The sequence below is a fragment of the Cohnella sp. LGH genome (genome assembly GCF_017671885.1).
Taxonomy (GTDB): Bacteria; Bacillota; Bacilli; order Paenibacillales; family Paenibacillaceae; genus Cohnella; species Cohnella phaseoli.
On the sequence record NZ_CP072117.1, the window covers coordinates 4260725 to 5183470 of the forward strand.

The window sequence follows — 922746 nt, forward strand, 5'->3', positions numbered from 1 at the left end:
ACCTGATGAACAGGTTGTCCGTGCGGCGCCTTGCTCAGACCGGTCACTTCGGCATTGACGCCGTCGGCCAGCAGCACGCCGCGGTCGCTCACCTGGCCGCCGCTTTCCGCATAGAACGGCGTACGGTCAAGCACGACCAGCACCTTCTGGTCGACTCCGGCGACGTCGACGAACTCGTCGCCCGCCACAATCGCCTGTACGCGAACTTCCGCGCTCAGCGCATCATAGCCGATAAACTCGCTCTTGTCCGTATAGTCGGCGAGCGGTCCTCCCTGCACCTTCATGCTGTCGGTCTCTTGACGGGCGGCGCGGGCGCGATCCCGCTGCTCTTGCATCGCCTTGTCGAAGCCTTCGCGGTCGACGGTCATGCCTTGCTCCGTCGCGTAGTCCTCCGTCAGGTCGAGCGGGAAGCCGTAAGTGTCGTACAGCTTAAAAGCGTCCGAGCCGGAAATCTCCGCGCGCCCTTCGGCGCGAGCCTTGCCGCACAGATCGGAGAGAATCGCCAGACCGTCGGACAGCGTCTCGTGGAACCGCTCCTCTTCGGTGCGGATGACCTTCTCGATAAATTCCCGCTTCTCCACCACTTCCGGGTAGAAGCCGCCCATAACCTCGCCAACGGTCGACGTCAGCTCCCACAGGAACGGCCGGTCGACGCCAAGCACTTTGCCGTAGCGGACAGCGCGGCGCAGCAGACGGCGAATAATGTAGCCGCGACCCTCGTTGGACGGCAGCACGCCGTCTCCTACGGAGAACGTCACGGTGCGGATATGGTCCGCGATGACCTTGAGCGCAACGTCGTGTTCTTCGTTCGCTTTGTATTTCACGCCGGCGATTGCGCTCGCGCGCTCGATAAGCGGCATAAACAGGTCGGTGTCGAAGTTCGAATCGACGTCCTGAAGAATGGAAGCGAAGCGCTCCAATCCTGCGCCGGTATCGATGTTTTTGTTCGGCAACGGCGTATAGCTGCCGTCCTTGTTATGGTTGAACTGCGAGAACACGAGGTTCCACACCTCAAGGAAGCGCTCGTTCTCGCCACCGGGCGTGCACTCGGGATCGGACAGATCGCCGTACTTGTCGCCGCGATCGTAGAAAATCTCGGTACAAGGACCGCACGGCCCTTCGCCGATATCCCAGAAATTGTCCTGCAGCTTCACGATCCGTTCAGCAGGGAGACCGATCTTCTCATTCCAGTACCGGTAAGCTTCCTCGTCCTCCGGATAGACGGTGACGGACAGCCGCTGCGGATTGAAGCCGATCCACTCCGGTCCGGTCAGAAACTCCCATGCCCAGGTGATCGCTTCCTCCTTGAAGTAATCGCCGATGGAAAAGTTGCCGAGCATCTCGAAAAACGTATGATGCCGCCGCGTCTTGCCAACGTTCTCGATGTCGTTTGTACGAATGCACTTCTGCGAGTTGGTGATCCGCGGATTTTCCGGGATGACCCGGCCGTCGAAATACGCCTTAAGCGGCGCCATTCCCGCATTGATCCAGAGCAGAGACGGATCGTTGTGCGGAACGAGCGGAGCGCTTGGCTCGATTTTGTGGCCCTTGCTTGCGAAAAATTCAAGCCATTTGCTGCGGATTTCTGCTGCTTTCATCGGTTTCATAATCTCGTATCCTCCTAGGCGTCACCCAAAAAAAATAAAAAAACGCCCCTCAAAATCAGGGACGAATAGCTTCGCGGTACCACCCTGGTTATCGCTTGCTCATGAAGCGATCTCCTCTTGACGGGATAACGGCCCTGGCCGGCGGACTTGCCTCCGCACTCCGGAGCGAGCTTTCCCCTGCCCTTCGCAACGAAGATTTTTCCAGCCGTGTCCGCGTCGCAGTGGCGACGTCCCGAACCCGAAATCTTCTCTCTGGCGATGCGGACTGCGAGGTACTTATACTCCGTCAACGTGTTGCGTGATATGTTGCTATACCACATTAAATTATAGACAAGCGCGTTCGGCGCTGTCAAACGGTTTTTCGATGAATATAGTAGGCGGATACGTGCTGTACGACCACTTTCATCGCCGCATAGAACGGAACGGCCAAAATCATTCCCACGATGCCTGCCAACTCTCCTCCGATCAGCAGCACAAGAATGATCGTGAGCGGGTGCATTTTCATCGATTTGCCGACGACCTGCGGACTGATCACGTTGCTCTCCAGGTTTTGGCAGATCATATTCACGACAATGACCATCAACACCATTTTCCAAGAAATCGTCGTCGCCATAATCAGCGCGGGCAGCGCCCCGAAAAACGGACCTAAGTACGGAATAATATCGAATAGCGATACGAATCCGGCCATCAGCAGCGGATAGGGCATGCCAATAATCAAATAGCCGATATAAGCGAGCACTCCGACGCAGACGGATACGATCAACTGACCGCGAATGTAACTGCCAAGAGCCGCATCGATTTCCTTTAGCAGCCTTACCGCGTGTTTGCGCCTCGTCCGGGGCACATATTGCAGCGCCGCGCGCTCGAATACGTCCAGATCCTTCATCATATAGAAGGCCAGAAAAGGGACGATCATGGCGATAAACAGCACATTGACGACGGAATCGATGTTGTTGAGGAAATTCGCGATCCATTGCTCGACCCGCTTCTCCAGCGTGCCGATCGATCGGTTTATGCCGTCCCGGACAGCTTCCGGAAGCACATTGTTGTTATTAAAATGGTCGACAAACCCTTGCGCCTTCATCGTCAACTCGGGCATATGCTCATTGAGCTCCTCCACCTGGTTCATAAACATCGGGATGACGTTCATCAAAATCACGACGGATACGGAAAGAAAAACGGCATAGATAAGCAGCACCGCCGCCGTACGCGGAACTTTGCGATCATGCAGCATGTTGACGATCGGATTAAGCGTATAAGAAATGATCATCGCGACGAGAAAAGGAGCCAGTACCGCTTTGAGAAAACCGTACACCGACATCAGCATCGGACGAACGAGCACAATCAGGAACAAAACGACCAACAAGAGGATCGCATACACGAGCACGCGGAACAAACGATTTTTCGTGAACGTCTCCATCTCCGCACCCCCTCCTTCGCCCGCTGCACCCACAGGACGAGCATCCCTTCCAGTATATGCACTTGTCCGCGCGAGTAAACCAGAGACCGGTATGCAACGGCCGCAACCTTTCTTGCGTCATTTTTAATTCTGACAACTATGATGTCAGGATTAGTGTAATATGATCTCATTCAGATGATCCTGACGGGATCATTCGCAAAGGTGACGATGGCATGAGATTAAACCGCTTGCTTGGGATGACGCTTGAGCTGATGGCCAAGCGAAGGGTGACCGCCGCGGAGCTTTCCGTCAAATTCGAAGTGTCTGTGCGCACTGTCTACCGTGATGTCGAGCTGATCGATCAGGCCGGCATCCCGGTCGCCTCGTTCACCGGCGCGGACGGAGGGTTTGAGCTGATGGACGGTTTTTTCTTGACCCGCCAGTACTTCTCCATGGAGGACCTGTCCGTGATCTACGCGTTGCTAAAAGCAATGCAAGGAGCGCTGGGCAGCGCTGTAGCGCCCGCCATGCGGAAGTTGGCCAGCCTTCATCCGTCGCTGGGGTCGGACGAAGAATTGAGCAAAGCCGTCATCCTCGACATGAGCGCGACGGAACGCGACCGGGACATCGTTCATCGGTTGTTCCAAGCCATACGGCAATCGCGGATTGTCGAGCTTGCGTACTCGAGCGCTTCCGGCACACGGTCCGAACGCCGCGCAGAACCGCTCAATCTCCTCTGGGAGAAAGGCGTCTCGTATTTGGAAGCTTACTGTCGAACGCGCCAAGCTAAACGGTATTTTCGGGTTTCTCGCATCGAACGCCTACTTGTGACGGAGACGACGTTCGCCCCCCGAGCTCTTCCGGACGAGCCTGAGCGAGATCGCCAGTCGGGCATGCAAGCTCATCTGCGCTTCGATAAATCGGTCGCCACACGCGTGCTCGAACAGTTTCCCGGCGAAATCAACTACCAGGGGGATCGCATCGACGTTCGTACGACCTTTTACACCGAAGAGTATGCCCTTTCCGTCATTGCCAGCTACGGGACGAAGGTGTACATTGTGTCGCCGAACGAATTGCGCGATAGCGTTCTCTCCCACATCGAAGCCATCCGCCGCCACCATCAAAAAAGAAAAGAACGAGGAGAGATGTAAAGTGACGATTTTAGTTACTGGGGCAACAGGAACAGTCGGTCGGCATGTGACGGAATTGTTAGTCGAAAAAGGGGCTGCCGTGCGGGCACTTTCGCGTAATCCGGTGAAGGCTCGGAACAAGCTTCCCCAAGGCGTATCGATCGTTGCGGGAGATTTGATGAAGCCGGAGTCGCTACGTGAAGCGCTTCAGGGTGCGGAAGCGATGTTCCTGATCGTTTCCAGCGACGAGCCGGAAGCCGATCTTAACACCGACCCGGGAGTGGTGAAACTGGCGGAAGCTGCCGGCATAAAAAGAGTCGTCGTGCTGGTCGGTTATGAGGAAGGGGCAGCCGAACAAACCCTGCAAGCAAGCGGCATGCATTGGACCCTGGTGAAACCGGCCGAATTTATGGCGAACGCGCTGTCGGACTGGCAGCAAACGATTCGTACGGAAGGCGTCGTACGGGAGTTTCACGGAGCCGCACTTAGCGCCAAGGTGCATGAAGGAGACATTGCCGCAGTCGCTGTCGCGGCGTTGCTGGAGGATGGGCATCACAGACAGAGTTATATGTTGACAGGGCCGGAAGCGATTACGCGCAGGCAGTCGGTCGAAGCGATTGCGGCCGCAATTGGGAAGCCCGTACCGTTTATCGAATTGAGTGAGGCAGAGGCTCGGCAGCAATGGCGATCGCAAGGATACGACGAGGAAAGCGTGGATTTTTTTGTGCAGATGGCGATCCAACCGCCGGAAGCGGGTTACACTGTGCTGCCAACGATCGAACAGGTACTCGGAAGGCCGGCACGCACGTTCGCCGAGTGGGCTGCCGAGCATAAGCGGGAATTCCTGTAACGGAAGGGGAGCAGAAAATGACGATCGCCATCGAAGCGCAAAATTTGCGCAAATCTTTCAGGGGACGCGAAGCGGTGCGCGGCGTAGACCTATCGATCCGAAAGGGAGAGCTGTTCGCGCTCCTCGGACCGAACGGCGCCGGAAAATCGACAACCATCCATATGCTGACGACGTTACTTCGCCCGGACGCCGGCAGCGCGCGCGTCTGCGGCTGGGATGTTTCGAACAGCCCTGACGAGGTGCGAAAGCGCATCGGCGCCACCGGTCAATTCGCGGCGCTGGATGAAGCTTTGACAGGAAGGCAGAATCTTGTGCTATTCGCCGGTCTTTACGGCTATTCAAGCAAGGCTGCTCGCATGACTGCTGCGGAACTGCTCGCGGAGTTCGGTCTTACGGAAGCGGCCGATCGGACGGTCGACACTTATTCCGGAGGCATGCGGCGCCGTCTGGATTTGGCCGCCGGAATCCTCTCGCAGCCGGAAGCACTGTTTCTAGACGAGCCGACTACAGGGCTGGACCCGAAGAGTCGGCATGAGCTGTGGGAGGCGGTGCGTCGATTGGCGCAGCAAGGGACGACCGTGTTGCTGACGACGCAGTATTTGGAAGAAGCCGATCGATTGGCCGACCGGATCGGTTTCATTGCCGATGGCCGTATCGTCGCCATCGATACGCCGGAGCGCTTGAAGTCTTTGGTTGGAGGCAAAACACTGACCATTCGCCTTGCGGAAGGAAGTGATCCCGGCTCCGTCTGCAGCTTACTTGCCGTCGAGCGCGGCCTTACCGTCCAACCTTGCGGGGAGTGCCAGACTCTTAAATTGTCCATACCGGAAGCTTCGCTGGCTCATTCCGTCATCGCTACCCTGCTGCAGCATTCGGCGGCAGTCGTAGATTTCGCGTTGGGCGAACCAAGCCTCGATGACGTATACTTTGCCCTGACCTCCGGACGCTGCAAGGAGGCTACTTTATGAGCTTATTCGCAACGATGGAAATGCAACAACCTCCCCGCCGGTATCCCGGTCGTCTGGCCTCGACGACGCTATTCGCCGGGAGAACGCTACATCATATGGGGAACAACGGCTTCGGAATCGCCATAGAAGCCATTTTGTCGCCGATCGTAATGCTGCTCCTCTTCGTCTTTCTGTTCGGCGGAGCAATCGCCGGTTCCACGCAGGCGTACATCCAGTACTTGCTGCCTGGCATCCTTATGCTGACGGTTATACCGTTGACGGTGTACAGTGGAACTACATTGTGCTCGGATATCGCCAAAGGCGTCTACCTTCGGTTTCGCACGATGCCGTTCTGGCAGCCTGCCGCCATTCTAGGCTCCATCGCAGCCGAAGGATTGCGTTACATCGCCGCCCTGCTCGCTGTCCTGGCGACAGGAACGGCGCTTGGATTCCGACCGGAAGGCGGCATTGCAGGCGTGGTGCTTGCACTATTGTACGCCCTTTTGTTCTCTTATTGCATCAGTTGGATCTTCGCGCTGATCGGCAATTTGACCAAGCGGCCGGAGACCGTATCCGGCACGAGCATGATGATCATGTATCCGCTCCTGTTTGCCAGCAATGTGCTCGTCGACACCTCGTCCATGCCCGGTTGGCTGCGGTCGGCGATCGATTGGAACCCGGTCAGCATTGCTGTAAACTTAATGCGGGGATTACTGCACGGGACGTGGGACGCAGTTGGCCTGATAACCGGCATAGGATTACCGCTCATTCTCGCAGCCGTATTTGTCCCGCTGACGTTGTATGTATATCGAACCCGAGATGCCACGTAAATTGAAAAAAAACTACGACTGACCAAAATACAGAGTGTGTGAGTTGATTGGGCAGTCGTAGAAAAAAAGCGCCCCGTCCCCTGTTCCGGGGCGGGGCGCTTCTTCTCTTTACATGCCGTTGGCGTGAATATGGGCCGGGATCGCTTCCTCGAAGAACAAATCGTCGAGCGAGCTTAAAGTGCCGTCCTCTTCCACCTGGTAAACCGACATCTTCTCTCCGTTAACCGTCAGCTCGATAAAACAGCTCCAGCAATAAAATTGATGGGAACCGATTTTACCGATATCTTTAGAACTGCAATTCGGACATCTCATCATCCGTCTTCACCTGTCGCTTTCCACGTCGGCTCTCTCGTCAAAATCCGTTCGTAAGAAGCAGGCACCAATATGGCGTCGTCGCCCAGCGTCATCTTATCCGATGCGTCAGGCAGAAACAGCTGCCGTCTTCCTTCCATCACGTCCGCGAGAAACCCGTCCGTCAACTCGTATCCTATTATTTGTGTACCCTCGGATGGCTTAAAATAAACATCCGATACTTTGCCTAAATATTGTCCTTCAATCGTATAGACTGGCATATCCTTCAAGCGGACGATTCCGGAATGGAACGTCCTTAGCAGCTCTTTGCCGTTAATGGACGCGACAGCCGCTGCGTTGCGAATCAACAAAGCGTCTTCGCCAAGATGAACGATATCCTTCCAATAAACAATCTTGGACAATTTGCGGAACAGTCCCGATCGCGTGTGCCTGTCCAGCACGACTCCGACCAACCGCCAAAATTCGTCAAACCACAAATCCTTGATTTTTCCGACGCCTTTGCCGCTCTCGAACAGCACCGGCAAACCGAGAATGCGCTCCACTTGAAACATGCGGGCTCCTAACTTCAGCGTCTTGTTATGTATTACGCATAACGGGCTGAAATAGTTGCAATAATTTTCACCATTTTTTCGGCTTCATCTATAGTATTGCCCAAACCGAAGCTGAAACGTACAGCGGAAACGATTCTGTCGGAAGGAAGATTCATGGCCTCAAGCACATGGGAAGGTTTCAGGGAGCCCGAATTGCACGCGGAACCGCCGGAAGCGGCGACGCCCGCGAGATCCAAATTCATCAGCATGCTTTCGGAGGAGATGCCGGGAAAACTCACGTTGAGCACATGGGGAAGCCGGTCATCCTGATGGCCGTTTACGACAAATCGCTCTGGTCCGAGCTGCTCCGACAATTGCCGCAACACCTCGGCTCTTATGCTCTCGGCGTGCTCCCAGCGGTTGTGCCGATTGAGGCAAGCCAGTTTTGCCGCAGCGGCGAATGCCGCAATTCCGGCAACGTTCTCCGTTCCCGCCCGGCGGCTGCGCTCCTGAGAGCCCCCGTAGAGCATCGGCAGCCATGGCGTCCCTCTGCGTACGTATAATAGGCCTACGCCTTGCGGGCCGTTGATTTTGTGGGCCGACACGCTCAACAGATCAATCGGAAGCTCGCGAAAATCAATCGGCAAATAGCCGAATGCTTGTACCGCATCGACATGTATGACTGCGCCGTGTCGCCGTGCGAGTTCCCCGATCTTGGCGATTGGCTGGAGCGTGCCCGTTTCGTTGTTGCCGGCCATGACGCTGACGACCGCGGTGTTCTCGTTTATAGCCGACTCCGCATCCTCAAGTCGAACTACCCCGTGTTCGTCCACAGGAAGAATCGTCAGCTCGAAGCCTTCCGCTTCAAGCTGACGGCAGGCGTTTAGCACCGCATGGTGCTCGACCGCCGTCGTGACGATTCCGCTGCGGCCTTTCAGCCGCTGAGCGCGCGCGGCTCCGAATAGAGCGGAATTATCACTCTCCGTTCCGCTGCCCGTGAAGACGAGCTCCGTCGGGGAGCACCCAAGCGCCTCCGCGAGCGCGTCCCTGGCGACGGAGATTCGCTCCCGCGCCGCGCGGCCGGCCGCGTGAAGGCTGGAAGGGTTGCTCGGCCCTGCAGACGCAGCCTCGACGTAAGCCTCGATTGCCGCCGCATGCATCGGAGTCGTTGCCGCATGGTCGAAGTATATGGAATTCAAGCCGCGCCCCTCGCTTCACCGATCTTTTTGAACTATCGCTTATTAAATGTAGAACATGTAGTTGTTGAGCTTGTCCTCGCCCTTGAACGTGATCAGATCGTGAAGCGTCGTCGAGTCGAGCACTTCCGCGATGCTGTCGCGAATTTTGAGCCACAAATCGCGTTTCGCCGGATCGTCCTCTTCTGTAAAATCTACCGGACTGATCGGACCTTCAAGAATACGGATGACGTCTCCGGATGAGATCGTCTCCGGATCCTTCGAGAGAATGTAGCCGCCATACGCACCGCGCACGCTCTTGACGAGACCTGCGTTGCGCAGAGGCGCAATCAGCTGCTCCAAGTAGTGCTCGGACAGGCTGTTTTTCTCTGCAATGCTTTTTAATGAAATCGGCCCTTCGCCGAATTTAGCCGCAAGCTCCATCATGATCGTTAAGCCGTAGCGGCCTTTAGTCGAAATTTTCAATTCGAACACCTGCTTTCATGCCGTCGTCGGAAAATGGAGGGTATCCCCATAATAAATATATGTTATCACAACTATTCTCTTTGTGGGCAAAAAAAACGTGACATATTCATGAAACGCCCGGTTATGTGAGAATTATTATACTTTGTGCTAAAATAAATAAGTTGAATGTTCTTAATGAGGTGAAGCGGATGAACAATCTAGAGGCCTATACGGCATCGCTGGAGGCACGGTTCCCGGATCCGTCCAAAGTGCGCGTCGTCGTCGGCATGTCCGGAGGCGTAGACTCCTCGGTGACCGCACTGCTGCTTAAAAGACAAGGCTTCGACGTCGTCGGAGTATTTATGAAAAACTGGGACGATACCGACGAGTTCGGCGTCTGCACGGCGGAAGAAGACGCCGAGGACGTGCGAAGGGTATGCAGCCAGATCGGCATCCCCTGCTATACCGTCAATTTCGAGAAAGAATATTACGACAAGGTCTTCGAATATTTCCTCGCCGAATACCGGGCCGGGCGAACGCCTAACCCGGATGTCATGTGCAATCGCGAGATCAAGTTCGGCGAATTTCTGCAGAAGGCGCTTGAGCTTGGCGCCGACGCCATCGCTACCGGTCACTATGCCCGGCTTGAGCTGCGCGGCGGCAAATACGAGTTGCTCCGGGGCGTGGACTCGAACAAGGATCAGACCTATTTCCTTCATGCGTTGAATCAGGCCCAGCTATCTCGCGCCATGTTTCCGATCGGCCATCTGCAGAAACCGGATGTTCGCAAAATCGCCGAAGAAGCCGGCCTCTCTACCGCCAAGAAAAAAGACAGTACGGGCGTCTGCTTCATCGGCGAACGTAACTTCAAAGAGTTCCTTAGCCAATACTTGCCGGCCAAGCCGGGCAATATGGTCGATCTCGTCAGCGGCGAAACGAAAGGTCGCCACGACGGACTCATGTACTATACGCTCGGCCAACGGCAAGGTCTTGGAATTGGCGGCTCGGGAACGGGCGAACCGTGGTTCGTCGCAAGCAAAGACTTGGCGACGAACACGCTGTACGTCGTCCAAGGGGACGCTCATCATAGCCTCTATTCCGTCGGCTTAACCGCCACCGGCGTCAACTGGATCAGCCCGGACGAGCCTGTTAGCCCGGTTCGCTGCATGGCCAAGTTCCGCTATCGTCAGCCGGATCAGGGCGTCACCGTTACGCCTCTTGGAGGCGGAGAGTATCGGGTCGAGTTCGACTCGCCGCAGAAGGCGATTACGCCGGGACAAGCGGTCGTTTTCTACGATGGCGAAGTGTGTCTTGGCGGAGGTACGATCGATCTGGTTCATATGCTTGAACCGGCAGCAGCGCAATAATCGCAAGCTACTACACAGCGTTTCGGATGCTTGTCCCGCTAAAAAGAGGCCTCTCGGCCTCTTTTTTGTCCGTTATGAAACCCGTCCGGCGCTCTCGGGTTGGCTTAACTCAGGCGCTCCATCTCTTCGTCGCTGATCTCGAAATTGTGGTACACATCCTGTACGTCGTCGTTATCCTCGAATGCGTCCATCATCTTCATCAGCTTCTCGGCATTTTCGCCTTCCGCAGCCACCGTATTTTGCGGAAGCCAGCGAACGCTTGCCGTCTCGAATTTGTAACCCGCCTCTTCCAGCTTGCCTTTCACCGCTTCGTAATCCTCCGGCGTAGACAAAACTTCGAAGCTCTCGTCGCTGATGACGACGTCCTCCGCTCCGGCTTCCAGCGCTTCCATCATAAAACTGTCTTCATCCGGCGAGCTCTCGTCGCGAGGAATGACGAGCAGTCCTTTATGATCGAACATATAGGATACGCAGCCCGATTCTCCCAAATTTCCGCCGCGTTTGCCGAAAATCGAGCGAACGTCCGAAGCGGTCCGATTGCGATTGTCCGTCAGGCATTTCACCATGATCGCCACGCCGCCCGGACCGTATCCTTCGTACATAATTTCCTCGTAGTCGTCGCCTTCTCCGGCTCCTGCCGCTTTCTTGATCGCTCTGTCGATATTGTCGGCTGGCATCTGGATCGCGCGAGCGCTGGCGATGGCGCTTCTGAGTCCGTAATTGGATTCCGGATTCGGGCCGCCCTTGCGCGCCTGCACGTAGATTTCACGTGCCAGCTTCACGAAACGGTTGTTTTTAGCTTGATCGGCTTTCCCTTTGCGGTCGGCGAACAGCTTGAATTTTGGCATAACTTTGTACCCCCAGGGAACATAGGAATTGAATCGATAAAAATCACCAATTATTTTACCACTTGGGCTGCCATACGGTCAAAGGGGGAGGAAAATTCGGGGCATGCCATGCAGTTCAAATACACTACATAGTCTGATCCCGCCGCTTTTCCCCAACACAAATAAACAAAACCCCCGGTAGACCAGGGGTTTCGCTGCTGTTCGTGATATGAGAAGCAAGTCTGGCTCGCAGACTTACAGTTTAACCACGTTGGACGCTTGAGCACCGCGATTGCCTTGCGTAATTTCGAACTCAACTTCTTGACCTTCTTCCAAAGTCTTGAAGCCATCGCCTTGGATTGCCGAGAAGTGAACGAATACATCGTTTCCGTCTTCTACGGAGATAAATCCGTATCCTTTTTCTGCGTTAAACCATTTTACTGTTCCTCTCAAATGAAAAACCTCCTAAAATCTCGCCGTTGATCGGCGAATACGATGATTATAACCGAAATTACCCTTTTTTGCAATATATTCTGGTCGTAAATCATCCATTCTTTAGGAGCTTCTCAGCCTTCATCGCTCCCTCTTTTAACCAGTTTCAATAGCGGACTGCGAACGGGCGTAAACGGCAAACCCGCCGGAAGAAGCTCATGGGAGGCGACGTCCGCCAGCCCTTCGATAACCCTATTCAAAAAGGAGCAGGGTTCCCATTTTAACGTGACAAGCGGATACACTCTAAGCTCCCCGCCGGGACGAAGTACGCGAATGAGCTCCCGCAGGGCGGCTGCATGAAAATGCTCGTCAAAAGCATCGGCATATAAAAATAGAAAATGACTGCACAGAGCAAGCTCGAACGTATCGTTCTCGAACGGCAACCGGGGAAGCGCGGCAGCGAAATATCGCGACCAAGCATCCTCCTTGCGGAAATCCTCCGCGAACAGCGTCATGGATCGTTCCCGGATCTCGCGCTGACGCTCCGGAGAACCGTAATAGCTCCAATCAAAGCTCGCGGCCATTGCGGCAATTTTAGCCGAAGCGGTCTCGATCTCCTTGTACCCCGTTGCGATGATCTCATCCGTAATTCCTTCATAGAAAGGATCCACAGCCATCGCTCGTACGCCCTTCGCGTGCAGGTGAGCGGTAAAGGAGGATGCTCCCCCCGCTACGTCTAGCACGGGGCCTGTTAAATTCGCAGGGTCCAGCTTAAACATGGCGCAGTACTCGTCGAACGAACGGCAGGTCGAGGCGACCCCCGTCTGCGGATACGCTGGCACAGCTTTTTCATTTGTCATCTGATTCCGTTCTCCTCTCGTCTCATCCATCTCATCTCAACTCGGCTGCTAGCTCCACCCGCCCTCTGGCGGATTTCATTGTAGAATCCCATAGATCATCCGCACTGTCAACCTCGATTTTCCAGCGTTACATTGATTTCTCTGTTGAACTCTTCTATGATGAAAAAAACGGCATTTGCTGCCCTAGCCCAGGAGTGTTCTATGTTCGCTAAACATACCGTCTATAAACATGATAACTACAATATGCTGACTGTAGAAGTTCAGGGCAAGACGCTGGTCGTCCGCGAAATTTCCGAGCAGTGGGGCGAAACCTGCCATAAGTTCCTCAGCCGCCCGGAGATGATGGATTGGGCCCAAAAACGATTTTTGCCCGAGGATTTCCCGGATGGGGAAGAAGGACTGCGAAATACGATGGAGAAATTGAAATCGATCTGATTCAGCTCCATTCCGAATAGTTGAGATTGCAAAGGAGTCCGCCCTCGAATGAATAACGAAGCCAATCTGATCTTTATCATCTCGTCATTCTGCCTAGCCGTCGTGCTGATCTTGACCCGGGATCGGGTTCCCGAGCGAATGCGGCGACCCATGGCTATTATTACGATTGCGCTTGTGCTGTTCGCTTTTTTCCTGATCGTCTATAACCTCTTCATTATCGGCGCTTAACAGGGGCATACTACTCCGGAAACTTATTCCAAGACCGGAGGCCCGTCATGAAGAAGCTTATCCTGCCGCTGACCGCTTCGGTCGCGGCGCTGTCTTTGCTGTGCACCGCCGTCTCGGCCGATTACGATCCATCATTCAGGAGGTTGAAGATGTCTATGAAACAAGTCGCCGCAAGATCCGAAGTGTCGCAGGAGCACCGTTGGAAACTCGAAGATCTATATCCGAATCAACAAGCATGGGATGCCGAATACAGCGAGGTCAAGAAGCTGAAGGGCGAGATCGCCGCCTACCAGGGCAAGCTGCAGGATGCAGCCGCCATAGCCGGCTGCTTTGCTCTTGACGAGCAAATTTCCCAGCTGGCCGAACGGCTTTACGTATACTCCAACATGCGGCACCATGAAGATATGGCCGAGCCGAAATATCAGGCGTTGTCCGACAAGTCCAAGAAGCTTAGCGTAGAAGTCGGCGAGGCGACCTCGTTCATTACGCCCGAAATTCTCGCCTTGTCCGAACAGCAATTGACCGGGCTCATCGCCGATCCGTCTCTCTCCAAGTACAAGCGTACTCTGGAGGAAATGCTTCGTCAGAAGCCGCATACGCTCTCCAAGAGCGAAGAAGCGCTGCTGGCCCAAGTCGGCAATGTATCGCAAGCCCCTAGCACCATCTTCGGAATGATGAACAATGCCGACATGAAGTTCCCTAAGGTGAAAAACGAGCAAGGCGAAGAAGTCGAGCTGACCCACGGTAGATACATTCAATTTCTGGAAAGCAAAAACCGGGACGTGCGGCGGGATGCCTTCAAGGCCATGTACGACACGTACGGCAAATGGCGCAACACGCTGGCCGCTACCTTAAACGCCAACGTGACGAAAAACCTGTTTTACGCCAAAGCCCGGAATTATCCTTCCGCTCTGGAGATGTCGCTGTTCGGAGACAACGTTCCGCAGTCCGTCTACGATAACCTGATCTCGACCATTCATGAATTTTTACCGTTGATGCACCGCTATATGGACCTGCGCAAGAAGCTGCTTAAGCTGGACGAATTGCATATGTACGACCTGTTCGCTCCGCTCGTCGAAGAGTTCGACCTGAACATCACCTACGAGGAAGCGAAGAAAACGGTGTACGACAGCCTCTCCCCGCTTGGCGACAACTATCGCAAAGTGCTTCAGGAGGGCTTCGACAGCGGCTGGATCGACATCTACGAAAACCAAGGCAAGCGCAGCGGGGCATACAGCTGGGGCGCCTACGGCACGCATCCGTATGTGCTGCTCAACCATAACGACAATTTGAACAGCATGTTTACGCTCACGCATGAGATGGGCCACGCTCTGCATTCCTACTTCTCGGACGAGAGCAACGAGTATCGCGACGCGCAATATACGATTTTCTTGGCCGAAGTCGCCTCCACGCTGAACGAAGCGCTGTTGATGAACTACTTGCTGGGCAAGTCGACCGATCCGAAGGAAAAAATGTATTTGCTCACCTACTATGCGGATCAATTCCGGACGACGGTATTCCGTCAGACGATGTTCGCGGAGTTCGAGAAAATCATTCATGCGAAAGCGGAAAACGGAGAAGCGCTGACACCTCAGGAGTTAAGCTCGATCTACTACGACTTGAACGTGAAATATTACGGCAAAGACATGGTTGTCGACAAAGACATCGAAATGGAATGGGCGCGAATTCCCCATTTCTACACGAGCTTCTACGTATTCAAGTACGCGACCGGCTTCTCCGCCGCGACAAGCTTTGCCAAACAGATTCTCGACGAGGGCCAGCCTGCCGTCGACCGCTACCTCGGCTTCCTGAGAAGCGGCGGCAAAGACTATTCGATCAACATTTTGAAGACCGCCGGCGTCGACATGTCCTCGCCTGAGCCGATTCGCCAGGCGATGAGCGTATTCGAGAATTTGATCGAGCAGATGGAGCAAATGACGAAATAACGAAACAAGGCTGTTCCATAACCACTTCAAGTTGCTATGAAAGATGATCGACGATAAAGGTCCGAGGGGGGATGTACCTCCTTCCGCTGCTATACGCTCCTGAAACCTGAATGGGTAAACCCGTTACAAGGTTTCAGGAGCGTATGAGGCAGTCTCCAGGCTAATCATGACCCTCAACACTTCCAGATAATTCCCAGAAGTTATTCGTGTAATTATCGAAGACGCTTTAGTGGCATACAATCCCCGATCTTGGTTGATTTATACGATTTTCCCTACAAACGTTCGTCGTTGGAGTCTGAGCCGAGTTGCTTTGTGCGGATTTTCCTACAAACGTCCGCCGTTTAAGTCTGGTTCGAGCTGCGTTGTGCGGATTTTCCTACAAACGTCCGTCGTTGGAGTCTGAGCCGAGTTGCTTTGTGCGGATTTTCCTACAAACGTCCGTCGTTGGAGTCTGAGCCGAGTTGCTTTGTGCGGATTTTCCTACAAACGTCCACCGTTTCAGCCTGGTTCGAGCTGCGTTGTACGAATTTCCGACTAACTTCCCTGCGTAAGCTCATGTGTGCAAATAGATCCGTCGTAAAAGTTTAATATCCAATAAATTTGGAAACACCTCTCGAGAACCAGCCCTCTTTTCACAATTCAAGCAATCGCTTCCAAGCCTCCAGCCTGTCCTCCAAACCGCGGTAGTCTCGAGTCGGAATCGGGCTCGTGGACGGCATGCGAATCAACTCGCGGCTGCGCATTTCCGGATGATCCCCGAAGTGCTTGGTCAGCTCGGCCAACGACTTCGAGCCGTTGCAGACGATCGCCCGCACGTTCGGATAATCGGCCAGCAGACCCGGGATGTCGTTCGGGATCGCCTGGCGGATTTCGCTGTCCAGACTCCCCTTCCTTTCGCAGCTCGCGATCGTATCCCACAGAGCAACGCCGCTTCGAAGCGCGAATTCGAGCCGCTCCTCGTACGCTTCGTCCGGCTCCCTCCCGTCCCCGAATAAAGCGTATAGAATACGCCACATATAATTGCGCGGGTTCCAATAGTATCGATGCGCCTGCAAGGATGCGACGCCCGGCATGCTGCCCAGAACGAGCATGCGGCACCCGGAATCGATGATCGGCGGGAACGAATGTACAATCACAGAACATTCTCCTTTCTATAGCCGATAGTCTTTCCCATCATAAGCCGCATACGCCAAAAAGCGCAAATCTCCAGATGAGATTTGCGCCGGCTTAAGCCATTGGCGACAGAACGGCTGTCCCGAATTCGAACGATCAGCCCTTGACGCTTCCCGCGGTCAGACCTTCGATAATCGTCCGCTGCAGGAAAGCATAGATGACCAGAATCGGCAAAACGCTGATGACGACCCCTGTAAATACGAGCGGATAACTCGTCTGGAATGCATCGCGGAAACCGACCATCCCTGTGGGCAACGTTTTAAGCGCATCCTTGCTGATAAAGAAATTGGCGAGCAAGTACTCGTTCCAGTTGCCAAGCAGGTTGATAATAAAGACAGTCACGAGCGCAGGCATCGTCAGCGGCAATATGATTCGGATGAACGAGCGAATAACGCCCAGTCCGTCGACAATTGCGGCCTCTTCCAATTCCGACGGGATCGCCTTCATAAATGCGACGATGAGCAGCACGCTGAACGGCAGCGCCCCGGCGGTATACGGCAAGTATAGCGCCCAGTGAGTGTCCAGCAGACCCAGCTTCTGAATCAAAATGTACTGAGCGATAAACAATACGTTTCCGGGAATGAGCATCCCGATCAGAATAAATTGGTAGATCGCTTTGCTGCTCTTATCGAATCTCATACGCGACAGCGCATAAGCGGTTGCTGCGGCGATGAGAATCGCGGATACCGCTGCGCTTACCGACAAGTAGGCGCTGTTAAAGAAATATTTACTGATTTTCGCTTGCGTCCAAGCATCCACATAGTTATCGAACGCCATCTGGACAGGAAATCCGAACGGAGCGGTAACAATCTGGTCGTTCGACTCCTTTAAGGACGAGAATAGCACGAACACGAACGGGAACAGAATAATGAAGACGTATATGAGCAGCAGCAGATGCGGCAAGGCTTTTTTGATGACTTTTGGCATTAGTACTCGATCCTTTCCTGCCGTCTGGCAATTGCGATTTGGTAAATCGCCGTCAGCAACAATGCAATGACGAAGATCATAATCGAAAGGGCGGTACCGTAACCGTATTGACCGTATCTAAGCGCTTTGTTAACCATATACGAGGCCATAACATCCGTCGCGCCCGCGGGTCCGCCGTTGGTCATGACGAGGACGATGTCGACGACACGCATCGCGCCGGCGATGGACAGCATGATAACTACCGATATAACAGGCATAATGAGCGGCGTTGTAATCCGGAAAGCTCTTTGGATGCCGGTAGCTCCGTCGATTTCCGCCGCCTCGTTGATTTCCTTAGGAATAGCCAGAATGGCTGCAAGCACCAGCACGATATAGAAGCCCATCCATTGCCAGGCATTCGTAACAAGTATGGACAGCATCGCCCATTTCGTATCGGACAGCCAGTAAATCGGCTCAATGCCGAACCAGCCCAGAAAATTGTTGAACAATCCGATACTCGGATGATACATGAATCCCCACAAAATCCCGATAATCGAGGTGGAAAGAATAGACGGCATAAACACCGTTGTTTTGTAGAAACCTTGGAGGCGCTTTACGCCGCTGATCAACAATGAGAACATAATGATCAAAGGAACTTGCACGAAAACGGAAAACAGGATGAAATACATGTTATTTTTGACGGAAACCCAAAAATCGTCATCGTTAAACGCTTTTTCAAAGTTGGCGAATCCCGTATACTTGGCCGGACTTAATCCGTCCCAATTCGTCAGCCCGTAAAATAACGATTGAAACACCGGATAGACAAAGAAGAGGCAATACAATCCGATTGTCGGCAGGACGAAGAGCAGGTATACATATGGATTTCTCAGTGTTTTGTTCATGGTTCTCCCACCCTTGTGACATGAGAGAGGTATCGCCCGACCGGGCAGGCGATACCTCGTTCTCCGTTGTTTTCTAAACTATTTCAGAGCTGCCAGCTCACTGTCCAAAGCTTTCTGAATTTCTTCAGCCGCTTTTTCCGGAGTCGTTTTGCCTGCAATCAAGTTTTGGATTTGTTTTTCGAACTCGCCGTTAACTGCGCCCGGAACGAGGGAGTCGAAGTGCGGGAATACTACGCCTTCTGCTGCCGCGTTGGAAGCCAGAACTTGCTGCATAATCGGATTGTCGGAAGTCAGCTTGGACGCATCCACTTTCATGGAAGGCAATACGCCGTCTTCTTGGTAGCCGCGTACTTGATATTCTTCCGTGTACAGGTTTTTGATAAATGCTTTGATCGCCGCTTTTTCGTTGTCGTTCACGTCGGACGAGAAGCCATAACCGTTATTTTGGTTAAAGTTAACCGCTTTTTGGCTGCCTTTGCCGCCTGGTACGGCTGGCATTGCGAAGTAGCCGACTTTGCCGTTCAACGCGGCGCCTACGCCGTCTGCGTTAAACGTGGAAATTCTCCAAGTACCGTCGAACAGGAATGCAGCTTTGCCGGCGATGAATTCGTTCGTTTGGCCCGTGTAGTCGATGCCCAGCTCGCCTTTGGTGAAGTAGCCTTTGTCAACCCACTCTTTGTATTTTGCCAGAGCTGCTACAACTTCCGGTTCCGTCATTTTACGGGAACCGTCGGCAACGCCTGCTTGAATGTCTTCTCCGGCATAACGCGGAATGAGCGTGTTCAGCAGCATGAACGGTACCCATGCCGCTTGCGAACCCATTGCGATCGGCGTAATGCCTTTGCCTTTGAGCGTCGCGAACGCAGCTTCAAGCTCTTCGAGCGTCGTCGGAGCAGCTAGGCCGTTAGCCTCCAAAATTTCTTTGTTGTAGAACCAACCTTCGGATCCGGCGCCGATCGGCAAGCCGTACACTTTACCGTCTACTACGAATGTAGAATAGTCCGTGAACTTATCTTTGATGCCGAGCTCTTCGATAATCGGAGTCAGGTCAAGCAGTTTGTTGGCGCGAGCGTATTTTTGTCCGTCGCCAGGACCGCCGAACAAGTCGAAAATTTTCGGAGGGTTGCCGGCTGCCATCTCGGCCGGAAGCTTGGTAAAGCGGTTGAAGCTGTCCTCTACGGCATCCATTTCGAAGTTGGCGCCTGGCACTTCGGTCTCGGCCTTCTGTACGACCTCGTCCAAAATCGCTTTACGGAACTTTTGCAGTTCGCCGATTTGAATGTGACGAAGGGAGACGTCGAATCTTTCGACAGGAGCCGGCGCGGATTCGCTCGGGGCTGGGCTTGATGCGCTTGCGCTTGGGCTTGCTGCCGGAGATGCCGACGGAGATGCGTTGTTCTCTTTGTTGTCGCTTCCGCATGCGCTCAATACCGAGGATAACATCAGAACCGAAGCCGTTACTGTTACCAATTTTTTCTTCAACTTAGGACCCTCCTAAATGGAATGTGGTTTTGCTTACACCCTTATTGTACGTGCATCTTTAGCCAAAGTAAGGGACTTAAACAACTAACGGGGGGATAAGATCGTCTTGCTATATTTGTAGATTTTTTCCCCCCTATTCGACGTTTAACACCTTTGCACGCGGCATAGGACAAAATTCCCCCTTCCCAAAAACTAATTACATTAGTTATAATATAAATGTAATTAGTTTTTGAAGGAGGATTTACTTATGAGAGCTACAACTTGGGGAAACGTAACCCAGCTTATTTTTATGCCGCGGCTCTTCCCGATGAATTGCTATCTTGTCGAGGAGGAGAACGGCATCACACTGATCGACGCCTGCATGCCTTTTGTTGCCAAGAAGATTCATGCCGCGATCAAGGAAACCGGCAAGCCGCTGACCCGTATTCTACTCACGCACGCCCACGAAGATCATATCGGGGCGGTGCCTTACCTAAAGTCGATCTATCCGGATGCGCAAGTTGGTATTTCCCGGAGAGACGCTGCGCTCCTTCGAGGAGATCGGGGGCTGCAGCCCTACGAAGCCCAAAGTCCGATCAAAGGTGGGGTACCCAAGCAGCCGCCATTCGAGCCCGACTTCCTGTTCGACGACGAAGAACGAATCGGCTCTCTGACCGCGATCGCAACCCCGGGTCATACGCCTGGACACTTCTGTTTTCTGGAAATTGGCAGTAAGACGCTGATTGCGGGAGATGCCTTTCAGACGAAAGGAGGCTTGGCCGTTTCGGGTCATCTGCAGTGGAAGTTCCCCTTCCCGGCCATGGCGACCTGGCATGCACGAACGGCAATCGAGAGCGCCTGCAAAATACTCGATCTGCGTCCCAACGCGCTTGCCGTCGGCCACGGCCCCGCCGTGCTTCAACCTGCTGCGGCAATTGAACAAGCGATAGCGGCCGCTCAAACCGCCTTGGAAAGGAGAAATGCCGGATGAGAGCCGGAATCAAGCCGGAGTCGGTTGTCGCAGCTGCCGCCGCGATCGCCGATCGCGACGGCTGGGATCGAATTACGCTTGCGAGCGTGGCAGAGAATCTGGGCATCAAAACCCCCTCCCTTTACAACCACGTCGAAGGGCTGGCGGATTTGCGCCAGAAACTGGCCTCCTATGCCCTTGCCAATCTGAAAGATCAGCTTCATGACGCTGCAATCGGGTATTCGAGCAAGCAGGCCTTCATTGAAGTCGGGCATGCCTACGTCCAGTTCGTACGGGAGCATCCCGGGCTGTACGAAGCGATCAATCGCGTCGTCTCGCCGAAGCCTGAAGCCTTCGAGCAAGCATCAGACAGTATTCTGAATCTGTTCATTCGCCTGATGCAGCCTCTCGGCATTCTGGAAGAGGAAGCCGTTCATGCTGTACGCGGCCTGCGGAGCATGGTTCATGGCTTTGCCTCCCTCGAATCGATGGGCGGCTTCCAGATGAAAGAGGATTTGAAGGAAAGCTTGTCCAAAGCGATTACTTATTATATGGACGGAATAAATTGCAGCAGGATTCGACAATAATTTCGCGAATATTTGGAAAGGAGTGGTTAAGGAGTGACATCTTATGCGCAAAAAAGAGTTAAGTCCCGAAGAGCTGTTGAAGATCATCTTCGATTACACGTCTAAAATCGCCAGCGAACGGCAACTGAACGCCGTGCTTGTGCACATGGCCGATATGGGACGCGAATTAATTTTATCCGATAGATGCACGGTGTGGCTGATCGACGAAGAAAATAAACAGCTGTATACGACGGTGGCCCACGGTGTCGACGAAATTCGCATCCCATATGGAACCGGCTTCGTAGGAAGCTCGATTGTATCCGGGGAAGCCATCATTATTGAAGACGCCTATTCGGATCCAAGGCATAATTCCGAGAATGATCGCAAAACCGGCTACCGGACCAAATCGGTCATTACCGTTCCGTTTCGCAACAATGACGGACAAATTATAGGGGCCTACCAAGCGATCAACAAGCTGACCGAAGTCGACAGCTTTACTCCTCGAGATCTGGAACTGCTCTCCCTCGCCGCCTCCTATGCCGGCAAATCTCTGGAGTCCGTCATGCTCCACCAAGAAATCTACGACACACAGCGCGAAATCATCGCCAAAATGGGCGAGGTCGGAGAAATCCGCTCCAAGGAAACCGCCAACCACGTCAAGCGCGTAGCCGAATACTCCTATATTCTTGCAATCGCGCTCGGTCTGCCCCCAGCGGAAGCCGAGCTGCTGCGCACCGCTTCTCCCATGCACGACATTGGCAAAGTCGCCATCTCCGATGCCATCTTGAACAAGCCCGGCAGACTGACGCCGGAAGAATATGATGCGATCAAGTCTCATACCGACATCGGCTATCGCTTGCTGCAAGGATCCAAGCGCGAACTACTGCGCGCCGCCGCCGTCGTTGCCGAACAACATCACGAGAAATGGGACGGCAGCGGTTACCCCGCCGGACGAAAAGGAGAAGAAATTCATATTTTCGGCCGGATTACGGCCGTGGCCGACGTCTTCGACGCGCTCAGCGCGGAACGGGTGTACAAAAAACCGTGGCCGATGGACCGGATTGAAAGCTTCTTCCGCGAGGAGCGGGGACGGCATTTCGATCCCGCCGTCGTGGACGCTTTCTTTGCCCATTTGCCGCAAATCAAGGCGATCCGCGAACGTCTGGCCGACGTTGAAGAGAAGACGGAATAGCAAAATAGAGGAGTCTTCGCGGACAATGCGTCCGGTTGACTCCTCTATTTGCGTTTAAGGATGGATTGACGCCACGAAGCTGCCGATACTTTCCCCGTTCCACCTGGCGTCAAGACGGTCTCCGTCGGCTAGAGGGCCTACTCCGGCCGGCGTTCCGGTAAACAATACGTCTCCAGGCCCGAGTCCGTAATGGCGGGCGATGAATTCAGTCAGCGTTTGCAGATCGAATACCATGTCGCGAACGTTGCCCCTCTGGACCTCACCCTCATTAATCAGCAGAGTAAAGTCGTGCGCTTCCAGCTCTGCGGAGCCGGAATAAGGCAACCAACGGCCGAGCAAAGCGGAGTTGCGGAAGCCTTTGGCCGCAAGCCACGGGTGCCCCTTCTCCTTCAGACGGGCCTGCACGTCCCGCAAAGTTAGATCCAGCCCAATGGTAAAAGCGGATGCCAGTTCGTCAAAGCGAATTCCCGGTTCATAAGGTCTGCCGATTGCGAATACGAGCTCCGCTTCGTAGTGAACGCTGCCCTGAGAGCCGGGAAGGATAATCTCCCCACCGTTCATATCTACTGCCGAATGGCTCGGCTTCGTGAAGATCATCGGGGTCGTCGGAACTTCGTTGCCCAACTCGGCGGCATGCAGACGATAGTTGCGGCCGACGCAATAAATATTGCGCAGATCCGCCGTTCTCATTTCGCTTAATCCGCGCATATTAGTCCTCTCCTTCGACAACAGCAAGCCAACGATCCGGATAATTGGTACATAGTTGGAAGGCTTCCGGACGAGCGGCCAACCTTCCCAAATCGGAAACCGAGTTAACCGTCCACGCCATCACCTCGATCGACGCTTTGGCGGTCTGCTCAAGCAGCTTCTCGTTCAAGTGATAGAACCCGATCGACAGATAAGAGCAATCGAGCGAGATTAGCCGTTCGACCAGATCGTCGGGGTTGTCGTCGATAATAAGTCCCATTCTAAGCTCCGGGGCGGCTTTGCGCACGGCGCGCAAAATCGCCGGTTCAAACGACGTTATCGTATGTTCGGCTTCCATTTTCCGCGAACGGATGACTTCAACCGCCCGCGAAGCGAGACGTTCGAAATCGGCATCGTCGCTCTTGAGCTCAATATTCAGCTTGCATCTTCCCGCCGCCAGATCGAGCACCTGCTCCAAGGTGGGAACGCCTTCCGACGAGAACGAAGCGTCCATCCAGCTTCCCGCATCCAGGCTCGCCAGCTGCTCCGCGCTGTAATCGGCGACCCTTCCTCTACCGTTGGTTGTTCGCTCCAGCGTGCCGTCATGAATGACGACCGGAACCCCGTCCTTGGACAGGTGCACGTCCAGCTCCATCCACTTCACGTGCGGATGACTGAGCGCCAGCTTAAAAGCTGCCAGCGTATTTTCCGGAGCTTTGCCCGAAGAGCCCCGATGAGCGACGCACGGATGAAGCGCCGCTTTCGTCTGTTTATCCATCATGCCCCTTCTTCCGTAAAAATGAAATCTGAAGGGCAAATTGCGCAGTCCCTTCGCATAGCTTTTAATTCCGTGAAGCAATCGCTCCATCCTCCTCCACCGAAGCCCCGATGGACAGCGACGACAGCCTGGCCAGCAGCGCTTTTCCTTCCGCGTCTTCCATCGGCGCAGGCTGCGAGTTGGTGGCGAACATCGGATTAAACGACAGCTCGCAAACGCCGTCCTTGCGGCATTCGGCATTCAGAATGCCCGTCTCCGACGAACGCACCGTTGTCGACGAGAACACGAAATTGCCGAGGCTGTAGGCGATCCACTTCCCTTTGTAGCTCTCGAAGCCTTGCAGTACGTGGGGATGGCTGCCGATGACCAAATCCGCTCCCGCATCGACGAAACGATGGGCGAGATCGGTTTGATGGGCGACCGGCGTATCCTTTCTCTCTTCTCCCCAATGAACCATGACCACGACGATATCGGCGTTTTTCTTCGCTTCCTCGATGGTGGAGACCGCACGTACCGGCGAATACGCCTCCGCAAGTCCCGGACGGTTTTTGTCCGCCTTCCATTCCACTACCGGAACGACTCGCGTAACGCCGATAAACGCTACGGTAATTCCATTCGCCTCTATGTACGACGGCTCGAAAGCTTCCTTATCGTCATTGCCCGATCCCGCATGCTTCAGGCCGACGTCGTCCAAAGCGTCCATCGTATCGCTTAAACCTTGCCATCCGTAATCGAGCGTATGGTTGTTAGCCAACGAGACAAAGTCGAAACCGGCGTCCTTCACCGCCTTCAACGCATCGACGGTTCCGCGAAATACGAACTGCTTGTCTTCCGCGGGAGTCCCGCGAACGGTAATGGGCGCTTCCAAGTTTCCGGCCGCAATATCCGCAGCCTCCAGCAGCGCCTTCGACTCGCGAAACGGGTAATCGTAGCCATTGGTCTTCATCAACTCCAACACCCTTGCCGCTGGGAGTATATCTCCGACAAACGCGAGAGACACCGTATCTCCTTCCGCGACGTCGACCGGCTCCGTTGTCGGCTCCGGCTTTTCCGACGGCTCGGAAGACGCGGATGCTTCCGCCCCTTCTTTTGAATCGTCCGTCGACGGCGCTCCGGACGGATCGGCGTCGTCCGGCTGCCCGGACGGAGCTTGGACAGCGGCCGAAGGCGGCGCTTCATTCGAATCGCCCTGCTCCGCTTTCCAGATTGCAAACGCTGCCGCGGCGATACAGAGAAGCAAAATCCCGTTAACGACAAGCAGTATTCTCGTCTTCGCTCGGCGCTTCGCCTTCTTCTGGGTTTGCGTTCTCGCTCGCGAATAAGTAGTCACGTAACCCGTCCTCCTTCCCTGCCCGTAATTATACAACATGGACAATAAAAAAACGATTTTTCCCTCGGATTTTACGGGGGAAAAATCGCTGTCCAATTCAGATGCGCAAACCGATCTTACGGCTCTTAAGCGCAAATTCCGCGCTTCCGTAGAGCCCGCCGTCATCGCCAAGCGATGGAGGAACGATGCGAAGTCTCTCTCTGTAGAGCGGATGAAGGCTGGCGCTGACGTACGACCTGAGCGAATCGAAGAAGATATCGCCTGCCGCAGCCACTCCGCCCCCGACAATGATGACGTCCGGACTGAGCAGCGCAATAGATGGAACGAGCACACGCGACAACCAGTTCGCCGTCCTCTGAAACACTTGGCCCGCGAATGCGTCTCCGTCAAGATACGCCTGCCATACGTCGTGCGACGTCAATTCGTCGCGAATTTCCGGTGGAAATCGTTCCGCCAGCAAGCCGACCCAGCCCGCTTTCAAGCCATCCCTTGCCTGGCGGGCAATGCCCGCAGTGGACGCGACCGTCTCCAGGCACCCCTTCATGCCGCAGCCGCACATGTAAGAAATGTCGGGAAAAGAGATGTGCCCGATTTCTCCGGCAAGACCGCCGGCGCCCTCGTGCAGCCGCCCGTCCGACACCCAGGCGGAAGCCATCCCGGTGCCGATCGTAAGACCCAGCACATGCGAGTAGCCTTTGCCTGCACCATGCAAATATTCGCCGTATACGACCATCTTCACATCGTTCTCGACAGCAACCGGCACGCCCAACAGCTGCTGCAGCCGAGCTGCGACGGGAACGTCGTTAAACGGCAGATTGGCGGAGCTCACCACCCCGGATTCGCTTTGAATAAATCCGGGCAGCCCGATGCCGACCGCTTCCAGTTCGGACTCACGGACTCCCTCTGCAGCTAATATTTCCTTGCATTGACCGGCTAGCTGTTGAATCAGCTCGCAGGAGCTCAGCTTAATTGTCCGAACCTTGCTCCGTCGAAGGAGCCGGCCTTCGGAATCGAACAAACCGGTCACGACGTTCGTCCCTCCAACGTCCATCCCGATCCGGCAGCTCATCCATCAGTCTCCTTCCGGGGCTCGAGCGTAATTTCCGATCGTCACCGGCAGTCTAGCCTTGACGGCCAGCTCTCCGGACAACACGCCGGCAAGCGCCGATACCATTGCCGGTTTGTTCTCGTACGTACACAGATATACCGGGGCTTCCGGGGCGATCAGCAGATCGTAAGGCGTGCGCGAGGCAACCCATACGAACGAGCCTTCGCAGCTTGCGTTCAGTTCGCTGATCAGCCCGGATTGCGATTCGGAGAACGCCGCGTCGTACGACACGAACACCGCTCGCTGCCCCGTGCTTACCGCCTTGCGGGCAGCCTCCGCCTCCTCCGCCGTCGGATCGGTTCCCACCCGCACCTCTACAACGTCGTAGCCTGCTGCGCTGAGCGCTTTGCCCAGCGTCCAATCCTGCGGAATAACCTCGATGACCTCCGTGCGGGAATGAGGCTCCGCCCAGATGACAACCGTCCTGCCTTCTTTCGGAAGCGGCAACCGCTCTCCTCCCTTGACGACGGTCACAGCGGCTTCGCACAGCTCCCTTTGCACCTCCGCGGCTCTTGCCCGATCCGCCTTCGGGAGCTCGTCTCCGAACAGACCTTGCTCCTGCTTCAGGTTCCAGATCCGGCGAGCCGCCTCATCGATGCGGGCCTCTGAGATTTCACCCGTCATCACGGCTTCCATTACCGCTTCAAGAGCAGCCGTCTGCCTCGACACCCGGTGGCTGACCAGAATAAGATCGGCGCCGGCCTTGATCGCGTCTACTGCGCCGCGCGCGACTCCGATCGTCCCCGAAATCGCATTCATCTCCAAGCAATCCGTCACAATCACGCCTTCGAAGCCCAACTGCTTCCGCAGCAATCCGGTTAGAATCGGCTCCGAGCGCGTCGCCGGAATGGCGGAATCGGGCTCGAAGGCCGGAAATACGACGTGCGCCGTCATAATTGCATCCGCTTTGCGCTCAATCGCGTAATGGAACGGATAAAGCTCAACCTCGTTCAACCGATCGACGCCGTGCGGAACGACAGGCAAAGCATAATGCGAATCGACCGCGGTGTCTCCATGGCCCGGAAAATGCTTGGCGACGGCAACGACGCCGCCTTCCTTATAGCCTTGAATCGCTGCCAGGCCAAGCGCCGCCACACGCTTTGGGTCTTCTCCGTACGATCTCACTCCGATTACCGGATTTTGCGGATTGTTGTTCACGTCGAGGCAGGGGGCGAAATTCATATTGATCCCGATTTCGCGCAGCTCCGCGCCGGACAGCTTAGCGGCCTCGCGCGTCAGCGCTTCGTTGTCGGCAGCGCCCTGCGCCATCCCGCCCGGCATCACGGTTACGCCTTCCTCCAGACGGACGACCATGCCGCCCTCCTGGTCTATTGCAATGAAGAGCGGATACTCGGAGATTTGCTGCAAACGGTCCGACAGCTCCCGAACCTGCCCGGCGTCCTTAAGATTGCGGCGAAAATAAATAATACCTCCAACGCCGTAATCCCGAATCAGGTTGCCGATCTCCTTCGTCGGCTCGGTTCCTTCGAATCCGCACATGAACAGCTGTCCGATCTTTTGCTTAAGCGAAAGCTCTCCGAAACCTCTGTTTGTCGTCATGACTTTCTCTCCTCTATTCCTCGTGATTCGTCCAAGCCGGCTTATCCGCACCGGACTTGTTTTGCTGCTGCTCGCGGTACTCCGACGGCAGCATTCCCGTGTATTTGCTGAATACCCGGGTGAAGTATCGGCGCTCCGCGTAGCCGACCATCAATCCGACCTGCGTAACGCTCTTATCGCTGAGAGCCAGCAAAGATCGGGCCATCTCCATCCTTTGTTTCGTTACGTATTCGACGAACGTCTCCCCGAAATGCTGCTTGAACAGCAAGCTGAAATAGCTGCCGCTAATGCCCAAGTATTCGGCCAACACGTCGATGCTGAGCTCTGCGGACAGATTTCGTTCGATGTAATCCTTCGCGGACAGCATCAGCACGTCGCTCGTCTTTTTCTTCATGACGCTCTCCAGCGATTGATCGACGAGCTGGTTGACGACCTGCAGCGTCTCGCGAATGCCTTGATGCCGATCGATCTGCCTCCAGATTTCCGTCTCCTCGTGCCGGCCGATCACCTCCATCTCCCGCATCTCTCGCAGCAGATGAATGCATAGATAATGGACGATCGGCGCGACTCGCTCGAACGAATTTTCCGGCAGCGATTTGAAACTCTCGTTCAGCTCGCGCAGCGCGGTTTCGGTGCGACGTCGGTCGCAGCGCTTCAGCCCGGTAACCATTTCTTCGATCGTGTCCCAGAGCTGCTGCGAAGTTTCGGAGCTGCCGCGAGCTCTCTCCGACACGATAACGCCTTCGTGAGCCGTCGACGACAGGTACAACGATCTTTGCAAGCTTTTATATGTCTTGGACAGCTGCTTCAGCGTCACCTCCGCCGGATGAAGCGCGACGCGAATGCTCAGCTTGAGATAGCTCTGTACGGCTTGCCGCAGCGTCTCCGCCCACGACAAGCATTGTACGCGCTCGTACAGATCGGGCGCGGAGCGTTCGATCAGCACGCACCATTCCCCGCTTCTGACTTGAATGACGGTATGTACGACGCCGAACGCGGTCAGGTTTTCCTGCAAAATATTGTTGATGGCAAAATTCCACAGCTTGCGTTCCTTGTCATCCCAAATTTTCTCTCGTTTCGAATAGTCTTCGACGTCTACGAGCATCATCGCGAACGCCAGATTTTCGCCTTCCAGCTCTCCAAGCCTAAGTATCGGCCCGCTGGCCGACCCGCCCAGATCGGTAATCTGATCGTACAGCACCTTCTCGTAGGCGAGATGGAACACCTGCTTCCATTCCTGCTGCATCGAGCGCTGCTCCATGCTCTTCTCCCGGACGGCGTCCGCCAGCTTGCGAATCGTCTCGACCAGTTCCTCGTAATCGATCGGCTTCAAAATGTAGTCTTTCACTTCGTAACGAATAACCGATCTTACATAGCTGAAATCCTGATATCCCGTCATCATAATGACTTCCGCGGACGTATCGAACTGTCGCAGCTCGCCCAGAAACTCGATGCCGTCCATGACCGGCATCCGAATGTCGCACATAATGAGCTGCGGACGATGCTCCCGAGCCAGCTCCAGCGCCTGCTCTCCGTTACGAGCCGTCCCGATCAGCTCAATGTCCAGCTCTTCCCAAGGAATAACGGCCTGGAGATTTTTCAAAATGTTGACCTCGTCATCTATCAACAAAGCTTTAAGCCTCATCGCCGCCCCTCCCTCTCTAGAGGTATTAGACATTTGATCGTCGTGCCGCATCCCGGAGCGCTGCACAGCATTACGCCATAGCCGTTCCCGTAATGAATGCGCAGCCGGTCCGCGACGTTGCCGACGCCAAGACCCCGCCGTTCCCCCATCTCCGGTGATTCCGCGTACATTTCCTGCAGCGTCGTAATCCCGCTGGTCGCAAACCGCGCCAACTGCTCCTCCGCTATGCCGATTCCATTATCCTCGACATAGAAGGCGATATTGCGTCCTTCAATTGCCGCGCGGACTTCGATTCTCCCCATATAATCGATGCCTTCGAACCCGTGCTGAATGCTGTTCTCAACGAGCGGCTGCAGCGTCAGCTTCAGAATCGTGCAGTCCATCAGCTCCTTGGGAACGTCAATCGCGTATTCGAACAGCTCCTCGAAGCGGTATTTCTGAATTTCCAGGTAGCTCATCAAATGCTGCAGCTCCTGCTCGATCGTAATTTCCTCTTTCTGCTGAATGCTGATGCGAAAAATATTTGCAAGCCGCTGCACCATTTTGCTGACTTTGCGCCCTTCGTTCTGCACGGCCAAAATATTGATCGATTCCAATGCGTTAAACAGAAAATGAGGCTTGATCTGTGCCTGCAGCAGCATCATCTCGGCCTTGCGCTTGCGCGATTGCTCCTCCGTGACGTCGTCGAGCAGCTCGGACACTCTCTTGACAAGGCTGTTGAAGCCCCGGGACAGCGCCGTCGTCTCGTCGTTGCCGACGACCGGAACCCGTGTGGATAAATCCCCGCGCTCCACCTGCCGCATCGCTCGGACAACCCGCACGATCAACGTCACCATTCTCCGGACGAAAATCAGGTTAAAAACTAGCGCAAGCACAAGCGAGAACGACGTAATGACGACTGTCCAGCGCAGCACGGCCGCCATGTCGCCGGACAGATACTGCCAGGAAGTAACCATGACCAGCTTCCAATCGCCGATGCCGAGCCGCTGAAGCTGCAAATCCTGAACCGATACGAGACTTTTGTGCTCGTCGAACGGAAGCGTCTTGCTCTGCGCCACGGAGCTGTGCATATCGAGGGTCTCGGTATCCACGTAGTCGGAAATCCGGCGCCCTTCAGGGCTTTTCTCGCTGTCGTACACAATGTTGCCGTTGCCCGCTACAATCAGGAAGCGACGATCAATCTTCCCTTGACTATTATAAAAGGTAAAAATCTTGCTTAGCTCGTTCAACTGGAATCGCGTGACGAGCACGCCTTTGTTCTTCATTGTCTCCACGTCGAGCAGCACGCGAATTTGCGTAAACAGATTGTAGTCTCCGGTCAAGTTCTTATCCTCGTTAGGGCCGATCCATACGGGAGCGCCGTTCTTGCGCAAAACCTCCTGATAGATGGGATGAGCCTCCAATTCCTCTCGCGGAATCGGTGTGTCCTTGGCCGAAAAGTTGACGTTGACCTGTTTGTTGTCATTGCGGTACAACGTAAGCGAGTGGATGCCCGGATACGTCAGCAGCACGCGCTTGCGCAGCCTTTCCTTCTCCAGCAGTTGAGAATAGAAATCCGTCCCCTTGGACGATTCCCCCCCGGCAGGATCGACGTTAGCGCCGCCGTCATCGATCGATTGCTCAACGACCTCCACGCTGTCCTCCATCGTTACCCAGAAATCCGAAAAGTAATTGGCTTCCTTGATCATGTTGTTAATGTTGCGGCCGATCGCTTTGAGCGTAAGCTCGGTCTGCTCCGCATACTTCTTCTCCGTCACCTTCTGCGATACAAGATACGAGACGCTTCCCAACACGAACAACGGAATGATAATAAAAGCGAAGAAGGCGGTGAAAATTCGTTTGCTTAAACTCATCTTTCGATGTCCGTCCTCTCATGTAGGTTGATCTCATTATAGCAGGAGGAGAAGCCGCTGGGCTCGCACGCTCGAAAGTTTGTACTCCCTCTTATTATAGAAAACCGCGCGAATATCGATAAGTTGCCATTCTCATAATGGAGGGATAAAAATGAACAGTAACCCAGATAAAAAGCCTCGCCAGGCAAAAAACGCCTCCGGCGCCCTAATACGTCGAAGCAGCTTGGCTAAGACGTAAAATAACGCTTGACAGCGCTTCCCCGACAATGGTAGTATCTTCTTCCTTTCGCTTTTATTCCATACAGGAGGACATACTGTGATTACCGTTAACGGAATCAGCAAGAGCTTTAAGGTGGCCCGAAGGTCTTCGGGCTTCGGAAACGCGTTTAAGGCGCTGTTTCGAAGAGAGTATACGGAGGTAGCCGCGCTGAACGATATTTCGTTCTCGATCGGCCAAGGAGAGATCGTCGGTTATATCGGTCCGAACGGGGCCGGCAAATCGACCACGATCAAAGTGATGAGCGGCATTCTCGTTCCAGACAGCGGCACGTGCAGCATCATGGGGTTTACCCCTTGGCTCGACCGGGTCAAGTACGTGCGCAACATCGGCGTCGTATTCGGACAGCGCTCCCAGCTCTGGTGGGACGTGCCGGTCATCGATTCGTTCGAGTTGCTGCGCGACATCTACGACGTGACGGAGCAAGAATACAGAAGCAATCTCGACCTGCTAACCGAGACGCTCGATCTTGGCGAGCTGCTGCAAACGCCGGTGAGACAGCTCAGCCTCGGGCAGCGCATGCGCTGCGAAATCGCCGCCTCTCTGCTGCATGGACCCGGCATTCTGTTTTTGGACGAGCCGACGATCGGACTTGACGCCGTATCCAAAATCGCGGTCAGACGGTTCATCTCTACGATCAACAAGGAGAAAGGCGTTACCGTCATTCTAACCACGCACGACATGAGCGACATCGAGGCGCTGGCGCAGCGGATATTGCTGATCGGCAAAGGGAAGCTGTTGTACGACGGCGATTTGGCCGCCATGCGCGCCAAGTACGCGTCGGCCGAAGGCGGAGAGACGGGCGGCGGCTCCGCGATCGAAGAAGCGCTCGTCAACATGTACAAGGAGTACGAAATTTCATGAGGGCTTTCTATTCCGTATTCCGCCTGAAGCTCGCAACGGGCTTCCAGTACCGATCCGCCGCCCTCGCCGGCATCGCGACGCAATTTTTCTGGGGCTTCATCATCATAATGGTGTACCAAGCTTTCTACAGTCAGCCGCTGGCCGATCCTCCGATCTCGCTGACGCAGGTCGTCACCTACATCTGGCTGCAGCAAGCTTTCTTGGCCTTTATTGCGCTCTGGTTCCGCGACAATGAGCTGTTCCAATTGATTACGACGGGCAATATCGCCTACGAGCTCTGTCGGCCGAGCGGATTATATGGCTTGTGGTATGCCAAGCTGCTCGCGCAGAGGCTCTCCAACGCCGCCCTTCGCTGCTTCCCGATACTCACCGTCGCCCTTCTGCTGCCTTCGCCCTATCGACTGACGTTGCCTCACGACACAACTACCGCCCTATTGTTTTTAATCGTTCTCGTTCTCGGCCTGCTCATTCTGGTCGCCGTTTCCATGCTCATTTACATTTCTACGTTCATTACGATGTCCCCGGCCGGTTCGCTACTTATGTTCGGTGTCGCCGGAGAATTTCTCGCCGGCATGATCGTTCCCGTCCCGCTGATGCCGTCCTGGCTGCAGACGATCGTCTATGCGCTTCCGTTCCGGCTCGCGGCCGATTTTCCGTTTCGCGTCTATTCCGGGCACATTCCGCCGGCCGAGGCGCTCGCCACGATTCCGGTGCAGCTGCTATGGCTGACCGCGCTCCTGATGATCGGCAAATTCGCGATGGGCAAAGCGCTAAGACGAGTCGTCGTCCAAGGAGGCTAATCCGACATGAGATTGTTCGGCAAATATTTGCTTATTTTATTCAAATCCCAAATGCAGTACCGAACATCGTTCTGGCTGCTGTCGTTCGGTCAATTTTTTATCCCGTTCTCCGTATTCGCGGGGCTGTACTTTTTGTTCGAGCGATTCGGGCAAATTCAGGGCTGGACGTTTTTCGAGGTCGCGCTTGTATTCGGCGTCATTCACATGGCGTTCGCTATCGCCGAGTGCCTGGCGCGGGGCTTTGACATGTTTTCCGCGCTGATCGTAAACGGCGACTTCGATCGGCTGCTCGTTCGTCCCCGCAGCACCGTGCTTCAGGTGCTCGGCTCCAAATTCGAATTCACCCGCTTCGGCAGATTGCTGCAAAGCCTGGTCGTGCTCGTCTGGGCGATCAGCCGGGTGGAGACGGACTGGACGCTGATGAAGGCCGTTACGCTGCTCTTCATGATCGTCAGCGGCGTTATGATATTCACCGGCATCTTCATCCTTATCGCTACGATGTGCTTCTGGACGGTGCAGGGGCTGGAGGTGGGCAACATTTTTACGGACGGCGGCCGCGAGATGGCGCAATACCCGCTTAACATTTATCACAAATGGGTGTCCCGCTTCTTCACTTACGTTATTCCGTTCGGACTCGTCAACTACGTGCCGCTTCAATATATTCTAGGTCGGACGGAGGGCAGCGGAATTCCGTATATGCTCGCTCCGCTGGCCGGCTGTCTGTTCATTGTCCCCTGCTTAATGCTGTGGAGCTTTGGCGTCCGCCGATACCGCTCCACGGGCTCGTGATCGCAAGCTCTCGGCCGCAGACTGGAGCAATGCGGTCTTAGTCGGGAGTCCGCGTCAACAATCGGCCGTACGGCGGCTTGCTCATTCCGCAGTCGCCGGTTCGAGCAGTCCCATCTGCACGCAAATGTTGACGGAGAGCCGCTTTGTCTCCTTGCGGAAGCGGATGTCCATGCTATCCCCAAGCGTCAGAACAATCTCTCCGTCTCCGAAGACGGCATGCCGGACTTTAGCGCCGACAACGAGACGCGACGAATCGAGGATCGCATTCGGGTTCTCAGGGACGAACCGTTGAAGACCGGCCTCCGCGGCCCTCCCGGCGGGTTCACCCCGCTGCAAACGACGAACGTCTTCAACGAAGCGGGAAGGCTTTACCGGCTCCCCTTCCTTCCTGGCGTACGAGATGAGTTCCAGGCGGCGTTTCGCCCTCGTCATGCCGACATAGAACAGCCTGGCCGCCTCCTCCATATCCTCTGCGTCGCCCGCCTCCCATTTGCGAACGTCGTCTGCGGAGGGCAGCACGCCTTCGATCAGATCGACGACATACACGCGCGCAAATTCCAGACCCTTGGAGCTATGCAGCGTCGACAGAGTAACCGTCCCGGCCTCTTTTCCGCCCTTTGACTGCTTCATTCGCCCTTCGAGAAATTTCAGTCTAGCCGCGAACTGCTCCATCGTCTCCAGCGGCTCGGCAATCTCCTCCAAGGCGTGCAAAATGCCAAACAGCGTCTCCTTACGGTAGCCCATCCGTTCGCACGATTTATCGATCGCTTTGTCGTAGCCGAGGTTGTCGCGAATGATGCGAATCGCCGTCAGCGGCTCCGCTCCCTGCATGCTGCGAAATGCCGCCTTGCACGCCGTCAGAGCTTTCCCCTGATACTCCCGCAGCGGAATATGCTTCACCAGGCGATCGAATACCGAATCGTCCGGGTCCGCTTTAAGCTCTAACAGCTGTTCCATTTGCTTTTTCGAAATGTATCCGCCGAACTTCAAATGGATTCTTTGCAAAATATCCGTGCGGCGATCGTTAAACGTCAACCGCATAAAGTTCAGCACGTCCTCTACGACCCAGTGGGAAAAGAAGCGTGCATCCCCATCCCTCATATAGAAAGGAATACCCGCACGGTCGAGAGCATTCATGAGCAGGATGGAAGAACTATTGTTTCGGTACAAAATCGCAGTGTCGCCCAGCTCTCCGTCGTCGATAATTTTCTCCGTCACATATTTTGCTTGATAACGGTAGTCGGGAAGCACGGTAACTGCGATATCTTCCTTGCTCGAATTTTCCGTAAACATATTTTTATCGTATCGATTGCGATTGCGCTTAATAAAGCTGTTGGCGACATCTACGATGTTCGAGGTTGAACGGTAGTTTTGCTCTAACAATAAAACGGACGCATGAGAATGCTTCGTCTTAAAGTCCAACAAATAGGCAGGCTCGGCGCCTCGCCATCCGTAGATGCTCTGGTCGTCATCGGCGACGGCCCACAGATTGCCGTGCTTCCGCACGAGCTTCTCTACAATTTCGTGTTGAACAAGCGAAGTATCCTGGCTTTCGTCCGTCATCACATAATCGAAACGGCTCTGATATTTCGCAAGCAGCGAGGCGTCGGCGCTCAGCGCCGCGTCAGCCTCGGTCAGCATATCGTCGAAATCGATCAGCAGTCTGTCTTCGGCCGTCCGCTTGTAGCGCTCGTACTCTTCGTAGATCTTCTCCGCTCCGGGAACGTCGCATTTGATCTGCGAGAGCCGATCCGACGGGACCAGCTTATTTTTAACGAAACCGATGTATCTCGTCAGCTCTTCCATCCGATCGTCCGGCGGATAATCGCCGTTCGCGCGTCGGTACAGTTCGCGAATAATTTTCGGCTTGTTCGGCCGCCCGTCGTCCTCTTCCCCGCTTCGTCCCTCAATAATCCGATAAGCAATGCCGCGACTGCGAAAATGATTCCGAACAATTTCGAAGGCCAGACTGTGTATGGTCGAAAAGTCGGGAGCGTTCGCGGACAGCGACGGGAACAATCTGGCAAAGCGCGCCCTCATGTCCTCCGCAGACGCTTTGCTGAACGTCACCGCTTTGATCCGCTCTGCCGGGACCCGCTTTTCTTCCATTAAATAAGCGATCCGCATCAGCATCGTCGTCGTTTTGCCCGAGCCCGGCGAAGCAAGAAGCAGCAAGGGTCCCTCGGAATGGGACGCAGCCTGCCGCTGCTGCTCGTTCAAAGCGACGTTTGCCTTAACGGCCATTCGTTCAAAGAAACTCATCGGTACTCTCCCGGTTCCGCATTTTGTCACAAACGATCTTAAAAGCATCTTCGGCTGTTAGCGTCATGCTGTCGGGGAGATTCCGCAGCTTCATTTCAACCTCTCCTGAAGCCGCTTGTTTACCGACAACGAGGCGAACCGGAACGCCGATAAGATCGGAATCTTTGAACTTCACGCCGGCGCGTTCGTCGCGGTCGTCAATCAGGGCGTCGATTCCGGCGGCCAGGAAACGCTCATACAGGTTTTCCGCCAATGTTCTCTGGACCTCGTCTTTGATCGAGATCGGAACGATGTGGACGCAGAACGGCGCAATGGCCGACGGCCAGACGATGCCCGCCTCATCGTGATGCTGCTCGACCGCAGCCGCCATCATGCGGGATACCCCGATGCCGTAGCAGCCCATCATCAGAGGCCGTTTGCGGCCCTCCTTGTCCAGATACGCCGCGCCCAGAGGCTCGCTGTATTTTGTTCCAAGCTTAAACACATGGCCGAGTTCTATCCCTTTACGGAAGAGGTAAGCTCCTTCTTCGCATCTCGCGCAGCGCTCCTCCTCCCCGACATTGCGAAAGTCTCCCGTTGCTTCCACCGAGAAGTCTCTACCCGGCTTAACGCCGCGAACATGATAGTCTCTTTCGTTCGCCCCCGCGATCCACTCCTCCCCTGCCGCGATGGTCCGGTCGACGAGCAGCGATACGTTCAGGCCGACAGGACCTGCGAAGCCGACCGGCGCGCCCGTGGCGCGTATGACGGCGGCCTCGTCGGCAAGGGTCAGCTGCGCAGCCTGCAAATGCGCTTGCAGCTTCGTCTCGTTCACTTCATGGTCCCCGCGGAGCAGTATGGCGACGATTGTTCCGTCCGCATCGTAGAGCATCGTTTTGAGCAAAGCGGAAGCCGGAACTTGGAGAAAAGCCGCCAATTCGTCGATTGTCCGTACGTTTGGGGTATGGATTTTCTCCAGCTCCGGCGCAAGTCCGTTCCCCCTCGTCACGTCCGTCAGCGTTCCGGCCTCCGCCTTCTCCAAATTCGCGGCATAGCCGCAATGCGAGCAGGAGACGATCGTATCTTCTCCAATGTCCGCGAGCGCCATAAACTCGTGTGTGCCGCCCTCTCCGCCGATCGTACCCGGGTCCGCCTCCACCGGCCGCACGTTTAGACCGACTCGCTGGAATATCCGGCCGTAAGCGTCGTACATTGTACGATAGCTTTGTTCCAACCCCTCCGAATCGGCGTCGAAGGAGTAGGCGTCCTTCATCAGAAACTCCCTACCTCGCATCAGGCCGAAGCGCGGACGTCTCTCGTCGCGAAACTTCGTCTGAATCTGATAGACGATCGCGGGCAGCTTGCGGTAGGAATAAATCTCTTCGCGCGCAAGCGCCGTTACGACTTCCTCGTGGGTCGGCCCGAGCGCGAATTCTCTGTCGTGACGATCGTTTAACCGCATCAGTTCGGGTCCGTAGGCGGCATAACGGCCCGATTCCTGCCACAGTTTCGCCGGCTGCATCGCCGGCATCAGCAGCTCCTGCGCCCCGGCGCGGTCCATCTCTTCCCGCACGATGCTTTCCAGCTTGCGCAGCACTCGGCGACCTAACGGCAAATACGCATATACCCCAGCCGCCAACTGCCTGATAAACCCGGCGCGCAGCAGCAGCCGATGACTGGTCGTATCGGCTTCCGTCGGCGCTTCTCGGTACGTTTGGGCGAACAATCGACTTTGTCTCATTGTTTTGTGCAGCCTCCTTGCTTTCGATATCAAAATAAAAAACACACTCGTCAAGGGACGAATGTGTTCGTTCGCGGTACCACCCTAATTCGAATGCCTCTTCCGCTCGCGCGTATCGGCACTCCTCAACCGGTTAACGGGATTTTCCCGGCAGCGGATACTTCGGGTTCACCGCTGCGGCTGACAAGGCGGGGAGTGTTCGTGCCGTCGGGAAGCTTCGCAGCCAGGCGCTTCCTCTCTGTACGACGGGGGCCGAATCTCATATCCTTGGTCTACGCCATTAATCGTATATAGGATCAAAAATAGCTTTTCGCTAATTTACACTATTTGTTCGAGACTTGTCAATTCCATTGCTGCATTGCTTCCTTGAGCTTCTGAATTTTCTGGCGGGACAGGCCCGTCAGCTCGTGGATCGTTGGCGTCTCGAAGCCTTTCTGCAGCATTTTCACGGCAATTTCTTGCTTGCCCTCCGCTTTGCCCTTGATTATACCCGCCTTAATCCCTTCTTCGCGGCCTTCCTTGAGTCCTTTCTTCATGCCTTTAATTTCCCAGGAAGTCATCAATTCCATAGGCTCTTGGCGGAGAAAGGCGAGCAGAGGCTCAAACGAGTCGAGGCTCGAATGAAGAAAAACGGGAATTCCCATTTCCCTCGCTAGCTTCTCGACCGACGGAAGCGGCTTGCGGAGCGCGACCGCGATGACGTTGGACAGCTGCAGCAAATCCGCGTCCTCTTCCTCTCGGATCAGCGCGATTTTCGGATAAGGCGCGGATTTAAAGCCTTCGACGATCAGATCGTCGAGCCGCTGCAGCGTCATCTGCGAGACAAGCTCCTCGATAGACGTCGTCTGTTCCACCACCCAGGCCGTACGCTCGGCAGAGACGATTGCCGTTGTCGACGAACCGGCCTGCCGGTGCTTCCACGTATCCGTGCCCGGCGGCTCCGGCTCGAACTGATGGGCGTCGTGCTTAAGCGTTCCGACTTTGCGGCCTTCGGCGGCGAAGGCGCGAATAAGCTCGCATGCCAGAGTCGTTTTGCCCGAATTTTTATATCCGACAATTTGAATGATGCGCATCTCAGTCCGTCTCCTTACCGCTCTATCCTGATGTCCCGCTACTGTCCTATTTTCCACACCTTCACCGGATGCCCCCGCCTCAACCCTTCCTTGATCGGGGGAATTTCGATCAGGCAATCCGCTCCGACGATCGTCGTCATCAGACTCGATTTGTCGTCACCTGTCGGCGTAGCCCACACTTGTCCGTCGCCGCTAACGGACGTAAAGGCGCGAATATAGCGACGATACGCGTTCACCTTCGGAAAGTCTTCGCCCAGCCTGGCCGTAAACTGAGGGTGAGTCGGCCGCTGCACGCCGAGCATTCGACGCAGCGCCGGTACGACAAACAGGTGGAAGCCGACGAAGCACGCTCCCGGATTGCCGGATAGCGCGAGTATCAGCTTGTCCCCGAGCAGCGCTGCAGATGTTGGACTGCCCGGCCTCATCGCGATTTTGTTGAACAGCAGCTTCACGTCCGGCTGGGCGAGAATGTCGACCATGACGTCATAATCTCCCACCGATACCCCGCCCGACGTTAGCAGCAAGTCGCAATCTGCCAATGCCTGACGCACAAGCTTGCCGGCCGCTTCCGGATCGTCGGGAACCTTGCCGAGCAAGGTCGGCTCGGCTCCGAACTCCCTGATAAGCGCGGCCAGCATCGGCGCATTGCTGTTGCGGATTTTCGCGGGGGCGAGCGGTTCGTCCACCTCCAGCAGTTCGCTGCCGGTAGAGAGAATCGCCACCCGGGGACGTCGCGCTACGGCAACGCGAGCGCAGCCGCAAGCGGCAAGAACGGCGCTCTCTCCCGCTTCGACCCGCCGCCCTGCCGGCAACAGCCGCTCGCCTTCGCAAATCTCGCTCCCAATTTCGGAAATGTTAGCGCCCGGCGGCACCGCCTTCCCGATCCGCACGAACGAGAGGCCGTCCCTCTCGTCAGTCTCGGTCATCTCCAGCATCACGACGGCGTCGGCCCCTTTCGGCACCATCCCTCCAGTCATAATCCGGGACGCCTGTCCGGGACCGAGCGAGCGCTTCGGCTCCGTGCCTCCGGGTAAATGTTCCAGCACGACCAGCTCTGCCGGACGGCCGGGCGCGGCTTCAGCCAGATCCGCCGTTAGCACCGCATAACCATCCATCCCCGACCGGCGAAACGGCGGAAACGGATGCGGCGCGATCAGCGGCTCGGCCAAGGATCTGCCCCACGCCTCATATAGTGTTACGTTCTCCGCGTCTAGAGAGCGGATATGGTTTAATATCGTCTGCTGCGCCTCTTCCGGCTGCACTGCTTTGCGGCGAAATCGCTCGACGTTGTCTGCTTGCTGCATCATGGACTTAGCTCCTTTGCTGCGCGCGCTCAGCCCAGCGGGCGTTCTCCTCGGCGAACTGTTCCGGCGTATCGATATCGTCCGCCAAGGCCAGCGATAGCCCGTTGGCTTGCAATTCGTCCTGCCCGATTGCGCAAGGCTCCAACCGGTCCAGCCAATCCTGCAGACGTCTCCTTCCCGCCTGCAGCAGCTCCTCCGCGATCGCCCCCGTTTCCTTGCGATAGACTGCGTGCAGCGGCTGCAGCCGTTCGTCGATCAGCGGAACGGCCGCCAGCGCCTGCGCAGAACCGTTCCTCAACCGACCAAGCAAATATTCGGCCGCATCCGCGTCAGGATACGGCTGATCGCAGCCAAGCAGCCATACATACGGCGATGCGGCGGCTTGGAAGCCTGCATGGACGCCGGCCAGCGGACCTTCCCCCGGATAAAAGTCGGCTGCGATTCGAATGTGCGGGGCCATCTTCAGCAATTGTTCGGCAAAGCCGGAATCATTGGCGACAACAACGATCTCTTCGCACAGCTTCGATGTTTCGCGCAGTTGGCGTTCGATGATCGTCTCCTGCCCAAGCGTCAACAACGCCTTATTTTGCCCGCCCATTCGTCTGCCTTGCCCGCCCGCCAGTATAACTGTCGTCATTGCCGTCTTCACTACTCCGCACCTCTTCCGCCCGCGCAACCCGGAGGTTAACTCCCTCCATTGTAGACCGCTATCGATTGCCGAGGCAAGCCGCTCAGACGCTCTGCGTTCAACGATTCTGTGACTCTTCCTTCTCCCGCTCCTTCCCCATTCTCCCCTCGGTTTGCCAGTTGGCATAAAACGATCTACAAAAAAACCGCCGAGCAGCGACCGTTCCATCGAACGATTCCCACACTCAGCGGTTTTTCCCATTCAAAACGTTACACTGGCAGCAGCGAAACGAAGCTGTACTTGCCCGAGCCGATCCGGAACACGGCGCAGCCGTCCTCTCGGCCGACTTCGCTGATCCCCTCCGCCAACCGAGCCGGCGTATCTCCCTCCAACACCTCAGTGCCTTCCACCGATGGCACGTATACAAGCGCGGTCGCGTTGGCCGGAACCTCCACGTTCAGCAGAAACTCTCCGTTCGCGATCCGCCACTCTGTAGCAGCCGGTCCGCTTGGACCGTCATAGCGGCAGCGCGCGAACGTCAGCCCGCCGAGCGGACGCGGCCGTATCAGCAGAGCCCCGAAGCCCGCTTCCGCGCCCTCGCGTCCGATGCCGCCGACGTTCCGGAACAGCCACTCGCCGACCGAACCGAAGGCGTAATGGCACAACGAATTCATGCCCGGGTCCTGAAAGCCCCGCTCCTCCGTCCAGCCGTCCCAGCGCTCCCAGATCGTCGTCGCGCCCTGACGCACCGAATACAGCCAGGATGGATATTCCTCGCGCAGCAGCAGACGGAACGCCAAATCGGCATGCCCTTCCCGCACAAGCGCATCCATCAGAAACTTCGTGCCTAGGAAGCCCGTTGTCGCCATATTTCCGAGCTCGCGGATTTTACCGACGAGTCTCGATACTGCCGCCTCCCGCAGCCGTTCCGGCAGCAGGTCCAGTTCCAGCGCCATCGCGTAAGCCGTCTGCGTATCTCCCTTGATCTGTCCCTCCCCGTCGACAAAACGGTCGATGAACGCGGTTCGAATGTGCTCGAACCTCTCGCCATACGTCTGACGATCCTCCTCTTCGCCTAGCGCTGCAGCGATGTCCGACATCAGCTTGGCGCTGTAAGCCATGTAGGCCGTCGAGAAAATATCGTAAGGCGTCGTGGAATAATGGCTGACCATACGGCCGAATTCGGCGATCCGCTCCTCGAACGGCCGCTCGTTCACGGACAGCCAATCCCCATACTGAGACACATCGTCCCGGATGCCGTCCGGGAACAAGGCGCGGTTGAATTCGACCCAGCGCTTCATCGATGCGTAATGCTTGCGAAGCACGCGCCGGTCGCCGTACGTTTCGTACAACAGCCAAGCTACGATAATAGGAGCGTCCGCCCACCCGGCCGAAGCCGTATGCGTGTAAGTAAAATCGTTGTCGAACTCCGTCTTCGGCCCGAAAATAAACGGGGCGAAGTCCGTGTAAGCTCCGGTCGGCCGCTGCGCATCCTCCAGGTCGACGAGCCACTTGGCGTAAAAAGCCGAAACGTCCATAAAATAAGCGGCCGTCCCGGAGAAAATCTGCCCGTCCCCCGTCCAGCCGTGCCGTTCGTCCCGCTGCGGACAGTCCGTCGGCACGCTCATAAAGTTCGCCCGCTGCGTCCAGCGCACATTCTCGATCAGCCTGTTGACCAGCGGATGCGAAGTTTCCAGCTCCCCCGTCTCCGGCAGTTCCGAGTGAATGACAACGGCCGCCGTTTCTCCTAGCTCGAAAGGACCGTCTCCGCTCAATTCCACATATCGAAAGCCGTGATACGTAAAAGTCGGCTCGAAAACTTCCCCGTCGCCGCCACGGCACACGTAGACATCGGTCTGGCGGGCAAAGCGAAGATTCTCCGTATACAACACGCCGCTGGCGTCCAAAGCCTCGCCGAACCGGAATGTGATCCGGGTTCCGGCCTCGCCTTTTATAGAAGCTCGTAGCCAGCCCGCGAGATTTTGCCCGAAGTCGATCAGCACGCGCCCGTCGGGCGTCCAGCGCAAGCTGTACGGCGTCCGCTCGCCCGTCTCCCGGATCGGCCGCGACATCTGCGCAACGATCCAGCCGCGATAATCGTACATGACGTCCGCCGATGTCCATGCCGTATCCGCGAAGCCCGGCGCATTCCAGCCCGGCATCTCCAGCCGAGCGTCAATTGTCTCTCCCATCTGCAGATCCGAGGAGACGACCGGGCCAAGCGACGCCGTCCATGATCCGTCGGTCGTCACGCAGTCTCGCGAGCCGTCCTCGTACTCAATGTTGAACTGCAGCAGGAAAGCCGGGTCCATGCCGTATTTTTGAAACCCGAACATGCCGATATAGCCCGAGTACCAGCCCTGTCCGAGCAGAACTCCTACTGCGTTATCCCCCTCCCTCAGACGGTCGGTAACGTCGTAGGTCTGGTACTGGACGCGCACATGATAATCGGTCCACTCCGGCGAGAACACGTCCTTCCCGACGCGCTCCCCATTTAGCCACAAGCGATACAGGCCAAGCGCGGTCGCATATACCGTGGCCCTGCGCACGCCGGCGCGCGCGCCGAAGTCCTTGCGCAAATATACGTTAGGCTTGGGCTTTTCCTTCGTCGGCTTAACGTCCTTTTTCGACCCGATCCATACGCCTCTCCATTCGTCCCGGCTCAGCAGCCCCATCGACCAGCAGCCCGTCCCGCTCCAAGGTCCCTCATGTCCTAGCTCATCCCACGCCCGCACTTTCCAGTACGCCCGCTGCTCGGAGACTAATTTCTTGCCCGCGTATTCCACCTGCTGCGTCGCCGCGCTCGTCACAACGCCGCTGTCCCACAAATCGCCCTTTTCCTCGTCCAGCAACTCCGGCCTGGTAGCGACCAACACCCGGTACGCGCTTTGCGCCGCTCCTCTTCGCCCGCAGTCGACGATCCATCCGAGGCGAGGACGTTCGACATCTATTCCAAGCGGATCGTCCAAATTTTCCGCACGAAGCCGCTGCGCTCTCAACGTTTCCATCTCTCCGCCTCCCAAGCATTGCTTATCTCTCTCTATCCTTTAATTCCGCCCGAAGCGACACCCTCCAGCACTCGACCGGAGAAAATAAAGAACAAAATCAGAATCGGCACCGTCGCCATGACGGAACCGGCCATCGCCAAATCGATGTTGTACATTAAATTGTTCGTGAATTTCATAATCATGAGCGGAATCGTCTTCTTCGCTTCGCTCTGGAGCATGATCAACGGAACGAAAAATTGGTTCCAGATTTGCACCGACATAATGATGCAGATGCTGAACACGACCGGGCTCGCCAGCGGGAACATCACTCGTTGGAACGTCGTCCATTCGCCGGCTCCGTCAATCTTCGCGGATTCGTACAGATCGGCCGGCAGCTTCTCGAAAAACGTCGTCAATAGAAATACCGGCATCGACAACCCCGACGCGAGCACGATTACGACGCCCCATTGCGAGTTCATCAGTCCCATATCGCGAATGAGCAGGAAAATCGGAACGATGCCGAGCTGTACCGGAAACATCAGGCCAATTAGAAAATAGACGAGCAGTCCGTTTTTGAAACGAAACCGGAACCTCCCGATCCCGTAAGCGACCATCGACGACAGCGCGATTACGATCAGAAGCGTCACAGCCAGAATCAAGACACTATTGAAAAAGTAACGGTGGAAGCCCGCCTCCGCGAACAGCTTGCCGAAATTGGCGAAATTGAACACATCCGGCCAGCCGAACGTGTTCGACAGCAGCTCTTTTTTCGATCGGAACGCCTGATAGGTCATATAGCCCAGAACGAACAGCGTAAAGGAGGAATATAACCACAAAATCGCGGAGCTGACATAGGTTCGGTTTGCTTTCAGATTCATGCTCCATCCTCCGTTCGACGATAGGTGAGAATGACTTGGACGACGGCGACGACGAAAATGACGGCGAACATCACGCAGGCGATCGTCGTGCCCATCCCCATCGCGTTCACGTTCATCGTGCCTCCGACCGCGCTGTTGTCGCCGAAGGCGATCCGGTAGAAGAACAGGGCCATGACGTCCACGCTGCGATTAATGCCGCCCGATACGCCGCCCAGAATGAAGCTGAAATCGAACATCGTCATCGCGAAAATGTAGGTCAGAATCAACATGTTCAACACCGTCGTTTTGATCTGCGGCAGCACGATGCTGAAAAATCTCCGCCAGTACGACGCCCCTTCGAGCAGCGCGGCCTCCATCATTTCCACAGGAATCATCTTCATTGCCCCGAGGAAAAAGATCATGCCGACACCGATTCCCGACCATGCGACCATAATCCAGACGATGTAAATTCCGAACTCCGGCAATCCGATCCACGGTCTTGTCCATTCGCCCAATCCGATCGCTTCCAGCAGCTTGTTAAAGACGCCGATGTTGCCGTCGAAGATGAGCGTTCCCATAAACACGATGACGGGCGTGGCGATAAATTGAGGCGAGAAAATCATCGCCTGGAAAAAGCGATGTCCCTTGATCTTGCTGTATAGCAAATAGGCCATGTACAGCTGTCCAGGCAGCACCGCGAACGTATTGAGCAAAAACAGAATAACGCTGTGCCGGAACGCGCCGGTCAGCTGCGCGAACAGCTCCTTGTTGCCGAACAGCTCGGCGTAATTGGCGAAGCCGACAAACGTCTTCGGTCCGATCCCGTCCCACTGGTTCAAGCTGATCTGGAACGCCGAGAAGATCGGATAGACGGTAAACAAGCTGTACAGCGCGAAGCCCGGCAAAATAAACCACAGAAATGGCCGTTTTTTAATCCATGTCAACCGTAACACCCTCTCTGCCCGCGGCAAAGGGGCGGTCCCATGAGTATAAGCTTGGGATAATCGATACAAAGTAGGGGGATATACCTCCCGGAGACCTGCCTCATACGCTCCTGAAATCTCCTATTAACGGGTTTAACCATTCCCATTTCAGGAGCGTATAGCGTCGGAGGGAGGCACATCCCCCTATCACCTCTATCATCGATTACCTTTCATAGCAGCTTTGTTAGCGCATGGGACAGCCCTTTGATCCGGATGATGTCTTTATTTTTACTGTGCCGGGTAAGTAGCCGCCTTGTCGAGAATTTCCGCACCCTCGGCTCCGGTAATTGCAGACGTCATCAGCTTCGGAATAACATCCTTCATGAATACGTCGGCCGTATTGGATTCCTGCGACGACAGTGCAGTCAGCACGCTGTAGATGTTGACGCCCGCTTCGTCGAATACCGCCAGTTCCTTAACGCCTTCATCCTTCGGCGTAATGTCTTTGAGCGTCGGTACAAGGCCTACGGCATCTTCCAGAATTTGCTGCGCCTCAAGCGAATTCAGGAACTCGATATATTTGACCGCCTGATCGGGGTGCGCCGTCTTGGCGGACACCGCATAAGTCATAAAGTTGCTGTAGCTGGATTGCACGACCTTCTTGCCTTCTTTATTCGGAATCGAGAAGCGTCCCAGATTCATGCCTGAATCGACATAAGTTGCATTAGACCACGTTCCGTCGATGATGGCCGCCGCTTTGCCGTTCGTGAATGCGAATTGCGCCGCTGCGTAATCCTGCGCCAGGTAGTCTTTGCCGAAATAGCCTTTGTCGACGAAATCGCGGAACGCCTGCAGCGTCTCGGCGACGGTCGGATCGGTCAGCTTGCCTTGGCCGGCTTGAGCCGCCTTAAGCGCCGTATTGGAGAAGGCCGGCGCGAAGGCGAAGATCGGCCAAGCGCGATCCCATTCGCTCTTCCCGGCAAGCGTAATCGGCGTGATTCCCGCCGCCTTCAAAGTCTCCAGGCCTTGAACGAATTCGTCCCATGTCGTCGGTGCCTGAATTCCGTTCTTCTCGTACAGATCCTTGTTGTAGTACACGACGTTCGTATCGAAGAAGGACGGCAGCGAGCAGTAGATTTTGCCGTCTACCGTACAGTAGGTTTTCTCGGATTCGGAGTAACGGGACATATCGAGATTGTAGGAAGTCAGATCCATCAGGAAGCCGTTTTTGACCATTTCGCCCATTTTTGCCGTTTTGTCGCCTTGCACCCAGAACAGGTCGGGAAGCTCGTTGGCCTGCAGCGCGACGTTTAAGCTCTGATCGTTTTGAGCGAAGTCGTATTCCAGCTTGATGTTCGGATACTTGGCCGCGAAGGCGGCGTTGATCTTCTTGAACGGTTCTTCCAGCACGGCCTGGTTGCCGAGGTCTCCCCATACTTTCAGCGTAACGTTCTCTTCTTGAGGAGTTTGCGAGCTTTCCGCCGGCGCGCTGCCGGAAGCGCTCGCGGAAGGGCTGGCCGATGGGCTCGAGGCGCCGTTTCCATTGTCCTTACCACCGCAGCCTTGCAGCACCGCGCCGGTCATAGCAAGCAGCCCAAGCGCGATAACGAATCTGTTTCTCTTCAAATGAAACCCCTCCGATTTTCTTAGAAATGTAGGCATGATCGCGATCTTTCTACATTGTAAGCGATTGCACCTACCTGCTCCATGCAGCAATCGAGCGAGAATGTTCCATCTCGACCGGAGAATGCGGACGTTCTCCGGTCCATGTTCCATATTTTACGATCCAGATTCCTTTTTACACGATCAGGATCTGCTTTTAAACTGTTTCACCGTCTGCCCCGTCATGCGCTTAAACACTTTAATGAAATAATTGGCGTTCAAATAGCCGACGCGGGCGGCGATTTCCTCGGTGGAAAGCTCCGTCTCGTTATACAGCCGGATCGCCTCGCGAATGCGAATACGCGTCAAGTAGTCGGAGAACGCCTCTCCCGTCTCTTGGCGAAAACGCTGGCTGAAGTGGCTTGGGCTGAAGCTGACATGCTCGGCGGCGTCTTCCAGCCGCAGCGGTTCGCCGTAACGGCTCTCCACGAACGCCTTCGCTTTGGCGACCCAGCCCCGGCTCGCATGCAGCGAAGATGCCGCCTCTTGCGCGCGCGCCAGCATCTCTTGCAGCATACCGACAAACTCCGCCTGCGTACCGAGCTTGCGGAACGCTTCGTTCAGCGGCCAAGCGGCGCCGAAGCGGTCGCGAAGGCTTTCCGGATCCGATTCGTAACGCTCGATCATCAGATTCATCAGATGGGTCGCGATCATCTCGCCGACCCGCTGCCATTCGGCCGGAAGCAGTCGGGCGGCCGGATCGCCGATACGGCGGCGAATCTCGTCTCCCAATTGCTCGAAATGAAGAAAGTCGATTTTGTTTTTCGCCTGTCTGTACAGCTCCAGACGCTCCTGCTCCGCCATTTCTCTCAAGACGACATGCTCGGCGAGGTAGATCCCCGCTCCGTCGTAAAAGCACATCTGAGCCGCGCGCTCCGCATCCTTCCTCGATTGTCCGAGCCGATCGAACGTCACAGAATTCCCCGCTCCGGCGACGAGCGCGACGTTCAGATTTTTGGCCCATGCCGCCGTAAGCTCTTCGGCAATCTGCCGCAGTCGAATCGAGTCGTCCTGCTCGCCTTCACGCAGCGCGCAAGCGCCATGCAGCAAGCCGTCCTGCTCGCCGAAATACTCCAGACCGTCCAGCCGGGAGAAAATTTCCTCCGTCTGCAGCGCCATCGCTTTGCGCTCCGTCTGGGAATAGCCGGAAGTTCTCGGCAGCGGCATCAGGACGACCCAGCGCGCCTCGCCTCCCCATCTTCCCAGCCGCTCCAGCAGTGCGGGACAATGCTCCGACAGTCGCGCGTCCCGGTTTTCTTTGGTCCGCGTCAGCCACGCGGCTCTCTCGTCGTCAAGCGAACCCGCCTCGCCGGCCGTCTCCGGCACTCCCGACCTTTCGCCGTTTACGGATAGCGCATCGAGAACGCGCAGCAGTTCTTCAGGCTCCATCTCGTATTTTGAAATATAGTCGTTAACGCCGGCCTGGATGGCCTGACGAGTATATTCGAAATCGCTGTAGCTGCTCAAAATAATAAAACGAAGGCTCGGATCGAGCCGTTTCAGCTCGCGGATCAGCGCAAAGCCGTCCATGCCCGGCATACGGATATCGGTCAGCACAATGTCGAATTTCTCTTCCGCCGCCGCGCGCATTGCTTCCTCTCCGTTTTTGAACACGCCGCCGATTCGGTAGCCTCTGCTCTCCCAATCGATGATCGATTGCAGGCCGATCCGTACGAGCGCTTCATCGTCGACGATCATCACTTTACGCATGCGAGCGCTCCCCCTTTTCCTCCGCCGATCCGTCCATCCGCATAGGCACTCTAACCGTTATCGACGTGCCGACTCCCGGTTCGCTGCGAATCGACAGACCGTAATTCGTTCCGTAATGAAGCTGGATTCTCTCATGAACGCTGCGCACGCCGAGCCTGTCCGTCGGAGAAGCCGACAGCCCGCGAACAAGCCTCTCTACCGTCTCCTCGTTCATGCCGATTCCGTTATCGGCAACGGTCACGAGCAGATGCTCGCCTTCCGACACCGCGGAAACGGTAATTTCCCCGGGATGCTCGGACGGGGCCAAGCCGTGGATCAGCGCATTCTCGATAAGCGGCTGAAGCAGAAACTTCAGCACCTCGACCTGCTCCAGTTCGGCTGGAACGTTCACCGCGAACTCGAAGTGCTGGTAGCGCACCTTCTGAATCGCCACGTAATTGTGCAGGATCGCAATCTCGCTCGCCAGCGGCACCGGCCCTCCCGACCCGCGCAGCGCATAGGTGAGCAGTGCGTTTAGGGCATCGACCATTTCCTTGATATTATCCTGCCTCTGAATCATCGCCATCCAGCGGATCGAATTTAACGTGTTGTACAGAAAATGCGGCGACAATTGGTGTTGCAGCACGCGAATTTCGGCGTCCTTCTTTTTCTTCTCCTGCCTGGCGACCTCGTCGATCAACTGCTCAATCTCGTACATGATCGAGATGAACGTATCGTTCATCTCCACGATCTCCACCGCCCCGCCGAAACGCTTCAGCTTGCCCGGACGCACGCCCTTGATGCCCATCTTCATGTTCATCGTCAATCTGCGAATGGGGATGACAAGGTCCAAGGCCAGCAGATGAGTGACGACAAGGCCGAGCAAAATACAGCCGAACAAAATAAACAGCGCCTGTCGCACCGTAGAGAAGATCGGCTCGTACAACCGGTCGAGCTGCATCTGTACCGCCAGCGTCCAGCCGTTGCCCAGCCTGTCGTCGGTAAAGCTGAGCAGACGGCTGGCTTTGACGTCGCCGATCGACACCTCGTTGTCGACCAGCGGCTCTCCTTTTTCGTCCAGCAGCTTAAGCGCCGTATCCTCCTGAAACTTCATCTGGCGAAAAATATCGCCGACCGCCTCGACCCGAATGACAAGCGTTAACGTACCTAGCTCGTTCAGCTTCTCGTCGCGAATCGTTCGTCCTAACCGGAATGCCCGGAGTTTCGTATAGCCGTCGTCGAACGTCTGCGGGGCGAACCATCTGGCTCCCCCCTTCATCTCTCCGACCACCGTCCGATACTCCGAATTGCGCACGTCGTACTCGTCGATCGCATTTTTGCCGTACGTGTAGATAGCGCTTGGCGTCTCTATCTTAATGGAGCGGATGTAGCTGTTCTGGTCCGCGCCCAGCCAAAGTACGTTCAGCTTCTCGTTGATCGCGCTCTCTACCTTGAATCTGTCGTAGGCAGACTCGGGCTCCGTCTTCGCCAGCTTCAGCAGCTCGCCGTCCGTCATAATCTGCTTGCTGAGCTGCTCGTAGCTCCTCATCCGGTCGTCGACCTTCTGCCCCATCAGACCGAGCAGGTCGGTGGCGTATTCGGCGGCTTGGGCCTTCGAGGAGGACGTGTAGCTTTCGGTCAAATAATAAATGCCCGCAAGCGCGGGAAGCAATATTAGCGGCGTATAGACGAGCACCAGCTTGTAAGGCAAGCGGATACTGCGCCAACGCGTCGGAAGTCTAAAGCGGCCGATTCTCATCCGTCTCCCCCTCTTGCATGCGGTTTCCCCATCATTCTAGCACAGATTCCCTCGCCTCCGTCCGGAAATAAGTCGTTTTGCCTCGCATTGCCGCTTCAAGACAAAATAGACCATCCCGGAAAAGGATGGCCTGAATCATGGTTGCTAAAGATAGCGTAATTGACGGCTTCTTACGGTCTGGCAGACCGTCGAACCAATCTGAGCAGCTTCGGGCGTTTTTGGTGTTGTCGCATTGAACGAGCGAAGCCAAGTCCGCATCCCAATTAGCTTAGTAATCCAAATTGGACCATTGAAGCAGCCTCTATACGGTCAGTTGGCCAGCAAAGCTTCGGCGGCCTGCTTTCCTTGAGCGACGCAGTCCGGCAGGCCTACGGCCTCGAACGCCGCGCCAGTGGCGAATAAGCCAGGCAGCTTCTGCGCAAGCTCGGCGCGAAAATCGGCGATAGCCCCGACATGTCCGACCGGATATTGCGGCATCGAGCGGCGCAGACGCGTAATTTCAACGAATTCCGGCTCTGCCTCCAGCCCCATCAGATCGCGCAAATCTCCGCGTACCGCTGCGGTCATCGCCTCGTCGTCCAGTTCGACGCCCTGCTCGTCGTTTGCCCGTCCGACATAGCAGCGAATTAGCCGCTTATCTTGCGGTGCCGTATGCCGCCATTTCGCCGAGGTCCACGTGCTCGCGGTAATAAGCCGCTTCTCTCCGCGCGGCACGAGGAAGCCCGAACCGTCCAGCTCGTGTCCGAACCCATCGGCTGCATAACCGAGCACAACGTTGGCCACGGAGACATAACGAATCGCCGACAGCGCGGACACGTCCGTATGCGGAGCAAGCAGCTCCGCAGCGACATAGGCGGGCAGCGTAACGACGACTTGGTCGGCTTCGCATACCGTACCGTCGAGCATATGCAAACGATATGCCGCTTCCTTCGGTTCGGCAATCGGCTCTATTTCCCGCACCTTCGCTTCCAGAAGGATATTTCCGCCTTCCGCGCGGACCCGCTGCTCGAGCGCTTCGATTACTGTCGACAATCCGTTCGTGAACGTCAGGAACACGCTGGCCGGCAGCTCGGGAGCCGCCGACGAAACGGACGCGCCCCCTCCCGTCTTCGCAGCTGCGGCGGCATGTTGCTGGGCCGCCCGGGTGCCCGCGATCAGGCTGCCATACTCCTCGACCATCCGCTTGAACTGCGGGAATGTCGCTTCAAGCCCCAGCTTGTACAGGTCGCCCGCATGAATGCCTGCCAATAGCGGCTCGAATACTCGCTCGACCATCTCCTTGCCCATCCTGCGTTCAAGGAACGCTCCGACAGAATCGTCTTCCGCTTTCGCCTCTGCCGGCAGCTCCGATTCCTGCAAAGCCCGCAGCTTGCCCTGCTCGGACACAAGCTCCGTCTGCATGAATTTATCGCTATCCGTCGGAACGCCCATCACTAAGCCCTGCGGCATCGAAACCAGCTTGCCTTCCCGAGAGATATACGTCTTCTTCGCCTGCGGATTCGTGCCCGTCAACTCTCCGATCAGGCCGAGCTCTTCGGCCAGCCGGATCATCGGCAGCTTGCGCGCGAGGAAGGAATCGGGGCCGCGCTCGATAACGAATCCGTCTCTGCGCAGCGTATGGATTCGTCCGCCAAGTCGGTCGGAGCCTTCCAGAACCGTCAACTCAATCGCTTCTCCGCGCTCTTTGGCCAGCTTAAGCAAGTAAAAAGCGGCGCTGAGGCCGGTAATCCCGCCGCCCAGCACCGCCACCCGGCGACTTTTATTCGTCATTGCCGTTTCCCCCGTTCGCCGCGCCGATCACCGAATCGGCCAATACGGCCATATATTGCGGATCGTCGTTCAGCATGCGAATCCGCGCGAGGCGAATTCCTTTTTCTTCGGCGAGCTGCTTCGCTTCGATGTCGATATCGTACAGCACCTCTAGATGGTCGGATACGAATCCGACTGGAGTCACGAGCACGGAACGGACGCCTTCCGCCGCAAGCTTCTCGAGTGTCTCAAGAATATCCGGCCCAAGCCAGGGCTGCCCGGTCTGACCTGCGCTCTGCCAGGTAAACTGCCAATTGGCAACGCCCGACTTCGCGGCTACGGCCGCCGAAGTCGCCAACAGCTGATCGGCATAAGGGTCGTTCAGCTCAAGAATTTTAGCCGGAAGGCTGTGCGCGCTGAATAGCACGAGCGCTTCTCCCCGTTCGCCGCCAAGCTGCTCCAAACCTTCGTTCACGCGTTCGCTCAGCGCCTCGATCAGCTGCGGGTGCAGATGGTACTCGTCGACTCCGCGGAAACGAATGCCATGCTTCTCCGCTTCCTCGCGCGCCCGCTTCAAATAACCGCCAACGCTCATAGACGAGTATTGCGGCGTCAGCACGATACCGACCGCTTCGCGAATGCCGTCCGCCGCCATCGCTGCGATGCCGTCCTCAATGAACGGCGCCGCATGCTTCAGTCCCTGATAGCACACGTAAGCTCCGTCTCCGGCCAGTTCGTCCAGCTTGCGCTGCAGAGCCGCTGCCTGACGGTTCGTATTTTCGCGCAGCGGGAACACTCCGCCCACGATCGTCCGATAACGGGAAGTCAAATCCTCCAGCTGCTCAGCCGTCGGCGGATGACCTCTGCGAATGTGCGTATAGTAAGCTTCTATTCCTTCCAAGCTCTCGGGCGTTCCATAGGACATTACCAGCACGCCGATCGTTCGTTTGTCCGCGCTCATGCTTGCGCCTCCTCTGTCAGCTTCCGTTCGCTGTAGCTATGAATAAAGTCCGTCAACTCTTTCAGCTTATCGAGCGAAGCCTCGGGGAACAACCCGTGTCCCAGGTTGAAAATATAGCCCGGCTCGTGCATGACTTCGTCAAGCAGTCTGCGCGCATGTTCGTGAATGACCTCGGACGGTGCGGTAAGCACGTAAGGGTCGAGATTGCCCTGAATCGCGAACCGTCCGCCGAGCCTGCGCCGACCTTCTGACAGCGGCACCCGCCAGTCGAGTCCGATGACGTTCGTCTGAAGGTTGGTCAAGTGTTGGAGCAGCTCGCCGGAGCTGACGCCCGGGAAGTAGATTTTAGGCACATCCAAATCCGACAGCGATGCGAAAATGCTTTCGATATGAGGCAGCACAAACTCCTTAAAATCGTGCGGCGCCAAAGAGCCGACCCAGCTGTCGAATAGCTGCACCGCCTTGGCCCCCGACGCAATATGCGCGCGCAAATAGGTTGCCGCCATCGCGGCCAGCTTGCCCATGAGCAGATGCCAGGTTCGCGAATCGCCATACATCATCGCTTTGGTACGAATATACGATTTGGTCGGTCTGCCTTCTATGATATAGCTGGCCAGCGTAAACGGTGCGCCGGCAAAAGAAATGAGCGGAACCTCAAGCTCGCGCTCGAGAATGCGAATCGTCTCCAGCACGTGGGACAGATCGCCCTCCACATCGATCGGCTTCAGCTTGTCCACGTCGGCGGCGCTGCGCACCGGATTATGGATGACCGGGCCGACATCCTTGACGATATCGAAGTCGATCCCGATCGAAGCGACGGGATTCATAATGTCCGAATACAGAATCGCCGCATCGACCCCAAGCTTGCGAACCGGCATCAATGTCACTTCGGCAGCCAGCTCGGGCTGCCGGCAAATTTCCAGAAGCGAGAACTTCTCCTTGATTTTACGATAATCCGGATCATAGCGTCCCGCCTGGCGCATGTACCATACAGGGATGCGTTCCACCGCCTCCCTCTTGCAAGCTCGCAAGAACAAGTCGTTTTTCAACATAAGCTTCCAGCCTCATTTATGTACCAATTTGGTTTTCATTGCTTTCATTATGCCCCTTTTATCCTGCGTGAACAACCTTTACTCCCGGATGGAGTATGACAATAGTTTGACAATGCGGCTTTTTGCCTGCGTGCGGGACTATGTTATACTGGCTATGCTTATGTCAGCATCGAAGAAGGTCTAAACCATGCAGCGTTGGAAAATCAATCTCTACATCTTAATGGTCGGCAACTTCCTGGTCATGGCCGGTATGACGATGATCATGCCTTTTCTGTCGCTCTACCTGCAGCAGGATTTGGGTCTGACTGACGAGCACGAGATCGGAGTGTGGGCGGGCATCATTTTTGCCGCGAACTTCGTGACGTCCTTCCTGTTTCAACCGTTATGGGGCAAGCTGGCGGAAAAATACGGCCGTAAAATGATGCTGCTGCGCTCCGGCTTCGGCATGTCGATCGTAATGCTGTTGATGGGCTTCGCGACCGCCCCCTGGCATTTGCTCATCCTGCGAATGCTCAACGGCGTCATTTCGGGATTTATGCCGGCCGCCGTCTCCCTCGTCTCGTCTTCAACGCCGAAGGAGCGAATGGGATTCGCCATGGGCACGTTACAATCCGGCGGTACTGCGGGGGCGATTCTCGGCCCTTTTATCGGAGGATTAATGGCGGATAACTTCGGTTTTCGTCCAATCTTCTACATAACCGGAACTTTATTATTTCTCGCATCCGTCATTACGTGGCTGCTCGTTCACGAGAAATTCGATCGCGCCGCAGCCGCCATGAAAGAGCAGGTCAGCGTCTTGAAAGGCTTCCGGGATCTGATGGTCATCCGCCAGCTTCCCGTGCTCCTTACAGTCACGTTTCTGATTCAATTCGCCATGCTTAGCCCTATGCCGCTCATCCCTCTCTACGTACAGCATCTGCACGGCACTTCGGAAAATCTGGCGTTCTACGCCGGTTTCGTCGGCTCCGTAACCGGCATCTCGAACATGATTTGTTCCCCTGTGCTGGGCAAGCTTAGCGATCGAATCGGCGCGACGCGAATCCTGCTGATTTGCTTGGCGGGCTCCGCCGTGATGACGATCCCGCAAGCGTTCGCGGATTCCGTCGGCATGCTGCTCGTCTTCCGCTTCCTGCTAGGCTGTTTTATGGGAGGTTTGATTCCGACCGTCAACGCGCTCGTGCGCCAATATACGCCGGATGGCAAGGAAAGCCGAGCGTTCGGCTTCAACACGAGCGCGCTCAGCCTCGGCAATATGATGGGACCGGTCGTCGGCGGCGCTCTGTCCGGCTGGATCGGCATAGAGGGGTTGTTCATTCTTGCGGGCGTGCTGCTGTTCCTGACTTGCATCTGGGCTACGCGCGCTTTGCGCTCTCGTCAAAGGGCGAATGGTTAGTGGGGACAAGCCCGACATTTAAACTATTTAAGCTTTTTTATTGAAAAAGAGGGTGTCCCAAAAGTCACTGACTAGGGGACGCCCTCTTCCCTTATTTTTGTTACTTGACTGCTTCGAGACGCTCTGCCAAGCGGTCCCAGGTTTCGGTGATGCCCTGCAGCATGCCCATATCCATAACGGTCTTGAGCGTCTCTGCCGACACGTACTCGCCGGAGCTGACCAGCTTCGTCCTACCGTCGCCCAGATCGATGAACTCCAATGTGACGTCGGTTGACGGCATCTCGGCATTGGAGTTGCCTTCAGCATCCGAGAAGTAGTCCGTATAGACAATTTTCTCCGGCTCAATCATTTCTTTATAGATAGCTTTGCCCCAAGACTCCATTCCGTAAAAATCGCCCTGGTTCCGATCGACGCACTTCATACAGTAATGCCACACGCCGCCGGGACGAAAATCGACCTTGCACACCGGAATCTCCCAACCTCTCGGTCCCCACCAATGCTTCAAATGATCGGCTTCCTTAAACATGGCGAATACCAGCTCGCGCGGCGCATCGAATACGCGTTCCAGGACGAGCACCTTTTCGTTTTCTACTCTCGAAATCATAGCGTTTCCGGACATTACAAATTCCTCCTTGGAATCATTGGTTTTTTTCTTTATTTTGCAATTCGCGTAAATAGTCATCCAGCTTGTCGAACCGTTCCTCCATAATGCGGCGGAACGACTGCAGCCATGAATCCAAAGCTTGGAATGGCGCCGGCCGCAGCTTATAGATTCTACGGTTGGCTTCCGCCTGCACGTCCACGATGCCGCTCTCGCTAAGAACCTTCAAATGCTTCGATGCCTGAGGCTGGCGGATTTCCAGCCGATCGGCGATCTCCCCTACGGTCAGAGGACCGTCTCGCAGCAATTCGACAATCCGCTTGCGATTCGGCTCGGCCAAAGCGCTCAACATCGTCGTGTCCATGTCCGGAGAATTTCCTGACATGTCATTCACCTCGTTAATTGATAATGTCCGGCGGCTCCTCAACCCCTTCATCACCGTGTCGTTTTCCTTCTGAGTTGAATATACCACACAAGGAATATTCCTGTAAAGGAATATTAAAAAATCGAGGAGGAGCCTGCTTTTAATAAAAGGAACTGCCCCGAAATCAGAGTTCCTGGAAACGATCGATAGACGAAGTAAGGGGTACGCACCTCCGAAAAACTGCCTCGTGCGCTCCTGAAACCTTGTAACGGGTTTCCCCATTCAGATTTCAGAAGCGTATGGCAGCGGAAGAAGGTACATACCCCTTAAGCCTTTATTCTGGATTATCTTTCAGAGCAACTATAAGCGCTTTTGGGATAGCTCCCGCGTCTATCGTTGTCGTACGTTATTCGAACTTAACGAGGAAGTAATTCTTCTTTCCTCTGCGAATAACCGCGTATTTGCCGTGCAGTCTGTGCTCCCGCGTCAGGACGAAATCAAGCGCCTGTTCGCGCTGTCCGTTCAAGTAAACCGCGCCTTTCTCGATGTCCTCGCGCGCTTGACGTTTCGAAGGTGCGGCCTTCGTCTCGATCAACAAGTCGAGCAGCAGCTTCTCCTCGTCGCCTTGGACAACCGTCGTCGGCATATCCTGCAGCGCCTCCACCAGCTCCGCTTCGCTAAGCTGCGTTACGTCGCCCGAGAATAGCGCCTGCGTAATCTTCTCCGCACTGACGACCGCATCCTCTCCGTGAACAAGCTTCGTTACTTCGCGAGCAAGCTCTCGCTGCGCAGCGCGCTGCTCCGGACGCTCGGTCAGCTCTTGCTCCAGCTCGGCGATCCGCTCGCGCCCCAGGAACGTGAAGTATTTCAGGAATTTGATCACGTCGTTGTCATCCGTGTTGATCCAGAACTGGTAGAAGGCATATACCGATGTTTTGTTCCGGTCGAGCCAGACGGCGCCGGATTCGGATTTGCCGAATTTCTTGCCGTCGCTCTTCGTCACGAGCGGCAGCGTCATGCCGTACGCTTCTCCCCCGCCCATTTTGCCGATCAGGTCGAGACCTGCCGTAATGTTGCCCCATTGGTCGCTTCCGCCGATCTGCAGCGAGCAGCCGTGATCCGTCAGCAGCTTGTAGAAGTCGTACGATTGCAAAATCATGTAGCTGAATTCGGTAAAGGATATGCCGTTGGCCAGACGAGAATCGACCGAATCCTTCGCCAGCATGTAGTTAACGGTGAAGTTTTTACCGATGTCGCGCAGGAACGTGATCAAGTCGAGCTGGCCTAACCAATCGTAGTTGCTAACCAGCTTGGCCGGATTGTCCGTTCCTTCGAAGTCGAGGAAGCGGGACAGCTGATCCTTCAGCCGCTCCGTCCACAAAGCTACCGTATCAGACGTGTTCAAGGAGCGCTCCGTCGAACGTCCGCTTGGGTCGCCGATCATCCCCGTGCCGCCGCCAACCAACGCAATCGGCTTATGGCCGGCTTGCTGGAAATGGCGAAGAATCAAAATCGGCAGCAGGTGGCCGATATGCAGGCTGTCCGCCGTCGGATCGAAGCCGCAGTACAGCACGACAGGCTCCTTGTTCAGCTTCTCCAGCAAACCGTCGCGATTGGTCGACTGGTAGATCAGCCCTCTGTATTCAAGATTATCGAGCAAGCTTTGATCCAGGTTTGTCATTTCGATGTCTCTCCTTTAGATAATATGTTCGGCGGACGGTGCGACGCCCGAAATCAAAAAAGACCCGCCCTGTCGTTAAGACAGGGACGAGTCATCGCGGTACCACCCTATTTGAGCATGCGCTTCATTCGCAGCTCCACCTCTCGCCCGTTAACGGCAGGCAGCCGTCTTGCCCCTTCCGCGCCGGCACGGGTTCGGGACAGGAAGCTCCGGGACGTAATTCGCCATTCGCTCGCGTACCGGCTTGCATCGACCGCCGGCTTTCTGTAACGCGAAATTCGAGGGCTACTGCTTCCCTTCATCGCTTTCGTTTATAGCTTTTATTTGAATCACTTTATCCTAACCCGAATCGATTGTCAAGCTTATGAAGCTTGACCTCAAATGAGGTTCGACTTTTCCAATAACCGCTGGATGATCAAAGCCACCTCGGCACGCGTTATCTGGCTTTGCGCGGCAATAAGGTTATTCTTCTGTCCGTTCACCAGCCCCGCTTCCACGGCGGCGGCCATCGCCTTCCTCGCCCATTCCGACACTTGCCCGGCGTCCGTAAAGGAGCCAAGTCGCTTCATCGGATCCGTAGGGACGGACAGCTTATCGTTCAGTCCGGTAAGCTCCATCGCGTTGGCGAGAATGACGACCGCCTGTTCGCGAGTCAGCTTCTCCTCAGGACGGAACGTGCCGTCCTCGAATCCGCCAACCAGCTTAAAAGCTTTAGCGGATTCAATCGCTCCGCTGAACCACGCCGTAGCGCTCACGTCCGAGTAGGAGCTGGCCGCACCCTTCGCTTGCTTAAGTCCTAGCGCCCGCACGACAATCGCCGTAAACTCTGCACGCGATACCGCCAGGTCCGGCTTGAATTGATTATCCCCAATCCCGTCGATGATGAGACGCGCCCCCATCTCGTTAACCGCGTCTTTCGCCCAATGGCGGGCTACGTCCGCGAACGAGACCGGATTCCAGACGACAGCGTACGTGCTGTTTGTCAAACTATTGAAAGTCGCTTGATAACGTCCGTTCTCTTGAACGACCTTTGTCGGTACGTGACGTACCGTTCCGTCCGGATCTATCGTCACGCCCGTCGTGATCCGATTCGGACCCGTGCCGCTAGGCAGAACGATGGACCTCTCGACATAGGAAGAGAATGACGCAATCTCTATGCTGCGCTCTCCGTACGCAGCTTCTACCGTAAATTCAAGCGCTTCGCCGACCAGCGTCAGCCCTTTTTGGGCGATGGCCCCCTGTACGGTTTTCCCCTGACTCTCGGAAGGTTTGGCTATCTTCAGCCGCACCTTGATGCCCTCGGGAGAAACATTGGAGCCAAACAAGCCGCTCACAGCTTGAAGATCGATTTGCGATGCCGGCAGCGAATACGTTCCGCCCGGCGTCTGCAGTACGATGACCATCTGTTTCTGTTGCAGCGCCTTCATCGTGCCGGCTTCGAATTCTACCTCCACGGAATCCGATTGCACCGCGACCGGAACCGTGAGCGTGCCTCCCGCTTTTTCTTCGTTTAGCTTGCTTTCCAGCTTTGCTCCGTCTACGGTAACCACCGTCTTTTTAAGCCCGTTTTCCGTCTTCGTATCCGCTTTGGCCGCGCTTTCCCCCTTGCCGTTGACGAGCACGTCCAGACCTTGTTCAGAGGCCGCCGGTCCTGCCGGCGCAGGGGCGCCTCCTCCGCCTCCTTGGGAGTTTTGCGACCATCCGGCATACAAGGTTGTGTCGGCAACCACCTTGTCGGAGGCAAACGTCCACTTGTCCGTCAGCGTCGCCTCCTTATACCAGCCACTAAAGGAATAACCGGAACGGCTCGGTCTTTGCGGCTCGGCAATCAAGGTATCGTAGTCCGCCTCGACGCTTGGCACCGCGCTGCCTCCATTCGTATTAAAGTTCACCTGGTAACGATTCAAATCCCACTTGGCATAAAGCGTACGATTCGTCGACTCGATCGGAAGCAAGTCGCCCGCCGCATAGACGGCTTCAAGATTGGCTTCATCCGTCGTCCAGCCGCCGAAAGTATGTCCCGCCTTCGCCAGGTGGCCCGTGTTGCCCAGCACCGTCGCCTCTTGTCCTGTTACGTATGCGCTCGAATCCGCGGGGACGTCGCCCTGCGTCGCACCATTGGCTTCGTAGAGAACCTGGTAGGTCGGAACCCCAATCGGTCCCGTCCACACGCTCGTCTTCGAGGTTCCGGCCAACGTTCCCGAGACGGCGATCGGAGTCACCTCAAAACGAATATACTTGTCTTTGTCTTCCTGCTGGAGGACATACTCTTTCGTGTCTGCGCCAGCGATTATAGCCTCTGCCGCGCCGGCTGCGTCATTTGCCCGATACCACTTGAAAGTCGATACGCCTTCCGCATCGGACTCTGCATCATCGAATGTATAATCGCCCTGTAGCGTTGCCCCGATATGCGGCGTGCCCGATACGTTCACGTTGCCGGCTGTCGGCGCCTCATTCTCGGTCACTTCTATATGTCCCATTCGCGAGTCCACGTACATCCCTTCTCCAGAAGCGTCCAGAACATTGATACTGTGCATACTCAGCATTTCAAATCCTACCGAAGCATCGCCCTTGATTTTGAATTTCACCTTGAACAACGGTCCATTCGTCATGAGCACGGAGGAATCGCCGTCGTTGTTCCAACTTACGACTAATCCTTCATCTTCGACTTCTTCATAAGACAGCGTTCCTCTCCCGGCTGCCGTCACGTCCACGACCTCGAAAACGTCGCGATTGTAAGGAAGCGTTGCCCCATAAGCACTAATCGGCGTGGTCGAGTTGGTGGATATCGGAAGCTCCACGTAGCCGCCCGCACTTCCGCTTGCCTGACCGACGGATATTTGCTTCGTCACGGAAATCACGCCGCTCACAGTATCATACTCCGTAGTCAGTGCCGTGTTTTCGCTTGTAGTTCCTTTTTTCACCCACATTTTACTTCGATCAAAGTCCACCTGATAATCTCCGGAAGGAGCTTCGTCCGCAATCCTAACGGAAAGCTCGATCCGAGTCCCTTCGTTATTCCATTGTCCCCAATACGCGTCCGTTACTGGCACATCCGAGCTTAAAAAAACTTCGTAATCGTAAATGAGTCCATCGATCGGAACTTCTACTTCTACGGGAACGCTGATCGTATAGCCCGGCCTACCTTCTGCCCTCTCTTTCAGCTTGAACTTGATTCTATCCGATGCCGCCGCGGCGACGGAGCATAAAGATAAAAAGACGCTTAACGCCATGATGATGGACAAGCTTTTCCTGAGCAGCTTAAACAAGTTGTCATTCCTCCTAATTTCTTTCTCTCAATAGTCGTAACGAGTTCATTATAAAGGTTGACCCTCAACAAATAATCAACAAGAGTGCCCCTACCAAATAGGGAAGGATAGCTCCCTCCCTGCACAATTTTCCATTCATCTACTGATTCGCAAAAAAAGACGAAGTGCCAACTGGCGCTTCGTCTTCATTCTTATGCGTAATGGCAAGCCGCGTAATGGTTTGGACGCGTCTCGCGGAACAGCGGAACCTCCGCCGCGCACTTCTCCGTCGCCAGAGGACAACGCGTCCGGAACGGACAGCCGCTCGGCGGGCTGACGGGACTCGGCAGGTCGCCTTTCAGGACGATGCGCTCCTTGTTCTCCTCCACGTCCGGGTCCGGAACCGGAATCGCCGACAACAGCGCCCTTGTATAAGGATGCTGCGGGTTGGAGTACAGGTCTTCGCTTCGCGCCATCTCGACGATTTTGCCCAAATACATAACGGCGACGCGGTCGCTCATATATTTGACCATTGACAGATCGTGCGCGATGAACAGATAGGTCAACCCCATCTTCTTCTGCAGGTCGATCAACAGGTTGATGATCTGCGCTTGGATGGAAACGTCAAGCGCGGAGATCGGCTCGTCGCAGATCATAAATTGCGGATTGACCGCAAGCGCCCGGGTAATGCCGATCCGCTGCCGCTGGCCGCCGGAAAATTCGTGCGGGTAACGCGAAGCATGCTCGGCATTCAGACCGACCATCTCCAGCAATTCCTCAACCCGACGCTTTCTCTCCACCTTACTGCCTGCAAGACCGTGAATATCGAGCGCTTCGCCGACAATGTCCAGAACGGTCATTCTCGGATTCAAGGAAGCGTACGGATCCTGAAAGACCATCTGCATTTTACTGCGATAGGCTTTTAATTTGGATTTCGACAGCTTCGCAACATCCGTACCGTCGATGGAAATACTGCCGGCCGTCGGCTCGTACAGTCGAATGATCGTACGTCCTGCGGTCGATTTGCCGCAGCCCGATTCGCCGACGAGGCCTAGCGTCTCACCCTTCTGGATCGAGAAGCTGACGTCGTTAACGGCTTTTAGAATACGATGATTGCCCAGATCGAAATACTTTTTCAAGCCTTCAATCTCGATAAACGCCTTGCTCATACGCTAGCCTCCTTGCTGCCGGACGAGCCCGCCTGTTTCGCATAAGGATGCTGCAGCCAGCAGCGAACCGATTGCGTATCGCTGAGGATTGTATAATCCGGAACCTCGGTTTCGCAGACGCGCATCGCTTCGTCGCAGCGGTCGCAGAAGCCGCAGCCTTGCGGCGGCTTGATCAAATCCGGAGGAGTTCCGAAGATCGGAATCAGCGGCTCGTCCTTCGCCTGATCGAGGCGAGGCAAAGATTTCAGCAGCCCTTTCGTATACGGGTGCTGCGGATTGTTGAATATTTCCCGCTTCGTCCCCGTCTCCACCACTTGTCCTGCATACATGACGATAACGCGATCGCAAATATCCGCAACGATCCCCAGGTCATGAGTGATCAGAATGATCGACGTGTTCATTTTCTGCTGCAGTTCCTTCATTAAATTCAAAATCTGCGCTTGAATAGTTACGTCGAGAGCCGTCGTCGGTTCGTCGGCGATAAGCAGAGACGGATTGCAGGCCAGCGCAATGGCGATAACGACCCGCTGACGCATGCCGCCGGAAAATTGGTGCGGATATTGCTTCAGCCGGGTTTCGGGATTCGGAATGCCGACCAAGCGCAGCAGCTCGATCACCCGTTCTTTCGCCTCATTGGCGCTCAGCTTCTGATGCTGCAGCAAGCCTTCCATAATCTGCTTGCCGACCGTCATCGTCGGATTCAACGATGTCATCGGGTCCTGAAAAATCATGCCGATTTTGTTGCCCCGAACCTTCTGCATCTCTTTCTCGGAAAGGGCTAACAAATCCTGACCGTCAAGCAGCACTTTACCGTTCTTGATTCTTCCTGGCGGCATCTGGATCAAGCGCATAATCGTCTGGGCGGTAACGCTCTTGCCCGAGCCGGATTCGCCTACGATGGCTACCGCTTCGCCTTCCTCGATTTGAAAGCTGACGTCCCGTATGGCTTGCACCTCACCGGCGTATACATCAAACGAAACGCTCAAATTTTGAACGTCCAGTAATTTTTTTTTCGCAGCTTGTGTAGATTTCATGAAGGCCTCGACCTCCTTTCCGCATCTCTCGTCTATTTTTTCAGCTTCGGATCGAACGCGTCCCGCACTCCGTCTCCGAATACGTTAAAAGCAAACATCGTCAAGCTAAGGAAAAATGCCGGGAAGAACAACCGCCACGGATACAGCGTCATCGACTTGACCCCGTCGTTGATCATCGTTCCCCAGGAAGCGACCGGCGACTGAACGCCAAGGCCGAGGAAGCTTAGAAAAGCCTCCGTAAAAATCGCGCTTGGAACGGTCAACGTCATCGTTACGAGAATCGGTCCCATCGCGTTCGGAATCAAATGACGGAAAATGATCCGCATCGCGCCTGCGCCAAGCGCTTTGGACGCGAGCGCGTATTCCTGGTTTTTCAATTGCATGATCTGCCCGCGCACGATCCACGCCATGTTAATCCAGCCGGTAATCGACATCGCCACGATAATCGTAGTTAAGCTCGGCTCCATAACCACTAGCAGCAAAATAACGACGAGCAGGTAAGGAATGGCATACAGAATTTCCGCGAAGCGGTTCATGATCTCATCGACTTTGCCGCCGTAATACCCCATGATGCCGCCGTAGATGATCCCGATAATCAAGTCGATTAATGCGGCCATAACGCCGACGAACAACGAAATTTGCGCGCCCTTCCACGTCCTTTCGAACAAATCGCGGCCAAGATCGTCCGTACCGAACCAGTGTTCCAAGCTCGGAGGCAAGTTTGTCTTGCTCAAATCGTTGGTGAAATGATCATACGGATATAGAAGCGGCGCGAATAAGGCGAAAACGATAACAGCAACCGTAATCCAGAAACCGGTCATCGCCAGCTTATTGCTGTACAGCCTCATGCGAATATCCTGCCAGGCTGTCAGTCTTTTACGCTCGATTTTCTCGGATGTCCGGGAATCGCGATCAAGCGGTTGGAACATGTCCGGTCGAAGAGCATTCGTCTTGGAATCTTTCTGTAGCAAAGCTATTTCGCCCCCTTAGCGCCGGACATTCTAATGCGCGGATCGACCAGCGCGTAGGCAATATCCGCCAACAGTCTGCTGACCATCAAAATGACGGCATAAAAAATCGTGATTCCCATAATGAGCGGATAGTCCCGATTCGAGACGCTTTGCACGAAAAATTTGCCCAGTCCGGGAATTGCGAAAATTTGCTCGATGACGACGGAGCCGGTAATGACGCTTGCCATCAGGAAGCCAAGGAAGGTGACAACCGGAAGCATCGAGTTGCGCAGCGCATGGCGCCACACAATCAGATGTCCGGCCAAGCCTTTGGCCTTCGCCGTCTTAATAAAGTCGGCGTTTAACACTTCTATCATGGTTGAACGAATCAACCTGGCGATAAAGGCGATCGAAGAGGCCGATAATGCAATCGTCGGCAGCACGTAATCGAGCGGTCCGTTAAGCCCGGCCACCTCGAACACCCTAATTTTCACAGCGAAGACGTATTGCAAGAGCGGCGCCATAACCAAACTCGGTATGGCTAAGCCGATCGTAGCGATAACCATGGATAGATTATCGAGAAATTTTCGATGATACATCGCGGCAAGAATGCCAAGCACGCATCCAGCCACAACGGATGTAACTACAGATACTAAACCAAGCTTAAGCGAATACGGAAAAGATTCTTTAATGATTTTGTCTACTGCTTGAAACTTCTTCTTCATAGAAATGCCCAGGTCGCCCTGAACGAGATTTTTCAAATAAACGCCATATTGGACGATTAGCGGCTTGTCCAAGCCGTAATACGCTTCCAAGTTTTTCTGGATGGTCGCGCTGGTTGCTTTTTCCGCCTTCAGCGGACTTCCTGGCACGGCATTCATTAGAACGAACGTGGCCGTGACCAGGAAATACAACGACAGTAGCATAAACACGATTTTTTTCGCGATATAACGAATCAAGCTTTCTTCACCCGCCCGTTCTCCCTTTATTATGCAACCGAAAGGGTATATATAGGGACGCTATATATACCCTTCCAGTCATGGACATTTAATGTTGCACACGCAATCGATTAATTTTTCTTACCGAATGCCCAGTCCAAGTGACCTGCATAATCGGAGACGACGTCTTCAAAGCCAGGCTTCAGCATCGTAACCGTCGTGTAGTAGTAGATTGGCAGTACTGCCATATCGTCCGCGATTGCGATTTTTTCCGCTTTCGCGATCAGATCTACGCGATCCTTCTCCTCGGCTGCGACGATTGCATCGTCGAGCGCCTTGCCGACTTCCGCGTTTTCGTATTGGCCGTCATTGTTCAAAGATTTAGGGTGAATCAGGTCATACGAGAAGTTGATCGCATGGTTGAAGTCTGCGCCCCATCCGGAACGAGCCAGACCAAATTGGCCAGCGTCTCTTGTTTCCAGGAATGTAGCCCATTCTTGATTCGACAGCTTAACCTCGACATTGAGGTTTTTGCGCCACATATCCACAATCGCTTCCGCAATCGCTTTGTGACCCTCGCTCGTATTGTACAGAAGCGTCGTTTCAGGGAATTTATCGAGACCCTCTTCCGCTAGACCTTCAGCAAGCAGCTTTTTCGCTTCCTCAATGTTTTCCGAGAAGTAGCCGCTATCCGGATACATTTCGCGGAAGCTTTTGCCGTCCAGACCGTTGATGCTCGGCGGAATCAGAGCGAATGCCGGCGTTTGGTTCGCTTTAGCCACGTTGTCGATGATGGCTTGACGATCGATCGACATTGCGAATGCTTTACGAACTTTGACATTGTCAAACGGCTTTTGCTTCGTGTTGAACAGATAGTAATACGTCGACGCTATTTCTTTGATTGTCGCTTTTTTGTCAGCCACAAGCTGCGGAACTTGATCGGTCGGTACGGAGCCTGCTTGAGCGCCGATCCAGTCGATTTTGTCGGTTTGGAACATGCTGAATACAGTGGACTCGCTCTCAACAAGAGAGATCGTTACCGTATCGAAGTTTACTTTGTCTTTGTTGTAGTAGTCAGGGTTTTTCGTCAGAACAAGCTTGTCGCCGTGCGCCCAATCCTTCAGCAGGAAAGGTCCGTTGGATACGATCGTCTTAGCGTCGGCAGCCCACTCTGGCTTGCCGTCTACGGAAGCCGGATGAACCGGCCAGTACGTGTAGTGAGCGATCAAGCTATTGAAATAAGGCGTAGCCGAAGCAAGTTTAACTTCCAGAGTCGTCGCGTCAAGCGCCTTGACGCCGACTTCGTCTTCCGTAGCTTGCTCGGAGTTGTACTTCTCGCCATTCTCAAGGTAGAACAGCATGTATGCGTATTCGGAAGCTGTTTCAGGATTCAAAGCGCGCTTCCAGGAATATTCGAAGTCATTTGCAGTAACCGGATCCCCGTTGCTCCACTTCGCGTCGTCGCGAAGCTTAAACGTGTACGTTTTGCCGTCATCGGACACCGTCCACTCTTTGGCGATCGCCGGCTCCGGAACGCCTTCCGGATTCAGACGAGTCAGGCCGTCGTACAGGCCGGACGCAACGATCGACGATTGAGCGTCGGTCATGAGAGCAGGATCCAAGCTTGGCGGTTCACTTGCCAGTGTAAAACGGAATTCTTGCGGAGTTTTGTTCTCCTGAGACGCCTGGCTTTCCGCAGGCGAGTTGCCCGCGCTGGCGGACGGCGAAGCCGTGTTCTTGTCTTTGTTGTCGCTGCAAGCCGCTAGAAGCGAACCGGCAAGCGTAACTGCCATTGCAGTCGATAAAACCTTTTGATACTTCATCATTATTGCCTCCCCGTTTTATTGAGTATCTTCTCTGGAGCGCTTCGTTTCTATGCGCCCTAGATCTCTGCAAATCTTCAGCAAAATTCGCAGAGCAATATTCCAGTCAACTCCTTTCGCATATGAATGCTGAGTTCAAATGCTGATGAATCTTCTGGAACAAAAGACATCTTACTATGAAATGTTCGTATTCTGCAATGAGAGTTTATGGAACGATGGGCCTCTGAGTAGCTTTATGTAAGGTTACCTAACACATTCATGACAGAAAACGCTTACATATATGATTAAACATTTACCAGCTTGTATAAACATTCATCAGCATTGATATCAATGTAAATCGGCAATACCCATGTGTGAAAAATTGTTCATAAAAGTGGTAAATAGTTGAATTAATATTATAGATTTGGGCATTTCTTTGGTAAAATACTAATTAAATTAAAGGATTTGCTCATTAATTGATTATACATCTGTAAACAGAGCCCTTTCCGCATCAAAATCACATTTGCCTATTAATCCGCTCCCGCTTTCACGCGTGCTAGCGCTAAACCGTCATATGCCGGCAAATGTACCCCTTGCAAACGCGCATCTCGCGCAATCGTCAGGTTAAATTGGCGAAGCGCTTGAACCGACGGACCCTGCTTCGCCGGATCGATCGTTTTCCCTCTAAGCAGCGTATTATCGGCCGCAATGATCGCTCCCGGATTTGCCAATTCCAAACAAGCTTCCAAATAAAGCGGGTAATTTTCCTTATCTGCATCAATGAAGAAAAAATCAAACGACGCGCCGCTTTCCTTCAATTGCCGAAGATTTGCCGCCGCTTCCCCGACGAGATATTCCACCTTGTCTCCATGGCCCGCCGCCGTCAAGTTAGCCTTTGCCAGCTCGGCATATTCGCTTTGTAATTCCAGCGAGACAAGCTTGCCTTTCGCAGGCAGTCCGCGAGCCAGACATATGCCGCTATATCCGCCGAGGGCGCCGATTTCAAGCGCATTTACCGCTCCTGAAGCCGACACCAGAAGCGTCAACAGCCGCCCGTAGCCTGCAGCTACGGAAATATCCCGCATCCCCGCCTCGCGCAAGCGCTCGGCAACCCTTTCGAGATCAGCGTCCGTTTCATAAAGTGCGTCGAAATAAGATTCAGGTGTCCTATCCATCTTTTATTCCTCCATCCTGTTATCCTCGGCTTTACAGCCGATTTACGCTTTTAAGCGCGTGTTTTTACACAAAGTTTGTAAATTCCTTGGCAGAAGAGCTATACTAAACTTTGCTTATGTTTCATGAGAAATCATTATACGGCGGCAAGGCGGCATTAGAGGTTGGATACAGCGCTTGCCGAATGCCGGAAAGGAAGTTGATTATGCTGTCAAAAATGCGATCCTTCGCCGGAGTATGGCTGAGCCGGAGCTGGAGCGCGCTAGGTACGTGGCCGATCTGGGGGATCGCACTGCTTGTGGCGTCGATACTATATAAGTTAAACGAATTGGATCACCAATTCAATGTCGGCGGAATGAATTATTGGAAGTGGGCGGTTAATCTCGGAGCGACGCTGCTCGTCTCCTTCTGGACGATTTTCCAGGGGGTAAGAGCAAGAGCGGTGTCCCTAGCCGTCTTGGATCTTGCCTTGTCGTTCTTAATTTTCGCAGATCTAATTTATTTCCGTTATTTCAAGGACTTCATCTCCGTCCCGGTGCTGCTACAAGCCGGCCAAGTGGGCGAGCTGCAAGACAGCATCTGGAGTCTGATGCGTCCGGGAGACTGGATTTACTTCGTTGATCTCCCGTTCGCCTTCGTTCTGGCCGGGTGGATATTATGGAAGAATTCCGCCAAGCGGGCGCTTGCTAAACAGCGGACTCCGCAGTTCTCCCGATCTCGGATCGGTTTCCTCTGGCGCAAACTGCTGCCAGCCTCGCTTGTGTTCGTCGTCGGATGGGCGCTCGTCTACTATCCCGTTGAAGAACAGAAGAATGGCTGGGCTCGCGGCCTGTTCGTCGGAAACTGGTGGAACGTGCCGATCTACAATGTGACGGGACTGCTTGGTTTTCACGGCTATGACGCCTATCGTTATGCCAATGAGCATTGGTTCGGCGCTAAGCTGTCCGAGGAACAAATCCTGGAGACGAAAAACTGGTTTGCGGACAGACGTCAGCTGCAAAAACAGGCGGAGTCCGAGTCATTATTCGGACAGTATGCAGGCAAGAACGTGCTGATTATTCAGGCGGAAGCTTTCCAAACGTTTGTCATCGGGCAATCGATCGGAGGAGAGGAAATTACGCCTAACTTGAACCGCCTGATCGGACAGAGTATTTATTTCCCGAACTTCTATCATCAGACGGCGCAAGGCAGAACCTCCGACGCGGACTTCCTGACCAGTTGTTCGATGCATCCGTTGCCCACCGGCTCCGTGTTCATTCGGTTTGCGGGCAACGAGTTCGATTGCGCGCCGGGCATACTGAAAAGCAAGGGCTACGGGGCGACGGTCCATCACGCTTACGATGGAAGCTTCTGGAACCGCAACAATATGTACCACAACATGAACTACGATCAGTTCTACAACCTTAAAGATTATCGAATCGATGAGCCGATCGGCTGGTCGCTCGGAGACGAGTCCTTCTTCCATCAAACGGTCGAGCAGTTGAAGGAACGCGGACAATCGCCTTTTTACGCCCTGTCCATTACGCTCTCCAGCCACCATCCGTTTAAACTGCCTTCTGTCAATCAGGAGTTGAAAACAGGCGAGCTGGACGGTACGATCATGGGAGACTACGTCCAGGCAGCGCACTATGTGGACGCTGCGGTCGGAAAGCTCGTTAGCGATTTGCAGGATGAGGGCCTATGGGACAATACCATTGTTATGTTTTACGGGGATCACGACAATTCCGTCTATGATTGGAATTTATACGAGAAGCTGTTGGGAAACCCGATTTCCGAGCTGGATAAGGATCGAATCGTTCGGCAAGTACCGTTCTTCATTCATCTTCCGGGTGATGAGCATGCCGGCGTCATCGAGAAGGCGGTTGGACAGATCGATACGACGCCTACTCTAATGCACTTGCTTGGCATCCCGACGGATGATCGTTACTTCATGGGAGTCAGCATGTTATCTCAAGCTCAGAAATCCGTCGTCTTCCGCAACGGCGGCTTTACCGACGGCCGAGTGTACTTCGTGCCGAATGCGGACGGTTTGATCGAGAATGGCAAGTGCTATTCCCTTGAGGGGGGAGAAGCGGCTGAAACCGATGTCGCCGCCTGCGTCGAAGGAGCCGAAGCCGCGAAAAAAGATTTGAACGCTTCCGATCTTACGATTGAGAACGATTTGATTTCGCTGTTCCGCGAAGAAGACGGCAATTTCTAAAACGACAAACAGAACAAGGCCATCCGCGATTCCTTTCGGAGAATCGTCGGATGGCCTTGTTCGTTGCGAACATCCTCATTTGACATACTTGCTGGCGATGTCGATCGCTTCGTCTTCCGTTGGAGCCGTTACATAGCGGCCGTTAATAAAAACGAAGGCTTTACGGGCGCAAGGCCCGCAATAAGACTTGCACGCCACCTTGATTTCGGTCCCAGGGGCCATCTTCTGCAGCTTGGGCAGCATAGACTTTACCCGGATATGCTTGCATTTGTCGCAAATCCGGATATCGTTCCGGGAAGCGACGCGATTATAATCAGTGGTCTCCATGGTTCCCCTTGCTCGGATTCGTAATGACGAATCCTTCTTGCGGAAAATAAAGATAATCGATCTTCACGCCGTCGAGGAAGGAATCGTCCTTGGTCAGAATAACATCGATGTCTTTATCCGTCGTCACGACCTCGTCCTGCTCAGTCGGCTTGGCCAAATCCATACCGTAATGCGCATGGTCCCCATGGCTGTGCGTAACGAATACTTTAAGAGTCAGTTCGGCGTTCTCGGGCTTGTCCAGTTCCAGGCGCAGCACTTTTGCCGCATTGCGTGTAATTTTGCAGTTCATTTCATCTTCACTCCCGTCGGTTTCTCCGTTCTATTGTAATGAGTTTATTTGCGGAAAACAAGGAGCTATCCCATAAGCGTTACATAATTGCGCTAAAAGATAATCGATGATAAAGGCGCAAGGAGTATGTACCTCCCTCCGATGCTATACGCTCCTGAAATTTGAATAAGCAAACCCGTTAAAAGGTGATTTCAGGAGCGTATGAGGCAGTCTACGGGCTACTCCGGACCCACAACACTTCCAGATAACTCCCAGAAGTTATTCGTATAATTATCGAAGTCGCTTTAAAGGCATACAATCCCTGATCTTGGTTGATTTATACGATTTTCCCTACAAACGTCCGTCGTTTGAGTCTGAGCCGAGTTGCTTTGTGCGGTTTTTCCTACAAACGTCCGCCGTTTAAGTCTGAGACGAGTTGCTTTGTGCGGTTTTTCCTACAAACGTCCGCCGTTGAAGCCTGGTTCGAGCTGCGTTGTACGAATTTCCGACTAACTTCCCGCGTAAGCTCATGTGTGCAAATAGATCCGTCGTAAAAGTTTAATATCCCATAAATTAGAAACGTTGTGGGTCATGATTAGGTCTCCAGGAGATACCTATTCCTTGCTTATATATTGATTATCTCAAACAACTCTGCGATTAGCCCTAGTCGAGCTCACAGACCGTATTTGCGCTCCATCGCCTTCGCATACCCTATCGCGGCAACTGCGGTGAACGCCGCATCGTCGATCGGGAGCATCGGCATGAAGTCCGGCAGCACCCAGTACAGCAACACCGGAATGATAAAGATTAGCTTATCCTTAAGCGCTACCCTGCTCGAACGCAATATTCTCCACACCCGTCCGGGAATGCGCAGCCATAACGTAAGACCGGATTTGCGAGCCACGAGAGAACGCCCCTTCCTGTGTACGAAGCTTTCTCTCATTGTAACCGATTGGCGTCTCCGTCAGTCAAGCGGCGCGCAATCCAGCGCTTCCGCCAGCAGCCGAGCGATGTCATCGTACAGCTCTTCGGCCGTCTCGGCAGGCAGCGGGTTGTGTCCCCAGCCGGCTTCGACCGTAAAGCCCGGTCGCCCGAACCGGTCGATAAACCAATCCTTATACCCCGCGTCGCTTCCTTCCAAATAGACGGGGCGGTAGCCCGCAGCCTTCGCCATCCGATCGGCCCATTCCCGCGACTCCTTAGGCTCTCCTCCCCGATAGTTCCAGTAAATCTCCTCGCCCTGCGTATGCAGCGAGAGAACCGCGTGGAAATCGTGTTGTTCGGTGAATTCGACCAATGCCGCAGCCTCCGGCTCGCTCAGCGGCTTCTTCCCGGAATAATCGCGGGGGCCGGGACCGGGCATCGCGCGCCGGTCTCGCTCTTCTTCCCAGAACGCAGGAAACTGATCGTTCAGATCGACGCCGCGAGCGTTCGCCTTCCATCGGTGAAACCGTCCCGAACCCCGGTTCCATTGCAGCAGCTCGGAATAGAACGGATGCTCCTCCGTTATGCCTTCCTGGACAAGCTCCACCCCGTCAGGGTTAAGCATCGGAACGATCCACAAGCTGCATCTGGCAAACAGCTCGTTCGCCGACTTGCCCCAGAACGAAGCGCCGCTCGCATAGCTATCGGCGTAGTCTTTGGCGAATTTCATCAGCAATAAGGACGTAATCCATTCGTTCGCGTGACAAGCGCCGTTGAAATGCCAGCGAAACGGCCCCGTTCCCAGCCTAAAAAACGGAATCGATCGGCCCAGCGCGCTGCTGCCGATCGATCCCGCGACGACAAACGAATGTTGCCGGGTTAGAGCTTCCAAATCCCCTTTCAGTTGTTCCGGCCCATAATTGGCGTCTGCCGGATAGCTCCTCATGACGATCCCTCCCGTATTTATCGAGATGGTAATCATGTATGCGCGGATAATCCGACTTATGAATGGCCGGGCCGGCCGGCTAAGGCGAGAAATTGCCATATGACGGGCATCAGTCGAATTTGCTCGCCCAACCAAATCTGCGCAATTTCCCTAAACCTCACAGGCTCGCCGCTGCAGAAAAACCTGTGAACCGACGTTTCGCCTTCAACGGCAAGGGCGTTGCTTCGTTCAAGAACCTCGTGAATTTCTCTGGCGGTTTCCTCCGCAGAATTGATCAGAACGACTTCCGGCCCCATTGCTTGGGAAATGCTGTCCGCTAGAAAAGGGTAGTGCGTACAGCCAAGAATCAAACAGTCCATCCCCGGAGCGCGAAGAGGCGACAAAGTCTCCGCAACAATTTCCTGTGCGCGAGCCGATCGAAAGTTGCCTTCCTCTACTAGCGTAACGAACGAAGGACAAGCGAGGCTAACGGTTTCAATTCGGGATGACAGCTGCTTAAGCGCAGTTTCATAAGCTCCGCTTCTCACCGTTCCTTCCGTGCCGATGACGCCGACCACTCCCGACCTCGTGCGTCGGAACGCCGCTCGCGCGCCGGGATTGATTACGCCGATGACCGGAACCTCCACTCGGCTTCGAATATCCTCCAGCGCTACAGCGGTCGCTGTGTTGCAGGCAATCACGATCATTTTCGGCTTGAATTGAATGAGATAGTCGACGATCTCGCGCGTAAACCGGGCGACCTCTTCCGCTGCCCTAGGTCCGTAAGGAGCTCTCGCGGTGTCGCCGAAATACAAAATTTGCTCACACGGAAGCTGCCGCATCACCTCTTTGACGACGGTCAGCCCCCCGACTCCGGAGTCAAGAACAGCGATCGGTTGCTGCACAGAAACACCGCTTTCTTCATTGTTGTGGAGGTCGCTACAAATTACATTATGAGGACGAAGAACATTTGGTTCCCTCTGTCTACGGCAAAGAACCGCCCAGCGGGAGCGGGCGGTCTTGACTGTACAAGGATTTGGGCGATTGCGATAGCGCAAGTTACAAAGCGGCCGCTTCTTCTTCCTTCTCGTCTGTTGAAACGGCTTCTGCAGCTTCCTGGCTTCTGCGGGAACGAATGTCCGTAATGAGGCCTGACGTACGCTTCGCCAACGTCTGTACGGCCGAACCGGCTTGACGGCTGATCTCAGCCGTTTTCTCGCCGACCTTTTGCGCCGTATCCGCAATATCTCCGCGAAGCTCGCGCCCCGATTTCGGAGCGAATAGCAGTGCGGCTGCCGCGCCCGTAATGGCGCCCGTCAACGCACCCCACAGAAACGATTTTACGGCTTTTTTCTCTGCCATCCTTCTCACTCTCCTTCTGATTGTTCCGCATTCGCTGACGGGTCGCGTCGTTCGGAGGACGATGCTCGCCCTCGGCTCTTCCACATCGACCAAAGCGTTCGGGCCAGATTTGACAGCTCCGTCTTCTCTCCGGCATCGCTATCGCCGGAGGCGGACTGGAAAGGCGCGGATAGACAATCGCGATACAGCTCAGTCAAGCGCGCTGTCGTCTTTGCCGCGGAATGAACGGCCTCCCCCATCGCGCGCGCTCCTTCCGCGAGCCAGGCGAAATCTTCCAAGCTTTTCCTGGACATAGCAAGCGTCGCTTCGATTTCTTCCGCCAGATGGTCGCAACGCCGCAAAACCGTCGTCGCATCCTTGCTAACAGCCTCCGCCGTTCGTTCAAGCCGCCTGATAGCTCTCGATAACGACGCCAGCGACAATACGATCGCCATGGCGACCACAACCGCCGCAACTGCAATTGCGTAACCCGCCGCCTGCCACGCCATCCGATTTCCTCCCGTCCGCCGCGATCCCGGGCGAATGCCCATGCGGTTAATACAATATAAGCAGCAGCGGTTTGTCCCGACACAGCGGACGGGCATAAATATTCGTACGGGATACGAAAATAGAAAAAAAGCCCATACCGCGCGGAGCGGCAGAGCTTTACTTAACCGAGACTATACATAGCTGTAGAGATTAAAATAGACCGATAAACGAGCCCGGTGCATTAAACTCTTCAAATTAACTCTTTTGCCAAATAGGACTCGACTTGATCGGAAAAGCCCATCAGCACTCTAGGGAGCTCCGAAGTAAGCGGATGAAGCTCCTTGCGCGGCCAGCTGTCGTATTCCTGCACAAGCGCTTTGCGAAGCAGAACGAGATTGCGCAGCGGCTCCGCCACTTCCTTCGTGACGACGCCCTCCTCGGAAATGATATCGATAATATCCTCGTAACTGCTCGCGTCTCTCATAATGAAGCCGTCGATCAAGGCGTGTCCGACATCCGTCGCGATTTCGGCCGCCAGATGAAGCGCTCGTTCCTGAGCCAGCCCTTCGAGCAGCGCTCCGGTCCATGCCACAGTCGCCGCGGACAGCGCCTGCGCCAGCTCCGGAAGACAGGCAAGTCGGCTGCGAATGAAGGTTACGTTAACGTCATACATTTGCGAAGCCCTCCCGTCATTTCTTCTTGGCGCGCCCTCTGCGCTTTAACCAGATGATCATAATCAACGCGCTGACGAGAATGACCACTACGTAGGTCCCCATCTCGTATACGTCCCGCATGTCTGACGCGCTTTTCTCCGCAAGCGTCAATCCGAGATTAGCTCTCATAATCGACCGCAACCGAGGCTTCGCGAACCTCTGTCATATGCTCGATTACTTTTTGGTGCACGGGATGTACTTGATAAGCATTAAGCGCTTCGAGCGAATCGAATTTCGTTACCAGAGCGATATCGTAAGAACGGTCGGTATGCAGCACGTCCTTGCCAACCTCCAAATAACGAAGCTCCTCGATTTTGCCCTCCATATCGCGCAGCACTTGAGCAGTGCGTTCGACGCTCTCCGGGCTGCGATCCTTCAACTTAAACATTACAATATGAGTAATCATTGTTTTCCCATTCCTTTCTTATCATGAGGAAATAGTGCTTCGCGCATACTAGTCCTAAAAGACGAAGGGAGCATGCACGCAATATGCGCTATCCCGCTACCGCAATATGTACGCTCATCGGACTTGCGCTTTGCCTGTTCAACGTTACCGGCTACGATCCCCACAACCTGTTCCTGATGATGTTCAGCGTCCCGATGTGGTTCGTCGAGCTGTTCGCCGATCTTCACAGCGTCAACGTATGGCTGATGTACGCGCTTACTGTGCTTAGCTGGGCTTTAATCGGATATTTAACCGATCTCGGCCTCTCGCGCACACGCGAAAGGGCAAGAAGCCGTGCCTGAGTCGGAAAAAAGGAGCCTGGCGGCTCCTTTCCTTTTCTATTCGACGATCAGTTTGGAAATCATCGTAGAGTGACCCTGACCGCACATAATCGAGCAGTGCATCTCGTAAGTGCCAGGCTTGTCGAAAGTCACTTCGGTTTCCGGATTGTCCTTGTTCAGCTCAAGGCCGAGCCCGACGAACTCAACGCCGTGATTGCCAAGCGTATTGGAGTATTTCACTTTGTAGTTGGTTCCGGCTTTAACTTTGTACTCCGCTTGGTCGAATTCGAAATTCGTCGCCTTGATTCTGAGCATTTCCTGGCCTTCCGCCAAAGTTTCCTCTTTCGGTCTCTCCGGCAGCGCGGTCGCCAGCAAGTAAACTCCCATTGCGCACGCGATCGTCACCAATGCGGACATGATCCATTTGTGCATTGTCTGCTCCCCTGCTTCCTACAAAATGTCTACCTCATATTCTACCTAAAACCCGCGATTGAACTCAAGTATTTGTCACAAAACTTCCGTCAAAACTTATGACAAATTCATGAACAAACCGAAATTGGGCGCTATTACGGCATGTAATGCCTTCTTCAGTCGAGATTTCGGAAGTCGCTCGGGACCTTGCGGGCGACCCCCGAGCCGATCGCCTCCTGAACAACGGCGCGTCTCACGGCGGGCACGACTTTATCATTGAACACGCTTGGGATGATATACTCCTCGTTAAGCTCCTCCGGCGTCACGATCGAGGCAATCGCGTGGGCGGCGGCGAGCTTCATCGATTCGCTGATCGTTCTCGCTCTGGCGTCCAATGCGCCGCGGAATATTCCCGGGAAGGCGAGCACGTTGTTCAGTTGGTTCGGATAGTCGGAGCGGCCTGTCGCGAACACTCGCACGGCATCTCCCGCCTCGTCGGGCGTAATTTCCGGATCGGGATTGGCCATCGCGAATACGATCGGATCGGCGTTCATGCTTCGCACGTCCGCGTTGCTGAGCAGCTTCGGCCGCGACAAACCGATAAATACGTCCGCCCCCGCGATGACCTCGGACAAGCTGCCTTTCTCGTTGTCGGGATTCGTCAGTCGGGCGAATTCGTTCCACGCTTCGTTGTCGTAGCGCTCGTCCCTATGGATGGCGCCGCACTTGTCGACTCCAATCAGTCGCGAGACGCCGGCCGCCAGCAGCATGCGGGAGCAAGCGAAGCCGGCGGCGCCCACGCCGCAGACGACGACTTTAATGTCGGAAATGCTCTTGTCGACGATCTTCAGCGCGTTAATTAAGCCTGCAAGCAGAACGACCGCCGTCCCGTGCTGGTCGTCGTGGAATACCGGAATGTCCAGCTCCTCCTTCAGCCTGCGTTCGATCTCGAAACATCTCGGCGAAGAAATGTCTTCCAGATTGATGCCGCCGAACGTCGGTGCGAGCGCCTTCACGATAGCGATTATCTCTTCCGTATCCTTCGTGTCCAGGCAGATCGGGAACGCGTCCACGCCGGCCAGCTCTTTGAACAGCATCGCTTTCCCTTCCATGACGGGCATCGCCGCGTGCGGCCCGATATCCCCCAAGCCAAGAACGGCCGTCCCGTCCGACACGACGGCAACCGTATTGCGGCGAATAGTCAACGAATGGGATTTGTTCACATCGTCCCGAATGGCTAGGCAGACGTTAGCCACTCCGGGCGTGTAGACCCGAGACAGATCGTCGCGATTTTTAATCGGAACTTTCGAACGAACTTGTATTTTCCCTCCGAGATGCAGCAGGAACGTCCGGTCGGAGACGTTGACCAGATGAATTCCTTTCATCGCCTTGACGGCATCCGAGAGCGAGCCGATGACGGACGGCTCGGCGACGCTGACCGTTAAATCCCGTATTTCCGTCTTCCTTCCGGGTTGAATGACGTCGATCGCAACGATGTCTCCCCCTTGCTGGCCGATCAAGGACACGAGTTCCCCGAACGTCACCGCCTGCTTGTCCATCTCGACCCGCATAATGACGCTCGTCCCGCTTTCCAATCTCATCCTGAACCAACCTCCCTGGCGAAATGGGATTACTCATCCATTATAGTCCCCAGAAAGGCAAGAAAAAAGGAGCCCTCTCCCTAGCCCCTTTCGTTGAGAATCGCATTTTTAGTTGCCGGCCCGGTCGCGCAGCACTTGAACGATACGTTTAAGCCTGTCGGGGAGCGGGAGACCCAAACGTCCGTAATTTTCGATGATGGACAGCAATTCGTTCGCGATATAAAAAAATACAGCCCCGCCCATGATCATATCCGCGCCCAGCAATAGGTCAAGCCGGTGCGTAATCATCATAACGAGTAAAATAAGGCCTTTCTTGAACAACCCCCAGAAGCCGACGCTGCTGTTCAGCCCGCTGCCTTCCTTGATCGAAGCCGCCACGCCGGTAAAATAGTCTACGGCCATTAAAATCAGCAAAAAAGTAAGCGACTCGTTCCATATCCCGAACGAAAAGGTGACCGCCGCCCCCAACAAAGCGCAAACCGTTCCCGCGTACAGTTGCACGTACCGTTCCCCCCTCATAATTGCAAGTTGATAATTCAGCATATGAGGGTGTGGACAAGACGGGAACGGTAAATTGCCGCGCGGCACACAACTAATAGGCCTTGAGGGAAAATAACACAATGGATGCGCCGTACGGCGGCAATGTGCACTTTCCTTGCCCGTTGCTCCATTCCCAAGCCTGTGAACCGAATACGGGAACGACCTTGTGCGCTTCGCTCCCTTTCGGGGCATCCAGCTTTAATGTGCGTTCGTTCGGGCTATTGTTCAGCACGATTCCTATCCTTTGATCCGGGAGAACACGAACATATCCTAACGCATTGTCCGCTTCCTCGACAAACCACATTTGAAACCCGCCTTCGCGCAGCGCCGGATGTTCCTTTCTTAGTGCGATTAACTGCTTATAGTGGGAATGAATGCTCTTATTCTGTTTCTCCTCCTCCCACACCATCGGTTTACGGCATGCCGGATCTTCGCCGCCTGTCATGCCTACCTCATCGCCATAATAGATCATCGGCATGCCTGTATAAGTCAACTGGAATAACGCCGCGAGTTTAAGCCGCGCGATCTCCTGCTTATCCTGCCACCCCCAGACGCTTCGGGCGCAAGCCGTAAGGAATCGCTCGGTATCGTGGCTGCCGATCAGGTTAAACATCGCCGAATTCGCCGAATCCGTATAATGCATGCGGATCGCTTCGAGTTGTTCTGCGAAAGCGCGCGCCGTTATTCTCTGCTCCGCAAAAAAACCAATCAGAACATCTCGCAGCAAGTAATTCATGACGCCATCGAACTGATCGCCCCTCAGCCATGGCCCGGATTGGTGCATGATTTCTCCTACCAGGAGCAGCTCGCGGTCGATCGCTTTGACTTCTTGCCGCAAGCGCCGCCAAAAGCTATGGTCGATCTCATTGGCCACATCGAGCCTCCAACCGTCGATTCCAATCTCGGAAATCCAGTATTTTGCTACGTCCAGCATATATTGAACGACTTCCGGATGGCTCGTATTCAGCTTCGGCATAGAAGGAGAAAGAATGCCAAACGATTCATAGCTTGGCTCGGGGCTTTGGACGACCGGATAACGGTCGATAAAAAACCAGTCCTTATATTTCGAATCCGCGCCGTTCTTCATGACGTCCTGGAAAGCAAAGAACCGATCGCCGGAATGATTAAACACTGCATCGAGCACGACCTTCATGTTAAGCGCATGAGCCTTGTCTACAACTCTTCTTATGTCCGCAAGTTGCCCAAAATGCGAATCGATCGAATAATAGTCGGAAGTATCGTACTTGTGATGAGACGGCGATTCGAAAATAGGGGTTAGATACAGAACATTAACGCCCAGATCGTGAAGATACGGCAGTTTGTCGAATAAGCCTTGAAGATCCCCCCCATAGAAGCTGTCGCTCTTCGGCTCTTCAGATGAAGTCCAGCTTCTGACCCCCGCAGGATTGATAGCCGGATTTCCATTCGCGAACCTCTCAGGGAAAATTTGGTATACAATCGCATTTCGAACCCATGTCGGCGGACCGACTTCGTACGCCGCCAAGACGGAAGCGCAATGAAAATATCCGGCCGCTTGGCGGTTGTCCGACACTCCGTATTCTCCGCACCACGCCTGAGATCCGTCGAATCCCGTCAGGAGAAATTGATATCGAAGCCGCTTGGTCGCCGAATAGACGACGCCTTCGAAATAATCGTGGAGTTCGGTTGTAGCCGTAAGCTCAAGTTTGACGGCTTCCCCGTTGCCCGGTGATTTGTACCGATCAGAATGAAGCAGCGCGCAATGACGGACATCTCCTCTCTTGGCTCGTATACGTATCTTCACTTCGTGCTTGCCAATTGTGAAGAGATATGGAATATCGTTAATATGATAGATAGATTCCCTTTGCATGATGCGATAGTCTCCTTGAGGCAAAATAGATTTATCCTTTGGACGCTCCCGAGGTTAGTCCTTCAACGAGGAAGCGCTGCAGCCAGATAAACAGGACGAGGACCGGAATGGCCAGCAATACCGCGCCTGCTGCAAAAAAAGTAAAATCGGTCGATGTCTGTTGGTTAACGATATTGTACAGTCCGACGGCAAGCGTCGATTTGTCCTCCGTCCTCAAGATCAATCTTGCGAAAATAAAGTCTACCCAAGCACCGTTGAAAATGACGAGACTAACGTAAGTTAGCATCGGTTTGGATAGAGGAACCATAACGCTTGTAAATACTTTCCAGTTTGAGGCGCCGTCTATACGCGCAGCTTCCTCCAAGCTTCTGGGAATCGTATCGTAAAATCCTTTAGCCACGAATACGTTGCTAATGAATGCGCCTGAGCTGTAGACGAGAATCAATGCCCAATGCGAATTCAGCAAATTGAACTGAAGCATCAAAATATAAATGGCCACAAGCGACATGAAGCTCGGGAACATATTCAGGACAAGCATTCCGGTCAATCCGAACTTCCGGCCAACAAAACGAAACCTGGCCATCGCGTACGACCCCAGCAGGGTCATAAGCGTTCCGAGAATCGCCGAGATCACCGCGACCTTAATCGTGTTCATGTACCACTGAGCATATTGATACCGGGTGCTTGTAAACAGTTCTTTGTAATGCGCGAACGTAAATTTCTTCGGGATCAACGTCTCGCTGTACAAGCTATTCCCTTCCTTCAAGGAAGACATCACGATCCAGAGAGCCGGATACACGATGGATACGGTCAACAAAATAAGAACGATGTACGTGATGAAGTGTCTTGGCTTCATTGGATCAAATCCTCCTCTTTGAAGGATTGGGTTTTGCGATAGTTAATAATCGAGATGGTTGCGATGAAAATAAAGACGAGAATGCTAAGCACCGAGGCGAAGTTATATTGATTATTCGTCAATGTCAACTTATAGAGCCAGGTAACAAGCAAATCGGTTCCGCCGGCGTAGATGTAGTCGGGCATGACGGGATTTCCGTTCGTTAACAAGAAAATAACGTTAAAGTTATTGAAGTTGCTGGCAAACTGCGTGATTAAGATCGGAGCCGTCGAGAACAGCACAAGCGGGAACGTAATGACCCGAAATATGAAGAAGCGCGATGCTCCGTCGACTTCGGCAGCTTCGTAAAGATCCTTGGAGATCGTCGTCAGAATCCCGGACACCAAAATCATAATCAACGGAAAACCTAACCATAAATTTACGGCAATGACCGTGATTCTAGCCCACGTCGGATCGTTGAGCCAAGGAATTCCGCTCAGTCCGAGAAGCTCCAGATACTGGTTGATCGGACCGAACTGTTCGTTCAATAAATTCCTAAACACGAGCAGCGATACCAAATTCGGCACTGCGAAAGGAATAACGAGTATCGTTCGCCAGAACGTCTTCAACCGGATTCCTTTTTGATGAATAAGTACTGCGACAATCGTCCCTAGCATATAAGTCGTAAGCGTAGCTGCGACTGACCAGAACACGGTCCATGCCGCAACCCCGATTAACGTTTTGCTCCACGATCCTAGGTTGACTAGATTTTCGAAAACATCCAAGCCTACCCAATTGACAAGTTTCGCGGGAGGCAGATTGGGAGCTGCGAAATCGGTAAACGCGACCAACACTGTAAAGACGATCGGCATGACCGTAAACAGCACCGCCGCCATGATCGGTATAGCGAGGATAAAATAAGGAAAATTGCGATTCGCCATGTTGCTCCAGCTGATTCTGAATGAAGGAGGCTCGATTCCCTTTTCCCGATTCAACGCCGTTAGTCGGGCATCGCGAACGCACAGAAAATAAACAAATAGCAGCAACAAGACGAAGATTAACGCGATCAATCCTTCTACCATCATGAAGATGGAATGGTCTCCCTCCACCGGCTTGAATTCCTTGCCGATCTTTACCATCCCTCTGGGGGTGTCTCCTAAAGTTATCAAGCCTTTAACCGATGTCGCCAATCGCGTCACAATCCAATAAATTCCGCCGATTTCGACTAATGCGAACAACATGCCTTTCACAAACTGGCGATTGTACCATTGCCCTAGACCCATGAACAATATGGACAGCAGCGTCGCGTGAGGGGTATGTTTGGTCATGTGATCCGAAGCTCCTCCCTCCGAAGACATCCGGTAAGCTCCGGATGTCTTCGGACAATAGCTAATTTACTGCGCTGCAGTCGAATTGATTAAATCCTTTGCCGTTTGAACGGCTTTATCCATCGTCTCTTTAACATCCGCCTGCGAATCCCAGATCGACGTCCATGCGGCATCCGTCGGAGCGTAAAGGCTGTTCATCTCCGGAATCGAAGGCATCGGCTTGGAATTTTTGAATTGTTCCACGATGCCGCTCAGAATCGGATCGTTCTTGATCAAGGGATCTTCATTCGCTTCTTTATTCGCGGGAATGATATTGGCCAATTGGAAATCTTTAAGCGCGTTTTCTTTGGAAGTCAGGAAATTCGCAAAGAGCTTAGCCGCGTTTGGATACTGCGTGTAGGAATTTACATAGAACGATCTTACTCCGGACAGTGACAGCGCAGGTGCGCCATCCGGGAATGCAGGCAACGGTGCGATGCCGAAATCTACTTTTCCTTTGTACGAACCTATGGACCACGGACCGTCGATTGTCATCGCAAGCTTGCCCGTCGCGAACAATTCGCCTTGAATATCAAAGGTCAAATCCGTCGTTTTGAGCGGAAAAATCTTTTTCAAGCTTTGGTAATACTTGATCCCTTCGATCGCCCCCTCGCTATTGAGGCCGATGTCCGTTCCGTCCGTATCGTCTTTACCGAAAATATAGCCGCCTTTCCACTTGACGAACATGCTGTTGAAATACAGGTTGTGCAGCCAAGTGATCGCGTATTTCTTGTTCGCCGGATCGTTGTACGATTCCGCGAATTTGATGACGTCATCCCAAGTTTTGGGAGCTTCCTTGACGAGCGCTTTGTTATAGAACAAAGCGTAAGTTTCGATCGTCTGCGGATAACCGTACAAAATTCCGTTGTAGGAGCTCGCTGCAAGCGCCGTTTCAAGCGTTTTGGCTCTCGTCTCCTCTTCGAAAATATCGTTAGGAAGAATCAGGTTGGCCGCGGCCAATTTCGATACATGGTTATGCGGAACCATAAGTACATCGGCTGCGACGTTCGCAGGTCCGTCGGTTTCCAGCTTCGCCGCTTGGTCCGGAATGTTCACCTCTTCAATCGTGACGTCTACGCCGTATTTAGCCTTGAAATCGGGGAGAACGTTTTCGATGAATGCCCTTTCCGTTTTGTCCGTCCAGATCTTCAAGCTTGCACCGTCTTCCGGTTTAATTTCCGCATCAGCCTGTTCTGCAGCGCTTTCATTTGGCTCCGCCGGGCTTGCGCTTACGGAAGCTTCCGGAGATGCCGCGCTCGGAGACGGTTCGTTGCCGTTGTTGCCTCCGCATGCCGACAGAACCAATGCCATCGTTGCAAATGCTGTCAGTAATCCGATTCTTTTTTTCATAAATTTGTTGAACCCGCCCTTCGAATCGTTTATGATTTAGGAAACCGGTTTCCTGAGTTCAAAATAACACACCATTTTGGGGAAAGCAACAACTTTTTAGTTGAGAATTGGCTGGAGGTTCGAGCAGCGGTATAATATATATCTGATGGAACTGTCTGGTAAATAAAGGGGAATTCTTGATGAAAACGACGATAAACGATATCGCTAAAGCGGCTAATGTCGCTAAGTCTACCGTTTCCAAAGTATTGAACGACGCACCTACCATCTCAGAGGCAACCAAACAAAAAGTCCGTGCGATCATGAAAGAGCTGCAATATACGCCGAGCAGCATCGCAACCCAGTTGGCCAGGCAGAGCAGCATGAATATCGGCTTCCTAATGAACTTCGACCGGAAGGACGACTTTCTCAATCCTTTCTTCTACAGCTTGCTGGGAGGCGCGGAGAGCGTTACCTTCGAGTATCAATACGAGCTTACGATCTCGAATATTAATAATCGCGACAACGATTTCATGAACCAGTACGTCTATAGCAAGAAGCTGGACGGCATGCTGATTAATCCTTCTGTGCTGGACAAGGATATCGTTCAGGAATTGGAACGGCTGGCTTTCCCTTTCGTGATCGTAGGGAAGCCCAGGGAAAACTACGGCAGTGGGATTGCGTGGGTCGATATCGACAACAATGCCGGCGGAAGCATGGCGGCCCATCATTTGTTGGAGCAGGGCTATTCCCGGATCGCCTTCCTTGGGAGCAAACCCGAAGACCAGATTTCCGACAGCAGGTTGACCGGATATCTGAACGTAGTATCTGCTTTGCCGGGAGCTGCGAGAAACGACGATTATATTCGTTTAGGCGGAGGAGACGAATCGCACGGCTATCGGATGATGAACGAGCTGCTGGATTTGAAGCTCCGGCCGGATTCGATCATCTGCGTCAACAATTTTGTGGCGTTCGGCGCCCTGAAGGCGGCACGCGACCGCGGCGTTCGCGTGCCCGAGGAGCTTGGCATCGTCACCTTCGACAACTATCCGCTAGCCCCGTATACGACACCGGCCATTACGGCGCTCGATATCGATACGTTCAACTTAGGCGTACTTGCGACAAAAGCCCTGTTCGGCAAAATCAAGCAACATGAGCCTGGCCCTCAGTTCCAATCGATTAAGCCGGAGTTGATCGTTCGCGAATCGACTCTTAGGCAGGGGTGCTGAGAGGATAATGGACACTTCTCAAAGACGGGGCAAGCTTAGACGGACGGCGGATATTTGGGCGAAAAATCGAAAAATCGTACAAAGCAACCCCTGTCAGGCCTGAACGATGGACATTTGGGTGGAAAATAGTACAAAACAACCCTGGTCAGGCTTAAACGGCGGGGGTTTGTAGGAGAAATCGAGAAATCATACAAAACGACTAAAATAAAGGATTTCTTATCACTAAAGCACCTTAGATGATGATACGGATAACCCCTGGTAATTTTGTGGAAATTTTATTGACTATGATCAAACATGGAGACTGTCTCATCCGCTCCTGAAACCTTGTCATGGATTTACCCGTTAAGTTTTCAGGAGCGACCTTCTGAGACCCCACAAAGTAAGCAACTTGAAGTGCTGATGAGGCAGCCCCTTATCCCATTCTCAATACGCTTCGAACTCGGATATTTGCGCTGCTGGCCAGCCCGTGTTGCCGGTAATCGACAACCTCACGAATCTTGTTGTCACGCCGGTTAGCGGAATTTCGACGGCGTTGTCGTTTAGCGGATCGAAGGTGTACGACTTCCGCGCCATCACCGTTGCGTACGACACTTCGTCCTGACTGACGAACACCTCGATCACCTGCTCCCTCTTCTCCCAAGCGTCCTGCGGAGGCAGCCGCAAGATCAGCTTCGTCACTTCCCGCTCCTCGCCCAGATCCAGGGTCAGCGATTGCGGAAACTGCTTGGCCGTGCTTTCCCAGTAGGTGTACGGATCGCCGTCCACCGTAAGCTCCGGCGGGAACGCGTCGGCCGTCAGCGAGGTCGCATGCACCTTCTTCCCGAGCGCCCTATTCTCCATCGCCTTGACCTTCTCGAACGCCTCCGTCGCTTTGCTTGCCTCTTCCGATCTCTTCAGCTCGACGTAAGCGACCCTGAGTTCCTTAATGACACCCACATAATCGAATTCAACGTAATCCCCCTTTTCCTTAACGACCAGATCCGCCGCCTTTGTTCCGTTCGCTTCATAAGCGGCCGCGATCGTATGTGTCCAATCCTCGCCTTTCTTCAATTTAAGGGTCGTATCCGAGCCGATCGGCTGGTAAATCCGGATCGCGTCTTTCTCCCGAACCTCGACTAGATGATGCTCGCCGGCGTCAAGCTCCAGACCGTTCAAGCGAATGTAACTGCCCGCTCGTCTGCTTCCGTCCGCGGCGGCGACCTCGTATCCGCCCGGAGGCAGCTCCCTGTCCGCATCCGGAGCATAGCCGGCCTCCTTGCTCCAATTCGCCGTCACCGCGTATGCGCCGAAGTCGGTACGCGTCACGCCCGCCGCAACCTCTCTATAGCTTTTCACCAACGAATCCCCGTACTGCGACAAAATATTTTTCTGCATAATGGCGACTGTATCCACCCACGGGTTAGACACTCCGTTAAACAAGTCCGCCGCCAGGTTATAGCCCATCGCCAAATTCCACCGCAGCATATCCGGGTCGTCCGTCATCGTCTCCGCGGCCAGGTCGTGCTGATACTGCAGCACTTTGTCACGCAGAAGCATGCCGGACATCGGATAATAGTCCGCATAGCTGGCCGTGTTTTTGCGATAGCCAAGCAGGTCCCATAAATAAGTCGAGCCCATAAAGCCAACCGCACCGTCCGCCAATACGTCAGTTCCATCCTCTATGTACAGCTTGTGGCCGACCGTCCCGACGTAATCTCGCAGACCCTTGAAATAGGCCGTCGAAGGATCGGTTTCTTCGGGAATCGTCGCGTTATAGGCATAAGGCGAATTGCGAATGCCCCACTGGTCCTCGAAAATGCCGTCGAACCCGCCCTCTAGCAGCTTCTTATGCTCCTCAGCGGTACGCTGCTTAAAGAACGGATGGCCGGTGTTGACTACGTAGCCGCTGTGCGCCCCGTAATCCTCCTTCATGATTTGCTTGTTATCCTTCATCACGATCAAATCTTCCATCTTCGTTCCTTCGGGGAGCTTCGCCAGCGTCGGAGAGTTGACGCCCCACCAGCTCATATTCGTATACGGAATGACGAGATTGCCTTTGCTCTTCGCCGCCTGCATAAACGCCGCAAAAGCGTTCTGGCCGCCCCATTTCGGCTCCGGCGGCATAAAGTCCGGATAGTTCTCGTCATGACCGCCCTTCTGGAAGCTGACGAGATGAATGACGCCGTTGTAATTCATTTTGTCAATGAAATTCGTCGTCAACTGGCTCCAACTTCCGTCCTTGATCGCGGAAATATCGGTCTTGTAGAACGGAAGCGCGAAATACTTGTCTTTCTCCGCGCCGAGCTTGTCAGCCAGCGAACGGTATTTCGCAATGCCGTTCAGCTCGCGGTAGCTGGCGATCGTCTGCTCGTAATCTCCTAGCTCCAGCACGATCGTTGGGCTGCTCCATTTCGCTCCGGTGGCAATCCACGTTTTATAGTTGTGAACGATGCCGGACTTGCCCTTGTCGTCCACCTGATTTTTGAATCCCAGCTCCGTCATCGGCGCGATGTCGCGGCTCAAGTCGTACACGGCAAGCTCCCCGCCTCCCGTGCGCACCCCCAAATAAGAGGCGAACAGAACGCCCGGATACTGGTCCTGGAACGAATTGCTTTCCTTAAAAAACGCGTCGCGCAGCTTCACGCCCGGCAGCATCGGCAGCAGCGCGTCCTTAACGCCGTCCGAATCGACCTTCAGCTCGTACGGGAACCTGAAGGATTTGATCGGCTTATCCGACCGATTGTCGACCTCGGCTTGCATATAAATGCGGTTGTCCTTGTCGAACCGGACCTTAACGTCTACTAGAATCGAGCCGCCGTATTGAAGCGTAAGCTCGCCTTTGCCAGAGCTCCAATCGTACGAGAAGCTTTCCGCCTTCTGCCCGTTGACGGAGGAATCGTCCTCGAAGAATGCCCACCACAGCGCATTCTCGCGATTGCCAAGCGTCAGCGCCTCGCCCGCTTCCTTCTTCTTGATATGTGCGATCGCGCCGTTATCGGCGCGAAACGCGATTTCCGCGCCGCCGAGGCTGACGGTCAGCAGACCGTCCCGATCCTTGAAATCGGCCTTGGCGCCCAGCGGCGAGGCCACCAGCGCCCAGATGGCCGCAGCCAACGCGACCGCAAGCGCCCCGGCCGTTATTCCTATCGTTTTCTTTGATCGCATTCGCTTCACCGCAGCCGTCCTCCCGTTGATCGATTGTTGAAGCTCCTCCGTTATCCGGATATTGCAGAGGGCTGCCCCTCGCAAACTTTCGTTCGCCCAAGGCAACCCTCATCTTCGTTCTATTCCACTTTAATATTGTCGAAGAATTGCTCCTGCACCGTCTTCGCCGCCGCGTCGAGCTGCGCCTTCAGGTCCACGTCCTTCTTGGAGAACACCTCCTGGATGACGTTCGTCATTGCCGCGTAGAACTCCTGCGTATTGAACTGCGCTTCGGGTTTGCCATCGAGCAGCGTCATCAGCTCGTCGCTGTATTGGTACACGTTGTCGTATTTCGCGTATACGTCTTTCATCTTCTGGCCGTATTCGGAATCCTGGCTGAAGTATTGGATAACCGGCGGCACGAAAAACTTATTTTCCGCTTTGCGGGCTTGAATGTTCGCTTCCAGCGATTCCAGGCCTTTATCCGTGAAGTAGTCGAACACCGCGTAGTGGAATGCGGCATATTGCTCTTCCGGCGTAGCGTTCGGGTTGATGACGAGGAAGTCGCCGCCGAGAACGCCCGTATGCTTGCCGCCCGCCTCTGCCGCAGGCATCGGATAGACGACGATATCTGTCGGGCTCATTCCGCCTTGGTTCAAGCCTTGGTCGACCGGACCGTCCGGGCCGGCGATGACCATCGCCGTTCTTCCTTGAGCGAACGCGCCTACCGCGTCGCCCCATCCAAGCGCCCAGTCGGCCGGGATTACGTTCGCTTCCTTCAGCTGACTATAGAATTCCAGAGCCTTCAATCCGGCGTCGGAGTTGAACTTCGCGATCACCTTGCCGCCTTCGACGCTTTGAATTTCCCCGCCGGCCTCGAACAGGAAGTTCGTCCAGTTCCATCCGGCTTCATTGCCTTTGCCCATCGGAGCGATGCCGGATACGCCTTTGCCCGGATCGGCGACCGCCTTGGCTGTATTCAGCACGTCGGCCCAAGTCCAGTCAAGCGGCGGAACGGCGACGCCTTTTTCTTCCAGCATCTTTTTGTTGACGACTGTACCGACGACATAGCCTTGCTGAGGAATGCCGAAAATTTTACCGTTAATGTTGAACTGGTTCAGCAAAATCGGGTTCAGCTGGTCTTTCTTGTCGTAAGCGTTGAACAGCTCGGTAATGTCGGCCGCCCAGCCTTTTTCCGCGAGGAATTTGCCTTCGGTCGCGTAGGTATTGAATAGCGTCGGCGCTTCGTTCGCGCCCATCTTGATGCCGATCTCGTTCGGGTTGTATTGCCAATCGCTCTTCACGACTTCAACGTTCGGGAACACCTCGTTAAAGCGTTTGATGCGGTCGTCCTCCAGCGCGCGCTTCTCCACTTGGTCCGGCGTCGGATAGTAGATGCTGATCGTCGCCTTCAACGTGGCGGGATCGAAGCCTCCCGATCCGCTGCTGCCGCTGTCCGACGGCGTATCCGACGGGCTCGACGATGGGCTCGCGGAAGGCGAAGCCGAAGAGGCGGAAGGAGACGACTCGCTATTCTTGTTGTTGCCGCCGCATGCGGCCAGGACCAGGCTGAACATGAGAAGACAAGCGATTACCGTTGATATCTTGCGCATTGTGTTAATCCCCTTTTCGTTGTGGTTTGGCTTACACGCTCATCATAATGGAGGCGCATTTCTCAAAGCGATGTGTATTCCTATGTCAATGATGTGCAGTTTTACGCATACCTGGAAACCGAAATCAACCCTTCACACTGCCCATATGCAGCCCTCTGACGATATATTTTTGGAAAATCAAGAACACGATCACCGGCGGAAACGTAATCATCGACAGAATCGCGAACCGCAGATTCAAGTCCAGTCGCCTTACGTTGATGACGTATTTATAGATCGCCGTTGCCAGCGGATATCGTTGATCGCTTGATAGAATTAACGATGGCCAATACCAGTCGTTCCACGCCGACGAGAAGACGAAAATCGCCAGCGTAGCGAAGATCGGAACCGACAACGGGAACGCAATCTGGAAGTACAGACGCGGCTCGGATGCGCCGTCGATCCGGCCCGACTCGAACATCTCCATGTTGATGCCGTCGAAGAACGTTTTGAGCAGCAGCAGGAAGAAGGCGTTCGCGCCAGCGGGCAGCCAAAGCGCCCAGAACGTATTCATCAGCCCGAGGTCGCGCAAGTTGACAAAGTTCGGAATGATATACGTCGTCGGCGGAATAAACAGTGTCAGCAGGAAGAAATATTGAATGACCTTCTTGTATGGAACATTCATACGCGAGAGACTGAACGACGCGAACCCGACGACAATGACGGTCATAGCCATATTGCCGGCGAAAATAAACAGCGTATTCCTCGCGAATTGCGGAAGGTTGATATACCCCCATGCCTTCTTGTAGTTTTCGAAATGCCACTCGCTGGGCAGAAACGTCGGCGGGAACGAGTTAACCTCCGTGTTCAGCTTGACGCCGTTAAAGAAAATCACAAGCATGGGATACAGCATCGTGCATACCATGACGAGCACGACAAGCAGCATCACGTAGTAAATCGCGCGTTTGCCCGGACTTTTCAGATCGTAATCCGAAATAATGCCTCTCTCGATCGCTTTCATCGCTTATGCCTCCTCCTTGCCGCTTGACATCCGGTATTGGAGTATGGCCAGCACGCTGAGCACAAGGAACATCAGGACGCCAAGCGCCGAAGCCGAGCCGTAGTCCTGCCTGGTGAACGCATAGCGGATGACCAGCAGCGCATAGGTCAGTGTCGCGTTATTCGGTCCCCCGTCAAGCACCGCGTAATGCGTCTGGAAGTTTTGCGAGGTTGCGATCAGCTGCAGCAGGAACAGCAGCACGATTTGATTTTTGATGGCGGGAAGCGTAATGTAACGAATTCTTTTCCAGATGCCCGCGCCGTCGATTTCGGCCGCCTCGTACCAATCGCGCGGAATGCTCGAAATTGCGGCGATGTAGATAAGTAGAGCGGAACCGAAGCTCTGCCACGTCTCCATAATGACGATGGAGATCATCGACCATGCCTTGTCCGTTAGGAACAGCACCGAATCGAAGCCGATTTTCGTCAATACGGCGTTAATCGGGCCGACCGGATCGTACAGCCATCTCCACAAGCCGTACAGGACAACGACCGGCACGACGTAAGGCAAATAGGCGGCGATTCTCGCAAAGCCCTGGAATCTCCTCATCTCGGAGATCGCGATGGCGAACAGAATCGGCACCCAAAATCCGATCACTAGCCCGAGGCCCATATAGTACAGCGTATTTTTCACCGAGACGAGCACGTTCGGGTCCTTCAGCACTCGGGCGTAATTGTCCCAGCCGACATAAGTATCGCCTTTGACGAAGTCGATGTGATAGAAGCTATAGACGATCCCTTTGCCGATAGGCAGCCACAGAAACGTGAAGAAAATGCCGATCGCAGGAATCAGAAACAGGTAGCCCCACAGATGCTTTTTCCATTTGGCGGGAGGCCGCTTGGGCTGAGTGTCCAAGGAGCGGACCGGAACTGCGGTTGTTTGATTCATTAGGTCTCCCTCATTCCTTCCTTAGTATCGATAAGCCTAATTGTAGGAAAAGGAATGAGGCGTGAACAGGTGCGTATCTATGCGGATCATGGGCAATCTTACTTCTTCATTTCGCTGGGGCTCATTCCGAAATACTTTTTGAAAATTTTACTGAAATGCTCGGGAGATTCGTACCCGACCCGCTCCGAAATTTCGTATCGGCGCAGATCCGTCTTCTGAATAAGCCGCTTGCTCTCCTCCATGCGGAGCTTGATCACGTATTCCCATAGATTGATTCCCATATATTTCTTGAACAAATAGCTGAGATAATTCGGACTGACATGGTTTCTCTGCGCGACCTCGTTCAGCGTGAGTCCCTTCTGCGCATAGTTGGAGAGCACGTATTCCTTCACCTTTTCGACGATCAGGTTGTTTTGCGCGGCCAATTCCTCGTCCGTCGGGTCCTCGGTCGTCAGCTCCCACTTGAAATCTCCGTAAAAAAACAGATGATGGTCCCGATGCTGACGATTCCATACGATCGCCTTGCCCACCTGATCGTTCAGCTCCGACAGAAACTCATGCCCCTTCAAAATCTGACTAATGCCAACGACGCACTGGAAGCCCAAATATTTGCGAATGTTGAAATGCAGGCTGCGTCCGATCATCTCCAGCTGATTGATTTTGTCCGAGCTGCTGCCTCCGTAGGACGCCTCGTCCCACTGCACGATGATGCTGACGTCGCGATTGGCGGAATAAAAGGAATGATGGCTCCAATCCTTGTCGAGAAGCTCGTTTACGATATTAAGCACGGCATATTGGAGCAGCACGACGTCCTTGTCGGCGACGCTTCTGCCCTCGCTCTCGCAGTCGAGCCGGATTTTGAGCATCGCGAAATAGGGGCCGTTCAGGTCGACGCCCTGCTCTCGGGCCGTCCGAAGCAGCTCCCTCGCAGATTCGGGCTCGTTTACGAGGCGATCGAGAGTCTCCATGCGCTGCGGCTGGGGCTGCTCCATGCGAAAATGCTCGCGCAAATCCGCGATCAGCTCCGCCTGGTTCTGCTCGGGCCGATCCATGTGCAGCAGCACGTGCCGAACGGAGTTAAGCAACTGTTCGCTATTGATCGGCTTGATGAGATAATCCCGCGCCCCGAGTCTCATCGCCAGCTGCGCATATTGAAACGTCTCATGCGCCGATATGACGATGACCTGAACCCAGGGCTTGACGATTTTCGCTTGTTGCATTAGCTCGATACCGCTCATCGCGCCCATCTGAATGTCGGTCACAAGCAGGTCGATCGACTCCATTTTCAAATAATCCAGCGCTTCGTACCCGTTATGGGCCGTATAAATATTCTCGATATTCAATCCGGAAGATTCCAGCAGGTTCGCCAGTCCTCGGCAAATCAGCGGCTCGTCGTCCGCAATCAAAATATTATACATCCGCGTTGTCTCCCCTTCCCTGACGCTGCTCCGCAGCCTCGGCCAGCCGCTTCGGAATCGTGGCGTCGACGCGGGTGCCCTCCGGCTCCCTCGCCTCGTAACGCAGGCCGAACTCGCTGCCAAAATGAAGCTGAATTCTCTTATTGACGTTTTTGATCCCGTAGCCGGCTCCGGATTCCTCGTCGGAAATCAGTCGGTTAATGCGCGCAACGTCGGCGGGCTTGTAGCCGTTGTCCTCGACGGACAGCCGAATGAGCTCGCCGTCGGAGCGCGCGGAGACGACAATCTCCCCGTCCTCTCCCATATGGATAACCCCATGGATAATCGCGTTCTCGATTAACGGCTGCAAGGTGATCTTCGGAATCAGATAAGGCAAAGTCTCCTCCTCGATCTCCCACCGGATCGTGAATCCGTATTCGTATCGCTTCTGCTGAAGGCTCGTATAGGCCCGCGCATGCTCCAGTTCCTCCTCGATCGTGATCAGTTCCCTGCCCCGGCTTAAGCTGATTCTCATGAGCTTGGACAGCTCCTTGATCATCTCGGCCGAGCCGGTATTGCCTTCCAGAGAACTCTTCCAATAAATGCTTTCCAACGTATTGTACAGCAGATGAGGATTGATCTGCTGGTAGAGAAGCTGCAGCTGCGATTCCTTCTGCTTGATCTCCATAGAGTATTGTTCATGAATCATATCGTTGATCCGGTTCGCCATATTGTGAACGGAATGAATCAGTACGCCAACCTCGTCGTTGCGCTCCTTGGACGGAGAGGAGGAGAGCGGCTTGCCCGGCTCGTGCGACCTCGCGAACATCGCCAGCTTGCGCAGCGGATTCATCAGCGATCTCCAGAAATACATCATGACGACAATCGCGAACATCGAGTATACGATCGAGATCGTCTGAATGACCCTCTTCAGCGCGCTCTGCTGCTGCAGCAGCGACTGCGTAGGAATCGTATAGACGAGCTTCTGCTGCAGCGAATATTTCGTATGGACGACGTAGATCGAATCGTCGGTCACCTCGCTGAGCGTTTCCTCCATCGATTGCCCGGTTTTAAGGGCGTCCGGAAAGCGGAACGTCTCGCCCATCGTCGGAGTCGTGGCCGCCAGGATGCGATCGGACCAATCGGTCAAATACAGTTGTCCGCCCTCCGGCAAGGATACCGTACGGAACGCCTCTTCGATTTTCTTGTCCATCTTCGTAGCGACGAGCACCCCGACGACGCTTCGGCCGTTCGTAATGCTGTTGACCGCGCGAAGATACGCCAGCGTCATTTGGTCCCCCTTCGGTCCGAAATTGTCGATCAGCGCCAGCACGCCTTTGCCCTTCGCCGCCAACGCCGCTTCGATCCAAGACGTCTTCGTGTCTTCGGAATAGAAAAACACGGAGGAGCCGTTGTTCCTGCGGTTGATATCCGGAATGGTCGGAGCGAACGGATAGCTGTTGTGCGGATCGTAGACGAACAGAAAATAATAGATCGCTTCTCCGCCGAACAGTCCGACGGAATTGTTGCCGAGCAGCGTATTCATATCCCCGTACTTCACGACGCGGTCGAACTCCGTGTCCGTCTTCTTGCTGATCATGCTTTGCGTGGTCGGATTTTGGATAATGGTCGTCATAATGCGACTGATCGTATCGATATCCCGGTTGATCAGAAAATGATTTTGCTTGTTCAGCTCTTCGTAAGCGCTCGTCACATGCTCCTTCAAAATCGCCTCGGCTTTCGAGTTGGCATACCAATTCAGCAAGATGACGGGACTGACTAAAATGAGGAACAGCAAAATCAGCTGCTGCCTGACGTTCATCCTCGTCAGAGGATTCGTTAATTTTAAGCGCACGGCCATCCCTCCAACGATCGGTCCATTTCAATTATGGCACGCCAGCCGACTCTCGCGGAGACTAACGAGCCAATGTCGTACAAGAGCGCCTAGTTTTCGTAGAATAACACATGATCAGGCTAAAATTACTCATCTTATTTTTTGTTTCGACGTTCCTGTCCTTTCTCCTTGTCGGAATGATCTCCGGAGGTGCAGACGCTGCAGTCCACGTTGAGCGGGTTCAGGAAGGTCTGAAACTATCGGTTGTACAATAAAAGGTATCCCCGGGCATAGGATGCGACCGAGGATACCTTTTTTGCAGTTGCGGGATTCGTTTAACGAACGTTGCTTAACTTTTATTCCGAGTACATCCGGCTGATTGCGCTCCAGCTTTGACCCGCCTCAAGGCGGATCAGACCGGTTTGCTCCGCAGGCAGGTCGACGTTCGGCGCGTTCACCATGCCGGTCTGCGGCTCCGGGCAGAAGAAGCTGCCGCTCGCTTCCCCGTTGTACACCATCCAATGCTTGTAGGCGTCGCCGACCTCGTAGACGAAGCGTGCGTCCGCGCGGCGGTCGTACAGCGTCATGGCGTTGCTTCCGTTCTCGTTCCCCGCCGTGTAGTGGTTGTCCATCGACGCGAAGTAAGGATTGCCCTTCCCTTCGCGCAATTGCCGCTCTCCTTCGTCCAGAGGCAGCAGCTTGCCGGTCGGCAGCATCCGTTCGTTAAGTTCCCAACGCTCGCCGAAGGAAAAACCGCACTCCAAATCCTTCACCAGGCTGCCTTGCACGAACGGCGCGTTAACCGTCGTATGAAAGCCCAGCATAAACGGAATCGCTTCGTCGCTCTCGTTCGTCGCATCGAAACGGTGCGAGAGTCCGGCGTCCGTCAACGTAAACGTCATCTCCAGCGTTACCCGATGCGGGAAAAACGCATAGCCGGGCTCCTTCTCGTCAAAGCGCAGCCGAACGATCGCAAAGCTCTTCTCCTCCGAGCTGCCATAGTCGACTAGCTCCCATTTGGAGCTGTAAACGAAGCCGTGCAGATGGTTGCCGGTCGACGGCTCGTTCACCGGAAAATTGTATGTACGTCCGTCGAATTCGAACGCTCCGGCATCGTAGCGGTTCGGCGGGAACAGCACGGGAACTCCGTGCACCCACGGACGCTCGACGAACGCCGACCAATCTCCCGCCTCGGGCTCGCGAATAAACCGAAATCCCCGGTCGTCGTCCCTGAAGGAAATCAGATTGCCGCCGATTCCTGGCAATACGATCGCCGAATATTTTCCATATTTCAAAAAGACCGCCTGTTCGCTCTCAAACTTGCCCAGCTTTGCCTCATGCTGCGTCATGCCGCTTATCCCTCCGAAAAATAGTCATTGTAATCGAGTATATAAGCGGCAAGCCTGGGCGTCAACCTAAGGCGTGTATGCATACTCCGAGGGCAGCAGATGTTGAGCGGGTTTGCATACACGCCCTAGCCGACCAATTCGTCCAAGCCGCGCACGACCAGATTCGCCGCGCGGAGAATGTCCGCACGGCCGATTCCGACGACGCGCATGCCCGCAGCAAGCGCGGCCTGAACGCCGGCCTCGGCGTCCTCGAACACGACGCAATCGGCCGGCTCCAGCCCAAGCTCCTTGCAGCCGACGACAAACACCTCCGGATCGGGCTTGGCGCGGGATACCTTCGTCCCGTCGACAATCGCATCGAACAGCCTCGCGATGCCCACTCTGTCCAGGATAAACGCCGCGTTTTTGCTTGCGGAGCCAAGAGCGATCCGCACGCCCCGCGCCCTTAACGCCTGCAAATACTCCTTGGCGCCCGGAAGCAGCTCGGATTCGTCCATCCGCCGGATGTATTGCAGGTATCTCTCGTTTTTCTCTTCCGCCAGCCTGAGCTTCTCTTCCTCCTTCAGCTCGATGCCTCCGACCTCCAGCACGATCTCGAGCGACCTCATCCGGCTGACGCCCTTCAGCCGTTCGTTGTCGGCTTCGGTAAATTCGAATCCAAGCTGCTCGGCAAGCTGTTTCCAAGCGAGATAATGATACTTCGCCGTATCGACCAGCACCCCGTCCAGATCGAACAGCGCTCCTTTGATATTATCCAGCAAGTCCGTCCCCCCTTTCCGAGCTCCCGTAGCGGAAAGTCAACTCGCTTCCCGGCTCCGGCTCGCGCTCTTCCTCTCCGACGCGAATCGGCAGGGATGAACGGTTTGCGGCATCGGCGCGGACAATGACCTCTGTCGGCGTTACGGTAACGAACAGACGCTGATCTTTAACGCGCATCGGCAGCGAAATCGACGACCACCCTTGCGGCAGAGCAGGTTTCACCACCAGCGCCCCGCGGTGCAGACGCACCCCTGCAAAGCCGAGTACGGCGGCCATCCATGCGCCTCCGTTCGCAGCCGGGTGCGTTCCGCCGATATATAGCGTCCCGACATACTGCTTGGATTCGCCGCTCATGTCGATCGTCGCCGTCTTCATAAAGTAGCGGTAAGCCCAATCCGGCGCCCCGATGTCCGACGCGACCAACGCGTAGATACAGGAGCTGAGGCTGGAACCGTGTTCTGTCCTCGGCTCGTAATACTCCCAGTTCGCCCGCTTCGCCTCCAGCGAATAATCGTCCTTCAGCAGATGGAGCATCAGCACGACGTCGGCCTGCTTCAAAATTTGCGTCGTTGTCGCCAGCCCACTGCCGCCGCCCAAATATTCGTTTTTGTCCAGCACTCTCGACTTTAACGTCGGCAGATCGATATCCTCTAGTTTCAGATAGCCGTCAAACTGCTCGATTATTCCCGTTCCTGGGTCAGGGCTCGGAACGTACAGCTCGTCGTGCATATGGCTCAATGCGGCCAAATCGTCGAAATCGTTCAGCTTATCGACCAATTCGCGATATGCCTCCGGGTAATTCGCTTCCAGCAGCTCCAACGTCGCCAGCGCAATGCCGATCGTTCGCTTGGCCATCGCATTCGTGAACGCATTGTTGCTGACTCGCTCATGATATTCGTCCGGTCCGGTAACGTCGAGCAGTTCGTACCGCATTTTCTCCTTTTTATAGTAGGAATACGAATAGAAAAAGCGAGCGCATTCGAGAATCGCTTCCGCCCCGCCGTCCAGCAGCACGCTTTCGTCTCCGGTATACTCGTAATACTGCCAGATGCCGTAAGCGGCGTCCGCGCTAATATGGATCTGCTTATCGCGAAAATACGTCCGCATCGGACGGTTCGTAAACACATCGGTCACATTAAACAGCGTACAGGCGTCGTCGCCCGTCTCCTGGCTCTCCCAAGCATAGAAGGCGCCGCGGTACCCATACTCCTGCGCCTTCCTGCGGGCGCCCTCCAGCGTATGCACCCGATACATGACCAGATTGCGGGCGACATCCGGTTGACTGTACAGAAAAAACGGCAGCATAAACATTTCCGTATCCCAAAACACAGCGCCTTTATATACTTGACCGGACAATCCGCGAGCGGGAATCGACAATCTCTCGGAATGCGTCGGCGCGATGATATGCAGCTGGTACAGACTGTAGCGCAGCGCGAACTGCGCTTCCTCGTCCCCTTCAATCGTTACGTCGGATTCCTCCCATTTGTTCTCCCATTCCGCTTCGTGCTCGCGAAGATGATCCTCGTATGTCGATTCCGCCGCTCCCAGAGTCCGGCTCACCGCTTGCGCCAACGCGGTTTGACGGTCATCGCCGGTAACGACGCTAACGTATTTCGTAAAAGAATATGTCTCTCCCGCCTTGCCCAAGAACGTTGCCCTTCTATAGACTGAAGAGCCTTTCCGTTCAAGCTGCTCCGACTGGGGAGCCTTTTCCCACCTGACGGTCTCGGCGACGACGACCGCCCTGCGCAATTCGTGCGTTACTGCAGATACGGCAACGATGCCGCCGGCAGAGACTGTCTCGGAGTTCTCCAGATGGGGTCCGTTAATATCCCACACTTCGCCGTCGATGCCCGTAAGCACCGTAAACTCGCCATCCTCCGAAACTCGCAGCTCCACCTTCATCAGCAACAGGTCAAGCCGCTTCATGCTGACGAACCTCTGGGAACGAACCTCGACCCGGCTGCCTCCTACGCTTGCGAATACCGTTTCTCGACGAAACGTCGCATTGCGCATATTCAGCGATTGCCGGTGCGATTCATAGGCCGACGACAACAAGCCGAGCGGTTCGTCCCCGCAGTAATACCGCGTAGACAGTCCGTTCGGCGCGTTCACAGGCTCCCTCCACCGATCTCCGACTTTGTCGTATAGGCCGGCCAGCGTGCACGCCGTTAGCTGCTCCCTCTCGAACTCCTCCAAAGTTCCCCTGTAACCTATAGCTCCGTTGCCCAGCATATATTTGTTGCCATTGGTCGCGATCCTGCCCGGATCGAATCCCGTCTCTTCCACAATCCAGCTCAAATAAGCTCCCTCGCCTTCGCCTTCGAATGTACCTTCCATTATGAAGCCGGACGTTAGGAGCCAAAATGAGCGAAACTATCGAAATGATGCTTATTTCAATGCACTTAACCAAGCTTCAATCGCTTCTACGATCAAGTCGAGGTTCGATTCCCTGTCCGCATTGAAATAAGGGGGCCGATTCCGAAAATAGTCCGGGTGTTTGCCGACAATCGGCACGCCGATCCAGCTTGCCGGGGCATGCTTATCCTTGCGCCAGACGGGCAGCGACCGGTTTATGCCCCAGCCTCCGTAGGAGCCGATGCGGGAAACGATGTCCGGCGAACGCCCGAACGAGTCTCCCTTCCGTCTTCCTTCCGCATGGATCGAAAGCACACGATGCTTTAATCGTTCCGGGATGCGGCAACGAGGAGAACCGATTTTGACTGTAAAGCAGGACGCGCTAGCCCCGCTAGCCATCAGCAACGCTGCGGCGTGGACGGCGGCAATGCCGCCCCCGCTGTGACCGACAAGCAGCGTCGTTCCGACTGTGCCCGCTATGTCGGCCTTGGCTCGTTCACGCCGAATCTCTGCCAGCGCCCTGCCGCCTCCGATCGATCGGTCGAGCTTTCCTTCTCTTTGCCACATGTCCGCCTGGATCTCCCAGAGCTGCGCTAGCACGTTACGGCTCCAGTCTCCGTACGGATACAGCAGACAGGACCGTATCTCGGCCCCGCCGATCGCTCCCGCCTGCCCGGGCAACGCCGCATAACGCAGCCTTCGTTCGAGCGCAAGCCGTAAATCCTCCATAAAGAGAGGAGCCGTCGCCAGCCCCGCTAAAAAGTATAATTCGACTTTATTTTCCGCGTGTTCGCTCATAATTGTCCGCATAGACGATCCTTTCCATATCGGAAGGATGGGTGTCCCTGAACCACTTGACCAGCAGAGGCGGATTGATGTCGCTCAGCGCGGCCACCGCCATCTTCTGATTCATCGTCACCGACCCTTCCGCGCTTCCGATCAATTCCACCGCATACCGGTCGGCTGCCGTCTCCGCTTGTCTTGACACGTAGTTCGACAGCGGAAGCGATGCGAAGGAAATCATCGAGACGATCAGCAGCGCTAGCGGCAGCGCGTTCATATCCGACAGCGACCGAATCCCCCAGCGGCTGCCCCGGTTGCGGATCGCCACCCTGTAAATCCAGCCCCCGATCGCGAGCAGCACGAACGAGGAGCCGACTGCGCCCACGGCGCTCCATTCCAGATGATGCATGACGTAATGCCCCATTTCGTGCGCCATGATCAGCAATATCTCCGGTTCGTCCAACCGCTGCAGCGTCGTATCCCACAGCACGATTCGCAGCGAAGAACCGATGCCGTTGACGTACGCGTTCAAAGCGTTCGTTTTCTCGGACATGTCCACCTCGTATACCCGATGCGCGGAAATGTCCGCTTTATCCGCAAGCTCTAGAATGGCCGCTTCCAGCTTCGGATCGGACAGACGAGTAAAATTGCTGTACAGCGGATCGATCACGACCGGCTGTACGTACATCATGAACAAGGTGAACGGAGCGGACAGCAGCCATAGCTTCAGCCACCATCGTCCGCCCCGAGAGACGATCCAGAACGCAACCGCGGCTACGGCGAGCATCGTCGCGTAGCCGATTCCGAACGCGATCAGTTTATCTCTCAGCCATCCCTCCACCGACTGAGTCGAGATGCCGTAGGCCTTCGATAAGTTGTAGCCGATTACTCGCAGCGGAAAATAGAGCAAGTAAGCTGACCCCTGGATCATCAGCACATAGAGAGGAAAACGTATGTAAATTGGAAGCCCGCGTTCTTCGAGCATCACTCTCCAGCGGCGCGCAAGTCCGCTTGCCAGCATCATGAAATAGACCAGCCATTCCCACGGACCGCTCATGAAGAAAATCCAATTGCGGGCCGCATTTAACCATTCGCTGTTCCTAAGCTGGTGTGAGGTAAAAAAAGTCGCAGGATCGGCAGCCGTACCCCGGTACGCCTCCGGAACCTGATTCGGCATCGTGTACCACACGTATAGAGCAACCGCGATCCCATACCCGATAAAGAGAAGCGAATACTTCAAAAAAGCGGAATGTCTGCGAAAACTCATCTTTTCCCTCCTTCGCCCCGGCTCGACCTTCAATTGCCGATATGAAGATTATAACATTTCCTACTGTTGGATAACCGCTCGGCCATACCCCGCTTTTCGTAAATAGTCATTCCTTCCCTTCAACTTGTCCACACCGATCGCTTCATTCCTGAATATGCTGGTCCAAAGCGCTAAATGAACTCTAGAAACTTCAGGGAGGTGCGATATCTCTTGTACCCGGTTCCTATACGCGGTACCGACCGCGTCATGTACGTCAATCCAAAAGACCGACGAGGCGGCAGAATGATCAGATTTAGCGGCTTGTCGCAGCCGCGAGTGACGAATTTCTGGAGGCATTCCGTTAACACGCTTAAACCCACGATTGTCGTGGATGCGGGCGTAAACTACGGTGAAGTCCTCCTGTCCTCGGAATATCCGGCCGATTCCGTAATCGCGGCAATCGAGGCTAACGAATTGCTGCTGCCCTATTTGGGACGCTCTATCGAGGAGCATCCGAATGCCTCGCAAATTCAGATTGTGCACGCGCTCGTATCCGACGAGGATAAGGAGAAAGCCTCCTTCTTCGTCAACAAGCTTCATTCCGGATTATCGTCGGCCCATCCAGAATACTCCAAATCTTCGCGGCAAGTGGAGCTTCCCACGAAGACGATTGACAGCATTTTCAAGGACAGAGACGTTAACCGGGACACGCTGCTATTCAAAATGGATATCGAAGGCTACGAGTGGCATGCACTGCGCGGCATGAAAAGACTGCTGACGCAATGCGGAACGGTCGTCGGATGTATGGAATTCAATTTCGCTTACCTGCACAGCAAAAATATCGATACAGCGGAGTTTCTCTTCTATCTTAAACAGAGTTTCGTCGTCTGCACGGTAAACAGGCGCGGTCAGCTCGTCGAATTTACCGATCCCGTCAGCGAGGTGCCCAAGTACTTCGCGCTGGACAAAGGCTGCAACGATCTCATGCTGCTGTCCCGAAGGGATCTGTTCGATCTGCTGAAGTAACCGACGACAGTGACGACGACAGTGACGAAGATAGGAAAAAAGCCGCGCAGAGAGCGGAACGAATGCTTTCTGCGCGGTTGTTCGTATTTTAAAGAGTTGCCGTTCAGGCTCGCTTCGAATCCAGCAATTGCTTATTGTGAAGTACGTGCGGATCTTGAGGCCGATATTTGCGCGCTTCCTCGTTGTGACGATAAGCGGCATCCAAATCCCCCAGGTAATAATAACAAACGCATAGCTGCAAGTTCGGATACCATGTCCGGTAGGCTGGGTAGCTGAAGCTCCACTGGGAATTGTTTTCAGGAATCCGGATCGCCTGTTCATACCAGTAAGCCGCCGTCTTGTAAGCTTTGCGGCGTTTGAATTGATCTCCTATCCGGCTTAGCGCTTCAGGCCGGGGACTGTCGAATCGAAACGATTGAAACAGCGCGGTTAATTCATTGTCCTGGTCGTCCAAATATCGATAACAGTCCGCCATGTTAATGCAAGCGTTGATTTTATCCTCGACCCACCCCGTATTAAGCTCGATATTCCTCTTGTAGCTCTCGATCGCTTCCACATAGTGCCGGTTGTCCTTCAGTTCATTCCCATAGTAAAAATAATCGCGTGCGGTAAAAGTATCTCCTCTTTCAAGCTTCATTTTATAGATATTCAAATTTCTACTGACGGAATGCTTAATCTTGCGGTGGGTAATTGCGATATCGGAATTGACGATCAGCCCGGTGACTTCCAAATAGTTGTGGCAATCTCCCTTCCATTGAAAATCTCGGGATCGCTTAATCATCCTGTTTCGGCGATACCTCAAAGTGACGTTGCCGAAGCTGTCCTCCCCCGCATTGTAGAACATCGATACCGAATCGACCGCCGGATCCAGCATTTCTTTAAGTTTCTTAAATTTATGACGGTCTTCCTCAAGAATGACGTCATCGGCATCCATATAGAGGATGTATTCTTTGGTCGCATAGGAAAAAGAGGCGCTGCGGGCTGCGGCGAAGTTACCGGTCCACTCATAGAAAAAGACCCGATCCGTGTATCGGCGGGCAATGGCAACCGTCTGATCGGTCGATCCCGTATCGACGATATTAACCTCGTCAACCAGATCACATACGGATTCCAGACAACGCGCCAGCACGGCTTCCTCGTTCTTGACGATCATGCAGAGGCTGATTGAAACCACTATACCGTATCCCCTTTCGCATCGAGAAAAATTTTCATTCCGGTGTTCAGGTCGAATGGCAAAGACAGGATATGCCTCCGAGAAAATGAAAGGCATACCCTGCTTGCCACTTGAGGGCTATCGGATTACTGGAAATTAGCGACGTTCATATATCTGTTACTTACCGTAACGGCTGCCGCCCCAATTCCCGTGGCCGAGTAAGTGACTTGAACGGAGTAATCAACGACAGCAGTGCTCGGCGGATTATCGACAAAGGTGTAACTGATCGGTTGGATCTGGCTGCCTGTGGCAAGACCTGCGCTTGCGTACTGAATCGTTTGAATAGACGTGCCGTTTCTTTGCAATACCAGCGTGACTGTCAGGTTCACAATCCCTATAGTGATGACCGAGTTTATCTGAATCGCATAATCGATTTTCACATTATCCGCGGCGGTTACAGGCACGTTGTTCACTGTCATAGTCGATAACGGAGTATTATTGGACAACGACAACGTTCCGGCAGCTCCGGTCGCAAACAGTTCTGGCATTGGTCCAGTTGGACCCGTTGGACCTGTTGGGCCTGTTGGGCCTGTTGGGCCTGTCGGACCTGTCGGACCTGTTGCTCCGGTTGGACCGGTTGCTCCCGTTGGGCCAGTTGGGCCGGTGGCTCCTGTAGGACCAGTTACACCCGTTGGACCTGTTGCTCCTGTTGAGCCTGTTGCTCCCGTTGGGCCAGTTGGGCCGGTGGCTCCTGTAGGACCAGTTACACCCGTTGGACCTGTTGCTCCTGTTGAGCCTGTTGCTCCCGTTGGACCAGTCGCACCTGTCGGGCCTGTTGCACCCGTCGGACCTGTTGCACCTGTTGCGCCAGTTGCGCCTGTCGGACCAGCAGCACCTGTTGCGCCTGTTGGACCTGTTACACCCGTTGCTCCCGTCGGGCCAGTTGCTCCTGTTGCGCCCGTTGGACCCGTAGCTCCGGTTGGACCTGTCGCTCCTGTCGGACCGGTTGGGCCTGTTGCTCCTGTCGGGCCTGTCACACCCGTCGGACCAGTTGCACCCGTTGGGCCTGTTGCTCCTGTCGGACCTGTCACACCCGTCGGACCCGTTGCTCCTGTTGGGCCCGTTGCTCCTGTTGGACCGGTTGCCCCCGTTGGGCCTGTCGGACCTGTTGCTCCTGTCGGGCCTGTTGCTCCCGTTGGGCCTGTAGCTCCTGTTTCACCCGTTGGACCGGTGGCTCCGGTTGGACCTGTCGCACCTGTGGGGCCAGTTGCTCCTGTCGGACCTGTTGCTCCGGTTGGGCCTGTTGCTCCCGTTGGGCCTGTTGCTCCCGTTGGGCCTGTTGCACCCGTTGGGCCTGTTGCGCCCGTCGGACCTGTTGCACCTGTTGCGCCTGTTGCGCCAGTTGCGCCTGTCGGACCCGTTGCTCCTGTTGCTCCTGTCGGGCCTGTCGCTCCTGTTGGGCCTGTTGCTCCTGTCGGACCTGTCACACCCGTCGGACCCGTTGCTCCTGTTGGACCGGTTGGGCCTGTTGCTCCTGTTGGACCCGTTGCTCCCGTTGGGCCTGTTGCTCCCGTTGGGCCTGTTGCTCCAGTTGGACCCGTTGCACCCGTTGGGCCAGTCGCTCCTGTCGGGCCTGTTGCGCCTGTCGGGCCAGTTGCACCGGTGGCTCCTGTAGGACCAGTTACACCCGTTGGACCTGTTGCTCCTGTTGAGCCTGTTGCTCCCGTTGGACCAGTCGCACCTGTTGGACCCGTTGCACCCGTCGGACCTGTTGCACCTGTTGCGCCTGTTGCGCCAGTTGCGCCTGTCGGACCCGTTGCTCCTGTTGGACCGGTTGGGCCTGTTGCTCCTGTTGAGCCTGTTGCTCCTGTTGAGCCTGTTGCTCCCGTTGGACCAGTCGCACCTGTTGGACCCGTTGCACCCGTCGGACCTGTTGCGCCTGTTGCGCCAGTTGCGCCTGTCGGACCGGTTGCCCCTGTCGGGCCTGTCGGACCGGTTGCACCCGTTGGACCAGTTGCACCCGTTGGGCCAGTCGCTCCTGTCGGACCGGTTGCCCCTGTCGGGCCTGTTGCTCCCGTTGGGCCTGTTGCGCCTGTCGGGCCTGTTGCTCCCGTTGGGCCTGTTGCGCCTGTCGGGCCAGTTGCACCTGTTCGACCCGTTGCTCCCGTCGGGCCAGTTGCACCTGTTGGACCTGTTGCGCCTGTTGCTCCCGTTGGGCCTGTTGCGCCTGTCGGGCCAGTTGCACCTGTTGGACCTGTTACACCCGTCGGGCCAGTTGCACCTGTTGGACCCGTTGGACCTGTCGGGCCGGTTGCTCCTGTCGGGCCTGTTGCTCCCGTTGGACCCGTTGCGCCCGTTGGGCCTGTTGCTCCTGTCGGACCGGTGGCTCCCGTCGGACCAGTTGCACCCGTCGCTCCTGTTGGACCGGTTGCGCCGGTTGGGCCTGTTGCTCCTGTTGGACCCGTTGCTCCAGTTGGGCCTGTTGCTCCCGTCGGACCTGTTGCGCCGGTTGGGCCAGTCGCTCCCGTTGGACCCGTTGGACCGGTTGCTCCTGTTGGGCCAGTTCCGCCGGTTGGACCTGTCGCTCCTGTCGGACCGGTGGCTCCCGTCGGACCAGTTGCACCCGTCGCTCCTGTCGGACCTGTTGCGCCGGTTGGACCTGTTGCTCCCGTTGGGCCTGTTGGACCCGTTGCTCCCGTTGGACCCGTGGCTCCCGTTGGGCCTGTTGCACCCGTGGCTCCCGTTGGGCCTGTTGCACCCGTGGCTCCTGTTGGACCGGTTGCACCCGTCGCTCCTGTTGGACCGGTTGCGCCGGTTGGGCCGGTTGCTCCGGTTGGACCGGTGGCTCCCGTTGGACCAGTTGCACCCGTCGCTCCTGTCGGACCTGTTGCGCCGGTTGGACCTGTTGCTCCCGTCGGACCTGTTGCACCCGTGGCTCCTGTTGGACCGGTTGCGCCGGTTGGACCTGTTGCTCCTGTCGGACCGGTGGCTCCCGTCGGACCAGTTGCACCCGTCGCTCCTGTCGGACCTGTTGCGCCGGTTGGGCCTGTTGCTCCAGTCGGGCCAGTTGCACCCGTCGCTCCTGTCGGACCCGTAGCACCTGTTGCTCCGGTTGGACCGGTTGCTCCCGTTGGACCGGTTGCTCCTGTTGGGCCAGTTCCGCCGGTTGGACCTGTCGCTCCTGTCGGACCCGTAGCACCTGTTGCTCCCGTTGGACCGGTTGCTCCCGTTGGACCTGTCGCTCCTGTCGGACCGGTGGCTCCCGTCGGACCAGTTGCACCCGTCGCTCCTGTTGGACCGGTTGCTCCTGTTGAGCCTGTTGCACCCGTCGGACCTGTCGCTCCCGTCGGGCCAGTTGCGCCCGTTGGACCTGTCGCACCCGTCGCTCCTGTCGGACCTGTTGCGCCGGTTGGGCCTGTCGCTCCAGTCGGGCCAGTTGCACCGGTTGGGCCTGTTGCTCCCGTCGCTCCAGTTGCGCCCGTCGGACCTGTTGCGCCAGTTGGGCCTGTTGCTCCCGTTGCTCCTGTTGGGCCTGTCGCTCCTGTCGGACCAGTTGCTCCCGTTGGGCCAGTCGCTCCTGTCGGACCCGTAGCACCTGTTGCTCCCGTTGGACCCGTGGCTCCCGTTGGACCAGTTGCACCCGTTGGACCTGTCGTACCCGTTGCTCCAGTTGGACCGGTTGGACCTGTCGGGCCAGTTGCTCCTGTTGGACCTGTTGCTCCCGTTGGACCCGTTGCTCCTGTTGAGCCTGTTGCACCCGTCGGACCTGTCGCTCCCGTCGGGCCAGTTGCGCCCGTTGGACCTGTCGCACCCGTCGCTCCTGTCGGACCTGTTGCGCCGGTTGGGCCTGTCGCTCCAGGCTCCTGTCGGACCGGTTGCTCCGGTTGGGCCTGTTGCGCCCGTTGGACCAGTTGCGCCTGTCGGACCTGTCGCTCCCGTTGGACCTGTTGCTCCTGTTGGACCTGTTGCACCCGTTGCTCCCGTTGCACCAGTGGTTCCTGTCGGACCTGTTGCACCCGTTGCGCCTGTTGCTCCTGTCGGGCCGGTTTCACCCGTCGGACCTGTTGCTCCTGTTGCTCCTGTTGCTCCCGTCGGACCTGTTGCGCCCGTTGGACCCGTAGCTCCGGTTGGACCTGTCGCTCCCGTTGCACCAGTTGCTCCCGTTGGGCCAGTCGCTCCTGTTGGACCGGTTGCCCCTGTCGGGCCTGTTGCTCCTGTTGCTCCGGTTGGGCCAGTCGCTCCTGTCGGACCGGTTGCACCCGTTGCTCCTGTCGGACCGGTTGCTCCGGTTGGGCCTGTTGCGCCCGTTGGACCAGTTGCGCCTGTCGGACCTGTCGCTCCCGTTGGACCTGTTGCTCCTGTTGGACCTGTTGCACCCGTTGCTCCCGTTGGGCCAGTTGCGCCTGTCGGACCTGTTGCACCCGTTGGACCGGTAGCTCCTGTCGGACCCGTTGCTCCCGTCGGACCTGTCACACCCGTTGGGCCAGTTGGGCCGGTCGGGCCAGTCGCTCCTGTCGGACCTGTTGCTCCTGTCGGACCGGTGGCTCCCGTTGGGCCTGTAGCTCCTGTTTCACCCGTTGGACCGGTGGCTCCGGTTGGACCTGTCGCACCTGTGGGGCCAGTTGCTCCTGTCGGGCCAGTTACACCCGTTGGGCCAGTTGCTCCCGTTGGACCTGTTGGACCTGTTGGACCTGTTGCTCCCGTTGGACCGGTTGCTCCCGTTGGACCTGTTGCTCCCGTTGGACCGGTTGGACCCGTAGCACCTGTTGCTCCTGTCGGACCTGTTGCGCCGGTTGGGCCAGTTGCTCCCGTTGGACCGGTTGCTCCTGTTGCTCCTGTTGGGCCAGTTCCGCCGGTTGGACCTGTCGCACCCGTTGGGCCAGTCGCTCCTGTTGGGCCGGTTGCTCCTATCGGACCTGTCGCTCCTGTCGGACCTGTTGCGCCGGTTGGGCCAGTTGCTCCCGTTGGACCCGTAGCACCTGTTGCTCCTGTCGGGCCTGTTGCTCCTGTCGGACCAGTTGCTCCGGTTGCACCCGTTGGACCTGTTGGACCCGTTGCTCCCGTTGGGCCTGTTGGACCCGTAGCTCCTGTCGGACCTGTTGCTCCGGTTGGACCGGTTGCTCCCGTTGGGCCAGTTGGGCCGGTGGCTCCTGTCGGACCAGTTACACCCGTTGGACCGGTTGCTCCCGTTGGGCCTGTTGCTCCCGTTGGACCCGTTGGACCTGTTGGGCCTGTCGGACCGGTTGCTCCCGTTGGGCCTGTTGCCCCCGTCGGTCCGGTTGCTCCCGTCGGGCCTGTTGCTCCTGTCGGACCTGCTGGACCGGTTGCCCCCGATGGGCCAGTTGCTCCTGTCGGACCTGTTGGGCCTGTTGGGCCGGTCGCTCCTGTTGCACCTGTTGGGCCTGTCGCTCCTGTCGAGCCGGTTGCACCCGTCGGACCCGTTGCTCCCGTTGGGCCAGTTGCTCCTGTTTCACCCGTTGGACCTGTTGGACCGGTTGCCCCCGTTGGGCCAGTTGCTCCTGTCGGACCTGTTGCTCCGGTTGGGCCTGTCGCTCCTGTCGAGCCGGTTGCACCCGTTGGACCCGTTGCTCCCGTTGGACCTGTTGGACCGGTGGCTCCCGTCGGACCAGTTACGCCCGTTGGGCCTGTTGCTCCTGTCGGACCTGTTGCGCCTGTTGCTCCTGTTGAGCCTGTTGCTCCCGTTGGACCAGTCGCACCTGTTGCGCCTGTTGCGCCAGTTGCGCCTGTTGCGCCAGTTGCGCCTGTCGGGCCAGTTGCACCGGTGGCTCCTGTAGGACCAGTTACACCCGTCGGACCAGTTACGCCCGTTGGGCCTGTTGCTCCTGTCGGACCTGTTGCGCCTGTTGCTCCTGTTGCGCCTGTCGGACCCGTTGGGCCGGTCGCTCCTGTTGCACCTGTTGCGCCTGTTGCTCCTGTCGGACCTGTTGGACCAGTTGCACCTGTTGCGCCTGTCGGGCCTGTTGCTCCCGTTGGGCCTGTTGCGCCTGTCGGGCCAGTTGCACCTGTTGGACCCGTTGCACCTGTTGGACCCGTTGCGCCTGTCGGGCCAGTTGCACCTGTTGGACCAGTAGCACCTGTTGGACCTGTTGCGCCTGTTGGACCCGTTGCTCCCGTTGGGCCTGTAGCTCCTGTTGCACCTGTTGGGCCTGTCGGGCCAGTTACACCCGTCGGACCTGTTGCACCTGTTGCGCCAGTTGCGCCTGTCGGACCCGTCGGGCCGGTCGCTCCTGTTGCACCTGTTGGGCCTGTTGCTCCTGTCGAGCCGGTTGCACCCGTTGGACCCGTTGCTCCCGTTGGACCTGTTGCTCCCGTTGGGCCTGTTGCTCCTGTTGCGCCCGTTGGACCCGTAGCTCCGGTTGGACCTGTCGCTCCTGTTGGACCGGTTGCACCCGTTGGACCAGTTGCACCCGTTGGGCCTGTTGCGCCTGTCGAGCCAGTTGCACCTGTTGGACCCGTTGCTCCCGTCGGGCCAGTTGCGCCTGTCGGACCAGTAGCACCTGTTGGACCTGTTACACCCGTTGGGCCTGTTGCGCCTGTTTCACCCGTTGGACCGGTGGCTCCCGTTGCTCCGGTTGCTCCTGTCGGGCCTGTTGCTCCCGTTGGGCCTGTTGGACCCGTGGCTCCCGTTGGGCCTGTTGCACCCGTGGCTCCTGTTGGACCGGTTGCGCCGGTTGGACCTGTTGGACCTGTCGCTCCTGTCGGACCTGTTGCACCCGTCGCTCCTGTTGGACCGGTTGCGCCGGTTGGGCCGGTTGCTCCGGTTGGACCGGTGGCTCCCGTCGGACCAGTTGCACCCGTCGCTCCTGTCGGACCTGTTGCGCCGGTTGGACCTGTTGCTCCTGTCGGACCGGTGGCTCCCGTCGCTCCTGTCGGACCTGTTGCGCCCGTTGGGCCAGTTGCACCCGTCGCTCCTGTCGGACCTGTTGCGCCGGTTGGACCTGTTGCTCCTGTCGGACCTGTTGCGCCCGTTGCTCCTGTTGCACCCGTTGCTCCAGTTGGGCCTGTTGCGCCGGTTGGGCCTGTCGCTCCTGTCGGGCCAGTTGCACCTGTTGGACCCGTTGCTCCCGTCGGGCCTGTTGCTCCTGTTTCACCCGTTGGACCGGTGGCTCCGGTTGGACCTGTTGCGCCTGTTGCTCCCGTTGGACCCGTAGCTCCGGTTGGACCTGTTGCTCCTGTCGGACCGGTTGCCCCTGTCGGGCCTGTTGCTCCCGTTGGGCCTGTTGCGCCTGTCGGGCCTGTTGCTCCCGTTGGACCTGTCGGGCCTGTCGCTCCTGTTTCACCCGTTGCCCCTGTCGGGCCTGTTGGACCTGTTACACCCGTCGGGCCAGTTGCACCTGTTGGACCCGTTGCTCCGGTTGGACCTGTCGCTCCTGTTGGACCGGTTGCTCCCGTTGGACCGGTTGCTCCCGTTGCTCCGGTTGCTCCTGTCGGGCCGGTTGCTCCTGTTTCACCCGTTGGACCAGTCGCTCCTGTCGAGCCTGTTGCTCCCGTTGGGCCTGTTGCTCCTGTTTCACCCGTTGGACCGGTGGCTCCGGTTGGACCTGTCGCACCTGTGGGGCCAGTTGCTCCTGTCGGACCTGTTGCTCCGGTTGGGCCTGTTGCTCCGGTTGGGCCTGTCGCTCCTGTCGAGCCGGTTGCACCCGTTGGACCTGTCGGGCCGGTTGCTCCTGTCGGGCCTGTTGCTCCCGTTGGGCCTGTAGCTCCTGTTTCACCCGTTGGACCGGTGGCTCCGGTTGGACCTGTCGCACCTGTGGGACCTGTTGCTCCGGTTGGGCCGGTTGGGCCGGTTGGGCCGGTTGGGCCAGTTACTCCTGTCGGACCGGTAGCTCCAGTTGGGCCTGTTGCTCCGGTTGGACCTCCCGTAATCGCCAACACCTCAACGTCGTCTACGAATAAGTCGGCCGTTCCCGCGATCGGAAATGTTTCGATAACGAGAAGACCTTGAGTAGCGCCAGGCGGAACCGGCGCTGCCGTTTGGTAGAACTCCACCCAGTCGCTTCCGGTCAGACTCGAAATGGCGAACGGAACGTAAGTGAATACTCCGGTTCCGAGAAAATTTAGCGCGTTGTCGTAATAGTTTAATCCAACAGTCGCTATGACGCCGATCGTTCCCGACGTTCTTGAAAAAGAGATGAACAGTTCAAAACTTTCACCTGGAGCTACCGGAAAAAACTGATAGACTTGCGACAGTGTTGCCCCGCCTGTCAGCTGAGCGCTATAGAATCCCGAATGGCTTCTCGTATTGGTGACGGTAGCATTGACTCCTGTCCACGGAGCCAATGTCCCCGACTCGAATCCTCCATTGACGATGCGGTTTTCAATAGACAATAGAATCTCACCACCTTTGCCGCCTACTCGATTTCGCGCAAGCGAAAAAGCCTCACCCCTCCAATGCTTCGCCAATTGGGGGAGTGCCGGAACCTGTCACGAAATCTACTACATCTTATTGAAACCGAGGCTTGCCCGTTCTAGTATTTGCCTCTCAAGCAAGCGGATTTTTTTGGCCAAGCCCGATATTCCCGCTTCCGAAACGATAAATGTGTCCCACCTTTATACCGGAGGTCGCGTTTCTCGTGTCTACGATAAAACGGGCATTGGAAACGATCCGCTGAACCGGCATTCCCGTATGATCCGCCATGATAAAGATGCAGTCCGCCTCCCTCAGCAGATCGTCCGACAACTCGGAGCTGCTAATCTCCCGGTTGCGAATACGGATGAATGGCACGATCGGATCGTGATAGGCGAAATGAATCCCTTCCTCCATCAGTCGTTCGATAAGTTGGACCGCAGCCGATTCGCGAATGTCTCCAACATCCTTCTTATACGCGACGCCGTAAATCAACACATGACGAAGTCCGTCCTTCAGCATGCCTTGGGTCTTCCTCATCAAATAATCCGCCATAGTGCGATTTTGCCGCTCCGCCAACTCGATAAAGGCGCTTTCCCTCCCAAATTGGCTTGCCCGCCATTGAAGATAGAGAGGATCGACGGGGATGCAATGCCCCCCGACGCCCGGACCGGGGTAGAACGCCGCATAGCCGAACGATTTCGTCTTCGCTGCGTCGATCGCTTCCCACAGGTCGATTCCCATCTCATCGCACAGCATCGCCATTTCGTTCATGAACGAGATATTGATTAACCGATACGTGTTTTCCAACAACTTCGTCATCTCCGCAACCTCGGGAGAAGATACCCTCACGGTTTGTCCGAATGCTTGGGCGTACAGAGACTCCGTTCTTCGCAGACAGGCGGGAGTCAGTCCGCTGACAACCTTCGGAATGTCCCTCACGCTGAACTTCGTGTTCCCGGGATCGATTCGCTCGGGAGAATACCCGACATTAAAGTCGATCCCGGCCTTAAGGCCGCTCTCCCGTTCCAAAATAGGAACCATTTCTTCCGAGGTCGTACCGGGATAAGTCGAGCTTTCCAGAACGATGAGCTGTCCCGGACAAAGCCGCTTGCCGGTTTCGGTAACCGCGGCATGAAGATAGCTCATGTCCGGAGTCGATCGATCCGTTAGCGGCGTCGGTACGCACAAAATAATTGTTCCCGCCCGTGCGGAATCGTCGAATAGACTGGTCGGCACTAAGCTTCCCGAAGTCAGCGCGTTCTGCAGAGCTTCATCCGTCAAATCCTTGACATAACTCTTTCCTTGCTTCAGAAATCCAATTTTCCTCTCGTCCACATCCACGCCCGCAACAATAAATCCCTGTTCCGCGAATAATACGGCTAGTGGCAAGCCTACATAACCGAGTCCGACAATTTGGACGCGGCGCGGATCGGGTTTCGCGTCGCCTCCGCTCTGCATGCTGGTCATTCTGTCACCTTCCTGTCCGTGATGGGTCTGCCCGGGTTGCCGACATACGTGACTCCCGTCGGGACATCTCGGGTAATTACTGCGCCTGCACCGATGACGGCACGCTCGCCAATGAGGATTCCCGGAAGCAGGGTCGCATTGTTGCCGATTTTGGCCCCCCGCCGGATTATCGGTCCCTGATGAGCCTCTCCGCCGCTTCCCATGTATTTGTCATTGGAGGTCGAACAGCAAGGGCCGATGAAGACATCGTCCTCGATCAGCATATTGCTCGTAATGTAACAAGAAGTTTGAATTGTGACGAACCTTCCGATCACCGTATGCGGCTCGACGACGGCATTCCTGCCGACAATGGTGCTTTCGCCGATCGTGACGAACTCGCGAATGCTGGCCAAGTCTCCGACAAGCACGTCTTCGCCGAGCGATACGCCGAGATAAATTACGCTATTGCTGCCGATAGACGCTCCGTCTCCGACCACTAGCGGCGGAAGCCGGGAGGGCGGCTTTAAAGCCTTTTTCTTGTTTCCCGTCGGTCGTTTGCCAAGCACGGTTAGATCCCCGACGCTCACCCCGTTTCCGATCGTCGTACCGGCTCGAACGATCGTGCCGTACCCGATTGCAACGTTGTCCCCGATCGTCACGCCGGCTTCGATGACGGAATATCGACCGATGGTCACATTGGTTCCCAGAGATACGGACGGATCAATCATCATTCTCATTCCTCCTTCTCTTTCGACACAATAGAAGCGTATTTGACTAAGCGTCATCTACATGGTTTATGCAAGTCCAACTCCGGTTGCTAGTATTGTCGCGGAAGCAGGAGGAATAAGTGATGCATACCTTGTACGATCAATCGAAAGCAAGGAGCGTGTAAGATGATTGAATTAATGCCGATCTCCCGGCAGTTTCGCTTGCTTAAAGACGACATTCTTGCCGAAATTTCCGACACGATCGAACAAGGACAATATATTTTGGGCCCGAAGGTGAAAAAGCTGGAAAGCCGATTCTCCGAGCAGACCGGAGCGAAGCACGCCGTCGCGGTCGCGAACGGAACCGATGCGCTCGTACTCACGCTCGATGCATGCGGCATCGGTCCGGGTGACGAGGTCATCACGACTCCTTATTCTTTCTTCGCCACCGCGGAGGCCGTCTCCAGACTCGGCGCGACTCCGGTGTTTGTCGATATCGATCGTTCCTGGAATCTCGATCCGGAACGAATCGAAGCGGCCATAACCGCCCGGACGAAAGCGATTCTGCCCGTTCACCTGTTCGGACAGCCCGCCGCCCTTGACGATATTCAATCCATTGCGGACCGCCGAGGACTTCTTGTCGTCGAAGACGCTTGTCAAGCCTTCGGCGCGAGCTACAGAGGGAAGTCGATCGGCTCGATCGGCCATGCGGGATGCTTTTCCTTCTTCCCCAGCAAAAATCTGGGCACGCTCGGAGACGGCGGCATCGTCGTAACGTCGGATCCCGAATTAGCCGGCCGGCTCAGAAGGCTTCGCCAGCACGGAAGCGCCGAGCGGTATTATCACGATGCAATCGGCTATAACAGTCGGCTGGATGAGCTTCACGCCGCCATTTTGCTCGTCCTGTTAAACAAGGTCGAAGCTTGGATGAAGAAAAGACGCGCGATCGCGAAAACGTACGATGAACGGCTTCGACCGCTGAAACCTGTGTTAGAAGTTCCCGCAACGGAAGAGGGAAGACTTCATGCTTACAATCTGTACTGCATAACGAGTCCGAAACGCGATTCTATTCGCGAAGCCCTGTCGAAAAACAATGTTCAAAGCGGCGTGTACTATCCTCGCCCCCTGCACCTGCAGCAGGCCTATACTTCTCTCGGGTACGCCGTTGGTGATTTCCCCGTGGCGGAGAGGCTTTCCAGGGAGGCTTTGGCTCTGCCGATGGGTCCTCTGCTGACGGATCAGGAGCAGGAGCTTGTCATTGCCGTTCTTCAAGACTTCGCGGAGAAAGGGGGGGCGAAATGATTCGTTTCGGTCTGATCGGCTGTGGAAGCATCGCAACCAAACACGCGGAATCCATCATAGCCTGCAGGGATGCCGAACTGGTCGCACTGGCCGATCCCGTTCCGGAAAGAATGGCTGCTCTCGCCCGGAAATATGCCCAAGCCCGCTCCGTATCGGAATCGTCCGTCGCCGTCTATACGGATCCGAGTCGCCTTGTGCAAGATTCCCGAATAGACGCCGTCGTCATTGCCGCCCCCTCCTTTATGCATGTCAGGTGGGCGAAGGAATCGCTGCAAGCCGGAAAACACGTGCTTCTGGAAAAGCCGCTCGCCCTGTCATTGAAGGACGCCGACGCCATTGCCGAGTTGGCCTCGGCATGCGGGCGGCGCGTGCAAGTCTGCCATCAGCTTCGCTATCGCCCGCTTTTGCGACTTGCCAAGAGTTGGATCGGCCAAGGAGCGCTTGGAAAACTGCGAATGGGTTCCGTTTCGATCCTTCTGAATCGTTCTCGGGACTATTACGCCTCATCCGAATGGAGAGGAACATGGAAGATGGATGGGGGCATGCTGCTGAATCAAGGCGTTCATCTCATCGACCTGCTTCTTTGGCTGATGGACGAACGTCCGGATTCGGTATACGGATTAATTGGAAGGGGAGCATCCGCCAAAGAGACGGAAGAAACGGCTGCAGCAACGATCCGGTTTACCAGCGGCGCGGTCGGCAGCATTGAGGCGACGACGCTCTGCAAGCCGAACAACCTGGAGCAGTCGCTGACGCTCGTCGGCGATCGAGGAACGATTCGCATTGGCGGAGTCAATCTGACGGAGGTCCAACGCTGGCACTCCGACGAATTTCCCGTCCCTTCCTTTCCTCTCACAGCGGTCAACGAGCATGCAGAGATGTATGGACAGTTTATCGCTGCGCTTCAGGGAGCGGCTGAAGATATGCAATCGTCCGTCTCGGCCGCGGAAGCCCGCCGTTCTCTGGACGTTGCTTTCGCCGTCTATGAGTCGTCGCGTCTGGGCGTTCCCGTCCAGGTACCGCTCTCGTCTTTCGATACGGAATCGATGTCCGCAGATTCGAGGTAGCTGATTCACAAGCCTCTCCTCCGGACTCTCCACCCGAGTACCGATCTAAGAGTCATGGTGTCATTTTGAACCCGACTTCTCCATCGACTCGGGTGGATCGTTTATATGAACTCATTTCTTCATTAAATCGTCGACCTCGACGCATATGGCCTCGATCCGGGATCTGTGGGCGTCGTCGCTTGCAAGGCTTAGATCGAAATAGTGCCTCATTCGCTCGGTTAACGGTCCAAGGCACTCCCGCTTCCGTTCGGCGGAATAGGATCTGATCCATCCGTTACTGCAGTAGCTGCGGGTCATTTTGCCGTACAGCTGTCCGATCTCGAAGCATTTCAAGGCCGTACGCTGTTCCGACTGGAATTTGTCCCAATCCGCGCGCGGAAGATAGACCTCTTCGGGAAAACTCTCGGTGAGATACTCCAGAACGATGACAAGGGATTGGATGCGTTTTTCGATCTTGTTGGATATGCTGCTTCTATGCTTGCGATAGCAGAGAACGGGCTTATTCATCCAATGGGTCTTCCACCCTGCCTTCAGATTGACGAGACAATTTAAGACGTCGCCGGCAATCGGCTTTTTAGGATTGACTAACCATGCGGCCTGCCGATCTCGGTAATAAGACAATTTATAAAGGCCCACCATGGGAATGACGCCGGAACCCATCCTGTGGAAAATAGCGCGAACGGCCTCCTCCGCAGTGTAACCGCGATACGCCCACTCCCCAATCGATTTGCCCTGTTCGTCGACGAGTCTAAGGTTGCCGTATGCGTATTCCAGATCGTCACGGCCGCGGAAGCAGTCCATATATTGTTCAAGCACCCGGTCGTGCGGAAGATAGTCGTCCGCGCTCACAATCAAAGCGTATTCGCCGGCAGCTTCTTGAAAAATCTCCTGAATGGCGACGTCCGGCAACCCGACGTTCTTCGGATGAGCAATTAATCGAATCGATGGGTCGATCGCGCGATAGCTTTCGATTTTGGCCAGGGAATCGTCTGTCGATCCGTCATCGACGATAAGAATTTCCTTGTTCGGATAGGTCTGGCTAATGACCGATTGCAGGCATTCGTCCAGAAACCGGCCATAGTTGCAGTTAATAATGCCGATCGTAATCTTAGGCGCGATCTCGGCGACGGGACTGGACGATTCGACTGCAGGCAGAAGCAGCGAACGCAACAGTTCCTCGATCTTGCGCGCGTTGTCCGCGAATGAATAACGACTCTCCACGAAAGCGCGATATTCTTCGGAATTGTACTCGTCCTCGGTAACTTTGTCGACCAGTTCTCCGATCGTACTCCATACCCATTTCTCGTCGTATATTTTTTTCGCTCCGTAAAAATTGTGGACAAGCGGCTTAATTCCCGCCGACATCGCTTCCATAACCGACATATGCTGGCTCTCCAGCAGACTGCTCGAAATCATGTAATGCTTGTCTTGCAGATAAGCGTTCAGATCGGACTGCCAGCCGTCGAATCGGACGCTGTCCGTCAATCCCAGCTCTTCGATCATTTGATCGAAATACAGCCGATAACGCGTATCCTGATACTTGCCCGCAATATGCAGCTTATACCTGGGGTCACGGTCGTGAACCGCTTTGAACGCATGCAGAAGAAGCATCGGGCCTTTTTTGTAATTGATATATCCGGCGTATGCGATGTTGAAGCCTTTGGAACGCTGCACTAGCGGATATTTCTCCATCATAACCCCGTTCGGAATGACGACCGTGCGATCCTCTGATAAGGATGGCAGCTGTTTCAGTACATACTCCTGAATCGGTTTTCCGTCGAAAATCAACCATTCGACCGCTTTCCAATTCACCTGATGAATGTAGGCGGTGAACGCTTCGTAGCTGTGAAGCCTGCACACGATGCGCCGGTAAGACGCAATCGGCAGGCGGCTGCCGCGCACGATCAGATCGTCGCACCATTCGAACCAGCAGACATCCGCCCATTCCATGGCTTGCCCGATATCGTCAGCGCGGCGAACGACGAATTTCCGGGTCTCGTACTTCTGGGAAAAATGATCGATAACCGGCTGCAGGAAAGCGTCCAGGCCGGGCTTTACGAAAAAAGCGATTTTATACAAATGGGAATAGCCTCCTATCTATCGGATAGCGTTACGACAAACTTCCGATAGTATATGAGGCTATTCTCATTCCTGATTGTGTTTTTGCAGCGTCTGGCTAGACCAGTTCGTTCCTTCTGCGCAAATAGACATATAAATAAATACAGCTTGTTGAGCAGAGCAGCGCCAGCAGCGCGATAAAGCCGTAACCGAACTGCAGGCCGAGCGTCAGACTTTCCTTGGCCTCTTTGCCTGCACCGAACAGCTTCTGGGCGCCGTCGATAATGACGCCGATCAGCAAATTGCCGATGACGCAGGCGATCCCCATCAGCGTGACGGTGAACGTAATCGCCGTCTCGGTTCCGCGCGGATACCGTTTGGCGAGAATCGCCATCACCGTAGGATAGATCGGCGCGATGCCAATGCCCGCAACCGCGAACAGGATCGCCCCAGGTTCGCCGGTCAGGATGGCCGCGAGGCTGCATATGCCGGAGAATGCCGCCATAAGGATGATCGACAGCGTATAGCCAATTTTATCCGTAATCGGTCCTAGCAGCAGTCTTGCCGCCATGAAGAAGACGAAGAAGATCGACAGCATCCGGGAAGCGGCTCCGGTCGACCAGTCGTACGCCTTCTCCAAATAGTTGACCAGCCAACCGCCGACGGCCAGCTCGGAGACGACTCCCAGCGACAGGACGAGCACGATCAGCCATGCGGCCCGGTCCTTTCCGATACTCTTCATCGTGACGCGCTCGCCGTGCTCCTCGCTGTCCTGCGGAAACTTCGCCACCAGAGACGGAATAATCGGCAGAAGCGACAAAGACAGCATGATCAGGTACATCCCCCGCCACCCCAGCTCTCCGTCGAGCGGCTGCCAGCCCATCATCGATGCGGCGATAATCGGGGCGATCGCGGAGCTGAGACCGTAGAAGAAATGGGCGAGGTTCATCATCGCTCCGGTGTTTTTCGTAAAAATGCGAGCCGCCATAATCGCCAGGCCGATTTCCAGCATCCCGTTGCCGATGTACATGAGAAAATAAGACGCCGACAGCTGCACATAATTTGCCGCCACATACATAAACACGCCGGAGACGGCCATAGAACCGAACGAGAGGATTCCTGTCCATTTGATGCCGATTTTACCCGCCAGCGCTCCGGTGAAAGAACAAGCGACCAGATAGCCGAGCGAGTTGAATGCCAGAAGCATTCCCAGTTGCGTTTCATTTAGACTGAAATCGGCTTGCATACGCGGAATGGCCGGACCTTTCACATTCTCGGAAAATCCGAAAATGAGAAATCCTCCGAATACGACGAGCAGAAGCATCCAATAATTTGTTCTTAGGACATTTGTCTTCAATTCGAGGCTCCTCCACGGGCATTAAGCGTCGACGCATGGATCCGGGCTTCGCGTATGGATGCCGCCGCGTACACGATCAGCGCCGCCCAAATCAAACTAAAGCTGATCATCGTTACGTGGCTGACCGTTTCTTCGAATACGGTTACGCTCAGAATCAGCGTCAGCGTAGGACCGATATACTGAATAAAGCCGAGCAGCGCTAGCGGCAGCTTTTTCGCCGCATTGGCGAACAGCAGCAGCGGCAGCGCCGTAACCGCTCCGGAGAACAACAGCAGCGTGAGCGCCCCTCCGGGCAGCGTCCAAGCGGTTGCCGAATCCGATACGCCGAGATAGCTCCAATAGATTAACGCCGCAGGGACAATGATCGCAGTTTCTGTCATCAGACCGAGCGAAGAATCGACCTTTACCTTTTTCTTGAAGAGGCCGTAGAGACCAAAGCTGATCGACAGCGTCAACGACACCCAAGGCACGCTGCCATAATCGATTGTAACCAGAACGACGCCGGCTCCCGCTAACGCAATGGCCAGCCACTGCCCTCCCGACGGCTTCTCTCGCAGAAATCCGATAGCCAGCGCCACGTTAATGAGCGGCGTCAAATAGTACCCAAGGCTTGTCTCAACGACGTGACCGTTATTGACGGCCCAGATGAAAACAAGCCAGTTTACCGAAATCAGCAGGCTGCTTGCAATAAGCGGCAGAAGCGTTGCGCGATTTTTGAACAGCACGGCCATCTCCCGCCAACGCCTCTGCAGCGAGATTAATCCGGCGACAAAAACGAACGACCAGATGATTCTGTGCGACAGAATCTCCCCGGCCGGCATTGCCGCGAATTCCTTCCAATATAGAGGGAGCATTCCCCAGATAATATAAGCAAATATTGCGTTAAACAGTCCGCTTCTCATGATGTATTCGCCTCGTTCCTTCCATTAAAACATGAAGGGAATTATATCACTAATCGAGCGGAATGAATATGTGAAAATCAAGCAAAAGCTTCGGCCGGGCAGCGTTCCTTAAGGCTGATCGGCCGCCTGCTTCTTCCTCCGGCTGGCAGCCATGGCCTTTCGCACGCTCCAGACAGCAATCGCGGTAACGGCAACTCCGATCGCCAGCTTCCACGAATGATGCTCGATCGCATGCAGCACGCCTTCCCACTGCGGACCGAAAACATGGCCCATTCCGACGAACAAAGCGCACCAGAATAAAGCCCCGCCATAGGCATACGCCGCGAACGTTCGAAACGGCGAGCCGATAATGCCGGCGAAATAGCCGGTCACGTGTCTGACGCCCGGTATGAAGTAACCGATAAACACGAGCCAATTGCCATAGCGGTTAAACCATTTTTTCGTTTTATCCAGTTTGTTGGGAGTGAGCAGCACCCATTTGCCGTAGCGCTCGACGAACGGCATTCCCGCCTTTAGTCCGATAAAATAAGTAATCGTCATGCCGATCGTCGTTCCCGCGAAAGCCCATAAGAACGCCTTGAATCCGTCCAAAACGCCCGTGTACGACAAATAGCCGGCGTACAGCATCGTCGTCTCCCCCGGAAAAGGCAGGGCGATAAATTCAAGCAGCAATCCAAGGAATAGCACCTCGTAACCGTACTGATCGAACAGCTTTTCAATATTAAAGTTCATGGCTTCCCCTTGTCTGCTTTTGTGATCTATATAAATTGGACCAATGAGCATGAGACCTATTGCATTCCGAAAGGGATGGTTTTACCGGCTTCAGACAGGTTGTTTTGAGCTACTTTAAACGATAAGACCTATATATGAATATAGCTCAAAGCCAAAACTCGCGGCAAAACCATTCCCTTTCTCCATTTCATCGGTCTACTCTGCGTAATGTTTGGATCAATTTATATGTCCCACTATTATACCTAATTTCACTAGAAAAGACGCCCAACCGAAGTCGGGGCGTCTTGTGTTCGCGGGATGGTTTTTTTGTAATCTCGGGCCCCGTTGCGAGACGGGGGCCGAGGCTCATCTCTACCCGCTCATCCGCGTTTGCCCGCATTCGGGCGGAGGCCCGAAAATGACGGACGATTGCAGCGGAGAAATCACACGCGCATATTCCGCCGCCGGAATACAATAGGCGCGCTGGATCACTTCCGGCGGAATCGCGCGAATAAAATCCGAGCCGAAGACGACGTCGGGCGTCGGCTGATCGAAGATCGTCAACAGATGCGTCTTGTCCGTCATCGCCACAATCCAGTGGAACCATCCCTTCGGCAGCTGGCATACCTGCCCCGGCTTTAACAGATAAGTCATTAGCCTCTGCGTAAACGGATTAAAGACCGACACGGTCGCCTCTCCGGCAATGACGAAGACAAGCTCGTCGGCATTCGTATGCCAATGCGGCTGAACGACGATTCCTTGGCTCATATGAACGTTGAACAAGCCGGTCGATATGGCGGGAAGCTGCGTGCCGAACACTTGCGTTACATAGTTGCAGGCATTCAGAACGTAATTGACCGCCGTATTGGAATCGGCCGCGAGATTCAAGTTCGGTGACATCAAGATCGGATTCACTAGGAAGCTCCTCCCTACATGGGCTGATTCCCTATGTTATGTGACTCTTCCTTAATGCGTGAACGCCGACAAAGCTTTTTCCTTCCCTCTCGTTGGACAGATTCCTCGGCTCTTCTCCGGCTCAACTCGGTTCGTCTTTGGCGTTGTCCAGCAGGATGGCGTTGATGGCGTTCAGGAACGCGTTCGCGCTTGCCTTTACGATATCGGTATCCATCGCCCGTCCCGTATACGTCCTGCCTCCGCAAGAGACGCGAAGGTTCACCCGGCCAATCGCCTCTTTGCCTCTGGACAGGCTGCTGATCTTGTAGTCGTTCAGGTCGACGTCCAGGCCGACCAACGACTTGATGACGCCGTACAGCGCATCGATCGGGCCGTCGCCGACCGCGCTGCCTTTGATAATCTCAGCTCCCTTTTTCAACTGAACCGAAGCGGTCGGGAACGTGTCGTTGCTGACGACCTGGAACGAATCGAGGGCATACAGCTGCGTTTCGCCGCTGCCGATATCGTTCTGGTCCGCCACCAGGTAGAAGACGTCGTGATCGTACACTTCCTTCTTCGCGTCGGCCAGCGCCAGAAACTTCGCGAACAGCGCCTCGAACGCTTCTCCCTCCCCCGCCTCGAAGCCCATTTTCTCCACTGCATTCCGGAAAGCGTGTCGTCCCGAGCGCGCCGTCAAAATCATCTCCATGCTGTCCGCGCCGACCTCTTCCGGAGACATGATCTCGTAGACGTTCTTATCCTTGAGCAAGCCGTCCTGATGAATGCCCGAGGAATGCGCGAACGCGTTCTCGCCGGTGATCGCCTTGTTGACCTGAACGTCCAGTCCCGTCAGATGGCTGACCAAGCGGGAAGACTTGAGCAGCTCCTGCGTGCGAATGTCCGTGTAACCGCCGTAGAAGCTCTCCCGGACTTTAAGCGCCATGACGACTTCCTCCAGGGAGGTGTTGCCCGCCCGTTCGCCCAGCCCGTTGATCGTTACCTCGACTTTGTCGGCGCCGTTGCGGACCGCGCTCAGCGTGTTCGCCGTCGCCATGCCCAGATCGTTGTGGCAGTGAACGCTCAGAATGACGCGGTCGTCCAGGTTTTTCAGCCGCTCGTTCAGCTTGCGAATCAATTCGCCGTATTCTTCGGGAACCGCGAAGCCGACCGTATCGGGAACGTTAATCATCGTCGCCCCCGCCTTGACGACCGCTTCGATCGTCGACCACAAATACTCGAAATCGGAGCGGGAAGCGTCCTCCGTCGAATACTGCACGTTCGGCAGCAGCGTCTTCGCGTATTTCACCGCTTCAACGCCCATCTCCAGCACAGCGTCCTTCGAACGGTTGAACTTCTTCTCCACGTGAATGTTCGATGTGCCCAGCACAATATGGATAAGCGGATTTTGCGCCAGCTTGATGCTCTCATGCACGGCGTCGATGTCCTTCTTCACCGCGCGGGCAAGCGCTGTAATCGATACGGTGTCGCCTACGCTGCGCACGATTTCCTGCACGGCGCGGAAGTCTCCCTCGGAGGATGCCGGGAACCCGGCCTCGATGATGTCGACGTTCAGCCGTTTGAGCTGCTTGGCGATTTCCAGCTTCTGATATACGTTCAATTTGGCTCCCGGCACCTGTTCTCCGTCGCGCAAAGTCGTATCGAGTACAATAATTTTTCTGCTCATGTTCGTTCCTCCCGTAATCGGTATTCATGATCTATATCAAGCGAGGTTGGACGGACCCGGAATCCGGCCAACAAAAAAACCCCGTCTCTGCTATAGAGACGAGGTTGAACTCGCGGTACCACTCTAATTCGTTTTCCGCGCGCGGAAAACAATCTTGTTCGATGGCCATCACCATCTATCCCTGTAACGGTGGAATTCCGTCCTGCCCTACGTTGTCGGGCGAGCTGTTCATAGACGAGTTCGGAATGGACGACGCTGCCGTTTCGCACCAGCCAACGGCTCTCTGAAAGGTCATGTCATTCTTACTATTTCTAATCGTAACATTTTCGTTCTGAATTTAATGGCTATTATAGAACTCCGGCAGAGCGTTGTCAACTCACAATTGTGAATTTCGTCCCTTCCTTTGCTCCGGACCGGAATTGCACGGGAGTAACCCCCTCCCACTTCTTGAAAGCGTTCTGAAAAGCGCTAGGCTCCGAATAGTGCAGCAAATATGCAATCTCCGACACCGAATGCTCTGAGCGGCTCAAATAGCTCTTGGCTAGTTCCATTCGAGCGCTTGCGCCCAGTCCGTTGAAGGAGGCGCCCTCCTCCTGAAGCTTCGCCTGCAGCGTTCTTGCGCTCATCCCGAAATGCAGGGCCGTCTGCCTCAGCGTGGGAAAGGAAATGGGCAGACGCTGCATCAGCCACTGAAAGACGCTGTCCGACATCGTTTTGCCCCGGGTCAATCTTTTCATCGTCTCAACGGCGATCGCCTCGAACGACGACCGTAAACGGGCATCGGAATATAAGATCGGGTAGTCCAGCACCGCCCTGTCGATGCGGAAACACGTTTCCGCGCAGCCGAATCGCGGTTCGATCCCGAAAAAGTCCACATAAGGCGCGACATCCCCGGGAGCATCGTGGGAAAATCGCAGCTCGCGTAGGGAAACGGGTCTATTAGCGAACCTGCGCATGAGCAGGTACAGCGAGCCGGCCATATCCTCCATGCAATGCCGGGACATACGAGCAGCCGGATTCTGGGTATAGAGGCGGAGTACGACGTCCTGATCCTCCTCCTCCAGCGCAATATTAAAGCCACTGCACAGAATGACGTTGAAGCGTCGATACGCGTCCAGAGAGCCCGCTATCGTCTCCGAATGCATCATCACGTAACCAAGAATGCCCATATCGGCCGAATCGGTCATTTGCCCTTGGCTCAGACCGAAATAACGGTCCTCCGTATAAGCAGCGGCGGCATTCATGAGCCGCTCAAGCTCCAGCGCGGAAATTCTCGCTTCCGGGTCTCGCAGCAGACCCATATCGAACGCCGCGAACTCGCCGAACCGCTCCGGATCATAGCCCTTGCGCACGAGCGTCTTCACTATGGGATACACCATCGATACAGCCATTCCTTGATCGTTCACCCGTCACCCTCCTTTGCGCAATTCAGCAGCAATTCTGCGCGTCGCATCATAGGCGTTTTCCGCGACTCGCCTTATGCTGAATACAGTGCTTACCCGATATCCTAACATACGAAAACAGGGAAAAGGAACCCCGAGCCGGTTCCTCTTCCCGATATGGAGGTCAATGCTATGAGCAAAAAAATTCTCGTCATTTCCGGCCACCCGAACCCCGACAGCTTCTGTTCCGCTTTGTCCCGCGCTTATGCGGAAGGAGCTATCGGCTCCCGGGCCGACGTGCGCTTGATCGATCTGAGCGCAACCTCGTTCGATCCGCATTTGAAATACGGCTACCGCCGAAGAACCGAGCTGGAGCCCGCGCTTGTCGAAGCCCAGGAAGCGATTCGCTGGGCCGATCACCTCGTCTTCGTCTATCCGACCTGGTGGGGCGCCATGCCCGCCATTCTGAAGGGCTTCATCGACCGCGTTTTCCTGCCTGGCTTCGCTTTTAAGTACAGAGATAATTCCCCGCTATGGGATAAGCTGCTCCTGGGCAAAACAGCACGCCTAATCGTCACCATGGACACCCCGTCCTGGTACAACCGGTTCATCTACAGACGGGCCGGTCACGGCGTCATGAAACGCAACATTTTGCAGTTTTGCGGCATTAAGCCGGTGCGCATCACCGAGATCACCCCGATCAAAGACTCCACGGACGCGCAGCGGACCTCATGGCTGGAGCAGGCGAGGAAGCTGGGAATGACCGAAGCCTAGAACGGCTTGGCGATCATAAGCGCCAGCACGACGATCGGCAGCAAGGTCCGGCTGTGCCGAAAACGGCCCATAGCCGCGATACGCGCCGATATTCGGCGGATAAGCTTCCGCCAGCAACGGATGCTTCGCTATGGCGGATCATCGCCCGCTGCAGCGGAATCAGCACCGCGCCCGAGATCAGACCGGTCGCTCCGAAGACGGTTAGCGATATCGTCAGCCAATTGCTTTCGTTCATCGGAATGCCGGATTTGTGCGCCATAGCGATACCGGATACCGTAATCAGCACGATCCCGGGCAGCGTAAAAACAAAATCGGCCAGCATAACGCTCCTCGCAGCGTCGCGAACGACGACCGGATTCCTGCCGATGTCCGCCCGTACTTTCCAGAACGCAGCCGTAACGATATTTCCTACATGGATTCATCAATTATTCCCTCCTCTTAACGCGTCTGGGGCTGCAACAGCTTGCGAATCACTGGCCTCGCCTACCGAAAAAAGCCCATCTCCGCGCTGTCCAGCGAGAAGATGAGCTTTCCGGTGCTGCTAGAAACTTACTTTTGCGATACGGATTTGAACCAATCGTTGACTTCCTGCGTCACTTGATCGCCGCCGTTCGCTTTCCAGCTTGCGACGAAATCGTCGAACGCGTCTACCGGAAGCTTGCCGTAGATGATTTTGTTGAACGTCTCCAGCTCGGATTGACGGAGCAGGTTCCATTTCGAGATCATCGTCGGCGTAGCCGCGCCAGTGAAGTAGTTCTGCTTGCGAATATCGATTTGCGACATGACGACCTTCGCGGCATACCAGTTTTCCGGTTTGCGGAACGTGGCGAGCTGCTTCTCGTAAGGCGTTTCCGCCGTGCCGCCGTCCGCGAGCTTCACGAGGGATTTCATGTACAGATCCGGAATGCGCGCCGGCCCCGTAATATAAGGGAACTTGTCGAAGAAGTCCTTGATCTTGTCCTTGTCGTTCGTCGGCTTGCCGTCGACGATATCCCAGTCGTAGCCTTGGGCGAAGCCGTATTCGTACGGGCTTCCGACTTGCGGGTTAGCCAGGTTGTCAAGCAAGTAGTTATAGTACAAAATGATCGCTTCCGGGTGTTTGGCATCCTTGTTAATCATGAAGCTGCTGTTGACGCCGGAGTTTTGCCATTTCGTTCCGATCAGGCCGTCCGGACCTGCCGGGATCGGATAGGCTTTGTATTTCGAGCCCGCAACGTTCTTGAGCAGATCGGGAGCCGGCCAGTCCGGAACCCAGTTCGCGCCCGGCAGTACGCCTGCGTTGCCCTTCGTCCAGATTTCGGCCGATTTGCCTTCGTCCCATAGCGCCGAGTCCGGATGAATATAGCCTTTGTCCATCCATTCTTGCAGCTTGGCAAGCGCCTGCTTCGCTCCAGGATTGACGGAGCCGTATTCGAGATTGCCGTTTGCGTCCTTATTCCACTGCTCCTGAACCGAGCCGTAAGCTCCGAACAGCCAATCCAGTCCGCCCATCCACGTATTCGTGTTGTTTTTCAAGGAGATGGCCAGCGGATAGACGTTCTTGGCAGCCAAACCGTCCGGATTCTCGTTCTTGAATTTGTCCATGATGTTCTCAAGATCGGCGATCGTCTTCGGAGCTTCCAGTTTCAGCTTCTCCATCCAGTCTTCGCGGAGCCAGAGAAGCGTATCGTCGTTGTCCGTGTACTCCATAATCGGCAGGTTCCATTTCTTGCCGTCCTTCGTGAACGGATACCACAGCTCGGGATGCGCTTCGGCATGGCTTTTCCAGGTAGCGTTCGCATACTTGTCGAACAGTTCGTCGATCGGCATGAATTGTCCGGAATCGATCAGTTGGTTCGTCAGTACGGCGTCCGTAGGCACCATGACGAAATCCGGCAGCTTCTCGCCGGAAGTAAGCGCAAGCTGAAGCTGCTGTTTGTACTGATCGCTGCCGGCCGGATACCAGGTATCCTTATACTTGAGACCGAGCGTTTCGAGCATCCAGCGGTCGTGGACGTTATTTTCCTTCGTTTCGCCTTTCGTATACTCCTTGGGCATAATGACCGTGCTGATCTCGATCGGCGGATCGTATTTGCCTTTTTCAAACGCGAGATCCGCTTCCGACTTCGACTCGGAAGGCGATGCCGACGTCGAGGCGCTGGCGCTAGGGCTTGCCGAACCGGTTGCGGCAGCGTTGCCGCCGTTGTCCGCATTGTTGCTGCAAGCCGAGACGACCAACGTCGCGCCTACGAGAGGCAGCCATAGCTTTCTGAATTGACTCATGTTTGCTTATCCCCCTGCATTGTAAGATGATCACATGAGTAACTTTACCAACGGGGCATGAAGGTCATCTATAGGATTTTGTTAGTTTCGATAGGACTCTGTCATGTTGTTGCTTTGCCGTCCCGGTAATCCTGCGGCGTGACCCCGTACTGGCGCTTGAATACCTTGATAAAATAGGCCGGATCGAGATAGCCGATCTCCGAGCTGATCTCGTAAATCTTCTTCTCGGTCGTCTTCAGCATATGACAGGCCGTCTCCATCCTTAGGCGGAATACATAATCGCTGACGCCTTCCCCTGTCTCGATTTTATAGAGCTTCGACAGATGCGTCGGATGCAGGTTGACGTGGTCCGCCAGCGCCCGCAGAGAGACGTCCAGATGCAAATTCCTCTCGACGAACTCCTGGATTTTCTTCACGTATACGGAGCGAATGTCCTTCACTTCGCTCGACACGCTTTCCTTCAGCTTGCCCAAAGCGCCAAGCGACCAATTGCGCAGCTTGCCGATCGAGGCGAAGGCATCTCCGTTCTGCAGCGGCTCTATGTCTTCCCCGATCAGCGACGCCAGCGATTGGCCGTTGCGATGAGCGTAATGCGCGAACGAGGAGGCGACGACATAGCCTGCTTCAAGGCAATGCTCCCACGATTCGGAGCCCTTCTCGTCCAGCTCCGCGCAGATGTCTAGCAGCTTCCGCTCGGCCGCGTCCCAGCGACCGGCCTCCAGCAGATTGCCGAGACCCGGAGGCGCATGCAGCACGTCCAGCGATTCCTGCGAGACGCTGCGCTCCAGATCGCCGGCCCGCATGACGAATTCCCGCTCGTCGCCGACGATCTGCCGAAAATAAGCGAGCGCATGGCGGTAACGCTCCGCCGCCTTGTCGGGGAACACGAACGTCTCGGTCGTCACGATCGAGAGCGAGCCTTTCAGAAACTGCTTCACCTTCGCCTGAAGCTGCATCGACAGCTTCTCCAGCAGCAGATCCGCGCCGACTTCGGCCGTATCGCGGAATTGCAGCAGAAAGGCAAGATAGCCGTGTTCTTCCTTAACGCCCCAGACGTTCGCATATTCGCCGAATATTTCGTCGGCGATGTTCAGGATCGCATATTCCAACAGCTGCTGTCCGTTGCTCCACCGCTGTCCGAACTCGTCCTCCAGACGAACGAGCAGCAGTGCGCTGTCCCCGCGGCGAAACGGCAAGCCGTAGCTTTCCAGCTTGCGCGCCCATTCCTCCTCGGACAAGCGCTCGCCGTGAAGTGCGTTCAGCAGCAGTTGTCCCCTCAGCAGCGGCAAATTTTCCCGGAGCGTGTTTTCGGTTCGTTCGCGGGAGCTGACATTTTCCCATTCCGCCTTGAGTTGAGCGATTGCGGAGCGCGCCGCCTCCGTCAGCTCGGCGTCGGTCGGCGGCTTCAGCAGATAATCCACCGCCTGGTTGCGCAGTGCCTCCTGCGCATATTCGAAGTCGGAGTGGCCCGACAGGATGATGCACTTGATCCGCTTGTCGCGCTCGCGAATTTTCTCGATCAGCTCAATCCCCGTCATCTCGGGCATCAGAATGTCGGAAATGACGAGATCGATCGGATACGTCTCGATAATGCGCAGCGCCTCCTGCGCGGAATACGCCCTATGAACCTGTTCAATGCCGAGCTCGTGCCACGGCTTGGTCGTCGATAAGTTGTCTACCCAATGGGCTTCGTCGTCAACGATGATCATCTGCATCTGTAAGGTCTCCCTCTTGTTTAGATGTCGCTCTCTGTTCTGTCGCCTGGACGGGCGCCGCCGTTTCCCAGACGATCTCCGTCCGCAGTCCGCCCAGCTCGGAGGCGGAGAAACGGAGTCCCGATTTCTCCCCGAACTGCGTCACAAGTCTCTGGCTCGTATTCCAGAAGCCGTAGCCCATGTCGTCCTGAAGCGGCTCCTTCATTTTGCGGTTCAGCGCCTCGAGCTGTTCCTCGTTTAAGCCCGGTCCGTCGTCATCCACGTAGATCCGGCAGAAGCCGTCGTGCATTTCTCCGGCAATGCGGATTTCTCCCGAAGAATAGGATTTGCCGACGCCGTGGATAACGGCGTTCTCAACGATCGGCTGAAGCAGCAGGCGCGGAACTTGCTGCCTCTGCATCTCCTCGGGAATGTCGATCGTATAGTGAATTCGGCCGTTGCGCAGCTTCTGGATGTCCAAATAGTTGACGATCAGCCGCATCTCGTCGGCCAGAGACGCCGTCGGCCGTTCCATACGCGTAATGTAGCGGTAATAAGCGCTCAGATTGTGCCCCATGGAGACGACCGCTTCCTCGTCTTTCATTTGGGCCATATTAATCATGTAGCCGATGCAGTTGTACAGAAAATGCGGGTTGATCTGCGCTTGCAGTTGCTTTAAAGTCGCCTCTCGCGCCCGCAGCTTCTCGTTTAGCACGTTCTCGATCAGACTTTGAATTTGCCGCGACATATCGTTGAACCGGTAGAACAGAAACGCAAACTCGTTGTTCGCATTCGCGTCGATGCGCACCGAGAAGTCTCCCCGCTGCACGCTCTGAAGACCGCGGATCAGCTTGCGGATCGGGCGCTGTACGTTGCGATAGATCAACACGGAAGCCGAGATGCCGACGACGGACAGCAGCACCATCGTCAGATAGAACATATTGCGGCTGTACGAAATCGGGCCGAGAATCTGATCGACCGGCACGACGTCCACCAGATGCCAGCCCAACTGCGGCGACAGTACGGCGCTGATCAGATAGCTCTTGCCTTGTAGCTTGACGACCTCCTGCATCGTCTCCTTAAGTTCCGTACCGTCGAGATATCGGACCAGTTCGTCCGTAAGCTGCGCGGACGCCGTCCGATTCGTAATCGGCCGGTCGCCGCGATGGTAGAAAATCGGATCGCCGCGGCCGCCTTCCTTATACGAATCGAGCATGTTCTGAATGTTGTCGTGCTTGAATCTGGCTTCCACAACCAGGTTGCTTCCTCTCAGCACGTTCTGCTGGCCGAACGAATCGGTGAAAAACCAATGAAAGGCCGGCTGCTGGCCGGGAGCGGGCTCTGTTCCGTCTCCGTAGGACCATCTGCCGGTAACGTTGCGCCTGAGGTATTCCTCGTCGTAAGCCGGCTGCTGATCCTCGGTCGCGTTGGAGATCGCCTCTTTGTTTAACTGCGAGTACACGGTAAACCTGACCGGCCAAATGTTCATAATCCCGGATTGCAGCGCCATTTTCTCCTGGATGATGTAGCGGGTTTGCATCTTGTCGTAGCGATCGTCCCAGATGTTGAGGCCGTTGAACTTCCGCACGTTCGGGTCGCGCGAGAACGTGACGACGAAGTCCATCGTCTGGTTGATTCGCGAATCGATCTGGCCGGACAGGAAGGACAGCTGCCGAATATTAGACGCCTTCAGCTCCTTGTCGACGACATCGGTCGCCACCTGGTTCGAGTACGTGTACAGCGCCAAGATCGGGATGAACAGCAACGCGATCAGTCCGTTCATTTTCGCAAACAGGCTTGATTTTTTCGTGACGTAATTCATGCTCTTGCCTAGCTTCATATCCGGTCCCCCCAGCTCATGACCCTAACAAAACCCTATCGATCCTAACAATGTCCTATAGTTCGATGCTCACACACGTTGTTACTATGATATAGCAGGCCTTGGCCTGAACGATAATGGGAATTTCATGGAACGGGAGAGAGCTATGAACGATACGACTTTGCCGAATGCGAAACTGACTAAAGCCCCCGGAACACGGAAAAGAAAAGGCTATCGAATTCCGTGGACGCTGCACCTGATGGTGCTTCCGGCCGTTGTGCTCGTATTCGTATTTGCTTACTTGCCGATGTCCGGTATTATTATCGCCTTTCAGGACTATAAAGCGGCGCTCGGCTTTACCGGCTCCCCGTGGGTCGGCCTGAAGCATTTCAATTACATGTTCGAGAACGATTATTTCGTGAAAATTATCGGCAACACGCTACTGTTCGCCTGCTCCAAAGTGGTGCTGAACCTGATCATTCCGTTTACTTTCGCGCTGCTGCTCAACGAGGTGCGGAATATGGGCTACAAGCGGGCGATCCAGACGCTCGTGTACTTGCCCCATTTTCTGTCGTGGGTTATTCTCTCCGGAATTCTGATCGACCTGCTGTCCCAGACCGGGATCGTCAACCAGTTTCTGATGAACGTATTCGGCCTGAACAAACCGATCTTCTTTCTTGGAGACGGCACGTGGTTCCGAATTACGATTGTCGTCAGCGACGTGTGGAAGGAATTCGGCTTTAACACGATCATCTTCCTGGCCGCCCTTGCCGGCATCAATCCTTCTCTGTACGAGGCAGCCGAAGTGGACGGCGCAGGTCGCTTTAAGCAAACGATGTTTGTAACGATTCCGTCGCTCATTCCGATCCTGATCGTCGTCGCGACGCTGGCGCTGGGTAACGTGCTGAACGCCAACTTCGACCAAGTGTTTAACCTGTACAGCCCGATGATTTACCAACAAGGCGATATCATCGACACGTTCGTATATCGGGAAGGCTTGCTGAGCGGCCAATTCAGCTTCGCGACGGCCGTCAGCCTGTTCAAATCGGTGATCAGCCTGATCCTGATCGCGATCTCGTACCGATTGGCCTACAAGCTTGCCGGATATCGAATTTTCTAGGAAGGATGATGACATCGCATGTACCATAAAACAGTACCTTATCGCATATTCAGCGTCTTCAACTACGTGCTGCTCGGCGTAATCTCTATTCTTTGCTTGCTTCCGATGTATCATTTGCTGATGGTGTCGCTCAGTTCCTCGGCCCCGGCCAACGCCGGTCTCGTCTCGCTCTGGCCCGTCGACTTCTCGTTCGATGCTTACGCAAGGACGTTCGAGAACAAAAACTTCTTAACCTCCCTCAACGTCTCGGTACAGAGAACGCTTCTGGGAACGGCGCTTGCGTTAGTCGTCAACGCCACCGCCGCCTATGCGCTGTCGAAGGACAACCGCATGTTCCGAGGACGCACCATCTACATGTGGTACTTCGTCGTCACGATGCTGTTCAGCGGGGGCTTGATTCCAAGCTACATCTTGATCCTGAAGCTCGGCCTGATGAACAATCTGATGGCGCTCGTTCTTCCAGGGTTGGTCGCGGTCTACAACCTTATTCTGATGCTGAACTTCTTCCGCAACGTGCCTAAGGAGCTGGAGGAAGCCGCATTCATTGACGGAGCGGGCCATCTGCGGACATTTTTCTCAGTATACCTGCCGATCTCGCTGCCTTCCATCGCCACGATCGCCCTGTTCACAATGGTTGGCCACTGGAACGCCTACTTCGACGGCTTGATTTACATGAAAACGGCCGAAAAGCTTCCGCTCGCCAGCTTCATGCAAACCATTATCGTCGCCGAGGACATGACCGGCTTCGACGTCTCGGTTGTCGTCAACAAAGCGCAGCGGACGATCAAAGCGGCGCAAATCTTCATCGGCGCGCTCCCGATCCTGCTCGTCTACCCGTTCCTGCAGCGTTTCTTCGTTAAGGGCGTCGTCATTGGCGCGGTTAAGGAATAATCGCAAGCAAACACCCGATGACTGCATCTGCGTTGCAAAGTTAAGCGCCTCTTAGGGGGCGCTTTTTTGCGTCTTATGCCTTCAACGAATGCACAAAACCGCCGCGAAAGAGGGGCTGCCCCATACTGCATATGGAACAGCCCTATCTCCTCTGTTTGCCATTATTGGCCTTATCTCAACTTGCTCTTACGGTCTCGCAGACCGTTGCACGCTCCGGACGTCCTTCTTTCGTGCCTCTTACGGTCTCGCAGACCGTTGCACGCTCCGGACGTCCTTCTTTCGCGCCTCTTACGGTCTGACAGACCGTTGCACGCTCCGGACGTCCCTCTTTCGCGCTTCTTACGGTCTGACAGACCGTTACACGCTCCGGACGTCCTTCTTTCGTGCCTCTTACGGTCTCGCAGACCATTGCACGCTCCGGACGTCCTTCTTTCGTGCCTCTTACGGTCTTGCAGACCGTTGCACGCTCCGGACGTCCTTCTTTCGCGCCTCTTACGGTCTGACAGACCGTTACACGCTTCGGATGTCCCTCTTTCGCGCCTCTTACGGTCTCGCAGACCGTTGCACGCTCCAATCCTCACGTCAGATTACTTAATGAGCCGGAAAGGTAGAGCGGTGTTTGTTTGGCTGTTCGGTCCCACGTAGGCGATGAATGCGCCGGCGTCGCTGCTGTGCGTAAGATCGGAATGGTAGTAGCGAAGCTGCGGCTCTTCCAGCGTAAACTCGACTACGCAACTTTCTCCGGGTTGAAGCGAGACTTTGCGGAACGCCTTTAGCTCCTTCACCGGACGAACAACCTCGCCAGATAAATCGCGAACGTACAACTGCACCGTTTCAACCCCGGCGACCGCGCCTTTGTTCGCCACCTTGACTGAGACGCTTAACGTGCTGCTGGAAGTCATTTCGTCGGACGACAACTGCGCGTCGCTGTACTCGAAGTCCGCATAGCTTAACCCGAAGCCGAAAGGCAGCAGGGGCTCATTCGGAATATCCAAGTACTGCGACACGTACCGGACCTGCGCGTCCGGCGCGCCCTGCGGGCGGCCCGTGTTGTAGGCGTTGTAATACACCGGCACTTGGCCGACGCTGTAAGGGAACGACATCGTCAGGCGTCCCGACGGATTGGCATCCCCGAACAGCAGGTCCGCCACTGCGTCGCCCGCTTCAGACCCCGGGAACCACGCCTCCAAAATCGCGTCTGCCTCGTCATACACGCCATGCAGATCCAGCGGACGCCCATTGAACAGCACGACGACGGTCGGCTTGCCAAGCGACCGAATGCTGCGAACGAACTCCAGCTGTACTTGCGGCAGGCGGATATCGGCCCGGCAGCCCGCTTCCCCGCTCATGTCCGAATGCTCGCCAAGCGCCAGTACGACCGTATCGGCTTCCTGAGCCGCAGCCAAAGCCGCCTGCCACTGCTGCGCCTCGGCCGTTTCGATGCCGCAGCCTTCCGCCACCAGCAGTTCAGCCGAGCCGGCAAGCTTGCTCCTCATGCCGTCGGCAAGCTTGATCGCGTCATCCTTTGAGCCCGTCCACGACCACGGTCCGAGCACGTCCCCGCTAGTCGCGAATGGACCAATCAGGGCGATCTTTCGTTTATTGTCCAGCGGCAGCACGCCCTCATTTTTCAACAACACACATGATTTCACCGCTAACTCCCGTGCAGCGCGACGATGCTCGTCGCAGAACACGATCTCGCTCTCTCGCTGCGGATCGGCTGCCCTGTACGGATTGTCGAACAAGCCCAGTTTTTTCTTCAGCGTCAAAATCCGCAGCACCGCTTCGTCGATCAGCGCCTCGTCGATCTCCTTGCTCTCAATGAGCTCGGACAGATGCTTTACGTAGCAGGAGGTCATCATCTCGATGTCCACTCCCGCTTTCATCGCTTTCAACGCCGCTTCCCGCTCGTCCGCAGCGATTCCGTGAGCAATCAGCTCCTTCACCGCGCCCCAGTCCGAAATAAGTATGCCGTCGAAGCCCCACTCTTCCCGCAGCAGCTTGCGCATCAGCTTCGCGTTGCCCGTTGCCGGAACGCCGTCGACCGTGTTGAACGAGGTCATGACCATCTCGCAGCCCTCGTCCAGCGCAGCCTTATACGCTGGCAAATAAAACTCGCGCATCTGCCGGTCCGACAGATCGACCGTGTTGTAATCGCGTCCGGCCTCGGCTGCTCCGTACGCCGCGAAATGCTTGACGCAGGCCGCAACCCTGTCCGTATCGGCGGACAGATCGTCACCCTGGAAGCCGCGCACGAACGCCCGGGCGAATTCCGAATTCAAATAAGGGTCCTCCCCTGTCGACTCCATCACCCGACCCCATCTCGGATCCCGTACGAGATCGACCATCGGAGCATAGGTAACGTGAACGCCCGAAACGGACGCCTCCTTCGCCGCGATCTCCGCGCTTCGCTCCGCCAGTTCCATATCCCACGAACATCCGATCGCCAACGGAACCGGAAAAATCGTCTTAAACCCATGGACAATATCCGCCATCATCAGCAGCGGAATGCCGTGGCGGTTTTTCTCCAAATGCGTTTGCTGCACGTTGATGACCTCTTGCGCTCCGGCCATGCCGAGCACCGAGCCGGAATTATGGACAGTCGTCTCGTCAATTCCGAGCGACGCCATCGGTCCCGTTATTAACCCACCGTCCTTTGCCCCTTCGTAGAAAGGCACCGCAAGCTGGATCAGCTGCGCGATTTTCTCGTCCAACGTCATTTCCCACAAAATTTGCTGTAAATCGGGCTGTTTATCGTTCCAATCCGCCATGTTTTCGCAACCTCTCAGATGTAATCGAAACGTTTCGATTTCAGTTTCAATTCGATTATAAAACCGCTCCTCACTGCTGTCAAACGTTCAAATCACACTATTGAATACGGTTTCCATATCCGGTATAGTTAAAATCGAAACGTTTCACCCGAATTCGAAGGAGAGAACCTTTTTGGCTAGCATCAAGGACATCGCGAAACAAGCCGGCGTCTCTATCTCGACCGTCTCGTACGCCCTCAATGGCAGCGACAAGGTCACAAAGGAGACTGCCGCCAAAATATTGCAAATCGCCGAAGAGCTTCATTACTTTCCCCACGCCGCCGCCCGTCTGCTCAAAAAGCGTCAGTCCAACTTAATCGGTATCTTCCTGACCGATTTCAGCGGCAATTTTTACGGCGACTTGCTGCAAGGAGTTAAGGAATATTTGAGCGGCAAAGGATACGATCTGCTCGTCTGCAGCGGAGAGAAATCGCGACGGCTCATTCCCGAGCGGATGATCGATGGCGCAATGGTGCTTGACGTCACTTTCTCCGACAAAGAGCTGCTACGATACGCCGGCAAGGGCCACAAAACGGTCGTGCTTGATCGCGAGTTGGCGCATCCGAACGTCAACCAGGTGCTGTTGGATAATAAAGCCGGCGCGACACTGGCGATGGAATATTTGCTGGAGCAGGGACACGACAAAATTTATGCGGTAACCGGTCCCGTCGGCTCCTACGACGCCAATCAACGCCTGCGCGCTGTCCGCCAAGTCGCTGAACGGGCTCCGCACGCCCGAGTCGTCGAGCTGCCGGGCAATTTCAGCAGAGCGTCCGGCGAAGCCGCGGCCCGCACGATCTCGGAAGACTACGATCGGCCCGTGGCCGTATTTTGCTTGAACGACGAAATGGCTGTCGGAGCTTACCGCTATTTTACGACTCACACCGATCTGAAAATCGGGAAGCACATTCATTTAATCGGGTTCGACAATATCGAACTGGCCCAGTTCGCCAGGCCGCGCCTGGCCACTATCGATTATTCGATGCGCAAATGGGGGGCAATCGCCTCCGAGCAGCTGCTCAAAATGATCGCCGGACAGCCCGTCGAAGCCGAAAGAATCTACGTCTCCCTGATTCAGGGCGAATCCGTAGACTCCCACCGCTCAGTCGATTAGCCTCGGTCAACAACACTAGTTGAGAAGATGCAGTTCCATAAGCCCTACAAGTTGCTGTAAAAGATAGTCGATGAACAAGTTGCAAGGGTATGCACCTCCTTCCGCTGCTATACGCTCCCGAAATACGGAATGGATAAACCGGTGACAAGGTTAATTTCAGGAGCGTATGTGGATTGACCCTTAACACTTTCCAGATAAATCAACAGCAGTTATCCGCATAATCATCGAATACACTTTAGTGACATCCCTTTGATTTTGGTCGCTTTGTACGATTTCTCCTACAAACACCCGCCGCTTATGCCCGATCCGAGCTACTTTGTACGATTTCTCCTACAAACGTCCGCCGCTTAAGCCCGATCCGAGTCGCTTTGTACGATTTCTCCTACAAACACCCGCCGTTTAAGCCCGATCCGAGTCGCTTTGTACGATTTCTCCTACAAACGCCCGCCGCTTAAGCCCGATCGGTCCAACCCCCTAACTTTGTACGATTGTCCACCGGACTTCCCTCGCGGAAGTCTCTTCGCATGCCATAAACTCATCCGTCTTTTCAGCCTCAGCCTCGCTTACTTCTTTACAATGCCGTTTCGCTATGGCATGATATATATCAAATGATACGTATCAATCGATATTCAAGGAGGTCGCTATGCCGCCAAAAGCTAAATTTACCAAGGAAGCGATCGTCGACGCCGCGCTTGCCATCGCCGACCGCGAAGGGCTGGACGCGATTACGATCCGCAAAATCGCCGACGAGCTTGGCAGCTCGATCGCGCCGATCTACGTCAATTTCAAAGATGTTGAGGAGCTGAAGGACGCGGTGTTGGTCCGAATCTTCGACCTGTCGGCGGAGATGGCGCGAACGCCATACAGCCCTGACCCTTTCTTAAGCATCGGCATCGCCAGCCTGAAGTTCGCTCGAGAGCATCCTGCGCTGTTTCGCGAACTCGCGGTTAATAATCATCCCCGCCTGAAGGATGTCCAAATGCCCGTCGCAGATCTCCTCTCACAGATGAAGGGCGCACCCAAGCTTGCGCCGTTCTCGGAAGAGGAATTGATGGGGATTTTATTCAAAATGCGTATTTTTCAGCTAGGGCTGTCCGTGATGGACATCAATGGCTCGCTCCCGAGAGTAAGCGAAGAGACGCTCGTCGAGCTGCTCCAGCAAACGGGAGAAGATCTGATCGCCGCCGAACTGGCGCGAAAACAAGCTGTACCTAACGATCCGCAAAAGTAAAGGGGAAACGGCGATGAATGCAATCGAAGCGCAATCGCGAATCGAAGCGCTGTTCCAGCGTACGGTGAATCGCGATCCGCTAATCCGCAACGCTTATTTTTTGGTACATTCCGAACGGTTAGGCGTTCATCTGAAGCTCGCGGAAGGCACCGACCGCGCTGCCCCCGTCCATGAAGACCAGCCCTATTACATTGCCAGCGTCAGCAAGCTGTTCGCCGCGGTCCTCTGCGCCCGGCTTGTCGAAGAGGGTCTGCTCGGCTTTGACGACCCGATCTCGGACTATCTCGATCCCGAGCTGCTGCGCGGCCTGCATCTATACAAGGGACAGGATTTCGGAAACGCCATTCGAGTCAAGCATTTGCTGAACCACTCGTCGGGCTTGAACGATTTTTTTGAGGATAAGCCGAAGGGCGAGGCATCGATGCTTGAGCTCATTTTCGGGAATGCGCAGCGCGGGTGGACGCCTAGGGAGATGGTCGAGTGGACAAAAACGAGGCTGAAAAATCATTTTCCGCCGGGAGCGGGCTTCCACTATTCGGATACGGGCTACCATCTGCTCGGCATCGCGCTGGAGCAGGCAACGGGCAAGCCTTACCATGAGCTGCTGCGCCGACATCTTTTCGAGCCATTGGATATGAAGCAAACCTGGTTTTCCCGCTACTCCGAACCCATCGAGCAGTCGAACGGCTCCCCTACGCTCGCCCGGTTATATGATCGCAACCGCGATGTGACCGAGCTCGAAAGCTTGAGCTTCATGTATGCGGGAGGCGGCGTCGTGTCCACAACCGCAGATCAGCTTAAGCTGATGAAGGCGCTGGTCGAACATCGCATCGTCGGGGAGACGACATTGGCTAAAATGAAAAGCGAACGGGGGAGGTTTTTTCCCGGCATCGATTACGGCTACGGTTTGATGATCATTAAGCCGATGTTTCTGCTTATGCCCGGCAAATACAGCTCCTGGGGCAATATGGGAACGTCCGGCTCGTGGCTGTTCTATCATCCGGAGACCGACGCCTATCTCATCGGTGGCTTGAATCAATTCCGTTACAATCGAAAAGGGCTGAGACTGATGTTTAAGGCGATCGACATTTTGCGGCGTTGCGACAGGCAGCGATAGGCGTAAGCCCGGCCAAACGGCCGGGCTTACGTTGTTTAACGCGTATACTCAAACATATAATTGCCGCTGCCGATCTCGGCGACGACTCTATACTCTGTCTGGCGAGCGGAGATCAACCCTTCCGTCGTCCGCAGCGCCCTGCCTCCCTCGCGCGGGCTTCGGACAGATTCGCTCCCGGCAGGTGCACGACCGCAGTCGCGTTCGGCGGCACCGTCACAATCTGCGTCGCCGTCGCGCCGTCCAGCCGCCAATCGTTACACTGCATGACCGAAGTCCCTCCTTGCTGTCCATGCCGTTCCTTCTTTGCTTATTGTAGTGCAAGCGATATCAAAAAAATAGGCCATCACCGGAAGCTTGTACGAAGCTCTAGTGTGGCGGATGTGTGGAGGGACATTGGCGGAAAAAATAAATCTGTGAGGAGCGAGGAGGTTGCAGTTAGCGAAGAAGTTCGTTCGAATAGCGCTTAACGAGCGTTTTCGGGGCGACCTCCCGCCATGCGGCGGCGAGCAGCGAGCGAAGCTCGTCCCGATCGATCCGGTCGAGTCTTACAAAGACATAAGCAAGCGTGGCGTACTTCTCCGGAACGCTGAAAATATCGGGAGCAAGCGTCACCTGGGCTTCCCGCTCCTCCAACGACATCTTCAGCAAAGCAGTCGCGCCATCCGGCTGCTCGACGGCGAAAATTTTGCCTCTCACCCGATATGAAGGCTTATCCCAATGGGGATGTTCTTCCGCTTCAGGCAGCTCCAGCGCCAACTGGCGCAGTTCATCGTTAGTAACCATGGCGGCCTCCTTGCTTTTTCGTCGTACTTGCGTCTTCACTCTATTTTCGACATGTCCGATTCAATTTACTGCCGTCTCTTCGAAAAAAATGCGAATGATCCGGCCGATACGCGCGCTAGTTCAGCCGTTTGCCCGCCTCCTACGGTCTCCCAGACCGTTACACTCGCTAGATCAGCCATTTGCCCGCCTCCTACGGTCTCCCAGACCGTTACACGCGCTAGTTCAGCCGTTTGGCCGCCTCTTACGGTCTCTCAAACCGTTACGCGAGCCGGTCGTCTAACTCACTCCTGCAGCCACGCGTCAATCTGCTTCGCCAGTTGCTCGAGGCCGAGCTCAACGGGAACGCGGCCGCGCAGCATCCGTTCGAACATTTCGTTAAACGCTGCGTCGATTTTGGCCCAGTTCGCCACCGGCGGGCGGAGGAACGAGGCGTCCAGACTTTCTACATAGGGCCGAATTGTCGGACTATACGTTTCCTCCGATTCGCTAGCCTCGGCGTTCGTCGGCAGCAGTCCGGCCTTGAACATGAGCCGCTGCGCTTCCGCTCCCGCCATCCATCTCATGAACGTCCAGGCTGCCGGCTTGTGGCGGGAATTTTTCATCAGCACTAAATTTTCGCCGCCAATAATCGAGCCCTTCGCCCCCGGGTTATGCGGAAACGGAGCCAACAGCGTATCCCGCTGCAGCTTCTCGATATCGTAGCCCTCCACATTCGACAGTATCGTGTAATACCAAGGCCCCTCGTCCATCATAAGCAGTTCGCCGTTCAGCACCGCCTGCCAGCGCTCCGTTTTGCCGGACAGCACGTCCGCGCTGACGAGGTTCGACCCGACCAGCCGCTTTAACGTCTCCACGGCCCGGACACTCGCCGGACTATCCAAATAACCGCTCGCCCTCGTATAGTCCTTATTCGTGAGCTGCCCGCTAAGCCCGATGAAATACGGCAGCACCGCCCAAGTATTAATGCCGTTGACGCCAAGCTGGTAGCCGGTGCGCTCGCTAAGCGCAACCAGTTCGTCCATCGTCTCCGGAGGTTTCTGCAGTCCGGCCTTGCGCAGCAGCTCGCGGCTGTAGATCGCCGCCTTCGTATTGATGTTGAGCGGCAAGCCGTAGTAGCGTCCTTCATATTTGCCGGATTCAAGCGCCGACTTTAGAAGCAGCTCCGTCACGCGCGGCAGCTCGGGGTAAGCTTCGATCAGGTCGATTAGCCCCAGTCTGGCGAATTCCGGCAGCCAAGCGATATCCATGCGCACGACGTCCGGTCCAGCGCCCGAAGTCGTCTCGGCGATCAGCGAGCCCTTGAAATATTCGTACAGATGCTTAACCGACACAATGCGAATATCGGGATACTTCGCCTCGAAGGCCGGAATGACTTCCTCTTCGAAAATTTTTATCTCTACTTCGCTATACGTATGCCAGACGGTGATCACGTTTCTGGCTTCCGGCTGCATAACCCGTTCAACCTCGTCTCCGTCGATAATGCTCTCAGCGCCGCAGCCAGGCAGCAGAACGGCGGCCAGCGTCAGCCATAGAGCGGCAAGCCAGCGAAAGCCAAGCCCCATGACCGTTACGGCTGTGGGTTTCTCCACCGTCCTCCCCCCTATTGGCGCAGCAACTGGCGCTCACGGTATTCGACCGGCGACGCGCCGGTCGTTTTCTTGAACAGCTTGCTGAAATATTTGACGTCGTTGAAGCCGGCCCTCTCCGCCACCTCGTATATTTTGAGTCGCGGGTCCGCAAGCAGCTCCTTCGCCTTGCCGATACGCAGCCGAATCAAATAATCGATGAAATTGAAGCCTGTATGATGCTTGAATTGCAAGCAAAAATAATTTTTGCTCATATGAACGTAATCGGCCAGCTGCTGCAATGTAATCTCTCCCGTGTAATGCTGCGCGATGTAAGAGATCGCTTTGTCGATCAGCTGTTTGTTACCCTTATAAGTGTGCGAACCGGCGGCGAACGACTTCCGGTAGCCCCGGATTTGCGCCTGCAACAGCACGGTCAGTTCGTCAAGCGTTTCGCTGCGCTTCAGCTCCTCGAAGCCTTCGAGCAGCACGATCATCTCCTGCTCGTTAAGGAACAGCGTCGTTACGATCTCGAAGGCCTCGCGGCGGACCGCATCCGGGCTCGGTCGCAGCGCCTCCCAACGCCCGATCCAGGCGCGCACCAGCTTGTCGGCGGCTTCCGCGTCGCGGGAATGCGCGCATGTCTTCAGCTCCTGAAGCAGCTGGCCGACACTTGGATAATCGGACGCCCGCCGCTCCGCCTGCTCGGACGAAAGCGGGCCGTAGTGCCCGCCGCCCTCGAAAAACCGACGTTCAGCCGTCGCTCCGCTCCTCCGGAACACGTCCCTCAGTTCCCCCGCATCCCCTCCGAGCGCGACGCCGATCGTTACCTTGACCCCAAGCCGGGCCGCCCAGACTTCGGCAACGGCGTCAAGCTGAGTCGGCAAGCCCTCGTCTTCTCCGGAGGGCACAATCATCCCCAGCGTCCTCGAGCCGATCAGGAAAGCGACGCCTTCCTTTGCCGTCTCATAGAACAGCTCCTGCATTTCCTCCAGCAAAATGCCTCCATGCAGCTGGCCGAAACGCTCCTCCGTCTCCCTTAGCCCGTCGATGAGCACGGTACAGATCGCATAGCCGCGCCGCATCCATTCGGGAACCGCTTCCGCCTCCAGTCCTTCGTCGTCGTGGGCCAGCGCCCGTTTGACGTCCGATTCGAGCCGCTTGCGGTCCGAGACCAGCTTCGTCCTCCGGACCAACTGCCGGTCTTCCTCCTGGCGACGCTCCTCCTCGATCTGCCGCAAGCATTTGCGAACAAGCTCCAGCAGCCCTTCCGGCTCCAATGTCGGCTTCAGTAAATAATCGACGACGCCAAGCTTTAAGCCCTGGCGAACATATTCGAAATCGTTGTAGCTGCTGACGAGAATCACCTTTGTACGCGGATGCCGCTCCAGCGTCCGTCTCGTCAGTTCGAGACCGTCCATCACGGGCATTTTGATGTCCGTGATCAGAATGTCGACCGGCTCGCTCTCCAGCGACTGCCAGGCTTCGTCCCCATTGGCGAAGTCGCCGACGAGTCCGACGTTCTCCGATCCCCAATCGACCGACGCCTTAATTCCGAACCGGATGACCGGTTCGTCGTCTACGATCGCTGCCCGATACATCGTTATTCCCCCTCCCGCTTGACCTGCGCGTCGACCGGCTTGATCAGCTTCATGCGTACGATCGCGCCGCCCTCCGGGTCGTTTCCGATCCGCATTTCCGAGCCGGGCGGATAATAAAGCCGAATCCATTCGCGGACGTGCGTCAGCCCGATGCCCGTCATTCCGGAAGGCTCCGCGTCCTGCCGCGAATCGTCCAGCTTCTGCAGGTCGCCCGGCGAAATCCCGCGGCCGTTGTCGCGGATTACGATGGCGATCGCCTGCTCCGTCGCCCGGGCTTCGATCCAGATATCGCCGCCACCGCCAAGCGGAACAAGCCCGTGGAATACGGCGTTCTCCACGATCGGCTGAACGAGCATACGCGGCACCGGAAACATCTCCGCCTCCGGGGCGATATCCGCATGCAGCCGAAATTCTTTATCGTACCGAATTTGCAGAATGGACAAATATTTGGCGACGATATCCAACTCCTCCGCCAGCGTGACGAAGCTGCCCTTTTTGCCCATGTTCGCCTCAAGCAACAGCACGAGAGACGACAGCGCGTCGTACGCTTTGGCGCTCTGATTGTAGCGGACGAGCCACTTGATCGTACTAAGCGTATTGAACAGAAAATGCGGATTGATCCGATGCATCACCGCTTTAAGCTCCGCCTGGCGCTTGCTTTCGTTCACCTCGCGCACCTCGCGGACAAGCTCGTTGATCCGCCTGATCATCTTGTTGAATTGCTGGCTCAGCAGCCCGATCTCGTCCTTGGTTCTCACCTCCGTGCGCGCAGTGAAGTCGCCTCCCTCCGCCACCTTCATCTGCGAGGTCAGCTGCTGGATCGGCTTCGTCACCTGACGGGCCAGAATAAGACCGATCGCCACGGCAAGCAGCGCGAAGCCGAGCGCAGACGTCCAGATCATGCGCCGCATGCTCGTCAGTTGATCGGTAATCTCGTGAATCGGCACCGAGCCGACGACGCTCCATCCGTTGGCCAGCGGCTGCTTGATGTGGTAGAAGCGGACGCCGTCCTCCTCATGCTCGAACTCGGCGGCGCTGCCGGTGGCCGCCCATTCCCTCAGCTCGGGATCGGACAGCGGCTGTCCGAGTCGATCCAGCCGACGATCGATCACGATCGTGCCCGACTCGTCCACGACGAAAAATCCGCCGCTATTGCCGAGACGGATTTGTCCGATGCGATCCAATATTTTATTGCCGTCCAAGTTCACCAGCAGGTAGCCGATGTCGGCAAGCGACTCGAAATCCTTGATCACGCGAATTACGGGCAGCACCAGATCGTTGATGTCCCCGATGCCGCTGTACGGATCGTAAGCCAGCTTGCCCCACGCCGGCTCCCCGTCCTTCATTCGGGCCAGCTTCGCCCATTCCAGATCGTGCAGCGATTGGACGTAAATTTTCGACAGCTTAAAGGAGCCGCTGCCCCAGCTTGTGCCTTCCTCCCTCAGCACGTACAGCGTTTTGACGAAGGAGTTGGAGCCCACGTAGTTGTTCAGCAGATTGGACACGTACGTTTTGTAGGCCTCTTCCTCTTCTGGAGTCGGTGTCGTATTGCGCGCAGCTTGCTGCAGCTTGACGTCGCTGTACAAAATATTGGAGGCGTCCGTTCCCGCCAGCATAATCGCGGACAGCGCGTCCGCGGCCTGACGGACGAGCTGCAGCGAGGAGACGCGCACGTTCTTCTTCACGAGCTTCGACGAGGCATTGTAAAACAGCACGCTTGTCAGCGTCGGAATAAGGATGACGACGAGCAGGGCCAAAATCATTTTCGTTGCGAACCGCCTGCTTCCGCGAAGCCGCTGAGCCGCGCCCCAAACGAGCTGATTCATCCGCCTCCCCTCCCCGTACGTCTATTGTACACCGTCCGGAGGACGCGGTGAAAGCACTTTCAGCAGGGTGTATCATTTTCCGGAATTCCGTCCCCCGTCCGTCTTCGCACCTTAGCACCTCAGCAGCTCAGCCTCTCAGACCGTCAAGCTCGCAAGTACGCAAGTTTTCACCCTTTTACCGCCCCTTCGTTAAAGCCCGATTGCACGAACTTCTTCTGGAAAGCGACATAGATGAGAATAACCGGGAGCAGCGCGATAAGCGACGCGGCGAAAATTTGTCCGTAATTCGTGGCGTACTTGTCGTTGAACATCAGAATCGCGATCGGCAGCGTGCGCAGCGCCTCGCTTTTGATAATCGTCAGCGCCAGGAAGTATTCCTCCCACGTCGCCTGGAATACGAAGATCGCCAGCGTTCCCATTGCAGGCAGCGACAAGGGGAGATAGATGTTCCAATAGATACGCCAGCTTCCTCCGCCGTCAATCAGCACCGACTCTTCCAGCTCCCGCGGAATGCTCTCGAAAAACCCCCGCAGGAAAAACATATTGCCCACCACCCCGGCTGCGATGTAGATGAGCCACAAACCCGCGTAGGTGTTCACCAGTCCCATATTTTTGATGATGATGAATTGCGGAATGATGTTGATGACCGACGGGATCATCATCGTGAGCAGGAACAGGCGGAATACGCCCTCCTTGCCGGGAAAAGAAAACCGCGCAAAGCCGTATGCCGTCAACGAGCTGACGAGCAGCGCCCCAAGCATCGCGACCGATGTGAGCAGCATGCTGTTGCCGAAATACTGCGCGAAGTGGTTTTTGCCCCAGACCACCTGATAGTTGATAAAGTTGGGCGTGACGCTGAATACCTCCTCCGGCCGCGGCAGCGAGAACGTCGCCGTGAAGAAGGAAGTGAGAATCATATAAATAAACGGAAAGACGAACAGCAGCGCTCCGGCCACGAGTATGGCGTATACGGCGAGCTTCGTCATCCATGGCGTTCGCATGGCGCGATTCCTCCCATCGTCGTCAGAACAAGCGTTGCTTGCCGATCTTGGTCATCTGGTAATACGTCACGGCGAATACGAGCAGCCCCATCATGACGCCCATCGCCGCCGCTTCCCCGAAGTGGAAGTGCTTAAACGCCTCCATATAGATCAAGCTCGGAATGACCTGCGTCTGGTTCATCGGCCCGCCGGCCGTAATGAAGTATACCTGCGGGAAAAAGCCGAATGCGCCGTTGACGAGGTTGATCAGCACGAACACCGTAATCGGGCGCAGCATCGGCAGCGTCACGCGGAAAAATTTTCCTATCGCCGAAGCTCCGTCCATATCCGCAGCCTCGTACAGATCGCGCGGGATGCCTTGGAGGGCGGCCAAATAGATGACAACGCCCCAGCCGACCGTTTTCCAGATATGGAACAGCCAGATCATGATCATCGCCGACCAGTAGTGGCTCTTCCAGGCGATCGGCTCGGACAGGATGCCGATGTGCAGCAGCACGTAGTTGACGAAGCCGCCCGAGCCGTCGGCGAACAAATATTTGAACAGCAGCGCGACGACGATCCACGACGTTACGATCGGCAAATAGTATAAGGTGCGGAACGCGACCTTCATTTTCACGAATCGGGTATTGATGACGACGGCGAAAAAAACGGCCAGAAACCAGTTGATCGGCACGGTGACCGCGACGTTGAGGAACGTATTCTTCAGCGCGATCATAAACTTCCGGTTCGGATCGTCGAACACGGCCCGATAATTGTCCCACCCGACCCACGGGCTGTCCTGGCCGGGCAAAATGTTGAACTCCTGAAAGCTCACCTTGACGTTCTGGATCATCGGGTAGACGACGAAGACGAGCACGCCGACGATGCCGACCGCGATAAACGGAAGCGCGTTCAGCCATTGCGCCAGACCGGTTCGGAACCGGGATTTGCGGGATAACGTCGCTTGCGACACGGCTATGGCCTCCTTCTAAGAGATAGCGACGGCTGCGCCCCGAACGGTTTAAGCCCGGTTCGCTTGCGCAGCCGTCGTCGGTTGGACGAAGCGGCAACTATTCGCCCAGAATGGCGTTAATCTGCTTCACTGCGTCGTTCAGAGCCTCCGCCGCCGTCTGCTCGCCGCGAATCGCCTTCTCCAGGCTCAAGTTAAAGATCGTTTCCATCTCGCCCCATTGCGGGATCGGCGTGCGCGGCAGCGCCGTGTTAAGCTGCTCGATAAACGGGCCGATATACGGATTTTGACTCGCATCGATCGCCTGCGCCGCCTCGCGATTCGTCGGCACCATGCCGGCCTCGACCATGATTTGCTGCGGCTCCTTGCCAAGCATCCACTTCATGAACGTCCACGCTTCCTCCGGGTGCTTGGAATTGGCGAACGTGACGAGATTCTCGCCGCCGACGACCGAGATGCTGCCTCCGGGTCCGGCCGGCATCTGCGCCCTTACCGTCTGTTCGAGCGGGTTAAACGCGCTCTCCGCATCGCCAAGCATGATGCTGAAAAACCACGGCCCGTCGTCGATCATCATATATTGGCCCGATTTCAGACCGTCCCACGAGCCCGGCTCCCCGCCGAGCAGCGCCGGAATGACAAGCCCCTCGTTGTTCCAGCTCACGATCTTCTCGAGCGCCTCGACGCTTGCCGGGCTATTCAAGTAGCCGTCCACCTGCTTATAGTCGTCGCTGGTCACCTTGCCTCCGAGACTCCAGAAGTACGGCAGCACGCCCCAGGCCCCGATGCTCGATATGCCGATGCCCTGCTTTCCTTGCTCCTTGAGATTGCGAGCCGCCTGCACAAGCTCATCCATCGTCGCGGGCGCCTGATCCAGACCGGCTTCCTTTAACGTTGCCGCGTTGTAGATCGCAATTTTCGTATTCGTGTTCAGCGGCACGCCGTAATATTCGTCTTTGAAAATATTCGTCTGCATCGGACTGTCGAACACGCTGCTCTTCACATCGTCGAAGCCGGGCAGGTCGCTCAGCTTCTTCAACGCGCCCTTCGAGGCAAGCTCGGGCACCCAGATGATGTCCATCCGCATCAAATCCGGAGCCGCATCTCCCGCCACCGCCGCGATGACCTGATCCTTCAGCCCCTCGTACGGCATGCGTGTCAGCTTAAGCTCGATGTTCGGGTACTCGGACTCGAACTTTGGCTTGATTTTCTCCAGCAGCACCTTCTCCTCGGAATCGGAATACGTGTGCCAATACTCGATGGTAACTTTGGCTTCCGGACTCGCGGCGCTTGCAGACGGCGAGCTCGGTTTAGCACTTTCGCTTGCGCTTCCGCTTGGAGTCGCCCCGTTGTTGCCTCCGCCGCATGCAGCCAAAACGATAATTAATGCAAACGCCAGCAATGCCGATAAGCTTTTTTTCATCGATTGTTCTCCCCCGTCAACGTGATTTGGATGTCGTTGCCCGTTCAGTATGCGGGAAACCGAAGACCATCGGAAACCGCTTACATTACGCTTAAGGGGGATTCCGTTCCGTACTTCATCAAAGCTTCGATCGCGCGCATAGCAAAAAGGTGTCGAACGTTCCGATCGCAATCGGAATGCTCGACACCTTTTGTAGGGAGCCAGTCTCTTATTCTGCCTCGACCGCAACCGCGGCCCGGGCTGCGTTCGCCCGCACGACCGTCTCCAACAGCAGTTGGTTGCGATAGCCGTCCTCCAACCCGGCAAACAGCGGGTTGGCCGGGCGATCGCCGCGGATTCTCGCCGCAAACTCCGCCCACGGATTCAGCCCCTCGTTCCCGGCAACGTCGATCGTCTCCGTTACCGTCTCCCTGCCGTCCTCCGTCGGATATGTCCAGACGAGCTCACGGTCGTTCAGGGTGCTGACGCGCAGCGTTCCCTTCTCCCCGTATAGCGCAACCTCGTGCTGATTGCCCGAGCCGAGCGCGTTGCGCGACGTCTGGAACACGCCGACGGCTCCGTCCGCGAAGCGCGCATTAAAGCAGGCGAAGTCGTCGACACGAACGGGGACGGGCTCGCCACTCCTCAAATCCGCACGCTCCGGCACGATCGTCGTAAGCATCGCCTGAAGCTCGGCCATGCGGCCGCCGGTCAAATATTCGGCAACATCGATCATATGCGAGCCGAGGTCTCCGAGCGTGCCTGTCCCTGTTACCGCCTCGTCGAAGCGCCATAGGAACGGCGTATTCTTCACTGTCGAGCCCCAGTCCTGCAAATATTGCACGAACAGATGATTGATGCGGCCAAGCTTGCCTTCGGCGACGAACTTTCGCGCAGCTTGGAAGGCCGGTCCGTTGCGATACGAGAAATTGATCAGCAGCGGAATCGGACTGCTCCGATACGCCTCCAGCACCTCGCGCGCTTCGTCCAGCGTCCGCGTCAGCGGCTTCTCCGCGAACAGCGGCTTGCCGGCCGCGATGCAGCCCAGCAAAATCGCCGCATGCGAATCGTTCGGCGTCACCGCTACGACGCCTTCGACCCCCGCATCGGCGATCAGCGCCCCGGCTTCGCGATAGCGCCGCTCCTCCGACACGTTCAGCCTGGCGCCGACTTCGGCCATCGCTTCCTCGCTAACATCGCACAGGGCAACGATCCTTACGCCCTCGACCTTCTCCAGCTGCTCGATATGAAACCGCGCCATTCCGCCTAATCCGATAACTCCAACGTTAACTTGCCTGCTCAACGCGATCGCCTTCTTCCTTGTAGATAAGGTATCGCATTATCGATTCGCAGCCTGCGGCAAAATTCCTGCAAGCCGCGGCAACTTTCGAATATAAAACACGGAATCGGAACGGGCGACCCTTTCGCCGCGTTATAGACAAAAACCTCCCGGCCCGCCAGCGGCGGGAACGGAAGGCTTTTCTTAACAAGCATTTTTTATGGCGCAATACTCTCCAGCACGTCCTCAACGATCTGTCGATTGGCGATGATTCCCGTGTACAGCCAGCTCGAGTCTGCGGGATATTCGTGGACATTGCCGTTTTTAACCGCCTTGACGCTCTGCCAGACCGGGTCCTTCAGCGCCTCCGACCCGGTTGCGGTATCGCTGTTGACCAGGAAAATGTGATCGGCGTCCAATTCGGACAAAGCTTCCAGCGACACCGATTTCCAGATGCCGCCCTCGCCTTTGGAGATGCGCTGGACGAGCTCGGGAACGGCAAGTCCGAGATCCCGGTACAGCACGTCGCCGCTTGACTGATTGTCGCTGACCATCCAGAACGTCTTCGAGACCAGCCAGATGGCAGTTGCGGAAGGACGCTTGTCGCCATACTTCGCATCGATCTTATCGCGTGCGCTCTGCAGCTCTTTCTCATACGAGTCCAACGCTGCCTGCGCTTCGTCGGCTTTGCCCAGCGCCTCGCCCACCTTCTGCAGCGCCTTGCGCCAGTCCGCATTCACTTCTTGGCCAAGCGCGTATGTCGGAGCGATCTTCGAATAGGTGTCGTATTTTCCGTCCGCAATAAGCGATTCGTCCCCGATCAGAATTAAATCCGGCTCCAGGCTGGTTACCGCTTCGAATGGAAGATCGTGCGGTACCGTCTGGATATTCGCCAGTTCTCCTTGCAAATATCCCATCGGCGAGCCGCCGACCGACCACTGCGCCACCGGAACGACGCCAAGCGCCACCAAATAATCTTCCAGATAAGAAGCAAGCACGCGCTGCGGCTTGGCAGGCACGATGACCTCGTGACCGAGCGGGTCGACCAGCGTTCGCTCCGTCGGCTCTTCCTTCTGAGACTCGCTAGCTTGAGGGGACGACCCCTGATCCTGAGACGGTGTCGCCTGTTCCGTACCGGCCGGCTCAGTCGCGGCTGCATTCCCCGCTTTATCATTATTGCCGCCGCACCCTGCAAGCAGCATGCTCATCATCGCGGCGACAACCAGCACGTACAACAATCTGTTTCCACGTTTCGAATCCATTCTTCGTTACTCCTCCCGAATATATAACCTGTCGGCTAAATTGAGATCGATTCTCATTATCACCAGACAGTTTTATTTTATCAGGAAGGACGCGCCCGTCTATGGATTAAAGTCATTCTTTTCATGCACAAAAACGCAGGGACCGCCGCCTGCTCCCCTATGCTTCAACAGCAGCTCCCTCTGCAGCTCAAGCTGTTTGATCATCGACAGCACGTCCGCGGAGTGAAAAAGCTGCCGGTCGATAAAGTAGATGCGGTTGCGACGGTACGCATCGAGCGAGCTCCATACCGGATGCTGCATCATCCGGGTAACCCATTGTTCGCTCTCGGCCGTAAACGGATAACAGACGAACATATGGTCCGCCGCATACTCCGGCAGCTGCTCGATCCGCAGCTCGGTAATCATGCCTCTGCCCATAACGTGCCGTCGAACGCTCTCCGGGGGCTCAAGCCCCATCGCCCGATACAGATTGTACCCTCCGCGGCCGTGAAACTCGCTGAATACCCAGACGCTGTCGGAACTAAGCTCGTAGAGGCCGACCGTCTCGCCGGGGGCGATCGCCTCGACGATTTCCTCCCGGATTTGTTTCGCCCGTTCCATATAGCCGGACACGCAAGCTTCGGCTTCTTCGCGCTTGCCTAGCGTCTCGGCCAAGCGGCGCATCCGATCGACCGGATCTCCGTAAGGAACGATCATCGTCGGCGCGATCGCCTGCAGCTTGCCGATCAGCTCCGAACCGAGCCACAGCGGAACGACGATCAACTCGGGCTCCAGATCGATAACCGGCTGTACCGATGTCCGGCCGACGTCCGCGATCCCCTGCAATTCCTCTCGCAGCAGTGGATGTTTCGCCAGCCCGTAGAAGTAAGAGGCTCCGACCGGCTGTACGCCGAGCGCCAGCAAGCTGCCGATCAAATCGTAAATGACGACCCGCTTCGGCTCGCGCAAATAAGCCTTCGGCGAGAACCCCGTCGCCTGCTTGAACTTTCGGCTTAAATACAGCCCGTTAGAGTAGCCGACATTGCGCGCGATCTCGTCCAGATTGTCGCGGGTGAGCAATAGCTGCTCCTTCGCCTTGCGAATGCGGATGTCGGCCAAATAGTCGGCGAAGCCGATTCCGGTCTCCTGCTTGAACAGCCCGGAGAAGACGCGCGGATGAAAGCCGGCCAACGCCGCCATCGCTTCTCTCGTGATCTCCTCCTGGTAATGCTGCTGCAAATGCGAGATCACCGTACGGATCGCCGTCCGGTGGTCCGGAGCCGCAGCTTGGCTCATAGCCGTCGAACCGATCTCCCTAAGCTGCAGCAGCAGCTCGTACAGCAGGATGTCCCTGCGCATAAGCTGAACGTCGCCGGCATCCGCCGAAGCGGAAGCGGCCAGGATGTCCCGAATCAGCTCTGCCGCCCGATAGGAAGCTCCGGTCTCTATCGCCCCGTCCGTCAGCCAGCCGTTCGTCCATTCCCGATAGACGCCCGCTTCGTCCGCCGCTTCGCTGCGGCGAACGATCCTGAAGCGGACGCAGGCGACTTCGAGATGGCGCCGATCGGCCGCCTGCATATCTACCAGCCGGTTCGGGTTGCAGAAGACCACCGTCCCCGGATGCAAAAGCCATTGCTCCTCGTCGATCGAAAGCCGACCTTTGCCCCCAAGGACGGCAAACAGACAGTGGCCGTCCATCCAGCGCCTGTCCGCTCCATCCGCAGCTTGCAGCACGGTCCGCCATGCACCCGTACACGTATATAGTTCATCCATAGGTCGAGTATCCGTCCTCCGGCTATTTATTAACGATATACTTTCAGTGTACACGCCAGACGGCAGCCGGACAATCGTCGCGTTCCGGACAACCGCCCGGTTTACGTCCTCGCCTTCCCTCTTCGCATGAGCAAATACAGGAAGAACGGCGCTCCGATTCCTGCCGTAAATACGCCGGCGGGAATATCGAGAGGCTGAAACAGCGTTCTGCCTGCCAGATCGGACAGCATCAGCAGATTGGCGCCAAGCAGCGCAGAGATCGGAATGATTCTCGCATGCGAGCGGCCGGCAAGCCTTCTAGCCATATGGGGCGCCAACAGTCCGATAAAGGACAGCGTGCCGGCTACGCCGACCGCCGCTCCCGCCAACGCGACGCTGATGCCGATAACGATAATGCGATGAAGCTGAAGGCGGCTGCCCAGTCCAATGGCTGCGGCGTCTCCCAGCGACTGCACGTTCAATTCCTTAGCGTAAAGCAGAGCGAGCGGCACGAATAGAGCGACCCAAGGCCACAACGCCTGAATGTACGTCCAATTGGTTCCATAGACGCTTCCCGTCATCCAGTTCAGCACTTGAGCGGCGAGATACGCCGGACCGCTGATCAGCAGGAACATCGTGATCGCGCCGGCGGCCGTCGAGATGCCGATTCCGATCAGCACAAGCCTCATCGGCGACACGCCCTTGCTCCAGGCCAGCACGTAGTTGATCGCGGCCGCAACGAAAGCTCCGCCGATCGCTACGACCGGAATCCAGTGAACGCTGTATCCCTGGAACAATGTCATGAAGGCGACGGCCGCAACCGAAGCGCCTCCCGTCACTCCCATCAGATCGGGGGAAGCGAGCGGATTGCGAACGACGCCTTGCAGCAGCGCGCCGGACACGGCCAAAGCCGCCCCGACCAGCAGCGCCGCCAAGATTCTGGGCATCCGCAGCTTCATGACGATCAGATCGCTGCCTTGGTCGTTCCTTCCGAGCAAAGACAGAACGACCTCCTTGAGCGGAACGTTCGCTCCTCCTATCGACAAACAAATTAGCGCAATGAACACCGTCAACACGGTTAACGACAGCAGCAGGTACAACGACCTGCGCGAATTCCGCCTACTCATGTTTCCTCCTTCTCGCGACGCGGATCAGAAACGGAACACCGATTAGCGCCGTCGCGACTCCTACGGGAACTTCCTTCGGCATCAGGACGAACCGCGAAGCCAGATCGGCCGCAACAAGGAGAATGGCGCCCGTTATCGCGCAATAGGGAAGCAGCCAGCGGTGGTCGTTGCCGACGAGCTCCCTGCACAGGTGCGGAACTACGAGACCCACGAACGCGATCGGACCGGCGATGGCGACGGAGCTGCCCGCGAGCAGCACGACGGCGACCGCCGCCGCCGCTCGGGAGAGCAAGAGCCTCTGGCCGAGGCTCTTGGCGTTGTCGTCGCCGAGCGCCATGACGTTCAGCGATCCCGACAGCAGCATTGCCAAAGCCAATCCTGCCAGCATGTAGGGGACAACGTCCGCCAGATGCTCCAGCTTCCTGTCTGCGACGGATCCGATCATCCAGAACAAGGCGGATTCCAGCGATTGCTTGTGAAGCAGCATCAGCCCGGACGTGACCGACGACGCGAAAGCCGCGATCGCCGCTCCGGCCAAGGTCAGCCTGACCGGCTCGAATCCGCCTCGTTCGCGGGCGCCGATCGCATAGACGAACGCGGCAGCCGCGATTGCGCCAGCGAACGCAATCCAGATCATGCCGCCAAGCGTCAGGGACGAGCCGAAGGCAATCAAACCGACGACGACAAACAGCGACGCGCCCGAGTTGATGCCTAGCACCGACGGCGACGCCAGCGGGTTTTTCGTAACAACTTGCATGATCGCTCCCGCAACGGCAAGACAGGCTCCCGTGGCAAGCGCCACAAGCGCCCGCGGAACCCGAGTCGTCGTCAAAATCAGATGGTCGTTGGAACCGTCAAAATGGCGATAAGCTTGCCACAACTCCGGTATTCCATAACGATGAAGACCGAGCAAAACGCTCAATAAGACGCTTACAAGCAGCAGCACCGCGCCAACGACCAAACCGGCCAGCCTCAGCCTGCGGTTATGTAAACGAAACGTATTTTCCTTTGAATGCTTGGATTGCTTGGATTGCTTTAATTGCTTCAACTGCCTCACCCGTCGCCCGAAGCTCAACAAGCCGACGCGTTACGAGCGTCAGCTTGCCGGCGTACCTTGTTTTATTTCACTTCGAAGTAGGCGCTCAGCTCGTCCAGCAGCAGGTTCGCCGCTTCGTAGCCTCCGGCCGTGTTCCAGATCGCTTCGTCCACTTGAATCACCTTATTGTTCTTGGCTACGTTCAAGTTTTTGAACAGCGGATCGTTCATCCATTCTTCCACCACTTTGGCCGCATCCGTAGAGCCCTGGTTTTCCGATACGAAGTAGAACATGACGTCCCCGTCCATACTCGGAATGTTCTCCTTGGTCATGACCTCGATGAACGCGTCCTTATCCTGCGCCTCCGGACGGGCGATTCCAAGCTGGTTCAGCAGCACTCCCGCGAAAGTTTGCTTCTGGTAGATCCGAACCTGCGAGGCCGAGAAACGGACCAACGACACTTTCGTCGCCGCCTTGTCTCCCAGATTGGCCTTCACTTCCTCGACGCGCTTGTCGAACTCGGCCATCGCCTTTTCGCCTTCCGCCTTTTTGTTGACCGCTTCGGAGTACAGCGTGAAGTTCTCCTTCCAGTTGCCGCCCAGATCAGCCGCGAATACGGTCGGAGCGATCGCCTTCAGCTGCTCGTATATTTTTTCCTGCCTGACTTTATTGCCGATAATCAAGTCCGGCTCAAGGCTGGCAATTAATTCGACGTTCGGTTGAATCTCGTCCCCTACCGCCGTTACGCCTTCCATTTCGTCCTTGATATGGTCGTACCATGGGTCCCCGATCCAGGATTGCACCGCTCCGACCGGCTTGATGCCGACCGCAAGCAACGCCTCCGTTCCTTCGTTGGTCAGAATGACGACGCGCTTCGGCGTGCCGACGAGCGTCTCTTCGCCCATCGCGTGCTTGACGACGCGCGGCGCCTCGCTCTCGGACGCCTGCGACGCGGATGCGGACGGCGACGGCGTAGCGGCGCTGCCGGACGAAGCCGCCGGACTTGCGGAAGGACTGTTGTTTGCTGCGCCGCACGCTCCAAGCAATAAAGATAGACCGAGCAGCAAAGTTGCGAATGCGAGTGTTCTAGATTTGGCTTGCCAATGCATGTGTAAGACTCCCTCTCTCTCCAATTGATAATGATTCTCATACTCATCAACAATATAGCGAGACGAAGCGTCCTTCACAATAGAGAATCCGGACAAACGAAATGGATTATAGCGACTGCCGCCCAGATCGGAGACGCCGGCGTTCTCCCTGAAGCGTATCGGCGAAACTCCCTCGGACTTCTTGAACAGCCGGCTGAAATAATAGCTGTCTGCGTAGCCGACGCACTCAGCTATATCCTTAAGGACGAAATCCGTCGTCAGCAGCAGTTCTTTCGCTCTATTCATGCGCACGCGAATGAGGTAGTCGATCGGGCTCGTTAGCGTCCTGGTTTTGAACAGCCGCTGCAGGTGCCGGGGATGGCAGTCGAGCAGCTCGGCAAGAGCTTCCAGCGTAATGGGCTCTTTGTAGTTCTCGTGAATATAGCGTACCGCCTGCGCGGCCGGATCGGGCTTAAACGCGGCAACGCCTTGGTCGGCGAACTGCCGCAGCAGCTCGTGCACGAATCGGTAAAATAGAGCTTTGGCATATAGTCGCTCCTCCGGCTTCTCTCCCTGCCAGCTTCGGTTCATCCGAACGAGCGGATCGAACAGGGCAAGCGGATCCCCGGGCTTAAAGTCGTATCGCAGATGGAACGGCTTCTCCTTATCCAGCAGGCTTGCAAGCTCTTGGCGGCAGGGCAGCGGCACATTCGCCTTATACAAAATCAAATAATATTCGAGCAGCTCCTGCGCCTCAATCTCCAGGCACATGCCCTTGCCCCCGTGCAGCACGTGAAATCGCTCCAGCGGCTTGCTCTCTCCGTCCAAACCGACGATCGCGCTTCCGCGAACAATATAAATAAAGGCGCTGGACGGCAGCCGATAAGCCCGCAGAGCCGCTCCCCGCTCCATATACGTATGACGCAGATCCAAGACTTGAACGAACGCCTGATTCCACAACAGGACGTGGTCTTGATAATTCAATGCGACGCTCCTCCCCGCTTCTTTTTCTCTGCAACGATTATAATTGAAAATCATTCTCAATAACAGGATTGTTTTAGGCGATCGCCGATCGTTCCGGGAAAAATTTGTTGCTCAAAAACAGTGTGCATAATATACTGTTTATGTCACATACAGTTTTAAGAGGAGAAAGGAGAAATCGAATGTATCCATTTGCCATCGAAACGAAAGGTTTGAAGAAAAGCTTCGGCAAACAAGTCGTGCTGGACGGGGTCGACCTGTCTGTACCTTCCGGCAGCATCTATGCGCTGCTTGGACCGAACGGCGCGGGCAAAACGACGCTGATCAACATCCTGTCCACGCTGACGGCAGCCGACGCGGGAGAAGCGAGAATTGCGGGGTACAACGTCTTTGCGGAGAAAACGAAGGTGAAAAGCTCCATCAGCTTGACCGGTCAGTTCGCAGCCGTGGACGAAATGCTGACCGGCGAAGAAAACATGCGGATGATCTGCAGGCTTTCCGGGCTGTCGCCCGCAGAGTCCAAGGCCCGCACGGCAGAACTGCTCAAGCAATTTGAACTGGAAGCGGCGGGCAAAAAACGGGTGAAATCATATTCGGGGGGCATGCGCAGAAGGCTCGATCTCGCCGTCAGCCTTGTCGTCGACCGGCCGGTACTGTTCCTGGACGAACCGACGACAGGCCTTGATACGATTAGCCGACAGACATTATGGAAAATCATCCTTCGATTGAAAGAGCGCGGCGTTACCGTCTTCTTGACGACGCAGTACTTGGAGGAGGCGGACCAGTTAGCCGACAAAATCTCGGTAATCGACGGAGGACGGATCGTCGCGACGGGAACGGCCGCGGAGTTGAAAGCCCGCTTCGGCGAAGAAGTGATCGAGCTGCGCGACCGCAATGAAGCGTTGCTGAGAACGGTCGCCACGTCCGGCACGATCGCTGACGTCCGGCAGGCGCTGTCCGAGCTCGCTCCCCTGCTTCCGCCCGATGCGCGGGTCAGTCTGCGCAAGCCGAGTATGGACGACGTTTTCCTGGCTCTTACATCCCAACCGCGTTTGGAGGAATCGATCTTATGAATGACTTGTCTCGTCTGACGCCGTCGCCGGCATCCTTCTTCGCCGCGAATGCCGTCTTCATCGGACGCAGCGTCCGTCTCAGCCTAAGGAACGTCGAGGCGCTGCTTATGGCCGTCATGCTTCCAGTGATGCTTATGCTGCTGTTCACCTATGTATTCGGCGGCGCGCTCGACCCGAGCGGCAACTACGTCAACTATGTCGTCCCGGGAATTATTTTGCTGTGCGCCGGCTTCGGATCTTCCAGCACGGCGGTTGACGTCTCCGTGGATATGACGAACGGCATTATCGACCGCTTCCGCACGATGCCGATCCACAGCATGGGCGTCATAACCGGACATGTCGCCGCCAGTCTTACCCGCAACCTGCTCGCCACCGCGGTCGTCATCGGCGTGGCTTTCCTCGTCGGCTTTCGTCCTAATGCGGGCCCGGCAGAGTGGTTAGCGGCGCTTGGCATCATCGTGCTGTTCATTCTCGCCTTCACCTGGCTGTACGCCGCGATCGGGCTGGTCGCGAGCAGCCCTTCCGCAGCCAGCGGCTACGGCTTTGCCCTGCTGTTCCTTCCTTACTTGTCCAGCGCTTTCGTACGGACGGAGACGATGCCGGGCTGGCTGCAGGACGTTGCCAACCATCAGCCGATTACTCCGGTCATCGAGACGATTCGCGGTCTGCTGACCGGCACACCGATCGGCAATCAAGCTTGGCTGGCCGTCGGCTGGTGCGCGCTGCTCATCCTTGTCGCTATCGCTTGGTGCGGCATCTCGTTCCGTCGCAAGGCCGGACGCCGATAGACGGCACAGAAGCCGCCTCATAAATAAAGAGGGTCGTACGAAAGGATGATCACTTAATCGATCATCTTGTGTACGACCCTACTCAGGGGACATCCCCTGATCTTATGTTCAACAGGAGAATTTCACGACGGCCAAGGCAAACGCTCCGCTCCTACAGGAGATACACGCCCCTCTTTCTCATCGTTTACTTATTTCGTTATCCCTTCCTAGTATCCAAATAATGCTGAACGCCGTCCAGAATCCGCTCCAGCCCGAAATCGAAGTCGTTGCCGACCGTGCTCGTCTGTTCGTTCTCCCCCGCGTAAGTTCCCGACATGACCATCGGATACAAGTGAGGGAAGTTGTCCGGCTTGACCAGCTGCTTCAGGGCCGCGCTGTATTCCAGCCCGTTAAAGGTATCCGGATTGGCCCCCGCCTTGAGCGCCTGGCCGAAATCGCGGTTGATCAGCCCGACGGAGCGGCTGTAGCTGCTCAGAAGCAGCAGGATCGACATTTTCTCGTGCTCGTTCAGCGGAAAGGAGCGCATCGTCCCCAGCATCCAATCGACGATCTTCAGCGTGTTCGGCATGATCGGGATGGAGGTTACCGGGATATCCCCAAACCAGGGATGCTTGACGAATACCTCCACGCACGCCCATACGTACTCCCGCATCTCGGCCCGCCAATCCCCGCTCTTTCTTTCCGGTAACTCCAGCTCGCTTACGGAATCGTACATCAGCATGAGCAGATCGTCTTTGCTGGCGATATACCGATAGAGCGACATTGTCGTGAAGCCCAGAGACGACGCCACCCGGTTCATCGATACGGCCGCAAGGCCGTCCCGGTCAGCCAGCGCGACCGCGGCGTCGACGATCTTCTTGACGCTGAGTTCTCCTTTTGGCCCCCGAGTTGAAGGTTTGACCAGCCCCCATCCGAGCTTGGCGCCGTTCGGCAGCTTCTGCAGCGCCTCTTCGTCCAGCCCGTCTCCAACATTCCCATTACGTGTCCGTTCCATCGTTCTCTCCTTGAAGGGTGAGCGAGCTTCGCCAAGAAGCCGCGCAGAAAGTGTATATGATGTAAACAGTATATCACAACTACCGGCAGAAGCTTGAATTATCCGACACACGAAACCGCTATCGCATGCACGCTCACACTTTCCTAACACTTTTTTAAAACTTTCGGCAAAAAAACTAATAAATTTGTGGGAAAATGGATTTTGTCGGCAACCAGATGTAGCTTCAATAGACGAAATCGTAAGCCGGGAGAGGTGGCCCATGACGCCCTATAAGGTTCTCATCGTGGATGACTCTAGCTTGGTGCGCAGCATTCTGACCAAGCTATTTGCCAAGGACGACAGCTTCATCGTAGTCGGAGAAGCGAGAAACGGATTGGAAGCGATCGAGATGATCGTTTCGAAGCGCCCCGATCTCGTGACGATGGACATCGAGATGCCGGTTATGGACGGGCTGACGGCATTGAAGCAAATTATGCACGATTGCCCCGTTCCCGTCATTATGGTCAGCAGCTATACCGACGAAGGATCGGAGTACGCACTGGAATCGCTGGATAGCGGAGCTTCCGACTTCTATTTCAAGGACCTGCTCCTGCAACCGACGGACGAAGGGCTACACGAAGAAAATTTTCTGCTGCGCTGCAAAGTCGCTATGAAGCAGAAATACAAACCCATATCCGACCAATTGTTTAAAATTCAAGAGCAAAATCACCAACTTATTTTGGAATCGTTTTCACATTTAGTCAAAATCGAAGAAGATTTGGCGATCGTGCACGAAGAGCTGCGAGGAACGCTGCGAGGGCAGCGCGGCCTTATTTTGAAGCTGTGCCGCGCAAACGGAAAATACATATGCATGTTCGGCGAAGGCGAGCTGTTGAGCTTGTTCGGAATGCCCTCTTCCCAGTTGGCCGGCAAAGATACCGTCGAGCTGTTCTCCCAGGAGCTGGCGCGTTATCAATCCGCCTTCTACAATCAGGCCTGGAACGGAGAAAAGCTGATCAGCTACGAGATGCAGTGGAAAGGCCTTTATCTGCTGACCCATCTTCGCCCTGTCTTCCGGGACGGAGAGGTGATGAGCATTCTGATGGTCAGCTTCGACATCAGCCCGCAGCGCCAGATGGAGCAGAGAGTCGTCTTCCTTCGGGACAACGACGCGCTGACCAAGCTTCCCAACCGATCCTCTCTCGTGCGCTGGCTGGACGAAACGATCCATCAGACGCAATCGCTTCTTACGATCGCTTCGATCGATCTCGATCACTTCAAAGTCGTTAACGATGTGTTCGGTCGTAACGTAGGCGATCGTATTTTGCAGATCATCGCCAGGCGCATCGAAAACTGCGGGCTGTACGAGAAACACTTCTATACGGCGCGCATCGGCGGAGACGAATTCGTGTGCGCTTATACTTCAAGCAGCGAGAAGTCCAGCCGACTGCTCGCAGAAGCCATCTTCCAGAGCTTGATAAAGCCGATCTCGCTGGACGATCAACAGCTTCCCATGCGCATCAGCATGGGGCTCTTCTCCGGAGAGGCGAGCGGATACGGCGCGTACGAGCTGCTCGCCAATGCGGAGAATGCGATGTACGTCGCCCGCAAGCAGGGCGGCCATCAGATGAAGTTCTGGGAGCCTTCGCTGAACGAGCAGATCAAACGCCGGGTCCAGATCGAGCTGCAGCTTAAGAAAGCGATCGAACGGCAGGAGCTTCGACTCGTCTATCAGCCTCAATACGATTGCCTCAACGGGAATGTAATCGGCTTCGAAAGCCTGATCCGTTGGAGAAATCCGCTTCTCGGCGACGTGTCTCCGGTCGAGTTCATCCCGATCGCGGAAGAGTCCGATTGCATTATCGAAATCGGAGAATGGGTGCTGCAGCAAGCATGCCGTTTCGGCAAGCAGCTGCATGCGGAGACGGACTCTCCTCTGAAAATCGCCGTCAATCTGTCCTCCAAGCAATTTGCCGACGTTCATCTGTGCGCTACCGTTAAGCACATTCTTAACGATACGGGGATGAACCCTAATCTGCTTGAGCTGGAAATTACCGAGAGCATGGCGATGGATGCACAGACGACGATCGCAACGATGCGGGGGCTGAAAGACATCGGCGTCAAGCTCGCCATGGACGATTTCGGCACAGGCTACAGCTCGCTCCGGTGGATTAAGGAGTTTCCTCTCGATTGCTTGAAGATCGATCGCTCCTTCATCATGGATATTTGCTCTAACGTATACAATCATTCCATCGTCAAAACGATTGCGGCACTGACCGAAAGCCTCCAGCTGCAGACAATCGCCGAGGGCGTTGAAAACGAGGATACTGCGAAAATTTTGAACGGATTCGGCTGTACGATCCATCAAGGCTTCCATTACAGCAGGCCGATCGAAGAACACGATGTTTCGAACACCTTCCGCATTTTGACGAGAAGCGTTGGAGATTGAACCAATATCGCGGGAAAAATAGGCTTATTCAAGATCGTTTAAGCGTTGGGACGTAGTTCGAGAAGCTTGCCTCCGGGGACGTCGTAGACGTACTCCCCGGAGTAACCTTCTCCATCAGCTCCGAACCATTCGAACGACACGCGCAGCCTGCGATCGTCCAGCCATTCCTCGGACCGGAACAGTGGGTCGGAACGGTGCTCGTTCACCGTCGTCTCCGCGCCCCATTCCCGCCGCAGCGCTTCGAGATCCGGCAGTGCGATTTCCGAGCCATCCCGCGCATCGATCACAATCGTTCCTCCCCAAGTGCGGGCCTCATAGGATACGGCCGCATAACGGCTGTTCGGGGACCAGACAAAGGAATGACTGTAGTACCCCGTAGTCGACCATAGCTCTTCCCCGGAGCTTGCTTTCACGAGTCGGATCCCTTCCGCGGGATGCAAGCCGCCCGCGGCGATACCCTCATTTACGCCATAGGCTTCGACCACATACTTGCCGTCCGGCGATTCCGCCGATTCGTTGTTCACGCCTAGCTCCGCTAACCCGCTCTCCCCATGGGAAGCCGCTGCCTGTTCATCCTCGACGAAACGAAAATCCGTTAACTCGTATTTTCCTTCCTTATAGCCGACTTCTGCAGTCAGCTCGCCGATGTATTCGGGCATCGCCCCCTGTTCCGGAACGCCTAGCCCTATTACGATCTGCAGCCCCGCTCCGGCTATTTCGTAGCCAATCCAATTCCCGAACGACAATTCCTTGTCCGCATACCGGCCAGGAATATCATGCCTTGCCTTCAGCCTGTCGATCGCTTGATCGATCTGGGATCTGACGTCGTCCACCGACAGCGGATAATCGCGGAGATCGTCAAGCTCGACGATGTGCAGCTCTTCTACGGAAATTCCCGTTCCAGACCCGATATATAGATTAACGGCCAACTCGTCCTGGCCATCGGCATCGAAGTCCCCAATCTTCAGCCTGGGCTCTATTCCGCGCGGAGTCATGTAAATCCAATCGTACTGCCGCGTGAGATCGCCGACTTGCAGTGTAACGCCATTCTCTTCGGCGAACAGATAGATGCTCCGCTCGGGAATCGAGGCCAGTATATAGGTCTGAAAAGTCTCCTCGTCCCCAGGGATCGGCTGCTCGTGCGCGACATTAGTCGCAGCACCTGCTGCAGGTCCCCCTTCCTGCGAGAGAGATTCGCCGACTGCCGCCGGGCTTAGGTTTATATTTCTATCGGAACAGGATGCCAGTAGCAGCCCGCCGGTGATGAGTCCGATTAATGCGAATGCCCTGCTTTTGCCGAGATCAATGGACACGATTTCCGCCCTCCGCCGGTATGTGATTTCTTCTTATATTAAGACGCGGCGAATTGGGAAAAAGTTTAGAAGTTTTCCAAAAAATCCAGAAATAAAACGCGCTCCCCTTCGGCTTGCTCCGTTCCCGATTGTGGCATCTTCCTGCCTCCTCCCTCTCGTCGTTACAGTCCCAGGCTCGCCAGCCAGCCGGCAAGCTCCTCTTCCCTTGCCCTGCCGTCCTGTTTTTCCTTCTTAAGCTTACCGAGCCGACGCTCGGCTACAAGAGATCCGTCCAGCATAAACAGAATGCGCTCCGTCTTCGCCGCTACCTTAACATCGTGGGTCACAAGCAAAATCGTCGTACCGGATTCATTGATATCGGCGAGCAGGTCCATTATCTCTCCCGCGGTTTTGGAATTAAGCGCGCCGGTCGGCTCGTCTCCGAACACGATTTCCGGCTGATTGATCAGCGCCCGACAGATGGCGGCTCGCTGCAGCTGCCCTCCCGACGCCTGCGTAATGTTCTTGCCGGCTAGCTCGGCAATGCCCGACTTCCGCATATATTCCAGCGCTCGTGAGTTAATCTCCTTGCGGCTGCTGCGCTTGGCCAGGTAAGCGGACAAAACGATGTTGTCGAAGAGGGTCAAGTTTTTAAGCAGATGGATGTGTTGAAAAATAAACCCCATTTTCGCCAGCCTTAGCTCGGACAGCCGCTTCTCGGAGTACGAGGAGATTTCCTCGCCGCCAAACGTTACGCTGCCGGAGCTGGCTCGATCCATCCCGCTCAAGCTATACAGCAGCGTGGACTTGCCCGAGCCCGACGGCCCCATTACCGCTATAAATTCGCCCTTGCGAACTTGCAGGTTCACTTTTTTCAGCGCCTGTTGTCCGTCATTGGGGCCGTTTGCATACGATTTGCTTAACTCTTTCGCTTCCAACAGCACTCCCATCGCAATTCCTCCTTGTTAGGGCGTGTATGCATACACGCCCTAGGTCGCATTCATCTCCGAAATGTTCATTTTCCTGATCGATACGAGGCTGACAAGCGCCGTAACGGATACGGCGGCCAGCAGCAGAAGCGGATACAGCACGTAAGCCTGAAGCGGATCGATGGCGAATTGAATGCGCGCGGCTCCCATAAACGACATGGCGAATCCCGCTACGCTCTGTCCCGCCGTATTGGAGAGCACGGTTCCTACGGCGATGCCGACGGCAAGCACGATTAGCGCCCTCGTCGCATACTGGATGCGGAGATGCCGCAGCGAGAAACCGATGCTTCTCATAATTGCGATTTGACCGGCGTCCTTGGCTACGGCCATCTTCAGGAACAGCGCCGTAATGAGCGCCGATACGAGCAAAGCGACGGCCGTGGCCACTCTCGTGACGAGCCTGAGCTGATCGATCGTATTGCCGAACGTCTGCGCCATGTAGCCGGCCAGATCGGTCACCTTCGCCGGATTCATCTCCTGCGCGTACTGCTCCCTTTTGGCGGCGACGTCCACCCCGGGCTTCAGATCGACGGCAAGCTCATAGCGAAGCACCGTTTCGGGCCGAACGGGCAGCGCCGCCTTGGCCGTGCGGCCCCCGTTCGTTACGTCTTGATAGATGCCGCTCACCTTAAGCGTTGTTTCCCGACCGTCTACGATAAGCCGGATCGGATCGCCCACCTTCTTCTCCATTTCTTGGCCGTTCAAATAGGAGAGCGCGATCTCGTCGGCCCGCGACGGTGCCGCTCCCTGCAAATATTCCAGCTGGAACGTCGTGAAGTCCCCGGTTTCCACGGTCATATTCTCAAGCGCGCCTTCGGCGCCGATCGTCTTGAACGAGCCGACAAGCACCGCGGCGTAGCGCTCCACGTCGCTGTCGTTCTTCAGCTGCGCGAGTATGCGCTCATAGTCGTCCTCGGCTGAGCCGGCGTGCTGCAGATCGATACGCAGATCGCTCTTCTCGATGCCCATATAGTTGTTAAAGTCGGGCGATTGCACCGTATGAAAAAAGTTGATCGGCACAAGCATAATAAACGAGCTGATTATAAAGACGAATAGCAGCATCCGATACATCTTAAAGCGGCCGACGATATCCTTGACGGCGAGAAACAACGGGACGCTGAGGGTTCTGCTTCTGTGCAGCGACGGTTTCGTTCCGGACGGCCGCGCTTCCCCCGCCGTTCCGGAGCGCAGCGCTTCCACTGCCGAAATCCGATTAAACCGCTTTAAAGTCAGCATGCAAAACAAAACGACGATGGCGAAAATAAAGAAAGCGGCGGCAATCGGAACGAGCTGCAGCGCCGGCCCCTTCGGTGCTGTGCCGATATAAAGCATAATATTGCGGGTAAACAGCGGATGAAGCAGCAGCGACGTCGCATAGCCGATAATGGATGCGATTGCGGCCGTCATCACGTATTTCAGCAAATAGAGCTTGCGAATCTCTTTGGGTGCGATCCCGATCGCCTTCATAACGCCGATCTCCCGGTAATCCTCTTCGATCGCCGCAAGAATCGTAAATCTCAGGCATAGAATCGCAATCGCCCCGATCAAGAAGCTGACCAGAAGAATGACGGCCGCGAGCAGCCCGTCCGTCAACGCGTTCAGCGTGCGGAACAGCGTATGGTCGATAGCCGGCCCCAGCTTCGGCAAGCTCGAGGTCTCGTATGCGGTTCTAAATTCGCCAAGCTTGGCGGCATCCTTCAGTTGAAATTCAATCAAATATTCCCGCTCTCCGATTCCGCTGCCGTTAAGCCGGGCAAAATCCCTTTCGTCGACGACAAAACGCTTCGAATGAATAATGGAAGGATTCATCTGCACATCCCGGACAAATTCGGAGACGGTAAGCTCCATGTCGAAGCCTTCGGCGGCGATCCGCACCTTGTCTCCGATTTCCAGACCGTCGCGCTGCTTGTAATAAATCGGGACCGCAACCTCTCCCCGTTTTACCTGTATCACTTGGCTGTCCAGATTAAGCAGCAGGTCGAAGTAAGGATTCTGGCGGACGAAGTAATGGTCCATTACACCGCCGCTTCCGACCGTCGATTTATCGCCCAGCGCAAGATGAGCGTCTTCGAGTCTGATCATCTCGGCGGTCTGATGCTGCCGAACAAGGCTGTTGTCTCGCGCCCACCGATCGATATATGCACGATCGACTTCTCCGGCATGCATCTGCACGTAGTGCGGCACGCCGGATTTGGCGAACAGCGCTCCGAGCGAGTTGGACAACTCGGCGATCATATTCGCTCCGCTAGAAGCGAGCAGCGCCGATAGCGCGATAAACACAAGCAAAGCCGCGGAAATGCTTTTGTTGCGAAGCCAATCCCTTCTCAGCATCCGAATAAGCATCTTCTTGACGTCAGCTCCCTTCCCCGACTGCGGCCGGACCGTTCGTCTCTTTCGTTACTACGCCCATCATATAAGCGAAGCTGCCCCGCTCCGCCCCCAGAGTCGATTCCATGACGGCGGCGAAAGCGGTCGCCTTCTTCTCCAACTCCTCCGGCTCCCACTGAAAGATGCCTTCATCGAACAGAAACTGCGACGATACAAGCAGAAACTCCACTGTTTCACGCGGGTACTGTGTATGAAAAACCCCTTCCTTTATCCCCTGCTCGATAATTCCCGTCAGTACGGGCACAAGGCGGACGATGGTCTCCACCAGGCTTTTCTGATGCATCTGCGCATTATCGACCTGGTGAAGCTGCTCGATCATCCGTTCCTTCCCCCCCGTTTCCGGGCCGCCGGACGCAACGATCCGGAACATCTTCTCATGGGCGGTCAGCGTAGTGTCTGCGGCGATTGCTTTGGCCGCCTCCACCCCCGATTCGATATACCGCATCACGATCGCATCCATTACTTCCTCTTTCGATTGGAAGTGATAATAGAACGTTCCCTTGGCGATCCCAACCTCATGCAAAATATCGTTAATCGTCGCGCGAGAATAGCCTTTAATTGCAAACAGCCTTTCGGCGGCATCCAGAATTTCGTTTTTCCTTTCCTCGGGCTTCTTGGAGACTCTCATTAACGTTCCCTCCGAACGATTCCTCTTCATTAGATCGACCGACCGTCGGTCTATGAGTGATAGTAACATTTTACCAGTCCATCCGTCAATAACCCTTCATAGAAAAACCGCTCCCCTGCGTCCATAGGACGAAGGAGAGCGGCTGCGTCTGATTCGTTAGTTTTCCAGAAATCCTTTTTTGAAAATGTCCAGCAAATATTCGAGCGTCGTCGGATCGCTGTACGAAGAGGCTTCCGTATCGATCTCGATCACTTTGCCGTCTTTCACGGCCGGGATATTTTTCCACGTCTCCGAATTCAGAAACGCGTTGTCTCCAGTACTACTTTTGCTCAAGACGATAAAATCTCCGGCATATTCGGGAATAACTTCGAGGGACAGCGTGTAGTAACCCGGCCCAAGAGCGTCCGCTTCTACCTTATCAGTCATCTTCAGCCCCATCGCCTGGTACAAAATTTCGGTTCCGCGCGCCCAATTGTTGCCGAATACATAGAAATCCTTCGCATCGTATTCGAGCACGGATACGGTTACGTCGGCACCGTGCTTGGCTTTGATCGCTTCTCCCGCCGCTTTGGCGCGGCTGGTGAAATCGTCGATCCACGCCTGCGTCTCCGCTTCCTTGTTGAGCAGCTTGCCGATTTCGAGCTGCTGCGCCAAATAGTCCAGCTTGCCCCACGTATATATAATGGTAGGGGCGATCTCGCTCATCTTGTCGAGGTTGCTCATCCAGGAACCGGCAATGATCAGATCGGGCTCAAGCTCAATAATCTTCTCCAGATCGGCATCGGATACCGTCTCTACCGAGGCTAATTTATCGGTGAACAGCGGATTTTTCTTCGTCCACTCGTCCACGCCTACCAATTGCCCGCCCAAGGAAATAATGTTCGGCGCGTTCGTCAAGCCGATAATCCGCTGCGGGTTGGCCGGAATCTCCACGGGACCATTCTCGGATTCGTAGGTGACGGTTCCGGAGCTTGGGTTCTGACTCGCAGCCTCGCTGCTTGCCGGAGCGCTGCTCTCCGCAGCGGCGCTTGAAGAAGCGCCGGCATGGCTTGGCTCCGAGGATTGCTTACCTCCGCATGCGCTCACAATCAGAACAAACATTAGAACGGCGGGCAAAAGAACTTTTTTCATGATTGAACTCCCCTCGACTATAAAACTTCAACATAAAGCAATGGATTGGACATAATTGACAATGAGAATCATTTTCATCTCACTTTATAATATCATATAGATTGGAGGAGAATTGTCAAGGTATTTTCTCTTCTCGATTATTTCCAGCCAGCCCGCTGCATCATCTCCGTCGCCTGTTGGTGAAATTGCGAGAGAAGGGCAAAATCGAGCTCCTGCGGACGGAACTCTCCCCACTCGCGCATGAACTCGGGAATCTCTGCTTCGGCGTGCACCGGAAACTCAAAGCTTTTCTGCGCCAACAACGACTGGCCTTCCTTGCTTACAATAAAAGCAATAAGCGATAAAGCAGCCTTCTTGTTCGGGGAATGCTTCGCCAATCCGATGCCGCTGATATTCAAATGCGTCCCGTTCGTTTGTTGATTGGGATAGTAAATCCCCACCTGTTTGATAGCCTCCGCTTCCTCCGGATCTCCCGAAGTCAGCATTTGACCGAGATAATAAGTGTTCACCAGCGCCACATCGCCGATGCCTTTGGCAATGGCCTGAATTTGATCCCGATCGCCGCCGCTTGGCTCACGAGCCAAATTTTTTACGATGCCCCGCGCCCAGTTTTCCGCAGCTTGCTCACCGTTCAGAGCGATGAAAGAAGCCAAAAGCGATTGATTGTACGGACTGCCCGAGGAACGCACAAGCACTTTGCCGCGCCAGCGTTCACCCGTCAACGCCTCGTAGGTGGACAGTTGCTCCGGCTTGACGCGGTCTTTCGCATAGGCGATCGCACGAGCTCTTGACGCGATGCCCACCCAGTAGCGCTCGGAATCGCGCAGTCGAGCCGGCACTTGCCGTATGATCTCCTCAGAATCAATCGGCTGCAGCACGTCCGCTTCCTTGGCATACTGCAGCACCCCGCCGTCCACAGCGACGAACAGATCCGCCACCGCTTCCGTCACCGCCGCTTCCCGCTTCATCCGCTGTACCAGCTCCTCGGCCGTTCCTTTCACCTCTACGACCTTGATCCCCGTCTTGTTCTCGAATGCGTCGTAGATCGCACGGTCCGCATTGTAATGCCTAGCCGAATAAATATGAATAATTCCCTTTCCGTCTCCCGCATTCGGCAATTGAACATGACGTTGCGCAGTTTGACCGCATCCCGTCAACAGCAGTATCAGAATCAGTAGCAGCCTTCTAGCCCGCTGATTCATTCTCCTCCCCCCTCCGCAGCCGGTTCGCCCGGCAACTCTGCGGACTCCGGCATGGCACAGTTGTCCAGCAGGGGCAAACGAATGGTCACCGTCGTGCCTTCTGTCTGCCTGCTGGCGATTCCGATTGTTCCTCCTGCATGCTCTACGAGCCGCTTGGCAATGGACAAGCCCAGCCCGTAACCGCCAATCTTATCGCTGCGCGATTTCTCAGCTCGATAAAATCTGTCCCAACTACGCGACAAGTCCTGCTCGGCCATGCCGATCCCGTAATCGATCAGGCTCAGCACGACGAACTTGCCGGCCAGACGAGCCTTTAACTCGATTTTGCGGCTATCGCCCGAATACTTGACCGCGTTATCCAGCACAATCAGCACAACCTGCTCGAGACGGGAAGCCGCGATGGCTACTCCGTATCCGGCAAGCTCCGCCACGTCCGATTCGAACTGAAATGTAGGATGAACCATTCTTAAGTTCTGGATCGCCCGCTGCAGCACCCGTTTCGGTCCGATGCAGACGTTCGGTTCGTCGCCAAGCGGCTGCTCGGCATGAGTCAGCGAAAGCATCTCCTGTACGAGCGCCTTAAGCCTCGCCAGCTCCTCAAGCGAAATCTGCAGCGATTCGTCTAAAATCTCCTCATCGCGCTTGCCCCAGCGCCGGAGCATCCCGAGATGTCCTTCCAGAATGGCAATCGGCGTGCGCAACTCATGGGATGCATCCTCGACGAATTGGCGCTGCTGCCGGGCGGATCGTTCCAACTGTTCCATCATTTCGTTAAACATCTTTTTCAACAAATATATTTCATCGTACGCCCCGTCCAGGACCACCCGTTCCTGCAAGCCGTTTTCCTTTACCCGGCGCATCGTTTCGTTCACGGTTTGCAAAGACTTCAACATCTGCCTGGCCAACAGCCAGCCCCCAGCCGCGCTGATCAGCACGGCTCCGACGCTGCAAAGCAGCATCACCCGAAAAAAGACCGCGATCATTCTGTCGTAGTGCTCCATACTACGGATAATTTCCACGTAACCGTCAAATTGATAAATCGTCAAAGGGCCCCGTCTGCTTAAAACCTCGTCCTCCGTCCATTCTTCGGGCATGTCCTGCGAAACGGAGACAACCGGGTTCCCGTTCCGATCCAGCAGCCGAATCAGTTGCCAGGGCCGGTTCACGCGCTGCAAGTAGCTGCGTACCGCAACATTATCCTTATCTGCGATATCGTATTCCTTGGCAAGCAAATGGTTGGAGATTTCCCGCAGCTCCCGCTCCATCTCCTTCTGCTCCTGGCCGACCGTCCATCTCTCGGCAACGACCGATTGGATCCCGTTGTACGCGGCGAACAGGAAGAACAGCAGAAAAGCCGACCAAAGCGTCAGCCTCCATTTGATCGGGATTTGGGCATGACTGCCTAGAATGCGCTTGATCAGGTTGCTCGCATGATGTAGCCTACGCCGCGCACGCTCTCTATGCAACTGGGTTCCTCCGGGAGATCAATTTTGTTCCGCAAATAGCGCACGTACACATCGACAACATTGTTATCCACCGCCCGATCGTAGCCCCACACCCGGTCCAGCAGACTTTCGCGGGATAGAACGCGATTAGGGCTGGACATGAACGCTTCCAGCAGCGCGAATTCGCGTTTGGTCAACGAAATAGCTTGCGTTCCCCTGCGCACGGTGCGCGCGTCGCGGTCCATGCTTAACGACGCGACGCGCAGGACGGACGGGCCCTGCTCCAGACTTTCCGCCTGTCGGCGGAACACGACGCGAATACGGGCCAGCAGCTCTTCAATGGCGAAGGGCTTGGCGATGTAGTCGTCCGCACCGCTGTCCAGCCCGGAAACGCGATCAGACACGCTATCCCTGGCAGTAAGGATCAGCACTGGCACCCTTCTCGTCTTGCGAATTTCGCTGCACAGTTCCAACCCGCCCATACCGGGGAGCATCAGATCCAGCAAGATGAGGTCCCAGCTTTCCTGAATCGCCATCTGAAGTCCGGATATACCGTCGCCGGCGACAGTTACGTCGAAGGCCTCGTGCCGCAGTTCCAGCTCAATGAAACGAGCCATATTTTTCTCGTCCTCGATTAGAAGAATTTTTTTCACCAGAGGCCCTCCTCTCCCGGATATCCGAGCTCCGGCAACGTCTAAAAGTTAATTCTATTCTAATTGATAATGGTTATCAACATCAAACCGAAGCTCCGACGACGATCGCGCGATCGCAGACCGCCTCGGTATCCGCGCGATCGTGCGAAACAAACAGACAAGTCGTGCCTGCCGTTCGCAAAATATCGTGCAGCTCTCCGCGAATGTTTTCCTTCAGATCCGCGTCGAGATTGCTAAACGGCTCGTCCATGAGCAGCACGGCCGGACCGGGAGCCAATGCGCGGGCAAGCGCGATACGCTGCTGCTGTCCGCCGCTTAACTGATGGGGGTAACGATCGGCGTACTCCCGCATTTCGACCAGCTCCAGCATTTCCTGAAGCCGGTTCCGGCGTTCCTCGCGCGGCATGCGGTGCAGACCGAAACGAATATTTTCGGCAGCTGTCAGATGGGGAAACAGCGCATAGTTCTGAAAGACCATCCCTACGCCGCGCTTCTCCGGCTCGATATAGACACGTTCGTCCGTCATCAGTTTGCCGCCCAGAACAATTCGTCCGCTTTCCGGCAATTCCAGACCCGCGATCAGTCGCAGCAATGTGCTTTTGCCGCTGCCGCTTGCACCGACTAGACCGACAATTTCCCCCTTGGCCATCTGCAATGAAAATCGATCCAAAACCGGCGGCTGCTTGCGGGCATAGCGGAAAGTCAAATTCTCCAATTGCAATTGTACGATCATTGCTCTATTTCTCCCTTCCCCATCTGTTCAATAGCCACACGGACATCAGACTGATCAGCACAAGCAGCAAGGACGGAGGAGCCGCCTCGTATATGCGTTCGTCTGCCGCGTAACGGTAAGCGCGCGCAGCCAAGGTATCGAAGTTGAAGGGGCGCAGCAGCAGCGTAAGCGGAAGCTCCTTGACGATCTCAACGAAGGTGAGCATAAAGCCGGTTAGCAGCGAGCCTCGCAGAAGCGGAAGCTCTACCCGCGCAAAGGTCTGCCACGAACCGCGGCCGAGCAGTCGAGAGGCTTCCAGATAGGCGTTAGGCAGCTTTTCATAGCCGGATTCCAACGCATTGTAGCCCATCGAGAAAAAACGGATAACGTAACCGGTCAGCAGCATGCCTAGCGACAGGCTAAGCACTAGCGCTCCTTCAATGCGTCCCATCCGAATGTAAAAACCGGACAATAGATGATCCAGCTGCGTAAACACCCCGAGCACGCCAATAGCGACGACTGCCCCCGGCACCGCATACCCTGAAGTCATCATCCTCGACAGCGCATAGGCGAAACCGGACCCGAGCTTGCGCGTGGTGCGGGCGGCCAGCAGAGCCAGAACGATCACGATGGAGGTCGCGTAGGCGGCGCCGGCGAAGGTGCTTTGGATCAGATTAAGAAAATCGGGACGCCATACCTTGTTCAATGTCCATGACGTCCATACCGCAAGCTGCGCAACGGGGAGGACAAACGCCAGTAAAAACACAAACCCGCAATAAAGACTGGCTCCCGCCGCCGCCTTTCCCCGCAGTTTTTTCAGGCTGCGGGTTTGGCCGCCGACGGCAAAGCTGTACTGCCGATTGCGGCGCAAGTATCGCTCCAGACTAAACAACCCGATGACTGCAAGCATCAACCATGCCGCTAGCCGCATAGCCGAATCCACGTCGTACAGACCGAACCACGTTTGAAAAATTGCGGTAGACAGCGTCTGCACGCCAAAATAGCTGGCTACCCCGTAATCGCTCATGATTTCAAAGACGACAAGCATTCCGCCCGCGACGATAGCCGGCCGCGCAAGCGGCAGCATGACGCGGAAAAACTGCGAGAAGCCGCCATGTCCCAGAAGGGCAGCATTGTCCAGGTAGACTGCGCTTTGACGCTCCAAATAATTGCGCGTCAGCATATAAACATAAGGAAACAAAGTCAAAACGAGAATAAACACCGCGCCCCACAGAGATACGACCTCAAATACCCGGGGAGGCACAGACACGCCAAACTCGTTGCGCAGCGTGCTCTGAATGAAACCCGTATAACCGGTCATCGTGCGGTATGTATATGCCGCAATATAGGGGGGAAGGGCCAGCGGCAAGATCAACGCCCAGCGATAAAAATTGCGCAGGGGGAAGGAATAACGCCCGATAACCCAAGCCAGCGTTACGCCCAAAGCCGTAGCGGAAAAACCCGCGTACACGACCAGTTCCAAGGAGCCGAGCGCGTAGTCGACAAACAGATACTGCTTCACGCGCGACCAATTGTCCGTCGGGCTGTGAAACAAAGTGGACAAAACATAGAGAATGGGCAGCAGTATAACTGCCGCCCCCAACATGGTCATCCACAACCAGCCGTTCAGATGTGACTTGATCGTACGAAACAACCGGTGATATGTGAATTCCCGCATCGCTTCGCTTTACTCCCAGCCGACTTTGTTTACGATTTCGACTGCCTTCGGATTATGAACCCCGTAAGCGGCAAAGTCGATTCCCTGGTGCTTGAATTCGCCCCAGCTCTTCAGCAGTTCGGGAATTTCAGCCGCTTTGTTGACCGGATATTCGTAGTTGGCGCTCGAAATTTTAGCTTGCGCCTCCGGAGCCGTCAGGAACTCTACGAGTTTGATCGCATTTCCCTTGTTTTTGCTGTGCTTGATCAGACCGGCGCCGCTCAAGTTCAAATGTGTTCCGGTTGTTTGCTGGTTTGGAAAAAATACGCCAATGCTCTCGGCCACTTTCACTTCCTCCGGATTGTCGGAGTTGGCTAAATGCCCGACATAATATGTATTCATAATGGCCACATCCGCTATGCCGGCCGCAACCGCTTTCGCCTGATCGCGGTCCCCGCCTTCGGGCTTAAGCGCCAGATTGGCGGCGATTCCCGCAGCCCATTTCTCAGCCTCCGCTTCGCCGTTGATCTCGATCAACGAGGCCAGAAGCGACAGGTTATACAGATTGGTGGAAGAACGAACCGCCAGCTTGCCTTTCCATTTGTCTGTCGCCAAGTCTTCATAGGTGGACAGCTCGCTTGGATTTACGCGATCTTTGGCGTAGACGATAACGCGCGCGCGCGTGGACAATCCGAGCCATTCGTTGTCCTTGTCTCGCAGATCGCTTGGAACCTGCTCATCCAACACCCCGGAAGGAAACGGCTGCAGAAGACCCTCCGTCTTCGCCGTGTTGAGAATGCCTCCGTCAACGGTAACGAACAGATCGGCTGCCGTACTGCCGCCTTCGCGCTTGATGCGCTCAATCAGTTCGGGAGCCTTGCCTTCGACGACATTCACCTTGATGCCGGTCTGCTTCTCAAAGTCCGCATACAGCTCTGCATCCACCTCGTAATGGCGCGCCGTATATATGTTCACCTCGCCGCCCGCTGTCTGCTCGGACGTTGCGCCTCCCGTAGAAGCCGCGCTTTCCGCCGGCGCTGAACTCTCCGCCGATGGAGCCGCGGAAGGCGATCCTCCGCTGCTTGCCGCAGGGGTTGAGTTGTTTGCGCCTCCTCCGCAACCGGCCAGCAAGGATACGCTCAGTACAAGAGTAAGTACCGTACTAATTATAGACTTTCTTTGACGCATGCTTTCTTCATCCTTTCGCCATCTTGTTTGCTACCAAATCTTGATAATGAGAATCATCATCAATGCGCTTAGCTAACGACAGTATAGCAAAGGAAAATGAGAAAACACTGTGAGAATAAAAAAACTTGAGAATATCGGACGCCTCGTCGTCCGACCGCTATCAATCCCAGCCCTCCATAGAAAAAGAGCTTTCTCCTCCCCTTATATCTTCAGGAAAGTGAGAAAGCTCTCTGAAAGCTCTCTATTAAATGATAAGTGCAGCCGTCGAGGCGGTTATTTCCAAGCGTCCGCGTCGCTCTTAGGCTTGCGGGCGCTCTTGTGCTTGTTGACCAGCTTCGGCAAATGCTTGATACCTCGCATCATAGCGCCTTTGCACATCGGGCATTCCGGGGAAGCGGACGATGCCAGCTCCTCTCGGATCCATACTTTGCATTCGGAGTTTCGGCAGCGCCAGATCGGCACCGGCGACAATTCAGGTTTAACGGTTTCCATTCGTGTGCTTTCACCTCGTGCTTATAGCCCATGCTCTTCTTTGATTTTGTAGAGACCCTGCAACAGCATATCTGAAGGATCCCGATTCAGAAGCATGTGCGTAAACAGAAGATGAAGGGGAATTGCGCATACATTATTGCCGTCGCGAATCGACGGGAATCCGGTTTCAAATACGGGGCCGTGCTCCTGATTCCAAGCCAAGCCTGCATGAACCTGCTCTGGAGCAAATTCCTCGGTAACCGCCTTGATGCATTGCGGAACGAGCACGTTGTCAATCAGTCCTCTGGCTTCGGCTTCGTCGGCAGGCGGCTTAGGGAATGGTTTGCCCCCTTTGGTTTTCATTAGTTCGATGAAAAACGACGCCATCCATTCCGAAGGATTGCCCCCTCCTTGGAACTTGGCGACCAGCTCGCGCAGGAAAAAGCCGCATTCGTAGCCGCCGTTCTCCTCGTCCTTCACTTGAAAAACAAACACAGGGCCGTAAACGTCCTGGTTTAACACTTGCCCTTCCACATGCTCGAAGTGCATTCTTAGCGCGACAAGGCCGTTATGATGGACCGCCTTGACCAGTTCGGCAAATTTCTCTTCTTGATTTGTCTCTTGGCCGTCGTTTGCCGCGTTCGTTGTCTCATTATTGTTCATTGTCTGCTCACCCGTTTCTCATCATACCACGAATTGCGAAGATGTTCACCTGACGATCATTCGAACAGCGGAGAGCGGATCCCATAAAACTTCAGCGTTAAAGCGTGGATGGCCCTTGTGCAGGCGATGTACAGCAGGCTTCGGTCCATTTCCGTCCAATAAATGGCGGAATCGACAAACGTCCCGTCTTCATTCTCCTGGAATGAGGGCGGGACGTTTGGGGTTCGCCTGTCCTGTATTCCGCCTACAGGAAGTTACGTCCGGCGCATATAAGCCCGAACGGTGATCGGCGCGAAAATCGCGACGATCACGGCGGCTCCGAGCAGGGAAATGCCCAGATCCCAGCCTACCGTTCCGGAGTTCGCCAGCTCGCGGACGGCCGTTACGAGATGCGAGACCGGATTGATGTTGACGAACCATTGCAGCCACTTCGGCATCGTCTCTACCGGCACGAAGGCGTTGGACAGAAACGTGAGCGGAAACAGCACAATCATTGAAATCCCCTGCACGCTTGAGGCGGTGCGAGCGATGACGCCGAAAAATGCGAAAATCCAACTGATCGCCCACGAACAGAAAATGACCAGCACCGCCGCAAGAGCGACGCTCCCCAAACCTCCGTCCGGACGATAACCCATCAGATAACCCATGGAAAAGGTAAGCACGGTGGCGATCGTATAGCGGATCGTGTCAGCCAGCAAGGCACCGGCCAGAGGCGCGATCCGCGCGATCGGCAGCGACTTGAACCGGTCGAACACGCCTTTGTCCATATCCTCGCGCAATTGCACGCCGGTCACGATCGAGGTTGTAATGACGGTCTGTACAAGTATGCCCGGAATAATGACGGGCAAGTAGCTGACCACGTCGCCCGAGATTGCCCCGCCGAAAATGTAAGTAAACATCAGCGTGAACAAAATCGGCTGCAGCGTAACGTCGAAAAGCTGCTCGGGCGTGCGTCGGATTTTCAGCAGGCCTCTGTAGGCCATCGTTAACGAATGGCGTACCGATTGCCCGAAGCTCGTATGGTTTTTCAATTGACGGGCGGGTCCCGCTTTAACGGATGCGGTTCTCATGCGCTAACCTCCTCTTTTTCTTTGACGCCTTCGCCTGTAATCGTAAGGAATACCTCGTCAAGCGTCGGCTTCTGCACGCTCATCTCGGCCAGGCGAATCCCTTTGGCGCGGAGCGCGACTAGCAAATCGGTCACCAGATCGGCATTCGCCATCGGCGCGGTGATGACGCCGGCTTCCGAAGATACGCCGGATACGGCTTGAAGCACTTGCTCGACCGTGCGCCGAGCCTCCGGAACGTCCGTCGCCTGCTCCACGCGCAAATGCAGCGATGAAGTGCCGACAGACGTCTTCAACTCATCAACGGTGCCCTCGGCGACGACATGCCCGCGGTCGATGACCGCGATCCGGTCGGCCAATTGGTCCGCTTCGTCGAGATATTGCGTCGTGAGCAGAACGGTCGAGCCCGTCTTCACCAGTCGGCGAATCGTCTCCCACATTTGTGCGCGAGTGCGCGGATCGAGGCCGGTCGTCGGCTCATCCAGGAAGATGAGCGGCGGCTGGGCGATCAGGCTTGCCGCCAAGTCGAGACGTCGGCGCATCCCTCCCGAGAAGTTTTTGAGCGGACGCTTCGCCGCTTCCGTCAAGCCGAATTCCTCAAGCAGCTCCTCCGCCTTGGCTCTGGATTCCGCCCGTCCCAGTCCGAGCAACCGGGAGAAAATAATTAAATTTTCGGTCGCGCTAAGCGACTCGTCTACCGAAGCATACTGTCCGGTCACTCCGATTAATTGGCGAACAATTTGCGATTCCTTGACCGCATCGTAGCCGAACACGCGCGCCGAGCCCGCATCCGGCCGCAGCAGCGTGGCGAGCATGCGGATCGTGGTCGTTTTGCCCGCGCCGTTCGGTCCGAGCACGCCGTATATCGAACCTGCCCGCACCTTCAAGTCTACTCCGTCTACGGCCCGGTTATCGCCGAACACCTTAACGAGTCCGTGCGCCTCGACGGCCCATTCGTTATTTTTATACATTTCGTTTCCTCCTTGTATTGGCTCAACACTTAGAAAAATAACGTACGTTTATGAACTGAGTATGAACATCGATTGATTTTCTGTTTCTATTGTAAAAAGCGGCGAACCGGCGTTAAACCGCCCGCAGCATGGTTTGCGAATCGGTCTTGAGGAGGAGGAGTTTTCCCGGCGAGGTCAATCGGAGCGAGTGCGCTCTCTTGCAAATCGTGATAAAATGCAGTTCTAGATAGACGTGTACTTGGAGGTGCCATTCGAATGAATAACCGAACTTTTGCCTTTATCGGCTCTTACGCGAGCGAAGACGGTCCCGGCCTATACGCCTGCTCTTACGACGAACAAAACGGGCGATTGACGATCGTGGATCGTGCCGACGGCCTGCCCAATCCGACATTCCTCGTACCGAACGAGAATATGGGGACGATTTATGCCATTACCGAGGGAGCGGACGCGGAAGGACGGCGCTGCGGCGCTGCCGCTGCATTCCGCTTCGATGCGTCCGAAGGACGCTTGCGGAAGCTGAACGAGGAGCTCACGACGCCTGCGACAACTTGCCATATCGAGCTTGATCGTACGAGCCGACTGGCTTTCACGGCGAGCTATCACGGCGGTTTGTTAGGCGTCTCGCCTATTCTAAGCGACGGACGAATCGGCCCTTCGGCCGGAGTTTATCGGCATGAGGGGAACAGCGTCCTGCCCGTCCAATCCCAAGCAAGAGTCCATTCGGTCATCGTCGACTGTCAGAACCGCTATGCGGTCGTCTCCGATCTCGGATTGGACAAGGTGTTCGTCTACCGGATCGATTCGGCGGACGAATCGCTATCCCTTCGGAGCGAGACAAGCCTCGCTCCCGGATCGGGGCCGCGCCACTTCGTCTTCCATCCTCAGCTTCCGTACGGCTACGGCATTAACGAGCTGAACGGCACGGTTACCGTCTACGCGTTCGACGCGGATGCGGGGACACTGAGCGTTGCGCAGACGATTTCCACGCTCCCGGATACGTGGCAAGGGGACAATGCCTGCGCGGATATCCATCTGTCGCCGGACGGCAAGTTTCTGTACGGCTCCAATCGCGGACACGACAGCATCGCCGTATATCGCGTCGATGCGGCCGACGGCCGCTTGACCCTTGTGCAGCACGCGCCGACATTGGGCGGCCATCCCCGCAATTTTGCCGTCTCTCCGGACGGACGGTTCGTGCTCGTCGCCAATCGCGACGGCAACCACATCGTGACGTTCGCGCGCGATGCCGAGAGCGGCCAGTTGCAGCCGACCGGCATTGAGCTTGAAGTGTCCAAGCCGGTCTGCGTTCGCTTTGCGACGTTCGGATAAATATGTGTCAAACCAATAGATGAGTGTGAAGCTTCAGTGAAACAACTAATCGTCGGAGACGCCTTGCATGAGCTTAACGTTACGCGCCGTATTCTGGAGCGTTTGCCGGAGGAGCACATAGCTTGGCAGCCGCATTCGAAATCGATGACATTGGGCGGATTGGCGACGCACCTGATCAATCTGTTGACGCACTCGGACAGGAATGGACCTTGCGCAACGGCGACTATGTTATCCAACGTCAACCGCGGGCGCTTGCGCTTCGCACCTTCGGCTTGAGCCACATGGTCCATCATCGGGCGCAGCTCGGAGTGTACCTGCGGCTGCTTGACATCCCGGTGCCGGGCCTTTACGGTCCTTCTGCCGACGAAGAGGGCAAATAAAAATACACAGGTCGCAGAGATCGGCATAAAAGTCGATTTCTGCGGCTTTTTTTCTTCGGCGCACCAACGTCACGCGATAAATCGTGTCCCCGCCATTTTCGGTATAAATACACATAAAATGCTTAACGTTAAGCATTCGATCGTTGCCCCGAATGCCCTATCCTAATCCATGTATGGGATTCCAAGCATATAGAGGAGTGGATCGAAGTGGCAAAAGTAGCGGACAGGTATCTTGTCGTAGACACGTGGAAGGTCGTCGAAGACGGCTTTGACCCGGGCAGAAATCGCGTCTCGGAATCGATATTTTCCCTTGGCAACGAATATATGGGCGTTCGGGCTTATCCCGAGGAGGGCTACGGCGGCGATTCGCTGATCGGTAGCTACTTTAACGGGTTATTCGAGGAAATCAAGGTAGCGGCGCATTACAAAGGCATCATCCGATTTCTGCGCTTTATGGTCAGCGCCGTGGACTGGCTGTATGTGAGAATCAACGTCAACGGCGAGGCGCTGGACCTTGCGACAAGCCCGTTTAGCGACTTCCGGAGAGAGCTTGATTTCAAGCGCGGCAAATATGTGCGCAGCTTCGTCTGGCATCTGGCCGACGGCAAGCAGCTTCGCTTAACGTTCGAAAGATTCGTCAGCATGAACGTATCCAACCTCGGCTGCCAGCGGATCTCATTCGAGCCGCTTAACTTCTCCGGCCAGGTCGACGTTCGAACGGGGCTCGATTTCTCCGTCGTACATGAGGATCAAGGCCGCTGCTTCTGGCAGAGCGTTCGCCACGGCTGGGAGGAAGGCGTAACGGCGATGCTCGGCGAAACGACCGGGACGAAAAATCGGCTGTATTCCGGCTTTGCGCTGGACGTGCCGAATGCAGTGCAGACGAAGCCGGTCGAGGCTGAACGTTTTATCGGGCAGGACGTGACGATCCGGCTGACGCAAGGCGAAGCGTCAACCTTCGATAAATTCGTCTTTAACTGCGCGGAGAAGGAGCTGTCGGTGACGAACGATCGGCTGTGGAGCGCTGGGCTGCAGCAAGCAAAGGCTTACGTCGGCGCGAGCTACGAGGAGCTGGAGCAGAGCCAGGCGAATTATTGGGAGAACGTATGGAAGGAGTCTGACATCGTCATTGAGGGCGATCCCGACAATCAACAGGGTATCCGCTTCTGCATTTTCAATCTGTATCAGACGTACCACGGCGACAACCCGGGTTTCAACATCGGCGCTAAAGGCTTGACGGGAGAAGCGTATAGAGGTCTCGCCTTCTGGGATACCGAGTCCTATTGCTTGCCTTTCTATATTTTCAACAATTCGCGGGCCGCCAAGAGTCTGCTTGAATTCCGCTACAAATCGCTGCCCCATGCGCTGGCACGCGCGAAGGAGTTGGACTGCGCCGGCGCCTTCTACCCGATCGCGACAATCGACGGCACGGAAAGCTGCGATCTCTGGCAGCATTCGAATCTTCAGCTGCATGTGGGCACGGCCGTCGCATACGGTATCCGCCACTATGCGAGCATGACGGATGATCTCGATTTCCTCTATGACAAGGGACTGGAAATGCTCATTCAAATTAGCCGCTTCTACGCCACCCGTGGTCAATGGGGGCAGAAGACCGGCTTGTACGGCTATTTCGGCGTCATGGGGCCGGACGAATTTCAGCTCATGGTCAACAACAACTGCTATCTGAACCTGATGGCGAAAAAGCTGTTCGAGTATACGCTGGAAGTCATCGACCGCATGTCCGGGGAAGCTGAAGAGGCGTTCCAAGCGCTGGCCGAGCGGCTTGACCTGACCGCGGAAGAGCAAGTGGATTGGCGGAGCAAAGCGGAGAAAATGAAAATTCCGCAGGACCCCGAAACCGGCATTTACGAGGAACACGACGGTTTCTTCGATATGCCCCATCTCGACATTCATTCGATTCCGGTGACGGAATTTCCGCTCTATTCGCATTGGTCGTACGATCGTCTGTACCGATACGACATGATCAAGCAGCCGGATGTTCTCATGTTCATGTTCCTATACAGCGGAGACTACAAGATAGCCGAGAAAATCGCCAACTACGAGTATTACGAATCGCGCTGCATCCATGAGTCCTCGCTCTCCCCTTCCATCCACTCCATTCTGGCCGCGGAGATCGGGAAGGAAGCGGAGGCCTACAGCTTTTTCGAATTTGCGACTCGGCTCGATCTGGACAACTACAACCGCAATACGCGAGAGGGCCTGCATACAACCTCCATCGCCGCCGCTTGGATGAACATCGTCTACGGCTTCGGGGGCATGCGCTCCGACGGCGGGCGTCTCTCGTTCCGCCCTACCCTTCCTGCGCGCTGGGACGGCTACAGCTTCCCGGTCTCCTACAAGGAATCGAAGCTGCTCGTGGAAGTCGACAAACAACGCGTTTCCATTAAGGTCGTCTCCGGCAATCCGGTGGACATTGCGATCTATGGGCGTAGCTGCAGCATCGACTCCACGGGCATGACGTTCGAGCTTGAACAGCTTGTTGGGCAATAATTCTCATGGAGAAGCCTGCTCGGAAAAATAAGACGCCCGCAACCGATCGTTACAAATCGGTTGCGGGCGTCTTCATTTAATAAAGCTTTTACGAGTGCTCGTCCGCTCCAATATCAACGCTGGACCCTTGCACTCGTGCGTCTCCGTCTATATCGGAGGTCCCGATAATAGACAGATCGATTACTCCCGCATTGATGGCCGGGGAAGACGCCGTCAGATGCAAATCTCCGGTTGAGGCACTCACCAAGAGCGGATCGGTGAACAAAGAGTTGGCATCGTTGCCGCTCGCCGTCTTGTAGGCGGAGAACCCGGTGTAGGTCACGCCCTTCCAGCGCCACTTGGCCCCGGCCGAGCCGCCCGGAGCATCAAACAGATTGTAGTCGATGACATTCCCGCTGTTGAGCGTATAGTCGTTAAAGAACAGAATATTGCTGGAGCTGGCCACCATAATATTGTTCTTTACGATATTGTTCTTCGTATCGTATTGAATGAGAAGCTGCCCGCCGTTTAAACCCTTCGTATCGTTCTTGTACAGGGTGTTCCCTACAATCGTGCAATTGACGGTAGAGCCGCGCCCGGTATCGTAGCCCCCCATCGCGATCCCCGTATAATTGTTGTTGTAGACAAAATTGTTGCGAACGGTAATTCCGCTGGTCGACTTGCCGGCATGCTCGCTGGCGATTTCGATGCCGATATCGTTGTTGTAGCTGTAGTTCCCCTCGATAAGGCTGTCCTTGCCGCCGTCCACGTAAATGCCGTCTGCGCCATACTCGCCGTTGGGAAGCGTACGTCCATACGAAGGATTGTAATTGGTCGTGATGTTGTAGACAGTATTCCCTCTGACAGTGCCATTTCTAGCCTGATCGTAAGCCGTAGAAGGGGCGGTCCCCTCGAAGCCGATCAGATCGATGCCGATGTTGTCATTGTCGTGGATTAGATTGTTTGTAATATAGAAAGTATCGACATTGCCGTTAACGACCAGCGATTCGCTGGAGCCGAGCACCAGATTGTACAGCTCGTTCCCGTCTATGGTCAAATTGTTCAAAGAGGCAGGAGCCTTCGTTCCATATACGGCAATTCCGTGGGCATCGCGACCTGCCAGATTCGAGCCTAGCGTTGCCGTATTTTTAATATCGTGAATTTTGTTGTTGCGAATTTCGATTTGGCTGCCCGCACCGTGGATCTGGATGCCCATTGGCACTCTGTTCTTCGTACTCGTCTGAAAATTGCGGATTTCAAAGCCTTTGACGACGATATAGCTGGCATCCTTGATCTCAATCAGGCTGTCTTCGGAAGCTACGCTCAGCCCCGTCCCGTCCAGAATGGCCGCCTGCGAAGCGTAATTCTGGAAGGTGATCGGTCCGGCCGAAGCGGTGCCGGATCGGGTGATTTTCAGCTTCTGATTGTATACGCCTCCCATTACGTGTACCGTGCTTCCTGCCGGAACGGTATTGGCGGCATGCTGTAGCGTTTTCCAGGCTGTCGACGTGCTCGTTCCGGCATTGGCGTCGCTTCCGGTGGTCGATACGTAAAAATCCGCGCCGGCAGCATAGACTCGGTGATCTGACGTTACAGCCGAAGAAATTCCGAGTACTACCATCACTACCGCAAACAAGACCATCCACTTCTTCATCCTCATTCATCTCCCATTCGCCGTTTTTTAAAGCCGGTTTACCGTCTGCATGAAGTCGCTCAAGCTGCGATCGAACCAACCTTGCCCAGGTCGGCATCACCTCCCTTCCCTATCGGTGCAGTCTCGCCACATCCACGAACGTGTCGATCAACGCCGTCCCGCAATAAACTGCAGCACTTCGTCCGCCGTGGGCGCTCCTTTAACGCCTCCTATGCGAAGGGTGGCCATTGCGCCGCATGCCGACGCGAAACGGAGACATTCCTCGGCCGACGCTTTGTGCAAGCGTGCGTATAGAAATCCGGCGTTGAAGGAGTCTCCCGCGCCTGTCGTATCGATCGGCGATACGCGGTACGCTTCGGCGTGAATCCATGCCCCCGAAGACGGCAGCAAGGACGCTCCCTCGCCGCCGCGCTTCAAAGCTACGAACCCCCGTTTCTCAGGAAGGGCGTTCGCCAGCTCTTCAGGGTCCGAGGACCCGAAAATATGCTCGGCCTCCGTCTCGCTCGGTATGAAATAATCGGTATGAGCCAGCAGCGAAGCAATGATCTCGCGATCCCAGCGCTCATGCGGATCATATCCGGTATCGAAGCTGGTCGTCACCCCCGCCTGCCTAACTTGACGGAACACTTCTTGCCAATGCGGCTTCATACCCTCCTGCAGGAAGAACGAGCCGAAATGAAGATGATCTGCTTCGCGAGCAATTTCGGTTAGAGGAATAAGACTCGGTTCCACTAAAGGAATCGTACCCATGTAGGTCAACAGCGAACGGTCCGTCGGATTGGACAACGAGAAGGTAACGCCGGTCTTCTCCCGATCCGTAATCGCCACGTAATCGGTGTTGACGCCATATTGTTTTAGCTGCTCGATGCAGAAGCGACCGTACTCGTCATTGCCTGCGATGGAGACAAACCTTACCTCCACGCCCAATCGGGCGAGCACGCACGCGGTTATGGCCGATGAGGAGCCGAGCGTCAGCTCGAAATGCTCGATCAGCTTTTCCTTGTTCGGCTCCGGCTTCACGTCCGGCCCGGACAGTATCACATCGGGATTCAGTTCCCCTACAATGTAGACGACTTTGCTCATATCAGTTCCCTCTCTCTAATTCGTGGAATGCTTTGTTTTTCGAAATGTCAGCCACACCGCGGCGCCTTGCAGAGCTCCCGCGCAAGCGAACGCGATCCAGAGCGCCTCCGCCCGCAGCGAATCGGCGAATGGAAGCAGAACGACCAAGGGGACGACCCGGCCGAAGTTCAGCAGCGATTCGTACAGGACGACGGATTCGATCCGAAACGCCCCCTTCAGCGGCAGTTTGTCCGTCTCGGCAAAAAAGCGGGAAATAAACGTATTGTGATAGACCGGATTCAGACAGGCGACAACGATCAAAAACACAAGAGCCTGTACCGTCCCCGTCCCTCCGGACAGGAGCAGCGCGCCAAGCGCGATGCCGAAGGAGCACACCCCCATATAGACGGGAGCGCGTTCCATCGTCCCCTTGCGGGACATGTAAAAGCTCGACGCTACCGAGACGAGCGATGTCGCCGCCAGCGCAACGCTGACGACATTCTCGCGTTCGAACACCTCGTAGAGCAGCAGCGCCGGAATGAAGAGCGTGAGTCCTTCCAGAAATCCGGTGCAGAACCACAGCCCTAGCAGCTTTGCCCATTGCGGGTTTCGCCGAGCCATCGCCCCGGTCAAGCCAAGCAAATAACGTCTTCGCCTTGAGGGCAGCTTGCCGATAAAGAGGGAGATCGCGAACACTGCCGCGAACACCGCCAAGGTTAAGCCAAAGGCATACAGATAGCCGGTTAATCTCGCGCTTCCGCCGATCAGCCATCCGCCCGCGAGAGGACCGATCAAGCCGGCCCCTGTCAGCATGACCGTGCTGATGCCGACATATCGGACTCGATTCATCTTAGCCGACACGTCGTACAGCAGCACCAGAATACCGGCCCAGTAGAATCCGACGGCAAGCCCTTGGCAAAGCGCGATCGCACCGTAAACCTCGATAATTCCGTCGCCAAGCGTCAGAATAAGCACGAAAAACATCATGTGCAGAATCAGGCTGATTCTCAGAGTATGCAGCCGATCATAGCGTTTCGCGAACCAGCCCCCGATCCAGAAACCGAGCGGCGTCAATGCGTAGAAGAGCGCGTTGTAAATGAGATTAAGCGCAAACGATTCGCTCAGCCGCAGAAAATAAATGTTGAAGAACGTCAGAGATACCGAGCTTCCGAAAATAAACAGCCCGTGCATCGCCAAAGCCAAGGCCGCCTCCCGTGGCATGCGTTCCTTCCGAATAACCATGCGTCAAGCTCCCCTGGAACTAGGACGAACGATCAACCGGTTTCACTTAAATCCGGTCATCGTCAGTCCTTTGATGAATTGCTTCTGGAAGATGAGGAAGATGATGACCACAGGAATCATGATCAGCACCGCCGCCGACATGACCACGTTATAGTTCACGACATTTTGCCCGTTGAAAAATACGAGCGCAAGCGGAACGGTCATCTTCGACTCTTCGTTCAAAATAATCAACGGCCATAAATAGTTGTTCCATGCAGCCATGAACGAGAAGATCGCGAGCGCCGACAACGCCGGCTTGATCTGCGGAAGAACAAGCGACCAGAACGTACGGAATTCGGACGCTCCATCCATGCGCGCGGCTTCGATCAATTCGTTCGGAATCGCCTCGATGAATTGCTTCGCCAGGAAAACGCCGAATGCGCTCACAAGATAAGGAATGACGATCGCAGACAGATCGTTAACCAGGTTCAGCTTGGAGATGATGATGTAGGTCGGCACCATCACGATTTGAAAAGGAACCATCATCGTCGCCAGAATAACGACAAACAGCAAGCGTTTGCCCCGGAAACGGAATTTGGCGAAGATATAGCCGGCCAACGCGCTGGTGAACATCGCTCCGATCGTAACGATGGCCGAAGTCGACAAGCTGTTCAGGAACCAGCGAAAAAAAGGCACCTCTCCAAGCACTTTTTTGTAGCCCGACAGCGTCGGCTCCTGAGGCAGCAGATGATTGGAGGCGGTCAATATTTCCGAATTGCTCTTGAACGAGGTCAGTATCATCCACAGGTAGGGCACGAACATAAGCAAAGACCCGATCAACAAAGTCGTAAATAGCAGCATATACGACCATTTCCATTTTTTCGTCCGCATGTCGCCCTCCTTAATGCTCCCACTGAGATCTGCCGATCCGCATCTGGATCAGAGTCAGAACAAGGATAATGATCAGCATGACGAATGCCATAGCAGACGCATAGCTCATATTCATGTACGTGAAGGCCTGGTCGTAAATGTTGAGAGCCAGCACATAGGTTTCGTAAAGCGGTCCGCCCTTGGTCATGATCTGGAACTGGGGGAACATCTGAAAATAAGAGATGCTGGTCATAATGAACACAAACAGCATGGTACGGCTAAGCATGGGAAGCGTGATGCTCCAGAACACATGCCAGGGAGAGGCTCCGTCCAATTCCGCCGCTTCGTAAAGCGATTCGGGAATGGAGTCGAGTCCAGCCATGAACAGCACGATGTTATACCCAACGTCGGCCCACAACGTCATAATAATAATGGACAGAAGCGCTGTGGAAGGATCCGTCAGCCAATCGACGGAAGGCAATCCGAGCATGCCGAGAGCCATGTTCACGACTCCGCTATCGGCGTTGAACATCGTTGTCCAGATGACGGCGGAGCCGGCCAACGGTGCGATTGCGGGAAGGAAAAACATCGTGCGAAAGCTGTTTTTCCAGAAACGGCCGCGAATCTTGTTAATGCCTATGGCAATGAGCAGCGTAAAGGCGATATTCGCCGGAATGGCCACCGCTACGAAAGTGAAGGTGACGCGCAGAGATTTATAGAACATCTCGTCGGACAGAAGCTCCCGGATATGCTTCAGGCCCGCGAATGGAACAGACGAGGATAACGGCGAATAATCGAAAAGCATCAATACGGTGCCGATTCCGATGGGTATGACGGAGAACACCAAAAATAACAGGACAATCGGCGTCAACGCTAGGAAGATAAACCTTCGTTCCGACACTTGCTGTTTGGACATCTGTAGTCGCCTCCAAATCTAAGCGCCGGGAAGCCGCTCACCCCCTCCCGACGCTTTCTCGTCGCTTACTGCTTGGACTTCAGCATCTTGTTGATGTCGTCTTCCGTCTTCTTCAGGCCGTCCTTCACGCTGACTTTCCCATAGACAATTTGGGCATACGTATCGTTGATCACCTTGAAGAAATAGTCGCGGTCGGCCAGCGGACCGATCCAGCGGCCGTGAGGAAGGACATCGAGCGCCGCTTTCACGATCGGAGCGCTCTCCAGATACTTCGGATCTTCGGCGACTTTCTTGTTGGCCGGAATGGACGAGGTGCGAAGATTCCAGGCGAACGCGTTCTCGTCCTTCATCATGAATTGCACGAACTCCCAGGCGGCTTCGGCATTGGCGCTTTGCTTGGACACGACTTCTCCCCAGCCGGATTCGGCGCTAAATACCGCTGGACCGTCGCTATAGGAAGGGACCGGCATATAATCGAAATCCTGAACATTAAACGTGTTATGGCCTTCCGCAATTGTCCACGGCCCTGCCGTCGTCATCGCCGACAAGCCTTTGAAGAACACCATGTAAGGCTCTTCCGGCGTCCCAAGCTTGGTCAGGTCGGTGACTTGATGAACATTGACTAGGTCGACCAGCTCTTGCATCGCTTTCTCCGCTTCCGGAGTGGAGAAGTTCACCTGCGTCTGATCCTGATTCCAGAAATCGGCGCCCTGCTGCTGGATAAGCGCGAGGAAATAGAAAACGACGCTGTCGTTGGACGTGATGTCCAGCCCCCGGACGGAGATTTTGCCGCCTTCGCGTTTGGTCAATTTTTTGGCGTCTTCAATGAGCTCCGCCCAGGTAGCCGGGTCCTTATCGATTCCGGCTTCTTCGAACAGCTTCGGGTACCGCAGAGCCGCCCCGTTCTCCATGTTGAATTCGTGCGGCACGCCGTACACTTGGCCTTCATACTCGAAGCCGCCGATCGCCGCCGGATAAACCTCCGCCTGCAGCTCCGCTCCGTTCGCCGCCGGCTCCAGCAGCCCGTTTTTCGCATATTCCCGAACCCAGGTGCCGAACATTTGCACGATATCCGGAGCCGTTTTCGTATTCATGGTCACCCGGATTTTTTGGACGAAGGCATCGTAAGGAAACACCTGAAGATCAATAGTGACGTTGGGCTTCACTTTCTTGTAATCTTCGATCAGCTTTTTGTTGGCTTCGACGAACGAGGGGTTCTCATGAACCCACCAGACCAGCTTGATCGGATTGTCTCCATCCTTGCCCCCCGTCTCCCCGGTCGCATTGCCTCCGCCCGAGCAACCGGCGAGCGCCAGGCTTCCCATTAACATCAGAGCTACGATCAATAAAAGCGCTTTTTTCATGAAACGTTCCCCCTAATGAAATTGATATATGAAAGACATGCTTATTGCCGAAGATTAGCGCAGCTCTGCGATGAAAGGCTTCTCCGCCTCGTACAATTCATTGAACATCGATTGAATTTCGTCGAGAGAGCAGACAGCGGACGTAAGCGGATCGATCATCAGCGCGTGCATCGCGGCTTCCTTGTCGTTATTCAGCACGGCGGTTACCGCGAGTTCGAAGAAGGCCATATTGCTGCGGCACAGGGCGGCCAAGTGCTCGGGAAGCTTGCCGAAATGGGTTGGATGAATGCCGTTTCGATCGATCAGGCAAGCGACCTCGACGACTCCGTCATTCGAAAGATTGTCGATCAGACCGGTATTGGCGACGTTTCCATAGATGACCTTAGGCGTATGATTAATCATGGCATCCATGATTACGGCCGCATATTCATTGGAGGATTCGAAGCTGATCTCTTCTTGGCCGGAGATGCGGCGCAAGATCTGCTCGTCGTTCTCCTGTCTCCAGATCGGCCAATTGTTGGCGTAGAACCCGGTTCCGCCATTGTATCCGACGCCGCAATGGCGCTCCAGCAAATCTTCGCGCTTCCGGTAATACGGAATGTACTCCGAGAAATGGCCGCTTGACTCGGATACGAACGCGCCCAGGTACTTCATGGCGTCCAATCTTACCGGATCCCTCCTCAACAGTTCGGGATTTTTCATCCTCTCTTTAAGCTCGGGATACAAATCCTGTCCGTTCCGCGACAATTCCACAAACCAGGACATATGGTTGATGCCGCCCGCTCTCCATTTCAATTCCTCGTATGGAATGTCCAAATATTTCGCGAGCTGCGCCGACGTGTTCTGAATGGAATGGCATAGCCCAACCACGGGGATTTCTGTCGTTTTGACGGTGGCAAGCGTAACGGCGGACATCGGATTCGTATAGTTCAGGATGACGCATTCCGGACAGTAGGCTTCTATATCGCGAATGATATCCAGCCAGGCCGGAAGCGTTCTCAACGTTTTGAACAGCCCTCCGGGTCCGAGCGTGTCGCCGATGCATTGCTTGACGCCATACTTCAAGGGAATCTCATACTCGTACTTAACGGTTTGCAGCCCGTGAACTTCGATTTGATTAATGACGAAATTCGAGCCGGGAAGCACTTCTTTGCGATCTGTGGAAGCCGTTACTCGCCACTTCCTGCCGGCAAGGGAAACAACCTTCTCCACCAGTTGTCTGGCCAGGTCCAACCGGACGGGATCAAGATCGATCAGACCAATGATCACGTCGTCGCCCAGATTTGCAATATTCGTCATATCCACGACGATATCTTTAGTAAAACTGCTGCCTGCGCCTATAATCGTCACTTTGTTCATCGTTATTCCCCTTTTCGTAGCTTTTTTTGGGCACAACAATTTCAGGAAACGCAAAATATTTACCCAAAGTTTTCTACAACAATCTTATTGTTTTGGGGCAAATTTGTCAATGAAAAATTGATATTAAAACAACAGACGTAAGGAATCGACTATTCGTTGTACTCCGACATAGCAAAAAAGCCGTTCTCCTCAGCGGGAGAACGGCCCCTTAATCATTGTCTACTCGGCAAAATCTGCTACCCTCGGAGTATTCAGACACGCCCTAGTCTTTTGTCGAAGAGCGCCTGATTTTCAGCTCATAAGGAAGCAGCGCTCTGATCGGAAAGTACAGTCTTCCTTCCAGGTACTCGGACAACAAGTAAGCCGCCGTTTGGCCGATCTCATATTTGGGAACATGAATGGTGGATAGCGGTGGAGAAGTATATTGCGAAATATCGATATTGTCGACTCCGAAGAAGGCTATGTCGTCGGGCACGCGCAGGCCGACTTCCGTAACCGCGCGCATGGCTGCGATTGCCATGACATCGCTTGCTACGAAGAAGGCGGTAGGCAGTTCCTCTCGCGGCACCTCATTCACCAACCGGCTCATCAATTCAAAGCTGTTTTCAATTTGCCACTCGGCGTTCAAAATCCATTTCGGCTCCGGTTCAATGTCGGCTTCAAGCAGCGCGTAACGATAGCCCCGAAACCTCTTCTCGCGATAGATGTCCCCTGACAGTCCCAAGCCGCCGATAAAGCCGATTTTCCGGTGCCCTTGCTCGATCAGATGCCGAACTGCCGCCTGGGAAGCAGACACTCTGTCATAGGAAACCGTAGGAATGGTCGGATCGTTCACGTCGACGCCGACAATAACCGGTATATGCTTCTTGATGGCTTCATAGATCGGAGGGTCTATGCCTTCGATAATAATTAAGCCGTCTATCCGGCTGTCTTGAATGATTTGCTGCTGCACCGAAGGATCTCGCAGCTCGTCCCTCGTATGAATAAAAGACAGCTCATAACCTCTGTCGGCCAGTCCTTTCTCTATTCCTTTCAAAACAAGAGAGAAGTACGGATACGAGTAATTTTCCTGGGGAAGCGAGATAATGCAGCCTGCCCGCTTCGTAACCGCCGGCTTTGCGCCCTCGTCCCCTATCGGTCGCCTAGACCACCCTCTGGTTCGGTAGCCAAGCTCTTCGGCGGTGATCAGGATTTTTTTCTTCGTAACGGCGTTGACAATTTTGCTGTCATCGTTGTTCAACACTCGAGAAACGGTCGAAATCGAGACGCCCACTTTTTCGGCAATATCTTTTAAAGTAGCCACTGTTTCACCGCCTTAAATTTTTGGGCCCAAATCGAACCTCTTTATCATAGCGAATACAGGACGTTCCTGTCAAACTGTAATTACTCAAGAAAACATAGAGAAAGCGCCCATCGATGGACGCTCTCTTGTATTAGCCCTTTGTTTGGATGCGCGAACTACCCCCTCCTTATTCGACTCACATTCCGATTCATCAGATGACGAACGACTCCGCGAAAGATCGTTTTCCTGAGTGGGCTTAGCGCTTGTTGATGAACGAAGAAGAAAGCGTCGGGACTGTCGTAGATTCCAAAATCACGGACGATCCCTTCCTTTTGCACGTAAGTGTCGCTTTCGTTCCAATACACGTCCGGATTCTGAAAGTTGTCTGTCGCAACTCCATAGCCGCAGAAGGAGCCTGTGCAATCTCCGAATTTTTGTTGAAGCTTCGTCAAGTAAGAAATGTCCAGTATAAAGCCTTCGATATTCAACCACTTGTCCTCATAGCGCACTTCGACCCAGCTGTGAACGATCTCTCGGGGCGACATCCGGTAATACCATCCTCTCATCGCTCCCTTTTGCAGCTTTTTGTCGATGGTAAACCCGTGCATCCGACAAGACACCCCCACGGCCCGCAGCAGCGCCATAAAAAGCACCCCTTTCGTATTGCATTGGCCGTAGCCATCCCGCAGTACCTCGGAGGCTGGAATATCGTCCGCCCTGTTATAGCCGAATAGAACATCGTCGCGGACGTAGTTATAGATGCCAAGAATCCGTTCTTTCATGGGCAAACGATCCCACTTGCGGCTGTGAACCAGCTGTTGGATCGTTGGATGGGAGTAATTCAGCAGTTCCGTTTCCTTCAAGTATGCATTCATTGGAAACACCTCCTGCATCAAGTGTACCGTTCATGCAGGCAGGAAACTTGCAAAAAGACGCTATCTTTGCGAATATCCTTCGCATTCATCCCTAATAGTCTTTTACTCGTAGCAGCCAAATGCGAGGGACTGTCGAACCCCGCCGCCATCGCCGCATCGGTAATGCTTAGGCCTTGGAAAATCAGGTAGGATGCCTTCTGAAGCTTGTGCAGCAGCATATATCCGCTAAGCGGTATGCCGGTATTTTCCTTAAAGAGATGCGACAATCTGCTGTTGGACAAACTTAATTTACGGGCATACAGACTGACGGAGTGCTCGGAGTCGGTACAATCTTTTACCAACTGAATAAACTCTCTTATCCTGGAATCCGTAATTGCGGTCTTCGTCCGTTCCACACCCATAAGCGCCATAAGCTGTTCCAGAAAAGCAATATAGCTGTCCGTATCTTTAACATGGGGATGCTCACTTTGCACCAACTCGCTCATCGTTCTCACCGTCTCTGTCGGGAGCACAGCATACTTACGCTCGCCTATGTATCGCTTGAAGCTCGCCGCCATATCGGAGGTGCTGTCCATAAGCAGCAGCAATAAAGGGCGACCCGCCCCCTGCAATCGATGAACAACGTTCGAATCGATGAGGATACCAGAGCAGCCTACAACTTGTCCCTCCACCCCGATCTCAAGCTCATCCTCCAAGGAAAGGGTCAGCTGCAAAAAGGAATGTCCATGCTCCTCCGCATCAATCGTATCGGATAATATCAGCAAGTGATGCTCTGCGCCGTACAAAAACATCATGTTAAGTTCTCTCCACGTTAGTCTCGAATTTGGACGAGGCGGATATAGCACTAAGCTCCTCGTTTTGCGGGCTTATATATATAAAATGATAAAAAAGGCGATGGCCAGCACGAATCGGTAGTAGGCAAACCATGACAGGCTCAACCTTTTGACCAAGTTTAAAAATGTAATAATCGCGATCATGGCGACGGCGAAGGCCGCCACCAAGCCGACGAGAAATAATGGAATATCGGCGACACTCAAGAAATCCCTGCTCTTATAGAGATCGTATGCGGTAGCGCCGAACATCACCGGAACCGAGACGATAAACGTGAATTCTGCCGCCGCTTTTTGACTTGTCCCAAGCAGCATCCCTCCCGAAATCGTCGATCCGGATCTTGAGAACCCCGGCCAGACAGCCAAGCATTGAAAGAGTCCGATTCCGAAAGCCTGTTTATACGAAATTTCATCCATCGTCTCCGCACTGACTTTTCCTCGATATTTGTCTGCAACAATCATGAGAACACCTCCGGCGATCAGGCCGATCAGCACGGGCGTGGGGCCAAATAATCGCTCCTTGATAAAACCGTGAATCGTAAAGCCGGTAATAACGAAGGGGATCATTGCGATTATAACATGCAAAATATTAATACCGGGTCGTTTCAACGCGGCGGGAGTCACATTCATAAAACCGATAAATCTTTTCCAATAAAGAACCAACACGGCGAGAACCGCTCCGAGCTGAATCACAACCTTAAAAGTATCGGCAAGCTCTCCTTCAAAATCCAACAAACGCCCCGTCAAAATCATATGACCCGTGGACGAAACGGGCAGAAATTCGGTCAGCCCTTCTATGACCCCCATAATGGCTGCCTTAACGTATTCGTTTAACTCATTCATTCCAATAACCTCCAAAATTCAGTCTTTATTCGAGTTTAGATAAAAAACGGTCCGCAGTTCCATCGATTTAGATTACAAAACCAAGCTTGTTCCTTACGGATTTGTAAGACGGCGAAGATGATTCGGTAAAATCCACTGTCGATTGGAGGCGATGCTCCATTCCGCACAAAATCATTAGGTAACGTTCACTCCGCGTTAATACAAGTATGGTATATTGACAACATCGAAACGATTATCTCGCCTAAGGGGAAATGATATCTCGTGGAAAACAGCAACATCGCCACTCGGCAGAAGTCTGAAAGCAATTTGCGAAAGCTAATGGAAGTATTAGCCGTATCCACCAAGCTCGGCTTGACTTCGTTCGGAGGACCGATCGCCCATCTCGGTTATTTTCATGACGAATACATACGCCGCCGCAAATGGATGGACGAACGAAGCTATGCGGATTTGGTTGCTCTGTGCCAGTTTTTGCCGGGTCCGGCCAGCAGCCAAGTCGGGATTGGAATCGGCGTTATTCGAGCAGGACTACTTGGCGGTCTGATCGCTTGGCTTGGGTTTACGCTGCCATCGGTCATCGCATTGGTCCTGTTCGCCTTCCTCTTGCAGGGATTTGATATAAGCGGTGCAGGTTGGATTCATGGTCTCAAAATCGTAGCTGTAGCCATCGTCGCTCAGGCAGTGCATGGCATGGGGCAGAAGCTGACTCCCGATCGCGGCAGGGTAACGATCGCCGTTCTTGCTGCATCAGTAACCCTTCTGTGGCAGACTGCGTTTAGTCAGATTCTGCTGCTTGCAGTTGCAGGTATCGTAGGTATGACGTTATATAGAAAAACGACACTTCCGCAAACGGAAAGCTTGTCCGTTCCCGTCAGCCGCAGCTTTGCCGCGCTCTGTTTGGCAGTGTTCTTCGGTCTCCTGATTCTGCTGCCGCTGATTAGGGAATGGGTTATCACAGACTGGGTGTCTTTGTTCGACAGCTTCTACCGGTCAGGCTCGCTTGTATTCGGGGGCGGTCACGTCGTTCTTCCTTTGCTCGAACGAGAAGTCGTGCCTTCGGGATGGGTCGGCAAAGCCGATTTTTTAGCGGGCTATGGCGTAGCGCAAGCCGTACCTGGGCCGTTATTCACCTTTGCCGGATACCTCGGAGCGATGATCAACGGCGTGGCGGGCGCTTTGATCGCCACTGCCGCTATTTTTCTTCCTGCTTTTCTTCTAATCGCAGGAGCGCTGCCTTTCTGGAACTCCTTGCGGACAAATTCAAATGTTCAAGGAGCGCTTACCGGGATCAATGCAGCCGTTGTCGGCATCTTGCTGGCTGCGCTGTACAACCCGCTATGGACAACGGCGATTTTGGCTCCCGTTGATTTTGTATTGGCTTTGGTTTTGTTTCTAATGCTCGTTTTTTGGAAAATGCCGCCTTGGATCGTTGTCGTTGCCGGTGCTGTCGGGGGGACTTTGATCGAATTATTTTCGGTCCATATCCAGCCACTCCAGCTCTAGCTGCTCCAGCGACGGATGCCGGGAATAGATCGCAGCCGATCCGAAAATAGACGGGAGCTCCCAGTTCGGCAACGACATCACATATTCCGATTTGCCGTCCGTTCGTGAATATCGGTATAGGGAGGCGGTAGCCGCATTGCCGTCCTTGTCTCTCTCAAGCACATACGCCCAATGGCGGTCCAGTGCAAATACGTGATGTGTGACGCTTGTAACCATGCGAATTTCACCGGTGTTGAGATTCATTCGACTCAGTATAAACCCGTTTACTTGGTCTTTGCTTATCCAATAGAGCTCGTCATCCAGTCTAATTCTGCATAACCCCAAAAAAACCAACAAGGAATAGAAAAGAAGGAATTTCTTATAAAAGGGTAGAAGTAATTGATATGTGATATTTTTGAAGCTATGGAAGCATTTGAAGCCGCTCAAGGAATTATGAAATCGAACCAAGGGTGGAGGAAACGAGAATATGGCGTACGCGAAGCGATTAGCAATCAACGATAAACCCGAAATCTTAAGTTATTCGTCCCATGCTAAGACATTAGCCATTCTTTCAACGGATAAACACTACGAAGCTTGGTTCCACAGCAATTATATCCAACTTATATGCGAAAAAGATTTTAAGGACAAGGGTATTCATCTAGACTTTTACTTGGGTCCCTCTAAGGATTTCAACTTTTATGTGAATAATCCTTGGCTTTACTCACAAACGATCAAGAAAGAAATGGTCAATCATCTAACCGATAATATTACTGAATTTGTGATTTCCTGTATTGATAGGAACTACTATGTAGACTTGCATTTGGATCAACATTTCGTAGCAAATGACCCCGGCTTTCATTTTGAACCCCACCAATTTTATCACGACACATTGGTTTTTGGATATAATCGCAGCGAGCAGTACTTTGATATCTTGGGGTACAATCCATTTTACAAATCGTTAAAAATCTCTTTTTCCGGCTTCGACAGTGCTTATCGAAATTGTCCGATAGAAAAATGGTACACGGTTTTATATTTATACCATTACGAAAAGAAGCGCCCAGGCTCGCAAAGTAAAGATTATATATTGGATGTAACCTGGATCGCGGATTCTTTAAAGGGCTATTTAAACTCTACTGATCATACACGCTTATTTGCGATGTTCGATTCAGGAAGAAACAACCTTGCCTTTGGAATGGATGTCTATCATTATTATAAATTAAATTTAAAGTCAGGCGATTTTTGGGAAGATATACGACCGCTATATGTATTGTGGGAACACAAGAAATGCATGCTTTCAAGGATTCAGTATTTATACGATCACCATTATTTGAGTCAAAGTAATTATGCGTATCTAAAGGTTCAGTTTGAAGAAATCAAAAACTTGGCGGAATTCATTAAGGTAACCCAGTTAAAAGCCTTAATATCCAAAGATCATAAGATCATAGAAAAAATTATTTTTAATTGTCTTGATGAAATCGCTAGTAAAGAACACAAGGCAATAAATGAGCTTATATCTGCCTTGGAATTACCTCTCCACGACTAAGTTAGATCGATCAATCCCTTGTCGGCGTTGTAGGGGGAACATTAATCGGAGGGTTATGAAAAAAGCACAAGCTCCAGGGCGATCGTAATCCCCTTCCACTTGTGCTTCTTTTACTTATACAACAAGCAGTAAGCATGCTTCTCGGTTACTTGAGCGTTACCACGATCGTCAGCTTAGACGAATCGACTTTAACTGTTCCGCCTAGCTGCTTAACCAGCCATTCGGCAGAGATTTGCCACGATTTCGGAACCGGCGACGCGAGCTTGACTGTTTTACCGTTCACAATCGCTTGCGCGTTTCCCGACTTCAGCACAAGTTTCGATTTGCCTCGCGTGATCGTCGCCGTCGTCTTGTTCTTATCAAAGGAGACTTTCGCCCCGAACGCCTTCGCGGCGTCGGCAAGCGGCAGCGTCACAGTTGTCCCTTTTACGACAGGTTTAGTGGCAAGCGTAGCTTCTTTACCGTTCACAATGAGCTTATACTGCGTCGGAAGCTCAGGCTTCACCGGCGCGCTGCCGAATCCGCCAATCGCGACGGGCGTTTTCCGCATGATCGTCGTGCCGTCGCCGAGCTGACCGTAATCGTTTCTGCCCCAAGCCCACACGCTGCCATCCGTCCCGACGGCCACATTCGAGCCGTAGGCGCCTTCCACGGTCGCAATTGACGGCAAGCCCGACACTTGTCCCCAGGAATAGCGCTCGGCAGGGCCGGAGACGCCGAGTTGGCCAAGGGCATTGTCGCCGAACGTCCATACGGTTCCATCCGGCTTTAAGCCGAGGAACGAAGGCTTGACCAGAAGATACGTCGTGCTCCGGATTTCGCTGAAGCCTTGCAGCTCCGGCGAAGCCGTTGGCTGCAGATGGTGCTGCATTTTATCGCGGTCTGCCGGGTCTGTCTGATTCAAGCCTTTCGTCTCCAGCAGACTGATGCCCCACTCGAACACTTTGCCGCCCCGTTGAAACGCGAGGACAGTCGCGCCATTCGTCACGACCCGTTCGATGTTGGCAACTCCCTCTACTTGAGCGACAGCGATGCGGCCTGACTCGTCTCTCTTGCCGTCGCCAAGCTGTCCGAAAGTATTCCAACCCTGCGTCCATACCGTACCGTCCTTGACGACCGCCGCCAACAATCCGGTTCCCGCCGCAGCGAAGACAACCGAGGCGATCGCTTCATTTTTCTGCGGAGAAAGTCGTTCCTTCGCAACCGTACCGTTTCCCGCATCGCCCCATTTCCACAACTCGCCCGCCGCATTCCAGGCAATGCCTCCCGCATTCGTCGCAGCGATGCCGACAATACCGGCAAGGCCGGGCACTTGCTGCGGAACGTAGCCGTTGCGGTCGATGCTGATCCGCCTCGCGCCTTTGCTATCCGGCTCACCATATTCTGTGTACGTCCCGTTTCCCAGCTCGCCTTGCATGTTAAAGCCCCACGCCCATACAGTTCCGTCAGCCTTGAGCGTCATTGCATGGTTGATGCCTGCCGAAACAGCGATGACGCGATTTATGCCCTGAACTTTGACCGGAGTAGGCGTGGCTTTCGCGGTCTCGCCGAGTCCAAGCCTCCCGCCCCCGTTGCTCCCCCAGCTCCAGAGCGTGCCATCCTTGGCGACCGCCAGCGCAAAGCCGTTGCCCATCGCCACATCGACGATCAGCTTGCTGTTGTCGACCGCCTCTGCCGCGTTCGCCGAGCGGGAATCGTCCACTCCTCCGACGATGACTAGCGCTGCAAGCGCGAAGGTTAAGCTTTTCAGTGCAAAGCGATGTGTTAATGTTATCAATCTCATCGATGCGTTCTTTTTATATTTGAGTACCATGTCAGTCCCCTTACAGAGATCAGATTTCGATAATTGTTTTATTTTCAAGCATATTAGAAAGTTGTTGAAAATTTGCAAATGGGCTACTTGAAACAATTTTGCTTAAGCCCTGCATCCCCATACTGATTAATTCTTTATCACCGGAGGCGAGACCCTGATCAATAATATCAAACGATTTCTGAATCGCCATCTTGCGTTCGTCGAATATAGCACCAAAAACTTTATGATACAGATCATATTTGTTCTTGATTTCGAGAAGGGCAACTTCTTTTTGCGCTTCTAGCTTAGCAAGTTCAAAACTCGTAATTTGATTCTCTTTGTAGGCTTCAGTCAGCACGTTGAAAAACTTCAATACATCCGGAGCAGGAATAATATCAGCAACTTCTCCTAATTTAGTTGAAGCTTTTTGAAGTTGTTTATTTTTCAAAAACTTTTTAAGCATATCGAATCCCCCACAATCACAATATTATTCTTCGAAAACGGGAGTATCTATTACAACAGCAAAATCTGCGGCAATTCCACCGATATAAGCAATATGTTTGAGATCACTTTCAGAATAATAATTTCTACGAAATATATTCTTTCGAGCCCAACGAATAAACTTAGAGAGAATGAAAATTCTATTCAGTTCTCGCAACGTACGTTTCAATTCTTGTTCAAAAACGGATTGGGCTTTATCAATTGAGATAATAAGTTCATTTGAGCGAGCCTCTATTACTTCCATTTTGAAAATATTAGCTTGCATATCATCCATGTAACGAATGATTTGTCCCATTTCTCTTTCAATTTCGTTAATCTTCTTGTTAGCGCTTATGTGACTGAAAACCCCAAATACTGCAAGAGCAGGTATTGCAACGATTCCGCCAAGAACGGCAGTTCCAGCAGCGATCCCGCCGCCGCCCGCTGCAATCGCTCCGCCGCCAAACCACGCAAACGCTGCATTCGTTGCCGCTACTCCAGACAACCCTGCAATCGCTGCGCCAGTAGATGCCGAACCAAATGTGGTTACAAGCGCCCACGCCCCCAACGCTGTTCCAACGCCAGCAGAGAGTCCCTTGGTAGCAGACATAGCAATCTGCCCGGCGGTAATCGTGTCTTCAATCTGTTTGAAGTTTACAGTTTGATGTTCGTTTCCGATATTACGATAAATGAATTCACGATCTTTACTTTTGAGATTTTTAGAAACTTTATTGATCTTTTGAAGACTTTTAACCGCCTCTACCTTGAATCGAATGACTTTTTCCAGCGTTTTATTAACATCCTTACGTTTTGAGTCCATCTCATAATAGAGCGATTCGTATTGAACCTTTAAATCCTCGAATTCTTCCATTTTCCGCTCTATCCGTCCATGTGCGCCAAATGTGAGCAGATTTTTGAAGAAAGCCATATCCTCTGCCTCCCGATTATCAACTGCAACTTAAGATGTTTAATGTCAGTGTTACGTTCTCCTAGAAGCAGCAATTGTGCTCATTCCATGATCTCTCCCACAGGTCTATTAAACCAAGTTTGTCGTATTCTGGAACACAACTTAAATATATAGTTCTTACGAATTAATTTCAATGATTAATAACCATTTCAGAATCATGTAAAATAGCCTAGTTACGGTCACAAAAATCCTAGTCGGAACGATTCTTCTTGCACAATTAAAGCAGCAGCCGCTAAAAAAACGATACGCGACAGTTACTTATTCCAAATGTTACTGAGGTGCCTTCAGCCACTGGAAAGGCGTCGTCTCAAAAAACAAATCCGGATTCACCGGAACGTCATGCGCCCAAAAGGTAAAATGCAGATGGGGGCCGGTAGAGAAACCGGTTGAACCGACAAGACCGATAATATCGCCTTTTTTTACCGTATCCCCTACTTCTACTTGAATCTTCGACAAATGCGCATATTGGGAAAACAACCCCATGCCATGATCCAGATAAATCGTATTGCCCGATAAATACAAATCTTCCGCCAGCGCCACGACGCCGTCGTTCGCCGCCTTAATCGGCGTTCCTTCAGGAACTGCCAGATCGATGGCCATGTGCGAATTGCTCAGCTTGCCGTTCACATAACGCGTATATCCGAAAGGAGTCGACAGCCTCCCTTTCAGCGGCGCCACGAACTCCGAATTGAACAGGAAGGTCGAAGCCGAGTTCTCTCGGGCCGCTTTGACTTTCTCCTGGTCGGCCTGAATCCGCTCGGTGTTCCTCCTCATGCTCTCCATCTGCTCCGACACCTTCAAATACTGCGTCTTAAACTCCTTCTCCTCCACGATCAATTGGCGATCGCCAATCTCGTATGTCCCCGGCTCCAGAGCGCGCGGAATCGGAAGGTATGTAAAATAACCGGCCTTATGCGGCTGAAGCTTGTACGTTTGCTCCTGCCACTCTAGCTCTCCCGGCTCGCTGCTGCGCACAAGCACGGCATCTCCGGGATACGTTCGATCCGGCAGCAGCGTCCGGCCCGGCTTCATCGCCTGCAACGCCAACTGCGGCGATCCATACAGCGCCGCTTCTTCCGCTCGGCGCTCGCGCTTGGCCTTCTCTTCCTCCATCGCTGCGCGCACATCGGCTGTCACTTCATCGTGCCATGTACGTCCGCCGTCAACTGTAACGAGCAGCGGCATAACAAGCCCGCTTCCTTCCGCGGCCAGCGCCCAGCCAACTTGTCCGGTGACGGGCTGCGCCTGCTTTACCGCAATCCTCTGGCCCTTGTAGTCAACCGTCTCGCCCGGCGAGAATGCGATATAGGCCGCCTCAATCGCACGTATCGCCTGTTCAGCCTCATCTGCTGGCTTCTCTGCGGCTCCATCGACTTCCGCTGCACCGGCCCCATCTTCGTCAACCGGCTCGCGCCAGTCCGATCCCGCCTGCTGCCAATGAACGCCTCCGTCCTCCGTCAACATAACTGAGCCATCGGCATACCGAAACCAGCCTGCATCAAGATCAAGCATGCGAAACTCGGCGATATTCTGCACCGGCGGAGCCTCCTCCTGCGCAGCGGACGGCTGCGGCTCCACGCCCTCGGACAATGCTCTCGCTGCCGGCTCTGTATTTGGCGGCGGCGAGTTGCGCTGATCATACAGAAGCCACGCGGCTCCCAGTATCAGAACCAGAACCAGCGCAATGCCTAGCCCTAACCATTTTTTCATTTTGGTGCAATCCTCCTCGCAAATACACAGCTATAATCCAATTATAGCTGTGTATCGGGAGAACGTAACCTTTGTTTGTGCAAATCGGAATATACAAGTGGGGAAATAACCGGGGCAGATTACAAAATACTGTGTGCGCGCATCTCTCTCATCGTTAAGGATAAAGCCTGTTCAAAGCCCTCCAATTCATGCCTTGCTGCCGCTGCAAAATTTGCCGTTTCTCGTTGTGCGAACCGCAGCTCCTTCTTCTTTTGCTTTTTGTCATAACGTTCCTTCATATCTGTCCAAGCCGCGCCAAACATCCCCAAGAACAATAGACCCGCGATAATGATCGTAACGATGTTGAGGAAAAAGTACAGCATGATGCCGTTCACGATAAGGATAACGATGAAATATTTCAAAAGACTTGTCATGTACAGCCACAATTTAGTCAATGAACGTCACCGCCATTCTATCGGTTACTTCATCCGCGCTTGGCGCAGTGAGCTCGTTGATTTTTTGACTGTACCGGGATTGCAAATACGTCCACAATGACATTTTCTGCTCCAGCTGCGCCGTTTCTCCCCGCAGCATCTGCTTATACAGATCGTAAAAGGTTTGTTCCTTATCCGTTATAACCTGACCTCTAGCCAAAAAACTGGTAATGTCCATGTACTCCTTAAAAGCGAACTGATGCAGGATCGCGCCTTTCAGGTGTCCCCGATATTCCTTGTGCTGGGGCGCTCTCGCATCCGTGCCTTTCTCCTTTACCTTTAAGGAATTGATATGTTCATGTTGTTTGTTGACGACGAGTTTGAGCTTGCCCATATTTTGTTGCAGCAAGCGGGCGTAATCTTTATACAGGTTGCCAGCTGCTTGTTCTAGTGGAACCTTATCCGGCTTTGGCGGCGCTGGCGTTTCCTGCGCTTTGGCAGGCTGAGGAACGCTCGGGCTAGGCTGGGTTGGCGCTTTAGTCACGGCATATCCCTTATATTCGCAATACGCTTTAATAAATTCGGTGGCGTCATTTTTCGGGAAAAATAATCGAGTAAACTCGGATGTCAGCTTGGACAAATTTTCCTTGGTAAGCGTGTTTCCGTTATACTTAACAACCGTGTCGACCTCGTAGGCCAGCGACTTTTTCACGTTCATCATGATGTAGGCGTCGTAGACTTCTTTGTGCCCGCTGCCGATAAAATCAGCCAGAAGCGAGACTAACCGCATTTTATCAACCGCATCCGGCAAATTGCGGTAAGCGTCCATCAACTCCTTGGCTCGTTCTGCCAGATCGTCCGAACGATCTTCCATACGATAACGCCCGCGCCGCTGTCCGCTTGCCGGGTCGCGGCTAAGGAAGTCATACATGTCGGTGACTTTGGCGTTTGCCAAGCCTTTCTCAATCTTCTGATAAGTTTCCGGCAGCGCTTTTCTGGCCGCTTCATATATAGAAGGATCGATTGCCGAAATGATGACTGCCGCCTTCGCTTCCTTCGCGCGCGTGTCGGAGTTCAGCATACGTTTGCGGATGTCGGGAACAAGTTCAAGGTAACGCTTATGTTCCGGTCTGCCCAGCTTGGTAACGAGGTCTTTCCACTTTTTCTCCATCTCGTTAATTTTGGCTTCAATTACTTGCCGGTCCGATACGGAAGAATTCAAGCCGAGCAATACATAATAATTTTCTCGATTGGCGTCCATACCATTTCCCTCCCGACTCTCTCGAACTATGCGCTATGCGCCATCGGATACTTTAATGACGCTGGTCTGCGCTTGCAGCGTCATCACTTCCGATTCGGACAGCCCCTCGGTCTTCACGATGATGTTGCATTTGGAACCGTTAAAGCGCTCCACGGCCGTGATGTTCAACATGCCGTTTCTATCGAGCGAGAAGGTAACGTCGATCGGCGATCTCGCCGGCAGCCCGGCAGGCAAATCGAGCTGACCGTCCGCAATCCGCTTGCCAAACGACAGCTCCGTGTTCTCCTCCATAATGTTGCTCTCGTACACGACAATGTTGACGCGTCGTTGATTGTGAGCGAGCGTACCGTACGTTTCCGTGTTGGAACAGGGAATGGCGTCATTTTTGAGAATCACGTGGCTTAGCATCATGCTGTTGCCGATTTGTGCTTCAACGCCGTAGCTTTTGCTGGTCACTTCGGAGAACCGCTCGTCGGCTGCAGATTGCCCTTCCCCTAATCCGGTAGTTTGCTGCGGCTGATCTGTGGACAGAAAATGCGCCAACAGCGCGGCTCCGCGCGCCACGGCTTCATCCGGCTCGAACACTTGCGGGTCTACGCCAAATTCCTTTTTCATCGCTTCCTTCACTTGCCGCATCCGGGTCGAGCCTCCTACGAAAATAATTTCATCAAACTGATCGCATGACTTCCCTTTGCTGCTTGTTTTGGTCGCGGCCTGCTTTAAGGCGATTTTAGTCAGCTCTAACGTGCTCATAAGATGATGACGCGTGATTTCGTCGAATTTCTCGACCGTTACCTCCAACTTTGCCCGTTTGCCGCGCCCCATGCTTAGCGTAAAGGAGGAGGAGTTTTTACTCGTTAACTCTTTCTTCGCATCTTCGGTTTTGAGAATCAATTCATTAAGAACGTCGCCGTCCTCATAAATCTCGTCTGCCGTCACACCCGTTTTCTCACAAAACTGCGCCACAAAATACGACATCAGCTCGGCGTCCCAGTCTTTGCCCCCCAGCGTGTGATTGCCCTCGGTGGATACAACCGTCACCTTATCCCCGACAATTTCCGCAACGGTAACGTCAAAAGTTCCGCCGCCCAAATCGTAAACAAGCACAACCTTGTCCTCTTTCGATTTCTGCTGCGCACCGTAGGCAATCGCCGCCGCAGTCGGCTCATTCACAATGCCGAGCACGTTCAGTCCGGCAATTTTACCGGCGTTCTCCGTCGCTTGACGCTCATCAAAACCGAAATAAGCGGGAACGGTGATGACGACGTCGCTGACTTTCTCCCCTGTCATCTGCTCCGCATCGGAAATCAGCTTTTTCAGAATAAAGGCGGATATTTGTTCAGGCGTAAACGTCTGGCCGTGATGCTCGCGGTTTTCATCCTGTTTGCCCATGGAGCGTTTGATGTACAGGACGACATTGTCGGGAGCGAGGATCGCGTCGCCTTTGGCCGTTTCTCCGACTACAATTTCCGTGGGGCTAATAAACTCGACAACGGAAGGGGTGATGTTTTTACCTTCGATATTTTTAATAATTTCGATGTTTCCGTCTTGATCGGCTCTGGCCATACACGAGTATGTAGTACCGAGGTCAATTCCGTAAGCGTACATTTAAGCTTCCTCCTTCATTGGGCTGATCGCCGAGTAAGCGACCACTCGTTCTTTGCTGACAACCATTCCGCGCCGCTCATATCCGTCGCTCAGGCTCTCGGCTACCGTCTTCACTTGCTCGGGGTTATCCGTTACCAGCTTCTTGACCACGTGCTGCCTGCGCGCATCGAATCTATTATTTTCACAGCGATACGGCTGAACGTCATAGCTCGCCAAAATATCATCCATACTTTGCAGCACGCCTTCGAGTATTTCCTCGGCATAGGCGGTTCCTTCGCTGGAGCAATTTTTCTCAGCGACAAAAGCTTGCAAGTAGCGCAATTCCTTGGCCGTATCGTCTTTGAAGCGAATCAGCGAGATGACGGCAGGTTTGATAATATCGAAGAAAAAATCATCGTCGTATCTTTCCGACGGCGGTTTAACGTAAGCTGCGACCAGATTGTCGGCAAAGGCGCTTAAATCGTGCTCGTCGGCAAGCCTCTCCGCCAAAGCTGCGAGAAAATCGTTGCGAAATTGCGGGTAATCGTTCGTTGTTTCAGTCATGTCGTACCTCCGTTTTAGATATCGTGTCCCAGCCGCAGCTGCGTTCGCTTCCTCGCCCGTCTGTCTATCTGGTCAATTCGCGCAGCAGCTTGACAATCTTGTAATAGACCATGAGCTCTCTGCGGCTGCGTCCGCTTAATTCGAGCGTAATCAGCTCCAGAATGTTGGAATCCGCCGCTTTTCTCTCATCCTTGAGCAATCGGTCTTCCTCTTCTTCCAGCAACAAGCAGCTATCTACTGAGAGCGCATCGGCAATTTTTCCAATGATGCGGATCGTCGGCGACCGAGTCTTACCGCGCTCGATCTGCCCGAGATAGGAAGCGTCGATGTCCGCCCTGTGCGCCAACTCTTCCTGCGTCCATCCGCGCTGTTTGCGTAGCCTGCGGATTTTGTCGCCGATATGCGCTTCTCGCTCGTTCAAGTCCTCCTCACCGCCTATATTTTCCTTTTCTTTCTCCATCATAGAGCACGTTTCGACTTTCCCCCACAGATGATAACCCTGTTTCTGGAGGATTTTAGTCACTAATGTCACTACTCGGTTTCCAGAAAGTAGTGTATCATTGAGCTCAACGAAATCTTGTGGCGATGTGCCGACTTTTACAAGCGACCTTTTTTTCGGAATTGGGCCTGTTTATGCGTAATCTGACTCCCGAACCAACCGCCGCGTTCACAATTTGGACAAACTTTAGCCGTGAGAGGTTCATACGCTCAGTCGTAAATGTCACATTTTCGCTAAAAATAAGGAGTGTATTTCTGAAAGGGGAGGCGCTTGTCATGTCCAGAAGCAAAACGCTGAGACGGCATATTTTCCGTGAATGCGACTTCAGCTTTGATTTTGCCGGAATCAAGCGGGAATGGACGATTAACCGTGTGGTCGAGGCCATCGATCTGGGACGGCCCTTTGACGAAATATGCCGGTACTTGCTGCTCGATAGCAAGGAACTGGCCAGATTGGCCAAACATTATGCGCTGCAGGCGTTGGGCGAACAACTGCGGCAGCTTACGGTTAAGCAAGTGGAGTTGATGAACCAGTATTACGATCATACGGTGTGCGGACATACGCTTGGGGAACTGCTGGAACAAACGATGTATTTGGACCCGCAAGCCTGGGTGCAAGCGTTCGAGAACTCCATCCTCTATTTGCAGGACAGAGGGTTGGGAAATAAGACGGACGGCTCCTCGTCTTCTCTATCGCAAGACCAGCAGGAACAAGTCGTAGAGCGCTTGTTTGGCCAAATTCCGCTGAGCTTTGACCAGGACGAGCGGGCCGATCAAGAATGGTGCGCGCAAGGAAGCAAGTCGGCGGCGGTCTTTCGTTTTTTCAGCCGCTTTCTGAAGCACGATCAGTTTCTTCGCCCGCATCCGAACGACGTGCTGTCCGGCAATCGCAGAGCCAGAATGCTGGAACAATACGACGACTTCCGCACGATCGCCAAAGACAGCGCCGCTCGGCAGAGTATAACCGAAGACCTGCGCCGTTACGAAAGCGAGCTTCATATTGCCTATGTACACTACACGAGTGCCAAAATCGACGCCTGCGGTCTGCTCAACGACCCCGAAACAAAGCGCAAAGGCGAAGCGATCGTTAAGCTGACTGCGCTGATGACGTTGGTGAAAAGTCCGCAAATCCGGCTTATTCTGTTCGACAATCTGGTGCCGGGTCCCGATACGCTGCCCTTTAATTTTGACATAGAAAATATGATTCCCGATATCGCCTACCCGGATATGGAAACCGAAATGGACGATCTCTATGAACTCAGAGAGGGACGCGCCTCTCTGTACTTGTCGCTTATCTTTACTATTGAAGTCGCCTTGAAGGCTTATGTGAAGGACAAGCTCCGCGAAGCCGTCTCCTACTTCGGCCATTCGACGATCGACCCGACGCAAGCGGTTGATCCCGAAGACGAAGCGGAGCTGTTGCAGCTCAAGGAGCGTTTGGCGCTGATCGTGCTGCTGCAGTCGGGAGAGACAGCTGGAGATGCAGCCAGCCTACTGACGAGTCTCCCTTATGCGACAAACGCCTCCCCGTATCCGGCCGCTGCGGATCGCACCTTCGCTGCCGTGTACCGGGCAATCTACGATACGAACAAAGCCTACGCCAAGGAGGGATTGTTCCGCGACGCCTGGAAGCAGTGGGCGCGTTCCGGCTGTCACCGGCGCATACACTCCGCCAGCTTGTGGGTCGAAAAATTCGGGGACTTCGAAGACGCGTTTAAGCAGTTTGCCCGAATCAAATCGGAGGATCTGGGCAATTACAACATCGAGAAGTTGATTAGGGAAATCTAGTTTGGACGGCTTGAGGCGATTCCCTCAAGTCGCCCGCTTCCGGCTCAAGCATACGTCGCGCAGTTGGGCAGCCGCCGGTATGCGCGCGAAGGCTGATCTCATCGTTGTGAAAGTGCTATTCTGAACCCGAGATCGTCTATCTTAAAATTAGGCATACTTTTCCTTCGCACCGTAGAGCCACAATTATTTTCAACCTCAGCCCAACTGCCTCCCCGAAAAACTCTATAGTCTCCATATCGTTCAGTATCATACAAGTCCCAGCACCATTCCCACACATTGCCGATCATATCGTAAAGTCCCCATGGATTGGGAAGCAGTTGTCCGACGGGTTGCGCTGAGCCATTGGCGTTTTCTTGATACCATGCAATCTTATCTATTGTTTCATAGCGATACCCCTTCGTTCCCGCTTTGCACGTATACTGCCACTCAGCATCTGACAGTAATCGAAAACCGTTCGCTTCTTTGTTATAGATCGTGTTCTCACTTTCATTGGTGATGATGTAGCATTCCGTTCTGCCCAGCATTCTGGACAAGGCATTACAGAAGGTCAGCGAATCTAGCCACGAAACTTCCGTAATGGGCAACAGGTCGCGCACGCTCGACTCTACTTCTTCTTTCTGCATGACAAAATGGTACAAATGCTCTGTTACCGGATACTTCATTACGTAGAAAGGCTCGATCGTTTCCGTCCAGGTAATCCGCTTTCTATCGCTTCCCCTTCCAGGGTCTGACAACGTGTAATCCGAGCTAATCCATTTAGCATCATTGATATAATCGCGTAATGCAACGGTCCCTCCTTCTATCGGCACCATCAAACTCATTAACTCTTGTAAAAAACGCTCTCTGTCGCCTCCGTATTTTCCGTTTATCATCTTGCCTCCCCGGCAACAATCTCCGCCTGGAAGCCCAACTGTTCGCACAGCTTGTGAATACGGCGCATGTCCTGTGTACCGGTAATCCACTCGCAACCCAAGGTCGCAGCCTCGTTGGCCGCCCATTGCAGCATATATACCATAGCATCCGCATGGGGTTCCTTCGTAGCGAAGTCCTCCAGCACCAGCGTGTCGCCGCGGACCGAAGCGCATACGTAAGCCCAGTGCTGGCCGGCAAAGCTGCGAGCGACCAAGTACGTCCCGCCATCCGACTGGGCTTGCTTGGAGAGCGCTTCTAGCCATTTGCCATAGGCTCCGGCGCCTGTTGGGGTTTTCAGGTTCCCCCATTCCAATGAATCGGCGGCCAGCTTCCGCAATTCCTCTTCCTCAGTTACGCGTTTCCACTCCGCATGATGAACGGAATGCTGGAAAGACGATTTGAAGCGGACTTGCCAGCTACGTTCGCCTGTGGCGATGCCGTTCGCATGAAGCAGCTCGGACACGGTAACGGGGGTAAGACCTTTGTCGTGAACATGGCGCACAAGCCGTTTAACGGCCTGCGGCGTCTCCTTGGCAATTTCATTGGCATGGAACACCAAAATCGCCCCGTTGTCCAGCTTGGGAATTACCCGCTCCACAAGCTGTGCGCTCGGCGGCCCCGACCAGTCGACCGTATCCTCCCCTTCGATGTCCAGATAGTTCCACTCCCGAAGCCATTCCAAATTTTCCTCCCGGTAAGAGGCATACGGAAAACGCATGAACGTCGGAACCGGCCGTCCCGTCGCTTCTTGATAAGCGAGTTCAGCCAGCTTCAACTCTTCGAAAAATACGGCTCGGGTCACATCTGCCATTCTGCGGTGATGGTACGTATGCATTGCAAGCTCGTGGCCTCTGGCTAGAATCTCTCTTGCTTTCCCTGGGCATCGATCAAACCATTCACCCGTTAAAAAAAACGTCCCGCGCGCGCCGCCCTGCTCCAAAGCCTCCAACCATGCGTCAATCGAAATCCGCATAGGACCGTCATCGAACGTAAATGCACAGTGAGCAACCGCTGGATTGCCGCGAGTAATGACCAAACCTGTCATCCTCATTCCCCCTTGTGTGGTATCCTTTCACGACTTATCATCGTCGCAGCGCGTTAACGGTTGCGCGATATTTTACTCTGGCCGACCTGTCCCGAAATCTGTCTATTCAATCCAAGCGTGAACAATAGCTCCATAATCGTCTTCAGTTCTTCATACGTGCGTCGAACGGCTTTCTCCGATATGGGACGAAATCCTTGAATTTCGAACAGATCCATCCTGTGAATCGCGAGAGCGAACAGACCGTCATGCAGACTGATTGCAATTTTCTTCCTCGGAAATATCTTTTTTAACAGAAGAAGCTTCTCCAGCATATTCGCAGGCAGCAAGTACCGAGCCAGCGTTTCATCGTTCGTGCGGACTCTATAAAAACGGTTAAATGCGATGTCGTCGGTACGCATCATCTCCAAACCAGGCAATTTGCGCAATTTCAACTTATAATTGCGGGCGGTTCTTCCGCGGGATTCGATGATCGTCGTGCCTTCGAACGACTTAGGGAAATCGGCAATGAATACGAAGCCTTGAAAGTTAAGCATCGAGCGCTTATTCGCGTATTCGTCATTGGACGTGTACTCCTCATAGGAGGAAATTTCCGAATAATGAAACCTGATCTCCCCTAGTCTCCCGGAGATATGGTCCTCCCCCTCAAGGCCATTGATCTTCAGATGATCGAATAGCTTCGTCCGCTTCAGCAGCCTGTGACCGACGTATTTCTCCATTGCGTAGTCGCACTGGTAATCTTCTCCGCGATCGATTGCATCATTCATTCCTTGCTTCAACTTGTCCAGCAAAATCGGGATAATTCTTTGCTTATATTCCGCGCTGTAATCTTTCCACAGGTTTTTCTTGGCACGATAAAAGACATAACCCGCAGCGATGGAGGCGGTCAAGCCAAACAACATCACTTCAAAAAAAGATTCTTCGTCTACTGCAAAATCTACAATGTACAGCAGGAAAGCTACAGTCGCCAACAAACAACCGGCATAGATTACGTATTTTCTCAAATGCCGATTTCTCATCCGCTCATACTCGGGATTAGTAGAAAAACTTGATATTTCGCCGGCAATCTCGCTTGCGAACTCCTCATAGGGGGGAATCACGACCGCATCCGTCTCCATTCAAGCTGCATATTTTCCTTTATCATAGGAGATACGTCGATAATTGTCGAGAATTTTTGCCGCTGATCGAGAAGAAGATCCCCGGGGCCTTTGTCGGCCCGCTGGGGATCTTCTTGTGTACCGGCTCTTAATCATCCAATAAACGTCCATTATCGTGCCATTGACCGTACATTTTGTTTTCTCTGGTATTGGCAATGAATTTGTCTAAACGGCTTCGAAACAATTCCGGCTGGCTCTTAACGCTTTGTATCGTATCGATTCTTATTCTTTTATAAAGATCGGGGAAAGCCACGAAATTATCGTATACTTGCTTATCCTCTTTGAGCCTTTGCTCTTAGGCGTCATACTGACCAATATCCAGCAGCACTTTTCCGCCTTACCGTTGTTCAGCAGCCAATCCCTTAACTCCTCCCTCGATGTTGCCGGGACCAGATTTTCAATCTCCATAGTCGGATTTCATTTTATCGGCAATTATTTTGTCGAGAAATAGATCTGCGTCGCTATTGAATTTCCAAACGATCCCGAATTTATCAACCAGCATTCCAAAACACGACGACCAAGGCATACTGGATAAAGGCATCGTAACATATCCGCCAACGGACAAATTATTAAAGTATTCCTCCAGCTTTTGTTTATCCTCTATGACTAGACTTATCAGTACGTTATTTCCTTTCACCACTTCGCCTGTTACCCTCTTCATCGAAGGCAGAATATCCGACAGCATGATTTTCCCGCCTGCGAATTCGATTGAAGACTCCATGATCATATTTAACTCATCTTCCGGCAAGGGATAGTTCGGATCTTGAGGAAAATCCTTAAACTTCACTTTCTTCACTTCATTCGCGATTAAAGCCTCCGCATAAAATTCAATCGCTTGTTCCGCAACTCCATCTAGATTTAAGTAAGCAATAGCCGACATAAACAAAACCTCCTCTTGTGATACCTGTAGTATAATAGATCAAAGGTGACAGCTGTATGTCGCCATTCAAGATGAGATAGGGGAAACGAGGGGGAAAATATGGACAAGGTCGAGAGACTCATTTCAATCATCATGATATTGCTGAAAAAGGAGATCGTCTCTGCGACACAATTCGCGCAATTATTTCAAGTGTCCAAAAGAACGATTCTTCGCGATATGGAAACGCTGAGTTTAGCCAACATCCCGATTTATTCGATCAACGGAGTTCATGGCGGCTACGGGATTTTGGAGGAATACAAGGTGGATAAACGTCTTTTAAGCAGCTCCGACCTTGAGAATATATTGACTGCATTAAGCGGTTTTGAAAAGATTCTAATTAGCGAAGAAGTTGAAACGACGATAAAAAAAATAGAGGCGATGGTTAGCCCATTGTCTCTGAAAAATTCAATACAGTTGTCCTTCTATGATTGGGAGGGACGTTCCGAGATCCTTCAAACCTTGAAACTCTGTCAACAAGCCATCTTAATGAGAAGGCTGGTTTCATTTGATTATATCGATAAAAATGGCGCCACAACGAATAGAACGGTCGAGCCGTATCAGCTTCATTTTAGCGAAACGAGTTGGTATTTGAAAGGCTTCTGTTTACAGCGTATGGGATATCGAACGTTTAAATTGTCTCGGATCGATCGCCTTAATAGGGATGAGACAACGTTTAAGCCCCGAGAATACTTATTAGAACAAGAACTCGATACCGCTTATCAACCGCAACTTGTCGCGATTAAAGCCTTGATTTCGCCAGCCGTCAAAGATCAATTCATTGAGCGGTACGGTCGGAAGAGTATTGAAAATTATAATTCCGAATATTTATTGGCAACCATCGATATCCCTCATAACAGTACGGGTTTTCAGTTTTTAGCAAGTTTCGGCACTAATCTAGAAGTCGTTGAACCGAAAAGCTATGTCGATGACTTTCGAAATTATTTAAACAAAATGATAGAGAAATATTTATGAAAAGGTTGCTGGAGGGAGCCTATTTTACACAAATGACTTTGCCATTCGTCATATTGATCAATTGCTCGGGCGTTAATTGAAACACTGCTCTTGGATGTCCGGCCGCAGCCCATATCTCGTCATACTGAAGCAAATCTTCGTCAATCAGTGTGAGGAGCGATTTTACATGCCCCAGCGGCGGTACCCCGCCAATCACAAATCCCGTTTGTTCACGGACATAATCGGCGTCGGCTTTACCTAATTTCTCGCCAATCAGATGGCCGATCCGTTTCTCATGAATTCGATTTACTCCGCTCGCTACAACCAATAGCGGTTTATCGGAATGTTGAAGACGAAAAATAATGGACTTCGCAATATGCGCAACCTCGCAGCCTATGGCGTCGGCGGCTTCCTGAGCGGTTCTTGTGCTATCCGGCAATTCAATTACTTTATTGGGATAACCCAATTCTATTAGCTTGTTTTGAACCTGCTGTGCGCTCTCTTTAAGCTGACTCATCGATCTTTACCTCCAATATTTCGATTTTACGATGCTGAATAATGCATGACGACTTGGATGACCGCATCCTCATTCGCATTATTCCTATACTGATGGATAACATTTCCTGAGAACCGTATCGCGTCTCCTGCAAATAAAGTATGGACCTCATCCTTAACCCTGATCGTAAACTTCCCGGAAACAACGGTAATGTACTCTACAACCCCCTCGTTGTGCGGAGTCGAAACATAGCTTGCTTTAGGCTTTAATACAAGCGTGAACATTTCAATTTGCGTTTGCGGATTAAACGGAAACATTACGTAAACGAGACAATTGCCATTATCCTCCGTTAGATCCGGTTCTGTCTTTCGATTAACAATAGCTATTGTAGGCTCGTCGTCTTTAATTAACGATGAGAAAGAGACTTGAAGTCCCGTAGCAATTTTCCACACGGTAGTGACTGTCGGCTGGGTGTCCCCTCGCTCAATTTGATGCAGCATTCCCTTGCTAACCCCGGTTAGATCGGCCAATTTATCTAAGCTGAGCTGCCTTTGCTTTCTCAGACGCTGTAGGTTCTGTCCTATTCGAATATGAATGGCATCCAATCTCCCCCACTCCTCTCGTATAATATATTATACACTTATAACAATATAAAATACAAAAAAAGAAGCGGGAGTTACCCGCTTCCGTTACTTTATCCGTCAATCCCACAAGCCCTCAAGTCTGCTAGCACTCCACACGCCTCAACTTCGTTTAAGCCGGGTCAGCGTTCCAGAAGAGAATGCATAACCTCAACGATTTTTTGTTTACTTACCGGTTCGGCATGCCCGACTACGCAAGTATCGAAATCGAATCCTTCAATCGCTGTAAGTAAAGAACGCAACTTGTCTTTATCCAAGTAGCAATTATTATAATAGTCCAAACCGACAGCATCGCCAATAAATAATACTCTCTCTTGAGGTACGAGTACACAAACGGAATCTTCGCTGTGCGGAGAGGCGACATGATGCAATTGCGCAGTAATGCCTCCTAAATCGATTTCCATAAATCCGCTGAAGGAGAGATCGGAAGTCACAACCCGGATTTCCGATAGCAATGGATACTCATTACGAATACAAGTATCCGCAAATTCAATCTCAACCTTTTCCGCCAATCTCTCCTTCATTTCGGAATCCGTCCATTCCCACATCGCCATCTCCGCTAATTTAGCGTTCGTTTTTTGATGGGCGATGGTAACCCCGTCCGCTGCATGCATTCCAAAAGTATGATCCCAGTGCCAATGCGTAATCGCAATAATTCCCGGTTTTCGGAAACCTTCGTTATTTACAGCATCGTTAAACGATTCAAGATGGTTTTTGGAATTGCCTGCGTCAACCATTAAAGAACGCTTTTCCCCATTAATATATCCAAGGGTCGGCCGATCGGACTCTTTGCTGAACATCGTATAAAAAACGCGATCCGTTATCCGTCTTAGTTCCATAAAATAACCCCTCCTGTCGGATGAACATTTTCAATGAAAGTAATCTTGTAAGAATTTTACTAGGGCGTGTCTGAATACCCCGAGGGCAGCAAATTTTGCCGAATTTTCGTTCCATGCAAGGAACTTTTGTGAAGGCGTACCGGAGGTACGTCAAGCAAAAGTGACGCAGCAGGGGAGGTGAAAGGTGTCCCTGAGCGGGTTTTCAGACACGCCCTAAGCATTTGTTCATCATTCTATTTGTTTTTTGCCCAAAAAACAACCCGCTCAAGCTTAGTCCGCCATACCAAAAACACGCCTCATCGGCGTGTCGGGGATTTGGTTCGGCTGGAAGATCAGGATTATTCTACGCATCCTCCTCCGCTACACCAAGCGCTTTATTCCTTTCCTTGAACTTGGTATTATGCGAAGAAACATAGGCCATTTTCGCTGCGGCTGGTTCGATGTGGAGCTTGGCGCTATTGACGGCCAACACTGCATCCGTAAATGCTCCGGCAATCAGCTTTACTTTAGATAAATAGTTCGCCGTATCTCCGGCTGCAAAAATACCGGGCAAATTGGTTGCGAGTTTCTCGTTCACATTAATATTCCATTGCCCCATATCCATGCCCCAATCGACTATCGAACCGAAGTCCCCGCGCAGTCCATGATTGACGATCACGTCATCTATCCCAAGTCGTTCCGTTTCTTCCATTAGAGCGCCATCTGCATTTATCTGAGCAATCGATACCGACTCAATGGCGTCGCCGCTAACATTGCCATGAAGCCGGGCCACCGCATACGGCGTACGAACATCAACGGATGATTCCTTCATCCGCTTCACATTCTTCTCATGTCCGCCAAAGTGTTCACGGCGGTGTACGACAGTGATACTTTCGGCAATCGGCTCCAATTCGTTGGCCCAGTCGACAGCGGAATCGCCGCCGCCGGAGATAAGCACCCGCTTGTTTCGGAAGCTTTCTAGTTGTTGTACGGTATAGTGCAAATTCGTTAATTCATAACGTTCCGCCCCTTCGATGTCTAGCTTCGCCATCTTCATAACACCGTATCCCAGTGCCAAAACAAGCGAACGTGTATGGTGCTGCTCCCCCGTAACGGCAGTTAGAAGCATTGCCCCATCCTGGAGTCGCTCCAGTCCGCTAATCTGCTGCCCCAATACGATAGTCGGATCAAACGTATGAGCCTGCTGAATCAGTTGCTTGATGAGCTGCTCGCAACGGATTGGCGTAATCCCGCCGACATCCCAGATCATTTTCTCCGGATAAATCAGCAGCCGCCCACCCAGTTCTTCCTTTGCTTCGATCAGCTTGGTTTTCATATCGCGCATGCCGCTGTAAAAAGCCGCGTACAGCCCTGCTGGTCCTCCTCCAATAATCGTAATATCATACAGCTCCAACGCTTGTGTCATGCCGCTGCCTCCTGATAAGGATCTTTCATCCTTCCAAAATCCCTTAATTTCCGATCATACTATTACATCGTTTGCTTCTTAAAAATAGAGGGCAATACTCCCAACAACCGTTCACGCGTGATCGGATCGCTATGATTCCATGTAGAATCTACATAATGAGTCTTACCGGGAGCCAGCGCGGCTAAAACGGAGATCTGCGGACAGTGAGCAACAGTTTGCAGTTCTTGGGAGGAAGCCACGATAAAATTACGCTCTCCAGCATAGTGATTTATTTGGTCCGGCTGAATTTCTATCCATGCTTGCCCCTTCTCGATTAGATGCATCACTTCGGCAGAGGAACGAAAGCCAAGCGATTCATACAAGCTTGCAGCCAATCCGTTCTGGCCCATAACATAAAATTTTGCGCCTTGCTTGAGATAAACAGTAGCTGTCTCTCCGGCAGCATAAGCATCGGCTAATTGCCTGCGTACCAGTCTTACCTTGCCCTCGTATGCAGTAATCCACCTCTCCGCCGCTTTACTGCGTTCAAATAGTTTAGCGATATACCTTAATCTCTCAAACAGGCTCAATTTCTTGTCCAGTACAACAGTTGGAGCAAGCGCATCTAGTTCCTTCAAAGCCTGCGGGTAATAGCTAAGCAATATGAATTCTGGCTGCAGCTGCGCGATTTTATCCGGATCTGCCCAATACCCGATACTATGAATATTTCTCAGCTTATTGTGATAAATCACGTTATCTTTCATGATAGAGATGGCTGCACCTATAGGAGATATGCCTAAAACGAGTAATTCTCCAAGCGTGAATTTACCATCGGTCACAATACGTGTGGCATCTTTAGGAACATGAACTTTTCTGCCAAGCGAATCGATAACTGTTTTTTGCAGCTTGTGAAGATGGAGATTCGTATATTCACGCGGAGTGTTTCCGGTTAATTTATGAAAGCACCGGCTGAAATAATATTCATCCTTAAACCCGACTTGTCGAGCTATTTTGCTCAATGGCTCGGTAGAATTACGGAGAAGCTCTTTTGCCTCGTTTATTCGTATATGGGCTAAGTAATCAGTCGGCTTTTGGCCGGTCAATGTTTTAAACTGTTGACTATATTGCCATCTGACCATTCCGGCCATGTTGGCTAGTTGTTCCACTGTCAAATCCTCATCATAATGCTGTTCCATATACTGTAGAGTATGTTGAACCAATTTTGTCTTTTCTTCGTTCTGCAACTGGGCAACTTGCTGATCCGACTCGGCCATCAACCCTAGAATAAGCTGAAGTCTACCTTGCATCATCACTATTTCCGCCGGGGTTGGAGACGAGCAAAATCGATTCCTCATCGATGCTTCATTCCCTAATACTCGCTTGACTTGAGAAAATAACAGATGATAGGGATAACTGCAAAGTAAAGGGGGCTGAGCAATTGGATTCAACATCATTCCTTTTACTTCAAAGGTTGCAAAGGTAAAACGCGCAAGGTGTGCCTCTTCATTACTTGATTCAACCGCGCAGCTTTGTGAGGGTAAAACCAGAATGCTGCTCCCTTGTCGCAGATCGATTGCAATTTTATCTACGTACATCCTTATATCATGACTAAACGCTATCCATAATGTGCATAAATTCGGTTCATTGTAAGATATCTCTTCATTATGGCTACTACTCGCTGGGATCGTCCGGTCAACTTGAAGCCTATCATAGTTTAGTAGTCTAAAATACAGGGATGCTAGATTCATAAGCAACCTTCCACAGTTGATTTCGGTTTAAAGAATGGAATGGACAGATACAGTTTTACTGTTTGTGCATCCATTCCGGCAGCTTTTTATACAACTGCTCCAAAGCTAACAAATTATCCGTATTCCACTCATTAGAAACAACGTAAACTTTCCCCTTTTGGACCGCAGGCAATGTTCCCCATAACGGGCTTTGCAGCAGTCGGTCAGCTTCCGTTCTACTTTCATCATTATCTTGTACAAGTACAAATATATTTTCACTAGCATACTCCGGGATTAGCTCTTCTGATATATCAAGGAAAGATATCCCTTGTTGATCAAGAATATTCTTCTGTATAGCCGGTGGCACGGCATAGCCATTCCCTCCATAAATAATGGCGCCAAAGTTGCGATCGCCCATTGCATAAAGGGATTTACCTAGCTGATAGAAAACTGTTGCCGTCTCCCCTTCAGCTAATTGAAACTTATCGAACATCTCTTTCGACTGCGTCTCAAACTTAGTAATCAATTGAGCCGCCTCCTCCTGTTTGCCAAAGATCCTTCCTATCTCCTTTACGCGTTCTGTATAAGGAAGAGCTGGGTTGAAGGGAATAGTCGTAGCAATTTTTGATAATGCCACATGATGGTCTGCTTCTGCCTTATAATAACCATTAATAATCAGATCGGGCTTCAAAGTCAGAATCACCTCTAAGTCACCGGGATTTCCAACATTAACGATTCCATCTAATTTCCCCTCATAGTAACTAGGAACATCCTGAGTAAGGTTATTGCCAACAACTGACAGGTTCATTGCCAAGAAATCGCCGATCGTCTGACCAATATAGACAACTCTTTTTGGATCCGAAGGTATTTCTACCTGTTCGCCCGTAATCGTTGTATATTGAACTGTTTTCCCGCCGCTTTCCTCTGCCTGCGACTCGGATACGGTGTCATTAGAATTATTGCAGGCCGATAATATCAACAATAACAGGAGGAAACTCCCTCCCCAAAGTATATTTCGCTTTCCATGTTGCCTCTTCATATTTTAGTGCCCCTTTCCTTCTTTCTATTAATTGAAAATGATTATCATTACCATAGTTTATTGTAGCTTGTACAAAAAGGGGAAACAATGAAAAAAACGCAATGATTCGTTTGGATAAATGTCAATGGACAATCACCAAGCTGTCTCCGCCACGGGCTCCACGCTAAGCTTGTTACGTCCAGCCAAAATAAAAACGCAACCTTCGCAGGTTGCGTGAATTTACATTTTTGGTGGACCTTAGCGGGATCGAACCGCTGACCTCTTCGCTGCCAGCGAAGCGCTCTCCCAGCTGAGCTAAAGGCCCGGGATAAATACTTGATATCGTCGGTCGCGCGATGGTATTTCATTGGCGACAAAAATGAGTTTATCACAGAGCCAGCAGGCTTGTCAACGCTTTTATCGCATAAAAAAATAAAGAGCCCGGTTCCTGCATGGAACGCGGGCCTGAGATCTCGTTGGCTTCTTATATACCGTGTTTGTTCATCAGCGTGTTCAGCTCTTTAAGGAACATATTGATGTCCTTGAACTGGCGATACACCGACGCGAAACGCACGTAGGCGACTTCATCGACGGGATAAATATGCTCCATCAGCAGCTCGCCGATAATCCGGCTCTCGACCTCGGCCGAGGCCGTATTGCGGATTTCCCGCTCTACCTCGGAGACGATGACTTCAAGCTGGCCAACGGATACCGGACGCTTCTCGCAAGCGCGCAACAAGCCCCTGAGCACTTTGTCCCGGCTGAACTCCTCGCGGCTGCCGTCCTTCTTGATGACCATCAGCGGCGTTTCCTCAACCGTCTCGAAAGTCGTGAACCGACGGCCGCACTTTTCGCACTCCCTACGGCGGCGAATCGACTTGTTGTCGTTGGCCGGACGGGAGTCCAGCACCTTCGTTCCGTTGTAATCGCAATAAGGGCATTTCATGTCGTCGACTCATCTCCTTCGATTTTGAATGATTTTCCAAGGCTTCCCTTACATGAACATCAGAATAAAGCACATAATACAGTTACCAACCGCAAGGAGGTGAACACACATGGCCGGACAAAACAACAACAGCAACCAATTGGTTGTTCCACAAGCGACTGCAGGCCTGAACCAACTGAAATACGAAGCGGCTCAAGAGCTGGGCATCGCTATCCCGCAAGACGGTTACCAAGGGAACATGACTACGAAGGACAACGGTTCCATCGGGGGTCACATTACCCGCCGTTTGGTACAAATCGCTGAGCAACAGCTGGCAGGTCGTTAATGCTAACGATCATCGACAGCCGAAGCACTTAATACCGGGAAGCTTCGAAGCAAACGCTTCGAGGCTTCCTCTTACCTATTTGGAAAAAAAATTATAACGTTACGTAAATATCCTGATACTTCTTATAATAATACAACACACGTTGCACGTAATGTCTAGTCTCCCCGTACGGAATGTCGCTGATTGTCTGCTCTTTTCCATCCCACACTCTGTTTTCCAGCCACGATTTGACCTTCCCGGGACCGGCGTTATAGGCGGCCAGCGACTTGACCAGATCGCCGTCGAACTGTCGATGCAGCTCCTTCACGTACCAAGAACCGAGTGAAATTCCCGCATGCGCCTGACTTCCGACATCCTCTACCGTAATTTCTCCGAAATCGCCTTTCTTTAAAATCCACGCGGCCGTATCCGGCATAATTTGCATAATTCCGACCGCTCCCTTTCGGGAAACGGCTGTTAGCTTATAGTTCGATTCGACGCGGATAATCGCTGCGATCAGAAGCGGATCGAGCTCGTACTGCTGGGCGTTCCGCTTAATCTCATCCTGAAATGAAATCGGATAAATTCTTTTCCCTAGCCAATCCGACCGGATGAACAAAACGCCGAGCAGAATCAGGACTAACAGAAGGATGAAGCGCTTGCGTCTAACTCTCTTCTTCATCCTAGCCCCTTTTCCCGCCAGAAGCGATCAATCTGCCGATCCGTATCCTCCGGCGTTCCTGTATTGTGAATGAGTATGTCCGCTCGCCTTTTTTTCTCCTCGATATCCATCTGGGCCGCAAGCCTCTTCTCGGCCTCCTCCGGCGTCAGAGCGTCGCGCACGATCAATCGCCGCAGCTGGGTCTCCCGTGGAACGTAGACGACCATCACCTGCTCAAAGTGACTTTCCAGCTTCGACTCGAACAGCAGCGGAACGTCGACGACAACCAGTCGGTCCGGTTCCTCCGCTTCGTAGCGCGTCATTCGTTCCTTCATGACGGCTCGAATGGCCGGATGCGTAATCGCTTCAAGCGCTTTGCGCTCCTCCAGATCGGAGAAAACGACTGCGCCAAGCTTCTTGCGGTCCAATGAACCGTCCGGCTGCAGCACAGCTTGTCCGAATCGTTCGGCGATCGCATGCAAAGCCGGTTGCCCGGGCTCAACGACCTCCCGGGCGATTTTATCCAGATCGATCAGCTTCGCCCCGCGCTCCGTGAGCAGCTTGGCGACCGTGCTTTTACCGGTGGCGATGCCTCCCGTTAAACCTATGTTCATACGATCTCTTCCTTACTTCCGATTTCATGAAAACGTCGACTAGACAAACAGTTTGAAAACACCCATCAAGATCAAAATGATGCCGGGCAGCATGGATAGCTGCTTTACCCAGCGCCAGCGAGAAGCCCACATACCGAACTTCGTGCCGGACCAGAGAAACAATCCGCTCGATGCGGCGATCACCACCGCCGTAAGCAGTGGCGGAAAGCCGACCAGAGCCGCGCCGATGCCGGCTCCGAAAGCGTCTAGAGACAACGCTGTTCCGAGCAGAAAAGCTTCGCCTGCGCTAATCGTGCCTGATCGGTCCATATCGGCCGCCGAAGGCGTACGCAGAATTTGAATAATGAATCCGAATATTTTAAGCTCCATCTTAAGCACAGGAGCATTGCCGATCGTATCCGCCGACCCCGTTCCCGCGCTGCCGTGTTTGCCCCGGTCTCGCTCGTCGCGTTCTCCGCTGCGAATAAACTGCAGCAGAGCCCACATGCCGATGCCGATCAGGATGACCGCTCCCACAGCCGAAGCTCCCTGGGGCGGTATCCAACGCGTCATCGCGACACCGACCATCATCGAGAGCAAAATGATCAAACCGGAACAAGCCGAAATAATTGCGACGGAAGATACGGGAATTTTGATTTTCCTGACGCCGTAAGTCATTCCAACGCCGAAGCCGTCCAGACTTACCGCAAATGATAATAACAGAAGCGATGCGACAGATGCCGTCATAATGCATATCCCCCTGCATGGATGCGATCCCTCGCTTCCTATTTCGGAAGCCGGGTACTTTCCATCCTATGCAGGCGGCGCCGACAATGCCCCGCTTAATGCGCTTCTATTGCTCCACTCCGTCCAAACGCCGCTTCACGGCGTTGGACCGACGCTTCTTCGCAGCGCCGACCGACACTGCGGTTAAGGCCCCGCCGCGCGGAGGCTTCTGGCAGCTCGGACATACGTGCGTCCCTCGACCGCCAACGACCGATTTCTCAATTGGCGTGCCGCATTCGGAGCAAGGCTCGCCCGTTCTGCCGTAAGCCCTCAAACTATGCTGGAACAGCCCCATCTCGCCTTGGCCGTTCACATACGACTTAATCGAAGAGCCTCCCGCTTCCACCGCGGCCGCCAACGTAGCGACAATCGCGTCATGAAGCTTCTGGTGCTCCTTCCGCTTCAGCTCGCTGGCGGGCGTCTCGGGATGGATGCCTGCCGCATGCAGCGCTTCATCCACATAAATGTTGCCTAGACCGACGACAACCTCCTGGTTGAGCAGCAGCGGCTTGATCTTCGTCGTCCTTCTAGCCAGCACGCGCGTGAATTCGTCCAACGTGAAGCTCTCGTCAAGCGGCTCCAATCCCAGTTTATTCAGAGGAGCGGCAATCCATTCGTCTCCCGGCGCGAACAGATGCATCGTGCCGAATTGGCGTACGTCCTTATAACGCAGCTCCGTACCATCCGTAAAAGAAAATCTAACGTGAGTGTGGAGCTCGACAGGTTCGTCTTTGCCGTACAAGCCGTAGCGGCCTTCCATCCTTAGATGGGAAATCAGCACCACTCCGTCCAGAACGAGCCGGAGAAATTTCCCCCGGCGTTCCACCGACTGGAACGTTCTTCCCTCCAGCATGGCGGCGAACGCCTGCGGATCGTCCGGCTTCTGAAGAATGCGCGGGAGGGTCACTGTCACGCATTCGATCGTTTTGCCGGCGATTAATTGATTCAAGGTGCGACGCACCGTTTCTACTTCTGGCAATTCGGGCATTCTCTTCACTTCCTTTTACTTCGCTTCGTACCAGTTCGAGCCTACGCTGACTTCCGCCAGCAGCGGCACGTCGAGCTTCAGCGCGTTTTTCATCGTTTCCGGCACAAGGGCTTTCATCGTCTCCAATTCGTCCTCCGGAACCTCGAACACCAATTCGTCATGAACCTGCAGCAGCATCCGGCTGCGCAGACAGCGAGAGGACAGCTCTTCGCTCATCCGCATCATCGCCAGCTTGATGATGTCCGCTGCGGTTCCTTGGATTGGCGTGTTCATCGCCGTGCGCTCCGCGAATGAACGCAGATTGAAGTTCGAATGGCGAATCTCCGGCAAGTAGCGGCGGCGCTCAAGCAGCGTCGTAACATAGCCGTCCTTCCTTGCCTGCTCTACAATGTCGGTCATATAACGGCGCACTCCGGGGAACGCCACGAAATACTGCTCAATGAAATCCGCAGCCTCGCCCCGCGTGATGTTCAAGTTTTGCGATAGACCCCAATCGCTGATGCCGTATACGATGCCGAAATTGACGGCCTTGGCCTGGCGCCTCATGTTGGCGTCCACCCGATCCGCCGAAACTCCGAACACGTCCATCGCCGTCTTCGTATGGATGTCCATTTCCTTAAGAAACGCTTCTTTTAATCCGTCGTCCCCGGAAATATGCGCCAGCACCCGCAGTTCGATCTGCGAGTAGTCGGCAGCGACAATCGTCCATCCCGGCTCCGACGGCACGAACGCTTTGCGGATTTGCCGGCCTTCCTCCAGACGAATCGGAATATTTTGCAGGTTCGGGTATTGGCTCGACAGCCTTCCGGTCGCTGCGATCGTTTGCCGATAAAACGTATGGATTTTGCCCGTCTCCGGCCGTATTTCCTTCAGCAAACCTTCGATATAGGTCGATTGGAGCTTGGACAGCTGACGATAATGGAGGATCAGCTTAACGATATCGTGATGGGATTCCAGCTTCTCCAACACTTCCGCATCGGTCGAATAACCCGTCTTCGTCTTCTTTACGACCGGCAAGCGAAGCCGCTCGAACAACACCTCGCCAAGCTGACGGGTCGAACCGATATTGAACTCGAAGCCCGCCAGCGCATAGATCGCATCGGTCGTCTCCTCGAGCCGGCGCTGAAACTCCGCGCCCAGGTCCTGCAGCGTCTCCGGCCGCACTTCAATGCCCTGCTTCTCCATGCCTGCCAGCACGACGGACAAAGGCTGCTCCAGCTCGTAATAAAGCTTGTGCATGCCGAGCTTCTCAAGCTGCTCCGCAAGCGGCTCGCGCAGACGGCGCACCGCGTCGGCTTTAGCCGCCAAATGCTTGGCCAACTCGTCCGCCGCCGGAACGCGGAACTTGGCACCCTTGCCGTACGCCGCTTCGTCGGATGGAATCGGATCCAGCTTATACCGCTGCAGCAGACCGTGCAGCGACGGATCGGGTTCCGTCGGATCGAGCAAATATCCGGCCAACTGCACGTCGAAAGAATGCCCCCGCAGCTGGATGCCGGAGCGAGCCAGCACGAGATCGACGCGATGCAGATCGTAGCTGATCTTCGGAGCATCGCCGCTCTCCATCCAGTCTCTTAGCTGGGTCGCCTCTGGGCCGAGCAACGAAGCATACGAAACGACATAACAAGTCGATCCGGCCGCAATCGCCACTCCGAAGCCTTCGCTCTGATGCGGATTGTCTCCCGCCGCGTCCACCAGCAAGGCTTCCGCGCCGTCCAAAGCGCCGTAAAGCCCGTCCCAGCCTTCCTTGTCGACCTGGACGACTTCGTAGCGAGATGCCGTCTCCGCCGTCTGCTGCTCCAACGCCTCGTCCGCCGTTCCCAGATTCAGTCGTTCGCTTAGCGCCTTAAATTCCAGCTTGCGGAACGCCCCCGCCAAAACCGCCGGATCATAGCCCTTCCACGAGACGTCCTCGACCGTATAGTCGAGCGGAACCTCGCGATAGATCGTCGCCAGCTCTTTGCTCATTTTGGCGCTTTCCTTATTGGCTTCGATATTTTCGCGGAGTTTGCCTTTGATTTCCTCAACGTGCTCCAACACGCCTTCGACCGTGCCGAATTCATGCAGCAGCTTCAGCGCCGTCTTCTCGCCGACTCCGGGAACACCCGGAATGTTGTCGCTGGCGTCGCCCATCAACCCTTTCAGGTCGATGATCTGATCGGGCGTCAGCCCGTACTTCTCCCGGATCCCTTCCGGCGTAAACCTTTCGACCTCGCTGACGCCCTTGCGCGTAATCCAGACGCTGACCTGTTCGGTGGTAAGCTGCAGCATGTCCTTATCCCCGGATACGATGATCGCGGATTTGCCCTGCTCCTCCGCCTGCTTCGCCATCGTCCCGATAATATCGTCCGCCTCATACCCGCCCAGTTCAAACTGGGAGATGGAGAACGCCTGCAGCAGGTCCTTCAGCAGCGGAAATTGCTCCGACAGCTCCGGAGGCGTCTTCTGTCTGCCGCCTTTATATTCCGAATAACCTTCGTGACGGAAAGTCACTTTACCGGCATCGAAGGCAACGAGCACATGGCTCGGCTTCTCCTCCTCCAGCACCTTCAGAAGCATCGTCGTAAAACCGAGCACGGCGTTCGTATGCAGCCCGTTGCTGCTCGTAAGCGGAGGCAGCGCATAAAAAGCTCGATTGATAATGCTGTTTCCATCGATCAGAACCAGCTTGTCCTTTACATTAGCCATGGCCGTTCGTCCACCTCGCCGACATTGGGTTAATTGCTAGTTCAAAAAAATCGGACCTATACAGATTAATCATACCATAAGTGCGGAACGGGCCGCACCCCGGACCTGCGACGCAAAAGGGAGCCTATCCCCAGTCCTCAGACTTTGGGGATGGCTCCCGGATTCGCAGCTGCGGGCTGCTCGCTCGGCCTACCGATCAAATATCCTTGCGCGTAATCGAATCCCATCGCACGAAGCAGCCTCAGCTCTTCCGGACGTTCGATGCCTTCCGCGACCGTGCGGATATTCATCTTCTTCGCGAAACGGACGAACGTGCGCAGCATGTGCTTTTTCATCTCGTCATTGTCGGCCTGACGGACGAGCGAACGGTCTACTTTAATGTAATCGGGACGCAGCTCGACGATCGATTGCAAGGAAGAATACCCGGCTCCCGCGTCGTCGATGGCAATTTCGTAGCCTTGCGTGCGGTAATGCGCCAATATTTTTTCCGCCGCCTCGAAATCGTCGACCGAGCTTCTCTCCGTCAGCTCGAACACGACCTGTCCCGGATGTATCCCTTTCTCGTTCAGCCAACGCACCGTCTGGCCGGATACAAAATGCGGATCGTTAATAATGCTCATCGTGACGTTGATAAAAATTTTCTGCATAGCTCCGAGTGCCGGAGAATGCCGAATTGCCGTTTCCCTGGCCAGACGATCAAGGGCGAGGGCCATCTGGTTTTTTTCGGCGAATCTGAACAGAGTGAGCGGACCGTCGAACATGCTCCCTTCCGGACATCTCGTCAGCGCCTCGTAGCCGAAAATCTTTCCGTCGCCGAGCCTTACGATCGGCTGGTAGACGCTCTTGATGCTGCTTTCCGCCAGCAGGCGTTCCAGCTCGCAGCGAAGCTCCCAATCGCGATGCCCGCTTAGCGATTCCCGGATTCGTTCCGTCGCCTTCACGACGCCGTCGTAGACGACGTCCTTGACGCTAGCCCTCTCAAGCCCCTGCAAGCTGGCGTAGCCGATTCCCCGCTCCTTCTGGCCCGAGGTCGGCCGCGTATGCCGAACCTTGCCTACCGATTCCGCGGCGATCGCTTCCTTGACCCGCTTGGCCATCGCCCGCAAATATCGGTCTCCCTCGTCCGCCTGCAACGAATTAGGCAAACCTGCGTACAGCCACAGATGTCCCGACACTTCGTCGCCAAACCACAAATCGTTCCGGTTCATCGATCTGGAGAGCCAATTTTCCCATTCGAAGCCCTCTTCCCTGAACTTGGTCGCCAGGCCGCCGCTCCATTCAGACAGATCGATGCCGATAAGGCCGATAGAAGGATGATGTTCGATTCGATCGATGAGTTGCTCTATGCCGAACCAGGACGTTGCCATTCGATTGAACACCAGCTTCCCCGTAAAAATATTCGCGAATATAAATGTAGCAAGCTTTTGTTAACGAAATTCGGAGTTTATGTTAACGCCCCGTTAATTCCATCTCCTCTCGCATATCTGTCGACTCGCGATCCGCGAGTTCCTCCCATGCGATCGAATTGCCGCGCTGGCGCTTGGCCTGTTTCTTCAGCAGCGCCGCCCTCTTCGAGAGCGCCTCCGCCGTCCAGCCTGCCGTTGATCGACATAGGATCAGAGAGAGCGACAGGGACAAGGCCGGCTCCTCCAGCAGCTGTCCCGAGCGGTCGAACGCCGGCTCCGAGTGAGTCGGAGCGTAAGCGCCGATTCCTTGCTCGAACTTGGCGATCGTCTCGTGCGCCGATTCAAGCGCATCGATTTCGGAAGAAAGCACGATAAAGTCGTCGCCACCGATGTGACCGACGAAGCAATCGCCGTTTGGGCGCTCCCTCGACACCTGAACAAGCGTCTCCGCCGTATAGCGGATAACGTCGTCTCCCCGCTGAAATCCGAACTGGTCGTTATACCATTTGAAATGATCCAAATCCGCATACAGTACTGCGAACGGCCGACCCTCGGCGAGCCTGCGATCCACTTCTCTGCGGATCGGCTCGTTGCCGGGAAGCCCGGACAGCGGATTCGCCCATTGCGCGGCCTTCACGCGGGCCTGCGATACCCATTCCAGCATGGAACGGATCGAAGCGATTCCCGCCACCTGGCCGTCTCTGGTTATAATGACCTCGTCGTACAGCTTGTCCGGCTCGCGCGCCATCGCCATCTGTGACGCCTGATCCACCGTAACCGACTCTTCGACGATGGCCGGATGAGTATCCATAATTTTACCGACGGGCCTATTCCAGTAAAGCGGAAGTCCGAATTGGCCGGACAGCAGCTGCAGCAGCTTTTCCTTCATTAATAAACCGATCGGCCTGCCCGCCTCCGAGATCACGACGCCTTGGGCTTCGCGGTGCTGCTCGAAATGGCGCGACACCTCCGACACCGGCGTATCCCGGCTAAACTGCTTTACCGGATTAATCAAGGCGGCCATCGTACCGGCCGCTCCCGTAAACCTCTTGCCGACCTCCGCCCGAATGAGGGCTTGCAGCTTGGCAATCCGCTCCTTCTGGGCCTGCACGCTCTCCGTTCCCGATTCAGCAGACTGCTCCGCTTGGGCGTAGTGCATTCCGCTGGCGACAAGGCCCGGCAACAGAGCCTCCCGATCGAGTCCCCCGGCGATAAAGACAATCTGCTCCTTGCGCGACAGAGCGATCAACGCTTGCAGCAAGCTCCCCTCCACCGAGTCGGGCGTCTCGCCGCGAATCCAGTCGACGTCCAGACGCGCGTAGTCGGGATGCAGATCTATCATTTTGCGCAGCGAATCCAGCTCCGGCCGGATTCCCGATATCGAAATGCGAAAGCCTTGATTGCGATAATGCTTCAAAGCCGATCCGGTCATCGCTGCCGATTCGTTGTCTCCGTCGATCAGAACGAGCACGACATGCTCCGGTCGCAGATTCGCCGCTTCGATTCTCCGCAGCGTGCTTCCGGGGTAAAGCCTCGGGTCGAAAATAATTTTGGCGGGGACGGGGAGAAACAGCTTCACGTCTCCGTTGCGGGACGGTAGCCCCCGAATCGCCGCCTCCCGAAAACGGCGATCCCACTCGAACAGCTTGCCGGATTGGTCGGCTTGGGCGTAGAAGGAGCGCAGGTCGATCCGCTCTCCCTTGCGCCCTCCGATCGGAACGGCTTCGTAGCCGTACAACGAACCGTCGAGCAGCGACACGATCGGCAAGTAGCGAACCGAAAAATCGAAATCGGCCGCGGATTCACGCAGTTCCTCCAGCGGAAACCGGATGAGCGGCGCAGAGGAGAAAAACATATGCTTCCAGGCCGTCTCATAAGCGTTGAGCAGCGCGGTTTCCCATTCTCGGGGACCGGCGGTACTCGGAAGCGTCCGACCGTCCTTGCCGACAGCCCAACCGAATCCGCTGCGGATACCGCCGCCCGCCGCCGTCATTTCGGAGCATCCGAACTCCAGCAGCGCTCGCTGCGCCGTATCTCGGATAAGAAACGCCATTCTGCCCGGCGAAAGATCTGCCGACGCCCAATCGTCGTTCTCCTCCGGCGAGAATACGACGATCAGAACCAAACCTTCGCCGGATGGCGCCCACCCCTTCACCGAGCTCGACAGCTTCGACAGCCGCAGTGCGATTAAGCGCAGCAAACGCGCGACGCGAGCCGGCGAGTCGCCGTTAAGCCCGCTTCCGCTCTCCCACCGCACGACAAACAAGCCGCAGCGCTGCGGTTGTCCGTCAGCGCTCAGCCCGTATTTGACAATCTCGCGATCCAACCAGCCTTCGATCTCCTTCATCATGACGTCCTACCTCCGCACGACGTTTCCCTGCTAACGAGATCCGTTTGTTTTTCTTCACCTTAACACGGTCTCGTTATTTGTAGTCCCGTACTTTGTTAACGGAAGGTAAATTAAGGAGGAGGCGGCTGTCCTATCAAGTTGCTCTGAAAGCTAATCGAAACCTTTCTCCGACAATCCGGCATCCAATCTGCCCATCGCGATCGCGGCCAGCAAAGCCGCGCCGTCCGACAGACAATCCTCGTTCAGCGTATAACGAGGATGGTGCAGACCGTACGCCTGCCCGGCTCCGTTCTCCGGTCCCGAGCCGAGCCAGATGAAGCAGCCCGGCACGCGCTGAAGATAGACGGAGAAATCCTCCCCCGCCAGCACGGGAGGCGCCTCGATCCGGTTTTCCCGGCCAAGAACCGCATCGATCGCCGCCTCCGCATGGCGGACGCAAGCGTCGTGGTTGACAAGCACCGGCACATGCCGGATATAGCGCAGTTCCGCCTCGCACCGATAAGCCTCCGCGGTTCGGTTGATTAATCTTAGCAGTCGATCCGGCATCTTCTCTTGAACGTCCGGAGAGAAAGTTCGCACTGTCCCGGCAAGCTCCACCCGCTCCGGGATCACGTTATAAGCAGCGCCGCCATGCACGCTGCCGACGGTCACGACCGCCGGACTGAACGGGGATAGCTCGCGGCTGATCGCCGTCTGCAGCGCCATCACGATCGCCGACGCCGCCACGACCGGATCGACGCACTGCTCCGGCAGGGCGCCATGCCCTCCCCGGCCCGTCACGGTCACCTCGAACTGATCGACGGAACCCATCAACGCCCCGAAACGCGTTCCCGCTTGACCGGCAGGCAGCGTGGGCAAGTTGTGCAAACCGTAGATTTCGTCCACGCCTTCCAGCGCCCCCTGCCCGATCATCGCTTTCGCCCCGGCGTTGATCTCCTCCGCCGACTGAAACAGCAGCTGGATGCTGCCGGACAGACGATCCCGGCGCTCAGCCAGCAATCTCGCCGCGCCGCACAGCATCGCCGTATGCGCGTCATGGCCGCAGGCGTGCATAACGCCCGGCACTTGCGACGCATACGGCAAACCGCTCTCCTCCTGGATCGGCAGCGCGTCCATGTCCGCGCGCAGGGCAATGCGCGGCCCCGGTCGACTGCCAGCCAGTTCGGCCACAATGCCGTGACCGCCAACTCCGCGCCGCACGACGTCCAGCCCCAGGCCGCTCAGCCACTCGGCGACGGCATCCGAGGTGCGCTCCTCCTCGAAGCTAAGCTCCGGATACGAATGAAGCTTCCTGCGCAGCGCGATCAGTTCACTCTCGATCGCGCCGGCGGAAGCTCGTAAGCTTCTATAGACATCCTCATTCACCATCGTTCTCCCCATCCTTCCTGTCGCCTGACGTCCTCGTCCCCGCAGCAAGCTGCTCGGCAAGTCTTCTGCCTTTCGGCGTCTGTGCCAATCCGCCCTGCGCCGTCTCGCGGTGAATATCCGGCATGGCGCCGCCGACTTCCAGCATCACTTGAATGACCTCGTCCGACGGAATGACGCTTCGCACGCCCGCCAATGCCATATCTGCGGCAGCCAGGGCGTTAACCGCGCCGAAGCCGTTGCGCACGATACACGGAATTTCCACCAAACCCGCTACCGGATCGCAGATGAGTCCCAGCGTGTTTTTCAAAGCGAGCCCGACCGCGTGCACCACTTGCGCCGGACTGCCGCCCTTCAGCTCCGTCAGCGCTCCCGCGGCCATGCCGATCGCAGATCCGATCTCCGCCTGACAGCCGCCTTCAGCTCCGGAAATAAAAGAATTGTTGGCGATCACATAACCGATCGCTCCCGCGCAGAACAACCCGCCGACCATATCGTCGTCGCTCCAGCCGAACCGTTCCTGACTGCTGACGAATACGCCGGGAATGACGCCGCAGGAGCCGGCGGTCGGCGTGGCGACGATGCGCCCCATCGAGGCGTTCACCTCGGACACCGCCAGCGCGTAAGCCATCGCCTTGCCCGCATCGAGAGCGAGCGACGAATCCGGCCGACGAGCGTAAACCAGCGTCCGCTTCGCGTCTCCTCCGGTCAGCCCGCTTCTCGAGCCTCCTTCCGCCGCAGCCCCTTTCCTTACGGCTTCCTTCATGATGCCGTAATATTGCTTCATTTTGTCCCATTCCCGCTCGGCCGTTCGTCCCGACTCCATTGCCTGATCCTCCAGCATCACCCGGTAGATCGGTTTGCCTTCCCGCACGCTGAGCTCCGCCAGCTCGTTCAAAGTACGGAATCTCATGCCTCTGCACCGCCATTCAGATCGATATAGCTTATGCCGGTCACGCCAGGCAGCCTCCGAATTTCCTCCAGCAGATCGTCGGAGAGCCCCCCGTCCGTCTCAACGGCCGTCGCCGCCTCTCCAAGCCTGCCTTTGCGGTCGACGTCCATATAGCCGATGTTGACATTCGCCCCGCTTAGCAGCCGCGTAATATCCGCAAGCACCCCGGTACGGTCGCCATGAAACACAATCGTCGTCGGATAATCGGCCGTAAAACGCAGGTCAAAGCCGCTAGCCTCAACCACCTCGATATTGCCGCCGCCAATCGAGCAGCCGGTCATCCTGCAGAAGCGATCGTCCGAGCGCAGCTCCACGGACAGCGTATTCGGATGAACGGCCGCTCCCGCGCCCGCCCGGAACGTCACCTTCATCCCAGCCTCGGCCGCCAACCGCAGCGAATCGGGAATTCGCGCATCGTCCGTGCCGAACCTCAGCAGCCCGGCTACAACGGCCACGTCGGTTCCATGTCCGGCATAAGTCGCCGCGAAGGAGCCGTAGAACACAATGTCAGCCTCCTTCGGCATTGCGCCGAGCAGCTCCCTGGCGACTCGGCCGAGCCGGGCGGCGCCTGCCGTATGCGAGCTGGACGGGCCGATCATGCTCGGTCCGATAATCGAAAATACGTCTTTGAATCGCATTTTCCGCTCACAACCTTCAGACCAGCCATTCGGCCAGATTTCGACGCACAAAATCGTCGTCGTTCAGATGCGGATATTCCCGATACACCCGGTCGATCTCTTCCTTTTGCCCCTTCGACAGCTGTTCGTGAGGATTGAGACACCATGTTCCCTCCAGCAGTCCCTGTCTGCGCAGCACCTCATGAATGCCCGGAATGCATCCTGCAAACCCATGAGCAGGATCGAAAAAGGCTGCATTAGAGTCGGTAACTTCAACATTGCGGGTCAGCCATTCCGCTGGAATGCTCCCTTGCTCCCGCACGCGTTTGATTTCCTCCAGCAGTTCCACCGCCTTGTGCGTCCATACGGCCCAATGGCCGAGCAGCCCTCCGACGATTCTTTTCTCCACAACACGGCCATCCGCCTGAAACTTGTAGACGGTCAACAAGTCGTTAACGATATTATCGTCGTTGCCTGTATACAGCGCGATTTCGTCCCGCCGCTCGGAGCTGATCACCGCACGCACGACGTCAATCGTCTGGTAGCGATTAAACGGCGCCATTTTGATCGCCACGACGCCGGGAATGTCGGCGAACGCCCGCCAGAAGTCGAAGCTGAACGTCCGGCCGCCCACCGATGGCTGCAAGTAGAAACCGATGATCGGCATGACATCCGCCACCTTTTCCGTCCGTTTCAGAATGTCCGCCTCAGTCCAGCCTTGCAGCCCTCCCATACTGAGCAATCCGGCATCGTACCCGAGCGAGGCGGACGTTTCGGCCTCCGCGACCGCCTGCTCCGTTGGCCCGCATATTCCCGCAACGCGTATAAACGGACGCTGCAGCCCCGCTCGCGCTACCTCCTCGGAGGCCAGGCGCAGCACTTTCTCAAACAAATTGTGCTGCGGCTCGCGAATCTCGAATTGCGTGGAATGAACGCCGACGGCGATGCCGCCCGCGCCAGACGCGATATAGTAACGGCTAAGCGCTCTTTGACGCCGTTCGTCCAGTTGGCGGTTCTCGTTCAGCGCCAGCGGATGCGCCGGAATGACCAGCCCCTCATGCAGCGCCCGCTTCAGCTCGGGCGTAAGCTCTCTTCTCCCGCTCATCGCTCAAAACTTCCCCTTTCGTTCCTGGAAATGCGTCGGCTTGTTCAAGGTCGCTCCGCCGACCTCCACCCATTCCGCAACCCAATCGATCATTTGGAGCAGCGAGACGCGGGGATAGCCGAACAGTTGATGGCACTTCGTTGAATTGTTCAGCAGCGCATTGTCGGACTCGGTTCCCGTGAATACCGGCTCGATTCCCAATCGCTCGCCGAACTTCTCCGCCGCCCAGCGGATGGACATCGTCTCGGGACCCGTCACGTTCAGGAAGCGGGCGGGCGCTTCGCAAACGAGCAGGGAGCGAATGGCAATCTCATTGGCGTCTCCCTGCCAGATGATGTTCGCATGCCCCATCGTCAGGTCGATCGGTTTGCCGCCTTGCACCGACTTGGCGATTTCCAGCAGTACGCCGTAGCGCAAGTCGATGGCGTAGTTGAGACGATAGATAAGCATTTTCGTGGAATGGACTTTAGAGAAGTGCTCGAATACGCGTTCCCGTCCCAGACAGGATTGACCGTATTCCCCCACCGGCGAAGGCGGCGTCGTTTCGTCCGCTCCCCCGCTCCCAACCGGCGTAAACGGATACACGTTGCCCGAGGAAAAGACGACGATCCGCGAGTTGCGATACTTCTCCGCGACTCTGCCTGGCAGATAAGCATTCATCGCCCAAGTGAACGATTCGTTGCCCGTCGTGCCGAACTTGTTGCCGGCCATATAGATGACATTCGGAGCGTCCGGCAAGCTTTGCAATTGCTCCTCGTTAAGCAGGTCGCACGCGATCGTTTCGATCCCCTCGGCCTCCAGTTGCTCCCGCAGCCCCTTCTCCGAAAAGCGCGACGCCCCGATCACCCGATTGCTCGCTCCGGCTTGCTTAATTGCATTCATAAGCAGCTTGGCCAGGCTCGGCCCCATCTTGCCCCCAACGCCCAGCAGCAGAATGTCTCCCTCGATGGCGGCAATATCGCGAATCAGCGCCTCCGAAGGCTCGGCCAGCTTGGCCTCCAGTTCTTCAATCGATTTCATCCGTTCTTTCTCCTTCCGTTGTCGAGAATAAGTTCATCATAATCCCCCCTCTTATTAAAAGACAAATCTTTAAGTCGTCTGTAAACCGTCGGAAGGCCGGGCTTTCCATGCCCTCGCTTACTTCCAGCTTTCGTCCGCCAGAAAGACGAACCGGAAAATTTGCCGCGGCCGCCCCTTCGGAACCTTCTCCACGCCAACGATTCGAACCAGGTTATGATCCATCCATTGTAAAATAAGCCTGTGCGCCGTTCGGACGGTCACGTTAAGCAGTACGGCCAGCTCGTGCGCCATATAATCCGTCCTGCCGGTGCGAGCCGTTTGGGCGAGCAGCTTGCTCAAATAAGCGGACGTCATGCCCGCGCTCTCCGTTCGCCGAAGCAGCTCTGCATCCGTAATCGACAAATCCTGTTCAAGCGAATCCGCCATCGCCAGCGGTCCGATCAGCGTCTTGTCCTCGCGCACGATAAAGCACGTATCCCCTCCGGCCTCCTTCGCTTTGCGCAGCGCGGCTCTCGCGTGCGTGCCCGCTTCGTTGGCAGAGCGCCCGAAGCCGATGCCGATGCTAAGCGATAGGCCGAATTTCCGAAAAGCTTGCCTGCCCAACGGGATCGTTTTGTAGCCGCCGGTCTCCCGCTCGAAGATGCCCCGCGTCGTAAAAAATAAATACTCGTCCCCTCCGAGAGGGGTCAAATAGCCGTCCAGCGACTCTACGTAATCAAGCAGCATACGGTGGATATCCAACTTAAATCTCTGTACGTCGTGCTCAGTCGTATGGCCGTGAATCCTTTTCTCGAAATGATCCGCGTTCAGCAGCCCAACGACAATCTGCGCTTCTTTGCTCCGGCGGGTTTCCGTCGACAGCAGCGCGCGCTCCAGCGCGACCGTAATGTTCTGATCCGTCGGGATTACCCATTCGTTCGGGATGCCGAGCTTCGTCAGCGCCAGCGCCACCGCCCCTTCGGCGGTCAACGCCCCGTCGCTTATCCCGGCTTCGAACCGTTCGCGATGAAACGCAATCAGCTCTTCGCGCGTTGGATAGGCCGATCCGTCGTAATGATCCGCTTGAACGCGGGATTCCCCGATCTCCTTCAGAAATTTGTCCACCATCTGCTCGCCTAGCGTATCGATGGACAAGCGCAGGCTTTTGTCCGTTCCTAACGCATTGATCAGCCGAGCCAGCGCCCGGTAAAAGCCGGTATCGGTCAGCGGCACGAAGTGCAGCGCCGTCTTCACATTCGCTTCCTCTCGAATTCGACGGTAAGGGAGCGGCCCCGATACGAGAATGACCTCCACTTCGTCCGCAATCTCTTCGGCCAACCGCGGCGCCGAATCGTCCTCCTCATAAGTCCGCGCCACCGGCTTAAAGGACGGGAACGCTTTCAGAACTTGCAATATTCGCTTCACCAGGGCATCCGGGCCGATAACGCCGATTGAAATTCCCTGATTCTGATCCTGACTCTGATTTTTATTCGAATCGTATACGTCATCCATATAAATCCTCCGTTCGTTTGCCGATGATGGCGATAAAAAGCGAAAAACCGCCCAAAAGGGGCGGTTTCCCGTAGAGTTATCCCACAAGCCTTTCAAGTTGCTCTGAAAGATGATTGAAGATAAAGGTGACAAGGGTACATCCCCTTTCTTTGTCTATCGATCATCTCTAGCAACTCTGCTTATTGAACAACCCTATGAAGAGGAAACCCACTCCATTGGGTCGTTCTCTTCAACGCATCTTTGATTCAACCTATATAGCACAGTGTAGAGCATGATGTCAACTGAATTATGCCGGCACACCTGGCCATCACTTACGAATTTTCTGATCAACCACTCTTAAAGATATAGAAGCCAGACCGTTAGACGACCCAACAAGCTCGCACCTGCACTCCTTACGGTCTGCCAGACCGTTAGACGGCCCAATAAGCTCGCACCTGCACTCCTTACGGTCTGCCAGACCGTTAGACGGCCCAACAAGCTCGCACCTGCACTCCTTACGGTCTGCCAGACCGTTAGACGGCCCAACAAGCTCGCACCTGCACTCCTTACGGTCTGCCAGACCGTTAGACCACCCAACAAGCTCGCACCTGCACTCCTTACGGTCTGCCAGACCGTTAGACGGCCCAACAAGCTCGCACCTGCACTCCTTACGGTCTGCCAGACCGTTAGACGGCTCAACAAGCTTGCATCTGCAGCCAATCCGAAGCTCGCAAGCTGAGCTGAGCCTACTGATTCAAATCCGGACGTTTGCCCGTCATCAGGTAGACGACGCTCTCCGCAATATTCGTCGCGTGATCGGCAATGCGTTCGATGTACCGACCGACAAAGCTGAGCAGCATCGCCTGGCCTACCGTCTTCGGATTTTCGACCATCAGCGAGAACAGCTCGCGAATAATTTGCGAGTACAAAGCGTCGACCTGATCGTCGTCCTTCGCGCTCTTGTAAGCCAGGTCGACGTTCTCCGTAACGTACGAATGAAGCGATTCCCGAATCATGACCGCTACGATGTCCGCCATTCTCGGCAAGTCGAGCAGCGGCTTGATCAGCGGCTGTCCGTCGAGACGAATGACGACTTTGGCGATGTCTACTGCCAAGTCTCCCATCCGTTCGAGATCGCTGGAAATTTTGAACGCAATCAGAATGCGCCGCAAATCCTTGGCAACCGGCTGCTGGGTCGCGATCAGCTTCGCGCCGATCTCGCTGATTTTCTCTTCCAGCTGATTAAGCTCGGAATCGGATTGAACGATTTTTTTCGCCGTCTCCACATCGGTGTTCTTCAGCGCTTCCATCGATTCGATGAGCGCCTTTTCCGTACGGCCGCCCATCTCAACCAGCAATTGCGTAATTTCTTCCAGCCCGTGATCGAATTCCTGTCTTTTGACCATCATTCTTCTCCGTCCTCCCCCGGCTTCAGCCGAACCGTCCGCTAATATAATCTTCCGTGCGCTGATCCGTCGGATTGGAGAACAACCGCTCCGTCTCCGAATACTCGACGACTTCCCCGTTCAGGAAAAACACGGTCTGCTGCGACACCCTCGCTGCCTGGTGCATGTTATGCGTAACCATGACGATCGTATAACGGTCCTTCAGCTCCTGAGCCAGCTCTTCGATCTTTAGCGTGGAGATCGGATCCAGCGCCGACGTCGCTTCGTCCATCAGCAGAATGTCCGGCTCGACGGCCAACGCCCGCGCGATGCACAGCCGCTGCTGCTGCCCGCCGGAGATGCTGTTCGCGGAACGCTTCAGATGATCCTTCACTTCGTTCCACAGCGCAGCGGAGCGCAGACTCGTCTCCACGATCTCATCCAGCTTCTTACGTTCGGTAATGCCATGCAGACGAGGGCCGTAGGCAACGTTGTCGTAGATCGATTTCGGGAACGGATTCGGCTGCTGGAACACCATTCCGACTCGCTTGCGCAGCGTCTCGACGTCAACGTCTCCCGAGTAGATGTCGGTGCCGGCAATTTCAACCTTGCCTTCGATGCGCGTGCCGGCGATCATATCGTTCATTCGATTGAATGTGCGCAGCAGCGTCGATTTTCCGCAGCCCGAGGGGCCGATGAACGCGGTAATGGCCTTCTCCGGAATTTCCATATTGACGCTTTTCAAAGCATGAAAGTCTCCGTAATACAAGTTCAGGTTGTCGATCTCGATAATGGAGTTCATGGCCATTCTCCTCTTGTCTGATGTACTGGCGCCGACGGCGCTTTATCCGAACCGCCCGCTGATATAGTCGCTTGTCTCCTGCTTCTGCGGATTCGTAAAAATGTTCGTCGTCACGTCGTGCTCCACGACTTCCCCGTTTAGGAAAAAGGCCGTCTTATCCGATACCCTTGCCGCTTGGTGCATGTTGTGGGTAACGATGACGATGCAAAATTCCTGCTTCAGCTCGGCGATCAGCTCCTCGATCTTCGAGGTCGACACCGGATCCAGCGCCGAGGCCGGCTCATCCATCAGGATAATGTCGGGCTTGACCGCGATCGATCTCGCGATGCACAGCCGCTGCTGCTGTCCGCCCGACAAGGCGAGCGCGGAATTGTGCAGACGATCCTTCGTCTCCTCCCAGAGCGCGGCTTTGCGCAGGGACTGCTCGACGATTTCGTCCAGCTTCTTCTTGTTCTTCGTTCCATGATAACGAGGGCCGAACGCGATGTTCTCGTAGATCGATTTATGGAACGGATTCGGCCGCTGCCACACCATGCCGATGCGTTGGCGCAGAGAGACGACGTCGGTCGTCTTATCGTTGATATTGCGATCCCGAATCCAGATTTCTCCCGTAATGCGGCAATCGGGAATCAGATCGTTCATCCGGTTCAAACTTCTCAGGAACGTCGATTTTCCGCAGCCGGAAGGGCCGATAAGCGCCGTCACCTGCTTCGCCCGAAAATCCAGCGATACGCGTTTAACAGCTTGCTTCTCGGCATAATAGACGCTCAAATCATTGGTGGACATCCCGATGGCTTCCATCCGGCTCCATCCCCCTTCTATTTAATAGCCGTAAACTTGCGGTGCAAATAACGTCCCAGCCATCTTGCGCCGAAGTTGAACAGCAGCACGGCGATGACGAGCACGGCGGAAGCTCCGGCCGCAATTTCCTTCGCGTCGGGCGCCAGGCCCTCGGAATTGATTTTCCAGATGTGTACCGCCAGCGTTTCGGCCGGACGGAACGGATTCAGCGGCGAGAACGGGCTGAACGGATTCCAGTCGGTGAAGTCAAGTCTCGGCGAGCTCATGCCCGCGGTAAACAGCAGCGCGGCGGCTTCGCCGAACACGCGACCAGCGGCAAGAATCGTACCTGTCAGAATGACCGGCATTGCGATCGGCAGCATGACCGAAGTAATTGTCTTCCACTTGGACAAGCCAAGCGCAAGACTTGCTTCCTTCTGCTCTCTCGGTACGCCGCGCAGCCCTTGCTCGGTAATCCGCACCATCAGCGGCAAATTAAACACGGTCAGCGCGAGCGCTCCGGCAAAGAGCGAAAATCCGAAGCCGAACAGGTTGACGAGCACCAACAAGCCGAACAGACCGACGATGATGGAAGGTACGGAGGAAAGCACTTCGACGACCAAGCGAATGCTGTTCGTAACCTTATTGGCCGGCGCGTATTCGCTCATATAGATGCCGGCCCCCAGGCCGAGCGGAATCGTAATGATCATCGTCAGAACGAGCAGGAACACCGAATTGAACAGCTGCGGACCGATGCCCCCGCCTCTGCGGATCGTTTCCGGAGCGGAGGTCAGGAAATCGAAGCTGATATGTCCTAGCCCGCGGACGAGAATGAATCCGAGCAAGCCGGCCAGGACAAGAACGATCAGGCCGGCGACCGAGACGATAACCCCGGTCGCGATTTTATTTGCGGTTTTGGCGCTCATAGCTTCGATCTCCTTTCCAGCCAGCGCACGATGAAGACGAAGACGAAGGTCATCATCATCAGAATGAGCGCAAGCGACCACAAGGCGTTGTTAGCGACGCTGCCCATCGCCGTGTTGCCCATGCTCAGCGTAATCGCGCTGGTCAAAGTCGAAGCGGACTCGAACAGCGAGCGCGGAATGTGCGGCGCATTGCCGATGACCATCTGCACGGCCAGCGCTTCTCCGAAGGCCCGGGCGATGCCGAGCACGATGCCCGTCATCAAAGCGGGAAGCGTTGTAGGCAGCACAATGCGGTATATCGTTTGCCAACGGGTGGCCCCCAGCGCGAAGGAACCTTCCTTTAATCCCTTCGGCAGCGCGGCCAGCGCGTCGGTCGCTATTGTCGTAATCGTAGGCAAAATCATAATCGAAAGCACGACCGCTCCGGCTGCGATGCCGACGCCTTGGCCGGGAAACACGTCGCGAAAAAACGGAACGACGACGCTCAAACCGACGAAGCCGTAGACGACGGACGGAATGCCCGCCAGCAGCTCGATGACCGGCTGTAAGTACTTGCGCCCGAATCCAGGCGCGATTTCTACCATGAACACCGATGCGCAGAAGCCCAGCGGCGCGGCGATCGCCGCGGCTAGCAGCGAGGTGCTGAAAGAGCCGAAAATAAACGGTAAAGCGCCGAATACCGCAGGCTCTCCATCCGGAGCCCACTTCAAGCCCGTCAACAAATCGATGACGTTCACATGGTTAACGAAAAAAGTGCTAAGTCCTTTGGAAGCGACGAAATAAACGATCGAGACAATGGTGAGAATAAGAAACGCGATGCAAAGCAGCGTATAAATTCTGCCGACCCATTCTTCCGCAAGATGCGGCTTAGCTTGCTGTTTTTCTAACGGCTGAGCCATGTACCTCTCCCTTTACACAGCCAATCAAGAGGCATTGCGTGGACGCCTCTTGATTGGGCTTAGGATATGGAGCTTGTTACTTCGTGATCGTACCGTTCACGTCGCGCTTCACTTGCATTTTGCTTGCCGGGATGTAGCCCAGTTCGACGACGTCGGCGTTTTGGATTTCATCGCTCAGCATGTAGTCCAGGAAAGCTTTGGCCAGCTCGCTTGGCTCGCCCTTCGTGTACATGTGCTCGTAAGCCCATACCGGATACGTTCCGTTCGCTACATTGTCTACCGTTGCTTCCACGCCTTCATATTTCAGCACTTTGATCGATTCGTCGAGGTAGCTCAGCGCCAAGTATCCAATTGCCCCCGGAGTTTCGCCAACCAGCTTTCTTACCGTACCGGAGGAATCCTCTTGAATGGAGCCTTGCAGGTCTTCGGACTTCTGACCAAGCGCATATTTCTCGAACGTTGCGCGAGTACCGGAGCTGGAAGGACGGTTGATGATCTGAATCTTCTGATCGCTGCCGCCGAGATCTTTCCAGTTCGTCACTTTGCCTGTGAAAATATCAACCAGCTGCTGCTTCGTCAGGTTGTCGACGCCCACTTCCGGGTGCACGACCGCCGCCATTCCGACTACCGCCACTTGGTGGTCAACGAGCTCGGCCGCTTTGTCCGCATCCAGCTTCTCTTCCGCGAACACGTCGGAGTTGCCGATGTCGGATTGTCCTTCGGATACTTGCGTCAGGCCCGTGCCGCTTCCGCCGGCTTGAACTTGAATCGATACGCCTTTATTGCCGTCCATGAACTTCTTCGAAGCTTGCTCGACCAGCGGCAGCAGTGCCGACGATCCCGTCGCCAGCAGCGATCCGGACAGCTCGGCGGCAGGACTTTCGCTTGCCGGCGTCGTGCTTGCGGGAGCCGAGCTTTCCGGCGCCGGCGAGCTTGCGCCTCCGCTATTGTTGTTGTTTTGTCCGCATGCGGCCAATACCACCGTCAATACCATTACCATCAGAAGCAAAGCAGTCTTTTTCATTTCGTATAGTTCCCCTTCCAACTCTCATTTGTTTTTGTTGACAGTTCATATTGTAGAAGGCGCGCATTCGCGCAATGTTTTCGTTTTGTTAACGGAATGAAAAATGTAAATATAAATATTCAATATAATTTATAGTATTATAGATTTATTAAATGACGCGATGTCGCAAGCGGAGGATTGATTATGAGTCTATTAAAATTGAAAATTGTCGAGCTGATCGATCGCTATAAACAAGTGACCGCAGTGGCCGACGCGCTGCGCATGAAGCAGCCGACAATTAGCTTTCATATGAAGAACATGGAGTCGGAATGGGGGATCAAGCTGTTCGAGGCCAGAGCCGGTCGCATGGTGCTGACGGATGCCGGAAAAAGCTTGCTGCCCTATGCGACGCGGATCGGGGCGCTGTATGAGGAAGCCGAGACGGTGATCGGCGAGCTGCGAGACAATGAACGCGCCCTTCTGCGCATCGGCTGCACCGATTGCGCGCAGGCGGCAATGACCCCTATGGGATGGCTCGCGCGGGTCGGAAGCTTCCCTGGCAGCCGTATCGCCGTTGTCACGGCCGACGAGGACACGTTGTATCGGCGGCTGGAGTTCGGCGAGCTGGATCTTGTGCTCGGGGGACGCCGATCCGCCGACCCGGAGCGCCTGCCAAGCATCGAGCTTCTCGTCTCCCCCTTCATGCTCCTGCTTCCGGCAAATCACCCGCTGACCGGAGCGGCGGATCACGCGCTTGCGGAGCGGCTTCAACGCTATCCGTTCGTCGTTCACGCCGAACGTTCTCTTTCCGAGCTTGTCGCGCCCTGGCTCGCCCGGCATGGCGTCGCGTCGGTCGCCGGCACGTTCGATTCCGCCCAATGGATCGTCCAAGCCGTCGAAGCAGGGCTCGGACTCGCTATTTTACCCGAATGCATGCTGCCTGAGAACGCGCGAAAGACGGCCTCGGCGAATGTGCCGGGCCGTCCCGAGAACTGGACTCTATACGCCGTTCGGAACGCCCGCGAAGGAAATGCGGAGCTTGCCGAGCGCGCCATTCAGGCGCTGCTCGATCTTTGACTGCGAGCTTCTCGAATGAGCGCTTACTTGCTTCTGCGCTCCTTGATCCACAGCGGAATCCGGAACACAATGTTGAAGAGCAAAATAACGAAGACAAGCACGGCCGCGGCTTTATCGGAAATGGCCACAGCGTCGGGCACGATCGCCTCCGATTGGACGTACCAGAGGTGTACGGCGAGCGTCTCTCCCGGCGAGAGCAGGTTAAAGTCCCACATTTCGCCCGATGTCGTCACCCCTGCGGTCAGAATGATGACCGCACTCTCTCCGAACGCCCGTCCGGCAATCAAGCAGATGCCGGTGACCAGGCCGCTGATCGCGGTTGGAATAAGCACTCGGCGAATCGTCTGCAGATGCGTTGCGCCAAGCGCGAACGAAGCCTGCTTTAGCTCCTGCGGAACGGCGCGGATCGATTCCTCCGTCACCCGCGTCATGACCGGCAGGTTCAAGAACGCCAAGCTGATCGCTCCTCCGACAATCGTCAGTCCGATCTGGAACATCTCTACGAACAGCGCGATTCCGAACAGGCCGAAAATAATCGAGGGCACCGAAGCGAGCCCTTCCACGCAAATTCGGACGAATCCGATGAGCTTGTTGTCGGGGGCGAATTCCGCCAAATAGATGCCGGCCGCCATACCGAGCGGAACTGCGATAAGCAGGGAAATCGCCAGCATGTAGAACGAGTTGAACAGCGCAGGACCGATGCCTCCGCCCTCTTCGATCTCGCTCGGCAAACCGAGTATGAAATCCCAGGTTAACGAAGGCAAGCCCTTCTGTAAAATCAGATAAAGCAGCGCCAGAATAAACAGGACGATGGCGGCGGATACGCCCCATACGAATGCGGTAAACAGCCGATTGTTGATCAGATTGAGACTGCGTTTCGTACGGAAGGCGCCAGCAGCCGCTGTAGCGTTTTTCATCGAACAGCCCCCCTTTGCAGCAGTCGCACGAGAACGATCATCAACAGGGAAATCACGAGCAGCAGGAAGCCCATCATATAGAGCGCATTATTCCAGGTCGAATCGAACGGCACGTTGGCGATCTGCATGACAATGTTGCTCGTCAGTACCGAAGTCGGCTTGAACAGCGCATCGGCCAGCTGCGGCGTATTGCCGATAACCATGACGACGGCCATCGTCTCGCCGATCGCGCGGGCCATCCCGAGAATGACGCCGTACATGATGCCGCTGCGTGCCGCCGGGATCGTCACCTTGAAGATCGTCTGAAAGCGGGTGGCGCCAAGCGCATAGGAAGCGTCTCTATATTTTCGCGGTACCGCGCTGATCGCATCGTCGCTCACCCGGCTAATCGTCGGCAACACCATAATCGTCAACACGATCGCAGCGGCCAGTATGCCGTCGCCCATATTCGTACCGGTTACGTCTCTAAGCAAGGGAATAAGAATCGTAAGTCCGAGAAATCCGTAGACGACGGACGGAATGCCGACCAGCAGGTCCAGAACTGGACGAAGCAGATTGCGCAGCCAATTCGGCGCGATATCGGCCAGAAATACGGCGATGACGACCGACAGAGGCACCGAAATAAGCAACGTTAGAAGCGTTAAAGCAAACGTGCCGAAAATAAACACGAAAGCGCCGTAGCGATCCTCTTCTGGAGTCCAGTCCGTCGAGAAGAAGAACGTCATCGGGGAGACGTCGCGGAACGTCAGCACCCCCGTGCGAAACATCAGGAACAGAATCGCAAACAGAATCAGACAGACGAATACCGCGCTGGCGATGCAGGCGATTTTGAAAAAGCGATTGTAAACAAGAAGTCTGTTTTTCCTGTCGAAGGAACGGCCTGAGCCCGCTTTGATGCTGCCGCCCAAATCGCTCGTGTTCGGGCTGACGATCGACGGACGCGCCGACGTATCCAGTTGCATAAATTCAAGTTCCTCCCATGAAGAAACCAGCTTGGCGAGGGAGCCGCTTCGCTGGTTTCTTCGCGAATGTTCAATCGGTTGAATCGTCGTTGGCGGCGAGCGTTACTTAACTGCGGAGATCGGAATGAACTTCAGCTTCTTCAAGGAGCCGTTTTGGAACTTCGCGCTCTGGATATACTCGATGAACGCTTTCGTCACTTCGTTCGGCTCGCCCTTCGTCATGTAATAACCATAGCCCCATACTTTATAAGTTCCGTTGACTACGTTAGCTTCCGTCGGAGCTACTTTGTTAATTTTCATTGCCTTCATGTTGCTGGTCACGTAGACGAGGTCGATGTAGCCGATCGCGTTAGGCGTCGTTTCGACAGCCGTCTTCATATCGCCGCTCGATTTGACTTCTTTATAGTTGTTGCCTTTGCTGATGAAGTCCGTGCCTTGCAGAGCTTTCATTTGGAAGTTAACGCGAGTGCCGGAGCCGAATGCGCGATTGACGACGATGATGTCGGCGTCGTCTCCGCCTACGTCTTTCCAGTTCGTCACTTTACCGGAGAAAATATCTTGCAGTTGCTTCGTCGACAGGTCGTCGACTTTTACGTTTTTGTTCACGACGGCAGCGAACGGAATGATGGCGACTTTGTGCGCGACTTGGCCGTCGAACTTCTTGAAGCCCGGCACGTCCTGGGAAGCGTCCCAATCGACGGCGCCGATGTCGGCGATGCCTTTGCGGACCGATTGCGGACCCGTGATGGAGCCTGCCGCGGAAGCGGAGATTTTAACTTTCGGATTCAGCTTTTTAAATTCATTGGCGGCTTGCAGCGTCAGCGGCAGCAGCGCGGAGGAACCGTTGATGACGATTTTGCCCTTCAGGGAGCTTGCCGCTCCGGCAGCGGATACCGATGTTGCGACCATAGCAATCGCCAGTGCGGCGACGGATAACGATTTGAACCATTTCATAGTCAATTTTTTCTCCTCTCGATATGGGGTTTCGATTAACGGGAAACCGGCTTCCAGTGCCCGTTCTGATACAGGAATACGCGTCCGTCGCGAATGACGGCCAGAGGCGCGCCTTCTTTGACGAATATTTCGCTAACATCCTCAGACAATGTATGCAGCTGCTTGGCCGAACCGGCGGCCGGATCTACTTCGTAGACGAACGGATTCGTTCCGTCGCCTTCTGTCAGCAAGTACCATTTTCCGCCCGAGTACTCCGCTTGATATACGTCTTGCTCGTTATACAACGGCGCCGTTTTCTTATCCTTGCCGACTTGAACCAGCGTGGATTTGGCGGCGGCATCGCCGCTCACACTGACGTACACGATGCTCGATGCGTCCGCTGCGGCATGTACGAATACTTTGTCGTCGACCGAAGTCGTCAGCTGCACCGCTTTGTTCTCTTTCACCGTCGGATCGACCGTGAATTGATAGATTTGCGGCTCCGTTCCCTTCATGTCGATGGCCACGTCGTCCGCCTCTACCGGCTTGGAGCCGTCGGCCACGACCGAACCGGGCTTCGTTACCGTATAAGTAAACGTCTTGCCGTCCGCGGACACTTCCAGGTTCGCCTTATAGTCGACCTTGTCGTCCAAAATTTTCGTAATCTTATTAATCTCGGGATCCAGCTTCGCGATTACGCTCCCCTTATCCCCTTGCAGAAAGAAAATGCTCTTGCCGTCCGCAGACCAGACCAGCTCGGGCTTGATGTTCGTGTCGTTGCTGACGACGACAGGGCGACTTATTTTGGTCAAATCAAGTACCGATACTTGACCGTTGGCATTCGTGTAGGCCGCTTTATCCCCGTTTGGCGACAAAACCAGATCGGAAGCGTCAGCCGCAATATCCAGCAGGCGATACTTGCCGGTGGTCGCCTCGACCAGATAGTCGGCTCTTCCCGATTCTGTCACTTGGGATGCGATGTACCTTTGGGCGTCTACCCATTGAATGCGATCCACGTTCGCAAGCAGCTTGGCGTCGATCCAGATCGTGCCGGTATCGTCCTTATACAGGCTGGCGCCCAGCGCTTCTACATAGGCTTGCAGTTCAACGTAGGTGATGCCTTTGACGTTTTTGACCGCAACGTCCAGCTTTTGCTCCGCTCCGTCGACCTTGAGCACGCCGCTGCCGGATTTCAGCTCCACCGTATGGCCGTTCAGCTTCGCTTGGATTGCTCCGTTCACAACGTTTACTTTAACGCCCAGCTTCGAGCTCAAATCTCTGAGCGATACGAGCGTATTGCCTTTCTCCGCAATCGTACCGAGTTGAACCGCCGTTCCGTTAACAAAATAAGCGGAGCTTGCCAACTGCGTCGTACTTGCTGCCGTTGCTGTCGCTGCGGATACCGCTCCAACGGAAGCAGTTCCTACGGATAACGCCAATACTGTTGCCAGGGACGCCTTCTTAAGCACCATCGACACCTATCACCCTTCTGGAATATGGTAAATTTCTCTCATTGCTATAGTGAGTATAGTCCCGATTTGTAAAGCTGCTATTGTGGAATCATTTTCCGATTGTTAAATTTAGGATCCGATCTGACCGATCAGCTTGCGGAATTCCAGACGCACTTCTTCGGACTTGCCCTTGGCTGCCGCAGAGGCCGTCTGCAGAAGCGTTGCCGCTTCCCGGTTCATCTCCGACGAGCTCCACAGCTGCGCGAACGTATCCTCGGTTTTCTTGACCCTGTACACGCCTTTGTCCGCCCCCTGCTTGCCTTCTCCAGCCAATCCGGCCGACACTTGAACCGCCTCCGACATTGACCGGACCAGACCGGCGATCTGTCCGGCGGAACGCTTCGTTTGATCCGCCAGCGCGCGGATCTCTCCGGCAACGACGCCGAAGCCTCTGCCGTGCTCTCCGGCTCTTGCCGCTTCGATCGTCGCGTTTACCGCCAACAGGTTGCACTGATCCGCCAAATCCGCGATCAACCGAACGATGCCGTCAACGGACGACGTTCTATCCGTAAGCTGCGAAGCCGCCTTCTCTTGCTTGTCCGCATTCATCGACCAAAGCTTGAACAGCTTCAGCATTTCCTCCAGCTGCCCGCGTCCCTGATCGGTAATTTCACTGATCCGCTCGCTGCAAGACTGAGCTTCGCTCGTCGCTTCCGCAACCCGTTCAACCGAGTCGTGAATGTCCTCGATCATCGTCTCGGTATCGCGGATCGTGCGGATTTGCCGATTGACCGCCTCGCGCTGCAGCAGCCTGGAGATGTTCAGCAAATCTTTTACCGTCAGCACGCCCGCGAACTTGCCGCGATCGGTGAGCAGCACGGCGTCATAGAACGTTTCCTCCGAGCGGGACAGCGTTTGATCGATCAGTTCCTGCGGATCGATGGACAATTCGACGATCATCGGTTTTTTGTCCATCAGGTGGGAGACAGGCTGGTGCCCATATAAGGAAAGGCCGAACAACGTGCCTAAGCGGCGGAAAAACCGATCCTTCATCATCAATCCGATCGGCCGTTTGCCCTCATCGCAAATCACGACGCATTCGAATTGATTTTGCCGGCGGAACAAATCGACCAGCTCGTCGCCCCTCTGATCGGGGCCGATGACCGGGCAGCTTCGCGCCCAATCCTTGACGGCCACGGACGGGATCATTTCATGCATGGACGGGACTGACGCCCTGTCTTGACGGCGGGAGACGCTTTCCGAGCGCGGCGCATCGTTCTTCTTAACGGCGCGAGATTCCGCGACAAGCACGTTCGTTGCCATCTAGATCACCTCGTTAATGAGTGATAGACTGCGAGATTTCAACAAGAATATTTTTCCTACTTCTGAAACTAACAAAAGATTGTTTTCCATTCGTTCGTTTCTCGTTAAGCGAACGTAAAGTTTCTCCTTCGGAGATAAACAGGTTCGTTTCGTATTGACTTATTTTATTTCAAGTGTATATATTATATATATACGGTAAATACACAATATACGGAGGCGCCATGAATATCATTTTATCTAACGCATCCGACGAACCGATCTACGGGCAGATTGTTCGCCAAATCCGTCAGTCGATTTTGAACGGGGAAATCACACCGGGCCATCTGCTGCCGTCCATTCGACAGTTGGCCAAAGACTTGCAGATCAGTGTCATTACGACCAAGCGGGCCTACGAGGAGTTGGAGAAGGAAGGTCTGATCGATTCCGTCGTCGGGAAAGGCTCGTTCGTATCCGGCGCGAATCCGCAATTTATTAGAGAGCAGAGGCTGCGGCTGCTAGAAGGAACCCTGATCGAGGCCGTTCAGGAAAGCCGTTCGCTGAACATGCCGCTGGAGGAGCTTGTCGCCCATATTCGGCTGCTATACGAGGAATTGGAGGGAGAGGATTGAACGTGAACGAAAATTCGGTTATCGAGGTCAGCCGCCTAACCAAAAAGTATAAGCGCTTCGAGCTGAAGGACGTAACGATGGATGTTAAGCAGGGCTTTATTACCGGGCTTATCGGCGCGAATGGCGCGGGTAAAAGCACGCTTATCAAGCTGATGATGGGCATGTCCCTTCCCGAGGGCGGAAACGTCCGAGTGTTCGGACAGGAGCACGCGACCCATGAAGCGGAGATCAAGGAGCGAATCGGCTATGTCGCCGACGATTGCAGCTATTACGAGCATCTGACCGTCGATGCAATGAGAAGCGTCTACGCGCCATTCTATAAGCGATGGGATGAACAACAATTCGGCAGATACCTCGACCGTTTCGAACTATCGGCCAAAGCGAAAATCCGCAGCCTGTCAAAAGGGATGAAAATGAAGCTGAGCCTAGCCTTCGCTCTATCTCATCATGCCGATCTCCTGATTATGGATGAGCCGACCGCCGGGCTCGATCCCGTGTTTCGCCGGGAACTGCTTGAGATTTTATCCGAGCTGATGCTGGACGAACGCATGTCGATTTTGTTTTCCACGCACATTACGACCGATCTCGATCGCGTCGCGGATTATATCGCCTTTCTTAATCGAGGGGAACTGGCATTTCATGAATCGAAGGAACGAATCTTTGATCGCTACGCTATCGTCAAGGCGAACAAGGAATTGCTGGACGCGGACGTTCGCCGCATCTTCGCAGGCATTCGGGAAACCTCATCCGGGTTTGAAGGGTTGACCGGGGACCGGCTGGAAGCCGAGCGGTTGTTCGCCGGGCACGCCCTTATCGAACGTCCGACGCTGGAAGAAATTATGTTCTTTACGGCCAAGGGAGTGGAAGCGCATGTTTAATTTAATTCGCAAGGACGTCATCGCTTTAAAATATTACTTTCTGTTCATTGCTGCGTATGCGGTCATGTTCGGTTTATTTACCGTGTCGTCGTTCTCCCCTCTGATGATCTGCATGCTGCCCGCGATTATGATGACGCTGTTCGCCTCCAACCTCGAGCTTCGCAACAAGAGCATGCTTTTCATTGGCAGCCTGCCCGTCCGAAGAAAACAAATCGTACTAGCAAAATACGGGAGCGTCTTCGTCTATCTGGTGCTCGGCATTATTCTCGCCGCCGCGATCCGTGCGATTAACGAATACGGGCTTGGCGTCGAATTTCCGTTAACGTCCCTGAACCTGTCGTTGTCAGCAGCGTTGGCGATGGCTTTCGCAGCTCTCTACTATCCCATTCAATTTTGGCTTGGCGTGCGAAATTCATCCTTCATCTCGTTTCTCGTCATCTTTCTGGCCGCCGCCCTCATCGGAGGAATCGGCAACATGGCGGATTCGCTCACTTTTGACATGCTGCCCACTCGCGCGCAACTGGTTATCGGGCTGCCTATTGCAGGATTGCTGCTGCTATACGTTTCCTATCGCATCTCCCTGAACCTATTCCTGCGCAAGGACATCGAAGGCTAACGATTCGGTCTCGAACGGGCATATTCTTTCCGAACCTCCTAATAAACGAGGCTGTCTCAAAAGTAAGTAAGCTCACTTAAGACCTAGCTCACTTGACCAAAAACAGCGTGAAAATGAAGAAATGGCGACTCTAGGGATTTCATCCCTGTGTCGCCATTTCTCGATTTCGGTCTACTGTAGCTTTCTTTAATAAATTACGGGCAAGCGCAAGCCAAAACCGCCCTTGGCAAGCTACTGGGAATAGTCATCTGCTGCGTATAGACGTGGCCCAAATTACTTTTGGGACAGCTCCCTTTTACCATGATTGTTTAAACTTCGTCGATGCCGACCCAAGAGCCGCGCTCGATCGACAGGTCGACCGCTTCAAGAACTTCTTGGCATTTCACGCCGTCATAGAACGTCGGAGCGAATGGCGAGCCCGTCTTAATGTGCTGTACGAACTCGTACACGATATGCACGAAGGCGTGCTCATAGCCGATAATATGACCGGTCGGCCACCAGTTTCCGGCGTACTTGTGGGTCGACTCCGTCGCCAGAATGCGGCGGAAACCGGCCAGGTTCGGCTCGTCTTCACGGAAGTAAACTTCCAGCTCGTTCAGCTTCTCAAGATCCCAGCGCAATGAGCCTTTGCTGCCGTGGATTTCGAACGTGTTGTGGTTTTTGCGGCCGGCCGCGAAACGGGAGGCGACGAACATACCCATCGCTCCGTTCTTGAAGTCGGCCAGGAAACCCGTCGCGTCGTCGACGGTTACCTGGTCCTTCTGCGAGGAAGAGCCGGCGCCGGCGGACAATCCTCCCGCCGCATCCGTCGCAATCGGGCGCTCCTTCACGAACGTGCGGCTGTGGCCGACAACGCGATCAAACTCGCCGATCAGGAAACGAGCGAGATCGATGCTGTGCGCATTGATGTCCCCGTGTGCTCCGGAGCCTGCCACTTCCTTCTTAAGCCGCCATGCCATTGGCGTGTTCGGATCGACAAGCCAGTCCTGCAGATAGGTCGCACGATAATGGTGGATTTCACCCAAGCGGCCCTCGTCGATGATTTGCTTGGCCAACTGCACTGCCGGCAGGAAGCGATAATTAAAGCAGACGGCATGTTTAACGCCGGCTTTCTCCGCCGCCTCGAGCATTTCGCGGCCGTCCGCCAAGTTCAGCGCAAGCGGCTTCTCGCAAAACACGTGCTTGCCCGCCGCGATCGCCGCCAACGTAATTTCCTTATGCGCATCGCTCGGCGCATTGATGTCGACGAAGTCGATGTCGTCGCGCGCGACCATTTTCCGCCAGTCCGTCTCGTACGATTCCCAGCCGAATTTATCGGCAGCCGCCTTGACCCCTTGCTCATCGCGTCCGCAGATCGCCTTCATGACGACGTCGGCGGCCGGTTCGAAGAACATGCCTACATCTTTATACGCATGGCTGTGAGCTTTGCCCATGAACTTGTAGCCCACCATGCCGACATTGATTTTGTCGTTTACGCCCACCACATTTCACCCGCGCTTTCTTTCAAAATAAGGGAATTAAGGAAACCTGCCGCTTTAGTGAAGCCTTCGTTAACGCTCATAATACCGTCTTCATGCTCGATGCTGATTACGCCGTCGTAACCAACAAGGCGAAGCGTGCTCACGAGATCTTTCCAGAACTCGTCATCGTGGCCGTAGCCGACCGTGCGGAATACGAACGAACGATTCAGGATATCTCCGTAGTGCTTCGTATCCAGAACGCCATTCAGCGCCGTATTGCGCTTATCGATCTTCGTGTCCTTGGCGTGCACGTGGTAGATGGAGTCCCCGAGCGCCTTGACGCATTCGATCGGGTCCATTCCTTGCCAGAACAGGTGGGATGGATCGAAGTTCACGCCGATGTTGTCTCCCGCTTCACTGCGCAGACGCAGCGCGGTTTCCGTGTTGTACACGAGGAAGCCGGGATGCGCTTCGATGGCGATTTTAATGTTATGTTTGCGAGCAAATGCCGACTGTTCCTTCCAATACGGAATCGCAACTTCGTTCCACTGCCACTCCAGTACAGTCAGGAAATCGGGCGGCCACGGGCAGGTTACCCAGGACGGGTACTTCGCGCCTTCGGAGTCTCCCGGACAGCCGGAGAACGTAATAACCGTGTCCACGCCGAGCTTCTCCGCCAGCTGTACGGTCGCGACGAAGTCCTCATGATCGGATTGAGCCGTAGCTTTATCCGGATGCAGCGGATTGCCGTGGCAGCTGAGCGCGCTGATCGTCAAGCCGCGGGAATCAACCGCTTCGCGAATGCCGCGGATGGCCGCGTCGTCGTTAACGATCTCCCTGGCATTTACGTGCGCGGTGCCGGGAAAACCTCCCGTACCGATTTCCACCGCTTGCAGTCCCGCCGCTTTGACGGTATCAAGCGCCTGTTCGAACGATTGTTGGGCGAAAAGAACGATAAATACGCCGGATTTCATTGTGAACTTCACCAAACCTCTCATTGAAAGTGGAAGCCTTTGCACGTTTTATGTACGCGCGTTCATAAATCACAATTCTATTTTACATGAAAGACGGCATCCATTGCCACCCTTATTTAGCAGCGAACGGCGGCGGCGCGGCCTCTTACGGTCTGACAGACCGTTGCACACGCGAATCGGCCGAATTTCAGGCCTCTTACGGTCTGACAGACCGTTGCGCACGCGAATCGGCCGACTTTCCGGCCTCTTACGGTCTGACAGACCGTTGCACACGCGAATCGGCCGACTTTCCGGCCTCTTACGGTCTGACAGACCGTTGCGCAGGCGAATCGGCCGACTTTCCGGCCTCTTACGGTCTGACAGACCGTTGCGCACGCGAATCGGCCGACTTTCCGGCCTCTTACGGTCTGACAGACCGTTGCGCACGCGAATCGGCCGACTTTCACGCCTCTTACGGTCTGACAGACCGCAATTAGTCAAACTTCGCCAGCCCTGAGACTCCGCACGATTCAAGCCGCTCCCCGCTCTTCCCGTCCCGCTTAGACGAAGCTGATGGCCTGGCCTTTGCTAGCCGATTCGTATACGGCTTCGAGAATTTCCTGCACAACAAGCGCTTGCCTGGCCGTTACGACAGGTTCGCGATCGTATGCAATCGCCTCGATCCAGGCGCGAGCCTCTTGCTCGGCCGCGTCGTCCGGAAGCGGGTTGCCGCCGAAGTCGCCGGCCATCTGAATTTCCTGCGTGTAGAGACGGCCATGTTCCTCCCCGTTGACGCGCAGTCCCTTCTTCATGTCGGCTCCCGCCTTCGTTCCGCTCAAGCTCACCTTCGCTTCGTCCACATCGAGTGTGTTCAGCGCCCAGCTAGACTCCAGCCATACCGTTGCCCCGTTTTTCATCGTGATCATCGCGAATGCGGAATCCTCTACTGTAAACTTGTCAGGATCCCACGCTCCCCACAGGTTCGCGCTGCTTCCTTGCTCCGCCAGCTTGCGATAGGAGGAGCCAAGTACTGTCTTGGGCTCATAGTTGTCCATCATCCACAAAGCCAGATCGAGCGCGTGCGTGCCGATATCGATCAGCGGACCTCCGCCCTGCTTCTCCAGATCAAGGAATACGCCCCAGGTCGGCACCGCGCGGCGGCGAACCGCATGCGCTTTGGCCACGTAAATCTCGCCGAGCTTGCCTTCGCGGCAAGCCTGGTATAGCCAGCGGCTGTCCGCGCGGAAGCGGTTCTGGTAAGCGATGCTCAGCTTCTTGCCCGTTCTCTGCGACGTTTCCAGCATACGGCGAGCGTCTTCGGCGGTTTTGGCCATCGGTTTCTCGCACAGCACATGCTTGCCAGCTTCGAGCGCTGCGATGGAAATCTCGGCATGCGTATCGTTAGGCGTGCAGACATGGACAACGTGAACGTCTTGATCGCGCAGCAGTTCGTAGACGTCGTGATATACTCTAGCGTCGTGCGTACCGAATTTGTTTTTGGCTTCATGCGCGCTGTCGGCCGAAATATCGAAAAATGCGACTACCTGCGCTTCCGGGATTTTGGCGAGCGATGGCAAATGCTTCCCCATCGCGATGCCGCCGCAGCCGATCATGCCTACGTTAACTTTTGTCAATGTGCTTGTCCTCCTTGCGGCTTGTCCATATTCAAACTACAATATAGTGTATCATACTTTGCCGATATTCCCATTCGGGCAAGTGCGAGGATTTTATGCGATTTTGTCTTTTGGCTTGAATTGACCTCTATAAGGGGATGATCCCTTGCAACCGTTAAGAGAAAAGATTGAATACGAGAACCCGTTATTGTCGTTGAAAATATGGCAAATGGTTCGCCTCGATCCCAGGAGCGTCACCTGGCACTATCATCCCGAATGCGAGCTGATGCTCGTCCAGGAAGGGACGCTTACCGTCGACTTGAGCAACGAAACTTTCGAGCTTAGAGACGGGGATATCGTTATCCTCGGCAACTCTCAGTTGCACAGAGACCACAACTCCGAGGGCAATCTGAAATATATCGTTCTCCAATTCGATCTTAATAATTATTTCGATCAGAGCACGATTCCATACCTGCAATATTTCAACGAGACCAAAATGCCGCTCAGCGCCATGAACTACATTTTCCGGGAATATCCTGAAGCTCGGCGGGAAGCGGCGGATTGCATTCGCCAAATTCATCAGGAAGCCGTCGACAAGTTAAGCGGTTACGAACTGGCGGTCAACATGTTGATCAAAAAGCTGCTGCTCATTCTGATTCGCAACGATACGCGCCGGCTGCTCGCCGACCAGGATCGGGTCGAACGAATCCGCCTTAAGCCGGTCATCGACTTCGTGGAAGCGAACATAGACGACCGGATCGCCGTGGAGGCCGTGTGCGGATTGGCCAACATGAGCTATTATTACTTCGTCAAATTTTTCAAGAAAATGATGGGCCAATCGTTCACCGAATACGTCAACTTCCGCAAAATCAAACGAGCTGAACAGCTGCTTCTCACCCGGGACGTCAGCGTAAGCGAAGTCGGCGAACTGATCGGTATGGCCAACATGGCCCATTTCTACAAAATGTTCAAGCGCTTCAACGGTTGCTCGCCGAAGGAGTTTCAGCGCAAGATGCTGGCCTGGGGCCGGGGGTAGAACGCCTCGGGCCAGGTCCCCCCTCTCGTCTTCCCGCCCTCTGGCCGATTTTCGTTCCTTCGTTCCTCCCTGCCAACTATTGCTGCCGTCCGGACAGCATCCTCCCCTTCTCTTGGCGTCTAAAACGAAAACCCCGAGCCGAAAAGCTCGTCCTCCTTATCCGCGGATTCGCGCAGCGCCTCGATTCCGGAAAGCTTGCCCAGGCTCTCTTCCGGAGAAGCCGCGGCTTTGGCCAGCAGGTTCAGCAGCGCCTCGGCCATCTCGGCGATAGTCTCCTCGCGGAACAAGCAGCGGCGGTATTCGAAGGCGAGCGCCAAAGCTCCCTCCTTCTCCTCCGCTTGCAGCACAAGATCAAGCTTGGCCGCGGCAAAGCTCCACGGCAGCGTCCGCCAAACCAAGCCGTCCGCACGGGACGGTGCAGGGTCCATATTCTGCATCACGAACATCGTCTCGAATAGCGGATTGCGATTCCCTTCCCAACGAATAAGCCCCTTTTCGTTCAGCAGGTCGGCCAGATCCTCTGCGGATAACCAAGGATGCTCGAACGCTTCCAGCAGGCTTCTCTTAACCTCTCTTAGCCAAGCCTCGAAGGACAGCGCGGGGTCGGGACGATTGCGGATCGCCCAGGTCTGCAGCATCAACCCGGCGGTCTGCGCCAAATCGGGATGATTGCGGCCAGCCGACGGAACGCCGGTTACAATGTCCGTTTTCCCGGACCAGCATCCCAGCAGCGCTTGGTATGCGGCCAGAATGACCATGAACAAGGTTGTTCCCGTGCGGGCGGCAAAACGCTCCAGTTCGGCTTGGAGAGAAGCGTCCACGCCGAATGCGTACCGTCCGGCTTGGTCCAACTCGGAAGGATCCGACACCGACCGTCTGTCCCGGTCATAAGGCAAATCGAACTCCGGCACCCCGTCCGCGAACCTCGAAATCCAATAGGCCTGCTGCCGGTCCCATTCCGCTTCCATTCGAAGCTTGGCGATCCATTCGCTGTAATCCTTGAGCTGCGCCTTCACCTCCGGCAATGGCCGATTCTCGTAGAACGCCACCAGGTCGCGAACGAGAAGGCCCGACGTCACCCCGTCGGATACCGCATGGTGGATGTCTAGCAGCAGCAGATGGCGCTCCGGTTCCAGCCGGACGAGCCCTACCCGAAATAGCGGCGAACGCTTCAGGTCGAACGGACGAAGCCAAGCTTGCGCCGCAGCTTCCCAGCCCCCTTCCATCTCTGATAAAAAAGTCTTCTCGTCCAACGTCTCCAGATCGACGCTCGTCTCCGCATGAACGATCTGAACCGGCTGACCTTCGGACTGGCCGAACGAGGTGCGAAGCGCTTCATGCCGGTTTACGAGCCGGGCCAGGGCTTCCTTGAGCCCGTCCGCGTCCAGTTTCCCGTCCAGCTCCAGCACCGACGGCATATGATAAGACAAGCTGCCGGGATGGCGGTATTCGTGAAGAAGCATTTGCTTCTGCGCGGGAGTGACCGCGTAATACGGCCGCTCCGGCGCCCGGGGAATGGGCCTAGCGGCAGATTCGGCCGGTTCGCTTATCTCTATTTTTTGAGCCATCCGGCGTATCGTCGGATGCAGAAACATGATCTTAACCGGGACCGGGACGGAAAATGCTTCCTCCATGCGCGCCGCCAGCATCGCGGCCTTCAGCGAGTGCCCGCCGATGGCGAAAAAATCGTCGTCGATGCCGACTTGCTCCCGCTGCAGAAGCTCCTCCCATAACCTAACCAGTCGTTGCTCCGTCTCCGTACTCGGCGCGGTATACGTCACTCCTGTGTCCATCTCCGCCTCCGGCACCCGTAGCGCCTTCCGGTCCGCCTTCCCACTCGCCGTCAGTGGCATTCGCTCCAACTGCGCGAACAGCGCCGGGATCATATAATCCGGCAGCCGCTCCCCGCAATGCTTGCGCAGTTCCCCCGACGTGCAGGTCCGATCCGCCACGATGTAGGCAACGAGGCGCTTGCCTCCCGTTCCGTCGTCCGCTGTCGTCACCGCCGCCTCCGATACCGCCTCGTGCCCCAGCAGCGTTCGCTCGATTTCCCCTAGCTCGATCCGGTAGCCCCGGATTTTCACCTGGTCGTCGATTCGGCCCAAATATTCGATCTGTCCGTCTGTCGTCCAGCGGGCTCTGTCGCCCGTCCGGTACATCCGCGTCCCCGGTACGAACGGGTTGGCCACAAACCGCTCCGCCGTCAGCTCTGGCTGGTTCGCATACCCCGACGCCAGCTGCACGCCTGCGATGCACAGCTCTCCCGGCACCCCGATCGGCTGCGCCTGATCCCCTTCGCCGACGATGTAGATCGCCGTGTTGTCGATTGGCTTCCCGATCGGCACGTACTCCAGCTCGCTGTCCGGCTCGCACTCGTAAGCCGTCACGTCCACCGTCGCTTCCGTCGGTCCGTACAGGTTTACCAGCTTCGTTCCGCTCAGACCGGCCCGGCGAATCAGCGCGTAGAACTTGTCCACGTGCGCCTTGTGCAGCGCTTCGCCGCTGGCGAACACGCATCGCAGCGTTCCCAGCTTCTCCCGCAGCGCCTCCGGCTGCTCGCCCTGCGCCGCTTCCAGGAACGCCGCCAGCATCGACGGCACAAAATGCATCGTCGTCACGCGGTTTGCTGCAATAGCTTTCATCAGCTGTCCCGGGTCCTTCTCCGCCCCCGGGGCGAGAAAGGCCGCGCTGGAGCCCGACAGCATCCACCAGAACAGCTCCCATACGGACACGTCGAAGCTGTACGGCGTTTTCTGCAGAATGACGTCCTGCTCGCCGAGCGAATACGTCCGCTGCATCCAGTGAATCCGATTCATCACGGAACGGTGCCGGATCATGACGCCTTTCGGCCGTCCCGTGGAGCCGGACGTGTACAGAATATAGGCGGTCTGCTCGGGAGAGACGGCGACATCAGGCGCTCCATAAGGCTCCGCCGCCAAAGACGCTCCCGGATCTGCCGCAGAAATCCCCCTCGGCGCTGCCGCCAAAGACTCCCCATTCTCCGCCGCACCGTCCAGATCGACCAGCTCCGCGCCCGGACAAGCCTCCGCCGCAGCCTCCAACCCGCTCGCCTGCGCGCAGACCATCCGAATGCCCGCGTTGTCGGCCATATACCGCAGCCGCTCCGCTGGGAAATCCGGCGGCAGCGGCACATACGCGCCGCCTGCCTGCAAGATGCCGAGCACCCCGGCAAGCATCGCCGGAGAACGCTCGGTCATGAGACCGACAGGCTCGCCCGAGCGAAGTCCGCGCGCCAGCAGCCGCCGGGCGATACAGTTCGCCCGCGCCTCCAGCTCGCGGTACGTCAGCCGCTCGGCCTCGAACACGGCGGCGATCCGGTCCGGCGTCCGCCCGGCTTGACGCCGGAACAGCTCCGGCAAGGTCAGTTCGGCCGGGAACGGAGCTTCCGTCGCGTTAAACGTCTCCGTCACCCGCCGCCGTTCCGCCTCGCGCAGCAGACCGATGCGGGACAACTCCGCCTGCGGGTTCTCTGCGATCCGTTCCAGCAGCGCGATGAAGCCGTCCGCCCATAGCCGCATCGTCTCCTCCCGGAACAGACCCGTGGCGTATTGGACGATGAAGGTTACCCCGCCCTTTTCCTCCATGGCATAGAGACCGACATCGAACTGCGAAACTCCGTAATCGACGACTAACGGCTCTACGATCAGGTCCGTCGCGCCAAAATCGGCATGGGCCATATTCAGCATCGAGAACATGGCGTCGAACAGCGGGTTGCGGCCGAGATCCCGCTCCGGCTGCAATCGTTCCACGATTTCCTCGAACTGCGCTTCCTGCCGGTCCAGCGTCCCCAGCACTTCTTCCTTGACGGCCGCCAGCAGCCGTTCGAACGTCCATTGCCCATCGGAAGAAATCCGGATCGGCAGCGGGTTCACGAATACGCCGACCAGCCTCTCGGCGTCGGGATGATTTCTTCCCGCCACCGGCGTGCCTACGACAACGCTTGCCTGCCCGGACAGCTTGGACAGCCATAACGCATAGGCGGACAGCAGAACCATGAATAGCGTCGAATTCGCGCTTTGGCTCAGGCGTTTCAAGCTTTCCGTCCGTGCCGCATCCAGATACGCAACCGTCTGGGCGCCTTGCGTGCCTTTTACGGCCGGACGAGCGTAATCGGCGGGCAGCTCCAGCTTCGGAACGGCGGCCTCGAATCGTTCGGCCCACCGATCCGCTTGTTTCGCCAGCCTGGCGGCCTCGAGTTCCGTTCTCTGCCACATCGCGTAATCTTTATACTGAATCGGTTGGTCAGGGAGCTCTCGTCCTTCGTACAACGCCATCAGATCGTCCGTAAGCACGTTTACCGCTACTCCGTCCGCGATAATATGATGAATATCGAAGATCAGCACGTGACGATCCTCGGCTTCCCGGAGCAAGCCGACCCGAAACAACGGCGCACGGCTCAAGTCGAAGGGCCTAACGAACGCGCGCAGCTCCTCCTCGAGCGCTTCTCTGCCTTCGCGAACCTCGCGATCTTCCATCTCTTGCGCGACCTCGCGATGTATTCTCTGAAAAGGCTCCCCTTCCGCCAGCTCGAACGAGGTTCTGAGCGCCTCGTGCCGGTCTGTCAGATTGGCGATGGCTTGCATCAGCCGCTCCCGATCCAGCTTCCCGTTCAACCGAAGCGCCGACGGAATCTGGTAAGCCGTCCCGTTCGGCTCGAAGAGCTGCAAAAAATACATTCTTCTTTGCGCGGGCGATACCGGATACTGTTCGGCGAATTCCGCCCGCGGAATGCCTCTTGCCGGCACGGGCGGAATTCGCGTCGTTCCCGCGCCGTCTACGAGCGCCGCCATCTGCCTTAGCCGGGGATGATCGAACAGATCGACCAGCGTCAGGCGAACGCCGAACGTCCGCACGATCAGCGAGACGAGCGAAGCGGCTTGTAGAGAATCTCCCCCGGCGTCGAAGAAATGAGTTTCGCGGCCGTAAGGCCCGCCTCCAAGCAGCTTCTCCCATAGCGCCGCGACCGCGGATTCCGTTTCGCCGACCGGCGGCGCGTACAAGTCCCTTGCGTCCGCGACGGCTCCGGGTCCCCTTCCTTTCGCCATCGCGACAATGCCGGAGGCGTCCGGGAAGCGCAGCGGCAGCAAATAAGCCCGATGAAGCAAAGCCTCCTCGCGTTCGTTCGGGAGCGCCCAATCGCTGCGGTCGCTTATGCTCGAAGGCTCTTCAACGTACAAGCGGTCGGACTCGAGCGTCTCCGCCCTCGGCGCTTCTACGGAAGCCGCCGTCAATTCGATCGCTTCTTCCGGTTCGTACGGCTCGCCGTCATAGAAGATGACGTGAGAAGGCGCCTCGGAAATCTGATGCAAGTATAATAAGCAGTCTACCTCTTCCCGATGGCTATCCCCGGCTCCGAGCCAGCCCGCCTGCTCGAGAAATTGTTCGAAGGGGCGGTTTTTCGCCGTGCGGCGAAATTTGGCCGACAGCTTCGTACAGCCCCGGGCCGACGCGAACCTCTTTAATCCGGCGCATATCGTCTGCTCGACGCCGCGGCCGAGCACCCGGCAGCTGAGCAGGAACGTATGAATTTCCAGCGTCTCCTCGCGTACAAGGCCGGAGACGTAACCGATTCTTCCGTAATCCCCGAACCGGTCGGCGGCTTCCACGATCCAATGGCATTCCGCCGCCAGCGCCAATCCGCGGCGAATCTCGGCGGCCGAGCGGCGAATCCCGTTCAGGTTGAACTGATTCGTTCTGGCCGACAGCTGCGCCGCCCGCTCCGCCTCCTCGGGGGATAACGGGCGGAAGCTGACTTTTATGCGCAATTCGCGCAGGTAATCCTCCAGCGTTGCGCCCGGCCGGTTGGCCGCCTCCTTGCGCTGCCGCTCGGCATCGTAGCTGCTTGCCCGCTTGCGGTCCTCTTCCGTGACCCGATGACGATCCCAGGCCCATACGTGATCGAGGAAATCCGTCATCGTCTCTTCCCTGGGCAATCTTAACGTCAGCACTTCCGGCAGCCGGGTCGCGACCTCCAGACATTCCGCCGCGTTGTCGTCGACGAAAATCAGGCTGTCCAGCCCCAGATTCAGCTCCTCCGCCAGCTCGCGAAGATTGTCGGACTTCGGCTGCCAATTGATTCTCCATGCGGCGAAATGCTCCTTCTGCAAAATCATGTCCGCGCTGCGCTCGAATACGTCCCATACGTCGGGCTCGTCGTTTTTGCTGCAGAGCGCCAGCAGCATCCCTTCGCTTCGCTTGCGAAGCAGCAGCCGCTGCCAGGCCGCGAACGCCGGCGTAACCCGCACTCCCGCCGCTCCGTCCTCGCCGGCAATTCCGCGCCACAGCGTATTGTCCGCGTCGACGACAATGACCTTAAACGGACTTTGCAGCCATCCGGCCAACGCCCGCGCCGTCTCCGTGCCGATCGCCGCGAAATATTCCGGCGTGTACGGAATTTGCCCCTCCTCGTTCGCGATCCTGTCTTCGATCTCCTCCACGCGGTAACGCTCGGCGGCCGCTGAGAAGTCCAGCGCCGAGACATGGTTCGCGGCAAGCGCGATCCGCGCATTCCAGCGTTCCCGGAACGCCTGCCCCGCCGACTCGGGCAGCCCGCGCAGCGGGCAGTCCGCGGAGAACGGCAGCAATCCGATGAAATAAGCTTCGCCGCCGTCCCGGGCGTCTAGCAGGAGCAGCAGCTTCTCCAGCTCCGACTCCAGTTCGGACAATCGGGCTTCCGCGGCCGCCGCGCCCGGGGACAGCCAATCCTCGGGGCGAATCAGCAGCACGGTAACGCCGGTTTGGCCGGACGATCCCTCGCGATTTTCCATCACGTATTGGAAAACTTGATTGTACGGAGCGAACGTGACTTGCGCCCGGTTGCCGAACGCTTCAAGCCAGTGGCGGATCGTACCCGCAATCGGCTCCGAGGTGAACGTGGAAGCGATCCGCACTTCGACTGACCGCTCGGGCGCAGCCGACCGCGCGCTGTCGTTAAGCGCTCTCCGGCGCTCCAGCTCGGCTTCCTCCTCCGGCTCGAACAGCGTCAATTCGCCTATTGTGCCGCCTTTTCCGCTTGCCGCCCATTCGGCTATGGCCATAAAATGCCCGGCCATTCGGGCAATCGTCTCTTCCCGGAACAGGATCGAGTCGTATTCGAACAGGCCGCTTAATTCGCCCTCCGCCCCGGGGAACAGGTCCAGCTTGACGTCCAACGCCGAGGTCGTTTTCACCAATCCATACTCGCGAAAAACAAGACCGCCGGCTTGCAGCCGGTCGCTTCCCGCGGCATGATTGTGGAAAACTAGCATCGTATCGTAGAGCGGGTTGCGGGAACGGTCTCCCCGCGCCGCGGCCGCCTCGACCATCTCGTCGAAAGGAAACTGCCCGTTCGCGTAGGCGTCCCGGGTGAGCTTCTCCACCCGATCGAGCAGGCCGTTCATGTCCAGAGCTTCCGGCACGGTCACCCGGACGGGCAGGAAGTTGATCATGACGCCGACCAACTGCCGAAATTCGGGCCGTTCTCTGCCGTTCACGAGCGATCCGATGATGAGATCCTCCTGCCCGGTATACCGCTGCATCAGGACGGCGTAGATCGCATAGAGCACGGTGTGCAGCGACACCTGCCGCCGCTTGGCCAGACGCTGCAAATCCTCCGTCAGCCGGCGAGATACCGTAAACCGATAGGATCGCCCTTCGCCGGAACGCGTTTCCGGCCGCGCTTCGTCAAGCGGCAGCCGCAGCGGAGCGGCGGGCGAGGCCAGCACGTTGTCCAGCCAATAGGCCCGCTGCGCCTGCCAATCCGGGCTGCCGCTCCGCTCTTGCTGCCAAGCGACGTAGCTCCGGTAGTCTCCTTCTTTCGGCGGCAGCGAAGCGCCCCCGTACAGCGCCTGCATCTCTTGAAGCAGCAGGGCGAGCGACGAGCCGTCGGCGATCAGGTGATGGGAATCGAGCATCAGCAAATGCCGTTCGGCGGAGACGCTTGCCAGACCGACCCTTAACAACGGCAAGCGGGACAGCTCGAACGGGCGTACGAAGGACGAGGCATAAGATGGCCACTCCTCCTCCCCGCCAAGCGTCTCCGTCTCTACCCTTATGACCGGAGCAGAATAGACGATCTGGCGAGGCTCCCCGGCCTCCGACCAGTCGAACGTCGTACGCAGGCTTTCATGCCGCTCCGCCAGCGTCCGGAACGCTTCTTCCAGCCGGGCGACGTCCAGCTGGCCTTCCACGATATAGGCCATCGGCATATGGTGATGCCGCTCCGCGCCGGGAAGCTGCGCGCCAAGAAAAATGCGCAACTGCGCTCTGGACAGCGCAAACTCGCGATCCTCCGCTGGAGCCGTCTCCTTCGTCTCCGCGGTACTGCCATTCGATGGAAGGCCGATCTGTTCCAGCTGCGCGGCCAACGCTTGAACGGTCGGATAACCGAGCAGGTCAGCCACGCCGATCTCGCGCCCCGTTTGCCTGCTCAAATCGTCGACGATCGTCAGAGCGAGAATCGAATCGCCTCCCAGCTCGTAATAATGCTCGTTCACGTCCAAGGCGGAGAAGCCCAATCCGCGTCCCCAGGCGTCGGCCACCGTCTGCTCTGTCTTCGTATACAGGCCGTTATCCCGTCCCTTCAGAGCAACGCCTTTGGTCGCCGCCGGCGCTCGGCCGGGTTCGACAGCCGCGGCGGTTCCGAACGGGTAGGCGTAGTCCGAACGGGAGGCTTCCGTTTCCTCCAGCCAACAGCGCGTCCTGTCGAAGCGGTAAGCGGGAATATGGATTTTCCGGACGTCGCGCTCGCGATAATACGCCTCCCAATCCGGATTCCCTCCTTTGGCGTATGCCGAGCAAAGCGCTTCCGGCCCGCTATCCGAGAGGTGCGCGGCAATCTTGACGCCTTCGATCGCCGCCGCGAAATCGGCCTTCCCCAGCCATATCCCCATCGCAAGCCCATTCTCGTCCTTCAGCTCGCCGGGTTCCTTCCAATGCGCGCTGTCTTTCTCTTCCGCGCCTTTAGCCAGTTCGCCTTCAAGACGCAGCAGCTTGTCCCTCAGTTCTCCTGTCGATCGAACCGTTAAGGCCGCTCTGAATTCGTAATGTCCCCTCCCCGTATTCGCCGTATAGCAGAAATCGCCCGTTTCCGCCTCGTCATCCGCGCATCGCTCGGCATATTCGCGATAGCTCGCGGCGATCGCCCGCAGCGCCGTCGGACTTTTCGCCGACAGCGTCAGGGGTTGCATCCCGCCGTCCCCCGCTCGCGCCGCATCCGCCGATCGCGGCGCCTCTTCGAGCACGACATGGGCGTTCGTGCCGCTCATCCCGAACGAACTGACTCCGGCCCGCAAAGGCTCGCCGCCCTCCTCCGGCCACGGTCGGAGCACATCGCTTACGTATACCGGAGAATCCGCGAACGGGATTTCGCGGTTCGGTTCGCGGAAGTGCAGCATCGGAGGCAATTGGCGATAGCGAAGCGCAAGCGCCGCCTTGATTAACCCGACAATTCCCGCCGCCGTATCCAGATGCCCGAAGTTCGTCTTGATCGAGCCGATCGCGCAAAATTGACGGCGATCTGTAAATCGCCGGAACGCCTGCGTAATTCCTCCGATCTCGATCGGATCGCCGAGCTTGGTCCCCGTACCGTGCGCTTCGATATAACCGATCGTGGCCGGATCGACTCCGGCGTCCTGCCAGGCCTTCACGATCGCTTCCTCCTGCGCCCGTCCGTTGGGCGCCGTAATGCCGATCGAAGCGCCGTCCTGATTAATCGCGCTCCCTTTGATGACCGCATAGACGGCGTCCTTGTCGCGGATCGCCTTGCCCAGCGGCTTGAGCAGTACGGCGCCCGCGCCTTCGCCGCCCCCGGTTCCCGCGGAGCCGTCGTCGAATGTGCGCGCGCGGAAATCCGGAGATTCGATTCCGATTTTGATGCCGAGATCGACGGGCAGCAAATAGGTTTTGACCCCGCCGACGAGTGCTTGCTCGCACTCCCCCGTCCTTAGCGCCTGAATAGCCAGGTGAAGCGCCACCAGCGAGGAGGAGCAGGCCGTATCGACGGTCAGGCTCGGGCCTTTGAAGTCCAGCAAATACGAAATCCGGCCCGCCGCGATCGAGGACAAATTGCCGGGAATCGCGAGGGACAAGGACTCGGGCTTCCGCTCTGCGATCAGCCGCTTGTAGTCGTGGAACGCGTCGCCGTTGTAGCCCAGATAGACCCCGGTCGAGCTGCCCGCAAGCTTGCCCCCGCCATAGCCCGCATCCTCGATGGCGTTCCATGCGACCTCCAGCCACAGACGCTGATTCGGGCTCATAAGCGCCGCTTCCTTCGGCGACAAGCGGAAGAAGCGATAGTCGAATCGGTCGATTTCGCTTAAATAAGCCCCGTCGTAATACGAGATTTTGCCGCCCGGAAGCTTCGTTCCGGCCAGCAGCGACTCGACGTCCTTCCGGCGCTGTTCGGGGAACGGACCTACGGCGTCATATCGCGTTGCGATTTTATCCCATAGAGAATCGGCGTCCTCGGCCTCCGGAAGCCGGACGGCCATTCCGATAATCGCGATATCGCGGTTGGAGGTTTCCTCCACCGCAATCGGCAGCTCCTCTTCCTCCTCCGCTTCCCACCATGCTTTTTCCATCGCCATATCGCTCGCTCCTTTGCTTTCTTTTCCGTCCCTGGACTGTTCGTCCTTACATGGCCTCGACTCCGGCGGATTCCTGCGGTCGGCGAACGACGGAGGAGGAGGTTTTGCTCTTCCACAGCCCGTACAGAAGCGCAAGGATGGCGATCGAGCTGATGACCAGCAGCGAATACTGGATCGCCCCTTCCGGAATTCCTCCGCTGTGGCGGATGATGTAATACGCGGAGAACAGAACGAATTCATTGATGATCGTAAGCAGAATCGACCGATACCAGACGTAGAGCAGGCCGAAAATAACCGCTCCCGCCGTGCCGTACAGCATCAACGGAATATCGCCCGAGAAAAACAGAATGCCGTACAAAATCCCCGTAACGATCATCGCAATCGGCAGCGGCAGCGCTCTTTTTAACTCGTTGAAGATCAGGGCGCGGAATAAAATTTCCTTGTACACCGAATTGATGACGAAAAAGGAGAAAAACACCCAGGCGTTGTGCGCGAGAAAAAAGCCGACGATATTTTCGAAGCCGGGAGCGGCCTTGATCACTTCCGGGATGCTGAACAGCGTCATTACCCATACGGCCATGCAGACGGCGAGCAGCAGATTCAGCACGTGAACTTTGGCGCTTGCTTTGCGGAATTGCGCCAGCGCGATCAAATCTTTTTTATAGAAAATCTTGAGCACGAAATAGTAGAGCGGCATCGCCAGAATCGCGTTCGTATACAGCCCGATAATGCCATGGGAGGCCAGGCTTGGATATTTCGGCAGCACGGCCTGCTCCCAGATCGTGACCAGCACCTGCAGCAATCCGTAATAAATGCCGACGTACACGGCCAGATTGCCGGCCATCACCCCGTACTTTTTCATCGCCGCCGCGCCCTGCCACATCCAGAGCAGCGTTCCGACGATCAGCAGCAGGCCCGCCGCCGCGAACAGAAGCAGCAGAACGTCCGGCAAGTTGGCGAACGCATCCGCCAGCCCGGTCTTGTCCGTGATCATGATCAAGCAGTTCACGATAGCGCCGATCCCGATCGAGCCCCAGATCGAGCCCAACCGAATATAGACGAGACAGTACAGCACGCTGAGGAAAAAAGAAGTGACGCTAATCCAGAACGAGGGCTGAAAATAACTATAAATAAGCGACGTGAGCGTCACCGCCAGCCAGACGGGCATCGCTTTGCGGAAGGCGTTAAAGACGATGCCCCGGAACAGCAGCTCTTCGAATACGACGGCGAAAAACCCGACGCCGAGAATTACGTAGACGAAGGATTCCGCCGTGCCGAATACGTTGATGTAATCCTCGAAGTCCTGCGTATTGCCGCGTACGCCCGACAGGTTCATCACCGCGAGGAACAGCAGCGCCCCTCCGAGAGCCATCAGCGCAAGCTTGTACCACTCGTTCATCGGCAGCGGAGCGAAGTTGGCCGTACGGATAATTCCGGGAATTTTCCCTTTGGACAGCACCTTCTGCAGCTTGGAGATCCCTAAAAACAACAGGAATGCCATGCCGAATACGATGCAAAGGAAAATCGGAATATTTCGTTCCATAAACGCCCGGTAATCGGGGAAATTTTGCAGCAAGAGCGTTTCGTGCAGGACCGAGACCAGCCAGAACGTGAACAAATAAACGGCGATATGCGCGATCGAACGCGCGACGGTTAATGCTTTGGCTTTCATGACGCAAACCCTCCCTCATTTGGTTTCGGCACTGAGAACAGGTTGTCCGTGCCCGTTTCTTTAATAAGCGTCGTTAGTCTCATGCGTCTTTCGGAAGCTTCCGTGCCTTTCGTCTCGAACACGCTCAGCAGCATGTCCCAGCCTTGGCGCAGCTGGTCCTCCGAAGGCGGCTCTCCGCTCTCCCGGTTAGCCGCAACCAGCCGCTCCACCGCGCGATAAGGCTCGAGTACCCCTGTCCGATAGGCTTCCGCATCCGTGCGGTTATTGCGGGTAGCTACGGCGATTCCAAGGCATCGGGGGAGAAAATCGGCCAAGCCTGCGTCTCCGCGCGACGTATGCGCCGTTCCCGGAATATCGGCGGCGCGCGATTGCGCGAGCAAACGCGGGTCGTCGGAATATTCCGAATCTCCGGCGGGCCGAAAAGATTGCCACAGCCGGGTGAGCACCGAGCCCGGTCCCAGCTCCACGGTTTGCTCCACTTCGTAAGCCCGCATCGTCTCCATGCAGGCGACCCATTGCACGGGCCGGGTCATCTGAAGCGTCAGCCGTTCGATGTAAGAAACCTCGCCGCCTTCGTCCACGTGCGGCGTTCCGGTTACGTTGGACAGGACAGGCCAACTGGGGGCGCCATAGACGCAGTCTTCCAACCGGATCCTGAATTGCGCGGCGGCGTCCGCCATGAACGGACTATGGAAGGCTGCGCCGACGTTCAGAGGCGTATATTTGGCCGCAAGCCCTTCGATCCGGCGGGCCAATCGCTCCAGCGCCGTGCGATGCCCGGATACGACCCGTTGATGAGCCGAATTGACGCCCGCGACGACCAGAATTGCGCCCTCGCTCCGAATTTCCTCCAGCAGCCGCTCCAGCCTGTCGTCGTCCATCCCGCTGATCGCGGCCATGCCTCCGTCCGCCGTTCCGTCCGCGGCCTGCATCAATTCCCCCCGATGCCGGACGATCCGGACGGCATCCGCGAAGCTTAGGACGCCGCTGCACGCAAGCGCGGAAAATTCCCCCAGGCTGTGCCCGCCGCCGACGACAGGCCGATCTCCGTAAAGCTCCGTCCACACCCGGTAAGCCGCGACGCTGTGGGTCAGAATCGCCGGCTGGGCATTGGCGGTCGCCGTGAGCGCAGCGATGTCCCCTTCCAGGCATAACCGCAGAACGTCCCAGCCGAGGCAGTCCCCGGCTTCCTCGAACGTCCTTCTCGCCGCAGCGTGCCGCTCCGTCAGCGTTTTGGCCATGCCGACATATTGCGAGCCTTGTCCCGGAAACAGCAAACCGACCTTCGTCATTTTCATTCTCTCCTTTCCCGGACGCCCGCCGCAGCGGTCTGTTCCTTGGCCTGCGCTTCGACGGCCATCCGCCGGCACCAGATCGGGAACGATTGCAGCAGCTCCTTCACCTTTTCTTTGTCGATCTTGCCCGCGTCGTATTCGGCCAGCAGCGTCTTCTCCGCGCCTGCTCCGCTTAACCCGATCGTCAAATCCGCCGCGGTCAGCCACGGCTCGGGCGCAGCGGCCGAATAGCTCCCACGGTACAGCGGCACAATCGCCGCGGTCTCGCCTTCCGGTTTGACAAGAGCCGGGTAAGGAGGCGCGGCTTGAAGCCGCGTCTCGCGAATGGATCGCAGCAGCTCCGGGTATCCCTTCGCCGCGGCCAGATCGACCGCCGCAATGCCCGCGCCGCCGCTCATGCCGCACAGCAGCATGTCGTACCGGGGTTGACGGAACGCTTGCGCGAGCAGGACGGCCCAGATCGCGATAGCCCCAAGCTCCGGATCCGCATCCTCCAGCTCGCCGATCCGTTCCAAATGCCGTACGGTCTGGCTGTGCAGCGGCAATCGCAGCAAGTCTCCCTGCCGCGCGTGCCGGTCGAGCGGTCTTGCCCGTTCGGGAACCCGAATAGGCACGACGGGAACGGTCGTCGGGGCCGAAGCGTCTTCGGAAAGTTTGCCGGCCAGCTTCGACACGGTCGGATAGGCGAACAGATCGGCTACCGTCAACAAGCCGGGATAGACGGTCTCAAGCTCCTTGTGCATGCGAAGCAGCAGCAGCGAATTTCCGCCCAGCTCGAAAAAGTTGTCGTCGACGCCGACTTGCTCCCGCTGCAGCAATTCCGCCCACATCGCGGCCACTCGCTGTTCCGTCTCCGTGGTCGGCGCGGCGTATGCCACCCCCGTCTCCATCTCCGCCTCCGGCGCCGGCAGCGCCTTCCGGTCCGCCTTTCCGCTTGCCGTCAGCGGCATTCGCTCCAACTGCGCGAACAGCGCCGGAATCATATAGTCCGGCAGCCGCTCCCCGCAATGCTTGCGCAGCTCTCCCGACGTGCAGGGGCGATCCGCTACGATGTAGGCAACAAGGCGTTGACCTCCCGTTCCGTCGTTCGCCACCGTCACCGCCGCCTCCGATACCGCCTCATGCCCCAGCAGCGTTCGCTCGATTTCCCCCAGCTCGATCCGATAGCCCCGGATTTTCACCTGGTCGTCGATGCGGCCCAAATATTCGATCTGTCCGTCTGCCGTCCAGCGGGCTCTGTCGCCCGTCCGGTACATCCGGGTTCCCGGTACGAACGGGTTGGCCACAAACCGCTCCGTCGTCAGCTCCGGCTGGTTCGCATACCCCGACGCCAGCTGCACGCCTGCGATGCACAGCTCTCCCGGCACACCGATCGGCTGCGCCTGATCGTCTTCGCCGACGATGTAGATCGCCGTGTTGTCGATTGGCTTCCCGATCGGCACGTACTCCAGCTCGCTGTCCGGCTCGCACTCGTAAGCCGTCACGTCCACCGTCGCTTCCGTCGGGCCATACAGGTTCACCAGCTTCGTTCCGCTCAGACCGGCCCGGCGAATCAGCGCGTAGAACTTGTCGACGTGCACCTTATGCAGCGCTTCTCCGCTGGCAAAAACATATCGCAGCGTTCCCAGCTTCTCCCGCAGCGCCTCCGGCTGCTCGCCCTGCGCCGCTTCCAGGAACGCCGCCAGCATCGACGGCACGAAATGCATCGTCGTCACGCGGTTTGCTGCAATAGCTTCGAGCAGTCGTCCCGGATCCTTCTCCGCTCCCAGTGCGAGGAAAGCTGCGCTGGAACCGGACAGCATCCACCAGAACAGCTCCCATACGGACACGTCGAAGCTGTACGGCGTTTTCTGCAGGATGACATCCTGCTCGCCAAGCAAATACGTCCGCTGCATCCAGTGAATCCGATTCATCACGGAACGGTGCCGGATCATAACGCCTTTCGGCCTTCCCGTGGAGCCGGACGTGTACAGGATATAGGCGGTCTGCTCGGGAGAGACGGCGATATCAGGCGCTCCGTCCGGCTCCGCCGCCAAAGACGCTCCCGGATCTGCCGCAGAAATCTCCCCATTCTCCACTGTATCGGCTGGCTTCTGGTATTCGTCCAAATCAACCAACTCCGCGCCCGGACAAGCTTCCGCCGCGGCATCCAACCCGCTCGCCTGCGCGCAGACCATCCGAATGCCCGCGTTGTCGGCCATATACCGCAGCCGCTCCGCCGGGAAATCCGGCGGCAGCGGCACGTACGCGCCGCCGGCCTGCAAGATGCCGAGCACCCCGGCGAGCATCGCCGGCGAACGCTCGGTCATCAGACCGACCGGCTCGCCCGAGCGAAGTCCGCGCGCCAGCAACCGCCGGGCGACGCGGTTCGCCCGCGCCTCCAGCTCGCGGTACGTCAGCCGCTCGGCCTCGAACACGGCGGCGATCCGGTCCGGCGTTCGCCCGGCTTGACGCCGGAACAGCTCCGGCAAAGTCAGCTCGGCCGGGAACGGAGCTTCCGTCGCATTAAACGTCTCCGTCACCTGCCGCCGTTCTTCTTCGCTCAGCAGGCTGATATCGTTTAGCGCCCGCTCCGGTTCATCGGCGACCTGTTCCGCCAACCGCAGGAAATGCCGCGCCATCCGTTCCACCGTCTCCCGACGGAACAGGGACGTACGATACTCGAAGCAGCAGGCCAGAACGCCGTTCCTTTCCGCGACCTCCAGCGTCAGATCGAACTTCGCCGTCGTTCTGCGCGGATCGAGCGGTTCGAATCGCGTCTCGGCCGTGCCGACCTCGCCGACCCCCGTGTTCTGCAGGATGAACATCGCGTCGAACAGCGGATTGCGGCTTGTGTCGCGGCGCACGCCCAGCTTGTCGACCAGTTCCTCGAACGGGTAACGCTCGTGGTCCAAGGCCCCGATGACAGTTCCCTTTACGTTTTCCAGCAATTCCACGAACGTTCGGGAGCCGTCGAACCGGTTGCGCAGAACGACCGTATTGACGAACATGCCGACCAGATCGGCCAGATCCGCGTGCGGCCTTCCGGCTGTCGGGGAACCGATCCAGATTTCCGGTTGACCGGAATACCGCTGCAGCAAAGTCGCGAAAAGTCCGAGCAAAGCCATATACAGCGTTGCGCCCGTTCGCGAGCTCAACTCCTTGAGCTCGCGGGTCCTTTCCGCGTCAAGGGTAACGGTAAGCGAATCCCCCTCGTAATCCAGCCGCGCGGGGCGCGCGTAATCCGTCGGCAAATCCAGCGTCGGGACGGCTCCCGACAGCTGTTCAAGCCAATAACGCTCCTGCGATCGGCACTCCTCCGATCCGAGCCACTCGGTCTGCCATGCCGCATAATCTTTATATTGGACCGGGAGCGCTGCCAGCCGCTCTCCCTCGTACAGCCGAACGAATTGCTCCGCAAGCGCGGCCGTCGACACGCCGTCCGCAATCAGATGATGCATATCCATCAGCAGCAGATGGTCCTGCTCCGATCTGCGAACGAGCTTTACCCTTAACAGCGGGGATTCGCTCAAGTCGAACGGCCTGACGAATTCGCGCAGACAAGCGTCCGCATCGGCCGCGGGCTCGACCTCATATTCGATCTCCGCGATCGGCTCGCCGGCAATGCGCTGCGTCGGTATTCCGTCGCTCCACTCGAACGACGTGCGCAGCGTCTCATGGCGCTCCGACAGCGTTCGTACGGCCAGGAGCAGCTTCGCCCGGTCAAGCGGACCGGCAATGCGAATCGCCGTCGGCAGGTGGTAAGCGGTGCTTTGCGCATCCATCGCTTGCAGCACGAACAACCGGTTTTGCGCCGAGGACAACGAATAGCGCGCTTGATGGGCGACGCGCGGAATCCGTTCATATTTGTCGTCCCCACCCGCGGCAGCGGCTTGTTCCATGTATCGCGCCAACGCCCGCAAGGTCGGATATCGGAAAATATCCCGCATGGCCAGGCGAAGGCCAAATTCCTTATGCAGACGGGCCGCCAGCATCGCAGCCTTCAGCGAATGCCCGCCGATGGCGAAAAAATCGTCGTCGATGCCGACTTGCTCCCGCTGCAGAAGCTCCTCCCATAACCTAACCAGTCGTTGCTCCGTCTCCGTACTCGGCGCGGCGTACGTCACTCCCGTCTCCATCTCCGCCTCCGGCGCCGGCAGCGCCTTCCGGTCCGCCTTTCCGCTTGCCGTCAGCGGCATTCGCTCCAACTGCGCGAACAGCGCCGGAATCATATAGTCCGGCAGCCGCTCCCCGCAATGCTTGCGCAGCTCTCCCGACGTGCAGAGGCGATCTGCCACGATGTAGGCAACGAGGCGTTTGCCTCCCGTTCCGTCGTCCGCTGTCGTCACCGCCGCCTCCGATACCGCCTCGTGCCCCAGCAGCGTTCGCTCGATTTCCCCTAGCTCGATCCGGTAGCCCCGGATTTTCACCTGGTCGTCGATTCGGCCCAAATATTCGATCTGTCCGTCTGTCGTCCAGCGGGCTCTGTCGCCCGTCCGGTACATCCGCGTCCCCGGTACGAACGGGTTGGCCACAAACCGCTCCGCCGTCAGCTCTGGCTGGTTCGCATACCCCGACGCCAGCTGCACGCCTGCGATGCACAGCTCTCCCGGCACCCCGATCGGCTGCGCCTGATCCCCTTCGCCGACGATGTAGATCGCCGTGTTGTCGATTGGCTTCCCGATCGGCACGTACTCCAGCTCGCTGTCCGGCTCGCACTCGTAAGCCGTCACGTCCACCGTCGCTTCCGTCGGTCCGTACAGGTTTACCAGCTTCGTTCCGCTCAGACCGGCCCGGCGAATCAGCGCGTAGAACTTGTCCACGTGCGCCTTGTGCAGCGCTTCGCCGCTGGCGAACACGCATCGCAGCGTTCCCAGCTTCTCCCGCAGCGCCTCCGGCTGCTCGCCCTGCGCCGCTTCCAGGAACGCCGCCAGCATCGACGGCACAAAATGCATCGTCGTCACGCGGTTTGCTGCAATAGCTTTCATCAGCTGTCCCGGGTCCTTCTCCGCCCCCGGGGCGAGAAAGGCCGCGCTGGAGCCCGACAGCATCCACCAGAACAGCTCCCATACGGACACGTCGAAGCTGTACGGCGTTTTCTGCAGAATGACGTCCTGCTCGCCGAGCGAATACGTCCGCTGCATCCAGTGAATCCGATTCATCACGGAACGGTGCCGGATCATGACGCCTTTCGGCCGTCCCGTGGAGCCGGACGTGTACAGAATATAGGCGGTCTGCTCGGGAGAGACGGCGACATCAGGCGCTCCATAAGGCTCCGCCGCCAAAGACGCTCCCGGATCTGCCGCAGAAATCCCCCTCGGCGCTGCCGCCAAAGACTCCCCATTCTCCGCCGCACCGTCCAGATCGACCAGCTCCGCGCCCGGACAAGCCTCCGCCGCAGCCTCCAACCCGCTCGCCTGCGCGCAGACCATCCGAATGCCCGCGTTGTCGGCCATATACCGCAGCCGCTCCGCTGGGAAATCCGGCGGCAGCGGCACATACGCGCCGCCTGCCTGCAAGATGCCGAGCACCCCGGCAAGCATCGCCGGAGAACGCTCGGTCATGAGACCGACAGGCTCGCCCGAGCGAAGTCCGCGCGCCAGCAGCCGCCGGGCGATACAGTTCGCCCGCGCCTCCAGCTCGCGGTACGTCAGCCGCTCGGCCTCGAACACGGCGGCGATCCGGTCCGGCGTCCGCCCGGCTTGACGCCGGAACAGCTCCGGCAAGGTCAGTTCGGCCGGGAACGGAGCTTCCGTCGCGTTAAACGTCTCCGTCACCTGACGCCGTTCTGCCTCGCTCAGCAGGCTAATGTCGTTCAGTGCCCGCTCCGGTTCGCTCAGCGCCTGCTCCGCCAACCGCAGGAAATGCCGCGCCATCCGTTCCACCGTCTCCCGGCGGAAAAGCTCGTCGTTATACTCCCATACGCAGGAAAGCGATCCCGTCGGCTCGGGGTAGACGTCCAGCTTCAAATCGAGCTTCGCCGTTCCCGTCTCCACCGGAACCTGCTCGAAGCGGCAGCCCGCCGCTTGAAAGCTTGCGCGGGATTGCTGGGCTTGGTTATGGTAGACAAGCATCGTGTCGAATAGCGGATTGCGGGACCGGTCGACGCCCCGGCCGGACCATTCTATTAATTGCTCATAGGGAACGTCCGCATGACTTAACGCATCCCACAGTTGATCTCCCGTGCGACCCCACAGCTCATGAAAATTCAAAGCCCCGTCGACAGTCATCCCTACGGGAACGTAATTGTTGAACATCCCGACCATATTCAGCGTCTCGGGATGTGTTCTTCCCGCAAGCAAAATTCCGACCGAGAAGCTTCGGGACCCGCTGAACCGGCCGACAATCGCGGAATGAAGGGCCAGCAGCAGGGAAGCGACCGTGCGATTGCTCTGCTGAAGCGGCTTCCGCCACCTTCGCATGAGCTCGGAGGGAAGCTCCAGACGGACCGTGCCTCCGCGGAAGCTTCGTTTGTCCGGTCTGACCGCGGCGTCCGGCCAATCGAGAGGCGGGGCCGGAAGCTCCAGCTCCTTGCGCCAATACGCCTCGCTGTCCGGCCTCGCGTCCCGGCGATGCCGCTCCCACTCGGAGAAGGCGGCATACGGCTTGCCCGGAGAAGGTAGAACCTCTCCGTTCAACAAGGCGGAAAACTCCTGCATCAGCACGTTCATCCCGATTCCGTCGGAGGCGATGTGATGAACGTTTAACAGCAGCGCATGCCGGTTCGCCCCGTCCGTCCACAGCCCCGCTCTGATCGGAAACGGCCGGCCGAGGTCAAAAGGAGCCAGCATCGCTTTCGCTTCCGCGTTCGCCAACGTAACCGCGTCGGCCGGAAGCTCCATTCGCGCGGGAAATACGCTTAATTCAAAGCGGACGGATTCCGCGGAAAACACTTGTTGGACGAGCTCGCCCTCCTCCCAACGGTAAGCGGTGCGAAGCGCGGCGTGTCTCCGGATAAGCTGTTCGATCGCGGACCGCACGGCATCCGGCCGCAAAGCCCCTTCGATCGCCAACGCCACGGGAATCTGATATGCGCAGCCGATTTCCTCGGCCTGGTCGACGAAGGCCATCCGCGTCTGAGCGACCGATGCCGGATAACTTCCCGCTGTCGCGCCGTCAAGCGCGGACAGCTCCGGCAGCTCCGGCGCATCCGTTGGATGCAACACTCCCGCGCTCTGGCGAATTTTATCCAGCAGAAGCCTGGGCGTCGCATATTCGAACAGATCGCGGAGCGATAGCTCGATCCCCCAATGCTGCCGAATGCTCGCCAGCAGCAGGGCGGCCTTTAACGAATTCCCTCCCCTCTCCTGAAAATGATCGTCGGACCGCACGTCCGCCGCGCCGAGCGCCTCCCGCCACAGCCGCTTCAGCTTGGCCATCTCCGGCGTATCGTCCTCCGGCAGCGCGACGGCGGCCTCTTCGTAGGAACCGGCGCGAATCAACCCGGCCAGCTCGCGCAGCGTTTCGTCCCATTCTCCCGACCTTAATCTGTCGGCCAGCTTATAACGCTGAATTTTACCGCTTGTCGTTCGAGGAATATTCCGAATCGGCAGCACGAGACCGATGTCGAAGCCGGTTTCCCGGGCCAGTCGGCGCTTGACCTGATCCGCGAGCCGGACGAACTTCTCCAGCTTCCCCCGATGCTGGACGAAGACAACGATCTCTTCCTCGCCCGAATCCGGGTGCGGGGCGCCGCAGGCGGCCGCTTTGCCGTATCCGATTCCTTCGATCGACTCGACGCGTTTCTCCAGGTCGTGCGGGTAGACGTTCTGCCCCCGGACGAAGATGATGTCCTTGTATCTTCCCGTAATGACCAGCCTGCCCTCGCGCATGAACCCGAGATCGCCCGTCCGCAGCCATCCTCCGGGAGCGAAAGCTTGCCGCGTCTGCTGCGGAGCGTTGTAGTAGCCGCTCGTGACGTTCAGCCCGCGAATGAGAATATGGCCCGTCAACCCTTCGGCCAGCTCCCCGTCGGCATCGTCGCGTATGGAAACCTCGCAATCCTCGACCGGGTAACCGACATCGACGAACACGATCGCGGCCTCGTCGTCGCGCCTCGCAAACCGGGCTTCGTCGCCGACGCCCAGCTTACGCGGATCGACCGGCACGGGAACGAGCGGCTCGCCGACGGGCGGGAAGGTGACGGCCAGCGTCGCTTCCGCCATGCCGTATACGGGGAACATCGCTTCCGCGCGCAGGCCGCTCGGGGCCAATGCGGCCGCGAATTTGTCGGCCCATTCCGCGGAGATCGGCTCCGCGCCGTTAAAGATCAGCCGAATGCAGCTCAGATCCCACCCCTCGGCCTCCTTGGGCTTAAAGCAGCCGAGAAAATGCTTATAGCCGAAATTGGGGGAAGCAATGGAGGTAATCCGATGCTCGTTCGCCTTGGATAACCACAGCATCGGGTCAAGCATGAACTGGGCCGGCTGCATCAGGTACTGCTCCATGCCGGCGTAGATCGGGGCCAGATGGAAGCCGATCAGCCCCATGTCGTGGGTCAGCGGCATCCAGCTTAAGGAAGAATCGTCCGCCGTCGTCCCCGAGCGGGAGACGATGGCTTCCATGTTCGACAGCAGATTGCCGTGCGTGAGCATGACGCCCTTCGGCTCCCCGGTCGAGCCGGAGGAAAATTGCAGGAAGGCGAGCTCTTCGGCCGCCGCGCGGTAAGGCAGTCCGTTCGGCCGATTACCGCCGGATTCCGGCTGCAATCGTTCGAGTTCAAGAGCGTACAAAGAGCCGTTTAACCGATCAGCCCCGATCGTCTCTTCGGCCTCGGCCAGACCGGCCCTGTCCGCCAACAGCCTTGGCCGGTTCAAGGTTTCCCATACTTGCAGCAGCTTGGCCCGGCTTTCTTCGCTGCCTCCCGCCGTCACCGGGACGGGAATCCAGCCCCCAAGCAAGCAGCCCCAGAACGCCGTGACGAACGCGCGCGGATCGTCGATCCGGATGACGACCTCTTCCCTCGCCTGCCAGCCCTGGTCCAGCAATCGGGCGGCCAAAGCCAGCCCTTCCTCGTACAATTGTCGATAGGTCAACCGGGATTCCGATTTCTTATGGATAAACACGATGCCTTTCCCGCTACCCGCCGCGCTTTCCAGCATTTCCGCCAATTGGGTGAACGGCTTCATCGCGCGCCTCCTTCTACAATTAAGTCGATTTGATCATCGGCGATGCCCAACAATTCCCGCCGCAGCAACGAAAACAAAGCGCGCAGCGATTCGGGACGGTCCTGCCAGTAGAAGTGACCGCCCGGCAGCCGCGCGACGCGGCAATCCGCGGACGTATGCCTGCTCCAGCCCTCCACCTCCGCGGCCGTCCACTTCTCCTCTTCCCCCGCGATTGCCGCGATCTCCCATGGCAATAGAGGTTTCGCTTCATACTTGTACGTTTCTACAAGGCGAAAATCCGCTCTTAAAATCGGCATGAACACCTCGCGCAGCGGCTTGCTGGCGAAAATTTCCTCCGAGGTGGCGCCCATCTCCAAAATTCGCTCGGCAAATTCCCCGTCCGGCAGATGGTGGATCGGACTTTCCGGGTCCGGCGTCTCCGGCGCCGGACGTCCGGAGACAACCAGCTTAACCGGGGCGGGCGCATTCCGGTCGCGAATTAATCGCGCGGTTTCATACAGGATCATTCCGCCCATGGAATGACCGAACAAAGCGTAAGGAGTCCCGTCCATGCGCGCCTCCAACAGGCGAAACACATCTTCGCACGCTTCCTCCATTCCTTCGTAGAACCGTTCCGCAGCGCGAGTCCCCCGTCCGGCCAATTCCAACGGAACGCATTCCAAATCCGGCGCGAGGTGTTTCTTCCATTTGAAATAGATCGCTGCGGACGCGCCCGCGTAGGGCAGACAGTAAAGCTTCATGCGATTTTCCCCACTTCGAGTTTGATCAGCTTATCGGCCATCCCGAAATAGCGATCGTCATGCGTAATGACGATGACGCATTTGCCCTTGCTTCTCAGCTCGGGAAGCAGCATCGTATAGAAATAATCCCGGTATTCCGGGTCCTGGTCCGCCGCCCATTCGTCGAAGAGGCAAATCGGCTTATCGTCGAGGTAGCTGACCAGCAGCGCCAGCCGTTTCCGCTGGCCGGTCGACAGCCGCGTGGTGCTGAATCGCCCGCCTTCTATGGCGACCTTGTCCTGCAAACCCAGCACGTTCAAATAATGCCGCGCTTCCTCCGCCTTGGCCTCGAAATCGATTCCGTACAGACGATCGAACAAATAAGCGTCGCTGAATATCGTCGATACGTAGTCCCCGATCGCGGCGGCGTTAATCCGGCTGCCGTTAAGCGTAACGCTGCCCTCGTTCGGCTCGTAGAGGCCCGTGACCAGCTTCGCGAGCGTGGACTTGCCGCTGCCGTTGCCGCCGATGACGAAGATCAGCTCTCCGGAGCGAAACTCGTAATCGATCGGTCCGACGGAGAAGCTCCGCTCCGAGCCGCGGCCGTACTCGTAGATGGCCTGCTCCAGACGAAGCCTGAGATCCGCTGCTTCCTCCGATCCCGCTTCCGCGTCGGCTCTGCCGCCCAGCTCGGAGAGCTCGTCGGTAAATTTGCGAATGCGCCTCCAGCTTATGCGTGCCTGGAACAGATCCGGCAGCGTATTCAGAATGGAGGTAAGCGGCCCCGCCATATACAGGAACACGAACACGAAGCTTCGCAGTTCCCCGCTGCCGATCCCCGGCAGCATATGCGGGAAGGCGAACACGACCGTCCCGATGACGGAAGCGAACAGCAGATCGCCGATGACGACGACGTTCGCCACCTTCACTTCGGCTTGGGAGCGTTTGTCGCGATAGGACGCGCTGCTCAGCTCCATATCGTCGCGGAAATCGCGCGCCTTGCGGCGGTTCAAGTACAGTTCCTTAAACCCGTAGATCAAATCCTGAATGAATTTGAAAAATACGTTCTGAATGTCCCGCGTCTGCTCCCACAGGCGGTTCGCGGAGCGAAGAATGACGAAGAAAGCTCCCGAAGCGACGAACACGACCGCAAGCGAGAAAAGAAAACCCGCCAAACTCAGCGCGGCCAAATAAGCAAACCCGGCCAGGATGGTGACCGACCATGTCCCGACGCTGACCATTCGATTGGAGAAGCTGCTCACCGTCTCCGTGTCGTTGTTCAGGCAAGCTTCGATTTTCCCTCTTTCCATCGCTTCCACGTTCGCATACGGAGCGTTCAGCACGACGTTAAGCACTTCCATTCTTTTGTCGTACACGATGCCGTTCGTCATGCGGATCAGCCGCGATCTCAGCAGCTTCTGTCCGCACACGAACCCCAGCATGCCGAGCACGAAAAACGGCAGCAAATCCGTGCTGAACGTTCCATTGCCCGCGATGGCCGCGTTCACGACAAAGATCATCGAAGCATTGCCGACACCGCTGGCGATGCTCAGCAGCAGCATCGTTCCGTACGGCCGCTCCTTCGGCTTCGGATAAGCCGCCGTCAGAGCCAGGTAAACGCCGAACAAGGCAAAAGCCGCGTACGTCCCGCCCAGCGCGATCCGTTCCGTCAAGGAAGCGTCCGCCCATAATCGCGCAACGCAGTAGCCCAACCATCCGTAGAATACCGCCCCAAAGGCGATCTGAACGGTGACGGCAGCCCTTCTCTGGCTCTCCCCGACCCGTTTATTTTTGCGAATGCCGCGAAGCACCGCGCCCAAGCCGATCAAATTTCCGACAATGGCCAGTCCCGACAATCCGACCCACAGCGCATTCACTCCCCGCATCCTCCTCTCGCGGCTGCAATCTCATTCTCAGGAAGCCTCGTCGCATGACCGCGTCGTATGCCGGCTCAGATCGCGAATCGTGTAGCATTGCTGGAAATCCTCCGGCGAGATGACCAGGCCGCGCTCCTCCATTTCGATATCCAGCTTGACGGCGAGCAGGGAATGTCCCCCTAGCTCGAAAAAATTATCGTTGACGCCGACGACATCGATCTCCAGCAGCTGCTTCCAGAGCTCCACAAGCTCGGCTTCGATGTCGTTGGCCGGCGGTTCGTAGGCGGCCGCGTCGGAGCGAACCTGCGATTGCGGCGCCGGAAGCGCCGCGCGGTCTACCTTGCCGTTGGAGGTCACCGGGATGGCCGGCAGCCTTACGAAATAAGACGGAATCATATAGGCCGGCAAATCCGTCGCCAGAAATTCCTTGAGCGCGCGCGCGGAGAGAACTTCGGCGGCCGCGTAATAAGCGCACAATGCCTTCTGTCCCGACGCTTCCGCGTTGTCGATGACGACGCATTGCGAAATATCCGGATGGCGCAGCAGCTTCGCCTGAATTTCCCCAAGTTCGATGCGATAGCCGCGAATTTTCACCTGGTGGTCGACACGCCCGAGAAACTCTATGTTGCCGTCCCGTCCGTACTTGGCCAAGTCCCCCGTCCGGTACATGCGGGCCCCGGGCTCCGAGCGGAACGGGTCGGGAAAGAATCTCTCGCGGGTAAGCGCTTCTGCGTGATAACCGTTCGCCAGACATTCGCCTCCGATAAACAGTTCGCCTCTGGCGCCGATCGGGCAAGCTTTGCTATCGCGGTCCAGAATGTAATACCTGGCGTTTCGTATCGGTTTGCCGTACGGAATGCTAAGCCAGCCGGCATCGGTCTCGCCGACCTCGTAGCAGTTCGACCAGATGCAGGCCTCCGTCGCTCCCCCGAGCGCGGCAACCGCGCACTCCGGAAACAGCCGGCGCAATTGTCCCGGAAGCGGCACGGGAATCCAATCCCCGCTCAGCAGGAACAGGCGGAGCGGAGCTTGCGGACCGGCATGCTTTTGGAAGAACGGAATGCTCTGCCCCAGCGCGGCCGGCGCGGAGTCCCAGATCGTAATTCCGCTGTCCGCCATGCGCTGCGGCCAAGCCTCCGGCTTGCGAACGTCATCCTCGGCAACGATGTCGATCGCCGCGCCCGCGGACAGCATTCCGAACACGTCGTACACCGACAGGTCGAAGCAGAACGACGTAATGAAGAACAACCGATCCCTCTCGTTTACGCCGAACCGTTTGTTCACCCAGTCAATCACGTTGACGACGGGGCGATGGGAAACGACGACCCCTTTCGGAGTTCCCGTCGATCCGGAAGTAAATAGGACATAGGCGGTACGAGAGGCATCGTCTTCGACGTCCGGCCCGCGGCTGCCGTCCTCCGCGTTCAAGTCGGCGCGCGTCAACATCCGCTTGCTCGCGGACGCTTGCTCCTCCGAGCGGATATCGGCTGTCTTGGAGATGACGACATCGTAGCGGTAGCGCAGCTCGTTCTTGAAGCCCTTCGTGCGTTTGCGCACCTCGACCTTTACTCCGGGATATCGCTTCTCCAGACCCTTGAAATAATCTTCATGGCAATACAAATGCTGATCCAGTTGAATGCGCGTCTTGTAGAACGCGCCATGATTGCGCTTGAATTCCTCCAACGAAGCGCGGAATTCCTCCTTGGCCGCTTCGTCCGGAACATCCGATACGATAAGCGCTCCGCCCGGCCGAACGAGCCGAATCGCCTCTCTCAGCACGTTGTCCAAATAGAGATAGTCCGGGAAAAATTGAATCGTGCTCGGCAGAAGCACAACGTCGTACCGTTGATCCTCCTCCATGCCCGCGATCTCGTCGGCGAACCCGGTCAACAGCTGGACGTTTGTTTGAAGATCGTTCTCGATCACGCGCTGCCGGTTGCGCTCCTGAGTGACTTGCGAAGCGTCCAGACCGGTATATTGACCGAATGCGCCGGCAAGCTCGAATAGAACAAGTCCCGAGCCGCAGCCGATTTCGAGCGCGGCTTTCCCTTCGCCGGCGAAGGGCCGGGCCAATTCGACGACCCTGTCGCGGTATTCGTCCACTTCCGCTTCGGTGAAGTACAATCCCGTATAGGTGCTGACGAATCCTCCGGCGGAAACCCGGTCCGTCGCGGACGCCGCCAGGTCGTCGAACATTTTGACCATGGCCTGCCGGTCGAAGCGGAAAGCGGTCGGATCGGCCTCCTCCTCGTCCAGCAGCACGACCTGGCGCAAGGAATCCGACCTCCACAGCAGATCGGCGAGGGGAGCGAACAGCTCCTTCTGCGTCACCATGTGGGTAGCCCCCACCTCGTCCAGCACGGTCTGAATGCGGCGCTTCGGCCATGAAGCGTCCAACGGCACGTAAGCGCCTCCAGCCTTCAGAATGCCGATCGCGCCTACGACCGGATCGAATGAACGCCGGCACAGCAGCGCAACCCGCGTCTCCGGTCCGACGCCGCTGCCGCGAAGCGCGTTGGCCAGCCGGTTGGACCTTTCGTTCAGCTCGCGATAGGTGATCGTTTCGTCTTTATAGATCGCGGCGATCGCCTCCGGCGTCCGGGCGGCCTGGTCCGCGAACAGGCGGTGAAGCGTCTTGTCCGCCGGGAATTGTCCGTCCGTCGCATTAAAACCGACGACGATCTTCTCCCATTCGGACGGATAGAGCAAATCAAGGGACGACAGCGGCGCATCCGGATCGCTCAACAAGACGTCCATCGCGCGCAGCCAGTGAGCGGCGACGGCCTGCGCGAATTCGCCCGTGTAACGCGCAGCGTTGCAGCGAAGGCGCAAATCCCATAGACCGTCTCGTTCCTCGAACCAGAACAGGAAGTCGGTTTTCGTTCCCTCGAACGACTCCGCCCCATGGATGCGGCTGCAGCCCATCGCAAGCGGAACGACGAAATCTTCGGCGTTCTCCGCTCCTCCCCAGCCCCGATCGAGCACCAACTGCGAGAACGGATAGTTCTGATTTTCCGCAATCGAGGCGATTCTCTCTTTTAGCGAATTCAGATAGCTGCGGTACGAGGCGCTTGCGTCCGGCTCGAAAGGAATGACCAAATAACGGTTTATGCGTCCTTCTTCCTGCTCTCCGGCGTCCAGCACCGGCGTGACCACCAGCGTCTCCCCGGTGTGCGCGTACTTCCGGGCAACGATCTGAACGCCGCTCAGCAATACGAGATAAGCCGCCAGGTCGGAACCGCCGGTAAAAGCGTTGATCTTGAGCGATAAGCTTGCGCCGCATTCGACTTGCCATTGTTGGTCATGCGTCTGCTCTGAATCCGCCGGTCGGCGGTCTTCGGGAATCCGGGTTAATTCGCGGTCTCCCTCCAGAAGAGCCGACCAGAAGTCTTTTTCCTTGCTTAACCTGCCGCTGGCCAATATTTTCTGGATTTCCAACGCATCCAAACTCATTAAGCTTCCTCCTTTAGAATATGCAGGTATCTTTTGCCTCCGCTGCGCGCATAGTCATCGAGCGTTCGCTCGATCGCCAGTGATTCTTCCCGTTTTAACGCCGCAAGTTGATCCTTCAGCTGCTCCAGAAAGCGGTTGTTGAAGCTCACCAGATATTTCAATTCCAGGTTGCGCGCCAGCAGCGCCGATTGTTCGATTTTCAGCCACTCCTCCTTTGATCGCTCCGAGAACCGGTAAAAGTCGTTTTCCTCCATATAGGCGATGCGTTTGTTCATCATTTTTTTATGTTCCCATAACACGTAGAAAGGCCGATGGTCGACGATTCCCTCCTTGGCGATATGCCGGTCGATCTGCAGCTGCAGCCGGTCGTACGCGTCCGATCCCCACAGGGTCGGGAAGTCCAACTTCTCCTCGAACACTTCCATTCTTCTCGAGGAAGGCTTCGCCAGCCAGTATTCCTCCAACTGCTCCATAACCCAGTGCGTCTTGAATTCGTAAAACTTTTTATAATAGCTGTTCAGCTTCAGCATTCGCACGAAATTCGTCCAATGGATGTCGTCTTTCGGTTCGAAGCCGTAGTAGGCTTGTTCCATGTCGGCGTAGCTGACTTCGGCTTCTCCGTAACGCTGGTTCTCGAAATAGCCCGTTAACCGAAAGACGCTTCGGGCATCTTCGTAGCCGTGGATCATGATCGCATGCGGATTGGAACGATTCTGATACGCGGCCGTGCCGGGGATATAAAATTCGTCCACGCACGTCCAGACGTAATATCCGTCCTCGATGCTTTCCCGGGCGAAATTCACGAAACCGCCGGCATATTTCTCGAGGGTTTTGCGCGTCAGCCTCTGCGATCCGCCCAGACACGGAATAAGATGGTGCTCCGCCGTCGGGGTATAGTGATCGACCTGGATCGAGTGGCCCGATTCCCTGGTGAACAGCTGAATGTAGTTGCTGTACACCCAGCGGAGCGCGTCGGGATCCGTGTGCATAATGGACAGCGCATAGGTGACATGGGTGTATGAAGTGATGTCCGGAACTGCGATCGGCAATCGTTTACTGGGGGTCATCCTTCCTTCCTCCTTTGGTCGTGTCGTTCGTATTGCGCCAGCATCTGTTCGATCGTCTGCGACTCCGCTTCTCTCAAACCGCCAAGCCGCTCGATCATCTGGGTCAAATACCGATTTTCCCGCGTCATTAAATATTTCAACTCCAGGTTCAAAATCGTCTGCGCCTTCGACTCGATCTCCCTGTAGCCGTCCCGCACCGCATCCGAAAATACGAAATGGCCATGGTCCGCCATATAGGCGATCCGCCTGTTCATCGTTTTCTTATGCTCCAGCAAAATGAAAAACGGACGATGGTCGACGAACGTCCCCCCTCTCATATGCTGCCGCAGCTTTTCCTGCAAGCCGTCGATCACGCCGATTCCCCAATAATAAGGACACTCTTTCCGTTCCTCGAAGATTTCCATCCGGACATCGGAAGGTCTGGCCCGGCCGTAATCGGTCAGCTGCTCCATAATCCAATGCGTTTTGAATTCATAGCCGTTCGCGCTTCTCGTCAGCAAATGCGTGTTGTTGGCGTAATGATTTTCCGGCACGCACATCTCCGTAAACCCAAGCTCGGCCGCATCGTAGGCAAGCGTGGACTGCATGTAGCGCTGACTTTCCAAGTAACCGCTAATATGGAATTCGCGCCGCTCGTCGTCGTACCCATGGATCATGATAGAGTGCTCGAACGATTGATTCCGATAAGATCGCGTTCCCGGAATATAGTATTCGTCCACGAACGTCCATACGTAAAACTCCCGGTCGATGCTGAATCGGACGAAGTCGACAAAGCTCGGGCAATAGCGCAGAATCCAGTCTCTTCGTATGTGCTGCGTGCCGAACAATCCCGGAAAGGGAAACAAATCCGCATTGGGTATGAAATACCGCATTTCGACGGTCGAGCCATGATCCAGCATGCACAGCTGCACGTAGTTGCTGAACACCCAGTCGACGCCCTCGGGAGCCAGCGATAGGACGGACATGGCATAAGAGATATGCGGGTAAGAAATAATCTCAGGTACGGCTAACGGAAGAATCCGGCTGGCGGCCATGACAGCTCCTCCTTGCGTCAAAATTGAAAATCGAATTTTAATCCCGATGCCGTAATCGGACGGTAATCGACCGACAGACCGATTTCGGCCAACGGCGCATCGGGACGTTCGGCCAGCATCGCGAGCAGCTTGCGATAGTCTTCCGCGATTGCGGCCGCCGTTTCCGGACGGAACAGCGAGCTGGCGTAGGTTACCCACAACAGCATGCCTTCCTCGTTCTCCCAGGCCTGAAACACGAGATCGAAACGCGTCAGCTTCTCTTTAAGGATGACCGGCAGCCAGTGCGACGCTCCGATCGTTGCGGGAGTGGCGTCCAAATTTTGCAGGACAAACATCGTGTCGAACAGCGGGTTGCGCGCGGCGCTGCGCGCTTGCCGCTTGCGGGCCAGAAGCTCGAACGGGTAATCCGAATGCTCGTAATCTTCCAGCACCCGGCTCTTCACGAGAGCGGCGAACTGGCGGAAGGTCAAAGACCCGTCGACGCGATTGCGGTGAGCCAGCGTATGGACGAACATTCCGACCATGCTCATGGCGCCCGGGTGGTTTCTGCCAGCGTGAAGCGAGCCGACAACGCCGTCCTCGGAACCGGTAAGCTTGGACAACAGCGCGTAATACGCGGCCAGCATCGTCATGTGCACCGTCGCTTGGCAATCCTCCGACAGCTTTCGAATGCGCGCGGTTAACTCCCGGTCCCATTGAATCGCCAACGTATTGCCTTCGGGACGGCGAACGGACGGCCGGGGATAATCGAGAGGCAGGTCCGCCGTCCCCTCGTAGTCCGCGAAGCGCCCGGCCCAGAACCGTTCGTTCTCTTTGTCGACTTCCTTGCCGTGCAGCCAATCGCAATAATCTTTGTATTGCAGCGAGAGAGGCTCCAGCGGCAGCTCCGATACAATCGCGTTCAGATCATGAAGCAGCAGGCCAAGGGACAGCCCGTCGGCGATAATGTGGTGAAGCTGCAGGAACAATCGGACGGAGCCGTCCTCCTCGTCAATCCAGGCGGCCCGAAGCAGAGGCGCCCGTGCCAAATCGAAGGGCTCGATCAGCCGTTCGGCGATTTGCTCCGGCGTTTCTCCGCGCCCCTCGATCCGCGAGATGCGGAAATCCGCCTTCGGCGCGACAAGCTGCACCGGTTCTTTGCCCTGCCAGCCGAATGACGTGCGCAGCGGCTCGTGACGCTCGATCAATCGGCGGAACGCCTCCTCCAACGCCGCGTAATCCGGGGCGGGCTCCAGTCGAAACAAGAAAGGCAGCACGTAGAGCGTACTGTCGATGCTGGAGCTTTCCGCGATAAACACCCGGCTTTGCGCGGGGGAGAGCAGGTAAGCGTCTTTCGCGGGCGCGCGAGGAATAACGGCCGTCCTCTCGAGCCGGCCGATCTCCGCAATCCATCTCGCCATGTCGAGCAGCCGGGAGTGCCGGAAAATCAATTCGATCGGCATGTTGGCGCCGAACGCTCCGTAGATTTCCGCCGCCAGCTTGGCCGCTTTCATGGAATGGCCGCCCAGCAGGAAAAAATCGTCCTTCCTGCCGATGCGTTCCACGCCGAGCACCTTGCGCCACAGGCCGGCAAGCCGCGTTTCGCATTCACCTTGCGGCCGCTGCTCGTCCGACGGCATCTGATTCGCCAGCCATGCCCCCGGCGCGGGGAGCGACGCGATATCGGGTTTGCCGTTAGCGGTCAGGGGAATATGTGCAAGCCGGATTAGAAATGCCGGCACCATATAGTCCGGAAGCCGATTCGCCAGCCGCTCCCGCAGCGCGGCCGCTTCGTCCTCGCTGGCGTAATCCCCCACGTAATAAGCGACCAGCGCCGGCTCCTCCTGCGGATCGGGCTTTACGGCGACAATCGCGTCCTTCACGCCTTGCAGACTGGTCAGAACGTGCCGAACTTCCTCCGTCTCGATCCGATAGCCGCGAATTTTGACTTGTCGGTCGATTCTTCCCAGAAAAACCAGATTCCCGTCCGCTTCCCATTTGGCCAAGTCGCCCGTTCGATACGCCCGCGTTCCGTCGCCAGGCAATTTAACGAATTTCCGCTCGGTCATCTCCTCCCGGTTCCAGTATCCTCTGGCGAGCCCGATTCCGGAGACGGCCAACTCCCCGGGGATGCCGGACGGAAGCGTCTGCAGCCCCCGGTTTACGATCCGAATTTGCGTGTTGGGCAACGGCCTGCCCACCGGGACGGGACCTGTCGCTCCAATATCGTCCGGGTTCCCGGGCCAGGCCGAAGCGCATACGGTCGTTTCCGTCGGACCGTAGGCGTTCACGTATTCGACGCGTTCTCCCCATGACGCCAACAGCTCGCGGCTCGATTCCGATCCGGCCGTAATCAGCAATCGCAATCGACCGAGGTTCCCGGGGACAAGCTTGTCCGCATACGTCGGCGGCAGCGTAGCGACCGTAATTCCGCTGTCCGCGGCCCATCGTTCGAAACGAGTCGGCTCTCCGATAATGTCCGGCGTCGCGATATGCAGCTGCGCGCCGGTAAGCAGCGCCATGGAGATTTCCCAGATGGAAGCGTCGAACGAAGCGCTGGCGAATTGCAGCACGCGATCGGCCTCTCCGAGACGATACGCGGACAGAAAGTAATGGCGTAAATTCAGGACGCCGCGATGCTCGACCATTACGCCTTTGGGCTCCCCCGTAGAGCCTGACGTGTACAGCAAATAGGCAAGATCTTCCGACGATGTCCGTCCCTTCTCTTTGAAAACGTTTTCTATTTCGCGACTTTGAAACAAGCCTTCACTATATTGGATCTTGATTCCGTTGAAGTCCCGGCTCGCTTCGTGGTCGTCGCGTAAAATCAAGGCCGACGCCTGGCTGTCCGTAAGCATATAATCGATGCGAAATTCGGGATACGACGGGTCGACGGGGACATAGACGGCGCCGGATTTCATCACGGCGAGCAGCGAGACGATCCAGGCCGGAGAACGTTCCAGCATAACGGCTACCCGATCGCCTTGCCGGACTCCTCGTTCATGCAAGCGAAGCGCGATGTTTTCCGCTTTGGCGTTGAGCTCGCTATAGCTCAACGTTTCGCTGCCGCATACGACGGCGATTGCGTCCCTTCGGGCCGTCGCGACTAGCGCGAACATGTCGTGAATCGTCTGCTCCGCCGCGAATTCGGCCGCCGTATCGTTCCAGCGCGCTTGATCGGCCGCTTCCGCGGGCGAGCGCAGCTCTAGCGCGATCAGCTCGCGGTCGGGCGCGTCAACGGCCTGCTCCAGTACGGCAAGATAGCTTGCTCCGAGCGTCCCGGCGAGATGCCGGCTGTAATATCCGGAATCGTAAACGAGGACGATGCTCCCTCCCCCCTCGCCGTTCTCGGCTATCCGACACTCCATTAAAGCTTCGTTCGTCTGTCCGAACGTTGTCTTCATTTCCCTCCCCTGCAAGTGGTTATAGTGAAATCCAAAGCGTTCATACCCGGTCGGAAGCTGCCAGGAATCCGAGCGAGTCAGCCAAAAAGCAAGATGTTTGTCGTTATTCCTGAACGTCTCCATCACATGGGCCAGCAAGTCCCTAAAGCGGGTATGCTTGTCCGGCCGTTCGAAGGTGACGGGAACGACTCGGCCGTCGTAAGCTTCCCCCCCGCCGCCGATTCCGCCGGCAGGAACGGCGATGGCGATCTTGCTCTCCGATTGGGTAAACGCGAGCAGCACGGCCGCCCATGACCCCAGGTAAAAAATCATTCTTAGATCTTTCCGCCCGTTGCAGATCTTATCCATCTTCGCAACGACAGGCTCGGGTATACTCATCTCGATTTGCCGTTTGTCTCCGGATTTGCCGTAGCCGTCGGGCTGCAGCGGCGGTTCGCTTGCCCAGCCCCTCATAACGCCGGACCAGTACATCTCGGCCTGGCGCTCTAACGTTCGCTCCATTAATTTGCGGTGCGGCACGAAAGCATCATCTCCTTAGTGAAGAGTACATCCATGAGGCCTTCTCTCCTCTTTCTCCCCATCGTTCGACAAAATTCGATTCTTTCCTCCATTAATAGAAATTTATGTATGTTTCTATCATAACGAGTATTCCAGGATTTGGTCAACAAAAAAATGCAGATTCGGACAAGCGGTTCCCGCCATTAATGCGGCCATGAAAAAAACGCCCAGGCCGATTGGCCGGGCGATGATTGCCGGAAAATGCCGATTTACTTAATTGGACGTAACCTTCCGATTCATGAACAGCTTGTAGCCGACGCCGCGGATCGAGTCGATCTGAACGCTCTGTTGGTTCAATTCGAGCTTTTTGCGCAGGGAGCTCACGTGCACGTCGACGGTTCGCTGACCTCCGATATAATCGAAGCCCCACACCACGTTCATCAAATCGTCCCTTGTAATGACGATGCCGGGGCGTTCCGCCAAATACAGCAGCACCTCGAATTCTTTCGGCCGCAGCGTGATCCACTGTCCTCCCGAGCATACCTCGTACTTATCGGGAAAAATCTGCAAATCGCCGATGGTGATGACCTTCTCCCCGTCCGTCGCCTTTGCCGGCTTGCTCTCTTCATTGCGCGAACGTCTAAGCACGGCAGTCGTACGAGCCAGCAGCTCGGCGACGCCGAACGGCTTCGTAATATAATCATCCGCTCCGAGCTTAAGCCCCTGAACGACTTCCTCCTCTGCGTTCCTTGCGGTCAGAATGATGACCGGCGTGCGCACCCCGTTCTGCCGCAGCTTCTGGAGCACCTCGAAACCGTTCATGCCTGGAAGCATCAAATCCAGGAAGATGATCGCATAGGATTCGTGTATCGCTTTATGAAGCCCCTCCGCTCCGTTGCCTACCACTTCCGTTTCATAGCCTTCCTGCGAAAGATTGTAGGTTACGAGACGGGCAAGCGTCGGTTCGTCCTCTATAATCAAAACTTTGTCCGACATGCGTACCTCCGGTTCGGCAGTTTGCTGCCTTATTGGCTCACTATGTTAGTTTTATCATACCACTGTAAAGCCAACGTCATTCAAATGTTAACGTAATGTAAAATCGGAAACGGAACGTTTACGGCTGCAGCAGCGGCAGTTCCAAAATAAATTTCGAGCCCGCGCCGATCTCGCTCTCCACCCGAATCGTTCCGCGATGCAGCTCGGTCAGATGCTTCACGATGGACAAGCCCAATCCCGTACCTCCGGAGCTTCGCGAACGGGCTTTGTCGACGCGGTAGAAGCGTTCGAAAATACGGGGAACATCTTTCTTCGGAATGCCGATCCCGGTATCCGCTACCGTAATGCGCACGAGCTCCTCTTCCCCGTCTCCGGACTCCACGACCTCCGCAGTTACTTTCACTTTTCCGCCCTCTGGCGTATAGTTGATCCCGTTCTGCAACAGATTCATGAGAATCTGGCCCAGACGATCTTCGTCCGCTTCGAGGAATAAGCCCTCTTCTGCTTGCACGTTCAACTCAATGCTCTTCTTGCCCGCTTCCGGCGACAGCAGCTCAGCCATCCGCCCGAGGAAAGCCGGAAGATCGATCGGCGAAAATTGCAGCGGAGAACGGCGGGACTCTATCTTGGACAGCTCCAAAATATCCCCAATCAGACGATTCAGTCGATCGCTTTCGTCCTGAATAATCGTAAGGAAAGATCTCGCCGTTTCCTCGTCGTTCATCGCCCCCGCCAGCAGCGTCTCCGCAAAGCCCTTCACCGCGGCCACCGGAGTCTTCAGCTCATGCGAGACGTTCGCGACAAACTCGCTGCGCATCCGCTCCAGGCGACGAATCGCCGTTACGTCCTGCAGCACGAGCAGCAAGCCCTGTTCATCGTCCCCGCCCATCGTCATCGGCACGATATGAATTTCAAGCAGCCGCTCCTCCGGGTAGTACACAGTCAACTCTTCGCGAACGTACGCCGGCTGCTCCAACACTTCGCGGATCAGGTTGATCAGCTCGAAATGTTGGCGAATTTCCGTGACGCTTCGGCCGACTCGCTCGCGAACCGAGCTGCCGAGCAGTTGTTCCGCTTCGCGATTGTACAGCGTAATCTTGCCGTCGGGCGCAATCATGACAACGCCGCTCGTCATATTGTCGAGCACGCTCTGCAGCCGATCCCCGTTGCTGCGGATTTCGTCGAGCTGGTGCTGCAGGCTTGCCGCCATCGCGTTCAGCGCCTTCGCCAGCTCTCCCACCTCGTCCTTGCCGCCGTCGGGCACCCGCGTTGCATAGTCCATATCGGCCATTCGTTTCGCCGCCGAAGTCATCCGCTCCAGCGGACGCGTCACCCCGAGCGCCACCCGATAGCTGACTGCTCCGGCGACGATGAACAACAGCAGTAGAGCTGAAATCAGCGCCAACCACATTCTGTCCAAGCTGCGCTCGATATCGCCAAGACTCATCGCCAGCCGCACGATCCCGGAGTCGCTCTCGCCTTCTGTCCCGCTCACCTTGATCGCCACGTACATCATTCGTTCTTTCAAGGTGTCGCTGTAGCGGACGCTGCTCCCCGTTCCGGAGGCCAGCGCTTCGCGTACCTCCTCTCGGTCCAGATGACGGTTCATTGTCAGAGGATCGTGGTCGGAGTCGCCTATGACGGTCCCGTCCAGCCGAATATACGTTATTCGCATCTCGGCAATTTCCTTAAACCGCTGCGCCTGCTGCTGCAAATATTCGCTCGCTTCAGCCTCATTCAGCTTATCCGGCCAAGGCACGGCTGCGTTCAGGACGTGCAATTCCCGAATCATATGATCGCGCAAAGCCGCCTGATGGTTTTTCTGATAGGAATTGCCCATGAGCAAGCCGGCCGCCAGCACGGACGAGCCAATCAGGAGCACGAAGAGCATGGTGAGCTTGAGGCGAAACTTGGTCATAATCGGGCTTGCTCTCCTTCTTCGTTATGCGAATACGACGTCTTTGAACTTCTCCAGCTTCTCTCTCGAATCTTTATCGACGTCGGCATGCAGGCTGTTGCCGTGTGCATCCATAGTGACGATCGCCGCAAAGCCTTCAACTTGAAGATGCCACATCGCTTCCGGAATGCCGAATTCCATAAAGTCGACGCCGTTCACCTTCCTGATGCATTCCGCATAGTACTGGGCTGCGCCGCCGACGGCGTTCAAATAAACCGCCCCGTGCTCCTTGAGCGCGGCGAGCGTTTTCGGTCCCATGCCGCCTTTGCCGATCACCGCGCGCAGACCGAATTTTTTCAGAATATCGCCTTGGTACGGCTCCTCGCGAATGCTCGTCGTCGGGCCGGCTGCCTTCACGTGCCAACCGTCCTCGTCCTTTAGCATAACCGGACCGCAGTGATAAATAACGCCGCCGTTCAAATCGATCGGAGCGTCATGGTCCATCAAATGCTTGTGCAGCGCATCGCGTCCGGTATGCATCTCGCCGTTCAGAATGACGACGTCGCCTACCCGTAAGCCGCGCACGTCTTCTTCCGTAAGCGGCATCTGCAGTATGATCTCTTTCCCTCTCGGCGCTTCGGCGGAATCGGCCTCCTTGCTCTTCATCGGAACGCTCGAGCCACCCTCGTAGATCCAGCTCTTGATCTCATGCGTATCGCCGTCCAGCAGCACGCCTTGACGACGATAAGCCCAACAATTGTATGCGACGGAGACAAAATAGCTGGCCGGAAGCCGATTGGCTACGCCGACTTTGCAGCCGAGCAGCGTAACGTTGCCGCCGAAGCCCATCGTGCCGATGCCGAGCTGGTTGGCTTTGTCTAGAATATAGTCCTCCAGTTGAGCCAGCTCCGAAATCGGGTTAACGTCGTCTACGTTGCGGAACAGCTGCTGCTTCGCCAGCTCGTAGCCGGTCGTCCGGTCGCCGCCGATGCCAACTCCGATAAAACCCGCGCTGCAGCCCTGGCCCTGCGCCTGATATACCGCATGAAGAATGCATTTGCGAATGCCGTCAAGATCGCGTCCGGCTTTGCCGAGTCCTTCGATCTCGCAAGGCAGGCTGTATTGAATGTTTTTATTTTCGCAGCCGCCGCCTTTGAGAATGAGGCGCACATCGACTTCGTCGCGCTCCCATTGCTCGAAGTGAATGACCGGAGTTCCCGGTCCGAGGTTGTCCCCCGTGTTGGCGCCCGTCAACGAATCGACAGAGTTGGTGCGGAGCTTCCCGTCTTTCGTCGCTTGAGCGATCGCGCTCTGAATTTCCCGTTTCATGACGATCTGATTCGCGCCGACTGGCGTGTGAACGACAAAAGTAGGCATGCCGGTATCCTGGCAGATCGGCGAGACGTTACACTCGGCCATTTCGATATTTTGCGCGATAGTAGACAGAGACAGTCCTGCGCGAGTTGCCTGATCCTCCGCCTCGCGAGCGGCGGCTATGGCACGGCGGACATCCGCCGGAAGATTCGTAGATGTTTCGACGATGAGCTTGTATACGCTTTGTTCGAATGCTGATGACATAGGTGCAGAATCCCCTCTCTATTCGTTGACTCCTATACATTATATAATAGCACAAGATACTCCGTACAAGTTGTAACAAAGTCGAGCAAATCCGACTTGCCGAAGAAAGGATGCCTCCTTCATGGCCAATCATTATTTGGCGTATTTATACCGGTTGCAGCACATCGAACGCTGGAGTCTGATGCGCAATACGCATCCGGAGAACGTCGCCGAGCACTCCTTTCATGTGTCGCTGATCGCTCACGCCCTTGGCGTTATTGCACGGGAAATATTCGGCCGGGACATCCAGCCGGAGCAGCTTGCCGCCTACGCCTTGTTCCATGACGCCGCAGAGGTATTCACCGGCGATATTCCGACGCCTGTGAAGCATCAGAATCCGCGGATTCTCGCGAATTTCCGAGAAATAGAGGCTATGGCCTCCGAGCGCTTGCTGGCCAACGTGCCTGAGCCGCTTCGCGGAAGCTATGCGCCCCTGCTCTTTCGCAAGCCGTCCGACCCGGAGCTGTCCAAATTGCTAAAGGCCGCCGACCTGCTGGACGCCTATCTGAAGTGCACCAGCGAAATGTCCGCAGGAAACCGAGAATTCGCCACCGCCCGCAAGCAGGTAGATGAAAAGCTGAAGCAGCTCGAACTGCCTGAAGTCGAATGGTTTCTCGTCCATCTGGCGCCAAGCTTTGCCAAAACAATCGACGAACTGTCCGAGAACGAAGGAGACGATGAGCCATCATGAAGCTGAAAGTATTTAAATCGTTATGGGGAATGGAGCATTGGTCGCTTGAGGAAAGGTTCGCGCGCATCGCGGACGCCGGTTATGCAGGAGTCGAGAGCCCGCCTCCCGGGCCGGAAGAGGAGAAGCTGTTCCGCGAGCTGCTGGAGCGTTATGGACTGGAATATTCGTCGATGGCGTTCACAGGCGGCGATCACCTCGAATCGCTTCGAAGCCAGTTGGAGCGAGCGGCGTCGTTCTCGCCGGTGCTGGTTAACGTGCACAGCGCCAAGGACGATATGCCTTACGAGGAACAGTTGAGCTTCTACCGTCAAGCGGTAGAGATTGAACGCTCTTTCGGTATCCCCGTCGTTCATGAAACGCATCGCGGACGGGCTATGTATACGCCATGGACGACGGAGCGCTTGCTGAACGACGTGTCGGGGCTGCGTCTTTGCGCCGACTTCAGCCATTGGTGCGTCGTATGCGAATCCTTGCTTGAGGATCAGGCCGAACGGATGGCCGGCATCACGGCCCGCGCCTCATACGTTCACGCCCGCGTCGGACATGCCGAAGGACCGCAGGTCAATCATCCGGCCGCTCCCGAGCATGCAGAAGCGCTTGCGGCGCACGACGCTTGGTGGCGATCCATCGCTCGCCATCGTCGCGATCAAGGAGCGGACCAGCTTATTTTCGTTCCCGAGTTCGGGCCTCCGGGCTACTTGCAGACGCTGCCGTTTACCCGTCAGCCCGTCTCCGATCTCTGGGAAGTGTGCCTATGGATGAAGAGTTACCTGGAACGGCGCTGGGACGAGTGGCTCGCATAAAATACAAGTGAGGCTGCCCCATAAGCAGAGTTGCTTGAGATGATCGATCAGAAAAAAGTGCATGGTCGAGTAGGCGGGGCCTTTCCTTTCGAGGATTGCGCCCCTACCTTTTTATAGCTGATCTATTTGTACACATGAGTTTACGCTGGGAAGTTAGTTGGAAAATCGTACAAAGCTGCTCTGCTCAGGCTCAAACGGCGTACGTTTGTTCGATAAATCGTACAAAGCTGCTCTGCTCAGGCTCAAACGGCGTACGTTTGTTCGATAAATCGTACAAAGCTGCTCTGCTCAGGCTCAAACGGCGGACGTTTGTTCGATAAATCGTACAAAGCTGCTCTGCTCAGGCTCAAACGGCGGGCGTTTGTAAGAAAAACCGTATAAATAGACCAAAATCAGGGATTGTATGAACTTGAATCGCTTATGGGACCCGCCTCTTCTTTTATTTCGCATCCGGTATCGTAATGACGACCGTCTCCGCTTCCCCGTTGTGCGCGAGCTCGATCAGCCATTGGCCGCTATCGGCTTCGTATTCGGCAGCTATGACGGAAGGCGGGAACATGCCCCCGGCCTCGGGAGCTTTGAGCGCTTGGCGGATGGCTTCCTCCGTCGCCAAGCTGGCACCATCGGGCTGCTGCGCCGCAACGATTTCAACTCGCCTGGCCTTGCCTTGAGCCGGGTAAGATTCTGCGATCGCCCCGTCCGACCATACCCGGACCTGCTGGCCGATGTCGACTTCCGATCCGGCATACTGATACCAAATCGCTTCGTAGTAATGGCTCGCTCCCCCGTTGGCGCTAAAGTCCATCTCCTCGGAGCCCGTGACAAGAATTCGTCCGTCCCTCATGTCGACGATATAACCCGTATAATCATACTCCGGCTCCCCGGACGGTTGTCCGGCACCGTTATTTGCCGCCGTTCCCGTCGTCCGTTCGCCGCAAGCGACGAGCAGACAGACTAGCGCGGCCAGAAGCGCCAGCAGATTTCCTTTTCTAATCATGTTCATTCGCCTCCTCTGCTTCTCCTATTGTTCCGAACAAGGAACAACGCGACAATTCCAACCACGACAAGCAAAGCGACCCACGGCCAGACCGGGCCGTCTCCTTCGGCGAGTCTGCTTCCGGACTTGCTCTCCGGTTCGTATCCCTCTCCCAACTGCTCTAACGCCGCTCCGGCTTGCTCCACCGGCTTCGTCAGCTCGCATACTCCCGTCTCCAACCGATCGGAAGTTCCGTAAGCGGACACGATGAATTGGCTGCCCTGCTTGAAATGAACGTAACCGCAGCTTTCCTCGCCGATCGCCGTATACACCTTCGTTTGTTTGCTCAGTTCGCCCTTCCACACTTTTTCGACGTTGAACGTAACTTCTACCAAATCTTTTGAGCTGTCGATGATCATCTTGTCCGGCTTGACCACCTTCGTTACCGTGCCCGAAAATACCGCCGTCTTGCGGCTCAGCTCCTCCTCTACCGATGGAGGCGCCGCGCAGGAGCAGGCGTGCGCTTTACCCGGCGCAGCAATCATGCCTCCGTACAACATGAGCAGGAGACACGTCATCAGCGCCAACGAAGCTTTCATTTCTGCATCACCTCAGTGACTCTGACGCACCAAGCAGTGGAATTGTTCCAATATTCGTTAAAAGCCAGACCAAAAACCCTCGTCCGCCAAGCGAACGAGGGTTCATGCAATTATTCGGCCCACGACTTATTACTTGTACCAAGGCACTTGCATCAGCCAGATAATAACCAAAAACAGAACGAAAATAATCGAGCTCAACGTTTGAACCTTCGAAATCGAGGAGCTTGCGCTTTCGCCTTTGACGGACGCGGCTGCGATCATCTTAAGCGGCGCTTGCACAATTCCGGACAAGGCGCCGATTGCAATGAACAGCACGCCCACGACTACCATCCAGGAAACGCTGTAAGACACGTTTAATCCCGTCAGCAAGTAACCCCCGGTAATCAATTGCAGCACCAACGAATACTGCCCGATTCTGCCGCCGGAGATCAGACCGCGAGCCAGTCCCTCTTGCGCTGAGCCGGACAGCTGCTTAAACTTCCCGACCACGAACGGCAGAATCGCGTATATGCCCATTCCAACCGCTCCTACTACGTGCAAAAACAACATTACATTCGCCATTAGTCGCAACCTCCATTAATCAATACACCAAACTATGACATCCTAAGTATACACAAAAAAATCGGACGAGCAAAACTGTTCCCGCCGAAACGGTAAAAAACGCAGTCTTCCTCGAGGCAAAATCGCCGCAAAGCGCAAAAAATCGCCGAAATCCCGCTGTAAAGCAGGATTCGGCGATTGCTCCCAGGGCCGTTAGGCGTTCTCGACAATTTGGATGACATTGCGAACGGATTCCGCAGACTTCTCTAGCGCGGCCTTCTCTTCCGCCGTCAAGTCCAGCTCGATCACCTTCTCAATTCCATCGCCCCCGAGCACGGCCAGAACGCCCATAAACAGGTCGCTGTAGCCGTATTCGCCTTCCAGAAGCGCAATCACCGGCAAAATACGCTTCTTGTCCTTCAGAATCGCTTCGGTCATCTGTACAAGGGAAGCCGCCGGAGCGTAATACGCGCTGCCGTTGCCCAGCAAATTCACGATCTCGCCGCCTCCGGTGCGTGTACGAGCCACAATCGCGTCGATCTGCTCCTTCGGAAGCAGCTTCTCGACCGGGATGCCGCCGATCGTCGTATAGCGAACGAGCGGAACCATATCGTCGCCATGACCGCCAAGCACAACGCCGCGCACGTCCTCTACGGACACGTTGAGCGCTTGCGCAAGGAACGTGTTGTAGCGAGCGGTGTCCAGAACTCCGGATTGCCCGATGACGCGGTTTTTCGGGAAGCCAAGCGCCTTATTGGCCACGTAGGTCATCGCATCGACCGGGTTGGACAGAATGAGCACATACGCGTTAGGACTTGTCGCCTTAATATTTTCGCACACCGACTTCACGATGCCCGCGTTCGTGTTCACGAGGTCGTCGCGGCTCATGCCCGGCTTGCGCGCGATACCCGCCGTAAGGATGACAACGTCGGAATCGGCCGAATCGGCGTAATTCGCCGTACCGATAATGTTGGCGTCCACCCCTTGGACCGGGGTCGATTCCAGCATATCGAGCGCCTTGCCCTTCGTCGGATTCTCAAGCTGGGGAATATCGAGCAGAACGACGTCGCCCAATTCCTTCTGGGCCAGCATCAGCGCCGTAGTCGCGCCGGTGAAGCCTGCGCCCACGACCGTAATTTTCGCACGTTTGATTGCCATTTGGTTGTCCTCCTCGTCATTGGAGACTGCGATGGAATAAAGTTCCGCTAATTTCGCCGCAGCTCCTTAGCCGGACGATTGCTCGTTCCGGGCCTGTATTATGGATTATTCCCCAATTGAAGGAGAAGCCGCCGTCCGAATCGGACGACGGTCTCTCTCTAGTCGATCATCTTAGAAGTTTTTGATAATCTCGTTGGCGAACTCGGAGCATTTCACTTCCGTTGCGCCTTCCATCAGACGGGCAAAATCGTAAGTGACGACTTTGCTGCCGATCGATTTCTCGAGGCCTTTGTAGATCAGGTCGGCCGCTTCCAGCCAGCCGAGGTGCTCAAGCATCATAACGCCGGACAGAATAACGGAGCCCGGGTTAACGACGTCTTTGTCCGCATATTTAGGAGCCGTGCCATGCGTCGCTTCGAAGATCGCGTGACCGGTCGCATAGTTGATGTTCGCTCCCGGAGCGATGCCGATGCCGCCGACTTGAGCAGCCAGCGCGTCGGACAGGTAGTCGCCGTTCAGATTCAGCGTCGCGATGACGTCGAAATCTGTCGGACGAGTCAGAACTTGTTGCAGAGCGATGTCGGCGATCGCATCCTTCACGAGGATTTTGCCTTCGTCCAAAGCCGCTTTCTGAGCCGCGTTAGCCGCCGCTTCGCCTTGCTCGGCTTTGATCGCGTCGTATTGGCCCCATGTGAACACTTTGTCGCCGTATTCTTGCTCGGCCACTTCGTAGCCCCAGTTTTTGAACGCGCCTTCCGTGAACTTCATGATGTTGCCTTTGTGAACCAGCGTAACGGATTTGCGGCTATGCTTGATCGCGTACTCGACCGCAGCGCGAACGAGACGCTTGGAGCCTTCCTCGGATACCGGCTTGATGCCGATGCCCGATGTTTCCGGGAAACGGATTTTTTTGACGCCCATTTCCTTCTGCAGGAACTCAAGCACTTTTTTAACTTCTTCCGTACCGGATTGGTACTCGATGCCGGCATAGATGTCCTCTGTGTTTTCGCGGAAGATAACCATGTCTACAAGCTCAGGGCGTTTAACCGGGGAAGGAACGCCTTGGAAATAACGAACCGGACGCAAGCAGACGTACAGGTCAAGCTCTTGACGGAGCGCAACGTTCAGGGAGCGGATGCCGCCGCCGATTGGCGTTGTCAGAGGACCTTTGATCGCGATGATCATTTCGCGGATCGCTTCGAGCGTATCGTTAGGCAGCCATTCGCCGTATTCGTTAAATGCTTTTTCGCCCGCGAACACTTCGTACCAAGCGATTTGCTTCTCGCCGTTGTAAGCTTTCTCTACAGCTGCGTCAAGCACGCGCTTGGAAGCTTTCCAGATGTCGCGGCCCGTGCCGTCGCCTTCGATGAATGGGATGATCGGATTGTTAGGTACGTTCAGTACGCCGTTCGTTACTGTGATTTTCTCGCCGGAAGTCGGCGCTGCGAATTTTTCGAGTTTCATAATTACGTTTCTCCTCCTGAATACGATCTATATTGAAATTGGCATAACAACCGGCGGCTCGCCTCGCGCCAAGCAGCGATGGAGGCAACCCGCCGGCTACCCGCTATGCTGCCTTAAGGCGTGTCTGCATACTCCGAGGACAGCGGGTTTGCAGACAAGCTTTAGCCTCTCTGGGAGAGCGGCACATAGTGTTGGTCTACAGGACCGACGTACTCCGCGCGCGGGCGGATCAGACGGTTGTCTTCATATTGCTCCAAAATGTGGGCCGTCCAGCCGGATACGCGGCTGATCGCAAAGATCGGCGTAAACAGATCGCGCGGAATGCCCAGCATCGTATAACAGGAAGCCGAGTAGAAATCCACGTTCGGCTTAAGCCCCTTCTGGCCGGTCACGAGCGCCTCGATCTTGATGGACATCTCGTACAGCGTCATATCGCCTTTCAGCTCGCCGAGCTGGCGCGACATCTGCATCAGATGCTTGGCGCGAGGGTCTCCGTTCTTGTAAACGCGGTGGCCGAAGCCCATAATCTTGACCTTGTTGTCCAGCTTGTTCTGGATGTAAGGCTCCACGTTCTCCAAGGAACCGATCTCATCCAGCATGATCATGACCGCTTCGTTCGCTCCGCCGTGCAGCGGGCCTTTCAGCGTGCCGATTGCGGAAGTTACGCCGGAATAGATGTCCGACAACGTCGCTACGGTTACGCGAGAGGAGAACGTCGAAGCGTTCAGCTCGTGGTCCGCGTGAAGCACAAGCGCCTTGTCCATCGCCTGGATAGCGACCGGAGCAGGCTCTTCGCCCGTCAGCATGTACAGGAAGTTATGGGCGATTCCTACGCCTTTTTTCGGAGCTACCGGGTCTTTGCCTTCGCGAATGCGGGCAAACGCGGCTACAATCGTAGGCAGCTGAGCTTGCAGCTTCACCGCTTTGCGGTAGTTCGCCTCGCTGCTCATATCGTTCGCTTCGGCGTCGTACAGCGCCAGGCTGGATACGGCCGTGCGCAGCGCTGCCATCGAATTGGCGTTTTTCGGATACAGACGCAAGCCTGCGATCACTTCGGCCGGAACAGAAGCGTATTCACCTAATTGCGCAATTAATTCGTCAAGCTCGGATTGGTTCGGCAGCTTGCCGTGCCACAGCAAATAGACGACTTCCTCGAACGAAGCCTTTTCCGCGAGTTCGTCGATGTTAATTCCTTGATAGGTCAGAACGCCGTCAATAATGGAACTGATAGAGGACTTCGCCGCGACGATGCCTTCAAGGCCTTTGGTTGCTGTCATATTTTCTCTCTCCTTTGACCGGAAAATTCATGTCCGTCGGCTTGTCTTCCACCCTCGCCGAGAGGGATGCCCGTAATATGAAGTAGCTCAAAGAGTCCGATTTGACTTTTTGAACATGCGCCATATATGTTTGCTCGCAAGCCACAAGCGCTCTCAGCTTGATATTGTACGCAAACCGCAGCAATCTTAACATTTTTTGACCTTTTTTAATGATAATCGATTTCACAGGCGAATGGAACCGATAGGGGTATAAAAATGATTTATCGGACTCATCACAAAACATTCTTGCATCGGTCTTCCTCATTATTCCGCCGGTTAATTCTATGCTACAATAGCGAAATAGCAAAGGTTCAAAACAGGTGGAGGCTTGGAAAATGCGCGCAACTACGAACCGGATAACCGGAATTATCGATATCGGATCCAATACCGTTCGCTTGTCCGTCTATCAATTAACGGTTAGCGGAGCTTACAGAGTTGTAGACCAGGGCCGCTGGTCCGCCAGGCTGAGCCAGCGCATGGCTGCCGACGGCACCCTGCCCCAGGAAGCGGTGAATGAGCTGGCCGAAGTGCTGCGCCACTATGTCCGCATATGCGCCAAGCACGGGGCCGAACGCGTCCGCGCCGTCGCTACGGCGGCTATTCGTCAGGCGGCCAACCGCGAGGACGTGATCCGGCGGCTTCGCTCCGCCGCCGGCGTCGACATCGAAATATTATCCGGCGAAGAGGAGGCTCGCATCGGCAGCGCGGCCATGTTGAACAGTCTGCGTTTCGCCGACGGCTTCGTCGTGGATATCGGCGGCGGCAGCACCGAGATTACGCTGATCCGCGAGCGGAAGGTCGCTCAGGCCGTGTCTTTCCCGATCGGCTGCGTCAATATCTCCGCCCGTTACGGCTTAGGAGACGCCGCTGTAGAGCAAGCGACGCTGACCGCGATCGTCGTGGAAACGAAACGGCTGCTGCAAGAAGCCGACTGGATTGCGCAGCATCCCGGCCTGCCCCTGATCGGTCTCGGCGGCACCGTCCGGGCGCTGGCCAAGCTTCGCCAGCGGGAGATCGACTATCCGTTCCCGCATCTGCACGGCTATGAGCTGACCGCCTCCGACGTATCCGCCACGCTGGACGATCTGGCCCGGCTTCCTGTCCCCCAGCGCAGAAAACGCCCCGGCCTATCCAAAGACCGAGGCGATGTCATCGTGCCGGGACTCGCGATATTGCGGGGCGTCGTCGAGCATGCCCGATCTTCGACGCTGGTCGTATGCGGCACCGGCCTGCGGGACGGACTGTTTTACGAAACGTGCCGCCCTTATCCGCCGCCTCAATCCAACGACGACGTGCTTGAGGAAAGCATTCGCAATCTGGCCGCTCTATATCCCGCAGCGCCCGAAGGGCATCTGCAGCAGGTGCGTAAAATGGCCGTGGCGCTGTTCGAGCAGTTGAACGTCGTATCTCCGCTTCCCGCCGGCAGCCGCAGGTTGCTGGATACGGCCGCCAGACTGTTCCGAATCGGCGCAATGATCGACTACAACGACTGTGCGGACCATACGTTCTATATGCTGCTGCACACCCACTGGAACGGCCTGTCCCACCGGGAAAAAATACTGGCCGCCGGAATTGCCTCCTACCGGAGCGCAAGCTCCTTAAAACGCAAGCTATCTCCCTATCAATCGATGCTTGCCGACGGAGACGCGGAGACGATCGGCAAGCTTGGAGCGCTGCTGCTGCTAGCTTCGGCGCTGGACCGCAGCGAGTCGCAGGCGATCTCCTCGCTCCACATCTCGGTTAAAGGAAAACACTTGAAGCTGCTCGCCGAGTCCGAACATCCGCTTCCCGTCGAACAGATGGAAGTCGGCAATATGGCCAAGGAATTCAAAAAAATATGGGGAATGACTCCCGATCTGCAAACGATCCAGGAAGACCACTCGCCTGCCTGAGCCAGCTTATTTGTCGAACGCTGCCGCAATCGATTTCCAAAGCGGAATATCCGCCGCTTCGAATTGGCTGCGCAGCGGCGTTTGATCGTTCGACACCCGCACGTAGGAGCCCGTTGATTGCAGTTCCCTCGCCTTGACGTTATCCGCAAGGTTCATCTGCAACAGGTTCATCAGCATCAGACGAAGCCCTTTGTCGTATACCGGGCACATCAACTCCACCCTGCGATTCAAATTGCGGGTCATCCAATCCGCGCTTGTAATATAGACCTCTTCATTGCCCTCCGCGGCGACGGCGAGAATTCTCGCGTGCTCGAGATAGCGATCGACGATGCTGATCACCCGAATGTTGTCGCTCAGCCCCGGCACTCCGGGGCGCAGGCAGCACACGCCTCTTACGATCAGCTCGATTTGTACGCCTGCTTGGGAAGCTTCATACAGTTTGTCGATGATCGACTGGTTCGAGAGCGAGTTCATCTTCGCCACAATCCGGGCCGGCAATCCATTGTTCGCGCTCGCGATCTCGCGGTCGATCAGCTCGAACAGCTTCGGTTTCAGGCCAACCGGAGCGACGGCGAAGGCCGACCACTGATGCGGCGTAGAATAGCCGGTCATTTCATTAAACAGCGCCGTTGCATCCGCTCCGATATCAGGATGGCTCGTGAACAGCCCCGCATCCGTATAGAAACGGGACGTGCTCTCATTGTAATTCCCGGTTCCCACATGCACATATCTTCTCAACGAATCGGCTTCCCTGCGCACGACAAGCGTAATTTTCGCATGCGTTTTTAATCCGACCAAGCCGTAGACGACATGACATCCCGATTTTTCGAGCTGCCGCGCCCATGCGATGTTGCGCGCCTCGTCAAACCTCGCCTTAATCTCCACGACGACGGTCACCTGCTTGCCGGATTCGGCCGCTTGAGACAGCGCCTTGATCAGCACAGAGTTGACGTTGACGCGGTACAGCGTCATCTTGATCGCCAGAACGTTCGGATCGGCGGCCGCCTCCAGCACGAAGTCGTTGACGACCTCGAACGATTCGTAAGGGTGGTAAACAAGCACGTCTCTCTCCCTAAGTATTGGCAAAATATCGTCGGTATCGTCGAATTCCTCCGGATAGACCGGCTCATACTTCGGATAGCGGAGATGATCGTAATTCGGCAGAGCCGCGACGAATTTGGACAGGAAGCCCAGGTCGAGAGGTCCGTCGATCTCGTCGATGAATGCCTCGGACAGCTCCAGCTCGTCCTGCAGCAGCTCCAGCGCGTCGGGATGAATTCCCTTCTCCGCCTCCAGCCTGACTGGCAATCCCCTCTGGCGTCGACGCAGCTCTTTCTCGATCTCCTGAAGCAAATCCTCTGCGCCTTCCTCGTTCGGCGTCAGATCGGAGTTGCGCGTCGCGCGAAAGGCATGAACCGCCTCCACCCGATAGCCGCTGAACAGCAGGCCGATATGCTCTTTAATCAGATCCTCCAGCAGCAGATAGATCAGCTTGCGGCTGTTTTTCCGTCCCGGAACGACGACCGTGCGAGCCAGTATCGACGGCACTTGAACGATCGCGCAATAGGTGGAATCCTCCTCGTCTTCCTCTCCTTGCTCCCCCTTCAGCACAACCGCCAAGTACAATTCCTTACTATGAACGAGAGGAAACGGACGACTCTGGTCGACCGCCATCGGGGTCAGGACCGGATAAACGATACGTTTGAAATACTCTGTCAGCGCCAGCTTCTGATCGTCGTTCAAATCTGCGTAAGTTGACAGCGATACGCCTTCCTTAGCCAGTAACCGCAGCAGCTCGCGATAAGTCCGATACTGTTCTCGCACCATTCGGACGCTCCGTTTCATCAGCCGCTTGATCAGTCCTTGCGGCGTGTAGCCGGTAAAATCCGTTTTCGCGTAGCCGGCTTTGCTCTGAGCCTGTAATCCCGCCACTCTTACGCTCATAAATTCATCCAGGTTGCTCTGCACGATCGACAGAAACCCCAATCGCTCCAAAAGAGGAGTTCCCGCGTCCTCTGCTTCCTCGAGCACCCTTCTATTGAACTCCAGCCAGCTCAAATCGCGGTTAATGTACTTCTTGACGCTAGACAATCCGCTTCCCCCTGTTCAAAATGCCAGCGACCAACTACTGCGCCGACTTGTTTCCTTCATTATGTTGGTCGAATGTAAACGGAAGATCAACGTTCCGTTAACGCAATGTGAAATGAGTTCGACCCAGGTCAGAGAAATTCTCGCAACCCGGGCTATCGACAGCCGGCTTCGCGTTTTTCGCTTCGAACGTTAGGCGCCCGAATGCCTGTCTGCGCGCGTCTACCAGCGGTTTGGCCCGCGATAGATCGTGAATTTGCCTCCGCGCACAAGGCGTTCAAGCCAGCGGTACATATACAGCCGATATAATGGACGGGTCAGGGGAAACAGCAGCGTCAAACCGACGATATCCGAAATAAAACCCGGGACGATAAGCAAAATGCCGCCCGCGAGCACGCACAGCCCCTCAAGCAAAGTATGTCCCGGAGGTTGCCCGCTTTGCATCTGTTGCTGAGCCTGTTGCCATACTTTGCGGCCCTCCGTCTGAATCAGGTAGGCGCCAAGCAAGCTTGTCGCAAGCAGCAGCCCGAATGTCCAGAAGCCTCCGATCCAACGGCCCATCATATATACGCCCCAGATCTCGATCAGAATCGCCAGCACGATAATGGTCAGCAGCTTTCTTTGCATAGCCCTCACCTTTCTTTTCGCGTTTAACCTATTTTAGTTCCGCTAATGCCGCCATTTTATCATACCAGTCCGGAGCTTCCCGAGCGAATCGTGCCGGCTTCCACTCCTTATTCACCCACACGTGGCGTGTACCGCCCTTGACGAGCAGAACGCCCGGAGGCTCCTCCCCCTCGAACTCGGCTCCCAGACTCTCCGTCAGGTCGCCCGCGAGCACTCTCGATTCGAATCCGACGCGAAGGCTTGTCATCTCCGCTACCCGCGTACACACGGTGATCCATTCGTCGTAATGCGCCGCCTGCTTAAAGGAGGCTTCCATATCGGTCACGGGCAATAGCAAACCTCGTTCTTCCATTTCCCGATAGGAGATGCCGGCCCTGCGCACCCATTCCGTTCTGCCGATCTCGAACCAGTTTAAATAATTGACGTGATAGACGACTCCCATCTGGTCCGTCTCTTGATACCTTACCCTCAGCGGGTGCAAAAACCATTTGGCCACATCGTTTGCTCCTTCTCAGGCGGACTGCCGATAAAATTCGATACGTTGAATCTTGCCTCTCGGTTTCACTTGTATACAAAAATCCCCTGCGGCTAAGCCGCAGGGAAAATAATCATGCGTTAAGTTACTTACATTACTTTGGCTTGACCGGAGTAGATGACGCCATGCTCGGCGTACAGCGTCACTTCCATATCGTCTTCCAGCAGCTTCCTTGCGTTGTCCACACCGACGATAACAGGAATTCCCAAGTTAAGCCCTACAACCGCCGCGTGGCACGTAATGCCGCCGCACTCCGTAATAACTGCAGCCGCCTTCTGGATAGCCGGCATATACTCCTTGTCCGTCGACGGAGCTACAAGAATCGCGCCGGACGTCATTTTGCTGATCGCTTCTTCAGGAGAGCTTGCGATTACGATTTTGCCAGTCGTGCTCTGCGAGCCGATGCCCTGCCCTTTGGCGATCAGTTCGCCGACGTTGTGGATCTTGATCAGGTTCGTCGTTCCGGAACGACCGACAGGCACGCCAGCCGTAATAACGATCGTGTCCCCCAGACGAACGAGGCCGCTCTCCAAAGCGCCTTGTACCGCGATTTCGAACATTTCGTCCGTCGTGGACGCAGACACGCCCTTCACCGGAATAACGCCCCAGACGAGCTGCAGGCGACGAAGCACCTGTTCGACCGGCGTTACGGCGATGATTGGAGATTTCGGCTTGTATTTGGAAACCATGCGCGCCGTATAACCGCTCTCCGTCGAAGTAACGATCGCTTTCGCTTCGAGATCCAGCGCGGAATTGGCTACCGCTTGGCTGATCGCTTCCGTTACGGACGTTTGCTGGGCGTTCGCTTGCTTAGTGAAAATTTCACGGTAATGCAGTGCAGATTCCGCGCTCTCGGCGATGCGGGACATCGTCTGTACGGATTCGACCGGGTATTTGCCCGCCGCGGTTTCGCCGGACAGCATGATCGCGTCGGTGCCGTCGAAGATCGCATTGGCGACGTCGGAAGCTTCCGCGCGTGTCGGACGAGGGTTGCGTTGCATGGAATCCAGCATTTGCGTAGCGGTAATGACCGGCTTGCCGGCGCGGTTGCACTTCTCGATCATCTGCTTCTGGACGAGCGGCACTTCCTCCGCCGGGATTTCAACACCAAGGTCGCCGCGGGCAACCATCAGACCGTCCGACACTTCCAAAATCTCATCGAGATTGTCTACGCCTTGCTGATTTTCGATCTTGGAGATGATGTGAATGTGGCGAGCGTCGTGACGCTCCAGCAATTCGCGGATTTCAAGCACGTCGCTGGCGCGGCGAACGAAGGAAGCCGCGATGAAATCGACGCCGACTTCGATGCCGAATTTGATGTCGCTGATGTCCTTCTCCGTCAAGCCCGGCATGGAGATCGCCACTCCGGGAACGTTAACGCCTTTCTTGCTCTTGATCTGGCCGCTGTTGACGATCTGACATTTGATTTCCGTACCTTGAATGTCGAGTACCGTCAAGCCGATCAAGCCGTCGTCGATCAGAATCGTCGCGCCGACGCTAACGTCGGACGGCAATTCCTTGTACGTAACCGGAACGCGGTTGATGTCGCCGAGGATCTCTTCCGTTGTAAGGGTAATATATTCTCCCTGTACGAGGTCGATTGGCTCTTCCTTCAGCTTGCCAAGACGAATTTCCGGCCCTTTCGTGTCGAGCAGGATCGCGACGGTTTTGTTCAGCTCTTGGGAAGCTTGACGAATCACCTTGATCCGGTTGCCGTGCTCTTCATAGTCTCCGTGCGAGAAGTTCAGTCGGGCGACGTTCATTCCCGCAGAGATGAGCTTCTTCGTATTTTCCAGCGACTCGCTGGACGGTCCGATCGTACAAACAATTTTTGTTTTACGCATGATTTCTTTTCCTCCGTTATCTATCCAAGTTGCTTATATGGAGAGCTATTCCAGCTCTGCGGTGCCAAAACGTCCGACTTTGCGGAACTTCCGGTACCGGTCTTCCCTCAATTCATCCGGCGTCAGCTTGCTGAGCTCCTGCAAATTGCGCCATAGCGCCTCTTTGATCGACTCGGCTTGCGTAGCCTTGTCCCGGTGCGCTCCGCCTTGCGGCTCCGGAATGATCTCTTCGATGACGCCTAGCTGGAGCAAATCTTTCGCCGTGATTTTCATCGCTTCCGCTGCCTGGTCGGCTTTGGATGCGTCCTTCCACAGAATCGACGCGGCTCCGTTCGGAGAAATAGCCGAGTAGATCGCGTTCTCCAGCATTAGCACGCGGTTTCCGACGCCCAGCGCCAACGCGCCGCCGCTTCCGCCCTCGCCGATGACGACGCAGAGGATCGGCACGCCAAAAATCGCCATTTCGCTAAGATTGCGGGCGATCGCCTCCGATTGGTTGCGTTCCTCGGCGGTGTCGCCGGGATAAGCGCCCTTCGTGTCGATAAAGGTAATGATTGGACGGCCGAATTTATTCGCCTGCTGCATGAAGCGGAGCGCCTTGCGGAACCCTTCGGGGTGGGGACTGCCGAAAAAACGTTGAATGTTGTCCTTCGTATCTTTCCCGCGCTGATGTCCGACAATCGTCACCGGAACGCCGTTCAGCTTGGCCAAGCCCCCGACGATCGCCAGATCGTCGGCAAAAACCCGGTCTCCGTGCAGCTCGATAAAATCGGTAAAAATAAGAGGAATATAATCCAAAGAGGTTGGACGTTGATGATGGCGGGCCATGTGCATAATCTGAGCCGCGCTCAAACCTTCGTAAACCTCGGACTCCAGCTGTTTGTAACGCTCTTCAAGCCGAGAGATCTCGTCCGTGAAATCGATCTGCTTCTCGGCTCCGAACTGCTTGAGCTCGTCTATCTTCTTGCGTAATTCGGCGAGCGGCCTCTCAAAGGGCAGTTCACTTGACATCGGCCGGCTCTCCTTTCCACGCGTGCATATCTAGCAGTTTGGTCAGAATGGCTTTCATTTCCTTGCGGGGAACAACCTTATCCAATTGTCCGTGCTTCAGGTTGAACTCCGCGGTCTGGAAGTTGTCCGGCAGCTTCTGGCGAATCGTCTGCTCGATAACGATGCGGCCGGCGAAACCGACGATCGCTCCGGGTTCGGCGAAGTTGTAGTCGCCGAGACTGGCAAAGCTTGCGGACACGCCGCCCAGCGTCGGATCGGTGAACACCGAGATGAACAATCCGCCCTGTCCCTGGAACTTGGCAAGCGCTGCGCTTGTCTTGGCCATCTGCATCAGACTGAGAATGCTCTCCTGCATCCGTGCGCCGCCCGAGGTGGAAAAGAAAATAAGCGGCAGCTTCTTCTCCGTAGCTCTCTCGATGGCGCGCGTCACTTTCTCGCCAACGACGGAGCCCATGCTTCCGCTGAAAAAATCGAAGCTCATAACGCCGATTACAACGGGAAAGCCTCCGATCTCGCCTTCACCGGTAATGATCGCATCCTTTAATCCGGAGTTCGCCTTCTGCTGCTCCAGCTTGGACGCATAACCCGGGAAGTTCAGCGGATCCTCGGAGATCAGATTCTCATCAATCTCAAAAAGACGCCCCTCATCGAGCGTCATCGCGATGCGCTCCCAGGCGTTTAACCGATAGTGATGTCCGCAGCCGGAGCACACTTTCAAGTTCTTCTCCAACTCTTTGCTGAGCTGGATTTGACCGCATTTCGGGCAGCGGTTCATCAGCCCTTCGGGAATATCCCTCTTCGTGCGCTCCGACGGAACGACGGCGTATTTTTTCTTCTGAAATAGATCCTTGAACACAGCGACACCTCACAAGCGATAATGGCGGGGCCCGCGTTCGAAAAGCCCGACAACCGGGCCCATTCGAACAACCTCTATGGGTATCGTACTGAATTACAGGTGCAAAATGCTGCCTAATACCTCTTCTACTTCCCGCACCTCGCCGGATGGAACCAATATCTCGTATTGCGGTTTCGTTAAGTTTATGGGGCGTACTTGTACGAGAAACCCTTCATCGGTAAGTCGCTTCTGAATTCTGTCGGCGATCTTAGCGGTCGGTGCGATGTAGATGACCGTCCACATGATGCGGTACCCCCAATTTCTTAAGCATTCAATGAAAAACCAAGACAGGCAATATGGAAATCATAGCACAGATTCCGCAACACTAGCAACCGAGAAGCGGCAGATGCGGATAGTTGCTCCGGGCATAGCCCGGGCTGCCGCCGTCTACCGGAAGATCCGGCATAGTTCAAGATTCGATGCGGAATCTGCATCCTGGCCTGTTGCGCAGTCAAAATCGGACTTTATAAACTACCGTTCAAAATAAGTTCAAAAAGTCCGATTTTCGGCACCGAGGCTGGTCGCTTAAGACCCTCTCGCGGACTTATTCGCCGCTCCCCGGCTCCGGCGGCGCGCTTAAGACCGCCTCGCGGGCTTATTCGCCCGTCACCCGCTCCATTTTCGCGCATCACCCGCACCAAAAAGTCTCATCACAAGGGGGCGCTCATGTGTGCGAACGGGTCATGCCTAGACGATCCAATTGCCTATAATTTGTAAACAGATGAGTCAAGCATAGTCTCTTAGGTCATGCACAGCCTCTATAGAGGGAGCCAGCTTAGTACTTTCTGGATTTTCAGATCCCAGTAGCCCCATTCATGGTCTCCCGGCTCCTCCTCGTAGGTAAGCGGAAGCCCGAGCTTGCGGCAGTGGTCGCGGAAGCGGATATTGTCTTCGTACAAGAAATCCTCAGTACCGCAGCATTGATATAGCATTGGCGAGCCCGATTGGTCCGCAACCCTCTCCGCCAAAGCGAACAGATCGATAGATGTGCCCACTACCGAATTCGTGTCTCCGACGATGTTTTTAATGTCTCCGGCGAATCCCTCAGCGACGAGACGGTTGACGTCGACGGCTCCGGACAGACTGGCCACGGCCGCGAAGCGATCCGGGTGCGAGAGACCGAGCTTCAGCGCGCCGTACCCGCCCATCGAAAGCCCTGCCGCAAAGTTGTCCTCCCTGCGATTGGACAACGGGAAGAACGAGCGCGCCAAACGTGGCAGCTCCTCGCTGACGAACGTCCAATACTTCGCCCCGTGCTCCATATCCGCGTAGAAGCTGCGGTTGACGGCAGGCATAACGACGGCGATGCCGTACGCATCCGCATAGCGTTCGATCGATGTTCTCCGGCACCATATTGTGTGGTCGTCGGACAAGCCGTGCAGCAAATACAGCGTCTTAAGCGGACGGCGTTTCTCCCCTTGCGGAATAATCACGTTCATGGAAGCCGCAATCTCCAACGTTTCGGAAACGAAACTGCACTGAAGCAATGCCATTTGATTTTCCCTCTCTTATCGCCAATTTGAACTACTTAACCCTCACTGTGCCCGCACCAAGAAGCTTCTCCAACTGTTCGACAAGCTCTGTCGAAGGATCGACGCTGTATTCGTCGCTCAAGGCTACGGTGCGGCGAGCCTGCTCGTAGCGGAGTATCGTCGGGAGAGCGCCGGGATGCGCCTTCAGCAGCAGCTTGAGGCGGATCAGCGTCGCCGGCTTCTCATGCCCGGCGTCGATCAGAATATAGACGCGCTGGGGCGCGGCGCTTTCCGACGACGCTGCAGCCGCTCGCCGCGCGGCAGCTCCCTGAGACGCTACAGGAGCGGCGCTCGGCGACCGCGACGATGGCGGCGCATTCTCGGCCCGAACCGTTCCTCCCGCCGCTGTCGGGCCCGCTCTCGCCGCCTCCGGCCCCCTGGCGGACGGCCCCCCCGGCGGCGCGGCGCGGTCGCCGCCTCTGCCGGAGCCTCCGGCAAAGCGTTGTCCCAACCGCCGCAGCCTATCCGCCTGCGCTTTCAAATCCTGAGCATCCAGCGGTAGAATATCGTCCGCAAGCAGCTTGTAATCCTCATCTCCATGCTGCACCTTCGCCCGCACGAAGACGAGCGAGCCCTTCTTGACGAACGAGGACGCTTTCGCCCATGCGGACGGAAAAGCGACCAGCTCCGTTCCCATAATCCGATCCTCGATTTCCAGAAACGCCATCGCTTGGCCTTTGCGCGTAACGAACGGCTTGAGCGAGACGATCATTCCCGCCGTAAACGCCGTCGCCCCGTCCGCCAACTCGGCGATATCTACAAGCCGCTCGATCCTCAGCTCTTCCAGCAGCTCGTCGTAAGCGTCAAGCGGATGGCCGGAAAGATAAAATCCCATCAGCTCCCGCTCAAGCTCTAGCATTTGCGTTTGCGAATAGGGCGGAACGGGAGGCAGCTCCACGTTCCAGTTCGGCGTCTCCTCGAAATCGAACAGCTCGATCTGCAGCTCCTCCCGCTCCTTGCGCCATTGCGCCGCGGCCGCAACCGTCGGCTCGAGCGCCGCGAGCTGCTGCGCGCGATGGCCCGGCATCGACTCCAGCGCTCCCGCCTGCACAAGCGATTCAATGACTCGCTTGTTGCAGGTGCGCGGATCGATACGGCGGCAAAAATCGCTCAAGCTCTCATAGGGCCTGTCGGCCCGCTCTCGCATGATGCTCTCGATTGCCTGCGTGCCGACGTTCTTCACGCCCGCCAGCCCGAAGCGGATGGCGTCCCCGCTCGCCGCCGGAGAGAACAGCACGCCGCTCTCGTTGACGTCGGGCTTCAGCACGGCGATTCCCATACGGCGGCATTCGTCCACGTACTCCGCAGTCTTGCGTTGGTTGCCGACGACGGCCGTCAGCATCGACGCCATAAACGCGACCGGATAGTGGGCTTTCAGATAGGCCGTCCTGAAGGCGAGCACCGCGTAGGCGGCAGCGTGAGCGCGGGGGAAACCGTAGTCGGCAAAACGCACGATCAGATCGTATACTCCGTTCGCCTCCTGCTCGTTGTAGCCCAGCTTTAAGCTGCCCGAGACGAAATGCTTCCTCTGCTCGTCCAGCACCTCGCGTTTCTTTTTCGAAACTGCGCGACGCAGTAAATCCGCCTCGCCGAGAGAAAACCCGGCCATGACCGAAGCGATCTGCATGATCTGCTCCTGATAGACGATAATGCCGTAAGTATCGGCAAGAATCTCCTGCAAATTGGCGTGCGGGTACTCTACCTCCACCTGACCGTGTTTGGCCCGGATAAACTGCGGGATAAACTCCATCGGGCCGGGGCGGTACAGCGCGACCGCGGACACGATATCCTCGAACGAGGACGGCTTCATCTCCTTGAGCACCCGCCGCATGCCGGTGGACTCGAGCTGAAAGATGCCCGTCGTCTCGCCGCGCCCCATCAGCTCGTAGGTCGCGGGGTCCTCGTAGGTCACCTCCTGCCAGCGCAGCTCCCGGCCGGTCTGCTCGCGGATCGACGCCAGCGCCCGCTCGATGATCGACAGCGTCCGCAGCCCGAGGAAATCCATCTTCAGCAGGCCGATCGCCTCAAGATGCTCCATCGAATACTGCGTCAGCGGTACCCCTTCCGTCCCTTCCTGCAGCGGCACATAGTCGGTCAGCGGATCGGAGGAGATCACGACGCCCGCCGCATGCGTAGAGGCGTGGCGGGGCATCCCTTCCACTCTGCGCGCCATCGCGATCAGCCGGCTCGCATCGCCCGCCCCTTCCGCCAGCGCCTTGAAATCCGGGCTCTCGCGCATCGCCCGCTCGATCGACATTCCCGGCATGCCGGGAATCAGCTTGGCCGCCTTGTCGACGTCACCGTACGGCAGGTTCATGACTCTGCCGACGTCCCGAACAGCCGCTCGCGCCGCCAGCGTTCCGAACGTAATGATCTGCGCGACGTGCTCCGCTCCGTATTTCCCGACGACGTAACGGATGACCTCGTCGCGCCGCTCGTCGCTGAAATCGATGTCGATATCCGGCATCGTCACCCGCTCCGGGTTCAGAAACCGCTCGAACAGCAGCTTGTACTTCAGCGGATCGACATCGGTGATGTTCAGCACGTACGCGACAAGGCTGCCCGCGGACGAACCGCGGCCCGGCCCGGTCACGATGCCGTGCTCGTGCGCGAACCTAATGAAATCCCACACGATCAGGAAATAATCGTCAAACCCCATCTCTCCGATAACGCGCAGCTCGTAGTCGAGCCGCTCGGCAGCCGCCGTGCGGAAATCCGGGTCCGACCATTCTTCGGTCCCCTCATAGCGAGCGCGCAAGCCTTCGGCACAGAGCTCGGCCAAATGCCGCCCGACCGTACTGCCCTCCGGGAGCGGAAAAAACTTCGGCAAAATATGCCGCCCGAACTCCAGCTCCAGCGAGCAGCTGTCGGCGATTCTGACCGTGTTGGCGATCGCCTCCGGCACATGCCGGAACATCGAGGACATCTCTTCGCCGCTCTTCATGTACAACTGGTCGGTGGCGATCTTGAACCGCTCCGGATCGTCCATCATCTTGCCCGTGCCGATGCACATCAGCACGTCCTGAAGGGAATGATCTTCCTCGCAAATATAGTGGGAATCGTTGGTCGCGACGAGCGGAATGCCCAGCTCCTCGGACAGCCGGATCACTCCTGCGGTAATCTTCTTCTGCTCGAGCAGCCCGTGATCCTGAATCTCCAAATAATAGTTTTCTCCGAACAGCGACCGATAGCGCAGCGCAAGCTCCTTCGCGGCGTCGTAGTCGCCTTCCTCAAGCCGCTTGGACAGTTCGCTGCTCATGCAGCCGCTTAGACAGATGACGCCCTCCGAATGAGCCGACAGCACCTCATAATCGATGCGAGGTCTATAGTAGAACCCTTCCAGATGCCCGATTGTCGTCAGCTTCATCAGGTTGCGGTAGCCCGTCTCGTTTTGCGCCAGCAGCGTCAGATGATAGATCGGCTGCTCCTTGCGCGATTGCTTGACATGCCTTGAGCCTGCAGTTATGTAGGCCTCCATGCCGATAATCGGCTTGATGCCGCGCTCAACGCACGCTTTATAGAAAGGTACGGCCCCGTACATGACGCCGTGATCGGTCAGAGCCAGCGAGGTCATGCCCAGCTCCGCCGCCTTGGCCGCCATCTCCTTGATCCGGGCGGCGCCGTCCAGCAGACTGTATTCGCTATGAACGTGAAGGTGGACGAAATCGCACATGATAATCCCCCTCTTTTCCGAAATTCTTCCTCTCCCAAACCCATGTCCCAAACACACGTTCGAGCGTTCCCGTTTATTATTGTATCATAAGCGCCCCGGCCAGTCCCATAGATATGATAGAGAACAATCAACCGCAGAAGCCGCCAGGCGAATGCGGTCGGGGGGATGGACATGGACGAGTTTTTCACGAAAGCGGCTTTCAGCTTCTTCATCGCCTTCGGCGTCGTGCTCGGAGGAGCGCTGCTCGCGGGAATGGGATCGGTATTTCTGTTTACTCCGCCCAAGGAGAAAATGCTCCAGGTCGCCAGCAATTTAAAAATATGGGCACTCGTCGCCGCAGTCGGTGGCACGATCGATCCGATCCGGGTCATCGAGTCTCACATGCTGGTCGGCTACCTCTCCCCGGCCATGCAGCAGATCGGCTACATCCTGTTTGCTTTCCTTGGCGCGCATATGGGCGTTGAGCTTATTCAATGGCTGCATAACAACGGGGGGTGATCGGTCTGTGCGGATCCCTTCGTTCGATCGGTTCCAGAAGTTCATGCAGGTTATGGCTTTTTTCGTATGCGGCATGATCGTCGGCAGCGCCGTTTACAGCGCCCTCAAAAACAATATCGTCGACCAGATCATTCTGGAAAACTACGAGCTTAAGGAGCAAGCGGACTCGCTGCGCAAAGATTTGGAAATGGCGCATCAGGTACGCAAGGAAAACGTCATACGAAGCATCGTGGCCATCTTTATTCACGAGCCGAACGATGCGGAGACGGTCGATATCCTGACGGAAAAAGAGCTGAAGAAGCGGTTAAAGGAGGATCTGGACATCTTCATTGGCCGCAGCATTTATATGATCAACACCGATTCCACCTTCGCCAGAAAGCTGCTTAACACAAAGGTGTACGATCAGATCGAAGGCCAGAACTACGACGTGACGATCCGCACGATGCTTGTCGTCGACGGCGTGCTTCAGGTATGGGTGGAAGCGAAAAAGCATTTGGCCGGAAAATAGTCCGAGTTCGGGCCGTACGCGCATATGCGAGTCATGTCGGAAGAAGCCTGCGTTTGTGGTACAATGCTAGGGCGTGTATGTATACTCCGAGGATAGTAGGTTTGCATACACGCCCTAGAATATAAGTGCGCGTTCAGAAAGTTCAAGCTTCGATGACGAATCCGCTTCCTGATTCGGCTTCGCGATCAAGCTTTGACTTTATGAACTACCTCTGCAGGTATCGCAACGTTCAAAAGGAGCTGCTTCTTCGTCATGGTCAACGCGCTTCAATGGTTATTCGGAATATTGGTCGTCGTAACGGTCTTTTTCTCCGCGTTCTACAGCTTCCGCTCCCGCCGCGCGAGCGACGGACGCCTTCGCGGACTGTACGCCTCCCGAATGAACATCAGCATGGGGCTGATGCTGATCTTTATCGCCCTCATTCAGATGTTCATGTTCCCCGGCTCTTCGGTACGAGTCATAGTCGGCGCCGCGTTCCTCCTGCTCGGCTTATTCAACCTGTTCGCCGGCCTGCGCAATCACTCCCACTTTACCCGGCTGATGCGCCAGTAAACCGGCGATCAGGAAGGGTCGATCGTCTGGGCGGCCAGCATCGCTTTGGCGACCACCTCGCCGTCCAGCAGCGCCTCCACCTCTACCTTCACATACCTTCTGCTCGCCTCGATAATCCGCGGAACGATCGAAATGCTCGCATCCACCGGAACGGGGCGCAGGAAGTACGTCGTCATATTGTCCAGTACATACTCTTTTCTACGCAGATCCTCGACGACCCGGCTGGCCGCCTGCTGCATTAACGACGTCAGCACCCCCTCGGAGATCGTGCCGAGCGGACCCGACATCTGCGGCGTGGCCAATCCCGCGTACTGCAGCCTGTTCTCCTCGTCCCGTTGCTCCGCGAAGCCGCCCCACATGAGCGCGTCGAACGTCTCGCCCAGGTGGGCGGGTCGATTGGCGAACTGCATCGCCCGCAGCACCTCGCCCCGATTGATCGCTCCGACCAGCTTTCTTTGCCTGTCCACGACGGGCAACAGCTCGATCCCTTCCGATACCATCCGATGGGCCGCCGACGCGACCGGCGTATTGAGCGTAACCGTCATCGGCCGCCTCGTCATCAGCTTATCGAGCGTCTGGTTCGTCGGAGAGCCGGATACGTCCTTAAACGTAATCATCCCGACAACGCGATTCCACTCGTCCGTAACGGGAAAACGGCTGCTCCCCGTCTGTTCGCTCAGCTTTACGAAGTCGGCGACGGTGGACGACAGCTTCAGCGCACCGTTTCGGGCCGAAGGCTCCATCAGGTCGGCGATAATCATAATTTTGCGTTTGATCAGTTGATCGTACATCGCTCTGTTGATCATCGATGCGACGGTGAACGTATCGTGACGACAGGTGAGAATCGGCAGCCGCCTCTCGTTGGCCAATCTTCTCACTTCCTCGCTGGTTCCGAATCCTCCGGTGACCAGAACGCCCGCTCCCTGCTGCAGCGCGATGCGGTGGGCGTTTTCCCGGTTGCCGACGATCAGCAGGCTGCCCGCATCGATATAGCCGGCCATCTGGTCGATCTCCATCGCGCCGATGACGAATTTGTGCAGCGTCTTGTCCAAACCTTCCTCGCCGCCCAGCAGACTGCCCTGCACGATCTCCAGCACCTCCGCGAACGTGAGCTGTTCCGGATGACCGCGCCTCTTCCTGTCTACACGGACGGTGCCGATCCGCTCTTTCGTGCTGACGAGACCGAGCTGCTCGGCCTCCTTCAGCGCACGGTAAGCCGTCCCCTCCGACACTCCCCGCTCCTTCGCCATCTGGCGAACCGGAATCTTCGTGCCGATCGGCAGCTCGCGAATATGCTGCAGAAGCTGCTCGTGCTTCGTCAGCTCGTTCGGATGATTATCGTTTCTGACCATTTCAGACCCCTTCCTCATCCCCGGTCTTCATTTAATCTTCCCTGCATAAATTATCCGGGATCGAGCTTTTCTATCATTTGCCAATAGGCAGTAACGTAGTACAATAGGCTTACGGACACATATCATCTTAATTCAACCGGCTTAAGGAGGATTACTGCCGACATGCTGCTTTCTTACGTCCAGCTCATTCTCGGCCTAACCATCCCCCATACTCTTGTCCGTATTTGGCTCGTCTTCGCGGCAGCCGGATTGAGGCCAACACGCCATGCCCGCAAGCTGATTCTGTTCGCCGTCGTAAGCTCCGTCGCAGACTTCGACTATTGGCTCGTGCCTGCGCCGGTTCACGCCATAACCGCAACCAGCATCGCTTTCGTCGCCTTGTATGCGGTGTTCAGAACATTCGGCAGCAGAAGCGTACTGCTGCTATTCGTAGCTTACACCGCGACCAGCTTCCTGGCCGATATCGCCGGAGGAGCGTTGATCCAGCTACTGTACGGAATGACCGACCGCAAGGACATCATTGCCAATCATCCGCTTGTCTTCCATTCCGTGTATGTTCCGCTCGGGATCGCGCTAGGGCTATTGGCCCTCTACCTGGAGAAGAGAAGCTATCCCTTCCTCCTCCGATTATATCAGTATTTGCTCGATATCCAACAATCCCGGATGAAGGAAGTCATGCTGCTAATTATCGTTCAGCTGTTCGTCGTCGGCTTGCTGTTCTCGATCGGGATGGAGAGCGAGAAGCGCACCGAAACCTCCTATAACTGGACCGTATACGCGCTCGTGCTGCTAACTTTCTGCGCGATCTACTTCATGCTGCGGCTATTCGTCCGCATTCGCGAAGACGCAATCTCACAGACGCGGGACGTGTACGCGGAGGAGATCGGTCAGATGTTCACTGCTATTCGCGGACACCGGCACGATTTCTTGAACCATATGCAGGTCATGTCCTCCATGCTGCAGATGAACAAGCTCGAACAGCTCAAGGGCTATATGGACGATCTCGCCAAGGAAACGCACGCCGTCGCTCCGGTCGTCAGCCACTCTTCCCCTGCGCTAGCCGCTTTTATATCCGGCAAGACGGAGCAGGCGAAGGCGAAGGACATCCCGTTCGACTGCGATATTCCCGCGGATCCGGAGCTGGAGCAATCGATCAAAATGATCGATCTCGTGAAAATTATAGGCAACCTGGTCGATAACGCCTTCGAGGAGAGCGAGACGATTCCGCCGAATAACAGAAGCGTGCGGATGGCGATTCGGAGCGAAGGCGAGAGGCTTGCGCTTGAAATCAGCAACCGGGGCCGCCCTCTATCCGACAAGGAGCTGCGGATGATGGCGGTGCCCGGCTACACGACCAAGAAAGCGGGTCATTCGGGGCTTGGGCTGGCGATCGTACAGGAGAGGGTTCGCTTCTATGGCGGCACTCTGAGCATTCGCTACTGCCCGGAAAATGAAACAACCGCTATTGTCGTCGAGTTGCCCCGCAATAAAGCGAGAGAAGCCGACCGTGTCCGCGTGTGACATCGATCGGCTTCTCTTCTTTTTTAGCCAAAGATGGCGGAAACGAGATACATTAGCAGCAAGTAGGCGGCCAGCGAATATACGATGAAGAAAAATTTGCGCTCCCGTCGCACCTCGTGCAAGTTCTCCGCCAAACCGACGAGCAGCACGAGATTAACAAGCAATAAAAAGGCGCACAGCAGCATGGACAACTGCAGCGAGATAAACGACAGCAAACCCGTAACGAGCCATGCCGCTCCGAAAGCCAATTGCGTGCCGCCCAGGTTGGCGACGGCTTCCTTCCAATCCAGCTTGCGCGTCCCCAGCCAGTTGCCAACCAAAGTCAGCGAGCCGATCAGCAGCGCGATGGAGAATAGACCAAGCAGCAGAGCTTTGCCTGTCGAATCGCCGCCGAACGCACCGGTCATCATTAGACTGCCGATCGAATCAAAGATGCCGAGCTTCGATTTGATCGCTTCCCGGAACAGCCAGCTCCAGAGCGCGAAGCCGATGACGCCGGATGCGGCCCCTATCGCCCCGTAGATCCATTCCGTCTGCGGCTGCAGACTCTGCGAGGCGGTCGGATTTCTGAGCAGCGTCAGCAGCTTCTGCGCATCCACTCCCGCCAGCGGAGAAGTCGTGCCAACGGTCGGATGAGCCGCCGGATTGGCCGATGCGGCCGCAGTCTGGCTTTCAGCCGGTTCGTTCGCCTCTTTCTTACGCAGATCAGGCTCGTTCGAATGCGTGTCGGACATGTCGTTTTTTCCTCCTCGGAACAACTTAGGAATATTTTTCCTTGATACAGTTGTTCGACGGCAATCGCGATAATCCTCCCTATCCGCAGCAATTCAAATTAGCAACGACAATAAGAGGCCGTCCCATGAGCAGAGTTGCTTAAGATAATCGATAGACAAAGAAAGGGGTATGTACCTCCTGGAGACTCCTGGAGACTGCCTCATACGCTCTTGAAATGACCCTGTAACGGGTTTCCCAATTCAGATTTCAGGAGCGTATAGCATCGGAAGGAGGTACATACCCCTTGCACCTTGTTCATCGATTATCTTTTATAGCAACTTGGTTGGCTCATGGGAAGGCCTCTTTGCTAATTTGAATTACCAGGTTACATATCCCGGCGATCCCGGGGTCGGATTGGTGATCTGATCGATAACCGGAATCGTATACGCAATGACGATCAGAATAACCGTCAGCGCGATCCAAAGCTTCCAGTTCTCCAGGAAACGCGGAGTCGGCTCCGATGCCTCGGACACTTCGCCGAGCGGATACTCGGTCTCTCCTTTCGGAGCGCGCATGAGAGCAACGATGTTATAGATGATCAGCAGCACGCCGACGAACAGAATGATGCCTCCGACAGCCATCGCTACATGATACGGCATCCATAGAATCGCGTCCGGGTGGTCGTCGTAGGTGTTAAAGGCGGTGCGTCTCGGCGAGCCGAGCAGTCCCACCGTATGCATCGAGCCGGACATGAAGAACATGCCGATGCACCAGATGAGCGTCTGAATGATGCCCAGCTTGTTCAGGCGCGGAGTAAGGACGCGGCCGGTCACGACCGGGATGAGCCAGTAGACGATGCCGAAGAAGGTCAGCGCAACGCTGGTCGCCACAGTCAGATGGAAGTGACCCGTTACCCACAGCGTATTATGGACGACGGCGTTCATCTGGTTACTGGCGTTGATCAGACCGCCGGCGCCGGCCGGAATGAAGACCAACATGCCCACGAACGGAGCGAAGAAGCGCACGTCCGACCACGGCAGAACTTTCACCCAGCCGAACAGCCCTTTCGTTCCTTTGGAGCGGCCGTTCAGCTCAAATGTCGCAAACAGCGAGAACGCGGTCATCAGCGACGGAATCACGACCATAAACGTCAGCACGACCTGGAGATATTTCCAGAAGTGGCTGATCCCCGGCTCCATGAGCTGATGGTGGAAGCCGACCGGAATCGAGAACAGCAGGAACAGCACGAACGACATCCGGGCCAGCGCATCGCTGAATATTTTTCCGCCGATAATTTTCGGAATGATGACGTACCAGCAAATATAAGCCGGAAGCAGCCAGAAGTAAACGAGCGGATGGCCGAAGAACCAGAACAGCGTTCGACTCAGCACCACGTTAACCGTTTCCACCCAACCGAACGACCACGGAATCAGCTGTAGAACGACTTCAGCAGCCACACCGATCGTTGCGATCTGCCAGAGCAGCATCGTGATGACGGACATGTAGGCGAACAGCGGGGACAGCTTGCCCTTGTTCGTTTTTTTCCATTGCACGTATTGATAGAAAATACCGAATCCGCTTAACCAGCTTCCGATGACCACCAGCGCAAGCGCGATATAGAAAAACGGAGAAGCTTTCATCGGGGCGTAGAACGTATACAGAACGCTTGCCTTGCCCAGCAAGATCACGACGACGCCGATCAGCGTACCGATGGACATCAGCCAGTAACCGATCCAGCCGAGCTTCTTCGTCAGCGGTAGCAGCCGCCCTCCCAGCGTCTGCGAAACTCCGGAATACAGAAATCCTACTATAAAATAGGTTGTAAAAATGAGCGCCATCAGCACGCCGTGAGCGGTCAGCAGCTCGTAATATCCGATATTGGCCGGGAGCGTGATCGTGCCGCCCTTGACCATCCCCTGCAGCATGCCGGCAATGCCGCCGAGCAGCAGCGCCGCGAACGCGAACAGAACATGCGCGATGACCAGCCGGCCGTCGTTGCGGTCGAATGACGAAGATTTAGTTTCATTCATGGGATACGGCCTCCTATTTTACCACCAGGGTAGTTTTCATCATTTCGTGGGCGATCCCGCAATACTCGTTACAGATAATCAAGTATTCGCCGGGCTTGTCGAACGTATGGGACACGTGGCTGACTTCCCCGGGCGTGACCATGACGTTGACGTTCGTGCCGGGAATCTGGAAGCCGTGCACGACATCCGACGAGGTGATTTCGAAGTGAACCGTCGCGCCTGCCGGAACCTCCAACGGAATCGGATCGTAGCCGAACGCGTAAGCGACCATGACGGCCTTGTACACATTGTCTCCGATCTTCGTAATCTGCGGCTTGTCGAACGGCGGCGTCTCGCTCACCTTCGCCGGATCGATGCGATGAATATGCTCGTTCGGAGGAGCGATTCCCCTTCCGAAGGTCATAATCCCCAGTACGAGCAAAAATACGACCAGCATGGATACCCCAACCGTTAGCCATATTTTCTCAAGTCGATGCATATGCATAATGATTTGCTCCCCCTATTTAGTCGCGTGCGACGAACAGAATAAAAACTCCAATCCAGGTAATGGCCAAGAACGCTCCAAGCAGCATAACGGAAGCAAAGGCCCCCTTCAGCGATTGCTCCTTATGCTCCGGCTCCGAACGGGTTTCTTGCGTTTTCGGCACCGATCGATCATCGCGCATTCCGATTCCTCCTGATTTCAAGTTATTTACATTGTAAGATCATCCGGTGCGATCTAACTGTGATAATTGTCACTTGGACATTGACTAATGTGGACGATTTGTTACACCGATTTTGCGCATGAAAGAGGGACTGCCCGTCGACGGAGAAACGATCCCGAATGATCGGGATCGTTTCACGCCAACGGACTGCCCCTGGAAATAAATTATTGAACGATCAGCTTGCTGACCATATCTTCATGGCCTTTGCCGCAGAAGATCGAGCATACGATCTTGAATTCGCCCGCTTTGTCGGCGACGAATTTCACTGTGGCGTTGCCTTTGACTTCCTTGTCGTAACCCTCGATTTTAAGAGCGTGATTGCCTTGGCTGTTTTTCAGCGTAATGCTGACTTCGTCGCCTTGCTTCACCGTGATTTCGCCCGGATCGAACTTGAAGTTCGTCGCGTCGATCGTGATCGCCTTCGCCTCGCCTGCGGAAGAACCGGCAGCTTGAGAAGCCGACGGGGACGGGCTGGATTCTTTCTTATCTCCTCCCCCGCAGCCGGATGCGACCAACATCGCGGCTAACAACAGCGCGCTTAAAGCTACCCATTTTTTCATTTTGTATTGCTCCCTTCAACGGTATCGTCTCGTTTACAAGCACATCATAATACCCGAAGGGAGGGGTCGAATGTGATATGGGTCACACCGTAACAATATTGACACACTTTACGCTTAGAGCCTCCGATAGCCGTCCGGCAAGTTGCCGCTATCCCGAATCGCGCGAATTTGCGCGAGCGTTAAGCGCTGATTGGTCGAGATCAGGGATTCCGCGTCTTCGCCGCCGATAATGTCGTCCAGATCGGCGATGCTTCTATTGCCGCGAAACACCAGGAATCTGCCTCTGAAATTTGTACGAGTGAACAAGACTAACGTCGCGTTGCTGCTCGTGGAGAAAAATCTCAGGCTTTCGATGCCCCCGAGTCTCGAATCCAAATTCGCAATCCCCAGATTGCCTCGATAGATCGCGCTGCGTCCCCGGAAGTTCTCTTCGTTGTACACGGTTAATCTCGGATACGTCTGCTGAGCTTGGATCTTGTTCGCCATCTCCTAACACCTCCTCCCCTCCCACAATATGAGAGAGGACAAGATATGCTTGTACGATCCGACGCGTCGATCAGCGGAAACCGCACTCAGACAGTATAATTTTCCATTCCTCGGCAAACTCTGAATAAGCAACGATAATCGAGGGCGGGAGTTTGTGCGATGTTCCCCTTTAATCTATTTTCCGGAAAAAGACGATACTCCTCTGCACGCCAAAACGCTGGAAATAAAGGCGTTCGCCCGTTTATGCCCGAAGAATCGGAGGGAGAGGAGCACCCTCTGGATCCCGACTTATCCCGCAATCTGGAGGAAGTCGCTCGCCGCTTTCCGGATTGGCCGGACTTCATCGTGTTCCGATTCGTCTCGGGCTCCGATCAGGTCCCTGCCGCTTTGCTCTATCTGGACGGACTGACGGATAAAAAGGCGATTAACGACAACATTCTGCAGCCGATGATGTCGTCGCAGCAAGGAAATTCGCCAACGAGGTTTCCCGAGCCTACGATCGGCGACGTGCGCAGGGCGCACAACTGGCAGAAGCTCGAATACGCCATCATGACAGGCGACTGCGTACTGCTGCTCGACGGCTGCGCGCATGCCGTCGTTTATAATACCTCCGGCTGGCCGCAGCGCTCGATAACGGACCCGCAGCTGGAAAGCTCCCTCAAAGGCGCGCACCAAGGCTTCGTGGAGACAGCGGCGCAAAATCTGGCGCTGCTCAGACGCTACTTGCCGAACAAAGAGCTGAGGATTCATAAAACGATCATTGGCAAGCGCGGGAAGACCACTCTGTTTATTCTCTATTTGGCCGATGTAGCGCATCCCGACGTATTGGAAGAACTACGATCAAGACTCGACAAAATCGATGTCGATGCGGTGATTAACACCGGCGAGGTCGCAGAGTATATCGAGGACAATCCGTATTCTCCCTTTCCTCAGTTTATTTTGACGGAACGGCCCGACTCCGCGGCATCTCAACTGCTGCAGGGACGCTACGTCGTTATCGTCGATCGCTCTCCCAGCGTGATCATCGCCCCGAGCACGTTTATTTCACTGTTCCAAAGCGTAGACGATTATAGTTCTCGCTGGATGATCGCTTCGTTCATTCGGCTGCTGCGCTTTCTCGCTTTTTTTATCGCTCTGCTGCTTCCGGCTGTTTACATCTCCTTCATTTCCTATAACTACGAGGTTATTCCCTTGCAGCTGTTTCTATCGATCGCCGAATCCCGGGAGAGGGTGCCGTTTCCGCCTCTGCTCGAGGCGATGTTGATGGAGATCATGCTGGAAATGATGCGCGAGGCGGGAATCCGGCTCCCGGCCTCCGTCGGTCAGACGATCGGCATTGTCGGAGGCATCGTTGTCGGTCAAGCCGCCGTGCAGGCGGGCGTTGTCAGCAACATTATGGTTATCGTCGTCGCTTCGACCGCCATCGCTTCCTTTATTTTGCCGAGCTACGATATGGGAACGGCGGTCCGGCTGCTGCGGTTTCCGATGATGATCATGGCTTCCCTGTTCGGCGTCGTCGGCATCGTCATCGGGTTTATGACCATTCTGATCCATCTCATGTCGCTAGAATCGCTCGGAACGCCGTACGGCAGCCCGCTCGCTCCGGTCAGATGGTCGGATATGAAGGATACGTTCGTTCGGTTTCCGTTATGGTCGATGGTCCAACGTCCGAAGAGCGCCCGCCCCATTCAGGACAAGCGAGTAGGCCGGAGCAGACCGAGAGGAGACGGCTAGTGAAAGTCACCCGCTTAAACGAAATCACTCTGATACAGTACATTGCCATCGTCCATGGAGCACAGGTCGGGACGGGCATCTTTTCCCTCCCGAAAGATATTGCTCTGAAGGCGGGAGCGGACGGCTGGATCAGCATTCTTATCGCCTGGGCCGTCATTACCCTCGCAGGGTGCGTCATGCTGCTTCTGCTGCGCAAGTTTCCGGACGATCCGCTTCCGTCCCTGCTCGGCAAAATTTTCGGCCGCCGTCTCGGCAAGCTGGCGCTGCTCCCCTTTATCGCGTATTTCGGCTGCTTCGGATGGATCGTCATGGTCAATTCGATGCTCTATATCAAAGCGTGGTTTTTGCCGAAAACGTCGGGATTTCTGATCATCCTCCTGTTTGCGGTTCCGACTTTTATGCTCGTTCGCAACGGGATGCGGGTGATCGGACGCTATGCCGAGTTCATTTTATACGCCATGGCCTGGATGCCTGTTTTTTTGCTGTTTCCGTTGTCGGACGGACACTGGACCAATTTGCTTCCGATCCTGAAGGATGGCTGGACTCCTGTGTTCGGCAGCGTTCGGGAGACGATGTTCGCATTTGCTGGAATGGAAATTCTGTTCTTCGTCTACCCTTATTTAAAGCGCAAGCAGTACGCTTTCCATGGTATGTTGATCGCCAGTACGCTGACAATGCTTTTGTATACATTCGTCACGATTTTATGCTATATCCAGTTTCCGCAGGACGAAATCGTTCAGATCAACCAACCGTTAATGCATCTGCTGAAAATCATTGAATTCCGATTTCTGGAACGATTCGATATGATCTTCTTTGCGCTATACCTGTTTGTCGTCTCCAGAAGCTGGTCGGTATACGGCTTCGCTACCGCCTATTCCCTCGGCCGACTGTTCAACCGTGAAAATCATACTCAAATGACGGCCGTTTATTTGCTGGCCATTTTGGTTGTCATCTTCGTCCGTCAGCCTACCTGGAACCAGTCCATTCGCTTCGGAGATGGAATGACGATTTTCAACGAGTGGATGCTGTTTATCGTTCCGGCTGTCTTGCTGGCGCTCGTTCAAATCAAAGCTCTGTTCGGAAGGAGGACTCAGGGATGAAACGCAGGCTATGTTATCTCGCGCTGCTATTAGCGCTGCTGCCGGCTGGGTGCATGGATCGGATGGACATTGAAAATATCTCTTTAGCCTTAATTATCGGGCTTGATCTGGACGACAACAACAATCTGGAAGTATCCATCTCCAGCCCGGTCTTCAGTCGGGAAGCCAAGCGCAAGACCGAGGTTTACACCGCCAAGTCGCTCACTGTGCGAGCCTCCCAGGACGAATTCGACAAAACCTTCAAAGCTTTCACGAGCGGCGGAAAATCCCAAATTCTTCTGATCGGAAAAAAACTGATGATGCAAAAGCATTGGTTCGCCTTGCTGGATCCGCTTCTCCGCGATCCGAAAAATTCTACGACTGCAAGAATCGTGCTCGTTGACGGACCCGTGTCCAAAGTCATTCATTATGACCCGCAGGACAAGCCTCGCCTGCCGATTTATTTAACCTACTTGATCGATACCGCCTCGCATCTCAATCTTGCCACCCGCACGACTCTTCAGGAGCTTCACAGCATTAATTTGGACAAGGGCATAACCGCCAGCATTGCCGAATTGCGCTTCGACGACAAGATCTTTATTAAAGGAAGCGCCTTGCTGAGCGAGAACGGTATTTACAAACTGTCTATCGGCGACGAAGAAACCCGCCTGCTGCGCATGCTTCAAGGCGAAAAAAGCGGCGAGTTCAAGTTTACGCTGGAGCACGAAGGAGCAGTTCCCGGCAACGGGATCGTTCCGCGAAATCTCTATACCGTCAGCGCTGTGAAATATTCGAGACGGCTGAAAACCGGCTATGACCGGGATCATTTTACGTTCGACTTTCACTTCCATGTCAGAGCCTCTCTTCTGGAGAAGCTGTTTCCATTCGATGTTCTTAAAAGCGAGGACGTGCTCGAAGCGGAAACCGCCCGTCAGCTCGAAGACAAGTTCCGCAGCCTTATCCAAAAAATCCAACAGGCGAAAATCGACCCGATCGGCTTGGGACGGTTCGCCCGCGCTTACAGATACAACGAATGGAAACCGGTCGAGAACAAATGGTCCGCAACGTTGTCCGACGCCGACATCAATGTGAAGGTCGACGTGCTCATCGCGGCGATGGGGTCTATTCGGTAGAAGGCACCGCAATCAAAAAGCCCCCTTCTCCGTCCCTCGCAAGGGAACGAAAAAGAAGGCCCCGCGCCGATCGATCAGCGGCAAAAAAAGGTGCACCTGCTGCTTTAAATCTTTAGCTCCCCGAGCTTAATTAGCTCGACAACCGCTTGCGAACGACCTTTGACATTCAGCTTCTGCATAACATTGGAGATGTGGTTTCGCACCGTTTTCTCGCTGATAAACAACTGCTGCGCAATGTCGCGGGTCGTCTTGTCCTGTACTAGCAGTTCAAAGACTTCGCGTTCCCGATTGGTGAGTAGGAATTTGCTTTTGTGGTCGCTGCCCTTCAACGTTTGTCACCCCTCCTTGCCCGGGAATGTTGTGAATACAAGGTAAAGGGATACAGTCAACTTTATCATATGAAGAGGCATTTCCTCTGGTGCGAGGACCGGGCAAAATGGGCGCTTTCGTAAGTCGTCGAACGAAAATAGCCTGAAACCGGCAAGGCCGAGCTTCAGGCTATTTCCGACGCAAATTTGGTTACCGCGTGCGAGTACCGGAACGCTCCGGGAAAACCCGCTCGACGAGAGCGTTGAACTCGGTCAGGAAGCCTTGAATCGGATGCCCGGCTCTGACATCGTTCGCGTAGCCCTCCATGCGGCCGATGAAATCGGGGTTCGCGGATACATATACGTTTTCCACCGAAGGGGATAGCGACTTCACTTGATCGGCGATTTTGTCCTTCACAACGTCGTTAAGCGCCATATGTCCGGTGTTCGCACGATCGTCTTCCTTAACCGCAACGTATGCGTTGCGATCTGTCATCATCACATAGGCCGAATCGATGCCCGGCATAGCCGAGATTTTGTTAGCAATTCGATCGCTGGCTTCCATACGCGTATTGCCGTGCATGCCGACGACGTTGTTATTCATACGCTGATGGCCGTTGATGCGATTTTGCTCATTGGCCGCATCGTTGGCAAAGCGTTTCGCTTGAGGACGCATGCCGAATTCGTCGACTGCATACCCGCGAGCGGCGTTGTTATCGCGAACGGCGTTGTTGCGAATGTTTTTGTTGCCTAAATCCCCGGTTTTGTTCATGCATCCCGACAATGCGATTGCGGATGATAATAATACGGTCGTTGAAATCATAATGCCTTTACGCACGACGATATGACCCCCTTTTTGGTCGAATGCTCAGCGTTCCCGCCAAATCATAGGATGCATCCGGAGGGCCTCATTTATTCGATCGGAGGTCGCCTGCTTTCTTGACAGCGATGGCAATCGCAAGTATGATGGCATTATTAGAATCTGGTACTAATACTTAATACTAAAAAACTGGAGGAATGCGTAATGACTGCCCCTATTGCACAAGGCTTTCACTCCAAAGCCCAGCTTACGGCAATCGGAAGCTATGTACCGGACGGCAAAATAACGAACGCGGACTTGGAACAAATGGTGGAAACGGATAACGAATGGATCGTCAGAAGAACGGGGATTGAACTACGCCACCGAGCTGCGGCCGATCAGACGACCAGCGATCTCGCCATTGCGGCCGTGCAAGACCTGCTCCGTCGCTTCCCTGCGGTTGACCCCTCGCGAATTGACGGAATTATCGTCGCCACGACGACGCCGGATATGCCTTGTCCCTCCGTTGCCTCCATGATTCAACAGGCGATCGGCGCAGAACGCTGCCTCGCGGTCGATATCAGCGCCGCATGCGCGGGCTTCGTTACCGCCCTGCAAATGGCGAACGGCCTCATCCTAAGCGGGGCCTACCGTTCCGTACTTGTCATCGGCGCCGAGACGTTAACGAAAATAACCGATTACACCGATCGTTCCACCTGTATCCTGTTTGGCGATGGCGCGGGCGCAGTGCTGGTCGAATCCCGGGACGAGGGCGCCCTGTTGGCGGCAAATGCGGTAACGGACGGCTCCGGCGGTATGCAGGTTTACTGCCATCCGAACGGAAAACTCGTTCAAAACGGCCGCGAAGTATACAAATGGGCGCTGTCTACCGTCCCCGACGGCGTACGCGGTTTGCTTGATCAGGCCGGCCTAAGCGTCGGGAATATCGATTGGTTCGTGCCGCACAGCGCCAATCTGCGAATGATCGAGGCGATCTGCGAAAGACTGGGGCTGCCAGTGGAAAAAGCTCTGCAAAGCGTCGTCCTTAACGGCAATACATCGGCGGCCACGATCCCGCTCGCGCTGGACGCGGCCTGCAGGGAAGGCCGACTTCAGTCGGGACACCTCGTCGCTCTATACGGCTTCGGCTCCGGCCTGACTCAATCGGGCATGCTGCTTAGATGGACGATCTGATCCTCAAGCGTTAACCTTGAATGTCTACCGGTTAGTTACCTTAAATAGCTGCGACAGACCGTCGTCCAGCGATATGGCCGACTTCCAGCCAAGAACGGTTGCGGCCTTACCCGACGACAGCCTGCTGCATCTGGCGTCGCCGCTTCTCTCCGGTTCATAGATCCGGCCGAACGAGGCGGCGGCCAACCGCTCGCAGCGATCCGCCAGCCGGTTGATCGACGTGGCGATTCCCGTTCCAATATTGAACGCCTCTCCGTTTCCCTTGGCGATCGCCGCAAGGTTTGCCCGTACGACATCGTCCACATGGACGAAATCCCGACTTTGCTCGCCGTCGCCATGAATGATAAGCGGAAGCCCGCTCCCGATTCTATCCATAAAGCACGCTACGACGCCGCCCTCGCCCCTTGCCGCCTGACCGGGGCCATACACATTGGCATATCGTAATATCGTGTAAGCGACACCCCACCATTTTCCTCCGTAATCGATGTATTGCTCCGCAACCCACTTGGATAGCCCATATGGCGCGCTAGGTCTCTTGAGGCTCGATTCCCGGAACGGCCGGTTGCCGACGGCCTCCCCGTATACCCCTGACGTAGATGAAAAAACCAGCTTGCTGCCCGCTTCCCTACAGCCTTCCAGCACCCGCAGCGTACCGATAATATTGCTCCTTCCGTCGTCGGCAGGATTTTTGACGGAGCTTCCCATTCCGACCTGTGCGGCCAGATGAAACACGATTTGAGGCCTAATCGCCGCAATGAAATCCGCCGTATCCGCATCTTCCGCACGCAGCAGGCGGATGTCGACGCCGGAGGGCAATCTTCTTGGATCCCCCGTGCTCAGATCGTCGAGGACAATCACTTCATCTCCCCGTTCCAATAGCGCACGGACCAGACGACTACCGATAAATCCCGCTCCCCCAGTCACGATAACACGCATTGGCTTTTCAGTCCTTTGCCGTTTTCCTCCATTTTATGGAGACAAACCGTTCCCCGCTTGGACAGCCGCAGGAAAATAGGCGCTCGAACCCGGTTCAAGCGTCGTGGCGGCTGACGCCCTGTCCACATACGATGGAGCATCGGCTTTGTCTATCTGAAAGATTGGAGGCTGCCATGACGAAAGATCATTTTCCGCTCGTTAGCGTCATTATTCCGTTTTACAACTGTCCCTATATCGATCAATCTGTCGCCAGCGTGCTGAATCAGACATATCCGAATATCGAGGTTATCGTCGTTGACGACGGCTCGACGCTGCATCAGCATAAGCTCGATCCGTTTCGCTCCCGCATCCGCTATTTCGGCAAAGCCAACGGAGGCACGGGCAGCGCATTGAACTACGGCATGGGCATCGCTAACGGCAAATATATGGCCTGGTTAAGCTCGGACGATCTGATGTACCCGCACAAAGTCGCCCGCCAAGTCGCATTCATGGAAGAGCATCAAGCTCCGATCAGTTGCACCGACTTCCATTTGATCAACGCCAACAACGAAATTACGATGAGCGCGCTTGCCGTCAAATTTCCCAGCCTCAGGAAGCTGATCGAAGCGCTGTTCACCTTCTGCCCGATCAATGGCTCCACCGTCATGATGAATCGTTCCATCCCCGAACGGATCGGTTACTTTAACGAATCGCTCGCTTGTACGCAAGACTACGAATACTGGCTCAGAGTCCATCTGAACAGAATAGACTTTTATTTTATCAACGAGGTGCTGACTCTGTATCGCTGGCATGACGGAATGGGGTCCGTACAGAAAAAAGCCGCCGTAGATTACGAGTTTAATCTTGTCCGCGATAGCTATGCCCCCCAGTTGAACGCCCTGCTGAACGTGTTGTAACAACCGGCCTGTTTGCGCCGTTATTTTTGGCCACCGGGGAGGGATCCACTTGAAGGTTCTGTTCGTATTTATCGTGCCTAGCGGCGGGGTAAATACCTTGAATCGGCTAAGGCATCAAGCTTTGCTCCCCGCAGGGATCTACAGCCATTTTCTTTACTTTCGGGAAGGCAGCGGCTCCTCCGATTTCGCTCCGGGCATTCCGGTATTCTACGCCTCGGAGCCGCCTGCCGTCCGGCACATACTCGACTATTATTCTTTCGATTGCATCGTGGTCACGTCTTTTTTTCTGCAAATGGCGCTATTTCGCCAACTCGGCTTCGCGAAACCGATCATCTATGAAATCCAGGGCTTCGGCTCTCCCGAGCAGGCCCGGCGCAATCTGTCGGAGGCGATCCCTTTCGTGAACGAATACGCCAATGCGATCCTTTATCCCGGAACCCCGGTCATCGGCGCCTTGCTGGAGGAGTTGTATCCTTTTAAACCTAAATATTCGTTCGCCAACCCATTCGATCCTCGCGCCTTCGACAGAAGCTCGTTCGCTTATCCCCCGGCCCCCCCTCTCGACTACTCTCCGCTGGTGTGGATCGGCAGGTTGGAGGATAACAAAAACTGGCGCGACTTTCTGCTCATCGGAGCAGAAGTGATCAAGCGCAAACCCGGCGTGCGGCTATGGATGTTCAGCGACCCGGCTTTGGCCGAACCGGGAGAAGCCGAACAGCTTGCGATATGGACGCAAGGGCTCGGACTTGGCCATTACATTTTTCATCACCATAACGTCGCCAACTCGTTAATGCCCTATTACTACGATTTGATCGCTTCTTCCGGAGGCGTCCTCTGCATGACCTCCAAATCCGAAGGAGCGCCCTACGTGGCGCTGGAAGCTCTTAGCTCAGGCTGTCCGATCGTCACCTCCAACTCGGACGGGGTAAGTTCGGCAATCCTCGACGGCACGACGGGGCTGTATTACTCCCACGGAGATATAAGCGGAGCGGCGGAGCGGGTAATGCGGCTAATGACGGAGCGCAAGCTGAGAAATTCTCTCGTTGAAACGGGAAAAAAACATGTGCGGAGTGAATTTTCGATGGAAAACTATGCGGCTCGGTTCTCCGGCATGCTCTTGACCCTTGGTGCGAGACCATGCTGACGAGCATTGTAATTCTTACGCTGAACAATCTTGACCAGACGATGCGCTGCTTGCACAGCATTCGCGTCTTCACGAACAGCCCTTACGAATTGATCTTCGTCGACAACGGTTCGATCGACGGCACGACGGCTTGGCTCGCTCAGCAGCCCGACGTCAAGCTGATCGCGAACGGCGCGAACCGCGGATTCGCCGCCGCCTGCAATCAAGGCGCGGCGGCAGCCGGCGGAGACCATATCCTGCTGCTCAACAACGATACGATCGTCTCGCATAACTGGCTGACCGTCATGCTGCAATGCCTGCACGCAGACGAGCGGGTCGGCATTGTCGGGCCGAAATCGAACTTCGTCCTCCCTTTGCAGAAAATCGCTGTAGATGTCAGCAGCGAAGGACAGTACCATCTGTTCTCGCAAAACTTCAATCGGCACAATCCGGCTCAATGGCAGGACTTGGCCGCGCTCAGCGGCTTCTGTATGCTGCTCAGACGCAGTACTTGGCAGCGGTTGGGAGGCTTCGACGAAGCGTTTGGCGTCGGAGGCTACGAGGATATCGATCTTGGTTACCGAGCGCTGCGGGAGGGATTATTTCTGCGACTTGCCGGCGACGTCTTCATCTATCATGAAGGCAACCGGAGCTTTAATGCCAATGCAATCGACATGTACGGCGTAGCCGCAACCAATCGCCGCCTGTTTATCCGCAAATGGGGCTTTAATCCGGAACGGCTTATTCTGGTGCACGATCCCGCGTTTTTGCCCGATCGCTACGCCTCGCCCCACCCCCATCATGCACCGCAAGCGCCCGAGCTGCCAAGCGGCTGGTACGGCATGGGAGAGGACGGCTGCGTCTACCGCATCGAACGCGGGCATAAGCGACCGATTCACTCGTACGATACATTCTGCCGACTCAATCTCAGCTTCGACCGTGTCGGCCGATGCGGCTCCGCGCTGCTGAACAGCCTGCCGACCGGTCATCCGATCGACGCCGGGAACTTCCCTCACGGTTATCCCGACGTGTTTATCGCGCGGGACCCGGCAGGAGGAATGTACAGCGTCTGCCATGGCGTTCGCTATCCGATCGAGAGCGAAGCGACGATGCTCGCCATCGGCCTGCGGCCGGAGGACGCGATCCCGCTCGGCTACGAGCAGATCTGGAGCTACGGGGATGGCTGGCCGATGCGGGGCAACGTTTGGGAGAACTTCGAGCTGCACGACTACGCTCTGTACCGGGGGCCGAACGGCGGCCTGTACTACAGCGAAGGCCAACGGCTGCGGCCGCTCGTCTGGGAGGAAACGCTGACTCGCTTCGGCTGGAACATGGACCGGGCCGTATTCATCGCTCCCGAGCTGTTTCATCGTTCTCCGATCGGGTTTCCGATTCACTAAATCAAGAGGGGTTATCTTCTCGGCGTCGTCATGCGGCGGCCCGGAAAGATAACCCCTCTCAACTTACGCCCTTCCTTCCAGAACAGTCACTAGCCTTTGCAACTGCGGATGATACTTATTTCCAATATTTTTCAGTTCCTGTTCAATCGCCGCGCCGTGCTTGATGGTCCCCATTGCGGAATGCACGCGGTAATCCGTCAACGGCTCGCGCAAATAGCCGATCGGATAACCCGCCAGAATGATTCTGAGCCACAGCTCGTAGTCGTGCGTATAGGGAAGACGCTCGTTAAAGCCGTCCATCCGGTCAAACAGCGTCCGGGTTAGCATGACCGTGCAGCCGTTAACTGTGTTGCTGAGCAGCAGCGACCGATAAAATTGCAGCATCGTTCCCTCTGCCAGCACGACGGGGCGCATCTCGGCCACACCTTCGCCGTTGATTCGTCGGAACGCCGTATGGCTGATCGAACAACCGCTTTGCTGCATAAAGCGCACCTGCTTCTCGATCTTGTCGGGACGGAACCGATCATCCGAGCTCAGCCACGCCGCGTATTGCCCCTTGGCAAGACGAAAGCCGGCGTTCAGCGCGCTGGCCGTACCCCGGTTCGGTTGATGAACGACTTGGATGCGTCCGGCCCCTTCGAGCCGGTACAGTACGTCCGTTTCCCGCTCGGAGCCGTCGTTCACGACGATAATCTCAAGAGGCTTATAGGTTTGCGCAAGTGCGCTCTCTAAAGCCTCTCGAATGTACGGATCGTTATAAAAGGGGACAACGATAGATACAAGCGGATTTACGGACCGGAAAATGGGGACCCTCCCCTTTCCATGCGGTTTCGTTCCCGTTCGCCCTCCAAAGCATCGAGGATCGATTGGCGGAACGTCCGCTTCGGGCTCCAACCTAGCGCTCGGATCGCCGAACAGTCTCTCGGCCGAGGAGACGGCAATGCAGCTCCTTCGCCAAGCTCCCATGGCAGCTTCTTCGTCGCCAGTTCATCAAACACGCTCTTGACTTCGGCCAACGTTCGAAAGCGTCCGGACTCGATCGCATAGCTCCTTCCCGGCTCGCCTTCGCCGAGCAGCAGTTCGTAAGCGGCCACCGCATCCCGGACGTCCATAAAATCCCTCGACTCATCCAGCGAAGACAGTCGAAACGGAGGCGCGCCCCCCTCCGACTGTTCGGCGGCCACCGCCCATCGGACGATTTTGCCGCATAAACCGCCGCTGTTACCGGGTCCGATCAGATTGGAAGGCTCGACGATCATGACCGGCAGCCCGTACCAGCGATGCCAGGCCTTGGCGGCTGCCGTCTGCAGCGTTTTGCTAAACCCGTAAGGATGCGCGGCTTCGGACAAGGCGGCTTCGCCCGCCTGCAGCATCGACCCGGCCACGAGCACTCTACAGCCGTCAATCGCGCGCGCGCCGTCCAGCACATAAGCGGTCGACATCAGATTGGCGGCCAACGACGACGACGGCGTCTTCCAAGAGACATCGACCGCGTTGCGTCCGGCCAAATGGAGCACCGCATCCGGCTTCAGTCTCCGCATCATCTCGGCTACCGCAGCGCCGTCTGTCAGCTCGCAGCGCTCCGTATACGCGGCCTGCGGAACGACGGGAAGCGCCCCGCGGGGAGATACCGCGGCGACGACCTCCCAGCCGGATGTAGCGAACTTGCGGCAGGCATGAAGCCCCGTAAACCCCGCCGCCCCGGTAATAAGTATTCTGCGGGCCGTCATAACGACGACGTCCACCCGCGTAGCTCCTCAAGCATTTCCGCATAGCGGGGCGGGCGGTAATGGAAATCGACCCTTGTCGCCGTAAGCGTACGGTCAATGACCGGTTCGTCCACGGGGACGACCGTTACATTCCTCTTGTCGAACTTCTCCTGCATCATCAGCAGCAGCTCATGCTTGGACACCGTTTCCGGGGCGGTCAAATGCACAAGCCCGCCGATTTCCGGCCGCCTGATGAGCCACTCGATCGCCTTGGCTAGCTCAAGCGTAGTGACGCCGTTCCACAGCACGTTGCGATAACCTCTTACTTCTCCCTCGCATGCTAGAAACCATTTCATTAGCCCGATCCCTGAAGGCTTATCGTCCGGTCCGATAATGGAGGTGCGAACGGTGACATGCTTGCCGCTGCACAGCTCCCCAAGCGCCTTGGTTTTGGCGTAGACGGTCGTTCCGTCCGGTACGTCCGTCTCTACGTAACCGCCCCGCTCCCCCGAGAAGACGCAATCCGAGCTGATATGGATCAACCTTGCGCCGCAGCGGTCGCCAAGATGACGGAGCCAATGCGGCAGCAGCCCGTTCACCTTGTACGCGTCGAGCGGCCGATCCTCGGCATGATGATTTAGAATGCCGACGGCGTTCACGATCACGTCGGGGACGATTTTATGGACGAGTTCCTGCACCGCTTCGAAGGATCGGACATCGAGTTCCCGAACCTGAAGGCCGTCCAGCGCCTTCAAGGTTCGATTCGCGACCGTCTCGGGCCTGACCGTAACGGTCAGCTCGCAGCCCGGCCTGGTTCGTAAATAGGAAGCGGTCATATGACCCGCCATTCCGTATCCGCCCAGAAGCAGGATTTTCACGTAAGAAAACCTCCTCGCTGCAGCATGGCCCGAATCTGCTGCCGATCCATCAGAGACTGGCTGGAAGAGAAGCTTGCGAAATCGACCGGATCGTACGCTTCGTAATGCGCGCGAAGCCCGGGAATGTCCAGCGTCGGCAAAATGACAAGATACTGGTCGTCGTACACGATCGTATTCAAGCTCTCGTATTCGGTCAGCAAAATTTCATGGATTTTCTCGCCGGGACGAATGCCGGTTTCAACCATCTCCACCTTCCTGCCGAGGGCGTCCATCAGCACCTCCGCCAGATCGACGATACGGCATGTCGGCATCGTCATCACGAAAATTTCCCCGCCGATGCTCTGCGCCGTCGCCTTGAACAGCAGCCGGATCGCATCCTCCAGCGTCATGAAAAACCTTGTCATTTGGCGATCCGTCAAGCCGATCTGCTGCTTATGCTTGATTTGATTCATAAACAGGTGAACGACGCTGCCGTTCGTGCCCAGCACATTGCCGCCGCGGACGCAGACGAATTTCGTCTCGCTGTCCAGCAGATTGGCGTAAACGATCAGCTTCTCCCCGATCGCTTTCGTCATTCCGTAGAAGTTCGACGGATTGGCCGCCTTGTCTGTAGAAATATTGATGACTCGCTCAATCTTGTTCTCGATTGCCGCTTCAATTACATTCTGCGTGCCGATAACGTTCGTTTTCAGCGCCTCGTAAGGCTGATCCTCGCATACCGGCACATGCTTAAGAGCGGCAAGATGGAACAAAATATCTACGCCCTTGCATGCCTTCGACAGTGCCTCCCGGTCGCGAACGTCGCCGATCCGAAACGTCAATCGCGGGTCCTCGAACGCCCGGCTCATCGCCACCTGACTCGACTCGTTGCGGGAGAACACGATCACCTCCGCCGGGTCCATCGGCAGCAGTTGCCTTATCAATTCGTACCCCCAGGAACCGGTCCCCCCGGTAACCAGGATACGTCGATCTTTAAACATCCCTTTTCCCTCCAAGCACAAATTTCGCCACTTTATCCGAGACGTTCGGATCCAAATAACCTTCGGGACATTGCCAGGAATCTCGCAGATGAAGCATCACCCGAGCCGCATTGCGGATCGCGTCGGGCTGCAGGCCAGCCACGACGTTGCTGCCGCAATCGATCGTCTCCGGACGCTCGGTCGTCTGACGAACCGTTACGGTCGGTACGCCGAAAATGCAGCATTCCTCTTGAACGGTCCCGCTGTCCGTAAGAGCGAGCAGCGCGTTTTTCTCCAAATGAACAAAATCGAAAAAACCGAACGGCTCATGAAAAGTGACGAGCGGATGAATGGAATTGCGCAGCTCCTCCGACAATCTGGATTGCGTTCGCGGATGCAGGCTGCATACGACAGGCAGTCCGTAATCTTCGGCCGTCAAGCTCAAGCCCTGCATAATTCCGCGCAGCGCCTCCGGAGAATCCACGTTTTCCGCCCGATGGATGGTCGCGATTAGATATTGCCCAGCGGTCAGTCCGAGCTGTCCCAGTATGGGACTGGCGTCAATCTGCTCGCCGTAATGGCGCAGCACTTCGTAAATCGGATTGCCCGAGCGAAAAATGCGGTTGATCGGAAAGCCTTCGCGCAGTAAATTCGTTTTGCTGTTCTCGGTGTAGGGAAGGTTGTAGGTGGAAACCGCATCGATGACCCTCCGGTTTTTTTCCTCCGGTACGTTCAGGTCGAAGCAGCGATTGCCCGCCTCCATGTGAACGACCGGGATGCCCATTCTCTCTGCGACAAGCGCGCACAAGGCGCTGTTCGTATCGCCGAGCACGAGCACCCGGTCGGGACGCTCCTTCCTAAGCAGCTCCTCTACGGCGCCGAACATCGACGCCAACTGCCCGCCAACCGTTTGTTTCCGGGCATCTAGCAGCAGATCGGGCGCGCGCAGTCCCATCTGCTCGAAAAAAACTCCGCTTAAGCTGGAAGTAAAATTTTGCCCCGTATGAACGAGCACGTGGCGCTCCGCCAAGCGATCCAGCTTGCCGATCAGCACGCTAAGACGAATAATTTCCGGACGAGTTCCCAATATGGTCACGATACGCATCGGTTCACCTTCTTCTGCGGCGGGCTTTGGAGCCCGACCGCTTCCTTCTGCCCGAACGGACGCTCCGCCTGCCCGAGCTACGTCTATGTCTATGCCTCCGCCTCATTCCTCGCCCTTTGCCCCTGCGTACTTTTCTCCTGCCGGAAGCTCTCCGTTTCTGTTCGAACAGCGTCGGTCCGGCGGGAAGCCTCTGCAAATCCTCGTCCGGTACCTCCGTCACATCCTCAAACCGGAATCCTCTTTGCAGGAATGCCGCTTCGGAAGCGAACGGCCGCTTCATGCCATTCTCGATGAGAAAAACGGTTGGCGCGCTCCCCCGCCATAAAGAACCGCGAATAAGCACCGGGGTCTGCGGCAGCTGAGCGACCAGCTCCGCCAGCCGCTCCCGGAACGCTTCGACTCCGAACACCTGCTGCGCCGTTTGCATGTTGCGTTCTCCGACGGCGCGCAGCAGCGCTCCATTGCTAAGCAGTCCATTCACGCGCTCGGTTAGCTTCCCTACGTCGCCGGGCGGTACAAGATATTCCTCGTTTCCCGTCGCGTTCATGATTTCCGTCAGACCGCCGGAGGCGGAAGCGACAACGCCCTTGCCGAACATCAGTCCTTCCAGCGCGGTCATTCCGAAGCCTTCGGCGATCAGGCTGGGCACGACGATGACATCCATGACGGGATACGCATGTTGAATCTGGTCCGCGAACGGCAGGAACAGGAATCTGTCCGAGTAACCGGAATCCCAGACCAGCTTCTGGCAATGACGGTAGTAGGCGTCATCTGCGGATTTGCCCAAAATGAGAAATCTCGCCCAACCGTCCGACGCTGCAATCGGCAGCATCGCGTTCACAAACTGCTCCAGCCCTTTGTTCGCATAGATCGTCGCAGCCATAAAGCCCGCCACGCGATGGTGCTCGCCCCAGCCGTGCTGCTGGCGAAGCCTCATCCGGTGATACGGCCAGCTTCCGGGAAGCAGTTCCTCCCTAATGAGATAAGGCGGCAGCATAAACGTTCGCGCCTGCGGCGCCAAATCGCGAATCGGCTGAAGCGTCGAATGGGAAATGCCTGCGACCATGTCGCTGTTGGACACGATAAGCCCGACGGACATATGCTTGGACGGCCGGTCCATCACCGTTTCCATCAGCACCCAGATCGTTGGAATTCCCATCGCTTTGGCCGCAAGCGCAGGCAGCGGGTGAACGCTTGTATTGACCAACACAAAGTCGGGGCGTTCCTCCGCCAGCATGGCATGAATTCTCCCCCATGCCGGAGATCGCTGCATCGCGGCGATCTCTTCATGAAGGGTAGGAGCTGCAGTATATAAAGAAATACATAGAGGGATATCCTGAACGACGATTCTGACGCCCAGCTCCCTGGCCTTCTCTGCAATCGCTCCAATTTGCGGAACGACCATCACGCACTGAAAACGACGGACCATCTCGCGGGTGAACAGCAACAGCAGCTTCTCCGCTCCCGTGACGAAAATCGGGCTGCAAATATGCGAGAAGATCATCAGCTTCGGCTTTGCTCCGTTCACGATTCCGCATACCTTTTCATGCTCACGGGTATGTCCGTCACCTCCTTCTAAAGGTAGTTCACAAAGTCCGCTTTTGATCGCGAAGCCTAACAGGAAGCGGACTCGACTTCGAAACTAAAGCCTTCATTAGTTAAGTTGTACAATGTATGGGGCGATCAGCGTTCCCGGCGCGGCGATTAACCATTCATCGTCAAATCTATCAATTGATTCAGGCGGGAGACGTACGTATGGTCCCTAAGCGTTCGAAAGAGACCTTTCAGGGCAATTTCCTTCCGTTCTTCCTCGTGCTCCAGATAATATTCGGCTTTGGCCGCCAAGTCTTCCGGAGAATCGTAGGTTACGATCTCTACGCCGGGCACGTAATGCTGGGCGATATCTTCGCGGCAATCGGTAAGCTGCAGCGTCGCCGACGCCGAAATTTCGAACGTGCGCGGATTCGGCGACAGCGCCGTAATCATCGCGCTGTTCTGGTTAAACGTATCGTCGTCGTGGGCTCTGTGCGAATTGATGACGATCTTATGAGCGTTATACCTTTCCGAGGTCGGCTGCGGTCCCATCCAGTTGCCCAGGTCGATGAAATGCTTCCAGCGTCCGTAATCGGCGAGCCGATCCCACCACATTCCGGAAATGTACAAGCGCCTATGCGCGATTAACGGCATAAGCTGATTAAACATCGCGACCCGGTTCCAATACGCCGTACCGATAAAGCACACTTCTCCGCGCATCGCGCGATCGGTGTTCCGCGGACGGTATGCGCTGTGATGCACGCCAAGCGGCAAGTAGGAGACACGGGGGCAGCCTCTTTCCGTGTAAAAGGGAACGCAGTTGCGTTCAAGCGTAAAAACATGATAGTAGTTGGGGGCGATTCCGCTCGTAATGTCTGTGTAGTAAGGATCGTCCGTAAACCAGATCGCCGTGCGAACGCCCAGCCCGTTAACCGCACAAACCTTCTCCAGCCCCAGATGCATACCGTCCAGCACAAGCAGCAGGTCCGGCCGCTCTCTTGCGGCGATAGCCGTGATATCCTCATGCGGAACGGCTACGGTTACTTTGGCGGCAATTTCCTTTAATGTCGCAATAATGCCGTCGTCAAGCGGAGAATAGGGAAAGCCTTTGCCGGAAGTGACGTATAGCACATGAATGGGACGCTTTACCGGAACGGGCGTCGCTGCGCGTACGATGTATTCGCACAGCCCCTGCCAGTGCCCGTCGGCTTTGCCCGAAGCCAATCCGTCCGCCCAGCCTCTGCGATATGCCGCAGCGCGGGGACGGTCTGCGGGACGTCTCTTCATCTTAGCCAAGTCTCATCCCTCCTTGTCTTTTCCGATTGCAATCCATCCAGGCCTACGCAAGTCCGATCGTCCCGATCAGCTTCCGGATCCGATCGCGAAACGTATGATCCTTTTTCACTCGTCTATAGCCTCTAGCAGCGACCCATTGCCGTTCTTCCTCATTCGTCAAGTAGTGCTCCAACTGTTGAACGAGATGATTCGCATCGCGGAAAACTCCGATTTCCGAGCCTACGGCAAAATGCTCGGGCAGCTCTTGTCTGACGTCGGTAAGCTGCATGACGCCGCACGAGGCCATTTCAAACGTGCGGGGGTTGATCGATTCCGCCGGCCAGTTAATGCCGTTCAAATTGTCTTTGCCCGCCTCCGTCGTACGGTGAAGATTAATGACGATTTTGGCGCCGTTGTAGTACTTGACCGTTTCCGGCACTTCGATCCAACCGTCCTTGACGAATTGAGACAGCTGGGAGAAGCTGTTCATCCGCTCCCAGAGCTTGCCGCCGATTAGCACTTTCTTGTCTTTCAAATAGGGAGCGATCGCATCGAACAGCTCGACGCGGTTCCAGAAGGCCATTCCGATAAAGCAAATGTCCGACCGGTATTCCGGGGGGACCGCCATGGGCTTAAACCAGTCGGCATAAGCGGAGAGCGGAAGATGATATACCTGATTGCAGCCTTGCGCAAGGTATAAAGCCAGACAGGATCTCTCGTGCGTAAATACATAATCGTAATGCGGCGCGACCTTCACCGTCGTGTCGGTTACGTACGGATCGTCCACGAACCAGATCGCCGTTCTGATTCCCATGGCGCGAATCGCGTCGATCTGCTCCAGATGGTCGGGCGGAAACACATGCAGCCCGTTCATGACAAGCACCGCATCCGGTCGACAGCGTTCCGCCTGCAGCCGCATCTCCGTCGCGGAAACGACGGTCACCTCGGCGACTTCGCTTTGCAATGCGGCAATCACCCCGTGATCGATCGCTTCAAAGCCCTGCGGAACATAGAGGATGCGCGCACGGCTGGGCGGGAGCGATTCGTGCCGTATAGTTTCGTCGATCCCTCTACAGACGCCCAGCCTCCAACCGTCGAGCTTGCCCTTCGCATAGCCGTCCATTCGGCCGCGATTGTAATTTTTTATTCGAGATGAACTCCGCATCCTCATCACCCGCAATCAATATATGCGCCCCCGTTGGGTTGATCTTGGATACTTACCCGTCCATAGGACAAATAGGCGGGCAAAAAAAGCCCGTTCTCTCGCGATGAACGAGAAAACGGGCTTTTGCCGTCTTGCAATCCGGTTTAAGCTATTGTACGCGGTGAACTTGAACGTATTGGTCGACGATGCCGCGGATTTCGATCGGTACGACGGACGTTTTGACCACTCCGTTGCTGTATACGACCGTAAAGACGAACGAATAGCTGCCGTCCGGAATGTCCACGAACCGGATGGACGTATCGGCTTCGCGCAGCAGAGCCGTCCAGCGGACGGAGCCGGGCGGCGATTCCGTCAAGCCTTTAGCCAAATCGGGCGTCGCCTGTGCCATGACGGACACCGCCTTCGTAGCGGAGCTGCCGGTATCGGTCACCGTCGCGGACAGGACAAAAGCCTCTCCAGCCCAGAACACAGGGCTCTCTCTTGATCTGCTAGGATATTTGGCATTCCAGAGCAAACGGTTCTGCTCCCATTCAGGCGTATGAGCGACTTGTCCCGCAATCGTCAACGGCAGCACCGGAATCTGCTTAGTGATTGCATCCTTCGCTCCGTGTTTATCCGTGACATTAAGGGTCACCGTATATACGCCCGTTCTGCTATTCGTCAGCTCAGCGGGAATCGTCATCTCTTTCATAAATCCTGTCAGGCTGAAGCCGTCTGGAGAGATGATTTTCCACACATAGGATAGCGCATCGCCGTCGGGATCGGAGGAGCGGTCCAGCAGCGCAATCGTATCTCCTTCGTAGGCCGGCTTCGGCAGCCAATCGAAATCCGCAACCGGTTTGCGGTTGATGACGGTCACCCGCTGTATCGCTTGTGCAGACTGCCCCTTAGAGTCGGTGACGACCTGTCGGATCTCGATGACCCCCAGCGAATTGAACTGTGTCGTCCAAGTCCCGCGATCGATCGAACGAATTGTCTCCATGCCGTTATCGGTTACGTTGCGTACATAGTAAGCATGCTTCAGATTCACAGCCTGACCATCCTCCTTATCCCAAGCTTGCGATGTAATCGAGAACGGCTCGTTCACATAATGCGAAGAAGGCGTTATCGTAAATCCAGGTATCGGCGGTTCGTCCGGCAGTACCGGCGTATCGATGTCGATCGTTTGCTCCGCCCAGTAGCTCCACGCGCAGTATTCGTCCTTGACCTGCATCCCGACGCGATAGCGGCCTTTCATTTGCGGCGTAACCAGCTTCTGATTGACGAGGTGGTCATCTGGCGTGATGTAATAGTAGCGCCACTCTAATACACCGCGAGTCGCTTTATAATCAATACCGGTATTCTCCGTGCTGTAATTCGTCGAGCTAAGCCAGCGATCGGGATCGTAGCTCTCATCGTGCCATACGACCGACTTGTCTGTCGGATGGAGTGATAATGTGAACTTGGCGACCGGTCTGCGATGCACGGTAATGACTTGCCAGAACTCGTTCGACCACTTCCGATAGCTTCCGAACGTCATATCCGGATAGAGATATTCCGGATGCGGATCATCCTGGGCCTTCAGCGTTACGCGGTAGTTGCCGACCTTATCGAATTCGAGAGCCGGGCTTGTCAGCGTTTGGCCGTCCAAGGCCGACAGCCCCTGATTATTCAAAAACTTTGGCGTATGCGTAATCGACCACAGATTATTCTGCGCTGCCGGATCATCCTCCGGGTCCGTATACGTGATGTTGCTGTATCGAACCGTGGCGGTAGCTTTTCCTTCATCCCAAATAGCGTAGCTGGCCATCCATTCGACGTCCGGATTGCTGAGATCCTTCTGTTCTATCCCGGTGAACGTAACATAGGACTTGTCCGAGAACGGGCCGAACTTACCGGATTGATACGTGCCGTCCGTGACCTCGAAATACGGAACGCCATCCAGGAAAACTTCGATTTTGTCATTCTGCGTTACAATTTTGAAACTGTAAGACGTTCTCGGCTGGAAGGGATAAGCAATGCTGTCCAGCACCGTGCGCGTCCCGTTGACGTACTTGGACAAAGACAGCTTCGTGCCCTCCGTCTCAAGTGCATACCGATATTTCGGATTGGTCATCCGGAACGAGAACCCGGCCAGCGATTGATCCTCTGTCGGAACGTCCATCTTCATGGAGAATAAATATTCCGCATTTTCATAAGCATCCGGAGACACGAACTGCCCTAACCGGAATCCTTTATACAGAGAAGTAGCGGTTGGCGTTCCCACGTCCAGAAAGATATGCGCAGAAGCTGCCGGCCCTCCGCCGGCCATACTCATCTGATAATCGGTGTCCCACATGGAGAGATAGACTCCGTCGCCCATATATTCCCCGTATCTCATGTATCTCGCGGCGTTAACGGTGACAATCGGATTATACGCCCGCTTGTAATACTCGAAGCCTGCCCAACTGCTTGGTCTTGATTCGACGCCATCAACGGTTTGTGATAGCCAACCGCTCTTATACTCGCCAGTATAGGTAATATGGAAAGGGTTGGTGAACCGCTGCGGAGACGATGTAGGCATTCCCCTAGTCCAAGCACTTACCTCACCCGTCGTTAAATCAACCAACTGTGTGAAATAATTCGTGCCCATTGATCCTTGTACAGCCGAAGCCGTCCTCGTTATCGCTTGCTTGGTGACATTATTAATCGCTAAAACCGCGCTCGTCTCCAAGTTGAGCTCGTAAGGACCGGGCCAACCGTTAGCAAAATAAGTCCCCTTCAGTCTGGCTTTGATGCCGTACGTAAAATCTGGCTTCATTTGTACAAGATAATAGCCGGCCGAGGATTCCGGATTCAGCTCCGGATCTATAGTCACATTAGAGCCGTTTACCGTACGACTACATGTATTCATGACATACGCATATTTATTGCCTTCATCATCCTTGAATTGGTTTGCTCCATAGCTCCATGAACAGGTAAAATCGGCAGCTTCCTCCGTATAGATTGCGCCGTTCCAGGCCCGGCCTTTCCTCTCGATCCGCTCGACTGTCGTCGGTAAGGAAATCGTTTTATCCATAATATTGCGACCTTGCCGATTGTATCTCAGCACCCGACCTGTTTGAGCCGTCAGGATCAAATCGTCGCCAAGAATATCTGAATAACCGATACCGGTAAAACCCGATCTAGACGGTATTCTTTCCCCCTTCTCGTAGGAGCTGCCGATAAACTCCCCAGTGAAGCCATCATAGATATGTACGTCCAAATCCCAGTTGCCGCCGAAATCCGTTCTAGAACCTTCATCATTCCGGTAGTAGTACGCATAGGTCATCCGAAGATAGACGACATAGATTCTGCTTCCGGTAATTTCATAAAAGATTGGCTTTTCCGTATTGACGGCCGAACCTGATGCGCCTGAAAAATCCCCGTTTTGCGCCTTAGTCCCCCAGCTGCTATCCCTCTGTTTGTCACTCTCGGAAAAGTAGGGAACCGGGTATCGATTTGCCGGCAGATTATCCAGATTCAGAATAAAATCATACGGATTCGGGCCATCCCAAAAGTGCATTATGTTCTGCTCCCAGTTATAACCATCACATTGACTCATGTCCGTTGAGCCGCCGCAGGTCATAACATAATCCTTACGATAGGAAGGGATTTTATTTTTGTTTAGTGCAAAAATATGACGATTATAGTCAAAGTAAATGTTAGTTTTGTTGGATCTAATTTTTGAGACAAAATTTGCCGGCAGCAGCGACGAGTAGTCTTCTCCTGTCGTATAAGTCGTTGAGGACCAGCCGCTGCTTTTAACTGGGACGAGCAAAGGTTGCGACCTTCCGTCTCGCGCTGCGATGGAACGATAAGCGGACAGCCCGTTCGGACCTAAACCGCTGTCGCTAATCGCCGAAAATCCCGATTGCGCGTCCCACCCCCCGCCAAATCCGACCGATCCGGACGTTCTGGATTGCGTTTCCATCCCTCTTCCCAATCCAGCCAGCAGCGACTTCCCATCTTTCTGCCACATGAACGGGCTATTCACGATTTTTTGAGTCGTATTTGTATCGTAGAGATCCCATTCCAAAATCTGCGAAACCGGAATACCGTTTTCTTCGGGCGGCTTCGGAATCTCGTTCTCTCCCTCCATCAGGAAGGAAACGCTCGGAGCAAGATTCACGACGTCTATGTTCCGCGAGCTTTCCGGCTGCGTATCGGATGCCCAGGCGCATTTCCCCCAGTCCTCGCACACCTTGGCATCGAGTAGAAACTTCCCGACCTTCTGCGGCCTTAAAACAACTTTGGTCAAATCCCCGCCTGGCATCGCCATCCACGGCTCGTTAAATTGGCCGTCGTTGTTGGTATCGTATTTGTAGCGGTACTCAATGCTGACAATCTTGTCGCCATCCGGGCTACGGGACTTGTTAAAAATATTGAAATCGCTTGGGCGAATACCTAGCGGAGGCACCTCTAACAACCCGATCGGAGGATCATCGGGCACAACCGTCAGTTGATGCGAAGCCGCGTATTCCGACCTCAACCCCGCACTATCCACCACTTCCAGGCGAATGGTCTCTATTCCGGGGGTCGTATAGACGTCCTTCTTGTTTTCCCAAATGTACTCGGCAATCGAACGACCTATCGGGCTGTAGCTTTTCTCGCCACTAAACGGTGACGGCAGCGGGCGCATTTCTTTCACCTTCGTCGGCCCCGTGATGACTGGAATCGGATTTTCCGGTATGACCATAATCGAAGCGGTTCGCCTTGACTCGGCCCCAAACGAATCTCGCGCGATAACCGTTATGGAATGCGACCCCAGCTCCGTCGCCTTCAGCATGTAGTGCGCCTCATCGTGCTCCCATAATCCATATTCATCGGGTAAGCTTCGAATCCAGGAACTCGAACTGCTGCCGAACAAGAACGTATAGGTGATCGGATCTCCGTCCGGATCGTAAGGCTCCGGAGGATTCGTCATATTATTGTAGATAATTCTCAAGTTGACCGGACGATTGATGACGACTTGGTGATCCGGTATCGTTCCCGTTCGATTGGACTCTTTGAAAAATCCGACGGAGAATAGGGGTGGACGGTTGTCTGTCGGGCTTTGCAATTCCAGGATTTTCGGGCCTTGCCAGCCGGAGTTGCCGCAATCCGCCGTGATCCGGATCGAAATGCTGTTCGAGCCGACACTGAGGACGGGCGGATACTTCGATACCGGAAAAGACGTTTCGATTGTCGGGCTATTATATTTGGGGCTCACCCATCTCTCGCCATTGGTCTCAAACAGATATTCGTGATACAAGTATTTACCGCCCGTAACTTGAATGTTTCGAGGCTTCAAGGTGAAGGTATCGCGATACTTCAAGTTTTGAGACGGCAAAATTTCGAAATCGCCGGTGATGACGCAAGCATTTGCGACCGACTCCACGACTTTGACCTCGGCATAGGCGTAATCGCTGGCGCCCAAGCTGCTGTCATAAATCTTCACCTTCGCATAGAAAGTTGTGCCGGGCGCGGTGTTCGGAAATGCCTGTGAATAATTCGATACGCTGCCCGTGCTGGTCCCGGTCGTCCCCTCCTTGCCCTCGTCTGCCGGATTAAACGGCGTCTTGCTGAGCCAGAACCGATAGCTGTCGATCTTCGTTCCGCTCGTCACCGACCCGCTAGCATCGGCCCGCACGGTCACCGTAGCCGTCTTCCCTTTGTCAATGGCTCCCGGCGTAGCCGTGGCCGTTAACGCGGCGTTCAGCCCGCCCGGATCGAGATAACTTACTTTTACGGTTACGTCGTATTCGTAGGTGATGGCTTCCCAGTAGGCATTTACCTCCATGAAGTAGTTTCGACCTTCTGCATGTCCTGTCATACCGCTGGAATCCATAAGAGTATAGTCAAAGCCTTCAGCACTGTATTGTGCATTCAAGAATTTACCCACTTTTAGATAACCGTCACCATCATTAGAACCCTTACCTGCTTCAATAATTTCAACATTTCGTGTTTCAGGAGTCGATTTTATTTTTGAGATCTGAATCGATGAAAGCTCAACGTCTGCTTTTAAGATTTTCTTTCGATAATCAGACATATCCACTTGAAACAAAAAGAAAGCGGTAGGAGATGGAATATCCTTCTTATCTGTCACCGCTCTACCGCTGGTATCTCGCAAGGTGAACGGGATCGGCTCCGCTTTTCCTGTCCCCATGTTATATCCTATAGACGGAATTAAGCCCGGACAAGCCGAAGGCATTCGTGTGCATCCAGAGGTTTCAGGTGTGTACTCAAACCGCCAATCGGTAATGCCTGTTCGCCACTTTTTACCCGCTGAATCCCGATAGATGATATGACCGGGATTATAATTATTCAGGTTCATGACATCCCGCTTGATGCCGTCTATTTTAGGCAGCTCAAGAACTCCGTTCCTGAGCTTTCCCCACTCTTTCTTAGGTGTCCCGTCGTTGACCTTAACCTCCCAGGTGTGGACCTTCAGTCCCGGAACGTTTAAATCGACTTGTTGACCAACTATTTCCTTAACCGAACGATAGAATTTTCCGTTCACGATACTCCCGCCAAAATCCACTTGAACTGTCTTGCTCTGGGCGGCATACGACTGCTCAGCAGGGAAGGCGACCGCTCCGACGAAGACGGTCACCATGAGGAGCAACAACAGTGACCTCATCCATCTTTTTTTCATCGGGGATCAACCTTCTCCGATAGAAAGACTTTACTACGGGTCACGTAATTGTAGATTACGATACCAAATTTTCCGTTTTCGATTTTTGGGCGGTTTTCAACATCCTCTTTCTTGATGGTCATCATATACCAACCGTCTATCTTCTGAATTTTATTCGTATTTATGGTCGGCACGAACTTAATAGGGGATTGCTCTTTTACGTCCGGATGGATCCCCGCGTATCTATAAATTGGAGATTCTGTCGTGATCTTGAACGGTAAACTCCATGAAGAGCTTGCTTGTTTAATCGTATTTTCAACATTAAGATGGAGGGCAATCACATACTCATTTTTGGTAGCTGTACTTCCATCCTGCTTCATAACCTTCGGAAACCACTCCCGATAAGCCCCCTCCTTATCCCCCAAGTCCACAACAAGCATTTGATCGATCTCGACGTTCAGCTTGCTTCCCGCGTTGATCTTAAACGGCAAAGGGACCGCCTTCATGCCCCACATCGTCTGCAGATTCGTGCCGCTCATTTCAACCTCGGCATAGGAAGCAGCGCGCTTATCGGCTTCCAACGTCTTACCTTCCTTCACCGATAGCATCCGGTCGATTATGACCGCGGCCTGCGCGCGGGTCGATTTCTCATTCCCGCCAATCTCGCCCTTGTCCAATCCGCGAATGATGCCGCGCTTCGTCGCTTCATACATCAGCTCTTTGTCACTGGCGTTGCGGAGTTCGGGATCGAGCGCCCGGACGATGAGTCGCGCCATATCGAGCCTGGTCGACGGCTCAGTCCAGCTTTTGAAATCGGAAGAATTGTAAATCTTCTCTTTCGCAACGACGGAAACATAAGGATCAAACCATTTGCCTCCGCTCTGCTGGGGAATCTCCATTTCAGCTGCCAGCGCAACCATCTTGATAAATTCGGCGCGGGTGACATTCGCGTTCGGGTCGAAGAGATTGCCGGGTTTGCCGTTGATAATGCCCTTCCCCGCAGCCTTATAGACGGAAGCCGCCGCCCAATGCGTGTCCGGCAAATCTTTGAATCCTGCCGATTTCTCTCCTTCTGCAGCTACTGAAACAATAGATGTAATCAAGAATAAGGATACGAGAACAATTAATTTTTTCATTCCTGTTCCTCCTCCAAAGCTTCGATTTTCGTTGCAGCAAATGTTTTGCCGGTAGAACTGAACGTTAGCAGTCGCTCCCGCGTCAGCGGATCAAGAGTTCTAACCTCCAAAAAGCTCTCGATCATAACGACCGTCTCCGATCGAGTAGCGATGCGGTGGATCTGCATCGTTTGATCCGGGTAGCCGTTCACAACGCCCGAGCCGTAAGCCAGCGCGATGCCAGGCACGTCCCGATTCTGAAACTGCAGCCGATCGGCAAAAGGCATATCGTCTTTCTTGAACGCCCCGAAGCTCTCCAGATACTCCCGATACGGAGCCTCAAGCGCCAACGCCCGAGAAAGCATCCGGATCATCTCAATCCGTTTAATCGGCTTGGCGTAATCCGTCGAGTCCGTCTCGTCCAGCAGCCCAAATTCTAATGCGGCCGATATGTAGCCCTGATACCAGGGAAGCCCTCCCTGAGAATGCGGCAGACGAAGCGCATCCACGAGCATTTTCGTAAACTCTGCACGAGTAACGGGGGCTTTGGCATTAAAAGTCCCGTCCGGGTAGCCTTCCACATATCCCTGAGATATGGCTCGTTCGATCTGACTCCGCGCCCAATGACGCTTGGAGATATCCTTGAACAACGGCTCCGCAGTTGCAGCGGTAGCCCCGACTAATCCCGATACCCCGCACGAAGCGACGCTCAACCCGACGAACAAAGCTCCCATTTTCCTCATCACCGATCCCCCTTATCCATTGAAAATTCGTCCAAATGGCGATAAAAAAGCACCAGCAAACAAAGGGATGTCTCCCCTAGTCGGCGTGGTGCTTCCTCGCGTAAAATATACTGTTTTTAGTTAATTTATTACATGAACTACAATATTGTCAAGGCGAAATTTGCCAAATTATCGGTTTTCGTCCCGCAGCGCTTGTTCCGATTAGACCTGTTGCTCATACCCTAACTGGTGACCGTCCTCGAAGCCTTTAGCAAAACCGACGTTGTACCCCTCGTTATACGCTTGATTAAAGCCTGCTTGATACGAGGAGCCTCCTCCTGCTGTACCGGCATTCCGAGCCCTTCCGACGCGCCTTCTCCCCGCTGGATTTCTTCGAACGCTGCGCCTGCCGACCACCTTACGGGAACGAAGCTTGCTTTTGCCCGATCTGATCTTCCCTCTGCGTAAGGGTCTTTTGCCGCTTCTGCCAGCAACGGCTTTCTTCCTCCCGCCAATGCGGGCGGAACGCGATTTGCCTTTCAATTCGGAACACCCCCGGTCTCTGAGCTAGCTTGCTTGCACCTCACCGCTTCGGATAACCAAGGAGCGGCTGGCGTTCCGGCGACGGGCGGGCGCCAGCTTTGTCCGGTTACCGATCTAAGCAGCGCCCCCTGCATTCCATTCAGCACTCGCACATGCTCCTGTAGAGTCGAAGGAGAGACGCCGACATGCTCCGTCACATCCGCTGCATTTTCCAGTATTCTCGCTAATGCTTCCTGGCTTCTAGAGATCGCGCCCATGAGCTGAAGCTTGATTTCCCACTCCCGATCCGACCGATTCATCTGTCGCGCTCTCCCATGTCATAGCCTCCGAACATGGAGTTCATGCCGTCGGACTCCTCCGTATCCGGGTTAAGGATCGCTTTCATATTGCGGCTCAACCCGTTGCACAGCTTCGTTAATCCGTCCAGCACCTCGATGTTCTGTTCGTTCCACTGGATACAGGTCGATAGTTGGTCGTTATGAGCTTCGTAGGTATCGTTAGTAATATGAGTGCAGAGCCAATTGCGAACCTTTTCGGCCTCCGCGGCTTTCGCCTCCAAAATCATGGCTACGTTCCACTGCATCTTCGCAATTGCGTCGAGCGTGAGATGATAAGCTTCCTCCCGATTCATTTCATCTCCCCTCCTTTCACCGCGCGCTGCTATTCCTCGTCGTTGGAATCTCCCATCGCCTTTACGACGTTGGTCAGACTATCGGCGACGGCTTCCTGCAAATCCGCAAGACTGTTCAAATAAGAAATAACGTTCTTCGTTACGTTGGACGAGCTATCCAGCAACCCGCTTAATCCGTTCAACTGAGGATGCTCATCCGGCAGCGCTTGGACGAGATGGGCCATCCGTACGGCTACGTGCCTTTTGGCATCCAATATTCTGGCCATTTGCTGATGGGATCTGGAGAGGTGGACGACGATTTCAGTCAACAATTCCTGCATGACAGCCATACCCTCCCTAGGCAAAATGCATTCTCGCGCAACCAGCCGCATACGTCCAGTTCTCTACAGCATATGCCGCCAATCAGCGCTTGCCACAGGAGCAAAAGCCTACATTGGCGCGCCTCTGCGCCCCGCGAAACGCCAAAAAGGCCCATCGTCCGCCCATAAAGACAGCAGACAATAAGCCTGGCCGATTCGCATCGTGCGGGGCACCGGGCATTCTCGTCCGTCCCCCTTACAGCACTTGCTTAAGCATGGGAGGGGCGATAATCGGCAGTCCTTCCTCCGCTTCCGACAATTGGACCAATGTGATCGTTCGCGACGGTTTGAGATGCAGTTGCCAGTATCTCATCACTGAAGCGCTGACGATTTTCCGGGCTTTGCCGTTCTCCGCATAAAACAGCGTTCCATCCTCCAACTGCGCGACGCCGGATTCCCAGCCGGAAGCGCCGTCCAAACCGCGCCAGCGCGCTTCCACTTCCTGAACGGGGATCGGATCGCCCAGCGGCCAGCGCTTCAGGTCGATCTGCGACAGTCTAACGGCGGGAAAAGTAATCGAGCCCTCCACAAGCCGTCTCTGCCCCTTTTCCACCCAGTAGTAGTTCGCGCCAACGCCTTGCACCACAATTCTTTCGGGGTAAAAAGCGCCCGAATGATACGCGGCCCCCTGAGTCCAAACAGGCTGTCTGCGAACTTGCTGGATCCATTCGTAAGGGTCGTGCCATTTGTCCATGAAATATTGCTGATTGCGATCGTTGACTTCCTGGAACCTGTCTCCCAGCGCCTTCATGCTGACGCTGCCGAAATGATGAATAAACGTGTCCTGGGCCATGACCAGACTTTTTCCCGACAATCGAACGCGAATATTGTAATCGTCATCTTCGAAATTGCCGATCTCAAAGCCTTCGTCGAAATAGCCGATCCCTTCGAACAGCTCGCGCCTAAACAGCAAACAGAACCCCGTCAGTCGATCGGTTCTGAGCCACCGGGACGGATCCGAACGGTTGTATTCTCTGGCGAAAGCGGGCATATCGGCTATATCCGTATAAGGAACGTCGATCTTCTGCTGGCCGCTGATATAGTTCGTCATAGGGCCGACCATCCCTATCGTTTCATCGCTGTTGAGGCACGCCATTAAGTTATCGAGCCAATTTTCCGTTACCAGCGTATCGTTATTCAGCAGCACGATCGTACTGCCTTTCGCCATCATCATCCCGATGTTGATCGCTCCGGCAAAACCGAGATTTTTGTCCAACGCCCTGAACCGAACCTGCCCGCCCAAATTCCGCAAGTAATCCGCCGTCCCGTCGGTCGACGCATTATCTACGACAATAATTTCATAAGACAGATCCGTATTGTCGAAAATGCTCTCAATGCACATTCTAATCATGTTTAATTGATTGTAGGTGGGAATAACGATGCTCGTTCCTTCGAATAAAATCGGGTAGCTTTGCAAGCCGGACTGTACGCCCTCGCGGTAGCCGTCCCCGAATCCCTCCTGGTAGCGGGTTTGCCGAGCTTCGCGCTGCCGGCGGAGCCGTCCGCCGACCGCCCTTGATCCGGTGCGGGAAAACCTGCGCCGTTTTGCCCGCTTGACCCTTGTCTTTGTCGCAGCCATTTTCTCGCCTCCATGCTCCTATTGCCTTTCAGGCTGAGCAAGACCGGCCATTCGATCGGCCAGATGACCGAAATCGAACGTCACCTTGCCCCCCATTCCGGCCAGATGAACCGTTATCGGAATCGCCGCTATTCCCGCGGCTACCAGAGCGATGTCATAGTCGTATTGCATCGCTTCAGCCACAACTCTGGGAACGTCCGCGTAACCGTTAACCGGAGTAACCACCCCGACCACTTCCATCCCCTTCTCAAGCAGCGCCTCCCGGAGCTGCAGCGCCACATTCCCGATGATCAATAGTTTGCGTCCTTGGAACAACCGGAGCAGCAGCCCCTGCTCCTCCATCAAATAGTTCATCGTGGATGTCGTAAAGCGAAGCTGTCTATAATCGATGCCATGGGCGCGGAGAGTGGCGAACAGCAGTGGCTGAAAATGGGGATGACGAGACATCGGCACCCCGATTAACGTAGCCACCTTAATGCATTCCGCCAGCTCATCGCGAGCCGCCAGGTTCGGGATCGTTACGCCCGCATAGGGGAGAAAATCTCCTTCGCGCCGGACCTCCTCAAGAGAAAGTACCTTCTCTTGGGCCAATGTCAGCAATTCTCCGTCTCCCAGACGAATGAAGGCGTAGGATCGCCTCTCGTTAAGGGCCGCTGCCAATTCGTCGTAGACCGTAGCGCTGTTCAGCAGAGGAATGCCTCTTTTTTTTAGCGATTCGACTCCGGCGGAGACAGCCTCCCTTGCCGTGATATCCGGGATAATCATATCCGGCGGCAAGTGCTCCTCCAGCATGCGCTCCCCGCCCTCGATCAACCCTTCCTGAAATCCTTGCTCGTAGCTGCGCTGCCGCTCCCGGAACGATTCGTCCCCTTGCTCAAGCTGAGGTTTGGACACGATGGGGGTTCTGCGTTTGCTGCCGACCCGCCTTCGGCGTGAGCGGGCTTTCCCTTTCCCCGGGGCAAGCTTACGCACTTTTTTCTTCAGCGGGAGTTTCCCCTGCTTCGGTCTAGCGACTGGTTTAGCGGGCTTTGGCTTGGCGCTTGTCTTGGCCGGAGATTGCGGTTTCTCCGCTCTGGGAGCGGCAGAGGCGACCGCCGGCTTGCGCAAGCTTGAATGCATCATGTGATCGCCCCCTTCAATCTCCTTCCCGCTTCTTCCAAAGACTCGAACGTACCCGCATCCGTCCACCAGCCGGTCAATTCGCGATAGGTCAACTTGCCGGATAAGGCGTAAGCATTGTTGACGTCTGTGATTTCCAGTTCTCCCCTGCGGGAGGGCTTAACTCTGTCAATCATTTCGAACACTTGCGTATCGTAAAAATAAAGGCCGGTCACGCAATAATCCGACTTCGGCTGCTCCGGCTTTTCCTCGATCGTCACAATCCGTCCGCTCTTCTCATCCAGCAGCGGGACTCCGTATCTGTGCGGATCGGCTACTTTTTTCAGCAGCACCATGGCTCCTTCGGATTGTTTGGCATATTGCTCGCAATAAGGCTTCAGACTTTCCTCAAACAAATTGTCTCCTAGCAGCACGACGAATTTATCCTTTCCCTTCATCACCGGACGGGCAAGCTCCAAAGCCTGCGCGATCCCTCCGGCCTCCTCCTGAACCCTGTACACGATCGATACGCCCCAATCCTTCCCGCTACCCAAAATGTCCGCAAAGCTGCCGAGAGAGCCCCGATTGGTCACAAGCACGATATCTCGAATACCGGCCTCTCTGAGCTTAGTAACGCCGTGGCAGATCATCGGGTACGTTCCGATAGGGAGCAGATGCTTATTCGTCCAATAGGTGAGCGGCTTCAGACGAGTTCCCGTGCCGCCCGCCAATATGACAGCCTTCAACAGCGATACCTCCTCATGTTAATGAGCCTGGAAAGCCCGTTTTTCTAGACAAAAGCCCGAGGATCAAGCTGCCATTTATCCATAAACAATCGATAGTTCCTTTCGACAAGATGCGCCTGCTCCTGGGAGCCTTCTCTCTTAAAGCTGGCGCTTCCCTCGTGATAGATCAAAGCGTCGTGGCAGACCAGCAGTCCGAATCCGTAAAGTCTTGCTCTTAAGCAATAATCATCATCCTCGTAGTGTCCCGGCGAAAATCTTTCGTCCAGCATGCCGATTTTCTCCATCAGCTCCCTGCGAAAAACGAAGCACAAGCCGACGATCCGTTCGACTCGCTTCCATTTTGCCGGATCCGGTACATTTACGGCTTCTGCGATTCTTTGAAATTCCTCCAAGTCCTCGAACGGATAGTGGACCTGCTGCGAGCCGCTGGCATAGTTTGTCACCGGGCCGACAAGACCGACGTCCGGGGAACTGAGCAGTGCCGTGGACAGGTTATGAAGCCAATTCGACGTGACGACCGTATCGTTGTTCAGCAGAACGATCGTATCCCCGGAAGCAAAACGCATCCCTTTGTTGCAGGCGACGGGAAACCCTTCGTTACGCGGCAGAGAAACGAGCGTTATCCTTTCTCTCAAGCACCAGGCCGCCGTTTCGTCCCGTGAGCCGTTATCTACGACGATGATTTCATGCGGTTGGTCGGTGTACCGACGTATCGATTGCACGCACCTTTGCAGCAAATCAAGGCCGTTATAAGTCGGAATGATAATGGAAGTTATGGTCATGTCGCCCACTCTCCCAATATACCGCGGTTGCGCATCGTATCTGCGAAATGCATTCGATCCCCTCTAACGCTGAGCGCCTCTCTCCAAGCCTCGGCATGGTCTCCGGCAGCCTTCTTCCATCCGGAATCGGAAAAGCCAGGCAGCCCTCCGGCTCCGACGAACCCTCCCGTTCCGAATTTCAGACCTTTCAGTATCGCTTGTGCATGCGCCTTTACCGGTACGGACAACGCGCCGGCGCCAAGTGTATCCAAAGCATTCCGGGATAATGCGAAAGGAAGCACAGATAACGAATTGATCTTCAGATCCTCTCGCTTCAAGCTTGCATTCAGAAACTCCTGCAGCCGCTCAACCCCCTTGCGATGGCGAAACGTCCTCATCCTCGCGCCGAGATCGTTCAGAACGACGTCCAGCTTCCCGTCGCATTCCCATAGGAATCGCGCGAGCTGCTCGGCTCCGACGACATTCGCTCCATCGACGAACAGCACTGTGTCCGCTCCGGTTAGTTTAACGCCCAGAGCCCGTCCGATGTCGGGATCTACCCGATCCGGCAAACCGACGACAATCGCATTGCCTAATCCTCTGGCCAGAGAGAAAAGACGCTCTGTCGGCTGCCCTGCAACGACTACGATTTCGTGCAGCGGCAGAAGCTCTAATTGAGATAACGTCTGAACGAGAGCATTCTCGTCCTCTCCCGCGCACACGACAGCCGACGCTTTCGTCTGAAGGGGAATCGGACATAGGGCGACGCTCATTCCCGCTCCCTGCATAAACCCTGCTGCATACTGCTTTCCCCGCTGCAGCGTTTGCCGCCATTCCACCCGGCCTTTGCCGCAGGTTTCCCGAAATCTCCGTTGCCAGCTCTCGCTAATCGCTCCTCGTAGCATGTCTGGCGTTCCAGAATGGCTTCCTCGCCATGCCGATCCGGCGCTAGCTCCTGCTACAAAATCGGAATAGGGTCCGGAGCGCTTCATTGGCCTCTTTCGTTTTGCGGCGCCGGCTTTTCGGGGAAGCTTCCTGCTGTGGGGAGAAGACGAGCGGATCGGCCTGCGCCGAACGCGAGACCGGGCGGCATGTCTGGTTAAGCTGAGTTGCTTCTTCATCTCGCTATCTCACCATCCCTCTTTGGCGAAAACCGTCTTCGTAGCCGCCTCTGAAGTCCGTATGCCTGAGCCACCAATGGATCGCCTCCAGGTGGTCGCCAACGATAAGCGGCTCCAGAGAGTTTTTGCGTTCCCTTTTCAACCTCACCGGATTGAGCTTTCCTACATTAATCGGGGCGACTCGCGCCACGTTTAATCCCTGCCTAATCGCCATCGCATGCGCCAGCGGCGGAACGGATAGCGGCGAACAGCCGATTGTCGTCAAAGCCCGACGACTGATCGCATGAGGAATGGCCGTCATCGAAGCCCCGGCCAAATCCGGCCGTCCAAGCAGCGTGTTCAAAGCATGTTTGGCCAGAACGACGCCGTGTACGACAGGAAGATCAACCGGGCCGGAATAATCGTTAAGCGCTACGTCAATTCCCCGTTCTACCGAGTCGACGAAGACTTTGAGCTTTGGGGCAGGAATCAGCATATCCGCATCGATGAACAACAGGATATCCCCAACCGCTTCTCTTGCTCCGATCGATCTGCCGACATCGTGACCGAGCGGCCGATCATAGACGATCACCTTGGCCCCGCTTCTTCTGGCAATATCCAGAGAACCGTCGGTCGAGCCGTTGACAACGACGATCACTTCCGTATGCGGATGAACCCGAAAGGCTTCCCGTACGACCTTGCGCAGCGTCCTCCTCTCATTCATGACCGGCACGATCACAGAGACGCGCGGCGACTGCCAAGAATCTCCGGACGGGCGATTAATTTTCCTGGATTGCTCCTGCACGGAAACCCGGCGACGAATCGGCCGTTTACGTCCTTTACCCGCGAATTTCGGTTTGCGAATGCGAGAATGGCTTTTCCCGCTGCTGATCGCCAATCCATTCACCCCCTCAGGTTCGGGCAAAGGTATACAAGACATTGTATGTGTGACGTGTCCCTGCGCAACGGCACATGTACTGCCGTTGTTCTCGATGTACCACTCCGAGCATCTGAAACACTTATGTCCACTGCTTCTTACCATACCGAAAAAGCTAATTTAAACGTCAGAACGACCACCTCCCCCGCAACGATGAGCTGAGGAAATGGCCGTTCGACATCACGCGAAACTATGAATTTGCTTTACTGCCGATCGCAATCCATTGAATGGCCCCCTGAGGATCAGGGCCCAGCCGCGTTCTAAACACAATCAACTCTGCTTCATGAGGACGTTTCTCGGCAAGAATACAGTTGCAAGCTGGATGATCCGACATTGATACCAATGTGTAAGAATTGTCGGCAAAAGCTCCCGGAAACGATACAATTAATCTCATCGATTCGTTTCCGCCTTGAAACGAGTAGGATTGGTTGCCGAACAGTACGCCCACTCCAGGCCAAGGACTTGCCACTGGAGGGAAAACCAGCTTTTCTTCGCTTACGCTACCATCCGCCAGATGCTCGCTCGTTACGCTGCCTGCTTTCAGCTTCGATCCGTTCACGCTGCCGTCTGACAGATGCTTGCTCGTTACGCTGTCTGCTTCCAGCTTCTCTCCGCTTATGCTGCCATCTGCCAGGTGATCGCTTGTTACGCTTCCGAGCTCCAGCTTCGCTCCGTTTATGCTGCCATCAGCCAGATGCTCACTTGTCACGCTTCCCAGCTCAAGCTTCGATCCGCTTACGCTTCCGTCAGCCAGATGATCGCTTGTCACGCTTTCCAGCTCAAGCTTCGATCCGCTTACGCTGCCATCCACCAGATGCTCGCCTGTTACGCTGCCCAGTTCAAGCTTCAGTCCGCTTATGCTGCCGTCCGCCAGGTGATCGCTTGTCACGCTTCCGTGTTCCAGCTTCGCTCCGCTCACGCTGCCATCCGCCAGATGCTCGCTCGTTACGCTGCCTGCTTCCAGCTTCGCTCCGCTCACGCTGCCATCCGCCAGATGCTCACTCGTTACGCTGCCTGCTTCAAACTTCGCTCCGCTCACGCTACCATCGGCCAGATGTTCGCTCGTCACGCTTCCGTGTTTCAGCTTCTCTCCGCTTATGCTGCCGTCTGCCAGATGATCACTCGTTACGCTACCTGCTTCAAGCTTCGCTCCACTTACGCTGCCGTCCGCCAGATGTTCGCTCGTCACGCTTCCGTGTTTCAGCTTCTCTCCGCTTATGCTGCCGTCTGCCAGATGATCACTCGTTACGCTACCTGCTTCCAGCTTCTCTCCGCTCACGCTGCCATCCGCCAGATGCTCACTCGTTACGCTGCCTGCTTTAAGCTTCGCTCCGCTTACGCTGCCGTCAGCTAGATGATCGCTCGTCACGCTACCTGCTTCAAGCTTCTCTCCGCTCACGCTACCATCTGCCAGGTGCTCGCTTGTCACGCTTCCCAGCTCAAGCTTCGCTCCACTCACGCTGCCTTCCGCCAGATGCTCGCTCGTTACGCTGCCCGCTTCCAGCTTCGCTCCGCTCACGCTGCCATCCGCCAGATGCTCGCTCGTTACGCTGCCTGCTTCCAGATTCGCTCCACTCACGCTGCCGTCAGCCAGATGATCGCTCGTTACGCTGCCTGCTTCCAGCTTCGCTCCGCTCACGCTACCGTCCGCCAAGTGCTCACTCGTTACGCTTCCGAGTTCCAACTTAGCCCCGCTCACGCTACCGTCCGCCAGATGCTCACTCGTTACGCTGCCTGCTTCCAGCTTCGCTCCGCTCACGCTACCGTCCGCCAAGTGCTCACTCGTTACGCTTCCGAGTTCCAGCTTAGCCCCGCTCACGCTACCGTCCGCCAAGTGCTCGCCTGTTACGCTGTGTGCTTCCAACGCACGAGGGGCGCTCTCGGCCAAGGCAACTGCCGTTGTTTGCATCTGTTGCAGTTGGTGGAGCCGTTCGCGAACTTCCGGAGCAAGCTTCGACTCGTTGACGCTGCCATCGGCCAACTGCGCATCGGTCACGGACTGCGGCTTGAAGTGGCTCGTCGTAATCGTCTGCTCGCCCAGATGATAACCCAGAATGGAACGAGGAATGATGTGCGACGAGCTTACGCTTCTTGCAGCAAGCTTTTCCCCGTTTACTGCGCCAACCGCCAGCTGCTCCGTTCCGATGTCGCCATCCCGCAATTTTCCGCTCGTCACGGACCCGTCGGCCAGTTGTTCCGTCCCTACCGCACCTGCCGCCAATTTCTCCGAAGTGACGGCTCCCGCGACGATTCGATTTGTCGCAATGTCCTCTCCGGCAAGTCGCAAATATTCGAATAAAGGCAAGGACAGATTTTCTACCGCGACAGCTCCCTGGCCCAGCTTCAACGTCGTTATCGCACCGTCCGCCAGCTGATCCGTCCCGATACTGCCGTCTGCCAACTTCTCAGTCGTCACCGCTCCGGCCGCAAGCTTTGCCGTTTCAACCGCGCCGTCCGCCAAAATGCTCGAGACAACCGCACCTTCCGCTAACTTGCTTGTTTCGACACTGCGCGGCGCCAGCTTATCGCTCGTTACTGCGCCGTCGCCCAACTTCTCGGAAATTACCGCGCCTCTGCCCAGCTTTTCGGATGCTACAGCTCCGTCCATCAGTTGGCTTGCGCCGACGCTTCCTCCCGCGAGCTTATCGGTCGTGACGCCTCCGTCGATCAGCTTCTCCGTCGTGACGCTGTCATTCGCCAAGCGGCTCTCCGTTATTGCGCCAATCTCCAGATGTCCGGCCGCTACGCTGCCGAGAGCCAGCTTCCGAGCCGTAACCGCACCGTCCGCAAGCTTGCCGGTTGCGACCGCGCCTTCCGCAAGCGACTCTGTCTGTACAGCCCCTTCCGCAAGCTGCTCCGTTCCCACGCTCCGCTGCGCCAGCTTCTCGGCCGTCACCGCTCCGGTCGCAAGCTTGCCGGATTCAACAGACCCTTCCGCCAACGACTCCGCGCGCACGGCACCGTCCGCCAGCTGCGCTGCTCCGATGCTGCCATCCGCCACTTTCTCGGCCGTTACCGCCCCATCCGCAAGCTTGCCGTTCTCAACAGACCCTTCCGCAAGCGACTCCGCCTGCACTGCCCCGACTGCCAGCTGCGGCGTTCCAACGCTCCCCAGCGCCAGCTTTGCAGCCGTCACCACGCCGTCTTTAAGCTTGGCGGACGCCACGCTTCCAGGGCTTAAAATATCTTCGGTTACCGAGTTGAGCACCAGTTGACTCGTGCCCACGCTGCTGCCCGCAAGCTTGTCGGTCGTCACGATTCCGTCCTGAAGCTTCTCGCTCGTAATGCTGCCATCTGCTAAAGACTCTGTGACGACCGCTCCCGGAGCCAAATGCCACGAGCTCACGCTGCCGTAGGCCAATTTCTCCGCCGTCACCGTGCTGTCCGCCAGCTTCTCCCCGGTCACCGAATCTTCGGCCAGAATATCCGAGACGACTGCTCCTGCTGACAAATGCGAAGTGCTCACGCTGCCGTAAGCCAATTTAGCAGCCGTCACCGCGCCGTCCGCCAGCTTCCGTTCCGTTACGCTGCCTTCGGCCAGCAGATCCGATGTGATCGCGCCTACGGCCACCTGCCAAGAGCCCACGCTCCCATAGGCCAGCTTCTCCTTAGTCACAGCGCCATCCAGCAGCTTATCGGTCGTTACGCTGTCGTCGGCCAGAATGTCCGTCGTCACTGCTTCTGTCGACAAATGCGAAGTTCCCACGCTGTCGTAAGCAAGCTTATCCGCCGTTACCGCGCCTCCGGCCAGCTTATCCGCCGTCACGCTTTCGCTTGCCAATATGTCCTCCGTGACCGCGCCTTCCGCCAACTGCTCCGTTCCGACGCTGCCGTTCGCAAGCTTGTCGGCCGTTACAGCTCCGCGAAGCAGTTTCTCCTTCGTCACGCTGCCGTCGGCCAAAATCGCCGCCGTTGCGGCGCCGAGCGCAAGCTGCTTCGTGCCGACCGCGCTTTCCGCCAGCTTATCTCCCGTAATTGTCCCGTCACGAACTTTGTCGTTCGATACGCTGCCATCCGCCAGCAATCGCTCGACGATCGCGCCTTCCGCAAGCTGCCTCGATCCAACCGCACCCTCCGCCAGTTGATCCGCCTGCACGGAGCCCGGCGCAAGCTGAGCCGTTCCGACGCTGCCGTCCGCGAGTTTAACGCCGGTAATCGAATCGTCGGCCAGTTGATCCGCCCCGATCGTACCTGGAGCAATTTTGTCCGCGGTCACCGCGCCGGCCTTCAACTTGGCGCCCGTTACCGCGCCGTCGGCCAGAGCCTCTGTCGTCACTGCGTCTTCTGCAAGCTGTTCGACGCCTATGCTCCCGCAGGCAAGCTTCTCTGTGGTCACGGCGCCGTCCGCCAGCTTATCCGACGTAATTGCCGAATCTGCCAGCTTGCCGGTGGAGACGCTGCCCGCTGCCAGCTTATCGGCCGTTACGCCCTCGTCGGCCAGCTTCAAGCTCGTAACGGACCCGTCGGCCAGCTTCTCTTCCGTTATCGTCCGATCTTTGACGTGGACCGAGCTGACCGCGTTCGGCTCCAGCCTCTCCGCATCGATGCGCCGCTCGCCGTTTTTGGCCAGCGCAAGCAAATCGGGCGCAAGATGCGAGATGGACACTGTGCCTTTGCGAAGATGAAAGCCGTGCACCGCCTCCGATCTCAGATGCTTGCCGCTGACGCTTTCGATCTGAAGATGCTCCGCGCCGACACTGAGCTGGGCCAATTTTTTGGAGGTTACGATGCCGTCGGCAAGCTTATCCGCCGTAATAGCAGAAGGCTGAATCGCGGCCTCTTGCACGCTTCCTGCAGCCAGATGCCGTTCGCCCACCGCTCCTGCGCCGATATGCACCGACTCGATCGAGTCCCGCTTCAAGTGCGCAGATGAAATCGACTGTTCCTGAATATGCTGCTCCTTCACCGATCCCGGCGCGATTTTGCCGCCGTCCACGCTATTGGCCGCAAGCTTGCCCGGACCGACGATTCCGTCGTTCAGATGAAACTCGCGAATGCTTTTTTCGGCCATATGCACGCTCAGTACGGATTGCTCCGCCAGATGCCGGCTTTCCACCGAGCCCATGGCCAAATGCGGCGATTTAATCGAGCCGTGCGAAAGTTTATCGGATGTTACAGCGCCATCTTCCAAGCTTGCGGACGATACGACCCCTTCGCTTAAGTGAAGCTGCTTAACGGATTTGGGCTTCAAATGCTTTGAAGAGACTGACCCATCAGCCAGAGCGCGTCCCGTTACGGCCCCGCTCTGCAAGGCTTTGTCGAACACCGCATTCTCCGACAGCTTATCGGAGCCTACGCTGTCGTCCGCCAGTTTAGCCGAAGTTACTGCCAAATCAGCGAGCTTATCCGTTGAGACGCATTCGGGAGAAAGCTTAAGCGATGTAATCAAATGATCTGTAAGATGATGGGAGTAGACCGCCCGAATGCCGATCTGCCGTTCGCCGACAGCCCCCGGCGCGATGTTCTTCTCCATCACGGCTTCGATTTGCAGCGAAGACGCGCTTACCGCCCCGTTCGCAAGATGGGCGGCTTCTATCGCTCCGGCGCGGATGTGCTTACCGCCGACCGCATCCGCGGCCAACGCTCCTCCGACGACAGACTCGTGACCGAAATGATGCGGCCTCAACGCTCCTGTCGCCAACTGCTCCGACGTGACGCTTTCCCCGGCCAAATGCTCCGTTTTGACGGCGGCAGCCAACAGATGCGCGCTGCCTACGGAGCGTTCCGACAATTTGGCGGAGGTTACGGCGCCTTCGGCCAACTGTATTGGACCGATTGCTCCCTCCGAGACATGCGTCGGCTGAACGGAGCCCGGCGCTAATTGCCCCGAACCGACCGAGCTGTCTGCGAGATGCTCTCGTGCGACCGAACGCGCCGCCAAATGCCGGCTGTTAACCGAATGCTCGGCGAGGTGGCGTACTTCTACCGCTCCTTCGGCCAGCTTGTCGGACAGAACGCTGCCTTTGGCGATATGCCGCGATTGCACGGCTTCGTCTCCGATTTTTGCGGAAACGATGCTTTGATCCGCCACCTTCGTTGACGTGATCGCATGATCGACGAGCTTCAACGTTGTAACCGACTGGTCCGCCAGCTTCGAAGCCGTAATCGATTCGTCCTGCAGATGCCTCGTTTTAACGACTTCGTCCGCGAGATGATCGGCCTTTACCGTTCCCGGCCGAAGGTGTTCTGCCTGAACGGACCCCAGTGCGAGCTTGTTTCCCGCCACCGAACGATCCGCCAGTTCCCTTGTCCCTACGGCCCCGTCCCCGAGATGCTCCGCCGCGACGGCCCGCGGAGCCAAGTGCTTTCCCTGAAGTGCGCCCAACGCCACATGATCGGCAACGATGAGACCTTCGGTCAAATGCTGGGACTCAATCGCTCCCCTTGCCACTTTTTCTTTCGTCACCGTTCCGTCGCGAAGCTTGGAGGTTGTCACCGATCCTTCGGCCAGCTTCGAAGTGTCGACGATTTCATTGGACAGATTCTCGCTTCTGATCGCTCCGCTGCGAATTTTCTCCGATGTTATGCTCTGGTCCTGCAGCAATTCCGACGTAATGACGGACACGTTCAAATGTTTGGATTGTATCGATCCTTCGGCGATTTTATCCGAGCTGATCGTTCGGTCCGCCAACTTCTCAGACGAGACGCTTCCGTCGCGAAGTTTCTCTCCCGTAATAGAGCGGTCGCGGATTTTCTGGCCGGAGATCGCGTTTTTGGCCAGATGGTCCCCGACGATCGATTCCGAGGCCAGCTTGGAGGTCGTCACCGAACCGTCGGCCAGCTTGATCGCCGTTACAGAGAAATCCGCCAGCGAATCGGTGTGTACGGAATCGGCTGCCAAATGCATCGCCTTAACTGCGAACGGAGCCAGCTTCTCGCCCGTAATCGCCTCGTCCGCAATATCGTCGGTATAGACGACGGGAGTCTGGCGCGACGGCATTCTTTTCTCCTTAAGCTTGGCATGCCGCGCCTCCCGCTCGGCAGCATCCTCCTCGTCCTGCTCCTGCTGGACTTCTTCTCTCGCAACTCCGTCCTTCAAGCCTTCGTCCTGCAAACTCGAACTTCCGCTTTCCGGCCCCACGCTCTTCGAAACCTCGCCTTGCAAAACTCGCTTTTCCGAACCTTCGCCTTTCAAGCCTGCCCTTTTCAGTCCTCCAACTACCGATCCTTTCAAGCTTCCGCTTCTCAAGCCTCTGCCTTGCGGATCTTCGCCCTCCGCCGCAACGTCGCCGGTCATCATCGCAGCCAGTTGATCCGTCGACTGGACGCTTTCCGAACGCAGGGCTTCGACAACGGCCACAATATCGGGCTCCATGAGCTTCTCCGGCAATTCGGCTGCGTGAAACGCCCCCGTAGCGATCGCAACGAGCTCCTCCGTCTCCTCGGGAGTCGATACCGTTTCCGTTAATGCCGACCCGACGTCGCTTCCGGTTGACGCCGGAGCCGGGGCCTCGGAGACGCCCGACTTCGTCATGTCGCTATGGGCTGGATTTCCCGCTGGTCTCTCCGGCGCATCGACGGCCGATCCGTGTACGGCCATCGGCTTCGATTTTTGTATGTCATCCAGCCATTTCAGCTCGAGTTTATTCGGATCGTCGACGTAGTATAGCGGTTTGCGCGATTTCGGAGATTTGCCCGCTCGTTTCTTTTTCATGTCCCTCTCCTTCCTGTTCATCGAAATCTTCAGTATCATATGCATTCACCCATGGGCGCGTCACGCGGATAGGCGTCCGTCCATTTTTTTCGTTCATTCCTCCGTCGCCCGCAACGCCCCTCGCCTCCGTTTTGCGGCTTGGAGCCGCCGCCTTATTTCCGTCGTTCTCTTGTTGCGTTATAATGAAAGAACTATCGCAACCATCCGCAAGGGAGATTAACATGGATAAAATCGCGCTGATAAGGTCGGAAGAAGGCTGCGCACATTCCGATCTTCCGCTGCAAGAAGTCAAAAAGCTTATGATCACCGAAGACTCCGCCAGCCGTTTGGCCGAGCTGTTCAAGGCTCTTGGGGATCCGACGCGAATCAAGCTGATCGGCGCCCTGCTTCATCGGGAGCTATGCGTGCACGATCTGGCCGCCCTGCTGGACATGGGCCAGTCCGCCGTGTCCCACCAGCTCAGATATTTGCGCAACATGCGCATGGTCAAACGACGCAAAAGCGGCAAAACCGTCTTCTACTCGCTCGACGATTCGCACATCGAACAAATTTTTTTGCAGACGCTTCAACATCTGGAGCACTCATGAGAAAAAGGCGCACGATCCTCCTCGCAAGGGAGATTCATGCGCCTCTTTTTGGCGTTTTTTTATTCCGACTGGAATTTGAGCCATCGTTCCGCAGTATGCCGCCATTGGAAATCCCTCAGCACCCGTTCCCTGCCCCGAAAGCCCATTTCCCTACGCATTTCGCCGTTTGTCAACAGAAAACCGATTTTTCCCGCCAGCTCCGCCGAAATCTTCTCGCGCTCGGTGGAAACGAGAAACCCGGTATGTCCGTCCACCACGATTTCCTTCATTCCGCCCGCCCGGGTAGCGACGACGGGAAGCTCCGCAGCCATGGCCTCGAGATTGACCAGCCCGAAAGCTTCCTTTCCGACGGAGGGCACCACGGCCGTATCCGCCATCGCGAACCAGCGAGGAATATCGTGATGAGAAACATACGGTTGAAAATGAACATGATTTTTCAGACGGGCGGCCATACGATGAAGTCGCCGCACATGTCCCGTCTCGCGATGCGAGCCGTATCTCGCGCTGCCGACGATCACGATCAGCGCATCGGGCACGGCCGCCAATATCGACGGAACGGCGGCAAGCAAATATTTAACGCCTTTCTGGGGAACGAGACGTCCGACATAAATGGCGATCGGACGATTCCCCCATCCGTAACGGGAACGCATTTCCTCGCGGACGGCCGCCCCTTCCAACGTCGATCTGCCGTAAAATCTCGAAATATCCACCCCAAGAGGGTTTACGCGGATTTTATCGGACACATTCGGCACGTACGTTCTAACGTACGTGCGAAGAAACTCGCTGTTCACCTGGATGCGGTCGGCTGCTTGCAAGCATCTTCTTCTTTGGACAGGGTTCAAATAAGGAGAGTTGATAAAAGTAGTGGAATGCAAGTTAAGCCAGATTCGGCTCCGCGGAAACAGCCGCTTTAGCCTGGGAACCCATAGCGGACGGTTCTCCACCTGAATGACGTCCGGTTTCGAACGGGCTAGCCTGGCGCATACCCTGTTAAAATAGTCGCTCTTGTTCGCTCCGGGGAATCGCTCTACCTTTATGCCGCGAAGACTCCCCCGTGCGGGCAGCCTTTTGCCTTTTCTGCCGTAGATGGTAGCGTCGACGTGGGGCAACAGCTCGGGAACGACCTTCTCGACCACGCGTTCGACGGAGCCTCCCATCGCGGAAGGAACCGGGAAAGCTCCCGGAGTAATAAATGCGGCTCTCAGCATCGTTCCCGCCTCCCTCGTCAGCCTTCTAGGCCGTCGCTTCAGCATATACGGAGGAGAGCAAAAAAGTTACGGCGCCTGCCCGCAGCCCAAGCAAAAACAGCTTCGACGGCATGGACGCCGGAGAAGCTTTGCGGAGACGATTCAGACAAGGAGATACGAGAAACCTAATCTTGCTGAATCGTAAAAAAGGGGCTATTGCACTTTACGCGGCGTTATGTCACAATTCTCGGGAATGAATCTATCGATAAAGGAGTGCTCGGCCACATGACTCGTTGGCTGCTGCGCATGATGACGGAACTGTCGTCGCGCAAGTTCATATCCCGCATGACGGGGCGCTTCGCCAAATCTTCCTTTAGCCGGCGTCTCATTCCTCGCTTTGCGGCGATATACAACATTCCGGTCGAGGAAGCGGAGAAAGCGATCGGAGAATACCGTTCGCTCAACGACTTTTTTACGCGCAGACTCAAGCCCGGCCGACGGCCCGTCGACGCCGCCGCAGACTCGCTGACCAGCCCGGTGGACGCGCTCATTACCGGCTGCGGAGTGATCGAAGACGGCATGATGCTGCAGATCAAAGGACAAGATTATACGGTCGAGGAGCTGCTTAACGGCTCTCCGAGAATCGCTCAATATCGGCGCGGATACTTCTGGGTGCTCTACCTGAGTCCGACGGATTATCATCGCATCCATTCCCCATGCGACGGAGATATCGTCGAGAGCGAGCACATTGCAGGCAAAGTATATCCCGTCAACGAATTCGGCCTTACCTCTATGCGCCGCGTGCTTTCCCGCAACGAGCGGCTAGTCTCCTACATCCGCCACGAGCAGGGAGAAGTCGCCGTCGTCAAAGTAGGCGCGATGAACGTCAGCAGCATTCGTTACGTCGAGCCGAAGCCGCGCCGGCTTCGCCGAGGGGACGAGCTGGCCTACTTCGAATTCGGTTCTACCATCGTGCTGCTTTCGGAAGACGGCACCTTAAACCCACGCCCGGATTTGAAGCTAGGCTCCAGGGTTAGCATGGGCGAACGGCTCGGAACGCTGGTCCCGAAGTCTTAAACCGGCCATACGCATGAAGAAAACCGTCCGATCCCGTTAATTGCGGGCCGCGGACGGTTTTTTTTGTCTGCTGGGGCGTGTATGCAAACCCGCTCTGAGGTATCTTTCATCCCCTGCTGCGTCACTTTTGTTTGACGTACCCCCGGTACGCCTTCACAAAAGTTCCTTGCATGGAACGAAAATTCGGCCAAATCTACTATCCTCGGAGTATGCATACACGCCCTAGCGAATTTCCGAAGGGCTTTTGCCCGTATACTGCTTAAACTGCCGGCTGAAGAAAAAAATGTCCCTGTAGCCTAACGCGTCGGCGACCTCGGTCACGTTCATGCCCGCATGGAGCAGCAGATGCTGCGCGCGTTCGATTCTTGCCCGGATCATGTAGGTTTGCACAGACATGCCGATCAGTTCCTTAAACTTGATCGAAAAATATCGCGAAGACAGCCCCGCGCGCTTGCCCAGATCCTCGACGCGATGAGCTTGGCCGGGATGCTGCAAAATGTAGTTCGCGACTTCCCGAATGCTCTCGCTTAGCTGATTGCTGACTTTCCGCTCGACGGGCTCCTGCCTGTCGCAGCGCAGCAGATGGATGATCAGCTGCTTGAGAATCAGCTGCGCTTCGATCTCGGCCGCATAGGTTTTCACCAGAAACAGGCGTACGTATTTGGACAGCAAATGCTCGAAGTCGAACGTATCCTCCAATACGCGGTACGGCACCGGAACTTCCTGGGCCGGCTCGGCCGTATCGAAGTGAATGTACGTGAGCACAAGCGGCTTCTGCGGGTTGTGCGTCGCCCACGTATGATCCCCTTTTCGAAAAAGAAAGCAGCTGCCCTTGCCCAGTTCGTACATCTTCCCGTTAAGAGACAGCTCCCCTTCGCCGCTCCATACGTAGAAAATATCGTAATTGGCAAGCGGCTTCTCCCGCTTCTGCCATTTCCACCCCGGCTCGCACGAAATTTTCGCAAAGGCGGAATGTAAAACAAACGACTCAGGCGCTAGATTAATCATGAACGAAACCTCCTTGTTCCGGCTTTGCTCTTAGCTCATTCAGCGCCAGAGCCGCCTGACGGATGCGGCGAACGCCTTCTTCAATCTCCCTTTCGCTCAGATGGGCGAACCCGAACAGCGCCGAAGGCGGCGCCTTCTCTTCGAGCGACCCTCCGATCGGAATATCGTAAGCCGATCCGTCCCTCCATATCGCCCCGCTTCGCGCGCACTCCTCGACCAATCGGCGGTAATCCTCTTCCGCCCCTTCCCACTTTGCATACACATGCAATCCGGCATCGGACGGAACAGCCGTGAACAGCTCCTGCAAATCCGCAGTCAGACTGGAGCGCAGCTTTTGCTCGAGCTTGCCGAGAATGCGGCGCGTCTTGCGCATATGCCGGTCGTAGCCGCCGGAGGACATCCAGCTTGCCAGCGCCTGCTGCTCCGCAATCCCCGTCGGATACGGATCGTAAAGCTTCTTCGCCAACAGGAACGGCTGCATCAGCTCCTTCGGAACGACCGCGAAGCCGATTCTCATGCTGGCGCTCATCGAGCGCGAGAACGTGCCGACATAGACGACTCGGCCTTCCCTGTCCAGCGACTTGAGCGGCTCGATCGGACGTCCGCCCCAGCGAAAGTCGCTGTCGTAATCGTCCTCGACGATCCAGGCGCCGCGTCTGGACGCCCATGCGAGCAGCGCCTGTCTGCGCTCGTAGCTAAGCACGACGCCAGTCGGGAAATGTCGGGTCGGCGTGACGAACAGCACCGACGCCTCCCAATCCCGAGGCACGATGCCCCCGCCGTCCGTCCGCTCTGCAATAACGGAAGCTCCCGTTGTCATCACCGCGTTGCGAATTCCGGCGTAGCAAGGATTTTCGATCACTGCGGACTTGCCTTCCTCCAGCAGCAGCTGCGCCAGCAGAGCGATCGCCTGCATGGAGCCGGAGGTAATGACGATATCGTCCTCGCGGCACGGAATGCCCCGTTCCCGACGCAATCTGCCCGCGATTGCCTTGCGCAGTTCCAGGCTCCCTTCAGTCGCATGACCGTCGGCGTGGCCGGACACTCCGAGACTCTTCCACTGCTGGGCGACCTCCGCCTTCCATTCCTGCCATGGAAACCGCTCCGGGCCAAGCCCCGACGGTACGAACGAGATTGCTTCTTCCCGTTCGGGCTCAAGCGTCGGAATGGGCGGATGCGCCGCTTGGGGGAGATCGAGCAAACGGCGGCCCCATTTCGTCAATTGGGCGTCCTCCATCGTCGCATCGATTCCGCACGCCGCTCCATTTAGGTAGACGGCTGACTTTGTCGCCGACTCCCAGTCCGCTCCCGCCACGAACGTCCCCTGTCCGACGCCAGTCACCACGAAGCCTTCCGCCGACAGCATCTCGTAGGCCAAGCTTACGCTTCCCCGGGACAGCCCGTACAGTGCGGCCAGCTGTCTTGTGGACGGCAGCTTCTCCCCCGGAGACAGCGTCCCTTCCATAATCGCCTCCCGGATGGCCAAATACATCGCCAGATGTTTGCTGCCGCAATCGGCCAGCTTGGCGGAATACGCAAACGGTGATGTCATCGGCTTCCCTTTCCTTATCAATGGACTAGTCATTTTACTCTAAAATGTATCTTTTCTGTTGTCAATGTGCGGCGTGCACGATTTCGCAATCTAGCGCAAGCTTCCCTTTTCCAAGCCTTAATTTAGCTTGCCCCGCAACCTGCTTCTTCCGCTCAATTCGCATTTGCGAACGCTCGCTCACAAGGGCGATCCGCCTATGAAACGAATTGGTGAAAAGTGATAAATCGGTATCCTTTTTTTACAAGAAAACGCTCTCATACCATGACGCTAATCGACCAATGGTGTATAATATCACCTAATGACGATTGGAAGGATGAAAGTGATGAATCCCCTTGCCCAGCAATTGAACGAGACGCTTGCCCGCGACAATCCGCACGTTGCCGAAATGCTATCCGATCTTGGCAAGAAGATGTACCTGCCTAAGCTCGGCATTCTGAGCCAATCCGCCGAAGCGAAGCAGAAAGCGGGTGCCTACAACGCCACGATCGGCATCGCCACCGAGAACGGCAAGCCGATGCATTTGGAGGTTATACAGGAAACGCTGACCGCCTACGATCCGAAGGATCTTTACGAATATGCCCCTCCAGGAGGCAAGCCGGAGCTGCGTACGATCTGGCGCGAGAAAATGCTGGCCGAGAACCCGTCCGTCGCCGGCAAGGCGATCAGTCTTCCGGTAGTCACGAACGCGCTGACGCATGGCCTCAGCATCGTTGGAGACTTGTTCGCCGACGAAGGCGACGCGGTTATTGTCCCGGACAAAAATTGGGAAAACTACGAGCTGACCTACCACGTTCGCCGCGGCGCGGATATGGTGTACTATCCGTTGTACGATGCGGACAACCGCTTCAATTCCGCGGGGCTTCGCGACGCTCTGCTTTCCCGCAAGGACAAGGGCAAAGCCATCGTGCTGCTTAACTTCCCAATCAACCCGACCGGATACACGCCGGGAGCCGAGGAAGGACGCGCCATCGTCGACGCCGTTCGCGAAGCCGCGGAAGCCGGCATCAACGTCGTGGCCGTCACCGACGACGCCTACTTCGGCCTGTTCTTCGAGGATTCCTTGCAGGAATCGCTGTTCGGACAGCTTTGCGGTCTGCATGAGCGCGTTCTCGCCATTAAAGTCGACGGCGCGACCAAAGAAGAGTACGTCTGGGGCTTCCGGGTAGGCTTTATCACCTACGGCGGACTGAGCGAAGCGAGCCTGTCTGCGCTTGAGCAAAAGACGATCGGCAACATCCGCTCCACGATTTCCAGCGGGCCTCATCCGTCGCAAACGTTTATCTTGCGCGCGCTTAAGTCCGATCGCTTCCAAGCCCAGAAGGAAGAGAAGTTCGTTATTATGAAAGGACGTGCCAACAAAGTTAAAGCTCTGCTCGACAGCGGCAAGTACGGCGACGTCTGGACGTATTACCCGTTCAACTCCGGCTACTTCATGTGTCTTAACCTGACTGTAGACGCGGAAACCGTACGTCAGCGACTGCTGAGCGATTACGGCGTGGGCACGATCGCCCTGGGCGAAACCGATCTGCGCGTCGCCTTCTCCTGCATCGAGGAGAACGACCTGGAAGACCTGTTCGACCGAATCTATCAAGCCGTGCTGGATGTCAAAGCAGGAAAAGCTTAATTTTATAACTGCAAGCAAAAAAGAGGCTTCTCGTTGCCGGCTGGCAGGCCGGACGAGAAGCCTTTTTCTATTTCGAAATCATATTCCGCCCAAGCCCGCCTCTCACAAATCGTCCTCGTCCGTAAATCTTGCGATTTTGCGCGGCATCCACCATCCGCACCAGAGCAGTCCGAATCCGGCTGCGGCCAGCCAGTAGTCGAATCGAAAAACCTCCGCATCTCCCGGATTGGCTCCCAGGCCTGCCGTCGCCGGCACGGCCGCTCCGATCAGAGCGACCGCCGCCAAGCCCGCCCCGCGCGCGACCGCCGCCGCTGCGACAAGCTTGCCTTGCGGAGCGATCGGCAGCGTATCCGCCGTTTCCACGAAGCGAACCCGCTTCAACTCGCTGAGCTGCAGCCCGCACACGACGACGGATGCGCCGAAGACAAGCGCATCGACTAGTGCGCTTCCCGATACGGCGACGACCAAGCACGTCACGATGATCCATCTCCACAGGGCCCCGAACGTCTCCCCGCGCAAAAACACTTTAACGTACAAATAATGCCAGGCCTTGCGTCTGCTCCACGGAATAAGCTCGCCAACCCAGGCGATCCAGCGCCTGTACGTCGGCTTCGCGGTTTCGGTCGGCACGTCCACGAACCAGCTCAGGAAGCCCATCCATCTGCGCCTGGCAGCCGCTTCTTCTTCAATCAGCCTGTCCCACGGCAGCGCATGCTGTGCGGGCAGCCTCCACAGCAGCGCCAAAACCGCGACAGCGACTGCCGCAAACGGAATCGCCACCGCCAGCGGCTTCAGCAGAAGCGCCGTTACGGCGACCGCAGTCAGCATTATTCGAACGGCTTTCAGCCCGATACGCCACGTTCGCGCCGCGGCTCTTCGTTCGCGCCAGCCCCCATAGACGTTAATCCCAGTCAGCGCAGCAAACAGCAAAGCTAGAACGATCGGCGGATGCACATCGGCAAGAGCCGCAGTCTGAGGCGAACGAATATAGATCGGCGCGAACAGCGCAAATACGGCAAGCGTCCGCAATAAGCCCGCAATAACCGCTTTGCGCAGCGCTACGGCGACGTACTGCTCCAGCAGGCGGTTTTCCATCGCCAGCAGAAATACCGAGTCGGCGGGTCGAAAGTACGTGCGGAGCGGAGCGCGAAGGGCCGAAAGCGAGAGAACGACGGCGCCGACCCACTTCGCCGGCCAATCGGCGGGTACCGCCTTGATCAAATCCATGTACCCGATCAGCAAGGTAAAAAAGATCGCCGATGCAAACAAGCCGAAGCCGCTCTGGAGCACATAGCGGAAATACGGCACGATCTCCTTTCGGAAGGCGGCGGTGCGCTCTCTCCGCAGGGAGTGCAAGAAGGCGCGCTGTTCGTCATGCGCGATTCTACTCACCCTTGCGGCCCCCTTCCGCAGCTTCCACCAACGCCTCGAACGCATCGTCCAGCGTCGCTTCCGTTCCGGTGCAGCCGGCTGCCGCCTTCACTTCCTTCGGCGTGCCCTCGGCAATCAGACGGCCCTTGTGGAGCACGACGAGCCGATTCGCCTTGCGCTCCAGCGCAGGCAAAATATGCGAGCTAAGCAGAATCGCCGTCCCTTCATCGCGCGCTTCGTCCAGTGCGGCCACCAATCCGCGAATCGCCAGGGGATCGAGTCCGAGAAACGGCTCGTCAATAATGAGCAGAGCCGGGCGAACGAGCAAGGCGTTCATCAGCATGACCTTCTGCTTCATCCCTTTGGAGAGCGTGTCGGGCAAAGCTTTCATCGCATCGGTCATCCGGAACGTCGTCGCCAATTCTTCCGCCCGTTTCTCCGCCGCCTCCCGATTCAGACCGTAAGCAAGCGCCGTCCAATGCAAGTGCTCCTTCACCGTCAAATTAGGAAACAGCGACGGCTGCTCAGGCACGTATGCGATGGAAGAGCGATACAGTTCCCGATTCTCCTCCAGCGTCGCTCCGGCGACGCGAACTTCCCCGCTATGCGCAACCATCAGCCCCAAAATATGTTTGATCGCCGTGCTCTTCCCGGCCCCGTTCAACCCGATCAAGCCCAACAGCTCGCCGCTATGCAGCGTCATCGACACGCCGTGAAGCACCGGACGCCTCCGGCTGTAACCTCCCGTTAGCTCCTTCATTGCAAGCGCGGGCGCGCTCGTTCTCTCCTGCCCGGATACCACCAATCCCCAGCCTCCCCGATAAGCGGCACAAATCGCCTTGTTCACCTTATTATAACGGGCGGGAGACCCGCTTTACAAAAAAGCGGCTTCAAATCGTAAAGTTGGTATGGTCGATTCTGGTGTTAACCTCAACCGTGAACCGGCAAGTCGGGTAAATTTCTCTCCATTCGTCTTTGATCCGCTTCCACTGCTGCGGTTGCTTCCGATGAATCCGCTCGCCGATGCCCAGCAAATCTGTCGCGTGCTGCTGAGAAAATGCGATAAACCCATTGATTTGGTCCTCGATTTCCGAATTCAACTGTTTCTCCCACTCGGCGATCAATTCGGGAGTTACCGTCTGATCCTCGCAAGGCTGTCCGACCAGATTCAAATCCGTGTCGACTTCGATCCGAACGCTCGGCGTTCCGGTCTTATCGAGCGACGCTGCAACCCGGCTGCTGCTTCTCGTGTTCTCGAATGCGATCGTGTTCCCGGGTTTCCCGTCGCAAGCCAGCTTTTCGATCGTACTCCTCATGCGATTGGACGCCCTGAGATAGCCCTTGCTTATCCGGGCCGGCATGAAGCCTGCCAGTTGTTCGCCCCGGAACGCGAAAAAACCGGCGGCTTTAATTAGACGGTCGGCGCCTCCGTCCTTGCTCTTCAGCACCCGGACCGCCGGTATGCAAATCTCTTGGTAGCCGTTGATTCTATCCTTGTAAATGTCCAGCAGAGATATCTGGGAAGTCAGCCCTGTGATTTCCCCTCCTTCTGCCAATCCCCTTAAAGCCTGAGCGCTGATCGAAGCGTTCGGCATCTCTACTTCCAATACCCTCGAAGCCTGTCCGTCGATCATGTAGACGAGCGTTGTGTTGCGAAATTGCCGGAAACGGCGAAGCGTCTCAATCTGTTTGTCAAAGCTTTGCAGCGCGATGTCTTTGCTGATCACAATTGCCGTTGTTTGTCCCCATAGCAGCGTGCGGTCCGATTTGGCTCGCATCAGCCTGGCGGCTTCAAAAATATTGCTTCCTTCACCAGTCAACATAAACGTCTTGTTCTGCATCCCTTTTGGCTGTTGTTGTCCGGACTCCAGCCTTGCAATTTCTGCGGACAGCTTCACGCCTCCGTTCTTTCCTGCGTCTAAGGCAACGGAATGAACGATATAGAGTTCATTCAATTCCAGACTGCCATCGCAGCCCGAACACACCAATGCACAAACGGCTAACACCCACGCGATCCGCCCTGCCGCTCTCATTTGTCTCCGCCTCTGAATCGATAAGGGTTAAGCGCCCGAAACAAAGTCGGACGCTTCGAGTCCCAAGGAATCGGACGCCGCACGATAACATCCGTCAATTCCTGCGCATTCAGGGGCGCTGCAGGTCCCAAGTACGGAATCCCGAATGAGCGCAAGGAAGCCAAATAAACCAGCAAACCGATGATCCCGGCCACAAGCCCGACATAGCCGAGAAGTGAAGCGAGGAAGGTCATCCCGAATTGCAGGAGACGGATGGCGTAATTCATAGCGTTCGGAGGCAACGTGAATGTGCAAATGCCTGTCAGCGCCGCAACGATGACCATGATCGGCGACACGATCCCGGCTTCCACCGCGGCTTGCCCGAGAATGAGCGCACCGACGATGCTGACCGCCTGCCCGATTTGCTTCGGCATGCGAATGCCCGCTTCGCGCATGATTTCGAAAGCGAACATCATCGCGAAGCTTTCCACGACGGCCGGGAACGGTACCGGCTCCTTCGCGGCGGCAATGCTCTGAAGAAGCGCGGTCGGCACGAGCTCGTGATGGTAAGTAACCGTTGCCACGTAGAAGCCCGGCAGCAGCAACCCGATCAAACCGCAAAAAATCCGGAGCATGCGGAGAAGGGAACCGATATAGAAATTCCAAAAGTAGTCCTCCCCCACCTGAAAGGCCTGCAAAAAAACGAAGGGCAGCAAAATGACGAACGGAGTGCCCTGAACGATGATCGCGATTCGCCCGTCCATCAGCGCGCCGACGACGCGGTCCGGCCGTTCGGTCGATTCCACCATCGGAAACATCGTTCCCCGGTGATCGGCGATCCACTCCTCGATCGCATTGCTTCCCACTATGAAGTCGGCGGTAATTTCGTCGATTCTGCGATGAACCTCTTTCAGAATGGACGGGTTCGTGATGCCGCCAACCGACAAAACCGCCAGCGGGGTCGGGCTCAGACTTCCAATTTTGCGGCTCTCGATTTTAAGCTGGGGAGAAGGACAGTAGTAACGCACCAGCGCCAGGTTATTGGTAAGGGACTCTGTAAAACCGCTTCTCGGTCCTTTGACTGTCGATTCACTCGACGGCTCTTCTACGCTTCTAAGCTGAACGCCCAATAGATCGATGGCTGCGGCGCCCGGCGGATCCGCGAACAGCAGCAGCGCTTGTCCGGCCGCAAGACTTTCCGCCCCTTGCTGAATCGATTTTCGCCACCCGTGGTCGCCGAACGCAAAGTCTTCGCTTCCGAACTCTCTGGCATGGGCCAGCAAATATTCCAGCCTGCGATCATCGGTCAAGCCCTGCAAATAAGCGATCTTGATCGGCTTTCCCGAAGCAAGCTCCCGGTCGACGAAGATCAAATCGTCGGTATGCTGCATGTATTCCCTTATCCGTCTAACATTCTCAGCCAAATCCTTCGAGAATTCCGTTTGTCTGTCTTTCATGCGCCCACCTTCTTTTTGCCGCCGTCTCCTCTTAGCCATGCGGCCAGTAGAAGGAATCCCGGAACGGCATACTGGAACAGACAGAAATACCAGGCTTGCTGATCGTAAAATCTGCCTAGCTCAATGAGTCCCCATACTTTGAACTTGGCGCAAACATAAATTCCTGCGGCAACCGGAATAAGAAACAAACGAGGCTTCTTCAGATTAAGCAGATCGGTCAGTCCCTGCTGCGCCGACCATAAATAAACGGTTATCTTGATAAAGCAGCTCATCACCCATACGGCGACGAGGGCCGCGTCGAACCGCTCGATATGCCGAAATAGACGGATGTTCTGAATCAGGCTGATGCTTGGGTAAGTGAAAGATTCGGACGCCTTCGCTCCAAACAGCAACGTACAAGACAACACCGACATCATAAGCAGAATCGTCGTAACCACCACGGCCCCGACGGCGTATGCTGCCGTTTTTTTCGTTCGGCGCACGTGATTCAGCATCATCGAGATGAACATGAGATCGCCGATCCAAGAGGAGACGGGGATAATGCCGGAAAGCGGCTCAAGCCAACCGTTCTCAAGAATGGGAAGCAAATATTCCGGATGATATTGCGAGATCAACACGGCGTATATGCCCAGAAAAGTAAGCACGATGACAAAAAGCACGATTTCCGACACGCGACTGAAGGCTTCGAGACCTCGATAGACCGCGTAAGCCCCCATGATGACGCCCGTGGCCAAATACCAGGACTGGGGGACGACCGGGCTTAGCGCCACGATGAAAAACTGGGCAAACTCTCGAACTATCCACGCGGTAACGTCGATAAAGTAAAATATGACCGCGAAAGCAAGCAGGCCCCCGATCCAAGGTCCTAGCACATGCTTGCAGATGCGGATCAAGTTTTTGTCCGGATACATCCGGTTCAAAGTCATTAAAATAAACAGATTCAACAGGCCGGCCAGGCCGCCCGCAAGCACCAAAAACCACGAATTCCGTTCGGCGTAACGGACTAATGTGGCAGGAGCGTACAAGCTGGACGTCCCGATGGTCGATATGACGATAAGGGACATCAATTGAAAATTGCTGATCACTTCCCGGCGTTCCATATCGTACCATCCTTTCGACGCCGTTTCAGTATGCGCAAGGGGTCCCCTTTTTACTCGGTATAGGGAGGCTTATCGCGAGGAATGGTAGAATCGGAGGTGTCTCGGATGAAAGCTTACGGACTGGCTTATTCGGCGTCAGGCGTCTGGCTCGTTCTTGTATGCGTCTGGTTGTCGGATTACCATTGGTATAAGGCGCTCTCCGTCGGAACGTGGGGATTTCTCACCGTCGAAGCGATGACTATGCTGCCCGTCCTTCTGTCGCTGTTCTTGGCGGAGCTGAGCGCGAGAGCTTCCCGGAAGAGTACGCGAAGCGGATAATGAGAGCTAAGCAAAAAAAAAGAGGCGGTCCCATAAGCAGAGTTGCTTGCGATCATCGATAGACAAAGAGAGGGAGGTACATACCTTCTTGAACCTTTATCATCGATTATCTTTCAGAGCAACTTGGTTGGCTTGTGGGACAGCCTTTTGTTCGAAACATCGCTATGACGGGTTAAGATTGAATTTCGATCGTTTGCACGAGGCTGTTCGTCCCGCGAACGACGACGTTCACGTTCGAGGTCAGACCGCCGCCGCTGATCGAGACGTTCGCGTCGACGTTGTAAATAATCACATGAGTGACGCCGTTTAGCGTTTTATTCAGGGAGACTGTAGTCAGCTTGCCGTCCGGATTCAGCGTGAAGGAGGTCAGGATGCCGCTGTCGACGAACTGCGTGTTCGCATCGGCTGTTTGGGTCACCTCGATAAACACCGCTTTGCCCTCATACGTGCGAACGAGCGCCTCGTCTCCGGATTTTATTGTGGAGAGCGAAGCTTTGACATTGTCGCGGAAAATAAACACGTTGGCGTCTACCGGTACCGTTACTGCCGTTCCGTCCGACTTTCTCACGGTCAAGGCATTATTGGCGACGGTCTCGACTTTGCCGACGATCGCTTGCGCTCTGCCTTCTTCGGGAAGCTGCTGATCGACGCGGTCCAGCAGCGACGCCAGCTCCGCGCGGGTAACGGGGCGGTTGGGCTGGAACGTGTTGTCGTTGTAGCCTTTGATCAGATTTTTCTCCAGCGCCACCGCGATATATCCGACTGAGCCCGCGGGAATTTCCTTAGCGTCCCGGAACGGCAGCACTGTATCCATCTTGGTTTTCGCTTCGGCTTCCAGCTTCATCGCTTTGACGAGCAGAACGGAGGCCCAGAGCCGGGATGCCGGCTTGTCCGGCTGAATCTTAGTGTCCGTCTCGGAGAACAAGTCGTTCTCCAGCGCCACGGCGACGTAGCCGACCGCCCAACCGTATTTTTTCTGCAGCTGGTCGAAATCCTTGAAATTCAGGTTGGCGTTCTTATTCTCCGGCTTTTCGGCCTCTTCCTTGAGGCCCAGGAGACGAACCGCAGCGACAAGCGCCTCAATCCGGCTGATGTTGTTGCGAGGCTTGAAGCTGCCGTCCTCATAGCCGTTGAATACGCCTTGGGCGGCCAATCGAATGATCGGCTCGTAAGCCCACTTCCACTCTTTCCCGTTCAAATCTTTATAATCCAGATGAATGCCGCTTTTACCGCCGCGTTTCCCTTCGTTTCCGTGTTTCGAGCCATGGTCGGATTTCGCCGAAGCCATTGTTGCCGCCGCGCTGCCCGCAAGCAGCGTCAAAGCGATCGTAGCCGCTGCCGTCTTTTTAAGAACCGGTTGCATCTGTTTCATCCTGAAGTCTCTCCTCTGCTGCAATCGTATTCACGGGATAGCTCCCGCTTTAATAGCATCCAAGGAAAAGCCCCTCTCTGGCAAGGCCCAAAGTCGGAAATAAGGCTCAGGTAGGAAATCTCGGGACGACTTCGGCAACCCGCTGTGAATAATTCCGCTTCTTTCGCACCATGGTATTAAGAACCATGTCCGTAAGGAGAGTGCCGACATTCATGCGCAACCGATTGATCCCCATGTTGGCGGGCATTGCCGCCGCCTGCCTGATTTTTGCCGCAACCGCGGCGGCCAATTCCCAGTCTCCCTTCCATTTCGGATTCAAGAAAAGCAAGCAGGGAAGCTTGCCGTCCATCGCCGAAGAAGGCTTCATGAACGTTCTGCAAAGGCAGCAAGCCATCTTTCTCGGCAACACGAACAGCAAAGAGCTGTATCTGACCTTCGACAATGGTTACGAGAACGGCTTTACGCCGCGGATTCTCGACATTTTGCGGGATAAGCAGGTTCCGGCCGCCTTTTTCGTAACCGGACATTTCGTGAAGGACCAGGCGGAGCTGGTGCAAAGAATGGCCAAGGAAGGTCATCTGATCGGCAACCATTCCTGGAGCCACCCGGACTTGAGCCAAGTCGGAGCGGAGCGAATTCGCGGAGAAATGGACAAGGTGAGGCAAGCGGTCGCCGAGCTTACCGGAGGGCAAGAGATGAAGTTTATGCGCCCGCCCCGGGGCATTTTCAGCGATCGGATGCTCTCCGTCTGCCGCGAGCTGGGCTACACCGGCGTCTTCTGGTCGGTCGCGTACAAAGATTGGGACGTCAACAGCCAGCGAGGGGGCCAATACGCCTACGACAGCGTCATGGGCCAGTTGCACCCGGGAGCCGTCATTTTGCTCCACTCCGTCTCCCGCGACAATGTCGAAGCGCTCGGACGCATCATTGACGCGGCGCGCTCGCAGGGGTACGAATTCAAAAGCTTAAACGAGCTGCAAATGAAAACGTACCGCTAAACGATGCGGAATTGAAAATAAGCCGTCTCCCGTCCCGATCCCAAGATCGCATGACAGGAGACGGCTTATTCGATTTAATCTGACTTGGGCGGAGAACCGGCTTCGCGTTTCGCCTTTAACCACTTCGGAGCGCCCTTGTTCTTCTGCTCTCTCGCGCGCTCCGATTTCGATTTGCCCGGCTTGGGCTTAGCAGCCGGAGATGGCGCTGCTTGAGCTGTCGACTGAGGCTTGCTCGCTACCGGCGACTTGCTGTTTGACTTGCCAACGGATTTCTCGGCCATCTTGCCTGCAGACTTTCCGCCAGCTCCCGCTGTCTGAGGCCGCTCGCGTCTCGCTTCGCCGCTAGGCGTTCCCTTGCTTTCGGCCTGCTTGCGAGTCTCCAGCGAAGCCAGATAATCCGCCTTCGACTTCCATAACGGGCGGTCGCCCCTCTCGTCGGCAGCGGGCGATCTGCGACCGGCTCCCGGACCTTTGCGCTTCATGCCTTCCTCGTACGGTACGACCCGTCCTTCGTAGAGCATCTGCGGCTCGAAAACGATACTAAGCTGCTTTTCCAATTTATCGAGAATAAAACGCTCTTCCGGAGCGATCAGCGTAATGGAGGTTCCGTCGCGTCCCATTCTCGCTGTGCGGCCCGACCGGTGTACGTAATGATCCGCATCCAGCGCCGGCTCCAATTGAATGACGAGCGGCAGCCCCGGAAGGTCCAATCCTCTGGCGGCAACATCCGTCGCGATCAGCAGCTTCGTGCGGCCCTTGCGGAAGCGCTGCATCACCTCGCCGCGCTCCTGCCCTCTCGTGTCTCCGTATAGAGCCTCGACCGACAGCCCTTCGTAGCGCAGCTTGGCGATCAGCTCGCCGATTTTGTCGGTATCGTTCACGAACAGCAGCGCGGAGCTCGGCTTTAGATGACGGACAAGCTTCTGCACGAGATCGATTTTGTCGCGCCGATCGCCAAGGAAATACCAGTGCTTAAGCGTCGAGGACAGCCCGTTCTCATTTTCCTGCTCCGTCACGTCGGTTACCCACGGATTGCTCTGCCACTTCGCCTCCGCTTCGCGCATCGCCTGCGAGCGGGTCGCCGATACGAAGACGGTCTGGCGCTCACGGGAGCACATTTTCAGCAAATTCTCGACGTCGTTTTTGCCGCCGAGGGAGAAAATCCGGTCCGTCTCGTCCACGACGACAAAGCCAATCCTATGCAGCGACAGCTTGCGCGTACTCGCCACCTCGCGCACGCGTCCCGGCGTGCCGACGATCAGCGCGGGCTTGCTCTTCATCCGTTCGAGCTGCCGTGCCAACGAAGCGCCTCCGATCAGCGCCGCAGCTTTAACGCCGAGCGACTGCCCGTAAGCCTCCGCCTCGCGCATAATTTGCATCGCCAGCTCCTGCGTCGGCGCGAGAATAAGCGCCTGTACCTCCTTGCTAGAGCCGTCGATCCGCTGCAGCATAGGCAGCAAGTACGCCAGCGTTTTGCCCGTTCCCGTCGGCGAGATGAGAATGCCGTCTCTTCCGCTTAACAGCTCCGGCAAAGCCTGCCGCTGCACTTCCGAAGGCTGCGTAATTCCGGAGGCCGCCAGCTTGTCGACCAGCGTCTCGTTTAATCCCAATGTAACAAAATCCATAATGCCAACCCCATTTCTCGTGAAAACCTATTTCCGGTTTAATAATTTCCCGAACAGCGCGTTGCCGAGCCGCGGAAACAACAGCATAAATTTCGTCCCGGCCGATGCCGCCCATGGCATGTCCAACTCCGGCCTGCGCTTCTCGATAACCGATACGATCGCCCTTGCAACCTTGTCCGGCGACAGGATGAACCCGCCCAGGTTCCGCAAATATTGGCCGTCCGGATCGGCGCGATCAAAGAACGGCGTATCGATCGGCCCCGGATTAACCGCCGAGACGGCGATGCCAGAGCCTTGCAGTTCACGGCGCAAAGCGTTCGTAAAGCCCAGCACAGCATGCTTGGTTGCGGCATAAGCGGTCGACTTTGCGGTTGCCATCTTCCCGGCCATCGAAGCGACATTAACGATGTGACCCTGTCCTGCACGCATCATATCGGGCAGAACCGCATGGGCGCAGCGAACCGAGCCCATATAATTGACGTCCAGCATGTCCTGAAAATGAGCGATCGAAGCATCGGCGAAACGAATGAACTCTCCGTAACCCGCATTGTTCAGAAGCACGTCGATTTTTCCGTAACGCTCGACGACCCGCGCCACCGTCTCCCGAACCTGCTCGTCCGAACGGACATCCATCGCGTACACTGCGTGCTCGCCGGAGATGGATGCGGCCAATCGCTCCATTTTGTCCACGGACCGCGCCGTCAGAATCGGAATCGCGCCCCGCTCCGCCAGCAGAACGGCAACTTTCGCTCCGATGCCGCTAGACGCCCCGGTAATCAGCACGACTTTGCCGCGCAGCTCCACTCTCATCATAACCCCTCCCCGCCAAATTACACATCCGGCCGAATGGTCCCATGAAAAAAGCCCCTGACGGGGCGTTCGTTCCTATCTATTACGCAATGAGAACCTGAATTTCCATCTCGCCGATTCCATCCATAATAAGAGGTACCGCCAGCGCTCTGCTGGCTCCGGTCGCCGATGCGAAATGAGACTCCATAATTTTCGGAGGAGTAATGTCAACGTGAACGCCTTGATTATAAAGCATCGTGCTGGCGTTGCCGCTGATCATGTTGCCCAGCTCGGAAATCGCGCTCTTGCTCATATCGTCAATCTCGGTAATCGCGTATCCGCCCATCATGGCAGATACGATTCTCAACGCGACCGATTCGCTCAACCCGAATACGATATCGCCGGTTAGATGACCTGTCAGTCCAATTTGAATCCATACATGGTTTTCCGCGAATTTGATGTCTCGAATCGACAGTTGCCCCGTGCTGGGACGAATCTGCACCATTTGTTCGATGACCATACGCGCGGATTCCAAAAACGGGTTGATGTACTCAGCCTTCATGCCTGAACGCGCCCCTTGTCTGTTTGGATTGAACCGCTAGCCGTAATCACTTTCCCCTATTATACTTAAATCCTAGGTACAAGTACACTGATTTTTGCCAAGGGAGGCAGAATGATGCCGAATGTATGGGCTCATATTTTATTCGGCAGAGAGGTTTTAGCCCTCGTTCAGGCCGAAAGACCTATGGAGATTCCCGAATGGAAAACCGCCTTCCAGCTTGGCTGCCAGGGGCCGGACTTTTTATTTTACGACCGTTATTTGCCGTGGCAGAGCGGGGACACAGACTTGAACAGGCTAGGTTCGTTGATGCACTCTCAAAGCTGCGGCCCCTTCCTGCTGTCGCTGCTGGAAGAAGCAAAAGGCCGCTCTCCGGACGATCCGGCAATCGCCTACAGCGTCGGGTTTCTGCTGCATCACCTGTTGGATCGCCATCTTCATCCGTTCGTATTCAGCCGTTCCGGCTTTAAAAAATGGCATCATCAACGCTATGAAACGGCGATGGATTCTGCGATTATGTTGCGGCGCGCCGACATTCATACTGGCCAAACTCCGGTTTCGCCGGAGATCGACACGAACGGACGCCTGCCCGGCGATTTCGTCTCCGGCTTCCTCCGCGCCGCTCGGCTCCATTATCCGGTTCCGGCGGAACGCATTACGCCCGAACAGCTCGATTACGCCGTCCGGCAGATGCAGCAGGCGCAGCGGCTGTTCTACGATCCGAGCGGCTGGAAAGGCCGACTCGTCTTCGGCATGCTGCAGCCGTTCTCCCCGCCGCGCCGGACTCCGGATTGGGACGTGCTGAACGAGTCGCGCCAAAGATGGATCGATCCGACCGATCGCACGACGGTTCACAGCTCCAGCGCGCTGGAGCTGTGGGATCAGGCGCTGAAGGACGCGCAGAAGACGATGACTGCGGCGCTGCGCTGGCTGGAGACAAGGACGGCAGATGAGGAAGCGGAGCCGCTGCGAGCGCGATTCGGCGAGCTGCTCGGCAACGTCTCCTACGAAACCGGTCGGCCATGCGGAAGCGCGGACATCGTCTACGCCGACTCGGTCATTCCTTAATAATCCGCTTAAATCGTCTGTCCGGCTTCCTTCTCTCCCTTCGCCAAATCGACGAATGTCAGCAGGATAAGGCCCGCGACGAAGAAAAAGGCAACGGCCAGCAGCGCGGACCGACTCGAATCGCTGAGCAGCTTAACAATGCCGAATACGAGCGGGCCGCCGAACGAGAAGAAACGGCTCGTAAAGCTGAGGAAGCCGAAAAACTCCGCGTTCCGGCCGGGAGGAATCATTTTGCTGAAGATCGATCGCGACGTCGCCTGCGACCCTCCTTGCACAAGCCCGACCATGCAGGCCAGCAAGTAGAAATGCAATGCGCTGGTCATGAAGTAACCCAACAAGACGATGATCAGATAGATGACGAGCGAGCTGTACAGCATCTTCTTGCTGCCCAACTTGTCGGCCAGCTTGCCGAACAGGAGCGACGCCGGGAATCCGACGAATTGTGTAATAAGCAGAGCGGCGATCAGATCGGTAGATTCGATGCCGATCGTCGTGCCGTAGCTGGCGGCCATAACGATGATCGTATTGATGCCGTCAAAGAAAAACCAGTAAGCCAGCATAAACTTCATCAGCTCGGGATAACGCTTGATGCGGCGAAACGTTTCCTTAAGTCGCCGCGCTCCCGTCCTGATGTGTGCCACCGCCGTGCCTTCCGTCGCCAGCCTCGTTTCCTGAACTCGACGAAACAAAGGCAGCGAGAAAACGAACCACCAGACTCCGACCGTCACGAACGAAATTTGCGACGCTGCGGTGCTGTCCGGCAGTCCGATTGTCTCCCAGCCGAGTATGAGTCCGAGATTGACGGCCAGCAGCACGCCGCCGCCCAAATACCCCATCGCGTAGCCTCTGGCGCTGACGCGTTCCCGCTGCGCGGGGGAGGTCACGTCCCCAAGCAGAGCGTCGTAGAACGTATTGCCGGCTCCGAAGCCGACCATGCCGATAACGACAAGCACGGAAGCAAGCCACATATCGCCCGGGCCGATCAATGCCATCGCTGCGCTGGCGGACGCTCCGATCACGGTGAAGACGCGGAGAAACGTTTTTTTCCGTCCCGCATGATCGGCGATTGCGCCAAGCAGCGGCGATAGCAGCGCCACGACGATCGCCGCGGCCGTCTGCGTGAAGCTCCAGCTTCCGTCGGTTCCGCCGGCGACGCTGATAAAGTAAATCGGCATGACCGCTGCCATAATCGTCGTGGCGAAAGCCGAATTCGCCCAATCGTACATCACCCAGGCGTTAATCTGTTTTTTGTCGTCCATCGGAATGTCGCCTCTCTCGCTTTACGCGCGGATTTGACGGACTAATTCGACAAACGTTCGGCGATCTCCTTTTCCGGTCAGTGATCCGGTTGCCGGTCAGCCGAGTTCAACAAGCCTTTTTGCGCATCCTCCAGCATCTCCGTGAGCCAGTCGCGCTCCGTCTCGCTGAACCGCAGTATGCCCTCGATCATCCTTTTGGCGCCATGCGGCAGCCAGCCTGCTTTAATCTCCAATACGTCTTGTACGTTCCGAATTCTTTCCAGACAGCCGTCAAGCCGCTCGGCGATGAGCGCCTCCATTGCCTCGTTATCGGCGTGCCGCGAGAAAGCGAGCGGGGCAAACATCGGGTGCTGCGGATAGAAGTCTTTGCCAAACTCCTCGTAGATCATCCGCGTGAACGCTTCTTTCCCTTTGTCCGTAATGCGGTATACGATTTTATCCGGACGGTTGTCGCCCTGAACTGCAATCGTCTCCGCTACCTCGATCAGCCCTTCGCCCCGCATCTGATCGACCGCGTAATAAAGCGAGCCGTCTCGAATCCGGAACGTCAAATGCCAATTTCTCTTCTTGATCGTCTGCCGAATCTCGTACGGATGCCGATTGTTCTCCATCAACAGTCCAAGAATGATTAATCGGATCGACATGGCGCTAACCTCTGTTGTAGGAAACCTCCGGCTTGCCCTGCGGCGCCGGAACGGTTTTTTCCATTCTGGCGCGTCCCATCAACAGCACGAACACGAGCGCCAAGGCGGGCAATAGCACCGACCACTGAAAAATGTAAGTGATCGAGCCGGCCAGCTTGGAGAGCAGACCGTTCACGATGTCGGGAGACAATCCCATCTTCTCTTGAATGGTCGGATCGAGCAGCGCTTGGCCGCCCTTGATCTGTCCCGCCATTTCGGGACTCATATTCGGCACTTCCCGAATTCCCTCTTGAAAATGATGCTTCTGCAGCGTTCCGAACACCGTTACGCCGAGCGCCGAACCGATGGTCCGGAAAAAGGTGATCAGCGACGAGGCCGAGCCTTTGTATTGCGGAGGAACGGAGCCGAGCGTCGAGATGTTCAGCAGCGAGAAGGATACGCCCATGCCGAGTCCGATCACGATCATGAACAGGGTGATGACGAGACGGCTTGTGTCGGTATTCATCACAAATCCGAGCAAATAAGAGCCGATCAGCAGCGTTACCGCGGACACGAGCATCACGTCCCGGTATCTGAAGCGGCTGGCGACTCTGCCTCCGATTTGACTGCTCAGCACGACGCCTAGCATCATCGGGGTTAGCACCGTGCTCGTTTCCGTCGCCGTTTTATGGAATACGCCTTGGATAAAAATCGGAATATAAGTCGCGCTGGCGATCATTACTCCGCCGTACAACAGGCTGATCGCCATGCTGCTCGTGAAGAGACGCGTACGGAACAACGACAGCTTGATGATCGGGTCCTTCGCGACGCTCTCCGCCCACAGGAACAGCGCGAGCAGCACAGCGGAACCGGCGAACAAGGAGACTGTTTTAACGGAATCCCAAGCCCAGCCTTCGGAACCGCCCAGCTCCAGCCCGAACATCAAGCACAGAATCGCGCCGGTCAGCAGCACCGCTCCAGCCCAGTCGATCACTTGTTTGCGGGTATTTCTCGATTCGCGGTACGCCGTTGCGATGAAGTAGATGGACAACAGTCCGATCGGCACGTTAATGTAAAAAATCCAGCGCCAACTCATATAATCGGTAATCGCCCCGCCCAAGATCGGCCCGAAAACGCTGGACACGCCGAATACCGCGCCGAACAGCCCCATCATTTTCCCCCGCTTCTCTCCCGGAAACAGATCGAAAATAATCGTAAACACAATTGGCATCAAAGCGCCGCCGCCAATGCCTTGAATCGCGCGGTAGATGATCAGCTGATCCATGTTCTGCGCCGTGCCGCACAAAATCGAGCCAAGCAGGAACAGAATCAAGCCCATCAGGAAAAACCGCTTGCGTCCGTACATATCCGACAGCTTGCCGAAAATCGGGGTCGCGACGACCATCGCAATCATATAAGCGGAATACACCCAAATAAAGCTTTCGAGTCCTCCCAGCTTCTTAATAATCGTCGTCATCGCCGTGGAGACGATCGTCTGATCAAGCGCCGACATAAACAAGCCCAGCAAAAGACCGGCCACGACGAGCTTGGTGTTGCTCTTATTAACATCCATACGGTGAACTTCCTCTCTAGACGGATTAAAATACTCAAATTTGAGTACAACATCGTAATTATACTCAATTTTGAGTACTTGTAAACCCTTTGCGATGAAAAAACATTTCCCCTATAATAGAGTTATGACAAATCCTGTTTATATCCATCGGGACTGTTGATAAATTAATTCAATATATAAGGAGGCGTACAGGTGAACATCAGCCAACTGGAGACGTTAGTCACGATATCCAAAACGCTAAGCTTCCGCAAAGCCGGCGAAGTGCTCAACTTGACGCAGCCCGCCGTATCGGCGCAAATCAAAAGTCTCGAAGACGAGTTCAAAGCGATTCTCGTCGACCGCAATCACCCCGTCGCCTTAACGGACAGAGGACAAGTCTTTCTCGACCATGCCGAGCAAATACTTACCATCGTGGAGCAGCTTAAGCAGAAGCTGACCGATCTGAACCAAGTGCCCCAAGGCCATATCGTGCTCGGAACAACCTCCTCCATCGCGATTCAGATATTGCCCCGCGTCCTGTCCTATTTTCAGAACCAGTATCCGCTCATTAAGACCAGCATCCTCTCCATGTCTTCGACCCAAGTGCTTTCCAGCGTCGAGAACGGCGCCGTCGATATCGGCATCGGCTACTTGACCGACCGCAGTCTGCAAGTGGAAACGTCCATCCTCTACTACGATACGTTCGAATTCGTCGTCGCTCCGCAGCATCCGCTCGCCGGTGCCAAGCGGGTCACGATCGATATGCTGAAGGACGTTCCTTTGATTTTGCTGTCGCCGGACACCTTGGGCAGACGGTTCACGGATCGGGTGCTGCGCGAGCACGGAATTGAGCCGAATATCGCCATGGAGTTGGGAAGCAGCGAGGAGGTCAAGCGGATGGTAGAGCTGAATCTGGGAGCCGCGGTCGTCTCCAAGCTGTCCATAGCCGAGGAGGTCCGGCGCGGAACGCTCAAAATGATCCCTGTAACCGAACTGGAGGTCAGCCACCCCGTCGGCGTGATGACCAAATCGGGGAGATACGTCAACAGCGCGATGAGGCAGTTTTTGAACGATCTGAAGGGGATGCCCGAGGATCAATTCATCGGAAGCGAATAAGGAGTGAACGAAATGAAATTCGATTTGCACACGCACCACATCAGATGCGGACATGCATCGGACAGCATTCGGGATTACATCGAAGCGGCGATTGGCGCCGGTTTGGACGTTATCGGCATCTCCGACCATTCGCCTTATTTTGCCCACGAGCACGATCATCCTCAGCCTGGCATCGCGATGGCCCGCAGCGAATTTTCGAATTATGTGGCGGAGGTGCTCCGGCTCAAAGAACAATACAAGGACCGGATCGAGGTGCTGCTTGGCGTCGAATCCGATTTCTATATCGACCAGATTGAGCTGTACCGGTCCGCTTACGCCCCCTACCCGTTCGATTACATTATCGGTTCCGTGCATCAGACGAGAGGCGTCAGCATCTTTAACCGCAACCGTTGGAAGGACAAGGACAAGGCGCAGCAGCTGGACGAGAAAAAGTATTATTACGAACTGATCCGCCGCTCTGCGGAAAGCGGACTATTCCAGGTGCTTGGCCACATTGACGCGATGAAGGGTTATTATCCGGGTTTTGCCGACATTGCCGGAGCGGAAGCCGACATCGACGAAGCGCTAAAGGCGGTCGCCGCGAACGATCTGTCGATCGAAATCAATACGAGCGGGAAAACAAAGGATTGCGGCGGCTGGTATCCGTCGGACGCCGTTCTCGAACGCGCGCTGCACTTCGGCGCCGACGTCACTTTCGGCTCGGACGCCCATCTGCCGGCCCGCGTCGGAGACGAATGGGAGGCTGTCCGCGCCCGCCTGCGCGAGATCGGTTTTACCCGTTGGGTGTTCTTTCGCCAGAAGGAAAAAATCGCCGTTCCTTTGTAAGTCGCTTGTGCTTCTATGCGCTTAAGTACCGTTCTACCCGGGAAACACCTTGTTGAATTTAAAACGGATTTTCCACTCTATTTTCGCGGATTCGCCACTTTTGGCGAAATTAGGGCGGATCTTCCGCTTTATTTCTTAAATTTTCCTCTTCAGGAAAAATTAAACTGGAGTTTCCGCTCTATTTCTGCGATTTTTCCCTTTCCGGCGAAATTAGCACGAGTTTTCCGCTCTATTGTAGCCCCCTTGGGCTACACTATATACAAGAAAGCCTGCCGATCAACGATCAACGGCAGGCTTTCTTGTATAACGTTACTTTCGGTACTTTGCGCACATCCAGAACCAGGCGCGGCTACACAGCTCTATGTGATCGTTGTTCCGTTCCGTACTCTGGAGCGGACGAGACTGCGAACCCTTTTTTCGGCAATGGCTGGCAATAAGCTGACACTTACTTTTTTGAAGTGAGTGTGCTAAAATAGAAAAAGAGGGGGAATCGGTATGGATTATTCCAAAATGTGCCCCAAGTACGAATCGGCTGCAGAGCTACTGGGCAAAAAATGGACCGGACTGATCATCCGCGTGCTTCTCGGAGGTCCTAAACGATTTAAGGACATTAAAGAGCAAATTCCGGAAATGAGCGATAAAATGCTGACGGACCGCATGAAGGAACTGGAAGCGGCGGGCATTCTAACCCGAACGGTCTATCCGGAAATGCCGGTTCGCATCGAATACGAACTGACCGAGAAAGGCCACCAGCTGGAGGAAGTCATTCAGTCCATTCAGCACTGGGGCGAGACGTGGATGTAACTCGGAGCCATACGCAGAGAGAGCGCACCGAAGCCAGTCCGCTCTCTTACGTATGGGATGGCGTTCCTGAAATCCAGCGAATCCAGGCCGCGTAACATTGACCCAGCTTTCGAAACAAAAATGGCGTAGCCATGAGCAGAATCACGCCGAGGCCGGTGTTGAACCAAGACCGTTGAAAGCTTGACCAATTGGGGAAAAGCCACTTCATGATCAATTCCTGCTCGAATAGGTTAAACGAGAAGATACGCGAGCTAATAAGTTCCGCGACAGGCGACAGCAATAAGGCCAACGCCGTCGCCGGAATGACGATTGCCAGCACGAAAGCCAGAATGGAAACCGGGAATTGGCCGATTCCGTACGCCAAATTTCGATATCGTTGAACGTTTCCGAGCGAGCTGACCCAACTTTTCAAGCCCCCCTGAACCAGTTCGGCCCGGCTATCAGGCAGGCCGATTTGGGGAGATCCGGACGGATATTCCCCGCAAGACTCCCAAGCGGCCACTATGCGCCGATCCACGCCCAATATTTTTTCGCATGCGGCAAGCATTCCGACCAGAATCGGTAAACCGATCACGAATAGAGCAAGCGGCAACCCGATGCTTAAACCCGTTACCGCGATGACGAATGCAACGACTCCGCGAGGAAAGCTGCTCAGTAACAACTTCCATACTGCGATCGTCTGCGATAATCCTTTTATCTTCATACCTACTCTCCCTGTTCTCCTCATGATACGATCATTCTACCGTATCCTTCCAACGATTTCCCTTGACCGATGCACTGGACTCTCCCTCGACTTAAGTCCAGTTTATCGAAAACGGTTAACCGCCTGCTCCAGCTCGCGAATCCGGCTGGCCAGCGCATTCGTCTCGTCGGCGACCTTGCGTACCGAATTCATCTGCGATTCGGCGATATCCGCGACGTCTTGCGCACGCTCCGCGCTTGAAGCCGAGATCGCTTCCGTCTGTTCGATCAGCGCGGACAACTCCTCTAGCTGCGCTCCGATTTGCTGTCCGGCCGCGGCGATGCCCTGCAATTCGTCCTCCATGCCGCGAATGCCGACGGCGATCCCCCGGAACGTCTGATCGGCTTCCCTCACCTTGACCGCGCCGCTGCTTACCTCCGTCTGTCCCGCTTCGATATGGCGCACGACGGACAAAATACCGCCCTGCACCTCGGCAATGATGGCTGTAATCTCCGAGGCCGTCTGATCCGCCTGCTGCGCCAGCTTCCTCACTTCGCCCGCTACGACGGCAAAGCCTCGCCCATGCTCTCCCGCTCTGCTCGCTTCGATATTCGCGTTAAGCGCTAGCAGGTTCGTGCGGTAGGCGATCGCCGATATCGCTTCGGCCATCCGTTCGATCCGCTCCGATTTGGAATGAAGCTCGCGGGCGTCGCGAACGGAAGACTCCACTGTCGCCGATATTTTATCCATCTGCTCGACGGCGTCGACGACCGTATCGCTTCCTTCCGCCGCCTGTCTGGAAGCCTCCTCGGCTACCGCTGCAACGGCGGAAGAACGCTCCCCGATCGTGCCCATCCCTGCGACGATCTCCAGCGCCACGTCGGCCCCCCGCTTCATGCCTTGCATCTGGGAGTCCGCTCCCGCCGCCACTTCCCGCATGGCCTGGGCGATCCGGTTCGCGCCTTCCGCAGCTCCCTCCGCCTCTCCTGTAAGTTGACCCACCGCCGATGAAGTGGCGGAGGCCGTCGACCGGATACCCGCAGCGAGCGTCTTCAAATGCTCGGCCATCTCCTGCAAGGAGCGGCCGATCGAGCCGATCTCATCCTCCCGTCTCCTCGTTTTGTCGGATACGGAGACGGACAGCCGCCCTGAAGACACCTCCTTAAGGAAAGCTTCGAAGGCAACGAGCGGAAGGATCATTCGCCAACGCAGCAAATAAGCGATAAGCGCGATCAGCAAGCCGGCCAGCACCGCAACAATCAAGCTCATTCTCACCATTTCCTTATGTACCGTTCCGCTGGCCTCCGCGGGCACAATGACGGACAACTCGGCGATCGCCTCTCCCGACATGCCGGGATAGCCGGAAACGACAACGCTGTTTCTCTTCCCCTCCGACTCTGTCGTCGCGAATCGCGGTTGCTCGTCGACGCCTGGGAGCGCCGCTTCTGCGCGATCCCTCTCTGCATCGGGCAGGCTGCTCAGCCTCTGATCCGTAGACGATCGAACGGAAATGCCCGCATTCAGAATCGCTCCGATTCCCTTTACCGCTTCGTCGTCCAACAGCCGACCGAACAGCAGCACGGCCGGAGACTTCGCCACGCCCTGCTCGTCGGTAATTTGCGACACGGCGATCACCGCCAGCCCTTCCGACGTTTGGATCATGCCGTACGCGTCGGGAACCGCTTTCACTTTCTCGACGATTGACCTATCCGCCAACTGCCCGGTAAATTCCGGAATATCTCCGGCCTGCGACAACACCTTGCCTTCGTAATCGAACGTTGCGACAAAGCTGACGTTCGGCACAATGTCAGGCGATACGTTTATATTTTCCTCAATCCATCCGAGATCTTCGCCGTTAATAGCGTCGACGTAGTCCTTCCATTTGGCGTTCGTAATGACGGAACCCGACAGCTGCTCCCCCAATTGCACGAACAGCCGATGCGCGGATGCGCTGACCTCCAACGCGTGCGCACGTTCAATCTCCCCCAGATCCGAGCTTAATGTTTTGTAATAAAACCAGCCGACTCCGCCTAAAGGCAGCATCAGAACGACAATCATCAGCAAAATCACTTGTACTCGCAAATAGCTCCAAAAACGCCGACGTTCAGCCATGCACGTATCCTCCCGATTTAAAGCGGTCCAACTAGGGCGTGTCTGAATACTCCGAGGGCAGCAGATATTGCCGAATTTTCGTTCCATGCAAGGAACTTTTGTGAAGGCGTACCGGGGTACGTCAAGCAAAAGTGACGAAGCAGGGGGCGAAAAGGCGGTGAAAGATGCCCCTGAGCGGGTTTTCAGACATGCCCTAATATGTATTTGACACGGACTTCCATATTCCTCCTTCTTTCGACGGATATATGGACGTATCGCGCTTGTTAAATAGATCTTTCCACCTACTTCGGGTTTACATTTGCGCTCGATAAGTCTATCATTCTTATAAACTACGACAATTCACCAAGGAGATTACTAGATGAAAAAGAGAACCGTCGTCGTCGTTGCACTCGGGTTTGCCATTGCCGGCGGACTGCTGTATCAAGATGCGCATTCTTCGAAAAACTCGTCGGCGCCGATTGCCGGGCCGTCCAATAGCGAGACCTCGCTTGTGACTGATACTCCGACCGAACCGCAAACCGAAGCTCCGACTGAACCGCAATCCGAATCGCCAACCAAAGCTCCGACCGAAGCTCCGATCGAGCTCGTCAAGCCGCCCGTCAAGGTTTCTCCGGCTTTCGCTTTGCTGGCGGACAGCCTGCCGAGCCTCACCGTAAAACAGGATAAGAAAGGCGCTACAATCGTTACAAACACGTCCAGCCTTTACGTTCTCGTCAATAAGCAGCGGAATCTGCCCTCCGATTACGAACCGAAGGATCTTGTCGTGCCCGACGTTCCGTTCTCCTTCTCGGGAAACTCTCCGAAGAAGCAAATGCGCAAGGGAGCCGCCTCGGCGCTGGAAAAGCTGTTTAAGGCCGCGTCGGAGGACGGCATCAAGCTGAAGGCCGTCTCCGGCTATCGCTCCTATTCAACGCAGAAATCGATCTTTGAGAGCAACGTCAAGCGCAAGGGAGAGAAGGTCGCCAATCGGACAAGCGCCCGCCCGGGCCAAAGCGAGCATCAAACCGGACTGGCCATGGATATTTCAAGCGCTAGCGTATCTTACGGTCTGGAGGAAAGTTTCGGCGATACGAAAGAAGGCCAATGGCTGGCTAAGTACGCCTCGGAATACGGATTTATTATCCGTTATCCGAAGGGCAAGGAAGGCATCACCGGCTATTCCTACGAGCCTTGGCATGTTCGCTACGTCGGAAAGATCGTCGCCAAAGACGTCACGAGGAAAGAAGTGACGCTGGAGCAGTATTTCGAGGCGGCGGAAGAGGTTATTCGTCCCAAAGCCTGATTCGTCGAATAAACAAAGGGTTGTTCCCGGTCGCCTTGGCGGCCTTGGAACAACCCTTGTTTATTTTACAGACCGAGCCATTGCTTAAACAGATGCTTGGTCGTATCTTTGTTCATCGCCGCGATCGAAGTCGTCAGCGGAATGCCTTTCGGGCAAGAGCGCACGCAGTTTTGCGAGTTGCCGCAGCCCTCGATGCCGCCCTCCTCCATCAGCGCTTCGAGACGCTCGTGCGCGTTCATCTCGCCCGTAGGGTGAGCGTTGAACAGGCGCACTTGCGAAATCGAAGCCGGTCCGATGAAGCTATTGCGGTCGTTGACGTTCGGGCACGCCTCGAGGCAGACGCCGCACGTCATACACTTGGACAGCTCGTACGCCCATTGGCGCTTCGATTCCGCCATCCGCGGCCCCGGTCCGAGATCGTACGTTCCGTCGATCGGAATCCAGGCTTTAACTTTCTTAAGCGCGTTGAACATCCGCTCGCGATTGATAACGAGGTCGCGCACGACCGGGAACGTCGCCATCGGCTCCAGCCGGATCGGCTGCTCGAGCTTATCGATGAGCGCGCTGCACGCTTGGCGCGGCTTGCCGTTGATCACCATCGAGCAAGCGCCGCAGACTTCCTCCAGACAGTTGGATTCCCAACATACCGGAACGGTTTTCTCGCCCTTGGTGTTAATCGGATTGCGCTGAATTTCCATCAGCGCGCTGATAACGTTCATATTCGGACGATACGGAACCTCGAATTCCTCCGTGAATGGGGAGGCATCCGGACGCTCCCGACGAGTAATAATAAATTTGACTTTGCGTCCCGCCGCAGTCGACGGCGCTGCAGTTGCTTCCGCCATGGATTAGCCCTCCTTCTTCTTGTTGGTGGAATAGTCGCGCTTCCGCGGTGTGATCAGCGATACGTCGACCTCTTCGTACGAAATCTCAGGACCTTCCGCTGTCCACTTCGCCTTCGTCGTCTTGAGGAAGTTGTCGTCGTCGCGCTCCGTAAACTCAGGCTTATAGTGCGCGCCGCGGCTTTCGTTGCGCAGCAGCGCGCTCACGGTCATCGACTCGGCCAATTCGAGCATGTTCCAGAGCTGACGCGTAAACGCCGCGCCCGAGTTGTTCCATTGCGCCGAATCGTTAATATTGATATTTTTGTAGCGCTGTTTAAGCTCTTTGATCTTGCCGATCGTTTCTTCGAGCTTTTTGTTGTAGCGAACGACGGTCATATTGTTCGTCATCCATTCGCCCAACTCTTTGGCCAGCACGTACGCGTTCTCTTTACCGTCCATCTTGGTGATCGATTCGTACTTGGTCGCTTGCTTATTGCGCTCGCGCTCAAACACGCTCTCCGAGATATCCTCGGCGGATTTCTTCAAGCCCTTAACGTACTCGATCGCCTTCGGTCCGGTTACCATGCCGCCGAAAATCGCCGACAGCAGCGAATTCGCGCCGAGACGGTTCGCGCCGTGATATTGGTAATCGCACTCTCCGCAAGCGAACAGCCCCGGAATGTTCGTCATCTGATTGTAGTCGACCCACAGACCGCCCATCGAATAGTGAACGGCCGGGAAAATCTGCATCGGAATTTTGCGCGGATCGTCGCCGGTAAACTTCTCGTAAATCTCGATGATGCCGCCGAGCTTGACGTCGAGCTCCTTCGGATCCTTGTGAGACAGATCGAGATATACTCTGTTCTCGCCGTTAATGCCGAGCTTCTGGTTGACGCACACGTCGAAAATTTCCCGAGTCGCGATATCCCGCGGCACGAGGTTGCCGTACGCCGGATATTTTTCTTCGAGGAAGTACCACGGCTTGCCGTCCTTGTAAGTCCAGATGCGTCCGCCTTCTCCGCGAGCCGATTCGCTCATAAGCCGGTTTTTGTCGTCGCCCGGAATCGCCGTCGGGTGAATTTGGATGAATTCGCCGTTCGCGTAATAGACGCCTTGCTGGTACACGGCGCTGGCCGCAGTTCCGGTATTGATGACGGAGTTCGTCGTCTTCCCGAAAATGATGCCCGGTCCGCCCGTAGCCAGAATGACCGCATCTCCGCGGAAAGTGACCGATTCCATCGTGCGCAGATCCTGCGCGGAAATGCCGCGGCAAATGCCGTCGTCGTCGATGACCGCTCCCGTGAACTCCCAGTGCTCGTATTTCTGTACGAGTCCGGCCGCTTCCCAGCGGCGAACCTGCTCGTCCAACGCGTACAGCAATTGCTGACCTGTCGTCGCGCCTGCAAATGCGGTACGGTGATACTGCGTTCCGCCGAAGCGGCGGAAGTCCAGCAATCCCTCGGGCGTCCGGCTGAACATAACGCCCATCCGGTCCATCAGGTGAATGATGCCCGGCGCGGCTTCGCACATCGCTTTTACCGGCGGCTGGTTCGCCAGGAAGTCGCCCCCGTATATCGTATCGTCAAAGTGCTCCCATGGGGAGTCTCCTTCGCCCTTGGTGTTAACCGCTCCGTTGATGCCGCCCTGGGCGCATACGGAGTGAGATCTTTTGACCGGAACGAGCGAGAACAGATCGACGCGCACACCCGCTTCCGCCGCTTTGATCGTCGCCATCAGACCGGCAAGGCCGCCCCCGACGACGATGACTTTTTGAGTTGCCATATGTTGTACTCCTCCCTTAACCTACCGAAACTGCGCTTAGCGCCGCTGTCGCCGCCGAAGCAAACTCGTCGCTGCGGAAAGCGAAAATGGACAGCAAGAACAGAGCCGCCAGGATGACGAAGATGCCCATGCAAATTCGCGAAGAAACCTTCTGAGCGCGAGGTCCGACCGTAATGCCCCAGCTGACGAGGAAAGCCCACAGGCCGTTCGCGAAGTGGAACGTCGCTGCCAAGACTCCGATGACGTAAGCCGTTACGGCCAGCGGGTTGCTGAAAATGTTGCTCATGTGCTGACCCAGTTCCTCATGGGATACATTCCCCAGCGCGAGCTGGATACGGGTATCGTAGAAATGCCACGCGACAAAAATAAAGGTGATGACCCCCGTAATTCTTTGCCACGCGAACGCCCAGTTGCGTCCATAGCTGAACCGTCCCGTATTGATGTCCGACTGATAGGCGATGTACAACCCGTACACCCCGTGGAACAAAATCGGCAGCCAGATAATGAACATTTCCATGAAGAAAATGAGCGGAAGGCTGTTGAGCAGATCGATCGCGTCCGTAAAGCCCTCCTTGCCGCCCTCGAAAGCCGAGTAGTTCGTCAGCGCATGCTCGACGATAAACAAGCCGAGCGGAATTACGCCGAGCAGCGAATGAAGCTTGCGCGGTAAATAAGAATTACCTTTCATGTGTGAGTTTAATCTCCTTTCGCATCCGTGCTTCGACAACGGATGACGATGCTTGTTGCGCAGCTGGCATTCGTCACCATTTTGTCACCGCTTTTAAGGTTACTCTATTTTCGCTTATAATGGAACTGCTTATTTTATATTATTAGTTATAACTTTTCTGCATATGAGAGGAGGGCCCATCATGCTCGAAGACATGCGGTTGTTCGCGACGATCGTGGAGCAGACCAGCTTAAATAAAGCGGCGGAAAGATTAAACCTGTCCCAGCCCGCTCTTTCGCGGCGGCTGGCGCGGCTCGAAGCGGAGCTGGAGGTCGACTTATTCCGACGGGTCGGCAAGCGTTTGGAGCTGACCCCGGCCGGACAGGTGACCTACGAATTCGCGCTGGAGCTGCGACGTTTTCACGGCAGCTATTTACAGAAGCTGAACGCTTACAAATCGTCCGAAGCCCACGACGCCACGATTGGCGCCAGTCTGACGACGCTGCAGACGACGCTTCCCGATCTCGTGAAGACGATGACCGAGAAGCATCCTAATCTGGAAATCAAGGTCGTCACCGGCAAGTCGCACGAAATTGCGGAGCTGGTCAAGGAGCGCAAAGTCGACTTCGGCATCGTCGCCTCTTCGGTTATCGACGATCCCGCCATTACCAGTCTGCCCTTATTTGACGACCATCTTATCCTGGTGCTTCCAAGAAATCACATTATATTAGAAAGAACGCACATCGAAATGGCCGACCTGCAAAACCTGCCGATGATTTTGTTCTCTCCCGGTACCTGGTACCGGACGATGACCGACGAGCTCCTGAAAAAATATAACCTAAAGCCGGACGTGCGAATGGAAATCGATTCGTTCGAGGCCATTATTCGGCTGCTCTCCGCTTGTCGGGCCGGCTCGCTGCTTCCGCGATCTTATCTGAGGGAGCAGGTACTGGTCGACAACGATTTGTATCTTGCCCCGATTCAGGAGCTGGAGGAAACCAGGCGGACGACGTTTCTGATTCACGGCGATCCGGCTTGGCTCGCTCCTTCGACGCGTTTTCTGATCGAAGAGACGACTGCGTACTTTCAAAGGGAATCCGTGCGCTACAAAAGCACTTAAAGCGAAGTTAGAACGGACGGCTTTAATTGCGCTGCATCACAGGAAGCCTACTCGCCGAATTTTCGTTAACGCCCCCGCTTCTCCGGCAGACGAAGCAGCTCGGTCAGCGCAACCGGCTCGTAATCGTGCTCGCGCAGCCAGTCGATAATTCTCGGGAGCGCTTCGACCGTGCCGGCCAGCCGCTGTCCATTTCCTCCGCCTGCGTGCATCAGCACGACGGAGCCGGGCCTGACCGAGCGGGTCACGTTCCGAAACACCTGGTTCGCGCTGAGCTGCCGCCAGTCCGACGAGTCGACGTCCCAATTGACGACCGTATAACCGCGCCTCTTGGCCCATTCCAGCTGTTTCGGCACGATTTCCCCATACGGCGGACGAACGAGCCGCGGCTTGAAGCCGACGGCGTCGGCGATCGCCGCTTCCGCTCTTAACACTTGCTCCTGCACCTTTCTCAGCGGCAGCTTCGAGAAATCGGGGTGATTGTAAGAGTGATTGCCGATATCGTGGCCTTCCCGGTGAATCCGTCTGACCAGCTCGGGAAATTTGCGCGCGCGGGTGCCTACGACGAAGAAGCTGGCGCGTACGCGTTTGCGCTTCAAAACATCCAGCACCTGCGAAGTATAACGATCGCCGGGCACATCGTCGAACGTCAGCGCGACCTTGCGGGATTCGCGCGAAGCGGACAGCACAAATACGCCCTCGTATTTCCGTTCCCATTCGGTCCAATGGGCGCCGCTCGGTTTCGTTTGCTCGGCGCGAGCCGGCATATATCCGTCCCACAACGTTAAAAAGGCGACGGCGCACACTAACGCCATCACCGCTTTTCCAAGGCGCGCCTTCCTCATCGCCCCTACCTCCCCATCCCGCTCGTCATACCACTAGCCTGAGCGAACGGGATGGTTTTCATTCACCTGAATCGAACGACTCCTGACATTGCTCGATTTGATCGTTCGTGCCGATCACCACCATAACATCCTCCGTCGACAATACGTCCTTGGCCGCCGGAGCGATAATCATGCCTTGCGGCTTGTTGATGGCCACGATGCTGCAGCCGAATTTGCCGCGCAGGTCGACGTCCTCCAGCGATTTGCCCGACCAGCATTGCGGCACGGCCAACTCCGCGATCGTATATTTTTTGGACAACTCGATATAATCGAGCAGGTTGGGGGAGACGAGCTGATGCGCAACGCGAACGCCCATATCCCGCTCCGGGTAGATGATCCGATCGACGCCCATTCTTTCCAGCACCCGGCCGTGCAGGTCGGATACCGCCTTGGCCACAACCTTCTTTACGCCCAGCTCCTTAAGCAGAATCGTCGCCAAAATGCTGGCCTGGATATCGTCGCCGATCGCTACGACCCCGCAATCGAAATTGCGGGCGCCCACCGAGCGCAGAACCTCCTCCTCCGTCGCATCAGCTACGATCGTATGCGTCAGAACGTTGGACAGCTCCTGCACCTTTTCCTCGTCCCGATCGACGCCAAGAACCTCATAGCCCAATCTGACCAATTCCCGGCCGAGATTGGAGCCGAATCGTCCTAGACCGATAATGACGAACTGATTTAATTTCATCCTTTTCCGTCCTCTACCCGATGATAATTTTACCTTCCGCAAATCGATACAGCACCCGAACCTGTCTTGGACCAAGGGCATAGGATAGCGTGAGCGGGCCGAGCCGTCCAATAAACATCAAAGCAATAATGACGATTTTGCCCGTCAGCGTCAGTTGCGTCGTCAATCCGATGCTTAGCCCTACCGTTCCGAAAGCCGATGCCGCCTCAAACAAAATCATTAGAAAATGGTGATCCTCTGTTGTCAACAAAATCATCGTAGCGATCAAAATAAGTCCGAACGAGAAAAGCGTTATCGTCAAAGCCTTATAGACCCGTTCGCGCGCCAGCCTGTATCTGAAAAATACAACATCTTCCTTCCCTCTCACCATAGCGGCTACCGCGCCCAAAAGAGCCGTAAAAGTCGTCGTTTTGATGCCTCCCCCGGTTGAACCGGGAGAAGCACCGATAAACATCAGCAGAACGATAAAGAATTGCGTGGATTGCCGCAGCCCGGCTAGATCGACCGTGTTGACACCGGCCGTTCTCGGCGACACGGATTGCATAAACGATGCCAGCAGCTTCTCGCCTAAGGTCATTGGCGCCAGCGTCTTGCCGTTCGAATATTCGAAAATAAAAATAACGATCGCGCCCACAACAATTAAAATACCGGAAGTGCTTAAAACGACCTTGGAGTGCAGTGATAGTCTGCGGTTCGCTCGGCGGATGTCCGCCAAGTCGGAAAGTACGATAAACCCTAGCCCTCCCAGTATAATCAGCAGCATCGTCACAATGTTTACAACAGGGTCATTTGCGTAATCGACTAAGCTTCGAAAATCTCCCATTACATCAAACCCGGCATTGTTGAAAAACGATATCGCGTGGAAGACCCCCTTGTAGATTGCCTCGCCAGGAGGCATATCTTGCAAAAATCTAAACGAGAGCAAAAGGGCCCCTACCAACTCGATCGATAACGCATAAAACCAAACCTTGCGGACGAGACGAATGATCCCCTCAATGCTCGTCTGGTTAAAGGCTTCACGTAAAATCAGCCTTTCCTTCAACGAAATTTTTCTTTTGAGTACAATGGCGAATAAGGTGGACATGGTCATAAACCCGAGTCCTCCCAGTTGGATCAAACCGAGAATGATCCATTGCCCGCCCAGTGTCCAATACGTCCCCGTGTCGACCACGACAAGACCTGTGACGCAGGTTGCGGAGGTCGCGGTAAACAAAGCGTCGATAAACGAAGGAGTTCGCTCGGATACATGTGCAAACGGCATCATCAAAAGCAGCGAACCGAGCATTACAATCCCCGCAAACCCCAGAACAAGAATTCTTGGGGGACTGGCGATCAGCTTTCCGAATGCTGTACGCAATCAGATCCCCCCTGTTAACCAATAATAATTTTGCCTTCGGCATAGCGGTATAGCTGTCTCCCGGATCTGGGTCCCAGAGCATAGGTAAGCGTAAGCGGCCCCAATCGTCCCATGAACATTAAGAGAGTAATGGTCAGCTTTCCTGCCAGCGTTAGGTTTTCAGTCAGTCCCATCGATAATCCGACTGTACCGAAGGCCGATGTGGCTTCGAACAAAATTTTCAGGAAGCTTGCATCCTCAGTCGTTGCCAGAATCATCGTTCCAAGCATAACGATGCCGATACAAAAAAGCGTAACTGTGACCGCTTTGTATACCCTCTCCTGAGCAAGGCGAAGCCGGAACAGCACCACGTCTTCTTTGCCGCGAATCATTGCTAATACCGCGCCCACGAGAACTGCAAACGTCGTAGTCTTAATGCCTCCGCCAGTGGAACCCGGCGAAGCCCCGATAAACATCAAAATGATAATAAAAAATTGCGTCGCTTGACGAAAGTCGGAAATACTTTCCGTCGTTACTCCTCCGGAACGAGTCGTAACTGAGTGAAATAGCGAGCTTAACACTTTCTGCCCAAAGCTATCCTCAGCGATTGAGCGAGTATTCGTAAATTCGAAAATCAGAATAATCAAAGCACCTATCACGATCAGAGCCGCCGAAACGCTGAGTACGACTTTCGTGTGCAGCGAAAATTTCTTCTTTTTCCGAACCTCGAACAAATCGGCAAGCACGATAAAGCCGAAGCCCCCCAAAATGATCAGCAGCATCGAAACAAAATTCATGTAAACGTCCGAAGCGTACTTCGAGAAGCTGCTGAAATCCCCGGACAAATCGAAGCCCGCATTGTTGAAAATAGAAATCGCATGAAATACGCCATGATAGAGCGCCCGGCCAAGCGGCATATCGATTGAGAAGCGGATTGTGTACAACAAAGCTCCGACCAGTTCCAGCGCCAATGCGTAGAAAATGACTTTGCGCACGAGTCGGACAAGTCCCTCTATGCTGCCTTGGTTCAGCGATTCCTGCAATATCAGCCTTTCCTTAAGGGAAATCCGCCTGCGCAACATGAGCGCAAACAACGTCGCCATCGTCATAAAGCCGATACCGCCAATCTGAATCAGCAGCAAGATGACCCAGTGGCCGAACGTCGAGAAATAGGAGCCCGTATCAAACAGCACAAGGCCGGTCACGCATGCTGCCGAGGTTGCGGTGAACAAAGCGTCCACGAAGGAAGTCGGCTCCCGGCTCGCCGATGCGACGGGCAGCATTAGCAGTACGGTTCCCGTCAATATAATGAAAGAAAATCCGAGCAGCAAAATTCTCGGAGGAGAGGCATATAGCCATCTCGCTGCTTTTTTGAACAAATTCATCCACCTCGACTGCTTTTTTACGCAAACAAAAAAAGCACTGGAACCCCAGTGCCTACACTGCACGCGATTCCTGTTCGTATAACGCCTACGAGGTTAGCTGTCGGGTTCGGGCTCGAACAGGCTGCCCTATCCTTCCGCGTCGATCGCGATGGAATTCACCCCGGGATGTTCGAATACAATAGTGGTTGTACACGCCATCCGTTGGTTCCCCCGTTTTCTGCAAGCAGAAACTCGGCCGTTCTATCGTAAAAAGACGTACCATCGAATTATAGTCCTTACCCCGCGGAGGAACAACGTCAAAAAGGGGGCAATCCGGCTCGTTTAAGCGGTTGTATGCATAATTCTCCGGGGGATTTGGCATCGGACAGTCATTATCGCTTCGTTTGCTTTCATTTTCGCTGAAAATGCGAGATACTTAATGAAAAAAACGGTGAAGCGAAGCGCGAAGCCACTGTATCCGTTTACTTGAAATTTTTGCAGGCGAGGAGAGAAGCCGTATGATCGAAAATCGACCGCTTCCGCTGGACAAACGTTGGGTTTGGACGGCCGCGATCGGGCTAGCGTTTTTTTTACTGATACAAGTGTTCCCCATATCGGGGCAATTGTTCTCCATGAATACTTCCACCGTGCTGACAAGAGCCGAAGTGGAGCAGCGGGCGATCGTTTGGGCCGCCGACAAATTCGGCGTGGCAGCCTCGGATATTAACAAAACGACGGTAACGCATATGACCGATAGCCGGACGAACGGCTACTTGTCCAAGCAAGCGTTGACGGGCGAATACGATAAGCTGTGGGCCGCAGCGACTCCGACCGACGTCTACGTCGTGGAGCTGTACGTGAACGGCACGCCGGGCTCTTTGGCCGTCTCGCTCCATATGGAATCAGGCGATCTGGTCGCTTGGCGTCATGTCGAAGAGTCCTCCGGCCGCGATGGAGACGGACCGGCATCGGAGGAGAAGGCGACGGCCGATCAAGCGGCCAACGCGCTTCAATACGCCTCCTCATTCGGCATTCGTTCAGGCGATTGGGAATGGACTGGCGTTCGTCTCGCCAGCGGCGGCTTCGAGTACGCTTCCCGGCAAGACAACATTGGAGAAGCGAAGCTGCTGCTTCAAGTCGACTCTCCTTCTACCGTCGGTTCAACCCCCTCCGCAAGCTGGCAGGGCGGCACAGTCGCTTACCGGGTCGAGCTGCCGAAATCGTTTATCGATTATATGGACAATCAGGAGCAATGGGCCTCTATGCTGTCCGTATTCGGCTTCATTTTGCCCCAAGTGCTGCTGTTCATTCTGGCGATTATCTATACGGGTACCCACGGAGGACACTCTTCCTACCGCCGAGGCATTTTTCTGGCGCTCGTCTTTTTCGCGCTGTATGCGGGACTGACCTATAATATGATTCCGGGCCTGAGAGCGGGAACGTGGGAGGCGGGAATCCGCGGGGGGGATACTGTCAGTGTGACGGTCAGCCTCGTTACCTATGCGGCAATGGCGCTGCTTACTTATTTCTCGGCTGTGGGCGGCGATGGCCTGTGGAAATCGATGGGCCGGACGCTCTGGCCGAGATGGCGAGAATCCGGATACGGGGAAGCCGTGCTGAAGAGCATGAAAGAAGGCTATTTCCTCGCCTTTATTTTACTGGGCGCCCAATCCGTCATTCTGCTTCTGTTGGAAAAAAGCTTAGGAGCTTTCGCTTCGAGCGATGCGACGCAATCGATGTACAATATGACCATTCCTCTGCTGCTGCCGCTGATGGCTTGGTGCGCGGGCATCTCGGAGGAACTGCAGAGCCGGCTGTTCGGGATCGGCGTTTTTCGCAGCTGGTTCGTCGGTCTCGCGCGTAAGCTGAAGGGCCGCGAGCCTTCGAAAAGAACGGTAGTCGTTCTGACGACGCTCGCCATCGTGCCGCCGGGATTGTTCTGGGCGCTGGGTCACGTCGGCTATGCGGTTTATCCGGTTTACACGCGCGTTATCGAGCTTGTGCTGCTTTCCTTCCTGTTCGGCTGGTTTATGCTTCGCTTTGGCTTGATGACCGTCATTTTCGCCCATGTGACGCTTGATGCGATTTTAATGGGAATGCAGATGATGTTCGACGGCTTGCCGGGCGATTTCGCCGGAGGCGTATTCAGCTTAATCTTCCCCGGCCTCGTCGGCATCGTTATTTGGCGGCTTCATGGGGCAATTCGACCGAAAACCTGAAGCGTCCGTTCTCGTGCACGACCGTCGCGCGGCCGCCGTGAAGCTCGGCGATGCCGCGCACGATCGCCAGCCCCAATCCGGCGCCGCCCGGAATGCCGCTGCGGTTCGTTCTTGATTCGTCCGTTTTGTAAAATCGTTCGAACAACCGCGCCTCCTGCTCCTTCGTAATCGGCTCTCCCTCGTTCTCGACGGAGATGACGGCCCTCCCTGCCGTTTGCGTCAACGAAACGGCGATGGTCCCCGGCTGTAACGAAAATTTCAGCGCATTCATCAGCAAATTATCAACCGCTCTGCGAACTTGCTCCGGATCAAGTCGAACAAACAGCGGAGCTTCCGGAAGCTCCGCGATGACAGAAAGCCCGCTGCTGCGGGCAAGCGGTTCGATTTCGACAAGCAGCTGGTTCAGCATTTTCCGCAAATCGACGATCCGCATTTCCGCCCCCGGACCCTGAACCAGCCGCGCGTACTCGAACAGCTCATCGATCAGATCTTTCAGCTGCAAAGCTTTGCTATGCGTATTGCCGACAAATCGATCGTACTCTCCTTCATCCCGGAACGCCTTCCCCTTTAGCAGCTCCAGGTATCCGATCAAGCTTGTCAGAGGCGTTCTCAGATCGTGGGATACTCCTGTGATGAGCTCCATTTTCGCCTTCTCCGCCTGTCGTTCCTTCTCGATCAACTGCTCCAGCTGCCCGGCCATGACGTTGATATGCTCGGCGACGACTCCCAGCTCATCCTGTCTGCCTGCCGGGATGCGATAGGCCAGATTTCCCCCGGCGATGCGGCCAAGCCCTTCGGACAGCATGCGCAGATGTGCAATCGTCGACCGGGTGAGCCAGAAAAAAACGGCGGCGAAGGAAACGAAAAAAGCAAGCACGGAGGCGGGAACTCCGAAAATCATTCCGGTCGGAATCGCGATGGAAGCGCCCATCCCGGCACTCAGGCTGGCGACGAACGTCCAGAGCATTCGAAAACGGATGCTTCTGCGGCCGGATAACACGGATAGCCAGTTATTTTTCAACTTTGTAGCCGACCCCCCACACCGTTTTGATATAACGGGGCTCGCGCGGATTGTCCTCGATCTTCTCTCGCAGGTTGCGGATATGAACCATCACGGTGTTGTCCGAATATCCGGTGGGCTCCTTCCACACCTTCTCGTAAATTTTGTCCGCGTGGAACACTTGGCCCTTATGGCTCGCCAACAGCTCCATAATCGCGAATTCAAGCGGGGTCAGCGAGACCTCCCTGCCTTTGACGGTAACGCGGTGGCGCGCGATGTCGACGACCAGATCGTTCACATAGATGGCATCGGAGTTATCCTCCTTCGGCACAGCCATTCCGGAACGGCGAAGCTGCGCCTTCACTCTTGCGAGCAGCTCCAGCGGACTGAACGGCTTGGCGACGTAATCGTCGGCGCCGATCGACAGACCGGTAATTTTGTCGATCTCCTCCTGTTTGGCCGACAGCATAATGATCGGTATACCGGAGATTTCGCGAATTTTCATGCAAGTCCGAATACCGTCGAGCTCCGGCATCATTACATCAAGCACCACCAGATCGACCTTCTCGCTCTCCAGCCTTTCCAGAGCTTCAAGCCCGTGCTTGGCCTCCAACACCCTAAATCCTTCATTGCGTAAAAACACATGAATAACATCGCGAATTTCCGCTTCGTCATCGACGACCAATACGGTTTTCGGTGGCATCTTCCGCTGTTCTCCTTCGTACCGACTGTTTTCTCCTTTTATTGTAAAACGGAAACGGCAGCAGTGGAAAGCGGCAAATCGTCGAATCTCGAAGCTTCCTCTTTCCTGCAAACGTACACGAAGGCCGGCGGCATGTTCCAGGGAACAAATTTGATCGTTTCAAGTTTGAAGTAGTGAGATAATCGCTTCTTCATCTGAAGGGAGTACTGGAAAGCGATAAACAGGCCGCCCGGCTTGAGCGCCTCAATCACCTGACGCATCAACTCGTCTCGTAAGCTTGCGGGAAAATTGAAGAAGGGCAAACAGCTGACAATACAGTCGAGCTGCTGCGTGCCGTTGCGCTCCATTACGCGCAGCAGATTTGCCGCATTGGCGGCCCGCTTGAAGCGCGGATATTTGTCGGCCAGCCGACTTCGCATTCGCGAATCCATCTCGAACAAATATACCTGCGTATCCGGTCGCACCCGTTTCGCAATCTCTCTCGTTACGGCGCCTGTGCCCGAACCAAGCTCCGCAACCGCACCAACGGAAGTCCACGGCACGGCTTCGACCATACATTGGGCGAGAAATACCGAGCTTGGCACGATGCTGCCGATTTGCTTCGGCCGACTCATAAACTTGCGCAAAAACAATCGCGCTTCTTCGCTCATCATGTTCGAGAAACGCTCCTTTCGTTGGAGAGCTTCTCGCGGGCTGTTTTCAGCAGCAGCGGCATCAGCTCGCCTGCAAGCCAGAACACAAGCTTGGCGGCCAGAAGTCCTCCCAGTACATCCGCTAGAACATGCTGCTTGATAAACAGCGTTGAAGCAATGATGGAGGCTCCGAAAATCGCGAGCGGAATTTTTGTCCCCCAGCCCAACACCCGAGATCCGTAAATCATCAGCGCACTGGTCATCACATGTACGCTTGGGAAACAGTTATACGGCTGATCGTTCGCGTATACGAACTGAATCAAGCGATTGAACACCCCGTCCGCCGCCACATCGGGACGCGGTACGGTCGTCTGGAAGAATAGAAATACGAGATTGGACAGCAGCAGCCCGAGACACATCGCCAGCAGCGTGCGGTAATATTCCTGCTTGTCTTTTCGCAAAATCAACACAAAGACAAGCAGCAAAAACGGATACCACAGCACATAGGGCAGTGCAAATGCCGGAATAAGCGGCGTCATTCGGTCGACTTCGGTTACGAGCGACTGCGCGCTATCGTTCGGACGATTTTGCAGCACATACAAAACATTGATTGCGGGAATGGCCAGTAGTGCGAGTAGCGGCTTCCAAGCCTTCTTTCCGCGTTCGGCCGTCGTGTCGGCCGAATCGGAATAATTCGGGGTCATCGGACATTTCCTCCTTCAAAAGATGGAATGCTCCGATCATAAAGCAGAAATATAAGGATCGGCCGGAGAACAATCTGAAGATTTTATAAAGAATCGGTCTGACGTCCCCTGCAACTCGTGCGCCTCTTCCCGTTTCGGGAATTTAGCGAGCAGGTTAGCGCGCGTGCTGACGAGCATGACCGGCGTCAGCTTCTCCCTGCTTCGCCCGCTCCGATTCAGGCCCTCCGGGTGAAGGAAGCGCAGCAGCAGCTTTAAGTACGCAGCAGTCGCTCGCTCGAACAGCTTCGAAGGAAGCGGTCTCTGTTCGAAGCCAAGACCGTGCGTCAAACCTCGGTGCAGCAGCGTCACGCCGACCAGCGCCTTGACGTTGCCCAGCTCCGGCCTGCGCTCAAGCGCTTCGCCAAGCTCCCTGAGCGATGACCGGACGAGTCGAGCCGTCCGAAGCGCGGCCCGGTCCGCTCCATGCTCCCCGGTCAGCTCCAATACGAGCCGATTGTTCAGATGGAGCTCGCCGACCCGGTCTCCTTTCTCGATTCGCGTGCCGTCCTCGCAGACGAACGCCGCTCCTTTATGCTTTTTAACCAACAGCTTGCACATGCCGGCTTCGAGCGTATAGTCGCTCGTCATCGCCATCAGACGGGCCATCGCCCTCTCCCAGAGCATCCATACTTTTTGCCGCAGCTTTCCTGAAGCTTGATAACCCGATAACGTTCCTGTTCCGATAGAGCCCACACATGGGGCGTTGTCCGTTTTTGCTATGGAATGCGCCATTTGCTTTCAACCCGCTTTCGCTTGATTTGCGCCATAATCTCTTGTTTCGTTTTCATTTTATCCTCCCTCGGGACCTTATCCCATCGTTTAGCGTCGGGTTTGCGCGCCGTCTTTCGTCCAGTCTTCTCTAGACCGAGGTCTTGGTCGGCCTCCTTCTGCCTCGTCGGTTTACCTTGTGAATTTAAAGCGGAAACGCCGCTCTATTTGCGCCGATGCGTCATTTTGGAACCATTTAAGGCGGGTTATCCCCTTTAATTTCCTCTTTTTTAACTATTACAAGGAGGAACATAACGATGGCTAATAGAAAGAATATGAATATTGCGAATGCTTTGCAAGAATTGAAAAATGAAATTGAGTCTACGAGCCGACTATTAGAAATAATGGAATCAATATTAGCGAGGAATGCGGAATCGAATAGTAGCAAGGTTTACAATTTGGATAATTAAGTCCTTCCATGTCGGAGGTGATCTGATGCCGAAGCCCTTAACTGAGAATGAGGTCAACCGATTTATTCAACTGTTAGATGATAGGCAACGAGCCTTTCTCGAAGACTATGTGAAACAAAGCAAAAAGAGCAAATGGTTGGAGCAGTTAGCTCGGAAAAAAGGCATCGTTGTTCTTCAGGACAATATGTCCACGAAGGACATTTGGAACAAAATAAATGATTGGGAGCTAAAGGAGATTTTAGACGGTGGATATGGAGAACGTCCCTATCGATGTGAATGCGGGATGCCGCTTCGTTTTTGCTTCGTTGTTCACCATCGTCAAGAAAATAAAACTTATAGACTCGGAGAAACTTGCTTAACAAATTATACGATGCTATCTCCCGATCTTATCAAAGATATAACCAACGGATTTCACACCATTGATCTTGAACGCGATGATATTCTAATCAAGTTTGAATGGGGCTGGCAGTTACCTGAGCATTATGAGGGTCTCCCTCTACCCGATTCCGTAATGATGCAGATTGAGGTTGGTCTTCCCTTATCCGTGAAACAATTGGATAAAATTGAGCAGCAATTCAAGAACGAGTTACAACGAAGACGAAGAGAACAAGAAATAGCAAGGTTAGCCCAAATACGAGAACAACGATACAATAGAGGTTCTTTTTCTCGTCAAGCATCAAGTGCCTCTACTGAATCTTCTGAGAAAATTACATACGAAGTCGTATTGTCTCGACACTTGGAACAGTTGAAGCAAATACGGGAAAATGAGATTATACTCAAAAGTCCTCAAATGCAAACAAAATGGAAAAACGTTCAGCAAATGATTAAGGACTTAAAGGGCGGATTGATTTTCGATTACTCCAAATTCCTTATGCAGATGTTCGAGTTGCTGTATTATTTAGGGTTGTATTGAGAGTACGGAAAAAAGAAAACCAAGCGGATGCTAATTTTAGGCATCGCTTGGTTTTTGATATTTTATAAGTCTGAGTCGCGAAGTTGCTCCTCGCAGCCTACAATTCTTGTAAGCTCTGGTTTTGGATAGCCAAGCCGACTGGTCTTTTGAGAACACCACCAGCAAGAACAATGAATCTTTCCTTTGGCGAAGATCCCGTCATATTTGACGAACCATCCCCACTGATTGGATAAACGTTTTTTGCGTTGAATGACCCGCTTCCTATGGTGTCGAATACTCCCTCGTCTGCGGTTACTTCTAAATGGCTTCATCACCGTCACGCTCCCTTGGGAAAAGGCTCCGCCCGCAGGAAGTTCAAGGGTATGCTTCTACGAGCAGAGCGTGATGGCAATCTTAATCTCGTGTAAAGACATGATATCCCTCCAAGAAGAACAATCAATCGGAGTTATGAATCCACATCGTTTCAAAATCAACTTTCCATTTGGCTTTCATCATAAAATCAATGCCGAGTATTCCATCGAAGCCATAAGGCTCTTGAACTACCCCCAGCTGTACGGGGAATGTTTCCAATTGAACATGCTCGATTCTTAAATGAGGAATGACCTGTTCGTAGCAGCACATCCTGTATCGAACAAGACATTCGACAGTTGAATGGTTTGGTCATTATGCGTTAAGGTTAAGGAGACAATTAGCAATCCATTATGGAGACGTATGTTCATGTGTGCTGCCGCACTCCTGAGAATATTTCTTCCACGACCCCAACATCGGTTCGGCTGGTATGGAAAACGTACAACTCTCGTGATGGATATAACTTGTGAAAGTGTTTGTACCCGCTCCAGGCTTCTTGTGGATTGTCGTAATCTTGAATAACGGTCATGTCCTCAAGATGGCGTAATTGATTGTTTGAACTGGCTTTTAAAGCTTCTACCAATACAAAACGGCTCGGATGTTGTTCCATGATTTTTTCCCATTGCATCAGCCTCACCTCGCATGATCGTTTGATTTTATTATAGCATAAAGAGCTATCCTTGAAGAAAAATAGTCGTCCCGATTATAGGATGCTCGTTCTAATCAGGTAGACGCGAGTGCGGATATTTTCATTATATGGTACAATCTAGTTCTAAAGTCACAATCAATATTAACTGATTCAGTAGCGTTTCATAAACAGTGACATAACAACTATCTGAATTGTCAGAAATCTGCCCCCTCCGGTTAAGAGCTAAAAACTCAAGGGGCTCCTGTTCAGGCAGTCTTTGTCCATTTGGAATATGCATCCATTTAAAGAATTCGCTTCTATCTCTGGTTTCTGACTACGACGTGGCGAGCTTCTTTTGTCGCCCTTTGGATGTTCGACTTGGCTTCCAATTTAGTGCAGCTTCAAGCTTCTTGAGCGGCTTCCACAATAATGTCTTCAGCAAATCCATCAGTTCCGTCAAATGAGTGATTCGGCGCGATCTCCAGCTTCATCAAGAGTAACAAGCAGTAGGCGATCAGGCACACCCAAATTTGGTTCATCACCGCATTTTCTTCGGTGCCGTAGAAGCAGGTCAGCTTCAAATTCTGCTTCACCCAACGGAAAAAAATCTATCAGGCATAAACTGATCGTTGTAGAATCGATGACTTTCACCGGGCCGGCAGCTTGAACACTGGGAGACTGAACACGATGCAATCGAGTGAGGAGATCGCACAAGATGGATTGAAGCACTTCCGGATCCAACTGGTTGTTCTTGCGCGAGAGCTGTGCTGCACTGATCGAAGTAATACCGAGAGCCTGCTGAAATTCTTCATCGGCTTGAAGCTCGCGCATGATGCCTCGCAGCCCTTTGCGGCGCTGCAGTTGAGCTTCAAAGATCGATGTGGAAAGCTTCTTCGTATAGCGGTCGAGGGACGTCGTGGTTGGCTTGAACACTTTCGTCACTCCATCTGCAAGGATTTTTATCCGTTCTCCATGCTTTCCTTTGCAAATGAATTCGACATAAAGTGGCTAAGACCCTTGTTGTTATGCGGTTCTTAGCCTCATTTTCACTATTCAGCAAGCCCTACTTAATTAATAAAGTCCAACCGGCCAGAGTCTCACTCTGCATTAAGCGTGTCAAGAATGCGCTGCGCCAGCGCCTCGCCAATCGATACGGCCTTGAAATCGTCGACGGAAGCTTCCTTGATCGCCTTCAGCGAGCCGAAGTGGCTCAGCAGCTGCTTCCTGCGCTTCTCCCCGATGCCCGGTATCGCGTCCAGCCGCGAGGCGACCATTGATTTGGCCCGCTTCTCGCGGTGAAACGTAATCGCGAAGCGGTGCACTTCGTCCTGAATGCGCTGCAGCAAGTAAAATTCCTGGCTGTCGCGCGGCAGAGGAACAACCTCGGGCGGATCGCCGACCAGCAGTTGCGAGGTGCGGTGCTTGGCGTCCTTCGCCAGACCGCAGACGGGAACGTCCAGCCCCAGCTCGTTGACAAGCACGTCCAGCGCCGCGGCGATGTGCCCTTTGCCGCCGTCGACAACGATCAGGTCCGGCAGCGCCAAGCCTTCCTTCAGCACGCGCTCGTAGCGGCGGCGCACAACCTCCCGCATCGACTCGTAATCGTCCGGTCCCTGCACCGTCTTGACGTTGTACTTGCGATACTCCTTTTTATCCGGCTTGCCGTCCGTGAACACAACCATTGCCGACACCGCCGAAGCGCCCTGAATGTTCGAGTTGTCGAACGCCTCGATGCGCGATGCGCACGGAATGCCGAGCCAGTTCGCCAGCCCTTCGGAAGCTTTGGCCGTCCGCGATTCGTCCCGCTCAATCAAACGGAATTTCTCCTCCAGCGCCACTCGGGAATTGTCGCAAGCCATTGCAACGAGCTGCCGCTTCGAGCCGCGGCGCGGGAACGCCGCCTTGATCTTCAGCCAGCGGCGCAGCGTCTCTCCGACCTCCGCAGCTTCGCCTTCTTCTTCCGTTTCGTACGCCTCCGCCGCTTCTTCAACCCCCGCGGCTTCTCCCTTTTCCGCCTCGCCGTAGCTTGCCTTCACCTCTCCAACCTTCGCGGTTTCACCAACCTTTGTCTCATGTCCCTCTGTCGTTTCTACAGAGGCTTGTTTGACTTCGGCAGCTCCCTCGATGGGGGTCGCTTTTTCCGTCGGTTCGCCCTCGACCGGAGGAGGAGGCAGCAGCACCTCGCGCGGCAGCGCCGGATTGTCGCTATAATACTGGGTTACATAGCTGAGAAAGTCGTCGTAAGCCTCCCCGTAAAACGGAAAAACGGACATGTGGCGCTGATTCATTTTGCCTTGGCGCATATAAAGAATTTGCACACACATCCAGCCTTTGTCGACCGAATAACCGAACACGTCCCGGTCCATCGCATCCGCCATATTGATCGTCTGCTTCTCCATCAGCGCTTCGATCGCCACAATCTGATCGCGGTATTCCTTCGCCCGCTCGAATTGCAGTTCCTCTGCCGCCGACTCCATTTTGCGCTTCAGCTCGCGCTTAATTTCCGTATGCCCGCCATTCAAAAACCGGGAAATCTCCCCGACCATGCCGTCGTAAACCTTCTGCTCAATCGTGTACTCGCAAGGAGCGACACATTGGCCCATATGATAGTACAAGCATACTTTGTCCGGAAGCGTATTGCATTTGCGCAGCGGGTACATCCTATCGAGGAGCTTTTTCGTCTCCTGTGCGGCGAAGGCGTTCGGATAAGGTCCGAAGTATTTCGCTTTATCCTTGATCACCCGTCTCGTGACTTCCAGCTTCGGATGCTTCTCGTTCGTGATTTTCAAGTAAGGAAACGATTTATCGTCCTTCAGCAGCACATTGTAACGGGGAAAATGCTCCTTGATCAGGTTGCATTCCAAAATCAGCGACTCCGTATTGCTGGCCGTTACGATATATTCGAAGTCGCGGATTTCCGAGACGAGCTTCTGCGTCTTGCCGTCATGACTGCCGTTAAAATAGGAGCGAACGCGGTTTTTCAGCACCTTCGCCTTGCCTACGTATATAATTTTGCCTTCTTCGTTTTTCATCAAATAGCAGCCGGGCTGATCGGGAAGCAGCGCCAGCTTGTTGCGAATGTTTTCCATCGCCTTGTCCCGACTTGCGGCAGCGTCCAGGATGTCCAACAAACGTACCTCCTTCTGATGTCCGGATAGAACACCCGTTCCTCCCATTGTAGCACATTCGCACGCCGTATCGCCTTATCCGTTTTTCCGTTGTCGCAAACTTGTCACCGTTCGTTCGGGGGAACACTTTACAACAAAAAGCGATGTTGGGTATACTGTAACTATCGAATGCGTGTCAGGAGGCTTATCAATGGCAAATGCAAATGTTACCGATCCGCGCCAGCATATCAACGAAGAGCCGCGCGACGATCTGTTCGACGTAGCGACGGGTTTTGGAGTGATGTTCGGCTTCATGTTCATCGTGTTCACTGTCGCGGTTGTCGTTAAATTCATCATTTCTTAATTTGCGAAAACAACGAGCAAGGGGCTGCCCAACGGGCGGCCCCTTTGTATTGAGATTCTTATCAATCCTCTTATATGTCACTTTCTATAAAATGAACAGCATATTTATTCCAGTATTCTTTATACACCCGAACGTTTTGCCCGTCAAAGTTTAATTGATACATTCGGAATGTAACCCGTATATCTTTAGGCTGCCATTGTTCTTCAAAGGTATATTTATAGCTCATGCCTAACTGCTTCATTACTTCGCCACTGCGAGGATTATTAATATCGTGGGTAGCCGTGATATACAGGAATCCATCTTTTTTTACCTGTTTAACAACAGCTCTGCATGCTTCTGTTACAATCCCTTTATGCCAAAATTCTTTTCTCAACCCGTACCCTAAATCGTGGTTCTCCTCAATGCTCACATTTACATAACCTATTGGGATATTATCTGCTTTTAAGCAAATTGCATATTTATATCCTTTTGATTGCTTGTAGGCTTCGATATATTTGTCTTTGAAAAACTTTTCGGCTTCTTCCAACGATTTCAAAGGAAACCATGGCAAAAAGGTATTCACTTCTTCATCTTTATAGATATCAAATAGAGCTTCTATGTCATTTTCAGTGAATTTTCTTAATATCAATCGTTCTGTTTCTAAAGTTGGCGCATTATGATTTTCCATGTGTGACCTCCTTTCAAGAAAGTTCCTTGTTCCCTTGGATGAATTCCTTCATGCGCTATTCCGTAAAAATGTAACAGGTACTTGCCGATTTTACCGCAATTCTCCCATCGGCTTCTTGAAACACTCGCCAATAGATCCGTTCTAAAACCTTGCCTTCCTCCGATAATGCGTATCCCTTTCCGATTTCCTCTGTACATGCCGCCGTTTCGGATGTCGTCCGGTAAACCGTGCCGTTAAATTGGACTTGCACCGGAACAAGGCTGCTGTCATAGTCATTGGCGACCGGCTCCGGCTGCTTAGAGCAGCCTATCAGCATAGAAAGGAACAGAATACATAAGCTAAATAATCGTAATCTCAGCTGTAAACTCCCTCCCAATCGACGAATTGTATTTACTTTACTATAACGCAATAAGACGACGCCAGGACGAATTCTCTGACGCCGTCATTCTATAAACTGGTATACAAGCCGTTAGGCTTGTTTGTAGGGTTCCCTCTGCACCTGCTTCGGCACGCTGCGAGAGGGGTCGTCATAACGCTTGCGTTCCTTGCGCTCAATCTGCACGATTCTTCCGTCATGAACAACGATGTTCACCTCGCCGTATTCCAATCCGTTCACCTGCTCGGCGATCCGCCCCAGCCAGCGTTCGTCTACCTCCAGCGGTTTAGCCATTTTCGTTCCTCCGTTTCGTTAGGTCTATTGCTCAATATAAGTTGAACCAAATGGAGCGAAGCCATTAGCGGGCTATTCTGAGTTCATGCGGCTTTCCAGAATGGATTTGACGATAAGCGTGACGACAGCCAGCACCATGAGCAGAGAGGCGACGGCGAAGGCGGCGCTGAACTGATACTCGTTGTACAAAATTTCGATGTGCAGCGGCAGCGTATTCGTCTCGCCCCGAATATGTCCGGAGACGACCGACACCGCGCCGAACTCGCCCATCGCTCTCGCATTGCACAGGATCATGCCATACAGCAAACCCCACTTGATATTCGGCAACGTTACCTTGAAAAATACCCGCCAGCCCTTCGCTCCGAGGCTGACAGCCGCTTCTTCGTCCGTGACGCCCTGCGTCTCCATAAGCGGGATCAGCTCGCGGGCGACGAACGGGAATGTAACGAACATCGTGGCGATCACAATCCCCGGCGTGGCGAAAATAATATGGATATCATGCTCGCTGAGCCAAGGCCCGAGCAACCCCTGCGCGCCGAACAGCAGCACATAGATCAGACCGCTCACGATCGGCGACACGGCGAACGGAAGGTCGATCAGCGTAACGAGCAAATTTTTGCCGCGAAACTTGAACTTCGTAATCGCCCATGCCGCCGCCAGCCCGAATATCGTATTCAGCGGCACGGCGATCAGCGCGGTAATCACGGTTAGGCGTAAAGCCGACATCGCGTCCGGGTCGGACAAAGCGCTTAAATAAGCAGCCCAGCCTTTGCGGAACGCCTCGGCCAGTACCGCCGCCATCGGCAGCAGCACGATCAGGGCGAGGAACAGCAGCGCAACGCCGATTAGCGCGTACTTCACGGCTTTCGGCTCCGACAGATGCGGCTTCGCCGCCTGTTTTTTCGCAGCCCGCGGATTCGTAACGATACCCGCCATCCGCTCAGCCCCCCTTCACGGCGCGAAGGCGGCGATTGCTCCACCTTTGCAAAATATTAATGACCAGCAGCAGAGCAAAGGAGATCAGCAGCAGCACGACGGCAATCGCCGCCGCTTGCGCGTACTGGTATTGCTCCAGCTTCGTAATGATTAGAAGCGGAGCGATCTCCGTCTTCATCGGCATGTTGCCGGAGATGAACACGACCGAGCCGTACTCCCCGATGCCGCGCGCGAACGCCAGAGCGAAGCCCGTCAGCAGCGGAGGAATCAAATCCGGCAAAATCACTTTGCGGAAAATGCGGAAACGGTACGAACCCAGCATAACCGCCGCTTCCTCCATATCGGCCTCCAAATCCTGAAGCACGGGCTGAACCGTTCTCACGACGAAGGGAATGCCGATAAAAATCAGCGCGATCGTAATGCCGATTGGCGTATACGCGACCTTGACGCCCAGAGGCTCCAGCAAGGAGCCGATCCAGCCTTTGGGCGCATAGATGGTCGTAAGCGCGATGCCCGCGACCGCCGTCGGCAGCGCGAACGGCAAATCGATCAGCCCGTCTATGATGCGCTTGCCGGGGAACTCGTAGCGCACGAGTACCCAGGCCAGCAGCAAACCGAACACGAAGTTGACGAGCGCTGCGATGAATGCGGTCGTTAAGCTTAACCTGTAGGAGGCGACGACGCGCGGATCGGAGACGGTATTCCACCATTGCGCCAGCGACAGATCCGCGGATTTGATCGCCAATGCCGCCAACGGGAGCAGTACGATCAAGCTGAGATAAAGAACCGTAAAGCCCAAAGTAAGGGAAAATCCGGGCAATATCCGCTCGTTTTTTCTTAATCGGATCATGTTGACGCGCTAACCTCCTGCCGGCCCTTGGTTAGGAACCCGGCGTATAAATTTGGTCGAACGTGCCTCCGTCGGAGAAATGCTTCGTTTGCGCTTCGTTCCAGCCGCCGAAATCCTGGTCGATCGTCAGCAAATTAAGCTGGCCGAACTGGTCTTTGTATTTGTCGGCCACCGATTGCAGGCGAGGGCGATAGAAGTTTTTCGCCGCGATCTCTTGGCCCTGCTCGGTGTACAAGTATTGGAGATATTCCGTAGCCGCTTCGCGCGTGCCTCTCTTATCGACGTTCTTGTCGACGATCGCTACCGGAGGCTCCGCCAGAATGCTCAGCGACGGCGTCACGATCTCGTAGTCGTCTCCGAATTCCTTCAGAGCCAAGTACGCCTCGTTTTCCCACGCCAGCAGCACGTCGCCAATCCCTTTCTCCACGAATGTCGTCGTCGATCCGCGGGCTCCCGTGTCCAGCACCGGCACGTTTTTGAACAGTTTTTTCAGAAAATCGAGCGTCTGCGTTTCGTCGTAGCCAAGCGTCTTCGTCGCGTAGCCCCATGCGGCCAAGTAGTTCCAGCGCGCTCCGCCCGACGTTTTCGGATTCGGGGTAATGACATGAATGCCGTCCTTGATCAGATCGTCCCAGTCCTTGATCCCTTTCGGATTGCCTTTGCGCACGAGGAAAACGATGGTCGATGTGTACGGAGTGCTGTTCTGCTCGAAAGTCTTCTGCCAATCGGACTTGATCAAGCTCGGCTCCACTAGCGCATCGATGTCGAAGCCGAGCGCGAGCGTAACGACGTCAGCCTCCAATCCGTCGATGACCGAGCGGGCCTGCTTGCCCGAGCCGCCATGGGATTGCTTGATCGTAATGTTGCCCCCGGTCTTCTGCTTCCAATATTCAGCGAAGCTCTTGTTGAATTCTTCATATAGCTCGCGAGTCGGATCGTAGGATACGTTAAGCAGCTCGATGTCCTTCGGAGCTTCCTTCGACGGCTCGGCGTGAGCCGAAGCGCTCGGCGAGCCGCTTGCGGCCGGCGTACTTGGCGATGCCGCTTTGGACGGCTCGCCGCTATTGTTTTTGGCGCCGCATGCAGTCAATACGGTTACGATCAATGCCGCAATAAGTACGAATTGGAGATTTTTCAATGTTTTCATGTTTATCCACCCCAACCAATGTCATTTTTGCGCTCCCGTCGCGCCGGATGGCCATTCCGGCCGCTCGGGAACGATCTCGGCATCCAGAGATCCGCCAACTTTGTGCTGTTTGCGAGTCGTCCTTTACCTAATAATTCGCATATACCAAGTAATTCATATATATTTACTTGGTATTGGAGAAATCTTAACAGGGCGACAAGTCGATTGTCAATAAGTGTCTATAAAAAAAACTAATAAATCCATAATGAAAAAAAGTAGCCTCTCTCCGACGTATTTTAACGTCGAAAGAAAGGCCACTTTTCACCTTATTGACGAATAGAAGCCGTATAAATCCGATATTCCCAAGGCTGCAAATCCACCGGCAGCTCGGTGCCCAACGATACCGAAGCACCGTCCGCGAGCTTCTTTTTCATTTCCCGGAGCCGCGATGATTGCGTCCCCGAACATGGATGATGTCGACGAACGGACGAATGCGGTCCATCAATCGTTGTCCCTTGTGCATCTCTTCGCCTTCCTTGTGCGTGAAGCTGAAATGCTTCTCGAGATCCTCGAGGGCGTGATTGGACGTGTAAAAGGTCGGCTTGCGGTTCATCCGATGGTTGAGTATCGCACCCAACACGTGGTCGCGAACCCATGGCGTCAAATTTTCCGCGCCGATGTCGTCGAAGACGAGCAAATCCGCCTCTTTCATCAGCGTAACCGTCTCTTTTAGCTTCTGCGGCTCGAACATCAGCGCCTTAGCGTCTTCGACGAAGTCCGGCATGTAGACGATGACGCCGGAGAAGCCTTTTTTGGCCAAGCGATGCAGCAGATAGCCGGCGAGATACGTTTTTCCGGTGCCGAAATCGCCCTGAAGATATAAGCCGCGCTTCGGCAATCCCGATTCCTCCGCGCCGTCGGCATACTCCTGAAGCTGATCTACGGCCACAGCGCGATTCGGGTCTAAGCGCATCATCTCTTCTTCGTCGTAATACTGCCCCAGCTCGGAATTGTCCAAATACAGGCTCGTCACTCTGCGGCGAATGCGTTCCTGGCCCTCGAATGCGATCCATTTGGAGCAAGGCGTTTTGTAATCGTTGATTTGCCAGCGGCCGTTTAAGCTTTCGCACGATATGCCGGTGGAGTGCCCCTGCATGTCGTTCGGACAAGCCTCGAGTCCGGGGCAAGCCCGGCAATTACGCGCTTCCTTAGTCATCTGGTATAGCCGGTTCAAGTTAAGCCGCAGCACCTGGTCGTCAAGCTCAGGGTAGCGGCTGCGCAGATCGACCACCAGAGGGTCGGCAAGCACCTGTTCGGCGATGTCCCGTCCTTGCCCCGACTGCGGACCGAACGGCAGCCGGCGCAAAGCGTCCTTCAATGATTCCATTGTCCGCGCCTCCTCATCTGCCGCCTAGAGACTGCGTCAAAATAAATTACTGCTAATTTCGTCGCAGCTCCTTACCGGCGTCATTTTTTGCTCTTCCGCTCCCTCGCGCGAGCAAGCATCCGCTCCAGCTCCTCGGGAGTCACCTCGTCCGCCGTCCCCGAATCTTTAACGACCGACATCGCAGGCTTCCGCCTTCCGCCGCCGCGTCCGCCCGATACTGCCGCGCGGGCAGAATCGTCTCCGCGGTTTTTGCGGTCTAGCGCTTCGTTCAGCTTCTCCTGCTCGCGAATGTACAGGATCGCCTTCTCGATCGTATCGATGCCTTTGGCCAGCATGTTCGACGCGATCGCGTCGACGAACGATTTCGTCAGCCGCTGCGCCCGTCCCAGCGAGAAAACATAATGGATCAGCACGTTGATGACCGGCTCGGGCAGCTTGTAGCTCAAATCAATGCGCTCGAATACGCGCACGAAGTTGTCCGGCACTTCCCCCGGAAAGAACCGCGCCAGCATCCGGGTATACGGCTCCCGGCGCAGCATTTCGTTATACCGCTCCACCGCAATACTCTCCTGAAACCGCTCGGGAATGTCGAGCAGCAGGGAAGGCGGAATTGCGACGGACTCGTCCCCTGTAAGGCTCCCCGTTCGTTCATCGCCTCGGGCGAGAAACCGCTCCCGCTCTTCCGCGCGCTTGCGATCCTGCCTGTACATCAGATTGGCCCGATGCTGCAGGTCGTCCCATTGCAGCGTGCCGTCGTGACGGAACATGCCGTCCTCGTCGAGCAAACGACAAATCTCCGGCACTTCCAAATCGTATTTGTAAGCCAAATAATTGATCTGCGCCATGGCCTGCGGCGCTCGATTCAGCCGCTCGACGAACACCCGGTTCGCCGATCCGCGCGGAAAACGCAGCAGCATTTCGCTATGGCGTATTCGCTCCGCAGGCTGGGAAGCTTTCTGCTCCTTCGCGACGGCGCTCTCGGACCAGCCCGCTTCCAGCTCCGGATCGACAAGGCCGGGGCTGATGCGAAATATTTCCGAGAAGTGCACCGTCGCCTCCTCGCGGTTAACGAAACGCGCCAGCTCGGGCGGCGGCTCGGGCGCAAACCCGTCGCGCAGCTCCAGCAGCGCGCTTTTGCCGATTTTGTCGCACAGCAGCAGCGTTAGATGCTCGCTCGCGAAAAACTCGGCCGGACTGAGCGGCGCAATCAGCGCATACTCGTACAGCGTCTCCTCGGACAGCGGATTATGATGGCGGTAAACCTGCAGCAAGCCGATCGCTTCCAGTCGCGAGGCCGCTTCGACGACCGCCTGGCGGCCGCCTGCGTTCAGCTCGATTCCCAGCCCCAGAAACAGCTTGCGCTGGGACTCGGGAGTCGATATTCCGGATGCATCTTCGGCGATTTGGTGATAGAGCAGCTGGTAGAAAGCGGCCGAAACGGCCCCCGCCATCGGCTGATAAAAGCCGACGAGCGCCTTCCGATCCAGGCCGCTGAGCGCAAAATCTCTGCGGACGATAAAGCGATGATTTTCCGTAAATTCCATTAAATTCGACACGCGCATTGCGGGATCGACACTCTTTTCTTCAAAGTGATGATCCTACTATTGTAACATATAAATCAAGCTTCGGGCTCGCCGATTCGCTGGCGTTCCTTGCCGCCGAATACCCATAGTCGATATCCCGCATAGTTCACCGCAAGTGAAACGAATACGGAGATCGCCTTGGCTAGCGCCGCTTCCAGTCCCGCGTATTCGAGCCCTAGCAGCGCAGCCGTAGCCGCGGCGAACGACACGACGTTAACCGCAACGAAGCGAACCAACTCCGCCGCGTTTTTCTGTCCCCGCACCCCGAACGTCCAGTAGCGGTTCAGCAAATAACTGTTCGCAGTTCCCGCTAGATAAGATAGGACCTGCGCTCCCGCAGTCGACATTCCCAACCCGTAAATCAAAGCACAAAAAACGGCGAAATCCACACCCGTGTTCAACCCGCCCACGAGCGCGTACTTCGCCATTTTCAACATTTCCGATAATCGGAGCATGCGACTCCCCCCGCCTTCGCGCGACTTGGCTTTAAGCCGCGGTCTAGAACATTTTGTATCCGCCGCGCCGCAGCGCGCGAATCGCCCAACCGCTTAAGTACGCACCGACGGCGCCGGCCACGATCAGAATCGTATCGGACACAAGCAGCGATTGTATATTTTCGGTGACGGTCAAATCCTCTTGCCACAGCTGCCAAATGCCGAGCGGAATGACAACGATCACAAACAGCCACAACGGAAACCAGGTCGTCTTGATCAGCATGTTCAAAATAAAGCCAATGCCGAAGAAGAGCACCAGACAGAGCAGCGAGCCGATAATTCCGAACAAGACGCCGCCAAGGACTCCACCGATCATTACGCAAACCTCCACAAAATCAGACTCTTTTCCAGTTTACAAGCTGCTCGGTCCGCAGTCAACGCGGTGCGTGTGAATGAGCTGTGAACAAAAAGCCGAAAACAACGTTTTCCTTCGATTTACGAGTCTTCGGCGTTTGCCCCTCGCTCTCCGCTTGGGCTACAATGGAATAAACAGCTTGGACAAGGAGAGATGACCGATGAGCGAAGCCGCTCAAACATTGGATGGATGGTATGTGCTGCACGACCTGCGCACGATCGACTGGCAAGCCTGGAACGCCGCGACCTCCGAGGAACAAAAAACCGCGCTGGACGAACTTGCGAAGCTGCGCGCCGAATGGACGGCGACGGAAGAGCGCAAGGAAGGCAGCTACGCCTTCTATTCGATCGTCGGACAGAAGGCCGACTTCATTCTGATGCATCTGCGGGAGACGCTGGAGGAGCTGAACGAGATCGAGAACGCGTTCAACCGCTCGAGCTTTGCCCGTTATACCGTGAAAGCTTACTCCTACGTCAGCGTCGTAGAGTTGAGCAACTATATGGGTACTCCAGGCGTGGATCCGATGCAGGTGCCAGAAATTGTCGCGCGCTTGAAGCCGATCCTGCCTAAGAGCAAGCATATTTGCTTCTACCCGATGAACAAGAAGCGCAACCTGGAGGACAACTGGTACATGCTGCCGATGGAAGAGCGCAAGACGCTGATGAGAAGCCATGGCATGATCGGCCGCGGCTATGCCGGCAAGGTCAAGCAAATCATCTCCGGCTCGGTAGGCTTCGACGATTGGGAATGGGGCGTCACCCTGTTCTCCGACGACGCTTTGCAGTTCAAGAAGCTCGTCTACGAGATGAGATTCGACGAAGTCAGCGCGCGTTACGGCGAGTTCGGCTCGTTCTTCGTCGGCAATCTGTTGACGGAAGAAGCGTTCGAGACCTTGTTGCCTAGAAGCTCCGGGAACTGATTCTCAGCAGATTTAATTAGGAAGTCCGAAGTTGCAGTCGGGCTTCCTTCCGAATCGCCAAAAAAAGTTCGCGCCATCTCCCCTTTTTCGGGATAGCGCGAACTTTCTTAAAGCTGCTCCTTCAGCAGATGCTCTCCGGCGATCCCCGGCGTCGTCATCTGGATCGGATCGAGAATTTCGTCCATTTCCTCCTGCGTCAGCAAGCCCTTCTCCAGGATCAGCTCCTTGATCGTCATGCCCGTCTTCGTCGCTTCCTTGACCAACTGAGCCGCCACATCGTAACCGAGATGCGGGTTCAGCGCCGTGACGATGCCGAAGCTTCTGTCCACGTACGCCTTGCATTTGGCCCGATTCGCCTCCATCCCCTCCAGCGCGTAGCGGTTAAAGACGTCGAGCGATCGCTGCAGCACTTGTAGCGATTGCAACAAATTAAAGGCGATGACCGGTCCCATGACGTTCAACTCGAATTGCCCCGCCTCGGAAGCCATACAGATCGTATGATCGTTGCCCATCACCTGGAAAGCCACCTGGTTCACGACCTCGGCCATAACCGGATTCACTTTGCCCGGCATAATTGAAGAACCCGGCTGTCTCGGCGGCAGCAAAATTTCATTTAAGCCGACATGCGGGCCGGACGCCATCATGCGAATATCGTTGCAGATTTTCGACAAATTGACGGCACATACTTTAAGCGCGGCGGACAGCTCCGTGTAGGCGTCCGTGTTCTGGGTCGCGTCGACGAGATCGGGAGCGGAACGGATCGGGATATCCAACTCGTCCGCCATATTGTCCACGACAAGCCGAATATATTCCGGCGTTGCGTTCAGTCCGGTGCCCACCGCCGTCGCGCCCATATTCACCGAAAGCAAACCCTCGGAAGCCCGGCGGATGCGTCCCATGTCCCGCTGCAGCACCTTCGAATATGCGCCAAACTCCTGGCCCATGCGAATCGGAACCGCATCCTGCAAATGGGTTCTGCCCATTTTGATCACATCGTCAAATTCCGCTTCCTTGCGAACGAATCCTTGGCGCACCTCTTCCATCGTATCCAAGAGCTGATCGGTCAAGCGATGAGCCGCGATGCGAAGCGCAGTCGGAATCGCATCGTTCGTCGATTGCGACATATTGACATGGTTGTTCGGACTGCAGTGAAAATAGTCGCCTTTCGCTCGCCCCATCAGTTCAAGCGCCCGATTGGCCAGCACTTCGTTCATATTCATATTAATGGAGGTTCCCGCGCCGCCTTGAATCGAGTCGACGATAAATTGGTCGGACAGATCGCCTCGCGCAACTTCCTCCGCCGCCTGCACGATCGCTTGTCCGATCTGCGCCGGCAATCTTTTGAGCTGCATGTTCGCTTGAGCGGCCGCTTTCTTCACATGGGCGAGCGCAACGACCAGCTCGGGATGAACCGGCACTCCTGTAATCGGAAAATTTTCCACCGCGCGCAAAGTCTGAATTCCGTAATACACCTCTTCCGGCACTTCCTTGCTTCCGATCGAGTCTTTCTCCGTTCTTCCAGGCATTTCTGTTCCTCCCTTGTCATTCCCTTTCTCCATTCCGCTGGGGACATCTCATCGAAGCCTTTGGTTCACCCTATAAATTACTTCTCCTTCTTATTGTACACTGAAACAAAGACAAGCATAGCCGCCAAAATGCAAAAACCGGATCGCGACCGCTCCCGCTTCCGCGGAGAGCGGCCCGATCCGGCCGTTCGATTAATCGTCTTCTTCCAGTGCGCTCATCTGGGCTTCCCACTCGGCGCGACGCTTCTCTTCCAAATACTCCTGCGTCATCCGGTCTCTCGCGCGTCCTTTCTCCTTCAACCGTTCAATGCCCGGCTGAATGAGCAGATCCACTTCGGCTTGCACCGTGGCGACGAGATCGTAGCGCTTCTGCGTCTCCAGATAAGAGCCGACTTCCATCAGCGCGTTGTAACGGTCCAGTTCGTCTCGCGTCAACAGGCCCCGCACTTGCACGCTGCAGTGTCTCATTACAGGAATTTACCTTTGCGCAGCACAAGCGGAATACCGCCGATGATGAACAGATATCGAATGTCGATCAGCTTCTTCAGCCACGACGCCGTACGACCTTTGTACTTCTTGCCGAACGCAAGACCGATCGCCTCGCCTTTGCCGAGCGATGCTACCGCGCCTTTGTTCGAGAACGCGAAGGACTTGAGCGGCTGATTGCGAATCGATGCGACCAGGTTGTGCGCGCAGTTGACGCCCTGCTGCATCGCGATTTGCGCTGTCGGCGGGTACGGACGCTCGTTTTCCGGGTTGAATACCAGCGAGTTGTCTCCCAGTACGAAGATGTTCTCATGGCCAGGAGCGCGCAGGAATTCGTCGACCTTAACGCGGCCTCTCATCGTCTCGATGCCGGCTTCTTCGATCAGACGGTTACCGCGAACGCCACCCGTCCAAATGACCGTCTGCGACTTGATCTCTTCGCCTTCGCCGACGATAACGCCGTCCGCCGTGCACTCCTTAACAGCCGTGCCGATGCGGAACGTAACGCCTTTCTTCTGCAGCACTTGCATCGCATACTCGACCAGCTCCGGATCGAAGCCCGGAAGCGCAGTCGGAGCCGCTTCGACGTTAACGATCTTAACGAGCGATTGATCGACGTCGAACTGCTTGCACAGCTCGGGAATGCGGTCGGCCAGCTCGCCGAGGAACTCGATGCCCGTAAAGCCCGCGCCGCCGACGACAAACGTCAAATAGTCCGTGCGGTGAGGCTCGCGCTTAAAGCGCGCGAATTGATATTCGATATGCTCGCGAATGAGGCGAACGGAGTTGATGCTGCGAATGTTGAACGCATGCTCGATCATTCCCGGAATGCCGAACGTTTCCGGCTCGCCGCCAAGACCGATGATCAAATAATCGTAAGAAAGCGTTCCGTCTTCCAGAATGACCTTGCGATCCTGAGGACGGATTTGTACAACCGTCGATTTGACGAAGTCGATCTTGAACTCGTCGATCAACTTGGAGATGTTGACGCGGGCATTCTCCGGATTGTCCGTTCCTGCGGCAGGCATGTGCAGGTGCGTCGTAATGTAATGATAATCATGCTTGTTGACCAGAGTGACATCCGCTTCATTATAATTCAATTCCTTCTGCAGACGAAGCGAAGTCAAAACACCGCCGTAGCCTGCGCCCAGAATGACGATCTTAGGTATACTGCTCATTGATGATCCCATCCAATCCTTTTGTGTGGTTAGTTTGTGAAAAATTACACAATCCCTTTCGTTAATCCACTTAACGAAATTCTATAGTTGATCATATCGGCTTTTCCAACAATTTTCAAGGTTCTTTTTCATGAATATATTTGGACATTTGTACAAAAAGCTTTCTTCTCTTAGTCGACAAGTTTATAATTGAAGCGTTTAGTAGCAAGCTGCTACTATCGGCATCAAAACACGGAGGTGTCGCATTTTGAATTCCAGTAATACGTCAATCGTGGACGTCGCGATTATCGGCGGAGGACCTGCAGGCCTGTTTGCAGCCTTCTACGGCGGTATGAGACGGATGTCCGTCAGTCTGATCGAGAGCATGCCTCAGCTCGGAGGCCAGCTTGCCGCACTGTATCCCGAGAAATATATATATGATGTCGCGGGATTTCCGAAGGTGACCGCCCAAGGACTCGTCGATAACTTGAAGGCTCAGTTGGAGCTTTTCAAACCCAACGTTTGTTTGGAAGAAAAAGTAGCCCAACTGACCAAGCTTGAGGAACGCCTCTTTGAAATTGTTACCGATAAAGGGGTTCACCATGCACGCGCCGTCATTATTGCCGCGGGCGTTGGAGCGTTCGAGCCGCGCAAGCTGGAGCTGCCTGAGGCAGCCGCTTTCGAGAAAGCGAACCTGCACTATTTCGTCAGCGATCTGGAAAAGTTCCGCGGGCAGAAAGTGCTGATTAGCGGAGGGGGCGATTCTGCGCTGGATTGGGCGCTCATGCTTGAGCCAATCGCCGAACAGGTGACCCTCGTTCATCGTCGGGACAAGTTCCGCGCTCACGAGCACAGCGTCGAGCTGCTTCAGCGCTCCAGCGTTAAAGTTGTCACGCCGACGGAAATCACCGGCCTGCACGGAGAGGGCGCGATTTCCCGCGTTACGCTTACCGACGTCAAATCCGGGGAAACGACCGAGCATGAGGTCGACGCGGTAATCATTAACTTCGGCTTTGTGAGCTCGCTTGGCCCGATCGCGGAATGGGGCTTTGACATAGAGGGCGGATCGATCGTCGTCGATTCCCGCATGGAGACGAGCATTCCGGGCATCTTTGCCGCCGGCGACATTACGACCTATCCCGGCAAGCTTAAGCTGATTGCCGTCGGTTTCGGCGAAGCGCCTACGGCCATTAACAATGCCAAAGTCTACATCGATCCGGACGCCAAGCTGTCTCCAGGTCACAGCAGCAACATGAAATTTTAAGCAAACCTTTCATTGAAGGATCATAAAGTTCGCTTAGGCATCGCTTTTTAAACAATTATAATAAGGGCATCCTAGCTTAGGAAAACCGGTTGTTGCCGGCCTAAGGAGGATGCCCTGTTTGATATGTCCGATCTGCAACGCTTTAAGCCCCCTAGAGATTTTTTGTCCGAATTGCGGTTCCGCCGCCGAAGACGAAGGTCGTTCGAGCGATTGGAGCGGACCCTATTCTCCCTACGAGCCCGAGCTCGTCTCCTTCGAGGAGCCTTCCACTGCCGAAAGGACGACTTGCCGGCACATCGTTCGCTGTGTCGGCTGCCAATATGCATTTCCGGTGGAAATTGCCGCATGGCATATCTAGACAACCCTTTCTTCGGGAACCGTCAGCTTCCTACGCCGGATTTCCGTTCGTAGCAATCGTACGAATTCCCTGTCCAGTTGCATGCGCAGCGCGCTCCGATAAGCATCCAACAACAGTTCATCGGTTAACAACGGCAACATGACCCACACCCTCTCCTTAGGTTTGTGAAGGCATCATAGCATGCCTGGAGCAGGGGGGACAAGCCGACAATTATCCACAAGGCAATGTGAGTAAGTTGTGTGTATTTTGTTGAAATCTGCCTCAAAACCTTGATATATCGGTGTGTATATTGTGGATGAAGTTATACACAGGTTTTTGGGCGATTTTCCAATAAAAAACTTTCATAACCGCAAAATATTTAATTACCGTCTTCTATAGAAAATTTTGTCGATAATTTTCGTTTACTGCGGTCGAGTATTGACTTCAAGCATCCAAATATGTCCTTTTCGGTCGATCGCGTAATCGTAACCCAGCTGTCCGATTCCCGGGTAACGACTCTCAAGCAGCGCCGTTGACGCCTTCGTCAAATTTCGCATTTCGCGCTTCTTCTTTCCGACAAGCTTCGCCGACAGCGAGCGGCGAATCCCTTGCGCTGCCGTCATCTGAGTGCCTCCGCGGCACAGGTTGGTTACGAACAGGCCCCGTCTCGCCAATCTCCCGACCATCGACCGATACGTCCATATTCCGTTTTCTTTGACATATTTCACGCGGTAATCGATCGGCCGGCCTCCGATTGTCGCCAGCCGGATCCCTTTTTGAATCAAATAAGTCCGCTTCAGACGCGCGGAGTTCACAGCCTTCATCAATCTCTCGAATGAGGAAAACGTTCTTTTATTGGATTTATTCGTAAGTCTGTAGGACGAGCCGAGCTTCTCGATTTTCATGACGCCGATTCCTCCGCCGCCGCGAACCGGTTTGATGACAACCATGCCGTGAACAGCGATCATCCTGCGCAAGTTCGCCGCATTCAGCAGCCTCGAAGGCGGAATATGTCTGGCGATATAGGAATTGGAGCGCAAAGCGTTCGTCTTCACCCACTTGTTGGCTAACTGCCTGCTAATCGTGACTTCCATATAACGGCTCCTTCCCTGAGGGTATGATTATACATACTCATCGCGAAGGACAGGTTCTTGGATGGATGACGCCGGAAATTCGCCCCAATTTGCGAAGGAACGCCAAAAAAGCCGATGTCAATTATCGGCAGGCATCTAATCTAAATAATAACGAAGTTGGAGTACAGCGCTTATCTGCGGGCTGTAACGCTCTCGCTGCGTCTAGAATGGTAGACGAATCTATGTCCGGCTTTGGCCGCCGCTCTGGCACGCTGCTGACATTTCGCGTAACGGTTCAGTTCCTCGTCCAGCAGTTGGGAAATTTCCAATACCTGCGCATGACGCATATCCCCATTTTTTACGTAAGCAAGCACCATTTCATTCCGCAGATTTTCGATATTGCGCTTCAGCGCCGTTAACCTCTTCTCCCGAAATTCCATTTTTGGTTCCGCCTTTCTCATTGGGGTTTCTCAACTCCCAACTTTGCCCTGTTATAACTTATCATAAACCGAAAGTTTTTGGAAAGTTCCTTAGGGAATATTAAGCAAATATTAGCTTTTTCAACCAAAACAAACAAGTCCTTTTTAATCTCGTGAAATGTAGTTGAAATGGAAGTCTGTTTATGCTCACAGTTATCCAGCGCAAAAACGGCCTCCAAGACGAATTAGTCATAGACTAACATCGTCTTGGAGGCCGTAATCTAACGCCTATAATTACCCGATTAGCAAGGCTCAGCCGCAGGATTGCCCGCTTCCTTCGCCGTACGGAACGAGGAGCCGCAGCCGCAAGTGACGGTTGCGTTCGGATTGTGAATGGTGAAACCGCCGCCCATGGCGGATTCCTTCCAGTCAATTTCCAAGCCGCGCAAGTATTTCATGCTTTCGCTATCGACGACCACTTTGACGCCGCGAACTTCCATTTCGCTGTCGCCCTCTTTGATTTCATCGTCGAAGCCCATGCCGTATGAGAAGCCGCTGCATCCGCCTTCCTGTACTCCAATGCGCAGAAACAAATTCGGAATTTCTTCCGCGGCAAGCATTTCCTGTATTTTCTCTGTAGCCGATTCGCTGATGTTCATCATTGTCGGTTTCCCTCCCTAGACGATACTGTTCTCTTCCTCAGTATACTCCAGAGAGCTCTAAGCCTCAAGAGATCCATCGCCCGTAGGCTGGTGTGCGATCCCCTTCAATTCGATGCGGCAGCGGAATTGCCCTTTCTCGTTAAGCAGAAAATCGGCCAATCGATTAAAAACGTGCGCCAAATCCTGTCCAACCGATTCCGTGTCCAGTGTATAGCGGAATTGATCGGCGGAAAGACTGCGAACGTCCTTCCGGACGCTGTCCAGCCTTCCGGACGCTTGCATTCTCTTCCATTCCTTGGACGGCTCGAATTTATCCGCTTTACGCACAATCTGCTCGTAAATGTGCTGCTTTTTAAGCCACATGTAGTATTGAATCGGATTGTTCAAATTCCAGGCCTGGCTAAGATCCTTGATCGTATACGCCGCCCTGTACTGCCTCAGCGTTTCGATTTTCTCGGTTTCCTCTAGCTTTTCCAGTTCGTGAAGGGGTAAAATATCCGGTTTCAGATTAACACACCGCCTTATTCGATATTTTATTTTTACAATAACCATAATTTTCTTATTATTCAAGTTGATTCCCCTTTTTGCGTTAGTTTATACCCTTTTCTATTTCCAGTTGCCGTAAGGGGGGTTCAGGTTTATAATGTTTACAGGTTGTTCACATTTGGGTTTATATGTTTTTCTGGAAAGTTATTTTTTTCACAAACAGTCGACATCCCTGTCGCACTACTTTTATTTCATTACGGCTGGAGGCGCATGCCATGACTCTCGTTACGACACATCCTGACCGCCAAATGGCGGAAATCGCCGATAAAGTCCGGAACGGTCAACGTCTGTCCCTTGAGGACGGACTTTTCCTCTATCGCTCCGACGACCTGTTGACGATCGGGCAATTGGCCAACGAGGTGAATCTAAGGAAGAACGGCAAGAAGGTCTACTTCATCGAAAACATGAGTCTTTACTTCACGAATGTATGCGAAGCGCGCTGCGCTTTTTGCAATTTCCGTAAAGACGAGGGACAAGAGGGCTCCTATACGCTAACGCCTCAGGAAATGATCGATTACGTCGAGCAGCACATTCATCCCGGCGTCCGGGAATTCCATATCGTCGGCGGCCACAATCCTCATGTACCGTTCGACTATTATGTAGAATCTATTCGCGCGCTGAAGGAAAAATATCCTAACGTAACGATGAAGGCCTATACGGCAGCCGAAATCGATTTCTTCTCCCGCATTTCCGGACTGACATACCGTCAAGTGCTGGAGCGGCTTATCGAAGCCGGCCTGGAAACGTTGACGGGAGGCGGCGCGGAAATTTTATCCGATCAGTATCGGAAAAAAATGCGCGTAACCAAGGCGAATATCGAGCAGTATTTGGACGTACATCGCACGGCGCACAATCTCGGCTTGCGCACGCATACGACGATGCTGTACGGCTCCGTAGAGTCGTTAGAGGAGCGTGTGCAGCATATGATCCACGTTCGCGACCTGCAGGACGAGACGAACGGCTTCCAGGTGTTCATCCCGCTGTCGATGCAGCCGATCAGCCCGAAAGCGAGCATCCGGCGCAGGAATTCCGCTTACGACGATCTTAAAGCGATCGCGATCAGCCGTCTGATGCTGGATAACATCCAACATATTAAAGCCTACTTCATCAACATCGGCACTCAGCTTACGCAAGTCGCGCTCACGATGGGTGCCTCCGATGCGCACGGCACGATCGTCCGGGAGAAGATCAGCCATGCGGCTGGCGCATTAACTCCGGACGGCATTACGCGCGAAGACCTGGTATGGCTCATTAAAGGCGCAGGCCGAATTCCGGTGGAACGCGATACGTTCTACAACGAAGTCAAAGTATACGAGTAATTGGGAGTTCCCCGTCGAGTAAGACGGGGGCTCTTCTGTGTCATACTAAAGCGAACCGACATCAAAGGAGAGCGTTTATGAGCAAGGTCGTTATTTTAGGCGGCGGGTACGGAGGAATGATGGTCGTGCAGGAGTTGTTGGAGCATATTCCCGCCGATCGGCAGCTTGTTCTTGTCGAACGGATGCCCTATCAGGGGTTGAAAACGGAGTATTACGCTCTTGCGGCCGGAACGGTGTCCGATCTGGAGCTGCGCGTCAACTATCCCGTTCATCCGCAACTGCAAATGATTTACGGAAATATTACCGACGTCGATCTGGATCGCCAAATCGTGCACGTGTCCAATCAGGAGCCGATCGCTTACGACTCTCTCGTCATCGCGCTCGGCTGCACGGATAATTATCACGGTATCCCGGGTGCTGTCGATTATACGTGCAGCGTCCAGTCTTTGTCGGCAGCACGCCGCACCTTCCAGCAGATTAACGACATCCGCCCGTACGGCCAGCTGACAATCGTGGGCGGAGGCTTGAGCGGCGTCGAGATTGCTGCCGAGCTGCGCGAAAGCCGCTCGGACATCAACATTCGCATCCTTGATCGGGGCAATAGCGTCCTGTCCGCTTTCCCCGGCAAGCTGCAGGAATACGTCGCTTCCTGGTTCGACCAGCACCATGTGGAGATGCGTTCACACATCGGCATCACCTCGCTGGAACAAGGCGTCATCCATAACGGTTCCGAGCCGATTTTGACGGATGTTACCGTGTGGACCGCCGGCATTCAGCCGGTCGACCTCGTCCAGCGGATCTCGCTGCCGAAAGATCCTCAGGGGCGTCTAGTCGTAAACGAGTACCATGAGCTGCCCGACTATGCCCATGTTTTCGTGATCGGCGATTGTTCCAGCCAGCCCTTCTCTCCAAGCGCCCAGCTGGCGGGAGCGCAGGGCAAACAGGTCGCCGAGGTCATCCGGGCCCGTTGGCACGGCAAAGAGCCGAGACTGGGCGGAATCAAGCTCAAAGGCGTGCTTGGCTCGCTCGGCAAGAAGGCCGGCTTCGGCTTAATGGGCGCGACGCCGCTGCTCGGTCGCATTCCGCGGATGCTCAAGAGCGGAGTACTGTGGAAGAGCAAGCGCCATTTCGGTTAATCTGCGGGACAAGTCCGATCAGAGATCGCCCAGCAGCTTGTCTAGAGCGCTTCGCTCTTCCTCCTGCTGGCGAAGCGCCTCAAGCACCAGGTCGTACAACTGCTCGGCCGACTCGGCTACGACGCTCTCTCCGTTCACCAAGGCGTACGGGGACAGGTAGCATTCGCCGCAATTGCCGAGACATCCGTATTCGATCACTTCGACATCGGGGAGCTGTTCCAGCTTTTTCAGTACCTCGTCCGTTCCATGATGAGCGTTGCTGACGCAAAACTCCACGATATTCATCTGTATTCGCTTCCTCTCTTCGACAAAAAATGCGAAACATGGCCGGTTTGAAATTAACCCTTTTTGTACTATAATAGACTATGAAAGGAGTGGATGATCATGAGTACGAATGCTCCAAGCATTTACGACGAAGTGAGCGACGTTCTTGACAAGCTGCGTCCGTTCTTGCAACGCGACGGAGGAGACGTCGAACTCGTCGACATCGAAGACGGCATCGTTAAGCTGCGTCTGATGGGCGCTTGCGGCAGTTGCCCAAGCTCCACGATCACGCTCAAAGCCGGAATCGAGCGCGCATTGCTGGAAGAAGTCGAAGGCATTCAGGAAGTCGTTCAAGTGTTCTGATTTTCCTTCATCGAAGCCAGAAGGTTTAGAAAGGTCCTGCCATCGGCAGGACCTTTTGTCATCGCTTCAGCATCGTGCGAATCGGGTCCAGTCCGCCAGACACGTCAATCGTATTGCCTGTGATGAAATCCGATTCCGGCATGCACAGGAATGCGATCATCCGCGCGACATCCTCGCCGCTTCCCGGCCTGCCCCGGGGCGATTCCTCGTCCATCAACCCGGCTACGTCGGCAATGCTCTTCTCCTTATTCTCGCCGCGGATATCTCCGGGACAGATCATGTTCACCGTAATTCCGCTAGCGGCTTCTTCCACTGCAAGCGTCTTCGTAAACGACACGAGCCCGACCTTGGCCGCCGCATAGACGGCTCGATGCGGCCAGGATCTCGCCTCCGAAGCATGGCCGAAGCCGAAATGAATAATTCGCCCCCACTGCCTGGCCCGCATCCCTGGCAGAACCCGATGATCCATTAGCATCGTGCCGACGAGATTACCGTTCATCAGGTCGTGAATGTCGTCCTTTGAATAGTCCGCGAACAGACGTCGCTCCCGAATAAACGGACCGGCGTTGTTAACGAGAATATCGACCTCGCCGAGCCTTCTCTCCGTCTCCGACACAAGGCGCTCCGAATCGTTGGCGATCGCGATGTTCGCTTGAATCGCGTACGCCTTGCGTCCCAAAGCCCCGATTTCTTCAACTAACCGTTCGGCTTCGTCCCGGCTGTTCACGTAATTGATCGCTACATCGCATCCATGGGCTGCCAGCTCCAGAGCGGTGCGTCGTCCCAAACCTTTGGCGCTGCCCGTGATCAGCGCGGTTTTGCCCAGCAGCTTCACGCGGTTCCCCTCCGTCCCGTTGTAGGCTTAATCCATGCGGCGCAAATACGCGCACGCATAGCGAAAAGCGACATGCAGCGAGCCTTGAACCATGGCCCAGCCCTGATCCAGATCCTCCATGTTGGCTCCCAAATTTTCGAGCGTTCTGCCTGCTCCGTTGTTCGCAAGGCTCTGAGCGAGATCGTCGCGCAGCTCCTCGTTCATCTGATGGATCTCGATGTTTCTGCGGCTGCGCAGACGGCTCATCGCGCCTTGGTGCCGTTCCTTGATTTCATTCAACGGCTTCACCAGCTCCCAATGAAGTCCGTTTTGTCTCATATTGCGCAGCATCGTAAAATACGAATAACGGGCTTTAATCCGCTCGGTTCGCAGCGCCAGCAGTTGATTCAACAGCGTGCCCAACTTGTCCAGCAAGGAAAAGTAACGGATATAAGCGTTTTTGTCGAAATAAACGTGGCGCTCGTAGTTCATTTTCTCTTCGGCCGTGAACTCGTCGAGCCGCCTATGGCTAATTTGCTGCGCGTATTTTTTGGCTGCGTAGCAGCTTTGCTCAAGCTCGTCCATCGAGCGCAGCAAACCTTCCGCCCAAATCGCGAAGGTGCGGTATTTCTTTGCTTCCTCCGGCCGAACGCGCGCAAGCTCGGAGCAGCGCCGGGCGAACGCTTCAATGGATCGGACCGTCTCTAGCGGCTTCCCCGACCATTCGCGCGGCCATTCTCCGAACAAAACTCTTAGCAATGGCTCTCCCCCCAGGGCGTGTCTGATACTTCGAAGGCAGCAGATTTTGCCGAAATTCCGTTCCATGCAAAGAACTTTTGTGGAGGCGTACCGGAGGTACGTCAAGCAAAAGTGAGAAGCAGGGAGTGAAAAGGCAGTGAAAGATGCCCCTGAGCGGGTTTTCTGACACGCCCTGGCATCGGCTAACCTTCCTGTCTCATTGTAACGCAAAAGAGACGGCTCGCTCAACCGAATCGCCGGTTTTGCGCCGTCCCTCGTACGAACAAGCTATCGTTTCATTGTCTGCCGCATTCGAATGGCTAACAACACCAGTACGCTGAACAGCGCCGAAATAATAACCGTATGCAGCAGCCCGGTAAATACGTAGGCGTCTTCGTTCGATAAAGTGAAGGAGAGCAGTCCTCCGCTAAAAATTTGCAGGACGACGAGAATAAGCGCCTTATTGCCGATGGAGGCCAGCTCCGAGCCGGCTCCGGCAGCTTTGCGAACGTAGAACACGACAATAGCAATAAGCACGAGCAGCAGCAGCGCGGCAATCCGGTGCGCGAACGCGACTGCAACCGACCCGGATAGCTCGGGCACGATCTCGCCGTTACATAGCGGCCATCCCTCGCACGCCCCTCCGGAGCTCGTATGGCGGATAAACGCGCCGAGGTAAACGACGCCGTAGCAATACACGATAACCGCGACTACGCCCTTGTACAGCCCTGTCGAGATTGACGCGGCAGCTGATGGCCGACGATGCTGCGAGGAGGGAACGGCTTGACCGCTTTGCTCAGCGGCTTGACGCTTGACGAGCTTGTACAGCAGCCAGGTGCAGGTGAAGGCGAATAGCGAAATGCCGAAATGGAGCGCCATAACGATCGAAGATTGCTCCCATTTGACCGCCATCGCGCCGAGAATCGCCTGCATAACTGTAAACAACAGCGCCCCGCCTGCATAAAGCAGGTTTTCGCGATGGCGCGCAGGCTTCCAGAAATGCGTTACCAAATAGGTCGCTCCGACGAGCAGCCCAACGATGCCGCTAATCATACGATGACTATATTCAACCATCGACTCCACCGTATAAGCTGGTACGAATTTGCCGTTACACAGTGGCCAATCCGTACCGCAGCCGCGGCCGGAATCGGTATTTGTCACGAGAACTCCCGCGATCAAAACGAGAAACATGCCGATGCAGGTCAACAGAGCAAGCAAACGATATCTTTGAAAGGTCATGCATATCCCCGATTTCATGTGAAAGTTGGCGCAATAGGCCTGTTTCCCATTATACCGAACCTCACATGTTAAAACCATGTTCATAATGTGAACATTAAGAGCCGAACGTCCGCATACGCGACTGTTCGGCTCTCTGGCGCTCTGTTGCTAGATCAGTTTTGAAGCTTTAAGCAAACGTTCGATTATGGAGGCAACCTCTGCCCTCGTCATGTCGTCGCGAGGAGCCAGTTCTGCGGCGCCTCTTCCGGTGACGATGCCGGTTTGAATACAGTCGGCAATGCCTGCCGCCGCCCAAGGAGATACTTTCGAAGCATCCTCATAAACGCCGAGAACGTCCTCCGGCTTCTTCGCTGCTGCGGACTTCAGACCTGTCCATTTCATTGCTTTGGCTAGAATACTCATAGCCTGTTCGCGCGAAATCGGATCATTCGGACGGAAGGTTCCGTCGGGAAATCCGGCGATCAGATCATATGCGACCGCCGTTTGTATGAGGCGGCTGTACCATACGCTCTTTGTGACATCCTCGAACGACGACTTCGACTCTTCTAGCGGCAAGCCCAGCCCACGCACGACAATCGCGGCAAACTCCGCGCGCGTAATTGAACGGTCGGGATGGAACAAGCCCTCGGAGTCGCCTTGCACGACCATACGGGAACCCATATTATTGACGGACGCTTTCGACCAATGAGATGCCACGTCCGCAAATGCAATAGGATTCCAGACTACCGCATAAGAACTATTCGTCAAGCTGTGAATTTGCGCGTAATCCTTACTCCCCACGCTTACGACCTTTGTCGGCACATGACGGATCTTACCGTCCGATTCAGCCACTACACCGGTCGTGATTCGGCTGGCCTCAACGCCGGCAGGAAGTGCAATCAGACGCTCCACATAATGCTCAAAGCTGTCGATTTCGATTTCTTTTCCGTTATAGGAAGCATAGACACGGAAAATCATCGGAGCGGCAACTAGCGTTGTTCCCGCCCTTTTCACCGCCTGCTCGATAGCGCTGGCTGCCTCCGCCGTCGGCTTGGCGATTTCCAAACCAACGCTGATTTGCTCTAGCGCACCTGCTGCCCCGAGCTGCTTTGAAATATCCGCTATGCCAATCCATTCGGCCGGCAATCGGTAGATGGCGTCCGCGGTCTGAATTTCAATCGTCGCTTGCCGTCTCGCCATGCTCTGCATAAGCCGTCCGTTAAAGTGGCTGTCCAGTACGTCCGTCTCCAGCTTGACCGGAACGGTAATTGTCGCACCGTTGCCTTCCTGCTCCAGCCGTTCCATAATTTTTCCTTCATCCACGGAGATTGCCGTCTTCTTCTGACCGTTAACATTCGTCACACTGGCCGTTCCAGCGCTTTCCGCCTTGCCGTTGACAAGCACGTCAATCCCTTCTTGCTTAGGAGAGATCGGGGCGGCCGGGACGGATGAAGACGACGGTGACGTTGGCTGCGCCGCCGTCTTGAACGACCAAGAAGCATTCAACAATCCTGCATGACCTACTCCGTATCCATCCTGAAAAGCGCCTGGCTGAATCGTAACATAATAATTGGTGGAATATTGCAATCGTTGCGGAAGGGTCATATTCACTCGTTCCCCGTTCACCGCCACTTTCGTCGTGTCGCCCGCATCGATCGTGTCCACAACGGAATGATCCGCGGTTTTTTTGATCATGATGGTTTTGCCCGCAACTGCCGTTACCGCTTTATCGAAGACAAGGGCCAATTGGGTATTTACCGGTACATTGGTTGCCTGAAGCGACGGCAAGTAAGTCACAACTTTCGGCTCAAGCGCCACGGTTACCGGGTTCGAGTAGGTAACCAGCGTCCTTGGGCTCGCTCCGGCATCCTCGTGGCTCTTATGCGTCAGCTTAATACGAACCTCGTAGGGCTGGTTGGAATCGAAGGGGAGAACGACCTCCTGCGTCGTGCCGTCCATTTCTTCGTTCAAGGCGCTCCAGTTCGTCTGACCGACCGCACGCTGCTCCAGTTCGATGGCTTCGGCGGCGTTCAGCACATCCCGGCTGAGGGAATCTGCGGGGAAACGAACTTTCGCCGAACCTTCCGCGATCTCTCCCAAAGCCAGGAACGGAGCGCGGTACCCTCCGAGCACGGGATAATACAACGTTTGATCCTCGGAGCTGGTCAGCTCCACTTCATCCGTCTGATCGAGCGATACCGATACATAGTCCTGCAGGTTCGCTTTTCTCAGCGCCTCGCCCATTGCAAAAGCGTCTTCGCTGTCGGCTAGCGAGATGCCGTTGACGGTAACCGCTCTGTTCGACGACCACGGCGTCCAAGTGAGCGTAACGTCGATTCCGCTTTCATTGTAAGCGAGTCGATTGTCCGAGATATTGTAGTTCGCCGCATAAAAGCCGATGACCGCAATACCTGCGCTGCTGAATGCGCGTTGGGTCGTGCTGTCGTAGCCGGTAATCGTATTGCCGGTAACGGCACCGTTGCCCCCGTACAGGTAGATGGCATACTCGTAACCGTCGGACTGCTTGAGCCGCTCCGGATAAATGGTGCCTGCGAACGTATTGCCGTTCAGCGCAACAGCGCCGGAGCGAATCGCTACCGCATTGCGAAACGCGTTGCTGGAATCGAAGTTGCTATTTGTAATTGAAGTGGACAATGCGCCCGGTTCCGCGTGAATGCCGAAGCTTAAATGATCTCCAGGAACGTTGTTGTTATGGAATCCTTTTAAGGTAACTTGATCAAGGCTTAGCGAGCCGTCGGTTTTGACGTTGATCACCGTAAAGAGCTCGTTATTGTCCGTATTCTCCAGCACGACGTTGTTTAACGTTAATGCACTCGCGCCCCCCTCTACAACGAGGAAGGTTTTTACGTTTGCGTAGTTGGCCAGCGACATGCTGTCGACCACAGCACCGTCGCTGCGAATGACCGTATCGGTCAATCCGCCGCCCGCTTTAATCGTCGCCCCTCTGCCGTCGATCGAAAGTGCACGATTGATTATGCCTCCGGCATACGTATATTGCTGCTGAGGCAGCAAATGAATGAGGCTGACGTGCGGATTGGACATATAAGCCGCAAATGCACCCGAATCGTTGGCTGTCACTTCAGCCCGGATTTCCGTTTCGAACTGCCAGCCGGCATGGCCCGAAATGCCCGTATTGGCGGTTCCTTGTCCATTCTTGAACGCGCCCGCTTCGAGCTCCACGTAATAAGAACTGCCGTATAGAAGCTCCGCATCAGGATTAACGACGATGTCGGTGTCATTCGCGACTTCGACCTTGCTCGCATCGGAAGTGCTGATCGTCTCGACAACGCCGTCGTCCCAAGTCTGCTTAATCGTAATTTGCTTGTTCGGCTCGATCGTGACCGCCTCGCCGAATTGCAGCACGAGGTTCGATTGCACGGCGACTCCCTGCTCGTTGTTGGAAGGCGACAATGTCGTTGGTGTTATGCCCGGAATGCTGGCTTTTAGCCATTCATCGTACCAGCGCAGTTCCGGATAGGTCGCATCTTGTCCAATTTTCCAGATTGCCGTAAAATTCCAGCCGGCAAAAGTCTCCTGCTTCTTCAGGTCCGCCGTAGCTTTTCCAGTACCCACAATGCCGGTTGCCTGATTCGATGTATCGCTATTCCAATAGCTCGTCGGCGCAATGGCACTGCCTTTTCCCATCAATGCTCCCGTGTCGGAGGTACCTGTGACGGGACCAACCGTCAAAGAATGGCCAATCATCCCCGTTGGGGCTCCGGACGCATCGACGCTGCTCCCCAGCATACCTCCTACAGAGCTTGTTCCATTAACCGCCATCTCCGAGAACGAATTTTCCACCGTAAGACCGTTGCCCAACGAACCCACGATGCCTCCCGCCTGATTGCTTCCGTTAAGCGCCCCTTTAGACCAGCTCTCGCTGATCTCATTATTGTTAATGCCGGCGATTCCTCCCAGCATCGCCCCTCCTGTGACCGTTACATCGACGTAAACCTGCCGGAGGCTACCCATATTTATTCCTGCGATTCCGCCCGACTGAGCGATCGTGCCTACGGCAGTAACGCTGCCTGTCACAATTACTCCTTCAACACTGCCGTTAGAATAAGTAATACCGGTGACTGCTCCAACCATATTGCTGCCGGTAACGGACGCGTTCTCGAAACGCACGTTTTTCACTTTTCCGCTCAGAGTCTTAATGAAACCAATCTGGCTCCCGCTGGAAAGATCAATCTTCATATTGGAAATCGTGCGATAATTGCCGTCGAACGTTCCGGTAAGCGATGGGATTGGCGTCCAATCCGTCCCGGACAAATCGATGTCCTGTGTCAGCTTATAGTGCTTCGATGCATCTTGGGCGATTGCCTCCAACTGATCTCTTGTTGCAATCAAATAGGGAGTGCCCTCCGTCCCGTCTCCACCCGCAAAGGTTATCTCGGCATAAGCCGTTCCGCTGCCCGCAGGAAGCCATGTCAAGCAGTTGCCGAGGACCAGCCCCCATACTAGCGCAATAATTGTCAATTTCTTCGTTCTCACGCTTCCAATCAATCCCCTCTCTGTTCGGCGTTTTTTCACCATGAATATACAAAAAGAGTATAGCGATCGACGCTTAACAAATCCTTAACAACCACTGACAGCAGAGGAGGTGAATAGCGCCCAAGAAAAAAAGAAAACCGCCCCATTAGGGACGGCTCAGGCTCTGGTTCAACCCGCAATCGCGCCGGATACTTCGACTGCCCGATCGAGAAACTGTTCGATCTCCTCGCGCGTCTTGCGCAGCTTGCTGACGAATCGGACCAACTCGCGGCCTTGGCGGAAAGCGATAAAGCTCGGAATGCCCAGTATGTTCAATTCGCCGCATAGATCCGGCAGATCGTCGCGGTCGATCTCGACAAGCGTCAGTCGATCCCCATACGCCGCTTCCACGTCATCGATAAACGGATTGATAAAATGGCAATCCTTGCACCAGGTCGTCTTAAACACCGCCACCGTTAACCGATCTTCGGCAATCTGCTCGCGAAAAGCTTGCTCGTTCTTTATTTTCAGCATGGTCCAACCCCTCCCTTTCTCCATTCCTATTTTCTTATAAATCGCGCGTGACTTCCATCATCTGCTCGTCGTAGTCTTCCCACTCGACTACCTCGTACTCGGCTCCAAGCAAGCCGAACAGATCGTCTGCCGAGATGTACGTCATATTCGCATCGTTCATGAGCGGATGAGCCAGCTTGACAGTTTCTCCGTTTACCGTCGCTTGGTCGGAATCTTTGCGCAAAATAATCGACTTGGCCGTCGGCCGGTCATAGAAACGAATCTCCATAGGTCCGTTCGATGGAACCTCCAGATTCGGACGAATGCCGAACTCGCCAAGCGTCTCGCGCAGCGGTACGAAAGCTGTGCCTTCCTCGTCCACGAAGAACGGAATGCCCCATTCGCTGCTGAGCGTAAAGCTTTGATCGTCGATCGCAAAATCGTTTTTCAACAGATCGTACACCACGGAATCGCTGTCGAACATTCTGACGAACCGGTAAGCGTCGTAGTTGTCCAACTCCTCAAGCTTAAGCGCGTTAACCGGCGTTTCGACGGCTGGAATTTCCACTTCGCGGTTTACGTTCCACATTTCGCTGCTTGCCCGAACTTTAATGCTGCGAATCGGGCTGTCTTCTTCCGCAAAAGCGGCCGGGGCAATAACCGCCTCCAGATTCGACTTGCGGATATGCAGCAATTCGTCCACGTACAGGTCGGTTTTCAGCGTAATGCCCTTATCGAAAATTTGCTTCCATTCCACTTCATGCTGCGCCTTCTTCAGATCTTCCAGCGCATCCTCCAGCTCAGGCAGCAAGGTCTCTACGGCAAAATTCGCCATCGCCTCAGCGTTGAGGCTCTCCGAGTCCCTCAGTCCGAGATCCAAATCCTCCTCCATCTCGTAGAGCCACTCGAATACCTGAACGACGGTCGCGCGGAAGCCTTCCTTGTCCTTGATCAGATTTTCGAGGTACAGGGGAAGCAGCTGCCCCAATTGCTCGCCGTTCAGCTCCGCGTGCACCTTGGTCAATTTGGTCGACTCGCCGTGAATCGTCTCGTTCACCTGATCGACGGTAATCACCGGAGGATTAGGCAGCCCCTTGATCAGGTACGAGCCGATGTTCTGGGCCAGCTTGCGCACCGATTCCATCATCGCCTGCCGGTCTTCTCCGCTCGGCAGCGCCATCGTTCCCAACTCGTCCTGCAGGGCGGACAGCTCGAGCACGAAAGGTCTCTTCGCTCCGTCAATGTCGATTCTAACGGCCTTCTCGTCTGCATGAAGCGTGAACGGAATGCTGCCCTTGCTCGTAACCAAATTTCCGGTTACCCATTGATTGCCCAATGCATCCGCTTTCGAGTGAACCAATTCCAGCTTCAGCTTGCGCAGCAGCTCAACCGCCTTCTTCGCCTTCTCGTCCTCCGAAGCGAGCAGCGCCTCGTTGACGTCCACTTCCAGCTCAAGAACGAGCGATTGCTCCTGCTTCTCAATGCTGAGCTGCTTGACCAGCATATCGTTCAGGTTAAGCCCCCCGACCGATTGACAGCCGACAATAACGGTCAGCAGCAGCACGCATACCGTCCATCCCCATCTTTTTAACGTCCTAATGTTCACGAATGAGTCCCTCCCATAAAATAGCTGAGGGCGCTTGCGAGCAAGCGCCCAACCTCATTTTATTTCGACGATCAGCCTCTTAATCCTGCCCGCAGTTTCATAAATGGCGCAAGAAGACGCCGTACTGCTTTGGGGTAGGTCGAAATCTCCGCCGCTGTGACGACTCCGAGATAGACGAGCAGCGCCGGATACAGCACGGCAAGCAAGCCTCCCATTACGCCGAAAGCAAGGAAAAACGCCAGTTTATCCGGAAGTCCGCCGCAGATCGCCAGAACGCCCCACTCCGCGAATCCGATCGCAGCCGCCACGATGACGACCGTGAGCAGGAACGGGAGCCAGCGCTTGCCGAGAAACTTGAAGCGCGAACGTTTCCTCAAGCTGAGCACGTTAAAAATAAGCGCCCAGATGAAGCACGCCGTCGTAGCCGCGATAATGCCGTAAACCCCGAAGAACGGAGCGAGCGCGAAGCTGAGGACGACTTTGATGAGGACGCCGGTGAGCGCGTGCATTGTCGCCTTTTTGGGCTCGGAGATGCCCAGCAGAATCGAGTTTGTTACCATCATTCCAATCTGGAAAATCGTACCTAGCGTCAGCATCGCCACCACCTGGCTGCCGATCGGCTTCTCGAACAGCAGTCCGTTCACGCTGAACGCACCGACGCCGAGCAGAAGCACGACGGGCATTCCGCTGAACAGCGCGATCCGAACCGCCAAGGAAGCCTGCTGGCCGACCTTGTCGGCGTCCTTCAGCGCATGAGCGGACGAAATATGCGGTATGATCGACTGGCTAAGCGCAACCGCCAGAATGATCGGGATGCCTGCGATCGATTGGGCGTTCATTCCGTACACGGCAGCCCAATGGTTGATCGTTTCCTGGTCGAAGTGTCCCACCGTAAGCGACTTAATCATAAAATTGTCCATCGTATACAGCAGCTGCACCGTAATCCCGGTCATGACGACAGGGATGGACAGGTTAAACAGCTCCTTGTAAATGGAGCGAAGCCGCAGTTGACGCGACGGATCCGCCTGTATGCGCGGCTCTAGTCGGTCGCTAGATTTCAGCTTGCGGGAATAATACAGCATCACGATAAAAGCGCCGATACTGCCGAATACGCTGCCAAAAGCGCCGCCGGCGGCAATGCCTTCCTCGTTGGTCGGATCGATCGCGTAGAATGCGTAAGCGATCACGACAGCCGCGACGACGCGCAAAATCTGCTCGATGATCTGCGAGATGCCCCCTGCAGTCACGAACTGCCGGCCTTGAAAATACCCCCGCATCATCGCGATCATCGGAAACAGCAGCAAAGACGGAGCGATCGCCCGGATTGCGGTCGCGGCTTCCGGCTCCTTCAGAATAGACGAAGCGATCACCGGGGCGATCAACCAGAGACCGATCGTAATGACGACGCCGGCGATTGCCCCAAACAGCATCGCCGCCCGGTACACCTGCTGCGCTTCGCGGACGCGCCCGACGGCATAGCGCCCGGAGACCATCTTGCTGACGGCGCTCGGAATGCCCGCCGTAGCCACGATCAGCAGCAGCAAATAAATCGAGTTTGCATTGTTGTAGTAAATATTGCCGAGATCGTCCATTAAATAATCGAGCGGAACCCGCTGGAAAATGCCGAGCGCCCGCGCCACAAGCGCAGCGGCCGCTAGAATAAGCGTGCTTTTGAGTAAAGTGTCTTTTTTCAAGGTAACCCTCTTCGCCATTCGATTAAATTAGTTGAAAATCAGCCAGACAATAAACAAAACGATCATTGCGCCTTGCAGCAGCACCTTGACGACAGTGCTCGTGAACAGCCCGACGAGCGAGCCCCAGCCGACCTTCAGCGCGCGGTTGAACTCCGAGCCATGGATCAGCTCTCCGAGTATGGCGCCCGCCAGCGGACCGATAATCAGCCCGAAGGCCGGAATGACGAACGGACCGACCAGAATGCCGATCGTGCTGCCGATGACCGAGGCTCGAGAGCCGCCGAACTTCTTGACTCCCCACGCGTTCACCATATAATCCGCCACGAACAGCACGACCACGATCAGCGTCTGGATAATCCAGAACCACCAGCCGAACGGCTCGAACGAGAAAAACCAGCCATAGACGAAAAACGCCGCGTAAATCGCCAAAGCTCCCGGCAAAATCGGGTAGATCGCCCCGGCCATACCGACGGCAAATAACGCTACGATCAGAACCCAGCCCAGAATATCCATCGCGTCACGTCCTCAAAACGTATTGTTGAATGACTTGAGCGACGCCGTCTTCTTCGTTCGTCCCCGTGATGACGTCGGCTACCATTTTCACCTCGTCCTGCGCGTTGCCCATCGCCACGCCAAGACCCGAAGCACGAATCGCGGCGATGTCGTTTAAGCTGTCGCCTACCGATACGATTTCGGACATGTCCAGACCCTTGAGCCGGCACAGCTCCATCAACCCCGACGCCTTCGAAACGCCCTGCGGATTAACCTCGATGTTGTTCGGCGAGGAATTGGTAATTTCCAGTCCGTCCCAAACGCCGATCTCCTTCAAAATTTCCCCCAGCAGCGAAAGCTCCTCCGAATAGTAGCCGAATTTCAGCCATACCTTGGAGGCCGGATCGTCAGTCCAGCCGTCCTTGTTAAAGAGACCTTCGGTCGAATACGCCCAAAACCAGACGTCCGGGTGCTTCAAAGCCACCTCGTGCAGACGGATTACTTTATCCGAATCAAGCGTCGTTCGCTTGTGCAGGCTATGAGGCTTGCTCCACACCTCTCCGCCGTTCACCGTTATCATCGGCGAATCCAGACCCAGCCGCTCGACGATCGGAATCGCGCCCTGGAAGCCTCTGCCCGTGGAGGCGCACACCGTCACGCCTGCATCGATCGCATGCTTGATCCATATCGCATTCATTTCGCTTACTTCGCCGCGCTCATTTAACAGCGTGCCGTCCAAATCCAACGCCAACAACCGATACTGTCTCATCTCGTATGCCACTTCTTCTATCCGCTCCCTAACGCTTTCTTTCTTCCATATAACGATCATTTTATCATAATTCGGCCCTCCAAAACGAATTAAAATAAGAGCCGCCCGGATCCGTCCTCAGACGGATAGGCAGCTCTCGTTCATCTAATTCAGTAAGCTTCGCGAGCCGTGGAGACGCGTTGTCGCAGTTTTCGTACGACAAACCCGTGCGATGGAGAAAACAGGAAGGCGAGCACGAACAATACGCCTGCCACGCACACCATACAGCCTGCAATCGATGCGTCCAGCGCAGCGGCGACATAATAACCGGCAATCGAGCTGATCACGCCGATGACCAGACTCAGTCCGATCATCGTGCCAAGACGATCCGTCAGCAAATAGGCGGTTGCCGGGGGTACGATCAGCAGGCCGACGACAAGGATCGCCCCGACGCTCTCGAAAGAGCTGACCGTCGCCATCGATACGAGCCCCATCAGCACGTAGTGGAACAGCGCAACCGGAATGCCGATTGCCGCCGCCAGCGCCGGATCGAACGCGCACAGCTTAAATTGCTTGTAAAACAACGTGATCAACGCCACGATAATAAACAGCGTGATGCCTAGCAGCCATACCGCTTTCGGTCCCAAGTCGACTCCGCCGATCGTAAGCGAGTTCCACTGCACGTAGGCGATTTCCCCGTACAGCACGCAATCCAGATCCAGATCGACATGCTGAGCGTTAAGGCTGACCAGCAGCACGCCCGCTGCGAACAGCGAGGTAAAGACGACTCCGATCGAAGCGTCGCTCTGCACGCCGCTCTGCTGGAACATTTGAATGAGAAACACGGTCAGGAAGCCGATGATCGCCGCTCCGAACAGCATGAAGAACGAATCTCTCGAGCCGCTGACCAGAAAAGCGATGACGATTCCCGGCAACACGGAATGGCTGATTGCGTCGCCTACGAGCGCCATCCGACGCAAAATGAGGAAGCAGCCCAGAATGCCGCAGCAAGCGGCAACCAAGGCGCCCGTTAGCATAATCCAAAATCCGCTCATGCCGACACCCCCCGTTCCTTCGCGGATGCGTTAACTCGCGCTCCCGCTTGCTTGGCGTTCTCCGCCGCCCATTCCCGCTTGGCGGAAGAACGACGGAGAAGCTTGGCGATTACGCCGCGGCGCGGTCCGAACAGCACGGAGCCGACGAATACAGCCGTCGCGGTCAGCACGCTTAGCGGTCCGGTCGGAAGCTGAGCCGTGCCGGCGCTGACCCAGGTGCCGATCGCGCCGCTCAGCGCGCCGAACAATCCGGACAGCACGGTCATGACGCCAAGCCGATCCGTCCAGTATCTGGCCGACACCGCCGGCGTAATCAGCAGCGCCGCGACGAGCACGACGCCAACCGCCTGAATGCCGACGACGACGGCAATCGTTACGAGCCAGAGCAGCAGCTGCTCCAGCGTCGCGACCGAGAAACCCAATCCCCGAGCATAGCCGGGATCGAAGCTGATCAGCTTGAATTCCTTGAAGAGCAACGCGCAGACGACGATTAGCACAATCGCGACGCTCGTCATCGTGTAGACGTCTTTAGATGTCATCGAAGCCGCCTGCCCGAACAGAAACTTGTCGAGCCCGCTCTGGTTGCCGTAAGAGCTGTGTTGGATTTGCGTCAACAGCACGATGCCGAGTCCGAAAAATACGGACAGCACGATGCCCATCGCCGCATCCTGCTTGATACGGGAAAATCGGGTGATCCAGCTGATGCCGACCGTGGCGATCATGCCGGCGACGATCGCTCCGATCATGAACAGCCCGACCGACTTGACTTCCGTCAGCATGAAGGCGATACAGATGCCGGGAAGAGCCGCATGCGCCAGCGTATCTCCGATCAGGCTTTGCTTGCGCAGATAGGCGAACGTTCCGACGACGCCCGTGCTAATCCCGAGCAAGATGCTGCCCAACAATATCCATTGCAAATTTGGATCCGTAAACAGATTAAGCATGGCCCGTCATCCCCTTCCTGCGATCAAGGCAGGCTCATCGACGCTGCCGCGGCTTTGGATAAAGGTCAGTCTGCCTCCGTAAGCCTTCTGGAGGTTCTCCTCCGTAAAGGTCGAAGCCGTGGGGCCGTAAGCGATGAGTTCGCCATTCAGCAGCATGACCGAGTCGAAGTATTGCTCCACGGTCGCTAGGTCGTGGTGTACGACCAGCACCGTCTTGCCCTGCCGCTTCAGCTCGTTCAGCAGTTGGATAATCGCCTTCTCCGTTGCGGCGTCCACCCCCGCGAACGGCTCATCCATGAAGTATAGCGTCGCATCTTGCGCCAGCGCCCGGGCGAGAAACACCCTTTGCTGCTGACCGCCGGACAGTTGGCTGATCTGTCTGCTCGCAAAGTCGGCCATTCCGACCTTCTCCAAGCATTCCATTCCGATCGCCTTTTCCTTCGCGCCGGGCCTCCGGAACAGGCCAAGCCTACCGTATCTACCCATCATTACAACATCCAATGCGTTCGTGGGAAAATCCCAATCGACCGACTCCCTCTGGGGCACGTAGCCGACGAGTTTTCTTTGCAATTTGTAAGGCTGTCCGTAGACGAGCGTCTCGCCGCTAAGCGATGGCTGCAAGCCCAGAATCGCTTTGATCAGCGTCGATTTGCCCGCTCCGTTAGGCCCGATAATGCCGATTAGCTCACCTTCAGTCGCTTCGAACGAAACGTTTCTCACGACCGGCTTCTTCTGATAGGCAACCGTTATATTCGTTACCGTTAACGGCGCAATGCCGGAATTATTCGCTGCCATGTTCTCTCTCCCCTTCCTAGCTCAACGCTTTGACAATCGTATCCACGTTATGCCGCACCATTCCGATGTATGTTCCTTCGGGGGTTCCGTCCTGGCCCATCGCGTCCGAGAACAGCTCTCCGCCGATCTTGACCTCGTGGCCGAGCTTCTTGGCTCCCTCGATAACCGCTTCGATCGATTTCTTCGGCACGCTCGACTCCACGAATACCGCTTTGATCTTGCGTTCCACCAGCATATCGCGCAGCGCGGTCACATCCTTGGAGCCGTATTCGGCCGCCGTGCTGATGCCCTGCAGGCCGACGACCTGAATATCGTACGCGTCTCCGAAGTACCCGAAGGCGTCGTGCGCAGTCACCATCACCCGTCCCTGCTCGGGAATCAAAGCGATCTGTTCTCTGGCGTAACGGTCCAATTCCTCCAACTTGGCGAGATAGGCCTCGGCCCGTTCGCGGTAGCCCGCCTCGTGCGCCGGATCGTTCTCGATCAACGTGTCGCGGATCGTCTCCGTCGCGCTCATCCACAGCCGTACATTAAACCAAACGTGAGGATCGTGCGTCCCGTCGCCCGTCTCTCGCAGCGACGATTCCGGAATATTTTTCGTCACCGGGACGACCGGTTTCTTCTTGCCCATCTTCTCGAAAATTTCCGTCATCTTTCCTTCCAGATGCAGTCCGCCGTATAAAATGATCTTCGCGTCCTCCAGCTTGGCGATATCTCCTTGCGACGCTTTGTATAAGTGCGGATCGACTCCCGGTCCCATTAGCCCGATTACTTCGACGCGGTCGCCTCCAACCTCCTTGGCGACGTCGCTGATCATTCCGATCGTGGTCGTGATATGCAGCTTCCCCTCGTCCTTGAACGCTCCCGAGCCTGCTCCGCAGCCGCTAACGACCGCAGCGACGGGGACAACCAAAAATAATAAAGTCATAATAAATCGTTTAATCGATGACGGCAAGCGTCTCTTCATTCTGCTCTCTCCTCCCGGTAAAACTCTCTTTGCCTTTAAACAACTGTTTTGCTAGTACGACGAATACTTTCCTCAGAGACTCTTTGTTTATATTATACAACTAAGTTTACCTAATGCAACATTTAAAATAAAAAAAACTGATAATGCCTGTTTCCATGCCTCACCCCATCTAACGGAGAAGGTGCATTACACCGGGCCATTCGATTAGCTCCAGTACCGGTAAACGTTGATTTAACTGGACCGCCCTTTACGGTCTCCCAGACCGTTACGCGGTCGAACTCGAGTGTTTGCCCGGCTCTTACGGTCTCCCAGACCGTTACGCGGTCGAACTCGAGCGTTTCGCCGGCTCTTACGGTCTCACAGACCGTTATGCGGTCGAACTCGAGCGTTTCGCCGGCTCTTACGGTCTCACAGACCGTTATGCGGTCGGACTCGAGCGTTTCGCCGGCTCTTACGGTCTCCCAGACCGTTACGCGGTCGAACTCGAGCGTTTCGCCGGCTCTTACGGTCTCACAGACCGTCCGAACAAGTTCGATCAGTTTTGATCAGGCGTAACCATGGCGATTGGCCAAAAAAAAGACAAACCGACGAATTAACATCGGTTTGCCTCACTCAAATGAACTTCCTTTTTGCCAGCGTGCAACTTCACAAATTAAGGCTGAGCGACCGGCTCGCCGGCGTTAGCCGCAGCGTTATCGGCTCCCGCAGCTTCTCCCTCGGGAGTTCCGGAGGCAGGTTGAACGCCCCCGTACAGCTGAGGTCGCGGTTTGCCGTATAGGCCCACCTCGGCGTCGTACGCATCGAAAATTTGCCGCGCGATTGGAGCCGCCCCCCAGCCGCCGTAGCCGCCGTCCGGTACGACGACCGCGACAGCAAGCTTCGGTTTGTCGGCCGGCGCGTAAGCGATAAACACCGCGTTTTCCACCTTGCGGCGACTGCCGACGTCCTGCTGCGACGTTCCCGTTTTCCGCATGAATGTGTACGGGACATCATCGAAGCCTTGAACCTTAACCAAAGCCATTCCCTTCTCGATCTCTTTCCAATATTGCTCGGGAATTTCGATCGAATTCAGCATTTCCGGCTGGAAGCCCACAGTGACATTGCCGTCGACGTCGCGAATTTCCTGCACGAACTGCGGCTTCATCCGTTTGCCGTGGCTCGCCAGCGTCGCTGCATACTGCGCCAACTGCATCGCAGTATACTTCGCCTGCTGCCCCCAGGCAGACCTGATCAACGCGGACTGAAGCCCTTCCGTCTTCGTACTCTTAAAGTAATCGACGACACCCGCGGATTCGCCCTGAAGCCCACTGCCGGTCGTGACGCCCAAGCCGAACTGCTTCAAGTATTCATCCCATATATACAGGCCTTCATCACCTTTGTACTGGCGGAAAAGCTCATTGCCGATCATAGCGGACATGAAAGCATTGGACGATTTCGCGATTGCCTGCCACGCCGTAATTTTCCCGTTGGCCGCATTGCTGGCGTTCCAAATGCGCACCTCATGGCCTGCGCGCCCGAACTCGAAATAGCCCGGATCGTTAAAAGTTGTGTTTGGCGTAAACAGCTTCTCGTTCAAACCGATCAGCACGGACAGCGGCTTCTGAGTGGAACCGAGGTACACCAACGAGGATGGATGGTTTTTACGCTCATCGTACTCCTCGTACGGAGGCTGAACCTCCCGGATCGTGCCGTTGTACTGGAAAAATTGGATCGCATCGAGATCCTTCTGGCTGATACCGCCCTGCCATACGCTCGGGTCGTAATCCGGCATGCTGGCCATCGCGACGACTTTGCCCGTATCCACTTCCATGGCGACCGCGTAACCGGTCGTCGGCTTAGCGCTTTCGTACTGCTTGCCCTTGGCATGGCGCACAAATTCGATGTGCTCCATAATCGCCTTTTGCGCCTTTAACTGAACGCTGCGATTGATCGTCAGATACAGATTTTCGCCCTTGATCGGCTTGGTCAACTTCGCCGCTCCAATAATCTCGCCTCGATTGTTGACCGGATATTCCTTGTAGCCGTTGTTGCCACGCAGCTCGTCTTGATACATCAGCTCAAGCCCGTCGAATCCGACTTCCTCGGTACTAATGTATTTAACCCCGCTGTCGGTCTGGTTCTTGTCGATATCTTTATATTTGGGAAGATCCTGAGCTCCGCTCAGCCTCTTCATATATCCGATAAGCTGCACGGCGACACGGTCGTCGCTGTATTGGCGAATGCTCTCCTCGATGACGTCGATGCCCTTGAATTCTTGACGATGCTCGGAGAAATAAGCGATTTCTTCCTTTGTCAGCCCCGTCTTGATTCGCCGCTGCATATGCAGCTTGTGCACCTTGCCCTCCAAGTCCATGTCTTCATAAACATCCTGAACGGTAAGGGGAGCAGCATTCTTGTCGCCCAGACGGTCGAACACTTCGACAAGGCGAGCGGCAAGCGCCATCGCTTCGTCCTTCTTGATCTTCACATCCATCGTAAAATACAACGATTGCGTAGAGACCGAATAAGCGATCTCTTTCCCTGCCGAATCGTAAATGTTGCCCCGGATCGGAGGGACCGGAACGGTTCGGGAGCCGATTTGGTGCTCCTTTGCCTTCAGGTTGTCACCTTCCACAAACTGTAAATAGGCCAATCTTACGATCAATACGGAAAAGACGGCAAATGTAATGAAAAAAAATACGTTCAGACGGAAGCTGAAATGTCTTCTGTTGCGGACTTCCCGCTTCTGCGCTTCTTCTGTCAAGCCATTGCTCACCCGGTTGCCCCTCCTTGCCGTATATGAGTATCGGCGAATCCCGGAGGATCAAACCAATCCCCGGCATTTGCCCATGTCGAATCAAGCGGAATCCAACTCTGCTCTTCGTTCAAATAAACCTCGTTCCAGGCGTGCGGCCCGTATCCGCCGCGACCGTCGTAGCCAAGTCCGGTCACGACGCGAACGTCCAAGCCCGCCGCTCGGGCCATGGAAGCATACAGACGTGCGTAATCAATGCACACGCCTTTGCGCGTGGCGAACGTCGTCTCGGGATTTTGCTCCCGCCATTCGCCCAAATCCTCGTATGCTCGCACCTTATCGTGATCGTACGCAATGCGCGTCCCGACCCAATCGTACAGCGCCCGCGCCTTGTCTCTGTCATCGTTCGTTTCTTTCGTCACGGCCAGAGCCGCCTGCACGATGTCGTCGGGAAGCTCGGCGTCGATGACGTCATATCGCTTCTGCCATAGCCGGTCCAGCTCTCCGGACATCGCCTGGGCGAATACCGGAAGACGTTCCTCCAGCACGCTGCCCGCGGCGGGGCGGATAATCTGCGCCGCAACCTCCCGGTAAAGCCCCGACTGCTGAATATAATCCGTTAGCGGGCCTTGAGCAAACAGGGCACAGTAAGCGAACAGAGCAGCCGTAACCAGCAGCGCCCGGCCGGCTCCAAGAGCGGCTCCTAACGCGCCTCCGGCCGTACGGCTCACTAGTCCGCCCGAAGGCGAGCCATAGGAAGCAGGCTCCCGCATCTTCGGCAGCAGCGCCCGGGCGGCCCAACCGACAATCAGACGAACGAGCGCGTAGACGATCAGAAACAGTACCGCGAAGCGCAGCAGAGGCAAATCTCGCAAGCCGGTCGTCGCCGTGTAGAAGAACTGCGACCATCCGGAAGAATCCGGACTCGGACGCGACAGGCTGCGTTCTCCAAGCCAGCTCTGCAAGATCGGCGAAAGCTCCGAAGCGGCCACAGCCGCAAGCGCGACCGCAAGCACAGTCAGCGCAGCTTCTCCGAGAAAGAACGCAAGCCGCTTAACGGAACCCGATGCGCCTCTACGGACGCCCTGATACAAAGACAGAGCGATGATCGCGAGCAGTGCCCAGGTGACGAAATTGGCGTCAACTACCGTGCCCCAGCCCTTCATTCCCGTTACTTGGACGCTGCGCGCGCATTTTTGACAAACTCGCGCACTTCGCCCTCCATTTTCCACGTGCCCAACGAAATGCCCTTCAGCTTAACGGTAACCTCTCCGGAATTCGGCACCCCGGTCAGCTCAAGCGTATCCGTTGTGATCGTATAGGAGCCGTCCGCGTTCGTCTTGTAAACCGCCTTGCTCGCATCGCCGGCCATCGCCTTGATCGCCTGGTCCTTGGCTTCCTCCGACACCTTGGAGCCGACCTCCTTGATGTCTTCGATCGAATATCCACCGTAGGTGACGATACCGATTACAATCGCGGCGACAAGCACCCACTTGAGCACTGTTTTGACCACTTTGAGCACGATCAGGATCACAATGATCGCAATCGCGATGACGATCCAATTATCTTGCAGAAATGTGAGCCAAGCGTCCGTATTCAAATTCATCCCAACCCCCTCCTTCAAAGTTCATCTCTCGAATTCACATAGCTCCTATTATACCGTAACCGTTCGCCCCCAGTAAACGACGGGCATATCCGCGGGAGATCGGACGTAAAAGTAGGATAAGCCGCGATTGCGGACAAGAGGGGATTTGTCCCCGCATCGATTAGGAGGTCGCGGAAAACATGAAAACCGCCGTTTGGCTTTATTTATTTTTGTTCGTTGCGTTTTTTGATCTGCATGCCCAGTACCCGATGCTTACTCCGTTCGCCGTCTCTCTCGGAGCCGCTCCGTCGTTTATCGGCCTGGTGATGGGCATGTACTCCTTGACTCATCTGCCCGGCAACCTGATTGCCGGCATCGCGGTCGATCGCCGCGGCAGTCGTCTGTTCATCTCCATGAGCCTGATCGGCGCGGGCATTCTGCTGCTCCTCCAGGCTCGCGTAACCGACCCGTGGCAGCTGCTGTACATTCGCTCAGCCAGCGGCTTTGTGCTGGCCTTCCTGTCGCCGGCGTGCATGTCCCTGCTCGCCAGATTGGCGAAGACTCATATTCAACAGGGCAAGCTGATGGCCGGCAACGGTCTCGTGCACACGCTCGCCTCCGTCATCTCCCCCGCCGCGGGAGCGATTCTGGCCGCCAAGCTCGGCTTCGGCCCGGCTTTCGCGCTGCTCGGCTGGGTGCTGCTCGTCACAGGCATTCTGTCGCTGTGGTTTGTCAAAGAGCCTCCTGTAGCCGACAACCCTTCGCCAAGCGTTGTCGAGCTCGCGGCCGATCCGAAGCAGCCGGAGAAGATGGCGCAGGTTCCGACCGGCATGGGTTTCCCTTGGGCCGTATTTTTCCTGCCGATCGGCATGGCGTGCGCGCAGGGCATACTTGCCTTCGAGCTGCCGCTGCGGGGCACGGACGCCGCAACGATTATGAGCACCGGCATTTTATTTTCCATCATCAGCCTCGGCTCTCTCGTCACGCTCGGCATGCTATTCCTGAACCGTTACTTGCCGTATTTCCGCACAGTCGGCGGAGTGATGCTGCTGGCGCTCTGCTACTACGGACTGGCCTCCGAGTGGTCCGTATCCTTGCTGACGCTGCTGTTCGTGATCGGGATGGCCAAAGGCGTCATCTTCCCGGCGATGACATCATTCCTGCTCCAGCTCAGCGGCCCGTCCCGTTACGGACGGACGTTCTCGATGCTGTCCATTTCGCTGTCGATCGGCTCCTTTCTCGGCCCGGTGGCTGCCGGGGCGGTGAGAGATCATTTCTCGCCCTATTTTTTGTCCTTTCTCGCGCTGATGCTGGCCCTGACCTTCCTGTTCCCGCGCGCCGCCTTCAAAATGAACTGGAATCCCAATTCGGCGATCCCTCCGCATGCCCATTGAGGCGATCGTTAAGCGGCGGCATTGGAGAAAATGGTACAATAAAAGTGCGTGTACAAAAAATACGATTATCAGCAGCAAAAAGTTGGATAAAGAGCCGGCTAAATTAAAATTTGACGTCGAATAAGTAGCGACCGGAGGAATTCGACTTGGACATCGCCATCATCGTCGAAGGAAAAAACGACAAAAGCCGTCTCTCCCGCGTCCTCGTTCCGGAAGTGCCGATCTACTGCACGTTCGGAACGTTGAATACGGATCGCATCGAAACGCTTCGCAAGGAAGTCGGAGACAGCCACGTGTATCTGTTCACCGACCACGACGCCTCCGGGCGGCGCATTCGGGGCATTCTGCGCGACGTATTTCCCGATGCCGATCATATCTACACGCGCAGAGGCTATATGGGAGTCGAAGGAACGCCCGAGGAATATTTAATCCAGCAGCTCGAGAAGGCGGGGCTGGAGGAGTACATTGTTTATCCGGAGCCGGACAACCCTTTTGCGTAACGGGCTGCCAGCGAGCGATGTGCAAAAACGGGCGGGTTTATCAGCACTAGACGCGTAATGTGGCTGAACTTAGATCCGCTCGGCGGAAAATAAAGAGGAAAATCCGCTATACGTATGCCGTGGCACCCATTTCGAGCCATTTAAACCGTGTTTCCCTCTCTCCTACCTAATCATGACCCACAACGTTTACAATTTATTGGATATTAAACCTTTACGACGGATCTATTTGCACACATGAGCTTACGCAGGGAAGTTAGTCGGAAATTCGTACAACGCAGCTCGAACCAGGCTTAAATGGCGGACTTTTGTAGGAAAAACCGCACAAAGCAACTCGGATCAGACTCAAACGACGAACGTTTGTAGGAAAAACCGTATAAATCAACCAGGATCAGAAATTATATGTCACTAAAGCATCTGCAATGATTATACGAATATCTTATGGAATTATCTGGAGGTGTTGTGGGGCATGATTAGCTCTCCTACCGCCTCCTGCCAAAACAAAAAACCGTGCCTATCGCAAAAGAGGCTCATCGCTTCCATTTGCTTTAGGAACGGTTTTTTAACTGTTGCGTTTAGAGAAGGCTTTTGATTTTCTTGGTCAGTTCGCTCGGGCTGAGCTTCTCCCCGGTTCCTTCAAGATCGATAAAGTCGTTGGCCGAAATCCAGTCGCGGATTTGCCCCTTCTCATCCAGCAGCACGATCAGATTCATATGACCGAAATTGCCTTCGTTGTCCTTCTGTACGAGAATGGAGTATTTCTTGGCCAGCTCTGCCGTTTCCAGTTCGTCTCCCCGCAGGAACTTCCAGCCTTCCTGATCGGCGTCGAACCGCTCGGCGTAGTTCTTAAGCAGCTCCGGCGTATCGCGGTCCGGATCGATCGTCACGGAGAGGAACTGCACGTCTTTGCCGAACAAGCCTTCTTCCTTGAGCTCGTCCTGCACTTCGGACATGACGAACGTCGTCGGCGGACAGACGTCCGGGCAATTCGCGAAGAAGAAGTAGAGCAGCCGCACTTTGCCGTTCGTGCCGCTCAGCGATACGGTCTCGCCGTTGATATCGGAGTAGGAAAACTCGGTTCCCTGCCCTTGCACGGGAAGTTCGTCCTTCTTGTTCTGCTGCTGCAGAATGAAATATCCCATGATGACGCACAGCGCCAGCACAACAAGCGAGAAGCCGTAGCGCTGAAGCCATGGTTTCTGAGGCCCGTTCTGCTTGACGGGCTCCATAACGACGTCCTCCCCGGCAGATGTCGGCTGCTCGGGCTGTTTGTTCTCATCCTTGGACAAATCCATTGTGTTACACCCCCGTCGTATTTAGCACCATCGTAAAAAACATAATCATCAAGTAGTTGATCGAAATGATAAAATCTCTTTTCGCCCACTTCTCGTCATCCTTGGCCCGCAACCCGCCAGCCGCATGCACAAACCACAGGGCAGCGATTCCGACGGATAAGATCAGAAAATAAATGCCTACGTAATCGTAATAGTACATCAGTATGGATGCGGGGATGAGCAGCAAGATGTACGGAAGCATCTGCCATTTCGTTCTCGTGACGCCTTTGACGACCGGCAGCAGAGGAAATCCGGCCGCTCTGTATTCCTCCTTGCGACGAATCGCCAGCGACCAGAAATGGGCCGGCTGCCACAGAAACAGAAGCGCGAACAAGATCCAGGCCCCCGCGTCGACATCGTTCGTCACTGCACAATAGCCGATCACCGGCGGCATCGCGCCGGAGATTCCCCCGACGGACGTGCTCCAGGTCGAGCTGCGTTTCAGCCACATCGTATAGATAACTATGTAGACGAACATGCCGAGCAAGCCCAACCAGCCCGTAAGCGGATTAACAAGCAGGAATAGCACGGCGAGACCGGCGAGACCAAGCGCAATTCCATATCCGAGCACGAAGCCGGGAGACACTCTCTGCTGCGGAAGCGCCCGGTCGCGCGTACGTTCCATTTTCAAGTCGAGATCCCGGTCCCAGTAGTTGTTGATGACGCAGGACGAAGCCATCGTTAAGGTCGATCCGACCAGCATCCAAATTAGAATCCATATATCCGGTTCCCACTTGGAAGCAACCCAATAACCGCCGAAAGCGGCGATCAGGTTCAAGCGTATAATTCGCGGCTTGGTTAAGGCCACTAGATCTTTAAGCACGGAGGCTCCTCCTTTATGCAAGCAAGCGGCATTCCTGATGTCTGTTCAATGATACCGCAAATCTTCAAGCATTGACAATGTTCGCCTATCCGAGTTCATCAAATCGCCACTACATCGGAGCGAGCCGGGCAAGCCGGCGCGATAAATCGGTTCGCCCAGTCACATAATCCGGGCTTTTTCAATACACTGTATTGCGACAATCGCCCAGCGCCTCAGCGACCGACATGGGCGACTTGATTAAAAGAGGGTGGCATATGATTGGCAAGCGCCGATTGTCCAAACCTGTATTAACATTATAAGGAGGATATACGAATGTTAAATAACAAAATGCCCTGGGGCGGTTACGCCCAGCCTCAAGCCGCGATGCCGATGAACGCCGCCGTCCCGATGCCCGTGAACGCCGCCGGAGCCGGCATGCAGGGCATGATGCCGACGAACACGATGGTGCAGGGCGCGATGACTCCGCCGATGATCCCTGCCGGCTCGTCGATCGGCCCGACAGGAGCCGCTCTGCCCGTGATGCCGGGCCAGCAGGAGGAATCCTACGTTGAAAATATTTTGCGCATGAACTTGGGCAAAGTTGCAACGCTGTACATGACCTACGAGAACAATTCCGAGTGGAACGCAAAAATTTTCAAGGGCATATTGGAAGCGGCTGGCCGAGACCACATTATTATTAGCGATCCGGTAACGGGCAAGCGCTACCTGCTGCTCATGCTGAATCTGGACTACATTACGTTCGACGAGCCGCTGAACTACACGCTGCCCTTCGGCAGCAACCGCTGACGGAAGGTCCATATTCTCAATCCGCTGCGGCCTCCCTTCACCCATTGCTCCATTTCCCTCCAGGAACGCCCGTCGCGGCGTTCCTGTTCCATTATCGCCGCCTCGACCTCCGTCTCCGCTCTGCGAATTTCCACAAACACGCCCGGCTGCGCCGTATTCTCGGCGAACTCGGCGTCCCTCCACAGCTCTGGACGAGCGTCGGCCCATTCGAGAAACCTTTCGCGCGTCTCCTCCGGAATGACATACTCGCAAAACAAAATCAAGGCGCTTCATCTCCCTTCATATTTTATAGCCGTTACGTCCATACTGAGCAGATAAGGGGGCTAAAGTAATGGACACCGGTACGCATTTCGTGTTTGGCCTGGGCTTGGGAGGACTGGCCATGACAGATCCCGTCATCGCTTCGCACGCCTACGGTCCGATCGCCATTCTGATCGGCACCGTCGCAGGCTCGAACGCGCCCGACCTGGACGGTCTGCTCCGCTTCAAAAGCAATGCCGATTATATCAAAAACCATCGCGGCTTGTCTCACTCTTTTCCGGCAATCGTCGGTTGGACCGCGCTGATTACCACCGTTATCGCGGTTTCGTTCCGCGGCATTCCCTGGTGGCATATCGCCTTCTGGGTTTTGCTGGCCGTCGTCGTCCATGTGCTAAGCGATCTGTTCAACTCCTACGGAACTCAGGCTTACCGTCCGCTGAGCAAGCAATGGGTCGCGTGGAACATCATCCACATCTTCGATCCATTTATTTTTTTCGCCCATCTGTTTGCGATCTTGCTCTGGATATCCGGAATCGCCGTTCCGCAGGTCATTTTTCCCGTGCTGTACGTGCTGCTCGGCATTTATTACGGATGGCGAACACTCGCGCATCGCAGACTGTCCGGCAAGATCGCCGGCCACGATCCCGAAGGACAGCCCGGCGATCGTTATACGCTGCTGCCGACCATCTCGCTGTATCGCTGGAACGTCGTCCGGGTATCGGAGGATTGCACTTACGGCATCGGGGAATGGAACAACGGGAAAATGAAATGGGTGGACGTGCTCAAATGCGATGAACACCCGGCCATCGACGCCTCCAAGCAGCATCAGGACGTTCAAGCTTTTCTAAGCGTGACGCCCTTCCCCTGCGGATTGGTAAAGACGCATACGTGGGGATATGAGGTGCGCTGGGTGGATGTCCGTTACCGCTACCGCAAGCAATACCCGTTCGTAGCCGTCGTATTGATGGACTTGAACCTCGCTCCGCTTCAATCGTATGTCGGCTGGCTGAGCGACGACAGGCTGGAAAAACGACTGCGAATGAACTCTTATTGAGACCCAGGGTTTATTGAGACGCCGCTCCCGAATCCGTCGGATCGGGGGCGGCCTCTTGACGTTTGTTTGCCGGAGGGGCACAATATGAAAAGCCCGAGGGGTTTCCTCGGGCTTTCGGTCCGAACCGAAGTTCTTAGCGACCGGAAAGTTGTTGCTCGGCCATTTGAACAAGCTTCTTGGTGATATAACCGCCGAGGGAACCTGCATCGCGGGATGTTACGTTGCCGTAATATCCGTCCGCTGGGATTTGTACCCCCAGAGATTGTGCAGCTTCCATTTTCATGCTTTGCAATGCCGCTTTGGCTTGCGGTACAACAAGTTGGTTGCTTGATGCCATGATTGAAGTCTCCCTTCGCCTTAATGATTGGTTTGCAAGCTTGCCAACTTAGTATGCTAGATACGAAGAAAAATATGCGAGGTGAAATTGATGAGTAAAACTTTGTCACTCTTGTTCGCCATTTTGTCCGTGATCGGCATGCTGGCCACGGCTTTCTCGATCAGCTACAACGGCTGGCTGGCGCTGCTTCTCGGCGTCGTAACCCTGTTTGTTACGGGCCTCGGATTCATCGTCAAGGCGAAGCTAAGAAAAAAATCCGTTTAGCGTTTGAGCGGCAGAAAACCCATCGCTTCCTTCGCCTTGGCCAGCGTCTGCTCGGCCACGGCGTTCGCACGCTCGGCTCCATCGCGCAAAATGCGGTGAATTTCGCCGGAGGAGCGCACATCCGTATAGATGCGCTGCATCGGCTCCAGCGCCGCGACGACGACTTCGGCTAAATCTTTTTTGAACGCGCCGTAGCCTAGGCCTTCGTAAGCGGCCTGAACTTCCTCGACCGTCTTGCCCGAGCATTGGCCGTAGATCGTCATCAAGTTGCTGACCTCCGGCTTGTTTTGCACATCGTACACGACCTCCCGGCCCATGTCCGTCTTGGCTCGGGATATTTTTTTGCGGATTTCGTCCGGCGTGTCGAGCATCGAGATGTAGCTTCCCGCGCTGGGGCTGCTCTTGCTCATTTTCTTCGTGCCTTCCTCCAAGGACATAATGCGCGCTCCTTGCTTTGGAATGAACGGGTCCGGGATAACGAATGTGTCGCCGTAGCGGTGATTAAACCTTCCGGCCAAATCGCGCGTCAGCTCCAAATGCTGTTTCTGGTCGTCGCCCACAGGAACAAGCGTCGGGTTATAAAGCAAAATATCGGCCGCCATCAATGCCGGGTAGACGAACAGCCCCGCTCCTACCGCTTCCTTGCCCTCGGATTTGTCCTTGAATTGCGTCATCCGTTCCAGTTCGCCCATGTACGACATCGTCGTCAGCAACCAGCCCAGCTCGGCGTGCGCGGGCACGTGCGACTGAATGAAGATTGCCGCCTGCGACGGATCAAGGCCTGCGGCCACGTACAGCGCGGCTACGGACTCGGTCTGCTCCCGCAGCGCCGCCGGCTCCTGGGGAACCGTGATTGCGTGCAGGTCCGCGATCATGAAGTAACAGTCGTGCTCATGCTGCAGGGCCACGAAATTTTTCATCGCGCCGATGTAGTTGCCGATCGTCAGTTTGCCGCTGGATTGAATGCCGGATAGTACGCGTTGCTGCTTGGACATAGTCAATTCGCTCCTTTTTTTCGAGAAAATAAAAAAAGCCTTCCTCCGCAAGGGACGAGGAAAGCCGTGGTACCACCCTTATTCGTATCGCGACGCCTTCCGGCTTAGCGCGATACCTTAGCGTTCCTGTAACGGGGAACAGCCGGGAAAGCATCGGACGGAGGTCTGCGCCGCATGACGTGCTCGTGCGCGGTTCATCTCCATCGTTCCTCTTCCAGCTCCAAGATCCATTCCGCATGGCGTGCGTACCGGCTTCCAGCCAATCACCGGCTCTCTGTGAGCGCTCCGTCCAGACGTACTTGTTCTCTTCGTCGCTGAATATATTTTAGTTGTTACCCATTATACCCCGCCGCACCGCGTTGTCAACCTCGTGGGCTCGAGATGCGGTTGAGCGATTCTTCGCGTGCGGCTCTTTAGGTAAATCAAAAGTCATGAATGCCAAACGTACAAGTATAGTGTATAATAATCGTAATAATTACTATTAGAGATAAGGATGTGAAACGGTGCACGACAGGTGGATGAAATGGACTACCGCTGCGGCTTCGGCCGTGTGCGCCTTGCTTTTGGCGCTCATTTTTTTCGGGCGGGATGGGTCCGGCTGGATTTTGGACAATACGAGGCTGCAAAATTTCAAAATCGTTTTCATCAGCATTATCCTCGAAGCGCTGCCCTTCCTGCTGATCGGCGTAATTATATCGGCGCTGCTTCAGGCGTTCGTGTCGGACGGGCTCGTGCGCAAGCTGACTCCCCGCAATCCGGTAGCGGGCGTACTGTTCGGCACCCTGCTCGGCATCGTTCTGCCTCTGTGCGAATGCGGCATGATTCCGATCGTGCGCAGACTCATGCGCAAAGGCTTGCCCGCTTACATAGGCCTTATCTACATCGTGGCCGGTCCGATTATCAATCCCGTCGTGTTCGGCGCCACATTCCAGGCTTTCCGCTCGAACGAGGATCTTGCTTACTCTCGCTTTTATTTGGCGTTCTTCGTGTCCGTCGCGCTGGGTTTCATTTTGTACGCCCGGCTGAAGCGCAGCCCGCTGAAGGAGGATCGCCCTGGTTCTGGCACTGCCGCAGTCTCCTCCCATGCAGATCATCAACACTCTCACGGCCATCTCCATCATGAACATCATCATAACCATAGCTCTCATAGCCATCATCACGATCATAGCGACCCTAACGCGCCGTTTGTCAAGAAGCTTGCCGCGACACCCTCGCACATCGCCGACGAGTTTTTCGAGATGGGCAAATATTTGATTCTCGGCTCGTTGATTACCGGTCTGATGCAGACGTTCATCACGCGTTCGTCGTTCGCCGCCGTCGCCGACCACGAGCTGTTATCCCATCTGTTCATGATGGCCTTCGCCTACGCGCTGTCTCTCTGCTCGACTTCGGACGCGTTTGTGGCGGCTTCGTTCGGCAATGTGTTCCCGCCCGCCGCGCTGTTGTCGTTCCTTGTGGTGGGGCCGATGCTCGATTTGAAAAACACGCTAATGATGCTTGCCGTCTTCCGCAAAAAATTCGTCCTGAAATTCAGCCTGCTGATCGCCGTGCTTGTGCTCCTCGGTTCGCTTGCGTTCGATCGGCTGGGATTCGTCTAAGGATCATCTAAGGAGGCTCCTATGTCCAAATCAACCGTACTTGCATTACATTACGCTGCCAGAGCCATCGTGCTAACCGGCTTTGCGCTGCTGATCGTGCATCTTGTCCGCTCCGGCAATCTGAATCTGTATATCGCCGAACGGATGCAATTCATCGTCAAGCTGTCGGCGCTGGGGCTCTATGCGGTCGCCGCTCAGCAGCTGTATTCGGCCATCCGCGCCTTCTTCGAGAAAGAAAGCCACGGCCCGGATTGCGGCTGCCAGCACGAAATGCCCGCGTCCTGGGGCAAAAGCCTGCTCCTTTACGGCTGGTTCGCGCTTCCGCTGCTCATTGGCTACGCCGTTCCGGACGGGCTGCTTGGCAGCAGCATGGCTTCGGCCAAAGGCGTTCAATTCGCGCCCCAGACAACAGTCGTAAGCGAGCCTCGGGGCGGAAGGGCGTCGGAGCCGGCGCCGTCCCCCGAGCTGCCCGTTCCTTCGGCAAGCGCAAGCTACGTCGATACGCCCGCGCCTACCGCGAGCAAACCCGCAGCCGAACCGAAGCCGACCGCTCAGGAGAGCGCGTCTCCCGGTTCTGCTGCTGCCGCGCCAGATCGCGAGCTGTCGCCTGAAGAGCTTGACCTTCTGTTCCCGTCCGACAATTTTACCGAGGCTTACGCCGCTTACGGTAAAAAGCTGTACTCGCGCGATCTCATTCACGTGACACCCAAATGGTACATCGAAACGCTCACCACGATTGATCTGTACCGCGACGCCTTCCTCGGCAAAACGATCGAGATCAGCGGCTTCGTCTACCGCGAAGCCGGCATGGGGCCCAAGCAGTTCGGCGTCAGTCGTTTTGCCATCAACTGCTGCTCGGCGGATGCGTCCCCTTACGGCGTTATGGCCAAGTTCGGACATGCGGATACGCTTGAGACCGACGAATGGGTGTCCGTAACGGGAACGCTCGGAACGACTTCTTATAACGACATCGACATTATTCAGATCGACGTTACCAAGGTCGTTAAAATTCCGGCCCCGGAGGACCCTTACGTGTCCCCTGACTTCGACTTCGGATTGGAGCAGCGCTAACGCAACGAAAGGGCTATCCGTCAAGTCGATATTCGACTCTTGACGGATAGCCCCTTGTGTTTCTTATGTATTTCTCCGTTTAACCGTTAACCGTTGGAAGCCTCTCTGCGTTCGCGACTCTTCGGGGAATAGCGAAACATCAGGTTCGCCATGTTATAATTGGATTCGAACTGAACACTGACGAGTACACGCCCCTGCTTCAACACGAAATCGTAAGAAATTTCTCCATGCGTCCAACCGCTCTTATGCCTTAATGCCTCAATAGCCAGCTGCCGCAATTCAAGCACCTGCTCAGCCGTCATCCCCGCAGCGACGGGAGAGCGATTGCCGCAATCGACGGGAAGATGGCGGATGCCGAATCTGCCGACCGAATCCTCCCGAATTTGCAGTACGATCGTGCCGGCCGTCATTCCTTTCAATTCTCTTCCCAGTCTCTCCAAAGCCAAGTCGATCTGACGGGCCAAAGAAATTTGGTTAGATGACATTATACTCCTCCTTCGCGCTTGGTTTCTCTATTACTTCCGACAAATCCAAAGTATTCCATTCGGGACTTCGGACTCAGTATAATTGAATTTTTAGAATATTTCAATGATTTTGTCTACTCAAAAGTAAATAAAATAGGAAAAAAGCATGAAATCGTTCGAAACGAAGCGTTTCATGCCTTTTCCCGCCGCAACGGCGTGCGCAGTCGCTACCTTACGGCTTACACAAAGCGGCGAATGCGTCCACATCGGAGACCGCCTTGGCAACCGCATCGTTCCAAAATTCCGGCTCGTCCAGGCGTACGCCAAGATGGCGAAACGCCAGCTCCTCGACGGTCATGACCGCGGTATCGCGCAGCAGAGCGTCGTACCGCTCGGCGAAAGCTTCGCCTTCCTTGGCGGCTACCGCTGCAAGCCCGGTGCTGAATAAATACCCGAACGTATACGGAAAATTGTAAAAAGGGACGTCCGTCAAATAAAAGTGCAGCTTAGACGCCCAGAAATGGGGATGCCAGCCGCCCAGCTCATCGCCGAACGCTTCTCGCTGAGCTTCCGTCATCAGCTCTCCCAGCTCCGTGGCCTCGAGCATACCCGAAGCGCGGCGGTCATAGAAGCGCGTCTCAAACAGGAAACGCGCGCGGATGTTCATGCAGAAGGCGACCGCCCGCTGCAGCCGTTCGTCCAGCAGAGCAAGCTTCTCGGCGTCGCTCTCAGCTCTGCTCAGCAGCGCGTCGCTGACGATCGCCTCGGCGAAGGTGGAGGCGGTCTCGGCCACGTTCATCGCGTACTCCTGCGCCAGCGGCGGCAGCTCTTGAACGAGCTGCGCATGGTAGGCGTGCCCGAGCTCATGCGCCAGCGTGGACACATTGCCGGGCGTCCCGGAATACGTCATGAAGATTCGGCTTTGGCGGCCAATCGGGAAGCTTGTGCAGAAGCCCCCCGGCCTCTTGCCCGGGCGATCCTCCGCTTCGATCCAATCGTCGGCGAACGCCGTCCGCGCCAATTCCGCCAATCGGGGCGAAAACTGCGCAAAGGCATCCGTAATGAGCGAAGCCGCCTCATTGTACGGGATTTTAGACTGGGTGGAAGCGACCGGAGCGTCCACATCGTGCCAGCTTAGCTTATCTTTACCCAGCATCCGAGCCTTAAGCGCCAAATAGCGCTTAAGCGGCTCGACGCTGCCCTCTACCGCTTCCCACATCGCATCAAGCGTTTGGCGGCTCATGCGATTAATTGCCAGAGGCTCCTTGAGCGGATCGCTCCAGCCGCGAAGACCGTATAGCTTCAGCCGGAAGCCGGCGATCCGGTTCAGCGCGTCCGCTCCCAGGTCCGCTTGCTCCGCCCAGGCCGCCTCCCATTTGGCCGCCATTGCGTCGCGCACGGCCTGAGATGGATCGTCCAGCTTGTTGGCCGCTTGCCCTGCGGAGAGATGAACGGTGCTGCCATCCTCCTCCCAAGCAATCGCGATTTTTCCGACAACCATATTGTAGTGCTCGCCCCAACCGTGATAGCCATCCACGGCAAGCTCGCTGGCAACCGCCTCCAGCGCCGGAGGAAGCTTCTCCTTCGCGAAGTCTCGCTTCTCGCTAAGCGGGAACAGCACAGCGGCAAGCTCCGACTGCGCCATCCAGGCCTCCCAGTTGGAATCGGGAACGAGCGACAGCTTCGCGTCGAACAGATCGGAAGCCTGCTTGTAGCGAGCCGCCAACGTCTGAATTTTCTCCGTCCAGCCCACCGCCCGCTTGTCGCTTAAATTTTGGGACGTCAAGCAGGCGACGAAGGAATCGGCTTCCCGCAGTCTGGCGAGCGTCTCTTGCAGCTTAGCCGTCCAGCCCGCAAGCAGTCGCTCGTCGGGAACGGAGTCACCGCTGGTCTGGAGCTCCTTGAGCAAAGCGGCGCAGCCCGCTTCGGCTTCCTCCACGAAAGCCGCGAAATCAGGCGAAGAGGAACCGCCCGCGAAGAGCGACTCCAGGTTCCATATCGGTTTTGTCATCATCTCACTGCTCCATTCTTATTGCGTTAGGGCGTTGCCGTAAGGTATCTTTAAGAGGTTATTCAAAGAGCCCAATTTTGATCGCGAAGCAGACAAGGAGAGGACTACATTGATTCCTTTAAGCCATAGTTTGCCCTACGATATACTGATGCAGGACGTCATCGCTCAGGAATGCCCCTACTGCCGAAGCTCCAACGTCCGCCTGCCGCTTACTCCCGAAGAGGTAAGGGATATGTACGGCGGCGCCCGTAAAAGAACGATCGTTTTCCCCTGCTGCCAAGGGACTCTGCGCATTATCGATGCGGATCGGGACTACCTGCTTGCCAACCGTGCCATTCGGTAGCAGCTACAGCAGCAGGGCTTACGACGCCCCGTTCTCGACCATTTCCTCCGGAAGCTCAAGACCTTGTCCGGTCATCTCTTCCCGAATGCCCTGCCATTGCTCGCGTGATGCGCGAATCATCGCAGCGTCGACGATTTTCTTATCGTGAATGACCCTTCCGAACCATCGGACGGCTTCATGATAATTGCCCAGTCGCTTGTTCAGCTCCCCGATCAAGTACATCAACCGAGCCGGGCTGGTCGTGTCGCTCGCCGTCTCGTACACCCGAACGTAAGCGTCCAGAGCGAATTGCAGGAAGCGGTCTTCCTGCTCCTTCTTACCGTCGTAACGGTACAGCCAGGCGATATGGTGAAGCAGAGCGGCGATGACCCGATCCTTCTCCCCGATCGACTGAGCCGTGAGCAGGCTGAGCTTGTAGCATTCCAATGCATCCTGCGCGCTGCGTTCCCCTCCGTAGTCCCGATTTTTCCAGTGGCTTCCCATTTTATCGTAATAGATCGCCTTCTGCTTCTCGTTGATCGTTTCCGAAAAATTTTCCGTCGATGCGAAGCCGCAATACGGACATACCCTTACGACGTAATAATCCGGGTTCACCGTTTTGAAATAGGAGCAGAAATCGGTATCCGCCCTCACCGCTCTCTTCAAGCTTGGCCGAACTCTAGAGGTTTGAAAGCTCTGTTCGCAGCAGATGCAAGTCACTTTAATCTGGAAGAGCGGTTCCATAACGGGCCTCCTTAAGAGTGAGATGATTCGGATTCGGTATTGATAAAATGATGCGCCGGACCAGACAGCCGTTCGATCGTCAGCTTCTGCAGCGATTCGGGAACGCCGGTTTCGGACAACGCTTCAGCCATGCACGCCAGCCATGCCTCGGCGCGCTCGGGCGTAATCGGGAACGGCAAATGACGAGCTCTCATCATCGGATGCCCGTATTCGTCGGAATAAAGCGGCGGACCGCCCAGAAATTGCGATAGAAACAAAAATTGTTTCTCCATAACAGGATGAATATCTTCCGGAAATAGAGGACCGAGCAGCGGGTGCGCTTGAACCTTCGGATAAAAACGGGTCACGATCTCCCGGATCGTCTCGGCTCCCCCGATCGCATCGTAAATCGTTGCGTAGCTGGACACAATTGCGCCTCCTGTATCACATCGCGGCATCGGCATGCGCGCGATAGCCTAGAATAGGTTGAACGTCATGCATTCCGTTTCATTATACCATAACGCTCCCGCCCTCCTCTCGGCAAAAAATAAAATCGCCCGCAAAGGGGCGATTAGAATCGGCGGCTTGCCGACTGCGCATGAATTTATATTTCCTCTTCCACAGGAGTCAACGATTCCCGAATGACATATACGAAAGCGCATACAATCAGTCCTGCGACCACTGCCGCCATACTCATCACTCCAGCTCGATGAATTTGGATTACGCGGATTAGATCCGTTCGATCTAGTTCTATTGTAGCATATGTTCGCGATTTTTTGCACTGTTTTTTGCAAGCGGTTTCAACAAATTATAGCAGCTTGTCAGACGATCGGAAACATTGTCCCGAAGCCGTCATATATTGGGACAAGGCACGTACGAATGGAGGTATGACCGTGGTTCCCTTAAGCGCGAATCCGGAAAATAAAGATCGCCGCTTCGCGCTGGCCGGCGCGCTGGCTATCGGAGGAGCGGCTCTGCTGATCGGCTGTCTCGCTCTGGGAGACGGCTCGGGCGCGCTCAACGCTTCGCTTAGAGGCGTGTCGGTATGGTGGGAGGTACTATTCCCCGCCCTGTTCCCTTTTTTTGTTCTGTCCGAGCTGCTGCTCGGCTTCGGCATCGTCCATTTCATGGGAACGCTGCTGGACCCGTTTATGCGGCCGCTGTTCCGCCTTCCGGGCGTAGGCGGCTTTATCGTCTCGATGGGCTTCGTATCGGGCTATCCGGTAGGCGCGCGGCTAACCTCGCGCCTGATGGATCAAAAGCTCGTTACGCGGGACGAGGGAGAGAGGCTCGTGGCAATGACGACGACGTCCGATCCGATCTTCTTGATCGGAGCCGTATGTATCGGCTTTTTCGGCAATTCGCATGCCGCTCCCGTGCTTGCGGCCGCCCACTATAGCGGCGCCCTCCTGCTCGGCATCGCTTCGCGCTTTGGGAAACGCCGCGGCGATACGCTCCAAATTGCGGCGCGGACGGACAATAGAGCGGCGAAGACCGGCCGATGGCGCGCAGCGCTAACCGCCATGCACCGTGCCCGGCTGGAAGACGGACGGCCGTTAGGCATATTGCTGCAGCAGTCGCTGCAGTCGTCTCTTGCCCTCATGATGATCGTCGGCGGATTGGTCGTCTTCTTCTCCGCTGCACTCGATCTGCTCGTACACGGAGGCTTGCTGACGCCCGTACGGCAGTTGGCGGCGCAACTGCTGCCGTGGTTTGGGCTACCTCCGCAGCTGTCCGAGGCTTATATGCATGGAGCTTTCGAGGTGACGCTGGGAGCCAAAGCCGCCGCAGCCGATTCGGCGATCGCTCTTGTCGACCGGATCGCCGTCGCCGCTTTTGTGCTGTCTTGGGCCGGCTTGTCCGTTCATGCGCAAGTGGCCGGCTTGATGAGCAGCTCCGGTTGGAGATACTGGCCGTTCGCCCGGACGAGATTTATTCACGGCCTAATTGCGATGCTTCTTGTGTACGTGTTCTGGCCACTTCTCTATCGGGGAGAAGCCGGAGAAGCTGCGGGCTGGTCCTCCGTCTTTCCTGCTTGGGCGAATGTGTCGTCCGAATCCGTCGGTATTCGCTTCGGGTGGCAAGCCGCTCTGATATGGCCGCCCGTTCTATTCGCCTGCGCCATCGGCTTGATCGTCGTCTTAGGAACAGCCGCGATCGGGATGCGGCGCATCTGGTCCAGGCTTGCTTCCGACTCCGCCAAAGATTGAATTCGGTCAAGTTATTGGGTATGATCAAGACAACGATCCCTTTCGTGCATCGAATCGGCATCGGTTATCAAGGTCCATTTGGAAGGAGCGGCCGACGTTTGAAGTATGCATTGCTTGATCGGGGAGATCGGTTGTCCCGGGAATTATCGGAACAGTTCCAAGCCCAAGCGAGTACGCGAGGGTTTGTTTATGACGAAGAAGCGCCCGAAACCGTCGTTACCATCGGCGGAGACGGCACCATGCTGCAAGCTTTCCATCGCTATAAGAATCAGTTGGATCGCATCGCCTTCATCGGGATTCATACCGGGCATCTTGGCTTTTATGCGGATTGGCAGAAGAACGAAATCGTGGAGCTGCTCGATCTGATGGCATCGTCCGAGCCGCGCAACATCCATTATCCTCTGCTGCATGTCGAGATCGATACGGCTGAAGGCAAGGAAACGCATCTCGTACTTAACGAATTTACGCTGAAGAGCGCGGAAGGAACACTTGTGGCGGCGATCCAGATCAATGACGAGCCGTTCGAAATGTTCCGCGGCGACGGTATCGTCATCTCTACTCCGACGGGCAGCACGGGTTATAACAAAAGTCTCGGCGGAGCCGTCATCCACCCGTCGCTGGAGGCGCTGCAAATCGCCGAAATCGCCTCCATCAACAACCGCGTTTACAGAACGCTCGGATCGTCTGTGATTCTGCCCAAGCATCATCATTGCGACATCGTGCCTCCGGATCCGGAGGAGGAGCTGATCATCGGCGTCGATCATATGCTAATGGCGCGGGTCGGCGTTCGTTCGATGACTTGCAGAGTCGCCGAGAAGAAAGTCACCTTTGCCCGTTACCGTCCATTTACGTTTTGGAATCGCGTTCGCGAGGCGTTCATCGGTTCGGTTTAATAACAGAAAAGGCGCGTATCTTCCTTCGTTGCTTACCGAGGGAGTTACGCGCCTTTTTGAATTGTATTTAGACGTTGCTGGGCTAATCGTTGGATTTGGAAGCTCCCGAATCCGGGCGGGAGCCGCCTTCGGGGCGATTGCCCGGCTTGCCTCCGAAGCTTTTGCGCCTCCGGTTCCGGTTCTGCCAACGATTGTCGGGGCGAGCGGCTTCGTTGCGGGAACCCTCGCTGCGTTGGGCCTCATTGCGATAGCCTTCACTGCGGTGGCTGTCGTTGCGAGAGCCTTCGCTACGCTGGTTTTCATTGCGATGACTTTCGTTGCGGGAGCCTTCGCCGCGCGAAGCTTCCTTGCGCGGAGCGTCTGCGCGAATGCCTTCCTGGCCTTGTCGAGGCGACTCTTTGCGGTTTCCATCGTGACGAGTTCCCTCTCTCGAGGATGCAGCGTCCGGATGGTTCGTCTTATTCCCGCCTCGAAAATGGGGCTTGTTCGAAGCTTGTCCGCTACCCTGGCCCTGCGCCCTGCGCTCGCTTCCTGAAGAACCGTGCGAGCGTCCATGACGCTGGGAGCCGGATTCCTGCCCGTTCCTCGCCTGGTTTCCCCGACCGGAGAAAGAGGAGCTGCCGAACCCTCTCTGCTCCCTCTCCTGTCCCGAATGGCGTCGTTCCGCTTCGCGGCGTTCCGCATCCGCAGCCGCGCGAGCTACCGCGGAAACGGTGATATTCGGGACGCGAACAGGCCCGCCCGCGCGCTCCTTAAGCGGCCAGCGCAAAATCGGGCCGCTTAGAGCGGCTGCCGTCTCCGCAGCCTGTTCTCCCGTCTCGTTCAGGGCGACGACGACTTCCGCATCTTCCTCCTTGACGATGACCGCATCGGGAGGCAGCGCGTTCATATCCAGCTTGGCCAGCACGAAATGCGCGCAGCCGAAGTTACAGTATTCGTTAATATAATCGACGAAGTTGGAAATCGCGAATTCTTTGTTTGCCCGCGGGTGCCCGTCCCGGTAGAAGCCCCTGAGCCTGAGCTGATTATAGCCCCAATCCCCGACGACGTAATCGAATCGTTCAAGAACTTCGCTATACCTCTCGCGGAATGCTTCGGGATTCCAGCCGTTCTTGTATTCATGGACCAGCGAGTACGCATTGCCTCCTGCCATGAAAATCATGTTACGCTCTCCTTCTGGAGACCGTTCGTTCTCGCCTCCGCGGATTTGACTTGCTCATGCGCATGATACGAGCTGCGTACGAAGGGCGCGGACTCCACGTGGGAGAAGCCCCGCTTCAAACCTTCCTCCTTAAGCGCCGCAAACTCGTCCGGATGAACGTATCTGACGACGTCCAGATGCGACGGGGAAGGCTGCAAATATTGTCCTAACGTTAAGATGTTGCAATCCACCGCTCGCAAATCGTCCATCGCCTGCAGCACTTCTTCGTAGGTTTCCCCGAGACCGAGCATAATGCTCGATTTCGTTGGAATGTTCGGCTGCATTTCCTTCGCTCTCTGGATGAGTTCCAGGGAACGCGGATACTTGGCCTTCGCCCGCACGCGGTTCGAAAGCCGGGCGACCGTCTCGATGTTATGGTTCAAAATGTCCGGTTTGGCGTCCATTACGATCTGAAGGGAATCCGGGTTGCCCAGAAAATCCGGGATCAGCACCTCGACGCTGCAGAACGGCATTCTCTTGCGGATCGCCTTGATCGTCGCCGCGAAGATCGATGCTCCTCCATCCTTCAGATCGTCCCGTGCCACCGAGGTGACGACGCAGTGCTTAAGCCCCATCTGGTCTGCGGCTTCCGCCACCCGCTCCGGCTCCTGCAAATCAAGCTCTGTAGGCAGCCCGGTTTTGACCGCACAGAAACGGCAAGCCCTCGTACAAATATCCCCAAGTATCATAAAAGTCGCCGTGCGATTCGCCCAGCATTCATATATGTTCGGACAACGCGCCTCTTCGCAAACCGTATGCAGCGTCTTGCTCCTCATTACTTGCTTCAGTTCCTGGTAAGGTTCCCCTGTCGTCAGCTTGATTTTCAGCCATTCGGGTTTGCGCGGTTTTGCGCCGGTCGTCATAGGAATTCCCCTCTTTCTGTCCTCCTTATTATAGCACGATTCGGATAAAAACCAATGATCTGTAAACCATACTTCTTATATAGGCTGAACTAATGGATTTGAAGTCGAGCTCGAGGAGGAGTCATGTTGCTACACGATTGGCGGAGATTCGGCGGCGGCTTCCGTTATGCGCTTATTGCGGCCTTTGTCGGTCTCCTGGCGCTGGGAACGAGCGATTACTCGCCTGCCGCTTACGGAGCGGATAAGGATCGGCCGTCCCTGTCCGAAGAATACGCGAAGCGCAGGCGGCTATACGAAGCGATCAGTCTGAGGACCGGCTTGGAATGGCCTTACATCGCGGCCATCGATCAATACGAACGGACGATATCGCAAGCCCATCCGAAAACGAGGCCGCTTCGCCAAGGCGCGGTTGCCGGCGTATACGTTCCGGAAGAACGCTGGAGCGGCGATCTTAACCCAACTAAGGAGGATACGAACCCGGCGTCTATCCGTTTTTTTCGCGGGATCGGTCAAGACGGCTCCGGGGACAAAATCGCGGATCGCGGCAAGGATGAGGATCTGCTCTACTCGGTAGCGGTGCAGGCGTTACAGTACGGCAGCGCGGAGGACGATTTCAGCATCGGTCTGTGGGAGTATTACCATAACACGCGCGCGGTGCAGCGCATCATGCAATTTGCCAAGCTGTACCGGCATTTCAATCGTCTGGACTTGTCCGGACACACCTTTCCTCTACCTCTGAAAAGCACATACTCCTATCGCAGCACTTGGGGCAACAAGCGCGGCTGGGGCGGCAGACGGATCCACGAGGGAACGGATATTTTCGCCGGCCATGGCGTACCGGTCAGGAGCACCTGCTACGGAATTATCGAAATTAAAGGCTGGAATGCCTACGGAGGCTGGAGAATCGGCATTCGCGACCTGAACAATCTGTATCATTATTACGCACATCTGTCCGGCTTCGACAAAAATATACAAACCGGAGACATCGTGAGTCCCGGGCAAGTAGTCGGCTGGGTCGGCAGCTCCGGCTACGGGCGCCCCGGCACGCAGGGCAAATTCCCTCCGCATCTGCATTACGGCATCTACAGGGACAGAGGTCTCGTTGAATGGGCGTTCGACCCCTACCCGCTTCTGCACCGTTGGGAACGCGAGGAATACAAAATGTTAAAAGGGAAACGTTAAGCCGCGGATTGTTGCGGCTTACCGTCTCCCCTTATTTATCCCTCTTTGCACGAACATTTGCCGGTATCCCTCTCGGTCAGGCTGTAGCTCCGGGGGGCGGCTTTTGTCGGTATCCCGTTCGGTCAGGTGCAGCTAGGGCCGATATTTGTCGGTATCCCGTTCGGTCAGGCAGGCCGATTTATCGGTTCATCCAACCGCCGTCCACGCACAACACGTGGCCATTCATGTAGTCGGAAGCCGCCGAAGCGAGGAAAACCGCCGGACCGACAAGGTCCTCGTCCGCGCCCCAGCGGCCTGCCGGAATGCGATCGAGAATTTGGCGGCTGCGGACGGGATCGTTGCGAAGCGCCTCCGTATTGTCCGTCGCCATGTAGCCTGGAGCGATCGCGTTCACCTGTACGCCCTTGGACGCCCATTCGTTGGCGAACGCCTTGGTCAAACCTGCGACCGCATGCTTGCTAGCTGTGTATCCAGGCACGTTGATGCCGCCCTGGAAGCTGAGCATGGACGCGATGTTGATGATTTTTCCATGTCCCTGTTCAATCATCAGCTCTCCCGCGAGCTGACTTAGGACAAACACGGAGTTGAGGTTGACATCAAGCACTTCCTGCCAGTCGGAATAAGCGTGCTCGATCGCAGGCGCGCGGCGGATAATGCCGGCATTATTCACGAGAACATCCAAGCCTCCGAACGTCTCGACGGCAGCGTCGATCACAGATGGCAGCTTGCTGCGATCGGCGACATCGGCTTGCACGATAATCGCTTTGCGGCCGTATGCTTCGGCCTTCGCCTTGGTCTCCTCGGCGGAGGTACGGTTCGTGACTAGCACAAGGTTTGCGCCGGCTTCCGCCAAACCTACGGCAATCGCTTGGCCGAGCCCTCTGCCCGCTCCGGTGACGATGGCGGTTTTGCCTGCCAGATCAAATCGGTTTCGTTGATGCGAGTTCAATTTTCACCTTGCCTCCTTCTTCGTAACGGCGGCGAACCTCCTCGGAAAGTCCGTCGTCCGTAATCAGCAGGTCCAAATCCTCCAGAGCGGCGAACGTCTGCAGAGCGGCCCGATCGAACTTGCTGTGATCGGCCACTCCGTAAACCTCCTTCGCCCCGGACAAATAAGCCCGCTTCAGATCAAGCAGCTCCCCTGTAAACACCGACAAGCCAAATTTGTCGTGTACGCCCGTTGCCGACAGAAACAGCTTCTGCACGTTCAGACGCGCCAGCCATTCCAGAGCATCGTTGCCGACAAGCACGTTGCGGTGACGATAGCCGCCCGGGACTACCAGTCTGATCTGCTCCTTGCCCATCAACTCGCGCATGATCAACAAATCGTTGGTCAATACGGTCAGGGGCATGTCGGGCAGCATTTTTGCGATCTCAAGCGTTGTACTGCCAGCATCGAGAGCGATCACATCGTCCTGTCGAACGTAGCGCAGCGCATGCGCGGCGATCGCTTCCTTTTCGGGGACGTGCTTCGTATTCGGAATTTGCAGCGGCAGCATCGAGCCGGACACATCGGAGCGGCTGACCGCCCCTCCGTGAATCCGCGAGAGCAAGCCCTTCTCCTCAAGCTTCTCCAAATCCTCGCGAATCGTTTTCGGAGTGACCGAAAATCGGTCGCTCAGCTCGGACACCTGAATAGTCCCGTTCTCCTGCAGCAATTCCAAAATCAGTTGATGACGCGTTATCGCAAGCATGTATGGGCAGTTCCTCCCGATTAAGCAGTTGCTGCTATTTTAACGCATCCATAGGGACGACATCCATATCCTTAAACGTATAATTTTCCCCCGCCATCGCCCACACGAATGCGTAGCTGCTTGTGCCCGCTCCGGAGTGAATCGACCAGCTTGGAGAAATAATCGCCTGTTCGTTCGCAACGACGATATGACGAGTTTCGTTCGGTTCGCCCATAAAATGGAACACTCTGGCATCGGCATTCATGTCAAAGTACAGATACGCTTCCATGCGACGATCGTGCAAATGCGCCGGCATTGTGTTCCAGACGCTACCCGGTTTGAACAGCGTCACTCCGAGCATCAGCTGGCAGCTTTGCACTCCGTTTTCGTGGATGATCTGATGGATCGTGCGTTCATTGGACGATTCGAGCGAGCCGAGGTTCAGCGTATTCGCTTCTTGCACCGATACTTTGCGCGTCGGGTATGTCGCATGAGCAAGCGCCGAAGTAAAATACACTTTCGCCGGATTGGACGCATTTGCGCTGGACAGAGTCAGGCTGCGCGTACCTTTGCCAACGTAGAGCGTATCCAGCTTGTTCAGCGAATAGCGCTCCCCATCCGCCTCGATGACCGCTTCTCCGCCGCCAACGTGAATAAAGCCAACTTCCCGGCGCTCCAAGAAATACTCCGTCTTTAACACATCGGCCGCTTCAATCGTCAGTGCCGCGTTAACGGGATTCGCTCCTCCGATAATTAAGCGATCGTCGTGCGCGTACACCATTTTAATTTCGTCCGCTTGAAACAGGCTCTCGATCAAGTATTGCTGGCGCAGTCTCGCGGTATCGTAATGCTTGGCGTCGGCCGGGTTCGTCGAATGTCTAATTTCCATGAGTTTGATTACCTCCGAATAAGTTCGTTATCGTTCGAAATCATTATAACACACATTTTCGAACATTTGTGAACACATTTGAACGTATCGTCCCTCTTTAAGCTAAACAGCTCAATCGTCGAGGCACTTTTTTGGCCTACGCTCTCCCGCCCCCTCGCGCCACCAAGGCCTATTTTAAGCCTTCGTATCCGCCACATTCCGGCTCATCTCGCTCCAATCGCACGTTTCGCTTAATCCGAGTAACCACCAAGGCCTATTTTAGGCCTTCGCATACGCCACATTCCGTCTCATCACGCTCCAATCGCACGTTTCGCTTGATCCGAGTAACCGCCAAGGCTCATTTTAGGCCTTCCCCTCCGCCTCATTCTGCCACATTCCGTTTCATCACGCTCCAATCGCTCGAATCGCTTGATCCGAGTATCCCGCCAAGGCACATTTTAGACCTTCGTATCCGCTACATTCCAACCAACTCCGTCCCGCTCATCCGAGTCCTGCCTCTGAAATGTTGCTAAAAGTGTTGCATCCCCTTTGGATGCATGATACTTTGGAAATATAGTTAGAATCCGGACGTGAAGCACACGCCGCTTAAACTGGTTAGTCACCGGTTTAAGCGGCTTTTATTTTTCATGAAGAAAGGATGTTGAATTAGATGGAGGTAAAAAGGCCTGGTGCGGGAGACGAAAATTTTGAGATTTCATATGAGATGTGGATGGAGGAGCAACTGGCGAGCAGTCAGGGAAAGAGAAAACAGAGATTCGCCGGCATTGACCATCATGCGGAAAAGTTATTTCTAACAAACGTGTGGTGGCCCTCGTTCAAGAACTTCATTGGCTTAAGCGCAGAATACGAGGTTAGCGATTTCAAGGACGGCCGCCGCTATCTCGACTTTGCCTACCATACGGAAGGCTATAAAATCTGCATCGAAATCGACGGTTATGGGCCGCATTGGAAAGATATCGATCAACAAAAGTTCTCCGACCATCTGATTCGGCAGAATCATTTGGTTGTAGATGGTTGGATCGTACTCAGATTCTCATATGAAAACGTTCGAGACAAACCTAAACGGTGTCAGCAAATAATTCAACAGTTACTCGGTAGACTAAGCGGGCTTAGCTCTGTTCGGCTTTCTCCCATCGAGAAAGCTCTCTACGATTTGGCCTGCGCGGCCAACGCTCCGATTATGCCTTCGCGATTAGCTGCAAGTTTAGGCATCTGTCGCAAGACGGCTGCTAGACACTTGCGCAAGCTAGGGGAAAAAGGACTACTAATGCCGATTTTGCCAAAGCAAAAAAGAGATAAAGTAGGCAGAACCGTCCGCTACCAAGTTGTCTCAACAGATTTTCACGGCTTCCGGATTCAATAGTGACATGCGGCGGCGCTAGCCAGGTTCGAATATCTGCTAATTGAAGAGCCTAACCTCCATTGAGTTAAAAAACTCGACTATCCAGAGTAACAAAACTGCCTCAATCGCGTCTTATCTAGAACAAGAAAATTTTGGAAAGGAGAACTCGAATGAGAAAATTACTCATAACCCTTTTCTCCCTGCTGATTCTTTGCCCGTCTGCTTACACCTATGCTCAGTCCCCAAACAGCGACGCGGTTCCGATCAGTATTACCCATCAAGATCAGCTTATGGACGTCTCAGCCGATGCCATCATCTATAACAATCATATCATGGTTCCTTTTCGGCCACTTTTCGAAGCTTTCGGAGCGAGAGTGTCCTGGATTCCGAGCGAAAAGGCCGCAACCGCAACAAAAGGAAACTTGAGCGTTAAAATCGTTCAATCGAGCCTCGCCGCACAGGTAAACGAAGCAGAGTATACGCAGACGCAAGCTCCTTTCCTGCACAATCGCTCTCTCTACGTCAGTTTGCGTTTTGCCGCCAATGCGTTGGGGCTGAGTCTTAAATACACGCCGAATCCTGTTGTCGTTTCATTATGGCCGAGCGATCCCTCTTCTGGAGTTCCCGCATCAGGCGATCCCTCTTCGGGCAACCAGGTTTTGGGCAATCCGGATCCGGACAAACCCGATATTGAGAAAATTTTTGAATCCGTCTTGAAGCATAAACAAGCCGTTGAAGAGGCAAATGCAATCCAAATCATTTTTTTCGAATATACGGACGAACAGTTTTGGGTTGAAATCAGAAGCTACGGAGACATTGAGAGGACAATTTCGAGTGCAGACGTTCAAGCCATTCAGGACGCGATCTTCCAAGCCGCCGGAACGACGTTCCCCGCTAGAGGTCGCCGTTAAGGAATGCTGTACAAGAGATGCGGATATTACTGGAACGGTAAAGGAAGTCGATGTGGAGAAAAAGCGGATACTGATCGCGAATGCGGACAAACAAATCGCATCCTGGGTCACGTTAGCCGATGATGGAAAATGGACCTTGAAAGATGGGGACACATCCGCCCTTCCCTTCGACGATTCTTTGATCGGTAAACAAGCAAGCGCATGGACGTATGGGATAATGCAGCTAACTGATCCTGCTCAAGTCATGGCGGTCAAAATTAAAATAGAATAAACGGCCGTCAGCAAAATCCCCCAACCGGCTCAAGCCGGTTGGGGGATTCGGTGCAATTGAGGCAGTTACTCCGGAGTTCCCTGAGTTACGCCGTGAACATAGGTTTGCCAAGGCGTATCCAGAGCTCCTTGCCCCGGATTGTAGGTAAAGAAGTATTCGACCGTATCGCCGGCTTGCAGATTGTTGACCGGGTAGGTGAAGTTGCCGTTGCCCGTCGTCGTCATCGCCACATTAAGCTGTACGCCGTTGTTCACCTTGTAGTGAAGATCGGCGAACGTAGCGCTGTTGACGTAAAACAGCAGATTGTCGCCTGTTTTCTTGAGGCCGCGCACCGAATCGCCGATGACGATCGTGGTCGAAACGACCGTAACGTTGCAGACCGCCGTTTTGTTGCCGTCGGCCGTCGTGGCGGTCACGGTTGCCGTGCCAGGAGACACTCCGGTTACGACGCCGTTCTGACTTACGTAAGCGACGCCGGAGTTGGAAACCGTCCAGGTCACCTGCTTATTCGTCGCATTGGACGGAGCTACGGTCGCATTCAGCTGCACGTTCTGACCGACCTGAAGCTGCGCCGTACTCTGATTCAGAGAAACTCCGGTTACCGCAACGTTGCCAGGGTTGCCGCCACCGCCGTTTTCCTCATAGACGCGCACATAATCGACCTGCATCGTGGCCGGAATATCGCCAGGGTCCGGCGACAGACCGCCGTCGAAATGGCCGCCGACCGCCAAGTTCATGATGATGTAGAACGGCTCGTCGAAAGGCGCATTCGGATTGTTCGGCGCCGCTACGGAATACCATTGATTCCGGGTCACCTTAAAGAAGAACTTGCCGTCCACATACCATTTGAAATTATCGTCCTCCCAAATCAACGTATAGACGTGAAAATCGTTGGCGAACGTCTGTCCCTGCGGGAAATGATACTCTCCAGCAATGTACCTGTTCACCGGCCATTGTCCGCCGAAGTGCACCGCGCCGCTGGTCGTGCCCGGCAAACGTCCCTTCGCTTCCATCACGTCGATCTCGCCGGATGCCGCCCATGCGCCGTACACCGAATCTTCCGGCAGCATCCACAGCGCCGGCCAAATGCCGTTGCCGGTTGGCAGCTTCGCTCTGAAATCGACCCGGCCGTACTTGAACGAGAAATGATCCTTCGTATTGATTTTCCCGGAGGAATATTGCGCATACCGGTTAGGGTCCTGCGGGAACGATTTCGGATCGTTGAGCGCCCGGATGTTCAGCTTGCCGTCTTGCAGGAAAACGTTTTGCGAGCTGTTCGTGTAATGCTGAAGTTCGGCGTTGCCCCAGCCCCAGCTATTCGGATCGTTGCCGATATAATAGCCTTGCTCGTAGTTCCACTTGCCCGCATCGAGCTGGCTGCCGCTGAATTCGTCCTGCCACACCAGCGTCATGCCGGCTATGGCCGGATCGCTTGGCGTGCCGATGGCGATATCCTCCTGATCGGTTTCATCCGGACGGGGAGCGTTCGGATTGCCGATCAGTGTATAGGTGACGTAATTGCTGCCGATGCTTCCCCCGGACTGCCCGTTTAACGGATAACCGATCCGAATCTGCATATTTTCCTGAATTGGCTGGAACCACAGCCCGTAAATATAATCGGCCCAATATCCCCACTGATTGGCAGCCGACATATTGTTATAACCGTTGCCGGAGTACAGGAAGCCGCTCTGGCTGGAATTGACTAGCTCGACCCATTGTCCGCCGATGTTGATCTGATAAACGAAATTGCCCAACTCCGTGCCGATTGGCGCTCCCCCGTCGATTTTGGGCAGCGGAATGCCGATGGCGCCGCTCGCGTCGGCCGAATAGGTCGTTCCGTCATAAGGCGTGAGGGTGTAGGAGTTTCTTACCGGCTCGTTAAAAACGATCGTATAAGTCAAGTTTGCCGAAGAAGTTTTGGAAGCCAGCTTGACATGAATCGATTCCGTTACCGTAAACCAGTAACCGCCTCCGCCGTCCGTGAACTGACCGAAGTTGCTGTCGTAAATCCAGCCGCTGGCCGCATTATTTTCGATGTCGATCCAGGTGCTGCTGTTTACGGGTTTGACATACACCTTCAAATCGTTGGCTACGGCCGCGTAGGGAATGGCCGGGTTGTTGTTGAACACCGGATAGGTAAAGCCCGCTCCGCCCGTAAAGCCTGCCGTAATCTGCGGCCCCTGGGTCGGAGACATCGCGGTGATCGTCGTTTCGTTGATGTTTTGAAAAGCGAGCGTGTAGTTAAGCGTAACTCCGTTCGCCTTGGAGTAGAGCTGAATTTCCGTTGTGGCCGAGAGAATGAACCAGAAGCCGTTGGCTCCGCCGTCGCTCCAATGTCCCCAATTCTGATTGTAGACATAACCGCCGACGCTGTCGATATCGACCCAATTGCCGCCCGTCTTCACCTTGACGCCCAGATCGTCGACCACGTCCGCCCAGTTGGCGGAGCCTCCGTTGAAGATCGGCATAACAAAGCCGTAGCTGGCCTGGCCTACCCCCGATTTCGAGATGACCGGGCCGTCGGCCGCCGAGAAATAAGCCATAGAAGTAATCGTCGTGCCCGCCGCCTGAACCCGGGATGCCGGCCCACCTGCGCCGACCAACAGAACTGCCACCATCATAAGGGTGAATACCTTCTGCATTAACCGATGCTCCGCATAGCATGCTCTCGTCATTAATTGCCCTCCTTTGTGATCAAGCTTATTCCTTGCGCTTGCGCCGGCGACGCCAGCCGACGACTAGTAAACGCTTACAGACGCTTGTTCCTGCAGGACAATTTCATTCTAACGAATGGCATGCCGGGAAAAAAGGTACAATATTTTGCACTTTAACCCAATATTTTATATCTGTCGTCAGAGCGCCGAGCCGCGACGGTCCGCCTCCCTCTCCTCCTGCTGTTTTATCCGCTGCCGGTACTCCGTCGGTTGTACGCCCATCACGTCGCGGAAAGCCCGAATAAAGCTTTTGTAGCTCTCGTAACCCACCATGGCCGCCACTTCGACGATCTTATGCTCGGTTTCGGCCAGCAGCCGCCGCGCTTTATCCAGTCGGACGTCGCGCAAGTATTCCGCAAAGCCTTTGCCGATATTTTTCTTAAACAGGTTGGAAAAGTAGGCGTAATTCAGCGAGACATGGTTGGACACCATCGCCAGGTCCAACGGCTTATGATAATTCTCGTGGATATAGCGGATCGCTTCGTTCAAGTCCTGAGAATTGCGATAGCTGCACTTGAACTCGTAATAAAATTGATTCAGCCGGAGCAGCTGCTGCTGCAGCGCCTGAATATAATCGCGAATTCCCGGATAATCGAACAGGTTTCGCAGGCAGTCCACATCCAGCGCCTCCTCCCCCATGTACGGGCGGATGACGCGCTCGTACTCCTCCAGCATCTGTACCGTGGCGCGGCACAACTGCTGCGTGTAACGAATCGGATAGCGCTGCAGCACGCTCTTGTGAAAAATTTTAGAGATGCCTTCAGCGATTTGCCCGCTGTTTTGAGCGCCGATCATTTGAAACAGCGCGTATAGTTCCTCGTAGGGCACCTGCCACTGTTGATCCAGCCCTTCGATATCCGCGGGCACAATGCAACGTTTCTCCGGAAGCAGGTAGCTGTGGCGGTACAGCTCCTGCACCTGCGCATAGGCGTTCGGCAGCTCCTTCAGTCCCGACTGCGGACCGGTTACGGCCGCGATCGCGCCAATCCGCTCGGCCTGAAGCGCGGCGAGCAAAGCACCCGGATCCTCCCCAACCTCCACCGCAAGGATCAGATGCGGACGATGCTGCAGACAGACGCATCCCCGCCTACTGTATATGCGATAAGCGATCGATTCCATGCTGTGCGCGCTGTCCGCTCCCGGCTGGTTGATCCGCAGCTCCTCCCGCAGCAGAATGAGCCGGTATCCGGCCCATAGCTCGGGATTTTGTCCCTCCACCTGGCCGATCCATTCGTCGTCGCCCGCCGCGCCCTGCATAAACATGACCAGCTCTTTCCGATCTGTCTCGCGCGCTCGTCGGGAGATGCGCTTAATGTTGCGAGACAGCTCCTGCCGCGTTCTGATTTCCTGCAGGACATGCTCTACCGAAGCTTGCAGGTCCTCCCGCTTCACTGGCTTGAGCAGATAGCCTTTGGCTCCGAGACTAATCGCCTTCTGCGCGTATGCAAAATCGCTGTAGCCGCTAATGATCAGAAAATCGGCCTTAATCCGTTCCTCCTTGGCGCGCGCCATTAGTTCCAGTCCGTCCATGTCCGGCATGCGGATGTCGGTAATGACCAGTTGAATGCTCTCTTGCTTCAACAGTTCGAGCGCCTCGATCCCGTTGCCGGCGCTATGAATGCCGTCAAGCTGCACGGGAAACTGGCTCAGCATCGCTTGCAGCCCGTCGCGTATTTGCTTTTGATCGTCCACGATCAGAACGTTGATCATCCTCTACCACCCCCCAAGGTTGGTATTCTCCCAAGGCAAGCGTATCGTCACGCTTGTAAAGGCACCCTGCACGCTGTCGATCCACAAACCGCAATCTTTGCCGTAGTGAAGCTGCAGACGCTTGTGCACGTTTTCTAAACCCAGCCCGTTCTTGCTTGCCACGATCGGCGTGTCCGCATCGCCCCGCAGCGCGGCCTGCAGACCGGCCAACGTCTGCGGATCGACACCCGTTCCATCGTCGCGTATTTCTACAATAAGCTGACTTTCGTTTTCCACCTTGACGGAAATTTGGATGGGCACACCGCCTCCCTTGGGCGCCGCGTGACGAACCGCGTTTTCCACGATCGGCTGCATGCACATCTTCGGAATCGCGTAGCGGAGCACTTCCGGAGGAAGCTCAGCCGTCAGCGTGAAATCTGCGCTCTCCATAAAGTTAATGAATTGAATGTAGCTTTGAATGTTGGCAAGCTCCTCGCCGAGGGCAACCGTGTCGCTGCGCCACTTCATGCTGTAGCGCAGCAGCGAGCCGAGCGACACCAGCGCTTCGGCGATGGCGGGCTGCTTCTGCACCTCCGCCAGCATGCGGATCGACTCTAGCGCATTGTACAGAAAATGCGAGTTGATTTGCGAATGCAGCGAATGCAGCTGCGCGTTTTTGGCAATCAGCTGTTTATCCACCACCTGCGTCATCAGCCGCTTGATTTCGTCCAGCATATTGTTGTAACTGACGGCCACCTCATCGATCTCGTCGCCGTTTTCGTTCTCCCCGAGCCCGGTATTGATTTTCGCGTCCAACTGTCCTTGACGAACCTTGCGCATCGAGATCAGCACGCGATCCAGTCGCCGGAAAATACGCCGTGTCGTATGAGATACCAGCAGCAGCATCAGCAGAAGCACACAAGCGGCAATCGCCACCACCCAGACGTACCAACTGCGCGGTCCTTTCATAAGCGCCTGATGAGAAGCGATGTCCACCACATAAGCGTTCAGCGGAGCAATATAGCGGTAGATCGCATAATAGGTTTGATCTCCCTCGGTAATTTTGACGGGGCTTTTCTGCTGCAGCACGTCCAATTGTTGATGTACGCGGCCAAGAATCGTGTCCAACTCGTCCCCGGCATTCTGGGCAAACGAATGCTTCTGATTGTACACGTAGCGGGACGGATTCGTTCCGTCCATCACCACGGAGAAGAAATCCCCCCCGCCCTCCGCCAGCAGATCGCTGAAAAAGGCGCCGTGCTCAACGCGGATTTCCATAATGCTCGGCCGCTTCTGCTGTTGCCCCGGGAGACGCACGAGCCGGTAGTAGGACAGCGTATGCTCGCCGTCCTTAAGCGCGAACAGACGGTAGGCCGAACCGCCCTCCTCGCGCAGCGTCACCCAGAAATCCTGAGGCCAGAATTTGTCGTAATGGTAGATTTCAGGCCAGATTTCATACACGTTCGGATTATCGACATAAAAGCTGAGCTCGCTGATCATCTCGTTGCTTTGGATGATGTTATGCATCTGCTCGAACTGATTTTGCCTAAACTTAACGAGACGCAGGCCGTCCCCGCGCATATTCGAATGAATAAAATCCACGAACGCTTTCTGAGTCAGCGCTGTGGAGGAAACGTTTTCAATCATCGCCATTTTGCTGCGCAGCTGCTCGTTTAATCGGGCAACATGGCCGCTGCCTGTCGTCATCGCGTCCTTGTAGAGCTGGTTCTGCTTAATCCCGATAAATAAAAAAGAGATCGCGATGGCCGGGACGGCGATCATAATGCTGAAAGCCAGAAACAGCTTGCGCGAGATCCGAGAATTGCGGTAAATCTTCCTTATTCCAGTCAGCGAAGCCTTCAAATCGATGTCCCTCCCCACCCCCGTAATCGTACCATACAATCCAACCAAGGCGTTAGGGATGCGGGGGAAACGGGCCGCCCCGCAAGCTGTCCGAATCGAAATCGGACAACTCGTATGCGGGACGGCCTCATTAACTTTGATATTCAGGTTATTGCGCCATTTTAGCTTTGCGAGCGTCCAGCTCGTTTTGACGGTAGGTCATGACCTGCTCGAAGCCGTAATTGTCGCGCTTGGACAGGAAGCTCTCGAAAATTTTATCGAAGGCGGCATCGTCCTTGGCGGTAATCAGCTCAGGAACGACTTCCTCCCAAGTTTGCGCGATCCGCGACCACGATACCGCAACCTCGGAATCGCCGAGCGGGTCCAAACCTTTGTAGATGCCGCTGTCGATATCGGCTTGCGCATTGGCGAAGTCTTCCATCTGCTTGATGACAGGAGCTTTCTCCGGACGCCATTGATTGACGATAACCGGGTTGCGCATCATCCAGTACGTATCCATAATGCCGTATTCTTTCTCCAGCTTTTCGATATCGGTATCCAGCAATTGCACCATTTCCGGCTTCAGTGTCGGCTTGTCGCCCACCATATCCCACATCTCGCCTTCTTTGCCGAGGAACAGGTCTCTCTGCCCTTCTTCGCTGGCCAGATAAGTTAAGAAACGGATCGCGCGTTCGGGGCTTTTGGTCGACTTGCTGATCATCGTGACCATCCAGCCGTCCATGTTGCCCGGGAACAGCTTGGCGCTGTCGCCGTTGCTGTTTTGCGGTCCGTCAACCGCGATATAGTAGGAATCCGGGTTCTCGCTTGCGGCCAGCATCGGGTTAACCGCCGCCATGCCGTTCCATTCGCGAACCATCATAAAATACCGTCCGTTGTTTGTTTTTTCCTCTACTTGGGTATCGGAATCGACGAGGAAATCGACATTGATCAGTCCGCGCTCATAGGCGGTACGGAACGTTTTCAGCCATGCGATATAGTTGGGATCGGTCATACGGTCGTATACTTTGCCGTCCTTCTCGTACGGAACGGCCAACAGGTTTTGCAAATACTCGGTCATTCCGTAAGGAACGTTGCCTTGTGCGAAGAACGGACTCATCGGCTGGCCTTTGTACTGGGAGTACTTATCCTTCAGCAATTGCAGCGCGTTCAAGAAACCTTCCGGCGTCGACAAATCCGGGCTGCCCATCTCCTCGTACAAATCCTTGCGCACGAGGAACGTCTGGTTAGCGGCGGTCATACCGGTCTCATGCATCAGATTCGGGCTGTAGGAATCGTTCGGGATGCCGTAGGTATTGCCGTTTTCTTGGCGATACCACTTCAACGTGCCGTCGCCCGCCACCTTGTAGAAATAAGGATCATACTGATCCGCCAGCTCGTTCAGGGCATACACGTGATCGCCTTCCCACAGCTTTTTGACAGCGGTTTCCCAAGAGCCCATGCTGATCAAATCGGGCAGCTTGCCGGAGGTCATCATCAGCGTCATCTGCTCGTTGGCGTCGCCGGAAGGCACTTCGATCTTCACGTTAACGCCCGTCTTCTCGGTAATGTACTTGGAGTTCAAGCTGTCGCCCCAAGTGCGACCGTACCAGGAAGCGCCTACAAACCAGGTCAGATCGACAGGGCTCGTATCCAGCTTCCATGCGGCCTCGTCGGCAGTAAGCGCCGGAGCGCTCGCCACGCTCGATGCGCTCTCGGACGGCTGCGCGGAGCTAGCGGACGGCTGGGCCGACGGCTTATTTTCACCATTGTCGGACTTCGAGCATGCGGCCAAGCTGAGCGCCAGTACTGCCGCTAAAATCAGAGCCATGCCGGGTTGAAATAATTTGCGCTTCATTGCATGTTCATCCTCTCTTTATTGTCATTATATATTTTTGCTTACCCCTTAATCGCGCCGATCATGACCCCTTTGACGAGATAGCGCTGAATAAAGGGATAGAACACCAGAATAGGCAGCGTGGCGACCATCATGGAAGCGAACTTGATGGAGTTGCCCGGCAGCTTCGCGCCGAACTGCGCCATCGCCTGCTGCTGCATAAGCGACATCGAATTTTCCGCAATAATCTTAAACAGGATCGTCTGCATCGGCAAAATGTCCTGAGAACGAATGTAGATCACACCTTGGTAATAATCGTTCCAATGATAGACGGCGGAAAATAACGCGATTGTCGCCAGAACGGCCATACTGTTGGGCAGCACGATTCGGAACAGAACGCCGTAGTCCGAAGCTCCGTCGACTTTGGCCGACTCCTCCAGGCTATCGGGAATCGTGCGGAAGAAGCTGATAAAGATGACCATATTAAAGAAGGAATACATCGCCGGGATGATAAACACCATGAAGTTGTCGTACAGTCCCAGCTTCGTCATCAAGATAAACGTCGGAATCAATCCGCCGGAGAACAGCATCGTGATCAGCGCGATTTTCATGTATACCTTGCGGCCGATCAGGTAAGATTTGCTCAGGCCGTAAGCGACAATCGCCGTAAACAAGACGTGCACGACGGTTCCGAACACCGTACGCAAGATCGTAATGACAAAGCCGTTCATCAGTACTTTGTCGTTAAATACGACGCTATAGCTCGCCAGCGAGAACTCCTTCGGAAACCAGTTGACCGTGCCCAGCAAAGCTTGCTTGGGCGCATTAAACGAGTTGATGAATACGAACCACATCGGATACAGCGTGGCGAAACAGACGAGAATCATCAGCAAACCGTTGAAGAGATCAAAGACGCCGAAGCGCCCGAATTTCCCCTGCCTTCCCATCGTTCTCCCTCCTTATCAGAAAATGCCTTCGCCGCTTAGTTTTTTGGATGCCGAGTTCGCCATGAACAACAGCGCCAACGCCACAATAGAGCGGGCAAACAGAACGGCCGTCGAGAAGGAGTGGCGACCGGATACGAGACCCATGTTGTACACGTACAGGTCCAGGCTTTCGGCCATCTTCAGATTCATGTTGTTCTTGAGCATAAAAATTTGGTCGAAGTTACTGCCGAGCATTCCTGCGACTGCGAGAATAAACAAAATCGCGATAGTCGGGCGTATGCATTGAATCGTAATATGCCACATCCGCTGCCAACGGTTGGCCCCGTCCAGCTCCGCGGCCTCGTACAAGCCCGGGTCGACGCCGGAGATCGCCGCGATATAAATGATTGCGCCCCATCCGGTTTCCTTGAGCGTGTCGGAGAAATACGTAATCCACCAGAAATATTTCGGATCGCTGATGTACAGAATCTCGCGCTCTTGAAAGCCAAGCCCGATCAGGATCTGGTTGATGACGCCGCCCTCGCCCAGCCAGTTCAGCATAATGCCGCCGAAAATCGTCCAGGCAATAAAGTGCGGCAGATACGAAATCGTCTGAACGGTGCGTTTAAAGCGCATGCTGCGAACTTCATTGAGCAGCAGAGCGAACAGCAGCGGAATCGGGAAGCCCAGCGCCAGCTTGATCGCGCTCATCCCCAGCGTATTGCGTATGGAACGCCAGAAGCGCTCATCCGAGGTAAAGGCCTCAAAATGCTTCCATCCGACAAAAGGAGACTGTAGCATCGGCTTGGCAATGCTGTAATCCATAAAAGCAATAATGAGCCAAAACATCGGAATGTAACAAAAGATGAACATCCAGACGATGCCGGGAACGACCATGCTCTGTAATTGCCATTGCCTAAAAAACGCTTTCATCTGTCCAGTTTTATGTTGGCCCATCTTGCCTGCCTCCTTCTCTTCCATCGTAGAAAAATAGACGCGCGAAAAAAAGGCCACTGTTTTTGAAACTATCCCATTTTTTTAGGTTTGTTTGACTCGCCGCGGAAATTCAGTATTCTGGGGATAAACGGAGAGGGGTGTGCGAGTTGAACAAGCTGATTTGGCAGCAGGATTTTACGCAGCAAGGCGCCGACTTGAGCGCATGGAACATTCGGAAGGGGAACGACCTGCTCGACGAAGAGGGCAACGCCATCCAACCGGGCTGGGGCAACGGGGAGCAGCAGTTTTATACGGGAAATTCGGAAAATCTCTATTTGGATGAAAACGGATTGAATTTGCGGGCTTGCCGGGAAACGGTTGTGGCGGAGGACGGCAGGAGCTTCGGGTATACGTCTGTACGGATGGATACGAAGGACCGCTTCTTCTTCTGCTACGGCAGATTGACCGTTCGGGCCAAGCTGCCCGTGGGACAGGGGCTGTGGCCGGCGATCTGGCTGCTGCCGCAGCATCGCGCTTACGGCGATTGGCCGGCTTCCGGGGAAATCGATATGATGGAAGCCAAAGGCCGGCTGCCCGATCATGTCTTCGGCACGCTGCACTACGGCAAAGATTGGGACAATAAGAAGATCGACGAGTTCTCCTATCAATTTGATGATGGGGGCACAATTGGTGAGTTCCGCGATTACGTGCTGGAATGGTCGCCTGACGCCATGCGCTGGATCGTCGACGGACACTGCTACGCCGAGCGCCGTTTGGAGCCGGGTGTCATGCCGTTCGATCAGCCGTTCTACCTGGTGCTCAACCTCGCGGTAGGCGGCTGGTTCGACAACGTGCCGGTGGACGAATCCGCGCTTCCGGGCGTAATGACGGTTTCGGGGATTTGGGTTCATCAGTAGTTGGTAAGATGCAAAAACAAAACCCGCTCCTCCGGTTGGGAGGGCGGGTTTTGCTGTGTTCATTCTTGCGGACCGACGCTCCTCCGGTATCGGCAAGTCCGGCCTTCAAACTCCGGTTTATGGAGCGCTTAGCTCGATTCGCGTGGTCTGCTCAGCTCGATTCGCAGGGTCCGCTCAGCTTGATCTGCGAAGTCTGCTCAGCTCGATCCGCGGGTCCGCTCAGCTTGATCTGCGAAGTCTGCTCAGCTCGATCCGCGGGTCCGCTCAGCTTGATCTGCGAAGTCTGCTCAGGGGAGTAAACGGCATGTTGGTTTAAAGCGGATATTCCGCTTTAAATAGGCATCTAAGCCATTTTCGAGCCGAGTAAGGGGGATTTTCCGCTTTAATTTCGCAAATCCCCCTTTTTTTGAGAATTAATGCGGATTTTCCGCTCTAAATGGGCGATTTTCTCCTCAGTCTCGAAATTAACGCGGTTTATCCGCTTTAAATTTTCTCTCCCTTAGAAAAAAGAACAGGGCTCTGACCAGTATAATCTAGTCCGATTTTGCTGACCTAACGCAACTCTCTCTCTACTGAGCAACAGTGACTTCATCCAGTTAGTTTCAGTTACGGAGTATGAGTCGATGGCGCGACCGTTGCGTCGGGCGGAGGAAGAGCGATAGCAGGGGCCTGGGAAGCTCCGCTACCTACAGGGTTGCCGCTGCCATCGTAATAGTAGGACGGCACCTCGCCGACGACTAGAGCGTAGGAGAGCGGAATTTTCGTCTCCACGATTTCCGGCTCGCGGTCAAAGGGGATAACGACGGCGACTTCGGTGCGAATGCGGACGTACACCTCGACGAGCAGCATGTTGATGCCCGCCTCCGTCTGCTGCAAACCGACTTCCGCTTTGACCACGCTTGCCGGGTGAAAATTGACGGCGACGCTTGGACCAATGGACGAAATTAGCGGACTGTTCAATGCGTGGCCGATCGGGATACGTTCGGGAACATCCTCGTGCTGCTTCAACGTGCGTTCGACGACCTCGATTGTTTTTGCCGTAATGGCCATCTGCTGTTTATAATCCAGCTCGAATCCCGTAATTTTGCCTTCGTCGGTCGTTCGCCACAAAATCATTTTGTCCGACTCTGCCGCTCGGGCGAATTCGGCTTTAATCGCCGCGTTAATCGCATCGGCCGCTAACTGATTCACCTTCACCTTTGCCAGAAACATCATCGGCTGACGCAGCTCCCGATCCAGGAAAATCATGCCCTGGATCACGGCGAAGATAAGCAGCAGCACGACGATCAGCCAAACATGTTTGCGCTTCATCTTCGGACCCTGACGCTTTGTCGCCCACCGTTTGGCCGGCGCATAGCCTGAGTTGGAGCTTGAACTTGAACCGCCGCCCTTGACGGAAACACGTCGTCCCGTTCCCCATTTGCGCGGAACGGTTTTGACCGGAGATGAGCCAAGCCGAGGAAACAGCGATTTTCTCCCCCACCGTCGAGGAAGCGGCTTGAACGACGAACCTTCCCCAAGAAAGTTGATCGGAAAGCCTCTGCCCCATTTTCTTCGCATCGCTTAAACCTCCCTACGTTAGACCCTGATCAGGGTCGTCCCGGGATTTCTTGGTTCAAGCTTATGCTTGTCATCGGGCAAAAAGAAGCTCACGCAATCAAGTTGGCCGGAGAACTGGAAGCCGATTCGGTCCGGTTAGAACTGAAAACGGAAAGATACGGCGGCCGCATGCCATTGTAGTCGGGCTGCAACAGAGAAGTGCGGTGTGGCGGAGTTACAAGACGACTGTGCCGTCCTACAGTAGAACAATCATTTTCCTGGATCGCTTAACTATCCGCCCACTTCACCCCGCGCCGGCGCTGTTCTGTCGCTTCCGAATTTCGTGCATCCCCATAATAACGGCCACCCACTCGTAACCGTCGATCCGCCCGCTATGTACCGTCAAGCGGAATGCGGTCGATTCCAACCAGCCGCTTACTTTTTGGAACGATACAACGAGCTCGCCCTTGGCGTTTCTCACTTCGTAGTCCCGAGAGAAAGCCGGAGAGGTGATCTCGAATACCTCTTCTCCGTATCGGTCGTATTCGTATCTCTTGGACATAAACGTGAACCGGTATCTCAACACACCGCATTCTTCTCCGCTTGAGTCCGTCACACGCCACTTGTTGGACATCATCCGGAACTTGCCGCCAAATAACGGACCGCCACCGTCTCTTCCGAATACCTCCAACGACGATCCGAACGCATTGCGAAGGTCTATCTCCCCGATTGGCTCTTGATTTTCGTTGACGATTTCCGTTCTGCCGGCATTAAAGAAGTTGTCGCGAAAATACAGAATCATCTCTTGGCCCCCCCTTCATTTTGTCATTGGGCGGAAAGAAGCTTACGCTCCATCACCCCGTCCTGTCCATCCGCTTCTGAATCTCGTTTATCCCCATGACGACGGCCACCCACTCATAGCCGTCGATGATCCATCTTCTATGCACCGTCAGACGAAAGGCGGGCGATTCCAACCAGCGGTTCACCTTTTGGAACGATACGACGAGCTCGCCCTTGTCGTTTCTAATCTCGTATTTCCGCGAAAACAAAGAAGCCTTGATCTTGAATCCCCCTACTCCGCAACGGTCGTATTCGTACCGCTCAAACAGGGACAACCATTGGCACTTGAGCATACCGCATTCTTCACCGGTTGCGTCCGTCACGGCCCACTTATGGGACAGCATTCGGAACTTGCCGCCGAACAGTGGACCGTCGCCGTCTCTTCCGAACACCGCCATCGACGTTCTGAATACGCTGAGCAAGCCGATTACCCCGACCGGCTCTTCATGTTCGTTGACGATTTCTATCCTCCCGCCATTAAAGGCCTTCTCCCGAAAACATAGGATCATCTCGAGTCCTCCCCCTCCGCCGGCTGTATTTTCTGGCTGTATTTTTTCGCTGCATACTGGCGTTATACGGAACAGCAGGAAAAGCAGTACAAAACAATCAATTTGCTTGTAGGATAATCCAGGAGTTGATAATTCATATTTCGACAGATTCCCTAAAATTCCCTTCTTTTGTATTAACCTCGATGTTTGCCTTTGCTCGACAACTTTGTTCGCTCAGTCCCCTCCACTCAGCGCCAAAACTGGTCTAAGTCGCTCTCGTAACGGTCTGGGAGACCGTTAAAGTCATGCAAACTCTCAATTTCGCTCTCGTAACGGTCCGGGAGACCGTTAGAAGCAGGCAAACCCTCGATTTCCCACTCGTAACGGTCCGCCAGGCCGTAACGGGCAGTCGCCAATCGGTCACAAAAAAGAGCTGTCTCGCAAGACCCCATAAGGCCCGCGAAACAGCTCCGCTTATATCTCCAATAGTTAGTTACAGTTCAACCGTCAAACCATCGTAAGCCACTTCCATGCCGTGAGGCTCGAAAATTCCGCACAAGTCGGTATGCGACAGGCCGCCGTTATGCGAGAAGTGGGTGACGACGATGCGAGCGTCCGCGTTCAACATGCCGTATTGCTCCATTCTGGCTTTTGCCTCCAGCACGGCGTCGACGTTCATGTGCGATTTCCAGTAGTCGACTTTGCCCATCGTGCATTCGAAAACGACGAGATCGAGCTTCTTGTCCTTCAGCCACTCCCAGGTTTCCTCGGGGAACTTGCCGGAGTCGTGGCCGTAGAAAATCGCTTTGTCGTTCTTCTCGATATAGTAGAGATGACAAGTTTCGTTCTGGTCGTGCGCAGCGAGCAGCGGAACGGCGGTTCCCGTCTGCAGCTCTACCTTCTCGTAAGTACGGAGCCGATGAAGCTTGTAGCAGTCCTTTACTCCCCCGTTCGCCTCGAATACCTGGCGAATCTTCGCCAAAGTAATGTCGTTGCCGTATACGTGAATCGGACGCTCCTGCGCCTGCGCATATCCCGGAAATCTCGCGACAAGATCCTCCGCATACAGATGGTCGGAGTGGGAGTGCGTGAACAGCAAATCCTTGACCTGATCGAGATCGATTCCGTCGCGGTGCATATGCAGCAAGGTGTCCGGAGGAAAATCGACCTTCAGGTCGTCGTCAATCATGACGGATGTGCGCGTGCGTAACTCTTTGCCCCCGATTTGCTTAGCCTTCGCGCACAGCGCGCAACCGCAGAACAAAGACGGAATGCCCTCGAAAGCGGCAGTTCCAAGAAAACGGACTTTCATGCTCTTCATCGCTCCCCATCGATAAAAGTGTAGGACCGCCGCAAATGAAGCAGTCCCGACGGCGGCATCTTCAGCCGATGCACGCCCTCGTCCAAACGGACGTTTACTCTAGAGATTTCCGAGCCGCCGCAATCGAGAACGGTCATCGTCCCCACCAGCTCCTCTCCAAGCTGGACGATGATCGCGTCGTCCGCCGTTCCGTTGACGAACAAATAATTGTCCGACCGCACGTCCGCTTTCGCAACGACGCCCTGCCCGTACACCGCCGCCAAATAGCGGCGCCCGTCGCGCGTATAGACGACCGGGCACAGAAAATCGGGCGCGGACGGGCGCAGCGGTGCGTAGAGCAAGTTGTTCAGGCAATCGGCGACGCGGAACATGTTGCCGTATTTGCGCATGAGCGGGACGATATACTTCTGCCGGAACTCGATCATGACGTCCGGCTTAACCGCCCGCATCCGCTCCATTACATCGGACAATAGACGGTCGACCGCCTCGGATACGGAGTCGTAATCTCTTCCTTCGCTAAGAGTATACCTCATCTCCTCCGACAAGGTGAATTGAATGTTCCCACCGCCTAAGAGGCGAGGGCTTCTTGTTTCAATGATCGCTGCCTTCCTCAAAAGAAAGGTCTAACATGATCTCCACAAGCGTTCGATGCCGCTGGCATCCCGTTCGGGGCAAACCCTCCCTACGGTGTGTAGTCCATCAAGCTGCGCTATTCAAAACCCTCTGCAAAATAATCTTGGCTGAGACGATGTCTCGGTCCTGAACCAGTCCGCATCTTTCGCATTCATGAAGCCGGATGGCCAATGTTTTCGGCACATCTACGCCGCATACACAGGTCTGCGATGTGCCGTGGGCGGGCACTTGTACGAATCGCTTCCCCTGTCTTTTGGCTTTGTAGGACAAATAGGCGATAAACTTTCGCCATCCGGCATCGGAAATGCTTTTGGACAGACGGCGGTTGCGGATCATCTTCCTTACCTTCAATTGCTCTGCTGCGATCAGATCATGACTCTGAACGATGCGATACGATTGTTTGTGCAAAAAATCTTTCCGCTGACGCGCGACCTTTTGGTGAATTTTCGCAACCTTCTTCTTCGCTTTCAACCGGTTGCAGGAACCGCGTTGTTTGCGGGAAAGACGCCGCTAGGCGCGTTTCAGCCGCTTCTCCGCTTTTCGCAGATACCGTGGGTTATCCACTTTCGTCTCGTTGGACAGCGCCGCAAATGTACGCAGGCCTACGTCGATACCCACGGCCGTCTCCACCGCCTTGTTTGCTTCCGCTGTCGCTATTTTTACGCTGATATTGGCTGTCCATCCGTCTACATACCTTTTCACATTGATTTGTGTCACGTTTGCTTGGTCGAAGGGGCGGTGAGCCTTCATGCGGACAAAACCGATTTTGGACAAATATACAAATCCATCGTTCGCAAATGTCTGGCTTACTGCGCCAGGCTGGGGGTACGTAAAGGAGGTATTTCTATCCATTGACTTGTAATGGGGAAATCCCGCCTCGCCGCGAAAGAAACGCTGATAGGCCACGTCCAGACGCCGCAGACAATCTTGAAGCACTTGCGAATGGACTTCCTTGTATTCGGGGAATTCTTTCTTGAAGGCGGGCAATGCATTCTGTTGCATCGTATAGCTGACCGTTTTCCCCTCTTGCTGATAGGCAGTATCCCGCTGTTCCTTGGCTCGATTGTACAGCTTCCGGCACAAGTCCAATGTTCGATTCATTTGTTGCTCTTGTTCAGAAGTCGGATAAAGGCGAAACTGAAACGTAATTTCCTTAACCTAACCGAGATTCATCCCCTCCCTGTAGAAGAAGGAGACTTCTCCCTCCATCGCGAAACGATAGTACGCGATGCCCTCGCCTTCGCCATGCGCCACAGGCTCGACCGAGAATCTGAACTCCCTATCCTCGCTCCCGCTCCGAACCTCGATATCTATTCGATCTGTTCGTACCATTTTGATGCCAATCCCCCTTTACCCTTTGACGGCCGAGCTGACGGTCAGCGCCTTCTCGATCTGCTCGGAGAACAGCAGGTAGACGAGAATCGTCGGAATGGTCGAGATGACCATTACCGCGCCCATCGCGCCCCAATCCGAGCCGAACTGCGTCTGGAAGTACAGCAGGCCGAGCGGCAGCGTCTTCAGCGCGTTGTCGCTGATCATGATCAGCGCGACGAGGAATTCGTTCCAGGCGAACAGGAAGACGAAGATGCTGACCGACGCGATCGCCGGCTTCACGAGCGGTACCATGATGCGGAAGAACGTCGTATATATGCTAGCGCCGTCAATCGCAGCGGACTCTTCGATTTCATAGGGCAACGACCGGAAGAACGCGTAGAAAATGATCGTCGCAAAAGAAAGCTGAAAGGCGACGTAAGGAACGATAACCGCGAAATAGCTGTTCTGCAGATGCATGTCGCGAACGAGAATGAGCAGCGGAATAAGGATGATCTGCATCGGAATAAACATGCCCGAGGTCATATAGATCCGGCTCGCATTCGCGAATCTCCAGCGCATCCGGGCCGCCGCGTAAGAGAACATAAGCGCCAGGATAACTGTAAAAATTACCGTTCCGATCGAGACGATCAAGCTGTTCTTGAAATAAGCGACAATGTCGAACACGCCGAAAGCGTTGCTGTAATTTTCCAAGCGCCACTCATTTGGAATGCCGAATACGTTGGTCGAGAAAATTTCTTCGTTATCCTTAAACGAGTAGAATAGCAGCCAGACGAGCGGATACAGACTGACCAGCAAGAAGAACGAGAGCGGACCGTAAGTCAACGCTCGAGAAGCCAACCGTTTGAACATAGGATCCCCTCCGTTAGTAGCTGATTTTTTCCCTTGCGATAAACTTGTTGATCAGAATCGTAAAGATCAGGCACTCCAGCACCAGAACCGCGGCAGCGGCGGAACCGTAACCGTATTCGCCCGAACGGAACGCGGCTTTGTACATCATGAACGTCAGCGTGTACGAAATGTTCCCCGGTCCTCCGTTGGTCATGACGAACATGTTCTGGAACGCGTTAAGACCGCCTGTAATCGCGATAACGAGACAGAATTTGTACGTTTCGCTGAGCAGCGGAATCGTAATTTTCCAATGCATCTTCCAGAACGGCGCGCCGTCGATCGTCGCGGCTTCGTACAGCTGCTCGGGAATCGATTTGATCGCGGTGTAGATGAGCACGAGCTGGATGCCGAGATGATGCCATGCCCCGGAGAAAGCGATCGCCCAGATCGACGTATGCTCGCCGCTCAGCCAGGCTTGCTCGTACTGGATGCCGAACAGGTGGAACAGGCTGTTGATCAAGCCTCCGTCGGCGTTGTAGATTGCGATCCACAGCTGGGACACGACAACGCCGGACAATACGACCGGTACGAAATAGCTCGTCCGGAAAAACTTGCGTCCGCGCAAGCTCTTCGTGCTCAGCGCGATGGCGAGCAGCGTGCCTAGACCGATCTGGTAGACGACGAGGACGAGGGCGAAAATCAAGCCGTTCTTAAGCGATACCCAGAAATCGTCGTCGTCCAGCAGCCGGACGTAGTTATCGAAGCCGATAAAGCTCGGCGTAGACAGTCCATCCCAATCGAAGAAGCTCTTCTGGAACGTCTGAAGGATCGGATAGACGACGATGACGGTAAAGAACAGAAGCGTAGGCAAAGTAAACACGAGCAGCGCAATGTTGTAGCTTCTTTTGGAATTCATAAATCCTCCTTTCCGAAAAACAGGTCGTCCCAAGATGCCGGGGACAACCTGTTTTCGAGCTTGGTTATTTGCGAGCGTTCTCGAGCGCTTTGCTCATGTCCTTGATGTAGTCCTCGGGCTTTTGTCCCGCGAACAGCTTCTGCGTAATGTCTTCGACGGAAGTTTTGTATTTTGCGTTCTCGTAGCCCCATGCAAACGTTGTCATCGACTTGAAGTTCGCGGAATCGTCCGCGTACTTCTGCTGCACCGGGTTCAGGCCGTTTGTCGGAACGACTTTTTCGACAAGGATCGAGTTCGGGTCGGCCAACTGAATCACGCGCTGCTTGGCGAATTCGATCGAGAACAGCGCTGCGTATTTGGCTGCGGCTTCGACGTTTTTAGAGTTTTTGGATACCGCAAACCCTTGGTTAAAGCCTCCTCCGCTCATATTCCACTGCACTTGGTCCGCCTTGTCGGCGTCCGCGAGCGGGTTGTACATAATGTCGAGCTTATCGCCGAGGTTTTCGTACTGAGCTGCCATCGACCAAGCGCCGTTCAGCAGCATCGCCGCTTTGCCGGACTTGAATTGCGCCGCGGCGTCGTCTGCCGTCGTGTTGAACGCGTTTTTGCTCAGCAGACCCGCCTGAATGAGCTCGGCGATTTTCTGAGCGCCTTTCAGATACACTTCTTCAGAGAAGTCGCCTTCGCCGTTGTCCAGACGCTTCAACCCGCCCGGCTCGGCAGAGCCGACGACGGCCATATCGAACATAAGCACGCCCGGCCATTTTTCCTTCGCGAACAGCGCAAGCGGCGTGATATCCTTCGCTTTGAACGCTTTGACCGCTTCGAGGAGCTCGTCGTAGTTCGTCGGAACTTTGACGTTATGCTCTGCGAACAAATCTTTGTTGTAGTAGAACACGCCGGCCCATTGACCTACGTTCGGAACGGAGTAGGAGTGGCCGTCTTTGTTCCACAGCATCGGCTTGGAGCTTTCGTTCAGCAGCGACTCGATGTTCAGCTCCTTGACAACATCGTCCATCACATACAGGTTGTCGGATTTCTTCAACGTTTCGATCAATCCGCTGGAAGCGAAGAAGATGTCGGGCAGGCTTCCCGCCGCCGCATATGTCTTGATCTTCTGCTCGTCATCCTGCGCCGCCACTTCGAATTCGACGTCGACTTCCGGCATGGTCGTTTTCATAGCTTCCTTGGCCGCATCGTAGACCGGCATCTCGACGCCGCTGTATTGCGCATAGAACTTCAGCTTGATCGAGCCGGGCTCCGGAGCTTTCGTCTCCTCTGCGGGAGCGGAGCCGCTCGCGGATGCGGATGGCGAAACGGATGCGCTCGGCTGCGCGTTGTTGTCCTTATTGTCGGAGCCGCAGGCCGTCAACGAGAGCGCGACCATGGACAGCAGCGCCAGCATCGTTGCCGGCTTTTTCAAAAAATGGTTCACTGTATTTTTCCCCCTTGTCTTGTGGTCAATTTCATTGTAAACGGTTTTTTCTTGCCGCCGTGAGGGAAGAATCGGAACACATTTGTACATTTCAACCTCTTTGTCGGGTTGCCTCGTATTCGCTGGGAGACAGTCCGGTATGCCGTTTAAAGCTTTTGCTGAAATGCGCGGGATCGCCGTAGCCGACCATCTCCGCGACGTTCGTCAGTCGCAGATTGCGCCCGGAGGAGAGCAACTCCTTCGCCTTCTGCATCCTTGTCTCGAACAAATAATCGCTGACGCTCATGCCGAGCCCTTCCTTAAAAATTTTCAGCAAGTATCGCGGTTGAATGTAGAAGTGCTTGGCGACGTCCTCCACCTTTAACTGGCTGTCCATATAATGCGCATCGATGTATTCTCTGGCCGACGTCAGCAGGTTGCCGGACTTGGTACGCTTCATGCTTTTAGAGTGTCCCGCCACGCTCAAATACAGGTCGGCGATCCATTCGAACGCCTCGTCCAGCGACGACTTGTTCGTGATTGCCTCGAACGGGGAAAAGCTCGGCGGCAGAAAATCGTCCACCTGCTTGCCGATCTCGTAAATGTACGTCAGGCACAACGATACCAGCCCGGCCATGATCATGTGGATGTACTCGCCGGACAGCTGCCGATCGCGAATGTACTGCCGGATCTCCTCAAGAGCGCTCTTGATTTTCTCCTCCTCGTGCAGCCGCAGATGAATCAGCAAATTCTCGTTTATCTCGCTCGGATAAAAGCCAATATTCGCCGCCTTGGATGTCATATCGCGATAGACGAGTACGTCCGACCGGCTCATCGAAATTTTGTTGCGCAGCGCGATGACCGATTCCTTGTAGGAATGACGGATCGACGAGATTCCCTGTCCCGCCGTTCCGACGCCTACCGTCACGCCGAAGCCGAAATGCTTGGAAATGAGCGCGCACAGCTTGGCGTAACCGTCCGGAGTAAAACGCTCCGCCGCCTCTTCGTCCGAATATTGCAGCAGCGAGACAACGCGGTTTTCCGGTCCGTTAAAAGGGTAGCCGGTGCCTTCGATCTGGATCAGATCGTTCAGCAGATTGGCGATGATGTATTTGCGCAGACGGATTTCTCCCGAATCGGGCCATTGCTCGTGCAAATTGTCGATCTCGACCGAGGCGACTTGGAAAATACGGCCCGCTCCCATCTGGAATGTCTCCAACTGCTCGCGTATCGTCTCGTTGTCGTCGGCGTGTTCGTTGCTGATCAGCAGGTTCAGGAAGCTCTCCTTCCATACCCGGCGTTCCTTCAGCGATTTGTCGCGCTCGATGCGGCGCTTCTCCATTTCGCCCTTGATTTTGGCCAACGCCACGATCAGCTCTTCCTCGTCGAACGGCTTGAGAATGTAATCGTCGACGCCGATTTTCAGCGCCTGCCTTGCGTACTCGAATTCACTATGTCCGGTGACGAGCAGCACGAATACGGAAGGATGCTTCTCCTTGATCTTCGCCGCCAAATCCATTCCGTTCATATAGGGCATATTAATGTCGATGAAGGCGATGTCCGGGGTATCCCGTTCGATCAGCTCCAGCGCCTCCAGCCCGTTCTTCGCTTCGCCGCACAGGTCGAAGCCGTGCGCTTGCCAGTCGATTACCTTTTTGAAATAAGTCCGGAATACCGCCTCATCGTCTGCAAAAATAACTTTATACATGTTCCCGCTCTCCATTCGTCAAAGGGATTTCCACCGTAACCTCCGAGCCTTCTCCTGCCGCGCTGCGAATCCGCAGGCCGAACCGATCGCCGAAGTACAGCTTAATCCGCTCGTCTACGCTTTTCAGTCCGAAGGAATTGTTTTCCGGCTTGCCGTCTCTCCACCTGTCGAACTCCTCTTGCGGAAACCCGACTCCGTCGTCGGACACGCTTAGCACGATCCGGTCGATGCCGCGCCAGCCGGTCACCCGAATGTGTCCGAAGCTGCCCTTCTCCTTAAGACCATGATAGATAGCGTTCTCCACAAGCGGCTGCAGCGTCAGCTTCGGTATTGCGCAGTTCAGCAGCTCTGACGGAATATCGATGCGAAAATCAAATAGATCGGAATAGCGGGCGCTCTGGATGTACAGATAGCTTTCCAAATTACGCGCCTCTTCCCGCACCGTGATGATCTCTTTTCCGTTGCTCAGCGCAATCCGGTAGAAATCGGCCAGCGCTTTCGTCGCCTTGCCCGCTTCCTCGTTCTCCCCTGATTTGCATAGCACGTAAATGAGATCGAGCGTATTGTAAAAAAAATGCGGCTTGATCTGGTTCTGGACGAGCGCGAATTCGTATTCGCGCTTCAACTGCTGCTCTTCCTTCACCTTGACCAACAGATCGTTCACGCGCCCGAGCATAATGTTAAGACCGGAGCCGAGAATACCGATCTCGTCGCGGCTATTCACCTCCACCGGACGGTCGATGTTCTCGTCGCGTATACGTCCGACATGCTTGGCGAGCGAAATAATCGGCGTAGCGATCGCGCGGGACAGCACAATCGCGCCGACTAAGGCAAACAATAAGCACAGGCCGCCGACAATCAGAATGATGCGGGACACTTGGCGGGACTCCCGGGTCAAGTCTCGCAGCGCAACCTCGTTGACCAGCTTCCAGCCGGTCTGCCCGAAGGGGGTCGCCATCAGCAAAACCTTGCTGCCGTTCGCATCCTTCGTCTCTTTGAGCACAGCGTTCTCAGAATAAATCTCCGCCTTCCGTTCCGACTCGAGCGGCTGCAAAATCCGGCTCTCATCAGAGGAGGAAATAACGACTCCGCGTTCGTCGGCAATATAATAGCCAGTCGCCTGAGACGGGCCGACCGGATGATAGACGGAGGACAGCGTCTTCTCGCTGACATTCACGAACAGGTAGCCGAGCGTATCCATCGTCTCGGTATCCAATATTTTTTTGCCGACGGTGAGCACGGCCTTCTCCTTATTCATCACCCAGTAGTCTCTGCGTTCCATCGGAAACCACTTCATAATGCCGTTGCTCGCCTGCACTTCGCGGAACATCGCGCTGACCAGCGCTTCGGCGGTTCCTTGCGTCAGTTCAGCGTCCGTCGTGTACACGTTGCCGTAGCGATCGACGAACACCGCCGATTCGACCTCGCGAAAGATCAACTGGGCGAAATCCAGCTTGTTCTCGATTCGACTGCGCAGCGCGTGATCTTCGCTAAGCGGCTGGGAGCCGCCGAGCTCGTCGGGCGTCTCGGGCGTCTTCAGCTCGACCTCCTTGTTCAAATCCAGCATGGCGTTGTTGGCGAAGCTCTCCGCGTTGGCGACAATCGTATCGATTCTCGTCGTGATCAGGCGGGACTCGTCCTGCATATTCTTTTTCGTTTTGGCGATAATCGCCTCCGTATTGATCTGGTAGGATAGAACGCCCAGCAGCAGCAGGGGGATAAACACCAGAGGAAAATAAATAAAAATGATTTTATTTTGAATTCGTTGGTTTCTGAACCAATTGCCGGTTCCGTCCCTCATCGCTATCGGCTCCTTGTCGCAGGCTTTTGGATGAGTATCATCATAGCATAGACGCACGTTCGGCCAAACTTCAAAAAGGACCCCATTTCCGCCTTAGCGGAATTGAGGTCCTTTCGAATCCATATTGTATGTCCCTTTATTCTGGGTCTGCAAGCTGCGCCGACAGCGTTATTTTCTGTAGACGGTTTCAAACAGCATAACGCCGTAGCTGCCCGCCGGGGAATCGACCTCGATCCGGTCGCCTCTGCGGGCAAGCAGCAAGCGGCTGCCCAATGGCGACAAAAAGGAGATGTGGCCCAGGTCGGCGTCGATCTCGTGCGGCAATACGAGTTTATATTGCTCCTCCGAACCGTCGAGCTCATCGACGATCGTGACGGTTGAGCCGATCCATACGCAAGCATCGGTCTCGCCGATAATATCGCCATCCAGATAGGCTTGAATATGATCGCAGTATGCAGAGATTAAAGCGTGAATCGCATCTCTCTTAGCCGCGTCGGGATGCGCTTTTCTCAGCAGCTCGGACGTTTCCTTCTCGAAATAGGTCAACTGCTCCAGCAAATCTTCGCGAAACGCTGTCTCGACACTACGGCTCATACAGAGTTTCACCTTCCTTGCCCGCAGATACATACTCCGTCAGCAGCTTAAACAACGATTTCATAAACCGTTTCCTCCCTATAAGAAAATAGGCCCTCGCGAAAAGGGCCTTAACCGTATCATATCAGACTTACCGCTTTCCGACTAATAGGAATTATGCAATCTTGCCTTTTCATGCCAAAAAGCGTACATATGTTCACATTCGGAGTTATACTGGATATAGGAAATATCGCAGAAAGGGGAGACGACATGAAGCCGGATATACAGGACAAGCATCCGAAGACGCTGCTTAACAAAGGAACCGGATTCCTCGGCGGATACACGCATTCGCTGAATCCTTATACAGGCTGCACATTCGGCTGCTCCTATTGCTATGTGCGGCAAATGCCGGTAAACCTGTTCCGGGAAGGCGAATGGGGCGCATGGGTGGACGTAAAACGGGGAGCAGACGCACTGCTGCTTAAGGAGCTGCGCAAAGCTAAAGCCAAAGGCCCGGTGACGATCTTTATGTCGTCCAGCACAGACCCTTACCAGTCTATCGAGCATAAGGAGCAGGTGACACGATCGCTGCTGGAGGCAATGGCCGATGAGCCGCCCGACTTCTTGCTTGTGCAGACGCGCAGCCCGCTCGTGACCCGGGATATCGATCTGTTCGGACGTTTGGGCGATCGGGTGCGCGTCAGCATGACGGTCGAGACCGACCGGGAAGACATTCGCAAAGCCTTCTCCCCTTACGCCCCGCCGATCCCCGCCCGCTTGCATGCGCTGCGCGAGCTGACCGCCGCCGGAATTCCGACGCAAGCGGCGGTCGCTCCCGTGCTGCCTAGCACCGAAGCTTTCCCGGAGCTGCTGGCGCAAGCTACGGATCGCGTGTGCGTGGACGATTATTTTATGGGCGACGGCAGTGGAGGCACACGCACGCGCAGCTTGGGTATCCATTCGCTGTACGACAGGCTGGATCTGCAGGAATGGAACCGTCCGACAGCTTATCGAACCGTACTGGAGCGGCTTGGCCGAGCGTTCCCCTCCGAGCGGATATTCGTCAGTCGCGAAGGCTTCGAGCCGTAGAGAGGAACCCGCAAATTTCCTCATCCGGCCGACGCTCGCTTCATTTCACAGTTCAAGTACGCCTACTTTCCATACTCGAAATTCCACAAAGCGCGTTCGCTCACGGAGAGTGCCGTCGCCCCCGCATCCAGAATGCCGTTCGCTTCGTCCTCCGTCTGAATCAGACCGCTGGCGATCAACGGAATGTCGGGAAGCGCGTCCGCGAACGCACTAACCACCTTAGGAATAACGCCGGGCATCAACTCGACCGCGTCGGGCTTCATCGTTTGCGCCATTTTCAGCCCGTTGGCCAGCGCCAACGAATCCAGCACGAACAGATGAAGAACCGCGTACAAGCCCGCTTGCTTCGCCTCCTTGATCAGATGACTCTTGGGCGTCACGATTCCGTTGGCGCCGACGAAGTCGCGGACAAACTCGACGCTCTCCCGATCGGTGCTCGACAAGCCGCGGATCAGATCGAGATGCACGAACGCGCCTTTGCCCTGCTCCCGCGCCAGTCGTACGCCATGAATGACGTCCGTTAAGCTCCCCCCCATAAAAAAGAGATGGTCGACGCGGCTGCTTAACGCGATATCCAGTTCGTCGCTCGTACGCAGCGCGGCGATGACCGGCCTTCCGGCTAGAAGATGCAGCAACGACATCTTTTTATCCTCCTATGGTGAAGTGGCAGGCAATAGATGAATGACGCGATAGCCGCCGGCAAATCCGGGCTCTGTCACATATTGGCAGGAGCCTCGTCCGAATGGCGTCGCATGGCCGAAATGAACATGACCGCAGAAAACGCCGACGAGATTGTCATACGGATTGTTCAGCAGCAGCTCGTGGAATGCCCGGGTTGCGGCCGTCGTTTTCTCGACCATCCATTCTTTGCGAAGCTTCTCGTCCCACCCTTCCGCCGCCATCATAATCGGAGATCCCCAAATTTTCACGACTTCAGGCAGCAGGCTGGGAACGTAAATCGGAATATGCGAGAACAACAGCGTCGGAAGCCCCTCGGCCAACCGCTCCCGGAAAAAAGCCAATTGCTCTTCCGTAATCTGATAAGTGCTGTTGTCGATCGCGACCAGGTTGACGCCCTGCAGCGCAATGGCCCGATACGCAGGCTGTCCCCCGGTAATCCGGGCGAACTTGGGATATTGGACCGCGCGCGTCCGCTCGCCCCAGCTCTGATGCGGATACTCCCAGTCGTGATTGCCCGGCGTGTACAGATACGGCATGGCAAGTCTCTCCAGACGCCCTTCAAGATGCTCCAAGTTGCCTATCGTGGCCCCGTTGACGACATCGCCCGTCAGCGCGACGCAGTCGAACGACTTGTCGTTGGCATAACGCAGCGCATCGTCAAAGTGGTTTCGCGTCGCCAGCGCGTCAAATCCGTAAAGACGCATCGATTCCGCGAATGCCTCTTCCCCGTCTTTTAAGTCCGTTTCGTTCATATGGCAATCCGTCACATGCAGCAGCGATAGCGGCCGGATTAAGCCCTCGATTTTAATAATCGCTTGTTTCTGATTCGGAACCGGCACATGCTCGATTCTCATACGTCTAATCCCTCCATGATTCGCCTTAGCTCCGCCAGATCCTCCACGATCCAGTCCGCAGCGCGATACTCGTCCGCGGTTCGGCTTCGTTCCGCCGCCGTCCTTCCGTCTAACCATATGGTGCGCATTCCCGCGCCGCGGCCGCCGACAATGTCCGTATTATAATTATCGCCGATCATTACGCATTCTTCAGGCCGCGCTCCGCATCGCTCCAGCCCATAGGCAAACAGGTGCGGCTCAGGCTTGCCGACATATTCCGCCCGCAGCCCGGTTATCGCTTCGACCGCTGTGGCGAGCGCTCCCGTCTCCGGCACTTTGCCGCCATCGAGCCCAGGGTGGGACAAGTCGGCGTTGGCCGCGATCAAGCGCGCGCCGGCCCCGACGGCAGCGCCGAGCATTTCCAGCTTTCGGTAGTCAAAGGCGATATCCAATCCGATGACGGCCGCATCGACCGCAGCTTCCTCGTTATCGGAGACGACGATGTGCCCGGCGGCGCTCAGCGCCGCGCAGAGCTCATCGCTGCCCGCCGCCCGGATTGAAAGCCGGCCATAACGCTCCGATAAATACGTCCCGACGCAATCTGTTGCGGTTACAACATCCGCGGACGGCGTCTCCAATCCCATTGTCCGCAGCTTTTCGGCAATGCTCTTGGCCGACGAACGGGAATTGTTGGTCACGAAAATTACCCGTTTGCCGGATTGTTTTAAAGCATCGATTACCTCTGTCGCGCCCGGCGCAAGGGCGTCGCCAAAATAGACGCAGCCGTCCAGATCGAATAAATAGGCTTGGAATGAATAAAACAATTCTCTATGCAAGACCGTTTTCCCCCTTTTTCGGACATAAATTGTTTGAATGTGAGTCGGACAACGCTCCTGGAACGGCAAAAAGCTCCGAACGGCAAACAGACCGCGAATAGTCGCGTCCCTTTGCCATTCGGAGCTTTCTCTCGTCCGTCACTCCAAACGTCACGTACAGTATGGCACATCCCTGCGTCTTTGACAATGCGGGTAATGACGGATAGGCAGATCCGTCAGTTCCGGATCTGCGAATCGAAGCCGTTGCAACCAACATTTTTCGATTCCGTAAAGGTATAGTGAAATGTTTATTGCATGATATAATGAAGTCGGTTTATGTCAAATTGAGGGAAAAAGGCGAACAGGTCGAATAAAGCTATGCTGCGGCGCTACCACCAGTATCGTTCCATAATTTACGAACAGAGGCTGACTTCCATGGCGCAAATAGCGGCTGACGTGGGAAAGCAGCCGATTGTCGTCAGTCACGAGCTGGAGAGAATGGCCTATTTGGGACTGCTGCCGAACGTTCATATCGATCCGATTACCCATACGATAGTGCTGATCTCGGATCGGGCAAATCCTCCAACGGATGCGGCGGATAGCTCTCCTCCAAGAACCGTAAATTGCTCCACTTGCGGAGCGAGAACTGTGCTGCGGACCGGAGAAAGCAAGGAATGCGATTATTGCCATACTATCGTCAATTATGCGTAACGACTTCTTATCGGAACGAGATGTAAAAAAGGCCCAAACGACATAGCGACTGCGAAAAATCGCTTCCCTTGCCGCTTGGGCTTTTCTTTGTCCGGCACTTGCCAGTTCGGACGATCGTTTCCGCTCCTATTACGGCCTCTCAGATTGTTACGCGCCCCATGAGGTCTGCCTCTACGGTCGAACTCGCCAAACCCCTTCGCCCGCTTCGTTCTCTCCTTCTCTGACCGCTTCGATCGTCCAGCCCCGGCCGTAATCTGCAGGGAAGCCGAGGATGGAATCCGGCTGGCCCGAGTAGTATTCGTATAGCCGCAAAGCGAACAAATACGTATGATCGTCGACGCGGCGCTTGCCGGACAACTCGAAGGTCATATGGTGCGGATTGGAAGTTCCGCGAAAGAATGCGTCCAATTGTTCAGGTTCTTTGCCCGCCTTCCAATCTTCGCTTACCCATTTCAGCCCGGCCTCGGGATCTCGGCGAGACCATGCCGAAGCAAACTCGTTAACCGCCTTTAGAGCAAACAAATACTCTCGCGTAATTTGCGGCGGATTGACGACGGCTGGAGACGACCCGTCGGATAGCGTCAGCTCCTCCAGAGGCCTAAGCGACGCGGCGACGAACAGCAGTTGCTCCTTGCTGTACGGCTTGGCCGTGCTGATCGACAGATACGTCGAGTCTCGCTGCAAATACCAGCTCCCCCCCGCCTCGCTGTCGGGAAGTCCGATCCATTCCGCCGTATATTCGGGAAAATACCGCTTCTCGGGAGGTACGCCTCCGCTATCCTTCGGTCGCAGGTCCGTCTTCGATTGACGAATCGAGAAGTGCGGGTACGATAGCTTCAGTACGCCATCCCGTTCACGTTCCGCCTCCACCCCGTAATCGGTCGCAATGCCTTTGCGCGGTACGAACGGCTCGAAAACGTGCAAGCCGTCGGCAAGCTCGCGAATGCGAAGCACCTCCTCGCTCGTATACGGGATTGCAACGAAGCGCTCCGATTCGTACTCCTCCCTCGAATACGTCTGAAAATGCTTTAATCCGTTCCGTTGCAGCCAGTACAGCTTATACGACGAACGATCATCCTGTCCGTAAGCGGCCAAAATCGCGCCTTCATCAGTAAAAGATACCGCGTCGGTATGCAAGGCATCGTTCAACGAGCTTCGCTCTATGCGCCCGCCATTCCACCGGTATACCGCCATGCGCGGACTCGTTCCGGCGGCAGACACCACCTCCAACTGCCCGTCATGGTCGACGTCCATCTCCAAAGCATGCCCTTCATCCACGACAAGCAGCGGCTTCGGAACGCCGTCTACCAGCTCGAAGTAGCGGCTAATCGAGGCGGCCGCTCCGACAGAGCCTTGTATTTTGAACGCTTCTTTGCCGAATAGCCATAGATTGCACACCGTCAGCTGATTGTCTTGATCGTAAGAATAGCCTGCTATCGCTCCTAAATCGTATGCAGCCTCCCCCTTAATCAGGGCCGCATAAAGATGATCGGAGTCGTTTTTGCGCGCATAGACGACAACTTTGGGCTCCCGCGTACCGTCAACCGCATACAGGCTCGTTTCCTTTACGATACGTTCCGCTTGCTTTAAGCCTCCTTTTAGCAATTGAACCGAACCCCGATTCGAATAGTTCTCCCACGATAGCGGTACATCCCCTTCGTTGTCCGCAACATCGGCGGCTTGGACGATCGAGGCTTGGACGCCCCCCTCGGTATTCACATGCGCAGAACTGTCGCTCTGATCCGGGGCGGAACTGCACGCCGTACCTGACAGCAGAATCGCCGCGGCAACAACCAGCTTAATTCTCATTGGCATCACTCCAAAAATCAATTGTACCCATATAGACGAGTGAGCTCCGAGCTTAGTTGATTTTTTATTTGCTGGAAACAGGAGTATCCGAATTAGAGACCTGCGGAATGGAGATACAGAGAATGAAAGAGAATAGACGTCAGCTTTCTGACCATCACATTGTAAAGGCGAGACAAGATGAAGAAACAGCACCTGTATGCCTTGCCGGAACGAAGGCGGGAGCTTGAGCTTCGCCTGGGAGAAAGCTCCGATCTGATCGCGCGGGAATGTCGTATCGGCCAAGATGCGACTCCGGCATTGCTGATGTGGATCGACAATCTGGTGGATAAGCGCACGTTGCAATTGACGACGCTCTCGCCCTTGCTGTCCATGCAAACCTCGCCTCTTCCTTCGACAGATCCGTCCGAATGTCTGGAAGAGCTATGCCGCTCCTTCGTCTCCGCTCCCGAGGCTAAAGTCGTCGACACGATAGACGAAGCTCTCCCTATGCTCATGAGCGGCTGGACGCTGCTTTTATTGAACGGCGCCAGAGGTATTGCCGCAATTCAGACATGCGGTTGGGACAGCCGTGGGATCGAAGAAGCGCCTTCCTCAACCGTTGTCCGCGGTCCGCGCGACGGCTTCGTGGAATCGCTCGATACCAACATTTCGCTCGTACGCCGCAGACTGCGCAGTTCCACCGTCCGCGTCGACAAGCTTAAAGTAGGCGAGCTGTCGCATACCGATGTCGCCGTGCTGTACATCGATCAAAGGGCGAAGCCGTCTATGGTCGAAGAGGTCAAGAGCCGGATTCGCAACATAAAGATCGACGGCGTGCTGGAATCCCAGTATATCGAGGAATTGATCAAAGACAACCCTGCCTCCGTTTTCCCAACCGTATACAGCACCGAACGACCGGACGATGTCGCCAACATTTTGCTGGACGGCCGGGTCGCCATTATCGTGGACGGCACTCCGTTTGCGCTTGCGCTGCCCACGACGCTGGTTCATTTTCTGATCACGACCGAGGATTTGTATTTGGCTTATCCGGTAGCAACGTTTATCCGTTGGCTCCGTTACGTCGGTTTTATTATGAATTTGCTGCTGCCGTCCCTTTATGTGGGAACGCTGACCTTCCATCCGGAAATGGTGCCTCCGCAGCTGCTCAGTAGTATTCTGACGGCCCGCGAAGGCGTTCCGTTCCCCGTGCTTATGGAAACGCTGCTGATGGAAGCGACTTTCGAGGTGCTGAGGGAAGCTAGCGTCCGGATGCCGCGTTCGGTCGGTTCGGCGATCAGCATCGTCGGCGCATTGGTCATTGGGGAATCGGCCGTACAGGCCGGCATTATTTCTTCTCCCGCTATCATCGTCGTCGCGGCGACGGCTATCGCTTCTTTCACGATTCCGTCCATTGCTCTGTCGGGCACGGTGCGAATTCTGCGGTTCGGAATGGTGCTGCTGGCTTCGATGTTCGGACTGTACGGCATCATGATCGGCGTGTTCCTGCTCGGCATACACTTGGCTTCGATCAAATCGCTCGGCGTTCCGTATTTGACTCCCCTTGCTCCGTTCCGCAAGAAGGAATTTCTGAAAACGATCTTTCGCGTTCCTTGGTTCATGCTGAGCAAGAAAAAAAATCCACGGCGACGGGCCTGAAGGAGATGCCTCTTATGAACCCTTTCAAAGCCGGCATCTGCCTGCTGGCGGTTATGCTTATCAGCGGCTGCTGGGGACAGATCAACTTCGACCAGTTGACCGTCGTATCGGCGATCGGACTCGATCCAGCCAAGGACGGCATGGTTCGGGTGACGCTCCAGCTGTCCAATCCGACGCTGCCGGTCGCTGCCGGCGGAGGCAGCCAGCAGCGCAGGCCTTACGTCAACTATGACGCCGTCGGGGTCACGATTCAGGAAGCGGTGGAGCGCATTCAGCATCAGGCGAAAAAAAGCTTGTTTTTCCCGCAAACGAAAGTCGTGCTGATCAACGAACAATTCGCTCGTCGGGGGTTGGACGATACGATGGATTATTTCTGGCGGGAGACGAATCAGAATTTGAACAGTTGGGTGCTCGTTTCAAGACTGCCAGCGCGACAGGTGCTCGATAAAGCAATGGAGCTTGAACCCGTCCCGTCGGAGGAATGGAGAAAATATTTGCAGGGCGATTGGAAACGTCCGCTCCAGGTCGACGTCCAGATGTACCAGTTCCTGCCTCGGCTGAATCAAATCGGCTATCAAGCCGTCAGTCCGGGCATCGGACCGTTCAATGCAAGCGGAAAAACCGACATTATGGAGATCGGGGATACGGCCGTATTCAAGAACGATCGCATGGTCGGATGGCTCAGCGGGGAGGAAAGCCAGATCGTTAATTGGCTGACCGGCGTCAGTCGGCGCGGCAGCTTCCATACCGACTTCGCCAAGGAAGAAAGCGTCAGCTACAGCCTGAACTCGATCAGAGTCAAAGTTACGCCGCTAATAAATGGGGACCGGCTTGCCATGAAGGTGCGGATCAAAGGAGAAGCCGAATTGCTGACTGCCACTCTGCCGCTCCACTTTGGTACGGAGCATGCGATGCTGCGGGATACGCTGAACAAGCAGGCAAAGCTTGCAGTGGAAGCGACGATCGATAAGCTGTTCGATAATTATGCCAGCGACGTAATCGGCTTCGGAGAAGCGCTGCACAGAAGCATGCCGTCGGAATGGAAAAAACGCAAATCCAACTGGGACAAGGAGCTTCGCGAAGTAGATGTTGATGTTTCCGTCTCCTTCCGGATTAGAAGAACGGGACTGCTCCAATAGGAGCCGCCCCGCTCACCGGATCGGCTCCCGAAAAGGAAGATAAGCATGAATAAACAGCAAATTTCCGAGCGACAGTTTTTCTTTATCATTTTCGTGTCCATCGCATCGCTTACCTTCTTTTCCGTGCCTTCGCAGCTTATTCCGAAGGTGAAGCAGGATCTATGGCTGTCTATGGCGCTAGGCATCACAATCGACGTGTTCGTCGCTCTGCTGCTATACCGTCTAGCCCTTAAATATCCCAGTCAATCGTTTGTTCAATACTCGCGGACAATTCTAGGCCCTGTCGGCAATCTAATCAGCTTGATCGTGCTTCTGTTTTTCATCACCGTGTGCGTGACCGCCATCTGGATCTACAGCGATCTTCTGTCCAGCTCGCTGCTCCCTGACACGCCGCTCATCGCCTTCTCGTCAACGCTGACTCTGTGCTCGGGCTGGGCGGCAATTAAAGGGATTGAAACGATCGCCCGGCTCAGCCAAATTCTCGGGACGATCATGCTGATTACCTCGTTGATCCTGTTCGCCACCTCCATGCCTGTCGTAGAGCTGCGCAATCTGCTTCCGCAGTTCGAGAACGGGGTCAGTCCGGCTTTGATGGGGGCCATCTATCCCGGCAGCTGGTTCGGCATCTGCATCTTGATGGGGATGCTAATGCCTCATCTGCGTCATCCCAGGAAGACGTTTAGAGTCAAAGCGAACGCGGTGTTTCTAGGGGCGCTTGTCATGACCGGATATTTGTTGTACAGTATCACGGTTTTGGGCACCCCTATGGCCAGCCAGATGGAAAACCCGATCTACGTCTTCACTCGAGTCACTCAACTGATCATTTTCGAGAGAATCGAGGTGCTGACGCTGCTGGTGTTTGTCTCAGGTTCGTTTATTACGTACGCTACGCTGTACTATTCGATCTCCCAAGGCTGCGCCGAGCTGTTCCGCACCAAGAGCCACAAAATTTGGGTTTACGCGTTAAGTCCGATATTTATCGTCCTTCCCGTGCTAACTGTCACGGAAAGCTTCGGGCAGTGGCCGCCTTATCTGGACTTCTGGTTCCCCGTCATCGCCTTGTCCATTGAAGGAGGCAGCGTCGTGCTTCTGTATGTCGCTTCGCTCTTCCGCAACAAAAAACGCTGATTAGGGAAAAGAATGCACTTTTCGATTCCAACGCGAAGAAGCCGCCGCATTAAATGCGATGGCTCCTATTCGTTCTGGATTCTACTATATATATACGATTCCCTGCACTCCTCTTAACTGCTTGTCCAAAAGCTTAAAATGTTTCTGAGACAGAGTAATACTTTTCGATTGGCTGGTTATTTCTATTTCAAAATAGGCTTTGACAAAGATGCGATCCATTTTGCAAATTCTCGGTACATGGACAACGATGTTCCGATCCACCTTCTCGAATTGGTAGCCGCACTGCTTGAGCGCTTCCGTCCAATAGATCAGAGTTCCAGGAATGTAGAACTGGTCGTCCAGCGTGTGAACAGCTATCCACTTCGATGTCAGGTCAGATTGAAGGAACAGGATGTCGCGAACCGGAAGATTCGAAATCCCGCTCTTTCCTTCGATGTCCCTTGTAACAGTTAATTGCATGGCTCACCATCTCCGAAATTTACTTCAACAATTCTGCTGGAGTTTCTTCTTGATGAACGTAATACCAGCTTGCTGTGCTTACAATGATAACAGCCATTCCTCCGAGCAATGTAGATAGGGCTAGAAAAAATTTCTTTTTCATTTGTTTTTCACCCCCCTCCCCCTAATCAAAGTGAGGGTCTGGAGGAGGAATGCCGAGGCAAGTACGGCCGATTGTATAGCAAGATTACTTGCTATTAGAGCCAACGATATAAGTTTTAATAATGGATAATACTTCTCAGGAATTCGTGTTTGCTTTTCGATACGGGAAGGTGCAAATATTAAAGCAAGCAGCAAGGACAGTGCCGTCGCCAGAAGCAAGATTGTCGAATTAAATTGGACGAACGACAAGACGGTAGCACCGACAGTCGAAATAATAATGCATAACGTTCCGGACTTCAGATGAACACCGCCAGATACTTGTCTCAGGAGCGCATACCCAATCAATACAATAATAACCTCCTGAATCTTCCCAGTAAATAGGGAAATCAGCAGGGAGAAACCAATAATAAATATAGCATTAAGAATAAATGAAATCGAGTATTTGAGCACCTCGACACTCTCAGGCGACTCAGGGACTACTCTCTTAATTCCTACCGCTAGCTGCCTCGAGAGCCCATCTACCATTCGGACTCCTCCTTACGAAGAGAATAGGAAAGAAATATAAACAAAGCAATTGCAAAAACTAAAAGATTCATAAAAATTTGTTTGAAATACATCATGACACAAAGAACGATTAGACAGCTAAGCAACAACAAAATAACAAAAATTCGTTCCCACTTAATCCGAAGCTTCTCAAACTCGAAAGAGAATCCGTAACCCATTTTATAGAGAAAAAAACCGATTGCCACGCCCGATAGACCTGTAATAACTTGAAGCAAATAGCCCTTCCAAACAAATTCTTGTAACTGGCTTAAAGATAAATAATCATCTGACAACAATATGAGCAAAGTTTGAAGCACGATAAATGCAGTATACCCCGTAATCGTCATAACTACCGACCAAATAATTGGAACTCTAATAAATATGGCTAAAAATAGAATTGTCAAACCCACATTAATAATTGGCGAAATTGCAGTTAAAGCTAACTCGTCACGAATGATGAAGCTTTGCAGATTCGTCGCCGTAATCATCAGAACAATCGGCCATATATAATTCATAAGTTGAATTCTAAATATGTAAAGAATCAATGCGTAGACTGCAAGACCTTCGATCGTAGAGAAAATCATATATCCAAGAAATGTGCCCATTTATATCTCCTCTGGTCTAAACAGCATATATATTAAGTATGATAAAATCCTTATTTCCTTTTAGGATATATAAATCCATTTTGTTTGACAACATTAAATAATTTTAATTATTCGCTTGGGAACCAGGAGTTTTGTGATCGGGCGATATTTAGGATATAGTGGGATAATGTATTCTTGGGATCTCATGTGGGATCATTACTTCCTGACGGGCAGAATCGGCAGATTTATTGAAGACGATTTTCTGAAAATGGCGAACTGCGAACTACAGTGCAGTCAATTTGTCGTTTTCAGCGTGATTCATCCGAAGAGGAATGAACTCTTTAGTGGCGCAGACCTTAAATTTCTGCCGAGATCCTACTTCCGCGACTTAAACAAATTTCTGAAATCGAATGCTTCGGAGGAATTGAACGAGGAGCTGTGTTTAAATAAACTGTCTTCCAGACTATCGCAATATTATTCGGAAATAAGACATGTTAACCATAGGCTTGGATCTTATAGAGAGTGCGCAGTAGATTTGCATCATTGGATTATGAAGAGATAAGCACCGAATCGCCACGCGCAATTCCGAAAAGTAAAATCGTCCTCCCGAGCAGCGTTTGCGCTGATCTGGAAGGACGATTATCTAATTACTCAATAACCCAGAACATCGTCTATCCTCTTACATGGCCACTTCCTCAGCCGATAGCACCGCAAGCGCCGATCAGCTTCCATACGCCCCATTCGCCGCTCAGATCAGGACGTTCGCCCGTCGTCCACCATTTGGCTTCGTACACATTGCCGTTGTAGGACACACGCTGTCCTCCCGTATAGACTGTTCCGGTATTCCATTCCTGCTCGGTGCACGCGTTTACCGGCTGAGTGCTTGCCTGAATTGTAGTCGGAGCCGACACGTTCCCTGCTCCGTCGCGAGCCGTAACGCTGAAGGTGTAGGAAGTGTCTGCGTCTAAACCGTTTATGACTACATTCGTAGCGTTCACATTGATGCTATTCGTGCCATAAGTCACCGTATAGCCTGTAACGCCGACGTCATCGCTGGAAGCCGACCAGCTTAAAGCAATGCTGTCTACCATCGTCGCGCCGACCTGTAAATTCGTCGGAGCTGTCGGCGGCGTAACGTCGTTGGACGGCTCCGTCGTGACGGAAACCGCGTTGCTGGCTGCCGATTCGTTGCCGAAGATGTCCACCGCCTTAACGGTGAAAGTATACGGCGTATCTGGTGTCAGCCCGCCGACGGTTGTGGACGTAGCGTTTACAGTTGAGCCGCCTGCTCCGTAGGATACGATGTAGCCTGCCACGCCGCTATTGTCCGTAGAAGCATCCCATTCCAGGCTTACGCTGTAAGAGCCTACATTTGTCGTCCGGAGATTGCCCGGTATGGTTGGCGGCACGGTTTCCACCGGAATGCGCGGACCACTCAAATCGCTCGTCAGCTTGTTCAGCAACGTTTTATTTCGATCGCCGCTAAACTCCCAGAACATGGCGCCCGCCAGTCCCTTTGATTTAATATAGTCGGTCTTGTGGCTGAACGATTCGGTATCGTCGTAGGAAATAAAATTGCCGTTAGACGCATTGTACAAGTACGGAACCTTCGCCACGTCGTTCCAATAACGAGTGTAGCCATTCTTGTTAATATAGTTGTTCTCCAGATCGGAGTAATCGAACGAACCTTTCTCCCAAGTTCCGACCGTCGTTACCCCGCTGCACGCTTGGTACTGACCGCTTGCCCCATTGGCGCAGCCGCCCCAGCCGCGGCCGTAGAACGGCGTACCCAGCACGAGCTTGGTCGGCGGCACGCCGTTATCCAAGTACGTCTGCACCGCCGTCGCGATGTTGAAATCGGCTGCATTGGGAACCCCGCCCGCCGTCGCGGCCGGATCGTAATACAGAGGAGCATTATGGGCGCTGACCGTCTGCCATCCCCCATTGAAGTCGTAGGTCATAATGTTGATGAAGTCGACAGCCTGTGCGATTCCGGCCAGATCGTTGTTGCCCACATAAGCCGGGCTTGCTCCGGATGCGATGGTCAATTCATAGTACTTGCCGTCCGCCGTTCCGGCGGCGTCCAGCTTTTCTCTTATCTTTTGCAGCAGCAGCACGTAATTCGCCCCGTCCTGCGCTCGCACGCTGTTCCCCGGCAGTCCTCCGCTTACCGGGTACTCCCAGTCCAGATCGACGCCGTCAAAATTGAATTTACGCAAAAAGTCGACGGCGGAATTCGCAAACACTTCCCGAGTCGCCGGGTCTGCCGCCACATCCGAGAAGCGGTTCGACCAGCTCCAGCCGCCCACGGAGATGATCGTTCTCAGATGCGGATTGGCCGCCTTCAAACGATTCAGCTCGGCAATATTGCCAGAGTAAGGCGCATCCCACGGATCTCCTCCCATTCTTTTACCGGTATCGATCCACGGGTCTCCCAGCACGATCGTTCCGTTCGGGACGTTAATCGATTGGCTGTTTTCATTCTGACACGTCCAGGTTACCGGATTGGGCCCCGTCGGGTCGGGGTTGCCGTGCCGTCCGTTCCAACAAATGTCGGCAAAAGCATAGTTAATATGAGTTACCTTGGAAACGTCCATATCCATCACTTGATAATTGCGCCCGTAAGCGCCCCATGAAGGATAATAGCCTACAATCTTGTAATCGTTACCCGAAGCCTCTGCTTTCACTCCGGGCAAACCCAGAAACTGAAACAACGAAAACACGAGAGCTGCTATCAACGAAATCATGGCGCTTTTACGATACGACACTCCTCTTAATTCCACTACTTTCTGCCTCCTATAATTGGAAAATTGAATGACAACGCTTTCAAAACCGATGTTTTGAATCACTTTCCGTTGCCTCAGCACCGTTTGTTGTTCCTCACCTCCAATTGACCGATTTGCCGTTTGCATCAGACAGTTTGATAGAGTAAATTTGTCAAAAAATAAGCGAGGGCGCAAGCTACGAATCTGTCATCGAGATAAAACGTTTACATAGATTGGATGCAATTGTAATCGGTTTCTGCCTATATTGTCTGTGAAAATAAGAGGAAGAAAAAGGGGGAAATTTCCGTGATTCGGGATAAATTACGATGATGAAAATTCGCTTCTCATTAACTTAACCCGGCCATCGATCTGTATGATGCCACGCGATATACAGTGTTGCTTCCACCTGAGACTATTTATACCATTAGTGCTACTTAGGACATTCTACCGCTGCATATATTAATGAAGAAAGACTAAAAAATCCTTAGAAAGTGGTGTATGCATTGGCAGTCGGCCAAACGTTTAATTTCAGTTTTACCGGAGTGGAGCAGCAGTTTGTTGTTCCAGCTAACGTTCCGCTTGTCCGGATCGAATGCTACGGTGCCCAAGGAGGAACAGCAACCACATTTGGCATTGGAGGTTCGGGTGGATTCGCAGTTGGAGATTATGCAGTGGTTCCAGGAGAAACGTTGTTCGTCTACGTCGGGGGACTAGGCGGAAACGGCAGCATAAACGGTGCAGGCGGGTTAGGCGGGTTCAACGGAGGCGGAAACGGCGGCCCCGGTTTTAACAACTCTGCTTCCGGAGGAGGCGGCGGTGGCGCAAGCGACGTCCGACAAGGTGGTAACGCACTAGCAAACCGAATCATTGTCGCCGGTGGCGGGGGCGGTGGGGTTGGTAACATAACTAGTCCAACAGCAGGTTTTGTCGGGGGGACTGGCGGAGGTCTGATCGGAGGCGACGGCAATGGCGATACTCCAGAAAGTACCGGTAAAGGAGGAAGCCAAATTGCAGCAGGATCGGGAGGGACTGGGGGATCAAATAGCGGGACTCCTGGCGCATTGGGGATCGGGGGGAACGGAAGTGGCAACTATTACGAAGGCGGACCGGGAGGTGGCGGCGGTCTCTACGGCGGAGGGGCAGGAGGGGCTGGAAATGGTGAGGATGGATCAGGCGGTGGAGGATCCGCATTCCTGGGAATCGGATCGAATGCAACGACGAGTTCGGGAGTAAACACTGGAAATGGGCGGATATCTATCACGACAATGGTCGTGGAACTCACTCTTTCCAAAGTCCCGGACAGGATCAACGCTTCTCCGGGTGAAACCGTTAATTACACGATTACGATTGAGAATTCCGGTCAAGTTCCCTTGACGAACATAGTCATTCAAGATCCCGCTCTATCATTTTCAACAACGGTTCCATTATTAGCCCCGACTTCCAATCAATCGTTCATGATTGCTCATGTAATTCCTCTTGGCACCCCGCCCGGTCCTTTCGTCAACCTCGCTACCGCAAATGCCGATCAACTTCCCATCCCTGTTACCGCGACTGCTACAGTTACGGTTGAAGCTGTTCCCGCGATCTCGTTCGTAAAATCGGTGTCCCCTGCAATGGCCGCTCCTGGTAGCACAGTCATATTTGAGTTAACAGCTGTAAATCAAGGTAACGTCGTATTTGTCAACGTGCACTTGACAGACCCATTCTTAAGCTACGACCAAATTATTGGTGATCTTGCGGTTGGCGGAAGTTTTTCAATCCATTTACCTTTTACTGTGCCAGCTGATGCACCGCCAGGTTTCTCGATTCTAAATACTGCAATAATTTCTGCAGATAATCTTTCGCCGCGTGTAGTGGGTGTATCTCTGGAAGTACTAGCTGTACCGCGATTAAGTATCACTAAATCGATTATCGGATCGCCGGTAAACGTAGGGGAAGAATTTGCAATTGTCCTACAAGTGACAAATACCGGTAACGTAGATCTAACGAATGTAATGGTGTCCGACGATTTTGGGCAAATATCCGAATCGTTCGCATTGCTGCCAGTCGGGCAGTCCGAAGAAATTAATTCCGCGTTCTCATTCCCGCTATCAACCCTACCAGGCGTCTATACGAATCGGGCGGTGGCTCAATCGGATCAAACGTCACCGACGGAAGCTTTCGCCGATGTAACGGTCTTGGGGACTCCTCTTCTCGGTCTCTCAAAATCAGCGAATAGGTCAACCGCCGCTCCCGGTCAATCCGTACAATTCACAATTGTCTTGACCAATATTGGCAACGTTCCCCTCGCCAATCTCCTTGTAACGGATGCATTGCTTGGTTTGAACAGGACCGTTCCATCATTAGCAGTCGGGTCTTCTGAATCGTTACCTCTCACCTATACGATTCCCGTTAATTCGGTTATTGGAACCTCAATCGTCAATCTCGTAACGGCCGAGTCCCCCGCGATAGGCATTCAGCAAGCCGAATTCATCGTTACAGTTGTTCCGGCCGGCTTGTCGATCTCCAAGCAGCCTGAGAACTCGCTGGTCTTGCCAGGGGAAACGGTTAATTTCGTTCTGACGGTATCCAATCTTCTCTCGGAAGAGCAGACGAACATTCAGTTGTCCGATCCTCTATTGGGATATAACGAAAACATAGCTATATTGCCCGCCGGCGCTTCGATTGTTCGAAATGTTCCATTTACTGTCCCTGCAAGTACGGTAACGAACGCTGTGATATCCAATGTCTCACAAGTACTCTCCGACCAGACGCCCGTTCAAAGGGCTGCGGCTGAATTAATTGTGTCTCCGTTCCCGCCTTCGCCGGCACTTCTGACTGTTCGCAAAATACCGAACAGGAATTCCGCTTCGCCGGGGCAGACCATTATCTATGCCATCGAAATTTCGAATACGGGCGAATCCCCGGCAACGAACGTCGTCGTGTCAGACCCCCTCATTGGTTTTACGACCGTAGTACCGATCATTGCTCCCAGAAGCAAGCTCTTCCTTTCTGTTCCGTTCGTTTTACCGCAAAGCTCAAAAATTGGATCGGTTAGTCGTAATATTGTAACCGTCGTAGCGGATAATGCGCCCGCAGCCAACGAGAGGCTGCAAGCTCAGTCCCAGATTCAAGTCACCGAAGGGGCGATAGTTGTTGACTTGACGAATCAAGTAAGCACGCCTGTGGCACGACCTGGCGAAACGGTATTATTCGATTTAAAGGTAACCAATCAGTCTGCTCGCACGGCGACTCAACTTTCTCTAGTTGATTCCTTGACGGGCTTCTCCACCGTTATTCCCGAACTTCCTGCCGGAGAAAGCCGCTCCTTTCAGACTCCCTTTACCCTTCCTCCCGGAGCTGTCGGGGACACGTTTTTCTGCAGCCAAGCGACGCTATCGTCATCGGACACCCACTTGGTTCAGGCTCAGGCATGCGTTCGCACTCTTTCACTACCTAATTTTGTGCTAACCCAATCCGTAAATGTGTCCGAGGCTCAGCCTGAACAAGTCGTTTTCTTTACAGTCGCACTCCGGAACTCCGGAAACATCGGGCTCATCAACATCCGCCTTTCCGCCCCCCTTCTCGGGCGCCAGTTGTGGATCAAGTATCTTGATATCGGCGCAGTGCTTACGATCCGTGATCCGTATATGATTCCGGATGTCGATGAGGATACGGTCATTGTCAGCACCGCAATTGTGACCTCGGATAACGGTCCAACTAAACAGATAAGCACAAGCGTTCAGGTGGTCGTCAACGAAGAATAAAAAAGTTCCTATTCCTACGGCAGTTAAGACATGGCATACTGCCGTAGGAATTCATCTTATGGTGCTTCTAAATCCCGCCTGATTACTTGCGATTAATCTCTAGCTCTGATAGGAACATATAGATCGACTTTGGCTTTTCCTTCCGGATCTTCAAAAGGATTATTCATACAGAACTCCAGACAATCTCGTTCATCCGGATCGAATTCGCTATTTGGGAGCCATTGACCGAAAATACTTTGATAAGCAATCCCTAGTTTATCGATCGTATCGTAAAAGCGGTACAGCCCGTACAGACCTCCGGGCAGCTTCCTAAATTGAACATCGCCATGGTTTTCTTTGACGAACGATTGCGGCAATGTTACGCAGGCGTCGTATCGGCATTCGTTTTCCTCTGTCGTATTCGGATCATCTAAAGAAATTCCAATGAAATACTGATTCGGCGGATACAATCGATGCTTGGCTGTCCATTCCCCCAATTTCCTCCATGCGATATGCGTATCTAAATAACTGCCAACATGTCTTACGTAAGCAATCTCGTACTCCGGCAATTCTTCGATTGAAATATTCATTTGCCAAAGCCTCCTCAAAAAGTTGTTGGTAACACTTTTATCATAATGAGAAGGATTTGATTGTTCCTCTTGCTTATTGCCAAAAAATAAAGAAATATTGCTATCTTTGCTTACAGCTTTTCTATATTCACTCGGCGTCTTATTAAATTGCTTTTTAAATGCAAAATTAAAATTCGAGGCCGATTCAAAACCGCACAAATTGGAGATTTCGAGAATTGTTCGATCGGCATCGGCCAGATAGGATATGGATTTGTCTAACCTCGCTTTTGTCAAATACGCTATAGGCGTCATCCCTACCATAGCCGTAAAAACTCTGGAAAAATGATATTTTGAAAAGTGGGCCGCTTCTGCCATCATGTCGAGAGTCAACCTGTCGCTTAAATTGTTTTCTATGAAAGCCATAACCTTGTTAATTCGATCAATGTAGTTGTTTTTATTCATTACTGTGACGGGTCCTCTCGGCTATTTCTGATAATGTCGTTTAATATTCGTGAAGCATTTAACAAATACCTCCCTTGTAGAGAGGTCTCTGTCCAAGTCCGTCAGGTTAACTGGTTGATAGGTAGAAAAAAAGCTGCCGGGGCGCCATGCCCGACAGCCAAGATTATGATTTCCCCAGCAGAAGCGCTTCCTCGAACCGCTCCCGCATCCGCAAATACCCTTCGGCGGCGGCGCCGTTGCCCCAGTCGAAGATCGTGAACTCGCCCATCGGATCGCGGACCGGGCTCGTTCTTCCGCCGTGGCCGTAGTTCTCCATCATGAAGCCGTAATCCCGCTCGTTCAGGAACGGCCACGCCTCCTCCCACCTCCGCTTGACCTCGGCGTTCTCGGGGCAGTACATGAGCGCGAACGATGCGCGCATGGCCGCAACGCCTCGTTCCTTGTATTCGTCGACGCCCAGTTCCATGCCGTAAGCGACGATCAATTCGGCGAACAGACTTTGCCGGGCGTCATTCCATTCTCCGTCCGCGTTCATCACGCCGAAGCCGCCTAACGTCGGCACGTGGATGTACGGAGGCTGCCAAGCTGCCTGCGTCATCAGCAATTCGTCCAAGCAGCGCCTTCCGATTCGCAAGTACGCCTCCCGTCCCGTCGACCGATAACAGGCGAGCAGCGCTTCCGCCGTCCAATACATCGAGAAGTTGCATTGCTTGTACATGCCGTTCCTCTCGATCGGACGGCCCAGCCACTCCCGCCCCCAACGGCAGCAGGACCAATACGTCTCGAAGTCCTCCCAGCGTCCTTCCGGCACAATCTCCTCGCATACCGCGTCCATAGCGCGATAGGCGGCTTCCGCATACCGCTGCTCCCCCGTCAACGCGCTCAGCTCAAGCAGCAGAGTAACCGATAGCGACGTCTCCGGCGATTGATCGAGCACGCCGCACGGCTGGAAGCTTTTCGCGTCGATCCATCCCGGGAAATACCCGCGCTCGTCCTGCAAGCCCAGCAGCGAATCCGCATACGTCCGGGCATAATCTACGAGCCTCTCGTCGCTCTCCAGCTCCGCGTGCCAACGCAGCATGAGCAGCGCCGTCCAGCTCATGTCGAGGATATGAAGAGGCGCTTCGCGGATGCCGAGCCCGAACGGATTGCGGTCGGAATTGCCCCAATAGAAAGTCGACCACCCTTTGGACCGGCGGCATCGACGGCCGTCGATCCCCACCTCCTCCATCTCCGTCGCGACGACCGCGGGGAAAAAGCCTACGCCGCAGCGCGGAGCGGACAGCGCGAGCTCCTTGATTTTATTCGCCCTCTCGATCCAGACCGCCTCGCCGCTCAACTTTCCGTAACGGAATAAACCGTGAGCCGAGCGAAGGGAGCTGAACCACGCCTGATTCCATACCGAGAGGACCTCTCTCTCGCTATAAGGCCCGGGATAATTCGGGCTCTGGGTCACATTTACGATAAAAGCCGGAGCGCCGACCTCCTTGCCGGCCAGTTCGAACTCCTGCCATACCGCCGCGCCCCACTCCTTGAAAGCCCACTGATAGGCTCGACGCACATAAGGCTCAAGCTCCCCGCCGACAGGTTGCCCTTGCGCGTAAAGCGGACGGCCCCACCTTTCCCAGAAGAAAGCGAGCAAGTCTCGCCACGGGTTGTCGATCGCCTCGGGCTCCTCCGTCGCAAACAAATAGAAGCCGAACTCGACTTGACCCTTGACGAATAGAGCCCCCGGCTCCCGAACGAACAGCACGTGCTCCTTCACGGACGTTGCGCACAGCCCCGCGGTCAGCACGTTAGCCGGCGCATCGAGATCCATGTACCACCGGGGCGAATCGGCCTCCGCTCCGTCCCCGGCCTTCGCCAGCGCGTCCAAATCCGGGACGACGGCGAGCTTCCTTCTGCCGTCATGCACGATCAGCGCGGGAGCGCGGAAAGCATGCTGGTCGATTACGTGCCCGTCCGTCGGGGCGAGGTGTGGCGCCCAGCGAAACGTCGGAGCGAACGCCGGACGAACCTCGACCCGCCAATCGTCCTGCCTGACGTCCTGATCCAACGGGATACGGATATCGACTTTAGCCACTCCGTCCCTCGGATAGGTCACCTCGATGCTCGGCCTGACGCCGCCTAGCCAATCGCAGGTCAAGGACCCGACGTATTCCTTGAAAACCCCGTCCAATCTCACGATCTCCCGTATAGCGCTCATCGCGTGCTCCTTCCGCCATCCGGCTCAGCCTTTGATGCCCGAGCTCACGATGGACCGAACGTAATATTTTTGCAGGAACAGAAACAGGATCAGAATCGGAACGGAAGCGACCGTATCCGCCGCCAGAATCTTCCCCCACTCCGTCGCCTGAAGGTTAGTGAATGTCGCGATGGCCACCTGTAGCATCTGCTTCGTCTCGTCGTTAATGACGATAAGCGGCCACAAGTATGCGTCCCATTGCCCGAGGAACGTAATGAGTCCCATCGTAATCAGCGCCGGAATCATGGCCGGCAACACGATTCTCGCGTAGATGCCCAACCACGACGCGCCGTCGATCTTGCCCGCTTCCAGCAATTCTCCCGGAACGTCGGAGAAAAACTGCACGAGCAGGAAGATGCTGAACACCGATACCGCCCCCGGAATGACGAGGGCTCTGAAGCTGTCGATCCACCCGAACGCATGGACGAGCAAATACGTCGGAACCATCGTCACTTCGCCGGGAATGACAAGAGCGGACAGGAATATGGCGAAAATGACGTTGCGTCCGCGGAATTTCAGCTTAGAAAAAGCGAATGCGGCCATCGAGTTGAAAAGAAGCGACAGCAGGGTAACCAGAACGGCTACGAACAGCGTGTTGCCGATAAATCGGCCGAGCGGCTTGGACTCGTCGGAGAAAATGTCGATAAAATTTTGCAGCGTCCATTCGACCGGAATAAACAGATGCCACTCCAGCGATACGTACTGAAACAGCTCTTGCCTCGGCCTTAACGCCCCCATGAACATCCAGAAAATCGGAAGCAGGGAGACGACGGCGATCGCGATCATCACTATCCATTTCAAGAGACGTCCTATGCGCTCCAAGGCCATCCCCTCCTCAATACTCCACATTGGATCGGAACAGACGCAACTGCACGACGGAGATGCACATGACGATCACGAACAGAATGAACGCCGCCGCGGTGCCGTACCCCATCTCCATCTGTTGAAAAGCCGTTTCGTAGATGAACAGGACGGAAGTCGTCGTCGAATCCGCCGGACCGCCTCCCGTGACCAATTGTACCGGCACGAAAATTTTTAACGCGTCCATTGTCGTGATGATCACGACAAACGTCATTGTTCGGCGCAGAAGCGGCAGCGTGATATGGACGAATTTCCGTATCCGCGTCGCTCCTTCGACTTCCGCCGCTTCGTAGAGATCACCCGGAATACCGTTTAGCCCCGCTACGAAAATAATCATAAAAAAACCGGCCGACTTCCACATGCCCAGCAGCATTATGCCATACATCGCCAGACTCGCGTCCGACAAGAACGAGATCGGCCCGAGGCCAAAAAAGCTGAGCACGCTGTTCAGCAGGCCGTAATCCTGGTTGTAAATAATTTTGAACAACGTCGAGGCGACGCCCATCGCGATCACGACAGGCATGAAGAACGTCGTTCGGAACAAGCCCGACACCCAGGAGGTCCGATAAACCAGCAAGGCCATCCCCAACGCGACAGCCGTCTGCACGGGAATGACGACAATCGCGAAGTGAAAGGAATGCCGGAGGCTGCCGAGGAATTTCGGGTCCGACATCAGGCCGCGGTAATTGTCCAGTCCGACGAACGAAGAATCGGGATTAATGAGACTGTAGTCTTTAAAGCTGATGACGAACGCGTTGATCATCGGATAAAAGGTGAACAGGAGCAGTGCGATCGACGCCGGCAAAATAAACAGCCAAGCCGCTCGCTCTTCCCGCTTGCCGAAAGCCGATTGAAGCTTCATGGTGATCGCCTCCGCTAAGAAGGGGGCTGCCTCATAGGCACTTCCAGTTGCTGTACAAGATAATCGATGATAAAGGAGCAAGGTATATGTACCTCCCTCCGATGCTATACGCTCCTGAAATCTGAATGGGTAAACCCGTTAAAATGTGATTTCAGGAGCGTATGAGGCAGTCTCCGGGAGGTACATACACCTTTCTTTACATATCGATTATCTCCAGCAACTCTGCTTATAGATCAGCCCCTTTTCCGGCTTTATTTGTACTTCTGAAGCGCCTTATCGATCGTCGCGACGGCTTCGTTCACCGCATCGTCCACGTTCCGGTTCGCGACTCCGAGATCCGCGAACAGCTTCGAGATCGAAGTCGTGATGACCGGATAGGCTGGAGTTACCGGCCTTGGGTGAGCGAACTTGCTGGATTGCTCCACAAAAATGTTCATCGGATACTCGGTCAGCTCCGGGATTGCGCTCGCGGTGGAGAGGCGGGCCGGGAGGTTTTTCGTTTCCTGGTACCACATCTTCGCTCCCTCGACGCCGGTGACCCAGTTCACGAATTTCCACGCTGCGTCTGGGTTCTTGGAGCCTTTGGTAATCGCCATGTTCCAGCTCCCGTTAGGCGTCACTTGCTTGGCGTCCTTCCATAGCGGCGCGATATCCCAATCCTCGCCCAGCTTGAATTCGGGGTGCGAGGATGCGAAGCCCGAGATCGCCCAAGGACCGTTAACGATGATGCCCAGCTTTCCGGTTTCGAACGCTTCCGGGGGCGTCTCTTTGGGCGCCACTTTGTATTCGTTGTAGAGAGAAGCGAAGAACGACAGCGCCTTTTTCGATTCAGGCGAATCGAGATAGCCTTTGACCTCGGTTCCGTCGGGACTTAGGATTTCGCCGCCGGCCTGCCAGATGAAAGGCAGTTTGACGAACGTCGAGCCTTCTCCTTCTCCCAAGCCCCATCCCGGGTCGATCCCATAAATTTTATTTTTCGGATCGTTGATTTTCTGCGCCGCCTGCAGCACCTGCTCCCACGTCCACGGTTCGTTCGGATTTTTGGAGGGAAGCTCGACGCCGTTTTTCTCGAACAGCTTTTTATTGTAGAACATCGCAATGCTTGCGTCGTTCAGGGGAGCCGCGTAAATCTGCCCCTTGTACGTCAAGCTCTCCAACACGGGCGCCGCGATATCCTCTTTGTTCCCGTCGATCTCCATGTACTTGTCGAGCGGAATGACCGCTTCCTGATGGGCGTAAGCGGCCAGCGTCGGCCCGTCCAGCCCGATAACGTCCGGAGGGTTGCCCGCCGCAAGCGCCGTACGGATTTTCGTCTCGTAATCGCCGTAAGGAATCACTTCCATTTTGACTTTGATCGTCGGATTTTCTTTCTCGAACGCCTGGATCATTTTCTTCAGCGTGGCCACTTCGGGCGCGAAGTCGTGCCTCCAATATTTGATCTCTACTTTCTTGCCGTCCCCTTGGCTTTCTCCCTGACTCTCGCTCGCGCTAACGCTCGGAGAGGCCGAACCGTTATCGCCCGAGTTCGTCTTCGAGGAGCAGGCCGACAGCGGGGCGACCCCCAAGCAAACGGTAAGCAGCATAACCGCCGTTCTTCGCCATCTGAGCATTTTTATCCCGCCTTTAGTGTGTATTGATGAACACGCCTACAGGATAACACGACGGAGGCGAGCCCGAAATGCAGCCGTTTTGGGCGTTGAGTTGTAATATTTTTGGGAGGCAACTATACTTGCGGGACTTGGCGCTAAAGACTCCCGCGCTCCGCATTCGGCCGTTTTTTGCGGTATTCGTTGGGCCCCATGCCATAGTATCCTTTGAAAACATTGCTGAAATAAGCCGGACTGGAGAAGCCGGTAAGCTCGGATACGTTAACGATTTTCAGATCGCTTTCCTGAAGCAGCTTCGATGCCCGATCCATGCGGATGCCGAGCAAATAATCGCTGAACGTGCTCCCGGTCGTCTTATGGAACGAATCCGACAAATAGGCGACGTTGTAATGGAATTGCTCCGCGATCGCGGACAACGTCAATTCCTCGCCGTAATTCTCGTTCATATACTTGCGGATCGCTTCGATCGTATCCTCGCGGCCCTTGCTCTTCAAGCCCTTCAGCGACGCGACGGCTTGCAGAGTCATCTCCCGGATGTCTCGCACGATCCTGTCAATCGCATCGCAATCCCAAGCGGAATTGATGTACGGCCAGAGAAGGCGAAGCGGATCGAGATTCTTCAGATCGTACTTGCGGATAATTTCGCCCATCCTAAGGCCAAGCTGCACGAGGAAGAAGGAGAAGACCTGTACGGACGAGCGCTTGCCGGCTTCGGAAATTTCCTTGAGCGTTTGAAGCGCCTCGCCCTCGTCCGCGTTCTCTACAGCCAGACAGAATCTGCGCAGAATCGCGAACGAAAGCTCGTTGTCCTCATCGGGATCGTCGCCGTAAATCGTCTGCGACACTTTATCCGACTTGCTTCGGCTTAGGGCGAGCAAGCTCGAAGCCAGCCCGGCGCTCCAATTCCGGTAACCGGAGACGGGGTGGCCGACGCCGATCGCCAGCTCGACGCGCAAATACCGGACGACCTTCTCCCTGACGTCAGCCAGAAATCGGCCGAGCAGGCCGTCTTGCCGCCCGTCCCCGTCATTCCTCGTAACGGACGGATCCGAGTGAACGACGAAAAACATCCGATCCGGCCGCTCCTTCTCCCAGAACGTCTCGACATGGCTCCCCCATTGCGAAGCGATCTCGGTCATCAGCAGCCTGTAAGCTTCCTTGAACGAATCGCCGCTCTGCGCGCCTCCCGGAGCTCTCGCTTCGGGAATGCGCATCTCGGCGACCGCGAATCTCACAGGCTGTTCGGCGAGCGCCCATTCGGTCAATCCGTAAGCGCGAATCCGGGATACCGCCTCCGATTCCGGGAGCTCCCCTCTGGAGAGCTGCGCGATTGTCCGTTCTTTCTCGGCATCCAATTCGCGCTTTAAGGAAACCAGCGCGGCGATCAGCTCCGTCTTGATAACCGGCTTAAGGAGATAGTCTTTCGCGCCTTTGCGTATTGCCGTCTGAACGAGCGGGAAATCGTCGTAGGCGGAGAGGACGATTGTCTTCGTCCCGGGAAAGCGGATCGCGCATTCCCGAAGCAGCTCGAGTCCGTCCATGACAGGCATCCGGATGTCCGTGATCAGAACCGGATACCTCCGTTCCTGCAACACGGCCAAAGCCTCTGCACCATCGGCCGCTTCCGCCGCCGCGCGAAAACCGTAATCCTCCCACTTGAGCTTCAGCATCAAGCCTTTGCGAATTTCCGCGGAATCGTCCGCGATCAGAATGTCGTACATGATTCGTTCACCTCGCAATGGGAATGCTCATCCTAATTTCCGTACCTTGGCGCTCGGCGGTCCGGATCTCCACGGAGAAGCGAGAACCGTAGGACATGCGCCCGCGGGCGATCACGTTTTTAATGCCGATGCCTTTCTCGCCGATCTCAAGCACATCCTGCGCGAAATTCGATTCAGTGGCCGGCTTCAGATCCTTGAGCACCTCTTCCGGTATGCCGAGCCCGTTATCCCGGATGACGATCGTCAATTCGTCGGCCGTCTCCGCGACGAGCACGGACACGACAGCCACATCGACGATGCCGAGACTGTATTTGACGGCGTTCTCGATCAACGGCTGCAGCAGCAGCTTTGGAATCCGCAGATCGTCGCTGATAGGTTCGTCCACGATCTCGAATCGAACGCGGCTCCCGTAGCAGACGGAGAGAATCGATGTGAAGGCGCGAATCGTTCCCATCTCGTCACGCACGGAAATCAATTCCGTATTTAATCGAAGCGAGGATCGGAGCATCAAGCTAAGATCGTTGATTACCCGCTCGATGTCTTCGTTCCTTCCCTGCGCCGCCAGGGACGTGACGACCTCCAGCGTATTGTTGAGAAAATGGGGATTGATCTGCAGCAGCAGCGCTTTGTATTCCGCATTGCGCCTTCTCAGATTCTGGGCGTATTCGGTTTCGATGTACGACTTCAGCCTCTTGACCATGTTCAGATAGTTGACCGTCAGAAAGCCGATTTCGTTTTGCCGGAGCCGCTTCTTGGCCATAATGGCGTTCCCTTTCAGGAAATCCCCTTCCTCGACGTACCTCATTGAGCGCACGATCCTGGAGATCGGATTGGCGATGCGGGACGAGAACCATAGCGTCAATGAGACGGCAATCACGAATAGAACGACCGCGACCGCGATGACGTTCTGTCTCGCTCTCGTGATTTCCTGGAACAGCTCTGTCTCCGACACGGCTCCAACGACGATCCAGCCGGTCGTCTCCGTCCGCTGATAGAAATAGATCGTGCTGCTGTGCTCGTCTCGATAAATGCGCGCTCCCGCATTGTCCTCGCCGCCCGCAAATCCGATGCGATCCAGAAGGGCGGCGGGAAGCTCGCCCGGCTTCTGGTCAAGCACGGGAGCCCCGTTCGGGGTGATCAGGAACACTTTTCCCGTTTTCCCCAGCGTCAACTTATCGAGCGGCTCCTGCAGGGCGGACGTTCTGACGTTAAGCTTCAGAATCCCTTCCTCCCGCAGGTTCAGCAGGTCGGACAACGGATAGATCAGAGCGTTCACCCGCTGCCGATTCGTGGCCGAACCGTTCTGCCGGGTATCGAGATGCGCTCCCGCCCAGCGGATGCCCTCGTTTCGATAATCGTTGTACCAGTCGCTGCGCAAATATTCGTCGCCCTCCAGGTTCCACAAATCCCATCCCCCGTGGAAAATGTTGACGGACAAAATCAAAGGGCTGTTGCTAACGACGGAATCGAAGTACTTCCTCATTCGGATATTTTGCTGCACGGCATTCGAGGAAGCCGCCGACTCGTCTCGCGAACGAAGCCATTCCTGCGTCTCATCGCTGCGCAAAATTTGGTTCGCGACGTTCATCACTTGGGAGGTCGCGCTTTCCGCGAAGTCGGCGTACTGGTTCATCGACTGAACGGTCGTCGTCTCGATGGAAGCCCGCAAAGCGTCGGCCGCCTGCTGCCAGAAAAAATACCCCATCAGCACGAAGGGGACGATAAGCATGACGATAATCGCGATTAATTGCGTGCGTATGGAGTAGAACATGGCTCATGCCGCCTTTGCAACCGTTTTCCACAGCATAGGCGCTCCGACGTAGACGAGTCAATTGGAAAAATGCCGCTCGCTCCCTGCGGAGAATCTCTTTCCGGGAACGGCGGCCCCCTGGTCCAAGCCTATTCCGCGTAATACACTTCCAGTTCGGCGATCGAGGTGTACGCTTCGTCCCCGCCCGGCTTGCCGATGATGCGCACCCCGTCCCCCCACGTATCGTCGAAGACGAATTCATAGGTGTTGCGATTCGCGGATTCGTTCCCTGGGTAGGAAGGCGTCGTGCGGATATTCCGGACGTCCACCCACTTGAAGTTCTGCCGCACCTGCACGCGAACGCGATCGAACCATCCGCCCGTGCCCTCGTAAGCGTCGCCGGCTGAATACACGACCTTATTCATATGATAGGCGCGAGACCACGCGTACCCCCACCAATCCTCCGGCTTGCGCTCGCCGTTGCGACTATCTTCGGCGTTTTCGCGATCCCCGTCGTTCAGCCGGGAGAGCTCGCCTTCGTACATCGCCCTCGATAGCGGCGCGACGTCTTGGGAATTCGCCGGCAGCGCCAGGTTAACGCCGCTTTTGCCGTTATCCGGTTCAGTCTTGACGAAGGGAATGACTTTCAACTTGCGGAGAGAGAAATTGTAATTTTTCACGCCGCCCACGAACGTATTCGAGCCGACCCACATCTCGCGACCATCGGCGCTAATGTACTTGGATGGAATAACCGTCGCGTAACCTCCGGCTTTTTTGTCCACCCACGGGTACTCGCCAAAATCAACCGATAAGAAGCGTTTCCATGGTCCCCACGGCTTGGACGCTTCGTAAAACTCGAACGTAAACTCCGTCCACGACGTATACAGATAACGGTCGAGCGGTCGGTTGTAGACGATGCTGCCCTGGGACACGACCGACAGGTTGCCAAGCCCCGGAGTCAGCCGATCGATATACAGACGGCGCTCGTCTTGCAGCACCGGCCGTTTCGCTTGAAGGTCGCCCGGCTTCGTCCACTTCGCCTTGCCTTGCAAATTTCCTGCGTAGAACTCCCAGGCGGAGACGTCCTGAATGCTCTCCTTTTTCATCCGTGCCAAATAAAGCTTCGTCGGGTCCTCCACAATATCGGAGAAGGAATCCCGCCAGTTATTGTCCAATCCGTAGGCGTAGACGTAATCGTCGAACGTATTGTCGGCCCCTTCTTGGCCGTAATCGAGAAACATGACCGTCGTGAACGTGTGATCCTTGAACATGGGCGATTGCACGCTTGCCGTCCAGGTCTTCCCTTTGTCCGTCGACTTGTAGATCGATGCAGCCGGAGCTTCGTTGAAAATATGTCCGCTGGCTTCGTCCTTGTTCAAATCCTGTACGGCCAAATACAAATCTCCCCCGACCGCGACGATCCCCGTAGGTTTGCGATTGTACCGCTCCGGGTCGCCCCATATTCGCCCGATTTCGTCGCCGGCTGCCAGCCGTTCTCCTTCTACGTCGTTATTCCAGGGCGAACCGGTTATCTTGTTCATGACGATATCGGACCATTCGCCGCCGGATTCGTAACCGAACCCGATACCGTCCCCGTTGGCCGAATAGAGCGCATCGTCGTCGGCCCAGGCGACCGGCCACAGATCGCCGTCGCTGAACGTCGTATAGGATGCTCCGGGTTCTATGGATGCGACGGAGAAAAAAGTGCTTTCCTCCGCAATGATCGGCTGCTTCATCTTTTCCTCCTTCTCTTCGGCGCAAGATACGAGAATAAGCGCGGTTAACGAAGCCGTTGCCAATAGAACCATGCATTTGCGCCTGAACCCGAACGTTCCGATCGGCATGCCGTTTCCTCCTTTCCCCGATCCTCTATCCCGTCCCGGTTCGTCACAGCTTAATCTGAATTTTTAATAGCTCCGGATCTTTGGGACGGGCCAGAAACTCCGGCGTCTCCTCCAAGGAAATGACTTTGGACACGAGAGGCTCCAACGCGATCCTTCCCTCCTTAACCCATTCGAAGGCGGGCAGAAAGGTATAGTTGATCGCCATCGAGCCGAGAATCGTCCAATCGTTATGGTAGAGATCGAACGGATTTAACTGAATTCGCACATCTTTAGGTGTTACGCCGAATTGCAAGTAGGTCGCCGTCCTGCCCAGATGAGCCATAGCGAGCTCGATCACCGCGGGCAGCCCCGTCGCGTCCACGACAACATCAAACCGTTGCCCGGACAAGCTCCCGATACTGCCCGCGTTCACGGTTTCCGTCGCGCCGAGCGACCGGGCAAGCTCCAGCTTGTTGTCCGACACGTCGACGACGGTCAAGCGTCCCGCCCCGGCGCGGGCAAGCGCTTGAACCAGCTGCTGGCCCATCGCTCCGGCGCCGAACAGAAGCACCGATTGTCCGACCTGCAGCCGCAGCCGGTTCATCGCATGTACGCCACAGGCGATCGGTTCGATAAACGCGCCCGTCGCAAAAGACATGTCGTCCGGGATTTTCACAACGTTGCGGACGGGCACCGCCACGAGTTCCGCCATGCTGCCGTCGACCGTGTTGCCTAGAGCCCCCCATTCGGCGCATTGGTTGCCGCGGTTCGTCAAGCAATAGACGCACTTGCCGCAGAACAGCGACGGGTCCGCCGTCACCCGGTCCCCTTCGCGAAAGCCTTCGACGCCTTCCCCGATCTCGTGGATCGTGCCCGAAAATTCATGTCCGGGAATGAGGGGATAGGGGGACAAAAACTCCCCTTCGAAAATATGAAAATCCGTTCCGCATATCCCGACGCGGGCAACGCGGATGACGACCTCGCCCGGCCCCGCTTTCGGCTCCGGCACTTCCTTGACGACAGCCCGTCGCGGCTCTTCCATAACCAACGCTTTCATTCGTTGTCTCCTCCCCGCTCCTCTTCTAAACCGTTAACTCGACGACAACGACGCTTCCGCCCGGAACGTCGAATTCGGTCTCGCCGGACGGCAGCCGCTCGATTCGGACCGACGCTGGCCCGTGTTCGCCTTGAACGTATGCCCAAGCTGCCATCCCGCTCATCCCGTACCTCGCCGGTTCGATCAGCACGCTTAATGAGAAGCTTTCCTTGCCGACGTTGGCGAAAAACAGGCCGACGCTTTCCTCTTCATACTGCCAAGCCGAATGGACGATCGAGTCCGCATCCAGTTCCCCCGAGTCGTTATACTCCTTCGATTGCGTGCTGTGGTTGTAGTGAAACCAGTCCATACGCAGACGCGGGCAACTGAATTCGAGCGGCTTCAGCATTGTTCCGTAAGCCCAATATTTGTTGGCCGGCCCCGTCCGCAGACGCGCATACATCGCCAGGTATCGGGCTCTCTCCTCGCTGAACGCGTACCCTCGGGCCTCGAACGGATAGTAATGCTCTTCCGCCGCGTTTTCCGCCCCGTCCAACGCCTCCATCGGGCTGTACTCGTAGTTAAGCTCGTACAAGCCGCCCCACAGATAGGTCCGGGCAACGGTAAAATAGTAGAGGCTTCCGATTTCCTCGACCAGCTTCCCCCAGCCATCCAGCCTGACCGCCCCGTACTCGTGGTACACATAAGCGAACATCGGAATAAGCTCCGCCGCTCCCGTCTTCAGCAGCTCCCGCAGCGGCCAGCCCTCCAGCGGCGCCGCAGGCTGGCCGCCCGCCCGAGCTTGGTAATAATCGATCACGCCTAGCAACGTTTCGTTCATCATCTCCGTCCCCATCGGAACATGTCGTCCGGCGACGGCTTCCATAGCGGCTTTCGTATCGGCGTAGTTCCGGCGGTACGCCTCCTCAATCGCTTTGCCAGCGCCGACCGGATGGCCGTGCGTCTCGTCCATGCAGACTTTCAGAATGTTGTTGGCCGAAATATCGTAGTAGATCGCGTCCACATCGTCCGTCCGCTGCAGCGTCTCGTCCCGGCGCACGTGAAAATCGTGCGTATAAGGGTGCGCAGGGCAAAGGAACGGAAACGCATAAGCGTCTATGCTCTTGATCCGCTTGGGCATTTTCTGAGCGGCCGCCCTGCCAAGTTCGCCGTCGGCCCCGTCGAAACGGTACAGATAATCGAACTCGAACGGGGCAAATTTATCTCCCATCTCCCGGAGGCAGGCGAGATTGCCCGCGTGAAACCTCGTCGGGAACCAATCGTCGAAGCCCCCGGGGAAGCCCCGATAGAACGTCTGCGGCTCGTTCGTCCAGTCCGGTCCGAGGACATGGAATATCGGCGTCGGGATCAGCTCCCGATATTTCCGCAGCCAAGGGGTGCGATCCGATCCGGCGTTGATGCCGAAGGTAGAAGCGCCGATCTCGTCGTGCAGCCATGCTGCGGTATCTCCCGACCGCCTTCTCTGGGCGAGCGTTCCTCTTGCGCACCAATTCTGCTTGGTCGCCCAAGCTTTGTACAAATCCGCCGCCTCATGCCAATCCCGACCCTCCAGCAAGGAAATACGGACGGGATAGACGGGATAAATTCCCTTGCCCGCTCCCATCTCCTCGCATCCGTGGATGAACGACGCTTCCAGAAAGCCTTCGGCGTTCTTATAGAAATTAAGCCATTTGGCGTAGCCTTCGCCGTCCAAGGCGGCGAAATATAGCCCGCCCTTGTTCATCCCGTAGTAGGCGAAAAATTGCATCGAAGCGCCCGAGAAGCTTTCCGGGTAGGGCGCATACCGCCACCCGGTCTCGCCGTGAACGAAATGCTTAAGCGGATTATGCACTTTGAGCCCCGTCGCGAACGCATGCGCGACGTAATCGTCCTCGCCGCCCTCCGTAATCTCCTTGAGGTTCGGAATAATCGGATATTCCAGGCTCAACAGCCGCTCCTCCGAGCCGTTGTCCGCGGAGCAACCGAAATCCAATGAGTCGGCTCCCTGCGCAAGGGACACCCAGCCATGAACGGCAACGTCCGACCGAGTTCGCCAGGTCAGCGATATCCTTGCTTCTCCGGGAGCCGTGTCGTCCCTCGTGCATTCGAAGCTTTCGAACTCCGAGCTGAATCCCGCATCCGTCTCCAGCCGGAAGGGCTCTGCGGAGGCTGCGTTAGCGATGTAGTCGATGCCGGTCCGTACGTCGCGAAGAAGTCGGACGGCCCCGTCTTCCATGCCGATGCCCGCCAGTAACCGCTCGTTCCTCAGGAGCATCAAACCCGGATGCTTTTCCATCGTTCCGCCCTCATTTCAAACCCGAGATTTTGATGCCCGAAATAATGTACTTCTGGAAGATCAGGAACAGCACGATCGTCGGAAACGCCGCCAAAGCGGAGCCTGCCATCAGCATGCCGAGTTCGGTCGCGCGTTCGGAACGGAAGTTGTACAAGTACTGCATGATCTGGAACAGATCGGGATTGGTAATCGTCATCGTCGGCCAGATGAACGAGTTCCAGAATGCCAGATAGGAACCGATGCCCACGATAACGAAGACCGGGAACGACATCGGCAGGAAGATGCTTGAGAAAATGCGCAAGCGGTCCGCTCCGTCGATCAGCGCGGCCTCCTCCAGCGCGAGCGGGATGTTGAGATAGAACTGCCGGATGAAAAACATATGTCCGGCGGACGCGACGCCCGGCAGAACCAGCACAGCGAACGTGTCGAGCATCCCCATTCTGTCCACGACGATGAATGAAGTCAGCAGGATCGCCATTCCGGGGATGAACATCGTCATGATGACGTAGAGCCAGAGAAGGCCTTTGAAGCGAAACTCCAGTCTGGCGAACGAGTATGCGGCCGTTGAGTTGACGAGCAGACTCAGGACCGCGAACAGGATCGCGCCTCCGAAAGTCACCCCCATCGATTTCAGAAACGCCAGATCGCCGAGAATATCGGTGTAGTTCGTGAGCATCCATTGCTTGGGGAAAAACCGGAAAGGCGTCGACAATACTTCGGTCTTCTCCTTAAACCCGGCGATGATGACCCAGAGCAGCGGAAACAAGGCGATCAACGTGACCGCGCCGGCGATGATCGTCAGAGTCGTTCTTTGCAGCAGGCTTTGCCCTTTCATGTCCGTTTCCTCCTATCGCCGGTTACCTAGCCGTCGATCGCTTTCTCCGAATTCAGCACCTTGAAGATCAAGGCGGATACGCCCCCCAACACGACGAACAGAAGCAGCGAAGCCGCGATCGAATTGCCGACCATCACGTCGTTGCGGAAGTGATTGAGAATATACAAATTCGGCGTCGTTGTCTCGCTAAGCGGACCGCCGTTGGTCATGACCAGGGAAAGCTCGAATTGCGACACCTGAGCGATGAACCCGGTGACCAGCAAATACAGGATGACGTTGCGCATAAGCGGGATCGTAATGTAGACCATTTTCTTGAACGGACCTGCTCCTTCCAGATTCGCCGCCTCGTAATAGCTTTCCGGAATGTCGTGCAGCCCCGCCAGCATAATTAAGGTTGTCAGGCCGAAGCCGAGCCAGACCGCAGGAGCAGCGATGCTCGGAAGCGCTGTCGCTACGTCCGCGAGCCATGCCCTCGGCTCGTAGCCGAATAAGCCGATCACGTAGTTCGCTAGTCCGCCCATGTAATCGTAGATAAAGACAAAAATGACAGACGCAACGATACCCGAAATAATCGTGGGGATATAGATGGACGTCTTAACGAAACCAGACAGCTTCGATCCGATATTCTTGACGACGTTAGCGAACAGAAAAGCCAGAATAAGCGTGGCCGGTACGACCATGAGGGCGAATTTCAGCCCTACCCCTACCGCCTCTCCAAACAAGCGGTCCGTTAGGACCATATAGAAATTTTGGAATCCGACGAATTCGGAATCCTGATAGAAGCTCCAATTATAGAAGCTGACCCGGATCGCGTAGACGAACGGAATGACGACGAAGATCGTCAGCAGTATCACGATCGGCGACAACAGAATATACGCCGTCTTGTTGTCCAGCCGGAAATTTTTTTTGCCCATGCGTTTCCCTCCGTGGATGGAGCCGAATGGGGCTCCCCATAAATCAACCAAGTTACGCTCAAGCAACTCAGCTTATGGGGCAGCCCCATGTCGTCCGGACGTTATTGCTTCGGATTCGTGCCCGCCAGCTTGGATTTCGCGATAAAGTCGTTGATGTCTTTTTCCGCCTTGGCCAGCGCTTTGTCCACGCTCGTGCCTTTCATAGCCGACTCGATCGCGGTCGAGAGCGCGAAGCTGATGTCCCAAGGATAGATCGGCTCGGCTTTCGAGTACGGGATCACCTTCTCGGCGATCAGGGCGCGCCATGCGTCCTTCGATGCGTCAACATCGGATTTCATGGCTTCATCAACGGATTTACGCGCGGAAAACTTGGAAAATTGCGCGCCCTTGAAGAAGTCGATCATGATGCCCGTATCCCCTGCGAGCAGGTACGAAATATAGGAAGCCGCTTCGTTCGCGTGCTGGGATTTGCCGTCGACGACAAGCGTCCAGCCCCCGAGCGTGGCCGTCGGCTTCGTCTGATCGCCGTCAAACGAGGCCATCGGAGCAACGCCTACTTTATCCAAAATGTCCTTATAGCTGTTCCGCAGTTGCCCGATCGCCCAAGAGCCGCACACGGCCATCGCGACTTTACCTTCGCCGAAAGGCTTGATATCCGCGTAACCCGCGAGTTGCTGCTTAGGCATGATGCCTGATTGATAGGCCTGCTGGTAAAAGTTCAGCACATTCTCGTAAGCGCCGTTATTAACGTCTGCGCTGGACCAGTCGTCCGTGACTGCCAGATGACCGGAGGCATTGTACTGCAAGCCCCAGCTGGACCATCCCAGATCCGCGGCGTTCTGCGCGGTCGTGAATCCGAACACGCCTTTCTTCGTCAGCGCTTTGCCGTATTCGAGCACTTCCGCCCAAGTCGTCGGCGGTTTCTCCGGATCAAGTCCGGCTTCCTGGAACAGGTCTTTGCGATAGTAAAGTACAGCGGACGGTTCTACCAGCTTCGGGTAAGCGTAGATCTTGTCGCCGACTGTAACGAAATCTCTCACGTTATCGTACAGGTCGTCGAACACGGCAGGATCCATTAAATCGTTCAGAGCCTGGATTTGTCCAAGCTTGGCCGCGTTCGCGATATTGCCGTAATTCATCGTCATGATGTCGGGAGCCTTGCCCGCGGCTTGCGCGGCTTTCAGCTTCTGCGCCCATGCGTCGCCCGGAACGATCGTCAGCTTCACTTCGACGTTATCGTTGGCTTTGTTAAACTCGGTCGTCCATTTCTTGAACCATGCGTCCGTCGTGTCCTCGAATTTCTGCGCCCAGAATTCGAGTTTGACCTTCTCCGCGGGCGCCGCGCTTTCCGACTCCTGCGGCGCGGCGCTCTCGCTTGGCGCCGCACTTTCGCTGGAACTGGCGCTAACGGAAGGACTGGCGTTCGAGCCCTTGTCGTTATTGCCGCCTCCGCATCCCGTCACCATCATCGCCGCGGCCAAGAGCACCGATGGCATAACCGTCCATTTTTTCGACTTTCCCCATTTTTCCTGCATGCTTGAATCCTCCCTTTTTTTGTCAAGCTATTTAAACGCTGAGCGCTTAAATCGACATTCGAAACGCGGGGATGCTTGCGCCAATTACTTCTCCAACGTCGCCTTAAACCAGAAAACGTTATAGGGGTCCCATAGAGAAAGCGCGAAGTAGATGCTTTTGCCGCCGTCGGCTGTATAGCGTTCGTTCATGAACGGGGCGTACAGGCCGGGGTATTCCGTCGGGCTCACCAGCTCAATCTTGTCTCCCCACGGCCCCCACGGACTAAGCCCTTCCCGGATGACGACGCCGTTCCCTTCGTTAAGGTAAGTCATCAGCCATCGCTCCAGATAGGAATTCCAGACGACGGACAGCTCGCCGACCGAATCGTCCACCACCGTCTTCGCTTGAGCCGGATTCTCGCTCCAGACCGGGGCTCCCTTGTCGTCCTTACCCGAGAAATAGCGGTAATCCGCCAGGTTCTCCACGCTCTCTTCGGCGACCTTCATCAACTGCACGCCGCCGTATCGGCCGGAGGGGATCGCCCACAGGTAAACGTCCTTCTTTCCTTCGGCGGCATCCGCCTTGAACGGACTCACTTGAATGAAGTTGCCGTCTCCGGGCCATTTCACGTCGTCCAGCAACGTCCAGTTTTGTCCTTGGTCCGTCGACTTGGCCAGACTGGCGTAATTGGCGTCCCATTTGCCCGGCTCACCCCAATGGTTAACCGACATGTAGTACAAGTACAAAGCGCCGTTCGCGGATAAGCCGTGCGTCGGAATCTTCGTCATTTCATCGAAATCGACTTTCGCCGAAGGAAGCAATTCTTTGGCCAGTCCGATCTCGTCGATGATCATCCCGTCGAGCGTAATGCCGTCGGACGGCTCGACGTCCGTCGTATAAGCCAGCGTATTCGACCGCCACAGGCTGCCCCCGCCGCCGGTCATCCCTTCGGGCCGTTCGCCGAACGTATCCCCAAGGACGAAATAAGTGCGGTCGCCGTCGTTGATCATAGAACCGAGGTCCGTGCCGTAGACGCCGTACTTTTCCGTATGGTTCGGGGAATCGGCCCCGGTTATCTGAGACACCTGCGTTAGATCGGAAATGCCTTTCAATACGAAGTCCTTATCTTTCGCGTCCAGCATCGGGTTCGTCTTGCTTCCCCCTGAGCAGGCCGTCGTCAGAAGCAGGAAGGCGCAGGCCGAGATCGCGATTATTCGTTTCAACGTATCCACTCCTCGCATTTACGGATTTTGATGACCGAAAATCCTTCCGAGACTCGCGCTGTCAAAAGGCTTCAGATCCGGAAGCGGCATTCGATCGGCGACTTTCGGGAGCGGCCCGAACGGACGATGCGGCTCCTCCTGGTACCAGTAAGCGGTCGAAGACACGTCGTCGCTCCGGTGATTGTTGTGACCGTGCTCGATCGTCACGCGGACGCTCTTCTCGAACATGATCGGGTCGAGAATATGGTAACGGTACGTCGAAATCTTCCCGCTCCAGTTCCAACCGCCGCCGAGAATGATTCCGTGATACGGCGTGGACACCTCCTGCTGCGGACACCACGCGGTATTGAAATAATCCTCCATGCCGGTGCCGTGAAGAGTAGGCGGCCAAGGCTCCCCGTCGATGAAGATCATGTCGTCCCCTTCGCCGTACCAGTTCCACTCCCTCGTCTCGCGCAAGTTGTGGACGTTGAAGTTGCAGCCGACGTAGTGGCCTTTGCCGACCGCGTCCAGAATGACGTAGTTGCCGTCTCCGGTTATGTTTTTCCCGCCGAATTCGAAGTAGGCATTGTCCATTCCCTGTCCCTGATCCGGGACGCCGTCCGTCGGACACTCCCGACGCCACTGGGCGTGAAAACGAAGCTCATCTTCCGGCAATGCGTCGTATTCCTCATAATCAATATAGAAGTAAAACTTGATCGGGCTGTCCGCTTCGCTTTCGACCTCGATCCGGGCTCCCTCCACGTATGGCATGCGGAAAAAGCAATTAAACGCTTTGCCGTCCTCCGGGCTCATCATGAGCGCCGCAGACGTGAAATTGCGCGTCAATCCGTGGCCCATCCCGAAAAAGTCCCCGATCGGCGCTTCGACGCTAGGTCCATCCTCGCCGTCCCAATACATTCGGAGTACGATTTTGCGGGGCAGAAATGCCTCTTCGCTCGCCCCGTCCGTAGCCATCGTCATCCAGATGTGCGTGATCGCCCCTGCGCCCCGGATCTCGCATATCGTTTTGTTTTCTCCCGGAAAGACCGAATAATAATCTTTGTTGCCGCCCGATCGATCATAGCTGGATACCCGTTTTCTTCTGCCCGCTCTCGCCAAGCTCAGAGAGGATAAAGACGATGAAAGATGCATGCTGCATAGCCCCTTTTTGTCGATGGATTCGAGGTTGAGCGCTGTCGAAGGCCAGACGAAAGAAGATGGCTCCCGTTCGGATTCCCACCTTGCTTTTAGGCATTATTGCCTTGGACAATCATTTTCCCTATAATCTTTATAGCGCTTACAATTGTTATTTTATTGGATTTCTATCCAATATTCTTTAGCAGAATAAGTAAGAAGTTTAACCCAAATTGTTCAACTTTCGCTCGAAGGAGGTCGTGTTGAGGATGGATTTGAACACCCTCTCTCCTTATATCCGCGTCGCTTGGGATTCGACGATCTATCCTCCGGTCAACATTACCGAGAGGGTCATTTTCGACTATGAGCTCATGTTCGTAAAAGAAGGGGAATGCGAGGTCTCGGTGGAGAACGTCATTTATCACGGAAAACCGGGGGATTTGTTCCTGTTCAAGCCGAACCAGGTTCATTCGATCAATCTGCTGCACGACAAGCCGCTGAGGCAGCCGCATCTGCATTTCGATCTGTATTATCGCGGGGACAGCCCCGACGTCAAAGTGTCTTACAGGCCGTACTCGCTCTTGACCGAATCGGAACGGGGGTGGATCCGGGAGGACGTCATCGCGGACATGGAGGATCCTCTGCCCAACCACATTCGCTTGAACAAGCCTGCCGCCATTGAACAACTGATCCAGGAAATTATCTTCGAATTCGAGCGCAAATTCCCCTATTACGAGACGACGGCCAAAGGCTTGTTCATTCAGCTCTGGGTGCTGCTCCTGCGGGAAATTCATTGGCGGCGCAACACGCACCTGCAATCCAATTGGGAACAGCTGGACCGGGTCAAAAACTATCTCTCGCATCACATCGATCAGGAATCGACCCTCGACGAGCTTGCGGATCTGGCCAATATGAGTAAATATTATTTGTGTCGGCTGTTCAAGAAAGCTTACGGCATGACGCCGATCCAGTACCACGTCTCCGTTCGCCTGGAGAAAGCCAAGCAGATGATCCAATTCACGAACCTGTCGCTGACGCAAATCGCGGACGAGCTGGGCTTTCAGAGCATTCACGCTTTCAGCAGGACGTTCCACAAGTGGGAGGGAGTCTCTCCGTCGGCTTACCGGAAGAAAAAATAAAGCTGTCTCTGCGCTGCTCTGGGAGTTGAGACCAATCGCAACCACTTCTATCACCGCTACTCAAAAGGGGGAATTTACGATGATCAGACAGATGGAATGTCAAAACTGCGGTCAGATCAATCCCATTGATACGAAGAATTTTACAAAGGCTCACTGCAGCAAGTGTAACGCAAAGTTTAGCGAAGACTTGTCCCTTAGCGCTTATCAAACGGAACAGGAATTAGCTTCGGCTTTGGCAGCCGAACAAGCCTATTCTAAAGATGAAAAAATTGACACAAACACGTGGACAGCAAAGATCGGCAACCCTGACGAGCAAGAGAAGTATGTTAAAAATAATTTTCTAAAAAAGTTAAAAAAGCATGCCTCTAAAATACCGTTTGCCAAAGATGCACTAGCGATGTATTACTGCGCGACCGATAGTAAAACGCCTATGAAGGTTAAAGCCATTGCCATCGGTGCATTGGCCTATATCGTACTCCCCATCGATTTAATTCCCGATTTTATATTGGTTCTTGGCTATACGGACGATGCCGCAGCTTTCTGGCTAGCGTTCAATAGCATAAGCTCTCATATTACGGATCAGCATAGGCAGCAGGCCGAAGAGTGGTTTAAATCATAAGCCAATCAAGTTGCTGGGGTAGATAATCGATGAACAAGGTGAAAGGTGTATGTACCTCCTCCGATACGATACGATACGATACGCTCCTGAAATCCTGAATGGTACAACTCTTAATTTTAATCGCTTGTACAGTTTTCCCTACAAACGTCCGCCGTTTGAGCCTGATTTGAGTTACTTTGTACGATTTATCGAACAAACGTCCGCGGATTAGAGCTAATCCGAGTCATTTTGTATGGTTTTTCGACTAACTTCCCTCACGGAAGTCCCTTCGTAGGGCGTAAACGCATGTGTGTGAATAGGGCCGCCGTAAAAAGTTCGATTTCCGATCAATTGGAGGATTTGTGGGTTGAACGGAAGAATGAAAAAGACTGGAGGTTCGCTTGGGCCGATGCTTGGCGATTTCCAGTCTTTGATAAGAGGTTTGACCGTTATTTTTATGCCTGGACAGTTATTTGGGGGGTGGACGCGAATTATTGTTGGGTTAACCCCCGCTGCCGCTGAGCCTCAAACAATAGCACCGTGGCCGCCATAGCGACGTTAAGCGATTCCGCGCGGCCGGTCATCGGTATAATTACATTCGTATGTACGAATTCGCCGACCGCCTCCGACAGCCCTGCGCCCTCGTTGCCGAAGACAAGCCAAACGCTGCGCGCGGCAAAATCATATCCATAACACGAGCGCGCAGCCTGCAAGCTCGTGCCTACAATAGCAGCTCCATGCGAAGCCGCCTGAGGCAGTAACTCGCCCAAATTCGCCTCCAGCACGGGAACGTGGAACAACGCCCCCATTGTCGCCCGGATCGTTTTCGGGTTGTACAAGTCGGCGGTCCCTTTGCCCAGCACGACGGCTGTCGCTCCGCTCGCTGCGGCGCTGCGAACAATCGTGCCTACGTTACCGGGGTCCTGTACGCCGTCCAGCACCGCGACTAGTCCGCGCTCCACCGAATACAGCTTTTCCTCTTCCAGCGGCCGCTTAAGCGCCACTGCGAAGATCGGCTGCGGCGTTCCCGTCTCGCTGCACTTGGCGATAATGTCGGGCGAGACGGGAATCCAAGCGCACCGCCGTCCTCCCACTCCCTCCAGACTACCGTCCGCTTCCTCCGGAAACTGCTCCAACACCCCCGAGCCCTCGTCGAAGGCCACGACTTCAAGCGGCCAGCCCGCTGCCAAAGCTTCCTTCACCAGATGAATGCCTTCCAGCAGAAACTTGCCCTCGCGATCCCGATATTTCCGTTCCAGCAGCTTGGCCCATTCCTTCACGCGCGGATTGGACAACGAGCTTATATAAGGTTCATAGTTCCGCATGCGCCTGCTCCAGCTTCGTTAGTTGTTCGTTCTTGCCGACGATGACGAGAATATCGTCGCGAATGAGCGGCTCGTCCGCGCTTGGCGTAATGTTCATCTCACCGCTGCGTTTCACCGCGAGCACGTTGCAGTTATACTTCAGCCGAATGTCGAGCTGCTTCAAATTTTTGCCGACCATCTGGGAAGGCAGCCTCATCTCCACAATACTGTAATCTGTGGACAGCTCAATATGATCCAAAATGTTCGGAGAGATCAGATGATGAGCGACGCGCAGCCCCATATCCCGCTCCGGGAATACGACTTTGTCGGCCCCGATCTTGTTCAGCACCTTGCCGTGCAACTCGTTCTGAGCCTTCACGATAATATAGGGAACGCCAAGATCCTTCAGGATCAAGGTCGTTAATATGCTCGCTTGAATATCTTGTCCGATCGCCACGACGACGACATCGAAGTTGCGAATGCCGAGCGAGCTCATTGCCTCTTCGTCCGTCGAATCTGCGGCGACGGCATGCGTAACGGTATGCGCTACGTCTTGCACGCGTTGGGCGTTGTCGTCCACCGCGAGCACCTCGTAACCCATTTCCGCCAAGTACTTCGCCACGCTCGAGCCGAATCGGCCCAGGCCGATGATGGCGTATTGTTTTTTGCCGTGCGGTTTCTTGGCCAATTCTATTCCTCCTAGCGTTCGTTAACATGCGCTTCATTATATCATAATCGCCCGCGGGCATAAGCTTCAAGCCGTTGGGGGACTCTATACGGGTATCTTTTCCTTCAAGGGGGTAAGTCCGTGGAATTGGACCTCAGACAAGCCATTGTACAACGAGTTCAGGGTAAGGAAGACGAAGAATTGACCGACATCATCGAAGGCTCGATCGATTCCGAAGAGATGGCGCTGCCCGGCCTCGGCGTCCTGTTCGAGATTATCTGGAAGAACAGCACCGCAGCCGCCCGTAAAAAAATGATATCCGTCCTCCAAAAGCAGCTGCCGACCGGACAAGCTTAACCGATGTCCCACGTCGCGTGCACCAGCGTTCCGTCCACGATCGTATAACGGACGACCGGAATGTCGCGTATTTTGCCCACGACAATGACGTCTGCCCGTTTGCCGGGTTCCAATGAGCCGATCGTCTTATCGCGACCTATTGCTCTGGCCGGATTCAAACTCGCCATGTTTACCGCTTGCGTCAGCGGAACTCCCTCCGCTTCCAGGCCGAAGATCGCATGAAGCAGCGATGCCGGATGGTAGTCCGAGCAGAGAATGTCCGCCACGCCTTTGCGGACGGCTTCGCTTGCCTTCAGGTTGCCGTCGTGGGAGCCGCCGCGAACGATGTTGGGCGCGCCTACGCAAACTCCCATTCCGCGGGAAGAAGCGAACACAGCGGTATCCAGATTCAACGGAAATTCCGACACCGTCGCCCCGAAGCCGAGCGAGCGCTCAACGGCCTCGACCGTATCGTCGTCGTGCGAGGCGACGGCGATGCCGGCCGCTCGCGCCCGTGCGGTAAGCGCCTTAAGCTTGCTCCAATCCACCCGGCCTCTGCGCTCCTGCAATTCCTCCACGATGACTGCGACCTCGTCGATCCCGACTCCTTGATTTTTCATCACATAGCGCTCGAACGCCCCCGGCCGATGATACTGCCCCTGACCCGGCGCATGATCCATCAGCGACACGTAGTCCAGCAGCCCTTCCTCAAGCAGACGCTCCGCCAGTCCGAATCCGGTCAGATGGGATACTTCGTATCGCAAATGCACGCCGTGACGAATCATTGCCCGCTCTTTGCGCATGGACGCAATCAGTTCAATCATCTCGCCGACAAGATGCTCGCCGCGCAGACTCAAACCCACTCCAAGCGACAAGGAATGCAGCATCGTCGTAATGCCGTGTCCGGCCAGCTTGCGTTCGAATTGAAGAAACGCCATCTCCATCGGGAACAACGTATTCGGTCGAGGCTCGACCTCCTTCTCGATCGCATCGCAATGCATATCGATCAGGCCGGGAAGCACCCAGCAGCCCTCCGCCTCGAGAACCGCCGTCTCGTCCCCGCTTCCGGCCTCCCCGATCGACGCAATGATACCGTCCTCAATCGCCAAATCCCCTTGACTCACGCCGTCCGGACGGACGACGAGGCCGCCCTTGATCGTCAATCTGCTGCCCATCGCGTCCCCGCCTTTCTTGACCGAGTGATAAAAGAGCCCACCGCCCCGAAGGGCGACAGGCTGCCGTTGCATATTCCGTTAAGGAGCGACTTCCAGAAATTCAAGCTCCGGCATCCGTTCCATCGCGGTCCGCATCGCGTACTCGTTCTCGAACAGCGCGACATTCACGTCGTTCTTATCCTTGACGAGAATCGAGTTGATGCGGAACTTCGTCGGATCGACCTTGCCGCCCACGACCCAGCGCGCGAATTGGAACTGCGTGCGGAACAGCTGAATATCGACGCCGTATTCGTTCTTCATCCGGTATTCGAACACCTCGAATTGGAGCTGACCGACAACGCCGAGATACGTATCCTCGAACGGGCCGACCGAGCGGAACACCTGCACCATGCCTTCCTCGGTCAGCTGATCCAGCCCTTTCAGGTACTGCTTCTGCTTCAGCGCGTTTTTGATCGATACTTTGGAGAAAATTTCCGGCGAAAACGTCGGAAGCTCGTTAAACACGATGTCGCGGCCTTCGCTTAGACTGTCCCCAATGCGGAAAATGCCCGGATCGAACAAGCCGATAATATCGCCCGGATAAGCCGTCTCGACGATGTCGCGATCCTGGGCCAGAAACTGCTGCGGCTGCGCCAGCTTGATCTCCTTGCCCGCGCGCACATGCCGCACGCTCATCCCGCGCTGGAACTTGCCCGAGCAAATGCGCAGGAAGGCAATCCGGTCGCGGTGCGCCGGGTTCATGTTCGCCTGGATTTTGAACACGTAGCCGGAGAATTTCTCTTCCTCTGGAGCAACCGTGCCGTCGGCCGTCTTGCGCTCGGTCGGCTGCGGCGCCAGCTCCAGGAAGTTCTCCAGAAATGTTTGCACGCCGAAGTTGTTAACGGCGCTGCCGAAAAACACCGGAGTCAGCTGTCCCGTCCGCACCTTCTCATAGTCGAACTCGTCGCCGGCCACGTCGAGCAGTTCAAGCTCCTGCGCCAGCTTCTCCGCCAAATAGTCCCCGGCCATCTCGCGAATGACCGGATCGTTGTAATCGGACGTCTTGCGCACTTCGATCTTGGAATGGTCCTTGCCCTGGAACAGCTCGACCTGGCTCTTCATCCGGTCGTATACGCCGCACAGCTCCCGCCCCATACCGATCGGCCAGTTCATCGGCACCGAACGAATGCCGAGCACGCGCTCGATCTCTTCGAGCAGCTCAAACGGATCTTGGCCTTCGCGGTCAAGCTTGTTGATAAAGGTGAAAATCGGAATGCCCCGCTTGCTGCACACCTGGAACAGCTTGATCGTCTGCGCCTCGACGCCTTTGGCGACGTCGATCAGCATGACCGCGCTGTCCGCAGCCGTCAGCGTCCGGTACGTATCTTCACTGAAGTCCTGGTGACCCGGCGTATCCAGAATGTTTACTTGCTTGCCTTCGTATTGGAACTGCATGACGGAGGAAGTAACGGAAATTCCCCGCTGCTTCTCGATCTCCATCCAGTCGCTCGTTGCGTGTCGCGCCGCTTTGCGCGCTTTGACCGAGCCGGCGGTATGAATCGCGCCCCCGTACAGCAGCAGCTTCTCCGTCAATGTCGTTTTCCCCGCATCGGGGTGGGAAATAATCGCGAAAGTACGGCGTTTCTCCACTTCCTGCCGCAATTCCTCGCTTGTTTTTTGGCTCATCCTCGGATAGTCCCTTCACGATAAAATAACAGCTTCCATTATAGCACAACAAAAGGGGCGCCAACCAAGTTGCTGTGAAACATAATCGATGCTAAATGAAGAGCCTATCTTCCCGCTAAGGAGAAAATAGGCTCTTCCGATCAACAATAATCGTCGGCATTGCGGTCGCGACAACCGTCTCGTCCAGCTCCGCGAAAATCAGGCCAAGCAGCAGTTCCGCAGTTTAGATCTGCACGACTTCCGCTACCGTCGCGCTCTTGTGAATATCCAACTCGCTGCGATATTCGACCTTGCCGATTTTGCAGCCCGGGCCGATCTCGACGCGATTGCCGCGGACTACGGCAGCTTCCGTATATTCCAGCACAACTGCGTCCCCTTCGATCTGCTCCGCGTTCAGAACGCTGTTGCCGCCCGCATGGACAAGGCTGAGCAGCTTTCGGGTACGGCTTCTCCGCACCATAATTTTCGAGCCGCCGATTTCCTTGGCTGTGCAAGGCCCGAACATGCGAACGTCCACCGTATCTGCGCCGAGCAGTCCCCTTATGCCAAAGGCTCCGTCCATTTTGAAGATTCCCGCCTCGCAGTCTCCGTCCGACGCGACATTCCCGGTGAACTTCACTCTTTCGGCTCGCAAGCCCGCCTTGACCTTCAGCTCGCCCCGGCCGCCGATCGCGCCCGCCTTCAGCCGGCCAAGCACCTCGCATTCGCCCGTCAATTTCATCTCGCCGACCGTTAAGCCGCCTGTGATCTCAAGCTCGCCGATCTGCGTCAGCTTGACGCAGTCCACATCGCCGGAAAACGTACTTTCGCCCGTCAGCTTCACATTGCGGAAATAACCGCCCGCCGAGTTCGTTTCCCCGACCATTCGAATATCTCGTCTCGTTTGCTCAGCCACCGATCTTCGCCTCCTTGCCGATTTTCGCTCCGGGGTGCGCCTGCAGTTCCGTCCTATATTCGACCAAGCCGATCGAGCAGCCTCGACCGATCCGTACCCGATTGCCGCGCACGACTTCCGCATGCGTATATTCCAGTTCAATCTCGTCGCCTTCGATCGACTCCACATGAAGCTCCGTCGCGAATCGCGGCATGATCCACGAGAGCAGCTTGTTCAGCGGACCGCTCGACTTCCTTTTGACCCGAATCGTCTCGCCGCCGATTTCCCCCGCTTTGCCCCGGCCGTGGAGAAGGACGTCCATCGTTCCGACGTTGAGCAGACCGCTCACCTCAAACGCGCCTTCCGCGCGAAAGCTCTCGATCTCGCAATTCCCTCCGACGCGAAGCTGTCCGTTTATCGAGAAGCTGTCTCCCTTCAAAGAGCCTTTTACTTTCATATAGCCGTCAATGACCGATCTCTCGGCCGACAAATCTCCTTCAACCCTAAACATGCCGTCCGCGTCCATCGTTATAGCGGCCAAGGCGCCGCGAATTTTCGTCATCCCGTCGCAATCGAAATCGATGCACACGATATCCCCTTCGACCGTGCCTACGCCGTCGATTTTGACTCTGCCGTATTCTCCGCCGCCCGCCGTGCTGACTCCGTTAATGATCAAATCTCCTTGATTGAATTGCTGCTGGCTCATCCTAATCCCTCCTACACCCATTTTCCTTTTAACTGTTCAATACATTCCGTCATTGAAATCCGCGCAACGACCTTCACGCCGCTTTCGAAGTACAATTCGGACGGGGCGGATAGCAGCGCGAACGACGAGACGCCCATCTTGCGCGTAAACACCAGATCGCAGGCTTTGCCCGCGAACTTCGGAAAATGCTCCCGCAGCGTCGCCAGCAACCGATCCCCCTCCTCCATGCTCATCTCGCCCGCCTGCAGCAGCTTGTCGACTACGTAAAAATACAGCAGCTTGTCGAACGTATAAACGAGCGCTCCGTCGTCCTCGGCGGCAAAACGCTGAAGCACGATTGACGAAACAATGTTTCGTTTCTCTAAATCGAATTTGCGCATTTCATAATCGGGTAGCACCGGAGACAGCTTATCGGCCAGTTCATCCAGCGACAAGTCGTCCTTCATATTCATGATTTTATCAATACGGGCCAAGATGAGATCGCGCGGAAAAAACGTTTCCTGCCCAGTAAACGTCGATTTGCGAATAAACCATTCCTCGGGAATGAGCTGCTTTCGTTTCCAGCGGTACAGCTGGCCGTAGGAAATGCCTTTCTCCTCCAGCAGGTCCTTCTTCGAAATGAGATTGGGTTCCATGTTAATCCCTCCACAGACATCGTAACATAACACTGTTACGTTGTAAAACGAAAAATAAGAGGCTGTAACCTAAGCCAACCGAGTTGCTCTGAAAGATAATCGATGAACAAGGTGAAGGTGTATATACCTCCCTCCGATGCTATACGCTCCTGAAATGGGAATAGGTAAACCCGTTAATCGGTGATTTCAGGAGCGTATGAGGCAGTCTACAGGAGGTATATACACCTTACTTTTTATATCGATCATCTCAGCAAACTCTGCTTAGGATACAGCCTCTTCTTAAACTACAGTACGCCTTGCTTACATGCTTGTGTTCGCATTTAGTGCTGGATTTGCCAACGTTCGGCGCGGCTGCGTTCCTCCCAGAACGTACGATACAGCCCGCCCTGCTCCAACAGTTCCTCATGCTTGCCGGTCTGCACCACCTGGCCGTCTTCCATCACCGCGATCAGATCGGCCTGGCTAATCGTATGCAAGCGGTGAGCGACCATCACCACGGTTTTGTTCGCGGCGAGCGCCTGCAGCGCTTCGCGAATATAGCGCTCGTTCTCAGGATCGATGCTTGCCGTCGCTTCGTCCAGAAGCACGATCGGAGCATCCTTCAGAATCGCCCTGGCGATGCTGATGCGCTGCCGCTGTCCACCGGACAACGTTCCTCCTCCCTCGCTCACGACCGTCTCATAGCCCTCCGGCAGCTCGGCAATAAACTCGTGACATCTGGCTGCCTTGGCCGCCGCAATCACCTGTTCCATCGTCGCCTCGGGATTGCCGTAACGAATATTGTCGGCAATGCTATCCGGGAATAAATACACATCTTGGAACACAATCGACACTTGCGACATCAACGTATCGTGCCTCATGCCTCGCACGTCTGCTCCGCCGATCGACACGCTGCCTTCGTTCGTATCCCAGAGCCTGGCGATCAGATTCAGCGTTGTCGTTTTGCCGCCGCCCGACGGTCCGACGAGCGCGGTCACGCCCTTGGCCGGGATCGTCAGGTTCACGCCCTTCAGCACCGGACTGTCGTCATAGCCGAAACGCACGCCTCGCAGCTCGATGTTATGCCCATGCGGCAGCCGCTCCTCTCCCGCCTTCGGTTGAACGAGATCCTCTTCCTGAATAATTTCGTTCAAATTGCGAACCGTCATGTGCATCATCCGTCTGTAAGCCATGTAATCCACCATCGGCAGCGGCTCGTACAGTACGGCGGCCAGCATCATAAAACAAAGGAAGCCTAGTCCGTCGAGCGAGCCGTCGGTGTAACGCCAGCCGCCGACCGCGATTACGGCAACGAAGCCCAGCTCGAAAACGATGCCGTTCAGCGCGGAATAGGGAGAGATTCTGTTGTTGATGGCTATACTGCTGCGGCGATATTCGTCCATCGTACCCTTGTAGCCGATGAGCGAGCTTCTTCCCAGACCGAAGGCGCGAACGACCGTAATGCCGCGGATAAAATCGACGATCCGGCTGTTGGCCCGGTCCCGCGCCTGCTGCAGGCGATCCATGACCTCCTGGAACCGGCGGTCGGCCATCAGCGTGACGAGCAGACTGAGCGGAATGCCCGCCGCGGCGACCAGCGCCAACGGCCAATCGATCCACAGCAGCGCGATCATCGTCACCGCCGGGGCAATCGTTCCTTTGATGAGCATGCCGACAAACGCCGGTAGTAGCCCCGCCATCATCGCATCCTGCTTGATCCGCAGTTCGAGAGTCGCCGTCTCCCGGCCGACAAAGAAGCCGAGCGGCAGGTTTTTCAGCCGCTTGCCCAGGTACAGACGAATATTGGAGGACAGCTTCGGATAAAACGGGAACAGCAGCTTGTTTTCCATGTAATACAGCAAGCCTTGAACCAAAAATCCGAGCCCCATCGCTCCGGCGTACAGCCAAGCGTCTTCGGTACGTCCGGCGAACATGCCGGCGGCCGCCAGCATGACGAAAATCGGAGCGAGACTAATAAACGGACTGGCCAACAGCGTCACCCAGTACGCCTTTTTGATCCGGTTGCGGTCCTTCTCATCTTCGGCGACGACGAACGATTTTTGGATCGCCGGGAGCGTGCCTAAGTGGCGATATGGATCTGCTGCCGCATCATCTTCCTGCCGCTGTGCAGCGCTTGGCGTTTGAGGCGGCGTCCCTGCTGCTGCCGGTCCGGCTTCCGCAATGACGTCCGGAACCGCAGCGGATGCCGCAATGCCGGAAACGAAGGCGGAATCGTTTGCCGGAAGCTGCGTGTACGCCTCCCACTGCTTGCGATAGCCCTCATAGGAAGCCAGCAGTTGCTCGTGCGTGCCGGTGGCGGCAACGCGCCCGTCCTCCACGACGACAATCTGATTCGCATGTACGATCGTATGCAGGCGGTGGGCGATCATCAGCACCGTTTTCGGCTTGCCGTTGGCCGGGTGAACCAGCTCGTTGATCGCATCCTGGATACGCGCCTCATTCTCCGGATCAATCAGCGCCGTCGCTTCGTCCAGCACAAGAATCGGCGCCTGCTTCAGGAACGCGCGCACGATGCTGATACGCTGTCGCTGCCCGCCGCTCAGCTTGCCGCCGCCTTCTCCGACCTGTGTGTGATAGCCTTCGGGGAGACTTTCGATAAAGTCGTGGCAGTTCGCCCGACGCGCCGCCTCGATCACTTCCTCGTCGCTTGCGCCCGGCCTTCCCATGCGAATGTTGTCCATAATCGTACCTTGGAACAAATACACATCCTGAAACACGTAAGAAATCATCTGCATCAGCGATTCGTTGTCCATCTCGCGCACATCGACGCCGCCGATGGAGACGGAACCGCCCGATACGTCCCAGAAGCGGGGCAGCAGGCGCGCAATCGTCGTTTTACCTGCGCCGGAAGGACCGACCAAAGCGGTGAAGGTGCCTTCACGCACCGTAAACGAGACATCCGTCAAAGCTTCCCGCTTCTCGTCGTAAGTAAATGATACCCCGTCGAACACAATCTCCGTACCGTTTGGCTGCTTCGCATGCTCCGGCTGCGGCAGCTCCGGCTGTTCCAGCAGAGCTGAAATTTTGCGGGTCACTCCCGCCAGCCGGAACGAAATTTGCCCGCTCGTCCGGAACGTCTTGAGCAGTGTATTGCCAATGCCGATCGTCAGCAAAATGAACAAAATAAACAGCGGAAGCGTAATCTGACCGGCGGCGAACAGCGCGATGCCGACAGGTACCACAACGAGCAGCGGCATCTGCGACAGGCCGGCCGCCAGCGATTTGCCGACCACGCTCTGCGACTCGGTGCGCTCGCCCAGCTCGCCCGATTGCCGGATAATCCGGCTGTAATCGGCATAGGCCGACTCGGATCGGGAGAACGCCCGAATGACCTTAATTCCGCACACATACCGCAGCAAGGCCGAGCTGATCAGCGTGTTGAACTCTGCAAACAGCGGCGCAAGCGGCTTGATCTTGCTGTTGGCATAGGAGAACGCGGCGCTCAGGATCGGAATGAACGCAAAGGATGCAAGCGCCAAACGCCAATCGAGCGACAGCATCAAAATAAACGTCAGCACCGGTATCGCAGTCGCCGACGACAGATCCGGAAGCAGATGCGCGACGCCCTCCTCCAATTGCTCGGCATCCTCGTTCATCGTGTGCTTGATGCTGCCGATATCGTTACGGTCGAAATAGCCGAGCGGAAACTTGGTCAGCTTATCCGCCATATCGAGCCGCACCTCGTAGATCATATCGTAGGCGGCCTTATGCGCCAGATTCGCCGAGAGCATCAGACAGACGCCCTTCGCGATGACCGCCGCCAGCGCGACGGCCGCAAGCTGCAAATAAACGTCGGCGTCTCCCGTCCGCTCCAAAATATGAGTGCACAAAAAATAGACGACCACGTACGGCACAAGTCCAAGCGCCGACGCCAGTACGGACAGCAGCATCGCCCCGAACACCGAACCTTTCCGCTTTAGCAGGTAAGGCTTTAATTTGGCTACAGGTGACGGGCGTTTGCTTTTAGCCTTCTTCTGAGACATAGGGATTCCCCCGCGAATAAACGATTTGAAAGAACTCTCCTATGTCCTAGTATATGAATAATGATAATCATTATCAATTACAAAAGGATAGATTTGCTTACTTTTTGCGAAAACTGCACCAATCAAGTGGTTGATATTTGAAAAACGCGAACGATCGTTCTATAATTAACGGTGAAACGGAGGATTCAGGATGGAAATCAGAAAGTTTCAAGCTTCGGATATCAGTCAGATTGTCCAGCTGTTCTATGAAACCATTCATTCTGTAAACAAGAAAGATTACACGCAAGAGCAGTTGGATGCATGGGCATCCAAAGAGGATGAGGAGCTTAGATTGGCGTCCTGGAGAGAATCTATGAGCAACAATATCTCCTTTGTTGCCCTAATCGAAGGCATAATCGTCGGTTTTTCCGACATGACCCGGAAAGGGCACCTGGATAGATTGTACGTTCACAAAGATTTTCAAGGACAAGGGATTGCTTCGGCATTAGTAAACACACTCGAATCTGAGGCAAGCAAATTGGGTCTTACTGAACTGGATACAGACGCTAGTATTACAGCGAAACCCTTTTTTGAACATCGCGGATATCAAGTAGTGAAGTCGCAGTGCGTAGAACGAAAGGGGATTCAATTAGTTAACTTCAAAATGATCAAACCGTTGCGTTAAACGTCTTTCTGGGCGAAATTTAGCGCGCGGGACAATTCTGTCCCTACGATCGGCGAAAGTTATGGTTTGTCGGCACTGACTTTAGCGGTTGGGGGCCAAGCCTCTTCTTTGTACGATCTTCCGTATAAAACCCTATTTCGAGCCGCCGTTTACGGCACTTTGTACGATAAATCGTATAAAAATTCCAGCTTTGTCGGTCACCCCGTCTGATTTGTACTACGGATCGTATAAAAGCTCTATCTTTGTCGGTCACCCAGTCCGATTTGTATGACGAATCGTATAAAATTCAAAATTCGGCGCTGTTCGAACCTCCTTCGCATGAAAAATCGTACAATGTGCACCTGCCCCCTCCCGCCCCATCAAATCAAAATTGAGTTACTCCTACGAACGATGTGCCAATTCATGCAGTTGACAAAATAACTATAAAAAAAAGCCGCCCGTAAACGGACAGCTTTTATCCTCTTAATCGCCAAGCAACAAAGCGCGAGCCGGAGCCGCATCGATGCCGGTCATCTTGAGCGGCGCGATGACCAACGTATAGTTGCCTGCAGGAACATCCTTCAGCCGCAAGCCTTCGACTATGATTACGTCGCCGCGCATTAGCGTGCGATGCGTCGGATACTCGGCCTGCGCGCGCTCGATGCCGAGCGCGTCCGTGGCGACGAGGCCGACGCCGATATCCGCCAAATAGCGCGCTCCGTCCTCCCGCAGGAACACGAAGTCCAGCAGAAATTCCTCGCTGTAGGAGCTCGACGTCTTCAGCAGGATGCGCTCGCCCTTCTGAATCGCGAACGGCTCAAGGTCTTCCTTCGTGATGTTTTCCTTCGCATGAGTCAAGTCTAGCACACGGGCAGGGCCGACGAGACGCTCAAGCGAGATCGTCTCAATGGTCTCGCCGCCAGCCAGCATATGCAGCGGCGCATCGACATGCGTTCCCGTATGCACATTCATCGTCAGCAGGCTTTCATGCGGCTTCCCTTGATCGTGATTTTGCACGTTCTCGATGCGGGGCTTCTTGGCCTCGTAATTTTTCCATACCTGCATGCCCTCTTCGATCGTCATGCTGATATCGTATATTTTAGGCATGAGCTCTACCTCCAACCGCTTATTTGTCCGTGTTGGACACCCAAACGACATGATCCTCGTCCTGTCCGTTCACCGGCCACCAGTGATAGCCGTCGTCGCTCAGAATCCGCTCGGCCTTCTCCGGTCCCCAAGAACCGGCCGGATATTCGTCGGGAGCGATCGCGTAATCTCTCCATGCTGCAGCAATCGGGTCTACGATCTTCCAGGCTGCCGCAAGCTCATCCCAACGGGTAAAATACGTGCCTTCGCCGCGAGCCGCGTCGAACAGAAGACGCTCGTACGCTTCCGGCGTATTGATGCCAACCTGGCAGCTCTGACAGAACTCCATCGCGACCGGCTGAATTTTCATGTCGTTGCCCGGCGCCTTGGCGTTGATCCGGAAGTAGATACCCTCCATCGGATTAACGCGAATGACGAGCAGGTTCGGCTGCAAATCCTGCTTACGGGCGAACAAAACGTTGCCCGGCACGTTCTTGAATTCGACGACGATCTCCGTCGATTTGACCGGAAGCCGCTTGCCTGTGCGCACGTAGAAAGGCACGCCGGCCCAGCGGAAATTCTCGACGAACAGCTTCGCCGCGAAGAACGTCTCGGTGACGGACTCCGGATCGACGTTGTCCTCCTGGCGATAGCCCCTCAGCGCCTTGCCTTTGAGCGAACCGCTCGAATATTGCCCGCGCACGATATGGTCGCGAACTTCCTCTTCCGAGGCATAGCGTCTGACCGAACGCAGCACCTTGACCTTCTCGTCGCGAATGCTCTCCGGGTCGAGACGGCCGGGAGGCTCCATCGCGATCATTGTCAGCATTTGCAGCATATGGTTCTGCACCATATCCCGCAGCGCGCCGGATTTGTTGTAATACGCCCCGCGATCCTCGACGCCGACCGTCTCCGACAGCGTGATCTGCACGTTGGCGATATGGTTTTTATTCCAGAGCGGCTCGAAGAACGCATTCGCAAACCGGATGACCTCGATGTTCTGCACCATTTCCTTGCCCAGGTAATGGTCGATCCGGAACACTTCATCCTCCCGGAACACATGACGAATTTCTTCGTTCAATTTCTCCGCGGACGGATAGTCGTAGCCGAAAGGCTTCTCAATGACAAGCCTATGCCAGCCCGAGCTCTCCAGCATTCCGCCGTCGCGCAAATTGCGCGACACGCTGCCGAACAGCTCCGGAGCCAGCGCCAAGTAGAACAGACGGTTGCCGGGAATGCCGTAGGCGGCTTCCAGTTGCTCCGTATGCTCCTTCAATTGCTTAAACGCGTCCACATTTCCCGTATCCAGGGACAAGTATGTAAAATGATCGGAAAACGCGCTCCACACCTCGTTCTCCCCCGGCTTGTAGCGGCAAAATTCGCCGATGGACGAGAACACGTCGTCGCGGAATTGCTCGTTCGTGCGCGGCCTGCGCGCAAGTCCCACGACGGCGAATCGCTCTCCGAGCTTGCCTTCGCGGTATAAGCTGTATAAAGCCGGGAACAGTTTGCGACGGGCGAGGTCGCCCGTTGCTCCGAAAATGAAATAGACCGCTGCGGGAGCGGAAACCGAATCGATTTTGTTGTCCGTCATGATCCTCATCTTTCTTAGGCAGGATTGGATGAGCCGATTTTGCCATTTCTCATGAATTGTAGTGTAGCATAATTAGCCGGACAACGCTATGTTTTTAACGGTCTTCGCCGCTGTATAGGTAGCCGCCCGTACACGTTTGTCACGACGGGAATACAATGCATCAAATCGATCACCCAGGAGGTTGACCTATGATGTATGACGACGATTATTCCGTAGACGAATACTCTCTTCGGCCGTTCTTCGGCCGCGCGGTGTGCGTCGTAACTTACGACGACGCCCGCCATACGGGAGTATTGACCTCGTGCGGGTCTTCTACGCTTGTGCTGAACGGGGAGAGATCTGCTCGCCCCGTCAAACGGGGACGCAAATCGAAGATTCAGGCCGAAATCAGCGCTTCTGAGCAAGAAACGCCGTATGTGTCGGAACCGCTCTATTGGGGGAAAATGGGGCTGGAGCCGCCGCTCCAGATCAACTCGTCCAAGTCGGTCATTTCCTTGGAGCACGTGAAAGCGGTCTGGCCGATCTAGGATGCAAGGAACTTTTGTGAAAGCGTACCGGGTACGTCAATCAAGCAAAAGTGACGAAGCAGGCGGTGATAGCTGCCCTGAGCGGGTTTGCAGACACGCCTTAATCCGCCAGCCCGTTCCGATGCGCATAGATGGCCGCTTGAGTACGATCCTCGACGCCAAGCTTGCCGAACAGGTTCGTCAAATGATATTTAACGGTTTTGATTCCGATAAACAGATCGTCCGCGATCTCCTGATTCGACTTGCCGAGCGCGATTAGCTTCAGCACTTCCATCTCCCGCTCGGTCAAATCCTCATGAGGCTGCGCCGCCGTCTGCTGCGGGCGGCGGAAGCGGTTCATCATTTTGGAGGCGACCTGGGACTCGAGCACGGACTGACCGCGCGCCGCCGCGCGAATCGCATCCGCGATCTCGGAGGCGCGCGAGGTTTTCAGCAGATAGCTGAACGCCCCCGCCTCGATAACGGGATACATCTTCTCGTCGTCGAGGAAGCTGGTCAGCACGATGACCCGACATTCCGGCATTTCTTCCATAATGCGCCGCGTGGTCTCGATGCCGTCCATGCCTTCCATGACGAGATCCATCAGCACGACGTCGGGAGAGTATTCCCGCGCGAGGCGAAGCCCGTCCATCCCGTTGCCGGCTTCCCCGACAACCTCGATGCCTTCTTCCGTACCGAGTACGGCTGCGAGGCCGATTCTGACCATTTCATGGTCGTCCACCAATAATACTCGCACCAACGACTGTTCCGCCGCCATCCGCTCAACCGCCTTCCGCCATCAACGGCACTCTGATTTCGATTCTCGTTCCTTTGCCCGGCGCGCTCGCAATATTCAGCGCTCCGCCAAGCTCGTTCACGCGTTCCTCCATACTGGTCATGCCATAGGAGGCATGCTTCTTCACTTGCGGGTCGAAGCCGACTCCATTGTCCCGAATGCCCAGCCGCACCGCTTCGCCGCGGCGCTGAAGCACGATATCCATCTTCGTCGCCTTCGCATGCCGGAGCGTATTGGACAACGCTTCCTGCACGATGCGGAACAAGTGATTTTCCACGCCTTTGTTCAGCGGCAAATCCTGCTCGATATCGATGGCGATGTCGACCGTCACCTTCGCCTTCATCTCCTCGACCAGCTCCGGAATCGCCTGCGCCAGACGCTTGCCTTCCAGATGCACCGGCCGCAAATGCAGCAGCAGCGCCCTCATCTCGGATTGCGCCGCGGAAGCCATCTCTTCGATCAGCTCCACCTGTCGGCGAGCCCGCTCGAAATCGTGATCCATTGTTCTTCCGACAGCGGTCGCCGTCATCGAAATTGCAAACAGCTGCTGGCTGACCGCGTCGTGCAGTTCCCGAGCCAAGCGCTGCCGCTCTTCGACGACCGCGCTCATCCGAGCCTGCGCGGCAAGCTCCGCATTGTTCGTGGACAAGCGCTGCAGCGACGTGACCTGATCCTCCCACTTCCGGCCCAGCTTGCCAAGCTGATCGCCGAGCCGGCCGATCTCGTCCTTGCCCAGATCCGGCAAAGGCAGAGACGGGGTTCCTTTCTCCAAAGTCACCATCGATTCCCTGAGCATCTCCAGACGACTCCGTATCGGATAGCTTCTCCAGAAACCAAAAGCCGCCCCGGCGACGGTCAGCACTCCAATCGCGGTTAGCGAGAACGAAATCGCCTTGTTCAACGATTGGAACGAACCGTCTACGCCGTAGCGGATTAGTAAATAAACGACAAGAGCGCCCACGCCCAAGGAGTAGAGCACGGCCTCGCCCATGTGACGCCAAACCATATTGGTGACTTTACGAGACTCCATGCGGCTCCCCCTCATAACGATTAGAACTTCCGAACGCCCGCTACACGGTGCGTATTTTGATATCTCCTACGAGGTAGAACAGTTGAAGTTTCAGCTTCTGCTCGGATTGCTCGTAGTTCGGCGATTTCCACGATAGACGCTGGATCATGCCGCCCTCTTGAATTTGCCGAAACGACGCCTGCCCGATCAACACGGACGCCTCCACCTGCATACCGTAATCCTCCGGAACGATCAAGTCGACGTTGCCGACGACACCCTGAAGAACGATCGTCGTCTCCTTCTCCTCCGGCACGGCCAGCGACATGTCCATATGAATTTCTCCGAACGCGTGCCAATAGCTCATCGAGCGCAGCACCCAGGATTGCTCTTCCATCCTCATGTTCATGAACAAACGATGGTTGCTGACATGCGTTCCGAACTCCGGCGGACGAGCGCGAAAATAATAAATGCCTAGCGAGACGAGCACTACGACGACGAAAAGCGCGAACTGATTCACGATAAGCACGAGCGTGCTGATCGCAATGACGACAACCGACAGTCTGGAGCGGTCGGAGCGGTATCGATGAATTCCTAGCAGCAATAGCAGAACCGCATTAACCGTCGCGTAACCCGCCACGGCGCCAAGCGCGAGATAAAGTCCGGCGGCTATGAACACGATCGCGTTGCTGGATCTTCTCATGTCGGGTCACACCTCCTGTCGCGTTCGTCTCCTTGTCGCAGGCAAAGCCATAACGGCGCTATGTCCGTTATGGCTTGCCCTTTCGCGCGACATCACTATCCGACATCATAGCATATCTTGCGTCGAGGGAGAATGGCTATCGCTTACTCTTTGTTCAAATTAGGTTGAACGCGGCTTCTTAGCGCTTCCAGTTCCTGCTCTACGCGGAATTCCTTCTCGGGATCGATGCGGCTTGGCGTCGTGCCGAAAGGCGATCCGGGCAATCTGGCCACTTCGGCTTCCGCTTCCATCTGCATGATTTTCTCTTCCATCCGGTGGAAGCCGCGGGAAGCCGCTCCGCTCTCGATCGTATGAAGAGAGCTAACTTGAGCCATTGACTTACGGGCCTTCGCCATCTGGGAACGAGCGACAAGCTCGTTACGCTTATTGCGCAGCTTGTAGTACTCTTCCTTCATTTCGTGCAGCTGCGTCGTCAGCTCGGATACTTGAGCGCTGGCTTGGGCGTGAAGCTCTGCCAGGCTTGCCGCCTGCTGGCTGTATTGAACCTTCTCTTCGAGTAGCTTGCGGGCCAGCATCTCGTTGCCGGAGCGCAGAGCGTGCTCCGCTTGACCTTCGCGGTCGACGCCGATCCGTACCAGTTCGTCCAGACGCTGCTTCATGCGGCGCTCGGACGCCATCTGCTTGGCTACCGTCACTTCGGCGTCATGAATTTCAATTTCCATATCGCGCAAATATTGATTCAACATAACGATCGGATCCTCAAGCTTGTCGAGCCAATCATGTACAGATGCCTTCGTCAGATCCTTGATTCTTTGAAATACTCCCATTGTGTTATTCCCCTTTCGATTGCTTTTCAAATTTTGATAATCTGGCTTTCAGTTCGTCGATCTCTCTTTGCATAGACTTCTTTTCGATGTCTTCCATCATGGCGTCAATCCCTTGCGACGGGCCTCCGGACGTCGGCGAAGCCGATGCGGCCGGTCCCGGACGGGCGGAAGCTGAATGGGAATGGCCTGCGAAGCCGGAAGAATTCGGATTCCAGCCTGGGCCCGGATTCGGCGCTTGCCCTGGATTGTAGCCGTAATACGGATCGTGCCCCCGGTATCCCGGATCGTAAGGCCCCGGTCCGAAGCCGCCGTGATAAGGCTCCCTCGGGATGACGAATCCTGCGATAATGTAGACGAGGACAACGGAACCCGCAGAGAAGACGGCTACCACGATCAACAGAATCCGCAGCAGCGTCGCGTCGACGCCTAGGAAGTCCGCCAATCCTCCGCACACTCCGAATAGCTTGCGATCCCGTGTGGAACGATAAAGTTTGCGCATCTCCGATTAACCTCCTTGTTGCAGTTTGCGTTTCAGTTCCTCCAGCTCTCTCTCGATCGTGTTTTTCACGACCTCTCCCGCATGCAGCAGCGTTTCCTGTCCCATTCGGCGCAGGTCGCGCAGGCTGCGGGTTTCAAGCTCGATATCAGTCAGGCGGTCGTCGATTTTGCGGAACATCTGGGACGTATCCGCGCCGCCGGGGGAAAATCTGGCGTTAAGTCTTTGTTGAAGTCGAATCGATTCCATTCTGGCTACGTAAAACTGGCGGCGATCGTACACTGCGCGGTATTCGCTGCGCAGCTCCTGAAGCAGCAGCTCCAGATCGTTAAGCTCGCTTCGACTTTGCTGGTACAGATCGCGGTAGCGCTGAGCGCTCTCCTCGTGAATGACTTTATCCTGAAGCGCCAGCTTCGCGACGTTCTCCTCGCCTGCCTTCAGAGCGGTAAGAGCTTGCTGCTCGCGCTTGTCGGCCCACTTCTCGGCGTCTTTCCATTGCCGGTACAAGCTGTCCGTATGTGCTGCGTATTGACGCTGCAGCCCTTCGCTTTGGGTAATCTCTTGGTGCGTCGACCATAGGAATTGATCGATGACGCGTACCGGATCTTCCGCTTTTTCCAGTCGATCGTTTAACGTGGCCACCGTAATGTCGCGCACTCTTTTTATGACGGTCATTCCCTTTTCCCTCCTCGTTCGTGATCGCGGCAGTTGCTGCGTCTATTATGAAGATTAAAATCTTGTCGCCCGGTTGCTGCGTCCCAGCATCGATACTCCGAGGACGATCGCTGCGATGGCTGCGATCCATACGAGCACGAAGCTCATTTTACCCAACAGCACGAATCCTCCGACGATGGCGATAATGCCTCCCAGCATCTTGTTGCCATTGTTCCACACCGCGACGCCGAGCAGAATCAGCAGAATCGGTACCAGCAGTCCGAACAACCATCCCAATCCGAAGCCCAATTTCCCGAGAATAATTAATCCTCCAAATACGATCAACAGAAGCGCTAATCCATTTCCTCTTCTCATTTGCTTCACCTCTTTTCTGCAACTCGTTTATCTCATGTCCTTATTGTAAACCTCTCCGCGTTTATGCATAACGGACCCGCGTATGTTTTTGATCCTAGACTGCAGTCGAGGGTCCTTACGGTCCAGCGACCTTGTCATATCGGACTTGCGGCGCGTCGATGGCAACAATTGTGGGTTTCCCGCCCCTATCTTCCTATGTTAGCGTTTAAAAAGGTTGTTTATGAAGTCATATGACGGAGGGGATAACAGCATGAAGAAGCAGGTGGCGACCTTGTGCGCGGCGGCGTTGCTTGCTGGCATCGTCGGCGTCGCTCCGGGAAAGTCCTCGGCTGCAGCTTCCGGCTCGGCTTCGAGCAGACCGGCGGCGCCGACCAAGAAAACGCTCCTATCTAATGAAGATACAACTTCCGGAACCGATCCACGGGCAGGAAATGGCGATAGCTCAGTTGGCGGAAATACAGGAAGTGGCGGCGGCAACAGCGGAGGCAAGACCGATAACGGAGGCCGTAATAATGAAACTGGCGAAAATGCGGGCAGTGAGGAGGATACAAGCGCGGCGCTAATCGAAAAGGTAATCGCGGAAGGAATGAAGTATATCGGAACGCCGTATTTGTTCGGCTCCAATCGGAGCACGACCGATACGTTCGATTGCTCCGACTTCGTGCGTTGGATTTATAAGCAGCATACGGATCTACTGCTTCCTCTCGACTCCCGTCAGCAAGGCGCGTTCGTGAAAAAGCTAGGCACCGCTAAAACGGACTGGCGCAGCCTGAAACGCGGGGATCTGATGTTCTTCATGACATACGAGGGCTCGACGGCTTCCGATTATAGAAGCGTCGACAAAGAGACGGAGCGGATCACCCATGTGGCGCTTTACCTCGGCAACGGTAAAATACTTCACACCTACTCCAATGCCAGCGGAGGCGTCCACGTCCAATCGTTCGCGGGCTCTCAGTGGGAGTATCGCTTCCTGTTCGGCGGCAGCGTTCTGACGGAGAAGTAAGAAGGTAAGAGGCTAAGCCATAGGAGCTTCAAGTTGCTCTGAAAGATCATCGAAGAACAAGGTGCATGGGTATTCATCTCTTTTCAATGTAAGACAGTAAACGGACTAAGCTTCATTAGCTTAGTCCGTTTACTTTGCGGGGGCACCAGAGGCGTGCTCCTCTTATGAAGAGACTTCCGCGCGCGCGAGTACACGACATGGAAAATCATATGACGCTGCTCAAATTGGTGAACGCAGTCTAAACGCTCCAACAGCGTTAATGTGGGGCGAAAAAGTACGCGAGACGGCGCGGGACGGCCTTATTCCTTCCGCCTGAGCCGATGCTGTGCGAATAGGTGCGCGGGACGGCCTTATTCTTTCCGCTTGAGCCGATGCTGGGCGAATAAGTACGCGAGACGGCCTTATTCCTTCCGCCTGACCCGATACTGGGCGAATAGGTACGCGAGACGGCCTTATTCCTTCCGCCTGAGCCGATGCTGGGCGAATAAGTACTCGGGACGGCCTTATTCCTTCCTCTTGAGCCGATGCTAGGCGAATAAGTACGCGAGATGTACACTCTTACACATTTAGACCGCTTTGTATTCCGCGCCGATCAGACATAAGTCCACTCCGAGAAAACGGCGGCCTGCCCCCTGTAGATTCCCTGCTCGTCGACAACGTTCCATAGCAGTACGTTGCGGATTTCAAACCTCCTGCCGACGCTGGAAATCCGAATGCCGTAGTAGCCGTCGGAATAGCCTTTCTCCTTGGCGTCTATCAACAGCTTCTCGCGCTGGGACCTCTCCATCGGCTCCGCAGTCAGACGCGAGGGAGTCCCGGTAAACTGATCCCAAGTCATCTCCCACAGCTTAAGGGCTGCAGCGTTGCCGTAGTTCAGCACCGGATCGGCTTCCGTCCCGTGAGAGAGCAGCACGAACGGCGCGCGGAACAGCGTCGCGGCTGCTTCGCCTTCAGGTTCAAGCAAGTCGCGCCCCGTAGCTCGGCGGTAGCTGTCCAGCAGCAGTCGGGAATGGTTTTCGGATGCGGGCACTTCGTTCTTCGGTTCGATCATGGCGTTTCGGTCAACTCCGTTCTTTCTTCTGCGTTAATCTCTATTATAGCCTCGATCGATTCAAACCGCATAAAATAAAGACGACGCAGGGAGTATTCCCTGACGTCGCCGGATGTGAATATTCGTCTACTCTTCGAAGCAAGTTAGCAGTTGATCGATCGGCATGCGTTTGCCCGCACGGGGAACGCGGTCGAAATAGCCGATATGCAGCGTGCCGACGATTCTTTCCTCCGGTTTCACGCCTACGGCGCGATGAAACCGGGGATCCCAGTTGTATTCGTTCGTTTTCCAGACGACACCGATCCGCCGCTCCCAGGCTAGCAGTTGAAAATTTTGAATCAGCGCGGAGGCGGCGGCGAAGGCGTCCTCCCAGACTTTCTGCCGGGGATCCGCGGGAATGACGACGAGCAGATGCGCGGGAATCAACCGGCAGAACTGGTCCTCGAACCATTCTCCCCACTCTGCCTTCGTTTCCTTGTTCAGCGTGGCCACCATCGCCTCGGCGAACTTTTTCCGACCGTCCCCGCAGAACAGAATGAAGCGCCAAGGCTCCTCTCGGGAATGAAACGGAGCCCACGAGGCCGCCTCCAACAGCTCGAGCACCGTTCGCTTGTCCAGTGGCTTGCCGTTGAACTTGCGAACGGTCCGCCGTCCGCGTACGACCGCTTCCAGCGTGCCAACTCCCACCGGACCTACGAGATCCGCGGCTTCATGCTCGACTTCTACCGATCCCGTCTCGGTTGCGGCAACATCTCTTCCCTCTGCCATCCCTGCGAAGCCTGCGGCATCGCACTCGACTTCTACAGATTCCGTCTCGGTTGCGGCAACATCTCTTCCCTCTGCCGGGTCTACGCCGCCCGAGTTATCGCGTTCGACTTCAGTCGGTCCCTTCCCGGTCACGGCGCCTTGCCCGTCAGCAAAGCGGCCATTTCCTTCATCGTTTCCCGAACCGTTACATTATCGGAGTTGTAATACTTGAGCGTATCCAGGAAATAAACGTCGCCGTTTTTGACCGCCGGAAGCGACTTCCACAGCGCGGTATCCTTGATCGCTTGATATTCGTCCTGATCGTCGCCTTCGCCCGCCACGATCACAAGCATCTTGTCCCCGGCATATTCCGGCAGCTTCTCCAGCGAGATTTCCACCGCATTGGCCCACTTCGCCTTGGCGATCTCCTCCTGCACGGCTTCAGGAGCCTTCGCTCCCAGAGCGGAGCGCAGCGCGTAACCCCCGAAATTGGTGCTGAGATAAATGCGCAGGCGGCCCTTCTGAATACGGAAGATCGACACGGTCTGTTCGCCGAGCGCCTCCTGGACCTCTTCTCTGACCTGATCGCGCTCCGCCTCGTAGCCTTTGATCCATTCCGCGGCCTCTTCCGTTTTCCCCAGCGCGTCGGCAACGGTTGTCAGCACGTCGTAGATCGGGTCTTCGAACGCAATGTAGACGACGGGAGCGATCTTCTCGATTTGGGCCATCGCGTCCGGGTAAATCTCGGGCATATACTGCGAGAAAATGATCAAATCGGGCTTAAGATCCAATATTTTCTCCGCGTTCGGCGGATCTCCCACATCGTCGATACCCGTCAACTGAGCTTGGGTAAAGGCGTTTTTCAGGTCGTTGGGACCGAGACCGATCGGCTTCACGCTGACGGTGAGCGCCTGGGAGGAAAACTCCGATACGACGACCCGCTGGGGATGGACCGGAATTTCCACGTCGCGGCCCAGGCCGTCCGTGAATACTCGGGTTTCCGGCGCCGAAGGAGCGGATTCGGCGGCGGACGAAGATGAGGACGGAGACGCGGACGGACTTGCCGTCTCCGAAGACGACGCCGACGGCGTCTGGCTGCATCCGATAACCGACGTGACGAGCAGCAGCGCGACAAGCACGAACGCTCCTAAAGAGCGAATGCGAACAAAATTGGGTTGACTGGGCATGTTGACCTCCAAATGATAGTGATTCTTATTATCATTAAGAAGTATAGCCGCTTTCCCCATCCTTCGCCATGCAGCCATATGACGTTCAAGATGGATTTTTATGCGTTGCGTTCATCCGGGCGCGCGCCAATTCCGCCACTTCCTCCGCTTGGCTCAGAATGGATACCGGATCGTACGCCAGCCAGCGCCGGACGTCGAGCTCGTAGACGTTGCCCCGCCGCACGGCTGGATAATCGGCCCATATGCGGGTGCTTCGAATTCGCTCCCATAGCGAACGGGTCGCTTCGTCCGGCTGCACGACGACGAACAGATGATCCGCGCCGTAATGGGACAGCTCCTCCGGCTCGATCACGGAGGAATGATAGTTGGCGTTGATGACGAACTGCTTGCTCAGCTTGCGCGGCGGAGCCAGCCGCAGCGCCTTGTACAGCGGATAGCCCATAATCATGTTTCCATACACTTGGAGCACCTCCGCCCGAACTCTCAGCAGCGCGACCGTCTCCTCGCGGAAATAAGCCCTGGCAGCCGCGCGCAGCCCTTCGAGCTTCCGCTCGTAAGCTTCCAGCCATCGCCGGGCTTCCGTCTCCCTACCCAATACGCCGCCAAGCGATGTCAATTGCCCGTATATCGGGTCTTCGTTTTCCTTCACGACATAGACGCGCCCATATTCCGCCAAAGCCGACGCATGTTGCTGGCTATGAGAGACGATCAGCTCGGGTCGATGGGACCTGAGCCGTTCCGGATTGGGCCCCTTTTCCACCGATGGACCGATATCCTGTGTGTAGGCGCTCCAATCGGCCAGCTCTCCCTGCATGCCGACCGCATGCGCGTCGATCGCAACCGGCTCTACGCCCAACGCGCGCAAATGGCCGTAATAATCCAGCGCGACCACGCGCGGTACGCTCCTGCGCGGACTGTCCGACGGCGCCGCCCCGGTCACTTTCTTGAACACACGGCTGAAATAATAGGGATCTTCAATCCCGACCTGCCTGGCGATTTCCTTGATCGCCAGAGACGTGCTCCGCAACAGCTCCTCGGCACGCTCCACGCGAATTCGGATTAAATAATCAACGGGAGATTGTCCGGTGTGCTTCTTGAAAACGCGGGAAAAATGCTCCGGAGTCAGCCCAGCCAGCTCGGCCAACTGATCTCTGGGCAGCTTCTCCCGCAGGTGACGCTTCATATAGAGAATAACGGCTTCGATTTTGTCCCGCGGCGTTTCCTTCCCCACTCCGCCGAGCCCTCCCCGAGGGTCGTGCTTTTCCCTCTAGTTATTGAGAATAGTTCTCAATACTATTGTAGGGGAACGGCTCTTTATTTTCAACCGGCGAACGCTCCGATGTTCCGTCCTGCCTCTTGCTCAGACCCTCATTTGGCCCAGTCGAACCTCAAATCGGGCGTTTTCGCTCCATGCTCCCCGTTCGCCCCTCCTTCGCAACGGAAGGACAGACCGTCTTATGTTGACAAATCCGGCCGCAGCCACTATATTCGAGGCGTAAATCCGCAAGAAAAGGAGGCCTTCTTGTGCTCGACAGCAAGGCCCATAAATTGTTCTGGGAAAATACCATCATCTGCATCCGCAGCGTCCGGCTGCATTACGTTCAACCCCTTCAGCCGCTGCTTTACGACAAGCTTCCCTCCAGCGTCTTTCTCTTCCTTTGCCAGGGGCGTGCTGGTATCGAGCTGGGCGACGACCGTCTAGCGGCGGAGCGTTTCTTCGCGCTTCATGCGGGCGCGGGCGCTCGACTGGCCCTTTATCCCGAACGCCGGGAATGCAAGTGCTACGTCGTCGAATACGGACTTGGCCCCGAAGCTTCCGGGAAAGGACTTCCGGACGCCTATCTGGATTCGTACGGCTTTATTCCTGAGCTGCCGCTGGCCATAACGGAGCTGATGGACAAGCTGCTCCAATCGGACCGGAGCGCGGACACTCTGATGCAACAAGCTATCGCCAAAGGCCACTTCTACCGCTTCGTCGAACTGTTGCTGGACCAATTGGAGAGCAGCGCTCTTCCCGAGCCCGGCGGAGACAGCGTGTCGGAAGCACTGCAGTATATCCACCTGCACTACGAAGACGAGATTTCGCTGGAGCAATTGGCCGATCAAGCCGACAGCAGCCCGCGCCATCTTGGCAGACAATTCAAGGAGCGCATGGGCGTGAGCCCGATCGATTACGTCATTCATCTGCGTATGAAGAAAGCAAAACGTCTTCTGGCCTCTACCGACGCCAATCTGCAGGAAATCGCCGAAAGCCTCGGCTATTCCGACAGCTACGCATTCGCTAAAATGTTCAAGAAACAGACCGGCATGCCGCCGATCGGCTACCGCGACCTGCATCGACGCAGGGACGGGGCGCCGACGTCTTCCTCTCAAGACGTTCACATGCTGGCGGCCTCGAGAAGCGTGCAAACCTCGACGGGCAGCGTCAAGGTGCCTCTGCGTCCGGAACGCGTAGTCGTTCTGTATCTAATCGGAGACGTGCTGGCTTGCGGAGTCGTACCGGTCGGCATCTCCGATCTATATCAGGGAGCCAGCTTTGAAGCGGAGGCGGCCGGCATCCCGCAGGTTGGCCCGTGGTATGCCCCCGATCTGGAGGCAATAGCAGCGCTTAAGCCCGATCTGATCGTCGTTCCCTCCGAAAAAACGTGGCAGCAGATCAGGCACATCGCGCCGACCGTCTGTATCGACGCGTTTCACGATTCCGCCGAACAGTTGGCAACAGTGAACGCGAGCTTGGGGCGCAGTCTGGACGTCTGGTCCAGAACGGAACACCTGCTAAGACTGGCCGAACGCTGCAAGGACCAACTGAGGCAAGCCGGACTGCAGGACCGCACCGTCACGATTGTGGAAGGCGGCCTTAAAGGCATGTCTGTCGTATGCAGCAAGTGGGCCGGACGCGGCTCGCAAGCTCTCTATCATTTTCTAGGCATGAAAGCCCCGGCCTTCATCCAAAGCCGGATCGACTACTCCGGCAAGGGCAACAACCTGATCGTCCCCCTTGAGAATCTGGCTTCGGTGGCCGGAGACTTTCTGATCCGCTCCTCCTATCCCGGAATGGACGACCTATCCGTCCACGAAGTCTGGCGCAGCCTGCCCGCCGTCAACGACGGCCGCCTGATCGAGCTTGATTTTGGCCTGCTCTACTATCCCGATACGCTGTCGATGGAGCAGCAGATCGTCCGCATTACCGAACGGCTGCTGAATTGCGCGGATCGCGGGATTGGCCGTATAGGCCAGTAGACGCGTCCGAATCCGACATTGTCCCCTCTCCTTGCCTTGTGCTACATTACGTGATGATAATGATTATCATTGTCACGATAGAGGGAGGGCCGATCCGGCACAGACCTACTCGCACAAGGATGAAAGGAGTCAGGAAAGACTTATGTCACAACGGAAACGCTTGGCCGCTCTTATGTTAATGCTGTTTACTCTGCTGCTTGCAGCTGCATGCGGAACCCGGGACGAAGGAGGCAGCTCCCCCGCCGCGACAGGCGCCTCGCAGCAAGAAAGCGGGACGACGGCCTCGGAACCGCAAACCGAAGAGGCGCAAAGCTCGGAGCAACCGGTTAAGGAATCCGCAATGGAGGAACCGGTCACCCGCGTCGTCTCTACGATTAAAGGAGATGTGGAGGTGCCGAACCGTCCCGAGCGCATCGTCGCGCTGTATATGATCGGGGACGTGCTGTCCTTCGGCATTACTCCCGTCGGAATATCGGACGTGTACGAAGGAGCGGCTTTCTGGGACCAGCTCGACGGAACAACGACTCTCGGAGAATGGTTCAAGCCGAATCAGGAAGCCATTATCGCGCTTGACCCCGACCTGATTTTGGTGCCAAGCGACGAAACTTACGAAGCGCTGCGCAAAATCGCTCCGACCATCCTCATCAATACGTTCGAGCAATCTCCGGAGGCGACGATTGCCGAGCTCGGCGAGGTGCTTGGCAGGCAAGAACAGGCGGCGCAGATGATCGCGGATTTTCAAGTTAAGATGGAGAGCGGCCGGAAGAAGCTGGACGACGCCGGATTGCTGGACAAAACCGTCACCCTCGTCGAAGGCGGCAGCAAAAACGTGATGTTCACTGTGGCAAGCCTGGATTACGGAAGGGGCTCGCAGGCGATCTACCGTCACCTCGGTCTTAAAGCGCCGGAACTCGTACAGCGGCAGATCGATAAAAATACGGCCAATCCCGATGAAGAGGGAGCGCTGTCCCTCTCCTTCGAGATTCTTGAGGATTACATCGGCGATTACGTGTTCCGTTCCTCCTACAAAGGAATGGCCGACCTGAGCGGCAACCGGCTGTGGACCGGAATTCCCGCCATTAAGGAAGGCCGGCTGATCGAAATTCCGTTCGGATTTTGCTATTACAGCGATTTCTACTCGCTGAACAAACAAATCGATTACATTGTTGACGCCTTGATTGCCGCATCCAAGTAATACGAAGGGCTGTCCGCCGCTCGAAGTATTCGAACGGCGGACAGCCCTCGCGTTGCACCGTTACCTCCGCCCCATCAGCTTCCGTATCCGTGCGTCTGGATTCGTGCCGAGCTCGCGCCGAAGGATTTCCTCCAAGCTGCGATATTGCCGCTCCGCCTCCTGATGCCGGCCAAACTCGATGTACAGGCGAATCACCTCATGATGCACATCCTCCCTGATCGAGTCCAGCTTCAATATGTCCTGAAAGTAGCTTAGCGCCCTATGCGGCTGGTCGGAGTCCAGACTGTGCCTGGCCGCGAACTCCAGCAGCTCGATATAGCTTCGCTCCAGCCTCCGCGATTGCTCGGCGGCCCATTCATACGCTTTTCCCTTCAGCAGATCCCCTTTGTACAACGCCGCCGCTTGCTGAAGCAGCTCCGCGCTCGGCTCGGAAGCGTCCTTGATCTTGTCCAGCAGCCGCTCGAACTCGTACAGGTCGCACTGCAGACCGCTATCGTCGACGCGGATTTCCTTCTTGCCGGATATGAAGCACGGACTCGCTTTGATTCCCGCAAGCGTTCGGCGAATGTAATACAGGTTCGTATTCAGGTTGTTCAAGGCCTTCTCCCCGTGCAGGTCGGGCCAGAGCGCCTCGACCACCTCTTCTCTCGTCGCCGTCCTGTGGCAGACCAGATATGCGAACAACTCCTCCGTTATCGGACTCCGCAGCTTGATCGGCTCGGCGCGTTCGTTCTCCTCGAATTGAATGCGGATGTCCAAACCGTTGAACAAGGTTACCGACAGCATAGAGCTCGACGTTTTCACCCGGGGTCGCTTCTTGAGCTTCTGTAAAGTTTTGGATACTCTCTCGGCGGTAATCGGCTTCAAAATATAATCCAGCGCGCTCATATCAAACGCTTGAACGGCATAATTGTCATATCCGGTAACGAACACGATGTCGATCGAATCGTCCAGCTCCGCAAGCAGCTGGGATAGCCTCATTCCATTAATTTCAGGCATCGAGATATCCAGAAAAGCGACGTCGATCCGCTGTTCCTTCGCGAATTCATAGGCTTCGCGCGGGTTGGAGAACACCGAGCATTCCCCGATTGCCCCGCTGTCCAGCAAAATCCGCTTTAATCGCTTAATGGCCAGCTTTTCATCGTCTACGATAATCACACTCAGCATAGCTTCATTTCCTCCCATGTGCCGGCTGCGCGGGAATCTCGAAAGCAACTGTCGTTCCCCGATTCTCTTCGCTGTGAATGCGCAAGCTTCTTCCATATAGAAGCTTTAGACGCTGACTGATATTCCACAGCCCGATACCGGGCCTATCGGTGCCGTCGCCCGGACTTAACACCTCGCTTAATCTCTGTTCGCTCATCCCCCGACCGTTGTCCTCCACCGAGAAAATTACCTCTGCATCCCGCTGTTTTACGGACAATTTCACGACGCCTCCCTCGGCGCTGGCCATTAAGCCGTGCCGGATGGCATTCTCCACGAGCGGCTGCAGCACAAGAGGCGGAATCCGCAAATCGGGATGAGCCTCGATTTCATAGACCACGTTTAATCTATCGCCGAACCGGGCTTCCTCGATTTTGACGTAAGCGCCGACCAGCTCCAGTTCGTTCTCCAGCGTTGTCAGCGAGTCCAACTGCTTAAAGTCGAAGCTGCTTCGCAAGTAACACGACAGCTGCAGCGTCAGTTCCTCCGCCTGCTCCGGTTCGTCCACGCACAGCTCGGCAATGGAGTTCAGCGCATTGTACAGAAAATGAGGATTGATCTGCGAGCGCAGGAAGGCGATTTCCGCGTCTCGGGCGTTCTGCACGGAAGCCTTAAGCCGGGTCAGGCTTCTGACGCGCGCCATCAGCTCCTCCGCTTCATACGGCTTGCCGACGAAGTCGTTCGCCCCGTTGTCCATCGCCGTTTTCATCTCGCCCTCCCGATTGTTGGCCGTCAGCATTAATACCGGAAGCTCGAATTGGGAATAGCGCTCCCGGATTTTTCGCAGCACCTCGTAGCCCGACATGTCGGGCATCCGAATATCCAGAATGACCAGATAAAAATCCCGGTTCGCCGCCAGCTCCTCCAGCGCCTCTTCTCCCCGCCCGGCAACGACAAACGGATACCCTTCCAGCTTCAGCAGGTTGATCATCGATTGCAGGTTGGCGTAATCGTCGTCGACGATCAGAATGCGCTCGATCCTGCTTCCGCCGACGCGAGCCCCCAAGTTGCCGAACGCTGCAACGTGCATGGAAGCATCCGGCTCTTGCTCGTCCGCCGCGGCCGTGAAGGCCGCTTCGCCGACGGAAAGAGGAAGCGTAAACGAGAACACCGAGCCTTCGCCGGGCGTCGAATCCGCGTGAATCTCTCCCCCGTGCAGCTCGACCAGCTTCTTCGTGATGCTCAGCCCTAGTCCCGTTCCCGCCGCCGCTTCAGGTGCAGCAGCTGCCGCCTGCTCGAACGGCGCGAATAGCAGCTCCCGCAAATGCGGGGCAAAGCCGGCTCCCGTATCGGTGACGCGCACCTCGGCGTTGTCACCGACCGTCCCGGCGGTTACGACGACGTTCCCGCGCTCCGTGAATTTGACAGCGTTGCCGATCAAATTGTGCAAAATTTGCACAAGCCGGTTGCCGTCGGCGTGAACGGGCGGAAATTGGGCGGGAATTTCGTTCAGGATGCGAATCGGTTTGCCTCCGAGCAGAAACAGATGGAGGCCGATAACCGAATCCACGTATGATTTCAGATCGATATCGCTCTTGTGCAGCGCAATATCGCCGTATTTCATTTTCGAATAGTCCAGCAGCTCGTTGACCAGATACGTTAACCTTCTCCCGCTGTCTCTGACGATTGTCAAATTGCTCGCCTGCCGCTCGGTCATTTGCCCTTCCGCGCCTTTAAGCAGCGTGTCTGTAATGTTCACGATAGCGTTGAGCGGCGTTTTCAGCTCATGGGACGTATTGGACAGAAACTCGTCCTTGATCTTGTCCATCTGCAGCAGTTGGTCCTTCATCTGCTCCACCGTCGAATAAGCGTCGAAGAAGCGCATCACGATCAGGAACAGGAGCATCAGGTTAAAAGAGACGATGTAGAGCTGGCCGAGCCACATGCTCTCCTTTAATGAAAAAGAAAATAAAATGAGATCGATCGAATGGAGGGTAAAGCAAAGCATCGCCACGAACAGCAAAAACGACTTCATCCGCTCTTCCCGCTCGCTCTTGAGGAACAGCGCAGCCGCTCTCAGCAGCAGCCACAGCGTCAAAGACTCGTAAGCCAAAATAATGAGCGGCTCGACTTTCGTATACGTCGGAATCGGAAGCGCGACGATCAGCGCGATATAGACGGTCAGCAAACCGATGAAGCCTCTGACGAACTTGAGGGACAAAATATTTTTTTTCAATCTATAGAAGAATAGCGCGAGGAAAATAAAGCAGGCCATCGAACAGATGTCCTTCACCTTGAAGATCAGCTCGAAAGGCATATGTATATATTGAAGCAGTACGCGCTCCCCGATCAAGCCGTTAAAGATCGCATAGCACGCGCAAGTGAGGGTAAGCAGCAGCAAAGAAGCGTCGCCGTTTCGATGTCGAACCGTCGCCGCGAAGGTGACAAGGTAGATCAGCGTCAGGGCGGCTAGCACCGCAAACGCGCTCAGTTCCTGAGACTTGCTCTTCTGCTGGGACGCGAGCATCGCCGCCTGGCCGCCGAAATAAAGCGAAGCCGGAATGCCCGAATTGGCGTAATCGAAGTTGGCGACCTGCACGATCAGCTCGATCTCGCCCTTATCCGCCGAGAAAAAGCCGATGCCGGGCACATTGCCCGCCTTATAACCGTCGGCATTGTCCGCAGGCCTGCCATCCTCGAACAGCTTCTTGCCGTTGGCGAATACGGCGCTGGAAAAGCGGATGTTCGTCTTCTTGACGGCGTACGTCTCGTCTGCGGGAACGTTCTTCAGCACCATCCGATAAGTCGCGAAGCCGTGAGCCGGCAGCTTCTCGCCGCCGACCGTTTTGCCGTTCCATTGCGAAGGAACCCCGATATACGAAGAAAGAGCCGGCTTGTCCGCACCCCCTCGCCCGAAGTCTTCCGGGGACAGCAGCTGTCCCCAATAAAACTCCCATTCCCCGTCCAGCTTAATGCGCGGCGACTGCTCGGACCGCCAGCCGGACAAATCCATAACGCCCTGCCGCACCCGCAAGCCGTCGGCTTGGTCGGCGCGGTCCAGCTTCATGGACAACGGAATCAAGGAAATGAAAACAAGGACGATCAGTACGACCGCAACGGCTCTTCTAAGCATGACTTTCTCCCCCGGCTAAGCTGAATCTTAATTACCACTATAGCAGGAGGAGCACTTCATCGACAGACTATTTGGCGAAAAACATCTCATTCTCCCCTTCGGTGAGAGCTTGCTCGACGATTCGGCCGTCCGCAAGAGGCAGCGTCAGCCGCGCTTCCATCCCCGCGGGAATCGTCGCACGCACGCGCACTCCGCCGTCTGTCCGCTCCCAGCGGGCAGAGACCGGTCCAAACGGCGTGGCGATCTTGCCTTCGGCGAACGTCAGGCTGTCCGGCATATAGGGACGGATCGTCGTTTTGGCAAAGCCCGGCGTCTCCGAGCGAATACCGACGATATATTCCTGAAGCAGCCTTGCCGGATAACCGTTCCAGGCGTGAGAGTGGCTTTCGATATCCTCCCACCCTTCCCACATCGTCGGCGATCCTTGAGCGATCATATGCCCCCAGCCGGGATACTCCGTGCGGTCGAGCAGCGCGAACGCCTCGGCCTCGCGGCCGTTGTCGAACAGCATGCGCAGCAGCGGCAGCGACAGCACCGTCCGGCATTCCCAGCTCTGCTCCGCTACGGAGGCGATCGCCCGCTCCCGGTCTTCATCCGGCACCAGCCCCGCGGCCAACGCGATCGCCGTCACGCCCTGATGGCGGGCATCCGACTCCGAGCTGTCGCGGAATCGCTTGCGCTCCCTGTCGTATAGCTGCTCGACGATCCGTTCGCTCAACCGTTCGGCGTGCTCCGCGTAGGTCCCGCCTTCCTTCGCTCGACCGATCAAAGCAGCCGCTCGGCCGACCGCTCGCAGCGCAAGGACGAGCTTGATCTGCTGCACCGTCAGGAACTGCCCTTTATGCTCGACCGAAGGGTAAGGCCAATCGCTGATGTGCCAGCCTTTGTCCAACGGCACGAGCCCGGTGTCCGCATCCCGGATGCTCAGGAAGTAATCGACCATACGACGCGCCGTCTCGTAGCCATTTTTCAAAATACCGACGTCCCCGGAAGCTTCGTACGCCTTCCACATCAGCGTTGCGTAATGCAGATCCCATTCCGGAATTTGAATATGGAAGTCCGGATTCTCGTAATTGATCGGCGCTACGAACGGGAAAGTGCCGTCCTCCAGCTGCGCATCCGTAAAATCGGCCAGCGTCTTCGCCACGACTTCGACCGCTTCGAAGTTGTACAACAGCGCCTCCGCCTGCAGATCCGTATCCGCGGTGTACTGCGCCTGCTCCCGGTGCGGGCAGTCGACGGTCTGGCCCAGCGTATTGTTTTTCTGCGTGCGAATGCAGGCTGCATACAGCTTGTTCAAATGTTCGGCCGAGCACGAGAATTCGCCGGTCTGAGCCATGCCGGTATACGCCCAGCATACCGTCACTCCCCCTTCGGCGATCTCGAGCGGATAACCCGTCACTTCCACATAGCGGAACGCCTTGAACGAGAAATCCGGCTGCCATGTCTCCAGTTCGTCTCCGCGCATCGTATATTCATCGTAGTAACGGTCGGAAAACTCATTGGTAACGTTGTGCTTAACCCGTCCGTTCTCGTCCAAATCCTCCGAATAACGCAGTCGAACGACCGTGCCCTCGACTCCCTTTAACGCCAGCCTAGGCCAGCCCGAGACGATCGCTCCCGCATCGAACACCTGCGCGAACTCCGCTTCCCCGCCATTGGGCTGCGGCAGCTTGACGCACTTGATCTCCTCGGCGATCGCTCCTTCGGGAATGCGCTGCGCCTCCATCGGCCAGTCGTCGCTACCGATCAGAGCCGGCTTCGCCATTACGGTTGCGCCTTCCTTCCGCCAGCCCGCATAGCGCCACTCCGGGTCCAGCTTACGCGCATCGTAAGCCTCGATGGCCGACACCCTGCGGTTTTGCTGGTACGGGGTTCCGACGGCATGGGGCATTTCCTTCAGAGCCTGCCACGACGCATCCGTCTTCACGACCTTCTCCGTCCTGTCCTCGTAGACAAGCTGAAGCTGAAGCCTGAAGCCCGGCAGACCGTCGTAATAATTCTGGCCGCTGCCGCCCAAGTAATGGGCATCCGCCGTCAGGCAGTTGCGGCCGTCCGCCAGCAGTTCGGTGACGTCGTAGGCCAAATAAGCTTTGCGTTTCTCGGGGTTTGTCGGAGCCGGGGAGACATAGCCCCCTAACCTCGTCCCATTCACATACACCGCGGCCGTGTGGTGCGCCGAGTAGAACAGGAGCGCCCGCTTCAGCGGACCGCGAACGGAAAACTCCTTGCGGAAATAGGCGAAATCGTTCACGCGGACCCGCCGCGAACGCCAAATCCAGAGCGCCTCCCATTCCGTGTTCAGCTCCTTGCGGTGCACAACTCTCTTATTCTCGTATCCCGTCATCCCTATCGTCCTCCTGCGGCCTTTTTTTTCAGCATATCATGCTTTTTTTCGTTGCTTATAGGGGGTTCGACATGCTATTAATAGGGCATATACATCCTATTCGCAAAGGAGAAGGTTTATGGCCTCCGCCCCGTTCACGCTGGAAGGCAAGCAGTTCTGGACGCCCGATTTGCCTATCGCCGCAACTAGGGAACGCGAACGCTTCTCGCTGCCGATCCACATTCACGATTTCGTGGAAATTCAATATGTCGCCGAGGGCAAAGGCTTTCATTATATCGGGAACGAGCGGCTGTACGTGGAAAAAGGGGATTTCTTCATCATTCCGATCGGCACGCGCCACGTCTACCGTCCCGCTTCGGAAGCTCCCAAGGACGAGCTGATCGTGTACAATTGCCTGTTCGACCCTTCGGTTCCGGACGTGCTGGCGCGCGCTTACCCGTTGCCGGAGGAGGCGATGTCGCTCCTGTCCGGGCAGGGGCAATCGTATCGCAGATTTAAGGACTCCTTTCATGAAGGAAAAGCCTGCATGGAGACGCTATATCGGGAGTATCAGGCGAAACTGCCCGGATACGAAGCCGTTCTGTACGCCCGGTTGACGGAGCTGATCGCGTGCTTGTACCGATTGGAGCTATCCGGCAGAACGTCGGCTTCCGCGATGTCGCGGCTAGCTAAAGTGCTGGAGTATATCGAGCGTAATTACGATCAGCCGATCGTTCTGTCCGAAGTCGCCGCCTTGCTCCCAGTCAGCGTCAGCTACATGCAGCGCATGCTCAAAAAAGCGACGGGGCAATCCTTCACGGAATACGTACAAAACCTGCGCATTAAAAAATGCTGCGAGCTGCTGCGACAAACGGCGATGCCCGTGAAGGACATCGCCGCGCAAGCGGGCTACCGCGATCTGAAGTTTTTCCATGAGTTGTTCCGCAAAAAAACGGGACAGACGCCTGGAGAGTATCGGAACGGCGAAGAACGGAAGGCTTAGCCGACTTTCGCGCAGGCAAACAAAGATGGCCGATTACAGATGCCCCGCTTCGGACGAGCCGCGGACTCCGGCGAAGGAGCGAGCGGGTCGGTTCAGTAGCGCCGTGCATGCAGCCAGCACGGCCAGCCCGGCTCCGGCCGCATACATGGTTCCATAGGAGAACCGATCCGCCACCGGTCCCATCGCGAATCCTCCCAGGGAGACGCCGAGATCGGCCGCGGCCAGGAACAGGCCGACCTGGACGTTCCGGGAAGCTTCCGGCAGCACGAAGGTCAAGTAAGAAACGAGCGTCGGATAGATCAGAGCCTGGGACAGCCCAACGAGAACGGCCGAGACGTAAAAAACGATGGGACCCCCTACCTGTGAAAGCGCGAGCAAAGACGCCCCGAGTCCTGCACACAGGCAAACCGCGCCCAGAAATCCGGCGGGCCAGCGGCCGTCGGACGGAATGCGCTTGCTGAGAACAAAGCGGCAGACGACGATAACCGAAGCCTGGATCATGAAATAAACGCCGGCATGTCCGCCCTCGATCTGCTTGGCGTACAGCGGGGTAAACGTCGACACCGCTCCGAACACGACGGAGGCGAGCAGCATTAGCCAGCAGCTTACGAGCAGCGGACGACGGCCGCGCAGCCGTTCGCCGGGGCCGTGGGCCGTCTCCCCGGCTTCCGGGTGCGGCCTAACGGCTTCTATCGGCGCTCGATACCCGAACAGTCCGGCAGCCAGCGCCAGTCCGATCAGAACGAGCGAGAAGGCGTCCATGCCTCCCCAATCCCAAATCCCCAAAGCAACTAGCGGCCCGAGGACGGTCGGCATGTACGTCGACAGCGAGTACAGCGACAAGCCCTGGGAGCGCTGCTCCTCGGGCAAGGCGTCGATAATGCCGATCTGCAGCGCCATCGAAAAAAAGGCGGTGCACACGCCCTGCATGACGCGGGCGGCCAAATAGCCTTCCAATCCCGCGAAGGCATACGTAACAAGCGCGGCTCCGTTCACCAGCAGAAGGACGCGAAGCACCGCGGCAGGGCCGTGCCTGCGAATCAGATGTCCGGCCAACGGCCGGAAAAACATACAGGTAAACATATAAGCGCCCATAATCAGGCCGATGCGGCCGTTGCTCGCTCCCAGCTCCTCGCTGCGCAGGGGAACGATCACGTTCAGCATCGCATTGGCGCTGAAAAACAACAGAGCGAGCGCATACAAGCGCAAGAAAGGCGCCGATAGAGCCTTGTCCGTCATCGTTCCCCTTCGCCTCCGTCCTGTTGCTTGCATACCGAATTTGTGAACTCGCACGCCTGCAGTGCGGCCGTTGCCGTTATCGGCGCGCCGATTCGGCGTAAGCCGTCTCGTTCATGCGCAGCGTGGTTTCCGGAACGTCAAGCGACTCCGCCAAATCGGGCCGATAATTGGCTTGCTCCGCCGGACGCACGCTCCACGGCTCAAGCCTTCTCGCCAGCCCGCGCAGCTCCTCCGGATCGGCTGAAGCCGCCGTCCCTTGCCGCGCCGTCCCATCTTCGCTGAACAATGATGAGGCATAGCGTTCCCCGCCATCCGACGCCATGCAGACGACCCGTTCGCCCGGCAGCAGCTCTTGGGCAAGCTTCAGGGCGACGAGCGCGCATGCCCCGCTTGACGGTCCTACCAGAATCCCTTCGTGGCGGGCCAACGTTCGGGCGGCGAGAAACGCTTGATCGTCGGGAATTTTGTAGGCGCAATCGATAAGCTCCAGATCCAGGTTGGTTGGCGTCCAGCTCAGGCCGATGCCGGGAATCCGGTACGGGTTCGTCTCTCCGCCGAAGATGGAGGAGCCGATCGCATCCACTCCGACGATCTTCGCCTCCGGAGCCTTCTCGCGGATATACCGCGAAATGCCGCCCAACTGTCCGCCGGTGCTGACAGCCGCGACGAAGGCCGAGATCTTGCCCGAGCAGGCGTCCATAATCTCGCGTGCCGTACTGCGAAAGTGCGCTTCTCCGTTCAGCAGGTTAAAGCATTGGTCGGGGCGGAAGGCGTCGGCCGTTTCCCGCGCCAGTTTGTTCGCGAGCGCGATCCGGGTTTTATGGTAGCTTCCCGAATCGTCCTGCTCCGTGACGACGATAATTTCCGCTCCGAACGCATGCAACAGCGCCAGATTGGCGTCCGTCGTCTTGGGATCGACCAGAATAAGGACGCGATAGCCTTTGGCCGCTCCGATCATCGCCAGAGAGATGCCGAAGTTGCCGCTGGAGGACTCGATGATTGTGCCTCCAGGCCGCAGCAGACCTCTGCGTTCGGCTTCCTCGACGATGTACAAGGCCGGACGATCCTTGACGCTTCCTCCGGGATTGAAACGTTCGTATTTCAACAGCACCTGGGCTTCGCCGGCCCGGTTTGTATTTGGAATCGTAATGAGCGGCGTACGGCCTATCGTCTCCAAAATTCCTCTGATCATAGATGGGCCTCTCCCCTTTCCTTATCCTAAGCCGGCCTCCAGCTCGCCGGCGCATTGCAGCAGCAATCGCGTATAAGGCTGACGGCTTTCGAGATGCAGCGCTTCTGCCGGCTTCACCTCGCAGAAGCTTCCTTCGTTCATAACGGCGATGCTGTGGCAGAAGGAGCGCAGCACCCGAACATCGTGCGAGATCATGATCATGGCAAAGCCGAATTGACGATGCAGCCGCTGCAGTAGAGCGAGAATTTGCGCCTGGACGCTCATATCGAGCGCGGACACCGCCTCGTCGCAGATTAGCACGTCCGGCTGCAGGATCAGCGCCCTGGCAATCGCAATTCGCTGGCATTGGCCCGTGCTGAGCTGCGGCGGCCTTCTCTCCTGCAGCTCGTCGGCAATTCCGGCCTCGTTAAGATAAAACCGGGCCAGCGCTTCCCGCTCCCGCCGGCTCCCGATACGCAAATAACGAAGCGGCTCCTGAACGAGCTGCACGGCGGTGCGACGCGGATTCAGACTGGCCCTGGCATCCTGGAACACGAGCTGGATACGTCTGCATATTTCCCTCCTCGCCCTGCCGCGCAAGCGGACAACGTCCGTTCCCCGATAGAGGATGCGGCCTCCGTCGGGCCGTTCCAAGCCGGCGATACACCTGGCCAGCGTCGACTTGCCGCAGCCGCTTTGCCCCAGAATGCCGACGATATCCCCGCGGTGCAGCGTCAGATCGAGCTGCCGAAGCACGGGCCTCTTATGGAAGCTCTTGTCCAGCCGGCCGATTTCCAGCACCGGCTCGGAAGCCGTCGGCATCTCGTCGGATCGCCGCGGGGCATCCGCGATCCGCGAGCGCGAGGCGATCAGCTTGCGCGTATACGCGGCTTGCGGACGGGAGAGTACGGCTCGGGCTTCGCCCTCTTCCTCGATGACCCCTCGGTTCAACACGATGATGCGATCGCTGACCGCATTCGCTACCGCGATGTCGTGAGTAACGAGCAAGATAGCGACGCCGTGCTCCTCTCGCACCCTCCTCAGCAGGTCCAGCACCTCCTTCTGGCTGACCGTATCGAGCGCCGAGGTCGGCTCGTCCGCGATCAGCACGTCCGGCTTCAGGCAAAGCGACAACGCGAGGCACACTCGCTGACACATGCCCCCGCTCAGTTGAAACGGATAGCGGTCCAGCATGGCGGTCGGATCGGAGAACCGGAGCTGCGCGAGCAGCCGGACTCCGATACCGTCGGCTTCCTTGGCGGAGGAGGCAAGCCGGTGGAATCGCAGACTTTCCCGGAAATGCGCTCTAACGGTCAGAAGGGGATTAAGCGCCTGCTGCGCGTCCTGGAACAGCAAGCCGATCTTTCTGCCGCGAAGCTTGCTCCAAGGCACGCCGTTCGCGGTCAGATCGACGGCCGCGCCGTCGCCGACAATCAGCTCCCCGCCGCCTATCGCGGCGGATGGGGGCAATAGGCCGGTCATCGCCTTGGCGATCGTCGATTTTCCCGAGCCGCTTTCTCCGAGCAGCGATACGATTTCACCTTGGCCCAGCGCTAACGAAAGCTTGCCGAGCACCGGGACGGGCCGACCGTTCTGGGTGTATGAGACCTGCAAATTATGGAGCCGCAATGCGGCCGGACGGTTCAGCTTTGACATCCGCATCCCTCCTAGACGTCCGATTTTTCGTACGGATCGAGCCGATCCCGCAAGCCTTCGCCGATCAGGTTAAACGCCAGTACCGTCAGCACGATAAACAGAGCGGGGCCGAGCAGAATATGCGGCGCCTGCAGGAAATGATCGCGGCCGTCCGCGAGCATGCTGCCCCACTCGGGAGCCGGCGGCTGCGAACCGAGCCCGAGGAAAGACAGCGCCGCGACGGACAGAATGAGGCTGCCAAGCTCGAACGTCGCCAGCACGAGGGACGGGCCGAGCGCTTTCGGCAGCAGTTCCCGCAGCAGCAGCGAAGCGCTCGATGCGCCGAGCACGCGGGCCGCTGCGTAGGACGTCTCGCTCTTGGCGTGCAGAGCGGCGCTGCGAGCCAAGCGCGCGAAGCTTACCCACCATACCGAGACGACCGCGAGCAGCAGATGAACGAGGCCGGTGCCGAACAGCGCCGCGACAAGCATTGCCAGCACCATAAACGGGAAAGCGAGCAGCACGTCGATCAGACGCATCAACGCGGCGTCAAGCGCCGACCCGTGGAACATCCCTGCCAGCAGGCCGACAAGCAGACCGATCGCCAGCGCTGCGGCGAGTGCGGTCAAGGAGGCCAACAGCGTGCTTTGTCCGCCGTGCAGCGCGCGGGACAGAACGTCTCTGCCGAAGCGGTCCGTGCCGAGCGGATGCTGCAGGCTCGGCTTCTCGAGCCTTTCGGACGCTTGCTGCTTCAGCGGATCGTGCGGGGCGAGCCAAGGCGCGCCGAGAATCGCGACCGCCAGCAGACCGAGCAGCGCCAGCCCCGCCAGCAGGCTGAGGGCCGGTCTATTGGAATTGTAAGCGAGCTTGTTCATGTTCATAGCGCCTCCGCCTTGTCTTTGCCGGCGATTCGGGGGTCGAGAAACCCGTACACGACTTCCACGACGAAATGAATCAGAACGACTAACGAAATCATGACGATTGCATACCCCTGAATGACCGGATAATCCTTGAGCATAATGCCGTCCAGTGCGTATTTCCCGATTCCAGGCCACGAAAAGACGCTTTCGATGACGACGGCCCCGCCGATCAGCGCCGTCAGCGACAACGCGATCATCGTGACGAGGGACAGCAGCGCGTTGCGCAGCGCGTGCCGGACGACATGCCTGCGATCGAGACCTCTCGCCAGCGCGGAAAGCACGTAGGTTCGACCAAGCTCGGACAGCAGCTGGGCTCTGACGAAGCGGGCGAATTGCGCGGCCCCGAGCAGGCCGAGCGTCGCCGCGGGCAGCCATAATCTGCCCGGACTCGCTTCGCTGCTGATCTCGTACGCGCCCAGCGTGACCGCAAATAAGGACAGCAAGGCCAGACCAATGACAAATGCTGGAGTCGAAGCCAGCGATACGCAAGCCAGCCGAATGACGTTATCGGCGAGTTTGCCGGCTTTAAGCGCCGACGCCGTTCCGAGGAACATACCGAGCCCGACCTGCACCGCCAAAGCGGAGACGGAGAGCGCGAACGTCGCCGCCAGCCGTTCGGCAAGCTCCCCGCCGACGGCCCTTCCCGTATAGATAGAGGAGCCGAGGTCGGCCTGCAGCAGACGCTTCAGCCAAGACGCATATTGCGCGGCGACGTTCTCGTTCAAGCCGAGCTCCTCGCGCAGCTGCGCCGACTTGCGGTCCAACAGTTGCGTATCGCTCAGCGCAACGTCGGTTCCCGAGCCGAGCAGCAGCTTGACCGGATCGCCGGGAGCGAGCCGCACGAGCACGAATAGGATCAGGGTCGCTCCCAGCAAGGTGACCAGAGCCTCCAGTAGCTTTCGCACGATCAGTCTGCGCATGGGCGTCTGCCTACTTCGCTGCCAGGCTCAGATTGGCGTTTACGACGTTCTCGAACTGCCGGAAATGCGGGACAAAGCCTTGCAGCCGCTTGCTGACGGCAGTAATCTGCGGACGCGGGAACAGGCTGACAACCGGGGCCTGAAGCGCGACATGCTCGTTGATCCGCAGCGCCAATTGGCGGCGCGTCTCCTCGTCGGACGCCTCCGACAGTCCGGATAGCAGACCTTGGGTCTCCTTATCGTCGTATCCGCCATAATTGGCGCTTCCCTGCGGCGAATACTGCCCGGACAACAGGGCGAATTCCTCTCCGAACGTGCTCCACGCCTCGATCGAGGCGTCCCAGTCCCCGGACTCGCGCGCCGTCTCGATCAGGCTGTAATCTCCATGCCGCACTTCCGCCTGAATGCCGACTTGCGTCCACTGGTTCTGCAGCGCTTCTCCCAACGCCTTGTCTCCGCCCCATGTCATCAGCCGCACAGTCAGCGGCTCGCCGTCCTTGTAGCGGATGCCGTCGGAGCCGAGCTGCCACCCCGCCTCTTCCAGCAGCTGCGCCGCCTTCTCCGGATCGGACTTGTCGTACACCGCACTGCGGGCCTCGGCGTAAGCCGGATTGGAGCTTAGCCAAGTCGCGACCGGAAAGCTCTGCCCTTCGGCGGCCAGCACGACCAGCTCTTCCCGATTCAGCGCCCAGGACAGCGCTTGCCTCACTCGGACGTCCTGAAGCTGCGGACGGCTTACATTCAAATAGATCGTCTGCGTGTTGGCCGCCGGCGTCGCCGATATTTCCGCTTCCGAACCGTCCTTGAACTGCGTCAGGCTCGTCGGGCTCACGTTTAAGGCGACATGGCTTCGTCCGCTCAGAACGGACAGCACTCTCGTCTGCTCGTCGGCGATCTCCTCGTAGACGACCCGCTCGATCCGCGGCTTCTGTCCCCAATAATCGTTATTGCGCTCCAACGTCATTTTTTGTTTGGGCGTAAACTCGACTACCCGGTACATCCCGGTCAGGTCCATCGTACCCACCGCATCGTGCTTGGCCTCGGCATTGTGAAGGATCGTCTGATAGTAGGACAGGTTAAGCGGCACAGGCAGATGCTCCCGTTCGGTGCTTACCCGGATCGTCAGCTCGTCCGCCTTCGCGAACGTCAGCTCCTTCAGGAACGGCTGCGCTTGCGGATCCTGCGATTTGGAGCGCTCCAGCGAAGCGATTGCCGCGTCGGCGTCCAGCGCCCGCCCGCTCCAGAAACGGATTCCGGGCTTCAGCTTGATCTCCCATGTATGCGCATCCGTCTCCGTCGCGCTGTCCGCCAGCTCGGGCAGGACCTTCCCGTCCGCGTCCACCTTGAACAGCGCCTCGGCGGCGCCGATATTGCGCAGGTAGCTGGATGTCAGCGGCTGGACGGGGTCCAGCGAGGCTGCGATCTCCTGTCCGGCCACGATCAACTCGGTTTCCTCTTGCGGGACTTCCGCGCTCGCGCCCTGCGAAGCGGTTTGTTCCGCTTGATCGGCTTGGCCCGCTTGGCCGGTTTCGCTGCCGGACTGTGCGTTATTATTGGCTCCCGAGCACGCCGTAAGTGTAATCATTACGATTAGAAAAAGAAAAAAAAGCGATTTTCTCATAATTTAGATTAGCCTCCACTTATTCATGATCTTATTTTCCACTGAGCTCGTAACTGTACACCTGCGTAGCTCCCGCGCTGAACTGCGTGAACGGGAACGGCTCGGCGAGCAGCGCTGTTACGCCCCGGCCGACGAATCGCGCGACGATTGCGCTCCCGGTCTGAGCGTACACGGTCAACGGAATCCGCTTTTCCCGCACGCGCTCCAGCACTCGGCCGAACGTTCCGTTGCCCAGCGTCATGCCTGTGCAGATCACGTTATCCGCGCGGTCGAGCACCTTCTCCATATCCTTCTCCACCGCTTCTCCCCACTGCGTGACCTCCAATTGCAGGTCGCAGGGCAGACAGTTGCCGCCGCGCTCCCGAACGGCCTCCGCCAGAGGATTGACCACGCCGATTAGCGCCACGTTCTGTCCGGGCGATATGCCGGCCATATCCGCGATCCGTGCGTCGCGCTGTCTAGCTTTGGCGATCGGCGTCCCGGCGGCGATCTCCGCCATGCGGGAGCAGTGCTCGGCATGCGGGAGGACGACGCCCAAATACGCATCCATTGCCGCGATCCGCACGGGCAGCTTCTCGTCGCGCAGCGCGTCGGCAAGCGATAGCCCCGACAGCCGTTCCGCGGCGCTGCCGTCCGATTGCTCTTCCGTGTGCGAGCATGCTCCGAAATAACCTTCCGATCTCAGCAGCAGGTAGTGATTGCGATACTTGGTCGGCGAGGACGGGAACTGCGTCGTCTGGTATATATAAGAGGCTCCGGTTACCGGCAGATTCTCCGGCGCCGTCCCCCATTTTCCCGCTAAAATTTCTTCCCGCAGCTCTTCTACCGCCTCACTGTCGACTATCAACCGCCGCTTCACGCACGACTCCCTTCCCGCTCGAAACGGATAGCGAGGCGTTCAAGCGCCGCTTCCGCATACCGTCTGGCGTTAGGTCCCGCTTTGTCCTCGGCGATCGCATATCCCAGATAACAAGCGTTGTCGATCGGAGCGGCGACCGCCTTGCCCGCGCAATCCGCAATCGTATGACGGACGATGTGCTCGTCGGCGTCCAGCGTGCCAAGTCCTTCGATGCGCGCCACGGTTCCGCCCTGCGAAGGGACGAGGAACATGACTGCGGCGCTCGCGATGCCGGTGTCTGCCGGAGAGATGGAAGGAGCGAGACCGAGGGACAGTTCGACGAAGCAGCGCAGCAGATCGACGCCCGTTACCCTTTCGATCAATTCCACTATGTAGTTGCCGGCCGTTCTAGGGTTGATCTCGACAACTCGCGGTCCCCGGGAAGTCAGCTTGACCTCCGTATGAGCGATGCCGCGATCGAAGCCGACAGCCTGCAAAGCGCTTCGGACATACCGCTTCACCGCCTCTTCCGTCGCTGCGTCGAGCTTTGCCGGAAACATATGGCCGTTCTCAATAAAATAAGGAGCGCCGGTCACCGACTTGTCCGTAATGCCGAGAATCATCGCGTCGCCGTCGCGGCTTACGCTCTCAACGCTGATCTCCTCGCCATCCATGTACTCCTCAAGCAAATACGCGGGCTCGCGCGGCTGATCCCGGAAATTGAGCGGGAACGCTTCGAGCGCCCGATAAGCCTCCTTCAGCTCATCGCCGCTGCGGATCAAGCGGACGAACGCGCTGGAGGCCAAGTCCACCGGCTTGAGCACGAGAGGATAGCCGATCGCATCCGCAGCCTTCTCCGCCTCGTCCCACCCGTAGACGAGGCGATAGCGCGGATTGTCCACTCCCGCAAGATCCAGCGCCTGCCGCATCAGATGCTTCTGCCTCGCCTTCTTCACCTCCCGCGGAAACGGACAAGGAAGACCAAGCGCCCGGGCGACCTCCACTGCCGTTTCGATGTAGTAATCGCATACAGTTATGACGCCGTCGAAGCGGTACGACCTCAGCCGTTCGATCAAGCTCGGAACGTCGTTTGTCTCCACTTCGAGCACCTCGTCCGCATACCGGAAAACCGGATGGGCCTCCCCGCTGAACAAGCTCCCGTAATGCGCGGGCCTGCGCGTCACAAACGTGTAGCTGTGCCCCATCTCCTTCAGAAGCGGCGGCAGCAGAACACCGCTCGCCCCGACCCAGCTTTCGATCATTAAAAGATGTGCCATCGTATCCTCCTTGGTTTTATTCGTAATTATTACGATTAAAACGAAGTATACAATGCTGTGAGAATGATTGTCAATTGTTTGCTAGAAAGAAAATTAGAGCTAACCTTGAGGATAGGCGACGTCGGCGAAACGGTTTCTCTGGCGGGGATTTTGCGACTTGCAGTAATTTCTAAGCCGAACCAGCGAGCTTGCAGCACGCATTCCCGCCTTTCGCACACTCTAAGCCGAACCAGCGAGCTTACAGCGCACATTCTCGTCTTTCGCACACTCTAAGCCGAACCAGCGAGCTTGCAGCACTCATTCCCGCCTTTTCGCACACTCTAAGCCGAACCAGCGAGCTTGCAGCGCACATTCCCGCCTTTCGCACACTCTAAGCCCACCCAGCGAGCTTGCAGCACCGGACAAAGTAGAAAAAGAGGACTCGCAGGGGAAGCTTTCTCCCCGTCGAGTCCTCTGCCTTGTCCGCAAGCACTGGATATCCTTAGACGATCGTTCATGTCGTCTCGCAACCACCGCATATCCTTAGACGGTCGTTCACGTCGTCTCGCGACTGCCAGATATCCTCAGACCGCCGTTCAAACCGGCCGAGTCTCCGGCTCGAAACGGCTTCAAGCCCTATGCCTCACCGCTCGCACAGCTTCGCGTCCTCTAGCGTTCCCGCCTCGGGATCCAAGCGGAGCGTGCGGATCTCGAAGCCGTTCAACCGGACTTCGTGATGGATGCCGAGCGCCGGAATCGACACGTTCGTCGTCTGCGCGGAGCCGGTCGGTTCGAACAGCCTCAAGATGTAGCCGTCGCCGCGCTCCTCTTTCTTGAACGCGCTAAGCTGCGCTGTGCCTCCCTCCAGTCGGACAAAGGCCCCCGGCTTCTCCCCGTCGCCCGAAGGGAAGAACGACAGCGCGAACGGTTTCTCGTTACGCATGTCGGCCTCGCGGTCGACGACGGCGCGTCTCTCCGCCAGCGGTCCCGCGTTGAGCCAGAACGTATACAGCCGCTCTCCCTGATCGATTCTCGGCGAGAAGCGGTCCTGCGGCAGCAATGGCCGATCATAGATCGGATGAGCGCAGTAGCCCGGGCTTCTCAACAACGACAGGCGCATTTCTCCGTTCCGGCAATCCGAGCCGTAGATGCCGTTGTTGATACAAGTCACCGCCCGGTTCTCTTCCTCCGACTGGACCGCCACCCATTTTTGCGCGACCGCCTCGTCGCCATTAACCGGCAGCTCCTGTGCTCCGAAAGCGGTCTGTCCGACGTACGCTCCATCCTGCAGCACCGTCGGAATCGACAGCTTCAGCATCTTGTCCTTCTCGTTCCAGAACACCCGAACGTGCACCTCGAGCTCCGTTCCCCGCTTAGGCAGCTTGTAGGTCAGAACGATCGCGGACTCGCGGTAAGCCAGCACAGCCTCGACGACCGTGCGGACTTCTCCGTCCTCGATAACTCGCACGGAGGGCAGCAGCCTCTCTTTTACGCCAGAAAAATCCGTTCCCTCTCCCGGCTTCATCAGAGTAAAAGCGCCGATATCCGGCGAGAATGCGTGCGTATCCATCCTCCAAGGATCCTCGTTGTCCTGTACGACAATCGGCCGGAAGGCACCCGGCAGCAGGAACGACTCGCCCCCGACGGCATATTCGTCGATCAGACCGGTGGCCGCGTTGATGACGACGGACAGCTCGCCGTTCGAGAAACGGAAGACTCCGTCCGAAGCCTGAAGCTCCGGCTCCGGCTTGCGTTCCAGCATTTCGATGCGGCAATCGAAGCGGTTCATCGAGGAAGGCGCGAGCTCGGCTTCGAAGACGACCCGCTTGCGCCAGTCGAGCGTCAGGCTGCTGAGCTCCTTCTCCGGCTGGCTCGGAATGCGCGCGCCGTCGCGATAGACGACCGGCAGCGAGAACTCGTCCTTCCAGTTCTGATCCTCCAGCATGAACTCGCATTCGAAGACGCCTCGCACCGGAAAAGGATGCGGATTGTAGACGAGCACCGGATACTCCTTCAGCTCGGCTTTGGGTTGTCCGGCGGCAAGAGCAAAGAACGCTCTCGCCTTCAGGCGAGCCGCAATCTCCAGTCCGTGATCGAGCAGGCGCAGTGCCGATTCCTCGGCGGGCTGTACGGAAGTGCCCGGCAAAATATCGTGAAACTCCGCCAGCAACAAATCCTTCGTCGCTTCGCGCAGATCGTCCGCCGGATAGGCGAGACCCGTCTGCAGCGCGGCGGTCGACAACATTTTCTCCGTCATATACAGCTCGTTCTCTAATTGCCGGTGCTTCTGTTTAATGCGGATCATCGACGTGTAGCAGCCGACAAAGCGCGGGTTCAGATCCCCTTCGTAAGAAAGAAATTCCTTCGTGCCGCGAACCTCACGGAAATAGGCTTCCGGCGTGGAATGCACGATGTCGCATTCTTGAGAGTCGTCCATCAACTCGCGAATCTTCCTTAGATCGATGCGGGAAGGGCCGCCTCCGTGGTTGCCGACGCCCCACAGCACCATCGTCATCGATCCGTCCGGAATTTCCTCCCGCAGCCGTTCGATCTTGAGATGCGCCTCCCCCAACTGCGTGTTGTAGCCGCCCGCGATGCGGTGCGCGATCACCTCGCTGCCGTTAAAGCCCTTCCAGGCGAACTCTTGCGCGGGAGCTTTGTCGAAGCCGTCGGGACGCATGAAAATGTAGGAATCGTAGCCTGCCTGCTGCATAATCTGGACAAGCCCGCGCGTATGGCCGAAAGAATCGAAGTTGATCGCCGTCGTCGGCTCGACGCCGAACTTGTCGCGGAAGTACGTTTTGCCGAGCAGCATCTGGCGGACGAACGATTCTCCCGAAGGCATGTTGCAATCCGGCTGCAAATACCAGCCGCCCATGATGTGCCATTTTCCTTCGCGGACCAATCTCTGGATTCTCTCGAACAGCGCCGGCTCGTATTCTTCCACCCACTGATAGAGAATGACCTCGTTATGGTTAAACACGTACCCGTCGAATTCCTCGCAGAAATCCGCCGCGGCGCGGAAGGTCGATACGGCGGCGGCCGCTCCTTCCTCCCACTCCCACTGCCATACCGGGTCCAAATGGGCGTTGCTGATCAGATGAAGCTTTTTCAAAATCATCCCTCCGATTCGCATAGTCGCTTTCACTCCCATTGTCCCGCAGCGGCGGCTGTTCGGTAAATCGACTATTCGCATCATTAGTTGTTCTATTATGATAGGATAATAGAAAACGCGATTCGTGCCGGGAGGGACGATCATGGATATTCAACGCTGGAAGCTTGAGCTTCCTGCCGTTTTCTCCAAGCTATGTCGAGAAATTCGGATTAACGATACGGTTGTCGATTGGATCGATATCATTTTTGAACAAGTCGGCAGCGCCAGCAAATGCCCGCCCCATTCCCACACCTGGTTCGAATTCAACTATGTACTGAGCGGACGGATGCAGACCCGATTCCGCGACCGGCTCGTCACGATCAACGAAGGGGACTTCTTCCTCATTCCGCCGGGACTCGTCCACTCCCATACGTATACGAAGGGCAATCCGCACGAGGGCATCTGCTTTCGCTGGCGTATTCGGCAGGCGGAGGACTCCGTCGCAGGGAACCGCCGCAAGGAAGATTGCGCAGATAGCTTAAGGGACGATGGCGATAGCGGCGGTCACGAGAGCGACTATGTTGGCGGTTTGGGTCAAGATGACAGCGGCAGCGGGAAGTCGGAACTCAATGAATCGGGACTCTATGCCGAGCTGGAGCGACTGCGCAGATGGAAGCCGGGCGGGTACATGGACCGCTACGGCATCCGGGAAATTTTGCTGCATTTTTTCGAGGAAGCGTTAGCCGGAAGATCTTCGCTGTCCCTGCAGCTTATTCTGCTGCGGCTGCTTGAGGAGATCGCTGCGATCGCCCGTTCGGAGCGGCACGAGCAAGAGGAGCCGGAGGGCCCGAAGGATCAGCTGATTAAAAAAATCGAGGTGTACTTGGAGGATTTCCGGGGCAAGCAGTTTAACGTGGCCGAGTTGGCCGCTTCGCTGCATATGAGCTACGGACATCTCTGCCGAGTGTATAAACAAAGAACCGGTATCACCCTGATCGAGAGGATGAACCGGCTCCGTCTGGAGAAGGCGGCCGCTCTGCTGCGCGAGCCCTCGCCTCCGCTAATTAAGGAAATCGCCGAGATCGCCGGCTTCCCCGACCTCTATTACTTTAGCAAAGCGTTCAAAAAAAGGTTCGGCGTCAGCCCCGCCTCCTACCGAAAGCAAAGCGACGAGCCTAGTTAGCCGGATGGATGTGCGAATCTCGCGAGATCAGCCTGAGCCGTCGGTCGGAGCAGGGATAGGCGTCAGATTGGGACTCGGCTCGGGCGAATATCCGGCAGACATGGCAGCCGGCATATCCAATGCCGCGCCTCCGGAAATTCTCCAGTATCTCGCTTCGACTGCCGGGAATTGCAGCAAATCATCGGAAGCGTCATCGGCGATGACCCGATAGACGCCGACCCAAAGCTGCCCGTCAGACGACGCTTCCACCGTGTACGAACGCGGCTGCTGCCCGGCAAAACGCACCGTCATGCGGTTAGTCGGACGAGTCTGGCCGAGATCTAGCTCTCCGGACGAACTCAAGACGCCGTCGTCCCATGACTTGATCGGCTGGCGAAGTTGAATTTGCTTTAAGAAGCCCGAATCGATCCGACCGCCCGATACTGTCAGTTGCACATACCGGTACTCGTTCCCGTCGTTGGCCGCGAATGACAGGCTAGTCGCATTGGTTCCGTCCAGCATACCCGCGTCCGTCCATTGCACGCCGTCCGGGGACAGGCGCAACGTTAGCGAATCGGGCAGCAGACGGCGCTCGTTCAAATCGTCGAAGGCGAGCCAGCCGTTGCTGGCCGCCGAGCTGCCGTCTACGGCCTGAAACCGGACCTGGCTTCCCGCAATGCCGGCCGCCTGCAGCTTCAGCGGAACGAAGCGGTCCGAATCCGGCGGCGAAACGCTGGCCAACACTTGGCCGCCCGCATCCAGCAGTCGGTACTCGTTCGCCCCTTGATCGGAATAACCTGCCGCCCAGAAAGCGAGCCCGTCTGTCTCCAGCGTAAATAGCTCGCTTGTTAGCGTGCCCGTTGCGGAGCTTCCGCCTGCGGAGGATTCAGCCCAGCGTTGTCCGCGCGCGCCCAAAGCGGAAGACGTTCCGCCCGTCAACGAGACTGGCGCATTTCCGAAAGCGGGACCAACGGATGTCCATCCGGTGTAGCTGCCCGTCTCGAAATCGTGATTATCCGACTGACGAATACCGTCCAGCGCGAGCCAGGCATAGCCGCCGCCGGCATCGCCGTCTACCACGCGGAAACGGACGGTCTGCCCAATCAGATCGGACACGTCCCAATATTGCTCTATAAACCGGTTCAGCGGCACGGAGCTTTGGCCCGGCGGCGTCGCCAGCCTAAGCCGCTGGCCGTTGCCATCCAACAATTCATAGTAGTTGAGCGGAGGGGTATGTCCGCCCTGACCGTCCCACCCGGCCGTTAAGAAAGACAGAATCGGTTTCTCGACGACAAACGGCTTGGACGTCAGAGTACCCGTCTTATCCTCGCCGGCCGCCAGCGTATCCGCCCAATAGTCGCCGTTGTCAGTCCCAAGCGGCCGGCCCAGTTTGCGCGAATTCGGCGCCGAGCCGAAGGCGTCGCCCGAGATCGTCCAGTCCTCGTACGTACCGGACTCGAACGACCAGTATTCGTCTTCCGGCCCGTTCTTGCCAGCGAAGCCGAACGGAGCGCCGAAGGCGAGCCAGCCGTCTGCGCTTTCCTCCATACCGTCCGACGCTTCGAGATACACCGTCTCCCCTTTTAAATTCGATACATCCCAATATACGATGGAGTAATCATCCGCATCCGGCGGAAATGCCGAACGGAGCTCCGCGCCGTTCGCCGCTTTTAGGACGAAGCGGTTCTGGCCGGTCGCGACGGCGATCGGATCGCCGGCCAGCTTAATATTGTCGACCGCGATCCAGTCGAACCCTCCGCCGTAAACGGCCGCTTCCGCATCGCCGACGGCATCGACGGCCTCGAACACGACTTCCCGCCCGGCCCAAAGGGAGACGTCCCACGTATAAGTCTTCATCGTGCCGCTATCGCCCACCCGATTCTCAGGTATCTGTTCCATTAAAATGGCGTTCGTCTCCGCATCACGCAAATAGTAGCGGTTGCCAAGATTGTAAGGCCAATCTCCCGGCGCATAGGAGGTGCCGTTCCAGCCGGCGCCATCGAACGTCAAGGTTGTCCGGTCGATTCGGAACGGTTTCGTCCGCAAGTTGCCCTTCTGACCGCTTCCCGTCGACGATGCGGCATAATAACCGTCTCCTCCGCTCACCCAGCCTGCGCCGCCGCTCGCCGGCGCGTTGCCGAACACCGGATCAACGCTCGATAGCTCGCCCCAGTCGCCCGTCTCGAAATCGGCGAGGATTCGAGTTCCGCTTCCGGCAGGGGCACCGGCCTGTTTATCGCCCGCGTAACCGGCGGCATAGAAGCCCAGCCCGTCCGCTTCCACCGTAAACGGAGCACTCCGGATTTTACCGATCGCGCCAGGGCGAGGTTCCGTGCTCGCCGTCTTGCCGATCGCCCCCTGCCCGGGCGAAGGCGCCGGACCGGCTTCGGGACCGCTCCCGAACGCATGGCCCACTGCCTGCCAACCGTTCCCAAAGGAAGTTTCGCCAAAGGCAAGCGCGGACAGCGGTCTTTCGACGCCGACGGACACCGTTTCAAGAGAGTAGAGATTGCCCAAGTCCAGCGTCGCGACCTGCCCGCCTCCGCTTTCCGACAACGCCCCGGAGGCCGCGATCGTTCCATCGGAACCGGGCGTATGCACGAACGTCGTTCCCGGCCGGAACGTGTAGTCCAGCATTCCGTCCTTTTCCCAGTTCAAATCGATGATCGCTTCGACATCGCCAAGCGAAGGGGAATGGCGAATGACGAGCGGTTCATTCGGATCGGTCGCAGCGTTGCGAGATACCGTGATGACCCGCTTCCCGCTGTAGCTGTCTACGCCGGCGTCCATGGCGTGGAACTTCTCGGGATCGACCGTAACCGTCCGCTCGATGCCCCGAGAATCGGCATAATCGGATAGCAAACGGCTCATGAAGCTGTCCTTGAACATCGTGTTATCCGCAACCGGAAACGCGCTGAACAGCACGCTACCCGACCCGACGGCCAGTTCGACCATAATGGCGTTGCCGGCCTCGTCGACGAGCACGGGCGTGGCGTTTGCCGGCAGCATGCCCGCGACCAGTGCGAGAGTCGTCCCGTCGCCGACAGGCACTTTGACGGCAGCTCCTGAAGCAAGCGCTTCCAGCCAAGCCGGCGCCGTAGAGGCTACGCGAACCTCGGTCCCAACTCTAGGCGTCGCCTGAGCCCCGGATAACAATCCCATCGCCCAATCGTCGACTTCGTCTCCGCCGGTGACCCGACGGGTATTCAAATCCAAGCGGTAGTTGAATCCGTTCGTACCGAAGGTCGCGAACGCGCCGCCGTCCTCGATCCAATCGAGGATATTGGCTTCCGCCGCGCTTGAAGTCAGCGCTACGCCCATGTTCGGGCTGATGAATACCTTATATCGATCCAGAGCGCCGTCCTCGATCGGAAAATCGTCCAAAATATCGGGCGTTTGCAAATAATGCGCCCAATTGGCGAACGGAGCGCCATACCAGGAAATGCCGTGATCCCCGTCGTATACGAAATTGTGATCGTTGCGGTCGTAGCCTTGGCGGAAAAAATTCGCATACCAAGGATTAAAAAGGACGACGTCCGCCCCTTCCGGCTCCGGATCGATCGACAGGAACTTCTTGGCGTTGTCCTTCGTGTAACGGTACAAATCGTTGCCGGAGTAATCCCCGTCGGGATCCCATTTGCCGGTGTTACCATTGAAGGCGGCGTAATCCCATCCCAGCGCCGAATGAGCCAGCATGTCTACCCCGCGCCCGAGAAAATTGAAGGCGTTGTCCGTCTGAGCCTTGTCGGTCGGCTGCGCCGTATCGTCCATCGATCCTTTAAGACCGTAGAATCGCGCCGTGGCCGAATATTGCGCGACGCCGTAGGGGGCGTCCAAGTTGCTGTTGCCGAAAATGATATTGTCGTATCGGCTGAAATCCCTAGCGATCTTGCCCATGCTTTCGCCGGTTTCCATCGGGGCGCTTTGATAGCCGCCGTCCACTTCCACGTGAATGGGCTTGTCGGAGACCGAGCGCATCTCCTGCATGTACGTTTGCAGAAAACGATCCATATAGTCCATCTTCCAGAACATCAGATCCGCCCACTCCGGCCTCGCGTCGACCGGATTCGGGGTATTACGGTCCGGCAGCGGGGACGAGATCTCGGCAAAGCTGTCGTAGCCGGTGTTCCATGCGGCATTCAGGGAGCCGATCGTGCCGTATTCGCTTTCCAGCCAATCCCGGAAGCTGGCTTGCGCGCTATCGCTGTAGACGGCCAGCAATTCGGGACTCGCCCCGGAATAGTACTCAATGCCGCCGAACCAGCCCGGACCGAGAATGGAAAATTTGCGGATGTGCGGATTGCTGTCGAAGTGCTTTATCGTCTGCTTCGCCACTTCGATGACGGTTTCGTTATGCAAGCTGTTGAAAAAATCGCGATGCTCGATAGTCCGGCCGATTTCGTCCTTGATTTCGGAATAAAAGGAAGGAAAGGCTCTGCCGGAGAAGCCTTGGAAGCCGAGCCACACGTCCATGCCGATGTCGGTAAACCGCTTTAGCATGTTGTCCGCGTACGCCCAAGAATAATGGTCGGGGTCCCGTACATAGTCCAGCACCTCTTCGTCGGGAATGCCGTCGGGATACAAAGCGTCGTCGATCAGCTCCGGCATCAGGTTGATGCCCGGGCTGTTCGGATCGGCAATGCTGACGCACAGGTTCATGAGCTGCTGGCGTTGCGCCAACAAGGCGTCCAGACCCGCGTCGCCGAAGTTGCTCATATCTGGAAAACAGGACAGAATGCCGACGCGCTGCGGCAGCAGATCCGGAAACAACGTAATTTCGTTGATCGGGCTGTCCGGACCGAAGCTATCGGTCACGACCAACCTGACATATCGCGCCTGCAGCCGCTCCCAGTGCGCGAAGAGCGTCCGGCTTGTCGCGACGTTCCCTTCCGCCACCTTCTCGTATTGGATCCCGTCCTCCGAAACCCGAATCTCGTATTGCTTCGGCCCGGCTTCGTCGGTCACGGCCGCTTCCAGCGCCCCCACCGTGCGCAGTTGTCCCAAATCCAGCTCGATCCATTGCGGACTGGAGGCCGTCGGCTGCGCGGCCGGACGCCAACTGCTCGCCGCGTCCCCGTATAGCCCGTCCCGAACCTGCTCCGGTCCATAACCGGCCTGGCTTGAAGAAGCGGCGGCTGCGACTGTCGCGACGCGCATGCCGGGATTAGCAGGAGCAACGTCCTCCAACGAGTTCGTTCCTGCAGCGAACGCCGGCGCCGCGCTGCCGAGAAGAGAGGCAGGCCACGCCAAGGCAGCGGACAGGAGCACGGGAAAGCCGCGCCTAATCCAAAAAGCTCCGATTGTCATTTCGTTCTCCTTTCGGGCGGTAGATCCGCCATAGATTGGATTGCGCGGTACGCCCCGATCATCCCAAAGAGCCCGAAAAGATTCAATTGACAATCCTTTGTATCGGATGACATTTTTATGGTTTGGAGCCGTATTGGCTGCGATAATCGCTTGGGGACTGTCCGAAATAATTTTTGAACGCCCGGTTAAAGCTTCTGTAGTTGGCATAGCCGACCCTCATTCCGACGTCAACGATCCGGTGTTCCTTGCTACCGAGCAGCTGCCGCGCGACCATCATTCTCTCGCGCATCAGAAACTCGTTGAAGTTTTCGCCCGTTTCTCTCTTAAACACGACGCTTAAGTAGTTCGCGCTACGATGGACTCGCTGTGCCAACCACTCCAGGGAAATGTCCTCCTCCAAATGTTCGCGGATCAGCGCCTTGAGATGGCTGAACGAACTTCGATCCGCCGTTCCGGCCTCTTCGTAGCCATCCGTCAAATGCGCGGCCAAATGGCGGAACAGCATTATCGCCTCTTGACGGGATTCGCAAGCGGCCAATCTTTGCAGCAGCTCCAGGAACACGCCCTGCCGGGCGGCATAGCCGGAGGAATCCAGCGAATTCAATTGGGATTCCGCCTCCGCGATCGTTTGTCTAAGCAGCGGAAATACGGATTCCAGCGGCTGGCATAGCGCATGCTGGGCGGCAAACAGACGCTCGACCGCCTCTTCCGCTTTCTCCCGTCGCAGTAAGGCCGCCGACTCCAGCAGCTCTGCGCAAGCGAGCTCGGCCTCACGGACAAACTGCCGATTGCGCTCTTCCTCCGTCGTTTCGCGCAATTGGCCGGCTATGCGCGAGACGAGCGCTTGCAGCTCGCCGAAATCGATCGGTTTTAGCACGTACTCCTTAACGCCAAGCGAGATAGCCTGTTTGGCGTATTCGAATTCGCCATAAGCCGTAATGACGACCATCGCCGCTTGGCAGCCCTGTTCCCGAAGCCGACGAATCATTTCGATGCCGTTCATGCCGGGCATGTTGATATCGGCAAGCACCAGATCGAAGCGGATGTCCGCGGCGATCTTGAGCGCCTGCGCCCCGTTGCCTGCCTGATGCACCTCCGTAAAGCCCGCTTCCTTCCAGCCGACGAAATCTTGGAGGTCCTCGCGAATCATTTGCTCGTCGTCGACAATTAACGCTTTATACATTCTCTTCACCCTCGTTGCCGATCGTATCTGATCCTTCCGTACGGATGACGATTCGCACGGTCGTTCCGACATGCGGAATGCTGTCGATGGTCATTGCGTACGATTGTCCGAATTCATGCTTCAAACGATGATGCGTATTGATCAGCCCCACACCGCCGGAACCTTGCGCCGGCTCCCGGCCCTCCGCAAGGCTTTCCCGGAGACGCTCCAATGTTTCCGGCTCCATGCCGATGCCCTCGTCCCGCACCTCCAACACGAGCTCCCGCTCGTCGAAGCCGCTTCGGACAACGATAAGAACGCAATCGCGCTCGGAACTGCTCGCTCCGTGATAAATGGCGTTCTCCATAATCGGCTGAAGGATGAGACAAGGCACGATTTGCGAAAGGGAAAAGTAATCGAGCTCCCACTTCACGTAAAATTTCCCTTTGAAGCGGTATTGCTGAAGCTCAACGTAAGCCCATAAGTTGTTCAGCTCGTTTTCCAAGGTCACGTTGTTCCCGATCTGATAAATGCTCTCCCTCAGAAGTTTGGACAGATGAAGGATCATCCGGTTGATTTCGGTTTCTTTCCCCGTCTTGCGCAGCGCGACGGAATGGATCGATTGCAGCGTATTGAACAAGAAGTGGGGGTTGATCTGGTTGCGCAAAGCTTTTAACTCGGCCTGCTTGCTTTTCAATTCCAGGTCGTGCTCCTTCTGCTTGAACCCGACCTGGCTGTCCAGCAGTTGTTGGATTTGGCGAGCCATCCGGTTGAGCCCTCGGCCGATTCGGTCGATCTCGCGTACGCCGGTCACTCTGATCTTCTCCTCCAGCCGTCCCTCGCCGAACTTGCCTATGCCCTCCAGAACGATGCGCAGCGGTCGGGTCGTCATATGGGAGATGTACGCCACGCCGAGAACGGATAGAAGGAGCACGACAAGCGCGATCAAGGCCACCTGCCGGCCGGCTACCGAAACGTATTCGGTAAAGGTTTGCACCGGATAAGCAATAATCAGATGCATACCCAGATAGGAACGTTCGATAAAAAACGCGTGCCCTCCTTGGCTGAACCCTGCAACTTCCGTCTGCGGCTCTCCGCCGCGCTTTTTCCAGGCTTCCAGCAAAGCAAGGTCTTCGCCGGCTCTTTCTCCCAATTCCTCGTCGTCCTCCGGATAGCGAAAAAGCAGCTCGCCATTTCGATTTACGTAGCTCAAACGAACTCCGGGAATCACCTTCAGCTTGTCTATGCTCTCTAGCAAGCGCTGCGGTTTCATGTTGATTTCCACCGCTCCGATGACCGGATTCGCGCTGCCGTTGTTCGGACCGAGCTTGCCATGGAAACTCGTGATAACGTGCCATTGGGACATCGTACGGTTGGTGCTGCTTGTCCAAGCCAGATGAGCCGGATTGGCCTTGGCTGCCTGATAGCCCGCCTGCTCCTCGTATCCGCCCTTCTTTAATCGCGGCTCTCCGACGGACACCGCCTTATCGCCGAACCAAACGCGAATGCTCTCGATTTCATCGGACGTATAGTAGTATTGCTGCAAAAATTCGGTCAACCCCGTCTTGAAAGCGAGAAACTCGGACTCGTCCTTTTCGGCTTCGAGCAACCGGGGCAATTGCTCCTGCACGTACGAGCTCATCACGATCTGCAGCGAAACCTCGCCGTATTTTCTGTTTTTGATGTCCAGCGATTCCATCGCGTCCAGCGCCAGCTGCCGATTGTAGCGTTCGGCCATCTCCGAGGCGGAGTTATAGTTATGGCGCAGCGCGATGAAAGCTACCGTTAGAGTCAGCACCACGATCATCAACAACACGAGCAGAACCATTCGGTTACGCATCGAAGTCAGCATTGCGGTTTCCGTCCTCCCAGCCGATGACTAGGCGCCTGAACGGTTCGTGGAATTATTTGATTCCCGCCGTCAAGTACACCTGAGTGATGCTTTTCTGGAAAAGCACAAACAGTCCGAACACGGGAACGATCATGATGACGCCGCCGGCAAGCAGCGCTCCGGGATTGAAATTGTTGATTGACGTTACCATGCTCGCAAGGCCGACGGCCAGCGTTTTGTTCGTGTCCCCACTTGTAATAATAAAGGGCCACGTAAACGCATTCCAGTTGGAAAGAAAAGTCGTAATGCCGAGCACCGCGATTCCAGGCTTGATATTGGGCAGTACCACCCGTACGATAATCCCCGCCAAGCCGCAGCCGTCGATACGTGCCGCTTCGATCAGCTCGTCGGGAATTTGCACCATGAACTGCCTCATTAGGAACACGCCGAAAGCGCTCATGAGCCCCGGAATCAGAATGCCCGACAACGTGTCCAGAAGCTGAAAGCTCTTGAACAGTTGAAACATAGGGACGACCAGAATATCCAGCGGGACGAGCATCATCAGTACGATAAACTTCAAAATCAAACCTTTTCCGAGAAACGACATTTTAGCCAGCGCATAGGCCGCCAATATGCCGAACACGATCGACGTCAACGTCGGGATCGCCGAGGTGACGACGGAATTCCACGCATAGCGGTCCAAATTGCTGCTCCATGCGCTGAAATAGTTGGCGATCGTCCATCGTTCGGGAAAAAAACGAAACGGAAAGGCATACACCTCGACATTCGGCTTAAACGAGGAGAACAGCAGGATGAGCAGCGGGAAAGCCAGAAACGCGATGCCCAGCAGCAGCAGGACAAAGCTGACGTAACGCTGCGTTGTCGTTGTCGTCATATCGTCACTCCTTTTCTTCGCCGATTTTCAGTATGCCGTAGGAGATCAGCCCGAGAAGAGCGGAGAGCACGACGACGATCGTCGCCGCGTAGCCCATCTGGTGATCGGTGAACGCTTTGTTCATGGCGTACATAAAGACAGTTTCGGTACTGCCGAATGGGCCGCCCTTCGTCAAAATGACGATCTGACCGTACATCTGGAAGATGGAAATCGTCATCAGGATCGTGGCGAAAATCATCACCGGGCGAATTTGCGGCAACGTAATATGCCAGACCTGGCGCCACCGTCCCGCGCCGTCTAAAGAGGCGGCCGCGTAAAGGCTTTGATCGACGCCGAGGATGCCCGACAGGAACAAGATCGTGTAAAAGCCCATATTCATGAAAAAGAAAATCGACATCACGACCGTTTTGGCGAGCAGCGGTTCGTACAGCCATTCGACTGCCGGCAAATGCAGATCGGTCAGCACGTTATTGACGATGCCATGGTTGGGACTGAACAAATACATGAACACGACGGCAAGCGCGACCATCGGCGCCATCGACGTGCCGTAAAACGCGGAGCGGAAAAACGCTTGACCGCGGTTCAGCTTGCTAAGCAGCAACGCCGTAACGAAGGAGGCCGCGATCGTAATCGGTCCAATCAGCCAGTAAAACAAAGTGTAGCCCAATTTGGCAAGCAACTCGCGATCGCCGAGCAACCGGGCGTAGTTGTCCAACCCCGTAAATTCCGGCGGCGTATAAAAATCGTAGGACTGAAAGGAAAGCAGCAGCATCTGCAAAAGCGGATATACGAAGATAACAGCGTAAAAGAGCAGCACCGGACCGACCAGAACGTACGCCAGCCAGTTCTCCCGTTTAATGAAACTCATGGCAAGCACCCTTTCCAAAGCAAAGGGGGAAGATGGCCTCTCTGCCTCTCCCCCCTTCTAGCTTACTTTAAATTGTTGTCGATCTCTTGTTGGATAGACGCTTGGAGCTCGGCTTGCTGCACCGAGATGTCCGCATCGGTCAGTATGATCTTTTCCAGCAGCTGGTCGTACTTCGTCCAAAAGCTCGACGAATTGTCCGAATGAATCGGCTTGATCCGATTTAATTGCTCGGACAGCACCGGCTTGATTGGATTAGCCGCAAACTGCGGATCATCGGACAGCGAGGCGAGCACCGGAATGCCTGCCGTGATTTCCAGCCATTGCTTATAAATTTCCGATGAGTACAGTGCGGTGAGCAGCTCGAGGGCGGCTTCCTTCTTGGCACTGGACTCGAAAACCGAGAAACTGAGTCCCGGGCCAAAAATGGAGGTGCTGTCCCGGATGGCCGGCACAGTGGAAAAGCCGAGCTTGCTCAAATCCAGCCCCCCCTCCTCGAAAGTGGCGAGCGACCAGCCTCCCGTAATCGTAAAGGCCGCGTTTTCGTTGAAGAAGACGCTCATCCAGTTGGCGTAATCCGTTTCCGGCTTGTCCGCGTAGCCGCTGGAGACGAGTCCCTTCAGCTTGGCCAGGCCGTCGGCTGCCTCCGGACTGTCGAATACCGCCTTCGATCCGTCCTGAGTGAAGAACTCCCCGCCTGCGCTGAATACGAACGGCGCAGTCTCGTAAGTGCTGATGCGGAACGTAAAGCCTTTAACGTCTTTACCGTTGGCCGCCTTAAGGCCGGCCCCCTTGATTTGCTCCAACATGGCGATCCAATCGTCCCACGAGATCGAGCTGAAGCCGGTGTCGGCAATCCCCGCCTTACTCAGAAGATCCTTGTTGTAGATCAAGAAAATGGAGTCCGCTTTGATCGGCACCGAATACAGCTTGCCGTTGTTTCGCCCCTCTTCCAGCAGACTCGGGTACATGTAATCGTCCTTCATCGGCGATCGGTCAAACCATTCCGTCAAATCGGCCAACAATCCTCGCTTCATCCACACCTGCTTGGGAGCGGAGGCGACCAAGTCGGGTAAATTGGAGCCGGCGGCCAGTACGTCGACCTTTTTGTCCATATCGGTATTCGGCACCGTGTCCAAACGTACCTTGATGCTGTACTTCTCGCTGTTTTTCGAGGCCAGTTGCGCCGCTTCGTTCAAAATCCGGGTGTTTTGCTCGTTGTTGGAGGAGTCGATCAGAACGCTTAACGTAACCTCCTGCTTTCCTCCCCCGGTCGACTGCCCCTGCGACTCGCCCGGTTCGTTGCCGCCGCATGCGCTTACAACGCCAGCCAGCAGCAGCAGGGAAATCCCCGGAGCGATTCGTTTCTTTAATGGTGCGAACATGTTATGCCCCCCTACGAGATGATGCCGGCCGCCGCTCGGCGAGATTGTCCGGCCGACTACCCTAATCTTATCGGGCAGCCGTCCGGGGAACAATTGACAACAGTTGCGATTATGTCACATTGCTTGCGAATGTTGCGGAAAGAGGTCGCGGCGCGACAAAGAAGGAAAGAAGGCCCGTTTATTCCCGACAAGACAAGCGATACTTACCAGGCGATATCCCCGTCGTTTTCTTGAACAGGTTCTGAAAATACGTCTCGCTCTTGTAACCGACCTTCTCGGCAATATCGACCATCGGCAGAACGGTCGTCGCCAAGATTTGCTTGGCCACCTCCATCCGGTAGCGAATCAAATAATGAATCGGGCTCACCCCCGTCTCCTGCTTAAACAAATGGATCAGATGATAGGCGTTCGTGTGCGTCAGCTTCGCCAAAATCGCCAGACTGACGTCGGACGGATAGTTTTCCTCTATATATCTTCTCGCCTGATGCACGATCTCTTTGCCGGACCGCCTTTTGACCTGTACCTCTTCTGAATAATGCAGCAGCCGCGCCACACGCCCCATTAATGCGCCGAGCAGCCCGTTCGCCACGATCTCTGATTCCGGCAGCGGACTGTGCCATTCGGCCACTATCTCATAGAGCAGCTGCTTGATCGGCAAATAATGCTCTCCTAGCTCCAGACAAGCCGGCTGCTCGGTCCCGGACAAATAATCCGGAGGCAATCCCTTGATTTGAAGCTCGGTATACCCCACGTAGACGGCCTTGAACCTGTCGCCGATCGACCGCTCCTCGTGCCAAATGCCCCGATTGTAGATGAGCAAACTCCCCTCTTTGGCCGTATAGGCTTTACCGTCCACCAGGAATTCGCCTTGCCCTTCTACGATCAACAGCATTTCCGAACAGTTTTCGTGCTGGTGCAGCGGAAAATAGAACCTCTCGCCCAGAGGAGGTTGAATGAGCGCTCCCCCCAGGATCGACGGCATCCGAACGACGACCGATTGCCTCATGCCCATCCCCCCATATCCCAATTTTCAATAGCCAAAGTTCGCAACATCGCTCATTGAACCTCTATTTACTTCAGTTTAGATTGATAGATAAGGATACGGCAATAGCGCTTTCCTAAATATTCAATATTTTTCTCCAAGAAGGAGTGAACGACGATGGCGATTGCATTCAGTAAAAGAAAGCTCAGCGACGACCCGTATGAAGCCTGCTCGGTATTCGACGTCAACAACGACGGCGTATTGGATATCGTGAGCGGCGCGTATTGGTACGAGGGTCCGGACTTCGTCAAGCGGCACAAAATCTGCGAGCTTGCCTCCCACGGACATTATCGGGACGATTTCTCCGATTTCCCGATGGACGTGGACGGCGATGGCCGGATGGACATCGTCACCGGCTCCTGGTGGGGCGGCGCGCTGAAATGGCGCAAAAACCCGGGAGATTCCGCCGCGGAATGGGAGACGTTCGAGATCGACCCGACCTCTAATATCGAGACGATCCGCTACTGCGACATCGACGGCTGCGGCATTCCCGAAATTTTCCCGAATACGCCGGGAGCCCCGCAAGCCTTCTACAAGCTCGTCTGCGACGAAAACGGCAAAGGCACCGGAAAATTCCGCAAAACGGTCATCTTCGACCAGCCGAGCGGACACGGCCTGGGCTTCGCGGACATTACCGGCAACGGAAGGTTGGACGTCGTGCTGAGCGGAGGCTGGCTGGAGCAGCCGGAAGATCCGTTCGCCGGTCCCTGGACGTTCCATCCCGAATTCTCGCTTGGCACGGCCAGCGTGCCGATTATCGGGTACGACGTAACCGGCAACGGTCTGTGCGATCTGATCGTCGGCCAGGCGCACGACTACGGCCTGCACTGGTATGAGCAAATGATCGGGGAGGACGGCGCCCGCAGTTGGGTTCGCCATGAGATTGACGCAACCGCTTCGCAATACCACGATCTCATGCTTGTCGATCTCGATCTGGACGGAGAGCTGGAGCTGGTCACGGGCAAGCGATATTTGGCGCACGACGACGATCCCGGCTTCGACGATCCGCTCGGACTCTATTATTTCAAGATCGACGGAGGGCGCTTCGAGAAGCATGTGATCGATTACGGTCCTGCGGGCGAGGCGTCGGGCAACGGCATCTTCATGTGGATTCAGGACGTGACGGGCAACGGCTATCCGGACATCGTCGCACCGGGCACGGAAGGCTTGTACTTATTCGAAAACTTGGGACCGCAGGAGTGAGAACGATGGCAAAATTGAAAATCGGATTCGTAGGCACGGGAGGCATGGGGCAGATGGCGCATCTGTCCAACTATTCGGCGCTGACCGAACTGTGCGAGGTCGTCGCGCTGGCGGAGGTTCGTCCCCAGCTTGCGCATACCGTGGCGGCGCGTTACGGCGTTCCAAAGGTATACACGGATCATCTGGAATTGTTGAGCGACGCCAAAGTAGACGCAATCGTCGCCCCTCAGCAGTATCGCTCGCATCAGGCTCTTCTTCCCGATATTTTGCGCGCGGGCATTCCGGTGTTGACCGAGAAACCGCTGTCGCTGACCGTCGAGGCGGGCGAGCAGCTCGTACAGCTAGCGGATGAGCATAAGACGCTGCATATGATCGGCTATCATAAGCGCTCCGACCCCGCTATGGAATATGCCAAGAAACGGATCGACGAGTGGAAAAGCAGCGGAGAATACGGCAAACTGCAGTACGTTCGCGTGACCATGCCGCCCGGGGACTGGATCGGCGGCGCGGACGCTCCGCTCGGCACGGACGAGGGGTATCCGGCGATTCCGGCGGAGGCATTTCCTTCCTATTTTACCGAGAAGCAATCCCGCGACCTGGACACCTTCGTCAATTATTACATTCATCAGGTCAACGCCATTCGCTTCCTGCTGGGCGAGCCTTATCGGCTGACCTTCGGGGACCGTCTGGGCGTGTTGCTGACCGGAGAGAGCGACAGCGGCGCCACCGTTGCATTGGAGATGGCCCCTTACAGCACTTCGATCGAATGGCATGAAAGCCTGCTCGTCTGCTTCGAGAAAGGGTTTGTTCGCGTAGAGCTTCCGCCTCCGCTTGCCCGCCAGATCGCCGGCAAGGTGACGATCATGAAGGACAACGGCAATGGCACGCCTTCTTATGAAATTCCGGTTATGCCCAACCGCTCCGCCATGCGTCAGCAGGCGATGAACTTTATCGCCGCGGTGCGGGGAGAGCGTTCGGCCCCTTGCGAATCGAAGGAAGCGTTGGAGGATTTGAAGCTGGCTCGAGATTACATTCGCTTGATGCAGCAATACCAATAACGATGAAATGAGGTGTCATGCATGAGAAAAGTGGCGATTATCGGGGCGGGAAGCATCGTATTCTGCAAAACGCTGATGCTGGACATTATGGCGACGCCGGAGCTGGAGGAGACGGAATTCGCGCTGATGGCTCCCTCCACAAGCAAAACCTCGCAGGTCAAAGCCTTCGCGGATAAGGTCATCGAGAAAAACGGCCTGAAATCCAAAGTAACGATCACGACCGACCGCAGGGAAGCGCTGGCCGGCGCCAGCTACGTTATCGTCTCATTCCAGGTCGGCGGCGTATCCGCCTTCGAGCTGGATTACAAAATTCCGCTGAAATACGGCGTCGATCAATGCATTGGCGACACGCTAGGTCCCGGCGGCGTATTCCGGGCGCTGAGGAGCATTCCCGTCATTCTCGACGTGGCGCGCGACATGGAGGAGCTGTGTCCGAACGCGACGCTGCTCAATTACGTCAACCCGATGGCGATGGTCTGCTGGGCGCTCGGAGAGACGAACATTCAGTACGTCGGGCTATGCCACGGCGTACAGACGACGCTGGACCTCGTCTCCGGCTATGTAGGCGTACCGAAACAGGAGATCGATTACGTCTCCGCCGGCATTAACCATATGGGCTGGTTTACGAAGCTGTCGCATCGCGGACGCGATCTGTACCCCGAGCTGCGAGAGAAGTTCGAGCAGCCGGAATTTTACGTCAACGAGAAGGTGCGCGGCGAGGTGTTTCGCCACTTCGGCTATTTCATGACCGAGTCGACCGGCCATCTCTCGGAGTACGTCCCGTGGTTCCGCAAAAACAGCAAGGCGCTCGACACGTACTGCGACGAACCTTCCTTCGGCGGGGAGTCGGGAGCGTATTACAATTGGTGTACCTACGTGGCCGACAAATACAAGAACCAGGACATTCTGAAGGACGAGAGCTACGACCTGCCTCCGCGCAGCGTCGAATACTGCGCCTACATCATCGAAGCGCTGGAAACCGGCAAAACGTTCAAGTTCAGCGGCAACCTGCGCAACAACGGCATGATCTCCAACCTGCCGAACGAGTGCTGCGCGGAGGGGCCCGTATTCGCCGACCGCACCGGTCTGCACAGAACGCTGGTCGGCGAAATCCCGCCGCAGTGCGCTGCGCTTAACCTGACCAACATCAACGTGCAGCGCCTGGCCGTGCTCGCCGCCAAATCCGGCGATCCGGAGACGGTCGTGCAGGCGCTCGCTCTCGATCCGCTTACGTCGTCGGTGCTGACGTTGAAGGAAATCCGCGACATGGCAACCGAAATGATGGACGCCCAGCGTCAGTGGCTGCCGCAGTTCTCGGGGCGCAGCCCGCGGCCGACGCCGACGATCCGCATTCCGGAAAACGTCAAGAGAGCCGAGGTGCCGATCGATCCCGCCCTCGCCGTCTTCTCCCGTTTTGGAGAATTGGCGAAATAGGAGATCGAGCCCCTCGACTCTACTCAACTTTAGCTTCTTGTAAAAACGAGCCTGCCGAACCGATCGGAAATATGGTAGTTCTCGGCGCCCGTCGGCGACCAAGCTTGGTAGTGACGGGTGCCGTTCGGCTCGTCGTCGATGCGGAAGAAGTTGACTCTCCACTGCGTCCCGTCTTGCGGAGCTTTGGAGAAGTTCGAGAACGGCAGCCTGAACGTATAGGTGCGCCGTTCTCCTTCCGCCTCGATCTTCTGCTCGAAGCCTTGAACCTCCCACTCCGAGCCCACCTTAAAGCTATTCGGATCGTTCTCGTCGTCGTGATCGATCATCACATCGCAGAGCACGCCGTTCGGGCTGACGACAAGCTCCATGTACCGCCTGCACTTGCCCTCTTCGTCGATAAACATCTCCACGACGTCCTGTTCCCACAGCGGATCTTTGCGATTTGTATACTGCGAGACGACATGCGTGTCCACGCACTCGAATCTCGCGTACAAAGCGTTGTCGTCCCAGCAGACTTTAACGTGCGTCGACTCGAGAACGTCCCCGCCCGTGACGACGTCCACGAGACTGACGGCAGCGATGCGTTCCCAGATTTCGTTCGTGTAATTCACATATTCGCATGGATAAGTCGGGATCTCTGCTAGCTTCGACATATAAACCTCCGTCATTTTCCGAAACTCTGTCATTGAAAAGGGACGGCTTTCATTATACCTTTAGTTCATGTCCGCTTCCAGAGGTCCCGCCAAAGCCTGCAAATAAAACAGCTTGCCAGGCAGCGTCGGCATATACGTCGACGGCAGCCATCTGTTCGGCCCGTGCCGCAGCGTCGTCCATAGCGACAGTCCCTGCCACTGCATGCCGCGGCCAAGCGCGCCGTCGCAGCCGCCGATGATGCGGTCGGATTGCAGGAATAAACCTGGGCCGACCGTATTCGCGCGGCAAGGCACGAGCGTCGTCCGACTCTTGAAGCTGGTAATCGCGTTCTGCTCGATCGTTAGAGGGTGAAGCTGCGCTCCAATGCGGTGGGTCTGCTTGCTCCACTCTTCATCGCTGGCGAACTCCGCGCCGAAGTGCGGCTCCCAGAACGCAATGTGCATCATCCGTCCGATGCCGAACACGGTGATCAGCTCGGCCCCCTCCGCCTTTAACGCCGCGATCTTCTCCGCATAAGTCGGCAAAGTCGCTTTTGTGGCGAAGTGACGCTGTGAGGTCGGAACGGTAAGCTCGCCAAGCGGACCGTAAAACGCCTGTTCCATCGCGTTCTGGAACGAGCCCGGATTGTCAGATGGCAGCGTGTTCCCTTCCCCGTCGCTCCATTCGTCCATGTTGAAGCCGTACACGTGCGAGCAATCGACATTCCATTCGTTCAGGAAGTAAACCGCCCACTTGTACATCCCCATCGGCCCTACCGGCAAAATAAACGCGATTTTGCGTCCGGCTTCCTTGGCGCGGCGAATTTCCGTTGCGATCTCATGGCCCATTTTCACGTCGAGCTCCTGCACTTCTGCACAAGCGACCGGCTGGAACGCTTCGTTCCAGAATTGCTGACGGTCTCCGATCGTCTCCGGAGCGTTGGCACAGCAGCGATCGATCTTCTCCATATCCCACCCGGCGGGATAGAAGCCTTCAAGCAGGGAGCCTTTGACCGTTTGATTAAAGTTCATGTTCGGCACTCTCCTATTCTTGTCGTTGTTAGGGCAGCAGTCTCTCTGCCGTCAGCCTCGGCCAGGCCTGACATTGCTTAAAGCCTTCCGCGTACGGCTTGCCGCATTGCAGCCCGCGGAACTTGGACACCGTCCGCACGAAATCGAGGAAGTCGATTCCGTCGTGCTCGTACAGCCATTTGATCTGACTTTGGTGGCAATCGTTCATTTGAATTTTCGTTTCGATGTGATCGCTGATATCCACGTATTCAGTAGGGAGAAAGCCGACTCCCGCAAGCGTGTCCATGTAATAGATCGGAGCGACTTTATCGTGAGCCTCCTCGTTCGCGTCCGCGCGATAATACGGCACGGTCGCCGCGAAGCTCGCGTCGAACACCGCTCGCGACACTTCCATATGGTCCTTCATGTAATCCTCGGGCGGATGCGTTATGATATAATCCGGCTTCGTGCGTCGAATGACTTCAACCAGCTTGCCGATCAACTCGTCCTGGTCCGACTTGACCGCCAGGTCCGGAACGTCCAAGCTGATGACCTCCGCGCCGATCAGCGCGCCGGCCGCCTTAGCTTCCAGACTTCTGATCCGTTTCAGTTCCTCCGCCGGAATCACTTTATGGCCTTTGTTGCCGTTAGCCACGTGAACCATCGTCACTTGATGGCCTTGCGCCGCCAGCTTCGCCAGCGTACCGCCGCAGCCGATCTCCAGATCGTCCGGGTGGCAGCCTACCGCGAGTACGTTCATCGCCACGCCTCCTAGATTCGTTAAGTTAAGTTCGAGAGGTCCGTTATCCCCTGCCGACTCCCTTGAGTGTAAGCGATACAACGCAGCGCAGGCTTTAGCAAAAAGGCCGCGAAACGTGGCAATAAGTCTGTTTTTCGTCCGTTCCCGAAGATTGCAGCTATTCACGAAAAGAGGATCGAGGCTCGGCGTTCCCATGCTATAATTGAACCAATGAATAGGTAGTCCATTAGACGGAGGCCAAGCCGATGACGAACCCGGACAGAAGCTTCCCCCGCACCAAGCTTAAGGAGCCGTTCGCGGTCAAGCAGCTCGTTTCGTTCCATTATTTCGAGTTTTCCAAGGACTTCGCCTTCGAGGGGGAGAAGCACGATTTTTGGGAATTCGTCTATGTGGATAAAGGAGAGCTGGAAGTATTCGCGGACACGGAGGGCTATCGGCTTAAGCAGGGGGACATGATTTTTCACAAGCCGAACGAATTTCACGGGGTATGGGCCAACAAGACGGTCGCTCCGAACGTGATTATTCTCTCTTTCGTGTGCCGTTCCGAGGAAATGGCTTACTTTGAAAATAAAATTTTTACGCTGGACGATGAGCAGAAGGGGATTCTCGCGCAAATTATGAAAAGCGGATTCGCCGCCTTCCTCCCTCCGTTCGACGATCCGCGCAACCATACTCTCCGCAGAAAGACGGACGCCCCCGTCGGAGCGGAGCAGCTGCTCAAGCTCCATCTGGAAATGCTGCTCGTCCGCCTGAGGGACGCCGGAGACCTGCTGGCCCGGCAGGAGCAGCGGCTGTCGGCGTCCATTAAACGAAAAAGCGAGGACGATCTCGTCCAGCGCATGTGCGAATATATGGAGCAGCACCTCTACGCGGATCTGCGTCTGGAGGATATCTACAAGCAGTTCAACCTGAGCAAAAGCCATGCGCTTACGCTGTTCAAGGAACACCGCGGCATCAGCATCATGAAGCACTATCGCCGTCTGAAGATCGAGCAGGCCAAGAGCTTGATCCGCGCGCAGCGGCACACGTTCACGGAAATCGCCGATAAGCTCGGCTACGGCAGCGTACACAGCTTCTCGCGGCACTTCAAGTCGGATACGGATATGTCGCCCTCCGAGTATCTGAAGACGGTGATTGCCAAAGTATAGAAGCGTCCGGGGAGGGCACCCCTCGGCGATCGCCTCAACGCAAATTCGCGAACATGCGCTTCATATCGATATCGATGCAGGAGAACATGGGAGAAGCCACTTTGCTCGGAGCATGAGCATCATACGTTTCTACGAGCTGCAGCTTGCCGTTCGCATCGAGAATAAACTGGTCCAACGTCAGATGAACCGGATCGACAATCCAGTATTCCTTCAGCCCGAAGCGCTCATATTGGCGTTTTTTTCTTATTTTGTCGTTGTGACTGGTAGAGGGAGATAAAATTTCGACGACCAGATCAGGAATGCCCTCGATCCGTTTCGGCTTGATAATAGAAGCATTCTCGTGCAAAATATACACCAGATCGGGCTGAAACAGGTTATCCTCGTCCAAATAGACGTCGACAGGCGCATAAAGAATCGATCCCTCGCAAATCGTGGATTTGCCGGCCTCCAAGGGCGACGCCATCGTGTTCCACGATTTGCTGCTGCACGCCTCCTATCCGAATACGTCGGGCGCCGACCGTTGGGCTTTGATCTCCACCTACAAGGACGGAACGCAGCCGGACCCCGATTATACGTGGGCGAAAGCCGCCTTCGCTTTATGAGGTTCTAACCCTCGACCAATATGAAACCACCGCCAGCCCTTCCCGGAATCGGGATGCGGCGGCGGTGATTAAAGTTATGACTCGTTGTAGACTTCTACTTCTCCCAGCTGAAGAACATAATGCCCGTTATTGTCCGGGCGCAGTCCCGATGCGGAAATTCGGATTTTATTCGTCGTATCGGCATAACCCCAAGTATAGGCAAGCGCCGCACTAGAAGCAGGTTGAGATTCGTTGGTCCGGGTTACCCGATCCTGCCAATTCGCTCCGTCCCACACTTGAATCTTAAAATTCTTCGGGTAGCCATAAGGCTCGGTACGGCCGACAAGAACGACCTTGTTAAACGCGACCGGGGAGCCCATATCGATCTCGATCCATTCGGCATGGTCGCTCGTTATTCCCGTCTGCGTCGAAAAATTGGTCGATCTGTTCCCGTCCGTCAGCCTGCTCTTCGGCCAGCCCGAATACTCGCTGCTTACCGTAACTGCAGCATTTAACGCTAAGTTCGAAGGGGCTGACGGCAAAGCGTACAACCTACCTTCTCCCGGCGCAAAGGCGGCCGACATAGCTCCCGTGGCCGGATTGTAATTCGTGGCGACTTCGCCTCCCGTCGTTTTGGAGATTTCCGTTACCGCGCTCGGTTTAGGCGAAAGCGTAAACGACACCGTTCTGGAATTGACGGTATCCCGGTTGGTTACCATGACATATCGGCGTCCTTCGGCATCTGTCGAGTATCCAATCACTAATGGATCGGCAGCATTAGACGGCTGAAGGAAAAAGCTCGAAGGCAGCGCAGTCGTACCCGCGGGCAGCGTTCCGGTATGATATACGGCCTGGGAGGTCAGCGACAATAGTTTAGGTCCGAGCTTCAACACCTCCGCGTTAATATTTTGCGCATACGTATAAGAAGCGTTCTTAGTTCCGTTCGGCAGCAGAATGCCGTCATGGAACGGTTCTCCTTGACCGGACGGAGTCTCGTATGTGAAGTAATTGATTCCTTTAGCCCCGTAGGCGAGGCTGGTATACACTTGGTACCTCATTTCTCCTTCCGAAGGCGCCCTGAGCATTCCCGTAATTCCTACCGATTGAATATAGGTCCAAAAATCAATCGATGCCGCCAGAGATTGCCTGCGGATGATTTCCATATTGGAATAATAATCGGCGCTAATCCCTCCGCTTGCGCTGAACGGATAATGATCGTACATCATGAAGTCCGGGTCTTTGCTGGCCCAGCGATAGACGTAATCTTCGTAGGAAAAAGCGGTCAGGTTTTGATTAAGGGTAAACCAAAAGTCTCCGTCCGAGGGACTGCCGGCCACGTAGGCCGTACCGTCTTTCTCCCATTCCGTTCCGCTAGTCGATTTTACGATCCAACCGACGGAATTATCCCCGCCGCCCCCATGGGTAAGCTCCCAGTAGTAGGTTGTATTCGGGCTTACGGCCGCGTTCAAAGTAAACTGCGGATAATTCGTGCTCGCTCCCGATCGCGTCTGCTGCGCGATCAACGTCGTTTTGGCAGGAGAATTCCACAGCTTCAGAGTTAGAGGCTCGTTCGTCCCCCATTGATTCTTGTCGATATACAACTGAACAGTCGATATCGTTGTCGTCTTCGAATTGGTCTTAAAAGACTGTCCTACGGATTGAGTCGGGCTTACGAATACACCCGTCTGCCCGCCGAAACCAAGGTTGCCCGCATAGGTCGGAAGCAGATTCACGTAGGTCAGATGATCGGGATCGGCCGCCCTGATTTTCTCGATCGTGCTTTGTAAACCGACCATCTTCTCCGCGGAAGGCTCATCGACAAGATGATAACCCAGGAAAGCTCCGTTCGTTTTGTAGTGATTGGTAATTTCGGCGATATCAGCCGCATACGGCTCGGCGCCTCCGATAAACATGCTCCGGGCGTAACGGAGATTAAACCATAAGTCATGCCCTGCCTGGGCAACTCCGTCCCGGTAAGCCGTTCCTCCGCTATACGCGTCGGAAGTATGATAGATCACGTAGCTTTGAGCCAATGGCCCATCGGCGGTCAACTCCATGTAATACGTGGTGTTCGGAGTAAGCCATTTATAAAAATAAAAGGTAGGGTGGATTGTTCCGGCAGGACCGGTTATCGATGAACTCCCGATCAGAGTCGTCTTGCTTGGCGAATCGTAAAGCTTTAACGTCATCTTCTGACCGCTGGCCGGCAAATTTTCATCCATGAACAGCTCTATGGTATCGATTGCAATATCCGGAGTATTCGGAGTTGTGAACGTTTGCCCGAACGAATGACCGTAGTTGAGAAAATCTCCTCCGTCGCCGAGATTTTGCAATTCGTTAAATTTGTACGAATCCAGTCTTTCTTCCTGCACGACGCATTTTAAGCCGTTAGCGGCACACTGCGCCAATGCGGCGTCGTTAAGGCTTTGGTTGATAACGCCGTTCGTCAAGAGAACGTAGGTCGCATTCATGTCCTTGATCTGTTCGTAATTTTCGAACGTCGTATCCTGAGGACTCGGCGACCAGAAGATCCCGATCGGGAACGGAGCAACCTTCGGATCGGGTATTGCCGCTTGGACCGAAGAAACGGTAGAGAAAACGAAAATTGCCGCCAATAAGCCTAGAAGGAAAGGTGCCTTTTTTTTCATGAAATGACCTCCTCTAATTGAGAGCGCTTTCCAAATTCGGTTCACGCTCTTCTTTAATCAGAATAGGACAACCGCTTCATCGGATATAGGAATATTTTTACCGGATTTATTGGACTTTTTTGCCGATGGAGTCGCCGGACTATGCGAAAGACGCGAAAAGGACGCTTGTCATAAGCGCCCTTCCATTTCCACTCTTTCCGACTATTCCAAATCCGGAACCGTCTTCAAGTTGTTCGTTCTTTCCTCCGAAATCTCGTCGTAGCCGAGTTTTCTTTCCGTTTCTTGCCACTTGGCGATAATGTTGCGAATTTCGTCCTCGGATTTCGCGAGTACGCCGGACACGACCATATCCTTCCACCGGGTCGCGTAACCTGCGCCCTTCTTCAGTTCGATCGGTCCGGGGAGGACGTAAGGAGCTTTGTCCGTAATGTACGAATAGACCGGCTCTCCTTGGACGTAGCCCATGTTTTTCAAGGTTTCGATGACGTCCGCTCTTTTGTCGTACGCGGTCGGAGCGTAGTATTTCGCTTGCAAGTTGTAGTTCGGCGTCGGACTGTAGTACCAAATTCCTTCGGGAATTTTCTCTCCGATATTTCCTTGGAACTTATCGATAGCCGCCTGCGTCTCGACAATCTTATTGTCGGCATCATATTCCCAATCGACGCCTTCCTGACCAAAAGTCGTGAGCTTCCAGCCTTCCTCCCCCATCGTGTATTCCATGTACTTGATGAAGGCATTCAAGTTTTCTTCGCTAATGCTCTTCTTGATGATCCAGTACGAATTGACTCCCAGCATCGCTTTCTTAACAAACGCCGGATCCAGCGACGGATTCGTCTTGCTGCTGAACACGGTCGTTCCGACGAACAGTCCCTTCGGATCCACGTTGGCCAGACTGTCGTTCACCGTCATGACATGCGTGCCCCAAGTTCCGAACAATCCTACGCGGCCGCTGGACGCCTTCTCGATATATTGTCCGTACTTCATCGTCAAGCTTTCCTTGTCGATCAAGCCCTCTTTGAAGAGCGAATTGTAATACGCGATGAATTCATACAGATTGTCCGTGAAGACCATGTCGTGCCGTTTGACCTTGCCGTCGCTCTTATCCGTAAACCAGTCGTTCAATCCGACCGTTACGTTGCCGGAGCCTGCGTAGGAATATTCCGGATTGTCGAACATGTATTTGTTGTTCCAGAACATCTCTCCGAAATCGATCGAAGGGATGACCTTCTGTCCGTCGGGCAGCTTAATGTTATCTCTGAATGCGATTAGCGTATTCCGCAATTCATCTGTCGTTTTGGGCAAAGGGAGTCCCAACTGATCCAGCCAATCCTTGCGAATGAGCGGCGCCGTTGCAGGCTTGGTTCCGATAGGAGACTCGAAGTTTTGCGGCGCGCGGAACAGCTTCCCGGTTTCGACGTCCGAGCTGATCGGCAGAAGCTGACTCACTTGCGCTTTGTAATTCGGCATCCGATCCAGAATTTCGTTCCAGTCCAGCAGAATGTCGTTCCTTCCCAAAGAATCGATCGTTTGCGCAGCCAGCGTCGAGCTTGTCGTCATTAAAATATCGGGCATGTCCGCCGCTTTGGTAGCCGCCCACAGCTGAAGCTTCTTGTCTGCTTCGTCGGAGCTTCCCGTCTTCAGGACGTTGAGCTTGACCTTAAATCCGAGCGCCTTCTCGAGTTCAGGCCCGATTCTGTCCCGGGCTTCGTCGACCGTCGCCCATCCCCAGTTAAAAGAGGAAACGGTAAGCTCCGAAGGAAGAGCTTCTTTCGAGGGCTCCGCCGATGCGGTCTCCTGCTGCGCCGGAGAAGACGCCGCGGGAGCGGATTCTTTCGCCCCGTCGTTCGTCTTGGCACAGCCGGCCAGAATGCTGGAAGTCGCCAGCGCAAGCGTAGCCAGTGAAACGATCATTTTCTTTTTCATCGTCATGCTAACCTCTCCCTATGATTTCATTATATATAAATACCGTTAGGTACTCATACCGTCTGTCCGATTAACCTTTGACTGAACCTAGCATCATGCCTTTGACGAAGTACTTCTGAAGAAAAGGATAGACGATGATAACCGGAACCGTCGTGATGACCAGCATGGCCATTTTGACCGATTCTGCCGTAACGGTCGCTTTGAAGCCGGAGTCCATTTTGGAAATGGATGCGATGTTGGACGCTTCGTTGGTTTGAATGATTTTCAGAAGCACGTTCTGGGCTGTCCATAGGTCTTCGCTCGTCATATAGGTAAATCCGGAAAACCAGTCGTTCCAATGGAACACGCCGATAAACAACGCGACCGTCGCCAGCACCGGCGTGCTGAGCGGCATAACGATTCGCCAGAAAAGGGAGAAATCGCTCGCTCCGTCGATGACGGCGGATTCTTCCAAAGCGGCCGGCAGCTCGTTCAAAAAGGTACGAAGGATCAAAATATGGAAAGTGGCGAGCAAATGCGGCAGGACGTAAACCATCACATTGTTGACCAGGCCGAGCATATCCATGACGACGTAGGTCGGGATGATGCCGCCGGAGAAATACATCGGAATCAGCATCCACCAGGTCAGAAATTTGCGGAATACGAAGTGTTTCTTGGTTAAGGCGAAAGCGAACATCGCGGTCAGGATCAAATGCAGAGCGGACCCGGCTATGACCCGAAACAACGTAATTTGGTAAGCGTTTAACAGCTCCGACGTCTTAAAGATCGCTTTATAATTTTCGAAGGAGAAGGACCTCACCCACAGGTATAGCCCTCCACGCTGCGCATCCAGCGGATCGTTAAGGGAGACAATCAAGACGTAGTAGAACGGATAGATGCAGACTAACGTGAAGATCAACATGAGGATTCCATTGATCACCGCGAACGCGTCGAATTTTCGTGTCTTTTTCATGGCCTACCTCCGAATCAAATAATGGAATCGCTCTTGGCGGCTTTCGCCAAATAATTGCAGACGATGAACAAGGCCAGACCGATAAAGGCTTGGAAGATGCCCATAGCCGTTCCGATCGAATACCCCATTAACCCCATGTCCTTCAAATATCGAAGAACGAGCGTATCCAGAATTTCGGCCTGCTGCTGAACGGTTACGTTCGACATCGTCCACATTTGATCCTGACCCGCCTTTAACAGGTTCGAGGCGTTCAGAATAAACATGAGCACGATCGTGTTTCGGATGCCCGGAAGAGAGATGTGCCAGATTTGGCGGAACCGACTTGCTCCATCCACCTTGGCCGCCTCGTACTGCTGGACGTCGATCGCGGACAAAGATGCGATAAAGATAATCGCGCTGAACCCCATGTTTTTCCATGCTTCGGTAAATAGAATAATCGGATAGAAAGCGTCCTTATCGGCCATGAAGTAAAACGGCTCTTTCAAGATTCCGAGGGACACGAGCAGGTCGTTCACGACTCCGCCGTCAATGGAAAAGAGCTTATACCAGATCCCCGCCGCGATGACCCAAGAGACGAAATACGGCAAATATGAGGTCGTTTGAACGAATTTCCGGAACCATCCCGTGCCGATTTCGTTGATTAAGAGGGCAAAGACAATCGTTGCCGGGAAGAGCAGGATCATTTTCAATGCACTGATCAGGATTGTGTTCCGGAGGGCGTTATTAAAATCGGGCATATCGAATAACGTCCTGAAATTATCGAATCCGACGAAATCGCTTCGGAACACGCCTTTGAAGACGTCGAAGTCCTGAAAAGAAATAACGACGCCGTACATCGGCAAATAGGAAAACACGAGAAAGAATAGAAATCCGGGTAACGCGAACGCAATTAACCATTTTTGACGATAAAGCTTGTTCATGCCTTTCACCTGCTTAGCTGTAAAATAGATCTCTCAAATTAATGAAAGCGCTTTCTTTATAGGCTGAGCAGAATCGGCCGTTCCGCGCTTGGCTTTGGCTTTCCAAAGCGCCGCACGTGACGGACTCGACCTCTCGCCGATAACGCCTTGCTTATATTTCTACTTTAACGCATCGGACCACCGCTTATCTTGCACGAATCTTACGCGTTTTTTGGACTTTTTTTACTCTTCGTCCGCCATTCGTTCGGCGTCGTTCCCGTCGTCTTCTTAAACACCCGATTAAAGTACTGTTGGTCGGAAAATCCGAGTCCGTGGGCAATGTCAGCGATCTCCAACGCCCCGTTCTCGAGCAGCTCCTTCGCCTTGTCGATCTTGAGCCCGGTCACGTATTTGACGAAGCCCTGATTCATAGCGGCTTTAAAGACGCGCGATAGGTATGAGGGGTTAATGGAGAATTTATCGGATACCGTCTGCAGCGTAATCTCTTCTTCGATATTTCTGGACACGTAGGCGACGATTTGATCGATGACCGATGAGTTCAGAGCGGTATTCCGCAGGACGCCTCCTTCCGATCCGGGGGCGGAGTGAAACAATCTCTCGATGATCGTCTCGATCAACTTCAAAATCGCACCGCGATCCTCAAGTTCGTCCAGGGCTCTCCCCGATAGAACTTCGGGATCGATCCGATCGATAAAATCGTAGTCGTTCTTCAGGCAAAACCGGATGACCAGATTAACGTATTCGTTAAACAGGTAGTCTATCGAAATCTCTTCCCGGCATTCGGCTAGAGAACGGTCGAATACATCCTCCGCGGTATGACGAAGAAGGATGATCGCTTTCGCAAGACTTTTGTTTTCCAGACTTTGTTCGGCCAGCTTGAATTTAAGCGCGAGCGATTGCGAAGCGCCATTGCTGCGAACCTCGTTAGCGGCATACGGGAAGATTCGATCCGTTCCGAAGCAAAATCGGTTCTTCAGCGCCATCGCAGCTTGCCGATAAGCGATCCGCGGATCGCCGCAAGGTTGGCTGACGCCAATCGTAACCGCCAAGCCGTGCCGATCGTGCAGCAACGCGCGAAGCCGAGGCGCCTCCCTAGCCGCCGTGTCGGCGAGCCGATTTTCGTCCTCGCCGCCGAATAGGACAATGAACGTATCTTTACCGAAGTAATTTTCCATCATCCAGCCGTTTCCCGCTTCATCATCGAATCTATCTCGTAATTCTCTGTAGATTACGCCATCGACTGATCGCTCGCCGCCATGGAGCTTAACCGAAGCAATGAGATAGAAGCGATGTCGCAGAATGGCGAGTTCCCGTTCCGCCTCCCTCTTCTCGCTCTCATCCTCACGTCGGTCGGTCAACAAATGATAGATTTCCTTTTCCGTCGCCATGCGGCGGTTTTCCCGGTTCACCGTTTCAACCCGCTTGCTCTCTTCCTTCGCCTGATCGGATGCCGCAATCGCGTCCCGCATCGCCTCCACCACGGGAATAAGATCCTGGGCTTTGACGGGCTTGAGCACGTAATCCGTCACCCCGTGCTTCATCGCTTTAACGGCGTAATCGAAATCGGCATAACCGCTGGTCACGATAAACCGGATGTCCGGATACTTTTCCTTCACGGCCTCGATCAAATCCAACCCGTTCATGACGGGCATCCGGATATCGGTCAGGATCACGTCCGGAAGTTCGCCGTTGTCGATCAAATCCAGCGCTTCCCTGCCGTTGCTCGCCGTTAAGACGCTTTCGAACGAAACGGAGCTGCCCTGCAGCAAATAAACGATTTTGTCCTTGCTCAATTCTTCGTCGTCTACGACTATGACCTTCATCTGGATGCACCTCATCTCAGTTTGCGACCGGTAATGACGACTTTGGTCCCGCTTCCCTTGTCGCTTTCGATTGAGATCCCGTAATCGGCGCCGAATAACAGCTTAAACCGCATGTTCACGTTTTTCAGTCCTACGCCCCCGCGAGGCTCGGAATACGACAAAGAAGCGTTTCCATCGATATCTTGCATGATCTTGCGAAGCATGGGCTGCTCGATTCCGATTCCGTTGTCCGACACTTCCAGAACGATCGCATTCTCCGTTTCGTAGGCTCTAATCCGAATGACATAGGCCATGGACATTTCGTTAAACGCGTGCTTGATCGCATTCTCGACGACGGGCTGCAGCGTGAACCGAATCGTCCGGTATTCCGACACGCCATCGTCGATCTCATAGATCACGCTCAAACGGCTGCCGTAACGCACTTGGATAATTTCAAGGTAATTTTTCACGTGCTGGATTTCGGTTCCGATTTCCACGACGTTGTTGCTCGCGATGTTCATATTGTAGCGATAAAAATCGGCCAGCTTTTCCACCATTTCATTGATTCGGACATGATCCCGTTTGATGGCCAGCGCGCTGATCGCGTCGAGCGTATTGTACAGAAAATGCGGGTTGATCTGGTCCTGCAGGCTCTTGATCTCGGCTTCATTGCGCAGCACCTGATTCTCGAGCACGTTATTGACCATCGAATTAAAGCTTCGGCTGAGATCGCCGATCTCGTCGTTGCGGTTAATGTCGCTTCTGATCTGGTAGTTCGACTTTTCTATGTTTTTCATCGTCTTGGATAATCTCTTGAGATCGCGCGTGCTCCTCGTCACGAAGAGATGAACGGCGAGAATCAGGATGACCATCACGATGATTCCCGTCAGCATAATGATGATCTTCGAATCGTTAATTTGTTTGTCGATTTTGTTCTGGTTGATCAAAGAAACGACGTACCAGCCCGTCGTCGCGGAATTTTTAACGTTGGCGTAATAGCTTGACCCATTAAGACGCAGCGTGTCGAATTCGGCTAGCCGGCCGATGTCTTTGTCGCTGAATTCGGCGTAAGCCGAGACGTCGGAATTCAGGCTGAAAATCACCTTCCCGTCCTCCGTCGTAATCAGAATATCGTCGAACGCTTGGTTGTTGACCCCGTTGAGAAAATGCGAGAACAGGTTTTTGTCGGCGCTCAGCACCATGAAGTCTTTTTCTCCGGGCAGGTTGCCCCACAGCTTGATGGCTTGGGAGAATAACGTGTTGTTGTCCTTACCCGGCAATAGGGAAAATCCGGGAAGCAGCACCATCGATTGCTCGGAATCGGTGATCTCTCGGTACATGTTCGTGTTCAAGGCATTGCGAATATACTTGAAATCCTGACCGTCGTTTAAATCCGTGGTCAGAATTTCCTGCCTGTCGAAGAGGATGACCGATAGCGATTTGTAGCCTTTGAAAAAAATCAGCGAGCGGATGTTATCGTAAAAGCGATTGTAAGCCGTGTAGCCCTCATAGGTTCCGACGAATTTTTTGTCCGCGATTACGGGAAGGTTGGCGTCCTCGGAGAGGATCATTAACACCTTCTGCATATCGTCGACGTAACGGTCGATGCTGTTGCTGATCTGCACGTTCAGGCTCGTGACGTACTGATTGATGTTTTCCTTCGTATACTTCTCCATAAAATGCGATAACAGAGCGCTTAAAACGGTAATAAATACGATGCCGATGATCGTGTTGAATAAGATAAATTTATTTCGTAAACCAAAAAAGAGGAGTCTCATCCTCTTTTGGAAAGTCTGAACGGGATTCGTTCGTATAAGATAACCCCCTGACGCGGAAGTCGGAGCTTTGAAGTTAGGACGTTGCTCCCATTATATCATCGCTTGTCGAATCTTAGCGTAATTTCGGAATTTCCGTCGAATCGGTCGATCACGACGGTCTGTCGCGAAGCGGAATACGATCCGCCAATGATCGTTGCAGGAGCCGCGCTTTCCGGATGCGGGAGCCGAATGCTTACGGTATTCGGCTTTCTGTCCGAATGACAGACGACTTTCGCTGTAATCGCTCCTTGCTCCAAATTCGATTCGACGCGCAGCGAGACGGCTCCGAAATACGTCGCGATTCCGTCCAATTCGATGACATTGCCGTTCTCGAGCCATTGGCTCGGAATTCCCGGCAGCAGGTTCAACCGATCCTCTCCGTCTTCCATATAAAGCATCCAACGGGTCTGCATCAGAAACCAGCCTTCCTCGTGCGTCTTGTGCGGGCTGGCGTGCCAGAAGTGCTCCCAGAACGTATACGTCTCCCGGTCCGCCAATCCGGCGAAGCCGTTATAGTAGGCTTTCAGGAACGGCTTGACCTCGCCGCGTTTCAGATGCACCCAAGGATGAATGCTGTAGTACGGCTGGCTTAAAGCGACGTTGCGGGTGCACATCAATTCGTGATGATAATTCAACATGAATTCCGCCGCGGCTTCGTCCTGACAAACGACCTCTTGAAAAACGAGGTAGAGCGGGCCGAGCAGGGAATCCCGAGCGGCGACCGAACCGTGCGTCAGCCATTTGCCGCCTTCCCCGTTCACGGAAAGCGGTCCTCTGTGCTCCACCCAAGGAGGGACGGTCGGCACCCAGCTTCCGTCGGCCAGCGGAACGACCGGAGAGCTCGCCATCGCGGCGAACAAAGCCTGACGGATATCCTCCTTCAGCGCTTGCGCTTCGGCTTCCACTCGTGCAGAACTGTCGGGATCGACGTTTCTCAGCATCTCCGCCAGCCGGCTCATCCCCATATATGCATAGCCGTTTAACATGAAGGAGCGGAACGGGTCCTCCGGATCCGCCGTCTTCCCTTCCAGCATGCCGTAGCCTTTGCCCCGCAGCTCCTCCGTTTTATTGCGGTCTCTCCACTTTGTCAGATAGTCGAACGCCTTTAACAGGTGATCCTTTATGTTAAGAACCCACTCTTCGTTTCGAGTATACCGGTAATGCTCTCCGAGGCTCCATAACGCGGCTCCCGTTTCCAGCATATATCCGCCGTAGTTTTGCATCAGACCGTCCTCGTGCTGCTTATCCAAGAAAAATTGCAAGGCCCGCTCCGCAACGTCGTTCCAGCCCATGGACTCCATGAATTGGATAATCGGCGAGCTCTCCGAGCCGATCGCCGTATAGACGCCGATTGTCGGAACGATCGTTCCGTCGGGCTCAAGGCCGTAGGAGACGAGATCGAGATGGAGCAATCCGGCCTTGACCATCTCTTCGATCCGCGGCTCCGGAAGCTTGATCGAAGCCGCCCGGGAAAGCTTCTCCTGCCAGAACTCGCGGCACTCCGTCCATCTCTCTTCGAAAGACTGACGGCTTAACCCTTCGGCGCGTTCCCAGGAGATCGGCCGGTGAGGCAAGTAGAATTCGAACGTGACCGACTCTCCCGGAGGAAGGAGAACGGCCGTCTCTTCCGTTCGAAGCGGCTGTCCGCCCAGCTTGGATACGCAGCAAACCCGATCCTCCGAGTAGCTGACGAACCCGTTGTCTCCATCGAACTCGTATTGTTTGTCGTCGTTTAAGACAAAAGCGTTAGGAACGACGTTTTTGAACCAGGCGTATCTGGGCACTCGCGCTTTGTTCGTGGCTACCGCCCGGAAGTAAAGCACCGTCTCCTCTTCCCGGTTCATCTCCTGCGGAAGAATCCGTTCCCGCAGCGCCGTCTGCTCTTCCGTCAGCATATGAAAGTGGCCGAAGCCGTCGGCGGCCAAATAATGAGTGCCCCTTAACGTATCGGCATTCAAAGGACTGCTTTCGTAGGAGACGAAGGATACCGTGTCGTAGACTACGTCGTTATCCTGGATTGATGCGTGCAGGATGGGAAGCGATCCGTCCTCGAGCCTGCGGGAGACGCCTTCCACGCAGCCGACGCCTCGACCAAGCATATACCGGTAGCAGACGGGCTTGTCCTCGTTCTCCGGCAGCTTCGCTTCGAAGCCGTGAAATCGCGGCTGCACCCAATCCCACAGCCTTTCCTCCCCGCCGACGCCGCGAAACCCGACGCCGAAAATCCGAATATCGCGCGACAACCCGAGCCATGTCTGCGAAGCGAGCTCGCGGGTATGAGCGGCTGCATTCGCGAAGTTTTCCTCCGGCTCGTTCTCTATGCGCTGCAGCTCGGTAACCAGGTTCATCGCCTTAACGTCGAGTTCGATTTGCTCGTAGGTCCGATCGTCGTCGGCTTGCGTGACGGCGACTCCGTAAGCGGGAATGTAGATCGGATAGGCCTTGCTCACATCGCGCAGGAAAAAGCTGAACGGGCGCTCCTGCGTATCGATCTTCACCAGAATGGACCGCAAGTCCTTCCCATCCTCCGCTTGCACCGTTACTTCCAGCCGCGCCGGACTTCCGTCGGTGGAGAAGCAAGCTCCCTCGGACTTGCCGCTCCCCCTCATGATTGCGGCGCTTATTGTTCCGGCGGTCGTCGAGACGCTTCCTCGAATCGGCCCCTTCCTCCACTCCACCGCGAATTTCGTATTCATCTATTCCAGTCCCCTTTATGTCGTAATCGAAAGGATGAACGGCCGCGCTTCACCACGCGCCTGAAAGCGTTCACATATATAACTCTACTATAGGCGGCGACGAGAAAATTCGCTTGCACAAAACTTACGATTCCTTTTGGACTTTTTTGACCTGTTCCGGTTTGCCGGACCCTCTGTATCAAGAAAAATACACAAACGAAGGACGCTTGTCTTAAGCGTCCTTCGTTTGTGTAGCTACCTGCTGACTAGGCCGTTATTTCCACCATTCCGCATCGCGGTAACGATGAACGTCCAACGAATCGTTATGCCAGGAAAACCTTTCTTCCTTGCCGTTCAGCACCCATCGATTCGGAGAAGTCGTCGCGAGCCAGTCCAGCGGCTCCGCCGACGGCATTGGCTTTGCCGCAACGGCGAAGGCGCGCTGCAGCTCTTGCTTCTTCTCTTCATTAACGATAGCCGGATCGACGGAAACGAATAGCGGCGTTCCGCTCGCGGCCAACAGCTTAAGCCACTGCCCATTCAATTCCCAAGGCACTTGCGGCGTGATGCCAATGCAATCGGCATCATGGCTGAAGAATGTGCCATGCTGTGGCATACGGAAAGCGAGCGTATTCACTCCCATAAAACGCGTTCTCTCCCACGACTTGCCGCTCGTATCGTCGCCGGTGCGTTGAATTTCAAACAAGCCCGCTGCGAGATGCCCGATCGTGTTGCAGCCGATGACCAAGCTTTCTCCCGAGGCGTCCGCAATCGTCCGGTACAAGGAAGTCACGATCTCGGCCGTCGTACGGGATCGATCTTGAAAAGAATAAGGCAGTGCGTTCGGTTGGGATTTCATCTGAAACCCCCACTTGCCGGTCAAGTCGAAGGTCGAGTAATCGTGCTTCAGCAGTTCGTATCCCCAGTCCGTCATCTTTCTTACGTTATCCCCGATGAACGACAGCACCTCGGGAACGCTCGGATCGAGCACGTGCCCTTCGGGACCTCGGTACCTTCTCCACGATTCCGGGACGTATTCGGCCGTCACCAAGGGCCGGAACCAGATTCCCGGCCTGACGCCGATCCCCTTCATTTCTTCCGCGAGCCTCCGCATATCGGGAAACCGAGAATTACCGACCCAAGGTCCGCCCCAGGCTTGGCCATCTCCGCTAGTCAGCTGCCAGCCGTCGTCGATCACCATGAAGGGGCGGTTGGTCTCCTCTTCCGGTACGAGCGAAGCGATAAAACGGGAATCGTTCAGGATCGCCTCGTGAGAGCTTTTCCCGTATGCATAATACCAATTGTTCCCCCCGTAGACCGGATAAGGGGGCATCAGCGGGCGTTCGCACATCGTTGAGCAGAAGTCCTGCGCGCAAGAGAACGCGGTACGGTCCAGCGATTCCGCAAAATGAACAATCGTCGCCGCATGCAGCTGCCGTTGCCCCAGTACGACGCCTTCGCTACCGCATCTCAAATCCGCTGTGAGGACGATCTGTTCTTGATTGGCCTGCCAATAACACAAGGCATTCGCTCCGGTTTTCGCCCCGTATCCGAGCGTCGTCTTGCCGTTATGGGCTAGGAAATACCAAGGCATTGTTCGCTCCGGAGCAATCCCCCGCCATTCGAGATCCCCGAAGCCTCTCTCCCATTGATCTCCGAGCACGACCCAACGATCCGAATACTCGTAATCCCAATTCCAGAACAACTTGAGGGTCAAAAAAGGCTTCACGGTAGGTTGAAGATAGATCTCCAACTGCTTGTCTCTAGACGCGATCTCGACCTCGATCCCGTCCCCCTGCCATCTCCCCCGGCCCGCGGGGGACAGCTTCGTCCATCCGTCCGCCGTTTCCGCCATCGCGAATGCCGGAAGCTCCAATTCCGTCTTCATGATACTCCTCGATTCCGTCCGTTATTTTCATTCCCGATTCGCAATGCGGAGCTCGAACAATCTGGCTGTTGTCACCGAAGGCATCCGCACGGTTAATTGGCCTTCTTCGGCGTTCCAGCCCCAACTGCTATCGTTGACTTGCGGATAGGCGCAGCGGACATCCGTTTCATAGCCGCGGAGCCGCTCGATCGGGAGGAGAATCCGATCGTCGTCTCCCCGTATCCTCCATACGGCTAGGTAAACCCGATCCCGCTCCCTACTCTGTAGGCCTAGGCAGATCCAATCGTCCTGGTTCGTCGGAAGTCCCAGCGGCCAGAACGGCAACGCTTCGGGGATCTCCCTGCGAATGCTCTTATAATAATCCAGCGCTTCCTTGACCAGTTCCTTGCGGCGCGGGCTCAGCTCAGCCAAGTGCCCGCTTTGATGAACCCTGAGGAGGAGCGCATTCACCATGTTGAAGACGACTTCCTCGTCGTCGCCCTCGCGCAGAGGATAGGACCAGATGGCGGATTGCTCCGGCGTCAAGGCCGCGGGCGAGCTTGCCGCGATTGCCGCATACTTAACGTAATCGCTCTGATCGCTCGTCGATTGGATGCTTTGGCGGCTTAGCATCGCGTAGTCCATACGCATGCCTCCGCTGGAGCAGTTCTCGATTACGAGATCGGGATACCGTTTGAAAAGCGCGTCCATCCACGCCAAGTACGCGCGATTATGTTGGAGCAGGCCGTCCCCGAAGCTATCAGCGTCGGTTTCCGTCCCGATTCCGGCGTTAATGTTGTAGTCCATCTTGATGTAACCGACGCCGTAGTCCTCGACCAATCGTCGGATGACTTCGTTCGCATGGGCGACGACTTCCGCATTGCGGTAATCCAGCTGATACCGGCGACGATCCTTCACCTTCCGGCCATGGCGCATGAAAAACCAATCGTCGTTCGTCCGGGACAGCATTGAACTGTTGATTCCCATCACTTCAAGCTCCAGCCACAGCCCAGGAACCATCCCTTTGGCGCGAATGTAATCGAGAACGTACTTGATCCCTTCGGGAAATCTTTCCGAAGAAGGCAGCCATTCTCCGACGCCGTCCCACCAGTCGCCCGGAGCGTACCACCCCGCGTCGATGCAGAAGTACTCGCACCCCGCCTCCGCCGCCGCGTCGACCAACGGAAGCAGCTTGGCGGTAGTCGGATCGGCCCAGAGACAGTTCATGTAATCGTTAAAAATAATGCGCAGCTCGCGATTATCCGCATTAGGCCGACGAATGATCCGCCGGTAGGCCGTGAGCTGGGCGATCGCCTGTTCGAATCCGCCCTCCGCTGCTCCGACCGCGACCGGGACGGTAACGAACTCTTCGCCCGGCTCGAGCTTGACCCACCAGTGATTGTCCTGCTCCGTCGGTCCGCTGACGAGCAGCGCTAGCCGATCGGCCTGCTCGAACAGCTCCCAATGCCACGATCCATTGTTCTCGATCTGCCAGAAGAAGACGGTTCTTGCCTCTTCATTCGTTAGCACGCCCATCGGAATATGCTCGGCCGAAGACCAAGAGCCTGTATTGCTGCATGAAATTCTCTTGGAGCTGCGGTCGCCGAGATGGGACAGTCCGAGTTCCGGCAGCGTGTACGTCCTCCATTGCAATTCGGTTTGCCAGCCGTTATGAGCGATAGACAGCTTCATCTTGACATCGCGATCCCAGCTTCCTTCCTTGTCCAGACCCGTTAGGGCAAAGGACGACACATATTCGATAGCCGCCGGAGAGGTCCCTTCGTTTGTCAGAACGTTCCAGCATCGAACCGTCCGAACGCCGTCGTAAAATTGGAAATGCTGTACCGCCTTCAATCCGGTCGGCTTATCGAAGAGCGCGATCTCCAACTTGCGTCCGAGCTCGTTGCGGTAATCCGCATGCGACTCGTATACCATCCGTAAACCGGGATACGATCCGCGATGCATTCGTCCGTGATACTCTCCGCGATCCTCTCCCGTTAGCTGTAGCTCCAGCAGCCGAAACTCCGGCTTCCGCCGCTCTGGAATGGCATCCGAGGCCATCGGCACCGCCGCGAAATGCAACAGTCTGATATCTCCCGCTTCCGTAATCTCGATGATGACGTACAACCCGTTCTCCGTGATTTCGATCAAACCGCTCACTTATTTCGCACATCCATTCCAGATCGATTTTAACTTCCAGACCTCTAGGCTGATTAATCGAACCCGCCCCTCCGAAACGTACAGATCCACGCCCAGCGAATCCGGGCCCGGATAGATCCGATTGGAGATTACGCCCCTTCCCTCGTTGCCGAATACTTCGGCGGATGAACGGTCGAGATAGATATGAAGCTTTAAAGTCCCGCCGTCCGGAAGCGATAATCCGCATCGGGAGATCCCCGAGGCGTCGGGTCCGGAACGGCTTCGATCGACGATCAGCTCGCCTTCCGCGACTCGATAGCCGATCCGCGTTTCTTCCCGACCGTCGCTCGAACAACGCACCTTGAGCCCGAATTCCGCGTTTCTCGATTCCGGAAGCTCGAACTCCGCGATTAGCTCCAGACAGTCGCCCCGCAACTCGCCCAAATACCCGCTTGAACCCGAATCAACGACTATATTATTGAAGCATGTCGGCTCTTTCCGCAGCGAATGCAGCTCCGGAACAGGCAAGACGCTCAGGGCCCCGTCAGGCAATAGACTCAATACTCTTGGAACCGTCATCGCCCCGGCCCAACCGTACGCTTGCGTCGGCATGTTCGCTCCCCAAATATCCATCCACCCGATGACGATTCGCCGTCCGGTATCGTCTTCGAACGATTGAGCCGCATAATAATCGAAGCCGTAGTCGAGCTCCCCCATGCTTTCCTGCACGAACTTGCCCGTTGTATAGTCGAAATCGCCGATCATATAAATGTTTTTGGCTTTTTCGACATTGGGGGATACGACTAGCACATACTTGTCGCCTAACGCAAACAAGTCCGGACACTCCCATATAGCCCCCTGCGTTCCATCGCTCTCGGCCACGACGCCGACATATTGCCATTCGCGCAAGTCAGCCGAGCGATAGAGCAGAACCTTCCCTATTCCTTCTTTGCCGGAGCCGATTACGACATACCATTGCCCCTCGTGCTTCCATGCCTTCGGATCGCGAAAGTCTTCCGAGCCGTCGACCGGTGGAGCGCCGATAACGGGATTCCCACCGAATTTGGAAAACGTCCTTCCGTCCTCACTCATGGCCAGGCATTAAATTTGCCGATGCAGACTTCCTTCCGGAGCGATTCCCGTATACATCAGCGTTAACGTCCCTTGATCGTCGACCGCGCTGCCCGAAAAGCAACCGTCCAGATCGAAGGGCTCGCTCGGGGCCAACGCAATGGGAAGATGCTCCCAGCACACAAGATCGCGGCTAACGGCATGCCCCCAGTGCATCGGACCCCATTTGGCGGAATACGGGTGGTGCTGATAAAAAAGGTGGTACTCCCCTTTGAATTGAATTAATCCATTCGGATCGTTCATCCAATTCGCCGGAGCCATCATATGGAACTGCAGACGGTGAGGATCGGCTGCAGCCTGTTGCTGCAGCCCCATCACGTTCTCGTAAGCTTGATTAATCAATAGGCTATGATCCTCTTCCCGAATCTTGTCCATGCGTTTTCCTCCGTACCGGTCATTAATCTCGTGCGACGACGACATTATCGAAATGTATGTGCGAATTCGCCCATAGGGAAAATCCGATTTTGCCCGCCGTTGTCGGAATGTTTGGCGCTCCGGAGTATTTTTCCGCCCCGTCGATCGCGATCTTTAAGTTTTGACCGCTGAAAGCGATATCGATATCATGGTTTGTCCCTAGCGGAAGAGCCGGGCCGTTAAACAGCGACTGCATCGTGCTTTGACCGTTCTGATAGGCATAGAGCAAATATTCGCCATCGTTGTACATCAGGCCTAGCTGCGTATCCCCGGTATAACGAAGAAGAGCGATAAACCGGGTTTCGGCGATCGGCGTGACCGAGAACGACAGCTTGCCGTCGGCGACGTCTCCCATCGTTTCGTTCAAATTCGTCGTCCATTCCCCTGCGTTGCTTTGACCGCTCAGCATGCCGTTCTCATGTAGCCACGTTCCGTTGCCAGCCGCGTTCCTGAAGTCGTTGATTCCTTTTTGGAAGTGATAGACCTCGGACATCCTGTAGCTTACTTCATCGAAGTGGACGTGAGCGTTATTCGAGGTCATAAACCCGATGTTTCCTTCCCCCATTCGGAACGCGGCAACCTCTCCGCTGTACCGGATCACCCCATCCACCTTGATGACGACGAACAAGCCGTTCAAGGTGATTTCCAGATCGTGCCACGTCCCGTCGGCCAGGTTAATCCCGCTTACGAGCGTGCCCGTTGCCGAACTCGTATCGTAACCGATATTCCCGTTCTCGTAGGTAATCGCGTTATAGGAAACCGCCGTGGCATTCTGATTGAATCGGGCGACAATTCCGAAACGTTGGCCGCTGATGGGTTTGACCTTCGCCTTAATGGTCGCGTTCTTGATTCTCGGGGAGTTCGAGTCGATCGCGACCGTCGTTCCCGCTCCGGCCGTTCCGCTCAGTTCGCCGTTCTCGACCGCCCACGTTCCGCCCGATCCAAACCTCTCCTGATAACCGGCGATTCCCCCGCCGAAATCGTTCGAGTAGGACGCGATATATGGCGGAAGGGGATGAGGAGACACAGGAAGCGAAGCAGAGACGACTACGTTATCGAACATGATCGTGGAATAATACCACGTACTGAACCCGATTTTCCCCGCTTCCGTCGGAAAGCTCGGAATCTTCCCGCTATATTTCTGCTCATGATCGATATAAACGGTTATAAAATCGCCTTTGAAATAAATATCGATGAGGTGCACGGAATTGTCCGCGAACGGCGGGATCGAGAACAGGTTTCCGACGCTTGTTCCGTTATCCCATCCGATGTTTCCATTGTCGTACAGGATGGCGGCGAATCGGTTCCAATCCTGGTAGCGGAACACCGCTTTGAACCGTTGATTGGAGACCGATTTAACCGTAAAGCTCATGTATCCGTCCGCGATCGAAGGAGAGGCGTTGTCGACCGCAAGCGTAGCGCCGCCGTCTTGGGTTATGCTTTTCAATTGCTTATCCTCGACCGTCCAATCGGCCGTTCCGTAGATTTTCTGCCAGCCGCCGATCCCGTTATTGCTGAAATCCTGCCTGTAAGCCCCCACCGGCGTCCAGTCCCATAAAGGTGAATAATCGGGAACGCTCACTTCGGGGTATGAACCCGGGAACGTAATCGGGACGGTCGTGCCCGGCCCCAGCGACACGTTAATGTATTTGCCGGATTTATTCTCGTAGAAGTTCTGAGCCGAATACAGCCGAAAGTTCTGCCCGATTTGCATGCGATCGCTTGTCGCCGGATCAACCGCCCAATTGTACCAGTACAGCCGATCGGCATCGATGAACTTCTCGGGCACCGTCCAGTTTTGCGTCGAGAGATCGGTTGCGGTCGCAAAGGTTCCGTCGTGCCGCCCGGGGATCATCGTCTGGCCGACCGCGACGAATTTATTTAAATACGTACTGTAAAATACCGCGTTTATTCCCGAATTGTTGAACAAATCGGTGTCGTGCCCGCCCAGTCCAGGTTCGCTCCAGCTTCCGTTATGCCACTTCTGCCAGCAGCCGGGCATCATCTTGGAGCTAATCTCGCAACGGGCCACCCTCGTCGACAGGTAATCCCGCCATTCGGATTTGCTCTGCCAGCCAGCGCCGTAAAATAAGTAGAAATAGCCGCCGGCCGTGTCCACGTACAAGCTCTGATCGCCCACACCCCAATCCCAATAATCGCCCGCGAATTCATCGCGCTTGGTCGGATTGTCGCTCGTCACGATATCGCCTTCGTAATGCCAGTTCAAGCCCTCGTCCGTCGAGGTGGCCAGACCGATCCCGCGCGTCCATCTCCCCGACGGCCAATTCGGATTGTAATTAAACTCCATATGCACGGTAGCGTACCATTTGCCGTCCGCCGGATCGATCCATAGACCGTTAAGCCAATAATTATCGTCGCCGTGCGGCCGATTAAACGAAGTGTCTCTCGTCCCGTTCGGCAGTTCGATCAGATCGTCGATGGTCGTACCTTTCAAGCGGTGAATAATCAGGGAACCGTCGGTGTAAATCACCCACAGATTTCCTTGCGCATCTCGGGCAATGCCGGGATTGAGGTCTACGTGGGTGAACTGGTCTTGCGTCGTATCGGCTCCGTACGTCCAGGTAAAATCCGCGGCTGAAGCTTTATTCGGAATCAGGAAGGAGGCAATCGTAAGAAGGGCGGCAATCGCGATCGGCAAGATCAGCCTTTCAATGCGGATAGAAGACGCGAACATCAACATCCCTCTCTTCTCTTATTTTGTCTTTCAAACAAGCAGCCGGAACTTTCAGCGGAATCCGGCTGCTTGCTTCTCTACCTATTTTCCGCCAACGCCTGCTTGGTCGTTTCGTCCCATACTTTTTGTCCGCCCTTATCGAGCCACATCTGGACGAACGCTTCCCAATCCTGATCGAAGTTTTTGGAGCTGACGATCAATTTGACCAACGTTTCGAAAATATAGTCGTTAACCTCTTTGCCGATCTCCGGAGAAAGGACGTTTTCGTCGATGTACATCCCGTACAGCAGGTCCGGGTTGGAGCTTTCGATGCCCTCTTTCCCGTTGTTCAGCACTTCCTCGCGATTGGGCAATTGATCCGAGACGAAGTCGGAATCCCATGTCACGTAGTTCATCAGCTTGGCCGTCGCGTCGATTTCCTTAATCGTTTGTTGCTTGCCGTTCTCGTCTATCGGAAGCGTGCTGACGAACTGGTCTCCTTCTTTGGTATAATGTTCTCCCTCGATTCCCCAGCGCATCAGGTTGATGCCTTCTTCCGAACCTAGGAAATCCAGCAGTTCAAGCGCCTTTTGCTGTTTCTCGGGAGACGCCTTGTTGCTAACGAAAGTGTAAAACCAGAAATTCGGAAAACCGTCCAGCCGTTTGTTCCCTTGTTTGCTTTCCAAGATTCCCGTCGACACGAACATCGATTTCGGGTCTTTGTCCGGATAGGCCGCTTTGAATTTATCGTACAGGTCGTTGTAAAAATGCCGGCCGTTATGAATGATCATGCCTGCCTTACCCGAAACGAATTTCTCGATTTTTTTGTCTCCGTTATTGATAACGAACTCGGGATCCATGATTTTGTCGTCGTACATGCTCTTCAAGAAAGCGACGGCTTGCTTCGTTTCGTCCTGGATGACTTCCGGAATCCATTGGCCGTCCGCCTTTCTGTAGCGGTCGAAGCTCGTATCGAACGCGTTAAAAATCGGATAATCCCACCACAAGCCGTCCGAAGTGTATCCGTACGTGTCCGCTTTGTTGTTGCCGTCGGGGTCGTTCTGCGCGAACGCTTTCGCCACGTTCGCAAACTCGTCGATCGTCGTCGGTACGGGCAATCCGAGTTTGTCCAGCCAATCCTTGCGAACGTAGATCGTATGGTCGTTCACGGCGGGGCTGTTGATCTGGCTGTAGGAAATAATCGGCAATCCGTAATGCTTGCCGTCCGTCATCTTCGCGAACGAATCGAAGCTTTTTAATTGCTTGGCGATATTCGGATACTTGTCGGCCACGTCGCTTAACGGAAGCACGAACCCTTCCTTGATCCAGGATTTGTATTGCGCAAGACGCGCGATTCCCCAGTAGTTGAACAGATCGGGGACTTGGCCAGAAGCGATCGTTACGTTGACTTTGTCGTCGTAGCCGCTGAACGGCGCCGTGATGACTTTGAACTTGACGTTCAATTTCTCGCGAACCGCCTTGTAGATCGGAGAATTCTCATTCTGGGCGATCGTGTCTCCATCGTACGTCATGATCGTGAGTTCTACCGGTTCCGCGTTTGCCTTCTCCGAAGGAGCTTGGCCGCTCGTGCCGGTCGCTCCGCCTTCTTTTTTATCTCCGCTGCACCCGGCTAACAGGATTACAATAAGGCTTGCAAGTAATACAGCCACAATTCCTTTTTTCATATACCCCTTGCGCATGTGGACCCTCCTAAGTCATTTTTGCGAGCATAATGTTCTCTTCCAACCGCCGAACCGTTTAACTTTTCACGGCCCCGATCATCACCCCCTTGACGAAGTACTTTTGAATGAACGGATAGACGGCAACGATGGGCAAGATCGAGACAATGGCGACGGCTGCCTTGATCGAGTTGGACAGAAGCTGCCGTTGCGGCTGCATACCGCCGTTTCGTACAAAGTCCGTGTTGTTCACGACCAGAATGTCTCTAAGCAGCAAGGCTAGCGGCCAATCTTGCCGTTCGTTAAGAAACAGCATCGGAGTAAACCAGTTGTTCCATTGCCCGACTGCGATGAACAATCCGATCGTGGACAGCATCGGGATCGACAGCGGGAGGACGATTCGGAAGAAGCACCGGTAGTAACCCGCTCCGTCGATGAAGGCCGCTTCCTCCAGTTCAACCGGCAGCGACGAGAACGACGTTTTGACGATGATCAGATAAAACGTGTTAACCGCAAAAGGCAGAACCATGACCCACAAGCTGCCGACGAGATTCAAATTTTTGATCAGCAGGTAGTAAGGAATCAGCCCCCCGCCGAAAAACATCGTAAACACGATAAAGAATAAGAGAAAATTCCTGCCCGGCAAGTTCTTCTTGGTCAAGCTATACGCGGCCATGCACGTAATGAGCAGTTGATAAAGAATGCCTAGAACCGTAACGCCAACCGAGATGACCAAGCTTCGAAAAAATTGAAAGTTCGTAAACACGTACTGGTAAGCTTCGAATGTCACTTTGCGCGGAATCAAGTAAAAATTCGATTTGATCGCTTCCTCGTACGGCAGCACCGACTGGACCAGCAAGTGCCAGAACGGATACAGCGTGATGAATGCGATCAAGACCATCAAGCAATAGTTGAAACCGTCGAATACGATTCCAGATGCGGTGCGCTTCATTTTCATTGCATCAACCTCGTTTTTCTCAATAGATGCCTGTTCCGTTTATTTTCTTGGAAATGCGATCGACCGTAACCAGCAAAATGAAGTTAATGATGTTCAGCAACAGTCCTACAGCCGCGGCCAAACTGAATTTGCCTTCGACTAGTCCCGTTCGGTACATGTAGGTATCGATCACGTCTCCGGTTTCGTATACCGCCAGGTTGTACAGGTTGAACACTTGGTCGAATCCCCCTGTCATCATCGAGCCGAAATTGAGAATGAGCAGAATGGAGATGGTCGGCGCGATCCAAGGCAGCGTAACATGAAGCATTTGCTTCCAGCGGTTGGCACCGTCGATTTTCGCAGCCTCGTACAGCTCCGGTGGGACCGAACTGATCGCCGCAAAATAAATGATCGTCCCCCAACCGGCTTCCTTCCAGATGGAAGTCACGACGAGCAGCGGACGGAATAGATCGCTTCTCATCAGGAAATTGACCTTTTCCCCGCCCAGGGAGAGGATAATCTTGTTGACCAATCCGTCTTCGACCGACAAGAACGCGGTTACAATTCCGGCGATGGTCACCCAGGAAATGAAATAGGGCAAATAGATGATCGTCTGAACCGTGCGTTTGAACACCATCCGGCGCACTTCATTGAGCAATAACGCCAGAATTAGCGGCGCGGGAAACCCCCAGACGATTTTCAGCAGATTAATATAAAACGTGTTGTAAAAGACGCTCCAAAATTTATCCAGCGCGAATAAAGTTTGAAAATGGTCGAAGCCGACCCAGGGACTTGCCAGAACGCCTTTGGACAACATGAAGTCTTTAAAGGCGATCGTGATCCCGTACATTGGGATATAACAAAATACGACGTAAAAAACGATGGCCGGGGCTAACAAGACGTATAGGGCCCTGTTCTTCCAAGCCAGCTTCATTGCGCTTTGCTCTTTCATGCCTTCCCCCTCAGTGTGCGTTTCGATTTCGGCAACTTCATTATGCCGGACGGGGAACGGCAAGCATATGAAAGCGTTTTAGATCTTTATGTCGTCTTTTTGTATTCCCGGGGCTTTCCGTACAAAAAATCTCCCCATGCGGGGAGACAGTCGAAGGCTCTTGCTTACCGGGGCTCCGATACGCTTTTCCGGAACTCGCCGGGAGTCGTTTTCTTGGCTTTCTTAAACTGCTTGATGAAATGGAAATAGTCGTCGTACCCGACCCGTTCGCAGATTTCGTAAGTAGATAGCTCTCCCGATTTCAGCAGTTCCTCCGCCTTGTCCATACGAATATCCAGCAAGTATTGCAGAAAGGTTTTACCGGTCTCCTGCTTGAACAAGAGGCTGAGATACGAAAGGTTGATATGGTACCTCTCGGCCATTTCGCTTAAGGTAATCTTCCGGTTATAATGTTCGCGAATCTCGTTCACGATTTGCTGCACGGTTTTATGAGAGGGCGCTTTGTCCGGATTCGCGGCCTCTCGGACGAACCGGCTTTTCAAGTACCGAAAGACGTCCGGTCCGTCGGCAAACGTCTCCGTAAGCTCCTCTTCACCGACCGGGACGAAACTTTCCGCCGGGTCGACGAGCTTATCCAACTGCGCGTTTGCCATATTGTAAAGTTTCGTAAGCACCTCTAGATTCCATCGGACTTTGGGCGCTTCGCCGATCCGCTCGATCAGCGCCTCCAGTTGCGCCGGCTGCTTGGCGCTCTGTAAGAGACGAGCCAGCTTGCGAACGATCGGACCGGGATCCCGATACGAATACATGCCGGGCCTTCCCGCGACGAATGCTTGCTTGGCCATTGCTTGAGCCTGCCGATAAGCCTCCCTGAACGAGGACCAATCGTCGCAAAGCTCGCTTAGTCCGATCGTGGCGCCTTCGTTCGCGCACCTTCCGAAGATCCTCTTCCATCGGGAATAGGGTTCGCCTTTCGCAGTCCGGTCGAATTGAACGACGACCAACCATCGCCCCGGGCCAGTCGGGATCGCGAGGGAAGCAGCGCCGTAGCTCCGGTTCGCCGTTTCCGTCTCCACGTCGAGGGCGGATATCGTGCGGGAATTCGTGCGGACAACCGCGCATCGGAAATAACCCGATTCGGGAGAGAAGCCGGCTTGCGCCAGCCGTTGCCCGAGGTTGGGCGTGAGAGACCTCGCTTCGGTCAATTCTTCAATCAGCCGCAGCGCTTCATAATTTTCGAGCTTGCTCCTGATCTGGCGCTCCTCTTGAAGCCGCTCCTTAACCTTAGCGAGCATCTGCTCCATGCCCGCCTGCGTAATCGGTTTAAGTAAATAATCCGCAGCTCCCAAGCTTAGAGCCTGCTGCGCATAGGCGAAGTCGCTATGAGCGCTGATGAATACGACCGCGGAACGCTTGTCTTCTCCCCGGATCCGTTTCAGCAGCTCGATACCGTTTAATCCGGGCATCCGAATATCGCTAACGACCAGATCCGGTCGGATCTGCCGGTACAGTCTCGCCGCATCCGCGCCGTTATTCGCTTCACCTGCGATCACCATGTCGAACCGACTCCAATCCACGATCAGACGCAGCGCTTTAAGCGTCCATTCCTCGTCGTCCGCGATTAATACCTTATACATTCAGATCCCTCCTCTTCCATTTTCGGAATCGCGACACTGACGACCGTGCCGATATTTTCCCAGCTTTTCGCGCGAATTCCATAGCCGTCCCCGTAATGCAAGCGAATGCGTCTCTGAATGTTGATCAGACCGACGCCTCTTCTATCCTTATCCCGAGTATCCGATTCCTCGTCGCCAGACAGTAACGAAGCATTCAGCCGCGATAACGTTTGGAGATCCATGCCCATGCCGTTATCGAAAACTTGCAGGATCATGTCATCCCCTGACGAGAACATCTTAATCTTCAATAATCCCTTTCCCTGCTTGTGCTCAAGTCCGTGAAACAGCGCGTTTTCGATTAGCGGCTGCAAGACCAGTTTAAGCATGCGATGATGAAGAAGCGCCGGCTCGATTTCGCTGAGGTAACGGAATTTTCGCGGAAAGCGAAGCTTTTGGATGTCCAGATACGTATCCAGATGTTTCAACTCGTCTACGATTTCCACAAAATCGTTTACATTCACGCTATAGCGAAAAAAGTTTCCTAAGTTTTCCACAGTCCGAATGATTTCCTGCTTGGAATCGGTTAAAGCCATGCCGACCATGCTGTTCAACGTGTTATACAAAAAATGCGAGTTGATCTGACTGTGCAAGCCATCCAATTCGAACTGCTTTTTGGCCAATTCGGATTCGTACAGTTGCTGCTGAGTCGCCAAATTGCGGCGGGAAAGCTCGTGGATCTCGCCGACCATTTTATTGAATTGCCTAGCAATCCCGGTCAATTCATTGTTATCGCTATAACGGATTTGGATAGTCATATCTCCGGATGCGAAACGCCGAAAGGCGTCCGTTAATTTTTTCAGAGGCTTGGTAATGAGGATATTAAAATAGAGATTAATCAAGATGGCGAGCACGATGGGGATAGGGATGGCGAATAACAAAGAATACGCGATCGTTCTCGCTTCCTTGAACAGTTCGTCGGTCGGGATCTTGGCCACCAGCGTTAATCCCGTTTGACTTAGCCGGCTTGTTTTGACCATGTATCTCGTACGGTCAATCGTGACGAATTGATCGCGCTGCTCCTCTGTGGATACGCTTTCATCGATCCGATTTCCAACGCTGGCTTTATCGGTCGAGGAAATCACTCTTCTTCCGTCGCCTACGATGAGAACCTCGGAACCCGGCTTCAAAAATTTATCGTCGATCAAAGAATCCAGCTTATTGCGATCCAACACGACGAAGCCGACTCCGATTTTTTGCATATATTTCATATCGAGGATCGACCGAACCTCGCGGATGCCCAAGTACACGGAGGAAACCCGATCCTCCCTCAAGAACAAGGGCAGAAGCATCATGCTGCCGTCGCCGAAACCGTCTCGTTCGTTCGCGTCCAGAAAAGCGGTCAATTCGGAGGGAACCGAAAACGAAGAGACGTAACGGTTGCCGGAGGAATCGACGAATACAAAGCCCTTAATGGAGTGGTTCAATTCCCTGTAGCCGTTCATATAATTTCTCACGTTCAAATATCGATTGTAACCGTCGCTCTCCCCGGCTTCCAGTAAGACCATTTTCTGAAAATCGTTATTCAAAAATACGGCTCCGGAAACAAGATCAACGCTCTCCAGAAACTCCACCAAACGGCCGTTCACTTGATTAAAGAGCAGATCGACCGAATTCGATACGCTTTTTTTTGTTGAATTATAATTGTGAAATGCCGCTATGGCTCCCATAACGACGATAATCGTCAATACGATCATTCCGTTGATCAGAATCAATTGGATACGAAGCTTGTAACGACCATAGTAGGAAAGAGCTCTGGAAAACATATTTCATCACCCGGCTCAGTGGAATGGAAGAAGTATCGTTCATTCGACATAGTTTGCCACTATCATACACCATTTTCGTTAGGGCGTGTATGCATACTCCGAGGACAACAGAGTTCATCGAATTTTCGTTCCATGCAAGGAACTTTTGTGAAGGCGTACCGGAGGTACGTTAAGCAAAAGTGACGAAGCAGGGGATGAAAAGGCGGTGATAGATGCCCCTGAGCGGGTTTGCAGACACGCCCTAGAGCGATAGAGGAAAAATAAACTCACTCGCCAAAAACCCTACCGGCATAATGCCGATAGGGTCGTTGTGGAACAGCGGTTCGTTGCGTTATTCTCGAATCCCCGCCGCGATCTCGCGACGCGCAAGCCGGAAAGATGCTATGCCTTCTTCTAAAGGAGACACGGTAATCTCTTTGTTCTCCTCCAAGCAGCGCAGGAAGTAAAGAAGTTCGTTATAATAACCTCCCAGTGAGGAGACGTTGCCGCCGACATCGGACGAAGCTCCGTCTTCGGGCGCGTCCCCGGCCAGCTCGGGCCGGAGATGCTCTCCCGCTTCCGTATACACGTCCAACCCGCTGGAAGTAAAGGTTACCGTCGCTTGCTCAAACTTGACGCGATAGGACATTTCGAACGGAAACCCTTCCGGATAGCCCCAGCTTCCTTCCAGGGAGACGACCGTCTTCCCGTACTTATACGTGCTGAAAATATGGTCGGCGTAACCGCCGTTATTCACCGCCATGCTCGTCGTCGAATCCGGCTCTCCGAGCAGGTAACGTACGTAATCGACATCGTGAATGTGCAAATCAAGCGCTGCCGATCCGCTGCGTTTGCCGTCCAGCAGCCAATCGTTCCAGCCCCATGTCGGACGCGGGCTGACCCGCTTAAACACGCCGGAAATCATCGCCCCGTAGGTGCCCTCGTCCTTGAGCTTCTTCAAGTACTCGTATTCCGGCCAGAAGCGGATGCAGTGTCCGACCATCACTTTGCCGGAGGACTTCGCCTTCGCTTCGAGCAATTGCGCCGCCTCTTCCTCTTCCAAGCAAACCGGCTTCTCGATGAAAACGTCGTGTCCACGCTCCAGCGCTTGCAGCGCATGCTTCGTATGAAGGAAAGTCGGCAGGCAGATGTCGATCGTATTGACGTCCGCTTCGCGAATCAATTGCTCGCCCGAGGAGTAGACCTTCGCCCCGAACTTCTCGGCGATCTTGGCTGCGTTGTCGGCATTGTCGTCGGCGACCGCCGTCACTTGGAAATTTGCCTTTCCGGCCAGAGCTTCGTAGCATGCGGCATGCATTTTCCCCATAAAACCCGTCCCGATTAACCCGATCTTGATCATCGTGCCGCCTCCCTTCCCAAAATGCGGTCCATCGACCGCGATGTGTTGTAGATGATTTGTTCGGAATGATGCGTATAGGCGGGGATCATCTCGGCAATGACGTAATCGTCGTATCCGACCGCTTCAAGCGCCTTGACGACTGCCGGATAATCCACGTCTCCCGCCAGCAAATCCACGAAGCCGTGCAATCCGCCCGCTTGTCGGCGATAATCCTTGAAATGCACCTTCTTGATCCGCTTGCCAAGAATCGAAATCCAATGCTCAGGATAACCGTTCGCCAGCGTATTGCCGACGTCGAAATACGAACCGACCCACGGAGAACCGATCTCGTCGATGAAATTTCTCATCTCCAGCGGGGACAGCAGAAATTTGTTCCATACGTTCTCCAGGCCGATGTTAACCTGATGTTCGGCCGCTGTATGCGCCAACTGAGATACGGCTTCCTGAGCCCGATCGTAAGCGACGTCGTACGGAACCACTTCGGCTCCCGGAATAAAGTCGACGCCCACCGCCCCCGGAATAAGCAGTATCGTGTCCACGCCGAGCGCCGCTGCCGTCTCCAACTGCTTCTTGGCGACGTCCAGCCCCTTGCGGCGGATATCTTCGTCGTTCGAGGTGAGCGGATAATCCCAATACAGTCCGCTGGCCAAGCTGGAAAGCTCGATGCCGGTTTCCTTCGCATAAGCTTTCAACTCCAGCGCTTCCTTCTCACCGCCGGCCAGACTGAGCTCGCCCGTTTCGGCCAGCGCCAGCTCGATTCCGTCGAATCCGGCGGACTTGGCCAGCCGAATGCATTCCTTCGCTCCCATCCCGGCCGGAAACGACCAGGCGTTAATGCCTTTCTTCATAATCGGAATCCCTCCGCTATTCGTCAGTTCGATTGCCCCTTCATTATAAGAGCTAATCCTCAGACGAGGCTTTGCCGAGAATGCCCGATTATTTATCAAATCTGCCCGCTGGCCGCCCTGTCGCGCAGGATTCGGCGGTCAAGCATCGAACTTTAAGGGGAGGATGCATCTCACCCTTGTTGGCGAGTTAAGCGGACGAATGAGCGACACCGGCCAGTTGGACATTAAGGTACTTTCTTGGCCTCCACGCCACAGCCCGGACAGCGCTAAGGCACTTTTTTGGCCTTCGCTCCACGGCCTAGGCTCCGCCTAGGCACTTTTTTGGCCTCTGCTCCACGGCCTGAGCTCCGCCAAGGCACTTTTTTGGCCTTCGCTCCACCGCTTGGGCAGCGCCAAGGCACTTTTTGGGCCTTCGCTCCACGGCTTGGGTAGCGCCAGGGCACTTTTGGGCCTTCGCTCCACCGCTTGGGCAGCGCTAAGGCACTTTTGGGCCTTCGCTCCACGGCTTCGGTCCGCTAACGCACAATCTATTCGCCTGAATCGCGGAGAGACAAGTCTTAGCCTTAAGCTGGCAACATTGATCATACCCTGTCACCCCGTTCCCGGAGGAATACGATATGGAATTCGCGAAAACCCGGCTAAAGCTCGATATTGAAATTACACACTTGATTTCCTTGCACTACTTCGAGTTTGCCAAAGACTATCTGTTCGCGGGCGAGCGGCACGACTTCTGGGAGCTCGTCTATGTCGACGCGGGCGAAATTGAAGCGACGGCCGACGATAACGGGTACGTGCTGCGGCAAGGCGATATCATTTTCCACAAACCGAACGAGCATCACAGTCTATGGGCCAACAATCGAATCGCGCCAAACGTGATCGTTATCGCTTTCGAATGTCGCAGTCCCGCCATGCGCCGCTTCGAGAACAAAACGTTCCATCTCGGCGACCGCGAACGTAACCTGCTCGCATCCGTCGTCAAATTTGGCTTTCAGGCGTTCGAGCCTCCTTTCGACGATCCGCGCAACCACCGACTGGTCCCCAAACCCGACGCCGTTTTCGGCGCGCAGCAGCAGATTAGGCTCTACCTGGAGCTGCTGCTCATGAGCATCGTCTCTCAAGGATACGCGGATACCGGGGGCAAACGCTTGTCCACCGCCGCCAAGGAGCGGAGCGAGAACGACGTGACCGGGAAGCTCATCGAATATATGAACGAGCATCTCGCGGACGATCTCACGTTGGACGAAATGTGCGAATACTTGCATATCAGTAAAACTTTCCTCGTACGTCTGTTCAAACAGAAAACCGGCCATAGCGTCATGAAATATTACAAAGGCCTAAAAATCGAAAAAGCCAAAACGCTCATCCGCGAGCGTCGCCATAACTTTACCGAAATCGCCGACCTGCTGGGCTATGCGAGCATCCACAGCTTCTCCCGCCATTTCAAGCAGGTCGCGGACCAGACGCCGTCGGAATACGCGCGCTCGGTTCAGGCTCGGATGTATATAGATTGAATTCATGATCGTTTGGCCAAAAAAATAGCGATTGGATCGCCATCGAAGCTTGTTCATTCTTGCGGACATCCCGTTCAATCCGCGTTGCCTGATCTGCTCGATCCGCTCAGGAGTGGGATGACTTGTCAGTGTAAAGCGGAAAACCCGCTTTAAATGGGCGGAAACACCATTTCCGAGCCAAATAAGGCGGATTTTCCACCATAATTCCGAAAAATCCCCCGTTTAGAGAAAATAAAGGGGGTTTTCCGCTTTAAATCGATGTTTTTCGCCCAACATCTGAAATTAACGCGGATTTCCCGCCTTATGCCTGGTCGCCTTAAGCTGGGTCGCCTTAAGCTGGCCCGCCTTATGCCGGGATGCCTTAAACCGGGCCGGCTATAGACGGGCCGCCCAAAGTAGGGGTTAGCTTGGAAAGCTCTACTCCAACCCCAAAAAAACACGGCCCGCATCAATCGCGAGCCGTGTCCACTTCCAATATGCCGACAGTTTGCCCAGCCGGCCTAGTTTTCTCGTGGTTACGTACGCTCGTACCAGTATCCCGGCACGCCTTTCTCCAAGCGCATCAGCGCCTCCAGGAAATAGTAATCGCCCCAGATCACGAAGTCGTCCGGCGATGCGCCGCCTCTAACGGAGTAAGAGCCATGGCGCAAGAAGCCCTCTTCTGTCTCGCTGCCGGCCGTGAAGTAGTTTTCCGTCAGCGATTTCATCGCCAACTGAACAGCCTCCAGCAGCTTGGCGCGCGCCGGATCCGCCTGATCCAAATGCTCGGCGATCTCCAGCATGCCGCAAACAGCAATCGCGGACGCAGAGCTATCCCGCGGCGAGGTCGGGTTTTGCGGCACGTCGAAATCCCAATAAGCGACGTTGTCTTCCGGTAGATGCTTAATGAAGTATTCGGCCAGCCGTTTGGCGGCAGCCAAGTATTCCGGATCGCGGAAGTAGCGATAAGCCAATGCAAAGCCGTAGATGCCCCACGCTTGTCCACGCGTCCATGTAGAGCCGTCCCTGTAGCCCTGATGCGTGCCGCCGCGGATCGCATCGCCCGTCTCCTGGTCGAAGTAGAAAGTATGATACGAGCTGCCGTCCCCGCGTACGAGAAAACGCAGGCTTTGATCGGCGTGAATGCGAGCAACCTCAGCGTAACGAGGATTGCCTGTCTGCTCGGTTGCCCAGTATAGGAGCGGCAAATTCAGCAGACAGTCGATGATAATGCGGCCGCCGTTCTGCGGATCGTCCTTTGGTCCCCATGCCTGCAAAATTCGGATGTTCTCGCGCCACCGCTTCATTAACGTATCCGCAGCTTGAATCGTTAACGCTCTGGCCTGCTTATCTTTCTCGACAATCCATTGAGCCTTGGACGACAGCGAGTAAAGGAAGCCGATATCATGATGATCCAGCACGATATGGTTGTCCATCCTGCTCTTGAAGGATGCGACCGACTTCACGGCCGCCTCGTGGAATTCGGGATCCCCGCTGTACTCGTAACCTAGCCACAGAATGCCGGTCCAGAAGCCGTCCGTCCAATCGTCATTCGGATTAAGGCCATATTTTCCATCGCCGTTGCTGACATGCGGAATATGGTCTCCGAACCGTCTAATATTGGCCCGAGTCGTGTTTAACGCCTGTTCGATCACTTGCGTCCACATCACAAATTTTCTCCTCCCAATCGCATCGAATAGCTTTGCTAATGCCTTTAATTATAAGGAGGTCTCGTAATATTTTGTTGTGCTATTATATAACTATATTGCGAAAACGAGGTTTAGCCCATGCCCGACGACGATACACCGCAGAAAGCCGCGAATCCCGGCATCTTCTACTATAACCATAAGCAGACGGCGTCCGAATCGTACTTTTTTCACGCCCACCACGGGATCGAGCTGCTCTATGTCTATACCGGCCAAGGCGAGATTATGCTGGATAACCGGACCTTCGCGCTGGAACCTGGCACACTGGTCTGGTTTCAGCCTTATCAGATGCATCGTGTCGAAGTACCTCCCCACAACGGTCTCTATACGCGGTCTGTGTTGACGTTCGACCCGCATTTGCTGGAGCCTTATCTGGTGCCCTTCCCGGAGCTGAAGCTGTACTTCCAGTGGATATGGCGCGGCGGAATGCCACAACAAATATATAAGCTTAATCCGGACAGCCGAGTGATCGGCCTGCTCGACGAGCTGTACGAGGAAATGAATCAAGACTTGAATGGAACCGAGGAGAATCGCGCGCTGCTGTTGCTGCTTCTGCTGCGGCAGTTGAAACGCGAGGTTTTGCCTGCTCTGCCGGCCGGAAGCCATCCAAGCCCGCGAATGCAGCGATATATGGAGAGTATGACCGAGTGGCTGGAACGCCACTACCAGGAGCCATTCAGCCTCGATGGGATGGCCAATGAACTGCATCTGTCCCCCTATCACGTCTCGCATCTGTTCAAGCAAAATACGGGGATTACGATTTCGCGCTACTTAACGCTCCGCCGTATACGCGAGGCTTGCTTCCTTTTGGCTAATACCGCCAAGCCCGTGCATGAAATCGCATGGCTGGTCGGGCGGTTCAACTCGGCCTACTTTTGCAAAATATTCAAGGAAAACAAAGGATTGTCCCCGGAAAATTACCGCAAGGCTTATCGGGAAAATCGACGGTAGCCAGTAGAGCGCGCACCCGAAGCGACGCAACGAATAGGTTTTATGCTTGTAAAAATAAACGAAGAAGCTAAGCCGCTTCAATGGCCTAGCTTCTTCGTTTATCCACATCCAGTTGCACTCTACTTGCCCCGAACCTGATAATCGTGGGCGAGCCGCCCCTTCACTCCGGACTTGTACACGAACAGACTTCCGGCCAGCGGCTCCTGTCGCAGTTGCTCCTCACTGAGCCCCACGCTTGCGGAAGTAATGTACAGCTCGTCCAGATCGTCGCCGCCGAAGCAACAGGAGGTGACTTGGGATACGGGCAGCTCGATACGTTCCAGACATTCGCCGGTGTCGGGGTCGAAGCGACTGACGGCATAGCCGCCCCAGTGCGCAACCCACAGCTTGCCTTCCGCGTCGACAGTCATGCCGTCGGGGAATCCCTGATCGACGGGGATATTCGCGACGACGCGTCGGTTGGAAATATTGCCGCTGGCAGCGTCGTAGTCGAATCGATCGACCCGTCTTGTCCCCGTATCGATGTAATACATCGTCCGACCGTCGAGGCTCCAACCCAAACCGTTCGAGCAGCTGATCTCGCCGACCATCCGATGCACGGAGCCGTCCGTGTCCAGGCGATACAACGAGCCTTCGGGAGCATCTTCGGATTTCGGCATCGTACCGGCCCAGAAACGGCCGGCTGGATCGCATTTGCCGTCGTTAAACCGGTTGCCCGGCAAGTGCGCCTCGGGATCGACAATCGGCTCCAGTTCTCCTGTCGTCAGATCCAGGAAGTAAAATCCGTGCTCCAGCGCGCATACCATCCGCCCGTCCGATGCCCGCACAACCGCGCCGATCCGCTGCCCGACGAAAACGCTTCCTTCCTCGCGCGTCTTCGGATTCCACAACCGAATCTTCATTCCTTCTATGTCTACCCATACGAGCTGACCGCTCTCCGGAAGCCATAACGGCCCTTCGCCAAGCGCCGATTTTTCCACGTTAATCGCTTCTGCCTGCTTCTTCACGCAACTCATCCCCCCGCTTTGTTCTGTGTACATCGTACCGCGCGGCTTATGGAATGCGCAACTATTAGTCATCACATGATCAGATCAATTGTTTCCGCAAGCATTTTCCCGATGAACTCATTCGCATACGGTCCGGGATGAATGTCATCGTCGTACAGGAATTCGTAGTCCAGCAATTGGGCCGACACATTCTCCCGGAAATATCGTTCGAAATCGATAAACCCATACCCGTTCGATACGGAGAAGTCTTGCACCGCTTGAAAATATTCCTCGTAACCTATCGTAGCGGAAGGCGCGTTTTCGAAAATAACGGATTTGTCGCCCACGGTCGTGAACAAGAGAATATCCGTCTTCCTGCCGCCCTCCGGGTTAAGATGACGGCTCAGCTTCTCGATCAAGGCGCGCAAGTTCGATTTCAACACGTCGATCGGAGTCTGTCGCAAGTATTCGTTAACAATGGGAGCTTGGATAACGGCCAAGGTCGGCGTGAACCGGACGAAACGGAGCAGCTCATCCATATGCGGATAAGACGGATCGTTAAAGCTCGCCGTTCCGTCCCCCAGCCACTGACCGACCGTATGTCCCCCCATCGAGAAGTTGCGAACGTCGCAGCCGTCGAACACGATTCCTCTGATTCTAAGCGCCGGTCGCGCTTGTCCGAAAGCCGCAACCTGCGGATGCTCGAAACCGACAGCATCCGGGTGCGCTCCTCCATAGGAGAGACAAAATCTGCCGATCTGCTTCTGACCGTAATCGATGCAATAGACGATTTCTTCGTCGCCGTCCGGTCTATACGTATCAAGGACGACGCTTGTAGAGCCTATCTCAACCTCTGGGGCCTCGACCGCGACGTGCTGGCCTTGATGAAGCCTGGTAACCCTCGGATACCCGTCCGCTTGCGGATACAGATAGCCGCCGGTATTCCGGCGATTCCCCGTTCCCTTTTCCCGAAAAAAGATCTCCAGCCTTCCCCCGCATCTGCCTGCAAGCACGCCGATATACGCCTTGGTCGCATGGGCTTTCATATCCACGCAGCACCACGCCTCGCCTCTTCCGTTTTCCTCCGGAACGATCGCATACAAGCAGTCGGTAAATCGATCGGTCGCGGCCAAATCGCCCAGATGCTTCACCGCTGTACGATCCTCACCGCGCGATGCGTAGAAGCCCTCAGCCGCAACCGGCTCGACTATGCTTTCTCGAACGATCTGGTAGTTTCCCCGGATAAGAGGGGGGCTATCTTCGACGCGATCGTCCGATTCCGGAATGATCGCGGAAGGATAGAAGTCGTACTTGTTCAAAAGATGTTCCCGCAGCCTCGCAAAAAAACCTTTGTTATACGGAACGGCCATATGAGAGGAATACGCGGGAAAAATCACGTCGTAGCCCGGTGCGCCTTGGCCCCAGCCATGGCTATCCCCCAGCATCAGAATTTCTAAATCCGTTGTCGCATGCTTCCTCCGTCTGGCGGTCAGCGCGGGAAAACAGGAGGCTCTCATGTTCAAGGCATACTTTGATAGAAACGGTAAGACATCCATCCTGTCTTCCTCCCATTCCGAGAAATCGCTTAAGCTTCCGCGACAAAGCGATTCGTCAACGTTCCGATCTTCTCGATGCAAATGCTGACCTCGTCGCCCGGCTTCAGGTACACCTGCCGCTCCGCCGGCAATCCGAGGACGACGCCTTCGGGCGTGCCGGTCAGAATCACGTCGCCGGGCTCCAACGTCATGTGTCGGGAAATATAGCTGACAATTTCGTCGCACGCAAAAATCATATCCGACGTGTTGGAATCCTGGCGGATTTCTCCGTTCACGATCGATTGGATCGCTAACCGGTTCGGATCGCCGATTTCATCGGCCGTTACGAGATACGGTCCGATCGGGCAAAACCCGTCGCAGCTTTTGCCAAGCAGCCATTGCTGCGTGCGAAGCTGCAAATCTCTTGCGGAGAGATCGTTAACGGCCGTATAGCCGAACACGTAATCGAGCGCCTCGTCACGGGATACGTTCTTCGCGCGTCTCCCGATTACGATCGCCAGCTCCGCCTCGTAGTCCAGCTTGGCCGTCACGCCCGGAACTGCGACTGAAGCCTGGTGTCCGGTCAGCGAGTTGTTGAACTTATTAAACAAAATCGGATATTCGGGAATCGGCGAGTTCGTCTCCTCGGCGTGCCTGCGGTAATTCAAGCCGACGCAGATGATTTTCTGAGGGGCCGGAACGCAAGGGCCGAACGATAGCTCCTCTTCGCTGATAAGGACGGAGCGATCCGGCTGCGGAGGCAGTTGCGCCAGCAGGGACCGCAGGGCTTCAACCGCTGCTTCACCCTCGCGAATGACGTCCATCATCTCGCCGAGCAGCGAAGTCCCGCCGTTTCCGTAAACCTCTGCGGCCTTCGCCATATTAACGATGCCGCCGCTCGTCCATATGCCGAGCGTCTGTTTTCCTTCATGATCGATCACAGCGAGCTTCAAGTTAACTCCTCCTTCTATGGGTTGGGACAGAGCATAATCTTCGCGATGGCGCCTGGGCCGGACACCAGCTTCTCGAAGCTGCTCTGGCCATCCTCCAGCGGACGATGCTCCGTCCAGGGCAGCAAATCGATTCTGCCCTCCCCGATCCAGCGCAGAGCCGTTTCGAAATCGCTCCGCGAATACGCGAAAGCGCCGAACAGCTTAAGCTCTTCGCGGATAATCGAATTGATCGGCAGCGTCGTATCGGCCTCGTGAAGGCCGGTCAGCCCGATTCTGCCGCCGCGTCGTACGGATTGCACGCAGCGAAGGCGGGTAGAAGCGGCTCCGACCGCATCCACCGCCGCATGAAACCCTTCAGCAGGCTTAAGCGCCTCAATCTCCTCGTCCCCCCGCGCCGGAATGCCGCCCAACTCCGCCGCGATGCGCAGCCGATCGGCGTTCAGATCCGCTACAACGATGTTTTCCAATCCTAGAGTTCTTGCAGCGGCGAGAGCGAACAGGCCGATCGGGCCCGCTCCCAGAACGAGCAGACGATCTTCCCGCTTCAAAGACAGCAGTCGGCACAGATGAACCGCGCAAGCGAACGGCTCCGCGAAGGCCGCCTGATCGAAGGAGACGGAATCGGGAATCGGGTGAATGTCTCGCTCTGGTACCGCAACATATTCCGCGAAGGCCCCCGGAGCATGCGCTCCGAGCAGACTGCGGCTCTGACACAGCTGCTCGTTGCCTGCGCGGCAATCCTCGCATTCGCCGCATGTACCCAGCGGGTTGACCGTAACCCGGTCGCCCTGCCGGAATTTCGTCGCTCCTGCCCCTACTTCCGCCACAACGCCGGAAAATTCATGTCCCATAACGAGAGGCGGCACGCGCAGCGAGTTATGACCGAGAAAGCCGCCAAGCTCGGAGCCGCATATGCCGACTCGCTCGACCCGAATGAGAACCTCCCTCTCCCCAAGCGAGGGAACCGGAACGTTGCGGACGTTCATCTGCCTGGGGCCTTCATATACAAGCGCTCGCATCATCGATGACATGCGTATCGCCTCCTCACTCGACCCGATAACGGTTCAATACTTCTTCGTCGATCTCCACGCCCAAGCCCGGACGATCGACCGGAACGGTTACGTAGCCGTCCTTGAATTCCACCTCGCGGCTGACCAAGTCCCGCGCCAACGGCGAATTCGATACGGTATATTCGATCATAAAGCCATTCGGAATCGCTGCCGCAAAATGCGTGCTTGCCGCCACCAGAATGCCGGTTTTAAACGCGTGCGGGACAACCTTCTTGTGCCGATCGTATGCCAAATACGCGATTCTCTTGCCTTCGGTCAATCCGCCTACGCGAGCCAGGTCGGGCTGAATGATGTCCAGATGCCCTTCGTCGAGCAGCCGTTGGAACGCCATTCTGCCGCTCTCCTGCTCGCCGCCGGCGATTGAAATTCTCGTGCGGTCCGCCAGCTCGCGGTATCCGGCGATATCGTTGGAATGCACCGGCTCCTCCAGCCAATAGACGCCGTATTTCTCGTAGACGTCGGCCATCCGCAGCGCGCCCTTCAAGTCCCAAGCGAGTCCCGCGTCGATCATAATGTCGATGTCGTCGCCAATCGCTTCTCGGATCGCCTTGACCTGCGCCTCGTCGAACTTCGGATCGCGGCCGATCGGTCCCCATCCGAATTTCATGGCTTTATAGCCTTGCTTGGCGTACTGCTCCGCCATGCGAGCCGCTTCCTCAATCGTCTCCGGCATGAGCGCGCTTGCATAGGCTTTCAATTTACGGTTGAAAATGCCGCCCATCATCTCGCACACAGGACGGTTCATCACCTTGCCGAAAATATCCCACAGCGCGATGTCCACGCCGCTGATCGCGTGCAAAGCCGGACCGGTGCGGCCGAAATAAATCGTGCCCCGGTACATTTTGTCCCACAGCCGTTCGATCTCGATCGGGTTTTCCCCAATCAGCAAGCTCCGAAGACCGGTCGCGATCGAGTGGGAAGCGCGGGCGTCCACGACCGCTTTGGCGACAAGCGGAGAAGAGTCGACCTCGCCTACGCCAACGATTCCTTCATCGGTATGAATGCGGATAATTAACGTATCCTGCGTGCCGTCGCATTGCTCCGCGTCCAGATCGGGCAAGCGCAAATGTATCGCTTCAACTTCGGTAATTTTCATGATTTCATCTCCGTTTCGGTTGATACTTGCAAAGTAGCGAGCAAATCGTCGCGTAGAGGCGTAAACGTCTCCAGCACAAGAGAGTCCTCAAGCGCCAATACGGAATGGGGAGCATTGCCCGGAACCCGGATTTGCTCGCCCTCCTCGACCACGACTTCTGCGCCGTCAATGTTCATGCGAATTTTGCCTTTTACGACAAAGCCCAGCTGCTCATGGGGATGAGCGTGCTCCGGGCCAAAGCCGCCTTGTTTAAATTCGATCAGCATGCTCATCATCGATTCTCCCGGCGGCAGTATTTTGCGACGGATTTCCCGGGAAATCTGCTGCCATTCTCCTTGATTCGACACGATGCCGCCTCCTTCATGAGTACCGGAAGATCCGGCTGAGTTCAAGATTCGATGTCGAATCCGCTTCCCGTTCTGCTTCGTGATCAAAATTGGACTTTTTGAACTACCTCTTAAAACGTGATTGAAAGTCCGCCGTCGACCGGAATGATCGCTCCCTGGATATAGGAAGCCGCCTCGGAAGCCAGGAAGGCGATTACGCCCGCCACCTCGTCAACCTCTCCGGCTCTGGCTTGCGGAATTTTCCTCATGCCTACGTAATAATCCTTGAACCAGTCCGTCTCCAGCTCGTTCACGCCGCCGACGACCGAGAGCCCCGTGTCGATAAAACCCGGCGCAACCCCGTTCACGCGAATGCCATGCGGAGCCAGCTCCAGCGCGGTACCGCGAGTTAATTGATCGAGCGCCCCTTTGGCCGCGTTATAATGACTGGATTGATTCAAGGCGCGATAGCCATTAATCGACGAGACGTTCACAATCGATCCGTGGATGCCGGCCTCGATCATCGCCTTCGCGGCGTACCTTGTCCCCCAATAGGAACCGTTAACGATCGTGTCGAACACCGCGCGCCACCGCTCCGTGGATTCCTCCAGAAAATCGCTTTCGTAAAACATCGCCGCATTGTTGACCAGAACATCCAGCCGGCCGGTATGTTCGACGGCGGCATCGATCATGCGCTTAACGTCTTCTTCATCGGAAACGTCGGTCTTCACGAACAACGGCCGGCCTCCGATTTCCTTCAACTGCTCAACGGCCTGAGCCCCGTTGGACTCGCTGCGTCCGGCGATCAGCACGTTCGCCCCCTCGGCCGCGAACAGCTTGGCCGTCGCCAGACCGATTCCCGTTGCTCCACCCGTGACGATAACCGTCCGCTCGGCAAAACGCTTCATCTTCTCGTCCTCCCCTATTCGTATAGGCTCAAGGAAGCAAAGTCCCGGTAATGTTGCGCGGGTAAGCTTTCGCCCGAATGAAGCCCTCTGCATAGCGGACCCCGCTTTGAATGCCGCGGAACCGGGAGGTGATCTCGATCATCTCCATCGCATTGGAGCCGTATTGATCTTGCAGCCAATCCCCGACTTGGCTGACATGCTCGGCGAGCATTTTCCGCTTCGTCTCGAACTGCTCCGTAATATCGACGTACTCCTCCGGCTGGAAGCCCAATCCCGCAACGCTATCCATAAAGTAGACAATCGGAATCTTGTCCAGCTTGGGACTGGCCGTGACGATATTGGGAACGGTCGTCATAATCGCCACGTCGTTGGCAATTCGCCCTGTGATCGTATGGTCGGGATTGTAGAGATCGTCCGGCCAATGCGTGAGGACGACCTCCGCGCCGCTGCGGCGCATCGCTTCGATGAAAGCCAATCTCGTCCCTTCCGTGTCGAGCAGAAACTCGTCCGGATAACCCATCCAGATCAGCTCCGCGCCGATATGGTTGGCTGCCGCGATCGCCTCTTGGCGACGAATTTCCGCAATCTCCTCTTTTGGAAGCGTCGGCGATCCTACCTCCCCATTCGTTGCGATGGCGATGGTAACCTTGTCGCCGCGAGCGGCATATTTCGCCAACGTACCGCCTGCCCAGATTTCAGCGTCGTCCGGGTGCGCGCAAATAGCTAGAACGTTCATCTTGGCTCTTCCTCCTTTTTCGCTTGAACCCATCATAAATCCACTTATGTTGATTGTCAACAATTGATCTTCAACAATAATCCAATAAAATTAAATGGAGAAATAGCGGGAATCGCCCCTCTTTAATTGTCAACAATCGACTTTCATCAATCATTTGTTGAAGATGCACACGCATTCCTCTATAATGGCGATAACAGAAGGCTTGATACGGACGAAGCCAACCTTCCTTAAGGAGTTTAGCCAGCCATGGACACTTTTCAATTCAAAAGCCAAGAAAACCTCTCCCTGCGCCAACGCGTGCTGAACGATATTCGCAGCGCGATTATCGGCGGGCATTTGAAGCCGGGAGACAAGCTGAAGGAGCTGGACATTTCCAAGCAAATGTCGATCAGTCGCGGACCTATCCGCGAAGCTTTGCGGGATTTGGAGGCGCTGGGGCTTGTCGTCAGCTCTCCCTATCGGGAAACGACGGTCGCCGACGTTCGGAAGGAGGAGGTCACGGAGCTGTTGATTCCGATTCGCCTGAAGCTGGAGCTGTTCGCCTTGAAGTATAGCGGCGCCAAACGAGACGAAGCTTTTTACGGCAAGCTTGATCAGATCGTCGAGCGGATGAAGGAATTCGCGGCAGACGGAGACTTGCCCGCGCTGGTGGAAGAGGACATTCAATTTCACGAGCAGCTCCTCTCTCTAGACGATTCTTCCTATACGCTGCAGATTTGGTCGGGTATCGTCAACCGGCTGCGCCTGCATTTTATTAAGAATACGAGTCGTTTCGACGATCTGCGGAAGGTCGCCGACGATCATGCCGCACTGCTGTCCGCGCTCCGCGGCGGCTCCGAGGAGAAGATCGAGGCGCTTTGGACGCAGCATATTCAGGATGAGGATTGTTTGCTTTGTTTTATCGATGAATCCGAGGGCGAGGGCAAATAGAATGAAGAAATACGAACCGCATGGGGACGATCCGACCGTTTTGCTCTCCAACGGGCAAGGCGGTCTACTGCTGATTCGGGAGCAAGGCGCGCGGGCCTTGGCCTTATGGGCCAACAAACAGGAGGAATCCGCCTTCTGGCGCGCCGACGGAGTCCCGCTTCCAGAGCTTTCTTGGAATGTGGGCGGTGACCGCACCTGGATCAGCCCGGAACGGGATTACTACATGGACGATTCCGGACAATATGCCGTTCCCGCGCAGCTTGACCCGGGCAAATGGAAGATTGCTCAATCCTCCGACTCCCTGGTCGCCGTAAACATGGACTGCGAGCTGCTTCATGGCCCTTCCGGCCGAACCGTCCTTCTGCATTTGGAAAAGCAGTTCACTTTAGCGCCTAATCCTTATGCTGTGAACTCGGGTTCGTCGTCTCGGATGGACGAATCCGTCTCCTATATCGGATATGAAGTTCATACCCATATGACTTTAACTCCCGGCGCTTCGCGCTCCGGTGCGAAAGACGATTCCGCTCCCGGGTTCTGCAACCTATGGAGCGTGATGCAGGTTCCGCCCGGGGGCCGCATCCTTGTCCCGAGCTACGGACCCGTCGGCCCTCGGACGATGTTCTCCCAAGCGGATACGGTTGATACGGAGCTTACGCCCCATGGCTTCCGCATCCCGTGCGAAGGCGCTCACAGCTTTAAGCTGTCGGTCGACGCGCTGTCTTCAACGGGCAGATTCGGTTATTTGCGTCGCTTGGACGATAGCAGAAGCAGTCTCGTCGTCCGTCAATTTACCGTTCATCCCTCCGGCATCTATCCGGACTATCCTCCCGACGATCCCCAATACAAGGGATCGTGCATGCAATTTTATTACGACGGCGGCCAGTTGGGTCATTTCGCCGAGCTTGAATATCACTCGCCCGCATTAAGCATCGACGCTCCCGGTTCGTCGTCGGACGTGTCGCGAGTTTATTATTTCATCGGCCCTCATGAGAACATCGAGCAAATCTCTCAAGATATGCTGGGCTTGCGTTATGGTGTTTAAATGACAAGGTGCAGGAAGTCGAGACGACTCCTGCACCCGCAAAAAAACTCTAATCGAATAGACCCATCTTTAAATCTTCGCGCTGTCGGTTAGCGATGATTCTCGATTCTCGCTTTGACGGATCTGGCGTAGGCTGTCGGCGTCATGCCCGTCGAGCGCTTGAAATGGCGCGAGAAATAATGGATGCTGCTATAGCCCAGCTTTTCGGCAATCTCCGTATAATTGTATTGCTCCTCGCGGATCAGAATTTTGGCCCTCTCTATTTTCAGCCGATTAAAGTATTCCATCACTCCGCAACCGGTTGTCACCTTAAACGTTCGTAGAAGCTGCGATCGACCGACCGTAAAATTATTATAAACCTCTTTAAGTGATAAGCTTTTGTGCAGCGTTAGGTTCATGAATTGGATAATTTGATTGGTCAGATCGGAATCCTTTTTTTCATTCATCGTCGACGCCAGCTTGGAAAGGGAATCGGTTTTCCGCAATCTGCGCGCGAAGTGAATCAACAGCGTCTCTAAATATAGCTTAACTAACTGTTGGCTCCCGAATAGCGAGTCCTTCTTTGCTTTCATTTCTTTTTTATAAGGTTTATCCAGACGCGGAGTGAGCGCATTATACCCCTCGTTAACTAGTTGAGTAAGCAATCTTCGCTCCTGCTCGTTGACGCTGAATCTCTTATTTTCGAATATTTTCATCGCTTCCGAATCGCAGTCGAAAGTAATAATGATCAAATTAGGCGGAAATTTGGCATTCGAGTTGCCGGAATGAAATTCATTCGGTTTATAAAAGACAATTTCTCCTTGCTTGACGGAAAATTCGCCGCTGTCCGACCGGACGTCGATTTCCCCCTTATCCACGTAAACGAACTCCCAAAAGTTATGTTTCTCCCCTTTGGTAACATAGGATCCGGGCAATTCATAGTAGTGAAAAGTAATAATCTGGTTAATGACGATCTCTTCGTTAAGTTTCACTCGCTTGTAGGCCATGCAGATCGTCTCCCTTAACGCGATAGTATAAAAAAATCGGATGGAATGACAAAGATCGTTCACGATGCTGCCCTTATTATAATAAATAACCTCACGAATTTACACAGAAGGAACGAATAACATGAATGGAGGAAAATAGAAATGAAAACATGGCTTAAGAGGATCGCTTGTTACGGAACGGCCTTTACTCTCTTTGTCGGATTGTTGCCTATCGGCACCCGGCAAGCTCTCGCTTCGGAGCCGAATACGGCTCTTAATCCCGGATTCGAAACCGATGTCGATGCGAACGGGGTGCCGGATGGTTGGGATTATACCTTACTCAACGGAGGTGCGGCCTCTTTAGTCACATCCGTAGCCTATTCGGGAAGCCGCTCCGTTAAACTATCCGGATCCTCCTCGCTCAGCCGCTCCTTTGTCAATCTGTGGTACGTATCCGCAACGGAAAACACCCGATATACGATGTCCTCATGGATTAAAACCAACAACGTGACTGCCGGCTTTGCCGGTCTTGAGCTCGTCTTCTACAATAGCTCGCATCAAGCGCTTGCTTCGGTGAGGGTTCCCGCGGCCCAAGGTACGCACGATTGGCAGAAAGTCGAGACCTCATGGATTTCTCCGCCGGGCACGGCATCGTACGCCTTCCGTACCGCGCTCGATTTCGGTACTGGGGATCTGTGGGTCGATTCCGTGTCCTCCTTCGTATCGGATGCACAAAATCTATTGTTGAACGGCAATTTGGAAGCGGATACAGATAATAATTCCGTCCCGGACGGATATGATTACTCCACGGACTCCGGCGGCTCGGGGGCGCTCGTAACGGCGGAAAAATATCAGGGACAAAGGTCCGTGCGGCTTCAAGGCTCATCTACCTCCAGTCGTTCGTTTGCCTCCCAGTGGTACTTGCCCGCTCAGGAGTACCAAGAATATCAGTTTAAGGCCATGCTGAAAACGAGCGGAGTCGTACTGACGAGCAGTACGGGATTTGTCGGATTGGAACTCGCTTTCTACGATGAAGCCCATCAACTGCTCCAATTCATACGCCAACCCGCCAATGCCGGAACGCATTATTGGGAGCAAATAAGCGTGTCCAAGAAAGCCCCGGCAGATACGGCTTATTTTTCATTCCGAATGGCGCTTGATTATGCGAGCGGAAGCGCATGGTTCGATGCGGTAGAAGCGGTAAGTTTGACCAACAGCAACCTATTGCTGAACGGTTCTCTCGAGCGCGATACCAATTTCGATTCTATTGCGGACAATTGGGATTATACGCTTCTGGATGGCGGAACAGCCGCTACCTCGACCACCGTATTCCGCGAAGGCGCAGGCTCGGTTCGCTTGTCCGGAGCTACCCCCAGCAGCCGCGCAGCCGTTAACCAATGGTCGATTCCCGTCGAGGGCGGCGCCTTCTATCGCTTTTCGATCGAGCACAAAACCTCCTCCGTATCCGCTCAGTTCATCGGCTTCGAGCTTGGCGTCTATAATTCCAGCCGTCAGGTCATAGACAATCGGCGCTTCTCCGGTGCGCCGGGCACCCACGATTGGCAGGAAATCGCGGTGAATTTGAAGCTGCCGGACAATGCGGCGTACGTTGCCTTCAGGCCGTTCCTGGATTTCGGTTCGGGCAGCGTATGGTTCGACAACGCTCGCATTGTCAAGCTGACGGAACAGCCCAGTCCCGTCATTCTCCCGCTTTCCGGTCTATTTAAAGGAACGACCCAAGATGCGCTGACGCTGGAGATCAAAAACTCCGGCAACACGCGAGCGCTGTTAGACACCTTCGCATTGCTAGGAAAAACGCTAACCGTAACAAGCCATTCCCAGTTAACCGACGGCAGCTCATCCTATAGCTACACGCTCGCCGGAGATCTCGCTTTCGATACCGCTTCCGGAGCTATCGCTCTCGATAATTACGGTACCGGCACTATCCATATATCCGGAACGTTCACCGCCGATCCCGGAGCATTGGTAACTCCGATTGTCCTTCATGAGAAGAAGAGCGGTTCAACGATTGCTTACAAGCTGCTTAATCGCGGATACGGCACACTCCAGGATTCGACTGTATGGGAAATTGGCCAGTCCATTGTTAGCAGCGCTGAGCTATTCGACAGCCATCTGGATACGCTATTGTCCGGCTCGATGTGGGAAACTTCCCATTCGTACTGGCCGACCGATCCGCAGAATGCGGACACGAACAGCATTACGGGCATCTACCGGATATATGCCGCGCTGTATGACGTCACTCGCAATAAGGATTATTTGGACAAAGCCTACCTCGCAGCCGAGCAATTATTGAACACCCAACAAGCCAACGGAGGCTGGGTGCTCCCATGGGATTACACAAGCTTTGGCGCGCTGCGTCCCAAAACGATGACGAATGCCGTTAATACCCAACAGGCTATACTCGGTTTATATGAAGCTTATTTGCGGTTCGGCAAGCCCGAGTATCTTGACGCCATTTTGGCGGGCAAGGATTACATGCTGACGAATCCCGGCACCAAATACGTTTGGCTCGATGCGGCTCATACCCGCGGTACGGTTCCTTACTATGACATGCTCGATGTTACGATTAACGGAGTCGTCGGACCGGCCATCGAAATTTATAATGTAGACGCCACGGCTCTGCACATCCTCGGTCTCATTTACGATCTGACCTCGGATGCCGACTTGCTGCCTTATATGGACGGTTTAATCAATAATCTGAAAGCGGTCCAATCCGATTCCGGCAGTTGGCCGTACGGTTGGAGGCTCATCGGAGAAACGCCGGCCGCGTACAATTATGTTCAATCTCTGGACTTGGCTGCCTATAACAAGAAGTTTGGAAATAGCGATGTCGATGATATGCTGCTGAAAGTGCTTGGGGATCTCGGTAACCGGTACACGGATTTCCCCGTGCTGAAGAAGGAACTTGCCGATATAGCCGATCTTGATTTTACGGATAATCTGCTCACGTATATTTCTTCTAAGCTCGCTTTGCAAAATGTCGACGGTTCGTTCCCGGACGACACTCGTGCGGGAACCGCCTTTATGTATTTTATCATGAACGCTCTAACCGAGGCCGGTTACAAGGATCCTCAGGCGTTAAACGAAGTGTTAATGGACATTCCGGACAGCGCTTTCGACACAACGCCTGCGACGCGCCGATCCAATCTGTCGACTGCGATCGGGCAGGTCCTAAGCAAAGCGACAAGCCATAATTTCAGCGGCGCCGTCGCGCAAATCGATAGCCAACTGCTCCCGAGCATCGATCTATGGATTACGGATGTCGCCCACCATGACGATATTGAAGCTGTCGTAAATATCATTCGTAATCAGTTCATGGCGGAAGTTTATTAAGTAAAAGGAAGGGGATGTCCCATAAGGCCAGCAAGTTGCTTGGAAAGATAAGCGATGGTAAAGGTGCCAGAGGGATGGATCTCCTTCCGCTGCTATACGCTCCTGAAATTTGTTAAACCCGTAAAAGGTGATTTCAGGAGCGTATGAGCGGCCTGCAGGCTAATCATGATTCACGCGGACCTATTTGTGCACATTCGTTTACGCCCTACCAAGAGCCCCCGCGAGGGAAGCTAGACGGAAAATCGTACAACGTAGCTCGAATCAGGCTTAAATGGTAGACGTTTGTTCGAAAAATCGTATAAAGCAACTCAGATCCGGCGCAAACGACGGACGTTTGTCCGAAAAATCGTACAAAGCGACCAAATCAAGGGTTGTAGGTTGCCCCCTCACTCTACCCCTATCTCGCTTAAACCAAGTCCTCTTAAATCCGCTATCGTGCCGACACTCTCGGCATCGTACAATTTCCAGATGACTTTCAAGCCCTGCAGGCTGATATCGCCATTCGTTAGCGGCAGCTTCCGGTCGCGGACGCATTCGAGAAAATGCATAATCTCGAACTGCGTTTGCTTGCCCGCTTCCTTCTCCTCCATCAGAATTTGCACTTCGGAGGTCGTATCCGTCGAAGCCCGCTCTTCTTTCATTTGCGAATGAAGATAAAGCTTGCCTTCGCCGCGGTTATATTCCAGCATCCCTTCAGTGCAGTGAATATGAATGCTATATCCCAAGCGACTGCCGCGAGCGCCCCAGGTTCCCATGTGATAGCCGAGAACCCCGTTCTCGAATTCAATAACGACGTTGCTTGTCCCTTCCTTCTCCATCCAAGGCGTGCCGAAGTTGGTGCCGAAGTGCGTGCCTTTAATCGGCTTGCCGAGGAACCAAAGCATCAAATCTACGTAATGACAGCCATGGCTGAAAAACTGCCCGCCCCCCAACCTTTTGGCAATTGTAGCCCAATGTCCCTCTGGGGGATGCGTCAGCTGCTCTGTCCAAACCGACATTTGGAACACGTCACCGTAGGTTTTGGCCTCGATCAGCTCCTTCATCTTTTGCACGATCGGCCAGAAACGGACAGGGTAAGCCGTCATTAGCGTTAAATTCCGTTCTTTAGATACGCGTATCAGTTCCTCGCACTCCTCCTGCGTGTTGGCGAGAGGCTTCTCCATCAAAACATGTTTGTCCGCTTCGAGACAAACGATCCCGACCTCATAATGCAAATCATGGGGCAGCGCGATTAATACGGCATCCACATAATCAAGCAAATCGCGATAATCCGTTACGGCGATCGCTTTAGGCAGCTTAGCTTGTAACAGATTTGCCTGCTTAATATCGATATCGCATACAGCGGTCACTTCCATCACTTCCGTCAGCTCCAGAAGTCCGTTAACATGCGCATCCGCCGTCATTCCGCCGCACCCGATAATTCCCATACGTAATTTAGTCATTGATGATCTCTCTCCCACTGTGAATTAGTTTGTGTTTATAAACCCATCATACGGCGTTCCCGGCAAATGATATTTATCAGAGCATCCGTTTAATTTGCACAATCGTGTTGCACATTCGTCTCGTAAAAAGACGCGAAATTGGGGCATGGTTAAACAAGCCGGATGACGCGGCAATCCGGCCTTTATCCAAATGCTATCGGCAATTCCTTAGACATACTGCTCTACGATTTCCTCGATTTTCTCCGGCTTCCCGCTCTTCAAAGATTCAATCGCCTGCAAGACCATCAGCGTAGAATACAAGCCGTCCACATGATCGATCGGCGGAGGCGTATCGTCGACTAGACATTTCTCAAACGCTCGGTTTTCTTCCAGAAATCCGGATTCGGATCCCTCATAAACTACCGTCTCTTTCCCGTCTTCCGCATATGTCAGCTTGGTTAGACGATCGGAGATCGTAATGGATTTATGCTCGGCGAACAGTTGCATGAAAAACTTGCTCGTAACCGGAGGACAGCTGCAATCGCCTTGAATGAGCGTTCCGGCCGCCCCATTGTTAAAACGGAATACGGCTGTCAGATTGTCGATAACGCCGCTCTGCTGATAATAATTTCCTCCGGCCGCATACACTTCCTTAGGGTTGCTTCCGGCAACGAAACGCAGAACGTCTGTTGAATGACAGCCCTGGCTTAGCACGTTTCCTCCGCCCTTAACCGGATCGTTAGGCCAAATCCCTTCTCCCCAGCGGCTATCCATCATTTGCATAACGACCATAATCGGCTGCGGAATCAATTCCTTCGCTTTCCAGAGCATGTTGTAATAGCGCATTTTATACGCCGTAAACAGCTTCCTTCCTGTCGCTTTAACCGTCTCTCCGATACGAACGCAATCCTCAACCGTCATCGCCATCGGCTTTTCTACAAGGACATGCTTCCCCGCCTGCATAGCACGAATACATAAATCCGCATGCGTATCGTGCTGTGTAGTTACGTAGATCACCTCGATTTCCGTATCGCCCAGAAGATCCTCTACATCCGTCGTTGCCAGCTTGCCGCCAAATTGCTCGAGAAGCTTCTGCGCGCTTGGCCGATGGACGTCGCAATAAGCGACCGTCTCCATATGCTCCAATTCTTTAATGCACTCCGCATGCGTTCTGCCCAGAGCGCCGCAACCGATAATTCCTACTTTGAACGAGCTCATTACGGTCATCTCCCTTCCTCGCCTTCTATGGGTGATACGATCTAGAACGTGCCAGATAATCGTCCAATTTTTCGATTTCAAACTCGCGAACGAGATCCTCCGCCGAGAATTCCTCCGTCTCGCTGGATAGCAGAACCGAGCCCAAGTAGCCCGGATCCGTAACCCGGACTTTCTTGCCGTACTTCTGCCTGATCGCTTCAAGCTTGCTGCGGTTATAATCCAGATGCGCAACGGCGCAATCCAAATTAATCGTCGCGCTGACGAAATCATAGTAGCTGGACGTCGAGCTTGTCACCTGCCCGACTGGGGACACGATCGAGCTCGGCAGCCCGCCCGCTATCGCCCCTACAAAATGAGCGCGGCAGGAATAAGCCCAATATTGCTGCATGAAACCGCCGTGAAACATCGAGGGAAACACGATAAGATCCGGCTTGTCCCGGACATATTTCAATCTAAGCTCGTCGAAATTCAGATCGAAGCAGATCGCGAACGCCACGCGACCGAAATCGCATTCGAAAACCGGCGCTTTTTCTCCGCATTGAATAAGATTATCCTCTACTTCGATGATCACGGGATGGTTCTTGTTGTATACGCCGGACACATCGCCGTGCCGGTCTAACAATTGAACGGAATTCCGCCACTTGTCATCCGATTCCAGCCGAATGGAAGGATAAGCAATGTAACACTCGTTCTGTTTAGCAATTACAGACAAAGCATCCCTTATTCGATTACCGCGTACGCGATAGTATCCCTGCAGAGCTTCTTCAGCTAACCCCGAAGGCATATCGCAGCACTCCGGCAGCACGATCAAATCCGGTTGATCCGGCAGCACCTGTTGAATCTTCTGCAGGAGATAATGTTCCATTTGCAGAACGATAGCCTCTAAATCCGCCCCCGCGTCCGCAACCCCATAGTGGAAATTAAACGTGCTGACCGTCACCTTTTTCAAAGCAGCCACCCCCTTTTACGCTTTAACTGCCCCGGCGGACAAGCCTCTAATGTAATATTTCTGCAGGAAGCCGAAACAAAGCAAGATCGGAACGATCGATATTAACGCCCCCGCCATTAGAACATTCCATTGCCGGAATACGCCGGAATCGAGCAGCATGACTCCGATTGGCAACGTAAACAAGCTTTGATCGCTGAGAATGACCATCGGAAGAATCAAGCTGTTCCATGAGCCTAGAAAATTAATCGCGGTAAGCGTCGCAAGAATGGGTACCGAGAGCGGCAAATAAATTTGAAGCAAGGTGCGCATAATGCCTGCTCCCTCCATCTTGGCCGATTCGAACAATTCATGGGGAATGCTGCGAAAATAGTTGCGAAACAGGAAGATCGCCATCGGCGCCGCGCCATTAATGGAGGGCAGAATTAAGCCGATATACGTATTCAAAATGCCTAAATAATTTTCCGTCAGATAGAGCGGCACCATGACCGTAATTCCGGGGACGAACATCATTCCGAGAAAGAGGACGAACAGCGCATTGTTGCCCGGAAAACGCAGCTTCGCAAAGGCGAAAGCAGCCATAGAATAGAGCACGTTAATGCCGATCAGCGTAGACAGCGTCACAATAACGCTGTTCCAGAAGTAAGAGAAGAAATTCAGTCGGTTCCACACTTCCGCGTAGGTTTCCCAATGCCATTTTCCTTGCGGGAACAGCGAAAAAGTACTCATGACATCCATCGGTGCTTTCAGCGAAGCGCCTACCATCCATAGCAAAGGATAAAGACAGAGGAAGCTCCATAGCAGGAGAAGGCCATAAAGGGCGCCCGTCTTGGCTTTGGTCAATGCGATTCCTCTCCCTTCTTATCCCCGAATAGCTTCAAGCTAATCAACGACAATATAAACGTCAGCATGAACATCGTCCAACCCATTGCATTCGCGACGCCCATATTCCCATCCTGGAAAAAGGCCTGTTGGTAGACGAGCACGTTAACGACTTGAGTTGCACCAGCCGGACCGCCTTTGGTCATGACCCAAATCTGGTCGAAAACTTGCAGAGCTACGTTCAGATTCATAATCGTCACGATAACCGTAATCGGCTTGAGAACGGGCCACGTAATTCGGACCAGCTTCTGCCAGGCGTTGGCACCGTCAATATCGGCCGCTTCATACAAGTGCGTGTCCACGGCCTGCAGTCCTGCAAAATACAGGATCAGGCTATGCGGAAGCGCCCCCCATACGATCGTAACGATAATTGCCGGTAAAGCGGTATGCATTTCCCCGATCCAACCGTTCTTCGCGATCCAGGAATCAAGGCCGATGGAAGCCAACAATTGGTTAATGGAGCCGGTCGGATCATATAAGCCTTGCCAAACGTAATAGATCGCCACGGAAGAAGTAACCATAGGCAGAAGGAATATCGTCCGAAACAGACGTACGCCTCTTGTGGCTTTCTCCAATAACACCGCAATAATCAGCGCCAGAGGAATAACGATAACCACCATGGCGAACGCAATCCACAAATTGTTGACGATCGCTTGTCGGAAAAATCCGGATAAAATGTAGTTGCCGCCCGACAAGAAGTCTTTGAAATTATCCAATCCGACAAACTTGGCATTCCAGATTAGCTGCCCTTGCGGCAAACTAAAGAAGGATAGCACGATTGAAAAAAGAACCGTAAACAAGCCGATGACGATAAATAACCCAACAGCGGGAGCAATCAGTAAATACCCTGCCAGCGCTTCCCGCCTTGCGGCTTTCCGATAATTCATCTCTTCCTCCCATCCGCAAGACAGAAAAGAAGGGGCGCATCCCCCTCTTTTCTCCTTGATCCAATTGCGTTATGGATATTTGTTAAGGATTTGCTTTTTTGTAGGATGCCGCAGCCTTATCGTATTCGGCAGCCGCTGCTTCGGCCGTGCTGGATCCGAGCATGACCTTAACCATGCCCTCGCTAAATACTTTCCAGTCCTCTTTGAAAACCTGCTGCCAGATCAGCGGGTTTTCCGACCACCAGTTGCTCTCGCTGCTGAGCGATGAAGCCATAGCTTGAATGGAAGGGTTAAGCTTGCTTCCGTCTTTAATCTGCACCGCAGGTAAATCGTATGCATGGTTCGCGTACAGAACTTGGCCTTCCTCCGAAGTCAGGAATTTAACGAATTCGATTGCCGCTTCCTTGTTCGGGCCTTCATTATTGACAACCATTTGCACAAGCGGGAACGGGGATACCGTCGCATCCGGAAAGACCGAGCCCTCGAAAGCAGGAACTCTGAAGCTGAACACCTCGTCCGGATTCATGCCGATTGCGGTAAGGTTGGCAAAGGTGAACGTACCTCCCAGACTGAATGCCGCTTTGCCTTGAGCGAACGCTTGATCCGCCGGATCGATATCCAAGGAAGCCGCCCCAGGCAGCAATAAACCGTCCTTCGTTAAATCTTCGATGAATTTCAGCGCCCACATGTGCTTGGGATCGGACAACTTTTCTTCTCTATTCATGAACTTGGTGAAAGATTCTTCGCCGTTTTTCATATAGTCGACCAGGTTAAGGAACCATGCATTGTAGACACCGCCGACGTTGCCTGCGAATACGAATCCCGGAGTCCCCGTTTTTTCCTTAACCGTTTTCATCATGGAAACCCATTCTTCGAACGTAGCGGGCTCTTTCGCTTCCAAACCGGCCTGCTCTACAATCTTCTTGTTGCCATAGATCATATAAAACGCACCTACGTCAATTGGAATGCCGTAGACTTGACCGGGCTTTGTCGCTTTTTGCCACGCGCTGGCCTTTTCGTCCTTTGCCCATGCATCGATATTGGCTTGAGCAACCGTAATGCCGGACAGCGCTGCCGGAAGAAATCCATTTTTCCACGCCTCGTCCTTGCTTAGCTCGCCGCTCCATTCGTATGCCTTGCCGTCAAATGCGCGATACGCAGGAGAAGCGTCCGTCGCCCAGATGTCCGGCAAGCTTCCTGCTGCAGCGGAAGCAATAAGCTTCTGGCTATACGCCGCGTCCGGAGTTGTCGTTTGAGTTTCGACCGTAATGCCGGTTTTTTGTTTGAACGCTTCCGCTACCGCCTTAAAGCCGGGATCGAATGAAACCTTCCAATGCGATAAAGTCAGCTTCACGTCGCTTTTAGGTGAAGCGCTTTCGTTTTGCTCGTTAGTGGACTCGGGAGACGCGGACGCGTTACTCGGCGAGGATACGCCGTTGTTTCCGTTGTTGCTTCCGCAAGCGGCAAGAGCGAACACCGTAAAAAGACTTGCAATAGTTGCGAACCTTTTGATTCGTAGATTTGCTTTGTTCATGACTCGACACACCCTCCAAGTATAATTTGGACTTCGCATAGCCGATTGCATCTTACAATTTCTGCATGACTCCCTCTACATTTCTCGCCCCTCTTATGACATCCATAATGCCACAAAAGGTAAAGGTTATTTCTATCTCAAATCATATCGCTTAATCCTTTTGCTAGCTTTATCAATACTTCCGTTTTTTTTGCACTATCGTTTCAATGTAAACGTACAAAAAGGGGCTTTCTCATAAGTAAATAGTCGTACGAAAAAGATGATCGATAGAGAAGTTTGTCGTGCATGTATCTCCTTAGATACATGCACTTCTTCTTAATCGATCATCTTGTACGACCCTACTTATGGGACAGCCCCTCTCCATGCTACGGTTTTGGGGCGTTGCAATTCGCAATTAGGCTTTGTCGGTCCCCTGTTATTTGTTTTCGGGAAATATCAAGGATTTATAGTATTTCGAAAAAGCCATTCCATCGTATCCGATAAAGTCCGATGGAATTTCATCCAACCGAATAGGCTTCCCTCCCTGTTGTGCGGACAGGATCGCGGCGATTGCCGCCATTTCCGTCTCGGCGAGCTCTTCGAACGACAAAGGCGGCGGCGCTTCCCCGGCCAAATACGGAAGTACGGACTCCAATAGCGCTTGATACAACCGACTATTATCCACGTTAATATGATCTACTTGTTTTTGCGTAACCAGTGTCGCGTAGAAGGGCAAATACCCGGCTGTTTTCCCGATGTTAACGATCCCCTGTCTGCCGTCTTTCCAAGTCAGTTCGATCTGCCGCTGCACGTTCTCCCCCAAATAACGCACGGATTCGAGCCCCGGTCCGAGCAACCCTTGAAGCATCGAATAAGCGTGAACACCATAGTTGAATTCGTCTACCGCACAGCCGACAAACCCGTATACCCATTCCTCGGCTGGGATTTTCCGCTCTTTCCATTCCTTAACCTCGTTGCAATACCGCAACGCCGAACCTCCGGTAACGACCGCGCCCTGCTTGGCCCAACCGATCATCTGCTGCAAATCGCCAACATTCCCGGCCAACGGCTTATCGATGAATACGGCTTTGCCGGCTTCAACGAAAGGCTGCGCATGTCGCACGTGCAAATCCCAATTGCAGCTATGGATGAATACCGCATCTACCCGGTCGGCCAATTCCTCCAACGATTCGCAAGCGTGGTCAATCTGATGGTCACGGGCAAATGTTTCGGCATATCCGGGAGGATAGACTGTCCCGCTATCGAATACACCGGTCACTTCATGCCCCAAGCCGCGAATCAAAGGAACAAAACTTCCGGGATGGGAAGTATCCAAGTCTACAAGGCCTATCTTTAGCGATTTCATTCCGATTGATCTCCTTTGCCATATAGCCATTTTTCGTAATAAGGACTGATCTCCAGCGCGCCGCCCTTAGCTGCATAAAAGCTCTCGTCCAACCTAAAGATGCCTTCAAGGGACTCGGTCCACGATGCTCCCGCATAAGGATGCCAGCTCTTCATTCGATCCCAGTCGCGATAATTTTGACGTCCGTTCATTTCAATCGCGCCTATCTTTAATTCCGGCAGGGGAGAGAGATAGGAAGCCAACGTTTTGTTCCAATCCGCCAATACCGGGTTCGCCGTCAGATCGGCGCAAAAACAAGGAATGCCCCGATCGCGCGCATGCTTGGCCACCTTCAGGCTTACGCTCATCGTCTTCGCGACAGGCTTAAGTGCAATTGCGCCGTACCCCATATCGATTCTTATCCGTGCATCCCGTTCGTCGTGTACACTCTCATCAGCCGCTAACCGTACGGGCACATCGGAGACGTCGATTTCATCTGCTTCATCGAAAGGCTCCTCTACCAGCACGATCCGCTCCAAAGCGCCGATCCGATCCGCATGCTCCAGGAAACGCAGCATGCGCTCCTTTCCGTCGTATCTGCCGTTCGCATCCAGATAATAAGCGATTTTCCCGTTCCGGGTGTAAGTCGTTTCATAACGCGATGCAATGTCATGGATATGCGACAACCGTTGTTGGTCCCATGCCAGCATTTTGTCTTGATCGCCGTCGCGGTCAGGATCGGCTCCGATTTTGATCTTCAGGAGGAAATACCCTTCCCTCAGAATCTGCTCAATTGATTCCTCCGATAATCCGTAGCCAACTACCGGAATGTTTGCGAGCTCCTGCTGCCTCTCCGATAACGCGGGTCGATACTCATCCGGTACCAGTTCCTCGAAGCTCTTCCCTTTCCCTCTGCTGTACAACCCCCAAGCAGCTTGGTCAACGGCAACTAGCGCATTCAAAACGAATGTGGCGCGAAGATCGGAAATTCCGGTCGATTTCCGGCCATACTCATACACATCCGGAAACAAACGGTCTACAAGCTCAAGCGGCGTATGAAATTTCGCATCGCTCGCAAGCTTCAATGCATATTGGGTTAAATCCGCCATATGCCGATTCCCTGACGCTTCGCCGTAATGCATGAACACCCGCGGGTCCGACCATAACACGCTTTGAACGCCAACTCCGATACCCAGAGTCCCGTCTTGCGCTCGTAGACCCACGACAGACTGCCACAGCTCCGTTAAATAGTCGCCTTTAAAACCAAAAGGCGACAGCAGCGGCTCCTTCATAATGCCATGTTCTGTTTCGCTGATCCGAATCATGATAACGGTATTCCCTCCAAGTTTTATTCAACAAAAGCTCCAATCTGCTGTACATAAATCAAATTATACGAAACAATCTTCATCAACTGCTGTACAAATCATCATATATTACATCAAGAATTTAGCAAAACAATTACGAGAGTGTCAACAAACACTTTTACCCCTCTCAATCTGCTGTACAACCTTTTAAATATGCTTTACGATGTACATTAACGATAGAGGAAAGGTTGGATCTCATGGATAATCCTCGCTTTCAGACCGGTCGCAAGTCCTTTCAACTCCGCCTGCAGCATATGGTTGATAGTTTGCGTTCCGACATTCTATATGGCGTTTATCCCCCCGGACAATTACTGCCCTCTGAACTGTTACTCACGGAGCAATACGGGCTAAGCAACAAATCGGTTCGGAAAGGGCTCGACATCCTGGTCGGCGAAGGGCTAATCGTCAAAGTCGACCGGGTTGGCAGTCGCGTAACGGACAATATCCCCGTTGCTCCGGTATCCGTTTCATTCGGGTACAGCTGTTCGATCGAGCGGGATTTCAGTCTGTCGGCGCTTCTGGACGATTTTCACAGCTTACATCGATCGATCCGAATTAAAGCCATGCCTTTGCGTTCTACCGTCGATTATATAAAAGCGGTGGAAGAATATATGGACAACGGCCTGCTCGACACCTTTACGCTTAACAACCTTGACTTCCAGCAATTGCTTGAAGACGGGTATGCGCAATCGTTGAATCCTATGGTTCCGGAAGCTCAGTCATACCGTTTTGCTCAGGAAGCTTTCGTCGACGAGCAGCAACTATTGGCCAAGCCAGTCGTGTTTTCCCCGCTGGTGCTTGCTTATAATCGCTCTCATTTTCAAGAAAGCCATGTTCCGGAGCCCGACGGCAGCTGGACATGGGAAGATGTGGTCAAACACGCGTCCGCTCTTGCCGTACCGGGAGTTCGACACGGCTTGTACTTCTATCTGCTGTCGGACAATCGTTGGCCCGCCTTTTTGCTCCAAAGCTGCATGCGTTTTGCACCGAGCGTTAACGGAACGTTCCAACTAGACGGCTCCCGATTGTTGGAAAGCATTCGCCTTTGCAAACGATTGATTACCAGCCACGACTTATTCCCGCGCTATTTATCCGAGAACAGCGACGACGTTAACGAACTCTTTGCGCAAGGGAAAGTATCTATGATTCTGACGAATTACATGGCCATCAACGACTTCAAAGAAATGAATATCGACTACGACCTCTCCCCCATCCCCTTTATGTATGAGCCGCGTTCGCTCTTGAACGTGATCGGGATCGCGATCAACCGCAACTCGAAGCAGCTCCAAGCATCGAAGTGTTTCGCCGACTATTTAACCTCGCCCAGGGCGCAGTCGATTCTGCGTAATCGTTCGCTCAGCTTGCCTGCGTTAAAGTCGGCGGCGGAAGCTCCTTTGGAATCAGGCGACAGCCTCAACCGCCCTGCCCGGTTTTTCCTGTTCCGTGAAATCATGTTTTCCTATCGCACGCATCAGGAACTGAACTTGCCAATGTCCTCTTTTTACGTGCTAAAAAATCTCCTGAAGCAATACTGGTCCGATTTAATCGATGAACAAACGTTATGCGACCATATGGAACGTTTAATATAGGGGCGGACTGTCGGGAATTTCTCGACAGTCTGCCTCATCTTTATTGCAAGGCATACTCCTTGGGCGTCATCCCGAATCAAGCTCGGGAGAACTTGAATTTTGTATTTACAAACGACTAGCCGTCAGTTACCATTCATAATAATAAAACATTAGTTTTGGTAGATGAAACCACTTTGAGAGGTCGGGTAAACGTGCGACAACATCGACAACCGTGGGCCGAGCTGGAAACCCCTGCCGTAGTGGTCGATCTCGACGTTCTGGATCGAAACTTAAGGCATACTGCGGAATTGGCGCGCCAAGCCGGCGTTAAGCTGCGGCCGCATTTCAAGACGCACAAGAGCGTTTGGATTGCACAGGAACAAATGCGCAACGGCGCGTGCGGGATTACGGTAGCCAAGCTGGGAGAAGCCGAGGTGTTGGCGGATGCGGGCATAGCCGACTTTCTCGTCGCTTTTCCGATCGTTGGCGAAGCTAAGCTCGGAAGATTAGCCCGGCTGATGGAACGCGCTAACGTTATTGTCAGCACCGATAATGTACAAGTGGCGCAAGGGCTGTCCGATTTGGGCGGTTCGCTCGGCAAAGTTATTAAGCTCTATATCGACGTCAATACCGGATTGAACCGCTGCGGGAAAGAACCGGGCGAGGAAACGGCACAGCTCGTACAGGAAATCGCTAAGCTCCCCCATGTACGAGTGATTGGGTTAATGACGCACGGCGGATTCGCTTATGGCAAGAAAACGCCGGAACAAGTACGGGAAGCCGCCCGCGTAGAAGCGGAAGGACTTGTCCGCACTAAGCAGTTGCTTGCGCAATCGGGAATTCATATCGAAGAGATTAGCGTCGGTTCCACTCCAACCTCCAAGTACATTGCAGATGTCGAGGGGGTGACCGAAATTCGCCCGGGAGCTTACGTATTCGGGGACATCGCACAGCTCGCGATTGGCGTTATTACGCCTGAAGAATGCGCCATGCACGTAGTAGCCACAGTCGTCAGCACTCCGCGTAAGGGGACCGTTATCGTCGATGCCGGTTCGAAAACCTTCAGCAGCGACGTCAGCGCGCATGTGCCGGGATACGGTACCTCTCGCGATTTCGCGGGCGTTTATGTAGAGAAGCTAAGCGAAGAACACGGCAACGTGCACGTGCCGGAAGGCATTGAATTCGAGATCGGCGACCAACTGGTATTCCTGCCGAACCATTGCTGCACGACGACCAACCTTCACAACGAGCTTCAAGGCGTTCGCGAAAACAAGGTCGATCGTATGATCGCCGTCGATGCTCGGGGCAAGATTCGTTAACTCTACTAACAAGGATGCGTGAGCCCTATGAACCGCGAAGAACTATCTCTAGCGATTAACCAGTGGATGAAAGATAACGGAACGGAAGCGATTGCGCTAGCATCCAAGCTCGTGCAAATCGAAAGTGTCAACCATCCTCCTACTGGCCATGAAGCGGAGTACCAATTGTACTTCGCGGAATGGATGAGAGCGCAAAATGCCGAGGTCGATTTGTACGATCTTGCCGATGTGCCCGGATTGCGGGAACATACCGCTTATATGAGTACTCGCAATTACGACAATCGTCCAAATGTGGTCGGAAAATTTTTCGGCGCAGGTGCGGGGCGTTCTTTGATGTTCTCCGGACATGCGGATACCGTATATGAAGGGACCGAAGCTTGGACCCATCCCCCCTTCTCGGGGACGGTAGATTCCGGCAAATTATACGGCCGGGGCTCTTACGATATGAAAGGCGGCATGGCTGCCGCATTGATGGCGGTCAAATGTCTGCAAGACCTTAACATTCCGATAGCCGGAAACGTATACGTCGAAAGCGTCGTGGACGAAGAACACGGAGGCGCCAACGGCACTCTGGCCGGACGTCTTCGCGGTCCGAATCCGGACATGGCGATCATTCCGGAGCCGTCGAACATGAGAGTGTATCCGGCTCATCTTGGCGGCGGAATCTGGAAGGCTACCTTTACCGGCAGAAGCGGAATCGCTTTCGCGGGCGAAGAATTGATTAGCGCGCTAGAAGCGACGATTGAGTTCGCCAATCTGTTGCGCGCCTACAACGATTATCGGCATGAAACACTGGAGATCCCTTCATGGTGGCAAGACGGCCGAAAAGCCGAAATAAATCTTCTTACCCTATTTTCCGGAGACGTATCTCGCGAACTGCAAGAAAAGCTTCCCCAAACAGGAGAAATCAATTTCTGGATAGAAGGTTATCCGGGCATGACCGGAGAGGGCATTATTGCGGATCTATGGGCGTTCTACGAAGCGCAGCTTCCGAAGTATCCGTTGCTGCAAAAATGCAAGCCACAGATTAAACCGTTAATCCGCTATTTATCAGCCAGCGAAATGAAGAACGACGACAATACTGCCAAGTTTCTGGAGTTAATCGCGAATTCCGGCGCCAAGGCGCTTGGCCAATCGCCGGAACCTCCGACAGGCTCGCCTTTTGCCTGCGACGGCTTTATGTTTAACTTGTACAGCGATACTCCCGCTCTCGTTCTCGGCCCAAGCGGCGGCAACGCGCACGGCGCGGACGAATTTCTCGATATCGCTTCTTATGAAGCGCTTATTCGGTGGTACGCCGAAATCATCGTCGACTGGTGCGGAGTTTCGGGAGACGGGGAGGTTTAGCAAATGAGGCTTAAGGATAAAGTGGCGATCGTGACGGGAAGCTCTCAAGGAATCGGTCGGGCGATCGCTACCCGGTTCGCCGTCGAAGGCGCGAAGGTTGCCGTCGCCGGACTCGGGAAAGAGGCTCTCGAAGAGACTGCCGCTTTTCTACGAAACCAAGGCGGCCAAGCCATCGCAATCGAAGCGGATGTACGATACCGAACGGACATTGATCGGATGGTCGACGATACGCTGCGGGAATGGGGCCGAATCGACGTTCTCGTGAACAATGCCGGCGTCAACCGTACGGCGTCATTTCTGGAGATTACGGAAGAAGACTGGGACTGGCATTTGGACGTCATTCTGAAGGGAACTTTCCTTGTCTCCCAACGCGTTGCCAGAGAGATGGTTAAGCACGGAACCGGCGGTTCTATCATCCAGATGTCGAGCGTAAACGGTCTTGCCGCTGAAGCGGATCAAGCCCATTACAACGCAGCCAAGGGCGGAATTAATTTACTGGCAATGTCGATGGCGGTGGAACTGGCGACGCACGGCATTCGCGTAAACTCCTTATGCCCCGGGTTTATCGAGACGCCGCTCACAAAGCCGCTCATTAACAATCCCCCTGCCATTGCGGATTACCTGAGAACGATCCCGATGAATCGCGTGGGGCAGCCGGAAGAGATCGCATCCGCCGCATTGTTTATGGCCAGCGACGAATCGCGGTATATGACCGGGCACTGTATGGTCATTGACGGAGGTCAAGTCATTAAACTGTCTTAATTTGGGGAAGAATCTTTTCTGTTCGTTTGAGCCACAACCAAGAGGAGGCGCCGATCCGTTGCCTGACGGAAACGACGCCTTCTTTTTCTGTCTTCGGATTCCTTTTACGCAGCTTCTCATTCCATTTTAATTGATAATGATTATCATTTGCGATATGATAAAAACAGAAAATCGAAAGGATGGATCGTAGCCATGACTGCCACTCAACAAAAATCGGAGCTCTCCCGATTGGTCCGGGAGAGAAGATCGATTCGCAGCTTCGCCAAACGCGCCTTATCGCCGGAGCTGGTAACCGAACTGCTGCAAGCGGCCGAAGCCTCCGCCCTTCCGGCCGGGCGGGAGCCCGCCCACCGCTTCATTCTCGCGTCCAGTTCCGTAGGCAAAGCCAGGGCGGCTTCGATGATTATGGACACCTATTCCGAGCAAGGGCTGTACAAATGGATGCCGAACAAGCTTAATCAGTTGATGGCCGATCGCATCGCGCAAATTCCCGCCTTTCTGATCGTCATCGTGAAGGAGCAGGAAGAGAGCAGGCGCAATTACGCGACGGTCAGCGCCGTGCTGCAAAGCTTGTCGCTGCTCGCCTGGGAGCAGGGAATCGGAACGGTATGGAATACGGAGCCGTTCATGCATAAGCCGTCTTTTACGTCCGGCATCGGCCTGCAAGCGGACGAACGCATCGTCACGATCCTTTATTTGGGATACTGCGAGAAAGCGCCGAAAACGAAGCCGCGTACATCCGCGGTGTCAAAGCTGACTTATTTGTAATTTCAATAGAAACGGAGGTTTTTTCGATATGAGTATTCTTTCCCTATTCCGGGAAACGCGAGAGGTGCGCCAATTCGCCGAACGGCCCGTCTTCCGGGAATTGATTCTATCCATTCTCGAAGATGCCGTCTGGGCGCCTAACCACAAGCTGCGAGAGCCGTGGCGCTTCATCTATGCGGATGGAACGGCGAAGCAAAAGCTGACCGCCGCAGTCGACGCCGACAAGCATCCGCGTCTTGTCGAGACGCTTGCGCAAGCTCCGGTAGCTCTGATCGTTACGTCTCCGTCCAACAAGGACGAGCGCATCGATAACGACGACTTCGGAGCCGTCTGCTGCCTCATTCAAAACATTCAAATGCTCGGCTGGACTCACGGGCTCGGCATGGCCTGGGAGCTGGCCGATTATTCCGCCTGCACGGAGCTGCGGGCGCTGGCCGGCGTCCGAGACGACGAGCGGATCGCCGGCATCCTCGGTCTCGGCTTTTTCGATTCGCTTCCGGAGAAGCCGGCGGTCGCTCCCCTGAACGACAGACTTGAAGTTTGGTAAGATGAGCCCGGCCATGAAACTGGATGAGCTGCTCTAGCGAAGCTCTCCGGGCGATCCGGGAATTGACCGCCCGGGGAGTGCTTCCCGGCCTTATCTTCATCGGAATCGTTCCCTTCGACCGGGACGACGAATATACGCCGTTTGCGGCCCCCAACGTTTTCGAGCCGGGCAGATTGTTCGGCGGAAATGCGACGCAATATGCCTCGTATCTCGCCCACACGCTCAAGCCGTACGTAGATAGCCGCTACCGAACGCTGCCCGACGCGCGGAATACCGGAATTATGGGCTTTTCGCTCGGCGGCTTGATCTCGGTCTATACCGCCTTGCTGTTTCCGAGCGAACGAACGGACAGCAGTGGATGGTGCCCAATCACGGAACGATCTATCGTCATCTGCTGCAAACCGGTTTTACCGGGCGTACGGCCAGTATGACCGTATACGAGAGCGATGTGCATTCCTTCGCCAAAGGCGTTCTCTATGTACCCGAAGCGATGAAATGGCTGTTCTGCCATTCGTAAGCCGTCGTCCGCGACCGCAAAATCGCCGTGTCGTAGATACGCCCGGTCATGCCCGGAGCCGCGGCGCGCCATTCCGTCAGCGCTCCGGTGTCCAGCGGGTAATTAAACAGAGACTTGAGGCCGTTGCCGTACCTGACGACGATGCGGCAATCGGGCCGAACATAGGAGCGCAGCTCACGCAAAATATCCCGCTTCTCAGGCACCAGAGAAGCAATGAACACGTGCGTAGCTGCGCTTACGAATTCGGGGTCGTCCAGATGGCTGCGCAAAAAACGAAACGAAGCTTTCATACCCAAATACCGGGCAAGCTCCGTTCCGTGCCTGATCGCTTCCTCGTCGATATCGACGCACAGCACCTCCGACGCCGTTTCCGCAATGGCAAAGGCCGACGCGGGAAACGCGCCGGATCCGATAAACATCACCCTGTCCCCCCGACGGAGGCGCATGCCCTCCCGCTCCTCCCTCACGGACGCGGACAGCAAGGAGGAATATAGATCGACGCTGCGTCCGTGCGCGCAGATTTGTCTCGCCCTCATTTTCTCCAGCGCGCCCAGCGCCCGGGCGGACGCTTCCCTTAGACTCCTCACCGCCTCCTGCGCATCCCTGTCGCTCTCCAGGCGCCATTGGAACCGTTCGTTATCCTCGCGCAAAATAAACTCGCATAATCGATCCAGTTCGGCGCTTAGTCGCAACCGGCTATCCGGACGACGGCATACATCGGCTCCAAGCTCATTCACTGTGTTCGCCCACGCTCGCATGCCTGCCGCAAAACCTTCCTCGCTTAGCATCGCCTGCCCATCCCTCCGTCTCTGACAACTTCAAATACAGGAAGTATATGAAGCGGGACAGGCGGATGATGTCATCTGCCGGTTCAGTCGATTTCGGTCAGAGGCCCGCGCCGATCGTCTGCGTGCATTTGCTCGCCGACGGAGCCGCGCCGGTCAGCCGCTTGAACATGCGGCTGAAGTAATACGGGTCGTCAATACCGACCCGCCGGGCAACCTCTTTGACCTTAATCGGCGAGCGCTGCAGCAGCTCCAGCGCGCGTTCGACGCGCAGTACCCTCATATATTCGAATGGAGAATATCCGGTGAACTTCTTGAACACCCGCGAATAGTGCTCCGGAGTCAGGCCCGCCAGCGCGGCCAACTGGTCCCTCGTAATCTTCTCCTGCAAGTGGCCTTTCATATAGACAATAGTGGCATCGATCGTATCACGCGATATTCCTTTCCTCATTCCCGTATAACGCCTCCTTCTCCCACTCATTATCATTGATAATCATTATCAATTAGATTGTAGTGGAATCGGGCGCAATTTGCAAATGTAAGCTTTGCTTTTACGAGGAAATTTTCCAGCCGCTCGCCTGTCGCTGCAGCTCCCACATCCGCTTGTACAAGCCTCCGGCGGCCAGTAGATCGTCATGACGCCCCTGCTCGACGATCCTGCCTTCGGACAGCACGGCGATATTGTCGGCTCCTCTAACCGTCTTCAGACGGTGGGCGATGGCGATAACCGTTCTGCCCTGCACGAGCCGGTCGATCGCCTGCTGAATGGATGCCTCGTTCTCCGGATCGAGCGATGCGGTCGCCTCGTCCAGCAGCACGATCGGCGCGTTCTTCAGCATCGCCCTTGCAATGGAAATTCGCTGCTTCTCGCCGCCGGACAGCGTGCTGCCTCCTTCTCCGACCAACGTGTCGTAGCCATTGGGCAGCTTCATGATGAACTCGTGGCAGCAGGCCTGACGTGCGGCCTCCACGATCTCCTCCATCGTCGCGTCGCCGCGGCCGAAGCGAATATTGTTCGCGATTGTGTCTTGAAACAGGTAGACGTCCTGGAACACCATCGATACTTTGCGCAGCAGCGCTTCCGGCTCCATGCTCCGAACGTTATCGCCGCCAAGCAGCACCTCTCCGGCGTCCGGATTGTAGAACCGCGCAATAAGCCGCAAAACCGTGCTCTTCCCGCTGCCGGACGGTCCGACCAACGCGGTGAATGAGCCGACCGGCACGGCGAGACTTACGTCCTTCAGCACCGCCTGCTGACGATAGCCGAAGGTCACGCCCCGCAATTCGATGTCATGCCGGTCGGGAGGCTGCCGCTCCCCCGTCATCACGGGCTCCTTCAGCAGCTTCAAGATGCGCTCCCCCGCCTGCTCGTAATAGCGGAACTCCGCATACCCGGCAAGCGCGGAGGTCAGCGGGTCGAAAATGCGCGAGCCGACGATCAGGAAAGAAACGAACGTGACGATGTCGAGCCGTCCCCCCAGCAGCAGGTGCACGCCAACGATGATCATCAGCGTCAGACCGGAGCGGACGAGAGCAACCGCGCTCAGCACGATCGGTCCAAGCATGCCTTCGATACGTATGCTGTGCCGCATCAAATCCTTAAACGACCGCTCCAGCTTCGTGAACCGTTCTCCGGTCAGATTATACGCCTTGATAACGCGAATGCCGTTCAAATATTCCTGCAGCCGGTTGCCCGCCTCGATCTTCGCTCGCATATGGCCGGCGCCCAGCCTGCGTTGGAAGCCGGAGGTCAGCAGCACAAGCGCAACCGCCAGCGGAAGCGCCGCGAACAACGAGAGCGCCATCCGCCAATCGAGCAGCGACAGTCCCGCCAGCGCCAGCACGGGCATGACGAGCGCGCCGATCATCTGCGGCACGAGATGGGAGATGCCGTGCTCCAGCATCGTAAAGTCGCCCATCATCATATTGGCGAGATCGCCCGGATCGCGTTTGTTCAGGCAACCCAGCGGCAGCTTGCGCAGATGCTCCGCCAGCCGCGAGCGTCCGTCCGCCGCCGCGCTATAAGCGTTGCGAAACTGCGAGCGGTACGCCGGAATTTCCAACACATACAGAAGCAGCAGCGAGACGCCCATTAAGGCGCATATCCACCACAGTCTCGCCGTATCCAGCGCCAGCGCCGGATTCGCGAACGGCTCGTAGACGAGCCGGGCCGCCTCCACCAGCAGTGCGAACGGAAGGACGCCCGCCAGATTGGCCAGCGTCGTGTACGCGACCGGTTTAACTAAAGCGCGGGGGTTACCCGCCGTTATGTTGCGCAGCACGCCCATTCGAAGTCGCCTCCTCTCTATCCGCTCCGAGCCGCCATTCGGCAGAATCGGTATAAGCGCGCCACATACGGGCGTAAATCCCGTCCGCGGCGATAAGTTTATCGTGCGCTCCCCGCTCGGCAATCCGTCCCTCGTTCAGCACAAGAATCAGATTCGCGTCGCGGATCGTCGCCAGCCGATGCGCGATGACGACGACCGTCTTGCCCTTCATCAGCTCTCCTAGCGCCAGCTGCATCTCATATTCGTTCTCGGGGTCGGCAAACGCCGTAGCCTCGTCCAGCACAAGAATCGGCGCATTCTTCAGAATCGCCCGCGCCACCGCGATCCGCTGCTCCTCTCCGCCGGACAAGTAAACGCCGCCCTCTCCGATTCGCGTCTCGTAGCCCTGCGGCAGCTTGCCGATAAATTCGTGGCACTGCGCGGAAAACGCCGCCGCATACACCTCCTCCGGCGCAGCCTCGGGCCGACCGACGGCGATATTGTTATAGATGGTGTCGTAAAACAGAAACGTGTCCTGAAACACGAACGCAACCGTATCCATCAGTTGCTCCGAAGCCATCTCCCTAATGTCCGCGCCTCCGATGCGAATAGCGCCCGACGACACGTCCCAGAAACGCGGAACCAGGTTGGCCACCGTCGATTTGCCTGCGCCCGACGGCCCGACCAGAGCGGTAACCTCGCCCTGCCGGGCCGTGAATGAAATGTCCGAGAGCGCTTCGCTCCCGCCGACCTCCCCCCCGTACGAAAAGCTGACATTGGCGAATTCGATGTCAAAGGAGGCAGGCTGCTTCGGCCGCTCCGGCTCCGGCACGGGCCGCTCCGTTAAAATGCGGTCGATGCGCTCGACGCCCTCGCGAATGTCGCGCAGCGTGGAGGTCAGAAACATGATCTTGAACATCGGAGCCGAGATGCCCGGCGACATGATCAAGAAAAACAGCAGCACCGATGCGAACGCGACGCTGTCCGGGCTGCGTGACAGCAGGAAGACTCCAACCGGCAGCACGAAAGCGGCGAACGAGACGAGCACGACCTTAAAGATCAGAAAGCCGTTCTGGAACTGGTCGGTAAACTTCACGCAATAATCGCGGTATTGCATCATTTCGGTATAAAATCTACGGAAGGAATGAACCGTCTGTCCGAACACCTTGACCGCCGGCATCCCGCGTACGTACTGAACGGCCGAGCCGCTAAGACTCTCTAGCGAATCGTAATACCTTTTTACGTGTTCCTGCGTTCCCCTACCGCTCATCAGCTTCATCTGCACGACGAAGGCCAGGACGATCGGCACGATGCAGGCGAGCGCCAGCCAGACGTTTAGCGTCAGCATGACCGCGATCATCAGCAGCGTCGTCGCAGCGACTTGAACGAGATCGGGCAGTTGGTGCGCGACGAACGTCTCGACTTTCTCGACGTTTTGCTCCAGCGTTTTTTTGACCGCTCCCGTCGAAGTCCCGTTCAGCCAGCCAAGCGGCAATCTGGCGATATGGGCGGACAGCTTGATCCTCAAGCCGTACAAAATGCGAAAAGCGGCAATATGCGAAGCCATGCCCCCGGCATACATCAGTGCCAGGCTGCCCAACAGCCCGAGCAGGGCGTATACGCCCCAGCGAGTCATCGCCGCTCCGTCCGCTCCGGCGGGTGCGGCGGCATGCTCCAGCAGCTCTCTCAAAATATAATAGACGGCTGCGTAGGGCACGAGCGAAGCGATTGCGCTGAACGCCGAGAGCAGCCCGGAGACGATCAGCAGGCCGCGCCTCTCCCCCGCGATTTCAAGCAATCGGGCAATGCCCGTTTTGTTCTGCATGCGTTCTCCTCCTTGCCATTTTCCTTCTGGCTATTTCCCTTCCTCCTTATCGGTCAAGGTGCGGCTAGCGCCAGCTCGGCTATTTTGTCCAGCAGTCGTTCCTTGCCGATCGGGCTGAAGGTCATATCGTAATAGTCCTCGTTCGGTAGCTTGTACACGCGGCCGTCGCGCACAGCTTTCAAGCTCCGCCATACGACGCTGTCTTCAAGCTCCGCGTCGGTCCCCTCGGCAAATTGCAGGAAAATACGGTCCGCATCGATTTTCGTCAGCCCTTCCAGGCTGATTGTCTCGCCCCAGCCTTCCGCCGGAATGCCGGGGGAACGGGGCAGACCCAAATCTCCGTACAGCATATCTCCCAGTCCCGTGCCGCTGAAGACGCTCAGGTTGTTCGGGAAAGCCACCACGACGGCGAAATTGTCTTCCCCCGCTTCCGCCTTGATCCGCTCTCCGATTGCCTTCGCCTTATCGTCGTAAGCCTTCTGCCACTCCGCGGCCTTCGCCTCTTCGCCGAGCGCCGCGCCAAGCTGCACGAGCCGATTGCGCCAGCCCGCGAAAGACAGCGGATCGTCTTCGATAACGAACACGGGCGCGATTTTGCTCAACTGCTCGTACACCTTGTCGAACATTGCGCTGGAGACGATCAAATCCGGCTTCAGCGCCGCAATCTGCTCCAAATTTGCCTCCCCGCTCGCATAGTTGCCGACAATCTGCGCGTCCGCAACGTATTCCTTTAAGTAAGCCGGCATCTCTCCCGCCTTAAGACTGTCCTGATTCGCCGTGCCGATCGGCTTAAAGCCGAGCAGCGCCAGCTCCTCCGATGCGCCGGAAATATCGACGATTCGCTGCGGCTTCGCGGGAATCTCCGTCTCGCCCTTCGCATCCTTCACCTTGCGCAGTTCTGCGTCCGGCTTGGGCGACTCGGCAGACGCAGCCTGCGAGGCCTGCCCACTCTGTCCACTCTGTCCACTCTGTCCGGCTTGCCCGCCATTCGTAGAGGCTGAAGAAACGCTCCCCTCGTCGCCGTTGCCGTTGCTGTTACCGCAGCCCGCCGCGCCAAGCGCAGCCGCTATGATCAACGCCGCAATACCGATGCTCCATTTTCTTCTCCTATCCATCTCCGCACTCTCCTCGTATCGTTGTTGTCTCTTCAATCCCACTCATTGAGAAACATTATCATTGATAACGAGCAGCTGTCTGCCGACAGACGGATTTTTTCGGCGGTTATACGGAGATTTTAGCTCGATGCAGCAGCGTGTGCGGCTGAATGCCGTATTTGCGCCGGAAAGCTTCGGCAAAATGGCCGGGATTCGAGTAGCCGACCGCATACGCCGTTTCGCTGACGTTCATCGTTCCCTGCTCCAGACACAGCTTGGCTTGCTCCAGACGCATCTCCCGCAGCACTCCGAACACGGTGTTGCCGAACACCTCCTTGAAGCCGAGCTTTAGCTTGTTGTCGTTGAGCCCAACCAGCCTGGCCAACTGCAGCAGCGTCGGCGGACTGTCCATTCGCTCTCGAAGAACGGCTTGCGCTCGTTTGATTTTGTCGAGATCGTTGCCTCTGAGAATGGACTTCGCGCCCCCTCCATCCTCCGGAAGAAAGTATTGTCGCAAGCTCAGCAGAAGCAGCTCCAGCGTTTTGCTCTCCATGTACAGTCTGGGCATCGTTTCTTGACGCGCCCGCGCCGCCAGCTCCCGCACGACCGCGCCGATCTCCGGCGTCATCGGCCGGCTGGCCGCATAGAACGGTTGAGCGCCGCGCAGACGAGGAACGGCCGTCGCCTCCTCGCCCTCCCCCGCTCCGACATATTCCCGGAAGTCCGACTCCTTCATCCGAATGCCGAGAAAATGCATTTTCCTGTCCGGCTCGTGCTTCATGACCGCATACAAATCTTTCATCAACAGAAGCTGCCATTCGTTCGGCTTCACCTCAAATCGTCGTCCCGATACTTCGAACAGCCCGCCCCCCTCCAAACAGTAATTCAGCTCCACCAGCGCTTCGCTTCCTTTGAAGGTCGTGACCCGTTCGTCGCGCATCCGATACTCGGTTATGCAGAGCTCCATCCCCCCGCGAAGAATCAGCCTTCTGACCTCTCCTTCGCCCACATGCTCCGGCAGTCTCAGCACCTCCATCGTCAGATCGTGATCGTCGATCATTTCCAAAAACGGCTTGTACTGATAGAAATGCTGATGCCTATCGCGATGCTCAATATGAACCATAATTGCCTCCTTGAGTTATATGCTAGATATGATTATAATTGATAATGATTATCATTATCTATTATAGCAGACAAGCCGGAACGTCGAGAAGAAGCAATTAAGGAGGCCATATTGATGTCCACCGCACAAATTTTGATTGTCGACGAGGAAAGACATACACGCAATACGCTAGGCCGCTATTTGAAAAAAGAGGGCTTTCGGGTACTCGAAGAGTCGCACGGCTTAAGCGCCCTGCGCCGTCTGTCGAACAGAAGCTTCGATCTGATCGTGCTCGATATCGAGCTGCCTGGCATTAACGGATTGGAGCTTTGCCATATCATTAAGACCGCTAGCAACACCCCGGTCGTCTTCGTAACCGGCAAAGAAAGCGAACAGGATGTCATCGGCGGGTTCCAGGCCGGTGCGGACGATTTTGTCGTCAAGCCGTTCAGCCCGCGCGAGGTCGTCCATCGCATTAGCGGCATCCTGTACCGCACGTCGACGCAAGGGTATCGTCCGCACAAGCCGGGGCCCGTCAGTCCAATCGCCCTGCCCCGCATCGGAATGGACCCCAGCACACGCAAGGTGACGGTGGACGGAGCGAGAATGGAGCTGACCGTCAAGGAGTTCGAGCTGCTCTACTACTTGGCCGCCAACTTCGGCATGCCGTTCTCTCGGCAGCAACTAATCAGAGCCGTATGGAAAGCCGCCTTCCAGAACGACACTCGTACAGTGGACACTCACGTCAAGCGGCTGCGGGAAAAAATGAACGGGGCTTCGCCCGGATCGGGCGACATCATTCAGACGATCAGGGGCTTTGGCTACGGAATTGTCGAGTAAAGCGAAAGAATGATCGATAGAGAATGTTGTCGTGCATGTATCTCCCAACGATGGATGCTATACGATCCTGAAATGGAACGGTTAACCCGTGATAAGGTGATTTCAGGTTTCATGACCGTATGAGGCAGTCTCCAAACTAATCATGACCCACAACGTTTCCAATTTATTAGATATTAAACTTTTACGATGGATCTATTTGTACACATGAGCTTACGCAGGGAAGTTAGTCGGAATTTCGTACAACGCAGCTCGAACCGGGCTTAAACGGCGGACGTTTGTAGGAAAAACCGCACAAAGCAACTCGACTCAGACTCAAACGACGAACGTTTGTAGGGAAAATCGTATAAATCACTAAGATCAGGGATTGTATGTCACTAAAGCGTCTTCGATGATGATACGAATAACTTCTAGGATTTATCTGGAAGTGTTGGGACAGCCCCTTCACTGTTTTACTGCGTTTAGACGGGCGTTATCCTTTCCCTTGAGTCCCGATCTGCCGGGCAACGCGTTCTCCCAGCTCAGGGCTCGCCTGGTTCAGATAACCGATCACGACACGCTGCAACTCCGGCACGGCGGCTCCAAGATCCGAGGCAATGTTGTGGACTAAGTGCTCCCGATGATCGGGCGACAGCGAATTGTAAAATTGCCCCGGCTGCGTGAAGTCATCCCCCTTGGGAGGCGCGGTGCGCTCGAGCCGCCCTTCCACATGGCGGCCGGTGCCGCTTGTTACCTCGTCCGACGGCTTCCAGTTCGCCTGATGGTTGATCGGGATGCTGCGAAAATCCGGGCCCAGCCGATGACGCTGTGAATCTGTATAAATATTGGCGCGGCCTTGCAGTACTCTGTCGAATGAAAATTCGGCGCCCTCCAGCATGTTGGACGGGGAAAAAGCCAGCTTCTCCACCTGATCTCTATAATTGTCGGGATTGCGGTTCAGCACCATCCTGCCGACCGGCAGCAGCGGGTACTGCCTCACATCCCACACCTTCGTATCGTCCAACGGATCGAACGACAGCGCAGCTTCGTCCTGCGGATTCATGAGCTGTACATACAGCCCATATTCGACCGGCTTCCCTTGGGCAATCGTGTCGTAGAGATCCTTGCCTGCGTAATCCGGATTCTCGCAGGCGAGCCGCGCCGCCTCCCGGCTATCGATATACTGCACGCCGGCTAGCGGAATCCAGTTGTATTTCACGTAAGTACGGAAACCTTGTTCATTCTTCCAAACATAAGTACTCACGCTGTAACCCGGAATGTGCCGCAGGCTCTTGATCGTCCCCAGATCGGAGTACAGCTGCAGCACGAAATACGTCGCCTCCGGATTTTGCGCGTAGAAGCTCCAGAAGCGATTGGGATCCATCAAGTTGTTGACGGGCGACGGGTTGAAGGCGCTGACCGTCTCTACGAACCGCATGGGGTCCCGAATCGTAAACACGGGAAGATGGTTGCATATTAAGTCGAAGATCCCTTGTTCGGTATAAAATTTAGTCGAGAAGCCGCGCACATTACGCGAAGTGTCCGGCGTCCCCCTGTTGCTGGCCGCCAGCGAGAATCGGACGGCAACGGGCACTTGCTGGCCCGGACGCTGCAGGAAACAAAGCTTCGTATAAGCCGCCATCGAGTTAACCGTCTCGAAATAGCCGAAGGCTCCAAAGCCCTTCACATGCAAAGGGCGCTCTCGTAGGGTCTGATGGATAAAAGTTTCGTTTTTCTCGTGCAGCATCGTGTCTTGTTCGAGAATCGGGCCGCGCTCTCCTACCGTCTGCGAGTAACGCTCCGATTGTGAACCGCCTGACCATTGCGAAGGAGCGGCGCCTTGCCAGCTTCGATTGTTCGTCTGGTCGCGGTCGTTCTTGTCGTCCATTCCTCAGCCTCCCATGCCTGCATTATCTCCAATGTGTATGCATAGCTATAGGTGGTTATGATGCATGCGCCCCATCTGTCCCATCCGTCCTATCTCTGCCGGAATAAAAAAAAGATCGCCGCTACCTGGCTAAGAGAGCCGGATAAGAAGCGATCTTTTTCTTTTTATTGGATTAAGCGAGTTGGCCGAATTGCGCCTGATGCAGACGGCTGTAGACGCCCCCGGCAGCGACCAATTCGCGATGGCGCCCCTGCTCGGTAATGCCTTCCTCCGTCACGACAACGATGCGGTCCGCATCCTTGATCGTCGCCAGACGGTGGGCGATCACGAGCGTCGTCCGACCCTGCGACAGCTCGGACAGCGATTGCTGAATCGCCAGCTCCGTCTCCGTATCCAGCGCCGACGTCGCTTCGTCCAGAATCAGAATCGGCGGATTTTTGAGGAACATTCGCGCGATGGCCAGACGCTGCTTCTGTCCGCCCGACAGCTTCACGCCGCGCTCGCCGATGACGGTTTCCAGTCCGTGCTCCTGCGCCTGGATGAACTCGTTCAGACGAGCCCGCCGCGCCGCTTCCCAGATTTCCTCTTCCGTGGCGTCCAGCTTACCGTACAGGATGTTCTCGCGAATCGTTCCGTTAAATAGGAACACATCCTGCTGCACGATGCCGATCTGGCGGCGCAGCGATTCCTGCGTCACCTCGCGAATGTCGACGCCGTCGATGCGAATCGCGCCGCTATCGATCTCGTAGAAACGCGGCAGCAGGCTGCACAGCGTCGTCTTGCCGGCGCCGGAAGGGCCGACGAAGGCGATCGTCTCCCCTTTGCGAACCGTCAGGCTCACGTTCTGCAGCACCTTCTTCTCACCCTCATAGCCGAAGCTCACTTGATCGAACTCGATATCGCTGTTGAAGACGCCAAGCTCGGCCGCATTCGGAGCGTCGGCCACATCGGGAGCGGTATCCATCAGCTCAGTGTAACGCTTGAATCCGGCAAGCCCCTGCGGATAGCTTTCCACGATGGCGTTGATTTTCTCGATCGGCCGAAAAAATACGTTGGTCAGCAGCAGGAAGCCGACGAATTGCCCATAAGTAAGCTGCCCCTTAATGACGAACCATGTGCCGCATACCATGACGAACAGCGTAACAAAGCGCATCATCATGTAGCTGATCGAGCCGTTTTTGGCGATCAGCTTGTAGGACATCAGCTTCGTCAGGCGGAAGCGTCCGTTGTTTTCCGCAAATCGCGTTTCCTCGAACGACTCGTTGGAGAACGCCTTGACGACGCGGATCCCGCCTACGTTGTCCTCAATGCGGGCATTGAAGTCGCCGATATCGCCAAACAATTGGTGAATCGCCTTCGTCATTTTGCCGTTGAAGTATACGACCACCCAAATAATCGCCGGCACGATAATGAAGGTCATCACCGCCAGCTTCCAGTTGATAGCCAGCATGAGCGCGAAGGAGCCGGTCAGCGTCATGATCGCGATAAACAGATCCTCCGGACCGTGGTGCGCCATCTCGCCGATCATGTTCATATCGTTGCTTAGCCGTCCGACCAGATGGCCGGTCTTCGTATTGTCGAAAAAGCGGAACGACAGCTTCTGAATATGCGAGAACAGCTTGCGCCGCATATCCGTCTCGATATTGATGCCCAGCATATGCCCCCAATAGTTGACGATATACATCAATACGGTATTCAGTGCATACAAAGCGACCAGCCCGACCGAGGCCCATAGAATCAGCCCCCATTTGCTTCCCGGCAGCAGATCGTCGATAAACGAGTTAACGGCCATCGGAAACGCCAGTTCCAGCAAGCCGGCAATAATCGCGCAGCCGAAATCGAGCATGAACAATCCTTTATAAGGCCGGTAATACGCAAAAAAACGTTGAATCAAGTCATCCTCTCTCCTTCCGCGCTGAACAACGCTATCTCTATGACATCGATAATGATTCTCAATATCAAAATGATTGTAGCAGAAAAGAGAGCATATGGAAATGGAGCAATTCTGAAAATAACATGGACAAAAGTCGAAACGGCGACGCATGAGAAAATTTTCCGACCGCCGACCGACTGGCCTTACTCCAAAATCCGATCCGTCAGCATCTCGATCTGATGCTCGATGGCGATCGGATCGTCGAAGAACAAGTCGTAGTACGAGATTTTGTGAACCCGGTTGTTTTTGACCGCATCGAGATTTTGCCAGATCGGGCTCTGCTCCAGCCGCTCCAGCGTCTCGCGTCCCGTGCCCTCGGGATCGTACGTCGTTAAAATAATATGAGTGCCTGCAATTTCAGGCAGCTGTTCGAAAGAAACGGCATGGTTCCATGCATCCGTTCCGTCGAACATTTCCCGAACCTTCTCGGGAGGCTTCATCTGCAGCAGGTTATACACCACGTCTCCGCCCATATTGCGGTAGCCGAACACCTTCACGTCCTTCTGGAAAATGCTCAGAATCGTTACGGTCGTGTCCGCAGGAGCGTTGTCGGTCAGACGCTGCTTCTCCTTCGCCAGCTTCTCCTCGAACGAAGCAATCCATTCCTCCGCTTCCTCCTCCCTGTTCACCAATTGCCCGAGTACGCGCATCTTGTCGATTACGCCGTTGTTCAGCTTCAGCAATACCGAAGGCGCAATCTTGGAAAATTCCTTGTAGCTGTCGTCCCAAGTCGAGATGATCAGGTCCGGCTTCATTTCGATGACCTGCTCCATCGACTCCGCGAACCCTTCCGTTCCCTCGGCCTCCCGATAAGGATATTCGCTCAGCAAGTATTCCGGATAGCCGACCGGCCTTACGCCAAGCGCCAGCAACTCTCCGTAGTACCAGTCCGCCACGATGCGCTGCGGATCGGCCGGAACGACCGATTTTCCGCCAGCATGCTCGACCTCCCTCGTTGCGGCAGTCGCTGGCGAGGCGGGCGCCGTCTGGCTCGGCGCGCTCTCCGCTGCGCTTGAGGCGACCGGGCTCGAAGCCGGGCTTGTCCCGATAGCGCCCGAGGGAGACGGCGACGCGGCCGGCGCGGAAGAACAGGCCGACAGCATCAACATCAAGCTGAGAGCTGCGGTCGTCATCATCGTCTTGCTTCTATTTGCTCCAAACATCGAATACTCCCCTTTTCCCGATAAGTGATCCGGCTTTGCCAGTCCACTATCAGAATAAGGGAGGTTCGCGCCATATCCTATGGCGGTATCGCGCAATCGGATTGAACTTATTTTCCTGCAGTCGCCGGGCGTCATCTTGAAGTGGCTTTTGAACGTTTTGATCAGATGGAACTCGTCGGAAAAGCCGCAGCTCCAGGCAATCTCCCGCAGCGTGGCGTCCGTGCTTAACAGATGCGTTCGAGCCGCCTCTACCCTTGTTCGGATCAAGTATTCCTGCGGGCTGAAGCGCTCCTGCTTCTTGAACAGCCGACTCAGATGGCCGGCGCTGACATGGAACATTTCGGCCATCGCTTGCAGCGATACCGCTTCGCGATAGTGCCCTTCGATATAGCCTTTGACAAGCGCCACGACGTCGGGCTGCAAAACATCCACGCCGCCCTGCTCCAGCTCCTCGTAAATCTCGCAGACGAACCGATAGAAGGCAGCTTTGCCAAAAAAGCGCTGAAGCGGGGCCGGCCCGTTCCAACGCTCGTGCATTTGCCGCAGCTGCTCCACGAAGAAAATCGGATTCCGCGGCGCAAAGCCGTACAGCTCCCGAAACGGATTCACGAAGCTCAGCAGCCGCTTCAGCTCCGTCTTGTAGAACGGCGGCTCCTCCGCTTTATAATACAGCGCGTAGCAGTCGCATCTCGATCCGGTAGGATGAATAGACAGCCGTGTCCCTTTGCCTCCGTGAAAAAGACCGAATCTCTCCACGCTGTACAGCTCATCGTTCAGCCGCACCTCCGCCGGACCTCCGTAGGAGCAGACGAACATGCTGCTCGGCATCCGGTACTCGTCGATCGGTTCTCCGGACTCGACCGCCCACTGACGAGTATCGGCTATCGCAATGGAGGAATGCAGCCACACCTGAATCGCCTTGCCCAGCTCCTCCCGGTCGGGCATACGCTCTGCCGGTCGTTTCTCCATCATTCCGCTCGCTCCTTCGCAAAGCCGAAACGGCGACCCCGGACCGGCGCCGCTTCGACTCGCTTTGACATAAATCGATTATAACTGAGATTGATTCTCAATGTCAAAGGAATGCGCAGGAGGTAGCTCGGGGCGAATCAAGCGGGAGCGCCCGACTCAGTCTAGGCCAAGCGCGTTCTCGGGCAGGCCGGTCCATTGCAGACTTCTTTCATACAGCACTCGCTGCTGCTGCGAATCGTAGGACACCGGAACCGTGGATACGGCACGGCCGCCCGCGTAATATTTCCCGCTCGACGAGCCCGCTTCCGGCGACGCAGCCAGATGCAAAATGAGCCGAGCGCCCTGCTCGGGAGAGCTCATGAACAGCTTGGCCAGCGGACGGAGAAATCCCGGCACGCTTCTCGTCGATTGCGGCGTGTAGATCACGCCCGGATGAAGCGCGTTGACGGCAATTCCGCTTCCCCCCAGCCGCTCGGCCATAAAATATGTCGCCATAATGACCGCAAGCTTGGCGGTTCGATAAGCAGTAAAGCTGGAATAGGGAGTCTGCGGCCGAATAGCTGCATCCAGATCCAGCGTCTTGGCCTGCATGACGGAAGCGACGTTAACGATGCGGCCGTTATCGGAGGCGCGCAGCTTGTCCAGCAGCAGATGCGTCAGCAGGAAGGGAGCCAAATAATTGACGGCGAACGTCATCTCGAAGCCGTCGGCGCTTGTCTGCGGGCGGTCGAACAGTCCGCCGGCGTTGTTGACGAGCACGTCCAGCCTGTCTCCGCGAGAGCGGAAAGCTTCGGAGACGTCGCGAACGGACTTCAAGGAGGACAGGTCGCAGAGAAGCAGCTCGATCCGCTCGTTGCCGGTCTGCTTGACAATCTCCTTCCGCGCCGCCTCGCCGCGCTCCCGATTGCGGCATACCATAACGACAGCGGCCCCTCGCTCCGCCAGCCCTCTGGCGGCGGCAAATCCGATACCGGAATTGGCGCCGGTAACCATACAGATTTTTTCTTTCATTCCCCCGTCTCCTTCCCTCAGCCGACAAAAGCGAATACAGCACGGCTATGAAGCTTGCATTCTCATCATAGCAAAAAAAACCATAAAAGAAGAGGCTGCATCCTAAGTCATTGAGGACGACAAACGGACAGGATCGCTTCATGGACGCGGAGAATCTCCGTCCCTGTTGCCGATCCTTTTTGTCGCCTTGACTTATGAAGCAACCTCTCGTTTTCCGCCGGGCGCTAGTTCTCAAGCTCCATCAGATTTTGCGCCGCCAAGCGGACGGCCAACACGCTTGCCGTATTCAACGAGTTATCGAAAAACAGCACATGACCTTCCTGCACCGCTTTAAGAGAATTCCGCACCTTTAACGATTCCTTCTCCTTCACCGATGCCTTGGCCGTCGCAATATCATGCTGGATAATGATGTAGTCCGAATTCATTTGCGACAGTCCTTCCAGGGACAGCGTTTCGCTGCCCTCCGGGTACCCCTCCGGAGCCTTTAAGCCAAAGCTGTCGGCCTTGTAATACATCGTGTTGCTCGTCCCCGGAGCGAAGAAGTTCGCCTTGCCGTCGATGCGCAGCATCGCGAAGGTTCGGTTCATCCGGTCGCCCAGCTTGTCCTGGGTTTGCTTGATTAATTCGTTCGTCTCTGAGATGTACCGTTCCGCTTCCTTCTCCTTGCCGATCATCGCCGCGCAGAGCATCGTCGTATTTTTCCAGCTGTCGGCAAAATCGATCTGAACGACGGGAGCAATCTTGACCAAGCTGTCGTAGAGGGTATCGATGTGGCCCTTAAACGTCACGATCAGATCAGGCTTGGCTTGAGCGATGAATTCAAGGCTCAATTCCCGGCCGCTCCCCAGATCCAAAATGTCGGCCGTCGCCGCATAAGGCTGCAGCGTGCCGTATTCCTGCAGCGCTTCCGCAGCATTGGCGGAGGCGAACGGCGGCTCGCCCAAGGCAAAGAAATAGTCCAGATAGACGGGATGCAGCACGGCGATTCGTTCCGGCTTCTTCTCCAGCACAATCTCGTTCCCGACGGCGTCCTTGATCGTCCTCGGCCATGCCTGTTCTCCCGCCTCTTCGGCGTCCGGCTGACTCTCGGCGGGTGAGACGCTCTGCTGCGAGGCCGACGGACTCGGCGAGCTTGACGGAGGCGCGGATTCGGAAGCGCCGCTGCTCTTCGATGCGCCCGAGCAGCCTGTCAGTACAGCAATCAACAAAACAAGCGGAACAAGCCAGCCTGTTAATCTTTGCATATTTGATTCCTCCAATGTTGTTCAATCCCCAAGTGCTCGTGCAATGTCGTACCCATATCTCCGCATGGTGATAGGGCGTCCGGCTTAAACAGGAAATCCCGCTTCGCCTTCTCCGCCATTTTCGCCAGTTCAACATAAAAGTTGCTTGAAACCTGCTTTGCGCCGCTCTCTTCGCTATGCCCGTCCTTCCCTCTCCGCCAAGCGGCAGACAGGGACAAGCCGATGCAAAGCTGTTTTTTTCTACAGCTGACCAATTCGCATACATGAACTTGAGGGAATAGTGAACATCGCTCGAGCTGACTGCCCCTACAGCCCGGGGTGCCGATAATCTGAGCAGATTCGAATTTTCGCCTGTTTCTTGCTGCTTGCGAGGCCCTTATGCAGATTCTAGGCGCCCTCAGTTTCAGATTAAACTTATCGCTCCACGGTTCAGGCAAACAGGTTGTGCTTCAGCCAGCCCATAATTTGGAGCTGAGGCCAAAAAAGTGCCTTGACGCTACTCCAGCCAGGGAGCGAAGGCCAAAAAAGTGCCTTGGCGCCACTCCAGCCGGGGAGCATCGGCCAAAAAAGTGCCTTGACGCTACTCCAGCCGGGGGGCGAAGGCCAAAAAAGTGCCTTGGCGCCACTCCAGCCGGGGAGCGAAGGCCAGAAAAGTGCCTTGGCGCCACTCCAGCCGGGGAGCGAAGGCCACAAAAGTGCCTTGGCGCCACTCCAGCCGGGGAGCGAAGGCCAGAAAAGTGCCTTGACGCTACTCCAGCCGGGGAGCGAAGGCCAGAAAAGTGCCTTGACGCCACTCCAGCGGGGAGCGAAGGCCAAAAAATTGCCTTGACGCTACCCGAGAAAGCCAATGTATGTCAATTGGTCACCCGTAGTTTTTTCGCACAAATTCCCAACTCTTCCCTGCCATTAATACATTAGATAATGATTATCATTATCGATAAGTAGTTTAGCAAGAGAAAGGAGAAATAGGAATGCACAAATGGTTAATCGCACATGCATCATTATTGAACGGAAAGTTGGCCGAAACGATTATTCCGGCCGTCGATTCGAGGTTTGCAACGCGTAGTCGGTAGGAGAAACGCCGAATTTCTTCTTGAATGCTCTGCTGAAATAAAGCGGATTGGCATAGCCGACGCTAACCGCCACATCCCGCACGAGATAATTGCCTTCGCCGAGCAGCTCTCTCGCTCTCTCCATTCGATAGTGGATCACGTAGTCGATCGGACGAAGCCCGGTATGCTTATGGAAAAAGTACGAGAAGCTCTTCGGACTCATTGCATGCAGCTCCGCCAATTCATCCAGCGTCAGCGGGTCCATGTAATGTCCGTTGATATAATCTACCGCTGCTTCGATCGCTCGCCGGCCCGGCGCGCTGACGGCCTCCCGGTGCTTGCAGCCCGTCAGAACCTGATCCAGGACGCTGAGAAACAATTGCTTCGCGCGAAGCCGTCCGATGCCGTCCTTCGTGCGCGCGTTCTGATGAAGCACGGCCAGCAGCTCCGCCACCCGCGGGCTGGCTGCCGGATCCAGCAGGAAATGCACATCGCATTCGCGGCCGCCTGACGCATCCCCGAAGCTGTAATACACGGTATAGTACTCATATTCCGTCAAGCCGGTCGCCCTAGCGTCCATCCGCATGCCCGGAGCCGCATGAAGCACCGAACCCCTCCGCAGCTTATATTCCTTCTCGTTCACGCTTATCGTCGCTTCTCCGCGAACGACAAAAAGAAAGCCGTACTTAATCGTCTTGAACTCGCGCAGCACGCTTTTGGGCTGGATCACCAAACGGTGAACCCCATTGATCTCATAGGAGCCGCCGGCAAAAATATCGGCCAGCTTGTCCGCGTTCATCATATGACCGTCCCCTCCTCCGATCGTCGCTATCCGCCAATCGGCCTTCCTTTTCAATATACAATAACTGTCCGACGAATGCCCCCTTGAACGCGAAGAAAAAAATATCCCAGTCATTCCTTAACAAGACTTAAGAACTGCCAGGCGCCTGGTTATGCTATATTTACGTAGGAAAGCACAACGAACATACAGGTGATGGGAATGTCTTCGAATACGACGATCTTGTTGGTGGACGACGAGAAAGAAATTATTAAACTGATGGAGATTTATCTCCTTAACGAAGGGTACAAGCTGCTCAAGGCCAGCGACGGATTGGCGGCCTTGGAGCTGATGTCCGCCAATCCGGTGGACCTGGTCGTTCTCGACGTGATGATGCCGCATCTGAACGGGATCGAGACTTGTATCAAAATCCGCGAGCTGTACGACGTGCCGGTTATTTTCCTGTCCGCCAAAAGCCAGGACATCGATAAAATATCCGGACTCAGCATCGGCGCGGACGACTATGTCACGAAGCCGTTTAACCCGCTGGAGCTGATGGCGCGCGTGAAGTCGCAACTGAGGCGTTACGACCGGTTTAAGCGGCAGCTTCATAACGACGGCAGCATCATCGAGATCGACGATCTGGTTATCAACTTCGCGAACTATACGGTCACGGTGGACGGCAAGGAGGTCAAGCTGACACCGCGCGAATTCGCCATTCTAAGGCTGCTCGCCGTCAATCGCGGCGCTGTGCTGAGCATGGACGCGATCTATGAGAAAGTATGGAACGAGCCATTCATGGAATCCAAAAATACGGTGATGGTGCATATCCGCAAAATCCGCGAGAAAATCGAGAAAGACCCGCAAAATCCCCGGATTATTAAAACGGTATGGGGCATCGGCTACAAGATGGAATCGACTACGTAAGGTAAGGAGGAGAAACGATTGAGCTTGTATTTGAAGGATACGCTGCGTTGGAAGCTGCTTTTCTACAGCCTGGCCAGCGCGACAATAACGGCAGGTACGCTGTATGCCGCCGACTTTCTTGTCGCCCTGCTGCTGCAATCGTCGATTCGCGCGCCGTTTGCCTACGTGATTAACCATATCGGGTCGTTGCCCGTCTTTATCGTTGCCGGAATCGGTCTGTACATTGCTAGCTTTTTTCTGCTTATCCGCGGAACCCTGCGCAGGCTGGAGAGCCTGCATCACTCCTTGCAGCGCATGGAAGAGGGAAGCTTCGAGGAGTTGGCTGCGTCCCGTTCCGCCGACGAGATCGGCCGCATCCAGGAGATGATCGGGCGGTTAGGCGGGCAGCTCAGCCGCGATCTGAAGCGCATTACCGCCGGCCTGCAAGAGATCGCCGACGGCAATTTCGACCGGCCGATCGAGACGGCGGACGCCTCCGGAGAGCTCGCCGAAGTCGCACATAGCATTAATGCAATGGCGGCCAAGCTGAACCGCTCCATTCTCGACGAGCGCAATGCCGAGAAGACCAAAAACGATCTCATTACAGGCGTGTCGCACGATCTGCGAACGCCGCTCACCTCGATTCTCGGCTTCCTGGAAGTCATTAATCAGGACCGTTACCGGGACGAGGTCGAGCTGCGCCACTATACCGATATCGCCTATCATAAAGCGATCAGTCTCAAGAAACTGATCGAAGACCTGTTCGAGTTTACGCGGATCAACAACGGCATGCCCCTTAATATCGTCGGGCTGGATCTGGTCGGTTTTATGCGGCAGCTCGCCGAGGAGTTCGTCCCCCAGCTCAAGCAGGCCGGAATGACGTGCAGAATCGAGGCCGACGACGAAGCGCTGATCGTCTCGGCAGACGGCGATCTGCTCGTCCGCAGCTTCGGCAATCTGATCTCCAACGCGATCCGCTACGGGCGGAAAAGTCCGTACGTCGACATCTCCGTGCACCGTTCCGGCGAGGAGGCGATCATCGCGATCGCCAACTACGGAGATCCGATTCCCGAGCGGGATTTGCCGTTTATTTTCGACCGGTTCTATCGAGTTGAGCGCTCCCGCTCCCAAGAAACAGGGGGGACCGGTCTCGGGCTCGCCATTACGAAAAGCATCATCGAAGTCCACGGGGGAACGATCGACGTATCCAGCCGCAAGGACAAAACCGTCTTTACGACCCGTTTGCCGCTGTAGGTTCCCGAGAGGGCCCTAAATTTTTGTACGGAAAATAATAAGATTTCGTTAAGATTTGACTTACCGAACCGTTAAGCTATCTCCTCTATACTTTCAATCAATGAAAGTCAGAGAGAGCTTAACGGTTTTTTGCGTGCCGGATAAGCCTCGGGAGAGGAGCAATTGCCTTGTTATTGTTGAAGCGGTTAAAGCTGAACGAATGGACGCGCGTCGCCCTGCTGTTCATTTTGCTCGTCGCCGCGCTGCTGAGGTTCGATTTTCTCGTTTCGGTCCACCATCACAATTCCCACGATACGATCAACTACGACATTATGGTACGGCAGCTCCTGGAGGAAGGCGTCTACGGCTACAAAAGCGCAAAGCCGAACGCTCAGGTATCCCCCGGCTACCCGTTGTTCATGGCCGCCGTGTACAAGCTGGTCGACTACGAGGAGCGCGATCCTTTTCCGGCGATCCGCTACTTCCAGCTCGTCTTCAGCCTGATTACGATCTGGTTCGTCTACCGCATCGCCCGTCGATTGGGCGGCGAATGGGCCGGACTGATCGCGGCGGCGGGCATGGCCGTCTACCCGCCGTTCGTATGGACGACAGGGGCGGTCCTCACGGAAACGATCGCCGCGATGCTGCTTACGGCGTATATGTACTGGCAGCTTATCGCCTTCGAGCGAAAAGATCGCAAAGCCGCGCTATGGGCCGGCCTCGCCCTTGGGCTGACTGCGCTCGTCCGTCCCGAGTTTCTGATCATGGCTCCGGCCGCTTACTTGCTGTATTTGCTCTGGCGCCGCAAGGGAGGTCAAGCGCTGAAACTGCTGCTGTGCACAGGGATCGGCATGGCGGTCGTGCTGTCGCCGTGGCTGATCCGCAACATCGTAACTCTGAACAAGCCGATTGTGACGTCGACCCAGGTTAATCCGTTCGCGGCCGGCACGTATCCGAACAAAAATTACGACGACGGTCTCGTCGAGCGCGTCGGAAAAACGCAGATGGAGGTCGCCAAGGAGCGGCTGCGGATCGGCTTTACGCAGCATACGTGGACGTTCGTCAAATGGTATACGGTCGGCAAGCTGGATTACATCTACAATAAAATGTTCGCTGGCAGCGGCCATAAGCCGTTCTATCCGGTCATCCCGTTCCGCTCGTCATTCCATCTGCTGCTGGTCTATACGGGGCTGATCTCAGCGATTGTCATTCTGATCAATTGGCGGCAGTCGGCCATGCTCATCGTTTTCCTATTGGTCGCGATATCGGCAGCCCGTCTCGCCTTCGTCCCGGAATATCGCTACAACTTTACGGCAATGCCGCAATTGATTATTCTGAGCAGCTTACTTGCCGCCCGTCTGCTAGCTTGGCTGTTTGCCCGGCTGGACAAGCGCTTCCGGCTTCGCTCTAAGCTGTCTATCACAAGGAGGAACCGACATGCTCAACATGACGTTTGACCAAATGACCTGCTTCCCCGGCGACAAAGAAGCGCTTATTATCGTGCCGGCCTATAACGAAGCCGAGGGCATCGTCCGTGTCGTGAACGAGATTCGGACGCGAGCGCCCTATGCGGATGTGCTCGTCGTGAACGACGGCTCCGATGACGCCACCGGAAGGCTCGCAGAGGAGGCCGGGGCGCTCGTCATCCATCTGCCGGCCAACCTCGGTATCGGCGGCGCCGTGCAAACCGGCTACCGCTATGCCGAGGAGAACGGGTACCGGTACGCCGCTCAGATCGACGGAGACGGCCAGCACAATCCCGCCGATTTCGAGCGGCTGCTCGATACGCTTCGCGGCAGCGGCGCGGACATGGTTGTCGGCTCGCGTTTCCTGACCGGCCAAGGCTTCCAATCGACGTTTGCCCGCAAAATCGGCATCGACCTGCTCGCCGGGCTCGTGTCGGGGCTGATCGGCCGCAAGGTGACCGATCCGACATCGGGCTATCGCATATGCGGCCGAAGGGCGATCGAGCTGTTCGCGCACGATTATCCGACCGATTATCCCGAGGTGGAGGCGCTTGTGCTGATGGACAACTCCGGCCTGACGTTTATGGAGACGCCTGTCGTCATGAGCGCCCGCAAGACGGGCAAATCCAGCATTTCGGCGCTCAAGTCGGTCTACTACATGCTTAAAGTAACGCTTGCCGTCCTTATATCCAAGAGCCGGAAGAGCAGGGGGTTGAGCGCTCAGCTATGAATCCGGACATTTATTTCGTCAGTTTTATGATCGGCATTGGCTTCACCGCAACCGTCCTGCATCTGATCCGGGTCCGGAAGCTGCGCGAGCAGTACGCCCTTCTGTGGCTTGCGCTAGGGATGCTGATGATCGTGCTGTCCCCGTTCCCGGGGATTATCGATCGTCTCGCCGCCTTCTTCAACGTCGACTACGCCCCGTCGCTGTTGTATTTGCTTGCGTTCATCGGCGTGCTTTTTCTCCTGATGCATATGTCGATCGCTCTATCGTCGCTAACCGGCCGGGTCATCAAGCTGACCCAGACGCTGGCGATGCAGGAGCAGCGGATCAGGGAGCTGGAGCAGCAAAAGCTGAAAATCCCGAGAAGCTTCGCTCAAGAAGCGGCGGAAAGAGCCGAAATGGACGACCGGGCATGGTGACGGCCTACGCCCTGCTGCTGCTGAACATCGCGCTGCTCGTAGCCGGACAGACGGTATGGAAAATCGGTCTGGACAGGCTGGGCGGCCTGCATCTGCACAATGTGCTGCAAGTCTTCTTCTCCCCGTGGATCCTCTCCGGCGTGCTGCTGTACGGCTTGGCGACGGTACTGTGGCTCGCCGTCCTGTCTCGGTTGCCGCTAAGCGCCGCTTATCCGCTGCAAAGTCTCGCCTACGTATTCGCGCTGCTGCTGGCGTGGCTGCTGCTGGGCGAGGTCATCCCGCCGAACCGCTGGATCGGGGCCGGCATCATTCTCGTCGGCGTTTGCGTGATTGGGCTGAAGTAAATCGGCTGAGGCGTGCAATTGGAAGGGCTAGAACCTCTCGATGCCGGCAGGTTAACTTGGCCGGACGAATAGTGCGGAGGCCAAAAATGTGCCTCCAAGGCCATCTATCCTACTGCAGGTTGCAATAGCAACGAAGATCGTGATAGCATATCAACCAATGGACTGTTACTTCAGTACATTAATCATGAATTTCTTCCATCCATATTCATTGTCGAAGTACTGGAGATGAACACATGCTACAGATTAACCGGGAGGACGAACGTCCCATCTGGCAGCAGCTTCTCGACCAAGCCATTCACAATATTACCACCGGTAACTGGCCGCCGGGCGAATTGCTGCTCCCGACCCGCGAGCTCGCGCAATTGATCGGCGTGTCCCGCTCCACCATACAGATTGTGTACGAAGAGCTATTCAGCCGCGGGTATACGATAACCTCCCGCCGCGGCGGGACCAGAGTGAGCGAATGGATTGGCGAGGCTCGTCCTTTGGAGGAGGTTTCGTCCCACGGGCCGCTTCTCCCCGAATTGCCGATGCTTAACGCCGCCGTCGATCATTTGCATAGTTGGTTGGGAGACAAAACGGAGCGAACAACGGAGATCGATTTCAGTCCTCACGAGCCTTATTTGGACGAGCAGTTTCAGAAAAACTGGAGACAATCCTTTTTGCGGGCCTCGGCGGAAACCGAACTGGACGCCTGGGCTTATGGCGACGCTTACGGATTCCTGCCGCTGCGGGAACAGATTCAGCGCTATCTATCGCTTGAACGAGGCGTGCATGTGAGCGTCGAGCAAATTCTGCTCACATCTGGCGCGCAGCACAGCCTCGATTTGATCGCTCAAGCGCTTCTGCGGCAAGACGACACGGTTTCGGTCGAGGACCCCGGATTCCCTGCCGCTTGGATGGCCCTGAAATACCAGCGCATGCAGGTTGCGCCTGTCCCCGTGGACGAGCACGGACTATGCGTAGACCGGATCGCCCCGGAGTCGCGGCTTGTATACGTAACGCCATCGCACCAATGCGCGGTTGGCGTAATTATGTCGGAGCCTCGCAGACAGCAATTGCTGCACATGGCTGCAGAGCAACGATTCTGGATAGTGGAGGATGACTACGACAGCGAATTTCGCTATCGCGGCGACCCTCTCCCTACCTTGTTCAGTCAGCGGCCTCAGAACACGTTATATATGATGAGTTTTTCCAAAATGATCGCTCCCGGCATTCGAATCTCGGCCGTCGTCGGCCCCGCCAACGCGATTCGTCAGCTTGCCCGAGTCCATGCGCTAACCTATCGCCAGCTCCCGATTATGGAGCAATTAACGCTTGCCCATTTTATCGAGCACGGTCATTTCATGCGTCATATGAGACGCGTTCGAAATGTGTATCGGCGCAGACACGAGGTGATGACGAAGGCGATTATCGCGACGGGACTGAGTGAGCGTTATAAGCTGAGCGGGGTGGAAACAGGCTTGCATATGCTGCTTGAAGCCGAGGAGGCATTTGACGAGGAAGCGGTAACCCGCTTGGCGAGCGAAAAAGGAATCCGCGTTTATCCGTTAAGCAAGTACGGTTTGGAGAGCAAGCGCAAAGGATGGGTACTGGGCTTTGCCAAGGTGGACGAAGCCGCGATTGAAGAAGGCATCAGGCGGCTGGCGGAGATACTTCCATAACGTAAGCATCCCCGCCGGCGGCCGCTTGATTCGCGCTTCTCTCTGTTAGCCCCCGCCGTCCTGCCGTAAATTCTCATTCCAGTAGTAGCTGTCAGGCAAATCTCGTTGACCGAATACGCTTGTCCCTACGCGGACGATCGTAGCTCCTTCTTCAATCGCCGCCTCGAAGTCGCCGGACATCCCCATCGAGAGAATATCCATCTCGACTCGCGGAAATTGCTGCTCTCTGATCTGCGTTTGCAGCGATTTTAACAGTCGGAAGCAATGCCGCGTCTCGTCGTTGGTGGCATTCAGCTTGCCGATCGTCATCAGCCCTTTAATGTTCAGCGTTTCGAACCGGGACAGCTGCTCGACCAGCTCCACGGCCCCTTCAGGAGGAATGCCGAATTTGCTCTCTTCGTAGGACGTATTCACCTGCACCAGAATGTCCATCGTCTTATTCTCTTTGTTCAGCTGCCGGTCGAGAGCCTGACCCAATTTCAGACGATCCACGGAGTGAATAAGCGTGACGTATTTGACCACGTCCTTCACCTTATTCGTCTGCAAATGTCCGATAAAGTGCCATTCCACCTCGCTGTACTGCCGCATCAACGGAAACTTGTCCCGCAGCTCCTGCGCTTTATTTTCGCCAAACAGCGTCGCCCCCGCCTGCATCGCCATTTGCAGCTTTTCCAGCGGTACGGTTTTGGTCGCTAGCAGCAGCTTCACATCCGCGACGCTGCGTCCCGAGGCCTGGCAAGCCCGCTCCATCCGCCGTCTCACCGCATTGAGATTTTCTTCAACCGGGTTGCTCATCTGGCCCGCCTTCTTTCCGACTTTGCTTTAGTCGAAGGAAATTTCCCTTACGCGTTTGATTTCCGGAATCGCGACCAAGGACTCCATTACGCTTTCGGGTGTTTTTTTATCGATTTTCAGGATCATAACCGCCGAATCGCCAATTTCGGTTCGCCCAACCTGCATCGAGGCAATGTTAATTCCGTTATCCCCGAGCAAGGTTCCGACACGTCCGATAATGCCCGGCTTGTCCTTCTGCGAGATCAACAGCATATGTCCTTCAGGCGAAAGCTCCACCGGGTAAGGACCGATGCGAACAATGCGTTCCCCCGCATCGGGCAGAACCGCACCTGTGACCCATCTCTCCTCGACGGTCGTCTTTAATCGAATCGTAATCTCGTCGAATGCATGCGGACTGTGTGCCAACAACGATTTTTGCACCGAAACGTTAATGTCGCGGGACTTCGCCAGGTGCATGGCATTTACGACATTGACCTGTTCCGAGCCAAGATGGCGCGTAAGTATGCCTTTGAGAACATAAGGAATGAGCGGGGTGACGTCCAGGTCCGCCAGCTCGCCCGAACATTCCAACGTAACCTCGCGTACCGCGCCGTCGGTCATTTGGGCAAGCGAGTTGCCCAGATGCGAGCACAAGGTAAAACACGGCTGCAGTCGGTTCAGCAGGTCGGTTGGCACGGCCGGCATATTGACCGCGTTTTTGAAAGGCTCCTGACGCAAAATATGAATCACTTGTTCGGAAACGTCCAAAGCTACATTCTCCTGGGCCTCCACAGTGGACGCACCTAGATGCGGAGTCACAATGACCTTGGGATGCCGCAGGAAGGGATGATCCGGTGCCGGAGGCTCGTGTTCGAACACGTCAAAAGCGGCGCCGGCCACAATCCCTTCGTCCAGCGCTTCGATCAGAGCAGCCTCGTCGATAATTCCCCCGCGGGCGCAGTTAATGATTCGCATTCCCCGCTTCATGACGGCGAATTGCGGCTTGGCGATCATATGATGCGTTTCATTCGTCAGCGGCGTATGAACCGTCATGAAATCGGCAGTTCGTACGATTTCGTCTACGGTCGCCGGCTTGATCCCGAGCTTGCTCGCCCTCTCCTCCGATAGGAAAGGATCGTATCCGATGACGGTCATCCCGAACGCCGCCGCGCGTTTGGCCACTTCGATTCCGATCCGGCCAAGCCCCAACACGCCAAGCACCTTGTTGCGTAATTCAACGCCTAAAAACGATTTACGGTCCCACTGCCCGGCTACGGTTTTGGCATAGGCTTGCGGAATATGCCGGGCCAGCGCCATCATCATCGCCAAAGTGTGCTCGCAGGTCGTGACCGTATTGCCGTCGGGCGCATTAATCACGATGATTCCCCGGTTCGTGGCCGCCTCCAAATCAATATTATCCACGCCGACTCCCGCTCGGCCGATCACCTTCAAACGAATGCCGGCCTCCATGATGCGCCGAGTCACTTTCGTTTGAGAACGGACAAGCAATGCGTCATAGTGAGGAATAACGGCGACAAGCTCCTCTTCGCTCAGCCCCGTTATTTTTACAACCTCCACATCTTCAGCTCCATTAAGCTGCTGCAAACCGAAATCGCTGATCGGATCGGATACCAACACTTTGAACATAAGATTCCTCCCTTTCTCTCTCTGTCAGTTTATCAAAGTTTGGTTTGTCGATATACATCCATATGCGACTTATTTGCACAATCCATAACGCAGCAAAAAAAAGCCTATGCCTAGCATGAACATAAGCTTTTCCAAGACATCGTTTTTCGCATTTGTTAAGATAACTATACATAGCATTTTGAATCATGAATCTTAATCAATTAATAGGTGCCAAATGAAAACCTTTCTGCAGCTTAATACGATTTTCCTGAGCATGATTATGGAAGCGATCCCGTTCGTTCTTCTGGGCGTTTTGATTTCAGGCGTTATTCAATCATTTATTGCAGAACGTTGGATTTCTCGAATTATGCCTAAAAACCGATATCTTGCTTCGCTTTTCGGTTGCAGTATCGGTATTCTATTTCCTTCATGCGAGTGCGGGATCGTTCCGATCACCCGCCGTCTATTAAACAAAGGCGTCCCTCTAAATGCGGGAATTGCTTTTATGTTGACTGGACCCATTATTAATCCAATCGTCCTATTTTCGACTTATATCGCCTTCGGGAACGATTGGCGAGTCGTTGCGATTCGTTCGGGAATGGCTTTCTTGGTTGCTTTGGCCGTCTCTTTATGCGTCGCGCTGTTGTTTCCCGTATTACCCTTACGATTGAACGAACAACAAGTCGCCGCTTCCGCGGAAAATTCCGTTGCTGCTCCTCGTCAGCCGTTTTTTCCAAAGCTGGGGCATGTTTTCCTGCACGCGATTGATGAATTTTTTTCCGTGGGAAAATATCTCGTGCTCGGCGCATTTATTGCCGCTAGCATGCAGACGTTCATCCCGACTTCGTCCTTGCTGCACATCGGAAGCAATCCGATCATGGCTTCCTTGGTGATGATGGGACTGGCGTTCACAATGTCGCTGTGTTCGGAAGCAGACGCTTTTATCGCTTCTTCTTTTCGTAGTACTTTCTCAATGGGTTCTATCTCTGCCTTCCTTGTATACGGGCCCATGATCGACATCAAGAATACCCTTATGCTGCTCGGGTCTTTTCGCGGAAAGTTCGTCGCCGTCTTGATTGCGCTGGTCACCCTATTTACGTTAATCGGCTCTTTAATCGTGGGGAGGTTTGTGTAATGATTCGTTTTCTTATCCTGCTCGGCTTTGCCCTCATGTTCTTGTCCATTCATTTTCAAGGCCAGTTAAATAAATATATCAACATGCGGTATGCTTATTTATCAATCAGTGCGATTGTTATTCTTCTGTTCCTCTGCATCATCGAACTCATTCGAATGGATCGATTAGAGAAAGCGGCAAAGAAGAAAGCGGAAGCGATCGAGTTACAACGCGCCGAAGGACATATATGCAAGGAAAATCATGAGCACATACATTCCCATGTTCACGATCATGAAGGCTCGGTCCATCTTCACGATGATTTCGGACATACTCATGAATCCTCCTCCAAGTGGAAACGCGCGATCGGATATCTCATTCTCGCTTTCCCTATATTTACGGGAATTTTTTTGCCGGTCTCGACGCTCGACTCGAGCTTTGTCAAAGCAAAAGGCTTCTCTTTCCCCTCGATGGAGCTCTCCTTATCCGAACAAAATCCGGGAGTGCATCAGTTTCTTAAGCCGGATTCCAGCGTGTTTTTCGGCAAGCAAGGCTACAACGAGTTTAAAAGCAAAGAGCTTGAACAATTTATTAATCTCAGTACGATCTCTCTAGACGATGAAAGCTATATGAAAGGCATGGAGGTCATTTACAATTACCCGGGCAAGTTCATGGGGAGAACGATTTCGTTTGACGGGTTTGCTTATAAGGGAGAGCAGGTCGATGGGGACCATTACTTCATTTTCCGTTTCGGTTTTATTCATTGCGCCGCCGATTCCGGCGTGTTCGGGATGTTAGTCCATTTTCCAAAGGGGACGAATCTCAATGACGACGATTGGGTCCATGTGACAGGCAAGCTGACTTCCGAGCTGTACCAGCCGTTCAAACAGGTAATTCCCGTGCTTAATGTGACCGAATTCAAAAAAATCGCTGCTCCAAAAGATCCTTATGTCTATCGCTTGTACTAAGCCGCTTTTTGCGACCGAAACCTATTGCCGTTCCCTGATCAGCCTCCATAAAATGCACCAAATCTCGAAGCAGTTCAAGCGTACTCCAGCTAAAATGATGCTCTAGCTGCTCAACCTCTCTTTCAATGCGTTGCTCGGGTACGCCAATCTGCCGTAAAAAACGTTCCAGCAGCCGATGTCTGTCAAGCAGTTGTTGACCGACTCGAGCCCCTTTCCTCGTCAAGGAAATCCGGCCATATTTCTCATATTCAATATAGCCGGATTCTCCGAGTTTCTGCGCCATCTTCGAAGCGGATGAGGGATGGACGGACAACGCTTCGGCAACATCTGAAACCCGAGTATACCCTTTTCCAAGCGACAGCAGATAGATTTGCTCCAAATGATCTTCCATGCCGGGCGTTGTCATCTCTTCTCCTCCTGTTTAGGTCGACGTCAGGGTCGGCCGCCTCAGTCTGGCAACGATGCCGTGCTTAGGCGAAGCAATGAAACTGATCATAAATAGAAGTCCGGTCGCAAAAGCCATCGACCCGGAAATTGAGGTGTCCAACCAAACGGCAATATAATATCCGGACACCGCCGCGATAATGCCGAACGCTCCGCTTAAACCCATCATGATCGCCAATCGGTCTGTCCAGAGGTAAGCCGCCGAAGCAGGGGTGATGAGCATCGCCACAACCATAATTGCGCCAACTGCGTCGAATGCCGCTACCGTCGTCACGGAGACTAGCCCCATAAAAACGTAATGCATAAGCACAACCGGGATGCCGATACTCGCCGCAAGCGCAGGATCAAACGAAGTCAGCTTCCATTCCTTGAAAAATCCGATGATTGCGATTAATACAACGACAAGCACGATAGACAAAATAAATACCGCTTCCGGCACTTCGCCAATCCAGGGCAGGCTCATTTGCTCCCAAGGAATGAACGTGATCTCCCCCATTAAAGTGTGCTGGACATCCAGATGCGCATTTCCGACCTTGGTTGCAATCAGAACAACGCCAACCGCGAATAAAGAAGTGAAAACAACCCCGATGGAAGCTTCCTGCTGCACGCCAAGAGAGTGCAGCCACTGAATTAATATCGCGGTCAGCAATCCGGCAACGATTGCGCCGATCAGCATATGAATGCCGCTTAGCTCGCGCGTGATCAAGAAAGCAGTCACAATGCCAAGCAACACCGTATGACTAATGGCATCCGCCATCATCGCCATTCGGCGCAGAACGAGCAATGAACCGACCAATCCGCAGGAAATCCCGACTAGAGAAGCAGTCAGTATAATCCAGCCGGCATAGCTCATGCCGAATTCCCCCTTTCCAGCGCCCCCCGTTGATGAACGGACGGCTTGTTAAGCAGCTTGCGCTGGCGATATTGCTGAATTCCCATGACCAGCAAGCCTTTGCGAACGCCTAAGGCCAAGGAGACGACAAACAGCGAAGCGGCCGCAATCACGATAAACGGGCCTGTCGGCCATCCTTTGCCGTACGCGCTCAGCAGCGTTCCGATGACGCCGGCGCCTCCCCCAAACAATGCCGACAAAATCATCATCCCCTTGAAGGAATTCGTCCAATATCTGGCGCTGACGGCCGGCGTAATCAGCAGCGCTGCCATTAGAATAACCCCCACCGCCTGAATTCCGATGACTATGACCAGTACAAGGCTAAACATATAGAGACTGTTCATCCAGCGGTTCGACAGCCCCAATCCTTTGGCAAACGCCGCATCGAACAGAAAAAGCTTCCATTCCTTGAAGGCGATCATCGAAATGAACAGAACAAGCAGCGCCAGTCCCGCCATAAGCCATACATCCTTGCTCACCATGGAAGCCGCCTGACCGAAGATAAAGCTGTCCAGACCGCTCTGGCTGGCTCCCGCCATACGGTTCACAAAGGTCAACAGCATGACGCCGAGACCGAAGAAGACGGACAGGATGATTCCCATTGCCGCATCTTCCTTGACGCGGCTTGAAGATCTAATCCAATGGATAAGCAGAGCGCCGAATAGCGCGCTCGCAGCGGCGCCGGCGATCATGACAGGCAGATTTTTCACGCCAAGGACAGCAAATCCGCAAATCACTCCCGGCAAAGCCGCATGAGACAAGGCATCGCTCATCAAACTTTGCCGCTTCCAGTACGCAAAGCAGCCGATAATGCCGGCAGCCGTTCCCAGAATTAAGGTACTCAGCAAGACCCATTGCGCATTATGCGACAAACCCAGTATCATCCAGACTTCGCTCCCTTCCAGCGCAGCGTTCCTCCGTATGTTCGATAAATGTTGCTTTCGGTAAACGTCTTCTCCGTTGGACCGTGCGCAATGACAGTACGATTCAGCAGCAAAACATGGTCAAAATAATCTTCTACCGTCTGCAGATCGTGATGAACGACCAGCACCGTTCTTCCCCGGCTTTTCAGCAGATTGAGCGTCGCCATAATCGCACGCTCTGTTGCCGCGTCCACGCCGGCAAGCGGTTCATCCAGAAAGTACAAATCCGCATCCATGACGAGGGCCCGTGCCAGAAAGACCCGCTGCTGCTGACCGCCGGACAACTGGCTGATTTGGCGCGAAGCATAGTCCGCCATCCCCATCTCCGCCAAAGCTTCCATCGCTTTTTCGCGGTGAGATCGTTTGGGCCACTTCAGCCAGCCGATTTTTCCGTATAGCCCCATCAATACGACGTCAAGCGCATTAGTGGGAAAATCCCAATCCACGGAGCCGCGTTGCGGAACATAGCCGATGCGGGATTTAACTTTCTGATAGGAGGAACCAAAGAAGCTGATCTTGCCCGCCAGACGGGGATGCAATTCAAGTATGGTCTTGAGTAAGGTTGTTTTCCCTGCTCCGTTCGGCCCTACAATGCTGGTCATCGTCCCAGGGCTAACATCGAATACAACGTCATCCAACACTTTATTTTTCCTGTAGGAAGCGGATAATCCATCAACGCTGAGAACCGGAAGCATCCCCGTCACTCTCCTTTTACGCTTAATGCTTGATAAATCGTATGTACATTATGACTGTACATGCCAAGGTATGTACCTTCCGGCGTTCCCGCATCGCCCATAGCATCCGAGAACAATTCGCCGCCGACCGCTACATGAAGCCCTTGCTTCTTGGCCCCTTCGATTACCGCATTGATAGAGGCCGGATTGATGCTGCTTTCCACAAATACGGCAGGAACTTGGTACTCCACCAGCAGCTTTACCGTATCGTCAATATCGGATAAACCTACTTCGTCTTCCGTGCTCAGTCCTTGCAGCCCGACCACCTTGATCTCGTTCATGCGGCCAAAATAGCCGAATGCATCATGCGCTGTAATCAATACGCGTTTCTCTTGCGGAATTTGCGACAATTTCGCTTTGGCATCGGCCTTAAGATCGTCCAGCTTTTTAAAATAGGCTTCTTTGTTGCTTTCGAAATACTCCGCATCCTCGGGCGCAGCTATCTTCAATTGTTCGGTTGCCGCCCCAAGCGCTTGCTTCCACAAGTCGATGTCAAACCAGACGTGGGGATCGATCGCTCCCCCTTCGTCCTTTAATAACTGATCTGCCGGTATAGACTCGCTAATCCCCAATACCGGTCTGGTCTTGCCGATTTCCTCAAACACTTTGAGCATATTGGCTTCCAGATGGAGCCCGCTGTAGAAGATCATATCGCCGCTTTCCAGTTTGCCGATATCGCCTTGGGTCGCTTTGTACAAGTGCGGATCGACGCCTGGTCCCATCAAGCTTTGAACCGTAACCCGGTCGCCTCCAATGATGGAAATCGGTTCGGCAATCTGAGCAATTGTGGTTACGATGTTCAGCTTGCTCCCGCTCTCTTTCGGATCCGACTTCTTGTCGGACGTGCATCCCGCCATCCATAGCGCCATTACAAGCAAACTAACCCCTATCAACACCCATTTAGACTTAAATCGTACCTGTTCCACTCTGTTCTCCTCCTAAAAAAATTGTCTAAACTCAAAAATTTTTACCTAAGGCAAAATTTATGGTCATGTATAACTTAATTACTTTCTATTTTCTTGTCAAGGCTTTTTGGAGTAACGCGGATGAAAATAAGTCATTGCAAGAGACGACATCCCTGATGTAGAATAGCAACAAATTATATTTTGCACAAAGGAAAAACTTTTCGTTTAATACAATTTTCTTTTCATCAATAAATTAAAGGAGGTTTCGGGATGATCTTCTCACAACATCGCCACTACTCTCTTTTTCAACCTATCGTCTGGATTGAGAACGAACGAGTCCACGGACACGAAGCCCTTCTCCGCTCATCCGATTCTATTTCTCCTGACTGCTTATTTCGCTTGGCCCGCGCGCATCGCTATTTATACGAATTGGATAGCGGCGCTATGGCCCGATCTATTTCGACGTATTTTCAACAGATGAAAAATTGCGGATCGCCTACCTGGTTATTCGTCAATGTTTTCCCCTCTACACTGCTAAACCCTGCGTTTAGCGCATGGATCGTCAACAAATTTCTGGACAACGGATTCCCTTTAAACCGAATCGTATTGGAGATTAACGAAGCGCCTGAAGAAGAGAAGATGTGGGATATCGCCTTATTAGGCGAGAGGCTATCTGAAATGCGTCAATACGGATTTCTGATTGCGCTTGATGATGTCGGTTCCGGCGCCGCCTCGCTCAAGAAAATTGTCGAGTACAAACCCGACATCGTAAAGCTGGATCGCTATTTCGGCAAGCACCTGGCCACTAACACAGCCAAACAAAGACTGGTTTCTCTATTTGCCGAGTTTTGCCGCGGGGAACGACTGCTTGTCCTGGAAGGTATCGAGCGCGCCGATGATCTGATCGCCGCACGATCTCTTGGCGTTCCGCTCGGCCAAGGCTTTCTGCTCGGACGTCCGGCCGCGAGCTGCAATTCTCCCTCATTTGACTATTGCCATTAGGAAGGATTACTCACATGCATGCATCAAAGTCGCTTCAGCCGACTTCAAGTGGAAGTCGCACGATTATTTTAGTTGTTTTCGGATTGTTCATTACGCTGCTCGGGGCAATCCTATTCGCCGGATCGGTTGGTCCAGTGTCCATTCCTTTTTCGCGAACGGCAGCTATTTTGCTGGAACAGATCGGGTACCCGCTCCCTGTCCAGGTTACGGAGCGGGAGTGGCTTGTCGTCTCGCAGGTTCGATTGCCGCGAGTGCTCGTTGGCGCGTTGGTCGGGATGGCGCTAGGCATATCGGGGGCAGCCATGCAAGGAGTGTTTCGAAATCCGTTGGTTGAACCCGGGTATGTAGGCGTATCCAGCGGAGCGGCAGCGGGGGCGGTATGCGCTTTGTTTTTTGGCTGCAAGGCGGCTTGGAAGCAAGGACCTGGGAGCATCTGCAATTGATCGCCGCTCCGATCTTGTCCGGATGCCTGCTTATGCTGATCTTTGGCCGCCACTTGAACATGATGCTGCTTGGCGACGATCAGGCTGCGACATCTGGCGTCAATATCCGGCTCGTTCGCTACCTTTTACTGGCGCTTGCTTCCCTAATGACGGGAGCGGCTGTCGCGGTGAGCGGCATTATCGGCTTTGTCGGTCTTGTGGTACCGCATATCATTCGCTTGCTGGCAGGGCCCGACCACCGCCTGCTGCTGCCGGCAAGCGCTCTAGGAGGCGCTATCTTCCTTGTATTGGCAGATGTCGTATCGCGAATGGTTCTTCAGCCGGTCACCTTGCAAGTTGGAGTCGTCTGCGCCTGTATCGGCGCTCCTGTATTTATCGCCATCATTATTCGCTCGCGTCGGGGAGGTCATGCGCAATGAACATGCTTGTTGCCCATCAAATTCACAGCTTTATCGACAATCGCCAAATTCTGCATGATATCTCCCTGAGCGTCAAAGGAGGTGAATGTGTTGGCTTAATTGGACCCAACGGCAGCGGCAAATCCACCTTGCTCCGGACTTTGGCGGGTCTTCTTCCCCCTTCCTCCGGACAATTCAGCATAGCGGATCAACCGTTTGGACGATATACGCGCAAACAGCTTTCCAAAATCATCGGTTATGTCCCGCAAAATACGGCCATTGAGTTTGATTTTACCGTGCGAGATATCGTGCTGATGGGGAGGTTTCCCCATTTGCCGCCCTTCGGCAATGAACGCGAGCTGGATCGGCTTATCGCGCAAAAAGCGATGCAAAAAACGTCGACTTATCATTTAGCCAATCGATATGCAACCCAATTATCCGGAGGACAGCGACAAATGGTGTTGATCGCTAAGGCGATCGCTCAAGAGCCTCGTCTGCTCTTACTGGATGAGCCGATTTCGGCGCTCGATATTCGCTATCAATTGCATGTGCTTGAATTGATGCGCAAGATGGCTCGGCAAGGCTTAGCCGTGATTGCCGCTTTGCATGATTTAAGTCTGGCAGCGCGTTTCTGCGACCGCTTGATTTTACTTCACAACGGAAGCTTGCTCGCTGCCGGCGCACCTATGGAGGTGTTGACGCCCGCTATGCTCCAAACCGCCTATGAGGTAGATGCGGCTGTATATACCGATCCTTCTACCGATTCGCTAGCTATTACGGCCATTCAAAAATCAAGAGGAGAGAGAACGCCATGAGCCTAATAAAGAAATCTATTAAACTTTGGACACTCCGTTTATTGCTGCTAACCGCAGCAGCAGCCGTGACGGGCTGCGGCTTAAGCCAAGAGCCTTCGTCGCCAGGCAAGACAGATCAAGTGAACGAATCCGCTAGCGCAATTCCTTCGAAACCTGAACGGATCGCGGCGCTGTCGCTTGATGCCGCCGAGGTCGTGCTGGAACTAACGGACGCGGAACGCGTAGCCGTCGTGCCGAGAAGCATTGAAAATCCTTCGCTCGCTTTCCGGACAGAGGAGGGAAGTCGCGTTGCCAATAAAATTGCCGGCGCCACTTCGCTTGATCCCGAGCAAGTGCTGTCTTACAATGCCGACTTGTTAATCATGACCAAACTGCACGACAAGGAAAAAGAAGCCACGGAGCTGCTCGAGCAATCCGGCATTCCCATCATTTCCTTGGAATCATGGAGCACAATGGAAGTATTGATGAATAACATCATGACCATTGGCGCCGCTATTGGCGAGGAGAAGCAGGCCGCTGATATCGTAGCGGAAATGAAAAGCCGACAGGAAAAAGTCGTTTCCGCCGTATCCGAGGCGGTAAGGCCCACTGTACTGGTAGTCTCGCCGCTTGGACCTGGCACCGGCCCCTACCTGCTCGGCTCCTCCAATATTTCATATGATCTGGTTCGCCTTGCCGGAGCCGCACATGCTGCGGACAGCCTTGGATTGACGCGTACGACCAAAGCGACCATCGAGCAAATAATTAAGGCCGATCCCGACTATATTCTGCTTGTTGAATGGGAGAAAGGCAAAAACGATGAAATGAACGAGGTTACGCAAACGCCAGGCTGGTCGACCCTACAGGCTGTAAAAAATAAGCGTGTCCTCGTCATGCCTGCGCGCAAGCTGCTTAACCCGACGCGATACTCAATCGATACGCTGGAAGAGATTGCTCATTGGCTCCATCCGGAACGTTTGTAATTCATTCCACGGAGGTGAACCCTTAATGAAAGCAGTTCTGTTGCTTAGCTATGCTTCTTTGCAATCGATCGACGATGTTCCGGCTTTCTATACGCACTTGTTTCATGGCAAAAAGCCGCCGCCAGAAATGATGAAGGCGGCAATGTCGCGGTTTCGCTCAATCGGAACGGCCGATCCCCTCGGATCGGTCACTTCCCGACTGGCGGCCGCTTTGGAGCAGCGGCTATCCCTGTACTTAAATGAGGAGGTTCGGGTGTACCAGGCGGCAAAGCACACCTCTCCTTTCGTGGAGGAAACGACAAGGCAAATCGTAGCCGAAGGCGCTACCCGACTGTATACTTTTCCAATGTCGCCTCTCTACTCCCGAACAGGAACTGCAGCCTATCATTTGCGCGTGCGTAAGAAGCTTGCTTCACTGGATACAGAAATTCCTGTGGATGAAATCGACCACTGGCATTTGTATCCTGCAGTTGTTCAAGCTTTAGGCCGGCGGCTTCGGACCGCGCTGCAATGGATATCCGCCGCCAATCGGCCCAAGACTACCGTATTGTTCACAGCTCATAGCCAACCCGGATTGCCTTCCGCCAATATGGAGTTTATCGCGGCGTTTCGCGAGATGGCTGCTGCCGTTGCCGCAGAAGCCTGTTGGAATCACTGGAGACTCGCGTATCGAAGTGCGGGGTCGCCTCCGCAGAAATGGCTGGGCCCCGATGTACTCGAGGCAATCAGGGACATTGCAGCCACTGAAGGGAAAGCCGTTGTAGTTTGCGATTTATTGTCCTTAATCGAGAATGTCGAAGTCGTCTTTGATTGTCGGATCCATAGCCACAATGAAGCTTCTTCATACGGCTTGGAGTTTGCGGCAACGGAATTCCTGAATGATGCCGCAGACTATGTGAACGCGCTGGTCGGTTGTATTGCCGAACGAATGAGCTAAGAAAAATGCCCAAGGATAAAATTGTTGGATCGAGGAAACATTAATCCTACTATATGAATCCTGGGGTGTACGAATATGTTGTATTTGATCAGCTTTGCGCTCATGTTTGCCGGCCTAACTTGTATCAATATTATTTTCTCCTATCAGAGCAAGCATATTTCCCCACATTTCTGGTCTACGTTAAAATTTCAGCTTCTGATGCTGCCGCTCTTTCTCGTCGCTAATTTGGGCGTCGGATACGGCGTCAAGTTCGGTATGAAAGCCGTCAATCAACTGGGCTACGTCCTGATCGTCGCCAAATGTATCGAAGTATTGATCTCCATCTGGATGGGATATTGGTTTATGAAGGAAGCCCCTTCCTGGAAAACATGGACAGGTCTTGCTGTCATTATAATTGGCGTTATCTTGGTGAAGCAGAGGTAACGAATGTAGCTTGATCCGATTCTCGTATTTTGTTACGGCAACATTGAGACATTGGCCTCTTGAGCGAAAAAATAGGAGAAGTAAAATTAAGGAATAGGCTTCGAGTCAGTCAAAAATAAGTCGCGATACCCAAGGAGGCTTCAAAGCGTATGCTGGACGATATTTATTCGATAGAAACGATAGAACAGTTAACCGTCCGGATTCAGGAGGAGCCGTCTCCGGATGCGCTACGCCAAGCGCTATTTGCTGAATACGACCGTTACGCCGACTATGCGAACATTCAGGAGTGGAACAAGCTGGTTCGCGTGTGCGAGGCGTTGCATATTGTAGGCTGGAAGGAACGGGAGCCCGTCGAGGCGATTGCGGAGAAATGGATTAACGGTTCCTATTATTCCAGTCTGCGGACTCGAACCTTCCATACGATTGAAGGAACAGCCAAAGGATGGAGCAAGCGAGGCGACAGCTTTGTCATTGACGATGGCCGCGACCCGACTGACTATGGGATTTCAAGCCTGGCTACCCAGCGCAACTCCCTGCCGAAAAACCCTGTTCGTCTAGTTCGATCGGGCAATTATCAGCAATCCGTTCAACCGTTTGTAGACTGCCTGCGGGAGCTTCGGGAGCGGCTTGACCGGGATATGCGGCAGGAACGATACGGTTCCGACTTCGATTATTTTGCCGTTCAATGCTGGTTCAGCCATCACGACGACCCTTCGCCCACTATGCGCTACGAGTATTTTCATACGGAGGAGGACGTCCCGCCCCATTTTGCGGAATCGTACTATATTCGTCCCCGACTGCAGACAAGCAAACTCGCCAAGCGCAACGGCCAGCTTAAGATAGAATTTACGAGACACTTTACCAGGCACGAAGGCGAGCTCGCCGTTGAAACTCTGAAGGAGCTGTTTAATCAGGATTTGCTAGAGATGGTTGCCATCTTATAAGAGAAGCTGAAGAAGAAAAAGCTGAGCTACCGCACGGACCTGCTCAGACAAGACTTGGAGGCTGTATTGGCGCAATGGTAGTGGTAAATATGCCACAGAAAACTTGGATTGGAGATGATAAACGATGGATAAACCTTGGCATGCTTCCATGCAGGGGATTCCCTGGAATGAAGAGAAAATGAAGGCTGCCGTAAAAGATTTGCGAAACCGGGCAACGGTTAGTTTTGTTGTCGGCGCAGATTTGACGGAGGATCTGCTTGAACTGGATAAGCGGGTATTTGCCACACGGCCGGATCTGATTTTGTACATATGGAATAAGGACGAGAAGGCTCGTTACACGGACGAATTTCTTGAGACGCTTGCTGCGCTGAAGCACGTAGCCGCTCTAAGGTTGGATCTGCGACAGCCGCAGGACTTGACCCGGCTTGGCAGGATGAAGCAAATGCAATTCCTTAACGTAAGCTCGCCCAAAAAAGCGCAAAGCCTGGATTTTATCCGCAGCTATTCACAATTAAACTATCTTGAACTGCATGGAAAATTCGAAGGGTTGACCCCAATAGCGGAATGCGCCAGTCTGAACACGCTCTTGCTGAACTGTGCGATTGATCGTCTGGATTTCATAGCGGAACTTCCGCAGATCAAGTATTTGTTGATCGACAGCTGCGAGTTAAATGGTCCGCTCGATGTGCTAGCCGAGTCGAACTTAAGTATGCTCGTCCTATCCGCCGTGCGAAACCTAACCGATATTCAGGCCGTAGGACAAATGCGCAATTTGAGCTTTCTGCAATTATCCCTGCCTAAGGTTGAACGCTTGTGCGACTTCTCGAAAATGGACAATCTCCGGCAGCTCGAGTTAAACTACATGAAATCATTGCGGGACATCGCAAATCTATGGACTGCCAAGCAGCTTGAGGTTCTGGAGCTGAAAGAAATCAATACGGCCATTAAGGCTGAAGCCTTTGCTCCCTTGAGGGACATGGAGAGCTTGCGACAGGTCGATTTTCGTTTTATCGACTTCAACAAGGGGCGCATCGCGGCAATAAGCGAGCTAATGGAGCAGGCAGGCAAGGGCCATCTTCTGTACGACAATATTCCAGAGGATCAACACATACGCTCCTTGGCGCTGGAGCATCTGGCCCCTATTTTAACGTAAGAACCTCCTGCCCGATCGGCGAGTTCGGCTACCGGCTCGCCCAGCGGAGCGGAGTAGGGCATCCAGTGTCCTCCGTGCACGCGAGCGGTTTCTGTTCCACATTGCATCAGCTTTTCTTTGTTCGGAACCACACGACGACCGGAATCAGAAGCAAGGACAGACAAGCTCCGGCCAAAGAAAGGGTCGCATAGCTCGATTGCGCGACAACCATGCCGGACAGCGCGCCTCCGGAGGCCCCTCCTAAAGCGATCAACACGTCCACGGTGCCCTGGGTTTTGGCACGGACCTGCGGAGGCGTTGCGTCGACAATTGCCGTCGTCCCGCTAATCAGGCCAAAGTTCCATCCCAATCCAAGAAGCGCAAGCGCCAGAACCAGCATCCCCATGGAATCGCCGGGAGCAAACGCGGCAACAAGCCCGGACAACAATAATGTAAATCCGGAAACGTACGACATGGCGATATGACCAAATTTATCGACGAGAACGCCGGTGAGCAGAGATGGAAGATACATCGCAGCGACATGAATGCCGATGACAACCCCCACCTCGCCCAGACCGTGTCCATGGTGCTGCATGTGAACGGGAGTCATTGTCATAATCGCTATCATGACAATCTGTGTCAGAACCATGACGGTTGCGCCCGTCATAATCCCTTTTTTGTTTACGGCATTTGCCTGAGCTTGGGGTTGAGCCGCCTGATCGGACATTGCCTTGAGCCGCTGCTTGTCGGCAACGGCCTTAGCGACAAGGAACGGATCGGGCCGCAAGAAAATAAGTAGAACAAGGCCAGCTATTAGATATGCAGCAGCAGCCAGCATGAACGGCCCCGACAACGGGGGAGCGCCCAGGGAAACGGCTAGCCGTCCGGTCAGATTGACTAGATTCGGGCCGGCAACGGCGCCAAACGTTGTGAATACCATAGCCAAGCTGATCGCCTTCGCCCGATGTGCCGGCAATGCCAAATCCGTACCTGCATATCGAGCCTGCAAGTTTGTCGCCGTGCCTGCCCCGTAGAGCAGCATCGAAAGAAGAAGTAAAGGAATGCTGTTCAATAATGCAGCGAGTACGACGCCGATCGCTCCCAAACCGCCCGTTATGAATCCTATAGCCAGTCCGGGCCTGCGCCCCCATCGCTGGGAAAGGCGGCCAACCCCAAGAGCAGCTCCGGCAGAACCCAACGTAAATAGCGCGGTAGGCACTCCGGCATAACGATCCGTTCCGATCATCTCTTGCGCAAGCAATGCGCCTACGGTGATTCCTGCCGCCAAACCCGCTCCGGCAAGAACTTGCGACAAAATCACGACCTTCAATGTCTTTGTATGTAGCTGACGCTGCTTCTCCGACGACTCGACAACGTCCATCATCGAAGATGGCAGACTTTGTGCCTTTTTACCGGCAGCCATTGGATTCTCTAACATTTATACTCTCCTTCTAAAAAAGAAATCGTTCCCGTTCTCTGCTTATGATGTAGTCCACTCACGCATGAATTCAACCATTCAATCAATGAATTGAATTATAATTCTAAAAAAATACCCGTCAACCCTCTCTATCTGCAACCAACCCTGCTGCTCAATTGAATAATTGAACAAGATGATGTACACTATATAAAAATTCAGCCTATTATTTTTTGACAATCGGTCTGATACCGAAAGGGGTATTTTCGTATGCAATGGAATGAAATAACGACGATCGAGGAATGGAATGAGCTCTTGCTCCAGTCGTCCGAACGCGGACAAGTGATACTGAAGCATAGTACAACTTGCCCGGTAAGCGCTAACGCGCTTCAAGAATACGAACAATATTTAAACGATAAGCCGAATGAAAATTTGAATTATGTGCTGGTCAAAGTCATCGAATCGCGCCCGGTATCCAACCAAATCGCGGAAGACTTGAATGTAAAGCATGAATCCCCGCAAATTATTTATGTAAAGGATAAAGCCAAATACTGGACCTCCTCGCATTGGTCTGTAACGAAGGCGCATATCACCGCGGTTTTAGATTAGGCTCTGTTCAAGAATCGAGGGAATATCATTATGAATGATACTATGCTGGATTCAGCGAATGCCCTCAAAGAAGATCTCTACAGACAGTTATCGAGAATCGGTAAATGCTTGTCGAGCGATAAGCGTTTGGAAATTCTTACTTTATTGTCCCAGGGATCCAAGACGGTAGAAAAGTTAACCTCGTCCACGGGGATGAATTTTGCAAACGTATCTCGCCATCTCCAGGTATTGTTGGATGCCAAGCTTGTTAGATTCACCAAGAAAGGCACCCACGTCATCTATTCATTGGCCGACCCTGCTATTGTTGATTTGTTGACTTCCCTGTGGAGAATCAGCAACAAGCAGCTTCCCGATATCGGAAAGCTTAAGGACGACTTTATGGATAACTTGGATAACGTTCAAACTCTAACGATGGACCAGGTCATGGAAAAATTAAATACGGAGTCTATCCTTCTTCTGGATGTGCGTCCAAAAGAAGAGTTTGAAATTAGCCATATCGATGGCGCGATATCCGTACCTATAGAGGAACTGGAGTATTTTATGCGTGAATTCCCTCAGGAGACCGAGATTGTCGCTTACTGCAGAGGTCCGCTCTGTGTATACTCCGCAATCGCTGCGCAGAAGCTGCAGGCTGAAGGATTTAGCGCCTATCGGATGGATGAGGGAGTAAATGAATGGCAGGAACATTTTGCTCACTGAAGCCAAATAGAGAGAACCGTTAGTCCGTGTAAAGCCTTCCGCATCCTATTTATCAGGTTGCGGAAGGCTTTTTTTCTATCGTCTATGAACCTACGCGCTTTTATTAATCGCACACTTGAGAGGCGGCAATCATATCAATTTCAACCAGCAAATCATAATTCAGATCGCAATAAACGGTCGTTCTGGCAGGATAAGGGCCGAAAAATAACGTCCACAAATTTGATTAAATTCAGCATAATGCTCCCTTTTGGCCAAATAGATATTCAACCTTGCCCGTTATTGAATTTAGCCCGCCTTGACCGGCGACAAACAACAGCGGACCTAATCGAGTTGCAGATGGAAAAAGCAATACTTTCCATACTCGCTCGCCTTGGATCGCGCGTACAGACTTTACGGCGCTCTCTCCTCCCAGCCGTTTCTCAAGCTTATGGCGATGGGCTTCAACAATAGCCTCTCTTCTTGTCGAACAGATCGGAATGCCAGCATGTGCGACTTCTTCCCTGCTCATATCGTTGGCAGGAAATTAATCTACGTAGAGGGAAGCCACCTCGATTTGAGGTTCATAGCCCCACCGCCCCAACAACCTGCAGACAATGACTTCCGCATGAGAATTATGCCGATATCCCGTAATGATGACGGCTACTTTAGGGTTGCTTGGCTCGCCTGTATGCATCGTTTACGTCGCCCCCCTAATCATTCTTCATGTTGGTTAATCGAATTCTAGAAATGACAAACACAAAGGTAAACCAGGCGTTAGTAACTCTACAGCCTGGTTTCCTTATTCCTTCTGGTTCGGACACAAAAAAAGCTCATTAGATTAATCTCTAATGAACTGTCATTGTTAAAGTGGTACCGGTGAGAGGACTCGAACCTCCACGGGGGTTGCCCATTCGATTTTGAGTCGAACGCGTCTGCCATTCCGCCACACCGGCATATTCAATTTTGTTGCATCTTACTGGCGCGCCCTAAGAGATTCGAACTCCTGACCTTTTGATTCGTAGTCAAACGCTCTATCCAGCTGAGCTAAGGGCGCAAGCTTTGAGGTTTTTGGAGGCGCCACCCAGACTCGAACTGGGGGTAAAGCTTTTGCAGAGCTCTGCCTTACCACTTGGCTATGGCGCCAGATTCAAGATTGAGATGGAGCGGAAAACGGGATTCGAACCCGCGACCTTCTCGTTGGCAACGAGATGCTCTACCACTGAGCTATTTCCGCACATTAGGTTCGTGAAAATGGCTGGGGATCTAGGATTCGAACCTAGGAGTGACGGAGTCAAAGTCCGTTGCCTTACCGCTTGGCTAATCCCCAACAAAATTGATGTAAATGGGGCGATCGAGGGGAATTGAACCCCCGAATGTCGGATCCACAAACCGATGCGTTAACCACTTCGCCACGATCGCCATGAATTGTGAAGCATTTAATTGGCAGGGGCAGCAGGAATTGAACCCACACTAACGGTTTTGGAGACCGCTGTTCTACCCTTAAACTATGCCCCTAAGCATTAAAAACATGATGGTGGAGGATGATGGATTTGAACCACCGAACCCGAAGGAAGAGATTTACAGTCTCCCGCGTTTGGCCACTTCGCTAATCCTCCACGTTTAGAAGAGAAATGGTGCCGACTAGAGGACTTGAACCCCCAACCTACTGATTACAAGTCAGTTGCTCTACCAATTGAGCTAAGTCGGCTTAGTGTTAAGTTTTCTTGATGGTGGCTCGAGACGGAATCGAACCGCCGACACGAGGATTTTCAGTCCTCTGCTCTACCAGCTGAGCTATCGAGCCTTACATGCTTCCTTGAAGGAAAATGGCGGAGCCGACGGGATTCGAACCCGCGGTCTCCTGCGTGACAGGCAGGCATGTTAGGCCTCTACACCACGGCTCCGCGTGTACTCGGTTATGAGCCGAGATGATGTTTGGTTGCGGGGGCAGGATTTGAACCTGCGGCCTTCGGGTTATGAGCCCGACGAGCTACCGGGCTGCTCCACCCCGCGTCGTTGTTGAGTATGTTGCCCGTTAAAGCGACATTTATTATCATACCTTATATCGCTTATGTAATGCAACCCTCAAATTCTGGAAATTTCTTATGAAAGAAATGGTGACCCCTAGGGGATTCGAACCCCTGTTACCTCCGTGAAAGGGAGGTGTCTTAACCGCTTGACCAAGGGGCCATACTTACCTGAAAATTTATGGCGGAGAGAGAGGGATTCGAACCCTCGAGACGCTTTAGACGCCTACACGATTTCCAATCGTGCTCCTTCGACCAACTCGGACACCTCTCCAAATGGCTCCCCGAACAGGACTCGAACCTGTGACAACTCGATTAACAGTCGAGTGCTCTACCAACTGAGCTATCAGGGAATGGTAAGCAATGTAGAACTATGAATCCCGCCTGGCGACGTCCTACTCTCCCAGGACCCTGCGGTCCAAGTACCATCGGCGCTGGAGGGCTTAACGGTCGTGTTCGGGATGGGTACGCGTGGAACCCCTCCGCCGTCATCACCAGACCAGATTGCTTCAATTCTAGCCATGTTAAACATGGCATTCAAGGCTTGCGCCCTGAAAACCGGATACGAACCAAACTCGCGCTTAGAAGAAGGTGAAGTGTCTTGCTTTGTAGGCCAATTCACTGTTCGTAGCGATTTGCATCGCACGATGTTAGGATAAGCCCTCGACCGATTAGTACTCGTCAGCTCCACACATTGCTGCGCTTCCACCCCGAGCCTATCAACCTGGTGTTCTTCCAGGGGTCTTACGAATTGGGAAATCTCATCTTGAGGCAGGCTTCGCGCTTAGATGCTTTCAGCGCTTATCCCTTCCGCACTTGGCTACCCAGCGATGCTCCTGGCGGAACAACTGGTACACCAGCGGTGCGTCCATCCCGGTCCTCTCGTACTAAGGACAGCCCCTCTCAAATTTCCTACGCCCGCGACAGATAGGGACCGAACTGTCTCACGACGTTCTGAACCCAGCTCGCGTACCGCTTTAATGGGCGAACAGCCCAACCCTTGGGACCTACTTCAGCCCCAGGATGCGATGAGCCGACATCGAGGTGCCAAACCTCCCCGTCGATGTGGACTCTTGGGGGAGATAAGCCTGTTATCCCCAGGGTAGCTTTTATCCGTTGAGCGATGGCCCTTCCATTCGGTACCACCGGATCACTAAGTCCGAGTTTCCTCCCTGCTCGACTTGTAGGTCTCGCAGTCAAGCTCCCTTATGCCTTTGCACTCTTCGCGCGATTTCCAACCGCGCTGAGGGAACCTTAGAGCGCCTCCGTTACTTTTTAGGAGGCGACCGCCCCAGTCAAACTGTCCGCCTGACACGGTCCCTCTGCCCGATTCAGGGCAGCAGGTTAGAACTCCGATACGATCAGGGTGGTATCCCAACGGCGCCTCCACTGAGGCTTGCGCCCCAGCTTCATCGGCTCCCACCTATCCTGTACAGACCGTACCAAAGTTCAATATCAAGCTACAGTAAAGCTCCATGGGGTCTTTCCGTCACGTCGCGGGTAACCTGCATCTTCACAGGTACTAAAATTTCACCGGATCTCTCGTTGAGACAGCGCCCAAGTCGTTACGCCATTCGTGCGGGTCAGAATTTACCTGACAAGGAATTTCGCTACCTTAGGACCGTTATAGTTACGGCCGCCGTTTACTGGGGCTTCGGTTCACAGCTTCGGGTTGCCCCTAACCACTCCCCTTAACCTTCCAGCACCGGGCAGGCGTCAGCCCGTATACTTCGCCTTACGGCTTCGCACAGACCTGTGTTTTTGCTAAACAGTCGCTTGGGCCTCTTCACTGCGGCCCCCTCGGGCTATTCACCCTACCGAGGCACCCCTTCTCCCGAAGTTACGGGGTCATTTTGCCGAGTTCCTTAACGAGAGTTCTTCCGCGCGCCTTAGAATTCTCATCTCGCCCACCTGTGTCGGTTTACGGTACGGGCACCTTCTCCTGGCTAGAGGCTTTTCTTGGCAGCGTGGGTGTACGACCTTCGGTACTGTGATTTTCCCTCCCCATCACAGCTCAAGGTTACAGTATGCGGATTTGCCTACATACCCCTCTCACTGCTTGGACGAGCACATCCATCGGCTCGCGTCGCTTCCCTCCTGCGTCCCCCCATCGCTCATAACGGATTACGGTGGTACAGGAATTTCAACCTGTTGTCCATCGACTACGCCTTTCGGCCTCGCCTTAGGTCCCGACTTACCCTGGGCGGACGAACCTACCCCAGGAACCCTTAGGCTTTCGGCGGACAGGATTCTCACCTGTCTTTTCGTTACTCATACCGGCATTCTCACTTGAATGCAGTCCACCAGTCCTTCCGGTCTGACTTCTACCCGCATTCAACGCTCCCCTACCCAAGCATGCCATAGCTTCGGTGGTGTGTTTAGCCCCGTTACATTTTCGGCGCAGAGTCACTCGACCAGTGAGCTATTACGCACTCTTTAAATGGTGGCTGCTTCTAAGCCAACATCCTGGTTGTCTTCGCAACTCCACATCCTTTCCCACTTAACACACACTTGGGGACCTTAGCTGATGATCTGGGCTCTTTCCCTCTTGACGACGGATCTTAGCACTCGCCGTCTGACTCCCGAGTATACATCCATGGCATTCGGAGTTTGACTGGACTTGGTAACCCTTGGCGGGCCCCGCACCCAATCAGTGCTCTACCTCCATGATGCTCAACCTCGAGGCTAGCCCTAAAGCTATTTCGGGGAGAACCAGCTATCTCCGAGTTCGATTGGAATTTCTCCCCTACCCCCACGTCATCCCAGAGCTTTTCAACGCTCACGAGTTCGGGCCTCCAGTGCGTGTTACCGCACCTTCACCCTGCACAGGGGTAGATCACACGGTTTCGGGTCTACGACCACGTACTTAAGCGCCCTATTCAGACTCGGTTTCCCTTCGGCTCCGCCTCATCAGCTTAACCTTGCACGTGAACGTAACTCGCCGGTTCATTCTACAAAAGGCACGCCATCACCCCTAGATCGGGCTCTGACTTCTTGTAAGCGCACGGTTTCAGGTTCTCTTTCACTCCGCTCCCGCGGTGCTTTTCACCTTTCCCTCACGGTACTGCTTCGCTATCGGTCGCCAGGGAGTATTTAGCCTTGGCAGATGGTCCTGCCGGATTCCCACGGGGTTTCACGTGTCCCGCGGTACTCAGGATCCGTCTCGGAGAGAACACACTTTCGGCTACAGGGCTTTTACCTTCTGTGGCAGGCCTTTCCAGACCTCTTCGCCTAATGTGCTCTTTTATCACTCCATGTGAGACGTCCTACAACCCCAGAGAGCAAGCCCTCTGGTTTGGGCTAATCCGCTTTCGCTCGCCGCTACTGACGGAATCACTGTTGTTTTCTCTTCCTCAGGGTACTTAGATGTTTCAGTTCCCCTGGTATGCCTCCGACGAGCTATGTATTCACTCGAAGGTAACTATCCATTACGATAGCTGGGTTTCCCCATTCGGAAATCTCCGGATCAAAGCTCACTTACAGCTCCCCGAAGCATATCGCTGTTCGTCGCGTCCTTCATCGGCTCCTGGCGCCTAGGCATCCTCCGTGCGCACTTATTAGCTTAACCCAGTCGTTTGACACTAGTAAGGCAGAGATGCTTCATTCTTCTTCGCGCAGCATGCAATCGTTAGATTGTATGCAGTTTGGTTCGATATCCAGTTTTCAAGGTGCAAGGGGTTATGAAATTGGTTGGCCTTAGTGGACTCGAACCACCGACCTCACCCTTATCAGGGGTGCGCTCTAACCAGCTGAGCTAAAGGCCATCGCATCTTTCCGCTTGCGCAGAAAATAGCATGCCCGGCTTGGCAACGTCCTACTCTCCCAGGACCCTGCGGTCCAAGTACCATTGGCGCTGGAGGGCTTAACGGTCGTGTTCGGGATGGGTACGCGTGGAACCCCTCCGCCGTCATCACCAAACCGGTTTTGCGAAAGATTGCTCTTTCAAAACTGAACATGAGCGTAAGAAACGTTTGCCACTTCCTTGCGGACCGTGGACTTTGATTAGCTCCGAAGAGCTCCTTAGAAAGGAGGTGATCCAGCCGCACCTTCCGATACGGCTACCTTGTTACGACTTCACCCCAATCATCTACCCCACCTTCGGCGGCTGGCTCCCTTGCGGGTTACCCCACCGACTTCGGGTGTTGTAAACTCTCGTGGTGTGACGGGCGGTGTGTACAAGACCCGGGAACGTATTCACCGCGGCATGCTGATCCGCGATTACTAGCAATTCCGACTTCATGCAGGCGAGTTGCAGCCTGCAATCCGAACTGAGACCGGCTTTGTTGGGATTGGCTCCACCTCGCGGCTTCGCGGCCCTTTGTACCGGCCATTGTAGTACGTGTGTAGCCCAGGTCATAAGGGGCATGATGATTTGACGTCATCCCCGCCTTCCTCCGGTTTGTCACCGGCAGTCAACCTAGAGTGCCCACCATAACGTGCTGGCAACTAAGTTCAAGGGTTGCGCTCGTTGCGGGACTTAACCCAACATCTCACGACACGAGCTGACGACAACCATGCACCACCTGTCTCCTCTGTCCCGAAGGCCGCCGATATCTCTACCGGATTCAGAGGGATGTCAAGACCTGGTAAGGTTCTTCGCGTTGCTTCGAATTAAACCACATACTCCACTGCTTGTGCGGGTCCCCGTCAATTCCTTTGAGTTTCAGTCTTGCGACCGTACTCCCCAGGCGGAGTGCTTAATGTGTTAACTTCGGCACCGAGGGCATGATACCCCCAACACCTAGCACTCATCGTTTACGGCGTGGACTACCAGGGTATCTAATCCTGTTTGCTCCCCACGCTTTCGCGCCTCAGCGTCAGTTACAGTCCAGAGAGCCGCCTTCGCCACTGGTGTTCCTCCACATCTCTACGCATTTCACCGCTACACGTGGAATTCCGCTCTCCTCTTCTGCACTCAAGCTCCCCAGTTTCCAGTGCGTCACGGGGTTGAGCCCCGCACTTAAACACCAGACTTAAAGAGCCGCCTGCGCGCGCTTTACGCCCAATAATTCCGGACAACGCTTGCCCCCTACGTATTACCGCGGCTGCTGGCACGTAGTTAGCCGGGGCTTTCTTCTCAGGTACCGTCATCGGATCATCAGTTAAATGATCCTTATTCTTCCCTGGCAACAGAGCTTTACGACCCGAAAGCCTTCCTCACTCACGCGGCGTTGCTCCATCAGGCTTTCGCCCATTGTGGAAGATTCCCTACTGCTGCCTCCCGTAGGAGTCTGGGCCGTGTCTCAGTCCCAGTGTGGCCGTTCACCCTCTCAGGTCGGCTACGCATCGTCGCCTTGGTGAGCCGTTACCCCACCAACTAGCTAATGCGCCGCAGGCCCATCCTCAAGCCACAGATTGCTCCGTGTTTCCCGATCCGATCATGCGACCAAACCGTGTATCCGGTCTTAGCATTCGTTTCCGAATGTTATCCCGATCTTGGGGGCAGGTTGCCTACGTGTTACTCACCCGTCCGCCGCTAACCTCATCAGAAGCAAGCTCCATCAGAGATCCGCTCGACTTGCATGTATTAGGCACGCCGCCAGCGTTCGTCCTGAGCCAGGATCAAACTCTCCATGAAAGTTGATTAGCTCATTCACTGCTGGTTTGCCTTCCGACGACCGAAGCCGTCTTCCGACGTTTTTGTTTCTTACGCTCAATGTTCAGTTTTCAAAGAACAATCGGTGTTTCTTTTATCTCGTCGCCGCGTTAACAGCGACCTTTATAATATATCACAACCGGAACCTTCGATGCAAGCATTATTTTTAATTTTGTTTGCATTTCTTTTTTCCTGCCGTGTCCGCTTCGTAGTGCTTTTTCGGCGGCGAAATATAATTTATCACAGATACAATAGGCAAGTCAACGGTTTTTTCGACATTTTTTGAATTTCTTTTTACAGGCTTATGCGGACGTATATTTGAGCTCTAGAATACCGTTCGCACGCGAAGGAGAAGGCTTGGCAATCTCGCGAATACAGCCCCGGTTTACGAGCCTGTATAATAGAACGGACAATTCCAGCGATAGCCCCGCCAAATCGGGATGCCGCATGAGCTCGGCAATCGTCCACGCCTCTTCGCGGCTTGCAACCAGCCGAATCAATAGCGCGCAGCTCGTTTCCATTTTATTCATTATAGAAAACTCGCAAGCAAGCAGAATGAGCTCGACTCGTTGCTCCAGCGTTTCTGGACTTGCCGTCAGCTCTTCGAACAGCTTGTAAATCCCCGGATTCACGGTGCGCATTTGTTCCCATACCGTCAGCTCGGGATGCATTCCCGCTTCCACAAGCGCGATATGAGCCCAATAATGAAGACAAGCGAGAACATTGGAATAGGCATCCAGAACTTGACCGTCCTTAAGATCCTGCTTCGCCTGCTGGTATGCCCGGACGAAACGCGAAAATTCGCTTAGCAGCTTCTGCTCCATAATGAGTGGAGACCAATTCATAAGCCGGCTGCGCAAATCGCTCAAATATCCGTCGCGATCGACCACGATTTCCCCGTGCATTAGCCAATAAGCGCTTCCCCGGTTGGAGCTTCCTACGATCCAGCTCTCCAGCTGCTCCCGAGAAACTCGGCGAACCTGAACGCGCTCGTTGTCCCACAGCCAATGCTCAATCTCTCTGCCGGAAGCTTCGCCTTCCTTTACGATGAGTACAAGACGATCAAGTCCGTCCAGTCTCGTTTGCTGAGAGAACGGTTTTGCAATCAGCAGAAGATTCGTCGTTCCTTCCTCCGCCGCCAATCTTGAGATATCGAACCCCAGCTTGCCCGCCTGCGCCACGTTATCACACCTCTGCTCTAATTCCAGCTCGAATCGCGGCGTCCTAAGGTGGTTTGGCCGTACGATGTGAGCTATAATAAAATTGCAAGTATGCTCTAGTTCTACAACGCAGGCCCGCTTTCCTGCTTAGCGGCGTATTCAAATTGCAATGCTGCGTCAGGAATGGGGCCATGCTTTATTAAAAAGACGGAGGATTGCAATATGAAGTGGAAAGCCAGCAAAATATCGACGATGAGAACATGGGCGCTGCTGCTTGTTATGATCGGGATGGGCATCATGGTTTTCGGGACAAGCGGCATCCTGATGTTCGGAGAAGTCGGCAAAATCATCGCGGCCGTCTTCATGGTGTTCGGTATCATCAGTTGTTTTATCAGCATGGGGATGTACTTCTATATCGGCATGCTGTCGACAAGCGCGCCGGTGCTTGAATGTCCGGAATGCGGCAAGAACACGAAAGTGCTCGGTACGACGGACCGCTGCATGTACTGTCATACGATTTTGACATGGGACCCGAAGCAAGCGACGGAAAAGCCGGCGGACAGCGGCAGCGAAGTCCCTTTGCAGTCGCAGTCGTGATTAATTCCCCACAAGGACTGCCATCTAAAAAACGGCTCTTAGGATTCCGCCTAAGAAGCCGTTTTTTTTATGCGTGCTTTTGCCCGATCGCACCGACGCCCAGCTCCCGCTTGAGCAGTCGGGACATATATTGCGGGGAAATTTTATACTTGCCGGCCAGCAGCTCAAGATGAATGTCCTCATGGTAATGCTCGTCAATGAAAGCCTTGAACGCGCCCACATCGAATTTGGCGTTTCCTCCGGCGACGGCCCCGACGACACTGTCGAAAAACGCGAGCACGGCTTCCGCGATCTCGTCCGCCGACCAAGAGTCGTTGGACAAAATAAAATCGGTATACGCTCTGCAGGCCTCTTCCTCCAGTTCCTTGTCCCTCATCTTCAGCGCTTGAAGGCCAATTGAGTAAAATCTCATATACAGCTCGCGCATCAGCGGTGCGGAGATACCGGAGGACACGTTGCGATCGATCGTATTTTCGACCAGCTCGCGAAGCTCTTCCTTTCGGCCCTGCCTCCTTGTCCGATTCCGCAAAAGCATACACGCGTTTGCCGTCAAACGGAGAGATGCGCCATAGCGCCTTCATCGCTTCGACGTAGGAGCGCCGCATGCCGCCGTAGCCTGGATGAACGCCGCCGATGCCCGCATGAACCCGTAGAAAATCCTCATCCCTGCGGAACAAATCCACCACTTCCGCGCAATAGCGCTCGTACAGCTCCCGTTCCACTCCTTCCAAACTGCTCATTCGCAAGCGGCAGAGCATAGGAAAGCTGCTGATTCAACGATTGGACGCTGCTCATGATTCGGCCAATCTCGTCGTCCAAATATTCGAACTCGTTCATAGGCTGCTTGCCCTTCGAATGAGGACCGCTCAGACGTTCGACAAGCGACTTGATCGGGGCGTACAGATTTTTACTAAACGCAACGGATAGGATCAGCGACAGCAATAACGTAAACGCCGCCGAAATAATCCGCAAATTTTCCAGATTGCTTAAGCTGCTGCGAATATCGTTTTCCGGCACGCCTACGATCATCACGTCGTCATTATAGAAGAAACTCGTATTGAGCGTAATCACTCGCATTTTCTGCTTCTTGTAGATCGCCTGCTCGGAAGCGCCGCCTTCGCTCAAACTTGCCTTCATAAAAGCCTGCAAATCCGGATCGCTCGTAAAGCCTTCCTCCGAGGAGGCCAGCATCGTTCCGTTCTTGTCGGCAATAAATAAAATGCTGCCCGGAGTAAGTTTATAGTTTTGCAGCAGTTGGACGATAGGCTGAACGTTCAAAATAATGACGTACAGATTGTTCGACCAGTATTCGGCGATCTTGGACTGAACAGGCTTTATTTTCAACCCGGATGCCGGAAAATTCGAAGTATGCCTACACGAGCGACAACTACAAGCAATTCGTCACGTTTCTGAGCCGCCTGATGAAGGAAGGGTTGGCCGATCCGGAGATCTTCACCTCCAGCACGGATCAGTGGAAACAAAAGATGGCGACGGGCCAGAGCGTCTTCACGTATACGTGGATCAGCGAGCTCGGCCAGATTAACGCCGACGGCAAGAAGAACGTAGATCCCGACTTCGAGCTGGCTCCTCTTCCTCCGATCGCAGGGCCAGGCGGAGTCAAAGGACCGTCCGCGCAGCGCATCAACTTCGCGTACGTCATCCCGGCGAGCGCGGCCAATTAGCCGAACTTGGATAAACTGCTGGAATACGTCAACTGGCTGTACAGCGACGAAGCGGTTAACTTGGGCACTTGGGGCATTCAGGAACAGACGTTCGTCGAAAAAGACGGCAGCCGCGATTTCACCGATGCGGTGAAAAACAGCGGTAGCATCCAGAAGTCGCTGTGGGATATCGGCGCTTCTAACAACAACTTCACGACCGTGTTCACGTACGATTGGTTCTCCAAGGTGCTTAACAATCCGCTCGTCGATACGCTGACGACGGAAGCTAACGAGAAGGGCTGGTTCCCTTCCGTCGCCAAAGTGCCGAAGCTGACTTCCGCCGACAAAGAAGAAGAAACGATGAGAAGCACGACGGTTCACGACTTCTTCCTGCGCGGCCTGGAGCAATTCGTGTACGGCAAGCTCTCCCCGGAAACCGATTGGGACGGCTATGTGAAGGAAATCAACGATAAAGGCGTCGGCAAGCTGCTGGAAATCTATAACGGAACTTTGCAGCCGTAATTAAGCTTGAAACGATGCAAATGCCGGGGCTTTCCCGCTAGGGCGTGTCTGCATACTCCGAGCGAAAAGGCGGTGATAGATGCCTCTGAGCGGGTTTGCAGACACGTCCTAGCCGCGGAGAAGGCTCCGGTTTTCTTTGTGGATCAAATCAGACAAGAGGAGGACAACCGTTATGAAAGTAGGCATCGAGCTGCACCACGGTTATTTGGAAGACGAATATATGCCGATCGGTCAGGTGTTGGAAAAAGCGAAGAAGGACGGCTACGAGGGCGTCTACTACAAATCTCCGATCTATGTTTCCAAGACGCTGGACGCCGGTGAACTTAAAGAAGCGGCCGCCTGCGCCGCGGAGCTCGGCCTGTACGTCGACTTTGGAATCGGCCGGGTGAATCCGTTCAATACGTCGGAATCGCCGGAAATTTGGCTGCTAGGAGGAGGAGATTACAAGCTGGCCGTGGAGAAACAGATTCAAGCCGCCGCGCTGCTGGGAGCCAAGGAGCTGATCGGCGTTACGGCGGGCTGGCGGGGCGGACATTCCGGCTATTTCGTCAACGATCGTTTCAGAACGGACGTGACCTGGGAGGAGCAATTGGAAGCGACGACGCGTTTCCTGAAACGTCTTGCCCCGGTTTTGCGCGACACCGGCTCCCGCATTAACTTGGAGACGCACGAAGAGATCACCTCCTACGAAGTGCTGCGAATGATCGAGGAAGTCGGCGAGGACGCGCTTGGCATCGCCTTCGATACAGCCAACGTGTTCGCGCGGGCCGAGGACCCGGTCGCGGTCGCCCGTCGAGCCGCTCCTTACATCCATCAGATGCATGCCAAGGACGTTATTCTTTATTTTTCGGAAAACGGTCTTGTGAGGCAGTTGAAGGCTTCCGGCCAAGGCGTGGTCGATTATCGGGCTATTTTCGCCGAGATTGCCAAGTTCAACCCGAGCCTGCATGTGCAAGTGGAGGATCATAAAGGCTTGATGCATATGGACATTTACCGCGAAGAATGGCGGACCGTCCACCCCGATCTTAGCCTGTCGGAGGTGGCCGAGCTTGTTCGTCTGGCAACGGTCTGCGAACGCCGAATCGCGGCAGGCGAACTGATGGCCCCTGACGCTTACGAGGCGCTCAGCTATTGGGACGAAATGGACGAACGGCTGGATTCCTCGCGGCAGTACTTGCAACACACGTTGCGAGATATGGGGCTGACGAGTTGATAGCTCGAAGAAAAAGATAAATGGAGGAGTTCAGGATGAGCAGGGAAATTAGAATCATCGTCATCGGGGCGCATCCCGACGAGCCGGATATTTACGCCGGCGGACTGGCCGCGCTGTATGCGGAGCAGGGCCATCGCGTCAAATTTCTGTCCTTGACGGACGGCCGCTGCGGCCATTATTCCGTCGGCGGAGACGAGCTTGTTGCGACAAGAAAAGCGGAAGCCGCCGAGGCGGCGCGCCGGCTCGGCATCGACGAATACGAGGTGCTGGACACCCCGGACGGAGAGCTGCTGCCGACGATTGCCGTTCGCAATGAAGTGATTAGACAAATTCGGCTTTGGCGGGCGGACATCGTCGTCTCCTTCCATCCAGATGGGGGCGCGCATCCCGATAACCGTTACGCAGGCCGAGTCGTCGGCGACGCGGTGCCCTTCGCGGCCAAAACGCCGAACGCCGTGCCGGACGCGCCGGCTTTGGCCCAGCCGCCCGTTGTTCTGCTGATGCCGGACTATTCGTTGAAAAGTTGTTATCGTTGCGACATCGCCATAGACATCGGCCCGGCACTGGAGAAGAAGCTGCTCGCCTGCGACGCCCATTCGACGCAATTTTATGAATTTACGCCATGGCAGGCCGGGTTTCTGCACGAGGTCCCTACGGAGAGCTGGGAGGACAAAAAAGCCTTCCTGCTGAAGCATTGGGGAGAGTTTATTAACGCCTCGGACGAAATGCGGCAGGCGCTTATTTCCGGCTACGGGGATTACGCTGCGCAGCTTGTTCGCTATGCCGAGCCGTTCGAGATCGCCGATTACGGTCGCCGTCCAAGCGCGGAGGAATGGCCTGAGCTGTTCCCGATGCTCGGACGCGCGGCTGCGCAATAACACGGAGGACGGAACGTGCTGCTTGCTCTAGTCGCCGCTGTTTTGTTCACCGTTCAATCTCTGTGCCTTAAGCTGCTGCCGGAGCCTCGCTCCGCGCGCGGCCCGATCGGCGTCATCGCTGCTTATTCGGAGATGATCGCAGCCGGTTTGATGCTATGGCGCGTTTTCTCTGGAGCTGCGTCGATCGGAGCGACCACATGGGCGTATGGCGCGGCCTATGGCGTCGTCTTCGTGCTAACAATGTTTTTCTATGCTCGCGCAATGAGTATGGGGCTGTTATCGTACTCTTCCTTTTATTTTTCCGCCAGCCTGATGGTGCCGGTTGTCGCCAGTCTGACGCTGTGGGGAGAGCCTGCAAGCCCCTTTAAGCTGGCCGGTCTAGCTTTGTTTCTGCTCTCCTTTTATTTCATTCAAGTGCTCGGCGCGCAGCCGCAGGCTGCCCGCGCCAAGACGGACATTCGCTGGCTAGCTTATTGCCTGCTGGCCTTTTTGTTTAACGGGCTGCTGCCGGTTGTCGCCAAGCTGCACCAGATCGCGATGAACGGACAGGAAGCTCCGGAGCTGATGCTTGTCGGCTTCTCGTCCGCAGGGGTATGCGCTTTGGCAGTATGGGTCGCGTTAGGCCGCCGACGGAACGAGTCAGCGCAGCGTAGGCCCGAAGCTGCTCTTGGTGCGCCGATTCGACGAATGTCCTGGAGCGCGATCGGCTTGATCGTGTGTATAGGCGCGGCGACGTGAATCGGCAACGCCCTTGTCGCTTATTTGACGAGCCGTTTGCCGGGCGCGCTGCTGTTCCCGTTCGTTAACGGAACGATGATCGTGCTGCTGACGCTCGCCTCCGCTTGGCTGTTCCGCGAAAAGCTTAGCCGCGGCGGCTTGCTGGGCATCGGAACGGGCCTGCTGGCGATGATCGCTGTAAATATGTAAAGGAGGTTTGCACAAATATGATTCGACTCGCTTTGCTTAGCTGCTGGAATCCCTATCATACGCGGAGCTTTGTGCGAGACTTGGCCGAATTCCCGGAAGCGCGGCTGGTAGCGGTCTGGGATGACGATCATGAGCGCGGAACGGCTCATGCCGCGGAATTCGGCCTGCCGTTCGAGCCTAGCTTGACGGCTTTGCTGGACAGAGCGGACATCGACGGCGTAATAATCGATAGTTCTCCCGCCCAGGCGGCGTCTTTGATTGAGCTGGCCGCGCAGGCCGGCAAGCATGCGCTCGCCGATCAGACGCTGGCGATGACGCTGCACGAAGCCGAACAGGTCGCCTCGTACATTCGCCGAGCGAACATCCGCTTTGCCGTCGATATGTCGCTTAAGCGCTGGCCGGTAAATCTCACTGCCGCAAATGCGGCTCGCTCCGGCGCGTTAGGCGAAGTCACCTGCATGCGCGTTCGCAACGCCCATCACAGCGCAATTGCGGCGACAACTTCTTTCGCCTCGCGGTTCCTGGATGCTCCTTATGGCGTCTTCTCGGACCTCGGCGCTCATGGCTTGTACTTGACGCACGACATTTTGGGACGCCCCGACGCCGTCACCGCCGTTGTGTCCCGGTTCACCGGACATTCGGCCGAGGATAACGCCGTCTGCGTGCTGGAATATGCGAACGGAACGATTGCGATTTGCGAAACAAGCTATGTTGCCGGGCAGTCTCCCTTTGCGATCGAGCTGTACGGAACGGAGGGCAGCTTTTTGGGAGGAGGCGCAAACGGCATCCACCGGAAGCTGCTTCAGCCTTCGGACGCTGTCGTTCGAGCTTATGGAATGGAGGAGCAAGCCGAACTGGCTCGCGATGCTTCTAAGATGCCGGATGCTGCCGAAGCTTCGACGCTGTCGAATTGGTTGGAAGCGATCGAGTTGGCTAAAAAGCGGAAAGAGTCCAACGGTTCCTCTGCTCCGAACAACGAGCTGCCCGACGAATGGAATGCCCGTCTCGACGATGCGATCGCTCTGGCGGAGCTGCTGGAGGCTCTCTATCTTTCCGCGGAAACCGGCCGTAAAGTCTATTTGCGGGATTTCGAGTAACTTTATACGGTTATTCCTACAAACGTCCGTCGTTTGAGCCTGAACCGAGTAGCTTTGTACGAATTTTCGAACAAATGTTCTCCACTTAAGCCTTATTCGAGCTGTGTTGTACGATTTTCCCACTAACTTCGCTACGTAAACTTTTGAGTGCAAATAGATCCGCCCTAAAAGTTCAATTTTAATTGGAAACAGTGTGGGTCACGATTAGCTTGGAGACTACCTCATACGGTCCTGAAATCGCCTCTTATACGGGGTGCCCAATTTAGATTTCAGGAGCGTATGGCAGCTCGTGGCGACACTTATTTGTGTTTGGAAAGGCAATCTACACCTATACTTGGGGTCACCCAGTAATAAAAGCGGCCCACTCCCTTCCATGTGATTTGTAGTGTACTGAATATCTCTGCAACTCTGGCATACAAAAAAAAACGCCCAAGGCGAACGGATTCATTCCGTTTTGTGCCTTGAGCGAAGCGAACGGCATGGCTATACATGCACATTTTACGTTTCATCGATAATCACCTAGGACAACTCGATTGCTTATGGAACAGTCCCCGTTTTTGTTCAACTATCATTTATTTTGCAGAGTTTTATCTAACACATCCCAAATATCCTGAGACTCGAAGCCCCTTCTCCAAGACGCCACTCCGCCTAGATCGTATTTGCCGACCAGCTCCGCTCGCGCCTTCATGGACACCGCATCTTCGATCCAAATTCGCTTAAGCGCTTTGTCTTCTTTGAATTCCACATAATTTTGTCCCGTTTCCGCAGAGAAAACCGGCTTAAGCTTCTTCTCCTCGATCAGCTTGTTGACGGCGTTCATGCTCATCGTTTTGGAAGACACTTTAACGCCGCCCTCCCCGTTCGGCTCTTCGGTCCATATCCGGGTATACAGCGGGACGCCCAAAATAAATTTGCTTGCCGGAACCCCGTCCTCCTCCAGAATGCGTCTGACGGAATTCTCCGTCCACGGCAGCGAGGAAACGGAGCCAGAGACCGGGCTGGACGCCCAATGCTCATCGTATGCCATCAGCATCATAAAATCGACGCTCGCTCCCAGCCGCTTCCGGTCCAGAAACGCAGACCACATCTCGCTATTCGACTTGGCGGTCACATCGATGGAGACGACAAGATTTTGCTCATGCATAAGCGGCGTCATCTCGCGAACGAATTGCACCAGATTGTCCTTATCCTTCGTATAGACGTTCTCGAAATCGATATTGACGCCTTGCAGCTTAAATGTTTTGGCATAAGCCAGCATTTGCTGGATCATAACAGATCGAGACTCGTAGCTGGACAATGCGTTGTGCGTCCGATCGGGCTCGAACCCGTTGCTGAACAGCCCCCATACTTGAATCCCTTTGGAATGCGCCCACTTGACATAAGAAGAGTTCGCATTGCTGCGCACATTTCCTTCTCCGTCCACAAGCTCGAACCAGGTTGGGCTGACTACGTTAACTCCCGGCAGCTCTCCGATCTTCGCCGTATCCGGATTAGCCGAGTAGACCGCCTCCCAGGTCAGATTAATTTTCTGCCCTTCGGACTTCCAGGCGACGAACGGCTTGTCATCTTCCTTCTCGGAAGGAATCGTCTCCAGTTCGCCGATCGCTACTCCGCTCTTGGCAGCGTAGCCGAAATGACCGGAAGCGGATTGGATTTTATACCAGCCCTCTTCTTCCTCCTCCAATATACGAACGTCCGTCCCGGCAAGCAAATCCTCGACAATCGGATAGGATTTTGCAGGGCCTTCCCTCATCGTAATTCCTTTTGTCTTGCTCAGTGACACTTTGCCATGCCGGACTTCCTCGCCCGGCTCGTACAAGGTGACGATACCGGTAGACTCCGCGAGCTTGATTTGAATCCCGAACAGCTCCGTAAGCGGAGCGATCGGCAAATACAAATCGTCGTCGAACTTCTTGGCGGCGAATCGCAGCGTCATCGGCTTGCGGTTCAGCGTCGCGTCCAGTTCCCCGGTCTTAAAGTGCATTACCTTCGTATCGTTCGTCAGAATAATGCTCTCCGTCTTCTCCTCATACCGCACTCCGTCTCCTAACAGACGCGAGGCGATCGGCATCGGAATCAGCATTCCTTCATCGCTGCCGCGTGCGTACTGCTCTGTCCATTCCCCTCGAATCATGATCGGATTAGGCTGGGCGGTATATTGCGGAACTACGTAAGACGTATTGGCCGAATGAGATAATTTCCACCAGATTGTAACACCTGCCGCTATCGCGAAGAGCAGCAGAAGAAGCAGCCACTTGCGCGATCGTCGGCCGTCGCGTCTCCGTCTGGGGGCAAGTTCATGATTCAAAACCGTTTCAACTCCGTTTCTGCTGAGCTGCGTGCATGATTTGTCCTTATTATTAAACGATTGTAATCCCCGTCAGGTTGCTGGATAATACGGGGAATGACCGGCCGCGTGCAAATAAAAACACGCCGAGTGTACGCTCAGCGTGTTCGTTGCTCTTGTGATCGCTTAAGAATGCATGCCCTTGCATGTTGGACAGAGCCCATAAAGCTCAAGCCGATGACCGAACACGCTGAAGCCGGTCATGGCGGCAGCGGCCCGCTCTGCGTCCTCCACGGGCGGCAGGTCGATATCGACAATCGTTCCGCAGCTCGTGCAAGTAATGTGGTAATGATCCGACATATCTGCATCAAACCGGCTCGAATCGTCCCCGTAGGTCAGCTCTTTGACTAGTCCTGCATCTACAAACAGCTTCAAGTTATTATAAACGGTTGCCACGCTCAGGCTCGGATATTGCGGCGACAGGGCGCGAAAAATATCGTCCGCCGTCGGGTGCGTATACGATTCCATCAGGTACTGCAGTATGGCGTAGCGTTGGGGGGTCATCCGGATTCCGCCGGATTTGAGCTGGTCCACGGCATGCTCGACCCTGGATTCCATGCTCTCACAGCCTTTCGTATAACTTATGCGCACTGACGCACGTATAATCTATTCTACGGTCCGCGTTCAGTCGTTGTCAATGGAATAAACCCCCGCCTTCTCGCCAGCCCGTTCAGTTCCTGCCAGCCTTGTGCCCGCGATTTTCCCAAAACCAGTACACAATGCCCGCTCCGATCAGAATGACGGCCCCGAAGGCAGAGCCTGCCGAGTTGAACAGCTTATGCGTCCAGCTCGATCCCGACGTCAGCAGCATCAACACGCCCACTCCGGCCACAACAAGGATGGCGACGGGCGGCATACCGCGCGCGGCTGGAGGCTGTACCGGCTGCGAATGCGGCTGCGGCTGCATGGCGTCCGGCTGCACGGCGGCTCCCCCGAGAGGCGCCTGCTCCCAGCCGACCTGCTCCGGATACGGTCCGGGAATCGGAGCCGACGACGGCGCTGGCCCCCATCCCGCCCGATGGCCGTAAGAAGCCGCGGCGGAGCCGGAGCGGTCGTTCACGGCATCCGTGCTTTGAATCGCATCGAACAAAGTGTAGAAATAAATAATGGGAATAAGCAGCGAAAAAAATAGAACGGGAAGCGCGCTGCTATTATTGGATACTTGCGTGATGGCCACGATGTCCAGAGCTATCATCAACATCAACACAATTCCCTTGCCCATCAACCCTAAATACATATGCCCAGTCCCCGGAATCATAAAGGATAGCCAACCCGCCACCCATTTCTTTTTCCGTCTGGCGTTCGGCAGACGCTCCGGATAGGAGCTGGAAGCCCCGTAGCCTGGAGGCCAGTGTTGCTGCTGCGCGGCAGAGGCCGCATTCGCCGAGTCCGGGCTTGGAGGCGGCGGGTAGCCTGCCCCTGGATTCCAATTGTCCGCTTCTTTCATACTGATCCCTCCGACAGTCTCATTTCAGCGAGACGATGAGATCCCTTTCAGATCCCCATACGCCCCTGCTCCGGTTTGTTTGACTCATTGTATCATGCCCCGGTTCGACCCAACAACGGCAATTGGACGGGGCCGAACCTAGGCTTAAGTCGGAGGCCGGGACAATCTCTCAAAGCCCCTAACTCGCTGAAGGCGGCCGTATAAGCTGAACCATCGTAATCTCCGGAACCGGACTAAACGTCATCTTGCGCTCGAATCCGAACTTCTCATAGAGCCGCAGCGCAGGCGAATTGCGGATTTCCGCCGTTACGCCCCAGGTCGACGCAGCCGGTTCCGCGGCTAACGCCTTCGTCAACAGCTTCGCTCCAATGCCTTGGCGCATTGCGTTCGGATGAACCATTACGCGGCAAATCGACAAGCGGTCCGGCCCGTCGCGTTCATACGATACGGCTCCAATCAATTCTCCTTCTTCGTCTCTGTAGCCCAGAAAGCTTTCTCCGCACTCCTGCAGCGTTTGAATCGTATCCTTCAAGGGCGGCAGATCGGCCACGCCGATTAAGTCCGCTTCGACCCTGTAGGCGGGATGCTGCAGCGCCCATACTTCCTCGGCCGCTTCCCGCTGCCGAATGTCCAACGGTGTGATCTCCATAAGCTTTACCCCCAACATCCTTCTGAAAATGGCACAACGGCAAGCCCGCTCTAACGCGGAGTTGCCGTTGATTTTAACATTAACTACCCCTTCAAACGATCCATCAGCAGCTTGTTGACGAGACCCGGATTGGCTTTGCCCTTCGTCTCTTTCATAATCTGCCCGACGAGGAACCCGATCGCCTTGTCCTTGCCGCCGCGGAAATCTTCTACGGATTGCGGGTTGGCGGCGATAATCGCGTCGACGATCGCCAGTATCGCGCCCTCGTCGCTGATCTGCACCAAGCCCTGCTCCTCCACGATCTTCTGCGGGGATTTCCCTGTCTCCAGCATGCTCTTGAACACGGTTTTGGCGATTTTCGTGCTGATTGTGCCTTTCTCGATCAGCTGAATCATCTCGCCTAAGCCTTGGCCCGTAATTTGGACGCCGTCCAGTTCCAAATTGTTCGCGTTCAAATAGCCGAGCAAGTCGCCCATAATCCAGTTGGCCGACGCCTTGGCATCGCTCGTATGCTTAAGGCTTTCCTCGAAGAAATCGGAAAGCTTCATCGATGCCGTCAACACGCCGGCGTCGTAGGACGACAGGCCGTATTGCTCGATATAACGCGCTTGACGCGCATCCGGAAGCTCCGGAATCGAAGCGCGCACCCGCGCCTTCCACTCGTCGTCGATATGAAGACGCACAAGGTCCGGGTCCGGGAAGTAGCGATAATCGTGCGCTTCTTCTTTACCGCGCATGGTGAACGTTTTGCCTTGACTTTCATCCCAGCGCCGCGTCTCCTGCACCACTTCTCCGCCGCCGTCGAGAATGTCCGCCTGACGCAGCTCCTCGTACTCCAGGCCGCGCTGAACGCCGCGGAAGGAGTTCATATTTTTCAGCTCCGCGCGAGTTCCGAACTTCTCCTGTCCATATGGACGGATACTGATGTTGGCATCGCAGCGCAGGCTGCCTTCCTCCATCTTGACGTCGGACACGTCGCAGTACTGCATAATTGCCCGCAGCTTCTCCAGATATGCCTTCGCTTCTTCTGGGGAACGGATATCCGGTTCCGAGACGATCTCAACGAGCGGCGTGCCGACGCGGTTCAAGTCGACGAGCGAGCCGAGGCCGCCGTCGATATGCGTCAGCTTGCCCGCATCCTCTTCCAGATGCAGGCGAGTGATGCCGATCCGCTTCGTCTTGCCGTTCACTTCGATGTCGATCCAGCCGTTCTGTCCGACCGGTTGGTCGTACTGGGAAATCTGATACGCCTTCGGCGAATCCGGGTAAAAATAGTTTTTGCGATCGAATTTGCACCATTCCGCGATCTCGCAATTAATCGCCATCGCCGCTTTCATCGCGTATTCCACCGCTTGGCGGTTAAGTACGGGAAGAACGCCGGGATGGCCGAGACATACCGGACAAGTATGCGTATTAGGCGGCGCTCCGAAGGAAGTCGAGCAGCCGCAGAAAATTTTCGATTTCGTGTGCAGCTCGACGTGGACCTCGAGACCGATGACCGTTTCGTATTTAGACATGGTTAGACCCTCCTAAGACAGCGCCGGACGCAAATCGCTGAACCCGGCTTGGCTTTCGTATGCGTGCGCGGCGCGCAATACCGTCGATTCGTCGAACGGCTTGCCGATAATTTGCAGACCGACAGGAAGCCCTTCGGCCAGTCCGCAAGGGACGCTGATCGCCGGCACTCCCGCCAAGCTGACAGGGATCGTACAAATATCGTTCAAGTACATCGTTAGCGGATCGTTCACCTGCTCGCCTAGCTTAAAGGCTGTCGTAGGCGCCGTCGGCCCGATGATCAAGTCGTACTTCTCGAACGCTTGGTCGAAATCGCGCTTGATCAATGTGCGCACTTGCTGGGCTTTCTTATAATAAGCGTCATAATAGCCCGAGCTAAGCGCATAGGTACCTAACATGATTCTTCTTTTCACTTCCGGCCCGAAGCCTTCGCTGCGCGAACGGCGATACAGGTCGAGCAGGTTGGCCGGGTTGTCGGCGCGGACGCCGTAACGGACGCCGTCGAAACGAGCCAGATTGGAGGAAGCCTCCGAGGAAGCTAGCAAATAATACGTAGCTATGGCGTATTCCGTGTGCGGAAGCGAGATTTCCTCCCATACGGCGCCGAGCGATTCGAACACCTTGAGCGCTTCCTGTACGCGCTCCTTTACTTGCGGATCGATGCCTGCGCCGAGATATTCCTTCGGCACACCGATGCGAAGTCCTTTTACGTCGCCCGTAAGCGCGGACAAATAGTCCGGAACGTCGACGTTCGCGGACGTCGAATCTCTGCCGTCATGACCGGCGATGGCCTGAAGTACGTAAGCGGAATCCTCGACGTTCTTCGTAATCGGCCCGATCTGGTCAAGCGAAGAGGCGAACGCCACGAGGCCGAAGCGCGAGACGAGGCCGTACGTCGGCTTCAATCCGACAACGCCGCAGTAAGCGGCTGGCTGGCGAATCGATCCGCCCGTATCGGAGCCGAGCGAGAAATACACTTGGCCCGCCGCGACCGAAGCCGCCGAGCCGCCGCTGGAGCCGCCCGGAACGCGTTCCAGGTTCCACGGATTGCGCACGGCGCGATAAGCGGAGTTCTCATTCGAACCGCCCATCGCGAATTCGTCCATGTTCAGCTTGCCGATCGTCACCGTTTGCGCCGAATTCAGCTTCGTAACGACCGTTGCATCGTAGATCGGATCGTGATTGTCCAGGAATTTGCTGCCGCAGGTGGTGCGAAGTCCCTCCGTCACAATATTGTCCTTGATGCCCGCGGGAACTCCGAACAGCAATCCGCGCTCCCCGCCTTCGGCCAGCAAAGAATCCAACGCTTGAGCTTGCTTGCGCGCGCCCTCTTCGTTTAACGTCAGGAACGCGCCGATCTCACCGTCCGTCTCGCCGATTCGCTTAAAGGAAGTTTCAACGAGCTCGGAAACGGATAATTGTTTATGTTGAAGACGATTATGTAATTCGGTCAGTCTTAAGTCGAAAACCGACATCTTTTTGCTCCTCCTTGTCTCTATTCCAGAACAGCTGGCACTCTGAATTGGCCGTCTTCTTCTTCCGGAGCGTTGCGCAGCACCTTCTCCACCGGCCAAGAACTCTTGACTTCATCTTCTCTCATCACGTTGGAAAGAGGCAGAACGTGGCTCGTCGGCTCGATGCCGTCCGTATCCAACTGGTTCAGCTTCTCTGCATATGTAAGAATCGCGTTAAGCTGTCCCGCGAACTGTTCCTTCTCGGCGTCGGACAGATCGAGACGGGCCAGGTTGGCGACATGCTCGACGTCTTTGATCGTAATGCTCATCTTGTCAAAACCCTCCTTATTTCCGCATTTTCGCTCATTCTTTTTATTATATCGGACAAACTAAGGGAACTCAATGAAAAGGGGGATTCACTATGTCTCGCTATCATCGGGCGTTCTCTTCCTTCCCGCTTAGAGATGCCGGGACGGTGGAATTCGCCGCCGAAGCACCGAATATGCGCGAGCGCCTGCAGCAAGCGATCGCTGAGCTGGCAGCCCCGGAAGAGACGATGCCCGAGCGACTGGAACTGCAGTACTCGGAGCATAATCAGTTGCTCCGGCTTATGAGCAAGCTCCAGCGGCATTTCCCCGCTGCCGAGGCGGGATCGGTTCAGTGCAGAATCCGCTTCGCAACGGAACAAGACGATCCCGCTGCGGATGACGAGCCGGCCGATGACGCTTGGGTATCGCTTGCGGAGCTGTTCGGAGAAGTTGGCGGCGTGAGCGTTGCCGACTATATTTTGCACCGCCATTTCACTGTCTATCTTCAACCGATCGTCGGACTGGACGGGTCGGTCGCCGGATATGAATTTCTGACGCGTCCGCTGCCGGAGCAAGCCCCTTTCCAGCCCTCCGGACTGTTCGAGAGCGCGAGAAAAATCGGCCAGCATTCGTTCCTGGATCGGGCGGCGAGGAAGCTCGCCGTCCGAGTCGGAGCCGCGCATCTGTCCCAGGGCGTGAAACGATTCGTTAACTTTCTCCCCTCGTCCCTATATCGGCCCGAGACCTGTTTGAAATGTACATTCGACACCATCCGAGAAACGGGTACGGACCCCGGGGACTGCGTGTTCGAGGTCATGGAATCGGAGCCACTGGACGATCCAGGGCTGCCCGCCGTATTCGACATCTATCGGCAAGAAGGCGTCCGGCTTGCCCTAGACGATGTGGGAACGGGATTTGCGACGCTGGATGTCGTTGAACGACTGCGGCCCGACTACGTAAAAATGGACCGAAAATGGGTCAGCCACTGCGACGAAGATCCGGACAAACAGCGCTATATCGACCGTCTGCTGGAGCGAACGGCGCGTTTTCACGGCGTTGTGCTGGCGGAAGGGATAGAGCGTCCCGAGGAATGGCTTTACTTGAAACGGGCGGGCGTACCGTTATTCCAAGGTTTCCTGTTCGGCAGAGCAGCTCCGGTACCTCTCGCAACTCCGGCGACAGTCGGCTAGGGCGTGTATGCATACTCCGAGGATAGTAGATTTTGACGAATTTTCGTTCCATGCAAGGAACTTTTGCTTGGCGTACCGGGGGTACGTCAAGCAAAAAAACATCGGACAAATACGGCCCTCAGACCGTTTTGTCCGATGTTTTCGCGTTCGCGCTCGCTTAAATCCAAGCCTTCAGGTTCACCTGGCGAATGAACTCCTCGCGACTGAGCACTTCTTTGCTCGCATCGTCGTCAGAAGGCTGCTCATCCGTGCGTTCGACATTCATAATTCTATTGAACAGCTCTTCGTTGCGCGTCGACAAAGCAAAATCGATCAGAGCTTCCTTCTCGATCCGGTCGGCCTCAATCTCCAGCAGCGTTCTCTCCAGTTCGATATCCGAGCCTGGAACGTAAAATTGTCTATTGGCTTTAGGCACGCGAATAATATAATCGAATGCGCTATCGTTATTGCGATCATAGGCGATGATGTAGCCATATTCGCCCACAGGCAAATTCTGCTCAAACCGGTCATCCACGATGACGATTCTTTCTCCCAGTTGCAGCATGCCGATTCCCCTCCCCTACTCTCCCGGAATACTACTATCCTACTAGAAAAGCATAACCTTATGCAAACACTGTCATTCCGGGGAGGAGAAAATCTAAGGCTTTGCCGCGTTCGCCCCTTTAACCGCAATCGTCATTAGCGCCAAAATATTCATACAGTTTTTCCGGAGATACAGTCAACGTCCGGCAGCCTTCCTCGGTAATCAGATACGTATTCTCGATGCCGACGACGCCCTGTCCGGGAAAAGTAAACTTGGGCTCCACGGCCAGCGTCATTCCCGGCTCCAACGGCTCGCGGAAACCTCTGGCCAGCACGGGCCATTCGTCGATCTCCAGGCCGATGCCGTGACCGAGAAACTTCACCTGATCTTTGCCATAGCCCATGAAGTGGCCGGCCAGCCCTGCGGATTCCGCCATTTCGAGCGCTTGAACGTATAGCTGCTCCGGCGTCGTCCCCGGGCGCAGCAGCCGTTCCGTGGCGCGAACGATCTCTTCCGATACCCGGTAAGCCGCCTCAAGCTCCGGCTTCAGCGCCCCGATGACCGCTGTGCGCGTCTGGTCGATAACATAGCCGTCGATGCAGCAGCCGAGATCAAGCAATATGGGCTCGTCTCTGCCGATCGGGCGAAGGCTGACGCTTTTCGGCGATGCCGGAGACAGTCCGCGCCCGCCAGCCGGACCGTCGAAATAAGAAGGCTCGGCGGCCGCTTCGCCCGCCGAGACGATGCCCGTCATAATTTCCTGATTGTACCCGCGCATCCGCATTAATCCGCTATGTCCCCGTCTACGGATGCCGCTCTCGATGACCGCCATCAGCTCCAGCTCCGTCATTCCCGGCTTTAGCACCGCCAGCCCCTCTTCCAAAGCGGCCGCGACGGCTTCTGCGGCATTGGAGATGCAATCGATCTCATATGCGGATTTTACGCTGCGGACGGATCTGAGCAAACCCGACGCGTCGGCGATGCGAACTCCGGATATAACCTCTCCGAGCTTCAAATAGAGCTGGGCGGGCATCACGTCGAGATCGGAACCGATAAGAGGGCGCTGTCCGCCTGCCTCCCCCGTCCCGGCGAAGCTCTGCGGGTAGTCCTCGCTAAGCTGCTCGCCGAACGCGCGGAACGACAGCAGCTCGGTCGTTCTGATTCGCGATTCCGCCAACGCCCTCGTCACGCTTCTTCTAACGTAATAGGTCGGCTCTCCGACGGCCGGAACGAAAACGTATCCTGCCTGCATCGAGCCCGTGAAATAATAAATGCCGACATTTTGCGTCACCAGACAGCCGGCCATTCCGGCCGTCTCCAGCTTCGCCTGCAATCTATGTACGCGTTCGGACCATTCTCCGCTCGGCGGAACCTTGCTCATCGTTGGCTTATCCCCTTCGGTCGGATTCATCTTCATCTTGATTTCATTACAGCAAAGATGAGACCTCCCGTCAATCGGAATACGAGGTTCCAGCCGGACAGCCCCCCTGCATCAGGTTCCCTTACTAGAATACTAGCTCCGCAGCTCCCTTCAGGTTCCACTCGACCGGCGCCAGCACGCCGAACAGGCGCGGATACTTCACGTGGGCGATCAGCACGACGCCCGGACGTTTCAACGTGACCTCGTAATCGTATTGCGGATTGCGATACGTATACGGATAACTGACGCCTTCATTGATTATTTCGAATGCTCTGACCTCGACAGGATCGCGAAGAAAACTTCCCGCCCGGGGCTCAAGGCTCGCATCCAGCGACAGATTGCGGCTTATATACTGATTAGCCGTCTGCGCTGCGACATCCGGATCGATCGAGACGATGCCCAGCTCCAGCTTCTCCCGATCCAGCTGCTGTGCTGCGGCATGCGCCGCGCGGTCGATCGCACGCTTCGCTTCGTGAACGGTTCTCATGGCCGCTTCCTCGTCGATCTGCAAGGCGTGAAGCATCCACCACAAGACGATCATCAGCACGCTGAACAAGAGCTTGGCCATTCTTCTGCCGACTCCTTTCGCCGCCGCTCCGACCGACGATCAATCGGGAACATACTCGCTCATTTTCATCCCCCTGCCGGATATGCGGGCGTGCTCCGAGGGAGGAGAGAGTCCGATCAGACGGTCGATATCGAGCAAATTTTCATATGGATACGCAATGCGCAGTTGGAGTCCGGTTCCTCTTGGCAACGGGCTGGTCGGATCGCCGCTGTCCGCCCCCGAAGTAGAATAGATTTCGTACTCCAGCACGGACGGAGAGAAGCCGTATCCGGCCAACCGGCTGCGCGACTGCTCTACCATCCAACTGTCGATATAGCCGTACTTGCCGCTCGCCCCGATCTCCAGCATGTAATCGACCTCCTGCTGCAGCAGAGCCTGGCGAATAACAAGGACATGTTTATAGATAGGAGAGAACATCAGCCAGCAAAACAAAGCCGCGAACAGCACGAATACGAGCAGCTGTTTCATGGACTAATCCGGGATAGATGATCCGCGATCCGGCTGCCGGAATTCGTAATTTTCGCGTTGGCGCCATCTTCTCCCTGAGCAAATGACATATACAGCAGCGCCACAGTAACAATTAACAGCATCGTCATAAGCAGCTGTCTCATCTAAGATCTCCTTTCCGAAGCATCGACGATTGGCCCAGCGGCGCCACGGCTAGGGCTGCATATTGCCAAGCGTCGTATTGGCCGTATCTCCATGCGTTTCGATACGAGCCTTCGTTCCCGTATTGTCCTGCGCGATTATTGAATTGAACATTAGCGCGACAACGATCAGCATCATCACAGTGATCAAAATATTTCTCATGCGGCACCTCCCTTCTATGGATTCAGCGCGTCGAACAGCTTGGCCGCTTCCTGCACCCAGGGGTACAGAAACACTTGGAACGTGTATAAAATCGGAACCCCCGCAAGCACGAACAGCAGGTAGGAAGTCGTCTCCTTGCGGCTTTGTCTGGACAGCTCGATCTGCGCCTTGTAGTCTCTTACGATTTCTCTCATCAGAGCATAGATTTCATCGCTTTCATTCAGCCGGAGGGAACGGATGCTCTCGGCGAAGCCGTAGGCTTCGTCCGTGCCGAGCCGTTCCTTGAAGCGCTTAAGGGCGGCGTCCGCGTCATGATACCATTCGTTCAGCAGCAGCCCCATCTCGTTGCGAATGTGACGGGTCAGAGACAAGCATTTCATCAGCTTGCCGTGAAGGTGCATCCGAGAGCCTGTGTAATACAAAAGCTGGCTAATGACGGCGACGATCTCCCGCCGAATTCGATCCGTCCGGTGACGGCGAAAGGCGTGCAGCGCCGTACGATCGAGCGTTAGCAGAAACGTCGCAATCGCAAGTACGAAGATCGCATTCCATATCGTCAGCGGAGAGAGCAGCTTGTTCATCTGCAATGCGTATAGCGTCAACCCGAGCGCTGGCAGTGCGGTCAGCAGACAACGGCGCAGCGCCAAATACGATTCCGGCGAATAACGTATGCCGCAGCCTGCGAGCAGCACTCTTCTCTCTTGCAGAGCTACGCTTTCCCGGTCAACCCGCCAGATTTGATACCACCAGCGGGGAGCGCGGCGCTTGCGCCAGCCTTTCAGTTGAATGCGCCAGCGATTCCTCGGGACGAAAATCACCCTGGCAGCAGCATAGATGCCGCCGAACGCCAGCGAAAATTGCAGCAGCCAGCTTAATCCGAATGTGAGCGACTTCATGAACTCCGACATCGCGCTTCCCCTTTTCTTATAGTGCAAGTGCCCTTCATAGCTTCCTTCGGGATAAGTACAGCCCCATCATGAACGAGCCGAACAGCAGCAGTCCTGCGTTAAGCAGCATCTCCCTTCCTGCGGCGTCTACGATGTAATATTCATAGCTTCCGGACGGATTCAGCTTAAAGTTCACGCCCATGAAAATACCGAGAAACAATACCGGCGTATAGTTCGCCATGCGGATTTCAAGCATCCGATGACGCTCGACCTGGTTAGCCAATTGGGCTTTGCGCATATCGGCGATCAGCTCTTGCAGGTTATCCGCTACATTGTTGCCCTCCTCCAAGGCGATCTTCAAAATATTGCCGAAATATTCGGCCCACATGTTGCCGAACGATAGCGAGAACCGGCGCAGGCTGCCTTCGTCGTCGCCCTTGACCGACAGGTTGCGGTAAAGCTGGTCGAACACCGCCTGCACCTCGCCCGGCAGCCTTCGCTCCTCTACCGTCTTCTGCAGGGCGATACGGATATGACGGCATCCGGTGACGAGATAGCTTTGATAGAACAGCTCCACCGCTGGCAGAAACTCCAAGCGAGTCGACAGCTGACGGTTCGTCAGCGACATTCTTAACGCCAAATACGGCATGCTGCTTAACATGAGCAACAGCATCAGCGCCGAGCGAACGGACTGGAAAGCTAGAGCTCCGGCGACGATGCCCATGAGGCCCATTCCGAGCGAACAGACGGCAAAACCCGCCGGCGACATGCGCCATCCGAGCGCCAGCAGCAGATCGGACAGATGACGATGCGGTCTGCTCAACCGGCGCCAGCGCAATGACGATATCTCTTCATCGCTGCGAATTCCGTGAGCGACGTGAACGCCGCGAGTTCCGCGAGCGCCGCGTCCTCCGCGCAGCCTCCGTTTGCGCGACTGTCCGCTCCACCAAGCCGACAAGCCGAAATACAGGCTGACGGATAGAAGCAGAAACAGCAAAGCGGCGAGACCAATCATCGCGAGCTTTATCAAGACGCCGCCTCCTTCGGCCAACCGTCCGCGATTAACCGATAGCCTTCAGGATCGGCCCGTTGAATTTTCCGAAGCCCCTTCGAAGAGAATTCGTCGGGAAAAACCCAACAATCCTCGCCTTCCTCATAGCGAACGAGGTCGCGGACGTGAACCGTCCCGTCCCGCCATTCGAACTCCCCGATTCTGACCAGCCTGCGCACGCCGCCGATCATTCTCATCTCGAATCCGATATGCGTGACATGCTCCGTGATTCTCCGTGTCATCGTCAGCGGGTTCATTCCTCGCCCGTCGAGCATGCACATGTCGGTTATCGTATCCGGCACATCCTCCAAGCCGCTAGCGTGAACGGACGTGATACTGCCCTCGTGCCCCCGGGTACAGGCGCGAACGTAGATGTTTGCATCCTCGTCGCGAATTTCCGCGTGGCAGATCCGCTGCGGCGACTGCCTAAGCGCCAGCTTAAACGCCTGACGTGGGCCGTGCAGCGGGTCGTCCTCCTCCGCCTCGTACTCCACGACGTTTTTGTCCGGGAAGTCCCGCCCCAGCATCAGTTCGTAGCGTCCTTCTATCGTTACGATCCGTTCTTCATCCGGCATTGCCGCAATTAAAGCTTTAATCAAATGCGTTTTGCCCGTGTTCGTCGCTCCGATCACGACCATATTAAAGCGGCTCCTAACGATAATAAGCAGCAGCTGCTTAACCCGTTCGTCCATCGTGCGATATTCGGGCCGGCACAGCGTATCCAAGCTAAACTTTTTAACCGTGTACAGCCGAATCGTCAGCGTCGGCTGCGCGGTAAAGCCGAAGCCCGTGAGCGTGACGCGCGAGCCGTCGAGCAGCAGCACCTCGGCCCAACGCTTGCGCGGGTTGATCCTGTCGTTGTTGAACAGCACCAGATTTTGTTGAATTCGCTCTACCTCGCTTACCTCTTGAAACCGGAACGCCGAAGCTGTCGCCCGACCGTCCCGCACCTCGAAAATGCGAGTGCCGACGACCTGCACCTCCTCCAAACCCTCGCGGTTGCTGAGCACCAGCTCCAGAACGTTCATTCCGATTACCTCGGCGAACAGCGCTTCCGCCAGCGTAGGATACGGCAAGCTGCCGAACTGGACATGCTGCAGCCGCTTGCGAATAATCCAGTCGGAGATAATCGCCAGCATCTCCGCCCGCTCCTGAGGAAATCCGATAATCGCTCGGTTCAGCTTCTCCGCATATTGTCTTCGCTCCTCCTCGCTCCACCCTCGGGGCGTCGACAGCATCTGCCGCACCTCTTCGGTATACGCTCGCAGCCGCGTCAGGCCTCCTGAAGCTTCTCGCTCTTCGCTCGCGACAGGAGCAGTCGCCGAATTGGAAATTTGCAGCTCGGCGGCGTAGGCGGCGGGAGAGAACCGTTTAACCCTCGTCCGAAGCCCCGCGCTCATGATTTTCTCCTCCTATGCATGATCAGTCTGCGCATCCAGGGACTGCTAGTTTTCTGTATGCGGGCCGACCAGTTCAGGCGACCGAGCAGCGGTTCGGCGATTGCGTCGAAAGCCGCGGCGTGCTTCTCCTCCGAGGACAGCCATTCGTCCAGCCTGCCGCTATCCAATTGCAGATGCACGCTCTCTAGCAGCTTCAACTCGGTAAACTGCGCGCATCCGGTTTCTTTGCGAATTTCCTTCATTCCGAATCCCCCTGTCGATCGATAATTGCTCCGGAGCAGTACCAGTTGAAACTGCTCCGGGCTCATTCCAAACTGCGGACCGATTTGTCCGGACCAACGCTGTATATCCTCTTGAAAATGGCTGAGGCTGCCTGTCGTAACGAGAAACCGCTCGTCCGCCTCGCGCATGGCGCAAATCGTCGCCGCGTTATCCCAATAGGCGCTGACATCCGCGATCGTTAGATCGAACGCCTCGCGCGACGCCGTAAGCAACTGCCGCATATCGTTCGGCTCGTAATATTCCGCCTGATCGCGAGACAGATTTCCGAACAGGACGTGCAATCCGCCCGACTTGGGCGTGCGAAAAGCGTACCTTTTCAGCTTCTCCCCCGTCAGCGTCCCGGCTCTCAGCTCCGGCCTCACCCCGTCCAGCGTGACGTCCGGCTTGTCGACGCCCAAGTACAGATGCGTCTTGGCGCTCTTCAAGTTCAGACAGAGAAATCCGACATTGCGGCCGGTTAGCGCCGCGATGCGATAGGCAGTGCCGAATGCCGTCAGCGATGTGCCGATATTCGGCGTCGAGCCCGTGAAGGCCGCCAATCTGCCGCTCATGGGCGAGCCTCCTCCCGGATCGACGATGCCTGAAACGCGATGACCAGCTTGGCCGTCCCGCCCCTGCAGGCGGCGTCGAGCTCAAGCCATTGCGCCTCCGTCAAGTTCAAATTGATCGCATCGATCGTGCCGTTGGCGTCGCGCCGGGAGGCGTACATGCCTTCTCGGTCGCCGTTAGCCATCGATAGCAGATTCGAGTTTTTCGGATTATCGATCTCCAAATTGGCGGCGGTCTTCACCCCGGCGACCGATATGGCCTCGGTAAAAAGTCGACGCGGCTCCGCCTCCTCGCCCGACAAGTACAGGACCGCTTCGTCGCCCGCACGTATGCCGTTGGAGATCGACTTAACGTACTCCCGCGGAATCTGGAACGTCGATTGCCCGGCTCTGGGCAGCAGCCGATACTTGTCGATCTTCCAGCGCAGCAGCGGCTCCCGCCCTCCGAGCGGCATCGACGCCTCCAAGCCGACCGCTTCCGACACGTCGGTCAACATCTCCGGCAACAGCGCGGTTCGCGGCATCGCCACCGTCGTCAAATGCGCTTCCTCCAACCTCGTCCCCGTAGCGATGAATTGCTTCGGAACGACGACCTCCGTCATTTCCTGCAGCTCAAGCTGCCTTAGCTGCACTACGTACACGCCGTAGACGAGCACCCCCGACAGCACCGCTGCCGACAAGCTGATTGCGGCTTGTTTTTTCCTGTTCATGCCAACACCCTCTCCTTTGGAAAATAAAAAAGAACGCACGGATAGAGAGTGATCTCCATCGCATGCGTTCTTCGCAGCGTACGTTCATATTCTATTTGATCTTTAACTAGGCTCAATATAACAAATTGCCAGCCCTCTTGTAAAGCCCTTTTATAACAATTTCTAGAAGCCTCGATATTCACCTTACATAAGGGTTCTCTCGACGCTCTTCCCCGATTGTCGTCTCCGGACCGTGTCCCGGCAGGACAAGCGTATCGTCCGGCAGCGTATACAGCTTCTCCCTGATCGAGCGGGATAGCTGCTCCTGGTTGCCGCCGGGCAGATCGGTCCGTCCGACGGAGCGGCGGAACAGCGCGTCTCCCGCGAACAGCAGATCGCCGACGAGGAAGCCGACGCTGCCCGGCGAATGGCCCGGCGTATGCCTCACCTCGAAGGTCGTTCCGATCAGTTCGAGCTTCTGTCCGTCGGCCAGCTCGTGCTCGGCCGGCTCCGTTGCGATCGGCGGAGTGACGTCGGCCCAGCGCGCCGAGCCGTTCTTGCCCGCATCGGTCAGCCAATCCCGCTCCGCGGGATGCAAGTAAACCGGACAGCCGTATTTTTTGCGCAGCTGGTCCACTCCGCCGATATGATCGAAATGAGCGTGCGTCAGCAAAATCGCCTCCACCTTCAGGCCGTCCAGCTTGCGCATCAGCGCTCCGTCCGCCGTGCCCGGGTCGATGATCAGCGCGCGGGTTCTATCTTCGTTAACGACTACATAGGCATTCGTCTGCAGCGCTCCAAGCGCGAATCTTTGAAAAGTCAGCATTGTACGGCGTTCCTCACACTCCGGACAGAATGTCGCGGATTTCCTCCAAAATGACTTTCTGATAGGCGTTGTCTTCCCCGTAACGGCGCCCGATTTCCTGTCTCGCCGCGTTAAGCTTCTCCTGATAATCCGGCGCTTCGCGATCGGTATTTTCCGTCTTAAACGCCGTCATCACTTCTTGCACGTATTTCGGACGGGCACCCCATTTGCCGAGCAGATGGCCGCCGGTATCGATGAACAGCACGACCGGAATCGCGCGTCCGCCCATCGTCAAATGCTGGTCCATCAAATCGAGATTTTCCTCCATGATCAGCACTTCCGTCGGAATGCCCGCCTTCTCCATCGCTTTGAATACGACAGGCACGTTGCGCACGACGTCGCCGCACCAGTCCGCCGCTATAATCATACAGCGCAGGTCGTCTCTGTTGTTCAGGGAATCGTAAAATTCCTCAAGCTCCGCCGTATGCCATTCAAACCGATTCAGCCAGGATTCGAACGTCTCCCGGTTTTTCGTCATCCCCTCCATAAACTGATTGGGCGATAATCCTTTATGTAACTTGCTGGCGATCAACTGACTCATTCGGCCCAGCTCCTCTCTTATTCGGTAATGCTTTTATTTTAGATGCTTTTGCCTCTCTTACGCAAATACTGAACGAGGAAAAAGACCACAAGCAGCGCAATTGCGATCAAAATGACCGGCTGCACGTACGGAGCCGCTTTCTCGTCGATCTTCTCCCAGTTTTCGCCGAGCGAGGATCCCAGCCATACGAACAGAATCGACCACGGGATGGAAGCCAGCACCGTCAACCAGGTGAACTTCCACAAATTCATGCGCGCCATCCCTGCCGGAATCGACACGACCTGACGCATAACCGGCACGAACCGGCCCGTGAATACGATCATCGGCCCGTATTTCTCGAACCATTTTTCCGCGAGATCGATATGCTTGGACTTCAGATGCAAATATTTGCCGAACTTGTCCACGAACGGCCTTCCTCCGAACCGGCCGATCGCATAGAGCAGCCATTGCTGCAAAATAGCGCCGATCGTTCCGCAGATGACGGCAACCGGAAACGAAATGATGTCCTGATAGACCAGATAACCTGCATACCCCAATACGATTTCACTCGGAATAACTTCAATGGCCAACCCGATAATAATGCCCCAATACCCCAAGCTTTCGACCCAAGCCAGCAACTGCGACAACCACTCGTGCAGCGTATCCATCATCGTTCACTACCTGCTTTCTTCCCCATTGATAGAAACACCCGACCTTGCCTGATAGCCGTCTTCATTCTAGCACAGGCTCACGGCTTCCTTCCAGTTATACGGCGCTTCCGCAAAAACGTTGCAGGCTTGTCATGAGCGGACGGGCCTTCGCATAGACTTCCATAGGTGGACAAAGTTGAAGAGGAGAGAGCGGCATGAATAAAATCGTTATCCTTAACCGCAAGAAAATTCAGTTGTACGCCGTTATCGCGGCAGTCGTCATTCTGGCGGGCGCCTATATCGGCTGGCAGCAAACGAAGCCGGCTATGGCTCCTGCGGGCGCCGAAGCGGCCACGCAGGTACTGCACATGACAACGGGGGAATTTACGGCTCAAGCGGACGGTAAAAAGCTGGAAACCTACCTGTTCTATCCCGGTACCGTCGTCGCTAAAAAAGGCGTCCCGGTCGAGCTGCGGATTTCCGGCATCAACGGTCAATCCCATCCGTTCGTGATCGAAGGCCTCGACATTAAAGGCAGCATCAGCAAAGGCAAAACGACCGTCGTCAGCTTTACCCCGAAGGAAGCCGGCATCTATTCCATCGTCTGCCAGACGCATGCAGATCCGCAGACCGGCGGACCGATGGTCGGCTATCTCGTTGTTCAATAATCTATCTTCCCTAAAAAAAGGTTGGGCGCCGAATTCGGCTTGCCCAACCTTTTCTCATGCTGCAATTCCGACACCGATCAACCTATGATCGCAAACGTCTGCACGCCTGCCGGAATCGTGCGGGTGCGGAACAATACCCCGTTGTCGCTATATACGCGCAGCGTATAGGCGACATTCGTCAGCGTGCGAATGCGGTTGAACCGCACTGCTCCGTACCGGTCGAAATCGTTCGTATCTACCAGCACGCTGCCGCGGTATATCCGAGCGAAAAAGCCCGTTGTGTCAAAGGGAACGCCGCTGCTTTGAACCCAAACCACCGTAAGCCGCGGAAACGTCTGACCGGTGTTTTTGCCGGACAGCTTTTGCTCGGGTACCTTTTTTGCGGATAGCACTTTGGAGCGCTTAGTATCCTTTAGCGGGGGCTGCGGATAGCGGATAGCCATTAGGATGATCCCCCTTTCTCGCCGTTTAGCTCCATTCTATGCAGGAGCGGCATTCGGCTGAACGGACATCCTCCCATCGGCTCGTCCATATTCGCAAAATTCCTCGAATATCCCGTATCCCTTCCTTATCGTTTCTTGCCCAGGCTCCGACGCACATCTGCGTTCTTCTGAACCTGCTGGCGCAAAATAAGCGCGCGCAGAGGACGCAGCATCTCCGGCTCGAGAACGTGCATTTTGGCGCCGCAGTGCATCCGGTCCTCCTGCCGTTCGCGTCGCACGATCTCCAGCTCGCATTCGAAGGTAATTCCGATCTCGATCGTCGCCCTCAGTCTCAACCTCGTCGCGAAATGCGGCGCGTCGGGTCCCGAGAAGCTGATCCCGGCTACGCTGATATCGTGAATGTTCAGACTTACAGCGTCCTTGATCTCCCGCTCCTCGCCGGAATCGCTCAGAACGCCGACAATCAACGCGCTGCCTTCGATCTCGACCCGAGGATGCTCTCGTCTTTCTTTAAATCTCTTTTGCAGCTCGGGAGGCTGCAGAAGCGCGATCGCTCCCTCGTATTTGGCGAAAACGATCGAGGGGATCGTTTGAATTCCCGCAGGCGAGTATACGGTAAGTTTGACCGTTTCTCCCAGCTCGAACTGTTCGAACTCGGGAAGCTCGACCTCGAACAATTCTCCTTCCACATGGGTCATAACGCCTGTCGTCACAAAATTTTTGCCTTCTACGACGGTCCGGCAGTGCAGCAGCACATTTAAGGGAAGCAAATCTCTCTCCAGATCGGATAATGCGGCCCTGTTCTCTCCTGTTTGCTTCATCTCCGCCCAACCACCTTCCTGCCAGCTTAACGCGCCATAACGACGCGATTGCGTCCCTCGGCTTTCGCTTTATATAAAGCGGAGTCCGCGCTCGCGAACACTTCCCGCAAATATTCCTTCGGGTCGTTGAATTGCAAGTTCTCGCTGGATTCGGACAGCACGCCCATGCTGATCGTTACGCTTACTTTGTCCGCGCCTGACTGCACCTCGTTCTCTCCGACGGCGAGCATGATCTTCTCCGCGAGCAGCTCCGCCTGCTCCCGGTTCGTATGCGGCAAGTATACCGTAAATTCCTCTCCTCCGTACCTGGCCAGAATGTCCGTTCTCCGCAGCAGGGAACGAACGGTTTCCGCCGTGCTTCGCAGCACCTCGTCACCGACAAGATGGCCGAACTTGTCGTTGATCTGCTTGAAGTGGTCGATGTCGAACAGGAAAATGGAGAACGGAATCTGGTATCTCATATTCAGCAGCACTTCATGCTCAAGCTGCTGCATCAAGTATCTGCGGTTAAAGCAGCCGGTCAATCCGTCCGTGACGGCCATCTGCTCCAGCTTCTGATTGGCGCGGAACAGCTCGTCCTGTATTGCGATCAATTCCAAATTACGCTCATGCAGCGCCTCGTTTTTGCGGTTCATCTCCACGACCAGCTTACGAAGCTCCGAAACGTCATGGAAAGTAATGATTTTTCCCAGCAACGTCTTCCGGCTGTCCAGCACGGGCGAGATTTGAATCGAAACATGTCTTCCCGAAGAATCCTGAAGCGAGAATTCCATCTGCAGCTTCTCATGAGGATGATAGTTATAGCGGTACAGAAATTCGTAGACCTCCCCTTGCACGTGCAGAGGAGCCAAAAACCTTTCCATTTCGAACATGTCGCCCTTCGTCACCTGCACAAGAGGGGCTGCAACGCGATTAACCTCCAGCACCTTGCCGTCCTCGTCTACGACGATGACACCGGTCGCCATATGCTCGAAAATATCCCGCTGCGCCATGCTCAAAATATCAAACATGCCGAAGCGATGTATCGCAATTACGAAACAGAGATCGGAGAGCAATATGCCGAGCGCGAGCAAACCCGGTACGACCGGCAACCACTCTGCCAACAAAACGTTGATAAATATATCCAACAGCCCGAGGCCCGTCAGCACAAACATGCCGATAAGAGCGGTCGCAAGCTGCTTGCGTTGATTAATGGACGTTACTGTCTTTAACGCATGAAACATGTTCAGTAGAGCAACGAAGAAGTAGGCGTATTGGATAAGCGTTAGCAGCCAGAACAGAGGACCGTACTGTCTAAGCGTGTAGCCTTCGGCTTCCGGAGCCAGAAACAGATGCTGCGGATTCCACATAGCGGCTAAAATACACAGCGCCGCGGGAGCGATGTACAACAAAATACGGCCGCTCTTCAGCGGGGCCGATCTGCCTGTGAGGAATAAAACGAAGATTAGCCATCCCGGGCCAAGCATTCCCATAGCTACGAAGGACAAATTGACGAAAAACAGCTGGACGCTCGGGAAGTCCGTCAGCTTGACTGCGAACTGTCCGAGCGGCCATAGCATCATAATAAAGTGAAAAGCCAAATACACTTTATGCGTCGTCGTAATTCTATTGACAGCGATTACGCTGACGAATAAAAGAAATAGGATTAAAAAAAGGATCAGATCAATCCATTGGATTCCCAAGGCATTCACCTTTTCATTTAAGGAGCTTGAAAAAAAAATACGACAGACATGTTTGATTTTAACATATCGCCGCTTTTTCCGACAACCAAATATCCACCTAAAGACTTTATTTTATCTATTTTTCGGTTGTTTTCAAGGACTTTATTACTTATTTTTATGAGTCTTTAGTCTCTCTCGGCAATTTCTCTTTCCATGAATGGAGTAGCGGATAAAAAGTCGCGGAAACGCTCGTATTCGGCGCGAAGACGCTCCATATCGGGTTTTCCACGGTCTTTAACAGCGCGAATCAGCAGGTTTTTCGGCGTATGCTCCAGGTCGATGAATTCGAGCAGTTGCGCGCGATAACCGGCGAGTTCGAGCAGATTGGCCCGAATCGCGTCCGTCGCGAGCGCTGCGAATCGTTCCTTCAAAATTCCGTGCTTCAGCAAAGGCTGTAGCACCGGCTGGGAAATCTGCCGAAACAGCTCGTGCTGGCAACAAGGAACGGATAGAATAACGCTGGCGCCCCACTCGATCCCCTTGAGCAGCGCCGCGTCCGTAGCGGTATCGCAAGCATGCAGCGTAACGACCATATCGACGGACTTGCGCTCCCGGAAAGCCGAAATATCCCCCACAGCGAACGTCAAATCCTGCCAGCCTAGCTCAGAAGCCAGCTTCGTGCAAGCTTCGATGACATCCTTCTTCAGGTCCAGCCCGAAGATCCGCACAGGCAGCTTCAGCTTGATGGCCAAATAATGGTAGAGAGCGAAGGTCAAATACGACTTTCCGCAACCGAAGTCCACGATATGCAGCGGCTTGTCCTTGGGCAGCTCCGGCGCGACATCGGCTACCATCTCGAGAAACCGGTTGATTTGCCGGAACTTGTCATACTTCGCTTTGAAGATTTTGCCTTCCGGCGTCATGACGCCCAAAGAAATCAGGAACGGGACCGGCTCGCCTTCGGGCAACACGTACCGCTTGTCCCGGTTGTGCGCTTGGGGAACCGCCTTCGCGCTCCCGCCCGCTTGATCCGGAGCTTTCGCTCTGACGACGAGCGTCAGCTCCCCTTTCTTGTTCGCCAGAGCCTGAACGTCGGCTTCCGTCGTTTGGATCAGCGCCTGTTTGTAGCTGTTCATCTCCGCCGCCAGTTTATCTGTAAGCTCGTTTGCGTCCACGTTTTCATGGAATGCCTTGTTGTCTGCAAACCGTTCGAACTGATAGCACAGCCCGCTTTTAAGCTTGACAGGCCTGACCGTCGCCTTGCGCGCAATCGTCCCGTCCTTGCGCCTTGGGGAGCTGAATACGGCCTGCAGCAGCTTTCCTTCGTCCGAGACGTCCTTTAACAGCGCAAGCCATTCCTTATGACCGACTTTCCCGTTCACCGTCATTTCTCCTTCATTTCTCCTTCATTAACGCCGACCATTGCCGTCGTCCTTCTTCCAGTTCTTCCCTCGTCAATTCTCCGGCTTCAAGAGCGTCATCATCGCAAGCGGCCATTCGCTCGTAGAACTCGTCGCCTTCCGCCTTCGTCACGGCTTGTTTGTCTGCAAGCTCGTAAAGCGTATTTTCCGCATCCGCCAGCCTGCCCTCGGCTTCATGCCATTGCCATATCGCTCTCATCGTTTCCGTATCCGGCTCGTAAGGCTCCAATGCCTTTTGCAGCTCCAGCACCCTGGCGCGGACATCCCAGCCTTCCACTTCCATGCCGTGGCGCAGCATATACAGGCTTAACCGGAGCGCCTTCGCATATCTTGGTACGCTTTCGCCGGTTTCTCCCAGATCGTGCAGCAAATCCGCTTCCTGCTGCAGCAACGCCGCGACGACGGCGACCGATTCCGCGTTCGGGCTTCCCGTTACCGAGAGCATCGACAGCAGGTCTTCGTCGCTCAGTCCCATCGCCAGCCGCGAGCGCAGGCGCAGCTCTCGCCCGAGAAACTCATCGATCAGATCGAGAGCCTCCTTCTGCTTCTGCTGCTGTCTCAATCCCATTGCTTTTCCCAACACAAGACCCGCCTGCGTCAGCAAACGAATCAAATAATCCCTTTCAAACACGGTCAGCCCTCCCGATTTTGATCCAGGAACCGCCCGATGCACGCAGCCGTCGCCTGCGGATCCTCCATCATGCCCATGTGTCCGACGCCTTTCAACGTAACGGCCGTTACATTGTCGCCGGATACCGGAAATCTTTTGTCCGGAGGAATAACCTCGTCCACTTCTCCCGCAAGCAGCAACACCGGCAGCTTCAGACGCTCAAGAACGGACACGCGATCGGGTCTGGCCCTCATCCCGAGCGCGCAGCCTGCGGCTCCTTCCGCCGACGTCTCATAGCCGATTTCCTTCGCCTTCCCAACCCATTCCGGCCTGCTATCCCGATGCTGAGGGGCAAACAGTTTCGGTACGAGGCCGTCGACGAACGGCGCCACTCCTTGCGAACGGATCGTTTCGACTGCCTTGAGCCGGTTTTCCTTCGCTTGTTCTCCATCCGGAAAAGCGGTCGAATGCACCAAGCCAAGCGCGTTCAAGCGCTCCGGGTACTTCTCGGCAAACGCCAACGCCGCATAGCCGCCCAGCGAATGTCCGAACAAGCTAATCTTCGGCACATTCAGCTCGTCCATCAAAGCTGCGACGTCGTCGGCCAAGTTCTCCATCCCATAGCGGTCTTCCGCACCGGCGGCCGCGGAGCTCCCATGTCCTCTCAAGTCGGGAGCGATTACTCGTCCGTATTCAGCGAGATAAGGAAGCGATTCCTCCCAGTAAAGGCGACTTCCGCAGAAGCCGTGAAGCAGGACGATCGGCTCTCCTACGCCCGCTTCCTCGTAAGCAACGACGATTCCCGTAGAAAGCTGTTTTCTATTCATAAGCGCCCATCCTTTCAGCGTTCGATTTAAAATACTGCGAAGCCTGTCTTGCCACTGCGCTTGCAATCGCATCGGCGATTTCTCCAGCCATTCGCATCACGCGGTACAGCGACGTGGATTGTAACGTCCAGTAAGGCTTCAGACTGTTCTCGTTCACGACACCGGCAATGCTATACGTCCCAATAGCGCCAAAACCCCCGTTCACCGAACGGGCCGGAACGAGCGGTCCGCGACTTGCTAGAAACAAACCCACGCTTTCCGCGCGCCCCAGACAGGCGTCGATTGCGACAATGATCGCATCGTCCGGAAGCGTCTGGGCAAGTCGCGGCAGCGTATTCGCATCGCACGGGATTCTTAGCGTTCCCATGACTCCGGCAACGCCGCGTTCCTCTAACAGCGAGCCGACCAAAGGACCGAGACTGTCCCCCGTCGACCGATCCGTTCCGATGCACAAGTAGATGATTTCTTTTCCCGCATGATCGGAGACGATTCGGCTTACGAACGCCTGCAATCCGGCGGCATCGACGCGGTCAGCCTTATCCGGCTTGCAGTCGATCATGTGACCCTCTCCCATCCTCCGACATCCTTCTCTCAGGTTACCACTCCGGCAAGCGGAATTCCACCTCTGCACGTACCGTCCGTTCCTATGGTACAATATCAGCATCCCACTTACGCCAGAGAGGAAGAAACCGAATGGATTTGAACCAACCGACGCAAGAAAATGTAGAATATATGATCGAAGCGATTAAAACAAAGCTGCGCATGGCCACTGGCTCCGCAATGCAGGCTTCCGGCTTCAACGTCGACAAATACGAAGACTTGAAAGACATCTACGACATGATTAATTCCAAAGAACGCTTCAGCATCAGCGAAGTCGAAGCGCTCGTATCCGAATTGGGTAAGCTTCGGGGATAGAATTCCAAGCATTCATACATCACAACAGGCGCGGACATCATCAGGTCCGTGCTTTTTGTGTTTCGCGATATCTGCATTTCTAGAAAATCGTCATGATGGCGTTTCCATCGAAAAAAACGATCGTTGCTATGAAAAAATCTCACTAACTCGTTCTCCCTAAGCGCTGATATGATGATTATCAACAAAATTTGGGAGGCGATAAAGATGTTGCTTCACGAATACACGGCATATAAAATATTGGAAAGCGATCGGCAACTGCTGGAACGGGATTTGGAGTATCATGCCAAAGCATTTGAGAACGATCCCCTTCCCCCCTCCAAGAAAGCGTGGCTGCATTTACTAACGCTTCTGGTTGCAGGACAATATTATTCGAAATAACAACACCGGTTTGCGAAGGAGCGTTGATATGCGTGGATTTAAATTATATGAAATCTTTTATGGAAGTCGCACGCTGTCAAAGCTTCACCAAAGCGGCGGAAAACCTCGGCTACGTACAGTCCAGCATAACCGCGCAAATTCAGAAGCTGGAGCATGAATACGGCGTCATTCTGTTTGAAAGGTACGGCCGATCAATGCGGCTCACTTCAGCCGGCGAACAGTTGCGGGAAACATTTGCGCACATTTTGCAGCTGTACGACGACTCGAAACGGACAATTGCCAGACAAGCGAAGGGGATTCTCGAGATCGGCACGATTGAGTCTTTGATGGCATTCCTGCTTCCCCCTCTTTTCCATCGTTTTCTGCAAAGCTACCCTGGGATCAACCTGCAGGTGAACGAGCTTAAAGAACCGTCAATTCTACAAGCCGTTCGTACCGGCCAGTTGGATATCGGCATACTAATGGATCTGCCGATCAACGACGAGGATATGGAATCAGTCATTGTCCGGCAAGAGCCCCTTGTCCTCGTCGCCCATCCCGAACATCCTTTGAACGCCCTAAAGCATGTCAGCGTCTCGGATCTGAACGGACAATACCTGATCGTAACCGAGCAGGGCTGCACTTACCGAGCGGCTTTGGAACGTTTGCTGGGCCAACACGGGATCAACTATCAAATCCTTCACGAATTCGGCAACCTTGAAGCAATTAAACAGTGCGTGAGCTACGGTCTCGGGATCGCGCTCGTCCCCCGGATCACCGTCACCCGCGAACTGTCCGAGCGCAAGCTGGTCACTCTCCCCTTTGCACACGCGGATATCACTTTTTACACGCAAATCGTTCACCACAAGAAAAAATGGCTCAGTCCCGCCATCCGCCATCTGATCGACCTGCTTGAAGGAAAGTGCGACGAAGCCCTTCCTTCCGTTGATACCCACATTTCCTAGACCGCATTCCGGGCGAGTCGGCTAGTTGGTGCGCCAAACGCATCCGCTCTCCGACATCCCGACTCTCTCGGACCGCCCCTTCTGTCCCTGTCCCCTCTCTGTCTCTGTCCCTGGCCTCCTATCGCTAATTCCCCCGTTTTTCTGCAATCTCATCTCTGACTCAGTTTTTTTCCATATAATCCCTGACGAACTTCGACTTATCTCATTTTCTCCCTCCCTGAGTCATCTGCAGAACCCTCCGGTCGCCTGTCGCATATTGAATCGTTGAATGTTTCCTCCTAACACTATCTTTCAATTTTTCTTAATCCGAAACTCAATCCTCTATTAATTTCTATCAATCTTGATCACCTCTATCCCTCTATCCCTCTATCCCTCTATCCCTCTGCCCTCTGCCCTCTGCCCTCTGCCCTCTGCCCTCTGCCCTCTGCCTCTGCCCTCTGCCCTCTGCCCTCTATCCCCCTATCTCCCTCATTACCCCCTCATTCACACCTCTTATCAGCCTTCTATCTGCCATTTGCTCAGGTAAGCCAAAACTGAGATAAGAATATCTCCAGGGTATGGAAAAATAATGAAAAATCCTTAATAAAAAAACTCTTTAAATAAGAACATATGTTTGGTAAAATAGAAACAGGAACGAGTGTTCGATGAAAAATAGATTACGGCATTAGGAGGGGGCTACATGGCGTCCATTCGCAAGTTTATGTCTCTTTTTCCGGATGAGCAGTCCTGTCGCGATTACTTGTTTACGATCCGTTGGCCGCGTGGTTTTATTTGTACCAAGTGCGGAGATATGCGGTACTGCTTGATTAAAACGCGGAATGTGTATGAATGCGCCAACTGCAAGACGCAAACCTCCATTACGTCCAACACATTGATGCACCGGACGAAATTGCCACTGCGATACTGGATGGTGGCTCTTTATTGGGTCGCTTCAGGCCATCGCTGCTCGGCGCGCAAGCTGGCTCAGACTCTTTGCATCCAGCAGCGTACGGCCGAAAGATTGCTTCGCAAAATCCGGCTTGCCATGCATAAGTCGGAGATAACCCCCATGCTGGACTTCTGGAACCGCGAGAAACGCTCGGCCCAACAGCCTATCGTACGACGAGCCATGCTGATGATGTACAGGAAGGCTCGCTCCTTCATTCGAAAGTATTACGGCAAGCGCGTATTCAACTGGAATCGGCTTTATTACTATTATGAGTTTCGCTTCCGGAACAACAATTCGCATCATTTCATCGAGGCCCTCTCAAGGCTGATTCTTGCCTCCTGCACGACAATTTACACCTTAAATGAATATGGGATGCTTCGTGAGCGAAAGAATACAGCAGCCGCATCATAAAAAACGGCCGAACAGAGATCTCTCTCTATCCAGCCGTTACATATATAAAGCTTTGTTTTGCCGTGCCGGTTATGCCGTCACGAACTTTTCCAGGAATCGTTCGAAGGCGGTACGGCCATCCTCGTCCGTCTTATACACGCCTGCGTCGCGAAGCACTGCATAGAACTTGTCGCCAACTTCTGCCTGCAGAAGAAGCTTCACGGCTTCTTCCGAGCCGTCCGTTCCGTACAGGTCGACCAATTCCGCGATCCATGCAGCATGCTTGTTTAGAGGGTGGCTAGCGACACCAAGCCCCGCTTGGTCGTAAGACGTCTTGCCCGTCATAATGTCAGAAATCAAGCCGAGCTCATCTTGCAGACGACCTGGGAGCACCGCCAGACCCATCACTTCGATCAGACCGATATTTTCTTTTTTGATATGATGAAGCTCCTTGTGCGGGTGGAAAATACCGTCGGGATGTTCTTCGCTTGTACGATTGTTGCGGAGCACGAGATCGAGCTCATATGCGCCGTTGTCCTTAAAGCGGGCGATCGGAGTGATCGTATTATGCTCGACGCGCGCGCCGTCCTTGTCGCTGAAGGCGAAAATGTCCGCAGCCGGATCGCTATAACCGCGCCACTCGGCAAGGATCGCCGAAGCGGCGTCCAGCAGCGCTTGGCGATTGCTCGATTGCAAGCGCAGAACGGACATGGGCCATTGTACGATTCCGAGAGAAACATCCGGATACTGGCCGTGCGAACTCCATTCCGTCACAGGCGCCGTCTCCATCGGAAAAACGTGTCGCCCTGCTTGGAAATGATCGTGATTCAAAATCGAGCCGCCCACGATCGGCAAGTCGGCATTAGAGCCGATAAAATAGTGCGGGAACTGCTCGACGAAATCCAACAAGCGGGCGAAGGTCGCCGCCGAAATTTTCATCGGAACGTGCTCGCCACGGAATACGATGCTGTGCTCGTTATAGTACACGTAAGGCGAGTATTGGAAAAACCAATCTTCTCCCAACAGCGTCACGGGAAGAACGCGCAAATTTTGCCGTGCCGGATGGTCCGGACGTCCCGCGTATCCGACGTTCTCTTTGCAGAGCAGGCATTTCGGATAATGGGATTGCGGCAATGATTTGAGCAGCGCGATCTCTCGTGGGTCCTTCTCCGGCTTGGAGAGGTTGACCGTAATTTCGAGTTCGCCGTCCGGGGTGCGATGCTTCCAATAGCCGTTTTTCTTGATCCGATCCATGCGAATGTAGTTAGAGTCGATGTTGAGCTTGTAGAACCAGTCGGTCGCCCCGGCTATGCCGACCTCTGCCGTCCGCTCGCGAAAGCGTCGATTCGTCTCCGAAGGCCGCGGCATCAAAAGCCCCATGATCCGGGCGTCGAATAAATCCTTATATGTGAGCGTATCGTCGGGCACGAGACCGAGAACCGCGGCTGCATCAAGCAAAGGCTCCAGCAGAGGTACCGGGCTGTCGGGCAGTTCTTCCGCAAGCGGTCGGGCACCTGCACCTGCACCTGCACCTGCACCTGCACCTGCACCTGCCGCCGGCTCCTTCACGCTGAACAAATCCAGCAGTCTGTTGCGAGCGTCGTCGGCGTCAAGCGAGTCGATCAGCTCTTGATGAAGCGCGAACGCAATCAGCCGCTCGATGGCCTCCGCCAAATTCTGCCCGGAGAATGCTTCAGGGGTCGATGTAGATTCATTCATGTGATAAGCCTCCCCTTACTTCTTGTAGCCGTTCGGATTTGCGCGGTGCCATTCCCATGCGCTCTTGACGATAGCTTCCAGCTTGTCGCGCTTCGGCGCCCAGCCCAGTTCCTTGCGCGCCCGCTCCGACGAGGCGATCAGCACCGCAGGGTCACCTGCTCTACGCGCTTCGATTTTCGCCGGAATCGGATGACCGGTCACTTCGCGCGAAACGTCGATTACCTGCTTAACCGAGTAGCCGTTGCCGCTGCCCAAGTTGTAGATCGCGCTGTCTCCGCCCTGACGAAGCCGTTCCAGCGCCAAAATATGGGCGTCGGCCAGATCGCTAACATGAATATAGTCGCGAATGCAGGTGCCGTCTTCCGTTGCATAGTCGTCGCCGAACACGGAGATGAACTCCCGCTGCCCCAGCGCGACTTGAAGCACGAGCGGTACCAGATGCGATTCCGGACTGTGGTCTTCGCCGATTTTGCCCGACTCGTGCGCGCCCGCCGCATTGAAATAGCGCAAGGATACGAACTTGATGCCGTGGGCGACGTCGAACCAACGGATCATCTTCTCCATTGACAGCTTCGTTTCGCCATAAGCGTTCGTCGGCACGGTCCGGTCATACTCGTCGATCGGCACGCGTTCAGGTTCTCCGTACGTGGCTGCAGTCGAAGAGAACACGATGCGCGAGACGCCGGCCTTCTGCATTTGCTCAAGCAGGCACAGCGTACCGTACACGTTGTTGTGATAATACTTGCCCGGGTCCTTCATGCTCTCGCCGACAAGGGAGTTCGCCGCGAAATGGATGACGCCGTCGATATCGTTTTCTTCAAATACCTTAGCAAGGAAATCTCCGTCGCGCAGGTCACCCTCATAAAACTTGCCGCCTAATACCGCGTCCCGGTGACCTTGATACAAATTGTCGACGATGACAACCTGCTCCCCTTTTTCCAGCAATGCCGCAACTGCATGCGAGCCGATGTAGCCCGCTCCGCCTGTAACCAATACCGCCATCGTTTACGCCTCCCCCTTCAACTCTCCGACTCCATCGCCGATATCGCATACGTAAAATGCCGGTTTAAGCCCTGTCGTGGACTCATATTTGTCGCCTACCTCGGCTATAAAGCGCTCGACCGAATCCTGATGCACGAGCGATACCGTACATCCGCCGAAGCCGGCTCCCGTCATGCGCGAGCCAAGCACGCCCGGCACTTCGCGCGCCGCGGCTACCATTGCGTCAAGCTCGTCTCCCGTCACCTCGTACAGGTCGCGCAGCGAATCGTGCGAGGCGTTCATCAGTTGGCCAAAGGCTGCCAAATCGTCCTTATTCAACACTTCGATGGAACGACCGACGCGATCGATCTCCTCAACAACGTGACGAGCGCGGCGGCGAACCGTCTCGTCCGCGATCAGATGTGCGTTATCCTCAAATTGCTGCAGCGTCAGTTGGCCGAGCAGCGTCAGCTCCGGGAAAGCTGCGCGGAGCTCGTTAACCGCCTGCTCGCATTGCGCGCGGCGTTCATTGTATTTGGAATCTACAAGCCCGCGACGTTTGTTCGTATTGCCGATGACCAGCTTGTAATCGCCGGAGCGGAAAGGCACCAGCTCATATTTAAGCGTATCGCAGTCAAGATGAATGGCATGGTCCTTGCGTCCGTTGGCTACCGCGAATTGATCCATGATTCCGCATTTGACGCCGATAAATTCGTTCTCCGCATGCTGCGACCAAAGTGCGATCTGTACTGTATCCGTCGGCTTGCCTTCCAAAGTCAGCAAAGCGTACGCCGTTACAACCTCGATGGAAGCGGAGGAGGATAGTCCAGATCCGTTCGGAATCTCGCCATGATACAGAAAGTTATATCCGCGGCTCAACTCGATCCCCCGCTGCTTCAGCTCCCATACGACGCCCTTCGGATAATTCGCCCAGTCGTCTTCTGCATTAAACGCGATCCCATCCAGCGGAATCTCTTTCTCCGCCGGGAAGTTCGTTGACGCGAAACCGAGCTTGCGATCTTCACGCGGAGCGATCAACAACGTCGTGCCGAATGTCAGTGCAGCCGGAAATACCGCACCTCCGTTGTAGTCCGTGTGCTCGCCGATCAGGTTGACCCGCCCGGGCGCCTGAAATGCGGATATGACCGCCGCGTCTCCTCCGAATTGCTCTACAAAACGCTGTTTCAACTCCGTTAGCTGTACCATCAGGAATCCATCTCTCCTCCGAATAGTTCTTCGTTTGATCCTATTATAGCGATAATCGGAGAGAATTCGAAATGGCGTGAAGTGCTTTTGATATGGAGAAATGTGACTTTTGTAAAATCGATTGCGAAGCTATCGTGGTATAATTAAAGATAACGAAGGAGGAGTTACGATGACCAAGCAAGCAACCTATCGCGTTGCATCCAATTCTTCCGGTTTTCGTAAGGGCGAGTTGAACGTGCTGTTCGCCGGAGAAAGCCAGACGAATTCTTTGCATCGCATCGGGCCGAAAGTCGTCGATTATTATTTGCTCCATCATGTGTTATCGGGGCGAGGGCTTTTTCGTATGGGAGATATCGAGCTGAACCTTGGGGAGGGCGACAGCTTTCTAATTTATCCGGGCACGTTGTTCCATTACGTGTCCGATGAAAATAATCCGTGGAAATATAGGTGGGTCGCCTTCTCCGGCTCGGCAGCGGCGGCTCTTGTTAAGGAGGCCGGGTTCGAACCGGAGCGGCCATATACGCATACGGGTGGAGATAGTGCACCGGGAGAAAGATGCCGAGCGATCTTCGAAGCGTTCAGGGGGCGAAGCGGCTCCGCGGCGCTAGCGGCGTCGGGCCATTTTCATCTGCTGCTGGCGAGCCTCCGCGAAGCTTCGGAGGATTCCGCGCCGGCCGCGCCTCGTCCTGGCACGCATAGCGAGGAATTGGCACGCCAAGTGATCGGCTATTTGTCCACGCAGTACGCGGAGCCGATCACCATCGAAGGCATGGCCGAGACGCTAGGCTACAATCGAGCCTACTTATCCCGGATATTCAAGCAGCATGCAGGAATGTCTCCTGCGACCTTCCTAACGAAGCTGCGCGTCGATCATGGAAGAAGACTGCTGCGCGAGCGGCCCGAGCTTACCGTGGAACAGATCGCCTCGTCGGTAGGCTTTCAGGATGCGCTTTATTTCTCCAAACAGTTTCGCAGATGGTATGCGCAGTCGCCGACGGAGTATCGGACCGCCGTCGACGACTCGCTGAAGACGAAATAAACGATTCGCTATAATTGAAATGCAGCTTTCCAGCTCCCTGCGATTTCCTTCGCATCGTTGAGAAATTCGTCTGAAAACATCCTGTCCAGCTTATCCATCGTCTCGCTCGAGGCGCCTCCGATCTGCTTGAGGATCGCTTTGACGATGTACGGCCACGCGACTTCCGTGCCGTCTGTTACCGCGAGCGACACGCCGATGCGCTCTCGCCGCAACCCAAACGTAAAAACGCCGTGCGCTCCGCTCTTGGCGACAATATTCGAGTCTTCGAGCAGCAGGCTCGCCAGACGGCCCGGCCCCTCCACGAGCTCTGGATAGGCATTCATCGCCGCTGCCATCCGGCCCGCCGCTTCGCCTGCCGCACGATCCGGGGCATGCTCCGGAGTCGCCAGACGGCCGTAAGCCAAGGCAAGCGAGCGCAAGGGCATCGCTGCGACCGGAAAGCCGCAGCCGTCCTTGCCGACCGTCACCTGTTCTTCGTCCGCTTCCGCCCATTGCCGGATGCGACGAACGATTTCCTGCTGCGCGGGATGGTCCGGGCGAATGTAGCCATCAAGCGGCCAGCCTTTCAGCTTGCTCCACGCCAATACGCCCAGATGCTTGCCTGCGCAGGTATGCAGCAGCTTGCGCGGTTTGCCACCAGCGGCGACATATTCGTCTCTCTGTCGACGGCCGACCGGAAGCGTAGGCTGAATGGCGAGCGATTCCTCGTCCAATCCCGTCCGTTGCAGAATATCCTCCAGAACCTCCAGCTGCGCCCGGCTCCCTCGATGCGACGCAGCCAGCAGCGCCAAATGGCGCTGCTCCAAGCCGTACGCTTCGGCAGTTCCGTCGAGCAGCGAAGCAATTGCCTGAATCGGCTTGGCTGTCGAACGCACATAAGAGAGCGCATCCGCATCTCCGCATGCATGAAGCAGCCGGCCGTTCTCTGCGGACACGACGGCGATCCGCCCCCTATGCACATTTTCCGTTCGTCCGCCTCGGTTCATATATAGGAGAGGAACATCCTCAATCCGATCTCCGCACATTTGGCTCGCTTCCTTTCCAGGTTTCCAATTCCCATAGCATAGGGAATCAATATAGCATAGGGAACCCAAATAGGAAATATGCATTCCGACTCAAAGAACGGAAGTCAGCTTGACGACCTTGACCTCCTCGGGCTGAAGCGAAATGCTGAACTGTCCGTTCGTTACGCCGACCGTCGTGTTTCCTATTAACTCCTCGGCGTCGATCTGCGTTCCCAGACCCATGCCGACAAGATCAAGCGTTACATTGGCTTGGACCGCAGCGCTTTCTTGATTCATTAAAGTCAGATAGACCGTCTCTCCTTCGCCATAGCGCTCGATCGCGACCGACTGACTATCGGAGGTAGCGAACGTGACCGGCCTCCATCCTGCTTCGGCTACTTCCTTGACGAGAGGCACATACTTGATAAACAAAGAACGGTCACGGTCGTAGAAAGCGGAATTTTTCCAGTAATTCGTTGCGTTGTCGGCCGTAGCGCTAAAGGCGCTCGGGAAAATTCCGTAGAACAGCAGTTTCTGCATATAACGTTCCATATAAGCGTTGCCGAATTTGGTGAAATCCGTGTTTTGCAGCATAAGGTACGGCTTGGCTCCCGACAAGGTCCGGTATTTGCTAAGCGTCTCGTCCGAATCGGGGTTGAACGAATCGTTAGGACCTAGCCAATTGCGTTCGTTCCCCATCGCGTCCAGCCAAGGCATGTACATGGAATACGAATGCGGCGTTCCGTTGGCCATCAAATATCGTCCGTCTCCATGCAATTCGTCCGCGATTCTGGTCGTCGCCTCCCAGCTTGAGAACGCACGGTGAACGGCCGGCTGCTTCGTCACCTTCGAAAAAACAAGCGGAGCGATCGCGTAGGCAAAATGGTTGCGGTCGTAATTGATCGTGTACGGCCACCCGTCCAACGTATCGAGATATTCGCCGTCCGGCTTCGGTCCCGACGTATTGTACCTCGCGTCCATCTTATCCGCGCCGAAATAGAGCTTGTAGCCGTTCGTCTCGCCCGGCAAATCGGGATTGGCGTTGATCATCCATAACGCGCCCACGTTCCATGGCGTATCGAGCCATTGCAAGTAGGGATTGCCTATCGGATTGAGCATGCCCGCCGCTTGCGCCATTTTCGCTTTCTCCTCGCCGAGAGCTGCAGAAGCATCCCGCGAGCTTGTCGCCGTAGCCGCCGTCTTGGGCAATAACGGATCGATGCTTTGCCACCAGGAGCTCAGCTCCTGATAGTGAAAAACAAGAATGTCGTTCGCGTTGGCGTACGCCGTGTCGACCGGATCGTCGTCGCCCTCCTTAAACCGGAAGCCGAAATCTTCGTTGTCCGGGATGTCCGATATGGAAGCGAACGGCATCCATATGCCTTGCTCCGGAATGCGCACCTCGTAAAATTCCGGGAACAGCTCCATGTATTTGTCCACCGATCCTCTGAACCCCTGATTCCCGTCGAAGCCGTAAATGGCGAAGCCGAAATCGGCCGACGAAGGAAAATTCGCCGTATCCGGGGATAAACCCAGTTCGAAAGTAATCAGCAGCTGCTTCGTGCTCCCGTTGTAATCCAGCCGATAATGGGTCGGGCGGTTATAGTCCACGGCCAGCGACAGGCCGTTCCCCGTAACCGGATCGTAGATAGCGGACATCGGGTAGATGGAGAGCGGCCCGGTTTCGAAATCCGGCACTTGGCTGTTCGTATAGACGTTGCCCGTCTGTCCGGTCGCGATCTCCCGCTCTCCGCGCACGTAATCGCCCCATTTCCAGCCGTCCGCATCGACCGGCAGCGCATAGGTCAGCGTCACCGCCCTGTCGGAGGAGCGCAGATCGGTTAGCCGACCCTCAACCTTAATTCCGCCGGGAACGGTCTCGAAATCCGCCTGAACCTCCAAATCCAGATCGTCGGCAAGTCCTTTGTAACGGCTAGACGTCGAGCCGGTAATCCGGTCGAAGCCGTATACGTCGGAGTCCCCGGCATAATCCCGAACGAGAAATCCGGAAGGTACGCCAGGCGCGGCCAGCTCCGTACTCCCCAGCTTAAGCGAAGCGATTCCGCGATCCCCTAAAGATAGCTGGAGTCCGTTCTGCGTCTGAAGAGTCGTGAACGTGGCTCCTGCCGACCAAGGAAGAGGAGTCACAACCGCATCTTCGAAATAAGCCGACCCGTCGTTCACTTCCCGTACGGAAAAATCGTCAAACCACACTTCCCCTGTATGCCCATCCCGGAAAATGCCGTATACGGAAATCGTCTGCACGGGCTTTTGCGGCAAATAATACAGCTCGCGGTACTGCCAATCGTGCGTCCCCGTGCTGAAGGGCGCGGTTTGGGCGAATTGGCTCGTGCCGTCGGCGAAAAAGACGTCCATATACAAGGAATATCCCCGATCTACGTCCCCGCTTGCGTTCAAAGACTTGCTCCAGCCGCTGACCGCAATCAGCTTGGGCGAAGCCTGATTCAGATGAATCGTCTGATAGATGCCCGAGGCGTCCGTCTCTGACGAATGCGCCATTTTCACGCCCCGAGTACCGTTCCTGCCGCCGCTGCCCTCGATCGTATATCCGTTGCCGAACGAGCCCCAGCCCGAGATCGTAGATCCCGCAACGTCCGTCAGGGAACCGTTCGCCAATTTCTCCGATCCGCTTGTCCCAAGCTCTCGCCTGAGCATGGCTATCCCCTCGCCCGAGCTGTCCGGAAGCTCCTCCAGCGAGACATTGTCGAACCAGACCGTGCCATGGCGGTCGTTAAACAGCGCATATACCGTGATCGATTGGACCGGCTTGATCGGCAAAATGTACAACTGCTTGTTCTGCCAATCGTGCGTGCCCGTATCGAATGGGACGTGAAGGCCCCAATCATGGGTATTGTCGGTATAGGTCAGGTCTGCGTACAACGAGTAGGACGCCCCCGAGGCCCCGCTGACCGCTTCCGCCTTGCTCCATCCCCGCAGCAGCAGCGGACGCGTAACGGTTCGGTTCAACACCGTCGTCTGATAGACGCCGTATTGTCCGCTTCCCGATGCATTGACCGCTTTGACAGCCTGACTTCCGCCCCTGCCTTCCCCGGACGCGACGCTATATCCATTCTGCCAGGCTCCCCAACCGACGAACTCCGACGCAGCGACCGTCTCGAACCCGTTGTTGCCGAGCAAACCTGAGGGGAATTCCTCCACCGTAAAATCGTCAAACCAGACTTTGCCCGCCTTATCGCGCAAAAGTCCGTAGATCGTCAAGCTTTTGACCGGCTTCTCGGGATCGATAACCATTTCGGCGTATTCCCAGCTATGGGTTCCCGCTTGAAAAGCTTGGGCTTCCCCGTACAAATGGGTATTATCCGAGTAAGTCAGGTCGACCCATAGCGAATAATCCGTCGAAGCCGTCCCTTCAACTCCGTCGGCTTTGCTCCAGCCGCCGATTTTCAGAGGCTTCGTGTCGGTGCGGTTCAGCTCGACGTATTGATAGATACCGCATTCGCCGCTGCCCGTCAGCTCGCAAGCAACCGAGCGGGAACCGGTCCGGCTCGTTGCCGTATCGACGGCATACCCGCCGCCCCACGAGAACCAGGACGCTGCCGCTCCCCCGCCGCCCGTCTCAAAACCCGGATTGACCAGCTCGTTGACGGTCTCATGCGGATAAGCAGGTTCCGAATAGTACGCTTTGGTTTCCTGAGACGAGAAAGAATAAACCGATAAAATCATGAAGGCAGCAAGCGCAAGCTTCAGCAACCTATTTCCGTTGGTTATGTTCATACGTATCCCCTTCCGAGAATGTAAGTTCCAGTCCGTCTCCCTCCGTTAATGCAATGCCGCTGCCAAGCTGCGCGGTTCCATCCGCGACCGGGCAGCTCCAGCTCTCCCCATGCCCGCTTACCCACACCACCCCTGTCCCCGTCAATAGCCGACTGCGCAGCTGCTTCAGCTCGATCTTGCCGTACAGTACGTCGATCGCGATGAAGCCGGTCCGGCATTCGACCGTTCCCCAGGCGGTCGCGAGCGACCAGAAGCAGCGGAACGGTTCCGCCCCCTCCCCCGCGCCGGCTGCCGGAGAGAAGCCGATCCTACCAACCGTCATGTCATATTCGAATCCGCTCATCGCCAGCAAGATCGCGTAGGAGGACATCGCCCGCGCGTAATGGCTGCCGCACTCGAATTCGTTCCAAGGATTGCGGCGTTCGCCGTCGAACCGTTCGCGAACCGCCCGGACGACGGACAACCCCTCCTTGACCAGCCCTTCGAAAATCATGTGGCTCGCCGCCTGATACTCGAAGCCGGTCATGCACTCGTCCGCGTAAGGCACCGGAACCGTAGGCGTTCCCCCCTTCGGCCAAGTACAGATCAGCAAGCCCTTTTCGTCGTTAAGGGCATAGACCCGATTCGGGTTGGCGTGGTCGCGCATTGAGATAAAGTTGTAGCGGTAGATCGATTTCAGCGAGCGGCGGACTTTATCCGGATCGAACACGTCGCCGAGTCCGGCCAACCGCGCCTGCCATTGGCCGACCGCTTGATCGATATGGCAGCCTTCCCCGATCTGGTATTTGATTTGCCCGAGTTCTTCGTTCACGGGATATCTCTTATCCGTCAGATCGAGCAATTGATAGAAATACTCTCCATTAAAGGCGTGCCGGTCGATCCAGTCCCGCCCGCGCTCGTACAGCTCCAGGAAACCTTCCGCTTCCTCGTCTCCTAGCGCTTGCCCCATCCGCGCGGCGGCAAGCAAAGCCGCGTGATAGTAGCCGCTCAAATAGGCATTGGGCCCGTACATCTCTACGTCGAGCGTATGGTGCTGCGCACCTTCCATCACGCCGTCCCGGTCGAGATCCCAGCCGTCCTCGTTAGAGGGCTGCCAGGCGTAGGCAAGAGCCTTCTTCACCGCAGGCCACAACGAAGCGAGCCATTCGGTATCACCCGATATTTTCCATTCCCGATACGTACGGACGATTCCGCCCATCTGACCGTCAACCGCCGCATGGTAGTCCGACTTCTCCCTGCCGAGAGGCAGCATCAACCGGAAAGCCATCTTGCCATCGTCGAACTGGTTGTACCGATAGTCCGCCGCGCGCATCGAACGGGCCAGCTCGGGAAAGAGAAAGGACGTAACCGTCTCGTAGTTCCATACGTGCGTGCAGGAGCCTTCACAGGAGCCCTCGTCCGTATGGCAGCCTTCGAACCCGTATAACGTCCCGTCCGTCAACCTGAGCACGGTCGGCGATTTCAGCGTCGACAGATTCGCCGACACCGCTTCGATCGCAGCTTCGGGAAGCGTCGACTCGAACAGAGCTTTTCGAAAGCGCTGCGTATCCCCGTATAACCGCTCATAATGCTCGAACAGGTAGACAGCCGCGTCAACCGAATCGTGCAGCCACTCCGCATAATAATTCCGCCATTTCGCTTCCCCAGCTTCGCCCGGCGCCGGCGGGTTCCAGTAATTTTCCGCCCATGGAAAATACCAGGAAATGACGAAGCGGAACGTCGCGGATTGCCCCGGCTCGAGCCGGGCATGGCCGCAAACGCTGCAAGTATCGTAGTTTTTCTCCACGACGCGATACGGATCAAGGTCGCGGGGTTCGTCGTACATCCGCTCGGCGAACCGACCGGGGCGCACGAAATCCTTCCAGAATACCGTCACGTTGTCGAACCATTCTCCGCGATACCAGTACGTTTGCCTGCTCCAATCGGGCGCGTCCGTCGCCAGCGACAGCTCGCCGAATTCCGGGGAATCGCCGGGGATCGAGGCCGTGGACAACCGTACTCCCTTCACGTCGCCGCGTTCGAACGACTTGTTGATGGAGCCTTTGGCGAACGGGTTGGACAGGCAGCCCGTCAGCGCAACGTCGAGGGCGGCATCCGAAACGTTCGTAACCTCATAGGACAAAATGGCTGCCGGAAGCGACGAGTCCCGTTCGTTCAACGGAATGTACGGATTAAACGCAGTCAGCCTCACCTGCAGCGGATCGCCGTCATCGGCAAACGACAGCCCGGCGATCGGGAACTCCCCGCGAAACTCGTTGCTTCGGTAGTGCGGAAATCCGGTCATATGTCCTCTGCGCGGCCCGAAGCCGTAGCCTTCGAATCTTCCGCTGCCTTCTCCCGAGTACGGAGGCGCTTTGTCGCCTTGAAGTACTTTGGCCATCACCGTTTCTCCGTCCCGCTCGGCCTTGACCGCGAAAAAGGAAAATCCGTTCAGGCTGATCTTGGCCGGACGATTGCGGATTTCCCAATCGATCAGCCGGCCGTTACCGGCCAAACCGATGCTTCCGGTTCCGATTCCACCCAGAGGGAACGAAATTTCCGCTGTGTTTTTTCCCGTGTACACAAATCCTTGCTTCATGATCTGCTCCTTCCGTCCGTCTTAACCTTTAAGCGAGCCCGATGTCATTCCTGCAATGACGTACTTCTGCATCAACAGATAAAAAACCAGAAGAGGCGCAATAGAAAGGAATAGCATCGGGAACAAACTCGTCCAATCGACCGAGAATTGTCCGATATTTCTGAATACTTCAAGCAATAACACGCCTTTATCGCGGGACTGAAGGAAAAGCAGCGGCGTAATAAAGTCGTTCCACGTCGCCAGCATGTTCAGAATGGCGACCGTAGCGACGACCGGCGTCAGCAGCGGAAGCGTGATCGTCAGGAACGTCCGGCTTACCGAGCAGCCGTCGATTTTCGCCGCCTCCTCCAGCTCGATCGGCACGGTCGAGGAGATAAAGCCCTTGAACAGGAAAATCGAAAACGGAAGCCCGTAAGCGATCTCGATCAGAATGACTCCCGCAAGCCGATTCATCAGCCCGATGTCCGATACTAGTTTGAAGAGCGTCAGAATTCCCATCTGATAGGGAACCATCATCCCGGCAAGGAACAGAACGTACAACAGCCTCGAGTAGCGGCGATTCCTTCGCGCCAGCGTATAAGCGGCCATGGCGGAGAACAGAACGATGCCCGCAACGGCTCCCGCGCTGATGATCGCATTGTTCGTCAACGCTCTCATATAGTTCATCGTATCGAACGCCTTGACGTAATTGTCCCATGTCCACGTCTCCGGAAGGGAAAGCGGTTGAAGCAGCGCTTCGGCCGGCGACTTGAACGTCGTAACGAACAAATAGTAGACGGGAATGATGAAGATTGCGGCTATTATAATCGCGGATGCCTCGAAAGCCATGGGACCCAGCCGCCGGAGAATCGGACTCCGTCTCATGCGCTGCATTAGCGATCCCCCCATATTTTGACCAGTCTAAGCTGGACTAGCGTAATAAGCCCTACCAGAATGACGAACACGATGCCGAAAGCCGCCCCTTGGGCGTAGAATCCTTCTCCCAGCCCTCTCTTGACCATCAAGGAGACGATCGTTTCGGTCGCATGCCCGGGGCCTCCGGAAGTCAGCGAATAAATGATGTCGAATACTTTTAGCCCGCTGATCATCACCGTTACCGTACAGAACGTAATCGCCGGCGCGAGGAGCGGCAGCGTGATGCCCCGGAACGACTGCATGGCGTTGGCTCCGTCGAGATGGGCCGCCTCGTAGTATTCCGGATTGATGCTCTGCAGGTTGGCCAGATAGATCACCATGTTGTAGCCCGTCCACTGCCACACTTGCGTGAAAATGACCGAGTAGAGCGCCAGCTTCGGATCGCCGAGAAAATTGACTTTGTCCAGACCGATGCCGCTTAACGCCTGGTTGATCAATCCGTAATTGGAGGTCGAGTACAAGTAGCTCCATAGAAACCCGATAATCAGCGGACTGAATACGGCAGGCATGAAGAAAATCGAGCGCAGCGCCAGACGGGTTTTCAGCTTGCGGTTCAACGCCACGGCCAAAGGAATAGCTAGGGCATTAATCAGCACCGTGGACAGAAGCGCATAGATCAGCGTATTGCGAATCCCGATCGCGTAAATGTCTTCGTTGAAAATACTCGCATAGTTGCGCAGTCCGACGAACGAGACGTCCCGCGGATTGACGTCGGACCAGTTCGTGAAGCTGTAGACGAAGGTGCTTGCCGTCGGATACAGGAAGAAAAAAGCGTAAATCGTAAGTGCCGGGAGCAGCAGCATGGCGTAAGCCGGCTCCCATTTGCCATTCCTGAATAATCTAAGAGGTTTCATTTCGGTCCATCGTTTCCCTTCGTCCCGGCCATAAGGAAAGAACGGCGCGGACTCGCCTCGCCGTTCTCCCCTCAGACCTTACTTGCTGCGGAGAGACGCGGCTTTCTTGTCCACCGCTTCCAGCGCTTGCTCCGGCGTCGCTTGATCGCCGACGACGGCTTGGATCAGCTTGCCAAGCTCGTCGATAATCGGATTGCGCAGCGTTCCCCAGCCGTTAGGCGGGAAATAGACGTTGCCGGCTTTGAACGCTTCCTGCGCATCGTTGTATTCCGGCGGCATCTCGAACACGACGCCTTTCAGATAAGAGGAGCCTCCCTTGTTGTCGTTCCAGTAAGCCTGCTGGCCTTCCGGCGTGGAGAGCAGTCCAAGCACCTCGAAGGCCGCTTCCTTGGCCGGAGAGTTCGCGTTGATGCCGAAGGCGACGCCGGGTCCGCCGACCATCCATCCCGGTCCGCCCTTCGTGCCGGGATTCGGAAACATGCCGATGTTCATGTCGGGATTTTTCTGCTTGAAGGTTTCCATGTACCACGGACCGCTCTGGAACATGGCGGCTTTGCCGCTCGTAAACTCGTCGATCGCTTGCTCCTCTTCCAGGCCGAGCATGTCTTTCGTGAAAATGCCTCGCTTGAGATATTCCGTCCACGTATTCAGAGCCGGCAGCAGCGCCTCCTTCATCGTCGCCTCGCCCGTCCGGAACGCATCGTCGAAGTTTTTGCCTTCCGGCGTCCCGATATAATCGTTCAACGCCAGAGCGATGAACGATTGCATCGCTACGTTCGCGTTCTTCAGACCGATCGCCTGCGGCTTTACGCCATTGTCCTTCAGCTTCTGCGCAACCTCGAAATACTCGTCCAGCGTCTTCGGAACTTGCAGGCCGTATTGCTTGAACAGATCGATGTTATAGAAAACGCCGTTGAACCAACTCGCCTGAGGCAGTCCGTACAGCTTGCCGTCGAACGTTACGTACGAGGTGCCCGAATCGTAATACTTGCCTCCGAAACGGGGCGTCAGATCTTCGAAATAGCCCAGCTTAACGGTCGTTTCGTCGATCAATCCGCCGATAATGTCCGGCCCCTCTCCTGCGGCCAGTTGGGTCTTAATAATCGTGTCGTACTGCGTGGCATCGATGAATTGATACTCCAGATCCACGTTCGGCAGCTTTTCCTTGATCAAGTCAAGCAGCGTCTTGACGTTCTCTTCCTTGTTCCAATACGCCAATCTGACTTTGACTTTCTCCCCGCCGGCGCTTGGAGAAGCGCTTGCCGCGGCGCTGCCGGAAGGCTCGGTCTTCTTGTCGCCGGCCCCGCATCCAGTCAAGACCAACGCCAGAACAATCGTGCAGGACATCAACAATGCAATCGTTTTTCTCATGAATGACAGATCCCCTTCGTCTCCTCGTGCTTTCTTCAGCGATCCCGGGCAATCGCTTGTGCTGCATGCAAGTTAAGTATAGGAGGAAAGCGTATTCAGTGAAATATCGCATTTTATCGATCTCTATCGATATTACGCTTTGATGCTGCGGCTCCCCCGATCGGGAGTCGAACTTCGACCGAAGTGCCCTTCCCTTCCTCGCTGTTAACGGTCAGACCGTAGGCGTCTCCGTAATACAGCCGCAGCCTCTCCTGAACGTTGACGAGACCGTAGCCGGGAGACTGGTTCGTCAACAGCTTGGCCCGCGTCTCTTCGTCCATCCCGACTCCGGTATCCGTCACGGTCAGCAGCAAATCCCCGGCGTCCACTTTTCCGGTTATGCGAAGCAAACGTTCCCCTTCCCGCTTCTCCTTCAGACCGTGATCGATCGCGTTCTCTACGATGGGTTGAAGCACGAGCTTGATCATACCATGTCCGAATAGGCCGTTCTCCAGGTCGTATTCCGCGTCGAAGGCATAGCCGCACATAATTCTCTGGATTTCGATATACGTTTGCACGTTCGTCAGTTCGTCGCGTACCGAGATCGTTTCCCGGCCTTTATTCAGCGTCGTCCGATAAAACTTGGCCAACAGCGTCACCGTTCTGCTGACGTCGTAAGCGTCCTTCTCGATCGCTTGGGAATTGATCAGAGACAACGAGTTATATAGAAAATGCGGATTGATCTGCGCTTGAAGCGCCAGCAGCTCGGCCTCCTTGCGGGCGATACGGTTCACGTAGGCCTCTTCGATCAGCAGATTGATTCTCTTGATCATATTGGCGAACCGAATCGTCAATTGGCCGACCTCGTCCTTGGAAGGGATAGGGACGATAACGTTCAGATCCCCTTCTTCCACTCGTTTCATTCTTTCGTTCAGCTTGCGGATGCCCAGAAGCATCGTCCTGGAAAACAACAGAATCACGCCGAGCAGCACGACGATACAGACGCCGATAATAACGAGCGTCGCCCTGACGATCCCGACCGTCCCTTCGCGAATATGCTCTTTGCCCGCATAATAAGCGAGCTGCCAGTCGGTTCGCGGAATATCCCGCCGAAGGATCAAGTATTCGCCGGCTTCCGCTCCTTCTTCCTCGGCGAACGAAGAGAAAACCTTGCCGCCGCCCGCGGCCGTAATGACGACTCCGTCGCTCGGTCCGAGCTTGCCCGCCACTTCGCGAATCAAGCCGTTGTAGTCGAAGCGGATGTAGAGCGCGCCCTGCCGCTTCTCCCTTCCCGCCTCATAGATGTTCCGCGTCGCGAACAAGTTCTCGCCGTCGCTCCGCCAGACCACGGATTTGATATTCTCGGTGCTAGCGTACCATTCTTCCCCCCGAACCTCTTCGGCCGAATGCAGGAAATTGCCGAACGGAGAGCTCCGATTTTCCGAGTAGATCACAATCTCTTTCATGTCCGGCATGAAAAATAAATAGTTCCAAAAAATCGGTTCAACGTGCTCGTTCAGCTCGACGGCCAGCTCGTAGACGTCTTTGTCCGGAGCGGCCACTGCCTGAACGACTTTGGGATTAAACACGATCGACTTGATCGGATACTCCTGCCTCTCCAACCGGTAGCTCAGCTCGGAGACGAGCCGGTTCGCAGAGTTCTCCGCCGTCAGCGCGAGCTGCCGCTCCAAATCGGCCTTCGCACTGCGATAAGAATACGTCCCCAATACGGCGATGGGAATAATGATTACGAACAAATAAGAGAAGATAAGCTTCTTCCGCAGCGAGACGTCCCGAAACAGCCGGATGAGCCCGTTCATAGGCTCGTCCCCGACTCCCTGTACTGCACCGGAGTGCATCCGAAGTGGATTTTGAACAGATAGGAAAAATAGGAGGGATTCGCGTAGCCGACCTTCTGGCCGACGTCCGCGACTTTATAATTCGTGGTGACCAGCAGCTTGCTGGCGTACTCCATCCGTACGCGAATAATATACTTGCCGAGATTGTGGCCGGTATGCGTCTTGAACAGATGGCCCAAATAGCTGGAAGACAGAAATACCCTGGACGCCAAATATTCGATGTCCAAATCGGGAGTTCCATAATGCTGTTCGACAAGCTCCCTGACGTCGCGAATCACTTTGCGAACCTGCTCGTCCCTGTCGTCCGAATCCAGCGCCGTACCGTTCTCGGCTTCGTTTCCTTTGTCCAAGCCTGCTTCGGTGTAGCCTCGCTCTTCGAACGCCATGCGAACTTTGGCCGCGTGATCGCATAAAGCGATCGTCTTGTCGATGACGCGCACGAATTCGTCGATGTCGAGCGGCTTCAGCAAATAGTGCACGACGCCCAAATCAATCGCTTCCTTGGCGTATTCGAATTCGCCGAATGCGCTGTATACGATCGTCTGCACGGACGGGTTCAGCATTTTCGCATGCTTGGCCAAGGTCAGCCCGTCCATTCCCGGCATTTTAATATCGGTAAACAAAATATCGAACGGCGATTCCTGAAGCAGCTCCAGCGCCTCCTCGCCGTTGGTCGCGCTAGCGGCAATTAACGGGAGCCCATGGCTATCGATGATTTTGCGAACGATCTTCGTCTCGATCACTTGATCGTCTACAAGCAAGATGTTGTACATGTCTACTCCACCCGTCGGCTCGAAATCAATTCGGACGCGAGCCGCTTATTTTCCGACAGCATGTTCGGCTTCTTTCTCCCGCGACACTTCCGTCTCCTCTTTGAAATTAACCGCCTCGGCGACCAGGTATAGCGGACGCCCTTTGGCTTCCTCGTAGGTACGTCCAATGTATTCGCCGAGCACGCCGAGGAGCATTAGCGTAATGCCGTGGAACAGAAGGCTGATGGCGATCATCGACGTCCAGCCCTGCTGCGTCGTGTCCGTGAACAGACGCTGGTACAGGACGACGAACAGGTAGACGAAGCCGACGGCCGAAAGCACGAAGCCGAGCACGCTGGCAATTTTTAGCGGCTTGGTCGAAAAGGAAGTCATCGCGTCAAGCGACAGCCGGATCATTTTCTTAAGCGGATATTTCGTTTCGCCCGCGAACCGCTCGTCCCTTACATAGTCGACCGACGTCTGCTTAAATCCGGCCCAACTGACCATGCCGCGAATAAAGCGGCTGCGCTCCCGCATCGAGGTCAGCGCGTCGCACACCTTGCGGTCCATCAGGCGAAAATCGCCCGTATCCACCGGAATGTTCACCGAAGTCATGGAACGCAGCAGCCGGTAGAAGGCTGCTGCCGTCATTTTTTTGAACAGAGACTCTCCTTTGCGCTCGATCCGTCTTCCGTAGACGACATCGTAGCCCTCGCGCCACTTGGCGACCATATCGGCGATCAGCTCCGGAGGGTCCTGCAGATCCGCGTCAATCAGTACGACCGTTCTGCCGGAAGCGTGATCCATCCCGGCCGTCACCGCGATCTGATGACCGAAGTTGCGCGAGAACTCCACCAGCTTCACGCGGCGATCCTCGGCGCACAAGGAACGCACGATGTCGGCCGTGCGGTCGCGGCTGCCGTCGTTCACGAACACGATCTCATACGTCTCCCCGAGCTTGTCCAGCACCGACCTCAGCCGGCCGTACGTAACCTCGATCACTTCTTCCTCGTTGTACATCGGCACGACGACCGACAGAAAACAGCCCTTCTGCACGAGTGAATCTCCCTTCATTTAGAAGCCCCAGCTTGGCAGCCAGCGTATCATCACGTTCATCCATTCCCGGCTGATCGTCATACCCGTATACACCGGATAGAACCAAACGAACAGCCCCGTCGCCGCAATCACGACCGCCAGCGTCACTCTGCTTCCTCGATAGCTGCGATCTTCGAACCAGCGAAGCATCCAGACAATGGACAAGATCAGAAGCGGCACCATCGGAAAATAATGATACAGGAACGTAATGCTTCGCGGCGCAATCATCCACGGGACGTAAAAGCTTAAATACGCGACGGCCAGCGTCAGCACGATGCGATCTCTGCGGCGGAAGCCGAGCCACCAAGAGGCAAGCAGCGCGGCCAGTCCTCCCCACCAGACGAGCGGATTGCCGATCGCCGCGATGCTCTGGGCTTCCCCTTGCTCAAGATCCTTGCCGCCGTAATACCAGACCGGTCTCAGCATTAACGGCCAAGTGTACCACTTCGAAGCGTAAGGGTGCTCTTCCTTGACGCCTTTATGGTAATTGTACATATTTTTCTGGAACTGCCACAAATCCTTGTAGCTGTCTTCGGCCTGCGTCGCCTTGATGAACGGCGCATAAGTCGCGGAATACACTCCGACCGGCACAGCCACATAGAAAATGACGCAAGCCATCAGCGTCAACACGATGCGTTTGGCCGTATCGTAGTCCCCGGCCATCCGTCCTTCGCGCCAGCGGCGGAAGAGCGCTAGCACAAGTAAAATCGCCAGCCCGGCTCCTCCGTACAAATAGTTCCATTTGACAGCCGCTGCCGCTCCGAAGAACAAACCGCTAAGCGCCAAATAACCGAGCGCTCGCTTAAAGCCGCCGCCCTGCCATTTCGTTTCTCCGAACCGATACATGCCGTAAAACATCAAGATCGTAAACGTCACGCCCGAAATGTCCACATTGGCCGAGCGGGAATGCACGAGATGGAAGCCCTCCAGCACAAGCAGCAGCGCCGCCAGGAAGGCATATCTCGTCCGTCCGAACATTCCTTTGGCGACGGCGTAAAAGAGCGGCACCATCAACGTGCCGACTACTCCCGCCATAAAGCGCCAACCGTACGGCGTCATATCGAACATTCGCACGCCGAGCTCAAGAATGATTTTGCCTAGAGGCGGGTGCGTATTCTCGTAAGGCTCCATCACCTCTATGAATTCGTAAGCAGTGCGACCGTGGTAAATCTCGTCGAAATACATGCTGTTGCGATAATCGTATCGATAAGGCGCCCATTGCTGCTCGTCGAACACCTCTTGCACGCTGCCCTGAGCAGACGGCGAATTATCGCTTCCGGATTCAATGTTCATGATCGGAATCGGTATGGAATCGACGCCCTTGGTGAAAAAAGCCGCTTCATAGAGACGATAGCCGATACGCTCGGTCGTAAACCTCATATAACGCGCCTCTACCGTCTTGTCCTCCGCCTTCCACGTAAATACGCGATTGGTCTTATGCTCGACCTTCGCATAGGATTCCCATTTTTGTCCGTCCAACGACCATTCGACGTTCGTTTCGCCCTTGGCTCCGGGTCCTTCGTACAAATTCAGCCTGTCGACCGTCCTGACTTCACCGAAGTCGACGGTAAAATTGTCCCCCGCCTTGCCCGGCATCCAGAACGTCTGAGGGGCGGTTCGATTGCCCAAGTCCGTGAAGGTCATAATCGCTGAAATCACGGTTAAAAGCACAACCAGTATAAGATCGAGCGGCGTCCACCGCCGATCCTCGCGGTGATAGGAAGTCGATCTGCCCCAGTGCACCGGAGCGGATCGAGCAGTCTCTTGATAGTCCATTTCCGTCCTCGCTTTCGACTTTCTGCCACAGTTTTTTCCTGTCCCTATTGTAGACGAACCGCCGCTCTCTGGAAAGAGCGCGATTCATTTTCCCCGAATCGGGTAATTCAAAATAAGCACGTTATTGCTAAACCAAGGAGGAATGCACAATGACCGAGACAAACAATGCGATCAAAAGCGCTGTGATAGGCGGAATAATCGGGGCAGCCGCCGCGCTTCTGCTGGCCCCCAAGTCAGGCAAAGAGCTGCGGGGAGATATCCGCGAGCGCTGCGCTTCGCTGCAGAGCCGTACCAAGCAGCTTGTCGCCGACATCGGCGACAAAACGATGGAGGTAGCCCAGCAGGTCGGAGAGAAGACGGCGGAAGTCGCCGACAAAACCCGTTCCGTCCTGACTACCGTCAAAGATGAAATTCGCGATGCCAAATAATTGACCGACGTTCGCCCTTATACGCAGCCGGCTCCCGTTCATATTGTTCGGGGCCGGCTTAGTTCTTACTCATTGGAGGAGATGAACGATGAAATATAACCCTAACGCAAGCGACCGGAGACTTTCCGCACCCATTCGCAAACGCTCGCTGGAAACCGCCGAGAACGGCTCCATGGTTCAGGATTTCGACGATATGAAACGGCTCGGCGAGGATATGAAGCGAATGAAGACAGAGCAGGAGCTCGAGGAAGAAGGCTATGTGAACGACCCGATCCAGCAGGAAACTCGGAAATAATGAGGCTATCGATTATCCGGATCAATTCGGTTTATGGCAGCTAGCCTGATTGTATGATAAAACTCCCCTCGCGGCGATAGGCTTGATTTCATGCCCGTCAGCCGCAAGGGGAGTCTTTTTTAGGTTCGAACCTTCTTAATCGAGATCCTCCTGCACACCACTCGCTTCCTTATCCAAATGCTTCTCTTCGCTCATTCGCCAGCGCTTCAAGCTTGGCTTGCAGCGTGGCTTCGTTCGGCTCGTTTTCGAGCAGTGCGGGAACAAATAGCGCCTCGCAGCCCTCTTTCATAAGATAGGAATCCTTGAGATGATAGCCATACTGCTTGGCAAGCGCATACATTTTGCAGAACTTCTCCGCCGCATCGATGGCTTGTCCCTTTGTCGTGTATATCGCCAATTGATTTCCGAAACCAAGCGGGTTAACGCGGGAGCAAATCGTCAAATGGAAGGCATCGCTCTTCTCCACTACGAATACGTCGCTCTCGAAAAATTCAATTTGATATTGGACTGTCATGGTCACCATCTCCTTTGCGGAAGGCTTATCGCTTCCGATATAGCTAATTACACGCATCGGGAGAAGCTGAAACAGTCGGGGTACAAGTCGATTATTCCGGCGGCTTGATCAGTTTCCGGAGCTTATCGAGAGCCCGCTTCTGAATGCGCGAGATGCTCATCTGAGACACGCCCAGTTCGTCGGCGATCGCCCTCTGCGACAGCCCGGTTACAAACACGAGACGCAGCACCTTGCTCTCCTCCGGATGCAGCTTCTCTAAAGCCTCCTGCAGGTCCAGCCGACTTTCCACATTGGCAAAATCGTCCGACGGCGCTCCGATCAAATCTCCCAGCATCGCAGGGTTGTCGTCGTCCGTCGTCGGAGTGTCCAACGAGGTGTAATGGTACAGCTCCCGTCCCGCCAATATTTCGGTCGTCTCCTCGACTCCAATGTCCAGGTGACCGGCGATCTCCTCGATGTTCGGAGAGCGCTCAAGCTTGCTTGTCAGCTCGTCGATCGCATGCTGGACAACCAGGCTCATTTCCTTGATCCTTCTCGGCACTTGAATGTACCAGGACTTGTCCCGCAAATAATTTTTCATATGGCCGATCATGCTTTTCATCGCATAAGGCTCGAAGGGCATACCTAAACCAGGATCGAATTGCGTTAGCAATCTGAACAGCGCCAGCTGCCCGATCTGAAACAAATCCTCGGCCAGATCGGGCCGATTGCGCGACATTTTGTTCGCCGCCACCTTGACCATCGGCTCGTAGTGCTTAATCAGCCATTCGGCCTTCTTGGCGCATTCCGTGCGCTGATATTCAAGCAGGATCGCCATTGCGTCGTCGGGCAGACGCTCGGAAGAGGATAGACTCATACAGCCTCTTCTGTCGTCTGCCTTTTCTTCGCTAACGTAACCGCGGTCCCGCCGTCTTGTACGACGTCCACGCGATCCATTAGCGCCTGCATCAGGTAAAGGCCCAATCCGCCCGACCGGATGTCTTCGATCGCCTTCCCCTGTTCCACAGGCGCTTCCTTGTTTTCTTCTACTGTAAAGCTGCTGCCGTAATCTCTTACCGTAATGACCAATTCGTCCTCTTCCGTCGCAAACGTCACTTCCAGCCTTCCTCCAGCCTCTCCGTAGGCGTGCAAAACCGCATTATTGCAGGCTTCGGATACGGCAACCTTCATGTCTTCGATCTCCTCGAACGAAAACTTCAGTTTGCTCGCAATTCCGTACAACGTCAGCCTGACCAGATCGACATACTCCGGCAATGCAGGAAGGGTTAACTTAATTTCTCTGTCCGTTGTCATGAAGTCTCTCCTCGCTCCTCTCCGCGAATTCATTTTGCCGACTCCGACTTAATAAGAAACGGCGTAATTCCCGTCATATCAAACAGCTTGCGTATATGGGAAGGCGCCTGTTCGACGCCGAAGGGAATGCCTCGCGCATGAAGCGCTTTGGCTGCGGATATCAGAATTCCGATTCCCGTGCTGTCTATGTAAGTCAATTCCCGAAGATCGATCGCTACCGGGCGATTCGCCTGCTCGATGAGCGGCTGAAGAGCGGCGCGCACTTGGCCGGCCACCTCCAGATCGAACTCTCCCCCAACGTGCAAAACCGCTCGATCGTCCGCTTGCTCCGCGCGAAGCGTCAATTTATCCATGGCCATGTCGTCTCCTCTCGTCTGTGCCCGCATGAAGCCGATGCGTCATACTCCGCTTCGTTTGGGTAATCTTTAAAGAAATGGGCTCTCCAATCTTGTTATAACCCGTTTTTACCTTGTTTGAAACACATTGTATAACAAAAAAAAGATGCGGAAACCTAATCGGGATCGGAGGAAAGAAATATGCCCTTGCATTTCGGGTCGTTATTTTGGCCGAATTCGTATCGGGAGCCAGTCAGCTATCCCGTATTGAGCGGCCGTCTCGGCAAAAGCGTCGTTATCATTGGCGGAGGCATGTCCGGAGTCGTCTGCGGATTCGAGCTAAGCTCGAGCGGAATCGATACAGTTCTGATCGAACAGCAACGAATCGGAACCGGAAGCACTTCCGCCAATACCGGCCTGCTTCAATACAGCAATGATAAAATGCTGAGCGAGCTTATCCGCGCGATCGGCGAGACGGATGCGGCGCTCTTCTACCGGGCGTGCAAGCATGCGTCCGAGAAGCTGTGCGACATCGCCGAGAGCCTCCCGAGAGATACGGAATTCAAAAGACGAAGCAGCTTGTACTATGCCTCCACCCCTCGGGATAAAGAAACGTTGCGAAAAGAATACGACACGCTGGACAAACACGGCTTCGACGCGGATTGGTGGGAGGAGGAGCAAATCGCGGAGCATTTTCCGTTTCGTCGCTCCGCCGCAATCGTCACCCGCGGCGATGCCGAGGTGAACCCTTACTTGTTCGTCCATGCGATGGCCGAAGAAGCGGTCAAGCGCGGCCTCGAAATCTACGAGGGGACGAAGATGCTGCGCGTGGAGCCCAACGGCGACGGCTATACGATTGTTACCAGCGCCGGCCGCATTGAAGCCGAGCATGTCGTATATGCCGTCGGATACACCCCCGAAGCCGCCGGAGGACGCTGGCCCAGGACGAAGCTGCACCGTTCGTACGCCATCGTCACGGACCCGCTTCCGTCTCTCGCCGATTGGCACGAGCGCTTCCTGTTGTGGGAAACTGCGAGGCCATATCTGTACCTCAGAACGACGAACGACAATCGCGTTGTCATCGGAGGGTTGGATGAAAACTTGCGTCAGCCGGTGTCGTCCAAGCAGGAGTTGCGCGCGCACTCCATGAGGCTGCTGGCCGAGCTGCGCCGGTTGTTCCCGGCCTATTCTCCGGAAATTCGCTACGAGTGGAACGCAACGTTCGGAGAATCGGCTGACGGACTTCCCTGGATCGGGGAAGACCCGGATCGTCCCGGCCAACATTATTGCCTCGGGTACGGCGGCAACGGCACCATCTACAGTTGTTTGGCGGCCGAGATTATTCGCGACCGGATTCTCGGCATCCCGAACGCTGTCGCTCCTATCGTCAAGCCGGATCGCGCTGTAGCCGCGGAATGAACCTTGACGCATGCCCAAACAGCCCTTACACGACTTCCGCGACGAAGAGCGGAGTGCCGAAGGGCTGCTTTGGGCTATGCGCATACCGTGATCCCTCCGTTCAGACAGCGGAGTAGAAGGGCTCGACGGCAACGACGCACACGAAGCGCGAGCCCGCTCCTTCCTTCGCTTCCAGACGTATCTCGCCTCCCATCGCCTTGGCCAGCGATTGGCACATCGCCAGCCCCAAGCCCAACCCTTCGAACTGGCGGGCAAGCGAGGAATCGATTTGAGAGAACGGAAGAAACAGTCGTTCGAGCTGGTCCTCCGGAATACCGATGCCGGTATCCTCGACCGCGACCGACAACCGAATCGGCTCCGCCTCCTGGCGCTCGACGTTGTCCACGCCGATGAACACATCTATGCGACCTTTCTCCGTGAACTTGATTGCGTTGTCTACGAGTCGGCGGACGATCTCGGCATATTTTGCGGGATCTCCTCTAACGTATTGGGGGACGAGAGAATCGACGGCTAAGTTGAGCAACAGCGATTTCCTGTCGGCCTCCTCCGAGTAATCGGCGACGATCTGTCCGATCGTATCGGAGACGGAGAACGGCTGGCTGTCGAACTCCTCTTTACCGGATTCCAGGCGGGTGTATTCCAACAGATCGTTCACAATCGTCAGCAGACGATCCGCATTGTCCTTAATCGCACGGGGGAAAGCCTTGTGGCGTTCGTCAAAAGGAAAATCCATCAGCAGGTCGGCGACACCTAGCAGCGCGTTTAACGGGGTACGCATCTCGTGGCTCATCATTGCGAGAAACTCGCTTTTGGCCCGCGACGCCCGTTCGGCGATATTTTTCGCCTCGGTAAGTTGGCGCAGCGTTCCCTTCCGCTCCGTAATGTCCCTCACCGTGCAAGCGAAAAGTCGCTGCTGGTTAATGACGGCTTCTCCCAGTTGAATTTCGGCTTCGAAAGCAACTCCAGTGCTGCGTACGGCGGGCATCTCCCTGACAACGCCGGTCAAATACCCGGCGCCGTCTTCTTCGGAGGCAGGTCTCTGCATCTCCGCGAACCTGGGCAGCAGATCCTCCGCGCGAAACCCGATCATCCGGGTAGCCGGATAGCCGAACAATCTCCCCATCGCGGGGTTCGCCGACTGAACCGTTCCGGTGTCGTCAAACGTGAACATCCCGTCGATGGACGTATCGAAGATCATCCGGGATTTCGCTTCCTCGGTCGACAAGCTGTACGTAACTCTCAGCATTTCCCGATTGACCGCCTCAAGCTCCTCCGTCCGCTTATGCAGCTCGGTACGCTGGCGCTCCAATTCCCGGTTGCTTCGATACAACCGCACCAGCGCGCCGATTTTTGCCTTGACGATCGAAGCCGTGACCGGCTTGATCAGATAATCGATCGCTCCGGTCGAATAGCCTTCGAATTGATGAACGATTTCTTTGCTTGTGGCGGTAATAAACAAGATCGGAATATGCTTCGATCTGTCCCTCGCTTTGATCAATCTGGCTGTCTCGAAGCCGTCCATTCCCGGCATCTGAACGTCCATCACGATGACCGCGAAATCTTCGCGCAACAGATGGCGCAGCGCCTCTTCGCCGGATTGGGCGCGCACGAGCCGATAGCCTTCTCCGCCCAGCGTCGCTTCCATGGCGAGCAAATTTTCGATATGGTCGTCCACGATCAGCAGCGACACAGGATGTCTTTCAGGCACTCTGCCTCCTCCTTCTTTTTAAAGGTTGTTCAGAATTTGCAAGATTAGAGAACTTTACGATAAATTCGGTGAGTATCGTTCCAGGTTTCGTACCGGTCCTCGATCGGAGTGAACGCTAACGACTCCCTCCCACCCAGAACGAGAAATCCGCCGGCAGCCAAGCTGTCGTAGAACAGGCCGTGAACCCGGTTCGACAGCTCCGAGTTGAAATAGATCATCACATTGCGGCAGAACACAACGTGAAATTCGTTAAACGAGCTGTCCGTCGCCAGATTGTGGCGGGCAAACACGATTCTCTCCCGCAGAAACGGCTTCAGCATTACAATGCCGCGTTCCGATGCGTAGTAGCTGGAAAATTCCCCTGTGCCTCCCGCAGCCTGATAGTTTCGCGTATACTGCTGCATGCGGTCGATCGGAAGAATGCCGTCGCGCGCCCTCTGCAAAGCCTCTTCGCTGATGTCCGTCGCGTAAATTCGCGACTTGTCGAGCAGCCCCTCCTCATGAAGCAGAACGACCAGAGAATATACTTCCTCCCCCGTCGAGCACCCGGCATGCCAAATGCGTACGAACGGCAGCTTGCGCAGCTCCGGAGCTACATTGCGCCGGAAAGCCAGGAACATCTCCGGATCCCGGAACAGCTCGGTCACCGGAATGATCAGGTCGCCGAGCAGCCGCCGGAAAGCATCGGAATCATGCAGAACGTTTCTAAGCAAGGATGAAATGTCGTCAAGGCCTTCCAGCCGCATCCGATGCCGAATCCGGCGGCCTACGGACGAAGAAGAATAGTCGCGAAAATCGTAGCCGTACCTTTGATAGATTCCCTCCAGCAGCAGCGCGGTCTCGATCTTCTCCAGCTCGGCGTCCCGCTCTTCCGCTTCTTTCATCGATACAACCACACTCTCATTAAGGATAGAAGCTGGTCCGTATTAACCGGCTTCGTAATATAGTCCGACGCTCCGGCTTCAATACACTTGTTGCGGTCGTCCTTCATCGCCTTGGCGGTCAGCGCGATAACCGGAAGCTGGCTGCGCTCCGGATTGCCGCGGATGCGTCTCATCGCTTCGTAGCCGTCCATTTCCGGCATCATAATGTCCATCAGCACCAGATCGATGTCCGGTTCCGCGTCCAGCTTGGCGAGCGCTTCGCGGCCATTCTCCGCATACAGCACCTTCATGCCGCGATGCTCAAGCACGCCGGACAAGGCGAAGACGTTGCGAACGTCGTCGTCGACGAGCAGAATCGTCTTGCCCTCGAACGCCTCTTCCCGCTGATGCAGCTTGCTGAGCAGCTTCCGCTTGTCCTCCGGCAGGTCGGCCTCGACCCGATGCAGGAATAGCGTCGTCTCCTCCAGCAGTCGCTCCGGCGACTTGACGTTCTTCAGTACAAGCGGGTCGGCGTAAAACTTCATCTTCCGCAGCGTCGCTTCATCGTCCTTCCCTTCCGAATGGACGATCACCGGAATTTTCAGCAATTCGGTCGATTGCCGCATTCGCTTGAGCAGTTCGACGCCGGCGCCGTCCGGCAAGCCGGAATCCAGCACGATGCAGTCGAATGTCTCGGCCTGCAGACGCTCCCAGGCGCTGTCCGCATCTCCTACCGCTACGACGCGAACATCGTCGTGAACGATTAGCTCGGACAAGCTCCGTCGCGCCTCCTCGTCCCGTTCGACGAGCAGCAATCGTTTCGGCTTGCGTTCCAGCACGTTGCCGATGCTCTCGAACGCATGCTCCAGCTGCTCGGCCGTAGCCGGCTTCTGCAAATGATCGATCGCCCCCATTCGCAGCCCGTGAGAGGATTGCTCCGTCACGGAGATGACGTGAACCGGAATATGCCGCGTCGCCGGATCGCTCTTCAATGCATTCAGAATCGACCAGCCGTCCGTAACCGGCAGTTGAATATCGAGCAAAATCGCGTCTGGCTTGATCGATTTGGCCGCTTTGAGCCCCGCGTCTCCCTGCGTTTCAACGATGGCCTTGAAGCCCCTCGCTCGGGACATCTCGAGCAGTACCTTAGCGAAGCTTGTGTCGTCTTCAATCACAAGCAGCACCTTATCGTCCGGCTGAAGCGATTCCCGATCGTCTTCCAGCCTGGTCTCCGACTCCGCCGCGGACAGAAGCTCTGCCGCAGCAGCCGCATAATCTGCGGCAAATCCGGCGGCCAGCGGTTCCGCATAAGCTTGGCCTTCCGCATCGCCCTCTGTCTGAGGGTCCGCAAGATGCTCGGGCAGTATGAGCGTGAACAGACTGCCTTTGCCCGGCTCGCTCTCCAGATGAATCCAGCCTCCGAGCAGATGAGCCAGCTCGCGGCTGATCGTCAGCCCCAGGCCGGTGCCTCCGTACTTGCGGCTCGTCGTTCCGTCCGCTTGGCGGAACGCTTCGAAGATCAGCTCGCTCTTGTCTCGGGCAATTCCGATTCCCGTATCCGCGACCGCCAATGCGATATAGCCGGCGCCTTCCAAGCTTCTGGCCGCATCCATCTCGTGCGGATGCGGCCTGCGCATCGTCAGCGTGACGATTCCTTCATCCGTAAATTTGAGCGCATTGGACAGCAGGTTTCGCATAATCTGCTTCAGCCTGTGCCCGTCCGTCCGAATCGAATCCGGAATGTCGTCCTCGCGGACAATATGGAGCGCCAGCCGCTTCGATTCCGCGAGCGGCATGTACAGATGATCCAGGAACGCCAACAGTTCTTCGAGCACCGTCCACTCGGGATGAATGTCCATTTTGCCCGCATCGATCTTGGACAAGTCCAAAATTTCGTCGATCATCTTGAGCAAATCGTTCCCCGACAGATGGATCGTTCGCATATACTCCCGCTGCTTCTCGGTCAGGTTGCCTTCCTTGTTCTCCGCCAGAAACTCCGACAGGATGAGCAAGCTGTTCAGAGGAGTTCGCAGCTCGTGGGACATATTCGCCAAAAATTCGGATTTGTATTTGCTCGTCAGAGCGAGCTGCAGCGCCTGGCGTTCCAGCTCCTCGTTGGCTTTGGCGATTTGCTTGTTCTGCTGCTCCATGCGGACGACGTGCTGCTCCAGCGCCTGCGTCTTGTCGATCAGCTCCTTATTCGCGTACTCCAGCTCTTCCTGCTGCTGCTGCAGCCGCTCCTCCGATCGGAGAAGCTCGCTCTGCTGACGCTCCAGCTTGTCGTTCGTCTCCCGCAGCTCTTCCTGCTGGCAGACCAGCTCCTCCGATTGCACTTGCAGCTCCTCGGTCATCGCTTGCGACTCCTTCAGCAACTCCTCCACGCGCTGGCGCGAGCGCATATTGTTCAGAATCGTCCCGAGCTTCTCGCACAGCGCCTCGAGCAGCTCCCTGTTCTCGGCGTTAAAGGCCGTCAACGTCGCCAGCTCAAGCACGCCGAGCACCGCGCCGTCATACAGAATCGGCTGTACGATCAGACTGCCCGGCGCGATCGCGCCCAGCCCCGAACCGATCTTGAAGTAGTCGGACGGCACTTCATCGAGAGCAATCGGCTTGGCGTCGCGCAAGCATTGCCCGGCCAGTCCTTCGCCGGAGCGGATCACCGTCGGAACGCGCACGCCTTCCACTTCGCAGTCCTTCATCATCGCGTACGAGCCGGCCAATTGCATCGCCGCGTCTTCCCGGCTTGGATCGGACAAATAGATCAGCCCGTGCGCCGCGCCGAGCACCGGAGCGAATTCGGAGATAAACGCTTGGGCGACATTGCTCATATCCGTGCCTTCCTGCAGCAGCTCCGTCACCTGGGCGAGCTGTTCGTTTACCCGGGCCTGTCTTTTCTGAACTGCCGCTACTCTTGCCTCCCGTTCGTTCTTCTCCTGAAGATCAAGCGCGATTCGCTTGAATATCTGAGCCAGCTCTCCAAGCTCATCCTTCGATTTGACTTCGATGCGGGAGAAGCTTTGCAGCCGTCCCCTCGCGAACCGATCGGCCATCCGGCCCAGCAGATTCAGACCCTGGTTAATGCTTGGGAACACCCACATCACGACGGCAAGTCCAAGCAGCAGGCCGATAACCGTCAATAGGGCGACCATGCTGACGGACCAGTTGTAGGTTTCCTTGGCATCCGCCATCTCTTCCTTCAGCGCATTCTCCTGAACGGATACGAGCACGTCCACGTTGTCGATGACATCGCGCTGCTGATTGCGCAAGCTGCCGGCGTATAGCGCCTTCGCCTCCTCGATTTTGCCTTCGCCGACATTATCGACGAATGCCCGAACAGACGAGCCGTAGCTGGCTGTCAATTGGTCGATCCGACTGATCAGATCCAATTCGGCAGCCCCGAGCGACATTTCGGCCAATGTCTGATATTGCCGTTCTGCTCTCTCCAATCTTTGAGAAATATCCTCAACCGCCCGCTCCGGGTTCAGCTCCCCGATCATAATGTCGTTCATAAGGCGGCCGGAGGCATTCACCTCTCCCCGCAGCGATAGCGCGATCTGGACTTTCTCGAACCGGTTTTCGTAAAAATGATCCATGGACCGGCTCATCTGGCCAAGCTGCAAATAACCGAAAGAGGTAACTCCGGCAAACAACAGCAGCAGCATAGCATAGCCGATGCCCAACTTCGTTTTGATTTTCATACAGGAGCTCCTCCAAGGCGAATCTCGGCTTTGACTACGCAGCGATCATCGGAGCGGCCGTCCGATGGAGCGCTCCGAACGAGCCGTTCCAGATCGGCTTCGCTGCCGCGAGCCTGCAAATAATCGGCCAACTGGGCGAGTCGGGCTTCGTCAGATCCCTCGAACAAGCCGAAAATCCCGTCCGTGAACAGGATGAGCTCTCCTTCCGAAGATAGAGGGATACTTCGGGAGGCCAGCTCCAGCTTGTCGAACAGCCCGAGCGGGGGACAGCTTACCGACAGCTCCTCCGGACGCTCTCCCTTGGCGCTGAAAAGATAACCCGGAGGGTGGCCCGCATTGATGTAATCGAGCCTCCGCCTTTCCAGGTCGAGCGTTGCATAAATGCCGGTGCAATAATAATGAATAAGCTCATTCTCCCATTGCAGCCCGGTCAACCGACGATTCAGCTCCTTGAACACCCTCTCCGGCGACCATAGGGTACCGATCGCCTCTTTGAGAATCGAAGCGATAAACATGCTCATAAGCGAGGAGGATATGCCGTGTCCCATCGTATCGATGACGGCGATCGCCCAGCGGTTGTCGTCGATTCTGTGCCAGGCGTACAAATCGCCGGCAAGCTCCTCTGAAGCCTGATAATAAGCGCGAATGCGAACGCGGGAATCGTTTACCTCATCCGGCAGCACCGATTCCTGAACTTGCCGCGCGAGCAGCAGCTCCTCCCGAAGCCGTGCGTCTCGCTCCTTGTGCCAATCCAGCTCCCGCTTCAACTTAAGCGCAGAGCGAATTCGTGCGAGCAGCTCGATTTTATTGATCGGCTTCGTCACGAAATCGCTCGCGCCCGCATCAAGCGCCTCGGCCAGCTTTCGGGAATCTCCGACCGCCGTAACCATTATGACCGGAATATCTTTGTAGCGGGCGTCCGCCTGCAATCTTCGGCAAGCTTCAATCCCGTCCATCATGGGCATCATCACATCGAGTAAAATGAGATCGACCCGCCCGAGAAGGGGGGCGTTTCCATTAACATCGCCTTCTCCGGCAAGCAAGGCGAACATTTCTTCCGCCGACTGGGCCGATTGGAAATCGACGTATCCGGCCCGTTTCAGCATCTCTTCAATAACAAGCACATTCATGGCATTATCGTCTACGATCAATACGGTCATCTTCTCTGTCTCCTTGACCAATGTCGAATAAAATGGCTGGCTGCTATGCAACCAAATCACGCCGTCCCGTAAACCCGGTTATAAATTATCGATAAAGGAAGAATAGTGCATATATCTCCTTACGCTGCTATACGGTCCTGAAATCCTGAAGGGGTAAACCCGCTAAGCGGGAATCTTAGGACCGTATGAGGCAGTCTCCAAGGAGATACATGCACTCTAACCTTTAATCGATAATCTTCTAGTTCAACCCGGATCGCTTACGAGGTAGCGTCATTCGGCTCCGGACTTAATGGCGAGCCATGATCAGAACTTTGCCTTTGTCCAATTCGGACTCATACATGTTCGCTTCCGACGAACTGAAGCCCATCGATTCGATCTTGCTGCGGAGAGCGTCTCCCCGGCTGCGGAATAAATTCGCCATCGCGTCGAACATTCCTTCTTCGGCTATACCCACCGTGTTCGTGTCGAAGGCGTCGGCCAGATGGCTTGTCCTCTCGGTCTCGTGCGCCAGCACATAGATTTCCTTCTCTCCGTACCCTTGGCGATGCAGATCGTTCACCACTCCGACGGCTTCCAATCCGTTGTTTACTAGTTTAGCATAGGCTTTCATTCTGCTCTCCTCCTTTTTTTCTCTGTCTCTTTAGGTGAACCCAAGAATCGAATGTCCATTGCATCGGTTCAACCTATACTTCTCATTTAACCAGGCTCTATTTATATGAAACAGAAGTTTGTCAACATTGTTCGAAAAAACGCAAATCGGGACGAAGCTGGCGCGCGAGGTCAGAATTCGGAACCGAAAAGGTCGAGCGAGACGAGCTTTCCTCTCTCGTCAACGAACACTTTAAGCGCTTCGGGGCCGTGGATCACGCCCCAGCCGTCTTCCGCCTCAAACTCCGGATTTCCGAGCGCGCGGCGCAAATCCGGCCCGGACATCGCCAACTCGCGCCCGTTCAGATTGACCTTGTCGGCACGCGAAGTCACTTGCACAAAGCTGACTTCTCCATCGCACAGCCCGGCGTTTCTGCCGCCCATATAGCTCCATATGACGCAATCGGGATGCCATTCATCGGTTTCAACGGCATTGGGCTTGCCCCATGCAGCAATAACCTCGCTCTCCGTGTCTCCAAGCGAGACACCGTCCAAATCCCATTGAGGAACAGCGGCGACGGCCGCCGAAGCGGTCGAATAAGACGCTGCCCCTCCATTTCCCATCAGTGAAAACAAAAGCAGCCAGGAGAACCACATTCAGTATCCCTCCTTCGCCTGCGGATACGGCCGTTTAGCCCGATAATCCTTGCCTTTCTTTAATCCGATCGCAAGTCGCGAGCCGATCGCCGCCCATTTCAGCCACTGCGGCGGCGTCGATTCGGCGGCGTGCTCCTGGGCTGACTCCGCCTGCTTCTGAAATCTATCGGTCCATTTCCGGGCCGCCTTGCGGGCCGTTCCGGTGACATCGCTCAGTATCGCTCCGACATCCTGAATCGCCGCAAAAAACGGATCGGTCGACTGCAGCTTGCCTTTCACATCAAAGGCGGCGTCGTTCACGCTGGAGGCCAGCTTTCCAACCTCTCCCCGCAGCTCCTCTACCGTTTGTTTAACTTCCTTCAGTGTAGACTCGGCGGCTAGAAGAGATTGCCTGGCAGTTCTAAGCAGCGCTATCAGAAACCCACATAGAAAAACAAAAGCCACTGCCGCAATCGCGGCGCTCATTGCCAAAATCTCTTGATTCCCCATATTTTATCTCCTCCGTTGACATCCGTCGTTACTATTCGTTAAACGTCTCCCCTGCTTCCGAAACAATCGGACGTATCGGATTCATTGTCGTCCATGGCGGGTAACGATTCATTATCACAGGCTGCGGACCGGCTGAAAGCTGCTGGCAACCGCACACACAAGGAGGAGTTCAATATGTTATACTGGGCAGCTGTCTTTTTTATGGTGGCAATTGTGGCCGCTATTTTCGGATTCGGCGGTATCGTCAGCGCTGCGGCGGGGATCGCTAAAATTTTGTTTTTCGTCTTCCTGATTCTGTTTATCATCTCCCTGATCACGGGCAGACGCGGAAGAGTGTAACTCGCTCGACCGTTCTCCCGCTGGACAAGACGTCTGGATAAAGGTTGCAGCAAATGCATTTTTCGGGTAAAGTAGGCTTTAGCACGGAGTCCTCTCCCGCTAAGCCATGGTCGCTTGACGACGGGGTGATTTTCTCTTGATCGCAACAGTCTGACCGACTCTATTCCCGACACCTATTCATCCAACCGATTACAGACGCTTCCCTGCGCTTGAACGCGAACTGGGGGCGTCTTTTTATTTTCCGGGAGGTGATTGAGACTGCGGCGATTGCGGTAATAGGTTCACAGTTGACCCTACGGGGGGAACACATCAATCAAACGGAGGTTGATCCTATCATGAAAGCTTTACTTCTCGCCGGAGGATTGGGAACGAGACTTCGCCCCTTGACGGAACATCTTCCGAAGCCTATGGCCCTTGTGGGCAATCGGCCCTGGCTCGAGCATCTGCTCCTGCACTACAATGAGCAAGGCGTGCAGGAGTTCGTAATCGCCGTAAAGCATTACCGCGAGCTCATCGAAAGCTATCTCGGCGACGGTTCCAAATATGGAGTGCGCATCGACTATTCGGTGGAAAAGGAGCTGCTTGGCACTGCGGGCGCAATCAAAAACGCCGAGCATCTGCTTAGCGACCGTTTTATTGTGGTGAATGCGGACATTATTCATCAAGTTAATCTGGCGGCGGCTTTGCGTTATCACGAGAAGCATGGAGGAGCTGCGACCATCTGCCTGACCGAGGTGGACGATCCTTCGCATTACGGCGTCGTCGAGCAGACGGACAACGGTCAAATCGTCCGTTTTATCGAAAAACCGAAAAAAGAAGAAGCACCGTCAAATCGGATCAATGCCGGCATATACATTATGGAGCGCAGAGCGCTGGACTACGTGCCCGCGGGCAAAGCCGTTTCCATCGAGAAGGAAACCTTTCCCCTGCTGATCGCCGAAAACAGCGGCGTGTACGGCCATCCTATCGGAGGCTATTGGATGGATATGGGCACCAAAGAACGTTACCGTCAGCTCCATTGGGACCTGCTCGATCGTCGCTTTCCCGTTCGCATCGACGGCAAGGAGATGGAGGACAAAGGCATCTGGCTCGGAGAGAACGTGCGCGTCGGTCAGGGCGTTCTGTTCGTCCCGCCGGTCATGATCGGCGACGACGTCTCGATCGGAGACCGGGCGATCATCGGTCCCTATGCCGTCGTCGGCAACGGAAGCCGCATCGGCAAGCAAGTCAGGCTGTCCAACTCGATTTTGTGGGATCGGTGCAAAATCCGCGCCGGCGCTCAGCTCAACGCCTGTATTTTCGGATCGGCCATGCAGGTCGGACCGCATATTTTGCACGAAGCCGTATGCAATCGCATTTTGGAGGTGCAACGCCGATGAATCCACGTCAGCCCCAGATCGCTTATGTCAGTACTTATATTCCGAAAAAATGCGGCCTGGCCACTTACACCCATCATCTCAGAGAAGCGATTTCCCATGCCAAGGGAGCTCGCGTCCCGGATCCGGTCATTACAATGTGCAATCCGGACGAACAGAGCGATTATCGCGAGCCCTGGATGCTGCCGCTCGTTAAGCAGGAACCGGGCGATTACTCCAGAGTTGCCGAGCTGATCAATCAAAGCTCCGTGGACGTCGTGTCCCTGCAGCATGAGTTCGGTATTTTCGGCGGCGAGGCCGGCTCGTCTGTGCTCCACTTTCTGGATCGGTTGAAAAAGCCTGTCGTGACGACCTTCCACACCGTGTTCGAGCATCCCGTCGAGCCTTACTCGCCGATCCAGCGCGAAATTGCCCACCGCAGCGATCATCTGATCGTCATGAACCGGAGAGGCATCGGCTACCTGCACGACAACTTTGAAATTCCGCTCGACAAAATTTCGTTTATTCCGCACGGCACTCCCGTTCCGAACAGGGCCGACCGCCTGAAGGTGCGGAAGGAAGCCCGTTGGGAAAATCGCAAGGTGCTGTTCACGTTTGGCCTGCTTGGGCGGAGCAAAGGGATCGAGCTGATTTTACGAGCGATGGCTTCCGCCGTTCAAGCCGTTCCGGAGCTGCTCTACGTCATTGCCGGACAGACCCATCCGGAGGTTCGCAGGCATGAAGGAGAAGCCTATCGCGACGAGTTGCGAGGGTTGATTCAAGAGCTCGGGCTGCAGCATCACGTTCAATGGATCGACCGCTATATGCCGGAGGAGGAGCTTGTCTCGTTCATTTCCGCCTGTGACCTGTATGTCACGCCGTATCCCGGCATGGGCCAGATTACGAGCGGTACGCTGGCTTATGCGGCCGGCCTGGGCAGACCAATCCTCTCGACGCCTTACATTTATGCGCTCGATCTGGTGCAAGGACGCGAGGAGATGCTGCTTCCATACGGAAACGCGGAGATTTGGAGCGCGAAGCTGATCGAGCTGTTTACTTACCCCGGGATGCTTGCGGATTGGGAGCGAGCCATCTCGGAAATCGGGCGAAGCATGCATTGGCCGCATGTCGGGGCGCAGCATTTGCGGCTGTTCCATCGCATGATTTCACAGCAAAGGGACAAAATTGCCGATGTCGTATAACGAGAGGACATTCCGTCAGACGGCGCTCCCTTCTTTCGCCCATCTGCGCCGCCTGACGGACGATACGGGACTGCTTGAACACGCCTTGGGCCGGATTCCCCGCCGGAGAGAAGGCTATACGACCGACGACAACGCCAGAGCGCTATGGACGGCGACGGAGTGGCTAAGCTTCGGAGAGCGGACGATTGGAGTGGAAAATGTAGCGGAGCTGGGCAGGTTGGCCGATGTGTATCTTGCGTTTATGCTGTGGGCCCAAGAGGATGGCGGATGGTTTCTGAACAATTTCGCTTACGATCGCACCCTTGAACCGGAGGAGATTTCCCACGATTGTCAAGGCCGGTCGATCTGGGCTTGCGCCGACGCCTGGATTCGACTGGAAGGTCCTAGGCGCGAGACGGCGCGAACGATCTTCGAACGCAGCCTGCCTACGTTCGGACGAATCGAGTCGCTGCGCGGCCAGGCGTTCGCGATGGCCGCCTGCGCCCATGTGCTGGAAGCTTCGCGCGACGGCGCGATCGACCTTCCGCTCGACGTGAAGAGTGAGCTGCGGCACCATCTGGAGCGCCTGGAGGCGGTGCTCTGCCAGGCTTACCGCAACTTCTCCGCGCCGGACTGGCGCTGGTTCGAGCCGGCGATGACATACAGCAACGGCGTTCTGCCGTGGGCGATGCTTCGCACGTATCGGTTCACGAAGCGGCCGGAAACGTATCGGGTTGGTATCGAGAGCCTGGCGTTCCTTGTCGAAGCGATGACCGCCGAAGAAGGATGGCTGCGACCGATCGGAAATGAGGGCTGGTGCACCAACGATTCGGGCGAGGTCAGTCGATGGGATCAGCAGCCGCTCGAGATGTTCAAGCTGGCGTTGGCGCTGGAGGAAGCGGCCGCTGTCGAGCGGCTGGTCGAGCACGAGGACGCCCGGCTTGTCGGCAGCGCGCGCGGACACGGCGCGGGCGATTCATCGGCGGACCGCGGCAGCCGCCGCCCCGCCGTGCTCGGCCGATCCGCGCTCGAAGACGGATTCGTCCTGGGAGAGGGGCAGCATTGCAGCTATGGCGCTCTGCGCGATATGTGCCGGGACTGGTTCTACGGCGCCAACGACCTGCGCGTGCCGGTCGCCGATCGCCGGGACGGAAGCTGCTGCGACGGTCTCACTCCATACGGCCCGAACATTAACTGCGGCGCCGAAGCCGCGTTGTCGTATTTGATGACGGAGGCTCTCTGCCTTCGGAAGTAACGTAGCAGCAAAAGAGGCTGTCCCATGAGCAGAGTTGCATGATGATCGATAATCAAAGAAGGTGTATATACCTCCTGGAGACTGCCTCATACGCTCCTGAAATCACCGCGTAACGGGTTTACCCATTCAAATTTCAGGAGCGTATAGCATCGGAGGGAGGTATATACACCTTCACTTTATTCATCGATTATCTTTCAGAGCAACTTGGTTGGCTTATGGGACAGCCTCAGCCCCTTTTGACGACCAACTTAATTAATCGCATCCACAGCGATGTTATCGAAGCGGGCGTGAACCCAGCCCCATCTTAAGCCAACCGAACCTGAAGCAAACGAGCTGTCGGTTACACTTATTACCGGAGTGCTGGACCGGTTCAAGAACACCTTGATCGATGAGCCTTGCGCAACAACCTTGATATGATACCAGTTGTTATTGTCGATTGCGGCAGCAGCTTCTCCCAGAATCGAGTATCCCGCTCCGTTAACCTTTTCAACATAAACCTTGTCCTGATAGGCTTTTAATCCGAATGCATACCCCGTATAGCCCGTCGAAGACGGATTAGATACCCTGAACAATAATTGAGGATCGCCGTTATCTTCCGGATAAACGTCCGCTTCATATACGAAGTCGCTAAAATTCGTATTGTCTGCGGTAGCAATGAAGCTGCCACCGTTATTGGCTGCATACTCGCCGTCTTGTACGCTAAATCCTCCATTGCCGTAAGTCGTCCAGCCATTCGCATCGCCATCGTCGAAACTATCATAAAAAACAGCGTTGCTTTCATAGGCGATTACCGGCGACAAGTACGCACGATCAAAGTCGCTGGTTCCCAACTGAGTCGTTTTAAACTCGATGACATCACCTTGATTAACTGTAGTTAAAACGTTAAAAGATATGCCTCCGTAAAGGTCCGTATCGTTGGGGCCGATTTGAGCCCATGTCCCTGAATACGGATAGATCTGTTCTCCAGTGCTTCTATTCATAATGACCATCCCCACGCCATCGCCGCCGGGAACAGCCTTCCTGAAGTTCGTTTGGGACGATATCCTTATCTTCCCGGCTTTAGGCGCAGTCCATTGTCTGCTGGAATTGGATGTATCGGCTGAAACTTCGTCATGCCCAATCCACGTGGAACGCCCGCTTATCGATGATTTCCAACGGCCGTTGACATTGTCCCATATCAAGTCCGAATAATTCCAGCCCTGCTCTTCCTGATAGCTAAATCCATTGACTCCCCCCTGCGAATGGCCGAAGTCAATGCTGGATGAGAAGAGATTATCGCTTGGCTGCCCGTTTATTATCAACTTCCCGATACTCGCAAACAGATTTTTCAAAGCAGGATCGTACCATTTACTCTCAGGCTTTACGGAATACTGATTAAAGCCGTCCCATTCATTATTAGGTATGATTCCGTCATGGAATGCCCATACCAACATGCCTACTACGCGCGGTTCTCCGAGCGCCATCTCCAGATTTTTCATCAGGTTAACCCTCATGCTGTTCTGCTGGCTTTCCATTGTGCCGTTCCAACCATGGTGGTAAGCCCCTACGGTAACCACCCATAGATCCTGATTTTTGGTCGCTTTACTTTTCAGAATGGATAAAGTGTGGGCCTGAAAGCCTAAATTGCCATCCGGACCGTTATTGTCGAAAAATAAATATCCATTATAGCCGTCAAAACCAACGTCGGTAACATCATCAAAGTAAGTGTCGCTAACCGGAGGCTGCGCATGCCCGAATGCTGCGGGATCGAAGGCTTCCAATCCCTCTATGACGATCCTTTTCTTATTTGGAAAGTCGTTCTTCACTAATAGACAGCCGGTCCGGAAGTCAGACTCCGTTATCCCCGCCAGATACGGCTCGTCAGAGATATAAAACCCGGCAATTTGGTCTTCATAGCCGCTGAGGACGTATTGTTTATAATCACTCCACCTCTGCAAATAATCAGCCCTCAGAGTGGACAGACCGTTCCCCAAATGTCCCCCAGGCGCCTTTTTAAACAATAGACCGTCAATGCTCTGGAAAATAACCATGTTTTTATCTTTTAGTTCCTGATAAAAGCTTCTTACTCTCGGTGCCATCTGCTGTACGGTTTCATCGCCGTTAATGAATGCCCATGACTGTACGTTTACATTCGTAATGCCGAGGTTATCTATATCATCGACGAAATTGAAACCTCCGTCGTGAAGCATTCCTTCTATCCCATAAAATCCAAAATACTTAAGATGCGACTGAGGAGTTACGGCATAGCTATTTACCGAACCTATACTCATCATAATAGCGATAAGAGCAACTACTAATGACGCGCTTTTTTTCAACATCCTTTTCTCCTCCATTCTTAATTTCAAATTTACCGTTACTTCAATCCGCTTATGAGCATGCCTTTAGTCAAATACTTCTGAGCGAACAAGAACACCGCGGCCGTCGGGATCAAGCTGAGAAAAATACCGGCCAATACAACCGGATAGTTAGTCACATATTGCCCTCGGAAATAGGAGATCCCTACGGTTATCGTCATTTTCTCCGGCGAGTTCAGGTAGATTAGCGGGTTGAGCAAATCGTTCCAATGGGCAATAAAATTGAGCACGGCCAACGTAGCTAACGACGCTTTAACGAGCGGAAGAAATATGGAGATGAAAATCCGAAACGGACTGCAGCCCTCCAGCTTGGCAGATTCGTATAAGGCGTCGGGAACGGACATCATATGCTGCCTTAGGAAAAATACGCCGAACGCAGAGCCTGTCCAACTGGGAAGAATAAGCGCCCATAAGCTATTCATCAATCCTGCCGACTTCATAATAATGAATAAAGGAATCATCGTCACAACGGAAGGAATCATCATCACAATAAGCACCATTGCAAATAACGTATCGCGGCCCTTGAAATGCAGCTTAGCGAACACGAAGGCTGACATGGCGCTGGCGAAGACGCCGCCTGCCGTGGCCAAGACGGTTACAAATACGCTGTTCCTAAAGAAGGAAAGCATCGGTACTTCGGTTACAACTTTTACGTAATTGTCCCATGTCCAGTTTTTCGGAATGAAGTTGCTGCCGGAAATAATTTCGTAGCTGCTTTTAAAAGAGGAAAGCAATAGCCATAAAAACGGAAGAACGATGATCAAACCTAGTCCGAGCAGAATCATAAAGTAGAGCAGCTTAAGTGAATGTTTTTCATTAATTGTCTCCATCGGGTCCTCCTGTCATGGGAGTCTGACGGAGTCAAACTCGCAGGTCTGTCCTATTCGGCGCACTCGTTAAAGATCGTAATGTACCCATCTCTTCTGGACTTTTAATTGAACAACCGTAACGATTAAGATAACGACGATCAAAATATAGGACAATGCCGAGGCATAGCCCATGCGGAACCCTTGAAACGCTTCTTTGAAAATGTACTGCACAATCGTTAATGTCGAATTGGCCGGCCCGCTAAGCAGATAAACTTCGCCGAACATCTGGAATGCCGTTATGATCTGCGTAACAAGAATAAAAAAGGTAGTTGGCGTAACCAACGGGATCGTAATCTTCCACATCTGCTGGAATTTCGATGCTCCGTCCACCCGACTGGCTTCGTAATAATCCGTTGGGACGTTTTGCAGCCCTGCCAGGAAGAGCAATGCAATGTATCCCATACCAACCCACAACGTCATAATCGCAATCGAGCTCATCGCATGGTTCTCATCCATCCAATATACTTTGGACAGTCCGAGACCTTGCAGCATCTGATTAAGAAATCCGTCGGCTCCGTACATATATCCCCATACCAAGGCGATGGCAACAACCGAGCAAGCCGTAGGGAAAAAGTAAGTCAGCCGAAAGAATTGGATGCCGCGCAGCTTCTGGTTTAACAACACCGCAAGCAGAAAGCCGAGAATGATCTTGGCCGGGATGGTGATGACCAGAAAGATCAGCGTATTGCTCATTGCTTTCCAGACCAGGTCGTCCTCTATTAGCGTTCGGTAATTGGATATGCCGATCCATTCCGCTTTGCGCACAATATCCCAGCTTGTAAAGCTCATGGTGAAACCGAATAAAGCGGAATAATAGACTAAACCAATGCCCACAAACAAAGGGATGAGCAAAATAAACGCCCATAACGCGTCCGAGCTCATACGCTTCTTGTGCATATCTCGCAAAAGTTGCACCGCCTTAAGTAGGGGATAGCCTTACTCAACTATCCCCTAGCCTGTAGATTATTGTTTCTCGAATTCTTTATTCACTTGTTCGTGGAGCGTCTCCAGTTCCTTTTTGATGTCCGCGTCCGGTCTTTCCATGATTTTCACGTCGGCATCCAGTTCCAGCTGGCTAATTTCGAAAAACTTCTTCGTAAAGGCGTAACCGATTCCGTCGTTATTGACGCCTTCGAGGAAAACTTTAAAGTGTGCCGGTTTTTGAGCGGCAATTTCATTAATCAATGCATCGTTAGCCAAGTCTTCTTTGAGCATGGGAACGCCGGTCGCCCGAAGCAGTTCTTGAGCTTGCTGGTTGTAGATGACAAATTGCATGAACTTCCATGCCGCATCCTTGTTTTTACTGTCTTGCGTAATGCTGAGCATATCCGGCCCGGCATACGTCTTCGTTTTCCCGTCTTTGCTCGGCATCGGCGCGATATCCCATTCAAAATCCTTAATGTCGCGATACACCGGGAAATTCCAGGCGCCGTTAATAGCCATCGCCACTTTGCCTGCCACGAACGGATCGATATTTTTGTCGAGATCCTTAGGATTCGGAGCTACCTTGTCTTTCCAAATGAGCTCGTGCAGCCACGTTTTGAAATTCAGCATCTCCGGCGAATTGTAATTGCTATGCAGCTTGTCCGCTGTCGTAGGCTCGGTGCCGAAAGCGCCTGCCAAACCGGCAGCCATCGAGAATGTAGGAACGGAGAAGCCAAATCTCTTATCGGTCGTCAATTTCTGTGCTGCAGCCTTAAATTCGTCGATGGTCCAGCCGTTTTCCGGATAAGCGATACCCGCTTCCTTAAAAGCCGTCATATTCACAAACAAGGTCGCACCCGTAACGTGCCAAGGCAGCGCATATTGCTTAGGATTGTCTTTTGGCCATTGGCCTTCTACTAGAAGCGATTCGGAAAGCTGATCTTTGCGGTCGTTCGCGCTTAAATAATCGTCGAGCGGAGCAAGCTGATTTTTCTCGACATATCCGTAAACGATTCCTACATGCATGCCGATGACATCGGCGGCCGAATTCGAAGCGAGCTGGGTTTGCAGCTTCTGCCAGTATGCGCCCCATTCCAGCGGCTCAAATTCCACCGTAATGTTCGGATTCTCCGCTTGAAACCGACTGATGACGTTTTTCCAAATTTCCACATCGCCGGGACCGTACCAGGTCGAAAACCGAATCGTTGTTTTCTCTCCATCGTTCTTTGCAGCTGTCTGCGAGCTTGCCGGCGATTGCGTTCCGCTGTTCGTTCCTGTATTGGCAGATTTGTTATTGGAAGAACAAGCCGCTAGTACAAGCGATAGAATCAGAATAAAACCGATTGATAAAACAGACATTTTTCTAAAACCCATGCTAATCCCGTCCCCTTTTTAGTGTTTGTAAAATCAGAAATGCAACGTGATTTCAGCGCTTCCGGTAAACCGCTCCACTGTGACCGTTTCCCGGCCCGCAACGTACGTTCCGCCCGTTACGCCGGATGGCTTCCTGCCTTCCGGATGCGGAATACGCAGGCAAAGCGAATCCGGTTTTCTGTCTGAGCTGCTGCTGATGCGGGCTATAATCACTCCTTTCTCTAGTTGCGATTCAACATGCAAAGAGATCGGACCGAAATAGGTTGCGACTTCGTTCAATTCAATCGATTTGCCATGCTCGAGCCATGCTCTTGGAATACCCGGCAGCAGGTTTAGCGTCCGACCGGATTCCATATAAAGCATCCAGCGCGTTTGCAGCAGGAACCAGCCTTCTTCATGCGTTTTATGCGGGCTGGCATGCCAGTAATGCTCCCAGAACGTATACGTTTCACGATCGGCCAATCCCGCGAAGCCGTTATAAAAGGCTTTCAGGAACGGTTTTACTTCTCCCCGCAGCAGATGCACGAAGGGGTGAATGCTATAGTACGGTTGACTTAAAGCGACATTTCTCATGCACATCAGTTCATTGTGAAATTGAAGTAAAAATTGAGCCGATTGCTCGTCTGCCTGCAATACTTCTTGAAATACGAGATACAGGGGGCCGAGCAGCGAGTCGCGAGCAACGACAGATCCATGCGTTAACCACTTGGCGCTCTCCGCATACAGGGAAAGCGGGCCTCTGTGTTCAACCCATGGGGGCGCAGTAGGCACCCATGTACCGTCGGCAAGCGGCACAACCGGCGACAATGCCATCGCCTGGTGAAAGCCCTCGCGGATATTCGTCTTTAGCTCCTTGGCAAACTCGCCGATTTGTGCCGCTTTGACCGGATCGGAAGCCGCCAGCATTTCCGCCAACCGACTCACCCCGATGTAAGCGTATCCATTTAACATGAAGGAATGAAACGGATCTTCCGGGTCTGCCGTTTTCCCTTCCAACATGCCGTAGCCTTTGCCCCTTAGCTGCTCTGTCCTATTTCGCTCTCGCCACGCGACGATAAAGTCGTAAGCTTTTAACAAATTCTCTTTGATTTGCGCAAGCCAAACCTCGTCGCGCGTATAGCGATAATGTTCTCCAAAGCTCCATAACGCGGCGCCCGTCTCAAGCATGTATCCGCCGAAATTCTGAATGAACCCGTCCTCATGCTGCTTGTCCAAAAAAAACTGCAGAGACCTTGCCGCTACGTCGTGCCCTCCCATAGATTCCATAAACTGAATGATCGGAGCGCTCTCCGAGCCGATTGCCGTATAGACGCCGATCGTCGGGACGATCGTCCCTTCGGGCTCTATTCCGTAGGAAACCAGGTCGAGGTGAAGCAATCCGGCGCGGATCATTTCGTCCAGCCGCTGCTCCGGAACCCGAATGCGAGCGGCGCGGTCGAGTTTGCCTTTCCAGAAGCTGCGGCATTCTTCCAGCCGCGAGGAGAAGCTTTGCTTGATTAGCCGTTCAGCTCTCAGATGAGATATCGGGCGATGCGGCAAGAAAAATTCGAAGACGGCCGTTTCGCCGGGAAGGATGAGAATGGCCGTTTCCTCTTCCGTAAGCGGTTCTCCGTTTAACTTGGATACGCAGCAGACGCGATCACTCGAATATTGTACAAAACCGCTGAGATTATCGAATGTGTAATGCTTGTCGTTATTCATCATAATTGCGTTAGGCACCGGATTCTTAAACCAGGCATATCGAGGTACCCGCGCCGTATTCGTCGCTGTTGCCCGGAAGTAGAGCACTGTCTCCTCATCCGGATTTAATTCGTTTGGCAGCAGCTGCTCCCGTTTCGCCGTTTGCTCTTCATTAAGCATATGTCCAAATCCATAGCCATCCGCTACCAAGTAATGCGAACCGCGAAGCGTCTGCTCGTTAAGCGGATTTGACTCGTACGAAGCGAAAGATACAGTTCGATAGGTGATGTCGTCATCCACAATGGTCGAGTGCAAAATAGGCAGTACGCCTTCCTCAAGCCTTCTTGATATATTTTCTACGCAACCGATTCCGCGCCCTAACATAAAACGATAGCGTACGGCATGATCGTCCAGCTCGGGCAGCGCAGTTTCAAAACCATGAAACCTTGGCTGTACCCAATCCCACAGCAGCTCTTCTCCGCCGACTCCCCTGAAACCGATCCCGAAGATTCGAATATCGCGGGATAAGCCTAGCCAAGTCTGGGCTGGCAGATCCCGTGTGCAAGCCGCGGCATTCTCGAAGTTTTCCTCCGGTTCCGCTTCGATTTTCTGCAATTGGTTAAGCAGCCCTTGAGCATGAGTGTCCCGTTCAATCTGTTCGTATGAACGCTCGTCCGTCTGTTCGGTAACTATGACACCGTAAGCCGGAATATAGATCGGATACTGCTCGTGGACATCAAGCAAGAAAAAACTGAAAGGATGGTTGTCCGTCGAGACCGTCACGATCGGCTTTTTATTCGCTGCTCTTGAAGATAAATCTACCGAAATCGTCAACCTTGCCGCTCTGCCGTCAATAGCAAAGCTGCCTTGGGAAATTGTACCGCTCCCCTTGACGATCGCTTCATGGATAACGGTTCCCCCGTCTACTGCAATTGTTCCGTCTACAGGTCCTTCTTTCCATTCCACTGCGATATGTTTGATCAGACCTGAACACTCCTCTCTATCGTTCCGAACTTTGATCTGTTTGAACTGTTATAAGTGTAGCAAGCGCACCTTAGAAAGCGTTACCAAAATTATGACTTGTTCCGTTTTTAGCTGTCATGAATTATCACCGGTTTATACTTGAAACGTTGCTTATCCACAGAATTGCGGTAGGTTACCGGCGTCCAGCCCGTATACTGTTTAAATAAGGAATGAAAATGTTGCCGGCTCCCCATTCCGACATATTCGGAAATATCAATAATCGGACTATCGGTTCTCAACAGCAGCATTTTGGCCTTCTCCATCCGCAGGGATGTCAAGTATTCCGTAATCGTCGAACCGGTAACGGATTTAAAGATACGTTGAAGATAGCCCACATGCAGGTTAACATGAGCGGCGATCTCTTTAACGCGTATTTGACGATCGTAATTATGCTGCAAATACTCTATGCACTTCTTAATATAGTAGTTTGTCTGCGGCTGCCCTTCCTTGGATTGTTCCCAGAGCCGGGAGATACGGATCAACAGCTGCATGAATAATATTCTCGCCATCGCCCCGTCTTCCGAATATTGGTTGTCCAGTTCAAGCACGAGACTTTTTAGCACATGGTACAGCTCATCCGGGTCGGCCAGCAGCAAATAAGGACCCTGGAAGCGGACAAGGGCTGCAAACGATTCTTCCTTCTCCGCCAGCTCCTTCATGGAAGGAAAGATATCTTGGCGTTTAGTGAAGTGAAATTCTACATTTAACATTCTGCAGGCGATTTCATCCACGATGAGTCGATGAGGGACATTCCCGTCCAGCAAAATGAATTCGCCCTTTTTCAGTTCCACGCGATCCGTTACGCCATTTGCCAGTTTAAGCTCGACAAAGCATTCTCCGCTGATCACGTACATAATTTCCGTCAAGTTGTGATGATGGAAATTCATCGATAGATTCTGATATTGCTTAAAGTAGTAGGCCATAATTTGAGGCTCGAAATCCTGCTGCAGCAGATTAGGTTGGAACAACGATCCGATTTCCATTTTCGTATCGATCCTTTCCAGCAAATTTAGTCTTATTTTGTATGAAGATTGTATCTAGCACAATAGACTAAAGTTCAATGCCCGGAAGTTCGCAGCTATTAAAAGAGCCCCCCTACTTGCCATACAGGCAAAGCGGAAGGCGATTAAATTCAGGCAAAATTTCACTTCTCCATCAGCAATTCAAAGAGTCTGGCGCTATGGATCGACGGCATGGATATCGTTAATTTCGCGGATTCCCGATCCCAATGCCAGTCGCAATCTTGTCGTTGCGGGTATCCGCAACGAATTGCAGTTGTCTTATGTTTTAACTCCGGTAACAGCAATTCGACGGTGTCTTCATCGCTTTCCAGACGCCATACCGCCAAGTATGCCGTAGACTCGCAGCGCAGCCCCAGACTTAACCATGAATCACCGTACGAAGGCAGCCCTAGCGGCCAAAATGGCAAACCAACTGCCAGCTCATTTCGAATTTTTTTATAAAATTCCAATCCTTCTCGAATGAGTTCGAAGCGATTCGGCGAAATTTCCGCCAAATGCCCGCTCTGGTGTACTCTCATCAGCATGCAATTGACAAGGTTGAAAATAACTTCTTCCTCGGTGCCGTCCCTGAGCGGATAAGACCAGACCGCACATTGCTCGGGGGTTAGAGCCGCCGGAGCTCCTGCAACAATAGCGGCATATTTGCGATAATCCGTCTGATCGCTGCTCGACTGGATGCTAAGGCGGCTAAGCAGCGCATAATCCATGCGCATTCCCCCGCTTGCGCAGTTTTCGATGACGAGCTCGGGATAACGCTCGAATACGTTGTCGAGCCACTGCAGATAGGCGCGATTATGCTGGAGAAGACCGTCGCCGAAGCTATCCGCGTCAATCTCGGTGCCGATTCCTGCATTAATGTTGTAGTCCATTTTGATATAACCGATTCCCAGTTCTCCAATAAGCCGATCCATCACTTCATCCGCATACTTCACCACTTCGGGATTGCGATAATCCAATTGGTAGCGGCCATGGTCGATCACCCGTTCTCCATGCCGTACGAAAAACCAGTCGTCGCTTACTTGGCTCGCAAGCGGACACCGAATCCCCATCACTTCAAGCTCCAGCCATAAACCCGGAACCATCCCCTTACTGCGTATATAGTCCGTAACTTCTTTTAATCCGCCGGGAAAGCGCTGCTGCGAAGGCTCCCACAGCCCGACTGAATCCCACCAGTCTCCGTCCGTATACCAGCCGGCGTCAATGCAGTAATATTCGCACCCCGCCTTGGCGGAGGCATCGACCAAAGGTATGATTTTCTCCGTCGTCGGATCGGCGAACAGACAGTTCATATAGTCATTGAAAATAACGGGAAGTCGTTCATTGTCCCTGTTGGGCCGTCTGATCGCCCGGCGATATCGGGTAAGCTGGCCGACCGCCTGTTCAAAGCCGCCTTTGACAATACCGACGCCAACCGGAACCGATACAAACGTCTCCCCCGGCGCAAGCTTTTTCCACCAATGATTTTCATTTTCCGTCGGCCCGCTCAGCTGCAAGTAAAGTTGGTTCGCCGCATCGCTAATCTCCCAATGCCAGGAGCCGTTGTGTTCGATTTGCCAGATTAAGGCGGTACCCTGAGCGCTATTCTCGAAGCATCCCATCGGTATGAAGCCCTCGGACGACCATGTTCCTGAAGTGCCGTAAGAAAGCCGCTTCAAGGACGAGTTGTTCGCCCGCGTCAATCCGAGTTCCGGCATCGTATGGCTTCTCCACTGCATTTCGCCATGCCATGTATTATGCGCGACATATAGACGGCCTTGATGTTCCCAACTCGTATCCCCTCCCTTGGCGATACCTGTCAGGGCGAAGGAGGAGATATATTCAAGCGCAACAGAGCTATTCGAGCGATTCGCGACTTCGGTCCAGGCACGTACGACCGGGATTTGATCGAAAAACTGGTAATGCACCGTCACGACTAGCCCGTCATCCTCCATAACGATTTCCAGCTTGCGGCCATGGGCATTGCGTCCGTCGTGGTGAGTTACATATTTCAACCGGTAACCAGGCAATGTGCCCGTATATTTGGAGCCGTGATGATCGTCCTGATTCAGACCCGTTGCCTGAATTTCGACGATGCGAAACTTGCGCCGAACCTCTTCGGCTTCAAGCTCATCTGCAGCCTGCGGAAACGGCGAGAAATGCAGCAATCGAACATCTCTGCTATCCGTAACTTCCGCTTGGAAATACAGCCCATTTTCATGTATGGAAATATTGGCAAACTGCTTCATAAATCCTCCTTAATAATTGCAGCAATGCTGTCAATTCGCTGATGGTGTCGGGACGAGCAAAGCGCAGGACGCTAACATTCCCTCGCTATAAATGCGTAAAGCGCTCCCCCTTGTTCTTCCAATTGAATTGTAGCAAGGATGCTAAAGTAAGCGTTATCGCAATTGTGACTTCTTTGGATTCCCATTGTCAGCGATTATCACTTTAGTGAGGGGTACTTAGGGGACACTGCGGGGATTGCGGATTCAGCAAAAAAACTACGACGGATTGTCGGCGTTTCTTGTCTGATAGAGGACGCATGAAAGGCCAACGACAAACCCCTACATATATTTGTGGACGCGATTACCGGCGTCGATGTGGTCAGGGCAGCGGAACTCACCGCCGAGATTGGGGACATACAAGATTCAAGACAGCCGACGAGCTGGTGCGGTACGCCGGCATTGTTCCGATCTTCGCCGGTTCCAGCGGCAAGGCCGCTACTACAAGAGCACGCAAGGCGACCGCTCCTTGCACAACATCTTCATGTCGCTGGCGATCCGGCAGCTTGTCGTTCACCGGGGAACGAAAACGCCGCGCAATCCTGCGTTTCTCGAATACTTCCACCGCATGATATAGAGCACAGCCCACGCGAAGGCGCGGGAGCCACTCTTTTGACCTTAAAAGAAGTCCTAATAATGGGGATGCTTAATAGGACTACATTATGGGATATCAAGACTGGGGCAACTGATAAAATTAACTATAATATTAATAACTCCAAGGTGTCGGATTTTCAAGAATACAGGGCTCTGCTGGGCTAGAGATACAGAAGGTCATGGTAGTTCTGCTTACAAAGTTTTTGAAAAGCGAGGTAATGAACTTCGCTGGGTTGCAGATTCTGATGAATACGGTACATCATGGTTTACTACAACAGGCGGCGGATCTACACCACGAATCCAGGGGGCTGGCCCCGGCTATTTATCGCGAAAGAATGCTGTCTCAAGCCGCGTAGTAAAGGGATTTCTGCATGAGAGTGTTTTCAAACTGCATTTTTCTTGACAACTCCAAAAAAGCGGTTAAGCAGGTGTCCCCGCTTAACCGCTCCATCATCGACCCAACCATCGCTTCGTGAAGTCATAGGTTCGGTCGCCGTTCCATATGTGCCCGCCCGCAAAGATATGATGGACGAGGCGCTCCTGCGCACCCGTCAGCCTGTAAGCCTGCGCGGCGATGTCCACCTGTTCGACGACATTGCCCACGCCCCGCTCGCCATTGAGCGGATCTTGATCTCCCGTCTCGATCAGCAGCGGCCGCGGCGCGATCAAAGCCGCGATATCGCCCATGTCCACGCGCTCCCATAACCCGGGGACATAATTGCAAGAGCAATTGTACAGCTTCAGCAAGGCGTCCTTGTACCCGTAGAAATAACCGCTGACGACCGCGCAGCTCACCCGCTTGTCGAGAGCCGACAGCCAGAGCGTCTGCAATCCGCCCCCGGACAAGCCGCAGCATCCGATCCGATCCTGAGCGATATCCGCCCGGGTCCCGATATAATCGAGGAGGCGCATCAGATCCCATGTCCACATCCCGGTCAGCGACAGGCCCAGACTGATCGCCATGACGTTCAACTGGTTGCAGGTGCTGGAGAGGAACAGGTTCTCCTCGTCGCCCTGTCCCGACGATTCCCGGCGTTCGCCGAAGCCCCTCGCATCCGGGCAGAGCACAAGGTATCCCCGCCGGACGAAGGATACGCCATAGTCGGTATGCTCTCTGGCGATGCGCTCGGCTAACGCGGGAATGTCCGTACGGCCTGCCGGTGACAGCTTCCCTGCCGTTCCGTGCCCGTGCGCCGCGATCATGCAAGGCCGTCGCTCGCCCGGCTGCAGATCGTCGGGGAGCAGCAGATAGAACGGCATCCAGACGCCTGGCTCCGTCTGGATGAGCCATTTCTCGCGGCGGTATCCATCCTCTTGGACGATCTCAAGCCTCTCCGGCAGCAGCTCGCACGTCTCCATCCTCGCGATGCCGATCAAGTCGCTCAAGTCGCTCCTCGCCTTCGTCTTCCAGGCCTCGTAGGCGTCGGCATCCGATGCCTCCAATCGCAGCCTTCTTGCCTCCCGGTCGAACCGGCCGACCAGGCTTTCCATCGCTGTATAATAGGTTTTGATCGATTCCGTCCTCACTTCATTCCCTCCTTCAAGGCAAAACGTACAGTCGGCCCTCGCCCGGAGCGAACGAGGAAGACAACACGCCGGTCGACGCATTATCATTGGTCGCCGTATCCAGACCGGTCGCTTTGGATACTTCGGTCACCGAAGCTGGTTTCGTGGACAAGGCAAACGAAACCGTTCTCGCACTTGCCGTATCCCGGTTGACTGCCATCACATAGTACCTGTGTAATCACCATTCAAGGCTCGTTGACGATAGCGGCTCTTGACCTTTCGGCTCGTATCGCGGACAAACCATTCGTTAAACAAATTGCGCAGTTCCATGAAATCATCTTCGCCCTTGGCGGTATCAATGTTTCGCTGACGGCTACAAAACGCACGTTATGCTCAGGGAAGAATACTTGAATGCAGAGACTCGTTTCGATCTGATTGCGCCCCAATCGACTCAAGTCCTTGACCAGCACAATGTCGATCTTGCCCAGTTCAATATCTCGCTTCATCCGTTGAAAATCAGGACGGTCGAAGTTGGTGCCGCTCCAGCCGTCGTCCGTGTAAATATCCACCACTTCAAAGCCGTTTTCTCTCGCATAACGTTCCAGCAAAATCCGTTGATTTTCTGTGCTCATGCTCTCGCCGCTTTGCTCATCATCCCGGCTTAGACGACGATAGATCGCAGTTCGAGTGGCTTGCTGTTTTTTCATGTCCGTCCTTCCCCAGCAATGAATCGGCTGATTTCAGTATAATGGATTTTCGAGATCGACAGTAGTGTGCCGATTGAGCAGTTAGCATAAGTATTGTTGCACAAAGAAGGGAATCGCTCGGATCCCCTCTCAAGTGTTTTATTCTGTTTGTCCTCCCAGCCTCGAAGCACCAGTCGCCTAAGCTTCTCCCGCAAGGTATCCGTTCCCCTGTAATGGCTCTGCACGATGTATCGGGTTCGGCCCAGTCATTCCGATACACCACCTGCCCCCGACTGGAGGAGGCATCAATGATCTTGCCGTTACCGGCATAAATGCCGACATGCGTAATATTCATAAATCGTCTGTTTTGCTCGTAGCTCCAGAATATCAAGTCGCCAACCGTTAGTTCATCAGCAGTAAGTGTCAGCCCGTTGTCCACCATAAACGCGCTTGCTCCGCCGCCGTTCTCGGCAGAACAATCTCCAATTGCTGATAGCGCCACTGGACGAGATAGCTGCAATCCGTGTAGTCACCCTGCCCTGCCTTAAGCTGGCTATAAGGATCGCCCAAGCGAGTCAATGCCAGTTCAACAGCCTGGCTGCCAAGTACTCCAACTGGCAGGTCCGTTCGGATTGCTTCAAGCTCCCAATCTTTAATCACTGTCATCGAAACCATATTAATGCCGAAGTTTATAAAGAAAACAGTACAGGGATTGGTTTAAAAACCTGTAATAGCATTATAGAAAATCATCAAGAATATCTTTCGATTGATAGCATGGATAAACAGTTCACCCTCCAGATTCATTTGCCTCTAAGTAACGATGCAGCCCTGTGACTTGTTGTCACTGATTAAACAATAGAGGATTGATGATACATTGCGAAATAGTTCGCGGTCTCTTCCACGCTCACATTCTGCTACCGCCAGCATCAAAACAAGAAATCGCCGCCCATCTCTCGTTAACAGAGAGAGGCGGAGATTTCTCACTAGGTATAGCCGTAGTAATAATATAGAGCCTGGTTGCTCCTATTCATGTAGAGATTGTCCTTCTTTCAACCGCCGCGCCATATCTACGGCAAAATAAGTCAAAATGCCGTCGCATCCGGCGCGTTTGAACGCCAATAATGATTCTTCAATGACAATATTAGCATCAAGCCAGCCATTCTGAATCGCTGCCATCTCCCGCGGACTTGATGTGATCGGCATGGTCAAGAACGACAATAAACGATTCCTTGTGCAAGGCCAGAAGCTGTCGCTTAAAGAGCTTTACTTCGCAGCCGCACCTGTAGCGAGCAAGAAGCGCAGCATTCTCCGCTCGATCCGAACGGAGCTGGCTTGCGGTACGCCGGTTCATGTGGTATTCGTCCGCAACCGCTCGAAGAAAAATGATTGGCTCGCCGTTCTGACGACAGATCTGACGCTCTGTGTTGAGGATGTCATTCGAATTTACGCTACCCGCTGGGACATTGAGGTTTTCTTCAAATGCACCAATTCGCTGCTTCGTTTGCAAAAGGAATTTCAAGGCCGCTCCTATGATTTGCTGATCAGCCACACCACAATTGTCTTTTCGCGCTACCTGCTACTGGCTTGGCAGCATCGGCAAAGCGCAGATGCACGCACGTTCGGCGGTTTGTTTTATGTGCTGTGCTACGAAGTCGGTACGCTGGATTGGACGGTCGCCTTGCAACAGTTGCTCGATCTTGTCAGCGAAATCGCCACCAAAGCAGGAAAGAGGCTTTCGGCTTTGATTCAGCGTCAACTTCAGCAATGGATTGCCTGTCTGCCCAGCTACATCAGGGCTTGTTTGCCAATTTCATGCTACGAAAGTTGAGTCACTTAATTAAGATAAATGCGCGGCTCGATGCTTCACCGCGCATTTATCTGCTACTCCCCTATCACTGGCTTATTCCGCCTTTAAGATTCGCGCCAAATCAGCAGCTAATTGCAAGTGATAGGTGAGTTGCTCTGTCATCCCTCCCGCTACTAAGGCTGCAATCGTGATTAGACCGCGATCTCTTAGCGATAACCCTTCTCTTCTCCACATATCTCCGAATAATGCGTCTTCCGAGTAGCTGACGAATGCAGGAGCAAATTCACCGAACGATTCTCGGGCACTGCTTATAGGAAAGAGAGGTCTACAATATGCAACGAATTGCATTAAATGAAGCCTCTTTTCGGCCGTATATCGGCAGGACGGTTCAAGCGAGACTGAAGGACGGCTCCATGCTGCGCTGTACGATCAAAGCGTACAAAAACGGTCGTCTCTACTTTTCCGCTATCAACAAAGGCAAAGGCCCGACTTACAATCGGCTAAAAAAACGGCATGCCAAACGAGCTAAAACAAAAGCGCATATTTCGTTCTTTTTCTTTGGCGCGGCAATCGCGTTAGCGTTAATCGCGGCGTTGTTCGTCGTCCCGTTCGGCTTCGGCGGTGGCTGCGGAGGAGGTTACGGCGGTGGCTTCGCCGGCGGGTTTTATTAAGACTAGCCGCCGTTGAAGATCGAAACATCTCAATTGCCCCATTATGGACGCAACCCGCTTTCCCTTGGAAGGCGGGTTGCTTACGTTTGGATTCGCGAAAACGGCACACCTCATAGTTTTTGAAAACTCTTACTGAGACCGGTCATCAGATGCAACGCTGCCTATATGAAGAGCAGTAAAACGGTGAGCATGCATACAAAGATCGCAGGCGCGGTTTGAACCAGTGTATCCTTGACTCGAATATGCGATGCAATGGCCGCAAACATCGTAAACGACAATAGTAGGCCAGATGCTGCCGTCGCCGAGGAGAACCAAAAGCCTGTAATTAATCCAATGCTCCCCATTAATTGAACAATTCCTGCCAGGATGCGAATGCGTTTGGACAATCGCAAATGCTCAAAGCTTCTTTTGTATGAAGACCAGCCGAGTAGCTTGCCAGAGCCGGAGAACAGGAAAAGAATTGCGAGAAACATTTGCACTACAAGGAACAAAATCATCTTATATCTCCGCCCTCATCGTTTTTTTGTTGGACTTGCGGGGTAGAAATAAATTTCCGACAGCAGCAGCGGCCAGCAGCACTCCGGCCGTTATCGCAATCGCGTATGCCGTCCCTGTCAGGATGGCATGCTGGCTTACATAACCAAAAAACACGAAGGTCGTCGGAAGAGACACCGCGATGCCCGTCAGCATCCCTGGAGAATATTCACGAAAACGAACGGCCATGACGATATGAAACAATGCATTAAGACCGACATGAAGCTGAAATCCTGCAACTATAATGATCCAGACGCCATTGCTCTCCTCGGCCGTTGCCATGACGGAGCATACTAACAAAACAATCAACATAATAGATTGGATGACGGCATGCTGCATGGCAGACATATCTCGAAAATGACGGGTCGACCACGATGAGAATTCGGGCAGTTCCTCTATTGTGTGTACCAATAAAGCGATATAAGGCAGCCATAAAACCAGGCTTGCATACTCTAGCATTGCTTATCTCCTCCTTTTTTTGTTTGAACGTTCATTCAATAATAATTCAAAAAAAATCATCTCCTTCCCTCCGACAAATAAGCTTCGAGCAGCTCTGCGAATGTAAGATAGGCGGCTTCAATATCATAATTCGGGTCCGCCATAAGCTCTAGCGCAAGTCCATCGATGACCGCGTTTATAATCGAGGCCAATGCCGATTTGTTGACATGATCGTTATTCAAAAAAGTATCCAAAGATTGATGGACAAGACGACGTCCTGCAGCCAGGCTTTCTTTTATTTTTTGTCTACCAGCCTCGCTGCGAAGTCCGATTGCAAACAGCTCGTAACGCAATCGATGCCAGTCCGGGTAGGCATTCACCATCCCCTTGGGAACCTCCAGGGCATGCCGTATGAAATGCTCGCCCTTCGGGATGTCCGCGATCCGTTGCATCTCCTCCGCATACTTAAGACTCTCCATCTGGAATACTTCAAACATCAGATCGTCCTTGCTGGGAAAATAATAATTGATCAAGCCTTGCGCGACGCCAGCCTCTCTGGCAATTTCCTTCATCGAGGTTTTATGATATCCTTGCTCGGCAAGCACTTTCAAGGCTGCTGCAACAAGTCTGATCTTGGTGTTGTTATCTGTTTTTGGTCCCATATAAACCCCCTAATATTGAATGAACGTTCAAACAAATTATAACACTAACTTCCCACAAGTCAACTTCGGGTGGGGAAAACATCAATCCAGAGACGAAAAGATGAAGCAGAAACAAGCTCTGCTTCATCTCCCGGCTGTTCGGAATATATCTTAAGCCAAATAATCTTTCATCGAGGTAGCGGTTACGACTCCGGCCGCAGCCGGAACGCTGGATGTCTGACCTGGGGCGCGGTGCTGGAATTCCACCTCGACCGGCTTGCCCGGCACGACGTCGAAGAAGTTGTCGGAGAAGCGGCCTTCGCTTTCGGCGCGCAGCCATACCTGCTTAGCCAGCACGCCCGAGGAAACAAGGAAACGCGTGCCTCCGCTGCCCTCGATCTCCGTCACGGCAACACAAGTTGATTCGTGAGCCGGAGGGCGGCTTACAGCCTTTCTAGACGCTGGAGACAGGAGTTCTGTAACAAAGTGGGATCATTGGTTGGATTATTCAACGATCGATTTGGCAGAAATATTTTTTTAGACGCTTTTTTCTTTTTATTGAGCATTTCGTTCACTTATATTATTTGATCATTCCTCTATACTTATCTCTTTTAATAATGTTAAAGTTGAATTGGAACGAAATAGATTACTTCTACTCATTACTTTTTCTACCATTATATGCGAATGCATGGGTATATATTAACTTTAACTTTAAGCGTATTAAATTCAATAATTACGAAGTCGTATTTATGAGGAGATTGATTGTTTATTTAATTATTATTGTATACACCATCTATGATACGTATGGGAAGTTCTCTCAATTAGTAAGCGATTTAGCGAGTATTCAATCATTTGACACTTTATTTATATATTCTGCAGTTGTTATTTATATAGCAATCGATAGATTACTAAAAGAATTGGTTTCGGATGTAGATAAATTCCAAAAAGAAAAAAGAGAAAAAGAACGAGCAACTATTAAAAAACAAAAAGAGCAAATTAGAATAAATAGTCTTCGAAAGAGAAGAATTTGAAAGGTTACTTCAGGACAGCATTACCTAACCTCATATTCGAGGATTAGAGGCATTGGCCCTTTAGTCCGGCAGAAACATGTTAAAACGAATTATTTGAGTGTCTCAAAAAGAAGCGAAACTATTTAGTCTCGCCGGATTGTCGGAAATTCCTATTCTATTAATCTTTCTATCATACTCTCTGTAGTCTATCCTTTGATATTTCACTAAACGTAATAATAGTCTCACCGGCATTATAAAATGCATTGCTAATTATCGACTCACTTACAATAAAAATACGTTTAACGGTCCAACCATCTCCAGCTAATCGATATTGCGTTTTTAAATCTTCCAAGTGTTCTTTTACCCACACAGCACGTCTTTTATGTTTTGTTGCAAAAGATTTCTTATCACCCTTATCCACAAACATTTTTTGATACTCACAATCCATTTCGTAAGGACTTTTAGAATAGTTAAAATCCTTAACCTCCACAACCACTATCTGCTTTCGATTAGGAAGAATATACAGAACATCTATGTCCCCCAGTGTATTTCCTTTCTCATCAGCTATATTCTTTTGATTTATTTTCTTAATATTTTTATCAACGATAAAACCCGGCATTTCATTTATTTTATTAAATACCTTATGATTAAAATCATCTCCACGTTTATTACTAATTTTTCCTATTAATGCAGCTAGTTTTTTTCCTCTTGTTTTTAACTGGCCTTCATGAATTAAATCCAAAGTAAACTTCAGCATATGGAATAATTGCCTATTTCCCCAAATGACTTCATTTTCCCTTAGGATAATCGGTCTTCTTGAAAAAGATAATTCTCTATTGAAACGCCAAGGATAAACATCCTCTGATCTGTATGGTCGTGCCGGTTTTAAATAATCCTCTCGTTTAGTTAAGGAAATATACTGAAGTACGTTTTCCATTTTCTCAGTATTTAAGTCTGTACCGTTCTCCACTAGCCAAGAGATCAATTCACTTTTATCTGCTCTTTTAACTTCATCAGTAATCTCATTACCGTAAGATAGTATTCCAAAAATGCAATTACAAAAATCATCAAATGAAAAACCATACTCATCTAGAAAGGCCGTATTTAAATCTTCTGCCACATTATGGAATTCCGTGTGTGGTAAATTTTCTCTAAATACAGATGAAGAACTATATTTCAATTGTACTTCTCGTTCTTTGAAATTAATCGCGTTCAATTTATTAAACTCATCCTGCCTCATTCCGACCCTATCAGATTTTAATATTTCAACGGGTGTATTGAAAATGTTGTAATAAAACAAATCATTTTTATATGCCCAATCAATTATTAAAGAACAAATGGCGAGTAATTTTTCATATTTCCATTCCCCTAATATTTGCGTTCCATTCGGTGGACATGCGGCAATGTATTCAGCCAGAAATTTCAGAGCCCTAGAGGTCTTGTTCAACTCATTAAAATTTTCGAACATTTTCTCTTGCTTTTCCGGGTAGCAAGCAACATCATATGCATATCTCATCTGTGTAAGCATCAAATTATACATGACTTTTTCCAAATCAAGGCATATCAGTTCTACCAAATAAGTCGATTGAAGCTCTTCTACTTGCTTTTGCAATAATTTGTATAAATAGCCTACTACATAATTTGCTATAGTTGATCTTTCTTCATCTTTAACAATTCCATATGACCACTTTCCAGAAGCCAGAACTGCACTTCCGATTTCATCTAATAATTCATTCTCATCTTCAGGTTTTATTTTTCTAATATCTCCATCTACTAAAGGTTTAAAGTAGGGATTGCTCGTATACTCCAGTGCAAAAAACTTCTTTTTCATTGGATTTGCGAAAATACTATCAAATTGCTTTGTTTTTATATTTCCCTCAACAGTGAATTTTTTCAGAACATCAAATATAGACTCCATCATTTGTCTTTCAATACTATTATCTTTACAACTTAAAACCCTATAAGCTTCTGGAGTCCAATTTAAGGTAACATTATTGTCGTTAACCATAAAACTAACTCCATCTGCCCAGTTCACTGTTTGTTCTGCTTCATAATAATATTCTTCATAATTTCCTGTTAGCTCGATCTGCACTTTTACTGTATCAACTGTAAAAGTGCAACGTTCTATAACCTCTCTACATTCTGCAAGCCAGTATGAAATGGAATCAACAATTGAGAAATATATATTGATGCTCTCAAATTCATTTACTTCAGGAGAAAAGATCCAAATGCATACATGTGGAAATTCAACCAACATTGAGGCCCTATGGACCTCAGATGTTGCCTCTGTAAATATACCTCTTTTTTCATCATTTAATACGACTTCTACAAAGTAGCCTTTTTCGTAGGATTCAACCAAATGTCTTTTTTCTTTGTTAACAGCTCTAAGAATGTAATCAATTGAATCCCCACCTCCAATATATAGCATGCTGTTCTTTGGATTAAACTCATCATTTAAATAGAACGAGTATTGATTATCTACATATACCTCAATACTATTTAATTCGCTAAATAAATTGGGGATACCCGACTTCAGTTTATTCCTAGCCCTAATGTATCTAGGTAAGAATATATCGTTTGATCTTTCATTTATAGCAATACATTTTAAATCATGCGGGTTCAAAGACAACGGTTTATAATAATAGCTGGAATTCATCCCCACCAGCATTGCTCTGCCGAACGAATTTATAATAATTACATGAAAAATATCCTCATAATTTATATTTTGAAGTGATAATTTATCATGTAAATACTGTATTCTTTCATTTAAGATTTCATTAGAATGATCAGATGGATACATAGAAAACATTAAGTCATTTGAATAATCCTTACCGTCATCACATATGAACGTCATGATCATAATCTGATTGTTACAAACATTAAGAAGTATTTCTTTGTAATGATTGCACTCCAATAAATTAATTCCCCAATTTTTTTCTTGTATTTTTTTATGCCCCAACATACTAAGTGATCTACGACAATCTCTCCAAGCGGAAGCATTATATGCATCAATAAGCTCTTGTCTACACCCATACTTGTCTGCCAACCAGATAATTTTATGAAATACAAATGATGATAAAATAGATATATTGATAATTATTGATCTACCATCTTCTGTCTTAATAAATGGCATCTTAAAAAAATGATGATGATCAGTATTCAGAGCGGTTTCTAAGTCTCCTTGCCCGAATTTTGAGTATAGTTCTTCTACCATAGAATCGTCTTCAACTATATGTCGAATATAGTCATCATCAACAAAACAAAGCTCCGACATTCTTTTTAATTTTTCACTATCAGGAACTACAATATTACCGTGTTCTAATCTGCAGAGATTTTCTAATTTATATCCCAACTGTGTCGCAGCTAAATCGGATATTGTAAGTACCAGACGAGTTAATTTAGCAGCAGTTTTTATAAAATCTGTTTCAAAACTATTAGCCTGTAAAAATAAAGTTTTAATCATCATTTGAAGACAATATCCTGGTTTATAATTAATTCCCGGAAAAACAAAATAATTATTATAAAACATTACATTCTCAATAAATGCATTTTCTGAGGGGTCTAAACCAAGCTTCAAATCCATACTCTCAACCTGACTAATGACTCTTCGGAACTTACCATTACTCATTTTATTGAAAGAAGTATATTCAGCACGCTTTATTGAAAGTAATGATGCAATAAGAGCATCAAATAAAATGCTTTTATTCTGATTTTCCGGTACAAGATTTAAAGCAGATACTCTTGCTATAAAGTCAAATATGTCATATTTTTTGACTTCATTTAAGATGCTCTGCATCAATTTAAAGTCTTTGGACTTATCGTACATTTGATTAAATACATGATACGGGTTATTAGTATCTATTTTTAATGGATTAACAATCGGATGTCTCGCTGTATGCATCGTAACACCAACCTTTTTATTTCTATTTTAGTAATAATAATTAAACACCTCCCACTATAAAGTAATGTTTTCGCCTGTTTTCTCGCTTATTCTCAGTATTTCAACTTTGACAGCTCTAGAGGTGCTGGTGGAGAATGTAGTCTCACCACGATTTTCTGTAAGGGCGTAGGCGGGAACAAAGCTTAGGATCGTTTGGATTCCAAAACTGTGGATAATTGGTATGACCGCACAGTGGATCTCCACATTTCGCCCTTGGGGTTTACCCTCCCATGTCACACTGGGTCTATGCCCTTACATTCCTTCGTTCTACCTCTCAAGGGGTGGATGCCGATTCTCGCTCCTTTACAGGGTCGTTGCCCTTACGGTGTGTAGTTCGTCGGCTTCTCCGGTGCTTCCGTTGTTTAATTGTTCACTTGTGAATAATCGAGATTGCAGGCGGTTGCTTCCTTGATATTAAGCAGCCAATTGTTGTAACTGGACTTGCCGAACGGGGCCAACAACATCAATGGCGTTATACACGCGTTGCTTTGTCCCCAGCGTATACAGGACTCGAATGAGTTTGCCACACAACGCGATGAGCGACTGTTTCTTCTTTAGCGGATTCTGACCTCGCGTCGTGAAATAGCGGTGTAGCGCCTGAAACTCTGCGTTCTTCGCTACCATCGGCATGATCGCCCGGTACACCAGCGCTCGCAGGCGTGACCGCCCTCGCTTGGTTATGCCTGTCTGGCCTTTACGTTTTCCGGAGCTGTTTTCCATGAGATTCAGCCCGGCCAGACGAATGATTTGTTGACCATGATCGTAGGTATTCAGGTCACCGACTTCCGCCAGAAATCCGGCGACGGTGAGGATGCCGATTCCGGGTATGGTCAGCATTTCTGTCGTTCCCGGGATCCCCTCTAGAATCTCCTCCACCTGAGCCATAATGGCCTCAAGCTGCTCGTTAAATAGGTCGAACTGCGCTAAAAGTATGTTCAGTTCCACTCGAGCCGCTACGATTCCTTCCGTCAACCCAATGGAGGCTGTGGCGGCCGCGTAGAGCGCTTCCGCCCGCTTGATTCCCACGCCACGTTTGACCTCCGTCTTCCAGTGGACCAGGACGTCTCTGGCCCCTTTGGCGACGATGTCTGCAGGGAGCGCAAAGGTGCGCAGGGTCAGGAGCGATGCCTTGCCGCTCCAGTCCTTAAACACGCTTGTGTACTCTGGGAAGAAGCGGTCGAACCAATTACCAATGCGGCTTTTCACTTGGGTCAAACTGTCCGACACCTTCTCGCGCAGGTTCATCAGGATCCGCAGTTCTGCGAATTCCTTCGTCGGCAGCTTCGGTTCCGAATAATTCCCGTCCCGAATCAGTTTTGCAATGACTTTGGCATCCTTGTAATCGCTCTTCGTCGGTGAAAGTCTTCGAGCTCTTTCGTTTTGTTGACATGATGCGGATTTACAATAACGACCTGAATGCCTTGGTCTTGCAAGAAAGCAGCTAACGCAAACCAATAGTGGCCGGTGGGCTCAATGCCAAAGATAATGTCCGTCTTGCCATGTGCCTGCCCGAGTTCCTTCATCCACGTTACGAGCTTCGTTAGCCCCTCCTGGTCATTATGGAACACGCATTCTTTACCTTGTTCGATCCCGCGAAAATCTACCGCGCGAGCTACGTGCACTTTCTTGGCAATGTCCGCACCGACCACCAGTGTCGATTCGGTAATTCGTGTAATCTGTTGATTCTTTTTCTGCTTCAACTTATACTTCATTGTGAGCGCCTCTTTCGTATGTGGGATTTGTTCTTGGCGGAACGGTTCCCAGTATAACAAGTGGCGCTTTCTGTTTTCAAAGAGCAAATTTCTTCATTACAGGAATGGCTCTTTTCACAAAGTTACGTCTTTCTACTTTGTAGGAAGAGGTTTGACGGAAAGTTCTACTAAACCTTTTATGTGATCATTTTATTGGCTATTGTGAAACCCTGGTTTATGATTAATAATCCTCAAAGGTCGTTTAGAATACGAATGAGCTAGTAATCAATTAGTGAATGTATATTCTGCATGCCTGGTATCATTATACCAAAAAACAGTATAAATCTGGGTGATTTTGTCGAATCATCGAAGCATTACAAATCAAAACCGGGGAGGGGGGAAGGTCTTTAAATCAATTGCTTAGCGCCGAAGGCGGAAGGGTTTAAGATCGTACCTGACGGTGACAACCAATTGCCCTGAATCCAAACCAGATGGAAACAAACGGCTTGCCCGCTGTTGATTCATGAGCCGCAAGACGGCTTACAGCCTTTCTGGACGTTGAAGACAGGGAATCTGTCCAACGGAAATGAAAGGCTGCAAGCCACTCCTGCGGGAGAATCAACTTGTGGGCAAGCCGTTTGCTCTGGTCATCAGGTTAGGGTTAGTTCTTCTATGCTGCCGCAAGGCAAGGGTTAGATTTGCTGGCCCGGCGACAGCCGCGCCATGGCCCAAACCTGTGATGAAACAAATGGCTTGCCCGCTGTTGATTCGTTGGCCGCAGGGCGGCTTATAGCCTTTCTAAACGTTGGTGACAGAAAATCTGTCTAACGGAAATGAAAGGCTGCAAGCCACTCCTGTAGGGGAATCAACTTGTGGGCAAGCCGGTTACTCTGTATCAGGTTAGTTTAAATCATTCACTGGCTTGAGGCGCAAGCATTAGACGGCTTATCGGCAAAAAGTGTTTCATTCTATAAGTTTGCTTTAACCACAGAAAGTGATTTTTCCAAGCAATTTATCAATTCCTCTACTGAGCGACATGTATTTTGATAAATAGGATTCTCCCAATCATAATCCTTAATGACTACAATTTTGAATGAGCCATCTCTTGAGAATGAAGGAAACCACCCGACATCAATAACTAGTTTGTCTTTAAAACTTACCTGTAACAAATCTTCTTTTAAATTTTCCATTTGATTACCTAGGGGTTCGTTTACGTTAAGTTTAAGGTCGTTGTAGATAACTATTCCATTCTCAAAATTAACATTAATTAACAATTCAATATCACCTATCTTGTTAGTTTTTTAAATTCAGCTTCAGTAATTGGATGACCGTGAATAGTCCCGCCACTATACTCAACTCGGACATACTTAGTTTCGGAACCTCCACTAGCCCCAATAACTTCATCGAACTTCATTACCTTCCAGCTCTTTCCGTTTGTCACATTAATCCCATTCTCCCACACGTTTCTCTCAAGAGCTTCCACATTCATGCCTTGCAAATACTTTGCAGGTCCATCTCTTGTTGCCTTTACAATCTCACTCCAATTCACATTCTTTGGTGCAAAGTGTTTGAATCCATGATTAGTCCAATTGACATTAACTGCTTTTTCTAATGCATTAAGCCCCTTGATGGTCGAATAACTACCTAGTGAAAGAGCTAACTCTAGTGCAAATAATTCTTTTTCTCTAGATGACAAGCTCATGAAATATTCTAGCTTTTCCTCTTCAGACATCATTATATTGTTGTAGAGGCTTTTTGCATGAAACTGTGAAAATTCCCCTATGAAATTATTCACCATAAATAACTCTTCTAACCACTGTGGAGTTTCGTAGAAGTAATCGTTTTTAGTTTCAGGAGTGCCATATTTCAATATGACCATTTCTGCCAAGTGCCCCGTAGGGTCCCTATACTTCAGTGGGTTATTATGCACATAAGTATACAAGTTCTGAGACAAAGGATTGTTCAAGGTTCCTTGGTAGCTGTCCTCATTAATAAACCTTCCAACACTTGGATCATACCACCTCGCGCGAAGATATTGAAGGTTCGTCGTTTCATCCCAATACTCCCCGCTGTAGCGGAATGGATTTTCGACTGTCTCCTCCTCCACAATCGGTTTGCCCCATAGATCATAGCTATAGCTGTTCAGCAGGTTCCCAGCGGCATCCGTCAGACCAACCACATCACCATGTCCATTGTGCATGTAATACGCTTTGCTGCCAGCGGCATCCACACGTGAGACTAGCCCATTGCCGCGGATGTAACTCGCTTTGTGTGCAACGGCACCGCCATTGACCGTCCCTTCAGCAATGATATCCGCACCGTCATAATAGTACCTTGTCGTATGTCCGTCTTCCGTTCGTTCAATCATTAATCCGTCGCCATTATAGCGGTAGCTGACTTCCCCTCCCTCTTCCTTCGTGACTTTGAAGAGTCGGTCGCGTCCGTCATATTGGTAGCCTTTGTCGCTTAAAGCTAACGATTGGGTGGTAGCCAGCGTTTGGCGATTGCCTCTTAGATCATAGGTATACTGTTCCTCAAACTGTGTTGAGGTTGCAATCCGATCCAACTTGTCATAGGTGAACGTATGCGTTGCACCGTTTTCGGTTTTTCCCGTCTGATTGCGATTTAGATCATAAGTATAGCTAAACGTATTCATTGCAGGACTTGATGCTTTACTTTGTACCAGCGAAGTCAAATTCATTTCATTGTAGCCATACGTGCTGCCTAGGCCATTGCTCAATTGGCGTGTAGCTAACAGTCCATTTTTCTTATATCCATACGTGGCATCCCAGTTATTGATCGCTGGCCCAACTGCCGATAATCGGCTACGCACATCATACGCATAAGCCGTCACAATACCAAACGGATCCGTCATCTGCGTACGTCTGCCCTGTAGATCATATTGGTATTGCGTCGTTTTAAGATCCGGATACGTCACTTTTGTCAGCCAGCCCGAGGAATTCTCGTACGCATACTGCGTCTTTCCAGTAGCGTCCTGCATCCACAGTCTGCGACCGGCAAGGTCATAGCCATACGTGATCGGTTCATTCGCTGTCACGCTGGAAACAAGCCAATCCCGGTTGTTGAAACTATTCGTATGCGCTTGTCCTTTACGATCGATCCGCTGCGTTAAGTTGCTATTGAGATCGTACACATAGGTTTCTACTTGACCTAGTGGATCAATCTCCTGAATCAGCCTTCCCATCTGATCGTACACTTTTTGCCGTTTGCTCTGATCTGGATACTGTACTTGTTTCAGGTTGCCTGCCGAGCTGTACATATAGGTTGTTGTCAAATTACTCGGATCCATTACCGATATCAGGCGTCCCAACACATCATAAGTAAGCGTCGTTTTGTTGTTTTTCGCATCGGTATTCGTCAGCACATTCCCCATATAGTCATAGGTCATGGCAGACGAGCTCATTAAAGTGCCTGCGGTATTTAACGTCTCCTGCTTCAGCGTTCTGCCCAATATATCGTAAGAGGCTCTGATTTTATTGCCTTCCGCTTCAGTTGTAAGAACTGTACGTGCGATATCGTCATAACTGATGGTCGCAAATGCGTTATCCGTACCTGGATAATTCGTTTGAATGATTCGATCCCAGTTATCGTACTGATATGTGGTACGATTACCCGCGCCATCTTCACTCCAGCTCGTACGGCCGTAGCTGTCGTACCCCTGCTTCTCTTCTCCCTTGCCTACTATTCCGGAAGAAACCTTCCAACCGAACGGGTTCCACTTGATTCTTGAAGCTACGCCTGTCGGGTCAGTAACCGTTGCTTGGTTCGCAGTATCCTCATACACGACCGTACTGTAGCTCGTATCCGGGTTTGTAACTTTAACTATGCGTCCCAGCTTATCGTACTGGTAGGTTGTAGCGTACCCCTTAGGATCAATGAATTTCGTCATTTCTCCTGATAACTTGGTGTATTCCAATTGCTGGGCTACCGTTTCTGTTACACCGGAAGCATTCGTAACCGCAATGGACTGTGTGGTCGGAAACCCACCGTTGTATGCAGAACCATACTGCGTGTTAATGACTATATCGCGTTGATCATCCTTAATTGTAACGATTGCCGGGTTGCCATACGCATCATAGGCGTAATTCACTTGCGACTTCAGTGCCCCGGAAGCATTATTCTCCTTCGTCACGATTTGTTTAATTGTATTTTGCGGTGAATAGCGCGTGTACTCTGTAAAAGAAGACAAACCGGCCTTAATCGGTTGCGTCACATTGTTTAGCAAGTGCGTCGTCGGATCATACGTAAAGGTGGTCGTGATGTTGTTTGGATCGGTGGACGTTAGCACATTGCCGTAGTCATCATAGGTCTGTTGGGTCGTAACTGCTGATGCGTTCGCGGTCCCTTTGCTAGTTACTGCTGTCGAGGCTGAGGGTACAGGCAGACGCCTGCCTTCATCAAAAGTTTGCGTGACTGTCTGCTTCTCGACAGGATTTGTTTCATTGGCCTGCTTGACGATTTGCGTGTTATAGTAAACGGATGGTGTATTGTCATCGATATATTGCTTCTTAAAAGTATGGGTTGTCGTAGTTCTTCCATCATTCATCACAGTTTGGAACGAGGTGCTGTAGCCATAGGTGGTATCCACTCCACTGAAGGTTACACGATTGTAGCGCTCAGCCGTACCATTGGTTTGATACAGCACATCCTCCCGTGAAGAAACACGATAAAATTGTTCAGATTCCCCTTGTTTCCCGATGGTACGAGAGTGCAAGGCATATCCAAACTCGGTCTTCGCTCCTGTCGGATGCTCAATGCCATTAACGAGTGCGTAGTAGTTGTTGACAGCCGGATAGGAGCTGGACAGCAAACTAAATGCACCGGCATTTACCGCATAGGTGTATCGCGTCGTACGATTAGCGGGATCCGTGACGGCTGTAAGCAACTCTTTGTTGGTCGTGTTCGGTGCCATTTGCTTCTGATAACGAACAACGCGGTCTCCCATCGTGGCAACGACTTCGCTGCTCGAATAGGTGAGGGTGATTTGATTGCCCAGTGCGTCAATGACCTTGGTCAGGACATATCCATAGGGAGAAACCGATGTATAGTGAAACTGCAGCGTATTTCCATAAGCATCCGACTTTTGGATGAGCTTTCCGTTACCGGAAAAATAGTATTTGGTACCTTGCAGCGTCGTCAACACTCGGCTGGATTGCATGTTATTGACTGTGACGCTCGTATTATTCGTTAAGGTGAGATCCTTCCACGGATAACCGATAATTTTGTTACTGGCATCAATCTGATAAGTTGCCCCGCCATCCATTCTTAAGTAGGTATTGCTGCGTTTGGTTTGGATCTCCGGCATGTCCCAATCCCAGCCGCGTCCTAACGGGGTTTGTGTGATTTCATGGGTAACGTTGCGAACGGTGTACCCTGATCCGCCTAGAATTACGCCTCGCAGGTGTACACGACCTGTGGGAAACATTTTTGCGACAAATTTCCCCAGCGTACCGTTGGGCATTGTAAATTCGAAGTTATACCAATGCATGTACGGATCAGTGGCTGGATTCCGATACTTATAAAAACCCTTCTCGAGTTTTTCTTGTTCTTCGTGAAAAACGCCTTGTGGATAACTAAAGTAGAAGTAGCCACTCCATGCGCCATCTCCAGGATATTGTTGCCCTACGACACGTCTAAATACGCTTCCGTAATAGTTGTAGTAGAACTCGTCTATCATCGTAATGTTAGTAACTGGTGATTCTGAAGTGCCGTAGGGACCGAAAAACACCCTCACTAAATACTCAGGTACAAATTTGTAGATGTCCACAGGGTATATCGCAACATTCTTGTCGTAAAAATATGACTGAGAGCTATCGTATCTGCGTGTTAACGCAAAGGACAAACCGTTGCGTCCCGGTAGTACCAGATCCGTGTACTGGAGACTCAGATCCCCGCTTAAGTTGGAAATAGATTCATTCCCGCTTGTTATACTGTATGGAGCTTGATCTCCACGGAGTTCAAGACGTTTAATAACGGTCTCATCGTAGGTATTGGAAGAACTTGTAGCAGCCATACGATTTTTAGGTAAGCTCTTCAGCGCTTCTTCAATCTCTTTTGGATCGGTAATAATCGGAACATTCATCGCCTCATAATCTATCGGCTTTTGCGCTTGAAGAGTTTGATCCATCTGTTCTGCCAATTGCGCTTGTTTCTCTTTAACGGCAGGATTATTCTCTTCTAAGATTTCAATGACAGACTTCCCGCCGATAGACGCTTGATTCAACGCAGTTAGGATCTTCGTGATGGGGTAGCCTTGATTTAAATAATCCGACAGTTCAGTTGAAGACACATTGTATTGTTGACTAAGCCAATCGATAGTAAGTACTTCTGTGTCCGATACTTCCACAGGCGATTTGACAACATCCGCGGCTTGTACGGACGATGCTGGACCGACAGCAACAAAAGTGGTAAACAAAACTACAAATGCTAAAAGGAGGGCTAAGCTTTGTTTTTTTATTCGAAATAGAGCCACTTATAATCCACCTTTATCCAAATTTTAGTCATCTTTATGGGTGTAAGAACACAAGAAGATAGGTTTCTTACACCCTAAATACTATGCTTAATGAATTCGCCTTTTTATTGCTCTGGGATGATTATCAACTCACTCCACGAATCCTTGCCGGCGTTATCTATTGCTCGTATTCTGGCCTCGTACGCTATGCCAGCTTCCAGCCCCGAGATCGTAAGGTTTGTCGTGTTGATACTTTGATAAAGCACACCATTCAACCATACTTCGTATTCCTTGATGCCGCTCAAATCTTCCGAAGCCGCCCAAGCCAGTTCCACCTCGGTTTCAGATGCCCGAGTTACAGTCAGGGGCGTTGGCGCAGTTGGCGCAATGGTATCATGCGTGTATACCACGCTATCACTTTCATCCGACAGTTGCCCGTTCTGATTAACCGCAACTACAGTAAAGTTGTAAATGATGCCTTCAATGGCGGTCATCGTCCATTGCGGTTCGTAGACGGAGGCGACGACAGAATGGTTAGAACGCACCTGATACGATGCAATCTGCTGAGAAGGATCGGAAACCGTCCAAGAAAGCTTAATTTCGTTCCCGTTCAATTGCATCACCTGCAGGGACTCCGGTACTGGAATTTCCTCCTCCGCCTCTGCAGTGCTGTATTTAAACTTCAGCGCATCGGCATACAATGTACCTGAGCCTCCGCTCTGATCAGCGATCAGATGTACTGCAACCTCTGCCAGCACCGTGCCTTCCGGTATGACGCCTTGCTTTTCCAGATAAACATAACCATTTGTCGTCTGTTTTAAGTCTGCAATGAATGACCCTACATTCGTCCAGCTCTCGTCGTAGAACCACACGAGCAACTGTCCGTATGCACCGTTCAGTTCTTCTGCAAATAATTGCCCGCTCAGTTTAAAAGTTTCACCCGCCTGTACATTGATCCGTTGACGGACATAACCGCTCTTCCAGATCGGCAGGTCTGCGACTTCTAGTTTCATCGCCTTGTTTCCGCTAACGACCGGGGTGTCCGTCCAGCCAATCGTACCCGTGCCCGCATTTATGTTCTGCCAGCCAATTGCATTTGTGTCCAGTGTGTGCTCAAAACTCGTATTTACGAGCAGGTTCGGGTCCGTTGTCTCCCGCAGGTCGATGTTGTCTGCATACAGCAAGCCGCCTCCGTTGCCCACTCCATTGGCTGAGAGCCTCACGCTGACTTGCGCACGAACTACGCCCTCCGGTGCAACGCTCCGTTTCTCCAAATGCGCAAAGCCGGTCGTGGCTGTCTCTTGTCGGACAAAGTCCTGACCGATGCTGCTGTTGCTCGCGTTGTAGTACTGGATATGCAGCTCCGCGAACGCATTCTGCAGTTGTGCCGCATACACGTCCCCGGAAAGCAGATACGTTTTTCCGCCTTCAACCGCCACGGATTGCGATACCATTGCTCTTGTCCATGGCGCCAGTCCGGTGATTTCCGCCTTCAATGCTCGACTGCCTGTGCTTTCCTCCACAACAAGCTGTCCTGTTGCCGGAGCATCAATGGCCTTCGTCCAGAGCATGATGTCCGAACCGGTGGAATGCTCAAATGTCCCATTGCTCAGTAGATTGTCCTCATCCTCAACCAACGGTTCGCCATATTCAAACTTCAGCGCATCGGCAAATAGCGTACCTGAGCCTCCGTTTTGTTTGGCCGTCAAACGAACCGCAACTTCTGCTAGAGCCGTACCTTCCGGTATGACGCCTTGCTTTTCCAGATAAACATAACCGTTTGTCGTTTGGTTCAGGTCCGCCATGAACGATCCCACATTCGTCCAGTTCTCATCGTAGAACCACACGAGCAACTGTCCGTATGCATCATTCAGTTCTTCTGCATGTAACTGCCCGCTCAGTTTAAAAGTTTCGCCCGCCTGTACATTGATCCGTTGACGGACATAACCGCTCTTCCAGATCGGCAGGTCTGCGACTTCTAGTTTCATCGCCTTGTTTCCGCTAACGACCGGGGTGTCCGTCCAGCCAATCGTACCCGTGCCCGCATTTATGTTCTGCCAGCCAATTGCATTTGTGTCCAGTGTGTGCTCAAAACTCGTATTTACGAGCAGGTTCGGGTCCGTTGTCTCCCGCAGGTCGATGTTGTCTGCATACAGCAAGCCGCCTCCGTTGCCCACTCCATTGGCTGAGAGCCTCACGCTGACTTGCGCACGAACTGCGCCCTCCGGTGCAACGCTCCGTTTCTCCAAATGCGCAAAGCCGGTCGTGGCTGTCTCTTGTCGGACAAAGTCCTGACCGATGCTGCTGTTGCTCGCGTTGTAGTACTGGATGTGCAGCTCCGCGAACGCATTCTGCAGTTGTGCCGCATACACGTCCCCGGAAAGCAGATACGTTTTTCCGCCTTCAACCGCCACGGATTGTGACACCATTGCTCTTGTCCATGGCGCCAGTCCGGTGATTTCCGCCTTCAATGCTCGACTGCCTGTGCTTTCCTCCACAACAAGCTGTCCCGTTGCGGAAGCATCGATCCACTTTGTCCAAAGTGCGATATCCGAACCGATGGAATACTCGAACGCCCCGTTGCGCAGTAAATTGTTCTCATCCTCAACCAGTGGTTCTCCGTATTCAAACTGCAGTGCGTCGGTATACAATGTACCTGAGCCTCCGCTCTGATCAGCAATCAGATGTACTGCAACCTCTGCCAGCACCGTGCCTTCCGGTATGACGCCTTGCTTTTCCAGATAAACATAACCGTTTGTCGTCTGTTTTAAGTCTGCAATGAATGACCCTACATTCGTCCAGTTCTCATCGTAGAACCACACGAGCAACTGTCCGTATGCATCATTCAGTTCTTCTGCATGTAACTGCCCGCTCAGTTTAAAAGTTTCGCCCGCCTGTACATTGATCCGTTGACGGACATAACCGCTCTTCCAGATCGGCAGGTCTGCGACTTCTAGTTTCATCGCCTTGTTTCCGCTAACGACCGGGGTGTCCGTCCAGCCAATCGTACCCGTGCCCGCATTTATGTTCTGCCAGCCAATTGCATTTGTGTCCAGTGTGTGCTCAAAACTCGTATTTACGAGCAGGTTCGGGTCCGTTGTCTCCCGCAGGTCGATGTTGTCGGCATACAGCAGGCCGTCGCTGTTGCCTACGCCATTGGCCGAGAGCCTCACGCTGACTTGCGCACGAACTGCGCCCTCCGGTGCAACGCTCCGTTTCTCCAAATGCGCAAAGCCGGTCGTGGCTGTCTCTTGCCGGACATAGTCCTGACCGATGCTGCTGTTGCTCGCGTTGTAGTACTGGATGTGCAGCTCCGCGAATGCATTTTGCAGTTGTGCCGCATACACGTCCCCGGAGAGCAGATACGTTTTTCCGCCTTCAACCGCCACGGATTGCGATACCATTGCTCTTGTCCATGGCGCTAGTCCGGTCGCTTCGACCTTTAATGCTCGACTGCCTGTGCTTTCCTCCACAACAAGCTGTCCCGTTGCGGAAGCATCGATCCACTTTGTCCAAAGTGCGATATCCGAACCGATGGGATACTCGAACGCCCCGTTGCGCAGTAAATTGTTCTCATCCTCAACCAGTGGTTCTCCGTATTCAAACTGCAGTGCGTCGGCATACAACGTACCTGAGCCTCCATTTTGGTTGGCCGTTACACGAACCGCAACTTCGGCCAGCACCGTGCCTTCCGGTATGACGCCTTGCTTTTCCAGGTAAACATAACCGTTTGTCGTTTGGTTCAGGTCCGCCATGAACGATCCCACGTTCGTCCAGTTCTCGTCGTAGAACCACACGAGCAACTGTCCATATGCATCGTTCAGTTCTTCGGCATGCAGTTGTCCGCTCAACTTAAATGTTTGTCCTGCCTGTACGTTGATCCGTTGACGCACATAGCCGCTCTTCCAGATCGGCAGATCAGCCGCTTCAATCTTCATTGCCTTGCTTCCGCTTACGACCGGGGTATCCGTCCAGCCAATCGTACCTGTGCCCGCATTGAAGCTCTGCCAGCCGATTGCACCTGTGTCCAGCGTGTGCTCGAAACTCGCATTTACGAGCAGGTTCGGGTCCGTTGTCTCCCGCAGGTCGATGTTGTCGGCATACAGCAGGCCGTCGCTGTTGCCTACGCCATTGGCCGAGAGCCTCACGCTGACTTGCGCACAAACTGCGCCCTCCGGTACAACGCTCCGTTTCTCTAAATGCGCAAAGCCGGTCGTGGCTGTCTCTTGCCGGACATAGTCCTGACCGATGCTGCTGTTGCTCGCGTTGTAGTACTGGATGTGCAGCTCCGCGAATGCATTTTGCAGTTGTGCCGCATACACGTCCCCGGAGAGCAGATACGTTTTTCCGCCTTCAACCGCCACGGATTGCGATACCATTGCTCTTGTCCATGGCGCTAGTCCGGTCGCTTCGACCTTTAATGCTCGAGCCCCCTTGATCACTGGTGTTGAGACTAGAGCGATTTCACCGGTTTCAGACGCATCGTCATGATGATCCCAATGATAATCTGTGCTATCAACCGCCTTCTCAAATCCTCCGTTCTTGATAAGATTATCGAGATCATCCGCTTCGATCAGCTCAAACCAGCCAAATTCTGTCCAATTCGACCAGATTTGCGAATGCGTCACACGCAAACGTAATTGAAACTTCTCATTTTGCGGTAGAGCCGGAGTCCACTCGAAGCTTCCGAAAGTAGCGGAAGCAGGATGATTGATTACTCCAGAATCCCACACTAACGCTCCCAGGGCATCCTGTACCTGGATTTGAACATGCTCAAAAGCCCCGCTTGCAAATGAGGCCGTTTGTGTCCATGCAATACTAAAAGTTGAAGTATCAATCGAATTAGGAACACTTTCGCTTCCGGAAGGGAATGTTAATGCCACCGCTGGACGTCCTTCGATTGTAGAGGTTAACTGATTGCCATTGGCATCGTAAGTATATTTTTGAACATAAACGCCGTTCTTTTTGATGCCTATTAGCCTATTATTGAGGTCATACTCATATTGATAGGAACTACTAGCGAAAACGCCTATCCCAAGAGCTAATTGAATCATAACAAGAACCATAAGCATACTTATCGATCTAAATATCATTCCATATCCTCCTGTTTTCCCCTTTTTATTCACCCCCCATAATGCTACTTTAGTTTCTATCATTGTCACTATTCATCTATAAAATCCTTTATTACAAAACAAAACCAGACAAAATGCGTCAGCAATCGACAAAACCAATTTTATGACACTCTTTTATTCCCTAAACATTGGATAACTTGTTTCCAACACAAAGACACCCCCAAGATCATCCCCCACATCCCACGACATGAAGGTATTTCTCTTGAAGGCGTTTGTTTGTTCTCTTATGTTGTAAATTTTGTTAGCGTCGAAGCTTATCTAGCGCTTCTCTAATATCATCCGGAAGTGATGCCGTAACCTGCTGTTTGTCCCCTGTCCACGGATGGTGCCAGATCAACCGTTCGCCATGCAGAGCTTGCCGGGAAATGACCGTTCTCTTGCCGCCATACAGTCCGTCGCCTGCCAACGGATGGTTGATCGAAGACAGATGGACGCGAATCTGATGCGTGCGTCCCGTCTCCAGATGCAGCCGAACGAGGGTATGATCTGCAAAGCGCTCAACGACCTCGTAATGAGTCACGGCAGGATCACCAGTCTCGCTAACACGACGACGCGTGGAATGGTGGCGATCTTGGCCGATAGGTTTGTCGATCCTGCCTTTATTCCCCTCTATGCCGCCTTCGGCTAACGCCAGGTAGACGCGTCCGATCGTTTTCTCGCGCATTCCTTTATCGTACTGGTATTGGGCAAATTCGTTTTTCGCATATAGTACCGGTCCGGTCGTATCTTTGTCGATGCGATGCACGTGACGTACGCGCAAGTCCTGGCCCGTCATTTCGTAGTAAGCAGCAACCGCATGAGCGAGCGTCTTGCGCTGCCCCTTCTCGCTCGGATGCACCTCGATGCCTGCCGGCTTGTTCACAACGAGCGTGAACTCGTCTTCATATAGAATGTTGAGTTCCATCCAATCGGACGGATAGTCCCGCTGTTCTCGCGGAAACAGATGCAGGCGTAGGTTGGCCCCCTGCAGTAGGCATCCACGATTTTGCAGCAACTTGGAGAGATGCTTCGCTGGAAGCGGCAAATACTTGGCAACTACCGACAGTGGAGCACCGACTAAGCCGTCGGGCAGCCGAATGTCCATCCACTCGCCTTTGATGCGTCCCATGCCGAGCAGTTGCTGCGGTTGTCCGCCGCTTCGCGCCGCAGTTCCCGATCCGCCCGCGCCCCCGCGTCTGGCGCCGGAATTTCGCTCAGCCGGACGATCCGCCCCTACTTCTCCTCTTACTGGCGGTTCCGCTCGTTGACTTCTGCCGCCATGCTCACGAAACTCGCTGCGCCCGTAGCCCCCGGCCCTCGCAGCATTCTCTCCGCTTCTCGCGCCTCCGCCTGTACGTTTCGCCCCACCGCCGCGCACTTCTCCGCCAGATCGCTTTGACACCACGCCACTCGGTCTGCCTTCATCCGACCAACTCGACGATCCGCCGCTGCTGCGTACAGCTCCTCCAGTCCGTTTCGCTGCTCCGCCATTCCGTCCAGCTCCCGAAGCGCCGCGATCCCGCCGCCCGTTATTCTCATGACCGCCGGATTTCTGTCCGCCGCGCGGCCGATTTCGTCCTGCTCCGCTCATTGTGTCTTCCTCCGATTCTAATACGCGCCCGCTAACCTCTGGCGGGCTTTGCGGATCAATATACGGGAACGTCCGAGCAATGTCAACTCGGTCATACTTTCCCTACAGGCCAATCACTTACATATCTTCTGAACAACCACACTTGAGGATACAGTGCCAAACGCATACCAAAACTGCTTGCGTAACGGTCTCGGAGACCGCTACGCGAGCAGATCCGACCATTTAGGCGCTTCTTACGGTCTGGCAGACCGCTACGCGAGCAGATCCGACCATTTAGGCGCTTCTTACGGTCTGGCAGACCGTTATACGAGTAGATCCGACCATTTAGGCGCTTCTTACGGTCTCAGAGACCGCTACGCGAGCAGATCCGACCATTTAGGCGCTTCTTACGGTCTGGCAGACTGCTACGCGAGCAAATCCGAGCATCTAGACACTTCTTACGGTCTGGCAGACCGCTACGCGAGCAGATCCGAGCATCCAGACACTTATTACGGTCTGGCAGACCGTCCAAGCGCCCCTGAACGTTTGACTTGGTGTGATTCTACGAATCAATCTTCATCAGCATCTCTTCCAAAAGCCGAATCCGGGCAAGAGAAGCTCGCAGAAGGCCGATGCCGATCTCGGGATACAGACGGACAAGCCGCGTGACATCCTCACGTTGCAGCGCCAGAACCCGGACGTCGCCGAAAAACGCCTGCGCGCTCACCGTGGAGGCCGACTCGTCCAGCGCCGAAGTCGCGCCGCATACTTCGCCGGCTCCGAGAACGCCCAGCGTACCCTCCCAGCCGGCGGCGGAGACGCTCTTCAGCTCTACGTTGCCGTCGATCACGACGTACATCGCACCGTTTTTATCCCCGCGCTGCAGCAAATAGCTGCCGTCCTCGAACGTCATCTCCGTCGCCGCGCCTGCGATCAAGCCGAGCTCTTCAAGCGACAGGTCGGCGAAAAACGGAACTTTCTTCAAAAATACAACTTTGTTTAACCGCCCAAGCGCACTTGTCCCAGCACTCGAACCAGCCCCCGCGCCAGAACCAGTCCCAGCGCCAGCACCCGCTCCTGCCCCCGCACCTGAACCTACGCCTACACTCGCACCCAAACCAGCACTAGCGCCCCGCTCTTCCTTCATCGTCGTCGCCTCCTCTCCTCGCCGCCATTCGCCGGCCATCTCCCGCCACCAATCGTCAGCCGATTCCGCCGACCGAGCGACCGCCGCGGCGGCCTCCTCCAAGGTCAGCTTCTCCATGCGTTCCGCATTGGCTTCCCATCCGGCCGCCAATCTTTGCGACAGCTTGCGCACGCCGCCGATGCCTTCCGCAAGCACCTCAAGCCCGCCGCTGCGGACTTCCTCATCCTCGTCCGCCAGCGCCTTCCTAACGGCAGCGACGACCTGCTCATCCGTCAACCGCACCAGAATCGCCCAGACGCCTTCGTGAATCGTCTGCTCAAGATCCCGCTGCCTAAGCGCGGCCAACTCCGCCAAATCCGTGCGCCCCAGCTCGCCATAGGCCTCGGGCAGCAGCGACGACTGCGCATGCTCGGCCAGCTTGTCCGCCGCATGCTCGGCCAGCCAGCCGCGAACCTGCTCATCCGGCAACAGCCTCGCCAGCGCCGTAGTACCTGCGCTCCAGCTCTTCGGCGAAGCGTCCGGCAGCGCCTCCTTCAGCGCGGCAACGATGCCGTCGCCCATATCGATCAGCGCCTGCACCGTCACCCGGTACAGCTCCTGATCCGCCGCCGGCAGCTTCGCCAGCAAACCGGGTGCGACCTCCGTCCGCTTCAACACGCCAAGACAAGCCGTTGCCGCCACTCTGGCCGCAGGATGCGGGTCCTCCAGCAACGCCTTCACCTCGGGCGCGAAACGATCCAGCCCCAGCTCGCCCACAACGCGGCAGACGTGGATCGACTCCTCGCCGCCCTCCTGCAAAATCCGCTCGATCACCTCGTAGCAGGCCTCGTAGCTTTGCGCGCTCTCCAGCATATACATCGCCTTGACCGCTTCCGCGACCACCATCGGCGACGGATCAAGCAGCTTCATCCGCAGGAAGAAAAAAGCCTGAGAAGGCATATGCTTCATCCGAGCCAGCTGGCGCACGACCTCCTGGCGGACATCCGGTTCCGGGTCCTCCAGCAGCGAGGCCATTTTGACCATCTCTGGAAGTCCTGAGCCAGACAGGTCGAGCGCCTTTAGCGCGGCGATCTTTACCCGCGGGCTTTCATCATCGATCCGCGCGAGAATTTGCGCCATGTGGCGGACGTCCCGACTGCGTCCGAGCAGATTAAGCGCAATTTCGCGCGCCTCCTCGCTTCCGCTGTCAAGCATGGTCTGCACAACGCCCATCGTACGCGGATTGCGGAAAAACTCCTTGTAGCTCTCCGCCAGTTCCTTATCCTCCGAAAGACCGGCCGATTGCAAGCTGCGAACGAGTTCCTTCATATATAGCTGACGAACGACCCATGCCAGCACGAACATGACCACGGCTCCGGCCAAGCCAAGCGCAGCCAGCTCCGCGAACCCCCAGCCAAAGCCGGTATGCAGAAACTGAAGTCCCGCGCCAAGCAAAATGCCCGCGAAAGTCGCAATACCTTGCGCCACGTAGCGGAAGCCGTCCCGCTGCTGAAGCGGCAGCATTTTATAGAATAATTGATAGGAAGGCTCAGCCGAATAGTAAATGAGCAAATACGTCAGCATGTAGCTCCCGGAAACCGCGAACATCGCAATAGGGGAACCGATCAATCCCCATGCGGCGGCAAACGCCAGCACATAGACGGCCGAAATACCCGCTAGCATGCCGCTCGCGCCGAGCCACGCCATCAGGCGCCCCGAGACGAGCTGCAGCAGGAACGCCAGCGCGAATAGAACGGTCGTAACGACGCCGAACATTTTGCCGAAGTCGGCCTCGTTCGGGTAAGCGGTATGCGCCGTATTCAGAAACACGAATTCCATCAGAAAATAAAGCGCCGGCATCACCGTCATCATTCCAAGAACGCCAAGAAGGAACGGAGACTTCAGCGTCCGCTTGAAATAATCCATCGACGACAGCGTCTCCTGTTCCCCCTCGCTGCTCCCCGCCGATCTAAGCGCCAACGGCACGAGATAATCCGCGATCGCTTTGCGGTAGTTATACAGAGCGGCCAGCAGGAACAGCGGTCCCAGCACATAGACGATGTCCGGTCCAACCCAAGGACTCACCGCCTGAGTAATCAGCCCCGCCGCCACGCCGCCCAGCGTCGCCGCCGCCACGAAGAAAGGCATCAGCCGCTTCGCCTGCTGCGTCGGGCACAGATCGACGGCCAGACTCCACAGCAAAATCGTCTGCTGACGCACGACAAAATTCGAAGTCAAAAACAAAAACGGATAATAGAAACGAAAATCGATCCCGGCCGCTCTCAGCCCTAACAGAACAACCGCATTCACGGCGACGATTCCGATCATCAGGGAATACATCGTCCGCATCAATCCCGGCTTCGTCATCCTGCCGGCCAACCAGGTCATAAACCACGCTTCCAGCGGCAGGATAACCGCCTCGGCGACATAGATATAAGGCAAATAAACACTGCCGAAGCGCTGATTAAACAGCGTCATAAAGCCGTTGTAATTCAGCATCTCGGCAATGCCGCACAGCAGGAAGACCGGCACCATCAGCGCGAGCTTGTGCCGGTCCTCCGTCATAATCCCCAATCGGCGAATCCATTGTTGTACCATCATAGCCTTACTCAACTTTCTTATGAAATCCGCAGCCAGTAGATCAACCGATCTTCCCCGTCAAAATAATAGTCCGGACACTGGCCGATCAAAGTAAACCCGTTTCTCTCGAACAGTCTGCGGATCGTCTGGTATTCCGGGAGACTGCACGTATACGTGATCAAATACCGGGCGAACGCCTGTCGCAAATAATCCAGCATTCGCTCCAGCAGCGCTCCCGCGATTCCCCAGCCCCGATATTCCCGATGCACGACCACGTAATCCCAGCTGTAGCCTCCGGTTTTCTGATCGTTCTCGGCCACGCAGCTAACCGCGATAATCTCGTCAAGCTCGTTGACCGCGTACCAGACGACTGCCTGTCCGGCGAGCGCGCGATACGGCAAAGTCCGAAGCTGCTCCTCCTCGCCGGGCGTATACCTCGTATCGTCGAACGAAAAAGCCGAGAACAGAAACTCCACGATGCCGCGAGCCCGCTCTTCCGAATCCAGTAGCCGAATTTCGTATGTTCGGGTAATCATGCCCATGCCATTCTCCCCCTCTCCGCTCTAAACCGCCAGAGTGCCGTTCCAGCCGGAAGACGTGCCCTTCTGGAAGTACTCGTCGCAGAGATAGAAATACAGCTTGGCCGCTTTGTCCATCCGATTATGCTTGATCACCTCGACGAACGTCTCGCGCGCGTCGTAGAAACGGCCCTCCTGGCACAGCATCAGCCCGCGCTCGAACAGCTCCTTCGTGCGTTCCTTAGCCTGGCGAATCGGCTCCGGATCGCCGTCGTACACATCAATCAGCTCGATCGCCTGATCTTGCCCCTCCGGCGTAATCCGTCCGAGCGAGCGATGGCGGAAGCGCTCCGGCTCCCGCAGCTGCTCGAACAAATCCCGCGTCACGAGCACCGATGCGCCCAACTCCTCGGACATTTTCTCCATCGTTGACGTCAAGTGCACATCATCCGAGATAACGTTGCCTTCCCAGCGTCTCTCCTCGCCGATAATGCCCATCATTAACGGACCGCGGTGAATGGCAATGCCGATATCGACCGGGGCGTAGCCGGATAATCTTCGATTGGCGTTGTATAGATCCAGCTCTTCGCGAATCGCGATGGCCGCCCTGAGCGCCTCCTCGGCATAGCCGGGGAACAGCGCCATGAAGCCCGCCCCGAGATATTTGCTGATCAAGCCGTCCTCTCGACGCACAAGCGGACCGAACCGGCGCAGGAACGAATTCATGAAGTTGAAGTTTTCCTTCGGCGTCAGCGTCTGCGACAGCTTGCGGAAATCGCGAAGATTAACGACCATCACGGACATGTCCTGCTGAACCTGATCGCCGAGACGGATATCGAGAATGCCCTTTTTGCCCAGCGACTTGAAAATCTGCTGCGGAACGAATCGATACGACACCTCCGAGAAGCTCGTAATGTCGGATACATACTGCCGGATATACCGGGCCATCCGATTGAACTGCTCCCCGAGATCGCCTACCTCGTCGCGGCTCTTGACGCTCACCTCGACGTCCCAGTTGCCGTCGGCCATCGCCATAACGCTTTTGCGCAGCTTGCGTACCGTCGACAGCATAAAGAACGTTCCGGAGAGGATGACGACCAGCAGCACGACGGTGATAATGGCGATATTTTGCAAAATATTTTGATAGATTGTACGGTTGGCTTGATAGAGAACGCTTAAATCTCGTCCCGTCTCATAGATGCCCACGACCTGCTGCTTGCTGTTATAGACCGGTCCGATCGCGAACAGCCATTTGCCGTTAGCGTCCTCCCATTGGCCCGTCTGGATGCTGCCCTCGCTCAGAACCAGTTGGTTGGCCTCGTTCATCTCAAACGGCTTGAACATGTTTACGCCGTCGTCGTCGTCCATGATGATGTACAGTTGGCCGTCGTCGTATTTATACAGCGTACTGTACAAACCTTGACGCTCCACGTCTTGCTCGTCCGCGAAAATAAAGTTCATTTTATCCCGAATCAGCTCGTAATCTTCGTTGCGATAATCGGCGGGAGAGCTCAGCTTCTCCAGACGGTCTCCGTCGATCAGCTGCTGCCCGTTGCGGGCCAGGAGCGCCAGCTCTCGCTGCATCTCCTCTTCCATTCGGGAGGAAAATCCGTTGTAGATCGAATTCGACAGCAGGACCATGCCGACGACGATAATCGGAACGATAACAACCCCCTGCTTGAGAAAAAGAGACACGCGACGATTCATCAGATGGACGTATACGAGCCACAGCGAGTAGATCAGCAGCGAGATACCCAGCGCGCCAGCTCCCCAGCTAATCCAGCCCGAAGCGAGCGCTCCACCGGAATAGCCGGCATTCGTCAGCGCTTTGACCAGCCGGTTCATTCCGTCGTAGAGCAGGATGCGATCGTTCAGCACGACTGCATATCCGCCGCCGATCATCGGAATGACATCCATAATCTCGTGGCTCTCCGCGTCCGGAACCGACTGCACGATCGACGATCCGTCGAGCAGCACCTTCAGTCCCGTTCCTCCCGTAGGCATGATCGTCACTGCATTTAGCAGGCGGTCGACGAACATAAGACTGCCGTCCGGCGCGATCGACAGCCTTTCGGGGAAGTTTTTGCGCGTGCGATCCATATTCGCAAGCGGATATAGGTTCTGGCTCGTCCCATCCTCCGCAACCCGGAAAATGCTGCCGCGCTTCGTCGTATAGTAGATCTGTCCGGGCTCCGTGCCCTCAATCTCCGACAAGAAACGATCCTTCGGCAAAGTGAAGGAAAACTTCGCTTGCGGCTGGCCCCCTTGGAGGGGAAGCTGCATCAAGAAGATCTTCTCCGATGCGGCCAGAAAGAAATACAGATTGTCGCCCATCACCCGCAAGCCCTGAATTTGCCCGACTCGCTTGCTCGTGCCGTTGCCTTTCCATTCATACAATGTCTCCGGAGAGCCGCCCTTCGCCTCGTAACGGACGATTCGCTCGCTCTGAACGATCAGCCCGTAGGAATCGAGTACCGTATCGAGCACGATCAGTCGCCCTTCGCCGTCTATGGCCGCCTCCGTAAAGTCCTGACGGGAATCGCTGCGGACGCCTGCATGCCGCGCGCTAGCCTCCAGCTTGCCTTCGCGGGACAGACGCCAAATGTCCTGCTTCGATTGCCCAATGACGACAAGAGAATCTCCCGTCGCCTCCGCGGCCCTCGATAAATTCTCGAGCGCAATTTGGCGGGACCAAGGTCCCTTCTGCCATCCGCCCTCCTGCATAATCCGGTAAACCGATAGCCCCGTCAACGTCAATGCGACGACAAGCGCCAACAACGCCAGTTTTCTCATTTCGTTCTACCGTCTCTTTCCACTATTGACATCCCCTCAGTACCTATATCCGCTACTTAGCCTATTATTTCCATCGTACTATAAACGCCGACATTTTACACCCTTTTTCCTATGTAAAATGACAATTTTCAAGTAATATTGTAGTATGGAAATTGATAGAAAAGATTGGCGCAATCGCGCCGATGGAGGATGGGTCAATGGGTCAGCTTGTATGCGGAGGCGCCTCTCTGCAATGCTCGTTCGGCATGGCGCCGGGCATGTTGAACGTACTTCCGGTTAACCGTACGACGACGGCAATGCCGATCGCCAACATTATGGACAATAAACCTTTCGTCAATATCGCCCCATTCGGAATGTGCAATTCGATGGCCAATCCCGCCGTCGCTTCCGCTACAGCCGCGGCTCTCGGCGTTTTGACTCCGATGCCCTGCACGCCCGCCATCGCCGCTCCTTGGGTGCCGGGCTCCCCTACAGTGCTCGTCGCCAACATGCCCGCCTTGAACAATTCTTCCAAGTGCATGTGCAACTTCGGCGGGGTTATTCAGATCGTAAATCCAGGTCAAATGACGATACAGGTGCCCTAATGATAGAGATGATATTGAAGCCGTTCATCCAGCCGGTCAAGCGCTTGGTCATTATGCCGCTCAAGCGCGCCAAAAACCTTCCCAAGCTGATCATTCGCCGTCTGGTCAAGTGGATGCGCAGCATTATGGGCGGCAAGCTGCGTTCGCGGGAGAATTATTGGAAGATCGGAACGTTCTATATCGCCAAGAAGCTGTTCGTCATCCTCGTTCTGCTCACTCTTGTAATCGTATACTTCGGCTTCATCAAGCCTCCGAAGTTCGTGGACAAGTGGTTCTCCAGAACGCCCAAGATCGAAGCGTCGGCCGCGATGGCGCAGGGCTTTAACGGCTTGGCCAAAATCGTCGACGCGAACGGCAGCCTGGTCTATCAGGGCCCTCTGGAGAACGGCCAATTCTCCGGTTCGGGCAAGCTGTTCGCCCCGGACGGAACGCTGCTGTACATTGGCGACTTCGGGCAAGGGCTGAAGTCGGGCAAGGGCGAGCTGTACGACTCGAATGGCTCTCTCCTCTACCGCGGCCAATTTGCCTCCGATTTGTACGAAGGCAAAGGCACGCTGTTCAAGCCGGACGGTTCGGTCCTGTATGACGGCGGCTTCGCCGCAGGCAAATACGAAGGCAAGGGGACGCTGTTCTCTGCGCCGGACCAACCGCTGTATGCGGGCGCTTTTGCGGGCGGCGAGTATCAGGGCGCGGGTAAGCTCTACGACGAGAGCGGAAAGCTCGTTTATGAGGGCGCGTTTAACGGCGGCAAGTACGAGGGCGCAGGCAAGCTGTATCGCGCGGACGGCTCTTTGCAATACGAGGGATTATTTCTCGCTGGCGTTCTGTCGGGCGCGGGTAAGGAATATTTCCCTTCCGGCGTCGCCAAGTATGAGGGCGCCTTTCTGCTCGGCAATTATCACGGCGTCGGCAAGCTGCTGAACGAACAAGGCATCGTCTTGTACGAAGGCGGCTTCGTCGGCGGCTTGCGCGACGGCGACGGCAAAGCTTTTGGCTCCGACGGCATCGCCCAGTACGCCGGCAAGTTCAAAGCCGACAAGTACGAAGGCGTCGGCAGCTTGCTCGACGCGGACGGCGCAGCTGTCTATACCGGCTACTTCAAGGGAGGTAAAATTGACGTCCAAGGCTTCCTCGGCCTCTCTCAGCCGAAGCTTCAAGAGCTGCTGGGAGCGCCGGACGTTCCTCCGGCGAGCGAAGCCGAGCCTTTGCCCGAAGAGCTTGAGCCGATCGGGGAAGGGGAGTCTCCGGCCGACGGCTCCGCAGAGGAGAGCGGCAACGGCAGCGGTTCAAATCCGGAAGCCTCCGCTCCCGCAGACTCCGAATCGGGAACAAACAATCCGAATAGCGACCCTGCCGCAGCTTCGCCAAGCTCGGATAAGTCAAGCTCGGGTTCGGGCAGCTCCGAAGGAGCGGCGTCCGGCAGCAATGGCGGCGAATCGGCGGCCAACGACGGCGCCGCCTCCGGAAATAACTCAAACGACGGAGAGACTTCGAACCCAACTAGCCCAAGCGGAGACAGTGCCGATGCGGCCGGGTCGAACTCCGGCAGCTCTAATTCCGACGGTTCGGGTTCTGGCGGTTCGGGTTCGAGCGGGTCGAGTACCGGCGTTTCTAATTCAGGTGGTTCGGGTTCTGGCGGTTCGAGCTCAGTCAGCACCGGTATCCGCACGGCAGCCTCCACCGCTTCGTTCGCGACGAAGACTAGAATCGTCAAAGTGCTTCCACCGTCGCCAAATCCGGACGAAGTGGAAATTTTACCGGATCTACCGCCGGAGCCGCTCGATTTCACTTACGCGGCCCATCAGTTCTCGTTTAAGCTGATCGCCGACGAGGACAATCCGGAAGCTTATGCGGTCACCGAAATCAACACCTGGAACAAAGCGGTGCTGGAGCAGCTTGCGAGAACGCTCCAAGACGAGAAGCAGAAAGGTCTTAAGCAAACGCTCGGCGGCAGCAAGTACGAGATGACTTACGTCTGGAACGACGCTCTCTTTATTTTCACCTACAACAAAGACGTTCCGGTTCGGCTTAGCGTTCATCAGTTGGTTCGATAGTTTGAAAAGCGCGGGTTGATGTTTGTTCGTCGAGGAACGCCCTACTCTCACCGATTCAGCCCAGCAACCGAAAATAAAGCGGAAAATCCGCTTTATTCCAAGTGTTCAACACTTCCAGGTAACGTCAGTCATAGAGACCTTAAATAAGAAACTGCCCCATTCGAAGGAGAATCCTTTGAGATCAGGGCAGTTTCTTATAATTTAGTAGAGCTCGCTCAGTACCGTAACAAGGATAACAGGGTTCGCCATCTGCTGAAGTGCCGGCCTTATAGAGAAATTTTCGGCTATAATATGCAGGCTCGACGCACGCTATGAATAAATGCTAACCCTAATTACCTCAAACCGCGAACAACCGTTAGTCGCCTCCAGTACAAGCCTTAACGCCGAAGTCGCTACAGGCTGCGACAATGGATGAGTCCTTTTCCGCTTGCGGTTGTCCGTTTCGCGATGAATCGTGCGCCATTCCCCATCGATCAGGGCTTGCAGCGAATAATCTTTCACCAACTCGGGTATGACCTCAAAGTCTGTGCGATGATGATGCAAATTAATCAGATCCTCGTTCACATCGTCGTTGAAAACGAGCTGCACTTCCTTCACCAACACCGTCTCTTCCCATAAAAATTCAAGCCATTGCGGCTCGTTCGACGGTTCGGACACCCACATATTCGGTCCCCCGTAAGGCCGGATGAAGCCATTTTGCACCTGTGACGGACAGTAGACCTCCGTTGTTCCGACTGTGCGTAGGCAGAAAGGCTTGCGCGCGTATTTTTTCATCGACCATGTCAGCACCGGCTGACTGGCTTCGCGATTTTCCGTCGTCGCCGCAGCCCGAGTAGTATTTGTGCCGACGAAGCCGATCACGCCGGTCATCGGCTCGTGCGATAGATGCAGCTCTACCGCTGCATTGGCTTTTACAATGATAAACGCATTCTGCGGCTGAGACGGTTTCCAAGCGAGATCGCACAAGGCCCACTGCCGTTCTCCGGCAGGCAAGTCCAGCAGCACGGAAGCTTCTTTCGTGTACGGAACGTAATTTTCCGGGCGACCGGTAGACCACAGTTCAATCTCCAGTTGCGTCGCCTCGTTCGCGTCCAACAGAAGCTCCAATCCGGACAATTGATCGACAGGCAGCAAAATGCCGACATCCTCAGCCAGCATCGCGGTTTCGTCGGATCGTTCAATCCGAATGCTGCGCATATAATTTGAAGCCTCGACCTTCGCCGTACGGGCCAAATCGTGCGGGTCGGCATAAGCGACGCCTATGACCGAGGCATCCTGCTTCAGCAGCGTCTGCTGGAGCTCGTGCCGGTATTCCTGGGCGACAGTTCGCGGCGTTACCCCGTGCTTGACGCACAGGGCCGCTCCCGTTCCCGCCGCTTCTCCCAGCACTGCGCAGGTCGCCATCACGCGTGTCGTGCCGAAAGCGACATGCGTCGCGCTAATATTGCGCCCGGCCATCAGCATATTGGACACATTCACCGAATACAGGCTGCGAAACGGAATCGGATAGACGCCGTCCATATACAGATGCTTCGAGCCGCTCTCTTCTGCATACATTCCTTGAGGCGGATGCAAATCGATCGACCAGCCGCCAAAGCCGATGCGATCCTCGAATTCTCTCTGCGCCAAAATATCGTTTTGATTCAGCACGTAATCGCCGACGAACCGTCGGTACTCCCGTTTCCCCGGAACGGCGCCGACCCATTCCAACGTCATATTGTCCGCATCGAATTGGCCCGAATTTTTAATATAGTCCCATATGCCGTAAATCGCCGCCCACAGCTCATCGCGGATTTTTTCATTGTCATGCACCGTATCGTGCTCGCCGCCCCATTCGATCCACCAGTAATGGCAGCCCGAATCTCCGCTGCGGATGACCCGTTTTAACGGGATCGTCGTTTGCGTAATATCGCGGGCAAAGCTTGGCGGCACATACTTCACCGACCTGCCTTCGTCCCGCGTATAAAACAAAATCGTACTGCCGAGCGTAATCTCGTCCGCAACGTCCGGCGCCCACGCTTCTTGGTATTCATCCTTCGATTCCCGTCCGAGACGATACTTCGCGCCTGCCAGGAAACCGACCAGTCCATCGCCGGTGCAATCGATATACTGCTCGCTCTCAAAGCGAATGCGCCGTTCCGAAGCCATCATCCACCCCGTCACAGACTTAATGCGGCGATCATCCTCGGGTCCTTCGGCTTCAACCTCATGCACGTCCGTGTTCAGATACAAGGAAATATTCGGCTCGTTCCTCACCGTCTCCAGAACGACCAGATCCCAATAATACGGATTGCCTTCCTTATTGCGATACTGGTTCTCGACGAACATCTCCCCCATAATGCCCGTTTCCCTCGCATACCGATGAATACCGTGTCCTGTTGCCCCGCACACCCATACCCGCACTTCGCTGCTGGAGTTGCCGCCCAGAACGGGGCGATTATGCACGAGCGCTACCTTGCTGCCGAGTCGTGCCGCCGCTACCGCAGCGCATACGCCGGCCAAGCCTCCGCCAATAACCGTGATATCGACTTTTACGATCTCCTGTCTCATCGTTCTTAACCTCCAAGTTTGAGATTTTAAATATATCTTATTTTTCATGATATAATGGTTATAAACTTTATAAAATGCACCATATTTCATTTATTATATCTAAAATTTCAATTATGATCACGAATGACCAGTTAACTTACATCGCCTGGCAGGGCATTCCCCAGGCGTTCGCCGGAGCTTCGTCCAAGCGCCGATGTGCGGCATTTTCTCGCTATCCCCTTCGTTCAGGCTACCACCATCACAACCCAAGATACCTTCTTAACGGTCCCTCAGACCGCTAGAGGCGGGCAATCCCTCGGATTCGCTCTCATAACGGTCCCCCAGACTGCTAGAACCGGCTAAACTCAAAATTTAAGGAGGGAATGAAGTTGCCCAATCTGCCCCAGCTTCTTCTGCACGTCTACTGGTTGGAAAAAGAGCAATTCGAGCTGCGCTACGATGAATATGGGGAGTGGGTTCTGTTCTTGGTCGAGACGGGCAGCTTTCGTTATCGCATCGGTGAATATGAAGGAATTGCCGGAGCCGGCGATCTCGTTCTTTGTCCGCCGAACCATAGGTTCGAACGGGAGGCTATTAGCGCGGTTACGTTTCATTTTTTGCGGTTTGTTTATGAAGCGGCTTCCGATCATGATCATCCTTGCGGGAGGATTCGCCTGTCCAATCAAATTCGCGTTGCCCATAACAGCGCCGACCTTCGCACTTATGCGCTCGACCGTTCCTCTTTTGCCGTGCAGTACCGCGAGCATCTTTTGCAGGATCTATGGATGATGCTTTGGAAAGAAGCGCATGAGAACTCCGAATTCGGTAGCAAATCCGCCACAATAGACCCGGCCATGCAGCAAATTAAAGACCATCTCGAGAAGCACGCCTTCGAACCGCTCCAGCTAAAAAATGTTGCAGCCGCCTACCAGTTAACGCCTGTCCAGCTAAGCCGAAGCTTCCAAGCTTGTTACGGCCAGAAGCCGATCGCTTTTATAACCGAGCTGCGGATGCAGCAGGCCGTCAAGCTGTTAATGACCCGCAATTGGACTGTCGACGCGATCGCCCAGGCTTGCGGCTATGAGAACGGTTTCTATTTAAGCCGGGTTTTTAGCAAACATATGAACATGAGCCCGTCGGCATTTCGCAAAGAAAATCGTGTGTGATGCTTCGGACAGGCATTTAATCCTGTGTCAAAACGCACTTATCCGCCACATTTCCAAGTAAATCAAGAAAGAACAAGCCTTCCTCGAAACAGGAAGGCTTGCTTTTTGCTATGACATATTCTCAAATCTCCAACGGCCCAAAAACGGGCAATGGGATCCCTTTGCTATCTGCAACGTTAACCGTCGGATTAAAGCCGGCTCCATGCCGCAATCGCCCGACCGCAGAAACCGGTTCCTCGAAACGAAGCTCTATGCTCCTACCATCCTGTGAGACGGCGGCCTTGACCGGCACTGAAACGTCATCCGCCTCGACCGAGAACCCGTACACCCTGTCCGAATCGCGCAATTTCCCATGCGCCCCTTCGATCTCCAGCCTTAATAGGGTACGTTCCTCGTTCCAGCGCATAACGCCCGGCCTCGGCCCCGTCTCATATGCCTGCCGGCCGTAAGCGATCCTAAGCGCTTGCCAAGCCATTCGGCGACCGATCTCCTTCATCGATTCCGTACCGACATGAATGATATCCGACAACGTCGCGTCGACTGTCGGCACCATCGCGGCCGGAGCGAGCGCTTCTTCCGCCAGCCGCTGCTCCTCCTGGACGGCGTTCCACCACGAGGAATTCGCATCCATAAAATGAACGGTCGACAGCTGCGCGTAAACGAAAGGAAGAGCGGAATCTCTGAGATCTTCTCTTAAAGAAGCGACCCAGGTTCGAAGACGTTCCGCGTATAGCGGCGCATCTCGTTCGTTGGCTTCCGCTTCTCCTTGATACCAGAGACAGCCTTTCACGCGGCCGCCGAGCTTGCGCACTCTTCTCAGCAGTGCCCCGTATAAGGTCGATCCCGATTCATCCATCCGAACCGGCCCCCAATCGGCCATCGAGGATCCCCCATAGGCGCACACGATCAGCCCGACCGGGACTCCTTCATGGCGGCGGACTTCCTTCGCGAAGGCCAGCCCCAACCCGGCGCCGATGCTCCTGTTCCGTCTCTCACAGACGACTGCCGTTCCGAGTTCTTCCTCCGGCACTCGCCAGTGGACGGGATCGAGAGATTCGTTAAACCAATGCAAAGGCTCCTCGGCGATCCCCCACCGGTCGCCCATGTAGTAGCAGCAGATACCGTCTTCCGGTTGTTCAACGCCGACCAGCTTGCCGCAGCCTTCCATGTTCGATTGTCCGGCGAGAACCCATAAATCTCCGACGTGGACGGCCTCGACGCATAGGCTCTCCCGCTCCACCTCCCCGTCCCGGACAAACAACTCCATCCGGTAGGAACCCGTCGGTACTCGCTCGAACCCTCCTGCAATCCATGTTCCTTCTCGGGTCCCCGCTGACACCCGCTCTAACCGCGCAGTGACCAACGTTTCTTCTCGAATCCCCGTAGACAACGTTCCTTCCCGATTTACGATAGCTCGACCGATCGCTCCGCCATTCTCGGCAAGCAACCTCGCCTCGATCGTTCCTCCGAATTCGGATGAGATTCTCACCGCGAAAGGAATATCCGCTCCCCCTTCGCAATCGCGCTGATAAACGCAATGAGCGGAAGGCTCCAGCACCGTAATCATTCGGATTCCCTCCTTTCTCCTCTACCGGAAACCGGAAGGTCCCCTAGTCCAACATCGTAACGACCGGGTTCCACAATGTAGCGTCATAATAGTTGTTGCCGTTTCGATTAACGATAAAATAAAGCCGATCCCCCGCGTTTACGGATACTTGAAAGTCATGGCTCACCCCGTAGTCGGTATCCGATCCGTCGATCGCGTTGGGGCCCCATAAGACGTCGTTCCCTTTTTTCACGGTTACGTTCACGCCGTCTCCTCCGGGTCCGCCCATCCTCGCGGTTCCGGTCACGACGATCGTGCCCGACGTGGGAGCGACCCATGTCCGGACGGAATCGTAAGCGTCGGGATGCTGCGTCCCGGCTCCGATCAGCACGTAAGGCTGACTGCCTTTCCAGACGCCTCCATTGGCTTGATAGTCGGTCATATCCGTATACGAGCTTCCGTTCCATTCCTGATAACGCCATTGATTCGTTCCCTGCGAATCCGAAAAACCGGCGGAAGCGACGTAAGGCGTGCCATAGACGATGGAAGGATCCCAATTCGTCACATCGTAGTAGGAGTTACCCCGCTTGTTCACGTTAAAATAGAGAGCCTCTCCCTTCTTGACGTTGAGCACGATATCGTGGGACAGACCGACGTTATCGTTGCCGTCGAGCGTATAGGGCCCCCATACCTCGCTTTCCAGGAAAGGATACGCGCCGCTCCGTTTGATGCGGACGACGACTCCGTCGCCTCCTTGACCGGACTGTCCAAGCGCGACTTTGCCGGAGACGACGACCGTGCCGTCCCTAGGAGCGATCCATTTGCGCACCGCGTTATACGTCTCTCCAGGGGACATCCAGTTCCCCGCGATCAGCGCGTAATCCTCGTTGCCCTTCCATCTGAGGTTCGAAGAATCCCAATTCATATTCGTCAAATACATGTAGTCGCCGCCGTACGGTGCATATTGCTGCAGATAGGCCCAGTTGGCCTGGCCTTGCGACGAAGATAAATCCGTCGACGCCCGAAAGCGATGCGGAATCGTCGTCGGCGCGGGAGCGGACGGTCCGCCCGGCTGCAGAGCCGCGGTCGCGTACCCCGACGCATTGCCGTCGCCGTCTACGGTGCGGATGCGGTACGTGTCGCCGATGTCGCCGTCGACGATGAAATCGTAAGTGCCCTTCGACACTTTGTCGATAACGACTCCGTTTCTTTCGATCTCGTAGTAGGAGATCCAACGGTCGTCCGCTCCGGCCGTCCAATTAAGCTCCACGCCGAAGCGATCCATATTGTAGGCGGTTTTCTTGACCGCGCCGCTTGGCGCGGACGGCGCCGTATTGTCCGTTCCCGATCCCGGATAATCCGTCACATTGAACAGGATCGTCTCGCCCGGCTGAAGGTTCGCGATCGTCACGCCGTTCGTTTTCCAGTAATCGCCGGTCGCGGTCTGCGGCACGCAGCCTCCCAGATAACAACCCAGCGAATAGCTTTCCGTATCGATCAGCCCTTTAGGATAAATGGTGACGTTCTCTCCGAAGTAAGGCGTATAGGAGCTGAACTGGATCATTGCCTTCGATTGGTTACCGTTCGTCTTTTGCAGCAGGTGAGTCGAATCCTTCCCATCCGACGCCGTAGGCCGGAACACATTGACCCAGCGCCCGCTTAAGCCTTGAGCGTCCAAATACCGGCCGAATTCGTAATGCCGCCGCGTATTCTCCCGAATCTCCGGGTCTTTCGGATCGAACGTGTTGAAGTCGGTGGCGATGTCCGGCATTGATCCTGGCCAACTGAGCTTGTCGATGGGCAGCTTCAAGGACTGATAGTAACTCGCGTAATGGCGGGCGTTCCCGTCCGTCACCTGCTGGGTATCGGAGAAGCGCACCGCCTCCATCAGCAACGTCTCGCCTCCGGAAGAGCAACCATTGATCCAAGCCAGCGGATTCGCGTCTTTGAACGCCTTCAACAGGCTAAAAAAGTTTTCCGATTGCTTCATCATATCGTTGTCGCTTCCTGCGACCTTCCAAGACGGCATGCCGTCGTAACGCCACTGGAAAGGCCCCAAGTCAGCCTGCATCTCGTTGGCTTTGTTCAGGATCCAGGAAAAAACGTCGGGATTGGCCAAGTTCAGATGCAGACCGTAGAATCCGACCCCGTCCCCGGCAGCAACCCAATCCGGATGCTCGTTCACGACCCGCGATCCGTAATCCGCTTGCCAGAGCGGGGACCACAGCTTCAAGAGCATGCCGCTTTTTTTCAAAAAATCGCTCGTTTTCTTCAAATCGTCGCTCTCGATCGCCTCGTCCCAATCGCCTTTGTTGCTGTACCAATCGGCATCGATATGAACGGTATGCCCTCCGATGTACCGATTGTAGTTGATCGATTCGAAGGCGCTCGGCATCTGCGGGCTGATGCGCCATTGCCAGGTTCCCCCGCCTTGCCGGAAATCGTTGCGGGTGTAATCCCAGAGATAGCGATACGTGTAATCCCCGATCGTATTGCCCATATCGTCCAGATCGCCTTGGAACACGCCCATCGTCGTCTTCGGGGATGCAATCGATTGGCCGTTCGCGACCTCATAGTTCGTTACGCTGGCGTACCCGCTCAGGTTGATCCTCGTGCCGAAGTTCCCGACCTGTGCCAACCAGTGGCCATTATAATCGAAGGAAAGCCAGATCCCCTCGGAAGAAGCCCGGTTTCGGAGCACGAACAAGGTGTCGTAGACGGCTGTTCCCTGCTCGTAGCTTCCCAATCCGAACTCGTAATGCCCGTCCACCATCGTCACTTCCGGATAATCGTACGAATCGAACGTGCGCGCATAGGCAGACGTCATCGGGACCGTTTTCAACATTCCTGAACCGGTAAAGTTGCCGCCCCCCGTCAAGTATTGCAGGTCGACGTCGATGAGATCGTTCTGCATGACGCGTTGCTTAAACATAAAAGGCGAAGAGACGTTAAGGGCTCCGCCGGATACGTTCTTGAACTCCGACCATTCCTTGATCGTTCCCGTAGAGGGGAAAACGACGTAATGGCGAATGATTTGCAAAACCGAATTATGGAAGACGATCCGCAGCTCCAGCTCGCCTTGGGACAGCACTTCGGTCGAATGGGAATCGTACGTCCACCCTCCCGCAGATCCGTTATACGTCACGCCTCCCGCTTCGATCTGAAATTCGTCCGAATTTTGCGCGCCTTGGACGTACTCTTTGCCGGTGAGCTTGTTTTGAAAGCTGACGAGCAGGAATCGGCCGCTGCCGTCGAGCTGCAGCTTCTTCTCGACCGAGTCCGTTCCGAGCGTCCAGATCCGGTTAGCCGCGTCGAATTGCACGTAGGCGTCTCCGGAAGTATTCGCAAATACCCGCCGATCCGCATTCCACTGCATCAGAAGAAGCAAGGCGACGGCGATTCCCGCCGCTTTGATCCCGAGTCGGTAAATCGGACTTTTCGTTCGCAAGTTCATTCCCCCACATTCATAGGATGTTGAAGCTACTCCTTCACGCTCCCTAGCACGATGCCGGACATGAAATATTTCTGCAAGAACGGATACACGAGAAGAATCGGAAGCGTGGCCATGAAGATTTGCGCCGCTTTTACCGTGCGGTCGGAAATCTGGTTCAACAGCTTCGCCTGCACCGGATCGATGGAAGCGAATGAGGACGTATTCAGCTTGACGACGACGGTCTGTAGATAGCTTTGTAAGGGATACTTATCTGGAGAGTTCATCAGGATCATCCCGTCGAACCAGGAGTTCCAATGCATGACGATCGTAAACAGAGCTACCGTCGCAAGCGCCGGAGTCGACAACGGGACGAAAATCCGGAACAGGATTTTGACGTGGTTCGCGCCATCTACGAAAGCCGCCTCCTCCAGCCCCTTCGGCAATCCCCGGAAGAAGTTCAACAGCAAGATGCAATTGAACACCTGCACGGCCCCAGGCAGTATCAATGCCCAGATCGTATCCAGTATTCCGGTCGCCTTGATCGTCATGTACCACGGAATCAACCCTCCGTTAAAGAGAATCGTGAACACAAACGCCCAAGCATACAGAGTTCTTCCGGGAAAAGCTTTAGACTCCTTCGACAGCGGGTAGGCGACCAGTAACGTCATCAGTAAGCTAATGGCCGTCCCTAGAACGACTCGTCCGATCGAGATGCCGAACGCCGTAAAAAATTCGTGGCGCAAAAACACGAAACGGTACGAATCGAGGTTCAATCCGACCGGCCACAGCTTGACTAGCCCGGCCGCCGCCGCCGATTTGTTGCTTAACGATAAGGAAAGCATATTGACGAAAGGAAGCAGCGATAGGATCGAAAACAAACCCAATACGCCGTAATTGAACGCGTTAAACGCTTTTCTAGAAAAAGATAATCTACCAACCATGTTTCTGCACCGCTCTCTAGAAAATTCGATAGTTGGCTATTCGGTAGGCCAAAAAGTATGAAACCGAAATAAAGAGGAAGGAAATGACGGATTTAAACAAGCCGACCGCCGTCGCGACCCCGTACTGCGTATCCACGATGCCGATCCGGTACACGAACGTATCCAGAATGTCGGCCGTGGAGTAAACTTGCGGACTGTATAAATTAAAAATCTGGTCGAATCCCGCGTTCAAGACGTTCCCCAAGCTTAAGGTCGCGACCAGCACGATAATTGGCAGCATGGACGGCAGCGTAACGTTAATCGTTTGTTTCCACCGGTTCGCGCCGTCGATGACCGCGGCTTCGTAGAGCGATGGATTCGCGTTCGTGATCGCCGCCAGAAACACGATCGTGTTGAATCCGATTTCCTTCCACAGATCGGAGACGACGGCCGTGAACCGAAACCATCCCGGGTCCCCTAGGAAAAAGATCGGTTTTAATCCGAGCGCTTGCAAAAATCCGTTCACGATTCCTTCGGAAGGCGAGAGAATGTCAATCAGAATGCCGCCGAGCAGCACCCAAGATAGAAAATAAGGTAAATAGACGATCGTCTGAACAGCCCTCTTGAACGCCCTTATCCGAATCTCGTTCAGCAGAAGCGCCAAAACGATAGGAGCCGAGAGGTTCAGAACGATCTTCATAGCCGCGATGACGACCGTATTCAGCAACACTTGCTTCGTGTCCGGCAGCTCCCAGACATACTTGAAATTGTCCAGTCCGACGAAGGGGGAATGGAAGATCCCCTTGGAAGGCATAAACTTCTCGAAAGCCAAGTAAATCCCGGCGATCGGACCATAGCTGTAGATCAAGAGCAGGACCAATGGCGGAATCAGCATGACGTGAAGCGGCAGAAGCCGCATGGCTTTTGGCGATAGCATTCCTTTCTCCTCCAAGCTTGCCTTTCCGGTTAGGAGGAAAGAGGCCACGCCCCTCTCCCCTACCCGGATATCGTTACTTCGTCGATTCGTACCAGGCGTTGACTTCCTGCGTAATCGTATCGCCGCCGAGTTTCTTCCAATCCGCGACGAATTGGTCGAATGCGTCTACCGGAACGGCGCCCATGATGATTTTCGAATACATTTCCAGCTGCAATTTATCGAGCGTCGATTGCTTCTGGACCATCGTATCTGTCTTGGAACCGAAGAATTGGTCGGAGATACCCAGCCTCTGGGAATCGTAATAATCCAAGATGCTCAGAGCCGTGTCCTTCGGTCCCGCCCACTTCGCGTTGCCGTAGGACGCCGGATCTTTGTTTTCCATGAACCGGTTATAGATGTCGTAGTTGCTTTTCACCTGCAGGTTTTTCAATGCGTCTTGATCGTTGTTTTCCAGCGCGGCTTTGACTCCGCGATAGATTCCGATATTCTGGCCGGGATCGGACATGTACACGGCGGCCAGCCTCCAGCGGATGTAGCCTTCCGGATTCGGATCGGGCTGATGGAAATCGTCGTCGTAGCCTCCCGTATCCCATCCGTACTCTTTGTCGACGTAGTAGTTCGCCAGCTTGATGAGCGCTTCGGGATGCTTGGAGCCCTTCTTGAACGCCGTGTAGCCGTTGACGGACTCCGGATTCACGCCCGTTCCGATGGACGGGATCGCCGGCTTATCGTCGGCGGAGACGATTGGGTAAGGCTTCCATTCGGCGCTCGGATCCTGCTTGAAAGAATCCGGCAACGGATAGAAGGCATTCCAATGCTGACCATAAAATAGGCCGATCTTGCCGGAGACGACGGATTCGTTGACCTTCGTGGCGTCCTTCACGCCGAATTCCGCGTCGATCTGGCCGGCCAGGAACATTTCCTGGAGCTTGCCGAGCGCCTGTTTCATCTCCGGTTGAACGCCACCGTAGACCAACTTGCCTTCCTCGTCTTCCAGCCAGAGATTGCGGTAAGCATGATACCCTTCGAAAAAACCGTTCAGGTCGTACAGGCCTCCGCCGTAGACGTCTTTGGCCAGCCCGATTCCGAACGTATCCTTCTTGCCGTTTCCGTCCGGATCCCGATTTGCGAACGCATCGCTGATGTTCAGGATGTCCTCCATCGTCTTCGGCTCGGGCAATTGCAGCTTGTCCAGCCAGTCCTTGCGGAGCCAGATCATGGAGGCTGCATCCAAGCTGGACGCCACGTATGGGAGAGCGAGCACTTTGCCGTCGAACGTGCTTGTCTTTAAAGCCAGACCGTCGTTCACGGCCAAAAACTTCTTGAGCTGCGGCGAAGCGTATTTCTCGATCACTTCGGTTAAATCTTCCGCCATGTCGTTGTCTACGAGCTGCTTTAATTGCTTGGAGTTGACCGGGATAATATCCGGCAGATCATTGGACGCGATGCTGACGTTCAGTTTCTGTTCCCCCGGACCTCCGGTTTCGTCCCCGACGACCGACCAATTGACCTTCATCTCAATGCCCAGATCTTTAAGATATCCATCCAACCAAACGTTCTTATCCGCCGTTTCTCCAGGTACGAACTTGTCCGAAGCATTGAAGATTTTAACCGTGGATAGCTTGATCGGAGGATCGTATTTGCCGAACGGATCGACGTTCTCCTCGGACGCTGCGGAAGACGGTTGCGCCGTTTCCGCGGCTTGTCCTTCGGACTGCGAGACTTTCTCCGGATTCGAGTTAGAGCAAGCCGTGACCGTCGCGAGCAACGCGGCAAGCGCGATGGCGGTCGCTTTGTTTTTCATGCTGCCTTTCATGGTTCGAACTCCCCTTTTCCATGATGAGTATGGCGGCTAGCCGACTTACAAGTCTCATTATAGAAAACAAATTTCCTGCTAGATACACAACTCTTTTTACATTTACGGTTTTATCTTTACTTATCGGCAATCCCTTGAAGGGAAAGGCCTCCCGGGCACCGAAGAGTAAAAAGCAAGCAGCCATCACGACAAACAAGGTGAATAATATATGGGAAATATCACTAAACAATGGGCGATTCCAATCTATATGAAGCTCATTCTGACGTTCCTTGCCATACTTACGCCGCTTTTCGGCTTAAGCCTGGCCATGAACGAATACGGCTCTTCGAGCGTGCGAACCGAAATCACGAGATCGATGCAATCCAAAGTACATTTCTACAATAAATCCCTCGAAAACGAGTTTTCGAGAATCATCCGCATAATAAAAGAGTTTACCAGCTACGAGGACCTGGATTATTTGAGCCACCGCAGCGAAATCATGGGCGTCTTCGAGAAGCGGACTCGGATCCAGGACGTCCAGAAAGAGCTGATCTTTATCAAAAGCTCCAGCCACCTCATCTTGTCCGCGGAAGTTCATGTCACCTCCATCGACCGAACGATCTCCGACGGCGGATACGATTCGATTCCGCGGGACCGGTTCGACGCGCTGAACATCGTAACCAATATTTACGAATCCCCGTTCATTCATTGGGAAGACCGGCTCTTTATCAGCCTCCCTTTCCCCATCACGCCGAACAATCTACAGCCGGATTTCGTCGTGGACGTGGAAATCGACAAGGAAAAGCTTAGGCAGGATTTTCTCGAGTTTACCGATTCGGCGAGCGGCAACGTCGTCTGGACGGATCAGGAGAGAGATTGGGAAATTTCCGCCCAAGAGAGCGGCTCCCTCGGCATGGCCGCGCAACTAAGCGACGAAGCCGGCGTGCGGTCTATCGTAGGGCAAGGAAGGAATTACCTCGTCGCGTACGAAAAATCCGGCGTTCTCGGCACGACCTTGATGATGTACGAAGACGAGAAAACCCTTCTCGGGCCCCTAAGGCTTCATCGTATCGGGTTCTGGCTACTATCCGGCCTATCGCTTCTCTTGATCGTTGGCGTTTCCTTCACGGTCTATCGACTCATTCGCCAACCTCTGAAAACGCTGATTCGGGGTTTCCGCAAAATCGAACAGGGAGATTTGAACGTGTCTTTTGAATATCGGGGGAACGACGAATTCAAGTATTTGTACGGGCAATTCAACGCGATGACCCGCAATCTCCAGCAGTTGATCGACGAAGCGTTCGCCCAGAAGTACCGGGCCCAGAACGCCGAATTGCGCCAGCTTCAATCGCAGATCAATCCGCACTTCCTATACAACAGCCTGTTTATTCTCAATCGGTTGGCCAAAAAAAGCCGCGACCAGACGCAGATCGATTTTACGAAGTATTTATCGGACTATTTCCATTTCATGACGCGCAATTCGAGCAACGAAGTGACCTTGGCGGAGGAGGTTCGCCATGCGAGGAATTACGTCGAAATCCAAACAATCCGGTTCGCCGGCCATATCGAAACCCGGTTCGATCCGCTCCCGGACGAATGGGTCTCGATCCGGGTGCCCCGCCTCATTCTCCAGCCGATCGTCGAAAATGCTTATAAATACGCTCTAGAGCAGCACGAACGCGGAGGGAAACTGCGGGTGGCATTCGAACATATCGACGGGGACGCGGTCATCCGCATCGAGGATAACGGCGAGCGGATCGGTCCGCAAGACATCCATCGATTGCGACAAAGGCTGAACGATTTCAACATTTCGCAAGAGACGACAGGGCTAGTGAATCTGCATCGCCGGCTGGTCTACCGCTTTGGACCCCACTACGGAATCGCATTATCCGGAGGCACGGAAGCCGGACTATCGGTTTCCGTGCGCTTGCCGATGAACAACGAAACGATCGAGAAAACGGAGGGGTAACGTCTATGTATCGCGTACTGGTAGTCGATAACGAACCGATCATTGTGGACGGTCTGGTTGACCTGTTCGCCGAAGCCGAAGATCTCGACTTGGAAATCTTCAAAGCCGAATCGGCACAGGAGGCGCTGGTCTTGCTTCAAGAAAACGCAATGGACGTCGTCTTCGCCGATATCCATATGCCCGGCATGGACGGTCTTGAACTGCAGAGACGAATCGCCGAACGTTGGCCGCGCTGCAGGGTCATTTTTCTGACGGGCTTTAACGATTTCGAATACGTCCAGACCGCATTGCGCAACGGCGGCGCCGACTATATTCTGAAGACCGAAAGCGACGATCGGATCTTGGAAGCGTTAAGGTCCGCTCTCGACGGCTTGCGGTCGTTCGACGAACAGCATCGCTACTTGTCGGACGCCAAGCGCAGCATGGAGATGGCTCTTCCGTTACTGCAAAGAGAGCGGATTGTTAGCTTGTTGGACGGAGAAATCGCGGCGGAGCAATCCGGATTGGACGAGCTGGGAACCACGCTCAGAGCGGACTCCGCCGTGCTGCTGACCGTCGGAAGAATCGACGAAGGCTGGACGTCCTTCTCCGCCTCCGACCGAATGCTTCTGATGTACGCGGCCCACAATATTGCCCAGGAGTACTGCTCAGATAGTGTGATATTCCACATCCTCTACGATCACACGAAATTCGTCTGGATGTCGCAGCCGAAGAACGATAAAGCACAAGAAGAAGCTTGGAGCGGGGTGCTTAACCCTTTACACGAAAAGCTGGACTCGATCCAGACGACATGCAGGGGTCTGTTGAAGCTGTCGCTTTCGTTCGCCGCGGCTTCGGCTCCTTGCCCTTGGAACGAAGTCCCCGTTGTTTTCTCCCGCTTGACCGATCTACTTCGGGGCGGGCTAGGGCTCGGTAAGGAAGCGCTGTTGACCGACGACTCCGCTTCCCTTCTTCCTCGTTCGAAAACTTCGGACGCTTTCCGGCTTCAACGCGGGCATTTAAACCTCCTGGAGCAATATTTGGAGAGCGGGGACGGAGAACGGTTCGCGGACCTGTGCCGCGCGGTGCTGCAAGGGGCGACTCCCGACTATTTGTCTTACGCAGAAGCCTATTACGGCGTCTTGTCGGTCGTTCTGGGCTTCGCCAAGAGGTTGAATCCGGACAAGGAGTCGGTCAATCGGCTTGATTTGGAAGAGTTGATGCGCATCGATCTTCAACCGACTTGGGAAGCTGCCGCAGTGCGGTTCGAGACCGCTGCGAGCCGGCTGGCGATGGAACGGAGGACGGAGCAAGACGAAAACACGCATTTTCTCATCGAACGCCTGCACCAGCATATCCGGGAATCATTGGATCAAGATCTGTCCTTGAACCGGTTGTCGGAGGTCGTCCATTTGAATCCCTCCTATCTCTCGAGGCTGTACAAACAGATCGAAGGACGGGGGCTGACGGAATACATCGCGAACCGCAGAATAGAACGGGCCATGGAGCTTCTCGCGCGAACGCCCTTGAAAATCCATGAGATCGCGGTCCGCGTCGGCTTGGAGTCCGGCTATTTCATCAAGCTGTTCAAGCGCACGTCAAAAATGACCCCTCAGGAATTCCGTGAGAAGCATCAGAGGTCTTTTTCGGATTAAACATCGTAACAACTCGTTATATCGGCCGAATGTTTCTCTTATCGACGGCAATTGGCACGCACTTATCCGCCACATTTCCCATTCGACTTCCATAGGAACCTCTGACGTTATTCGGCGGATCGGCTCGATTGCTCCCGCTTTCGAGCAATCCGGTCATTAACCAACAAAATAACACCGTTGCCACATTTTTACTTAAGAGATACCTTTGAATATAGGGGTTGTCCCCTATATTACGGAGTACGGGAGGTAGTATCGATGGATGCAGAAGAAGTAGTAGAAGGACTGGAAGCGAATGCGGAAGTTGAAGCGGTTGCCGAGGCTGCTCAAGAAGAGGAAGCAAGCGCGGAGCAGGACGAAGCGGTTGCGGAAGCGTCTGAGGAGTCCGAAGAGGAAGCCATTGCCGTGATTTCCGCTGTAGCGGAGGAAGAGGCCGTTGCTGAGGCGGACGCCGAAGAAGCCGTTGCCGAAGAGGCTTCCGAGGAGCAAGCCGTTGCGGAAGCCGAGGCGGACGAGCCTGCGCTGGCCGAAGTCGCCGCGCACGAAAGCGAAGCTTCCGATTCGGAAGAACAGTAATTATCCATATCTGATCGCTACAACGATCTAGGGGCTTATCTGCGCGAGTATCGCACCGCTTGCGCCGGCAAGCCCCTTGTTCACGCGTAAAGGTTCAAGCGCGGTTGCGCATGAAAGCGCGAAGCGCCCATTTGCGCTCGTGCCGTTTCATGTACTTGGGCAAGGCGCGGTACAGTTGGCGACACTCCCCGAACGCTTCTGCGGCTTCCGCCGATTTGCCAAGATCGGCATAGATCGTCCCCAATCGGTAATAGGCTTCGCAAGAGGACAAATTCACTTCTTTGAACTGCTGCAAGTATTGAATCGCACGACCCGGGTCCGTCTTGGCCAGCGCCTCGGCAAGCTTCAAGTAAGGCTGGCCGTATTTGACCTTTGGACTGATGGACAGCGCCCGCTTCATCGCCCGTTCGCCTTCCTCCAGCCGTCCGAGCGCCAGCTCGCATGTTCCCAGATCGCTCCAATACTCCGCCGAATGCTCCATCCGCTGTTCAATACCCTGTAAAATATCCCGAGCCCGGACGTGTTTTCCGCTCTCGATCAGCAGTCTGGCGAGCTCGGATTTAACTGATAGATCATGAGGACTCATTTCCTGCTGCTTTCTCAGTTTGCCGATCGAGCTGCGCCTGCGCAGCGGCTTGACCAAGCTGGGGGATAAGCCGACAAACCGTCTCTCCAGCGCATAAATCACGAGGAGCAGCACGATAATCGCGATAAACGGATTGCCGAACAGCCAGGTCAAACCGAAGAATAGCAAAATTTTGCTCATAATCAAGCCTCATCTCCCTCTCACCCGACGGGTTCAATCGCGATGGTGGCTGACTTGATGCGAACGACTAGGCATTATCGATTCCCGCAGCCGCTTCGTCGGCGGCTTTGTGCAGATCCGCGGCCGGATATCCCGAGCCTGTCGGCAGCTTCTTGAACGCCCACCAGCGAATGCGCAGCGATGCGCCCGAAGCGGCGCCGGCCAGCTTCATGCCGATTCGGAAACTGCCCTTGTCCGGATAGATGAGCGTTCCGAAGCTGATGTTCGGCAGCTCCGCTTCATACTCCGTATCTTTAAATACGTCGGTCGCGCCGAAATAGACCTTCGAACCGCCCGAACCGAGCGGAGCCTGCGAATCCGGAATCTCCTCCAGCCCGACGACGACCGTTACGTCCCCTTCGCCCAACCCGTGACGAATTTCTTCGGTCACATAGTTGCGCTTGCCGCGCAAGAAGAAACGCATGCCCTGCTTGGCTTGCGCGTCAAGCGGCACTTCCACGACGCCCGTAGCCATCTCGTCCTGGATCGTCTGAGGCTTGGGGATGCCCAGCTTAAAGTCGAAGGCGTTCTGTTCCGGATGATACACAACATCCAGCTCCGGCTTGCTGCCGTATTCGAGATCGTACGCTCTCGCCTCTGCATAGAAACGGTGAAGAGAAGAGGCTTTTCCGCTGCGGGACATCCTGTTAGCCAGAGAGGCGTTCGGAATATATTCGCCGAACGGAACCCGCTCCACCTGCTCGATCATATAGGTCGGCCCAAGCTGCAGCAGTCCGATTTTCGCCAAGCAGACATCCTGATCGGCATAGCCCTCTACCGCTTGGTCCAGAGAACGCTCGTACCATACTTTCATAATGCGCTCTTCTACCGGCTGGGAGATGATGTCAACCGAGTGCCGAACCGTGTGGTCGATCGGTACGCGATTGTCTCCAAGCAGCAGCTCGACGGAGCCGGCGTTCAGCGTCAGTCTGCCGGTCGTTCCCGGACGATCCTGCACCTTGACGCTATAGCTTAAACGGTATTCCGTATCCTGCTTGTCGCCGGGTTCGAGAAACTTGACGATATTGCCGTCCTTGCCGAGTGAGTCGAAGCCGTCCGCTTCGTACGCCAAGGAGAGGGAGACACGGGGAGCTTGCAGCGTTTTTTCCACGACAAGGGTCACATCGACCACTTCGCCCGGATTGGCGAACTTGGGCATTCTCTGAGTGACGCGAACGTCTTTGTCCTGATAGATCGTCACGATGTCTTCAAGCAGGCTGTTATGCTCGAACGAATGCGGCGCGGGCGCTTCTTCCTTCACATACAGCCGATAGCTTTCCAGAAAACGGTTGTACTCGCTCATCTCCTCGCCACGCACCGAGGAGTTGCCGACCGAGTGAACGGGCTCGCGGCCTTTTTCGTCGTAGGCGACGTACAGATAGACGTTTTTCTTGTATTCGTTGTTCGTGAATCCGTCGATCATCGACAGCTTCAGCGTTACGGGAGCCGAGATCACGATCTCGCGGCCGAGGTAATCGAGCGCTACGCCCATCTCGACGGTAATCGTCTTGTCGTCCACCGCCACGACTTGCATTCCAGCGACGACGCCGCTTCCGAACAACAGCCGATTGAGCAATCTCCTCTTGTCGTTAAAGTAAATCTGCTCCGATTCGAAATCCCGTACGGTCAGCAGCTTTCCGTAAAAATATCTGTTCCTCTCAAATGGAAACATTCTCGCCTTTTTCACCGGAACCCCTCCTTAAATGATGCGATCAAACATGTGGCGTCCCGCGTCCACGGTTTGTCGCCAAAACGGTGCAGCCTCATTCCAACTCCGAATCCATTCCGAGCCTCGTATGAGCGTCCATTCTGCCGTCCATATCCTGATCTACAATCAACGTATCGTTCGGCATGCTTCTCTCCGGTCTTAGCGTGAACAGCGACGGCTCGGCCAGTACCGTGTTGACGCCCAAATACGTCTGCAGATCGAGATACATCCAAGGCTCCAGCCAGACCAGCCGCACTTCCGTATACGCCGGCTTGTGCTCCTCGATAAGGCTGCGAAGCAGTACGCGCTCCTTCTCCGAAGGAGCCTGGCTCTGATCGAGCAGCACCGTAAACGTATACGGATTGTCTCCTCCGTAGAGCCTGTCCATCAAGCGTCTCAGCTCGGCGTTGTCCCTCATCGCCTTGTACTGGAACGGCTCGACGATAGTCGGCGGCCGGCCGGTAAACGTCTCGACGAGCTTGGAGATACCGCGCCTTGTCCCTCGGTAGCGGTATAGCTCTGGAGCGGCGCGAATGAGCGCTCTCACCTTGTCGTCGCGCCAGTGTACATCGCTGTCCAGCCCAAGCCAGGACGCAAGCCAGCGCAGTTGCCCGCCCTGGGCCCGCTCGCTGTCAAACCAGGCGGCCATGCCGTCAATCTGCTCCTCTACGCTGTCGTAGAGAGTACCGAACAGCGACAAGTACCGTTCCAGAAAATCGCGACTGCTCTCTTCCTCCTGGTAGACCGCGGGCAAATACGACAAAAGCGTCTCTCGAGGAAAATAGACGCGAAGACGGCGCAGCTGCGGCGTCTGTCTGTCGCTTCCGATCCAATCGATTTTCAGCCACAGATACCTGCCCTGCGCCCCGAAAAACAAAGCGTCCGTCGGGTTAACGATCGGAGCGGACCAGTAAGGCGCCATCCCCGCAAGCTTGTCGCGGAACGAATGCTGCTCATCGGCGATCCAATCGTTCACCTTCCACACAGTCCCTTGAATTAGCAGAAACTCGGAGTCGGAGCTGTAATACGATACCCGGATTTGCGTCCCGTCGGGAATGTCCGCGTCCAGCGCGAATTTGTGCCACACCGTCTCCGCTTCCGAGCTGTCGAACGCCTTGGACAGCCATATGCCTTCCGGAAGCGCGCTTCCTTCCCACCCCATCGTCTGCGGCTGCAGCTCAAGCACCGTTACCGTGCTTTCCTCTCCGTTCCAGACGTACATTCGGTCGCGCGCGTCGACGATGATGGCTCCCGCTTTACCCCGAAATCCGGAAATTCTGTCCTGATGCTCCCCGTTGCCGCTGAACCGCACGATAAAGCGGTCGTCCTCCCCGTCTTCCCCGATCTCCCGGGAGTCTCCGATGTAGATCATATTGCGGGAATCGACGCCGAGACCGGCAAAATATTGCGGAGGCATTAAAAAGCGTTCCAGGCGGCGTTCCCCATCGGCTCTGGCGAGAATGTACAGCGCGCAGGTCAACGTCTCCAGCACGAAGGCATCCCCTTGCGGCGTAACAGAAAGAAACTGGGTCCCACGCCACTGATCCGTCTCCGCGGGCAGCTTCGCCGTAAACTTGTCGTTGGCGTAGACATCCGCGATCACCCCCGACATCGTCAGCCTGATCAGCGCAAGCTGCCTGAAGCCGAGGGAGTCGACCGCATTCGGGTCATCAACGGATTGACGCGTCGTTAGAACGTACAGCCCCCATTCGTCCGAGGCCAGCGCCAACGGATGGAACGGAATGCCGTCCAGCTCGTGTCCGGCCCTGCGAAAACGCAGCTGCCCATTAGCCATGTCGAAGGCGGAAATCGACGGTTCTCCAGCGGCATCGGCGACAAACAGCGTATCCCCCGTAATCGCCAGATTGGCAGACGCCGTAAACAGATGGTGCCCCGGCACAAACAGTCGCTCGTGATGCCGGCTGCCTCGGTCGTACGTCCATAGATCCCCTTCGGCGTTGAGAAATACGAGCCGTCCTTGAGAATGAACGGCAAAAGCGGTCACATCGCCGACGCCTTCAAGCTGAGAGAGATGAAGCGTCTCGAGAACTCCGTATTTCTCTCCCCGCTTGATGGCGATTTCTTCTCCCAGATCCAGATTGCGTTCGACCCCGCGGCGAGCCCAATGCTCCGGCCGATTCAGCGAGAAGTACGTCGCTGCGCCCTGCATGATCTCCCCTCCTTCGTCTTCGCGATTGTCATAGCTGCGAGCTGCTGATCAGCTCGATTCGGTGCGCTCCCGAGAACACGATTCCCGTCTCCGACAGCTCCAGATCGCCGCCCGCGCTTTTCCGAACGGCTTTGCCCGCCGCGTCCAGCCACAGATCCTGAACGTAGGCCACGCCTTTGACCCGGCTGATCGCTCCGTAAATATCGCCCTTGTGAACCGTCCTGCCGAACGGCCACCCCTGAACGCCGCCAGGCTTGTCATGCGGCGCCAGCAACCGATTGAGCGCGGCTACGATCCGATGTCCCTCTTCCATAAAATGCGGCTCTACCACGACAACCGCATGCACGGTCACTTTCACATAGTCCGGCGCCACAACGTGAACCTCCGTCGTGATTAGCCTTCTGTCGTCCAGATGCTTGGCCACCGTCTCCAGGAAACCCGCGCTTGGCACCGGCGTATCGCCCAAACCTTGCGGCACGACGACGACGGTCACCGCGCCTTCCGCTGCCTGACCTCTGCCCGGGGCATAGTTCGGGATGACATGCACTCGCGACACTTTCAGGCCCGGCGTGTCCATCACGATCCGCGCATAATCTTCGCTGGTAACGGCGCAATAAGGAACCTGCCACTGCGCCCGGGCGCGCTCCACGCATTCTTCCAGCGTCTCGGCCTCCGCCCCGCCGAAGCCGTAGTCCAAATTGTCCGCGGTCAGCAGCAGCTCGTCCTGCTCCTCCAGCACCCAACGGTTCAGCAGTCCCGGCTTGATGTTGCCGCGTTCGCCGCCGCCGAATTCGCACACCATTACGCATAGGTTCGGTTCCTCGGCAAACGACGGGATCGCGCCGCGCTCGTCATTGCCGAACGCCAACTCCCCCGTCTCCGGATCGAACGTATAATGTCGATCAAGCGGGCCGGAGCGGTCGAAATGATCTACCGGCTCCCAGTCCTCCCATACAAGCCGTCCGTCTTTGCCGCAAGGCACGCCCACCTGGATGCGCAGCCCGTCCCGACGCTTCACGGGCAGATCGTACAGTCGCAGCTTCTGATGCGGAAGCCCGTTGCTTCTCCCGATCCAGCGAAGTTCTGCAAAATCCTCCGCAGAGTGAATGCGCCGGATGTTGCCGACGCCTTGGCCCGGAACGGCTCCCCGGACCCCGTCCCCGAACCGTACCGTCGTTCCGCCTCTGCGTCTGGCAGCCCGTTCGACGACATATACCTCGCCGTCGGCGTCAGCCGAATCGAAATCCGCGACTTCGCGCCATTCCCGCCAGCGGCCGTCGGCATCCCGCACCTGTACGCGCAACTGCCCGTATCTCGCCAGCAAGCTGTCCGCTTCGATCGTTTGATTCGGTTCTCCGCTGCCATCGAATACGACCTGCTCGCTCCTCGTATCCCGCTGACGCAGTCTGGCTGTATTCAGCAGCACCTGGTCGATTCGCGGAGGAAGCTCGTAACCGGCTTCCTCCAGCACGCAGCAAATCCAGTAGCGCGGACGATCCGCCGCCGGATGGACGATCACCGGCCGCATCGGCGATACGACCCGAAAAGTAATTCGTCCGCTGCTCATCAAGTGAAACGTGCCGTCCTCGATCAGTTCCAACGGCTGCCAGGAGTTGCCGTTGTCCTCGTCTTTGCCGTATGACTTCCAGGAGACGCGCGCGGACGGAACGACGCCTTCCGCTCTCGACTCCTCTCCGTCCGCCAGCTTGACGTAAATGGACAGCGTCTCTCCCGCTTCAAGCTCGGAGTCGAACGCGATATACAGCCGACTGCCCGCTTCGGCTTCGCGACCGAACGCATAGAAGGCGACATTGCCTCGCTCGTTGGACGCGGATCTGTCGCTTGTCTCCTTCTCCGTACGCGTGACGATCCGTTCAATCTCCAGCGGCAGCAGCTTGACCGGTTCGACCGTCTCGAACACCTGGTCCTCGGCCTGAAGCTTCGTTCCGGCAGGAAGCTGCACCGGTATGCGCACATTGCCGAACGTCACATCCGCTTCGGCCTGCGAAGTCTCGTAAGGAACGACGCCGAGCAGATCCAGAAATTTGCGCACGTTGCGTTCCGGCACTCGGCTCAAATAATATTGCTGCATTTCGCTCAGCCAAGCGAACAGCTCCAGAAACGTGACGCCGGGATCGTGCGCGTTCTCGTCCGTCCATTCCGGCAATCGCCGCGGAATACCGCGGCGGGCGTCCTGAACGATGTTGTCGAACGTGCGATCGTCGAGCGGAATTCTGGGTAGCATCGGATTCCCTCCTTTCGGCTAATATTGGGGATTGAACTTTTTACGGCGCCCCCATTTGCACACATGAGTTTACGTCCTATGAAGAGACTTCCGCGAGGGAAGTTAGTCGGAAAATCGTACAAAGCATTTCAGATCAGGCCTAAACGGCAGTCGTTTGTTCGAAAAATCATACAAAGCAACCCGAATCAGGCCTAAACGTCGGACGTTTATTCGAAAAATCGTACAAAGCGACTACAATCAAGGGTTATATGTCACTAAAGCGTCTTCGATGATCAGACTTCTATTTCACAGTCATAATAAGCCGATGCCCGCTGCCGCAGCTAATGATGCCGTGCGGCACTCGACGGATATCGTCCGGCAGCATCTCCACCGACTTGCCGTTCTCCGTGCGCACAACGCCGAGATAAAGCTGCTCCACGCGCTGTACGCCTTGGACCGCTTGCAGCAAGCCGTAAAACACCGAAGCGTGAATCGGCTCGCCGATCTCCCAGCCCTTGCCGTCCAACTGTCCGGAGAGCGGATCGAGGAAACGGTTCAGCGCCTCCAGGCAGGCGGCCTCTACCGGATGAAGAATGTCCGGCGAATCGGCGACGATCGTGGCAAACACCGAAATTTCGATAAACGCCGGAGCAATGACGTTCAGCCTGCCGCTATGCGCAACAAGGCTCGGCGCCCGTCGGCGCAGCTCCGTCTCCAGCTTGCGCTGCGTCTCGGCGAAATGCTCTCTGCCCGCCGCACCTCCGGAAGGTAGGGCAACGACGACAAACGAGCCCGGGCTGCTCTCCAGCCGCACATTGCGGTTCGGCAAGCATTTCACCTTGGAAATGCCCGGCTCGATCTCCCTGACCAGCCACTCGGCATCGGAGGGCGAAATGGCCCGTCCGCGATGCTTGAGCTGCTGCGGGCCTCTGCGCAGCGCGCCTTCGAGCGGCTCCGCGTCTCCGCCGCCGGTGGCCGGCTGCGGGTTGGATACGCCTTGCACAAATGCGATCGACTGCATCAGTCCCGACACTTGTCCGGGCGCGACATTGCCTCGGTCGCCTTGCGTTACTCGATAGGTGACGCGAATTTTATCCCCGCCCCTCAGCGGCGGCTCCATGCCGCGAGTCCCGTCTCCAAAACGCAGCTCGCCGGTGGCCGGCTGCAGCGTATAATGGCGGGCGTCCGCAGAGGAGGCGTTAAGCGATCGCACCTCATCCCAGCGCACCCATAGCTTCTGGATGCCGCCCTCGCTGTCGCGAAACACCTCGTATTGGTCCGGCTCGGCTTCCATCAGTCGCGCCAGCTCGTGCTCGTTGATCGTCCCGGTCTCGTCGACCCATACCTCCTGATCGACGATCGGAGTTTGCGACAGCACATAGCCTCCCTTGCCCGGCTCGGGATATTCCCCCGCAATCGTGCGCAATTGCACCGCACGTGCGGAATTCCGGTAAATCGCCTTAACGCCTGGCAGATCGGCCCGATCTCCGCCGTATTTGCCGTCGCGGTTAACCGCCCTCAGCCACGCCCTCGTCTTGCCGAACAGAGAAGCCACGGCGATCTCCGCGGGCCCGACGAACTGCAGCAGGCCGGATTGCGTAAAGCCCTGCGTATCGTCAACCGTCTTTAGCGCCTCCCACTTCCATTCGACGCCTTTACGAACGTACGCCTCCCATTCGATCCACGGGATCGTCTCGCTCGCCTCCGGCTTGCTGCCAAGCGCAAACTGCATACGAATCGGGCCTTTCACGGGCGGAACGTCAAAGCCGAAATAAACGGCGGGCGCCGGACAAGGAACCGGCAAGAACGCCTTAAACGTGTCGCCGCCCTGACGAACGGTTGCCGTCACGTCCGTCAGCACGGCGTTGTTAAGCGTGTAAGCCCATTCCGGGCGCAGCTCTGCCGTTGACGGGTATGCATAAGAGAAAGCTACATTTTCCAGTTTCGGACTCATATACTCGACGACCGGAGCGGTCGGCGTATCCGTCGCCGCCACCCTCGCGCGAAGCCACAGATCCTCGCGGCCATTGACAAGAGTGGCGGCCATATCCTCCGGACATGTAAACTCCAGCTCATAATCGCGGGACGCCTCCTCCGGCAGGCTCGCAAACAGCTCCTCGAACGGGCCGCTTCCCGGCAGCCTCATCCAGTTGTCGCCGTTCCAATACTCCCATAGCACTTTGCGAATATAGAGACGCGGCGGCGGCTTCGTCTCAAAATCCGCAGTTCGCATGATCATCTTCCAGCGAATTTCCGGGTCCGGCCCGACGCGCAGCTCATTTGGCACGAGCCGGCCGCCGAACGTCATCTGCAGCTTGCTCCCCCTCTTGCTGAACGCCTCTCCGCAGGAAACGTAAAACACCGAATAAGGAATCGAATGCTCCCCAAACGGATAAAATTCGGCCTTATCCAGCTCCATATCGTTAAAATACAGTTCTCCGGCCGGAATTGCGTCCGGATCGATCGTCCGATCGTGCGACGCTCTCAGCGTCAGCCTATCCATCTCCGGCAGCATGCGCAAAATCGGCGGCCCTTCGCCGCCTTCCGCAAGCGGTTTGACGCGACAGCGAATCCAGCGTCCCGCCACGCCTCCAATCTCGGTCTCGCCGACCGGTCCTCTCGTTTTTTTGCGCAGCATCACTTCTCCGCCCACGGCCGAAGCCGCTTCGAACGGAATCCACTCCTCGCCGCTCGAGTAGCTCCATTCCAGCCAATCCGTTCTGGCAAACAAGGAAGCCAGCTCCGACTCCGCATACCTCCGCTCGGCATTGTGCCACTTGAGCGTCAGCATGGCGGGATGATCGAGCCGCAGCAGCTCGTCGTGGCGCACGTAGAAGACATGATCCTGAAGGTTGTCGCCCAAGGTCGAAAACAGCGAAAATTCGGCGGCGACTCCCGCGTCCAGCCGATCGCTGTATTCGTCGCCGGCCATCACGATGCGATCCAGCCCCGGATGAACGTTATACAGCTCCATCAGCTTGGCTGGACTGACCAGCAGCGCGCCTTCCGTCTCGAACGGAAGCTCCTCGCCGCCGTCTTCCGTTGGCGCTGTCAGCAGCGTCCCGCCGGGCACGTATACCGCTTCCCGAACCCCTTCGTTCAGCGTAAACACGACGTTCGCTCGCGCGGGCCGAGCCGGCTGAAGCTGCACCTGCAGCAGATCCAGAAAAGCGATGAAGTTGTTCAGCGGAACGCGGTTCAGCCGTTTGATGTTCTCCCCGAGCATTTCCGCAGCCAGATAGAACAGCGCCGTACCCGCGTCGGGATCCTCCGGCGAGAAGCGCCATTCCGGCGTATAATGCGGGGCCATCGCCTTCATCCGCTCGACGAGAGCGTGCAAATCCCTTCCGTCGATTACAGGAGCGCGGGCCTGCCCGTTTTGCCACAGCTCTGATTTCATCCGATTCGTCGCTCCCGTCTATTTCGTGCCTTCTTCAAGATAGAAGGGATATACCTGGTTAAAAAGATTGTTCGTGGAACGCACAACATATGCGATGCCGATCGACAGCTTGCCGGGCTGGGACGGATCAAGCTTGGCCGTCACTTCGACGTCCCTCACGCGCGGCTCCCATACCGTAATCGCCTGCGTAATGTCGGTTTCCAGCAGCCGCAGCGTCGTCTCGTCGGTCGTGCCGAACACAAAATCGCGCAGTCCGCAGCCGAAGTCGGGGCGCATGACGCGCTCTCCCCTGGAGGTCATCAAGATGATGCGGATCGCCTCCGCGATATCGTCCTCCCCTTCCGACAGCAGAAACCGGCCCGTCGTCGCGTCCACCGCGATCGGAAACTTCCAGCCTCTCCCGAGAAAAGATGCGCTCATCGCTTGTCCCCCTTCGCCATGGCTCCGAATCAGTTGATTTTCACCATCGCGCCTTTAATCGTAACAATCCCGTCCGAGAGCAGGTCCAGCTTGCCCCCGGCCTTCACCTTCATCGATGCGGTCGCCTCCAGGTTGATCTGCGTGCTCTTGAGCGTGATCTCCTTGTTGGACTCGACTTTGATGTCTCCCTTGTTGTCGATGGTGATTTTGTTCGCGCCGCTTTTGACCGTAATCGTCCCTGCGGAGCTGCCTTCCAGAACGATCGTCTGGGCCGCGTTCTTCGTCGCCAGCGTCACTTTATCCGCGCCCTCGTCGATTTCCAAATTCAGCCCCTGCTTCGTCTTGAGCGTAACCTTCCCTTTAGATTCCGTATCGTCAAAAATCAGCTCATGTCCGTCTCGCGAATGGATTTTCCGCAGGTTGTTCTTCTCGTCTTTGGCGGGCGGCTTGTTCGACGTGTTCCACAACGAGCCGATGACAAAAGGCTGATTCAAGTTGCCGAGATGGAAGGCGACCAGCACCTCGTCTCCGACCTCCGGAACGAACATCGTTCCTTTGCCGCTTCCCGACATCAACGAAGCAAGCGGGGCCCAGTCGGTCTCGTGCGAATTTTCCCGCAGCGGGAATTTCAGCTTCACGCGGTTCAAGCCGTCCGGGTCCTTGTTGTTCGTCACTGTCGCGACCATCACTCCGTGAACGAAGTTGGCGCTTCCTCCGCCTTCCGAATCGGACCGTCCGGGAAAAAAATCGTTCATGGAAGACATCAGAATGCATTCCCTTCCGTTCTGAATTGGGTCACGTAGCCCCGGTTGCTGATCTGGTGAGTCACGGATACAAGCAGCAGCGTCTGGTTAAATTTCGGTCCCAGCCCTTCCAGCTTGATGTTTCGTCCCGCGCGCAGCTCCGGAATGCCGATACTTTCACCCTCGCCGCTGATGAGATTCATCGCCCTCTCGTTTGCCAGCGCGTTCGCCATCGTCTGCGCCTCCGCCTGGGAAGTTGCATCGCTGTATACAGTCTCAACGGACTGACGCGTCAGGGCGGACATGATGTCCTTGCCCGTTCTCCCGTTGGTTCCGTATTTGTTCACCGATTGGGAGGTGGCCTGGAACGGCTCGCGCGTCTTCGGATCGGAGCCCCGCACGATGAACTGTCCAACCTGATTGGAAATATCCACGGAGGTGGAGTAGCTTCTCAGATTTTTGCCGTACATGAGCGTGACGATGGGGCTGGCGGAAGGCGTCGGCTTCTTGAAGTAAAGCTTCTGCTCGATGACGAAGAAGTAATAGTTGATCTCGGAGGCCAGCTTTTTCAGAAAATGAAAATCGCTCGTCTTAAACTGCTCGATCGTCGGCTTCGGAGTCATCGTATCGTCCACCTGGAGCTGCAGGCTGTACTTGCCCCCGATCTCCTTGACGACGTCGCTGATTTTTTTGTTCAGCCACAGATTGGACTGGGCGCTGTGCATCATGAAGAAGGAGCGGTCCATTCCTTGTACGACGATGGAGGGCTGTCCCTCCGCGGGATAATCTACCGATATCCCCGTAATGATGCCGTCGAACACCGTCTCCAGCTTATCGGTGTAGCCCATCTCGATCGTAATCGTCTTGCCGACGTCGATCAGCGAACCGACCCACTTGAACTGGCGTGCCACGGCATCATAGGCGTTCTCGATGCGAAACTGAAAGTTGTCGGACTTGGCCGCGATCGACGTCTCCACCTTCAACATGGATACGGCGATTTGTTTTAGCGTAAAGCTCTGCCCATCCACCTGAATATCGAACGCCGGAGCGAAAAAATTACGATATTTCCGTTCCAGATCGGCCAACTCGTAGGTGTTAGTGTCGAATTTGATTTTTGCCACGGCGCTTTCACTCCAGCCTAGGTATGATCAGCTTCCGTCCGTACGGCAGCTTGCGCGGATTGTCGATGCCGTTCGCCTCCGCGATCGCTCGCCAATGGCTCGGGTCCTCGTACTCCTCGGCCGCCAGCATCCAGAGCTGCTCGTCCTGCTTCAGCATTTTCTGCTTCGTGCGGTCGGCGCTCTGCCGGGGAACGTTCTGATATTGCTCGGTCATCGATTGCACGGCGCGGAACGTCACGTTCAGCGTCGCCCGCACAGGGACTCCCGAGTCGAGAAACATCGTAAACCGCTGCTGTACCTTCTCCGCCACGCCCTTAAAATCGAGCGAACCCCACACAAATCGGCAGTGCGGCGGCGCGTGCAGGTCGCGATCAACATTCAGGAGGCCGGATATTTGGGCCGTGTGCGTGCGGACGTCGACGCCCTTCTCGTACGTATCGAAGAACAAATCCATCGTCAGCGTCGTCGCCTCCCCGCTAACGAACTGGGCGATCGGTGACTGCAGCCCCGGTATCGTCTGCCACGCGAACTGGTTGCCCGACTGCAGCACATACTCGTTCGGATTAAACAGCACGTCCACCGACTCCTGGCCGTTGCTCTTGATAATAATGATCTTCGCTTTACTGAGCGCCAACTTGATCGCCCTCCTATCTATCGTCTTCGTCGTCTGACCGGGCGGCGGGGCGGGCCCTGTGGGCGGCATTTAAGTCCGCGTCGCGGTCTTATTCGCGCTTACCCGACACTGGGACGGCATTTAAGTCCGCGTCGCGGTCTTATTCGTGCCAACCCGACTCGGCGGCGGCATTTAAGTCCGCGTCGCGGTCTTATTTGCCCCGTTAAAATCCGTGAAGCCGCTGCTCCAGCTTCATTCTCCTAACAAGCGATTTGTACACCTGGTCGGCAAGCTCGTCCGGATGAAACTGCGGCAGCCCGCTGATCGCCTTCTGCAGCGCCTCTTCGCTAATCACCGCTGGCGCTTCAGAAGCAGCGTTCTCGGTAGATTTCGCCCCCTCTGCCGCTGCCGGCGCGTTGCGACGAAGTTCCAAAGGTGTGTCTGATTCGTGCGTATGAGCAGGGGCTTCTGCAGCGTTGCCCGGGACCGCCGTATCGCGTCCTGCCCTGTTCACCGAAAGCGAAGCATGCGCCAGCGACAAACGAGGAGTATCCACTCGTTCGGATTGGTCAGACGAAGCTTGCGGCGGCAACTGAGTATCTCGAAGCGATTGCCGCATGGAAAGCGCTGCCGTCGCTCCCGGCAATATCGGTCGTGCCGTCCGTCCGGCAACAGGCGTAACCCTGACCAGAGAACGCCGACCAATGGCCTGAGTCAAGGGCCTCCGACTGCGTTGATCGCCACCAGTTACACCACCCTTTTCCTGTGACGAAGCGTCCCCAGAAAAAGAATGAGCAACGACTGCCGAGATTCCTTCCCTCCGAACTGCAGACTCGCCCAAGCTCGCATATTCATCAGAACTCGACTCCGAGGAATGCGTTCGCTTTATCAACATTGGCGTATTTTCTTCGTTGGTTAACTGCGCTTGAGATCGTGGAACTGTGTGATTGCCGCGGTTTTCAGGGGAATCCAACCGGTTTTGGCTTATAATCGCTCCCGCAGATCCGATTGGGCCAAAGCGTTGTAGCCCCCCACCATCCTGCAAACGCGCCCGGCGAGCCAGCCAGGCTAATCGTCCTTGTGCGCCCATTCTCGTTCGCCCAGCCTCAGCCGAAGGCACGTCGCTTAAGCCTCGGGAACGAATTGATGCTCCCGCTTCCCGCTTGCTCGCCTCCACGGTCGGACCTTGTTCCCCGCCTCCCACGCCTTTTGCACCGGTTGGACTCACAGCTCCCGTTGCCCGCAACTTCGCACGAACGGTCTGTGTTTGCCCCGACTCTCCCGCACTCCTCGCATCAGTTGGACTCACAGCTCCCGTTGCACGTAACTTCGCACGAACGGTCTGTGTTTGTCCCGATTCTCCCGCACTCCTCGCACCGGTTTGACTCACATTTCCGGTTGCACGTAACTTCGCACGAACGGTCTGTGTTTGTCCCGATTCTCCCGCACTCCTCGCACCGGTTTGACTCACATTTCCTGTTGCACGTAACTTCGCGTAAATGATTCGCTTTTGCCCAGTCTCTCTCGCACTTCTCGTACCGATAGGACTCGCATTTCCCGTTGCCCGCAACTTTGCACGAACGATCTGCGTTACTCCCGACTCTACCGAAGTCTTAGCACCGGTTGAACTCACATCGCCGGGCTCCTGGACGTTCGCTTGAACAGTTGGCGCTAACTCGACGCCTTCTCTCCCGCTCGAATCGGTCCGACTCGCATTGCCTTTTTCTCGCACCTTCGCATGGATCGTTGACGTTGGCTCGCCGTCCGCCGCTCCCTTCAGGCCGGATCGGCTTACAGCCTCCGGTTCCCGAGCTTTTGCATGAACAGTCGACGATTGTGAGACACCCTCGGGTTCGCGGTCTGTTGCGCCACTTTGGCCCGTTTCCCTCGTACTTTGCAAGCTCCTATGAGTTGTCGACGCTTGGCCGCTATCGCCAGAGTTTCGCTCGGATGTGCCAAGGCGACTTGCGATTGGCTCTTGGCGATCGGCACCAGAAGCCTTCCTATCGGCCGTTGAACCGTTCGTTTTCCTTGATGTCGCGACGGTCTCATTAAAACTAATAGATCGGCCGATCAGCCGATGCGACAGCTTCAACGAGCCCGCCGTTAACCCCAGTCTTGTCTCCGTTGGCTGCATTCGTTCGTTGATCAAGCCGAGAACCGCCGCCGTTCCCGGAGCGTTGGCCTGTCCCTCTGCCGTTTTCGTCCCAAGACCGATGCTTCTCTTCACCGAAATCTGCCGTCCCCGCTCTATCAAGTTACGATAGACAAGGTGCATAGAGGAAGCATCGTCCGGTCTACGAAGCGACCAGCGTCCGCCGGTTGCTGCTTGCGGGGCGACAGGCCCGGCACTCTGCGCTGATGGAAGCCCGTTTGCTTGTTCTCGCCGACTTTCCGACGCCTCGGTTTTCTCCCCGGAAGCGCCTGAAACGCCCTCTGCCCTGGATACCCCTGGCTTAAGCGCGTAAGACAGCCGATACACCGGGCGATTGTGGAAACTCGCGTCTCCGCGCGTCCCTTCCGCGGATGCACTGTCGTCAACGCTTAATGGCTTCCCTCTGACCGTCAGTCCGAATCCGGGAGAAAAATCGTCGGTATGCGAAGCTTGCCCGCGCCGAGAAAGCTCCCGGTCATCTTTGTCCGAGCGGCGTCGTTTTCCTCCCGAATCGCGGGAAGCTTCGGCCGTAGCTCCGTCTCTTCGATCGATATCGCCGGAATCGTCGCCGCGCTTCTCGACCTTCATCGAACTCGGCGTATCCGACAAGCTTTCCCGGTGCAAAACCGGGTTGTCGGAACGATCTTTCTTTCGCTCCATATCAAGCGAGGCTGACGATTCCGACTGTACGTTATCATGAGCTTCCGCGCTGCCTCTTGCATTTGCAGAAGGCGTGCCGCGAGAACGAAGCTCCTCCGCATTCCTAAACGCTCCCGCACCGTTTTGCGGCTGCTCAGGCGCAGGACCGTTCACCTCGCTTGTGCGGCTCATATTCCCGTCCAAGCGAGCGGCCCTGTTTGCTTGCTCCCCGTTCGTCTGAGCATGCGCGCTCTGCCGAGTCCCGTCGGGAACCGATCGGCTGCCGTCAACGCGCAGCTTGGGGTTCACAAACAGCAATTGTGCGTACACGGCCGGACTTCGCTTCGCTCGCTTAGTCCCGTTCTCCCCCGGCGATTGATCGACAACCTTCTTGCGACTGCTCCTGACTTTCGGAGGTTTGACGCTAAGCGGGATTTTAGCCCCCGCCGAGGTTCCGTCCGGCTTCCTTCGGAAAACCGCATTGGCCTTGGCGCTCAAGGGCCATGACGTTCGCCTTGTTAGCGTTTCGGCAAAGGTAGTCCCTTTGAGGAGAGCGGATTTGTCCGCTCTTGAAGCTTCCGACTTAGGAGCTGCAGCTTGCGAGGCTTCAGGGCTCGCTCCTTCGTCCCGCTTAGCTTCCTCATCTTCTATGTCAAGCTCCCCCGCACGAGCCAGATCTTCTACCTTCGAATTGGCGTTGCCTTCGGCTTCGGCCAGATGCTTCTTGTTCGCTTCTGCTTCTGCCAGATGCTTCTTGTTCGCTTCTGCTTCTACCAGATTCCTCTTGTTCCCTTTGCCTTCAGTCTTACGTTTCTCGCCGGTACGCGTCTTGGCGGTGTCCGAGCTCCCATTCGTCTTCCCCTTGGGCACGCCGCGCACCGTCGACCCAGCTCCCGCCGAGTCGGAGGGCTCATCTAAACGCCCCTGCGCATCCGCCGTCAACGCAGCCTCGCGAATTCGCCGTTGCTCCACAACGACCCGCTCCGCTTCGCGAACGACCACCGTATTGCGCTCTACGACGCGCTCTACGATCTTTTCCCGCTCGACAAGCCGCTCGCGCTCGATCACTTTCTCGCGTTCGATTACACGATCTTTTCCCGCGGGGCCCGGTCGATCCCGAACGATGTCGCGATAGCGAATCTCCGGCTTCTCCCGCGCAGGAGTGACCGGACCGGCTGCGCTAGAACGTTCAGGGGGACGAAAAGGCGCCCGCTCGCGCCCCTTCCCCGTCCCCTTCTTCTCCTGTGAAGAGACCCGAAAAACGAGAGGTTGCCCACTTCGGACGCCAGGGCGAATCGGACCGTACTTGCCGGCGATCTCGCCGGCAAACCGCGCGTAGGCGGGTACCGCTCCTGCGGATGCTTTCCCCGCATTTCGCCGCCCCGCTCCTGCAATCGCAGCTCCTGCAGGCATCGCCCCCGCACGCCGACTTGCGCCGATTCTCATCCTGGCCCCTCCTCTCTGCGCATCTCCCGTAGCTTCTATGCTCTAAATATCGCTTTTACTCCGTTATGTACTAATTCGATCGTCTCGATCGCCACCTCGCTGGAGGAGGCGATCAGGCTGGGGCCGCTCCATTTGACCGGATACGCGTCGAAAAAATTCCAACGACACAGCTCCGCCCCGTCCTGCTTATATAGAATGATCGAGCCGCTTTTGCGGGTCACCGTTCCTTGCGACGCCTGCGCGTACCAATTCCACAGCTCCTGCGAGGAGCTCAGTCCTCGCTTGAGCGTAATCGTCGAATTCCTGACGCCTTTGGGCAGCCGATGAACGTACCCGTTAACGCCGCCCTCTCGGATTTCCTCATATTCAATTTGCGATTCCAGGCCATGCGCCTCGGAAAAGCCGGCGACAAGCATGCCGTCAAGCTCGACGGCGAAGCGAAACGCCCCGTTCACCCTATGTTGCGCTGCAGCTGCGGCCACGTTCCGTCGTCACCTCTTTCCGAATACGTCGAACACGTTTTGTTTATCCGGCTCGTCGTTAAGCTTGCGGTTGATTTTCGAGATTTCGTCGCACCATCTGCGCCGCTCTCGATGCTCCATATTCATGATCTCATCGTGGGGCCAGTGAAAATAATAGGCGATGAAGCCGACTTCCTCGTAGATTCTCTCGGGAGAATAAGCTACGAGAGGCCCTCCGTTACGGATAAAAAATCGACTTCCACCTCGTACTCGTGATCGCATTTCGGACATGTCGTGTGCAGCTTCGGCGATTCCAAATCGTTGATCTGTCTGTACAGATTTTGCAAATACGCCAGATCGGCGGTAAACAGCTTCTCTACCGTTTTCGTATCGACGTGTTTGACTTCCCCAAGCCGGGTTATGACGCGAGCCAGCAAAATAATCGTCAGGTAGCTCTGGTTCTGCTGTACGCGAGGGTCCCTCATCGGCAAAATTTCGTCCGCAGCGGTCGCAAGCCGCATGACGCCGCGCTTGTGCAAGTTGCCGCTGTCGTCCACATAGCCGCGCGGCAGCTCGAATTCGTATTCCGTCTGAAAAGCCATCGTTAACTCACTCCTTGCTTCAATCGTCGCCAAGCACAAACAGCTTCCGCCGTTCTTGGAATCGGTGCAGTATCGTTTATGGCGGAGGGGATTCGGGTAAGGGTAAGTATCCTACCTATTCTGTAAAAAACGCAACACGATTCGGGGGGAGGTGTGTCTATTCTACGAAAACCGCAACGCGCTCTTGGTAGCACGCATTTTTAAAGCGGAAAATCCGCTCTATTCCCGCCGCCGCGCCCTTTTCAAGCGATTTAAAACGGAAAACCCGCTCTAATTCTGCGATTTTCACCTTTTGAAAAAATTAAGGTAGACTTTCCGCTTTAAATCGCCGCTTTCGCCCCCTGAGCGAAAATTAAGCCGGGCTTTCCGCGCTAATTCGCAACCTGCTCCCCTTCAACTGCCGGTGATTCATACTTTCTTATCTATTAAAAAAAAGCAAAACAAGAGAGAGGGCCTCCCTTGTCGGTAAACGCTATTCCGTTCGTTATTGCCGCAACGGGGTTCCCGACCGGACTGCCCGTCTGCGCAGCACCCCGGTGCGGGGGATGCCGCGCGCTGCCGGACTCTCTTATTCCGTAATGCTCCGCTTCCGGTTGTCCGCCCTAATAGAGTAGAAAACCGAACGCATCATTCAAATCTATTCGAGGTTGTTGAGCTCGCTCTATTAAGCGGTGCGAGTCATGCCCTCATGAGCAAGCTCAAGCAGCTCGATCGCCACTTCCGCGCCCGATCCGTTAAAGGAAGGAGCCGTGTAGCGAACCGGCCAAGCCTCGATGACTTGCCATGTCGCCACGTCGCCGCCTTCCTCGTCGATGGCGATAATCGTGACGGTCTTGCGCTCTACCGTGCCGTTGATGCACTCTTGAACCCACTCGTACAGCTCCATCGATTCGGTAGCGCCCCAACGCAGCGTAATATTGCCGTACCGGGCAAGACCCGGAAGCTTGCGAGGCGTAATGACCTCATTTCCCTCGCGATATTGCACGACGTCGAAGGAGGCGTCGAACCCTGCGACTTCGCTGAAGCCGGCCTGCTCCAATCCTTCAACCTCCACACGGAACCTAAAATTGCGGTATGGATCATTGCGTTCTCCTGGCATGGATATCCTTTATCCCCTTCCGTTCATTTTGGAAACTTACTCAAATTCTCGTTCTCGCGTCTCAAACGGACTTTTCAGGCCTATATCGTCCATACCTGAAAACAGTCCGCTCGAGCCTATGCCGTCCGATTACTCGGAGCCGGTTTTCTGCGTGATGCGGAAGACGACGAATTCGGCCGGTTTCACCGGAGCGACGCCGATGACGCAGATCAAGCGTCCATTGTCGATGTCGTCCTGCGTCATCGTGCTGCGGCCGATATCGATGTAGAACGCCTCGGAGGCGCTGCTGCCCATCAATGCGCCGTCGCGCCAGATCCGCGTCAAGAACGCGTCGATCGTACGCTGAACGCGGGCCCACAGCTGCTCGTTGTTCGGCTCGAACACGACCCAGTTGGTGCCGCCCTTGATTGACTCTTCGAGGAAAATGAACAGACGGCGAACGTTGACGTATTTCCATAGCGTATTGGAGGAAGCCGTGCGAGCGCCCCATACGCGGATGCCTTGACCCGTGAAGGAACGGATCAGGTTGACGCCAGCCGGGTTAAGGATGTCCTGCTCGCCCTTGTTGTACTGTACGTCCAGGCCGACTACGCCGCGCAGCACTTCGTTCGCTGGAGCTTTCTGCACGCCGCGAGTCGTATCGGAACGGGAGTAGATGCCGGCGATCGTACCGGACGGAGGAACGAAAATGTTCCGTTTGTCCAGCGGATCGAATACCGACAGCCACGGATTGTACAGCGCGCAATAGCTGGAATCGAACAGGTTACGGTGCGTCATGACGTCCGCTACCTTCGTTTTCTCGCGCGGAATGTCGAGAATGGCGAAGCGACTGCCCAGGTTCTCGCAGTGCGCGACAAGGGACAACTGCACGTTAGCGTCGGTTACGCCCGGAATCGCCATAATGCTGACGACATCGTTGTCGATAAACGCCTGAATGCCCGTGCGGCGTCCAGGTCCGCGGTCTTCGCCGATAAAATCGCCGGCGGAGATGCCGTCGACCGAGCCGTCGCTGCCTCCGGACAACACGAACTCAACCTTGCCCGAAGCGCCTGCGCCGGATACCGTCTCGAACGGATGCGTAGCGTCAGTCGACAAGACCAATGCCTGCACGTTCACGAGATTCGAGCGTCCCGCAACCTTCTCAACGAACGTCGGAGCTTCCGGATTCAAGCTGACTTTCTCGAAGCTGTCCACTTCGTCGTTATAAACGACATGCAGCGTAAATTCGCACGTCGACAACACTTTCGTAGGCAGCAGCGCCGCATCCACGACGTCGCCCGACAGCTCTTCGGCCAGCTCGATCACGTTGCCCTGCACGCTGACGACGCGATTGTACTGCGTCTCTCCTCCGGCATTAAAGGCAACGACATCGCCTGCGTAAAATCCGCCGGCGTTCTTGACGCGATAGCGCCGTTCCGTCACTTCGTAGATTTGCGTTTTCGCTTTGCTGGCGTCTGTAATGACGACTTTCACCAGGTTGCCCCAGGCTCCCGGATTTTTCGCCGTGATGCCGAGCTTCTCCGAGACGGAGCCCGTGTTCTGGGCAGGCTTCGCGTCCGAAGGAGCGACGCGCATGACGTAACAGCGAGAACCGCCGTTCGTGAAAAACTGATCTACCGCATAAGCCAAATAACGGTAGCTGCCAAATACGCTCTCGGACAAATAGGAACCGAAATTGCGCTGGAAATCGGCCGGGCTCGTTATGAGCAGCGGCAACCCTTCTACGGCTCCTCGCTGAGCGAGCCCAATGAAACCGGCCGTGCTTGTGCTTACGCCTTCGAGCGGCTTGGAGCCGCTCTCGAATTCCTCCACGTATACCCCAGGCGACAAATACTCTGCCATGATCCCCGGTTTCTCCCCGTTACGTATGTATGTATTTACTGTATCTAGCTGCGCGTAAGGGGAAAACCAGTTCCTCCTCTCAATATGGGTTTATCTTATCGTCAACCGGAAACGCCCTGCCTGGCGGCACTTCGTCCAATCAACGCCATGCCCTTCATTCAACGCCGACGGTAAACGCCGGCAAACGCGTGACTTTGCCGCCTTCCGCTTGCCAGACGGCGCGCCACCTCTGATCCTTCATCGCGATCTCCGCATGAATGCGGCAAACTGCCGGTAGCAGTCCCCGAAACGGTAAAATCGCCAAGCCAGCGGCATCGCTCGTCGCACGAACCGCCGGCAACAGCCGGGTCCCGCGGCTCCACGTCCCCATTATCGGCCGGTCCAGCGCCATAACGGTCGGCTGCTCCGTCCAATCCGTCACGCGATTCCACTCCAACTCCGATCCGTCCCGATCCTTCAGCACGAACGCGTCTCCGGGAGCCAGCCTCCCGTGCCCCGGCGCAATTTTCAACCGTTGCCCGTCGCCTCCGCTCCGCTCTTCCGCCAAGCGGCCCCTGACCGCCATTTCGTCATCCAGATAGGCCGTTATCTCCGCGCCTTGAAGCGGCAGACCGTCCGCATCGCGAAGCTCGACGATCGCCCCGGTGCCGGCAGCCGGAGGCACATAGGCCCGGTCGGGCTGCAAGCTTACCGTTATCACTGGCGGAGAAGCGCCGTTCGCGGGCAACACGATCTCCTCGCGCACTTCCCGATACACGGGCGATGCGATCGCAAGCGTGCAGCGCTCGCTCGGCACATCGAGAAAAACATAGCTGCCGTCCGAGCTTCGCAGCGGCTTGCGGTCGATACCTTCCAGCGATACGCTCAGCGAGGAAGGAAGCGGAGCCTTCCCGGTCCAAATATCGAACGGCCTTACCGCCAGCGAGCAGCGGGTGACGAACGTTCTCTCGGCTCTGTCCACTCCCGTCAGCCTCCCTTGTCGCGCAGCGTAATGTGCCGCTCGAGAACGCGGGAGCCCGGCTTGACGCGGTTCGATTCGAGCAGTACGGGGCCGACGCGGTAGAGGAGCGAAAGCTTGTACGGATTGTCTCCGAACTGCCACAGCTGCGTCAGTTGATCCGTATTCAAATTTTCGTGCGTGATCCGCAGCTCTTCCCCGTTTTCCAGCAGCGTCCCTTCCAGATAAGGGCTGCGCAGCACCGAATTGTCGTACAGCGCTTGCATCGCTTTGCCCAATATCCGGTGCTCGTCCAAAATCCGCGTATGCAGATCGGCGGCGGAATGCGCTGTCAACATATACTGCAGGTCGACGGCAAGCGGCGGATAACGAAGCACGCCTCCTTGCGGCAGCATCTCGTTGCGTCTGGCCTCTCCGTTCTCCCGTATACTGCACAGGTAGAGCGTCAGCGCCAAATCTCCCTTATCGACGGGCGAAGCCATGCCGATCAGGTCGGGCCGGGGAACTGGGTCCGGAGACAGATGTTCGCGCAGCAGCTTGAGCAGGCTTAAGCCGACGTCGGCGACAACGGTATACCCTCCGATACTGGCTCCTCCTCCCCGTCAAAATCTGAAAAATTTCTAAAAAATCCTACTTTTCGACTTTATTATAGCGATAAAATGTCAGGGTGACTATCCATATATTGTGTTTTCTTCGTCTAAATACGGGGAAAAACTTTCTTTCACAAGGATTTTCCCCATTTTTCTCAATTCCTGCCTGGCCGCGCGAACGAAATGCTCCATCGCAATCGGCTTTCCGGAGCCTGCGGCCAGGAACGCAGCCGCCAGCGCAATATTCTTAATGTAGCCCCCGGACACCTCCAGCCGCGCGGCCAGAAACGCCAAATCGACCTCTTCCGACACCGGGGCCTGCGGGGGAATGTGCACGCGGAATATTCGCTCCCGCTCCTCTGCGTCGGGAAAAGGAAACTTCACGACAAAGCTCATCCTGCGGATCAGCGCCTCGTCCATGTTCTGAAGCAGGTTGGTCGCCAGAATCGATACGCCTTCGTACGCCTCGATTCGCTGCAGCAAGTAGGCAGCCTCCAGGTTGGCGTATTTGTCGTGCGCGTCCTTCACTTCCGTCCGCTTGCCGAACAACGCGTCGCCCTCGTCGAAAAACAAAATCGCGCCGCTGTTTTCCGCCTCCGCGAACAGCTCGCTAAGTCGCTGCTCCGTCTCGCCGATATATTTGCTGACGATTCTCGACAGGTCGATCCGATACAGCTCCAGCCCCAGCTCTCCGGCAATAATCTCGGCGGCCATCGTCTTGCCTGTGCCGGGAGGACCGGCGAACAGCAGACTGAGCCCTTTGCCGTACGGCAGCTTGCGGCCGAAGCCCCACCGCTCGTACACCGTCTCGCGGTGCAAATAACGATCGCACGCTTCGCGGATAAGCGAATACGGCTCGTCGGCGAGAATGAGATCGTCCCAAGTTCTCGCCGGCATGATTCGGTCGGCCAGCTGTGCCAGCCGGTGTCGGAATTGGCCGCGGCATGCCGCCTCGATCTCGCTTCGCTCCGGCAGCCCTCCACCCCGGCCCGACGCCAGCGCCAACGACTGCCTCCAAGCCCCGCCGATCTGGCCGGGGGTAAACCGATACTTGTCCGCTAGCTCCCGCCATATCGTCGGCGCATAGCTGCCTTCGACGTCCATCGCCTCCGCCCGCCAGAACGCCTCGCGGACGAAAGCCGTCGGAACGCCGACTTCGCCGTAAATCCAGCCCGCCCCGTCCGGAACCGGCAGCTCCGAGGGCTGACGCCGAATATGCGACGTCCAGCCGATTAGAGGCTTGTCCGCAAAGCGGAGATAGCGATTCAGCGCCGCTTCCATCGCTTCAAGATGCGGAATTTCCGAGCCTGGGGCCGCGTGCTCCTCCCTGAACACGATGGCGGCTCCGGTCAGCACCGCTTCGCGGACGATCCGCCCCAGCGTCGCCTCCGCCCGATCCGCGTCTGCGGGAAGATTGCGAACGCGCACGACAAGCAGCCTCTGCCCTCTCGCCGCGGCCAAATGAACGAAACGCAGCCGCTTGCCCCCTCCCGGCGCACCGGACAGATGAACGAACGGCACAGATCCTTGCGCCGCATCCCCGCCGTCTGCCAAGCCCCGCAGCGACTGCATAGCCGGATCGTCCGGCACAAGCAGCGGCAGCGCATCGGGCGGCTGCGGCTCATGCGCCTCTGCGATGCCTTCGAGACGAGCGTCCAGCGTCTCCGTACGCAGCAAATAGCTGATCGTCCGCTCGTCCAGCCGCAGCGTCGTCTTCAGCTTCGGCCGGGACATTCCGGCCGCTCCCCCGCCCGGCTCGTCCGGTTCCAGCAGCAGACTCCGCAGCGCTCCTGCCCCGCTGAGCCGTCTGCCGGCATTGGCCGCCTCTTCTTGCGAATCGCAAAGAAGCCGATAAGCCAAATCCGGCGTCGGCGCTTTGCACGTAATGTCGTCGTTAAAATAGGCGTACCACTTCTCGTATTTCCGGCTCATCTCCGCAGCAAGGCACAGTATGATCAGACGGCGTTCCCAGACGGTCAGGCGAAGCCTTGCGCACAGCAGCGCCAAAGGCAGTTCGACGCCGGCCTTTCCGGAAGCTTCGGCGGATCGAGCGATTTCCCGCTCGCGGATTCGGCGCTCGAGGACATACAGCCGCCATTCCTCCGGCGGAGCGTCCTCGTCGTCCCGCTCCGATTCCATCAACTCCTCCGCCGTCACGACAAGCCCTCTCGGACCGATCGACGGCTGCGCGAACGGATTGCCGCCGCCCAGCTCGAGCAGCAGCAGAAGCCCTGCGTCCAGCCAAGCCAGCTCGGCGCGCAGATGCTCTTGCGCGTTCAGAAACGGTTCAACATTTGCCACTTCCTTATTGCTCCCCCTTCAACCGCTTAGGGCGTGTATGCATACTCCGAGAATAGCAGATTGCCCTAGCGCCTCATCAGCGTCAGCACCGCAATGTCGTCGGACTGCGGCGCCCCGTCCGCAAACATGAAGACGTGCATAAGCAGCGCATCGATCGTCTCGGCGCTGGACATACCCGACGTCATGCCGAGAAATTCCCGCAGACGATCGGACGAATACTGCTCCTGCGCCGCATTCTCCGCCTCCGTAATTCCGTCCGTATAGAGCAGCAGCCGGTCGCCGGGCTCCAGCGACAGCTTCGCGTCGTGATAGACGGCATCCTCCATCGCCGCGAGCGGCAAGCTTTTTTTCAGCTTCACCGGCTCGATGCTGCCATTGGCGCGCACGACGTACGGCGTACAGTGCCCGCCTTCGCTCATAACTAACTCGCCCGTGGAGCAGGTGTACACGCCGCAGACGATGGTCGCGAACACAAGCGGGTTGTCCCGCGCCAGCTCGTCGTTAACCGCCGTCAGCAGCTCGCCGGGCGACTGGCCCGGGCCCATTTTCCCCTTGAGCAGCGTTAGCGTGACCGCCATGAACAGCGCAGCCGGGATGCCCTTGTCCGACACGTCTCCGAGCGCGAAAAACAGATGGTCGTCGTCGATCTTGAAGAAATTATAGAAATCTCCTCCGACTTCCTTCGCCGACTTAAGCAGCGCGCAGACGTCATACGGCTCGTAGGCCGAAGGCATCGTCCGCGGAAGGAAGCTCATCTGAATCGTGCCCGCCACCTGCAGCTCGCTCTCAAGACGCTCCTTGATCGCCGTCGTCGAACGCAGCTCCGCAAGCGACTCTTCGACCTGCGCGTACAGCCGCGCATTTTCCAGCGCGACCGCCATCGGTCGGGATACCTGTTCGAGCAGCATCCGGTCGCGGACCGTGAACTTGCCGCCCTTCTTGTTGATGACCTGCAGCACGCCCTCGACTTTATTGCGGTTAACGATCGGCACCGTCAGCAGATTGCGAGTTTCGAAACCGGTTTTCTCCGCGACCCGATTGGACCATCTCGGATCGTTCCCCGTATCGTTGACGATCAGACTGTGGCCGCTTTGCGCCACATGTCCGGCGATCCCTTCGCCGGGCTTCAGTCGGATTTCCCGAACCTGCGCCCCCTTCTCCCCTTGGGCAAGCTCAAAAAACAGCTCGTCCGTCTCGGGATCGAGCAGCAGCACGGAAGCCGCTTCGACCGGCAGCACCCGCTTGGCCGTATTCATGATCAGTTCCATCTGCTCGCCGCGTTTCAGCGTCGAGTTCAACTGCATGCTGATCTCCAGCAGCGCTTTCATCCGGCGCAGCCTCATTCGCACCAGTGCGTACACCGCTCCCGCTCCGACCGCCGCTCCGGCAAGCGCGCCGATGCCCGCGGCCACCCATTGTCCATCCATGCGATCACCTATTTTTCGCCGACGCGCGGCTTAAGCTTTTAATCGTTCAAGCGCCTCTTCCGTCGAATCCGCCGTTTCCAGAATGCTCAGAAAGCCTGACATTTCGAACACGTCGCGGACTTGGTCGTTCATGCTCGCGCAGATAAGCCTTCCCTGCAGGCTTCTGACTTTTTTCGCCGCTACCAGTACGACGCGCAGTCCTGCGCTGCTTATGTACTGCATCGCCGAGAAATCGAAAATGAACCGCGTATTGCCCTCCCCGGCCAGAGCCAGAAACGAAGACTCCGCCGTCTGCGCGTGCTGCCCGTCCAGCCGCCCCTCTATGCTCATAATGGCCGCGCCTTCGCGCTGCGTCGTTACGATAATCATCGATAATCTCCTCCCGAATGCGTTGAACTTCCTCTTTCTATAGAAGCTTGCGAAGAATGATCCGGTTGCCCGTCTCCGTGCGCTCGTAGATCATTTCATTCATCAGCCTTCTCACGAAAAAAATGCCGAGTCCGCCGACCGACCTCTGCTCCAGATCCAGCGAAACGTCCGGCTCGCCAAACTCCAGCGGGTTAAACGGGACGCCCCCGTCCTCCAGCCTGACTTCAACCTCGGCCGGCAACGACTGCACAGATAGCGTAATGACATGCCGCCCCCCTTGCGGGAAGCCGTAATTGATCGTATTCGTCAGCAATTCCTCGCAGCTCAGCGTCATGTCGAATTTCAAACGGTCGGGCCAATTGGCGCGCTCGCCGATCTCCTCGAAAAAAGCGTGCAGCCGCCCCAGTTCATCCAGCCGATTGTCCAGCCGTATGACCGCCTTTCCGCAGCCGTTCTCATCCTTGTCCGTCATCGCGCCACCTCCGCTCCCATTCGTCGACACCTATCGTAGTTTCCGCTTTATTTATCATAACATATTGATCTGCCATTCTAATGCAATTTTTGACGAAATTCGGAATGATATGAAGATTGTCCTCTAAGCCTGTAATCACTTTTTTAAAATGAGGGGCTGTCCCCTAGGCCAACCAAGTTGCTGGGAATCGATGAACAAGATGAAGGGGATTGTCCTTCTTTGTCTATCAATTATTTCAAGCAACTCTGCTTAAGGGACTTACGGCTCAAGATGCCGTAAAATCAAATCTCTCCGCAAAATGAAACGCAATCTCGTACTGATCCCCCGGACCTGCCAAAAATTTCACATCCAGGTAAGAGCGCTGCTCATCCGCCAGACTGGCTACATAGGGAGAAAAAGTTTTCAGTCGAATTTCGTTGTTGCGCTCGTCGAACTCGAAGAAAGAAGTCCAGCCGTTCCCGCCCGCAATATCCGATTGGTAGTTTGACAGCACCCGCAATACGTCTTTGCCGGCTGTATTCCGCTTGACGTTCAGGCCGGCGCCGCTAATATGACCTCCTATCATCATGAACACTTGGCTGTAATCTTTCACTAGCTCGTTCCAGACCTTTGCGCCCTGCCCGCCTTCCGAGATTACGCCGTCGTCGCTAATCGTCAAAATATCATGAGAAACGATAACCGTGGGAATCTGTTGATTCGTATCCAGAACCGTTTGCGCCCAGTACCTCTCGTTGGCGTTGCTCTCCTTGTCTCCAACCGAATCCACCGCGAGGAACATGTACTGGTAACTGCCCGCACGGATGATTGAATACGAGCTTAATCCTGAAGGGGACGCCCCCTTAAAGTAAGACTTCCCGGCAAACCTGGGTGCCCCGAAAGTGTCGAGATATCCTGTCCCGTTTAGATCGTGGTTTCCCCGAGTTACAACGTATGGCGCATTCGCCCGATCCAAAATTTGAAACGCTCGATTGGCGGACTCCCATTCTACCGGCGCGCTGGATTGCGTGGAATCGCCCACATTCACCGATATAGCAATGTTGTACGGCTCGTAATGATTGGCGATAAACTCTAATTGCTTCTCTAAAATTTCCGGTTTGGATTGGACGACATACTGGGGATCGGGGATTATTGCGAATGTATAGGTTCCCGGCGCAAACAGCTCCAAATCGTCGTTGGTTCCGTAGTCGACCCTATAAGCAAATTCAGTCTTGAAAAACTCGCTCGGAGCGAGTGCCCGATTCATCACGCGGATTCGTTTTATTTCCCCGAGAAATAAGCTGATAGGCTCAAAATCCCACTCATTAGCGCCAACATTCCATCCTCTATTCGCCTCACCTGCGATTCCGCAGATGGAATCTGCAAGCGGATTACGAATCGATTCCACACCATTGACGAACATTCGGGTTTGGCGGCCATCGTTTACAACGGCTACGTGCGTGTAATCTTCCGATTTAGCCCACGCTCGAATCGCGCCCAAGGCATTAGACCAATTGGTCCACAATTCCGGACGATTCGATGGCGTGCTTGCCCATTGAATTTCCCCAACGTTGGAGATGGCTAGCAGCGAAAGCGGTTCTTGCTCCACCGAGTTATTCCCAAGACGAGTCAAAATCCCCATCCAATCGTTGATGTCGGGACCTAGTTTAAACTCCGCTTCAATTGTAAAACCGGCCGCAAACTCCTCCAAGTTGATTGGAGCGTCGGCAACGGTTGTCAGATAGTACCCCGTCTTTCTCGCATTGGCAAAAGCCAATCCGCCGTTCTCTATAAACGACAACGATTCTGTAATGGGCGAACCGGCGACAGCCATCATCAGTTCGTTACCGTTGCCGCTTGCGTCTTGGATGACCATATTGCCGAATTCGATCGAAGTTCCCTGAGAAACATACCGTTCTGAAAATATCCAATCCGCAACCGTTTCATTTATCCGCATATTTTCCGTTCTTCCCCCAATTTTTCAGATTCAATAGTACGATTGATACGACTGTTCGCCTGCTTCCTCTCAATTTTCTGGTATCGTTTCCAGAATAGGCTCTTTTTCTATTTTAACCTCACTCAGCAAGCTTGCAGCCTCTTTTGATCGCTGTTTCCTGTTCTAACCCGACTCAGCACGCTTGCAGATTTCCGGCATTTAGACACCTGTTGTTTATAGCGGAAAATCTGCCTTCATTTCCACAATCGTGCATCACACCGCGCTTTTCCTGACAAATTACCGAGACGATAAGTTACTCAAGACAGGTTAAGTTACCGAGACGGCCGAACGCGCCGGGTCGCCTCCGCTTCAAGGGGGTTGTCCGGCCAATAGTGCTTCGGGTAACGGCCTCTCAAGTCCTTGCGCACCTCGAAATAGCCGTCGCGCCAGAAGCTGGCCAGATCGCGCGTCACCTGAACCGGACGCTGTGCCGGCGAGAGCAGATGGAGCGTCAGCGGCACACGGCCGCCCGCGATGCGGGGCGTCTCCGGCAGGCCGAACAGCTCCTGCAGTCGCACCGCGACGAAAGGTGCGTCCGGGTCGCCATAGTCGATCGGGATGCGCGAGCCGCTCGGCACGGTCCAATGGGTAGGAGCGTCTTCATCCAGCCTCCTACGCCGATCCCACGGCAGCAGCGACTCCAGCAGCTCCTTCATGTTCAGCTTATGCAGGTCGGAGCGACTCTTCATCCCTTCGGCATAATCCGGGAGCCAGTCGTCCAGCGTCGCCAGCAGCGCTTCGTCGGACAAATCCGGCCATGTCCCGTCGTGGCGGCGAGCGAACTCCGCCCGCTGCTGGAATTGGCGAGCCGTCTTCGTCCACGGCAGCAGCTCCAGCCCTTCCGCGTGCACACCCGCCAGCAGCGCTTTCAGCCGAAGCTCCTCCGGCAGCTTGCCTAGCGGCTTCTCCTCCAGCACGATCGCGCCCAGCTTCCTCCGCTCGCGGCCGCGCACCGACTTGGCTTCGCCGTCCCAGTACACCTCCGCCTCCACGGCAATCATCTCTGGCGCATGCTGAGCCAGCCGCTCCAACGACACGGATGCGGCCAGACGAATCCGGCTGTCCGCCCCGGCGTCGTCGACGTCGGCGACAACGATCCACGGCTCGCGGGCCAGCGCCTGGCCCGGCCCAAACGTCGCGCCCCGGCCGCCGCTGAGCAAATATTTGCCGCTGTCCCGCTGCCGTCCGATCCGGTCCGGATAAGCGAACGCCAGCAGCAGGCCGCAATCGTCGCTCCGAATGCCGTCGTCTGACGCATAGGGATAACGACCACCAAGCGCATCGCCACGCTCTGTCCGCACATCGACCTGCTCCGACCGCTCACCGACACGCTCTGCCTGCATTTCGCCCTGCTCCGAACGCGCATCGCCACGCTCAGCCCGCGTTCCCTCCGAAGCGTCGACGCCCAGTTCACTCCGCAGCCGCCGCGCTTCCTCGCTGAGCCTTCTGCGGGCGCCGTCGTCTGCCGCATAGGGACCGCGGCCGCGCAGCGCGTCGATTCGCGCCGTCAAATCCGCAGTCGGCGCCTGCCCGCCGGAATACCGCAAAATGTCCCGCTCCCCGAGCACAACCGCCATATCGCAAGCCAAGCCGCCAAGGCCAAGCTGTTTCGCGCGCAGCAGCATATGGGCGACACGCGGATGCTTGCCCAGTTCGGCCATCCGGCGACCGTGCCCAGTCGGTTGGCGGCCACCCTTATCCAATGCGCCAAGCTGCACAAGCAGCTCGCGCGCCTGCTGCACGGCGGGCGCAGGCGGCGCATCAAGCCAGGCGAGCTCGTTCGGCTCGCCGACGCCCCATACGGCCAGCTCCAGCAGCAGCGAAGCCAGATCGGCCTCCATAATTTCCGGCGCACTGCGCGGAGACAGCGCCGATTGCTGCTCCGCGCTCCAGAGCCGATAGCATACGCCCGGCCGCAGCCGACCCGCGCGCCCGCGGCGCTGATCCGCCGAAGCGGCAGACACTGTAACGGTTTCAAGCCTCGCCATGCCCGTTCGCGGCGAAAACCGGGAAACGCGCATCAGGCCGGTGTCGATGACAACCGTAACGCCTTCCACTGTCAAGCTAGTTTCCGCTACCGATGTCGCCAATACGATTTTCCGCTCCGCTGCCGGAAGCGGAGCCAGCGCCTTGTCCTGCTCCTCCGCAGATAAGCCTCCGTGCAGCGCGAAGACGCGTACATCGTAGGCATACCCTCGCAACTTCTCTCTCAGCTTCGCTTCCGCCGCCCGAATTTCTCCGATTCCCGGCAAAAACACAAGCACGTCTCCCTCATGAGCCCTCAGCGCCTCCAGCGCGAGCCCGGCTACCGCTTCCTCCAGTTCGCTTCCTGCAAACCGCGGCCGATATACCGTCTCCACCGGGAAGCTCCGTCCCTCGCTGCGCACGATCGGCGCTCCTCCGAGCAGGTCGGCCACCGGCTCCGCTTCCAGCGTCGCGCTCATGACGAGCAGCTTGAGATCGTCCCGCAGCAGCGCCTGAGCCTCCAAAGTAAGCGCGAGCCCCAAATCCGCCTGCAGGCTCCGTTCATGGAACTCGTCAAAGATAACAAGACCGACCCCTTCCAGAGCGGGATCGGCCTGCAGCATACGAGTTAACACGCCTTCCGTCACAACCTCGATGCGAGTGCGGGCGCCGACTTTCGTATCCATCTTCACGCGGTAGCCGACCGTCTCTCCCACCTGCTCTCCCAGCTCGCGGGCCATGAACGCCGCCGAGCTGCGCGCAGCCAGTCTGCGCGGCTCGAGCATGACGATTTTGCGGCCTTCCAGCCAGCTTTCCTCCAGCAGGGCAAGCGGCACGCGGGTTGTCTTGCCCGCCCCGGGAGCGGCGATCAGAACCGCGTTGCCGCCGATGGACAGCGCCTGTTTCACATCCGGCAGAACCGAGTCTATAGGTAAAGGCGAATTGAATATCACGCCGGTAATTCCCTTCCGCTCAATCGCGAGCCTGAATTTCATTTGGGGGATAGCACTAACGTTCCGCCCCTCCTGCGAACAGCTTACCATTTTCCCCGGCGCTAGGAAACTTGCTTTCGAACTTTTACCCTCGCCCTCCTCGCTTGCTTCAAACTTTTACCCTCAGCCACCTCGCGTGCTTCAAACTTTTACTCTCGGCCGCCTCGCTTCAAGCTCCTATTTCTTCGCCAAATATTTGCGGATATCGAAAGCGACCGCAGCGACGATAATCAGCCCTTTAATAATGAGCTGCCAGTATGGATTCACGCCGATAAAGGTCAGCCCGTAATTGATGACGCCGAAAATCATTACGCCGACCATCACGCCGGGCACCGTCCCGACGCCGCCTGTCGTCGATACCCCGCCGACAACGCACGCCGCGATCGCATCCAGTTCGTACATGTTGCCGTAGTTGTTCGAGGCTCCGCCCGACTTGGCCGCTTCCAGCACGCCGGCCAATCCGTACAGCGCCCCGGCGATGCTATAGATCCACAGCAAGTTGCGGCTGACGTTAATGCCCGACACGTGCGCCGCTTGCACGTTGCCTCCGATGGCGTACATATTTTTGCCTAGCCGCGTTTTGTTGAAGATCACCCAACAGACGATGGCGACGACAATGGCGATAATGACGAGGTACGGCAAATTAAACGAGCCGAGCTCGATCGTGCCCGAGCCCCATTTCGTAAATTCCGGCCGCAAGCCGCCGATCGGCTGCGAGCTGTTCGGAGGCATATCGAAATAGAGCGAATTGATGCCGAGTACGGCGACCATCGTGCCCAACGTCGTAATAAACGGGGGAACGTGCAGCTTGGAGACAATCAGTCCGTTGATCAACCCGACGAGAAGACCGGCGGCAATGGCGAGCAGAACGGGGATGATTACAGGAAGCGTGTCGAGCTCCGGGAAAAATTTGCGCGGATAATCCGCCAGCTGCACCATCGAAGCCGAGACGACGGCGGACAAGCCGACGACGCGACCCGCGGACAGGTCCACCCCGCCCGTGATCAGCACGAAAGCGGCGCCGAGCGCGATAATCGCTTTAGTCGAGTTTTGATGCAAAATATTGGTCAGCGTGCTTAACGATAAAAAGGACGGATCGGACAGCGTAATGCCGATAATGAGCACGGCCAGCACAATGTAAATCGCGTAATCCGTCACAAATGCTTTCGTCCGTTGAATGGAAACGTTCATGAGGTATCCTCCGATCAAGCCGTATGTTGGGCGGCAAGCTTCATGATTTCTTCTTCCGTGGCGGTGTTGCCGTCCAGAATTCCGGTCAGTCGGCCCTCGCTCATCACCATAATGCGATCGGACATGCCGAGCAGCTCGGGCATTTCGGAAGAGATCATCACGATGCTTTTGCCTTGGGCGGCCAGCTCCGCGATGATGGTGTAAATTTCGAACTTCGCGCCGACGTCTATGCCGCGCGTCGGTTCGTCCAGCAGAAGAATGTCCGGCTCGGTCAGCAGCCATCTGGCGAGCAGCACCTTCTGTTGATTGCCTCCGGATAGATAGCGGATTTGCGTTTTTGCCGAAGGCGTTTTCACACGCAGCCGCTCGATGCTGTCGTCCGTATCCTTGCGCCTCCTGCTCTCCTCAAGCAGCAGATAAGACGTCTGATATCGTTTTTGATTGGCGATTACCGTATTTTCCAGCACGGATAATACAGGGAAAATTCCGGTTACCCGGCGTTCCTCGGTCAGCAAAGCCATCTTGTGACGGATCGCATCGACGGGCCTGCGGATGCGAATCGGCTTGCCGTGCAGCTTCATCGTGCCGGACGCCAGCGAGCGAATGCCGTACAGCGCCTCGATCAGCTCCGTTCGCTGCGCGCCGACCAGCCCGCCGACGCCCAGAATCTCGCCCCGGCGAAGCTCGAAGCTGACGTCGCGGAACGACTTAGGGAACGAGGAAGTAAAGCCGTCGACCTGCAGTACCACTTCCCCCGGAACGTTGCTGCGCTCCGGATAGCGCTGGGTTAAATCCCGGCCGACCATACGGGAAATAATCAGATCGGTCGTCAACTCCTTCGCGTCCCAGGTGCCGATTTTTTTGCCGTCGCGCATAATCGTCACTTCGTCGGAAATGCGCAAAATCTCTTCCATTTTGTGCGAAATATAAATAATGGCGACGCCGCGCTGCTTCAGCTCCGCGATAATGCGGAACAGATGCTCGACCTCGTTCCCCGTCAAGGAGGACGTCGGTTCGTCCATGACGATGATCTTGGCGTTGTGGGACACCGCTTTGGCGATTTCGAGCGATTGAATCTTCGACACCGACAGCTTGCCCGTAATCGTCTCGGGATCGATATCCATATCCAGCTCCTTGAACAGCTTCTCGGTATCGCGGCGCATCCGCTTGCCGTCCACGAAATAAAACGGCCAGAACCCTCGCAAAGGAAAGCGGCCCAGCCAAATATTTTCCATCACGCTCCGATACGGAACCGGGTGAAGCTCCTGATGAATCATCGAGATTCCGCTTTGCAGCGCCGCCTTCGAGTCCGGCAGATGCAGCTTCTCCCCGTTCATCCGAATCTCCCCGGCATCCGGCGCGTATATGCCGAACAGGCATTTCATCAGCGTCGATTTGCCGGCTCCATTCTCGCCCATCAGCGCGTGCACGGTGCCTGCGCGGATATGCAGCGTCACGTCGTCTAGCGCCTGAACGCCCGGAAAAGCCTTCGAAATTCCGTTCATCTCCAACAAATTAATCTTCTCTGCCACAGTCGCTATCAAAGCACGCACCTCCTGATTGCCGCCGGACCAAGCCAAAACACCTTGGAGTCCTCTAGACGCAGTATCGCGTTCGAAAGAGGATCTGATCGTCGTTCCTGAGATTAGGCCATTCTCCACTCGCCAGCTTTTAGCTGGAATTTCGTTCAAAACTCATCCCGCTTTGTTTAATTGAGCTCAATTTATACGATTCATCGTACAAATCTATTAACTCGACCTTTCTAGCGCCGTTTTTGTACGATAAACCGCATAAAGTTGAACGCATCAACTGACAGAATCGCGGTGTTTGCACGATCAGTGTCTGCACGATCGGTGTCTGCACGATTTATCTCTTATGCGAACAAGGGCGGGGATGCGGCGCAAGGCTTGCCCGCTCCCCGCCCTATTCCCCTTACTTGGCGTCGTCCATATTGTCCTTCGTGATTTTCTTGTAAGGCACCCATACGTACTTGCCGTCCGTAATGTCGTAGCCGGAGTTATCCTTGGAAGGGGTCTCGCCTTTGGCGAGCGCGACGGCCAGATTAAGCGTCGCGGCTCCCTGGTTCTTCGCGTCGTTAAGCACGGTGCCGAGCAGCGTTCCGTCGGACAGCGCCTGCAGCGCTGGAGCCGTGGCGTCTACGCCGACGACCGGAAGGAATTTGTCGTCCTTGAAATAGCCGGCCGCCTTTAACGCTTCGATCGCGCCCAGCGCCATATCGTCGTTGTTCGCAAGCACGGCCTCGATCTTGTCTCCGTGAGCGGACAGGAACGTCGCCATTTTGTCCTGCGCCTTGACGCGGTCCCACATCGCCGTATCCTCGGCCAGCTTCTCGACCTTGATGCCGGCGTCTTCGATCGCCTGGATCGAGAACTTCGTCCGCAGCTCCGCGTCCTGATGCCCAGGCTCGCCCTTCAGCATAATGTATTGCAGTACGCCGTCCTTGTTTTTGTCCATTTCCGGATGCGCCTTCCAATAGTCGACGAGCAGCTCGCCTTCCATCGTACCGGACTGCTCGGCCTTCGCGCCGACGTAGTATACTTTATCCCATTTCTTCATGTCGTCCGCCAGCGGCTCGCGGTTGAAGAAGACGACCGGGATGTTCGCTTTCTGCGCCTTCTCGATAATGACTCCCGCCGCCGTACGGTCTACGGGGTTGATCGCCATCGCGTTGTACTTCTTGGAAACAAACAGATCCACCTTATCGTTCTGAGTAGGCTGGGAGTTCTGGCTGTCAACGATGTCGACCTTGGCTTTGCCGGAAGCGGCGCTCTCGATCGCGTTGCGAACGCCGGTCATGAACGTATCGTCGAATTTGTAGATGGCGACCCCGATCGTGCTTTCACCGCCACTGCTCTTGCCTCCCGAAGACGAGCCGTCGCCGTTGTTCGAGCTGCAGCCTGCGGTCACCGCCGTCAGCATCGCTCCCGCAACGAGAACAGTAAGTGCTTTTTTCTTCATCCTGCTATTGACCTCCTCGAATCTGTTTGTTTGCTTACAGCTCGATTATGTCCGATCCCAACGGAAATTCGAATTCAAAATCCTCCTCATTTCTATCGAAATCCTCATGTCTCTTCGCTATTGCACGAACGGAAACAGCATCTTCTGATTGTCCGACCAAAACATATTTTCTGCGTCGATCACTTTCGTTCCGGTGTCGATTCTAGCGGCAACCTTCTGCCGATCGATCGCCTCGACGACGGTTTTGACGCCCAAGTAGCCCATGCTGAACGGGTTTTGAATAACGGTCGCCTGAATGACCCCCTCCTGCAGCCATTCCAGCTCCTCGGGCGTATTATCGAAGGCGACGAGCCTGACCAGGCCGTCCTTGCCCAATTTCTGCAGCTGCTCCGCCGCTCCGATGGAAGCCGCCGAATTGAGCGCGAGAATTCCGTCGATATGCCCGTACTTGCGCAGAATGTCGATCGTGGCTTGGCCGCAGCTTGCAGCCGACGAATCGCAATAGACCGTCTCCAGCACCTGCATGTCCGGCGAATCCGCCCATTCGTCCCGGATGCCCCGCTCCCGCCTCTCGGCATTGCGCGAGCCCTTCAAGAAGTTCAAAATAACGAACCGGCCTTTATCCTTGGTCAGCTCCTGCATCTTCTGCGCCGCCTTGCGGCCCGCTTCGTAGTTGTCGATGCCGATGAAGCTGGTCACCTTGGGCGAATCCACCTCGGATTCGATCGTGACGACGGGGACGCCCAGCTTATCCGCCTTGGCGACCGAGTCCGCCAATTGAACGTAATCGTTGGCGGCAAGGACAAGCCCTTCCGTCCCGTACACCAAATATTTGTTCACCAGCTCGACTTGCGTCTCCGTATCGATCTCATTCGTCGGACCGTCGAAAACAAGCTTGACGTTAAATTCCTTTGCCGCCGCTTCCGCGCCCATTTTCACCGTATTCCAAAACTCTCCGTCTTTGTTTTTGACGATCAGCGCGATGTTCCGCTGCTCCCCCGGAACGGTGCGAATATCCTCGCCCCAGCCGCATGCGGAGAGCAGCAGCGCAAAGATGCTCGCGGTCGCGACCGCAACCGCTATTCTCCTCATTATTCCTCCCCTTCCCCGATCCTGCTTGGCGATAACGACAACGGCAGCAGCCGCTTTTCCCCTCATTATTTCGGTCCCTCCTGCCGGCACGGCAGCCTGACGGTAACGGTCGTGCCCTCCTCGCGCTCGCTCTCTATATGCAAACCGTACTCTTCGCCGTAATTCAGCCGTATTCGTTCGTGTACGTTCCTCAATCCGATGCCCGTGCCCTCGTCGTTGCCAAGGCTTGTTTCGGTCAGCAACGTTTTCAGCTTAGCGGGAGGAATGCCGATTCCGTTGTCCTCGACCCGCAGCATCAGCTTTCCTTCCTCGATGCCTGCGCGGATACGGATCAAGCCTTGGTCCACGCTCGGTTCTATGCCGTGGTAAATCGCGTTTTCGACGAGCGGCTGCAAAACAAGCTTAAGCGTCCTGCACGGCAACGCCGCCTCCTCCGCATTGATCTCGAACTCGAATTTATTTTTGTAGCGCATTTTCTGGATAATCAAATAATGGCGAATATGCTCAAGCTCGTCGGAAACCGGGATAAAACGCTCCCCCCTGGACAGGCTGATCCGGAAAAACCTCGACAACGAGGTGATCATCGTGATGACGTCCTCGTTTTTGCCCGTGCCGGCCATTCGAACGACCGAATTCAGCGTATTGTACAGAAAGTGCGGATGAATTTGCGATTGCAGCACTTCAAGCTCGCTTTTGCGCTTCGCCTCCTGCTCGTAAATATTTTGATTCATCAGCTCGCGAATGCGGTTCACCATCAAATTGAAGCGTCGGGACAGCCGTCCGACCTCGTCGTCGCGGCGAATCGGAATATGGATGTCGAAGTTTCCCCGCTCCACCAGCTGCATCGATTTCTCCAGGCGCTTGATCGGCTGGGAGATTTTGGCCGACATATAGAGAGTAATCAACAGCACGAAAGCAAGAACGGCAAGCAGCAGCCAGAAGAGGAACGTATTGATCTCCTTCTGCGTCGTCACGATCTCGTCCATGTAGGACACGCCGACGATTTTCCAACCGACGTTGCTGACCGTCTGAATCGTGATAAGCCTGTCCACTCCGGTAGAGTCGTCGAAATAGCTTCCGTACGTATATTTGAGCGCCTGCTCCACGTTCTCGTACTTCAGCCCCGCATAAATGAGCTGCTGCTGCGGGTGGTAGATGATGTTGCCCGCCGAATCGTCGATGATGTAAGCGTATCCTTTCTGCCCGAGCTTCACGCTGCGGGACAGATCGTCGATCATCTTGAAGTTCACGTCGACGAGCAGCACTGCGTTCATCTCTTCCCCATTGGCCAGCGGCAGCTTGATTCCTTTGCTCATCGACACGACCCATTTATAACTGCTCTTAAAAAGATTCTGGACATGCGGGATGGAAAAGCTGAGATGATTCGGATTCTCGACGGCGGAACGAAACCAGCTCTGGGAAGTCAGATGCGTATTCCCGCGCATGTCCGCCGCGGGGAGTGACGTGATCCGTTGGCCCGATTCCGTGAACAAACCGATCGTCACCAGGTCTTCCCGCGTCCGGAAAATCGTGTTCATGCGCTCGGTCAGCGCCTTGTCCGGCAATTCGCCGGCCGCCTTGATCTCGTACTCGACGGAGGAGAATACGACCGTCATGCTGCGAATGTAATATTCCAGGTTGGACGCTACCTGATAGATGACCTGCTGGTTGCTCAGGAAGGCGTTGTTCTCTGCGGTGCGATTGAATTTGTTGTAGAGAACGATGCTGACAAGCACAACGACGAGCACGGTCATCGCCGTGAATGAAGCCATGATCAGAAATTGGATGCTCTTGAAGCGGAAAAGCCGCGGCGGGAAGGGCCTCATAACGGCTCCCCCCTTCCGCGGCTTCGGTAGTCCTTGGGGGACAGACCGACGTATTTCTTAAAGCTGAAGCTGAAATAATTCGGGTCCGCGTAGCCGACCGCTTCGGCAATTTCGAACGTCTTGAGCTCGCTAGTCAGCAGCATTTCCTTGGCCGTCTCCATGCGCAAATGCAGCAGGTAATTAACATAGGTCGATTTGGTCTCCCGTTTGAAGACGCTGCTGAAATAGCCTGGGCTAATGTGAAGCTGGGCGCACACTTTGGCAATGGACAGATCGTCGTCCGCGTAATGGGCTTTCGTGTATTGAATGGCCTGCTCGACGAGCGAGTGATAGGTGCTTTGGCGCTCGCTGGCAATGCGGCTCATCATGGCGGCGCAAGTGGCGATGACCCACGCTTTCGCTTCCCCCAGGCCGGCGAATTGGGTAATCTCCTTCACCCAATCGCCGGACGCGGCGCGTTCGCCGGCTGGTCCGAGCGCAGATTCCTGGAACGTCCGCCGCATCGGCTCCTGCGACACCTTCAGCATCGCCGTGACGATCTGCAGCAGAAAAATTTGCGCGTCGCGGAAGGAGCAGGACGATTCGGCCGCGATCAGCGGCGCGAACAGACCGTCGACGATCGCTTCCATCTCCTCCGCGGTACCGACCTTTAAGCAGCGCAGGAAAGCCTGCTCCTGCAGCTCGTCGAAGCGAATGGGAGCGACGGTGCGGCTCTCGACGTCCTCGATGGCGATAATGCGGTTGTTGCCCAGCAAAATACGATAATCCAACGCGGCCTGAGCGTCCGCATAGGCGTATTTGACATCGGTCAGACTGGACGTCACTGCACCGGTTCCGATCGTGACCGTTCTTCTAATATACTTTTCTACATTGTGGCGAATTTCTTCGAGCAAGACGGCTGTGCCGGCGCGTACGGCTTCGGGATCGGACTGCTGGCTGATCTCGATCAGCACGACGCCGTTGCTGTGCTGGAACACGTAGCCTCTCCCGCCGCGAGCGGAGACGATTTCCTCGGCAATATTGCGTACGGCAAAGCTCTGAAGCTCGAAGTCGAACCGAAGCCGACTCGGGCTGCGTTCGGCGCCGCCGGATTCGCCCTCCGGAGTCGGACCGTCGAGCTGCATGACAGAGACGGCGTAGTGACGGCCTTCCAGCGACATTCCGTAATGCTCCGTTTTCTCGCGAATATCGTGCGGAGCAAGCTGACGGGTAATGAGCGATACGAGGAACAGTTCCGTCAGAACGGGAATGCTGCGACGGTAATGCTCCTGCAAAGAATCGAGATTGGCCTTCTCTGCCAGCTCCGCATCGAGATTTCCCTTTACTTTGCGCAGTGCCTGCAATAAATCCCCTGCGGAAAAAGGCTTTAGCACGAATTCCTCGATATTCAGGTGGATCGCTTTGCGTGCATATTCGAACTCGTCGTATCCGGTCAAAATAATGATCTTCGTCGACGGGTATGCGGAGCGGATACGTTCGGCAAGCTGAAGTCCGTCCATAAACGGCATCCGAATGTCGGTCACGACGACATCGGGCGCCGACTTCTCGACCAGTTCCAGCGCTTCGCGCCCGTTTTCGGCCACGTCGATCACCGCGTAGCCGTTCGTCTCCCAGTCGATTTCGCCGAGCACGCCCTCCCGCACATCCGCCTCGTCGTCTACCAATATCAATTTATACATCGTTCCGTTATTCCTCTCCGCCAGACGCCTCCGGAGAGGTCAGCACGATTTTTCCGTCGGCCAGCTCAAGCTTGACTTTATTCGAATCCTTAACCCCGATCGACTCCAGGTAAGCGGCCGGAACCTGCAGGCGGCCCGCTTTGTCGAGGATCGCGAACTCGACGTGCGAATCCTCCTCCGATTGGGCGATGCCCAGCTCCAGCTCGGCCAGCTCCTCGGCGTAGGATTTGCGTCGCAGCATTTCCGAGGAAATTTTGCCGTCGCGAATCGCGACGACGCGGTCGACCTTCTTCGCCAGCAGCGGGTCGTGCGTGACGATGACGACGGTAATGCCGATCGTTCTGTTCAGCTCCCGGAACAGATCGAGAATCTGGTCGGCCATCTTCGAATCGACCGAGCCGGTCGGCTCGTCGGCCAGCAGCAGCTTCGGGTGATTGGCCAGCGCGATGGCAATCGCCACGCGCTGCTGCTCTCCTCCGGACAGCTGATGCAGCTTGTTGTTTTTGCGATGGGTCAGACCGACCGCTTCGAGCAGCTCCAGCGCGCGAAGCCGCTTGCGCCTGCCTCTGAGCAAAATCGGCAGCTCCACGTTCTCAAGCGCCGTCAAATAAGGAATCAAATTACGCGCGTTATTCTGCCAGACGAAGCCGACGCTCTCCCGCTTGTAGCGGACCAGATCCCGCTCGCCCATCTTCAGCATGTTTTTGCCGTCGATCTCCAGCTTGCCGGCCGTCGGCCGATCCAATCCGCCGAGCATATTCATCAGCGTCGATTTGCCGCTGCCGCTGTTGCCGATAATCGCCATCAGCTCGCCGGCTTCGATCTGCAGGTCCAATCCCTGCAAAGCGAATACCTCGAGATCGGCCGCCTTGTAAATTTTGACCAAGCCCTCGCAAGTAATCATCGCCTAATCCTCCCCCAGCTTCAGCGCTTGATGAACACGAATGCGGGAGAGCATATAAGACAAAATGCCGAGTCCCAGAGCCAGCATAAAGGCTACGACGGAATACAAGCGCACGAAATCGATCGCTTCGAAAATAACCTTAAACGGAGGAACGAGGCTGCCCGGATTAAACGCGATCTGGAAGTTCGGCACGAACAGTCGGCTGGCCAAGTTGCCGATCAGAACGCCTATAAGCACGGCCGCGCCGGACGTAAGCAGCTGCTCCATCGCCAGCATGCCGATCAGCTTCCGCAGCGACACCCCGATCGCGCGCATGATACCGTTTTGCAGCGTCCGCCCTTTTAACGACAAAATCCAATACAGCAAAAATCCGACGAAGCTGACGGCGATCGATATCATAAAGCCGAGCGTCAATATTCCGTTCAGCGCCAGCAGGAACGGATCGCTCTTCACCTTCGCCAATTCCTCCCTCGCATTCACGATCGACGTAAGCGGAATCTTCTGTTCCTGGAAGCTTTCATACAGCTCCTGCGACCCCGCTCCCGGCTTCAGCTTCAGCCAGACCTGGTAGGGCTCGAGCGCAAGCTGGAACTGAATGCGGTTCAAATTGCCGACGACGAGCATCGGAGGCGCGTTCAGCTTCCCGCCCGCGGAGGTCGCGGTGCCCAGCGGCGGGTTGGGGTTAAAGGTCGGAAAATAATCGATAATGGCGAACACGACAAACGGCTGATAATCGACATTCTCCCAGCCGATGCTGATTGTGTCGCCTACCTTGACCGACCGCTGTTCGGCCAGCGTCTTGGAGATCAGCACGCCCCGCGGGTCTGCCGCGATCAAATTTAAATAGTCGTAAAGCGGGTAATTCAGCAAGTGGTCGGGAAACCAAGCCGTTCGTCCGAAATCGTCCGTGTCGATGCCGAGCAGCGTTATCGTTCCCAGCTTGCTGTCCGCCGAGAAGGAGGCGTCCTTCTTTACAAACACTTTGGCCGCATCCTCTACGCCGGTCAAATTCCGAAACGGCTCGAAGCTCGGCTCCAGATAATGAACGGGCGCACTCGCCTTCGCGGCCTCTGCCGGATCCGGCGGCCCGAACCCCGGCGGAGCCGGCGGCGGCTTGTCGTTTGGCCATTGGGACTGCAGGACGACGTCCGCGCCGATCGCGTAGCGGGTGCGCTCCTCCATATTGATGTTGATCGTTCGCGCGGCTCCCGCGCTGAACACCCCGATCGCGATCGTCATGATCAGGAAAATCATCAAAAACTGATATTGTCCGCTCGACCGACCGACTTGAATCAACGAAGCGTACAGGGACGGCGACCACCATTTGCGTCCGGCCCAGTAGATCAGCTTCAGCATGAGCGGATACAATCTTAGAATAAGCAGCCCCGCGCCGACGACGAACAGGGCGGGCATGACGAATTGCAGCGGATCGAGTCTCAGATCGTCCTCCCCTAGTCCGAGGCTTTGCAGAGCTTTAAGTCTGTTGCGAAAAGAATACAGTCCGTAAAACGCGGTCGCAAGCGCCAGTACGTCCAGAAACGTCTTGTGCCAGAACGGCGTCTTCTGCATTCTCGCCAGCTGCTGCTTATGGCCGACGATCGACACTCGGGTCGCAAGCAGCACCGGTACGAGCATCATCAGGAACGAAGCGCCGGCCGCTATTCCTCCGTACAGATAGGCCTGCTCGTTGATGCGAACCGTCATGCTGCTGCGCTGCACGAACTCCAGAAATCCGTTGGACGCGCCCAGCACCTTCGTCAGCCACATGCCGAGGAACGGGCCGATCAGCCATGCCGCCGCGCAGAGCAGCAGAACCTCGACCGCGAACGAAGCGACGACCTGCCATCTTGCCGCGCCGCGGCTGCGCAAAACGGCGATCTCGTTCTTCTGGCGGTCGATGATGAGATTGGACACCATGAACATATAGAACCCGAGCATAATCAACACGGGAACGTTCAAGGACCACATCAGCTTGCCGAGCTGCTTGGACCGCTCGAAATATTTCTCGATGACGGGGATGCTCGGAGCGGTAAATTCGGCCTGAAAAACGGGAACCTTCTTCTTCGCCTCGTCCCGGATCGCCTTGTCGGTAACCAGAAAATCGTTGACGTTGCGCAATCCCATCTTCGTGTAATCCAGCAGAACGTACCATCCCGACGCAGCGACCGGAATCGTCCCGCCCCGAATGAACTCGTTCTCGAACAGCCCGTCGTCGACGACGAACGAGGCGCCCAGATCGCTCAGGCTCGCATTGCGAAAATACGGATCGTCGTCCTCCTTTTTCGTTAACATGCCGACCGGTTTGATTTTGACCGTTCCCTGGATGCTGTTGTCCTTGAGCGTCAACACCTGATCCAGGACGATCCCGAACCGGATCAGCGCCTGCTCCGTCAGCATCACTTCGTAGACG

At 55.1% G+C, this 922746-nt stretch carries 756 protein-coding genes, 17 tRNA genes, 4 rRNA genes, 12 pseudogenes, 1 riboswitch and 2 other annotated features (2 of these 792 only partly in view); of the genes and pseudogenes, 182 read left to right on the top strand and 607 right to left on the bottom strand.

Annotated features, from left to right (window positions below):
• Positions 1 to 1598, bottom strand: the 5' portion of a protein-coding gene (gene alaS, locus J4772_RS18420) for an alanine--tRNA ligase (protein ID WP_305827881.1). It extends 1030 nt beyond the left edge of the window; the window shows 1598 of its 2628 coding nt (coding positions 1–1598); the start codon lies at positions 1596 to 1598; the stop codon falls past the left edge of the window.
• A 358-nt stretch (positions 1599 to 1956) separates the two neighbouring features.
• Positions 1957 to 3027, bottom strand: coding sequence for an AI-2E family transporter (locus J4772_RS18425; protein WP_116060509.1), 1071 nt, complete (start codon positions 3025 to 3027; stop codon positions 1957 to 1959).
• Between the two features lie 212 nt (positions 3028 to 3239).
• On the opposite strand from J4772_RS18425, the gene J4772_RS18430 reads away from it, so the two are divergent.
• Genes J4772_RS18430 through J4772_RS18445 form a run of 4 tightly spaced genes read left to right on the top strand, consistent with a single transcriptional unit; the run spans position 3240 to position 6763 of the window.
• A complete protein-coding gene (locus J4772_RS18430) occupies positions 3240 to 4157 on the top strand; it encodes a helix-turn-helix transcriptional regulator (protein WP_209076570.1) in 918 nt (305 codons plus the stop codon).
• 1 nt (position 4158) lies between these two features.
• Positions 4159 to 4986, top strand: a complete 828-nt coding sequence (locus J4772_RS18435; RefSeq protein ID WP_209076572.1) for an NAD(P)H-binding protein — start codon at positions 4159 to 4161, stop codon at positions 4984 to 4986.
• A 17-nt stretch (positions 4987 to 5003) separates the two neighbouring features.
• Positions 5004 to 5954: an ATP-binding cassette domain-containing protein gene (locus tag J4772_RS18440; RefSeq protein ID WP_209076573.1), complete on the top strand. Its 951-nt coding sequence runs from the start codon at positions 5004 to 5006 to the stop codon at positions 5952 to 5954.
• The gene (locus J4772_RS18445) at positions 5951 to 6763 is read left to right on the top strand and encodes an ABC transporter permease (protein ID WP_209076575.1); all 813 of its coding nucleotides are present in this window, start codon (positions 5951 to 5953) and stop codon (positions 6761 to 6763) included. The genes J4772_RS18440 and J4772_RS18445 overlap by 4 nt, the downstream gene beginning before the upstream one ends.
• Positions 6764 to 6871: 108 nt before the next feature.
• Here the strand turns inward: J4772_RS18445 and J4772_RS18450 are convergent, their stop codons facing one another.
• From J4772_RS18450 to cymR, 4 genes are read right to left on the bottom strand one after another with little or no spacing between them, the layout of a single operon-like run.
• Positions 6872 to 7078 carry a hypothetical protein gene (locus J4772_RS18450; protein ID WP_116060504.1) on the bottom strand — a complete coding sequence of 69 codons (207 nt, stop codon included), beginning with the start codon at positions 7076 to 7078 and terminating at the stop codon, positions 6872 to 6874.
• Positions 7075 to 7626: a PRC-barrel domain-containing protein gene (locus J4772_RS18455; RefSeq protein ID WP_209076577.1), complete on the bottom strand. Its 552-nt coding sequence runs from the start codon at positions 7624 to 7626 to the stop codon at positions 7075 to 7077. Before J4772_RS18455 ends, J4772_RS18450 begins: the two co-directional genes overlap by 4 nt.
• 32 nt (positions 7627 to 7658) lie before the next feature.
• Positions 7659 to 8804, bottom strand: coding sequence for a cysteine desulfurase family protein (locus J4772_RS18460; protein ID WP_209076579.1), 1146 nt, complete (start codon positions 8802 to 8804; stop codon positions 7659 to 7661).
• 42 nt (positions 8805 to 8846) lie between these two features.
• Positions 8847 to 9266: a cysteine metabolism transcriptional regulator CymR gene (gene cymR / locus J4772_RS18465; RefSeq protein ID WP_116060501.1), complete on the bottom strand. Its 420-nt coding sequence runs from the start codon at positions 9264 to 9266 to the stop codon at positions 8847 to 8849.
• Between the two features lie 188 nt (positions 9267 to 9454).
• Here cymR and mnmA point away from each other — a divergent pair, with 188 nt between their 5' ends.
• Complete coding sequence (gene mnmA / locus J4772_RS18470) at positions 9455 to 10612, top strand: tRNA 2-thiouridine(34) synthase MnmA (RefSeq protein WP_209076580.1); 1158 nt, start codon at positions 9455 to 9457, stop codon at positions 10610 to 10612.
• Positions 10613 to 10716: 104 nt separating this feature from the next.
• Here mnmA and J4772_RS18475 read toward each other — a convergent pair whose 3' ends face one another.
• From J4772_RS18475 to J4772_RS18485, 3 genes are all read right to left on the bottom strand, one after another.
• A complete protein-coding gene (locus J4772_RS18475) occupies positions 10717 to 11460 on the bottom strand; it encodes a YebC/PmpR family DNA-binding transcriptional regulator (protein WP_116060499.1) in 744 nt (247 codons plus the stop codon).
• A gap of 234 nt (positions 11461 to 11694) precedes the next feature.
• Complete coding sequence (locus tag J4772_RS18480) at positions 11695 to 11892, bottom strand: cold shock domain-containing protein (RefSeq protein WP_116060498.1); 198 nt, start codon at positions 11890 to 11892, stop codon at positions 11695 to 11697.
• Positions 11893 to 12005: 113 nt separating this feature from the next.
• Positions 12006 to 12731, bottom strand: a complete 726-nt coding sequence (locus J4772_RS18485; RefSeq protein WP_247741137.1) for a class I SAM-dependent methyltransferase — start codon at positions 12729 to 12731, stop codon at positions 12006 to 12008.
• Between the two features lie 201 nt (positions 12732 to 12932).
• On the opposite strand from J4772_RS18485, the gene J4772_RS18490 reads away from it, so the two are divergent.
• From J4772_RS18490 to pepF, 3 genes are all read left to right on the top strand, one after another.
• Positions 12933 to 13166, top strand: coding sequence for a hypothetical protein (locus tag J4772_RS18490; protein WP_116060496.1), 234 nt, complete (start codon positions 12933 to 12935; stop codon positions 13164 to 13166).
• 48 nt (positions 13167 to 13214) lie between these two features.
• Entirely contained in the window at positions 13215 to 13394 is a 180-nt protein-coding gene (locus J4772_RS18495; RefSeq protein ID WP_116060495.1) for a hypothetical protein, read from the top strand.
• Positions 13395 to 13549: 155 nt separating this feature from the next.
• The gene (gene pepF / locus J4772_RS18500; RefSeq protein ID WP_209077251.1) at positions 13550 to 15340 is read left to right on the top strand and encodes an oligoendopeptidase F; all 1791 of its coding nucleotides are present in this window, start codon (positions 13550 to 13552) and stop codon (positions 15338 to 15340) included.
• A gap of 632 nt (positions 15341 to 15972) precedes the next feature.
• Here the strand turns inward: pepF and J4772_RS18505 are convergent.
• The 4 genes from J4772_RS18505 to J4772_RS18520 form a co-directional block, all read right to left on the bottom strand.
• The gene (locus J4772_RS18505; protein WP_247741138.1) at positions 15973 to 16476 is read right to left on the bottom strand and encodes a DNA-deoxyinosine glycosylase; all 504 of its coding nucleotides are present in this window, start codon (positions 16474 to 16476) and stop codon (positions 15973 to 15975) included.
• A gap of 133 nt (positions 16477 to 16609) precedes the next feature.
• Entirely contained in the window at positions 16610 to 17440 is an 831-nt protein-coding gene (locus tag J4772_RS18510) for a carbohydrate ABC transporter permease (RefSeq protein WP_116060494.1), read from the bottom strand.
• Positions 17440 to 18321: a carbohydrate ABC transporter permease gene (locus tag J4772_RS18515; RefSeq protein WP_116060493.1), complete on the bottom strand. Its 882-nt coding sequence runs from the start codon at positions 18319 to 18321 to the stop codon at positions 17440 to 17442. The genes J4772_RS18510 and J4772_RS18515 overlap by 1 nt, the downstream gene beginning before the upstream one ends.
• Before the next feature lie 78 nt (positions 18322 to 18399).
• Positions 18400 to 19803: an extracellular solute-binding protein gene (locus J4772_RS18520; protein ID WP_116060492.1), complete on the bottom strand. Its 1404-nt coding sequence runs from the start codon at positions 19801 to 19803 to the stop codon at positions 18400 to 18402.
• A gap of 247 nt (positions 19804 to 20050) precedes the next feature.
• Here J4772_RS18520 and J4772_RS18525 point away from each other — a divergent pair, with 247 nt between their 5' ends.
• The 3 genes from J4772_RS18525 to J4772_RS18535 are packed head-to-tail and all read left to right on the top strand — an operon-like array spanning position 20051 to position 22510.
• A complete protein-coding gene (locus J4772_RS18525) occupies positions 20051 to 20773 on the top strand; it encodes an MBL fold metallo-hydrolase (RefSeq protein WP_209076582.1) in 723 nt (240 codons plus the stop codon).
• Entirely contained in the window at positions 20770 to 21339 is a 570-nt protein-coding gene (locus J4772_RS18530; protein ID WP_116060490.1) for a TetR-like C-terminal domain-containing protein, read from the top strand. The genes J4772_RS18525 and J4772_RS18530 overlap by 4 nt, the downstream gene beginning before the upstream one ends.
• A 43-nt stretch (positions 21340 to 21382) precedes the next feature.
• On the top strand, positions 21383 to 22510 hold the full coding sequence (locus J4772_RS18535; protein WP_116060489.1) for an HD domain-containing phosphohydrolase: 1128 nt from the start codon (positions 21383 to 21385) through the stop codon (positions 22508 to 22510).
• A 54-nt stretch (positions 22511 to 22564) separates the two neighbouring features.
• On the opposite strand, the gene J4772_RS18540 is transcribed toward J4772_RS18535, so the two are convergent.
• From J4772_RS18540 to J4772_RS18570, 7 genes are all read right to left on the bottom strand, one after another.
• Positions 22565 to 23218: a fumarylacetoacetate hydrolase family protein gene (locus tag J4772_RS18540; protein ID WP_247741139.1), complete on the bottom strand. Its 654-nt coding sequence runs from the start codon at positions 23216 to 23218 to the stop codon at positions 22565 to 22567.
• Position 23219: 1 nt separating this feature from the next.
• Positions 23220 to 24056, bottom strand: coding sequence for a glycerophosphodiester phosphodiesterase (locus J4772_RS18545; protein WP_247741140.1), 837 nt, complete (start codon positions 24054 to 24056; stop codon positions 23220 to 23222).
• Positions 24040 to 25305, bottom strand: coding sequence for a CapA family protein (locus tag J4772_RS18550; protein ID WP_247741141.1), 1266 nt, complete (start codon positions 25303 to 25305; stop codon positions 24040 to 24042). Before J4772_RS18550 ends, J4772_RS18545 begins: the two co-directional genes overlap by 17 nt.
• A 97-nt stretch (positions 25306 to 25402) precedes the next feature.
• On the bottom strand, positions 25403 to 26374 hold the full coding sequence (locus J4772_RS18555; RefSeq protein ID WP_209076583.1) for an ROK family protein: 972 nt from the start codon (positions 26372 to 26374) through the stop codon (positions 25403 to 25405).
• A gap of 3 nt (positions 26375 to 26377) precedes the next feature.
• Entirely contained in the window at positions 26378 to 27973 is a 1596-nt protein-coding gene (gene nagZ, locus J4772_RS18560) for a beta-N-acetylhexosaminidase (RefSeq protein WP_209076584.1), read from the bottom strand.
• Between the two features lie 13 nt (positions 27974 to 27986).
• Complete coding sequence (locus J4772_RS18565; RefSeq protein ID WP_181917598.1) at positions 27987 to 29618, bottom strand: response regulator; 1632 nt, start codon at positions 29616 to 29618, stop codon at positions 27987 to 27989.
• Complete coding sequence (locus tag J4772_RS18570) at positions 29615 to 31471, bottom strand: cache domain-containing sensor histidine kinase (protein ID WP_209076585.1); 1857 nt, start codon at positions 31469 to 31471, stop codon at positions 29615 to 29617. The genes J4772_RS18565 and J4772_RS18570 overlap by 4 nt, the downstream gene beginning before the upstream one ends.
• 316 nt (positions 31472 to 31787) lie before the next feature.
• On the opposite strand from J4772_RS18570, the gene J4772_RS18575 reads away from it, so the two are divergent.
• The 3 genes from J4772_RS18575 to J4772_RS18585 are packed head-to-tail and all read left to right on the top strand — an operon-like array spanning position 31788 to position 34201.
• Complete coding sequence (locus J4772_RS18575; RefSeq protein ID WP_116060484.1) at positions 31788 to 32612, top strand: ABC transporter ATP-binding protein; 825 nt, start codon at positions 31788 to 31790, stop codon at positions 32610 to 32612.
• Positions 32609 to 33412, top strand: a complete 804-nt coding sequence (locus J4772_RS18580) for an ABC transporter permease (protein ID WP_116060483.1) — start codon at positions 32609 to 32611, stop codon at positions 33410 to 33412. Before J4772_RS18575 ends, J4772_RS18580 begins: the two co-directional genes overlap by 4 nt.
• 6 nt (positions 33413 to 33418) lie before the next feature.
• Positions 33419 to 34201, top strand: a complete 783-nt coding sequence (locus J4772_RS18585) for an ABC transporter permease (RefSeq protein WP_116060482.1) — start codon at positions 33419 to 33421, stop codon at positions 34199 to 34201.
• Between the two features lie 81 nt (positions 34202 to 34282).
• On the opposite strand, the gene J4772_RS18590 is transcribed toward J4772_RS18585, so the two are convergent.
• From J4772_RS18590 to hemE, 14 genes are all read right to left on the bottom strand, one after another.
• Entirely contained in the window at positions 34283 to 36463 is a 2181-nt protein-coding gene (locus J4772_RS18590; RefSeq protein ID WP_209076586.1) for an ATP-dependent helicase, read from the bottom strand.
• Positions 36450 to 38183 (bottom strand): proline--tRNA ligase, encoded by a 1734-nt coding sequence (locus J4772_RS18595; RefSeq protein WP_209076588.1) that lies wholly within the window; start codon positions 38181 to 38183, stop codon positions 36450 to 36452. The genes J4772_RS18590 and J4772_RS18595 overlap by 14 nt, the downstream gene beginning before the upstream one ends.
• A gap of 341 nt (positions 38184 to 38524) precedes the next feature.
• On the bottom strand, positions 38525 to 39256 hold the full coding sequence (mobB, locus tag J4772_RS18600; RefSeq protein WP_209076590.1) for a molybdopterin-guanine dinucleotide biosynthesis protein B: 732 nt from the start codon (positions 39254 to 39256) through the stop codon (positions 38525 to 38527).
• 38 nt (positions 39257 to 39294) lie between these two features.
• A complete protein-coding gene (glp, locus tag J4772_RS18605; protein ID WP_209076592.1) occupies positions 39295 to 40563 on the bottom strand; it encodes a molybdopterin molybdotransferase MoeA in 1269 nt (422 codons plus the stop codon).
• Between the two features lie 4 nt (positions 40564 to 40567).
• Positions 40568 to 41209 (bottom strand): molybdenum cofactor guanylyltransferase, encoded by a 642-nt coding sequence (locus tag J4772_RS18610; protein ID WP_209076595.1) that lies wholly within the window; start codon positions 41207 to 41209, stop codon positions 40568 to 40570.
• Between the two features lie 248 nt (positions 41210 to 41457).
• A complete protein-coding gene (locus J4772_RS18615) occupies positions 41458 to 44196 on the bottom strand; it encodes an alpha-L-rhamnosidase (protein WP_209076597.1) in 2739 nt (912 codons plus the stop codon).
• A 32-nt stretch (positions 44197 to 44228) separates the two neighbouring features.
• Positions 44229 to 45053 (bottom strand): carbohydrate ABC transporter permease, encoded by an 825-nt coding sequence (locus J4772_RS18620; RefSeq protein WP_116060476.1) that lies wholly within the window; start codon positions 45051 to 45053, stop codon positions 44229 to 44231.
• Positions 45050 to 45976 carry a carbohydrate ABC transporter permease gene (locus J4772_RS18625; RefSeq protein WP_116060475.1) on the bottom strand — a complete coding sequence of 309 codons (927 nt, stop codon included), beginning with the start codon at positions 45974 to 45976 and terminating at the stop codon, positions 45050 to 45052. The genes J4772_RS18620 and J4772_RS18625 overlap by 4 nt, the downstream gene beginning before the upstream one ends.
• Positions 45977 to 46243: 267 nt before the next feature.
• On the bottom strand, positions 46244 to 47581 hold the full coding sequence (locus tag J4772_RS18630) for an ABC transporter substrate-binding protein (protein WP_209076599.1): 1338 nt from the start codon (positions 47579 to 47581) through the stop codon (positions 46244 to 46246).
• A gap of 180 nt (positions 47582 to 47761) precedes the next feature.
• The gene (locus J4772_RS18635) at positions 47762 to 49327 is read right to left on the bottom strand and encodes a response regulator (RefSeq protein WP_209076601.1); all 1566 of its coding nucleotides are present in this window, start codon (positions 49325 to 49327) and stop codon (positions 47762 to 47764) included.
• Positions 49320 to 51065, bottom strand: a complete 1746-nt coding sequence (locus tag J4772_RS18640; protein ID WP_209076603.1) for a cache domain-containing sensor histidine kinase — start codon at positions 51063 to 51065, stop codon at positions 49320 to 49322. Before J4772_RS18640 ends, J4772_RS18635 begins: the two co-directional genes overlap by 8 nt.
• 309 nt (positions 51066 to 51374) lie before the next feature.
• Positions 51375 to 52835 carry a protoporphyrinogen oxidase gene (gene hemG / locus J4772_RS18645; protein WP_209076604.1) on the bottom strand — a complete coding sequence of 487 codons (1461 nt, stop codon included), beginning with the start codon at positions 52833 to 52835 and terminating at the stop codon, positions 51375 to 51377.
• The gene (hemH, locus tag J4772_RS18650; RefSeq protein WP_209076606.1) at positions 52825 to 53775 is read right to left on the bottom strand and encodes a ferrochelatase; all 951 of its coding nucleotides are present in this window, start codon (positions 53773 to 53775) and stop codon (positions 52825 to 52827) included. The genes hemG and hemH overlap by 11 nt, the downstream gene beginning before the upstream one ends.
• On the bottom strand, positions 53772 to 54827 hold the full coding sequence (gene hemE / locus J4772_RS18655; RefSeq protein ID WP_209076608.1) for a uroporphyrinogen decarboxylase: 1056 nt from the start codon (positions 54825 to 54827) through the stop codon (positions 53772 to 53774). Before hemE ends, hemH begins: the two co-directional genes overlap by 4 nt.
• 187 nt (positions 54828 to 55014) lie before the next feature.
• Here hemE and J4772_RS18660 point away from each other — a divergent pair, with 187 nt between their 5' ends.
• Positions 55015 to 56220 (top strand): MFS transporter, encoded by a 1206-nt coding sequence (locus tag J4772_RS18660; protein WP_209076609.1) that lies wholly within the window; start codon positions 55015 to 55017, stop codon positions 56218 to 56220.
• Between the two features lie 100 nt (positions 56221 to 56320).
• Here the strand turns inward: J4772_RS18660 and J4772_RS18665 are convergent, their stop codons facing one another.
• The 10 genes from J4772_RS18665 to J4772_RS18710 form a co-directional block, all read right to left on the bottom strand.
• Positions 56321 to 56839, bottom strand: a complete 519-nt coding sequence (locus J4772_RS18665; protein ID WP_116060467.1) for an SRPBCC domain-containing protein — start codon at positions 56837 to 56839, stop codon at positions 56321 to 56323.
• Between the two features lie 19 nt (positions 56840 to 56858).
• The gene (locus tag J4772_RS18670; protein WP_116060466.1) at positions 56859 to 57206 is read right to left on the bottom strand and encodes an ArsR/SmtB family transcription factor; all 348 of its coding nucleotides are present in this window, start codon (positions 57204 to 57206) and stop codon (positions 56859 to 56861) included.
• 385 nt (positions 57207 to 57591) lie between these two features.
• Positions 57592 to 58866 (bottom strand): tyrosine--tRNA ligase, encoded by a 1275-nt coding sequence (gene tyrS, locus J4772_RS18675; protein ID WP_209076610.1) that lies wholly within the window; start codon positions 58864 to 58866, stop codon positions 57592 to 57594.
• Positions 58867 to 58945: 79 nt separating this feature from the next.
• Positions 58946 to 59177 (bottom strand) — a binding site (T-box leader).
• A 66-nt stretch (positions 59178 to 59243) separates the two neighbouring features.
• Positions 59244 to 62135: an S-layer homology domain-containing protein gene (locus J4772_RS18680; RefSeq protein WP_209076612.1), complete on the bottom strand. Its 2892-nt coding sequence runs from the start codon at positions 62133 to 62135 to the stop codon at positions 59244 to 59246.
• 191 nt (positions 62136 to 62326) lie between these two features.
• The gene (locus J4772_RS18685) at positions 62327 to 63283 is read right to left on the bottom strand and encodes an ABC transporter ATP-binding protein (RefSeq protein ID WP_116060462.1); all 957 of its coding nucleotides are present in this window, start codon (positions 63281 to 63283) and stop codon (positions 62327 to 62329) included.
• Positions 63280 to 64317: an ABC transporter ATP-binding protein gene (locus J4772_RS18690; protein WP_116060461.1), complete on the bottom strand. Its 1038-nt coding sequence runs from the start codon at positions 64315 to 64317 to the stop codon at positions 63280 to 63282. Before J4772_RS18690 ends, J4772_RS18685 begins: the two co-directional genes overlap by 4 nt.
• A gap of 32 nt (positions 64318 to 64349) precedes the next feature.
• Positions 64350 to 65288: an ABC transporter permease gene (locus J4772_RS18695; protein ID WP_371822876.1), complete on the bottom strand. Its 939-nt coding sequence runs from the start codon at positions 65286 to 65288 to the stop codon at positions 64350 to 64352.
• Between the two features lie 2 nt (positions 65289 to 65290).
• Positions 65291 to 66226, bottom strand: coding sequence for an ABC transporter permease (locus J4772_RS18700; protein WP_209076617.1), 936 nt, complete (start codon positions 66224 to 66226; stop codon positions 65291 to 65293).
• Positions 66227 to 66336: 110 nt separating this feature from the next.
• On the bottom strand, positions 66337 to 68031 hold the full coding sequence (locus J4772_RS18705) for a peptide ABC transporter substrate-binding protein (RefSeq protein WP_209076627.1): 1695 nt from the start codon (positions 68029 to 68031) through the stop codon (positions 66337 to 66339).
• A gap of 506 nt (positions 68032 to 68537) precedes the next feature.
• Complete coding sequence (locus tag J4772_RS18710; protein WP_209076629.1) at positions 68538 to 69182, bottom strand: O-methyltransferase; 645 nt, start codon at positions 69180 to 69182, stop codon at positions 68538 to 68540.
• 203 nt (positions 69183 to 69385) lie between these two features.
• On the opposite strand from J4772_RS18710, the gene J4772_RS18715 reads away from it, so the two are divergent.
• Complete coding sequence (locus tag J4772_RS18715) at positions 69386 to 71380, top strand: LTA synthase family protein (protein ID WP_209076631.1); 1995 nt, start codon at positions 69386 to 69388, stop codon at positions 71378 to 71380.
• Between the two features lie 75 nt (positions 71381 to 71455).
• Here J4772_RS18715 and J4772_RS18720 read toward each other — a convergent pair whose 3' ends face one another.
• The 10 genes from J4772_RS18720 to J4772_RS18765 form a co-directional block, all read right to left on the bottom strand.
• Positions 71456 to 71707: a DUF1450 domain-containing protein gene (locus J4772_RS18720; RefSeq protein WP_209076633.1), complete on the bottom strand. Its 252-nt coding sequence runs from the start codon at positions 71705 to 71707 to the stop codon at positions 71456 to 71458.
• Positions 71694 to 71996 carry an iron-sulfur cluster assembly accessory protein gene (locus J4772_RS18725; RefSeq protein WP_116060455.1) on the bottom strand — a complete coding sequence of 101 codons (303 nt, stop codon included), beginning with the start codon at positions 71994 to 71996 and terminating at the stop codon, positions 71694 to 71696. The genes J4772_RS18720 and J4772_RS18725 overlap by 14 nt, the downstream gene beginning before the upstream one ends.
• A 652-nt stretch (positions 71997 to 72648) precedes the next feature.
• Entirely contained in the window at positions 72649 to 72879 is a 231-nt protein-coding gene (locus J4772_RS18730; RefSeq protein WP_209076634.1) for a hypothetical protein, read from the bottom strand.
• Between the two features lie 60 nt (positions 72880 to 72939).
• Entirely contained in the window at positions 72940 to 73845 is a 906-nt protein-coding gene (locus J4772_RS18735) for a M14 family metallopeptidase (RefSeq protein ID WP_247741142.1), read from the bottom strand.
• Positions 73846 to 73901: 56 nt separating this feature from the next.
• Positions 73902 to 74729 (bottom strand): glutamate racemase, encoded by an 828-nt coding sequence (gene racE / locus J4772_RS18740; RefSeq protein WP_209076643.1) that lies wholly within the window; start codon positions 74727 to 74729, stop codon positions 73902 to 73904.
• Positions 74730 to 74883: 154 nt separating this feature from the next.
• The gene (locus tag J4772_RS18745) at positions 74884 to 75186 is read right to left on the bottom strand and encodes a YtxH domain-containing protein (RefSeq protein WP_116060451.1); all 303 of its coding nucleotides are present in this window, start codon (positions 75184 to 75186) and stop codon (positions 74884 to 74886) included.
• A 5-nt stretch (positions 75187 to 75191) separates the two neighbouring features.
• Positions 75192 to 75674, bottom strand: coding sequence for a hypothetical protein (locus J4772_RS18750; protein WP_209076645.1), 483 nt, complete (start codon positions 75672 to 75674; stop codon positions 75192 to 75194).
• Positions 75675 to 75904: 230 nt separating this feature from the next.
• A complete protein-coding gene (locus tag J4772_RS18755; protein WP_209076647.1) occupies positions 75905 to 76327 on the bottom strand; it encodes a DUF86 domain-containing protein in 423 nt (140 codons plus the stop codon).
• Between the two features lie 16 nt (positions 76328 to 76343).
• Positions 76344 to 76496 carry a hypothetical protein gene (locus tag J4772_RS18760; RefSeq protein WP_181917602.1) on the bottom strand — a complete coding sequence of 51 codons (153 nt, stop codon included), beginning with the start codon at positions 76494 to 76496 and terminating at the stop codon, positions 76344 to 76346.
• Positions 76486 to 76773, bottom strand: a complete 288-nt coding sequence (locus tag J4772_RS18765; protein WP_116060448.1) for a Dabb family protein — start codon at positions 76771 to 76773, stop codon at positions 76486 to 76488. The genes J4772_RS18760 and J4772_RS18765 overlap by 11 nt, the downstream gene beginning before the upstream one ends.
• Before the next feature lie 83 nt (positions 76774 to 76856).
• On the opposite strand from J4772_RS18765, the gene J4772_RS18770 reads away from it, so the two are divergent.
• Positions 76857 to 77114: a hypothetical protein gene (locus J4772_RS18770; RefSeq protein ID WP_209076648.1), complete on the top strand. Its 258-nt coding sequence runs from the start codon at positions 76857 to 76859 to the stop codon at positions 77112 to 77114.
• Between the two features lie 36 nt (positions 77115 to 77150).
• On the opposite strand, the gene J4772_RS18775 is transcribed toward J4772_RS18770, so the two are convergent.
• From J4772_RS18775 to J4772_RS18805, 7 genes are all read right to left on the bottom strand, one after another.
• Positions 77151 to 77525: a cupredoxin domain-containing protein gene (locus J4772_RS18775; protein ID WP_209076649.1), complete on the bottom strand. Its 375-nt coding sequence runs from the start codon at positions 77523 to 77525 to the stop codon at positions 77151 to 77153.
• A gap of 155 nt (positions 77526 to 77680) precedes the next feature.
• The gene (locus J4772_RS18780; protein WP_116060445.1) at positions 77681 to 79105 is read right to left on the bottom strand and encodes an NAD-dependent malic enzyme; all 1425 of its coding nucleotides are present in this window, start codon (positions 79103 to 79105) and stop codon (positions 77681 to 77683) included.
• A gap of 108 nt (positions 79106 to 79213) precedes the next feature.
• The gene (locus J4772_RS18785) at positions 79214 to 79606 is read right to left on the bottom strand and encodes a phage holin family protein (protein ID WP_247741143.1); all 393 of its coding nucleotides are present in this window, start codon (positions 79604 to 79606) and stop codon (positions 79214 to 79216) included.
• A 91-nt stretch (positions 79607 to 79697) separates the two neighbouring features.
• Complete coding sequence (locus J4772_RS18790) at positions 79698 to 81494, bottom strand: alpha-glycosidase (RefSeq protein WP_209076651.1); 1797 nt, start codon at positions 81492 to 81494, stop codon at positions 79698 to 79700.
• A gap of 31 nt (positions 81495 to 81525) precedes the next feature.
• Positions 81526 to 82350 carry a sugar ABC transporter permease gene (locus J4772_RS18795; RefSeq protein ID WP_209076655.1) on the bottom strand — a complete coding sequence of 275 codons (825 nt, stop codon included), beginning with the start codon at positions 82348 to 82350 and terminating at the stop codon, positions 81526 to 81528.
• A complete protein-coding gene (locus tag J4772_RS18800; protein WP_209076657.1) occupies positions 82347 to 83657 on the bottom strand; it encodes a carbohydrate ABC transporter permease in 1311 nt (436 codons plus the stop codon). Before J4772_RS18800 ends, J4772_RS18795 begins: the two co-directional genes overlap by 4 nt.
• A gap of 66 nt (positions 83658 to 83723) precedes the next feature.
• Complete coding sequence (locus J4772_RS18805; RefSeq protein WP_209076659.1) at positions 83724 to 85046, bottom strand: sugar ABC transporter substrate-binding protein; 1323 nt, start codon at positions 85044 to 85046, stop codon at positions 83724 to 83726.
• Between the two features lie 179 nt (positions 85047 to 85225).
• Between J4772_RS18805 and J4772_RS18810 the strand changes: the two genes are divergently transcribed.
• Positions 85226 to 86251 (top strand): LacI family DNA-binding transcriptional regulator, encoded by a 1026-nt coding sequence (locus J4772_RS18810; RefSeq protein WP_247741144.1) that lies wholly within the window; start codon positions 85226 to 85228, stop codon positions 86249 to 86251.
• A gap of 423 nt (positions 86252 to 86674) precedes the next feature.
• On the opposite strand, the gene J4772_RS18815 is transcribed toward J4772_RS18810, so the two are convergent.
• The 11 genes from J4772_RS18815 to J4772_RS18865 form a co-directional block, all read right to left on the bottom strand.
• Positions 86675 to 89395 carry a discoidin domain-containing protein gene (locus tag J4772_RS18815; protein WP_247741199.1) on the bottom strand — a complete coding sequence of 907 codons (2721 nt, stop codon included), beginning with the start codon at positions 89393 to 89395 and terminating at the stop codon, positions 86675 to 86677.
• A gap of 119 nt (positions 89396 to 89514) precedes the next feature.
• A complete protein-coding gene (locus tag J4772_RS18820; protein WP_209076664.1) occupies positions 89515 to 90987 on the bottom strand; it encodes an extracellular solute-binding protein in 1473 nt (490 codons plus the stop codon).
• A 124-nt stretch (positions 90988 to 91111) separates the two neighbouring features.
• On the bottom strand, positions 91112 to 91984 hold the full coding sequence (locus tag J4772_RS18825; RefSeq protein ID WP_116060442.1) for a carbohydrate ABC transporter permease: 873 nt from the start codon (positions 91982 to 91984) through the stop codon (positions 91112 to 91114).
• 3 nt (positions 91985 to 91987) lie between these two features.
• On the bottom strand, positions 91988 to 92911 hold the full coding sequence (locus J4772_RS18830; protein WP_116060441.1) for a carbohydrate ABC transporter permease: 924 nt from the start codon (positions 92909 to 92911) through the stop codon (positions 91988 to 91990).
• A 98-nt stretch (positions 92912 to 93009) separates the two neighbouring features.
• On the bottom strand, positions 93010 to 94329 hold the full coding sequence (locus J4772_RS18835) for a response regulator (RefSeq protein WP_209076666.1): 1320 nt from the start codon (positions 94327 to 94329) through the stop codon (positions 93010 to 93012).
• Positions 94322 to 96163 carry a sensor histidine kinase gene (locus J4772_RS18840; protein ID WP_209076673.1) on the bottom strand — a complete coding sequence of 614 codons (1842 nt, stop codon included), beginning with the start codon at positions 96161 to 96163 and terminating at the stop codon, positions 94322 to 94324. The genes J4772_RS18835 and J4772_RS18840 overlap by 8 nt, the downstream gene beginning before the upstream one ends.
• Before the next feature lie 335 nt (positions 96164 to 96498).
• Complete coding sequence (locus tag J4772_RS18845; protein ID WP_209076677.1) at positions 96499 to 97491, bottom strand: aldose 1-epimerase; 993 nt, start codon at positions 97489 to 97491, stop codon at positions 96499 to 96501.
• Between the two features lie 125 nt (positions 97492 to 97616).
• Positions 97617 to 98249: a beta-phosphoglucomutase gene (gene pgmB / locus J4772_RS18850; protein ID WP_371822906.1), complete on the bottom strand. Its 633-nt coding sequence runs from the start codon at positions 98247 to 98249 to the stop codon at positions 97617 to 97619.
• Entirely contained in the window at positions 98242 to 100551 is a 2310-nt protein-coding gene (locus J4772_RS18855) for a glycoside hydrolase family 65 protein (RefSeq protein WP_209076679.1), read from the bottom strand. The genes pgmB and J4772_RS18855 overlap by 8 nt, the downstream gene beginning before the upstream one ends.
• A 90-nt stretch (positions 100552 to 100641) precedes the next feature.
• Complete coding sequence (locus tag J4772_RS18860; RefSeq protein WP_209076680.1) at positions 100642 to 101406, bottom strand: hypothetical protein; 765 nt, start codon at positions 101404 to 101406, stop codon at positions 100642 to 100644.
• Positions 101384 to 102658, bottom strand: coding sequence for a M48 family metallopeptidase (locus J4772_RS18865; protein ID WP_209076682.1), 1275 nt, complete (start codon positions 102656 to 102658; stop codon positions 101384 to 101386). The genes J4772_RS18860 and J4772_RS18865 overlap by 23 nt, the downstream gene beginning before the upstream one ends.
• A gap of 282 nt (positions 102659 to 102940) precedes the next feature.
• Between J4772_RS18865 and J4772_RS18870 the strand changes: the two genes are divergently transcribed.
• The gene (locus tag J4772_RS18870) at positions 102941 to 103663 is read left to right on the top strand and encodes an FkbM family methyltransferase (protein ID WP_209076684.1); all 723 of its coding nucleotides are present in this window, start codon (positions 102941 to 102943) and stop codon (positions 103661 to 103663) included.
• A 103-nt stretch (positions 103664 to 103766) separates the two neighbouring features.
• On the opposite strand, the gene J4772_RS18875 is transcribed toward J4772_RS18870, so the two are convergent.
• The 5 genes from J4772_RS18875 to J4772_RS18895 form a co-directional block, all read right to left on the bottom strand.
• Positions 103767 to 104837 (bottom strand): glycosyltransferase, encoded by a 1071-nt coding sequence (locus J4772_RS18875; RefSeq protein ID WP_209076685.1) that lies wholly within the window; start codon positions 104835 to 104837, stop codon positions 103767 to 103769.
• A gap of 125 nt (positions 104838 to 104962) precedes the next feature.
• Positions 104963 to 105364: a hypothetical protein gene (locus J4772_RS37055; RefSeq protein ID WP_247741145.1), complete on the bottom strand. Its 402-nt coding sequence runs from the start codon at positions 105362 to 105364 to the stop codon at positions 104963 to 104965.
• 667 nt (positions 105365 to 106031) lie between these two features.
• On the bottom strand, positions 106032 to 113165 hold the full coding sequence (locus J4772_RS37060) for an NTTRR-F1 domain (protein WP_247741200.1): 7134 nt from the start codon (positions 113163 to 113165) through the stop codon (positions 106032 to 106034).
• A 154-nt stretch (positions 113166 to 113319) separates the two neighbouring features.
• Positions 113320 to 114654 carry a nucleotide sugar dehydrogenase gene (locus J4772_RS18890; RefSeq protein WP_247741146.1) on the bottom strand — a complete coding sequence of 445 codons (1335 nt, stop codon included), beginning with the start codon at positions 114652 to 114654 and terminating at the stop codon, positions 113320 to 113322.
• Complete coding sequence (locus tag J4772_RS18895; protein ID WP_247741147.1) at positions 114651 to 115364, bottom strand: acyltransferase; 714 nt, start codon at positions 115362 to 115364, stop codon at positions 114651 to 114653. Before J4772_RS18895 ends, J4772_RS18890 begins: the two co-directional genes overlap by 4 nt.
• Positions 115365 to 115526: 162 nt before the next feature.
• Between J4772_RS18895 and J4772_RS18900 the strand changes: the two genes are divergently transcribed.
• Both J4772_RS18900 and J4772_RS18905 read left to right on the top strand, forming a co-directional pair.
• Entirely contained in the window at positions 115527 to 116642 is a 1116-nt protein-coding gene (locus J4772_RS18900; RefSeq protein WP_209076688.1) for a DegT/DnrJ/EryC1/StrS family aminotransferase, read from the top strand.
• On the top strand, positions 116639 to 117709 hold the full coding sequence (locus J4772_RS18905; protein ID WP_209076690.1) for a Gfo/Idh/MocA family protein: 1071 nt from the start codon (positions 116639 to 116641) through the stop codon (positions 117707 to 117709). Before J4772_RS18900 ends, J4772_RS18905 begins: the two co-directional genes overlap by 4 nt.
• 111 nt (positions 117710 to 117820) lie before the next feature.
• Here J4772_RS18905 and J4772_RS18910 read toward each other — a convergent pair whose 3' ends face one another.
• The 7 genes from J4772_RS18910 to J4772_RS18940 form a co-directional block, all read right to left on the bottom strand.
• Positions 117821 to 119788 (bottom strand): glycosyltransferase, encoded by a 1968-nt coding sequence (locus J4772_RS18910; protein WP_209076692.1) that lies wholly within the window; start codon positions 119786 to 119788, stop codon positions 117821 to 117823.
• 97 nt (positions 119789 to 119885) lie between these two features.
• The gene (locus J4772_RS18915) at positions 119886 to 121091 is read right to left on the bottom strand and encodes an MFS transporter (protein ID WP_209077268.1); all 1206 of its coding nucleotides are present in this window, start codon (positions 121089 to 121091) and stop codon (positions 119886 to 119888) included.
• Positions 121092 to 121120: 29 nt separating this feature from the next.
• The gene (rarD, locus tag J4772_RS18920) at positions 121121 to 122026 is read right to left on the bottom strand and encodes an EamA family transporter RarD (protein ID WP_209076693.1); all 906 of its coding nucleotides are present in this window, start codon (positions 122024 to 122026) and stop codon (positions 121121 to 121123) included.
• Between the two features lie 108 nt (positions 122027 to 122134).
• Positions 122135 to 122758 carry a DedA family protein gene (locus J4772_RS18925; RefSeq protein ID WP_209076694.1) on the bottom strand — a complete coding sequence of 208 codons (624 nt, stop codon included), beginning with the start codon at positions 122756 to 122758 and terminating at the stop codon, positions 122135 to 122137.
• A gap of 351 nt (positions 122759 to 123109) precedes the next feature.
• Positions 123110 to 123652, bottom strand: a complete 543-nt coding sequence (locus J4772_RS18930) for a cupin domain-containing protein (protein ID WP_371822877.1) — start codon at positions 123650 to 123652, stop codon at positions 123110 to 123112.
• Positions 123653 to 123773: 121 nt separating this feature from the next.
• Positions 123774 to 125315: a 2-isopropylmalate synthase gene (locus J4772_RS18935; RefSeq protein WP_209076695.1), complete on the bottom strand. Its 1542-nt coding sequence runs from the start codon at positions 125313 to 125315 to the stop codon at positions 123774 to 123776.
• A 91-nt stretch (positions 125316 to 125406) separates the two neighbouring features.
• Positions 125407 to 125643 (bottom strand) — a binding site (T-box leader).
• A 43-nt stretch (positions 125644 to 125686) separates the two neighbouring features.
• On the bottom strand, positions 125687 to 126721 hold the full coding sequence (locus J4772_RS18940; RefSeq protein ID WP_247741148.1) for an AraC family transcriptional regulator: 1035 nt from the start codon (positions 126719 to 126721) through the stop codon (positions 125687 to 125689).
• 168 nt (positions 126722 to 126889) lie between these two features.
• Here J4772_RS18940 and J4772_RS18945 point away from each other — a divergent pair, with 168 nt between their 5' ends.
• Complete coding sequence (locus J4772_RS18945) at positions 126890 to 127471, top strand: NAD(P)H-dependent oxidoreductase (RefSeq protein WP_209076696.1); 582 nt, start codon at positions 126890 to 126892, stop codon at positions 127469 to 127471.
• 13 nt (positions 127472 to 127484) lie between these two features.
• Here the strand turns inward: J4772_RS18945 and J4772_RS18950 are convergent, their stop codons facing one another.
• The 4 genes from J4772_RS18950 to J4772_RS18965 all read right to left on the bottom strand — a co-directional run bounded on the left by J4772_RS18950 (position 127485) and on the right by J4772_RS18965 (position 133267).
• The gene (locus J4772_RS18950; RefSeq protein ID WP_371822907.1) at positions 127485 to 127889 is read right to left on the bottom strand and encodes a DUF2269 family protein; all 405 of its coding nucleotides are present in this window, start codon (positions 127887 to 127889) and stop codon (positions 127485 to 127487) included.
• Positions 127890 to 128020: 131 nt separating this feature from the next.
• Positions 128021 to 129733 (bottom strand): type 2 periplasmic-binding domain-containing protein, encoded by a 1713-nt coding sequence (locus tag J4772_RS18955; RefSeq protein ID WP_209076701.1) that lies wholly within the window; start codon positions 129731 to 129733, stop codon positions 128021 to 128023.
• A 101-nt stretch (positions 129734 to 129834) separates the two neighbouring features.
• Positions 129835 to 131448: a response regulator transcription factor gene (locus J4772_RS18960; RefSeq protein WP_209076702.1), complete on the bottom strand. Its 1614-nt coding sequence runs from the start codon at positions 131446 to 131448 to the stop codon at positions 129835 to 129837.
• On the bottom strand, positions 131429 to 133267 hold the full coding sequence (locus J4772_RS18965) for a sensor histidine kinase (protein ID WP_247741149.1): 1839 nt from the start codon (positions 133265 to 133267) through the stop codon (positions 131429 to 131431). The genes J4772_RS18960 and J4772_RS18965 overlap by 20 nt, the downstream gene beginning before the upstream one ends.
• Before the next feature lie 145 nt (positions 133268 to 133412).
• On the opposite strand from J4772_RS18965, the gene J4772_RS18970 reads away from it, so the two are divergent.
• Complete coding sequence (locus J4772_RS18970) at positions 133413 to 134366, top strand: ABC transporter permease (protein ID WP_209076704.1); 954 nt, start codon at positions 133413 to 133415, stop codon at positions 134364 to 134366.
• Positions 134367 to 134384: 18 nt separating this feature from the next.
• Positions 134385 to 135257: a carbohydrate ABC transporter permease gene (locus J4772_RS18975; RefSeq protein WP_116060417.1), complete on the top strand. Its 873-nt coding sequence runs from the start codon at positions 134385 to 134387 to the stop codon at positions 135255 to 135257.
• A gap of 175 nt (positions 135258 to 135432) precedes the next feature.
• Here the strand turns inward: J4772_RS18975 and J4772_RS18980 are convergent, their stop codons facing one another.
• Complete coding sequence (locus tag J4772_RS18980; protein ID WP_209076705.1) at positions 135433 to 135831, bottom strand: hypothetical protein; 399 nt, start codon at positions 135829 to 135831, stop codon at positions 135433 to 135435.
• A gap of 13 nt (positions 135832 to 135844) precedes the next feature.
• On the bottom strand, positions 135845 to 138028 hold the full coding sequence (gene bglX, locus J4772_RS18985; RefSeq protein WP_209076706.1) for a beta-glucosidase BglX: 2184 nt from the start codon (positions 138026 to 138028) through the stop codon (positions 135845 to 135847).
• 172 nt (positions 138029 to 138200) lie between these two features.
• On the opposite strand from bglX, the gene J4772_RS18990 reads away from it, so the two are divergent.
• The 3 genes from J4772_RS18990 to J4772_RS19000 all read left to right on the top strand — a co-directional run bounded on the left by J4772_RS18990 (position 138201) and on the right by J4772_RS19000 (position 141529).
• Positions 138201 to 139181, top strand: coding sequence for a LacI family DNA-binding transcriptional regulator (locus tag J4772_RS18990; protein WP_209076708.1), 981 nt, complete (start codon positions 138201 to 138203; stop codon positions 139179 to 139181).
• Between the two features lie 643 nt (positions 139182 to 139824).
• Complete coding sequence (locus tag J4772_RS18995; protein ID WP_209076710.1) at positions 139825 to 140412, top strand: TetR/AcrR family transcriptional regulator; 588 nt, start codon at positions 139825 to 139827, stop codon at positions 140410 to 140412.
• 13 nt (positions 140413 to 140425) lie between these two features.
• A complete protein-coding gene (locus J4772_RS19000) occupies positions 140426 to 141529 on the top strand; it encodes a serine hydrolase domain-containing protein (protein WP_209076712.1) in 1104 nt (367 codons plus the stop codon).
• Positions 141530 to 141641: 112 nt separating this feature from the next.
• Here J4772_RS19000 and J4772_RS19005 read toward each other — a convergent pair whose 3' ends face one another.
• The 14 genes from J4772_RS19005 to J4772_RS19070 form a co-directional block, all read right to left on the bottom strand.
• The gene (locus tag J4772_RS19005; RefSeq protein ID WP_209076715.1) at positions 141642 to 141794 is read right to left on the bottom strand and encodes an alpha-L-rhamnosidase C-terminal domain-containing protein; all 153 of its coding nucleotides are present in this window, start codon (positions 141792 to 141794) and stop codon (positions 141642 to 141644) included.
• Between the two features lie 170 nt (positions 141795 to 141964).
• On the bottom strand, positions 141965 to 142312 hold the full coding sequence (locus tag J4772_RS19010; RefSeq protein WP_116060406.1) for an MmcQ/YjbR family DNA-binding protein: 348 nt from the start codon (positions 142310 to 142312) through the stop codon (positions 141965 to 141967).
• Positions 142313 to 142593: 281 nt separating this feature from the next.
• Entirely contained in the window at positions 142594 to 143901 is a 1308-nt protein-coding gene (locus tag J4772_RS19015) for an extracellular solute-binding protein (protein ID WP_209076718.1), read from the bottom strand.
• An 11-nt stretch (positions 143902 to 143912) separates the two neighbouring features.
• Positions 143913 to 145478 carry a response regulator transcription factor gene (locus tag J4772_RS19020; protein WP_209076720.1) on the bottom strand — a complete coding sequence of 522 codons (1566 nt, stop codon included), beginning with the start codon at positions 145476 to 145478 and terminating at the stop codon, positions 143913 to 143915.
• A gap of 2 nt (positions 145479 to 145480) precedes the next feature.
• Complete coding sequence (locus J4772_RS19025; RefSeq protein WP_209076723.1) at positions 145481 to 147304, bottom strand: cache domain-containing sensor histidine kinase; 1824 nt, start codon at positions 147302 to 147304, stop codon at positions 145481 to 145483.
• A gap of 167 nt (positions 147305 to 147471) precedes the next feature.
• Positions 147472 to 148305, bottom strand: coding sequence for a carbohydrate ABC transporter permease (locus J4772_RS19030; RefSeq protein ID WP_246016475.1), 834 nt, complete (start codon positions 148303 to 148305; stop codon positions 147472 to 147474).
• Positions 148306 to 148327: 22 nt separating this feature from the next.
• Positions 148328 to 149257 carry a carbohydrate ABC transporter permease gene (locus J4772_RS19035; RefSeq protein WP_209076725.1) on the bottom strand — a complete coding sequence of 310 codons (930 nt, stop codon included), beginning with the start codon at positions 149255 to 149257 and terminating at the stop codon, positions 148328 to 148330.
• Between the two features lie 97 nt (positions 149258 to 149354).
• Positions 149355 to 150674, bottom strand: a complete 1320-nt coding sequence (locus J4772_RS19040) for an extracellular solute-binding protein (RefSeq protein ID WP_209076727.1) — start codon at positions 150672 to 150674, stop codon at positions 149355 to 149357.
• Between the two features lie 208 nt (positions 150675 to 150882).
• Entirely contained in the window at positions 150883 to 151956 is a 1074-nt protein-coding gene (locus tag J4772_RS19045; protein WP_209076729.1) for a Gfo/Idh/MocA family protein, read from the bottom strand.
• A 194-nt stretch (positions 151957 to 152150) separates the two neighbouring features.
• Positions 152151 to 153194 carry an ABC transporter substrate-binding protein gene (locus J4772_RS19050; RefSeq protein ID WP_209076732.1) on the bottom strand — a complete coding sequence of 348 codons (1044 nt, stop codon included), beginning with the start codon at positions 153192 to 153194 and terminating at the stop codon, positions 152151 to 152153.
• Between the two features lie 99 nt (positions 153195 to 153293).
• Complete coding sequence (locus J4772_RS19055) at positions 153294 to 154946, bottom strand: helix-turn-helix domain-containing protein (RefSeq protein ID WP_209076735.1); 1653 nt, start codon at positions 154944 to 154946, stop codon at positions 153294 to 153296.
• Positions 154947 to 155047: 101 nt separating this feature from the next.
• The gene (locus J4772_RS19060; RefSeq protein ID WP_209076737.1) at positions 155048 to 156052 is read right to left on the bottom strand and encodes a FecCD family ABC transporter permease; all 1005 of its coding nucleotides are present in this window, start codon (positions 156050 to 156052) and stop codon (positions 155048 to 155050) included.
• Complete coding sequence (locus tag J4772_RS19065; protein ID WP_209076739.1) at positions 156045 to 157100, bottom strand: FecCD family ABC transporter permease; 1056 nt, start codon at positions 157098 to 157100, stop codon at positions 156045 to 156047. Before J4772_RS19065 ends, J4772_RS19060 begins: the two co-directional genes overlap by 8 nt.
• A gap of 71 nt (positions 157101 to 157171) precedes the next feature.
• Positions 157172 to 159160: an ABC transporter substrate-binding protein gene (locus tag J4772_RS19070; RefSeq protein ID WP_247741150.1), complete on the bottom strand. Its 1989-nt coding sequence runs from the start codon at positions 159158 to 159160 to the stop codon at positions 157172 to 157174.
• A gap of 179 nt (positions 159161 to 159339) precedes the next feature.
• Here J4772_RS19070 and J4772_RS19075 point away from each other — a divergent pair, with 179 nt between their 5' ends.
• Positions 159340 to 160230, top strand: a complete 891-nt coding sequence (locus tag J4772_RS19075) for an ATP-binding cassette domain-containing protein (protein WP_209076742.1) — start codon at positions 159340 to 159342, stop codon at positions 160228 to 160230.
• Positions 160227 to 161018, top strand: a complete 792-nt coding sequence (locus J4772_RS19080; protein WP_116060393.1) for an ABC transporter permease — start codon at positions 160227 to 160229, stop codon at positions 161016 to 161018. Before J4772_RS19075 ends, J4772_RS19080 begins: the two co-directional genes overlap by 4 nt.
• 196 nt (positions 161019 to 161214) lie before the next feature.
• Here J4772_RS19080 and J4772_RS19085 read toward each other — a convergent pair whose 3' ends face one another.
• On the bottom strand, positions 161215 to 162012 hold the full coding sequence (locus tag J4772_RS19085) for a TetR/AcrR family transcriptional regulator (protein WP_209076745.1): 798 nt from the start codon (positions 162010 to 162012) through the stop codon (positions 161215 to 161217).
• Between the two features lie 259 nt (positions 162013 to 162271).
• On the opposite strand from J4772_RS19085, the gene J4772_RS19090 reads away from it, so the two are divergent.
• Positions 162272 to 164440 carry an EAL domain-containing protein gene (locus J4772_RS19090; protein ID WP_209076748.1) on the top strand — a complete coding sequence of 723 codons (2169 nt, stop codon included), beginning with the start codon at positions 162272 to 162274 and terminating at the stop codon, positions 164438 to 164440.
• Positions 164441 to 164478: 38 nt separating this feature from the next.
• Here the strand turns inward: J4772_RS19090 and J4772_RS19095 are convergent, their stop codons facing one another.
• From J4772_RS19095 to J4772_RS19165, 15 genes are all read right to left on the bottom strand, one after another.
• Positions 164479 to 165753, bottom strand: coding sequence for a hypothetical protein (locus J4772_RS19095; protein ID WP_209076751.1), 1275 nt, complete (start codon positions 165751 to 165753; stop codon positions 164479 to 164481).
• 161 nt (positions 165754 to 165914) lie between these two features.
• Positions 165915 to 166682: an ABC transporter ATP-binding protein gene (locus J4772_RS19100; protein ID WP_209076754.1), complete on the bottom strand. Its 768-nt coding sequence runs from the start codon at positions 166680 to 166682 to the stop codon at positions 165915 to 165917.
• Positions 166683 to 166721: 39 nt separating this feature from the next.
• A complete protein-coding gene (locus J4772_RS19105; RefSeq protein ID WP_209076756.1) occupies positions 166722 to 169064 on the bottom strand; it encodes an ABC transporter permease in 2343 nt (780 codons plus the stop codon).
• Positions 169065 to 169074: 10 nt separating this feature from the next.
• The gene (locus J4772_RS19110; protein ID WP_209076759.1) at positions 169075 to 169737 is read right to left on the bottom strand and encodes a TetR/AcrR family transcriptional regulator; all 663 of its coding nucleotides are present in this window, start codon (positions 169735 to 169737) and stop codon (positions 169075 to 169077) included.
• A 156-nt stretch (positions 169738 to 169893) separates the two neighbouring features.
• Positions 169894 to 170868 carry an iron-hydroxamate ABC transporter substrate-binding protein gene (locus J4772_RS19115; protein WP_209076762.1) on the bottom strand — a complete coding sequence of 325 codons (975 nt, stop codon included), beginning with the start codon at positions 170866 to 170868 and terminating at the stop codon, positions 169894 to 169896.
• 137 nt (positions 170869 to 171005) lie between these two features.
• Complete coding sequence (locus J4772_RS19120; protein ID WP_209076764.1) at positions 171006 to 172070, bottom strand: extracellular solute-binding protein; 1065 nt, start codon at positions 172068 to 172070, stop codon at positions 171006 to 171008.
• The gene (locus J4772_RS19125) at positions 172067 to 173536 is read right to left on the bottom strand and encodes a sensor histidine kinase (protein WP_209076767.1); all 1470 of its coding nucleotides are present in this window, start codon (positions 173534 to 173536) and stop codon (positions 172067 to 172069) included. Before J4772_RS19125 ends, J4772_RS19120 begins: the two co-directional genes overlap by 4 nt.
• The gene (locus tag J4772_RS19130) at positions 173488 to 174168 is read right to left on the bottom strand and encodes a response regulator transcription factor (protein WP_305827874.1); all 681 of its coding nucleotides are present in this window, start codon (positions 174166 to 174168) and stop codon (positions 173488 to 173490) included. Before J4772_RS19130 ends, J4772_RS19125 begins: the two co-directional genes overlap by 49 nt.
• A gap of 82 nt (positions 174169 to 174250) precedes the next feature.
• Entirely contained in the window at positions 174251 to 174898 is a 648-nt protein-coding gene (locus J4772_RS19135) for an ABC transporter ATP-binding protein (RefSeq protein WP_209077280.1), read from the bottom strand.
• Between the two features lie 7 nt (positions 174899 to 174905).
• Positions 174906 to 176558 carry an ABC transporter permease gene (locus J4772_RS19140; protein ID WP_209076770.1) on the bottom strand — a complete coding sequence of 551 codons (1653 nt, stop codon included), beginning with the start codon at positions 176556 to 176558 and terminating at the stop codon, positions 174906 to 174908.
• 9 nt (positions 176559 to 176567) lie between these two features.
• Complete coding sequence (locus J4772_RS19145; protein WP_209076773.1) at positions 176568 to 177725, bottom strand: Fe(3+) ABC transporter substrate-binding protein; 1158 nt, start codon at positions 177723 to 177725, stop codon at positions 176568 to 176570.
• Positions 177726 to 177998: 273 nt separating this feature from the next.
• A complete protein-coding gene (locus tag J4772_RS19150) occupies positions 177999 to 178217 on the bottom strand; it encodes a cold-inducible protein YdjO-related protein (RefSeq protein ID WP_116060385.1) in 219 nt (72 codons plus the stop codon).
• A 21-nt stretch (positions 178218 to 178238) separates the two neighbouring features.
• Positions 178239 to 178859 carry a hypothetical protein gene (locus J4772_RS19155; protein WP_209076776.1) on the bottom strand — a complete coding sequence of 207 codons (621 nt, stop codon included), beginning with the start codon at positions 178857 to 178859 and terminating at the stop codon, positions 178239 to 178241.
• A 254-nt stretch (positions 178860 to 179113) separates the two neighbouring features.
• Positions 179114 to 179929 (bottom strand): ABC transporter permease, encoded by an 816-nt coding sequence (locus tag J4772_RS19160; RefSeq protein ID WP_116060383.1) that lies wholly within the window; start codon positions 179927 to 179929, stop codon positions 179114 to 179116.
• Positions 179926 to 180897 (bottom strand): ATP-binding cassette domain-containing protein, encoded by a 972-nt coding sequence (locus J4772_RS19165; RefSeq protein WP_209076779.1) that lies wholly within the window; start codon positions 180895 to 180897, stop codon positions 179926 to 179928. The genes J4772_RS19160 and J4772_RS19165 overlap by 4 nt, the downstream gene beginning before the upstream one ends.
• A 255-nt stretch (positions 180898 to 181152) precedes the next feature.
• On the opposite strand from J4772_RS19165, the gene J4772_RS19170 reads away from it, so the two are divergent.
• The 3 genes and pseudogenes from J4772_RS19170 to J4772_RS19180 all read left to right on the top strand — a co-directional run bounded on the left by J4772_RS19170 (position 181153) and on the right by J4772_RS19180 (position 185117).
• Positions 181153 to 182226: a lactonase family protein gene (locus J4772_RS19170; protein ID WP_209076782.1), complete on the top strand. Its 1074-nt coding sequence runs from the start codon at positions 181153 to 181155 to the stop codon at positions 182224 to 182226.
• A 36-nt stretch (positions 182227 to 182262) separates the two neighbouring features.
• Positions 182263 to 182606 (top strand): annotated as a pseudogene (locus J4772_RS19175) (DinB family protein).
• A gap of 207 nt (positions 182607 to 182813) precedes the next feature.
• Entirely contained in the window at positions 182814 to 185117 is a 2304-nt protein-coding gene (locus J4772_RS19180; protein WP_209076785.1) for a glycoside hydrolase family 65 protein, read from the top strand.
• Between the two features lie 88 nt (positions 185118 to 185205).
• Here the strand turns inward: J4772_RS19180 and J4772_RS19185 are convergent, their stop codons facing one another.
• From J4772_RS19185 to bacA, 11 genes are all read right to left on the bottom strand, one after another.
• Positions 185206 to 186750, bottom strand: a complete 1545-nt coding sequence (locus tag J4772_RS19185) for a right-handed parallel beta-helix repeat-containing protein (protein WP_209076787.1) — start codon at positions 186748 to 186750, stop codon at positions 185206 to 185208.
• A 147-nt stretch (positions 186751 to 186897) separates the two neighbouring features.
• A complete protein-coding gene (locus tag J4772_RS19190) occupies positions 186898 to 187833 on the bottom strand; it encodes a carbohydrate kinase family protein (RefSeq protein ID WP_209076790.1) in 936 nt (311 codons plus the stop codon).
• Positions 187834 to 187848: 15 nt separating this feature from the next.
• Positions 187849 to 189054, bottom strand: a complete 1206-nt coding sequence (locus J4772_RS19195) for an MFS transporter (RefSeq protein WP_209070929.1) — start codon at positions 189052 to 189054, stop codon at positions 187849 to 187851.
• Between the two features lie 42 nt (positions 189055 to 189096).
• Positions 189097 to 189924 (bottom strand): carbohydrate ABC transporter permease, encoded by an 828-nt coding sequence (locus J4772_RS19200; protein WP_116060375.1) that lies wholly within the window; start codon positions 189922 to 189924, stop codon positions 189097 to 189099.
• A 10-nt stretch (positions 189925 to 189934) separates the two neighbouring features.
• A complete protein-coding gene (locus J4772_RS19205; RefSeq protein ID WP_209070930.1) occupies positions 189935 to 190819 on the bottom strand; it encodes a carbohydrate ABC transporter permease in 885 nt (294 codons plus the stop codon).
• Positions 190820 to 190884: 65 nt separating this feature from the next.
• Positions 190885 to 192183 (bottom strand): ABC transporter substrate-binding protein, encoded by a 1299-nt coding sequence (locus tag J4772_RS19210; protein WP_209070931.1) that lies wholly within the window; start codon positions 192181 to 192183, stop codon positions 190885 to 190887.
• Positions 192184 to 192237: 54 nt separating this feature from the next.
• Positions 192238 to 193542: an alpha-galactosidase gene (gene melA, locus J4772_RS19215; protein WP_209070932.1), complete on the bottom strand. Its 1305-nt coding sequence runs from the start codon at positions 193540 to 193542 to the stop codon at positions 192238 to 192240.
• 262 nt (positions 193543 to 193804) lie between these two features.
• Positions 193805 to 194845, bottom strand: a complete 1041-nt coding sequence (locus J4772_RS19220; RefSeq protein WP_116060371.1) for a LacI family DNA-binding transcriptional regulator — start codon at positions 194843 to 194845, stop codon at positions 193805 to 193807.
• 155 nt (positions 194846 to 195000) lie between these two features.
• Complete coding sequence (locus J4772_RS19225; RefSeq protein WP_209070933.1) at positions 195001 to 195699, bottom strand: transglutaminase-like domain-containing protein; 699 nt, start codon at positions 195697 to 195699, stop codon at positions 195001 to 195003.
• Positions 195700 to 195716: 17 nt separating this feature from the next.
• The gene (locus tag J4772_RS19230) at positions 195717 to 196493 is read right to left on the bottom strand and encodes an AraC family transcriptional regulator (RefSeq protein WP_209070935.1); all 777 of its coding nucleotides are present in this window, start codon (positions 196491 to 196493) and stop codon (positions 195717 to 195719) included.
• A 72-nt stretch (positions 196494 to 196565) separates the two neighbouring features.
• Positions 196566 to 197372, bottom strand: a complete 807-nt coding sequence (bacA, locus tag J4772_RS19235; RefSeq protein WP_209070938.1) for an undecaprenyl-diphosphate phosphatase — start codon at positions 197370 to 197372, stop codon at positions 196566 to 196568.
• Between the two features lie 318 nt (positions 197373 to 197690).
• On the opposite strand from bacA, the gene J4772_RS19240 reads away from it, so the two are divergent.
• Positions 197691 to 198872 (top strand): chromate transporter, encoded by a 1182-nt coding sequence (locus tag J4772_RS19240; RefSeq protein WP_209077282.1) that lies wholly within the window; start codon positions 197691 to 197693, stop codon positions 198870 to 198872.
• On the opposite strand, the gene J4772_RS19245 is transcribed toward J4772_RS19240, so the two are convergent.
• Positions 198837 to 199088, bottom strand: coding sequence for a hypothetical protein (locus tag J4772_RS19245; protein WP_209070941.1), 252 nt, complete (start codon positions 199086 to 199088; stop codon positions 198837 to 198839). The genes J4772_RS19240 and J4772_RS19245 overlap by 36 nt on opposite strands.
• A gap of 250 nt (positions 199089 to 199338) precedes the next feature.
• Between J4772_RS19245 and J4772_RS19250 the strand changes: the two genes are divergently transcribed.
• Positions 199339 to 200394 carry a hypothetical protein gene (locus J4772_RS19250; protein ID WP_209070943.1) on the top strand — a complete coding sequence of 352 codons (1056 nt, stop codon included), beginning with the start codon at positions 199339 to 199341 and terminating at the stop codon, positions 200392 to 200394.
• Between the two features lie 145 nt (positions 200395 to 200539).
• Here the strand turns inward: J4772_RS19250 and J4772_RS19255 are convergent, their stop codons facing one another.
• The 9 genes from J4772_RS19255 to J4772_RS19295 all read right to left on the bottom strand — a co-directional run bounded on the left by J4772_RS19255 (position 200540) and on the right by J4772_RS19295 (position 209589).
• The gene (locus J4772_RS19255; RefSeq protein WP_209070945.1) at positions 200540 to 202177 is read right to left on the bottom strand and encodes a stalk domain-containing protein; all 1638 of its coding nucleotides are present in this window, start codon (positions 202175 to 202177) and stop codon (positions 200540 to 200542) included.
• Positions 202178 to 202226: 49 nt separating this feature from the next.
• Entirely contained in the window at positions 202227 to 202649 is a 423-nt protein-coding gene (locus J4772_RS19260) for a hypothetical protein (RefSeq protein WP_209070947.1), read from the bottom strand.
• Positions 202650 to 202673: 24 nt separating this feature from the next.
• Positions 202674 to 203594 (bottom strand): hypothetical protein, encoded by a 921-nt coding sequence (locus tag J4772_RS19265; protein WP_209070949.1) that lies wholly within the window; start codon positions 203592 to 203594, stop codon positions 202674 to 202676.
• A 309-nt stretch (positions 203595 to 203903) separates the two neighbouring features.
• Positions 203904 to 205343, bottom strand: coding sequence for a M23 family metallopeptidase (locus J4772_RS37410; protein WP_305827703.1), 1440 nt, complete (start codon positions 205341 to 205343; stop codon positions 203904 to 203906).
• Between the two features lie 119 nt (positions 205344 to 205462).
• On the bottom strand, positions 205463 to 205777 hold the full coding sequence (locus tag J4772_RS19275; RefSeq protein ID WP_209070951.1) for a hypothetical protein: 315 nt from the start codon (positions 205775 to 205777) through the stop codon (positions 205463 to 205465).
• Entirely contained in the window at positions 205770 to 207017 is a 1248-nt protein-coding gene (locus J4772_RS19280; RefSeq protein ID WP_209070952.1) for a hypothetical protein, read from the bottom strand. Before J4772_RS19280 ends, J4772_RS19275 begins: the two co-directional genes overlap by 8 nt.
• A gap of 33 nt (positions 207018 to 207050) precedes the next feature.
• A complete protein-coding gene (locus tag J4772_RS19285; protein WP_209070954.1) occupies positions 207051 to 208625 on the bottom strand; it encodes an Hsp70 family protein in 1575 nt (524 codons plus the stop codon).
• Entirely contained in the window at positions 208626 to 209168 is a 543-nt protein-coding gene (gene grpE / locus J4772_RS19290) for a nucleotide exchange factor GrpE (protein WP_209070955.1), read from the bottom strand.
• A gap of 64 nt (positions 209169 to 209232) precedes the next feature.
• The gene (locus tag J4772_RS19295) at positions 209233 to 209589 is read right to left on the bottom strand and encodes a helix-turn-helix domain-containing protein (RefSeq protein ID WP_209070957.1); all 357 of its coding nucleotides are present in this window, start codon (positions 209587 to 209589) and stop codon (positions 209233 to 209235) included.
• Positions 209590 to 209942: 353 nt separating this feature from the next.
• Between J4772_RS19295 and J4772_RS19300 the strand changes: the two genes are divergently transcribed.
• Positions 209943 to 211454, top strand: coding sequence for a hypothetical protein (locus tag J4772_RS19300; RefSeq protein ID WP_209070959.1), 1512 nt, complete (start codon positions 209943 to 209945; stop codon positions 211452 to 211454).
• Between the two features lie 98 nt (positions 211455 to 211552).
• Here J4772_RS19300 and J4772_RS19305 read toward each other — a convergent pair whose 3' ends face one another.
• From J4772_RS19305 to J4772_RS19325, 5 genes and pseudogenes are all read right to left on the bottom strand, one after another.
• A complete protein-coding gene (locus tag J4772_RS19305) occupies positions 211553 to 212326 on the bottom strand; it encodes a formylglycine-generating enzyme family protein (RefSeq protein WP_209070966.1) in 774 nt (257 codons plus the stop codon).
• Positions 212323 to 213411, bottom strand: coding sequence for a polysaccharide deacetylase family protein (locus J4772_RS19310; protein ID WP_209070967.1), 1089 nt, complete (start codon positions 213409 to 213411; stop codon positions 212323 to 212325). The genes J4772_RS19305 and J4772_RS19310 overlap by 4 nt, the downstream gene beginning before the upstream one ends.
• A 53-nt stretch (positions 213412 to 213464) precedes the next feature.
• Complete coding sequence (locus J4772_RS19315) at positions 213465 to 214412, bottom strand: DUF3137 domain-containing protein (RefSeq protein ID WP_209070968.1); 948 nt, start codon at positions 214410 to 214412, stop codon at positions 213465 to 213467.
• Between the two features lie 241 nt (positions 214413 to 214653).
• Positions 214654 to 214973: pseudogene (locus J4772_RS19320) on the bottom strand (YdeI/OmpD-associated family protein).
• Entirely contained in the window at positions 214963 to 215445 is a 483-nt protein-coding gene (locus J4772_RS19325) for a VOC family protein (protein WP_116060364.1), read from the bottom strand. The pseudogene J4772_RS19320 and the gene J4772_RS19325 overlap by 11 nt, the downstream one beginning before the upstream one ends.
• 99 nt (positions 215446 to 215544) lie before the next feature.
• Between J4772_RS19325 and J4772_RS19330 the strand changes: the two genes are divergently transcribed.
• Positions 215545 to 216456: a helix-turn-helix transcriptional regulator gene (locus J4772_RS19330; RefSeq protein WP_209070969.1), complete on the top strand. Its 912-nt coding sequence runs from the start codon at positions 215545 to 215547 to the stop codon at positions 216454 to 216456.
• Between the two features lie 19 nt (positions 216457 to 216475).
• Here J4772_RS19330 and J4772_RS19335 read toward each other — a convergent pair whose 3' ends face one another.
• The 8 genes from J4772_RS19335 to nrdR all read right to left on the bottom strand — a co-directional run bounded on the left by J4772_RS19335 (position 216476) and on the right by nrdR (position 223486).
• Entirely contained in the window at positions 216476 to 216952 is a 477-nt protein-coding gene (locus J4772_RS19335) for a YbaK/EbsC family protein (RefSeq protein WP_209070970.1), read from the bottom strand.
• Positions 216953 to 216978: 26 nt separating this feature from the next.
• Entirely contained in the window at positions 216979 to 217536 is a 558-nt protein-coding gene (locus J4772_RS19340; protein ID WP_209070971.1) for a helix-turn-helix domain-containing protein, read from the bottom strand.
• A gap of 158 nt (positions 217537 to 217694) precedes the next feature.
• On the bottom strand, positions 217695 to 218411 hold the full coding sequence (locus J4772_RS19345) for an MBL fold metallo-hydrolase (RefSeq protein ID WP_209070972.1): 717 nt from the start codon (positions 218409 to 218411) through the stop codon (positions 217695 to 217697).
• A gap of 343 nt (positions 218412 to 218754) precedes the next feature.
• Positions 218755 to 219816: an NAD(P)/FAD-dependent oxidoreductase gene (locus tag J4772_RS19350; RefSeq protein ID WP_209070973.1), complete on the bottom strand. Its 1062-nt coding sequence runs from the start codon at positions 219814 to 219816 to the stop codon at positions 218755 to 218757.
• 62 nt (positions 219817 to 219878) lie between these two features.
• Positions 219879 to 221543, bottom strand: coding sequence for a helix-turn-helix domain-containing protein (locus J4772_RS19355; RefSeq protein WP_209070974.1), 1665 nt, complete (start codon positions 221541 to 221543; stop codon positions 219879 to 219881).
• A gap of 55 nt (positions 221544 to 221598) precedes the next feature.
• A complete protein-coding gene (locus tag J4772_RS19360; protein ID WP_209070975.1) occupies positions 221599 to 222561 on the bottom strand; it encodes an ABC transporter substrate-binding protein in 963 nt (320 codons plus the stop codon).
• A 228-nt stretch (positions 222562 to 222789) separates the two neighbouring features.
• Positions 222790 to 222865, bottom strand: a tRNA-Ala gene (locus J4772_RS19365).
• Positions 222866 to 223024: 159 nt separating this feature from the next.
• Positions 223025 to 223486 carry a transcriptional regulator NrdR gene (nrdR, locus tag J4772_RS19370; protein ID WP_116060356.1) on the bottom strand — a complete coding sequence of 154 codons (462 nt, stop codon included), beginning with the start codon at positions 223484 to 223486 and terminating at the stop codon, positions 223025 to 223027.
• Positions 223487 to 223595: 109 nt separating this feature from the next.
• Here nrdR and J4772_RS19375 point away from each other — a divergent pair, with 109 nt between their 5' ends.
• Positions 223596 to 223811: an alpha/beta-type small acid-soluble spore protein gene (locus tag J4772_RS19375; protein ID WP_116060355.1), complete on the top strand. Its 216-nt coding sequence runs from the start codon at positions 223596 to 223598 to the stop codon at positions 223809 to 223811.
• A 91-nt stretch (positions 223812 to 223902) separates the two neighbouring features.
• Here the strand turns inward: J4772_RS19375 and J4772_RS19380 are convergent, their stop codons facing one another.
• The 20 genes from J4772_RS19380 to J4772_RS19475 form a co-directional block, all read right to left on the bottom strand.
• A complete protein-coding gene (locus tag J4772_RS19380) occupies positions 223903 to 224472 on the bottom strand; it encodes a lytic transglycosylase domain-containing protein (protein WP_116060354.1) in 570 nt (189 codons plus the stop codon).
• Entirely contained in the window at positions 224469 to 225065 is a 597-nt protein-coding gene (coaE, locus tag J4772_RS19385) for a dephospho-CoA kinase (RefSeq protein ID WP_209070976.1), read from the bottom strand. The genes J4772_RS19380 and coaE overlap by 4 nt, the downstream gene beginning before the upstream one ends.
• 39 nt (positions 225066 to 225104) lie before the next feature.
• Complete coding sequence (gene ytaF, locus J4772_RS19390; RefSeq protein ID WP_209070977.1) at positions 225105 to 225791, bottom strand: sporulation membrane protein YtaF; 687 nt, start codon at positions 225789 to 225791, stop codon at positions 225105 to 225107.
• Between the two features lie 106 nt (positions 225792 to 225897).
• Positions 225898 to 226818, bottom strand: a complete 921-nt coding sequence (gene mutM, locus J4772_RS19395; RefSeq protein ID WP_209070979.1) for a DNA-formamidopyrimidine glycosylase — start codon at positions 226816 to 226818, stop codon at positions 225898 to 225900.
• Positions 226819 to 226833: 15 nt separating this feature from the next.
• Positions 226834 to 229506 (bottom strand): DNA polymerase I, encoded by a 2673-nt coding sequence (polA, locus tag J4772_RS19400; RefSeq protein WP_209070980.1) that lies wholly within the window; start codon positions 229504 to 229506, stop codon positions 226834 to 226836.
• A gap of 137 nt (positions 229507 to 229643) precedes the next feature.
• Positions 229644 to 230873 (bottom strand): EAL domain-containing protein, encoded by a 1230-nt coding sequence (locus tag J4772_RS19405; RefSeq protein ID WP_116060349.1) that lies wholly within the window; start codon positions 230871 to 230873, stop codon positions 229644 to 229646.
• An 82-nt stretch (positions 230874 to 230955) separates the two neighbouring features.
• Positions 230956 to 233262 carry an EAL domain-containing protein gene (locus tag J4772_RS19410; protein WP_209070982.1) on the bottom strand — a complete coding sequence of 769 codons (2307 nt, stop codon included), beginning with the start codon at positions 233260 to 233262 and terminating at the stop codon, positions 230956 to 230958.
• Between the two features lie 150 nt (positions 233263 to 233412).
• Positions 233413 to 234642 carry a M20 metallopeptidase family protein gene (locus J4772_RS19415; RefSeq protein ID WP_247740779.1) on the bottom strand — a complete coding sequence of 410 codons (1230 nt, stop codon included), beginning with the start codon at positions 234640 to 234642 and terminating at the stop codon, positions 233413 to 233415.
• Entirely contained in the window at positions 234620 to 235540 is a 921-nt protein-coding gene (gene sdaAA, locus J4772_RS19420; RefSeq protein WP_209070983.1) for an L-serine ammonia-lyase, iron-sulfur-dependent, subunit alpha, read from the bottom strand. Before sdaAA ends, J4772_RS19415 begins: the two co-directional genes overlap by 23 nt.
• A complete protein-coding gene (sdaAB, locus tag J4772_RS19425) occupies positions 235537 to 236217 on the bottom strand; it encodes an L-serine ammonia-lyase, iron-sulfur-dependent subunit beta (protein WP_209070984.1) in 681 nt (226 codons plus the stop codon). The genes sdaAA and sdaAB overlap by 4 nt, the downstream gene beginning before the upstream one ends.
• A 16-nt stretch (positions 236218 to 236233) precedes the next feature.
• The gene (locus J4772_RS19430; protein ID WP_209070985.1) at positions 236234 to 237301 is read right to left on the bottom strand and encodes a dihydrodipicolinate synthase family protein; all 1068 of its coding nucleotides are present in this window, start codon (positions 237299 to 237301) and stop codon (positions 236234 to 236236) included.
• Positions 237302 to 237304: 3 nt separating this feature from the next.
• Entirely contained in the window at positions 237305 to 238321 is a 1017-nt protein-coding gene (locus J4772_RS19435; protein WP_209070986.1) for an NAD-dependent epimerase/dehydratase family protein, read from the bottom strand.
• Between the two features lie 117 nt (positions 238322 to 238438).
• Positions 238439 to 239812: a hypothetical protein gene (locus J4772_RS19440; RefSeq protein WP_209070987.1), complete on the bottom strand. Its 1374-nt coding sequence runs from the start codon at positions 239810 to 239812 to the stop codon at positions 238439 to 238441.
• A 336-nt stretch (positions 239813 to 240148) separates the two neighbouring features.
• Positions 240149 to 240511, bottom strand: coding sequence for a hypothetical protein (locus tag J4772_RS19445; protein WP_209070988.1), 363 nt, complete (start codon positions 240509 to 240511; stop codon positions 240149 to 240151).
• A 26-nt stretch (positions 240512 to 240537) separates the two neighbouring features.
• Complete coding sequence (gene phoU, locus J4772_RS19450; protein ID WP_116060523.1) at positions 240538 to 241197, bottom strand: phosphate signaling complex protein PhoU; 660 nt, start codon at positions 241195 to 241197, stop codon at positions 240538 to 240540.
• Positions 241198 to 241222: 25 nt separating this feature from the next.
• Positions 241223 to 241978 (bottom strand): phosphate ABC transporter ATP-binding protein PstB, encoded by a 756-nt coding sequence (pstB, locus tag J4772_RS19455; protein ID WP_220377075.1) that lies wholly within the window; start codon positions 241976 to 241978, stop codon positions 241223 to 241225.
• Between the two features lie 42 nt (positions 241979 to 242020).
• The gene (gene pstB, locus J4772_RS19460; protein ID WP_116060338.1) at positions 242021 to 242779 is read right to left on the bottom strand and encodes a phosphate ABC transporter ATP-binding protein PstB; all 759 of its coding nucleotides are present in this window, start codon (positions 242777 to 242779) and stop codon (positions 242021 to 242023) included.
• Positions 242780 to 242796: 17 nt separating this feature from the next.
• Complete coding sequence (gene pstA / locus J4772_RS19465) at positions 242797 to 243684, bottom strand: phosphate ABC transporter permease PstA (protein WP_116060337.1); 888 nt, start codon at positions 243682 to 243684, stop codon at positions 242797 to 242799.
• A complete protein-coding gene (pstC, locus tag J4772_RS19470; RefSeq protein ID WP_116060336.1) occupies positions 243681 to 244583 on the bottom strand; it encodes a phosphate ABC transporter permease subunit PstC in 903 nt (300 codons plus the stop codon). Before pstC (J4772_RS19470) ends, pstA (J4772_RS19465) begins: the two co-directional genes overlap by 4 nt.
• A gap of 76 nt (positions 244584 to 244659) precedes the next feature.
• Entirely contained in the window at positions 244660 to 245607 is a 948-nt protein-coding gene (locus J4772_RS19475; RefSeq protein ID WP_209070990.1) for a phosphate ABC transporter substrate-binding protein, read from the bottom strand.
• A 183-nt stretch (positions 245608 to 245790) separates the two neighbouring features.
• Here J4772_RS19475 and J4772_RS19480 point away from each other — a divergent pair, with 183 nt between their 5' ends.
• On the top strand, positions 245791 to 246663 hold the full coding sequence (locus tag J4772_RS19480; protein ID WP_209070992.1) for a LysR family transcriptional regulator: 873 nt from the start codon (positions 245791 to 245793) through the stop codon (positions 246661 to 246663).
• Positions 246664 to 246686: 23 nt separating this feature from the next.
• Here the strand turns inward: J4772_RS19480 and pstA (J4772_RS19485) are convergent, their stop codons facing one another.
• From pstA (J4772_RS19485) to J4772_RS19505, 5 genes are all read right to left on the bottom strand, one after another.
• Entirely contained in the window at positions 246687 to 247580 is an 894-nt protein-coding gene (gene pstA / locus J4772_RS19485; RefSeq protein WP_116060333.1) for a phosphate ABC transporter permease PstA, read from the bottom strand.
• Complete coding sequence (pstC, locus tag J4772_RS19490; RefSeq protein WP_116060332.1) at positions 247577 to 248542, bottom strand: phosphate ABC transporter permease subunit PstC; 966 nt, start codon at positions 248540 to 248542, stop codon at positions 247577 to 247579. Before pstC (J4772_RS19490) ends, pstA (J4772_RS19485) begins: the two co-directional genes overlap by 4 nt.
• A gap of 102 nt (positions 248543 to 248644) precedes the next feature.
• Complete coding sequence (locus tag J4772_RS19495) at positions 248645 to 249496, bottom strand: phosphate ABC transporter substrate-binding protein (RefSeq protein ID WP_116060331.1); 852 nt, start codon at positions 249494 to 249496, stop codon at positions 248645 to 248647.
• Between the two features lie 35 nt (positions 249497 to 249531).
• Positions 249532 to 250947 carry a stalk domain-containing protein gene (locus J4772_RS19500; RefSeq protein ID WP_247741204.1) on the bottom strand — a complete coding sequence of 472 codons (1416 nt, stop codon included), beginning with the start codon at positions 250945 to 250947 and terminating at the stop codon, positions 249532 to 249534.
• A 108-nt stretch (positions 250948 to 251055) separates the two neighbouring features.
• Complete coding sequence (locus tag J4772_RS19505; RefSeq protein WP_209071002.1) at positions 251056 to 252249, bottom strand: methyl-accepting chemotaxis protein; 1194 nt, start codon at positions 252247 to 252249, stop codon at positions 251056 to 251058.
• Between the two features lie 221 nt (positions 252250 to 252470).
• On the opposite strand from J4772_RS19505, the gene J4772_RS19510 reads away from it, so the two are divergent.
• The 3 genes from J4772_RS19510 to J4772_RS19520 are packed head-to-tail and all read left to right on the top strand — an operon-like array spanning position 252471 to position 254351.
• On the top strand, positions 252471 to 252857 hold the full coding sequence (locus J4772_RS19510) for a GntR family transcriptional regulator (RefSeq protein ID WP_209071003.1): 387 nt from the start codon (positions 252471 to 252473) through the stop codon (positions 252855 to 252857).
• Positions 252854 to 253735, top strand: a complete 882-nt coding sequence (locus tag J4772_RS19515; RefSeq protein WP_247740780.1) for an ABC transporter ATP-binding protein — start codon at positions 252854 to 252856, stop codon at positions 253733 to 253735. The genes J4772_RS19510 and J4772_RS19515 overlap by 4 nt, the downstream gene beginning before the upstream one ends.
• A complete protein-coding gene (locus tag J4772_RS19520) occupies positions 253728 to 254351 on the top strand; it encodes an ABC-2 transporter permease (protein ID WP_209071004.1) in 624 nt (207 codons plus the stop codon). Before J4772_RS19515 ends, J4772_RS19520 begins: the two co-directional genes overlap by 8 nt.
• A 308-nt stretch (positions 254352 to 254659) precedes the next feature.
• On the opposite strand, the gene J4772_RS19525 is transcribed toward J4772_RS19520, so the two are convergent.
• Positions 254660 to 255802 carry a Gfo/Idh/MocA family protein gene (locus tag J4772_RS19525; RefSeq protein WP_209077290.1) on the bottom strand — a complete coding sequence of 381 codons (1143 nt, stop codon included), beginning with the start codon at positions 255800 to 255802 and terminating at the stop codon, positions 254660 to 254662.
• Positions 255803 to 255822: 20 nt separating this feature from the next.
• Positions 255823 to 256785, bottom strand: a complete 963-nt coding sequence (locus J4772_RS19530) for a sugar phosphate isomerase/epimerase family protein (protein ID WP_116060326.1) — start codon at positions 256783 to 256785, stop codon at positions 255823 to 255825.
• A gap of 86 nt (positions 256786 to 256871) precedes the next feature.
• On the opposite strand from J4772_RS19530, the gene J4772_RS19535 reads away from it, so the two are divergent.
• Positions 256872 to 257261: a hypothetical protein gene (locus J4772_RS19535; RefSeq protein ID WP_209071007.1), complete on the top strand. Its 390-nt coding sequence runs from the start codon at positions 256872 to 256874 to the stop codon at positions 257259 to 257261.
• A gap of 63 nt (positions 257262 to 257324) precedes the next feature.
• On the opposite strand, the gene J4772_RS19540 is transcribed toward J4772_RS19535, so the two are convergent.
• Positions 257325 to 258398, bottom strand: a complete 1074-nt coding sequence (locus tag J4772_RS19540; protein WP_209071009.1) for a Gfo/Idh/MocA family protein — start codon at positions 258396 to 258398, stop codon at positions 257325 to 257327.
• Positions 258399 to 258543: 145 nt separating this feature from the next.
• Here J4772_RS19540 and J4772_RS19545 point away from each other — a divergent pair, with 145 nt between their 5' ends.
• The gene (locus J4772_RS19545; RefSeq protein WP_209071011.1) at positions 258544 to 259413 is read left to right on the top strand and encodes an AraC family transcriptional regulator; all 870 of its coding nucleotides are present in this window, start codon (positions 258544 to 258546) and stop codon (positions 259411 to 259413) included.
• Positions 259414 to 259532: 119 nt separating this feature from the next.
• On the opposite strand, the gene J4772_RS19550 is transcribed toward J4772_RS19545, so the two are convergent.
• From J4772_RS19550 to J4772_RS19610, 13 genes are all read right to left on the bottom strand, one after another.
• Positions 259533 to 269999: a non-ribosomal peptide synthetase gene (locus J4772_RS19550; RefSeq protein ID WP_209071012.1), complete on the bottom strand. Its 10467-nt coding sequence runs from the start codon at positions 269997 to 269999 to the stop codon at positions 259533 to 259535.
• A 46-nt stretch (positions 270000 to 270045) separates the two neighbouring features.
• Positions 270046 to 271671 carry a type II CAAX endopeptidase family protein gene (locus J4772_RS19555; RefSeq protein ID WP_209071014.1) on the bottom strand — a complete coding sequence of 542 codons (1626 nt, stop codon included), beginning with the start codon at positions 271669 to 271671 and terminating at the stop codon, positions 270046 to 270048.
• Complete coding sequence (fabD, locus tag J4772_RS19560) at positions 271668 to 272963, bottom strand: ACP S-malonyltransferase (protein ID WP_209071016.1); 1296 nt, start codon at positions 272961 to 272963, stop codon at positions 271668 to 271670. Before fabD ends, J4772_RS19555 begins: the two co-directional genes overlap by 4 nt.
• Before the next feature lie 2 nt (positions 272964 to 272965).
• Positions 272966 to 282073: a non-ribosomal peptide synthetase gene (locus J4772_RS19565; protein ID WP_209071018.1), complete on the bottom strand. Its 9108-nt coding sequence runs from the start codon at positions 282071 to 282073 to the stop codon at positions 272966 to 272968.
• Positions 282070 to 282813 (bottom strand): thioesterase II family protein, encoded by a 744-nt coding sequence (locus J4772_RS19570; RefSeq protein WP_209071020.1) that lies wholly within the window; start codon positions 282811 to 282813, stop codon positions 282070 to 282072. Before J4772_RS19570 ends, J4772_RS19565 begins: the two co-directional genes overlap by 4 nt.
• The gene (locus J4772_RS19575) at positions 282810 to 284669 is read right to left on the bottom strand and encodes a cyclic peptide export ABC transporter (protein ID WP_247740781.1); all 1860 of its coding nucleotides are present in this window, start codon (positions 284667 to 284669) and stop codon (positions 282810 to 282812) included. The genes J4772_RS19570 and J4772_RS19575 overlap by 4 nt, the downstream gene beginning before the upstream one ends.
• Before the next feature lie 36 nt (positions 284670 to 284705).
• Complete coding sequence (locus tag J4772_RS19580) at positions 284706 to 288122, bottom strand: AMP-binding protein (RefSeq protein ID WP_209071022.1); 3417 nt, start codon at positions 288120 to 288122, stop codon at positions 284706 to 284708.
• Entirely contained in the window at positions 288122 to 289189 is a 1068-nt protein-coding gene (locus J4772_RS19585; protein WP_209071024.1) for a hypothetical protein, read from the bottom strand. The genes J4772_RS19580 and J4772_RS19585 overlap by 1 nt, the downstream gene beginning before the upstream one ends.
• Complete coding sequence (locus tag J4772_RS19590; RefSeq protein WP_209071026.1) at positions 289186 to 290223, bottom strand: hypothetical protein; 1038 nt, start codon at positions 290221 to 290223, stop codon at positions 289186 to 289188. The genes J4772_RS19585 and J4772_RS19590 overlap by 4 nt, the downstream gene beginning before the upstream one ends.
• 17 nt (positions 290224 to 290240) lie before the next feature.
• A complete protein-coding gene (locus J4772_RS19595; RefSeq protein ID WP_209071028.1) occupies positions 290241 to 294125 on the bottom strand; it encodes a non-ribosomal peptide synthetase in 3885 nt (1294 codons plus the stop codon).
• 252 nt (positions 294126 to 294377) lie between these two features.
• On the bottom strand, positions 294378 to 295100 hold the full coding sequence (locus J4772_RS19600) for a response regulator transcription factor (protein WP_209071030.1): 723 nt from the start codon (positions 295098 to 295100) through the stop codon (positions 294378 to 294380).
• 118 nt (positions 295101 to 295218) lie between these two features.
• Entirely contained in the window at positions 295219 to 297018 is a 1800-nt protein-coding gene (gene pnpS, locus J4772_RS19605) for a two-component system histidine kinase PnpS (RefSeq protein ID WP_116060323.1), read from the bottom strand.
• Positions 297019 to 297042: 24 nt separating this feature from the next.
• Positions 297043 to 298575: a fumarate hydratase gene (locus J4772_RS19610; RefSeq protein ID WP_209071032.1), complete on the bottom strand. Its 1533-nt coding sequence runs from the start codon at positions 298573 to 298575 to the stop codon at positions 297043 to 297045.
• Positions 298576 to 298696: 121 nt separating this feature from the next.
• Here J4772_RS19610 and yfbR point away from each other — a divergent pair, with 121 nt between their 5' ends.
• Positions 298697 to 299305 carry a 5'-deoxynucleotidase gene (gene yfbR / locus J4772_RS19615; protein WP_116060321.1) on the top strand — a complete coding sequence of 203 codons (609 nt, stop codon included), beginning with the start codon at positions 298697 to 298699 and terminating at the stop codon, positions 299303 to 299305.
• Positions 299302 to 300108, top strand: coding sequence for a sugar phosphate isomerase/epimerase family protein (locus J4772_RS19620; RefSeq protein WP_209071034.1), 807 nt, complete (start codon positions 299302 to 299304; stop codon positions 300106 to 300108). The genes yfbR and J4772_RS19620 overlap by 4 nt, the downstream gene beginning before the upstream one ends.
• Positions 300109 to 300547: 439 nt before the next feature.
• Here J4772_RS19620 and J4772_RS19625 read toward each other — a convergent pair whose 3' ends face one another.
• The 6 genes from J4772_RS19625 to citZ all read right to left on the bottom strand — a co-directional run bounded on the left by J4772_RS19625 (position 300548) and on the right by citZ (position 306122).
• Positions 300548 to 301105 carry a YobA family protein gene (locus J4772_RS19625; protein WP_209071036.1) on the bottom strand — a complete coding sequence of 186 codons (558 nt, stop codon included), beginning with the start codon at positions 301103 to 301105 and terminating at the stop codon, positions 300548 to 300550.
• A gap of 2 nt (positions 301106 to 301107) precedes the next feature.
• The gene (locus tag J4772_RS19630; protein WP_209071038.1) at positions 301108 to 301683 is read right to left on the bottom strand and encodes a hypothetical protein; all 576 of its coding nucleotides are present in this window, start codon (positions 301681 to 301683) and stop codon (positions 301108 to 301110) included.
• Between the two features lie 129 nt (positions 301684 to 301812).
• Positions 301813 to 302244 carry a hypothetical protein gene (locus tag J4772_RS19635; RefSeq protein WP_209071040.1) on the bottom strand — a complete coding sequence of 144 codons (432 nt, stop codon included), beginning with the start codon at positions 302242 to 302244 and terminating at the stop codon, positions 301813 to 301815.
• Positions 302245 to 302436: 192 nt separating this feature from the next.
• Positions 302437 to 303381: a malate dehydrogenase gene (gene mdh / locus J4772_RS19640; RefSeq protein ID WP_116060316.1), complete on the bottom strand. Its 945-nt coding sequence runs from the start codon at positions 303379 to 303381 to the stop codon at positions 302437 to 302439.
• 171 nt (positions 303382 to 303552) lie between these two features.
• Positions 303553 to 304845 (bottom strand): NADP-dependent isocitrate dehydrogenase, encoded by a 1293-nt coding sequence (gene icd / locus J4772_RS19645; protein WP_209071042.1) that lies wholly within the window; start codon positions 304843 to 304845, stop codon positions 303553 to 303555.
• A gap of 161 nt (positions 304846 to 305006) precedes the next feature.
• Positions 305007 to 306122 carry a citrate synthase gene (gene citZ, locus J4772_RS19650; protein ID WP_116060314.1) on the bottom strand — a complete coding sequence of 372 codons (1116 nt, stop codon included), beginning with the start codon at positions 306120 to 306122 and terminating at the stop codon, positions 305007 to 305009.
• A gap of 374 nt (positions 306123 to 306496) precedes the next feature.
• Here citZ and J4772_RS19655 point away from each other — a divergent pair, with 374 nt between their 5' ends.
• The gene (locus J4772_RS19655; protein ID WP_209071044.1) at positions 306497 to 308053 is read left to right on the top strand and encodes a Ppx/GppA phosphatase family protein; all 1557 of its coding nucleotides are present in this window, start codon (positions 306497 to 306499) and stop codon (positions 308051 to 308053) included.
• A 6-nt stretch (positions 308054 to 308059) separates the two neighbouring features.
• Here the strand turns inward: J4772_RS19655 and ppk1 are convergent, their stop codons facing one another.
• The 9 genes from ppk1 to J4772_RS19700 all read right to left on the bottom strand — a co-directional run bounded on the left by ppk1 (position 308060) and on the right by J4772_RS19700 (position 320258).
• Positions 308060 to 310144, bottom strand: a complete 2085-nt coding sequence (ppk1, locus tag J4772_RS19660) for a polyphosphate kinase 1 (RefSeq protein WP_209071046.1) — start codon at positions 310142 to 310144, stop codon at positions 308060 to 308062.
• Positions 310145 to 310363: 219 nt separating this feature from the next.
• Positions 310364 to 310768, bottom strand: a complete 405-nt coding sequence (locus J4772_RS19665; protein WP_116060310.1) for an FxsA family protein — start codon at positions 310766 to 310768, stop codon at positions 310364 to 310366.
• Positions 310769 to 310796: 28 nt separating this feature from the next.
• The gene (locus tag J4772_RS19670) at positions 310797 to 311264 is read right to left on the bottom strand and encodes an acyl-CoA thioesterase (protein ID WP_116060309.1); all 468 of its coding nucleotides are present in this window, start codon (positions 311262 to 311264) and stop codon (positions 310797 to 310799) included.
• Positions 311265 to 311392: 128 nt separating this feature from the next.
• Positions 311393 to 313147: a pyruvate kinase gene (gene pyk / locus J4772_RS19675; protein WP_116060308.1), complete on the bottom strand. Its 1755-nt coding sequence runs from the start codon at positions 313145 to 313147 to the stop codon at positions 311393 to 311395.
• Positions 313148 to 313192: 45 nt separating this feature from the next.
• On the bottom strand, positions 313193 to 314158 hold the full coding sequence (locus tag J4772_RS19680) for an acetyl-CoA carboxylase carboxyltransferase subunit alpha (protein WP_209071048.1): 966 nt from the start codon (positions 314156 to 314158) through the stop codon (positions 313193 to 313195).
• Complete coding sequence (gene accD, locus J4772_RS19685; protein WP_116060306.1) at positions 314148 to 315014, bottom strand: acetyl-CoA carboxylase, carboxyltransferase subunit beta; 867 nt, start codon at positions 315012 to 315014, stop codon at positions 314148 to 314150. Before accD ends, J4772_RS19680 begins: the two co-directional genes overlap by 11 nt.
• A 93-nt stretch (positions 315015 to 315107) precedes the next feature.
• On the bottom strand, positions 315108 to 315296 hold the full coding sequence (locus J4772_RS19690; protein WP_116060305.1) for a glutamate decarboxylase: 189 nt from the start codon (positions 315294 to 315296) through the stop codon (positions 315108 to 315110).
• A gap of 515 nt (positions 315297 to 315811) precedes the next feature.
• Entirely contained in the window at positions 315812 to 316546 is a 735-nt protein-coding gene (locus tag J4772_RS19695) for an alpha/beta hydrolase (protein WP_209071051.1), read from the bottom strand.
• Between the two features lie 31 nt (positions 316547 to 316577).
• Complete coding sequence (locus J4772_RS19700) at positions 316578 to 320258, bottom strand: DNA polymerase III subunit alpha (RefSeq protein WP_209071052.1); 3681 nt, start codon at positions 320256 to 320258, stop codon at positions 316578 to 316580.
• A gap of 171 nt (positions 320259 to 320429) precedes the next feature.
• On the opposite strand from J4772_RS19700, the gene J4772_RS19705 reads away from it, so the two are divergent.
• The 3 genes from J4772_RS19705 to J4772_RS19715 all read left to right on the top strand — a co-directional run bounded on the left by J4772_RS19705 (position 320430) and on the right by J4772_RS19715 (position 321816).
• The gene (locus J4772_RS19705) at positions 320430 to 320756 is read left to right on the top strand and encodes a YtrH family sporulation protein (protein WP_116060301.1); all 327 of its coding nucleotides are present in this window, start codon (positions 320430 to 320432) and stop codon (positions 320754 to 320756) included.
• A gap of 7 nt (positions 320757 to 320763) precedes the next feature.
• Entirely contained in the window at positions 320764 to 321264 is a 501-nt protein-coding gene (locus J4772_RS19710) for a sporulation membrane protein YtrI (RefSeq protein ID WP_116060300.1), read from the top strand.
• A 252-nt stretch (positions 321265 to 321516) separates the two neighbouring features.
• Entirely contained in the window at positions 321517 to 321816 is a 300-nt protein-coding gene (locus J4772_RS19715; RefSeq protein WP_116060299.1) for a YtpI family protein, read from the top strand.
• Between the two features lie 8 nt (positions 321817 to 321824).
• Here the strand turns inward: J4772_RS19715 and J4772_RS19720 are convergent, their stop codons facing one another.
• Entirely contained in the window at positions 321825 to 323168 is a 1344-nt protein-coding gene (locus tag J4772_RS19720; protein ID WP_209071057.1) for a DRTGG domain-containing protein, read from the bottom strand.
• Positions 323169 to 323330: 162 nt separating this feature from the next.
• Here J4772_RS19720 and J4772_RS19725 point away from each other — a divergent pair, with 162 nt between their 5' ends.
• Positions 323331 to 324689, top strand: coding sequence for a sensor histidine kinase (locus J4772_RS19725; protein ID WP_209071059.1), 1359 nt, complete (start codon positions 323331 to 323333; stop codon positions 324687 to 324689).
• Positions 324690 to 324712: 23 nt separating this feature from the next.
• On the opposite strand, the gene J4772_RS19730 is transcribed toward J4772_RS19725, so the two are convergent.
• The 6 genes from J4772_RS19730 to J4772_RS19755 form a co-directional block, all read right to left on the bottom strand.
• Positions 324713 to 325423, bottom strand: a complete 711-nt coding sequence (locus tag J4772_RS19730) for a hypothetical protein (protein ID WP_209071061.1) — start codon at positions 325421 to 325423, stop codon at positions 324713 to 324715.
• A gap of 357 nt (positions 325424 to 325780) precedes the next feature.
• Entirely contained in the window at positions 325781 to 327433 is a 1653-nt protein-coding gene (locus tag J4772_RS19735; RefSeq protein ID WP_209071062.1) for a b(o/a)3-type cytochrome-c oxidase subunit 1, read from the bottom strand.
• A 13-nt stretch (positions 327434 to 327446) separates the two neighbouring features.
• Positions 327447 to 327917, bottom strand: a complete 471-nt coding sequence (locus J4772_RS19740; RefSeq protein WP_116062289.1) for a cytochrome c oxidase subunit II — start codon at positions 327915 to 327917, stop codon at positions 327447 to 327449.
• Between the two features lie 19 nt (positions 327918 to 327936).
• The gene (locus J4772_RS19745; protein ID WP_209071064.1) at positions 327937 to 328098 is read right to left on the bottom strand and encodes a cytochrome c oxidase subunit 2A; all 162 of its coding nucleotides are present in this window, start codon (positions 328096 to 328098) and stop codon (positions 327937 to 327939) included.
• Between the two features lie 203 nt (positions 328099 to 328301).
• Entirely contained in the window at positions 328302 to 328697 is a 396-nt protein-coding gene (locus J4772_RS19750; protein WP_116062287.1) for a cupredoxin domain-containing protein, read from the bottom strand.
• 114 nt (positions 328698 to 328811) lie between these two features.
• Positions 328812 to 329183: a hypothetical protein gene (locus tag J4772_RS19755; protein ID WP_209071065.1), complete on the bottom strand. Its 372-nt coding sequence runs from the start codon at positions 329181 to 329183 to the stop codon at positions 328812 to 328814.
• A gap of 159 nt (positions 329184 to 329342) precedes the next feature.
• Here J4772_RS19755 and J4772_RS19760 point away from each other — a divergent pair, with 159 nt between their 5' ends.
• The 3 genes from J4772_RS19760 to J4772_RS19770 are packed head-to-tail and all read left to right on the top strand — an operon-like array spanning position 329343 to position 333129.
• Positions 329343 to 330917 (top strand): spore germination protein, encoded by a 1575-nt coding sequence (locus J4772_RS19760; protein ID WP_209071066.1) that lies wholly within the window; start codon positions 329343 to 329345, stop codon positions 330915 to 330917.
• Positions 330917 to 332017 carry a GerAB/ArcD/ProY family transporter gene (locus J4772_RS19765; protein ID WP_209071067.1) on the top strand — a complete coding sequence of 367 codons (1101 nt, stop codon included), beginning with the start codon at positions 330917 to 330919 and terminating at the stop codon, positions 332015 to 332017. Before J4772_RS19760 ends, J4772_RS19765 begins: the two co-directional genes overlap by 1 nt.
• Complete coding sequence (locus tag J4772_RS19770) at positions 332014 to 333129, top strand: Ger(x)C family spore germination protein (protein ID WP_209071068.1); 1116 nt, start codon at positions 332014 to 332016, stop codon at positions 333127 to 333129. The genes J4772_RS19765 and J4772_RS19770 overlap by 4 nt, the downstream gene beginning before the upstream one ends.
• A gap of 104 nt (positions 333130 to 333233) precedes the next feature.
• Here J4772_RS19770 and J4772_RS19775 read toward each other — a convergent pair whose 3' ends face one another.
• Together J4772_RS19775 and J4772_RS19780 are read right to left on the bottom strand one after the other, a co-directional pair.
• Positions 333234 to 333458 carry a helix-turn-helix domain-containing protein gene (locus J4772_RS19775; RefSeq protein WP_019422432.1) on the bottom strand — a complete coding sequence of 75 codons (225 nt, stop codon included), beginning with the start codon at positions 333456 to 333458 and terminating at the stop codon, positions 333234 to 333236.
• A 190-nt stretch (positions 333459 to 333648) separates the two neighbouring features.
• Positions 333649 to 334275: a YhcN/YlaJ family sporulation lipoprotein gene (locus tag J4772_RS19780; RefSeq protein ID WP_209071069.1), complete on the bottom strand. Its 627-nt coding sequence runs from the start codon at positions 334273 to 334275 to the stop codon at positions 333649 to 333651.
• Positions 334276 to 334461: 186 nt separating this feature from the next.
• Here J4772_RS19780 and J4772_RS19785 point away from each other — a divergent pair, with 186 nt between their 5' ends.
• Positions 334462 to 335430 carry a ketoacyl-ACP synthase III gene (locus J4772_RS19785; protein WP_209071070.1) on the top strand — a complete coding sequence of 323 codons (969 nt, stop codon included), beginning with the start codon at positions 334462 to 334464 and terminating at the stop codon, positions 335428 to 335430.
• A gap of 24 nt (positions 335431 to 335454) precedes the next feature.
• On the opposite strand, the gene J4772_RS19790 is transcribed toward J4772_RS19785, so the two are convergent.
• Positions 335455 to 336366, bottom strand: a complete 912-nt coding sequence (locus tag J4772_RS19790) for an NAD-dependent epimerase/dehydratase family protein (protein WP_209071072.1) — start codon at positions 336364 to 336366, stop codon at positions 335455 to 335457.
• A gap of 173 nt (positions 336367 to 336539) precedes the next feature.
• On the opposite strand from J4772_RS19790, the gene J4772_RS19795 reads away from it, so the two are divergent.
• From J4772_RS19795 to J4772_RS19805, 3 genes are read left to right on the top strand one after another with little or no spacing between them, the layout of a single operon-like run.
• The gene (locus J4772_RS19795) at positions 336540 to 337262 is read left to right on the top strand and encodes a glycosyltransferase family 2 protein (RefSeq protein WP_209071074.1); all 723 of its coding nucleotides are present in this window, start codon (positions 336540 to 336542) and stop codon (positions 337260 to 337262) included.
• 49 nt (positions 337263 to 337311) lie between these two features.
• On the top strand, positions 337312 to 338406 hold the full coding sequence (locus J4772_RS19800; protein ID WP_209071076.1) for a glycosyltransferase family 4 protein: 1095 nt from the start codon (positions 337312 to 337314) through the stop codon (positions 338404 to 338406).
• A complete protein-coding gene (locus J4772_RS19805; protein ID WP_209071078.1) occupies positions 338400 to 339785 on the top strand; it encodes a glycosyltransferase family 2 protein in 1386 nt (461 codons plus the stop codon). Before J4772_RS19800 ends, J4772_RS19805 begins: the two co-directional genes overlap by 7 nt.
• Before the next feature lie 63 nt (positions 339786 to 339848).
• Here J4772_RS19805 and J4772_RS19810 read toward each other — a convergent pair whose 3' ends face one another.
• The 22 genes from J4772_RS19810 to J4772_RS19915 all read right to left on the bottom strand — a co-directional run bounded on the left by J4772_RS19810 (position 339849) and on the right by J4772_RS19915 (position 372267).
• Positions 339849 to 340589, bottom strand: a complete 741-nt coding sequence (locus J4772_RS19810) for a glycosyltransferase family 2 protein (RefSeq protein ID WP_209077294.1) — start codon at positions 340587 to 340589, stop codon at positions 339849 to 339851.
• The gene (locus J4772_RS19815; protein ID WP_247740783.1) at positions 340574 to 341530 is read right to left on the bottom strand and encodes an NAD-dependent epimerase/dehydratase family protein; all 957 of its coding nucleotides are present in this window, start codon (positions 341528 to 341530) and stop codon (positions 340574 to 340576) included. The genes J4772_RS19810 and J4772_RS19815 overlap by 16 nt, the downstream gene beginning before the upstream one ends.
• Positions 341512 to 342372, bottom strand: coding sequence for a dTDP-4-dehydrorhamnose reductase family protein (locus J4772_RS19820; RefSeq protein ID WP_209071080.1), 861 nt, complete (start codon positions 342370 to 342372; stop codon positions 341512 to 341514). The genes J4772_RS19815 and J4772_RS19820 overlap by 19 nt, the downstream gene beginning before the upstream one ends.
• A complete protein-coding gene (locus J4772_RS19825; RefSeq protein WP_209071081.1) occupies positions 342369 to 343352 on the bottom strand; it encodes a polysaccharide biosynthesis protein in 984 nt (327 codons plus the stop codon). Before J4772_RS19825 ends, J4772_RS19820 begins: the two co-directional genes overlap by 4 nt.
• On the bottom strand, positions 343345 to 344436 hold the full coding sequence (wecB, locus tag J4772_RS19830) for a non-hydrolyzing UDP-N-acetylglucosamine 2-epimerase (protein WP_209071083.1): 1092 nt from the start codon (positions 344434 to 344436) through the stop codon (positions 343345 to 343347). The genes J4772_RS19825 and wecB overlap by 8 nt, the downstream gene beginning before the upstream one ends.
• Positions 344437 to 344440: 4 nt before the next feature.
• Positions 344441 to 345964: a glycosyltransferase family 4 protein gene (locus J4772_RS19835; RefSeq protein ID WP_209071085.1), complete on the bottom strand. Its 1524-nt coding sequence runs from the start codon at positions 345962 to 345964 to the stop codon at positions 344441 to 344443.
• Positions 345965 to 346140: 176 nt separating this feature from the next.
• Positions 346141 to 347256 (bottom strand): CgeB family protein, encoded by a 1116-nt coding sequence (locus J4772_RS19840; protein ID WP_209077297.1) that lies wholly within the window; start codon positions 347254 to 347256, stop codon positions 346141 to 346143.
• Between the two features lie 52 nt (positions 347257 to 347308).
• Positions 347309 to 348409, bottom strand: coding sequence for a CgeB family protein (locus J4772_RS19845; protein WP_247740784.1), 1101 nt, complete (start codon positions 348407 to 348409; stop codon positions 347309 to 347311).
• Between the two features lie 148 nt (positions 348410 to 348557).
• Positions 348558 to 354221, bottom strand: coding sequence for a PKD domain-containing protein (locus J4772_RS19850; RefSeq protein WP_209071086.1), 5664 nt, complete (start codon positions 354219 to 354221; stop codon positions 348558 to 348560).
• A gap of 818 nt (positions 354222 to 355039) precedes the next feature.
• Positions 355040 to 356158, bottom strand: a complete 1119-nt coding sequence (locus J4772_RS19855) for an S-layer homology domain-containing protein (RefSeq protein WP_209071087.1) — start codon at positions 356156 to 356158, stop codon at positions 355040 to 355042.
• A complete protein-coding gene (locus J4772_RS19860; protein ID WP_209071088.1) occupies positions 356155 to 356880 on the bottom strand; it encodes an S-layer homology domain-containing protein in 726 nt (241 codons plus the stop codon). Before J4772_RS19860 ends, J4772_RS19855 begins: the two co-directional genes overlap by 4 nt.
• 201 nt (positions 356881 to 357081) lie before the next feature.
• Positions 357082 to 357402 (bottom strand): FliH/SctL family protein, encoded by a 321-nt coding sequence (locus tag J4772_RS19865; protein ID WP_116062265.1) that lies wholly within the window; start codon positions 357400 to 357402, stop codon positions 357082 to 357084.
• Positions 357399 to 357701: a hypothetical protein gene (locus J4772_RS19870; protein ID WP_209071089.1), complete on the bottom strand. Its 303-nt coding sequence runs from the start codon at positions 357699 to 357701 to the stop codon at positions 357399 to 357401. The genes J4772_RS19865 and J4772_RS19870 overlap by 4 nt, the downstream gene beginning before the upstream one ends.
• Positions 357698 to 358033 (bottom strand): alpha-helical endospore appendage domain-containing protein, encoded by a 336-nt coding sequence (locus J4772_RS19875; RefSeq protein ID WP_209071090.1) that lies wholly within the window; start codon positions 358031 to 358033, stop codon positions 357698 to 357700. The genes J4772_RS19870 and J4772_RS19875 overlap by 4 nt, the downstream gene beginning before the upstream one ends.
• A gap of 29 nt (positions 358034 to 358062) precedes the next feature.
• Positions 358063 to 358353, bottom strand: coding sequence for a nucleoside-diphosphate sugar epimerase (locus J4772_RS19880; RefSeq protein ID WP_116062262.1), 291 nt, complete (start codon positions 358351 to 358353; stop codon positions 358063 to 358065).
• A 235-nt stretch (positions 358354 to 358588) separates the two neighbouring features.
• Complete coding sequence (locus J4772_RS19885) at positions 358589 to 359971, bottom strand: glycosyltransferase family 2 protein (protein WP_209071091.1); 1383 nt, start codon at positions 359969 to 359971, stop codon at positions 358589 to 358591.
• 18 nt (positions 359972 to 359989) lie between these two features.
• A complete protein-coding gene (locus J4772_RS19890) occupies positions 359990 to 361093 on the bottom strand; it encodes a high mobility group family protein (RefSeq protein ID WP_209071092.1) in 1104 nt (367 codons plus the stop codon).
• Complete coding sequence (locus J4772_RS19895; RefSeq protein WP_209071093.1) at positions 361090 to 361815, bottom strand: sugar phosphate nucleotidyltransferase; 726 nt, start codon at positions 361813 to 361815, stop codon at positions 361090 to 361092. Before J4772_RS19895 ends, J4772_RS19890 begins: the two co-directional genes overlap by 4 nt.
• Positions 361816 to 361859: 44 nt before the next feature.
• Positions 361860 to 362597, bottom strand: coding sequence for a glycosyltransferase family 2 protein (locus J4772_RS19900; RefSeq protein WP_209071095.1), 738 nt, complete (start codon positions 362595 to 362597; stop codon positions 361860 to 361862).
• Positions 362594 to 363481, bottom strand: coding sequence for a family 2 glycosyl transferase (locus J4772_RS19905; protein WP_209071096.1), 888 nt, complete (start codon positions 363479 to 363481; stop codon positions 362594 to 362596). Before J4772_RS19905 ends, J4772_RS19900 begins: the two co-directional genes overlap by 4 nt.
• 220 nt (positions 363482 to 363701) lie before the next feature.
• Positions 363702 to 364568: a glycosyltransferase family 2 protein gene (locus J4772_RS19910; protein ID WP_371822908.1), complete on the bottom strand. Its 867-nt coding sequence runs from the start codon at positions 364566 to 364568 to the stop codon at positions 363702 to 363704.
• 235 nt (positions 364569 to 364803) lie between these two features.
• Positions 364804 to 372267, bottom strand: coding sequence for a WIAG-tail domain (locus J4772_RS19915; protein WP_209071099.1), 7464 nt, complete (start codon positions 372265 to 372267; stop codon positions 364804 to 364806).
• 221 nt (positions 372268 to 372488) lie between these two features.
• Between J4772_RS19915 and J4772_RS19920 the strand changes: the two genes are divergently transcribed.
• Complete coding sequence (locus J4772_RS19920; RefSeq protein WP_209071101.1) at positions 372489 to 372854, top strand: ArsR/SmtB family transcription factor; 366 nt, start codon at positions 372489 to 372491, stop codon at positions 372852 to 372854.
• Between the two features lie 59 nt (positions 372855 to 372913).
• Here the strand turns inward: J4772_RS19920 and J4772_RS19925 are convergent, their stop codons facing one another.
• Positions 372914 to 374062, bottom strand: a complete 1149-nt coding sequence (locus J4772_RS19925; RefSeq protein ID WP_209071102.1) for a glycosyltransferase family 4 protein — start codon at positions 374060 to 374062, stop codon at positions 372914 to 372916.
• A 264-nt stretch (positions 374063 to 374326) separates the two neighbouring features.
• On the opposite strand from J4772_RS19925, the gene asd reads away from it, so the two are divergent.
• Positions 374327 to 375118 carry an archaetidylserine decarboxylase gene (asd, locus tag J4772_RS19930; RefSeq protein ID WP_209071103.1) on the top strand — a complete coding sequence of 264 codons (792 nt, stop codon included), beginning with the start codon at positions 374327 to 374329 and terminating at the stop codon, positions 375116 to 375118.
• Positions 375119 to 375340: 222 nt separating this feature from the next.
• Here asd and J4772_RS19935 read toward each other — a convergent pair whose 3' ends face one another.
• Together J4772_RS19935 and J4772_RS19940 are read right to left on the bottom strand one after the other, a co-directional pair.
• Entirely contained in the window at positions 375341 to 376126 is a 786-nt protein-coding gene (locus J4772_RS19935; protein WP_116062251.1) for a helix-turn-helix domain-containing protein, read from the bottom strand.
• A complete protein-coding gene (locus J4772_RS19940; protein ID WP_209071105.1) occupies positions 376119 to 377678 on the bottom strand; it encodes a MocR-like pyridoxine biosynthesis transcription factor PdxR in 1560 nt (519 codons plus the stop codon). The genes J4772_RS19935 and J4772_RS19940 overlap by 8 nt, the downstream gene beginning before the upstream one ends.
• 322 nt (positions 377679 to 378000) lie before the next feature.
• Here J4772_RS19940 and J4772_RS19945 point away from each other — a divergent pair, with 322 nt between their 5' ends.
• Positions 378001 to 379302, top strand: a complete 1302-nt coding sequence (locus J4772_RS19945; RefSeq protein WP_116062249.1) for an aminotransferase class I/II-fold pyridoxal phosphate-dependent enzyme — start codon at positions 378001 to 378003, stop codon at positions 379300 to 379302.
• Between the two features lie 102 nt (positions 379303 to 379404).
• On the opposite strand, the gene J4772_RS19950 is transcribed toward J4772_RS19945, so the two are convergent.
• From J4772_RS19950 to J4772_RS19970, 5 genes are all read right to left on the bottom strand, one after another.
• Entirely contained in the window at positions 379405 to 380694 is a 1290-nt protein-coding gene (locus J4772_RS19950) for an ABC transporter permease (RefSeq protein WP_209071107.1), read from the bottom strand.
• On the bottom strand, positions 380687 to 381433 hold the full coding sequence (locus J4772_RS19955; RefSeq protein ID WP_209077301.1) for an ABC transporter ATP-binding protein: 747 nt from the start codon (positions 381431 to 381433) through the stop codon (positions 380687 to 380689). The genes J4772_RS19950 and J4772_RS19955 overlap by 8 nt, the downstream gene beginning before the upstream one ends.
• 130 nt (positions 381434 to 381563) lie before the next feature.
• Positions 381564 to 382706: a Ger(x)C family spore germination protein gene (locus J4772_RS19960; protein WP_209071109.1), complete on the bottom strand. Its 1143-nt coding sequence runs from the start codon at positions 382704 to 382706 to the stop codon at positions 381564 to 381566.
• Positions 382703 to 384142 carry a spore germination protein gene (locus tag J4772_RS19965; protein WP_209071111.1) on the bottom strand — a complete coding sequence of 480 codons (1440 nt, stop codon included), beginning with the start codon at positions 384140 to 384142 and terminating at the stop codon, positions 382703 to 382705. The genes J4772_RS19960 and J4772_RS19965 overlap by 4 nt, the downstream gene beginning before the upstream one ends.
• Positions 384139 to 385242: a GerAB/ArcD/ProY family transporter gene (locus J4772_RS19970; RefSeq protein ID WP_209071112.1), complete on the bottom strand. Its 1104-nt coding sequence runs from the start codon at positions 385240 to 385242 to the stop codon at positions 384139 to 384141. Before J4772_RS19970 ends, J4772_RS19965 begins: the two co-directional genes overlap by 4 nt.
• Positions 385243 to 385347: 105 nt before the next feature.
• On the opposite strand from J4772_RS19970, the gene J4772_RS19975 reads away from it, so the two are divergent.
• The gene (locus J4772_RS19975) at positions 385348 to 385560 is read left to right on the top strand and encodes a hypothetical protein (RefSeq protein WP_209071114.1); all 213 of its coding nucleotides are present in this window, start codon (positions 385348 to 385350) and stop codon (positions 385558 to 385560) included.
• Positions 385561 to 385732: 172 nt separating this feature from the next.
• On the opposite strand, the gene J4772_RS19980 is transcribed toward J4772_RS19975, so the two are convergent.
• The gene (locus J4772_RS19980; protein WP_247740786.1) at positions 385733 to 386932 is read right to left on the bottom strand and encodes an S-layer homology domain-containing protein; all 1200 of its coding nucleotides are present in this window, start codon (positions 386930 to 386932) and stop codon (positions 385733 to 385735) included.
• 212 nt (positions 386933 to 387144) lie between these two features.
• Between J4772_RS19980 and pdaA the strand changes: the two genes are divergently transcribed.
• Positions 387145 to 387930 (top strand): delta-lactam-biosynthetic de-N-acetylase, encoded by a 786-nt coding sequence (pdaA, locus tag J4772_RS19985; RefSeq protein ID WP_209071116.1) that lies wholly within the window; start codon positions 387145 to 387147, stop codon positions 387928 to 387930.
• Positions 387931 to 388004: 74 nt separating this feature from the next.
• On the opposite strand, the gene J4772_RS19990 is transcribed toward pdaA, so the two are convergent.
• The 3 genes from J4772_RS19990 to J4772_RS20000 all read right to left on the bottom strand — a co-directional run bounded on the left by J4772_RS19990 (position 388005) and on the right by J4772_RS20000 (position 390906).
• Entirely contained in the window at positions 388005 to 389555 is a 1551-nt protein-coding gene (locus J4772_RS19990; RefSeq protein WP_209071118.1) for a DEAD/DEAH box helicase, read from the bottom strand.
• A 27-nt stretch (positions 389556 to 389582) separates the two neighbouring features.
• Positions 389583 to 390359: an SDR family NAD(P)-dependent oxidoreductase gene (locus tag J4772_RS19995; protein ID WP_209077305.1), complete on the bottom strand. Its 777-nt coding sequence runs from the start codon at positions 390357 to 390359 to the stop codon at positions 389583 to 389585.
• Between the two features lie 88 nt (positions 390360 to 390447).
• Complete coding sequence (locus J4772_RS20000; RefSeq protein ID WP_116062241.1) at positions 390448 to 390906, bottom strand: chemotaxis protein CheX; 459 nt, start codon at positions 390904 to 390906, stop codon at positions 390448 to 390450.
• A gap of 111 nt (positions 390907 to 391017) precedes the next feature.
• Between J4772_RS20000 and J4772_RS20005 the strand changes: the two genes are divergently transcribed.
• A complete protein-coding gene (locus tag J4772_RS20005; RefSeq protein ID WP_247740787.1) occupies positions 391018 to 391971 on the top strand; it encodes a zinc dependent phospholipase C family protein in 954 nt (317 codons plus the stop codon).
• A gap of 8 nt (positions 391972 to 391979) precedes the next feature.
• On the opposite strand, the gene J4772_RS20010 is transcribed toward J4772_RS20005, so the two are convergent.
• The 3 genes from J4772_RS20010 to J4772_RS20020 form a co-directional block, all read right to left on the bottom strand.
• Positions 391980 to 393230: an MFS transporter gene (locus J4772_RS20010; protein WP_209071120.1), complete on the bottom strand. Its 1251-nt coding sequence runs from the start codon at positions 393228 to 393230 to the stop codon at positions 391980 to 391982.
• Positions 393231 to 393307: 77 nt separating this feature from the next.
• On the bottom strand, positions 393308 to 393874 hold the full coding sequence (locus J4772_RS20015) for a PadR family transcriptional regulator (protein ID WP_116062238.1): 567 nt from the start codon (positions 393872 to 393874) through the stop codon (positions 393308 to 393310).
• Between the two features lie 4 nt (positions 393875 to 393878).
• On the bottom strand, positions 393879 to 395426 hold the full coding sequence (locus J4772_RS20020) for an MDR family MFS transporter (protein ID WP_116062237.1): 1548 nt from the start codon (positions 395424 to 395426) through the stop codon (positions 393879 to 393881).
• 192 nt (positions 395427 to 395618) lie between these two features.
• On the opposite strand from J4772_RS20020, the gene J4772_RS20025 reads away from it, so the two are divergent.
• From J4772_RS20025 to J4772_RS20035, 3 genes are all read left to right on the top strand, one after another.
• Entirely contained in the window at positions 395619 to 396521 is a 903-nt protein-coding gene (locus J4772_RS20025) for a LysR family transcriptional regulator (protein ID WP_116062236.1), read from the top strand.
• Positions 396522 to 396533: 12 nt separating this feature from the next.
• Entirely contained in the window at positions 396534 to 397346 is an 813-nt protein-coding gene (locus J4772_RS20030) for a histidinol-phosphatase (RefSeq protein ID WP_209071122.1), read from the top strand.
• Between the two features lie 495 nt (positions 397347 to 397841).
• Positions 397842 to 398150, top strand: a complete 309-nt coding sequence (locus tag J4772_RS20035) for a winged helix-turn-helix transcriptional regulator (RefSeq protein WP_116062234.1) — start codon at positions 397842 to 397844, stop codon at positions 398148 to 398150.
• A gap of 46 nt (positions 398151 to 398196) precedes the next feature.
• On the opposite strand, the gene J4772_RS20040 is transcribed toward J4772_RS20035, so the two are convergent.
• Both J4772_RS20040 and J4772_RS20045 read right to left on the bottom strand, forming a co-directional pair.
• A complete protein-coding gene (locus J4772_RS20040; protein ID WP_209071124.1) occupies positions 398197 to 398853 on the bottom strand; it encodes a sensor domain-containing protein in 657 nt (218 codons plus the stop codon).
• 102 nt (positions 398854 to 398955) lie between these two features.
• Positions 398956 to 400944 (bottom strand): methyl-accepting chemotaxis protein, encoded by a 1989-nt coding sequence (locus J4772_RS20045; RefSeq protein ID WP_209071126.1) that lies wholly within the window; start codon positions 400942 to 400944, stop codon positions 398956 to 398958.
• Between the two features lie 358 nt (positions 400945 to 401302).
• Between J4772_RS20045 and J4772_RS20050 the strand changes: the two genes are divergently transcribed.
• On the top strand, positions 401303 to 402226 hold the full coding sequence (locus J4772_RS20050; RefSeq protein WP_209071128.1) for a M15 family metallopeptidase: 924 nt from the start codon (positions 401303 to 401305) through the stop codon (positions 402224 to 402226).
• 65 nt (positions 402227 to 402291) lie between these two features.
• Here J4772_RS20050 and sdhB read toward each other — a convergent pair whose 3' ends face one another.
• From sdhB to J4772_RS20065, 3 genes are read right to left on the bottom strand one after another with little or no spacing between them, the layout of a single operon-like run.
• Positions 402292 to 403071: a succinate dehydrogenase iron-sulfur subunit gene (gene sdhB / locus J4772_RS20055; RefSeq protein ID WP_116062231.1), complete on the bottom strand. Its 780-nt coding sequence runs from the start codon at positions 403069 to 403071 to the stop codon at positions 402292 to 402294.
• A 3-nt stretch (positions 403072 to 403074) separates the two neighbouring features.
• A complete protein-coding gene (gene sdhA / locus J4772_RS20060; protein ID WP_209071130.1) occupies positions 403075 to 404832 on the bottom strand; it encodes a succinate dehydrogenase flavoprotein subunit in 1758 nt (585 codons plus the stop codon).
• A gap of 16 nt (positions 404833 to 404848) precedes the next feature.
• Positions 404849 to 405520 (bottom strand): succinate dehydrogenase cytochrome b558 subunit, encoded by a 672-nt coding sequence (locus tag J4772_RS20065; RefSeq protein WP_116062229.1) that lies wholly within the window; start codon positions 405518 to 405520, stop codon positions 404849 to 404851.
• Positions 405521 to 405701: 181 nt separating this feature from the next.
• On the opposite strand from J4772_RS20065, the gene J4772_RS20070 reads away from it, so the two are divergent.
• Positions 405702 to 406619, top strand: a complete 918-nt coding sequence (locus J4772_RS20070; protein ID WP_116062228.1) for a LysR family transcriptional regulator — start codon at positions 405702 to 405704, stop codon at positions 406617 to 406619.
• A gap of 65 nt (positions 406620 to 406684) precedes the next feature.
• On the opposite strand, the gene J4772_RS20075 is transcribed toward J4772_RS20070, so the two are convergent.
• The 4 genes from J4772_RS20075 to J4772_RS20090 are packed head-to-tail and all read right to left on the bottom strand — an operon-like array spanning position 406685 to position 410909.
• Positions 406685 to 407461 carry a polysaccharide deacetylase family protein gene (locus J4772_RS20075; protein ID WP_116062227.1) on the bottom strand — a complete coding sequence of 259 codons (777 nt, stop codon included), beginning with the start codon at positions 407459 to 407461 and terminating at the stop codon, positions 406685 to 406687.
• Positions 407462 to 407519: 58 nt separating this feature from the next.
• Positions 407520 to 408188: a potassium channel family protein gene (locus tag J4772_RS20080; protein ID WP_116062226.1), complete on the bottom strand. Its 669-nt coding sequence runs from the start codon at positions 408186 to 408188 to the stop codon at positions 407520 to 407522.
• A 13-nt stretch (positions 408189 to 408201) separates the two neighbouring features.
• A complete protein-coding gene (locus J4772_RS20085) occupies positions 408202 to 409545 on the bottom strand; it encodes a TrkH family potassium uptake protein (protein WP_247740788.1) in 1344 nt (447 codons plus the stop codon).
• Between the two features lie 14 nt (positions 409546 to 409559).
• Positions 409560 to 410909: a TrkH family potassium uptake protein gene (locus J4772_RS20090; RefSeq protein WP_209071132.1), complete on the bottom strand. Its 1350-nt coding sequence runs from the start codon at positions 410907 to 410909 to the stop codon at positions 409560 to 409562.
• Between the two features lie 66 nt (positions 410910 to 410975).
• Positions 410976 to 411156: riboswitch (cyclic di-AMP (ydaO/yuaA leader) on the bottom strand.
• A 250-nt stretch (positions 411157 to 411406) separates the two neighbouring features.
• Between J4772_RS20090 and J4772_RS20095 the strand changes: the two genes are divergently transcribed.
• Entirely contained in the window at positions 411407 to 413107 is a 1701-nt protein-coding gene (locus tag J4772_RS20095) for a CPBP family intramembrane glutamic endopeptidase (RefSeq protein ID WP_209071133.1), read from the top strand.
• Here J4772_RS20095 and J4772_RS20100 read toward each other — a convergent pair.
• Genes J4772_RS20100 through J4772_RS20120 form a run of 5 tightly spaced genes read right to left on the bottom strand, consistent with a single transcriptional unit; the run spans position 413067 to position 416917 of the window.
• Positions 413067 to 414128 carry a sensor histidine kinase gene (locus J4772_RS20100; protein WP_209071134.1) on the bottom strand — a complete coding sequence of 354 codons (1062 nt, stop codon included), beginning with the start codon at positions 414126 to 414128 and terminating at the stop codon, positions 413067 to 413069. The two genes, J4772_RS20095 and J4772_RS20100, sit on opposite strands and share 41 nt — an antisense overlap.
• Positions 414118 to 414810: a response regulator transcription factor gene (locus tag J4772_RS20105; RefSeq protein WP_209071135.1), complete on the bottom strand. Its 693-nt coding sequence runs from the start codon at positions 414808 to 414810 to the stop codon at positions 414118 to 414120. The genes J4772_RS20100 and J4772_RS20105 overlap by 11 nt, the downstream gene beginning before the upstream one ends.
• A gap of 38 nt (positions 414811 to 414848) precedes the next feature.
• The gene (locus J4772_RS20110) at positions 414849 to 415463 is read right to left on the bottom strand and encodes a class I SAM-dependent methyltransferase (RefSeq protein ID WP_371822681.1); all 615 of its coding nucleotides are present in this window, start codon (positions 415461 to 415463) and stop codon (positions 414849 to 414851) included.
• On the bottom strand, positions 415460 to 416146 hold the full coding sequence (locus tag J4772_RS20115) for a phosphatase PAP2 family protein (RefSeq protein WP_209071136.1): 687 nt from the start codon (positions 416144 to 416146) through the stop codon (positions 415460 to 415462). Before J4772_RS20115 ends, J4772_RS20110 begins: the two co-directional genes overlap by 4 nt.
• Positions 416147 to 416182: 36 nt before the next feature.
• A complete protein-coding gene (locus J4772_RS20120; RefSeq protein WP_209071137.1) occupies positions 416183 to 416917 on the bottom strand; it encodes a YkoP family protein in 735 nt (244 codons plus the stop codon).
• A 293-nt stretch (positions 416918 to 417210) separates the two neighbouring features.
• On the opposite strand from J4772_RS20120, the gene J4772_RS20125 reads away from it, so the two are divergent.
• Both J4772_RS20125 and J4772_RS20130 read left to right on the top strand, forming a co-directional pair.
• Positions 417211 to 417363 carry a hypothetical protein gene (locus tag J4772_RS20125; RefSeq protein ID WP_209071138.1) on the top strand — a complete coding sequence of 51 codons (153 nt, stop codon included), beginning with the start codon at positions 417211 to 417213 and terminating at the stop codon, positions 417361 to 417363.
• Between the two features lie 25 nt (positions 417364 to 417388).
• Positions 417389 to 418276: a hypothetical protein gene (locus J4772_RS20130; RefSeq protein WP_209071139.1), complete on the top strand. Its 888-nt coding sequence runs from the start codon at positions 417389 to 417391 to the stop codon at positions 418274 to 418276.
• Between the two features lie 715 nt (positions 418277 to 418991).
• Here J4772_RS20130 and J4772_RS20135 read toward each other — a convergent pair.
• From J4772_RS20135 to uvrC, 3 genes are all read right to left on the bottom strand, one after another.
• Entirely contained in the window at positions 418992 to 419252 is a 261-nt protein-coding gene (locus J4772_RS20135) for a hypothetical protein (protein ID WP_209071140.1), read from the bottom strand.
• Positions 419253 to 419708: 456 nt separating this feature from the next.
• Positions 419709 to 420185, bottom strand: coding sequence for a hypothetical protein (locus tag J4772_RS20140; protein ID WP_209071141.1), 477 nt, complete (start codon positions 420183 to 420185; stop codon positions 419709 to 419711).
• 164 nt (positions 420186 to 420349) lie between these two features.
• Positions 420350 to 422341: an excinuclease ABC subunit UvrC gene (gene uvrC, locus J4772_RS20145; protein ID WP_247741206.1), complete on the bottom strand. Its 1992-nt coding sequence runs from the start codon at positions 422339 to 422341 to the stop codon at positions 420350 to 420352.
• Between the two features lie 229 nt (positions 422342 to 422570).
• On the opposite strand from uvrC, the gene J4772_RS20150 reads away from it, so the two are divergent.
• Positions 422571 to 422723, top strand: coding sequence for a YqzM family protein (locus J4772_RS20150; RefSeq protein WP_116062218.1), 153 nt, complete (start codon positions 422571 to 422573; stop codon positions 422721 to 422723).
• A 70-nt stretch (positions 422724 to 422793) separates the two neighbouring features.
• Here J4772_RS20150 and J4772_RS20155 read toward each other — a convergent pair whose 3' ends face one another.
• From J4772_RS20155 to J4772_RS20195, 9 genes are all read right to left on the bottom strand, one after another.
• Positions 422794 to 423390, bottom strand: a complete 597-nt coding sequence (locus J4772_RS20155; RefSeq protein WP_209071143.1) for a GNAT family N-acetyltransferase — start codon at positions 423388 to 423390, stop codon at positions 422794 to 422796.
• Positions 423391 to 423859: 469 nt separating this feature from the next.
• Positions 423860 to 424060: a YezD family protein gene (locus tag J4772_RS20160; RefSeq protein ID WP_116062215.1), complete on the bottom strand. Its 201-nt coding sequence runs from the start codon at positions 424058 to 424060 to the stop codon at positions 423860 to 423862.
• A 72-nt stretch (positions 424061 to 424132) separates the two neighbouring features.
• Complete coding sequence (gene cysW, locus J4772_RS20165; RefSeq protein WP_209071144.1) at positions 424133 to 424996, bottom strand: sulfate ABC transporter permease subunit CysW; 864 nt, start codon at positions 424994 to 424996, stop codon at positions 424133 to 424135.
• Positions 424997 to 425000: 4 nt separating this feature from the next.
• The gene (gene cysT, locus J4772_RS20170) at positions 425001 to 425846 is read right to left on the bottom strand and encodes a sulfate ABC transporter permease subunit CysT (protein WP_209071145.1); all 846 of its coding nucleotides are present in this window, start codon (positions 425844 to 425846) and stop codon (positions 425001 to 425003) included.
• 31 nt (positions 425847 to 425877) lie between these two features.
• Positions 425878 to 426993 (bottom strand): sulfate ABC transporter substrate-binding protein, encoded by a 1116-nt coding sequence (locus J4772_RS20175; RefSeq protein ID WP_209071146.1) that lies wholly within the window; start codon positions 426991 to 426993, stop codon positions 425878 to 425880.
• A 409-nt stretch (positions 426994 to 427402) separates the two neighbouring features.
• Entirely contained in the window at positions 427403 to 428359 is a 957-nt protein-coding gene (locus tag J4772_RS20180) for an ATP-binding protein (protein ID WP_116062211.1), read from the bottom strand.
• A gap of 80 nt (positions 428360 to 428439) precedes the next feature.
• On the bottom strand, positions 428440 to 429921 hold the full coding sequence (locus tag J4772_RS20185) for a DnaD domain protein (RefSeq protein WP_209071147.1): 1482 nt from the start codon (positions 429919 to 429921) through the stop codon (positions 428440 to 428442).
• A gap of 56 nt (positions 429922 to 429977) precedes the next feature.
• Positions 429978 to 430397: a GtrA family protein gene (locus J4772_RS20190; protein ID WP_209071148.1), complete on the bottom strand. Its 420-nt coding sequence runs from the start codon at positions 430395 to 430397 to the stop codon at positions 429978 to 429980.
• A gap of 43 nt (positions 430398 to 430440) precedes the next feature.
• Positions 430441 to 430752 carry a YuiB family protein gene (locus J4772_RS20195; RefSeq protein WP_116062208.1) on the bottom strand — a complete coding sequence of 104 codons (312 nt, stop codon included), beginning with the start codon at positions 430750 to 430752 and terminating at the stop codon, positions 430441 to 430443.
• Positions 430753 to 430951: 199 nt separating this feature from the next.
• Here J4772_RS20195 and hemQ point away from each other — a divergent pair, with 199 nt between their 5' ends.
• Positions 430952 to 431710 carry a hydrogen peroxide-dependent heme synthase gene (gene hemQ / locus J4772_RS20200; protein WP_209071149.1) on the top strand — a complete coding sequence of 253 codons (759 nt, stop codon included), beginning with the start codon at positions 430952 to 430954 and terminating at the stop codon, positions 431708 to 431710.
• Positions 431711 to 431817: 107 nt separating this feature from the next.
• On the opposite strand, the gene aspA is transcribed toward hemQ, so the two are convergent.
• The 3 genes from aspA to J4772_RS20215 form a co-directional block, all read right to left on the bottom strand.
• Positions 431818 to 433236: an aspartate ammonia-lyase gene (gene aspA / locus J4772_RS20205; RefSeq protein ID WP_116062205.1), complete on the bottom strand. Its 1419-nt coding sequence runs from the start codon at positions 433234 to 433236 to the stop codon at positions 431818 to 431820.
• Positions 433237 to 433428: 192 nt separating this feature from the next.
• Positions 433429 to 433704, bottom strand: coding sequence for a hypothetical protein (locus tag J4772_RS20210; protein WP_209071150.1), 276 nt, complete (start codon positions 433702 to 433704; stop codon positions 433429 to 433431).
• Positions 433704 to 434900: an NAD(P)/FAD-dependent oxidoreductase gene (locus J4772_RS20215; RefSeq protein ID WP_116062203.1), complete on the bottom strand. Its 1197-nt coding sequence runs from the start codon at positions 434898 to 434900 to the stop codon at positions 433704 to 433706. Before J4772_RS20215 ends, J4772_RS20210 begins: the two co-directional genes overlap by 1 nt.
• Before the next feature lie 247 nt (positions 434901 to 435147).
• On the opposite strand from J4772_RS20215, the gene J4772_RS20220 reads away from it, so the two are divergent.
• Positions 435148 to 436143 (top strand): NAD(P)/FAD-dependent oxidoreductase, encoded by a 996-nt coding sequence (locus tag J4772_RS20220; RefSeq protein WP_116062202.1) that lies wholly within the window; start codon positions 435148 to 435150, stop codon positions 436141 to 436143.
• A gap of 354 nt (positions 436144 to 436497) precedes the next feature.
• On the opposite strand, the gene sda is transcribed toward J4772_RS20220, so the two are convergent.
• From sda to J4772_RS20245, 5 genes are all read right to left on the bottom strand, one after another.
• Entirely contained in the window at positions 436498 to 436641 is a 144-nt protein-coding gene (gene sda / locus J4772_RS20225) for a sporulation histidine kinase inhibitor Sda (RefSeq protein WP_116062200.1), read from the bottom strand.
• Positions 436642 to 436902: 261 nt separating this feature from the next.
• Positions 436903 to 437574, bottom strand: a complete 672-nt coding sequence (locus J4772_RS20230; RefSeq protein ID WP_116062199.1) for a YheC/YheD family protein — start codon at positions 437572 to 437574, stop codon at positions 436903 to 436905.
• Positions 437575 to 437744: 170 nt separating this feature from the next.
• Positions 437745 to 437993, bottom strand: coding sequence for an aspartyl-phosphate phosphatase Spo0E family protein (locus J4772_RS20235; RefSeq protein ID WP_181917793.1), 249 nt, complete (start codon positions 437991 to 437993; stop codon positions 437745 to 437747).
• Between the two features lie 281 nt (positions 437994 to 438274).
• Positions 438275 to 438634, bottom strand: coding sequence for an iron-sulfur cluster insertion protein ErpA (gene erpA, locus J4772_RS20240; RefSeq protein ID WP_209071151.1), 360 nt, complete (start codon positions 438632 to 438634; stop codon positions 438275 to 438277).
• Positions 438635 to 438691: 57 nt separating this feature from the next.
• Positions 438692 to 439204, bottom strand: a complete 513-nt coding sequence (locus tag J4772_RS20245; protein ID WP_209071152.1) for a hypothetical protein — start codon at positions 439202 to 439204, stop codon at positions 438692 to 438694.
• 191 nt (positions 439205 to 439395) lie between these two features.
• On the opposite strand from J4772_RS20245, the gene mqnE reads away from it, so the two are divergent.
• The gene (gene mqnE / locus J4772_RS20250) at positions 439396 to 440499 is read left to right on the top strand and encodes an aminofutalosine synthase MqnE (protein WP_209071153.1); all 1104 of its coding nucleotides are present in this window, start codon (positions 439396 to 439398) and stop codon (positions 440497 to 440499) included.
• 77 nt (positions 440500 to 440576) lie between these two features.
• Complete coding sequence (locus J4772_RS20255) at positions 440577 to 441635, top strand: NAD(P)/FAD-dependent oxidoreductase (protein ID WP_116062194.1); 1059 nt, start codon at positions 440577 to 440579, stop codon at positions 441633 to 441635.
• 18 nt (positions 441636 to 441653) lie between these two features.
• Here J4772_RS20255 and J4772_RS20260 read toward each other — a convergent pair whose 3' ends face one another.
• Positions 441654 to 441920 (bottom strand): YuzB family protein, encoded by a 267-nt coding sequence (locus J4772_RS20260; RefSeq protein ID WP_116062193.1) that lies wholly within the window; start codon positions 441918 to 441920, stop codon positions 441654 to 441656.
• 99 nt (positions 441921 to 442019) lie between these two features.
• Here J4772_RS20260 and J4772_RS20265 point away from each other — a divergent pair, with 99 nt between their 5' ends.
• Positions 442020 to 442262, top strand: coding sequence for a NifU family protein (locus tag J4772_RS20265; RefSeq protein WP_116062192.1), 243 nt, complete (start codon positions 442020 to 442022; stop codon positions 442260 to 442262).
• A 58-nt stretch (positions 442263 to 442320) separates the two neighbouring features.
• Here J4772_RS20265 and J4772_RS20270 read toward each other — a convergent pair whose 3' ends face one another.
• The 13 genes from J4772_RS20270 to J4772_RS20330 form a co-directional block, all read right to left on the bottom strand.
• The gene (locus J4772_RS20270; RefSeq protein WP_116062299.1) at positions 442321 to 443091 is read right to left on the bottom strand and encodes an SDR family oxidoreductase; all 771 of its coding nucleotides are present in this window, start codon (positions 443089 to 443091) and stop codon (positions 442321 to 442323) included.
• Between the two features lie 33 nt (positions 443092 to 443124).
• Positions 443125 to 443835, bottom strand: a complete 711-nt coding sequence (locus J4772_RS20275; protein WP_209071154.1) for a Cthe_2314 family HEPN domain-containing protein — start codon at positions 443833 to 443835, stop codon at positions 443125 to 443127.
• A gap of 267 nt (positions 443836 to 444102) precedes the next feature.
• Positions 444103 to 445053, bottom strand: coding sequence for a COX15/CtaA family protein (locus J4772_RS20280; RefSeq protein ID WP_209071155.1), 951 nt, complete (start codon positions 445051 to 445053; stop codon positions 444103 to 444105).
• A gap of 147 nt (positions 445054 to 445200) precedes the next feature.
• Positions 445201 to 449547: an S-layer homology domain-containing protein gene (locus tag J4772_RS20285; protein ID WP_209071156.1), complete on the bottom strand. Its 4347-nt coding sequence runs from the start codon at positions 449545 to 449547 to the stop codon at positions 445201 to 445203.
• A 168-nt stretch (positions 449548 to 449715) separates the two neighbouring features.
• Positions 449716 to 450060, bottom strand: coding sequence for a thioredoxin family protein (locus J4772_RS20290; protein ID WP_209071157.1), 345 nt, complete (start codon positions 450058 to 450060; stop codon positions 449716 to 449718).
• 34 nt (positions 450061 to 450094) lie between these two features.
• Positions 450095 to 451645 carry a stalk domain-containing protein gene (locus J4772_RS20295; RefSeq protein WP_209071158.1) on the bottom strand — a complete coding sequence of 517 codons (1551 nt, stop codon included), beginning with the start codon at positions 451643 to 451645 and terminating at the stop codon, positions 450095 to 450097.
• Positions 451646 to 451716: 71 nt separating this feature from the next.
• Entirely contained in the window at positions 451717 to 453339 is a 1623-nt protein-coding gene (locus tag J4772_RS20300; protein ID WP_181917791.1) for a putative polysaccharide biosynthesis protein, read from the bottom strand.
• A 27-nt stretch (positions 453340 to 453366) separates the two neighbouring features.
• A complete protein-coding gene (locus J4772_RS20305) occupies positions 453367 to 453852 on the bottom strand; it encodes a DUF456 domain-containing protein (protein WP_116062187.1) in 486 nt (161 codons plus the stop codon).
• Between the two features lie 4 nt (positions 453853 to 453856).
• Positions 453857 to 454612, bottom strand: coding sequence for a Cof-type HAD-IIB family hydrolase (locus J4772_RS20310; protein WP_371822684.1), 756 nt, complete (start codon positions 454610 to 454612; stop codon positions 453857 to 453859).
• A gap of 137 nt (positions 454613 to 454749) precedes the next feature.
• A complete protein-coding gene (locus J4772_RS20315) occupies positions 454750 to 455634 on the bottom strand; it encodes a metal ABC transporter permease (protein ID WP_209071159.1) in 885 nt (294 codons plus the stop codon).
• On the bottom strand, positions 455631 to 456578 hold the full coding sequence (locus J4772_RS20320; protein ID WP_209071160.1) for a metal ABC transporter permease: 948 nt from the start codon (positions 456576 to 456578) through the stop codon (positions 455631 to 455633). The genes J4772_RS20315 and J4772_RS20320 overlap by 4 nt, the downstream gene beginning before the upstream one ends.
• Before the next feature lie 6 nt (positions 456579 to 456584).
• Positions 456585 to 457373 carry a metal ABC transporter ATP-binding protein gene (locus J4772_RS20325; protein WP_116062184.1) on the bottom strand — a complete coding sequence of 263 codons (789 nt, stop codon included), beginning with the start codon at positions 457371 to 457373 and terminating at the stop codon, positions 456585 to 456587.
• A 16-nt stretch (positions 457374 to 457389) separates the two neighbouring features.
• On the bottom strand, positions 457390 to 458340 hold the full coding sequence (locus J4772_RS20330) for a metal ABC transporter solute-binding protein, Zn/Mn family (RefSeq protein WP_116062183.1): 951 nt from the start codon (positions 458338 to 458340) through the stop codon (positions 457390 to 457392).
• A gap of 287 nt (positions 458341 to 458627) precedes the next feature.
• Between J4772_RS20330 and J4772_RS20335 the strand changes: the two genes are divergently transcribed.
• Entirely contained in the window at positions 458628 to 458885 is a 258-nt protein-coding gene (locus J4772_RS20335; RefSeq protein WP_209071161.1) for a hypothetical protein, read from the top strand.
• Between the two features lie 107 nt (positions 458886 to 458992).
• On the opposite strand, the gene J4772_RS20340 is transcribed toward J4772_RS20335, so the two are convergent.
• Genes J4772_RS20340 through J4772_RS20350 form a run of 3 tightly spaced genes read right to left on the bottom strand, consistent with a single transcriptional unit; the run spans position 458993 to position 462680 of the window.
• Entirely contained in the window at positions 458993 to 461095 is a 2103-nt protein-coding gene (locus J4772_RS20340; protein WP_209071162.1) for a peptidoglycan D,D-transpeptidase FtsI family protein, read from the bottom strand.
• A complete protein-coding gene (locus J4772_RS20345) occupies positions 461092 to 462240 on the bottom strand; it encodes a transglutaminase domain-containing protein (RefSeq protein ID WP_209071163.1) in 1149 nt (382 codons plus the stop codon). The genes J4772_RS20340 and J4772_RS20345 overlap by 4 nt, the downstream gene beginning before the upstream one ends.
• A 5-nt stretch (positions 462241 to 462245) precedes the next feature.
• Positions 462246 to 462680, bottom strand: a complete 435-nt coding sequence (locus tag J4772_RS20350) for a hypothetical protein (protein WP_116062180.1) — start codon at positions 462678 to 462680, stop codon at positions 462246 to 462248.
• A 179-nt stretch (positions 462681 to 462859) separates the two neighbouring features.
• Between J4772_RS20350 and J4772_RS20355 the strand changes: the two genes are divergently transcribed.
• Positions 462860 to 464053, top strand: coding sequence for an MFS transporter (locus J4772_RS20355; RefSeq protein ID WP_209071164.1), 1194 nt, complete (start codon positions 462860 to 462862; stop codon positions 464051 to 464053).
• A gap of 146 nt (positions 464054 to 464199) precedes the next feature.
• Entirely contained in the window at positions 464200 to 464553 is a 354-nt protein-coding gene (locus tag J4772_RS20360; RefSeq protein ID WP_116062178.1) for a DNA primase, read from the top strand.
• Between the two features lie 572 nt (positions 464554 to 465125).
• On the opposite strand, the gene J4772_RS20365 is transcribed toward J4772_RS20360, so the two are convergent.
• Both J4772_RS20365 and cyoE read right to left on the bottom strand, forming a co-directional pair.
• Positions 465126 to 465845, bottom strand: coding sequence for an SCO family protein (locus tag J4772_RS20365; RefSeq protein WP_209071165.1), 720 nt, complete (start codon positions 465843 to 465845; stop codon positions 465126 to 465128).
• Between the two features lie 4 nt (positions 465846 to 465849).
• Positions 465850 to 466707 (bottom strand): heme o synthase, encoded by an 858-nt coding sequence (gene cyoE, locus J4772_RS20370; protein ID WP_116062176.1) that lies wholly within the window; start codon positions 466705 to 466707, stop codon positions 465850 to 465852.
• Positions 466708 to 467019: 312 nt separating this feature from the next.
• Between cyoE and gerQ the strand changes: the two genes are divergently transcribed.
• Positions 467020 to 467493, top strand: coding sequence for a spore coat protein GerQ (gene gerQ, locus J4772_RS20375; RefSeq protein ID WP_371822685.1), 474 nt, complete (start codon positions 467020 to 467022; stop codon positions 467491 to 467493).
• Here the strand turns inward: gerQ and J4772_RS20380 are convergent.
• Positions 467463 to 467756: a hypothetical protein gene (locus tag J4772_RS20380; RefSeq protein ID WP_209071166.1), complete on the bottom strand. Its 294-nt coding sequence runs from the start codon at positions 467754 to 467756 to the stop codon at positions 467463 to 467465. The genes gerQ and J4772_RS20380 overlap by 31 nt on opposite strands.
• 68 nt (positions 467757 to 467824) lie before the next feature.
• Between J4772_RS20380 and J4772_RS20385 the strand changes: the two genes are divergently transcribed.
• Entirely contained in the window at positions 467825 to 468808 is a 984-nt protein-coding gene (locus tag J4772_RS20385) for a metal-dependent hydrolase (protein WP_209071167.1), read from the top strand.
• Between the two features lie 133 nt (positions 468809 to 468941).
• Here the strand turns inward: J4772_RS20385 and J4772_RS20390 are convergent, their stop codons facing one another.
• Positions 468942 to 469145: an alpha/beta-type small acid-soluble spore protein gene (locus J4772_RS20390; RefSeq protein ID WP_116062173.1), complete on the bottom strand. Its 204-nt coding sequence runs from the start codon at positions 469143 to 469145 to the stop codon at positions 468942 to 468944.
• A gap of 90 nt (positions 469146 to 469235) precedes the next feature.
• On the opposite strand from J4772_RS20390, the gene J4772_RS20395 reads away from it, so the two are divergent.
• On the top strand, positions 469236 to 469409 hold the full coding sequence (locus J4772_RS20395; protein ID WP_181917790.1) for a DUF5325 family protein: 174 nt from the start codon (positions 469236 to 469238) through the stop codon (positions 469407 to 469409).
• Here J4772_RS20395 and trpS read toward each other — a convergent pair.
• Positions 469406 to 470404, bottom strand: a complete 999-nt coding sequence (gene trpS, locus J4772_RS20400; RefSeq protein ID WP_209071168.1) for a tryptophan--tRNA ligase — start codon at positions 470402 to 470404, stop codon at positions 469406 to 469408. The genes J4772_RS20395 and trpS overlap by 4 nt on opposite strands.
• 503 nt (positions 470405 to 470907) lie before the next feature.
• Between trpS and J4772_RS20405 the strand changes: the two genes are divergently transcribed.
• Together J4772_RS20405 and J4772_RS20410 are read left to right on the top strand one after the other, a co-directional pair.
• On the top strand, positions 470908 to 472002 hold the full coding sequence (locus J4772_RS20405; protein ID WP_247740790.1) for a permease: 1095 nt from the start codon (positions 470908 to 470910) through the stop codon (positions 472000 to 472002).
• A gap of 21 nt (positions 472003 to 472023) precedes the next feature.
• Positions 472024 to 473073, top strand: coding sequence for a TIGR03943 family putative permease subunit (locus J4772_RS20410; protein ID WP_209071169.1), 1050 nt, complete (start codon positions 472024 to 472026; stop codon positions 473071 to 473073).
• Between the two features lie 86 nt (positions 473074 to 473159).
• On the opposite strand, the gene J4772_RS20415 is transcribed toward J4772_RS20410, so the two are convergent.
• On the bottom strand, positions 473160 to 473558 hold the full coding sequence (locus J4772_RS20415; RefSeq protein WP_116062169.1) for an O-methyltransferase: 399 nt from the start codon (positions 473556 to 473558) through the stop codon (positions 473160 to 473162).
• Positions 473559 to 473769: 211 nt separating this feature from the next.
• Complete coding sequence (locus tag J4772_RS20420; protein WP_371822687.1) at positions 473770 to 475551, bottom strand: M3 family oligoendopeptidase; 1782 nt, start codon at positions 475549 to 475551, stop codon at positions 473770 to 473772.
• Between the two features lie 106 nt (positions 475552 to 475657).
• Here J4772_RS20420 and J4772_RS20425 point away from each other — a divergent pair, with 106 nt between their 5' ends.
• Complete coding sequence (locus J4772_RS20425) at positions 475658 to 475891, top strand: hypothetical protein (RefSeq protein WP_116062168.1); 234 nt, start codon at positions 475658 to 475660, stop codon at positions 475889 to 475891.
• 18 nt (positions 475892 to 475909) lie between these two features.
• Here the strand turns inward: J4772_RS20425 and J4772_RS20430 are convergent, their stop codons facing one another.
• Together J4772_RS20430 and J4772_RS20435 are read right to left on the bottom strand one after the other, a co-directional pair.
• Positions 475910 to 476614 (bottom strand): DUF2225 domain-containing protein, encoded by a 705-nt coding sequence (locus tag J4772_RS20430; protein ID WP_116062167.1) that lies wholly within the window; start codon positions 476612 to 476614, stop codon positions 475910 to 475912.
• Between the two features lie 11 nt (positions 476615 to 476625).
• Positions 476626 to 477051, bottom strand: a complete 426-nt coding sequence (locus J4772_RS20435) for a globin domain-containing protein (protein ID WP_116062295.1) — start codon at positions 477049 to 477051, stop codon at positions 476626 to 476628.
• Positions 477052 to 477486: 435 nt separating this feature from the next.
• On the opposite strand from J4772_RS20435, the gene J4772_RS20440 reads away from it, so the two are divergent.
• Both J4772_RS20440 and J4772_RS20445 read left to right on the top strand, forming a co-directional pair.
• Entirely contained in the window at positions 477487 to 478803 is a 1317-nt protein-coding gene (locus J4772_RS20440; RefSeq protein WP_209071170.1) for a nucleoside recognition domain-containing protein, read from the top strand.
• A gap of 98 nt (positions 478804 to 478901) precedes the next feature.
• Complete coding sequence (locus J4772_RS20445; RefSeq protein ID WP_116062294.1) at positions 478902 to 479696, top strand: NAD kinase; 795 nt, start codon at positions 478902 to 478904, stop codon at positions 479694 to 479696.
• An 82-nt stretch (positions 479697 to 479778) separates the two neighbouring features.
• On the opposite strand, the gene J4772_RS20450 is transcribed toward J4772_RS20445, so the two are convergent.
• Complete coding sequence (locus tag J4772_RS20450; RefSeq protein ID WP_209071171.1) at positions 479779 to 480858, bottom strand: YutD-like domain-containing protein; 1080 nt, start codon at positions 480856 to 480858, stop codon at positions 479779 to 479781.
• Positions 480855 to 481775 (bottom strand): annotated as a pseudogene (gene lipA / locus J4772_RS20455) (lipoyl synthase); the annotation flags it as partial. The pseudogene lipA and the gene J4772_RS20450, both read right to left, overlap by 4 nt.
• A gap of 108 nt (positions 481776 to 481883) precedes the next feature.
• Between lipA and J4772_RS20460 the strand changes: the two are divergent.
• Positions 481884 to 482942: a M23 family metallopeptidase gene (locus J4772_RS20460; protein ID WP_209071172.1), complete on the top strand. Its 1059-nt coding sequence runs from the start codon at positions 481884 to 481886 to the stop codon at positions 482940 to 482942.
• A gap of 178 nt (positions 482943 to 483120) precedes the next feature.
• Here the strand turns inward: J4772_RS20460 and kduD are convergent, their stop codons facing one another.
• Genes kduD through kduI form a run of 3 tightly spaced genes read right to left on the bottom strand, consistent with a single transcriptional unit; the run spans position 483121 to position 485504 of the window.
• Entirely contained in the window at positions 483121 to 483891 is a 771-nt protein-coding gene (kduD, locus tag J4772_RS20465) for a 2-dehydro-3-deoxy-D-gluconate 5-dehydrogenase KduD (RefSeq protein ID WP_209071173.1), read from the bottom strand.
• Entirely contained in the window at positions 483863 to 484636 is a 774-nt protein-coding gene (locus tag J4772_RS20470) for a DeoR/GlpR family DNA-binding transcription regulator (protein WP_209071174.1), read from the bottom strand. Before J4772_RS20470 ends, kduD begins: the two co-directional genes overlap by 29 nt.
• A 34-nt stretch (positions 484637 to 484670) precedes the next feature.
• Positions 484671 to 485504: a 5-dehydro-4-deoxy-D-glucuronate isomerase gene (gene kduI, locus J4772_RS20475; RefSeq protein ID WP_209071175.1), complete on the bottom strand. Its 834-nt coding sequence runs from the start codon at positions 485502 to 485504 to the stop codon at positions 484671 to 484673.
• A gap of 649 nt (positions 485505 to 486153) precedes the next feature.
• On the opposite strand from kduI, the gene J4772_RS20480 reads away from it, so the two are divergent.
• From J4772_RS20480 to J4772_RS20490, 3 genes are all read left to right on the top strand, one after another.
• Complete coding sequence (locus J4772_RS20480) at positions 486154 to 486867, top strand: helix-turn-helix domain-containing protein (RefSeq protein WP_209071176.1); 714 nt, start codon at positions 486154 to 486156, stop codon at positions 486865 to 486867.
• A gap of 149 nt (positions 486868 to 487016) precedes the next feature.
• Positions 487017 to 487757 (top strand): copper amine oxidase N-terminal domain-containing protein, encoded by a 741-nt coding sequence (locus tag J4772_RS20485; RefSeq protein WP_209071177.1) that lies wholly within the window; start codon positions 487017 to 487019, stop codon positions 487755 to 487757.
• Between the two features lie 52 nt (positions 487758 to 487809).
• The gene (locus tag J4772_RS20490; RefSeq protein WP_209071178.1) at positions 487810 to 488028 is read left to right on the top strand and encodes a hypothetical protein; all 219 of its coding nucleotides are present in this window, start codon (positions 487810 to 487812) and stop codon (positions 488026 to 488028) included.
• A gap of 65 nt (positions 488029 to 488093) precedes the next feature.
• Here J4772_RS20490 and J4772_RS20495 read toward each other — a convergent pair whose 3' ends face one another.
• The 6 genes from J4772_RS20495 to J4772_RS20520 all read right to left on the bottom strand — a co-directional run bounded on the left by J4772_RS20495 (position 488094) and on the right by J4772_RS20520 (position 497990).
• Positions 488094 to 490703: a family 16 glycosylhydrolase gene (locus J4772_RS20495; protein ID WP_209071179.1), complete on the bottom strand. Its 2610-nt coding sequence runs from the start codon at positions 490701 to 490703 to the stop codon at positions 488094 to 488096.
• A gap of 177 nt (positions 490704 to 490880) precedes the next feature.
• Positions 490881 to 492452: a response regulator transcription factor gene (locus J4772_RS20500; RefSeq protein WP_209071180.1), complete on the bottom strand. Its 1572-nt coding sequence runs from the start codon at positions 492450 to 492452 to the stop codon at positions 490881 to 490883.
• Between the two features lie 3 nt (positions 492453 to 492455).
• Entirely contained in the window at positions 492456 to 494294 is a 1839-nt protein-coding gene (locus tag J4772_RS20505; RefSeq protein WP_209071181.1) for a sensor histidine kinase, read from the bottom strand.
• 148 nt (positions 494295 to 494442) lie between these two features.
• Complete coding sequence (locus tag J4772_RS20510) at positions 494443 to 496128, bottom strand: extracellular solute-binding protein (RefSeq protein ID WP_209071182.1); 1686 nt, start codon at positions 496126 to 496128, stop codon at positions 494443 to 494445.
• Between the two features lie 41 nt (positions 496129 to 496169).
• On the bottom strand, positions 496170 to 497054 hold the full coding sequence (locus tag J4772_RS20515; RefSeq protein WP_116062155.1) for a carbohydrate ABC transporter permease: 885 nt from the start codon (positions 497052 to 497054) through the stop codon (positions 496170 to 496172).
• A gap of 15 nt (positions 497055 to 497069) precedes the next feature.
• The gene (locus tag J4772_RS20520) at positions 497070 to 497990 is read right to left on the bottom strand and encodes an ABC transporter permease (protein ID WP_209071183.1); all 921 of its coding nucleotides are present in this window, start codon (positions 497988 to 497990) and stop codon (positions 497070 to 497072) included.
• A 146-nt stretch (positions 497991 to 498136) separates the two neighbouring features.
• Here J4772_RS20520 and J4772_RS20525 point away from each other — a divergent pair, with 146 nt between their 5' ends.
• Positions 498137 to 498886: a glycoside hydrolase family 16 protein gene (locus tag J4772_RS20525; RefSeq protein ID WP_209071184.1), complete on the top strand. Its 750-nt coding sequence runs from the start codon at positions 498137 to 498139 to the stop codon at positions 498884 to 498886.
• Between the two features lie 55 nt (positions 498887 to 498941).
• A complete protein-coding gene (locus J4772_RS20530; protein WP_209071185.1) occupies positions 498942 to 499202 on the top strand; it encodes a hypothetical protein in 261 nt (86 codons plus the stop codon).
• 290 nt (positions 499203 to 499492) lie between these two features.
• On the opposite strand, the gene yunB is transcribed toward J4772_RS20530, so the two are convergent.
• The 13 genes and pseudogenes from yunB to J4772_RS20600 all read right to left on the bottom strand — a co-directional run bounded on the left by yunB (position 499493) and on the right by J4772_RS20600 (position 512303).
• On the bottom strand, positions 499493 to 500446 hold the full coding sequence (yunB, locus tag J4772_RS20535) for a sporulation protein YunB (RefSeq protein WP_209071186.1): 954 nt from the start codon (positions 500444 to 500446) through the stop codon (positions 499493 to 499495).
• Positions 500447 to 500729: 283 nt separating this feature from the next.
• Positions 500730 to 501227 (bottom strand): LURP-one-related/scramblase family protein, encoded by a 498-nt coding sequence (locus J4772_RS20540; protein ID WP_209071187.1) that lies wholly within the window; start codon positions 501225 to 501227, stop codon positions 500730 to 500732.
• 52 nt (positions 501228 to 501279) lie between these two features.
• Positions 501280 to 501774, bottom strand: a complete 495-nt coding sequence (locus J4772_RS20545; protein WP_209071188.1) for an LURP-one-related/scramblase family protein — start codon at positions 501772 to 501774, stop codon at positions 501280 to 501282.
• 472 nt (positions 501775 to 502246) lie between these two features.
• On the bottom strand, positions 502247 to 503065 hold the full coding sequence (locus J4772_RS20550) for an MBL fold metallo-hydrolase (RefSeq protein WP_209071189.1): 819 nt from the start codon (positions 503063 to 503065) through the stop codon (positions 502247 to 502249).
• Between the two features lie 5 nt (positions 503066 to 503070).
• Positions 503071 to 503607 (bottom strand): hypothetical protein, encoded by a 537-nt coding sequence (locus J4772_RS20555; RefSeq protein WP_209071190.1) that lies wholly within the window; start codon positions 503605 to 503607, stop codon positions 503071 to 503073.
• 166 nt (positions 503608 to 503773) lie between these two features.
• A pseudogene (locus tag J4772_RS37080) lies at positions 503774 to 504856 on the bottom strand (RNA-guided endonuclease InsQ/TnpB family protein).
• A gap of 9 nt (positions 504857 to 504865) precedes the next feature.
• Positions 504866 to 505039: a hypothetical protein gene (locus tag J4772_RS20570; protein WP_209071193.1), complete on the bottom strand. Its 174-nt coding sequence runs from the start codon at positions 505037 to 505039 to the stop codon at positions 504866 to 504868.
• Positions 505040 to 505057: 18 nt separating this feature from the next.
• The gene (locus J4772_RS20575; RefSeq protein ID WP_209071194.1) at positions 505058 to 505891 is read right to left on the bottom strand and encodes a carbohydrate ABC transporter permease; all 834 of its coding nucleotides are present in this window, start codon (positions 505889 to 505891) and stop codon (positions 505058 to 505060) included.
• 13 nt (positions 505892 to 505904) lie between these two features.
• Positions 505905 to 506786: a carbohydrate ABC transporter permease gene (locus tag J4772_RS20580; RefSeq protein ID WP_116062145.1), complete on the bottom strand. Its 882-nt coding sequence runs from the start codon at positions 506784 to 506786 to the stop codon at positions 505905 to 505907.
• 64 nt (positions 506787 to 506850) lie between these two features.
• A complete protein-coding gene (locus tag J4772_RS20585; protein WP_209071195.1) occupies positions 506851 to 508221 on the bottom strand; it encodes an ABC transporter substrate-binding protein in 1371 nt (456 codons plus the stop codon).
• A 91-nt stretch (positions 508222 to 508312) separates the two neighbouring features.
• Positions 508313 to 509908 (bottom strand): response regulator, encoded by a 1596-nt coding sequence (locus J4772_RS20590; RefSeq protein ID WP_209071196.1) that lies wholly within the window; start codon positions 509906 to 509908, stop codon positions 508313 to 508315.
• The gene (locus J4772_RS20595; protein ID WP_209071197.1) at positions 509901 to 511709 is read right to left on the bottom strand and encodes a cache domain-containing sensor histidine kinase; all 1809 of its coding nucleotides are present in this window, start codon (positions 511707 to 511709) and stop codon (positions 509901 to 509903) included. The genes J4772_RS20590 and J4772_RS20595 overlap by 8 nt, the downstream gene beginning before the upstream one ends.
• Positions 511710 to 511877: 168 nt before the next feature.
• Positions 511878 to 512303 carry a GreA/GreB family elongation factor gene (locus J4772_RS20600; protein WP_181917783.1) on the bottom strand — a complete coding sequence of 142 codons (426 nt, stop codon included), beginning with the start codon at positions 512301 to 512303 and terminating at the stop codon, positions 511878 to 511880.
• Between the two features lie 249 nt (positions 512304 to 512552).
• Here J4772_RS20600 and J4772_RS20605 point away from each other — a divergent pair, with 249 nt between their 5' ends.
• On the top strand, positions 512553 to 513371 hold the full coding sequence (locus J4772_RS20605; protein ID WP_209071198.1) for an SPL family radical SAM protein: 819 nt from the start codon (positions 512553 to 512555) through the stop codon (positions 513369 to 513371).
• 62 nt (positions 513372 to 513433) lie between these two features.
• Here J4772_RS20605 and J4772_RS20610 read toward each other — a convergent pair whose 3' ends face one another.
• From J4772_RS20610 to J4772_RS20620, 3 genes are read right to left on the bottom strand one after another with little or no spacing between them, the layout of a single operon-like run.
• Positions 513434 to 514012 carry a glycerol-3-phosphate responsive antiterminator gene (locus tag J4772_RS20610; RefSeq protein WP_116062137.1) on the bottom strand — a complete coding sequence of 193 codons (579 nt, stop codon included), beginning with the start codon at positions 514010 to 514012 and terminating at the stop codon, positions 513434 to 513436.
• 12 nt (positions 514013 to 514024) lie between these two features.
• Positions 514025 to 514906 (bottom strand): metallophosphoesterase family protein, encoded by an 882-nt coding sequence (locus J4772_RS20615; protein ID WP_209071199.1) that lies wholly within the window; start codon positions 514904 to 514906, stop codon positions 514025 to 514027.
• On the bottom strand, positions 514903 to 515721 hold the full coding sequence (locus tag J4772_RS20620) for an HAD-IIA family hydrolase (protein ID WP_209071200.1): 819 nt from the start codon (positions 515719 to 515721) through the stop codon (positions 514903 to 514905). Before J4772_RS20620 ends, J4772_RS20615 begins: the two co-directional genes overlap by 4 nt.
• A gap of 414 nt (positions 515722 to 516135) precedes the next feature.
• Between J4772_RS20620 and J4772_RS20625 the strand changes: the two genes are divergently transcribed.
• A complete protein-coding gene (locus J4772_RS20625; RefSeq protein ID WP_209071201.1) occupies positions 516136 to 516411 on the top strand; it encodes a hypothetical protein in 276 nt (91 codons plus the stop codon).
• Positions 516412 to 516582: 171 nt separating this feature from the next.
• Here J4772_RS20625 and J4772_RS20630 read toward each other — a convergent pair whose 3' ends face one another.
• Positions 516583 to 518220: a hypothetical protein gene (locus J4772_RS20630; protein WP_209071202.1), complete on the bottom strand. Its 1638-nt coding sequence runs from the start codon at positions 518218 to 518220 to the stop codon at positions 516583 to 516585.
• Between the two features lie 177 nt (positions 518221 to 518397).
• On the opposite strand from J4772_RS20630, the gene J4772_RS20635 reads away from it, so the two are divergent.
• The 3 genes from J4772_RS20635 to J4772_RS20645 are packed head-to-tail and all read left to right on the top strand — an operon-like array spanning position 518398 to position 522122.
• Positions 518398 to 519855: a spore germination protein gene (locus tag J4772_RS20635; protein WP_209071203.1), complete on the top strand. Its 1458-nt coding sequence runs from the start codon at positions 518398 to 518400 to the stop codon at positions 519853 to 519855.
• Positions 519856 to 519869: 14 nt separating this feature from the next.
• The gene (locus J4772_RS20640; RefSeq protein ID WP_209071204.1) at positions 519870 to 520994 is read left to right on the top strand and encodes a Ger(x)C family spore germination protein; all 1125 of its coding nucleotides are present in this window, start codon (positions 519870 to 519872) and stop codon (positions 520992 to 520994) included.
• 45 nt (positions 520995 to 521039) lie between these two features.
• Positions 521040 to 522122 carry a GerAB/ArcD/ProY family transporter gene (locus J4772_RS20645; RefSeq protein ID WP_209071205.1) on the top strand — a complete coding sequence of 361 codons (1083 nt, stop codon included), beginning with the start codon at positions 521040 to 521042 and terminating at the stop codon, positions 522120 to 522122.
• Between the two features lie 84 nt (positions 522123 to 522206).
• Here J4772_RS20645 and J4772_RS20650 read toward each other — a convergent pair whose 3' ends face one another.
• From J4772_RS20650 to J4772_RS20670, 5 genes are all read right to left on the bottom strand, one after another.
• Positions 522207 to 522581, bottom strand: a complete 375-nt coding sequence (locus tag J4772_RS20650) for a LytTR family transcriptional regulator DNA-binding domain-containing protein (protein WP_209071206.1) — start codon at positions 522579 to 522581, stop codon at positions 522207 to 522209.
• Positions 522582 to 522600: 19 nt separating this feature from the next.
• Positions 522601 to 522723 (bottom strand): cyclic lactone autoinducer peptide, encoded by a 123-nt coding sequence (locus J4772_RS20655; protein ID WP_209071207.1) that lies wholly within the window; start codon positions 522721 to 522723, stop codon positions 522601 to 522603.
• Complete coding sequence (locus J4772_RS20660) at positions 522720 to 523247, bottom strand: accessory gene regulator ArgB-like protein (RefSeq protein ID WP_209071208.1); 528 nt, start codon at positions 523245 to 523247, stop codon at positions 522720 to 522722. Before J4772_RS20660 ends, J4772_RS20655 begins: the two co-directional genes overlap by 4 nt.
• Positions 523241 to 523870, bottom strand: coding sequence for a hypothetical protein (locus tag J4772_RS20665; protein WP_209071209.1), 630 nt, complete (start codon positions 523868 to 523870; stop codon positions 523241 to 523243). Before J4772_RS20665 ends, J4772_RS20660 begins: the two co-directional genes overlap by 7 nt.
• Positions 523871 to 524544: 674 nt before the next feature.
• Positions 524545 to 526596, bottom strand: a complete 2052-nt coding sequence (locus J4772_RS20670; protein ID WP_209077321.1) for a glycosyl hydrolase family 18 protein — start codon at positions 526594 to 526596, stop codon at positions 524545 to 524547.
• Positions 526597 to 527156: 560 nt separating this feature from the next.
• Between J4772_RS20670 and J4772_RS37580 the strand changes: the two are divergent.
• Both J4772_RS37580 and J4772_RS20675 read left to right on the top strand, forming a co-directional pair.
• Positions 527157 to 527819, top strand: a pseudogene (locus J4772_RS37580) (glycine-rich protein); the annotation flags it as partial.
• A 60-nt stretch (positions 527820 to 527879) separates the two neighbouring features.
• Positions 527880 to 530360 carry a DUF7507 domain-containing protein gene (locus J4772_RS20675; RefSeq protein WP_247740792.1) on the top strand — a complete coding sequence of 827 codons (2481 nt, stop codon included), beginning with the start codon at positions 527880 to 527882 and terminating at the stop codon, positions 530358 to 530360.
• 92 nt (positions 530361 to 530452) lie between these two features.
• Here J4772_RS20675 and J4772_RS20680 read toward each other — a convergent pair whose 3' ends face one another.
• The 15 genes from J4772_RS20680 to J4772_RS20750 all read right to left on the bottom strand — a co-directional run bounded on the left by J4772_RS20680 (position 530453) and on the right by J4772_RS20750 (position 551192).
• Positions 530453 to 531370 (bottom strand): AraC family transcriptional regulator, encoded by a 918-nt coding sequence (locus tag J4772_RS20680; RefSeq protein ID WP_209071211.1) that lies wholly within the window; start codon positions 531368 to 531370, stop codon positions 530453 to 530455.
• Between the two features lie 163 nt (positions 531371 to 531533).
• Entirely contained in the window at positions 531534 to 533576 is a 2043-nt protein-coding gene (locus tag J4772_RS20685; protein WP_209071212.1) for a glycoside hydrolase family protein, read from the bottom strand.
• 24 nt (positions 533577 to 533600) lie between these two features.
• Positions 533601 to 534437: a carbohydrate ABC transporter permease gene (locus tag J4772_RS20690; protein ID WP_209071213.1), complete on the bottom strand. Its 837-nt coding sequence runs from the start codon at positions 534435 to 534437 to the stop codon at positions 533601 to 533603.
• A 13-nt stretch (positions 534438 to 534450) separates the two neighbouring features.
• On the bottom strand, positions 534451 to 535338 hold the full coding sequence (locus J4772_RS20695; RefSeq protein ID WP_209071214.1) for a carbohydrate ABC transporter permease: 888 nt from the start codon (positions 535336 to 535338) through the stop codon (positions 534451 to 534453).
• A 251-nt stretch (positions 535339 to 535589) separates the two neighbouring features.
• Positions 535590 to 536948 carry an ABC transporter substrate-binding protein gene (locus tag J4772_RS20700; protein WP_209071215.1) on the bottom strand — a complete coding sequence of 453 codons (1359 nt, stop codon included), beginning with the start codon at positions 536946 to 536948 and terminating at the stop codon, positions 535590 to 535592.
• A 134-nt stretch (positions 536949 to 537082) separates the two neighbouring features.
• Positions 537083 to 538666 (bottom strand): response regulator transcription factor, encoded by a 1584-nt coding sequence (locus J4772_RS20705; RefSeq protein WP_209071216.1) that lies wholly within the window; start codon positions 538664 to 538666, stop codon positions 537083 to 537085.
• A gap of 7 nt (positions 538667 to 538673) precedes the next feature.
• Entirely contained in the window at positions 538674 to 540437 is a 1764-nt protein-coding gene (locus tag J4772_RS20710; RefSeq protein WP_209071217.1) for a cache domain-containing sensor histidine kinase, read from the bottom strand.
• Between the two features lie 128 nt (positions 540438 to 540565).
• Positions 540566 to 542260, bottom strand: a complete 1695-nt coding sequence (locus tag J4772_RS20715) for a DUF4185 domain-containing protein (protein WP_209071218.1) — start codon at positions 542258 to 542260, stop codon at positions 540566 to 540568.
• Positions 542261 to 542303: 43 nt separating this feature from the next.
• Positions 542304 to 543296 (bottom strand): zinc-dependent alcohol dehydrogenase family protein, encoded by a 993-nt coding sequence (locus tag J4772_RS20720; RefSeq protein WP_209071219.1) that lies wholly within the window; start codon positions 543294 to 543296, stop codon positions 542304 to 542306.
• Positions 543297 to 543321: 25 nt separating this feature from the next.
• Positions 543322 to 545571: a DUF6259 domain-containing protein gene (locus J4772_RS20725; protein ID WP_209071220.1), complete on the bottom strand. Its 2250-nt coding sequence runs from the start codon at positions 545569 to 545571 to the stop codon at positions 543322 to 543324.
• Between the two features lie 10 nt (positions 545572 to 545581).
• Positions 545582 to 546406: a carbohydrate ABC transporter permease gene (locus J4772_RS20730; protein WP_209071221.1), complete on the bottom strand. Its 825-nt coding sequence runs from the start codon at positions 546404 to 546406 to the stop codon at positions 545582 to 545584.
• 26 nt (positions 546407 to 546432) lie between these two features.
• The gene (locus tag J4772_RS20735) at positions 546433 to 547320 is read right to left on the bottom strand and encodes a carbohydrate ABC transporter permease (RefSeq protein WP_209071222.1); all 888 of its coding nucleotides are present in this window, start codon (positions 547318 to 547320) and stop codon (positions 546433 to 546435) included.
• A 101-nt stretch (positions 547321 to 547421) separates the two neighbouring features.
• Entirely contained in the window at positions 547422 to 548855 is a 1434-nt protein-coding gene (locus tag J4772_RS20740; protein ID WP_209071223.1) for an ABC transporter substrate-binding protein, read from the bottom strand.
• Between the two features lie 84 nt (positions 548856 to 548939).
• A complete protein-coding gene (locus J4772_RS20745) occupies positions 548940 to 550058 on the bottom strand; it encodes a glycoside hydrolase family 183 protein (protein WP_247740793.1) in 1119 nt (372 codons plus the stop codon).
• An 18-nt stretch (positions 550059 to 550076) separates the two neighbouring features.
• On the bottom strand, positions 550077 to 551192 hold the full coding sequence (locus J4772_RS20750) for a glycoside hydrolase family 172 protein (RefSeq protein ID WP_209071225.1): 1116 nt from the start codon (positions 551190 to 551192) through the stop codon (positions 550077 to 550079).
• A gap of 251 nt (positions 551193 to 551443) precedes the next feature.
• Between J4772_RS20750 and J4772_RS20755 the strand changes: the two genes are divergently transcribed.
• Together J4772_RS20755 and J4772_RS37090 are read left to right on the top strand one after the other, a co-directional pair.
• A complete protein-coding gene (locus J4772_RS20755) occupies positions 551444 to 552313 on the top strand; it encodes an AraC family transcriptional regulator (RefSeq protein WP_209071226.1) in 870 nt (289 codons plus the stop codon).
• Positions 552314 to 552392: 79 nt separating this feature from the next.
• The gene (locus tag J4772_RS37090; protein WP_247740794.1) at positions 552393 to 552932 is read left to right on the top strand and encodes a YkvA family protein; all 540 of its coding nucleotides are present in this window, start codon (positions 552393 to 552395) and stop codon (positions 552930 to 552932) included.
• A 470-nt stretch (positions 552933 to 553402) separates the two neighbouring features.
• Here the strand turns inward: J4772_RS37090 and J4772_RS20765 are convergent, their stop codons facing one another.
• Entirely contained in the window at positions 553403 to 554236 is an 834-nt protein-coding gene (locus tag J4772_RS20765; protein WP_209071227.1) for a TrmH family RNA methyltransferase, read from the bottom strand.
• On the bottom strand, positions 554223 to 554903 hold the full coding sequence (locus tag J4772_RS20770; protein WP_116063338.1) for a potassium channel family protein: 681 nt from the start codon (positions 554901 to 554903) through the stop codon (positions 554223 to 554225). The genes J4772_RS20765 and J4772_RS20770 overlap by 14 nt, the downstream gene beginning before the upstream one ends.
• Positions 554904 to 555023: 120 nt before the next feature.
• Between J4772_RS20770 and sspI the strand changes: the two genes are divergently transcribed.
• Positions 555024 to 555239 carry a small acid-soluble spore protein SspI gene (gene sspI / locus J4772_RS20775; protein WP_209071228.1) on the top strand — a complete coding sequence of 72 codons (216 nt, stop codon included), beginning with the start codon at positions 555024 to 555026 and terminating at the stop codon, positions 555237 to 555239.
• Here the strand turns inward: sspI and J4772_RS20780 are convergent.
• From J4772_RS20780 to J4772_RS20805, 6 genes are all read right to left on the bottom strand, one after another.
• On the bottom strand, positions 555236 to 556393 hold the full coding sequence (locus J4772_RS20780) for an alpha-D-ribose 1-methylphosphonate 5-triphosphate diphosphatase (RefSeq protein WP_209071229.1): 1158 nt from the start codon (positions 556391 to 556393) through the stop codon (positions 555236 to 555238). The genes sspI and J4772_RS20780 overlap by 4 nt on opposite strands.
• A 78-nt stretch (positions 556394 to 556471) precedes the next feature.
• The gene (locus J4772_RS20785) at positions 556472 to 558058 is read right to left on the bottom strand and encodes a peptide chain release factor 3 (RefSeq protein WP_116063341.1); all 1587 of its coding nucleotides are present in this window, start codon (positions 558056 to 558058) and stop codon (positions 556472 to 556474) included.
• Between the two features lie 223 nt (positions 558059 to 558281).
• Complete coding sequence (locus J4772_RS20790) at positions 558282 to 558953, bottom strand: hypothetical protein (protein ID WP_116063342.1); 672 nt, start codon at positions 558951 to 558953, stop codon at positions 558282 to 558284.
• Complete coding sequence (locus J4772_RS20795) at positions 558946 to 559638, bottom strand: hypothetical protein (protein WP_209071230.1); 693 nt, start codon at positions 559636 to 559638, stop codon at positions 558946 to 558948. The genes J4772_RS20790 and J4772_RS20795 overlap by 8 nt, the downstream gene beginning before the upstream one ends.
• Positions 559639 to 559649: 11 nt before the next feature.
• Positions 559650 to 560273 (bottom strand): YhbD family protein, encoded by a 624-nt coding sequence (locus J4772_RS20800; protein ID WP_209071231.1) that lies wholly within the window; start codon positions 560271 to 560273, stop codon positions 559650 to 559652.
• Between the two features lie 320 nt (positions 560274 to 560593).
• Positions 560594 to 564256, bottom strand: coding sequence for an ABC transporter ATP-binding protein (locus tag J4772_RS20805; protein WP_209071232.1), 3663 nt, complete (start codon positions 564254 to 564256; stop codon positions 560594 to 560596).
• A 190-nt stretch (positions 564257 to 564446) separates the two neighbouring features.
• On the opposite strand from J4772_RS20805, the gene J4772_RS20810 reads away from it, so the two are divergent.
• Positions 564447 to 564920 carry a GNAT family N-acetyltransferase gene (locus J4772_RS20810; protein WP_209071233.1) on the top strand — a complete coding sequence of 158 codons (474 nt, stop codon included), beginning with the start codon at positions 564447 to 564449 and terminating at the stop codon, positions 564918 to 564920.
• A gap of 462 nt (positions 564921 to 565382) precedes the next feature.
• Here J4772_RS20810 and J4772_RS20815 read toward each other — a convergent pair whose 3' ends face one another.
• Positions 565383 to 566006 carry a cyclase family protein gene (locus J4772_RS20815; protein ID WP_209071234.1) on the bottom strand — a complete coding sequence of 208 codons (624 nt, stop codon included), beginning with the start codon at positions 566004 to 566006 and terminating at the stop codon, positions 565383 to 565385.
• Between the two features lie 19 nt (positions 566007 to 566025).
• A complete protein-coding gene (zwf, locus tag J4772_RS20820) occupies positions 566026 to 567579 on the bottom strand; it encodes a glucose-6-phosphate dehydrogenase (protein ID WP_209071235.1) in 1554 nt (517 codons plus the stop codon).
• Positions 567580 to 567767: 188 nt separating this feature from the next.
• On the opposite strand from zwf, the gene J4772_RS20825 reads away from it, so the two are divergent.
• Positions 567768 to 568106, top strand: coding sequence for a hypothetical protein (locus tag J4772_RS20825; RefSeq protein WP_209071236.1), 339 nt, complete (start codon positions 567768 to 567770; stop codon positions 568104 to 568106).
• A gap of 100 nt (positions 568107 to 568206) precedes the next feature.
• Here the strand turns inward: J4772_RS20825 and J4772_RS20830 are convergent, their stop codons facing one another.
• The 7 genes from J4772_RS20830 to J4772_RS20860 all read right to left on the bottom strand — a co-directional run bounded on the left by J4772_RS20830 (position 568207) and on the right by J4772_RS20860 (position 572942).
• Complete coding sequence (locus J4772_RS20830; protein ID WP_094049388.1) at positions 568207 to 568863, bottom strand: response regulator; 657 nt, start codon at positions 568861 to 568863, stop codon at positions 568207 to 568209.
• A 4-nt stretch (positions 568864 to 568867) separates the two neighbouring features.
• Positions 568868 to 569911, bottom strand: coding sequence for a sensor histidine kinase (locus J4772_RS20835; RefSeq protein WP_116063350.1), 1044 nt, complete (start codon positions 569909 to 569911; stop codon positions 568868 to 568870).
• Positions 569912 to 569951: 40 nt separating this feature from the next.
• On the bottom strand, positions 569952 to 570590 hold the full coding sequence (liaF, locus tag J4772_RS20840) for a cell wall-active antibiotics response protein LiaF (RefSeq protein ID WP_209071237.1): 639 nt from the start codon (positions 570588 to 570590) through the stop codon (positions 569952 to 569954).
• A gap of 143 nt (positions 570591 to 570733) precedes the next feature.
• Complete coding sequence (locus tag J4772_RS20845) at positions 570734 to 571417, bottom strand: PspA/IM30 family protein (protein WP_209071238.1); 684 nt, start codon at positions 571415 to 571417, stop codon at positions 570734 to 570736.
• 4 nt (positions 571418 to 571421) lie between these two features.
• On the bottom strand, positions 571422 to 571916 hold the full coding sequence (locus J4772_RS20850) for a PspC domain-containing protein (RefSeq protein ID WP_209071239.1): 495 nt from the start codon (positions 571914 to 571916) through the stop codon (positions 571422 to 571424).
• A gap of 6 nt (positions 571917 to 571922) precedes the next feature.
• Positions 571923 to 572588 carry a PspA/IM30 family protein gene (locus J4772_RS20855; RefSeq protein ID WP_116063354.1) on the bottom strand — a complete coding sequence of 222 codons (666 nt, stop codon included), beginning with the start codon at positions 572586 to 572588 and terminating at the stop codon, positions 571923 to 571925.
• Between the two features lie 54 nt (positions 572589 to 572642).
• Positions 572643 to 572942 (bottom strand): LiaF transmembrane domain-containing protein, encoded by a 300-nt coding sequence (locus J4772_RS20860; RefSeq protein ID WP_116063355.1) that lies wholly within the window; start codon positions 572940 to 572942, stop codon positions 572643 to 572645.
• 250 nt (positions 572943 to 573192) lie between these two features.
• Between J4772_RS20860 and J4772_RS20865 the strand changes: the two genes are divergently transcribed.
• Positions 573193 to 573945: a C40 family peptidase gene (locus J4772_RS20865; protein WP_247740795.1), complete on the top strand. Its 753-nt coding sequence runs from the start codon at positions 573193 to 573195 to the stop codon at positions 573943 to 573945.
• Positions 573946 to 574537: 592 nt separating this feature from the next.
• On the opposite strand, the gene J4772_RS20870 is transcribed toward J4772_RS20865, so the two are convergent.
• The 4 genes from J4772_RS20870 to J4772_RS20885 form a co-directional block, all read right to left on the bottom strand.
• A complete protein-coding gene (locus J4772_RS20870; RefSeq protein WP_209071241.1) occupies positions 574538 to 574996 on the bottom strand; it encodes an MEKHLA domain-containing protein in 459 nt (152 codons plus the stop codon).
• Between the two features lie 126 nt (positions 574997 to 575122).
• Positions 575123 to 575896: a nitroreductase family protein gene (locus tag J4772_RS20875; RefSeq protein WP_247740796.1), complete on the bottom strand. Its 774-nt coding sequence runs from the start codon at positions 575894 to 575896 to the stop codon at positions 575123 to 575125.
• Positions 575893 to 576930, bottom strand: coding sequence for an ABC transporter substrate-binding protein (locus J4772_RS20880; RefSeq protein ID WP_209071242.1), 1038 nt, complete (start codon positions 576928 to 576930; stop codon positions 575893 to 575895). The genes J4772_RS20875 and J4772_RS20880 overlap by 4 nt, the downstream gene beginning before the upstream one ends.
• Before the next feature lie 85 nt (positions 576931 to 577015).
• Positions 577016 to 578161: a helix-turn-helix domain-containing protein gene (locus J4772_RS20885; RefSeq protein WP_116063360.1), complete on the bottom strand. Its 1146-nt coding sequence runs from the start codon at positions 578159 to 578161 to the stop codon at positions 577016 to 577018.
• A 293-nt stretch (positions 578162 to 578454) separates the two neighbouring features.
• Here J4772_RS20885 and J4772_RS20890 point away from each other — a divergent pair, with 293 nt between their 5' ends.
• Positions 578455 to 580170 (top strand): AraC family transcriptional regulator, encoded by a 1716-nt coding sequence (locus J4772_RS20890; protein WP_209071243.1) that lies wholly within the window; start codon positions 578455 to 578457, stop codon positions 580168 to 580170.
• A gap of 142 nt (positions 580171 to 580312) precedes the next feature.
• Positions 580313 to 581365 (top strand): ABC transporter substrate-binding protein, encoded by a 1053-nt coding sequence (locus tag J4772_RS20895; protein WP_209071244.1) that lies wholly within the window; start codon positions 580313 to 580315, stop codon positions 581363 to 581365.
• Between the two features lie 60 nt (positions 581366 to 581425).
• Here the strand turns inward: J4772_RS20895 and J4772_RS20900 are convergent, their stop codons facing one another.
• The 3 genes from J4772_RS20900 to J4772_RS20910 all read right to left on the bottom strand — a co-directional run bounded on the left by J4772_RS20900 (position 581426) and on the right by J4772_RS20910 (position 587988).
• Complete coding sequence (locus J4772_RS20900) at positions 581426 to 582532, bottom strand: response regulator (protein ID WP_209071245.1); 1107 nt, start codon at positions 582530 to 582532, stop codon at positions 581426 to 581428.
• Positions 582533 to 582536: 4 nt separating this feature from the next.
• Positions 582537 to 585641, bottom strand: a complete 3105-nt coding sequence (locus J4772_RS20905) for a sensor histidine kinase (protein ID WP_209071246.1) — start codon at positions 585639 to 585641, stop codon at positions 582537 to 582539.
• 67 nt (positions 585642 to 585708) lie between these two features.
• On the bottom strand, positions 585709 to 587988 hold the full coding sequence (locus J4772_RS20910; protein WP_209071247.1) for an alpha-L-rhamnosidase: 2280 nt from the start codon (positions 587986 to 587988) through the stop codon (positions 585709 to 585711).
• A gap of 118 nt (positions 587989 to 588106) precedes the next feature.
• Between J4772_RS20910 and J4772_RS20915 the strand changes: the two genes are divergently transcribed.
• Entirely contained in the window at positions 588107 to 588970 is an 864-nt protein-coding gene (locus tag J4772_RS20915) for an AraC family transcriptional regulator (protein WP_209071248.1), read from the top strand.
• 33 nt (positions 588971 to 589003) lie between these two features.
• Here the strand turns inward: J4772_RS20915 and J4772_RS20920 are convergent, their stop codons facing one another.
• The 9 genes from J4772_RS20920 to J4772_RS20960 form a co-directional block, all read right to left on the bottom strand.
• Positions 589004 to 590209, bottom strand: coding sequence for a staphylopine family metallophore export MFS transporter CntE (locus J4772_RS20920; RefSeq protein WP_209071249.1), 1206 nt, complete (start codon positions 590207 to 590209; stop codon positions 589004 to 589006).
• 76 nt (positions 590210 to 590285) lie between these two features.
• The gene (locus J4772_RS20925; RefSeq protein WP_209071250.1) at positions 590286 to 591401 is read right to left on the bottom strand and encodes a PLP-dependent cysteine synthase family protein; all 1116 of its coding nucleotides are present in this window, start codon (positions 591399 to 591401) and stop codon (positions 590286 to 590288) included.
• Between the two features lie 21 nt (positions 591402 to 591422).
• Positions 591423 to 593036, bottom strand: a complete 1614-nt coding sequence (locus J4772_RS20930; RefSeq protein WP_209071251.1) for an ABC transporter ATP-binding protein — start codon at positions 593034 to 593036, stop codon at positions 591423 to 591425.
• 11 nt (positions 593037 to 593047) lie between these two features.
• Complete coding sequence (locus J4772_RS20935) at positions 593048 to 593890, bottom strand: ABC transporter permease (protein WP_116063370.1); 843 nt, start codon at positions 593888 to 593890, stop codon at positions 593048 to 593050.
• 2 nt (positions 593891 to 593892) lie between these two features.
• Positions 593893 to 594855: an ABC transporter permease gene (locus J4772_RS20940; RefSeq protein WP_209071252.1), complete on the bottom strand. Its 963-nt coding sequence runs from the start codon at positions 594853 to 594855 to the stop codon at positions 593893 to 593895.
• A gap of 10 nt (positions 594856 to 594865) precedes the next feature.
• Entirely contained in the window at positions 594866 to 596476 is a 1611-nt protein-coding gene (locus J4772_RS20945; RefSeq protein WP_247740797.1) for an ABC transporter substrate-binding protein, read from the bottom strand.
• A 31-nt stretch (positions 596477 to 596507) separates the two neighbouring features.
• Complete coding sequence (locus J4772_RS20950) at positions 596508 to 597335, bottom strand: Rossmann-like domain-containing protein (RefSeq protein WP_209071253.1); 828 nt, start codon at positions 597333 to 597335, stop codon at positions 596508 to 596510.
• Positions 597332 to 598591, bottom strand: coding sequence for an ATP-grasp domain-containing protein (locus J4772_RS20955; protein WP_209071254.1), 1260 nt, complete (start codon positions 598589 to 598591; stop codon positions 597332 to 597334). The genes J4772_RS20950 and J4772_RS20955 overlap by 4 nt, the downstream gene beginning before the upstream one ends.
• Before the next feature lie 622 nt (positions 598592 to 599213).
• Positions 599214 to 601685 (bottom strand): glycoside hydrolase family 38 N-terminal domain-containing protein, encoded by a 2472-nt coding sequence (locus J4772_RS20960; protein WP_209071255.1) that lies wholly within the window; start codon positions 601683 to 601685, stop codon positions 599214 to 599216.
• A 142-nt stretch (positions 601686 to 601827) separates the two neighbouring features.
• On the opposite strand from J4772_RS20960, the gene J4772_RS20965 reads away from it, so the two are divergent.
• Positions 601828 to 602847 carry an AraC family transcriptional regulator gene (locus J4772_RS20965; protein ID WP_209071256.1) on the top strand — a complete coding sequence of 340 codons (1020 nt, stop codon included), beginning with the start codon at positions 601828 to 601830 and terminating at the stop codon, positions 602845 to 602847.
• Positions 602848 to 602874: 27 nt separating this feature from the next.
• On the opposite strand, the gene J4772_RS20970 is transcribed toward J4772_RS20965, so the two are convergent.
• The 7 genes from J4772_RS20970 to J4772_RS21000 all read right to left on the bottom strand — a co-directional run bounded on the left by J4772_RS20970 (position 602875) and on the right by J4772_RS21000 (position 615277).
• The gene (locus tag J4772_RS20970) at positions 602875 to 608133 is read right to left on the bottom strand and encodes a discoidin domain-containing protein (protein WP_209071257.1); all 5259 of its coding nucleotides are present in this window, start codon (positions 608131 to 608133) and stop codon (positions 602875 to 602877) included.
• A gap of 115 nt (positions 608134 to 608248) precedes the next feature.
• Positions 608249 to 609316 carry a response regulator gene (locus tag J4772_RS20975; protein WP_209071258.1) on the bottom strand — a complete coding sequence of 356 codons (1068 nt, stop codon included), beginning with the start codon at positions 609314 to 609316 and terminating at the stop codon, positions 608249 to 608251.
• A complete protein-coding gene (locus J4772_RS20980) occupies positions 609309 to 611147 on the bottom strand; it encodes a sensor histidine kinase (RefSeq protein ID WP_209071259.1) in 1839 nt (612 codons plus the stop codon). The genes J4772_RS20975 and J4772_RS20980 overlap by 8 nt, the downstream gene beginning before the upstream one ends.
• Positions 611148 to 611199: 52 nt before the next feature.
• Positions 611200 to 612021 carry a carbohydrate ABC transporter permease gene (locus J4772_RS20985; RefSeq protein ID WP_116063377.1) on the bottom strand — a complete coding sequence of 274 codons (822 nt, stop codon included), beginning with the start codon at positions 612019 to 612021 and terminating at the stop codon, positions 611200 to 611202.
• A gap of 4 nt (positions 612022 to 612025) precedes the next feature.
• Positions 612026 to 612889 (bottom strand): carbohydrate ABC transporter permease, encoded by an 864-nt coding sequence (locus J4772_RS20990; RefSeq protein ID WP_116063378.1) that lies wholly within the window; start codon positions 612887 to 612889, stop codon positions 612026 to 612028.
• A 62-nt stretch (positions 612890 to 612951) separates the two neighbouring features.
• Positions 612952 to 614271: a sugar ABC transporter substrate-binding protein gene (locus J4772_RS20995; RefSeq protein WP_209071260.1), complete on the bottom strand. Its 1320-nt coding sequence runs from the start codon at positions 614269 to 614271 to the stop codon at positions 612952 to 612954.
• A gap of 178 nt (positions 614272 to 614449) precedes the next feature.
• Positions 614450 to 615277: an AraC family transcriptional regulator gene (locus tag J4772_RS21000; RefSeq protein ID WP_209071261.1), complete on the bottom strand. Its 828-nt coding sequence runs from the start codon at positions 615275 to 615277 to the stop codon at positions 614450 to 614452.
• 153 nt (positions 615278 to 615430) lie between these two features.
• On the opposite strand from J4772_RS21000, the gene J4772_RS21005 reads away from it, so the two are divergent.
• Genes J4772_RS21005 through melA (J4772_RS21015) form a run of 3 tightly spaced genes read left to right on the top strand, consistent with a single transcriptional unit; the run spans position 615431 to position 619008 of the window.
• Positions 615431 to 616516 carry an FG-GAP repeat domain-containing protein gene (locus J4772_RS21005; RefSeq protein ID WP_209071262.1) on the top strand — a complete coding sequence of 362 codons (1086 nt, stop codon included), beginning with the start codon at positions 615431 to 615433 and terminating at the stop codon, positions 616514 to 616516.
• 5 nt (positions 616517 to 616521) lie between these two features.
• Positions 616522 to 617574 carry a Gfo/Idh/MocA family protein gene (locus J4772_RS21010; protein WP_209071263.1) on the top strand — a complete coding sequence of 351 codons (1053 nt, stop codon included), beginning with the start codon at positions 616522 to 616524 and terminating at the stop codon, positions 617572 to 617574.
• Positions 617575 to 617595: 21 nt separating this feature from the next.
• The gene (melA, locus tag J4772_RS21015) at positions 617596 to 619008 is read left to right on the top strand and encodes an alpha-galactosidase (protein WP_116063383.1); all 1413 of its coding nucleotides are present in this window, start codon (positions 617596 to 617598) and stop codon (positions 619006 to 619008) included.
• Between the two features lie 29 nt (positions 619009 to 619037).
• On the opposite strand, the gene J4772_RS21020 is transcribed toward melA (J4772_RS21015), so the two are convergent.
• Genes J4772_RS21020 through J4772_RS21030 form a run of 3 tightly spaced genes read right to left on the bottom strand, consistent with a single transcriptional unit; the run spans position 619038 to position 621411 of the window.
• The gene (locus J4772_RS21020; protein ID WP_181917933.1) at positions 619038 to 619661 is read right to left on the bottom strand and encodes a carbohydrate-binding family 9-like protein; all 624 of its coding nucleotides are present in this window, start codon (positions 619659 to 619661) and stop codon (positions 619038 to 619040) included.
• 60 nt (positions 619662 to 619721) lie between these two features.
• On the bottom strand, positions 619722 to 620672 hold the full coding sequence (locus J4772_RS21025) for a sugar phosphate isomerase family (RefSeq protein ID WP_209071264.1): 951 nt from the start codon (positions 620670 to 620672) through the stop codon (positions 619722 to 619724).
• Between the two features lie 28 nt (positions 620673 to 620700).
• Complete coding sequence (locus tag J4772_RS21030) at positions 620701 to 621411, bottom strand: PIG-L deacetylase family protein (protein ID WP_181917934.1); 711 nt, start codon at positions 621409 to 621411, stop codon at positions 620701 to 620703.
• 245 nt (positions 621412 to 621656) lie between these two features.
• Here J4772_RS21030 and J4772_RS21035 point away from each other — a divergent pair, with 245 nt between their 5' ends.
• A complete protein-coding gene (locus tag J4772_RS21035; protein ID WP_209071265.1) occupies positions 621657 to 622559 on the top strand; it encodes an AraC family transcriptional regulator in 903 nt (300 codons plus the stop codon).
• Between the two features lie 34 nt (positions 622560 to 622593).
• Here the strand turns inward: J4772_RS21035 and J4772_RS21040 are convergent, their stop codons facing one another.
• Positions 622594 to 623022, bottom strand: a complete 429-nt coding sequence (locus J4772_RS21040; RefSeq protein ID WP_247740798.1) for a Uma2 family endonuclease — start codon at positions 623020 to 623022, stop codon at positions 622594 to 622596.
• Position 623023: 1 nt separating this feature from the next.
• Here J4772_RS21040 and J4772_RS21045 point away from each other — a divergent pair, with 1 nt between their 5' ends.
• Positions 623024 to 623161 (top strand): hypothetical protein, encoded by a 138-nt coding sequence (locus tag J4772_RS21045; protein ID WP_247740799.1) that lies wholly within the window; start codon positions 623024 to 623026, stop codon positions 623159 to 623161.
• A gap of 74 nt (positions 623162 to 623235) precedes the next feature.
• Here the strand turns inward: J4772_RS21045 and J4772_RS21050 are convergent, their stop codons facing one another.
• From J4772_RS21050 to J4772_RS21135, 19 genes and pseudogenes are all read right to left on the bottom strand, one after another.
• Positions 623236 to 625788 (bottom strand): discoidin domain-containing protein, encoded by a 2553-nt coding sequence (locus tag J4772_RS21050; RefSeq protein WP_209071268.1) that lies wholly within the window; start codon positions 625786 to 625788, stop codon positions 623236 to 623238.
• A 201-nt stretch (positions 625789 to 625989) separates the two neighbouring features.
• Positions 625990 to 627717: a type 2 periplasmic-binding domain-containing protein gene (locus J4772_RS21055; protein ID WP_209071269.1), complete on the bottom strand. Its 1728-nt coding sequence runs from the start codon at positions 627715 to 627717 to the stop codon at positions 625990 to 625992.
• A 64-nt stretch (positions 627718 to 627781) separates the two neighbouring features.
• Positions 627782 to 628663 carry a carbohydrate ABC transporter permease gene (locus tag J4772_RS21060; RefSeq protein ID WP_209071270.1) on the bottom strand — a complete coding sequence of 294 codons (882 nt, stop codon included), beginning with the start codon at positions 628661 to 628663 and terminating at the stop codon, positions 627782 to 627784.
• 14 nt (positions 628664 to 628677) lie between these two features.
• Positions 628678 to 629583 (bottom strand): ABC transporter permease, encoded by a 906-nt coding sequence (locus tag J4772_RS21065; protein ID WP_209071271.1) that lies wholly within the window; start codon positions 629581 to 629583, stop codon positions 628678 to 628680.
• A gap of 200 nt (positions 629584 to 629783) precedes the next feature.
• A complete protein-coding gene (locus J4772_RS21070; protein ID WP_209071272.1) occupies positions 629784 to 631406 on the bottom strand; it encodes a response regulator in 1623 nt (540 codons plus the stop codon).
• 11 nt (positions 631407 to 631417) lie between these two features.
• A complete protein-coding gene (locus J4772_RS21075; protein ID WP_209071273.1) occupies positions 631418 to 633163 on the bottom strand; it encodes a sensor histidine kinase in 1746 nt (581 codons plus the stop codon).
• A gap of 95 nt (positions 633164 to 633258) precedes the next feature.
• Positions 633259 to 635898 carry a hypothetical protein gene (locus J4772_RS21080; protein ID WP_209071274.1) on the bottom strand — a complete coding sequence of 880 codons (2640 nt, stop codon included), beginning with the start codon at positions 635896 to 635898 and terminating at the stop codon, positions 633259 to 633261.
• Between the two features lie 253 nt (positions 635899 to 636151).
• Positions 636152 to 637765, bottom strand: coding sequence for an alpha-amylase family protein (locus J4772_RS21085; protein ID WP_209071275.1), 1614 nt, complete (start codon positions 637763 to 637765; stop codon positions 636152 to 636154).
• Positions 637766 to 637792: 27 nt separating this feature from the next.
• Entirely contained in the window at positions 637793 to 639904 is a 2112-nt protein-coding gene (locus J4772_RS21090; RefSeq protein ID WP_209071276.1) for a glycoside hydrolase family 36 protein, read from the bottom strand.
• Positions 639905 to 640462 (bottom strand): GH32 C-terminal domain-containing protein, encoded by a 558-nt coding sequence (locus tag J4772_RS37095; RefSeq protein ID WP_247741208.1) that lies wholly within the window; start codon positions 640460 to 640462, stop codon positions 639905 to 639907.
• Positions 640448 to 641434, bottom strand: a pseudogene (locus tag J4772_RS37100) (glycoside hydrolase family 32 protein); the annotation flags it as partial. The gene J4772_RS37095 and the pseudogene J4772_RS37100, both read right to left, overlap by 15 nt.
• Positions 641412 to 644123 (bottom strand): LamG domain-containing protein, encoded by a 2712-nt coding sequence (locus J4772_RS21100; RefSeq protein WP_209071277.1) that lies wholly within the window; start codon positions 644121 to 644123, stop codon positions 641412 to 641414. The pseudogene J4772_RS37100 and the gene J4772_RS21100, both read right to left, overlap by 23 nt.
• Before the next feature lie 77 nt (positions 644124 to 644200).
• Positions 644201 to 645802 carry an extracellular solute-binding protein gene (locus J4772_RS21105; RefSeq protein ID WP_209071278.1) on the bottom strand — a complete coding sequence of 534 codons (1602 nt, stop codon included), beginning with the start codon at positions 645800 to 645802 and terminating at the stop codon, positions 644201 to 644203.
• 58 nt (positions 645803 to 645860) lie between these two features.
• The gene (locus tag J4772_RS21110) at positions 645861 to 646739 is read right to left on the bottom strand and encodes a carbohydrate ABC transporter permease (protein WP_247740800.1); all 879 of its coding nucleotides are present in this window, start codon (positions 646737 to 646739) and stop codon (positions 645861 to 645863) included.
• 19 nt (positions 646740 to 646758) lie between these two features.
• Positions 646759 to 647670: an ABC transporter permease gene (locus tag J4772_RS21115; protein ID WP_247740801.1), complete on the bottom strand. Its 912-nt coding sequence runs from the start codon at positions 647668 to 647670 to the stop codon at positions 646759 to 646761.
• Between the two features lie 164 nt (positions 647671 to 647834).
• The gene (locus J4772_RS21120) at positions 647835 to 649307 is read right to left on the bottom strand and encodes a response regulator (protein WP_209071279.1); all 1473 of its coding nucleotides are present in this window, start codon (positions 649305 to 649307) and stop codon (positions 647835 to 647837) included.
• Positions 649292 to 651109, bottom strand: coding sequence for a sensor histidine kinase (locus tag J4772_RS21125; RefSeq protein WP_209071280.1), 1818 nt, complete (start codon positions 651107 to 651109; stop codon positions 649292 to 649294). Before J4772_RS21125 ends, J4772_RS21120 begins: the two co-directional genes overlap by 16 nt.
• Before the next feature lie 331 nt (positions 651110 to 651440).
• A complete protein-coding gene (locus J4772_RS21130) occupies positions 651441 to 652448 on the bottom strand; it encodes a Gfo/Idh/MocA family protein (protein WP_209071281.1) in 1008 nt (335 codons plus the stop codon).
• Positions 652445 to 653296, bottom strand: coding sequence for a sugar phosphate isomerase/epimerase family protein (locus tag J4772_RS21135; RefSeq protein ID WP_209071282.1), 852 nt, complete (start codon positions 653294 to 653296; stop codon positions 652445 to 652447). Before J4772_RS21135 ends, J4772_RS21130 begins: the two co-directional genes overlap by 4 nt.
• Before the next feature lie 617 nt (positions 653297 to 653913).
• On the opposite strand from J4772_RS21135, the gene J4772_RS21140 reads away from it, so the two are divergent.
• Entirely contained in the window at positions 653914 to 654807 is an 894-nt protein-coding gene (locus J4772_RS21140) for an AraC family transcriptional regulator (RefSeq protein WP_116063425.1), read from the top strand.
• A gap of 515 nt (positions 654808 to 655322) precedes the next feature.
• Here J4772_RS21140 and J4772_RS21145 read toward each other — a convergent pair.
• Positions 655323 to 656453, bottom strand: coding sequence for a glycoside hydrolase family 88 protein (locus J4772_RS21145; protein ID WP_209077333.1), 1131 nt, complete (start codon positions 656451 to 656453; stop codon positions 655323 to 655325).
• A 120-nt stretch (positions 656454 to 656573) separates the two neighbouring features.
• On the opposite strand from J4772_RS21145, the gene J4772_RS21150 reads away from it, so the two are divergent.
• The gene (locus tag J4772_RS21150; protein ID WP_209071283.1) at positions 656574 to 657443 is read left to right on the top strand and encodes an AraC family transcriptional regulator; all 870 of its coding nucleotides are present in this window, start codon (positions 656574 to 656576) and stop codon (positions 657441 to 657443) included.
• A gap of 119 nt (positions 657444 to 657562) precedes the next feature.
• Here the strand turns inward: J4772_RS21150 and J4772_RS21155 are convergent, their stop codons facing one another.
• The 8 genes from J4772_RS21155 to J4772_RS21190 form a co-directional block, all read right to left on the bottom strand.
• A complete protein-coding gene (locus J4772_RS21155) occupies positions 657563 to 658459 on the bottom strand; it encodes an SMP-30/gluconolactonase/LRE family protein (RefSeq protein WP_209071284.1) in 897 nt (298 codons plus the stop codon).
• A gap of 62 nt (positions 658460 to 658521) precedes the next feature.
• Entirely contained in the window at positions 658522 to 659985 is a 1464-nt protein-coding gene (locus J4772_RS21160) for an SGNH/GDSL hydrolase family protein (RefSeq protein WP_209071285.1), read from the bottom strand.
• 29 nt (positions 659986 to 660014) lie between these two features.
• On the bottom strand, positions 660015 to 660917 hold the full coding sequence (locus J4772_RS21165; protein WP_247740802.1) for a fumarylacetoacetate hydrolase family protein: 903 nt from the start codon (positions 660915 to 660917) through the stop codon (positions 660015 to 660017).
• 14 nt (positions 660918 to 660931) lie between these two features.
• The gene (locus tag J4772_RS21170; RefSeq protein ID WP_247740803.1) at positions 660932 to 661948 is read right to left on the bottom strand and encodes a zinc-dependent alcohol dehydrogenase; all 1017 of its coding nucleotides are present in this window, start codon (positions 661946 to 661948) and stop codon (positions 660932 to 660934) included.
• Between the two features lie 13 nt (positions 661949 to 661961).
• A complete protein-coding gene (locus J4772_RS21175; RefSeq protein WP_209071286.1) occupies positions 661962 to 663083 on the bottom strand; it encodes a mandelate racemase/muconate lactonizing enzyme family protein in 1122 nt (373 codons plus the stop codon).
• On the bottom strand, positions 663080 to 663430 hold the full coding sequence (locus J4772_RS21180; protein ID WP_209071287.1) for a cupin domain-containing protein: 351 nt from the start codon (positions 663428 to 663430) through the stop codon (positions 663080 to 663082). Before J4772_RS21180 ends, J4772_RS21175 begins: the two co-directional genes overlap by 4 nt.
• A 110-nt stretch (positions 663431 to 663540) precedes the next feature.
• A complete protein-coding gene (locus J4772_RS21185; protein ID WP_209071288.1) occupies positions 663541 to 664317 on the bottom strand; it encodes an SDR family NAD(P)-dependent oxidoreductase in 777 nt (258 codons plus the stop codon).
• 28 nt (positions 664318 to 664345) lie between these two features.
• The gene (locus J4772_RS21190) at positions 664346 to 665053 is read right to left on the bottom strand and encodes a PIG-L deacetylase family protein (protein ID WP_116064230.1); all 708 of its coding nucleotides are present in this window, start codon (positions 665051 to 665053) and stop codon (positions 664346 to 664348) included.
• Between the two features lie 246 nt (positions 665054 to 665299).
• Between J4772_RS21190 and J4772_RS21195 the strand changes: the two genes are divergently transcribed.
• A complete protein-coding gene (locus tag J4772_RS21195) occupies positions 665300 to 665983 on the top strand; it encodes a GntR family transcriptional regulator (RefSeq protein WP_209071289.1) in 684 nt (227 codons plus the stop codon).
• A gap of 1 nt (position 665984) precedes the next feature.
• Positions 665985 to 667025 carry a DUF6786 family protein gene (locus J4772_RS21200; RefSeq protein WP_209071290.1) on the top strand — a complete coding sequence of 347 codons (1041 nt, stop codon included), beginning with the start codon at positions 665985 to 665987 and terminating at the stop codon, positions 667023 to 667025.
• A gap of 89 nt (positions 667026 to 667114) precedes the next feature.
• Here J4772_RS21200 and J4772_RS21205 read toward each other — a convergent pair whose 3' ends face one another.
• Positions 667115 to 668011 (bottom strand): helix-turn-helix domain-containing protein, encoded by an 897-nt coding sequence (locus J4772_RS21205; protein WP_116064218.1) that lies wholly within the window; start codon positions 668009 to 668011, stop codon positions 667115 to 667117.
• A 141-nt stretch (positions 668012 to 668152) separates the two neighbouring features.
• Here J4772_RS21205 and J4772_RS21210 point away from each other — a divergent pair, with 141 nt between their 5' ends.
• Complete coding sequence (locus J4772_RS21210) at positions 668153 to 671344, top strand: hypothetical protein (protein WP_209071291.1); 3192 nt, start codon at positions 668153 to 668155, stop codon at positions 671342 to 671344.
• 386 nt (positions 671345 to 671730) lie between these two features.
• Here the strand turns inward: J4772_RS21210 and J4772_RS21215 are convergent, their stop codons facing one another.
• The 8 genes from J4772_RS21215 to J4772_RS21250 all read right to left on the bottom strand — a co-directional run bounded on the left by J4772_RS21215 (position 671731) and on the right by J4772_RS21250 (position 680881).
• Positions 671731 to 672786: a Gfo/Idh/MocA family protein gene (locus J4772_RS21215; protein ID WP_209071292.1), complete on the bottom strand. Its 1056-nt coding sequence runs from the start codon at positions 672784 to 672786 to the stop codon at positions 671731 to 671733.
• Positions 672787 to 672993: 207 nt separating this feature from the next.
• Positions 672994 to 673983 carry a Gfo/Idh/MocA family protein gene (locus J4772_RS21220; protein WP_209071293.1) on the bottom strand — a complete coding sequence of 330 codons (990 nt, stop codon included), beginning with the start codon at positions 673981 to 673983 and terminating at the stop codon, positions 672994 to 672996.
• A 25-nt stretch (positions 673984 to 674008) separates the two neighbouring features.
• On the bottom strand, positions 674009 to 674923 hold the full coding sequence (locus tag J4772_RS21225; protein WP_247741209.1) for a carbon-nitrogen hydrolase family protein: 915 nt from the start codon (positions 674921 to 674923) through the stop codon (positions 674009 to 674011).
• Positions 674924 to 674947: 24 nt separating this feature from the next.
• Positions 674948 to 675772, bottom strand: a complete 825-nt coding sequence (locus J4772_RS21230; protein WP_209071295.1) for a carbohydrate ABC transporter permease — start codon at positions 675770 to 675772, stop codon at positions 674948 to 674950.
• Positions 675769 to 676698, bottom strand: a complete 930-nt coding sequence (locus tag J4772_RS21235; protein ID WP_209071296.1) for a carbohydrate ABC transporter permease — start codon at positions 676696 to 676698, stop codon at positions 675769 to 675771. Before J4772_RS21235 ends, J4772_RS21230 begins: the two co-directional genes overlap by 4 nt.
• Positions 676699 to 676780: 82 nt before the next feature.
• On the bottom strand, positions 676781 to 678232 hold the full coding sequence (locus tag J4772_RS21240) for an ABC transporter substrate-binding protein (protein ID WP_209071297.1): 1452 nt from the start codon (positions 678230 to 678232) through the stop codon (positions 676781 to 676783).
• A 415-nt stretch (positions 678233 to 678647) separates the two neighbouring features.
• Complete coding sequence (locus J4772_RS21245; RefSeq protein WP_209071298.1) at positions 678648 to 679577, bottom strand: Gfo/Idh/MocA family protein; 930 nt, start codon at positions 679575 to 679577, stop codon at positions 678648 to 678650.
• Complete coding sequence (locus J4772_RS21250) at positions 679574 to 680881, bottom strand: enolase C-terminal domain-like protein (RefSeq protein WP_209071299.1); 1308 nt, start codon at positions 680879 to 680881, stop codon at positions 679574 to 679576. The genes J4772_RS21245 and J4772_RS21250 overlap by 4 nt, the downstream gene beginning before the upstream one ends.
• 236 nt (positions 680882 to 681117) lie before the next feature.
• On the opposite strand from J4772_RS21250, the gene J4772_RS21255 reads away from it, so the two are divergent.
• The 7 genes from J4772_RS21255 to J4772_RS21285 all read left to right on the top strand — a co-directional run bounded on the left by J4772_RS21255 (position 681118) and on the right by J4772_RS21285 (position 687662).
• Complete coding sequence (locus J4772_RS21255) at positions 681118 to 682509, top strand: extracellular solute-binding protein (protein WP_209071300.1); 1392 nt, start codon at positions 681118 to 681120, stop codon at positions 682507 to 682509.
• Between the two features lie 191 nt (positions 682510 to 682700).
• Positions 682701 to 683807 (top strand): alanine racemase, encoded by a 1107-nt coding sequence (locus J4772_RS21260; protein ID WP_209071301.1) that lies wholly within the window; start codon positions 682701 to 682703, stop codon positions 683805 to 683807.
• Positions 683808 to 683834: 27 nt separating this feature from the next.
• A complete protein-coding gene (locus tag J4772_RS21265; protein ID WP_209071302.1) occupies positions 683835 to 685154 on the top strand; it encodes a M20 family metallopeptidase in 1320 nt (439 codons plus the stop codon).
• Positions 685155 to 685157: 3 nt separating this feature from the next.
• Positions 685158 to 685916: an SDR family NAD(P)-dependent oxidoreductase gene (locus J4772_RS21270; RefSeq protein WP_209071303.1), complete on the top strand. Its 759-nt coding sequence runs from the start codon at positions 685158 to 685160 to the stop codon at positions 685914 to 685916.
• 192 nt (positions 685917 to 686108) lie between these two features.
• On the top strand, positions 686109 to 686684 hold the full coding sequence (locus tag J4772_RS21275; RefSeq protein ID WP_209071304.1) for a nitroreductase family protein: 576 nt from the start codon (positions 686109 to 686111) through the stop codon (positions 686682 to 686684).
• A gap of 28 nt (positions 686685 to 686712) precedes the next feature.
• Positions 686713 to 687231, top strand: a complete 519-nt coding sequence (locus tag J4772_RS21280) for a nitroreductase family protein (protein ID WP_116064195.1) — start codon at positions 686713 to 686715, stop codon at positions 687229 to 687231.
• A gap of 62 nt (positions 687232 to 687293) precedes the next feature.
• Positions 687294 to 687662 (top strand): alpha/beta hydrolase-fold protein, encoded by a 369-nt coding sequence (locus J4772_RS21285; protein ID WP_247740804.1) that lies wholly within the window; start codon positions 687294 to 687296, stop codon positions 687660 to 687662.
• A 43-nt stretch (positions 687663 to 687705) separates the two neighbouring features.
• Here the strand turns inward: J4772_RS21285 and J4772_RS21290 are convergent, their stop codons facing one another.
• From J4772_RS21290 to J4772_RS21315, 6 genes are all read right to left on the bottom strand, one after another.
• Positions 687706 to 688536, bottom strand: coding sequence for a class I SAM-dependent methyltransferase (locus tag J4772_RS21290; protein ID WP_209071305.1), 831 nt, complete (start codon positions 688534 to 688536; stop codon positions 687706 to 687708).
• Positions 688537 to 688633: 97 nt separating this feature from the next.
• Complete coding sequence (locus J4772_RS21295) at positions 688634 to 688984, bottom strand: helix-turn-helix domain-containing protein (protein ID WP_209071306.1); 351 nt, start codon at positions 688982 to 688984, stop codon at positions 688634 to 688636.
• Positions 688985 to 689084: 100 nt separating this feature from the next.
• Positions 689085 to 690821 (bottom strand): ABC transporter ATP-binding protein, encoded by a 1737-nt coding sequence (locus tag J4772_RS21300; protein ID WP_209071307.1) that lies wholly within the window; start codon positions 690819 to 690821, stop codon positions 689085 to 689087.
• Positions 690790 to 692625, bottom strand: coding sequence for an ABC transporter ATP-binding protein (locus J4772_RS21305; protein WP_209071308.1), 1836 nt, complete (start codon positions 692623 to 692625; stop codon positions 690790 to 690792). Before J4772_RS21305 ends, J4772_RS21300 begins: the two co-directional genes overlap by 32 nt.
• A 53-nt stretch (positions 692626 to 692678) precedes the next feature.
• The gene (locus J4772_RS21310; protein WP_209071309.1) at positions 692679 to 693740 is read right to left on the bottom strand and encodes an ABC transporter substrate-binding protein; all 1062 of its coding nucleotides are present in this window, start codon (positions 693738 to 693740) and stop codon (positions 692679 to 692681) included.
• Between the two features lie 106 nt (positions 693741 to 693846).
• Positions 693847 to 694842: an AraC family transcriptional regulator gene (locus J4772_RS21315; protein ID WP_209071310.1), complete on the bottom strand. Its 996-nt coding sequence runs from the start codon at positions 694840 to 694842 to the stop codon at positions 693847 to 693849.
• Positions 694843 to 694956: 114 nt separating this feature from the next.
• On the opposite strand from J4772_RS21315, the gene J4772_RS21320 reads away from it, so the two are divergent.
• Positions 694957 to 695661, top strand: a complete 705-nt coding sequence (locus tag J4772_RS21320; protein ID WP_209071311.1) for a response regulator transcription factor — start codon at positions 694957 to 694959, stop codon at positions 695659 to 695661.
• Positions 695662 to 696130: 469 nt separating this feature from the next.
• Here the strand turns inward: J4772_RS21320 and J4772_RS21325 are convergent, their stop codons facing one another.
• The 6 genes from J4772_RS21325 to J4772_RS21350 all read right to left on the bottom strand — a co-directional run bounded on the left by J4772_RS21325 (position 696131) and on the right by J4772_RS21350 (position 705699).
• Positions 696131 to 697525: a catalase gene (locus J4772_RS21325; protein ID WP_209071312.1), complete on the bottom strand. Its 1395-nt coding sequence runs from the start codon at positions 697523 to 697525 to the stop codon at positions 696131 to 696133.
• 172 nt (positions 697526 to 697697) lie between these two features.
• On the bottom strand, positions 697698 to 699419 hold the full coding sequence (locus tag J4772_RS21330) for an ABC transporter ATP-binding protein (protein ID WP_209071313.1): 1722 nt from the start codon (positions 699417 to 699419) through the stop codon (positions 697698 to 697700).
• 182 nt (positions 699420 to 699601) lie between these two features.
• Complete coding sequence (locus J4772_RS21335) at positions 699602 to 701593, bottom strand: AraC family transcriptional regulator (RefSeq protein WP_209071314.1); 1992 nt, start codon at positions 701591 to 701593, stop codon at positions 699602 to 699604.
• Between the two features lie 153 nt (positions 701594 to 701746).
• On the bottom strand, positions 701747 to 702601 hold the full coding sequence (locus J4772_RS21340; RefSeq protein ID WP_209071315.1) for an SDR family oxidoreductase: 855 nt from the start codon (positions 702599 to 702601) through the stop codon (positions 701747 to 701749).
• Positions 702602 to 702825: 224 nt separating this feature from the next.
• A complete protein-coding gene (locus J4772_RS21345) occupies positions 702826 to 703845 on the bottom strand; it encodes an ABC transporter substrate-binding protein (RefSeq protein ID WP_209071316.1) in 1020 nt (339 codons plus the stop codon).
• 1029 nt (positions 703846 to 704874) lie between these two features.
• Positions 704875 to 705699 (bottom strand): helix-turn-helix domain-containing protein, encoded by an 825-nt coding sequence (locus tag J4772_RS21350; protein WP_209071317.1) that lies wholly within the window; start codon positions 705697 to 705699, stop codon positions 704875 to 704877.
• Positions 705700 to 705897: 198 nt separating this feature from the next.
• On the opposite strand from J4772_RS21350, the gene J4772_RS21355 reads away from it, so the two are divergent.
• The 7 genes from J4772_RS21355 (at position 705898) to J4772_RS21385 (ending at position 712434) form a co-directional block, all read left to right on the top strand.
• On the top strand, positions 705898 to 706602 hold the full coding sequence (locus J4772_RS21355; protein WP_209071318.1) for a response regulator transcription factor: 705 nt from the start codon (positions 705898 to 705900) through the stop codon (positions 706600 to 706602).
• 18 nt (positions 706603 to 706620) lie between these two features.
• Positions 706621 to 707835, top strand: coding sequence for a sensor histidine kinase (locus tag J4772_RS21360; protein ID WP_247740805.1), 1215 nt, complete (start codon positions 706621 to 706623; stop codon positions 707833 to 707835).
• Between the two features lie 167 nt (positions 707836 to 708002).
• Positions 708003 to 709271, top strand: a complete 1269-nt coding sequence (locus J4772_RS21365) for an ArnT family glycosyltransferase (protein WP_247740806.1) — start codon at positions 708003 to 708005, stop codon at positions 709269 to 709271.
• Positions 709252 to 710010 carry a glycosyltransferase family 2 protein gene (locus tag J4772_RS21370; RefSeq protein ID WP_246016848.1) on the top strand — a complete coding sequence of 253 codons (759 nt, stop codon included), beginning with the start codon at positions 709252 to 709254 and terminating at the stop codon, positions 710008 to 710010. The genes J4772_RS21365 and J4772_RS21370 overlap by 20 nt, the downstream gene beginning before the upstream one ends.
• A complete protein-coding gene (locus J4772_RS21375; RefSeq protein WP_209071319.1) occupies positions 710007 to 710426 on the top strand; it encodes a DUF2304 domain-containing protein in 420 nt (139 codons plus the stop codon). The genes J4772_RS21370 and J4772_RS21375 overlap by 4 nt, the downstream gene beginning before the upstream one ends.
• Positions 710420 to 710770, top strand: a complete 351-nt coding sequence (locus J4772_RS21380; protein WP_116064174.1) for an EamA family transporter — start codon at positions 710420 to 710422, stop codon at positions 710768 to 710770. Before J4772_RS21375 ends, J4772_RS21380 begins: the two co-directional genes overlap by 7 nt.
• 233 nt (positions 710771 to 711003) lie before the next feature.
• Positions 711004 to 712434 (top strand): MocR-like pyridoxine biosynthesis transcription factor PdxR, encoded by a 1431-nt coding sequence (locus J4772_RS21385; protein ID WP_209071320.1) that lies wholly within the window; start codon positions 711004 to 711006, stop codon positions 712432 to 712434.
• A gap of 45 nt (positions 712435 to 712479) precedes the next feature.
• On the opposite strand, the gene J4772_RS21390 is transcribed toward J4772_RS21385, so the two are convergent.
• Together J4772_RS21390 and serA are read right to left on the bottom strand one after the other, a co-directional pair.
• Positions 712480 to 713229 (bottom strand): YggS family pyridoxal phosphate-dependent enzyme, encoded by a 750-nt coding sequence (locus J4772_RS21390; RefSeq protein ID WP_209071321.1) that lies wholly within the window; start codon positions 713227 to 713229, stop codon positions 712480 to 712482.
• A gap of 27 nt (positions 713230 to 713256) precedes the next feature.
• A complete protein-coding gene (gene serA / locus J4772_RS21395; RefSeq protein WP_209071322.1) occupies positions 713257 to 714855 on the bottom strand; it encodes a phosphoglycerate dehydrogenase in 1599 nt (532 codons plus the stop codon).
• 214 nt (positions 714856 to 715069) lie between these two features.
• Between serA and J4772_RS21400 the strand changes: the two genes are divergently transcribed.
• The gene (locus tag J4772_RS21400) at positions 715070 to 715969 is read left to right on the top strand and encodes a permease (RefSeq protein ID WP_209071323.1); all 900 of its coding nucleotides are present in this window, start codon (positions 715070 to 715072) and stop codon (positions 715967 to 715969) included.
• Complete coding sequence (locus J4772_RS21405) at positions 715969 to 716913, top strand: TIGR03943 family putative permease subunit (RefSeq protein WP_209071324.1); 945 nt, start codon at positions 715969 to 715971, stop codon at positions 716911 to 716913. Before J4772_RS21400 ends, J4772_RS21405 begins: the two co-directional genes overlap by 1 nt.
• On the opposite strand, the gene mntR is transcribed toward J4772_RS21405, so the two are convergent.
• From mntR to J4772_RS21430, 5 genes are read right to left on the bottom strand one after another with little or no spacing between them, the layout of a single operon-like run.
• Entirely contained in the window at positions 716864 to 717319 is a 456-nt protein-coding gene (gene mntR / locus J4772_RS21410; RefSeq protein ID WP_209071325.1) for a transcriptional regulator MntR, read from the bottom strand. The two genes, J4772_RS21405 and mntR, sit on opposite strands and share 50 nt — an antisense overlap.
• A gap of 15 nt (positions 717320 to 717334) precedes the next feature.
• A complete protein-coding gene (locus J4772_RS21415) occupies positions 717335 to 718210 on the bottom strand; it encodes a metal ABC transporter permease (RefSeq protein ID WP_209071326.1) in 876 nt (291 codons plus the stop codon).
• Positions 718207 to 719133 (bottom strand): metal ABC transporter permease, encoded by a 927-nt coding sequence (locus tag J4772_RS21420; protein WP_209071327.1) that lies wholly within the window; start codon positions 719131 to 719133, stop codon positions 718207 to 718209. The genes J4772_RS21415 and J4772_RS21420 overlap by 4 nt, the downstream gene beginning before the upstream one ends.
• Complete coding sequence (locus J4772_RS21425; protein ID WP_209071328.1) at positions 719130 to 719867, bottom strand: metal ABC transporter ATP-binding protein; 738 nt, start codon at positions 719865 to 719867, stop codon at positions 719130 to 719132. Before J4772_RS21425 ends, J4772_RS21420 begins: the two co-directional genes overlap by 4 nt.
• A gap of 5 nt (positions 719868 to 719872) precedes the next feature.
• The gene (locus J4772_RS21430) at positions 719873 to 720763 is read right to left on the bottom strand and encodes a metal ABC transporter solute-binding protein, Zn/Mn family (RefSeq protein WP_371822909.1); all 891 of its coding nucleotides are present in this window, start codon (positions 720761 to 720763) and stop codon (positions 719873 to 719875) included.
• 318 nt (positions 720764 to 721081) lie between these two features.
• Between J4772_RS21430 and J4772_RS21435 the strand changes: the two genes are divergently transcribed.
• The 8 genes and pseudogenes from J4772_RS21435 (at position 721082) to J4772_RS21470 (ending at position 727888) form a co-directional block, all read left to right on the top strand.
• Complete coding sequence (locus tag J4772_RS21435) at positions 721082 to 721813, top strand: EAL domain-containing protein (protein WP_209071329.1); 732 nt, start codon at positions 721082 to 721084, stop codon at positions 721811 to 721813.
• A 14-nt stretch (positions 721814 to 721827) separates the two neighbouring features.
• Positions 721828 to 722675 (top strand): annotated as a pseudogene (locus J4772_RS37585) (FecCD family ABC transporter permease).
• Positions 722672 to 723469 carry a heme ABC transporter ATP-binding protein gene (locus tag J4772_RS21445; RefSeq protein ID WP_209071330.1) on the top strand — a complete coding sequence of 266 codons (798 nt, stop codon included), beginning with the start codon at positions 722672 to 722674 and terminating at the stop codon, positions 723467 to 723469. Before J4772_RS37585 ends, J4772_RS21445 begins: the two are co-directional and overlap by 4 nt.
• Positions 723466 to 724431 carry an ABC transporter substrate-binding protein gene (locus tag J4772_RS21450; protein ID WP_209071331.1) on the top strand — a complete coding sequence of 322 codons (966 nt, stop codon included), beginning with the start codon at positions 723466 to 723468 and terminating at the stop codon, positions 724429 to 724431. The genes J4772_RS21445 and J4772_RS21450 overlap by 4 nt, the downstream gene beginning before the upstream one ends.
• Positions 724432 to 724456: 25 nt before the next feature.
• On the top strand, positions 724457 to 725368 hold the full coding sequence (locus tag J4772_RS21455; protein WP_209071332.1) for a ferrochelatase: 912 nt from the start codon (positions 724457 to 724459) through the stop codon (positions 725366 to 725368).
• Positions 725369 to 725443: 75 nt separating this feature from the next.
• Positions 725444 to 725791, top strand: coding sequence for a hypothetical protein (locus tag J4772_RS21460; RefSeq protein WP_209071333.1), 348 nt, complete (start codon positions 725444 to 725446; stop codon positions 725789 to 725791).
• Between the two features lie 149 nt (positions 725792 to 725940).
• Entirely contained in the window at positions 725941 to 726735 is a 795-nt protein-coding gene (locus J4772_RS21465) for a hypothetical protein (RefSeq protein ID WP_209071334.1), read from the top strand.
• 124 nt (positions 726736 to 726859) lie between these two features.
• Complete coding sequence (locus J4772_RS21470; RefSeq protein WP_209071335.1) at positions 726860 to 727888, top strand: leucine-rich repeat domain-containing protein; 1029 nt, start codon at positions 726860 to 726862, stop codon at positions 727886 to 727888.
• Positions 727889 to 727994: 106 nt separating this feature from the next.
• On the opposite strand, the gene J4772_RS21475 is transcribed toward J4772_RS21470, so the two are convergent.
• The gene (locus J4772_RS21475; RefSeq protein ID WP_116064234.1) at positions 727995 to 729290 is read right to left on the bottom strand and encodes an MFS transporter; all 1296 of its coding nucleotides are present in this window, start codon (positions 729288 to 729290) and stop codon (positions 727995 to 727997) included.
• Positions 729291 to 729551: 261 nt separating this feature from the next.
• Here J4772_RS21475 and ytxJ point away from each other — a divergent pair, with 261 nt between their 5' ends.
• Both ytxJ and J4772_RS21485 read left to right on the top strand, forming a co-directional pair.
• The gene (ytxJ, locus tag J4772_RS21480) at positions 729552 to 729890 is read left to right on the top strand and encodes a bacillithiol system redox-active protein YtxJ (protein ID WP_116064156.1); all 339 of its coding nucleotides are present in this window, start codon (positions 729552 to 729554) and stop codon (positions 729888 to 729890) included.
• A gap of 30 nt (positions 729891 to 729920) precedes the next feature.
• Positions 729921 to 730589: an ArsR/SmtB family transcription factor gene (locus J4772_RS21485; protein ID WP_209071336.1), complete on the top strand. Its 669-nt coding sequence runs from the start codon at positions 729921 to 729923 to the stop codon at positions 730587 to 730589.
• Between the two features lie 523 nt (positions 730590 to 731112).
• Here the strand turns inward: J4772_RS21485 and J4772_RS21490 are convergent.
• The 22 genes from J4772_RS21490 to J4772_RS21595 form a co-directional block, all read right to left on the bottom strand.
• On the bottom strand, positions 731113 to 731262 hold the full coding sequence (locus tag J4772_RS21490; protein WP_209071337.1) for a hypothetical protein: 150 nt from the start codon (positions 731260 to 731262) through the stop codon (positions 731113 to 731115).
• A gap of 174 nt (positions 731263 to 731436) precedes the next feature.
• Positions 731437 to 731521, bottom strand: a tRNA-Leu gene (locus J4772_RS21495).
• Between the two features lie 24 nt (positions 731522 to 731545).
• Positions 731546 to 731622, bottom strand: a tRNA-Arg gene (locus tag J4772_RS21500).
• A 15-nt stretch (positions 731623 to 731637) separates the two neighbouring features.
• Positions 731638 to 731711, bottom strand: a tRNA-Cys gene (locus J4772_RS21505).
• 16 nt (positions 731712 to 731727) lie between these two features.
• Positions 731728 to 731802, bottom strand: a tRNA-Gly gene (locus J4772_RS21510).
• Positions 731803 to 731820: 18 nt separating this feature from the next.
• Positions 731821 to 731895: transfer RNA gene (locus J4772_RS21515), tRNA-Gln, on the bottom strand.
• 16 nt (positions 731896 to 731911) lie between these two features.
• Positions 731912 to 731987: transfer RNA gene (locus tag J4772_RS21520), tRNA-His, on the bottom strand.
• Between the two features lie 22 nt (positions 731988 to 732009).
• Positions 732010 to 732083 (bottom strand) — tRNA-Trp (locus J4772_RS21525).
• A gap of 17 nt (positions 732084 to 732100) precedes the next feature.
• Positions 732101 to 732184, bottom strand: a tRNA-Tyr gene (locus tag J4772_RS21530).
• A gap of 16 nt (positions 732185 to 732200) precedes the next feature.
• Positions 732201 to 732276 (bottom strand) — tRNA-Thr (locus tag J4772_RS21535).
• A 20-nt stretch (positions 732277 to 732296) separates the two neighbouring features.
• Positions 732297 to 732372 (bottom strand) — tRNA-Phe (locus J4772_RS21540).
• 23 nt (positions 732373 to 732395) lie between these two features.
• Positions 732396 to 732472, bottom strand: a tRNA-Asp gene (locus J4772_RS21545).
• 32 nt (positions 732473 to 732504) lie between these two features.
• Positions 732505 to 732581, bottom strand: a tRNA-Met gene (locus tag J4772_RS21550).
• A gap of 102 nt (positions 732582 to 732683) precedes the next feature.
• Positions 732684 to 732758: transfer RNA gene (locus J4772_RS21555), tRNA-Glu, on the bottom strand.
• A gap of 19 nt (positions 732759 to 732777) precedes the next feature.
• Positions 732778 to 732869 (bottom strand) — tRNA-Ser (locus J4772_RS21560).
• A gap of 3 nt (positions 732870 to 732872) precedes the next feature.
• A tRNA-Asn gene (locus tag J4772_RS21565) sits at positions 732873 to 732948 on the bottom strand.
• A gap of 29 nt (positions 732949 to 732977) precedes the next feature.
• Positions 732978 to 733094: ribosomal RNA gene (gene rrf, locus J4772_RS21570) — 5S ribosomal RNA — on the bottom strand.
• 152 nt (positions 733095 to 733246) lie between these two features.
• A 23S ribosomal RNA gene (locus J4772_RS21575) occupies positions 733247 to 736163 on the bottom strand.
• A gap of 119 nt (positions 736164 to 736282) precedes the next feature.
• Positions 736283 to 736359: transfer RNA gene (locus J4772_RS21580), tRNA-Ile, on the bottom strand.
• Positions 736360 to 736396: 37 nt separating this feature from the next.
• A 5S ribosomal RNA gene (gene rrf, locus J4772_RS21585) occupies positions 736397 to 736513 on the bottom strand.
• A gap of 106 nt (positions 736514 to 736619) precedes the next feature.
• Positions 736620 to 738173 (bottom strand): 16S ribosomal RNA (locus J4772_RS21590).
• The 16S, 23S and 5S rRNA genes sit together here with 16 tRNA genes alongside, the layout of an rRNA operon.
• Before the next feature lie 320 nt (positions 738174 to 738493).
• A complete protein-coding gene (locus J4772_RS21595) occupies positions 738494 to 739372 on the bottom strand; it encodes a nucleotidyltransferase-like protein (RefSeq protein WP_209071338.1) in 879 nt (292 codons plus the stop codon).
• A 201-nt stretch (positions 739373 to 739573) separates the two neighbouring features.
• On the opposite strand from J4772_RS21595, the gene J4772_RS21600 reads away from it, so the two are divergent.
• A complete protein-coding gene (locus J4772_RS21600; protein WP_209071339.1) occupies positions 739574 to 739948 on the top strand; it encodes a DUF2614 family zinc ribbon-containing protein in 375 nt (124 codons plus the stop codon).
• Between the two features lie 67 nt (positions 739949 to 740015).
• On the opposite strand, the gene J4772_RS21605 is transcribed toward J4772_RS21600, so the two are convergent.
• The 3 genes and pseudogenes from J4772_RS21605 to J4772_RS21610 form a co-directional block, all read right to left on the bottom strand.
• Positions 740016 to 740477 (bottom strand): helix-turn-helix transcriptional regulator, encoded by a 462-nt coding sequence (locus J4772_RS21605; protein ID WP_209071340.1) that lies wholly within the window; start codon positions 740475 to 740477, stop codon positions 740016 to 740018.
• Between the two features lie 97 nt (positions 740478 to 740574).
• Positions 740575 to 740634, bottom strand: a pseudogene (locus tag J4772_RS37590) (hypothetical protein); the annotation flags it as partial.
• The gene (locus J4772_RS21610; protein ID WP_209071341.1) at positions 740609 to 741292 is read right to left on the bottom strand and encodes a hypothetical protein; all 684 of its coding nucleotides are present in this window, start codon (positions 741290 to 741292) and stop codon (positions 740609 to 740611) included. The gene J4772_RS21610 and the pseudogene J4772_RS37590, both read right to left, overlap by 26 nt.
• A 5-nt stretch (positions 741293 to 741297) precedes the next feature.
• Here J4772_RS21610 and J4772_RS21615 point away from each other — a divergent pair, with 5 nt between their 5' ends.
• The 7 genes from J4772_RS21615 to J4772_RS21645 all read left to right on the top strand — a co-directional run bounded on the left by J4772_RS21615 (position 741298) and on the right by J4772_RS21645 (position 746246).
• Complete coding sequence (locus J4772_RS21615; RefSeq protein WP_209071342.1) at positions 741298 to 741630, top strand: extracellular solute-binding protein; 333 nt, start codon at positions 741298 to 741300, stop codon at positions 741628 to 741630.
• 6 nt (positions 741631 to 741636) lie between these two features.
• Positions 741637 to 742131, top strand: a complete 495-nt coding sequence (locus J4772_RS21620; protein WP_209071343.1) for a type 2 periplasmic-binding domain-containing protein — start codon at positions 741637 to 741639, stop codon at positions 742129 to 742131.
• Positions 742132 to 742303: 172 nt separating this feature from the next.
• On the top strand, positions 742304 to 743344 hold the full coding sequence (locus J4772_RS21625) for a sugar phosphate isomerase/epimerase family protein (protein WP_209071344.1): 1041 nt from the start codon (positions 742304 to 742306) through the stop codon (positions 743342 to 743344).
• Between the two features lie 35 nt (positions 743345 to 743379).
• Positions 743380 to 744222 carry a PIG-L deacetylase family protein gene (locus J4772_RS21630; protein WP_209071345.1) on the top strand — a complete coding sequence of 281 codons (843 nt, stop codon included), beginning with the start codon at positions 743380 to 743382 and terminating at the stop codon, positions 744220 to 744222.
• A gap of 15 nt (positions 744223 to 744237) precedes the next feature.
• Positions 744238 to 744960, top strand: a complete 723-nt coding sequence (locus J4772_RS21635) for a hypothetical protein (protein ID WP_209071346.1) — start codon at positions 744238 to 744240, stop codon at positions 744958 to 744960.
• A gap of 24 nt (positions 744961 to 744984) precedes the next feature.
• Complete coding sequence (locus J4772_RS21640) at positions 744985 to 745149, top strand: hypothetical protein (RefSeq protein ID WP_209071347.1); 165 nt, start codon at positions 744985 to 744987, stop codon at positions 745147 to 745149.
• A 17-nt stretch (positions 745150 to 745166) separates the two neighbouring features.
• Positions 745167 to 746246 (top strand): Gfo/Idh/MocA family protein, encoded by a 1080-nt coding sequence (locus J4772_RS21645; RefSeq protein ID WP_209071348.1) that lies wholly within the window; start codon positions 745167 to 745169, stop codon positions 746244 to 746246.
• A 568-nt stretch (positions 746247 to 746814) separates the two neighbouring features.
• Here the strand turns inward: J4772_RS21645 and J4772_RS21650 are convergent.
• The 7 genes from J4772_RS21650 to gatC form a co-directional block, all read right to left on the bottom strand.
• Positions 746815 to 748554 carry a glycosyl hydrolase family 18 protein gene (locus tag J4772_RS21650; protein ID WP_116064895.1) on the bottom strand — a complete coding sequence of 580 codons (1740 nt, stop codon included), beginning with the start codon at positions 748552 to 748554 and terminating at the stop codon, positions 746815 to 746817.
• Positions 748555 to 748719: 165 nt separating this feature from the next.
• On the bottom strand, positions 748720 to 749151 hold the full coding sequence (locus tag J4772_RS21655) for a Fur family transcriptional regulator (RefSeq protein ID WP_116064896.1): 432 nt from the start codon (positions 749149 to 749151) through the stop codon (positions 748720 to 748722).
• Positions 749152 to 749263: 112 nt separating this feature from the next.
• On the bottom strand, positions 749264 to 750040 hold the full coding sequence (locus tag J4772_RS21660; RefSeq protein ID WP_209071349.1) for a hypothetical protein: 777 nt from the start codon (positions 750038 to 750040) through the stop codon (positions 749264 to 749266).
• A gap of 178 nt (positions 750041 to 750218) precedes the next feature.
• Complete coding sequence (locus J4772_RS21665) at positions 750219 to 750689, bottom strand: GNAT family N-acetyltransferase (protein WP_209071350.1); 471 nt, start codon at positions 750687 to 750689, stop codon at positions 750219 to 750221.
• Between the two features lie 83 nt (positions 750690 to 750772).
• Positions 750773 to 752206 carry an Asp-tRNA(Asn)/Glu-tRNA(Gln) amidotransferase subunit GatB gene (gene gatB / locus J4772_RS21670; protein WP_209071351.1) on the bottom strand — a complete coding sequence of 478 codons (1434 nt, stop codon included), beginning with the start codon at positions 752204 to 752206 and terminating at the stop codon, positions 750773 to 750775.
• Positions 752207 to 752218: 12 nt separating this feature from the next.
• Positions 752219 to 753679 carry an Asp-tRNA(Asn)/Glu-tRNA(Gln) amidotransferase subunit GatA gene (gene gatA / locus J4772_RS21675; RefSeq protein WP_209071352.1) on the bottom strand — a complete coding sequence of 487 codons (1461 nt, stop codon included), beginning with the start codon at positions 753677 to 753679 and terminating at the stop codon, positions 752219 to 752221.
• Positions 753680 to 753699: 20 nt separating this feature from the next.
• On the bottom strand, positions 753700 to 753987 hold the full coding sequence (gene gatC / locus J4772_RS21680; protein WP_209071353.1) for an Asp-tRNA(Asn)/Glu-tRNA(Gln) amidotransferase subunit GatC: 288 nt from the start codon (positions 753985 to 753987) through the stop codon (positions 753700 to 753702).
• Positions 753988 to 754079: 92 nt separating this feature from the next.
• On the opposite strand from gatC, the gene J4772_RS21685 reads away from it, so the two are divergent.
• The gene (locus J4772_RS21685; RefSeq protein ID WP_209071354.1) at positions 754080 to 755156 is read left to right on the top strand and encodes an EAL domain-containing protein; all 1077 of its coding nucleotides are present in this window, start codon (positions 754080 to 754082) and stop codon (positions 755154 to 755156) included.
• Between the two features lie 157 nt (positions 755157 to 755313).
• Here J4772_RS21685 and J4772_RS21690 read toward each other — a convergent pair whose 3' ends face one another.
• From J4772_RS21690 to J4772_RS21755, 14 genes are all read right to left on the bottom strand, one after another.
• Complete coding sequence (locus J4772_RS21690) at positions 755314 to 755700, bottom strand: ATPase (RefSeq protein WP_209071355.1); 387 nt, start codon at positions 755698 to 755700, stop codon at positions 755314 to 755316.
• Between the two features lie 118 nt (positions 755701 to 755818).
• The gene (locus J4772_RS21695) at positions 755819 to 757060 is read right to left on the bottom strand and encodes a M24 family metallopeptidase (RefSeq protein ID WP_209071356.1); all 1242 of its coding nucleotides are present in this window, start codon (positions 757058 to 757060) and stop codon (positions 755819 to 755821) included.
• 124 nt (positions 757061 to 757184) lie between these two features.
• Complete coding sequence (locus J4772_RS21700) at positions 757185 to 757667, bottom strand: hypothetical protein (RefSeq protein ID WP_209071357.1); 483 nt, start codon at positions 757665 to 757667, stop codon at positions 757185 to 757187.
• 39 nt (positions 757668 to 757706) lie between these two features.
• Positions 757707 to 758135 (bottom strand): hypothetical protein, encoded by a 429-nt coding sequence (locus tag J4772_RS21705; protein ID WP_209071358.1) that lies wholly within the window; start codon positions 758133 to 758135, stop codon positions 757707 to 757709.
• Positions 758132 to 758278: a hypothetical protein gene (locus tag J4772_RS21710; protein WP_181918099.1), complete on the bottom strand. Its 147-nt coding sequence runs from the start codon at positions 758276 to 758278 to the stop codon at positions 758132 to 758134. Before J4772_RS21710 ends, J4772_RS21705 begins: the two co-directional genes overlap by 4 nt.
• 49 nt (positions 758279 to 758327) lie before the next feature.
• Positions 758328 to 758477 (bottom strand): hypothetical protein, encoded by a 150-nt coding sequence (locus J4772_RS21715; protein WP_181918100.1) that lies wholly within the window; start codon positions 758475 to 758477, stop codon positions 758328 to 758330.
• Positions 758478 to 758491: 14 nt separating this feature from the next.
• The gene (locus tag J4772_RS21720) at positions 758492 to 759385 is read right to left on the bottom strand and encodes a hypothetical protein (protein ID WP_209071359.1); all 894 of its coding nucleotides are present in this window, start codon (positions 759383 to 759385) and stop codon (positions 758492 to 758494) included.
• 34 nt (positions 759386 to 759419) lie between these two features.
• A complete protein-coding gene (locus tag J4772_RS21725) occupies positions 759420 to 760394 on the bottom strand; it encodes a hypothetical protein (RefSeq protein WP_247740810.1) in 975 nt (324 codons plus the stop codon).
• Entirely contained in the window at positions 760391 to 761815 is a 1425-nt protein-coding gene (locus tag J4772_RS21730) for an ATPase, T2SS/T4P/T4SS family (protein WP_209071360.1), read from the bottom strand. The genes J4772_RS21725 and J4772_RS21730 overlap by 4 nt, the downstream gene beginning before the upstream one ends.
• Positions 761812 to 762648 carry a CpaE/TadZ family protein gene (locus tag J4772_RS21735; protein WP_209071361.1) on the bottom strand — a complete coding sequence of 279 codons (837 nt, stop codon included), beginning with the start codon at positions 762646 to 762648 and terminating at the stop codon, positions 761812 to 761814. Before J4772_RS21735 ends, J4772_RS21730 begins: the two co-directional genes overlap by 4 nt.
• Positions 762645 to 763355, bottom strand: coding sequence for an SAF domain-containing protein (locus J4772_RS21740; protein WP_209071362.1), 711 nt, complete (start codon positions 763353 to 763355; stop codon positions 762645 to 762647). Before J4772_RS21740 ends, J4772_RS21735 begins: the two co-directional genes overlap by 4 nt.
• A gap of 178 nt (positions 763356 to 763533) precedes the next feature.
• Entirely contained in the window at positions 763534 to 764160 is a 627-nt protein-coding gene (locus J4772_RS21745) for an MBL fold metallo-hydrolase (RefSeq protein ID WP_116064910.1), read from the bottom strand.
• A 13-nt stretch (positions 764161 to 764173) separates the two neighbouring features.
• Positions 764174 to 764740 (bottom strand): thioredoxin family protein, encoded by a 567-nt coding sequence (locus J4772_RS21750; protein WP_209071363.1) that lies wholly within the window; start codon positions 764738 to 764740, stop codon positions 764174 to 764176.
• 38 nt (positions 764741 to 764778) lie between these two features.
• Positions 764779 to 765387 carry an undecaprenyl phosphate transporter UptA gene (locus J4772_RS21755; RefSeq protein ID WP_181918107.1) on the bottom strand — a complete coding sequence of 203 codons (609 nt, stop codon included), beginning with the start codon at positions 765385 to 765387 and terminating at the stop codon, positions 764779 to 764781.
• A gap of 197 nt (positions 765388 to 765584) precedes the next feature.
• On the opposite strand from J4772_RS21755, the gene J4772_RS21760 reads away from it, so the two are divergent.
• Positions 765585 to 766037, top strand: a complete 453-nt coding sequence (locus tag J4772_RS21760) for a cupredoxin domain-containing protein (protein ID WP_209071364.1) — start codon at positions 765585 to 765587, stop codon at positions 766035 to 766037.
• 77 nt (positions 766038 to 766114) lie between these two features.
• Here J4772_RS21760 and J4772_RS21765 read toward each other — a convergent pair whose 3' ends face one another.
• From J4772_RS21765 to yyaC, 7 genes are all read right to left on the bottom strand, one after another.
• Positions 766115 to 766480 (bottom strand): hypothetical protein, encoded by a 366-nt coding sequence (locus J4772_RS21765; protein ID WP_116064914.1) that lies wholly within the window; start codon positions 766478 to 766480, stop codon positions 766115 to 766117.
• Between the two features lie 125 nt (positions 766481 to 766605).
• The gene (locus tag J4772_RS21770; RefSeq protein ID WP_209071365.1) at positions 766606 to 767301 is read right to left on the bottom strand and encodes a PilZ domain-containing protein; all 696 of its coding nucleotides are present in this window, start codon (positions 767299 to 767301) and stop codon (positions 766606 to 766608) included.
• A 26-nt stretch (positions 767302 to 767327) separates the two neighbouring features.
• Positions 767328 to 768983, bottom strand: coding sequence for a histidine kinase N-terminal 7TM domain-containing diguanylate cyclase (locus J4772_RS21775; RefSeq protein WP_247740811.1), 1656 nt, complete (start codon positions 768981 to 768983; stop codon positions 767328 to 767330).
• Between the two features lie 164 nt (positions 768984 to 769147).
• Entirely contained in the window at positions 769148 to 770344 is a 1197-nt protein-coding gene (locus J4772_RS21780) for a class I SAM-dependent methyltransferase (RefSeq protein WP_247740812.1), read from the bottom strand.
• A 13-nt stretch (positions 770345 to 770357) separates the two neighbouring features.
• Positions 770358 to 771014 (bottom strand): DUF6483 family protein, encoded by a 657-nt coding sequence (locus J4772_RS21785; RefSeq protein WP_209071367.1) that lies wholly within the window; start codon positions 771012 to 771014, stop codon positions 770358 to 770360.
• 2 nt (positions 771015 to 771016) lie between these two features.
• Entirely contained in the window at positions 771017 to 771820 is an 804-nt protein-coding gene (locus J4772_RS21790; RefSeq protein ID WP_209071368.1) for an alpha/beta fold hydrolase, read from the bottom strand.
• Positions 771813 to 772379, bottom strand: a complete 567-nt coding sequence (yyaC, locus tag J4772_RS21795) for a spore protease YyaC (RefSeq protein WP_209071369.1) — start codon at positions 772377 to 772379, stop codon at positions 771813 to 771815. Before yyaC ends, J4772_RS21790 begins: the two co-directional genes overlap by 8 nt.
• Before the next feature lie 134 nt (positions 772380 to 772513).
• Here yyaC and J4772_RS21800 point away from each other — a divergent pair, with 134 nt between their 5' ends.
• From J4772_RS21800 to J4772_RS21815, 4 genes are all read left to right on the top strand, one after another.
• Positions 772514 to 772735: a DUF1128 domain-containing protein gene (locus J4772_RS21800; RefSeq protein ID WP_116064919.1), complete on the top strand. Its 222-nt coding sequence runs from the start codon at positions 772514 to 772516 to the stop codon at positions 772733 to 772735.
• A gap of 204 nt (positions 772736 to 772939) precedes the next feature.
• Positions 772940 to 773113 carry a hypothetical protein gene (locus J4772_RS21805; RefSeq protein WP_209071370.1) on the top strand — a complete coding sequence of 58 codons (174 nt, stop codon included), beginning with the start codon at positions 772940 to 772942 and terminating at the stop codon, positions 773111 to 773113.
• 32 nt (positions 773114 to 773145) lie between these two features.
• Positions 773146 to 774057: a LysR family transcriptional regulator gene (locus J4772_RS21810; RefSeq protein ID WP_116064920.1), complete on the top strand. Its 912-nt coding sequence runs from the start codon at positions 773146 to 773148 to the stop codon at positions 774055 to 774057.
• Positions 774058 to 774736: 679 nt separating this feature from the next.
• The gene (locus J4772_RS21815) at positions 774737 to 775396 is read left to right on the top strand and encodes a transposase (protein ID WP_209071371.1); all 660 of its coding nucleotides are present in this window, start codon (positions 774737 to 774739) and stop codon (positions 775394 to 775396) included.
• Between the two features lie 69 nt (positions 775397 to 775465).
• Here J4772_RS21815 and J4772_RS21820 read toward each other — a convergent pair whose 3' ends face one another.
• Genes J4772_RS21820 through J4772_RS21830 form a run of 3 tightly spaced genes read right to left on the bottom strand, consistent with a single transcriptional unit; the run spans position 775466 to position 779281 of the window.
• Positions 775466 to 777094 (bottom strand): UDP-glucose--hexose-1-phosphate uridylyltransferase, encoded by a 1629-nt coding sequence (locus tag J4772_RS21820; protein WP_209071372.1) that lies wholly within the window; start codon positions 777092 to 777094, stop codon positions 775466 to 775468.
• A gap of 15 nt (positions 777095 to 777109) precedes the next feature.
• The gene (gene galE, locus J4772_RS21825) at positions 777110 to 778096 is read right to left on the bottom strand and encodes a UDP-glucose 4-epimerase GalE (RefSeq protein ID WP_209071373.1); all 987 of its coding nucleotides are present in this window, start codon (positions 778094 to 778096) and stop codon (positions 777110 to 777112) included.
• A 3-nt stretch (positions 778097 to 778099) separates the two neighbouring features.
• Entirely contained in the window at positions 778100 to 779281 is a 1182-nt protein-coding gene (locus J4772_RS21830) for a galactokinase (protein WP_209071374.1), read from the bottom strand.
• Positions 779282 to 779450: 169 nt separating this feature from the next.
• Here J4772_RS21830 and J4772_RS21835 point away from each other — a divergent pair, with 169 nt between their 5' ends.
• The gene (locus tag J4772_RS21835; RefSeq protein WP_209071375.1) at positions 779451 to 780320 is read left to right on the top strand and encodes an AraC family transcriptional regulator; all 870 of its coding nucleotides are present in this window, start codon (positions 779451 to 779453) and stop codon (positions 780318 to 780320) included.
• Between the two features lie 8 nt (positions 780321 to 780328).
• Here the strand turns inward: J4772_RS21835 and J4772_RS21840 are convergent, their stop codons facing one another.
• The 10 genes from J4772_RS21840 to J4772_RS21885 form a co-directional block, all read right to left on the bottom strand.
• Entirely contained in the window at positions 780329 to 781345 is a 1017-nt protein-coding gene (locus tag J4772_RS21840) for an asparaginase (protein ID WP_209071376.1), read from the bottom strand.
• Between the two features lie 90 nt (positions 781346 to 781435).
• The gene (locus J4772_RS21845; RefSeq protein ID WP_209071377.1) at positions 781436 to 785080 is read right to left on the bottom strand and encodes a hypothetical protein; all 3645 of its coding nucleotides are present in this window, start codon (positions 785078 to 785080) and stop codon (positions 781436 to 781438) included.
• Positions 785058 to 787658: a GH116 family glycosyl-hydrolase gene (locus J4772_RS21850; protein ID WP_209071378.1), complete on the bottom strand. Its 2601-nt coding sequence runs from the start codon at positions 787656 to 787658 to the stop codon at positions 785058 to 785060. Before J4772_RS21850 ends, J4772_RS21845 begins: the two co-directional genes overlap by 23 nt.
• A 21-nt stretch (positions 787659 to 787679) precedes the next feature.
• Entirely contained in the window at positions 787680 to 788531 is an 852-nt protein-coding gene (locus J4772_RS21855; protein ID WP_247740813.1) for a carbohydrate ABC transporter permease, read from the bottom strand.
• Positions 788531 to 789427, bottom strand: a complete 897-nt coding sequence (locus tag J4772_RS21860) for a carbohydrate ABC transporter permease (RefSeq protein WP_209071379.1) — start codon at positions 789425 to 789427, stop codon at positions 788531 to 788533. Before J4772_RS21860 ends, J4772_RS21855 begins: the two co-directional genes overlap by 1 nt.
• Positions 789428 to 789505: 78 nt before the next feature.
• Positions 789506 to 790798, bottom strand: a complete 1293-nt coding sequence (locus J4772_RS21865) for an ABC transporter substrate-binding protein (protein ID WP_209071380.1) — start codon at positions 790796 to 790798, stop codon at positions 789506 to 789508.
• 113 nt (positions 790799 to 790911) lie between these two features.
• On the bottom strand, positions 790912 to 792597 hold the full coding sequence (locus J4772_RS21870) for a sensor histidine kinase (RefSeq protein ID WP_209071381.1): 1686 nt from the start codon (positions 792595 to 792597) through the stop codon (positions 790912 to 790914).
• Positions 792594 to 793409 carry a response regulator transcription factor gene (locus tag J4772_RS21875; protein WP_209071382.1) on the bottom strand — a complete coding sequence of 272 codons (816 nt, stop codon included), beginning with the start codon at positions 793407 to 793409 and terminating at the stop codon, positions 792594 to 792596. The genes J4772_RS21870 and J4772_RS21875 overlap by 4 nt, the downstream gene beginning before the upstream one ends.
• A gap of 45 nt (positions 793410 to 793454) precedes the next feature.
• Positions 793455 to 794462 (bottom strand): glycosyltransferase family 2 protein, encoded by a 1008-nt coding sequence (locus J4772_RS21880; protein WP_116064933.1) that lies wholly within the window; start codon positions 794460 to 794462, stop codon positions 793455 to 793457.
• Complete coding sequence (locus J4772_RS21885; RefSeq protein WP_209071383.1) at positions 794463 to 796259, bottom strand: phospholipid carrier-dependent glycosyltransferase; 1797 nt, start codon at positions 796257 to 796259, stop codon at positions 794463 to 794465.
• 149 nt (positions 796260 to 796408) lie between these two features.
• Between J4772_RS21885 and J4772_RS21890 the strand changes: the two genes are divergently transcribed.
• Both J4772_RS21890 and J4772_RS21895 read left to right on the top strand, forming a co-directional pair.
• Complete coding sequence (locus J4772_RS21890) at positions 796409 to 796687, top strand: YtxH domain-containing protein (protein WP_209071384.1); 279 nt, start codon at positions 796409 to 796411, stop codon at positions 796685 to 796687.
• 88 nt (positions 796688 to 796775) lie between these two features.
• Positions 796776 to 796982 (top strand): hypothetical protein, encoded by a 207-nt coding sequence (locus J4772_RS21895; RefSeq protein WP_116064936.1) that lies wholly within the window; start codon positions 796776 to 796778, stop codon positions 796980 to 796982.
• Between the two features lie 169 nt (positions 796983 to 797151).
• Here J4772_RS21895 and J4772_RS21900 read toward each other — a convergent pair whose 3' ends face one another.
• The 4 genes from J4772_RS21900 to J4772_RS21915 form a co-directional block, all read right to left on the bottom strand.
• Positions 797152 to 797496, bottom strand: a complete 345-nt coding sequence (locus tag J4772_RS21900) for a hypothetical protein (protein ID WP_116064937.1) — start codon at positions 797494 to 797496, stop codon at positions 797152 to 797154.
• Positions 797497 to 797587: 91 nt separating this feature from the next.
• A complete protein-coding gene (locus J4772_RS21905) occupies positions 797588 to 798352 on the bottom strand; it encodes a sigma-70 family RNA polymerase sigma factor (RefSeq protein ID WP_116064938.1) in 765 nt (254 codons plus the stop codon).
• Positions 798349 to 798789, bottom strand: a complete 441-nt coding sequence (gene rsbW / locus J4772_RS21910) for an anti-sigma B factor RsbW (protein ID WP_209071385.1) — start codon at positions 798787 to 798789, stop codon at positions 798349 to 798351. Before rsbW ends, J4772_RS21905 begins: the two co-directional genes overlap by 4 nt.
• 29 nt (positions 798790 to 798818) lie before the next feature.
• The gene (locus tag J4772_RS21915) at positions 798819 to 799142 is read right to left on the bottom strand and encodes an STAS domain-containing protein (protein ID WP_246016984.1); all 324 of its coding nucleotides are present in this window, start codon (positions 799140 to 799142) and stop codon (positions 798819 to 798821) included.
• Positions 799143 to 799325: 183 nt separating this feature from the next.
• Here J4772_RS21915 and J4772_RS21920 point away from each other — a divergent pair, with 183 nt between their 5' ends.
• On the top strand, positions 799326 to 800543 hold the full coding sequence (locus J4772_RS21920; protein WP_209071386.1) for an NAD(P)/FAD-dependent oxidoreductase: 1218 nt from the start codon (positions 799326 to 799328) through the stop codon (positions 800541 to 800543).
• 100 nt (positions 800544 to 800643) lie between these two features.
• On the opposite strand, the gene J4772_RS21925 is transcribed toward J4772_RS21920, so the two are convergent.
• The 7 genes from J4772_RS21925 to J4772_RS21955 all read right to left on the bottom strand — a co-directional run bounded on the left by J4772_RS21925 (position 800644) and on the right by J4772_RS21955 (position 809706).
• Entirely contained in the window at positions 800644 to 802251 is a 1608-nt protein-coding gene (locus J4772_RS21925) for an ATP-binding protein (RefSeq protein ID WP_116064942.1), read from the bottom strand.
• 44 nt (positions 802252 to 802295) lie between these two features.
• Positions 802296 to 803135, bottom strand: coding sequence for a CheR family methyltransferase (locus J4772_RS21930; protein ID WP_209071387.1), 840 nt, complete (start codon positions 803133 to 803135; stop codon positions 802296 to 802298).
• Positions 803132 to 806812, bottom strand: a complete 3681-nt coding sequence (locus J4772_RS21935) for a response regulator (RefSeq protein WP_209071388.1) — start codon at positions 806810 to 806812, stop codon at positions 803132 to 803134. Before J4772_RS21935 ends, J4772_RS21930 begins: the two co-directional genes overlap by 4 nt.
• Positions 806809 to 807972 carry a PP2C family protein-serine/threonine phosphatase gene (locus J4772_RS21940; protein ID WP_209071389.1) on the bottom strand — a complete coding sequence of 388 codons (1164 nt, stop codon included), beginning with the start codon at positions 807970 to 807972 and terminating at the stop codon, positions 806809 to 806811. Before J4772_RS21940 ends, J4772_RS21935 begins: the two co-directional genes overlap by 4 nt.
• Positions 807973 to 808258: 286 nt before the next feature.
• A complete protein-coding gene (locus J4772_RS21945; protein ID WP_116064946.1) occupies positions 808259 to 808582 on the bottom strand; it encodes a YflT domain-containing protein in 324 nt (107 codons plus the stop codon).
• Between the two features lie 170 nt (positions 808583 to 808752).
• Entirely contained in the window at positions 808753 to 809217 is a 465-nt protein-coding gene (locus J4772_RS21950; protein ID WP_209071390.1) for a hypothetical protein, read from the bottom strand.
• The gene (locus tag J4772_RS21955; RefSeq protein ID WP_116064948.1) at positions 809218 to 809706 is read right to left on the bottom strand and encodes a DUF948 domain-containing protein; all 489 of its coding nucleotides are present in this window, start codon (positions 809704 to 809706) and stop codon (positions 809218 to 809220) included. It lies immediately after the preceding gene.
• 174 nt (positions 809707 to 809880) lie between these two features.
• On the opposite strand from J4772_RS21955, the gene J4772_RS21960 reads away from it, so the two are divergent.
• The 4 genes from J4772_RS21960 to J4772_RS21975 all read left to right on the top strand — a co-directional run bounded on the left by J4772_RS21960 (position 809881) and on the right by J4772_RS21975 (position 813836).
• The gene (locus J4772_RS21960) at positions 809881 to 810045 is read left to right on the top strand and encodes a DUF1328 domain-containing protein (RefSeq protein ID WP_116064949.1); all 165 of its coding nucleotides are present in this window, start codon (positions 809881 to 809883) and stop codon (positions 810043 to 810045) included.
• A 335-nt stretch (positions 810046 to 810380) separates the two neighbouring features.
• Positions 810381 to 811424 (top strand): nucleotidyltransferase family protein, encoded by a 1044-nt coding sequence (locus J4772_RS21965; protein ID WP_209071391.1) that lies wholly within the window; start codon positions 810381 to 810383, stop codon positions 811422 to 811424.
• Positions 811421 to 812602: a glycosyltransferase family 4 protein gene (locus tag J4772_RS21970; protein WP_116064951.1), complete on the top strand. Its 1182-nt coding sequence runs from the start codon at positions 811421 to 811423 to the stop codon at positions 812600 to 812602. The genes J4772_RS21965 and J4772_RS21970 overlap by 4 nt, the downstream gene beginning before the upstream one ends.
• Entirely contained in the window at positions 812592 to 813836 is a 1245-nt protein-coding gene (locus tag J4772_RS21975; RefSeq protein WP_209071392.1) for a hypothetical protein, read from the top strand. Before J4772_RS21970 ends, J4772_RS21975 begins: the two co-directional genes overlap by 11 nt.
• Positions 813837 to 814084: 248 nt before the next feature.
• Here the strand turns inward: J4772_RS21975 and J4772_RS21980 are convergent, their stop codons facing one another.
• The 7 genes from J4772_RS21980 to J4772_RS22010 form a co-directional block, all read right to left on the bottom strand.
• A complete protein-coding gene (locus J4772_RS21980; RefSeq protein WP_209071393.1) occupies positions 814085 to 816154 on the bottom strand; it encodes a 3-keto-alpha-glucoside-1,2-lyase-like domain-containing protein in 2070 nt (689 codons plus the stop codon).
• A gap of 35 nt (positions 816155 to 816189) precedes the next feature.
• The gene (locus tag J4772_RS21985; protein WP_209071394.1) at positions 816190 to 817020 is read right to left on the bottom strand and encodes a carbohydrate ABC transporter permease; all 831 of its coding nucleotides are present in this window, start codon (positions 817018 to 817020) and stop codon (positions 816190 to 816192) included.
• A 66-nt stretch (positions 817021 to 817086) separates the two neighbouring features.
• Complete coding sequence (locus J4772_RS21990) at positions 817087 to 817956, bottom strand: carbohydrate ABC transporter permease (protein WP_247741210.1); 870 nt, start codon at positions 817954 to 817956, stop codon at positions 817087 to 817089.
• A gap of 66 nt (positions 817957 to 818022) precedes the next feature.
• Entirely contained in the window at positions 818023 to 819357 is a 1335-nt protein-coding gene (locus J4772_RS21995) for an ABC transporter substrate-binding protein (RefSeq protein WP_209071396.1), read from the bottom strand.
• 33 nt (positions 819358 to 819390) lie between these two features.
• Positions 819391 to 822003, bottom strand: a complete 2613-nt coding sequence (locus J4772_RS22000; RefSeq protein WP_209071397.1) for a glucosidase family protein — start codon at positions 822001 to 822003, stop codon at positions 819391 to 819393.
• A 125-nt stretch (positions 822004 to 822128) separates the two neighbouring features.
• Positions 822129 to 823043: an AraC family transcriptional regulator gene (locus J4772_RS22005; protein ID WP_209071398.1), complete on the bottom strand. Its 915-nt coding sequence runs from the start codon at positions 823041 to 823043 to the stop codon at positions 822129 to 822131.
• A 161-nt stretch (positions 823044 to 823204) separates the two neighbouring features.
• Entirely contained in the window at positions 823205 to 825307 is a 2103-nt protein-coding gene (locus J4772_RS22010) for a glycoside hydrolase family 36 protein (protein ID WP_209071399.1), read from the bottom strand.
• Positions 825308 to 825692: 385 nt separating this feature from the next.
• On the opposite strand from J4772_RS22010, the gene J4772_RS22015 reads away from it, so the two are divergent.
• Positions 825693 to 825920: a hypothetical protein gene (locus J4772_RS22015; protein WP_209071400.1), complete on the top strand. Its 228-nt coding sequence runs from the start codon at positions 825693 to 825695 to the stop codon at positions 825918 to 825920.
• 467 nt (positions 825921 to 826387) lie between these two features.
• Here the strand turns inward: J4772_RS22015 and J4772_RS22020 are convergent, their stop codons facing one another.
• Genes J4772_RS22020 through J4772_RS37115 form a run of 5 tightly spaced genes read right to left on the bottom strand, consistent with a single transcriptional unit; the run spans position 826388 to position 828795 of the window.
• Complete coding sequence (locus J4772_RS22020; protein WP_209071401.1) at positions 826388 to 827464, bottom strand: alpha/beta hydrolase family protein; 1077 nt, start codon at positions 827462 to 827464, stop codon at positions 826388 to 826390.
• A 13-nt stretch (positions 827465 to 827477) separates the two neighbouring features.
• Entirely contained in the window at positions 827478 to 827663 is a 186-nt protein-coding gene (locus tag J4772_RS22025; protein ID WP_209071402.1) for a hypothetical protein, read from the bottom strand.
• Positions 827664 to 827688: 25 nt separating this feature from the next.
• The gene (locus J4772_RS22030; protein WP_209071403.1) at positions 827689 to 828150 is read right to left on the bottom strand and encodes a recombinase family protein; all 462 of its coding nucleotides are present in this window, start codon (positions 828148 to 828150) and stop codon (positions 827689 to 827691) included.
• Positions 828095 to 828571: an NlpC/P60 family protein gene (locus J4772_RS37595; protein WP_209071404.1), complete on the bottom strand. Its 477-nt coding sequence runs from the start codon at positions 828569 to 828571 to the stop codon at positions 828095 to 828097. Before J4772_RS37595 ends, J4772_RS22030 begins: the two co-directional genes overlap by 56 nt.
• Positions 828553 to 828795, bottom strand: coding sequence for a C40 family peptidase (locus tag J4772_RS37115; RefSeq protein ID WP_247740814.1), 243 nt, complete (start codon positions 828793 to 828795; stop codon positions 828553 to 828555). Before J4772_RS37115 ends, J4772_RS37595 begins: the two co-directional genes overlap by 19 nt.
• A gap of 9 nt (positions 828796 to 828804) precedes the next feature.
• Here J4772_RS37115 and J4772_RS37600 point away from each other — a divergent pair, with 9 nt between their 5' ends.
• Complete coding sequence (locus J4772_RS37600) at positions 828805 to 828963, top strand: GHKL domain-containing protein (RefSeq protein ID WP_371822910.1); 159 nt, start codon at positions 828805 to 828807, stop codon at positions 828961 to 828963.
• 189 nt (positions 828964 to 829152) lie between these two features.
• Here J4772_RS37600 and J4772_RS22045 read toward each other — a convergent pair.
• Positions 829153 to 829305: pseudogene (locus J4772_RS22045) on the bottom strand (porphobilinogen synthase); the annotation flags it as partial.
• On the opposite strand from J4772_RS22045, the pseudogene J4772_RS22050 reads away from it, so the two are divergent.
• Positions 829304 to 829957, top strand: a pseudogene (locus J4772_RS22050) (transposase); the annotation flags it as partial. The pseudogenes J4772_RS22045 and J4772_RS22050 sit on opposite strands and share 2 nt — an antisense overlap.
• A gap of 99 nt (positions 829958 to 830056) precedes the next feature.
• Here the strand turns inward: J4772_RS22050 and J4772_RS22055 are convergent.
• Positions 830057 to 830284: pseudogene (locus tag J4772_RS22055) on the bottom strand (carboxymuconolactone decarboxylase family protein); the annotation flags it as partial.
• Between J4772_RS22055 and J4772_RS22060 the strand changes: the two are divergent.
• On the top strand, positions 830269 to 830607 hold the full coding sequence (locus J4772_RS22060; protein WP_209071407.1) for a hypothetical protein: 339 nt from the start codon (positions 830269 to 830271) through the stop codon (positions 830605 to 830607). The pseudogene J4772_RS22055 and the gene J4772_RS22060 overlap by 16 nt on opposite strands.
• A gap of 161 nt (positions 830608 to 830768) precedes the next feature.
• On the opposite strand, the gene J4772_RS22065 is transcribed toward J4772_RS22060, so the two are convergent.
• From J4772_RS22065 to J4772_RS22080, 4 genes are all read right to left on the bottom strand, one after another.
• Complete coding sequence (locus J4772_RS22065) at positions 830769 to 831104, bottom strand: DoxX family protein (protein ID WP_209071408.1); 336 nt, start codon at positions 831102 to 831104, stop codon at positions 830769 to 830771.
• A 1-nt stretch (position 831105) separates the two neighbouring features.
• Complete coding sequence (locus J4772_RS22070) at positions 831106 to 831600, bottom strand: HXXEE domain-containing protein (protein ID WP_209071409.1); 495 nt, start codon at positions 831598 to 831600, stop codon at positions 831106 to 831108.
• A gap of 56 nt (positions 831601 to 831656) precedes the next feature.
• Positions 831657 to 832241 carry a TetR/AcrR family transcriptional regulator gene (locus J4772_RS22075; RefSeq protein WP_209071410.1) on the bottom strand — a complete coding sequence of 195 codons (585 nt, stop codon included), beginning with the start codon at positions 832239 to 832241 and terminating at the stop codon, positions 831657 to 831659.
• Between the two features lie 150 nt (positions 832242 to 832391).
• Positions 832392 to 832628: a glycoside hydrolase family 2 protein gene (locus tag J4772_RS22080; RefSeq protein WP_247740815.1), complete on the bottom strand. Its 237-nt coding sequence runs from the start codon at positions 832626 to 832628 to the stop codon at positions 832392 to 832394.
• Positions 832629 to 832969: 341 nt separating this feature from the next.
• On the opposite strand from J4772_RS22080, the gene J4772_RS22085 reads away from it, so the two are divergent.
• Positions 832970 to 833251, top strand: a complete 282-nt coding sequence (locus J4772_RS22085) for a hypothetical protein (protein ID WP_209071411.1) — start codon at positions 832970 to 832972, stop codon at positions 833249 to 833251.
• Between the two features lie 169 nt (positions 833252 to 833420).
• Here the strand turns inward: J4772_RS22085 and J4772_RS22090 are convergent, their stop codons facing one another.
• From J4772_RS22090 to J4772_RS22130, 9 genes and pseudogenes are all read right to left on the bottom strand, one after another.
• A complete protein-coding gene (locus J4772_RS22090; RefSeq protein ID WP_209071412.1) occupies positions 833421 to 837131 on the bottom strand; it encodes a hypothetical protein in 3711 nt (1236 codons plus the stop codon).
• Positions 837132 to 837584: 453 nt separating this feature from the next.
• Positions 837585 to 838882: pseudogene (locus tag J4772_RS22095) on the bottom strand (IS110 family transposase).
• Between the two features lie 947 nt (positions 838883 to 839829).
• Entirely contained in the window at positions 839830 to 840135 is a 306-nt protein-coding gene (locus tag J4772_RS22100; RefSeq protein WP_209071413.1) for a hypothetical protein, read from the bottom strand.
• 11 nt (positions 840136 to 840146) lie between these two features.
• The gene (locus tag J4772_RS22105; protein WP_209071414.1) at positions 840147 to 845354 is read right to left on the bottom strand and encodes an RHS repeat domain-containing protein; all 5208 of its coding nucleotides are present in this window, start codon (positions 845352 to 845354) and stop codon (positions 840147 to 840149) included.
• A 104-nt stretch (positions 845355 to 845458) separates the two neighbouring features.
• Positions 845459 to 850066 carry a carbohydrate binding domain-containing protein gene (locus tag J4772_RS22110; protein WP_209071415.1) on the bottom strand — a complete coding sequence of 1536 codons (4608 nt, stop codon included), beginning with the start codon at positions 850064 to 850066 and terminating at the stop codon, positions 845459 to 845461.
• Positions 850067 to 850706: 640 nt separating this feature from the next.
• Positions 850707 to 852035 (bottom strand): RluA family pseudouridine synthase, encoded by a 1329-nt coding sequence (locus J4772_RS22115; protein WP_209071416.1) that lies wholly within the window; start codon positions 852033 to 852035, stop codon positions 850707 to 850709.
• Positions 852036 to 852576: 541 nt separating this feature from the next.
• A complete protein-coding gene (locus J4772_RS22120; RefSeq protein WP_209071417.1) occupies positions 852577 to 855741 on the bottom strand; it encodes a cyclic nucleotide-binding domain-containing protein in 3165 nt (1054 codons plus the stop codon).
• Positions 855742 to 855758: 17 nt separating this feature from the next.
• Positions 855759 to 856262: a GNAT family N-acetyltransferase gene (locus tag J4772_RS22125; RefSeq protein ID WP_116061431.1), complete on the bottom strand. Its 504-nt coding sequence runs from the start codon at positions 856260 to 856262 to the stop codon at positions 855759 to 855761.
• Between the two features lie 21 nt (positions 856263 to 856283).
• Complete coding sequence (locus J4772_RS22130; RefSeq protein WP_209071418.1) at positions 856284 to 859031, bottom strand: adenylate/guanylate cyclase domain-containing protein; 2748 nt, start codon at positions 859029 to 859031, stop codon at positions 856284 to 856286.
• Positions 859032 to 859228: 197 nt separating this feature from the next.
• Here J4772_RS22130 and J4772_RS22135 point away from each other — a divergent pair, with 197 nt between their 5' ends.
• A complete protein-coding gene (locus J4772_RS22135; RefSeq protein ID WP_116061433.1) occupies positions 859229 to 859615 on the top strand; it encodes a DUF4280 domain-containing protein in 387 nt (128 codons plus the stop codon).
• A complete protein-coding gene (locus J4772_RS22140) occupies positions 859615 to 861669 on the top strand; it encodes an MORN repeat-containing protein (protein ID WP_209071419.1) in 2055 nt (684 codons plus the stop codon). The genes J4772_RS22135 and J4772_RS22140 overlap by 1 nt, the downstream gene beginning before the upstream one ends.
• A gap of 309 nt (positions 861670 to 861978) precedes the next feature.
• Here the strand turns inward: J4772_RS22140 and J4772_RS22145 are convergent, their stop codons facing one another.
• Positions 861979 to 864219: an FAD-dependent oxidoreductase gene (locus J4772_RS22145; protein ID WP_209071420.1), complete on the bottom strand. Its 2241-nt coding sequence runs from the start codon at positions 864217 to 864219 to the stop codon at positions 861979 to 861981.
• Positions 864220 to 864587: 368 nt separating this feature from the next.
• Between J4772_RS22145 and J4772_RS22150 the strand changes: the two genes are divergently transcribed.
• Positions 864588 to 865364, top strand: a complete 777-nt coding sequence (locus J4772_RS22150; protein WP_209071421.1) for a helix-turn-helix transcriptional regulator — start codon at positions 864588 to 864590, stop codon at positions 865362 to 865364.
• 121 nt (positions 865365 to 865485) lie between these two features.
• Here the strand turns inward: J4772_RS22150 and J4772_RS22155 are convergent, their stop codons facing one another.
• The 5 genes from J4772_RS22155 to J4772_RS22175 form a co-directional block, all read right to left on the bottom strand.
• Entirely contained in the window at positions 865486 to 866931 is a 1446-nt protein-coding gene (locus tag J4772_RS22155) for a sialate O-acetylesterase (RefSeq protein WP_209071422.1), read from the bottom strand.
• Between the two features lie 43 nt (positions 866932 to 866974).
• Complete coding sequence (locus tag J4772_RS22160) at positions 866975 to 870358, bottom strand: alpha-amylase family protein (RefSeq protein ID WP_209071423.1); 3384 nt, start codon at positions 870356 to 870358, stop codon at positions 866975 to 866977.
• Positions 870359 to 870390: 32 nt separating this feature from the next.
• Entirely contained in the window at positions 870391 to 871284 is an 894-nt protein-coding gene (locus J4772_RS22165) for a carbohydrate ABC transporter permease (RefSeq protein ID WP_209071424.1), read from the bottom strand.
• Between the two features lie 16 nt (positions 871285 to 871300).
• On the bottom strand, positions 871301 to 872200 hold the full coding sequence (locus J4772_RS22170; protein ID WP_209071425.1) for an ABC transporter permease: 900 nt from the start codon (positions 872198 to 872200) through the stop codon (positions 871301 to 871303).
• Positions 872201 to 872273: 73 nt separating this feature from the next.
• On the bottom strand, positions 872274 to 874016 hold the full coding sequence (locus tag J4772_RS22175; protein WP_209071426.1) for an extracellular solute-binding protein: 1743 nt from the start codon (positions 874014 to 874016) through the stop codon (positions 872274 to 872276).
• Between the two features lie 208 nt (positions 874017 to 874224).
• On the opposite strand from J4772_RS22175, the gene J4772_RS22180 reads away from it, so the two are divergent.
• The 3 genes from J4772_RS22180 (at position 874225) to J4772_RS22190 (ending at position 878171) form a co-directional block, all read left to right on the top strand.
• The gene (locus J4772_RS22180) at positions 874225 to 875964 is read left to right on the top strand and encodes a sensor histidine kinase (RefSeq protein ID WP_209071427.1); all 1740 of its coding nucleotides are present in this window, start codon (positions 874225 to 874227) and stop codon (positions 875962 to 875964) included.
• A 5-nt stretch (positions 875965 to 875969) separates the two neighbouring features.
• The gene (locus J4772_RS22185) at positions 875970 to 877598 is read left to right on the top strand and encodes a response regulator (RefSeq protein ID WP_209071428.1); all 1629 of its coding nucleotides are present in this window, start codon (positions 875970 to 875972) and stop codon (positions 877596 to 877598) included.
• A 255-nt stretch (positions 877599 to 877853) separates the two neighbouring features.
• Complete coding sequence (locus tag J4772_RS22190; RefSeq protein ID WP_209071429.1) at positions 877854 to 878171, top strand: hypothetical protein; 318 nt, start codon at positions 877854 to 877856, stop codon at positions 878169 to 878171.
• A 94-nt stretch (positions 878172 to 878265) separates the two neighbouring features.
• Here the strand turns inward: J4772_RS22190 and J4772_RS22195 are convergent, their stop codons facing one another.
• The 31 genes from J4772_RS22195 to J4772_RS22345 form a co-directional block, all read right to left on the bottom strand.
• Positions 878266 to 878937 (bottom strand): tetratricopeptide repeat protein, encoded by a 672-nt coding sequence (locus tag J4772_RS22195; protein WP_209071430.1) that lies wholly within the window; start codon positions 878935 to 878937, stop codon positions 878266 to 878268.
• Positions 878938 to 879004: 67 nt separating this feature from the next.
• A complete protein-coding gene (locus J4772_RS22200; RefSeq protein ID WP_116061446.1) occupies positions 879005 to 880663 on the bottom strand; it encodes a hypothetical protein in 1659 nt (552 codons plus the stop codon).
• A 76-nt stretch (positions 880664 to 880739) separates the two neighbouring features.
• Entirely contained in the window at positions 880740 to 882854 is a 2115-nt protein-coding gene (locus J4772_RS22205; RefSeq protein ID WP_209071431.1) for a phage tail protein, read from the bottom strand.
• 28 nt (positions 882855 to 882882) lie between these two features.
• Positions 882883 to 885099 carry a putative baseplate assembly protein gene (locus tag J4772_RS22210; protein ID WP_209071432.1) on the bottom strand — a complete coding sequence of 739 codons (2217 nt, stop codon included), beginning with the start codon at positions 885097 to 885099 and terminating at the stop codon, positions 882883 to 882885.
• A gap of 280 nt (positions 885100 to 885379) precedes the next feature.
• Positions 885380 to 888478: a baseplate J/gp47 family protein gene (locus tag J4772_RS22215; protein ID WP_209071433.1), complete on the bottom strand. Its 3099-nt coding sequence runs from the start codon at positions 888476 to 888478 to the stop codon at positions 885380 to 885382.
• An 18-nt stretch (positions 888479 to 888496) separates the two neighbouring features.
• The gene (locus J4772_RS22220; RefSeq protein WP_116061450.1) at positions 888497 to 888898 is read right to left on the bottom strand and encodes a GPW/gp25 family protein; all 402 of its coding nucleotides are present in this window, start codon (positions 888896 to 888898) and stop codon (positions 888497 to 888499) included.
• A gap of 29 nt (positions 888899 to 888927) precedes the next feature.
• A complete protein-coding gene (locus J4772_RS22225; RefSeq protein WP_246016547.1) occupies positions 888928 to 889662 on the bottom strand; it encodes a phage baseplate assembly protein V in 735 nt (244 codons plus the stop codon).
• Positions 889662 to 890762, bottom strand: coding sequence for a phage late control D family protein (locus J4772_RS22230; protein ID WP_116061451.1), 1101 nt, complete (start codon positions 890760 to 890762; stop codon positions 889662 to 889664). The genes J4772_RS22225 and J4772_RS22230 overlap by 1 nt, the downstream gene beginning before the upstream one ends.
• Before the next feature lie 7 nt (positions 890763 to 890769).
• Positions 890770 to 891396, bottom strand: a complete 627-nt coding sequence (locus tag J4772_RS22235; RefSeq protein ID WP_116061452.1) for a CIS tube protein — start codon at positions 891394 to 891396, stop codon at positions 890770 to 890772.
• 202 nt (positions 891397 to 891598) lie between these two features.
• Entirely contained in the window at positions 891599 to 895615 is a 4017-nt protein-coding gene (locus J4772_RS22240) for a hypothetical protein (RefSeq protein ID WP_209071434.1), read from the bottom strand.
• Between the two features lie 35 nt (positions 895616 to 895650).
• Positions 895651 to 896097, bottom strand: coding sequence for a phage tail protein (locus tag J4772_RS22245; RefSeq protein WP_116061454.1), 447 nt, complete (start codon positions 896095 to 896097; stop codon positions 895651 to 895653).
• Positions 896098 to 896106: 9 nt separating this feature from the next.
• On the bottom strand, positions 896107 to 896367 hold the full coding sequence (locus J4772_RS37605) for a DUF6760 family protein (protein ID WP_342772493.1): 261 nt from the start codon (positions 896365 to 896367) through the stop codon (positions 896107 to 896109).
• Entirely contained in the window at positions 896298 to 896678 is a 381-nt protein-coding gene (locus J4772_RS22255; RefSeq protein WP_209071435.1) for a phage tail assembly protein, read from the bottom strand. The genes J4772_RS37605 and J4772_RS22255 overlap by 70 nt, the downstream gene beginning before the upstream one ends.
• A 664-nt stretch (positions 896679 to 897342) precedes the next feature.
• Positions 897343 to 897777, bottom strand: a complete 435-nt coding sequence (locus J4772_RS22260) for a phage tail protein (RefSeq protein WP_116061456.1) — start codon at positions 897775 to 897777, stop codon at positions 897343 to 897345.
• 129 nt (positions 897778 to 897906) lie between these two features.
• Positions 897907 to 899619 (bottom strand): phage tail sheath family protein, encoded by a 1713-nt coding sequence (locus tag J4772_RS22265; protein WP_116061457.1) that lies wholly within the window; start codon positions 899617 to 899619, stop codon positions 897907 to 897909.
• Between the two features lie 154 nt (positions 899620 to 899773).
• Entirely contained in the window at positions 899774 to 900580 is an 807-nt protein-coding gene (locus J4772_RS22270; RefSeq protein ID WP_209071436.1) for a hypothetical protein, read from the bottom strand.
• Positions 900581 to 900585: 5 nt separating this feature from the next.
• Positions 900586 to 901161 carry a Pvc16 family protein gene (locus J4772_RS22275; protein WP_116061459.1) on the bottom strand — a complete coding sequence of 192 codons (576 nt, stop codon included), beginning with the start codon at positions 901159 to 901161 and terminating at the stop codon, positions 900586 to 900588.
• Positions 901162 to 901248: 87 nt separating this feature from the next.
• Entirely contained in the window at positions 901249 to 903468 is a 2220-nt protein-coding gene (locus tag J4772_RS22280) for an ATP-binding protein (protein ID WP_209071437.1), read from the bottom strand.
• A gap of 65 nt (positions 903469 to 903533) precedes the next feature.
• Entirely contained in the window at positions 903534 to 904895 is a 1362-nt protein-coding gene (locus J4772_RS22285; protein WP_116061461.1) for a PP2C family protein-serine/threonine phosphatase, read from the bottom strand.
• A gap of 30 nt (positions 904896 to 904925) precedes the next feature.
• Complete coding sequence (locus J4772_RS22290) at positions 904926 to 905264, bottom strand: STAS domain-containing protein (protein ID WP_116061462.1); 339 nt, start codon at positions 905262 to 905264, stop codon at positions 904926 to 904928.
• Between the two features lie 37 nt (positions 905265 to 905301).
• Positions 905302 to 905736: an ATP-binding protein gene (locus J4772_RS22295; protein WP_209071438.1), complete on the bottom strand. Its 435-nt coding sequence runs from the start codon at positions 905734 to 905736 to the stop codon at positions 905302 to 905304.
• A gap of 265 nt (positions 905737 to 906001) precedes the next feature.
• The gene (locus J4772_RS22300) at positions 906002 to 907669 is read right to left on the bottom strand and encodes a LamG-like jellyroll fold domain-containing protein (RefSeq protein WP_209071439.1); all 1668 of its coding nucleotides are present in this window, start codon (positions 907667 to 907669) and stop codon (positions 906002 to 906004) included.
• 311 nt (positions 907670 to 907980) lie between these two features.
• Positions 907981 to 910626 (bottom strand): ATP-dependent helicase HrpB, encoded by a 2646-nt coding sequence (gene hrpB / locus J4772_RS22305; RefSeq protein ID WP_247740816.1) that lies wholly within the window; start codon positions 910624 to 910626, stop codon positions 907981 to 907983.
• 216 nt (positions 910627 to 910842) lie between these two features.
• Positions 910843 to 911856 carry a galactose/methyl galactoside ABC transporter permease MglC gene (mglC, locus tag J4772_RS22310; RefSeq protein ID WP_209071441.1) on the bottom strand — a complete coding sequence of 338 codons (1014 nt, stop codon included), beginning with the start codon at positions 911854 to 911856 and terminating at the stop codon, positions 910843 to 910845.
• A gap of 14 nt (positions 911857 to 911870) precedes the next feature.
• Positions 911871 to 913361, bottom strand: a complete 1491-nt coding sequence (locus J4772_RS22315; protein WP_209077354.1) for a sugar ABC transporter ATP-binding protein — start codon at positions 913359 to 913361, stop codon at positions 911871 to 911873.
• A 427-nt stretch (positions 913362 to 913788) separates the two neighbouring features.
• Positions 913789 to 914835 (bottom strand): galactose ABC transporter substrate-binding protein, encoded by a 1047-nt coding sequence (locus J4772_RS22320; protein ID WP_116061467.1) that lies wholly within the window; start codon positions 914833 to 914835, stop codon positions 913789 to 913791.
• Positions 914836 to 914952: 117 nt separating this feature from the next.
• Positions 914953 to 915993, bottom strand: coding sequence for a substrate-binding domain-containing protein (locus tag J4772_RS22325; RefSeq protein ID WP_209071442.1), 1041 nt, complete (start codon positions 915991 to 915993; stop codon positions 914953 to 914955).
• On the bottom strand, positions 915993 to 917753 hold the full coding sequence (locus J4772_RS22330; protein WP_209071443.1) for a sensor histidine kinase: 1761 nt from the start codon (positions 917751 to 917753) through the stop codon (positions 915993 to 915995). The genes J4772_RS22325 and J4772_RS22330 overlap by 1 nt, the downstream gene beginning before the upstream one ends.
• The gene (locus J4772_RS22335; protein ID WP_209071444.1) at positions 917750 to 919432 is read right to left on the bottom strand and encodes a response regulator; all 1683 of its coding nucleotides are present in this window, start codon (positions 919430 to 919432) and stop codon (positions 917750 to 917752) included. Before J4772_RS22335 ends, J4772_RS22330 begins: the two co-directional genes overlap by 4 nt.
• 7 nt (positions 919433 to 919439) lie before the next feature.
• Complete coding sequence (locus J4772_RS22340; RefSeq protein WP_116061471.1) at positions 919440 to 920336, bottom strand: ABC transporter ATP-binding protein; 897 nt, start codon at positions 920334 to 920336, stop codon at positions 919440 to 919442.
• A 3-nt stretch (positions 920337 to 920339) separates the two neighbouring features.
• Positions 920340 to 922746: the 3' portion of an ABC transporter permease gene (locus tag J4772_RS22345; protein WP_209071445.1), read on the bottom strand. It continues 470 nt past the right edge of the window; only the last 2407 of its 2877 coding nucleotides appear in the window; the start codon falls outside the window, past its right edge; the stop codon is at positions 920340 to 920342.

Coding starts and splice junctions, on each gene's coding strand:
- J4772_RS18425 (WP_116060509.1), bottom strand. CDS start 3,027: ATGGAGACGTTCACGAAAAATCGTTTGTTCCGCGTGCTCGTGTATGCG.
- J4772_RS18430 (WP_209076570.1), top strand. CDS start 3,240: ATGAGATTAAACCGCTTGCTTGGGATGACGCTTGAGCTGATGGCCAAG.
- J4772_RS18440 (WP_209076573.1), top strand. CDS start 5,004: ATGACGATCGCCATCGAAGCGCAAAATTTGCGCAAATCTTTCAGGGGA.
- J4772_RS18445 (WP_209076575.1), top strand. CDS start 5,951: ATGAGCTTATTCGCAACGATGGAAATGCAACAACCTCCCCGCCGGTAT.
- J4772_RS18450 (WP_116060504.1), bottom strand. CDS start 7,078: ATGATGAGATGTCCGAATTGCAGTTCTAAAGATATCGGTAAAATCGGT.
- J4772_RS18455 (WP_209076577.1), bottom strand. CDS start 7,626: ATGTTTCAAGTGGAGCGCATTCTCGGTTTGCCGGTGCTGTTCGAGAGC.
- mnmA (WP_209076580.1), top strand. CDS start 9,455: ATGAACAATCTAGAGGCCTATACGGCATCGCTGGAGGCACGGTTCCCG.
- J4772_RS18475 (WP_116060499.1), bottom strand. CDS start 11,460: ATGCCAAAATTCAAGCTGTTCGCCGACCGCAAAGGGAAAGCCGATCAA.
- J4772_RS18485 (WP_247741137.1), bottom strand. CDS start 12,731: ATGACAAATGAAAAAGCTGTGCCAGCGTATCCGCAGACGGGGGTCGCC.
- J4772_RS18490 (WP_116060496.1), top strand. CDS start 12,933: ATGTTCGCTAAACATACCGTCTATAAACATGATAACTACAATATGCTG.
- J4772_RS18495 (WP_116060495.1), top strand. CDS start 13,215: ATGAATAACGAAGCCAATCTGATCTTTATCATCTCGTCATTCTGCCTA.
- pepF (WP_209077251.1), top strand. CDS start 13,550: ATGAAACAAGTCGCCGCAAGATCCGAAGTGTCGCAGGAGCACCGTTGG.
- J4772_RS18510 (WP_116060494.1), bottom strand. CDS start 17,440: ATGCCAAAAGTCATCAAAAAAGCCTTGCCGCATCTGCTGCTGCTCATA.
- J4772_RS18515 (WP_116060493.1), bottom strand. CDS start 18,321: ATGAACAAAACACTGAGAAATCCATATGTATACCTGCTCTTCGTCCTG.
- J4772_RS18525 (WP_209076582.1), top strand. CDS start 20,051: ATGAGAGCTACAACTTGGGGAAACGTAACCCAGCTTATTTTTATGCCG.
- J4772_RS18530 (WP_116060490.1), top strand. CDS start 20,770: ATGAGAGCCGGAATCAAGCCGGAGTCGGTTGTCGCAGCTGCCGCCGCG.
- J4772_RS18535 (WP_116060489.1), top strand. CDS start 21,383: ATGCGCAAAAAAGAGTTAAGTCCCGAAGAGCTGTTGAAGATCATCTTC.
- J4772_RS18540 (WP_247741139.1), bottom strand. CDS start 23,218: ATGCGCGGATTAAGCGAAATGAGAACGGCGGATCTGCGCAATATTTAT.
- J4772_RS18555 (WP_209076583.1), bottom strand. CDS start 26,374: ATGAGCTGCCGGATCGGGATGGACGTTGGAGGGACGAACGTCGTGACC.
- nagZ (WP_209076584.1), bottom strand. CDS start 27,973: ATGACGACAAACAGAGGTTTCGGAGAGCTTTCGCTTAAGCAAAAGATC.
- J4772_RS18565 (WP_181917598.1), bottom strand. CDS start 29,618: ATGAGGCTTAAAGCTTTGTTGATAGATGACGAGGTCAACATTTTGAAA.
- J4772_RS18570 (WP_209076585.1), bottom strand. CDS start 31,471: ATGAGTTTAAGCAAACGAATTTTCACCGCCTTCTTCGCTTTTATTATC.
- J4772_RS18580 (WP_116060483.1), top strand. CDS start 32,609: ATGAGGGCTTTCTATTCCGTATTCCGCCTGAAGCTCGCAACGGGCTTC.
- J4772_RS18585 (WP_116060482.1), top strand. CDS start 33,419: ATGAGATTGTTCGGCAAATATTTGCTTATTTTATTCAAATCCCAAATG.
- J4772_RS18590 (WP_209076586.1), bottom strand. CDS start 36,463: ATGAGTTTCTTTGAACGAATGGCCGTTAAGGCAAACGTCGCTTTGAAC.
- J4772_RS18595 (WP_209076588.1), bottom strand. CDS start 38,183: ATGAGACAAAGTCGATTGTTCGCCCAAACGTACCGAGAAGCGCCGACG.
- mobB (WP_209076590.1), bottom strand. CDS start 39,256: ATGCGCATCATTCAAATTGTCGGATATAAAAATTCGGGCAAAACGACT.
- glp (WP_209076592.1), bottom strand. CDS start 40,563: ATGATGCAGCAAGCAGACAACGTCGAGCGATTTCGCCGCAAAGCAGTG.
- J4772_RS18615 (WP_209076597.1), bottom strand. CDS start 44,196: ATGGAAACGTTGAGAGCGCAGCGGCTTCGTGCGGAAAATTTGGACGAT.
- J4772_RS18620 (WP_116060476.1), bottom strand. CDS start 45,053: ATGAATCTGAAAGCAAACCGAACCTATGTCAGCTCCGCGATTTTGTGG.
- J4772_RS18635 (WP_209076601.1), bottom strand. CDS start 49,327: ATGCGTAAAGTGATGATCGTCGACGATGAAGCGCTCGTACGGATCGGC.
- J4772_RS18640 (WP_209076603.1), bottom strand. CDS start 51,065: ATGAGAATCGGCCGCTTTAGACTTCCGACGCGTTGGCGCAGTATCCGC.
- hemG (WP_209076604.1), bottom strand. CDS start 52,835: ATGACGAATAAAAGTCGCCGGGTGGCGGTGCTGGGCGGCGGGATTACC.
- hemH (WP_209076606.1), bottom strand. CDS start 53,775: ATGAGCGCGGACAAACGAACGATCGGCGTGCTGGTAATGTCCTATGGA.
- hemE (WP_209076608.1), bottom strand. CDS start 54,827: ATGTTGAAAAACGACTTGTTCTTGCGAGCTTGCAAGAGGGAGGCGGTG.
- J4772_RS18660 (WP_209076609.1), top strand. CDS start 55,015: ATGCAGCGTTGGAAAATCAATCTCTACATCTTAATGGTCGGCAACTTC.
- J4772_RS18665 (WP_116060467.1), bottom strand. CDS start 56,839: ATGTCCGGAAACGCTATGATTTCGAGAGTAGAAAACGAAAAGGTGCTC.
- J4772_RS18670 (WP_116060466.1), bottom strand. CDS start 57,206: ATGTCAGGAAATTCTCCGGACATGGACACGACGATGTTGAGCGCTTTG.
- tyrS (WP_209076610.1), bottom strand. CDS start 58,866: ATGACAAACCTGGATCAAAGCTTGCTCGATAATCTTGAATACAGAGGG.
- J4772_RS18685 (WP_116060462.1), bottom strand. CDS start 63,283: ATGAGCAAGGCGTTTATCGAGATTGAAGGCTTGAAAAAGTATTTCGAT.
- J4772_RS18690 (WP_116060461.1), bottom strand. CDS start 64,317: ATGAAATCTACACAAGCTGCGAAAAAAAAATTACTGGACGTTCAAAAT.
- J4772_RS18705 (WP_209076627.1), bottom strand. CDS start 68,031: ATGATGAAGTATCAAAAGGTTTTATCGACTGCAATGGCAGTTACGCTT.
- J4772_RS18710 (WP_209076629.1), bottom strand. CDS start 69,182: ATGGATAGGACACCTGAATCTTATTTCGACGCACTTTATGAAACGGAC.
- J4772_RS18715 (WP_209076631.1), top strand. CDS start 69,386: ATGCTGTCAAAAATGCGATCCTTCGCCGGAGTATGGCTGAGCCGGAGC.
- J4772_RS18720 (WP_209076633.1), bottom strand. CDS start 71,707: ATGGAGACCACTGATTATAATCGCGTCGCTTCCCGGAACGATATCCGG.
- J4772_RS18725 (WP_116060455.1), bottom strand. CDS start 71,996: ATGAACTGCAAAATTACACGCAATGCGGCAAAAGTGCTGCGCCTGGAA.
- J4772_RS18735 (WP_247741142.1), bottom strand. CDS start 73,845: ATGAGGAGCTATCCGGCAGACGCCAATTATGGGCCGGAACAACTGAAA.
- J4772_RS18745 (WP_116060451.1), bottom strand. CDS start 75,186: ATGGCAGAGAAAAAAGCCGTAAAATCGTTTCTGTGGGGTGCGTTGACG.
- J4772_RS18750 (WP_209076645.1), bottom strand. CDS start 75,674: ATGGCGTGGCAGGCGGCGGGTTACGCAATTGCAGTTGCGGCGGTTGTG.
- J4772_RS18755 (WP_209076647.1), bottom strand. CDS start 76,327: ATGTATGACGTTAACGTAACCTTCATTCGCAGCCGACTTGCCTGTCTT.
- J4772_RS18760 (WP_181917602.1), bottom strand. CDS start 76,496: ATGAGAGCTAATCTCGGATTGACGCTTGCGGAGAAAAGCGCGTCAGAC.
- J4772_RS18765 (WP_116060448.1), bottom strand. CDS start 76,773: ATGATTACTCATATTGTAATGTTTAAGTTGAAGGATCGCAGCCCGGAG.
- J4772_RS18770 (WP_209076648.1), top strand. CDS start 76,857: ATGCGCTATCCCGCTACCGCAATATGTACGCTCATCGGACTTGCGCTT.
- J4772_RS18775 (WP_209076649.1), bottom strand. CDS start 77,525: ATGCACAAATGGATCATGTCCGCATTGGTGACGATCGCGTGCGCAATG.
- J4772_RS18780 (WP_116060445.1), bottom strand. CDS start 79,105: ATGAGATTGGAAAGCGGGACGAGCGTCATTATGCGGGTCGAGATGGAC.
- J4772_RS18790 (WP_209076651.1), bottom strand. CDS start 81,494: ATGCAAAGGGAATCTATCTATCATATTAACGATATTCCATATCTCTTC.
- J4772_RS18795 (WP_209076655.1), bottom strand. CDS start 82,350: ATGAAGCCAAGACACTTCATCACGTACATCGTTCTTATTTTGTTGACC.
- J4772_RS18800 (WP_209076657.1), bottom strand. CDS start 83,657: ATGACCAAACATACCCCTCACGCGACGCTGCTGTCCATATTGTTCATG.
- J4772_RS18805 (WP_209076659.1), bottom strand. CDS start 85,046: ATGAAAAAAAGAATCGGATTACTGACAGCATTTGCAACGATGGCATTG.
- J4772_RS18810 (WP_247741144.1), top strand. CDS start 85,226: ATGAAAACGACGATAAACGATATCGCTAAAGCGGCTAATGTCGCTAAG.
- J4772_RS18815 (WP_247741199.1), bottom strand. CDS start 89,395: ATGCGATCAAAGAAAACGATAGGAATAACGGCCGGGGCGCTTGCGGTC.
- J4772_RS18820 (WP_209076664.1), bottom strand. CDS start 90,987: ATGCGCAAGATATCAACGGTAATCGCTTGTCTTCTCATGTTCAGCCTG.
- J4772_RS18825 (WP_116060442.1), bottom strand. CDS start 91,984: ATGAAAGCGATCGAGAGAGGCATTATTTCGGATTACGATCTGAAAAGT.
- J4772_RS18830 (WP_116060441.1), bottom strand. CDS start 92,911: ATGAATCAAACAACCGCAGTTCCGGTCCGCTCCTTGGACACTCAGCCC.
- J4772_RS18835 (WP_209076666.1), bottom strand. CDS start 94,329: ATGTATAATATTTTGATTGCGGACGACGAGCCGCTGATTTGCCGAGGA.
- J4772_RS18845 (WP_209076677.1), bottom strand. CDS start 97,491: ATGACGCAGCATGAGGCAAAGCTGGGCAAGTTTGAGAGCGAACAGGCG.
- J4772_RS18860 (WP_209076680.1), bottom strand. CDS start 101,406: ATGAGCGAACACGCGGAAAATAAAGTCGAATTATACTTTTTAGCGGGG.
- J4772_RS18865 (WP_209076682.1), bottom strand. CDS start 102,658: ATGAGTTTTCGCAGACATTCCGCTTTTTTGAAGTATTCGCTTCTCTTT.
- J4772_RS18870 (WP_209076684.1), top strand. CDS start 102,941: ATGATCAGATTTAGCGGCTTGTCGCAGCCGCGAGTGACGAATTTCTGG.
- J4772_RS37055 (WP_247741145.1), bottom strand. CDS start 105,364: ATGCCAGAACTGTTTGCGACCGGAGCTGCCGGAACGTTGTCGTTGTCC.
- J4772_RS18890 (WP_247741146.1), bottom strand. CDS start 114,654: ATGACCAGCATGCAGAGCGGAGGCGACGCGAAACCCGATCCGCGCCGC.
- J4772_RS18895 (WP_247741147.1), bottom strand. CDS start 115,364: ATGATGATTGATCCGTCCGTATCTCTGGGAACCAATGTGACCATCGGT.
- J4772_RS18900 (WP_209076688.1), top strand. CDS start 115,527: ATGATTGAATTAATGCCGATCTCCCGGCAGTTTCGCTTGCTTAAAGAC.
- J4772_RS18905 (WP_209076690.1), top strand. CDS start 116,639: ATGATTCGTTTCGGTCTGATCGGCTGTGGAAGCATCGCAACCAAACAC.
- J4772_RS18915 (WP_209077268.1), bottom strand. CDS start 121,091: ATGCTTCTGCTCGTCGTATTCGGAGGATTTCTCATTTTCGGATTTTCC.
- rarD (WP_209076693.1), bottom strand. CDS start 122,026: ATGAGAAGCGGACTGTTTAACGCAATATTTGCTTATATTATCTGGGGA.
- J4772_RS18925 (WP_209076694.1), bottom strand. CDS start 122,758: ATGAACTTTAATATTGAAAAGCTGTTCGATCAGTACGGTTACGAGGTG.
- J4772_RS18935 (WP_209076695.1), bottom strand. CDS start 125,315: ATGAGCAGAAAAATTATTGTACTCGATACGACTTTGCGCGACGGAGAA.
- J4772_RS18945 (WP_209076696.1), top strand. CDS start 126,890: ATGAGCAAAAAAATTCTCGTCATTTCCGGCCACCCGAACCCCGACAGC.
- J4772_RS18955 (WP_209076701.1), bottom strand. CDS start 129,733: ATGAGTCAATTCAGAAAGCTATGGCTGCCTCTCGTAGGCGCGACGTTG.
- J4772_RS18960 (WP_209076702.1), bottom strand. CDS start 131,448: ATGCAGATGATCATCGTTGACGACGAAGCCCATTGGGTAGACAACTTA.
- J4772_RS18965 (WP_247741149.1), bottom strand. CDS start 133,267: ATGAAGCTAGGCAAGAGCATGAATTACGTCACGAAAAAATCAAGCCTG.
- J4772_RS18970 (WP_209076704.1), top strand. CDS start 133,413: ATGAACGATACGACTTTGCCGAATGCGAAACTGACTAAAGCCCCCGGA.
- J4772_RS18975 (WP_116060417.1), top strand. CDS start 134,385: ATGTACCATAAAACAGTACCTTATCGCATATTCAGCGTCTTCAACTAC.
- bglX (WP_209076706.1), bottom strand. CDS start 138,028: ATGGCGGATTGGAACGATAAACAGCCCGATTTACAGCAAATTTTGTGG.
- J4772_RS18995 (WP_209076710.1), top strand. CDS start 139,825: ATGCCGCCAAAAGCTAAATTTACCAAGGAAGCGATCGTCGACGCCGCG.
- J4772_RS19000 (WP_209076712.1), top strand. CDS start 140,426: ATGAATGCAATCGAAGCGCAATCGCGAATCGAAGCGCTGTTCCAGCGT.
- J4772_RS19005 (WP_209076715.1), bottom strand. CDS start 141,794: ATGCAGTGTAACGATTGGCGGCTGGACGGCGCGACGGCGACGCAGATT.
- J4772_RS19010 (WP_116060406.1), bottom strand. CDS start 142,312: ATGGTTACTAACGATGAACTGCGCCAGTTGGCGCTGGAGCTGCCTGAA.
- J4772_RS19020 (WP_209076720.1), bottom strand. CDS start 145,478: ATGTATCGGGCAGCGATCGTAGACGACGAACCGGTCATCCGGTTCGGA.
- J4772_RS19025 (WP_209076723.1), bottom strand. CDS start 147,304: ATGAATCAGCTCGTTTGGGGCGCGGCTCAGCGGCTTCGCGGAAGCAGG.
- J4772_RS19030 (WP_246016475.1), bottom strand. CDS start 148,305: ATGCGAACGCCATGGATGACGAAGCTCGCCGTATACGCCATACTCGTG.
- J4772_RS19040 (WP_209076727.1), bottom strand. CDS start 150,674: ATGAAAAAAAGCTTATCGGCATTGCTGGCGTTTGCATTAATTATCGTT.
- J4772_RS19050 (WP_209076732.1), bottom strand. CDS start 153,194: ATGGATTCGAAACGTGGAAACAGATTGTTGTACGTGCTGGTTGTCGCC.
- J4772_RS19055 (WP_209076735.1), bottom strand. CDS start 154,946: ATGGATGAACTATATACGTGTACGGGTGCATGGCGGACCGTGCTGCAA.
- J4772_RS19060 (WP_209076737.1), bottom strand. CDS start 156,052: ATGAGTAGGCGGAATTCGCGCAGGTCGTTGTACCTGCTGCTGTCGTTA.
- J4772_RS19075 (WP_209076742.1), top strand. CDS start 159,340: ATGTATCCATTTGCCATCGAAACGAAAGGTTTGAAGAAAAGCTTCGGC.
- J4772_RS19080 (WP_116060393.1), top strand. CDS start 160,227: ATGAATGACTTGTCTCGTCTGACGCCGTCGCCGGCATCCTTCTTCGCC.
- J4772_RS19085 (WP_209076745.1), bottom strand. CDS start 162,012: ATGGAACGGACACGTAATGGGAATGTTGGAGACGGGCTGGACGAAGAG.
- J4772_RS19090 (WP_209076748.1), top strand. CDS start 162,272: ATGACGCCCTATAAGGTTCTCATCGTGGATGACTCTAGCTTGGTGCGC.
- J4772_RS19100 (WP_209076754.1), bottom strand. CDS start 166,682: ATGGGAGTGCTGTTGGAAGCGAAAGAGTTAAGCAAATCGTATGCAAAC.
- J4772_RS19105 (WP_209076756.1), bottom strand. CDS start 169,064: ATGCTTATTCGGATGCTGAGAAGGGATTGGCTTCGCAACAAAAGCATT.
- J4772_RS19110 (WP_209076759.1), bottom strand. CDS start 169,737: ATGAGAGTCTCCAAGAAGCCCGAGGAAAGGAAAAACGAAATTCTGGAT.
- J4772_RS19115 (WP_209076762.1), bottom strand. CDS start 170,868: ATGAAAAAAGTTCTTTTGCCCGCCGTTCTAATGTTTGTTCTGATTGTG.
- J4772_RS19120 (WP_209076764.1), bottom strand. CDS start 172,070: ATGAATCAGCGGGCTAGAAGGCTGCTACTGATTCTGATACTGCTGTTG.
- J4772_RS19140 (WP_209076770.1), bottom strand. CDS start 176,558: ATGCGGGAATTCACATATCACCGGTTGTTTCGTACGATCAAGTCACAT.
- J4772_RS19145 (WP_209076773.1), bottom strand. CDS start 177,725: ATGCGTCAAAGAAAGTCTATAATTAGTACGGTACTTACTCTTGTACTG.
- J4772_RS19150 (WP_116060385.1), bottom strand. CDS start 178,217: ATGGAAACCGTTAAACCTGAATTGTCGCCGGTGCCGATCTGGCGCTGC.
- J4772_RS19155 (WP_209076776.1), bottom strand. CDS start 178,859: ATGAACAATAATGAGACAACGAACGCGGCAAACGACGGCCAAGAGACA.
- J4772_RS19160 (WP_116060383.1), bottom strand. CDS start 179,929: ATGAGAACCGCATCCGTTAAAGCGGGACCCGCCCGTCAATTGAAAAAC.
- J4772_RS19165 (WP_209076779.1), bottom strand. CDS start 180,897: ATGTATAAAAATAACGAATGGGCCGTCGAGGCGCACGGACTCGTTAAG.
- J4772_RS19170 (WP_209076782.1), top strand. CDS start 181,153: ATGAATAACCGAACTTTTGCCTTTATCGGCTCTTACGCGAGCGAAGAC.
- J4772_RS19185 (WP_209076787.1), bottom strand. CDS start 186,750: ATGAAGAAGTGGATGGTCTTGTTTGCGGTAGTGATGGTAGTACTCGGA.
- J4772_RS19190 (WP_209076790.1), bottom strand. CDS start 187,833: ATGAGCAAAGTCGTCTACATTGTAGGGGAACTGAATCCCGATGTGATA.
- J4772_RS19195 (WP_209070929.1), bottom strand. CDS start 189,054: ATGGTTATTCGGAAGGAACGCATGCCACGGGAGGCGGCCTTGGCTTTG.
- J4772_RS19200 (WP_116060375.1), bottom strand. CDS start 189,924: ATGCGGACGAAAAAATGGAAATGGTCGTATATGCTGCTATTTACGACT.
- J4772_RS19205 (WP_209070930.1), bottom strand. CDS start 190,819: ATGTCCAAACAGCAAGTGTCGGAACGAAGGTTTATCTTCCTAGCGTTG.
- J4772_RS19210 (WP_209070931.1), bottom strand. CDS start 192,183: ATGAAAAAAGCGCTTTTATTGATCGTAGCTCTGATGTTAATGGGAAGC.
- melA (WP_209070932.1), bottom strand. CDS start 193,542: ATGAACAAAGTGACGATTATAGGCGCAGGCAGCAGTTTTACTAAAGAT.
- J4772_RS19225 (WP_209070933.1), bottom strand. CDS start 195,699: ATGAATGCATACTTGAAGGAAACGGAACTGCTGAATTACTCCCATCCA.
- J4772_RS19230 (WP_209070935.1), bottom strand. CDS start 196,493: ATGATGTTTTTGTACGGCGCAGAGCATCACTTGCTGATATTATCCGAT.
- bacA (WP_209070938.1), bottom strand. CDS start 197,372: ATGAATGAGTTAAACGAATACGTTAAGGCAGCCATTATGGGGGTCATA.
- J4772_RS19240 (WP_209077282.1), top strand. CDS start 197,691: ATGGAAGTATTAGCCGTATCCACCAAGCTCGGCTTGACTTCGTTCGGA.
- J4772_RS19245 (WP_209070941.1), bottom strand. CDS start 199,088: ATGGTTACAAGCGTCACACATCACGTATTTGCACTGGACCGCCATTGG.
- J4772_RS19250 (WP_209070943.1), top strand. CDS start 199,339: ATGGCGTACGCGAAGCGATTAGCAATCAACGATAAACCCGAAATCTTA.
- J4772_RS19255 (WP_209070945.1), bottom strand. CDS start 202,177: ATGAGATTGATAACATTAACACATCGCTTTGCACTGAAAAGCTTAACC.
- J4772_RS19260 (WP_209070947.1), bottom strand. CDS start 202,649: ATGCTTAAAAAGTTTTTGAAAAATAAACAACTTCAAAAAGCTTCAACT.
- J4772_RS19265 (WP_209070949.1), bottom strand. CDS start 203,594: ATGGCTTTCTTCAAAAATCTGCTCACATTTGGCGCACATGGACGGATA.
- J4772_RS37410 (WP_305827703.1), bottom strand. CDS start 205,343: ATGAAAAAATGGTTAGGGCTAGGCATTGCGCTGGTTCTGGTTCTGATA.
- J4772_RS19280 (WP_209070952.1), bottom strand. CDS start 207,017: ATGGACGCCAATCGAGAAAATTATTATGTATTGCTCGGCTTGAATTCT.
- J4772_RS19285 (WP_209070954.1), bottom strand. CDS start 208,625: ATGTACGCTTACGGAATTGACCTCGGTACTACATACTCGTGTATGGCC.
- grpE (WP_209070955.1), bottom strand. CDS start 209,168: ATGACTGAAACAACGAACGATTACCCGCAATTTCGCAACGATTTTCTC.
- J4772_RS19300 (WP_209070959.1), top strand. CDS start 209,943: ATGTCCAGAAGCAAAACGCTGAGACGGCATATTTTCCGTGAATGCGAC.
- J4772_RS19305 (WP_209070966.1), bottom strand. CDS start 212,326: ATGATAAACGGAAAATACGGAGGCGACAGAGAGCGTTTTTTACAAGAG.
- J4772_RS19310 (WP_209070967.1), bottom strand. CDS start 213,411: ATGACAGGTTTGGTCATTACTCGCGGCAATCCAGCGGTTGCTCACTGT.
- J4772_RS19325 (WP_116060364.1), bottom strand. CDS start 215,445: ATGTCGGCTATTGCTTACTTAAATCTAGATGGAGTTGCGGAACAAGCG.
- J4772_RS19330 (WP_209070969.1), top strand. CDS start 215,545: ATGGACAAGGTCGAGAGACTCATTTCAATCATCATGATATTGCTGAAA.
- J4772_RS19335 (WP_209070970.1), bottom strand. CDS start 216,952: ATGAGTCAGCTTAAAGAGAGCGCACAGCAGGTTCAAAACAAGCTAATA.
- J4772_RS19345 (WP_209070972.1), bottom strand. CDS start 218,411: ATGGAACTAAGACGGATAACGGATCGCGTTTTTTATACGATGTTCAGC.
- J4772_RS19350 (WP_209070973.1), bottom strand. CDS start 219,816: ATGACACAAGCGTTGGAGCTGTATGATATTACGATTATTGGAGGAGGA.
- J4772_RS19355 (WP_209070974.1), bottom strand. CDS start 221,543: ATGAATCTAGCATCCCTGTATTTTAGACTACTAAACTATGATAGGCTT.
- J4772_RS19360 (WP_209070975.1), bottom strand. CDS start 222,561: ATGAAGAGGCAACATGGAAAGCGAAATATACTTTGGGGAGGGAGTTTC.
- nrdR (WP_116060356.1), bottom strand. CDS start 223,486: ATGAAATGCCCTTATTGCGATTACAACGGAACGAAGGTGCTGGACTCC.
- J4772_RS19375 (WP_116060355.1), top strand. CDS start 223,596: ATGGCCGGACAAAACAACAACAGCAACCAATTGGTTGTTCCACAAGCG.
- J4772_RS19380 (WP_116060354.1), bottom strand. CDS start 224,472: ATGAAGAAGAGAGTTAGACGCAAGCGCTTCATCCTTCTGTTAGTCCTG.
- coaE (WP_209070976.1), bottom strand. CDS start 225,065: ATGAACATAGGTTTAACGGGAGGCATCGCCACCGGTAAAAGCACGGTC.
- ytaF (WP_209070977.1), bottom strand. CDS start 225,791: ATGACGGCATCTGTCGCATCGCTTCTGTTATTATCATTTGCGGTAAGT.
- mutM (WP_209070979.1), bottom strand. CDS start 226,818: ATGCCCGAATTGCCAGAAGTAGAAACGGTGCGTCGCACCTTGAATCAA.
- polA (WP_209070980.1), bottom strand. CDS start 229,506: ATGGCTAATGTAAAGGACAAGCTGGTTCTGATCGATGGAAACAGCATT.
- J4772_RS19405 (WP_116060349.1), bottom strand. CDS start 230,873: ATGGCAACGTCCTGGTTCGGCATAGAGCAACTCATCGATCGAATCGAA.
- J4772_RS19410 (WP_209070982.1), bottom strand. CDS start 233,262: ATGATGAAGGAGATCGAAGGCTGGTTGGATCGCGAGATTGTCAAATAC.
- J4772_RS19415 (WP_247740779.1), bottom strand. CDS start 234,642: ATGGGGAGAACGATGGTGAATGAGGATGTCTATAGAAGCTTACGAGCT.
- sdaAA (WP_209070983.1), bottom strand. CDS start 235,540: ATGAGATTCCGTACTTTGAACGAGCTGGCGGAGCTCAGCGTGCGGGAA.
- sdaAB (WP_209070984.1), bottom strand. CDS start 236,217: ATGCGATTCAAAGACGTATTTTCGATTATCGGACCGAGCATGATCGGC.
- J4772_RS19430 (WP_209070985.1), bottom strand. CDS start 237,301: ATGAGCGGGAGAAGAGAGCTTACGCCCGAGCTGAAGCGGGCGCTGCAT.
- J4772_RS19435 (WP_209070986.1), bottom strand. CDS start 238,321: ATGAAATCGATTGAAGAACTGGAGGCCAAGCTGGCCGAGCCTTCGGAG.
- J4772_RS19440 (WP_209070987.1), bottom strand. CDS start 239,812: ATGGATGACGTATACGATTCGAATAAAAATCAGAGTCAGGATCAGAAT.
- phoU (WP_116060523.1), bottom strand. CDS start 241,197: ATGGTCAAAAGACAGGAATTCGATCACGGGCTGGAAGAAATTACGCAA.
- pstB (WP_220377075.1), bottom strand. CDS start 241,978: ATGAACTCCATTATCGAGATCGACAACCTGAACTTGTATTACGGAGAC.
- pstB (WP_116060338.1), bottom strand. CDS start 242,779: ATGGAAGCCATCGGGATGTCCACCAATGATTTGAGCGTCTATTATGCC.
- pstA (WP_116060337.1), bottom strand. CDS start 243,684: ATGAGCGCCAAAACCGCAAATAAAATCGCGACCGGGGTTATCGTCTCG.
- pstC (WP_116060336.1), bottom strand. CDS start 244,583: ATGGCTCAGCCGTTAGAAAAACAGCAAGCTAAGCCGCATCTTGCGGAA.
- J4772_RS19475 (WP_209070990.1), bottom strand. CDS start 245,607: ATGAAAAAGACTGCTTTGCTTCTGATGGTAATGGTATTGACGGTGGTA.
- J4772_RS19480 (WP_209070992.1), top strand. CDS start 245,791: ATGAGTCTATTAAAATTGAAAATTGTCGAGCTGATCGATCGCTATAAA.
- pstA (WP_116060333.1), bottom strand. CDS start 247,580: ATGAAAAACGCTACAGCGGCTGCTGGCGCCTTCCGTACGAAACGCAGT.
- pstC (WP_116060332.1), bottom strand. CDS start 248,542: ATGCAACTGGATACGTCGGCGCGTCCGTCGATCGTCAGCCCGAACACG.
- J4772_RS19495 (WP_116060331.1), bottom strand. CDS start 249,496: ATGAAATGGTTCAAATCGTTATCCGTCGCCGCACTGGCGATTGCTATG.
- J4772_RS19500 (WP_247741204.1), bottom strand. CDS start 250,947: ATGGTGCTTAAGAAGGCGTCCCTGGCAACAGTATTGGCGTTATCCGTA.
- J4772_RS19505 (WP_209071002.1), bottom strand. CDS start 252,249: ATGGCAACGAACGTGCTTGTCGCGGAATCTCGCGCCGTTAAGAAGAAC.
- J4772_RS19510 (WP_209071003.1), top strand. CDS start 252,471: ATGAATATCATTTTATCTAACGCATCCGACGAACCGATCTACGGGCAG.
- J4772_RS19520 (WP_209071004.1), top strand. CDS start 253,728: ATGTTTAATTTAATTCGCAAGGACGTCATCGCTTTAAAATATTACTTT.
- J4772_RS19525 (WP_209077290.1), bottom strand. CDS start 255,802: ATGGTGGGCTACAAGTTCATGGGCAAAGCTCACAGCCATGCGTATAAA.
- J4772_RS19530 (WP_116060326.1), bottom strand. CDS start 256,785: ATGAAATCCGGCGTATTTATCGTTCTTTTCGCCCAACAATCGTTCGAA.
- J4772_RS19535 (WP_209071007.1), top strand. CDS start 256,872: ATGAAAGACGGCATCCATTGCCACCCTTATTTAGCAGCGAACGGCGGC.
- J4772_RS19550 (WP_209071012.1), bottom strand. CDS start 269,999: ATGGCGATGGAAAAAGCATGGTGGGAAGCGGAGGAGGAAGAGGAGCTG.
- J4772_RS19555 (WP_209071014.1), bottom strand. CDS start 271,671: ATGAAAGCCAAAGCATTAACCGTCGCGCGTTCGATCGCGCATATCGCC.
- fabD (WP_209071016.1), bottom strand. CDS start 272,963: ATGACGAAGGTCGGTTTGCTGTTTCCGGGACAAGGCTCGCAATATGTC.
- J4772_RS19565 (WP_209071018.1), bottom strand. CDS start 282,073: ATGAAGCCGTTCACCCAATTGGCGGAAATGCTGGAAAGCGCGGCGGGT.
- J4772_RS19570 (WP_209071020.1), bottom strand. CDS start 282,813: ATGAAGCTTTACTGTCTGCCCTACGCGGGCGCGTCCGCAGCGATCTAT.
- J4772_RS19580 (WP_209071022.1), bottom strand. CDS start 288,122: ATGAGTTTGGATGCGTTGGAAATCCAGAAAATATTGGCCAGCGGCAGG.
- J4772_RS19585 (WP_209071024.1), bottom strand. CDS start 289,189: ATGACCCCCAGTAAACGATTGCCGATCGCAGTTCCGGACATCACTTCA.
- J4772_RS19590 (WP_209071026.1), bottom strand. CDS start 290,223: ATGGCCGCCAGCCGGATTCTTCCGTTAGCCGTACCTGAGATTATTTCT.
- J4772_RS19600 (WP_209071030.1), bottom strand. CDS start 295,100: ATGTCGGACAAAGTTTTGATTATAGAGGACGAACCGACGCTTGCCCGT.
- pnpS (WP_116060323.1), bottom strand. CDS start 297,018: ATGACCAAGTTTCGCCTCAAGCTCACCATGCTCTTCGTGCTCCTGATT.
- J4772_RS19610 (WP_209071032.1), bottom strand. CDS start 298,575: ATGTCATCAGCATTCGAACAAAGCGTATACAAGCTCATCGTCGAAACA.
- yfbR (WP_116060321.1), top strand. CDS start 298,697: ATGGCCAATCATTATTTGGCGTATTTATACCGGTTGCAGCACATCGAA.
- J4772_RS19620 (WP_209071034.1), top strand. CDS start 299,302: ATGAAGCTGAAAGTATTTAAATCGTTATGGGGAATGGAGCATTGGTCG.
- J4772_RS19625 (WP_209071036.1), bottom strand. CDS start 301,105: ATGATTAGAAAAGGAAATCTGCTGGCGCTTCTGGCCGCGCTAGTCTGT.
- J4772_RS19630 (WP_209071038.1), bottom strand. CDS start 301,683: ATGAAAGCTTCGTTGGCGCTGATGACGTGTCTCCTGCTCATGTTGTAC.
- J4772_RS19635 (WP_209071040.1), bottom strand. CDS start 302,244: ATGGCGAATGTAATGTTGTTTTTGCACGTAGTAGGAGCGGTTGGAATG.
- mdh (WP_116060316.1), bottom strand. CDS start 303,381: ATGGCAATCAAACGTGCGAAAATTACGGTCGTGGGCGCAGGCTTCACC.
- icd (WP_209071042.1), bottom strand. CDS start 304,845: ATGAAACTCGAAAAATTCGCAGCGCCGACTTCCGGCGAGAAAATCACA.
- citZ (WP_116060314.1), bottom strand. CDS start 306,122: ATGACAGCAACCAAAGGCCTTGAAGGCATCGTCGCGGCGAAGTCCTCT.
- J4772_RS19655 (WP_209071044.1), top strand. CDS start 306,497: ATGCGCGCAACTACGAACCGGATAACCGGAATTATCGATATCGGATCC.
- J4772_RS19665 (WP_116060310.1), bottom strand. CDS start 310,768: ATGCAAAGAAAGCTGCTGACCATTATCGTGCTGGCGATTCTGATCGAG.
- pyk (WP_116060308.1), bottom strand. CDS start 313,147: ATGCGTAAAACAAAAATTGTTTGTACGATCGGACCGTCCAGCGAGTCG.
- J4772_RS19680 (WP_209071048.1), bottom strand. CDS start 314,158: ATGTCAAGTGAACTGCCCTTTGAGAGGCCGCTCGCCGAATTACGCAAG.
- J4772_RS19690 (WP_116060305.1), bottom strand. CDS start 315,296: ATGTGGACGGTCATCTACATCGCACCGACCGCTAAGATCGCCGACAGA.
- J4772_RS19695 (WP_209071051.1), bottom strand. CDS start 316,546: ATGGCATTGCTTCAGTGCAGTTTCGTTTCCGAAACGTTGGAGATTGCG.
- J4772_RS19700 (WP_209071052.1), bottom strand. CDS start 320,258: ATGTGCGATTTCGTCCACCTTCACGTTCATAGCGAATACAGTCTGCTG.
- J4772_RS19705 (WP_116060301.1), top strand. CDS start 320,430: ATGGACGAGTTTTTCACGAAAGCGGCTTTCAGCTTCTTCATCGCCTTC.
- J4772_RS19715 (WP_116060299.1), top strand. CDS start 321,517: ATGGTCAACGCGCTTCAATGGTTATTCGGAATATTGGTCGTCGTAACG.
- J4772_RS19720 (WP_209071057.1), bottom strand. CDS start 323,168: ATGGTCAGAAACGATAATCATCCGAACGAGCTGACGAAGCACGAGCAG.
- J4772_RS19725 (WP_209071059.1), top strand. CDS start 323,331: ATGCTGCTTTCTTACGTCCAGCTCATTCTCGGCCTAACCATCCCCCAT.
- J4772_RS19730 (WP_209071061.1), bottom strand. CDS start 325,423: ATGTCCGACACGCATTCGAACGAGCCTGATCTGCGTAAGAAAGAGGCG.
- J4772_RS19735 (WP_209071062.1), bottom strand. CDS start 327,433: ATGAATGAAACTAAATCTTCGTCATTCGACCGCAACGACGGCCGGCTG.
- J4772_RS19740 (WP_116062289.1), bottom strand. CDS start 327,917: ATGCATATGCATCGACTTGAGAAAATATGGCTAACGGTTGGGGTATCC.
- J4772_RS19745 (WP_209071064.1), bottom strand. CDS start 328,098: ATGCGCGATGATCGATCGGTGCCGAAAACGCAAGAAACCCGTTCGGAG.
- J4772_RS19750 (WP_116062287.1), bottom strand. CDS start 328,697: ATGAAAAAATGGGTAGCTTTAAGCGCGCTGTTGTTAGCCGCGATGTTG.
- J4772_RS19755 (WP_209071065.1), bottom strand. CDS start 329,183: ATGGCGAACAAGATCCAAGCTCAGCAGACGTATCCGAGATTAACCGTG.
- J4772_RS19760 (WP_209071066.1), top strand. CDS start 329,343: ATGTTCCCCTTTAATCTATTTTCCGGAAAAAGACGATACTCCTCTGCA.
- J4772_RS19770 (WP_209071068.1), top strand. CDS start 332,014: ATGAAACGCAGGCTATGTTATCTCGCGCTGCTATTAGCGCTGCTGCCG.
- J4772_RS19785 (WP_209071070.1), top strand. CDS start 334,462: ATGACTGCCCCTATTGCACAAGGCTTTCACTCCAAAGCCCAGCTTACG.
- J4772_RS19790 (WP_209071072.1), bottom strand. CDS start 336,366: ATGCGTGTTATCGTGACTGGGGGAGCGGGATTTATCGGTAGTCGTCTG.
- J4772_RS19795 (WP_209071074.1), top strand. CDS start 336,540: ATGACGAAAGATCATTTTCCGCTCGTTAGCGTCATTATTCCGTTTTAC.
- J4772_RS19805 (WP_209071078.1), top strand. CDS start 338,400: ATGCTGACGAGCATTGTAATTCTTACGCTGAACAATCTTGACCAGACG.
- J4772_RS19825 (WP_209071081.1), bottom strand. CDS start 343,352: ATGTTTAAAGATCGACGTATCCTGGTTACCGGGGGGACCGGTTCCTGG.
- wecB (WP_209071083.1), bottom strand. CDS start 344,436: ATGCGTATCGTGACCATATTGGGAACTCGTCCGGAAATTATTCGTCTT.
- J4772_RS19840 (WP_209077297.1), bottom strand. CDS start 347,256: ATGAAGAGACGTCCCGCAGACCGTCCCCGCGCTGCGGCATATCGCAGA.
- J4772_RS19845 (WP_247740784.1), bottom strand. CDS start 348,409: ATGCGGAGTTCATCTCGAATAAAAAATTACAATCGCGGCCGAATGGAC.
- J4772_RS19850 (WP_209071086.1), bottom strand. CDS start 354,221: ATGACAGGACATGCAGAAGGTCGAAACTACTTCATGGAGGTAAATGCC.
- J4772_RS19855 (WP_209071087.1), bottom strand. CDS start 356,158: ATGAAAAAATTAATTGTTCTCGTATCCTTATTCTTGATTACATCTATT.
- J4772_RS19860 (WP_209071088.1), bottom strand. CDS start 356,880: ATGAGGAAAATGGGAGCTTTGTTCGTCGGGTTGAGCGTCGCTTCGTGC.
- J4772_RS19870 (WP_209071089.1), bottom strand. CDS start 357,701: ATGAATCGGTCGGATCGGGAGTGGGAAATCAAGCTTCAGCTCATGGGC.
- J4772_RS19875 (WP_209071090.1), bottom strand. CDS start 358,033: ATGAATCGGGAGGAAGCTTATCATCTCACGCTCGACGCAATTGCGAAG.
- J4772_RS19880 (WP_116062262.1), bottom strand. CDS start 358,353: ATGCAGGAATTGTTGACTGAAATCGTCGTCCACCTCTCCAGATCCCAT.
- J4772_RS19885 (WP_209071091.1), bottom strand. CDS start 359,971: ATGGCTGCGACAAAGACAAGGGTCAAGCGGGCAAAACGGCGCAGGTTT.
- J4772_RS19890 (WP_209071092.1), bottom strand. CDS start 361,093: ATGATGCATTCAAGCTTGCGCAAGCCGGCGGTCGCCTCTGCCGCTCCC.
- J4772_RS19900 (WP_209071095.1), bottom strand. CDS start 362,597: ATGACCATAACTTCCATTATCATTCCGACTTATAACGGCCTTGATTTG.
- J4772_RS19905 (WP_209071096.1), bottom strand. CDS start 363,481: ATGCTACGAGGAGCGATTAGCGAGAGCTGGCAACGGAGATTTCGGGAA.
- J4772_RS19915 (WP_209071099.1), bottom strand. CDS start 372,267: ATGAAAAAGAAACGAGCGGGCAAATCTCCGAAATCGCGCAAACCGCTA.
- J4772_RS19920 (WP_209071101.1), top strand. CDS start 372,489: ATGGATAAAATCGCGCTGATAAGGTCGGAAGAAGGCTGCGCACATTCC.
- J4772_RS19925 (WP_209071102.1), bottom strand. CDS start 374,062: ATGCTGAGAGCCGCATTTATTACTCCGGGAGCTTTCCCGGTTCCTTCC.
- asd (WP_209071103.1), top strand. CDS start 374,327: ATGACTCGTTGGCTGCTGCGCATGATGACGGAACTGTCGTCGCGCAAG.
- J4772_RS19935 (WP_116062251.1), bottom strand. CDS start 376,126: ATGATTAATCTAGCGCCTGAGTCGTTTGTTTTACATTCCGCCTTTGCG.
- J4772_RS19940 (WP_209071105.1), bottom strand. CDS start 377,678: ATGACATCACCGTTTGCGTATTCCGCCAAGCTGGCCGATTGCGGCAGC.
- J4772_RS19945 (WP_116062249.1), top strand. CDS start 378,001: ATGAATCCCCTTGCCCAGCAATTGAACGAGACGCTTGCCCGCGACAAT.
- J4772_RS19955 (WP_209077301.1), bottom strand. CDS start 381,433: ATGAAGGAGCTAACGGGAGGTTACAGCCGGAGGCGTCCGGTGCTTCAC.
- J4772_RS19960 (WP_209071109.1), bottom strand. CDS start 382,706: ATGAGAGCGGCAGGGCGGATCGCGTGGGTGTTAGCCGTTTGTGCATTG.
- J4772_RS19965 (WP_209071111.1), bottom strand. CDS start 384,142: ATGAAAGACAGACAAACGGAATTCTCGAAGGATTTGGCTGAGAATGTT.
- J4772_RS19970 (WP_209071112.1), bottom strand. CDS start 385,242: ATGGAACGCCGGGAAGTGATCAGCAATTTTCAATTGATGTCCCTTATC.
- J4772_RS19975 (WP_209071114.1), top strand. CDS start 385,348: ATGAAAGCTTACGGACTGGCTTATTCGGCGTCAGGCGTCTGGCTCGTT.
- J4772_RS19980 (WP_247740786.1), bottom strand. CDS start 386,932: ATGAAACAGATGCAACCGGTTCTTAAAAAGACGGCAGCGGCTACGATC.
- pdaA (WP_209071116.1), top strand. CDS start 387,145: ATGCGCAACCGATTGATCCCCATGTTGGCGGGCATTGCCGCCGCCTGC.
- J4772_RS19990 (WP_209071118.1), bottom strand. CDS start 389,555: ATGGATTTTGTTACATTGGGATTAAACGAGACGCTGGTCGACAAGCTG.
- J4772_RS20000 (WP_116062241.1), bottom strand. CDS start 390,906: ATGAAGGCTGAGTACATCAACCCGTTTTTGGAATCCGCGCGTATGGTC.
- J4772_RS20005 (WP_247740787.1), top strand. CDS start 391,018: ATGATGCCGAATGTATGGGCTCATATTTTATTCGGCAGAGAGGTTTTA.
- J4772_RS20010 (WP_209071120.1), bottom strand. CDS start 393,230: ATGGACGACAAAAAACAGATTAACGCCTGGGTGATGTACGATTGGGCG.
- J4772_RS20015 (WP_116062238.1), bottom strand. CDS start 393,874: ATGTCGATCCGATTAATCATTCTTGGACTGTTGATGGAGAACAATCGG.
- J4772_RS20020 (WP_116062237.1), bottom strand. CDS start 395,426: ATGGATGTTAATAAGAGCAACACCAAGCTCGTCGTGGCCGGTCTTTTG.
- J4772_RS20030 (WP_209071122.1), top strand. CDS start 396,534: ATGAAATTCGATTTGCACACGCACCACATCAGATGCGGACATGCATCG.
- J4772_RS20035 (WP_116062234.1), top strand. CDS start 397,842: ATGGATTATTCCAAAATGTGCCCCAAGTACGAATCGGCTGCAGAGCTA.
- J4772_RS20040 (WP_209071124.1), bottom strand. CDS start 398,853: ATGAAGATAAAAGGATTATCGCAGACGATCGCAGTATGGAAGTTGTTA.
- J4772_RS20045 (WP_209071126.1), bottom strand. CDS start 400,944: ATGGCTGAACGTCGGCGTTTTTGGAGCTATTTGCGAGTACAAGTGATT.
- J4772_RS20050 (WP_209071128.1), top strand. CDS start 401,303: ATGAAAAAGAGAACCGTCGTCGTCGTTGCACTCGGGTTTGCCATTGCC.
- sdhB (WP_116062231.1), bottom strand. CDS start 403,071: ATGGCGGAAGCAACTGCAGCGCCGTCGACTGCGGCGGGACGCAAAGTC.
- sdhA (WP_209071130.1), bottom strand. CDS start 404,832: ATGGCAACTCAAAAAGTCATCGTCGTCGGGGGCGGCCTTGCCGGTCTG.
- J4772_RS20065 (WP_116062229.1), bottom strand. CDS start 405,520: ATGAAAGGTAATTCTTATTTACCGCGCAAGCTTCATTCGCTGCTCGGC.
- J4772_RS20070 (WP_116062228.1), top strand. CDS start 405,702: ATGCTCGAAGACATGCGGTTGTTCGCGACGATCGTGGAGCAGACCAGC.
- J4772_RS20075 (WP_116062227.1), bottom strand. CDS start 407,461: ATGAGGAAGGCGCGCCTTGGAAAAGCGGTGATGGCGTTAGTGTGCGCC.
- J4772_RS20080 (WP_116062226.1), bottom strand. CDS start 408,188: ATGAAATTAAATCAGTTCGTCATTATCGGTCTAGGACGATTCGGCTCC.
- J4772_RS20090 (WP_209071132.1), bottom strand. CDS start 410,909: ATGAATTTGTTCAAAAAAGCAGCGAGATGGCTATATGCCTCTCCTCCG.
- J4772_RS20095 (WP_209071133.1), top strand. CDS start 411,407: ATGATCGAAAATCGACCGCTTCCGCTGGACAAACGTTGGGTTTGGACG.
- J4772_RS20105 (WP_209071135.1), bottom strand. CDS start 414,810: ATGCCACCGAAAACCGTATTGGTCGTCGATGACGAAGCGGAAATTCGC.
- J4772_RS20110 (WP_371822681.1), bottom strand. CDS start 415,463: ATGATGAGCGAAGAAGCGCGATTGTTTTTGCGCAAGTTTATGAGTCGG.
- J4772_RS20115 (WP_209071136.1), bottom strand. CDS start 416,146: ATGACCCCGAATTATTCCGATTCGGCCGACACGACGGCCGAACGCGGA.
- J4772_RS20120 (WP_209071137.1), bottom strand. CDS start 416,917: ATGGCGCATTCCATAGCAAAAACGGACAACGCCCCATGTGTGGGCTCT.
- J4772_RS20125 (WP_209071138.1), top strand. CDS start 417,211: ATGGCTAATAGAAAGAATATGAATATTGCGAATGCTTTGCAAGAATTG.
- J4772_RS20130 (WP_209071139.1), top strand. CDS start 417,389: ATGCCGAAGCCCTTAACTGAGAATGAGGTCAACCGATTTATTCAACTG.
- J4772_RS20135 (WP_209071140.1), bottom strand. CDS start 419,252: ATGCAATGGGAAAAAATCATGGAACAACATCCGAGCCGTTTTGTATTG.
- uvrC (WP_247741206.1), bottom strand. CDS start 422,341: ATGGAAAACATTCGCAACAAGCTGGCGCTGCTTCCCGATCAGCCCGGC.
- J4772_RS20150 (WP_116062218.1), top strand. CDS start 422,571: ATGGCAAATGCAAATGTTACCGATCCGCGCCAGCATATCAACGAAGAG.
- J4772_RS20155 (WP_209071143.1), bottom strand. CDS start 423,390: ATGGAAAATCATAATGCGCCAACTTTAGAAACAGAACGATTGATATTA.
- J4772_RS20160 (WP_116062215.1), bottom strand. CDS start 424,060: ATGGCTAAACCGCTGGAGGTAGACGAACGCTGGCTGGGGCGGATCGCC.
- cysW (WP_209071144.1), bottom strand. CDS start 424,996: ATGGCGGGTATCGTTACGAATCCGCGGGCTGCGAAAAAACAGGCGGCG.
- cysT (WP_209071145.1), bottom strand. CDS start 425,846: ATGATCCGATTAAGAAAAAACGAGCGGATATTGCCCGGATTTTCCCTT.
- J4772_RS20175 (WP_209071146.1), bottom strand. CDS start 426,993: ATGAAAACATTGAAAAATCTCCAATTCGTACTTATTGCGGCATTGATC.
- J4772_RS20180 (WP_116062211.1), bottom strand. CDS start 428,359: ATGGAATCATTGAAGGACGCTTTGCGCCGGCTGCCGTTCGGTCCGCAG.
- J4772_RS20185 (WP_209071147.1), bottom strand. CDS start 429,921: ATGCGCGTGTCGAATTTAATGGAATTTACGGAAAATCATCGCTTTATC.
- J4772_RS20190 (WP_209071148.1), bottom strand. CDS start 430,397: ATGCTCCGATTATCGGAAATGTTGAAAATGGCGAAGTACGCGCTCGTG.
- J4772_RS20195 (WP_116062208.1), bottom strand. CDS start 430,752: ATGATCGGTGGAGTCCTTGGCGGCGTCTTGTTCGGAATTATCGGCTCG.
- hemQ (WP_209071149.1), top strand. CDS start 430,952: ATGAGCGAAGCCGCTCAAACATTGGATGGATGGTATGTGCTGCACGAC.
- aspA (WP_116062205.1), bottom strand. CDS start 433,236: ATGCCTGGAAGAACGGAGAAAGACTCGATCGGAAGCAAGGAAGTGCCG.
- J4772_RS20210 (WP_209071150.1), bottom strand. CDS start 433,704: ATGAGACACTGCAGCGTGCAAGTGCGGGGCCTGTTGACGCGAGACGAA.
- J4772_RS20215 (WP_116062203.1), bottom strand. CDS start 434,900: ATGAGCAGTATACCTAAGATCGTCATTCTGGGCGCAGGCTACGGCGGT.
- sda (WP_116062200.1), bottom strand. CDS start 436,641: ATGTTGCCGTTGTTAACCGATGAACTGTTGTTGGATGCTTATCGGAGC.
- J4772_RS20230 (WP_116062199.1), bottom strand. CDS start 437,574: ATGGAAGTCACGATTAGCAGGCAGTTAGCCAACAAGTGGGTGAAGACG.
- J4772_RS20235 (WP_181917793.1), bottom strand. CDS start 437,993: ATGGAATTTCGGGAGAAGAGGTTAACGGCGCTGAAGCGCAATATCGAA.
- erpA (WP_209071151.1), bottom strand. CDS start 438,634: ATGATGAACATCAGCGAATCGGCTACAGAGAAAATACAGGAAATGCTT.
- mqnE (WP_209071153.1), top strand. CDS start 439,396: ATGACTCTCGTTACGACACATCCTGACCGCCAAATGGCGGAAATCGCC.
- J4772_RS20255 (WP_116062194.1), top strand. CDS start 440,577: ATGAGCAAGGTCGTTATTTTAGGCGGCGGGTACGGAGGAATGATGGTC.
- J4772_RS20260 (WP_116062193.1), bottom strand. CDS start 441,920: ATGAATATCGTGGAGTTTTGCGTCAGCAACGCTCATCATGGAACGGAC.
- J4772_RS20265 (WP_116062192.1), top strand. CDS start 442,020: ATGAGTACGAATGCTCCAAGCATTTACGACGAAGTGAGCGACGTTCTT.
- J4772_RS20280 (WP_209071155.1), bottom strand. CDS start 445,053: ATGACCTTTCAAAGATATCGTTTGCTTGCTCTGTTGACCTGCATCGGC.
- J4772_RS20290 (WP_209071157.1), bottom strand. CDS start 450,060: ATGCTGAAAATAAAGAACGAGCAAGCTTTTCGCGAGCAGATTGCCGAA.
- J4772_RS20305 (WP_116062187.1), bottom strand. CDS start 453,852: ATGGATATTCTGGGCTGGGTTCTGATCGTAGCGTTATTTGCCGTCGGT.
- J4772_RS20315 (WP_209071159.1), bottom strand. CDS start 455,634: ATGAGCGGATTTTGGATTATGCTAACGGGCGCCTTGGTTGCCGCTTGC.
- J4772_RS20320 (WP_209071160.1), bottom strand. CDS start 456,578: ATGCTTAATCTGTTTACGGATCCAAATTTGCAATGGATATTGTTGGGC.
- J4772_RS20325 (WP_116062184.1), bottom strand. CDS start 457,373: ATGGCAGCGAATAATTCCGGCATTGCGCCGTTAACGGTAACGAATATA.
- J4772_RS20330 (WP_116062183.1), bottom strand. CDS start 458,340: ATGAAGAGACGCTTGCCGTCATCGATTAAACGATTTATTATGACTTTA.
- J4772_RS20345 (WP_209071163.1), bottom strand. CDS start 462,240: ATGAAGGGCTGGGGCACGGTAGTTGACGCCAATTTCGTCACCTGGGCA.
- J4772_RS20350 (WP_116062180.1), bottom strand. CDS start 462,680: ATGAATTTGAATACGGACGCTTGGCTCACATTTCTGCAAGATAATTGG.
- J4772_RS20355 (WP_209071164.1), top strand. CDS start 462,860: ATGAAAACCGCCGTTTGGCTTTATTTATTTTTGTTCGTTGCGTTTTTT.
- J4772_RS20365 (WP_209071165.1), bottom strand. CDS start 465,845: ATGGATTTGTCCAAGGATGAGAACAAACAGCCCGAGCAGCCGACATCT.
- gerQ (WP_371822685.1), top strand. CDS start 467,020: ATGTTAAATAACAAAATGCCCTGGGGCGGTTACGCCCAGCCTCAAGCC.
- J4772_RS20385 (WP_209071167.1), top strand. CDS start 467,825: ATGGACACCGGTACGCATTTCGTGTTTGGCCTGGGCTTGGGAGGACTG.
- J4772_RS20390 (WP_116062173.1), bottom strand. CDS start 469,145: ATGGCATCAAGCAACCAACTTGTTGTACCGCAAGCCAAAGCGGCATTG.
- J4772_RS20395 (WP_181917790.1), top strand. CDS start 469,236: ATGAGTAAAACTTTGTCACTCTTGTTCGCCATTTTGTCCGTGATCGGC.
- trpS (WP_209071168.1), bottom strand. CDS start 470,404: ATGTCCAAGCAGCAACGCGTACTATCCGGCATTCAATCCAGCGGCAAA.
- J4772_RS20410 (WP_209071169.1), top strand. CDS start 472,024: ATGTCCAAATCAACCGTACTTGCATTACATTACGCTGCCAGAGCCATC.
- J4772_RS20415 (WP_116062169.1), bottom strand. CDS start 473,558: ATGTCATCTAACCAAATTTCTTTGGCCCGTCAGATCGACTTGGCTTTG.
- J4772_RS20420 (WP_371822687.1), bottom strand. CDS start 475,551: ATGATGACAAAACCGATATGGAACCTGGAGTCGCTCTTCGCGGGCGGT.
- J4772_RS20430 (WP_116062167.1), bottom strand. CDS start 476,614: ATGGAACCGCTCTTCCAGATTAAAGTGACTTGCATCTGCTGCGAACAG.
- J4772_RS20435 (WP_116062295.1), bottom strand. CDS start 477,051: ATGCCGCGATGTGATACAGGAGGCGCAATTGTGTCCAGCTACGCAACG.
- J4772_RS20450 (WP_209071171.1), bottom strand. CDS start 480,858: ATGATTTTCATGGCAGGAGGCAATGCGTACTCGCTGGTCCATGAATAC.
- J4772_RS20460 (WP_209071172.1), top strand. CDS start 481,884: ATGTTGCTACACGATTGGCGGAGATTCGGCGGCGGCTTCCGTTATGCG.
- J4772_RS20470 (WP_209071174.1), bottom strand. CDS start 484,636: ATGCTTGCGATAACGCGTCATCAACTGATTTTGGAATTGCTGCAGGAG.
- kduI (WP_209071175.1), bottom strand. CDS start 485,504: ATGGAAATTAGACATTCGACGAACCCGGCCGACGCCAAGCATTACGAT.
- J4772_RS20480 (WP_209071176.1), top strand. CDS start 486,154: ATGGAGGTAAAAAGGCCTGGTGCGGGAGACGAAAATTTTGAGATTTCA.
- J4772_RS20485 (WP_209071177.1), top strand. CDS start 487,017: ATGAGAAAATTACTCATAACCCTTTTCTCCCTGCTGATTCTTTGCCCG.
- J4772_RS20495 (WP_209071179.1), bottom strand. CDS start 490,703: ATGACGAGAGCATGCTATGCGGAGCATCGGTTAATGCAGAAGGTATTC.
- J4772_RS20500 (WP_209071180.1), bottom strand. CDS start 492,452: ATGATCAACGTTCTGATCGTGGACGATCAAAAGCAAATACGCGACGGG.
- J4772_RS20510 (WP_209071182.1), bottom strand. CDS start 496,128: ATGAAGCGCAAATTATTTCAACCCGGCATGGCTCTGATTTTAGCGGCA.
- J4772_RS20515 (WP_116062155.1), bottom strand. CDS start 497,054: ATGGGAAGGCAGGGGAAATTCGGGCGCTTCGGCGTCTTTGATCTCTTC.
- J4772_RS20520 (WP_209071183.1), bottom strand. CDS start 497,990: ATGGGCCAACATAAAACTGGACAGATGAAAGCGTTTTTTAGGCAATGG.
- yunB (WP_209071186.1), bottom strand. CDS start 500,446: ATGCGAAGAAAATGGGGCAGAGGCTTTCCGATCAACTTTCTTGGGGAA.
- J4772_RS20540 (WP_209071187.1), bottom strand. CDS start 501,227: ATGATTCTGTATTTTCGCGACAACTTCTTTAATGCCGGCAGAACGGAA.
- J4772_RS20545 (WP_209071188.1), bottom strand. CDS start 501,774: ATGATCCTATGTTTTCGGGAGAAGGCCTTTAATGGCGGGAGGATAGAA.
- J4772_RS20550 (WP_209071189.1), bottom strand. CDS start 503,065: ATGAAAGTCCGTTTTCTTGGAACTGCCGCTTTCGAGGGCATTCCGTCT.
- J4772_RS20555 (WP_209071190.1), bottom strand. CDS start 503,607: ATGAGGTATACTCTTAGCGAAGGAAGAGATTACGACTCCGTATCCGAG.
- J4772_RS20570 (WP_209071193.1), bottom strand. CDS start 505,039: ATGGTACGAACAGATCGAATAGATATCGAGGTTCGGAGCGGGAGCGAG.
- J4772_RS20575 (WP_209071194.1), bottom strand. CDS start 505,891: ATGTTCAAACGGTTGGCTTCTCGAGCGTTGACTTACGGTCCGCTCTCG.
- J4772_RS20580 (WP_116062145.1), bottom strand. CDS start 506,786: ATGAATTCCAAAAGAAGCTACAACATTGCGCTGCTCGTGTTTACTTTG.
- J4772_RS20590 (WP_209071196.1), bottom strand. CDS start 509,908: ATGTATAAAGTTATTTTTGCAGACGATGAGGCGGTATTCCGGACTTAT.
- J4772_RS20595 (WP_209071197.1), bottom strand. CDS start 511,709: ATGAGGGACGGAACCGGCAATTGGTTCAGAAACCAACGAATTCAAAAT.
- J4772_RS20600 (WP_181917783.1), bottom strand. CDS start 512,303: ATGAGCCGTAGTGTCGAGACAGCGTTTCGCGAAGATTTGCTGGAGCAG.
- J4772_RS20605 (WP_209071198.1), top strand. CDS start 512,553: ATGAAGCCGGATATACAGGACAAGCATCCGAAGACGCTGCTTAACAAA.
- J4772_RS20610 (WP_116062137.1), bottom strand. CDS start 514,012: ATGTCGTTGCTGCATCTTCTAGCCGGAAGGCCGGTCATCGCCGCGCTG.
- J4772_RS20615 (WP_209071199.1), bottom strand. CDS start 514,906: ATGAGAATCGAGCATGTGCCGGTTCCGAATCAGAAACAAGCGATTATT.
- J4772_RS20625 (WP_209071201.1), top strand. CDS start 516,136: ATGGCGCAAATAGCGGCTGACGTGGGAAAGCAGCCGATTGTCGTCAGT.
- J4772_RS20630 (WP_209071202.1), bottom strand. CDS start 518,220: ATGAGAATTAAGCTGGTTGTTGCCGCGGCGATTCTGCTGTCAGGTACG.
- J4772_RS20635 (WP_209071203.1), top strand. CDS start 518,398: ATGAAGAAACAGCACCTGTATGCCTTGCCGGAACGAAGGCGGGAGCTT.
- J4772_RS20640 (WP_209071204.1), top strand. CDS start 519,870: ATGAACCCTTTCAAAGCCGGCATCTGCCTGCTGGCGGTTATGCTTATC.
- J4772_RS20645 (WP_209071205.1), top strand. CDS start 521,040: ATGAATAAACAGCAAATTTCCGAGCGACAGTTTTTCTTTATCATTTTC.
- J4772_RS20650 (WP_209071206.1), bottom strand. CDS start 522,581: ATGCAATTAACTGTTACAAGGGACATCGAAGGAAAGAGCGGGATTTCG.
- J4772_RS20655 (WP_209071207.1), bottom strand. CDS start 522,723: ATGAAAAAGAAATTTTTTCTAGCCCTATCTACATTGCTCGGAGGAATG.
- J4772_RS20660 (WP_209071208.1), bottom strand. CDS start 523,247: ATGGTAGATGGGCTCTCGAGGCAGCTAGCGGTAGGAATTAAGAGAGTA.
- J4772_RS20665 (WP_209071209.1), bottom strand. CDS start 523,870: ATGGGCACATTTCTTGGATATATGATTTTCTCTACGATCGAAGGTCTT.
- J4772_RS20670 (WP_209077321.1), bottom strand. CDS start 526,596: ATGATTTCGTTGATAGCAGCTCTCGTGTTTTCGTTGTTTCAGTTTCTG.
- J4772_RS20675 (WP_247740792.1), top strand. CDS start 527,880: ATGGTCGTGGAACTCACTCTTTCCAAAGTCCCGGACAGGATCAACGCT.
- J4772_RS20680 (WP_209071211.1), bottom strand. CDS start 531,370: ATGAATAAAAACAACTACATTGATCGAATTAACAAGGTTATGGCTTTC.
- J4772_RS20685 (WP_209071212.1), bottom strand. CDS start 533,576: ATGAGCGCTATACGGGAGATCGTGAGATTGGACGGGGTTTTCAAGGAA.
- J4772_RS20695 (WP_209071214.1), bottom strand. CDS start 535,338: ATGAAGCTTCAATCGGCTTTCGGCAAGCGGGAAGAGCGAGCGGCTTGG.
- J4772_RS20700 (WP_209071215.1), bottom strand. CDS start 536,948: ATGCTCAGATGGCGAAGAACGGCGGTTATGCTGCTTACCGTTTGCTTG.
- J4772_RS20705 (WP_209071216.1), bottom strand. CDS start 538,666: ATGTACGACATTCTGATCGCGGACGATTCCGCGGAAATTCGCAAAGGC.
- J4772_RS20710 (WP_209071217.1), bottom strand. CDS start 540,437: ATGTTCTACTCCATACGCACGCAATTAATCGCGATTATCGTCATGCTT.
- J4772_RS20715 (WP_209071218.1), bottom strand. CDS start 542,260: ATGCCGATCGGAACGTTCGGGTTCAGGCGCAAATGCATGGTTCTATTG.
- J4772_RS20720 (WP_209071219.1), bottom strand. CDS start 543,296: ATGAAAGCGTTGGTTATGGAAGAGCCGCGACGGGCTGTCGTCAAGGAA.
- J4772_RS20725 (WP_209071220.1), bottom strand. CDS start 545,571: ATGGAAAAGCATCCGGGTTTGATGCTCCTGAGGAACGAGCGGTTACTG.
- J4772_RS20730 (WP_209071221.1), bottom strand. CDS start 546,406: ATGAAAGGGCAAAGCCTGCTGCAAAGAACGACTCTGACGATCATCGCC.
- J4772_RS20735 (WP_209071222.1), bottom strand. CDS start 547,320: ATGGGCAAAAAAAATTTCCGGCTGGACAACAAGACGGCGTATATTCTG.
- J4772_RS20740 (WP_209071223.1), bottom strand. CDS start 548,855: ATGCAGGAAAAATGGGGAAAGTCGAAAAAATGGACGGTTATGCCATCG.
- J4772_RS20750 (WP_209071225.1), bottom strand. CDS start 551,192: ATGCATCTTTCATCGTCTTTATCCTCTCTGAGCTTGGCGAGAGCGGGC.
- J4772_RS20755 (WP_209071226.1), top strand. CDS start 551,444: ATGGATTTGAACACCCTCTCTCCTTATATCCGCGTCGCTTGGGATTCG.
- J4772_RS37090 (WP_247740794.1), top strand. CDS start 552,393: ATGATCAGACAGATGGAATGTCAAAACTGCGGTCAGATCAATCCCATT.
- J4772_RS20765 (WP_209071227.1), bottom strand. CDS start 554,236: ATGCGGAACTATGAACCTTATATAAGCTCGTTGTCCAATCCGCGCGTG.
- J4772_RS20780 (WP_209071229.1), bottom strand. CDS start 556,393: ATGGGCAGCAGATTGACGATCAAGGGCGGCCTCGTCGTCCGTCCGGAC.
- J4772_RS20785 (WP_116063341.1), bottom strand. CDS start 558,058: ATGAGCCAAAAAACAAGCGAGGAATTGCGGCAGGAAGTGGAGAAACGC.
- J4772_RS20795 (WP_209071230.1), bottom strand. CDS start 559,638: ATGAGCCAGCAGCAATTCAATCAAGGAGATTTGATCATTAACGGAGTC.
- J4772_RS20800 (WP_209071231.1), bottom strand. CDS start 560,273: ATGGAACCCAATCTCATTTCGAAGAAGGACCTGCTGGAGGAGAAAGGC.
- J4772_RS20805 (WP_209071232.1), bottom strand. CDS start 564,256: ATGTCTCAGAAGAAGGCTAAAAGCAAACGCCCGTCACCTGTAGCCAAA.
- J4772_RS20810 (WP_209071233.1), top strand. CDS start 564,447: ATGGAAATCAGAAAGTTTCAAGCTTCGGATATCAGTCAGATTGTCCAG.
- J4772_RS20815 (WP_209071234.1), bottom strand. CDS start 566,006: ATGCCTAAAATATACGATATCAGCATGACGATCGAAGAGGGCATGCAG.
- zwf (WP_209071235.1), bottom strand. CDS start 567,579: ATGACGGACAACAAAATCGATTCGGTTTCCGCTCCCGCAGCGGTCTAT.
- J4772_RS20825 (WP_209071236.1), top strand. CDS start 567,768: ATGATGTATGACGACGATTATTCCGTAGACGAATACTCTCTTCGGCCG.
- J4772_RS20830 (WP_094049388.1), bottom strand. CDS start 568,863: ATGGCGGCGGAACAGTCGTTGGTGCGAGTATTATTGGTGGACGACCAT.
- J4772_RS20835 (WP_116063350.1), bottom strand. CDS start 569,911: ATGGAGTCTCGTAAAGTCACCAATATGGTTTGGCGTCACATGGGCGAG.
- liaF (WP_209071237.1), bottom strand. CDS start 570,590: ATGAGAAGATCCAGCAACGCGATCGTGTTCATAGCCGCCGGACTTTAT.
- J4772_RS20845 (WP_209071238.1), bottom strand. CDS start 571,417: ATGGGAGTATTTCAAAGAATCAAGGATCTGACGAAGGCATCTGTACAT.
- J4772_RS20850 (WP_209071239.1), bottom strand. CDS start 571,916: ATGCGCAAACTTTATCGTTCCACACGGGATCGCAAGCTATTCGGAGTG.
- J4772_RS20855 (WP_116063354.1), bottom strand. CDS start 572,588: ATGACCGTCATAAAAAGAGTGCGCGACATTACGGTGGCCACGTTAAAC.
- J4772_RS20860 (WP_116063355.1), bottom strand. CDS start 572,942: ATGAGAAGAGGAAATGGATTAGCGCTTCTGTTGATCGTATTTGGAGGA.
- J4772_RS20865 (WP_247740795.1), top strand. CDS start 573,193: ATGAAGAAGCAGGTGGCGACCTTGTGCGCGGCGGCGTTGCTTGCTGGC.
- J4772_RS20870 (WP_209071241.1), bottom strand. CDS start 574,996: ATGATCGAACCGAAGAACGAAGTGCCCGCATCCGAAAACCATTCCCGA.
- J4772_RS20880 (WP_209071242.1), bottom strand. CDS start 576,930: ATGCCCAGTCAACCCAATTTTGTTCGCATTCGCTCTTTAGGAGCGTTC.
- J4772_RS20895 (WP_209071244.1), top strand. CDS start 580,313: ATGTCACAACGGAAACGCTTGGCCGCTCTTATGTTAATGCTGTTTACT.
- J4772_RS20900 (WP_209071245.1), bottom strand. CDS start 582,532: ATGCTGAGTGTGATTATCGTAGACGATGAAAAGCTGGCCATTAAGCGA.
- J4772_RS20905 (WP_209071246.1), bottom strand. CDS start 585,641: ATGCTTAGAAGAGCCGTTGCGGTCGTACTGATCGTCCTTGTTTTCATT.
- J4772_RS20910 (WP_209071247.1), bottom strand. CDS start 587,988: ATGACGGGATACGAGAATAAGAGAGTTGTGCACCGCAAGGAGCTGAAC.
- J4772_RS20915 (WP_209071248.1), top strand. CDS start 588,107: ATGGCCTCCGCCCCGTTCACGCTGGAAGGCAAGCAGTTCTGGACGCCC.
- J4772_RS20920 (WP_209071249.1), bottom strand. CDS start 590,209: ATGACGGACAAGGCTCTATCGGCGCCTTTCTTGCGCTTGTATGCGCTC.
- J4772_RS20925 (WP_209071250.1), bottom strand. CDS start 591,401: ATGATCAGAGGAATTTTGGAGACGATAGGCCGTACGCCGCTCATTACG.
- J4772_RS20930 (WP_209071251.1), bottom strand. CDS start 593,036: ATGTCAAAGCTGAACCGTCCGGCCGCATTGCGGCTCCATAATTTGCAG.
- J4772_RS20935 (WP_116063370.1), bottom strand. CDS start 593,890: ATGAACAAGCTCGCTTACAATTCCAATAGACCGGCCCTCAGCCTGCTG.
- J4772_RS20940 (WP_209071252.1), bottom strand. CDS start 594,855: ATGCGCAGACTGATCGTGCGAAAGCTACTGGAGGCTCTGGTCACCTTG.
- J4772_RS20945 (WP_247740797.1), bottom strand. CDS start 596,476: ATGAGAAAATCGCTTTTTTTTCTTTTTCTAATCGTAATGATTACACTT.
- J4772_RS20955 (WP_209071254.1), bottom strand. CDS start 598,591: ATGGCACATCTTTTAATGATCGAAAGCTGGGTCGGGGCGAGCGGTGTT.
- J4772_RS20965 (WP_209071256.1), top strand. CDS start 601,828: ATGGATATTCAACGCTGGAAGCTTGAGCTTCCTGCCGTTTTCTCCAAG.
- J4772_RS20970 (WP_209071257.1), bottom strand. CDS start 608,133: ATGACAATCGGAGCTTTTTGGATTAGGCGCGGCTTTCCCGTGCTCCTG.
- J4772_RS20975 (WP_209071258.1), bottom strand. CDS start 609,316: ATGTATAAAGCGTTAATTGTCGACGACGAGCAAATGATTCGCGAGGAC.
- J4772_RS20980 (WP_209071259.1), bottom strand. CDS start 611,147: ATGCTGACTTCGATGCGTAACCGAATGGTTCTGCTCGTGTTGTTGATG.
- J4772_RS20985 (WP_116063377.1), bottom strand. CDS start 612,021: ATGACGACAACGACAACGCAGCGTTACGTCAGCTTTGTCCTGCTGCTG.
- J4772_RS20990 (WP_116063378.1), bottom strand. CDS start 612,889: ATGAGTTTCATTAAACGGGAGAACTGGCTGGCGTACGTTCTGGTCGGT.
- J4772_RS20995 (WP_209071260.1), bottom strand. CDS start 614,271: ATGTTCGCACCATTAAAGAAACGAATCGCTCCGGGGATTTCCCTGCTG.
- J4772_RS21000 (WP_209071261.1), bottom strand. CDS start 615,277: ATGAGGCAATCGGTCGTCGTTCGGATGCCGTCGATCCTGGGGGGAGCG.
- J4772_RS21005 (WP_209071262.1), top strand. CDS start 615,431: ATGGCGATTGCATTCAGTAAAAGAAAGCTCAGCGACGACCCGTATGAA.
- J4772_RS21010 (WP_209071263.1), top strand. CDS start 616,522: ATGGCAAAATTGAAAATCGGATTCGTAGGCACGGGAGGCATGGGGCAG.
- melA (WP_116063383.1), top strand. CDS start 617,596: ATGAGAAAAGTGGCGATTATCGGGGCGGGAAGCATCGTATTCTGCAAA.
- J4772_RS21020 (WP_181917933.1), bottom strand. CDS start 619,661: ATGTCGAAGCTAGCAGAGATCCCGACTTATCCATGCGAATATGTGAAT.
- J4772_RS21025 (WP_209071264.1), bottom strand. CDS start 620,672: ATGAACTTTAATCAAACGGTCAAAGGCTCCCTGCTTGAAGGCTTCTAT.
- J4772_RS21030 (WP_181917934.1), bottom strand. CDS start 621,411: ATGAACGTACTCGCGGTAGGCTGCCACCCGGACGATCTGGAGATCGGC.
- J4772_RS21035 (WP_209071265.1), top strand. CDS start 621,657: ATGACGAACCCGGACAGAAGCTTCCCCCGCACCAAGCTTAAGGAGCCG.
- J4772_RS21040 (WP_247740798.1), bottom strand. CDS start 623,022: ATGGCGTCGCCCTTGGAGGCCGGCAAATCCACGATTTGCGAGGGATCG.
- J4772_RS21050 (WP_209071268.1), bottom strand. CDS start 625,788: ATGAAAAAAAAGGCACCTTTCCTTCTAGGCTTATTGGCGGCAATTTTC.
- J4772_RS21055 (WP_209071269.1), bottom strand. CDS start 627,717: ATGACGATGAAAAAGAAAATGATCGTTTCACTGGCTACGCTTGCGCTG.
- J4772_RS21060 (WP_209071270.1), bottom strand. CDS start 628,663: ATGAAAAAGACACGAAAATTCGACGCGTTCGCGGTGATCAATGGAATC.
- J4772_RS21065 (WP_209071271.1), bottom strand. CDS start 629,583: ATGAACAAGCTTTATCGTCAAAAATGGTTAATTGCGTTCGCGTTACCC.
- J4772_RS21070 (WP_209071272.1), bottom strand. CDS start 631,406: ATGAAGGTCATAGTCGTAGACGACGAAGAATTGAGCAAGGACAAAATC.
- J4772_RS21075 (WP_209071273.1), bottom strand. CDS start 633,163: ATGAGACTCCTCTTTTTTGGTTTACGAAATAAATTTATCTTATTCAAC.
- J4772_RS21080 (WP_209071274.1), bottom strand. CDS start 635,898: ATGAATACGAAATTCGCGGTGGAGTGGAGGAAGGGGCCGATTCGAGGA.
- J4772_RS21085 (WP_209071275.1), bottom strand. CDS start 637,765: ATGAAGACGGAATTGGAGCTTCCGGCATTCGCGATGGCGGAAACGGCG.
- J4772_RS37095 (WP_247741208.1), bottom strand. CDS start 640,462: ATGACGGTTCCAAGAGTATTGAGTCTATTGCCTGACGGGGCCCTGAGC.
- J4772_RS21100 (WP_209071277.1), bottom strand. CDS start 644,123: ATGTTCGCGTCTTCTATCCGCATTGAAAGGCTGATCTTGCCGATCGCG.
- J4772_RS21105 (WP_209071278.1), bottom strand. CDS start 645,802: ATGCGCAAGGGGTATATGAAAAAAGGAATTGTGGCTGTATTACTTGCA.
- J4772_RS21110 (WP_247740800.1), bottom strand. CDS start 646,739: ATGAAAATGAAGCGCACCGCATCTGGAATCGTATTCGACGGTTTCAAC.
- J4772_RS21115 (WP_247740801.1), bottom strand. CDS start 647,670: ATGAAAGAGCAAAGCGCAATGAAGCTGGCTTGGAAGAACAGGGCCCTA.
- J4772_RS21120 (WP_209071279.1), bottom strand. CDS start 649,307: ATGTATAAGGTATTAATCGCGGACGACGAGGAATGGACGCTTAAAGCG.
- J4772_RS21125 (WP_209071280.1), bottom strand. CDS start 651,109: ATGTTTTCCAGAGCTCTTTCCTACTATGGTCGTTACAAGCTTCGTATC.
- J4772_RS21130 (WP_209071281.1), bottom strand. CDS start 652,448: ATGATCAAGATCGGGTTAATCGGGACGGGTTTTATGGGGAAAATGCAT.
- J4772_RS21135 (WP_209071282.1), bottom strand. CDS start 653,296: ATGAAGAAAGGCATTAACGCCTGGTCGTTTCCGGCCGGGATGGGAGCG.
- J4772_RS21140 (WP_116063425.1), top strand. CDS start 653,914: ATGGAATTCGCGAAAACCCGGCTAAAGCTCGATATTGAAATTACACAC.
- J4772_RS21145 (WP_209077333.1), bottom strand. CDS start 656,453: ATGTGGACGCAAGTGATCGAACAGGCGTTAAACACGACTCGGGCCAAT.
- J4772_RS21150 (WP_209071283.1), top strand. CDS start 656,574: ATGCCCGACGACGATACACCGCAGAAAGCCGCGAATCCCGGCATCTTC.
- J4772_RS21155 (WP_209071284.1), bottom strand. CDS start 658,459: ATGAGTTGCGTGAAGAAGCAGGCAGAAGCGATTAACGTGGAAAAATCG.
- J4772_RS21160 (WP_209071285.1), bottom strand. CDS start 659,985: ATGGATGTCTTACCGTTTCTATCAAAGTATGCCTTGAACATGAGAGCC.
- J4772_RS21170 (WP_247740803.1), bottom strand. CDS start 661,948: ATGTCATCGATGATGCGAGCGCTTGTATATGAAGGCCCCAGGCAGATG.
- J4772_RS21175 (WP_209071286.1), bottom strand. CDS start 663,083: ATGAAAATTACCGAAGTTGAAGCGATACATTTGCGCTTGCCCGATCTG.
- J4772_RS21185 (WP_209071288.1), bottom strand. CDS start 664,317: ATGAAGCGTTTTGCCGAGCGGACGGTTATCGTCACGGGTGGAGCAACG.
- J4772_RS21190 (WP_116064230.1), bottom strand. CDS start 665,053: ATGAACGTTCTAGCTATTTGCGCGCACCCGGACGACGCTGAAATCTGG.
- J4772_RS21195 (WP_209071289.1), top strand. CDS start 665,300: ATGGACACTTTTCAATTCAAAAGCCAAGAAAACCTCTCCCTGCGCCAA.
- J4772_RS21200 (WP_209071290.1), top strand. CDS start 665,985: ATGAAGAAATACGAACCGCATGGGGACGATCCGACCGTTTTGCTCTCC.
- J4772_RS21205 (WP_116064218.1), bottom strand. CDS start 668,011: ATGGCCTACAAGCGAGTGAAACTTAACGAAGAGATCGTCATTAACCAG.
- J4772_RS21210 (WP_209071291.1), top strand. CDS start 668,153: ATGAAAACATGGCTTAAGAGGATCGCTTGTTACGGAACGGCCTTTACT.
- J4772_RS21215 (WP_209071292.1), bottom strand. CDS start 672,786: ATGACTAAATTACGTATGGGAATTATCGGGTGCGGCGGAATGACGGCG.
- J4772_RS21220 (WP_209071293.1), bottom strand. CDS start 673,983: ATGAGCTCGTTCAAAGTAGGAATTATCGGTTGCGGCGCTCTGGGCAGA.
- J4772_RS21235 (WP_209071296.1), bottom strand. CDS start 676,698: ATGAATTATCGGAAAGCCGCAAGGCGGGAAGCGCTGGCAGGGTATTTA.
- J4772_RS21240 (WP_209071297.1), bottom strand. CDS start 678,232: ATGAACAAAGCAAATCTACGAATCAAAAGGTTCGCAACTATTGCAAGT.
- J4772_RS21245 (WP_209071298.1), bottom strand. CDS start 679,577: ATGAAATCGCTAAAGATAGGCCTTGTAGACTTGGATACTTCCCATCCC.
- J4772_RS21250 (WP_209071299.1), bottom strand. CDS start 680,881: ATGATTCGGATCAGCGAAACAGAACATGGCATTATGAAGGAGCCGCTG.
- J4772_RS21255 (WP_209071300.1), top strand. CDS start 681,118: ATGGATAATCCTCGCTTTCAGACCGGTCGCAAGTCCTTTCAACTCCGC.
- J4772_RS21265 (WP_209071302.1), top strand. CDS start 683,835: ATGAACCGCGAAGAACTATCTCTAGCGATTAACCAGTGGATGAAAGAT.
- J4772_RS21270 (WP_209071303.1), top strand. CDS start 685,158: ATGAGGCTTAAGGATAAAGTGGCGATCGTGACGGGAAGCTCTCAAGGA.
- J4772_RS21275 (WP_209071304.1), top strand. CDS start 686,109: ATGACTGCCACTCAACAAAAATCGGAGCTCTCCCGATTGGTCCGGGAG.
- J4772_RS21280 (WP_116064195.1), top strand. CDS start 686,713: ATGAGTATTCTTTCCCTATTCCGGGAAACGCGAGAGGTGCGCCAATTC.
- J4772_RS21290 (WP_209071305.1), bottom strand. CDS start 688,536: ATGCTAAGCGAGGAAGGTTTTGCGGCAGGCATGCGAGCGTGGGCGAAC.
- J4772_RS21295 (WP_209071306.1), bottom strand. CDS start 688,984: ATGAGGAAAGGAATATCGCGTGATACGATCGATGCCACTATTGTCTAT.
- J4772_RS21300 (WP_209071307.1), bottom strand. CDS start 690,821: ATGGGCGTGCTGCGCAACATAACGGCGGGTAACCCCCGCGCTTTAGTT.
- J4772_RS21305 (WP_209071308.1), bottom strand. CDS start 692,625: ATGCAGAACAAAACGGGCATTGCCCGATTGCTTGAAATCGCGGGGGAG.
- J4772_RS21310 (WP_209071309.1), bottom strand. CDS start 693,740: ATGGATAGGAGAAGAAAATGGAGCATCGGTATTGCGGCGTTGATCATA.
- J4772_RS21315 (WP_209071310.1), bottom strand. CDS start 694,842: ATGGTTCATATTGAGCATCGCGATAGGCATCAGCATTTCTATCAGTAC.
- J4772_RS21320 (WP_209071311.1), top strand. CDS start 694,957: ATGTCCACCGCACAAATTTTGATTGTCGACGAGGAAAGACATACACGC.
- J4772_RS21325 (WP_209071312.1), bottom strand. CDS start 697,525: ATGGACGACAAGAACGACCGCGACCAGACGAACAATCGAAGCTGGCAA.
- J4772_RS21335 (WP_209071314.1), bottom strand. CDS start 701,593: ATGATGGAGAAACGACCGGCAGAGCGTATGCCCGACCGGGAGGAGCTG.
- J4772_RS21340 (WP_209071315.1), bottom strand. CDS start 702,601: ATGAAAGAAAAAATCTGTATGGTTACCGGCGCCAATTCCGGTATCGGA.
- J4772_RS21345 (WP_209071316.1), bottom strand. CDS start 703,845: ATGCAAAGATTAACAGGCTGGCTTGTTCCGCTTGTTTTGTTGATTGCT.
- J4772_RS21350 (WP_209071317.1), bottom strand. CDS start 705,699: ATGATGAACGCGGACAAGCTGGCCGATATTTTTGCCGGCGGCTCCTAT.
- J4772_RS21355 (WP_209071318.1), top strand. CDS start 705,898: ATGTCTTCGAATACGACGATCTTGTTGGTGGACGACGAGAAAGAAATT.
- J4772_RS21370 (WP_246016848.1), top strand. CDS start 709,252: ATGCTCAACATGACGTTTGACCAAATGACCTGCTTCCCCGGCGACAAA.
- J4772_RS21375 (WP_209071319.1), top strand. CDS start 710,007: ATGAATCCGGACATTTATTTCGTCAGTTTTATGATCGGCATTGGCTTC.
- J4772_RS21380 (WP_116064174.1), top strand. CDS start 710,420: ATGGTGACGGCCTACGCCCTGCTGCTGCTGAACATCGCGCTGCTCGTA.
- J4772_RS21385 (WP_209071320.1), top strand. CDS start 711,004: ATGCTACAGATTAACCGGGAGGACGAACGTCCCATCTGGCAGCAGCTT.
- J4772_RS21390 (WP_209071321.1), bottom strand. CDS start 713,229: ATGAGCAACCCGGTTGAAGAAAATCTCAATGCGGTGAGACGGCGGATG.
- serA (WP_209071322.1), bottom strand. CDS start 714,855: ATGTTCAAAGTGTTGGTATCCGATCCGATCAGCGATTTCGGTTTGCAG.
- J4772_RS21400 (WP_209071323.1), top strand. CDS start 715,070: ATGAAAACCTTTCTGCAGCTTAATACGATTTTCCTGAGCATGATTATG.
- J4772_RS21405 (WP_209071324.1), top strand. CDS start 715,969: ATGATTCGTTTTCTTATCCTGCTCGGCTTTGCCCTCATGTTCTTGTCC.
- mntR (WP_209071325.1), bottom strand. CDS start 717,319: ATGACAACGCCCGGCATGGAAGATCATTTGGAGCAAATCTATCTGCTG.
- J4772_RS21415 (WP_209071326.1), bottom strand. CDS start 718,210: ATGAGCTATGCCGGCTGGATTATACTGACTGCTTCTCTAGTCGGGATT.
- J4772_RS21420 (WP_209071327.1), bottom strand. CDS start 719,133: ATGATACTGGGTTTGTCGCATAATGCGCAATGGGTCTTGCTGAGTACC.
- J4772_RS21425 (WP_209071328.1), bottom strand. CDS start 719,867: ATGCTTCCGGTTCTCAGCGTTGATGGATTATCCGCTTCCTACAGGAAA.
- J4772_RS21430 (WP_371822909.1), bottom strand. CDS start 720,763: ATGGCGGGATGCACGTCCGACAAGAAGTCGGATCCGAAAGAGAGCGGG.
- J4772_RS21435 (WP_209071329.1), top strand. CDS start 721,082: ATGATCTTCTCACAACATCGCCACTACTCTCTTTTTCAACCTATCGTC.
- J4772_RS21445 (WP_209071330.1), top strand. CDS start 722,672: ATGAACATGCTTGTTGCCCATCAAATTCACAGCTTTATCGACAATCGC.
- J4772_RS21450 (WP_209071331.1), top strand. CDS start 723,466: ATGAGCCTAATAAAGAAATCTATTAAACTTTGGACACTCCGTTTATTG.
- J4772_RS21455 (WP_209071332.1), top strand. CDS start 724,457: ATGAAAGCAGTTCTGTTGCTTAGCTATGCTTCTTTGCAATCGATCGAC.
- J4772_RS21460 (WP_209071333.1), top strand. CDS start 725,444: ATGTTGTATTTGATCAGCTTTGCGCTCATGTTTGCCGGCCTAACTTGT.
- J4772_RS21465 (WP_209071334.1), top strand. CDS start 725,941: ATGCTGGACGATATTTATTCGATAGAAACGATAGAACAGTTAACCGTC.
- J4772_RS21470 (WP_209071335.1), top strand. CDS start 726,860: ATGGATAAACCTTGGCATGCTTCCATGCAGGGGATTCCCTGGAATGAA.
- J4772_RS21475 (WP_116064234.1), bottom strand. CDS start 729,290: ATGGCTGCCGGTAAAAAGGCACAAAGTCTGCCATCTTCGATGATGGAC.
- ytxJ (WP_116064156.1), top strand. CDS start 729,552: ATGCAATGGAATGAAATAACGACGATCGAGGAATGGAATGAGCTCTTG.
- J4772_RS21485 (WP_209071336.1), top strand. CDS start 729,921: ATGAATGATACTATGCTGGATTCAGCGAATGCCCTCAAAGAAGATCTC.
- J4772_RS21490 (WP_209071337.1), bottom strand. CDS start 731,262: ATGCATACAGGCGAGCCAAGCAACCCTAAAGTAGCCGTCATCATTACG.
- J4772_RS21600 (WP_209071339.1), top strand. CDS start 739,574: ATGAAGTGGAAAGCCAGCAAAATATCGACGATGAGAACATGGGCGCTG.
- J4772_RS21615 (WP_209071342.1), top strand. CDS start 741,298: ATGCCGGAAAATTCGAAGTATGCCTACACGAGCGACAACTACAAGCAA.
- J4772_RS21625 (WP_209071344.1), top strand. CDS start 742,304: ATGAAAGTAGGCATCGAGCTGCACCACGGTTATTTGGAAGACGAATAT.
- J4772_RS21630 (WP_209071345.1), top strand. CDS start 743,380: ATGAGCAGGGAAATTAGAATCATCGTCATCGGGGCGCATCCCGACGAG.
- J4772_RS21645 (WP_209071348.1), top strand. CDS start 745,167: ATGATTCGACTCGCTTTGCTTAGCTGCTGGAATCCCTATCATACGCGG.
- J4772_RS21655 (WP_116064896.1), bottom strand. CDS start 749,151: ATGGAATCCAGGGTCGAGCATGCCGTGGACCAGCTCAAATCCGGCGGA.
- J4772_RS21660 (WP_209071349.1), bottom strand. CDS start 750,040: ATGAAAGAAGCGGACAATTGGAATCCAGGGGCAGGCTACCCGCCGCCT.
- J4772_RS21665 (WP_209071350.1), bottom strand. CDS start 750,689: ATGGAGATCACACCGTTGGACATTCGGCAGCGGGAAGCGGCCGAGGAA.
- gatB (WP_209071351.1), bottom strand. CDS start 752,206: ATGTCTAAATACGAAACGGTCATCGGTCTCGAGGTCCACGTCGAGCTG.
- gatA (WP_209071352.1), bottom strand. CDS start 753,679: ATGTCGGTTTTCGACTTAAGACTGACCGAATTACATAATCGTCTTCAA.
- gatC (WP_209071353.1), bottom strand. CDS start 753,987: ATGAGCATTACGATCAAAGACGTCGAGCATGTCGCCAACCTGGCCCGT.
- J4772_RS21685 (WP_209071354.1), top strand. CDS start 754,080: ATGTCTCGCTATCATCGGGCGTTCTCTTCCTTCCCGCTTAGAGATGCC.
- J4772_RS21690 (WP_209071355.1), bottom strand. CDS start 755,700: ATGCTGCAACTGGGAGAAAGAATCGTCATCGTGGATGACCGGTTTGAG.
- J4772_RS21695 (WP_209071356.1), bottom strand. CDS start 757,060: ATGAGCAAGGTTCCGCCGAGCGGAGAATGGTCCGAACGCGTACATAGA.
- J4772_RS21700 (WP_209071357.1), bottom strand. CDS start 757,667: ATGGCCAAGCTCTTGTTCAGCGTGCTGATGATCGTCTTGTGGTGGATG.
- J4772_RS21705 (WP_209071358.1), bottom strand. CDS start 758,135: ATGAAACAGCTGCTCGTATTCGTGCTGTTCGCGGCTTTGTTTTGCTGG.
- J4772_RS21710 (WP_181918099.1), bottom strand. CDS start 758,278: ATGAGACAGCTGCTTATGACGATGCTGTTAATTGTTACTGTGGCGCTG.
- J4772_RS21715 (WP_181918100.1), bottom strand. CDS start 758,477: ATGAGAAATATTTTGATCACTGTGATGATGCTGATCGTTGTCGCGCTA.
- J4772_RS21720 (WP_209071359.1), bottom strand. CDS start 759,385: ATGTCGGAGTTCATGAAGTCGCTCACATTCGGATTAAGCTGGCTGCTG.
- J4772_RS21730 (WP_209071360.1), bottom strand. CDS start 761,815: ATGAGCGCGGGGCTTCGGACGAGGGTTAAACGGTTCTCTCCCGCCGCC.
- J4772_RS21735 (WP_209071361.1), bottom strand. CDS start 762,648: ATGAGCGGCAGATTGGCGGCCTTCACGGGCTCGACGCCGAATATCGGC.
- J4772_RS21740 (WP_209071362.1), bottom strand. CDS start 763,355: ATGAACAGGAAAAAACAAGCCGCAATCAGCTTGTCGGCAGCGGTGCTG.
- J4772_RS21745 (WP_116064910.1), bottom strand. CDS start 764,160: ATGCTGACTTTTCAAAGATTCGCGCTTGGAGCGCTGCAGACGAATGCC.
- J4772_RS21750 (WP_209071363.1), bottom strand. CDS start 764,740: ATGAGTCAGTTGATCGCCAGCAAGTTACATAAAGGATTATCGCCCAAT.
- J4772_RS21755 (WP_181918107.1), bottom strand. CDS start 765,387: ATGGATACGCTGCACGAGTGGTTGTCGCAGTTGCTGGCTTGGGTCGAA.
- J4772_RS21760 (WP_209071364.1), top strand. CDS start 765,585: ATGAATAAAATCGTTATCCTTAACCGCAAGAAAATTCAGTTGTACGCC.
- J4772_RS21765 (WP_116064914.1), bottom strand. CDS start 766,480: ATGGCTATCCGCTATCCGCAGCCCCCGCTAAAGGATACTAAGCGCTCC.
- J4772_RS21770 (WP_209071365.1), bottom strand. CDS start 767,301: ATGAAGCAAACAGGAGAGAACAGGGCCGCATTATCCGATCTGGAGAGA.
- J4772_RS21790 (WP_209071368.1), bottom strand. CDS start 771,820: ATGAATAGAAAACAGCTTTCTACGGGAATCGTCGTTGCTTACGAGGAA.
- yyaC (WP_209071369.1), bottom strand. CDS start 772,379: ATGATCGACTGCAAGCCGGATAAGGCTGACCGCGTCGATGCCGCCGGA.
- J4772_RS21800 (WP_116064919.1), top strand. CDS start 772,514: ATGGATTTGAACCAACCGACGCAAGAAAATGTAGAATATATGATCGAA.
- J4772_RS21805 (WP_209071370.1), top strand. CDS start 772,940: ATGTTGCTTCACGAATACACGGCATATAAAATATTGGAAAGCGATCGG.
- J4772_RS21815 (WP_209071371.1), top strand. CDS start 774,737: ATGGCGTCCATTCGCAAGTTTATGTCTCTTTTTCCGGATGAGCAGTCC.
- J4772_RS21820 (WP_209071372.1), bottom strand. CDS start 777,094: ATGAATGAATCTACATCGACCCCTGAAGCATTCTCCGGGCAGAATTTG.
- galE (WP_209071373.1), bottom strand. CDS start 778,096: ATGGCGGTATTGGTTACAGGCGGAGCGGGCTACATCGGCTCGCATGCA.
- J4772_RS21830 (WP_209071374.1), bottom strand. CDS start 779,281: ATGGTACAGCTAACGGAGTTGAAACAGCGTTTTGTAGAGCAATTCGGA.
- J4772_RS21835 (WP_209071375.1), top strand. CDS start 779,451: ATGACCAAGCAAGCAACCTATCGCGTTGCATCCAATTCTTCCGGTTTT.
- J4772_RS21840 (WP_209071376.1), bottom strand. CDS start 781,345: ATGTGCGGAGATCGGATTGAGGATGTTCCTCTCCTATATATGAACCGA.
- J4772_RS21845 (WP_209071377.1), bottom strand. CDS start 785,080: ATGAACATAACCAACGGAAATAGGTTGCTGAAGCTTGCGCTTGCTGCC.
- J4772_RS21850 (WP_209071378.1), bottom strand. CDS start 787,658: ATGAAGCAAGGATTTGTGTACACGGGAAAAAACACAGCGGAAATTTCG.
- J4772_RS21855 (WP_247740813.1), bottom strand. CDS start 788,531: ATGCAGCGCATGAGACGGAGTCCGATTCTCCGGCGGCTGGGTCCCATG.
- J4772_RS21860 (WP_209071379.1), bottom strand. CDS start 789,427: ATGAAACCTCTTAGATTATTCAGGAATGGCAAATGGGAGCCGGCTTAC.
- J4772_RS21865 (WP_209071380.1), bottom strand. CDS start 790,798: ATGAGAAAAACGATTGCATTGTTGATGTCCTGCACGATTGTTCTGGCG.
- J4772_RS21870 (WP_209071381.1), bottom strand. CDS start 792,597: ATGAACGGGCTCATCCGGCTGTTTCGGGACGTCTCGCTGCGGAAGAAG.
- J4772_RS21875 (WP_209071382.1), bottom strand. CDS start 793,409: ATGTACAACATCTTGCTTGTAGACGATCAAGTGATCGAGACGAAGATC.
- J4772_RS21880 (WP_116064933.1), bottom strand. CDS start 794,462: ATGAAGGGAGATTCACTCGTGCAGAAGGGCTGTTTTCTGTCGGTCGTC.
- J4772_RS21885 (WP_209071383.1), bottom strand. CDS start 796,259: ATGGACTATCAAGAGACTGCTCGATCCGCTCCGGTGCACTGGGGCAGA.
- J4772_RS21890 (WP_209071384.1), top strand. CDS start 796,409: ATGACCGAGACAAACAATGCGATCAAAAGCGCTGTGATAGGCGGAATA.
- J4772_RS21895 (WP_116064936.1), top strand. CDS start 796,776: ATGAAATATAACCCTAACGCAAGCGACCGGAGACTTTCCGCACCCATT.
- J4772_RS21900 (WP_116064937.1), bottom strand. CDS start 797,496: ATGACAGTCCAATATCAAATTGAATTTTTCGAGAGCGACGTATTCGTA.
- J4772_RS21905 (WP_116064938.1), bottom strand. CDS start 798,352: ATGAGTCTATCCTCTTCCGAGCGTCTGCCCGACGACGCAATGGCGATC.
- rsbW (WP_209071385.1), bottom strand. CDS start 798,789: ATGACAACGGACAGAGAAATTAAGTTAACCCTTCCTGCATTGCCGGAG.
- J4772_RS21915 (WP_246016984.1), bottom strand. CDS start 799,142: ATGGATAAATTGACGCTTCGCGCGGAGCAAGCGGACGATCGAGCGGTT.
- J4772_RS21920 (WP_209071386.1), top strand. CDS start 799,326: ATGCCCTTGCATTTCGGGTCGTTATTTTGGCCGAATTCGTATCGGGAG.
- J4772_RS21930 (WP_209071387.1), bottom strand. CDS start 803,135: ATGAAAGAAGCGGAAGAGCGGGACGCCGAGCTGGAGAAGATCGAGACC.
- J4772_RS21935 (WP_209071388.1), bottom strand. CDS start 806,812: ATGAAAATCAAAACGAAGTTGGGCATCGGCTATGCTATGCTGCTGCTG.
- J4772_RS21940 (WP_209071389.1), bottom strand. CDS start 807,972: ATGACCGTATTGATCGTAGACGATAATGCCATGAATGTGCTTGTTATT.
- J4772_RS21945 (WP_116064946.1), bottom strand. CDS start 808,582: ATGAAAGCCTATGCTAAACTAGTAAACAACGGATTGGAAGCCGTCGGA.
- J4772_RS21950 (WP_209071390.1), bottom strand. CDS start 809,217: ATGTGGTTCTCCTGGCTGCTTTTGTTTTCACTGATGGGAAATGGAGGG.
- J4772_RS21955 (WP_116064948.1), bottom strand. CDS start 809,706: ATGGGGAATCAAGAGATTTTGGCAATGAGCGCCGCGATTGCGGCAGTG.
- J4772_RS21960 (WP_116064949.1), top strand. CDS start 809,881: ATGTTATACTGGGCAGCTGTCTTTTTTATGGTGGCAATTGTGGCCGCT.
- J4772_RS21965 (WP_209071391.1), top strand. CDS start 810,381: ATGAAAGCTTTACTTCTCGCCGGAGGATTGGGAACGAGACTTCGCCCC.
- J4772_RS21970 (WP_116064951.1), top strand. CDS start 811,421: ATGAATCCACGTCAGCCCCAGATCGCTTATGTCAGTACTTATATTCCG.
- J4772_RS21975 (WP_209071392.1), top strand. CDS start 812,592: ATGTCGTATAACGAGAGGACATTCCGTCAGACGGCGCTCCCTTCTTTC.
- J4772_RS21980 (WP_209071393.1), bottom strand. CDS start 816,154: ATGTTGAAAAAAAGCGCGTCATTAGTAGTTGCTCTTATCGCTATTATG.
- J4772_RS21985 (WP_209071394.1), bottom strand. CDS start 817,020: ATGGAGACAATTAATGAAAAACATTCACTTAAGCTGCTCTACTTTATG.
- J4772_RS21990 (WP_247741210.1), bottom strand. CDS start 817,956: ATGCACAAGAAGCGTATGAGCTCGGACGCGTTATGGGCGTTTATTTTG.
- J4772_RS21995 (WP_209071396.1), bottom strand. CDS start 819,357: ATGGGTTTTAGAAAAATGTCTGTTTTATCAATCGGTTTTATTCTGATT.
- J4772_RS22005 (WP_209071398.1), bottom strand. CDS start 823,043: ATGGAAATCGGATCGTTGTTCCAACCTAATCTGCTGCAGCAGGATTTC.
- J4772_RS22010 (WP_209071399.1), bottom strand. CDS start 825,307: ATGAAGCAGTTTGCCAATATTTCCATACATGAAAATGGGCTGTATTTC.
- J4772_RS22025 (WP_209071402.1), bottom strand. CDS start 827,663: ATGGCAGTCAACCGGGATACGGCAAGTGCGAGAACGGTTTCGTTTGCC.
- J4772_RS22030 (WP_209071403.1), bottom strand. CDS start 828,150: ATGAAAAAACAGCAAGCCACTCGAACTGCGATCTATCGTCGTCTAAGC.
- J4772_RS37595 (WP_209071404.1), bottom strand. CDS start 828,571: ATGGTGGACAACGGGCTGACACTTACTGCTGATGAACTAACGGTTGGC.
- J4772_RS37115 (WP_247740814.1), bottom strand. CDS start 828,795: ATGACAGTGATTAAAGATTGGGAGCTTGAAGCAATCCGAACGGACCTG.
- J4772_RS22060 (WP_209071407.1), top strand. CDS start 830,269: ATGCAACGAATTGCATTAAATGAAGCCTCTTTTCGGCCGTATATCGGC.
- J4772_RS22065 (WP_209071408.1), bottom strand. CDS start 831,104: ATGATTTTGTTCCTTGTAGTGCAAATGTTTCTCGCAATTCTTTTCCTG.
- J4772_RS22070 (WP_209071409.1), bottom strand. CDS start 831,600: ATGCTAGAGTATGCAAGCCTGGTTTTATGGCTGCCTTATATCGCTTTA.
- J4772_RS22075 (WP_209071410.1), bottom strand. CDS start 832,241: ATGGGACCAAAAACAGATAACAACACCAAGATCAGACTTGTTGCAGCA.
- J4772_RS22085 (WP_209071411.1), top strand. CDS start 832,970: ATGAGGAGATTGATTGTTTATTTAATTATTATTGTATACACCATCTAT.
- J4772_RS22090 (WP_209071412.1), bottom strand. CDS start 837,131: ATGCATACAGCGAGACATCCGATTGTTAATCCATTAAAAATAGATACT.
- J4772_RS22115 (WP_209071416.1), bottom strand. CDS start 852,035: ATGAGCGGAGCAGGACGAAATCGGCCGCGCGGCGGACAGAAATCCGGC.
- J4772_RS22120 (WP_209071417.1), bottom strand. CDS start 855,741: ATGATGGTACAACAATGGATTCGCCGATTGGGGATTATGACGGAGGAC.
- J4772_RS22125 (WP_116061431.1), bottom strand. CDS start 856,262: ATGGGCATGATTACCCGAACATACGAAATTCGGCTACTGGATTCGGAA.
- J4772_RS22130 (WP_209071418.1), bottom strand. CDS start 859,031: ATGAGAAAACTGGCGTTGTTGGCGCTTGTCGTCGCATTGACGTTGACG.
- J4772_RS22135 (WP_116061433.1), top strand. CDS start 859,229: ATGGGTCAGCTTGTATGCGGAGGCGCCTCTCTGCAATGCTCGTTCGGC.
- J4772_RS22140 (WP_209071419.1), top strand. CDS start 859,615: ATGATAGAGATGATATTGAAGCCGTTCATCCAGCCGGTCAAGCGCTTG.
- J4772_RS22145 (WP_209071420.1), bottom strand. CDS start 864,219: ATGAGACAGGAGATCGTAAAAGTCGATATCACGGTTATTGGCGGAGGC.
- J4772_RS22155 (WP_209071422.1), bottom strand. CDS start 866,931: ATGATTACGGTGCTGGAGCCTTCCGCTCATTGCGTTTATCAGCGCGAT.
- J4772_RS22165 (WP_209071424.1), bottom strand. CDS start 871,284: ATGGTTGGTAGATTATCTTTTTCTAGAAAAGCGTTTAACGCGTTCAAT.
- J4772_RS22170 (WP_209071425.1), bottom strand. CDS start 872,200: ATGCTATCGCCAAAAGCCATGCGGCTTCTGCCGCTTCACGTCATGCTG.
- J4772_RS22175 (WP_209071426.1), bottom strand. CDS start 874,016: ATGAAAGGCAGCATGAAAAACAAAGCGACCGCCATCGCGCTTGCCGCG.
- J4772_RS22180 (WP_209071427.1), top strand. CDS start 874,225: ATGGGAAATATCACTAAACAATGGGCGATTCCAATCTATATGAAGCTC.
- J4772_RS22185 (WP_209071428.1), top strand. CDS start 875,970: ATGTATCGCGTACTGGTAGTCGATAACGAACCGATCATTGTGGACGGT.
- J4772_RS22190 (WP_209071429.1), top strand. CDS start 877,854: ATGGATGCAGAAGAAGTAGTAGAAGGACTGGAAGCGAATGCGGAAGTT.
- J4772_RS22195 (WP_209071430.1), bottom strand. CDS start 878,937: ATGAGCAAAATTTTGCTATTCTTCGGTTTGACCTGGCTGTTCGGCAAT.
- J4772_RS22205 (WP_209071431.1), bottom strand. CDS start 882,854: ATGCAGGGCGCAGCGACGTACTTCTCGCTGAATCGGCCGGAGCATTGG.
- J4772_RS22210 (WP_209071432.1), bottom strand. CDS start 885,099: ATGCTACCCAGAATTCCGCTCGACGATCGCACGTTCGACAACATCGTT.
- J4772_RS22215 (WP_209071433.1), bottom strand. CDS start 888,478: ATGAAATCAGAGCTGTGGCAAAACGGGCAGGCCCGCGCTCCTGTAATC.
- J4772_RS22220 (WP_116061450.1), bottom strand. CDS start 888,898: ATGAGCGCATCTTTTCTCGGGAGAGGCTGGAAGTTTCCGATCGCGGTG.
- J4772_RS22225 (WP_246016547.1), bottom strand. CDS start 889,662: ATGTCTTCCATGAACGATTTTTTTCCCGGACGGTCCGATTCGGAAGGC.
- J4772_RS22240 (WP_209071434.1), bottom strand. CDS start 895,615: ATGAGAATCGGCGCAAGTCGGCGTGCGGGGGCGATGCCTGCAGGAGCT.
- J4772_RS37605 (WP_342772493.1), bottom strand. CDS start 896,367: ATGTCCGAAATGCGATCACGAGTACGAGGTGGAAGTCGATTTTTTATC.
- J4772_RS22255 (WP_209071435.1), bottom strand. CDS start 896,678: ATGGCTTTTCAGACGGAATACGAATTCGAGCTGCCGCGCGGCTATGTG.
- J4772_RS22260 (WP_116061456.1), bottom strand. CDS start 897,777: ATGCCAGGAGAACGCAATGATCCATACCGCAATTTTAGGTTCCGTGTG.
- J4772_RS22265 (WP_116061457.1), bottom strand. CDS start 899,619: ATGGCAGAGTATTTGTCGCCTGGGGTATACGTGGAGGAATTCGAGAGC.
- J4772_RS22285 (WP_116061461.1), bottom strand. CDS start 904,895: ATGGATGGACAATGGGTGGCCGCGGGCATCGGCGCGCTTGCCGGAGCG.
- J4772_RS22290 (WP_116061462.1), bottom strand. CDS start 905,264: ATGATTATCGTAACGACGCAGCGCGAAGGCGCGGCCATTATGAGCATA.
- J4772_RS22295 (WP_209071438.1), bottom strand. CDS start 905,736: ATGACGGACAAGGATGAGAACGGCTGCGGAAAGGCGGTCATACGGCTG.
- J4772_RS22300 (WP_209071439.1), bottom strand. CDS start 907,669: ATGCGGATAAATGAAACGGTTGCGGATTGGATATTTTCAGAACGGTAT.
- mglC (WP_209071441.1), bottom strand. CDS start 911,856: ATGAACGTTTCCATTCAACGGACGAAAGCATTTGTGACGGATTACGCG.
- J4772_RS22315 (WP_209077354.1), bottom strand. CDS start 913,361: ATGAACGGAATTTCGAAGGCTTTTCCGGGCGTTCAGGCGCTAGACGAC.
- J4772_RS22320 (WP_116061467.1), bottom strand. CDS start 914,835: ATGAAGAAAAAAGCACTTACTGTTCTCGTTGCGGGAGCGATGCTGACG.
- J4772_RS22325 (WP_209071442.1), bottom strand. CDS start 915,993: ATGAGGGGAAAAGCGGCTGCTGCCGTTGTCGTTATCGCCAAGCAGGAT.
- J4772_RS22330 (WP_209071443.1), bottom strand. CDS start 917,753: ATGAGGCCCTTCCCGCCGCGGCTTTTCCGCTTCAAGAGCATCCAATTT.
- J4772_RS22335 (WP_209071444.1), bottom strand. CDS start 919,432: ATGTATAAATTGATATTGGTAGACGACGAGGCGGATGTGCGGGAGGGC.
- J4772_RS22340 (WP_116061471.1), bottom strand. CDS start 920,336: ATGATTACTTGCGAGGGCTTGGTCAAAATTTACAAGGCGGCCGATCTC.